The 922,746-nt window shown below is 30.1% G+C and carries 886 protein-coding genes, 2 tRNA genes, 4 other RNA genes, 3 pseudogenes, 6 riboswitches and 8 other annotated features (2 of these 909 only partly in view); of the genes and pseudogenes, 169 read left to right on the plus strand and 726 right to left on the minus strand.

Annotation, left to right across the window (positions count from 1 at the left end):
- From PTZ02_RS07000 to PTZ02_RS07025, 6 genes are all read right to left on the minus strand, one after another.
- Positions 1-553 carry the 5' portion of an ABC transporter ATP-binding protein gene (locus tag PTZ02_RS07000; RefSeq protein ID WP_274227077.1) on the minus strand. It extends 422 nt beyond the left edge of the window, so only the first 553 of its 975 coding nucleotides appear in the window; its start codon is at positions 551-553; its stop codon lies beyond the left edge, outside the window.
- 3 nt (positions 554-556) lie between these two features.
- Positions 557-1,564, minus strand: coding sequence for an ABC transporter ATP-binding protein (locus PTZ02_RS07005; protein ID WP_274227078.1), 1,008 nt, complete (start codon positions 1,562-1,564; stop codon positions 557-559).
- A gap of 11 nt (positions 1,565-1,575) precedes the next feature.
- Entirely contained in the window at positions 1,576-2,511 is a 936-nt protein-coding gene (locus PTZ02_RS07010) for an ABC transporter permease (RefSeq protein ID WP_274227079.1), read from the minus strand.
- Positions 2,512-2,527: 16 nt separating this feature from the next.
- Positions 2,528-3,457, minus strand: coding sequence for an ABC transporter permease (locus tag PTZ02_RS07015; protein WP_274227080.1), 930 nt, complete (start codon positions 3,455-3,457; stop codon positions 2,528-2,530).
- A gap of 547 nt (positions 3,458-4,004) precedes the next feature.
- The gene (locus PTZ02_RS07020; RefSeq protein WP_274227081.1) at positions 4,005-5,138 is read right to left on the minus strand and encodes a pyridoxal phosphate-dependent aminotransferase; all 1,134 of its coding nucleotides are present in this window, start codon (positions 5,136-5,138) and stop codon (positions 4,005-4,007) included.
- Positions 5,138-5,674, minus strand: a complete 537-nt coding sequence (locus PTZ02_RS07025; protein WP_274227082.1) for a cob(I)yrinic acid a,c-diamide adenosyltransferase — start codon at positions 5,672-5,674, stop codon at positions 5,138-5,140. Before PTZ02_RS07025 ends, PTZ02_RS07020 begins: the two co-directional genes overlap by 1 nt.
- A 137-nt stretch (positions 5,675-5,811) precedes the next feature.
- Between PTZ02_RS07025 and dapD the strand changes: the two genes are divergently transcribed.
- Positions 5,812-6,522: a 2,3,4,5-tetrahydropyridine-2,6-dicarboxylate N-acetyltransferase gene (gene dapD / locus PTZ02_RS07030; protein ID WP_274227083.1), complete on the plus strand. Its 711-nt coding sequence runs from the start codon at positions 5,812-5,814 to the stop codon at positions 6,520-6,522.
- Positions 6,523-6,601: 79 nt separating this feature from the next.
- On the opposite strand, the gene PTZ02_RS07035 is transcribed toward dapD, so the two are convergent.
- Positions 6,602-7,288, minus strand: coding sequence for a single-stranded DNA-binding protein (locus PTZ02_RS07035; protein ID WP_274227084.1), 687 nt, complete (start codon positions 7,286-7,288; stop codon positions 6,602-6,604).
- Between the two features lie 459 nt (positions 7,289-7,747).
- Between PTZ02_RS07035 and PTZ02_RS07040 the strand changes: the two genes are divergently transcribed.
- Positions 7,748-8,272, plus strand: a complete 525-nt coding sequence (locus tag PTZ02_RS07040) for a DUF4364 family protein (protein WP_274227085.1) — start codon at positions 7,748-7,750, stop codon at positions 8,270-8,272.
- On the opposite strand, the gene PTZ02_RS07045 is transcribed toward PTZ02_RS07040, so the two are convergent.
- From PTZ02_RS07045 to PTZ02_RS07075, 7 genes are all read right to left on the minus strand, one after another.
- The gene (locus tag PTZ02_RS07045; protein WP_274227086.1) at positions 8,261-9,145 is read right to left on the minus strand and encodes a YncE family protein; all 885 of its coding nucleotides are present in this window, start codon (positions 9,143-9,145) and stop codon (positions 8,261-8,263) included. The two genes, PTZ02_RS07040 and PTZ02_RS07045, sit on opposite strands and share 12 nt — an antisense overlap.
- A 186-nt stretch (positions 9,146-9,331) precedes the next feature.
- Positions 9,332-9,577 (minus strand): hypothetical protein, encoded by a 246-nt coding sequence (locus tag PTZ02_RS07050; protein WP_274227087.1) that lies wholly within the window; start codon positions 9,575-9,577, stop codon positions 9,332-9,334.
- 13 nt (positions 9,578-9,590) lie between these two features.
- Positions 9,591-11,438, minus strand: a complete 1,848-nt coding sequence (locus tag PTZ02_RS07055; RefSeq protein ID WP_274227088.1) for an LTA synthase family protein — start codon at positions 11,436-11,438, stop codon at positions 9,591-9,593.
- 121 nt (positions 11,439-11,559) lie between these two features.
- Entirely contained in the window at positions 11,560-12,864 is a 1,305-nt protein-coding gene (locus PTZ02_RS07060) for a bifunctional folylpolyglutamate synthase/dihydrofolate synthase (RefSeq protein WP_274227089.1), read from the minus strand.
- Positions 12,865-12,878: 14 nt separating this feature from the next.
- A complete protein-coding gene (locus PTZ02_RS07065; RefSeq protein WP_274227090.1) occupies positions 12,879-13,676 on the minus strand; it encodes an HAD family hydrolase in 798 nt (265 codons plus the stop codon).
- Positions 13,677-13,887: 211 nt separating this feature from the next.
- On the minus strand, positions 13,888-16,530 hold the full coding sequence (locus tag PTZ02_RS07070; protein ID WP_274227091.1) for a valine--tRNA ligase: 2,643 nt from the start codon (positions 16,528-16,530) through the stop codon (positions 13,888-13,890).
- A 50-nt stretch (positions 16,531-16,580) separates the two neighbouring features.
- Positions 16,581-16,821: a binding site (T-box leader), on the minus strand.
- A 129-nt stretch (positions 16,822-16,950) separates the two neighbouring features.
- Positions 16,951-21,216 carry a 2-hydroxyacyl-CoA dehydratase gene (locus tag PTZ02_RS07075; RefSeq protein ID WP_274227092.1) on the minus strand — a complete coding sequence of 1,422 codons (4,266 nt, stop codon included), beginning with the start codon at positions 21,214-21,216 and terminating at the stop codon, positions 16,951-16,953.
- Between the two features lie 410 nt (positions 21,217-21,626).
- Between PTZ02_RS07075 and PTZ02_RS07080 the strand changes: the two genes are divergently transcribed.
- Positions 21,627-21,983 (plus strand): tetratricopeptide repeat protein, encoded by a 357-nt coding sequence (locus tag PTZ02_RS07080; protein ID WP_274227093.1) that lies wholly within the window; start codon positions 21,627-21,629, stop codon positions 21,981-21,983.
- Between the two features lie 293 nt (positions 21,984-22,276).
- Here PTZ02_RS07080 and PTZ02_RS07085 read toward each other — a convergent pair whose 3' ends face one another.
- Genes PTZ02_RS07085 through PTZ02_RS07095 form a run of 3 tightly spaced genes read right to left on the minus strand, consistent with a single transcriptional unit; the run spans position 22,277 to position 25,372 of the window.
- Positions 22,277-23,431, minus strand: a complete 1,155-nt coding sequence (locus PTZ02_RS07085) for a transglutaminase-like domain-containing protein (RefSeq protein WP_274227094.1) — start codon at positions 23,429-23,431, stop codon at positions 22,277-22,279.
- Positions 23,432-23,477: 46 nt separating this feature from the next.
- Positions 23,478-24,116 (minus strand): recombination regulator RecX, encoded by a 639-nt coding sequence (recX, locus tag PTZ02_RS07090; protein WP_274227095.1) that lies wholly within the window; start codon positions 24,114-24,116, stop codon positions 23,478-23,480.
- 2 nt (positions 24,117-24,118) lie between these two features.
- On the minus strand, positions 24,119-25,372 hold the full coding sequence (locus PTZ02_RS07095) for a M16 family metallopeptidase (RefSeq protein ID WP_274227096.1): 1,254 nt from the start codon (positions 25,370-25,372) through the stop codon (positions 24,119-24,121).
- An 80-nt stretch (positions 25,373-25,452) separates the two neighbouring features.
- Between PTZ02_RS07095 and PTZ02_RS07100 the strand changes: the two genes are divergently transcribed.
- Both PTZ02_RS07100 and PTZ02_RS07105 read left to right on the plus strand, forming a co-directional pair.
- Positions 25,453-26,127 (plus strand): response regulator transcription factor, encoded by a 675-nt coding sequence (locus PTZ02_RS07100; protein WP_274228074.1) that lies wholly within the window; start codon positions 25,453-25,455, stop codon positions 26,125-26,127.
- On the plus strand, positions 26,124-27,626 hold the full coding sequence (locus tag PTZ02_RS07105) for a sensor histidine kinase (protein WP_274227097.1): 1,503 nt from the start codon (positions 26,124-26,126) through the stop codon (positions 27,624-27,626). The genes PTZ02_RS07100 and PTZ02_RS07105 overlap by 4 nt, the downstream gene beginning before the upstream one ends.
- A 69-nt stretch (positions 27,627-27,695) precedes the next feature.
- Here the strand turns inward: PTZ02_RS07105 and ymfI are convergent, their stop codons facing one another.
- The 4 genes from ymfI to glyA form a co-directional block, all read right to left on the minus strand.
- Positions 27,696-28,439 carry an elongation factor P 5-aminopentanone reductase gene (gene ymfI, locus PTZ02_RS07110; RefSeq protein WP_274227098.1) on the minus strand — a complete coding sequence of 248 codons (744 nt, stop codon included), beginning with the start codon at positions 28,437-28,439 and terminating at the stop codon, positions 27,696-27,698.
- Between the two features lie 20 nt (positions 28,440-28,459).
- A complete protein-coding gene (locus PTZ02_RS07115; protein ID WP_274227099.1) occupies positions 28,460-29,383 on the minus strand; it encodes a dipeptidase in 924 nt (307 codons plus the stop codon).
- Between the two features lie 18 nt (positions 29,384-29,401).
- On the minus strand, positions 29,402-30,253 hold the full coding sequence (locus PTZ02_RS07120; protein WP_274227100.1) for a metallophosphoesterase: 852 nt from the start codon (positions 30,251-30,253) through the stop codon (positions 29,402-29,404).
- A gap of 146 nt (positions 30,254-30,399) precedes the next feature.
- Entirely contained in the window at positions 30,400-31,635 is a 1,236-nt protein-coding gene (gene glyA / locus PTZ02_RS07125; RefSeq protein WP_274227101.1) for a serine hydroxymethyltransferase, read from the minus strand.
- A gap of 142 nt (positions 31,636-31,777) precedes the next feature.
- Here glyA and PTZ02_RS07130 point away from each other — a divergent pair, with 142 nt between their 5' ends.
- Positions 31,778-32,545 carry a threonine/serine exporter family protein gene (locus PTZ02_RS07130; protein ID WP_274227102.1) on the plus strand — a complete coding sequence of 256 codons (768 nt, stop codon included), beginning with the start codon at positions 31,778-31,780 and terminating at the stop codon, positions 32,543-32,545.
- 2 nt (positions 32,546-32,547) lie between these two features.
- On the plus strand, positions 32,548-32,982 hold the full coding sequence (locus PTZ02_RS07135; RefSeq protein ID WP_274227103.1) for a threonine/serine exporter family protein: 435 nt from the start codon (positions 32,548-32,550) through the stop codon (positions 32,980-32,982).
- Between the two features lie 53 nt (positions 32,983-33,035).
- Here the strand turns inward: PTZ02_RS07135 and PTZ02_RS07140 are convergent, their stop codons facing one another.
- The 21 genes from PTZ02_RS07140 to PTZ02_RS07240 all read right to left on the minus strand — a co-directional run bounded on the left by PTZ02_RS07140 (position 33,036) and on the right by PTZ02_RS07240 (position 53,219).
- Positions 33,036-33,305: a metal-sensitive transcriptional regulator gene (locus PTZ02_RS07140; protein WP_274227104.1), complete on the minus strand. Its 270-nt coding sequence runs from the start codon at positions 33,303-33,305 to the stop codon at positions 33,036-33,038.
- 181 nt (positions 33,306-33,486) lie between these two features.
- A complete protein-coding gene (gene aspS / locus PTZ02_RS07145; RefSeq protein WP_274227105.1) occupies positions 33,487-35,271 on the minus strand; it encodes an aspartate--tRNA ligase in 1,785 nt (594 codons plus the stop codon).
- Between the two features lie 15 nt (positions 35,272-35,286).
- Complete coding sequence (gene hisS, locus PTZ02_RS07150) at positions 35,287-36,537, minus strand: histidine--tRNA ligase (protein ID WP_274227106.1); 1,251 nt, start codon at positions 36,535-36,537, stop codon at positions 35,287-35,289.
- A 13-nt stretch (positions 36,538-36,550) separates the two neighbouring features.
- Complete coding sequence (locus tag PTZ02_RS07155) at positions 36,551-37,978, minus strand: coproporphyrinogen III oxidase (protein WP_274228075.1); 1,428 nt, start codon at positions 37,976-37,978, stop codon at positions 36,551-36,553.
- 10 nt (positions 37,979-37,988) lie between these two features.
- Complete coding sequence (locus PTZ02_RS07160; protein WP_274227107.1) at positions 37,989-38,591, minus strand: MBL fold metallo-hydrolase; 603 nt, start codon at positions 38,589-38,591, stop codon at positions 37,989-37,991.
- A 10-nt stretch (positions 38,592-38,601) separates the two neighbouring features.
- The gene (gene dtd / locus PTZ02_RS07165; RefSeq protein WP_274227108.1) at positions 38,602-39,051 is read right to left on the minus strand and encodes a D-aminoacyl-tRNA deacylase; all 450 of its coding nucleotides are present in this window, start codon (positions 39,049-39,051) and stop codon (positions 38,602-38,604) included.
- 14 nt (positions 39,052-39,065) lie between these two features.
- On the minus strand, positions 39,066-41,240 hold the full coding sequence (locus tag PTZ02_RS07170; RefSeq protein ID WP_274227109.1) for a RelA/SpoT family protein: 2,175 nt from the start codon (positions 41,238-41,240) through the stop codon (positions 39,066-39,068).
- 106 nt (positions 41,241-41,346) lie between these two features.
- The gene (locus tag PTZ02_RS07175) at positions 41,347-41,865 is read right to left on the minus strand and encodes an adenine phosphoribosyltransferase (protein WP_274227110.1); all 519 of its coding nucleotides are present in this window, start codon (positions 41,863-41,865) and stop codon (positions 41,347-41,349) included.
- A gap of 26 nt (positions 41,866-41,891) precedes the next feature.
- Positions 41,892-42,758, minus strand: a complete 867-nt coding sequence (locus tag PTZ02_RS07180; protein ID WP_274227111.1) for a DHH family phosphoesterase — start codon at positions 42,756-42,758, stop codon at positions 41,892-41,894.
- A 348-nt stretch (positions 42,759-43,106) separates the two neighbouring features.
- The gene (secF, locus tag PTZ02_RS07185; RefSeq protein WP_274227112.1) at positions 43,107-43,985 is read right to left on the minus strand and encodes a protein translocase subunit SecF; all 879 of its coding nucleotides are present in this window, start codon (positions 43,983-43,985) and stop codon (positions 43,107-43,109) included.
- Between the two features lie 4 nt (positions 43,986-43,989).
- A complete protein-coding gene (gene secD / locus PTZ02_RS07190; RefSeq protein ID WP_274227113.1) occupies positions 43,990-45,246 on the minus strand; it encodes a protein translocase subunit SecD in 1,257 nt (418 codons plus the stop codon).
- A gap of 91 nt (positions 45,247-45,337) precedes the next feature.
- Complete coding sequence (scfB, locus tag PTZ02_RS07195; RefSeq protein WP_274227114.1) at positions 45,338-46,702, minus strand: thioether cross-link-forming SCIFF peptide maturase; 1,365 nt, start codon at positions 46,700-46,702, stop codon at positions 45,338-45,340.
- Between the two features lie 60 nt (positions 46,703-46,762).
- Positions 46,763-46,900 (minus strand): six-cysteine ranthipeptide SCIFF, encoded by a 138-nt coding sequence (gene scfA, locus PTZ02_RS07200; protein ID WP_202766501.1) that lies wholly within the window; start codon positions 46,898-46,900, stop codon positions 46,763-46,765.
- 70 nt (positions 46,901-46,970) lie between these two features.
- Positions 46,971-47,336: a TIGR04086 family membrane protein gene (locus PTZ02_RS07205; RefSeq protein ID WP_238884973.1), complete on the minus strand. Its 366-nt coding sequence runs from the start codon at positions 47,334-47,336 to the stop codon at positions 46,971-46,973.
- A gap of 146 nt (positions 47,337-47,482) precedes the next feature.
- A complete protein-coding gene (gene yajC / locus PTZ02_RS07210) occupies positions 47,483-47,761 on the minus strand; it encodes a preprotein translocase subunit YajC (RefSeq protein WP_274227115.1) in 279 nt (92 codons plus the stop codon).
- 15 nt (positions 47,762-47,776) lie between these two features.
- A complete protein-coding gene (gene tgt / locus PTZ02_RS07215; RefSeq protein WP_274227116.1) occupies positions 47,777-48,916 on the minus strand; it encodes a tRNA guanosine(34) transglycosylase Tgt in 1,140 nt (379 codons plus the stop codon).
- A gap of 20 nt (positions 48,917-48,936) precedes the next feature.
- A complete protein-coding gene (queA, locus tag PTZ02_RS07220; protein WP_274227117.1) occupies positions 48,937-49,962 on the minus strand; it encodes a tRNA preQ1(34) S-adenosylmethionine ribosyltransferase-isomerase QueA in 1,026 nt (341 codons plus the stop codon).
- Positions 49,963-49,979: 17 nt separating this feature from the next.
- On the minus strand, positions 49,980-51,011 hold the full coding sequence (ruvB, locus tag PTZ02_RS07225) for a Holliday junction branch migration DNA helicase RuvB (RefSeq protein WP_274227118.1): 1,032 nt from the start codon (positions 51,009-51,011) through the stop codon (positions 49,980-49,982).
- A 10-nt stretch (positions 51,012-51,021) separates the two neighbouring features.
- Positions 51,022-51,615: a Holliday junction branch migration protein RuvA gene (gene ruvA / locus PTZ02_RS07230; RefSeq protein ID WP_274227119.1), complete on the minus strand. Its 594-nt coding sequence runs from the start codon at positions 51,613-51,615 to the stop codon at positions 51,022-51,024.
- A gap of 124 nt (positions 51,616-51,739) precedes the next feature.
- Positions 51,740-52,336 carry a hypothetical protein gene (locus PTZ02_RS07235; protein ID WP_274227120.1) on the minus strand — a complete coding sequence of 199 codons (597 nt, stop codon included), beginning with the start codon at positions 52,334-52,336 and terminating at the stop codon, positions 51,740-51,742.
- 61 nt (positions 52,337-52,397) lie between these two features.
- Positions 52,398-53,219, minus strand: coding sequence for a patatin-like phospholipase family protein (locus PTZ02_RS07240; RefSeq protein WP_274227121.1), 822 nt, complete (start codon positions 53,217-53,219; stop codon positions 52,398-52,400).
- Between the two features lie 303 nt (positions 53,220-53,522).
- On the opposite strand from PTZ02_RS07240, the gene sufC reads away from it, so the two are divergent.
- From sufC to sufU, 5 genes are read left to right on the plus strand one after another with little or no spacing between them, the layout of a single operon-like run.
- Complete coding sequence (gene sufC, locus PTZ02_RS07245) at positions 53,523-54,275, plus strand: Fe-S cluster assembly ATPase SufC (protein ID WP_274227122.1); 753 nt, start codon at positions 53,523-53,525, stop codon at positions 54,273-54,275.
- A 10-nt stretch (positions 54,276-54,285) separates the two neighbouring features.
- Entirely contained in the window at positions 54,286-55,692 is a 1,407-nt protein-coding gene (gene sufB / locus PTZ02_RS07250; RefSeq protein ID WP_274227123.1) for a Fe-S cluster assembly protein SufB, read from the plus strand.
- A gap of 11 nt (positions 55,693-55,703) precedes the next feature.
- A complete protein-coding gene (locus tag PTZ02_RS07255; protein WP_274227124.1) occupies positions 55,704-56,795 on the plus strand; it encodes a SufB/SufD family protein in 1,092 nt (363 codons plus the stop codon).
- Positions 56,788-58,008: a SufS family cysteine desulfurase gene (locus PTZ02_RS07260; RefSeq protein WP_274227125.1), complete on the plus strand. Its 1,221-nt coding sequence runs from the start codon at positions 56,788-56,790 to the stop codon at positions 58,006-58,008. Before PTZ02_RS07255 ends, PTZ02_RS07260 begins: the two co-directional genes overlap by 8 nt.
- Positions 57,995-58,420: a Fe-S cluster assembly sulfur transfer protein SufU gene (gene sufU / locus PTZ02_RS07265; protein ID WP_274227126.1), complete on the plus strand. Its 426-nt coding sequence runs from the start codon at positions 57,995-57,997 to the stop codon at positions 58,418-58,420. The genes PTZ02_RS07260 and sufU overlap by 14 nt, the downstream gene beginning before the upstream one ends.
- 27 nt (positions 58,421-58,447) lie before the next feature.
- Here sufU and PTZ02_RS07270 read toward each other — a convergent pair whose 3' ends face one another.
- Together PTZ02_RS07270 and PTZ02_RS07275 are read right to left on the minus strand one after the other, a co-directional pair.
- Complete coding sequence (locus tag PTZ02_RS07270; RefSeq protein WP_274227127.1) at positions 58,448-59,719, minus strand: Nramp family divalent metal transporter; 1,272 nt, start codon at positions 59,717-59,719, stop codon at positions 58,448-58,450.
- A gap of 109 nt (positions 59,720-59,828) precedes the next feature.
- A complete protein-coding gene (locus PTZ02_RS07275) occupies positions 59,829-60,308 on the minus strand; it encodes a metal-dependent transcriptional regulator (RefSeq protein WP_274227128.1) in 480 nt (159 codons plus the stop codon).
- Positions 60,309-60,628: 320 nt separating this feature from the next.
- Here PTZ02_RS07275 and PTZ02_RS07280 point away from each other — a divergent pair, with 320 nt between their 5' ends.
- Entirely contained in the window at positions 60,629-62,377 is a 1,749-nt protein-coding gene (locus PTZ02_RS07280; protein ID WP_274227129.1) for a ferredoxin hydrogenase, read from the plus strand.
- A gap of 51 nt (positions 62,378-62,428) precedes the next feature.
- Here PTZ02_RS07280 and PTZ02_RS07285 read toward each other — a convergent pair whose 3' ends face one another.
- The 10 genes from PTZ02_RS07285 to PTZ02_RS07330 form a co-directional block, all read right to left on the minus strand.
- The gene (locus PTZ02_RS07285) at positions 62,429-63,328 is read right to left on the minus strand and encodes a Gfo/Idh/MocA family protein (protein WP_274227130.1); all 900 of its coding nucleotides are present in this window, start codon (positions 63,326-63,328) and stop codon (positions 62,429-62,431) included.
- Between the two features lie 16 nt (positions 63,329-63,344).
- Positions 63,345-63,929, minus strand: a complete 585-nt coding sequence (locus PTZ02_RS07290) for a nitroreductase family protein (protein WP_274227131.1) — start codon at positions 63,927-63,929, stop codon at positions 63,345-63,347.
- 23 nt (positions 63,930-63,952) lie between these two features.
- Positions 63,953-64,690, minus strand: a complete 738-nt coding sequence (nfsA, locus tag PTZ02_RS07295) for an oxygen-insensitive NADPH nitroreductase (RefSeq protein ID WP_274227132.1) — start codon at positions 64,688-64,690, stop codon at positions 63,953-63,955.
- A 225-nt stretch (positions 64,691-64,915) separates the two neighbouring features.
- On the minus strand, positions 64,916-65,362 hold the full coding sequence (locus tag PTZ02_RS07300) for a hypothetical protein (protein WP_274227133.1): 447 nt from the start codon (positions 65,360-65,362) through the stop codon (positions 64,916-64,918).
- A gap of 130 nt (positions 65,363-65,492) precedes the next feature.
- The gene (locus tag PTZ02_RS07305) at positions 65,493-67,487 is read right to left on the minus strand and encodes a TraB/GumN family protein (RefSeq protein ID WP_274227134.1); all 1,995 of its coding nucleotides are present in this window, start codon (positions 67,485-67,487) and stop codon (positions 65,493-65,495) included.
- Positions 67,488-67,748: 261 nt separating this feature from the next.
- Positions 67,749-69,752: an acyltransferase family protein gene (locus PTZ02_RS07310; RefSeq protein WP_274227135.1), complete on the minus strand. Its 2,004-nt coding sequence runs from the start codon at positions 69,750-69,752 to the stop codon at positions 67,749-67,751.
- A 281-nt stretch (positions 69,753-70,033) separates the two neighbouring features.
- Positions 70,034-70,432 (minus strand): HsmA family protein, encoded by a 399-nt coding sequence (locus PTZ02_RS07315; protein ID WP_274227136.1) that lies wholly within the window; start codon positions 70,430-70,432, stop codon positions 70,034-70,036.
- 327 nt (positions 70,433-70,759) lie between these two features.
- Positions 70,760-70,915: an aspartyl-phosphate phosphatase Spo0E family protein gene (locus PTZ02_RS07320; RefSeq protein WP_274227137.1), complete on the minus strand. Its 156-nt coding sequence runs from the start codon at positions 70,913-70,915 to the stop codon at positions 70,760-70,762.
- Between the two features lie 317 nt (positions 70,916-71,232).
- On the minus strand, positions 71,233-71,706 hold the full coding sequence (locus PTZ02_RS07325; RefSeq protein WP_274227138.1) for a hypothetical protein: 474 nt from the start codon (positions 71,704-71,706) through the stop codon (positions 71,233-71,235).
- Positions 71,707-71,813: 107 nt separating this feature from the next.
- Positions 71,814-72,413 (minus strand): nitroreductase family protein, encoded by a 600-nt coding sequence (locus PTZ02_RS07330; RefSeq protein WP_274227139.1) that lies wholly within the window; start codon positions 72,411-72,413, stop codon positions 71,814-71,816.
- Positions 72,414-72,652: 239 nt separating this feature from the next.
- Here PTZ02_RS07330 and PTZ02_RS07335 point away from each other — a divergent pair, with 239 nt between their 5' ends.
- Positions 72,653-73,279, plus strand: coding sequence for a nitroreductase family protein (locus PTZ02_RS07335; protein WP_274227140.1), 627 nt, complete (start codon positions 72,653-72,655; stop codon positions 73,277-73,279).
- Between the two features lie 43 nt (positions 73,280-73,322).
- Here the strand turns inward: PTZ02_RS07335 and PTZ02_RS07340 are convergent, their stop codons facing one another.
- Genes PTZ02_RS07340 through tenA form a run of 4 tightly spaced genes read right to left on the minus strand, consistent with a single transcriptional unit; the run spans position 73,323 to position 76,521 of the window.
- Entirely contained in the window at positions 73,323-74,327 is a 1,005-nt protein-coding gene (locus PTZ02_RS07340; RefSeq protein WP_274227141.1) for an ABC transporter substrate-binding protein, read from the minus strand.
- Positions 74,308-75,090 (minus strand): ABC transporter permease, encoded by a 783-nt coding sequence (locus PTZ02_RS07345; protein WP_274227142.1) that lies wholly within the window; start codon positions 75,088-75,090, stop codon positions 74,308-74,310. The genes PTZ02_RS07340 and PTZ02_RS07345 overlap by 20 nt, the downstream gene beginning before the upstream one ends.
- The gene (locus PTZ02_RS07350) at positions 75,091-75,852 is read right to left on the minus strand and encodes an ABC transporter ATP-binding protein (RefSeq protein ID WP_274227143.1); all 762 of its coding nucleotides are present in this window, start codon (positions 75,850-75,852) and stop codon (positions 75,091-75,093) included. It abuts the gene before it with no gap.
- Positions 75,853-76,521: a thiaminase II gene (tenA, locus tag PTZ02_RS07355; protein WP_274227144.1), complete on the minus strand. Its 669-nt coding sequence runs from the start codon at positions 76,519-76,521 to the stop codon at positions 75,853-75,855. It abuts the gene before it with no gap.
- 90 nt (positions 76,522-76,611) lie between these two features.
- A riboswitch (TPP riboswitch) is annotated at positions 76,612-76,711 on the minus strand.
- A 149-nt stretch (positions 76,712-76,860) separates the two neighbouring features.
- On the opposite strand from tenA, the gene PTZ02_RS07360 reads away from it, so the two are divergent.
- On the plus strand, positions 76,861-78,540 hold the full coding sequence (locus PTZ02_RS07360) for a flavin monoamine oxidase family protein (RefSeq protein ID WP_274227145.1): 1,680 nt from the start codon (positions 76,861-76,863) through the stop codon (positions 78,538-78,540).
- An 89-nt stretch (positions 78,541-78,629) separates the two neighbouring features.
- Here PTZ02_RS07360 and PTZ02_RS07365 read toward each other — a convergent pair whose 3' ends face one another.
- The 4 genes from PTZ02_RS07365 to PTZ02_RS07380 all read right to left on the minus strand — a co-directional run bounded on the left by PTZ02_RS07365 (position 78,630) and on the right by PTZ02_RS07380 (position 81,976).
- On the minus strand, positions 78,630-79,193 hold the full coding sequence (locus PTZ02_RS07365; RefSeq protein WP_274227146.1) for a spore coat protein: 564 nt from the start codon (positions 79,191-79,193) through the stop codon (positions 78,630-78,632).
- A 128-nt stretch (positions 79,194-79,321) separates the two neighbouring features.
- Positions 79,322-79,993 carry a DinB family protein gene (locus tag PTZ02_RS07370; protein ID WP_274227147.1) on the minus strand — a complete coding sequence of 224 codons (672 nt, stop codon included), beginning with the start codon at positions 79,991-79,993 and terminating at the stop codon, positions 79,322-79,324.
- A gap of 24 nt (positions 79,994-80,017) precedes the next feature.
- The gene (locus tag PTZ02_RS07375) at positions 80,018-81,346 is read right to left on the minus strand and encodes an MATE family efflux transporter (RefSeq protein WP_337992984.1); all 1,329 of its coding nucleotides are present in this window, start codon (positions 81,344-81,346) and stop codon (positions 80,018-80,020) included.
- Between the two features lie 99 nt (positions 81,347-81,445).
- Complete coding sequence (locus tag PTZ02_RS07380; RefSeq protein ID WP_274227148.1) at positions 81,446-81,976, minus strand: 2'-5' RNA ligase family protein; 531 nt, start codon at positions 81,974-81,976, stop codon at positions 81,446-81,448.
- Between the two features lie 152 nt (positions 81,977-82,128).
- Here PTZ02_RS07380 and PTZ02_RS07385 point away from each other — a divergent pair, with 152 nt between their 5' ends.
- From PTZ02_RS07385 to PTZ02_RS07395, 3 genes are all read left to right on the plus strand, one after another.
- A complete protein-coding gene (locus tag PTZ02_RS07385) occupies positions 82,129-82,857 on the plus strand; it encodes a YetF domain-containing protein (RefSeq protein ID WP_274227149.1) in 729 nt (242 codons plus the stop codon).
- Between the two features lie 13 nt (positions 82,858-82,870).
- Positions 82,871-83,236, plus strand: coding sequence for a DUF4363 family protein (locus tag PTZ02_RS07390; protein WP_274227150.1), 366 nt, complete (start codon positions 82,871-82,873; stop codon positions 83,234-83,236).
- A 101-nt stretch (positions 83,237-83,337) separates the two neighbouring features.
- Positions 83,338-83,709, plus strand: coding sequence for a four-helix bundle copper-binding protein (locus PTZ02_RS07395; protein ID WP_274227151.1), 372 nt, complete (start codon positions 83,338-83,340; stop codon positions 83,707-83,709).
- A 42-nt stretch (positions 83,710-83,751) separates the two neighbouring features.
- Here PTZ02_RS07395 and PTZ02_RS07400 read toward each other — a convergent pair whose 3' ends face one another.
- Positions 83,752-84,600 (minus strand): GNAT family N-acetyltransferase, encoded by an 849-nt coding sequence (locus PTZ02_RS07400; RefSeq protein ID WP_274227152.1) that lies wholly within the window; start codon positions 84,598-84,600, stop codon positions 83,752-83,754.
- Between the two features lie 188 nt (positions 84,601-84,788).
- Between PTZ02_RS07400 and PTZ02_RS07405 the strand changes: the two genes are divergently transcribed.
- Positions 84,789-85,658, plus strand: a complete 870-nt coding sequence (locus tag PTZ02_RS07405) for a radical SAM/SPASM domain-containing protein (RefSeq protein ID WP_274227153.1) — start codon at positions 84,789-84,791, stop codon at positions 85,656-85,658.
- Between the two features lie 41 nt (positions 85,659-85,699).
- Here PTZ02_RS07405 and PTZ02_RS07410 read toward each other — a convergent pair whose 3' ends face one another.
- The 4 genes from PTZ02_RS07410 to tlp form a co-directional block, all read right to left on the minus strand.
- Positions 85,700-86,869: an amidohydrolase gene (locus tag PTZ02_RS07410; protein ID WP_274227154.1), complete on the minus strand. Its 1,170-nt coding sequence runs from the start codon at positions 86,867-86,869 to the stop codon at positions 85,700-85,702.
- Positions 86,870-86,930: 61 nt separating this feature from the next.
- Positions 86,931-87,785, minus strand: a complete 855-nt coding sequence (gene amrS / locus PTZ02_RS07415) for an AmmeMemoRadiSam system radical SAM enzyme (protein WP_274227155.1) — start codon at positions 87,783-87,785, stop codon at positions 86,931-86,933.
- Positions 87,786-87,799: 14 nt separating this feature from the next.
- Complete coding sequence (gene amrA, locus PTZ02_RS07420) at positions 87,800-89,206, minus strand: AmmeMemoRadiSam system protein A (protein ID WP_274227156.1); 1,407 nt, start codon at positions 89,204-89,206, stop codon at positions 87,800-87,802.
- Between the two features lie 101 nt (positions 89,207-89,307).
- Positions 89,308-89,538, minus strand: a complete 231-nt coding sequence (tlp, locus tag PTZ02_RS07425) for a small acid-soluble spore protein Tlp (protein WP_274227157.1) — start codon at positions 89,536-89,538, stop codon at positions 89,308-89,310.
- A gap of 177 nt (positions 89,539-89,715) precedes the next feature.
- On the opposite strand from tlp, the gene PTZ02_RS07430 reads away from it, so the two are divergent.
- The 3 genes from PTZ02_RS07430 to PTZ02_RS07440 all read left to right on the plus strand — a co-directional run bounded on the left by PTZ02_RS07430 (position 89,716) and on the right by PTZ02_RS07440 (position 94,251).
- On the plus strand, positions 89,716-90,798 hold the full coding sequence (locus tag PTZ02_RS07430; RefSeq protein WP_274227158.1) for a GIY-YIG nuclease family protein: 1,083 nt from the start codon (positions 89,716-89,718) through the stop codon (positions 90,796-90,798).
- Between the two features lie 98 nt (positions 90,799-90,896).
- Positions 90,897-91,475, plus strand: a complete 579-nt coding sequence (locus PTZ02_RS07435; protein WP_274227159.1) for a TetR/AcrR family transcriptional regulator — start codon at positions 90,897-90,899, stop codon at positions 91,473-91,475.
- Between the two features lie 103 nt (positions 91,476-91,578).
- Positions 91,579-94,251 carry a phosphoenolpyruvate synthase gene (locus PTZ02_RS07440; RefSeq protein ID WP_274227160.1) on the plus strand — a complete coding sequence of 891 codons (2,673 nt, stop codon included), beginning with the start codon at positions 91,579-91,581 and terminating at the stop codon, positions 94,249-94,251.
- A gap of 51 nt (positions 94,252-94,302) precedes the next feature.
- Here the strand turns inward: PTZ02_RS07440 and PTZ02_RS07445 are convergent, their stop codons facing one another.
- The 6 genes from PTZ02_RS07445 to PTZ02_RS07470 all read right to left on the minus strand — a co-directional run bounded on the left by PTZ02_RS07445 (position 94,303) and on the right by PTZ02_RS07470 (position 100,517).
- On the minus strand, positions 94,303-95,214 hold the full coding sequence (locus tag PTZ02_RS07445) for a DMT family transporter (protein ID WP_274227161.1): 912 nt from the start codon (positions 95,212-95,214) through the stop codon (positions 94,303-94,305).
- Between the two features lie 195 nt (positions 95,215-95,409).
- Positions 95,410-96,015, minus strand: a complete 606-nt coding sequence (locus PTZ02_RS07450) for a DJ-1/PfpI family protein (RefSeq protein WP_274227162.1) — start codon at positions 96,013-96,015, stop codon at positions 95,410-95,412.
- A 36-nt stretch (positions 96,016-96,051) separates the two neighbouring features.
- The gene (locus tag PTZ02_RS07455) at positions 96,052-97,068 is read right to left on the minus strand and encodes an acyltransferase (protein ID WP_274227163.1); all 1,017 of its coding nucleotides are present in this window, start codon (positions 97,066-97,068) and stop codon (positions 96,052-96,054) included.
- Positions 97,069-97,190: 122 nt separating this feature from the next.
- Positions 97,191-99,296 (minus strand): YhgE/Pip domain-containing protein, encoded by a 2,106-nt coding sequence (locus PTZ02_RS07460; RefSeq protein ID WP_274227164.1) that lies wholly within the window; start codon positions 99,294-99,296, stop codon positions 97,191-97,193.
- Positions 99,297-99,433: 137 nt separating this feature from the next.
- The gene (locus PTZ02_RS07465; RefSeq protein ID WP_274227165.1) at positions 99,434-99,748 is read right to left on the minus strand and encodes an ArsR/SmtB family transcription factor; all 315 of its coding nucleotides are present in this window, start codon (positions 99,746-99,748) and stop codon (positions 99,434-99,436) included.
- A gap of 301 nt (positions 99,749-100,049) precedes the next feature.
- Positions 100,050-100,517, minus strand: coding sequence for a hypothetical protein (locus tag PTZ02_RS07470; protein WP_274227166.1), 468 nt, complete (start codon positions 100,515-100,517; stop codon positions 100,050-100,052).
- A gap of 370 nt (positions 100,518-100,887) precedes the next feature.
- Here PTZ02_RS07470 and PTZ02_RS07475 point away from each other — a divergent pair, with 370 nt between their 5' ends.
- Positions 100,888-101,205, plus strand: a complete 318-nt coding sequence (locus tag PTZ02_RS07475; protein WP_274227167.1) for a hypothetical protein — start codon at positions 100,888-100,890, stop codon at positions 101,203-101,205.
- Positions 101,206-101,305: 100 nt separating this feature from the next.
- Here PTZ02_RS07475 and PTZ02_RS07480 read toward each other — a convergent pair whose 3' ends face one another.
- A complete protein-coding gene (locus tag PTZ02_RS07480; RefSeq protein WP_274227168.1) occupies positions 101,306-101,584 on the minus strand; it encodes a hypothetical protein in 279 nt (92 codons plus the stop codon).
- A 240-nt stretch (positions 101,585-101,824) separates the two neighbouring features.
- Between PTZ02_RS07480 and PTZ02_RS07485 the strand changes: the two genes are divergently transcribed.
- Together PTZ02_RS07485 and PTZ02_RS07490 are read left to right on the plus strand one after the other, a co-directional pair.
- The gene (locus PTZ02_RS07485; RefSeq protein ID WP_274227169.1) at positions 101,825-102,037 is read left to right on the plus strand and encodes a hypothetical protein; all 213 of its coding nucleotides are present in this window, start codon (positions 101,825-101,827) and stop codon (positions 102,035-102,037) included.
- Between the two features lie 2 nt (positions 102,038-102,039).
- A pseudogene (locus tag PTZ02_RS07490) lies at positions 102,040-102,342 on the plus strand (spore coat protein).
- Between the two features lie 85 nt (positions 102,343-102,427).
- Here the strand turns inward: PTZ02_RS07490 and PTZ02_RS07495 are convergent.
- Together PTZ02_RS07495 and PTZ02_RS07500 are read right to left on the minus strand one after the other, a co-directional pair.
- Positions 102,428-103,018 (minus strand): VanZ family protein, encoded by a 591-nt coding sequence (locus tag PTZ02_RS07495; RefSeq protein ID WP_274227170.1) that lies wholly within the window; start codon positions 103,016-103,018, stop codon positions 102,428-102,430.
- A 146-nt stretch (positions 103,019-103,164) separates the two neighbouring features.
- Positions 103,165-103,695, minus strand: coding sequence for a VanZ family protein (locus tag PTZ02_RS07500; RefSeq protein WP_274227171.1), 531 nt, complete (start codon positions 103,693-103,695; stop codon positions 103,165-103,167).
- Between the two features lie 254 nt (positions 103,696-103,949).
- Here PTZ02_RS07500 and PTZ02_RS07505 point away from each other — a divergent pair, with 254 nt between their 5' ends.
- Entirely contained in the window at positions 103,950-104,198 is a 249-nt protein-coding gene (locus PTZ02_RS07505) for a hypothetical protein (protein WP_202766556.1), read from the plus strand.
- 60 nt (positions 104,199-104,258) lie between these two features.
- Here the strand turns inward: PTZ02_RS07505 and PTZ02_RS07510 are convergent, their stop codons facing one another.
- The 9 genes from PTZ02_RS07510 to hcp form a co-directional block, all read right to left on the minus strand.
- On the minus strand, positions 104,259-104,825 hold the full coding sequence (locus tag PTZ02_RS07510; RefSeq protein ID WP_274227172.1) for a hypothetical protein: 567 nt from the start codon (positions 104,823-104,825) through the stop codon (positions 104,259-104,261).
- Positions 104,826-104,906: 81 nt separating this feature from the next.
- Positions 104,907-105,794, minus strand: a complete 888-nt coding sequence (locus PTZ02_RS07515) for a sensor histidine kinase (RefSeq protein ID WP_274227173.1) — start codon at positions 105,792-105,794, stop codon at positions 104,907-104,909.
- 20 nt (positions 105,795-105,814) lie between these two features.
- Positions 105,815-106,612 (minus strand): ABC transporter permease, encoded by a 798-nt coding sequence (locus PTZ02_RS07520; protein ID WP_274227174.1) that lies wholly within the window; start codon positions 106,610-106,612, stop codon positions 105,815-105,817.
- Positions 106,605-107,528, minus strand: a complete 924-nt coding sequence (locus PTZ02_RS07525) for an ABC transporter ATP-binding protein (protein WP_274227175.1) — start codon at positions 107,526-107,528, stop codon at positions 106,605-106,607. The genes PTZ02_RS07520 and PTZ02_RS07525 overlap by 8 nt, the downstream gene beginning before the upstream one ends.
- 90 nt (positions 107,529-107,618) lie before the next feature.
- A complete protein-coding gene (locus PTZ02_RS07530) occupies positions 107,619-108,296 on the minus strand; it encodes a response regulator transcription factor (RefSeq protein WP_274227176.1) in 678 nt (225 codons plus the stop codon).
- Between the two features lie 161 nt (positions 108,297-108,457).
- Positions 108,458-109,153 (minus strand): hypothetical protein, encoded by a 696-nt coding sequence (locus PTZ02_RS07535; protein ID WP_274227177.1) that lies wholly within the window; start codon positions 109,151-109,153, stop codon positions 108,458-108,460.
- A gap of 132 nt (positions 109,154-109,285) precedes the next feature.
- Positions 109,286-109,432, minus strand: coding sequence for a hypothetical protein (locus tag PTZ02_RS07540; RefSeq protein ID WP_274227178.1), 147 nt, complete (start codon positions 109,430-109,432; stop codon positions 109,286-109,288).
- Positions 109,433-109,739: 307 nt separating this feature from the next.
- Complete coding sequence (locus PTZ02_RS07545; RefSeq protein ID WP_274227179.1) at positions 109,740-110,426, minus strand: hypothetical protein; 687 nt, start codon at positions 110,424-110,426, stop codon at positions 109,740-109,742.
- A 141-nt stretch (positions 110,427-110,567) separates the two neighbouring features.
- Positions 110,568-112,271 carry a hydroxylamine reductase gene (gene hcp, locus PTZ02_RS07550; protein WP_274227180.1) on the minus strand — a complete coding sequence of 568 codons (1,704 nt, stop codon included), beginning with the start codon at positions 112,269-112,271 and terminating at the stop codon, positions 110,568-110,570.
- Between the two features lie 188 nt (positions 112,272-112,459).
- Here hcp and PTZ02_RS07555 point away from each other — a divergent pair.
- Together PTZ02_RS07555 and PTZ02_RS07560 are read left to right on the plus strand one after the other, a co-directional pair.
- Positions 112,460-112,533: transfer RNA gene (locus PTZ02_RS07555), tRNA-Gly, on the plus strand.
- Between the two features lie 556 nt (positions 112,534-113,089).
- Positions 113,090-113,980 carry a hypothetical protein gene (locus PTZ02_RS07560; RefSeq protein WP_274227181.1) on the plus strand — a complete coding sequence of 297 codons (891 nt, stop codon included), beginning with the start codon at positions 113,090-113,092 and terminating at the stop codon, positions 113,978-113,980.
- A gap of 121 nt (positions 113,981-114,101) precedes the next feature.
- Here PTZ02_RS07560 and PTZ02_RS07565 read toward each other — a convergent pair whose 3' ends face one another.
- Positions 114,102-115,634 (minus strand): TerB N-terminal domain-containing protein, encoded by a 1,533-nt coding sequence (locus PTZ02_RS07565; protein ID WP_274227182.1) that lies wholly within the window; start codon positions 115,632-115,634, stop codon positions 114,102-114,104.
- Positions 115,635-115,773: 139 nt separating this feature from the next.
- Positions 115,774-119,502 (minus strand): YobI family P-loop NTPase, encoded by a 3,729-nt coding sequence (locus PTZ02_RS07570; protein WP_274227183.1) that lies wholly within the window; start codon positions 119,500-119,502, stop codon positions 115,774-115,776.
- A 369-nt stretch (positions 119,503-119,871) separates the two neighbouring features.
- Between PTZ02_RS07570 and PTZ02_RS07575 the strand changes: the two genes are divergently transcribed.
- The 4 genes from PTZ02_RS07575 (at position 119,872) to PTZ02_RS07590 (ending at position 123,477) form a co-directional block, all read left to right on the plus strand.
- Positions 119,872-120,909: an ABC transporter substrate-binding protein gene (locus tag PTZ02_RS07575; RefSeq protein ID WP_274227184.1), complete on the plus strand. Its 1,038-nt coding sequence runs from the start codon at positions 119,872-119,874 to the stop codon at positions 120,907-120,909.
- A 61-nt stretch (positions 120,910-120,970) separates the two neighbouring features.
- A complete protein-coding gene (locus PTZ02_RS07580) occupies positions 120,971-121,732 on the plus strand; it encodes an ABC transporter ATP-binding protein (RefSeq protein ID WP_274227185.1) in 762 nt (253 codons plus the stop codon).
- Positions 121,722-122,534: an ABC transporter permease gene (locus PTZ02_RS07585; RefSeq protein ID WP_274227186.1), complete on the plus strand. Its 813-nt coding sequence runs from the start codon at positions 121,722-121,724 to the stop codon at positions 122,532-122,534. Before PTZ02_RS07580 ends, PTZ02_RS07585 begins: the two co-directional genes overlap by 11 nt.
- 94 nt (positions 122,535-122,628) lie before the next feature.
- Positions 122,629-123,477, plus strand: a complete 849-nt coding sequence (locus tag PTZ02_RS07590; protein ID WP_274227187.1) for a tetratricopeptide repeat protein — start codon at positions 122,629-122,631, stop codon at positions 123,475-123,477.
- A gap of 214 nt (positions 123,478-123,691) precedes the next feature.
- Here the strand turns inward: PTZ02_RS07590 and PTZ02_RS07595 are convergent, their stop codons facing one another.
- Together PTZ02_RS07595 and PTZ02_RS07600 are read right to left on the minus strand one after the other, a co-directional pair.
- On the minus strand, positions 123,692-124,618 hold the full coding sequence (locus tag PTZ02_RS07595; protein WP_274227188.1) for an NAD-dependent epimerase/dehydratase family protein: 927 nt from the start codon (positions 124,616-124,618) through the stop codon (positions 123,692-123,694).
- A 106-nt stretch (positions 124,619-124,724) separates the two neighbouring features.
- The gene (locus PTZ02_RS07600) at positions 124,725-125,114 is read right to left on the minus strand and encodes a hypothetical protein (RefSeq protein WP_274227189.1); all 390 of its coding nucleotides are present in this window, start codon (positions 125,112-125,114) and stop codon (positions 124,725-124,727) included.
- 255 nt (positions 125,115-125,369) lie between these two features.
- Here PTZ02_RS07600 and PTZ02_RS07605 point away from each other — a divergent pair, with 255 nt between their 5' ends.
- Together PTZ02_RS07605 and PTZ02_RS07610 are read left to right on the plus strand one after the other, a co-directional pair.
- Complete coding sequence (locus PTZ02_RS07605; protein WP_274227190.1) at positions 125,370-125,738, plus strand: CidA/LrgA family protein; 369 nt, start codon at positions 125,370-125,372, stop codon at positions 125,736-125,738.
- Positions 125,731-126,444 (plus strand): LrgB family protein, encoded by a 714-nt coding sequence (locus PTZ02_RS07610; protein ID WP_274227191.1) that lies wholly within the window; start codon positions 125,731-125,733, stop codon positions 126,442-126,444. The genes PTZ02_RS07605 and PTZ02_RS07610 overlap by 8 nt, the downstream gene beginning before the upstream one ends.
- Before the next feature lie 42 nt (positions 126,445-126,486).
- Here the strand turns inward: PTZ02_RS07610 and PTZ02_RS07615 are convergent, their stop codons facing one another.
- From PTZ02_RS07615 to PTZ02_RS07685, 15 genes are all read right to left on the minus strand, one after another.
- Entirely contained in the window at positions 126,487-127,653 is a 1,167-nt protein-coding gene (locus tag PTZ02_RS07615; RefSeq protein ID WP_274227192.1) for a DNA glycosylase AlkZ-like family protein, read from the minus strand.
- Between the two features lie 101 nt (positions 127,654-127,754).
- Positions 127,755-128,417, minus strand: a complete 663-nt coding sequence (locus tag PTZ02_RS07620; RefSeq protein ID WP_274227193.1) for an HAD family hydrolase — start codon at positions 128,415-128,417, stop codon at positions 127,755-127,757.
- 54 nt (positions 128,418-128,471) lie between these two features.
- The gene (locus PTZ02_RS07625) at positions 128,472-128,678 is read right to left on the minus strand and encodes a hypothetical protein (RefSeq protein ID WP_274227194.1); all 207 of its coding nucleotides are present in this window, start codon (positions 128,676-128,678) and stop codon (positions 128,472-128,474) included.
- A gap of 21 nt (positions 128,679-128,699) precedes the next feature.
- A complete protein-coding gene (locus PTZ02_RS07630) occupies positions 128,700-129,500 on the minus strand; it encodes a multinuclear nonheme iron-dependent oxidase (protein ID WP_274227195.1) in 801 nt (266 codons plus the stop codon).
- A 15-nt stretch (positions 129,501-129,515) separates the two neighbouring features.
- Positions 129,516-129,992 (minus strand): peptide deformylase, encoded by a 477-nt coding sequence (locus PTZ02_RS07635; protein ID WP_274227196.1) that lies wholly within the window; start codon positions 129,990-129,992, stop codon positions 129,516-129,518.
- A gap of 134 nt (positions 129,993-130,126) precedes the next feature.
- The gene (locus PTZ02_RS07640; protein ID WP_274227197.1) at positions 130,127-131,056 is read right to left on the minus strand and encodes a lysozyme inhibitor LprI family protein; all 930 of its coding nucleotides are present in this window, start codon (positions 131,054-131,056) and stop codon (positions 130,127-130,129) included.
- 168 nt (positions 131,057-131,224) lie between these two features.
- Positions 131,225-132,610 (minus strand): DUF4179 domain-containing protein, encoded by a 1,386-nt coding sequence (locus PTZ02_RS07645; protein ID WP_274227198.1) that lies wholly within the window; start codon positions 132,608-132,610, stop codon positions 131,225-131,227.
- Positions 132,611-132,612: 2 nt separating this feature from the next.
- The gene (locus PTZ02_RS07650) at positions 132,613-133,155 is read right to left on the minus strand and encodes an RNA polymerase sigma factor (protein ID WP_274227199.1); all 543 of its coding nucleotides are present in this window, start codon (positions 133,153-133,155) and stop codon (positions 132,613-132,615) included.
- Between the two features lie 125 nt (positions 133,156-133,280).
- Positions 133,281-134,489: a hypothetical protein gene (locus PTZ02_RS07655; RefSeq protein WP_274227200.1), complete on the minus strand. Its 1,209-nt coding sequence runs from the start codon at positions 134,487-134,489 to the stop codon at positions 133,281-133,283.
- A gap of 32 nt (positions 134,490-134,521) precedes the next feature.
- Entirely contained in the window at positions 134,522-135,043 is a 522-nt protein-coding gene (dcd, locus tag PTZ02_RS07660) for a dCTP deaminase (RefSeq protein WP_274227201.1), read from the minus strand.
- A gap of 132 nt (positions 135,044-135,175) precedes the next feature.
- Entirely contained in the window at positions 135,176-135,721 is a 546-nt protein-coding gene (locus PTZ02_RS07665; RefSeq protein ID WP_274227202.1) for a GNAT family N-acetyltransferase, read from the minus strand.
- A 28-nt stretch (positions 135,722-135,749) separates the two neighbouring features.
- Positions 135,750-135,998, minus strand: coding sequence for a hypothetical protein (locus PTZ02_RS07670; RefSeq protein WP_274227203.1), 249 nt, complete (start codon positions 135,996-135,998; stop codon positions 135,750-135,752).
- 16 nt (positions 135,999-136,014) lie between these two features.
- On the minus strand, positions 136,015-136,467 hold the full coding sequence (locus PTZ02_RS07675) for a hypothetical protein (RefSeq protein WP_274227204.1): 453 nt from the start codon (positions 136,465-136,467) through the stop codon (positions 136,015-136,017).
- Between the two features lie 179 nt (positions 136,468-136,646).
- Positions 136,647-138,602 (minus strand): DNA topoisomerase, encoded by a 1,956-nt coding sequence (locus PTZ02_RS07680; RefSeq protein ID WP_274227205.1) that lies wholly within the window; start codon positions 138,600-138,602, stop codon positions 136,647-136,649.
- A 140-nt stretch (positions 138,603-138,742) separates the two neighbouring features.
- Entirely contained in the window at positions 138,743-139,243 is a 501-nt protein-coding gene (locus tag PTZ02_RS07685) for a TspO/MBR family protein (protein ID WP_274227206.1), read from the minus strand.
- Between the two features lie 107 nt (positions 139,244-139,350).
- On the opposite strand from PTZ02_RS07685, the gene PTZ02_RS07690 reads away from it, so the two are divergent.
- The 3 genes from PTZ02_RS07690 to PTZ02_RS07700 are packed head-to-tail and all read left to right on the plus strand — an operon-like array spanning position 139,351 to position 142,096.
- The gene (locus PTZ02_RS07690) at positions 139,351-140,037 is read left to right on the plus strand and encodes a response regulator transcription factor (RefSeq protein ID WP_274227207.1); all 687 of its coding nucleotides are present in this window, start codon (positions 139,351-139,353) and stop codon (positions 140,035-140,037) included.
- A 50-nt stretch (positions 140,038-140,087) separates the two neighbouring features.
- Positions 140,088-141,530, plus strand: coding sequence for a sensor histidine kinase (locus PTZ02_RS07695; RefSeq protein WP_274227208.1), 1,443 nt, complete (start codon positions 140,088-140,090; stop codon positions 141,528-141,530).
- 26 nt (positions 141,531-141,556) lie between these two features.
- The gene (locus PTZ02_RS07700; protein WP_274227209.1) at positions 141,557-142,096 is read left to right on the plus strand and encodes a hypothetical protein; all 540 of its coding nucleotides are present in this window, start codon (positions 141,557-141,559) and stop codon (positions 142,094-142,096) included.
- Positions 142,097-142,128: 32 nt separating this feature from the next.
- Here PTZ02_RS07700 and PTZ02_RS07705 read toward each other — a convergent pair whose 3' ends face one another.
- Entirely contained in the window at positions 142,129-144,123 is a 1,995-nt protein-coding gene (locus tag PTZ02_RS07705; RefSeq protein ID WP_274227210.1) for an ATP-binding protein, read from the minus strand.
- A gap of 6 nt (positions 144,124-144,129) precedes the next feature.
- Positions 144,130-146,061: a sensor histidine kinase gene (locus tag PTZ02_RS07710; RefSeq protein WP_274227211.1), complete on the minus strand. Its 1,932-nt coding sequence runs from the start codon at positions 146,059-146,061 to the stop codon at positions 144,130-144,132.
- 158 nt (positions 146,062-146,219) lie between these two features.
- On the opposite strand from PTZ02_RS07710, the gene mscL reads away from it, so the two are divergent.
- On the plus strand, positions 146,220-146,621 hold the full coding sequence (gene mscL, locus PTZ02_RS07715; protein WP_337992985.1) for a large-conductance mechanosensitive channel protein MscL: 402 nt from the start codon (positions 146,220-146,222) through the stop codon (positions 146,619-146,621).
- Between the two features lie 84 nt (positions 146,622-146,705).
- On the opposite strand, the gene PTZ02_RS07720 is transcribed toward mscL, so the two are convergent.
- From PTZ02_RS07720 to PTZ02_RS07750, 7 genes are all read right to left on the minus strand, one after another.
- Positions 146,706-147,629, minus strand: coding sequence for a tetratricopeptide repeat protein (locus PTZ02_RS07720; RefSeq protein ID WP_274227212.1), 924 nt, complete (start codon positions 147,627-147,629; stop codon positions 146,706-146,708).
- A gap of 76 nt (positions 147,630-147,705) precedes the next feature.
- Positions 147,706-147,887: non-coding RNA, 6S RNA (gene ssrS, locus PTZ02_RS07725), on the minus strand.
- A 113-nt stretch (positions 147,888-148,000) separates the two neighbouring features.
- Positions 148,001-148,828, minus strand: a complete 828-nt coding sequence (gene nudC, locus PTZ02_RS07730; protein ID WP_274227213.1) for an NAD(+) diphosphatase — start codon at positions 148,826-148,828, stop codon at positions 148,001-148,003.
- 96 nt (positions 148,829-148,924) lie between these two features.
- On the minus strand, positions 148,925-150,637 hold the full coding sequence (locus PTZ02_RS07735) for a methyl-accepting chemotaxis protein (RefSeq protein ID WP_274227214.1): 1,713 nt from the start codon (positions 150,635-150,637) through the stop codon (positions 148,925-148,927).
- Between the two features lie 110 nt (positions 150,638-150,747).
- Positions 150,748-151,086 (minus strand): arsenate reductase family protein, encoded by a 339-nt coding sequence (locus PTZ02_RS07740; RefSeq protein WP_274227215.1) that lies wholly within the window; start codon positions 151,084-151,086, stop codon positions 150,748-150,750.
- Positions 151,087-151,192: 106 nt separating this feature from the next.
- Positions 151,193-152,839 (minus strand): M56 family metallopeptidase, encoded by a 1,647-nt coding sequence (locus PTZ02_RS07745; protein WP_274227216.1) that lies wholly within the window; start codon positions 152,837-152,839, stop codon positions 151,193-151,195.
- A 20-nt stretch (positions 152,840-152,859) separates the two neighbouring features.
- Positions 152,860-153,237, minus strand: a complete 378-nt coding sequence (locus tag PTZ02_RS07750; protein ID WP_274227217.1) for a BlaI/MecI/CopY family transcriptional regulator — start codon at positions 153,235-153,237, stop codon at positions 152,860-152,862.
- 166 nt (positions 153,238-153,403) lie between these two features.
- Between PTZ02_RS07750 and PTZ02_RS07755 the strand changes: the two genes are divergently transcribed.
- The 3 genes from PTZ02_RS07755 to PTZ02_RS07765 all read left to right on the plus strand — a co-directional run bounded on the left by PTZ02_RS07755 (position 153,404) and on the right by PTZ02_RS07765 (position 154,710).
- Positions 153,404-153,817: a hypothetical protein gene (locus tag PTZ02_RS07755; RefSeq protein WP_274227218.1), complete on the plus strand. Its 414-nt coding sequence runs from the start codon at positions 153,404-153,406 to the stop codon at positions 153,815-153,817.
- A gap of 172 nt (positions 153,818-153,989) precedes the next feature.
- Positions 153,990-154,190, plus strand: a complete 201-nt coding sequence (locus PTZ02_RS07760) for a hypothetical protein (RefSeq protein ID WP_274227219.1) — start codon at positions 153,990-153,992, stop codon at positions 154,188-154,190.
- 34 nt (positions 154,191-154,224) lie between these two features.
- Positions 154,225-154,710: a hypothetical protein gene (locus tag PTZ02_RS07765; RefSeq protein WP_274227220.1), complete on the plus strand. Its 486-nt coding sequence runs from the start codon at positions 154,225-154,227 to the stop codon at positions 154,708-154,710.
- Positions 154,711-154,766: 56 nt separating this feature from the next.
- Here the strand turns inward: PTZ02_RS07765 and PTZ02_RS07770 are convergent, their stop codons facing one another.
- The gene (locus PTZ02_RS07770) at positions 154,767-155,204 is read right to left on the minus strand and encodes an SRPBCC family protein (protein ID WP_274227221.1); all 438 of its coding nucleotides are present in this window, start codon (positions 155,202-155,204) and stop codon (positions 154,767-154,769) included.
- 191 nt (positions 155,205-155,395) lie between these two features.
- On the opposite strand from PTZ02_RS07770, the gene PTZ02_RS07775 reads away from it, so the two are divergent.
- On the plus strand, positions 155,396-155,950 hold the full coding sequence (locus tag PTZ02_RS07775; protein ID WP_274227222.1) for a manganese efflux pump: 555 nt from the start codon (positions 155,396-155,398) through the stop codon (positions 155,948-155,950).
- 63 nt (positions 155,951-156,013) lie between these two features.
- On the opposite strand, the gene PTZ02_RS07780 is transcribed toward PTZ02_RS07775, so the two are convergent.
- The 10 genes from PTZ02_RS07780 to polA all read right to left on the minus strand — a co-directional run bounded on the left by PTZ02_RS07780 (position 156,014) and on the right by polA (position 167,566).
- Positions 156,014-156,220 (minus strand): alpha/beta-type small acid-soluble spore protein, encoded by a 207-nt coding sequence (locus PTZ02_RS07780; RefSeq protein WP_274227223.1) that lies wholly within the window; start codon positions 156,218-156,220, stop codon positions 156,014-156,016.
- Between the two features lie 183 nt (positions 156,221-156,403).
- Positions 156,404-156,489: transfer RNA gene (locus PTZ02_RS07785), tRNA-Leu, on the minus strand.
- Between the two features lie 57 nt (positions 156,490-156,546).
- Entirely contained in the window at positions 156,547-157,677 is a 1,131-nt protein-coding gene (locus tag PTZ02_RS07790; protein ID WP_274227224.1) for a glycosyl hydrolase family 8, read from the minus strand.
- A 13-nt stretch (positions 157,678-157,690) separates the two neighbouring features.
- Entirely contained in the window at positions 157,691-159,097 is a 1,407-nt protein-coding gene (locus PTZ02_RS07795) for a glycosyltransferase family 2 protein (protein ID WP_274227225.1), read from the minus strand.
- 7 nt (positions 159,098-159,104) lie between these two features.
- Positions 159,105-160,253, minus strand: coding sequence for a HEAT repeat domain-containing protein (locus PTZ02_RS07800; RefSeq protein ID WP_274227226.1), 1,149 nt, complete (start codon positions 160,251-160,253; stop codon positions 159,105-159,107).
- A gap of 1 nt (position 160,254) precedes the next feature.
- Positions 160,255-161,523: a response regulator gene (locus PTZ02_RS07805; RefSeq protein ID WP_274227227.1), complete on the minus strand. Its 1,269-nt coding sequence runs from the start codon at positions 161,521-161,523 to the stop codon at positions 160,255-160,257.
- Positions 161,524-163,647: a family 2 glycosyl transferase gene (locus PTZ02_RS07810; RefSeq protein WP_274227228.1), complete on the minus strand. Its 2,124-nt coding sequence runs from the start codon at positions 163,645-163,647 to the stop codon at positions 161,524-161,526.
- Between the two features lie 138 nt (positions 163,648-163,785).
- Positions 163,786-164,331 carry a lytic transglycosylase domain-containing protein gene (locus PTZ02_RS07815; protein WP_274227229.1) on the minus strand — a complete coding sequence of 182 codons (546 nt, stop codon included), beginning with the start codon at positions 164,329-164,331 and terminating at the stop codon, positions 163,786-163,788.
- A gap of 17 nt (positions 164,332-164,348) precedes the next feature.
- On the minus strand, positions 164,349-164,948 hold the full coding sequence (gene coaE / locus PTZ02_RS07820) for a dephospho-CoA kinase (protein ID WP_274227230.1): 600 nt from the start codon (positions 164,946-164,948) through the stop codon (positions 164,349-164,351).
- 11 nt (positions 164,949-164,959) lie between these two features.
- Positions 164,960-167,566 (minus strand): DNA polymerase I, encoded by a 2,607-nt coding sequence (gene polA, locus PTZ02_RS07825; protein WP_274227231.1) that lies wholly within the window; start codon positions 167,564-167,566, stop codon positions 164,960-164,962.
- 147 nt (positions 167,567-167,713) lie between these two features.
- Here polA and PTZ02_RS07830 point away from each other — a divergent pair, with 147 nt between their 5' ends.
- Entirely contained in the window at positions 167,714-168,940 is a 1,227-nt protein-coding gene (locus tag PTZ02_RS07830; RefSeq protein ID WP_274227232.1) for an aminopeptidase, read from the plus strand.
- Positions 168,941-168,987: 47 nt separating this feature from the next.
- On the opposite strand, the gene PTZ02_RS07835 is transcribed toward PTZ02_RS07830, so the two are convergent.
- From PTZ02_RS07835 to PTZ02_RS07850, 4 genes are all read right to left on the minus strand, one after another.
- On the minus strand, positions 168,988-169,965 hold the full coding sequence (locus PTZ02_RS07835) for an EFR1 family ferrodoxin (protein WP_274227233.1): 978 nt from the start codon (positions 169,963-169,965) through the stop codon (positions 168,988-168,990).
- 11 nt (positions 169,966-169,976) lie between these two features.
- Complete coding sequence (locus PTZ02_RS07840) at positions 169,977-171,233, minus strand: 4Fe-4S dicluster domain-containing protein (RefSeq protein ID WP_274227234.1); 1,257 nt, start codon at positions 171,231-171,233, stop codon at positions 169,977-169,979.
- A 164-nt stretch (positions 171,234-171,397) separates the two neighbouring features.
- The gene (locus tag PTZ02_RS07845) at positions 171,398-172,771 is read right to left on the minus strand and encodes a DUF4179 domain-containing protein (RefSeq protein ID WP_274227235.1); all 1,374 of its coding nucleotides are present in this window, start codon (positions 172,769-172,771) and stop codon (positions 171,398-171,400) included.
- Complete coding sequence (locus PTZ02_RS07850; protein ID WP_274228078.1) at positions 172,764-173,312, minus strand: RNA polymerase sigma factor; 549 nt, start codon at positions 173,310-173,312, stop codon at positions 172,764-172,766. The genes PTZ02_RS07845 and PTZ02_RS07850 overlap by 8 nt, the downstream gene beginning before the upstream one ends.
- 228 nt (positions 173,313-173,540) lie before the next feature.
- On the opposite strand from PTZ02_RS07850, the gene PTZ02_RS07855 reads away from it, so the two are divergent.
- Complete coding sequence (locus tag PTZ02_RS07855; RefSeq protein WP_274227236.1) at positions 173,541-174,566, plus strand: threonine aldolase family protein; 1,026 nt, start codon at positions 173,541-173,543, stop codon at positions 174,564-174,566.
- A gap of 49 nt (positions 174,567-174,615) precedes the next feature.
- Here PTZ02_RS07855 and PTZ02_RS07860 read toward each other — a convergent pair whose 3' ends face one another.
- Complete coding sequence (locus tag PTZ02_RS07860; RefSeq protein ID WP_274227237.1) at positions 174,616-174,774, minus strand: DUF1540 domain-containing protein; 159 nt, start codon at positions 174,772-174,774, stop codon at positions 174,616-174,618.
- A gap of 82 nt (positions 174,775-174,856) precedes the next feature.
- Positions 174,857-176,179, minus strand: coding sequence for an aspartate aminotransferase family protein (locus tag PTZ02_RS07865; protein ID WP_274227238.1), 1,323 nt, complete (start codon positions 176,177-176,179; stop codon positions 174,857-174,859).
- A gap of 105 nt (positions 176,180-176,284) precedes the next feature.
- Here PTZ02_RS07865 and PTZ02_RS07870 point away from each other — a divergent pair, with 105 nt between their 5' ends.
- On the plus strand, positions 176,285-176,806 hold the full coding sequence (locus tag PTZ02_RS07870) for a hypothetical protein (protein WP_274227239.1): 522 nt from the start codon (positions 176,285-176,287) through the stop codon (positions 176,804-176,806).
- 32 nt (positions 176,807-176,838) lie between these two features.
- Here the strand turns inward: PTZ02_RS07870 and PTZ02_RS07875 are convergent, their stop codons facing one another.
- From PTZ02_RS07875 to PTZ02_RS07885, 3 genes are all read right to left on the minus strand, one after another.
- Positions 176,839-177,969 (minus strand): DUF1648 domain-containing protein, encoded by a 1,131-nt coding sequence (locus PTZ02_RS07875; RefSeq protein ID WP_274227240.1) that lies wholly within the window; start codon positions 177,967-177,969, stop codon positions 176,839-176,841.
- 20 nt (positions 177,970-177,989) lie between these two features.
- Positions 177,990-178,367, minus strand: a complete 378-nt coding sequence (locus tag PTZ02_RS07880) for a GntR family transcriptional regulator (protein ID WP_274227241.1) — start codon at positions 178,365-178,367, stop codon at positions 177,990-177,992.
- 119 nt (positions 178,368-178,486) lie between these two features.
- Entirely contained in the window at positions 178,487-179,059 is a 573-nt protein-coding gene (locus PTZ02_RS07885) for a hypothetical protein (protein ID WP_274227242.1), read from the minus strand.
- Between the two features lie 436 nt (positions 179,060-179,495).
- Between PTZ02_RS07885 and PTZ02_RS07890 the strand changes: the two genes are divergently transcribed.
- A complete protein-coding gene (locus PTZ02_RS07890) occupies positions 179,496-180,815 on the plus strand; it encodes an aspartate kinase (RefSeq protein ID WP_274227243.1) in 1,320 nt (439 codons plus the stop codon).
- 198 nt (positions 180,816-181,013) lie between these two features.
- Here the strand turns inward: PTZ02_RS07890 and PTZ02_RS07895 are convergent, their stop codons facing one another.
- From PTZ02_RS07895 to PTZ02_RS07905, 3 genes are all read right to left on the minus strand, one after another.
- Positions 181,014-182,015: an acyltransferase family protein gene (locus PTZ02_RS07895; protein ID WP_274227244.1), complete on the minus strand. Its 1,002-nt coding sequence runs from the start codon at positions 182,013-182,015 to the stop codon at positions 181,014-181,016.
- 224 nt (positions 182,016-182,239) lie between these two features.
- Positions 182,240-182,428, minus strand: a complete 189-nt coding sequence (locus PTZ02_RS07900; protein WP_202765717.1) for a ferredoxin — start codon at positions 182,426-182,428, stop codon at positions 182,240-182,242.
- A gap of 94 nt (positions 182,429-182,522) precedes the next feature.
- On the minus strand, positions 182,523-183,710 hold the full coding sequence (locus PTZ02_RS07905; RefSeq protein ID WP_274227245.1) for an anaerobic nitric oxide reductase flavorubredoxin: 1,188 nt from the start codon (positions 183,708-183,710) through the stop codon (positions 182,523-182,525).
- Positions 183,711-183,963: 253 nt separating this feature from the next.
- Between PTZ02_RS07905 and PTZ02_RS07910 the strand changes: the two genes are divergently transcribed.
- Positions 183,964-184,122 carry a hypothetical protein gene (locus PTZ02_RS07910; protein ID WP_274227246.1) on the plus strand — a complete coding sequence of 53 codons (159 nt, stop codon included), beginning with the start codon at positions 183,964-183,966 and terminating at the stop codon, positions 184,120-184,122.
- 16 nt (positions 184,123-184,138) lie between these two features.
- Positions 184,139-184,306, plus strand: coding sequence for a hypothetical protein (locus tag PTZ02_RS07915; RefSeq protein WP_274227247.1), 168 nt, complete (start codon positions 184,139-184,141; stop codon positions 184,304-184,306).
- Between the two features lie 59 nt (positions 184,307-184,365).
- On the opposite strand, the gene PTZ02_RS07920 is transcribed toward PTZ02_RS07915, so the two are convergent.
- From PTZ02_RS07920 to PTZ02_RS07970, 11 genes are all read right to left on the minus strand, one after another.
- Entirely contained in the window at positions 184,366-185,793 is a 1,428-nt protein-coding gene (locus tag PTZ02_RS07920) for a sensor histidine kinase (protein ID WP_274227248.1), read from the minus strand.
- A gap of 51 nt (positions 185,794-185,844) precedes the next feature.
- Positions 185,845-187,839 (minus strand): PAS domain-containing sensor histidine kinase, encoded by a 1,995-nt coding sequence (locus tag PTZ02_RS07925; protein ID WP_274227249.1) that lies wholly within the window; start codon positions 187,837-187,839, stop codon positions 185,845-185,847.
- Positions 187,840-188,002: 163 nt separating this feature from the next.
- Positions 188,003-188,542 (minus strand): dihydrodipicolinate reductase C-terminal domain-containing protein, encoded by a 540-nt coding sequence (locus tag PTZ02_RS07930; RefSeq protein WP_274227250.1) that lies wholly within the window; start codon positions 188,540-188,542, stop codon positions 188,003-188,005.
- Between the two features lie 98 nt (positions 188,543-188,640).
- Positions 188,641-190,182: a hypothetical protein gene (locus PTZ02_RS07935; protein ID WP_274227251.1), complete on the minus strand. Its 1,542-nt coding sequence runs from the start codon at positions 190,180-190,182 to the stop codon at positions 188,641-188,643.
- A 137-nt stretch (positions 190,183-190,319) separates the two neighbouring features.
- On the minus strand, positions 190,320-191,807 hold the full coding sequence (locus PTZ02_RS07940) for a putative bifunctional diguanylate cyclase/phosphodiesterase (protein ID WP_274227252.1): 1,488 nt from the start codon (positions 191,805-191,807) through the stop codon (positions 190,320-190,322).
- A 954-nt stretch (positions 191,808-192,761) separates the two neighbouring features.
- Positions 192,762-200,090 (minus strand): S8 family serine peptidase, encoded by a 7,329-nt coding sequence (locus PTZ02_RS07945; RefSeq protein WP_337992993.1) that lies wholly within the window; start codon positions 200,088-200,090, stop codon positions 192,762-192,764.
- A 46-nt stretch (positions 200,091-200,136) separates the two neighbouring features.
- The gene (locus PTZ02_RS07950) at positions 200,137-201,951 is read right to left on the minus strand and encodes a S8 family peptidase (RefSeq protein ID WP_274227253.1); all 1,815 of its coding nucleotides are present in this window, start codon (positions 201,949-201,951) and stop codon (positions 200,137-200,139) included.
- Between the two features lie 100 nt (positions 201,952-202,051).
- Positions 202,052-207,361, minus strand: coding sequence for a S8 family peptidase (locus tag PTZ02_RS07955; protein ID WP_274227254.1), 5,310 nt, complete (start codon positions 207,359-207,361; stop codon positions 202,052-202,054).
- A gap of 70 nt (positions 207,362-207,431) precedes the next feature.
- The gene (locus PTZ02_RS07960; protein WP_274227255.1) at positions 207,432-209,210 is read right to left on the minus strand and encodes a S8 family peptidase; all 1,779 of its coding nucleotides are present in this window, start codon (positions 209,208-209,210) and stop codon (positions 207,432-207,434) included.
- A gap of 227 nt (positions 209,211-209,437) precedes the next feature.
- On the minus strand, positions 209,438-210,238 hold the full coding sequence (locus PTZ02_RS07965) for a hypothetical protein (RefSeq protein WP_274227256.1): 801 nt from the start codon (positions 210,236-210,238) through the stop codon (positions 209,438-209,440).
- Between the two features lie 16 nt (positions 210,239-210,254).
- Positions 210,255-211,175, minus strand: coding sequence for a metallophosphoesterase family protein (locus tag PTZ02_RS07970; RefSeq protein WP_274227257.1), 921 nt, complete (start codon positions 211,173-211,175; stop codon positions 210,255-210,257).
- 194 nt (positions 211,176-211,369) lie between these two features.
- Between PTZ02_RS07970 and PTZ02_RS07975 the strand changes: the two genes are divergently transcribed.
- Positions 211,370-211,849 carry a GNAT family N-acetyltransferase gene (locus PTZ02_RS07975; RefSeq protein WP_274227258.1) on the plus strand — a complete coding sequence of 160 codons (480 nt, stop codon included), beginning with the start codon at positions 211,370-211,372 and terminating at the stop codon, positions 211,847-211,849.
- A 48-nt stretch (positions 211,850-211,897) separates the two neighbouring features.
- Here the strand turns inward: PTZ02_RS07975 and galU are convergent, their stop codons facing one another.
- The 4 genes from galU to PTZ02_RS07995 form a co-directional block, all read right to left on the minus strand.
- Positions 211,898-212,758: a UTP--glucose-1-phosphate uridylyltransferase GalU gene (gene galU / locus PTZ02_RS07980; RefSeq protein WP_274227259.1), complete on the minus strand. Its 861-nt coding sequence runs from the start codon at positions 212,756-212,758 to the stop codon at positions 211,898-211,900.
- A 113-nt stretch (positions 212,759-212,871) separates the two neighbouring features.
- Positions 212,872-214,446, minus strand: coding sequence for a [Fe-Fe] hydrogenase large subunit C-terminal domain-containing protein (locus tag PTZ02_RS07985; RefSeq protein ID WP_274227260.1), 1,575 nt, complete (start codon positions 214,444-214,446; stop codon positions 212,872-212,874).
- A 132-nt stretch (positions 214,447-214,578) separates the two neighbouring features.
- On the minus strand, positions 214,579-215,145 hold the full coding sequence (locus PTZ02_RS07990; RefSeq protein ID WP_274227261.1) for a GNAT family N-acetyltransferase: 567 nt from the start codon (positions 215,143-215,145) through the stop codon (positions 214,579-214,581).
- A 100-nt stretch (positions 215,146-215,245) separates the two neighbouring features.
- Positions 215,246-216,361 carry a DUF2935 domain-containing protein gene (locus PTZ02_RS07995; protein WP_274227262.1) on the minus strand — a complete coding sequence of 372 codons (1,116 nt, stop codon included), beginning with the start codon at positions 216,359-216,361 and terminating at the stop codon, positions 215,246-215,248.
- Between the two features lie 164 nt (positions 216,362-216,525).
- On the opposite strand from PTZ02_RS07995, the gene PTZ02_RS08000 reads away from it, so the two are divergent.
- A complete protein-coding gene (locus PTZ02_RS08000) occupies positions 216,526-217,173 on the plus strand; it encodes an MBL fold metallo-hydrolase (RefSeq protein ID WP_274227263.1) in 648 nt (215 codons plus the stop codon).
- Between the two features lie 37 nt (positions 217,174-217,210).
- Here the strand turns inward: PTZ02_RS08000 and PTZ02_RS08005 are convergent, their stop codons facing one another.
- The 8 genes from PTZ02_RS08005 to PTZ02_RS08040 all read right to left on the minus strand — a co-directional run bounded on the left by PTZ02_RS08005 (position 217,211) and on the right by PTZ02_RS08040 (position 225,270).
- Positions 217,211-218,080, minus strand: coding sequence for a methionyl aminopeptidase (locus tag PTZ02_RS08005; RefSeq protein WP_274227264.1), 870 nt, complete (start codon positions 218,078-218,080; stop codon positions 217,211-217,213).
- A 150-nt stretch (positions 218,081-218,230) separates the two neighbouring features.
- Complete coding sequence (locus PTZ02_RS08010) at positions 218,231-218,908, minus strand: ABC transporter permease (RefSeq protein ID WP_274227265.1); 678 nt, start codon at positions 218,906-218,908, stop codon at positions 218,231-218,233.
- A complete protein-coding gene (locus PTZ02_RS08015) occupies positions 218,901-219,824 on the minus strand; it encodes an ABC transporter ATP-binding protein (protein ID WP_274227266.1) in 924 nt (307 codons plus the stop codon). Before PTZ02_RS08015 ends, PTZ02_RS08010 begins: the two co-directional genes overlap by 8 nt.
- Positions 219,825-220,158: 334 nt before the next feature.
- On the minus strand, positions 220,159-221,094 hold the full coding sequence (locus PTZ02_RS08020; protein WP_274227267.1) for a sensor histidine kinase: 936 nt from the start codon (positions 221,092-221,094) through the stop codon (positions 220,159-220,161).
- Between the two features lies 1 nt (position 221,095).
- Positions 221,096-221,794, minus strand: coding sequence for a response regulator transcription factor (locus tag PTZ02_RS08025; protein WP_274227268.1), 699 nt, complete (start codon positions 221,792-221,794; stop codon positions 221,096-221,098).
- Between the two features lie 37 nt (positions 221,795-221,831).
- Positions 221,832-222,218: a hypothetical protein gene (locus tag PTZ02_RS08030; RefSeq protein ID WP_274227269.1), complete on the minus strand. Its 387-nt coding sequence runs from the start codon at positions 222,216-222,218 to the stop codon at positions 221,832-221,834.
- Positions 222,219-222,365: 147 nt separating this feature from the next.
- Positions 222,366-224,246 (minus strand): APC family permease, encoded by a 1,881-nt coding sequence (locus PTZ02_RS08035; protein ID WP_274227270.1) that lies wholly within the window; start codon positions 224,244-224,246, stop codon positions 222,366-222,368.
- 229 nt (positions 224,247-224,475) lie between these two features.
- On the minus strand, positions 224,476-225,270 hold the full coding sequence (locus PTZ02_RS08040) for a histidinol-phosphatase HisJ family protein (RefSeq protein WP_274227271.1): 795 nt from the start codon (positions 225,268-225,270) through the stop codon (positions 224,476-224,478).
- A gap of 250 nt (positions 225,271-225,520) precedes the next feature.
- Here PTZ02_RS08040 and PTZ02_RS08045 point away from each other — a divergent pair, with 250 nt between their 5' ends.
- Positions 225,521-226,075, plus strand: a complete 555-nt coding sequence (locus PTZ02_RS08045) for an LptM family lipoprotein (protein ID WP_274227272.1) — start codon at positions 225,521-225,523, stop codon at positions 226,073-226,075.
- Positions 226,076-226,130: 55 nt separating this feature from the next.
- On the opposite strand, the gene PTZ02_RS08050 is transcribed toward PTZ02_RS08045, so the two are convergent.
- From PTZ02_RS08050 to PTZ02_RS08065, 4 genes are all read right to left on the minus strand, one after another.
- Positions 226,131-227,999 (minus strand): APC family permease, encoded by a 1,869-nt coding sequence (locus PTZ02_RS08050; protein WP_274227273.1) that lies wholly within the window; start codon positions 227,997-227,999, stop codon positions 226,131-226,133.
- A 230-nt stretch (positions 228,000-228,229) separates the two neighbouring features.
- The gene (locus tag PTZ02_RS08055) at positions 228,230-230,098 is read right to left on the minus strand and encodes an APC family permease (protein WP_274227274.1); all 1,869 of its coding nucleotides are present in this window, start codon (positions 230,096-230,098) and stop codon (positions 228,230-228,232) included.
- Between the two features lie 161 nt (positions 230,099-230,259).
- A complete protein-coding gene (locus tag PTZ02_RS08060) occupies positions 230,260-230,571 on the minus strand; it encodes a PTS sugar transporter subunit IIB (RefSeq protein WP_274227275.1) in 312 nt (103 codons plus the stop codon).
- Between the two features lie 144 nt (positions 230,572-230,715).
- Positions 230,716-230,943, minus strand: coding sequence for a DUF1659 domain-containing protein (locus tag PTZ02_RS08065; RefSeq protein WP_274227276.1), 228 nt, complete (start codon positions 230,941-230,943; stop codon positions 230,716-230,718).
- 146 nt (positions 230,944-231,089) lie between these two features.
- On the opposite strand from PTZ02_RS08065, the gene PTZ02_RS08070 reads away from it, so the two are divergent.
- From PTZ02_RS08070 to PTZ02_RS08080, 3 genes are all read left to right on the plus strand, one after another.
- Positions 231,090-231,260 carry a YvrJ family protein gene (locus PTZ02_RS08070; protein ID WP_274227277.1) on the plus strand — a complete coding sequence of 57 codons (171 nt, stop codon included), beginning with the start codon at positions 231,090-231,092 and terminating at the stop codon, positions 231,258-231,260.
- A 98-nt stretch (positions 231,261-231,358) separates the two neighbouring features.
- Positions 231,359-231,583 carry a DUF1659 domain-containing protein gene (locus tag PTZ02_RS08075; protein WP_274227278.1) on the plus strand — a complete coding sequence of 75 codons (225 nt, stop codon included), beginning with the start codon at positions 231,359-231,361 and terminating at the stop codon, positions 231,581-231,583.
- 38 nt (positions 231,584-231,621) lie between these two features.
- On the plus strand, positions 231,622-231,837 hold the full coding sequence (locus PTZ02_RS08080) for a DUF2922 domain-containing protein (protein WP_274227279.1): 216 nt from the start codon (positions 231,622-231,624) through the stop codon (positions 231,835-231,837).
- A gap of 75 nt (positions 231,838-231,912) precedes the next feature.
- On the opposite strand, the gene PTZ02_RS08085 is transcribed toward PTZ02_RS08080, so the two are convergent.
- Positions 231,913-232,671, minus strand: coding sequence for an NYN domain-containing protein (locus tag PTZ02_RS08085; RefSeq protein WP_274227280.1), 759 nt, complete (start codon positions 232,669-232,671; stop codon positions 231,913-231,915).
- A 218-nt stretch (positions 232,672-232,889) separates the two neighbouring features.
- Here PTZ02_RS08085 and PTZ02_RS08090 point away from each other — a divergent pair, with 218 nt between their 5' ends.
- Positions 232,890-233,468 (plus strand): 5' nucleotidase, NT5C type, encoded by a 579-nt coding sequence (locus PTZ02_RS08090; protein ID WP_274227281.1) that lies wholly within the window; start codon positions 232,890-232,892, stop codon positions 233,466-233,468.
- 30 nt (positions 233,469-233,498) lie between these two features.
- Here the strand turns inward: PTZ02_RS08090 and PTZ02_RS08095 are convergent, their stop codons facing one another.
- On the minus strand, positions 233,499-234,398 hold the full coding sequence (locus PTZ02_RS08095) for an AraC family transcriptional regulator (protein ID WP_274227282.1): 900 nt from the start codon (positions 234,396-234,398) through the stop codon (positions 233,499-233,501).
- A 142-nt stretch (positions 234,399-234,540) separates the two neighbouring features.
- Complete coding sequence (yjeM, locus tag PTZ02_RS08100) at positions 234,541-236,031, minus strand: glutamate/gamma-aminobutyrate family transporter YjeM (protein WP_274227283.1); 1,491 nt, start codon at positions 236,029-236,031, stop codon at positions 234,541-234,543.
- Between the two features lie 304 nt (positions 236,032-236,335).
- Here yjeM and PTZ02_RS08105 point away from each other — a divergent pair, with 304 nt between their 5' ends.
- From PTZ02_RS08105 to PTZ02_RS08120, 4 genes are read left to right on the plus strand one after another with little or no spacing between them, the layout of a single operon-like run.
- Entirely contained in the window at positions 236,336-236,749 is a 414-nt protein-coding gene (locus PTZ02_RS08105; RefSeq protein ID WP_274227284.1) for an RrF2 family transcriptional regulator, read from the plus strand.
- A 60-nt stretch (positions 236,750-236,809) separates the two neighbouring features.
- The gene (cooS, locus tag PTZ02_RS08110) at positions 236,810-238,696 is read left to right on the plus strand and encodes an anaerobic carbon-monoxide dehydrogenase catalytic subunit (protein ID WP_274227285.1); all 1,887 of its coding nucleotides are present in this window, start codon (positions 236,810-236,812) and stop codon (positions 238,694-238,696) included.
- A gap of 24 nt (positions 238,697-238,720) precedes the next feature.
- Complete coding sequence (locus PTZ02_RS08115; protein ID WP_274227286.1) at positions 238,721-239,167, plus strand: 4Fe-4S dicluster domain-containing protein; 447 nt, start codon at positions 238,721-238,723, stop codon at positions 239,165-239,167.
- Between the two features lie 2 nt (positions 239,168-239,169).
- Positions 239,170-240,357, plus strand: coding sequence for an NAD(P)/FAD-dependent oxidoreductase (locus PTZ02_RS08120; protein WP_274227287.1), 1,188 nt, complete (start codon positions 239,170-239,172; stop codon positions 240,355-240,357).
- A gap of 45 nt (positions 240,358-240,402) precedes the next feature.
- Here PTZ02_RS08120 and PTZ02_RS08125 read toward each other — a convergent pair whose 3' ends face one another.
- The 5 genes from PTZ02_RS08125 to PTZ02_RS08145 all read right to left on the minus strand — a co-directional run bounded on the left by PTZ02_RS08125 (position 240,403) and on the right by PTZ02_RS08145 (position 244,872).
- A complete protein-coding gene (locus tag PTZ02_RS08125) occupies positions 240,403-241,209 on the minus strand; it encodes an alpha/beta fold hydrolase (protein WP_274227288.1) in 807 nt (268 codons plus the stop codon).
- 162 nt (positions 241,210-241,371) lie between these two features.
- On the minus strand, positions 241,372-241,638 hold the full coding sequence (locus PTZ02_RS08130) for a CD3324 family protein (RefSeq protein WP_274227289.1): 267 nt from the start codon (positions 241,636-241,638) through the stop codon (positions 241,372-241,374).
- A 248-nt stretch (positions 241,639-241,886) separates the two neighbouring features.
- Complete coding sequence (locus tag PTZ02_RS08135) at positions 241,887-242,228, minus strand: hypothetical protein (RefSeq protein WP_274227290.1); 342 nt, start codon at positions 242,226-242,228, stop codon at positions 241,887-241,889.
- 135 nt (positions 242,229-242,363) lie between these two features.
- Positions 242,364-244,127 (minus strand): sensor histidine kinase, encoded by a 1,764-nt coding sequence (locus tag PTZ02_RS08140; RefSeq protein WP_274227291.1) that lies wholly within the window; start codon positions 244,125-244,127, stop codon positions 242,364-242,366.
- Positions 244,128-244,365: 238 nt separating this feature from the next.
- A complete protein-coding gene (locus PTZ02_RS08145; protein WP_274227292.1) occupies positions 244,366-244,872 on the minus strand; it encodes an RrF2 family transcriptional regulator in 507 nt (168 codons plus the stop codon).
- A gap of 222 nt (positions 244,873-245,094) precedes the next feature.
- On the opposite strand from PTZ02_RS08145, the gene PTZ02_RS08150 reads away from it, so the two are divergent.
- The 3 genes from PTZ02_RS08150 to PTZ02_RS08160 all read left to right on the plus strand — a co-directional run bounded on the left by PTZ02_RS08150 (position 245,095) and on the right by PTZ02_RS08160 (position 246,954).
- Positions 245,095-245,469, plus strand: a complete 375-nt coding sequence (locus tag PTZ02_RS08150) for a pyridoxamine 5'-phosphate oxidase family protein (protein WP_274227293.1) — start codon at positions 245,095-245,097, stop codon at positions 245,467-245,469.
- Positions 245,470-245,661: 192 nt separating this feature from the next.
- Positions 245,662-245,874 carry a helix-turn-helix domain-containing protein gene (locus PTZ02_RS08155; RefSeq protein ID WP_274227294.1) on the plus strand — a complete coding sequence of 71 codons (213 nt, stop codon included), beginning with the start codon at positions 245,662-245,664 and terminating at the stop codon, positions 245,872-245,874.
- A 159-nt stretch (positions 245,875-246,033) separates the two neighbouring features.
- The gene (locus PTZ02_RS08160; RefSeq protein ID WP_274227295.1) at positions 246,034-246,954 is read left to right on the plus strand and encodes a DMT family transporter; all 921 of its coding nucleotides are present in this window, start codon (positions 246,034-246,036) and stop codon (positions 246,952-246,954) included.
- 81 nt (positions 246,955-247,035) lie between these two features.
- Here the strand turns inward: PTZ02_RS08160 and PTZ02_RS08165 are convergent, their stop codons facing one another.
- The 8 genes from PTZ02_RS08165 to PTZ02_RS08200 form a co-directional block, all read right to left on the minus strand.
- Positions 247,036-247,227: a hypothetical protein gene (locus PTZ02_RS08165; RefSeq protein WP_274227296.1), complete on the minus strand. Its 192-nt coding sequence runs from the start codon at positions 247,225-247,227 to the stop codon at positions 247,036-247,038.
- A 147-nt stretch (positions 247,228-247,374) separates the two neighbouring features.
- Positions 247,375-248,295 (minus strand): GNAT family N-acetyltransferase, encoded by a 921-nt coding sequence (locus PTZ02_RS08170; RefSeq protein WP_274227297.1) that lies wholly within the window; start codon positions 248,293-248,295, stop codon positions 247,375-247,377.
- Positions 248,296-248,448: 153 nt separating this feature from the next.
- Positions 248,449-249,309 carry a pentapeptide repeat-containing protein gene (locus PTZ02_RS08175; RefSeq protein WP_274227298.1) on the minus strand — a complete coding sequence of 287 codons (861 nt, stop codon included), beginning with the start codon at positions 249,307-249,309 and terminating at the stop codon, positions 248,449-248,451.
- A 105-nt stretch (positions 249,310-249,414) separates the two neighbouring features.
- A complete protein-coding gene (locus PTZ02_RS08180; RefSeq protein WP_274227299.1) occupies positions 249,415-250,782 on the minus strand; it encodes an MATE family efflux transporter in 1,368 nt (455 codons plus the stop codon).
- Positions 250,783-250,901: 119 nt separating this feature from the next.
- On the minus strand, positions 250,902-251,333 hold the full coding sequence (locus PTZ02_RS08185) for a MarR family winged helix-turn-helix transcriptional regulator (RefSeq protein ID WP_274227300.1): 432 nt from the start codon (positions 251,331-251,333) through the stop codon (positions 250,902-250,904).
- A gap of 180 nt (positions 251,334-251,513) precedes the next feature.
- Positions 251,514-252,503, minus strand: coding sequence for an HD-GYP domain-containing protein (locus PTZ02_RS08190; RefSeq protein WP_274227301.1), 990 nt, complete (start codon positions 252,501-252,503; stop codon positions 251,514-251,516).
- Positions 252,504-252,654: 151 nt separating this feature from the next.
- The gene (locus tag PTZ02_RS08195; RefSeq protein ID WP_274227302.1) at positions 252,655-253,218 is read right to left on the minus strand and encodes a flavodoxin family protein; all 564 of its coding nucleotides are present in this window, start codon (positions 253,216-253,218) and stop codon (positions 252,655-252,657) included.
- A gap of 1 nt (position 253,219) precedes the next feature.
- A complete protein-coding gene (locus PTZ02_RS08200; RefSeq protein WP_274227303.1) occupies positions 253,220-253,669 on the minus strand; it encodes a MarR family transcriptional regulator in 450 nt (149 codons plus the stop codon).
- A 183-nt stretch (positions 253,670-253,852) separates the two neighbouring features.
- Between PTZ02_RS08200 and mtlA the strand changes: the two genes are divergently transcribed.
- Positions 253,853-255,988 carry a mannitol-specific PTS transporter subunit IIC gene (mtlA, locus tag PTZ02_RS19700; RefSeq protein ID WP_443112614.1) on the plus strand — a complete coding sequence of 712 codons (2,136 nt, stop codon included), beginning with the start codon at positions 253,853-253,855 and terminating at the stop codon, positions 255,986-255,988.
- 40 nt (positions 255,989-256,028) lie between these two features.
- Here mtlA and PTZ02_RS08215 read toward each other — a convergent pair whose 3' ends face one another.
- Positions 256,029-257,045, minus strand: a complete 1,017-nt coding sequence (locus tag PTZ02_RS08215) for a Gfo/Idh/MocA family oxidoreductase (protein ID WP_274227304.1) — start codon at positions 257,043-257,045, stop codon at positions 256,029-256,031.
- A 170-nt stretch (positions 257,046-257,215) separates the two neighbouring features.
- Between PTZ02_RS08215 and PTZ02_RS08220 the strand changes: the two genes are divergently transcribed.
- A complete protein-coding gene (locus PTZ02_RS08220; protein ID WP_274227305.1) occupies positions 257,216-258,028 on the plus strand; it encodes an alpha/beta fold hydrolase in 813 nt (270 codons plus the stop codon).
- A 60-nt stretch (positions 258,029-258,088) separates the two neighbouring features.
- Here PTZ02_RS08220 and PTZ02_RS08225 read toward each other — a convergent pair whose 3' ends face one another.
- The 4 genes from PTZ02_RS08225 to PTZ02_RS08240 form a co-directional block, all read right to left on the minus strand.
- Positions 258,089-258,970 (minus strand): VOC family protein, encoded by an 882-nt coding sequence (locus PTZ02_RS08225; protein ID WP_274227306.1) that lies wholly within the window; start codon positions 258,968-258,970, stop codon positions 258,089-258,091.
- A 48-nt stretch (positions 258,971-259,018) separates the two neighbouring features.
- The gene (locus tag PTZ02_RS08230) at positions 259,019-261,010 is read right to left on the minus strand and encodes a class I tRNA ligase family protein (RefSeq protein WP_274227307.1); all 1,992 of its coding nucleotides are present in this window, start codon (positions 261,008-261,010) and stop codon (positions 259,019-259,021) included.
- 100 nt (positions 261,011-261,110) lie between these two features.
- Positions 261,111-261,354 (minus strand) — a binding site (T-box leader).
- A 55-nt stretch (positions 261,355-261,409) separates the two neighbouring features.
- Positions 261,410-262,054, minus strand: coding sequence for an MBL fold metallo-hydrolase (locus tag PTZ02_RS08235; protein ID WP_274227308.1), 645 nt, complete (start codon positions 262,052-262,054; stop codon positions 261,410-261,412).
- A gap of 54 nt (positions 262,055-262,108) precedes the next feature.
- On the minus strand, positions 262,109-263,299 hold the full coding sequence (locus tag PTZ02_RS08240) for a multidrug efflux MFS transporter (protein ID WP_274227309.1): 1,191 nt from the start codon (positions 263,297-263,299) through the stop codon (positions 262,109-262,111).
- Positions 263,300-263,462: 163 nt separating this feature from the next.
- Between PTZ02_RS08240 and PTZ02_RS08245 the strand changes: the two genes are divergently transcribed.
- Positions 263,463-264,035 carry a TetR/AcrR family transcriptional regulator gene (locus PTZ02_RS08245; protein WP_274227310.1) on the plus strand — a complete coding sequence of 191 codons (573 nt, stop codon included), beginning with the start codon at positions 263,463-263,465 and terminating at the stop codon, positions 264,033-264,035.
- Positions 264,036-264,120: 85 nt separating this feature from the next.
- On the opposite strand, the gene PTZ02_RS08250 is transcribed toward PTZ02_RS08245, so the two are convergent.
- From PTZ02_RS08250 to PTZ02_RS08280, 7 genes are all read right to left on the minus strand, one after another.
- Complete coding sequence (locus PTZ02_RS08250) at positions 264,121-264,600, minus strand: MarR family winged helix-turn-helix transcriptional regulator (RefSeq protein WP_274227311.1); 480 nt, start codon at positions 264,598-264,600, stop codon at positions 264,121-264,123.
- Positions 264,601-264,619: 19 nt separating this feature from the next.
- Positions 264,620-265,345: a flagellar motor protein MotB gene (locus tag PTZ02_RS08255; RefSeq protein WP_274227312.1), complete on the minus strand. Its 726-nt coding sequence runs from the start codon at positions 265,343-265,345 to the stop codon at positions 264,620-264,622.
- Positions 265,346-265,362: 17 nt separating this feature from the next.
- Positions 265,363-266,154: a flagellar motor stator protein MotA gene (gene motA / locus PTZ02_RS08260; protein WP_274227313.1), complete on the minus strand. Its 792-nt coding sequence runs from the start codon at positions 266,152-266,154 to the stop codon at positions 265,363-265,365.
- A 351-nt stretch (positions 266,155-266,505) separates the two neighbouring features.
- Complete coding sequence (locus tag PTZ02_RS08265; protein ID WP_274227314.1) at positions 266,506-267,156, minus strand: TetR/AcrR family transcriptional regulator; 651 nt, start codon at positions 267,154-267,156, stop codon at positions 266,506-266,508.
- 1 nt (position 267,157) lies between these two features.
- A complete protein-coding gene (locus PTZ02_RS08270; protein WP_274227315.1) occupies positions 267,158-268,342 on the minus strand; it encodes an MFS transporter in 1,185 nt (394 codons plus the stop codon).
- A 138-nt stretch (positions 268,343-268,480) separates the two neighbouring features.
- A complete protein-coding gene (locus tag PTZ02_RS08275) occupies positions 268,481-269,131 on the minus strand; it encodes a hypothetical protein (protein WP_274227316.1) in 651 nt (216 codons plus the stop codon).
- On the minus strand, positions 269,131-269,706 hold the full coding sequence (locus tag PTZ02_RS08280) for an NAD(P)H-dependent oxidoreductase (RefSeq protein WP_274227317.1): 576 nt from the start codon (positions 269,704-269,706) through the stop codon (positions 269,131-269,133). The genes PTZ02_RS08275 and PTZ02_RS08280 overlap by 1 nt, the downstream gene beginning before the upstream one ends.
- Positions 269,707-269,829: 123 nt before the next feature.
- Here PTZ02_RS08280 and PTZ02_RS08285 point away from each other — a divergent pair, with 123 nt between their 5' ends.
- A complete protein-coding gene (locus PTZ02_RS08285; RefSeq protein WP_274227318.1) occupies positions 269,830-270,420 on the plus strand; it encodes a TetR/AcrR family transcriptional regulator in 591 nt (196 codons plus the stop codon).
- Between the two features lie 48 nt (positions 270,421-270,468).
- Here the strand turns inward: PTZ02_RS08285 and PTZ02_RS08290 are convergent, their stop codons facing one another.
- The 4 genes from PTZ02_RS08290 to PTZ02_RS08305 form a co-directional block, all read right to left on the minus strand.
- A complete protein-coding gene (locus tag PTZ02_RS08290; protein ID WP_443112615.1) occupies positions 270,469-270,906 on the minus strand; it encodes a GNAT family N-acetyltransferase in 438 nt (145 codons plus the stop codon).
- A 70-nt stretch (positions 270,907-270,976) separates the two neighbouring features.
- The gene (locus tag PTZ02_RS08295) at positions 270,977-271,996 is read right to left on the minus strand and encodes a HoxN/HupN/NixA family nickel/cobalt transporter (RefSeq protein WP_274227320.1); all 1,020 of its coding nucleotides are present in this window, start codon (positions 271,994-271,996) and stop codon (positions 270,977-270,979) included.
- A 127-nt stretch (positions 271,997-272,123) separates the two neighbouring features.
- Positions 272,124-272,309, minus strand: a riboswitch (cobalamin riboswitch).
- An 80-nt stretch (positions 272,310-272,389) separates the two neighbouring features.
- The gene (locus PTZ02_RS08300) at positions 272,390-272,725 is read right to left on the minus strand and encodes a hypothetical protein (RefSeq protein WP_274227321.1); all 336 of its coding nucleotides are present in this window, start codon (positions 272,723-272,725) and stop codon (positions 272,390-272,392) included.
- 47 nt (positions 272,726-272,772) lie between these two features.
- On the minus strand, positions 272,773-273,105 hold the full coding sequence (locus PTZ02_RS08305; RefSeq protein ID WP_274227322.1) for a hypothetical protein: 333 nt from the start codon (positions 273,103-273,105) through the stop codon (positions 272,773-272,775).
- Between the two features lie 157 nt (positions 273,106-273,262).
- Here PTZ02_RS08305 and PTZ02_RS08310 point away from each other — a divergent pair, with 157 nt between their 5' ends.
- From PTZ02_RS08310 to PTZ02_RS08320, 3 genes are all read left to right on the plus strand, one after another.
- Entirely contained in the window at positions 273,263-273,730 is a 468-nt protein-coding gene (locus PTZ02_RS08310; protein WP_274227323.1) for a DUF5643 domain-containing protein, read from the plus strand.
- Positions 273,727-274,296 (plus strand): hypothetical protein, encoded by a 570-nt coding sequence (locus PTZ02_RS08315; RefSeq protein WP_274227324.1) that lies wholly within the window; start codon positions 273,727-273,729, stop codon positions 274,294-274,296. The genes PTZ02_RS08310 and PTZ02_RS08315 overlap by 4 nt, the downstream gene beginning before the upstream one ends.
- A gap of 171 nt (positions 274,297-274,467) precedes the next feature.
- Complete coding sequence (locus PTZ02_RS08320; RefSeq protein ID WP_274227325.1) at positions 274,468-275,058, plus strand: hypothetical protein; 591 nt, start codon at positions 274,468-274,470, stop codon at positions 275,056-275,058.
- On the opposite strand, the gene PTZ02_RS08325 is transcribed toward PTZ02_RS08320, so the two are convergent.
- From PTZ02_RS08325 to PTZ02_RS08335, 3 genes are all read right to left on the minus strand, one after another.
- Positions 275,059-275,532 carry an HD domain-containing protein gene (locus PTZ02_RS08325; protein ID WP_274227326.1) on the minus strand — a complete coding sequence of 158 codons (474 nt, stop codon included), beginning with the start codon at positions 275,530-275,532 and terminating at the stop codon, positions 275,059-275,061.
- A gap of 4 nt (positions 275,533-275,536) precedes the next feature.
- A complete protein-coding gene (locus tag PTZ02_RS08330; protein WP_274227327.1) occupies positions 275,537-276,295 on the minus strand; it encodes a hypothetical protein in 759 nt (252 codons plus the stop codon).
- 643 nt (positions 276,296-276,938) lie between these two features.
- The gene (locus tag PTZ02_RS08335; RefSeq protein WP_274227328.1) at positions 276,939-277,895 is read right to left on the minus strand and encodes an alpha/beta fold hydrolase; all 957 of its coding nucleotides are present in this window, start codon (positions 277,893-277,895) and stop codon (positions 276,939-276,941) included.
- A 150-nt stretch (positions 277,896-278,045) separates the two neighbouring features.
- Here PTZ02_RS08335 and PTZ02_RS08340 point away from each other — a divergent pair, with 150 nt between their 5' ends.
- Positions 278,046-278,369, plus strand: coding sequence for a hypothetical protein (locus tag PTZ02_RS08340; protein ID WP_274227329.1), 324 nt, complete (start codon positions 278,046-278,048; stop codon positions 278,367-278,369).
- A gap of 55 nt (positions 278,370-278,424) precedes the next feature.
- The gene (locus PTZ02_RS08345; protein WP_274227330.1) at positions 278,425-278,736 is read left to right on the plus strand and encodes a hypothetical protein; all 312 of its coding nucleotides are present in this window, start codon (positions 278,425-278,427) and stop codon (positions 278,734-278,736) included.
- A 438-nt stretch (positions 278,737-279,174) separates the two neighbouring features.
- Here the strand turns inward: PTZ02_RS08345 and PTZ02_RS08350 are convergent, their stop codons facing one another.
- Both PTZ02_RS08350 and PTZ02_RS08355 read right to left on the minus strand, forming a co-directional pair.
- Positions 279,175-280,131, minus strand: a complete 957-nt coding sequence (locus PTZ02_RS08350; protein WP_274227331.1) for an NAD(P)-dependent oxidoreductase — start codon at positions 280,129-280,131, stop codon at positions 279,175-279,177.
- A 102-nt stretch (positions 280,132-280,233) separates the two neighbouring features.
- Positions 280,234-281,127 carry a DUF7916 family protein gene (locus PTZ02_RS08355; protein WP_274227332.1) on the minus strand — a complete coding sequence of 298 codons (894 nt, stop codon included), beginning with the start codon at positions 281,125-281,127 and terminating at the stop codon, positions 280,234-280,236.
- A 149-nt stretch (positions 281,128-281,276) separates the two neighbouring features.
- On the opposite strand from PTZ02_RS08355, the gene PTZ02_RS08360 reads away from it, so the two are divergent.
- The 3 genes from PTZ02_RS08360 (at position 281,277) to PTZ02_RS08370 (ending at position 282,958) form a co-directional block, all read left to right on the plus strand.
- Entirely contained in the window at positions 281,277-282,224 is a 948-nt protein-coding gene (locus PTZ02_RS08360; protein ID WP_274227333.1) for a LacI family DNA-binding transcriptional regulator, read from the plus strand.
- Positions 282,225-282,272: 48 nt separating this feature from the next.
- Positions 282,273-282,701 carry a CBS domain-containing protein gene (locus PTZ02_RS08365; RefSeq protein ID WP_274227334.1) on the plus strand — a complete coding sequence of 143 codons (429 nt, stop codon included), beginning with the start codon at positions 282,273-282,275 and terminating at the stop codon, positions 282,699-282,701.
- A gap of 65 nt (positions 282,702-282,766) precedes the next feature.
- Positions 282,767-282,958: a hypothetical protein gene (locus PTZ02_RS08370; RefSeq protein ID WP_274227335.1), complete on the plus strand. Its 192-nt coding sequence runs from the start codon at positions 282,767-282,769 to the stop codon at positions 282,956-282,958.
- 62 nt (positions 282,959-283,020) lie between these two features.
- Here the strand turns inward: PTZ02_RS08370 and ssrS (PTZ02_RS08375) are convergent.
- The 7 genes from ssrS (PTZ02_RS08375) to PTZ02_RS08405 all read right to left on the minus strand — a co-directional run bounded on the left by ssrS (PTZ02_RS08375) (position 283,021) and on the right by PTZ02_RS08405 (position 287,568).
- Positions 283,021-283,233, minus strand: a non-coding RNA gene (gene ssrS, locus PTZ02_RS08375) — 6S RNA.
- A gap of 143 nt (positions 283,234-283,376) precedes the next feature.
- Positions 283,377-284,642: an alkaline phosphatase family protein gene (locus PTZ02_RS08380; RefSeq protein ID WP_274227336.1), complete on the minus strand. Its 1,266-nt coding sequence runs from the start codon at positions 284,640-284,642 to the stop codon at positions 283,377-283,379.
- 26 nt (positions 284,643-284,668) lie between these two features.
- Positions 284,669-285,169, minus strand: a complete 501-nt coding sequence (locus PTZ02_RS08385; protein ID WP_274227337.1) for a 2'-5' RNA ligase family protein — start codon at positions 285,167-285,169, stop codon at positions 284,669-284,671.
- Between the two features lie 4 nt (positions 285,170-285,173).
- On the minus strand, positions 285,174-286,010 hold the full coding sequence (locus tag PTZ02_RS08390; protein WP_274227338.1) for a DUF6544 family protein: 837 nt from the start codon (positions 286,008-286,010) through the stop codon (positions 285,174-285,176).
- 45 nt (positions 286,011-286,055) lie between these two features.
- A complete protein-coding gene (locus PTZ02_RS08395) occupies positions 286,056-286,511 on the minus strand; it encodes a GNAT family N-acetyltransferase (protein WP_274227339.1) in 456 nt (151 codons plus the stop codon).
- A gap of 2 nt (positions 286,512-286,513) precedes the next feature.
- Positions 286,514-286,969, minus strand: a complete 456-nt coding sequence (locus PTZ02_RS08400) for a hypothetical protein (RefSeq protein WP_274227340.1) — start codon at positions 286,967-286,969, stop codon at positions 286,514-286,516.
- 149 nt (positions 286,970-287,118) lie between these two features.
- The gene (locus tag PTZ02_RS08405; protein WP_274227341.1) at positions 287,119-287,568 is read right to left on the minus strand and encodes a hypothetical protein; all 450 of its coding nucleotides are present in this window, start codon (positions 287,566-287,568) and stop codon (positions 287,119-287,121) included.
- Positions 287,569-287,727: 159 nt separating this feature from the next.
- Between PTZ02_RS08405 and PTZ02_RS08410 the strand changes: the two genes are divergently transcribed.
- Entirely contained in the window at positions 287,728-288,288 is a 561-nt protein-coding gene (locus PTZ02_RS08410; RefSeq protein WP_274227342.1) for a DUF1697 domain-containing protein, read from the plus strand.
- Between the two features lie 80 nt (positions 288,289-288,368).
- Positions 288,369-288,689 (plus strand): hypothetical protein, encoded by a 321-nt coding sequence (locus PTZ02_RS08415; protein ID WP_274227343.1) that lies wholly within the window; start codon positions 288,369-288,371, stop codon positions 288,687-288,689.
- A 41-nt stretch (positions 288,690-288,730) separates the two neighbouring features.
- On the opposite strand, the gene PTZ02_RS08420 is transcribed toward PTZ02_RS08415, so the two are convergent.
- From PTZ02_RS08420 to PTZ02_RS08460, 9 genes are all read right to left on the minus strand, one after another.
- The gene (locus PTZ02_RS08420; protein ID WP_274227344.1) at positions 288,731-289,111 is read right to left on the minus strand and encodes a VOC family protein; all 381 of its coding nucleotides are present in this window, start codon (positions 289,109-289,111) and stop codon (positions 288,731-288,733) included.
- 66 nt (positions 289,112-289,177) lie between these two features.
- Entirely contained in the window at positions 289,178-290,266 is a 1,089-nt protein-coding gene (locus PTZ02_RS08425) for a serine hydrolase domain-containing protein (RefSeq protein ID WP_274227345.1), read from the minus strand.
- A 244-nt stretch (positions 290,267-290,510) separates the two neighbouring features.
- Positions 290,511-291,041, minus strand: coding sequence for a permease (locus PTZ02_RS08430; protein WP_274227346.1), 531 nt, complete (start codon positions 291,039-291,041; stop codon positions 290,511-290,513).
- Positions 291,038-291,523 carry a permease gene (locus tag PTZ02_RS08435; RefSeq protein WP_274227347.1) on the minus strand — a complete coding sequence of 162 codons (486 nt, stop codon included), beginning with the start codon at positions 291,521-291,523 and terminating at the stop codon, positions 291,038-291,040. The genes PTZ02_RS08430 and PTZ02_RS08435 overlap by 4 nt, the downstream gene beginning before the upstream one ends.
- A 156-nt stretch (positions 291,524-291,679) precedes the next feature.
- Positions 291,680-292,225 (minus strand): GNAT family N-acetyltransferase, encoded by a 546-nt coding sequence (locus tag PTZ02_RS08440; RefSeq protein ID WP_274227348.1) that lies wholly within the window; start codon positions 292,223-292,225, stop codon positions 291,680-291,682.
- Between the two features lie 20 nt (positions 292,226-292,245).
- Entirely contained in the window at positions 292,246-292,599 is a 354-nt protein-coding gene (locus tag PTZ02_RS08445; protein WP_274227349.1) for a DUF3139 domain-containing protein, read from the minus strand.
- 35 nt (positions 292,600-292,634) lie between these two features.
- A complete protein-coding gene (locus tag PTZ02_RS08450; RefSeq protein ID WP_274227350.1) occupies positions 292,635-292,922 on the minus strand; it encodes a hypothetical protein in 288 nt (95 codons plus the stop codon).
- Between the two features lie 342 nt (positions 292,923-293,264).
- Positions 293,265-293,801 carry a hypothetical protein gene (locus PTZ02_RS08455; RefSeq protein WP_274227351.1) on the minus strand — a complete coding sequence of 179 codons (537 nt, stop codon included), beginning with the start codon at positions 293,799-293,801 and terminating at the stop codon, positions 293,265-293,267.
- Positions 293,802-293,928: 127 nt separating this feature from the next.
- The gene (locus PTZ02_RS08460; RefSeq protein ID WP_274227352.1) at positions 293,929-294,801 is read right to left on the minus strand and encodes an AraC family transcriptional regulator; all 873 of its coding nucleotides are present in this window, start codon (positions 294,799-294,801) and stop codon (positions 293,929-293,931) included.
- Positions 294,802-295,041: 240 nt separating this feature from the next.
- On the opposite strand from PTZ02_RS08460, the gene PTZ02_RS08465 reads away from it, so the two are divergent.
- Complete coding sequence (locus PTZ02_RS08465; protein ID WP_274228081.1) at positions 295,042-295,488, plus strand: helix-turn-helix transcriptional regulator; 447 nt, start codon at positions 295,042-295,044, stop codon at positions 295,486-295,488.
- A gap of 62 nt (positions 295,489-295,550) precedes the next feature.
- Here PTZ02_RS08465 and PTZ02_RS08470 read toward each other — a convergent pair whose 3' ends face one another.
- The 17 genes from PTZ02_RS08470 to PTZ02_RS08550 all read right to left on the minus strand — a co-directional run bounded on the left by PTZ02_RS08470 (position 295,551) and on the right by PTZ02_RS08550 (position 313,659).
- Positions 295,551-296,369 carry an aminoglycoside adenylyltransferase domain-containing protein gene (locus PTZ02_RS08470; protein ID WP_274227353.1) on the minus strand — a complete coding sequence of 273 codons (819 nt, stop codon included), beginning with the start codon at positions 296,367-296,369 and terminating at the stop codon, positions 295,551-295,553.
- Positions 296,370-296,549: 180 nt separating this feature from the next.
- Positions 296,550-297,275 (minus strand): AAA family ATPase, encoded by a 726-nt coding sequence (locus PTZ02_RS08475; protein ID WP_274227354.1) that lies wholly within the window; start codon positions 297,273-297,275, stop codon positions 296,550-296,552.
- 20 nt (positions 297,276-297,295) lie between these two features.
- Positions 297,296-297,592, minus strand: coding sequence for a DUF3784 domain-containing protein (locus PTZ02_RS08480; protein WP_274227355.1), 297 nt, complete (start codon positions 297,590-297,592; stop codon positions 297,296-297,298).
- A 45-nt stretch (positions 297,593-297,637) separates the two neighbouring features.
- Entirely contained in the window at positions 297,638-298,288 is a 651-nt protein-coding gene (locus PTZ02_RS08485) for an HAD family hydrolase (RefSeq protein WP_274227356.1), read from the minus strand.
- A 111-nt stretch (positions 298,289-298,399) separates the two neighbouring features.
- Entirely contained in the window at positions 298,400-299,620 is a 1,221-nt protein-coding gene (locus PTZ02_RS08490) for a Zn-dependent hydrolase (protein ID WP_274227357.1), read from the minus strand.
- 19 nt (positions 299,621-299,639) lie between these two features.
- Positions 299,640-301,142 carry an NAD-dependent dihydropyrimidine dehydrogenase subunit PreA gene (gene preA / locus PTZ02_RS08495; RefSeq protein ID WP_274227358.1) on the minus strand — a complete coding sequence of 501 codons (1,503 nt, stop codon included), beginning with the start codon at positions 301,140-301,142 and terminating at the stop codon, positions 299,640-299,642.
- A 29-nt stretch (positions 301,143-301,171) separates the two neighbouring features.
- Positions 301,172-302,539 carry a dihydropyrimidinase gene (hydA, locus tag PTZ02_RS08500; RefSeq protein WP_274227359.1) on the minus strand — a complete coding sequence of 456 codons (1,368 nt, stop codon included), beginning with the start codon at positions 302,537-302,539 and terminating at the stop codon, positions 301,172-301,174.
- A gap of 454 nt (positions 302,540-302,993) precedes the next feature.
- The gene (locus PTZ02_RS08505; RefSeq protein WP_274227360.1) at positions 302,994-304,025 is read right to left on the minus strand and encodes an ABC transporter substrate-binding protein; all 1,032 of its coding nucleotides are present in this window, start codon (positions 304,023-304,025) and stop codon (positions 302,994-302,996) included.
- A 25-nt stretch (positions 304,026-304,050) separates the two neighbouring features.
- Entirely contained in the window at positions 304,051-304,818 is a 768-nt protein-coding gene (locus PTZ02_RS08510) for an ABC transporter permease (RefSeq protein ID WP_274227361.1), read from the minus strand.
- Positions 304,819-304,836: 18 nt separating this feature from the next.
- Entirely contained in the window at positions 304,837-305,613 is a 777-nt protein-coding gene (locus tag PTZ02_RS08515) for an ABC transporter permease (protein ID WP_274227362.1), read from the minus strand.
- A gap of 2 nt (positions 305,614-305,615) precedes the next feature.
- Positions 305,616-306,425, minus strand: coding sequence for an ABC transporter ATP-binding protein (locus tag PTZ02_RS08520; protein ID WP_274228082.1), 810 nt, complete (start codon positions 306,423-306,425; stop codon positions 305,616-305,618).
- 100 nt (positions 306,426-306,525) lie between these two features.
- Positions 306,526-307,677 (minus strand): iron-containing alcohol dehydrogenase, encoded by a 1,152-nt coding sequence (locus tag PTZ02_RS08525; protein WP_274227363.1) that lies wholly within the window; start codon positions 307,675-307,677, stop codon positions 306,526-306,528.
- Between the two features lie 14 nt (positions 307,678-307,691).
- Positions 307,692-309,017, minus strand: a complete 1,326-nt coding sequence (locus PTZ02_RS08530) for an aminotransferase class III-fold pyridoxal phosphate-dependent enzyme (RefSeq protein WP_274227364.1) — start codon at positions 309,015-309,017, stop codon at positions 307,692-307,694.
- A gap of 157 nt (positions 309,018-309,174) precedes the next feature.
- Positions 309,175-310,329: a PucR family transcriptional regulator gene (locus tag PTZ02_RS08535; RefSeq protein WP_274227365.1), complete on the minus strand. Its 1,155-nt coding sequence runs from the start codon at positions 310,327-310,329 to the stop codon at positions 309,175-309,177.
- Positions 310,330-310,449: 120 nt separating this feature from the next.
- Positions 310,450-310,773, minus strand: a complete 324-nt coding sequence (locus PTZ02_RS08540) for a hypothetical protein (RefSeq protein WP_274227366.1) — start codon at positions 310,771-310,773, stop codon at positions 310,450-310,452.
- Between the two features lie 58 nt (positions 310,774-310,831).
- Positions 310,832-312,370 (minus strand): phytoene desaturase family protein, encoded by a 1,539-nt coding sequence (locus tag PTZ02_RS08545; RefSeq protein WP_274227367.1) that lies wholly within the window; start codon positions 312,368-312,370, stop codon positions 310,832-310,834.
- Between the two features lie 101 nt (positions 312,371-312,471).
- Entirely contained in the window at positions 312,472-313,659 is a 1,188-nt protein-coding gene (locus PTZ02_RS08550; RefSeq protein ID WP_274227368.1) for a cation:proton antiporter, read from the minus strand.
- 44 nt (positions 313,660-313,703) lie between these two features.
- Positions 313,704-313,758: a sequence feature (sodium ion sensor (DUF1646 type); this cis-regulatory element may regulate processes involved in with the transportation of sodium ions), on the minus strand.
- A 160-nt stretch (positions 313,759-313,918) separates the two neighbouring features.
- Here PTZ02_RS08550 and PTZ02_RS08555 point away from each other — a divergent pair.
- From PTZ02_RS08555 to PTZ02_RS08565, 3 genes are read left to right on the plus strand one after another with little or no spacing between them, the layout of a single operon-like run.
- Positions 313,919-314,092 (plus strand): hypothetical protein, encoded by a 174-nt coding sequence (locus PTZ02_RS08555; RefSeq protein WP_274227369.1) that lies wholly within the window; start codon positions 313,919-313,921, stop codon positions 314,090-314,092.
- Positions 314,093-314,113: 21 nt separating this feature from the next.
- A complete protein-coding gene (locus PTZ02_RS08560; RefSeq protein WP_274227370.1) occupies positions 314,114-314,422 on the plus strand; it encodes a TIGR04104 family putative zinc finger protein in 309 nt (102 codons plus the stop codon).
- 10 nt (positions 314,423-314,432) lie between these two features.
- Positions 314,433-314,669: a hypothetical protein gene (locus tag PTZ02_RS08565; protein WP_274227371.1), complete on the plus strand. Its 237-nt coding sequence runs from the start codon at positions 314,433-314,435 to the stop codon at positions 314,667-314,669.
- A gap of 31 nt (positions 314,670-314,700) precedes the next feature.
- Here the strand turns inward: PTZ02_RS08565 and PTZ02_RS08570 are convergent, their stop codons facing one another.
- A complete protein-coding gene (locus PTZ02_RS08570) occupies positions 314,701-315,114 on the minus strand; it encodes an acyl-CoA thioesterase (protein WP_274227372.1) in 414 nt (137 codons plus the stop codon).
- Positions 315,115-315,288: 174 nt separating this feature from the next.
- On the opposite strand from PTZ02_RS08570, the gene PTZ02_RS08575 reads away from it, so the two are divergent.
- Both PTZ02_RS08575 and PTZ02_RS08580 read left to right on the plus strand, forming a co-directional pair.
- Positions 315,289-315,606 (plus strand): CGGC domain-containing protein, encoded by a 318-nt coding sequence (locus PTZ02_RS08575; RefSeq protein WP_274227373.1) that lies wholly within the window; start codon positions 315,289-315,291, stop codon positions 315,604-315,606.
- A 158-nt stretch (positions 315,607-315,764) separates the two neighbouring features.
- The gene (locus tag PTZ02_RS08580; protein ID WP_274227374.1) at positions 315,765-316,397 is read left to right on the plus strand and encodes a hypothetical protein; all 633 of its coding nucleotides are present in this window, start codon (positions 315,765-315,767) and stop codon (positions 316,395-316,397) included.
- Between the two features lie 61 nt (positions 316,398-316,458).
- Here the strand turns inward: PTZ02_RS08580 and PTZ02_RS08585 are convergent, their stop codons facing one another.
- The 11 genes from PTZ02_RS08585 to PTZ02_RS08635 all read right to left on the minus strand — a co-directional run bounded on the left by PTZ02_RS08585 (position 316,459) and on the right by PTZ02_RS08635 (position 329,005).
- A complete protein-coding gene (locus tag PTZ02_RS08585) occupies positions 316,459-318,507 on the minus strand; it encodes a methyl-accepting chemotaxis protein (protein ID WP_274227375.1) in 2,049 nt (682 codons plus the stop codon).
- Positions 318,508-318,692: 185 nt separating this feature from the next.
- Entirely contained in the window at positions 318,693-319,553 is an 861-nt protein-coding gene (locus PTZ02_RS08590) for an aldo/keto reductase family protein (RefSeq protein ID WP_274227376.1), read from the minus strand.
- Positions 319,554-319,686: 133 nt separating this feature from the next.
- A complete protein-coding gene (locus PTZ02_RS08595; protein WP_274227377.1) occupies positions 319,687-320,028 on the minus strand; it encodes a hydrogenase maturation nickel metallochaperone HypA/HybF in 342 nt (113 codons plus the stop codon).
- Positions 320,029-320,045: 17 nt separating this feature from the next.
- Positions 320,046-322,742: an FAD-dependent oxidoreductase gene (locus tag PTZ02_RS08600; protein ID WP_274227378.1), complete on the minus strand. Its 2,697-nt coding sequence runs from the start codon at positions 322,740-322,742 to the stop codon at positions 320,046-320,048.
- Positions 322,743-322,777: 35 nt separating this feature from the next.
- Positions 322,778-323,449, minus strand: coding sequence for a hydrogenase nickel incorporation protein HypB (gene hypB / locus PTZ02_RS08605; RefSeq protein ID WP_274227379.1), 672 nt, complete (start codon positions 323,447-323,449; stop codon positions 322,778-322,780).
- 26 nt (positions 323,450-323,475) lie between these two features.
- Positions 323,476-325,245, minus strand: a complete 1,770-nt coding sequence (locus PTZ02_RS08610) for an oleate hydratase (RefSeq protein ID WP_274227380.1) — start codon at positions 325,243-325,245, stop codon at positions 323,476-323,478.
- Positions 325,246-325,386: 141 nt separating this feature from the next.
- Positions 325,387-326,367, minus strand: coding sequence for a DUF5692 family protein (locus PTZ02_RS08615; RefSeq protein WP_274227381.1), 981 nt, complete (start codon positions 326,365-326,367; stop codon positions 325,387-325,389).
- A 142-nt stretch (positions 326,368-326,509) separates the two neighbouring features.
- Positions 326,510-327,082, minus strand: a complete 573-nt coding sequence (locus PTZ02_RS08620; protein WP_274227382.1) for a TetR/AcrR family transcriptional regulator C-terminal domain-containing protein — start codon at positions 327,080-327,082, stop codon at positions 326,510-326,512.
- A gap of 229 nt (positions 327,083-327,311) precedes the next feature.
- The gene (locus PTZ02_RS08625; RefSeq protein WP_238883835.1) at positions 327,312-327,548 is read right to left on the minus strand and encodes a zinc ribbon domain-containing protein; all 237 of its coding nucleotides are present in this window, start codon (positions 327,546-327,548) and stop codon (positions 327,312-327,314) included.
- Between the two features lie 15 nt (positions 327,549-327,563).
- The gene (locus tag PTZ02_RS08630; RefSeq protein ID WP_274227383.1) at positions 327,564-328,151 is read right to left on the minus strand and encodes a TetR/AcrR family transcriptional regulator; all 588 of its coding nucleotides are present in this window, start codon (positions 328,149-328,151) and stop codon (positions 327,564-327,566) included.
- A 182-nt stretch (positions 328,152-328,333) separates the two neighbouring features.
- Positions 328,334-329,005 carry a class I SAM-dependent methyltransferase gene (locus PTZ02_RS08635; protein WP_274227384.1) on the minus strand — a complete coding sequence of 224 codons (672 nt, stop codon included), beginning with the start codon at positions 329,003-329,005 and terminating at the stop codon, positions 328,334-328,336.
- A 150-nt stretch (positions 329,006-329,155) separates the two neighbouring features.
- Here PTZ02_RS08635 and PTZ02_RS08640 point away from each other — a divergent pair, with 150 nt between their 5' ends.
- Positions 329,156-329,731, plus strand: a complete 576-nt coding sequence (locus PTZ02_RS08640) for a TetR/AcrR family transcriptional regulator C-terminal domain-containing protein (protein WP_274227385.1) — start codon at positions 329,156-329,158, stop codon at positions 329,729-329,731.
- 99 nt (positions 329,732-329,830) lie between these two features.
- Here PTZ02_RS08640 and PTZ02_RS08645 read toward each other — a convergent pair whose 3' ends face one another.
- Positions 329,831-330,706: an SDR family NAD(P)-dependent oxidoreductase gene (locus PTZ02_RS08645; RefSeq protein WP_274227386.1), complete on the minus strand. Its 876-nt coding sequence runs from the start codon at positions 330,704-330,706 to the stop codon at positions 329,831-329,833.
- A gap of 121 nt (positions 330,707-330,827) precedes the next feature.
- Here PTZ02_RS08645 and PTZ02_RS08650 point away from each other — a divergent pair, with 121 nt between their 5' ends.
- Positions 330,828-331,292, plus strand: coding sequence for a MarR family winged helix-turn-helix transcriptional regulator (locus tag PTZ02_RS08650; RefSeq protein WP_274227387.1), 465 nt, complete (start codon positions 330,828-330,830; stop codon positions 331,290-331,292).
- A 65-nt stretch (positions 331,293-331,357) separates the two neighbouring features.
- Here PTZ02_RS08650 and PTZ02_RS08655 read toward each other — a convergent pair whose 3' ends face one another.
- The 16 genes from PTZ02_RS08655 to rpsU (PTZ02_RS08730) form a co-directional block, all read right to left on the minus strand.
- Positions 331,358-332,152 carry a hypothetical protein gene (locus PTZ02_RS08655; protein WP_274227388.1) on the minus strand — a complete coding sequence of 265 codons (795 nt, stop codon included), beginning with the start codon at positions 332,150-332,152 and terminating at the stop codon, positions 331,358-331,360.
- 35 nt (positions 332,153-332,187) lie between these two features.
- Positions 332,188-332,880 (minus strand): leucine-rich repeat protein, encoded by a 693-nt coding sequence (locus tag PTZ02_RS08660; protein WP_274227389.1) that lies wholly within the window; start codon positions 332,878-332,880, stop codon positions 332,188-332,190.
- Positions 332,881-333,046: 166 nt separating this feature from the next.
- Positions 333,047-333,814, minus strand: a complete 768-nt coding sequence (locus PTZ02_RS08665) for an SDR family NAD(P)-dependent oxidoreductase (RefSeq protein WP_274227390.1) — start codon at positions 333,812-333,814, stop codon at positions 333,047-333,049.
- A gap of 76 nt (positions 333,815-333,890) precedes the next feature.
- A complete protein-coding gene (locus tag PTZ02_RS08670; RefSeq protein WP_274227391.1) occupies positions 333,891-335,825 on the minus strand; it encodes a Cache 3/Cache 2 fusion domain-containing protein in 1,935 nt (644 codons plus the stop codon).
- 184 nt (positions 335,826-336,009) lie between these two features.
- Positions 336,010-337,062, minus strand: coding sequence for a sugar ABC transporter substrate-binding protein (locus tag PTZ02_RS08675; RefSeq protein WP_274227392.1), 1,053 nt, complete (start codon positions 337,060-337,062; stop codon positions 336,010-336,012).
- A 123-nt stretch (positions 337,063-337,185) separates the two neighbouring features.
- Positions 337,186-337,770 (minus strand): DUF1259 domain-containing protein, encoded by a 585-nt coding sequence (locus tag PTZ02_RS08680; RefSeq protein WP_274227393.1) that lies wholly within the window; start codon positions 337,768-337,770, stop codon positions 337,186-337,188.
- A 175-nt stretch (positions 337,771-337,945) separates the two neighbouring features.
- A complete protein-coding gene (locus PTZ02_RS08685; RefSeq protein WP_274227394.1) occupies positions 337,946-338,905 on the minus strand; it encodes an endonuclease/exonuclease/phosphatase family protein in 960 nt (319 codons plus the stop codon).
- A 115-nt stretch (positions 338,906-339,020) separates the two neighbouring features.
- Positions 339,021-339,767 (minus strand): biosynthetic peptidoglycan transglycosylase, encoded by a 747-nt coding sequence (locus PTZ02_RS08690; RefSeq protein WP_274227395.1) that lies wholly within the window; start codon positions 339,765-339,767, stop codon positions 339,021-339,023.
- Positions 339,768-339,889: 122 nt separating this feature from the next.
- Positions 339,890-341,818, minus strand: coding sequence for an ABC transporter permease (locus PTZ02_RS08695; protein ID WP_274227396.1), 1,929 nt, complete (start codon positions 341,816-341,818; stop codon positions 339,890-339,892).
- A 39-nt stretch (positions 341,819-341,857) separates the two neighbouring features.
- Positions 341,858-342,619 carry an ABC transporter ATP-binding protein gene (locus tag PTZ02_RS08700; RefSeq protein WP_274227397.1) on the minus strand — a complete coding sequence of 254 codons (762 nt, stop codon included), beginning with the start codon at positions 342,617-342,619 and terminating at the stop codon, positions 341,858-341,860.
- Positions 342,620-342,921: 302 nt separating this feature from the next.
- Positions 342,922-343,956, minus strand: coding sequence for a sensor histidine kinase (locus PTZ02_RS08705; protein WP_274227398.1), 1,035 nt, complete (start codon positions 343,954-343,956; stop codon positions 342,922-342,924).
- The gene (locus PTZ02_RS08710; protein ID WP_274227399.1) at positions 343,953-344,627 is read right to left on the minus strand and encodes a response regulator transcription factor; all 675 of its coding nucleotides are present in this window, start codon (positions 344,625-344,627) and stop codon (positions 343,953-343,955) included. Before PTZ02_RS08710 ends, PTZ02_RS08705 begins: the two co-directional genes overlap by 4 nt.
- 94 nt (positions 344,628-344,721) lie before the next feature.
- A complete protein-coding gene (locus PTZ02_RS08715; protein WP_274227400.1) occupies positions 344,722-345,957 on the minus strand; it encodes an MFS transporter in 1,236 nt (411 codons plus the stop codon).
- Positions 345,958-346,480: 523 nt separating this feature from the next.
- Complete coding sequence (locus tag PTZ02_RS08720) at positions 346,481-346,924, minus strand: MarR family winged helix-turn-helix transcriptional regulator (protein ID WP_202768632.1); 444 nt, start codon at positions 346,922-346,924, stop codon at positions 346,481-346,483.
- A gap of 21 nt (positions 346,925-346,945) precedes the next feature.
- Positions 346,946-347,722 (minus strand): EFR1 family ferrodoxin, encoded by a 777-nt coding sequence (locus PTZ02_RS08725; RefSeq protein WP_274227401.1) that lies wholly within the window; start codon positions 347,720-347,722, stop codon positions 346,946-346,948.
- Between the two features lie 176 nt (positions 347,723-347,898).
- On the minus strand, positions 347,899-348,075 hold the full coding sequence (gene rpsU, locus PTZ02_RS08730) for a 30S ribosomal protein S21 (RefSeq protein ID WP_202768629.1): 177 nt from the start codon (positions 348,073-348,075) through the stop codon (positions 347,899-347,901).
- 334 nt (positions 348,076-348,409) lie between these two features.
- Here rpsU (PTZ02_RS08730) and PTZ02_RS08735 point away from each other — a divergent pair, with 334 nt between their 5' ends.
- Positions 348,410-348,931: a GNAT family N-acetyltransferase gene (locus tag PTZ02_RS08735; RefSeq protein ID WP_274227402.1), complete on the plus strand. Its 522-nt coding sequence runs from the start codon at positions 348,410-348,412 to the stop codon at positions 348,929-348,931.
- Positions 348,932-349,386: 455 nt separating this feature from the next.
- On the opposite strand, the gene PTZ02_RS08740 is transcribed toward PTZ02_RS08735, so the two are convergent.
- The 10 genes and pseudogenes from PTZ02_RS08740 to PTZ02_RS08785 all read right to left on the minus strand — a co-directional run bounded on the left by PTZ02_RS08740 (position 349,387) and on the right by PTZ02_RS08785 (position 359,036).
- Positions 349,387-349,581: a hypothetical protein gene (locus PTZ02_RS08740; RefSeq protein ID WP_202768623.1), complete on the minus strand. Its 195-nt coding sequence runs from the start codon at positions 349,579-349,581 to the stop codon at positions 349,387-349,389.
- 196 nt (positions 349,582-349,777) lie between these two features.
- On the minus strand, positions 349,778-350,722 hold the full coding sequence (locus PTZ02_RS08745; RefSeq protein WP_274227403.1) for a DUF3883 domain-containing protein: 945 nt from the start codon (positions 350,720-350,722) through the stop codon (positions 349,778-349,780).
- A complete protein-coding gene (locus PTZ02_RS08750; protein ID WP_274227404.1) occupies positions 350,697-352,649 on the minus strand; it encodes a DEAD/DEAH box helicase in 1,953 nt (650 codons plus the stop codon). Before PTZ02_RS08750 ends, PTZ02_RS08745 begins: the two co-directional genes overlap by 26 nt.
- Position 352,650: 1 nt before the next feature.
- Positions 352,651-353,943 carry a hypothetical protein gene (locus PTZ02_RS08755; RefSeq protein ID WP_274227405.1) on the minus strand — a complete coding sequence of 431 codons (1,293 nt, stop codon included), beginning with the start codon at positions 353,941-353,943 and terminating at the stop codon, positions 352,651-352,653.
- 5 nt (positions 353,944-353,948) lie between these two features.
- Positions 353,949-355,544, minus strand: a complete 1,596-nt coding sequence (locus tag PTZ02_RS08760) for a DNA cytosine methyltransferase (protein WP_274227406.1) — start codon at positions 355,542-355,544, stop codon at positions 353,949-353,951.
- Between the two features lie 716 nt (positions 355,545-356,260).
- Positions 356,261-356,603 (minus strand): annotated as a pseudogene (gene tnpA, locus PTZ02_RS08765) (IS200/IS605 family transposase).
- Between the two features lie 68 nt (positions 356,604-356,671).
- Positions 356,672-357,169, minus strand: a complete 498-nt coding sequence (locus tag PTZ02_RS08770) for a hypothetical protein (RefSeq protein ID WP_274227407.1) — start codon at positions 357,167-357,169, stop codon at positions 356,672-356,674.
- A gap of 308 nt (positions 357,170-357,477) precedes the next feature.
- Positions 357,478-357,906 carry a hypothetical protein gene (locus PTZ02_RS08775; RefSeq protein WP_274227408.1) on the minus strand — a complete coding sequence of 143 codons (429 nt, stop codon included), beginning with the start codon at positions 357,904-357,906 and terminating at the stop codon, positions 357,478-357,480.
- On the minus strand, positions 357,906-358,640 hold the full coding sequence (locus PTZ02_RS08780) for a DUF3784 domain-containing protein (protein ID WP_274227409.1): 735 nt from the start codon (positions 358,638-358,640) through the stop codon (positions 357,906-357,908). Before PTZ02_RS08780 ends, PTZ02_RS08775 begins: the two co-directional genes overlap by 1 nt.
- Before the next feature lie 81 nt (positions 358,641-358,721).
- The gene (locus PTZ02_RS08785) at positions 358,722-359,036 is read right to left on the minus strand and encodes a nucleotide pyrophosphohydrolase (protein ID WP_274227410.1); all 315 of its coding nucleotides are present in this window, start codon (positions 359,034-359,036) and stop codon (positions 358,722-358,724) included.
- A gap of 260 nt (positions 359,037-359,296) precedes the next feature.
- Between PTZ02_RS08785 and PTZ02_RS08790 the strand changes: the two genes are divergently transcribed.
- On the plus strand, positions 359,297-359,707 hold the full coding sequence (locus PTZ02_RS08790) for a hypothetical protein (protein ID WP_274227411.1): 411 nt from the start codon (positions 359,297-359,299) through the stop codon (positions 359,705-359,707).
- Between the two features lie 76 nt (positions 359,708-359,783).
- On the opposite strand, the gene PTZ02_RS08795 is transcribed toward PTZ02_RS08790, so the two are convergent.
- The 6 genes from PTZ02_RS08795 to PTZ02_RS08820 all read right to left on the minus strand — a co-directional run bounded on the left by PTZ02_RS08795 (position 359,784) and on the right by PTZ02_RS08820 (position 368,517).
- Complete coding sequence (locus PTZ02_RS08795; protein WP_274227412.1) at positions 359,784-360,158, minus strand: DUF2085 domain-containing protein; 375 nt, start codon at positions 360,156-360,158, stop codon at positions 359,784-359,786.
- A 93-nt stretch (positions 360,159-360,251) separates the two neighbouring features.
- Positions 360,252-362,051, minus strand: a complete 1,800-nt coding sequence (locus tag PTZ02_RS08800; RefSeq protein WP_274227413.1) for a hypothetical protein — start codon at positions 362,049-362,051, stop codon at positions 360,252-360,254.
- 10 nt (positions 362,052-362,061) lie between these two features.
- Positions 362,062-362,970, minus strand: a complete 909-nt coding sequence (locus PTZ02_RS08805; RefSeq protein ID WP_274227414.1) for a hypothetical protein — start codon at positions 362,968-362,970, stop codon at positions 362,062-362,064.
- On the minus strand, positions 362,963-363,250 hold the full coding sequence (locus PTZ02_RS08810; RefSeq protein WP_274227415.1) for a hypothetical protein: 288 nt from the start codon (positions 363,248-363,250) through the stop codon (positions 362,963-362,965). The genes PTZ02_RS08805 and PTZ02_RS08810 overlap by 8 nt, the downstream gene beginning before the upstream one ends.
- Before the next feature lie 204 nt (positions 363,251-363,454).
- A complete protein-coding gene (locus tag PTZ02_RS08815) occupies positions 363,455-366,607 on the minus strand; it encodes an alpha-mannosidase (protein WP_274227416.1) in 3,153 nt (1,050 codons plus the stop codon).
- Between the two features lie 164 nt (positions 366,608-366,771).
- Complete coding sequence (locus tag PTZ02_RS08820) at positions 366,772-368,517, minus strand: DUF262 domain-containing protein (protein ID WP_274227417.1); 1,746 nt, start codon at positions 368,515-368,517, stop codon at positions 366,772-366,774.
- A 156-nt stretch (positions 368,518-368,673) separates the two neighbouring features.
- On the opposite strand from PTZ02_RS08820, the gene PTZ02_RS08825 reads away from it, so the two are divergent.
- The gene (locus tag PTZ02_RS08825) at positions 368,674-369,393 is read left to right on the plus strand and encodes a DsbA family oxidoreductase (protein WP_274227418.1); all 720 of its coding nucleotides are present in this window, start codon (positions 368,674-368,676) and stop codon (positions 369,391-369,393) included.
- Positions 369,394-369,464: 71 nt separating this feature from the next.
- Here PTZ02_RS08825 and PTZ02_RS08830 read toward each other — a convergent pair whose 3' ends face one another.
- The 6 genes from PTZ02_RS08830 to PTZ02_RS08855 form a co-directional block, all read right to left on the minus strand.
- Entirely contained in the window at positions 369,465-370,562 is a 1,098-nt protein-coding gene (locus tag PTZ02_RS08830; RefSeq protein WP_274227419.1) for an L-dopachrome tautomerase-related protein, read from the minus strand.
- 69 nt (positions 370,563-370,631) lie between these two features.
- Positions 370,632-371,522 (minus strand): AraC family transcriptional regulator, encoded by an 891-nt coding sequence (locus PTZ02_RS08835; protein ID WP_274227420.1) that lies wholly within the window; start codon positions 371,520-371,522, stop codon positions 370,632-370,634.
- Positions 371,523-371,599: 77 nt separating this feature from the next.
- Positions 371,600-372,373 (minus strand): MBL fold metallo-hydrolase, encoded by a 774-nt coding sequence (locus PTZ02_RS08840; protein WP_274227421.1) that lies wholly within the window; start codon positions 372,371-372,373, stop codon positions 371,600-371,602.
- A 107-nt stretch (positions 372,374-372,480) separates the two neighbouring features.
- Positions 372,481-374,031 (minus strand): ABC-F family ATP-binding cassette domain-containing protein, encoded by a 1,551-nt coding sequence (locus PTZ02_RS08845; protein ID WP_274227422.1) that lies wholly within the window; start codon positions 374,029-374,031, stop codon positions 372,481-372,483.
- A gap of 158 nt (positions 374,032-374,189) precedes the next feature.
- On the minus strand, positions 374,190-374,465 hold the full coding sequence (locus PTZ02_RS08850) for a CD3324 family protein (RefSeq protein WP_274227423.1): 276 nt from the start codon (positions 374,463-374,465) through the stop codon (positions 374,190-374,192).
- A gap of 304 nt (positions 374,466-374,769) precedes the next feature.
- Positions 374,770-375,396 carry a hypothetical protein gene (locus PTZ02_RS08855; protein WP_274227424.1) on the minus strand — a complete coding sequence of 209 codons (627 nt, stop codon included), beginning with the start codon at positions 375,394-375,396 and terminating at the stop codon, positions 374,770-374,772.
- Between the two features lie 200 nt (positions 375,397-375,596).
- Between PTZ02_RS08855 and PTZ02_RS08860 the strand changes: the two genes are divergently transcribed.
- Positions 375,597-377,093: a sialidase family protein gene (locus PTZ02_RS08860; protein ID WP_274227425.1), complete on the plus strand. Its 1,497-nt coding sequence runs from the start codon at positions 375,597-375,599 to the stop codon at positions 377,091-377,093.
- 61 nt (positions 377,094-377,154) lie between these two features.
- Here PTZ02_RS08860 and PTZ02_RS08865 read toward each other — a convergent pair whose 3' ends face one another.
- The 17 genes from PTZ02_RS08865 to PTZ02_RS08945 form a co-directional block, all read right to left on the minus strand.
- Positions 377,155-377,757: an SLAP domain-containing protein gene (locus PTZ02_RS08865; protein WP_274227426.1), complete on the minus strand. Its 603-nt coding sequence runs from the start codon at positions 377,755-377,757 to the stop codon at positions 377,155-377,157.
- Between the two features lies 1 nt (position 377,758).
- Positions 377,759-378,052, minus strand: a complete 294-nt coding sequence (locus tag PTZ02_RS08870) for a hypothetical protein (RefSeq protein WP_274227427.1) — start codon at positions 378,050-378,052, stop codon at positions 377,759-377,761.
- Positions 378,053-378,082: 30 nt separating this feature from the next.
- Positions 378,083-378,382 carry a hypothetical protein gene (locus PTZ02_RS08875; protein ID WP_274227428.1) on the minus strand — a complete coding sequence of 100 codons (300 nt, stop codon included), beginning with the start codon at positions 378,380-378,382 and terminating at the stop codon, positions 378,083-378,085.
- A 130-nt stretch (positions 378,383-378,512) separates the two neighbouring features.
- Positions 378,513-380,408 (minus strand): serine/threonine-protein kinase, encoded by a 1,896-nt coding sequence (locus PTZ02_RS08880; RefSeq protein ID WP_274227429.1) that lies wholly within the window; start codon positions 380,406-380,408, stop codon positions 378,513-378,515.
- On the minus strand, positions 380,395-381,342 hold the full coding sequence (locus PTZ02_RS08885; RefSeq protein ID WP_274227430.1) for a helix-turn-helix transcriptional regulator: 948 nt from the start codon (positions 381,340-381,342) through the stop codon (positions 380,395-380,397). The genes PTZ02_RS08880 and PTZ02_RS08885 overlap by 14 nt, the downstream gene beginning before the upstream one ends.
- Positions 381,335-382,537: a WYL domain-containing transcriptional regulator gene (locus PTZ02_RS08890; RefSeq protein WP_274227431.1), complete on the minus strand. Its 1,203-nt coding sequence runs from the start codon at positions 382,535-382,537 to the stop codon at positions 381,335-381,337. The genes PTZ02_RS08885 and PTZ02_RS08890 overlap by 8 nt, the downstream gene beginning before the upstream one ends.
- A 139-nt stretch (positions 382,538-382,676) precedes the next feature.
- On the minus strand, positions 382,677-383,375 hold the full coding sequence (locus PTZ02_RS08895) for an alpha/beta hydrolase (RefSeq protein ID WP_443112616.1): 699 nt from the start codon (positions 383,373-383,375) through the stop codon (positions 382,677-382,679).
- A gap of 14 nt (positions 383,376-383,389) precedes the next feature.
- Complete coding sequence (locus PTZ02_RS08900; protein WP_274227433.1) at positions 383,390-384,052, minus strand: B3/B4 domain-containing protein; 663 nt, start codon at positions 384,050-384,052, stop codon at positions 383,390-383,392.
- A gap of 7 nt (positions 384,053-384,059) precedes the next feature.
- On the minus strand, positions 384,060-384,584 hold the full coding sequence (locus tag PTZ02_RS08905; RefSeq protein WP_274227434.1) for a GNAT family N-acetyltransferase: 525 nt from the start codon (positions 384,582-384,584) through the stop codon (positions 384,060-384,062).
- A gap of 38 nt (positions 384,585-384,622) precedes the next feature.
- The gene (locus tag PTZ02_RS08910; RefSeq protein ID WP_274227435.1) at positions 384,623-385,144 is read right to left on the minus strand and encodes an NUDIX hydrolase; all 522 of its coding nucleotides are present in this window, start codon (positions 385,142-385,144) and stop codon (positions 384,623-384,625) included.
- A gap of 248 nt (positions 385,145-385,392) precedes the next feature.
- Positions 385,393-386,250: an AraC family transcriptional regulator gene (locus PTZ02_RS08915; RefSeq protein ID WP_274227436.1), complete on the minus strand. Its 858-nt coding sequence runs from the start codon at positions 386,248-386,250 to the stop codon at positions 385,393-385,395.
- A gap of 288 nt (positions 386,251-386,538) precedes the next feature.
- Positions 386,539-387,999: a nucleoside-diphosphate sugar epimerase/dehydratase gene (locus tag PTZ02_RS08920; RefSeq protein WP_274227437.1), complete on the minus strand. Its 1,461-nt coding sequence runs from the start codon at positions 387,997-387,999 to the stop codon at positions 386,539-386,541.
- A gap of 151 nt (positions 388,000-388,150) precedes the next feature.
- Positions 388,151-388,669, minus strand: coding sequence for a GNAT family N-acetyltransferase (locus tag PTZ02_RS08925; protein ID WP_274227438.1), 519 nt, complete (start codon positions 388,667-388,669; stop codon positions 388,151-388,153).
- Between the two features lie 61 nt (positions 388,670-388,730).
- Complete coding sequence (locus PTZ02_RS08930) at positions 388,731-389,246, minus strand: GNAT family N-acetyltransferase (RefSeq protein ID WP_274227439.1); 516 nt, start codon at positions 389,244-389,246, stop codon at positions 388,731-388,733.
- A gap of 76 nt (positions 389,247-389,322) precedes the next feature.
- The gene (locus PTZ02_RS08935) at positions 389,323-389,583 is read right to left on the minus strand and encodes a TfoX/Sxy family protein (RefSeq protein WP_274227440.1); all 261 of its coding nucleotides are present in this window, start codon (positions 389,581-389,583) and stop codon (positions 389,323-389,325) included.
- A 30-nt stretch (positions 389,584-389,613) separates the two neighbouring features.
- Positions 389,614-390,093, minus strand: coding sequence for an NUDIX hydrolase (locus PTZ02_RS08940; protein WP_274227441.1), 480 nt, complete (start codon positions 390,091-390,093; stop codon positions 389,614-389,616).
- A gap of 162 nt (positions 390,094-390,255) precedes the next feature.
- The gene (locus PTZ02_RS08945) at positions 390,256-391,272 is read right to left on the minus strand and encodes an SDR family NAD(P)-dependent oxidoreductase (protein ID WP_274227442.1); all 1,017 of its coding nucleotides are present in this window, start codon (positions 391,270-391,272) and stop codon (positions 390,256-390,258) included.
- Between the two features lie 319 nt (positions 391,273-391,591).
- On the opposite strand from PTZ02_RS08945, the gene PTZ02_RS08950 reads away from it, so the two are divergent.
- Positions 391,592-392,557: an AraC family transcriptional regulator gene (locus tag PTZ02_RS08950; protein WP_274227443.1), complete on the plus strand. Its 966-nt coding sequence runs from the start codon at positions 391,592-391,594 to the stop codon at positions 392,555-392,557.
- A gap of 80 nt (positions 392,558-392,637) precedes the next feature.
- Here the strand turns inward: PTZ02_RS08950 and PTZ02_RS08955 are convergent, their stop codons facing one another.
- The 11 genes from PTZ02_RS08955 to PTZ02_RS09005 all read right to left on the minus strand — a co-directional run bounded on the left by PTZ02_RS08955 (position 392,638) and on the right by PTZ02_RS09005 (position 407,742).
- Positions 392,638-393,312 carry a response regulator gene (locus tag PTZ02_RS08955; RefSeq protein WP_274227444.1) on the minus strand — a complete coding sequence of 225 codons (675 nt, stop codon included), beginning with the start codon at positions 393,310-393,312 and terminating at the stop codon, positions 392,638-392,640.
- Positions 393,309-394,913, minus strand: coding sequence for an ATP-binding protein (locus PTZ02_RS08960; RefSeq protein ID WP_274227445.1), 1,605 nt, complete (start codon positions 394,911-394,913; stop codon positions 393,309-393,311). The genes PTZ02_RS08955 and PTZ02_RS08960 overlap by 4 nt, the downstream gene beginning before the upstream one ends.
- A gap of 199 nt (positions 394,914-395,112) precedes the next feature.
- Entirely contained in the window at positions 395,113-396,084 is a 972-nt protein-coding gene (locus tag PTZ02_RS08965) for a 2-keto-3-deoxygluconate permease (RefSeq protein ID WP_274227446.1), read from the minus strand.
- 37 nt (positions 396,085-396,121) lie between these two features.
- Positions 396,122-397,294 carry an NAD(P)-dependent malic enzyme gene (locus PTZ02_RS08970; protein ID WP_274227447.1) on the minus strand — a complete coding sequence of 391 codons (1,173 nt, stop codon included), beginning with the start codon at positions 397,292-397,294 and terminating at the stop codon, positions 396,122-396,124.
- A 367-nt stretch (positions 397,295-397,661) separates the two neighbouring features.
- Positions 397,662-399,875: a glycosyl hydrolase family 65 protein gene (locus tag PTZ02_RS08975; RefSeq protein ID WP_274227448.1), complete on the minus strand. Its 2,214-nt coding sequence runs from the start codon at positions 399,873-399,875 to the stop codon at positions 397,662-397,664.
- Between the two features lies 1 nt (position 399,876).
- Positions 399,877-402,186: a glycoside hydrolase family 65 protein gene (locus tag PTZ02_RS08980; protein WP_274227449.1), complete on the minus strand. Its 2,310-nt coding sequence runs from the start codon at positions 402,184-402,186 to the stop codon at positions 399,877-399,879.
- A 61-nt stretch (positions 402,187-402,247) separates the two neighbouring features.
- On the minus strand, positions 402,248-403,120 hold the full coding sequence (locus tag PTZ02_RS08985; protein WP_274227450.1) for a carbohydrate ABC transporter permease: 873 nt from the start codon (positions 403,118-403,120) through the stop codon (positions 402,248-402,250).
- A gap of 16 nt (positions 403,121-403,136) precedes the next feature.
- Entirely contained in the window at positions 403,137-404,054 is a 918-nt protein-coding gene (locus PTZ02_RS08990) for a carbohydrate ABC transporter permease (protein ID WP_274227451.1), read from the minus strand.
- Positions 404,055-404,175: 121 nt separating this feature from the next.
- Positions 404,176-405,570 carry an ABC transporter substrate-binding protein gene (locus PTZ02_RS08995; protein WP_274227452.1) on the minus strand — a complete coding sequence of 465 codons (1,395 nt, stop codon included), beginning with the start codon at positions 405,568-405,570 and terminating at the stop codon, positions 404,176-404,178.
- 185 nt (positions 405,571-405,755) lie between these two features.
- Positions 405,756-406,778: a LacI family DNA-binding transcriptional regulator gene (locus tag PTZ02_RS09000; protein WP_274227453.1), complete on the minus strand. Its 1,023-nt coding sequence runs from the start codon at positions 406,776-406,778 to the stop codon at positions 405,756-405,758.
- Between the two features lie 124 nt (positions 406,779-406,902).
- Entirely contained in the window at positions 406,903-407,742 is an 840-nt protein-coding gene (locus tag PTZ02_RS09005) for an RMD1 family protein (protein WP_274227454.1), read from the minus strand.
- Positions 407,743-407,946: 204 nt separating this feature from the next.
- Between PTZ02_RS09005 and PTZ02_RS09010 the strand changes: the two genes are divergently transcribed.
- Positions 407,947-408,978 carry a beta family protein gene (locus PTZ02_RS09010; RefSeq protein WP_274227455.1) on the plus strand — a complete coding sequence of 344 codons (1,032 nt, stop codon included), beginning with the start codon at positions 407,947-407,949 and terminating at the stop codon, positions 408,976-408,978.
- A 73-nt stretch (positions 408,979-409,051) separates the two neighbouring features.
- On the opposite strand, the gene PTZ02_RS09015 is transcribed toward PTZ02_RS09010, so the two are convergent.
- The 7 genes from PTZ02_RS09015 to PTZ02_RS09045 all read right to left on the minus strand — a co-directional run bounded on the left by PTZ02_RS09015 (position 409,052) and on the right by PTZ02_RS09045 (position 414,596).
- Positions 409,052-409,597 carry a hypothetical protein gene (locus PTZ02_RS09015; protein WP_274227456.1) on the minus strand — a complete coding sequence of 182 codons (546 nt, stop codon included), beginning with the start codon at positions 409,595-409,597 and terminating at the stop codon, positions 409,052-409,054.
- Positions 409,598-409,741: 144 nt separating this feature from the next.
- Positions 409,742-410,710, minus strand: coding sequence for an SseB family protein (locus PTZ02_RS09020; RefSeq protein ID WP_274227457.1), 969 nt, complete (start codon positions 410,708-410,710; stop codon positions 409,742-409,744).
- A 190-nt stretch (positions 410,711-410,900) separates the two neighbouring features.
- Complete coding sequence (locus PTZ02_RS09025) at positions 410,901-411,104, minus strand: YegP family protein (protein WP_274227458.1); 204 nt, start codon at positions 411,102-411,104, stop codon at positions 410,901-410,903.
- Positions 411,105-411,381: 277 nt separating this feature from the next.
- Positions 411,382-411,846, minus strand: a complete 465-nt coding sequence (locus PTZ02_RS09030; RefSeq protein WP_274227459.1) for an SRPBCC family protein — start codon at positions 411,844-411,846, stop codon at positions 411,382-411,384.
- Positions 411,847-411,910: 64 nt separating this feature from the next.
- The gene (locus tag PTZ02_RS09035; protein WP_274227460.1) at positions 411,911-412,261 is read right to left on the minus strand and encodes a DUF2568 domain-containing protein; all 351 of its coding nucleotides are present in this window, start codon (positions 412,259-412,261) and stop codon (positions 411,911-411,913) included.
- 174 nt (positions 412,262-412,435) lie between these two features.
- Positions 412,436-414,013, minus strand: a complete 1,578-nt coding sequence (locus PTZ02_RS09040) for a nitrite/sulfite reductase (protein ID WP_274227461.1) — start codon at positions 414,011-414,013, stop codon at positions 412,436-412,438.
- Between the two features lie 40 nt (positions 414,014-414,053).
- Positions 414,054-414,596, minus strand: coding sequence for a flavin reductase family protein (locus PTZ02_RS09045; RefSeq protein ID WP_274227462.1), 543 nt, complete (start codon positions 414,594-414,596; stop codon positions 414,054-414,056).
- A 148-nt stretch (positions 414,597-414,744) separates the two neighbouring features.
- Between PTZ02_RS09045 and PTZ02_RS09050 the strand changes: the two genes are divergently transcribed.
- The gene (locus PTZ02_RS09050; protein ID WP_274227463.1) at positions 414,745-415,641 is read left to right on the plus strand and encodes a LysR family transcriptional regulator; all 897 of its coding nucleotides are present in this window, start codon (positions 414,745-414,747) and stop codon (positions 415,639-415,641) included.
- Between the two features lie 55 nt (positions 415,642-415,696).
- On the opposite strand, the gene PTZ02_RS09055 is transcribed toward PTZ02_RS09050, so the two are convergent.
- The 7 genes from PTZ02_RS09055 to PTZ02_RS09085 form a co-directional block, all read right to left on the minus strand.
- Positions 415,697-416,584 (minus strand): diguanylate cyclase, encoded by an 888-nt coding sequence (locus tag PTZ02_RS09055; RefSeq protein ID WP_274227464.1) that lies wholly within the window; start codon positions 416,582-416,584, stop codon positions 415,697-415,699.
- 224 nt (positions 416,585-416,808) lie between these two features.
- Positions 416,809-419,532 carry a PAS domain-containing sensor histidine kinase gene (locus PTZ02_RS09060; RefSeq protein WP_274227465.1) on the minus strand — a complete coding sequence of 908 codons (2,724 nt, stop codon included), beginning with the start codon at positions 419,530-419,532 and terminating at the stop codon, positions 416,809-416,811.
- Positions 419,533-419,737: 205 nt separating this feature from the next.
- On the minus strand, positions 419,738-420,244 hold the full coding sequence (locus PTZ02_RS09065) for a hypothetical protein (RefSeq protein ID WP_274227466.1): 507 nt from the start codon (positions 420,242-420,244) through the stop codon (positions 419,738-419,740).
- A 136-nt stretch (positions 420,245-420,380) separates the two neighbouring features.
- Positions 420,381-421,490 (minus strand): aldo/keto reductase, encoded by a 1,110-nt coding sequence (locus PTZ02_RS09070; RefSeq protein ID WP_274227467.1) that lies wholly within the window; start codon positions 421,488-421,490, stop codon positions 420,381-420,383.
- A gap of 67 nt (positions 421,491-421,557) precedes the next feature.
- Positions 421,558-422,175: an MBL fold metallo-hydrolase gene (locus PTZ02_RS09075; protein WP_274227468.1), complete on the minus strand. Its 618-nt coding sequence runs from the start codon at positions 422,173-422,175 to the stop codon at positions 421,558-421,560.
- 25 nt (positions 422,176-422,200) lie between these two features.
- Entirely contained in the window at positions 422,201-422,584 is a 384-nt protein-coding gene (gene gloA, locus PTZ02_RS09080) for a lactoylglutathione lyase (protein WP_274227469.1), read from the minus strand.
- 172 nt (positions 422,585-422,756) lie between these two features.
- Entirely contained in the window at positions 422,757-423,518 is a 762-nt protein-coding gene (locus PTZ02_RS09085; RefSeq protein ID WP_274227470.1) for an SDR family NAD(P)-dependent oxidoreductase, read from the minus strand.
- A gap of 127 nt (positions 423,519-423,645) precedes the next feature.
- On the opposite strand from PTZ02_RS09085, the gene PTZ02_RS09090 reads away from it, so the two are divergent.
- Positions 423,646-424,089, plus strand: a complete 444-nt coding sequence (locus PTZ02_RS09090) for a MerR family transcriptional regulator (protein ID WP_274227471.1) — start codon at positions 423,646-423,648, stop codon at positions 424,087-424,089.
- Positions 424,090-424,563: 474 nt separating this feature from the next.
- Here the strand turns inward: PTZ02_RS09090 and PTZ02_RS09095 are convergent, their stop codons facing one another.
- The 5 genes from PTZ02_RS09095 to PTZ02_RS09115 form a co-directional block, all read right to left on the minus strand.
- Complete coding sequence (locus PTZ02_RS09095) at positions 424,564-425,511, minus strand: serine O-acetyltransferase (protein WP_274227472.1); 948 nt, start codon at positions 425,509-425,511, stop codon at positions 424,564-424,566.
- 123 nt (positions 425,512-425,634) lie between these two features.
- Positions 425,635-426,606 carry a DUF2087 domain-containing protein gene (locus PTZ02_RS09100; protein WP_274227473.1) on the minus strand — a complete coding sequence of 324 codons (972 nt, stop codon included), beginning with the start codon at positions 426,604-426,606 and terminating at the stop codon, positions 425,635-425,637.
- A 125-nt stretch (positions 426,607-426,731) separates the two neighbouring features.
- Positions 426,732-427,193: a hypothetical protein gene (locus tag PTZ02_RS09105; RefSeq protein ID WP_274227474.1), complete on the minus strand. Its 462-nt coding sequence runs from the start codon at positions 427,191-427,193 to the stop codon at positions 426,732-426,734.
- Positions 427,194-427,380: 187 nt separating this feature from the next.
- The gene (locus tag PTZ02_RS09110; RefSeq protein ID WP_274227475.1) at positions 427,381-427,857 is read right to left on the minus strand and encodes an HAD domain-containing protein; all 477 of its coding nucleotides are present in this window, start codon (positions 427,855-427,857) and stop codon (positions 427,381-427,383) included.
- A 19-nt stretch (positions 427,858-427,876) separates the two neighbouring features.
- On the minus strand, positions 427,877-428,410 hold the full coding sequence (locus tag PTZ02_RS09115; protein ID WP_274228083.1) for a hypothetical protein: 534 nt from the start codon (positions 428,408-428,410) through the stop codon (positions 427,877-427,879).
- Positions 428,411-428,791: 381 nt separating this feature from the next.
- On the opposite strand from PTZ02_RS09115, the gene PTZ02_RS09120 reads away from it, so the two are divergent.
- On the plus strand, positions 428,792-429,541 hold the full coding sequence (locus PTZ02_RS09120; protein ID WP_274227476.1) for a CPBP family intramembrane glutamic endopeptidase: 750 nt from the start codon (positions 428,792-428,794) through the stop codon (positions 429,539-429,541).
- 130 nt (positions 429,542-429,671) lie between these two features.
- Here the strand turns inward: PTZ02_RS09120 and PTZ02_RS09125 are convergent, their stop codons facing one another.
- Together PTZ02_RS09125 and PTZ02_RS09130 are read right to left on the minus strand one after the other, a co-directional pair.
- Positions 429,672-430,334 carry an epoxyqueuosine reductase gene (locus PTZ02_RS09125; protein WP_274227477.1) on the minus strand — a complete coding sequence of 221 codons (663 nt, stop codon included), beginning with the start codon at positions 430,332-430,334 and terminating at the stop codon, positions 429,672-429,674.
- Between the two features lie 18 nt (positions 430,335-430,352).
- A complete protein-coding gene (locus tag PTZ02_RS09130) occupies positions 430,353-430,811 on the minus strand; it encodes a hypothetical protein (protein WP_274227478.1) in 459 nt (152 codons plus the stop codon).
- A gap of 194 nt (positions 430,812-431,005) precedes the next feature.
- Here PTZ02_RS09130 and thiS point away from each other — a divergent pair, with 194 nt between their 5' ends.
- Genes thiS through PTZ02_RS09155 form a run of 5 tightly spaced genes read left to right on the plus strand, consistent with a single transcriptional unit; the run spans position 431,006 to position 434,537 of the window.
- Positions 431,006-431,200, plus strand: coding sequence for a sulfur carrier protein ThiS (thiS, locus tag PTZ02_RS09135; protein ID WP_274227479.1), 195 nt, complete (start codon positions 431,006-431,008; stop codon positions 431,198-431,200).
- A 3-nt stretch (positions 431,201-431,203) separates the two neighbouring features.
- Positions 431,204-432,007, plus strand: coding sequence for a sulfur carrier protein ThiS adenylyltransferase ThiF (gene thiF, locus PTZ02_RS09140; RefSeq protein ID WP_274227480.1), 804 nt, complete (start codon positions 431,204-431,206; stop codon positions 432,005-432,007).
- Between the two features lie 14 nt (positions 432,008-432,021).
- On the plus strand, positions 432,022-432,789 hold the full coding sequence (locus tag PTZ02_RS09145) for a thiazole synthase (RefSeq protein WP_274227481.1): 768 nt from the start codon (positions 432,022-432,024) through the stop codon (positions 432,787-432,789).
- A gap of 2 nt (positions 432,790-432,791) precedes the next feature.
- Entirely contained in the window at positions 432,792-433,946 is a 1,155-nt protein-coding gene (gene thiH, locus PTZ02_RS09150; protein WP_274227482.1) for a 2-iminoacetate synthase ThiH, read from the plus strand.
- 9 nt (positions 433,947-433,955) lie between these two features.
- Entirely contained in the window at positions 433,956-434,537 is a 582-nt protein-coding gene (locus tag PTZ02_RS09155; RefSeq protein WP_274227483.1) for a thiamine phosphate synthase, read from the plus strand.
- Positions 434,538-434,560: 23 nt separating this feature from the next.
- Here PTZ02_RS09155 and PTZ02_RS09160 read toward each other — a convergent pair whose 3' ends face one another.
- From PTZ02_RS09160 to PTZ02_RS09175, 4 genes are all read right to left on the minus strand, one after another.
- Positions 434,561-436,303, minus strand: coding sequence for a glycoside hydrolase family 13 protein (locus PTZ02_RS09160; RefSeq protein ID WP_274227484.1), 1,743 nt, complete (start codon positions 436,301-436,303; stop codon positions 434,561-434,563).
- Between the two features lie 38 nt (positions 436,304-436,341).
- Complete coding sequence (locus tag PTZ02_RS09165; RefSeq protein ID WP_274227485.1) at positions 436,342-437,238, minus strand: sugar ABC transporter permease; 897 nt, start codon at positions 437,236-437,238, stop codon at positions 436,342-436,344.
- A 2-nt stretch (positions 437,239-437,240) separates the two neighbouring features.
- On the minus strand, positions 437,241-438,188 hold the full coding sequence (locus PTZ02_RS09170; protein WP_274227486.1) for a carbohydrate ABC transporter permease: 948 nt from the start codon (positions 438,186-438,188) through the stop codon (positions 437,241-437,243).
- 78 nt (positions 438,189-438,266) lie between these two features.
- A complete protein-coding gene (locus PTZ02_RS09175) occupies positions 438,267-439,481 on the minus strand; it encodes a sugar ABC transporter substrate-binding protein (protein WP_274227487.1) in 1,215 nt (404 codons plus the stop codon).
- A 178-nt stretch (positions 439,482-439,659) separates the two neighbouring features.
- Between PTZ02_RS09175 and PTZ02_RS09180 the strand changes: the two genes are divergently transcribed.
- Positions 439,660-440,334, plus strand: a complete 675-nt coding sequence (locus PTZ02_RS09180) for a helix-turn-helix domain-containing protein (protein ID WP_274227488.1) — start codon at positions 439,660-439,662, stop codon at positions 440,332-440,334.
- A 33-nt stretch (positions 440,335-440,367) separates the two neighbouring features.
- Here PTZ02_RS09180 and PTZ02_RS09185 read toward each other — a convergent pair whose 3' ends face one another.
- The 3 genes from PTZ02_RS09185 to PTZ02_RS09195 all read right to left on the minus strand — a co-directional run bounded on the left by PTZ02_RS09185 (position 440,368) and on the right by PTZ02_RS09195 (position 442,678).
- Positions 440,368-440,916 carry a GNAT family N-acetyltransferase gene (locus tag PTZ02_RS09185; protein WP_274227489.1) on the minus strand — a complete coding sequence of 183 codons (549 nt, stop codon included), beginning with the start codon at positions 440,914-440,916 and terminating at the stop codon, positions 440,368-440,370.
- A 69-nt stretch (positions 440,917-440,985) separates the two neighbouring features.
- A complete protein-coding gene (locus PTZ02_RS09190; RefSeq protein WP_274227490.1) occupies positions 440,986-441,909 on the minus strand; it encodes a helix-turn-helix transcriptional regulator in 924 nt (307 codons plus the stop codon).
- 133 nt (positions 441,910-442,042) lie between these two features.
- Complete coding sequence (locus tag PTZ02_RS09195; protein WP_274227491.1) at positions 442,043-442,678, minus strand: flavodoxin family protein; 636 nt, start codon at positions 442,676-442,678, stop codon at positions 442,043-442,045.
- A gap of 190 nt (positions 442,679-442,868) precedes the next feature.
- On the opposite strand from PTZ02_RS09195, the gene PTZ02_RS09200 reads away from it, so the two are divergent.
- Positions 442,869-443,210, plus strand: coding sequence for a winged helix-turn-helix transcriptional regulator (locus tag PTZ02_RS09200; RefSeq protein WP_274227492.1), 342 nt, complete (start codon positions 442,869-442,871; stop codon positions 443,208-443,210).
- 32 nt (positions 443,211-443,242) lie between these two features.
- Here the strand turns inward: PTZ02_RS09200 and PTZ02_RS09205 are convergent, their stop codons facing one another.
- Genes PTZ02_RS09205 through PTZ02_RS09215 form a run of 3 tightly spaced genes read right to left on the minus strand, consistent with a single transcriptional unit; the run spans position 443,243 to position 445,770 of the window.
- Positions 443,243-444,346: a sensor histidine kinase gene (locus PTZ02_RS09205; protein ID WP_274227493.1), complete on the minus strand. Its 1,104-nt coding sequence runs from the start codon at positions 444,344-444,346 to the stop codon at positions 443,243-443,245.
- On the minus strand, positions 444,336-445,031 hold the full coding sequence (locus PTZ02_RS09210) for a response regulator transcription factor (protein WP_274227494.1): 696 nt from the start codon (positions 445,029-445,031) through the stop codon (positions 444,336-444,338). The genes PTZ02_RS09205 and PTZ02_RS09210 overlap by 11 nt, the downstream gene beginning before the upstream one ends.
- Before the next feature lie 28 nt (positions 445,032-445,059).
- Positions 445,060-445,770 (minus strand): M15 family metallopeptidase, encoded by a 711-nt coding sequence (locus PTZ02_RS09215; RefSeq protein WP_274227495.1) that lies wholly within the window; start codon positions 445,768-445,770, stop codon positions 445,060-445,062.
- Positions 445,771-446,145: 375 nt separating this feature from the next.
- Between PTZ02_RS09215 and PTZ02_RS09220 the strand changes: the two genes are divergently transcribed.
- Positions 446,146-447,903 carry a glycoside hydrolase family 64 protein gene (locus PTZ02_RS09220; protein WP_274227496.1) on the plus strand — a complete coding sequence of 586 codons (1,758 nt, stop codon included), beginning with the start codon at positions 446,146-446,148 and terminating at the stop codon, positions 447,901-447,903.
- 69 nt (positions 447,904-447,972) lie between these two features.
- Here the strand turns inward: PTZ02_RS09220 and serS are convergent, their stop codons facing one another.
- Positions 447,973-449,250 (minus strand): serine--tRNA ligase, encoded by a 1,278-nt coding sequence (gene serS / locus PTZ02_RS09225; protein WP_274227497.1) that lies wholly within the window; start codon positions 449,248-449,250, stop codon positions 447,973-447,975.
- A gap of 67 nt (positions 449,251-449,317) precedes the next feature.
- Positions 449,318-449,524, minus strand: a binding site (T-box leader).
- Between the two features lie 263 nt (positions 449,525-449,787).
- Between serS and PTZ02_RS09230 the strand changes: the two genes are divergently transcribed.
- Positions 449,788-450,180, plus strand: coding sequence for a (deoxy)nucleoside triphosphate pyrophosphohydrolase (locus PTZ02_RS09230; RefSeq protein ID WP_274227498.1), 393 nt, complete (start codon positions 449,788-449,790; stop codon positions 450,178-450,180).
- Between the two features lie 80 nt (positions 450,181-450,260).
- On the opposite strand, the gene PTZ02_RS09235 is transcribed toward PTZ02_RS09230, so the two are convergent.
- Entirely contained in the window at positions 450,261-450,941 is a 681-nt protein-coding gene (locus tag PTZ02_RS09235; protein ID WP_274227499.1) for a Crp/Fnr family transcriptional regulator, read from the minus strand.
- A gap of 115 nt (positions 450,942-451,056) precedes the next feature.
- Here PTZ02_RS09235 and PTZ02_RS09240 point away from each other — a divergent pair, with 115 nt between their 5' ends.
- Positions 451,057-451,740, plus strand: a complete 684-nt coding sequence (locus tag PTZ02_RS09240) for a YjjG family noncanonical pyrimidine nucleotidase (protein ID WP_274227500.1) — start codon at positions 451,057-451,059, stop codon at positions 451,738-451,740.
- Positions 451,741-451,794: 54 nt separating this feature from the next.
- On the opposite strand, the gene PTZ02_RS09245 is transcribed toward PTZ02_RS09240, so the two are convergent.
- Both PTZ02_RS09245 and PTZ02_RS09250 read right to left on the minus strand, forming a co-directional pair.
- A complete protein-coding gene (locus tag PTZ02_RS09245; RefSeq protein WP_274227501.1) occupies positions 451,795-455,868 on the minus strand; it encodes a fibronectin type III domain-containing protein in 4,074 nt (1,357 codons plus the stop codon).
- Positions 455,869-456,252: 384 nt separating this feature from the next.
- Positions 456,253-457,221: a YbgA family protein gene (locus PTZ02_RS09250; protein WP_274227502.1), complete on the minus strand. Its 969-nt coding sequence runs from the start codon at positions 457,219-457,221 to the stop codon at positions 456,253-456,255.
- Between the two features lie 134 nt (positions 457,222-457,355).
- Here PTZ02_RS09250 and PTZ02_RS09255 point away from each other — a divergent pair, with 134 nt between their 5' ends.
- On the plus strand, positions 457,356-458,561 hold the full coding sequence (locus PTZ02_RS09255; RefSeq protein ID WP_274227503.1) for a glycoside hydrolase family 18 protein: 1,206 nt from the start codon (positions 457,356-457,358) through the stop codon (positions 458,559-458,561).
- Between the two features lie 89 nt (positions 458,562-458,650).
- Positions 458,651-459,055 carry a VOC family protein gene (locus tag PTZ02_RS09260; protein ID WP_274227504.1) on the plus strand — a complete coding sequence of 135 codons (405 nt, stop codon included), beginning with the start codon at positions 458,651-458,653 and terminating at the stop codon, positions 459,053-459,055.
- 63 nt (positions 459,056-459,118) lie between these two features.
- On the opposite strand, the gene PTZ02_RS09265 is transcribed toward PTZ02_RS09260, so the two are convergent.
- Positions 459,119-460,000, minus strand: a complete 882-nt coding sequence (locus PTZ02_RS09265; protein ID WP_274227505.1) for a LysR family transcriptional regulator — start codon at positions 459,998-460,000, stop codon at positions 459,119-459,121.
- A 211-nt stretch (positions 460,001-460,211) separates the two neighbouring features.
- Here PTZ02_RS09265 and asd point away from each other — a divergent pair, with 211 nt between their 5' ends.
- Positions 460,212-461,288, plus strand: a complete 1,077-nt coding sequence (gene asd / locus PTZ02_RS09270; RefSeq protein ID WP_274227506.1) for an aspartate-semialdehyde dehydrogenase — start codon at positions 460,212-460,214, stop codon at positions 461,286-461,288.
- A 55-nt stretch (positions 461,289-461,343) separates the two neighbouring features.
- Here the strand turns inward: asd and PTZ02_RS09275 are convergent, their stop codons facing one another.
- A complete protein-coding gene (locus PTZ02_RS09275) occupies positions 461,344-461,730 on the minus strand; it encodes a cytochrome b5 domain-containing protein (protein ID WP_274227507.1) in 387 nt (128 codons plus the stop codon).
- Between the two features lie 195 nt (positions 461,731-461,925).
- On the opposite strand from PTZ02_RS09275, the gene PTZ02_RS09280 reads away from it, so the two are divergent.
- Positions 461,926-463,182, plus strand: coding sequence for a cytochrome P450 (locus PTZ02_RS09280; protein ID WP_274227508.1), 1,257 nt, complete (start codon positions 461,926-461,928; stop codon positions 463,180-463,182).
- Between the two features lie 60 nt (positions 463,183-463,242).
- Here the strand turns inward: PTZ02_RS09280 and PTZ02_RS09285 are convergent, their stop codons facing one another.
- From PTZ02_RS09285 to PTZ02_RS09305, 5 genes are all read right to left on the minus strand, one after another.
- Entirely contained in the window at positions 463,243-463,989 is a 747-nt protein-coding gene (locus PTZ02_RS09285) for a MerR family transcriptional regulator (protein WP_274227509.1), read from the minus strand.
- 112 nt (positions 463,990-464,101) lie between these two features.
- Complete coding sequence (locus PTZ02_RS09290) at positions 464,102-466,495, minus strand: diguanylate cyclase (RefSeq protein ID WP_274227510.1); 2,394 nt, start codon at positions 466,493-466,495, stop codon at positions 464,102-464,104.
- Between the two features lie 372 nt (positions 466,496-466,867).
- Positions 466,868-467,047, minus strand: coding sequence for a YjfB family protein (locus tag PTZ02_RS09295; protein ID WP_274227511.1), 180 nt, complete (start codon positions 467,045-467,047; stop codon positions 466,868-466,870).
- Between the two features lie 103 nt (positions 467,048-467,150).
- The gene (locus PTZ02_RS09300) at positions 467,151-467,582 is read right to left on the minus strand and encodes a VOC family protein (protein WP_274227512.1); all 432 of its coding nucleotides are present in this window, start codon (positions 467,580-467,582) and stop codon (positions 467,151-467,153) included.
- A 187-nt stretch (positions 467,583-467,769) separates the two neighbouring features.
- A complete protein-coding gene (locus PTZ02_RS09305; protein ID WP_274227513.1) occupies positions 467,770-468,624 on the minus strand; it encodes a hypothetical protein in 855 nt (284 codons plus the stop codon).
- Between the two features lie 194 nt (positions 468,625-468,818).
- Between PTZ02_RS09305 and PTZ02_RS09310 the strand changes: the two genes are divergently transcribed.
- Positions 468,819-469,148, plus strand: a complete 330-nt coding sequence (locus PTZ02_RS09310; protein WP_274227514.1) for an SdpI family protein — start codon at positions 468,819-468,821, stop codon at positions 469,146-469,148.
- A gap of 64 nt (positions 469,149-469,212) precedes the next feature.
- Here PTZ02_RS09310 and lepB read toward each other — a convergent pair whose 3' ends face one another.
- The gene (lepB, locus tag PTZ02_RS09315) at positions 469,213-469,776 is read right to left on the minus strand and encodes a signal peptidase I (protein WP_274227515.1); all 564 of its coding nucleotides are present in this window, start codon (positions 469,774-469,776) and stop codon (positions 469,213-469,215) included.
- 215 nt (positions 469,777-469,991) lie between these two features.
- On the opposite strand from lepB, the gene PTZ02_RS09320 reads away from it, so the two are divergent.
- Together PTZ02_RS09320 and PTZ02_RS09325 are read left to right on the plus strand one after the other, a co-directional pair.
- The gene (locus PTZ02_RS09320) at positions 469,992-470,657 is read left to right on the plus strand and encodes a hypothetical protein (RefSeq protein WP_274227516.1); all 666 of its coding nucleotides are present in this window, start codon (positions 469,992-469,994) and stop codon (positions 470,655-470,657) included.
- A gap of 209 nt (positions 470,658-470,866) precedes the next feature.
- Positions 470,867-471,766 carry a cation diffusion facilitator family transporter gene (locus tag PTZ02_RS09325; protein ID WP_274227517.1) on the plus strand — a complete coding sequence of 300 codons (900 nt, stop codon included), beginning with the start codon at positions 470,867-470,869 and terminating at the stop codon, positions 471,764-471,766.
- A 223-nt stretch (positions 471,767-471,989) separates the two neighbouring features.
- Here the strand turns inward: PTZ02_RS09325 and PTZ02_RS09330 are convergent, their stop codons facing one another.
- From PTZ02_RS09330 to PTZ02_RS09400, 15 genes are all read right to left on the minus strand, one after another.
- The gene (locus tag PTZ02_RS09330) at positions 471,990-472,679 is read right to left on the minus strand and encodes an ABC transporter ATP-binding protein (protein WP_274227518.1); all 690 of its coding nucleotides are present in this window, start codon (positions 472,677-472,679) and stop codon (positions 471,990-471,992) included.
- A 12-nt stretch (positions 472,680-472,691) separates the two neighbouring features.
- Complete coding sequence (locus PTZ02_RS09335) at positions 472,692-475,175, minus strand: ABC transporter permease (protein WP_274227519.1); 2,484 nt, start codon at positions 475,173-475,175, stop codon at positions 472,692-472,694.
- A gap of 237 nt (positions 475,176-475,412) precedes the next feature.
- Positions 475,413-475,871, minus strand: coding sequence for an 8-oxo-dGTP diphosphatase (locus tag PTZ02_RS09340; RefSeq protein ID WP_274227520.1), 459 nt, complete (start codon positions 475,869-475,871; stop codon positions 475,413-475,415).
- Positions 475,872-475,976: 105 nt separating this feature from the next.
- Entirely contained in the window at positions 475,977-476,195 is a 219-nt protein-coding gene (locus PTZ02_RS09345) for a hypothetical protein (protein WP_274227521.1), read from the minus strand.
- 136 nt (positions 476,196-476,331) lie between these two features.
- Positions 476,332-477,096 (minus strand): SagB/ThcOx family dehydrogenase, encoded by a 765-nt coding sequence (locus PTZ02_RS09350; RefSeq protein ID WP_274227522.1) that lies wholly within the window; start codon positions 477,094-477,096, stop codon positions 476,332-476,334.
- A 77-nt stretch (positions 477,097-477,173) separates the two neighbouring features.
- Positions 477,174-479,744, minus strand: a complete 2,571-nt coding sequence (locus PTZ02_RS09355; RefSeq protein ID WP_274227523.1) for a 3'-5' exonuclease — start codon at positions 479,742-479,744, stop codon at positions 477,174-477,176.
- 107 nt (positions 479,745-479,851) lie between these two features.
- Entirely contained in the window at positions 479,852-480,457 is a 606-nt protein-coding gene (locus PTZ02_RS09360; RefSeq protein ID WP_274227524.1) for a hypothetical protein, read from the minus strand.
- Between the two features lie 19 nt (positions 480,458-480,476).
- Positions 480,477-482,117: a cell wall-binding repeat-containing protein gene (locus PTZ02_RS09365; protein WP_274227525.1), complete on the minus strand. Its 1,641-nt coding sequence runs from the start codon at positions 482,115-482,117 to the stop codon at positions 480,477-480,479.
- A 138-nt stretch (positions 482,118-482,255) separates the two neighbouring features.
- Positions 482,256-482,618, minus strand: a complete 363-nt coding sequence (locus PTZ02_RS09370; protein WP_274228084.1) for a sulfite exporter TauE/SafE family protein — start codon at positions 482,616-482,618, stop codon at positions 482,256-482,258.
- A gap of 35 nt (positions 482,619-482,653) precedes the next feature.
- The gene (locus PTZ02_RS09375) at positions 482,654-483,844 is read right to left on the minus strand and encodes an MFS transporter (RefSeq protein WP_274227526.1); all 1,191 of its coding nucleotides are present in this window, start codon (positions 483,842-483,844) and stop codon (positions 482,654-482,656) included.
- Positions 483,845-483,968: 124 nt separating this feature from the next.
- Positions 483,969-484,595, minus strand: coding sequence for a FlxA-like family protein (locus PTZ02_RS09380; protein WP_274227527.1), 627 nt, complete (start codon positions 484,593-484,595; stop codon positions 483,969-483,971).
- Between the two features lie 80 nt (positions 484,596-484,675).
- Positions 484,676-485,494 carry a Cof-type HAD-IIB family hydrolase gene (locus tag PTZ02_RS09385; protein WP_274227528.1) on the minus strand — a complete coding sequence of 273 codons (819 nt, stop codon included), beginning with the start codon at positions 485,492-485,494 and terminating at the stop codon, positions 484,676-484,678.
- 26 nt (positions 485,495-485,520) lie between these two features.
- Complete coding sequence (locus PTZ02_RS09390) at positions 485,521-486,273, minus strand: DeoR/GlpR family DNA-binding transcription regulator (RefSeq protein WP_274227529.1); 753 nt, start codon at positions 486,271-486,273, stop codon at positions 485,521-485,523.
- A 97-nt stretch (positions 486,274-486,370) separates the two neighbouring features.
- Positions 486,371-486,532 (minus strand): aspartyl-phosphate phosphatase Spo0E family protein, encoded by a 162-nt coding sequence (locus PTZ02_RS09395; protein WP_274227530.1) that lies wholly within the window; start codon positions 486,530-486,532, stop codon positions 486,371-486,373.
- Between the two features lie 77 nt (positions 486,533-486,609).
- On the minus strand, positions 486,610-486,972 hold the full coding sequence (locus PTZ02_RS09400) for a DUF5658 family protein (protein ID WP_274227531.1): 363 nt from the start codon (positions 486,970-486,972) through the stop codon (positions 486,610-486,612).
- 187 nt (positions 486,973-487,159) lie between these two features.
- Here PTZ02_RS09400 and PTZ02_RS09405 point away from each other — a divergent pair, with 187 nt between their 5' ends.
- The 3 genes from PTZ02_RS09405 to dmpI all read left to right on the plus strand — a co-directional run bounded on the left by PTZ02_RS09405 (position 487,160) and on the right by dmpI (position 488,542).
- Entirely contained in the window at positions 487,160-487,423 is a 264-nt protein-coding gene (locus tag PTZ02_RS09405) for a hypothetical protein (protein WP_274227532.1), read from the plus strand.
- A 221-nt stretch (positions 487,424-487,644) separates the two neighbouring features.
- On the plus strand, positions 487,645-488,214 hold the full coding sequence (locus PTZ02_RS09410) for a hypothetical protein (protein ID WP_274227533.1): 570 nt from the start codon (positions 487,645-487,647) through the stop codon (positions 488,212-488,214).
- Between the two features lie 139 nt (positions 488,215-488,353).
- Positions 488,354-488,542 carry a 4-oxalocrotonate tautomerase DmpI gene (gene dmpI / locus PTZ02_RS09415; protein WP_274227534.1) on the plus strand — a complete coding sequence of 63 codons (189 nt, stop codon included), beginning with the start codon at positions 488,354-488,356 and terminating at the stop codon, positions 488,540-488,542.
- Between the two features lie 32 nt (positions 488,543-488,574).
- On the opposite strand, the gene PTZ02_RS09420 is transcribed toward dmpI, so the two are convergent.
- The 17 genes from PTZ02_RS09420 to PTZ02_RS09500 form a co-directional block, all read right to left on the minus strand.
- Complete coding sequence (locus PTZ02_RS09420) at positions 488,575-489,693, minus strand: NAD(P)/FAD-dependent oxidoreductase (RefSeq protein ID WP_274227535.1); 1,119 nt, start codon at positions 489,691-489,693, stop codon at positions 488,575-488,577.
- A 216-nt stretch (positions 489,694-489,909) separates the two neighbouring features.
- Entirely contained in the window at positions 489,910-490,056 is a 147-nt protein-coding gene (locus tag PTZ02_RS09425; RefSeq protein WP_274227536.1) for a hypothetical protein, read from the minus strand.
- 78 nt (positions 490,057-490,134) lie between these two features.
- Positions 490,135-490,386 (minus strand): hypothetical protein, encoded by a 252-nt coding sequence (locus tag PTZ02_RS09430; protein WP_274227537.1) that lies wholly within the window; start codon positions 490,384-490,386, stop codon positions 490,135-490,137.
- 37 nt (positions 490,387-490,423) lie between these two features.
- The gene (locus tag PTZ02_RS09435) at positions 490,424-490,963 is read right to left on the minus strand and encodes a CDP-alcohol phosphatidyltransferase family protein (protein ID WP_274227538.1); all 540 of its coding nucleotides are present in this window, start codon (positions 490,961-490,963) and stop codon (positions 490,424-490,426) included.
- 91 nt (positions 490,964-491,054) lie between these two features.
- Positions 491,055-491,384, minus strand: a complete 330-nt coding sequence (locus PTZ02_RS09440; protein WP_274227539.1) for a hypothetical protein — start codon at positions 491,382-491,384, stop codon at positions 491,055-491,057.
- 263 nt (positions 491,385-491,647) lie between these two features.
- Entirely contained in the window at positions 491,648-491,923 is a 276-nt protein-coding gene (locus PTZ02_RS09445) for a hypothetical protein (protein WP_274227540.1), read from the minus strand.
- Positions 491,924-492,216: 293 nt separating this feature from the next.
- Entirely contained in the window at positions 492,217-492,840 is a 624-nt protein-coding gene (locus PTZ02_RS09450) for a DedA family protein (RefSeq protein WP_274227541.1), read from the minus strand.
- Positions 492,841-492,888: 48 nt separating this feature from the next.
- Positions 492,889-493,632 (minus strand): ABC transporter permease, encoded by a 744-nt coding sequence (locus PTZ02_RS09455; protein ID WP_274227542.1) that lies wholly within the window; start codon positions 493,630-493,632, stop codon positions 492,889-492,891.
- Complete coding sequence (locus tag PTZ02_RS09460; protein ID WP_274227543.1) at positions 493,625-494,356, minus strand: ABC transporter ATP-binding protein; 732 nt, start codon at positions 494,354-494,356, stop codon at positions 493,625-493,627. Before PTZ02_RS09460 ends, PTZ02_RS09455 begins: the two co-directional genes overlap by 8 nt.
- A 77-nt stretch (positions 494,357-494,433) precedes the next feature.
- A complete protein-coding gene (locus tag PTZ02_RS09465) occupies positions 494,434-495,291 on the minus strand; it encodes a hypothetical protein (protein WP_274227544.1) in 858 nt (285 codons plus the stop codon).
- Positions 495,292-495,537: 246 nt separating this feature from the next.
- Positions 495,538-496,524 (minus strand): magnesium transporter CorA family protein, encoded by a 987-nt coding sequence (locus tag PTZ02_RS09470; protein ID WP_274227545.1) that lies wholly within the window; start codon positions 496,522-496,524, stop codon positions 495,538-495,540.
- 447 nt (positions 496,525-496,971) lie between these two features.
- Positions 496,972-497,424, minus strand: a complete 453-nt coding sequence (locus PTZ02_RS09475) for a GNAT family N-acetyltransferase (protein ID WP_274227546.1) — start codon at positions 497,422-497,424, stop codon at positions 496,972-496,974.
- 124 nt (positions 497,425-497,548) lie between these two features.
- Complete coding sequence (locus PTZ02_RS09480) at positions 497,549-499,582, minus strand: VWA domain-containing protein (protein ID WP_274227547.1); 2,034 nt, start codon at positions 499,580-499,582, stop codon at positions 497,549-497,551.
- Positions 499,583-499,649: 67 nt separating this feature from the next.
- A complete protein-coding gene (locus PTZ02_RS09485; protein WP_274227548.1) occupies positions 499,650-500,309 on the minus strand; it encodes a zinc ribbon domain-containing protein in 660 nt (219 codons plus the stop codon).
- 206 nt (positions 500,310-500,515) lie between these two features.
- Positions 500,516-501,769: a DUF6273 domain-containing protein gene (locus tag PTZ02_RS09490; protein ID WP_274227549.1), complete on the minus strand. Its 1,254-nt coding sequence runs from the start codon at positions 501,767-501,769 to the stop codon at positions 500,516-500,518.
- Positions 501,770-501,979: 210 nt separating this feature from the next.
- Entirely contained in the window at positions 501,980-502,684 is a 705-nt protein-coding gene (srtB, locus tag PTZ02_RS09495; RefSeq protein WP_274227550.1) for a class B sortase, read from the minus strand.
- A 111-nt stretch (positions 502,685-502,795) separates the two neighbouring features.
- Entirely contained in the window at positions 502,796-506,149 is a 3,354-nt protein-coding gene (locus PTZ02_RS09500) for a carboxypeptidase regulatory-like domain-containing protein (protein WP_274227551.1), read from the minus strand.
- A gap of 179 nt (positions 506,150-506,328) precedes the next feature.
- Here PTZ02_RS09500 and PTZ02_RS09505 point away from each other — a divergent pair, with 179 nt between their 5' ends.
- A complete protein-coding gene (locus PTZ02_RS09505; RefSeq protein WP_274227552.1) occupies positions 506,329-506,886 on the plus strand; it encodes a hypothetical protein in 558 nt (185 codons plus the stop codon).
- A gap of 277 nt (positions 506,887-507,163) precedes the next feature.
- Here PTZ02_RS09505 and PTZ02_RS09510 read toward each other — a convergent pair whose 3' ends face one another.
- Positions 507,164-508,072 carry a ketopantoate reductase family protein gene (locus PTZ02_RS09510; RefSeq protein ID WP_274227553.1) on the minus strand — a complete coding sequence of 303 codons (909 nt, stop codon included), beginning with the start codon at positions 508,070-508,072 and terminating at the stop codon, positions 507,164-507,166.
- 150 nt (positions 508,073-508,222) lie between these two features.
- Here PTZ02_RS09510 and PTZ02_RS09515 point away from each other — a divergent pair, with 150 nt between their 5' ends.
- A complete protein-coding gene (locus tag PTZ02_RS09515; protein WP_274227554.1) occupies positions 508,223-508,777 on the plus strand; it encodes a TetR/AcrR family transcriptional regulator in 555 nt (184 codons plus the stop codon).
- A gap of 310 nt (positions 508,778-509,087) precedes the next feature.
- Here the strand turns inward: PTZ02_RS09515 and PTZ02_RS09520 are convergent, their stop codons facing one another.
- The 9 genes from PTZ02_RS09520 to PTZ02_RS09560 form a co-directional block, all read right to left on the minus strand.
- Entirely contained in the window at positions 509,088-509,399 is a 312-nt protein-coding gene (locus PTZ02_RS09520) for a glutaredoxin domain-containing protein (RefSeq protein WP_274227555.1), read from the minus strand.
- Positions 509,400-509,732: 333 nt separating this feature from the next.
- Positions 509,733-510,078, minus strand: an RNA gene (gene rnpB / locus PTZ02_RS09525) — RNase P RNA component class A.
- A 68-nt stretch (positions 510,079-510,146) separates the two neighbouring features.
- The gene (locus tag PTZ02_RS09530; protein WP_274227556.1) at positions 510,147-510,476 is read right to left on the minus strand and encodes a hypothetical protein; all 330 of its coding nucleotides are present in this window, start codon (positions 510,474-510,476) and stop codon (positions 510,147-510,149) included.
- A 95-nt stretch (positions 510,477-510,571) separates the two neighbouring features.
- A complete protein-coding gene (locus PTZ02_RS09535) occupies positions 510,572-511,366 on the minus strand; it encodes a Nif3-like dinuclear metal center hexameric protein (protein ID WP_274227557.1) in 795 nt (264 codons plus the stop codon).
- Positions 511,363-512,052: a tRNA (adenine(22)-N(1))-methyltransferase gene (locus PTZ02_RS09540; RefSeq protein ID WP_274227558.1), complete on the minus strand. Its 690-nt coding sequence runs from the start codon at positions 512,050-512,052 to the stop codon at positions 511,363-511,365. Before PTZ02_RS09540 ends, PTZ02_RS09535 begins: the two co-directional genes overlap by 4 nt.
- 12 nt (positions 512,053-512,064) lie before the next feature.
- Positions 512,065-512,952, minus strand: coding sequence for a PH domain-containing protein (locus PTZ02_RS09545; protein ID WP_274227559.1), 888 nt, complete (start codon positions 512,950-512,952; stop codon positions 512,065-512,067).
- Positions 512,953-513,073: 121 nt separating this feature from the next.
- Positions 513,074-514,186, minus strand: coding sequence for an RNA polymerase sigma factor RpoD (gene rpoD / locus PTZ02_RS09550; RefSeq protein WP_274227560.1), 1,113 nt, complete (start codon positions 514,184-514,186; stop codon positions 513,074-513,076).
- A gap of 26 nt (positions 514,187-514,212) precedes the next feature.
- Complete coding sequence (gene dnaG / locus PTZ02_RS09555; protein WP_274227561.1) at positions 514,213-515,991, minus strand: DNA primase; 1,779 nt, start codon at positions 515,989-515,991, stop codon at positions 514,213-514,215.
- 204 nt (positions 515,992-516,195) lie between these two features.
- A complete protein-coding gene (locus PTZ02_RS09560) occupies positions 516,196-517,224 on the minus strand; it encodes a deoxyguanosinetriphosphate triphosphohydrolase (RefSeq protein WP_274227562.1) in 1,029 nt (342 codons plus the stop codon).
- A 285-nt stretch (positions 517,225-517,509) separates the two neighbouring features.
- Between PTZ02_RS09560 and PTZ02_RS09565 the strand changes: the two genes are divergently transcribed.
- Positions 517,510-518,574 carry a CotS family spore coat protein gene (locus PTZ02_RS09565; protein WP_274227563.1) on the plus strand — a complete coding sequence of 355 codons (1,065 nt, stop codon included), beginning with the start codon at positions 517,510-517,512 and terminating at the stop codon, positions 518,572-518,574.
- A 42-nt stretch (positions 518,575-518,616) separates the two neighbouring features.
- Here PTZ02_RS09565 and ppdK read toward each other — a convergent pair whose 3' ends face one another.
- The 18 genes from ppdK to tpx form a co-directional block, all read right to left on the minus strand.
- The gene (gene ppdK, locus PTZ02_RS09570) at positions 518,617-521,247 is read right to left on the minus strand and encodes a pyruvate, phosphate dikinase (RefSeq protein WP_274227564.1); all 2,631 of its coding nucleotides are present in this window, start codon (positions 521,245-521,247) and stop codon (positions 518,617-518,619) included.
- Between the two features lie 226 nt (positions 521,248-521,473).
- A complete protein-coding gene (locus PTZ02_RS09575) occupies positions 521,474-522,103 on the minus strand; it encodes a helix-turn-helix transcriptional regulator (RefSeq protein WP_274227565.1) in 630 nt (209 codons plus the stop codon).
- Between the two features lie 216 nt (positions 522,104-522,319).
- Complete coding sequence (locus tag PTZ02_RS09580) at positions 522,320-522,913, minus strand: DUF4342 domain-containing protein (protein ID WP_274227566.1); 594 nt, start codon at positions 522,911-522,913, stop codon at positions 522,320-522,322.
- Positions 522,914-522,915: 2 nt separating this feature from the next.
- Entirely contained in the window at positions 522,916-523,665 is a 750-nt protein-coding gene (recO, locus tag PTZ02_RS09585; protein WP_274228085.1) for a DNA repair protein RecO, read from the minus strand.
- 11 nt (positions 523,666-523,676) lie between these two features.
- Positions 523,677-524,567 carry a GTPase Era gene (gene era, locus PTZ02_RS09590; RefSeq protein WP_274227567.1) on the minus strand — a complete coding sequence of 297 codons (891 nt, stop codon included), beginning with the start codon at positions 524,565-524,567 and terminating at the stop codon, positions 523,677-523,679.
- Positions 524,568-524,581: 14 nt separating this feature from the next.
- Positions 524,582-524,983 carry a cytidine deaminase gene (locus PTZ02_RS09595; protein WP_274227568.1) on the minus strand — a complete coding sequence of 134 codons (402 nt, stop codon included), beginning with the start codon at positions 524,981-524,983 and terminating at the stop codon, positions 524,582-524,584.
- 11 nt (positions 524,984-524,994) lie between these two features.
- The gene (locus PTZ02_RS09600) at positions 524,995-525,693 is read right to left on the minus strand and encodes a diacylglycerol kinase (protein WP_238883283.1); all 699 of its coding nucleotides are present in this window, start codon (positions 525,691-525,693) and stop codon (positions 524,995-524,997) included.
- Between the two features lie 59 nt (positions 525,694-525,752).
- Complete coding sequence (gene ybeY, locus PTZ02_RS09605) at positions 525,753-526,256, minus strand: rRNA maturation RNase YbeY (protein ID WP_274227569.1); 504 nt, start codon at positions 526,254-526,256, stop codon at positions 525,753-525,755.
- A gap of 3 nt (positions 526,257-526,259) precedes the next feature.
- Positions 526,260-528,317 (minus strand): HD family phosphohydrolase, encoded by a 2,058-nt coding sequence (locus tag PTZ02_RS09610; RefSeq protein WP_274227570.1) that lies wholly within the window; start codon positions 528,315-528,317, stop codon positions 526,260-526,262.
- Between the two features lie 26 nt (positions 528,318-528,343).
- Positions 528,344-529,486 carry a sporulation protein YqfD gene (yqfD, locus tag PTZ02_RS09615; protein ID WP_274227571.1) on the minus strand — a complete coding sequence of 381 codons (1,143 nt, stop codon included), beginning with the start codon at positions 529,484-529,486 and terminating at the stop codon, positions 528,344-528,346.
- Positions 529,487-529,771, minus strand: coding sequence for a sporulation protein YqfC (gene yqfC / locus PTZ02_RS09620; RefSeq protein WP_274227572.1), 285 nt, complete (start codon positions 529,769-529,771; stop codon positions 529,487-529,489). It lies immediately after the preceding gene.
- A 175-nt stretch (positions 529,772-529,946) separates the two neighbouring features.
- Entirely contained in the window at positions 529,947-530,396 is a 450-nt protein-coding gene (locus PTZ02_RS09625; RefSeq protein WP_274227573.1) for a GatB/YqeY domain-containing protein, read from the minus strand.
- A gap of 43 nt (positions 530,397-530,439) precedes the next feature.
- Complete coding sequence (rpsU, locus tag PTZ02_RS09630; protein WP_021801013.1) at positions 530,440-530,616, minus strand: 30S ribosomal protein S21; 177 nt, start codon at positions 530,614-530,616, stop codon at positions 530,440-530,442.
- A gap of 118 nt (positions 530,617-530,734) precedes the next feature.
- Entirely contained in the window at positions 530,735-531,079 is a 345-nt protein-coding gene (locus tag PTZ02_RS09635; protein WP_274227574.1) for a histidine triad nucleotide-binding protein, read from the minus strand.
- 38 nt (positions 531,080-531,117) lie between these two features.
- Positions 531,118-532,431 (minus strand): tRNA (N(6)-L-threonylcarbamoyladenosine(37)-C(2))-methylthiotransferase MtaB, encoded by a 1,314-nt coding sequence (gene mtaB / locus PTZ02_RS09640; protein WP_274227575.1) that lies wholly within the window; start codon positions 532,429-532,431, stop codon positions 531,118-531,120.
- Positions 532,431-533,177, minus strand: a complete 747-nt coding sequence (locus PTZ02_RS09645; RefSeq protein WP_274227576.1) for a 16S rRNA (uracil(1498)-N(3))-methyltransferase — start codon at positions 533,175-533,177, stop codon at positions 532,431-532,433. Before PTZ02_RS09645 ends, mtaB begins: the two co-directional genes overlap by 1 nt.
- A gap of 12 nt (positions 533,178-533,189) precedes the next feature.
- Positions 533,190-534,131 (minus strand): 50S ribosomal protein L11 methyltransferase, encoded by a 942-nt coding sequence (gene prmA, locus PTZ02_RS09650; protein WP_274227577.1) that lies wholly within the window; start codon positions 534,129-534,131, stop codon positions 533,190-533,192.
- A gap of 347 nt (positions 534,132-534,478) precedes the next feature.
- Positions 534,479-534,973, minus strand: a complete 495-nt coding sequence (gene tpx, locus PTZ02_RS09655) for a thiol peroxidase (RefSeq protein ID WP_274227578.1) — start codon at positions 534,971-534,973, stop codon at positions 534,479-534,481.
- Positions 534,974-535,256: 283 nt separating this feature from the next.
- On the opposite strand from tpx, the gene PTZ02_RS09660 reads away from it, so the two are divergent.
- Entirely contained in the window at positions 535,257-535,784 is a 528-nt protein-coding gene (locus PTZ02_RS09660) for a sigma-70 family RNA polymerase sigma factor (RefSeq protein ID WP_274227579.1), read from the plus strand.
- Positions 535,774-537,075 (plus strand): DUF4179 domain-containing protein, encoded by a 1,302-nt coding sequence (locus PTZ02_RS09665; protein WP_274227580.1) that lies wholly within the window; start codon positions 535,774-535,776, stop codon positions 537,073-537,075. The genes PTZ02_RS09660 and PTZ02_RS09665 overlap by 11 nt, the downstream gene beginning before the upstream one ends.
- A 54-nt stretch (positions 537,076-537,129) precedes the next feature.
- On the opposite strand, the gene PTZ02_RS09670 is transcribed toward PTZ02_RS09665, so the two are convergent.
- The 13 genes from PTZ02_RS09670 to gpr form a co-directional block, all read right to left on the minus strand.
- On the minus strand, positions 537,130-538,536 hold the full coding sequence (locus PTZ02_RS09670) for an NCS2 family permease (protein ID WP_274227581.1): 1,407 nt from the start codon (positions 538,534-538,536) through the stop codon (positions 537,130-537,132).
- A 124-nt stretch (positions 538,537-538,660) separates the two neighbouring features.
- Positions 538,661-538,762: riboswitch (purine riboswitch) on the minus strand.
- Between the two features lie 44 nt (positions 538,763-538,806).
- A complete protein-coding gene (yaaA, locus tag PTZ02_RS09675) occupies positions 538,807-539,574 on the minus strand; it encodes a peroxide stress protein YaaA (protein ID WP_274227582.1) in 768 nt (255 codons plus the stop codon).
- Positions 539,575-539,640: 66 nt separating this feature from the next.
- Positions 539,641-541,191 carry a cell wall-binding repeat-containing protein gene (locus PTZ02_RS09680; protein WP_274227583.1) on the minus strand — a complete coding sequence of 517 codons (1,551 nt, stop codon included), beginning with the start codon at positions 541,189-541,191 and terminating at the stop codon, positions 539,641-539,643.
- A 144-nt stretch (positions 541,192-541,335) separates the two neighbouring features.
- On the minus strand, positions 541,336-542,124 hold the full coding sequence (locus PTZ02_RS09685) for a TIGR00266 family protein (RefSeq protein WP_274227584.1): 789 nt from the start codon (positions 542,122-542,124) through the stop codon (positions 541,336-541,338).
- Between the two features lie 285 nt (positions 542,125-542,409).
- Positions 542,410-542,466, minus strand: a sequence feature (sodium ion sensor (DUF1646 type); this cis-regulatory element may regulate processes involved in with the transportation of sodium ions).
- Between the two features lie 65 nt (positions 542,467-542,531).
- Positions 542,532-543,689, minus strand: a complete 1,158-nt coding sequence (gene dnaJ, locus PTZ02_RS09690) for a molecular chaperone DnaJ (protein ID WP_274227585.1) — start codon at positions 543,687-543,689, stop codon at positions 542,532-542,534.
- A gap of 88 nt (positions 543,690-543,777) precedes the next feature.
- Positions 543,778-545,631: a molecular chaperone DnaK gene (gene dnaK, locus PTZ02_RS09695; RefSeq protein ID WP_274227586.1), complete on the minus strand. Its 1,854-nt coding sequence runs from the start codon at positions 545,629-545,631 to the stop codon at positions 543,778-543,780.
- 33 nt (positions 545,632-545,664) lie between these two features.
- A complete protein-coding gene (grpE, locus tag PTZ02_RS09700) occupies positions 545,665-546,285 on the minus strand; it encodes a nucleotide exchange factor GrpE (protein ID WP_443112617.1) in 621 nt (206 codons plus the stop codon).
- A 10-nt stretch (positions 546,286-546,295) separates the two neighbouring features.
- Positions 546,296-547,327 carry a heat-inducible transcriptional repressor HrcA gene (gene hrcA, locus PTZ02_RS09705; RefSeq protein WP_274227588.1) on the minus strand — a complete coding sequence of 344 codons (1,032 nt, stop codon included), beginning with the start codon at positions 547,325-547,327 and terminating at the stop codon, positions 546,296-546,298.
- 235 nt (positions 547,328-547,562) lie between these two features.
- On the minus strand, positions 547,563-548,693 hold the full coding sequence (gene hemW, locus PTZ02_RS09710; RefSeq protein WP_274227589.1) for a radical SAM family heme chaperone HemW: 1,131 nt from the start codon (positions 548,691-548,693) through the stop codon (positions 547,563-547,565).
- A 91-nt stretch (positions 548,694-548,784) separates the two neighbouring features.
- Positions 548,785-550,590 (minus strand): translation elongation factor 4, encoded by a 1,806-nt coding sequence (lepA, locus tag PTZ02_RS09715; protein ID WP_274227590.1) that lies wholly within the window; start codon positions 550,588-550,590, stop codon positions 548,785-548,787.
- A 270-nt stretch (positions 550,591-550,860) separates the two neighbouring features.
- Complete coding sequence (locus PTZ02_RS09720; protein ID WP_274227591.1) at positions 550,861-551,199, minus strand: hypothetical protein; 339 nt, start codon at positions 551,197-551,199, stop codon at positions 550,861-550,863.
- Between the two features lie 161 nt (positions 551,200-551,360).
- The gene (locus PTZ02_RS09725; RefSeq protein ID WP_274227592.1) at positions 551,361-552,422 is read right to left on the minus strand and encodes a stage II sporulation protein P; all 1,062 of its coding nucleotides are present in this window, start codon (positions 552,420-552,422) and stop codon (positions 551,361-551,363) included.
- A 77-nt stretch (positions 552,423-552,499) separates the two neighbouring features.
- Positions 552,500-553,474, minus strand: a complete 975-nt coding sequence (gene gpr, locus PTZ02_RS09730) for a GPR endopeptidase (protein ID WP_274227593.1) — start codon at positions 553,472-553,474, stop codon at positions 552,500-552,502.
- Between the two features lie 189 nt (positions 553,475-553,663).
- Here gpr and rpsT point away from each other — a divergent pair, with 189 nt between their 5' ends.
- Positions 553,664-553,927 carry a 30S ribosomal protein S20 gene (gene rpsT, locus PTZ02_RS09735; RefSeq protein WP_202768356.1) on the plus strand — a complete coding sequence of 88 codons (264 nt, stop codon included), beginning with the start codon at positions 553,664-553,666 and terminating at the stop codon, positions 553,925-553,927.
- Between the two features lie 32 nt (positions 553,928-553,959).
- Here rpsT and holA read toward each other — a convergent pair whose 3' ends face one another.
- From holA to PTZ02_RS09805, 14 genes are all read right to left on the minus strand, one after another.
- Positions 553,960-555,000 (minus strand): DNA polymerase III subunit delta, encoded by a 1,041-nt coding sequence (gene holA, locus PTZ02_RS09740; RefSeq protein ID WP_274227594.1) that lies wholly within the window; start codon positions 554,998-555,000, stop codon positions 553,960-553,962.
- An 18-nt stretch (positions 555,001-555,018) separates the two neighbouring features.
- Positions 555,019-556,686, minus strand: coding sequence for a ComEC/Rec2 family competence protein (locus PTZ02_RS09745; protein ID WP_274227595.1), 1,668 nt, complete (start codon positions 556,684-556,686; stop codon positions 555,019-555,021).
- 47 nt (positions 556,687-556,733) lie between these two features.
- Positions 556,734-559,076 carry a P-type ATPase gene (locus tag PTZ02_RS09750; RefSeq protein ID WP_274227596.1) on the minus strand — a complete coding sequence of 781 codons (2,343 nt, stop codon included), beginning with the start codon at positions 559,074-559,076 and terminating at the stop codon, positions 556,734-556,736.
- A 71-nt stretch (positions 559,077-559,147) separates the two neighbouring features.
- A complete protein-coding gene (gene spoVAE, locus PTZ02_RS09755) occupies positions 559,148-559,507 on the minus strand; it encodes a stage V sporulation protein AE (protein ID WP_274227597.1) in 360 nt (119 codons plus the stop codon).
- 1 nt (position 559,508) lies between these two features.
- Positions 559,509-560,537 carry a stage V sporulation protein AD gene (spoVAD, locus tag PTZ02_RS09760; protein ID WP_274227598.1) on the minus strand — a complete coding sequence of 343 codons (1,029 nt, stop codon included), beginning with the start codon at positions 560,535-560,537 and terminating at the stop codon, positions 559,509-559,511.
- Positions 560,538-560,552: 15 nt separating this feature from the next.
- Positions 560,553-561,008, minus strand: a complete 456-nt coding sequence (gene spoVAC, locus PTZ02_RS09765) for a stage V sporulation protein AC (protein WP_274227599.1) — start codon at positions 561,006-561,008, stop codon at positions 560,553-560,555.
- Between the two features lie 113 nt (positions 561,009-561,121).
- Positions 561,122-561,877 carry an RNA polymerase sporulation sigma factor SigF gene (sigF, locus tag PTZ02_RS09770; protein WP_274227600.1) on the minus strand — a complete coding sequence of 252 codons (756 nt, stop codon included), beginning with the start codon at positions 561,875-561,877 and terminating at the stop codon, positions 561,122-561,124.
- Positions 561,878-561,895: 18 nt separating this feature from the next.
- The gene (spoIIAB, locus tag PTZ02_RS09775) at positions 561,896-562,324 is read right to left on the minus strand and encodes an anti-sigma F factor (protein WP_274227601.1); all 429 of its coding nucleotides are present in this window, start codon (positions 562,322-562,324) and stop codon (positions 561,896-561,898) included.
- Positions 562,325-562,335: 11 nt separating this feature from the next.
- Positions 562,336-562,674, minus strand: coding sequence for an anti-sigma F factor antagonist (gene spoIIAA / locus PTZ02_RS09780; protein WP_238883254.1), 339 nt, complete (start codon positions 562,672-562,674; stop codon positions 562,336-562,338).
- Positions 562,675-563,027: 353 nt separating this feature from the next.
- Positions 563,028-565,325 carry an AAA family ATPase gene (locus PTZ02_RS09785; protein ID WP_274227602.1) on the minus strand — a complete coding sequence of 766 codons (2,298 nt, stop codon included), beginning with the start codon at positions 565,323-565,325 and terminating at the stop codon, positions 563,028-563,030.
- Positions 565,326-565,871: 546 nt separating this feature from the next.
- Positions 565,872-566,546, minus strand: a complete 675-nt coding sequence (gene deoC / locus PTZ02_RS09790; protein ID WP_274227603.1) for a deoxyribose-phosphate aldolase — start codon at positions 566,544-566,546, stop codon at positions 565,872-565,874.
- Positions 566,547-566,618: 72 nt separating this feature from the next.
- Complete coding sequence (locus PTZ02_RS09795; protein ID WP_274227604.1) at positions 566,619-566,951, minus strand: hypothetical protein; 333 nt, start codon at positions 566,949-566,951, stop codon at positions 566,619-566,621.
- A gap of 19 nt (positions 566,952-566,970) precedes the next feature.
- On the minus strand, positions 566,971-568,014 hold the full coding sequence (locus PTZ02_RS09800; protein ID WP_274227605.1) for a DNA polymerase IV: 1,044 nt from the start codon (positions 568,012-568,014) through the stop codon (positions 566,971-566,973).
- Between the two features lie 51 nt (positions 568,015-568,065).
- Positions 568,066-568,968: a DUF4003 family protein gene (locus tag PTZ02_RS09805; RefSeq protein ID WP_274227606.1), complete on the minus strand. Its 903-nt coding sequence runs from the start codon at positions 568,966-568,968 to the stop codon at positions 568,066-568,068.
- A 215-nt stretch (positions 568,969-569,183) separates the two neighbouring features.
- Here PTZ02_RS09805 and nadA point away from each other — a divergent pair, with 215 nt between their 5' ends.
- From nadA to nadC, 3 genes are read left to right on the plus strand one after another with little or no spacing between them, the layout of a single operon-like run.
- Positions 569,184-570,098, plus strand: a complete 915-nt coding sequence (gene nadA, locus PTZ02_RS09810; protein ID WP_274227607.1) for a quinolinate synthase NadA — start codon at positions 569,184-569,186, stop codon at positions 570,096-570,098.
- A gap of 1 nt (position 570,099) precedes the next feature.
- Positions 570,100-571,404, plus strand: coding sequence for an L-aspartate oxidase (locus PTZ02_RS09815; protein ID WP_337992986.1), 1,305 nt, complete (start codon positions 570,100-570,102; stop codon positions 571,402-571,404).
- Positions 571,382-572,221: a carboxylating nicotinate-nucleotide diphosphorylase gene (gene nadC, locus PTZ02_RS09820; protein ID WP_274228087.1), complete on the plus strand. Its 840-nt coding sequence runs from the start codon at positions 571,382-571,384 to the stop codon at positions 572,219-572,221. Before PTZ02_RS09815 ends, nadC begins: the two co-directional genes overlap by 23 nt.
- A gap of 90 nt (positions 572,222-572,311) precedes the next feature.
- Here nadC and PTZ02_RS09825 read toward each other — a convergent pair whose 3' ends face one another.
- The 3 genes from PTZ02_RS09825 to PTZ02_RS09835 all read right to left on the minus strand — a co-directional run bounded on the left by PTZ02_RS09825 (position 572,312) and on the right by PTZ02_RS09835 (position 574,451).
- Positions 572,312-572,998, minus strand: coding sequence for an NUDIX hydrolase (locus PTZ02_RS09825; protein ID WP_274227608.1), 687 nt, complete (start codon positions 572,996-572,998; stop codon positions 572,312-572,314).
- Between the two features lie 155 nt (positions 572,999-573,153).
- Complete coding sequence (hypD, locus tag PTZ02_RS09830) at positions 573,154-574,224, minus strand: hydrogenase formation protein HypD (RefSeq protein WP_274227609.1); 1,071 nt, start codon at positions 574,222-574,224, stop codon at positions 573,154-573,156.
- Between the two features lie 11 nt (positions 574,225-574,235).
- Positions 574,236-574,451: a HypC/HybG/HupF family hydrogenase formation chaperone gene (locus tag PTZ02_RS09835; protein ID WP_274227610.1), complete on the minus strand. Its 216-nt coding sequence runs from the start codon at positions 574,449-574,451 to the stop codon at positions 574,236-574,238.
- Between the two features lie 261 nt (positions 574,452-574,712).
- On the opposite strand from PTZ02_RS09835, the gene PTZ02_RS09840 reads away from it, so the two are divergent.
- Complete coding sequence (locus PTZ02_RS09840) at positions 574,713-575,126, plus strand: hypothetical protein (RefSeq protein WP_274227611.1); 414 nt, start codon at positions 574,713-574,715, stop codon at positions 575,124-575,126.
- Between the two features lie 71 nt (positions 575,127-575,197).
- Here PTZ02_RS09840 and PTZ02_RS09845 read toward each other — a convergent pair whose 3' ends face one another.
- Entirely contained in the window at positions 575,198-576,511 is a 1,314-nt protein-coding gene (locus tag PTZ02_RS09845) for a 6-phospho-beta-glucosidase (RefSeq protein ID WP_274227612.1), read from the minus strand.
- A 129-nt stretch (positions 576,512-576,640) separates the two neighbouring features.
- On the opposite strand from PTZ02_RS09845, the gene PTZ02_RS09850 reads away from it, so the two are divergent.
- Positions 576,641-577,984 (plus strand): aminotransferase-like domain-containing protein, encoded by a 1,344-nt coding sequence (locus PTZ02_RS09850; protein WP_274227613.1) that lies wholly within the window; start codon positions 576,641-576,643, stop codon positions 577,982-577,984.
- A 472-nt stretch (positions 577,985-578,456) separates the two neighbouring features.
- On the opposite strand, the gene PTZ02_RS09855 is transcribed toward PTZ02_RS09850, so the two are convergent.
- Complete coding sequence (locus tag PTZ02_RS09855; RefSeq protein WP_274227614.1) at positions 578,457-579,377, minus strand: transposase; 921 nt, start codon at positions 579,375-579,377, stop codon at positions 578,457-578,459.
- A 143-nt stretch (positions 579,378-579,520) separates the two neighbouring features.
- Complete coding sequence (locus PTZ02_RS09860) at positions 579,521-582,064, minus strand: calcium-translocating P-type ATPase, PMCA-type (RefSeq protein ID WP_274227615.1); 2,544 nt, start codon at positions 582,062-582,064, stop codon at positions 579,521-579,523.
- 211 nt (positions 582,065-582,275) lie between these two features.
- Between PTZ02_RS09860 and PTZ02_RS09865 the strand changes: the two genes are divergently transcribed.
- On the plus strand, positions 582,276-583,919 hold the full coding sequence (locus PTZ02_RS09865; RefSeq protein ID WP_274227616.1) for a putative manganese-dependent inorganic diphosphatase: 1,644 nt from the start codon (positions 582,276-582,278) through the stop codon (positions 583,917-583,919).
- A gap of 118 nt (positions 583,920-584,037) precedes the next feature.
- On the opposite strand, the gene PTZ02_RS09870 is transcribed toward PTZ02_RS09865, so the two are convergent.
- The 80 genes from PTZ02_RS09870 to PTZ02_RS10265 form a co-directional block, all read right to left on the minus strand.
- Positions 584,038-584,811 carry a flagellar basal-body rod protein FlgG gene (locus PTZ02_RS09870; RefSeq protein WP_274227617.1) on the minus strand — a complete coding sequence of 258 codons (774 nt, stop codon included), beginning with the start codon at positions 584,809-584,811 and terminating at the stop codon, positions 584,038-584,040.
- 11 nt (positions 584,812-584,822) lie between these two features.
- Complete coding sequence (locus PTZ02_RS09875) at positions 584,823-585,602, minus strand: flagellar hook-basal body complex protein (RefSeq protein WP_274227618.1); 780 nt, start codon at positions 585,600-585,602, stop codon at positions 584,823-584,825.
- Positions 585,599-585,763: a hypothetical protein gene (locus tag PTZ02_RS09880; protein ID WP_274227619.1), complete on the minus strand. Its 165-nt coding sequence runs from the start codon at positions 585,761-585,763 to the stop codon at positions 585,599-585,601. The genes PTZ02_RS09875 and PTZ02_RS09880 overlap by 4 nt, the downstream gene beginning before the upstream one ends.
- 29 nt (positions 585,764-585,792) lie before the next feature.
- Positions 585,793-586,380 (minus strand): hypothetical protein, encoded by a 588-nt coding sequence (locus tag PTZ02_RS09885; protein ID WP_274227620.1) that lies wholly within the window; start codon positions 586,378-586,380, stop codon positions 585,793-585,795.
- Between the two features lie 36 nt (positions 586,381-586,416).
- Positions 586,417-587,142, minus strand: a complete 726-nt coding sequence (locus PTZ02_RS09890; protein ID WP_274227621.1) for a FliA/WhiG family RNA polymerase sigma factor — start codon at positions 587,140-587,142, stop codon at positions 586,417-586,419.
- 19 nt (positions 587,143-587,161) lie between these two features.
- The gene (locus tag PTZ02_RS09895) at positions 587,162-587,797 is read right to left on the minus strand and encodes a flagellar brake protein (RefSeq protein WP_274227622.1); all 636 of its coding nucleotides are present in this window, start codon (positions 587,795-587,797) and stop codon (positions 587,162-587,164) included.
- Positions 587,798-587,806: 9 nt separating this feature from the next.
- A complete protein-coding gene (locus tag PTZ02_RS09900) occupies positions 587,807-588,661 on the minus strand; it encodes a MinD/ParA family protein (RefSeq protein ID WP_274227623.1) in 855 nt (284 codons plus the stop codon).
- The gene (gene flhF / locus PTZ02_RS09905) at positions 588,655-589,818 is read right to left on the minus strand and encodes a flagellar biosynthesis protein FlhF (RefSeq protein WP_274227624.1); all 1,164 of its coding nucleotides are present in this window, start codon (positions 589,816-589,818) and stop codon (positions 588,655-588,657) included. Before flhF ends, PTZ02_RS09900 begins: the two co-directional genes overlap by 7 nt.
- The gene (gene flhA / locus PTZ02_RS09910) at positions 589,819-591,882 is read right to left on the minus strand and encodes a flagellar biosynthesis protein FlhA (protein ID WP_274227625.1); all 2,064 of its coding nucleotides are present in this window, start codon (positions 591,880-591,882) and stop codon (positions 589,819-589,821) included.
- Positions 591,883-591,905: 23 nt separating this feature from the next.
- Positions 591,906-593,732: a fused FliR family export protein/FlhB family type III secretion system protein gene (locus PTZ02_RS09915; RefSeq protein ID WP_274227626.1), complete on the minus strand. Its 1,827-nt coding sequence runs from the start codon at positions 593,730-593,732 to the stop codon at positions 591,906-591,908.
- Positions 593,733-593,742: 10 nt separating this feature from the next.
- A complete protein-coding gene (gene fliQ, locus PTZ02_RS09920; RefSeq protein ID WP_238883232.1) occupies positions 593,743-594,012 on the minus strand; it encodes a flagellar biosynthesis protein FliQ in 270 nt (89 codons plus the stop codon).
- Positions 594,013-594,021: 9 nt separating this feature from the next.
- Positions 594,022-594,777 carry a flagellar type III secretion system pore protein FliP gene (gene fliP, locus PTZ02_RS09925; protein WP_274227627.1) on the minus strand — a complete coding sequence of 252 codons (756 nt, stop codon included), beginning with the start codon at positions 594,775-594,777 and terminating at the stop codon, positions 594,022-594,024.
- Positions 594,770-595,162 carry a flagellar biosynthetic protein FliO gene (locus PTZ02_RS09930; RefSeq protein ID WP_274227628.1) on the minus strand — a complete coding sequence of 131 codons (393 nt, stop codon included), beginning with the start codon at positions 595,160-595,162 and terminating at the stop codon, positions 594,770-594,772. The genes fliP and PTZ02_RS09930 overlap by 8 nt, the downstream gene beginning before the upstream one ends.
- A 12-nt stretch (positions 595,163-595,174) precedes the next feature.
- Positions 595,175-595,633 (minus strand): flagellar basal body-associated FliL family protein, encoded by a 459-nt coding sequence (locus tag PTZ02_RS09935; protein WP_274227629.1) that lies wholly within the window; start codon positions 595,631-595,633, stop codon positions 595,175-595,177.
- Between the two features lie 6 nt (positions 595,634-595,639).
- Complete coding sequence (locus PTZ02_RS09940; RefSeq protein WP_274227630.1) at positions 595,640-596,374, minus strand: OmpA/MotB family protein; 735 nt, start codon at positions 596,372-596,374, stop codon at positions 595,640-595,642.
- On the minus strand, positions 596,367-597,179 hold the full coding sequence (locus PTZ02_RS09945; RefSeq protein ID WP_274227631.1) for a motility protein A: 813 nt from the start codon (positions 597,177-597,179) through the stop codon (positions 596,367-596,369). Before PTZ02_RS09945 ends, PTZ02_RS09940 begins: the two co-directional genes overlap by 8 nt.
- A 13-nt stretch (positions 597,180-597,192) precedes the next feature.
- Entirely contained in the window at positions 597,193-597,384 is a 192-nt protein-coding gene (locus PTZ02_RS09950; RefSeq protein ID WP_202768316.1) for a flagellar FlbD family protein, read from the minus strand.
- Between the two features lie 59 nt (positions 597,385-597,443).
- The gene (locus PTZ02_RS09955) at positions 597,444-600,077 is read right to left on the minus strand and encodes a flagellar hook-basal body complex protein (RefSeq protein WP_274227632.1); all 2,634 of its coding nucleotides are present in this window, start codon (positions 600,075-600,077) and stop codon (positions 597,444-597,446) included.
- A gap of 75 nt (positions 600,078-600,152) precedes the next feature.
- Positions 600,153-600,554, minus strand: coding sequence for a TIGR02530 family flagellar biosynthesis protein (locus PTZ02_RS09960; RefSeq protein WP_274227633.1), 402 nt, complete (start codon positions 600,552-600,554; stop codon positions 600,153-600,155).
- 9 nt (positions 600,555-600,563) lie between these two features.
- Positions 600,564-601,268: a flagellar hook capping FlgD N-terminal domain-containing protein gene (locus tag PTZ02_RS09965; protein ID WP_274227634.1), complete on the minus strand. Its 705-nt coding sequence runs from the start codon at positions 601,266-601,268 to the stop codon at positions 600,564-600,566.
- A 10-nt stretch (positions 601,269-601,278) separates the two neighbouring features.
- A complete protein-coding gene (locus PTZ02_RS09970; protein WP_274227635.1) occupies positions 601,279-602,829 on the minus strand; it encodes a flagellar hook-length control protein FliK in 1,551 nt (516 codons plus the stop codon).
- A 6-nt stretch (positions 602,830-602,835) separates the two neighbouring features.
- Positions 602,836-603,276 (minus strand): flagellar export protein FliJ, encoded by a 441-nt coding sequence (gene fliJ / locus PTZ02_RS09975; RefSeq protein ID WP_274227636.1) that lies wholly within the window; start codon positions 603,274-603,276, stop codon positions 602,836-602,838.
- A 12-nt stretch (positions 603,277-603,288) separates the two neighbouring features.
- A complete protein-coding gene (gene fliI / locus PTZ02_RS09980; protein WP_202768310.1) occupies positions 603,289-604,593 on the minus strand; it encodes a flagellar protein export ATPase FliI in 1,305 nt (434 codons plus the stop codon).
- Positions 604,594-604,603: 10 nt separating this feature from the next.
- Positions 604,604-605,386, minus strand: a complete 783-nt coding sequence (locus PTZ02_RS09985) for a FliH/SctL family protein (protein WP_274227637.1) — start codon at positions 605,384-605,386, stop codon at positions 604,604-604,606.
- Entirely contained in the window at positions 605,370-606,383 is a 1,014-nt protein-coding gene (fliG, locus tag PTZ02_RS09990) for a flagellar motor switch protein FliG (RefSeq protein ID WP_202768308.1), read from the minus strand. Before fliG ends, PTZ02_RS09985 begins: the two co-directional genes overlap by 17 nt.
- 1 nt (position 606,384) lies before the next feature.
- A complete protein-coding gene (fliF, locus tag PTZ02_RS09995) occupies positions 606,385-607,956 on the minus strand; it encodes a flagellar basal-body MS-ring/collar protein FliF (RefSeq protein WP_274227638.1) in 1,572 nt (523 codons plus the stop codon).
- 18 nt (positions 607,957-607,974) lie between these two features.
- Positions 607,975-608,274 (minus strand): flagellar hook-basal body complex protein FliE, encoded by a 300-nt coding sequence (gene fliE / locus PTZ02_RS10000; protein ID WP_274227639.1) that lies wholly within the window; start codon positions 608,272-608,274, stop codon positions 607,975-607,977.
- A gap of 13 nt (positions 608,275-608,287) precedes the next feature.
- Entirely contained in the window at positions 608,288-608,692 is a 405-nt protein-coding gene (gene flgC / locus PTZ02_RS10005; protein WP_274227640.1) for a flagellar basal body rod protein FlgC, read from the minus strand.
- A 2-nt stretch (positions 608,693-608,694) separates the two neighbouring features.
- On the minus strand, positions 608,695-609,114 hold the full coding sequence (flgB, locus tag PTZ02_RS10010) for a flagellar basal body rod protein FlgB (protein WP_274227641.1): 420 nt from the start codon (positions 609,112-609,114) through the stop codon (positions 608,695-608,697).
- A 741-nt stretch (positions 609,115-609,855) separates the two neighbouring features.
- The gene (locus PTZ02_RS10015; RefSeq protein WP_274227642.1) at positions 609,856-610,716 is read right to left on the minus strand and encodes a flagellin; all 861 of its coding nucleotides are present in this window, start codon (positions 610,714-610,716) and stop codon (positions 609,856-609,858) included.
- A 55-nt stretch (positions 610,717-610,771) separates the two neighbouring features.
- On the minus strand, positions 610,772-611,533 hold the full coding sequence (locus PTZ02_RS10020) for an acylneuraminate cytidylyltransferase family protein (protein WP_274227643.1): 762 nt from the start codon (positions 611,531-611,533) through the stop codon (positions 610,772-610,774).
- Positions 611,505-612,455, minus strand: a complete 951-nt coding sequence (locus PTZ02_RS10025; RefSeq protein WP_274227644.1) for a Gfo/Idh/MocA family oxidoreductase — start codon at positions 612,453-612,455, stop codon at positions 611,505-611,507. The genes PTZ02_RS10020 and PTZ02_RS10025 overlap by 29 nt, the downstream gene beginning before the upstream one ends.
- Before the next feature lie 2 nt (positions 612,456-612,457).
- Positions 612,458-613,441: a Gfo/Idh/MocA family protein gene (locus PTZ02_RS10030; protein ID WP_274227645.1), complete on the minus strand. Its 984-nt coding sequence runs from the start codon at positions 613,439-613,441 to the stop codon at positions 612,458-612,460.
- A gap of 50 nt (positions 613,442-613,491) precedes the next feature.
- Positions 613,492-614,667 carry a UDP-N-acetylglucosamine 2-epimerase gene (gene neuC, locus PTZ02_RS10035; RefSeq protein ID WP_274227646.1) on the minus strand — a complete coding sequence of 392 codons (1,176 nt, stop codon included), beginning with the start codon at positions 614,665-614,667 and terminating at the stop codon, positions 613,492-613,494.
- A complete protein-coding gene (gene neuB / locus PTZ02_RS10040) occupies positions 614,667-615,665 on the minus strand; it encodes an N-acetylneuraminate synthase (protein ID WP_274227647.1) in 999 nt (332 codons plus the stop codon). Before neuB ends, neuC begins: the two co-directional genes overlap by 1 nt.
- On the minus strand, positions 615,658-616,302 hold the full coding sequence (locus PTZ02_RS10045; protein ID WP_337992987.1) for an acetyltransferase: 645 nt from the start codon (positions 616,300-616,302) through the stop codon (positions 615,658-615,660). Before PTZ02_RS10045 ends, neuB begins: the two co-directional genes overlap by 8 nt.
- Positions 616,302-617,339 (minus strand): nucleotidyltransferase family protein, encoded by a 1,038-nt coding sequence (locus PTZ02_RS10050; protein ID WP_274227648.1) that lies wholly within the window; start codon positions 617,337-617,339, stop codon positions 616,302-616,304. The genes PTZ02_RS10045 and PTZ02_RS10050 overlap by 1 nt, the downstream gene beginning before the upstream one ends.
- A 3-nt stretch (positions 617,340-617,342) precedes the next feature.
- Positions 617,343-618,503, minus strand: a complete 1,161-nt coding sequence (locus PTZ02_RS10055) for a LegC family aminotransferase (protein WP_274227649.1) — start codon at positions 618,501-618,503, stop codon at positions 617,343-617,345.
- Between the two features lie 12 nt (positions 618,504-618,515).
- The gene (locus PTZ02_RS10060) at positions 618,516-619,496 is read right to left on the minus strand and encodes an NAD-dependent 4,6-dehydratase LegB (protein WP_274227650.1); all 981 of its coding nucleotides are present in this window, start codon (positions 619,494-619,496) and stop codon (positions 618,516-618,518) included.
- A gap of 47 nt (positions 619,497-619,543) precedes the next feature.
- Positions 619,544-620,779, minus strand: a complete 1,236-nt coding sequence (locus PTZ02_RS10065; protein WP_274228089.1) for a motility associated factor glycosyltransferase family protein — start codon at positions 620,777-620,779, stop codon at positions 619,544-619,546.
- Positions 620,780-621,348: 569 nt separating this feature from the next.
- The gene (locus PTZ02_RS10070; RefSeq protein ID WP_274228090.1) at positions 621,349-621,717 is read right to left on the minus strand and encodes a DUF2920 family protein; all 369 of its coding nucleotides are present in this window, start codon (positions 621,715-621,717) and stop codon (positions 621,349-621,351) included.
- A gap of 177 nt (positions 621,718-621,894) precedes the next feature.
- Positions 621,895-623,487 carry a glycosyltransferase family protein gene (locus PTZ02_RS10075; RefSeq protein ID WP_274227651.1) on the minus strand — a complete coding sequence of 531 codons (1,593 nt, stop codon included), beginning with the start codon at positions 623,485-623,487 and terminating at the stop codon, positions 621,895-621,897.
- 60 nt (positions 623,488-623,547) lie between these two features.
- Positions 623,548-623,898, minus strand: a complete 351-nt coding sequence (locus tag PTZ02_RS10080; protein ID WP_274227652.1) for a hypothetical protein — start codon at positions 623,896-623,898, stop codon at positions 623,548-623,550.
- Positions 623,891-625,765, minus strand: a complete 1,875-nt coding sequence (locus tag PTZ02_RS10085) for a motility associated factor glycosyltransferase family protein (protein ID WP_274227653.1) — start codon at positions 625,763-625,765, stop codon at positions 623,891-623,893. The genes PTZ02_RS10080 and PTZ02_RS10085 overlap by 8 nt, the downstream gene beginning before the upstream one ends.
- Positions 625,766-625,901: 136 nt before the next feature.
- Positions 625,902-626,723 carry a flagellin N-terminal helical domain-containing protein gene (locus tag PTZ02_RS10090; protein ID WP_274227654.1) on the minus strand — a complete coding sequence of 274 codons (822 nt, stop codon included), beginning with the start codon at positions 626,721-626,723 and terminating at the stop codon, positions 625,902-625,904.
- 120 nt (positions 626,724-626,843) lie between these two features.
- Complete coding sequence (locus PTZ02_RS10095; RefSeq protein WP_274227655.1) at positions 626,844-627,167, minus strand: hypothetical protein; 324 nt, start codon at positions 627,165-627,167, stop codon at positions 626,844-626,846.
- Positions 627,167-628,972 (minus strand): flagellar filament capping protein FliD, encoded by a 1,806-nt coding sequence (gene fliD / locus PTZ02_RS10100; protein ID WP_274227656.1) that lies wholly within the window; start codon positions 628,970-628,972, stop codon positions 627,167-627,169. Before fliD ends, PTZ02_RS10095 begins: the two co-directional genes overlap by 1 nt.
- 32 nt (positions 628,973-629,004) lie before the next feature.
- Complete coding sequence (fliS, locus tag PTZ02_RS10105) at positions 629,005-629,385, minus strand: flagellar export chaperone FliS (protein WP_274227657.1); 381 nt, start codon at positions 629,383-629,385, stop codon at positions 629,005-629,007.
- Positions 629,386-629,395: 10 nt separating this feature from the next.
- Complete coding sequence (locus tag PTZ02_RS10110) at positions 629,396-629,698, minus strand: hypothetical protein (protein ID WP_274227658.1); 303 nt, start codon at positions 629,696-629,698, stop codon at positions 629,396-629,398.
- Positions 629,699-629,710: 12 nt separating this feature from the next.
- The gene (locus PTZ02_RS10115; RefSeq protein ID WP_274227659.1) at positions 629,711-630,055 is read right to left on the minus strand and encodes a flagellar protein FlaG; all 345 of its coding nucleotides are present in this window, start codon (positions 630,053-630,055) and stop codon (positions 629,711-629,713) included.
- 26 nt (positions 630,056-630,081) lie between these two features.
- Positions 630,082-630,297, minus strand: coding sequence for a carbon storage regulator CsrA (csrA, locus tag PTZ02_RS10120; RefSeq protein ID WP_274227660.1), 216 nt, complete (start codon positions 630,295-630,297; stop codon positions 630,082-630,084).
- Between the two features lie 4 nt (positions 630,298-630,301).
- A complete protein-coding gene (gene fliW, locus PTZ02_RS10125; RefSeq protein ID WP_274227661.1) occupies positions 630,302-630,727 on the minus strand; it encodes a flagellar assembly protein FliW in 426 nt (141 codons plus the stop codon).
- A gap of 14 nt (positions 630,728-630,741) precedes the next feature.
- Positions 630,742-631,737 carry a flagellar hook-associated protein FlgL gene (flgL, locus tag PTZ02_RS10130; RefSeq protein ID WP_274227662.1) on the minus strand — a complete coding sequence of 332 codons (996 nt, stop codon included), beginning with the start codon at positions 631,735-631,737 and terminating at the stop codon, positions 630,742-630,744.
- 12 nt (positions 631,738-631,749) lie between these two features.
- Positions 631,750-633,585: a flagellar hook-associated protein FlgK gene (gene flgK, locus PTZ02_RS10135; protein WP_274227663.1), complete on the minus strand. Its 1,836-nt coding sequence runs from the start codon at positions 633,583-633,585 to the stop codon at positions 631,750-631,752.
- 12 nt (positions 633,586-633,597) lie between these two features.
- Positions 633,598-634,008, minus strand: a complete 411-nt coding sequence (locus PTZ02_RS10140; RefSeq protein ID WP_274227664.1) for a flagellar protein FlgN — start codon at positions 634,006-634,008, stop codon at positions 633,598-633,600.
- Entirely contained in the window at positions 634,008-634,283 is a 276-nt protein-coding gene (locus tag PTZ02_RS10145; RefSeq protein ID WP_274227665.1) for a flagellar biosynthesis anti-sigma factor FlgM, read from the minus strand. The genes PTZ02_RS10140 and PTZ02_RS10145 overlap by 1 nt, the downstream gene beginning before the upstream one ends.
- 273 nt (positions 634,284-634,556) lie before the next feature.
- Positions 634,557-635,711 (minus strand): flagellar motor switch phosphatase FliY, encoded by a 1,155-nt coding sequence (gene fliY / locus PTZ02_RS10150; RefSeq protein ID WP_274227666.1) that lies wholly within the window; start codon positions 635,709-635,711, stop codon positions 634,557-634,559.
- Positions 635,704-636,702, minus strand: a complete 999-nt coding sequence (gene fliM / locus PTZ02_RS10155) for a flagellar motor switch protein FliM (protein WP_274227667.1) — start codon at positions 636,700-636,702, stop codon at positions 635,704-635,706. The genes fliY and fliM overlap by 8 nt, the downstream gene beginning before the upstream one ends.
- A gap of 17 nt (positions 636,703-636,719) precedes the next feature.
- Complete coding sequence (locus PTZ02_RS10160) at positions 636,720-637,121, minus strand: chemotaxis protein CheW (protein WP_274227668.1); 402 nt, start codon at positions 637,119-637,121, stop codon at positions 636,720-636,722.
- 21 nt (positions 637,122-637,142) lie between these two features.
- Entirely contained in the window at positions 637,143-637,502 is a 360-nt protein-coding gene (locus PTZ02_RS10165) for a response regulator (RefSeq protein ID WP_202768278.1), read from the minus strand.
- Between the two features lie 17 nt (positions 637,503-637,519).
- Positions 637,520-638,125 (minus strand): chemotaxis protein CheC, encoded by a 606-nt coding sequence (locus tag PTZ02_RS10170; protein WP_274227669.1) that lies wholly within the window; start codon positions 638,123-638,125, stop codon positions 637,520-637,522.
- 12 nt (positions 638,126-638,137) lie between these two features.
- On the minus strand, positions 638,138-640,183 hold the full coding sequence (locus tag PTZ02_RS10175) for a chemotaxis protein CheA (protein WP_274227670.1): 2,046 nt from the start codon (positions 640,181-640,183) through the stop codon (positions 638,138-638,140).
- An 11-nt stretch (positions 640,184-640,194) separates the two neighbouring features.
- Positions 640,195-640,959 (minus strand): CheR family methyltransferase, encoded by a 765-nt coding sequence (locus PTZ02_RS10180; RefSeq protein ID WP_274227671.1) that lies wholly within the window; start codon positions 640,957-640,959, stop codon positions 640,195-640,197.
- A gap of 3 nt (positions 640,960-640,962) precedes the next feature.
- A complete protein-coding gene (locus PTZ02_RS10185) occupies positions 640,963-642,018 on the minus strand; it encodes a protein-glutamate methylesterase/protein-glutamine glutaminase (protein ID WP_274227672.1) in 1,056 nt (351 codons plus the stop codon).
- Between the two features lie 14 nt (positions 642,019-642,032).
- Positions 642,033-642,521, minus strand: a complete 489-nt coding sequence (locus PTZ02_RS10190; RefSeq protein WP_274227673.1) for a chemotaxis protein CheD — start codon at positions 642,519-642,521, stop codon at positions 642,033-642,035.
- Positions 642,522-642,532: 11 nt separating this feature from the next.
- Positions 642,533-642,991 carry a chemotaxis protein CheW gene (locus PTZ02_RS10195; RefSeq protein WP_274227674.1) on the minus strand — a complete coding sequence of 153 codons (459 nt, stop codon included), beginning with the start codon at positions 642,989-642,991 and terminating at the stop codon, positions 642,533-642,535.
- An 11-nt stretch (positions 642,992-643,002) separates the two neighbouring features.
- Positions 643,003-644,958 (minus strand): DUF342 domain-containing protein, encoded by a 1,956-nt coding sequence (locus tag PTZ02_RS10200; protein ID WP_274227675.1) that lies wholly within the window; start codon positions 644,956-644,958, stop codon positions 643,003-643,005.
- 57 nt (positions 644,959-645,015) lie between these two features.
- Positions 645,016-645,822 (minus strand): aminotransferase class IV, encoded by an 807-nt coding sequence (locus PTZ02_RS10205; protein WP_274227676.1) that lies wholly within the window; start codon positions 645,820-645,822, stop codon positions 645,016-645,018.
- Between the two features lie 12 nt (positions 645,823-645,834).
- Positions 645,835-646,476 carry an HAD-IB family hydrolase gene (locus PTZ02_RS10210; RefSeq protein ID WP_274227677.1) on the minus strand — a complete coding sequence of 214 codons (642 nt, stop codon included), beginning with the start codon at positions 646,474-646,476 and terminating at the stop codon, positions 645,835-645,837.
- Positions 646,477-646,606: 130 nt separating this feature from the next.
- A complete protein-coding gene (locus PTZ02_RS10215; protein ID WP_274227678.1) occupies positions 646,607-646,960 on the minus strand; it encodes a DUF1292 domain-containing protein in 354 nt (117 codons plus the stop codon).
- 105 nt (positions 646,961-647,065) lie between these two features.
- Complete coding sequence (locus PTZ02_RS10220; protein ID WP_274227679.1) at positions 647,066-647,929, minus strand: tRNA 2-thiocytidine biosynthesis TtcA family protein; 864 nt, start codon at positions 647,927-647,929, stop codon at positions 647,066-647,068.
- A 236-nt stretch (positions 647,930-648,165) separates the two neighbouring features.
- The gene (locus tag PTZ02_RS10225) at positions 648,166-648,663 is read right to left on the minus strand and encodes a QueT transporter family protein (RefSeq protein ID WP_274227680.1); all 498 of its coding nucleotides are present in this window, start codon (positions 648,661-648,663) and stop codon (positions 648,166-648,168) included.
- A gap of 371 nt (positions 648,664-649,034) precedes the next feature.
- Entirely contained in the window at positions 649,035-649,253 is a 219-nt protein-coding gene (locus tag PTZ02_RS10230; RefSeq protein WP_274227681.1) for a hypothetical protein, read from the minus strand.
- Between the two features lie 199 nt (positions 649,254-649,452).
- The gene (locus tag PTZ02_RS10235; protein ID WP_274227682.1) at positions 649,453-649,614 is read right to left on the minus strand and encodes a hypothetical protein; all 162 of its coding nucleotides are present in this window, start codon (positions 649,612-649,614) and stop codon (positions 649,453-649,455) included.
- A gap of 7 nt (positions 649,615-649,621) precedes the next feature.
- A complete protein-coding gene (locus tag PTZ02_RS10240) occupies positions 649,622-650,494 on the minus strand; it encodes a DMT family transporter (RefSeq protein ID WP_274227683.1) in 873 nt (290 codons plus the stop codon).
- Between the two features lie 82 nt (positions 650,495-650,576).
- Positions 650,577-651,503, minus strand: a complete 927-nt coding sequence (locus PTZ02_RS10245) for an ABC transporter permease (protein WP_274227684.1) — start codon at positions 651,501-651,503, stop codon at positions 650,577-650,579.
- Positions 651,500-652,555: an ABC transporter permease gene (locus tag PTZ02_RS10250; RefSeq protein ID WP_274227685.1), complete on the minus strand. Its 1,056-nt coding sequence runs from the start codon at positions 652,553-652,555 to the stop codon at positions 651,500-651,502. The genes PTZ02_RS10245 and PTZ02_RS10250 overlap by 4 nt, the downstream gene beginning before the upstream one ends.
- 13 nt (positions 652,556-652,568) lie before the next feature.
- Positions 652,569-654,077, minus strand: coding sequence for an ABC transporter ATP-binding protein (locus tag PTZ02_RS10255; RefSeq protein WP_274227686.1), 1,509 nt, complete (start codon positions 654,075-654,077; stop codon positions 652,569-652,571).
- A 70-nt stretch (positions 654,078-654,147) separates the two neighbouring features.
- Positions 654,148-655,248, minus strand: coding sequence for a BMP family ABC transporter substrate-binding protein (locus tag PTZ02_RS10260; protein WP_274227687.1), 1,101 nt, complete (start codon positions 655,246-655,248; stop codon positions 654,148-654,150).
- A gap of 129 nt (positions 655,249-655,377) precedes the next feature.
- Positions 655,378-655,479: riboswitch (purine riboswitch) on the minus strand.
- A 213-nt stretch (positions 655,480-655,692) separates the two neighbouring features.
- Positions 655,693-656,457, minus strand: coding sequence for an exodeoxyribonuclease III (locus tag PTZ02_RS10265; protein ID WP_274227688.1), 765 nt, complete (start codon positions 656,455-656,457; stop codon positions 655,693-655,695).
- A 121-nt stretch (positions 656,458-656,578) separates the two neighbouring features.
- Between PTZ02_RS10265 and PTZ02_RS10270 the strand changes: the two genes are divergently transcribed.
- On the plus strand, positions 656,579-657,190 hold the full coding sequence (locus PTZ02_RS10270; RefSeq protein ID WP_274227689.1) for a DUF6483 family protein: 612 nt from the start codon (positions 656,579-656,581) through the stop codon (positions 657,188-657,190).
- Between the two features lie 89 nt (positions 657,191-657,279).
- Here PTZ02_RS10270 and PTZ02_RS10275 read toward each other — a convergent pair whose 3' ends face one another.
- The 13 genes from PTZ02_RS10275 to PTZ02_RS10335 form a co-directional block, all read right to left on the minus strand.
- A complete protein-coding gene (locus PTZ02_RS10275) occupies positions 657,280-658,677 on the minus strand; it encodes an NAD(P)/FAD-dependent oxidoreductase (RefSeq protein ID WP_274228091.1) in 1,398 nt (465 codons plus the stop codon).
- Between the two features lie 25 nt (positions 658,678-658,702).
- Positions 658,703-658,805, minus strand: a riboswitch (purine riboswitch).
- Between the two features lie 176 nt (positions 658,806-658,981).
- A complete protein-coding gene (locus tag PTZ02_RS10280) occupies positions 658,982-660,196 on the minus strand; it encodes an MFS transporter (RefSeq protein WP_274227690.1) in 1,215 nt (404 codons plus the stop codon).
- Positions 660,197-660,339: 143 nt separating this feature from the next.
- Entirely contained in the window at positions 660,340-662,460 is a 2,121-nt protein-coding gene (locus PTZ02_RS10285; protein WP_274227691.1) for an anthranilate synthase component I, read from the minus strand.
- Entirely contained in the window at positions 662,457-663,227 is a 771-nt protein-coding gene (trpA, locus tag PTZ02_RS10290; RefSeq protein ID WP_274227692.1) for a tryptophan synthase subunit alpha, read from the minus strand. Before trpA ends, PTZ02_RS10285 begins: the two co-directional genes overlap by 4 nt.
- Positions 663,220-664,422 (minus strand): tryptophan synthase subunit beta, encoded by a 1,203-nt coding sequence (gene trpB, locus PTZ02_RS10295; RefSeq protein WP_274227693.1) that lies wholly within the window; start codon positions 664,420-664,422, stop codon positions 663,220-663,222. The genes trpA and trpB overlap by 8 nt, the downstream gene beginning before the upstream one ends.
- Positions 664,412-665,032 carry a phosphoribosylanthranilate isomerase gene (locus tag PTZ02_RS10300; protein WP_274227694.1) on the minus strand — a complete coding sequence of 207 codons (621 nt, stop codon included), beginning with the start codon at positions 665,030-665,032 and terminating at the stop codon, positions 664,412-664,414. Before PTZ02_RS10300 ends, trpB begins: the two co-directional genes overlap by 11 nt.
- A complete protein-coding gene (gene trpC, locus PTZ02_RS10305) occupies positions 665,032-665,805 on the minus strand; it encodes an indole-3-glycerol phosphate synthase TrpC (protein WP_274227695.1) in 774 nt (257 codons plus the stop codon). The genes PTZ02_RS10300 and trpC overlap by 1 nt, the downstream gene beginning before the upstream one ends.
- A complete protein-coding gene (trpD, locus tag PTZ02_RS10310; RefSeq protein ID WP_274227696.1) occupies positions 665,798-666,811 on the minus strand; it encodes an anthranilate phosphoribosyltransferase in 1,014 nt (337 codons plus the stop codon). The genes trpC and trpD overlap by 8 nt, the downstream gene beginning before the upstream one ends.
- A gap of 61 nt (positions 666,812-666,872) precedes the next feature.
- Positions 666,873-667,122: a binding site (T-box leader), on the minus strand.
- A 62-nt stretch (positions 667,123-667,184) separates the two neighbouring features.
- Positions 667,185-667,568, minus strand: coding sequence for a YkvA family protein (locus PTZ02_RS10315; protein WP_274227697.1), 384 nt, complete (start codon positions 667,566-667,568; stop codon positions 667,185-667,187).
- An 18-nt stretch (positions 667,569-667,586) separates the two neighbouring features.
- On the minus strand, positions 667,587-668,495 hold the full coding sequence (locus tag PTZ02_RS10320) for a ribonuclease Z (RefSeq protein ID WP_274227698.1): 909 nt from the start codon (positions 668,493-668,495) through the stop codon (positions 667,587-667,589).
- 104 nt (positions 668,496-668,599) lie between these two features.
- Positions 668,600-669,340, minus strand: a complete 741-nt coding sequence (locus PTZ02_RS10325; protein ID WP_274227699.1) for an amino acid ABC transporter ATP-binding protein — start codon at positions 669,338-669,340, stop codon at positions 668,600-668,602.
- 12 nt (positions 669,341-669,352) lie between these two features.
- Positions 669,353-670,027 (minus strand): amino acid ABC transporter permease, encoded by a 675-nt coding sequence (locus tag PTZ02_RS10330; protein WP_274227700.1) that lies wholly within the window; start codon positions 670,025-670,027, stop codon positions 669,353-669,355.
- 8 nt (positions 670,028-670,035) lie between these two features.
- Positions 670,036-670,830, minus strand: coding sequence for an amino acid ABC transporter substrate-binding protein (locus tag PTZ02_RS10335; RefSeq protein WP_274227701.1), 795 nt, complete (start codon positions 670,828-670,830; stop codon positions 670,036-670,038).
- Between the two features lie 166 nt (positions 670,831-670,996).
- Here PTZ02_RS10335 and PTZ02_RS10340 point away from each other — a divergent pair, with 166 nt between their 5' ends.
- Positions 670,997-672,448, plus strand: coding sequence for a DEAD/DEAH box helicase (locus tag PTZ02_RS10340; protein ID WP_274227702.1), 1,452 nt, complete (start codon positions 670,997-670,999; stop codon positions 672,446-672,448).
- 43 nt (positions 672,449-672,491) lie between these two features.
- Here PTZ02_RS10340 and PTZ02_RS10345 read toward each other — a convergent pair whose 3' ends face one another.
- From PTZ02_RS10345 to PTZ02_RS10370, 6 genes are all read right to left on the minus strand, one after another.
- Positions 672,492-672,695 carry a hypothetical protein gene (locus tag PTZ02_RS10345; protein WP_202768245.1) on the minus strand — a complete coding sequence of 68 codons (204 nt, stop codon included), beginning with the start codon at positions 672,693-672,695 and terminating at the stop codon, positions 672,492-672,494.
- A 114-nt stretch (positions 672,696-672,809) separates the two neighbouring features.
- The gene (locus PTZ02_RS10350; RefSeq protein WP_274227703.1) at positions 672,810-673,532 is read right to left on the minus strand and encodes an amino acid ABC transporter ATP-binding protein; all 723 of its coding nucleotides are present in this window, start codon (positions 673,530-673,532) and stop codon (positions 672,810-672,812) included.
- On the minus strand, positions 673,510-674,178 hold the full coding sequence (locus tag PTZ02_RS10355) for an amino acid ABC transporter permease (protein WP_274227704.1): 669 nt from the start codon (positions 674,176-674,178) through the stop codon (positions 673,510-673,512). The genes PTZ02_RS10350 and PTZ02_RS10355 overlap by 23 nt, the downstream gene beginning before the upstream one ends.
- An 18-nt stretch (positions 674,179-674,196) precedes the next feature.
- Positions 674,197-674,964 carry a transporter substrate-binding domain-containing protein gene (locus PTZ02_RS10360; RefSeq protein ID WP_274227705.1) on the minus strand — a complete coding sequence of 256 codons (768 nt, stop codon included), beginning with the start codon at positions 674,962-674,964 and terminating at the stop codon, positions 674,197-674,199.
- A gap of 441 nt (positions 674,965-675,405) precedes the next feature.
- Positions 675,406-676,266: a DUF975 family protein gene (locus PTZ02_RS10365; RefSeq protein ID WP_274227706.1), complete on the minus strand. Its 861-nt coding sequence runs from the start codon at positions 676,264-676,266 to the stop codon at positions 675,406-675,408.
- 108 nt (positions 676,267-676,374) lie between these two features.
- Entirely contained in the window at positions 676,375-677,628 is a 1,254-nt protein-coding gene (locus tag PTZ02_RS10370; protein ID WP_274227707.1) for a metallophosphoesterase family protein, read from the minus strand.
- 224 nt (positions 677,629-677,852) lie between these two features.
- On the opposite strand from PTZ02_RS10370, the gene aspD reads away from it, so the two are divergent.
- Positions 677,853-679,490: an aspartate 4-decarboxylase gene (gene aspD / locus PTZ02_RS10375; protein ID WP_274227708.1), complete on the plus strand. Its 1,638-nt coding sequence runs from the start codon at positions 677,853-677,855 to the stop codon at positions 679,488-679,490.
- Between the two features lie 52 nt (positions 679,491-679,542).
- Here aspD and PTZ02_RS10380 read toward each other — a convergent pair whose 3' ends face one another.
- The 7 genes from PTZ02_RS10380 to PTZ02_RS10410 all read right to left on the minus strand — a co-directional run bounded on the left by PTZ02_RS10380 (position 679,543) and on the right by PTZ02_RS10410 (position 688,091).
- Positions 679,543-682,500, minus strand: coding sequence for an ABC transporter substrate binding protein (locus PTZ02_RS10380; protein ID WP_274227709.1), 2,958 nt, complete (start codon positions 682,498-682,500; stop codon positions 679,543-679,545).
- A 205-nt stretch (positions 682,501-682,705) separates the two neighbouring features.
- On the minus strand, positions 682,706-683,437 hold the full coding sequence (locus PTZ02_RS10385) for an ABC transporter permease (protein ID WP_274228092.1): 732 nt from the start codon (positions 683,435-683,437) through the stop codon (positions 682,706-682,708).
- The gene (locus PTZ02_RS10390; RefSeq protein ID WP_274227710.1) at positions 683,430-684,200 is read right to left on the minus strand and encodes an ABC transporter ATP-binding protein; all 771 of its coding nucleotides are present in this window, start codon (positions 684,198-684,200) and stop codon (positions 683,430-683,432) included. The genes PTZ02_RS10385 and PTZ02_RS10390 overlap by 8 nt, the downstream gene beginning before the upstream one ends.
- A 42-nt stretch (positions 684,201-684,242) precedes the next feature.
- Positions 684,243-685,190: an ABC transporter substrate-binding protein gene (locus PTZ02_RS10395; RefSeq protein WP_274227711.1), complete on the minus strand. Its 948-nt coding sequence runs from the start codon at positions 685,188-685,190 to the stop codon at positions 684,243-684,245.
- A 1-nt stretch (position 685,191) separates the two neighbouring features.
- Positions 685,192-685,767: a UbiX family flavin prenyltransferase gene (locus tag PTZ02_RS10400; RefSeq protein WP_274227712.1), complete on the minus strand. Its 576-nt coding sequence runs from the start codon at positions 685,765-685,767 to the stop codon at positions 685,192-685,194.
- Positions 685,768-685,786: 19 nt separating this feature from the next.
- Positions 685,787-686,656 (minus strand): UbiA-like polyprenyltransferase, encoded by an 870-nt coding sequence (locus PTZ02_RS10405; RefSeq protein WP_274227713.1) that lies wholly within the window; start codon positions 686,654-686,656, stop codon positions 685,787-685,789.
- A complete protein-coding gene (locus tag PTZ02_RS10410; RefSeq protein WP_274227714.1) occupies positions 686,646-688,091 on the minus strand; it encodes a menaquinone biosynthesis decarboxylase in 1,446 nt (481 codons plus the stop codon). Before PTZ02_RS10410 ends, PTZ02_RS10405 begins: the two co-directional genes overlap by 11 nt.
- A 224-nt stretch (positions 688,092-688,315) precedes the next feature.
- Here PTZ02_RS10410 and PTZ02_RS10415 point away from each other — a divergent pair, with 224 nt between their 5' ends.
- Positions 688,316-688,630 carry a hypothetical protein gene (locus tag PTZ02_RS10415; protein WP_274227715.1) on the plus strand — a complete coding sequence of 105 codons (315 nt, stop codon included), beginning with the start codon at positions 688,316-688,318 and terminating at the stop codon, positions 688,628-688,630.
- A gap of 53 nt (positions 688,631-688,683) precedes the next feature.
- On the opposite strand, the gene cax is transcribed toward PTZ02_RS10415, so the two are convergent.
- Both cax and PTZ02_RS10425 read right to left on the minus strand, forming a co-directional pair.
- Positions 688,684-689,727, minus strand: a complete 1,044-nt coding sequence (gene cax / locus PTZ02_RS10420; protein ID WP_274227716.1) for a calcium/proton exchanger — start codon at positions 689,725-689,727, stop codon at positions 688,684-688,686.
- A gap of 63 nt (positions 689,728-689,790) precedes the next feature.
- Positions 689,791-690,060 (minus strand): hypothetical protein, encoded by a 270-nt coding sequence (locus PTZ02_RS10425; protein WP_274227717.1) that lies wholly within the window; start codon positions 690,058-690,060, stop codon positions 689,791-689,793.
- Between the two features lie 445 nt (positions 690,061-690,505).
- Here PTZ02_RS10425 and PTZ02_RS10430 point away from each other — a divergent pair, with 445 nt between their 5' ends.
- Positions 690,506-693,091, plus strand: a complete 2,586-nt coding sequence (locus tag PTZ02_RS10430; RefSeq protein ID WP_274227718.1) for an EAL domain-containing protein — start codon at positions 690,506-690,508, stop codon at positions 693,089-693,091.
- Positions 693,092-693,130: 39 nt separating this feature from the next.
- On the opposite strand, the gene PTZ02_RS10435 is transcribed toward PTZ02_RS10430, so the two are convergent.
- From PTZ02_RS10435 to splB, 8 genes are all read right to left on the minus strand, one after another.
- Positions 693,131-694,273, minus strand: coding sequence for a glycerate kinase family protein (locus PTZ02_RS10435; RefSeq protein WP_274227719.1), 1,143 nt, complete (start codon positions 694,271-694,273; stop codon positions 693,131-693,133).
- Positions 694,274-694,518: 245 nt separating this feature from the next.
- The gene (locus PTZ02_RS10440; RefSeq protein ID WP_274227720.1) at positions 694,519-695,688 is read right to left on the minus strand and encodes an aminotransferase class I/II-fold pyridoxal phosphate-dependent enzyme; all 1,170 of its coding nucleotides are present in this window, start codon (positions 695,686-695,688) and stop codon (positions 694,519-694,521) included.
- The gene (locus tag PTZ02_RS10445; RefSeq protein ID WP_274227721.1) at positions 695,685-696,164 is read right to left on the minus strand and encodes an Lrp/AsnC family transcriptional regulator; all 480 of its coding nucleotides are present in this window, start codon (positions 696,162-696,164) and stop codon (positions 695,685-695,687) included. The genes PTZ02_RS10440 and PTZ02_RS10445 overlap by 4 nt, the downstream gene beginning before the upstream one ends.
- A 64-nt stretch (positions 696,165-696,228) precedes the next feature.
- Positions 696,229-696,483: a binding site (T-box leader), on the minus strand.
- A gap of 106 nt (positions 696,484-696,589) precedes the next feature.
- On the minus strand, positions 696,590-697,222 hold the full coding sequence (locus PTZ02_RS10450) for an ABC-2 transporter permease (protein ID WP_274227722.1): 633 nt from the start codon (positions 697,220-697,222) through the stop codon (positions 696,590-696,592).
- A complete protein-coding gene (locus PTZ02_RS10455; protein ID WP_274227723.1) occupies positions 697,219-698,016 on the minus strand; it encodes a hypothetical protein in 798 nt (265 codons plus the stop codon). Before PTZ02_RS10455 ends, PTZ02_RS10450 begins: the two co-directional genes overlap by 4 nt.
- 2 nt (positions 698,017-698,018) lie before the next feature.
- Positions 698,019-698,870: an ABC transporter ATP-binding protein gene (locus tag PTZ02_RS10460; RefSeq protein ID WP_274227724.1), complete on the minus strand. Its 852-nt coding sequence runs from the start codon at positions 698,868-698,870 to the stop codon at positions 698,019-698,021.
- A gap of 2 nt (positions 698,871-698,872) precedes the next feature.
- Positions 698,873-699,244, minus strand: a complete 372-nt coding sequence (locus tag PTZ02_RS10465; RefSeq protein ID WP_274227725.1) for a GntR family transcriptional regulator — start codon at positions 699,242-699,244, stop codon at positions 698,873-698,875.
- Between the two features lie 133 nt (positions 699,245-699,377).
- Complete coding sequence (gene splB, locus PTZ02_RS10470) at positions 699,378-700,388, minus strand: spore photoproduct lyase (protein ID WP_274227726.1); 1,011 nt, start codon at positions 700,386-700,388, stop codon at positions 699,378-699,380.
- Between the two features lie 139 nt (positions 700,389-700,527).
- Here splB and PTZ02_RS10475 point away from each other — a divergent pair, with 139 nt between their 5' ends.
- Complete coding sequence (locus PTZ02_RS10475; RefSeq protein WP_274227727.1) at positions 700,528-701,223, plus strand: NAD(P)/FAD-dependent oxidoreductase; 696 nt, start codon at positions 700,528-700,530, stop codon at positions 701,221-701,223.
- Positions 701,224-701,263: 40 nt separating this feature from the next.
- Here the strand turns inward: PTZ02_RS10475 and PTZ02_RS10480 are convergent, their stop codons facing one another.
- The 6 genes from PTZ02_RS10480 to PTZ02_RS10505 form a co-directional block, all read right to left on the minus strand.
- Positions 701,264-703,267 carry a glucose PTS transporter subunit IIA gene (locus tag PTZ02_RS10480; protein WP_274227728.1) on the minus strand — a complete coding sequence of 668 codons (2,004 nt, stop codon included), beginning with the start codon at positions 703,265-703,267 and terminating at the stop codon, positions 701,264-701,266.
- A gap of 168 nt (positions 703,268-703,435) precedes the next feature.
- Complete coding sequence (locus tag PTZ02_RS10485; protein WP_274227729.1) at positions 703,436-704,263, minus strand: transcription antiterminator; 828 nt, start codon at positions 704,261-704,263, stop codon at positions 703,436-703,438.
- A 131-nt stretch (positions 704,264-704,394) separates the two neighbouring features.
- Positions 704,395-705,789, minus strand: coding sequence for a hypothetical protein (locus PTZ02_RS10490; protein WP_274227730.1), 1,395 nt, complete (start codon positions 705,787-705,789; stop codon positions 704,395-704,397).
- A gap of 130 nt (positions 705,790-705,919) precedes the next feature.
- Positions 705,920-706,378, minus strand: coding sequence for a DUF4489 domain-containing protein (locus tag PTZ02_RS10495; protein ID WP_274227731.1), 459 nt, complete (start codon positions 706,376-706,378; stop codon positions 705,920-705,922).
- Between the two features lie 22 nt (positions 706,379-706,400).
- A complete protein-coding gene (locus tag PTZ02_RS10500) occupies positions 706,401-706,832 on the minus strand; it encodes a DUF4489 domain-containing protein (RefSeq protein ID WP_274227732.1) in 432 nt (143 codons plus the stop codon).
- A gap of 163 nt (positions 706,833-706,995) precedes the next feature.
- Complete coding sequence (locus PTZ02_RS10505) at positions 706,996-707,136, minus strand: hypothetical protein (RefSeq protein WP_274227733.1); 141 nt, start codon at positions 707,134-707,136, stop codon at positions 706,996-706,998.
- A 280-nt stretch (positions 707,137-707,416) separates the two neighbouring features.
- Here PTZ02_RS10505 and fba point away from each other — a divergent pair, with 280 nt between their 5' ends.
- Both fba and PTZ02_RS10515 read left to right on the plus strand, forming a co-directional pair.
- Positions 707,417-708,280, plus strand: a complete 864-nt coding sequence (gene fba / locus PTZ02_RS10510; RefSeq protein ID WP_274227734.1) for a class II fructose-1,6-bisphosphate aldolase — start codon at positions 707,417-707,419, stop codon at positions 708,278-708,280.
- 383 nt (positions 708,281-708,663) lie between these two features.
- Positions 708,664-710,862 carry a sensor domain-containing diguanylate cyclase gene (locus PTZ02_RS10515; protein ID WP_274227735.1) on the plus strand — a complete coding sequence of 733 codons (2,199 nt, stop codon included), beginning with the start codon at positions 708,664-708,666 and terminating at the stop codon, positions 710,860-710,862.
- Positions 710,863-710,940: 78 nt separating this feature from the next.
- On the opposite strand, the gene manZ is transcribed toward PTZ02_RS10515, so the two are convergent.
- The 8 genes from manZ to PTZ02_RS10555 form a co-directional block, all read right to left on the minus strand.
- Complete coding sequence (gene manZ, locus PTZ02_RS10520) at positions 710,941-711,762, minus strand: PTS mannose transporter subunit IID (protein WP_274227736.1); 822 nt, start codon at positions 711,760-711,762, stop codon at positions 710,941-710,943.
- A gap of 24 nt (positions 711,763-711,786) precedes the next feature.
- Positions 711,787-712,560 (minus strand): PTS mannose/fructose/sorbose transporter subunit IIC, encoded by a 774-nt coding sequence (locus PTZ02_RS10525; RefSeq protein ID WP_274227737.1) that lies wholly within the window; start codon positions 712,558-712,560, stop codon positions 711,787-711,789.
- 76 nt (positions 712,561-712,636) lie between these two features.
- The gene (locus PTZ02_RS10530; RefSeq protein WP_274227738.1) at positions 712,637-713,128 is read right to left on the minus strand and encodes a mannose/fructose/sorbose PTS transporter subunit IIB; all 492 of its coding nucleotides are present in this window, start codon (positions 713,126-713,128) and stop codon (positions 712,637-712,639) included.
- 1 nt (position 713,129) lies between these two features.
- Positions 713,130-713,546 carry a PTS sugar transporter subunit IIA gene (locus PTZ02_RS10535; protein ID WP_274227739.1) on the minus strand — a complete coding sequence of 139 codons (417 nt, stop codon included), beginning with the start codon at positions 713,544-713,546 and terminating at the stop codon, positions 713,130-713,132.
- Between the two features lie 169 nt (positions 713,547-713,715).
- Positions 713,716-716,505 carry a sigma 54-interacting transcriptional regulator gene (locus tag PTZ02_RS10540; protein WP_274227740.1) on the minus strand — a complete coding sequence of 930 codons (2,790 nt, stop codon included), beginning with the start codon at positions 716,503-716,505 and terminating at the stop codon, positions 713,716-713,718.
- 338 nt (positions 716,506-716,843) lie between these two features.
- On the minus strand, positions 716,844-718,457 hold the full coding sequence (locus tag PTZ02_RS10545) for a hypothetical protein (protein ID WP_274227741.1): 1,614 nt from the start codon (positions 718,455-718,457) through the stop codon (positions 716,844-716,846).
- Between the two features lie 194 nt (positions 718,458-718,651).
- Positions 718,652-719,314, minus strand: coding sequence for a PHP domain-containing protein (locus PTZ02_RS10550; protein WP_274227742.1), 663 nt, complete (start codon positions 719,312-719,314; stop codon positions 718,652-718,654).
- A gap of 116 nt (positions 719,315-719,430) precedes the next feature.
- Positions 719,431-719,781 (minus strand): hypothetical protein, encoded by a 351-nt coding sequence (locus PTZ02_RS10555; RefSeq protein WP_274227743.1) that lies wholly within the window; start codon positions 719,779-719,781, stop codon positions 719,431-719,433.
- Positions 719,782-719,913: 132 nt separating this feature from the next.
- Between PTZ02_RS10555 and PTZ02_RS10560 the strand changes: the two genes are divergently transcribed.
- From PTZ02_RS10560 to PTZ02_RS10575, 4 genes are all read left to right on the plus strand, one after another.
- On the plus strand, positions 719,914-720,816 hold the full coding sequence (locus tag PTZ02_RS10560; protein WP_274227744.1) for an SDR family oxidoreductase: 903 nt from the start codon (positions 719,914-719,916) through the stop codon (positions 720,814-720,816).
- 513 nt (positions 720,817-721,329) lie between these two features.
- Positions 721,330-722,052, plus strand: a complete 723-nt coding sequence (locus PTZ02_RS10565) for a phosphatase (protein ID WP_274227745.1) — start codon at positions 721,330-721,332, stop codon at positions 722,050-722,052.
- A 31-nt stretch (positions 722,053-722,083) separates the two neighbouring features.
- Complete coding sequence (locus PTZ02_RS10570) at positions 722,084-724,018, plus strand: peptidase U32 family protein (RefSeq protein WP_274227746.1); 1,935 nt, start codon at positions 722,084-722,086, stop codon at positions 724,016-724,018.
- Positions 724,019-724,029: 11 nt separating this feature from the next.
- A complete protein-coding gene (locus PTZ02_RS10575) occupies positions 724,030-725,301 on the plus strand; it encodes an aspartate aminotransferase family protein (RefSeq protein WP_274227747.1) in 1,272 nt (423 codons plus the stop codon).
- A gap of 44 nt (positions 725,302-725,345) precedes the next feature.
- Here the strand turns inward: PTZ02_RS10575 and hydF are convergent, their stop codons facing one another.
- From hydF to PTZ02_RS10590, 3 genes are all read right to left on the minus strand, one after another.
- Positions 725,346-726,581, minus strand: a complete 1,236-nt coding sequence (gene hydF / locus PTZ02_RS10580; RefSeq protein ID WP_274227748.1) for a [FeFe] hydrogenase H-cluster maturation GTPase HydF — start codon at positions 726,579-726,581, stop codon at positions 725,346-725,348.
- A 13-nt stretch (positions 726,582-726,594) separates the two neighbouring features.
- Entirely contained in the window at positions 726,595-727,992 is a 1,398-nt protein-coding gene (locus PTZ02_RS10585; RefSeq protein ID WP_274227749.1) for an aspartate ammonia-lyase, read from the minus strand.
- A 147-nt stretch (positions 727,993-728,139) separates the two neighbouring features.
- The gene (locus PTZ02_RS10590; protein ID WP_274227750.1) at positions 728,140-729,606 is read right to left on the minus strand and encodes a methyl-accepting chemotaxis protein; all 1,467 of its coding nucleotides are present in this window, start codon (positions 729,604-729,606) and stop codon (positions 728,140-728,142) included.
- Positions 729,607-729,872: 266 nt separating this feature from the next.
- Between PTZ02_RS10590 and PTZ02_RS10595 the strand changes: the two genes are divergently transcribed.
- A complete protein-coding gene (locus PTZ02_RS10595; RefSeq protein WP_274227751.1) occupies positions 729,873-730,871 on the plus strand; it encodes a ketoacyl-ACP synthase III in 999 nt (332 codons plus the stop codon).
- Between the two features lie 146 nt (positions 730,872-731,017).
- On the opposite strand, the gene PTZ02_RS10600 is transcribed toward PTZ02_RS10595, so the two are convergent.
- The 7 genes from PTZ02_RS10600 to PTZ02_RS10630 all read right to left on the minus strand — a co-directional run bounded on the left by PTZ02_RS10600 (position 731,018) and on the right by PTZ02_RS10630 (position 739,175).
- Positions 731,018-732,406 carry a L,D-transpeptidase family protein gene (locus PTZ02_RS10600; RefSeq protein WP_274227752.1) on the minus strand — a complete coding sequence of 463 codons (1,389 nt, stop codon included), beginning with the start codon at positions 732,404-732,406 and terminating at the stop codon, positions 731,018-731,020.
- A gap of 249 nt (positions 732,407-732,655) precedes the next feature.
- On the minus strand, positions 732,656-733,786 hold the full coding sequence (locus PTZ02_RS10605) for a hypothetical protein (RefSeq protein ID WP_274227753.1): 1,131 nt from the start codon (positions 733,784-733,786) through the stop codon (positions 732,656-732,658).
- Between the two features lie 115 nt (positions 733,787-733,901).
- A complete protein-coding gene (locus tag PTZ02_RS10610; protein ID WP_274227754.1) occupies positions 733,902-734,387 on the minus strand; it encodes a carboxypeptidase-like regulatory domain-containing protein in 486 nt (161 codons plus the stop codon).
- 150 nt (positions 734,388-734,537) lie between these two features.
- Positions 734,538-734,981 carry a hypothetical protein gene (locus tag PTZ02_RS10615; protein ID WP_274227755.1) on the minus strand — a complete coding sequence of 148 codons (444 nt, stop codon included), beginning with the start codon at positions 734,979-734,981 and terminating at the stop codon, positions 734,538-734,540.
- Between the two features lie 243 nt (positions 734,982-735,224).
- On the minus strand, positions 735,225-736,328 hold the full coding sequence (locus tag PTZ02_RS10620) for a DegT/DnrJ/EryC1/StrS family aminotransferase (RefSeq protein ID WP_274227756.1): 1,104 nt from the start codon (positions 736,326-736,328) through the stop codon (positions 735,225-735,227).
- 316 nt (positions 736,329-736,644) lie between these two features.
- Entirely contained in the window at positions 736,645-737,652 is a 1,008-nt protein-coding gene (locus PTZ02_RS10625; RefSeq protein WP_274227757.1) for an acyltransferase family protein, read from the minus strand.
- Between the two features lie 77 nt (positions 737,653-737,729).
- Positions 737,730-739,175, minus strand: a complete 1,446-nt coding sequence (locus PTZ02_RS10630) for an ATP-binding protein (protein WP_274227758.1) — start codon at positions 739,173-739,175, stop codon at positions 737,730-737,732.
- Positions 739,176-739,469: 294 nt separating this feature from the next.
- Between PTZ02_RS10630 and PTZ02_RS10635 the strand changes: the two genes are divergently transcribed.
- Together PTZ02_RS10635 and PTZ02_RS10640 are read left to right on the plus strand one after the other, a co-directional pair.
- Entirely contained in the window at positions 739,470-741,818 is a 2,349-nt protein-coding gene (locus PTZ02_RS10635) for an immune inhibitor A domain-containing protein (RefSeq protein WP_274227759.1), read from the plus strand.
- 232 nt (positions 741,819-742,050) lie between these two features.
- On the plus strand, positions 742,051-742,518 hold the full coding sequence (locus PTZ02_RS10640) for a GreA/GreB family elongation factor (protein ID WP_274227760.1): 468 nt from the start codon (positions 742,051-742,053) through the stop codon (positions 742,516-742,518).
- A gap of 49 nt (positions 742,519-742,567) precedes the next feature.
- Here PTZ02_RS10640 and PTZ02_RS10645 read toward each other — a convergent pair whose 3' ends face one another.
- The gene (locus tag PTZ02_RS10645; protein ID WP_274227761.1) at positions 742,568-742,978 is read right to left on the minus strand and encodes a DUF2752 domain-containing protein; all 411 of its coding nucleotides are present in this window, start codon (positions 742,976-742,978) and stop codon (positions 742,568-742,570) included.
- Positions 742,979-743,107: 129 nt separating this feature from the next.
- Positions 743,108-743,815 (minus strand): purine-nucleoside phosphorylase, encoded by a 708-nt coding sequence (deoD, locus tag PTZ02_RS10650; RefSeq protein WP_202768191.1) that lies wholly within the window; start codon positions 743,813-743,815, stop codon positions 743,108-743,110.
- A 281-nt stretch (positions 743,816-744,096) separates the two neighbouring features.
- On the opposite strand from deoD, the gene PTZ02_RS10655 reads away from it, so the two are divergent.
- From PTZ02_RS10655 to PTZ02_RS10665, 3 genes are all read left to right on the plus strand, one after another.
- A complete protein-coding gene (locus tag PTZ02_RS10655) occupies positions 744,097-745,005 on the plus strand; it encodes a helix-turn-helix transcriptional regulator (RefSeq protein WP_274227762.1) in 909 nt (302 codons plus the stop codon).
- A gap of 76 nt (positions 745,006-745,081) precedes the next feature.
- A complete protein-coding gene (locus PTZ02_RS10660) occupies positions 745,082-745,879 on the plus strand; it encodes an SDR family oxidoreductase (protein WP_274227763.1) in 798 nt (265 codons plus the stop codon).
- 32 nt (positions 745,880-745,911) lie between these two features.
- A complete protein-coding gene (locus PTZ02_RS10665; protein ID WP_274227764.1) occupies positions 745,912-746,199 on the plus strand; it encodes a Dabb family protein in 288 nt (95 codons plus the stop codon).
- 81 nt (positions 746,200-746,280) lie between these two features.
- Here PTZ02_RS10665 and PTZ02_RS10670 read toward each other — a convergent pair whose 3' ends face one another.
- Positions 746,281-747,210 (minus strand): exonuclease domain-containing protein, encoded by a 930-nt coding sequence (locus PTZ02_RS10670; protein ID WP_274227765.1) that lies wholly within the window; start codon positions 747,208-747,210, stop codon positions 746,281-746,283.
- A gap of 141 nt (positions 747,211-747,351) precedes the next feature.
- Positions 747,352-747,609, plus strand: a binding site (T-box leader).
- Positions 747,610-747,659: 50 nt separating this feature from the next.
- Here PTZ02_RS10670 and asnB point away from each other — a divergent pair.
- Positions 747,660-749,249: an asparagine synthase B gene (gene asnB / locus PTZ02_RS10675; protein WP_274227766.1), complete on the plus strand. Its 1,590-nt coding sequence runs from the start codon at positions 747,660-747,662 to the stop codon at positions 749,247-749,249.
- 52 nt (positions 749,250-749,301) lie between these two features.
- On the opposite strand, the gene PTZ02_RS10680 is transcribed toward asnB, so the two are convergent.
- Positions 749,302-750,264 carry a tRNA dihydrouridine synthase gene (locus PTZ02_RS10680; protein ID WP_274227767.1) on the minus strand — a complete coding sequence of 321 codons (963 nt, stop codon included), beginning with the start codon at positions 750,262-750,264 and terminating at the stop codon, positions 749,302-749,304.
- Positions 750,265-750,647: 383 nt separating this feature from the next.
- Here PTZ02_RS10680 and PTZ02_RS10685 point away from each other — a divergent pair, with 383 nt between their 5' ends.
- Positions 750,648-751,952 (plus strand): acetyl-CoA hydrolase/transferase family protein, encoded by a 1,305-nt coding sequence (locus PTZ02_RS10685; protein WP_274227768.1) that lies wholly within the window; start codon positions 750,648-750,650, stop codon positions 751,950-751,952.
- A 102-nt stretch (positions 751,953-752,054) separates the two neighbouring features.
- Entirely contained in the window at positions 752,055-752,264 is a 210-nt protein-coding gene (locus PTZ02_RS10690; protein WP_274227769.1) for a hypothetical protein, read from the plus strand.
- 61 nt (positions 752,265-752,325) lie between these two features.
- On the opposite strand, the gene PTZ02_RS10695 is transcribed toward PTZ02_RS10690, so the two are convergent.
- Both PTZ02_RS10695 and PTZ02_RS10700 read right to left on the minus strand, forming a co-directional pair.
- Positions 752,326-755,733 (minus strand): FtsX-like permease family protein, encoded by a 3,408-nt coding sequence (locus PTZ02_RS10695; protein ID WP_274227770.1) that lies wholly within the window; start codon positions 755,731-755,733, stop codon positions 752,326-752,328.
- A 12-nt stretch (positions 755,734-755,745) separates the two neighbouring features.
- Positions 755,746-756,447, minus strand: a complete 702-nt coding sequence (locus PTZ02_RS10700; protein ID WP_274227771.1) for an ABC transporter ATP-binding protein — start codon at positions 756,445-756,447, stop codon at positions 755,746-755,748.
- Between the two features lie 216 nt (positions 756,448-756,663).
- On the opposite strand from PTZ02_RS10700, the gene PTZ02_RS10705 reads away from it, so the two are divergent.
- The gene (locus PTZ02_RS10705; protein ID WP_274227772.1) at positions 756,664-757,230 is read left to right on the plus strand and encodes a TetR/AcrR family transcriptional regulator; all 567 of its coding nucleotides are present in this window, start codon (positions 756,664-756,666) and stop codon (positions 757,228-757,230) included.
- A gap of 40 nt (positions 757,231-757,270) precedes the next feature.
- On the opposite strand, the gene PTZ02_RS10710 is transcribed toward PTZ02_RS10705, so the two are convergent.
- The 5 genes from PTZ02_RS10710 to PTZ02_RS10730 all read right to left on the minus strand — a co-directional run bounded on the left by PTZ02_RS10710 (position 757,271) and on the right by PTZ02_RS10730 (position 763,742).
- The gene (locus PTZ02_RS10710) at positions 757,271-758,185 is read right to left on the minus strand and encodes an alpha/beta hydrolase (RefSeq protein ID WP_274227773.1); all 915 of its coding nucleotides are present in this window, start codon (positions 758,183-758,185) and stop codon (positions 757,271-757,273) included.
- Positions 758,186-758,296: 111 nt separating this feature from the next.
- A complete protein-coding gene (locus PTZ02_RS10715) occupies positions 758,297-760,330 on the minus strand; it encodes a Na+/H+ antiporter (RefSeq protein WP_274227774.1) in 2,034 nt (677 codons plus the stop codon).
- 198 nt (positions 760,331-760,528) lie between these two features.
- Positions 760,529-761,302, minus strand: coding sequence for a Tim44 domain-containing protein (locus PTZ02_RS10720; RefSeq protein WP_274227775.1), 774 nt, complete (start codon positions 761,300-761,302; stop codon positions 760,529-760,531).
- A 128-nt stretch (positions 761,303-761,430) separates the two neighbouring features.
- Positions 761,431-762,363: a S66 peptidase family protein gene (locus PTZ02_RS10725; protein WP_274227776.1), complete on the minus strand. Its 933-nt coding sequence runs from the start codon at positions 762,361-762,363 to the stop codon at positions 761,431-761,433.
- A gap of 23 nt (positions 762,364-762,386) precedes the next feature.
- Positions 762,387-763,742: a C45 family autoproteolytic acyltransferase/hydolase gene (locus PTZ02_RS10730; RefSeq protein ID WP_274227777.1), complete on the minus strand. Its 1,356-nt coding sequence runs from the start codon at positions 763,740-763,742 to the stop codon at positions 762,387-762,389.
- A 210-nt stretch (positions 763,743-763,952) separates the two neighbouring features.
- Here PTZ02_RS10730 and PTZ02_RS10735 point away from each other — a divergent pair, with 210 nt between their 5' ends.
- Positions 763,953-765,278, plus strand: coding sequence for a DUF4317 domain-containing protein (locus PTZ02_RS10735; RefSeq protein WP_274227778.1), 1,326 nt, complete (start codon positions 763,953-763,955; stop codon positions 765,276-765,278).
- A gap of 84 nt (positions 765,279-765,362) precedes the next feature.
- Here the strand turns inward: PTZ02_RS10735 and PTZ02_RS10740 are convergent, their stop codons facing one another.
- A complete protein-coding gene (locus PTZ02_RS10740) occupies positions 765,363-765,896 on the minus strand; it encodes a nitroreductase family protein (protein ID WP_274227779.1) in 534 nt (177 codons plus the stop codon).
- Between the two features lie 13 nt (positions 765,897-765,909).
- Positions 765,910-766,686, minus strand: a complete 777-nt coding sequence (locus PTZ02_RS10745; protein ID WP_274228093.1) for a class I SAM-dependent methyltransferase — start codon at positions 766,684-766,686, stop codon at positions 765,910-765,912.
- Between the two features lie 166 nt (positions 766,687-766,852).
- Here PTZ02_RS10745 and thpR point away from each other — a divergent pair, with 166 nt between their 5' ends.
- On the plus strand, positions 766,853-767,404 hold the full coding sequence (gene thpR, locus PTZ02_RS10750) for an RNA 2',3'-cyclic phosphodiesterase (RefSeq protein WP_274227780.1): 552 nt from the start codon (positions 766,853-766,855) through the stop codon (positions 767,402-767,404).
- Between the two features lie 133 nt (positions 767,405-767,537).
- Here the strand turns inward: thpR and PTZ02_RS10755 are convergent, their stop codons facing one another.
- From PTZ02_RS10755 to PTZ02_RS10795, 9 genes are all read right to left on the minus strand, one after another.
- Entirely contained in the window at positions 767,538-768,704 is a 1,167-nt protein-coding gene (locus PTZ02_RS10755) for an amidohydrolase (protein WP_274227781.1), read from the minus strand.
- Between the two features lie 60 nt (positions 768,705-768,764).
- A complete protein-coding gene (locus tag PTZ02_RS10760; protein ID WP_274227782.1) occupies positions 768,765-770,165 on the minus strand; it encodes an MFS transporter in 1,401 nt (466 codons plus the stop codon).
- 263 nt (positions 770,166-770,428) lie between these two features.
- Entirely contained in the window at positions 770,429-771,733 is a 1,305-nt protein-coding gene (locus PTZ02_RS10765) for a sensor histidine kinase (RefSeq protein WP_274227783.1), read from the minus strand.
- Positions 771,718-772,452, minus strand: a complete 735-nt coding sequence (locus tag PTZ02_RS10770) for a LytR/AlgR family response regulator transcription factor (protein ID WP_274227784.1) — start codon at positions 772,450-772,452, stop codon at positions 771,718-771,720. Before PTZ02_RS10770 ends, PTZ02_RS10765 begins: the two co-directional genes overlap by 16 nt.
- A 134-nt stretch (positions 772,453-772,586) precedes the next feature.
- Positions 772,587-772,964 (minus strand): DUF956 family protein, encoded by a 378-nt coding sequence (locus PTZ02_RS10775; RefSeq protein WP_274227785.1) that lies wholly within the window; start codon positions 772,962-772,964, stop codon positions 772,587-772,589.
- Positions 772,965-773,176: 212 nt separating this feature from the next.
- Positions 773,177-774,088: a PTS system mannose/fructose/sorbose family transporter subunit IID gene (locus tag PTZ02_RS10780; RefSeq protein ID WP_274227786.1), complete on the minus strand. Its 912-nt coding sequence runs from the start codon at positions 774,086-774,088 to the stop codon at positions 773,177-773,179.
- Between the two features lie 17 nt (positions 774,089-774,105).
- Positions 774,106-774,906, minus strand: a complete 801-nt coding sequence (locus tag PTZ02_RS10785) for a PTS mannose/fructose/sorbose transporter subunit IIC (protein WP_274227787.1) — start codon at positions 774,904-774,906, stop codon at positions 774,106-774,108.
- A gap of 51 nt (positions 774,907-774,957) precedes the next feature.
- Entirely contained in the window at positions 774,958-775,932 is a 975-nt protein-coding gene (locus PTZ02_RS10790) for a mannose/fructose/sorbose PTS transporter subunit IIA (RefSeq protein ID WP_274227788.1), read from the minus strand.
- Positions 775,933-776,545: 613 nt separating this feature from the next.
- Complete coding sequence (locus tag PTZ02_RS10795) at positions 776,546-776,779, minus strand: DUF2249 domain-containing protein (RefSeq protein ID WP_202768164.1); 234 nt, start codon at positions 776,777-776,779, stop codon at positions 776,546-776,548.
- A gap of 437 nt (positions 776,780-777,216) precedes the next feature.
- Here PTZ02_RS10795 and PTZ02_RS10800 point away from each other — a divergent pair, with 437 nt between their 5' ends.
- The gene (locus PTZ02_RS10800) at positions 777,217-778,956 is read left to right on the plus strand and encodes an ABC-F family ATP-binding cassette domain-containing protein (RefSeq protein WP_274227789.1); all 1,740 of its coding nucleotides are present in this window, start codon (positions 777,217-777,219) and stop codon (positions 778,954-778,956) included.
- Between the two features lie 150 nt (positions 778,957-779,106).
- Here PTZ02_RS10800 and PTZ02_RS10805 read toward each other — a convergent pair whose 3' ends face one another.
- The 7 genes from PTZ02_RS10805 to uxuA (PTZ02_RS10835) all read right to left on the minus strand — a co-directional run bounded on the left by PTZ02_RS10805 (position 779,107) and on the right by uxuA (PTZ02_RS10835) (position 784,887).
- Positions 779,107-779,361: a hypothetical protein gene (locus tag PTZ02_RS10805; RefSeq protein ID WP_274227790.1), complete on the minus strand. Its 255-nt coding sequence runs from the start codon at positions 779,359-779,361 to the stop codon at positions 779,107-779,109.
- A gap of 13 nt (positions 779,362-779,374) precedes the next feature.
- Positions 779,375-779,608 carry a hypothetical protein gene (locus tag PTZ02_RS10810; RefSeq protein ID WP_274227791.1) on the minus strand — a complete coding sequence of 78 codons (234 nt, stop codon included), beginning with the start codon at positions 779,606-779,608 and terminating at the stop codon, positions 779,375-779,377.
- A gap of 192 nt (positions 779,609-779,800) precedes the next feature.
- Positions 779,801-780,421, minus strand: a complete 621-nt coding sequence (locus PTZ02_RS10815) for a bifunctional 4-hydroxy-2-oxoglutarate aldolase/2-dehydro-3-deoxy-phosphogluconate aldolase (protein WP_274227792.1) — start codon at positions 780,419-780,421, stop codon at positions 779,801-779,803.
- Between the two features lie 91 nt (positions 780,422-780,512).
- The gene (locus PTZ02_RS10820; protein WP_274227793.1) at positions 780,513-781,460 is read right to left on the minus strand and encodes a sugar kinase; all 948 of its coding nucleotides are present in this window, start codon (positions 781,458-781,460) and stop codon (positions 780,513-780,515) included.
- A 16-nt stretch (positions 781,461-781,476) separates the two neighbouring features.
- Positions 781,477-782,880 (minus strand): glucuronate isomerase, encoded by a 1,404-nt coding sequence (uxaC, locus tag PTZ02_RS10825; protein ID WP_274227794.1) that lies wholly within the window; start codon positions 782,878-782,880, stop codon positions 781,477-781,479.
- 83 nt (positions 782,881-782,963) lie between these two features.
- Positions 782,964-783,815: an SDR family oxidoreductase gene (locus tag PTZ02_RS10830; RefSeq protein WP_274227795.1), complete on the minus strand. Its 852-nt coding sequence runs from the start codon at positions 783,813-783,815 to the stop codon at positions 782,964-782,966.
- A 28-nt stretch (positions 783,816-783,843) separates the two neighbouring features.
- Complete coding sequence (uxuA, locus tag PTZ02_RS10835; RefSeq protein WP_274227796.1) at positions 783,844-784,887, minus strand: mannonate dehydratase; 1,044 nt, start codon at positions 784,885-784,887, stop codon at positions 783,844-783,846.
- A gap of 144 nt (positions 784,888-785,031) precedes the next feature.
- Here uxuA (PTZ02_RS10835) and PTZ02_RS10840 point away from each other — a divergent pair, with 144 nt between their 5' ends.
- Positions 785,032-785,904: an AraC family transcriptional regulator gene (locus PTZ02_RS10840; protein WP_274227797.1), complete on the plus strand. Its 873-nt coding sequence runs from the start codon at positions 785,032-785,034 to the stop codon at positions 785,902-785,904.
- A gap of 135 nt (positions 785,905-786,039) precedes the next feature.
- Here the strand turns inward: PTZ02_RS10840 and PTZ02_RS10845 are convergent, their stop codons facing one another.
- The 3 genes from PTZ02_RS10845 to PTZ02_RS10855 form a co-directional block, all read right to left on the minus strand.
- Entirely contained in the window at positions 786,040-788,085 is a 2,046-nt protein-coding gene (locus tag PTZ02_RS10845; protein ID WP_274227798.1) for a leucine-rich repeat protein, read from the minus strand.
- A gap of 323 nt (positions 788,086-788,408) precedes the next feature.
- Positions 788,409-790,832 carry a flavocytochrome c gene (locus PTZ02_RS10850; RefSeq protein WP_274227799.1) on the minus strand — a complete coding sequence of 808 codons (2,424 nt, stop codon included), beginning with the start codon at positions 790,830-790,832 and terminating at the stop codon, positions 788,409-788,411.
- Positions 790,833-790,846: 14 nt separating this feature from the next.
- Positions 790,847-791,446: an NADPH-dependent FMN reductase gene (locus PTZ02_RS10855; RefSeq protein WP_274227800.1), complete on the minus strand. Its 600-nt coding sequence runs from the start codon at positions 791,444-791,446 to the stop codon at positions 790,847-790,849.
- A gap of 173 nt (positions 791,447-791,619) precedes the next feature.
- Between PTZ02_RS10855 and PTZ02_RS10860 the strand changes: the two genes are divergently transcribed.
- Together PTZ02_RS10860 and PTZ02_RS10865 are read left to right on the plus strand one after the other, a co-directional pair.
- Positions 791,620-792,567 carry a LysR family transcriptional regulator gene (locus PTZ02_RS10860; RefSeq protein ID WP_274227801.1) on the plus strand — a complete coding sequence of 316 codons (948 nt, stop codon included), beginning with the start codon at positions 791,620-791,622 and terminating at the stop codon, positions 792,565-792,567.
- Complete coding sequence (locus PTZ02_RS10865) at positions 792,560-793,498, plus strand: FAD:protein FMN transferase (RefSeq protein ID WP_274227802.1); 939 nt, start codon at positions 792,560-792,562, stop codon at positions 793,496-793,498. The genes PTZ02_RS10860 and PTZ02_RS10865 overlap by 8 nt, the downstream gene beginning before the upstream one ends.
- Before the next feature lie 193 nt (positions 793,499-793,691).
- On the opposite strand, the gene truA is transcribed toward PTZ02_RS10865, so the two are convergent.
- The 35 genes from truA to PTZ02_RS11040 form a co-directional block, all read right to left on the minus strand.
- Positions 793,692-794,438, minus strand: coding sequence for a tRNA pseudouridine(38-40) synthase TruA (truA, locus tag PTZ02_RS10870; RefSeq protein WP_274227803.1), 747 nt, complete (start codon positions 794,436-794,438; stop codon positions 793,692-793,694).
- 423 nt (positions 794,439-794,861) lie between these two features.
- Positions 794,862-796,103, minus strand: a complete 1,242-nt coding sequence (locus tag PTZ02_RS10875) for an NUMOD1 domain-containing DNA-binding protein (protein ID WP_274227804.1) — start codon at positions 796,101-796,103, stop codon at positions 794,862-794,864.
- Between the two features lie 378 nt (positions 796,104-796,481).
- The gene (locus PTZ02_RS10880) at positions 796,482-797,537 is read right to left on the minus strand and encodes a hypothetical protein (protein WP_274227805.1); all 1,056 of its coding nucleotides are present in this window, start codon (positions 797,535-797,537) and stop codon (positions 796,482-796,484) included.
- 125 nt (positions 797,538-797,662) lie between these two features.
- Positions 797,663-797,905 (minus strand): hypothetical protein, encoded by a 243-nt coding sequence (locus tag PTZ02_RS10885; RefSeq protein WP_274227806.1) that lies wholly within the window; start codon positions 797,903-797,905, stop codon positions 797,663-797,665.
- A gap of 93 nt (positions 797,906-797,998) precedes the next feature.
- Positions 797,999-799,285 carry a topoisomerase IV gene (locus tag PTZ02_RS10890; protein WP_274227807.1) on the minus strand — a complete coding sequence of 429 codons (1,287 nt, stop codon included), beginning with the start codon at positions 799,283-799,285 and terminating at the stop codon, positions 797,999-798,001.
- Positions 799,286-799,300: 15 nt separating this feature from the next.
- A complete protein-coding gene (locus tag PTZ02_RS10895) occupies positions 799,301-801,847 on the minus strand; it encodes a DUF4268 domain-containing protein (RefSeq protein WP_274227808.1) in 2,547 nt (848 codons plus the stop codon).
- Positions 801,848-801,927: 80 nt separating this feature from the next.
- Entirely contained in the window at positions 801,928-802,239 is a 312-nt protein-coding gene (locus tag PTZ02_RS10900) for a hypothetical protein (RefSeq protein ID WP_274227809.1), read from the minus strand.
- Between the two features lie 36 nt (positions 802,240-802,275).
- Entirely contained in the window at positions 802,276-803,112 is an 837-nt protein-coding gene (locus tag PTZ02_RS10905) for a hypothetical protein (RefSeq protein WP_274227810.1), read from the minus strand.
- A gap of 142 nt (positions 803,113-803,254) precedes the next feature.
- On the minus strand, positions 803,255-804,295 hold the full coding sequence (locus PTZ02_RS10910; protein WP_274227811.1) for a recombinase family protein: 1,041 nt from the start codon (positions 804,293-804,295) through the stop codon (positions 803,255-803,257).
- Between the two features lie 99 nt (positions 804,296-804,394).
- A complete protein-coding gene (locus PTZ02_RS10915) occupies positions 804,395-805,141 on the minus strand; it encodes a CPBP family intramembrane glutamic endopeptidase (RefSeq protein ID WP_274227812.1) in 747 nt (248 codons plus the stop codon).
- 259 nt (positions 805,142-805,400) lie between these two features.
- Positions 805,401-805,751: a transfer-messenger RNA gene (ssrA, locus tag PTZ02_RS10920) on the minus strand.
- Positions 805,752-806,175: 424 nt separating this feature from the next.
- Positions 806,176-806,520 (minus strand): phenylpyruvate tautomerase MIF-related protein, encoded by a 345-nt coding sequence (locus tag PTZ02_RS10925; RefSeq protein ID WP_274227813.1) that lies wholly within the window; start codon positions 806,518-806,520, stop codon positions 806,176-806,178.
- Positions 806,521-806,533: 13 nt separating this feature from the next.
- Complete coding sequence (gene smpB / locus PTZ02_RS10930) at positions 806,534-807,007, minus strand: SsrA-binding protein SmpB (RefSeq protein ID WP_274227814.1); 474 nt, start codon at positions 807,005-807,007, stop codon at positions 806,534-806,536.
- Positions 807,008-807,093: 86 nt separating this feature from the next.
- Positions 807,094-809,166: a methyl-accepting chemotaxis protein gene (locus PTZ02_RS10935; RefSeq protein WP_274227815.1), complete on the minus strand. Its 2,073-nt coding sequence runs from the start codon at positions 809,164-809,166 to the stop codon at positions 807,094-807,096.
- Between the two features lie 192 nt (positions 809,167-809,358).
- Positions 809,359-811,581, minus strand: coding sequence for a ribonuclease R (gene rnr / locus PTZ02_RS10940; RefSeq protein WP_274227816.1), 2,223 nt, complete (start codon positions 811,579-811,581; stop codon positions 809,359-809,361).
- A gap of 228 nt (positions 811,582-811,809) precedes the next feature.
- Positions 811,810-812,010: a heavy-metal-associated domain-containing protein gene (locus PTZ02_RS10945; RefSeq protein WP_274227817.1), complete on the minus strand. Its 201-nt coding sequence runs from the start codon at positions 812,008-812,010 to the stop codon at positions 811,810-811,812.
- Positions 812,011-812,073: 63 nt separating this feature from the next.
- The gene (locus PTZ02_RS10950) at positions 812,074-814,533 is read right to left on the minus strand and encodes a heavy metal translocating P-type ATPase (RefSeq protein ID WP_274227818.1); all 2,460 of its coding nucleotides are present in this window, start codon (positions 814,531-814,533) and stop codon (positions 812,074-812,076) included.
- A 128-nt stretch (positions 814,534-814,661) separates the two neighbouring features.
- On the minus strand, positions 814,662-816,437 hold the full coding sequence (locus PTZ02_RS10955; RefSeq protein ID WP_274227819.1) for a methyl-accepting chemotaxis protein: 1,776 nt from the start codon (positions 816,435-816,437) through the stop codon (positions 814,662-814,664).
- Between the two features lie 191 nt (positions 816,438-816,628).
- Positions 816,629-817,234: a hypothetical protein gene (locus PTZ02_RS10960; RefSeq protein ID WP_274227820.1), complete on the minus strand. Its 606-nt coding sequence runs from the start codon at positions 817,232-817,234 to the stop codon at positions 816,629-816,631.
- Positions 817,235-817,278: 44 nt separating this feature from the next.
- Positions 817,279-819,708, minus strand: coding sequence for a glutathionylspermidine synthase family protein (locus tag PTZ02_RS10965; RefSeq protein WP_274227821.1), 2,430 nt, complete (start codon positions 819,706-819,708; stop codon positions 817,279-817,281).
- A gap of 20 nt (positions 819,709-819,728) precedes the next feature.
- Positions 819,729-820,091, minus strand: coding sequence for a hypothetical protein (locus PTZ02_RS10970; protein WP_274227822.1), 363 nt, complete (start codon positions 820,089-820,091; stop codon positions 819,729-819,731).
- A 14-nt stretch (positions 820,092-820,105) separates the two neighbouring features.
- A complete protein-coding gene (locus PTZ02_RS10975) occupies positions 820,106-820,735 on the minus strand; it encodes a hypothetical protein (protein ID WP_274227823.1) in 630 nt (209 codons plus the stop codon).
- 29 nt (positions 820,736-820,764) lie between these two features.
- A complete protein-coding gene (locus PTZ02_RS10980; protein ID WP_274227824.1) occupies positions 820,765-820,935 on the minus strand; it encodes a hypothetical protein in 171 nt (56 codons plus the stop codon).
- Positions 820,936-821,048: 113 nt separating this feature from the next.
- Entirely contained in the window at positions 821,049-822,068 is a 1,020-nt protein-coding gene (locus PTZ02_RS10985) for an AI-2E family transporter (RefSeq protein ID WP_274227825.1), read from the minus strand.
- Positions 822,069-822,278: 210 nt separating this feature from the next.
- The gene (locus PTZ02_RS10990; RefSeq protein ID WP_274227826.1) at positions 822,279-823,715 is read right to left on the minus strand and encodes a glycoside hydrolase family 1 protein; all 1,437 of its coding nucleotides are present in this window, start codon (positions 823,713-823,715) and stop codon (positions 822,279-822,281) included.
- A gap of 358 nt (positions 823,716-824,073) precedes the next feature.
- On the minus strand, positions 824,074-824,703 hold the full coding sequence (locus PTZ02_RS10995; RefSeq protein ID WP_274227827.1) for a class I SAM-dependent methyltransferase: 630 nt from the start codon (positions 824,701-824,703) through the stop codon (positions 824,074-824,076).
- 132 nt (positions 824,704-824,835) lie between these two features.
- Positions 824,836-826,224, minus strand: coding sequence for an aldehyde dehydrogenase (locus tag PTZ02_RS11000; protein WP_274227828.1), 1,389 nt, complete (start codon positions 826,222-826,224; stop codon positions 824,836-824,838).
- Positions 826,225-826,251: 27 nt separating this feature from the next.
- Entirely contained in the window at positions 826,252-827,016 is a 765-nt protein-coding gene (locus PTZ02_RS11005) for an EFR1 family ferrodoxin (RefSeq protein WP_274227829.1), read from the minus strand.
- Positions 827,017-827,034: 18 nt separating this feature from the next.
- On the minus strand, positions 827,035-827,907 hold the full coding sequence (locus PTZ02_RS11010; protein WP_274227830.1) for a 50S ribosomal protein L11 methyltransferase: 873 nt from the start codon (positions 827,905-827,907) through the stop codon (positions 827,035-827,037).
- 123 nt (positions 827,908-828,030) lie between these two features.
- The gene (locus PTZ02_RS11015; RefSeq protein WP_274227831.1) at positions 828,031-828,417 is read right to left on the minus strand and encodes an FMN-binding protein; all 387 of its coding nucleotides are present in this window, start codon (positions 828,415-828,417) and stop codon (positions 828,031-828,033) included.
- A gap of 21 nt (positions 828,418-828,438) precedes the next feature.
- Positions 828,439-828,918 (minus strand): flavodoxin domain-containing protein, encoded by a 480-nt coding sequence (locus PTZ02_RS11020; RefSeq protein ID WP_274227832.1) that lies wholly within the window; start codon positions 828,916-828,918, stop codon positions 828,439-828,441.
- A 14-nt stretch (positions 828,919-828,932) separates the two neighbouring features.
- Entirely contained in the window at positions 828,933-829,547 is a 615-nt protein-coding gene (locus PTZ02_RS11025; RefSeq protein ID WP_274227833.1) for a TetR/AcrR family transcriptional regulator, read from the minus strand.
- Between the two features lie 180 nt (positions 829,548-829,727).
- On the minus strand, positions 829,728-830,144 hold the full coding sequence (locus PTZ02_RS11030; RefSeq protein WP_274227834.1) for a YjdF family protein: 417 nt from the start codon (positions 830,142-830,144) through the stop codon (positions 829,728-829,730).
- Positions 830,145-830,307: 163 nt separating this feature from the next.
- On the minus strand, positions 830,308-830,604 hold the full coding sequence (locus PTZ02_RS11035; RefSeq protein ID WP_274227835.1) for a hypothetical protein: 297 nt from the start codon (positions 830,602-830,604) through the stop codon (positions 830,308-830,310).
- Positions 830,605-830,626: 22 nt separating this feature from the next.
- Entirely contained in the window at positions 830,627-831,664 is a 1,038-nt protein-coding gene (locus PTZ02_RS11040) for a S66 family peptidase (RefSeq protein ID WP_274227836.1), read from the minus strand.
- 373 nt (positions 831,665-832,037) lie between these two features.
- Here PTZ02_RS11040 and modA point away from each other — a divergent pair, with 373 nt between their 5' ends.
- Genes modA through PTZ02_RS11055 form a run of 3 tightly spaced genes read left to right on the plus strand, consistent with a single transcriptional unit; the run spans position 832,038 to position 834,618 of the window.
- On the plus strand, positions 832,038-832,841 hold the full coding sequence (gene modA, locus PTZ02_RS11045; protein WP_274227837.1) for a molybdate ABC transporter substrate-binding protein: 804 nt from the start codon (positions 832,038-832,040) through the stop codon (positions 832,839-832,841).
- Between the two features lie 23 nt (positions 832,842-832,864).
- Positions 832,865-833,554, plus strand: a complete 690-nt coding sequence (modB, locus tag PTZ02_RS11050; RefSeq protein WP_274227838.1) for a molybdate ABC transporter permease subunit — start codon at positions 832,865-832,867, stop codon at positions 833,552-833,554.
- On the plus strand, positions 833,551-834,618 hold the full coding sequence (locus PTZ02_RS11055) for a sulfate/molybdate ABC transporter ATP-binding protein (RefSeq protein ID WP_274227839.1): 1,068 nt from the start codon (positions 833,551-833,553) through the stop codon (positions 834,616-834,618). The genes modB and PTZ02_RS11055 overlap by 4 nt, the downstream gene beginning before the upstream one ends.
- 53 nt (positions 834,619-834,671) lie before the next feature.
- On the opposite strand, the gene PTZ02_RS11060 is transcribed toward PTZ02_RS11055, so the two are convergent.
- Entirely contained in the window at positions 834,672-835,637 is a 966-nt protein-coding gene (locus tag PTZ02_RS11060) for a helix-turn-helix transcriptional regulator (protein ID WP_274227840.1), read from the minus strand.
- 302 nt (positions 835,638-835,939) lie between these two features.
- On the opposite strand from PTZ02_RS11060, the gene PTZ02_RS11065 reads away from it, so the two are divergent.
- A complete protein-coding gene (locus PTZ02_RS11065; protein WP_274227841.1) occupies positions 835,940-837,952 on the plus strand; it encodes a methyl-accepting chemotaxis protein in 2,013 nt (670 codons plus the stop codon).
- A gap of 56 nt (positions 837,953-838,008) precedes the next feature.
- On the opposite strand, the gene PTZ02_RS11070 is transcribed toward PTZ02_RS11065, so the two are convergent.
- The gene (locus PTZ02_RS11070; RefSeq protein WP_274227842.1) at positions 838,009-839,130 is read right to left on the minus strand and encodes a Ger(x)C family spore germination protein; all 1,122 of its coding nucleotides are present in this window, start codon (positions 839,128-839,130) and stop codon (positions 838,009-838,011) included.
- Positions 839,127-840,542 (minus strand): spore germination protein, encoded by a 1,416-nt coding sequence (locus PTZ02_RS11075; RefSeq protein ID WP_274227843.1) that lies wholly within the window; start codon positions 840,540-840,542, stop codon positions 839,127-839,129. The genes PTZ02_RS11070 and PTZ02_RS11075 overlap by 4 nt, the downstream gene beginning before the upstream one ends.
- A gap of 108 nt (positions 840,543-840,650) precedes the next feature.
- Between PTZ02_RS11075 and PTZ02_RS11080 the strand changes: the two genes are divergently transcribed.
- The gene (locus tag PTZ02_RS11080; RefSeq protein WP_274227844.1) at positions 840,651-841,751 is read left to right on the plus strand and encodes an endospore germination permease; all 1,101 of its coding nucleotides are present in this window, start codon (positions 840,651-840,653) and stop codon (positions 841,749-841,751) included.
- Between the two features lie 39 nt (positions 841,752-841,790).
- On the opposite strand, the gene PTZ02_RS11085 is transcribed toward PTZ02_RS11080, so the two are convergent.
- The 8 genes from PTZ02_RS11085 to PTZ02_RS11120 all read right to left on the minus strand — a co-directional run bounded on the left by PTZ02_RS11085 (position 841,791) and on the right by PTZ02_RS11120 (position 853,819).
- Positions 841,791-842,966, minus strand: coding sequence for an HD-GYP domain-containing protein (locus PTZ02_RS11085; protein ID WP_274227845.1), 1,176 nt, complete (start codon positions 842,964-842,966; stop codon positions 841,791-841,793).
- Positions 842,967-843,076: 110 nt separating this feature from the next.
- The gene (locus tag PTZ02_RS11090; protein ID WP_274227846.1) at positions 843,077-844,792 is read right to left on the minus strand and encodes a methyl-accepting chemotaxis protein; all 1,716 of its coding nucleotides are present in this window, start codon (positions 844,790-844,792) and stop codon (positions 843,077-843,079) included.
- Between the two features lie 167 nt (positions 844,793-844,959).
- On the minus strand, positions 844,960-847,008 hold the full coding sequence (locus PTZ02_RS11095) for a hypothetical protein (RefSeq protein ID WP_274227847.1): 2,049 nt from the start codon (positions 847,006-847,008) through the stop codon (positions 844,960-844,962).
- 107 nt (positions 847,009-847,115) lie between these two features.
- A complete protein-coding gene (locus PTZ02_RS11100) occupies positions 847,116-848,441 on the minus strand; it encodes a hemolysin family protein (RefSeq protein WP_274227848.1) in 1,326 nt (441 codons plus the stop codon).
- A gap of 114 nt (positions 848,442-848,555) precedes the next feature.
- The gene (locus PTZ02_RS11105) at positions 848,556-849,797 is read right to left on the minus strand and encodes a HAMP domain-containing sensor histidine kinase (RefSeq protein WP_274227849.1); all 1,242 of its coding nucleotides are present in this window, start codon (positions 849,795-849,797) and stop codon (positions 848,556-848,558) included.
- Positions 849,798-849,825: 28 nt separating this feature from the next.
- Positions 849,826-850,518 carry a response regulator transcription factor gene (locus PTZ02_RS11110; protein WP_274227850.1) on the minus strand — a complete coding sequence of 231 codons (693 nt, stop codon included), beginning with the start codon at positions 850,516-850,518 and terminating at the stop codon, positions 849,826-849,828.
- A gap of 107 nt (positions 850,519-850,625) precedes the next feature.
- A complete protein-coding gene (locus tag PTZ02_RS11115; RefSeq protein ID WP_274227851.1) occupies positions 850,626-853,112 on the minus strand; it encodes an ABC transporter permease in 2,487 nt (828 codons plus the stop codon).
- A 20-nt stretch (positions 853,113-853,132) separates the two neighbouring features.
- On the minus strand, positions 853,133-853,819 hold the full coding sequence (locus PTZ02_RS11120) for an ABC transporter ATP-binding protein (protein ID WP_202769535.1): 687 nt from the start codon (positions 853,817-853,819) through the stop codon (positions 853,133-853,135).
- Positions 853,820-854,080: 261 nt separating this feature from the next.
- Between PTZ02_RS11120 and wsfD the strand changes: the two genes are divergently transcribed.
- Complete coding sequence (gene wsfD / locus PTZ02_RS11125) at positions 854,081-855,583, plus strand: glycan biosynthesis hexose transferase WsfD (RefSeq protein WP_274227852.1); 1,503 nt, start codon at positions 854,081-854,083, stop codon at positions 855,581-855,583.
- A 15-nt stretch (positions 855,584-855,598) separates the two neighbouring features.
- Here the strand turns inward: wsfD and PTZ02_RS11130 are convergent, their stop codons facing one another.
- The 3 genes from PTZ02_RS11130 to PTZ02_RS11140 form a co-directional block, all read right to left on the minus strand.
- Positions 855,599-856,198, minus strand: a complete 600-nt coding sequence (locus tag PTZ02_RS11130) for a nitroreductase family protein (RefSeq protein WP_274227853.1) — start codon at positions 856,196-856,198, stop codon at positions 855,599-855,601.
- A 64-nt stretch (positions 856,199-856,262) separates the two neighbouring features.
- A complete protein-coding gene (locus PTZ02_RS11135; protein ID WP_274227854.1) occupies positions 856,263-857,156 on the minus strand; it encodes a peptidoglycan recognition protein family protein in 894 nt (297 codons plus the stop codon).
- 29 nt (positions 857,157-857,185) lie between these two features.
- Positions 857,186-857,632, minus strand: coding sequence for a phage holin family protein (locus PTZ02_RS11140; protein WP_274227855.1), 447 nt, complete (start codon positions 857,630-857,632; stop codon positions 857,186-857,188).
- Between the two features lie 390 nt (positions 857,633-858,022).
- Between PTZ02_RS11140 and PTZ02_RS11145 the strand changes: the two genes are divergently transcribed.
- Together PTZ02_RS11145 and PTZ02_RS11150 are read left to right on the plus strand one after the other, a co-directional pair.
- Positions 858,023-858,346, plus strand: a complete 324-nt coding sequence (locus PTZ02_RS11145; RefSeq protein ID WP_274227856.1) for a helix-turn-helix domain-containing protein — start codon at positions 858,023-858,025, stop codon at positions 858,344-858,346.
- 23 nt (positions 858,347-858,369) lie between these two features.
- On the plus strand, positions 858,370-858,831 hold the full coding sequence (locus PTZ02_RS11150) for an ImmA/IrrE family metallo-endopeptidase (RefSeq protein ID WP_274227857.1): 462 nt from the start codon (positions 858,370-858,372) through the stop codon (positions 858,829-858,831).
- A gap of 122 nt (positions 858,832-858,953) precedes the next feature.
- On the opposite strand, the gene htpG is transcribed toward PTZ02_RS11150, so the two are convergent.
- The 4 genes from htpG to PTZ02_RS11170 all read right to left on the minus strand — a co-directional run bounded on the left by htpG (position 858,954) and on the right by PTZ02_RS11170 (position 864,789).
- Entirely contained in the window at positions 858,954-860,834 is a 1,881-nt protein-coding gene (gene htpG / locus PTZ02_RS11155; protein WP_274227858.1) for a molecular chaperone HtpG, read from the minus strand.
- Between the two features lie 150 nt (positions 860,835-860,984).
- On the minus strand, positions 860,985-863,024 hold the full coding sequence (locus PTZ02_RS11160; RefSeq protein WP_274227859.1) for a putative bifunctional diguanylate cyclase/phosphodiesterase: 2,040 nt from the start codon (positions 863,022-863,024) through the stop codon (positions 860,985-860,987).
- A 628-nt stretch (positions 863,025-863,652) separates the two neighbouring features.
- The gene (locus tag PTZ02_RS11165; protein ID WP_274227860.1) at positions 863,653-864,093 is read right to left on the minus strand and encodes a GNAT family N-acetyltransferase; all 441 of its coding nucleotides are present in this window, start codon (positions 864,091-864,093) and stop codon (positions 863,653-863,655) included.
- Positions 864,094-864,417: 324 nt separating this feature from the next.
- Positions 864,418-864,789 (minus strand): pyridoxamine 5'-phosphate oxidase family protein, encoded by a 372-nt coding sequence (locus tag PTZ02_RS11170; RefSeq protein ID WP_274227861.1) that lies wholly within the window; start codon positions 864,787-864,789, stop codon positions 864,418-864,420.
- 172 nt (positions 864,790-864,961) lie between these two features.
- On the opposite strand from PTZ02_RS11170, the gene pdxR reads away from it, so the two are divergent.
- Positions 864,962-866,386, plus strand: coding sequence for a MocR-like pyridoxine biosynthesis transcription factor PdxR (gene pdxR / locus PTZ02_RS11175; RefSeq protein ID WP_274227862.1), 1,425 nt, complete (start codon positions 864,962-864,964; stop codon positions 866,384-866,386).
- 368 nt (positions 866,387-866,754) lie between these two features.
- On the opposite strand, the pseudogene PTZ02_RS11180 reads toward pdxR, so the two are convergent.
- From PTZ02_RS11180 to gnd, 15 genes and pseudogenes are all read right to left on the minus strand, one after another.
- Positions 866,755-867,288 (minus strand): annotated as a pseudogene (locus PTZ02_RS11180) (class I SAM-dependent RNA methyltransferase); the annotation flags it as partial.
- A gap of 38 nt (positions 867,289-867,326) precedes the next feature.
- Positions 867,327-868,826 carry a phosphomannomutase/phosphoglucomutase gene (locus PTZ02_RS11185; RefSeq protein WP_274227863.1) on the minus strand — a complete coding sequence of 500 codons (1,500 nt, stop codon included), beginning with the start codon at positions 868,824-868,826 and terminating at the stop codon, positions 867,327-867,329.
- 174 nt (positions 868,827-869,000) lie between these two features.
- A complete protein-coding gene (locus PTZ02_RS11190; RefSeq protein ID WP_274227864.1) occupies positions 869,001-869,918 on the minus strand; it encodes a transketolase family protein in 918 nt (305 codons plus the stop codon).
- Positions 869,918-870,739 carry a transketolase gene (locus PTZ02_RS11195; protein WP_274227865.1) on the minus strand — a complete coding sequence of 274 codons (822 nt, stop codon included), beginning with the start codon at positions 870,737-870,739 and terminating at the stop codon, positions 869,918-869,920. Before PTZ02_RS11195 ends, PTZ02_RS11190 begins: the two co-directional genes overlap by 1 nt.
- A 97-nt stretch (positions 870,740-870,836) precedes the next feature.
- Positions 870,837-871,556 carry an HAD family hydrolase gene (locus PTZ02_RS11200; RefSeq protein WP_274227866.1) on the minus strand — a complete coding sequence of 240 codons (720 nt, stop codon included), beginning with the start codon at positions 871,554-871,556 and terminating at the stop codon, positions 870,837-870,839.
- A 44-nt stretch (positions 871,557-871,600) separates the two neighbouring features.
- Positions 871,601-872,236 carry a bifunctional 4-hydroxy-2-oxoglutarate aldolase/2-dehydro-3-deoxy-phosphogluconate aldolase gene (locus tag PTZ02_RS11205; RefSeq protein WP_274227867.1) on the minus strand — a complete coding sequence of 212 codons (636 nt, stop codon included), beginning with the start codon at positions 872,234-872,236 and terminating at the stop codon, positions 871,601-871,603.
- Positions 872,236-873,321: a mannonate dehydratase gene (gene uxuA, locus PTZ02_RS11210; RefSeq protein ID WP_274227868.1), complete on the minus strand. Its 1,086-nt coding sequence runs from the start codon at positions 873,319-873,321 to the stop codon at positions 872,236-872,238. Before uxuA (PTZ02_RS11210) ends, PTZ02_RS11205 begins: the two co-directional genes overlap by 1 nt.
- 12 nt (positions 873,322-873,333) lie before the next feature.
- Entirely contained in the window at positions 873,334-873,786 is a 453-nt protein-coding gene (locus PTZ02_RS11215; protein WP_274227869.1) for a PTS sugar transporter subunit IIA, read from the minus strand.
- Positions 873,787-873,789: 3 nt separating this feature from the next.
- Entirely contained in the window at positions 873,790-874,677 is an 888-nt protein-coding gene (locus PTZ02_RS11220) for a hypothetical protein (RefSeq protein WP_274227870.1), read from the minus strand.
- Positions 874,678-874,732: 55 nt separating this feature from the next.
- A complete protein-coding gene (locus tag PTZ02_RS11225; RefSeq protein ID WP_274227871.1) occupies positions 874,733-875,236 on the minus strand; it encodes a PTS system mannose/fructose/N-acetylgalactosamine-transporter subunit IIB in 504 nt (167 codons plus the stop codon).
- A gap of 21 nt (positions 875,237-875,257) precedes the next feature.
- Positions 875,258-876,115 carry a PTS system mannose/fructose/sorbose family transporter subunit IID gene (locus tag PTZ02_RS11230; protein ID WP_274227872.1) on the minus strand — a complete coding sequence of 286 codons (858 nt, stop codon included), beginning with the start codon at positions 876,113-876,115 and terminating at the stop codon, positions 875,258-875,260.
- 12 nt (positions 876,116-876,127) lie between these two features.
- Positions 876,128-876,958: a PTS mannose/fructose/sorbose/N-acetylgalactosamine transporter subunit IIC gene (locus PTZ02_RS11235; protein ID WP_274227873.1), complete on the minus strand. Its 831-nt coding sequence runs from the start codon at positions 876,956-876,958 to the stop codon at positions 876,128-876,130.
- 10 nt (positions 876,959-876,968) lie between these two features.
- Complete coding sequence (locus tag PTZ02_RS11240) at positions 876,969-878,072, minus strand: iron-containing alcohol dehydrogenase family protein (RefSeq protein WP_274227874.1); 1,104 nt, start codon at positions 878,070-878,072, stop codon at positions 876,969-876,971.
- Positions 878,073-878,083: 11 nt separating this feature from the next.
- Positions 878,084-879,085 carry a D-isomer specific 2-hydroxyacid dehydrogenase family protein gene (locus PTZ02_RS11245; RefSeq protein WP_274227875.1) on the minus strand — a complete coding sequence of 334 codons (1,002 nt, stop codon included), beginning with the start codon at positions 879,083-879,085 and terminating at the stop codon, positions 878,084-878,086.
- Positions 879,086-879,087: 2 nt separating this feature from the next.
- The gene (gene gnd / locus PTZ02_RS11250; protein WP_274228094.1) at positions 879,088-879,990 is read right to left on the minus strand and encodes a phosphogluconate dehydrogenase (NAD(+)-dependent, decarboxylating); all 903 of its coding nucleotides are present in this window, start codon (positions 879,988-879,990) and stop codon (positions 879,088-879,090) included.
- 439 nt (positions 879,991-880,429) lie between these two features.
- On the opposite strand from gnd, the gene PTZ02_RS11255 reads away from it, so the two are divergent.
- The gene (locus tag PTZ02_RS11255) at positions 880,430-881,278 is read left to right on the plus strand and encodes a MurR/RpiR family transcriptional regulator (RefSeq protein WP_274227876.1); all 849 of its coding nucleotides are present in this window, start codon (positions 880,430-880,432) and stop codon (positions 881,276-881,278) included.
- Between the two features lie 427 nt (positions 881,279-881,705).
- Here the strand turns inward: PTZ02_RS11255 and rlmD are convergent, their stop codons facing one another.
- The 7 genes from rlmD to PTZ02_RS11290 form a co-directional block, all read right to left on the minus strand.
- Complete coding sequence (gene rlmD / locus PTZ02_RS11260) at positions 881,706-883,058, minus strand: 23S rRNA (uracil(1939)-C(5))-methyltransferase RlmD (protein ID WP_274227877.1); 1,353 nt, start codon at positions 883,056-883,058, stop codon at positions 881,706-881,708.
- 64 nt (positions 883,059-883,122) lie between these two features.
- The gene (locus PTZ02_RS11265; RefSeq protein WP_274227878.1) at positions 883,123-883,512 is read right to left on the minus strand and encodes a hypothetical protein; all 390 of its coding nucleotides are present in this window, start codon (positions 883,510-883,512) and stop codon (positions 883,123-883,125) included.
- A 175-nt stretch (positions 883,513-883,687) separates the two neighbouring features.
- Positions 883,688-884,494 carry a MetQ/NlpA family ABC transporter substrate-binding protein gene (locus tag PTZ02_RS11270; RefSeq protein WP_274227879.1) on the minus strand — a complete coding sequence of 269 codons (807 nt, stop codon included), beginning with the start codon at positions 884,492-884,494 and terminating at the stop codon, positions 883,688-883,690.
- A 33-nt stretch (positions 884,495-884,527) separates the two neighbouring features.
- Positions 884,528-885,169, minus strand: a complete 642-nt coding sequence (locus PTZ02_RS11275; RefSeq protein WP_274227880.1) for a methionine ABC transporter permease — start codon at positions 885,167-885,169, stop codon at positions 884,528-884,530.
- Positions 885,170-886,132: a methionine ABC transporter ATP-binding protein gene (locus PTZ02_RS11280; RefSeq protein WP_274227881.1), complete on the minus strand. Its 963-nt coding sequence runs from the start codon at positions 886,130-886,132 to the stop codon at positions 885,170-885,172.
- Between the two features lie 93 nt (positions 886,133-886,225).
- Positions 886,226-886,342: riboswitch (SAM riboswitch) on the minus strand.
- Positions 886,343-886,507: 165 nt separating this feature from the next.
- Entirely contained in the window at positions 886,508-886,711 is a 204-nt protein-coding gene (locus tag PTZ02_RS11285; RefSeq protein WP_274227882.1) for a DUF350 domain-containing protein, read from the minus strand.
- An 81-nt stretch (positions 886,712-886,792) separates the two neighbouring features.
- Positions 886,793-887,416 (minus strand): helix-hairpin-helix domain-containing protein, encoded by a 624-nt coding sequence (locus tag PTZ02_RS11290; RefSeq protein ID WP_274227883.1) that lies wholly within the window; start codon positions 887,414-887,416, stop codon positions 886,793-886,795.
- Positions 887,417-887,537: 121 nt separating this feature from the next.
- Between PTZ02_RS11290 and PTZ02_RS11295 the strand changes: the two genes are divergently transcribed.
- On the plus strand, positions 887,538-888,812 hold the full coding sequence (locus tag PTZ02_RS11295) for a D-alanyl-D-alanine carboxypeptidase family protein (RefSeq protein WP_274227884.1): 1,275 nt from the start codon (positions 887,538-887,540) through the stop codon (positions 888,810-888,812).
- A gap of 30 nt (positions 888,813-888,842) precedes the next feature.
- Here the strand turns inward: PTZ02_RS11295 and PTZ02_RS11300 are convergent, their stop codons facing one another.
- The 12 genes from PTZ02_RS11300 to PTZ02_RS11355 all read right to left on the minus strand — a co-directional run bounded on the left by PTZ02_RS11300 (position 888,843) and on the right by PTZ02_RS11355 (position 899,212).
- Positions 888,843-889,739 carry an RluA family pseudouridine synthase gene (locus tag PTZ02_RS11300; protein WP_274227885.1) on the minus strand — a complete coding sequence of 299 codons (897 nt, stop codon included), beginning with the start codon at positions 889,737-889,739 and terminating at the stop codon, positions 888,843-888,845.
- A gap of 25 nt (positions 889,740-889,764) precedes the next feature.
- Entirely contained in the window at positions 889,765-891,027 is a 1,263-nt protein-coding gene (locus tag PTZ02_RS11305; RefSeq protein ID WP_274227886.1) for an LCP family protein, read from the minus strand.
- Position 891,028: 1 nt separating this feature from the next.
- Positions 891,029-891,610 (minus strand): bis(5'-nucleosyl)-tetraphosphatase (symmetrical) YqeK, encoded by a 582-nt coding sequence (gene yqeK, locus PTZ02_RS11310; protein WP_274227887.1) that lies wholly within the window; start codon positions 891,608-891,610, stop codon positions 891,029-891,031.
- 17 nt (positions 891,611-891,627) lie between these two features.
- Complete coding sequence (nadD, locus tag PTZ02_RS11315) at positions 891,628-892,251, minus strand: nicotinate-nucleotide adenylyltransferase (RefSeq protein WP_274227888.1); 624 nt, start codon at positions 892,249-892,251, stop codon at positions 891,628-891,630.
- On the minus strand, positions 892,251-892,553 hold the full coding sequence (locus PTZ02_RS11320; protein WP_274227889.1) for a YhbY family RNA-binding protein: 303 nt from the start codon (positions 892,551-892,553) through the stop codon (positions 892,251-892,253). The genes nadD and PTZ02_RS11320 overlap by 1 nt, the downstream gene beginning before the upstream one ends.
- A 15-nt stretch (positions 892,554-892,568) precedes the next feature.
- Positions 892,569-893,855 carry a GTPase ObgE gene (gene obgE / locus PTZ02_RS11325; protein WP_274227890.1) on the minus strand — a complete coding sequence of 429 codons (1,287 nt, stop codon included), beginning with the start codon at positions 893,853-893,855 and terminating at the stop codon, positions 892,569-892,571.
- Between the two features lie 245 nt (positions 893,856-894,100).
- The gene (rpmA, locus tag PTZ02_RS11330) at positions 894,101-894,400 is read right to left on the minus strand and encodes a 50S ribosomal protein L27 (RefSeq protein ID WP_202769492.1); all 300 of its coding nucleotides are present in this window, start codon (positions 894,398-894,400) and stop codon (positions 894,101-894,103) included.
- A gap of 4 nt (positions 894,401-894,404) precedes the next feature.
- Positions 894,405-894,776, minus strand: a complete 372-nt coding sequence (locus tag PTZ02_RS11335) for a ribosomal-processing cysteine protease Prp (RefSeq protein ID WP_274227891.1) — start codon at positions 894,774-894,776, stop codon at positions 894,405-894,407.
- A gap of 2 nt (positions 894,777-894,778) precedes the next feature.
- Positions 894,779-895,090 carry a 50S ribosomal protein L21 gene (gene rplU, locus PTZ02_RS11340; protein ID WP_202769490.1) on the minus strand — a complete coding sequence of 104 codons (312 nt, stop codon included), beginning with the start codon at positions 895,088-895,090 and terminating at the stop codon, positions 894,779-894,781.
- Positions 895,091-895,234: 144 nt separating this feature from the next.
- Positions 895,235-896,659, minus strand: a complete 1,425-nt coding sequence (locus tag PTZ02_RS11345; protein WP_274227892.1) for an Rne/Rng family ribonuclease — start codon at positions 896,657-896,659, stop codon at positions 895,235-895,237.
- A gap of 11 nt (positions 896,660-896,670) precedes the next feature.
- A complete protein-coding gene (locus PTZ02_RS11350; protein ID WP_274228095.1) occupies positions 896,671-897,375 on the minus strand; it encodes a TIGR03936 family radical SAM-associated protein in 705 nt (234 codons plus the stop codon).
- On the minus strand, positions 897,359-899,212 hold the full coding sequence (locus tag PTZ02_RS11355; RefSeq protein ID WP_274227893.1) for a TIGR03960 family B12-binding radical SAM protein: 1,854 nt from the start codon (positions 899,210-899,212) through the stop codon (positions 897,359-897,361). Before PTZ02_RS11355 ends, PTZ02_RS11350 begins: the two co-directional genes overlap by 17 nt.
- Before the next feature lie 298 nt (positions 899,213-899,510).
- On the opposite strand from PTZ02_RS11355, the gene rpsD reads away from it, so the two are divergent.
- A complete protein-coding gene (rpsD, locus tag PTZ02_RS11360; RefSeq protein WP_274227894.1) occupies positions 899,511-900,104 on the plus strand; it encodes a 30S ribosomal protein S4 in 594 nt (197 codons plus the stop codon).
- Positions 900,105-900,227: 123 nt separating this feature from the next.
- Here rpsD and PTZ02_RS11365 read toward each other — a convergent pair whose 3' ends face one another.
- The 17 genes from PTZ02_RS11365 to PTZ02_RS11445 all read right to left on the minus strand — a co-directional run bounded on the left by PTZ02_RS11365 (position 900,228) and on the right by PTZ02_RS11445 (position 916,431).
- Complete coding sequence (locus tag PTZ02_RS11365) at positions 900,228-901,067, minus strand: site-2 protease family protein (RefSeq protein WP_274227895.1); 840 nt, start codon at positions 901,065-901,067, stop codon at positions 900,228-900,230.
- A 30-nt stretch (positions 901,068-901,097) separates the two neighbouring features.
- On the minus strand, positions 901,098-901,859 hold the full coding sequence (locus tag PTZ02_RS11370) for a M23 family metallopeptidase (RefSeq protein WP_274227896.1): 762 nt from the start codon (positions 901,857-901,859) through the stop codon (positions 901,098-901,100).
- Positions 901,860-902,082: 223 nt separating this feature from the next.
- Positions 902,083-902,442, minus strand: a complete 360-nt coding sequence (mgsA, locus tag PTZ02_RS11375) for a methylglyoxal synthase (RefSeq protein WP_274227897.1) — start codon at positions 902,440-902,442, stop codon at positions 902,083-902,085.
- A 16-nt stretch (positions 902,443-902,458) separates the two neighbouring features.
- A complete protein-coding gene (rodA, locus tag PTZ02_RS11380; RefSeq protein WP_274227898.1) occupies positions 902,459-903,586 on the minus strand; it encodes a rod shape-determining protein RodA in 1,128 nt (375 codons plus the stop codon).
- A gap of 166 nt (positions 903,587-903,752) precedes the next feature.
- Positions 903,753-904,022, minus strand: coding sequence for a cell division topological specificity factor MinE (gene minE, locus PTZ02_RS11385; protein WP_202769482.1), 270 nt, complete (start codon positions 904,020-904,022; stop codon positions 903,753-903,755).
- A 20-nt stretch (positions 904,023-904,042) separates the two neighbouring features.
- Positions 904,043-904,840: a septum site-determining protein MinD gene (gene minD / locus PTZ02_RS11390; protein WP_274227899.1), complete on the minus strand. Its 798-nt coding sequence runs from the start codon at positions 904,838-904,840 to the stop codon at positions 904,043-904,045.
- Positions 904,841-904,862: 22 nt separating this feature from the next.
- Complete coding sequence (minC, locus tag PTZ02_RS11395) at positions 904,863-905,495, minus strand: septum site-determining protein MinC (RefSeq protein ID WP_274227900.1); 633 nt, start codon at positions 905,493-905,495, stop codon at positions 904,863-904,865.
- 370 nt (positions 905,496-905,865) lie between these two features.
- Entirely contained in the window at positions 905,866-908,739 is a 2,874-nt protein-coding gene (locus PTZ02_RS11400) for a penicillin-binding transpeptidase domain-containing protein (RefSeq protein WP_274227901.1), read from the minus strand.
- 11 nt (positions 908,740-908,750) lie between these two features.
- Positions 908,751-909,242 (minus strand): rod shape-determining protein MreD, encoded by a 492-nt coding sequence (gene mreD / locus PTZ02_RS11405; protein WP_274227902.1) that lies wholly within the window; start codon positions 909,240-909,242, stop codon positions 908,751-908,753.
- A 3-nt stretch (positions 909,243-909,245) separates the two neighbouring features.
- The gene (mreC, locus tag PTZ02_RS11410; protein WP_274227903.1) at positions 909,246-910,100 is read right to left on the minus strand and encodes a rod shape-determining protein MreC; all 855 of its coding nucleotides are present in this window, start codon (positions 910,098-910,100) and stop codon (positions 909,246-909,248) included.
- Between the two features lie 7 nt (positions 910,101-910,107).
- The gene (locus PTZ02_RS11415) at positions 910,108-911,124 is read right to left on the minus strand and encodes a rod shape-determining protein (RefSeq protein ID WP_274227904.1); all 1,017 of its coding nucleotides are present in this window, start codon (positions 911,122-911,124) and stop codon (positions 910,108-910,110) included.
- A gap of 18 nt (positions 911,125-911,142) precedes the next feature.
- Positions 911,143-911,832, minus strand: coding sequence for a RadC family protein (gene radC / locus PTZ02_RS11420; RefSeq protein ID WP_274227905.1), 690 nt, complete (start codon positions 911,830-911,832; stop codon positions 911,143-911,145).
- A 35-nt stretch (positions 911,833-911,867) separates the two neighbouring features.
- Complete coding sequence (locus PTZ02_RS11425; protein ID WP_274227906.1) at positions 911,868-912,434, minus strand: Maf-like protein; 567 nt, start codon at positions 912,432-912,434, stop codon at positions 911,868-911,870.
- 409 nt (positions 912,435-912,843) lie between these two features.
- Complete coding sequence (locus PTZ02_RS11430; protein ID WP_274227907.1) at positions 912,844-913,542, minus strand: SPOR domain-containing protein; 699 nt, start codon at positions 913,540-913,542, stop codon at positions 912,844-912,846.
- Positions 913,543-913,721: 179 nt separating this feature from the next.
- The gene (locus PTZ02_RS11435) at positions 913,722-914,327 is read right to left on the minus strand and encodes a C40 family peptidase (RefSeq protein WP_274227908.1); all 606 of its coding nucleotides are present in this window, start codon (positions 914,325-914,327) and stop codon (positions 913,722-913,724) included.
- Between the two features lie 382 nt (positions 914,328-914,709).
- Positions 914,710-914,889, minus strand: coding sequence for an HTH domain-containing protein (locus tag PTZ02_RS11440; RefSeq protein WP_274227909.1), 180 nt, complete (start codon positions 914,887-914,889; stop codon positions 914,710-914,712).
- A gap of 84 nt (positions 914,890-914,973) precedes the next feature.
- Positions 914,974-916,431: an aminoacyl-histidine dipeptidase gene (locus PTZ02_RS11445; protein ID WP_274227910.1), complete on the minus strand. Its 1,458-nt coding sequence runs from the start codon at positions 916,429-916,431 to the stop codon at positions 914,974-914,976.
- Between the two features lie 181 nt (positions 916,432-916,612).
- On the opposite strand from PTZ02_RS11445, the gene pyk reads away from it, so the two are divergent.
- Entirely contained in the window at positions 916,613-918,031 is a 1,419-nt protein-coding gene (gene pyk, locus PTZ02_RS11450) for a pyruvate kinase (RefSeq protein ID WP_274227911.1), read from the plus strand.
- Between the two features lie 53 nt (positions 918,032-918,084).
- On the opposite strand, the gene rpsA is transcribed toward pyk, so the two are convergent.
- Complete coding sequence (rpsA, locus tag PTZ02_RS11455) at positions 918,085-919,236, minus strand: 30S ribosomal protein S1 (RefSeq protein ID WP_274227912.1); 1,152 nt, start codon at positions 919,234-919,236, stop codon at positions 918,085-918,087.
- 412 nt (positions 919,237-919,648) lie between these two features.
- Between rpsA and PTZ02_RS11460 the strand changes: the two genes are divergently transcribed.
- From PTZ02_RS11460 to PTZ02_RS11470, 3 genes are read left to right on the plus strand one after another with little or no spacing between them, the layout of a single operon-like run.
- A complete protein-coding gene (locus PTZ02_RS11460; protein WP_274227913.1) occupies positions 919,649-920,155 on the plus strand; it encodes a hypothetical protein in 507 nt (168 codons plus the stop codon).
- A 14-nt stretch (positions 920,156-920,169) separates the two neighbouring features.
- Complete coding sequence (locus PTZ02_RS11465; protein ID WP_274227914.1) at positions 920,170-920,826, plus strand: PspA/IM30 family protein; 657 nt, start codon at positions 920,170-920,172, stop codon at positions 920,824-920,826.
- 29 nt (positions 920,827-920,855) lie between these two features.
- Positions 920,856-921,509 carry a DUF1292 domain-containing protein gene (locus PTZ02_RS11470; RefSeq protein ID WP_274227915.1) on the plus strand — a complete coding sequence of 218 codons (654 nt, stop codon included), beginning with the start codon at positions 920,856-920,858 and terminating at the stop codon, positions 921,507-921,509.
- Positions 921,510-921,550: 41 nt separating this feature from the next.
- On the opposite strand, the gene PTZ02_RS11475 is transcribed toward PTZ02_RS11470, so the two are convergent.
- Positions 921,551-922,746, minus strand: partial view of an ABC-F family ATP-binding cassette domain-containing protein gene (locus PTZ02_RS11475; RefSeq protein WP_274227916.1) — the 3' portion only. Its footprint extends 697 nt past the window's final position; only the last 1,196 of its 1,893 coding nucleotides appear in the window; the start codon falls outside the window, past its right edge; it ends in the stop codon at positions 921,551-921,553.

Raw genomic sequence — 922,746 nt, forward strand, 5'->3', positions numbered from 1 at the left:
AAATTGGCTCATCGCAAACAATAAAATCAGGTTCAACTGCTAGTGCTCTAGCTATTCCTATTCTTTGTCTTTGTCCGCCAGAGAATTCATGCGGATATCTGTTAATATGATCTCCATTTAATCCAACCTTATTAAGAAGATCTCTTACTCTATCTAATTTTTCATTACCTTGCAATATTTTGTGAATATCCAAAGCTTCAGCAACAATATCTCCTACGGTCATTCTTGGATTTAATGATGCATAAGGATCTTGGAATATCATCTGCATTTTTTTTCTATAAGGTATCATTTCTTTAGAAGATAAATTAGTAATGTCCTTACCATCATAAATTATGCTACCTGCTGTAGGATTATATAGCTTAAGTACAGTTCTACCAGTTGTAGTTTTACCACATCCTGACTCCCCTACTAATCCTAAAGTTTCACCTCTATTTATGGAGAAACTAACTCTATCAACTGCTTTAACATAGCTTTTTTTAGAAAATATCCCTTTGTTTGCAGGAAAGAATTTACTTAACTCTTTTACTTCTAAAATTACTTTATTTTCTTTCATTGGTTACTCTCCCTTCTTTATAGGTGACTCTACTTTAGGCGCATTTGGATGATTTAACCAACAAGCAGCTCTATGATTTTCACCAATTTCCATTAATGGTGGTTGATTTTCTAAACATACCTTCATAGCATATTTACATCTAGCCGCAAAAGGACATCCAGCTGGTGGATTTAACAAATCTGGTGGTTGTCCTTCAATAGGAGTTAATTTTTCTTTTAATAGTTTTTTAGGATTAGGTACACTACCCAAAAGACCCCATGTATAAGGATGTCTAGGATTGTAGAATATTTCTCTAACATCACCTGTTTCAACTATTAATCCACCATACATTACATTTATTTTTGAACATACATCTGCTACTACTCCTAAGTCGTGAGTAATTAGAATTATTGATGTTCCTAATTCATCTTTAAGTTTTTTCATAAGCTCAAGTATTTGAGCTTGTATAGTTACATCTAATGCTGTTGTAGGTTCATCTGCAATAAGTAGTTTTGGTTCACATATAAGTGCCATTGCTATCATAACTCTTTGTCTCATACCACCTGAGAATTCATGAGGATATTGTTTCATTCTTTTCTCTGGTGAAGGAATACCTACTAATCCTAGCATTTCAATTGCTTTCTTTTCAGCATCAGCTTTTGATACCTTTTTATGTTTTATATAATGCTCTGTAAGTTGTTGTCCAACTGTGAAAACTGGATTTAAGCTTGTCATAGGATCTTGGAAAATCATTCCCATTTCATTTCCTCTGATTTTTTCCATTTCCTTTTCACTAAACTTAGTTATATTTTTTCCGTCGAAGTCTACTTCTCCTCCGGTTATTTTCCCATTTTCTTGTAATAATTTCATAATACTCATCATGGTAACACTTTTACCACAACCTGATTCTCCAACTATTCCTAATGCTTCCCCTTTTTCAAGTGAAAAAGAAATTCCTCTTACAGACTTAACTTCTCCAACATGAGTGAAAAAGGAGGTTTTCAAATCTTTAACATCTAGTAATTTACTCATTTTCTTTCCTCCTACTTTCTCATTTTAGGGTCTAAAGCATCACTTAATCCATCTCCAAATAAATTAAAGGCTAAAATGATTAAACAAATCATTAAAGATGGGAAGAATAATTGATATGGGAAAAGGTAAATAGCTCCCATAGCATCACTAGCCAATGTTCCTAATGAAGCCTTTGGTGCAGAAATACCAAGTCCTATAAAGCTTAAAAATGCTTCAGTAAATATAGCAGAAGGTATTAATAATGTCATAGTAACAATAATTGAACCCATTGCATTAGGGATTAAATGTCTAAATATTATTCTACTTCCTGATGCTCCTAAAGTTTTAGCAGCTAAAACAAATTCTTGATTTTTAAGTTGAAGGATTTCTCCTCTTACAATTCTAGCCATGTTTAACCAGTATGTAACAGCAAGTGCTATTATTATACTTGTTAAATCACTTCCACCAGACTCACCAGGTTTACTTAATACTGTCATTAATAGTACAACTATAATTGTTGTTGGAATAGCATATAATATATCTACTATTCTCATCATTATATTATCAATTCTACCACCAAAATATCCTGATATTCCTCCGTATATAATTCCTATAACTATGTTTATAACAACTGATACGAAAGCTATTATCATTGAATATCTTGCACCATACATACATCTAACGAATACATCTCTACCTAATTGGTCTGTCCCAAACCAATGAGTACCAGATGGTTTTAAATTTGCTGCGTTTAAATCATTGTTAGCATAATCAAATTTAGAAAAACTAGGTACAAAAATTGCTAACAAAGTAATTATTACTATTACAACTAAGGATATAAGTGCAACCTTATTTCCTTTCAATCTTCTCCATGCATCTTGCCAATAAGTTACTGAAGGTCTAGCGATCTGTTCAATTTTCTTTTCTTCACTACTTAATGGCTCAAATAATTCTTTTGAAAATTCCACTTTATTCCCTCCAATTCTATGATTCTGAGTTTTCTAGTTTTATCCTTGGATCTATAAAAACGTACAAAATATCTACAACAAAGTTTGCAACTATTAGGAATATACAAAAGAATACTGTTACTCCCAGTAAAGTTGTATAGTCTCTATTTGTAACAGATTGAACAAATTCTCTTCCAAGACCAGGGATCGCAAATATTTTTTCTACAACAAAAGACCCTGTAAGAACTGCTGCAATTAGTGGTCCCATATAAGTTACTACTGGAATCATCGAATTTTTAAGCGCATGTTTAAAAATTACTGTAGTCTCGCTCAAACCTTTCGCTTTTGCAGTTCTTATATAATCAGCTTTTAGAACATCAATAAGTCTGTTTCTTGTTAATCTTGTAATAAATGCTGTAGAAGAACCTGCAAGCGCTATCACAGGCATTACATAATTCTTAGCACCCGAGAATCCTGTGGCAGGAAGTAGTTTCCATTGAACTGCAAAGTAATAAATTAATACCGCTGAAATAACGAAACTCGGTATTGTAACCCCTAGGGTAGCTAGGAACATACAAAATTGATCCTGCCATTTCCCTTGTTTTAAAGCGGAAATTATCCCCAATAAAATACCTACAATTAAAGAAGCTACTATTGATAATGCACCAACTTTTGCAGAAGCTGGGAATGAATAATTTACTATCCAATTTACTGTTCTACCAGGATAAGTAACAATTGAGTCACCCAAATCCCATTTAACTAAATTACCCAAGTAATTAATATATTGTTCACCAAGTGGCTTGTCCAATCCATATTTAACTTCTAAATTCTTTTTTGTCTGAGCAGTCATTTTTTCACCATCAAATGGACCACCAGGCATGAATCTCATCAAGAAGAATGTAGCTGAAACAACAACCCAAATGGTTATTATGCTTGCAACCAATCTCTTAAGCACATACTTTAACATTTTATTCCTCCTCTTTACCTTTCGCCAAATACATACAAATAATTCAATTACAATTATATTATATTATTGTTAAAAGTCAATATAATATAGTAATAATTATTAACTTTCATTAGTACTTTGTTAAATTACTATTTATTTTTTTGACTATTTCTCATATACAAGTATAAAAACAGAAAACGTTTGTATCCTTTAATATCAGCCATTTCTAGTTTTCAAGTTCTTAATCAGTCCAAATCATCTCCTTAATTTAATATGGTTATAAACATTAAAATTGATAAAAATATATACTTATAGATATCATTTTAATATTTTTGTAAAAATATTAAAATAGTGTTTTATCACGTATAAACCTAATAATAATTTTAACCATTTCTTGAAATAATTTCAATAAAAATATGTTTATATTAACATTATACTACTATTATTTACCTAATTAGAATATATTTATCTTAATTTAATAAATGTATTTATATAAAAAGAAGATGTTTCAAAATTGAGTAATTAATACTACTTATGAAACACCTTCATTGGCATCTTTCTTTATACACTATATTTCCGATATAAATTGTTCAATTATATCCAATGCTTTTATTAAACTTTCTTTAGAATAACAATAGCTTATTCTAAAAAATCCATCACCTGCTTCTCCAAAGGCATCCCCTGGAACACAGGCAAGCTTCTTTTCAAATAGAAGTTTTTCACAGAAATCCTTAGATGAAATATTATATTTCTTAATGGATGGAAATATATAAAACGCCCCTTTAGGTTTTACTACATCCATCCCCATACTTTTTAACCTATTATAAACCAAATCTCTTCTTTCTACAAATGATTTTTTCATTCTCTCCAAATCTTCTAATGCCAAATCAAATCCATAATAAATTCCCCATTGAATAATTGATGGAGCACATGAGACATTATACTGATGTACCTTCATAATTTCCTTCATATATTTAGATGTAGCTCCAATAAAACCTATTCTAAGTCCAGTCATAGAAAACATCTTGGAGAATCCACCTATGTATATAATATTATCTTTTAATTCTTTAACTTGAGCAATCGAATAATACTCATCATAGCATAAAGAACTATAGATTTCATCTGTCAATGCAATTATATCATATTTTTTAATTAATTCAGCTATTTTTTTTCTATCTTCCAAAGATAAAATTGCTCCAGTAGGATTTGAAGGATAGGATAATATAATTTTTCTGATTTCATATTTCTTGATTTTTTCTTCTATATCTTCTATATTCAAAGTAAAATCTTCATTTAAGTTATATTCTATAGGCTCACTATCAATTATTTTTAATATATTCTCGTATGCAGGATACCCAATAGCTGGCACTAACACTTTTTCACCTGGCTCAACTACTGCTGATAATACAGAATATAATCCTTCACTTCCTCCAATAGTTATGCATATTTCATCTGCTAAGAATGAAATTCCTAAACTTTCAAGATATGAAGATATTCTTTCTCTTAGTGGCAGAATTCCTGCATTTGAAGTATATTCAGTCTTATTTTCTTCTAATGCTTTTACTATTCCAGCCTTAATGCTCTCTGGCACATTAAAGTCCGGCTGTCCAAGTGTCAATGATATAGCTCCATCTACTTCATTAACTAAATTGAAAAATTTTCGAATTCCTGAGATTTCAACTTTTTCGACATTTTTATTCATTAAAATTCAATCCCCTTTCTAGCACTTACACCTTTTGAGAAATAATGTTTTACTTCAACCATTTCTGTTACTAAATCTGCTCTTTCAATAATGGATTGTGGTGCATTTCTTCCCGTTAATATAATTTCTGTTTCATTTCTTTTATTCTCAAATAAATTAATTATATCACTTTCATTTAGAAAACCATTCTTAAGCACTCCAAATATTTCATCCAGTATTAACACATCACATTCATTGTTTTTCAAGAGCTCTAACGCATAATTATACTCATTATTAATTTCAATTTTAAGTTCTTCAATTTGTTCTTTGTTTAAATTCCATACGAAATCTTTTCTGCTCTCCATTCGTATAAGCTTAAAATTTTCTACAAGATTTCCTAATATTTTTAATTCACCAGTTTCATTACTTTTTAAAAATTGAATCATTATAACGTTAAGTCCATTTCCAGCTGCTCTAATCCCTTGACCAATAGCTGCAGTTGACTTACCTTTTCCATTGCCTGTATATATCTGAATCATTCCATTTTCTAGTTTCATTTGATTCACTCCTTAGTAATATTTTATGTAAAAATGAATAATTTGCATTTTCCCCCTTTTAAGAGTACTAATAATTGTTTATAATTATACTTATTATAGCATAATTTACATACAAAATTCATTGAAGGGGTGATCACATGAGTTATAATTTTACAGATCCATATGAAATTGCAAGATTTATAAAAGAAGCTAAAAAGTCAACACCTGTTAAAGTGTACATAAATGGAGATTTAAGTGGCTGTGATTTTGGAAATATTGAATGGTATGGATCAGCAAATTTTTATGTTCTATATGGAGAAAGCGATGAAATCACAAAATTAATTCTTGATAACAAAGAAAAAATCAGACATTTCAGAGATGAAATAGATAGAAGAAATTCTGCAGTACCTATGTTAAACTTACTAGAGGTTGATGCAAGAATTGAACCAGGTGCTATAATAAGAGACAAAGTAACAATTGAAAAAAATGCTGTAGTAATGATGGGGGCAGTAATAAATATAGGCGCAGAAATTGGTGAAGGTACAATGGTTGATATGAATGCTGTTGTAGGAGCTAGAGGAAAACTTGGCAAAAGAGTTCATCTTGGGGCTGGAGCTGTTGTTGCTGGGGTTCTAGAACCACCTTCAAAAGAACCATGCATTATAGGCGATGATGTTCTTATAGGAGCAAATGCAGTTATCCTTGAAGGAGTTAAAATAGGTAACGGTTCTGTTGTTGCAGCTGGCTCTGTTGTTGTGGAAGATGTTCCAGAAGGTGTAGTAGTTGCTGGAACACCTGCAAAGATCATTAAAGAAGTTGATGATAAGACAAAGGATAAGACAAAAATATTAGATGATTTAAGAAAATAAGAAAATTAAACCTGGATATATATCATATCCAGGTTTTTTATACCTATAATCCCTATCTCTTTAATATAAAAACTATTTGCTACGCTCCAAATGAAGTATTTTCTTGCAAACTCTGACTTTCTTCATTTTCAAGACAGCTTTCGTCTTCTTTTTGAACTTTTTCCATTTTAGAAATAGAAACTTCATAAGCAACTTTCTTTATGACTTGATTTTCCCCAACCTTCTTTTGATATTCTCTACTTTGAAGTCTTCCCCAAATTCTAATATTGTCCCCTACCTCTAGTGTTTGACAAAATCTTGAATTTCTACCCCATGCAATTGTAGGAATGTAATCTGACTTATTATATGCTCTATTAACTGCTAGTAATAAATCAGCTATTTCTCTTCCAAATGGAGTTGTTCTGTAAACTGGCTCTTTACAAACGTATCCATCTAGGAAAATCTCATTAGGATTTTTACTTCTTTCTAGACATGGAATAATATTTCTTGCAAATACAGTTAATATTAATCTGTTAGAGCCATCAACAAATTTATTATAGCTTCTTAACTGTCCCTCAACTATTATATCCATCCCTATCTCTAATTCTATTTCAGTTAAAAGTCTTTCAGAAACTGTTATACTTAGAACATCAACGGAATCTGATAGTCTTTGAACCTCCATATTAAAGCTGTAAAATCCCTCACCATACATCTCATGTGAAAATTCTAATTTTGATAATACTTTCCCCTCTAAATAAATCTTATTGTTTAACATTAAATTGTCCATCTTTACCCCTCTCTCCATTAGTTTTTATAAAAACTTTATCAAAAGCCAATTATAGGAAATTTTTAGATATACATCAATTATAATACAATTGTTTTTATTTTTTCAATAAAATTGATTAAAATTCACAATTAATTTTTATAAAAAAATAGTTATTTATATAATATTTAGCACAATTAATATTAAATAATAAATTGAATTTATACAGTATATTACCAGCTTTTAAATATATTATCGTAATATTCTAATTATTTTTTACAATACTTGTGAATTTTGTCTCGTACTTATTATTATTATAATTAATGATAAAATATTAGCCTTTTAATCTATATATATTATGTTTATTTAATATTCATTACTTACAAACCCAATATTTTGTGCTATAATTAAAAAAGTAAATTCAAAATACACATTATAGACTTTTCGATATCAATTTATTATATATATTCAATGGAGGGCAATATGAAGGAAAACACTCTAGAATTAGCTGAAAATAAGTTAATACTTTTATATATAGTTAAAAATATAAAATATCCATTAACCAAAACTCAATTAACTGATTTGGTTTTAGAAACTAGTTTTATAAACTACTTCACTCTCCAACAATATATAAATGATTTAGTTACAACTGATTTCATTAAATATGAAGAGGTTAATGAAAAAAGTTTTATTCATTTAACCCCTAAAGGAAATAGCGTATTAGATTTCTTTGGAGATAGAATATCTTCATCAAAATTATCAATTTTGGATGATTATATTAAAGAAAAAAGTGAAAAAATTAAAAAGGAGCTTACTATTCATAGTGACTACACCCTAGATAATAACAACTCCTTTTTGGTTAATCTAAAAGCATTAGAAAATGACTCCTTATTAATTGATATTAAATTAAGTGTTGCTTCAAAAAAGCAGGCTGTTGACCTTTGTCATAAGTGGAAGGAAGACTCTTCTGAAATTTATACTAAAATAATCAATGCTTTAATCCAGTAAGTTATAATAAACCATATCATTAGGTTCTTTTCCTAAAGTTATGGTTTTTTCTATTTCTCTAGCTTTATTTATTATATATAGTTTATTTTTAAAGTTATCTGCAACATATACCCTGTCTTTAACTTCAATAATCCCTCTTGGCATACCGCCAATTCTAATATCTGTATACTCCTCATTATCTAGATTCAGAAATCCTACAGTTCCCTCTTCAAAATTTGAAACATATATAAAATTTTCGCCGTAATAAAAATCTACTGGCCCAAATCCAACCTTATATTCATATAGTTTTTTACCACTTCTAATATCATACTTAGATATACTTCCTCTTTTGTTTAGCCCTAATTTACTTTCACATACATATATATCCTCTTCATTTTTAGATATATAACATTTTGTAGGTGTTTCTTCAACCTGTATACTCATTATCTTCTCGTCTTGGTTACAATCAAAAACAGTGATTTCATTTGAATCCATATTTACAATTGATGCTTTACCAGATTTATTTATATACATATAGTGAGGATATACCCCTAGAGATATTTCTTTCATAATTTTCTTGCTTATTAAGTCTATTATAATCAAACTATTACTTTCACCACATAACACATAACCTTTATTGCAATAAACCTTGATATCATTTGGATGGGATCCGATATATAGGTTTTCCATTTCTTTTTTTAATCTTATGGAAACTACTGATAAGGAATCACCATAACTATTTGCTGTAATAATATTTTCTCCCCATAAGCATAATCCGTGTGGGCCTGAGGGACATTCTCCTAAGACTATCGGGCATACTATTTGCTTATAATTATTTATATCTATAAAACTTAACGAATTAGAAGCAGTATTACAAACGCAAAGTCCTTCCACCTAAATTCACCCTCCTTATCTTTTGTATTACAATATATGTGTCTTAATATATAAATGATAATAAAATTTCTATCATCTGATTAATAAAATACTTTTATACAACTCATTTCATATATAACTAAAACAGAAAGGCTAATAATAAAAATTGCTTTTATTATTAGCCTTTTATAACTTAATATATATTTTTTAAAGTAACATCTTTGCTAAGTAGCTCTCAATCAATGTTGAAACTACATTAAATGCTATAATGCAAACTCCAGATAACATTACATTAGTAAATATCTTACGTTTAATATTGTTCTCTAAACTTTCAATCTTCTTAAAGCTTCTATATATAAAATATATTGCAATAGCCCATGGAATTAAATCTTCCTTTGATATTATAGGAAATATTATTGGTATCAATGCTGCGAAATAATATATTTTCTTCACGTTATTCCTCCTACTACTTATAGTAATTGGCTCTAATAAGCTTATCACTTAAATCGATAGCCTTAAGCATGTCTTCTTTTTCCCCGTTATAAGATTCTGTCCCTACAAATTCTCTTGTTTCAAGTATGGTGAAATCTTTCTTAGTATTTAGTAAGTTTCTTCCGACTGTTTTATTACTTTCTTTGTCTAAGTTCACACCAAATAGATATGCAACAGTTGGCAATGTATCAACTTGCCCACCTTGAACATGTTTTACTTCTCCAGAAATACTATCATTATAAATAATAAGTGGAACTTCTCTATTATTTTCTTTCATCCATGGTTCAAGTCCACTTGTTTTTTGAACTTCATCTCCATAAAACTTATGAACCCCTTCATGATCTCCATAGATAACTACAACAGTGTTTTTTAGTATTCCTTCTTTATCTAATTTATCAAAGAAATCTCCTATATATTTATCGGTGTAATTAATGCACTGAAAATATCCTCCAAGTTTTGTGTTCTCCAAATTACTTGGTAACTTTAAGGTCTTATCAGCTTCTGGTAACTCAAATGGCGAGTGACTGGTTAATGTTACCGTATAAGATAAAAATGGAGCTTTTAATTCTTTTAGTTTATCTGCATATTGGCTTAAGTAACTTCTATCACTAATTCCTAAGTTAATTACTTCATCAATATTATAATTTGTTGAATCTGCAGTTTTTTCATATCCTACTGATTTAAGTACTGGCATCCAGTTCCAATATGAACCTTTATCTGGGTGAGATGCAAAAGTTGAATATCCCATGTTCTTAAAAATATTTGGGAAAGAATATTGATACTGGTTTCCTGGATATCTAAATGCTGTGGCTCCTTCTCTAACTGGTAGTGTTGATGTATTAGTAATTATCTCTCCATCAGAACTTGTACCATTCCATGTTTGCTCATGAAAATTATCAAAATAATAAGAATTCTTTAGAATCCTATTAAGATTTGGAGTAATTTCTTGTCCATTAACTTTTTGACCAATTACAAAGTTCTCTAATGATTCCCATTGAATTATAAGAACATTTTTCCCTTGCATACTATTGAAATACTTATTATCAGGAAGATTTTCTTTCTTTTTTGAGAACCAATCTTCAGTCTGTTTCTTTTCTTCACTTGAAAGTTCATATGGCTTAGATTCCTTATAATAATTATATGAATCAAAAATATGATATCCAATTGGAGTTAAATTTGATATAGTCTGATTCGGACTCCAACTCTTTCTAAATATCATTTGATTTTCAAAGCCTTTATTATATGTATCTATTTTTATATGCGCATATGTTAGATAAAGAATTGGTAATATTAATGCTAATAGAAATGCTAATAAATTTCTTTTTACTTTAATTTGTTTATCTCTTATTATCATTATTAATAAAACAACAATATCTATAATAAATGCTAAATCTACTAATCTAACCATTGAAATAATCGATGAACCTAAATTATCTAAGTTGCTGGTCATCTTAAGCATATATAATGATATAAATGAAGAATTACTTCTAAAGTACCACAAATCACCTATTATGAATATTGTAAACACAACATTAAGTACTAAAAAACTAATAGCTTGTCCTTTTTTAGAAAATAAAAATCCAAATGATAAAAATATCAAGATAAAACTAAAATAAACTAAAAAAGGTGGAAATGAATAAAATACTCTCATAGGATTAATTCCATTTGCTTTATCATCTGAAATTAATGCCATAAATAAAATTGACTTTAAGAAAATAAGTATAAATGTAATTATAAAATACTTATTATGAACTATGTCTTTTATTGTATCCCTAAATGTTCCCAAGAATCTTTTTTCCTTGTTAGTATTATAAGCTAGCATAATTACCTCCAGTTATTAATAAGTATATTAATTATATCATCAATTTCTTTTTGTAATTTTAAATATTTTCTTAAATTTATAAAGCCCGGTATTTTCCGAGCTTCATTTATAGATAACATAATCAAATATTATTTCTAATTAACTTTCTCATATCTCCAATCATATATAGTGAACCGCAAATTAAAAGCATATCATCTTCGGCAATCTTACTTACCGCATATCTATATGCCTCTTCATAATTATCCATAGAAATAGCTTCTATTTCTTGTTCTAAGATTTTATCCCTTAAAACCTCAGATAATTCGGCTCTATCTGAATGTGGAGTAACTGCAACAACTTCTTTTGCTAAAGGGCATATTTCCCTAATCATTTCATCTACTTGCTTATCAGCCAGTATCCCTAAAATCAATACTAAATTTTTATAATTAAAGTAAGTTCTTAGGTTTTCTTTAAGTTTTCTTATTCCGTCTATATTATGTGCCCCATCAATTAGTATATAAGGTTTGTCACTTAATAGTTCCATTCTACCTTTCCACTCAACTTCTTCTAACCCTTTAGAAATAACATTATAGCTTATTGATATTTCACCAAGTTCTTCTAAAACCTTTATTGCAGTTATAGCAGTTAAGCAATTAACTATCTGGTGTTTACCTAATAAAGGTAAGTTTATTTCCAAGCTTTTATTTTCTATAGTGTATTGCATTCTTTGAAATACTTTAGAATCCTTTTGTAGCACTCCTAAAAATTTTGAAGAAATAGGATTAACATTATATATTTTTGATTCTAATTCCTTAGCCTTAGCTTTAATGACTTCTAAAGCATCTCTTTCTTGTGGGTATAATACAACTGGAACATTTTCTTTAATAATACCAGCTTTCTCACTAGCTATTTCCTTTAAGGTATTACCTAAAATATTCATATGATCAAAACTAATTGAAGTTATAACAGTTAAAATAGGTGTTAATACGTTAGTAGAGTCCAACTTTCCACCAAGTCCAACTTCTATTACTCCAAAGTCTATTTTCATATCATAAAAATATTTAAACATTATGCATGTAATCACTTCAAATTCTGTAGGTTGACCTAATCCTTCTTCAGCAACTACATCAACTATTTCCCTTATTTCATTGACACACTTAGTCAGATGGTCTTTTGGAATATTCACTCCATTTATTTGTATACGTTCCTCAAACTCTTCTAAATATGGAGATGTAAACATACCAACTTTATATCCTGCTTCTTTTAATATATTACTTATCATAGCCGTGGTTGAACCCTTGCCATTAGTACCTGCTAAGTGAATAAATTTTACTTTTTTATGTGGATTACCTAATAGTTCAAGTAACCGTTCCGTTCTACTTAATCCAAAATTCATACCGAACTTATTTAAGCTATGAATATATTCAATACTTTTTTTATATTCCATATTTCCTCCAACTTCTAAGCTTCCTTCAATACCTTTTCCCTTATAACTTGAATTACTCCTTCTTCATCATTTGTCTTTGCAATAAATCTACTATATGATTTTACATCCTCCGGAGCATTCTTCATTGCATAACTATAATAGGCTTCCCCTAGCATTTCAACATCATTATAATAATCTCCAAAAACCATGGTTTCTTCTTTTTGAACTCCTAACAATCTTTGGATAGTTCTTAGTGATTTCCCTTTATTTATACCTTTCTTTCCTATATCTAACCAAACTTGTCCTGAAACTGTGATTTGAAATTCCTCTCCCCAAACAGGAGTAATTATATTATTAGAATTCTCAGCAGAACCTAATTTATCATGAATTGATACTTTAATAATATCATCCTCAACTAAAAGTAAATCATCAACTTTTTCATATTCATGATAATATTTATTAAATTCTTCCATAAATACTTCATCATCACTATTTTCAATATAAGCTCTTTTTTTACCACATAAAACTATATTGGTTTCAGGAACTTTCCTAGCTTCTTCAATAATTTTATGGACTCTTTCTTTTGACATAGTTGAGGAATATAGTTCCTTGCCCTTATACATTACATATGCACCATTTTCAGCTAAAAAAAGGATATCATCTTTTATTTCATGAAAATTATTTCTTAATGTATGATACGGTCTTCCGCTTGCAGCAACAAAAACGACTCCTTTATTTAGAACTTTTTTTGCTATCTTAAAGAAATCCTTAGGCAATTGACCTTTTGAATTTAATAATGTTCCATCCATATCACTTGCAATTAACTTAATCATATCTTTTCCTCCTAATGTTTCTTTATATATATTAATTTTAGTATTACGTCAATGTTACAATTTGATTTTAACACAAATAATCTTCACTTTACAAATGATAATTATTATTAACTAATCTAGTAAATCCCATATAAGGTTTTCATATAAAAAGAAAACCCTAAGACTTTGAAATTATCTTAGGGTACCTTTTACTATAATTCTTTATCTGCTATTAACCTAACGCTTTAATTCTTAGAAGTACAGCTTCAAGCATTTCTTTATATTTTTCTCCTTTAGCTTTTTCAGCTTCAACTACATCCTGAGGAGCTTTTGCTGTAAATCTCTCATTTGATAGTTTTCCTTCTACTCTCTTAATTTCCCCTTCAAGTTTAGTCTTTTCTTTGTTTAATCTATCTAATTCCTTTTCTCTATCAACTAAATCTAATAGAGGCATAAATAATTCACCAACTTCAACTACAACTGAAACAGCATTTTCTGGAGCATTATTTTTATTTTCTATAAATTCCATCTCAGAAGCTGAAGCCAACTTTTCAAAGTAGCTTATTCCATTTTTAAATGCTTCTTCTGCTTCTTTATTTATATATGCAACTACCTTTGCTTTTCTTGATGGTGGAACATTCATTTCAACTCTTACATTTCTAAGTGATTTAATAGCATCAATTATATATCCCATTTCTTTTTCTGCTTTAGCATCAACTAAGCCTTCGTTGTATTCTGGCCAACTTGAAATAGTAATTGACTCACTTTCATCACATAAATGAGTATATATTTCTTCTGTTATAAATGGCATAACTGGGTGAAGAAGCTTTAATCCTGTTTGAAGTACATCATATATTACATTGTATGCTATTCCTTTAGCTTTTTCATCTTCTCCATAGAATACAGGTTTAACTAATTCTATATACCAGTCACATAACTCATTCCACATGAAATCATAAACTTTTTGCAATGCAATACCTAATTCAAACTTCTCTAAATTATCTGTAACTTCCTTAATTAAAGTGTTACATCTAGATAATATCCATCTATCAGCTAATGAATAGTCTTTTTCATCTTTATACTTATTCATTAAATCTTTATCTAAATTCATCATTAAGAATCTTGATGCATTCCATATTTTATTAGCAAAGTTTCTTGCAGACTCAACTCTTTCTGGATAATATCTTATATCATTTCCTGGTGCATTTCCTGTAACAAGCATAAATCTAAGTGCATCAGCACCATAAGTATCTATTACCTCTAATGGATCTACTCCATTACCAAGAGATTTACTCATTTTTCTTCCTTCAGAGTCTCTTATGATACCATGAATAAGAACATTTTCAAATGGTGTTTCTCCCATATTGTGAATACCAGAGAAAATCATTCTTGCTACCCAGAAGAATATAATATCATAACCTGTAACAAGTACTGAATTAGGATAGAAGAAGTCTAAATCATCTGTTTTATCTGGCCATCCTAATGTTGAAAACGGCCATAAGGCAGATGAAAACCATGTATCTAAAACATCACTATCTTGAGTTATCTTATTAGAGCCACATTTTGTGCATGAACCTGGTTTTTCTTCACTTACCATTAGTTCTCCACATTCATCACAGTAGAATACTGGTATTCTATGTCCCCACCATAATTGTCTAGAAATACACCAGTCTTGAATGTTTTCCATCCAGTTATAATAAACTTTTTCAAATCTCTCAGGTATGAATTTTGTTTTCTTTTCTCTAACTACATCTAGTGCAGGTGCTGCAAGAGATTCCATTTTTACATACCATTGTTTTGATATAATTGGTTCGATTACTGTACTACATCTATCATGTGTTCCTACATTATGAGTATGAGGTTTTATTTTTACAAGTAATCCTTCTTCTTCAAGGTCAGAAACCATAGCTTTTCTAGCTTCATATCTATCTAAGCCTGCATATTTACCACCTAAAGAATTAATTACTCCCTTATCATCCATTATTCTAATTTCTTTAAGTCCATGTCTCTTTCCTACTTCATAATCGTTAGGATCATGTGCTGGCGTAATTTTAACGGCACCAGTTCCGAACTCAATATCAACATATTCATCTGCAATTATAGGAATTTCTCTTCCTACTAATGGTAATATAAGAGTTTTTCCTACTAAATGTGAAAATCTTTCATCATTAGGATTAACAGCTACTGCAGTATCCCCTAGTAATGTTTCTGGTCTTGTAGTTGCAATTTCTATAAACTCATTTGAATCCTTAACTGGATACTTTATGTGCCAGAAGTTACCTTCTTGTTCTTTATACTCTATTTCTGCATCAGATAAAGCAGTTTCACATTTTGGACACCAATTTGTAATTCTGTTTCCTTGATAAATAAGACCTTCATTATATAATTTAACAAAAACATGTCTAACAGCTTTGTTTAAATTCTCATCCATAGTAAAAGCTTCTCTTGTAAAATCTGCAGAAACTCCCATTTTCTTTAGCTGAGTTCTTATTCTTTCTCTATATTCATCTGACCATTCCCATACTTTTTCTAAAAATGCATCTCTTCCTAATTCTTTTTTTACAATTCCTTGCTTTAATAATTCATTTTCAACTTTAACTTCAGTTGCTATACTAGCGTGGTCTTCTCCTGGAAGCCAAAGAGTACAATATCCTTGCATTCTCTTAAATCTTATTAGTATATCTTGAAGCGTATTATCAAGCGCATGCCCTAAATGTAATTTTCCAGTTATATTTGGAGGCGGCATAACTATTGTATATGGTTTTTTTGATCTATCTACTTCAGGAGTAAAATACTTTTTTTCCTCCCATACTTTATAAATTCTTTCCTCAAATTCCTTTGGATCATAGGTTGTTGAAATATTATTTTCGCTCATGTTTTCCTCCTTAAAATTCTAGGTGAAATAAAAAAAGAATCTTAATCCTATAAAAGGACGAAGATTCGCGGTACCACCTTTTTTTCTACAACAATTGTTATAGACTCTTAATACTTTATCGGTATAGAACTACCGTCTTTACTTAATATAAATAAACATTAGGTATACTTACTTTCAGTAAAGATGCTCAAAAGCTACCTTCAAGATAACAGATATAGAAAACCTTTCAGCCTTGAGTTTTCCTCTCTTAATATCATTAATATCTCTACTCCTCTTTATCATAGCATAGATATAAATTTGTATATTAATTATAATATATTATTGAATCTTAATCTGTCAAGGATAAATAGTAATAATTTCATAATATAATGAGACTTAATATAAAAACCAGAAGCCGCAAGGCTTCTGGTTTTTCATTATTTAAATATTTCTAACTTCTTCATTAAGCCATAAAACTTTTTTAGGTTTTTGATTTGCATCTAAATTCTTGAATGCTGTTGCAAACATAAGCTTAATTCTATTTAATTGGTTTACTTCAGAAGCACCTGGATCATAATCGATAGCAACTATATTAGATAGTGGATATTTATGCTTAAGTGCTTTAATCATTCCTTTTCCAGTAACATGGTTAGGTAGACAAGCAAATGGCTGCATACAAATAATATTATTAACACCACTTTCTATAAGCTCCATCATTTCTGCAGTTAAGAACCAACCTTCACCAGTTTGATGTCCTAAGGACAATATTTGTGATGCCATATTTCCTAATTCTTGAATACTTACTGGCGGATGGAATCTTTCACTTTCTTCTAATGCTTTTTTCATTTCTTTTCTATATAACTCCATAGCCCAAATAGCTAGGTGTCCATTATTCTTACTCTTTTTGCTAAATGAAAGATACCTATATTTAAAATCTGAATCATAAGCTGAATAGAAGAAGAAATCTAAAAGATCTGGAACTACAGCTTCTCCACCTTCATTTTCTATTATACTTACAACATCATTGTTAGCTAATGGATGGAATTTAACTAGTATTTCACCTACTACTCCAATCCTTGGCTTTTTAATATCTAGAAGTTCTAATTCATCAAATTCCTTAATTATTCCTCTAACTGTTTTCTTAAAGCTTGATAATGAACCTTTCTTAACACTTTCAATAGCAATTGCTCTCCACTTTTCATATAGTTCATTTGCACTTCCTTTAACTTTTTCATAAGGCCTTACTCTATATAAAACTCTCATGAATAAATCTCCGTATACAAGTGACATTAAAGCTTTATTTAGTAGCTTAAGTGTAAGCTTAAAGCCAGGATGTTTTTCCATACCAACTGCATTAAGTGATAGTACTGGAATATTTTCAAACCCTGCTTCAACTAATGCTTTTTTAAGGAATGCTATATAGTTAGTTGCTCTACAACCACCACCAGTTTGTGAGATGATTACAGATGTATTATTCAAATCATACTTTCCTGATTTTAATGCATGAATTATTTGTCCTATTGTAATTATAGAAGGATAACAAGCATCATTATTTACATATTTTAAGCCCTCTTCTATAGCCATCTTATCTTCTTCTGGCACTACAACTTTATAGCCTGACGAATTAAATGCAGCCTCCACTAAATCAAAATGAATAGGAGACATTTGAGGTGCTAATATTGTATGAGTTTTTCTCATTTCCTTTGTGAATGTAGGAGATTTATATTTAAACTCTTCCTTCACTGGAACATAATTATTTCTAACTCTTTCTTCTATAGCTGCTTTTAAGCTTCTAACTCTTATTCTAACAGCACCTAAGTTATTTCCTTCATCTATTTTTAATACTGTATATATTTTCCCACTAGCATTTAAAATTTCTTGTACTTGATCTGTAGTAACTGCATCAAGTCCGCAACCAAAGGAATTTAATTGAACTAATTCTAAATTATCATTTTCACATACATGTGCTGCTGCACTATATAATCTTGAATGGTATGTCCATTGGTCAACAACTCTAAGTGGTCTTTCTAAGTTTCCTAAGTGAGCAACAGAATCTTCTGTTAAGACAGCCATTCCATAAGAAGTAATTATATTAGGTATACCGTGGTTTATTTCAGGATCCACATGATATGGTCTTCCTCCTAAAACGATACCCTTCTTTCCAGTTTCTTTTAGGTAAGCTATTACTTCTTCTCCCTTATCTCTTATATCCTGCTTATATTTTTCTCTTTCATTCCAAGCTAAATCTAAAGCTTTCTTACATTCTTCAACAGTTACATTAAAGCCCTTAAATTCTTCAACTAGTCTTGGAAGCAGTCTTTCCTTATCATTTAATGAGAAAAATGGATTAATGTAATTAATATTTTTCTCTTGTATTACATCCATATTGTTTTTTATTACTTCTGGATAGGAGGTTACTATTGGACAATTGTAATGATTATTTGCTCTTTCATCTTCTTTTTTCTCATACGCAATAGAAGGATAGAAAATATTTTCAATACCTCTATTAACTAATGCCATTATATGTCCATGAACAATTTTAGCTGGATAGCATGCAGATTCTGAAGGTATAGTTTCTATTCCCATTTCATAAATCTGTTTAGTGCTTCTTGGTGATAATTCCACTCTAAAACCTAAGTCATTTAAAAAAGTGAACCAGAATGGGTAATTCTCATATATATTTAATACTCTAGGAATTCCTATTGTTCCTCTTTTGGCCTCTTCTTTCTTTAATGGAATATAATTAAATGTTCTTTTATATTTATAATCATAGAGATTAGGTACATCATCATTTGATACTTTACCTATTATAGGTCTTTCGCATCTATTTCCTGATATAAATGTCTCTCCATTAGAGAATTTATTTTTTGTCAATAAACAGTTATTACCGCATAGACCACATCTCTCTAGGGTTGTATCAAAACTAAAGCTTTCTAATTCATGAGCCTTAAGAATATTACTCTCAGAATCTTGAATATATCTTTCTCTAGATATTAATGCTGCACCAAAGGCGCCCATTAGTCCTGCAATATCTGGTCTTATAACTTCTCTTTCTGAAACCAACTCAAAACTTCTAAGAACTGCATCATTATAGAAGGTACCCCCTTGAACAATGATTTTCTTACCCATTTCTTCTTTTCTTCTAATTTTAATTACTTTAAATAAAGCATTTTTAATAACTGAGTAAGAAAGTCCAGCAGAAATATCTCCTACTGTTGCTCCTTCCTTTTGAGCTTGCTTTACCCTTGAGTTCATAAATACAGTACATCTTGATCCTAAGTCTACTGGATTAGACGCATATAATGCTTCTTTAGCAAAATCTTTAACTTCCATATTAAGTGATTTAGCAAAGGTTTCGATAAATGAACCGCACCCTGATGAACAAGCTTCATTTAATAGTATACTATCAATTACACCATTCTTAATTCTAAGACATTTCATGTCTTGTCCACCAATGTCTAAAATGAAGTCTACACCTGGAAGGAAATGTTCTGCAGCCTTGTAGTGAGCTATTGTTTCTATTTCTCCAATATCAATATGTAGTGCTGACTTTATTAAACCTTCTCCATAACCAGTTACTGTTGAATTTACAATCTTAGCAGTCTTAGGTAATTTTTCATAGATATCCTTTAATATACCAACAACTCTTACTAATGGGCTTCCTTCATTTGATCCATAATATGAGTATAATATTTGTCCTTCTTCGCCTATCAAAGCCACCTTAGTTGTTGTTGATCCAGCATCAATTCCCAAATAGCAATTTCCAGTATAATTTTCAAATTCAGCTCTTTTTGCTTTATTTTTATCATGTCTATTTTTAAATTCTTGAAGTTCTTCTTCATCTTTAAATAGGGCTCTTAAACTATCTATTTCATGTTCTTCAATATTAGTTAAATCTTTTAGCTTGTCTACAATATCTTTAAATATAACAGTTTCATGTTCCTTTGATGATATTGCCGCACCTAATGCAACAAAAAGTTGAGAATTTTCTGGGAAAATCACATCATCATCTTTTAAATTTAATGTTTCTATAAATCTTTTTCTTAACTCTGATAAGAAGAATAATGGACCTCCTAAAAAGGCTACTTTTCCTCTTATAGGTTTTCCGCATGCAAGTCCACTTATTGTTTGATTAACTACTGCTTGTAAAACAGAAGCTGCAATATCTTCTTTCTTTGCCCCTTCATTTATTAAGGGTTGTACATCTGTTTTAGCAAAAACTCCACATCTTGCTGCAATTGGGTATATAACTTCATAATCCTTAGCAAGATCATTAAGCCCAGAGGCATCAGTTTTTAATAAAGATGCCATTTGATCAATGAATGCACCTGTCCCCCCAGCACAACTACCATTCATTCTTTGCTCAATTCCACCTTTGAAATATGTGATTTTAGCGTCTTCTCCGCCTAATTCGATTGCAACATCTGTTTGTGGAATAACCTCTTCTACAGTTTTAGTACAAGCTACAACTTCTTGTATAAAATTAACTCCAAGCCACTTTGCAACTGAAAGTCCGCCTGAACCTGTAATGCTTATTGATATTTCAGTATTTCCTAATTGCTTATAAGATTCCCTAATTAATCCTATAATTGTACTTTTAATATCTGAAAAATGTCTTTTATATCTACTAAATACTATTTTATTAGACGCATTTAATACTACTAATTTAACGGTGGTAGACCCAACGTCTAACCCTAAATTATACATTAAACCCCTTCCTTTCTTCATAAAAAATCGTCAAGGCAATTATGAGCCGTCGATTTTTTTTCGCATCTGCCTTTCCAAACGCAAGTGAGGAAAATTTGGCAGGCGACTAATTCTACTTTTTACTCTTTAGGGAGTCTAGTAAATCCTTGGATTATATTCTAACTTATAATGTTATTAACAATCTTAAAATATTATAAATTCCTCGAAGAGTAAAAAAAACTAGAAAGACCCCACTTAATTATATTATTAAAAATGCGGTTTTAAAAGTTAAAAATATATTTACTTTAAATATAGTTTAATAGCTAATAGAGCTTCCATAAGAATTTTAACTATTTTTATGTTTGTTGAATATTAAATTTTTTTATGTCAAAAATTAAACTATAATAAACCAAAATAATTATGGAGGTACTATGAGTTATTTTCAAGAAGCAAACAATCTTTACAATAGTAAAAACTACCTTAAGGCATTGGATTATTATGAAAAAGCTATAAAAATCAATGAAAATTTATCTTGCTCATATTATAATGCAGGAGTATGTGCTATAAAAATGAAAAATTATAATATAGCAATCAAATACATAGAAAAGGCTTTAAGCTATTCAGCTGAAAGTAAGTATTTTTTTAATCTTGCTTATTCATATGCAATGATTTCTAACTCTAAAAAGGCACTTTTATATTTTAATAGAGCATGGGCCTTAGATAATAATGATACAGATTGTGAAAAAGCAATTGATTTACTTTTAAAAAAATTGCCAAGGCGATTATGAGCCGTCAATTTTTTTCTCGCATCTGCCTTTCCAAACGCATGTGAGGAAAATTTGGCAGGCGACTAATTCTTTTTTACTTTTTAGGGGAGTCTAGTAGCTCCTTTGTTTATAATTCAAACTTATAATGTTATCCACTACCTTAAAACATTATAACTTCCTAAAAAGTAAAAAAACTTTAATAGGGATTCCATACATTTGGTATCCCTATTATTATAAATGAGTTTTTAAATTAATCAATAGTATTTAAACAAATTGTGAACAAGATAATGTCTCAAATTTATCTATAGAAAACATTACCATTCCCCAATTACTTTATCTTTCTTATGATCACTATCAAAATTTTTATTATCAAAATAGTTTCCACCAACATAGAATGTTGGATCAACATTTATCCATCTTTTTTCTTCTGGCAAATACACTTCATTCCATGCATGACTTACCCACTTTGTTCCATCAAATCCTTGTCCAACTACAATCCTAACCTTTAAATTGTTGGCTCTAGCCATGGCAACATATAAACATGCATAGTCAAAACATATACCTTTTCTTGTGTTATATGCTTCTATTGCTCCAGACTTATTTCTATAATTATCACTCATTATAGCCTCAGCTTTTGAATAATCATATTTTACATTGCTTCCTACCCAAGAATAGATTACCTTTGCTTTTTCCTTGGTTGATGTCTTATTTTTAGTTATACTTCTAGCCAAGGAGTCAATTTCACTATTAGATTTAATACCTTCATCCAAGGTTATTCCATTGTAAAGTACAATGCCTCCTTTAGGGATGTCTGTACTATTTCCTACATTTGCTTCACTATTAACTACATCTATCTTTAGTGAGTCACCAATTAAATCTGGTAAAGTCTTCGCAAAATTTGAAGTAGAAATAGGGTTAAATATATTTTTATAAAAATATTGATAGGACTTTGATTCACTTGCAACCTTAGTAATTTTATCAGAAGGCTTTAGGAATATTATTCCTTGCAGCATCATACCAAATAGACAAGCTAAAATTATTCCATAAGGTATCTTAAAAAACCCTGAAATTATAGCTCTTCTTATGCTCCCTCCACCATCTGAATAACTCTCAACTCTTTTAACTACTGGATTAATAATCACACTATTAATTATAGCAAAAGGTATTAAACTTATTCCATATGCGATTGAAGTACATATTATAAGAATTATATAATACGATAGTTTAGGATTATTTTGCACAAACTCGCTAAATGTAGGTGAAATTGAATCAAAAAAATTCTTGTTAAACAATGAGCTTTTATTTAAAAAGTTTATTGTAAAGAAAAATGAAATAATAAGACATATACTTTCCTCAATACTTTTTATCTCATTCATAAAATTATTAGCTTTAAATCCATTAAATATCCCTATTATTATAGGAATCAGTAAACAAGAAAGAAAAAGTATATCTATATAATAACTTTTCAAAAGAACACCTCCTTAATGGATTAGTAACCATAATACCTCTAAAATATTAATCATAAATATTAATGTTCAATATTTCTTTTGCTACACCAGAGGCCATTTCATAGTCATAGCCTTTAGATATCAAAAACTTAATAAGCTTAGTAGATATAACATATTTGTTATCTTCTTTTCTTGCTAAACTCTGTAGCTTTTTTTCTGCTAGTTTAATGCAAGTATCTTTTTCAATATTTTCATCAATATTCATTAACTTCTCATTAATTGTTTCTTTATCAATACCTTTTCTCATTAATGTATACTTAATCTTATTTCTTCCTTGATTCTTTATCTTATCTTTTATATACAGTTCACTATATTTATCATCATTTATGAAATTATATTCCTCTAAAAATTTAAAAGTTCTTTCAATTGTCTTGTCTGAATATTCTTTTTCTATTAACTTATCTTCAATTTCTTTTCTGGTTTTATAATTTTTTTCAAGTATTCTTAATGCTGAATTTTTGCATTTTAAAAATTCTTCTTGAGCAACTAACTCACTTAAGCTATCTAAGTCTATCACCATATCTTTAGATAAATTAAATTTATATATTAACTCTCCAAAACAAGAGAATGCATATGCTTCATCAATATATACATTTACTCTTTCTTTATTTCTTTTAGCTACTTCAATTTTTGTTATCTTACTCAATCTTATTCATCTCTTTCATTGGGTTTTAAAATATGAATTGTTGGAGCCTTAAGTAAAAGTTCTGAAACTTCATATATATCTTCTGGCTTTAATTTATTTAGCTCATCCATATCTTCAATAAATTCGTATATATCTTCATCTTCTAATAACTGATGTAAACAATAGTTTCCTAAATCTGTTGGATCTTCTAAAGTAGAAATAACAGCAGTTTTATGAACCTTTTTCATTAAAGAGAATGTTGAATCATCAAAAATTATTTTTCTATTCTTTATATCTTCTATACAGTTATTAATTACCTTCATAGTCTCAGATGCGCTCTCTTCATCTACTGACGTAAATATATGAAGAGTTTTTACATCTTTACTTATATCCAAATGAGTATATACATCATAGGCTAAACCCCTATTTTCTCTTAATTCTCTAAAAAGTAGTGAATTTGAACTTTCTCCTAACTTATGATTTAGAATTTTCAAAGGAAGTTCCATGCTCTTAGGTAATTCCTTAAAAGCAAATAAATAAGTTATTGTGGTTTGTTCAATATCATTCTTATAACTTTCAAATATTCCATGTTTATTTTTTTCAAATATAAACTCATGTTTAACAGTAATTGATTTTTCCCAAGAACCAAAATATTTTTGAACTAAACCAATTGCTTCATCATGAGAATAACTTGATACAAACGTTAGTATCGCATTAGTTGAATTATAGTATCTTTTATAGAACTCTACTAAATCTTGTCTTTTAAACGCTGCAACACTTTCTTCTGTTCCCATTATATCATACTTAAGCCCACTTTTTTGAAAAGCAAAGTCACTAGTTCTTCTAAAGCTCAAGTCCTCTACATCATCCTTACTAGTTCTGATTTCAGATAGAATTACCCCTCTTTCCTTTTTCAATTCTTCTTCATCAAAAACTGGATTTATAATCATATCACTCACTAACTCTATAGCATTTTCAATTTCCTCTTGAAGACAGGTAACTGAATAGACTGTTGAAGTATAATCTGTATAAGCATTATATTCCCCGCCTAAATTTTCCAATTCATTATTTAATTCTTCGTTATTTCTTTTTTTGGTTCCCTTAAATACCATATGTTCAATAAAATGAGATATTCCTTTCTCATTATCATCCTCATATAGGGCCCCTACCTTTATTCCTAAGTTTATAGCCGCTAATTGTGTATCTTTATTTATTGTTATAACTTTAAACCCATTTTCTAAAACATGGGACTTTGCGTCAAAATTAAGTTTCACCATTCATTTACTCCTTTTATTATTAATTACTTTAATTATACCTGTAAATTATTATATAATATATTAATGAAAGGAGTAAGAGTATTATGGAAAATATATTAATTGTTGAAGATGAACATAGAATAAGAGCGCTATTAAAAGATTATCTTGTTATTGAGCAATTTAACATAATTGAAGCATCCAACGGGAATGAAGGATTACACCTTTTTAAACAAAATGACATACAGCTAGTTATATTAGATATAATGATGCCTGGTCTCAATGGTTTAGCTGTAATGGAGGAAATAAGAAAAACTTCATCAGTTCCTATAATTCTACTTACTGCTAAAAGCCAGGAAGAAGATAAACTATTAGGCTATGAACTAGGTGCTGATGACTATATTACTAAGCCATTTTCTCCAAAAGTTCTTGTAGCCAAAATTAAAGCATTACTAAAAAGAACTAGTTCTAGTTCTAAGGGTACTATTATAAACTTTTCTAAACTAAGTGTAAATAAGGAATCCATGGAAGTATTGGTTAATGGAACTTCAGTTACACTTACACCAAAAGAGTATGATTTATTATTGTATCTTATTGAGAATGAAAAAATTGTTCTATCTAGAGACACAATCTTGGACGGAGTTTGGGGATATGACTATTTTGGAGATAACAGAGTCGTAGATACTACTGTGAAACGTTTAAGGGAAAAGCTAACTGTTGCATCTGATTACATCGTAACAGTTAGAGGAAGCGGATATAAATTTGAGGTGAAAGAATGAATAGTAAAATAGGTAAAAGGATATTTATTATCACCTTATTAACACTAACAATTCTAGTTTCACTTATTTTAATTTTCCAAAAAAGTTTCTTTGAAAAATTCTATGTACAAGAAAAAACTAAAAATCTTAGTAATAACCTAGATACATTTAGTAGAAACAATTCTTTTAAGGGTGATGATAGTACTACTTTGCTAGAATCAATGTATAAATTTCAAGAAGATAACAATGGCCAACTAGGAATATTATATCTAGATACATCTAAAGTATTTTTTCCTCCTAATACAAGGAGTGAATTTAAAAATCTATTTAGATCAATTTTTAATGGGCTAGCCTCTGATAAAACTACTGTTAATTCATTGATTTCTTCAGGTAAAGTAAAAACAGAAACATACTATAGTGAAGAATTAGACACTAATATAATAGTATCAGCTTGTCCAATGTCACTGAATTACAAATATGATTCTATTCTTATTGCCGTTTCCACTGTTCACCCAATTAGAGAAGCTTCAAGTGTATTATCTTCATTTATCCCATACTTTATAGCTGTCTCTTTATTAGTTGCCGTACTATATTCAGTTATTTTATCTAGATATATAGCAAATCCACTTATAAAGCTTAATAGAATTGCAGCTAAAATGAGTAACATGGATTTTTCAGAAAGATATACTCCTAAAGATAATGATGAAATAAACAATCTAGGAGAAACTTTAAACTTCTTGTCTTCTAACTTAAGTAATGCACTAGAAGAGCTTAAAAGCAAGAATTTATCTCTCCAGAATGAAGTTGAAAGGGAACGAGAGATTGAGGAAATGAGAAAAAACTTTATCGCAAATGTTTCCCATGAATTAAAAACCCCTATTGGAATAATAGAGGGATATGCCGAGGGGCTGAGGGATGGCGTATTGAAGGATCCTGATGGAAATTACTTCAATATCATAATTGATGAAGCTCATAAGATGAATAAACTCGTTATGGATATGCTAGAGTTATCTAAGCTTCAATCCGGAGTATTAAAACCTAAGTTTGAAAGTTTCAACCTAATAAGAATGATAAATTTATCTCTTAGAAAATATGAAGGTTTGATAAATGAAAAAAATCTATCAATAAACTTTAAACCTTCTTTTGAATATCTTTACGTAATTGGTGATACTTTTCAGATTGAACAAGTATTAAGTAACTTTATAACTAATGCAATAAAATACACTCCTAACAATGAGGAGATAATTATCTCTTTAGAAAAGTTAAATGAATCAATCCTTGTATCCATAGAAAATTTAGGTGCATCTATTGCCCCAGAAGAGCTTGATAATATATGGAATAAGTTCTATAAGGTTGATAAATCAGGTAAGCGTGATGGAAATTCATCTGGATTAGGACTGTCTATTACAAGAGGCATATTAGATCTGCATAAAAGTTCTTACGGTATTAAAAATACTGAAAAAGGTGTTTTAGCTTTTTTCACATTAGAAATTTCAAAAGAAACCGAATATGAAGATTAAAAAGAAGAAGCCTAGGCTTCTTCTTTTTTATAATCATTTCATAAGTAAACTTTTTAGCTTTTATTTAATCTATAAAAAGCCCCCATCTATTGAGATTATTTGTCCAGTTATATATCTACTTTCATCACTTGATAAATAACTAACTAAATCTCCAACTTCTTTTCCTTCCCCAAATCTGCCGAGCGGAATTTCTTCTTCTAATTCCTCTCTTTCTTCTTTATTCATCCATTTATTCATTTCTGTTTCTATAACCCCTGGTGCAACTGCATTTACTCTTATATTCGCAGAACCCATTTCTTTTGCTAAAGATTTTGTAAATAAATTTATTGCCCCTTTTGTTGAAGAATAAATTACCTCACAAGACGCTCCTGCTATTCCCCACATGGAGGAAATATTTATAATACTTCCTCTTCTTTCAGATAACATATGCGGAATAACAACATGCGACATATTAAATACTCCCTTGATATTTACATCTATTAAAGAGTCCATTTCTTCTACTTTTGTATCCATAAATAATCCTATTTTTGAAATGCCTGCATTATTTACTAGTATATCTATTCTTTTAAACACATTAAGAGTCTTATCAACTATATATTGGCAATCATTATAATTTGCAACATTCCCTTTTACTATATAACTATCCCCTCCAAGTGCCTTTATCTTCTCTTGTGTGTCAATTGCCCCTTTTTCATCACTGTTATAATTTATAATTATATTTGCACCTTTTTCTGCCAAACTAATTGCAATAGATTTTCCTATTCCTTTTGATGCCCCAGTAACAATTGCTACTTTACCTTTTAAATTACTCATTTTTCCTCCTAGTTGTATAACTATAAAATTTCTTTTATAACCCTCTCAGCATTTTTATAAAATATTTTTTCTATCTCATTTTCCTTAAATCCATTCTTAATAAGAGCTTCCTTAAGCAAAGGCATTTTAGAAACATCTTCTATTTCCACCTTATTCTCTATTCCATCAAAATCACTGCCTAAGGCTATAACTTCAATTCCCCCTACATTTCGAATATGTTTGATATGAGCAATAATATCATCTATTTTAGATACTTCGCTTTTTCCTAAAAACCAAGAGCAGAAATTCATACCCATTACTCCTCCAGTATTCCCTAGTATTTTTATCATGTCATCAGTTAAATTTCTAGGATGATTACATATTTCTCTAGCATTTGAATGGGAAGCAATAAATGGTTTTTTCGAATATTTATAAACATCATAAAAGCCTCCATCAGAGAGATGAGATGTATCAATGAGCATGCCTAATTCATTCATTTTATTAACTACTTCTATACCAAATTCCTTAAGTCCTTTATTCATAAATTCTTTTTTATAATTTGGATATCCAATAGAGTTCTCATAATTCCAGGTTAATGTAATTCCTCTAATTCCTAAATTATATACTTCTATTAAATTATCTATATCTCCTTTTATTACTTCTCCTTCTTCAATCGTAAAAAGTGCTCCAATTTTATCACTATATAAATTCTTGTAACCAGTTACTTCATTAATTTTGTCTTTATTAATATTTAATTCTTTTTGAAAGTTAATAAACATACTTTTAAACTCTTGAAAAGGATCTTCTACCTTTTCTAAATTTATAAAGAACGCAAAAAACTGACATAATGCTTCTCCTTTAATTAGTTTATCTATATCCACAGATCCACTACTCTTTTTAAGCGACTCGCTCCTATTTTTATATAAAAATGATGGTGTATCACAATGCATATCTATAAATTTCATTTCTTCCTCCAATAATATTTATAATTCTTTTCTGGATAAAACTATCCTATTATCTAATTCTATATCTAAAGTCCATTTAATTAATTTAAATCTTTGATTTTCATACTCTAAGGTGGTAATATGGTTTGGAAATACACAACACCCATCATTATAATACTCTCCTGTCTTTAAATCACTTATTCTGCTGCTATGTGTATGTCCTGCTATAATCCTCTTATTATTTTTTGTACACCACTCTATTATCCTACTATCTATTTTATTTCTTTTAGAAATATTTCTTGCTGGAGATATAGGCGTCTTAATTCCAAAGGTTTGCAATTTACTCCATACACTCCTCAATAAAAACCGTGAAAGCAACCATAGATCACTATTAAAAAAATCCACTTGATGTCCATGTATTACTAGGTATTCATTTTCTCCATCTACTAACTTAATTCCTTCATATATTTCACTTTCATTATACAAATCCATAAGTACTTTGTAAAAAGCTTCATTCTTACTGAAATTAATTATTCTTGTTAACTTTTTCTTATTCTTCTTTATCATATCATGATTTCCCCATATAAGATAAAGGTCCTTTCTTTTCTTAAACTTAAGAAGAATTTCAAAAATATCTTTATAAACAAACCCTATATCTCTAAAATCTTTATTTTCCCAAAGTTCGTCGCCATCTCCAATTTCTATTAGTTTAAATTTATTTTTCAAATAATAGTTTAAGGCTCCTTTATATATATTATAATTCTGTATTAAACTATCTCTATAGCTTCCATCACCTCTATGACAATCACTTATAAATACAAACTTATCTCTTGGCTCTAACTCTACTATTTTAGAATTACAGCATAGATTATCTAATCTTTTATTGTACATATTTTCCTCATTAATTATTAATATCATTATACTATATGAAAAAGATTTACTTCTAGGCACTGTGAAGATAATTATTCTCATTAGTTATGATATTTTGAGCAAAATAAAAATCACCATAAATTTATATGGTGATTCTAAAATCAATCTTAATTATATAGTGGATGTTTTTCACATAAAGCTCTAACTCTAGCCTTAGCTTCTTTTAAATCCTCATCTTTATTTTCAATAACATAGCTAATTATAGAAGCTATTTCTTTCATATCTTCCTTACCAAAACCTCTTGTTGTTACTGCTGCGGTACCAATTCTTATTCCAGAAGTTACAAAAGGACTTCTTGTTTCATTTGGTACTGTATTTTTATTAACAGTAATTCCTACTGTATCTAGCAATTTTTCAGCTTCCTTACCAGTAATGTCTTTATTATTTAAATCTAATAATATTAGATGATTATCAGTTCCATTTGATACTATCTTAAATCCATTTTTAACAAGTTCTTCAGATAAAACAGCGCAATTTTCTACAACATTTTTTCCGTATTCTTTAAAAGATGGATCTAATGCTTCCTTTAAACAAACTGCCTTAGCAGCAATAATATGCATTAAAGGGCCTCCTTGCATACCAGGGAAAATACTTTTATCAAGATCCTTAGCATATTTTTCTTTGCAAAGAATAAGTCCTCCTCTAGGTCCTCTTAGTGTTTTATGTGTTGTAGTTGTAACAAAGTCTGCATATGGAACTGGACTTGGATGTACTCCAGCTGCAACTAATCCAGCAATATGAGCCATATCAACCATAAATAAAGCTCCAACTTCGTCAGCAATTTCCTTAAATCTCTTAAAATCTATTATTCTTGAATAAGCTGATGCACCTGCAACTATAAGTTTAGGCTTATGTTCTAATGCCAACCTTCTTACTTCATCATAATTAATAGTTTCAGTTTCTTTATCAACTCCATATGATACAAAATTAAATAATTTTCCTGAAAAGTTAACTGGTGAACCATGAGTTAAATGCCCACCATGGCTTAAATTCATTCCTAATACTGTATCTCCTGGATTCAAAATTGTGAAATAAACTGCCATATTTGCTTGTGAACCTGAATGAGGTTGAACATTTGCATGCTCTGCTCCAAAAAGTTCTTTAGCTCTTTCTATGGCTAAAGATTCAACTTCATCAACAACATGACATCCACCATAATATCTTTTTGCTGGATATCCTTCTGCGTATTTATTAGTCAAATATGATCCCATAGCTTCCATTACAGCTTTAGAAGTGAAATTCTCAGAAGCAATAAGTTCAATTCCATATTGTTGCCTGTCTAACTCCTTATTAATAAGGTCTAGGATATCACTATCCATTTCTTTTAAATTTGTAAAGTTCATATTAACACCCCAATTTCTTAAAATTTACGTTACATATTTTATTTTATCATACGAAAACATAAAAATAAATTAATAGTTGAAGTTAAAGGGTTATATGCTATAATTTCATATGAAAAGAAATGTTTAACGGAGATATAAATTTATGGATAGTAATAAAATATTACATGTGGCCACATATGCTGGTAGAATAATTTTAGAAAATGGCGGCGAAACCTATAGAGTCGAAGAAACCATAAATAGAATATGTCAAGCTTTTGGTATGGAGGACGCTGACAGTTTTGTAACACCAACAGGAATAATGGCGTCTGCTTTTCACACAGAAAGAGGTACATTTTCACTTGTGAGAAGAGTTAGATCTAGAACTGTTAACCTTCAAAAAGTTCATGAAGTAAACGACTTATCAAGAAATATTCTTGTAAAAAACATGACCGTACTAGAAGTTTTAGACGAACTAAAGAGAATAGATAAATCTAAAAGATATGATGATAAAACAACTATATTCTTTTCAGCTTTAGGTGCTGGAGCATTCTCTATGCTTTTTGGAGGAAATATAAAAGATTTTGTAGCTGCTTTTATTATAGGTATTGTAATAAAATATTTTTCAATTGTGAGTAGCTCTCTTTCAATTAATGATTTTTTCACAAACAGCATATCTGGAGCTATAACAGCCATTATGGCTTTAATTTTCATAAAATTTAATATTGCATCTAATTTAGATATGACAATAATTGGAGCCATTATGCTTCTTGTGCCCGGTCTTGCTATTACAAATGCAATTCGTGATACTATTGCAGGAGATTTTGTTTCTGGGTTAACAAGGGCTGCTGAAGCCTTTCTTGTTGCTATAGCAATAGCTGTAGGTTCCGGAATTGTATTAAGCTTTTGGTTTAAGTTTTATGGAGGTATATAATTATGATTAAAGAAATTGTAGTATCTATAATTGCAACTTTCGGCTTTGGAATTATATTTAATATAAAAGGTAAGAATCTTGTTTTCGCTTCTTTAGGCGGCGGATTAGGTTGGCTGGTTTATAAATTATCTTTAACTCATTCAAATTCCGGTACTTTGGCTTTATTTATATCTTCTATTATTTTCTCTGCATATTCAGAAATATTAGCAAGAATATTAAAAAGTCCAGTAACTACCTTCATAATTTGTGCATTAATTCCTCTAGTTCCTGGTGGAGGAATGTATTATACAATGTATGAAATAGTCCAAGGGAATATTGATAAGTCTCTTGAGCTAGGACTTAATACTTTAGCTTCTGCAGGTACTTTAGCATTAGGTATTATTTTTGTTTCTTCAATAACTAGGATTATAATATCACCCAAACCGAGAAAAACTTAAATAGAAGTAAAAAAGTGGGTGTCTCAAAACAAATCTTGAGACACCCACTTTTATTATTTCATGAAGGAATTAAGTGTTTTAATTAAATTCTCTAATCCTTCTTCCCCTTCACTATCTGGTTCTATTCCTATGCAGTTTCTTGCATAATCTTCTAATATTAATCCGCCAACTTTATTTATTGCTGCTCTAATAGCAGATATCTGAACCAACACATCCGAGCAACATACATTTTTATCTATCATTCCTTGTATACCCTTAACTTGGCCTTCTATTCTTTTAAGCCTAGTAAGAATATCTTTTTTTAACTTTTCTTCTTTTTCCATATTTTCATCTCCTTATACCTATAAGGGGTATTTTTAATAATTATAACCTATTATTAATTTACTATTCAAGAAAAAATCGTCAAAGCGATTATGAGCCTTAAAAAATTATAAATTCCTAAAGAGTGAAATAACCTAATCCATACTTATAATAAAAACATGGATTAGGCTATATACCACTTAATTATTTATCTTCTTTATTTATTGAAATTCCTAGTTCCACAAGTTGTTTTTCATCTGTTACATTAGGAGCTTCAGTCATCGGACAGTATGCATTTTGGTTCTTAGGGAATGCAATAACATCTTTAATATTATCAGTACCAGCTAGGAACATGATCATTCTATCAAATCCAAATGCCAATCCACCATGTGGAGGTGGTCCAAACTTAAAGGCTTCTAATAAGAATCCAAATCTTTCCCATGCACTTTCTTGAGTAAATCCTAAAACTCCAAACATTCTTTCTTGAAGCTTAGTATCATGTATTCTTATAGAACCTCCACCTAGCTCTTCACCATTAAGTACTAAGTCATATGCTTTAGCTCTAACTCTTCCTGGATCAGACTCTAGATATTCTAAATCCTCATCCATTGGACAAGTAAATGGGTGATGAGCTGCAAAATATCTTCCTTCTTCTTCATCGTACTCTAAAAGCGGGAATTCTGTAATCCAGCAGAAATTGAATTCATTTTTATCCTTTATTAGGTCATATTTTTTAGCTAATTCTAATCTTAATTGGCCTAATGACTGGAATACTACAGAATTTTTATCAGCAACTATTAGTATCATATCACCAGTTTCAGCTGACATCACATCTATGATATTTTTTAATTCATCTTCTTTTAAGAATTTAGATATTGGAGATTTTATTTCTTCTTCCTTTAATTGAATCCATGCAAGACCTTTAGCCTTAAATGTCTTAACAAATTCACCTAATCTATCTATATCCTTTCTTCCCATGTTTGCACCATTTTTAAGGCATATTGCCCTAACTGATCCGCCACTCACTAAAGCATCTTGGAAAACTTTAAATTCTGCATTTTTCACAGTTTCAGATAAATCTCTTATTTCCATATCAAATCTTAAGTCTGGTTTATCGGAACCGTATTTCTCCATTGCTTCTTTATATGGCATTCTTCTTATTGGAAGCTTAACATCAATATTTCCAACTTCCTTAAATACATGTTTTATTAACCCTTCGTTAAGTTCCATAACATCATCTTGTTCAACGAAACTCATTTCTAAGTCTATTTGAGTAAATTCTGGTTGTCTGTTTGCTCTTAAGTCTTCGTCTCTAAAACATTTCACTATTTGGAAGTACTTATCAAATCCAGAAACCATTAAAAGCTGCTTAAATAATTGTGGTGATTGTGGCAATGCATAAAACATACCTGGATAATTTCTTGAAGGAACTAAATAGTCTCTTGCTCCTTCTGGTGTGCTTTTTGTAAGCATTGGAGTTTCGATTTCTAAAAACTCATTGTTTACAAGATAATCTCTAACTGATTTCGCTGTTTTACTTCTAATCATAAGTATTTTTTGCATATCGCTTCTTCTTAAGTCTAAATATCTATACTTAAGTCTAATATTTTCAGCAGCATCTAAATTATCTTTAATATATATAGGAGGAGTTTCTGATTCAGAAAGAATTTTTATTTCTTCTCCCTTTAATTCAACCATCCCAGTTGCCATTGCACTATTTGGAGCTTCTCTTCTTATGATTTCACCTTTTATTGCTATACAATATTCAGGTCTAACTTTATTAGCTTTTTCAAATGCTTCTTTATTTATAACTTCTCCAAATACTACCTGTAAAATTCCAGTTCTATCTCTAAGATCTACAAACTCAAGTCCCCCTAAGTTTCTATTTCTTTGAACCCATCCCATTACAGTTACTTTTTGTCCTATGTGCTCTTCTCTTAACTCTCCGCACATTATGGTTCTTTTCCATGAATTTAAGGCTTCACCCATTTTTCTTCCTCCTAATTACTTAACTAAACTTACTATATCTTCTAATGAATCTAAATTTATATCAAATGTTTCTCCATCAGACATCCTTTTAATTTTTCCTGTACCATTTGCAATTTCATCTTCACCTAATATTAAAGTAAAAGCTGCTCCTATTTTATTTGCATACTTCATTTGAGCCTTTACACTTTTCTTCATATGATCACAATCACTCTTAATTCCAAATTTTCTTAGCTTGTAAGTAAGCGCAAAAGCTTTAACTCTAGCTAAATCTCCCATTGAACCAATATATAAATCAATTGTATTTGGTTCTGGAATCTCTATTCCTTCTTCCTCAAGAGTAAGTAATAATCTTTCTAGTCCTAATCCAAATCCAACTGCTGGTGTCTCTGGCCCACCTATTTCTGATATCAGACCATCATATCTTCCACCACCACATACAGTTATATCTTTATTTATTATTTCAAAAACTGTTCTTGTGTAGTAATCTAGTCCTCTAACTATTTTAGGATCTATTTCAAAATTAATATCCATAGCATTTAAATAAGTTTTTACTTCCTCAAAGTGGTTGCTACAGTCTTCACAAATATAATCTAAAATAACTGGTGCATTTTTAGTAATCTCTTTACAACTTTTTTCTTTACAATCAAGTATCCTCATTGGATTTTTTTCAAATCTACCTTTACAAGTATCACAAAGATTATCATAATTTTCTTTTAAGAAATCCATTAATGCTTTGTTATATTTTGCTCTACAATCTGGGCAACCTAAACTATTTATATTTAGAGTTAATCCCTCTATTCCAAATTCATCTAATGCTCTCATTGCTAGAGAAATAACTTCTGCATCAATGGAAGCTTCCTTTGAGCCAAATATTTCAATACCGTATTGGTGAAATTGTCTAAGTCTTCCCTTTTGCATTTTTTCATATCTAAAACATGGAGTAAAATAATATAACTTAGTAGGTTGAGCATCATTAAATAATGAATTTTCAATAAATGCTCTTACAGAAGGAGCTGTACCTTCAGGCTTTAAAGTTATACTTCTTTCACCTTTATCTAAGAATGTATACATTTCCTTTTGAACAACATCTGTAGTTTCTCCAACTCCTCTTTTAAAAAGTTCTGTGTGCTCAAATATAGGAGTTCTAATTTCCCTTATTCCATATTCTTTTGAAAGCTCTCTAAACTTATTTTCTACATAATGCCACTTATATGCATCCTTAGGAAGCATATCTTTTGTCCCTTTCGGAGCTTGTATTTTATCCATTAACCTTCCTCCCTTATTCATACAAAGTATTTAGTAGATCTATTTTCCCTTGTATCATTTCATCAATTCTATTTACATATTCTTTAACATCTTTGACGTTACCGAATCTTTCAATCCTATTTTCATTATGAAAAACTACTTTTGATACAGCATCAGCACCAATTGCTATTATAGTTTCTGTATCTTCTATCATTAGCATATTATATATGCATTCCTTATTATTTAAGGAGTATCCTACATTCTCCATGTTACCAACCATATTCTTTTGTCTATACATATAATAAGGTTCCATCTTTAACTCAATTGCTAATTCTCTAGTTTTTTCATACATTTTATTTAGCTCATTTTGAGTAGGTCTATATAGCTTTTTCCCGAGTATAAGCTCTTCATGTAACCTAGAAGCTCTTTTAATTGACATTCCATGAACAGTTAAGGATTCTGGTTTTAATTTAAGTATATCTATAAATGTGTTATTTACTTCTTCAATACCTTCACCAGGAAGTCCTACTATTATATCCATATTTATATTATCAAAGCCCAAACTTCTCGCCAAGTTAAACTTATTAATAACCTGTTCCTTTGTATGTCCTCTACCTATATTCTTAAGTGTTACATTATTCATTGATTGAGGATTTATACTAATTCTATCGACTCTATACTTTTTCATAGTCCCAAGTTTTTCTTCCGTTATTGAATCAGGTCTTCCGCATTCCACAGTAAATTCAATTGGGTTAAAAGGTTCGATTAACCTATTATAAATTTCAGCCATTAATCCTTCAAATTCTTCATTATCAACTGCCGTAGGCGTCCCACCGCCAAAATAGACCGTATTAACTTCTAGTTTCTTATTTGAAATATATTGACTCATAGCATCAATTTCTTTTTTAATTGCTGTAATATATGGTTCCACTTGTTTTTTTGCTCCAGCTATCGGATTAGAAGCAAAAGAACAATATAAGCATCTAGTTGGACAAAAAGCCATTCCAATATAAATACTTATTTTTTCCTTTTTAACATCTACAAATCCTTTTTCTCTCTCTGCAATTTCTATGCATAGATCACTTTTTTCCTCAGATGTAAGATATTTATCTTTAAAATATCTACGTATTTCTGCTTTAGATTTCCCTTCATTCAATAAAGAAAGTGCTATTTTGCTTGGTCTTATTCCTATTAAAGTTCCCCAAGGATAATAATCCTTAGTTAATTCGCTTAATAATTTAAATAACTCTCTTTTAACTGAATCTTTTCTATCTTCTTCTAAAGCAACCTCTCTACATATTTGATCATACTCAATTACAAGTTTTGATTCTTCACTTGTAATCTTATAATCAAAGTCATCCGCTCTATTTATTTTAATATCCTCTAACGGGAAAAATATATTAAACATTTGATATACGTCATATCTTAGATTTTCATCTGATAGTGTTATATTTAGTGTCATTTTCTCTCCTTTATCTAGCAAAAGGGTTTCCTCTTTTTTCAGTCATAATAGAAGTCTTTGGGCCGTGTCCTGGGTAAACAATAGTATTATCATTAAGTATAAATAGTTTTGTTCTAATGCTATCTACTAATGTATCCATATCCCCACCTTCAAAATCTGATCTTCCTACACTTAGGTAAAATAAGGTATCTCCTGCAAAAAGATGTTCACCATCTAAAAGAAAACACATTCCTCCTGCGCTATGTCCAGGTGTATGTATACACTTAATTTTATGTCCTGAAAAATCTATTTCTTCTCCATCTTTTAGATATCTTTCTGCTTCTGGTATTTTACCAAATACGTAGGATGATCCTTGCATATAAACTTTTTCATCCTCATTAATAAAATGAGGAACTTTAAACGTACTTTTTAGTTCAGAAACAGCACCTACGTGGTCAAAGTGACCATGGGTTAATAATATAAACTTTAATTTAGCTCCAAGTTTATTAATTATATCAGCTAAATAATCACCCTGATCCCCTGGATCCACTACAAAAGCTTCCTTTGTTTTTTCATCCATAACTATATAACAATTTTCTTGTATATCGCCTACTGGGATAGTTTTAATTATCATAAACTTCCTCCTAAAAATCCTTTTTACTTTCTAATAGCAGAGTTACAGGGCCATCATTAATTATTTCAACTTCCATATCTGCTCCAAATTCTCCAGTTTCAACTCTTATTCCCTCTTCTTTAAAGGCCTCAACAACTTTTTCATAAATGCCAATAGCTTCTTCTCCACCAAGTGCATTTATAAAGCTTGGTCTCCTACCTTTTCTACAATCTCCGTATAAGGTAAATTGTGATATTATAAGTATTTCTCCATTAACATCTTTTAAAGAAAGATTCATTTTATCATCGCTATCTGAAAATACTCTTAAGTTAATAACCTTATCTCTAATGTATTTAATATCTTCGTCAGTATCACCTTTTGTAATACCAATTAATACATTTAAGCCTGCACCTATTTCTCCAATTGTTCTTCCATCAACCTTAACACTACTTCTTTTTACTCTTTGCACTACAGCTCTCATTCACTAAACATCCTTTAATTATTCATTCTATATACGTCTAAAACACCTTTTAGTTTTCTAATTTTCCTCATTAACTCTTTTAGTTGATCTATACTGTCTATACTTACCTTAATATTAACCAAGGATAGATTTCCTTTTAAAGATTTAGCATTCACAGCATTTACTTTTATTTTAGATTCACTTAGAATTATCATTACCTCTGCTAAAATTCCCATTCTATCTTCAGCTTCAACCTGAATTTCTGCAGTATATGATTTACCTTTTGATGTTCCCCAACTTACATCCACTATTCTAGTTTCTTCACTATCCTTTAATTCAAGAACATTAGAACAGTCTTTTCTATGAACAGAAACACCCCTACCTTTTGTTACATATCCAATGATATCATCTCCAGGAACTGGATTACAGCATCTTGCAAATCTTATCATAAGATTGCTTAATCCTTTAACTGTAACACCATAAGCCTTATCATTTTCATGAACTTTTTCAGTTCTATTTGCATTATCCTCAATATTTTTATTGATATTTTCTAAAATAACTTTTTCATCATGTTCTTCTTCCTTTAATCGCGCAAATACTACGGAAGCTGACATAATTCCATTACCTACTGCTGCATATATATCCTCTTGTGAATGTAAATTATATCTCCTAAGTAATTTTTCAAATAACTCACCTTTTGCAAGTTCAGAAAATACTAAAGATTGCTTTTTAGCTTCTCTTTCAATTAATTCTTTTCCTTTTAGAACATTATCGTCTCTTTGAGCTCTTTTAAACCATTGTTTTATTTTACTCTTAGCTTGATTACTTTTTACCATACCAAGCCAATCTATATTAGGCCCTTTTGGAGCAGAACTGGTCATGATTTCAACTATTTGTCCCGTTTTCAAATTGTAGTCAAGTGGTACCATTTTTCCATTAACTTTTGCTCCAACACATCTGTTTCCAACATCCGTATGTATCTTATAAGCAAAATCAATTGGAGTTGCATTTGCAGGTAAATTAATAACTACTCCTTTAGGGGTAAAAACAAAGATTTCATCTGAAAACAAATCTATTTTAAAGCCTTCCATAAATTCTTGAGCATCTGAGGTCTCTTTTCCCCACTCAAGCATATCTCTAAGCCAAGACAATTTTTGTTCAAAACTATCACCTTTTGACGCTTCTCCTTCTTTATACTTCCAATGCGCGGCTATACCATATTCTGCAGTTTTATGCATCTCAAATGTTCTAATTTGTATCTCGAAAGTCTTTCCTAAGTGCCCTATAACAGTTGTATGCAATGATTGATACATATTAGGTTTTGGCATAGCTATGTAGTCTTTGAATCTTCCTGGTATTGGTTTATAAATCGTATGTACTATTCCTAGTGCTGCATAACAGTCTTTTACTGAATTAACTAAGATTCTTATAGCAGTTAAGTCAAATATTTGTTCTATATTCTTATTCTTATTAACCATCTTTCTATAGATACTGTAAAAATGTTTAGGTCTTCCATCAATATCAGAATCAATTCCTGAACTAGAAAGCTTCCCCTCAATTTCATCCATTATTTGAGAAATATAAGCTTCCCTTTCCTTTCTTTTTTCTGCAATTTGATTTACTAAGTCATAATACTCTTGTTGATGTAAATATCTAAAAGAAAGATCTTCAAGTTCCCACTTTATCTTAGAAATACCTAATCTATGTGCAAGCGGTGCATAAATATCTAAAGTTTCTTTAGCCTTTTCTTTTTGTTTTTCCTCAGGCATAAATTTAAGCGTTCTCATATTATGAAGCCTATCAGCAAGCTTAATTATTATAACTCTAATATCATTTGCCATCGCTAGTAGCATTTTTCTCACATTGTCAGCTTGTTGTTCTTCTTTTGATTTATATTTAATTTTACCAAGCTTAGTAACGCCCTCAACTAGATCAGCAACTTCCTTATTAAACATTCTCTCTAAATCTGAATAATTATATTCGGTATCTTCAATAACATCATGAAGTAATCCTGCTACTATTGTATTAGTATCCATGCCTAACTCAGCTAGAATAGAAGCCACATCTAATGGATGAATAATATATGGTTCACCAGATTCTCTTTTTTGCTTAGAATGGGCTTCTGATGCAAGATTATACGCTTTTTTAACTAGTTCTAGATCTATATTATTGCAATTTAAACTTATTTTCTCCATTAAATCCGTTAGCATTTGGATTACTCTCCTCTAAAAATTAGAATTAAATTTAAAGGCTGGTATATATACCAGCCATATTTATCTATAATTATATAATATTGAATTTTGTTTTTCAAGAAAATTAGACATCATATTTTAAAAGGCTTTGAATATCATATCCTTTTAATTTATCTCTACCTCTTAATTCTTCTAATTCTATTAAAAAGTTTAAAGTAACAACTTCTCCACCAGCTTGTTCTACTAACTTAGCAACTGCTGCAATTGTACCTCCAGTAGCTAGTAAATCATCAACAATAGCTACTCTTTGACCTGGCTTAATTGAGTCCTTATGAATCTCTAATGCATCTTTTCCATACTCTAGATCATATTCTACCTTTACAGTATCCCATGGAAGTTTTCCAGGCTTTCTAACTGGTATAAATCCAATTCCTAACGCATACGCAACTGGCACTCCAAAAATAAAACCTCTTGCCTCTGGTCCTACAATTAAATCTATTTTTTTATCTTTTAAATAATCTACTATTTCATTGATAGCATATTTAAAACTTTCTCCATCTTCAATTAGAGTAGTTATATCCTTAAAACTAATTCCTTCCTTAGGAAAATTATCGATTATCCTTACCTTTTCTTTTAAATCCATTATTAAATTCCCCCTATGAGATTTTCTTATATAAAAATATTTGTTTTTTTTCTTTCAAAATTTAAGTATTTAACAATTTGTTCTGCTCTATCCATATCAGACGTTGTAAGTAGTTCAACAATTATTTTTGCTGTATCCATCACACTAACTGAATTATTAATTGGTGTAAGTAAATTAATTATGCCATCTATATCCTCATCCATAATGGACTCAATTTTAAGATACTTAAATATGGCTCTAAGTCCATAGTTATTTGTTTCTCTTAAATAATTAAACCCTTCACTCAAGAATACTTTGTTCTCACCTTGCTTTTCACATTTCTTAAATACACTACCTAGAAAAATCAAATCCAAATATCTATTAATACTATTCATATTATAATATATTCCAATAGCTTGCATCAATTTAAATGTTAATGCTGAATTTGACAAATTTTTGTATCTGTATGAACATCCTGTTTGATTAGGATTTATATAAATTGTATTATGTATACCATTAGATTTAGAATTTTCCATTATTATAGTTTCTATTCCTAATGCCTTGCTAAGTTCAACTTCTCTATTGCCTTTAAATCTACAACCTACAGTAATAAGAAGATCAGCTCCCAAAAAGTGAATTCTATTTTTGATATCCGCTTCTTGAATCAAATGATTTGTATGTGAATAATCTTCTATGATATACTCTACGTCTGCATTTAAATATTTCAATAAAAGAATTAGTGAAGATAATGCACATATACCGTCAACGTCGCATAAACCATATACAAGTATCTTTTTACGTGAATTTATTGCATCAACCACTCTTTCAATGGCTCTATTCATATTTTTAATTATAAAAGGATTATAACCAGATATATAGTTTGGGCGGTATATCTTCTCCCACTGCTTGCTCATTTTAAAATTCCTCCGTATTCATAGAAAACAACTATATTATAAATTATATTACGAGTTTTTACAAATATTTTTATAAAATTTAAAGATACCCCTAAATAATATGGGTAAACAAAGTATTAATTGTAACTTCTCTCTATATATTATTCGTAATATTTGTCAAAAAATAAATAAGGATGGATAAAAAGTACTTTGAATGCATATTTTAGTAGATAGCATCAAAATACATTTCACCACCCTAGCTAAATATTATAAGAGTAATCCATCTTTCTAATTCTTATAATATAATTACATTTAACTATAAATAAACTTTAATTATAAAATACTCATGGAATTTTACACTCTAAAATTTTATTTTGAAGTTCTGTTTTTTAGCATTACCCAAACTGGGCTAGCAATAAATATTGAAGAATATGCTCCACATGCCATACCTACTACTAGTGGGAATGCAAATTCTCTAACAGATGGTACAAACACATTAACTGCAGTAGTAGTTAATAATGTAGTTAATGTAGTATTAAGCGATCTTGTGAATGTTTGTGTTAAACTATGATCTGCAATTTCAATTGGAGTATTTCTTCTCATACTCTTTTGATTTTCTCTGATTCTATCAAATATTACTATTGTATCATTTATAGAGTATCCTATAATTGTTAGAATAGCTGCAATAAATGGCGAATTTACAGGAATATTAAAAATTGCATATATTGATAAAGTTATTAAAATATCATGAAATAAAGCTATTATGGCCGCTAATCCAAATTTAAATTCAAATCTAATTGCTATATAAATTAGCATCGCAATAACTGCAACTGCTAATGCTTTTATAGCACTACTTGTAAGTTCATTTCCAATTGAAGGTCCTATTTCATCATGCGAAACAAGCGCATCTTGTTTTAAAGAATACTTTTCTGATAACTCTTTAAACATGTCAGAAACTTTAGTTGAGTCTAAACTCTTAGATTTTATCTCTATTTGAACTTCGTTAGTTGAGCCATCTACAGTTTCAGAAACTGTATTTGTAACAGCATCTTCAGCATATTTTTTAACTATTGTATCTACATCACCTTTATTGAAATCCTTAGGCATTTTAATATCTACTTGTGTACCACCTTTAAAGTCTAACCCAAGGTTAAGTCCACCTCTATATATCATGAATCCTGCACCAATTAGCATTATTATTAATGATATTGTAAACCAAATTTTAGTTTTTTCTATTATCTTAAGCATACTACTACTCCCCCCTCTTAACTCTGAAGCACCATAGTTTACTTAGAAGCCCCATATTTGCCGCAAGGTTAACTAGCGCTCTTGTTACAAATATAGCTGTAAACATAGATACTAAAATACCGATTAATAGTGTAGTAGCAAAGCCTTTTACAGCTCCTGAACCTAAGAAGTATAGTACTAGTGCTGCTATTGATGTTGTTATGTTTGAGTCAATTATTGATGACATAGCATGTTTGAAACCTTCATTGATTGAACTCTTTATAGATTTACCTTTTTTAAGCTCTTCTCTTATTCTTTCAAATATAAGTACATTAGCATCAACTGCCATACCTACCGTTAACAAGAAACCTGCTATACCCGGCAAGGTTAAGGTCGCATTAAGCCCCGCAAAACATGTCAAAACTAATGATGCATATAATACCAATGCTATACATGCTAAGAACCCTGGAACTCTATAATATAAAACCATTAGTAGAAATACTAATGCAAATCCAATAAAAGCAGCCTTTATTGCATTAGGTAGTGCTGTGGCCCCTAATTGTGCCCCAACAGTCTTAACTGATGCTACTTTAACTGGAACTGGAAGTGCTCCAGCATTTATAATACCTGCTGTTTTTTTAGCTTCTTCAAAGCTTTTATTACCAGTAATTTGTGCTTCCCCATTAGAAATAACACTTTGAACTGTTGGACTTGTTAATAATTGATCATCCATATAAATAGATATTTGTTGACCTAAGTATTTTTGTGTTGCATCGGCAAACTTCTGTTTACCTTCCTCATTAAGTTCTAGCCCAATTACAGGTTGATTTGCATTTTGTTGATCTGTATATACTGTAGCTTTTTTCACATCTTTACCTGTAAGGATTACGTCTTTTGATTGGTTTGGAGCTATAAATTTTAATTCTCCTGTTTTATTTAAACTATCAACTATTGTCTTAGAATCATACTGACCTGGAATATCTATTCTGATTCTCTTTTCCCCTTCAGTTGTAACAACTGTTTCAGATACTCCAACCTTATTAACTCTTAAGGATAACATCTCTTTTGTCTTATCTCTGTCATCAGCAGAAACCTTATCTTCTTGCATTTCCATTAATACGGAAACTCCGCCTTGCAAATCTAAGCCTTTAGTTATAGCCTTATCAAAACTTTTATATTCCCAACCAAAAATTTTCGCACCAAAAAATCCTATATAGGTAAATAAAAATATAAAACCAACAAGCAATATAAATAATATTGTATTTCTACCTTTTGTTTTCATTTTTCTCCCCCTCAGTTTTTTTCATAATACCGTCGTATTATACATAATATAATTATATTTCTATAGAGAGCTTCATGTCAATAAATCCCATTTAAACTTTTGAAGTCATTGCTTTTAATGCTATAGCACATTCAATTCTCTTCTTTTGCATCTCACAACCAATTTCATAAGGAACATGTATATCTCCATTGAAATTAAAGTTATTTGCTTGACAACCTCCGCTGCAATAGAATCTAGCCCAGCAATTTTTACATACAGGTTTTCTATATATATTTGCTTTTTTAAATTCTGATGCTAGTTTAGTGTCTAAATCCCCATCTTCTATATTTCCTAGTAAGAAATCTTTATTTCCTACAAATTGATGACAAGGATAAACTTCTCCATCAGGAGTAATTGCTACATATTCAAATCCTGCACCACATCCAGAGATTCTCTTGTATACGCATGGTCCGCCATTTAAATCTATATTAAAGTGATAGAATTTAAATGAATCTCCTTCATTGTGTCTTCTAAGCATCTCTTTATATAAAAGGTCATATTGTTCAAATATCTTAGATAAGTCTTCTCTTCTTAATGAAAGTAAATTATCATCAGGTAAAACTACTGGCTCAACGGAAATTTCTCTAAAACCTTCATTTACAAGTGACATAACGTCATTAAAGAAATCAGTATTATTTCTAGTAAAGGTACCCCTTACATAATATTGTTTTGACTTATCTCTTCTATCTACCATTTCTTTTATCTTTGGTAATATTCTTGAATAACTTCCAGATCCATCTTTCCTTATTCTTACCGCATCATTTACTTCTTCTCTACCATCAATTGATAATATTATGTTCCCCATATTTTTATCCAAATATTCCATAATTTCATCATTTAATAAAGTAGCGTTTGTAGTCATAGTGAATCTGATATTTTTATTAAATATTTTTTCTTGTTCTCTAGCATAATCTACAATTTCTTTTATTGTATCAAATACCATCAGCGGCTCTCCGCCAAATAAATCTACTTCTATATTTTTTCTTGGTCCAGATTTCTTAATAACAAAGTCAATTGCCTTCTTACCAATTTCAGGACTCATAGGTTTTCTATGCCCTTTATATTCACCTTCTTCAGCAAAGCAATATTTACATTTTAAGTTACAATCATGAACTACATTTAAACATAGAGCTTTTATATAGTCATCTTGATCATCTTTTAAAGCAATATCTTCATAGTAATCCTTAGTATAAAGAAGCTCTTCTTTAACTAATTCTTCCAAGTCCTCATATGCCTCTCTTATTTCTTCTTCTGAATATGTCCCCTGGAACTTTGCTATAACCTCTTCTACTGGGGCTAATTTATCTACATCAATTAACAAATCGTAAATCAGCTTGTCTATAATATGAAGACTACCTGAATTAACATCTATTAAATAATATTCGCCATCTTGAGTAAATTTATGAATCAAACTCAATTTTTTTCCTCCTTACTGAAATATGGCAGTAACTAAGTTACTGCCACCTACTTTGTTTTATTAGTTTTCACAAGCTAAGTTAGCAACTGTACAAGAAGTCTTACATGCTGATTGGCATGAATTTGCACATTCCTTACAGCCTGGTTTGCATAAGCTATTCTTTAAGTTTGAACTATTAATTGTTTTAATATGTTTCACGTCGTACGCCTCCATTCCGATACAATTACTAGTTGATTATAACACATTTTAATTGCATTATAAAGAATTTTTATATATTTATTCCAAGCATGCCAGATAATATACCTATTGCCATGGCAAAAAATAGTCTATATACGTCAAAAGATACAAATTCTACTTTTCCTTTAGCTATCGCTGATACAATCCCTATAAAAACATAATATAGTATTGCAACAAAAAGTCCCACTAGCCATCCTTTTGACTGATTTTTTCTAGCTCCGTATACTCCGCCAAAGACTATACTTACACATGTTATTATTATGTAAGTAACATATAAATTTTTTTGAGATAAATCCAAGAAGTTCATAGTCAAAGCAAGCACCATAAGTAGAAATATGGTTAATAACAATGCTCTAATAAGTCCCCTGCCTGAATTCTTTACAACCTCTAAATTCATTACCACACCCCCTTCTATTTAGGGTTTAGTTCAACATAAATACTTTAATTCTTAAAAACGACTTCTCATGTTTTCAAAAAATTTATTTTTGTCTCGCATTTAAACCCTTATTCATTATAAATATATGAACATAGGGGGCATAGTTATTACATTTCAGTTTCTTGATTTATTCTTGTTGATATTCCCTGTTTTGCTATTGTTATCTTAATTGCATCTGGCTCTATCTCTAAAATTAAGGTTTCTTCATCTAATTGAGTTATGTTTCCTATTATTCCACCTCTAGTCATAACTTTATCACCTATTTTAAGTGAATCTAACATTTCATTATAACTTTTTCTTCTTTTTCTTTCTGGTAATAGTAAGAATCCATAAAATGCAACGCAAATTATAACTAATGTTAGTATTTGCATTAAACCACCTGGCATATTATCTCTCCTTTCCTAAGCTCTTCCGCCCCATTTTTCTAACTTTTCCTTTTTAAACTCTGCAAAGTAATCTCCATCAATAGCTGCTCTTATATCTTCCATTAGTTTATTATAAAAATATAAATTATGTAGAACACATAATCTCATTGCTAGCATTTCCTTTGCCTTAAATAAGTGTCTAATATATGCTCTTGTATAGTTCTTACAAGTTGGACATTCACAGCCTTCATCTATTGGTTTTTCATCTAATTCAAATTTAGCATTCATTAAGTTAATCTTACCGTATTCAGTAAACACATGGCCATGTCTTCCATTTCTTGCTGGTAATACACAATCAAAAAAGTCTACTCCTCTTTCAACTGCTTCTAAGATGTTACTTGGAAGTCCAACTCCCATTAAATATATTGGTTTATCTTCAGGAAGATGTGGCACGACTGCGTCTATGATTCTATACATCTCTTCATGAGTTTCTCCAACAGCAAGACCACCGATTGCATAACCATCTAAATCCATTTTACTGATAGTTTTTGCATGTTCTATTCTAATATCATCATAAACTCCCCCTTGATTTATACCGAAAAGCATTTGTTCCTTATTTATAGTATCATCAAGTGAGTTAAGTCTATCCATTTCAGCTTTACATCTTTCAAGCCATCTAGTAGTACGTTCTACAGATTTCTCAACATATTCTCTTGGTGCTGGATTTTCAACACATTCATCAAATGCCATAGCTATTGTAGATGCTAAATTACTTTGTATCTGCATACTTTCTTCAGGACCCATAAATATTTTTCTTCCATCTAAGTGAGAGTTAAAATAAACACCTTCTTCTTTTATTTTTCTCATAGATGCTAATGAAAAAACTTGAAATCCGCCTGAGTCTGTTAATATTGGTCTATCCCAGTTCATGAACTTATGTAAACCACCCAATTGTTTAACCACTTTATCACTTGGTCTTAAATGCAAATGGTATGTATTAGATAACTCTACTTGACATCCAATTTCCTTTAAGTCCATTGAAGAAACTGCCCCTTTAATTGCAGCTAATGTACCTACATTCATAAAAACAGGAGTCTCAATAACTCCATGTGGAGTCTCAAATCTACCTCTTCTTGCTTTTCCATCTTTCTTAATTAAAGTATATCTTTTAACCACAAACTTTTCTCCCTTCAAAATTATATAATAAGCATTGCGTCTCCAAAGGAAAAGAATCTATATTTTTCTTTTACTGCTTCCTTATATGCATTTAGAACCTTTTCTTGCCCTGCAAGAGCTGAAACCAACATAATTAGTGTTGATTCTGGCAAGTGGAAATTAGTAATTAATGCATCAACAACTTTATACTTATATCCTGGATATATAAATATATTAGTCCAGCCTGAAGCTTCCTTTACCATGCCATTTTCATCCCCGATAGTCTCTAGAGTTCTTGTAGATGTTGTTCCAACTGCAATAACCTTATTTCCTCTTTTTTTTGTTTCATTTATTATATCTGCAGTTTCTTTTGAAATCATATAAAATTCCGAATGCATATCGTGTTCTTCAATATTTTCAACTTTTACTGGTCTAAAAGTTCCGAGCCCAACATGGAGTGTTAAATAAACTATATTTACACCATTACTTTTAATTTTGTCTAAAAGCTCTTGTGTAAAATGTAGCCCTGCAGTTGGAGCTGCAGCAGAACCTTTTTCTTTTGAATAAACTGTTTGATATCTTTCTTTATCTTGAAGTGTTTCATGTATATATGGTGGTAATGGCATCTGCCCAAGTTCATCTAAAACATTTTCGAATAATCCTTCATAATAGAACTTAACGATTCTGTTACCATTATCCAAAACTTCTTGAATCTCTCCAATTAATTTACCTTCACCAAAAGAAAATCTAGCTTTTGGTTTTGCTTTCTTACCTGGTTTTGACAAGCATTCCCACAGATCATCCCCAACTCTCTTAAGTAGTAGGAGCTCTATTTTACCACCAGTCTCTTCTTTTTCACCTATTAATCTAGCTGGAATAACTCTTGTATTGTTTAGAACCAATGTATCACCTGGCTCAAAATACTCGATAACATCATAAAAATGCTTATGATTTAAATCATTACTATTTTTACCTAAAACCATAAGTCTTGAACTTGTTCTATCTTCAAGAGGATGTTGAGCAATCAACTCCTCAGGTAGATCAAATTTAAAATCTTCTACTTTCATCTAAAACTACACCTTCTCTAGTCAAAAAATTTTGTTTGATTGTCCATTGTATTATCAATCTTTTTTCTTCCTAAATGTTTATAACTTTTATCTGTTGCCATTCTACCTCTAGGAGTTCTAATTATAAATCCTCTTTGTAATAGATATGGTTCATAAACATCCTCAATTGTACCTAATTCTTCCCCAACAAAATAAGATAGAGTTTCAATTCCAACTGGCCCTCCATTAAAGTTATCTATTATAGCTTCTAAAATCTTGTTGTCCACTCTATCAAAGCCCTCTCCGTCAACTTCTAAAAGTTCTAGAGCTTCCTTTGCATCTTGAAGATTAATTATGTTATGTTCCTTAACTTCAGAAAAATCTCTTACTCTTTTCAGTAATCTATTTGCAATTCTAGGTGTTCCTCTTGAACGTCTAGCTATCTCAAATGCAGCATCATAATCTATATTACATCCAAGAATATCAGCACTTCTAATTACAATCTCCTTTAGTTCCTCATTGGTATAATACTCCATTGCCGCTAAAACTCCAAATCTATCTCTTAATGGAGCTGAAAGCATACCAATTCTCGTTGTGGCACCTAACAATGTAAATTTAGGCAAATCAAGCCTTATTGACTTTGCTGCTGCCCCCTTACCTATTACAATATCCAAAGCATAATCTTCCATTGCAGGATAAAGTATCTCTTCAACGCTTCTATTCAATCTATGTATTTCATCAATAAATAAAACATCATACTCATTTAAAGACGTTAGTATTGCTGCTAAATCACCTGCTCTTTCAATTGCTGGACCTGAAGTTATCTTTAATTCCCCACCCATTTCTTTAGCAATTATATTAGCAAGAGTTGTTTTACCTAGCCCTGGTGGACCATATAAAAGAACGTGGTCTAAAGACTCCCTTCTTTTTTTAGCAGCCTTTATGAAAATATTCATTTTTTCCTTTACTTTTTCTTGTCCTATATATTCACTAATCCTCTGGGGTCTCAAACTATACTCTGATTGAACATCCTCTTCAATTTTAGATGTAGTAATAATCCTATCCTCCATAGTAATCCCCCTATCTCATTAGATTTCTTAAACAATCTTTAATAATATTTTCAATTGTTTGTTCCTTATTTACTAAAGAAATTGCTCCTTTTGCTTCTTTTTCACTATACCCTAAAGCAACTAATGCTGTAAGCGCTTCATTAATATTATTAGCATAATCATCATTTATTGATATATCTGCTTCTTTTTCAATTAACTCGTCTGATTTCAACTTATCCTTAAGTTCCAATATAATTCTTTGTGCCGTTTTCTTCCCAATTCCAGGTGCTCTAACAATATGCTTCTCATCCTCTGTCATAATAGCATATTTCAAATTATTAACCGAGCTGATTGAAAGTAGTGATAATGCAGCTTTAGCACCTACACCATTTATTGTCAGTAAAATATTAAACATTTCTAATTCTTCTCTAGTTATAAAGCCATATAACCCAATAAAATCTTCTCTAACAATTTGTTGAATATATATTAATACCTCATCCTCAATTTTAGGAAGTTTCGCAATTGTTGTTCCTGAAGTATATATCTTATAACCTATTCCACCATTATCAATAATTATGTATTCTTTATTAAAACCTTTATAAATTCCTTTTATGTATTCATACATTATAATCACCTCAATATAAACCTAAATTATACTTTAGCATTTATTATGAGGTTTTTCAATTATGAAATTCCTTTATTAATAAAAATAGGAAAACCGTATTAATGGTTTTCCTTTTATATTTATTCTATGAAATAAACTCACTTAATTTTTCTTCAGCTTCATCTTTTGTACTAAAAGAAAATACAAAGCTTGTAATCTTATTCTTATCTAGCTCATTTAATTGAGAGACTTTTTTGTAATCTCTAAACACATCTTGTTTTTCATCTTCAATGGTAGGATTTCCATTTGCATCAGCCTTGTAAATGGCAAAATATCCATCCTTTTCTCCTAGATAATACTTGTTAGGTGTAAGCTTTGAATCACTTATCTTATTAAACACCATTTGTTCATCTTTTTCTGTTTCTAGTGTATAATTATCCTTCTTAAGATCTTGAAGTAATGCTTCTCTATTCAAGTCACCTTCTATATTATTTTTACTCTTGTATTCTTTTAATGAAAGTGATTCTTTAACTTTATCTTTATCCTTTAATATGATTTCAACATCATCACCTAAAATATTATTTCTAGCATCTGCAAGTTTTTTATTATCAATCTTTTCTTTTTCTGCTGCATTTGTAATTTCTATATATTTTGAAGCAATAGTATAACTAATAACAAAAACTCCTATTAAAAATATAATTGCTGTTACCACTAATGGAATAATTTTTTTCTTATTAAACATAATCTCACCTCTATAAGTGATTATGTCCATATTTTTCTAAATTATTCAGGAGACTTAACAATTATAGAATTTTTTTACAATCCTCATAGCCTAACTTATATAAGCTAACTAGCTTTTCTCTATTCTTTGTCATTCTCTCTACTTGAAGTTTTTCACTTGGCCTTATAACTATGGCTTTACCTTCTTTTTCAAGTTTCTCTATTAATTCTAATTGCCTGTTATATACTTCACTTCTACCCTCTAAAGCTTTTAATAGATTAGGATATCTTCTATATTTTTGCCTAACAAATAAAGATACCTTTGAACTTGGCTTTCTATATCCTGCATTTCTTGTTAATACAACAACAAACTTATCATAACCATCTTTAATTGCCTTCTCAATTGGAAGTGGATCTGCTAATGCACCATCTAAATATAGTCTATCCTCATAATGGACTATTGGTGAAATTATTGGAAGTGACGAAGAAGCTCTTACAATCAAATTTGGGTCATTTGCTTCATTTTTTTCATAATAGTTTGCTTCTCCTGTTTCAACGTCAGTAACCCCAATATAAAATGTAGCTTCGTTTTCTCTAAAAGATTTATAATCAAATATTTCTAATTCATTTGGAAGTACATCATATATAAAGTTCATTCCAAAAAGTGAACCTTCTTTTAAGTAATTTCTTAAACTTAAATATCTTTTATCCCTGATGTAATCTGCAAAAATCCTTTTGTTTCTACCTTTCTGCCCAGAAATATAAGAAAAAGCATAGCTAGCACCGGCAGATACTCCAATAACATATGGAAATCTTATCTCTTTTTCTAAAAAATATTCTAGAACACCAGCTGTATATACTCCTCTCATACCTCCGCCTTCTAAAATTAATGCATGATCTTTCATTACTATTCCTCCTACTAAATACTGCGTCTATATATAATATACCAAATTTTTACGTACTAATCTCTTAAAATTATGTAAACTTAGATTTTTACAATAAAACTGATATCGAGTTTTAAGTTCAACTATTAACTTATTCATGCCTGAAAATGTCCAGAAGTGGCCATTTTCAAACAAGTATAAGTTAAGTTTCCTATAAAAAACCCTATAGCTCCACTTCAACTATTAATATCTTGACTTAGAAAGTTATGGGTGATAATATAAAATTAAATCAGAGTAAATTAATCGGAATTAAGAGGTGTTTTTATGAAAGAAAACTTAATAACAATAAATTCTTTAAGTACAAAAGTTCAAGATAGAGAAATTTTAAAGTCTCTTAATCTTTCAATAAATAAAGGAGAAGTCCATGTAATAATGGGACCTAATGGTGCTGGAAAATCAACCTTAGCCTATACCATTATGGGACACCCAAAATATGAAGTGTCCGAGGGATCCATTGTTTTTGAAGGTGAAAATATAACTGAATTAAAGGTTAATGAAAGAGCAAAAAGAGGTATATTTTTATCTTTTCAAAGCCCAGAAGCTGTTCCCGGGATAACTGTTGAAAACTTCATTAGAACTGCAAAAGGTTCAATTGAAGATAAGAATATAAGCCCATTTTCATTTAACTTTAAGCTAAGAAATAAAATGAATTCTCTAAAAATCCCTGAATCATATAGTGAAAGATATTTAAATGTTGGATTCTCTGGTGGAGAGAAGAAGAAAAATGAAATACTTCAAATGCTATTACTTGAACCAAAGCTTGCAATACTTGATGAAACTGATTCTGGCTTAGATGTTGATGCAGTTAAAATTGTTTCTGAAGGTGTTTCAATGTTTAAGAATGAAAATAACTCAATTTTAATAATTACACATAATACTAAGATTTTAGAACACTTAAAGCCTGATTTTGTCCATGTTTTAATAGATGGTAATATTGTTAAAACAGGTGGAGAAGAACTTATAACTGAAATTAATGAAAATGGCTTTAGTAGTTTTAAGACTCTTATAGAAAAGTAAGGTGAGAAATATGGAAAAGAAGAAGACCTTCGTTGAAGATGTTGATAGAGGCATATATGATGTTAAAAATGAAGATAAATTCAGCTATAAAACTGAAAAAGGATTAACAAAAGATGTTATCTTAGCTATTTCTAAAGAAAAAGAGGATCCAGATTGGATGAGAGATTTTAGATTAAAGGCTTTAGATATTTATAACTCAATTGAAGTTCCAACCTGGGGACCTGATATTAGTGATTTAGATATGAATAATATTGTAGCATATGTAAAGCCTGATACTTCTATGAAAGGAACTTGGGATGAGGTTCCCGACGAAATCAAGAATACTTTTGAGTTACTTGGAATTCCAGAAGCAGAAAGAACTTCCTTAGCCGGAGTAGGGGCTCAGTATGATTCTGAGGTTGTTTACCATAGCATAAGAGAAGATCTAGTTAAACAAGGAGTTATATATACGGATATAGAAACTGCACTAAAAGAACATGGAGATATCGTTAAGAAATACTTTATGAAACTAGTGCCTCCCCAAGATCATAAATTTGCCGCATTACATGGAGCTGTATGGTCCGGTGGTTCTTTTGTTTATGTCCCTGAAGGAATAAACGTTGAGATTCCACTTCAATCTTACTTTAGATTAAATTCTCCTGGTGCTGGTCAATTTGAACATACATTAATTATAGTAGAAAAAGGTGCAAAACTTCATTTTATTGAAGGTTGCTCTGCTCCTAAATATAATGTTACAAATTTACATGCAGGTTGTGTAGAACTATTTGTTAAAGAAGGAGCTACATTAAGGTATTCCACAATTGAAAATTGGTCACGAAATATGATGAATCTTAATACTAAGAGAGCTTCTGTAGAGAAAAATGGTAAAATCGAGTGGGTATCAGGTTCCTTTGGTTCAAAAGTATCAATGCTATACCCTATGAGTATTTTAAAAGGAGAAGGTGCATCTTCAGAATTCACTGGTATAACCTTTGCATCTTCAGGCCAAAACTTAGACACAGGCACTAAAGTTGTTCATGCTGCACCAAATACCACTTCTACTATTAACTCTAAATCAATTTCAAAGAATGGTGGTATTGCAACATATAGAGGTGTAGTTAAAATTACCCCTGCTGCAGTAAATTCTAAATCAACTGTTTCTTGTGAATCATTGATGTTAGATAATGAGTCTATATCTGATACTATTCCAGTTATTCAAATTGAAAATGACGAGGTTGATATCGGACATGAAGCTAAAATTGGAAGAATATCTGATGATGCCATCTTCTATTTAATGTCTAGAGGATTAAGTGAGGATGAAGCGAAGAAAATGATTGTAAGAGGATTTGTAGAGCCTATATCAAAGGAACTTCCTCTTGAATACGCAGTTGAAATGAATAACTTAATTAATTTAGAACTAGAAGGAGCCATAGGTTAGGAGGGGTATTTATGTCAGTAATATTAAAAAATTTAAATGAAATACCAGTAAAGACGTTTCGTTGGCTTGGAATAAATAACTTGTCACTAAAAGATATTGAAATTCCAGAAGTTCTTAAGCTTAGTAAAAATTATAGTGATATAGAAAATAATAACTATGATTTAATCTACTCTCATAAAAAAACACCAGAGCTTTTAGAACTGAAGAATGAAACTTTTGGTATCTCAAATGAAGTAATTAAAGAAATAAATGAAAATTATAATTTAGGTTTTTTCTTAAATATTAAAAAATCTACTACAGAACCAATAATAATTAACTTTGAATTTGATAATAGTGATAAATCAATTATAGATAACAACTTAATAATAGCTGATGAGAATTCTGAAGCAACAGTAGTTTTGAATTACTCTTCCCTAGATGAATCTTTAGGTTATCATAATGGACTTATAAAAATAATTGCAAATAAAAACTCAAAAATCAATGTATTTGTTATTCAAAAACTTAATAAAAACAGCATCAACTTAAACTCAGCACTTTCATTAATTAGAGAAAATGCTGAAGTTAACTATAGTTCTATAGATTTAGGGAGTAAGTACTCAATTTCAAGTTACAATTCCTTCTTAAATGAAAATGAAGGTACATCAAATTTAGATTCTCTTTACCTTGGAGAAGATGAAAAAATTATAGATGTTAATTACTCTATAATACATAAGGGAAAGGAAACTAAAAGTGAAATTAATGCAAAAGGTGCCTTACTTGGTAAAAGCAAAAAAATATTCAGAGGAACTTTAGATTTTAGAAAAGGCTCATCAAAATCAGTTGGTAAGGAAGAGGAGTATGTTATGCTACTTTCTCCTAACGTGAAGAACAGTTCGATTCCTCTACTTCTATCTAGAGAAGATGATATACAAGGGGAACATGCTGCTTCAGCAGGAAAAATTGATGAGAGCACTTTATTCTATTTAATGAGTAGAGGTTTATCAGTTGAAGAAAGTAGAAAGCTACTTATTTTAGCTCACTTTACTCCACTTATTAATAAGTTACCAGCGGACTTTAGAGATGATATTATTTCTACTATTGAAAGGAAGTTAAAAAATGCATAGCAACATAAAAACTCAATTCCCATTACTTAGTAACAATAAAAATTTAGTATATCTTGATTCCGCTGCAACTTCTCAAAAGCCCTATAGTGTTATTAATTCACTAACTGAATATTATAATAATGCAAATGCAAATCCTCATCGAGGAGCCTACTCTATATCTATAGAATCCACAAGGATTTATGAAGAAGGAAGAGAAAAAATCAAAAAATTTTTAAACCTTCCTTCCTCTCATGAAGTTATTTTTACTAAAAACAACACAGAAGCTATAAATCTTGTTGCTTACTCATATGGATTAAACTTTGTAAATGAAGGTGATGAAGTTCTTATTGCAATCACTGAGCATCACTCAAATCTAATACCATGGCAACAAGTTGCAAAAGTTAAAAAAGCTAAGCTAAATTACCTTTATATAAATGAAGATTATGAAATTACAGATGAAGAAATTAAAAATAAATTAACTGAAAAAACAAAAATCGTAGCAATCGGTCAAGTTTCAAATGTTCTAGGGACTGTTAATCCAGTTGATAAGGTTATAAAAAGAGCACATGAATTAAATGCTAAAGTAATGGTAGATGGAGCTCAAGGACTTCCCCATATTAGAACAGATTTATCAAAATCAACTCCTGATTTTTATTCCTTTTCGCCACATAAGATATTTGCACCAATGGGTATAGGTGTCCTATGTGCAGATAAAAAATTACTTGAGGAAATGCCGCCATTCATGTATGGTGGTGATATGGTTGAGTATGTATATGAACAAGAAACTACTTTTGATGAGGTTCCTCATAAATTTGAAGCAGGAACTCAACATGTAGAAGGAGTTCTAGGTTTAACAAAAGCTTTAGAATTTGTTGAGGATTTAGGCTATGATTATATAGAAGAAACTGACAAGGAGCTTACAGAATATGCTCAAGAACGCTTAAGTGCCTTACCTTATATTAAAATAATTGGACCAAAAGAAGCTTCTAAGAAGATAGCTGTAATTTCATTTCTAGTTGATGGTATACATCCTCATGATATTGCTACAATATTAGATTCTAAAGGCATTGCTGTAAGAGCTGGTAATCATTGTGCTCAGCCCTTACTAAGATTTTTAGGTATTAATTCTACAATTAGAATAAGTTTATCTATATATAATGAAAAAGCTGACATTGATAAACTAATAGAGGCACTCGAATATGCTAGGAGGTTATTTGGGTATGGACATGAATAAACTTTATACTGAACTTATTATGGAGCATAATAATTCTAAACGAAATAAAAGAGAATTATTAAATCCAGATGTCACTGAAAAAGGTCACAACCCTTCTTGTGGTGATGAAATCACTTTAGCTGTAAAATATAATGGAGATATTATTGAAGATCTTGCTTTTACAGGAACAGGCTGCGCGATTTCTCAAGCCTCTGCTTCAATAATGATTGACTTACTAAAAGGTAAAAGCAAAGAAGAAGCTTTAGCGTTAGTTGAAAAATTTATTGGAATGATTAAACGTGAAATAAATAATGAAGATGAGTTAATGGAATTAGAAGATGCCTTGGCATTTCAAAATATTCAAAATATGCCTGCAAGAGTTAAATGTGCTGTTTTAGCTTGGCATACATTACAAGAAGCAATTAAGCAATAAAAATCAGAGGTGTACCCTCTGATTTTTTTATTTAAATATTGTTAAATACAAAAGAACTATATTCAAACTTATAATAATCCCTGCAATAATCATTCCAATATTCTTAACTGATTTTTTATTAACTAAACTCCCCATTAAATCTTGTCTGTTCGTAATCTTAAGCAATTGTAATATTGGAAATGGTAATATAAAACTCAATGCTACTTGACTTATAATAAGTGCATTCATAGGATTAACTCCTAGTGCTATAATTATAATTGCTGGAGCCATTGTTATTATTCTTCTTAAGTTTACTGGTATACTTAAATTTACAAAACCTTTCATAATAGTCTGCCCTGCCATTGTCCCAACTGCAGAAGAAGAAAATCCTGCTGCGATTAGTGCTATTCCAAACGCTCCACTTGATAATTCTCCAAGGAGTGGCTTTAGTGAATTTTGCGCTTGTTCTATTGTATCTACTACTATACCATTATTAAAAAATACAGCTGCTGAAACTATAACCATAGCTGCATTTACTATAAATGCAATATTCATGGCTAATACAATATCTAGTTTTTCCATCTTTAGATGTAGCTTTTTATCCTGCTCTGAAAAATCTTTTCTTCTATGCTGAACTAGATGTGAATGAAGATATATAACATGTGGCATAACTGTAGCTCCAAGCATTCCAACTGCAATAAGTAATGCATCTCCACTTGAGATTTGTGGCATTACAGAATGTACTGCTACTTGCCCCCACTGTGGTTTAGCTAAAAACAATTCAAATATATATGAAACTCCTATTACTGCTACAAATGTAGCAATAATAATTTCCACAATTTTTTGACCATACTTCTCCATATATACAATTAAAAATGTAAAAATACCAGTTATAAAAGCAGCATATATCATAGGAATATTAAAAAGTAGGTGTAATCCCAAGGTTCCTCCCAAAAATTCAGCTAAATCTGTTGCCATAGCTCCAATTTCTGCAATAACCCAAAATGTCCAATTTGCTTTTTTTGAGAATACCTTGCTGCACATCTCAGGCAAACTGCAACCTGTTGCTATACCTAGTTTTGCAGAAAGTGTCTGTAAAAAAATTGCCATAAGGTTACTACATAAGATTACCCAAATCAGTTCATACTTAAATTTAGAGCCCCCACTTATATTTGTCGCAAAATTACCAGGATCAATATACGCAACACTTACAATAAAAGCTGGACCAATATATTTTAAAAATCCTCTTAGTTTCTGAATCAATCCGATTTTTTTATAGGCTACTCTACCTATTTCTGCTGTTCCTGTATTTACTTCCATCTTTAGCACTTCCTTTAGTTTATATTGTTTTTCCTCAATTAAGTTTTAGCCTTGGCTAATTTTTCAGTTAATATAAACTATGAAAGGATATTTAAAAATGTTACCCTCGTCAAACTTTTTTATATTTTTCTTTAAATATACAAAACTCATCTTTTATCTTAGGAAATTCCTTAAAAAATTCATTTAATAGGTCTAGACTCTCTAAGATGTTTTTATTTATATCATGCTCAATTAATTCAACATCTTGAAGTGAAGAATCTACCTGCATATTATTTAAAAAGATTTCAATAATATTATGTCTATTTAGTAAAAAAGCACCCAATTCTTTACCTTTTTCAGTTAATATTACTACTCCATATTTCTTATAATCAACCATATCTAATAATGAAAGCTTTTGAATCATTTTTGTTACAGAAGAAGGTTTTACATTTAAAAGCTTTGCTAATATATTAATACGTATGTACCCTTCTTTAGCTCCATGTCTATAGATCATCTCCAAATAATCCTCCATTGCTGGAGTTATCATTTCTTTGTTTTCGTTTAACAATTGATATCCTCTTACTGTATAAAATTTTTCTTCTGATTCCATAAAACACATCCTAAAAAGTACTTCAATTATTTATATTAAAATTGGGCTAATAATATTTGCTTATTTTAATAATTAATCTGATTGACTACTAAGTATAGTTACTAAGTAGGTTATATCTTTTTTTATTTCCAAAATATATTAATTAATTTTGAATAAATGTAAACGGTATAATAGTAAATATTTTGAAGTATTAATAATTACTTACTTGTAGTGCCTCTATATATTTGGTAGAATGAATTGGTTAAAAAATTCACAACTCTTCATCTAAGCTGATTTTTAGATGATTATGGAAAAAATGATTTTACAATTGAGGTGCGAATATGAAAAATATACTTATCAACGGAACAAAGATAGAAACTAATGAAGACATTACTATTTTAAACTTAGCTAAGAAAAATGGAATAGATATCTCAACACTATGCTTTTTAAAAGATTGTAACGACGTTGGAACTTGTGGTGTATGTGTAGTTGATATCGAAGGAAGAGATGACCTTGCAACATCATGTAATACTATGGCTGAAGATGGTATGGTTATAACTACTTCTTCAGAAAAAATTGAGAACCATATTAAAGAAAGATTATCAACTATGTTAGATAGTCATGAATTTAAATGTGGTCCATGTAAAAGAAGAGAAAATTGTGAGTTCTTAAAACTTGTAATAAAACATAAAGCAAGAGCTTCAAAACCTTTCGTAGTTGCTGATAAGTCTGAATATGTTGATGATAGAAGTAAATCACTTGTTATTGATAGAACAAAATGTGTTCTTTGCGGTAGATGTGTTGGAGCATGTGAAAATAAGACAAGCACTTGCACAATAAAATTCATCGAAAAAGACGGTAAAAAAGTAATTGGAACTGAAAATGATCAATGCTTTGATAATACAGATTGTTTATTATGTGGACAATGTGTTATAGCTTGTCCAGTTGATGCTTTATCTGAAAAAAGCCACATTGAAAGAGTTAAGGAAGCCCTTGAAGATCCAAACAAGCATGTTATAGTTGCTATGGCTCCATCTGTAAGAACTGCTATGGGTGAATTATTCAACATGGGATTCGGTGTGGATGTAACAGGAAAACTATACACTGCATTAAGACAATTAGGTTTTGATAAAATATTTGATATTAACTTTGGCGCAGATATGACAATAATGGAAGAAGCTACTGAACTTGCACAAAGAATTAAACAAGGTGGACCATTCCCAATGTTTACTTCATGTTGTCCAGGTTGGGTTAGACAAGTTGAAAATTATTTCCCTGACATGTTAGAAAATCTTTCATCAGCTAAGTCTCCACAACAAATATTTGGAACAGCAAGTAAAACATACTATCCTACAACAGTTGATATAGATCCGAAGAATATCTTTACTGTAACAATTATGCCATGTACTGCTAAAAAATATGAAGCAGACAGACCAGAAATGGAAACTAACGGCTTAAGAGACATTGATGCTGTATTAACTACAAGAGAACTTGGCAAAATGATTAAAGAATTAAAGATTGATTTTGCTAAACTTGAAGATAGCCAAGCTGATCCAGCAATGGGTGAATATACTGGAGCTGGAGTTATATTTGGAGCAACTGGTGGAGTTATGGAAGCCGCTCTTAGAACAGCAAAAGATTTTATTGAAAATAAAGATTTAGCTGATATTGAATACGAACAAGTAAGAGGACTTAAAGGAATAAAAGAAGCAACTGTTGAAATTGGTGGAAACAACTATAACATAGCAGTTATCAATGGTTCTGCTAATCTATTTGAATTTATGAATTCAGACAAGCTTTATAACAAACAATATCACTTTATTGAAGTTATGGCATGTGAAGGCGGTTGCGTAAACGGTGGTGGACAACCTCACGTAAGTTCAGCTTTAAGAAATACAGTTGATATAAAGACTGTTAGAGCTTCTGTATTATATAACCAAGATAAAAATCTTAAAAAGAGAAAATCACACGAAAATGTTGCATTATTAAACATGTATAAGTCTTACATGGGTGAACCTGGAAAGGGTCTTGCTCATAAACTATTACACATGAAATATAAGAATACTAAGACAGAAGAACAAAGTAGCTAAATTGTATTTTAATACATAAACAAAGCAGTCTCCAACGGAGGCTGCTTTATTTTAGTTAATTTTCATTACTATCTTTTCACATATTTCATGAGTTCTTAAGGAATCTGAAATAGATGGGTTTGGAATCATATTTTTTTCAATACAATCTATAAAGTGATCTACTATTTGATAAAAACCTCTCTTAAACAATGTAGGTTCCCAATCACCGAATTTTAATACTTCTTTTTCTTTATCATGAAAATGTATTGTTTCAATTATGTTATCAACGATATATTTATCACCTTCGGTCATATATTCTATTACCTCTTCAGTAACCCCGTTATTCCTATTCATTATTCCAATTGCTGTACAGCTTTCTCCTATTAGTTCAATAATTACATTATGAAGCAAATCTCCTTTTCTTAAATATCGAACATTTATATCCTTTATCTCTTCATCCATTAAAAATCTTAGTGTATCAACTACATGTATAAAATCCTCAACTATAAATCTTCTTGTGTAATCAGGTTGTTTAAATCTATTTTTCTGAATTATTATAATATCTGCTTTTCCATGTTCTTTTAATTCTTTAATCATTGGCGCAAATCTTCTATTAAATCCAACCATTGCAATCTTTTTGCTTTCTTCCGCAATTTTAACTAGTTCTTGAGTTTCATTAAAATTTAGTGAAATTGGCTTATCTATATATACGTGTATCCCATTTTGTAGTAGCTTCTTTGCAATTTCAAAATGTGCTTCAGTAGCCGTGCTGACAAATACCCCTTCTACACCCTTCTTTATCAATTCTTCTACATTACTAGCGCATTCACTTATTCTATATTTTTTTGACAAATTACTAAGGGTATCTTTGTTTCTAGTACATAGTACTAATTCAATATTCTCTTTTTCAGAAAGTACAGGCAGATATCCTTTTTTTGCAATATCTCCTAATCCTATGATTCCAATCTTCATATTCTCCTCCTCACTGTTACCTTACAATTGTTACAGCATTTTCTCTTCGATTTGCAGCTGTCGGCATACCGCCATCTCTATAGCCCACAATTATGGCTCCACATACTTTATGGTTTTCAGGAACTCCAAGCTCAATCAATAATTTTCTTAGATCTTTATCATCCCCGAACCAAGTTAATTGATTTACGTAGCATGATCCTAAATTTAGCGCATTAGAAGCTAATAGCATATTTTCAATTGCACATGCACTGTCTGCCATAGCATTTCCATAATCCCGTTCATTTGAGACAATAATTAATGTAGGTGCATTATAATAAAATCTGTATGCCTCGTTTTTTGCCGCGACTTTGCCTGAGCGTATACTTTTATATGTATTTTCATCAACTTCTAATTTTTCAAAGGCTGCTCTTACATATTTATTTAAATCCCTAAGCTTTTCTTTATTTTGAAGCACAGTAAAATGCCAAGTCTGAGAATTCCCTCCACTTGGGGCATGTTTCGCAACTTCTAAAATGGTACTTAAATCTTCATCTGTAATCTGCTCGTTCAAATATTTTCTGATACTTCTTCTACTTAAAATATTTTCTATTACTTCATTCATTACTTTCTTTTCCCCCTTATAAACTATTTCATTTCAAAGCCTTGTTTTTTCAAAAATCCCTTCATATGAGGTCTTTGGGGATTACTCATTAATCTTCCTACTTGATTAGTCCAGGTATCAGAACGCTTACCATTTGTTCTTTTAATATAGTAATTTTTGATTTGCTCATCATATTCCTTTAAATTTTGAGCAACATCATCAGAAGTATACTCATCTGTCATAAGCACAATTTCCATAGGCAATCTTAACTTATTTTCTGTTTCCTCATCTGGATATCCTAGACACATACCAAACACTGGATATACATTAGTTGGCAACTTAAGTAATTCACTTATCTTGTCAGGATTATTTCTAATTCCTCCAATATAAACTCCTCCTAATCCCATTGATTCTGCTGCTATTAAAGCGTTTTGTGCTGCAAGAGTGGCATCTACTGTTGATAATATAAAAGTCTCCGTATACCCTTCCACAAAAATTTTATTATTCATTTCACAAGCAGTTTTAAGGCGATTTAAATCGGCGCAGAAAATAAGAAATAAAGGACATTCCTCAATATATTTTTGGTTACCTGAAAGACTTGCTATACTCCTCCTTTTCTCCATATTATTTATTCTTATAATAGTGTAAGCTTGAATATAACTTGAAGTTGAGGCACTTTGGGCGCACTCAATTATTTCTTTTATTTTATCTTCTTCTACTGAAATTGCTTTAAATTTTCTAACAGATTTATGTGATTTTAATAGTTTAACTACATCATTCATAAACAAACTTCCCTTCATTTTCTATTATAATAGGGTTTTAAGTTCAATTAATAACTTATTCTGTAAGAATAAAATAGCTTTCCTATAAAAACCCTATATTTCAAGTTTACCATCCCAAATATTAATTTAATAGTAGTTACCTTTTTCCCCTATAATTTCCTAAAGGATACTAATTATAGAAAGTAGAAAACTATGGATACTTTTGTTCAATACCCATAGTTCATTTTAATATCTCCTATAAATGCTCGTTCCCCTACTTCCCATAAGAATCATAGCTATAATTCCAACAATGGCGGCTATCAAAGCAATTATTAATATAATAGCAATAATTAAAAAAATAAAATAACTAAAAAAGTAAAACCCAATCCATATTATTGACAATCCTACTATACCTATCAAAATTCTAAATGCCAAAGGTATTTCTTCTAGCTCTAGGGCATGAATTATTGTCATAACACCTAAAAAGCAAGCAGATGCAAATGCAATTAAAACAAGAATAGTATCTTTTAAATACAATAGTGGATAATTAATATAATATTTTATAAATTCAATTATATTTTGTGTTCTTGGAAGTTTAGATATACCGCTTAGTGAAAGATAACTAAATAATATAGTTAGTACTATTAAAATAATATATGTAGGTTTTGATCTAAATAAATAATATGCTCTCATCTACCTCATCTCCAATATTTCTCTATAAAGCATATGTTCAAAAGCTAACAAATATTTTATAAAATAATATTTTAATCTATATAAAAAGCACAAGATTATTTTTATTATAATCTTGTGCTCAAACATTTCTTTATTTTACTTGTTCTATAGTATAACCTTTATCTTGCAATTGCTTTAACATTCCATTCTCTCCATTTAAATATACGAAAGAAACTGCGACAAAATAATTTTTATTATCTTTTAAAAATCCATCTATTTTCTCTGCGTATTCTTTCCCAACTTTTGAATTTGCTAATTCTTGATACCTATTTACGATTTCACTTAACTTTTTATAGTTTTCTACCTCTCCATTAGGCACTATAAATATGTCATTTTCCTTTTTCATTATTTCATCCATATTGCCTGTTTTCCATGCATCTATTACAGCTGAAATCTTTTCTACATTTTTTTCATCAAAATATTTCAATAGTTTTAATGATGCATCTGAAACCTCATCAGGAACATTTGTTTGCGCTTCAAGAAGTTTAGGCATATCAGTTAGCTCTATTATTGATATTTTACTTTTATTTGCTCTATAAATAATATAGTCACTTGAAGAAAAGAATACCTGTTCTTTACTAAGAGCTATATAAGAAGAAATACAATTTTCAGCTAAGAACTCAGGTTTTACTTTTTCTAGATTATTAAAATCTTGCTTATGATTTGTTTTCTTTTCAAAATCAGCCGTTTTATCTTTATATATATCTACTGCTTCCTTTGAAACATGCTTATAAATTGTATCTCCTTGCTCTAAATATACATATTTAGCTAGTTTATTTACATCTAAGTTACTTGTATTAGCTTCAACTACTACACCATCTGACTGCTTTAATGCATCCTCAACTTTAGGACTTAATGGATACATATCTTTAGTTCCATATCCAAGTGTTCCATATACATATACTTTCTCATCACCTTTTGATATCTTCCACATTGGTCCAATAATATTTGAGGATGTAGCTTTATCATCAATTTGTTCAAAGGCTGCGATATTTCCTACCGTACCTTGTGAACTTGGACGACTTGAATTTGCAGCTATCAAAATAATAGAACAAGCTAATACAGTAAAAACTACAAATGCTTCTTTTTTCTTATATATTTGATAGTCAGGAGATTTCTTTCTTACTACAAAATATGAGATTGTCACGGCCATTCCTGCAACAACGATAAAGTATATGATCGTATTCCCTGCAACCTTAGGAAACAAGGTAGCTATAATACCCATAAGTAATTCATGAATACAATATACCCATAAGCTCATATCTCTAAATAATTTTGATTTTCTTTCGCTTATACTTAATTTTGAATTTAATAATCCAATAAAAATAAATGGCACTAGTATTACTAATGAGACATACATATTATTATCAACTGGAATATTATTAGTTATAAGTAAATATGCCTCTACTCCAAATATAACTGAGGATGCTAATATAAATATTACAGCTTTCTTAATTCTTTCATTTAATTTGTATTTATTTATTATAACTCCTAAAGTTATAAACGGTACCCCAAAACATAAACCATTTCTTGTTTTTACAAAAATACTATTATATGCAATTACTAGCTTTTCAATTGGTGATTTTAAAATTAATCCATAATAAGTATCTCCAAGTAGTCCTATTGCATACACGACTACACTTAATATTATCAAACTCTTTACCCAATTTTTTCTTAAGAATATTGCTACAACTCCTATAGATAAAATTAATGCTGGTAAATACCATAAGCTTGGACTAATTCCATTGAATAGAATGTTTTTAACTATTAACTCTAAGCTATTATTTCTTTGTTTTATAAAATTAAATAGTATCACTCCATATGCTAAAGAAAACCCTAAATAATATATTAATATTCTCTTTAAATACTTTAGTAAATACCCTTTTTGACTATATTTTTCATAAAAGAAATACCCAACTGTTATAAAAAAGAATGGTACTGCTATTCTTGCTATTACAAGACTTAATGTAGCGCCTGGAACCTCTCCTAAAGAAAATAGCGCTGAAGTATGAATTGTAATAACCAAAATTGCACAAATAAGTCTCATTATATTTATACTATCATAAGTTTTTTTAGTTGTTTCCATATAATCTCCCCCCATAATACATTAATACTAATCTCGTGCTATTTTTTTGTCAATTTAGGAAAATAACCCAAATACTTGAAAATGAGATTATTTATACCTCTTTTTCTGTTATTATCTTCACTTTACTTTTCTTTTGTATTCGCTTATTATCTTGCATTTGAAATATTTTACTATTAAACACTATGCATTTTTATTTCTTTATAAATAATAAATCCAATAGAAAATAGTTTTACCTATTCTCTATTGGAAGCTCATAAATTTTTATTTTACTTGTTCTATAGTATACCCTTTATCTTGTAATTCCTTAAGTATTCCATCTTCTCCGCTTAAATACTGGACTGAAACCTCTACAAAATAGTTCTTTTTATCCTTAATATATCCGTCTATCTTCTCAGTGTATTCTTTTTTAATTTTTGAAGTACAAGTATCATCATACTGAGTTACTATGCTATTTAATTTTTTAAAATTTTCCTTTTCCTCATCTGGAACAATATACACATCATTTAACTTATTATTTATTTCTTCTAGATTACCAGTTTTCCATGCATTTAATATATCTAAATTTTTTGACATATTGTTTTCGTTGTAATATTTTAAAAGTTTTAATGATGCATCAGCAACTTCATCTGGAGCATCAATAGAATCTTGAATACTTGTATATGGGTCAGTAATTTCAATTATAGGTAATTTATCCTTATTAGCTCTATATAAAATGTATAGGTTTGGATAGTATCTTACATTATCCTTATAAGTCTGTATATATGTGTCAATACAGTTCATAGCTAGATAGTTAGGTTTTATAGGCTTTAATTTTTCATAGTCTATTTTTGTATTTAATAATTTTTCAAATTCTTTGACCTTATCTTTATATATGTCTATAGCTTCCTTTGAAACGTGTTTTTCATAAGTATCACCTTGTTTCAAATTAATCATATCATTAACTTTTCTTGGATCAATTTTATTAGAATTTGCTTCTACCACTAACCCTTCTGACTGTTTTATTGCATCTTCAACCTTAGGACTTAATGGGTACATGTCCTTAGTTCCAATATTAACGGTACCATAAAGATAAATTTTCTCATCACCATTTGATACCTTCCACATTGGTCCAATTATATTTGAGGATGGTGCTTTTTCATCTATCTTGTCAAAAATTGCTGTTGCTCCTCCACTTGCTGTTGCTTGTGTACTTGGGAGTTTTGAATTGCCTGCAGCTATTATAAGTACGGAACAAGCTAGTATTGATGCTACTATAAATCCTTCTTTTTTCTTAAAGGTTTGATAATCTGGAGATTTTTTTCTAACTGCTATATATGCAATTGTGATACTTACTCCTGCTACTGCTAAGAATAAAATAACTGAATTCATAGCTACTTTAGGTGCGTACTTCATAATTGTTACCATAACCAATTCATGTACACAATATATCCATAAACTCATATCTCTAAATAGTTTTGACCGTCTTTCACTTATACTAATCTTTGAATTTAATAAACCAATAAATATAAATGGTACAACTAATGCTAATGAAATATACATATTGTGGTCAATTGGTATATTGTTTACTATTAGTAAATATGCCTCAACTCCAAAAATCACTGAAAATAGTATTATAAATAATGTAGATTTTTTTATCTTATCATTTAAGTCATATTTATTAATAAGTACACCTATTGTTAAAAATGGTATTCCAAAGCAAACCCCATTTCTTGTGTGTACAAATATGCTATTATATCCATTAACAATATTTTGAAGGACTGTTCCTTCAATTAATCCATAATAAGTATCTCCGAGTAGTCCAATTGCATATACAATTACACTAAGGAGCATTAATCCTTTCACCCAATTTTTTCTTAAGAATAATGCTATTATGGAAATTGATAAAATTAATGCTGGTAGATACCATAAACTTGGACTGAATCCATCAAATAAAAAGTTTTTTATCATTAACTCTAAGCTATAATTTCTTTGTTTAATATAACTAAACGCTAAAATTGTGTAGGCTAATGAAAATCCTAAGTAATAAATAAATATCCTTTTTAAGTATTTAAATATATACCCCTTCTGATTAAATCTTTCATAAAAGAAATATCCTGCAGTTATAAAAAAGAACGGTACTGCTATTCTTGCAATCCCTAAGCTTACTGTCTCTCCTGGTATTTTTCCCAAATCATATAGTGCTGATGTATGGATTGTAATAACTAAGATTGCACACATCAATCTCATTATATTTATACTGTTATAAGTTTTTTTAGTTCCTTCCATTTTTTCTCTCCTCCTTATATCATTTATATACGTACCTATTTCCCTTTTTCTGTCAAAATAAAAAAAATAAATTTTTATATTTAAATAAACAAGTATTCTATGTATATTCTAATTTAAACAAGTAATACTAATGTTGTAAGTATTTTAAATATTGTGCACTATACTTATTACATGTTCAAACTCCTAACTAAAAAAGCCATAAGTTAAAAAAATTTAACTTATGGCTTTTAAAGTCATATATTCATCCAATATATTCTTTATATTCAAAAAACAAATAGTACCTACTTCATCATTCCCATAAACATTCCTAAAAAGTACGGTATTAACCAAACTAACCAAACAAAAATACTAAATTTATGGAACACTTTTTTTCTTTCAATATCATCTTTATAAACTACCCATGCTGCCCAACCTGCATGCAATAACATTAGAACTATTGCTAACATTCCTGTTATACCATGTATATTTTGAGTAAAATCTGATTTAATTTGCACTTGTCCACTATTTGCTATGTTAGTCATGATGGTAGTACCTGTTATATCAAAAAATAATCCTATCCAAAAAACAATAACCTGATTCTTTTTTAATACTTTTGTATGTCTCTCCCAGAAAACCCCCGTTGTATAGAAAATAAGTGCAGCTGTTATAGCTATAATTGCAATTATTAATTTAAAATCCACTACTATATCACTCCCTTCATAAAATATTTGTTCTATACCAGTATACTCCAAATTCATTAATGTGCAATATAATTTTAGTTAATTAAATGTTGAAAAATTAAATAAGTTAATGTTATCATTTTATAATATAACTCAATAATATTTCCTGGAAAATATTTACTTAAAATTGCTAAAAAAAATAGGCATTCACTATAATGAATACCATATATTAAGGAGATCTACGAAAAAAATAAAACTTATTACAAACTCATTATAAAATTTGAATATGTCATTACTGTGACACTTTAGCGATAAATATGTACTTTAAAATATACTTTTTATGTATTTTTAACATTCCATTAATCTTCTTTTTTGCTCCATCGCCATCAACTTATCTAACTCCTGACTCTTTATTAGTGTCCTACAATCGTTTATCCCGTACAGATCAATAGCTTCATGTACTTCTTCACGCTTTTTTTCTATTAACAAACTTAATTTTTTCATGTTGCTACCTCCCAGGTGTCTATTTAAAACCCCTATAAAATTATAATTTCACTCAGAATGATATATAATTCTATACTAAATAATTATGCCCTATATATTTCGATACGAATAACAGCAAATATTAAGGTAGTATTTTTATATATCATAAATTCTTTTGTAAAATAGAAAAATTTTTCTTCAAAGTTCTATATTATATATATCGTTTTTTACTCTTAAAAATATACTATAAATTTACAAAAAAGTATAGCTTATCATAACAAACAATTTTATCCCTTCTATGCGATAATTTAAAAGGAATTACATTACTGCAATTCCTTTTATTTATCTAAATATTCCTCTTTTATATTAAATGTAATATTCCCATAGTTCTTTAATGAAGGTATCTTCTCCAAATCATAATAGACTGCTATTAATCCATAATAATATTTTAATTTGTCAGTAAATTTATTTTCTTCAATCTCCTCAGGCAATATATCTATCATAACGTGAATTGCTAACATTAGTATTAGCCTTTCTCTTATTATACTTTCCTTAGTTTCTTGTATAATCTCATTATTATTTTTAATTGGTTTAATTACTGCTGCAAAATGCGTAGAAGAAAGTGATAAACTTCCTAATTCACTAACAACGCTTATTTCATAAGAACTTTCTTTTGGAATTTCATGGTCTTTCATTAAAGGCAAATAATTATCTATTAATTTAGAATATGTTTTTATTACTTTATTAATCTTATTTTTATTATAATCTTGTTTCTTTTTACAAACCTTTTTTCTTTTTTTACTAACTGGCATCTTACAACACTCCTTTCTCTTATATTTATATGTATATATTAGAAACGAGTGAATTTTTATTACTGTAAAAATTGAAAGCATATATCATCAGATATATGCTTTCTTTCCTATTTAAATAGCTTTACTCTTTCTTCAATTGGATTATAATTTTTTTCACCAGGTGCTGAAGATGGTTTTCCAAATGGCATCTGTGCTATAAGCTTCCAGTTTTCTGGTATACTCCACTCCTTCTTTACATCTGATTCTATGAGTTCATTGTAGTGCTGTAATGAAACTCCAAATCCTTCTATCTCTAAAGCTGTCCATATAACATATTGATGCATGCCATTTGATTGTTGTGCCCATACTGGGAAGTTATCTTTATACAATGAGAATTGATTCTGTAGGGATTCTATTACGCTATTATCTTCAAAATAAAGAATTGTTCCATATCCATTTTTAAAAGAATTTATCTTCTCTTCAGTTGAGCTGAATTGATCCTCCGGAACTATTTTTCTTAGTGACTCCTTTGTAATATCCCACAATCTATCATGTTGTTTATTAAGTAATATTATTACTCTAGTGCTTTGAGAGTTAAATGCAGATGGTGTATGCATTACTGCATGCTCAACTACCTCTTTTATTCTCTCGTCAGCTACAACAGTTTCCTTTGTTATTCCATAATATGAACGTCTTTTTTCAACTGCATTATAAAAATCATTATTCATTTAAATTACCTCCGTTTATCAATTATAATATAAATTATTAACTTACTTTTTATTATTTACTTTAATTAAATTATTGCACTTTTTTCTCTCTGCGTCAAGATATATTCTCTTCAAACATTTTAAAAATATGCGACACAACTTACTTTTATATATTTACTTGACATTTATAAGTTACTTGTTATATTATAGCATCATAGGTAATTTTTCTAATACATTATATATACATAGGGGGAACATAAATGTCAGAATTAAAAGAAATAATTGAAAATAGACGTTCAGCAAACAATTTTATTGATGGAGTTAAAATACCTGATAGCGATTTTAACGAAATTTTTGAGCAATTGAAACTAGCTCCATCTTGTTTTAATATTCAGCATGCCCATTATTTAGTTATTAACGATCCTGAAAAAAAGGAAGCTCTAAGAAAAGCTGCTTTTAATCAATATAAACTTCATACTGCTTCTGCTGCTATTTTGGTCCTAGGTGATAAAGAAGCATATAAAAATGCTGCTAATATTTATTCCGGAATGCTTAACTTAGGTATTATGAGCAAGTTGGATTATGATAATATGGTAAGAGATATTGATAATCTATATGAAAGCAGAGGTGATGGCTTTAAGTATGATGAAGCAATAAGAAATGCTTCTCTTTCAGCAATGATGTTCATGCTTATCGCTAAAGATAAGGGTTGGGATACTTGTCCGATGATAGGATTTAATTCAGATGAGGTTCGCAAATTATTTAATATTCCAGACAATCTCGAAATTACACTTCTTATTGCTATGGGCAAAGAAGATACATCAAAACGCAGATTAAGAGGCTACAGAAAACCTGTAGGTGAATTTGTTAACTATAATGGCTTTTAAAGAGTAAAAGGGTGCTTATAGCACCCTTTTTAAATGAATTTCTCTATTTTATTATTTGCTCAAAAACATCTTTGCTATTTACATCTGCTTTAAGTAGATCCTTATCTTTTAACCATTTAATATTACCTGACCAGTTAGCTTCATCTTGAGTTAGAAAATCTCCGCTCTTATTTTCCATTAATGGTAATAGTATATCTAAGCTCTTCTTTTCTACCTCTGAATCAAGAGGGAAACTCTTATCTTGTGCTTTTAATACTAAGTCTAATGCTTTATCAGGATTCTTTTTAGTATAATCAAATCCTTTTTTTACAGCATTTAAGAAAGCTTGAACTTTTTCATTATCATTCTTTATAGCATCATCACTAGCTACAAAAGTTAATTCATAATTGTTAGGAACACCGTAATCTGATGGATTAAATGTAACCAACTCAACTCCATCTTTTTCTAGTAATATTTTTTCATGATTTATATATCCGCCTATTATTGCATCTACTCTTTTAGATTGAATAGAGCTCATTAAATCATATCCTACATCTACAAAATTGATTTTTGAAGGATCTCCTCCAGCTTGTTGTACCATTGCTTTTACAGTTTCTTTATCAATATCAAAAGAAGCATATCCTACTTTTTTTCCTTCTAAATCTTTTAATGTTTTAACTCCTGAATCTTTTCTAACCATCAATTGATTTAATGAACTTCTAACTATAGCTCCTACTGATTTTACAGGAATGTTTTCCCCTCTTGCTAATATTATTTGTTTTGGATAACTTATAGCAAAATCAGCTTTATTAGCAGCTACTAACTTAATTCCGTCATCAGTTCCAGCTGGTGTTATTAAGTTAACTTTTAATCCAGCTTCCTTGAAATATCCTTGTTCCTCTGCTGCATATAAAAACGCATGAACTGCATTTGGATACCAATCTAAAAGAACATTAACTTCTTTTAACTCTTTACTTGTACTTTGTTCTTCTTTCTTACTACATGCTGTTAATGCTAAACTAAATAGCATAACCATTGCTAAAATAATACTAAATCTTCTTAATTTCATAGTTACTCTCCTTTATTCCTTTTCTATATTTTAATAAAATTCTTTCAAGTAAAACCCCTACTGAAAATAGAAGTAATCCTAGAAAGGATAAAACAAGCACTCCTGCAAAAACTGAATCAGATTGTAGCATCCCAGCTACTCTCTTTACATAAGTTCCTAGTCCCTTTTCTGCTCCTAACCATTCTCCTATAGTTGCTCCGGCAATGCTATATGTTGCTGCAATTTTGAAACTACTTAGAAAATTTGGCAATACTGAATTCATATGAAGCTTCATAAATATTTGAATTTTACTGCCTCCTAGGGCCTTTAGTACATCTTCTAAATCTTTATCAACACTATTTAATCCATCCAGCGTACTTACTACGATCGGGAAGAAACAAAATAGTATAACTACAGCAACCTTAGACCATATGGTATATCCAAACCACATAACCATAATTGGTGATAATGCAATAGTTGGAATTGTTTGTGAAAAAATTATAATAGGATATAATGTTTTTCCAAGCCCTTTTGATGCATATATAGAAAAAGCGCATAGTATTCCGATAACTACAGATATAACTAATCCCAATAAAGCCTCGCCTAAGGTTACTAATGAATGACTAAATAGCAATTCTCTCTGAGTCCATAAAGCAGTTAGCACATTTGAAAACTTAGGCAAAATAAATTTTGGAACATTAAAATAAGGAACTAAGTATTGCCATGCCAATATAACTAAAATTACAAATACTAGTGGGAATATATTATTTTTAAATCTGCTCATCTATATTCCCTCCTTCGATTCTTCTAGCTTATCTAAGATATTCAATATTTGTCTCTTCAATTCAATAAATTCACCAGTTAAGGTAGTTTCATAAGTTCTCGGTCTATTAATATTAACTTCAATAGATTTTAGATTTTTATATGGTAATTCCGTACATATCAATATTCGGTCTGACAAAAGCAACGCTTCTTCTATATCATGTGTTATCATAAATACGGTGTTTTTTTCCTTCTGACATAAATCTAGTAACCAAGCTTGCATTTTCCTTCTTGTTAACGCATCTAATGAAGAAAATGGCTCATCTAATAGAAGTAATGACGGATTATTTACAATCGCTCTTAAAAAAGATGCTCTTTGTCTCATTCCTCCTGATAACTCATGTGGATATGAATTTTCCGTTCCTTTAAGATTAAAACTTTCAAAATATGTAACTGCCTTTTTTCTTGCCTCTTTTTTCGAATATCCATTTAACTCCAAGCCAACAGCTGTATTATCTAATATTGTTCTCCAAGGCATCAAGCAGTCTTTTTGAGGCATATACCCAATAATATTTTTATTGTTATTTTTCTCTATATCTATGCTTCCACTAATTGGTTTTAGTAACCCAAGTATTAATCTAAATAAAGTACTCTTTCCAGTTCCACTAGGAGCAATAATAGTTACAAACTCATTTTTATTTATACTAAAAGATAAATCGTCTAATATAAGCTTGTCTGTATCTCTATATTTAAAAGATAAATTATTAATTTCTAATGCCTTCATTTAAATTACCCAACCTTCTTTTTTATAACATGCATCCCAAAACATATATTCATATTTTGATGATAGAATGAAGATTTCTTCTAATTTTTCAAGTTGTCTTTCTGGTAGTCCTTCTGCTACTTTATCCATTAAATTGATGCACCAATTAACTTCATTATTATACTCATCACTTGCATAGGTTAGAATCCATTCTTTATAAAGCTCATGTTCTAAAGCCTTATCTTTTTTCGCTAAGCTTTTACCAATAAAGCTGTAACTCCACATGCAAGGAAGTAATGCTGCAACAAGTTCTGCTAATGTTCCTTCATTTGCTACCTGAAGCATAAATTTTGTGTAAGATAAATTATTCGAATTAGGTTTAGTATCCTCAAGTTCTTCCTTAGTTATGCCAAATCTTTTTGCAAATTCTATATGCCCGTCCATCTCTATACTTACAATATCATTTGCACATTTAGAAAAGCTCTTCATGTCTTCTAAGGAATCAGCTTTAACCATTCCTAATGCAAAAAGTTTTATATAGTCAATTAAATAAACATAATCTTGTTTAATATAAAAACAAAACTTGTCTTCAGCTAGTGTACCGTTACTCATATCTTTAAGAAATGGATGCTCTAAGCATGCATCCCAAATATACTTACCTTTTAAGTACAATCTCTCAGAAAAGCCCATAAAAAAACTCCTTTCAAACAGTATTAGGTATACCGATCGAAAAGAGTTAATAATCTAATAGAATATCTATATGTGAATAGACTTTTCCCATATACTACTTACTCACTTCCCTTCGCTGGCATTACCCAGTGCAGGTTTAAAGGGTCTGAAAAATTTCATCTCAGCCACTACAGCTCCCCTAGTGCACGCTAAAATTTTACCTCTTAATGATTATAATGTCAATATTCATAATTCTTATAATTTTACATTTTATAATTATAAGCGCTAATAATTACGTCTATTTACTCATTTATTCTAATATAATTGTATAAATTAATTATTTGGGAGATATTTATATTTATGAATATATTAGATTTACCAAATCAACCTTCGAATCCAACAAATGAACAAAGGTATTCACTAATAAGAAGTGATCTCGCTAAAGTTGGACGTGAGGAAGATTTTAATAACATTATTAGTTTATTAGCCCCCCCTCCTAATATCATAAACTATGCCCCTCCCGGCTCCCTTAAAGGAAAGAAGGTGGGCATAATTGGTGGAGGACTTGCTGGAATGTCTTCTGCTTTTGAACTTAGAAAATTAGGATGTGATATCACCATTTTTGAAGCTAGAAATAGAATTGGTGGTAGAGTTTATACACATTACTTCGATGATGAAAAAAAGATTTATGGAGAGTTAGGGGCTATTAGAATTCCTGTAACGCATGAGACTACCTGGCATTATATTAATCTTTTTAGACTTCATACCTATCCTTTTATTCAGTATAATCCAGATGCTTTTTTATATATTCTCAATACTAGAATTAGAAACAAACCTGAGGAAATTCAGAAAGTTCTTTATCCTAAATTTAATTTAACTCCAAAGGAAAGAAATACGCCTTGGCCTGAGCTTTATAATTATGCTTTTAATTCTCCTATAAAAACTTTACCACCTAATATTAGAACTGAATTATTAAAAATTCTTCCAGTTTATAACCCTAAGTATATTCCGCTATTAAATATTAGTGTACGTCAAAATCTTGAACTTTTAGGACTAAGTGATGAGGCTATTCAACTGTTAACAAGTGTTGATGCATTTTCTGGCTCTTTAATTGACGAGGCTTATAATGAAATATTACAAGAAAATTATCCAATTTTCTTTCAGCACTTATATAGAATTGATGGCGGCAATGTAAATCTACCTTTAGCATTTTACTATTCTTTATTGTCTCAAAAACCTAAAGAATACGATAATATACCGCAAGAGGCCATAGGAAATGTAAACTGGATTGGTGGCTACTGGGTATCGGGAATTCATAAAAATGAAGCTGGTGATAAAGTTATAATTACGTATAAAAATAGGGAACTTACTGAAGTTTTAAATGAATCCTTTGATTATGTTGTATGCGCTATTCCATTTACTATCCTTAAAACTGTTGATATTGATCCAGTATTCTCAAATAGAAAAATGGAAGCAATAAGGCAAATTGCTTATGTTAATGGACATAGAACTATATATTTATGTAAGAAACGTTTTTGGGAAGAAGATACAGATTATGGTAGAATCAATGGAGGTATCTCCTATTCCGATGGTCCATTAACCACAACTCTATATCCTTCAGATCATATAAATAATCCAAATCCTGATGAGCCTGGGGTATTAGTAGCTTCATATAACTTACATATGGATGCTACAAGTATTGCAAATATAAGTGAACCTATTCATAATGACATAATCGCAACTGAGCTTGAGAAACTTCATGGATTACCTAAGGGATTATTAAATTCTATTGTGGAAAAATCAATGTATATTTCTTGGAATATAGAAGAGTGGTCAAGAGGTGCAGTTTGTCATATGACTCCTGGACAAAAACGAGTTTTTTCATATGAAATTACAAGACCAGAATATAATAATAGAATTTTTTTCGCAGGTGAACATGCTTCAGTCTCTCACGGTTGGATGCAAGGCTCATTATATACTGGAATGCAAGCTGCAAATCAATTAGCATATTATTCAAACGCTGAAAAACACTCTGTTTAATGAGTGTTTTTCTACTTTAATAATTTAATATATATCCGTGATGAAAGTTTATAACGCAAAAGAGCGATAGGAAATTCCTATCACTCTTCTTATTTTAATGCAAATTCTCTTACTTCGTTATAAATGGATGATGCTTTATTGATTTGTTCTTGTGGTGCTGGACAAAGTGGATAATAGCCTTTCTTAACCATCCATTGCCATACATCGTATGCATGATTGCAACTCATTGTAAAAGCATCTTTTAAAAATTCCCTTATTTTTGGATTACTTGCCTCCATTGCACTCCAAGCATATTCTCTTCCTGCCCTCTTTAGTGTTAAAAGATATGCTGTAGCTATTTCCCTATCATTTAATTCTTGCACATCAGTTCTAGGTGTAACAGGCTCTAGATTATTTACTGGGGATTTTGTAAAGTCAGTTAAACTTACATTTAACTCAGGTACTTGGAGTTTTTGTGTAGACCCAGTTGCATTTTTTACAAACTCAACTTTCATATTATAATCTTGTATGTGTGCTGGGAAATGTCTTTCTATCATGCTTTTAAGTTCTTGATCATGTACTGCATTTTTAAAGAGTGCCATATTAGTTATTGAATTTACACAACTAACTATTAATTCATGAAGATCATTTAATTCGTGTGACGCTAACTCCATAATAAAATCCTCCTAGAAAATATAAATTATCATTTGTGACAAATCATTATTAATATGTTTATATTCATATATTTTATACTTGTAATATTTTCTTCATCAATTCTAGTTCCCTTAAACTTAACTTACTTCTATTTTCCTCTTTTTTTTGCTGCAATACTTTCATTAATATGCACTATGTGATGCCTTAATGCTGGCATTAATATCAATCCTGAAACATTTTTTCTTCCCCAGAAGTCTATTAACCAAATAGCTGACTCAGCTTCTGATACTGCTTTTTTATCCCTAACTCTTTGAAGTCTCTCTTTTGGAATCTTTCTCTTCATATCTGTGGTCGTAAGTTTTTTAATAATCTCCCTAGTTCTTCTACCAACTTCTATTCTATATCTTTTTAGTTCCTCTATATTTATCTGTTTGCTAAATTCTAGAATTTCTTCTGCTGCAAGTTCATTACCAGTATCATAAATTATGGAATTTATATTTTTTATAAAGTCTCCCATATCTATAACTTGCTCACTATCACTTACTAATAAATTCATGGTTATGTCTTCTATTCTTGTAGAATGCCATATACCATAGGCAATAGTTCTACCTTTTGAATTAACTGCCCTTCGAATTGTCTCTTCATCCAATCCTTCCCATAACTCATCCTCAAATGTCTTCTCATCAATGTGAGACATACTAGATTCATGTACCATGGCATGTAAATCTAAACACAGATTCATAGCTTCATTAAATTCCTCTGGCTTTAGTATTATACTTTTTAAAAATTTTAACTTCTCATTCCAATCCTTTAACTCCATATATACCCCCTATTTTTAAATAATTTATACATTATAAGCTCGTCTATGTTTTATGCACACTGGAACTTCATAAGCAAGCATTACTATCCAGCCAAATAAGCATGCTACTGCTATACCAACTATCTCCATTCTAGGTGCTAGTAAATATGAAAATATAACTCTAGTAGATATTTGTAGGAATGTTGAAATTAATGTAACTTTAAAGTCACCCATTCCTCTGAAATACCCTTGTATACCGTTTGTCCAACTAGGAAGCAAGTAGAAAAATGCCATAAGTTCAAGATACATCACTCCAAGCTCTACAACTTTCGAACCTTTGTCTGGGACAAATAAATTCATAATACTATGTGCTCCAAAATACACAGCTATCAAGAGAACTATCCAATATATAGTTTCAATCTTCATTCCTTCTATAAAAGCTTTTTTAACTCTTTCCTTTTTCTTAGCCCCTCTATTTTGTGCCAAAAAAGTTGTTAATCCATGTGCTATACTTTGCTGAGGTGTAAATGCAAAATCATCAACACGATTTACTGCATTAAATGTTGCTATAGCCTCTACCCCAAGTGGATTTACTGCTCCTTGTACTAAAAACTTTCCAACATATAAACAAGTTTGTTGCATTGCAGTTGCCCAGCTATAATTTATAGTTTTTCTCAAAAGTAATTTATCTAATATAAACTCATTTTTCTTAAAATGTAAAATTGGTATCTTCCTATAAACATATACTATACAAAAAACACTTGAAAACATTTCAGCAAGTACTGTTGCAATTCCTGCACCCGCTACTCCAAACTTTAAAAAAACAACAAAAATTATATCCATAACTATATTTAAAATAGATGATATTATTAAGAATATTAAAGGTGTCTTTGAGTCCCCAATACTTCTTAAGGTTGATGAATATATATTATATAAAAAAGTAAAAATAAGTCCAAAAAATATAATTCTTAAGAACATTGCAGCATCAGGGAGAATTTTTTCTGGGGTATTAATTAATCTAAGTATAGGCTTAGTAAGAATCATACAAATTATAATCATTATGACTGTAAATATGAATCCTGCTATAAAGGTAGTTGAAACCTCTCTCTTAAACTTTTTAATGTTTCCTGCACCAAAATATTCACTCATAAGGACTGAAGCTCCCATACAGATTCCCACAATAAAGAAAATTACAATATTCATTATCGGATTTGCAGTACCAACTGCCGCTAGCGCATCAGTACCTACAAATCGTCCTACAATTATAGAATCTGCTGCATTATATGTAAGTTGAAAGATATTCCCTAATATTAAAGGAACCGCAAATTTAATTAAGTGCTTTGAAATATTTCCATTTGTCATATCTGTTGCCACAATTAGTCACATCCTATTCTATAAATACCTTAACCTTCTATAATAAATATTTTTTAATTATCTTTTAATTGTAGCACAAATAAATTCTTCCATAACATTTTATCTTTGTAAAACAAATTCATGATGTAGTTTCCAAGTGTTTTCTTCCCATCTAAAAATAGAAATATTATCAAACAAGCAATCAAATTCACATGGAGTTAAATTAACAAAATTCCAGACTTCATTATATTTAGATCGTAGATTTTTTGAAGCTACTGTAACATGAAAAATCTTATCTTTTCCATCTTTTTTAGTAAAGTCTAGATATGAAATTTCACTCATCTTTTCAATCAGCCTATCATGCATAAGCTTACCTTCGTTAGACATAATTACCTTCATATATACTACCCTATCATTAAAATGTTCGTACCCACTTAGCTTAAAAGGACCTGCTTTTTCTTGTTCACAGAACTCTTGAAGTAACTCTTCTAGAGCATTAATACTCCCCTCATATTCAAAAGGTGCTTTTATAGTAAAGTGAGCTGGGAGCTTTGATGATTTTGCTTTAAACTTATTCCATATATTTTTCCTCAAATTATCGTTAACGTACCCTGCTTTCCCTTTTACAACACAAACAACTACGTATCTCATATAATCCTCCATAAACTATCACTATATAGTAAACTCTAAAATTCTTTTTTATTATACCTATCTATTTGTAAAAATATAAACTAATTATCCCAGAATAAATATGTTAAATTGTTTTATACTAACTACATATTATCATTACAGGGGGTATTAAATTGAATGAAGGTTTAGTAGTTCTAATTCGCTCAATTATTGGATTTTTCACATTATTAATCTTTGCCAAGCTACTAGGAAAACAACAAATAAGTCAATTGGCATTTTTTGATTATGTTCTAGGAATTACAATTGGTTCCATTGCAGCTTCCCTAACAACTGATCTTTCAAGTAGGGCTTGGCCACATTGGATTGGTCTTTTAGTTTGGGCTGTACTAGGTTATTTAATGGAATATATAACTATGAAGTGGAGATATGCAGCAAAATATATTGAAGGAGAACCAACCATAGTTATAATGAATGGCAAAATAATGGAAGACGCTCTTAGAAAAATGAAGTATCGGGTTACTGACATTATGGAATTACTAAGAAATAAGGATATATTTGATTTGACACAGGTTGATTTTGCAATAATTGAACCTAATGGTCAACTATCTGTTCTAAAGAAGCCTGAATATGAGCCTCTAACAGCAAAAGATATGAATATAACTAAAACTTCGACTGGTATAAGTACTGAAATCATTTATGATGGAATATTAATCCAAGAAAATTTAAAACAATTAAATAAAAGTACAAATTGGATAAATAAGCAGTTAAAAACTCATGGAATAAATGATATTTCTGAAGTTTTTCTAGCAACTTTAACTCCATCTGGTTCCTTATATATTGATAGATACAAGGATCATATAAAAAAAGTAACGGATATTGGAGATTATAAAGGTCCATATTAAGGAGGAATAACTCTTGAGAAAATTTTTTGTAATATCCATACCTATTATAACCATAGTTCTCTTTATATTAATTATGCTTAGTGGGAATTTTCTAAAAAGGATTCCAATGGATAATATAACTATACCCGGGGCTATAGACCAAATAATTAACGATATTGAAGGGGAAAAATGGGAAGATGCTTCTAAAAAGATAGATCAATTATCAACTTCTTGGGATAAGATGGTGAAGTTTGTTCAATTTAGCTCAGAAAGAGATGAGATTAATCTATTCGATGCTGATATAGCAAAGCTTCGTGGATCAATTATTGCCAAGGATAAAGCTAGTTCATTAATTGAACTAAATGAAGCTTATGAACACTGGGAAGAATTAGGTCAATAGTTCATATTTTTCTCTGAATAATAGAATCCAATAAGCAAATAATAATTTTGTATCTTGAGATTTGAAATCAAAGTATTTTTTATATTAAGGAGGATTTTATTATGCCAGTTGCTATGAATATACCTGTAAATTCTCTTATTTCTAACAAAAACCCTCATCAATCTTGTATTGATATTTGTTCAAAATGTGCACAAATCTGTAATGAATGTCTCAATCTTTGCTTGCATGAATCAGATGTAAAATCTAGGATTGATTGCATTAGAACACTACAAGATTGTGCTGAAATTTGTACAACATCAGCATGTTTTATGTCTAGAGGAAGTGGAAGTATTAAAGAAATATGTAATCTTTGCGCAGTAATATGTGAAAAATGTATAGTTGAATGTGAGATGCATGACGATGAGCATTGCAAAACTTGTGCTAATATTTGCAGCCAATGTGCCGATGAGTGCAGAAAAGTTTCAAATATGTAATTATTATTCAATAAAAATAGAAGAGGAAAACCTCTTCTATTTTTATTCATAATAAATTTCTTTATTTCTATAAGGCAAATAATTTGGAATAGTCGATGCAAATTCCTTAAGCTGAATTATTTTATTACACTTATCAAAGTTTATCCAAGATACTCCATTGAAGGAATCTAGTTTTCCATCAAATTCATTTTTAAAATACCATTCACATATTACTGAATTTTCAGCAACAACAATATTTTTTATTTCCCAAGCTATTACTCGGCCCCGTTTATTCCAATCTCTAAACCACTTTTGTATTTCTGCTAATCCATTATATACAGGACCATAAGATTCAAAGTATATTACCTCTTCAGAGAACACTTCACTTAGTGCACATTCATCCCTATCTATCCATGACTTAAAGTATTTCCTAACAACTTTTTCAATGTCTCTTTTCTTTTCTTTATTATATTCGAATAAAAGCATAGGATTATTTTCTAAAGGCTTATACTCTCCCACCTTTACATACCCATGTTTTTCATAGAAATATTGATTTCTAAAATTTTTATAAGGTGTATCTAAGGACCATTTCTTTATATGAGAATATTTCTTTTCTATAAAGTCTATTGCCTCGCTACCAATACCCTCATTATGATACTCTGGATCAATAAATAATGCACCTAACCTAAAGTGTTCTTTATCAACTTCATACAATTTAAATGCACCAATTATCTTATCTTCTCTTATAATTTTATAGTACATCCCATCTTGAACTTTTGATATATGCCACTCTACCGTATCTATATTTGGTGGTATAGCTCCATATTTAATCCTATCTTCTTCAAAGGCTCTTAATGCAATATCTTTTAAGATAATAGCATCCGATTCTAAACACTTGTCAAACAATAACATTTATTAATCCCCCTAATATAGAAACTCTCTATTTGTCCCCCATTTATTTTGTAATAAATACCATATGGAAATTATATCATACCTTAAACCTAATTTTCTTATTATCTTATATTTAAAGATTGTGATTTTATATGAAAAATGATATCCTCATATAGATAAAGAGTACCTAAGAAACGGAGTTAATACTTATGAAGAAATTCAAAAAAATATATATAGAAATTACTAACGTATGTAATCTAGCTTGTACGTTTTGTCCAAAAACAAATAGACCTCCAAGTTTTATGACCTTCGAAACCTTTGACAAAATACTTACCCAGATTAAACCTTATGGAGAGTACATTTATTTTCATATAAAAGGTGAACCTTTATTGCATCCTGAGATAGATAAGTTTTTAGATCTAAGTTTTGAAAAAGGATTTAAAGTTAACATAACTACAAATGGAACTCTTATAAATAAGGTTAAAGATATACTGATTTCAAAACCTGCACTTAGACAAGTTAACTTTTCTCTTCATAGTTTTGACGGCAATGAAGATTCTAAGAATAAAGATGAATATATAAATAATATTATAAACTTTGCTAAAGAAGCAAAGCAAAACAACATAATCTCAGCTCTTAGGTTGTGGAATTTAGATGAAAATGATGAAAAAAATCTTGAACTATTTAAGAATAAGCATATACTTGAAGTTTTAGAAAAAGAATTTAATCTAGATTATAAAATTCAAGATAAGATAAATCCTGTTCGTGGTATTAAAATAGATGATTCAGTATATTTAAATCAGGATCATGAATTTATTTGGCCTGGTTTACAGGAAAAAGAAGATGACGGAATAGGCTTTTGTTATGCACTTAGAAGTCAGGTTGGTATCTTAGTTGATGGAACTGTTATACCTTGCTGTTTAGATGGAGAAGGTATCATTAATCTAGGTAATATTAATACTGAAAATTTTGGTGAAATTATTGAAAATGAAAGAGCTAATAATTTATTTAATGGTTTTTCTAATAGAACTGCTGTAGAAGAACTCTGCAGAAAATGTGGTTATCGAAAAAGATTCTGAAAGTAGATTTTAAACTAAAAAAGATGTGAACTTCACATCTTTTATTTTTTTTGCTCTTTTGCATCGTATACTACAGTTCCATCTATTATTGTATATTTCACTTTTGATTTAATATCTAGTGGCTCCATATCATAAACTACTATATCTGCATCATAACCAGCTTCAATTTTTCCTAATCTATCTCCACAATTTATAATTTCTGCAGCATTTATGGTTATTGCTTTTAAAGCATCTTTGTGAGATAACCCTTCCCCTTCAGCAATTGAAGCAATTGACCTTAAACAGTCTATTGAATTATAAGGATGATCAGTTATTAATGCAGTAGTAATTCCCTCCCCAACTAATTCTACTATATTAGAATATTTTCTAGCCTTAAGTTCCATTTTTATTCTAGGTGTTAGTAGTGGGCCATAAGCAATAGGTATATTTTTTTCTTTTATGTACTCCTTTATTAAATGTGCTTCTGTACCGTGTTCGATTACCATTTTACTTATATGAAATTCTTCTGCAATTCTTATTGCTGTTACTATATCATCTGCTCTATGAGCATGAACACGAAGAGGTATCTCACCTTTTATAACAGGAATTACTGCTTCTAATTTTATATCTCTTTCATCTAGTTTATTTGCTTCTTTACGAGCTATATAATCTTCTGTTCTCATAAACAAATCTCTTACTAATGCAGCTACTCCCATTCTTGTTACTGGAGCTTTTTCTTTAATTCCATAGGTTGATAGTGGATTTTCTCCCAATGCTATTTTAAACCCTACTGGATTTTTAACTATCATTTTATCTATAATTCTTCCATAAGTTTTTATGGCAACATTTCTTCCCCCAACAACATTATTACTTCCGGGTCCGCTCATTACACAAGTTACTCCAGACCTTACTGCATCTTCAAAAGACACATCAAGAGGATTTATTCCATCAATACCATTAAGCTCAGGCGTAACTGGATCCGAAGTTTCATTGTTATCTTGCCCAATTTTCCCGGTACATTCTTCTATTATTCCAAGGTGAGTATGACAATCAATAATCCCAGGTGAGATATATGCTTCATTTAACTCTATAACTTCTAAGTCATTTGCAGTAGCAGTTATATTTTCAGAAACTTGACTTATTTTTTTATCTTTTATAAGAATGTCTTTTTTTTCATAACTATCTTTTTCAAAATTATAGATTAATCCATTCTTTAACAATATATTTTTCATTATCATCACCTTCCTCACTAATATTTATTTCTAAATAACATTAATTATTGAATCCTACATATTATATATTCCCCAAATTAACTTTATTTAAATATCTTTTAGCTAATTCCTCTGCTTTTTTCATAAAATTAATATCTGTTGGTGAGTTTTCAAGCTTATATCTAGGAAAATACCTTGAAAGGTGAAGTGGGATATCTGGACTAATTGAACTTAAAAACTTAGAGATTTCCTCTACTTCTTCTAAATTATCATTTTCTCCACTAACTAATAGGGTTGTAATTTCTACATGACATTCTTTTGCTGCTATTTCTATGGTTTTAAGCACAGGTTTTAAACTTCCACCACATAAGTCCTTATAATACTTATTGCTAAAACTCTTTAAATCTATATTCATGGCATCAACATATGGAAGTATCTCTCTTATGGGTTCTTCGCTTATATATCCATTAGTTACAATTACTACCGATTTACTAGTATCCGTTTCTTTTAAAAGTTTAGACGTATCATACATATATTCATACCAAATACTAGGTTCATTATAGGTAAAAGCCAATCCAACATTATTTTTTGTAGTTAGTACTGCTTCAATCAAATTTTCTGGAGGGACGTAATCACTTTTAGCAACTGACTGAGAAATACTATAATTTTGACAAAATCCACAAGTAAAATTACATCCATAACTGCCTACAGAAAATATCTGAGTATTAGGTTTGAAATAATAAAGCGGTTTCTTCTCTATAGGATCTAATGATGCTGCAGTTATCTCTCCATAATTCAAAGTGTACAATATTCCATCCTCATGTTTTCTTACATTACATTTTCCTATATGCCCATTTTTAATTACACAATTATGAGGACACAAATAACAATGTACTTTATCATCTAATTTTTCATAAAACATAGCCTCTTTTTTCATAAGTTAAGTCCTTCCTATTCTTCTTTATGTCTAATTACCTTAAATTTTTGTATCTCATAATCCTCATCATAATCTATTCCTGCCTTATCTAATGCAATAGCTAGCTGTTCTTCTACAGTATTCACTCCTTCTAAGTCTGGTAGCAAAAGTCCTGTTCTTCCTTTAGATTTCACAATAACCCCATATTCCTTTGGATCTAATTCATCTATTGTAGCTCTTTCTGGTTCTGTAAGTACATCTACTGAAAAATTTATATCTAATAATTCCTCTTCTTCAACTGAATAAAATCTTGGATCATTTATACCTGCAGAAATAGCGTTACGAATTATTTCTTCTGCAATATTAATTGTTATTGGAAATATAGTCCCTATACATCCTCTTAGTTCTCCGTGTTTTTTTAATGATACAAACACTCCTCGTTTTTTATCTTTCATTTCATCTGTAACATAATCAGGGATAATTTTAAGTTCTTTTCCTGTTTTTAAATATGAAGTCAAACTTTCTCTTGCAAGTTTAACATACGGATCCTTTTGATTATTAATATTTTCATAAGCTTTATTCTTTAATTCCTCTAATTCTTGTAATTTTGATGGTCCATCTGCTATAATATTAAATTTCATTATTCCATATCCTACTCCAAATGTTCCCTCATAACTCAATAAATCACCAATAAACTTCTTTTCATCTAGTGTTCCAAGCAGGATTGCAATAGACCTTCTACCACATTCTCCAGCATTACATACAGTTCCTTTATCTATATTAAAAACACCCTTTACATCGCCCATATGCAGACAATGAAGAAATTCTTTATCAAATTTCTCACCTGCTGCATCAAACCCATAAGGTCCCTCTTCCTTTAGTTTATGAGATAAATCACCACTAGCTATTAAGATACAATCTTCATTTAATTCCTCTACTGCTTTATTTATGCAAATTCCAAATCTATATAGATCTATATCACTTAATGCTGAATAGGTTATATGCACAAGTTTATAGTCTCCATAATACTTATTTATGAAATATAATGGAACCATGGCTCCATGGTCTAGATTCACTGAAGAATTGTATTTATTTAACAAAGTATTAGTAGCCATAACTGATGATATCCCTTCACTATATGCAAGTTCGTATATCTTATTTGTGAGTTCCTTATTTATTTTTAATTTCATTGAAACATCAGGTACACGAAAGTCTTTTAAATCCCCACTTATATCATCTTCATAACTTAGTGAAATGGCATCTTGAAACATTACTCCATGAGGAGTTATGATAATAATTGTATTCGGCTTTTTTTCAGCTATTTCTTTACTTATTTTTTGAAAATTGTCACTTGTATCACTTATTTTCTTTTCTTCACCTTTTCCCACCTCTGGAATTACAATTGGCGGATGTGGTAATAAATATGTTCCACTTATACTCACTCAAATCACCTCTGTATTCTGTTATTACTTAAAATAAAAAGCATCACAATTAAGTGATACTTCTTATTTTAAAGGAGGTTTTAACACCTCAAAAGTAGCCTTTATTTGTTTAAACCTATTTCCTCATTTATTGCTTCATCTCTTATTTCTTTTCTCATTCCTTTTAAAGCTTCTTCTCTTCTTTCATTTTTAGCTGATAATACCTCTTTTGTATGTGGATCATCAGTTTCTTCTATCATCTCATCAGCAAGCTCACAGTTTCTTATTGTATTACTAATATTATGCTGAATTCTCTCTACATTATCACTTCTATCATCAGGTTTATTCTTCATAATTACGTTCCTCCTTAGTTTATAAAATTATACGAAGTGTTTATAAACAACTTCATTTTTATTTTGTCTAGAAAAATATTAATTATGCTACTAAAAACATGCTTACATTAGTATCCATTGGATATTTTCATATATAGTGATAAAATTAATTATTATATTTTTATGGAGGAAAAAATCTTGAATTTAAAAGAAAAAATAAAAGAACTTCCTTCAACTCCTGGTGTTTATCTAATGAAGGATTCTTTAAATAATATAATTTATGTTGGTAAATCTAAAAACTTAAAAAGCAGAGTTGGGTCATATTTTCAAAATTCAAAGTCTCATTCACCAAAAGTTATAAAATTAGTTCAAAACTTAAAAGATTTTGATTATATTCTTACTGATACAGAATTCGAAGCTTTTATGCTTGAATGTAAACTTATTAAAGAAATTAAACCAAGATATAATAGATTAATGAAAAGTCCAAATTCTTATTCATATATAAAAATAAATATTAACGATAAATACCCTAACCTAGAACTTTCTCAAAGCGTTACTACAGATGATGGGAATATTTATTTGGGGCCTTACAAAAATAAAAATACCCTTGAAAAATGTATTAATAATCTTAAAGATTTTTACAAAATACAATGCTCGTACAATTCAAGAAAAGGTTCTGCTTGTTTAAATTATTCCTTAGGTTTATGTATGGGAATGTGTATAGATAAACTTTCAAGAGAAGAATACATGATTACAATTAACAAAATTATTAATCTTCTAAATAATGAAGATAAAAGTATTATTTATGAACTAGAGTCTAGTATGAACACAGCATCCGAAAACTTTGATTTTGAGAATGCCGCAAAATATAGAGATTATCTAACTTCTGTAAATTACCTAATAAATAAAGTTAAAGTTATTGAATATACAAAAGAAAATAAAAATATTGTTTTACTCGAGCCATTAAATAGTGAAAAAGTCAAAATCTTTCTCATTAGTGGAACTGAAATATTGTATAGCTATATAGGTAAGTTGGATAATTTTGATGAGTTAAAAGAAAATATGAAAAATTATATTCATTCTTACTTTAATTCTGAAATACTAAGCTCCTCAATACAAATTGGACGAGATGAAATTGATCAGACTGAAATTATTTATTCTTATGTAAAAAATAAATCAAATAACTGTAGATACATTGTAATCTCAGAAAAATGGTTAGCTTCTAAAAATATCACATTAATTAATGAAGCAATTAATATGCTAATTAAAGGTGAATGCTAGTTTTATTATATTGACAATGATAGAAAATCATATTACTATGGAAACTATAAGATACTGTTATAGTTTCCATAGTTTTTATAGAAAGAAGGTATTCGATTTTGGAAGATATTAATGAAACTAGAATTTTGAAAATTGCTCATACTCTATTTAACGCCCGCGGATACAGAAACGTAACTGTTCAAGACTTAGCTAGTGAACTAGGAATGAGTAAAAAAACAATATATCAATATTATGATGGTAAAGAAGCTATTGCAACAGCCGTCATTAAAAATACTGAAGAGAAAATCACTAATTATATAAAAAAAGCTCAATTAAAGCAAGAGCATCCTTTACTTGCTCTTAGGGAAACCTTAACAAGTGTAGTTAATGATTCTCTAAATCTAAGTCCTTTATTTCTAAGGGATATAAAAAAATATCTTCCTATTCTAGCTGAGGAATATGGTAAACTTCGTGGAGAAGGTAAGAAGGTTCTTGAAAACTTTTTAAAAAAAGCTCATGAAATGGGTCTAATAAAAGACATACCTCTACATTTAGTAATGGAACTTCTACATGAATCATTACATGCACTTATTAAACCTGAATTTCTTAATCAAAATAATTTTTTAAAGACAGATGTAATAAATACATATGTAGATATATTCTTAAGTGGAATTTCTGTAAAACAAACTGAAGGTTAATAGAACCTTATGGTTTGTGCGTGGAAACTCAGAATAATTTCAAAGTTTCCAAGGTGTCCGAATTATATTTCTCAAGTTATAAAGTTTAAATGGAGGACTTATTATGAATAAATATGTACTTAAATTTAATGAGATTGACAAATCCTCTTTACCCTATGTAGGGGGGAAAGGTGCTAACCTAGGTGAGATGACAAAAGCAGGCTTCCCTGTTCCACAAGGCTTTTGTGTTACAACCCTAGCTTATAAAAACTTTATTGAAACCAGTAAAGAAATGAGAAAACTTTTTGATCTTTTAGATACTTTAGAATACACTCAACTAGAAAAAATAAGTGAACTAGGAAAGGTTATCAGAAATCATATACAGACTATTATTATGCCTCAGAATATAAAATCAAGTATATTAGAAGCATTTAAATTATCTGGAGAAAATAAAGCCTATGCAGTTCGTTCCAGTGCAACGGCAGAAGATCTTCCAACTGCTTCTTTTGCTGGACAACAAGATACTTATTTAAATATATGCGGTGAATGTGAGCTATTAAAAGCAATCCAAAACTGCTGGGCTTCACTTTTTACTGATAGAGCTATTTCTTATAGAGCTAAAAATGGATTTGATCATAGATTGGTATTTCTTTCCGTAGTGGTACAAGAGATGGTTTTTCCAGAAGTTTCTGGGATAATGTTTACTGCTGATCCTATCAGTGGACGTCGTAAAACCCTATCAATAGATGCAAGTTATGGACTTGGGGAAGCTCTTGTATCAGGTATAGTATCGGCTGATTTATACCAAGTACGTGACAGTAAAATCATTAATAAGCAAATTTCGAAAAAGAAAATAGCTATATACTCTATTCCTGAAGGAGGAACTGTTACCAAAGATGTTCCTAATGAAAAACAAGAAATGCAAGCTCTTTCTGATAAAGAAATATTATCACTTGCTAGCTTAGGACAAGAAATCGAAGCCCATTATGGAATAGAACAAGATATCGAATGGGGATTATCAGAAGGCAAGTTTTATATTCTTCAAAGCCGCCCAATAACATCATTATATCCACTACCTAAAGTTTCAGATGACAATTATCATGTCTTTGTTTCTTTTGGTCATATTCAGATGATGACAGATACAATGAAACCACTGGCTATATCTATATTTAAAAATCTAACCAATTTTTTAAAAAATGATTCATCTGATATAGGAAACTCATTCATAGTAGATGCTGGTGGCAGAATGTTCGCTGACTTTACTACTCCACTTTCACTTAAACCAACTCAAAAAAGATTATTTAAAATTCTACGTGGAATGGATGAACAAATATCCTCAGCTTTATTTGAAGCTATAAATCGTGAAGATTTTATAAAGGTTAAGGTTTCAAAAAAGGATATTTTACATGTAGTAAAGAAAATGTTTCCTATAATTAAGCACGTATCTTCTAGGGTAATAGCTAACTTATATATAAAAGATTCAAGTTATGCTAAAGATGAAGCCAACGCCTTAATTGAAAAGATCTTAATGGAAAGTAAAAAAGATATATTAAGTGCTACTGGTTCAAAAAGAATTGAAAAGATTCAAGAAAATATAGGGCAAATGCTTCCAAATGTACTTGCTGAGGTTGTTCCCTATTGGGTTTCTGGAATGTTTGCAACCAGTTCTTTAGAAAAAAAACTTATAAATAAAGTTGGAGAAAAGAACTGTGCTTATTTAATAAGTAAACTTAATAAATCACTTCCTGGTAATGTTACAACTGAAATTGGGCTACGAGTTGCTGATCTTGCAGATATAGCAAGAAATTATCCTGAACTTGTTGATTATTTAGAGAAAGCTCAAAAAGAAACTTTCTTTGAAGGACTTTCTAAAATTTCAGGTGGAAATGAATTTAAAGCAGAATTTGAAAAATTCCTAAAGAAATATGGTATGCGTTGTTCATCTGAAATAGATATTACTAAACCAAGATGGCATGAAGATCCTACTCAACTAATACCTGCTATTTTAAGTAATGTTCGAACTGCCTCAGGGGGTGAACATGTTGAAAAATATAAGGAAGGTGAATTTGAAGCAGAAAATGCTACTAAAGAGATTCTATCACATTTTAATTCCTTTGAAAGAAGAAAAATATCTAAATTAATTAAATTATATAGAAACCTAATGGGTATGCGTGAACATCATAAATTTGCAGTAATAACGCATATAGATCTTTATAAATGCGTTATTATGGAAGAAGCTCATTCCCTAGCTCAAAAGGGTGTTCTTAAAAATGAAAAAGATATCTATTACTTCTCATTATCTGAAATAATTGAACTACTAGAAAACCGTTTTTCTAAAAATATAGAAAATCATATTGATTCAATTATAAAGAATTACGAGCAATTTGAAAATCTTACTCCTCCACGTGTAATGACAAGTTATGGAGAAATAATTACAGGGAAAAGAAAGAATATCAATGCTCCTAATGGGGCATTAACGGGTATACCTGTTTCAGCTGGAATTATTGAAGGTACCGCAAGGGTAATTTTAAAGCTTGAAGATGCCAAACTAAATCCTGGAGAAATTTTAGTTGCACCTTTTACAGACCCAGGCTGGACTCCTCTATTTACTTCAGCAATTGGTTTAATTACTGAAGTTGGTGGAATGATGACACATGGATCAGTTATTGCTAGAGAATATGGTATTCCAGCAGTGGTTGGTATAGATAAAGTTACTGAACTAATAAAAGATGGCGATTATATAAGAGTCAATGGAACAGAAGGCTATGTAGAGTTTGTAGATAAAAAATCTTCTTAAACAAGAAGGACAGGTAGTAAAAAAATACTACCTGTCTTTTTATGATAGTAATTAATCAATCTTTGCCTTAAAATAGTTTGTCCCCCAAACTCCTAGAAGAATCATTGTGGATCCCATAACATGATATAAATGAAAACTTTCATGTAAAAATACTACCCCAGCAACTATTGATACAATTGTTGAAATATTAGCAAATACTGAAGACCTTGAGGCTTCTAACTTAGAAAGTGTAAAATTGATTAAAAAATAAGCTATTATTGATGATAAAATTCCCAGATATAAAACTGAAGTAATAAAGGTTGTACTACTTAAAGGTTTAAAATACTCTGACATATTATTATTAATTAAATGATTAATAATCGAAATTCCATTAAAACATATTGCACCTAAGAACATCATAAAATAAGTAACTTCAAAGGGAGTGAAATGTCTAGAAATTCTTCTGGCAATTATATTAAAGAAGGCAGCTGAAAACACTGCTCCGGCTAATAATACTACACCTAACAGTGAACTTCCAGAGTCATTTGAACTATCCATTAATATTATTATAATAACGCCTGATACAGATACTATTATACTAATTCCTTGTTTTAAAGTTGGTTTTTCATCTAGAATATATACTGCTAAAATTGTTACTACTATTGGAATTAATGCTATCATAAGTCCGCCTAAGGAAGTTGATGTCCTTTGAATTCCATATGTTTCAAAAATAAAATAAATAATTGGTTCTATAAAAGCAAGTATAATAAGCCACTTTAATGGTTTATTTTTATAATCAACCTTTATCACCTTAAATATAATAAGTAAAGTCATAACAAGAAATGCTGCCAAAAATCTAAAGGAAAGTAATGCAAATGGGTCTGCAACACTCAAAGCTTTTTTTGAAAATAAAAAGCTAAGTCCAAATATAAAGTTAGTAATCACTGCGGTAATATAGGGTATAATATTAGTTTTATTTTTCATTATATCAGTCCTTTTCCTATGTTAGTATTAATAATTATTAAAAACACCTTAAGTAAATAAAGCAAAAAAGCCGCTAAGAATATGGTTCCCTATCGAGAACAAATATAGCGACCTACAATAAACACAATAATTATCATTACTATTCAGTATACTACATTGTATTACAATACTCAATAGTAATGATATGACTTGCTTTTAATCATATAAACTCGAAAAAGGATCATATTCCCTATCCCCATTCCACAAATACTCTATTCTCTGACTAATATCTAAGGCTTGATCTTTAGAAAAAATATCTTCTATAAATCCTAATGCCAAGTCCATTCCTGCTGATACTCCAGCTGAAGTATAGATGTTTCCATCCTTTACCCATCTAGCTTGTTTGATCCATAATACTTTTTCATTTTGCTCTGTTACCCAGTTAAATGCCTTTTTATTAGTGGTTGCTTTTCTATTATTAAGTATTTCTGTCTTTGCAAGAAGAGCCGATCCTGTACATACAGTTAATATGTACTTAGCTTTTGTTGCAATATCCTCAATTAAGTGTATAAAATCCTTATCCCTAACTTCCTCTCTTGTTCCTGCTCCCCCAGGAATAAATAATATTTCTTCAGTTGATGAGGCTTCTTCATAAATATTAGTTTCAATTCTTACTCCATGACTATTTGAAATAATTCCTCCATTAAGAGATATAAAATTAAGTTCAAATACTTCTGGCATTTTCCCAAATATCTCAACTGGACCAAATACATCTAAGGTTTCAAATTCATCAAACATTAGTATATTTATCCTAAATTTCATTTTCACCACTCCTTCAGCTTATGTAAATTATAAATTTTAACTCACTACCCTTTTTAAATATTTTATTTTTCTAAATATTATTGATAACAAACAACTACCCATGAATGCTAAAAAAACAACTATTGGAATATCAATAATAGCATTACCAGTTATATTACTTAAATCTATTCCTAATACATTCATTCTTATAATTGTTAAGAAAAATGGATGGATTAAATATATACCAAAAGTGTTACTTGATAATATCTCTATTATATCATCCTTTTTATTCAAGAAATTCTTGGCTAATAGAAAAATTGCCATAGACATTAAAATACAAGTTATTGATCCACTACTTAGAAAAAACTCATCTAAACTTCCGCTCTTATAAAGCTGAGCAGTTCCAAATATAGTTATAAAAATGCTCAAAAACCCTGTTAGGTATATTCCATTTTCTATCACTTTATTTAATCTATAATTATTTAAGTAGTATCCTAGCACAAAGTATCCAACTTCCCACCCAAATATAGTTACCTTTAGATTTACATCAATACCTAAAAACTTTGTGATTAGTGGCAAAATACCACTTACAACAAAACATATCCCCATAAAATACTCTATATTGTTTTTTGAAGCAGAATTAATAAATATTTTAATAATAGGTAATGAAAGATATAATCCAAGTAGCATATATAAATACCACATATGATATGATGTAGTGCCCATTAATAATCCACTAACCATATCATAAATTGAAAATGCTTGAATTTGTCCGAATGCATATAAATTAAACAAGTAAAAGAAAATCCCCCAGAATAATAATGGTATAATAATTCTTATTATCCTCTTCTTTAAATTAACTTCTCTTTCTTTCTCTAATAATAAAGCACCACTTATCATTATAAAAATTGGCACAGCCCATCTACCTATAGAATTATATACTATAGCTCCCCACCAATTCGTAGTAAATGATAAATTTCTATTTACTACGATAAAGCCTGTTGCATGAATTGCAATTACTGCAACACAAGCAAATACCTTTAATGTTTCAAAATAATTATTTTTTTCTTTCATAAACCTCACCCCATTTAATTTTAATTCTTTTATTATCAAATGTAAAATTATGTAATAACATTTAAGTATATTCATCCAAATGAAAAAAGAGCCCTGTATTAGAGCTCTTTACTATCAATTATTTATGCTGCTTCAGCATCTCTATCAAAATTATTATATATTCTATCTTTCTTTGTAATTAAATTTAGTAATGATTTTATTACATACCCGCCAACTAAGAATGCAAACATAAATGTTATCATTATTCTAATATCCTGGTGAAGCACTGAAGAATTTATACCTGATATGATCATTCTTAGTGTATTTATTGAATAAGTCATTGGGAAAACATGTCCTACAACTTTATAGAATGTTGGGGCTGTTTCAATAGGGAATGTTCCACCTGAAGATGAAAGTTGAAGTAAAAATACAACAAACATAATTGGTGTTCCTATAATTCCTATTGCATAAGATACTCCAAACATTACACTAAAGAATACTACAGAAATGAACATATTACTTAAGTAAAAGTTAGGTATACTTGTCACATCAATTTTTAATCCTTTTACTAATGCAAAGCTTAGGATTAAAGCTTGAACTATTGTCATTAATGAGCCTGCAGCGAACTTTCCAATAAAACTTTTTAAGAATTTATTTTCTACAATATCTAGGCGCTTAATAATAGACATTATTAAGTTTACAAACATGGCTCCTAGCCATAATGATAATGAAACAAAATACGGTGCCAAACCTTCTCCATAGTACTTAACTCCATTTATAGAATTATCTTTTAAAGAGACTGGTTCAGAAACGAATTTTGACATGTCATCTGAGTTAAACTTAAGATTACTATTCATTTCATTATACCCATCATTTAATCCATCACTAAGTTTTTCAGCTCCATCATTAGCATCCATTAATCCATTTACTAAGTCCTTAGAACCGCTATTTAGCTTTCCTAATCCACTAGATAATTCTCCAGTCTTCTCAGAAGCAGTATTTAATCCATTTAGAATAGTTCCACTTCCGTTTTGAATTCCTTTTGCGCCCGCAATTAGTTTATCTGCTCCTACAGCTGCCTTAGTTTGAGTATCTGAAAGCCCACTAGCTAACATGCTAACGCCATTATATACTTTTAGACTACCAGCTTGCAACTGAGGTAATCCAATCACTAATTGATTTAATTTATTTGCTGAATCCTTTAAAGGATCACCTATATTCTTACCTATATTTTGTCCACTTACTGCATGAATACCACCAATTGCTGTAAGTATTTTCACTTTATCTTGCGGAGAAATATCAGAATTATTAATACTATTAATTTCTGCTTGCAGTACTGCATCAGAACCATCAATGCCTTGTGATGCTAGCTTAATACCATCAGCAGCTGCCGTAAGTTTATTAGGATCTACAGTTTTTGCTCCTTCTGCTAAGCCATTGGCTCCATCGCTTACAAGTTTAGCTCCATCTACTAAAGAATTTATTTGGCTATTAGATTGAGTTAAGTTACTCTTAAATTCATTTAATCCTTTAATTAATTCTCCTGATCCGTCATAAACTTGCTTTTGCCCGCTAGCTAGCTTATCTAATCCATTTTGAAGTTCATTTGAACCAGTTTTTGCTTGTCCAACCCCTTGTGATAATTCATTTCCCCCATCTAATAACTTTTGTGTACCGTTTTGAAGCTCTCCTGCTCCATCTCCAGCATTCTTTATTGAGACTTTTACATCATACAGGTTGTCCACTAATGCTTTTGAAATTTCTTTTTGTATATTTGAACTTATTTCTGATTTAAGACTTTCAGCTACTCTTTCAGAAATTTGAGAGAATATAAAATTTTTCCCTGTATTCCCTTCATATATAACTTCTGGTGTATTAAACTTTCCATCTTGAGCATCCGCTATCTTCTTAGAGAAGTCTTCTGGAATTACTATCATTGCATAATAGTCCTTGCCTTCTACCCCTTTTTTTGCTTCATCATAGCTTACAAACTTCCAAGACACCTTATCATTGTTCTTTAGATTATCTTCTAATTCCTTACCTATTTCATAAGTTTTATCATCTTTAGTAACTGACTTATCTTGATTTACAAATGCTACTGGCACATTCTTAAGACTCCCATATGGATTCCAGAAAGCACCTAGATAGATAGAAGAATATAACATAGGTATAATCATAACAGCTGCAATTGATATAGCTAAGATAATTTTCATTGTTTTTTTGCTATCACTGGAATTTTTTAAACTCATTTAAGTTCCTCCTTTATTTATCTTACGTAATTAACTAAGAATGTTATTAAATTTAAACTGACTACTAGATTTTTGTTTATTGCTACAGAATTATATTCCTTCAAAGTTACTTAAACTTAAGTTGTTTCCTCAAATTTCTAGTTTCCTTCAATTGAGTTAATTAGTAGTTTTATTTTTTCTATTGGTTCCTTTAATGTAAGAAAATAAATATTTTCTGCTCCTACTTTTCTGCTACCTACGAATCCTGCCTGCTTTAAAACTTTTAAATGATGAGAAATAGCTGGCCTTGATAAAGGCATTTTTTCAGTTATCATATTAACATTGAGTCCATCAAGTTCTTGCCCTAACAGAATTATAATGTTTTGTCTTATTTCATCTGCTAAAACACTAAAGAAAGGAATACATTCCTTAAATTGCTTTAAAATAGCTTCTATGTCTCTCTCTCTTTCCATACTTCACCTCAATAATGTTTAATGGTTTAATCTATTAAACATATTATTATTTTTATTTTGCTCTGTCAAAGGATAATAATAGTAAAATGTAACTCTATTCTATTATTTACATTTTTGAAAAATTTATATTATTTTTATTAATCCTTTATTTATGAGCCTGTAAACTTTTTCTCTAAATATAGATTATTGACTAATTTTGCATTTGTTAAAGTTGTATGAACAGCTTGTTAAAAAGCAATTCTTTACACTAAAAATGCCATGTGATTTAAGTTGTATCACATGGCATCCTTTTCTTTATATATTATTTTCCTATAAAAGTTCCCATTCCATTATCTCCAGTAAATGCTGGTGCTCCAGGAACAGTTACATAACAAACTATTACCTTATATTCTTCTCCTTTTGGTATACTCTGATTAAATGTTATTACAAATGTTTTTTGTGAACTCGCTACAGGATTTATTTTAGCTAAATTATCTTTTAGCGAATTGTTTTGATTAACCTTATCATTCTTACCAAGCGTTGCTATGCCTTTTGGAGTATCATTTTTAGTATCTTGTATCCAATAATTTGTTATCTTACTTCCAAGCTTTGTATCTACATCTCTATCATAAGTTACTTGTATTTGATTTGGTGCTGTCTGTTCAACTTTTACCACCATCGGTATTGGGGATTTTTTGTCCATTTCTTTTGCACTTACCTTATTTCCATAAAGTAGTTGCCCTGTTATAACTGTACATAGTATTAACGCCCAGTTTAAAAACTTCTTCATAAGTTACCTCCTAAAATGAATTAATAAATTTACGCACAAAATTATTTTCCCTAAAATATTTAAATATATAAATTTAATCTTATACATATTATCCATAAAAAGAGAGCTTACGCTCTCAATCCATTACTTACTTTTACCCTTTATTCCATTTCCTTGACGTTCACTACTATCAGTTCTTTTTGTTCCAACATTAACTTTTTGCTTATTATGTTCTTTATTATTACCTTTATTCATAAATAATCACCTCACTAAATATTATATTTTCCTTTTAATGTGTTAATATTCGTTTTTCTATATCAAAGTAACATATAAAACTATAAGTATAATATGAAAAACGGTGTTCATAATAAGATTGAAAGGTGGCTTTATAATGAAAAAATTAATCGTTTTATTTTTTACTTGCTTATGCATTTCATTTAATATTTCAACCTTGACTCCAAATGCTGCTCCAAACTCCTTAAAGGAAGGAATATATAAATTATCTGATTTACCTCCCTCAAAAAATAGAGTTTATACATGTCAAAATATTTCTAAAAAAGAAAGCGTATTAGTTGTCCTATTTGATGATCATCAAATAGCCATTCAAGGAATTAGACTTGATCCATCATCAACTAAATATAACTTACTTCCAATGAAAGATGATTACCGACTTGTAATCTTAGGAAAAGGTGAGGTATATATATCATAAATGATATTACATATTTAAGAGGCAGAAACAATTTGTTTCATCCTATTAAGCACTTAAAAAATGCCACAATCTTCTAAAAGAAGTTGCGGCATATAATTTGCTATTTATTTTTATTTTGTTTAGATTGTGCATTTAAATTTTTTATCTCTTGTATATCACTAGCACTTGACATCCCTGTACTAGCTGGGCTATTAGGTATTCCTGTTTTAATTGAACTATATGTATTATCCATTTGTCTTGATTGTGCATTTAAGTTTTTTATCTCTTGTATATCACTTGCACTAGATGCACCTGAACTAAATGATGATGCTGAACTTCCCCCTTGTTTTGCTTGTGCATTTAATTTCTTAGTTTCTTCCATTGTTTTTTGATCACTCATAACAAATTCTCCTTTTAATATTATAAATTATGTAGTCATCTACATTTAATTTGACTCACAAGATATATTATTTCTTCATTCTTGTTACATATAACAAGAATGTTGTTACTATTATACCTATGTATCATATGTAAAGAAGATTAAGGTAATACTTAGTTTCCTGGATAAACTTACATGATTAAATTCTTATAGTAAATTACAAAATATTATTGTGTGTATTATTAAATAGGAGGTAAAGATATGAGAAAACTATCAGATGCAGAAGTACTATCATTAGGAAGTTTATTAAAAATGGAAAAGGACGGTTTAGTTGTCCAAAAAGCTATGAATTCACTAATAACAGACGAAGATTTAAGAAGACAAGGTGATGCAGGTGCTTTAGCAATGGAAGGTAGAATTAAAGGCTTGCAACAATTTATTAATGAAAATAATGTAACTACTAAGGAGGTCTAGTAATGGCTAATATAATTGGAAATATGATAAAAAACAATGTAGATTTAAATGATGCAACTATAGCAACAAATATGTTAGCTTCAGCTAAAAGCGCTGCTGATGTATATCTTAATGCAACTCTTACAAGTACTACTCCAGAATTAAGATCAATATATTCTGCTAACTTAAATCAAATAGTTGGAGGCCATACAGGCGTTACTGAATTATGCGTAAATAGACAATAGGAAAAGCCTTATGATACTCCATCAAAACAATTGTCAGATATATATAATGAGGCAAAAAGCGTAGTTGAACCTGAAAAATAAAAGTATAAATTTTTACTTTATATTATAAAAACTTATACCTACAAATAAAATTTCAGAAGTTTCCCTTTTTCAGACAGTTGGATACTTATTCCAACTGTTTTTCTATATAACTATCAATTACTTTATTATTTAAAAGCTTAAATACAAAAAATCCTATCAGCGCTCCTAATGTATTTAAAATCACATCATCAATATCAACTGATCTAAAGTTTCCAAAAAAATATGATATGTATTGAAGAGATTCAATTAATAATGATACTGAAAAGCAAAGAAGTGTAACACTTCTATAGCTTCTAAATTTATTAGTGATTATTGGAGCTAGGACTGATAAGGGCGCTAATAGCATTAAATTACCTAGAATATTTACTACCCAAAATTCAATCATATAATGTCTTTCACCTAGAGGTGTATTTACCATATCCTTAATTGTATTAAACACTGGAACTATATTAGGTTCAGGCCTGTCCAGCATTGCTCTATGGGATAAATTTATATAAAATGGAAGTAATGTAATTGAGATTAATACTATGAAATAAATAAAAAGTAGTACTATGCTTACTTCTTTATAATTTATAAATTTCTTATTTTGCGATTTTACTTTGAAATATCTAAAAATTTCTATGATAATTACTAATGGAATACCTATTATAAATGCTACTATTCTGTTAATAAACATGACTTTTCTTTAGAGAGAGTGCGTATAACAAATATCAAACTCTCACTAAAATTCACCTCTTTTCTTCTTAAACTATTTTTCAGAATTTCACTGCTTCATATTTTGCTTATACTCCTTGATACTGTACGCCGCTTAAAAGAATATAGTTAATGTACTTTAAACCTAAAAGTGACCATTCTAGATATCAGTATCCCTAATAATATAATTCCTATTGTTCCAATCAAGGCTAAGATACTTAGAACTTTGTTAGTTTTATGTTTCAATATTTTAGAAAACACAAAATAAAATCCTATTCCTACAGCACCTCCAAGTGTATTGCTAATTAAATCTGTTATATCAGTTGCCCCAATTGCAAATATGAATTGTAATAGTTCAAATAATAGACTGACACCTGCTATTGAGATGATCTTTTTACAAAAGAACCAATTAGGTTTTATCATGCTCAAATACAATCCAAAGGGTATAAACACTATCATATTTAGAATTATCTCATTATAATCCAGATGATTATTTCTAATAACTGAACCAGCAAAAGGTATCAAATTCACTCCTCTAAAATGCGGTAAGTTATTAAAAGAAACTTGCATTTTAAATAAAATAATCCAGATTAAAACTAAAAAATACACTATAAACAATCCGGATGTTAGTTTTACTTCATTGTTTTTGTTTTTTTCCATGTCTGCTCCTCATTAAAAAGTATTTTATATTAATTTATCTAATTGCTCTCTTAATTTTTATAGTTTTATTACTACAGCTGTATTGTTTTTGATTATAAATTATGTTTGAGGCCTGTACAATACTTCCTGCTTATTCTTAATGTTTCGTAAGGTTTTCTTCATTTATATTTAATTAACACATCTTCTTTTGAATTTTTTTATGTTAATTGGCAATACTGTTATGTGTAATAATTTTCTAATTGGAGGTATATCTTATGGAAACAACAATAATGGCTATAACTATCGACCCTAGAACTGCACACGCTCCTCAAGTTCAAACTGTATTAACTAAACATGGTTGTATTATTACAACAAGGCTTGGTTTACACGAAACTAGTGAAAAATCATGTTCTGAGAGAGGTTTGATTCTTTTACATATCAATTCAGAATCAAATGAAGTTGAACAGCTTGAAAATGAGCTAACTGAAATTGAAGGGGTTAATGTTAAATCTATGACCTTATAAGATAACTAAATGACTTCTATTAAACATAAATTAAAGGAGCTTAGTAAAATCTAGGCTCCTTTAACATTTAATTATCTTATAATCAATTTTCTTATTCATTATATTATATAAGGTATCTACAAAAACCTTACTTCCTTCGAATGTATTATAATACACGGCTATTTGCTTTGGATCAAAGCCTTCGATTACTTCATTTGTTATTTCAAACTTAGGTAGGATATAGCGAACTCTAGTTATATTCCCAAACTTATCTATTCCTATTATTAATTTATCACCTGCTTTTAAGGTAAACATTGAATTGGGGTAAAGTATATTCTGTACAATTCCTAGACCATCTTCAACCTTAAATGGAAGTGCATATACACTCCAAACATTGGCTATTTTAATATGCTCACATACCAAGACAATATTACCTACCCAAGTAATTACTGCTCCCGAAGCCGTTATATATTTGTGAATATTTATTAAGTTTCCAGTTCCTATTGGTGCACCTTGAGCTCCAATAATGCTTGTTATTTGAATAGTCCCTACTCCATCACAAGGCAAGGTGTAATCTGGTCTATTTCCATCATCTACTGAACAAGTGTATCTCTTTGGGCAAACACATCTTTTTAAGCAATGTCTCATATTATTTTCATCTCCTTAATTTAATAATATGAAACCTAAAATATATTTGTTCGAGTCATTAATTTAACTATTTAATACTACCTATATTAAAGGAAACTTTACTTGAATGTCTAATTTATCATCTTCTAATGCTGCAAATACACTACCACCCATCTGCTCCACTAAAATTTTTACAATGGATAGCCCTAATCCTGTGCTATTTTTCCTTGCCTTATCTCCAGTGTAGAATCGTTCAAATATCCTATTAACATCAATCTCCTTAGAATTTCCAACTGGGTTTTTAAATGATATTACTGTTTCTTCCTTTATTAACACCTTAACTTCTATATCTCCACTTGAATGCTGAATACAATTTCTTATTAGATTTTGAATGACTCGCTTAGCCATTTCTTTATCTACATATACATATATAGGTGGGGCTTCTTCAAAATCTAGCTTCAAATTTTTTTCTTCTAATAAAGGAATTGCTGAAACTAAACATTCTGTTACCATATTTGTTATATTAATAGATTCTAAACTAATCTCTGGTTCTGTATTAATAAGATACGAATACTCAAAAAAATACTCAATTAAATTCCCTAATTCTTGTGTATGTTTTTGTGCAATTTCAAGCTTATTTCGCTGATTATCATTTAATTCACTTTTTTCCATAAGCTGCTGATATCCCTTTATAGCAGTTAATGGTGTACGTAAATCATGTGAAATATTTGCGATTAACTCCTTAACTCTCTTCTCCTCATTAACACTTTTAAGACGGAGGGTTTCCTCCGCCTTAAGGCATCTATTTATATTTGCCCCCAAAGTATTTAGTTTTCTACTCTGAAGTGCCAAACTTATTGGTTGACGTGTTTTGTCTTTTAGTCTTTTACCTAGTTGCTTATTTATATACTCTAGTTGCAGCTCCATAAATACTAAATATATTACAAGTAAAATTATTATAATTGTTAATACGCAAACTGCAACCATCATAAACCCTCACTAACCCTTCATTACTTAATTTCTGCTCTTCTAAAAACACTGTATGAAACAATCATCATTATAGCTATAAATGCTAAACTAACAATAAGAGCTTTTAATATATCTCCTACTCCAGAATCCAAAGTTAAAAAAGTATAGTTTCCTCCATATGGTGTCCAAGAGAAAATATCACTAAGCACTCTAAACTTATCTTTAATACCTACTAATTGAGCAAAAAGAATAGTAATTCCATAATAAATAGCAATAACAAATACTGGTCTTCTGATTGTAAGAGAAATTGGTATGCATATGCTTAATTGAGCACCATATACAATTATCAAAGTTACCATTACAACAATAAGTTTCCCTACATAACCTGAAGCCAAGGCTATTCCTGAATTCCTAGTTATCAAGTTTAAAAAGCCTACCCCTACTGAACCCATGCTAAATGTGAAACCTGATTTTAAACAAATCACTGTTACTAGTGTATAAGGAATTAATAAAATGCCTATTGAAATTAAAAACACAATTGATTTTCCTATAATAATTGTACCTCTACTATATCCACTTGAAACAGCAGTATGAATCACTTTATTATCAAAATCACCACATATAAAAATTCCTGCAATAACAGCTCCAATAATACTCATCATATTTATGTCTGAAAACATAAATCCTATTCCAGTCATGCTTTTATCAATAGTTCCTTTAGGAATAAAATACGCCATCAGTGCCATCACTATTGAGCTAAATGTTGTAATCCCAACTAGAACTTTAATTGCCATTGATTTTCTTAATTTAAATAAGTCTGCTTGGATTAAATTAAGCATTTTGCCCACCTCCTATAACTGAAATAAAGAAGTTTTCAAGAGTATCTCCTTCAACAGAAAAGTTTGTAACTATTATCTCATTATCATATATAGCTTTTGCTACAGCTTTTTTATCATCAAGATAATCATAAAGTTTAACACTCTTATCAGGCATAACTTTATAGTTTGATGTATTTAAATTCATCTCTAAAACTCTTACTAGTTTTTCTGGTTCATCACATCTAATAAGAATATGGTGCTTGGACTTTTCCTCCAGTTCTGAATGTGTTAAGGTCTGCTTAATCTCGCCTTTATGAATAATAATATAATCTGTTGCAGTCTGATATAACTCCGGCAAATTATGACTTGATATTAGTATTGTCATTTGCTTTTCTTCACATAATTTTTTTAATAGATTCCTTATTTCCACAACCCCAATTGGATCTAGCCCATTAATTGGCTCATCTAATATAAGAAACTCAGGATTTCCTATAAGTGCAATAGCAATTCCTAAACGTTGCTTCATACCTAATGAAAAATTCTTTGCTTTCTTTTTTCCTGTTTCACTTAAACCAACTAACTCTAAAAGTTCATCTTCTATCTCTTTATTTGGAATCCCTTTCATCACTCTATGAAGTCTTAAGTTTTCTTTTGCTGTCATGTTAAGTGTAATACTCGGATATTCAATCATGCAGCCAATTCTTTTTCTTTCCTTCTGCAAATCCTTATCACCTTTATTTCCAAATAGTTCAATGCTTCCACTGGTCGGGAAAGAATGTCCAGCTATTAGACGCATAAATGTAGTTTTTCCTGCACCATTTTGTCCTATTAGTCCATATATTTTACCCTCTTCTAATGTAAGAGACACATCACTTAAAGATTTTACTCCACTATAGCTTTTAGTCAGGTTATTTACTTTTAAAGCATATTCTTTCATTTTCATCACCTGTCCTTTCTATAATCAGTTTAGTGTCTAAAGGTTTAGAAAAGGTTAAGCTATTTTAAAAGTTGTTAAGAAAAAGATAATTTATTCTTTATATAATCTATAACCTAGTCCCCATACAGTCTCTATATATTCTTCTTCTGGATTTGCTTTTTTTAGTTTAGTACGTAAATTACTCATATGGGTTTTTACAGCATTATCATCTCCAAGGTATTCTTCTTTCCATATTGATTCATAAATATTACCTTTAGAAAATACCTTACCTAGGTTTTGCATTAATAGTTCAATAATTAAATACTCTTTTGCTGTTAAATCTAACTCAATATCATTAACCATTACATTTTTTGTAGCTGGGTCAAGCACCATATCCTTATACTTAAAAATTTTATTTACTTTTTGTCTATTAGAACGTCTTAAATTTGTAGCTATTCGTGCAGCAACTTCACCTAAATCAAAAGGCTTTGTAATATAATCATCTGCCCCTAATTTTAATAAGTCAATTTTAGTTCCTACCATATCCTTAGCTGATATAATAATTACAGGTATATCTGAGAATTCTCTAATTTCTCTTAAAATCTCATCTCCACTTTTATAAGGAAGCATAATATCTAATAAGATCAAATCATACATTTCTGTCCTTGCTTCTTTAATTCCTTCAATACCTGTAAAAGATGATTTTATTAAATACCCCTCAGAACTTAGTGCTTCTGCTAACATCATATTTACATCTTTATTATCTTCAATAATAAGTATTTTTTCCATTTTATTCACCCAATCATTTTATACTTATAAACTTATTAATTACCAAAATATCACTAATTATATCATAGGATTAAAATTCTATAAATAGCAGTTACCGGGATATATAGGAAAAGCAATAGGACCAACTTTCCTATTGCTTCAATTTTTTATTTAAATCTCAATTATTTATTAAGCTTAACTGAAGTAGAGATATTTTCTTCTTTTCCAAGAGAATTGGTAACATTAAATGTTATATTCATAGTTTTTGCTGACTTAAGTTCATTTCTAAATCCTGTTTTATCTAAGTCTAAATAGTAGTTAAATTCATAGCCTTTTCCTTTTTTTAGTTCAGTTACTTTTTCTCCCTTTTCAGATGGATCAAGGACTTCATATAATTCATCAGCTGATAAACTTAAAACATTATTTGCTACTTTAAATACAGTCTTATCTGAGCTTATAGTATTATTTGTCCAGCTCCAATTAAATTTCTTATTAGAACTTTCAGTGCTAAACACAACTCTATTTATTTTAATGGCTTCATTTACATCAAACACCAGCTTAATATGCCCTTCCTTTTTCCCGTCTTCAAGGCAGTATATTTCTCCCCCTACTCTTCCCCAAAAATCCTCATCTAACCCTAGCCAACTAGCTTCCTTAAATTCTACAGTTTTTACTTTTTTAGTTTCATTTGTATCTTTCTTATCTTTTTCTTCTGCTACCTTATTACTTGTTTTAGCCACATCACCCTCTTGTGATTCTGTAGTATTTTTATTATCTTGATTATCAGCTACTTTGTTATTATTACTACATCCTGTTGTTACAAATAAAAATAAACCAAGTATGATTAATACAAATAACCTTCCTTTAATTTTTTTCATTGATTAGGCCTCCAATTCTTTTAAGCATTATACATTATATAAATATAACCATAATTTAGAATAGTAACACATCATTCCCTATTATTTAAAATATGTTTTAAAAGCATATAAAAAAATAGGGCCAAACTAGCCCTATTTCTTTGCGTTACTCATTATATTACTACAATTTGGATCTGCTTTATTTTCTTCTGTATTTAAAACATCAATGTCATTAGTAAATCCTCTATAATTAATAGCCTTATTTGTTTTATTATTTTTATTATTTTTATTTCTGTTCATAATAAACTCCCTTCGCAATAAACTAATAATTTTAGCAAATTATTAGTTATAGTTTTTGCATATTTAATTTCTATATGTGTGGAAGTTTTTTCACCTTAAAGCTTATACCTCAATAAAAATAAAGCCAGGGATTATATAAATCCCTGACCACAAGATAAGTGTACTTCTGGAGACTTTAACTTCATTTTCGGAGTAACCCTAAAATATAGTTGTTATCAAAATCTGTTCCCATAAGAATCACCTCTCTCAGATTATATTATGTGCAAAATAAAGTTAAGTATACATGCATTTTAAGTATAGTAAACTCTTATTTTATTCCTAATTTTTCTCTTAATTCTGTTATTTCCGTAGAACTTGCAAGCATTTTTATATCTTTCCTATCAACTGCTACTTCTCCACTTGAATTAATTGAAGCTATATGTGTTTCTCCATTAGTGTAAATATCTCTATTATCATTTTTATTTAATTCATCAACAACAATCGCATAATACAGATTATTATTACCGTCTATAAATATGGCTAAATCTGATGCAAATTCATATCTCCTATTTTGTATATTTTTCTTATAATAATCATCAATCATAAGATAAACCTCAAATTTATCTAGCTTTTGTAGTTCATCCTTTAATTTTTTATTTTTATCTTCTTCTTTTTGTTTTTCTAATTTATCTCTTTCAAGCTGTTCAGCTTTGCTAACATCACTTTTTATATCTCCTTCTAATCCATTTATTCGGTTATCTGCCTCTATAAACTTTCTTTCTTCTATTAATGCTTCACATTCACTATACTCAGTCTTTATTTTATTCTTTTGGATATCTGTCAGTTTTGATAAATCTATATCTTCTACTTCTTTTAAATTACTTTTTAAAGTATTTATATTTTCTTTAATTGCTTTGTTCTTATTATATATAAATATTATTACAACACATGCTATTATTAAAACTATGCCACAAATAACCCATATAGCTTTCTTATTTCTATTTAACTTTGCCATATTACCTCCTTTTGCATCATTTTATTATTACTCATTAAGATTATATTTATATATATGAACTAATATTTATAAGTTCCATAAATATAAAAAAATACTCAAGGGATAAACCTAATTATCCATTGAGTATTTATAATTATTTTATTAGCTTTCCATAAACATCTTCATATCATCTTCAACATTAGTGATTCCGCCAATACCAAAGTTATCTACTAATACCTTAGCAACATTTGGTGAAAGGAATGCTGGAAGTGTTGGTCCTAAATGAATGTTCTTAACACCTAAGTATAATAATGATAATAATACAATTACAGCTTTTTGTTCATACCAAGCTATGTTGTATGATATAGGTAATTCATTAACACTCTTTAATCCAAATACTTCTTGAAGTTTTAGAGCTATTACAACTAATGAATATGAATCATTACATTGTCCAGCATCTAATACTCTTGGAATTCCTCCGATATCACCTAAGTTTAATTTGTTATATTTATATTTAGCACAACCTGCTGTTAAAATAACTGTATCTTTTGGTAACTTTTCTGCAAATTCTGTATAGTAATTTCTTGATTTTGCTCTTCCATCACAACCAGCCATTACAAAGAATCTCTTTATTGCACCAGTTTTAACTGCATCTACAACTTTATCTGCTAGTGCTAAAACTTGGTTATGAGCAAATCCACCAACGATTTGTCCTTTTTCAATTTCAGTTGGAGCTTTACATTTCTTAGCCATTTCAATAACCTTTGAGAAATCTTTTGTTCCATCTGCTTTAGCTTCAATATGAGCACATCCTGGCATTCCAGTAGCTCCAGTTGTAAATAACCTATCTTTATATGAATCCTTAGGAATAACTATGCAATTAGTAGTCATAAGAATTGCTCCGTTAAACTTTTCAAATTCTTCTTTTTGTTTCCACCATGCGTTACCATAGTTACCTGCAAAGTGGCTATATTTCTTAAACTTTGGATAGTATTGTCCAGCAAGCATTTCTCCGTGAGTATATACGTCTACTCCAGTTCCTTCTGTTTGCTCAAGTAACATTTCTAAATCTCTTAAATCATGTCCTGAAATCAATATTCCTGGATTTTTTCTAACTCCAATATCTACAGTTGTTATTTCAGGATGTCCATAAGTTTCAGTGTTTGCTTTATCAAGTAATGCCATACCATCTACACCGAATTTTCCTGCTTCTAATGCAAGTGCAACTAAATTGTCAACAGTTAAACTATCATCTATTGTAGCTGCTAATGCTTTTGACATAAATGCATGAACTTCTTCATTATTGTATTTTAAGTTCATAGCATGCTTCATATAAGCAGATAATCCCTTAAGTCCATAAGTTATAAGTTCTCTTAAGCTTCTTATATCTTCATTTTCTGTTGCAAGTACTCCAACTTTTTCAGCTTTAGCATCAAATTCTATAGTATTATCAGCTGTCCAAGCTACTGCATCTGGCATGATAACTTCTTTTGTTTGCATTCCAAATAACTTTTTAAAGAAACCTCCAGTTATTATTACTTCTCCAACTTGTCCGCCGGCTTTAGTAACTTTAGTTTTTAAAGCTTCTCTAATTTGTAAAGTTTCTTTTACTCTATCTAAAATAGAATCTCTATCAAAATTTGCATTTGTAATTGTAGTGAATAAATTCGCTACTATATATTTATCAACTTTAGCATCTGTAACTCCAACTTTTCTACCTTCATTACTTACTATAGCTAGTCCTTTAGTTACATATATTAATAAATCTTGAGCTTTTGCTACATGCTCGTCTTTACCACATACTCCTACTTTAGTACAACCTGTGCATCCAGCAGTTTCTTGACATTGATAACAAAACATTGACATATTATGTCCTCCTATTTCTCTATTAGCTATTTCTATATTCAACGTTTTAAATCATACTATATTACTTTGATTTATTCTGTAACTTAAGTTACTAATAAAAAATTAATGATTTATTTTTTATTTTTATTATAAAAAAAGTATTTTCATAACAATACTCAGGTGGTATAATATGGTTATGTCAAAAATATGCGGGTGTAGCTCAATGGCAGAGCCCTAGCTTCCCAAGCTAGTCACGTGGGTTCGATTCCCATCACCCGCTCCAAAATAAAGGAGTATCAAAATATACTAAAAGTATTTTTTGATACTCCTTTATTACATTTTCTATAGCAAATTCATTTTCAATTGTAGCTATTTAATATAAATATTACTTTTCTTTTTAGGTACTTAACTTAATAATTTTATAATCACCATTACCTGGATTACCTATTTAGTCCTTTTTACTTGTTGTAATATAAAGATCTTCATCTTTAATTGAAAATAACTTAAATTCTTTAATCTATGGTTCTATTTTTGAAACTAACTCGTAAAATTGATTTGTTCTATCATATTCATTGATTTCTATTAAATTATTTAGATTTATATTACCTCCACAGTTCCCATTTGCAACTTATTTGAATATATATAGTAGCTTTATTCAGTAATTTCCTATATGATTATTTAAATTTTCTTTTTTCTTTTAAAATTTTTATTACTCTTCGATATACGTGAGAATAAAGAATAGTTACATAACTAAACTTTTATTAGTTATGTAACTGTCATATTTCAATATTTATTCAAATAGAATTTCAATATAAACTAATTATTGGAGTGTATTATATATGGATAAAGTAGAGAGTTTTGAATTAATAACGAAATTAAAAAGTAATTCGTCCACCTTAGATGAATTGAAGCATATCGCAAAAAGATATCATTATGAATCTATTCCTCATAATTTAGATAAACATGTCTTATTCAATATTGAATTGTTACACGAAAATATAGGAAGTATATTAGTCCATTTATATATAGGAGATTTAGATAATAAATTTTTAAAAAAAGAAATATCTAAAGAAGATTACGATGAGATAATCTATAGTACCTTTGCAAAATATCAGTATATGAACTCTGCTTTTCTATATAATGAGCAATACATTAAAGATTTTTCTGTTAAAGATAAAGAGTTCGTACTTAGGCTTGATAAAGGTTCATGCTATCTTCTGTCACATGATATCTGTTCATTAGATATTGATAAACATGATTTATCTAACATAATAAAAAAAGAGTTTGAAGAAACAAAATGGTTCACTGAAGATTATGATGAATTTATTAAATATTCAAAAGGAAACGAAAATAGTATTTTGTATTGTCGAAATTTAGCAGATTCTATTAAGAAAAATGGTTTTAAATCTGCTGCATATATTAACCATTATAAATGTGATCATTATGATTTTACTGATGGACAACATAGAGCATGTATTTCATCAAAGCTTAACATTTCACTTCCTGCAAAAGTTTCTGAAATGAGTTCAGAAGATTTTTGTTGCACTGTCTGTCAACACAGGATTAAAGAACAAAATGCTATAGAATTCAGGAAAGAACAAATAGAAAACAATTTTAAAATGAATCCTCTTCAAAGACTTTTAGTTAAACTAAAGATTAAAAATCATCCTGATACTCTCTTATATGAATCAATAAATAAACAAGAAGTTGAATTTTTAAAGAAATTTTAGATATATTTATAATTTATACTTCTCTTGCTTACAAAAAAATAAAGGATATGATTAAAATACTATCATATCCTTTATTTTAAACTCATTTCATGATCTTTACTTAAACATCAATACAATATCTTCAAAAACCCTGCCTTCTATTTTCTTTGGTTACAAGTTTATCTTTTCTTTTTTGAAATTCAGCAACACTTGTAGTCATATCTAAATTTTTGTAATAATTAATTGCAATATCACAAATTTCAATTGCCTTTTCATAATCTTTTTGTTTCTCAAATATTATAGCTAATCTTTTAAAAGCAGGAATTGATCCATTAAACTTTCCTATTTCAGAAATACGCTTGTCCATTTCTTTCTTACTATAAATCGACGAAAGGCTTTTAACTCTATTAAGCTCTTCTTGATAGTACTTTTTCTGTAGCAGTTCCAATGAATTAATATCTTGAAAGCAACATTCTATACATTTTTTAAGATATTTAGTATCAACATCACGATATTTATAATAAAAATCTTGTAAATCAATTAGAACAAAATGTCTTTTTACAAAGTTATTTCTCACTTCATTTAATTCTGATAATATATCCTTTTCTCTTACTTCATCAAAAGTTAAAACTTCAATTGCTTTATTATTTTTTGTTTCTTTATGCTCTAGTTCTCCATTCTTTCTTAGTTCTGAGATTTTAGCTTTTACTTGATTGTGTGTCGACTCAAGTAAGTCATACAAAGCCTTCTTAAATTTAAAGTTTTCTATAACTATAGGAACTTCGATAGTTCTATTGCTAATAGATACATTGGCAAAAATAGTTAAATTCTGTTTCCTGAGTTTTTTAAACTCAGTTTCATTAATAAATTTACTAATTAATAAAGTGTCTGAATTATATTTAATTTTTAAATTATCTAAAAGAGTAGCTTTAAATATCTCAGTATACCCTTTAATATAATTATTATTATTAAACTCGAATGATTTTGCTAACATCATTATGTCGTCTGCCGTTAAAGGTATATCTAAACTATATTTACAAAAAACAAATAAATTGTCAGAAATTTTCAATTCATGTTCTTTATCTATTGATTGCATAAATTCTAATGCTAAATCTGCTCTTTGCCTAAGCAGACATGTTAATATTAATGCACTTCCTGAGTATTGCTGAAATGATTTATTTTCATGTACATCTCTTAATTTAAGTATCACTCTAAATGCTTTCTCATAATCACCATTTAGTAGATGTCTCTCTAATCCATAATAAAGAATAAAAACAAAACCAATATCAATATTTGAATCATAGGGATTAGATAAAAGCTTCCAATATACAGTTTTCTGTTCTGGAGTTAATTGAGAATATGTTGGATAATATGGGGGGCGTTCTACATTATAAATATTTTGTAATTCTGCTAGTGGTAATTTGGTGTGTATTAAGCTTGGCTCATCTTGATTAAATCCTAAAAAAGTAATCTTAATACCATTAAACTCATAAATTTCTTGTTTTTTATTACTAATATAATTTTTTCTAATTCCATCAGCTATCCAAATTAAATTTTCTATGTCTGGATGAATAAATAAATCATCTGTTGTCTTTGCTACTACATCTCTATTTTGTAGGATCAATGAAGTATTATTACTCTCTTTCTTTCTAAACAAAAAATTTAATAAGCCCATTTTATACCTCCATATATCAATATATCTAGATATCTTAATTTCTACTTTTTAATACTGTATTAACGTTAATATTTCCACAGATTATATCATTGTCAGTCATTTTTTGTATTTCATCACCTTAAGTAAGTTGATACCGATACTATATCCCATGCAATTTTCTACGACTAATCTTATATACTCCATTTTCTTCATAGAAGTCTGAAATCCATCTTCTGTCTTTAAATTTATCAAGAATTACTTCATTTATCTCATTAACATCAAATTTAGGTCTCCCACCTATCAATATCTTTTCATGTTCTTTAGAGCCAATTATTTTCATAAAATCTTCGCATTGTACTTTAGAAAATGAATCCATATTAGCTACTAGTAGCATCAATTTATTTTCAATAGATATATCTTCCTCTTTGATTAAAAACTTAAATAAATCTAATGGTAACTTTATATCTTCTTCAAGATAAGTATCTATATATGATACTGACATCTCTCTTATAACTTCTTTGATATTATCTGTTTGTATTTCATAATTCTTTATAAAATGAGATAGTTCTGACTGATCAAAATTATGTTGAAGTATATATTTTATTACATCATCTGAATATTTTTTACTTATTATTGGAATAGAATCATTACTATTTGAAATCAACCTAGTTTTTAAACCATCTTCTAAATCTATATCTAAAATATTTATTAACTCCTCATTTGAAAGAGACTGCTTATCCATTATATTATCTATATATTCATTTATATTTTTAGTAATAAAATATGTAAGTTTAGATTGGTAATTATTCCTCATGAATTTAACATTTTCAACTGTCATTTTTATAACTTCTAAATCTATCAAAATTTTCATTTTAGTTTCTGATATTTCCTTAATATCAAAATTAGAATAACTATATCTTAACTCAGCTAAAATATTTTCATATTTTTTATCACTAATTGTGTCACAAACAATTACTTCTCCAAACAATGATGCTGCTGAATTTTCTCCAAATATTGAATCTATCTCTTTTTTCGAAAATTCTAGGTACTTGTCATTTTCATTTATAAAATTAACAAGGGTTTCATTTAATTGATTTTCATTTTTAAAGAAATAATATAATATATTTTCTTCTGAATATTTTACTACCCTCTCTTTTAATATAGAATCCCATAATTTAGGTTCGCTTATCTCTTTAAGAACCTCTAACTTTGTTTCTAAACATTGTATATATAAAGTCCTTTTAGGTATTGAGATATCCTCACTATTTATAAGCTCAATAGCAGCTTTTGGAGTATCAGTTATCTTACCTTCACAATTATTTAAAACTAATGATATATACTCACTAATATGTTCAACTACATATTCATATAATTTAGATGATTTATCTTCATAAAAAAGAGAATAGTTTTTATGTATAATATCATTTTCACTGCTAACATTATAAATGCTCTTTAACATCAAAGAAATATTCTCAAATGTTAATTCATACAGCTTATATTGATAAACAGCTTCAAACAAATCTTTATGCGATTTTTCATAATTTATACTTTCAAACTTAGCACCAATTCTCAAAAGCTCCTTTTTAAGGGTATCTACATACTCATCCTTAACATCTAAAAAATGACTATCAGAAGATATTGCTTCAACTAGTATATTATTCTGATTAATATCATCAATAATTTTTCTTTCAGAATAGCAAAGTGTTAATATAATGTAATACTTTTTCTGTTCGTAAGTAAACTCAGACACATTAACTATTTCCTTAAAAAAAGTAGACCAATGTCTATTTATTGATATCACGTATGGAACTAAATTGTTGGTATAACAAAAGTATTGTTGAATAAATTTAAAATACTTATTATTTCTAATTTGTTCGACTAGATTGATTAAGTATTTACCATATTTCTTTTCATCCACTAAAATATAATCAAAAAGTGAAAAATTTAAAACTTCAATTTCAAGGAAATCTATTTCCCTCAGTCTTGAAAGCACTAGCTTAGGATTATCAATTTTATATGTCCATTCTTTGGATACTTTATCAGTTACACTACGCAAGAACATTTTATCATTTGTAGTAAGACTATTTGGATAGAAATACGTTATATAATCTCTGTAGGTTTCATCTATATGTCCATTTCTTATTAAATATCGGATTAACCCAAAGTATTGACTTGATTTAATCTCATTAAAGTTATTTTCTTCGTTAAGAAAATTCTTATAATTTATACTGAAAACATCATTCACATTTTCTCTATTAATCAATTCATTAATCCTTTTATTTTTAAGTTGTAGTCTTACTGTTTCTAGTTGTTTAATTTTATCTTTCAAATTCTTGACTTGATTACTATTGATTAAATCAACTATTTCTTTCCTATTAATATAATTTGAATTATTAGTATTTGGGATTCTACTACCATACCCATTACTTGTCCAATAGATCATACCAACTTCATCAATATTCTTTAAATGTTCTTTATCACATGCCTCTATTTTTTCTTCAATCTCTTGAATTTCTCTATTGATTTTTTTAATTTCACCTTCAATTATTTGTTCCTTGCTATTGAGTAAAGTAGATACAAATCCTATGTTATTTTGGGTATCACTAAAATCACGAGGAAATATGTTTTTGTAAACAATAATAGCAAGAAGTTTATTATAATCTTGCTCAGTTGTGCTAATTCTACTATTGTAAATCATAAATTCATTATATATATTTTTTAAAATTCTCATATCATCTACATATAGTGAAATCTCCTGAAGAAAGTGTTCATCAAATTTTTCAAAAACTTCTCCGTTTTTAAAATGTTGTATAAATTGATCATAAGAATTCGAATTATCTATTACAGGAACTACTGGAATAATAAAATCAAAAAACTTAGTACGATCTTTAGATATAAAGATATCATCTCTAAGTAAATACAAAAACTTTAATGGTTTACTTTTTTTCATAGTATGTATTAAGTGCAAATCCCATATAAATTTAGGTACAATTTTTAAAAATCTATTACTTTCTTTGATACGTCTTGAGTTTATAAGATTATTTATTTCACGTAAACGTTGAAAAATTTGATTAACATTATATCTATCCATATCTTCGAATACAATAGCATCCACATTAGAATTATCAAATATATATAAGACTTCATTAAGATATTTATCGAAATAAGATTCATCACTTTTCTCAAATATTTCTATTTCATTACCTTGAAATTTAAATCTTTTAATAATATTTCTGTTCTTCTCAAACTTTATTAGATTAAAAATAAATTTACCAGATAATATGCTTAGTATTAATCCACTAATTAGTAGACCTACCCAGTTTGTTGTGTATTTTAAAAATGCAAATATCTTAATTTTCTCTAAACCAGTTACATAATTACACCAAATAGAATAAAAATACATATAGAAAGCTGAAAGTATATAAATTAAACTTAACAAAGTTAATTTTATAATATTTCTATTTGATATTTTTTGCTTAACCTTAAAATTAGTTTGCGGTATTTTAGATGAATCAATTTTATGTATCAATTGATTAAGTATTTTCCCCTCCAACACAGATTCTTTAACATTATTAACTTTATCTTTTGTAGATTTCTTATTACTTTTGATTTTAACTTCATCATCTTTATTTAAATTCTCATTCATCCCATCTTCTAAATTTTGCTGATTAATTTCATCAAAATTAGCTAATGAAATATTTAAAAACTCTATTTCTTTATGTCTATTCTTATATGACTCTATAACGCTACTCTTTCCTGCTCCATAAGCTCCGGAAATTGCAATATTCTTAATATCATCATTATCAAATACAAAATTAAAAGCATCTTCATATATTTCTAATTTGACATCATTGATTGGAGTAAGTTTTTCAAAGTGTATTTTATTCATTTTTCCTCCTACTTTTCAAAGTATCTATAATATTTTATCTAAACCAAATTATTTCTTTTATAATCTGAATCTGCTAATCACTTTAACTATCCTTCTAATATTTTCCTATTCTACAAAAAACCTAATATTCCTCCATACTCTTAAAAGTAGATGTCTAATTATCTTAATAACAAAATATTTACTAATATATAATATTCATGTCTCTTTACAGCTATTTTTCTTGAATTAATACTTCAACTTCCCTTTTTATAATATGAGAAGTAATCTATGTACACTTACAATAATAAAAATATATTTTCCTATACACTATCATTTATAAATTTATTTTCATATTATAAATCATGAAATTTATTACATTGGAGGAATTTTATGAAAAAACTAAAGGTAGTTCTCGCAGCTGTTTTATCTCTTTTATTGTTAGTTCCTTTCTCAGGCTGTGCTAAAAAATCTACTCCTGAAGGTACAAAGGAATTAAAAAAGGTAAGATTAAATGAAGTTGTTCGCTCAGTTTTTTATGCACCTATGTATGTTGCAATAAATAATGGTTATTTCAAAGATGAAGGCATAGAAATTGACCTTTCTACTGGTCAAGGCGCAGATAAGACTATGCAGCAGGTTTTAAGTAAAAATGCTGATATTGGTTTCTGTGGACCAGAACAAGTTGTTTACATTAACAATCAAGGTAGAGATGATTACCCTATCCTTTTTGCTTGCTTAACTCAAAAAGATGGTTCTTTCTTAGTTAGTAGAACTGATGAAAAAGATTTTAAATGGGAATCTTTAAAGGGTAAGACAATAATCGGCGGCAGACCTGGCGGTGTTCCAGAAATGTCTTTAGAGTATGTTCTTCGAAATCATGGATTAGAGCCTGGTACAGATGTAAAGTTTGTTACAAATCTAGACTTTACTGCAACTGCTGCTGCATTTAAATCAGGTACTGGTGATTACGTTGCTCTATTTGAACCTACTGCTTCCGTACTTGAAAAAGATAATGGTGGATATATAGTTAGTTCAGTTGGAAAGGAAGCTGGTCCAATAGCATATACAGCCTTCTTCTCTACAAAATCTTACATGGATAAGAATCCTGATACAATTCAAGGCTTTACAAATGCAATTTATAAAGGACAACTATGGGTAGCTTCTCATTCTGATGAGGAAGTTGCAAAGACTATAAGTTCCTTCTTCCCAGGTACTGATGAATCAGTATTAGTAAATGTAGTTAAAAATTATAGAAGCATAGAAGCATTTGCTCCTGATCCAACAGTAAAAGAAGAGAATTTAACAAAATTGATGGATGTTATACAATCCTATGATAAAAAACTTATACCTACCCGTCCAGCCTACGACAAAATAGTAAACGGAGATTTTGCTGCAAAGGCAATTAAAGATGTCAAACTAAATAAATAACTTAATGTTTATGAGGATTGCTCATGCAGTCCTCCTACATATATATAAGGTAGGTGAGCTTATGAGTTTATTAGAACTAAAAAATATAAATCTTAATTATCATTCAAAATCCGGAGAAATAAAAACACTAACTAATATAGATTTAAAGTTAAATCAAGGAGAATTTATTACTGTTCTAGGCCCATCTGGTTGTGGTAAATCTACTCTATTAAATATTATAAGTGGGCTTATTCCCCCATCTTCTGGAGATATTACTTTCAAGAATGAACCCTTAGAATTAAATAAAGATAAAATGGGTTATATGTTTCAAAAGGATCATTTATTTCCTTGGCTTAGCGTTTGGAATAATGTAATCTTGCCACTAAAAATCAAACATGAACTTAAAAAAGAAAAATTAGAAAAAGCTGAGGAACTTTTAAAGGCATATTCTTTATGGGAATTTAAAGATAGATTACCAACTGATTTATCTGGTGGTATGAGACAAAGAGTTGCATTAATTAGAACCTTAACTCTAGATCCCGAACTATTACTCTTAGATGAACCTTTTTCGGCCTTAGATTATCTTACTAGACTTAAAGTATGCGATGAGGTTTATGATATTATAAAAAAAGAAGGCAAAACAGCTATAATGGTAACCCATGATATTAGTGAAGCCATTTCTTTATCTCAAAGAGTGATAATATTATCTAGAAGACCTGCATATGTGAAAAAAGAACTTACTATAAACTTTTCTGAAGATGCTGATACTCCATTTAAAAGAAGAAAAGAAGAAAACTTCAGAAAATATTTTGATGAAATATGGGGGGATTTAGATGAGCAATAAAACAAATGGAATTTCAGAAAGTCAAAGAAGTTATCTAAGGAAACTTAAAATTGAAAGATTCAAAGTTGGATTTGTTAGGATACTTATTCTTGTTGTTTTTATATTATTGTGGGAAATAGCCGCTGACAACAAATGGATAGATCCTTTTTTGACTTCTTCACCTTCTAGAATAGTAAAATCAACTATTAATCTTTATAATGAAGGAATATTGCTAAAAAATATATGGGTGACATGTTATGAAACCATATTGGGATTTACAATAGGTACTGTGCTTGGAACATTTATTGCAATTATTTTATGGGCATCTCCTTTTACTGCTAAAGTTTTAGATCCATATTTAGTAGTATTAAATGCATTACCTAAAGTAGCACTAGCTCCTATTATTATATTTTGGGCTGGTAATGGTATACGCTCAATCATTGTTATTGCGCTATTGATTTCTATAATTGTAACAATTATAAGTGTAGCTTCAGGCTTTAATGAAGTAGATAAAGAGAAGGTGCTGCTTTTAAAAACCTTTAATGCAAATAAACTTCAAATATTAAGACACTTAATTATTCCTGCCTCCGTCCCTACATTAATATCTGCATTAAAAATTAACGTTGGTCTATCTTGGGTTGGTGTTATAATGGGAGAATTCTTAGTTGCTAGAGAAGGTTTGGGCTTCTTAATTGTATACGGAGGACAAGTTGCTCAGCTTGATATGGTTATGATGAGTATAATACTATTATCAATAATTGCTTATGTAATGTACAAATTAGTATGGCTCGTTGAAAGAAAAATATATGCAAGTTATGAATAAATGTTGGTAATTATTTATCCTCCATAGTATAATCAATATGTATTGTATCGATTTCAATCCAATATATATATAACTTTGATATGGGGGAAGACGAATGAAAAAAAATACTTTATTTAGTGCTTTTTCAAAATTAGATGGAATTTTATTAGTAGTTGTACTTATAGGATCCTTTATAAATCCAATAGTAGGTACAGTTTTAGGATGGGGACTAGTAGTATTTCTTATAATTGAGCATAGAGATGGCGTTGCAGCCTTTTTAGGAAACTATTATTACCACAATAAAAAGTATGCAAAAGCTATTAATTGGTATAAAACTGCATCAAAAATAAAAGGAACAAATATAAAAAATGTAAAAAATTATGTGTTTTTGGAAATAAACTTTGGTTCTATTGATGAGGCTGAAACTAATCTTAAAGCGCTTATTGAAAAGAATCAATATAAAGATACTAATCTTATAGAAATAAAGCTAACCGAAGCAATGGTTTATTGGAAAAAAGATGATTTAAACCGTGCCATAGAAGTATTACGACCTTTAATGAACGACTTAAATAGCTCTGCAATTCATGGCACATTAGGATATTTATTAAACTATGGTGATGATTTAGATGAAGCTTTAAGCTTTAACTTAAATGCAAGTACTTTATATCCTGAGGATATTTTTATAAAATCTAACTTAGCACAAAGTTATTATTTCAAAAAAGATTTTAAAGAAGCCTCTAAGCTTTTAGATAAACTTCTTGAATCACATCCAAGATTTCCAGAACCTTATTACTTTAAAGCTTTGATTTTAAAGACAGAAGGTTTAACAAAAGAAGCTTTTGAAATGTTTGATAAGGCATATAAAATACCTGCTGCCACCATGAGCTATGTGACTAAGGAAAGAATAAAAGAAGATTCAAAGGATGTAAATCCTAAGTATAATACAGAAGAAGAACAAGAATAAAAAAAGAACCTTCACGATTATTTTTCGTGAAGGTTTATTTATTACTAATAATCAGAATTTTTTCTAATATATATTCTTAATGCTTTAATAACTAAGTATAAAACATAAATGCCTACTCCTAAAAATGCTAAATATAATATCGAAAAAAATTGAACCATAAGCATATAAAGCTCTCCTCCTCTCAAAGTACAATTTTTATAATCTTTAATAGTTTCTATATTTCATCCATCATATTCATTCTTTTATCTTCTAATTGAGGCTTTTTATCTAAATACCATGTATATGCTCTTATTATTCCTTCTTTTAGCGAAATGCTTGGCACATGTAATCCATAATCTATTAATTTCTTAATATTAAGCATATAAGTTACATCTCTAAACGGAAAATACGTTCTAACATCATTTCTTACTTTATTTGTATCTATTCTAATAATATTGGGTTTTTCATTTAAGGCTTTCCCGCATATATTAATTAAATCTTCAAACGTTACTATATCAGGATTTGTAATATTATATATCTTGTTTTTCTTCTCCATAATCATTGCACTTTCAAAGATTTTTACTAAATCATCAATATGTATGAATTGAGTTTTAGTATTATTTCCATAAGGCATTGGAATAGGTTTTTTATTCTTTATTCTATCAAAAAAATATCCTTCTCTATATAAGTTATTTCCTTCACCATAAATATATGTTGGTCTAAATATAACATATGGAATTTTACTATTTATAATATAGTCCTCTGCCTCTTTTTTATCAGTACCATATTTACCCCAATTTGGGTTCTCGCCTTTTTCATCTTCTTCATTAATTGGCTCATCACTTGGCTTATAGACAGCTCCTGATGAACAAAAAATATAGCCCTTTAAGTTAGTTTTATCTATAGAAGTTAATAGAATTTCAACATCCTCTTTTGTGTATGCAGAGATATCAAAGATATATTCATAGCTTTTTTTCTTTAAGACTTCTACTACTTCACTTTTTGATTTTCTATTGCATATTAAGTGATTTATAAATCCGTTATAGTCTAATGTTTTTATTCCTCTTGTAAGTATATCAATATTATAACCTTGTTTTATATAATGTTTTGCAAGTGAAGAACTTACAAAAGTAGTTCCCCCCATTATAAGAATGTTTTTCATATTATCACTCCCCAAAGTAAATTTACATTTCTAAAATATTCCTATTTTAGAAATAGTATAGCACATTTAAATCAATTGTGCTATACTATATTGACTAAACGTAAATTCACCCTTGCATCTCATTTAAATAATCATCTATTAGCTTAATATCCCTAAAATCTTTTTCTCGTCCTAGCTTAAACTTTTGTTTTCTTATACTCTCTATTGTTGCTACTGAAAGCTCATTAACTATTTCAACTTCATCTACAAACCAATTTTCTATTACTTCTATTGACTCATTTACTTCTATAACTCTTCTTTTATCTAATAAAGTTTTAAATTTATACCCTTTATTTATAAGTATTTCAAATAACTTAGGGGTACAACCTAAATCAATATCATTAGTTTTTTCTTTAATTCCATGAAGCACTAAGCCTGCCCCTGAAGATATCCAATACTCCCCTAATGGTAAGTCTACTTCTTTCATCATTCTTATTATATCTTCTTTTATAAGCATCTTTATTACCTCCTTAATCCATATAGTAAATTATACCATCAACCCTACCAATTATATATTAATTTTTTATTAGGAATTGTTTGTCCTTAATATTCTTAATTATTAAGTAATGTAATTGTTTTACTTAAACATATTTGCTATATACGCTGTTTTACTTATATCTTCCATGGTGATAGAGTTATAACTATGTAGTCCAATTATACTATTTACTTCTACATAATATAATTTAACGGATTATATATTAGGAGGTCACAAATGAAACTTTTAAGAGAATTACTAATAATCACATTAATATATTTTTTAGGGGAGGTCCTGTCAAGTCTTCTTCATATCCCTATTCCAGGGAATATTTTAGGAATGCTTATTTTGCTGGCTTGCTTATGCACGAATATTATTAAGCTTCATCAGATTGAAAAAGTAGCTAATTTCTTTTTAAATCACTTAAGCTTTTTCTTTATACCCGCTGGTGTTGGTTTAATTACTTCCATAAGTGTTATAAAGGATTCGTGGTACAAGCTTTTAGTTGTATGTATTTTAACTACAATCATAGTTATGGTTACAACAGGACATATAGTTCAATTTTTAGTAAAATTTTTATCCAAGGGAAGTGAGCAAAGTGAGTAGTCTTTTAGATTCACCTATCTTCGGAATATTGTTATCTTTATTTGCTTTTGAGATAGGTATGATTCTTTATAACAGAACTAAGTTTCCTCTTTTCAATCCATTACTTATAGCAATAGTTTTAATAATCGGGTTTTTAGGAGTTTTTAAAATCAATTATCAAGAATTTAATATTGGCGGACAATTTATAAATATGTTTTTAGGACCAGCTACTGTTGTATTAGCAGTTCCACTATATAAGCAGCTTAAATTACTTCAAAAGCATGCCCTACCTATTATCTTAGGAGTATTAATTGGTAGCTCAGTAGGTATCTTTAGCATAATAGGTCTTAGTTATATTCTAGGATTAAATGGTCTTTTAACTAAATCTCTATTAGCAAAATCAGTTTCCACACCAATAGGCATGGAAATAACTAAATCCTTAAACGGAGTTATCCCTATAACTGTTATTGCCATAATAATTACCGGAATTTTAGGTGCGATTATTGGACCATGGATACTTAAAACCTTTAGAATACATAACAAAATAGCTGTTGGAATTTCTTTAGGAACTTCAGCTCATGCTGTAGGCACTTCCAAAGCCCTTGAGCTTGGTGAAACTGAAGGAGCTATGAGTTCTCTTTCTATAGGAATTGCAGGACTAATGACTGTAGCACTTGCCCCATTAATATATCATTTTGCAATTTATATATATTCGTTTATTAAATAGAAATACCCATCTTCATAAAATTATGGAGATGGGTATTTTCATCTAAATATTACATCGTATTTCTACTTTATCGCAAAGATTATATTCTTTAAATCTATCTATTCCTAATGTTATAGCTTTTCTATATTCTAAAATAATGTCGTCATCTTCAGCCCAGAAATTTTTAACAATCAAAGTTTTGTTCTTCTTATCTGTCTCCATTTCAATTCTTCCTACAAATTTATCATTACAAAGAATCGGTAGAACATAATAGCCATACTTTCGCTCTGCAGCTGGAGTATACACTTCCCACTTATATTCAAAGCCAAATAACTCCTTAACCAATTTTCTGTCCCAAAGTATGTTATCTAGTGGTGCAATCATTCTAGCTACATTACTTTTATTAGAACATTTTATTGAAGCTTGTAAAACTTCAAGGTTTTCAGTTGCAATATATAGTTTATGTTTCATTCCATCAACTGCAATCTCAGAGATTTTTCCTTCATTAAGCAAAGCTTTAAAAGCATTATTACGCTCCTCACTTTTAAACCCTTTTAATCCAAGCCACGCATCACTGGGTCTAATCCAAAGTATACCGATGCTGTTTATTCTACGAAGTACAAACCATTTATAATAATCTTCAATACTATCATTTGGATCCTTCATAAAAAAATATTTCTCTGGTATGTACTTATCTGCTAAAGAATAATATCTTCTTGCACCTTTTTTATGGTGAACTACAGCAAGCCCTGCATAACACATACATTCTAATGCTGCTTTTGCAAGCCTCTGAGGTCCATAATGCCAACCTACTTTTTCTTCAAATTGAAAATCTGAAGAGCATGCAGATTCATTTATTCTTAGATATTCTGTTATTTTATCTATGGTATCTTTATGGTTATTACACCAGTTTAAATATTCTTTACGATATCTTTCAAAATATGCCCAATCACTAACAGAACAAATGGACATATTTTTATCCCAAACATCAAACAAACTTCTATCTGAATATAAATATTTTTCAATATCACCTTTTCTATAGCATCCTAAACGAGATTGCAACACTAAATCTGGATTTCGCCCAACCACATTAAGAGGGTCATACTGAATACATCCAACCTTCTTAATGTAATCTACTATCTTATCTTTATTTATAAGCTCTGTATCATCACTTAAATGTTGATATGTCACTAAATACTTACAAATTTGTTGTTTCTCATATATTTTCAATTAAATATACCTCATTCTTTTTTGTAATCTTAAGTTAGATTTTCATATTTTATCCCTATCCTCTTAATTTATTTATCTTCAGTTTTTTAGTTATTAATAAATCATACTTTCAGAAATATAAACTTACTAAATTCTTCAACAGTTTCAAAATAATAATCTGACTCATTTTTCATATACTCTTTTATTTCTGGAATAATATGCGACCAACCTGCAGCTGCGAACTCAATATTGCAAGCTTTCGCCATATCTAGTCCTGGCTTTAAATCATCTAATACTAAAATCTCATGTTCTTTTAAATTAAATTTTCTCATGATCTCCAAAAGTGGATAAGGGCTTGGCTTCCTTTTATCTTCATCTGTGCCCCACCCAAATATTAAATCAGGAGATATATTGCAATTTACCTTATAATCTCTAAAAATTTGCTCACTCTCAGAATGTGATACTACACATATTATTCCTCCTAGTTCCTTATATCTTTTTATTAATTCTGGAAATCCAGAATAGAACTCCGGAACTATAGACTTAGTATATCTTCTCCATATTTCATTCTGCTTTTGCTGCTCTTCTTCACTAAATTCCAAAACATCTTTGCATAAATGTGAAAAACCTGGACTAAAACAACAAGAAACAAATTCTTCAAGTGTCAATGGTTCTATGTCTGGTCTTAATAATTTCATTGCCTCCACAAAAGATGGATGGTGTATCTCTGGTGTACTCTTCGACACTGTATCATCATGATCTAAAACTAAACAAGGGTATTTCATTCCAATTCCTCCATTTAAACAATACATTTAAAAGGCATTAACCCTCTTCTCGTTTTATAATGCCTCTTTTAGTTCAATACATCTTTTATACAAAGGATCTAGTTCGCAACCACAGCTTCCACATTCTTTGTCTGCTTGTTCTATTGCTTTAATTAAATCTTCTTTGCTCCCATTTCCATCAAGGTATGCTTTTGATGGAATTGAAATTAAATCCCAACCAGAGTCAACAAACTTTTCTAAAATTGTTTTAAGTTCTTCCATGATAAATCCCCTTTCAATTTTTTATATAAACTTATCTAAACATATTTCATTTATCCTATTTAACTGTATCTCCGTAGCGATAATGGCTTCATCATAGTTTTCATCCTCTACTTCGTTAAATTCTAGAGTAACTATATCTGGTTTTGATTTTCTTAGTACCCATTTTAATAGTTCATAATCTTCTTCTCCCATGGCCTCATGTGTATCCATAGGAAACCCGTCTTTGTCATAACCTGAACCATTTATATGAATTTCTTTTACTCTATCAAGTGCTAATTTATTTAGATAATCATAAATGTCAAACCCTCTAAACTTCGCAGTTAATTTTGCATGAGTTATATCAAGTAAAAAAAACACATCATTATCTATAAGAAGTTTATTAATTTCATCTGGTTCATTAAATGGATAAAGATCATAATCCTTACGGTCACTTGGTGTGTCGGGAGAATTTTCAACTAATAGAGGTACTGATAAATTTTTTTTGAATAATTGTATGTTTTTACCCATTCTACTATAAATATCAGCTTCACTCATACCCTCAAACATATCTTCATTTCTAATAGCTAAATGAAATCCATAATGAGGTGAACCACATTTATTTATAATTTCATTTGCGACCTTAAAGTCTATCATATCTAAACTTGGAGTCCCTGCATTCTCAAAATACCCTAAACCATGAACTAAAATCGGACGCAAAGATCGCATATTAGAAAACTCTTTATTAAAATTACCAAAGGCACCTGATTTAATATAATCAACATTTACTGCATCATTTTCAAGAAGCACTTTTAATGCTCTTGACCAGTTACAACCAATCTTCATATTCTATCCCCCTTATCACTTTAAATAAAAAGATTTATTATCTATCGCTCTCATAGTTGCAAGAATCCCATCTAAATGATCATACTCATGCTGTAATAATTCAGATAAATCCCCTTCCAGTTCTAATCTCATATCATTAAAATTAATATCCTTAAATTCGATAATGCATCTTCTATGTCGTTTAACTTTTACTAATAACTGTGGAAAAGACATGCAGTCATCCATGACTTCCATTAATTCATCATCAGGGAAACTTAGAACTGGATTTATAAAAACTATTGGCTTATCTATATACATATAAATCAATCTCTTAAAAACACCTATTTGAGGAGCTGCAATTGCTCTTCCCACCCCATACATCTTTCTAAAGTCCATAAGCGTATCATGTAGGTCGCTTACAACTTCCTTAATACTATCTAATTCTTTTTCTTCTATAACTGAACTTACTTCATATAATTTTTCATTTCCTAACAATAATATCTCTCTAATCATAACTACCACCACAATTCTCCCTTAATTCACATTTTAAGAAAACTGAAAACAAATACTAAGTAATCTTTTTAAAATATGTATTAACTTATTGGCTTTATTCTTATTTTTTTGCAGTAAAATTCTCTGAAGTTTAACTATTTCATGTATCTATATACCAATTCATAACATCTTCTTTGAGTCCAATCTGCTAAAGACGCTTGGTAGCTTACGTTTCCCATCTGACTGCCATTACCTTGCTCTTCTTTAGATTTTTTAGCTCTATTTTCTTTTTGAGCTATCCATAATACCTCTTCTTTATTTAATTTTGTCATTTCATTAGAAGGTAATTGCTGTTTTAATATATTATAAATTTCATTTAGCTCATTATTCCATTGGTTATATTTTTTGTCTGTTAAGACTAACATATCATGAGTTACACCGGTGGCTGCATTTTTATATTCTTGAGATGAAAGTATTTCATTTTCTATATTGTCTAGCTTACTTATGTAGTCTTGCTTACTAGCGTTTATCCTTATTTTTGAGTCTGTCATGTAGTAGTTCACCAGTTCATAACACCTACTTTTTGTTAATTCACCCAAAGCAGAGTAGCGTGTTATAGTGCTAGCGGACTGTTTATCTAGATCCTTTTCTTTATTTTCTTTATTAGTTATCCATTTAACTTCTTCTTTCTCTAGGTTCCTCATTTCATCAGAGGGTAATTGTCCTTTTAATAAGTCATAAATCTCATTCAGTGCTTCGTCATACATATAATAACTTGTAGCACAGTATATACCACCAACTGACGAGTCTCCTTGATCATATTGTTTCTTTTCTGGCAAATCATTTAGCTGCTTTTGTATACAATCCAATCTACCTAAAAATTCTTCTTTCCTTCCCTCAATTTTGGTTGTTTTAGCTTCATCAGTAGTTTTATCTGCTGGTTGCAAATTTGTAGAATCTGTTGGTTCATTTTTGCTTATTGAATCTTGGGTGTTTTGTGCCTTTTGGGTGTTATTCGAACATGCCACTAATGTATTAAGTGACAGTATTATTGATACAATAATTACAATCTTTTTATATTTCATTACTTTCCAACCTTTTCATTTTATTCGTATAATCTTACAATTGTCTATTTTATTTAATTATACTTAATGGCATTACCAATTTCAAATATTTAGCATTATTGTATATATATGAACTTTCGTAAAAAGTAAAACCAGTAAGGTTCCAAGAGCCTTACTGGTTTTTAATTTCTATTTATTTAAGTCAACTTCTATTGCTTTATCTTCGTAAATTTTATATATATTATCTAAATACTCATCATCATTTCCTACATTAAAGGATATATGATAGTTCTTATCTTTTCCGAAATACTTATTAAACTTTAATACATATTCCTCACTATTTATGTTTTGGTTAATTAGCTTCCTACTTTCAGGATTCATATTACTAGCTTTAGAATTGCTACTTTCGTTTTTTACCAAAAGTAGTCTGTCTAATAAGTCACCTCTTAAATATCCCTTTATATTTACTGTAACCTCTACATAATCTTCCTTATCCTTTATTGATTCAATAACTAATGACCCTTTCTCTCCTTTATATAGTGAAACATCTTTAATTCCAATAGCATAATTTTTCCCACTCACAGTATTATAAGAATCATTTAATATCTTATATGGAATAATTTTTATTTTACTAGGTATCTTGCCATTTAATTTATATCCATAATAAACTTCAGAAGAATTATCTCCATTACTCCACCTATTCACGCCATAATTACTTGATAGTGATAATAGTTTATTATTTTCATCAAGGACAATATAATTTATATAAGAATTTGGATTTTCCCTATCATTAATGTCTTCTTTGGATGTAATGTCTAGCTCAATTGGAGACAACGTAATATTTTTTATATTAAAATCTCCTTTATCTAATTTATCTCCTTTATTAACATCTATAGTCTTTGTATCTTTTGCTAATTCTTCACTATTAATATTAATATCGAAATTCCACTTTCCTTCATTATTAGATATATTATAGATATTCCACTTAAAATTGAAGGACTTTGGAAGCTCTTTTCCAACTCTCATAACTAACATGTTTCCAGACCAGTTCTTATTATCATCTTGAACCAAATATTCTTCTGAGGATATCCCCCCGTAATTAACAAGGTCCTTATCATCTATTTTCATTTCATTTCCCCAAATACCTGGTTTTTGATCTTCTGTTTTATCTGAATTTATGTTATAAAATATTCTAATGGTGTGTGCATCAGATACTATGTTTTCAATGCTAACAGTGTATCCATTATCTTTTACATTTTTGTCTAAAATTTTTGAATAGAGATCAATCTTTTCAGGGGCTTCTCCCTTTTCCTCAAAAGATTTTAGTAAATCTAATACTTTCGCATAAACGTTATATTTTGCTCCTAGCGAAACTGATATCGCTAGGGCAAGCCCAGCTACTATAGAAAGCTTTCTAAAGTTAAATCTCTTTTTCTTATTATGCTCAACTTGTAATTCTTCCTCTATATCTTCTTTCATTATCATGTCTAAAGTTGCTTCTACTCTGTTATCTACTTTTTCACTTATTTTATCATTTGACTTATTATCTTTTATAAGTTTATCTAAATTATCCATTATTAAACCTCCTTGAGCATGTGATAAAGATTTTGCCTAGCTCTTGATAATCTTGATTTAACAGTACCAATTGATATTTCTAAGACATTTGAGATATCTTCTACTGTCATATCTTGATAATAATAAAGTTCAATAATTACCTTATGTTTATGTGATAAATTATCTAATGCAGCTTTAATATCTAGATTTTCATATTTATCATTAAATTCTATCAGTTCAAAATCATTTTTATCTACAACGATAATCTTTGAACTCTTTCTTAATATAGAATTACACTCATTCACTAAAATTTTAAGTAACCAACTTTTAAAAACCATTTGATTTTTAAGTGTATTCATATTCTTATAAGCTTTAAGTATAGCTTCAGACATAGCATCAGCCACATCCTCTTCATCTTTTAGAATACACATGGCTACTGAGTTCATATCCTTTTTATAAAATCTAACAAGATCACAAAAGCTCTCTTTATCTCCAGCTATAGCATTATTTACTTTATGAAATATAGAATCAATTTCTTCCGTCTTTCCTATTAAACTTAACTTCATGTTTACCCCCTTGTTTTTCACATTTCATAAATAAGATGCTAAAGGTTTAACTTTGGTTCCATTTTTTTATATAATAAAAAAGCTATCCTAAGAATAAAATACTTCTTAAGATAGCTTTAATATTTCTAATTAAATAATATTAGATTATCATCAATTATCTCATAAATTCCTTCAAATAGTTTTTCTGTTCCATCTTTGATATTTCTGAGTCTAACGAAATCTTTATAGTTATCCCCATTCTCATCCTCTGTCCAAAATACTGTTATGACGTATTCGCCAAATAATTCCGTAAAACTTTCATTCATTTCGCTATACTCATAAACAAAGGCATCTGGGAAGATTTCTCTTATTATTATTTTATCATCATTATTTATTTGCTTTCTTTCATATATCCTTTTATTCTTTAATTCACTCCATATATTATAATAAGAATACTTATCCAGATTACTTTCCATTGCTATTGATTTAAGCAATTTCTTTTCCATAGTTTTCTTATCAACTGAATATATATGCTGAATATGTGTCTCAAAATCCTTTACCCTAAAATAAACATTCCTATCATCCATTCCAAAATATCTTGTCCACGCTGTAAGTTCAGTTTTATAGCTAAAATCAAATGGAATTATATAATATTCATTTTTTATTGCATCTATAAATTTCTCTATAGTAATAATGTTAATACTTTCTCTATATCCATTTTTATAAAAGCTCTCTTTTTTAATTTTTCTATCATAAAGATCTTCAAGCTCCCAATCTTCCATATACGCTTCTTCAAAAACTATATATGCTTCCTCTTGAAATTCATAAGTAATAAAATAATCTCTAATACCTAGTGCAATTCGCCTATCTTTCACTTCATATTTGTCTCCACTATTTAAGTCATGGAGAATAGCGTATTCGTAGTCTCCTTCAATATCCTTTTGATAATCTGAATGTTCTTCATCTATTTTATAATTACTTCCAATTAAAAGCACATATTTATCATTTAAAAAATAAACCTCAAAATCCTTTTCTGAAGCATACACTTTTTCAACGTTTCCATTTAACATGTTAATTTTATGGATTATAGTTTGATACTTATTATCTATTTTAATATATGAATTAGTATATATAAATTCATTAGAAACATAGCATTTTTTCATACGATAATACCATGTTTCTATTGCATTATGATTTATTCTATATATATCTTTATTACATATATCATATTTATAAAAGTATCTTTTATATGGCTCCTCTTCATTTCCAGGACTACTAAATATAATAAAATCTTTATTATATTTAATTATATTATTTAGTTCATAATGAAATTTTCTTAAATCAATTATATTCATTCTATCTCCATTTAAAACAAATACTTCCGTGGTTATTTCTCAAAATCCTTATATAACAAGCTTGGTTGTATTCCTTCATTGTCTTGATATTTACCACTTGAATAATGATCATATTCCCCTTCTATCGCATGATAATATATTTGGCATATATCCACATCTGGGTATATTCTTATTGGTTGAATACAATGAATTTCAAGTGTCCAATACCCCTTAAATCCAACATCTCCAAAGCCTGCTGTAACGTGCACAAAAAGTCCCAATCTACCTACAGAAGATCTTCCTTCAAGCATTGGCACATATTTATCAGTCTCTGTGTATTCTTTAGTTCTTCCTAAATAAAGCTTATTTGGTTCTAATAATAATCCTTTCTTAGGAATTATTAGACTTTTACATTTGTTCTCTTTCTTCATATCTAATGATACTTCTTCATAAACCAGAAGTTCATTATGTAGCTTTAGATTATAGCTATTAGGATTTAGTTGTTTTTCATTGAAAGGTTCTATTTTTATTTCTTTGCCTAGCTTGGCCTTTATTTCTCTTCCTGATAATATCATTTCACTGCCTCCTGAATTTTACATAAAAAATCTTATTTCAATTATACATAAATGTAATCGTTTTTTCAAATATTTAACAATAATTTTTTTAAAATAAAAATAGAAGCAGTTAAACTTCTATTTCCTCTATTTTTATAAAATTATCTCATATAATTTAAACCAAATCAAATCTGGTATATTTAACCCTAAATCTACGGTTCCAACATATTTATAACCGCACTTTTCATATAAAGAAATGGCTGGTTTATTGTGAATTGAAACATCCAATCTAATAGATTTCATTTTCTCTTCTATGCTATAACTTTTAGCAAAATCCATAAGTTTCTCACCTACACCATTTTTCATATACTTTGGATGAACCACAAATGTATGTATAACTATAATATCTTTATAATCAGCTTCGATTCCCCATGTTACATCTGAATATGCCTCTTCTGGTTCATGACTAAGTATTACTGAGCCTGCAATCTCATTATTTATTCTAAGTACAAATAGGGTTCCTTCTTTAATTCCATCAACAGCAGTTTCTCTTATTGGATATACTCCTTTAATCCATCCAGGATAATTTATCCCACTTTCTAAATAATCATTTAAATCATCATAGAGACGCGCTAACTCTTCTATATCATTTTCAGTGCCTTTTTCTATAATATGATCCGTTGTATTTAAATCCCTCATCTTTGTAATTCTCCTAGTACTTATCTTTTTATAAGTTTCTGTTTCTTTTTCTTCCAACATACATAATAAATGCCGTTAGTAACACTGCTAAAATAATAGCAGGAATAATATTTTGATCAAAGGTTCTAATATAATATTCCCTAAGCTTGTCCCAAATTGTCACCCCTTCTATCCAGTGAATTGCCGCAAAAACTGTACTTTTAACATATCCAACTATAAGATATGTAATTATTAATGAACTAATAAAAGTAATTATAACCTTCAAGCTATATTTCAAAGTTTACACCTCATTTTCAAAGTTTTATATATTCTTCATCTCTCTTTACTTTTACAAAGCTAGTTATTAAAACATATCCGAAAATAATCTGAAAAATTGCTAAAAAGTCACTTTTAATTAATAAAAGACGTAATATTGGATAGGTAAAGGTTTGCCTGAAAAACATTATTGGACTGTAAGCCAAAAACAGACCAAGAGAAAAATAAAGTGATGGCAATCCTAAAAAGATAATTTTAGGTAAATTAACTCTTATCCTTCCTTCTTTCTTTATCTCTAATAAAAACCTTTCTACTCCAAGTAGCAACCCCAATCCAATAAATAATACACTTGACCATATTAATACAGGCATTATGTTGAAGGTTGCCTTACTTTCTTTATCTAAAGATATAATCATCTTACTTGAAAATAAAATATAGCAGGCAAATATTAAAGCGTAAATAAAATACATTAACCAATTTTTATTTTTCATTTTTATTCCTACTTTCAATTTTATTATTAGCTATTTATAAATCCTATGCTACAATAACCTCATAAATACATATTACGTAGCCTACTTATATAATATTTTCTTAATTATACATAAAATAACAGCTCTTTTCAAATATTTTACATTAAATTTCTATAAAAAAAGGAGTCATTTGACTCCTGCTAATTATTTTCATAGCTCTTTTTTACTCTCAAAAGATTTGTATTTATTTTATATAAAATATTGTTTCTATATTGTATTACTTTTGAAATATTATTTTCAGTATACTTCTCAAGCTTTTCCATAAATTCATCAGCTGCTATCTCTTTTGAGTAGACCATACCTAGTCCTTTTTCCCATGAAGCTGTTAATGTTGGATTTAATAATGATGGAATAGAAGCTTTTATAACCTCATATATCATTTCTCCTTTTTTAGTTGGAGTTAGAATTTGAGTTTTATTATTAGAAGTCAAATATTCTATCCTAATTAATTTTTTAATTATCTCTGCTCTAGTTGCAGACGTTCCTATTCCACTTCCTTTTATCTGCTCTCTTAGCTCATCATCTTCTATAAGCTTTCCCGCATTCTCCATAGCTATAATAATTGAACCTGTTGTATATCTTTTAGGAGGTGTTGTTTCTCCTTCTTTTATATTTAAATCTTTAATTGGAAGCTTCCTTCCCTTTTTCAATTGAGTTATATCTAGTTCTTGCTCCTCTTGAGATTCTTTTCCTAAGATCTCCAGATATCCTTTTTCAACTAATATCTTCTTAGTAAAATTGAATCTTTCTCTGTCCACTTCAACAGTTAAATTAGTTTTATTATATTTTGCTGGCGGAAAGAAAATACTTAAAAATCTTCTTATAACTAGCTCATAAACCTCTTGTTCTAAGGAAGTTAATCCAGAAGCATTATACTCTCCAGTTGGAATAATAGCATAGTGATCTGTAATTTTTGAATCATCTACATATTTACTTTTTACTAGATTTTGTGACCATTTATTCTCTGATATTTTTTTAAGATACTCTTTACACCAAGGTTCTGGATGATTTTTATATAAAGCTGACAGGTTTTTACCTATATCCTTAGCTACAGCTTTTGATAATACTCTTGCATCTGTTCTTGGATAAGTTAGCATCTTCTTTTCATATAATTTTTGAGCGATTCCCAAAGTTTCGTCTGGGCTTATTTTAAATTTCTTTGTGCATTCATTTTGAAGTTCAGCGAGATTAAACAGTAAAGGAGGATTTTTAGTTTCCTTTGTTTTCTTAACTTCCACTATTTCTCCCTCTTCAAAAGACTTTAATCTATTAATAAGCTCTTCAGCAGTTTTTCTATCCTTGAATCCAGTTTCATTATATAGAAGTGGTGAGTTAAAATATGTAGAGCCTTCATAAACCTTCCATTCTAAATTCAACTCTGCTTCGTTTAATAGAAAATTACTATTTACTTTAAAAAACGGAGTTTTAACAAATTCTCTTATTTCTCTTTCCTTATCTACTACCATCGCAAGTACGCAAGTCATAACTCTGCCAACTGCAATTACAACCCTATCCTCTTTTAATACTGTTCCTAAGTTTCTTGCATAAATAAGTGTTAGTAATCTCGAAAAATTTATTCCAAGTAAATAATCTTCCTTTGCTCTAAGGTAAGCTGATGAACCTAATGAATCATAATATTCTAAAGGCTTAGCCTCTTTTATTCCTCTTTTTATTTCTTCTTCAGTTTGAGAATCTATCCATACTCTAAACTTTTCTTTATTAGGATTCCCTGCCATATGATCTACTAATCTATATATGTATTCTCCTTCACGTCCGGAGTCAGTACAAACGTATACTTTATCAACATCTTCTCTATTTAATAGTCCTTTAACTATTTCAAATTGCTTTGAAACTGATGGAATTACTTCGTACAAGTACTCTTTAGGTAGAAAAGGTAACTGTTCTAGGTTCCAAAACTTTAATTTATCATCATATTTTTCTGGATAACTCATGGTAACCATATGTCCTACGCACCATGTAAAAATAGCCTTTTCTCCTTCTATATAGCCATCCTGCCTTCTTCCTTCAATTTTCAAAATGTTGTAATAATCCATAGCCACAGAAGGCTTTTCCATGACAAAAAGAGCTTTTCCCATATATTTCTCCAATCCAAATTAATAAGACTCCTCTAGATAAACTTGAAGTTTGTTATCTATAAATAGGAGCCCCTAAATAAGCATTACTATTATACTATATTTTCGAATTTTTTTCAAAGGACATTAATATTTACTTGTTGCTAGGCTTCATTTAATAACCAAATATAGAAGTTTAAAACCCCTGCAAAAATCAGCCATACTAAATATGGGATTAAAAGAATTCCAGCAAGCTTATCCTTTCTAAAAAACTTAATAAATGTTATTAAAACTAAAATAAATAAAATAGCTAATTCAATAAATGCTAGTCCATATAATCTAAAACTAAAAAATATAAACACCCATAAGTAATTAAATATTAGTTGAATATAGTAAAAGAACATTGCTGATGATACATCTTCTCCACTCATGCCTAACATATAAATTCTGTAGGCTGAAACTCCCATTAATAAGTATAATATAGCCCATACTATTGGAAAAACCATTCCTGGTGGAGCAAAAAATGGTTTTGTTAATTCTATATATTGTCCCATTGTGTTTCTATTTAAGTACCCGACCAGTGCACCTCCAATTAGGGGCATAAAAACTTGAATTAAAAATGTACTTATCTTAAAATTCCCCTTAACCTTAAAAGGATTTTTCATATTATCACCTCTCTTCATAAAATAATATATGTTCCCAGTTATGTTACTATTCTTCATTTATGTGTTATAATTTCTTAAGAACTATAGATTTTAAAGGTGGTTTTATTATGAATATATTATTAGCTGAAGATGATAAAGACATTAGAGATTTGATAAGTTTACATCTCTCAACAGAAGATTTTGAAGTTTTCTTTGCTGAGGATGGCAAAAAAGCCATTGAAGTTTTTGAAAATAATTCTATAGATTTAGCTATTCTGGACGTTATGATGCCCTACTTTGATGGCTTCGAGGTTCTTAAATACATAAGACAAGATAGTGAAATTCCAGTAATTTTCTTAACTGCTCGAGGTGATGATACTGATAAAATACTAGGACTTGGACTCGGTGCAGATGACTATATGGTCAAGCCGTTTAGTCCTGTTGAACTTAAAGCAAGAATACATGCTCAATTAAGAAGATATTATAAATATTCTCCAGGTAAAAAACAAAATATTATAAAACTTGGATACTTAACACTTGATAAAGAAAGCTGTCAGATATTTAAGCATGACACCCTTTTAGAGTTAAATGCTAAAGAATTTAAAATTCTTGAGCTTCTTATCGAGAATCCTGGGAAAGTATATACTAAAAAGAAAATATATGAACTAGTTTGGGACGACACCTATTATGGCGATGATAATACAATAATGGTTCATATGAGCCATATTCGTGAAAAGATTGAAGAAGATTCAAAAAAACCAACTTATCTTAAAACTATTAGAGGAATAGGATATAAAATGGAAAGGGTTGAGTAATCTTGAAGTTTCTTAAGTTAAGGAGAAAGAAAACCCTAGCAAATCTCCTTATGAAAAATTATGTTATATCATTTTTTCTTATGTTCTTTGTACTTATTTTATCATTATTTATAAGTGCAATCATTGGAATGGTTTATTTTAAGGTAGATTTATCTGATCCTACCTCTCCTAAAAATTTTATGCAAGATGATTACACTAAAATTGATTCTAGTCCAATTTTAGAAATGGATGGATATATGGTTATCATTGATAAGAATGGTAAGATAGTAAATAGACATGGGCAAGTAGCTGCTCCATTTGACAAAGACAAAATCTCTATAGCAGATATAAGCACGTTAATAAATTATAGTGAAAAAGAGTCAAACTTTGTTTTGGATGTTAGAAAGAAAAACTTTCCATATGTATATAGAACAGCTTATAATCAAAAAAATGACTTTTTGATGGTAATTGGTATACCCTCAAAAAAATATACCGAGTTAGAGATAGCACCAAAAAGACTTACTGTTAAGCAATTTATTCTTATTTCCTTTGGTATTTTTATGTTGTTTTTCTTACTAGTTTTTTATCTTTATTCAAGGATAACTTCATCCTACTTTTTGACACCACTAAAGATACTAACCCATGGAGCTAAAAAACTAGCTACCGGGAATTATAGCACTAGAATTAACTTAACTAGTAAAAATGAATTTAAAAACTTAGGTGATGCTTTTAACATTATGGCCTCTAAAATTGAAGAAGAAACAAACTTAAGAGAAAAATCTGAAGAGTCAAGAAAAAGATTAATCTTAGACATATCTCATGACTTAAAAACTCCCCTTGCATCAGTGCTTGGCTACTCTGATTATTTAATACAAAATCCTGATTTGCCAAAAGAAGATGTTATAAAATATCTGTCTGTTATTAAGAGAAACTCTGAGAGGTCAAATAATTTAATTCTTGATTTATTTGATTATTCTAAGTTAGACTCTTGGAACTTTACACTTTCAAAAGAGAAAGAAGATATTTGCGAATTTTTAAGAGAATTCATAGCTTCATATATACCAAGACTTGAGGAAAGCGGATTTGAATATGATTTTGATATTCCTGAAAAAGAAATACCATTACTTTTTGACAGAAAAAATCTAGATAGAGCATTAGGAAACATAGTAATAAATAGCACTAAATACAATCCTAATGGGACTTTATTAAAAATATCCTGCTTTGAAAAAGATAATTATTTAAATATAATTATTGAAGATAATGGCGTTGGAATACCTAAGAATGAAGCTCAAAGCATGTTTGATCCTTTTACTCGTGGAGATAAATCTAGAACCTCAGAAAATACTGGCACAGGCTTAGGACTAGCAATTACCAAAACTATTATCACTAAACATAAAGGCACTATAACTCTTGAAAGTGAACTTAATAAAGGTTGTAAATTTATTATTAAGTTGCCCTTAAATAACTTAAAGAAAAAGTATAATTTAAAGCCTTTTAATATGACTATTATCTAAACTAAACAATATGGAGTGAGTGTAGTATGAAATTAAAAATTACTTCCCTGCTTATAGTTTTTGTTTTTTGTATATCTTTTATTGGGTGTACAAAATCACAATCAGATAAAATCAATGGAAAACAAATAGGCAAACCCCTAGAAAATGCTTTATCTACGCCAGATAAAATCATTATTTACAATAATAACACTTCAAAAGTATTAGATAAAACCAATTCAGATTTCAAGAAAATAGTTGATTTAACAAATAGCAGATTTCATAACAAATTATCTACAGCAAAGGATATTATAGATGATACAACTATGGAAAGTATAAAAAAAGATGGATTAGGGATGGAATTTATTTATTATAATGAGCAAGACTTATCAATAAAGGGAGATGGATTTCAGCCTTTTAACTACCATAAATTATATTTTCAATTGACAAGTGAAAAGTATGGTAACGAGCAAGGTTCTTCTGTTCATACATTGCAATATGGAGATAAGGATCATTACAAAGATTGTTCAAGAGGGCCACTTAAATATTCTGAGGAATTAGTTACAACAGTAGAAAATTTAAAATACTAATTAAGGGAAGTCAAAATGACTTCCCTTAAACTTTAAATATAAATATCCGAGAACTCTATATCTATTTTTTCATCTACATTACCTATTATAAAGGAATTATTTTCACCCTCTGATATAGTTTCGTCATAGGGCAAAGTGATTAAAAATTCATTTCCAAAATCCTTTTCAGTTTTTAAGATAAGCTCGCCACCTTGCAGCTCTATTAAACTTTTACATAAATATAAACCTAGCCCACTCCCCTCTTTATCTCTATTAAGTGATTTATTTATTCTTGTAACCTTATCGAAGAGATAAGGTTTTATGTCCTGAGATATAGCTGGTCCATCATTTTTAACACTAATATATAATTTATCTTTTTTATTACTAATATTTATATAAATATATCCATTTTCCTTTCCATACTTAATGGAATTTGAAAGCAAATTCAGAACTGCCCTTTCAATAAATTCACCGTCACAGAATGCAAAAATCTCTTCCTCTTCTGCATCAAAAACTAAAGTCATTTTTACTTTTCTTAAATACCTAACAGAAGCTTGGGCTACATTTTCCACTAGCTCCACTATATTATAAACTCCATAGGTTGGAACTAAATATTCCTCAGATATTCTATTAGTATCTATAAAGTTATTAATTGTTCTTATTAATCTTAAACAATTTTGTTTAATTACTCCACTATTTCTTTCAAGTGCTTCATAATTGTTATCAACTATATATAACCCTTTAACCTGTAAAGAAGAGTATATTAAATTAATAGGAGTTCTCAATTCATGTGATATATTTGAATAAAACTGATTTTTTAATTTTTCCTCAACTAAATTTTTTTCTAACTCTTCTTTTAACTCAAAGTTTTTATTATTTTCAGTCATATCCTTAATAAACAATATTTTAGCTTCAGCTTCTGATTTGAAAACATAAACCTCCAAATCTCTTACTTTGCCTAATATTTCTTTCTTGATAGAATTTTGAATATACCCACTTATAGAAAAATCAGTTAATTCTATTTCTAACAGGTCTAAAATATCTTTTAAATGCTTCCCTTCAATGTTGCTATTGTATCCATTAATGTAATATCCAATAGATTCATTAGCATAGGAAACTCTATCCTCGTTGAATATTATTATACCATCCGAGATTGATTCAATTAAGGATACATATTTATTTTCACTTCTAACCAAAATACTCTTAACTTCACTCAATATTTTCATTCGTTCTTGCAAGGTTCTATTCAAAACTACCTGTATCTTTTCAACTTCTCTTAGTTCTTTATATATTCCATTATAAGTTTTATAAAATACAAATCTACCTATCGCATCATATAAAGTATAATAGAAAATATACTTTAGTATATGTGCCCAAACTAGTGTATCTAAATTAAATTTAAAGTGTAACATTGCCACGAATTCATATGAAATTTCGAAGAACAAAATTAAATATAGGTATATCTGTTCTTTTCTACCTATAAATTCACGATTCTTAGCTATTAAAATTATTGTAATCAAAAGTAACCCATATAGTAACAACCAGCAGTTAATAATATATTGAGTTACATCTTTATTCGTTATTACACCTAGTTCAACTACTATTCCCGAAAGTGTAATAATAATAAGAAGAATTCCATATGATGCAAAAATGTTTTTATTATTCACCTTATATTTTATAAACAATATAGATAAAATAATAAGACTGTAATCTAAAAAGTTATTACTTACCCAAATGAATATAGTACTGATGAATGCGTTTTCTTCTGTAATTGCTGAATTAACAAACATAATATGCAGAAAGTCTAAGGAACACATAATAGGAAACCCATATCCTATATATTTAAATACAGACTTTTCCTTACTACTTCTGGCAAATGAAATTAATGCCATGGATAAACCAAGTGCTGTACATATAAATTCTATTAATATATGAAATAAGTTATAATTATTGGTGAATTTATATAAAACAAGCAGAACCATCAACAATGGAATAAAAATTCTTATCCCTATATTTTTCTTAATTTTAGATACTTCTAAGTCAATCATTGTTATTTACTTCCCCTTTTTAAAAGTCAAAGTTACTGTTGTTCCAACATTCAACTTAGAATCTATTGTTATTTTTCCACCCTGAAGTTCTGTCAGATTTTTAACTACATACAAACCTATTCCATTTCCTACATTGCTATTTTCATTGCTATTTTTACCTCTTTCATATCTATCGCACGCTTTATTCATAAATTCTTCTTCCATTCCTATACCATTATCCACCACTCTTATTTTCACCTCTTCATCAATTAGAGAAATGCTTACTAAAATGGCACCTTCTCTATTTGAGAACTTCAATGCATTAGAAATTAGATTTAGTATAATTCTTTCCACAAACTCCCTATCCATAAAAACATATATTTCTTCTTCAAAGGTATCAAAAATTAAATGTACATCCTTTGCTCTAGCATACTCTACTAAATTCATAGTTTGATCTTCAATAACCTCAACAATATTACATAACTCCATATTGGGTTTCAAATAATGAGACGTTAATTTTGAACTATCAATTAGGTTATTTGTAAGCCTAATAAGGGATAAACAATTATCTTTAGATAGTTGATTATACTTTTTCACTTCATCAGTATTATTTTTTTCAATTAATAGCTTCTCTAACTGAGTTGCTGAATATATTACATTTATTGGAGTTTTAATATCATGACTAATATTTGAAAGAAAATCTCCTCTTATTTTATCCTCTATTTTCTTTTGTTCTAGATTTCTTTTTATCTCTTCTATTTTTACCACTTCTGTTCTATCCTTAATTTGTACTAAACACTGGCTATCATCCGCTGATAGCTGTATAAATTGAAATACTAAATAATATTTTAAGTCACCTTTTCCTAGTGTTGCTTCATATATACTTGAAAAATCTATACTTGTCCCATTTTTACTAAATACCTCTTCGTTAAAACTTACTAGGTCCGTAAGCTTCTTATTTATTACCTTTTTTAAATTTTTATCCTTAAAAAAATTTAGAAAGGCAGAATTGGCGTATATTATTCTACCGTTTGATAAGTTTATCATTAACATCGGTATAGGTAAATTTTTAAATAAATTTTTAAACATGTCCTCACGCTTAAATACTCTATTTTTTGAAGTCTCTAGTTCAAGATTTTTAGATAGTATAACCTTATTTAATAAGTTTAACTCATTATTCCTCTCAAACAGATCATTAAAAAGAATATCATAAGAGTTATTTAAGAGTTTTTGAAGTATGCACCCATAAAATATTATTTGAGATGCTAATTTTATTAATTCATATGCAGGATTTAATACCATTCCCTTAAATAATATCATTTGTATTGTATTAAAAATAAATGCAACCAAGATTATATATGAATATATCTTAAAATAGTTTATATTTGCTCCCTTCTTTATGTTAAAATCGTTAAAAGATATGACTGCATATATAAATACTATTATTGCTATACAATTCCCGATAATATTAAATAGGTGTCTATTTGATATTGTAATTGACAACGTAAAGCAAGCTATTAATGTTATTACAATTAATGAAATATATTTAATCTTAATACCTTTCATATGACTATTTCTAACAAAGTATGGTGTATAGGTTAACAATAAAGCAATTAAAATATCTGAAAAGAAATATATAAACTGCATATTCCCTTCAAAACTATTTTGAATAATATCTGTTGGAACTAATTTAATAATATTAGCTATTGCAGATATAAAAAATGTTATAGAAAAAAACTTAAAATACTGGCTCTTGATAATATTTGAAGTTGAATAAGTTAACATCATTATTGAAAAACTAACTACTATATATATTAATCCAATTATATTTCTCGTTAAATTCGGAATAATTATATTCAAAATCGCAATAATAAAAGTTGCATATATACATATAAGTGATATTTTTTCTAATATCACTCTATCAATATAGACAATTTTCTCTATTTCCTTGTTATACATATTTAATCCTCCTACATCTAAATTTTACCTAATCTGATGTAAAATGTGAATAAAAAAGTTATAAATTGTAATTTTTTTATTAGATAATTAAAATTTACTTAATATATTATACAAATCCTCTGTTTTTACATGCTTTTCTGCTAATTATTTCAAAGGAGGTGATTACTATATTAAAAGAATTCAAAGAATTTGCTGTAAAAGGTAAGGTTTTAGAGCTAGCTATTGGAGTTGTAGTTGGTGGTGCATTCGGTAAAATTGTAACTTCACTAGTAAATGATATTATTATGCCAATAGTAGGTGGCCTAACTGGAGGTGTTAATTTTACATATTTAAAATTCGTAATTAAAAAAGCCAGTGGAGATTTTCCTGGTGTTACAATTAACTATGGTAACTTCATACAAAATGTAATTGATTTTCTTATAATCTCTTTTTCAATATTTTTATTTGTAAAATCTATAAAAAAACTTAAACAACAGGACGCGGAATCAAAGTCTGAAAAACCATCTGATGAAGTTTTGCTACTTCAAGAAATTAGAGATCTTTTAAAAAATCAACAATAAAAATGACTATCTAAAATTAAAAATTTAAATTAAATAAGCAGAAGCTTTCCTAACACAGCTTCTGCTTACTTATATATTGGGCTATTACTTATTTATTTCATTTTCTACAAATTCTTTAAAGCATGTCATATTAGTTATCTCTTCTAGTTCCTCATCTTCTAATATATATTTTAAGAAATCTGGATATATCTTAAGTGCCTCTATTAGATCATTGCAAGCTTTGTGATTTTCGCTAATTAAAGTATAGAAACAACTTCTATTATAATATAAGAAATGAACTTCATCACAATTTTCTATTCCTTTGGTTAGAACTTCTATTCCTTTTTCTGTATCTATATATTTATAAATTACTGCTAGATTTAAATAACTATAAGCATAAATAGGATTCATTTTAATTGATCTATTATAAAAGCTTATGGCTTTATTTAGCATATTAAATTTAAAGGCAATCACACCCATATTAAATAATGCTAAATAATTATTCGGCTTTATTTCAAGCGCTTTTGAAAACCTCTTATATGCTAAATCATTTTTCCCAAGTGCTTCATATATTGATCCTACATTAGTATTTGCCCAAAAATCCATCGGATTTAATGAAAGCAGCTTTTCATAGGTTATAATTGCTAACTCCTCTTCCCCACATATGTCATAAACATTGGCAAGAAAAAAATATGCTTTATGATAATTAGGATTAATATATATTGCTTTCTTATATAATCTAATTGCCTCATCATAATGTTCATCTTCATCATATATAACTGCTAACCCATAATAAGCTCTTTCCTCGTTTTCATCTATCCTTAAGGCCTTATTATAATATTCCTTAGCTGTCTCTGGTTTTCCTAATGAATCATAAATTAAAGCTATTTCAATAATTATATCTACATCATCCTCTTTAGATAATTCGTTAGCAACACTAAAAAGATCTAATGCTTTTACTAATTTATCATCTTCTAATGCTTTATAAGCTCTTTCTATATATTTCTGTATTAAAACATCTTCATTCATTTTATCACCTGCTATATGAATTATACACTTTCATGCAAAATAAAAAAAGAGGGTATTACCCTCTTAAAAACTATATCGAACTTCCAAAATACCGTTGCCCTTCTTTTGACACCTATCTCTCGATAGGTGGGTGTCCTCACTGATGCATATGTGTCCTGGCCTCTCGGACTTATAGGACAATCTTGCATCTAGGTACTTGAACTCCCGTAAATTAGCTGTAGGTTCAAAATAAGAGCCTGACAAATACCTCAGAAGTAATTCTTTGTTTTTCTGATATGATTATAAAACATAATAAATACAAAATCAAATCTAAATAATTGAAATTACTTAAGAAAACAAGAGTTTAACTAGGCTTAATCATACTAATATAGCTATGAACGCAAAAATTCATCAATTAGCTTCCTTGCAATTGATAGATTATTTGGTATATCAGGCAGCTTATCTTTTTTAAACCATTTAGCTTCTCCGATTTCAGTGCCATCAACCTTTATTTCACCGCTTTCATATTCAGCTGTAAATCCTATCATTACAGAATTGGGAAATGGCCAAGGTTGGTTTCCAAAGTATTTAATATTCTTAACCTTAATTCCCACTTCCTCCATAACTTCTCTTTTTACACTTTCTTCAAAGGTTTCTCCTGCCTCAACAAATCCAGCAATTACACTAAACAAACCTTCCTTAAAATTCAGGTTATGAGCAAGTAAAATCTCCTCTCCTTTTATGACTGATACAATTATAGCAGGAGATAATTGAGGATAATATGTTGTTCCACAAGTATCACACTTTTTAGCTCTTTCTTTTACTAATCTATAAATCTTATTTCCGCATTTTCCGCAAAATCTATTGTTTTTATCCCAATTTATTATTTGTTTTCCTCTTCCTAGTAGTAGAAAGAATCTCTCGCCTAAAATTATTCCTAGTGATCTTATATCAATAAACTCAAAAAACTGGGTATTATCTAACTTATCTTCTGAAATTTCACATGCATAACATTCAGTCCCCTTTAAACTTCCTATGTAGTATTCTTCTTCTATTTCCAAGAAACTAATTTTATCATAGGTTGGTATCTCAACTTTATCATTTTCTTTATTGACTAAAACCCTATCATTATTAAAAATAAACCATAAATCTCCACCTGTCTTTTCTTTTTCAGAAACTACTCCTGGAACAAAATCTAAGTATTCTTCTACATTATTCATTATAAGGCCTACTTTCTTATTAGAATTTCATTAATTATCATTATACATCTTTTCATGTAAAAAAAGGAGCGTATTAGCTCCTTTAATTATGTATTATTATATTTTAAATTTTTTAACCATTTCATTAAGATTCATAGCAAGCTCAGCTTGACTTTGTGACGCTTTAGAAACATCATTTATTGAGGCTGTAATCTCATTAATACTTCTTAAAATCTCATCTGAACCAGCCGCTGATTCTTCAGCAGTTGCAGTAACATTTTCAATGGCATCCGCAACTTGTCCAACTACTTCATTTATTTGTTTTGAAGATTTTGCAATATCCTCAATTATTCCATTTACAAATTCAGCATCCTTTTCATATTGGATTCCAGTATTTAATAATAATTCAAAGCTTGGACTAACATCATTAGCTAAATACTCTAAAATATCCTGACCACCTGCAGAAAGATTAGCAAAGGCATTTCTAACTTGTACCACCATGTTTTGAATTTGTGCTACAGCTTCAGCTGATTGCTCAGCTAGTTTTCTTATTTCATCAGCAACAACTGCAAAACCTTTTCCCTGCTCTCCAGCTCTTGCTGCCTCAATAGCTGCATTTAAAGCTAATAAATTAGTTTGCGATGCTATTTCACCAATAGAATCTGCCATAATTCTAACTTCATCTACAACCTTACCTTCTTTAATAGCATTTATAATATGCTGACTCTTTTCTCTGTATATTATCTCATTTGCTTCAATATTCTTTGTAGCCTTAGTTTTTAAATCTACTGCCCTATTTTTGATTTCAATAACAGACTTATAAGAATCATTTGCTTTATGTTCAAGTTCATTTGTTGTTGAACCTATCTCTTGCGTAGATGCACTAACCTCTTCTGTTGTTGCACTTAAGTCTTGAGATCCCTTAGCTATCTGTTCAGTAGATTCATTTACTATTTCCATCCTTGAAGAAACCTCTTCCGAAGTTGCAGATAATTCTTCACTACTAGAACTTATGCTATAGGCACTATCTGAAATTTGAGATACCAGCATTCTTACATTCTCTGTTGCATTATTTAAAGCCTCTGATAAGATTCCTAATTCATCTTTAGAATCCACCTCTATTTTATGTGACAAATCTCCTGTTTCAAGAGACTTAGCAAGACTTAACACCTTTTTTATACTTTTAGCAATAGATTGAGATATGATTATAGCCATAACTATTCCCACTAAAGTTGCTACTATAGATAATGCTATCATTAAATATAGTGTTGATTTAGAAATTGAATTACTCGATTCCTTTTCTGCAAAAGCTTGACTATTTATTTCTGTTATTAATTTATCTACAGATGAAGTTATATCCGCTCTAATGGATGCAGTATTCTTGCTTAATTCCATTGCTTCATCATATTTCTTATCTTTCATTAGATTAATTGTATCATCAACAGCTACCCTGTATTTCTTCAAACTATCTTTAAGGTTAGATAGCAGCACCTTTTCATTTTCTGAAAGATTTGTTTTTTCATAGTCCGCTAAAATATTATTATCTTCAGTTCTAATTTGATTAATACTATTTAGTGTTTTATCAACATTATTTGAATCTCTGCTTTCTACTAAATTAATTATATCCAATCTTGAAACTAGAATATTAGAATTAATTTTTTCAACATTTTTTAGTGTTGTAAAATTATCATTATAAAGAGTGTCTACATTTGAGTTGATACTTTTTATTCCATAAGCACCAAAACCACCAACTACAACAATAAAGAATGTTAATACCAAAAAGGAAATAACTAATTTTTGTTTAATTCTCATGTTCTTATACCATTTCATAAATTTATCCTCCATTTATCAATCGATAATCATTATTTATTAATATTATATATCAAACTGTTAATGTTATCAATTTATTTCTGGGGATTATATATTTCCTATTACTTTAACTACTCCCACTCTTTCCATATGCTAGGTTCAAATCCTACTGTTGCATTTTTACCATTTCTAACTATAGGCGTTTTATATAATTTAGGGTTATTTAGTAGTAACTCTTCTCTTACTCCTTCACCCCTAATCTTATCTAAATTTAAAGTTTTATATTCCTTTGCTTTTTCATTTATAAGCTTATCAAGACCTACCGCTGCCTTTATGCTTTCCAATTCTCTTTTACTTATAGCTTTTTGATTTAAATCTATAAATTGATATTTTACTTTTCTTTCTTTAAAATATCTTTCTGCCTTTTGTGTATCAAAACATTTCTTTGTTCCAAATATCTGTATATTCATTTATTACCTCCACATTATCTGTTCTAATATCAAATATAATATCACAAAAGCCTCAAAATCAAAAATGAGGGAAGCCTTATCAATAAGCTTCCCTCATAATCATATCTTACCACTCTCTACCTGGGTCATCTGCCATATTGTTAACTGTGCCCTTAGGATATAAGACTGAATAATGATCTAATTTAGTATCATTGCTACCTGATGTACCTGAAAAAACAAATAATATTTTAAAATCTTTACTTGCTACATAGCCCAAAATTTCTTCACCATTTGACTTTACATCATATGCAGGCTTTCCAAAATAGTTTTTTACCATTTCAAGTGTAAGATCATTTAACTTTTTATCATATGATCTAACTTCAAATACCTGATCACCTTTATTTGTTCCAAAGACTACATTACGCTTTGAATAAGTGGTATACATACCTTTAGCTGCTCCAACCCATTCTGATTTATCTGCTTTTCCCCAAGCTTTTTCTATATCCTGAAGATTTGTTGTCTTAGCTGGAAAGTCACAATTTATAATTTTACCTTGCTTAGCCAAATCTTTTATAAGTTCTTGTTCTGAGATTAGAATAGGACTATGTCTAGGCGGAGTACTTGAATTATTTCCTGAGTTATTAACCTCATTACTATTTGATGATGAATTATCATTATTAACTTCATTTTGATTATTATCACTTTGAGCTACATTACTATTTTGCGAATCATTATTTGAAGATTTATTTATGCTTGAACATCCTACCATAAAGATTACTGTAAATGCTGTAATAATCCCTATAGCTGTGCGTAAAGCTGATCTTTTGTTAAACAATGTGATCATAACTATTCTCCTTTTGCTATATTTATTTGCAAATCCTAATGTGCCTAATAACCTTTTTGACTTTGTATTTATTTTAAGCATATTAATTATAGTTTGCCCATATTCTCGAGCTTCATAAACATTTAATGTTTTAAGAGCTGTTGCATCACAAGCAACTTCGCAATCTTGTTTAAATCTGTATAACGAATACCATATTAATGGATTAAACCAATATATAGCTTGTAGCAATAAAATAAATACATTTACTATTAAATCTTTCCTTTTTATATGAGTAACTTCATGTAAGAAAACATATTTTAGCTCTTCTTTCTCTAGCTTGCTTAAAATTTGTTGTGATATTACTATCTTTGGTTTTATGATTCCATAAACGTAAGGTGATTTTAAATGTTCATCATAAATAATTGATATATTTGAACTTACATTTAGTTTTTCTTTAGATTCTTTTAGTATTTCTTTTATATCCTCTCTTTTACAACGATTACTTCTCTTTATATTATTTAATATAATTAAATTCACAATTACTATATAAAGTAGAATTACTACCATTCCTATTATCCAAATCAAAGATGCTGTTTTCATATTAAATCCTAAAGAATTACCTGAAACAGCTACATCATTAGTACTTATTTCCCTACTACTTTGATTTACTATATTGGGATCTAAATTAAAGCTTTTTGTGATTGTATCATTCGTAATTGAAGATATATTATATTTTTCAGATTGAATATTAAAATAATTAATTGGATTTAATTGGCTTTGATAATTCATAGGTACTAAAAGTTTGAATAAAAGCAAAATCCAAATATAATAATGAAATTTTGCACTAAGCTTATCTTTAAAAATTCCTTTAAAAATCAATATAGCAACTGCTATAATACTTCCCATAATTGAAAGAAGAAGGATTTGTTCAAATAACTTCTCTAAATTCACAATCTTTCAACTGCCTTTCATTACTTTCTATTTTGATCAAGTAACTTTTGAAGTTCTTCTATCTCATTTTGAGATAATTTTTCATTTTTGATAAAATTTGATACCATTAAATGCACTGAACCATCATAAACCTTTTTTATAAAAGATCTAGTCTCCTCCATTACGCAATCTCTCTTTTCTACTAAAGGATAAAATTCAAATTGAGAACACTCCTTATCTACACCAACTACCCCTTTTTTTACCAATCTATCAATTAATGAATGAATAGTTTTAGGTTTCCAGTCAGTTTTAGGCTTAAGAGCCTCAATAATCTTTGTTGATGTAAGCGGTGATTCTTCCCATAATACGTTTATAACTACCCATTCTGCATCTGATATCTTATAATTCACTTCGTTCAATATAATATCTCCTTCCTACAATTGTAGTCCTTATCTACAGACTACATCTGTAGGAAGGGTTTGTCAAGTACGCTAAAATATAAATTATGAATTTTATTAATATAATGATATAATTATTTATTGTCATAAAGTAATGACAAATAAAAAAGTAAAGTGAGATTATATAATGAGAAATGAAAAGTTAGAAAGAGCAATAAATAGAATTGATAATGAGATTGCTGCCATGAATACTGCTAAGAAGTATTTATCAAATACAGAAGAAATACATCAGGTAGTTGAAACCTTAAACAATAAGAGACAATTATTGGCTAATGAAATATATGCTGAGGATCATAAGTGCTATCTAGAATGTCGCGAAGTTATAGAATCAATGCTAGATAAAGAACTAGGAAAAGAAGATCAAGCTCAATTGTTAGATATTATAAAAGAAAAGTTTGGAAGACAATCACCAAATGTAAGTAAGAAAAGTAGTGGTCTTAACGCTTGGCTTAAAGAACTTAGTATAGAATATACATGGATCAATGATGAAGGAACTGATTGGGATAAATTAATTATAACTGGATTCGGATTATATAAATAAATTTAAAATAAAATTTATTGAAGACCTTCTTATTCTTAAATAAGAAGGTTTTTTTACTCTTTAGAAATCAATCGCCTTGACGATTTTTATTATAAGAAAACCTTACCAGATTTATTTTTTTAAATTATGACATACTAATAAAGTAATAATTTTTATTAAGGAGGCTATTTCAATGGTACAAAATAGCACAGAAAATTTACTTAAAAATGAGCTTAATTCTAGTACCAAGGTTATCAAAGAATTAATTGATATGACTACTATTAATTCTGTTGAATCAAATGATTTACTTAATCATACTCATCTCAATGATAAAAATTATAGTAAAGAAATCAAAAATATTACTCAATCTAGAGAAATAAAAACTTATATATAATAATTTTTAAAAATAATTGACTGGAGGTAGAAAAATGAGTGCACAAAGTACTATTTCTCGTGAAAAAACTAATGTTGGTCATAATACTACTTCAAACTATTGTACAATTACTAATTCAACATCTGAACAAATTTTAGTATATGGACCGCCTAAGGCAACTGATGGTGGAAAATATGATACTTCCTGGTATGTACTTCATACAGGTAAAACTACTCCTCAGGGATGGGAATGCTTCGGTTTCTTCGTTCCAAAAGATAGAAGCTTTAGTAATGAATCTGATTCAACTATAGAGGGACCTGTGGCAATAAAATATAGTGGTGGAAAATCGATAACACTTACAAGCAGCCAAAATAAATACATAGCTAAAGGTGCTAATTATGATGGTGTTTTCCATCAATCAGAAATTAATTGGTCTATTCCTGATTTTAGCTGTGAAGACTGTCAAGCAATGAATAAACTTCGCTATGAAATTGATTCTGATCTTAATGTAATGAAACAAAATAAAGATTATGAAAAATAAATTAAAGGAAAGCTCCCTTTGTTATTTGCTACAATCAGAGCTTTCCTTTATGGTTTTTACTGAGTGTTATTTTTTCCCTCTACATACTTTTTAAAGTTATCTAAGATTGACTGCCATCCTCTTTGTTGGAGTTCAATTGAATTAGTGTCTTCTGCTTCAAAAGTTTCGATAACTATGGTCTTATTTGATTTATTAGCAAATGATATCCTTACTTTTCTACCATCTCCCATTGTATATGATATTAATTCATTTAATTTTACTTCATCATATACTCCACCAAAATCAAATCCAAAGCTTCCATCTTTTGCTTCCATCCTAGAAAGGAATTTACCTCCCGCTCTTAAATCATTCTCAGCAAAAGGAGTATGCCAATCCTCTGAAGCACTATTCCATTTTTTTATATGTTCCGGTTCTGTCCAATACTTCCATACTTTTTCTACTTGTTCATTAATTGTGGTTTCAACAGTTATTGTAGTTTTTTTATCTGTCTCCAAACTATTCCTCTCCTTTCTAAATATATTTTTTCTTATTATACTTCAAAAATAGACCTAATAAAATTCTTTTTTCTAAAATATAACACAACTTTGCATATTTTACATATCATATATTCAAGGATAACTTACCACCATTAATTTATATAGCTCTCGATAACAAGTCTGTACTTAAATATAAGGTGGTGAAGACTATGCTGCAAACTACTCTGTATTTACTATTAATAGCCCTTATTAATAGTTTTGATAATATTGGAATAAGAATTGCCTATAGTATTGGAGGAATTACGGTTCAGCTTAAGAAAAATTTTCTTATCTCTTTAATGGCATTTACTGTTGCTTTTATTTCCTCTCTCTCTGGCAGCTTAATCTCTAATTTCTTAAGCGACAATGTAGCCTCATTCCTTAGTATGCTTCTAATCTCAGGAACTGGTATCAAAATTATGCTTGAACCCTTTTTAAAGAAAAAAGATAAAACGGACCAAGTAAAAACTTTAAGTTATAAGGAATCCATTTCTATTGGACTTGCTTTAGCACTAGACGACATAGGTGGTTCCGTAGGAGTTGGTTTGGCAGGCTATCATCCGCTTGCTGTAGGCTTAGCTTTCTTCTTCGTAAGTTTTCTAATATTTATATCTGGCAATTATGCTATAGAACTTTTAGGCAAATTTAAAATTGACAAAAGAATTGCTACTGTTCTAGCTGGTATACTAATGATTGCAATGGGAATTTCTCAAATTTTAGAATGAATTTTCTTTATACCTAATAGGGGCAGTATTTTAAAAAATATCGCCCCTACTTGAAAAGTACTTTTAAAGTTTTTTCTCAAAATCTTCAATCATTTTTTTAACCATCTGCCCACCTAATGGTCCTCCTATTTTTCCTGCTTCTTTGGTTGTTATGTCTCCATTATATTCTTTATTTAAATCTACTCCCACTTCTTTTGATGTTTCTACTTTAACCTTATGTAACCCTTCCTTTGCTTCTGGTACTAATATTTTATTATTTCTATGTGCCATTTTAGTTCCTCCTTAATACATGGTCATACAATTAATCATTACTATTATCTGTATATATTAATTAACTACACCTCTTTATTAGTGGAAATAAAACCAAGACACTCCTTAAATTTTTATTATTAAAATAAAAATAAACACATAATGCACTTTTTTGTCAGTACATCATGTGTTTGATTATTCTTCTGGTGCAGGTGACGGGACTTGAACCCGTACGTCCGTTGAACACACGCCCCTCAAACGTGCCTGTCTGCCAATTCCAGCACACCTGCTAATAAAGTATTACTTATATATAATAATTTTTTTATAATCTTTTGTCAATTGTAATACTATAAGTCTGCATTCTTTTTAGCTAGAAAAATTAGTGCATTCAAATTATCATAGGAATATACTGCTTTAGTTTGTTCATTTCCAAATGAACCATAGATCTCACTATTTTCATTTTTAACTTGGAATTCTAACATTCTTTTCTTTATTGCATTAGCCTCAGTTTGTCTATTTGCATTTGCAAATATCTCTCCACATATTGAATATAATGAAGTAGACTCATAATCACTTGTTCTATTCCCGTTAAAATCATATTTTATATACAACTTATTTTCTTTACTAAATTCATTCCACAGCCAATCAAGCTCCTTTGAAATATCAACTCCAGCAGATTGAAGGTTTTTGAGTACTATAAGTGAGTACAATAGTTCTACGTCTTTTTCATCTGAATACTTGTTTTCTTTTGGCAAATAACTTTTCTTAAATAAGGGCACTCCTTTTACAGGTTGTCCATTCTTTACTATATCTAAAGAATTATTATAAATTTTCTTCCATTTAGAGTTCGATTTCTCCAATAATTCCATAGTTTTAAAATCTAAATAACATAATTGGACAAGGTTACTCATTGTTGTGCCATCGTTAAAATCAAATATATAGCCGCCTTTTGATACGTTCTTTAAGATATCTTGTGATATACTAATAGCAAGATACTTATACTTAAAGTCCCCCCATCTATCATATGCATAAAGCAAGCTTTTTACTATTCTTAAATCATCAATTGTAGATGAAGCTTTTGTAGTTTCACTTTCATTATATCTCCAAGAAATCAATCCATTTTTTAAGCTCATTTTATTCTTTACTATGTTATAATTGCTATCAAATGAATCTTTTTCCCCAGAATTTATTAGATATAGCATCCATAACCCTTGAGATTCAGATAAAACTGTATGTCCTTTGGTTATATCTCCTTGATCAGGTTCATCAATATAATTTGTATATACTCCATATCCATCCTTATACATTTTACTTTTTAAAAAGTTATAACTTAAAACTTCTTCTTTTGACTTTTCTTCTGTTTTCCATGATATATTTAAATTCAGCTTAAAAATATACGGTTTAACAATAACAAAAGTCACAGAAAATATAGCTATCATTATAATTAATATAATTTTTATGATTTTATGTTTCTTCATATACCCTCACCAATTAGGAAAAAGCTTTTCTCTTAATCTTCCCCCAACTATTTCTCTTCTTTCTAAATTTTATAATTCCTTCTAATCTAAATAATACTGTAAGCTGCCTATATCCAAAATTCTCTAAAACTCCAAAAAAACTCAAACGAAGTAATTGTCTTAAACTTGGATATTTATTAAATGTATACTCTTCGAGCAAAATTGCTCCTATCGATAAAATGATTCCATAAAGTATCGATGCAGTAAGAAAAAGAATAAAAAACCTTAAGTCTAAAAATCCAAAAACAAAGGAAAGTGGAATTAAAAAATAACCAATGACCTCAACTAATGGCCCTATCATTTCAAATATCCAAAAATATGGAGCTGCAATAAAACCTATAGAGCCGTATTTAGGATTAAATAGGATTTTCTTGTGTCTAAACAAGCTGTCCATAAGTCCTATTTGCCACCTTACTCTCTGACTTTTCAAATCTTTTATTCTTTCTGGAGCTTGTGTCCAACATACAGGATCTGGTATAAATTTTACCTTATATTGCCTCTTATTGGCAAGCATATATTCATGTAATTTCATTACAAGTTCCATATCTTCTCCTATAGTCCCTACACTATATCCCCCTACTTCTATAACTTCTGCCTTACTAAATGCGCCAAAGGCTCCAGATATTATAAGCAGAGATCCCATAGCATCCCATCCCATTCTTCCAGTTAGAAATGCTCTTAAATATTCAATAATCTGAAACATTGCTATCCTATTTTTAGGAAGCTCTATTTTTTTTATAATTCCATCTCTTATAGAACTTCCATTAGCAATTCTCACAATTCCTCCAACAGCAATAGTTGCTTTATTTTCAATAAAGGGCATTGTAACTCTTATTAATGAGTCACTTTCAATTATTGAATCAGCATCAATTGCAGCAAAAATAGGATACTTAGATACATTTATTCCAGCATTTAGTGCATCAGCTTTTCCTCCATTTTCTTTATCAACCAAAACTAAATTGGGTATATCTATATTTTTGAAAATTCCTTTTATATTTTGAGTTTTAACCCTATATCGTATTGGTTGTTTTAGCATACCTAAATCAAAAGCTTCAATTACTTTTTTTAAGGTTTCATCTTTGGAACCATCATTTATTACTATAATTTCAAAATTAGAATAGTTAAGAGATAACAAGGACTTAATATTGTCAACAATGGTTTCTTCTTCATTATAAGCAGGAACTAACACGGAAATAGGCAGCATATTTTCTGATGAACCGTATTTTTTATAGTCAGAATATACTATCTTCTTAATATAATCCGATAAACTAAAGGCAGATAGTATCAATTGAATGAAATATATAGAATTAATTAATAAAACATAATATAAAATAAAATTATTAAAACTGTAAATAATTCTTCCAATAATACTCCAGTCCATATTTCACCTAACTTTCTTTCTTTGATAAATATTCTGAAAATAGCTCGTATAACTCTTTTTTATTTTGCTCTCTTGAATATTGGAACACAAAAATTTCTTGAGTTAAACCACTTCCCTCAAGAGCAGATACAATGCTGTCTTTTGCAAATTCATCATCACTCATAAATATTTCTCTAAGTTTATTTATCCCAGCTCTTATATTTATAATTGAATTAGCAGAATTATATCTAACCCACCATTCACTATCAGAAAGTGCATTAATTAAGGCATCTAGTGCTCTTTCATCTTGCATAGTTCCAAGAGCTTTTGCAGCTGCAGCTCTTACCTCCCAATTTCTATCTTTTAACTTATTTAATATTTGATCCATAAACCTAGTATCACCGGTTTTTCCAATTGCTTTTATTGCTGCAATTCTTTTTTCTTTATTTTCATTATTAATAAATCTTGCTATATTTTCATTTAATGTAGGGACCATGTATCCTCCTGTAGTTTTTATAAATACAGTAGATACAAATACATTAGGGAAATCAAGCATTTTATTAAATAATCCTAACTTATCTCCTTCAAAACTATCTATTATTTCAGTTAAAGCTCTCTCACTTAAGTTAAATTTATTGCCTAAAATATTAAAGGCCTCTATCAAAGCTTCTTTATTGCCTATTTTAGTTAATGCCATTAACACGTTATATCTTATGTCAATGGATCTTATTCTAAGGGCTTTTAATAGATTTTCTGTGGCAGCTTCATTTTTAAATATTCCAAGATTTTTGCATGAATGGGCCACTTTAAAATAATCTCTGCTTTTTAAATTTTTAAATTCATATTCTAGAAGTCCTGTTTTATAACATACATCACTCATTCTTTTTGATACTACTCCAGTGTAAATGTTACCGTAAAAAGCAATTCTGTCAATTATGATCCTTCGTTTAAGCTTATTTTTTACTAGCTTACTTAATTCTTGAATTTCTTCAATAGTACCCTCTCTATTCTCTAAATTAATCATAAGCTCATCAAAAAAATCTACTATATCCTTATAATAGCTATTGGACTTTTTATGAATATATTTTTCCAAAAATTTTTGATAAACTAAGTAAATATATAAAATAAGTATAAATCCTATAAAAAATACAATTGAATAATAAACTAATCTCTCCATATTACCTCTTCTGTAACAACTTATTAATCCTTGCATCTAATTCAATTGGTGAAGCAGGTCTGCTTAAAAAATCATCTGCTCCTTCATTAAATGCTCTATCAATTAATGCTTCACTTTTTTGCAGGGTAAACACTAGAATTTTAGTATCTTTATTTGCATTTTTAACTTCTCTTATTATTTCAACCCCAGTCATTCCTGGAAGTATAAACTCTGTTATAACAATATCTATTAAATGTAATGATAATATCTTCTGTAAAGTCTCTACATCATTTGCTGTGTATACATTAAAATCTTTATTTTTATATCTTTTTTTAATTATTTTCAAAAATTCCTTGTCTTCGTTTATGATAAGAATACTCTTTAAATTTAATTCAATATTTTTATCACTTAAATATACTTTTCCTCTTTCCTTTTTCTTAAATTTCAATAATTCAATTAGCGCTATTTTTAAAATATCTTCCTCTTCTTGGAGTTCTCTAACATTTCCGGTAATACTTATTTCAGTATTAAATTCATTAGATAGCTTCCTAACTTCATTTGCAATCTCATCTCCAAGCTTAAGCACATATAATGAAGCTTTATTGGGAAATGCCATTAAAAACTTTCCTCCAGCTACTCTAAATATAAAGTCTCTTAGCTCTATTCTGTCCATTAAGATACTTGTTATTTTTTTAATAACATCATTTCCTGCTAATTTCCCGATTTTCTTATTAATAGATGATAAATCATCTATATCAACTATTAAAATTGATAACTTTGATTTATCTTTCTTAGATATATCCCTCTCTTTATTAAGCAATTTTTTTCCGTAAGAAACTGTATAGGTTCCTGTTAGAGTATCATATATTAATGAATTAACATATTCATTATAAATGCTTACAATATTCTTTATTTTTAAGACTAATTCTTTTGAATTTATTGTTTCCTTAAAATAATCTATTGCTCCCATTTCCATCACTTCTAGTTTAGCTTCATTATAAAACTCTCCAAGAAACACTATGGGTATCTTTTTAAATTTTTCTTCTTTTCTTAGTTTCTTATATAATTCAAAGGATATTTTTTCAATATCATCTTCAATAATTATTAAGCTAATACTTTCTTCTAATAAATCTAAAAAAACTTCTTCCTTGTCCTCCATAAAATCTTTTATGCTTTCTACCAAAACCCCAAATCCATAGATATTGCATTCTACCACCCAATTGGGAAGTTTTTTTTCATTATGAGTAAAAAATAGAATACTTCCTTTAGATTCATTAATATTTACTAACATTTAACTCGCTCCAATTCTTTTAAATGCATCTTTTAAAATATAGTACGATGGCTTTAATCTTTCGTGATATTTTGGGAATTGCCACTCTTCCCAGTTATAAGTTCCAACATTTCCACTTTCTAATGCTCCATCTGCTTTTAATATGCTTAACCCTATCTGAAAGTTTTGTGCTTTTACAGGTTTTATGCCCTCTATATGCAAATCATTCATTATCATTTTTTCTGATGGATCCATCACATTAAATAGTTGCCAAGGAATTCTTATTTCTATATTATCTCCATTAGAGTAAAAATCACTTAAGGAATTAAATTCCTTGTTTTTAGGGTTCCCATTACCATAAAATAATTTACCAGTTTCGTATTTAGTAAATGGAATCACTCTCTTATCCTGCGGTAACTTCAGCTCTCTATTTAAGCACAGATATATTGGATTAAAAGTTCCGCTATTTTTAACATCAAAGTCTGGATTTACATCAATCATTCCGAGTTTTGAATATATATAATAAAATGAATCATAATAGCTATCTACAATTACTCTGGAGTTATCTCTCCCATTTATAACAATTAGAAATTCTGATCCCATATTTAAATTTAAATTAAAATCTTTATAATAACTATTTCCACTATTTTTTAAAGTATCTATGGAAATAATGATTTTATCCTTAAATATCTGTAAATCTTTTTTCTTTACCCAAAAATATATATATTTTTCATCAGACTTAACATACAGTTCCGCACTATTAGTTTTAGAAACATTCTTATTATTAATCCACTCTTTAATATTTCCATCCACATAGCAAATACTTTCCTTTTCTCCTGGGTCAAAAGCCAAAACTCCAAACTCCTGTTCATTTGTTTGCGGATTTGACCAAAAGGGTCTTCTATCTGGTATATCTAAATCCATGGTATTCCAAGTCCTCTTAAACCATTCATCTTGCCATGTAAAAACGAGTCCACCTGCATAACCCGTGTTATAAATATCTTGTAGCATTGATACTTCCATTTCTCCTTGAGATTTTTCATCTACCTCTCCTTGATTAAAACCAGTATGAATATTCTCATGTGCCTTGCCTCTAGATGCTGGAATTCCGAATTCTGCTACTAATACAGGAATGTTATGCTCCTTTATCAAATCCTCTAAATAAGCTTTGTAGGTATTAACCTCTCCATTTTTATTTTGAATATATTCTTTTTGATAATTCATTGAGTCTGGGTAATAGGGATAAATGTGATATGATGCAAAAAGTCCTGGTTTGAAATTTTCTTTACTTAAAATATGCATTGGATTTACTGGAACCAAGTCCTCTTTGGGTAAGGGTTCATTTGGATGGCTTAGCAAATCTGTAGTTACCCAATTAGTAAAGCTTGTAGGTCTTTGCATTTTATACTTATCAGTTTCATATTTAATTGCATAATCCTGAATCTCTGCAAGCCAATTTTCAAATGGTGAGGCGTCTTTTGTATAAATATACTTACCATCATAAGATTTTTTATCCTCATTCTTTTCATTTGTACTAATTACAAACTCAGGATCCCATTCAATACCAAGTATCCATGCAGAAATATAATTTGAGACGTCATGGGTGTACTTCCCACTAGCAAACCCTCTCTGTTCTTTAAGTTCAGCATTTCCGTGAATTATATCAATTAAATTTTTAGTGTCTTCCTTAACGGTATCCAATATTTTTTTATCAAAAGCGTTCCCAATAGTTGCCATATCCTCTTCATTAACCCAAACTCCTTGCATAACATATATTGGATTAAAATTTTTCTTGTTATATTCATATAAAGCTTCATAAAATTCAGGTTTAAGTGTTGTATAAACTCTTATCGTACTTGAATTCATATTACTTATTTCCTTAAACCAATTAAGGTATTCATCTTTTGTCAAGGCTAATTCACCTGGGAAATGTCCTGGTTTTCCAAGTCCAAGATTTACTCCTTTAATAAATTCTTTTTTCCATCTTCCATATTTATAGACATAAAAACTTTTATTTTCTGCCTTTGCAATATAAGCAACATCATTTTTGAATAGAGAAGTCTTATCTCTAATTATTGGTGCTATTTTTATTCCTATGACAATAAAAATTATGATTAGTGTAACAGTTAAAAAATACTTTTTCATATAAACCTCCAAATGCTACTGAAGAATTATATATAGTTTTCCATGTTACAAAAAGTTTATCCTTTTAGGCAATATAAAAAGGGAAGTTATTATAACTTCCCTTCTGTCATATTTGATTATATTACATCTAATTATAAACTATGTTTTATATAAAAGTTTATATATATTATAATTTACCTTAACCTTTTTAATATATTTATCTGTTTCACCATAGGGAATATTATGCAGATTCTTCCCATCCTTTGATATATCGGAGTTATTTAGCCATTTACTTACATTACCTCTTCCTGCATTATATGCTGCCAAAACTAATTCAGTTGTACCAAACTCCTCTTGTAAGTTTTTTAAATACCAACAACCCATTTGTATATTTTTTTCTGGATCAAATAGATCTTCACTTTTAAAGTTATTATTATTCATTGACTTTGCAATCCATTCAGCTGTAGGTTCGGTCAATTGCATAAGACCAATGGCCTGCTTCTTAGAAGCTACGTCTTTATTAAACTTACTTTCAGTATTAATTACAGACATCACTAAATATGGATCTAAGCCATTTTCCTTTGAATATTTCAAAATATAACCCTTATATTTAAGCGGATATAAAGTATTATATATAATTTCTCTTGAAATCAATACAATAGCTATTAGAGTCAAAACTACTATAAATACTCTCTTTAATTTCATTATTGTCTCCCATAGAATTACTTATAACTATTTAATATTTCAACTAAATCTTTTACCTGAACTGCAGTTGATGCTATGTCTTTTGAATTATCAACAATTATGTTTGAAAAATCCTTTTTCTTTTCTAAATTCATTTGTGAATTTATTCTTTGAAGAGCTTCACTTTGATTTAACTTATCTCTTTCCTTAAGCCTTGCGATTTGAGTATTATGGTCTACCCATACTAGAATTACTAGGTCCATTGACTCATGAAGTTTATTTTCTATTAATGTTGGAGCATCCAAAATAACTACTTTCTCACCTTTTTTTTCTTTTTCTGAGAATGCTAAATCAATTTCTTTTAATATATATGGTAGAATTATCTCTTCATACTTTATTCTTAGTCTTGGAAACCTAAAAATATGATTACCAAATTCTTTTCTTCTAAATTCTCCTCTCCAGTCAAAAAAACCTTCCCCAAATTCTACTCTTACTCTCTTTAATATTTCAGGATATTTTTTAAGTACATCCTTAGCTATTGCATCTGCATCTATTATCTGAAATCCTGATTCTCTTAAGAATCCTGAAACTGTACTTTTTCCTGATGCAATTCCTCCAGTTAGTCCGACCTTTAACATTTTACTCACTCCTATTTTGCGTCATACCAATTGTGACCAACATTCAAGTCAACTTCTAAAGGAACACTTAACTCTAAAACATTTTCCATTTCTGTTTTTACTAGTTTTTTAACTTCCTCTAGCTCATTAGGCTTAACGTTTAATATAAGTTCATCATGAACTTGTAATATCAATGTACTTTTTAAATTCTTTTCTCTAAGCTTATCATAAACTTTTATCATAGCTATTTTTATAATATCTGCTGCACTTCCTTGAATGGGTGCATTCATAGCTAATCTTTCCCCTAAAGCCTTTAAAATCTTATTTGAAGCTTTTATTTCAGGTATAAATCTTCTACGATTTAATATTGTATGAACATACCCATCTTCGTTTGCTTTTTCTATCACTCCATTTAAATATCCTTTTATTTTAGGGTATCTATCAAAGTAGATGTTCATATATTCGCCTGCTTCTTTTTTTGTAATACCTAAATCTTGTGCAAGCGAAAAATCAGAAATACCATATACTATTCCAAAATTAACTGCCTTTGCTCTACCTCTCATTAGTGAAGTTACTTCTTCTAGTGGTACTTTAAAAACTTCTGATGCAGTCTTTGTATGGATATCTATATCCTCTTTAAAGGCATTTATCATATTTTCATCTCCAGACATATGAGCTAACACTCTTAACTCAATTTGAGAATAGTCTGCAGATAGAATTAGATCATCTTCATTATTTGGTATAAATACTTTTCTTATTGCTCTACCCATTTCATACTTTATAGGTATATTCTGAAGATTTGGTTCTGTAGAACTTAATCTACCTGTTGTTGTAACTGTTTGGTTAAAACTTGAATGTATATGTCCATCTGAATCTATAACATTCTTTAATCCTTCAATATATGTTGAATATATTTTAGATATTTGTCTAAAATAAGTAATTTCCTTAATTATAGGGTGTTTATCTACAAGCTTCTCTAATACCTCAGCATTAGTTGAGTAGCCTGTTTTAGTCTTTTTAACAGGTGGTAAATCTAACTTTTCAAATAATATTTTACCTAACTGCTTAGGCGAATTTATATTAAACTCTTCCCCTGCTAATTCATATATCTTAGCCCCAGTCTCTTCAATCTCCTTTTTAAAAGTGACTGAAAGCTCTTCTAACATATTTTTATTTACTTTAAAGCCCTCACATTCCATAGCTGATAGAACATCTGCTAATGGAAGTTCTACCTTATAGTAAAGTTCCTCCATATCATCAGCCTTTAACCTTTCTATAAATATATTAGAAAGGTCTTTTAGATAATGTACTCCATCAGCTTTCATTTCTTCTTGTGAGCCTTTTAGTTCCTTACCTAAATATTCTCCAATTAGAACTTCTAATGGATACTTTCCTTTTGAGGAGTCTATTATATATGCAGCTAATTCCACGTCAAATTCTATTGCTTTTGGTTCTATATTAAACTTTCTTAAAACAGTAAGAGTATTCTTTATTCCGTATGAGTATTTTATTATATTATCATTTTCAAATATTTTCTTAAGTAATTTAATATACTCTTCTCTATTTTCTTTTTCAATATCCAATGCTTTTACTTCATAATCTCCAAGCTCTGTACTTATAAATAATTTATCTATATTAATTTTTGAATATAATTCTTCATTTATAAGTTGAGATACTATATATACTTCTTTTTTGATGCTTGAAACAAGTTCCTTAAAATCTTTCAAACTATCTATAATCTTAACTGGAATTTTTTCAACTTCTTCTTTTTCTTCTGAAACCTCAAATCTTCCTAGTAAAGACTTCATTCCTAGTTTTAGAAATAAATTTCTTACTTCGGCATTATTAATATGCTCTTTATGTTTTTTATCTTCCCAAGTGAAATCTACAGGCACATTTCTCATAATAGTCGCAAGTCTCTTACTAAACACTGCATCTTCTCTATGATTTTCAAGGTTTTCTTTAATCTTCTTACCACTAATTTCTTCAATATTATCTAGAACATTCTCTAAGGTTCCATAAGTTTGAATCAATTTATATGCAGTCTTTTCACCTATACCAGGAACCCCTGGAATATTATCTGATTTATCTCCCATTAATCCTTTTACATCAATAAATTGAGTAGGAGTTACACCAAAATCTTCTATCATTTTTTTATGGTCATATATTTCTTTCTCTGAAACACCTTTTTTAGTAATAATTATCTTTGTTGAATCAGAGGCTAATTGCAGAGCATCTCTATCTCCTGTCAAAATATAAACTTCTTTATCACTTTCTTCTCCAAGTTTTGAAATAGTTCCAAGTAAGTCATCTGCTTCAAAACCATCTAATTCAAAAACAGGTATACCAAGAAGAGCCAACATGTCCTTCACAACTGGAAATTGTTCTGCTAATTCATCTGGCATTCTTTTTCTACCTGCTTTATAATCTGTGTATTCTTCATGTCTAAATGTAGGCGCTTTTCTATCAAAAGTCGCTATTATGTAATCAGGCTGTATTTCATCTTCTATCTTAAAAATCATATTTGCAAATCCATAAATCGCATTTGTATGTAGCCCTTCACTATTAGTAAGTGGTGGTAGTGCATAAAAGGCTCTATTCATGATTGAATTTGAATCTATAAGTAATACTCTTTCCATAACTTCCTCCATATTGTATAAACACTTTTACATTATAATTATACTATTTTTCTTGGAAAACTTCACCTTAGTATTATTAATTTTAACACATATAGATTATAATATAACCATATAGAAAAATATATTTTACATTTAAGGAGTATAAACATGGAAAATTTATTAAAAAAATATGCTTTATTAGCTGTAAAGACTGGAGTTAATGTTAAGAAAGATCAATACTTAGTAATCAATTCTCCCATTGAATGTGCTTTCTTTGCAAGACAAATAGCCGAAGAAGCTTATAAATTAGGTGCAAAGCAAGTAATAATACATTGGAATGATGAAAAATTCGCAAGAATAAACTATACTTATGCCTCAATAGAAGCACTAGAGGATATACCAAATTGGATGGTTGATTCTTATCTATCCTATGCTAAAAAAGGTGCTGCATTCCTAAGCATTTCTGCTTCTGACCCTGAAAATTTAAAAGGAATTGATGCAAATAAGATTTCAGCTTCATTAAAAGCAAGACAAATAGCTTTAAGGGAATATTCTGACTTACTTATGAGCAATAAATGCCCTTGGAGCATAGTTTCAATCCCAACTACAGCCTGGGCTAAAAAAGTTTTCTCAAATGTATCTGAAGAGGAAGCTGTTTCTAAACTATGGGAACAAATTTTCAAAATTGTCCGCATAGATAAAGAAGATCCAGATAAAGCTTGGGAAGAACATTTAGCAAATTTAGATGAAAAGATGCATTATCTAAATGAAAAGAATTTCAAACTACTCCACTATACTAATTCTCTAGGAACCGATTTAAAAATTGAACTTCCTAAAGATCATTTATGGTGTGGTGGTGCAGATAAAATGTCTGATGGAAGAAGCTTTGTTGCAAACATGCCTACAGAAGAAGTATTTACGCTTCCGTTAAAGACAGGCATAAATGGTAAAGTCGTTTCCTCAATGCCATTAAACTATAGTGGAAACTTAATTAATAATTTTTCTCTAACCTTTAAGGATGGAAGAATTGTTGATTTTGAAGCTGAGGAAGGATACGAGACATTAAAACACTTAATAGAAACCGATGAAGGCTCTCATTACTTAGGGGAAGTTGCATTAGTTCCATATGATTCTCCAATATCAAATTCTGGTGTAATATTCTTTAATACACTATATGATGAGAATGCTTCTTGCCACCTTGCCATAGGTAAAGCATATCCATTCTGTCTAAAAGATTCAGATGGATTATCAAAAGATGACCTAGTAAAAAAAGGAGCAAATGATTCTTTAGCACACGTAGATTTTATGGTTGGAACAAAAGACTTAGATATTGTTGGTATAACAAATTCAGGAGAAAAATTTCAAATATTTAAGGATGGAAACTGGGCATTCTAATAAAAAAGAAGAGGCGTTGCCTCTTCTTTTTATTTATATAATTATTATTAACTTAAATAGAAGTCTTTAGCTACATTTCTTCTATAATTCTTTGTATAACTTATCTGAAGGATCTTTCTAGTTATGCTGCACTTTTCCATAATATTTATTAACAAATTTGCTAGAATGCTGTTTACTCCAAACATTACACAATATGAAAATATATCAATTAGTATTGGTAAATCATAAATTCTCTTATCTATTTCTGCAAGTAGAAAAATTGGGGAAAGCTGAAAAAGTCCATATATAGTTAATTTTACAATTGATAATTGAATTGATTTTTTTGGACACATATTAATACATCTTTGACAACTTTCACATCTCCAGCTCCATTTTGGTTTACCACTCTGCATTTCGATAGCATTTACTGGACAAATATTTTTACATTTCGAACAGTTATTACATGAATTATCTGCTATATAGGTTTTACCTAAAAATTTACGTCCAAGGTTATTAAATATAATAAAAATAATCCATGAAATAGCTAATGTCACGATATTTCTATTCTTGAATCTAGTTTCATTATTTATAAGTTTTTTTGCAACTTCCCTTGTCTCTTTTTCGGCTTCTCTAAAAATCTCTTTCTGCTTTTCTTTTGGTTTAGGATTAAATATTTGAGTCCAATTGTAATCATAAGTAACCATATCAGTTAAAACTACTTTAAATCCCTTCTTACTAAGAATTCTTTTTAATGAGAATAAAGATTGTCCTTCGAACCCGGCTGAGGTACACACAATTGCTGCCTTGCTATAAATAGGATTTTTTATATTTGAAATGTACCTAAGCATAATTTCAGGTGTTCCAAATCCATAGATAGGATAACAAAATATATGTAATTCATAATTACCTAATTTCCTATCATTATCTTTTTCAATATTAACTAGATCTGCTTCATATCCACTTTTATATAATTCATCAGCTAATAACATAACCATACTATTTGTGTTACCAGTTCCTGAAAAATAATGAATAAGGCATTTATCCATAACTATTCTCCCTATTTTTGATTGCTTAATAATTTATCTAAATACACTGACTTTAACTGTTTACTTGCCATAGCTCTATTAATTGGTGGAAGCTTTAATATAGAAGAAAAAACTGCCGCCATTGCTCTATGACTTGCTAACGCTTTATTATCAAAAAGAAGCTCTTGAAGCTGACCTTTTTCGATAGCTTGTAATACTATTCTATGAGTGGTATTTACTGGTGTTATTATCTTTTTTTCTCTACTTTTTAAACTAATACTCTTTTTAGGACAGTTCCTTACACACACTCCACAGCCAAGGCATATATTCTCATCGACTACTGCCTTCTTAGATATGGAATCTATTTTTATTGCTTCTATAGGGCAAACCTTTGAACACTTTCCACAACCTACGCAGCTTTCTTCTTCAACTTTAGGTAAAAAGGCTGTTGTTTGAATTGGATTTGCATAGCCAAACTTTTTAACAGCTAACATTCCCTCACAGCAACAACCACAACAATTACACATGAACAAGGAATCCTCTCTCACATTTTCTCCGCATTGAACTAAATTGTGCTCGTATGCCATATTTAAAATGTCCAAACCTTCTGCTGCATCTATAGCTCTTCCATAACCATTTTTGCTTAATGAATAAGCTGGATTTCCAAGTGTTATACATGTTTCCATTGGTGCATCACACTCTTTTCCTAAGTGCTGCATTTTATGCCTACAAAAGCACATACTTACTGTAATGAATCTTGCATTTTTTATCACATTGCTCGCTCTATCATAATCCATTATCTCAAGTTCATTTTCCCTGGAGAGAACTCCTTCCTGTACAAATGCTTTGCCAAATTTTGTTTCTGTTCCGAGAAATAAATCTTTTATAAAGTCCTCTTCTACGTTTAAATACTGATAGTAAAGCTCTGATAATGTCTTTTGATCAATATCCCCTCTTGTTCTCATAAGTGAAAACTCAAAAAAACCTAACATCGGCGGAGGAAGACAATACTCTTTTTTCCCATCATAATCAATATCTAAAATAATAGCTTTTGAGGCCAATTTTTGAAGAATATTTTCCGTCTGAACTTCGTCCATTTTCCAAATATAACTTGCTGTTTTAACTGAAAAAGGTTTAATAGGCAACATTGCTACAAGCTCTGCCTCCTTTTCAGTAAATAGCATACTAAGTATTTTATATAAAGTTTGTGATGGTGGTGCCCCCTGTGGAAATCTATTAAGCCTTTCCTCTAGCCTTTTATAGGCATTTTTATTCGAAATATGAGACATTAACTTACACCCTTTCTATTCAACTTTCTCACTAACTATTTCTAAAATTTTGTAGTTCTTTATAAATATTACTATAGATTACCTGATTAGTGTTGTCTATAGACTTGAGTAATAAACGTAAAAATAGTAGCATCCTATTTTATAATGCTACTATTTTTTATCTTCTATCTTAAATTTATCTTTATTGCTTGATCTTTAAAAACCTTTAAATCTGTATCCTTAGTTCTATAAAGCTTAACATAATCTGAATAGTCATTATTATCATCTTTGTTTAAATAAAAAGTTGAAGTATATATACCTGTACTTCTATCTAGATGTTCTTCATTATACCCCGAAGGTTTCTCTAATTCCTTATCATTTTTGTCATAGAACTTAAAGAAATTATATGGTGTTACTACCCCATTTTTGCGATAACTGATTTTAATATGTGTTTTATCAAATTTAATATCTTCTATTGTCAGACTACCATATTCGCTTAATTTTATTGTGTCAGGTAATTTGCCTATATTTAAATGTTCACTTGGAGTGTCTTTTGAATTGAACTTAAAATGAATAGGTACTATATTAAAATATTCACTATTCTTATTAACACCCAAAAACTCAAAAGTAATAGTTGTCTTTCCATTTGAGGTCTCATTTATATTACGATTAAATATTGTGGAATAGTTTCCTTTATCATCTGTTATTGCAAAATAATATAATAAATAATCTTTAATATTTGCGTCACTTGTTATTACTACTTGATTTCCTAAAGGTGATATAATTACCTTGTCTATTGTTATTTCTCTATTTATATTATCTCCAAAATTAATATTAGTCGTAATATTAGGTTTAATTATTTTACTATCTATAGCTACTTTACTTTTATCTACATCTGTTTCTATCTTCCAGGTCCCTTTTGTACCTAATATGCTCTCAGCTAATATCTCAAGCTTAAATTTATCCTTTAAGTTCACGGAAGATATATTTGCTTTTGTCATCCCTTTAAGAACTCTATCAGATTCAAAATATGCTTCACAATCATCATTTGCACCAAACTCTAAAGCTCTACCATCTACTTTATATTTTATATTTGCTTCATTGAAAAATGCTGACAACTCATCTGTAGAATCTTTTTTTTCAATCTCTTTATCACTTTCCACTGTATAAAAAACATATATAAAATTATCATCTACATCTATATTATCAACGGTAAACTTAATTCCTTCATCTTTAACTGCTATTCCTATAGGATTGTTCAATGCTTCAACCCTTACTTCATCTCCAGAAAACTTCGAGTCGTTATTTCCCTTGAAATATCCTATAACATTATTAACTGCAGCTTTTACGCTAGGTGAATTAAACGAAATACCTATTATGAAAACTAATAAAACACACGCTACTGCTATAAACTTTTGTGTATTTACTTTTCTCTTTATTTTCACAGAACCATCAGGTAAGTTTTGCATTAATGTACATATCTTATTATCGAAATTTTTAGGAACTGCCCACTTTTCATTGTTTATATTCTTCTTAATTATCTCATCAAAATCACTCATCTAAATCACTCCAATCAGAATCTTCCAATATAATTTTCAACTTCTTTTTTGATCTACTAAGCCGTGATTTTACCGTACCTTCAGAAACATTCAGAATTTTACTTATTTCACTTATACTCATATCTTCATAGTAAAATAGTGTCAATATTATTTGGGAATCCTTGTCCAACTTATTTATATAATTTATCATATAACCTTCATACGCATCTTCATAGGATAGGTTATATTTCTCCATATTCTCTTGTAGTTCTACTCTCTTACCCTTGTTGTAAGTTCTATAGCATTCATTTATAAGGATTCTCATAATCCAAGCTTTAAAATTCTTTTTATCTTGTAGTTTGCTTAAGTTTTTAAATGCCTTAAATATCGTTTCACTGACTACATCTTCTACATCCTGCTCATGTTTTAGTATTCCTTTTGCTACTCTATATAAAGAAATTTTTTGCTCAAAAACTAATTCAACGAATACCTCTCTAGTTATCTCTTTAACTCGTTCTCTTTTAAAATTCGTATTATATATGTTAATAATACCTTCTGTCATTCCCACATCTCTTCACCTCCTACACTATTTAGATAAATAAGCACAATAAAAGGTTCCATGTTCCATTTAATATATTATTTAGCATACAAAAAATCATTGTATTTGTAAAATTAGTGCTCTTCATTATGTTTGACTGAAAATTACTTGAATTTACTAAAAAATAGTCTAAAATGTTATTTAGAGTTGTAATAAGAAATTTTCTTAATCACATAATAAGGGGGCAAATAAATGTACAGTTTTAAAAATGATTATAGTGAAGGAGCTCATCCAAGAATATTAAATGCTCTTATAGAGTCTAATCTTGAACAAACAGAAGGTTATGGTGAGGATAAATATTCCCTAGAAGCCATAGAGATCTTAAAAAGTAAGATTCAAAATGATACTATAGATATTCACTTTTTTGTAGGTGGTACTCAAACCAACTTAACTGCTATTTCAGCATTTCTAAGACCTCACGAAGCTGCTATTGCTACCAATACTGGTCACATACTTGTTCATGAAACTGGAGCAATTGAAGCTACTGGCCATAAAGCTATTTCTATAAATGTACCTGATGGAAAGTTAAGACCTAGCGACATACAATTAGCTTTAGATGAGCACACTGATGAACATATGGTCAAACCTAAACTTGTTTATATATCAAATTCAACAGAAATAGGTACCATATATTCTAAATCAGAACTTGAAAACTTAAGTTATTTTTGCAAAGAAAAAAATTTATTTTTATTTTTAGATGGTGCTAGGCTTGGTTCTGCCTTATGCTCAAATGGAAATGATCTAGAATTATCAGACTTAGCAAACTTAACTGATGCCTTTTATATCGGTGGAACAAAAAATGGAGCACTTTTAGGAGAAGCATTAGTTATATGTAATAACTCCTTAAAGGAGGATTTTAGATTCCATATTAAGCAAAAAGGTGCAATGCTTGCTAAAGGCAAGGTTCTTGGAATACAATTCCTTGAACTATTTAAGGATGACTTATATTTTGAATTAGCAAAGCATGCTAATAAGATGGCTGATTTACTGAAAGAAGGAATAGATTCTATGGGATATAAGTATTTGATTGATTCACCATCAAATCAGATATTTCCTATATTCCCTAACTCAATTATTAAAAAGCTAAAAGAAAACTACGCTTTTATAGTTTGGTCAAAAGTAGACGATAATTTTTCATCAATCAGACTAGTAACATCTTGGGCTACTAAAGAACAGGCAGTTAATGACTTTATAAATGATTTAAAATCTCTATCTTAATAAATAGTAAGTGCAGCTTAATCCTAATAAGCTGCACTTTTTCTATATATTATTTTACTTTAAAACTTCCGCAATCTGTTTGTTGAATATTATTTGCTTTATTATCATGTTTTACAATTTGAATCTTGTCTAATGAACAAAATTGTTCCTCTTCACTGTGGAATTTGCATTCAGTAACTATACACCCTATGCTTCTATTTTGGTTCATGACAATCTCCTCCTCAAAATTTATTTGCATATATAGTTTGAACTATAAAGTAGTTTTTATTCTTATTTTTTTGTTTTCTTAACTACTCTAAAATTGCATGAATTGTACTAAATAACTTATCATCGCTTAATGTTTCTCTTAATGCATTTATGAAATAATCTATTTCATCTTTAGTAATTGTTAAAGGTGGCTCCACTTTTAAAACAGCTGGATTATTGCTAGCAATAGAAATTAATATAGCGTGATCCTTAAATAATCTTCCAATTATTTTCCCTACAAAAAATTCCATAGTTGTTTTACTTCTAAGCTTCTTTAAAAACTCAAATTCAACCCCTATTAATAAGCCTTTCCCTCTTATCGCTGATATTTGATGATGTTCCATCATAAGTTCTCTTAATTTCAAGATAGTATAATCACCTATTTCTTTTGCTTTCTCACTTAACTTATCATCTCTTATAATCTCCAATGTTTTGAGGGCACTTATACACGCCATACTATTTCCTCCAAAAGTAGTTTCTAAGAGAGTTGAATTTTTTGCACTCCCATAAACTGAATCCCATATCTTCTTTTTCATTGCTATGCATCCAATAGGAATATATCCACCACTTAATGATTTTGCTAGTAGTAACACATCTGGTACTACTCCCACTTGTTCATACATAAACATACTTCCACATCTTCCTATTCCTGTTTGAATTTCATCAAAGATTAGTAATATATCTTCCTTATTGCATAGTTCTCTTAGTTCTTCTAAAAATCCTTCTGGTGGTAATATGATTCCTGCTTCAGCTTGTATTGGCTCTATTAGTATTGATGTTACATCATATGAATCTACTAGACTCTTAACTTTCTTAATATCTCCAAATGGAGCTTCTAAAAAAGTTCCCTTTACATAATTATAATTTTTCTTAAGTTTATTTCCCATGGCTGCTAACGAACCTAAAGTTTTACCATGGTAGGCATTCTTGAAATAAATTATCTTACCTTTCTTATTTTTCATCATTGATAATTTTATGGCCTCTTCAACAGCTTCTGTTCCTGAGTTTGTAAAATGACAATTGCCCAATTCTCCTTTAGTAAGATAATTAATATTATTTGCTAGAATTCCATCGTATATATTTACACTTTGTTCAATAAAATTTGGAGTATTAGAATGTTCAATTATAGTGTTTAGAATTCTTTCATCATTATGTCCTATATTTAATGATCCGAAGCCTGCTATAAAGTCCAAATATCCCTTACCTTCTTCATCATAAACAAGAGTTCCTTTTGCCTTATGAAATATCTTATCTATACCTATTGATTTCATAACCTTATAAAGCCCTTTATTATAATGTTCTTTAAATATTTCTCTTAGTTCCTCCTCTGAAATTTTATTTACCTCATTTAAATTAATATAGCTCATATAATCCACCACCATTTTTTTTGATATAAATATATCCTTATGGTGTGTCAAATATTAAAAATTATGAGTAATATAGACTAGATTGACTTTTACGAGGTTAAAAAATTGGAAAAGCTAATTAATAATTTAGAAAACATGTCAAGAAAAGATATAAAAGATAATTTTGAGTTTTTAGGAGAAGGTATTGCACGTAAAGTCTTCGCCATTGATGAAGATACTGTTCTTAAGGTATCTAAAGGAGAAGATGGTTTTTACCAAAATGCGGTTGAATACTATGTATTTTCAAAAGCTTCATCTTTAACTAAAACCATATTATGTCCTATTTTATATTATTCTCCTAAATATCTTATAATGAAAAGAGCTATTCCACTTACAAAGTTTCGTTGTCAAAATTCAATAGATGTTTCCAAGTTAGATGGACTTAATTGGATAAACACCCCACTATACGAATTAAAAACCAAATTTTTTCTCTTTGAAGAAGATTTATACCATACTGATTCATGGGGAATTATTGGTAATAAGATGGTATTAATTGATTACGGTTGTACCTCTTCATTTGGTGATTATTATTATACTTTTATTTTTAAATTGAAAAATTTTGATGTTTATCCAATAAAAGAAGTCTAGTGCAGGTGCACTAGACTTCTTTTATTAAAGTATTATGAAAAAATCATAGGAAACAACAAAATAGATATTATAAATATTAAAAGAACAACTGAAATAATTATAGCTATTTTATTCCCAAAGTTTAGAGTCCAGCCTACTCCAAATCTCTTCTCAACAAATATAGAAGGATCATTAGGATTATAGTAAATTGAGCCTAATTTCCAATAAGCATCATCATCTATATTAGTAACGTCATCTTCTGATTTTTCCTCTGTTGTATCTTTTAAATTACTACCACCTTGACCATATCTAATATCTAATGCTATAGGGATTATTATTATAACTAAAAATACTATAATTAATATTGGTGTTAGTAGTTTAAAGTTCACTGAAATAATGTTTAATGAATTAAAATTCAGTAAAGTAATTAAAGTCGAAACTATAATAGCAATACTAAATATAAATAAAGAATTAATTTTCTTAAACTTAAATAATTTCTGCGAGGATGCAATTGGTTTAGCTGCATCTATTCTATTTTTACTAATTGCAATTGAATAGTTAGTAAAAATAAGCAAAATTACAACCCCCATCATCACTAAACCCTGTGTTACAACTGCTCCTACTGACTTTTCAACAAAATTATTAGCTGTTCCATCTATCCCCCAGTGAATTGCAATTTTAGTTGGCAATTCATCATACTTCGTGAGTGGTATTATTAAGTTCAAAAGTGCTATGCCTAGCGGAATCAAAAACCAGTAAAATGATAATACTGCATCACTTCTTAATTTTTTTGACATTGTAGTATTTACATAAACCATTTGCTTCTTATTTTCCATTAAATTATTATCACTCTTATATTTTTTAACTTTATGATTTGCTCTCAAGAATATTAAAAAGTATCCTATCATGAAAGCAAAAATGGAAATTATAAAAACACCTGGAAGCATATTAATAGCATTTAATAAAAAAAAGTATGCCGCTAATGCTATTAAAGTGAAGACAGTTAATTCTATGGCATATTGTTTAGTTATCCTTTTTATTTCCTTATCTTTAGCTCTATCTAACGGAATAAATACTCCAAAAATTAAATCTTTTCTTGTTAATTTTGGGGTAAGGATGAAGGTAATATATAATACACCAAAAATAATAATATTTATTATATTTGCAGTTAATAATTCACTCATAACAATTATCTCCTTAAATCTTATTTTTCATATTTTTCATATAACTTTTTGCATGTCCCAATAAATTCTTCCTTAGATATTCCAAAACAATAGGCTTCCGCGATAATATTGCTTAGTTCATCATTTAATATGCTAATGGATTCCTCATTTTTTCTAATTGGAATTGGATTTACGATAGCACCTTTTCGTCTATCTATTGTGACAAAACCCTCATCTTTTAATAAATTATAGCCTTTATTTACTGTATGAAGATTTATTCCGATATCCTCTGCCATCTGCCTTACTGATGGAAGACTTTCCTCTGGCTGAAGTTCACCGCTTGCTATACCACTAATAATCTGATTTTTAAGTTGAAGATAAATAGGTGTTTCACTTTGAAAATCAATTCTAAGCAACATTCTATCCCTCCTTTTAATGTTCTATTAATTATATTTGTTATATATAATATATAACAAATATAATTACTTGTAAAGAAAAAAGATCAAATAATTTATAGTTTATTTGATCTTAAAAACTTCTATATTTTAATATTAATTTTTTCAGATAATAGAGGTGCTCCTACCCTATTTACAGATGGATATGTGTCTACATATTTTAAGCCAAGTTCAAAAACTCTCCCCCAATAATCTTCTGGAATAGACTTTTTCTTTATGTTGATAGCCTCAGTATCATCTGAAAGAAATTCTGCAATATTTGGAGTAAATCCTACCCACAATCCCATTGGGTTTTCACCTGGAATTATGTCTTCATCATACCTATTTCCAGTTTTATATGTGTTTAATGTTAACAGTCTTGTACTTATCGTTAGTTTATATTCCTTAATTAAACTTCTAGGATAGGATAATATTGCCACACAATCTAAATCCTCTGAATATGCTGCTATTAATAGCGGATTTAGTGATACAACAATAGCTGGTTCTGGAAACCCACTTTGAAATAATTTTCTAAACTTCTTTATTTTAAAATGATTTAGAATACTATAGGGATGCATCTTACTTTTAAATAAATCAGCTCTTAAATATTTTAGTTTATCATTTGAAACGGTAATATCCTTATTGATATTACAATGATAATATTTTTTCATATCCAAGAATCCATCCTCCAATATTATTTTCTCTATAATATGTTTATTTAAATACTTTAGAAAATATCATAACATTCCCATAATATTTACAATATTATTTCATTTTTATTCATATGCAAAAATATGTGGATTATTTTCTAATAATATAATATACTAAAGTAGAATGATTTTTTAAGAACTTTAATTAATCCCTTAGGGAACATCAGTTTACTTACTAAGCAGTACTATTGCAGCACACAGTAGTACACAATGCTTTAGTATAGATTTTTACCCTTCATCAAAAGAGAGGCCCACATTTTACCCGTGTGAAAGCCTCTCTTAAATTTTGCCCATTTTTCAATCATAAATAATATATCTTTCTATTCTTTGGAATTGCATATTTGCTTTAAAATTGTTATCATAATATTGTTATTTTTTATTATAAAATTGGGGGGCTATACATATGAAAAACACAATAGTAGCAAAATTTGGGGGAAGTTCGCTTGCGAGTTCTGAGCAATTTAGAAAAGTTAAATCCATAGTATCTTCTAATAAAGATAGAAGATTTGTAGTTCCATCTGCTCCTGGTAAAAGAGATAGCAAGGACTATAAAATTACTGATTTACTTTATCTATGTAATGCTCATGTTAAAACTTCTATTCCTTTTGACGATGTATTCAAACTAATAGAAGAAAGATATTGCAGCATTGTTAGCGACTTATCAATAGATATTGATATCAATATTCCTCTTGAAAAAATTAAAGAAGATATTAGGAATGGTGCTTCAGCTGATTATGCAGCTAGTAGAGGTGAATATTTAAATGGACTTATTTTGGCTAAATATTTAGAATATGAGTTTATTGATGCAGCCGAAATAATTGTATTTAATGAAGGCGGCACTTACGATGAAGAAAAAACTAAAATTAAGGTTGAAGAAAGATTATCCAAGGTTAAAAATGCAGTAATTCCAGGATTTTATGGAGCTAACGAAGAAGGTGAAATTGTTGCATTTTCTAGAGGTGGCTCAGATGTAACTGGCTCTATTATCGCAGCAAGCATTAATGCTAGTTTATATGAAAACTGGACAGATGTTTCAGGTTTCCTAATGGCTGATCCTAGAATAGTAGATAATCCAAAAGCTATAGAAAAGATTACTTATAAAGAATTAAGGGAGCTTTCTTACATGGGTGCTTCTGTTTTACATGAAGAAGCCATTTTCCCTGTTAGAGAAGCTGGAATATATATAAATATAAAAAACACAAACAGACCTGAGGATCCAGGTACATTAATAGTTGATGATATACAAGACGTAAAAAACCACGGAAAAATTACTGGAGTTGCAGGAAGAAAAGACTTTACTGTAATTGCTATAGAAAAAGCTCTTATGAATTCCGAACTTGGTTTTACTAGAAGAATTTTATCAATTCTTGAATCTTACGGAATTTCCTATGAAAATATGCCTTCAGGTATAGATACTGTTTCCTTAGTAATTGCTGACTCTCAGTTAAAGAATAAAAAGGACAAAGTAGTTGAAGAAATTAAGAGACAGTGTTCACCAGATTCTATAGATGTTTATCCAAACATGGCTGTTATAGCTACCGTTGGCCGCGGAATGGCCAAAGCTACTGGAGTAGCTGCAGTATTATTCTCAGCTCTTGCAAAAGCAAATATAAACGTAAGAATGATTGACCAAGGATCAAGTGAGATGAATATATTAGTAGGTGTTGCTACTTCAGATTTTGAAAAGGCCGTAAATGCTATATATAGTGCATTTGAAAAGTAATTAACAAAAAAGTTCAACGCTTATAGATCTAAGTTTCTAAAATTGAAAGAAATGAAGAGCAGAAATCACCGATTTCTGCTCTCTTGTTTATATACTGAAATTATTTATATTCAGCCCCTTTGTAATCTTTACATTTGGTTAATTTGAAATATTTATACTGTAAGATTTGTTAATCTTTTTATAACATCACCTATTAACTTACTTTAAAAGTATTTTTTTAACTCTAGTCTTTCTTAAAATTGTAATTAATGCTGCGGAGATTAATAAAGAACAAATAAATCTAATCATTGTATTTGCAAATAATATTGGAGCAAGTACTGAAAGCCATATCATTATAATTTGATGTGAACAATATATTCCTATACTGTACTCTCTACAAGCTTTAGATATTTTAGTTGAAATATTTTTACTGTAATTAATTGCCCAAATTAATATTAAAGGTGCTGCAATTATTGCTGACAGATACATATTAGCATCTTTAGCAACACCAGTTTTATTTAATATAAATGCTTCAACCAATAAAAGTATAATTGAAATTATACTTAGCAAGCCTGCTTTTTTTATCTTTTTATACAGTTTATATTTATTAATGAATGCACCTAAAGACACAAAAAGAATTGATTCTGTAACGCCTACTTGTGGCATCATAAATATTGATGTGTACCCTTTAATCAATGGATTTATCATTGTTGCTTGAAATAATCCATAATAAGTATCACCAGTTGTCCCAAATAGATATAATACAAATCCAATCAAAAGTAAAATAAATACTTTATCTCTTTTTAGCAATGGTGCTATTACAAAAACAGTAATGATTAATGAGGATATATACCAGAGGCTTCCTGTTATTCCAATTAGCAACAGTCTCTCAATTAGAATTATAGGAGGTGCTCCTAAACTACTTAAGACCATCGGAAATAATGCTATAATCTCTATAGTTACCCAAGAAAAATAAAGAATTAGTAATCTTTTCAATGTTGCTATAGGTTCTTTTTTTAATTGAATTCGGTCAAATAAAAAATAACCTGAAACCATAAAGAAAAATGGTACTGCAAGTCTACTAATTCCCATGCTCGTTGCAATCCATAAATTTTCATTTATTGAGTGAAAAGCCATTGTGTGAATTGATACTACTGCAATAGCAAATAGCAATCGTAATACATCAATCATTCCGTAGTAACTCTTATTATTTGTTTCCATGATAAAGCCACTCTCCTTAAAAAATCACTTTAATATTTTATTTATTTTTTAAAATACAAGTTCTTCCATACCATATTTACGAAAACTATTTCTATTTTCTGACACTTATATAAAAAAAAATAATTTCAACTAAAAAAACTATTATCGCAATCCCTCACGATAATAGTTTCCTATTAAATAAATCTTATTAAGCATATATTAAATATAAACGCTAAGCTTCTTCTCTATTCTACAGTTATGGCAGATACTGGGCATTGCTCACAAGCCTCATTTGCACTTGCTAACAAATCTTCTCCAAGTTCGTTTTCGATTGCTTTTGCTTTTCCATCATCATCCATGTCAAATACTTCTGGACTTATTGCAGCACACAATCCGCATCCTATACATGTATCTTTATCTACACATGCCTTCATAAAAATCATCTCCTTTTTATAAGTTTATAAGCAAATTCTACCAAAATATTTATATAAAATACGTAACTTTAGTTACCACTTTAATGAATGTTATCTATATTTTTTCAGCTATTATCTTTCCAAATTCCTTACATCTATCCATTGCTTCTTCATCAGGATTCCAAAGTTCCTTTATACCATCATTTATCATTTCAAAACCAGCTTTAGTTAACTCTTCTGTTATTATCTTAACAGATTCACCACTCCATCCATAGCTTCCAAAACCAGCTGCTTTTTTACCTTTAAATTCTAATCCTTTTATCATTTCTAATATTGAAGCTGTTGAAGATAAAATACCCTTATTAATTGTAGATGATCCTACTAAAACAATTTTTGACTTAAATACTTCTGTGATTATATCGTTCTTATCTAGCTTTGATGAATTTAATTGTTTTATTGTAACGTTCGAATTTACACTCTTTATTCCTTCTACTATAGCCTCAGCCATCTTTGAAGTTCCACCCCACATTGTATCATATACTAATGTAATTTGGTTTTCAGAGTAATCTTTTGCCCATTCAACATATTTTTCTACAATTTGAAGCGGCTTATCTCTCCATATTATTCCATGGCTTGGACATATCATATCTACAGGTAAATTAAATCCTAATATTTCATCAACCTTCTTAACTACAAATTTACTAAAAGGTGTTAATATATTAGCATAATATTTAATTGCTTCTTGATATAGTTCAAATTGGTCAACAGTATCATTGTACATATATTCTGAAGCATAATGTTGTCCAAATGCATCATTACTAAACAATATATTGTCACCAGTCATATATGTAAACATACTATCAGGCCAGTGTAACATTTTAGCTTCAATAAATATTAATTTGTTTTTTCCAATATCTAATGTATCACCAGTCTTAACAGTTACAAAATTCCAATCCTTGTGATAATGTCCCTTCAATATTTTAGCTCCATTTTTTGTACAATAAATTGGAGTATCTGGAATCTCCTCCATCAAATCTAGTAATCCACCACTATGATCTGGTTCTGAGTGATTTGCTATTATATAATCTATCTTCTTTAAATCTACTTCTTTCTTTAAGTTTGCAACAAATTCCTTAGAAAATGGACTCCAAACTGTATCTATTAGTACTGTTTTTTCATCCTTTATTAAATAAGAATTATATGAAGAACCCTTATGTGTAGAATATTCTTCACCATGGAACTTTTTAAGTTCCCAATCAATCTTTCCAACCCAAGTAACTTTTTCATTTAATTTAAAACTCATTTATATTCCTCCAATCGAGATTTTATTTTCTATGTGTTTATAATATAGCTTTTTAAATTTGTTTTCTGTGATTCAAATCAATTTATAACTTTAATTTCCCTACTTTAGAAAATAAGGAGTTTTTAACAAAAAACTACTAAATTATAATGAATTAAATTGTAAATACTAACTATAGAGTTTTAAATTTATTAATTACATAAACACATTTTGAAGAAAATCTTATCCTTGTGCTCTATATTAAGGAGGTACTAGTATGAAAAATGATAATAAAAGAACTTTTGAAAAGAAAGAATTTTTAAGAAATGGTTCAAAAACTCAAGATCAATGGCCTAAAAATCATGAAACCACTACTTTAGAAAAACCTGCTTTAAATGAAAGTGCAATTGAGGCTCAAAAAAGAGGCTTTGAATAAAAAGGTGGTGATTTAAATGAATGATGATAAGAAATCTAAAGATCTAAACAAAGTAACTAAAAAAGAGATTGCTATGGGTGAAAGAGGACCTTATGTAAGTGAAGTACAGTATTTTGAGACACCTGAAGATTATAATGATGCTTTCAAAAAATACTATCCTGAAAATGAAGTTCCTAAGCTATAAATATAACATGGTAAAGGATTACTAATAGGAAATTAGTAATCCTTTACCATGTTATACCATCATATTCCATATATATCTGAGAATTCTATTTTAATCTTTTCATATAAATTACCGTATGTATTGTAATTTAAAGCTTCAACTGCTACTTCATCACAAATATTTCTAATAGGTAATTCAATAATAAATTCGCTACCAACCCCCAAACTACTTTTCACTGTAATTTTTCCATTATGCTTGTCAACTAAAGACTTAACAAGTGCCAATCCCATTCCACTGCCTTCATGATTTCTTGTTAATGACTTATTTACCTGTGTAAATTTTTCAAAAATCATATCAAGCTTATCTTCTGGGATACCTATTCCTGTATCTTCAACAGAAATAAATACAGATTCTCCATTCTCAAAAACATTAACTGTTATCTTTCCTCCTCCCCCAGACTTAGTGAACTTCACGGCATTTGAAAGAATATTTAATATAATATTTTCAATTTTTTCTGGATCTGCAGCAATAATTTTTTCCTTTAATTTTGAGTTGAAGACCACTTTAACCTCTGTATCTTTGATATATTCCTCAACTTCTTCAGTAACCTCTCTTACTATATCTACAATATCTATGTTCTGTAAGTTTATATCATAATAATCTGTATCAACCTTAGTAACTTCAATTATATTATTAAATGTTCTCATAAGCCTATAACAGTTCCTTTTCATAGTGTCTAAATATTTCCCAACAAATTTGTTTTGAGATTTGCCAGGTATATTTGTTACTTCAATAAGCTGAATTGCAGATAAAATAACATTAATAGGGGTCCTTAACTCATGTGAAATATTTGAGAAAAACTCTTTTCTAATGTTTTCGTATTCCATATTCTCGCAAATTAGCTTATTATTTTCTTCGATGGTGTTCCTTAGGTTTATTAAATCCTCCTCAATATTTCTTCTTTCTTTCATTTCTTTTTGAAGAGTTTCTTTTTCCACCAGTACTTCTAAATCAATTTCTAACCTTTCTTTTAGCATCTTGATAAGCTTATAATTATTTTTATTAGTAAAACTTTCTTTATTTCCAATGGCACAAATTATTCCGAAAACTTCTCCATCTGGCCACTTGATTGGAACTGCAAAATCAAATTCCCTTTTTAGCGTCTTATTTGAATTCTCAATCTTAAATTCCTCAAATTCCAAATCTTTTTTTATAAACTTTTGTTTATTTCTAACGATAGTTTCGCAATAAAGCTCTGATAGAAGTCCATTACTATCTCCATTATCATAGGGGTTTTCGCCATTCTTATTGGTAATAAATACTTCTACTTCTTCATTTTTAATATGCTTAATAAGTGCTATGGGTATGTTGATTGTTATGGCCATAATATCAACTATTTCCTGCCATTTGCTCATAATTGCATCGGATATCTCTGGTTTTTTATTAGAAGTAATAGTCAATGTAATTGGTTTTTCATGTATGCTAGCTTTTACATCCGAACATCTCATAATAACCCTTCTTTCATATTAAAACCCATTTAGAATAAATACAACCACGTCTTAAAGAGAGTAAATATCAGAAAACTCAATATTCATTTTTTCTATATTTTTTTCTTTCTTAAATTCATAATCTTTAGTATTCACTATATTAACTTGATGAAAACTTGCATCAATTAATACAGGTAAATGAACTAAGAATTCTGTACCTTTGGTGAGCTTACTTTTTACTTCTATAGTACCACCATGCATTTCTACAAGACTCTTTACAAGGTTTAATCCTATACCACTCCCTTCCTTTTTCCTTGCTAGAGAACTTTCTACTTGTGTAAATCTGTCAAATATAGTTTGAAGTTTATCTTCTGGTATACCACAACCAGTATCCTTTATAGATATAATTATTTCTGAAATTCTATCGTATATATTTACCTTAATACAACCACCAGCTTCAGTGAATTTTATAGCATTGGAAAGCAAATTTAATATTATTCTTTCTATTTTCTCTTCGTCACAACTAATGATTTTTTCCTCAACTTCAGTATCAAAAATTAATTCTATATTTTTACCTTTAAGGTACTCTACTACAGAAGATGAAATTTCTTCCACTATATTTATAATATCGCTATTTTTTTTATTTAATTTATAGAATCCTGCATCTATTTTTGTTATATCTAAAAAATTATTTACTAATCTTAATAATCTATAGCAATTTTGCTTCATTAATTTTAAATAATTTTTTATCTTTGCTATATTAATTTTTTCTTCATCATCTGTATACATACCTAAAACTTGTACAGAACTTAGAATTATATTTAAAGGAGTCCTTAATTCATGTGATATATTAGATAAAAAGTCTGTTTTTATCTTGTCATATTCCAAAGTTTTCTCAAGTAATAGTTTTTCCTCAAGCATTTTTAACTTTAATTCTTCTAATTTAATCTTATCAGTTACATCCCTTAAGACTGAAATAACACATTCTTCATTATCATATATTATCTTTCTTGAGTTTACCTCTAAAAAAATTTCAGTTCCATTATAATCATAAGAATATGTTTGTGGTGAAAGCACACTATTATGAGTAATTAAATCCTTTAACCTAGCATCTATAGTTTCATACCATTTTGGATCAATTATTTTTTTAAACTCTCTTCCTATCATATCCTTTGGACTATTAAGTCCATTTAATTTTGCTAAGTTTTCATTTGCAAATATGATTTTTCCATCACTATGAACTCCAATATAGTCTGGTAAGGTTCCTAATAATGTTTCATATTTCCTTTCACTCTCACTTAATTTTTTTTCTATGTTTTTTCTTATAGTAATATCCTTAAATACAACTATTTTTTTGTCTTCTCCTAAAGAATTAATAGAGCACTCAACTTGTGTTCTTTTATGTCCTTCACTTAATATTTTTGTTTCAAAAAAACAGGGTTTCTTATCTACTTCAAAGTTTTCCACTCTTTTAATAAATTCTTCTCGATGATTCAAAGATATAAATTCACTAATTTTTCTTGTAATAACGTTATTTCTATCTACTTCACCTAGTAATTCTATTGCTTTTTTATTTAGTGCCTCTATGAAATTATGATTAGTAATAAATATACCTATTGGAATCTCATTAAATATACTTCTATCTAGAGCCTCCATCATAGAATGCTCATTTTTTAGATTTTCTTCTTTCTTTTTTTCATCACTTTTATCCTTAATTATAATTAATACTACATTATTTTCTTCATTTCCAATCTTTACAGGGAAAACTTCAACAGGAAATTTCTCTCCATTATTACAATAATGAATATCTTCAAAAATTTTCCCTTCTTCTAGCAATCTTAATATTTGACCCTCATCTTTTTTCTTGATATCTTTGCTTATGTCATAAATTGAAAAGTTAGCAATTTGTTCACTGGTATATCCATATTTTCTTAAAGCCACTTCATTAGCTTTAATTATTTTACCTGTTGAAGGATATATAAGTAACATAATTTCATTTGAGTTTCTAAACATATTTTCTAATATTAAATTTGAATTTAAGTACGTACTCATATCTTCAAGAACCATGTATATACCACCTTCATAAACGTTTGATTATTTTCATATCTTATTTTATAATTTCAACTAATATTTACAAAATCCTCCTTTTGTATGAAATTTTTATTAATAATGACTTGTAACAAAAAAGAACTAAATATAATTTTATAATTAACTTAGTTCTTTCAATCACTTAGTTTACCGCACTTATATAGTTATCTTCAATGTAATTATTTATAACTTTTTCTAAGTTTATAACATCCTTCATTTCATAAAAGCCTATCTTTCCATTTATGAATTTAGTTGCTTTTATTACACCTTCTACAAATTCATTCCTGGTTATTGATTTATGTGATATCTCGATCATATCATTTACACCTATTGTTATATTAGGTGCATATACAATTCCATTATTATAGATTTTGCTAAACTTAACTAGCTTTTCAATTTCAAGTTCATTGAAGCCTGTTGTTCCAATAACTAAATTAACTTTCATTCTTGAAATCAATTCTGCATTTCTAATTATTGCTCTTGAATCTGAAAAATCAATAATTACATCTAGCTTTGTATTTTTAATATTTCTTTCTAAATTATTAATACTATCAACTACTACTCCTATTTTTTCACTATTTTTACTACACATCACGGATACAAGCTCTAATTCTTTATTTTCACAAATATATCTTCCAATTTCTTGCCCAATTTCACCAAAGCCTATCATACCAATTCTCACTTAATTTAACCCCCAAATAATTTGATTTTGTCATAATGTATCAATTATAAGTTCTTACAAATAGTCAATATGATGCAAGTTGTTTCTTAATGATAGAATTACTCCAAATCAATCGCTTCTTCATTTTCTAATGATTTGTACCAAACAGTATTTCTTATTATATTATTTCTATTTCTATCAACAAGAATAATATTTATGCCTTTTAAAGAATCTAGTCTTAATTTTTTTTGATATTCTTTCTTTATACTTCTTATACTGTTACTGTGCTCTTCAGTGTAATGCAAGATTACTATTGTTTTATTATAATCCTCTATTAATTCTCTAAACATGCCATTAATATGGCCATCGTCTGAATTAAAGCCAAATCCAATTATACAAATAATATCTGCCTCCATAAATCTATTAAATAAATTTACATATCGAGCTGACATCTTAACAGAAGTTAATGGTTTAATTCCACTTTGTGTAAAAAGAAATGGTACAATTATGTGTTTTTTCTTTTCATTTTCTCTCTCAGTAACTATCTTATTAAGATATGGGTCATAATAATCCTTTACTGAGCCATTAAGATAAAAAACCTCTTTTTCTATTATATCTTCAATGAAAGAATTATAATTTGTAGTTCCAACTGCTGCTATTTCATAATCATCCTGGAGCTTTATGATATCATGATAATATCCATTTCCTTGAGTAATTTTCTCTCTATTTTTATCAACTTGAAAATTTATATATCTTCTAACAGTATACAAAAATATTATGATCTTACTAAACTTTCCCCAATCTGTTTTAGGATTATATATATATCTCCAATTACTATCGATTAATGTTTGATAATCTAATGCTCTAGAAAAAATATCTTCTAAAATTAACATTCCAAACTGTAATATAATCTCTTCGTTATTTGTTATTTCAAATATATTCTTTTCTTCATTTTCTATTAATAATTCTAATCCTCTCATTCCAGTATTGCTATAATCTAACGAGAATACTGCCCCTAAATCATCAAACAAATCAATTGTATCAGGGCTTTTTTCAAAAACTCCATCATTTAGCCTATGTATAAGTTCTTCTCCTAATGAACCTATTAATAATTCTAAAATTGTCCTTGTTATATTTTTTATATTTTTATTAAATTCCTTGCTAACGTTATCAATTTGTATAAGTCTTAAAAAGGCCGAAAAATAATTAGTTCTAAAGATTTCATTCATATCTTCACCCAACATATGATTTAACTTTATTTCTTGACCATAGTTAAACTTACCTATCTCAGCACCAAGTACTTCTTCAAAAATCTTATCAATATCTAATCCTTCTTTATATAGCCCATCCACTATTGCATTAACATTTTCATCAAAATGTCTTAAGTAATTTATTATAAGCCCTCTTTTATTTTCTAAGCTTCCTTTAACTATTGAATCATATTGACCTTTAGTAAAAGCAGTTAACTTTTTGTTCTCAAAATCATCAGGAAGCCAACTTGAATAGGGTGATTGTTTATCTACATTTTTTAGTTGATTCTTTAAGCTATCTTTATCTTTTGAAGTGTTCATTCTAAAAATATCCAATGCAAACTTTCCACCTGATGGCAGACCATATGAGCATTCAGCTCCTGCACCTAGGAATAATGCTACCTTCTTCATAATTACTCCTCCTAATAAGTTATTAGTTGAACTTAAAACCCTATACAACATCTACTTAAATCCATCTATATGAATATTATACAATATTTGTATAAATAAAAACACCAACTATATATAGTTGATGTTTTATTTATGAACTAATCTATCGTTAATAATTTTTCAATTTCATTTTTCGATATTGGCTTACTTAAAAGAAAACCCTGGGCTATATCACAATTAATTTTTTTCAAAATTTCATATTGTTCATCTGTTTCTATACCCTCTGCTATAACTTTTAAGTTAAGCATATGGGCTAATTGAATAATTCCAGTTAGTATATGTTTGCTATTATCAGATATAGCAATATCATTTATAAAGCTTTTGTCAATTTTCAAGTTATCTATCGGAAGGTTTTTTAAGTAATTTAAAGACGAATAGCCTGTCCCAAAATCATCTAATGAAACCTTCACACCTAACTTTTTTAGTTTTTCTAGGGTTTTTATGCTTCTATCTAATGACTTAATTAATGCTGTTTCAGTAATTTCTAATTCTAATTGTTCTGGTTCCAAATTATTTTCTTCTAATACATTCCTAACAATTTCAACAAAATCCCTTTGTTCAAACTGTATAGGTGATATATTTATTGCAATAATGTTTTTAATTCCTTTTTCTATCCACTTACTATTTTGTCTGCAAGCCTCTCTTAAAATCCATTCCCCCAATGATATTATTAACCCCGAATCCTCTGCTACACTAATAAATTCTACTGGAGAAATTTCACCTAGTTCTTTACTATTCCATCTAAGCAAAGCTTCATAACCAATTATCTTTCTGGATTCAACATTATATTGTGGTTGATACTTTATTGATAATTCATTATTTTTAATTGAGTTTCTTAAATATTTTTCTAAAATATCCTTTCGATATATTTTTTCGAAAAGCATTTTATCATAAAAACGATATTTATTTTTTCCTAGCTTTTTAGCCTCGTACAAAGCAACTTCTGAATTTTTAATAATATTATTAATATCTGTTCCATCATATGGGTATATGGCTATTCCTATATTTAGAGATACGTATACTTTCTTCCCTCCAATTTTAAATTCATCATTTATATTGTTTATTACTGATTCAGCTAGAGCTATTACCTCAGTTTTTTCTTTATAATTATCAAAAAGAACTATAAATTCATCTCCACCCCATCTATAAACACTACATTTATCATCTTTTATTTTACGTAATTTCTGTGCTATTAAAATAAGTAATTGATCTCCATAATGATGCCCTAAAATATCATTAGTATTTTTGAAATCTCCGATATCTAAAAAAAGCAATGCAAATTTCTTGGTTTTATTTTCAGAATCCACTATTCCACATAACCTTTTTATTAAATAAGATTTATTACAAAGTTTCGTTAACCTATCATGATTAACTAAATATTTTATTTTCTCATCTTTTTCAACTAGTTCATCGTATTGTTTTTTTAATTCTTCTTTGGTTTCTTTTAATTCTTTCTTAGTATTCTCTACTTTAACTCCAGATTTTTTATCTCTCATAATTGCAACTATGAGCATTAGAAACATAACTACTACTAAAAAATGCAAAAAAATAAAATAACCTTTTAAAATTTCAGTTGATAAATTCATAACTTGCCATCCTATATCTAAATATTATTGTTACTTCCTTACTTTATTGTATGAATAAAACAAATTTATTTGTAAGAATTATTATTTTACGAGATAAATTTTACCACATAAGTTTTTATCTTACAACATAAAACTACTTATATTTTGCATTTTCTACATATTTCTTCCATAATTACTTATTTATATTGATTTATATATGATATTTTATTAAAAGTACCAATTTTTATCTTCCGATATGTATTAACTTTCCAGAATATTTATTTTTATTTGGGATAACATAATATCACGGAGCAAATAAGATTAAGCCAAGACTTAAGTATATATTAATTATTTAAGTTTAGTGTAATTATAAATTATTATTTATAATTGCGTGAATTCTACATGGTTAGGAAAAGTGTTATTATAGTCGGAAACTAAAACTTCTTATTATAATAATATTCCAACTTATCATATAGGGTTTAGCGAATATCATATATGGTGTTGAAATGATGTTATATAGCCGTGAGGTTATATAGGGTTGTGTAAATATCTTATATGGTAGAATGAAACATTATTATGAGTAGTGATTTATTTGTATATAGTCGAAAGATTATATATGTATAATAAGTTATTTATAATAGTGCTAGTTTAATCTTATTTGTTTCCTGTAACACAATTAGAATTCTTTAATATAATATTAATTATCAAAATTTATAAAAATACTAATCACATGATACTTCAATACTAAAAAACTAATTTTTTAGTATTTTTTTATTTATACATTTTTGTTACAAACTAAAGGTAGGTGAAAAAAATGCCATTATTAGTACTTTCTCTAGCTATTGGGATGATATCAGCAATTTCATACGCAACTTTCTGTCTAGTTAAAGAATATAAAATTAACTTAAACAGATATAAAGATAAGCTAAAATAGTTTTAAAAAAGAAGTCTTTATCATAAAAGACTTCTTTTTTACTAAAATATTTTTGGTATTCTTATAAACAGATTTCCTATATTATATTCAATCTCTTTACTAAATGTTTTTTTCTCTTGCATATTCACTGGTGCTACTACAGGAATTGCAGCCATATTTTCTAATGCTCTAATATTATCAAAACTTTTTCTTAGGTTTACCATTCCATATCCCCAATTAGGATTAGGATATACATCTCCTGGACGTTTATCTGTTCCCCTAATTAGATATGTCTTAACTTTAGATGCATACATAGATGGGTCATTTTTTTCAATTATTCCCCATTGAAGAATAAGGGCTGAACAGCCTGCAATAATTGCCCCTGCAACACAGGAACCTGATATTGACTTTGTTCCTCCCCCAACGGCTGTCGTGATTTGATTAATTCCTCCTGCTACAATTTCTGGTTTAATAATATTTGTAGTAGTATACCCTTTACCAGAGTCCGCTACTATACTTCTATTATTTTGATTATAATATCCTACTGAAATAATCTCTTCAGAGGTTGCTGGACTTGTTAGGGTTACATTAACCTTTGGATTCAAAAAATTAGTTTCCGGTGCAAGTAATTCTCTTTGCAAAAGCCATGAATTATATTTCCCAACCACTATTAAATCTCCAATAAGTTTAAATTGCCATATACCTTCTTTCAAGTTTGTTGCAAAAATAGTAATTCTCTCATCTCCTGTAATCTCTTCTGGTATAGAATATTCTACTGTCATCTTTGTTCTTTCATATATAAAACTAATTTCTGTCTTTTCTTTAATCTTAGGCACAATTCTTTGAATGACTTCTCCAGTTGGAGATGTTATAGAGAGTGAAACCTTATCTGGTCTTGATATCCATATCTCAAAACGAATGCTCTTTTGATTAGTTCCTACTCTTAACTCAATTAAAGATGTATCTCCAGTATTTTGTATAATACCAGATGTATGAGTGCTGCTATTTCCCTGATTTCCTGTAGGTGTAACAACTACTACCCCGTTATATCTAGATATTTCATCTATATATCTCTCTGTAATAGATTCTCCATTATGTGCTCCTATGTTTGTACATAATGGTGCATATATTACTATTGGTTTTTTAAGTCTACTAGATAGTTGGTATAAATACCTAATAGCTGGGAAAAGAGCAGATGTTCTATATGCAACAACATCTCCATAGACTCCAAATTCTTCTCTTCCTGCTTTAGTAATTGGATTCAATTTTACAATAGCTAAACTGCTTGCTGGTGCCACCCCAACAAGCTCTGGATTTACTCCTTTTGCTGCTATTATTCCAGCCATATTTGTGCCATGCCCTATAATATCCTTTGATGGAACTATTGCATAGGGATCCTGTCCATTTTTCTTTGCTTGAATAGCTTTATTAATTTCCTCACCTGTATATTCAGTACCAGCTATAAGATTTGGATTTGGTACATCGCTTTGTATAGTCTGATCCCACAAATTTAAAATTCTAGATGTGCCATCCTCATTTATAAATTCCTCATTTAAATAATCTATTCCACTACTGATTATTCCTACAATTACACCAGAACCATCAAGTTGAAGATATGGACTATTATGAAAGCTAGGTGCTGTTGAAGCATCAATTGCAGATATATCACACAAAGTATAAATTGATCCTACATCAGCATATATTATTTCAGGAATATTCCTAATTATTTCTTCAGATTTATTATATGGCATGGATATAACCGCACGTTTAAAGTCTAGAACAAACACCCCTGTCCCTGGATACTTAGAAATTGCCGATACTATATCACCTTTATATTCAGCTATCCTATTTTCATTACCTTCTTGTATAAAATAATTAATCTTTTTAGGAGGAGGTGCCTCTCTATTTCTTGTTTCAAATATTCCTCTAATATTATCAAAAACTCCTTTTAAATTGACTATACCATATCCCCATTCAGGATTAGGGTAAATATCTCCTTCTCTTTTATTTGTTCCTCTAACTAAATAAGTTTTTACTTTAGAAGAATACATTGTTGGATCATTTCCATGAACTATTCCCCACTCAAATAATAGTGCACAGCAACCTGCAACAACTGCTCCTGCTACACTTGAACCAGATACAACCTTACTGCCACCACCAACTGCTGTAGTTATTTGATTTATACCCCCAGCAGCAATACAAGGTTGAATTTCACCACTTCTAGTAAACCCTCTTCCTGAATCAACCACAATAGAGTTATTATTTTGATTATAGAATGCTACACCAATGGCTGATGATGCAGTAGATGGAATTGTTAATGTTATATTTGGATCCGGACTAAGGAATCTTGTATCAGGTGCAAGGAATTCCTTGGGCAATATCCATGCATCATATTTTCCTACTAAGATCAAATCTCCAATTAACCTAAAACGCCAGATTCCTTCTTTCATATTATTTGCTGTAATAATTATCTTTTCCTCGCCTGTTACTTCTTCTGGTATAAGATACTCTATATTCATTTTTGTTTCTTCAAACACAAAATTAACCTGTAGAACTTCATTTAGCTTTGGAGGTATTCTTCTTATGACTTCACCCGAAGGAGATGTTATTGAAATAGCTACCTTGTCGGGTTTAGAAATCCATATTTCAAGGTTGATATCTTTTTGGCTTATTCCTACCCTTAATTCAATAATTCCAACATCACCAGTCTTTTTTATTATTCCAGAAGTGTGTGTATTGCTATTTCCTTGATTCCCGGTTGGAACAACCACTGTTATTCCACTAAAACTAGAAATATCATCAATATATCTTTCTATAGTTGATTGACCATTGTGTGCTCCATTATTGCTACCTAAAGGAAGAAAAATTACAATTGGTTTATTTATCTTGTATGAATATTCATACATATATCTTAATGCTAAAAAAATGGTTGTACTCCTAAAACCTACAACATTTCCATAAACACCAAAATCATCTCTTACTGCCTTTGTAGCTTCACGTAATTTTACAACTAGCAGATTGCTATTTGGTGCTATTCCTCTTAAATTCGGATCTACTCCTCTTGCAGAAATAATACCAGCCATACTTGTACCATGTCCAATTATATCTTTGGATGGAACAACAGAATATGGATCTCCACCACTATTTCTAGTTTGTATTGCTTTATTTATATCTTCATTTTTATATTCTGTTCCAAGTGCAACATTAGATGATTGAGCATTACTTTCAATTGTTTGATCCCATATTGCTAATATTTTCGAAGTGCCATCTTCATTAATAAATTCTGAATTTAAATAATCTATCCCCGTGTCAATAATACCTGCTATTACTCCTGAACCATCCAGAGGTAAATAAATATTATTATAGAAAAAGGTAGCTTGTGATGCTTCTGCTGGAGAAACGTCACTAAGTGTATACATACCTCCAGTATCAACGTATATTATTTCTGGTATTCCTCTAGTAATTTCTTCTATTTTTCCTGCAGGAACTGAAATAATTGCTCTTTTATCATCAATTAAATATATACCTGTATTGGGGTATTTCTTTAATGAGTTAACTATATTTCCTTGATATTCAATTATAAAATTTCTATTTCCAGGTAGTGTAAGATAATTGATTTTTTGTGGCACATTACTTTCCCTTGTGCCTAAATCCTCCAATCCCCTTATATTATCAAAGACATTCTTCATGTTAATAGTTCCATATCCCCATTCTTGATTAGGATATGTATCCCCTTCTCTTTTTGAAGTGCCTCTTGTTAAATAAGTTCTAATTTTAGTTGAATACATTTCAGGATCATTCCCTTTAAGAATTCCCCACTGAAGCAATAACGCTACACATCCTGCGACCACAGCTCCAGCTACACTTGCTCCGCTTACTGTTTCTATGCCCCCGCCTACTGCTGTAGTAATGGCATTTATTCCTCCGGCAGCTAGATCAGGCTTTATTTCAGCATTTGTGGGATAACCTCTTCCAGATTTTTCTTCAATAGAATCAAAATTTTGGTTATAAAATGCTACAGAAATTACTTCTCTAGAAGTGGATGGGCTTGTTAATGTCATATATGGATTTGGCCTAATAAATCTTGTTTCTGGGGCTATAATTTTTCTTTGTGGTAACCAAGAATCATATTTTCCTATAGATACCTTTTCCCCGGTAAGTCTAAAAATCCAAATACCTTCTCTTATATTTCTAGCTACTATTGTTATTAGTTGATCTCCGCTTATGACCTCAGGAATAAAATATTGTACAAACATTTTAGTTTGTTCATATATAAAATTTATTTGTGTTGATTCATTAAGTTTAGGAGGTATTCTATCGACTATTTCACCTGAAGGGGAAATAATTGATAATGAATATATGTCTGGCTTTGGTATCCATATATCAAACCTTATATCTTTTTGCTTAGGATCTATATTAAGTTCGATACTACTGGTATCACCTTTATTGGCTATTAATCCATAGGTATGAGTATCTCCTTCACCTTCATTCCCTGTGGAGGCTACTACTATTACTCCTCTTATTCTTGAGACTTCATCAATATATCTTTCAACAGGAGCAAGACCATTATGTCCAGTCATATTGGATCCTAATGGAATATATATTACAATTGGTCTTTCTAAACTAGAACTTAATCTAACCAAATAATTCATTGCTAGAATTATTGAGGCAGTATGATATGTTGGCTCACTTCCATAAACACAAAATCTTCTTCTTATCCTTTCGCTAATATTAATAAGTTTAACAATAGCAAAATCACATTTTGGTGCTATAACATCAATTTGAGTACTAATCCCTCTTGCCCCTATAATACCAGCCATATTGGTGCCATGTCCAACTTCATCTCTTGTTGGAACTATAGCATATGGATCCCTGCCTGCTCTCTTCTCATTAATAGCTCTATTTATTTGTTCTCTTGTAAATTCACTTCCTACAGGTTGATTTTCTACCTTTCTGCCACTACTATTTGATTGATCGAAAATAGAAATTATTCTTGTGCTTCCATCCTCGTTCATAAACTCTTGATTTAAATAATCAATTCCTGTATCAATAATACCTACAATAACCCCTTGACCATTAAGAGATAAAAACTCATTACTACTAAATCTTCCTACACCAGCTGCTTCACTTGGAGAAATTTCATTTAAGGTAAACATTCCCCCTGGACTTCTATAAACTATTATTTCGCCCAATTCATCCATTATATCATTAACACTTCTCCCAAATGAAACTAATATAGCTCTAAAACTATCAATTACAGCAACTCTTGCATCCGGTATTTTACTGATTGCACCCGCTATATCGCCAGTATATTGAACATAATTCAAATCAAAATCACTTAAGTTTAAATTCACTTGTGGTAGAGTATTCTGTACTTGTTTGGGAGAAATATTTTGCTGCACATTTTGTTGTGCATTAGGTATTTGAGTTTTTGGTGGAAGTTGTTGCCCGACTTGTGGCATTTGAACTTGCGGTATGTTTTGTTGCACCTTAGGAACTTGATTCTGAGGTGCACCTTGTCCTATTTGAGGCACTTGTGCTTGAGGTATGTTTTGCTGCACCTTAGGAGCTTGGTTCTGAGGCGGTACTTGTACTATGTTCTGAGGTGTATTTACATTTATGTTTTGACGAATTTCATCAATCAATTCATTTTTATCATTTATATTAATATTTCTTACATTAGCTGATTTTAAAAGCTCTAATGAATTATAAAGACAATCAGTTCCATACCCCCAGCTTGGATCAGGGTAAGAAATTTCAGTACGCTCCCTTTTCGCCCCTTTTGAAAGATAATACTTTATTCTATCACCGTATAAAAATGGATCTTTTCCTTGTACTATACCCCATTCCAAAAGAAGTGCACATATTCCTGCTACATTGGGAGATGCCATAGATGTACCAGATTTAATATCAAAGTTCCCACCAGGCACTGTAGATCTTATTCCTTCTCCAGGAGCTACTATATCTGGTTTATCAAAAGAAATTCTAAATCTTTTCCCTCGACCAGAAAAGGACGAAAATGCATTAGTTAAATAATTATAACTGCCAACCGATATTGCACTTTGTACTGTAGCTGGAATTCCTAAGGTATTGTAGACATCTGGATTTAAAAATTTGGTGCTAGTATTAATAGCCTCAGTTATCGGAAGCCACATATCAAAAAGCCCTAAACTATTGTTTAACACTCTTAAAATTATTGTCCAATCTCCACCTGGCAATGCTTCTGCACCAGGTAAAAAGCTTATTGTTATTTCCCCATTTATGTCGAATGGCTTGGGTCCTGTATTATAAATAATACACCTATCCGCACCTATAGTTAATTCCTTATATCCCTCATTTAGTGTAATCTGACCAGTTCTCTGTCCTAATGGATTAGCTATTTCTATTGATAATTCAGTTAATAAAGGTTTATACAACTGCAAAGTTAATGCTGGCTCCAATGCTGAAACACTTAATGTGATATTATTTACTTCACTTAATTCTCCTCCCACATGGTGAGCAGCATCACCTTCATTACCAGCTGCTATAACCATAGCAACACGTTCAAGCCTGCATATTGTTTCTATATACTGTTCTAATAGACTTGTTCCATTATGTGCTCCATCATTACTACTTAAGCTTATATTTATTACTAGAGGCCTATTTAATTCATTTGATTTATCAATTAAGAACTTTATACCCCTCATTATCTGAGTGCTTAGTGCGTAGTTTAAGTTCCCTCCCCTCGTAGTTTTTACCATTGCAATTGAACTCTTGTATGCAACTCCCCAATTTTGTCTTGGTAGCTTTCCTCCTGCACATGCTATTCCTGCTACATGTGTTCCATGTTCAAGAGGATCAGTCACATTAACAATAGATAAGGGATCTGAAGCTTTTAATGCTTCATCTATTTGTGCCTTTGTATAGACTTTTCTATCTTCTCCTAAATCATATATAAACTCAATTCGAGTGTTTCCAGCTTCATCATTAAATGCTGGATGAGTATAATCAATGCCTGTATCAATAAATCCTACTAGAACTCCTTGACCTGAAAGTCCATATTGATTCCAAGCATCTATAACACACGAAGCCTTGTTACTATTAAAATCAGAAGTAAATAATACCTTCGGTAATTCAATGTATTGTGCACCTTGAAGTTCAGATACTCTACGAATATCTGAGGCTTTAATAGTTACAATACCAAATCCATATCCCAAATCTTCTAAGGTAGCACCAATCTTATTTACAGAGTCGGAAAATTCCTTCATATTGTTTCCAAACAAGACTACTACCTCTATATTCCCTTTGTTTATCTTCTCATTCTCTGCTAATGATGCAATTTTATAAATTAGTTGGTTTGGTAATTTATTCAATAAGTTAATTTTAGTATCAAGCTTACTACTATCTATAATACAACACCCCGAATAATCTCTATATACCTATAATTATTCTAAATCTTTAGTTTTGAATACTACTATTTGGTATGCGAATAAATAAATTTCCTTTATAAAATTCTATGAATTCATTATCTTCATTTATTGCTCCTCTGTCTTCATAAACTAAATGCCTAATATTATCAAAAACACCTTTCATATCAACAGTTCCATATCCCCAGTCCTGATTAGGGTATGTGTCACCCTCTCTTTTGCTAGCTCCTCTAATTAAATAAGTTTTAACTTTCGTAGAATACATAGAAGGGTCATTTCCTTCAACTTCTCCCCATTGATTTATAAGTGCAGCACATCCTGCAACAACAGCTGCTGCCACACTTGAACCACTAATTATTCTAGTACCTCCTCCTATAGTAGTTGCTAATGCATTGATGCCTCCAGCTGCTATTTCTGGTTTTATTCTATTATCCCTTGTGTACCCTTTTCCCGATTCCGCTACATTGGAATTGTCATTTTGATCATAATATGCAACTGAAATTGCTGCTCTTGAAGTTGATGGAGAGGTTAAGGTTATAAATGGATCTGGTTTTAAGAATTTTGTTTCAGGTGCCAGTAATTCTTTTGAATTCAAATAAGAATCATATCTGCCTACCACAACTAAGTCCCCTGTAAGCTTAAATATCCAAATTCCTTCTTTTATATCTCTTGCAGTGATAAGAATTCTCTCATCTCCAGTTTGAGTTTCAGGTAGCAAGTACAAAATTGACATTTTTGTTCCTTCATATAAAAAGGATATATTAGTTACTTTATTTGATGCAGGTGGAATTCTATCAATAACTTCTCCAGAAGGAGAAACAATTGAAAGTGATATCTTGTCAGGCTTAGAGCACCAAATCTCGAATCTTATATCTTTCTGATTTGGATCAATTTTAAGTTCAATATTAGAACTTTCTCCCGTACTTCCTATTATTCCAGAGGTATGATTATCACCAATTCCTTGGTTTCCAGTTGGTATTACACATGTAACACCTTTTCTTGTAGATACTTCATCTAAATATCTCTCTGTGGTTGTTAATCCATTTCTTGGTCCTATATTTGATCCTAGAGGTATAAGCATTATCATTGGTACATTAAGGAAAAGTGATAATCGATTAAGATACTGTATTCCTAAAAATATTGATACACTTGAATATACGGGAGCATTCCCATACACTCCTTGCTCTTCTCTCAGCTTTATATTTGCTTGTGCCATGTTTACAACAGCTATCATTGCTCTTGGAGCTACGCCTACTACAGCTGGATTTACACCTCTTGCTGCCGCAACTCCTGCAATACTTGTCCCATGACCTATAAGGTCTTTACTTGGAACTATCGCGTAAGGGTCTTTTCCTTGTTTTTTTGCATTGACCGCTTCATTTATTTCGTCACTGGTATACTCTACCCTTAGATTTTCGTCAAAAATTCCTACTATTCTTGTTGTACCATCTTCATTCATAAATTCTTCATTTAAGTAGTCTATACCAGTATCTATAATTCCTATTATTACCCCTGTTCCATCTAACTTAAGATAAGGACTAGTATGGAACAAATCTGCTTGGGATGCAGTCAAAGGAGAAATATCACATAGAGTGAATAATGCATTTAAACTTACACTCACAATTATCTTTGAGAGTTTATTTATAACATCATAAATATCTCCAGTTGATGCCAGCACTGCTCTTCTATCATCTATTATAATTACTCTAGCATTGGGAATGCTTTTAATACTATTTGCTATATCTCCTTGATATTCAACTACAATAAAGTAAGCATCCTTCCAAGGAAAACTTTGATCAACTTCTTCTGGCTTAACTACCTTCTCTCTACGTTCTATATTAAACACCTCTTATAATCACAGTATTATTATAAAATATTCAATTATACTTTCCTTAAATACATTTATTTTGCTTAATTACCTAAGTATATATCATATTTCTTATATCTTATCTTTTATATATATTCTCGGGTATCCTAATGAATAGATTTCCTATATAGAACTCACTATCTCTTTTTTTATTATTTCTCATTTCTAATAATCTGACATTATCAAATATACCCTTTAAATCAAGCATTCCATATCCCCAATTTGGATTAGGATATGTATCTTCCTCTCTTTTACTTGCCCCTCTTATTAAATAGGTTTTTACTTTTATTGCATACATAGTTGGATCATTTTTATTCACAATACCCCATTGAAATAATAATGCGCAACATCCTGCAGTGATTGCAGCTGCAACACTTGAGCCTGAAACTACCTGTGTAGTCCCACCAACCCCTGTTGTAGTCTGATTGATTCCTCCAGCGGCGATATCAGGTTTAATTGTATTTTTTCTTGTATATCCCTTACCTGAGTCTGGAACAATACTATTATTATTTTGATTATAATATGCAACAGTGATACTTTTGGTTGCAGTTCCTGGAACTGTTAGTGTGGTATTAAAATTGGGAGCCAGAAAAGCCGTTTCAGGGGCATTTAACTCTTTTTGGAGTAACCAAGCATCATATATGCCTACTGTAACCAAGTCCCCCATTAAGGTAAATTGCCATATCCCTTCAACTATATTCTTTGCATATACTATTATCTTCTCATTTCCAGTTATCTCTTCTGGAATTATATATTCAATTATCATTTCGGTTCTCTCATAAATAAAATTAATCGTAATCCTTTCTTTAATTTTAGGTACTATCCTTTTAATTTCTTCTCCAGTAGGTGAAGTTATACTTAAAGAAACTTTATCTGGCCTAACTACCCATATCTCAAATCTAATATCTTTTTGCCTTTTATCTATTTTTAATTCAAAAGTTGAAGTTTCTCCTGTATTTTTAATCTTCCCTGATACATGCGTAGAACTATTTCCTTGATTTCCTGCTGGAAACACAACTACAACACCATTATAATTCGATATTTCTTGTATATATCTTTCAATATAAGAATTCCCATCATGTGCTCCATTATTAGTCCCTAAAGGCACAAAAATTACTATTGGCTTATCATATTTCTTTGAGTAATTATATAAATATCGTACAGCTGTAAACAATGCAATACTTCTAAATGCTGGAACATTACCATATATACCATAAATACTTTTTCCTTCATCAGCTATAGGTTTTAATTTCACCATTAATAACTCACTTTCCGGAGCCACTCCTCTAAGCTCTGGATTAATACCTCTTGCAGAAATAATTCCTGCCATATTAGTTCCATGCCCTATATCATCCTTTGAAGGTACAATTAAATATGGATCTTGTCCATTTTTTTTTGCCTGAATCGCTTTATTTATATCTTCTCGGGTATATTCTACCCCTAAAATTAAATCAGAGGGCTCATCAGCATTTATATTTTGATCCCATATTGCTAATATTTTAGAAGTTCCGTCCTCATTTATAAATTCCTCATTTAAATAATCAATTCCAGTATCAACTATTCCAACAATTACTCCTTTTCCATCTAAATTAAAATATATATTGTTATTGAATACACTTGTGTTAGCAGAATCTTTTGGAGATATTTCTGATAAGGTAAAGGCAGCCAAGGAATCTGCATATACTATTTCTTTTGTTTCTTTTAAAATTATATCTATTTGGTTTATAGGAATTGTAATTGCTGCACGCTTTTCATCAATTATATACACAGCTGTATTAGGGTATTTACTCATGGCATTAACTATATCACCCTTATATTCTATTAATATCCCTCTATTATTAGGCTCTAAAAAATAGTTTATCTTTTTAGTTTTCTTGGATGTCATTTCTCTTTTTAAATCATTTTTTATTCCTCTTACATTTTCAAAGGTTCCGTTTAGATTTAACATTCCATATCCCCAATTGGAGTTTGGATAAGTATCGCCAGGTCTTTTTTTTGTTCCACTAATTAAATAAGTTTTTACCTTAGATGCATACATTGATGTGTCATTCCCGTCTACAATTCCCCACTGAAATATTAATGCAGCACATGCTGCTACTACTGCTGCTGCAACACTGGAGCCTGAAACATATTCTGCTCTTCCACTAACAGTCGTTGCTAGTTGCCTAATTCCCCCAGCTACAATATCTGGTTTAATCATATTATTTCTTGTATAACCTCTACCTGAATCAACTACTACTGAATTGTTGTTTTGATTATAATAACCTACGCTTATGGCCAAATCAGATGTTGAAGGTATTGTTAAAGTAGTATCGGGGCTTGGCTTAATAAATCTAGTATTAGGAGCAAGATAAGCCTTTTGAAGTATCCATGCATCATATCTTCCAACAACTATTAATTCTCCTACTAATTTAAATTGCCATATTCCTGCTTTCATTTCTCTGCCTATTATAGTTATCTTCTCTTCCCCAGTTATATCTTCTGGAATTAAATATTCCACTCTCATTTTTGTTTCTTCATACAAAAAAGCTATATCTGTTATTTCATTATTTTTTGGAGGTATTTTAGAAGTTATTTCTCCAGTTGGAGATGTTATTATAAGCGAGACTTTATCTGGGCTTGATATCCAAATTTCTATCCTAATATCTTTTTGTTTTTCCCCTACTATTAACTCAATTATTCCAACATCTCCTTTTTTCTTTAAATATCCTGAAGTATGTGTATTACTATTACCCTGGTTTCCTGTAGGCACTACTACTGCTATACCATTATAATTTGAAACTTCATCAATATACCTTTCTAATGGAGATTCTCCATTATGAGCTCCGTTATTACTTCCTAGTGGAGAATAAATAACTATTGGTTTGTTTGATTTTGAGGCAAATTGGTATAAATACCTGATAGCCAATAAAAAAGTAGTGCTTCTGTAACACACTGCATTTCCATAAACTCCATAATATTCTCTTACTGCACTAGATGCAGGTTTTAATTTTACAATTACGAGTTCAGAATTTGGTGCAACCCCTTGAATAGCTGGATTTACTCCTCTAGCAGAAATTATCCCAGCCATTTTTGTACCATGCCCTATTTCATCCTTTGATGGTACAATGGAATAAGGATCCTGTCCATTCTTCTTAGCTTGTATTGCCCTATCGATTACTTCTTTAGAATATACAGTTCCTTGAATCAAACCTGTTGCCTCTATGTCACCTTCAATACTTAAATCCCAAATTGACTGTATTTTTGTTTTCCCATCATCATTAATAAACTCTTCATTAAGATAATCTATACCTGTATCTATAATGCCTACCAAGACACCTGAACCATCTAATGGCAAATATTCATTTTCATGAAATAAAGGAGCTTCTGATGCGTCTATAGGTGAAATATCACTTAATTCGTATATTGATCCTGAATCAAAAGCTACAATCTCTGGAGTATTTTTCACTACATCAATAGAGATATTAAAAGGAGTTGAAATAATTGCTCTATTGTCATCAATTATATATACTGCCGTATTAGGATATCTTTTCTCAACACTACGTATATCACCCTTATATTCAATAATATAATTACGGTTATTCTCTTCTAAAAAATAATTAGGCTTTGTATTTGATGTACTCTCTCTTTTTTTTTCTTGAAGTCCTCTTATATTGCTAAAAACTTGTTTCATATCAATGGCTCCATATCCCCATAATGGATTAGGATATACATCTCCTGCTCGCTTCATAGTCCCACTAATTAAGTAACTTTTAACCATGGTTGAATATAAGCCTTTTTCATTTCCTTTAATGATACCCCACTCAAGTATTAATGCTACACAACCAGCAACCACTGCACCTGCTACACTTGAGCCAGAAATCATTTTCACTCCACCATCATTTGATGTGGTTAATGCATTTATTCCCCCAGCCACTATATCAGGCTTTATACTATCATCTACTGTATAACCTCTACCTGAACTTTCTTCTAATGTATTAAAACTTTGGCCATAAAAACCCACTGATATGGCATCTTTTGCAGTGGAAGGAGTAGTTAGAGTTATATAAGGATCCGGTCTTAAAAACCTTGTTTCTGGTGCCAACAATTCTTTTTGAGATAGCCACGCATTAAACTTTCCTGTAGAAACTATATCCCCTAATAACTTAAAGCTCCAAATACCTCGCTTTATATTTCTAGCTACTATTACTATTTTTTCATCTCCACTTATCTCTTCTGGTATAGAAAATTTAACATACATTTTTGTTTTCTCAAATATAAAATTAATTTCACTAGTTTCATTTATTTTGGGAGAGATTCTCTCAATTATTTCCCCAGATGGAGAGAGGATTGATAATCCATATTTATCTGGTTTACTTATCCATATTTCAAATCTAAGATTTTTTTGTTTCTCATCGACATAAAGCTCTATAGTACTTGTATCTCCCTGTTTGAGAATTTCTCCACTTGTATGAGTATCTCCTGAACCTTGATTTCCTGTAGGAATTACAACAGTCATCCCCCTTACTTTAGATATCTCTTCTATATATCTTTCTGATGTAGAGATACCAATATGACCTGACATATTTGTTCCAAAAGGTAAGAAAACAACCATTGGCTTTCCCGTTTTAAATTTCATTTTAAAAAGGTAATTCATCCCTAGTATTATAGATGAAAAAGAAAATGCAGGTTCATTTCCATATATACAAAATTTATCTTTTGTTCTCTCATCAATAGTTGCTAATTTCACTATAGCAAACTCACATCTTGGTGCTACACCCTTTAATTGGAGATTAACTCCTTTAGCTCCAATGATCCCTGCCATATTAGTACCATGACCTATTTCATCCTTTGATGGAACTATTTCATAAGGATTTTTCCCTTCTCTTTCTGCTAAAATAGCCCTATTTATATCCTCTCTTGAAAATTCACTCCCTATAGGTTGATTTTCAATTAATTTTCCACTACTATTTGTTTGGTCAAAAATTGCCACTACCCTACTTGTTCCATCATCATTGATAAACTCTTTATTTATATAATCTATTCCTGTATCTAAGATTCCTACAATTACATCTGCACCATCAAGGTTTAAATCTTCTTTACTATATAGGACCCCTACTCCTGATGCATCTATTGGAGTAATGTCACACAAGGTATGTATTCCACCTGGACTAACATAAATCACTTGTTCACCCAGCTCTTTAATAATTTCGTCCACATCTCTTCCTATTCCTATTATAATTGCTCTATTTTTATCTATTATTGCTACTTTAGCTCCTTTGATTTTGCTTATGGAACTTTCAATATCACCATCATATTCGATATAACTGTATTCAACTTCATCATCTTTTCTATTCATATGCAAGTTTTTAACTGTCTGAATAGTCCCTTCATTTACTTGCTTTGACATCCCTAGCGAATCTCCTTTTACTTTCTAATAATAATCACCAGTATAAAAACTATCTTATTTTTATTTCTTATTAGTTAATTTTAGGTAACCTAATAAATAAGCTCCCAATATAATATCCATCTTCTGAATCTTCATCTAGGCTTCTTAATGTATCGAATACACCCTTAATATTTAACATTCCATAACCCCATTCAGCATTTGGAAATGCTTCTCCTTTCGTTTTAGCGGCTCCCCTTATTAGATAAGTTCTTACCTTTGCTGAATACAATGCTTTATCATATCCAAGAACTTCTCCCCACTCTAGTATTAACGCTATACAACCAGCTGTAACTGCTGATGAAACGCTAGTTCCACTAACTATTTGAGTTCCTCCCCCTACTGCAGTAGTTAATACATTTACTCCGCCTGCTGCAATATCAGGTTTTATCCTTCCGTCTCTTGTATATCCTCTGCTTGATTCTTTAACAATAGTATTATTGTTTTGATTATAAGAGGCAACTGAAATAGCTCCTCTCGCAGCTGCAGGAGTCATTAACGTTAAGTATGGATCACTTTTTAAAAACTTTGTATCTGGAGCAATTAATTCTCTTTGCATTAAATAAACATCATATCTACCAGTTATTATTACTTCTCCTGTAAGTCTAAAAATCCAAATACCTTCCTTTATATTATGTGCATTAATTATAATTCTTTCCTCTCCGGTAACTTGTTCTGGAATATAATGTCCTACATTTAATATAGTGTTTTCATATAAGAATTTAAGCTCTGTGATTTTATTACTTTGCGGCATTACTCTTTCTACCTTTTCTCCAGTAGGTGAAATAATCGAAAGTGTTAATTTATCGGGTCTGCTAATCCATATTTCGAATCTCATATTTTTTTGATTCGGATCTATTTTTAATTCTACGTCTGCTGTATCTCCAACTTTTTTAATAATGCCTGAGGTGTGCGTATCTCCATCCCCTTGGTTTCCCATTGGTACAACAACAGTTACCCCTTTTACTCTTGAAATTTCACTCACGTATCTTTCAATAAACGATTGTCCATTTCTTGGGCCGGCATTACCTCCTAATGGTAATAAAATTACGATAGGGGTTTCTAATTTACCAGCTAATGTATATAAATATTTTAAACCTAAAAATAATGCTACAGTTGAATATACTTGAGATTTTCCATATACCCCAAACTCTTCTACTAACTTTTTCTCAGCTGGAATAAGTTTTACTATCGCAAAGCTACAACCCGGTGCTGCGCCTTTTAATTCTTTATTTTTTCCTCTAGCTCCAACTATTCCTGCCATTGCAGTTCCATGCCCAACTTCATCCTTTGACGGCATTACTTTATAAGGATCTCTTCCACGTATTTTTTCTTCAATTGCTCTATTTATATCATCTCTAGTAAATTCGCTTCCAATTGGTTGACCCTCTACATATTTACCTTCAAAAATTGTTTGGTCGAATATTGAAATAATCCTTGTTGTATTGTCATCATTTATAAATTCTTCATTTAAATAATCTATTCCTGTATCAATTATCCCGACAATTACCCCTTTCCCGTCTAACTGTAAAAAGGGATTGTTATGAAATAAATCAACTTGAGATGCTTCAATTGGAGAGATATCGCATAAAGTATACAATCCATTAGGATTTACATACACTATCAGATCGTATAGTTTATTAATAACGTCATCTAAATCTCCAATTACCGCAAGTATTGCCCTAGTATCGTCTACAATAAAAATTCTTACATTACTCATATTTTTCACAGGTGTTTCTATATCGCCCTGATATTCTATTATGGTGTATGCAGCTTTTTCCCATGGAAAACTACTATCAAATAATTGAGCCATTCAATACAAACTACCTCCAAAAAATACTTCTTTTATATAAAATATTCAAGCCATAAATTTTTAAAACTACATTATGAAAAGAATGGAAAATAGTTCATATAAAAAATCGTCAAGGCGATATTGTAATTCAAACTTATAAAGTTATCCACGTACTTAAAATATTATAAATTCCTAAAGAGTAAAAAGTCTGTTTAATCCATGAGTATGCTCAAAGATTAAACAGACTTCTATATTTTTATACTCCTTGCAAATAAACTAATTACATAAGTAATTATTGAAAGAATTACTGCTACTAACAGAACTCCAGTTAATAGGATATTATATCTAATAATATTTATTTCAGAAATATATTTTGATAATCCAAAAATGTTTAATATTAGTAAAATAGCAAAGATAATAGTTAATCCCCTTGATGCCCCTTTTATATCAGCTGAACTTAATGATATATGAGACGATATGCATATTGAAATAAAGAGGAAGATATAAAAATAAGGGTTTTTAAAATTCTCTAAAGAAAATATATTTTTAAATAATCCAATATACGAATTTATAATTCCTTCTACTATAGATTTATTTAAGGTTGTAACTTTAAGTCCGCTCTCTAATATTCCAATTAGTTTATTATAGGACTTAGGTATAACAAAATGCATTAATGCAACTATTGAAAAAACCCCACCAAATATTGGTGCAATACCAATGAAAAAATTTCCAATCTGCTGATAAATACTATTTTTACTATAACTATGATTTACATATCCCATCACCCCATTAACATCAGGCTTTTGAAGTAATTTTATACTATTTATCCTATGCCTAAAAAATACTGCTAAGATTGCATGACTTAATTCATGAATTGGAACTCCAATAAACCCAGTAATCATTAATGCTTTACTACCAAAGCTTCTTTGAAAATTTCTCAAGGTACTATTTCTCAACACACCTAGCAAAAATCCAATCAAGATCACTGTTCCAGTTAAATAAAATGTTTCTAATATCGTTTTAATAATTATTTCTATAAAAATATTCATCCTATGTAATCACCTTTCAATCATATAATTTTCTTAGTTCATTATCTCCTTCTCTTCTTAACCAAGTTTTAATATCAGTTGGATTTGCTTCATTAACTAATACCACTCTTGCCCCACGAGGAATTTTCGAATCTCCATACCCTCCATAGCCTGTGTACCCTGCATACCCTAGTAAAATCCCCTTATACTTCACCACAAAATTATTGAAATGATCATGTCCTACAAATACACCTACTACGTCTTTTGTGTTAATGAGAACTCTAAAAAGACCTCCACATATGTTTATTAAAGGTGAATCTATTGAATCTAATTTTTCTCCTTTAGGTTTCCCACGCCTCCATGCCTTTTTATATTCTGGAAGTGGTATATGAAAATACATTAAGGAAGGTATTATTTTATTATATCTTTGCTTTAACCCAAAAGTAATTTTTCTATACCATAAAGCTTGAGTTAGTTTTATCCAATTATATCCTCCCACAAAAAAAGGAGCATACTTACCAGAGTCAAGAAAATAGAGGTTTAAAACAGGTTTTTTATTTTTACTTCCTTCTACAAGAAGATTATAGTTTCCTATCCTATCAAAAGTTTTATAACCAACTTGGCTAATATTGTAATCAAAACTCATATAAAACTTCATCATCTCTTCTTTTGACATAACACCATGTTCATCATCATGATTTCCAAAAACTATAGCCCAAGGTATCTTTCTATTCTCCATTGGTGATGCTATATGAGAAATTGCCGTCTTAACATCTTCAATTGTTTTGCATTTACCATCTATATTATCTCCTGTTAAAATAACTAGATTAGGTCTTTCATAATCTAGTATCTTCCTCATTACACCAATTCCTTCATCCATCTCTGGTCCTTCATGAATATCAGTAAATTGAACTATTTTAAACTTGCCTTTGGTGTCAAACTTAAGCACAAAATCCATATAAAATCCCCTTTATAATTAATAGTATATTATATGAATATGTTTTTTAACTGCTTATTAAAATACACTATAACATAATTAATCAATATTAATGTTTCAATAAAGTTAAAATATATGTTAATCATGTTTACTATAGTAATACATAATGCTATAATTTCTTAATATATTGCAGCTAGAAGGAGGATAAGATTAATATGAATAATGATATAAAGCTTAGTTTTTTTAAAGAAATATACAAAAATGATTTATTTAAATTTTATCTTCCAGAAGATATAGTGATATTTACTTCTCTCCCTAAAAAGATTTTAGCTTCACCTATATTAGACGAAAACAAAAAACCGGTTGTCATCTTACTAAATGAAATACCAATTGGATTTTTTGGATTACACTTAGGAGATGAAGTTCTTGAATATAAAAATAACCCTAAAGCCATACTTCTTCGCTACTTTTCTATAAATTACCCTTATCAAGGAAAAGGATATGCTAAAAAAGCTTTAAGACTTTTACCAAGTTTTATAAGTAATAACTTTAAGGAAATAAATGAAATAGTACTTGGAGTTAATGAAAGAAATATATCCGCTCAAAAATTATATGAGAAATCTAATTTCAAAGATACTGGATTAAGAAGAATGGGCCCTGTTGGTCTACAATATATATTAAGCTTAGAATTATAAATTCCAATAAAAAAGCCCTTAGAAATATTATTCTAGGGCTTAATTGTATTACTGAAGTGTTTTAAAATATGCAAGTAAGTTTTCTTTTAAGTCTTCTCTTTTTAATGCATAATCAATATTTGCTTGTAAAAATCCAAATTTATCACCAACATCATATCGTCGTCCTTCAAAGCAGTACGAATATACTGCTTCTGTATTAGATAATTCTTTTAGTGCATCTGTTAATTGTATTTCTCCACCTTTTCCTGGTTTTGTATTTTCAAGAATTTCAAATATGTTAGGGGTTATTATATATCTTCCTAGGATGGCTATATTTGTAGGGGCTTCTTCAACCTTAGGCTTCTCAATCATATTCTTAACTTTATAAACACGGTCCTCAACCTTTAAACCATCTATAATTCCATACTTACACACATCTTCCCTATTAACTGGTTGTACTCCAAGTATAGTAGTTTTGTACTCATTATAGCAATCAATTAATTGCTTTAAACAAGGGACTGTACTATCTACTATATCATCTCCAAGCATTACAGCAAATGGTTCATTACCTACAAAGGTTCTAGCTCTGCCTATAGCATGCCCCAATCCTTTAGGTTCTTTTTGACGTATATAATGTATGTCAACCATATTAGAAATTTTCTTTACTAACTCCAGCAGTTCTTCTTTATGATTATTTTCAAGTTCATCCTCAAGTTCAACTGATTTATCAAAATGATCTTCAATAGCTCTTTTATTTCTACCTGTAATTATTAAAATTTCTTCTATTCCGGAAGCAACAGCTTCTTCAACAATATATTGAATTGTAGGCTTATCTACTATGGGAAGCATTTCTTTAGGTTGGGCCTTTGTTGCTGGTAAAAACCTTGTTCCGAGTCCAGCTGCTGGAATTACTGCTTTTCTCACTTTCATAATATACACTCCTTTTATTAATTATAAATTAATATATAAATAAATATTAATTTACCCATGTGTTATTATAATGTGACAATTGTGTAATTTTTATGTGAAATAAGCTAAATTAGTTAACTCTTTCTTTTATTTCTTCTTTTTTCATTTTCTAGTATAGAGGATCTATCTACATGTTCTGTATACAGTAAACTTTTAGCTTTATCCTCACCTGGTTTACCAATATAATTTCTATATAGCTCTTGCATAGTATTATTTTCATCAGAAATTCTAATACTAGATTTTTTATCAATGTCTTTTAGCACATCTGCTCTTAATTTTATATAATCTTCAGTCAAAAGCTTATCATTTGCACTATCAAAATACATCATATTTATTGCCCCTGCTCTACAAATTTTACTACAAAGCGAACATCCAACACACTTATCAGGCAAGCTTGCTGCACTTCCATTGGGTTTATGATATATGGCTCCTGTAGGACAATTTAAAATACAGGTATTACATCTTATACATAGATTTTCATTTATATTTGATTTTTTCTTAATCTTCCTTGTGCCACCACCATTCACACATCCACCTGGGCATCCCATAACCTCAATAAGTATATATTCTTTCCATTTTGAACTGCTTATGAATTTATCCATATCTTTTAATCCATTTAATACCGCTACTTTTTCTTGACTCGTTCCAATTGTGACCATAGCTTCAAAAACATTTTCATATCCATTAACCGGAGTAAATTCTATGTCATCAATCTTTACGTTTTCTCCATTTAAGTACTTTTGAGCAACTCTAAGTATAGAATTTGTAATTCCTCCTGCTATTCCTGTTAATGCTGCAGCTCCAGTATGTTCTTCCATAAAAGTATCTGGTTTTTCATCAGGTATTGCAGTAATATTTATTCCTCGTTCTCTTAATAGCTCCGCATATTCTCTTATAGTTAATACTACATCTATATCTTTATAATCATCTCTTCCCATATTAGCCCTAGAAGCCTCATATTTAGCACAAGTGCATGTGCTTATAGCAACAACAAAAATATTGTCTGGCAAAACATTATAGCTCTCTGCAAAATATGTTTTTATTAATGTTCCCATCATTTGTTCAGGTGTTTTAGTTGGCAAAATATAATCAATTATTTCAGGATGAAAAATTTCCGCATAATTTATCCATGCTGGACAGCAGGAAGTAAATACTGGGAGTTTTTCCTTGCTTGATAATCTCTTAATTAATTCATTTCCTACCTCTTGGGAGATCATATCTGCACAAAATGCTGAATCAAAGACTCTTTGGAAACCTATTTTTTTTGCTGAAGCTGATATCTTCCCATAAGTATCAGTTCCAATAGGAAGATTGAATTCTTCTCCTAATGTAGCTCTTACTGCAGGAGTTGCTGTTGCTACTAGATATTTGCCACTCATTAAAGCTTCATTTACTAAATTGATATCATTTCTTGCATTTATTGAGGAGGTTGGACATGTTAATGTACATTGACCACAAAATATGCATGCTGAAGCTTCAAAGTTATCATTTTTAGGCTCAACAGTTTTTCTTACCCCTATTATAGATCTTAATACTGAAATCCCTGTAGTCCTTGCACATGTAAATGCACATGCTGTACATCCAATACATTTTCTTTTATCGATATTTATAATTTCTTCTTGCCTAGTAGCCCTTTTTGACTTTCCCATATTATCACTCCGTATTTTTTATATATTTATAGTTACTTTTTATATTCCTTCATTATTACTTATATAAAAAAATAAAAAGATCCCCTCAAATTTATATGAGCTGATCTTTTTTTATGAAGTGCTATATATTAATTACTTAATCCATTCACATTTAAGCATAGAATAAATAAGCTGATTATATCTAGCATCATTAATCCAATAATGTTCTCTTAATACTCCATCTAATTTGAATTCAAATTTTTCCAGTAGTTTTATTGACGCTATATTATTTGAAGACGTTGTAGCATAAACTTTATTTAAGTTAAGCTCATCTTGTTCCCAAATAGTTTTTAATAAATCTCTAAGCAGTATTTTTCCTAACCCTTTCCCTCTATAAACCTTTGGAAGATAATAGCCAAATTCTGCACTATGATTTCTTTCATTAAAATCAAATAGTGATATTTTACCTAAAGGGCTATTTGTTTTTTCCTCTACTAGCACATATACTTTTATTTTCCCTTCTGAAATTCTATTTATTGTACTTTTTAAATACTCCTCTAAGGATTTATATTCTATTATTGGCCTACAAGTAAAATTCTCAAGTTCCTTCTCATTTATGTTCCAATTGTACAAGGTTTCAATATGTTCATAATTTAAGGGAATAAGTTTATACTTATTGTTAATTAATGATTGGATACCTTCCCTTTGAGATCTATCCATAGGTATACTCCCTTTCTTTTTCTATACATTATACCATATCTTGTAATATAAATTAAAATTCCTCCTTGACCATAAAGTCTTTAGGAGGAATATTATATAATTACTGTTTATATTTATCTAATAATCTTAAGTAGTGATTTGCCTCGCGCAAAACGTGATCTGAAAGCAATGGAAGTATCAATGATTTGATTTTACATTCTAGTATACCTTGAGTTCCTTGCGCTTTAAAATCTCTTAATTCAGTAGTTGCCTCTATACTCTCATTGGTAACATCATCTAGTGGCATTACATTATCCATGGCATCTTTTGCAGCTTTAGTAAGCTCTTCAAATTCATCTGCGAATTCATTTGCTTTTTTTATGAGATCGTCTTCTGATGGATCAAGTAATCCTCTAATAAACTTTGCATGTTCTTCCATTAGATGATTCCATGTTGATTCTTCTTCATATGCTTCCTGTTCAAGGTCAACGTCTTGTCTACTTTGTAACTTCTGAATCATTTTATAGTAATTTTGAGCTTCATGTATTAAATGTTGCAACATAGTTGGATAAATATTTGTAGTAACCATTTTACAAGCCTTTATATTGCCTAAAACATCCGCCTTAAATCCTGCGAATTCTTCTAATAAATCTAATGCTGTTTGATTAAGTATAAAAACTCTGCGCTCTTGTGCAGCGCCACCCATATTAATATCCTGATTTTGCCCCATTTCCATTCCTGGCTGCATCATTTTATTTTGCTGCATCTCCATTCCTGGCTGCATTTCTGTATTTTGTTCCCCCATTTCTCCCTGTTGCATGGTCATATCTGGTTGCATCATGCTATGTTGCATCATATTTTGATTTAGCATACCACTTGATTGATTATAATTAGCTGATTTTAATATGTCTGCTCTCTGACCTAATTCAATTTGAGTAAGCTCAGTTGCAATATCCACACCAGTAAAATATTGAGTAGCCATTTCAGCTTTTAATGTAAATGGTGTTACTAACTCTCCTGATTTCATGACTTCTGGCCTTATTACTCCGCTAGACATTCTAAGTACTTCACTGAATAATTTATCAAATCTTCTTCTAAACATATCTGCATGTTTCATATACTCTACATCTTTTGGAGTAAAGCTTAATTGTAGAAACAATGCATGTTCTTTCATAATCCTTCCGAAAAAAAGATGTAATTCCAGCGACTGATTTATAAACTTGGAACTAGATATCATATTTGTCCCCTCTTAATTTAATAATTAATCATTGATTCTATTATATGGTTGTATTCAATACTTGTTACAGAATTTTTCTTTCATACATACATACATTATTAAAATTGACTTTGTTCTTAATAATGTTATACTGATGATAATTAATTAACTAAGGGGGTTTTAATATGGAAGTAATAAAAGTTTTAGATGACCTTTATAAGTTTAACCACTCAATTCCTAATGTTCCTATTAATTTTAATCAGTTTCTATTTCTAGGAAGTAAGCCGTTATTAATCCATACAGGAAATCATAAGATGGCAAAAGAACTAGTTCCTAAACTGAAAGAAATATTAGGTGAGAAAAAACTTAGTTATATTTTTGTATCTCATTTTGAAGGTGATGAATGTGGTGGTATTGATCTGATACTTGAGGAATATCCTGAAGCTCATACAATTTGTTCAAAAACAACCTCAATGCAATTTAACGGTTTTGGATTTAATTATGACTTACAAATTGAAAATCCTGGAGATACATTAGAGGAAGAAATATATTCACTTAAATTTATATCATATCCTTCTGAGATGCACTTATGGGAAGGGCTTATTGCCTTTGATACTAAACGCAATATTCTTTTTAGTAGTGACTTAATTATAAATTTTGATAATATTAATGAACAAATAATTGATTCAACTTTAGAAATGGAAATAGACTCAATTACTGACAGGCAAATTCCTTCCCCAAAGGCACTTGAAATTATAAAACATGTATTATCTGAGCTTCCTATAAAATACATAGCTTCTGGTCATGGTCCATTTATAAAACTACATAATTAAATAAAAAAAACAGAAGCAACTGCTTCTGTTTTTTTATTTACTTTGATATTATTTCTGTACCATCTTCAGTTATTAAAATTGTATGTTCCCATTGAGCTGAAAGTGAACCATCTTTTGTATGTGCTGTCCATTCATTTTTAGGATCCACATATAATCTATAGTCTCCTTCATTTATCATTGGTTCAATAGTTATAACCATACCTGGTACTAAAACCATCCCTGTACCCTTTTTACCATAATGAGGTACAAATGGTTCTTCTTGAAACTTAATTCCTACTCCATGTCCTCCAAAATCTCTAACAACGGAGTACCCATTTTTTTCTGCATGTTCTTGTATTGCTGCTCCTATATCTCCTAAGAATCCCCATGGCTTTACTGCCTCAATACCTTTCTCCAAGCACTCTTTACATACACTAACTAATTTTTCAGCATTTTCGCTTACTTCTCCAATTTTAAACATTCTTGAAGCATCTGAAAAATAACCCTCAAAAATTGTAGATACGTCTACATTAATAATATCTCCATTTTTAAGTATTATATCTTCACTTGGTATTCCATGACATACCTCATCATTAATTGAAGTACAAATACTCTTTGGATAACCATAGTAATTAAGATCAGCTGGTATAGCACCTTGAGATATAGTATAATCATAAACTAATTTATCTAAGTCCTCTGTACTCATACCTTCTTTTATATTACTGCTCACTAAGTCTAGTATTGCATTATTTATTTTAGCACTTCTTCTAATACCTTCAATTTGTTCTTTGTTTTTGATAATTTCTCTTGGTGGAATAATATGTCCATGATTCTTTAATTGTTGTAATCTTTCGTCAAATTCCATGTGACACTTTTTATATTTAAGTTCACTTCCACACCAACATTTATCATTTCTGCCTACGTCCATCTTATCCTCTCCTTGTCATTATATATAATTAAGTTGCTATAAATCTTTTATTTTTGAATCCTTAATCTTATAATACTCCTATTATACTATATTTGCATCTATGAAAATTTTCTTATAAGAAAAGGAAGTTCAAAATGAACTTCCTATAGTTTATACAATATCTACACTATCTATATTTCTTATTGATATATAAGTTCCAACTACACCTAGAATTGCAAATATGATTGGAATTAATATAATTGAACTTAACGGTGAACTACTACCGTTGCTTAAAATACTTGTAACTATTACGCTTGTAATAATAGTTGAGCCAGTAGTTCTTCTCCTCATTCCTACAAATACCGGAATCAAGCTTACAAATGCAAATATAAATGAATAAAGCACACTATTTATTAAAGTTTTTGATATCATATCACTGGTTAAAGTATCTTGTAATATATGAGTAAATGAATTAATTATATATATACTAACATTTAAGAAAATATTTGATGCTAGCATTGCAACAAATGCAAATATTAATACTATTAATATTTTTGAAAGCATAATTTTCATTCTATTAATAGGGTACATAAACATAAGATTTATAGTTTTATTATTATATTCTCCAACTACTAATTTCGCTATGATACTTGCTGCAAATATTAAGAAAACTGCTCTTACTGTTAATCCAGTTAGTTCAAATACGAGGCTGTAACTTGAAAATTCCTTAGAATCTTGAGAAACAAACACCGTCATAACTATAGCTGCTAACATAATCAGGTTAGCTATTACTGCTCCCTTTACCCCTATTCTAAACTTTTTTAGCTCTAACTTCATTAATTTAAGCACTTAAATCCCCTCCATTTAAAAGTTTTAAGAAATGATCTTCTAAAGAAGTATTTTTCTTGTTTATAGCATCTATTTCTATCCCACTTAATATCAATGCCTTAGATATACTATTTTGCGATACCTTTAAATCATATACTCTTATCAATGAATTATTGATCACCTTGATATTAGAAATATTAAGCTCACTTTCAAGTATATAAGCTGCTTTAGTACAATCTTTAGTGACTATTTCTACGTATTCAGTATTATCATCCCTTATACTTTCCATAGAAATTTCTTCTATTAATCTTCCATGGTTTATCACTCCAATTGTATCTGCAATTTGTTCTATTTCACTTAATATATGACTTGATACTAAAATAGTCATTCCATATTCCTTGTTTAGCATTTTAAAAAGATTTCTAATCTCCTTAATTCCAATTGGATCAAGTCCATTTATTGGCTCATCCAATATTAGTAGTTCTGGTTTGTTTATAATAGCTCTTGCAATCCCAAGTCTTTGCTTCATTCCTAATGAATATTCCTTGACCATTTTGCTATCTATATCCTTTAATCCTACTAAATCTAACGCCTTATCGACAGCTCCTTTATCATAGTAACCCATATATTCGCAATGTAATTCTAAATTTTCTCTTCCTGAAAGTTTGTCATAAAATACTGGGTATTCTATAATGGTTCCTATCTTCTTTAATATTTCAAAGGAATTATTCATTAACTTCTCGCCAAATATCTCTATCTCACCACTTGTAGGCTTCACAAGATTAGTAATCATTTTCATAATAGTTGTTTTACCTGCTCCATTTGGCCCTAAGAAACCATATATTTCACCTTTTTTAATATTCATATTTACATTTGTAACAACACTTTTATCCTTAAAGGATTTTGTTAAATTTGTAGTTCTCAATATATAACTCATATTCTTGCTCCTCTCATTACTTATCTTCTATAATTCTATTCTAGTTTCTGGACTTCTCTTTTTTATTAATCAAATCTTACAAAATCCTTAAGTTGAATTAATGGAATAAAATCTCATACACGCGCGGCCTGTTTAGCGTTCCTTCGATTTTTTCCATTAATTCTGTAAATATAAGAAGCGAAACCCTCATCCATGCGCGGTATGTTTAGCATTACTTCGGGTTTCCCCCTGAATTCTGTAACCTTATAAGTTAAAATCTCATCTATTCACCGTTTGTTATCATAATATTAGAAAAACAAGATGCGTTATATTGAACACCTTGTTTTTTTAATTACTAGTATGTTATTCTTTTTAGCTTTACTGTAAAGATGGTTTTCAAATTAGGTTTACTTTTAAGATAAATTTCTCCACCTAATTTCTCAACTAATCTTTTAGTTATTGTAAGTCCTAATCCACTACCTTGGAATAGTTTATTTCTTGAATCTTCAAGTGTATACATTCTCTCAAAGACATTCTCTATTTGATTTTCATCTATCCCTTTTCCTTTATCTATAACTTCAATATATGAGTATTCATCATCGAATCGAAGATTAAATTCTAAGTAGTTCCCATCCATTCCGTATCTAATTGCATTTGATATAAGATTATTTACAATTCTATCTAGCGCCTCATCATTTCCTTGTGAGTAAATAATTTCTTCAGGAATATTTATATTTACCTCTATACCTTTATTATTTAATATATCGTAGAAATCCAATATATTTTTCCTGCATATTTCATTCATGTTAACTCTAGTAATTGGAATATCTTTATCTCCTGATTCAAGCTTTGCTAAATCAAAAAACTTGTTCATTAAATCTATAACTTCCAAAGTTTTATTATGAACCTTAGAAAGCAATTCTTCTCTTTCTTCAATTTCCATGTTATTATCAAGGCTTATAGTTTCTATATACCCTAGAACAACAGTTAAAGGTGTTTTTAAATCATGCGAAATATTTGAAAGCATTTTTCTCATAGATATTTCTTTTTTTCTATAATCCGCAAGTACCTTTTGACTATAATCTAACAGATTATTTATTTCTAATAATAATCCTTTTATTCTCTCATCATCTTTTACAACTAAAATTTTCTCAATCTTACCTTTGCTCGTTAACTCTTGCAGCTTATCTTCAATATACTTCAAATTTTTGTTTCTCTCTCTTTTGGACAAGTGCTGAAATATAATTACTCCACTGAGTATGCCTATTATTACAAGTAAAAAAATAATCATATTAATTTCCCTCCAACTTGTACCCTATTCCCCACAAAGTCTTTATATATTTTGGCTTTGATGGATCATCTTCTATTTTTTCTCTAAGCCTTCTCATATGAACATTAATAACATTCTCATCTCCAAAATAGTCATCATTCCAAACGAAACTGTATATTTGTGCTTTTGTAAAAACTCTATTTGGATTTTTAATGAATAATTTAAGTATCTCAAATTCCTTTGATGTTAACTGAATAGACTCTCCATTTTTAGTTACTAGAAAATTTTCAAAATTTATTGTAAGCTCTCCAAGCTTTGCTATATTGTCCTCTTCTTTATTTGTGGTAGACGAATATTTTGTTGCTCTTCTGATGGAAGCTTTAATTCTAGCTGAAATCTCAATCATTGAAAAAGGCTTTGCTATATAATCATCAGCCCCTAGACCTAACCCAATTGCTTTATCTACATCTGTATCTTTTGCTGACATTATTAAAATTGGTACAGAACTCTTTTCTCTTATGATTTTCATAGTTTCCATTCCGTCTAATTTGGGCATCATTAAATCCAAAACAACTAAATCATAATTTTCTTTTAAGAATTTGGTTATTCCCTCTTCCCCATCATAAGCAGTATCTATATTAAAACCCTCTTTAGTCAAATAATTCTTAACCATATCACTAATGGATCTATCATCTTCAATAATTAATATTTTATTATTCATATCTCACCATACCCCGCTTTATATTTAAAGTTTTAGTTTAGTATTTTTTAGTAAATGCTAAATCAAAAAAATATATACCAAGTGCTAATGAAATTGATATTGAGAAAGATCTCAAAATATCAAATTTTTCTGGTCTAAAAAAATAATCAATAATACAGGATGTCCCACCAAAAATCGCAGCCATCAATATAAATTTTATAAACCTTTTTTTTATTTCTCTTAATTTTAAATTCCTTATATTCATTAATGTTTTTATTATTAAATAGAAAACCATAACAAATAAATAAACTATATATCCTATTACAATTATAATTGCACTTTTACTCTCTATGTTTTTACTTATTACCACAATAGTAGCTACTGACCATATAATAAATACAATATACATTAATTTAATAATATTTTCTGATTTTATATTTTTCAAGTTTTGCCCTCCTAATCAAGTATAAAAGTTATGATTTTTTAACTTATGTAAATTGTACCATATAATTACTTATTTTTAGATATATTTATTTACTCTTATAATAAAATAAGAGCCCTGCATATACTGCAAGGCTCTCTACATAATATATTAATTGTCGTTATCTAACTCACAAACATCATCATCTGATAAATGATATGGACAGGTAGAAACATTTATTTTTTTCTTTCTTAGTAGTGTCTCTCTTAAGAAGAAACCAGTATGGTTATGAAGTACTCCTCCCCACCATTCATGGGTTTCAAACTCAGGCAATATTACTGTAATTTTTTCATTATCTGTTGTTGCATCTGCAATTTGATTTATATACTGTATTAAAGGTGTAACTACTGCTCTATATGGAGAATACTTCGCTACTAAAATTATATCTGTATCCAATAAAGCCCATCTAGCCTTCAATTTTTCTAAAGCCACTTTATCTGTAGATATATTTATAGCTATTACATTAGGACTTATACTTTGAGCATATTGAAGAGCCGTTAATGTTGCTTTATTTAAACTTGCAAGTGGCACAATAACTATATGCTCGAATTTCACTTTTAGATCAAAGTTTTTAAGCGAATCATTGTTTAATCTTAATCTACATGCAACACGGTCATAGTGATTATGTATGCTAATCATAACATATACAACTATAGGTAATGCTAAAATAATTATCCAAGCTCCTAAGAAGAATTTAACACATACTATAACACCTGTAGTAACTAAGGTTATAAAAGCTCCAAAACCATTTATAACTGCACGAGAACGCCAACCGGCTTCCTTACTCTTCATCCAATGAATAACCATTCCAGACTGTGCTAATGTAAATGATAAAAATACTCCAACTGAATATAATGGAATTAATAAATGAACATCAGCTTTAAATGCTACAACTAGGAAACAAGCTACAAATGAAAGTGAAATGATTCCAGCTGAAAAACTTAATCTCTTACCTTTAACTGTAAATTGTCTTGGGGCATATCCGTCCTTACCTACAACGTACATTAGCATTGGAAATCCAGTAAATGCAGTATTACAAGCCATAAGTAAGATTATAGCTGTACTAAATTGTATAACATAAAACATTGGTCCATAATTAAATACACCATATGCTAATTGAGCTATTACAGTAGGTCCACCATCTTTAGGTATAACTTCGTAAAATCTTGCTAGTATTGAGCTTCCACCAAATATAAATAAAATTAATCCGGTAAGCAATACCATTACAATCTTAGCATTTTTTTGAGCTGGCTCTTTAAAGTTTGGTACTGAATTACTTACCGCTTCTAATCCAGTAAGTGCAGAACATCCTGAAGCAAAAGCCTTCATAATTAAGAATACACTTAGGCTTCCCATTCCTTTAGCAGACTCAGGATCTATAACTAATTGATGCGGCTCTATATGTAAAACAAAATATTTAAATAATCCGTATAAAATCATAAATATCATACTTACAATAAATATATAGGTAGGTATACTAAACACCCTTGAAGATTCACTAATTCCTCTTAAGTTCATGATAGTTAAAACTATAATTAATGAAATTACAATTAAAACTTTATGTTCACTTAATCCAGAAAATGCCGAAGTTATTGCAGCAACACTGGCACTGGCACTAACAGCTACTGTAAGTATATAGTCAATTAGTAGTGCAGCTCCAGCAATTAATGCGGCTTTTGAGCCTAAATTTTCCTTAGCAACTATATATGCTCCCCCTCCATGAGGATAAGCTCTAATAATTTGTATATAAGATATAGTCAAAATTAATAGTAGCCCAACTATCATAAAGGAAGTCCAAGTTAGCCAGCTATATGCCATAGCTCCAATAATTGGCACCAAAACCAATAAAATTTCTTCTGCTGCATATGCAACTGATGAAACAGCATCACTTGCCATTATAGCAAGACCAAAAGGAACATTATACTTTTCCTGAGCACCCTGTTCATTGGCTAAGGGTTCCCCTATAAGTATGTTCATAAACTTTTCAAGCATTTTATAATACCCCCATAAGTACTAGATATTTTTCATTAAAAATTTGTTTTAAATTTAGTTTTATAAAAAATTTATGCATCATATATTGTATTCCTAAATAAATCAAACTACATTTTAGCACAAATAATTATAAATTGAAGTACTTGTTCACATTTTTATCAAAAATTTAAAGTTTATTCATAAATGATACAATAAATATATAAAACATATTTTATCTAGTTTAAAATTGTTATAGGGTTTCAAAATAGCACTTTCTTTTGTCATATCTAGAAATATACTTAAAACCACTTTCCTTTAAAAAATCATAAGCTATGCTAATTCCTTCTCCAACTCTCTCAAAGCTATGCGCATCAGATCCAACAGTAATTATTTTTCCACCTAATTCTCTATACCTTCTTACTATTTCTGATTTTGGCATATATTCTTTTCTGTTCTTTAAAATAGAAGTATTTATTTCTATTCCCTTTCCCCTCTCGATCACTCTTTTTAGTATACAATCAATTAAATCTTCATAATTTTTATATTCATATCTTCCATACTTATTCCATGCATATCTTTGCACTAAGTCTAAATGTCCTAGCACATCATATTCACTCTTATCGGCTACCTCATATAACTCTTTAAAGTAGTCTTCATACACCTTTTTTATATCGTACATTTCTAAATAGCCAATTATTCCAATATCGTCAATCCTATGTAGAGATCCTATTATAAAATCTATATCTTTATCTTTTATATATTCCCCTACTTCTTTTATATACCTGTGACCTTCTCCAACCTCTAATCCGATCTTAATTGATAATTCTGAAGATTCTTGTCCATTATATTTGTTTACTTCTTCTATATAGTTATTATATTTTAAGTAATCATAGCTACTATCATTTTCATTCATACTTATATGCTCTGTTAAACATATCTCACTTAATAAACTTTCCTTGGCTTTATTAAATATATTTTCAATTGCTTCTTTAGAATCTGGGGAAAAGCTTGAATGCACGTGATAATCTCCAAAGTATTTTTTCATTCTTTTTTCTCCTTCTTATGTTTATTTATGTTATCCATATTTTTATTATAAATCTATTTTAGTTATTGTTAAAGTTTGTCATTCCTCATGTATAAGGATATTCATCTAATTTGCTTATACTATATTTGTTTTTCTAATGAAGCATAAGTAATAATATACTCTTCCTAACAATATATTGAGAATGAAAGACCGTTAATTTTATATCAAAATACTTATTACATAAATCAAATTAAATGAAGGGGAGATATTAATGAAAAAATTTTTAGGAATTGTTCTTACTTTAGGAATTGTTGCTTCACTTGCAGGTTGTGGAAATAAAGCTGCGACCACCACCCCAGCTAAGGTAGACACAAGCAACATAAAAATGGGAAGAGTTGAGTATGCAGCGCATGGAACAAAATGTTTCACAGTTGCAGTGGTAGCTGTATCTGGAGATACAATAGTTGGTGCATCTATTGATGACTATCAATTTATGGGAAAAGACGTTGCAAAAGGAGTTCCTAATTCTGATAAGGACTTTGGGCTTCAAGGTTATAAAGATCCTAACATGGTTTTAGCTTCAAAGAAAGCTAATGCAAAATACTATAGTGACTTAATGAAAGAAGAAGCTAAAGCTACAAAACCACTTGATGAATCTTATGCTGCTATAGAAAAATATGTAACTGGAAAAACTGTTTCTGATTTAGAAAAAACCCTAAAAGATAATGATAATAAGAAAATGGTAGATGCAGTAAGCGGAGCTACTCTTCAAGATACAAAAGGATATGTTACTGCACTTGTTGAAGCTGCAAAGGCTGCGAAATAAAAAATTTAAGGACTATAGTATATTGTTAAGTTCAAATATACTATAGTCCTTTTTCTTAATTAATTTCTCTTTCGCATACATCCTCATCTGATAAATGATATGGGAATGTAGAAACAGCAATATTTTTATTCCTTAATAATGTTTCTCTAATAAAGAAGCTTGTATGATTATGTAAAACTTCTCCAAAACGTTCATGAGTAACAAACTCCGGAACAATTACTGTTATTCTTTCATTATCAGCAGCCGCATCTACAATCTGTTCTATATTTTTTAATAGCGGTGTTACTACTGCTCTAAACGGAGAATATTTCGATACAAGTAGAATATCAGTATCTAATTCACTCCATCTTTGTTTCAGTCTTTCCATAGCTTCTTTATCAGTGGAAATATTTATAGCAATAACATTATCACTTATACTCTGCGCATATTGTAATGCTCCTATAGTTGCTTTATTTAAGCTTGCAATTGGAACTATTATAATATGTGTATATTTCACCTTTAAATCAACTTTCTTTAGGTTTAATTGACTTATACTTAAACGACAGGCAACTCTGTCATAGTGTGCTTTAATTTTTAATTGGACTAATATTATAATTGGAATTAGGATTGCAACAATAAAAGCTCCTTCACTGAACTTCTCTACTAATATTATAATTGTTGTTAAGAAGGTAACTAAAGCTCCGAATCCATTTATACATGCACGTTTTACCCATCCAGCACTTTTTTCTTTTCTCCAATGATTTACCATACCATATTGACCTAATGTAAATGATATAAATACACCAATAGCATACAATGGTATTAGTCTATGAGTATCTGCTTTAAATATAATTACTAATAGGCACGCTATAAAAGACAATGCTCCAATTCCAAAAGAAAAACTAAGTCTTTTACCTCTTATAGTAAATTGTCTAGGAGCAAAGCCATCTTTACCTACTATATACATAAGCATTGGAAATCCAGTAAAGGCAGTATTGCATGCCATAAGTAGAATTACTGCTGTACTAAATTGTATTACATAATACATAAATCCATTATGAAATATAGCGGATGCTATCTGTGATACTACTGTAGGACCATTTGTAATTGGTACAGCTGTATAAAATATAGTAAGTACTGAAGTACCTCCAAATATAAAGAATATTAAACCAGCAAGCAAAATCATTACAGTCTTAGCACTTTTCTGGCTTGGTTCTTTAAAATTTGGTACTGAATTACTTACAGCCTCTACTCCAGTTAAAGCAGAACATCCTGAAGAAAATGCTCTTAATATAAGAAACAAAGTTAAATTTTCTGTAGCCTGTCCAGGAATAGAGTACATTGGTTCTGGATGGATATTTAATACAAAATACTTAAATAATCCATAAACAATCATAAAAATCATACTGAAAATGAAAATATAAGTTGGTATTGCGAATATTTTTGATGATTCACTGATACCTCTTAAATTTAATATAGTTAGTACTATAATTATGCTTACAACAAATAGTACTTTATACTCTGATAGACTACTAAAGGCAGAAATTATAGCATCAGCACCTGCACTTGCACTAACTGCAACTGTAAGTATATAACTAATTATAAGTCCTGCTCCTGCAGATAACCCAGCTTTAGTCCCTATATTTTCTGTTGCAACCTTGTAAGCTCCTCCCCCTTGAGGATACGCCCTAATAATTTGAATATATGAAATTGTTAATATAACTAACAATCCTATAATCATAAAGGATGTCCATGTCAACCACTGATAAGCTGAAGCACCTAAGACAATTAAAACAAATAGTATTTCTTGTGCCCCGTACGCTACTGAAGAAATAGCATCACTTGCCATAATTGCTAATCCAAAAGGAATGTTATACTTTTCACTACTTCCTTGCTCATTAGCTAAAGGCTCTCCTATCAGTAGATTCATAAATTTTTCAAGCATATTGTTATACCCCCGTTAGTATTGAATAATTTTCTTTAAATTAAATGTTAATAATTTAAAGTTTACGAATTGTTCATTTATGTTTGAAAAGACCTAGACATAATTCTATCACATTTTCTTTGAAAATCATCTAAATTTTTTCTTAATTTATTAAGTTTTGATTAATAATTGAATAAATTAAGGACTACAAGTGAATTTTCTCGATAAATTCACTCATAATCCTATTATTTTTATTCATCATCAGGTTCACAAACATCTGCTTCAGTTAAATGATATGGATATGTTGCAACCACTATATTATTTTTTCTAAGCAAAGTCTCCCTTAAAAAGAATCCTGTATGATTATGTAAAAAACTTCCCCACCACTCATGAGTTTCAAATTCAGGTAAAATCACAGTAATCCTTTCATTTTCTGATGCTGCATTTGCCATTTTATCTAAATAATCTAAAATAGGTGTTACAACTGCTCTAAATGCAGAATATTTAGCTACTAATAAAATATCAGTATCAAGTAAGGCCCATTTATTCTTTAGTTTTTCTAAATCCTCTCTATTTGTTGATATATTTAAAGCTATTACATTAGAACTCAAACTCTGAGCATATTGAAGAGCTCCTAATGTTGCACTATTTAAACTTGCTAGAGGGACAACTACTATGTGATCATACTTTGCTTTTAAATCAATATTCTTTAAAGATGCCTTAGTTACCCTTAACCTACAAGCTACCCTATTATAATGAGCTTTAATTCTTAACTGAATTAAAATTATTAGTGGAATTAAAATTGCAACAATAAATGCTCCTTCGCTAAATTTTTCGACTAATATTATAATTGTAGTTAATAAAGTTAGAAAGGCACCAAACCCATTAATAATTGCACGTTTAATCCACCCATTTTCCTTGTCTTTACGCCAGTGATTTACCATACCATATTGACCTAGTGTAAAAGATATAAATACACCAATAGCATATAATGGTATTAATCTATGTGTGTCTGCTTTAAATATAATGACTAAAAGGCATGCTACAAATGACAATGCCCCTATTCCAAAAGAAAAACTAAGTCTCTTACCTCTTACGGTAAACTGTCTTGGTGCAAAACCATCCTTTCCTACTATATACATTAACATTGGAAACCCTGTATATGCAGTATTACACGCCATTAGCAAAATTACAGCTGTACTAAATTGAATTAAATAGTACATAAATCCATTATGAAAAATAGCATAGGCTATTTGAGATATAACTGTCGGTCCATTTTGTAACGGTACTGCTGTATAAAATATAGTAAGAATTGATGTTCCTCCAAAAATAAAAAATATTAACCCTGCTAATAAAATCATTACAGTTCTTGCACTTTTTTGGCTAGGCTCTTGAAAGTTTGGAACTGAATTACTTACTGCCTCCACTCCAGTTAAAGCCGAACATCCTGAAGAAAATGCTCTTAATATAAGAAATAAAGTTAAGTTTTCTGTAGTCTTATTAGGAATAGCGTATAGTGGTTCAGGGTGGATGTTTAAAATGAAATACTTAAACAAACCATATACAATCATAAAAATCATACTAAAAATAAATATATAAGTGGGTATAGCAAAAATTTTTGAAGATTCACTTATACCTCTTAAATTTAAAATAGTTAGTATTATAATAATAGTTACAACAAAAATAACTTTATATTGAGATAAGCCACTAAATGCAGAGATTATTGCATCAACTCCAGCACTCGCACTAACTGCTACAGTGAGTATGTAACTTATAATTAATCCAGCTCCAGCTGATAACCCTGCTTTAGTGCCTATATTTTCTGTTGCAACTTTATAAGCACCTCCACCTTGAGGATATGCTCTGATAATCTGTATGTATGAAATAGTTAATAAAATCAATAAGCCAATAATCATGAATGAAGTCCAAGTTAACCATTGATATGCAGTTGCTCCTAAAACAATTAAAACGAATAGAATCTCTTGAGCCGCGTATGCAACTGATGATATAGCATCACTTGCCATAATTGCAAGACCAAAAGGAATGTTATACTTTTCATGTGCTCCTTGTTCATTAGCCAAAGGTTCACCTAGTAATATATCCATAAACTTATCTAACATATGATTACCTCCAAATACTTTAATGATGCCCTAACTCAAACTAACTTTTTAAATAATCATTTATGTTATTTTAACCTAAATAAAAAAAAACATAAGTAAATGGAAATTTTCAAAAGAAAAAAATCTTTAGAAATAATTCTAAAGATTTTATATTAAAAATTTTATTTTTTTTGTACCAAATCCAATGCTTGATCAATTAATTTATCAGCTCTCATTCTTCCGTAATCAAACATGTCCATAATAGCTACTGGAATTTCTTTATTAATACATACATTCTCTATTTGCTTAATTTTAAATCTAATCTGTGGTCCAACTAAAACCACATCAATATTCTCTAAATGCTTCTCAATTTGAAATTCTGAAAATGCATTAACTGAAATATCTAATTGCCTTTCTTTTGCAGCCTCTTTCATTCGAAATGCCAGTATACTAGAAGACATTCCTCCAGCGCAAACTAATAGTATATTCACCATAAACCTCTTCCTCTCAAAACAACATATATAAATTTTATATTTTCAAAGAATAAATGTCAATGTTTACATATTCTTCTTGTAGCTACATTTTTTTGTTATTTTCATACTTTAAGATATTAAAACTGTACAATAGCTTAATATAAATTATTGTACAGTCTCAAATAACTCAAATCTATTTTCCTTGAGAATGCTGTAAATCTGTGTATTTAAAAGTTCTCCAATAGCATGTCCGACCATACTTAAATCATCATCTGTTGCAGCATTAGATATATTTAAAAAAGCTTGTCTTCTAAACACATCGTGTCCTTCTTTATCTATACCAGACTTATATTTTATCACTAATGAAAGTGATGATAGAATTGCTTCAGCCATAAATATCACCTCCTTTATACCAATTATATAAGGGATATATGCTGCTATTTTACATATCTCCATTTAAGTCGACTTCATTTCATTAAAAACTAAAAATCAAAACATTTTTTCATAACATATATCTTTCATGAAGGAGGTGATTTCTTATGGAAGTAAATGATCTAATTAACTTAATAGGTAACGTTGGCTTTCCAGTAGCTATTTCAGCCTATTTATTAATTAGACTTGAGAAAAACATAGCTGGCTTAACCTTTTCAATTAACAAGCTCAATACAATTATTTCAACTAAACTTGGAGTTGTTATTGATAATGAATAATCAGTATGTTTTATTTTAAAATTATTTTTAACATTCAGGTAAACTTTTCTAAAAGAACATATATCTTTTATGTAAAGTTTAGAAAGGAGGAGATGTAAATGGCTATTAATAAGGTTTTAAATTCCACTACTTTTAGTCTAGAGGTTCAAAGTGGAACAGATGCTTCTGGTGCACCAGTATTCAGAAAAAAGAATTTTTCAGGTATTAAACTAAATGCTACAACTGAAAATATTTCAGATGTTGCTCAAGCTATCAAAGGGATTTTAAATAATCCCACTAGAGATTTATTTCTAAACGAAACTTCTAAGCTAGCAAACAACTAAATGCAACTTAAAATTTATTATGGAAAGTAGGTGAAATAATGGAATATGTACTTTCAATGACCTTCGTAACTTCAAGTGGAGATAAAGCTTCATTCTCTGTTACAGGTGTAAAAGAATCAATAACTGAAGCTGAAGTTTCTGCATTGATGGATACAATAATCGCTAAAGATATATTTATTACTAAAAGCGGATCTTATGTATCAAAATATGGTGCTCAATTAACCCAAAGACAAATCACTAAATATGATCTTTAATCAATTAATTTATCTCATGTTAAAAAGAGTTCAACCGAAAAGTTGAACTCTTTTACTTCTTATATTGAAGTGTTGTTATTCTTTATTTCTAACATACTTTAAAGTTATACTTGGATTACTGGTTTTAATTGATCTTATTTCAAACTTATTTAAAGAAGCTACAAATGGAGTAAGCTTTGTATATCCATAGTTTCTACTATCAAAATCTGGATACCTCTTGTTTAGTGTACTACCAAGCTCACCTAAAAATGCCCAACCATCTTCATCAGAAATTTCAGTAATAATTGTTTTAATAGCTTCTATTAACTTTTCTCTACTTATGGTACCAACCTTATTCTCTTGATTCTTATGAACAGTTTTAACATTTTCAGTTTCTTCAATATTAGATGCCATAGATGCAAGCACCTCAAGATATTTAAACTTTTCACAGGCAGCAATAAATGGAGTTGGGGTCTTCTTCTCCCCCATACCAATTACATACATTCCAGCTTCTCGCAATCTTGATGCTAATCTTGTAAAATCACTATCACTTGAAACTATGCAAAACCCATCAACATTTTTTGAATATAATATATCCATTGCATCAATTATTAATGCCGCATCAGTTGAATTTTTTCCTGTTGTATAATTATATTGTTGAATTGGAGTTATGGAATAATTCAATAAAACATTCTTCCATGGTGCAAGCTGTGGCTTAGTCCAGTCTCCATATATTCTTTTATAAGTAGGTACTCCATGATTTGAAATTTCATCTATTATATATTTAATATATTTTTCTGACACATTATCTGCATCTATCAAAACAGCAATTCTCTTATCCTTATCCTTATCCATCATTTATCTCCTTCTTTCTTTAGCAAGAAAATATCACTTAACTTATATCCTTCTTTATTTATTCTACAAACTAACTAATATTTCCTTCATTCTATCATTCCTTTTTGAATATAACCATTTTTTACAATTTTATTATACTATAATATGCTTACTTAACTTATATTTAATTATATCTTAACATTTAGATGTTATTATAAACGCAAGAGGAGGTGAATAAAATGAATAATTTAAACATTTGTATTGATATTGATGGAACTATAACAGATGCTTATTATTGGCTTGATTTATGCAATTATTACTTTAATACCAATATAACTAAAGAACAAGTAACTGAATACGCTATTCATAATGTATTAGGTGTTAATGAAGAAGCATATAACGAATTTTATGAGAAAAATAAGTTTATACTTCATGAGGATCAGCCTTTAAGAGAAAATGTTCAAGAAATAATAACTAAGCTAGCTGAAGATAATAGTATATATTTTGTCACTGCAAGAGATACAAGTCTTAGTATGCTTACTCACAGATACTTAAGAAATAATAATATTCCCTATAATGATCTATTTGTTTTAGGTAGTCATTATAAAGTAGATAAAGCAATAGATTTAAATTGTGATATATTTATAGAGGATAATTATGAAAATGCTATTCAGCTTTCAACAGCTGGCTTCAAAGTTCTGCTGCTTGATACAAACTACAATAGACATATTTTAAATGAAAATATCATAAGAGTTCATTACTGGAATGAAATATATGAAATAATAGAAAAACTGTTATTACAAAATAAAGCAATGTAATAACAGTTTTTTGTGTTGACTTATAGTCCTCTATTTCTTTATAATAGGAATCCAAACTTCTGAGAAAAACCTATCATCATCTGCTGTATAGTATAGTTCCATTTCTGGTCCTTCTGCATGATCGTAACCTGAGCTTGGAAACCACTCCTGAAATATACGTCTCCATAATTCTTGAATCTTTTCTGTAACTTCTGATTCATAGTGCTCTTCTGTTCTAAAAACTACCCATGTAAAAGGATTAACTGAAACAGAGGTATATTCTTGTGGAACTTTAAGTTCATCTTCGAAATCAACAACACCTATCATATAAGGCATAGTGTCTTTTCCTGTATCTCTATATCCCATAATTCCATTAGCATCACAAAGCTTAAATTCACTTTCAATCTTAACTTTTTGCTGTACCTCACTTAACTTGTCTAAGATACCAGCCTCATAGCATTCTTCCCAAAATTTCGGTATTCTTATTAAGTTGTTACCATTTGTTAAATCAATAATCTCTTCTACCCCAAAAAACTTAAATGAACCCTTTTCTACAATCTTATAATTCATCTCTGCATCTCCTTTTATTGAAATATGAAAGGATAAAGGTGGATAAGCTTTTAGAAGTGTTCCCATTTCCCGTGCTGTAGTTGGTGATACTCCATGCAACTTGTTAAATGCTCTAGTAAATGCTTCTGGAGATTCATATCCATATTTTAGTGCAAGATCTATTACCTTAATACTGCTATTTTGTAATTCCAAAGCTGCTAATGTTAGTCTTCTGTGCCTAATATACTCTGCAAGAGATACATCTGTTATAAAAGAAAACATTCTTTGAAAATGATAGTTTGAACAGCATGCAACCTTCGCTACATCGTTATAATCAATTTCGTTAGTTAAGTTTTCTTCAATATACTTAATTGCACCATTCATTCTCTTAAGCCAATCCATTCTCTCACTCCCTTTCATTTACAATTATAGTATCAAGTGATATTTATTACCTTGCATATTATGCACCAATTTGCAAGATTAATTATAACATAACGCACAAAGAGACGTTTTGCTTACTATCGCAAGAAAACGTCTCTTTACCTTATTTTATTTTCTTCTCATATCTGCTATACATTATAAATGCTACTAATGAGAAGAATATTGGTCCTACAATCATCCACAAAGTCGATTTAAAATCAGGCTTGTCCTGTAATATAGGATCAATTATTGTAAATAGGTTTGCAAAAAATACTGTAATTGTAACTATAACTGCTGCAATTACTCCACTTCTGTAACTTTTGAATATTACAAATGGTTTCTCTATTTCTTTCTTCTTTTTGAATCCAATGAATGCTATTGCTATAAACAAATATGGCAACGTCATTGCAACGTTAGTCATAAGAACTATATAAGAGAAGAACTGAGATACTCCATCTCCTCCAAAGGCTGTAAGCATTACAAATGCACATACTAACCCACATTGCATCCACATAGCATTCCTTGGAATACCATCTTCGTCTATTTTACTGATAACTTTTGGCCATAATTCTTTTGGGGTACCTTCTATTATTTGCTTGATAGGTGAATATATCAATGTAAAATATGAACCTGTATAGGCTAGAAACATTGATAGTCCAACAACTCTAGCAAAAAATGCTCCAATGCTAACTGCTGTTGCCTGTCCTAATCCTAAACTTGTACCTATGGTATAACCTAAATTATTCATTATTATATAAGTTATATTAGCAAGGTTAATGCCCTTAGTTGCATTTAAGTCATTCCAATTTAAGAACATTCCACACATAAATATACCTAATGAGTATCCAATCGCAATTATTGTTGCTGATATAATCATTCCTTTTGGGAATGTTTTTTCTGGTTTTTCAGTTTCATCAACTAGTCCACCAACTGCTTCGATACCCCCATATGCAAATATTGCAAACACTAAAAATGATAGTATATTTATTAATGAATTACTATTTGGATTCGGAGAATCAATAAATGTTCTTACTGATGTAATAGGTTCAGCTAGTTTTCCACCATGTAATGCGAAAACTAAGATTGCTCCAATAAGTAATACAACATTAAGTAAAGCAATTGCTGTTCCTCCTACTGAGGTTACCTTACTTACACTCTTTAAGCCCTTTGATGCAATAAAGGTAACTAAAATAACAAATAGTATCGCTAGTATTCCAAGTATTTGTGTTGATGATAAACCTAAAAATGATAGTTCACTAGTAATATCCCTGCCAAAGACAAGATTTGAGAGGGGTATCCATATCTCTGTTGCAACACTTACCATCCAAATTACATAGGATGAATACCACATAAAGGTTCCTATAAACGCAAACTTACCTCCAACAGACTTTTCCATCCAAGAATATATTCCACCCTTTTCTTTTCTAAAAGCAGTTCCATACTCTGCCATCATAAATGCATAAAGAATGAAAAATGTTAATCCTGATAATATATACCAAGGAATTGCTGCGTATCCCATCTTATAAAAAGCCTTTGAAATATTATTGAATCCAAAAACTGATGTAAAAACCATTAACACTAATGGTATTAAAGTTAACTTTTTCTTGTTTTCCATTTTGAACTCCCCTATTGATGATATTTTTCCACATAAGTAGAAATTATAAAATAAAAGCAACCCATTTTCAAATACACTAAAAATCATTTTCTCAACAGAATGGTTCTCTGTAATTAATTTAACATAATCGCTATCTATATTTTGATATATTGTTAATTTAGTTTCGAAACTGATTCATATTATTTAAAATACAAAAAATACTCCTTCCAAAAATAGCAAAAACTTTTTTCCCAGCTCTTGACAAAAATATCTCAAAGTATTACATTAATACTATACCAAATCAGTATACATTAGGAGAGATTATATGAAAATAACACAAGAAGCAGATTATGGATTACGTGTAGTTCTCTATTTATCAAAATTAGAGCAAGGGGCTAAAGTTGACGCTGCTACTATATCAGAGCATGAAGGATTGCCATTAAGATTTTTACTTAAACTTTTAAGGAAACTTATTGCCAGTGGAATTATAAAGTCTTTTCGTGGTGTTAATGGTGGTTATTCTCTTAACAAACTTCCTGAAGAAATCACACTTAGGGATGTTATAGAATCAATAAATGGTCCTATTTACGTAAATCGTTGCATGATTGATCCTGCATACTGTAATGCTCATAAAGGTAATCGTTGTGAAATCCATAGAGCTTTAGGAGGTATACAAGAAAGCCTCGTATCTAAACTTCAAGGAGTTAATTTTAAAGATTTAAAAGAGGGGAAATACTAATCCCCATTTTTTATAATTAATACTATACCATTTTGGTATACTTTCAAGGAGGAGTTTTAAATGAATACTTGTGGAAACTGTACAACATGCTCAAGTGCTGATAAAGTTCTTGAAAATTTTATTGCAAATGTCGATGTAGAAACCTCTCACCATAGAGTGGAAACTCAAAGCATCAAGTGTGGCTTTGGTCAACAAGGGGTTTGCTGCCGTCTTTGTGCAAATGGTCCATGTAGAATTACACCAAAGTCCCCTCGTGGAGTATGTGGCGCTAATGCTGATACAATTGTTGCCCGCAATTTTTTAAGAGCAGTAGCTGCTGGAGCAGGATGTTATCTTCATATTGTTGAAACAACTGCCCTTAACTTAAAGAAAACTGGAGAAAATAAAGGAACTATTAAAGGTGTAAATGCCCTAAATCACCTTGCTGAACTTTTTGAAATAAAAGAAGAAGATATGCATAAGAAAGCTATCCTAATTTCTGATGCTGTTTTGAAAGATCTATATAAACCAAGATATGAAAAAATGGAGTTAACAGAAAAAATGGCTTATGCTCCAAGATTTAAAAAATGGAAAGAACTTAATATACTCCCTGGCGGCGCAAAATCTGAAGTTTTTGATGCTGTAGTAAAGACATCTACTAATCTAAGCAGTGACCCAGTTGATATGCTACTTAACTGCTTGAATCTTGGAATATCCACTGGCCTTTATGGACTTACTTTAACCAATCTTCTAAACGACGTTATGCTTGGAGAACCTGTTATTCGTCCCGCGAAGGTTGGATTCAAAGTTGTAGATTCAGATTATATAAACATAATGATTACTGGACACCAACATTCTATATTCTCCCACATGCAAGATAGACTTTTAGATAAGGACATTGTAGAAAAAGCTAAAGCTGCTGGAGCTAAAGGCTTTAAACTTGTGGGATGTACTTGTGTAGGACAAGACTTACAACTTAGAGGAGAACATTACAAAGATGTGTTCTCTGGCCATGCAGGAAATAACTTCACAAGTGAAGCTCTTATCACAACTGGGGGGATAGATATAATTCTATCAGAATTTAATTGTACATTACCTGGTATAGAACCAATTGCTGATGAATTCCAAGTTAAAATGATATGTCTTGATGATGTAGCTAAAAAAGCTAATGCAGATTATATAAACTATAGCTATGAGGAAAGAGAAGAAATAACCTTAAAGATAATTGAGGAAGCTGTTAAGAGTTATACAGATAGAAGAAAAAATGTTGGTATAAATATACCTATGGATCATGGATTTGACGATGTAATTACTGGAGTTAGTGAAAACTCTCTTAGAGAATTCCTAGGTGGTACATGGAAGCCTCTTATTGATTTAATCGCTAGTGGGAAAATCAAAGGGGTTGCTGGTGTTGTTGGTTGTTCAAATCTTACAGCTAAAGGACATGATGTATTTACTGTTGAACTTACAAAAGAACTTATTAAAAGAGATATCATAGTTTTATCAGCAGGATGCTCAAGCGGTGGTTTAGAAAATGTTGGTTTAATGTCTCCTTCTGCTGCTTCTCTTGCAGGTGATAACTTAAAAGCTGTATGTGAAAGTTTAGGAATTCCTCCTGTTTTAAACTTTGGACCATGCTTAGCAATAGGAAGACTTGAAATTGTTGCATCTGAATTAGCTAAATACTTAGGAATAGATATTCCAGAACTTCCATTAGTTCTATCAGCCCCTCAATGGCTAGAAGAACAAGCTCTTGCTGATGGCGCCTTTGGACTTGCTTTAGGACTTCCTTTACATCTTGCAATTCCTCCATTCATAACTGGAAGTAAGGTTGTTACCAAGGTATTAACTGAAGATTTAAAAGACATTACTGGTGGTCAGCTAATTCTTGAAGATGATGTAATTAAAGCAGCTGATCGACTTGAAGAGATTATTCTTAATAGAAGAAATAGTCTAGGCTTAGCCTAATTAATTTTTAGGAGGACATAGCTTATGAATAAGATAGTAATAGATAAAGCTATATGCCAAGGGTGTTTAAATTGCACCCTTGCCTGTATGGCTGAACACAATGATATTGGGAATTCAATCTTTAATTTAGACCTTGAAGATACAAAAAATGAAAGCAGAAGTTATATAGCCTTAGATTCTAATAGAAAGGCTTCTCCTATTTTTTGCAGACATTGTGATGAACCTGAATGTGTCAATGCTTGCATGAGTGGTGCTATGACTAAAGACTCTATAACTGGTGTTGTATCCTATAATAAAGAAAAATGTGCATCCTGTTTTATGTGCGTAATGTCATGTCCCTATGGGGTGCTTAAGGCTGATGATAATACCAAGAAAGTTATTTTAAAATGTGATTTATGTAATGGAAGATCAGTTCCTAGATGTGTTGAGAATTGCCCAACCGGAGCTATTTCCCTAAGTAAGGAGGCATGAATATGAGATATGTAATTATAGGTGCTAGTGCAGCTGGTATAAATGCTGCTAAAACTCTAAGAGAAACAGACTCAGAATGTGAAATAGTTTTAATCTCCAAAGATGAAAATGTATATTCCAGATGCATGCTTCATCTATATATAAGTGGCGAAAGAAACTTAGATTCTCTTTCCTTTATTGAAAATGATTTCTTTGATAAAAATAAAATAACTTGGCTTAAAGGCTTAAGTGTAATGCAAATTAATGATACATTGAAAACTTTAGAATTAAGTAACAATAAAACTTTAAGCTATGACAAACTTCTAATTGCTTCTGGTGCTTCAGCTTTTATTCCTCCAGTTAAAAATCTAAGAGAAGCTACAAATGTATTTCCCCTAAGAAATATTGAAGATGCTATCTCTATAGCAAAGAGATATAAATATGGAGATAATGTAGTAATAATAGGTGGTGGACTTGTAGGAATTGATGCTGCTATTGGATTAATTCACAAAAGTGCTAATATTCATTTAGTTGAAATGGCTGATAGAATATTACCTCTTCAATTAGATAAAACTGCTTCCTCAAAATACGAAAATCTTCTTCTTAAAAACAATGTTAAATTATATCTTAATTCATCTGCAAAAGAAGTTATTTTAAATGAAAAAGGGGAAGCTGCTACTTTAGCCTTAAGTGATGGCACTGAAATCTCATGTGATTTAGTTATAGTTGCAGCTGGAGTAAGACCTAATATAGATTTTATAAAAGATACTCAAATTAAAACAGATAGAGGTATTTTAATAGATAATACTTGTAAAACAAATATAGATGATATATTTTCTGCTGGTGATGTGACTGCCCTATCTCCTATATGGCCAGTTGCAGCTAGACAAGGTAAATGCGCTGCACTTAATATGTTGGGCAAGGAAACTACTTGTGATGACACTTTTGCATACCTAAATTCAATGAATTTCCTTGGCCTTGAGTCTGTTTCAATTGGAACAATTGAGGCTCCTGATAACACCTACTCTACTGAGATTTATGAAACAAAAAATATATACAAAAAAATTATTCATAAGAACGGAATAATTTATGGTGCATTGCTTCAAGGCGATATATCTTACTGTGGGGTTTTATGTAATCTAATAAAAAATAAGATTAACATTTCTCACTTAAACAAAAGTATATTTAAAATAAACTCAGCTGATTTCTAAAATTTAAAGGTTATGTTTGATAATTATACAAACATAACCTTCCTTTTAGTTTTTAAGCCATTCTTTAACTAGTGCACTAAACAGTTCTTCTTGTTCTATTTGCAAGTTATGCCCTGCTTTATCTAAAACAGCAAAAGTTGCTCTTGGGTAATTATCAAGAATGTTCCATGCATCTTTATATCCTACGCAATCATCTTGTCTACCTAATAAAATAAGAGCTGGCTTATCAAATTTTTTATCTAGCTTATCAACCTCAAAGGTAAAACTATATCCAGTTTTTATAAACCTTTCTATAAATTCCTCATTAGCCAATTCTACCCCACTTATAATTTCTTTCTTATATCTTTCATATATCCTTTCGCTTTGAACAACTGTGCTATCATTGAAAGAACTAGCTTCTTCAGTAGTTAATTTAGATAAAACTTGCTCATCCTTAACTAAAACAATATGTTCTGAAACATTTCTATCGCTATACTTAGGTAATATTACTGGACAAATTAATAAAACCCCGTCAATTCTCTCAGGCATTTTATATACTAGTCCTCTTGTGATATATCCGCCGTAAGATTCACCTGCTACTAAGAAATTTTCATTAGGAATTATTTTATTAATGAACTCCATTACAATCTCTAGCATAATATCTGAATTAATTATTCGCTCTGAGCACTGAGATTTTCCCATACCAGGTAAATCTAAATATATTCTTTTATAATTTTCTTTTGCACTAAACATAGGTTCCATACATCCTGTCATTAGCTTATGATCTACACCATAACCATGTATCATAAGGATAGGTTTTCCCTCACCAATTATTTCATAATTTAAAGTTAAGTCTCTTACTATACACTCCATACCTATTACCCCTTTACTTATTTTATCCAAAATGTCTTTCTATTTTAATTATAATACTGTAATTTCTAAACATAATAGTTAATAAACGCATCTCTATTATTTTTTACATAAATAAAAGCTACTGCCTTTTAAATCTATAAAGTGTAGTAGCTTTTGTTATATTTATTTTTTAGAATATATAATTTTCTTTATACTCTCAACAGATAGAAAAAACTCTTCAGCTAACTCTTTAATTTTGCAGCCACTTCTATACTTCATAAGAATTTCTTCATTTCTACATTGTATATAAGCCCTAGTACCTGAGTTTTCTCCCCATCTTTTTCTTTTCTCTACTTCAGATGGTATATAAATATATCCACCTTGAACATATTTTTGGATTTCCTTAACTAAATCCATTGGTAAAATAGTTTCTGCCTTAGTGTATCTCATAATGCTCAGCTCCTTAAATTCATACTTTAAATTTAAGAGGCAAAGCCTGTATACAAATGACTATTGTAATGCGACTAATATATAAATCTATGCTCTCTATGCAAATTGTCGCCATCTGTCATACCTACAGACTTTGCACAGAGCAATAATGTATTCTGTCTTTCTAAAAGCTGTGCTCTCATATTATTCCCCCCATTATCTTTTTATAAATAATAACAAATATAGTAGTTATATTCAATGAAATACTTTCATGATTTATAGGTTTTATATGCATTGTAATCTATATATCCATGTTTTTTACTTTCAATCATAAGCCATAAGTTAATAAAATCGAATGGTACTAACGCAACTATAAAAAATATATTATTGGGAGTAAAAATACTCATTATTACCCCACTCACAATAAATACAAGGGCGTTAAATACTGAAAATATTAATTGTAATTTAAAATATTCTTTTGGCTTTATAATCTCCATTTCTTTTCTTTTGATATATCTCTTGAAATAGTAATTAATCTTGCTCTTATTCAATAATGAGTATATTAAATAGATTACTCCTAAAGCTATCAATAACATACCAGGCCAATTCAATTTAACACGCCCCTCCTAATTATTAAGTGCTTAAAAAATTCCAATTCCTTACTTAATAATTATAACATTCCATGTGATTAGTGTATACACTGAGTGTTTATTGTGTCCAATAAATCAAAGAAAAAGAGGGATATTTTAAATACCCCTCTCATCCATATTATATATATCTGAGAACTCAATTCTAATTCTTTCAACACAATTATCTATCATGCTATTAACTTGTTTGTTGCTTTCTTCTCTTGTAATATTGTCAGCTATCCTTATAGGAAGCTTTATTATAAACTTTGTCCCAACCCCATATTTACTTTCAACATCTATATCTCCACTGTGCATTTCTACAAGAGATTTCACAAGTGATAACCCAATCCCACTCCCTTCATGATTTCTAGCAAAGGACTTATCAACTTGTCTAAATCTATCAAATATTATATTCAACTTTTGTGGAGGAATTCCAATACCTGTATCCTCAACAGTAATAGTTATATACTCTTCTCCATCAAGTATATTTACAAATATCTCTCCTCCTGCTGGAGTAAATTTTACAGCATTGGATAGAAGATTTAAAATTATTCTTTCAATTTTATCTAAATCACAAGCTATCATCTTTTCTTCAACATCAGTATCAAAAGTCAATGATATATTATTACTATTTATATACTCAGCTACTGACATAGTGATTTCTTCAACTACATTTATAATATTGCAATTAACCATATTAAGCTCAAAATAACCTGAATCTAATTTTGTAGAATCAATTAGATTATTTATTAATCTTAAAAGTCTAAAACAGTTTTGCTTTTCTATCTTTAAGTTGTTTAGTACTTTTTCTCTATCTAACGGCTTGTCTCTATTTTGCATTTCCATTTCAACAATCTGAGTTACCCCAAAAATTATGTTTAATGGTGTTTTTAACTCATGAGAAATATTCCCAAAAAATTCTGTTCTTAAGTTCTCCAATTCATGCGCTTCCTTTTGTGATGCAAGTTCAGCTAACTTTCTATCTGTAATATCTCTAACTGTGGTTATTATTTCTTCATTTTCATCAAACTTAATAACACTAGTATTTAATTCTACCCAAAACTCATTTCCATCTTTAGTTGTAAAAATGCACTCAAATACAATAGTGTCATTTTTCCTAGCTTTTTGAAATGATTGCATTAATTGAATCTTTGTTAGTATTGATTTTTCAGACATAAGGTCATTTATATTCATGTTGATAAGTTCAACATTTGCATATCCGAACATAGTAGAAGCCGTTTGATTACAATCTATAATTTCTCCATAAAAATCATGAACAAAAATTGCATCGTTTACAGAATTATAAATTGTATATAAATATTTTTGATTTTTAGCAAGCTCTCTTTTAGAGAATTCATTTTCAATTCGACTTAGTCCACTTTCTGCTAAGGTATTTACAAGCCCTTGATAATAACCTATTATATCTTGTACTTTTTTCTTTGAATACCTAGGCACTCTATCAAGTGCTTCCATATAATCATCTACATCAAATCCAAATTGCAGTGCTTGATTATAGAAGAAGTCTCTGTCAATTTCCTCATCATCATAAAAGAATTGGCCCATGAAAATTGTAGCCAAATGTTCTCCTGCTATTATAATAGGAACTCCAATATCCCACATATTATTTAAGCACTTATACTCAATATATTTTCCCTTTATAAGATTTTCATTAATACTCTTATCACTTAAAGTGCAGCGTTCATTTGTTTCTTGATGTCCTCTATGAAATTTTGTGCAAATATCTTGCCATCCAATTTTAACATAAATAGTTCCATCAACATCAATAATACCTACAGGAATACCTGAAATGGCGTATAGGCTTTCGGCCATTTTCTCTAGGGCACTTACATTTACTAATTCCGAAAAATTTAATTTTCCCATAAAAAAACTCCTTATGTAGTATCTTTTAATTAAACAAATTTATCTCAGAATATCAATAAAAACTAATGTATCACAAATACTGCATTCTAATGTATTATATCATGTAAATAATACTTGAAAAAGAATAATTTGGGTTATATAGAAAATTATTGTCATATTTTATGGTGCTATTAATTACTTTTGGATCTAATGTATTAAAATAAAAAGGTAACTCAAAATAAAATGAGTTACCTTTTATCTATTTTCTTGATTCTGGATTATTAAACCAATCTATTGTTGCTTTTCCTTGATCCTCTGGAAGTATACTAAAAACATGGTCATGTAGCCACCCTATTGTTTTCCCTTTTAAATATTGTCTCATTTGTTCTTCTGCTTCAAGCATTACAACTTTTATAGTACATGGACATTTTGTATACAGCTCTGGTTTATTATTTTTATCAAGTAATATACCATTTTGTCTTATTTCTGCACATTGAAATAAAGGTGATGTCCCCTCTACAGCCTCAACAACATCCCAAAAAGTAATTTCCTCTGCCTTACGTGCAAGTTCATATCCTCCATTAACCCCAGGAATAGATCTTACAATTCCAGCTTTTCTTAACTTTGTATATACCTTTGATAAATATGTTTCTGAAACCCCTTGAAAGGTCGCCAAATCTTTAATTCCAACTGATTTACCTGATGGAATGTCTACCATATATAATAAGCAATGTAATGCATATTCTACCCCAATGGAAAATTGCAATAAAATCACCATCCTAAAAAAATATAATCTTCCCACATAATACTTCATAAACTTTTTTTAGTCAATATCCCTCTCGTATATCATGGATAATATTTATCTATAATATATGTTGACTTTTACAAATTAACCGCATATAATAATTATAGACAACACTTATCTATAATGTATGTGTTATCCATTAATTTTCTAGTGTTGTTCAATATATTTTAGGAGGATTTATAAATGCTTACAGAAAAGTTTTATGACGTATTAAAACATGAAGGTGTAGTTTCAATAGTATCTTGGGGGATAGATGAGCCTCATATTGTTAACACTTGGAACTCATTTATAGTTGTTACAGATGATGAAAGATTATTAATTCCAGCAGCTGGAATGCGTAAAACTGAAAAAAATATCAATGAAAATAATAAAGTAAAATTAGCACTAGGTACTAAAGAAGTTTTAGGTTATAAGGATTACCAAGGAACTGGTTTCGTAATAGATGGAACTGCAAAATATCTTGAATCAGGATCTGATTTTGACATGATGAAAGAAAAGTTTCCATTCTTAAGTAGAGTTTTAGAAATAACAGTTAGTTCAGCTGTTCAAAAAATCTAATAAAATAATATATTTTAAGAGAATTACCCCAATAAAATAGCCTTTGAGATATAGATTCTTCCATATATATCTCAAAGGCTTATATTTTAATATAAATTATCCATAATATTATCCTTTCATTTTTTCCTTAAATTTGAATATACATAATATATAAAAAGTAACTTATATATTATAAAAGGAGTTGTTTCATTTATGGATAAATTGAATACATTATTGAATGAACTCAGAGAAAAAGAAAATCTATCTTTTACCGATTTAGAGGAATCAACTGGCATATCTGCGACGTATCTGTGGCTTTTAGAGACAAAGGCTAATAAAATTCCTTCCCCAAGAATTTTGAATACTTTAGCTAATTTTTATAATGTGGATTATACTATTTTTATTAATGCAATAAAGGAACGATAAGCAAAAAACTAAGAGATATAAGTTCTCTTAGTTTTTTTAGTTAAATATTCAAGCATATATTAATTAATTGCTATAAAACTAAAATCGTAATAAAATAAGTAGAGATTTATTTCTATCGAAGTTTTTAGTTTAGTAATGACGAAAGTGAGTGAAAACATAATGAAATTTCAGCCGAGAACAAAAGGAATTATTCTTGTAATTATAGGGTCAATGCTATGGGGAGTATCTGGAACTGTTGCGCAGTATTTATTTCAGCAAAAAGGATTTACTCCAGAATGGCTTGTAGTGATTCGTTTATTGGTTACAGGATTAATTTTATTAGTATATGCTCTCCTAAAAGGTACTGATGATATATGGAAGGTTTGGAAAACTAAACATACAGCATTAACCCTTTTACTTTTTAGTATATTTGGGATGGTGGCTGTCCAATATACATATTTTGCTGCCATAAAGCATGGAAATGCTGCAACTGCTACTATACTTCAATACCTATCTCCAGTTGTAATTGCATGTTATTTATCTATTAGAAGTAAAAAGTTGCCAAGCCTCTATGAAATCATCGCTATTTCATTAGCAATGTTAGGTACTTTTCTTATAATTACAAAAGGAAATATCCATAACATCTCCATTTCAAAATTAGCATTATTTTGGGGAATCCTTTCAGCTTTTGCTGCAGCTTTCTACACATTACAACCTCGTTCTTTACTTGCAAAATATAGTTCTACAATAATAGTTGGATGGGGAATGCTAATTGGTGGAATTGCCTTTAGTTTCGTTAAACAACCATGGGATACCTCAGGCACCTTGTCCATTAATTCTATATTAGCTATTATATTTGTTGTTTTATTTGGAACTCTAATTGCTTTCTATTGCTATATGGAAAGCTTAAAGTATATAGACCCTACTGAAGCAAGCATATTGTCTTCAGTGGAACCTCTATCAGCTGCCCTTTTATCAGTAGTTTGGTTAAAAGTTTCTTTAGGAATTATAGAATGGATAGGTATAATTTGTATTATAGTCACAATTATGATTTTATCATATGCAAAAAACAAACCTAGTAATGCAACTATTAATTCTTAGTCTCGAATCTTAATTATGCCAACTAACTAATTAGAAAAAGCTGGTTAGTGTGATTAATATCACTCTAACCAGCCTTAGTTTTTATTTAGTATTATATTTATTTATTGCTTTTTTTCTTAACTTAACACCTAGTGTTTCACTTACGAATCTATCAATAATTTCTTCTTTAGTAGTTTTTCCAGGAATAATATCTATATTATATCTCTTGCATAACTTACTTAAGTCTGCCTTATTTATGTCACAAGTTTTTATAAAAGCAATTGCACTTTTCACACTAGGCATAACCATTATACGTTTATATATTTCATCATTTGTCATAGATTATATTTAATGGACCATTGTATACTTTTATACCGCTCCACTAAATTTTCACCGCCTTTTCACATATAGTAATGTTTTATAATTTCTTCTTTATTATCGTTATAGCTTATCATATGAATTGTTTACCTGCAAGTAGTATTCATAACAAACAACTGCTTCAACTTGCTTAAAGCCTTCGTTGATATATAAGGTCTTTGCCCTTTCATTATCTGCATTTACACAAAGCACTGTCCCCTCAAAATTCTTTTCTTTGGCAAACTTCATTGCAGCTCTAAGTAGTATTCTTCCAAGACCTTTCCCTTGATATTCAGGAATCAAAGCAAGTGGCCCTATGTCCATAACTGATACTCCTTCATATATATCATTTCCTCCCCTAACAACTCCAACTGGTCTATCTTTGTGATATAGTATCATTAAGCCGCCTTCTAAATAAGAACTTCCAGAAGTCATCTCTTTAAGCATTTCTGGATGCATAGGTGTTTCACTTCCTTTAAGCTTTGAGAATCCACTATTTCTAATCTCACACCAAACTTCTTCATCTATTCCTACTCTAAATGGTCTAATTTCATAGTCTTCTGGTATTATGAAATCTGGCACTTCCATCTCTTTTCTTACTAGAAAAAATGAATATCTCTGTACAGTAAACTTTAGTTCTTCCATAACTCCTATAAGTTTTTTGTTTATTATAGGTACAAAAACAAATACTTTTTCTAAATCTTTTGCCTGTTTTATTACAGCCTCCATAAGCATTTTATAATACTTTAGATCATCTACTTCTGAATGGAATATTCTAAAAGCTGCTCTTTTTCCCTTTCTATAATAACTAGTAATTACTAAAGAAGCTGTTGCTACTATCTTATTTTCTTCATTTGTAATTATAAAAGTTGGGTTATCTTCATTAGGTTTAAATTCCTTTAGGTCTTCATCATATAAAAAAGATTCATCTACTTCATTTTTATGTTTCTTACAATATGCAATAAATTCATCTATTCTCTCATTACTCAAGTATTCTATTTTCATATATCTTCACCATCCGCTACATTAATACTTCATCTTAATTTTAATATTTAAATAAGTCTCCTTACAATAGAAAAAATATTTCTATATTATTCTTTACATATAATAAAAGGACATCTTGCCTAAAAAATAAGCAAAATGTCCAATACATTATTTCTACCAATGTGAAGGTTTAGTAAGTAATTTAGGAAGCCTAGTACTACTATCCCCTTTTGCAGCATTTATCTGCCCTTGTGTAAGAAATACACTCTTTGAAAGATTGGTTCCACTAATATCAGCATCTCTTAAATCTGCACCAATTAGATCTGCTCCACTTAAATCTACACCTCTAAGATTTGCAGCAATAAGAAACGCTCCGCTTAAATCTTCTCCACGTAAATCCTTTTTTCTAAGATCTTTACCAACAAGATCTAATCCTCCTCCAAAAATCCTCTTCCCTTTTAAAGGAGTTTTTTTCACTGAATAATATTTTTTCCTTACTTGTTCACTCACCCTCTTAAGTAATTTATTTACACCAACTCTATACATTACTAAATCTAATTTTAGAAGAGCGTCCGGCTTTAATAAAGTGAGTTCCTCAGTCTTATCTATTATTGACTTTATCTCGAACTTAAGCTCACTGGATACTTCTTGTGATGATGCTTCTGTTAAATACCATAACATTTCATGTATCTGCCTCATAATCAAAAAACACTCATACATTTCTTTAGATGATTCAGGATTCTTTCTCCAATCATTTCCCTCATAAGTGACTTGTGCAACCTTTTGACCAGCTCCAAAACAATCATATGCCATGCATCCCTTTAATCCTTTTTTCTTAAGTTCCTTATGAACTTTACATCGAAAATCTGATTGTAAGTTTATACATGGCTTTCCTGCATCCTTATTTTCAGGAAACCCTTCGGAAGCTGAAAAATATAGAGCAACGCAGCAAAAACCAAAACATTTCTCACAATCAGCCTTAAGATTTTCATTATTCATAACTTCAATTTTTATATTTTCATTATTATTTTTCATTTTAATTACCTCTACTACAATCCCTACAAATATCTATAGTATATCACAAAAAATAAGAATCCTCATAACTTGAGGATTCAACAATAGGATTATAAATATCTTTAATTATTCTTGGATTGCAAAATCTAAATTACCCTCTCTGTCTTTTTTATAAAAATATAAGAATATCCCTAATAAAAATGTAATAAACTCTGCAATAGTCATTGAGAAAATTATTCCGTGAAGTCCAATCAATGAATTTGCAATTATAATTGTTGGAATAAATAATGTTCCTTGTGAAATAGACATAATAAGTGCCTTTTTGGCTTTTCCTGTTGCTTGAAAATAACTTGTAATTAACCCAGTAAATCCATTAAATAAAGTAGATATTAGCATAACACTTAAAATATATATTCCAATTCCTATAAGACTTTTATCTGATGCAAATAATGAGAAAACATCTTTTCTAAAAATATAAACTGCTGATGAAAAAACACCTACAATTAATGCAATTGCAATAGCTGTCTGCTTCATTGCACTTTCCAATCGTTTTTTGTTATTAGCTCCAAAGGAATATCCTATTAAAGGAGTAATGCCCATAAATAATCCCATACATAAAAATTCAGGGAGTTGTACTATACGAAGAGATACTCCAAATGCAGCAATTACGTTATCCCCATAACGTACTGCAAAATTATTAAGTAATAATGAGGTAACAATCAAGAAACTCGTCATTAGAAAATCTGAAATTCCAATACTAAAAACCTCTTTTATGATTTGTTTATCAAAAGAGAAATATTTAAAAGATAAATCTATGTTTTGACTCTTTGTTTGAAGATACCAAATATAATAAATTAAAGAACATAAATTTGATAATGCAAAGGCTAAAGCAGCCCCGATAACATTAAGATTAAGAACTAAAATTAGAAGTACATCAAATATTAAATTCGCTATAGTCCCTATGATTATCCCATTCATAGATTCCTTCGCAGCTCCCTCTCCTCTAACAATTTGTTCAAGAGTAAAATTAGCTACTAGAAAAGGTGTTGCTAAAAAAAGAAATGATATATAATTTTTTGTTGCACTAAATGCTTTTACGTCAGCACCAACAATGCTTGTAATTTGATTTATAAATATCATACATAAAATCGCTACGGATACTCCAAATATCATACTTCCATATAGTACAAAAGCAGATACATTTTTAATTTTTTCAGTTTCTTTGGCTCCAAATAATCTTGAAATATAGGTCCCTCCACCTACTCCCCAAATGCTTCCTAGTGCCATTAACAAAGTCATTACTGGAAGTCCAAAGGTTATAGCTGATAGCATAATTGAATCATGAGTTAGCCCTATAAAAAATGCATTTATAATATTATAAATTGCTCCTATAGACATTCCTAGCATCATAGGTATTGATAGGTGCATTATAGCTTTACCCATTGGTGCTTTTTCTAAATAAAATTGATCTGATTTTTCATTAATATTTTCCATTACAAAATACCTCCTGTTTAAACTGTTCGATTGCGAACTATTAGAATTCTAACTATTTGTGTAGCATTTATTAATATAGATATAAAGCAAATGTACAAAATCTATATTACATATAGTAATTACAGATTTTTGTTTATTTTAGTAAGCAATCTCATTAATGTTTCAGCTTCCTCTTCTGTAAGATTAGCTGTAACTTCCCCTTCTATCTCTTCAAACCTTTTATTAAATGTTTCAATTAACTCTTTTCCTTTTGGCATAACATATAATCTTTTTTCCCTCTCATTGTCTTTGGGAATTCTTCTTTCGATATACCCTTTCTTTTCAAGTCCTTGAAGCATACTTGTTATGCTTGCACCTCTCTTATGAAAAAATTCTGCCAAATCTATTTGTATTATTCCTTCATGCTCATTAATAAAACCAATTGTGCGTCCTTGTTCTCCATTTAACCCCAGCTCTGAAATACTACTATCTGTTTTATTTTTTAACTTAATGCTAATCACTCTAAATAGGTATGAAATTGGCGCAGCTAGCTCTCTCTTCTTATCAGCCATAATTCTATATCTCCTAATAAAAAATAATAACTTAATCCTATATAAGATAAGGTCATTATAATACTTAGAATTCTAACTGTCAAGTTTCTAATTATTTATAATTTTATAGTTAATATAATTCTGTATAGAATTAATGAGAGATCCTATTCTCTATGCTGAACCATAAGATCTCTCATTGTATTATTCCATTATTACTTCTTCTATAAAGAGCGTTAAATTTTCCGACTGAACCAAATTACAGAACTCATAACCATTTTCACTTTTTACTGCTAAAATAGGTCTTGTAGTTGATCCCTTATTTTGCATAACAACTACACCTTCTTGTCCATTATTAAGTTTTACTTGTAATCCATTAGGATAGCAGTAAACTGATTGAAGAAAATATTTATAAATTTCCTTATCATATTTATCCACTGCATCTGTTGTGATTTTTTCAATTGCTACATGAGGAAGCATTGGATTCTCTCCATTAATATCTTTTATGTAATCATTACAAATACCAAGTATTTTAGCATATTCATGTACATTATCACCATTAGCACCAAAAAGTCCTGATTTATCTTCTCTTTCGTACATATAGTACACTGCCATATATGTTGTTACAGGAATTGATGGATTTCTTTTTAATATATCTTTGCCTTTTCTAACGTGGTTTTGTCCTTCTACAAATAGCTTCCCAATATCGTGCAATATTGCTGCTACTCCTAAGTTTAACAACTTTCTTTCATCATACCTTTTACTAATGCCTACCATCAATGATAACAGCGTTACATCCAGTGAGTGTAATATTAATTTTACCATTTCATCCTTTGGTGCTAAATTACTTATCATAGTAGCATTTTCCGATAAACTTATATTATCCATAATATCAGTGACAATTTCCGACACTTTAATATGATTTACTTGTTCTTTCTTTTTTACTTCTTCGTATATCTCAGCTAACCTAGATATTACATCAAGTTTTACAGGCATAGGTAATATCTCTTGCAGCGAAATCTCATCATTGCCATCTTCAATATATACAGTAATAATGCCCATTCTCTTAAGCTTTGATATAGCACTTCTGGTTAGTTTATTTCCTTTATTTAAAAACATTACTCCATATTCGGTGTAAATTGGGTTTGCTAAAACCTCACCAACTAATCTATCTGTTGTTAGAACTAACTTCATTTTTTTCTCCCCTCAAGTCAACGTATATATCTATTAATAACATAACATATTATGAAGTTTTTTTAAATATTTAAATTGAATTTATTTTTCAATTAAACAATATTATTGTATGAAATTTTGTTTATTTATTAAAGCAAAATGTCCTTACAAGTTATTTACCTATATTTACTCCAAGTCTATAAGCTTTCATTAATATATTCTTGTTATTTTTAGATGAACTTTTTTCAAAGGCTTTTGTAGCAATTAAAGTTTTAAAATGTTCTAATCCCATGCCCTTTAATTGTTTTGCAGTATACCTAAAATAACTTTTAAATAAAAATGAAAAAGGGGCTGCTTGAGTATATACCATTATCAACTTTTTTCTACCAAATCTAGGAATGTGTTTTGTCTTAACTATTTCGGTTAATGGATACAGTCTATCCAGAAGTGCTTTAGTTTGTGAAGATACTTGGCATATATATACAGGGGTTCCTATCACAATATAATCTGCTTTCTTTATTTCTTCGTAAACATCTTTCATATCATCTTTTATAGCACAATCATGTACTTTTCTACAGTACAAGCATCCTTGACATCCCCTTATATTCATATCATTTAAGTAATACTTCTTAACAACTCCACCTTCACTTTCAACTCCATTTATAATCTCTTGTACAATGGTATCAACGTTACCATTTTTTCTTGGACTTCCTATGAATGCAATTACATAAGCCATTTTAAACCCCTTCTTCCTTATCTGCGTCTTTTAGATTCATATAAACTCTAGCTAGATAATTTTCAAATTCTTCAATCTCCTCTTCACTAAAATCTTTATAATAGATTTTCGCCATGTTAGTTACTATACTTTCATATACTCCAACGTACTTTCTTCCTTTTTCTGTTATTGAAATTAATGTAGATCTCTTATCCAAATCATTTACTTTCTTTTCTATATTCCCATTAAGTTCCAATCTATCTAACATAGTAGTAAGAGTAGATTTGCTTACAGATAGTTCTTCGCATAAATTTATAATAGTCATATCATTAAACTTACTTAATATGAGCAATATTCTTCCTTGAGAATGGTTTATTTTTAAAGACTTATTCTTTTTAATCTGCTTTGTAAAAATCCTTCCTGTTAGAAAATTAATTTTACTAATCCATAACCCACCTAACTTATTATTCATAAACTTCCCTCCAAAACAAACTAGTACTATATAGTACTAGTTTACAATTGAAATTATTTTCCGTCAATGTTTAATTTTACATATATTATCGGAAGCCTTATTATATAAAGATTTATAGAGGTTTTTCGAAAATTATATATGTCGGAAAACCTAACAAATACAAAAGAAAAAGGAGGACTTAATATGCAAACAAACGAAAAAACAAACGCACCAGAGCAAACCTTATTTAGCAAGTTTGGAAACTTTCTAATACAAATGGTTATGCCAAACATAGGAGCATTTATTGCATGGGGAATTATTACAGCTTTCTTTATTGCAACTGGATGGGTACCAAATGAAAAACTTGCAACTCTTGTAGGACCTATGATTTCCTACTTACTACCTATACTAATTGGATATTCAGGTGGTAAATTAGTTGCTGGCGCTAGAGGAGGCCTTGTAGGTGCTATTGCAACTATGGGAGTAGTTGTTGGAGCAAACATTCCAATGTTCCTTGGTGCAATGATTATAGGGCCGCTTGGAGGCTTTGTAATCAAGAAATATGATCAAGCAGTAGAGGGAAAAATACCTGCAAATCTTCAGGTTTTAGTAAGCAACTTTTCTATAGGAATCATATCAGTTATTCTTACTATATTAGCTTTTTTAGGTATAGAACCTTTAGTTTATGCACTAACAGGTATATTTAAATCTGCAGTAGAATTTTTCTTAAATGCAGGTCTACTACCATTAACATCATTATTTATAGAACCAGGAAAGATTCTTTTCTTAAATAACACAATAAATCATGGTATATTAGCGCCTTTAGGTGAACAACAAGTAACTGAAATTGGCAGATCAATATTCTATTTATTAGAAACTAATCCTGGACCTGGACTTGGAATTTTATTAGCTTATTCTTTCTTTGGTAAAGGACTAGTTAAACAATCTGCACCTGGATCAATAATCATTCATTTCTTAGGAGGAATACATGAGATATATTTCCCTTATGTTCTTATGAATCCAGCATTAATACTTGCTGTAATCATTGGTGGAATAAGCGGAAACTTTACCTTTTTAATAACTGGAGCAGGATTAACCGGTGCCCCTTCACCTGGAAGTATATTTGCATTAATTAAAATGGCACCATCTGATAAACTCTTCTCAGTTCTTTTAGGCATTATAGTATCAACAATATGTTCATTCTTAGTGGCATCTTTCTTTATAAAAAGAAAAGGTATTGAATATAACGAAGAGTCAGAACACGGCACAGAAAATGTACAAGAACTTCTTGGATTAATGCAAGAAGCAAAGGATGGTAATCTACTTGTAACTTTCGGTGGACATGATGATAATAGTGCACTTGGTAAGGTTATGAAGAGCTTTAATGAAATGATAGGAAATATACGATTCTTGCTTACAAAAGTAAGTACTACTGCAAATGGAGTAATTAAAAATTCAAACGGTATGACTGAGTACATTGATAGAATTAACACTTCTTTCCACGAAATATCTGCAACTATGGAACAAGTTACTTCTGCAGTCTTTGAACAGGCTAATGATACAAGCCATAGTAATGAAAACATGATCGAATTATCTAATAGCATATCTACCTTTAAGGATGATATGAGTGATATCTCAAAAACTGTACTTCGTACAAAGCAATTAAGTGAAAATGCAACTAAATCAGTTGATATATTGACAAACAAATCTTCTGAAGTAAAACAAGCAGCTCAAAAAACTGCTGATAGAATTACTGAACTTAAATTAGATATGCAAAAGGTAAAAGATACAATAAGAATTATCGAAGAAATTGCTGAGCAAACTAATTTATTAGCATTAAATGCAGCTATTGAAGCAGCAAGAGCAGGAGAAGCTGGAAGAGGGTTTGCTGTTGTTGCTGATGAAGTAAGAAAACTTGCTAGTGAATCAAAAGATGCTTCAGTTTCTATATCTCAAATAATTAATAATGTTACACAAAAGTCTGAAGAAATAACTAACGAGGTATTAGAAACTGGAAATATGGTAGACGAACAAGCAGATGCAGTTCAAGAAGCTGCCGTTTCCTTCAATGAAATATATTCTGGAATGGAACTTATAACAAAGAGAATTGATAGTGCAAATGATTCTCTTAATAATATAACTGTTAAAAATAATGAAACACTTAAATCAATAGAAAATATATCTGCTACTACCGAAGAAACTGCCTCATCTGTTGAGGAAGTTTATGAAAATACAAAGAAGCAATCAGAAAATATTAGCAAGCTTTTAGATTTTACAAAAGATCTAAATGAAATGGCTAACAATCTTGAAGAAGAAGTTCGTGCCTTCAAAGTTGATTAAAATAAAAAGTACTTAGTGTTTTTTCACTAAGTACTTTTTGCTATTTTAAATTCCTTACTCCTGTTTCTAATATTTCCATTAATAATATTGTCTGCTCATCTGTTATTGTTTTACTCTTGCCATTTATAATTGCCTCATATAAATCATCATACACTCTTCCATAATCACCATTAACTGATTTTACTTTTTCTTCATGAATTGTGCCTTCTTCGTCTATATAAGTCAGTAGCCCATAATGCTTTATTGTATCAACACCAAAATCAGAATTCTCTGGCATATAAAATAATTTCAAATGTTCTTCTTGACGATCTTTTGTCTCTTTTACAAAACACCCTTTTTTCCCATAGACAACAAAACTTGGCCTTTCTTTAACTCTAAAATAACTAGATTTTACTGATACCTTAAAAATTCCGTAATACAAATCTAGATCAAAATAATCATTCATTCTCCCTGAGCCTAATAGCTGTCTTACATCATAGTGAATATTATCTGGTTTTCCAAGATAACTGATTACCTGATCTAATGTATGACAACCATGCCCATACAAGTACGATCCTGTAGGATTGAAATTAGTTATTCCTTCTGGAATTTCTGGACGAAAATAGTCATAATGCATTTCTAATTCAAGTAATTCTCCTAGTTTTCCTTCTTCTATTACCTTTTGAACTGTTAAAAAGTCACTGTCAAAACGTCTATTTTGATATGCTTGAACAATCAGCCCTTTCTCCTTTGCAAGAGAAAATATCTCTTTAGCCTGTTCCGATGTCTCCATAAATGGCTTTTCAACTAGACAATGTTTATTATGTTCTATCACCATTTTCGCATAATCATAGTGGCTGTCATGATTTGTGCAAACTACAACTAATTGTATCTCCTTATCATTGAGTAGTTCACTTAAATTAGAGATATAATTCACCCCATCAATTCTACTCCAGCTTTCATGATTAGGATTTCTTTGATATATAGTTTTCACTTTAATATTTTTTCTCTGAAGTACAAACGGAAGATGATATCTATTAGTACTTTTTCCATTTCCAATATACCCAATTGTAAGCATAAGTTCCCCCTTAAATTCTTATATTAAAATAAATTCTTATCATACATAATGGAATTAATTACTTACAATTAATTATATACTACTTATAAATTATACAATAGCTTATAAGCACATTTTTATTTTCAAAGAATAAAATATCACAATGATTATTAATTTATAGGAGTTTGTAAATGGGATACTATGTGAAAGTAGAACCGAATGTAAAAATTTACGTTGAGGATATTAATCCCAAAGGAGATAAAACCATACTTTTCATACATGGTTGGCCAGGAAGTCATAAATTATTTGAATATCAATTTGATACCCTTCCCCAAATGGGATATAGATGTATAGGTATTGATACAAGAGGTTTTGGAAACTCAGATAGGCCTTTCCAGGGTTATGATTATGCAAGATTGTCAGATGATGTTAGGTGTGTAATAGATGCACTTGAATTAGATGATATTATACTAGCTGGTCACTCAACTGGTGGTTCTATTGCTGTTAAATATATGGGACGGCATAAAGGACATGGTGTATCAAAACTTGCTCTTTTTGCTGCTGCAGCTCCAAGCCTTATTAAACGAGAAGATTTTCCCTATGGTCTTGATAAAGAAACTGTCTTACAACTTATTGAAGGAACATATACAGATCGTCCAAAAATGCTTAAAGGTTTTGGAGACATGTTTTTCTTCCAACATACAAGTGAAGCTTTTTCAGATTGGTTCTTCCAATTAGGATTACAGGCTGCTGGATGGTCAACTGCAGCAATTGCAAATACTTGGCTAAAAGATGTATTATTTTCAGATCTTGAAGCTATAGATGTTCCAACATTAATCATTCATGGAATACATGATCAAGTTGTTCCTTTTGAATTAGGTGAAGTACAAAATAAAAGTATCAAAAATTCAAAACTCATACCTTTCGAATTTAGCGGACATGCATCTTTCTATGATGAACGTGAGAGATTTAATAAGGAATTAGTTAAATTTATTGAAGAATAATTTCACTAAACAAAAAAGCCTAGATAAATAAAATCTATCTAGGCTTTTTTAAATAATTAATTATCTTTCATAAGCTTTTATTAACTCTGCTATATCGAACTTTTTCATCTTAAGAAAAGCTTCAGTTAACTGAGCCATCTTTTGAGCATCTTTATTCTGCATCATTTCACTCATAACAGTGGGTGTTATTTGCCATGAAAGCCCGTACTTATCTTTGATCCAACCACATTGCTCTGCTTCAGGAACGGCAGATAACTTATTCCAGAAGTAATCTATTTCCTCTTGATCATCACAATTTACTACAAATGAAATAGCTTCATTAAAGGTAAAATTGTGCTTATATCCACTATCCATAGCTGAAAAAGATAGGTTCTCAAGAATGAATTTAACCTGCATTATCGTATCTGGTTTATTAAATTCATCTCCTTCTCCATATCTATCGATATTCTCTATCTTTGAATTTTTAAAAGTAGTTGTATAGAAATTTATGGCCTCTTCTGCCTTTCCATATTGATCCCCTACAAACATTAGGGCTGGTGTGATTTTTTGCTTTATCTGAGCATCACTAGCATACATTATCTGCCATGAAAGACCATATTTATCACATACCCATCCATACCTTTCACTAAAAGGATAGGTTCCTATAGGCATAAGTGCTATACCCTCTTCAATAAACTTATTCCAGAACTTATCAACCTCTCCTAAAGTACTGCAAGAAATAACAAATGATACAGCTGGAGTAAATTTAAAATATGGGCCAGCTGATATTAGCATAAATTCCTGTCCTTCCATTTCAATTGTAAGCAATTCTGCAGTTCCAGATGGAGTGTTATTTAATATGGTTTTGTCTATTAGTCTTGACCCTTCAAATAAAGACATATAAAATTCTGCTGCCTCACTAGCTTCCTTGTCATACCATAAGTGTGGAACTATTTTTTGCATATTAACCTCTCCTTTATTTCTTTAGTTCCATACTAAAGAAATTCATATTTAATTAGCAAATTGACTCTCATGTTTCTCAAAGAAATCTTCTCTTGTTTCTAAATATTTTAATCTATGCTTAGTTGTCTCGTCAATAAATTTGTATATTGGTTCGAAAATATAATCCCAACTCCAAAGTTTGTTATTTACATTCAAATATTCTCTAAGTAGTTCTGAACTATTAGGAGCTATAGGATGGATTAAAGTAAGTGTCGTTCTTACTGCATGGAAAGCATCTATTAACACTTGTTTACGAAGTTTTTCATCTCCACTTGTTTCTGCTATCCTCATATTATTTACCCAATACTTATTCATTTTACGAATATAACTATCTAAAACATAAGTTACACTGTGGAATTCATGATTATACATATATCTTTCATAAGTTAAAATAGCATCCCTAGATTCATCTAATATCTCCTTGCTTATTTCTCCAACTGGTATATTACTTTCATAATATTTTTGTGCTGTATAGAAACATGAACGAGCTAACCTATTAAATACATTGGTTAATAAATTACCATCCTTTAAAACTGTATCTGGGCCTTGCTTATCCTCTTCTTTCATAAATGCTTGAGGCATGAAACTTACACTTTTCTTTACCAATCCAAGACTTAGAAAATGCATTCGTAATTGCTCAGCTGTATAATGATTTAATAGCTCTCTTGCCATAGGTGGCTTAACTTTACCGCTGCTACTTGCTTTCTTATCCATAAATAACAAATGATTATTTGCTATTAAATGAGGAAGATTTACATTTTCCCATTCTACTTTATCCGAACTATTTATTCCTAATAAAGCCAGTGCCATAGCCATTTCTGCATTTCCATAGAAGTAAATATTGTCTTCACCTATAAATTGATATACCTTTGAATCCTTTGAAATCCAAAAATTCTTCCATGAGTCTTTATCTTTCCCAATAGACTCAAGATAAGTTTTTGTAAAAGAAATAGGTGCCCATAAAGATTCTGGCCATACCCAGAAGGTTAAATCCTTTAAATCTTCTTTTTCTGGTACTTCTATGCCCCATTCAACATTTCCTGATAATCTAAATGGTACTAAGGTTTTGCCGGTTCTAAATCTAATTCCTAGTTTATCAAATACTTCTCTTGCCTTATCTCTATCATTTAAATTATCAAATACAAATGAAATAGAAGGTTTTTTGGGTTCATCAATTATTGTGTGTTTTGGTAGCTTATCTTCAAGATCTGATATTCCTTCTAACAGCTTACGTTTTACATAAATAATTGGTGGTTTTAAAAACTCTTCAATTGTATTTAATAAATACTTACGCCAGTTTGAATTGTTTCTTAAATAATTAACATCTTCATTTAATAGATTATTATATTCATCTAACTTAAAATACCAATTAGTAACATCCTTTAATTCAGGCGTTTTCCCTGATAATATACTTTTAGGATCTATAAGTTCACTAGGCATATATTGATGTCCTAAATCACATTCATCTGCATATCCTTTTTCTGAAGCACATCCTTCAATTGGACACTTACCTACAACTTGTCGTCCATTTAATAAAACCTTTTTATCTGGATCATAAAATTGCGGTGATGATAATTTAACTAAATATCCACCTTCGTATAGTTTGTTAAATATATTCTCTGATACTTCCTTGTGAATTTCTCCTGCTCTGTCTAGAGCTGAAGCGCCATATAAATTAAGGCTCATTTCATATTTATCTAATACTTCTTTTTGTTTTTCATGATTTTCTCTAACGTAGTCTTCTATAGTTCCGCTATATTCCCCTTCATCTACTATCTTTCTATAACTTGCTAATATAGGAGAACCATAGCAATCTGTTCCAGATACAAATATAACATTTTCAGAACCTATTCTATCTCTTAAAAATCTTGCAAATGTATCAGCGTGTACAAATACGCCTCCTACATGTCCAAAATGTAATTCTTTATTTCCATAGGGCATACCTGAAGTTATTACTGCTTTCTTAGGGAATACTGGTCTTTCTATTTTTCTATCTTCCATAATAAACACTCCTTAAAATAATAATTAGTTTATCTTTCAAAAATGAATTTATGTTATAAATGAAAAAAGCGATAAAAAAACACCTCCTACAATAAATTTTTGTAGGGGCGAATCTATCGCGGTACCACCCTATTTTATTAGTATGTCGCCATACTAACCTTATCAAGTACAAATATACTCTAGTTCTGTAACGTGAACAAACGTCATATCATCACTTATCTTTAAATAAGATCCGTATGCAGCTCCGAGCCTTGTTTCATTAAAATATCCACCATTCCCTCTCAGCAAAATAGGAACTCTCTGTAAGTTTCAATAATAACTACTCTTCTCTTCATAGCCTTTATTTTTATAAAGTATAATAAATGGAAAGAACTTTGTCAAGGGGTATTAAAGTCTGAATTACTTATATTGAAGAACAGCAATACCTTCATGTTCTTTAATATTCTCTTTATTTACATTAAGTTCAGCATATTCATGTGACTTAAGCCCAGAAACTTTAATAAACTTATCAACTTTTGCAAATACAAGCCCTAGTATTCCTAATGCCTTTGTTCTATAATGCATTGGTATAATAACTGTTGGATTTAGTTGCTTCCTTACTTTATTTGCATTTGAAGCATCTATTGTAAATCCACCACCTACAGGAAGTAATAGAATATCCACTTTGCCTATTTCTTTTACTTGCTCTTCTGATAAAATATGTCCAAGATCTCCGCAATGACATACATTTAACCCATCTATTTCAAAATTGTATATTGTATTTTTTCCCTTCTTAGCTCCTGATTCATTATCGTGAAAAGTTTCCACTCCTTTAATTTTTATACCTTTTTCATTAAAAGCCCCCAACTTATTAATAAGTACAAAACTACTCTTTACTGCATCAACATTGTTATGATCTTTGTGTTCATGACTTGTAGATACTATATCTGCTTCAATTTCAGGTAATTCATACCCTAACATTTTATTAAACGGATCCATAAGTACCTTAGTTCCATTCTCCGAAGTTATCATAAAACACGCCTGTCCAAACCATTCAATTTTCATATTAAATCTCCAATCTTTCTATTTCATATAAATTTATTATATTTTATATTATTACTAATTTAAATCAAGCTTTTTATACACCTTTAAATATACTAATACTGCATTAATAAATAACAGTGCACTTGTAATAAAGAAAACATATTTGAAACTAAACCACGCTGCAATTTGTCCTCCTAGAACTGCACCTGCAAATGCTCCTAAATATCCTGCTGCTGTAGTAAACCCAAATACTCTACCAGTAAGAGATGTTGGAGTTATTTTTTTCACCAGTATATTCACAGAAGGTATAAGCCCAGCCGCTGTTAATCCAAATAAGAAACGTAATATCATTAATTGCCATGGATTTTTTACAAATGCTTGAGGTATAAAAATAATCCCTGCAGCAATTAATGCAACCAGTATAACTTTATGAGCACCTATTTTGTCTGAAAGTTTCCCAAGCTTTGGAGCAGCTATTATATTTGCTAGACCAGAAGCTGAAAAGGTAATACCTGCAAGTAATGCAATATGATTAGCATTCTTAGATAACTCTGAAATATAAACTGTAATAATTGGTTCAACGGTATATAGCGCTATTGTTAAAATAAGAAAGGTTATGAACATAGTTATAGTTAATCCCTTTTCAGGTACGCTATTCCATACTTCCTTTATGCTAAGAGGCTTTTTATCTTCAGGATTAAATGACTCCTTTACAAAAAATAAAGTTGTAATAAATGCAATAAATAGTAATGTTCCAGTTATAAAAAATACACTTTTAAATCCTATATAATCGCTAATAAATCCACCAATAGTTGGTCCTAAAAGCGATCCTGCTATATTTGCTGTAGAAAGTGTACCTAAAGCATACCCTGCATGTGCTTCTTCTGTCTGGGTAGCTATTAATGTAGTGCAGGCAGTACTATATCCTGTAATTGCTCCTTGCAATAGCCTTAATCCTATAAGTACATAGACATTTGGTGCAAAACCCATTAATCCAACAATTATAGCCATACCAAGACTTGCTCTAAGTAACATTGGCTTCCTACCATACCTATCAGCTGCTTGTCCCCAAATTGGTGAGAAAATAGCTGATATTACATAAGTAACTCCAAATGCAATTCCTGATAATTGTGTAATTGAATTTGTATTTCCTACTCCAAGATGTTTTATATAAAGTGGTAGTATAGGCGCAATCTGACTCATCCCTATTCCAGTTACAAACATTCCAAACCAGCAAACCATTAAGTTTCTTTTCCATAATTCCATAATATTTCATCTCCATTAAATAAATCAAAGTCAGAATATATTCCTTCTGAAAATAATAATAAACTATATTTTATAGTTTGTAAACTATTATTTATAGTTTGATTAATACATTATATAATGTTAAACTATTCCTATACTTTGAAATTACAAGGAGAGATAGGGTATGCAGAAACGTAATTTAACCAAAGAGAAAATAATAGAAGTTTCCTTCTCATTAGCTGATGAGATTGGTCTTAGTAAAGTTACTTTTCCTAAAATTGCTGAGAAATTGGGTATAAAATATCCTTCATTATATAATCATTTTACTAATATGGATGATCTTAAAACAAAAATGACCATATATCTTTTAAAAAAATTTAATATTACATTAATGCAAAAATTAATTGGGAGAAGTGGCGAAGATGCCATTAGGGAATTTGCTAATTCATATAGGGATTTTGCCCTGAAAAATAAAACTGCCTATTGGCTTTTTACAAATATACCAGAGACTAGAGATGAAGAAGTTATAAATTTAGCTAACGAAACTAAGAATATAGTCCATCAAATTTTAAGCTATTACGTTAAAGACGATGAGCTTCAAGTTCATAAAAGTAGAATATTAAGAAGCCTGCTACACGGTTTCGTTACACTACATTCAGTAGGATATTTGCAAGGACCAGTTAGCATTGAAGAAAGCTTTAAGATTATGATTGATGATTTTATTTTATCTATACAAGTGAATAATATAAATAGGTAGTGCAATATTAATTTGACTACCTAAAAATGAATTAAGGCTGCATTATAAACTATATAATGCAGCCTTAATAACTTAATTTACATATTTAAAATGCTTTTTTATCTTCGTATATTTTAGGGCTAGACTTACCTATCTTTTCAAGTAAATCTTTGATTGTTGTAAATGCCTCCGAAAGCTTAACAATCTCACCCACTTCTAATACACTTAGTTTCTCTAATAATATACTCTCCATAATTTCAATAGACTTTCCAACTAAAGCTAGTCCCTTTTCAGTAAGTTTAATATGTGTAATTCTTCTATCGGCCTTATCTTTAATTTTAACTATATAGCCCAAATCGCTCAATTGTTGTAAACATCTACTAGTATTCGGAACTGTAATTGATAATCTCTTGTTTAAAATAGACGGAGTTATATCTTGAGAATTGTATATTTCAATAAGGGCCCTTGATAATAGTGGGCTGAGTCCTGAAACCCAGTATGGAAATAAATCTAGAACTTCCTTTTGAAATATTGTATGAAAATTAACTATTGTATTTATTGCTTCTTTCCTTTCAACCTCACTCATATATTTCCTCCATAAATAACTATTCTGATTTTTTATCATTTAGCGCATATTTACGGACTACTAGTATGTCTATGCTTCGATTTTTAGCCCTTCCTTCGGCTGTGGAATTGTCATATTTAGGTCTGTATTCACCATCTGCCTCAATTGAAAATTTCTCAGGTGCAACATTACCTCTATTAACGAAAAATTCCATAACATTTGAGGCACGCATATAACTTAAGTCCCAATTTGAACGGAACTTTGCATTCTTTATCGGTATATTATCAGTATGTCCACTAATTCTTATCTCATTATCTAAGTCTTTTATCATACTTGATATTTGTAAAAGCACTGGATTAAATTTTTCTATTACATCCGCTTCACCTGAATTGAAAAGAACAGTATCTTGAATGTTAATACTTAATCCTTCTGCACCAAGATTCACTTTTACTTGATTATCATATCCATTGCTTTTAATTTCTTCATCTAAGGCTGCTTTAATATCAGCCATCTTGTCTTGTTCCATTATACTATTTGTTACTTCAGCTGTCCCAGGAGTATCTCCGCCACTTTCCACCAAGACACCTTTACCACCAGCAAAAATTGCATTGAAGGTTTGACTTACTCTTGCGAGTTTTTTGTTATCTACTTGACTCATTGCAAACATTACTATGAAAAGTGCCAATAGAAGTGTCAGCATGTCCGAATATGGAAGAAGCCAGGTTTCATCAACATGTTCTTCATGATGTTCTTTTTTACGTTTCATCATTGGCCTCCTCTCAATTAATTTTCAGTAGTGCTACTACCTTCTTCAAGTCTTTTTCTTTCTTTTGGACTCAACATACTTGCTAATTTTTGTTCAATTGCCTTTGGATTTATACCTTCTTGTATAGATAAAATACCCTCTAGCATTAATTCCATATTACTTACTTCTACTGTTGACTTTCTTTTAAGTCTTGAAGCAAATGGATGCCAAATAACGTAACCAAAGAAAATACCGTAAAGTGTCGCAACGAAAGCTGAAGCTATCGATTCTCCAAGTTTTTCAGTATCATTTAGGTTTCCTAGTGCACCTATTAATCCTATAACTGCACCTAAAACTCCAAGAGTAGGAGACGTTCCTCCTGCTGTAGTAAACATGGAAGCTCCGACTCTATGTCTTTCTTCCAAAGCTTGAATTTCACCTTCAAGGACTTGTCTACAAATATCAGGTTCAACACCATCAACTACCATCTCTAAACCCCTTTTCATGAAACCTGCTTCCATCTCTTGAATTTTAGTCTCTAGAGATAGTAATCCATTTCTACGAGTTTCTTGCGCTAAATTGATTATTAGGTTTATGATGTCTATTGGATCTTGCTTTACTTTATTACTAAAAAGAGCTCCAAATAGCTTTGGCATATTTAAGAATTCTTTTGAAGTATAAGCATTCATTACTGCAGCCATAGTACCTACAAGTATAACTATTACTGCTTCTCCATTTACTAGTATAGCTACACTAGCACCTTTTAAAAGTAATCCTGTCAGAACCGCAAAAAACCCAACAACAATACCAATCAATAGAAATATGTCCATCTTCTCACCCCTTCAGTATTTATGTATTTTTCAAACCCGAAATTTGTATATTTTAGTACAAATTTGTTGATTTATGATATAGATATCTTACCATAATATATATCGTATGAAAAGTATCTTTCGATAGATTTAACTACAAATTAATTTTTTCCAACCCATGAATAATTCTCTAAGAGACAGGGATTAATCACGCTTTATGCTATTTCACAATTAACAAAAATAATTAAATTGTTACCATTTTGTGTAAGTGTTTATCTGTGCTTAACATTTATTAATTAATGACTAAATAATCTTAAACATAAAAAAGCCTGGATAAACATTATTTACCCAGACGTTCAATACAATTCAAAATCATATTTTTGTATTTTCTGCTTTAATAGAATTTATGATCATCTCTAATACAGACGAAGAAATATCATCAAACGTAATATCATCATTATTTTCAGGCAATTTAGTATAGCTCATTCTTTGCAGGATTCCCATTATTGTTTGAAATATATAGTAACCAGTTCTAGTTGGATTTATATCTTTTCTTAGTGTTCCATCACTTATTCCTTTATTAATTGCTGAATTCAGAAAATACTTTTGGCTTTCCTTACTCACAAAATTCACATATTTGTTTTTAAGTTCTTCATCTGAATCATAGGAATCATAATAAAGGTCAAATAAAACAATAAATTTCATGTGCTCTCTATGCTCTTTTGCAAATTCAATCCATGCATTAAGTATTAATTTAAGTCTTTCCAATCCACTAACATCACTATCATCTCTAACAACTATATATTCCATCATATTATCCAAAACATTCATTTGCACTTCAAATATTAATTCATCTATGGATTTAAAATGTTTATAAAAAGTAACTCTGCTTACTCCTGCTAAGTTACAAACATCCTTCACGCTAACATTAAAAAAATTATTTTCTAGAAATAAGTCTCTTGCTGCTGAAATAATCTCAACTCGATTTTTACTTTTTAAATTCTCATGCCATGAATCACTCATTTTATATAACCTCATCTTTATCTTTTTTAGTTAAGAATATTGTACCAAAAAGAATTAATGCACCCAATACATATGGCAAATTAAAATTAATATCAAAAAGGTTTCCTGCCATTATTGGTCCGATTATATTTCCCATACTAGTATAAGTAGTATTTAATCCAGAAACAAAACCTTGCTCATCACTCTTAGCTTCATTTGATAACAATGTATTTACAGTTGGCCTTAAAAATGAATTAAATGTAAAAAATAAGGAAGATACAGCTAGAAGGTAAATAAAATTAACTTTCACTATCATTAATAAAAGTGCAATTGATGTCATTAACAAAGAAAACCTAATCAATTTAAATTCTCCGAATCTAGTTACCACCTTATCTAAAAGCCATACTTGAGTCATAATCCCAATGGCAGCTCCCAGTGTAATCAATATAGAGATATATTGAGAATTAAATCCATATTTATACTCTGCATAAAGTGAATAAACTGTTTCATAACTAACCAACCCAAAAGTCATAACAAGAATTAATAACAAGTATTTAAAATATGACATATGAAATGACCTTGTAAGCTGTTTAATGATTGACTCCTGATTTTTTGATGACTTTGAAATATTTCTTTTTTCTATTGGAAGAGTTTCTGGAAGTATTATAGTTAGTAATGTTGAAATTAGTCCTAAAAATGAGGCTAAAAAATATGGCACTCGTAATCCAAATTGAGCTATTATACCTCCAATTCCAGGTCCTAATACCATACCTAAATTCATAGCAGCACTTATGTAACCCATCCCTTTTGCTCTAGTTTCTCTCGTAGTTATATCCGCAACATATGCTAAAACAGAAGGAACCATTATTCCTAACCCAATTCCCCCGATAATGCGGGCTATATAGAGTAGCATTAAAGTATGTGAAATTGCAAATATAAAATCAGCAATAACAGTTAAAGATAAGCCTGATAGTATCATTATTTTTCTACCATGCCTATCTGAGAGTCTTCCACCAATAGGTGAAAAGATGAATTGCGCTGCTCCAAAGGCTGCAACTAGGTATCCTGCAGCCGCTCCAGCAACATTAAATTGCTTAAGATAGTCAGGTAATATTGGAATGACCATACCTTGTCCCAATAAAGCAATAAATAAATTAAGCATCAATATAAATAAAGGAAACCCCTTTTTTTCATGTAGTTTGAACATTATTATCCCCCTTTGTTTACAGTTAGTAAATGGTTTACTCTATGTAAATCATTGTATACATCTTTATTTGTTTTGTAAAGTAAAAAATAGAGTATGCAGTATTCCCACACACTCTATTTATAAAAATTTATTTATGAATTATACACTCTCTATAAAAGGCTTATCATATAACTTCTCTTCACTAACAGACATACTTCTGGCAGCTTCCACCCAATTTTTTTGTCCCTCTGAAAAAAACATCTCCCTAGGTAGTTTCGGGGATATAAAAAAATTATCTTTTGATTGATTTGAATTATTTAAAATATCATCACTTACTTCTAAGAATGTATTATATGCATCTTTTTTGATTTCGCTATTAAAAGGAATAATATCTTTAGTCCCTCTCATAAATTCTCCAGCTCCAATTCCTACACCAAATCTCCACTCATAACCTACTTTATTGCAGAAATGTTCTAATATTTTAAGAGCATACCTAGTTTGTATTCCCTCAAAGAATCCACAGTTAACTACACCATAAACTTTTACAGATTTTCTAATAATCTTAGCTTGTTCTTCTAAATTAACCAAAAACTCAACTACTGTTGATGGCAAAGAATCTACATACAGCGGGAAAGTAATTATTAATATATCTGAACTTGCAAGTTCTTCATAATTCACCTTATTATTTATGACACAATGATTTACTTCAACATTTTCAGGTTGGATAAGCGTAGTAAGTTCATCAATAAAAAACTTAGACGCACTATTATTACCTCTTGGACTTCCATTAACAAAATATAATTTTTTCATTATCTTTCCCCTCCCATAACCTTAATGTAGCTTAATATACTATTTACTAAACTTTCAATTTCTGCTGTCTCTCTACATACATAGCTTTCTGCATTATCCTTTTGAAAGTTTATAGCATTTGCTTGATTTAATCCCTTAAATGTCTCTTCCTCATTAACGGAAATATCACTACCATAACCAACAAAAACAAGCTCTGGATATTTCTCGTAACGAGGTGCATGATGCATTTCACCATTGACATCTTTAAAGAAAGGGAGGATTTTGCATATACCACGATCTAATACTCTTTTTATTTTAGGACTATAGCATCCATATTTTACTTCACTTAAGACGATATACAAGTCGCTATTTATCTCATCTCTGCTTATATCTCTAGTTATATCATCAAAAACACATAGTCCCGGTGTCTTTAACCAGCAATTAAAACAGCCTACACATTTATTCATTTTCTCATCTTTAACATTATAGTATTTATAACTATAATTACTCTCACTAAGTTTTTTAAGTAACTCTTCTTGAAGTTCTTCTCCCACACTATTTGTACCCTCACCATCACTAACTAACAATATATTCATAGTTATCCTCCTTTTAGTATGTTTACACTGTAAACTTTATATTTGTATTATATTTCACTAAGTTTACACTGTCAACATTTTATGATATAATTTTTTTAGAAACTATTTTGGAGGAAAAATTAAATGGCAAAAGATAACTACCATCATGGTACATTAAAAGAAGATATGATAAGAAATGGTCTACAACTTTTAAATAAAGAAGGTTTTGAAGGATTTTCATTAAGAAAAGTGGCTAGTATGTGTGGTGTAAGCCATACTGCACCTTATAAGCATTTTAAAGATAAAGAAGATTTGATTAACTCAATAGCTTTAGAAGTTTGGCAGGCTTTTTCTGCTTCTTTATTAGAATCTACAGAAAAATATCCTGATAATCCTAAAATTCAAATTCTTGAGATGGGAAAATCCTACGTTAAGTTTATGGTAGAAAATCCTGAATACCTAAAATTTATGTTTCTTACTGAACATAAATATCCAATACTTGTTAGCAATAATGAGTTACATCATCTTGATAATTCTCCTTTCCATATTTTCAAAAAATGTTGTGAGAATTACCTTAGTTCCATATCAACTAAAAAAGATATGTATTACTTAGATACCCTGTCTATGTGGAGTTTAGTACATGGTATAGCACTACTTATTGCAAATAAAGTAATCGAATATGATGGAGATTATTTAGACTTAGTAGAAAATATGATTAATGAAAAACTTAAATAGCCTATAAAAAAGAGGCGCCTTAGATATAAAAAGGCTCCTCTTAATTCTTTATCTTTCTATAAATTTATTCTTTTTTAATACAATAGGCGTTACCCTATCTCCATAAAAATCTTCTGCATTTCCAATCACTTCGCAGCCGAACTTTTCTAACATTTTTAAAGTTATGTCTCTTGCTTCAATATATATTTCCTCTGCTCCAAGGTTAAAGACTTCATTAAGTGAAAATAATGCAATATTCTTACCTAAACCTTTTCCGCGCAATTTTTTATCAACAGCATACCTTCCCCAATGCCATTCCCCATGTTCTTTCCAACTTGCAACAACAGCAACTATCTCTCCATTTAATTTTCCACACCACCAAATGGGTTCCAGTTCTTCTCTTATTGGAATTAACTCTTCAGGAATATGCTGTTCTCTATTAAAAACTTCTATTGATAACTTTATTGCCTCTTCCATATTTTCTAGATTTACTTTTTCTATTTTCAAAATAGCCACCCCAATTTACTGTTAATGTTAATCCAATTATACTATTCATATTGTGTTCCTACAAATAATTCTATCTTTCTCCAATATTAAGTATCTTCCAACCGGCATAGGATATTCCCCATACCACTATAAATAATCCTACTAAAATATAACCAGCTATATTAAAATCTAAGTTACTAATGAAGTTACAAAATTCATTATCTAGTCCAAGTATTGGTGTTATCATTTGTATTATTTCAATAAATCCAATAAACAAAGCTGCAATTACTGAAAGTCCAGTAATGGTCAGATTATAATAAATTTTGCGAATTGGTGTTGAGAAAACCCATTCGTATGCCGTGCACATAAAGAAACCATCTGCTGTATCCATTAAACTCATACCTGCTGTAAATAAGATTGGGAAAGATAGTGTAGCAAGAATTGGTATCTCATGACTTGCTGCAGTTGCTGAAGTTGCTAAAAGAGAAACTTGAGTTGCAGTATCAAACCCTAGTCCAAAAAGGAACCCCAATATATACACATGCCATCCTTTGCTTATAGACTTGTACACAATTCCAGTTAGTTTATTAATAAAGCCCTTAGTATCTTCATAATCAAGCTCTTCTTCTTTATAAGTGCCTTTTCTTACTTTTAAAAAGGTTTTAAAAATATCCTTCCACATGAATAGATTAACTAATCCAATAATGAGAAGAAAACTGCCTGAAACTGCAAGCGAAACAGCCCCTCCATACTTTTGAAACTTTGGCATACTGTTTTCCGTCCACTTTACAGCAAAAACTGTAAGAGTAGCCATTAATATTACAACTGTTGAATGTCCAAAGGAAAATAAAAAGCCTACTCCTTTTGGATTTTGTCTTTCTTGTACCAGCTTTCTTACTGTATTATCTATTGCAGTTATATGATCTGCATCAAAAGCATGTCTAAGTCCTAAAGTATAAGAAAGAACTGCCATACCAATTATTTGTGGATACTTGCTAACTCCTGTTATCAATAATGCTATACCTATGATATGCAATGCTAATACAGCAATAATATATCTAATGAATCCTGAATATTTCTTTTCTTGTATATTTGATTTTATTGTCTCCAAAAAGTTTTCCATCCTTTATATAATATTTTCATTTAAGAAGCCCCTTAACTTATTTGTCAAGAGGCTTAATTGCGAAAATAAATATAAACATTTATCATTACAAATACCCCCTATCATCCGTAGAGTTATTTTTCTCAAAATATAGGCAGGTCTCCTGACTTAAGTATCTACATTCTTATAAGCCTTCCCGAGATATCTCAGTGACATATTTTATAAGAACTACTCTTTTACAGTGGCGGGACCGTGAGGGATTTTCACCCAGCTTCCCTTTTAATTAATCAACTACGATTAAACCTATATTATATACAAATGGTATAATAGCACATTACTTTAAACAAGTATAGTTCTTTTACTACAATGCATAAAGAAAAAACACTTTATATGAAAGTGTTTTTAAGATGTCTTCGGTGCTATATATACTTCTCCATTACCTAATATAGCGAGTCTATCGTCTGGCCTAAGTGATATTGTATTATAATAAGGCGAATTAGGTTCTAGTCTTATAGATTGCACTATTGCTTGACTTTCATCAAATATAAGCAAATATACAGTATTACTTGATGAAACATTTTTGAGATTATACATATTGGTAGGCGAATAAATAAAATCTGATAATTTATAAACCCCTTCCTTAAAAGTATTACTAGTAGCCCTAGCTGCAGGTGATGCATTAGCAATATTAGAGGTTAACAATAATAAAAACATTAATGAAATGATAAACTTTTTCATTATAAATCCACCTTTCAATTCTATTGTTTATTACATTTTTATCTTAATCATGTTTTAGGAAGAATACGAGCCTCTCCATTGCCAATTAATAGAATTCTATACTCAGGCTTCATAGGTCTCAAATCATATTTTTGTGTGCCAGGCTCTAATTTTATAATTTGCATAGCCACTTGATTTTCATTAGCAACTAATATAAAAATACTCTTCTTAGGAGAAATGTTTTCAATTGTATATAAATTATTAGGGGATGGTTCTAAATCAGATATTTTATAAACCCCTTCCTTAAAAGTAGTTGCTGGACTCGCAAGCACAGGTATTGCCACAAATATATTTAAGAATAAGCTTAATAAAACTATTAATAAAACTCTAACCTTCTTCATCATGTAACCACCTTTCAGTTTTATTATGCGTAATACAAAAAGCAATATACATATATACAATATACATATATACAATATATGTAATAAAATGTTATAATTTGTTAATAAATATTGATAAGATTAATCTTTAATTATTAAACCTAAGGGGGATATTATATTGAAAAGAGTTAGAAAAACTATCATTGTTATTTGTATTATTTTATTAATCCCAATAATACTCACAAGTATACCCTCTGGGAAATACTTAGATAATGCTGAATTAAAGGATAAAATAAAAAAAGGTACTGCATATGATATCGAAGTTAATAAGAGCTTAAAAATCGATAATGATGTTTTGACAATTCAAAGAATAACATGTACAGATGAAAATACTTACTTAAGATATAGCTATAAGCATAAAAAAATAGGAGGAAACTTTTATTTTCAGTCGATAGAATTATATGATGATAAGGGTAATAAATATATTAGTCGTAGTGGAGAAAGCAAAGGAAAACTCTTTGGCCAAGAGGATTTAATTTCTTATAACTATATCAATTCAAATAGCAAAGATATTACACTAAAGCTTCAATTATATGATAGAACCTTTGAAATGAAGATTCCTTGTTCAAGGAGTACAAGCATATGAATATAAAAGACAAACTGCCAGATATTATTAAATGGATAATTGCATTAATTCTTCTGCTCATATGCATTCATTTTTATTTACTTTCTTATGGTAGCTTCTCAGCCAAAGGTGCACTAAGGGATTCTGAGACAAATGAACATTATGGTCCATCTGAAACCCAAAAAGAAATCTCATTAGATTATGGGAAAATATATTTAGGTAAATATAAAAACTGGATTTCAATAACTGCTGTAGAGAAAAAGATAGTAAAATGGTACCCTTCTGGTTACACTTACGTTCTTCCAATAAATACTTCAGAAAAAATTACTCAATCTTTTGAGGGAACAGCAACTATTAAGCATGTAACTAAAAATTATGTATTTGGATATGTAAATGATCCAAGTATAACCTCGGTAAGATTATATTCTGAAATAAATAATAAGGAAACTATTTGGGATTATTCTATTAATTCAAGTAAAATGTTTATATTTTATTGGAATTCTGATAATAAAGGTGGCAATTTAGTATCATTAAGCGGTTTTGATAAAGACAATAATTTGGTTTATATGTATAAGTACCCATATTGAATTCTTCCAGTTAATCAACCTAAACTAAAAGGAATCTTGTACTAATTTATAACAAGATTCCTTTGTCATTTTTTAATATATCCTTCTTACTTCTAACTTTGTATAAAAAGTAATTATTATTGACACATTACTATATGTAGGCCCATATGAAGCTAAGAAAGGATTTAGGTCATGGATAATACATATAAGAATAGAACGCCAATAATATTAACCTTAATATTTGAAATAATAGTGCTCATCACAGCTGTAACTACCATATTTTCTGCTAAATGGGGTGACTTAGCGTTATGTGGCTTAGCCTTTGTATGTCTTTTTCTACCTTTTATCATATCAGCTATTCTTAAAAGCAAAAATATATCCTTACCTCCTAGCTTTAAGCTAGTTACAGTAATTTTTATCTTTTCAGCTCAATATTTAGGTGAAATTATAGATTTCTATACTATGTTTTGGTGGTGGGATCTACTACTTCATGGTGTATTTGGTTTTTACGCAACCTTAACAGGATTTTATTTAATAAAAGGAAATTTTGATAAAGGTTCTGAAGCTACTGAAAAAAGATATCTCCTTTTTAAAATCATATTTGCTTTTAGTCTTGCTATAACTCTAGGAACCCTATGGGAAATCTTTGAGTATCTTGGTGATTATTTTCTTAAAACCAGCATGGCTGCTGGCGGACTTGAAGATACTATGTCTGATATTATGATAAAACTTGTTGGCTCTACTTTATATTCAACAATTTATTATTTTAGTGAAAAGTCATAATTAAACACTTGAAACTATACCTAGTTCACTTAATATTTTACTTAATCTATCCTTTTCTTTTTCATTTACTTCAAAGCTTGTATTATATAAATAATGCTGCAAAACATCAGCATCTTTTAATACTTCATCATATTCATTATCAATATCATTTTTGTTGCTATGCTTACTTATAGCACTACAAACAATAGTTATTTCATTTTCATTAAATAGCTTACTTTCTTCTAAGATTTTTTTTGCTTCTATAGCCCCTAATATACCATGCTCTGGAGTATAATGAGTTTTATAAGTAGAAATATCATGTAGCATTCCAATAACTGCGCTAATCTCAACATTTAATCCACGCTTAAGTGCTAGTAAACTACATGTATTTGATACACCATATAAGTGTGCAAATACTCCACTCTTCTCCTCTGATATATTACCTTCTATTAAAATATTGTTTATTAACTTCCTTATTTCTTCTAACCTATTCATTGCATTAATACCCCCATGAATTAATCTTCCATTTACCTTCTACCTTAATTAGTTCAAATTGCTTAGTAGAAATGGATTTTCCAGGAATCCAATCACCTGCTGTCTGTGCATTGTCGTAGCAGATAATCTCTACTTCTGAGTCAATTAAAACTTTATCTTTATCAAAAGTGTTGATTTTAGCATTTAATAATTTTGCAGATTTAATAGTTTTTCTAAGATATGCTACTCCAGCTTCATTAAGTCCTTTTGTAAAATCTTCCGTTCCATATTTCTTTAAATCTTCCAAATCCTTTTGAGTTAATGCGTTTAAATAGCTAGATATAATATCTTGTACCTCTTCTAAACTAATTGTATTAACCTTATTTTTTAAAATATCATTTAAAATAATATTTGAATTTTTATTTATAAACCAAACTTTACTGCCTTTCATTAAGACTCCTTGCGCAGTATCATTTTCACCTATCCACAAATTATATTCTTCCTTTGATTTATCTATATAATTTATATTAACTAGATAATCAGGTGAACTTATATCAAGCTTCTTATTAGTTCTCTTTTTATCATTTAAAGCTTTCATATACTTATCTATTATATTTTTATATGAAAGAATAATTTTTTCTCCATCCTTTTGTTGAATTATCTCTATATAGGCCACTTCTTTATACTTAATACTATTGAAATGAATGGCTATAAAAGTTATAGCGGATAAAAATACTATTATAGTTATTATAATAAAAAGCAACTTTTTCTTTTTGCTAATCACACTCACCTCCAAAATTCAAGTTTACAAATTAATCCAATTGCTTATTGATATTATATTTGATTTCTAGAATGAACACAAATACCTACTTCAAAATAATCAAATTTCTAAAATTTAAATTTAATAGCTAATGTTATCAGTTTATTATCTCAACTTTCCAGTGTAATTAAAGTGATTCTGGTTAATATAATATCAGAGGACAGATAAAGATTAGCTAATCTTTATGGAAGTGATATGGTGTTATTATGGTTTAAGTTATCTTTTATCATAGTAATATCTAAACTTAACATATTGGATTATAGCTAACATCATATAGGCTTTTGTACTAACACTTTATAGTCGTATGATTATATAAGTTTATATAATTATCTTATATGATAAAAAACCATTATTATAAGTAATAACATATGTATATAGTCGAAGGATTATATATCTATAATAAATTATTTATATTAGTGCTCTTAAATCTTTATTTGTCCTTATTAGCATGCTAAACCCTTATAGTTAACTACAAAAATGATACTAATTTGTTTGTGTATAATGCATTATATTTAATATAAATTCTAAATATTTGCCCTAAAAAGTTTTTGGGTGCACAGAGGGACTTTCTGTTTGCAATTTTGCTAACAAAAAGTCCCTTAACTACTTATTTTTCCTGATTATTTATTTCAATTAGTGCATTATAAAACAATTCTGGCTGATCTAGCATAGTCATGTGACCTGCATTAGGTATTAAATAAAGTTTTTTATATGGCGACTTAATATTTTCAAAATATCTTTTAGCTATTACATAGGGTGTTTGCCAATCATTTTCTCCTAATACATAATAGATTGGTACTTTATACTCTGCAGTCTCTGAATTTAAATCAAAGTTAAACAAATAACTTATTATTTTCTCATTTGCTTTATTCCCTTTTAGAAGTGCTGAAAAATCAGATAGCTTAGAAATAGGACTTTTGAATGCAATTAATGTCATTGAAAGACCTATCTTTACCGCTAAATCATACTTACCTTGAAGTCTTCTAAGTTTAATACATTTTTTCATAAATTCGCTATCATATTTATCTCCTGGATAATTTTTAATAGCTTCTATTTTTTTTAATGACTTTTTATCATTAGCACTTATAATTAACTCCTTGACTTTATCATATCCTACACGTTCATTTTCACGCATGCTTATTACTTGTCCAACACCAATGTAATAAGCTACATCCTTAGGGTATTTTTTTATAAAGGTACTTCCTAAAACACTTCCCCAAGAATGTCCAAGTAATATTATCTTTTGCTTATTATACTTTTTCTTTAAATATTGAATTATTTCATTTAAATCCATTAGAAGCAAATCAATGTTTGGATGTTTATCTGGATTTTTAATAAGTGTTTTTCCAGCCCCACGTTGGTCCCAGTGAACTACTGTAAAAATATCCTCCCATTTGTCCTGAAATGCATATGCAAATATTGATTCTGCATTTCCAGGACCTCCATGCAAAAATAACATTACTGGATTATCATAGCTTGTACCTGAATGAAAAAGATATTGTTTTATTCCATTTACCAATACATACTCTTCTAAGTAAATTAATTTATCTATTTTCTTTCCCATAACTCTAATTCCCCTTTTTAATTGTTTAGCATCTGCTAATAATATAATTTATTTATATTGCAGACTTTTAAAATTAATGAATTACTCTATGAATCTGGGGTATAGTTTATAAATTAACACAAATAATAAGTTGGAAAGGTGGTTATGTAGATGAGAAAATTCCTTGCTTTTTTCATGATTTTTTCATGCACATTTCTTTATACAATCCTCCCCATCTCTGCTGTAAATATATTTAAAGAAGGAGTATACAAATTATCTGACTTAAACATTTCAGCTGGCAACTTTTATACAGCACAAAATCTATCTAAAGATAGTGATATATTTGTTCAAATTTATAACGGGGATAGAGAGGTGCAACAATTTTTAAGAATTCCCCCAGGTTCAAGGAAATTTACTTTAGTTGCGCTAAAGCCAGACTATAGACTTGTAATATTAGGTTCTGGAGAATTGTTTATTTCAGAAGAAAGACGCTGATTTAAGCTCATATTAATACTGTTAAACATACTAAGTTCAAGAGGTGGTTATGCTAATGAAAAGATTTATTGCTTTTTTTATTATTCTTTCATGTATTTCATTTAATATAATGATACCTGCATCTGCTACTACACTATTTAAAGAAGGGGTATATAAATTATCCGATTTAAATGTTCCAGAAGGTGAATTTTATTCTGCTGTAAATCTATCTAAAGAAAATGAAGTATTAGTTCAGATCTATGATGAAAAACAAGTGCTACTTCAGCTTTTAAAAATGCCACCAGGAGCTAAAAAATTTAATTTAGTTTCTTTAAAACCTAATTATAGAATTGTAATATTAGGCAATGGTCAAATATCCATTACTTAAATAAACCATTCTAATTAAAATCTTGTAATAATCTCGAAAGGCGGTTATATCTATGAAAAAACTTATTATTTAAACCCTTATTTTTTTATCTATAATAATTAATATTAATAACGTTATTCCTGTATCGGCTGCAACTACTTTAAAACAAGGTGTATATAGCGCAAAAGAGTTTAGTTTTCCAGCTGAATCAGAACATTATATTAAAAATATATCTCCAAATGCCGAGCTTTTTGTAGTATTTGCTGATGAAAATTTAAGAATAATACAGGCTGTAAAATTAGCTCCTAACTCACCAAAATTCAACCTAATTACTTTAAGCCCTAATTTTAGTATAGCAATAATAGGCAAAGGTGAACTTTCTATAGAATAACAAACATTAAAACATGTTTGTTATTCTACAATTTCTTTATATTTTAGTAATTTACTTAATTCTTCTAACTAACAAATTCTATTTATAGACTCTTCCTTTATAAAGGCTTCGATATTTTCAGCTAAAATATCTAGAAGTCTTTGTCTTGATTCAATGCACTTCCAACCAATATGAGGAGTTAAAATAACGTTCTTCCTATTGAAAAGTGGATTATTCAATTCTGGTGGTTCACTCTCTTGAACATCGAGAGCAGCTCCTGCAATTATTTTGTTTTCTAAGGCCTCAATTAAATCTACTTCCTTTATAATTGCTCCTCTTGCAGTATTTATTATATAGCTTGAAGGCTTCATAAGTTCTAATTTACTCTTATCAATAAGATACTTTGTATCCTTAGTAAGTGGACAATGTATAGTTACAAAATCACTCTTCTTAAGTAGTTCCTCAAAACTTACAAACTTAATACTTGAGTCACCTAAATCTTTATGACTTCTATTATATACAAGTATATTCATGCCTAAGGCTTTAGCTACTTTCATCACTTGCTGTCCTATAGAACCTGCTCCTATAACCCCTAGTGTTTTATTTTGAATTTCAAAATGAGGAACCCCTAGGTATTTGGTGAAATTACTATAGTTATTATTTTCGATCATTCTTTGCTGCTCAGATAAAGATGAACTTAAGCTTAATATAAATGTAATCACTAATTGAGCCACAGCCTCGCTACTATAACCTGGTACATTACAAACTGCTATATTCCTCTCCTTTGCAGCCTCTATGTCAATGTTATTGTATCCCGTACCAGCTTCACATATTAATTTAACACTTGAAGGGAACTTTTCTATTAACTCTCTTCCTATTGTAAGTTCCTTTGTAATTACAATGTCTTGGTTCTTTACTCTGTCTAGGATTTCAAATCCCTCACTTTCTTCATACTTTGTAACTTTACCTAAGTTATCTAGTGATGAAAAATCAAGTGCGTCATCAAAATTTACTCTGCTTGAATTAAGAAATACAATGTTACTCATTTTGTCCTCCTTATTAATCCCATTCCGCAATTTATATATATTTCCGACTTAAATATTTTCCGGGTAATATGCCTTTATTATATCACAATAAAATTTATGGAATTATCTCATTAATGATTGTGACATTCTAAAATAGGTATGTCTTTTCCCCCTAACAACTATAGATAGAGCCATTATATTTTCTGGGTCTGCCATTCTTCCGTATCCACCATCTCCTATATGATGAATATCAATTCCTACTCTTTTATTACTCAAAGCAAATTGTCTTATGGTATCCACATCTGCACTTTCTTGACTAGTTCCTATTGCACTTATACTTAGAGCTCCTTTTGCTTTTACTCTTTTAACTAAATTATAAAGTTCTTGTTCCTGAACTCCTGGAACTGTTCCTACTGCTGGAACTAATATTCCATCAGCACCCTTATCTATAAAGCTTTCTATAATGTCAACATCAAGAAATTTTTCATTTATTCCTGCTCCATGCATCTTACCTGCAAATATTAATCCCTTATAATATTTCTTAGCAACATTAATTGAGTTCAAAATAGCACTATTTGAAACTCCTGTAGCTGGGTTTCCTGTTAAACAAATAAAATCTATTCCTTGATTATTTGCCTCAATAAATGTCTCTTTAGTTGCCTTTCTTCCATTTGAAATATTTAGCTTATCTTCTATAAATGTTGCATTTTCATCAACAGGCTCTAAGTTAATTCCTATTGGCCTTCCAACCATTTCTTTTAACCTATCAATGGTTTTATGGCATTCATTTAACCCTTGAACCTTTTTTTCATAAACATCATATTCATTAAGCAATATTAAATCGGCACCAAAGGATGCCATTACCTCAGCATTTGTAAGTCCTTCTAGTAATGGTGCTGCAGTCACCACTGTTTCCCCTAGAACAGTTCTTCCTTCACTTGCTAAAATTGCTTGTTTAAGTTCGTCTCTACTCATTTTCTTAAAATCACTTGCAAAACAACTTAATAATCTTTTCATTTTCTCCTCCTATTAATTACATTATTTCAAGTACTTTATTTAACTTAACCTAAGTATAATTTGCGAAACGGGTTCTGCGTCAATACTTTTTTTAAATAACTTTTTGGAGTAAAATTATTTTAATATTAATGGTTCAAGGAGTGAGGTTCATGATAACTATTTATGATATTGCGAAACTATCAGGCTACTCTGTTTCTACAGTATCTCGTGCAATAAACAATCAACCAAGAATTTCTAAAGAAACTCGAGATAAAATCTTAGAAATAGTATCAAAATATGATTATATTCCAAATAGTAAGGCAGTAAGTCTTAGTATTGGGAAAAGCTTTAACCTTGGAATAATAGTGCCTTATAGTAGTTCTAATAGTTATTATGATGCGATAATAAGTGGGATTATGGAGGAAGGTTTTAGAGATGGTTATAAAGTTACCTTTTTGCCTACAAACTATGATAAGGAAATAGAGCTTGAATATCTTAAAATGTTTTCCTCAAAAGAATTTGATGGTCTTATAATACTATCTGCTGCAAATTCTTTTAAATTAATAGAAGACTATAAAAAATATGGCCCAATTATTTGCTGTGAAGATGTAGGGGACTGCAGTCTTCCTTCTGTTTACATAAATAGATTTGAAGCCTATGAACCTATATTAGCAGAGCTTAAAAAGAAAAATTATAAGAACTTTGCCCTTACCTTTAGTAGAACTTATGATTCTAGCTTAGCTTCGCAAAAAGTTTTTAATATATTTCAAAGGAATTCAAAAAACTTATCATCAAAGTTAATATATAACAATTGCAAAAATTTTGAGGACGGCTATAAGGCTGGACAATATTTTTATAGTTTAAAAAACAATATAGATTGCATATTTGCAAATAGTGATGAAGTTGCAGCTGGAATTTATAAATTTTTTAAAGAAAATAACATCAAAGTCCCACTTATTATAGGCCAAGATAATCAAGCTATAAGTAAGCTTTTAGATATATCTACTATTGATTTTCATATAACTACTTTAGGTAAGAAAGCAGTTTCCATGTGTATATCTGGAGAATTTAGAAATGAAATTATAAAAAGTTCTTTTATAAAAAGAGGAGATTTATAATAATAAAAAGCATTCACCTTGGGAAATATATATTTGGAGGTGAATGTTATGCAAGTAAAAGATATAATGTCAAAAGATTTAGTAAGTTTAAATCAAGAAGATTCAGTTGAAAGAGCTGCTCAAATGATGAAACAATTCGATATTGGATCAATTCCTGTTTGCCAAGAACAAAACTTAGTTGGAGTTGTTACAGACAGAGATATAACCCTAAGATCAGTAGCAACAGGCCAAGATACAAGTATTCAAAAAATTAAAGATGTCATGACTTCAACACCTGTAACAGGAACCCCTGATATGGATGTTCATGATGCAGCTAAGATAATGAGCGAACAACAAATAAGAAGACTTCCAATTATTCAAAACAACAATCTTGTTGGTATAGTTGCTCTTGGAGATATTTCTGTAGAACCTACTCTTCAAGATAATGCTGAAGAAGCTCTTAAAAATATTTCTCAACCAGCAACTAATCACATCTAATTAAATATATAAATATAAAAACCAGTATTTTTATACTGGTTTCCTAATTATATGGAGGTGTAACAATGATAGATAAGGAGAAAGATATAGAAATTGAAGAAGGAATTTATTTAAAAAGAAATCTTGAGCAAAAAGAAGAAGCTTCTAAGCCAATAAACACACTATTAGCCTTTGGTCCAGTTAATATGGGTTTAAGTAATATGAAAAATGAGGAAAGCTACGCTGAGCAAAGAATAAAAGAAGATTTAAGGAAATAAGCTATCAAAAACATCTATAAAACAAAAAAGAACTACCAAATAAGGTAGTTCACTAATTGCATATTGCGTCCAAAATACCGTTTCTCCAATTTTGAGACCTATCTCTTGATAGGTGGGTGTCCGCAAATAAGCTTCTATTTTCCTACTGCCGTTATGTTTTCAATAAAGAAATCATATGGGACTCACCATAGGCCTAATATAATCTTAATTTTATGAGACTCCCTTTGTTGTAATGTAGATTCAAAATAGGAGCTTTTCAAATATTTCAGAAATTTATTATGTAAGACTGAACTTACTCTCAGTCTTTATATACTATTTTTTATGACTCCAAGACCTATTAAGAATGTTCAATTGGTGTCTGTATAAGTAATTATATAGGGTAACTATACAATAGTCAATTAGAAATTTAATCCAAAAATTAATGAAATAAATAAGCTAATAATGGTATCTCCATTTCCTTTTTGTTTGCTCCACCGTGTACCCCTTTAAAAATAATTTCGAAAACATCTTTCTCATACCACCAGATGTTAGTATTACCTCTTGGCAATATGATAAGGTTACCGCATCTTTCTTTTAACCTTTTTGATGGATTGTGAAAAAAGCCTATCTGAGCTAGTTCATCAAAGGTATAAACTTCAGCTAAGTCTTTTAGTTCCTTAATCAAATGTTCTTTTAAGAAATTTAAATGTTCCTCTTTTACATGAAGGATTAGGTCTCTAGCGTAGCCAGTTGGTGACATTATATCCCCATTTCTATTTTTAACTAAGTATTTATCAATATCAGGTATCATTTCATTTATATAGTACTTCTTACTTAAATCACTTTCTATTTGCCCATGGTCTGCACTTATCATTATCATTGTGTTAGCAAATTTACTTTTTCCATTATCATAAAAAGAATCTAAATGTTTAAATAGCTTTTTTACAGCTGCCTGAAATTCTTTAGATGAGTCTCCTTCTTTATGAGCTACAGTATCTAATTCAGGGATATAAACATAGAAATATTCTTTTTCATTATCTTTTACTAAATCCTTTGACAACCCTTCAAATAGCTCTTTATAATTCTCATAACCCTTTAATTCAGCATGTTTACACATTGTCTCTGTAAATGCTCCTTGATTTATTCTCTCTGGCTGATAAACCGTAGTCTTTACTCCATGTTCTTTTAAATTCTTAAATAAACTCTCTTTAGGCAAAAAGCTAGATGGATCTATATTTCTATCTTGTAAGGTTTGCATTCCGTCTTTTCTAGCTTCTTTAAATAAAAATGGAACTATTACGTCTTCTACCACTGGCTCATAATAAAACCATTCATAAAGTCCATGTTCATTTATAGCTTCTCCAGTTAAAGCTGTTGTTACATGTACAGTTGTAGTTGAAGGAAATTGAGAGGTTAGCTTTGATACGACTCCCTTCTCTTCAACCTTACCTAAAAACTTTGACTGACTTTTATATCTATCATAAAAGCTCCATCCAAAGGCATCTATTAAGAAAAATACCACTTTATTTGGTGATGTCTCAAGCCCTTCTAAAGTATCAATTGGTAGCTTCTTATCTGCTTCAATGCCAAACAAATCCTTTACGGTTCCAAAAATATTAGAGAAACAATAGCTTTCATATAAAGGAACTGTAAATTTCTTATATGTGCTTTTACTAACTTCTTCAAAGGACTTCATATTTCTCATATAAACACCTCAAACTTTCTTATAAATTACTGCAGATTATATTCAGCTATAAACCTCGTTGGGAAAAATTCATATAAACTTACTTTCTCCACTCTTGCGTTTATTTGCGTAAAATTATTAGCTACTATTGGAATTGCCTTTTGAATATTTTCCTCATTATCTATTAAAATTGTTGCATGAGGAGTCCATCCCTTGTCATTATTAATGCATTCCTTATCAAACTCTTCATGTAAACTTAGTAATTCATGATTAACATCTGGTGCGAAAAAGATTACTGCCAAATCAAATAATCCAATATGATTAAAAGATAAATCAAAACTTTTTGTTTCTAAACATACATCTTCAAGTAACTTTTTAATTTCTTCCTCACGATTTGTATCATAGTAAGCCATAGTAATATGATGAGGTAGATTAGGAGTCTGTTTTCCTATTATACCTGTTTCATTTATGGTTCTTTCAATTCCTTTCATATATATTTCTGTTTCTTCATCAAATGTTGCTACTAAACATAAAAACTTTTCACTCATTTTACTACTTCCTAACATCGTATTCAATCTTCATATTCTTACCATCAAAGTATACAAGATCGCTTTTTTCAAAATTCCAAACACCTTGTAGAACTGAAGGATATTTTATCCCATTTACCTCTTTATATTCACCACAAATAGCTGACCATTTTTCGATTCTTGAATTACCTTTACCATCATTATATTCTCTATCTTCTGTAGTAAAACGTATCATGCATCCATTATCATCAAAGGTGAAAACTCCACTAGCTTTTATTCCATAATAAGTAATTGTAGCTTTAGCGTGATTTTCATCTATGCTTTCCCACGTAACAAAATCCTGTAACGCAACACTAGGTATTATTAGACCTTCTGATAAATATGTTGCAAGACAAGCTTTATCCATAGCTTTTCCTCTTTCATTAAATAGTGTTATAAGCTTGGCTATTTGTCCCTTCATTCCCCCAACGCCATCTTTATATGAGTCAAGACCTTCAAAAGGGATTCCCATGAGACTTGTATTTATTAGTGCAAACCTCGTTGGCTTGTGCGCAAAACTACATAAAGTATATTCTATTTTAAGCTTTCTTGAAGCTTGTACAAAATCTACATCCTTAAAGTATATCTTCACGTTTGCCATTTTTGGCTTGCCAATATATCCGCAATAACGAAAATATTTTTGTACAGGTAATGGTAAATTTCTAATATCCTCTTCTGTAAAATTCTCATTTAAAGTTTTAGAATTTTTTAATTCTTCATGAATATACTTCTTAAACTCAGCTTTAACTGGTGAATAAGAAATATTAAACCAAGCCAATAAACATAGAATTATTAGTATAATGATACCCAAAATCCAATACATATCCTCTTCCCCCTTTAATCTTTATTATTAATTCATATTATTATTTCATATTATTATTTTCTTATATATCTTCATATATCCACCAGAGAATTCAACTCCATCTTCAAGATACTCCCAACCAGTTTTCTCATAATAATTGTGAAGATCTGTATATAAATAGATTTCGCTGAAACTTGCCTTTTTACAATATTCAATTAAGAAATGTTGTAACTCTTTTCCAATATTCTTTCCTCTATAATCTTCTCTAACATATAAAGCTGATAGCCATGGATAGAGATCTTGTCTACTTACTAAATCGCTTCTCCAAAGCCCAATTGTTCCAACTAATTCGTTGTCATCAAATGCTATAAAAGTTATAGGCAATTTATTTTTGATTAAGCTGCGTTCAATAATACTATGAAAAAATTCGTAATTATTTTCTTCACCAAATTCTGTGCAAAGCCAGTTTGATACTGTATCAACATGCTCCCTATAATCAGCTAAATACTCTATAGATATCATAACTAATGCTCCTTTTTATTAAACTCATAATCTCTATAGCTAATAAGTACATGAACTATACCAAATAGTCCCGTTGGGATAATTGCAAAATAGTTATAAAGCCAAATCTCAGCTAATATAAAATAAGCTACTGGAAAAATAGCCAGTCCTAAAATAATAATTAAATTAACCTTTCCTATAAAGAAGAATCCCCAAAACACATCGTATAAAAGTAGCATTATTGCTATCAAAATAATATAAGTACTATGAACTTCAATTGCTTGCCTACTTACAACTAATATAAGCATTGAAAAGAATAATACTCTACATATATTTTCAATAATATCTAACATTACATGTTTATTTTCATTATTCCCTAAGGTATAAGGAACAGGTCTAATAAAGTAAAATAAGTTAGGTATCATAGGTAATAAAAAGATTATTAGTCCATAGAATGAAAATCCAAAGTAATAGTTCACTTGAATACCTCTTTCGCAATTAAATGTATTATGAATATTGTATCACCTTTTTACCATTATTTTCACTAAATATATATTTAATCCAAATAAAAAACACTATAAATCTATTGCAGAAAATATAGTGTCTAATATCTCATACTATTAAATTACTATCCTTGTATTATAGGCACTACTATATCATTCACAAAGAATAAGCCTGTCCCTATGATAGCTAGTATCAAAAATGCTATAAATTTAAATCTACTTTCTTTTGAATCAATTTCCTTGTATCCATAAAAAATATAGAATATAAATGCTAACAGTAATATTAATGCAACAAATATATCCTTATAACCTGTATCAACAATTAGGTGATCCTGTGAATAAAACCATGAGTTTATTGCTCTATTAGCTATAATTACAAAGAAAATTAAAACAAATAGCCAATCTGATTTCTTACTTTTCTTTCTTATTAAACTAATGATATTAATAAGTAATAGAACAGCTAAAAATCCATATACTACCATAGCTACATTTGGATAAAATCTATCCATAATAAAAGCTACAAAAAATAAAAATAAATAATAACTAAAAACCCCTGCTTTCTGCTTTTCTTCCATTTATATGCACCTTCTTAATAAATTTCTTCTTTTATATAAATATCGTACCATCCTTCCTATACCAACTAATCAATTATTTAATATATATATAATTGTATTCACAAATTCTATACCGTATAATAAAACAAACAAATTATTTACAAAGGAGAGCTTTTAATAATGACTACATTTATTGCGCTGCTGCGTGGCATTAACGTAGGTGGCAAAAATATTATTAAGATGGCTGAGCTAAAAAAAGCACTTGAATCCATTGGACTTCTTGAGGTAAAAACATATATTCAAAGTGGAAATGTTCTTTTTAAATCAAGTGAAGATAAAAAAATTATAAAAGAGAAAATAGAACGTGAGATTGAAAAAACCTTTAAAATTTCCTTAACAGTTGTTTTAAGAACCTCTACAGAGCTTGAAGACATAATTAATAATTGTCCTTTTTCTGATGAACAAATAAAAGATGCTGAATCTCACTCAGACTCAGAATGTCTTTATGTAGCACTCTTAACTGATTCACCATTACAAGAAAACGTTGAAAAATTAAAATCTTATAAAAGTGAAAATGATGAATATAGCATTATAGGAAGAGATGTATATCTATTATTTAAAAACAGTATTAGAAATTCAAAGCTTGCTAATAATCTACATAAACTAGATGTACCTGCAACTGTTCGTAACTGGAAAACCATAAGCAAATTGGTTGCTTTATCAAAAGAAATGAATACATAAAGAATTCATGCAATAAAAACTCTATTTGTGTATAAAAAGTTTTTTATAATCCATCATATTAATTGAAAGGTGGTATTATAGTGAAAAAATTAATTACTTTTTTAATTTTCTTATGTCTATCATTCAATTTCTTTGGGATAACATCTTTTGCTGAACCCATTACAAATACCCTAAAGCAAGGGATTTATAGTGCATCGACTTTAAACCTCGAGCCTAGTAAAACTTATGCCGTTCAAAACACTTCTAAAGAGTTCACAATGCATGTAACAGTATACGATGATCATCAAGTAATTCTAGAATATTTACGACTTGAACCCAATACTGGAAAACAAAATCTATTACCTATTAAACCAACTTATAATCTTATTATATTTGGCAAGGGTGATGTATTTATTTCCTAAACAAAAAACACCGAAAAACTTATCGGTGTTTTTTCAATTTATTATTTATCTTCTCTAACTATAAATTGATTTCCGTCTTGATCCTTAAATGAAAACATCTTTCCATATGGCATATTCATCAATTCTGCTACTTCAACTCCATTTTCTTTCATGTCGCTATATGTAGCTTCTATATCTGTTGTACTTAATAATATTGAAGGATGTTCAACATTAGTTGATGGATTTTGAGCCTTCATTGCGTTCTTATCATATAAAACGAAAGTTGTAAACTCATCTGCACTTGGTCCAACCTCTATCCATTTCATATTTGGTCCCATAGCTTGCTCAAATTTAACAACGAAGTTCATTTTTTCTGTCCAGAATTTTTTAGCCTCTTCTTGGTTATTAACGTATAATGTTATCTTTCCTATTTTGTTGATCATTCTCTACTCCTCCTTAGTGGTTATAATTATATTATATACCCTATTTTACATATTTTATAGAAGATCTTACTTATTGCTTACTGTTGCAAATAATCCGTCACACATCTCCTTTAAATTTGTACCCTCACCACGTTTATTACTTAAAAGAATAACTACATATCCTGTATTCATATCTCTTCTTATTAGTGATGTAAATCCAAGTATATCCCCTTCATGTTCAATAAGTTTTTGATTATCTTTATTAATTATAAACCAGCCAAAGCCATAACCATTTTGATATGGAGTTAACATTTCCTTTAAAGAATTATCATTTATAAGCTTACCTGAGCATAAGTTATTATTCCATACAAGTAAATCTTCTGCATTTGAATATAAGTTTCCAGCAGCATAAGCTAATGATGGATCCATATTTATGTCTTTTTGATATTGATTAGATTTATGATTTATATATGCGTACCCTTCTGCCTTTTCAGTTGCTCTATCCATATTATTTAAAGTTCCAGTAGACTCAAGTTTTAAAGGTTTAAATATATTCTCTTCCATATAATTTTCATAACTCATACCTGATACTTTCTCAATTATATATCCAAGTAATACATAGTTAGAATTGCTATATTCATACTTAGTTCCAGGTGTAAAATTTAGTTTCTTATCCTTAAAAAGTTCAACGAGCTTCTCAGGGGTATAGCTATCTGAACTAATGAACTTGATGTACTCAGGGATACCTGAAGTATGATTTAGAAGATTATAAATTTTTATCTTATTCCCATTAGGATAATTTTCAATATATTTATCAATTGTATCTTGGACATTTAAGAGACCTTTTTCCTGAAGCATTAATATTGCTGTTGCAGTAAATTGTTTTGTTATTGAAGCTATTCTAAAAACAGTTTTGGGAGTGTTTTGTATCTTATTTTCAGCATTTGCCATACCATATCCATTTTCAAATAAAATCTTTTCATTTTTAGCCACAAGAACTGTACCATTAAAATTACTATACTTCTTCATGTAATTTTCTAATTTTAAATATGTTTCATCCTTATCTTTATCTTTATTAACTGTTTCTATTGTGTCTGCTTTATTATTTGAACAACCAGTTAATAATAGTGTAAAAGTAATTAATAAAGTACTTATAATCGAGATTTTTCTTTTCATAATATTCTCCTTTATATCTTACTATCTTAAAGTGTTATATATAAAACTATCCTCTAGGTGCATACATGATTATGATAGCTCCAATTAATGCTATTGCTCCGCCAATTCAAAAATTCCATGTTGTCCTCCTCTAGGGTTTTCTATAATAATTACCTCATATTTTATCATGCCTAAATATTTTAGTTAATAAAAATAACTAAGATTACTTTACTAAGTAGTTTATCTTAGTTATCTTTTGTTTTTATTAAGAACTACCTTTATATAACCTCTTTAGTTCATCCTTTGGCATTAACGCCTGAACTAAATACCCCATTAATATTACCCCAGGCAGATCAATTAATAGTCTTGCTATTGTAAATTTATAGCCAAGTGCAGCAAATTCAAACATAAGGGTAGATACTTTGGTTACACACCAAGCATTCATAAAAATTATTATATTGCTAAATTTAACACCCTTTTTAAGTAATACTATTGTAAAAGGAAATGCTGCATACATCGGACCTGCTGCTAATGAACCTATAAGTATAGCAAGAAATATTCCTGTTATTCCTGAATTATCCCCCATGTACTTCATCATGGTTTCTCTTGGAATCCAAACATCCATTAATCCTAAAAGTAACATAATTGGAGGTACTACTAAAATCATCTGTTCAAAACTTGAAAAAGCTATACCAAAGGATTTCAACCCCAAATCCTTATTGATAATTGTGATTACTATTGTTATCAAAAGAGCTACAATAAAAAAAGAATACCTCTTTGCTAGAGTTTTTATCATATTATTGGCACCACCTTTTCAACAAAAAATGCTACTATAATTGAAAAGATAAATGCTATAAAGTTTCTATAAAAGGTGCCTCTTTTTCCTATATATTTAGCTTCCAAAGGAATAGTGATTATTCCTATAAGAGTTAGTGTTGATATAAGTGCTGCTACTTGAGCTATTCCTGCCCCATTATTAAGAAGCATATTTCCTGTAGAAAAAGCTACAAAGGTAGGCATCATAGCTATACTTCCTAATATAGCTGCTAAAAACACTCCCAAAACGCCAGAGTTACTTCCTAATATACTTGATATTGTTTCAGGTTTAAGTATTGCAAGTGTTAACCCAACAATGATAATTATTCCTAAAAACTGTGGTAACATATTCTCTAGGGATTTCCACCCATTTAATAGTGCTTTTTTAGTTTTTGCCTTATCTTTTCTATAAGACAATAAGAAAAGTATAATAGCAGCTGAATAAAGAAAAAGACTGCTCATATTACTCTACTCCCATAACTTATTATTAATATTAATATTATTATATTATCTAAAAAGATTAATGTGAGTTCCAATAAGCAAACTTAATTATGAGCTATTATACTTTTATATGCTGGTTTACCGATTATTAGAGTTATTATAACTCTTTCCTCTTACTTAATTTATAATTCTCCCCATAACAACAGTATTATAATAATTTCCATCCTTATGAATTCTATCATTTATTAATAATCCTTCTTGGACAAATCCAAAGCTTTTATAAAGGTCAATAGCTTTTGTGTTGGTTTCAACTACATATAAGCATACTTTTTTTATTCCCACTTTATCAGCTTGTCCCAAAATATTATCAATAAGCACGTGCCCAATGCCATAACCCCAATATTCTTTTAAAATGCAAATTCCAAACTCAGCCTTATGTCTATATCTACTTAGCTCATTTCCTTGTAATCGTGCAAAACCAACTAGCTTTTCTCCTACTTCTGCTACTAAAAATAAGTTTTTTTCTGATATTGAATCTTCATAAATTAGCTTCTCAAAATCCTCTGATGATAATAATCCTTCACCGGCTTCTCTATCAAGATTTTCTGTTTCTCCATCAATCTTAATTCTGAGTGCTGAAAGTTCTTCTGAATCCCCTTTTGTTGGACATCTAAGAATCCATGTGAGTCTTTTACCTTCTATCTGCTTCTTATTTATAATCATTTGAACCCCCAAGTATTTAATTAGTTTAAATGCCTAAAATTTTTATTATCTGAATTAATAGTATCAACTGATGATTTTACTTCAATCTTACCGTTAACATCATAATCGTAAACATAGGTTACATTAGGCTCATCTTTATAAACAACCTTAATTACATATCCTCCATATCCAAGCAGTTTACTATCTAGTCGATAATCAACAAATAAATCATAGCCTTCTTCATTAACATTCTTTTCTGATAAAAACTTTACCATAGCAACTTTACCTTCAGTAATCTTTTGTACCTTCTGATTTTGATAACTTTTCTGAAAATAGAAAATAGTACCTCCAATTAAAACTATAATAATAGCTATAATTGTAATAATTCTCTTCATACCGTATTCCCCCATACATTTTATCTTTATTAATATCATCCAATCCCATCATATATAACAAAATATAACGGTCCAACTTTAGTTACTTTAAAATCTCCAAGTTGGGCCCCGCCTTTATCAACAGGTCTTTTATCAAAATAATAGTATTTTACGTTATCTTGAGTACTATCATGAGAACTTTCAATAATACGAGATTCTAATGCTGCCTTTCTATACCCTGTTATAAACAAGTGTAATCTTAGTGCATAATAAGGATTCAAGTGCATAATTATTGTAAATGCCATTATTATGCTAATGATTAATATAATGAGTTTTTTTCTCACCAATATAACCTACCTTCCGTTTATATTCTAAATAAAAGTCGTTGAACTCCCACTACAAATCTATACATTATTGGATAAATTACAATTAATATTAGTAAAGAACTTAATAAACTTAAATCATGTGCCACTAAAAACGAGAAAATCAATGATATTAAACACAAAAAAATTATCACGATGTAACCATACATAAAAAACTTTCCTATGAAGGTGAAAAGTTTACTTTTTCCTTCAAATTTATCAATCCAAAATAACTTATTTAAAAATCTCTTCATTTTTGAGATCATATTCACAGTTTAAACTCCTTTCTTGACTTGATGCGTAGTTCTTTGAATTATATAAATATTATATAAATAATGAGCCACAATTATATTTCTCATCATATTCTTTTCTAAGCTTTTTAACCTTAGGTAAAATATCATAATTACCTGTCAAAACATCTTGTCCATAATTTCTTAAAAGTCTAGCATATTTCTCAATAACAATTATGATTTCATCATTACTAGAGTATTTATCTTTATAATACTCTAATTTTTCTGCAGGAATCTGCTCATAAAATGAATCTATATTTTCATAATTAAGATACTCATAAACTTGAGTATTGCATTTTCTATATATAAGTAAATCATCCAAGTCATATGTTTGTTCTTTCTTGAGGAATTTATTAATTAATTTCTTTTCTTTCACAATAATGTATATAACAATAGGAAAACTGGGTGCTTCAATAACATGATTTATAATTTTCAATTTAAAACCTGTTTTTTCAAAAATAATGCAAGGTCTAGTAATATCATCTTCACTAATTCCATAACTAAATCCAAATTCCTCAGTCAAATAAGAAAACTTCTCATTACATAGTTGAAAAAATAACTCACTCTCCATAATTATGCTCCTTGTAATAAAAATCTAACTTCTAAATTTGATTGTATATATGAAAATTATACCATATATGAGTTATTATGGACATTGAAAGTAAAAACACCGTATAACATATACGGTGTTTTAATTCTTACTTCTTCATAACTGGAATCCAAATTTCACTTCTATAGTCTGGTGCTGTTGTGTCCTTACTTTCATTCCAAAGTATCTCTGGCCCTTCTACAACTTCATAGTTTGAAGCTGGCAGCCATTCTGAGTATATACGTCCCCATATATTTTGTAGTGTCTCTGGGAATGGTCCTTTAGCTTCAAATACAGCCCAAGTTGTAGGGGCCACTTCAAGCTTCTTAAATTTATCAGAACATTCTTTATTTGTAGCTACGCCAATATAGTGATCAAGTCCACCTTTTTCTTCCATTCTATTTTCTGAGAAGTTTGTTGAGGCACTAATAATTCCTCTTGGGTCTACATTTGAAAGTTCCTTAAGCTCTTTAATGATCTCTGGAGTTAAACTTTGCCACATAGATGCGATTTCAGTATTTACTCCATTAAATACTATTGGAACTCTCTTCATAATTCCTACTATGGAAAATCCCTCTTTTTCTTCAATTCTATACTTCATTTCATTTCCTCCCTTAATTGTAAGTTGGAAGGTCATTCTTGGATATGCTTTAAGAGCTTTACCATTATTCCTTGCTTCTGAAGGTGTTATTCCGTGTAAATTCTGAAATGCTCTAGTAAATGAATCTGGTGAGTTATATCCATATTTTATTGCTATATCAATCACCTTAAAATTACTATTACTAAGCTCAAATGCAGCAAGAGTAAGTCGTCTTCTGCGAATATATTCAGATAAAGTAATACCTGCAAGGAAAGAAAACATTCTTTGAAAATGATACTCTGAGCAAAAAGCTATTTTAGCTACTTCCTTTAAATCAATTTCTCCATCTAAGTTTTCTTCGATATAGTTTAATGCATCATTCATTTTTCCTAGTGAATCCATTTGTATGACCTCCTTTCATTAACAGGATATCAAAATTTTAAAATAGTCATCCGACTTTTCCTGCACAATTAAGTAGGACTGTTTATTTTCGTAGTGTAAACAAATATATTTTCATTATACTTTAAAATGTTAAGTTTAGTTGACAAAATTCCAGTTTTACTTGATAGAAATGATATTTATCCTTTAGTATACTATAACTAATCAATAGCTGTTGAAATAGAAGAAAGGCTGGTGACAATTGTGTCCTTAGGCGAAAAATTATTAGATTTACGTAAAAAGGCAGCTTTATCTCAAGAAGATGTGGCTGAAAAACTAGGTGTATCTAGGCAAACAGTAAGTAAATGGGAAAGTGATCAAACTGTTCCTGAACTTATTAAAGCTAAGTTATTAAGTGAACTTTATAATGTAAGTTATGATTATCTTATAAGTGGCACCCCTATTGGTGGTGACCTTACTAGTATTGAATTAATAGTTGATGAAATTGATTGGACTAGTGCTTGGAGTAAAAAGTATCCAATATTAGCTTCATATCAAGGAATGAAGGGAATAGAAACCTATAGCAAAAAAATTTCTGACCTATATGATACCTTTAAAAATGAGTTCAATTTTGATGATTCTGACACAGTTTTAGTTTTAAAAGATATTCTTTATCAAAAATATAAAATGGCAAAAAAGAAGAATAAGTAAACTATGAAACACTAAAAGAACAGTATACTAATTTAATATACTGTTCTTTTGCTTAAAACCACTCATTTCTTCCCATCTAATAGTCTATTGCTTTCTTTTATTATATAGTCCATATATTCTAAAGCATCGTCTCTTCTCTTAATAAAAGACTTATAATAAGACTCTTTACTATCTTTTCTAAGCTTCATGGATTCCTTAATTATATTATGCCATTTGGAAGGAACTTTTCTTAAAGCATACTCTCCTGCTTCAACCTTAGAGGTTATATCCTTTTCATTTAATGTATAATAAAGACGGGAAACACCTAAAACTCCCCACTCAATATTCTTTAGACTAACAAAGGATCCAATGTATTTTGATGACATAAATTTCTTACAGCCATTCATCCAGTTCACCCAGTAGCTATTTAGATTATTCCTCATTTCATTAATTAAAATATCAAAATTAACTTCTAGTTTATAATCATCAATGTCTTTCCCTTTTATGACCATTCCACATTTTTTTAATTGATATGCATCTACTGAATTTCTATTAAACTTTACATAACCTTCAAATTTTCCATCGTTAAACCTAACACATCTATTCTCTTCTTTTTTTATGGATTCAATATCTTTTTCAATTACATACATTCCATCTAGTGTAGTCTTTCGATATTTTTTATTAATGCTGTTATGAATATATTTTAATTCCTCTAATTCTTCATCACTAATTTCTCTATTAACTACCGCAATAAAATCGATATCACTAGAACCATAATGAAATTTTCCTAGAGATAAAGATCCATAAATATAATAGCCTTCAAGAAAATCTGGAATTCTTTCTTCTATCATTTCTATATGCTTGTCTATAACTAACTTAACCTTTTTAGGTATATATCCCATGACTATTCCTCTTTTTAAATTAATTTTTATTTTTTATAGTATTAAAGTGAATTTACTTTATTATACTATGTAAAATGTAAATATTTACTTAAGAATCTTTAAAATTCTATTACAAATTTATTAAATATTTCAAATTCTAAAAAATAAAAGGAAGTCCCATGACTTCCAAAACTATTTATTCTACCCATTTTCTAAGAGTATCTTAAGCATTCTTTCAGGATTTTCAAGATATGCCCTTGTAATTTTATAATGCTCAGTTTCTTTATAATTAACTTTTTTAATACCATCATTTAATTCATAGATAACAGAATCAGGATATGACATTATTATTGGTGAGTGAGTTGCTATTATAAACTGAGAGTTATTACTTATAAGCTCATGCATTATAGCTAGCATAGACATTTGTCTTGATGGTGAAAGTGCTGCCTCAGGCTCATCTAAAATATATAATCCATTCCCGCTGAATCTATTTCTTATAAGTGATAAGAAAGACTCCCCATGAGATTGCAAATGAAGAGATTTTCCTCCATAGAATTCCGCCGCATCAAGTTCATCTACATTTGTAGCTACATTATAAAAGCTCTCAGCTCTTAAGAAAAATCCATCATGTGGTCTCTTAACTCCTTTAACTAGCTTTATTGCATCATGTAATTCTGAATGAGTATTCTTTGTTAAAAAGTTAAAATTTCTAGTTCCTCCTTCTGGATTAAAACCAAATGCAATAGCAATCGCTTCAAGTATTGTTGATTTACCGGTTCCATTTTCACCTACTAAAAAAGTAACCTTTGGGTGAAACTCCATCCTATCCAAGTTTCTTACTGATGATAGGCAATATGGAAATTCAGAAAAAGATTTTATTCTTTCATGTCGTAGCTCAACATGTCTTAAGTATTGATCAAAATTCAATTACTTTACCTCCAGCGGTTCTAGCTTATTTTTTTACACTTAGTGTTTATATAAATAATTGTAAATATAATCATTGCAAATATTGAAACCAGATAAAAAGTTCCAAATATATCATTGTACTTAAAGAAATTAGCTAATGCAGTTATTATTGAAACATATATGCATAGTGTGCCTACTGCCCTACAAAGCTTTTTCTCATTATATTCTTCTTTTTCTTCTTTTGAAGCTATGTTATATCCAATTATAAGAAAGCTTCCTTTTCCTGAAAAGATTAATAAAGCTATTATTAAGAATATAATAGCCACCCCAATTAACATAAAATATCCCCTCGTAAATAATTCACACTTTAATTATACATCATATTATGCAATTATTTCCAGTAATTCTGATGGCTTGTCTATAACATAATCTGCACCCTTCTCTTCTAAAACTTCTCTGCCTCTAAAACCCCAGGTGACACCTACGCATTTAATTCCAGAATTCTTAGCAGTCTTTACATCCACTTCAGAATCTCCTACATATATTGAATCATCAGTCTTTGAGCCTAATTCTTCTAGTGCCATATAAACAGTATCTGGTGCAGGCTTTTTAGCAATGTGCTCTGATTGTCCAATTGCTACTTTTATATATTTTCCGAAATAAATTTGATTAAGTTCTTTTACTGCCTTATCAAACTTATTTGATACAATTGCAAGCTTATAGTTTTCTTTAGATAATTTTTCTAAAAGCTCCATTATTCCATTATAAGCATTGGTTTTATTTTGCTTATTTTTAGAATAATGCTCTTTAAAGTCTGCAAGACATATATCATACTTTGGATTACTACGTCCTTCTGGAATAGCTAGTTCAATTAAACGCGCAACTCCATTTCCAACAAATCTTCTAACCTCATCTTTTTCCCTGACTGGGAATCCATGACGTGCTAATGAGTAATTTACGCTATCTGTTAGATCATCAAGAGTATCAAGTAATGTTCCATCTAAATCAAAAATAATTGTATTGCACTTTTTCATATAAAATTCCCCCTTAAGATAAATAAGCATGTCTAGTTCTTGTAAATTAATTATAGCATAGAAAAAACTAATCCTATGACATAACTCATAGGATTAACTTATAAAATCTAATTAATTTTTATCTATATCTAGAATTGTTTGTAATAATACATTTGCACCCTTCCAGCAGTTTTCAAGAGGAGTAAATTCTTTTTCGCAATGGCTATGTCCATTTTCACTTGGAACAAAAATCATAGTGGTTGGGATTATATCTGTAATAAATTGAGCATCATGCCCTGGCCCACTATATATTCTCCTAACTGAATACCCATATTCCTTTGCATTTTTTTCAACATAATCTACAAATTGAGAATAGAACTTAACAGTTTTACGTGACCACGCCTCTTCAAAACTTGCTTCACATTTTTCGACTACTTTAGGAATTGCATTAATTATTTCAATAACCTCTTTAATCACTTCTGGATCTTGATGTCTTGCATCTAATGTAAACTTAACATTATCAGGTATAACTGTATGAATATTGGGATGTGCTGATATTTTACCTGTAGTATAAACTAATTTACTATCAAGCTTATCTAATTCATCATGTAGGTATTGAATTGTCTTTACAGCTGCATATAATGCATCTTTTCTGTATTTCATTGGAGTTGTTCCAGCATGATCTGCTTGACCTATAAATGAAAATTCATAGTTAATCATACCGCAAACCCCTTCGACAACACCAATATCAACTTTTTCGTCTTCAAGCACTGGCCCTTGCTCTACATGTAACTCTACTAATGCCTTAAATTTTTCAGCTGATGCTCTATTTTCAAGTTCTCCCATATATCCACTAGCTTCTAATGCCTCTTTGAAGGTAACTCCTTCTATATCCTTTGATGCAAGCATCACGTCTTTATCAAATTTACCAGTTATAACTCCAGATGACATCATAGCTGGTTCAAAACGTGCACCCTCTTCATTTGTCCATACAACTACTGTAATTGGATGCTTATGTTCTATTTTTTCTGTAACTATCGTTTCTGCCACCTCAAGACCAGTTAAAACGCCTAAAATGCCATCATAATTTCCCCCTTGCTTTACTGAATCCATATGAGAACCCATCATAATAGCAGGTAGTCCTTTTTCTCCTGGTATAGTTGCATAAATATTTGCCATATCATCAGTTCTTATCTCCATTCCAAGGGCTTTACACCTTTTGCAAAACTCTTCTCTAGCTTCTAAGGCTGCTGGTGATAAAGATAATCTTGTGATTCCGCCTTTTCCAGTATCTCCAAATTTACTAAAGGTTTTTATTTTATCTTCTAATCTTTCTTTATTACAAATTAACATCTCAATATCCCCCTTAATCTTATTTTTTATTTACTCTTTTTCCAGATGATATAGCCTCAGCAGGACAAACAGTTACACATAGTTGACACCCTACACATTTATCTACTATTAATATAGGCTTATTAGTGTCTTCATTCATTTTTATTGCTTGATGGCCACCATCATAGCAAGATAAATAACATCTTCCACAGCCTACACATTTTTCTCTATCAAATCTTGGATAACATATGCTACATCTTTCAAGCTTATCTGCTGGCACGATATTAGGAAGAGCCTTTCCTACAATTTCTCTTACGTTTTTTAACCCTTGAGAACTTAGATATAGCTTCATTCCACCAATTAAATCTTCAATAATTCTATAACCATATTGCATAACAGAGGTAGTTATCTGTAAGTTTTCACAACCTAATGCCATAAATTCTACCGCGTCTCTCCAGGTTTCAATTCCACCCATTCCACTTATCTCAACGCCTTTTAAATCTTCACAAGTTTTCATATCATGAATAAAACGTAATGCTATTGGCTTAACAGCTTTACCTGAATATCCTCCAATACTGGTTTTTCCAACCACATTTGGTTCTGAAGCAAAGGTTGAAAGGTTAACATTCATTATGCTTTTAATTGTATTTATAGCAGCAATTCCTGTAGCTCCTGATTTCATTGCAGCTATTGCTGGCACTTCCATGTTTCCTATATTAGGCGTCATTTTGGCAAGAATAGGTAAATAAGTTCCCTTTCTTGTAGCCTTTGTATATAAAGAGACTAAATCTGGATTTTGACCAACATCTGAACCAACCCCTTTTTTAGTCATATGTGGACAAGAGAAATTACATTCTATAATATCAGCTCCTGCCTCCGTCATAAGCTCTGCAAGCTTGGTCCATTCTTCTTCATTTTGTCCCATAATTGATGCTACAATAATCTTAGTTGGATAGTTTTTCTTTAATTTCTTAAGAAATGCTATATTTTCTTCTAATGTGTAATCTGAAATCTGTTCTATATTTTTAAACCCCACAAAAGGTACATTTTCTTTAGTAAGCGCTGTAAACCTTGGTGAAACTTCGTTTGGTACAAACATTCCTATGGTTTTAAATGCTACCCCAGACCATCCCATTTCAAAAGCTTTTGCTACCATTTCATAGTTACTTCCTACAACTGATGAAGAAAGGAAAAAAGGATTTTCACATTTAACTCCACAAAATTCTATAGATAAATCAACTTCTTCCTCTTTTACTTTAGGTTGATTTGAAATTGCACTCATTATTCTATCAATCTTAACTGGATTATTAATTCTGCCCTTTAAACAAGCCTCTTTACATGATTTAGCATCACAAGCATCACAGGGTACTAAATTAGGCAATTTATTTACTGCTCCAGCCCTATTTTCAAGCCTTAATGAACGAATGATACTATCCACTTCAAGATGATTGGGACACGCTTTTGTGCAAGGTGCTTCATAACAAAGTAAACAACCTGACACATCTTCTCTTATCGAAATTTCTTTATAACTCAAATTATTCATATTCATGCCCCCTAACAAAAAATTTAAGATTACTTACGTCCTATTCTCTTTACGAATTGTCCTATCCCTGGGTTTCCTACAAAGTCCCCATTATCATATACTAAAATTCCACGTACATAAGTCTGTACTGGATATCCATGAAGCTTCTTACCTTCCCAAATTGTGTGATCATAGTCTGAATGCATATTACTAACTGAAATAGTAAAATCCTTATTGGGATCATAAATTACAATGTCGGCATCCTTTCCAACTGTAATAGATCCCTTTTGTGAACATCCAAATATCTTAGCTGGATTAGTTGAACATAATTCTACTACACGGTTGAAGCTTACTACTCCCTCATTTGCTTTAGAAAGCATATATGGATATAAGTTTTCAACACCTGCACATCCATTTGGAATCTTTGTAAAATCATCCTTTCCCCAATCTTTTTCATAACTCTGGAATGGACAGTGATCTGTAGCTACTGTATCAATAGTGCCTAACTTTATAGCTTTCCATAATGCATCTTGGCTCTCTTGCCCTTTCATTGGCGGAGAACATACAAAATTCCTTCCATCTTCTCTTTTATAAACTTCACTTGTAAATTCTAAATATTGTGGACAAGTTTCAATATAAATATCATGTCCTTCAAGCTTTGCTTCTACTGCAGCTTCTAACCCTTCTTTATCTGCCATATGAACTATATATAAAGGTGCTTCAATAGATTTTGCTAAGTGTACAGCTCTCTTATCAGCTTCTGCCTCAACGTACTCTGGTCTACTTAAATAGTGATACCAAGCTGAAGTTTTTCCTTCTTTTAAGAATTTTTCGATATTTAAATCAATTAGATCTGGATTTTCTGCATGAATATTTGTAATTGCTCCAGTTTCTTTTGCCTTTGATAAAATCTTTACTAAGGTTGCATCATCAACCATCATTCCTTCTTTTTTATAAACTAAGAAGCACTTGAAGCTTGTTATACCATAATTAACAGCTGCCTCAAATTCATCTAAAATTGAATCATCGTTTAAATCTGTAATAATGCAGTGGAATGCATAATCAACACAGGCCTCAGGGTCACACATTTCTTGTCTAGTTTTAACTGTTTCAAGTATTCCGCTGCCTTTTCTTTGCATTGGGTAATCAAAAACTGTTGTAACTCCACCACAGGCTGCAGCTCTTGTTCCTGAAAGATATCCATCAGCTGAAACTGTTCCTCCAAAAGGCATTGCTAAATGAGTATGGGCATCAATGGCACCAGGTAATACAAGCTTTCCACAAGCATCCACTACATTTACGCCTTCTTCTGAAAAACCTGTTCCAATTGCTGCTATCTTACCATCTTTTACAGCAATATCAGCCACATAGGATTCTGTCGATGTTATAATTGTCCCGTTCTTTATAATTAAATCCATATGAATTCCCCTTTCATTCTTAAACTTATAAAAATATTTTAAAATTTATTAAAAATAGAATTTATGTGTCTCCGATGCTTTAACGAGCCTCACTAAGAATTAATTCGATTTTTTCGATATAATTGCACGCTCCTATAGCTTCTTCAGTTACTTGATCCTATTTTTACAATTAAATTTGTACAGTATCCAAAAATTCTCTAAGCTATAAATTTTAGAAATTTTTATTTAAATTAGGATGAATGAACGGTAGATACATATGAGCGAGCATCTCGAATTAAAGAGTCTTTGAAGGTGAGATTGCGTAAAAAATTGTATTGTCTGAACGCAGTGAGTTATACAATTTTAGCAAGATCACCAGAGAAGAGTCTATTAATTCTTTGCGATGCTCATTCAGTATCTTAAGTTGCTTCATCCTAATAGCATAATAAATTTGTAAATGTATTATAGAATTTTATTATTTTGTAGCTTCTTTCCAGTATTCTGAATTGAATGTTGTATCATCAACTACTGGAGTTTTAGCTAAGTCTTTATTATAAAGTTTTAAGTAATCAGCTGTTTGACTAACTGCTTTCATATCAATTTGTCCAATCTTTGCTGAATCAAATCCTTCTGGAGTTACAAGCTTAGCAACTTCTTTTGCCATGTATACCTGGTGATCTAGTGATACTGATTTATCTACATCATAAACTGTCTTACCTGCTGCTTCTGGATCTTTTGTAGCATCCTGCCATCCTTTTATGGAAGCTTTTAAGAAACTAACTACTGTATCTTTGTTTTCTGATGCCCATTTAGAATTTACAAATAAGCAATCCTCAAGCATTGCAACCCCTTCTTTGTTCATATCAATTACATTTAAATCATCCTTTGATATTCCACTTTCAAGTAGTAAGCCAAATTCGTTATAAGTCATAGCTGATGCAGCATCTACTGAACCTTCCTTTAATTGATCCATAGTATAATCCTGTTGAACGAGTTTTAAATCTTTTTCCTTGTCTAGGTTATATTTTTTAAGTAATGCAAGAATTTCGTATTCATTCCCACCAAACCAGTTAGCAACCTTTTTACCTTTTAAGTCAGCTGGTGAATTAATTCCAGCAGATTTCTTTGAAGTTAATAATAGTCCTGATTTCTGGAACACTTGAGCAACTTCTTGTAATTCATAACCTTGAGCTTGATACGTCATTAAGCTTGAAACCCAAGTAACTCCAATATCTGCTGCTCCGTTATAAACATTCTGTTCTGGGATAATATCACTACCTCCTGGTAAGATTTCAACATCAAGTCCTGCGTCCTTGTAATATCCTTTTTCCTTTGCCACATAGTAACCCATAAATTGAGACTGTGGTAACCACTTTAATTGAAGCTTTACCTTTTTCAATTCTCCTGTAGGTTTTGCTGCTGTATCTGTAGCTTTAGAGCTACAGCCTGCAAAAATTGAACCTACCATTACTACACTTAATATTAAAGCTGATAATTTTTTTCTCATTATAATCTCCCCCTATAAATTTTATTTATCTTTGTGAAGCATGCCACTTTATAGCTCTGCGTTCTACCAATAGTACAATCAAGTAAAGGATAATTCCAATAAGTGCTGCCATAACTATATAGGACCAGCCCATTGCCATCATTCCTTTTCTTAGATTATCTTTAACTCCAAAACCAATTCCCGATGTTGATGAAGCGAAATATTCACTTATCATTGCAGCCATTATTGCTGATGCTACATTAATCTTTAAGGCTGTTAGCACACTAGGCAAGCAGTTTGGTAACCGAAGTTTAAAGAAAATTACCTTCTCTGATGCTGCATAGGATTCTAACAAATCTTTAGAAAATGGTTTTAAATCATTAAGTCCCCTATAAGCATTAATTGCCATAGCGGCCATACATATAACAGTTACAACACCAACCTTTTGCGCAAATCCACTGGTAAACCAACGGTTCATTATTGGTGATAATGCAACAATTGGTATGGCATTAAAAGCGGCTATTACACTTAGCCCTGTATAACCCCACTTTGGAAATTGTGTGGCTATTACAGCAACAAGAAATCCAATTAAGCATCCTAATGCCAATCCAACTAATGCTCCAGACACTGTGACTACAGTATCTCCTAAGGCTTTTGATAAATTATCCTGTAAAGTCTTCATAATCTGTGATGGTATTGGAAGCTGAAAGGGTTTAAAGCCTAATGCAGAATGAATAAGACCCTTTTGCCAAATATAAATTACAAGAATTCCAAAACCAATTGGCCATAAAGCATTTTTAATTTTTTCTGTCATAGATGAATCTCCCCTTTCTTATGCAGTTTGTTTTCTCCAAGGCATACAGATTTTTTCTAAAAGAATTACTATAAAATAACTTACTATACCCATTAGCGCACTAGTTACCACTGAACCCCAGAAAACATCTTTTGTGCCAGAGTATAGGGAATATAAGAGTTTAACTCCTATTCCTCCACTTGAACCAAGCATGTCAACTAAGATTGAAGCTGTAATTGACATTGGTGCAGCTATTTTTAAGCCTGCAAATAAATAAGGTAAGCTATAAGGAATCATAAGCTTGTAGTAAATACTCTTTTTCTTTGCAGCATAGGAATATAAAAGTTCTTTTTTATCGTTTTCTACACTATTTAGTCCACTTAACATATTTACTGAAACCGGAAAAAACGTGATATATGCTGCTATAACTATTCTTGAAGTATTCATATCTCTAACAAGCGTAAATATAATCGGTGCTAATCCTAATACAGGTATCATTTGAGATAGAATCAAATATGGAAGTGCAATTTTCTCTGCAATTTTTGAAAGACTCATTATTATAGCTAATATAAAACCTATTGCTGCACCCAGTATGAATCCAAATACTGCTCTTGAAAATGTTAGTCCTGCTGCTCCTATTAACTCGTTGAAGTTTTGAACTATTGATATAATGACACCGTGTGGATATGGCAATTTTGCATCTGCCATTGGATCATGAACTACTTTATCTAAAATAAAAGCAACTAATTCCCATATCAGAAAGATCCCAATAGTCCAGACTAAGTTAACCTTGTACCTTTCTTTCTTACTTATCATCCTCATACCCCCTCAAAGCTATTTCTGATTTTTGTTATATAATCATAAAATTGCTGTGATTGCTTTGATTCCATATTTCTAGGTCTAGGTAAATCAATATCAATTACTGCTGAAACACGCCCTGGATGTGGCGATAGTACAACAACTCTATCTGATAAGAATACTGCTTCAGAAATGTTATGAGTTACGAATACAACAGTCTTTTTTGTCTTTTTCCAAATATCTAATAAATCTTCATGAAGCTTTTCACGTGTAAATTCATCTAATGCTGAAAAAGGTTCATCCATTAGTAGAATCTCTGGATTAATAGCTAAAGCTCTTGCAATACCAACTCTTTGCTGCATTCCTCCACTTAATTCATATGGATAATGCTTCCCAAACTTAGATAATCCAACTAAATCAAGCATTTCTGTAACTCTAGCTGTACGGTCTGTTTTCTTCATACCAAGCAGTTCCATTGGCATGCATACATTTCTTCTTACAGTTCTCCAATCGTATAAAACTGGATTTTGGAATACTATTCCATACTTCTTTTGAAGTCTTATATCTCTTGGAGTTTGCCCTCTTACTGTAATTTTTCCTGTGGAAGGTTGTAATAAGTCAGCTATAATTCTAAGTAGTGTAGTCTTTCCACAACCAGAAGGTCCAAGTAGTGAAATAAACTCCCCTTCTCTTATTTCCAAGTTTACATCTTTGAGTGCCGTAACTGGCTTTCCCCCATTTTTATCTTGGTAAATCATGCTTAAGTCTTCAATTTTGATTTCTATTTTGTCCTTTTTTGAATTTGAGGTTTCATTCTTTTCAAATTCCATTTCTATTTCATTTATCATGCTCACTTCCATATACCTCCCTTTTTTTATAAGAAAAACGGCACAAAACCTTTCGTTTTGCGCCGTTGCAAATATCTTATATTTAAAACAATCTACTATATATAGTTAGCAAATCTTGTTTATTAATTTCTTTTATTGTATTTGATGGACTTCCGCTATTCATTGCATCCTGAGCCATCTTATCTACTACCTTATCAAAATCCTCTTTGTTTATTCCATATTCTTTTAATGTAGGAATCTCACAAATATCACATAAATCCTTTAATTTTTTTATAAAAGCTTCTGAAGCTTCTTTGTCACTTTTACTATTATCAGCTGCCCCAATTGTCCTTCCTATTGCCCCAAATCTCTCATAGCTACCATCTAAAACATAAGAAAGACATTCCTTTATAAGCATGGCATTTGAAATTCCATGTGCTACATGGAATAATGCCCCTATTGGCCTACTCATTCCATGAACTATTGTTACTGAGGAATTATTTATGCATACTCCAGCTTCATACGCTGCTAAAGCCATTTCTTCTCTTGCCTTTTTATCTTCCCCATTCTTATATACTATTGGAAGGTAAGTAAAAATTCTTTTTATAGCAGATAATGCAAAAGTATCAGTTAAGGGATTAGCTTTTCTCGATGTATAAGCTTCTACTGCATGAGTTAGAGCATCCATTCCCGTTGCTGCAGTGACACCTTTTGGTGCTGTCATTGAAAACTTTGAATCAATAATTGCTAAGTCTGGCAGCAAAGCTTCTCCTTTAAGTAGCATCTTAATATTCTTCTTAGAATCAGTTATAACTGTAAACTTAGTAGCTTCTGATCCAGTTCCTGCTGTAGTTGGAATTAATACTAATGGTGGAAAATCCCCATCAATTGCTAATCCCATGTAATCTGAAATATTTCCCTCTAGCTTTGTCATGGCAGCTATAGCTTTACCACTATCTAAAGGACTTCCCCCACCTAATGCAATTATGAAATCACATTTAGTTTCTTTATATACCTTAACTCCACTTTGAATCATTACATCTGTAGGTTCACCTATAATATCATTAAAAATTTCATAATCTATTTCCCATCTTTCAAGGGAATCCGTAAGTATTTTAACTGTGCCTATTTTAGTAACATTCTTTCCTGTTACAATAAAAGCTTTTTTCCCAAAGGATTTAATTACTCTTTCACTAGCTTCTAATGCATTTTCTCCCATAACTGTATGTCCAGGTAAAGTAAATTCAAACGCCATCATTTTCACCTCAATTAGATATATTTCTTATCAACAATGTATAGTACTTCATCTAATTTCACTAACTCTTCTTCTAATTGCTCCTTTGTGATAATTAACGGAGGTGCTACAAGAATCATATTTTCATGGGTATATGTCATAAATTTTCTTGCCTTTAATTCTCCTAATATTTTCCCCATAATTCCTTCTGGATCCTTACCATATGGTACTAGTGGCTCCTTAGTCTTCTTATCCTTAACTAATTCTACGGCTGAAAATAATCCTATATATCTTACATCTCCAACTGATGGATGCTTCTCTTTTAATTCTTCTAATCTTTCTCCAAGCACTTTTCCAACTGAATTTACGTTTTCTAATATATTCTCATCTTCATAATAGTTAACGCAAGCAATTCCCGCTGCACAAGCTAACGGATGTCCACTATAAGTTAATCCACAGGATAGTAAGTTATCATCAAAGTATTCCGCTATTTCTTTACTTACTACTACTCCTCCAAGCTGTACATATCCACAAGTTACTCCTTTAGCAAATGTCACTATATCTGGTTTAATATCAAAGTTTTCAAATCCAAACATCTTACCAGTTCTACCCCAACCAGTCATAACCTCATCACATATCATTAGAATTTTAAACTCATCACATAGCTTTCTAACACCTGGAAGATATCCTTTAGGTGGAATAATAACTCCATTTGACCCTGTTATAGTCTCAAGTACAATAGCAGCTATACTATCTGGCCCTTCGTATATAATTTGTTCTCTAAGCTTATCCAAATAATACTTTGTTGCAGCTTCCTCTGATTCAAATTCTATAGCTTCCCTATAAATATATGGATCAAAGAATTTTATAAACCCTGGAATTCCTGGCTCTAACGCATATCTCCTTGGTTCTCCAGTTAGGTTTCCTGATCCAAATGACGATCCATGATAACTACGATAACGACTAAATATTTTTGATTTCCCAGTATATAACCTTGCTATCTTTACTGCATTTTCATTAGACTCTGCTCCTGCATTTGTGAAAAAAACTTTCCCCATGTTGTCTGGCATTAGCTCTATTATTTTCTTTGCAAGCTTTGCACGAGATTCTGCACCAAAGGATGGTCCTATATAACAATATTTATCTACTTGTTCTTTAATTGCATCCCCAATTACCTTACTTCCGAAACCAAGATTCATATTAACAAGCTGTGATGACATATCTGAATATCTATTTCCATCATAATCCCAAAAATAAATTCCATCTGCTTTTTCAACTGGAATGGGATTTATATTTCTTTGTTTACTCCATGATTGTAAATTATACTTTTTCAATGTGTCTTTTATTTCTTCTGCTCTCATACCCTTCACTCCCCTTTTATAAAATAAAAATGGCACTTGTTCTATTGAACAAGCGCCATCGCTGTTTACCTATCTCTTTAACATGTTTTTATTATATACAGGGATTTTATGCATTTCAATGAGTAAATGACTAATCTTATTTGTGCATTTGCACAAATCACAAAATATCTCTGATGTAAAAAGCTAAGTAAAATCTTAACTTTTGATCTAGATCTAATGGATTAAAGCCAGTAACTTTTTCAATCTTCTTAAGTTGATTATTAACTGTATTTCTATGAATGAATTGTCTCTCAGCAACTAGACTCTGACTTCCATTACTTTCAAGATACATATATAAGAAAGTCATTAAATCCGTATTATTTTCTCTATCATACTTTTCTAAATTTCCTAAAGTGGCTTCATAATATTCCTTTAATGCATCTTTATCCTTTGTATTTAATAGTAACTTATAAATATCCAATTTATCATAATAAACTACTTCATTATTTTTCTTTCTAGCCATAGTCATAGCTGTATAAGCATTATTAAAATTGTCAGCTTGTACCTTAATTCCAACCTTATTATCACTTATACCCATATGTACCTTCCAATAAGGTTCATTCCAACTCCTAAAAAATGTGTTAACGAAATTCTCTATATCATAATTTCCATAATTAACAAGTAGCAGAACTAAACAATCATTATAGGAAAAGGCGATATACAGTTCATGAATGCTTCTAGCTATTCTTTCTGTATATCTTTTTATTCTATTCATATCTATTTCTTCATCATTGCCTTTTTCATTTCTAAAAGACATTACAATGAAACAGAAATGACTATCTCTTAAATATCCATACCTCTCCATCTGTAAAATGTGAGTTTCTAAATCTCCAACTTTAAATATAATGTTTTTAATAGTTGTTGCAATACTTATTTCAGCCTGCTCTTTTTGCATAATGCGATAGCAAATATCCCTTGTGATATCTACCATTCTTGTTTCCCAAGGAATAGTATAAAGTGGCATATTAACTTCATTGCAAAACTTAATTACCTCTTTAGGTATTGATTTTGTGTATGGTCCAATATTTACTACAAAGGCACTTATACCCACATTATATAACTTTTTTGTATATTCAAGCAGCCATCCATCATAGGTATTAAGCATTCCTGAAGTTAGTACAACTTCATTTCCATGAAGAAATTTACTTACCTCATCATTTTCAATAATATGTACCCACTCCACTAACCTATTAAGACCTTTTTGTCCCGCAAGTAGCTTCATTTGGTATAAAACTGCCCCATTTCCAAACAACTTTCCCACAGTAATTGACATATGCTATCGCCCCCATAACATAGTTATATTTTTAGATTTTATTATACCTTAGTTGAAATAATTCTGACAATTATTATTTGTTTGTTGTAAATGTAAAAGAGAAGCCCTCAGGCTTCTCTTCTATTTATGAAACATTATATCTATATACTTCAAAATATCTTCATCCTGTACTTTCTTTTTCCTATATACATATAACAAGCTCCAAATTTGATACTTTTTGTGCAAATTTTCTTCATTAAGTTCTAAGTTCCTTTTTCTTAATTCCTTTATTAAAAGTTCTTCTACATGAGCTACTTCTGAATTCTGTCTTTTATTCTTAGCTGATAAATCTTCTGCTAATGGAAAACCTGCTCTAAACTTTTCTACTAATTCATCATTTTTACTAATAAACAATTTTAAATAGGTATAGTAATCTTCACCTTTTTCTAAAATTGCACTCCTCATGTTTTCCTCCATCTTTCTATACCAATACTATCTCTAGTGCTTGAATTATACTTCAGCTTTATTTATTAGCTTCAAAAAACTCTTTATATTTCTTTTCTAAATCTATATTATCTATAGCTAAGATCTTTTTAGATAAGTAATATGCACTTGCCATTACACCTGCTACCCCGCCACCAGGGAAGACCCACTGCCCAACTAAATAAAGATTATTTACTTTAGTTTCTTGAGGAATAAATTTGCCGTAGTTTCCTTCATTCATCATCCAACCCATAAATGCACCCTCAGTGCTATAGGTATATCTTTCAGAAGATACTGGAGTTGACGCTACACAAAATAGGATAGACTTTCTAAAATCTTCGCCCATTTTTTCGCAAATTCTATTAGTTATAATAGTCTCTACTTCACTCTTTAATTTTCTATATTCTTCTCCTCTAGTACCATCTTTTCCAGTCTCCCAGTTATTATGATATTTATATGGTAGGTAAGCTAATATTGTAACTGAATGATCTAACTGTTCTTTAGGTTTTTCACTTACGATAAGCCATATAGGACAATTATATGGAGTATAATCATCAAAATCCATATCTATGGTATCCTTGTCCATAATAGCAATATAGTTTACTCCACCAAAATCATAGTCTCTACTTACTCCCATGAAATTAATCATAGCTCCAGGATATATTTCACGTTTTTCTACACTATTTCTTAATGGTTCTAATTCTTTTGAATCCTTAGCAAGTTTATTCACTGTATAGAGTACTGATGAATTCGAAACTACAATATCAGCATAGTATCTACACCCATTAGTGCACTCCACGCCTTTTGCAACTCCATTTTCTATAAGAATTTCTTTAACCTCAGTATTTAATAGCACTTGTCCATCATTATAATTAATATTTTGCACTACAACATCAGGAATTGCCTGCATTCCATTAATAGGATAGTAAACAATATCTCTATTTACTACATCCCATCTATAGACATACCCTAAGTACACCATATTACATATGCCCTTTGATATTATAACGTTAATTAAATCTTTATCCTTAAATGTCTTTTTTAATATGGGATATGCATTTTTCATTCCATATTTCATTAAGGTTGGTCTTTTTATCATAGACTCAATTCCAAATTTAAGCTTTTCAAATAACCCCATTTCATAAGGAGGTTTTGGTGCCCCTCCACTATACATTTCACTTAAAATCTTCTCATTTAAGTTAAAAAAGTTATTAATGGCTTCTTTTTCATGCGGAAATTGTTTTATAAAATCACTTTTTAATGTAGCTGAGCTCAAGATATAATCCTTATCCCCAGTAAAAATTCTTAACTTTTCTGTTCTTTTAGTAGTCTCAACTGATACTCCAAAGTATTTTAAAAATCCAGTTATATCACCATTTTCACCAAGCTCCATTAGGCCTTCTAACCCAATGTCAAAGCGGCATCCTTTTCTATGAAATGAAGTAATAAACCCACCAGGTTTATCGTGCTTTTCTATAACTAAAACGTTCTTTCCTTCTTTAGCTAAAAAAGCTGCAGTACTAAGTCCTCCCATGCCTGCCCCAATTATAATAGCATCATATCTATCGGCTTGTGACATATGTAAATCCCCCTAATTACTTAATTATTTTAATTTCTAATATCTATTATACAACATATTATGGAAATATTGGATTTTAAAACAATTAAAAATAGAGCCCCCTAAAGAGCTCCATCTTTCTTTTCAAATTTATGAGAAAAGGCTAACTTTAACAGGATAGGTGTAATAATTGTAGTGAGTATTACCACAATTATAGTTGGCAAGAAGATTTCTTGCGATATAATACCCTTTTGAAGTCCTATATTGGCAGTAATTATAGCAACTTCACCTCTTGAAATCATACCTGCCCCAATTTGAATTGATTCACTTTTACTCATCTTAAGAAATCTTGCAGCAAAGCCGCAGCCTACCACTTTTCCTATTACAGCAATTACAAACATAACGATAGTAATTAGAATTACTTCTGTATTTAATCCCTTTAAACTTGTTTCAATCCCAACACTTGCAAAAAATATAAGTGATAAAAAGCCTGATGATATAGACTTTATACTTCTCTCTAAATACTCTTTATGGGTAAGTTGTGAAAACATAAGTCCACATATATATGCTCCTGTAATTGCCGCTATACCTAAGCTTTCAGCTATAAATGCTATTAAAATTGCAAATGCTATAGAAAGTGTAAGAAAATCTCTGCTAGATTTCATATAATCAGCAAGCTTATTAATATACTTAGGTAAATATACAACTCCAATTATAGAAATTGTACAAAACACAATTATTTTTATAAGTACATATAGAATAGGTAATATTCCTGAAACTCCAACACTTGAACTTGAAGTTTGTGCTACTGCGAGAACAATTGATATTAGTATAAGTCCTAAAACATCGTCAATTACTGCTGCTCCGAGAATATTTATTCCTGATCTAGTATTAAGCTTTCCAAGTTCTTTAAGAGTTTCAACTGAAATACTTACACTTGTTGCAGTTAAAATAACTCCTACAAATATGTTTTCCCAAAAGTTATCAAAGAACATATATGCACCTAAAGTTCCTAAAACAAGCGGAAGCATTATACCTGCTACTGCAATTATAAATGAAGAAAAGCCTGCTTTTTTAAACTCTTCAACATTAGTTTCTAAGCCTGCAAGAAACATAAGCATGATTACACCAAGGTTTGATAGTAATTTAATATTGTTATCATATTGTACAAAATTCAATACAACTGGTCCAAGTATAACACCTGCAATTAATGCCCCCAAAACCTCAGGCATTTTTAATTTTCTACTTATAATTCCACCAATCTTAGTAAATATAAGAATTAAAACAATATCCAATAATATCTTTTCCATAATATTCCTCCTTCGCGACAAAAAAAGTGGGATGTCCTATAAAGGACTTCCCACCCCGAAAGTCAATTCTCTTGAAATCAAATAAAAATTTGTTCAACCGATAATTCCATATTTCATTATTTTTATAATAGCAGATTTAAATTTATTTTTCAATTTAAATTTCAATTCTATATCATACTACAAATGTAAATACATAATGTGGAATAATACCATATAATGTATTATAATTTATATGTATTAAATTTTGTGGGGTATTTATATGTATTCATTTTTTAGTTTTGTGTTTCAAGCACTATTAGCAATTTCAATACCTTTAATTATAGGAATGCTTATATCTAGAATAGCAGGATTGATAAGATCAAAAATCTTTAGATTTACAGATATATTTAAATATATTTTAAAATCCATGAAAAAGCATAATCTTAAATCATAGTACTCTGGAAAGGTGAAGTGTATGTTAATTCAGAAATGTAAAAAATGTTCCAATAAATTTAAGTGGTCAACTATTATTAAAGCTATTTGGAGCTGGGGTGGATTTAAGCCGATTAAATGTGAAAACTGCAAAACTATACATTTAATAAAACCCATTGCTCGTATAATTATAATTGTACTTGCTCTTATTCCATTATTATTTGAGAACCATGTATTTGAAATATTCAAGGCATTCGGATTAAATGCTTATATATTCTGGGCTTATCCAGCTTGGATGATTTTATTAATCCTTTCATCACCTTTTTTCGTAAGATTTTATATTAAAGAATAGAGAGGTTTCTATGACAGGTAAAACTAGTATGATTAATAAAATTATAACCTCAATCGTCTTATTTTTTGGGACTTACTTTTTAATTAGATTTGTTTCTTTTCTAATTGCATCCGATTCTTCATCTACTGATGATTCATTTATAATCGCAGTACTAACAGGTGTATGCTTACTTGGTTCTATAATAGTTACCTGTACATACTTAATATTATCAAAACTAGATGAGATAAATAAAAAAGACCACTTTTAGCATTACACTAAAGTGGTCTTTTCTCTATTTATTACATCAATGTTTGCAGCTTCTCATAAATATCTGAATGCGTCTTTTTAATATTCATTATTCTAAGGTCTTTATTTACAAAAGCATGTACCGTACTTCCTTTAGAAATTTCCTTTTGATCCTTTTCTCTAATTACAGAATAATTAAATACCACTTTCACTGGCGATAAGTGACTTACCCAAGACTTTATTATTAATTCATCTTCATACTTAGCACCTTGAATATATTTACAGCTACTTTCAGCAAGCGGCATTAATATGCCCCTCTCCTCCATATCACTATAACTCATATTGCAGCCTTTTATATAATCAGTTCTACCTTGTTCAAACCAAATATAATAATTAGAATGATGTACTATTCCCATCTGATCAGTTTCTGCATATCTAACAACAATTTTTGTTTCGCTTACGTACACTTAAATCGCTCCTTATTTTAAAATTTATATGTACATATTATATAGCAATTGTAAAAAATAATAAAGGAACGTAATGCATGATGCGAAATTAGAAAATGAAATATAGGAGGATGATCAATCTATATTAATTTATACTTCTTAATATACATTAAGTTTATATAAGGAGTTGTTTTTATGAATAACATTGGTATTATTACATGTTTTAACGAAAGTAAGATTTGTTCAAGTTATGGATGCTTTAAGGCTTTTAATGACAGAAATGCTTCCTTTAAAGATTATGATTTAAATTCTGAAATAATATGTTTTATTCATTGCAATGGATGCTCTGAAAATTCACTAGAACAAATGTTACATAGAGCTAATCAAATGAAAAATAGAGGGGTAGATACTATACACATATCTACATGTATTAAAATAAATTGCAAAATGTATAATGATTTTATTAAACTATTATCTAAAGAATTTAATATTATTGGCTATACTCATGATTAAATCGTGGACAAGTTAAAACTATAAAAACGAGAGAAACTGTTTGAAAATAATAACATGGTAGCGCTTACTTATTTTATTGAGCTTTTTTCTGATTTTGCTTTTAATTACTCTTAAGCTATACTAGAATACAGAAAATAATAGCTATGGGAGACTACAATATGAGTAATAATTTTTTAGAAGCTTTGGGGTATATAGCCTCATTCATTGTTTTAATTTCTCTATTAATGAGCTCAATAATAAAATTAAGGTGGATTAACCTATTAGGATCTGCAATATTTTCTTTATATGGCTTTTTAATAGGTGCTTTCCCTGTAGGTTTTATGAACCTATGTATCTGCATAATTAATGTTTACTATCTTATAAAAATCTATGGTACAAAGGAATATTTTAAAATTCTTCCTATAGAGAATGACTCTAATTACCTTAAGAATTTTTTAGATTTTTATCACGAGGATATAAAAAATTATTCAGATAATCTAGAGTATGATTCAAAAAATACCCCTATTGGTTTTTATATCTTAAGGAACTTAGTACCTGCAGGAATTTTTATTGCATCCGAAAAAGAAAGCGGTACCCTAAAGATTGATCTTGATTTTGTTATACCTGAATATAGGGATTTTAAAATTGGAACTTTCATTTTTGAAAACAGTAAAGAGTATTTTTTAGATAAGGGATATAATAAATTCATCTGTTATTCATCCAATGCTTCTCATATTAAATATCTTAAGAAGATGAACTTTGCAGAAGCATCTGAAGATGGAGTTACATGTTTCGTTAAATCAATTAAATAGCTTATAAAATAAAGAAGACGTATTGCTCTCCACCCAGGATTGCAATACGTCATTTTTATTATTAAACTTGGAATTTTTCTATTAAGTTATCTAAAGTTTGAGCTAAGTTATAAAGCTCATCTGCTTGTGATTTTACATTTTGTATATCATTTAATTGGTTAGCAATACCTGCATTAACCTCTTCTGTTGCAGCTGCTGATTCTTCTGAAACAGCTGATATATTATGAATATTTGAAGTAAGTAGATCACTATTAGATAGCATTAATTCTATGTTTTTATTCATAGCTTCTATTTTTTCTACTATACTTTCAATTGATTTATTTAAACTTACAAAGTTTTGTTCAGTATAAGTAACTGCTGAGTTTTGATTTTCTACATCAGCTCTAATGTTATCCATATTTGCTGCTGCAACCTTAGTTGTTTCAATAACTCTAGTAATTATATTTCTTATGTTCTCTGCTGATGTACCAGATTGTTCTGCAAGCTGTCTAACTTCTTCTGCAACTACAGCAAAGCCTCTTCCAGACTCTCCAGCTCTTGCAGCTTCTATCGCTGCATTTAATGCTAAAAGATTAGTTTGTTCAGAAATATCTAGTATTGTACTAAGTATTTGGCCTACATCTTCAGTTTCTTTTACTAAAACTCCAATACTCTTTGCTGTTTCTGAAACACCGTTTATTGTACTTTCATTTTTAGTTTTAAGTTCTTTAAAGGCAGCCATTGTTTTTTCACTGCTTGTTTCTATCTCTTGACTTTCTTTATTCATCTTACTATTATATTCTTTTATAATAGTTAAGCTATTATTAAAATCAGTTGCAATTCCAGCAGCCTTGTCTACTTCTGTTGCCTGTTCTTGTACTCCACTTGCGATATCATCCATAACTCTAGCTATCTCTTCAGAAGATGTTGAAACTTCATCTGCTCGTTTAGTTAAAGTTTCTGAAACCTTTAATACATTATCAGCAGAGGTTTTTACAGATAAAACTAGGTTTTTAACACTATCAATCATGTTCGCGAATCTTCCACCTAGTTCTCCAAGCTCATCAGAACTTTTTATGTTAGTAATAACTGTTAAGTCACCTGCTTCACCTTTTTTCATTGCTTCTTTTAATTGATTAATTGGACTAGTTAAACTCTTAGATATTCTAACTCCAACCCAAAGTGCAGCTATTATAAATAATAAGAAAAGTCCCCCGGTTATTTTAATTGTAGAAAAAACTTTAGCGTATACTTCACTAGTATCTAGCATTCCAACAAGCTTCCAACCAGACTTATCATTACTTGTATAATAAATTAATTTATCTTTTCCAAGAATCTTTGTTTGATCAGCACCTGATTTACCTTCAATTACTGGTTTCATCCAAGATACTTCTGATTTATCCTTAAATGCATTTTCCATCTTTTGATCTTGTGTATCTGCATTAGTATTTACTCTATCAGGATTTAAGTTTTTCTGTAATATATCTTTATTCTTAGAGGCGATTACTACTCCCGTTTTATCCATAAGAAGTACTTCGCCTGTGTTTTCAATTTGAGTCTTATTAACTAGATCTGCGATATTAGTAATATCAATATCTATTCCAGCAACCCCTATTGCTTTTCCAGATTCATCTACTATTTTCTTTGTAGCAGTTACTACCATCTTTCCAGTTGCTACATCCTTATAAGCATCTTGCCAAAGTATCTTATCATTAGAGATTGTATCTTTATACCAAGACTTTACAGTAGGATTATACCCCTTTGGAAGCTCTGTCTCAGGAAATATGTACATGCTTTTATCTTCAGTTGCAATATAAGCATTTAATATCTTAGGATTACTTTTTATTATTCCATTAAGTTCTTTTTTTACTATAGCTCCATTAGGGTTAGCTAATGAATTTTTTGATATAGAATTTTCTGTTATCTGAGCTAATGATGCCTCATAACCATTATAAGACTCATCTACTACTTTATTTAATCCAGTTATAGACTTCTCTATAGAACTAGAATAAGAAGATTCAAGACTTTTTGTCAGCACGACATTAGAAATGATGCCGGTAGTACACATAGGTACTAAGATAACTAAGATAAATGTCAATATAAGTTTGTTCTTAATTGTTTTAATTTTCATATGTTCTCCCTCCAAGATTTAATATTTCGCCACTTATATTATCGTTACATTCTTGGAAATCTAGAGGAATATTTACTGTCAAGTGTAAGTTATGGCTGTAACTTACAGAAATCCTTAGCGTAAAGGTTCTTTTCTCTTCATAATAACCTTTAATGACTAAAAATCATTTCACATAATTCTAATTATTATTTGTCAAATATTCTCATAACACTTTTAAAAAGCCAATTCTTTTTTGTGTTTATTGGTTTTATATCTAGGTTTAATTTATTTATAGCGTCCATTTCTCCATTAGTTAATTCAAAATCAAACAAGCTAAAATCTTCTTTTATTCTTTCTGTAGTTTGTAGATCTAAAATCACAATAATCCCACGCTGCATATGCCATTTTAAAATCACCTCTGTAGCCGTCTTATTATATTTTTTCGAGATTAATTTTAGTATTGGATTTTCAAGTAATCTTTCACTTTCATCCCCTAATGGATTCAATGCTTCATGCAGGATCTTATGTTCAATTTGATAACTATATAATTCATTTTGAGGTAATTTAGGATGTGTTTCTATTTGATTTAACATTGGCGAAATCTTTGAGTTCTCTATTAATTCTTCTAATTCTTTCTTCTCAAAATTAGATACACCAATGACTTTAATTTTTCCTTCTGAATAAAACTCTTCTAAAACCTTCCATGCTTCAATATAATTAGTAGCCTCTGATTGCAATAAACACATATCTATATAGTCTAAATTTAAGTCTTTACATACTTTTCTAAATGCTTGCTTTACATCTTCATAACTATTATCCCAATTACAAATTCTTGAGGATATAAAGAATTCTTCTCGTGGTAAATTGCTTTTTTGAATGACTTCTCCAAAATTTATTTTACATGAGTAATCTTCTGGAATATCAAAGTGGCGATATCCAGCTATTATAGCTTTACAAACAACACTTTCAGTCTCTTCTTCCTCAGACATATTATATACACCAAAGCCCAGCTTAGGAACTTTAACTCCATTTACTGCTTTTGCTTCTTTATTTTCTAACTCATCCATCTTTATATCTCCTTAGATATTAACTTAGTTATTCTTTAAATTCATAATATCAATGTTTAAAAAGTAACACAATATGGATATTTAATAAAGTTAAAAAGCACTAACCCTTTATGGATTAATGCTTTTAAAACTTTTAACATGCTACGATTTCTTTAATCATAAATTCTCTGCCACATAGTATTTCCCAATCTCTACTTTCGCAATGGGGGCATTTGTTGTTATTCTCTAATAGATTAAAAACCTTATTACACTTTTTACACATAGCATTGCCTGGCAATACCTCAATTTTCAGTTTGGTATCCTGAAGCAAAGTCCCATCCACTGCAGCTGGAAAGCATGCTTCTATATACCTAGGAATCATTGAGGATAACTCACCAATTTGCAAAACTAAGGTTTCAATTTTTGTTATAGAATTTTTCTTGGCGAAGTTTTCTACTGTCTTTACAACTTCCATCATAACTCCGACTTCATGCAAAGGACTCACCTCTCATCCTAGACCTCTTGCTTTTTCTTTGGGATAATAGCTTTAAATGATTTTCTTACCTTTTTTGCTGCAATTCTTCCCTGACGCTTTAATACGTGTTTAATTACAGTAGATTTCATATCCTTAAATTCTACTCCAGCACTATTATATTTTCTTACTAATTTAACAGCATCGAACTTACATTTAATAGTACACATCCCACAACCTACGCATTGATATTGATCTACAACCGTAGCACCACAGCCTAGACAACGCTCAGTTTCTTTCTTCACCTGCTCTTCTGTAAATGTAGAACGTAAATCTTTAAAGGTTAATTTTGACTTACTTCCATCCACATGAACCGACCTTTGTCTTGGAAGTCTATCATAACCATCCTTATCTAAGTTCTCTCTATCAAAAGCACGGTATTCTCTCTCACGTCCTAACTCTAGATTATCTCCATGAAGATAACGATGAATAGAAGTTGCACCTTGCTTACCTAATGCAATAGCATCTATAGCAAACTTAGGTCCTGTCACTACATCTCCCCCAGCAAATATATCCCTCTCCTCAGTCTGAAAAGAAAGAGGATGAACCTTTAAGGTTTTATTTGGATTTAATACTACTTTAGTATTTTTTAATAGGCTTCCTAAATCAATTCCTTGTCCTACTGAAATCAAGACATTATTTGCTTTAACTACTTTAGTTATATTTTCATCAAACTTAGGATTAAACCTTCTATTTTCATCAAAAACAGAAATACATTTTTTAAATTCTACACCGATAACTTTGCCATCTTCATGAAGAATTGCTTTTGGACCCCAGGAATTATTGATATTAATTCCTTCAGCTAAGGCTTCATCAATTTCTTCTTCAAGAGCTGGCATTTCCTCTCTACTTTCTAAGCAAAACATTTCAATATTAGAAGCTCCAACTCTCTCAGCAGTTCTTGCCACATCAATAGCAACATTTCCTCCACCAATTATGATAGCTGCTCCTTCTAGTTTTGTATCTTCTCCTAGATTTACTTTTCTTAAGAAATCTACACCAGTTATAACACCTTCCGCTTCTTCCCCGACTAAGCCTAGGTTTCTACCAGCTTGAGCACCGATGGCTACATAAAATGCTTTATACCCGCTATTTCTAAGTTCCTGAAGTGTAATATCTTTTCCCACTTCAACCCCAGTTTTAAATTCTACCCCGAGTTCTTTTAAAACTTCTATCTCTGAATTTACTATTTCCTTTTCTAATCTAAAGGCTGGAATCCCAAGTGTTAACATACCTCCAAGTACTTTTTGCTTTTCAAAAACCGTAATCTTATACCCTTCAACTGCTAAGAAATACGCACATGCTAGTCCAGCTGGTCCCCCACCAATAATAGCTATTTTTTCTGCTCTGTCCCCTCTTTTTTCAGGTACATAGCGATATTCACCCTTTAAGTCTTGATCTGCTATAAATTTCTTAATTTCATCAATAGCAAGTGGTTCATCCAAGCCTGATCTTGTACATGCAGACTCGCATTTTCTTGGACATATACGACCACAAACTGCTGGGAATGGATTTTCCTTCTTAATAAGTTCTAATGCTTCTCTATATCTTCCTTGAGACGCCATTTTAATATATCCTTGTACAGCTATATGTGCCGGACACTCTGATTTACAAGGACTTGTGCCTCTGTCCCCAACAACTTTTCTATGACGATAATCTAAATCCCATTTATCCTTTCCCCAAGGAGTATCATATGGAGTGTCTTTTTCTTCAGGTTCTACAGGTTTTTCTTTAGTACATACGCTTAACCCTAAAGTTAAGGCATTTGATGGACAATTTTCAACACATTCTCCGCAAGCAACACACTTATCTTGATCTATTTGGGAAACATAATTTGACCTTGACCAATCAGGATTTTTATATAGATTTGCATTTCTTAAACCAAAACAAGAACATCCGCAGCAATTACATATAGCAAGAGCATTTCCAGGGCCTGATAAATTAGGTATTTGGTGCATTAAACCCTCTTTTTCAGCCTTCTCACAAATAGCTATTGCCTCTTCCCTTGTAATACTTCTACCTTTTCCTGTACGAATATAGTATTCAGCAGCTGGACCGAGACGGATGCATATATCCTCAACTGTATGACCGCACCCTTCTCCTTTTACTCTCATGGATACACGGCAAGCACAATCGGTAACAGCAAAAACCTCATTATTATTAAGTAGATATGAGATTTCCTCATAAGAAGCTCTTCTGGTATCTCCGTCTATAGCGCTTTCTATTGGAATAACTCTCATTACTCCTAAGCCAATGGGAATATTTCCTGCCATTATGATACCTAATTTTCTTGTATACTCTTCAAAACATTCTGCTATAACTGGATACTTCTCCACGTTCTCCTTATTGTCAATCATGTATTCCATAACACCAGGTACAAATAGCTCAAGACAGTATTTATCTACTCCATCTTCCTCATCTAGTTTAATTGAGCCATCCACTGCCATTTTATATAAGATCTTTTCTACTTCATCCTCAGGCTTTTTGCAGAGCTTCGCAACTTCCTGTACGGTCATAGGTTTACGAATTTCTAAATGAAGTGCTACTTCTGCCTCTTCATCTGAGGTAACAGGCTCTAAAATTCTATATTCCGGATCCGTTGGCTTTACCTTTATTATCCCGCCAGTAATCCCAGCTGCAATTTTATTTGCCAGTTGAAGTACTTTTTGCTTGACCATATTTATTTCCTCCCAACCAAAATATCATTAAGATGCTATTTTACGTTCCAATTTGTAACTTCAGTACGTATCCAATCTACCCACTCATTAATACCTTCTCCTGTTTTTGCAGAGATTGGAATAACCTTAATGTTAGGATTTAACTTCTTTACACGTTCTTTTACTGCCTCTATATCAAAATTGAAATAATCTATTGCATCAATCTTATTTATTAATAAAACATCAACAATGGAGAACATTAAAGGATATTTTAAAGGCTTGTCATCTCCCTCTGGTACACTTAAAATCATTGCATTTTTTGATGCACCAGTATCAAATTCTGCTGGACATACCAAATTCCCCACATTTTCTAAAATTGCTAGTTCTATATCCTCTGTCCCTAGCCCTAATAGTCCTTGCTTTGTCATGTCAGCATCAAGATGGCACATTCCACCAGTGTGGAGTTGTATTACTTTTGCTCCAGTCTTAGAAACAGTATTGGCATCAACATCTGAGTCAATGTCAGCTTCTAAGATACCAATTTTCATTTCATCTTTTAATGCCTCAATTGTTCTTAAAACAGTTGTGGTTTTACCTGAACCCGGTGACGACATCAAATTAAGTAAAAATGTTTTGTCATTTTTAAGTTCTTCCCTTAGCAAGTCTGCTTGCCTATCGTTGTCTTCGAAAACACTTTGCTTGATCTCAATAACTTTATATTCATCCATATAGGTTCCCCTTCCCCGTATCATCGTTAGATTACATTATATCGCTTTAATACTTCTTCAATGACTGTTCCTGAAATCTTCTTTAATACTCTTTTCTTAACAAAGCTTAGTGGGAATGGTAATTTCATATCGATAGGCTTTTTACCATCCATCATCTTAACTGTAGAATCCAGTAAAACTCTAATATCATAAACAGAACCAAATACTTCAGGTACTCCACGATCTATGTCTAGTAGTGTATAAACTGCTTCCATAGCTGTTCTAACTGAGTACTCTGTTGTAAATACTGTATCCCTAACTGTATCTGAAAACTGACCTAGGAATGCAAAGTTTTCACATCCAGTAGGTACAACCTTAGGTCTGTCCCCTTCTCTTCTTGGCATAAAGAATGCAGTAATATATGGCATCATACAAGGTATGCAGTTAGCAGATTTTGTAGCTAGTTCATGAATCTCTGATTCTGGAACTCCCATATGATAAAGCCATTCTTCTGTAATTTCTATACCTGTACACTCTTTCATTGGCTTCTTGATATAATTTCCTGGAACTTCTGAGAATAAACCATATACCCAAACTACAAGCTGGTCTTTTGGTTGATCTTTAAAGTGAGGCTGTCTATTCAATGTATAGCTTAAAAGCCAATTTGAGTCTTTTACTGTTATAATTCCACCAGTTACAACTTTTCCGCTAAATGGATCACGTTTGCAAATCTTCTCTATATATGGAGGGATTCTATCATCTAGAGTTGTAATTGTAGCAGATTCCCAATAAGTTTCTTTAGTATTGGTGCAGAACTTATCTGGTCTACCAAAGGATGGATCTTGCTTTGCGATGTTTCTCCAAAGCTCCCAGCATCCACCTGTAGAATCGTTAAACACCGGTGCATGATCTTGGTCACCAAGAGTAGAATTTTCTGTACAGCTTCCATTGGTAACAAAGACTAAATCATTTTTAGTAAGCTCAATGTTTTCTTCTTTTCCTTCATGCTTACAAACAATCTTTTTAGCAAGTTTTTTACCATTTTGAATATCAAAAACAACATTTGTTACCATAGTATTATATTGAAACTTAACCCCATGGGATTCAAGGTATTTCACCATAGGAAGAATTAATGATTCATATTGATTATACTTTGTAAATTTCAAGGCAGATAAATCTGGTAACCCTTCAATGTGATGGATAAATCTCTGAAGGTATAACTTCATTTCCAGTGCACTATGCCAATCTCTAAATGCGAACATAGTTCTCCAATAAAGCCAAAAGTTAGAATTAATTAATTCATCTGAGAACACATCACAAATTCTCTTATCATATAAATCTTCATCACGAGTCATAAATAGTTTTACTAGCTCCATTGAAGCTTTATCACTAAGTCCAAATTTTCCATCTGTATGAGCATCTTCACCTCTATTTATAGTTGCTCTCATTAGTGAATAGTTTGGATCTTTTTTATTTAGCCAATAAAACTCATCTAAGACTGAAACACCTTCAGTCTCGATAGAAGGAATAGAACGGAACAAATCCCACAAACATTCAAAGTGATTTTCCATTTCACGCCCACCGCGGATAATAAATCCCTTTTGTATGTCATTAATGCCATCGCAAGCTCCGCCAGGGAGATTAAGTTCTTCCAAAATATGAATATTCTCACCCTTCATTTGTCCATCACGTACTAAAAAGCATGCAGCTGCTAATGATGCTAAACCTGCTCCAACTAAATATGCTGATTTTTTATCCACATCTGCTGGTTTTAAAGGTCTCGCAAACGCTTCATAATTTCCATTACTATAATACATTTAAAGTACCTCCATCTTTTAACTTTATAACCAAATTGTAGTGAATTATTTCACACATAACAATAGACAAAATGCTCAATCTGTCTAAATTAAAAGTTTAAATTCCATAAACTTAAAATACTCATTTAACTTTAAAGATGTCTATTCTGCAAGTGCTCCAATTTCCCTATGTTCTTTCAAATCAGTATAAAGTTCTCCAAGATAAGGATTTCTTTTTGTCTTAGCTACTTTATAAATCATATAAAGGAATACTAGTATATTGGCAGCTAATGCAGCAAAACTAAATGCAAAAAGTGGTGTTTCATTATAGGATGATGAAACAGCAAAAGCGCCTTTATCTATAAATGCTGGGAATGTCTGTGCAAACATACACCATATTGCTAGAGTTTGTGCACGATGCTGAAGCCATGCTCCTTTTCCCACAGTAAATGCACAAAGAGTTGGAGCTAGTAATAGCGCAAAGCCGCAATACCAAGCATGACCTGGTAAACAATTATAAGTATAAGCAAAATTCCATAAATCATATGCTATTATCCAAAACCACAACATATCTGGCCATAGCATATCCTTACTTCCATCTTTAGCTGTCTGTTTCTTTATACAGATTCCAAGCCATCCAGTTATGGTTATAATGTTTAAAATACCTGCTATACCATTCATGAAATTCCAAGGACCACCAAGCACGTACATTGCTTCATCTTTTAATATTCCTCCGCCGGCATAATTAAGTCCAACTTCGAAATCACGGAAGACTGCCTCCATAATGTTTATGGCTAAGATAAGTGGCGGAAAACATAAAGCCCATTTCTTATCAGCTAATCTCCATACCCTGCCAGTACGTTTATTTGTCCATTTTACATGCCTAATACACCAGAAACCTATACATCCTGCTGTAGACGAATACACCTTAGCTAAATGGAACCAGTCAGTATAAGTGGTGTCTTTTAATACTGTAAACCATAATATTGAAAGAGTTAGTGGTAAAATAACAAAACAGAAAAAGCCAACATATTTCCATCTTCGAGCTACTTCATTAAATCCAAATAGTGCTACAAAGACAATTACCCAAACACCCCATACACTGAGTGCTGATGCTCCGTCGGCGTAGTTAAAAACAAACATAGTATAACCTCCTTAATATAAACAATTAATATTTTAAGCTGGTTGTCCCATTAACTTTATTTTACATTTTTTCACAAACAAGGTTCAATAGACAAATAAAAGAAAGTGTCCAATTTTGAACACTTTCCAAATTTATAGAATATTATTTTATTTCTTCTTTTACAAAAGTACCAACTGAGCGTGGAATACTTCCTGTTATCATAATCAAAAGCTTTTTAAGGATAATTTCCGGTTCTTCTTCCATCCCCTCGTTTACCCAGTCTGTCATTAATCCATTAAACACATGTCTATAAAAATTAACTATAAAAATTCGATCTTTATCATTTAACTTTACGCCCATCTTTTCAACACATTCTTCAACCACATCATCTAATAATCTGTTAGATAGACTTATAAAGAAGGTATTGGCTTCAGTCAAATAAGAAGAATTATATACATGAAGAATCATTTTTGAATTTTTTTTAAGATAATTCATTGTAGCTAGGAATCCACCGCTCCAGGTCTCAAAGGTTCTGTTTTGTGCAATGTCTATTGATAACTCCTTAAAAAATATGTATTTAAAAATATCCATGATATCAGTAAAGTGATTATAAAAGGTCTGCCTGTTTACATTACAATGTTCACAAATTTCCTTTACCGTGATCTTATCTATAGATTTCTTATTTAATAATTCCTTAAATGACTCAATTATCGCATCTTTAGCCTTCTGTTTCATAACTTCTCCTTTAATCCAAAAGTATTAATTTATTAATAAAAATTTGAACCTCACGGTGCCATCCACATAAGAAGTCAAGCCTAGAAAACGTTATCTGTTAAAATTATAACATTAATTCAACATTAATTAAATGGTAATTTAGCTATTCTTTTACATTCACTGTCTATGGAAAACTTTTTTCAATAAAAAAAGAAAGTATACAAATCTGTACACTTTCTTCATCCTATATTTATTTCTTCCAAGCTGGAAGTTTTTCTAACATTCCTTTTGCTGCACTCTTAGCTGCCTCTTCCTCTAACCCTTGAGTTTTAATAATAAACCCAGTCATAGATTCAAGCTTTTCCTCATAGGATTGCATTGTTCCATCAGGTCTTGCACAATAAACGCAATAATCCTTACTTTCATCCCCCATTGCAAATTCACTTTGAGTTTTCATTGGCATTCCACAAGCTATACATGTTTTCATTTTAATTTCTCCTTTCTATTTGTTAATTAAATTTATAAAGTGATCAATTAATCTCTTCCCGTGCGCATCAAAAAGAGTGCCCTCTTTCGTAAATAAATCACTATTTATTAAATAATGATGAACTAAACCTATCCATGTATTAAAAATTAAATCTAGAGGTATCTCTCGTATTTTGCATTCCTTTATATCTTTTTCTGCAACTTGAATTATATGAAAGGATATTGCGGACTGAATCATAACCACTGAATTACGAGAACTTTCATTCAGCAAACGACTTTCTAGAATCAATCTAGTATAGAAGTCTTCATATTCACTAATCCCTCTTAGGTGAGCTTCAAGAACCTCTCTCATCTCACAGTCACTACTAACAAGTTCATGCAGCCTGGTAGTAATCCTTCTACCAAACTCTTCAATAACCTCTTCTAAAAGATTATCTCTAGTCGGAAAATGAGAGAAAATAGTGCCATGAGATACCTCTGCCACCTTTGCAATATCCGATGTACGAGCTAAAGTCAATCCATCCTTTGCAAATTGATTAAGTGCTACCTCAATAATATGATTTCTAGTTTTAAGTTTCTGATCTTGTCTCTGTGTTCCAGCCATATAATTCCCCTCTTTTTCATTGAGTAATTACTCATTGAGTATAGACTCATTTTACCATGTGTATTTATAGCTGTCAACCATATAATTCCACTTTTATTATCTCCCCCTCAAATAAATATAAAAAAGAGTTGTACTTAAATAACAACTAAGTATAACTCCTCTCTCATTAAATAGGCTTTCATTTATTTATGAAGATAAACATATAAACATATTCCATCTTGTTTTATTTCATATCTATTAAAAGGTGTTTCTTTTAATAACCTCTCAAAATCTTTTTTTGTGTATGCCCCTTGTTTCAAGAAAGTTTTAAAGGAGAATTTCACAAAATACTTATCAAACCCCTTCATTCCTGATTTTGTTACTTCATTATTTATATCTTCAGCTGTTGCCTCATAATTCATGTCAATTATTAGAGATGTTCCACCTTCTTTAAGAACTCTATGCATTTCATTTAGTGCTTTTACGGGATCTTTAAAATTTTTAAATGCAGCACTGCATACTATAAAATCGAAAGAATCATCCTCACAAGGGAGGTTTGAGGCATTTCCTTCTTTAAAATCAACGGAAACATTTGCTTCCTTTGCATTATTTTTTTCAATCTCAACAAAATCGGCACTTATCTCAACTCCTGTTAAATTAAAACCCTTCTTAGCAAGTTCAATTGATAAATAGCCTGGACCAGGAGCTACTTCTAATATATTTGCATTTTTATCAACATGAGAAGCAACTTCATCAGCATATCTTTTCATTTCTGCAATTCTGCTTTTGCGAGAATTCTTATCATACCATTTTGCTGTTAAACCATAAATACCAATATCCTTATTCTTTCTCATATTTTTCATATCATTCATCATAATTAGCCTTCTCCTTATAAAACATATTGATTTTATTAAAATTATTACCTATAATTATAAGCACCTAACATAGTTAGGTATCTAACACTGTTAGTGTATCATCTAACAGTGTTAGTGTCAATATTTTTTATAATTTTTTGGAGTGATTTTATGGCTATAACAAAAGAATCAATTATAAAAGCATCACTAGATATATTAAATCGTGATGGAATAAACAATTTATCAATGAGGGCTTTGGCTAAAGAATTAGATATTAAGGCTGCCTCCTTATATTGGCATATCAAAGATAAACAAGATTTATATGATTTGATTGCTGAACATATTAACAAAGAAATAGTATTACCTAAAGACTTAGAGGACCCAAAAGAAACCTTAATAGCTCTTTCTTTAGAAATACGTAGAGTTTTATTAAACACCAGAGATGCTGTAGAAGTTTTGGCAACATCTTTTCCACGCACTCCAAGCAGGATAGAAGGTATTAAATTTATTTTAGCTACTTTAACTAGCTATGGAGTTTCTAATAAAAATTGTCTGACTGCTGCAAATATTTTAAATAATTATGTTTTATCCTTTGTTGCTGATGAAATTCGTGGAAAAGATATTTCACCTGAAGCAGCTAAACAGTTTGGCTTAATTTTTGGAGAACAATATGAAATGAGTATAGATTTTGAGGTTCAATTTTTATATGGACTAGAAGTTATATTAGCGGGGTTAGTTGTTGATTAAAAAGAAATGGCAAATCAAAATTTCCATAAATTTTGATTTGCCATTTTAAAATATATGTTATTTAAAATCAATATACTTTCGCTGAACTTATTAAGCTTTTTATACAATATACCCTCTTTTTTCAAGTATCTTCATAGTTTCATTCCACAATTTATCTTGCATACCCTTATCATTACCAGGATATATTGGAGTAATCTTTTTTTCCGTACCAACATTAAAATATCCACCAGTTATATTATTATATTCTGAGCTAGTAGCTAAGCGAAGAATAATATCTGCCCCTTTACGCGGGTCTCCAATATGTAAAGCCTTTAATATTTTTTCAAGTATTGATGAAAACCAAAGTTCACGTCCAAGACCTGTAACATTGAAGCCTGGATTAAGTGAATTAACGGTAACCCCTGTTCCAGCATGTTTACGTGCAAGTTCATAGGTAAACATAATATCTAATAACTTAGTCTTTCCATAAATTAATGATGACCCTCTAGCTGTAAAACTAGTTGTATCTAATAAATCTTCTGGAAGTTTAAGCTCGCCATGATTTCGTGATGCTTCAGAAGCTACATTTATGATTCTTGCATTTTCTGAATTGATTAATGACTCTTTTAATATATTGGTTAATAACCATGGTGCTAAATAATTAACTGCTATCATTTCAGAAAAGCCTTCCGAAGTTACTCTTTGTTCAAATGCATGTAGTCCAGCATTATTAATAAGTACATTAATTTTAGGATACTTTACTTTGATCTCCTCTCCTATTCTCTTAACGTCTTTAAGTAGTGATAAGTCTCCATAGAAAAAGTCTATTTTAGATTTAGGATTTAATTCTTGCAACATTTTTTTTGTAATATCCGCTTTTTCCTTGTTTCTTGCAGTCAGTACTAGATCTGCACCTTTCTTCACTAATTCAATTGCCACCAATTGTCCAAGTCCACTAGTAGCACCAGTAATTACAACAGTACTATATTTATCCATAGTAATCCTCCTTGCTTGACATGATTTAAATAAGCAACTATACTTGACATATGTCAACTATATAAAAGTATTTGATATATGTCAAGTATTTTTATATCTAGATTTTAATATGAGGTGAACTATGGAAAATAAAACAAATAGTAAAAGTACTACTAGAATAAATTTAGAATTAAACTTAGGTAAACAGTTAAATGCACTAATAAGTGCATCTCATGCATTAAATATGAAAACAGCTGCACGTTTTAATTCCACATTGCAACCTGCTGCTTTTCTTATTGTTCGCTGGCTTTACTCCTATGGCCCAACAAGTGCTACAGCTTTAGCTGATTCAACAGCAATGGACCGTAGTTCCGTTAGTAGACTTGTGAATCAATTAAAAAAATTAAATTATGTAAAAAGTGAGCCATCTCCTCATGATAAACGAGGCGTATTATTATCCCTGACAGATCTTGGAATAGAAAAAACTATTGAGGCTTTAAAGGAGAAAGAATCTGCTTTCTATGAGCGTATTTCTAGATGGGATGATTCAGAACTTGAAAACTTTATAGAAATGCTTAAAGATTTTAATCAACCAGATAATATATAAGACATTTCTGAACTTTCAACTACTATAAAAATATATTAGTTGAAAGTTCAAAAAAATAATTATGCTTAAGAATTTATATCTAGGGTTTCTTTTCTAACTACTCTAACTTTAATTTTTATACACATCTTTTCTCTTAATCTTGCATATTGAGTTAGTGGTGGATCAAAAGGTTTAAATTTTGTTGTAGTTACTGGTACTGGCACCTTAATCTTCATAGTTTGAGGTGGAGCATCAGGATCAAGAGGGTTTGGAGGTAGTGGTATTTCCACTTCTTGATAAGTCACTGTTGTTGATGAATATTGAGTTTGAATTGGTTCTGGATTTAATAATTCATCATGTGTCCCTACTATTTCTGCGCCTACTACTTCTACTACATCTGTTTCTCTTAATTTTTCTCCTGGTGGAAGATTTAATTTTACAAATCCACCAAAGTCTATTACTTTTGTCATATGATGAAGTGGTCCATAAACTGTTGGATATCCAGCTGAATCTTCCATTCCTACTCCTACCATCTCAATTGGATTTACTGGAGTTGGGGTTGGAGGAGTATCCCCTGCAGCAGTCATAGGTGTTGGAGGCATAGGAGTAGTTTCTTTTGGAACTCGTGCTGCAATTTTATAAGATATATTTTTTGTTATCCATGCATTAAACATAACAGCACTATCTCTTGTAGGATATGCCTTAACTTCAACGCTCTCATCAATATTTTGTATTTTAAATAATCTTGAAGCTACATTAGAAAGAAGGCCGCCAGTTCCCTCTTGTGGAGGTAGGGCATCGAAATCAAATACTACTTCTTTAAAAAATAGTTCTTCTTGCTCAGCAATAATAACATTGGTTTCAATTGTTTTTCTAACCATATCTTTTACTCCTTTGTTTAGTAAATTTTACTCACTTACTTATCTATATCATCAAAGCTCTTAACATCATAATTTTCATCATCATTCACAACTGTAGAATTAGTAATGTTTAAGAAATAGAAATTATAAGATATTGAAACATCTTTACTATCAACTACTGTTGTAACTACAGTATTAACTAACCCTTCTTGATTTGGTGTTTCCCCTGGTGAAGGCTCATCTATTGCTTGAATTTTATCCCTATAAGCACTCCAGCTTGGATCATTTTTATAAACATCCACCATGCCTACTGGAACGTATATTGCTAATTCTTTAGGTGTATTCAAGAAAACATTTTTGCCTAGGGTTGGCACCCTATTTCCAAAAATAATAACTTTTAAAAGGCTTTTACAATCTTTCATAGCTTCATCTGAGATATTCATTATTGATTCTGGTATAGTTATACTCTCAATTTTTTGATTCTTTACTACTCTATTTTCACTATTGCTAAATGCATTTTTACCAATTGAAACCACTGGTTTATTACTAAATTGACTAGGGATTTCTATTTCTTTAGGCATTTCTACATCAGCTTTTGCAAATATTGAATAACCTCCATCACTTCTTAATTGAAAGACGAAATATTGATCTCCTGTGGCAGCTGAAACTTCAATATTTTTTTGCACATATTTTCCCTTACTTATATTATCTTCAATTAATCTCATTAGTTTGCTACTAAAGTCATTCATAATATTTCTCCTTTGAATACTTATTTTTCTTCTCTACCTGTACAATACATCATATTCCCCTGCTACATAATATGTTACGGCAAGTGTAATTAAGCTCATAAAAAAAGAAAAGAAGTGCCACCCTCTAATGGGGTTAGCACCTCTTTTAGTCTACATATTTATAATTCTACACTATTGATAATCCACCATCTACTACAATATGCTGACCTGTTACATAACTTGATGCATCGGAAGAGAAATAAAGAATAGTTCCATTTAATTCTCCCCTTTTAGCTGGTCTATTTGCTGGGCAAAGCATATTATATTTTGTTAAGAACTCCTCTGACTTAAATAAAGTATTTTCTGTCATTTCAGATTCAAATAATCCTGGACATACAGCATTTACAGTAATTCCAAATTGAGCATAAGATGCTGCCATTCCTCTTGAAAGTCCAATTACAGCTGCTTTAGATGCATTATAAGAATGCCTTATAAATATATCATTTTTATCTGCAAGTAACGCATTAATAGAACTAATATTAACTACCTTACCGTAGTTTTGTTTTTTCATAATTGGAATTACGTATTTACTAACTAAGTAAATCCCCTTAACATTAGTATCCATACTTCTATTCCAGTCTTCCTCACTTAAAGTGTCAACTCCACCACGAACTGCTATTCCAGCATTATTAAGTAAAATATCTATCCTGCCAAATTCATTAACTGCCTTTTCTATTGCAGCTTTAACTTCTTCTTCCTTAGTCACATCGCATTTAATTGAAATTGCCTTAACTCCCAAAGCCTCTATTTCTTTTTCAAGATCCTCAAGTTTTTCTATTCTCCTTGCTAAAAGACATAAGTTAACGCCTTCCTTTGCATAAGCTAAGGCTGCATCTTTTCCGAGTCCACTTGAGGCTCCAGTAACTACAGCTATTTTACCCTTTAATTCAAACATGACCATACCTCCATAAATTTATTTCAAATTTTTGTGAACTATATATTATATATATTCCCTTTGTAAAATATAAATATTATTTATAAATATCCGAGAATTCTATTTTAATTTTTTCAACTTTAGATTGATCATTTAAATTATTATCAACCTTAGTCTCTTGTTCATCTGAAATAACCTTAGCTGGAAGATATATATTAAATTCTGTTCCTTCTCCATATATACTTTTTACTCCAATTGTTCCCCCATGCATTTCAACTAATCCTCTAACTATAGATAATCCTATTCCACTTCCTTCATGGCTTCTACTTAACAGTGGATCTATCTGCTTAAATCTTTGGAAAAGCTCCGGTATTCTTTCTTCTGGTATGCCTATTCCTGTATCTTTTACAGAAATAATTACATGATTCTCCTTATCGAATAAAGATACTTCTATACTATCTCCTGGACTAGTGAATTTAGTTGCATTAGAAATTAAGTTAAGTAAAATCCTCTCAAGTTTCGCTGGGTCAAAGGCCATAATTTTTTCTTCTACATCTGTATCAAATATTATTGTTCTTGACATGTTTTGTACATACTCAGCTGTTGATTGTGTTATATCTTCTACAACTTGTACTATATTTGCATTCATTAATTCTAAACTTACAAAACCTGAATCAATCTTGGTAACATCAATAAGATTGTTTACTAATCTCAATAATCTATAACAATTTTGTTTTATACTTCCAGTGTAACCTTTAATTTTCTTAATGTCTACTTCGTCACCACTATTAATAAATACATCAAATAGTTGAGCAGTTGAAAATATAATATTAAGTGGTGTTCTTAATTCATGAGACATATTTGCTATAAATTCTGTTTTTAACTTATCATACTGTACTGTTTTTTCAAGCAAACACTTATTTTCTGCTAGCATATTATTAAAACTATTTGAGAGAATCCCTATTTCATCTTTGCTATCTATATCACATCTTACTGATAGATCTCCTTTTCCCGCTATCTCCACGCAGTCTTTTAATTTATTTATAGGTTTTACTAAGTTATGAGCTATTATTAATGCTATAATTCCTCCTAGTATAACTATCCCTAATCCTGTTAATAGTGTGGTTTCATAAATTGATATTGCTGAAGAATTAAGTTCATCAAAATTGGCTGAAGTTACAATATACCAATGCCAAGGCTCAAAGTATTTATAATATCCTACTTTTTTTATCCCATTATATGTATACTCAATTTTCCCGCTATTATTTGTATGCATATTCTGTACAAAATCATGATTTTTCACATTTTTCCCTTTATCATAAGGGTGAACAATTACATTCCCATCTGAATCTAATATATATGCATAACCAGTTTGTCCTAATTTTATATTGCTTAAGGTTTCCTCTAGATAATCATTAATAACTTTATTTCCAATACCTATTGCCCCTATTACTTTGTTGTCTTTATCAAGCAATGGTTTCATTCTTGTTATATATGCATTATTTCGTATAACTATATCTCCGGTATATTCTTCTTTATTAAGTATCTTTTTATAAGCTAGAGAATCACTAGGTATATAAGTACCTATTATACTTTTATCTTCTTCTGAAATTGTACTTGAAACTCTAATTAATTTATTATCATAAAGTAGAAATATAGATCCAACTGTACCAGTAGATTGTTTAAGCTTATCAACTACTGTATTGTCTAATGACAATCTCTGCTTTCCAGCATACAAAACTGGCAAATTAAAATCTCCAACTTTTACAGTTTCATTATACTCTACCCTCAATGCATCAAAATCATTTAAAATAGACATGGCAAAGTTTAAATCCCCATAGGATTTTTCTGTGAGCAAATCATTTCTTACACTAAGTGTCGTACATATTGATTCTGTTAAACGCTGACTTTTTTCATTTACCTCTGTTAATACTGCCTTTTGGGATCTTTCTGCAATAAGAAATCCTAATACACTTACAGCAAATATAATTAACCCTAAATAGCTTATAATAAGCTTATACTTAATTTTCATAAAGAAAACCTTCTCCTTTGTTTGTGATTTATAAAAAATCTAATTTTAAATAAAAAATGACCGCATAATTATATCATACAATTAACTTTTTCGTATATAATTTCTCAAACATGACTTAAATCTTTATTAATTAGATATAGGGACGTTTTGTTTGTACCCTTATTACAAACAAAACGTCCCTATTCTATACATTTAAGTAGTTACTATACAATCTTTTATAAACATCTTCAAATTTATAAAATCCTGTTCCTAAAATAGCTGTGTTTACATTAGAACTATCCACACTTACTGGCGTAAGTAAAATAGATGGCACATCTACCTTACCATTATTTACTGTATCAGTTGTTTCTATTGCTTCTCCCCTCATAAATTTTATAGCTACGTCTATTGCAGTTTTTCCTAGTTGTCTTGTATCTTTAAAAACAGTCATAGATTGAGTTCCATCAATTATTCTTCTAATTGCATCTATATCTGCATCTTGCCCTGTTACAGCAACCCTTCCCGCTAAGCCTTGCTCCTTTAACGCCTCAATTGCTGCCCCTGCAATAGCATCATTAGGAGCTAAGATTGCATCTACTCTATTATTATTTGCCATTAATGATTCTTTTACTATATTATAGCCATTCTTTGGATCCCAATTATCTACTATCTTATCTGTAACTATTCTTATCTCCCCTCTACTAACTAGAGGCTGTATATATTCCATTGCTCCCCTCTTAAAAGAATTTCCCCCAGCATCACCAGAGAGAATAATATAATTACCCCTTGGAACTTTTTTTGTGAGATACTTTCCTTGAAGTTCTCCAATCATTAAATTATTAAAAGCTATAAATAAATCTACATCAGAATTTTTTATTAGTTCTTCATAAGAAATCACTTTAATACCTTCATTATGAGCATCCTTAACTAATTCAGCTTCAACTTCTGGAACCACTGGCGTTATTATTAGTAGATCCACTCCTTCTTTTATTAATTCTTCTACTTGCTCATCTTGTTTCTTTAAATTAAATTCAGAATATACTATCTTTAATAAAACATTTTGTTGCTTTGCCTCATCTTCCATGGCTTCCTTATCCCTAACCCATCTTAATTCTCTCTGATTAGGCAAAGTTACACCTATCACTTCATGCTCTCTGTGCTTACATTCATATAATATTTCTAAATACTCTATGTTTAAGCTCTCTTTATTAATATATCTAGCTATAATACTTAAATCCTCAGGTATCGATAAATACAAACCCATCACCTTTTCTCAATCACTCACTAATTATCATATTCAAGTGAAATGGCAATTGGAACATGTTCCTACAGGTTAACTATAAAAACCGTGCTAGTTTTATCTAGCACGGTTAAAACTAATCTAGCAACTAATTGCTCTTAAAGCTTGCGCTACTTTCCTTGCAAAATCTAATGGACAGTCTATAGATTCAAAATTAACATATACAAGTCTTGGAGTATCAAATAACCAACGGCTGTTAATTGAAGTAACGATTATACCAACTCTTCTAAGTGCACCAACAAAAGCATTGACCTCCTGCTGCAATAAAGGTACTTCTCCTAGATTTAGTGTTCTTCCATTCCTATCAGGATTCTCAAAAGAAAATCTTGCACCTATTGCTAAAGGTGAACGAGTTCTTCTTCCAAGTATTTCAACGTTTAAGTTTCTATTAAAGCCTACTACGCACAAGTTATTTCTATCTACAAAGATATTAGACCTCAATATTGATGCGAATCTTCTGCAAACAGTGCATTCTCTATTGCAACAGTTTAGATTTCTGTTCAACGGATCATTGTTTATAAAATTATTATTGTTTATGAAATTTTCATTGTTTATCTGGTTATCATTATTTATCAAGTTATCATTGTTTATGAAGTTATCATTGTTTATGAAGTTATCATTGTCTAAATTTGAATTTTCTTCACCAAGGTTAAAAAAGTTATCCATACACCCATCTCCTTGTCTTTTATTTATAGAGACAATTTCTTATCCCTATGTAACATGAGAGTGTGTATATACTACATAATATTCCTTAATAATTTTTTTGTGAACATATATATTAAAATATAAAAAAAAAGAGTGCATTGTCTTAAATAAATGCAATACACTCCATTATAAACAACTAGCACTTTAAGTCTAATCTAGAAACCACACTAGCATGATCTGATGGCCAAAGCCTAGTAAAAGTTCTATCTTCTTGAGCTTCACCAACTAATTCATCCTTCAGTACATTCCAATTAATATTCTTCTTAACTAAGATCAAGTCAATTCTTTCACTTAAGGTAGATAGAGCATTTAGCACATCACTATCTTGGTGGGCAGTAAATCCATTCCCAACGCCACCTACAACCCAAGTATCTGATAAACCTGCTGCTATTAAATTATTATAGGTTAATCCAACATAAGCATTTGAATTAAAGTCACCCAAAAGAATAAGAGGAAGATTTGTATTTGCTGGGCCTGCTAATAGTTCATTTGCCTGAGCAACTTGCACTTGTAAATCAAGCGGTTGAAGATGAGTATTAATGAGTCTGAACTTCTTTCCTTTAATACAAGCATTAATATATGACCAGCCCTGTAGAAGTGTAACTGTTTTCCCTCCTATTTGAACTTGAAGATTAGTTGTAAAATTAGCTTCTTGTTTACTAATAACCTCTACATCACTATCCCTACGAATTAAAATAGCATCCCTATCAATTAATCTAACTAGATTTCCTGTACTTGCAGGAAGTACAACATTTGCATTGAAGTTTTGTGCTGCAACTCTATACCTAACGCCTTTCTTTGCTAATTCATAAAGAAGAATATCTATAAAATTAAAAACAACTTTTTTTGCATTTGGAGGAATTAGCTCAACAATAACAGCTTCTTGTAAACCAATAAGATCTGGCTTCTTTAATGCTATCTGGCTAGCTATTGCCTTTGCTCTTTCTGGAAAATTGGTAGCAAGGAATTGACGATAAGCCTCTGTAACACGCTCTGGGATTTGCTGAGGTGTCGCCATAAATATAGGTGTTACGTCTTCACCTTGATAAATATTCCAAGTCATTACTGTAAGTCCTATTTTATCCAATGGAAGCATAGTTCTCCCCCCCTTTACTCCCTATATTACCTTTATATGCTTGGACACCATATTATGTGAATCTTTTTATAACACAAAAAATAAAAGACGTTTTGGGTTCAAAACGTCTCTTTTACTATTTCAATCTTATTTGTTTATTATAAATTTCATTTCCTTCTGCTTCACTTATTACCTTACTATCCACCATACTTTGTATTACTTGCTTTTGCCTTTCTCTAGCTAGTATAAAGTTATTATATGGATCATAACTACTTGGAGCATTAGGAAGTCCAGCTAGCATAGTAAGTTCTCCTGAATTTAATTCTGATGGTTTCCTTCCAAAATAGTTCTCTGAAGCCATATATAATCCATAAGCTCCATGTCCAAAATAAACTATATTAGAATATAAGGCTAAGGTTTCTTCTTTACTCATGGTATCATACACTCCAATTGCATAGATTCCCTCAAGTAGCTTCCACTGTAATTGCTTTGTTCTGCTACTTAAAAGAGTATTATGAACTAACTGCTGAGTTATTGTAGAGCCTCCTTGGACAAGCTCTCCGCTTTTGATATCTACATATACTGCTCTAGCTATCCCCTTTGGGTCAACACCTGGATTCTTTAAGAAACTTCGGTCTTCTGTAGCTATTAATGCTTTCTTATACATTTCAGGTATCTCATTATAACTTAAATACTTACTGTTATTTTCTTCTATGCTAGTATTTACATTGGCACGTATCTTATCATCAATCTTGTTTATATTAGTAAAATAAAATTTAAGTCCAAACCATCCTATGCATAAAACTACAAGTATAAAAATAAGGAATTTAAACAAAGTTAGCAGGCAGCCTCTTTTTTTACGTCTCTTTTTATCCTTTGCCATAAATCTTCCCCCCGTCATTATTATAGGGTTTTAAGTTAAGTTTCCTATAAAAAACCCTATAAGCCCTCTTACATTCCACAAACCCCTTACTTTATTATCGTAATTTTACTATTTTTCTTATCTTAAGCATATCTTTTTGAGTTAATAATATCGTAGTATGAATTTACAGTTAGGAAATAATAAATCATGTAAATAATTGTGTATGCACCTATAGTTATAATTATAGGCAATGTTAAATTTAATCTAGTGATTTTTGCCAAAAGAGTTGATGCAACTAAGCTGTGTATTATTCCTATTACTAAAGGAAGAGCAAAAACCATAAAAATCTGTTTGCTTATAGATGATTTAATTTCCTTGTTTGTGACCCCAATCTTTCTTAGGATTTCATATCTATTTTTATCATCACTAGCCTCTGATAATTGTTTAAAGAAGATTATGCTACCTGTAGCAACTAAGAATACAAGACCTAAGAATGCTCCTATAAAAATTATAAGCCCTGAATAAGTAAGCCCTGCTCTATAATCCTCATAATATGCAGAATAGTTAAAATAGCTTCCATCTGTTTTAGGTAGTTTATTATTGATTAATCTTATAAATTCATTAGTAAGCTCTTCGCTATCCTTTTTATTATCAGTAATATATCCCTTTATTCTATATAGATTGTCTTTTAAGTAATACTTATTATAAACTTCGTCTTTTACAACTACTACTCTTCTAATCATTCCTGTGTTTACAAGAGAATAGTCTTTATAGTCTTTAACTTTTAGGGTCTGCTTCTGATTATTAGTATCTATATTAATTGTCTTACCTGCATAATTGTTTTTTGTAGTAAAGTTTAAAATCTCATCGTAAATTACAACTTCATCATTACTATTTAACTCTACCATATCCTTTAATCCACGTGCACTTGCAACTTTATTATAGTTACTTTCTGATATTAAATAAAAGTTTGACGCCTGGTCTGCATCTACCCAAAATCCATGAACTTTGGCAAAGTTCATATCTACAGATGATAATATTTTATTTTTAGGATACTTTGAAATTATATCCTCTACATTTTTATCTAAGGATGTATTATTGCTTGCAAATGCATACGTAAAGGCATGATTTTTTTGCAAATTAATTGTAAGGTCATAATAGAAACTTGAAGATACCTCCATTGCAGTTAAAGTTGCTGCGCTCAATACTGCAATTATTGCTAAAGTTCTAGCACTTCCTTTGATTCTATATAAAAGCTGAGAAGTTCCTACCATGTTTATACCGCTATAGTATCTTCTCTTATTCTTCTTTGAAAGTTTAATAACTAGTAAAGTCAAGGAAGAGAAAAGTAAGAAGGTTCCTATTACAGTAAGTATTAAAGTTACTGGTATGGCAAATACACTTAAAGCCAATGGTCCTTTTGTATATAATAAATAACCTGCAGCTATAAATATAATAGCTAATGCTGATCTAATTAGAGATGCCTTTGGCTCTCTTTCCCCTTCATTTTCAGCCTTAAATAGCTCTATAAGCTTAAATTTATATATTAGTCTATAGCCGTTAATTGAAGTTAGGAGGAACAATATTGAAAATATTATAGCTGTATTTATAACAGCCTTAATAGGTATCATAAATGAAATACTTGCAGAAAAGCCCATAAGTTTAATAAGTAACATTATAAATAGCTTAGAAAGTAAGCCTCCAACAAGAATACCAGCGATAAGGGCAAGTATACCCATAACAATGTTTTCATAGAAAAGCATTCTTCCTATTTCTTTTTTTCTAATTCCAAGTAAAGAATAAAGCGCAACTTCCTTCTTTCTTTTTCTAATAAAGAAAGAATTAGAATACCAAATAAATATGGAAACAAACACTGCAACCACTATAGCTGCTGCCTTAAATACTGCTGCAAAATTCACCGAAGATCCTACAGCCTCTTGAACCTTTGTATTATATTGAATTGAGGTAAAAGTAAAGTAAATCATTATACTAAATATCATCGATACAAAGTATAAAAAGTAGTTGTAAAAATTTCTTTTTATATTTTTAAAGGCAATATCAAATAAGCCCATTAATTTCTCACTCCTTTAAATATCTAGTGTTCTTGTTTATTACATATCAGTTAAGCCGCCGCCTAAGGTCTTAAGTACATCTAAAATTTTTTGGAAGAATTCTTTTCTAGATCCTCCCCTTGCGATTTCTGTAAATAATAAACCATCCTTGATAAAGATTATTCTCTTGCAATAACTAGCTGCAAAGGCGTCATGAGTTACCATCATAATAGTAGCTTTATTATTTTCATTTAAATCACTTAAAGCTTGAAGAAGCTCAGTTGATGACTTAGAATCTAATGCTCCAGTTGGTTCATCAGCTAAGATTAATGCTGGCTTATTTATAATAGCTCTAGCTGCAGCAGTTCTTTGCTTTTGACCACCTGAGATCTCATATGGGTACTTATTTAAAATATTATCTATCCCGAGACTTCTAGCTACTTCCCTAAGTCTATTTTCTATTTCCTTTAAATTAACCTTTGAAAGTGCAAGTGGAAGGACTATATTCTCCTTTACTGTTAAGGTATCTAAAAGATTAAAATCCTGAAATATAAATCCTAACTTATTTCTTCTAAATACAGATAGCTTCTCTTCATTCATCTTAACTATATCTTCTCCACCAATAGTAACCATTCCGCTGCTTGGTTTATCAATAGTAGATATAATATTTAAAAGTGTTGTTTTACCTGCACCAGAAGGCCCCATGATACCTACGAATTCACCTTCTTTGATATTTAGATCTATATCATGAAGTGCAGTGTATACATTGCCCCTTGATCCATAAACTTTTTTTAAGCTTTTAGCTGTTAAAACATCATTCATATCTATTCTCCTTTATATCTTGTTTCGAACTACAATATTATTGTACAAAGTATAGCATATTCAATCCATTTCTCTTCCTTACAAAACAATATTTTAACCTTACAATATTGTCACATATGAATATCCTTTACGAAAACTAGATTAATTGTAGTTGGATATTCAAGGCGATTGTAAAAAAGTTTAGTCATTCTTTTTCGTGGGCCCCTCGCAGCCACTACGTGGGGTGTAACGAAATTATAGAATGACTTTTTTTTACAGCACCTATTAAAATTATTAACAAAAAAAGTGGCAACGCCACTTTTCTAATCCTCTGAAACCTCATAATAGTCTATAAGTTTGGGAAACACAATTGTAACCCTAGTATACTCTCCATACTTTGATTCAATAGTTATATCATGCCCTAGCTTTCTTGCAAGCTTTTTAGAGAGGTATAGACCCATTCCCGTAGATTTGTAGTTCTCTCTTCCATTATACCCCGTAAAGCCTTTATCAAAGACTCTATGAAGGTCTTCTTCCTTTATTCCAATACCATTATCATCTATAACTAATTTTTGAGCCTTCTCTTCTACCATTCCATATACCTTAATCCTTCCACCCATGGAAGTATACTTTAGGGAATTAGCTAGGATTTGATCTACAATAAATGCTAGCCACTTTTTATCTGTTGTAACTATTAGTTCTGTATTTTCTATCTCTATATTTATTTTCTTATTAATAAAGGTTTTTGCCTGTTTTTTAACCCCTTCTTTAACTAATCTATCTAGTTCAAGCTCATTTATAAGATAATCTTTAGAGAAATCATCTATTTTTGAGTAGTACAGTGCCTGCTCAATATAATTTTCAATTTTATCTATTTCCTCTTCAAGACTATATAAAATTTCTTTACTTGGATTTTTAGCATTGTTTTCAATTAATAATCTGCTTGCAGATATAGGAGTCTTAACTTGATGCACCCAAGAAGTTATAAACTCTTCATAATCTTTTTTATGTTCTTGAAGACTTAATATCTTTGAGCTTTGCTCATTAAATAAAGCTTTAAGCACCTCATGATGAAGAATTTGTTCATGAGTCTTAGGTGCCATAAGTCTATCCATAATTTCATCACTGTTATTCTCAACAATGTTATTTAAATTTTTATAATAATCTCTGAGCCTAAGATATCCCGCTATTAAATAAATAATAAAAAAGGTCAAAGAAACTAAATTAATATATAGTACATTTTCAACATTTACTTTCTTAGAACCATCTAAGAAAATTACTAAGGATATAAATAACATAAGCAGTGCATAAAAAAGCAGTGTAAATTTTCTATCAGCTAAATATTTAGTGAATTTCATAGAATAACATACCCTTGCCCTTTCTTAGTTTGGATATAACTTTTAAGACCTATATCCTCAAGTTTCTTTCTAAGTCTATTAATATTTACCGTTAGGGTATTATCATCAACAAAGCTCTCATCTTCCCATAGAGCTCTCATTATTTCATCTCTACTTACTATCTCCCCCTTATCTTGCATAAGGGTATAAAGGATTTTAAATTCATTCTTAGTAAGCTCTAGTTTTTTGTCATTATATATAACTGAACTATCCTTTAGGTTAAGAACCACTCCTTGATGCTCAATTACACTTGAAAAAGCATTTATATAGTCATAAGTCCTTCTTAAAAGGGCATTTACCTTTGCCATAAGTACATCTAACGAAAAAGGCTTTTGAATAAAGTCATCTCCACCCATGTTTACAGCCATTATTATATCCATATTAGTATTTCTAGAGGATATAAAGATTATTGGAACCTTTGACACTTCTCTAATCTTGCCGCACCAATAAAAGCCATCATGAGAGGGAAGATTTATATCCATTAAAACAAGCTGAGGATCATATTTTACAAAATCATTAAAGGTATCATTAAAGTTTTCAACTCTATGTCCTTCGAATCCCCATCTTACTATATTTTCTAAGATTATTTCACTCATTTTTTTGTCATCTTCTACAATCATTATTTTAAACATGAGAAAACCTCTTTCTTTCCTAGACTCACAACAATATTATATACTAGAAAATAAAAAAAGGGCAATTAAGCCCTTCTTTTATTGAAATCTTAGTTTATATCTTATTCACGCTCTTTTTATCCATAATTATAGATATCATATATAAAGCTAAAACTGGTGTAACTAAAAGTGATGTGCAAGCTATTCCAATTCCTATAGAAAACTTTGTTGCTATAATCCCAATAATAGGACCACCTATAATTTGCCCAAAGGCATTAATTTGCGAATTCATAGAAAGTATGGTTGCTCTTGCATTATCTTCTATATGATTATTTAGCCAGGCACTAAATACTGGCTCATTTATGGTTCTAAACATATTTACTGATAAAAATGCTATTAGCATTAAGTTAAAGTTCTTTGTTAAGGCAAACACTAACATGAAGACTGTATAGAATGCATTAACACCTAATAATAATCTCCCACTATGACTCTCTTCTTCCTTCTCTATTCTTTTTGAAATTAACTGCATTACTATTGTACTTAAAATCATTCCTGCTATTCCAAATATCCCAAACCATGTTACTGGCTGAAGATTCCAAAGTCTTGGCAAGGTAGTATCTTGTAAAAAATGCGCATTAGAAAGTCTGTCATACCCTTCACTAGATAAACCATAAAATAAAGTTACTAAAAGTAAAATAACTATTATAGATTTACTTTTTATAAACTTATAACCTGTTTTAAATGTATGTCCCATTTTTCTAAAGGTATTTATATCTTCTGGTGCAGAGGTTTTAAAATTCATCTCTGGCATAAAGAAAGCTAAAAATATTCCTAGAATTATGCTTAAGCATCCGCTAATTATAAAAGGCATACTAATATAAAAATTAGCAATAATTGTACTTAAGATTATACCTACTACTGAACCAACTTGTCCTGCTTGCGCACCTTTAATATACACTTGTTCTAAATCTCTTGTTTTCTCTTCTTCTGCAATCCAAGCCTCAGTTGCTCCACTAATAAAGGTTGCACCTAAGCCCCATACTATCTGCGCTAGAAGTACAAATATAAAACTTGGAACAGAACCTTCTAATATGAAGCCTACACCCATTAAAACTGTACCAATAACGATAGAAAGTTTGCGACTATATACATCTGCAACTATCCCTGTAGGTATTTCAAAAATAAAGCAGGCTGCCTCTAAGGTTGTTCCCACAAGAATAAGCTGAAGTGGGTTTAAATGAACCTTTTCCACATGATACACTATCATAATTGTAGCTATTAATGAAAAGCATAGACCTGTAATTGCTGAATATATTAAATAAGTTTTATACGCTGAAAGTTTTTTAACCATTAATTGTTCACCATCCTAATATTAATAAAAAATCTGTTTTTACTTATAAATCTAAATTTATTAAATAAACACTTCATCCTAATAACCTCCTAAACTAAAAAAAGCCGCAATGAACAAGGGTTCACTTACAGCTTCATAATCCTTTAACCTAAATAAAAACATGAATTTAGTTACTTAATCTAAAAACGTAGTAAAAATAGGCATAAAAATACCGTGAATAGACCACGGTTATCTTAATTATGCAAATAAGGTGTAACATGCTCATTATAATGTTGATTATTTTTATGGTACACAAATTAAACCTCCACTAATTGCAAGATTTTTTAATGTCCATATAAAATAATCCTTATTCAGTTAGTTTAATTTAAAACTACCTCTTTGCGCATATTTTCAACACCTTTACGTTTATTCATGTTTATATTTAACATATTCTATTATACAAGAAATAATTGATTTTTCAACGTTTATCTACTAATTAAGAAAAATAAAAAAGAGCAATTAAGCTCTTCTTTATTGAAATATACTAATTTGTACTTTTCTTTTTTAATACCAAAATAAGATCTTCTAAGGCTGAGATAATTGCCTCAGTTTTTTGAGGTTCTAAGTCTCCAATTATAGACTCATTAAGTTCACTCGTAATATTGCATACATCTGTACTTTTTAAAAATTCAGGTGAAATAGATAACTTAACTGTTCTTCTATTTTCTTTAGGTATCTCCCTTATTACAATTTCTTTATTAACAAGTTGATCAACTAATCTAGAAACTGAACTTTTTGGCAAATCAAGCTTTTCACTTAGTTCTATTAAGGAGATATCTTTATTATTATATATCTCAAACATGACCATAAATTGAGAAGTTGTTATTCCCAAATTCTCTGCACTTGACTCAATATGACCGTTTAAGCTTCCTTGAATTACTCTAAGCAAGTTCATTATTTTATGAATACAATTAGTTCCTTTACACATTAAGTACACACCCTTTTTATCCTAACGGTTTTGAATTAATTCATTTACCTTTATATCTGGATGATGATATCTTCCTCTTTTCAAAGTATTTTTCTTATATTGAATAGATTTTTGTGGACACCATTGCATGCATGCTAAGCATATTTCACAGTTATGCTGCCATTCTGGTTTTCCTTCTACCATTTTAATATTATTCGTAGGACAAACCTTTGAGCAAGTACTACAGCCGTTACATTTTTCTGTTACCCAAAAATTTTTATCCATATTATTAGGCTTAAAAGTCTTATATGCTAATCTTCCAAAAGCTATCTTTACTCCACTAATCTTTACTTTAGTCTGTTCATTTTTCTTTATACTGTCTACTATGTTTATTATTTGTTCATCAGCTACTTTAAAACGCTCTTCTTGAACTTCTTTTGAATATGCATCATACATAACTTGATAATTACCTGGCATTCTTACTGTAAAGCCAGCTGAAAGAGAAGCTCCTTTTTTACTTAGTATGTCTTCAATTTGATTTAATGCTATTGTCGTAGTTCCACCAAAGGTTGCAATAGCAAAAATATATGCTGATTTATTCACTTCAAGATTTTCTACAAACTTTTTAACCATTAAAGGTACTCCAGTAAAATATATAGGGAATACAAAGCCAATCTTATCAGATGACATATCTTTAGTAATTGGCAGGTTATCTTTAGTTATTTGTATAAGATTTGCATCTCCTAATCCTTCTTTTACTGCTTTTGATACCTTCAAAGAATTACCTGTTCCGCTAAAATAATAAATTGTAGTACTCATATTGTCCTCCATAAATTATTAATAATTCCGTTTAAATTGTTCCATTTGGAACTGTTCATTATTAAACAATACTATTATATTCTTCTGGAGTCAATATAAGAACAAAAATAATAGAATTAAAAAATCCTTAGGAATTATTAATTCCTAAGGATTTTATTAAATAATATCATAATCGGTTATTTAAACTTTCTTTTTCTAGCTGCTTCTGATTTTTTCTTTCTCTTTACGCTAGGTTTTTCATAGTGTTCTCTTTTTCTAACCTCTGAAAGGACTCCAGATTTAGCACAGCTACGTTTAAATCTTGATAACGCTTGCTCTAATGATTCATTTTCTCTCACTCTGATTTCTGACATAATTCCCGCCTCCCTTCAGTTCAAATCATAATACTACCGAAATATATTATATATCGAATTTGTCAAAACGACAATGAAATATTTTACTTTAACTAAATATTTTATATATTTTTTTATTTTAAGCTAATATATCTCATAATTTCATTATAATAATAGTTTGTCTAAATATCAATGAAATATACAAATTTGAGATTCCACATTAGATAATATAACCTATAACAGGAAATTTTAGTCATAATTTTATTAAAAATAGAAAATAAAATAGTATAATAATTATATAAGATTATTGTCTAATGGACAATAGTAAAATACTACGATATTAAGGAGATTTTTTATGCCAGATATTATAATAGATTTACTTAAGGAATCAGATGCACAAGAACTTTTTAAATTTGAACTTAAAAATAGATCTTTTTTTGAAAGAGTTGGTTTCCCAAGAGGAGATAATTATTATGAATTAAATAGCTTCAATACAATAATAAAGGAGTTAGTTCAGGAACAAGAGAATGGATTAGTATATATGTATTTAATAAAGGATAATGCTGGAATGATCCTTGGAAGAATAAATTTAGTATCAATAGAAAGAGGATGTTTTAATAAGGCTGAACTGGGTTATAGAGTTGGTGAGGAACATCAAGGAAAGGGATATGTAACAAGTGCGGTAAAACTTATTTTAGATGAAGCAGTCAATAAGCATGGACTACATAGATTAGAAGCAGGCACATCACCTAATAACATTGGTTCCCAAATAGCATTAATTAAGAATGGCTTTCAATTTGTTGGACGTTATAATAAATATATTTACAAAAATGGAGAATGGTGTGATAGCATTTATTTTGAGAAAATACTCGATTAAATATATGCTGTTAGAAACAGTCGAATAGTATTTTTCTTATATGGAGCATTGAAGCCTTAAAAATTACAGCAGTAATTTTTAAGGCTTTAATTTATTCTTTTTATGAATCTATATAATTTATAAACATCGAACATATAAAAAAACTTAAGCTCATAACCAACATAATATCCCATTCGATACTAGCAAAGGAGCCTTTGCGTATGACTGTAAAGATTATATATGTTAAATTCATGCTAATAAGGCATATTAAAGTTTTTCTAATTGGGATTTTACTTTTGGATTTCATAGTCTCTCCCCACTTAATAATTTATAATATTTATTAAATTTGTATGTATCTAACAACACCATTATACTTTATTAAACTTTATATATAAACAAAAAATAACAGAGTACAAAATGCATGTAGGTCTGTTATTTTATAATTTATTATTAGTTTTAAAGATTTCTTGTACTTATTACTCTTTTTTAGGAGCTTTGGAGTTTAAATATAAAGCAGTAAGAACATATGCTGCACTTCCAAATAACATTATGCTCCAATTAACATTCGCTAATGATTTTCTAAGTATTAATGATGTAAATATAAATGTTACGTCAAAAAATATAAGATTTGTGATGATTTTCTTGAAAGGGATTTTCTCTTTTGGGTTCATGTGAATCTCCTTACTTAATAATACTATTTAATTTGTATTTACTTAATAATAACTATTATACTTCATTAAATCTATTAGAGAAACAAAAATAACAGAATACGTAATATATGTATGTCTGTTATTTTATAATTTATTATTCGCTTTTAAGGATGGCTGGTACCCATTATTAACTTCACAGAACTTTTATATTATTTTTTTAATTATCAATATATTTTATATGATACTTTTCTATTTCTATAAAATATTTATCAGACTGAAGAATTTTTAGAGGATTTTTTATTATAATTGGCGTATATGTTTCATCATTAATTCTATCTCTATCCACTAAATATAGATAATATTTATCGCTATATACTTTTGCTATATTAATTTCATTTTTAGACCAATAAAAATCTATTTTCTTATTATATGACTTTACTTCTATATACCTATCATGTTCAATACTTTTTTTTGTATTATATGAGCAAATATCATATCCAGCTGTTACATCTATTTCAGAAATTATTTCAATACAATTAGATAATAAGGAATCGTTCAATCTTTTTTTTTCATAACTTAATACAAATAATTCAGCCTCTTTTCCATAGCGCTCTTCTAGTTCTAATATTCCTTTAAGTGTTTCGAGTGAAATTTGTTTTCTCCTTTTAGATACATATTTTTTTAATGTTTCATTGTATATTGGGTTTATTAGCAACTTATTATTAATATCATCTAAGTAAAAGAATTCAATTGAAATTAAAAAATTTCTTATGCAAGAATATTTTAACTTAATATATGACAGTGGAATATAATACCCATACTTTGTATCATACTTAATCTTATCTAACGGAATTATATTACTTTCACTTTTCTCAATAATAGAATCTAGAAAGAAGTCACATAGTGCTAGTTTAAATGTATTAAACTGAAAATCACTTTGAAGTAATTTTTCACTAAGCATAAGTTTTTCATTATTTTCTTGTATTATACCTATATTTAATAATAATATTTGGGTAGGAATTGATTTACTTTTAGCATATCCAAAAAATTTTGCTAAACTATTAATATTGAATTCACAATTATTTTTATAGACGTATTCAACTAATGCGTATAATTCATTATAATTTAATAACTCTTTATAAATCTTTAGTTCTTCTAACATAATCCCTTATTAGTGCCTTTATATCATCATTACCTATATCATCACCTACATTATCAAACAGAGGAATACTACTACTTTCAATAATCTTCATTAATCTTTCTTCCTTCTCTTCCAACCTTCTATCTATGGTTTCTTCAATACTATCTTTTGATATTAAGTAATAATACTCTGTTCTTATACTAGCGTCTAATCCATATCTATGTATCCTATCCTTTGATTGAAGAAATTGTGCAGCATTAAAACTTCTATCTAAATATATAGCTGTATGACAAACTTTGTGAAGAGATATTGATTCAGCAACTGCAAATGGATTTGCAATGATAACATTGAATAATGAATCTTTTTCATGAAATTCTTTTACTATTTTTTCCCTTGTTTCAATATCTTCTCCATCATAATTACCATCAACTGGAGTTTCTCCATATAACAATTTATTTTTAATATTATTATCTAATAAAAATTTACTAAATTCCTTGATATTATTTACATAAATACTCCAAACTATGACCTTCTCCCCTTTTTGAATCTTTCTATTAATAATTTTCAATGCATAAGTATACTTTGAAGGTATTTCACTATCAGTATATTTTAAGACTTTATTCATTATTTCAGAGTCATCAAAATAAATTTCTCCTCCACTTGTCTCTTCTAAAATATACTTTTCTATTGGTTGCTTTAATAAATTGGGGTTTGTAGCAGCTTGCATTAATCTGATAACTCTAGCTCTTGTTAAATATTCCTTTAATGCACTTGATTCTAAATCCTTCTCTATTAAATAATCCATATATTTCTTTTCAATGTACCTATAAATTTCTCTTTGCTTCTCTCCCATTTCTATCTCTATAGGAGGTATAGATGCTACTTCTGGCAATCCCAAGTCACTTTTTCTTATTCTGATGAAGTAAGGTTCTAAATTTTTAATTAAATTTTTAATTCTTACATCGTATTTATTATTACTCATTTCTCTTAGTTGATTAACTTTAAATTTTATAATATCTTTGTTAGGCCAAATAAATCTAAATAAGTTGTATAAATCTTCGTATCCATTAGGAGCTGGCGTACCAGTCAATATAACTCTTGACTTTGCATATTGTGCAATTTCCAAAATAGCTTTAGCCGCTATTCCGCCGTCAGTATTTTTAATTTTATGAGCTTCATCTAATACGAGCATAACTTTATTTTCTCTTAATAAAAAAGATAGTTCTTTAATTATTGAGTAAACTCCTTGATATGAAATCAAGGTAATATCAGCTATATTATCACTTATAAGATATTCTCTACGCTTTTCTTTACTCATCCCAGATAGTCTTTTTACACTAGGTTTACTACCGAAACATTCAAAGAATTCACTTTCCCATGGACCAAATGAGCTTAATGGTCCAACTATTACTATTTTATCTACTTTTTTAATATCATCTTTATCCAGACTGCTTAAGTACCCAAATGCGCCATATACTATGCTTGTCTTTCCAGCTCCAGGCACAGAAAAATTACAACTATTTTGCGAAAATGCTAAATGAAATGCTGATAAAAGTTGTAATGGGTATAACGTTCTATGAGGTAACTTTTCTCTCAATACTGAAGTAAATTTACTAAATTCATTAGTATTACAAACATTATTACGTATATTTAATGCCTTCTTTGAAAAGTTTTCAAAGTTATTATCCTCGATAAAATATTCTTCTAAAATATCATTTATATTATCTGTTAATTGCTCTTCAATATCATTTTTTCTAAAAAAAGATCTTAATTTATTCAAGACCACTTCTTTATTTTCCTTTTGGAAAAATACTTTAATAATCTTATCATCAACTTCATATTCAAAATAGTTCTTGAAAAATAATTTATATCTTCTATTTTTCAATAATGCTTCAATATCGCCACTTAATATAAATTCATTCTCGCATATATCAATTTTAATAATCATCTTACTTTTTCCTTCTATTTCTAATTACTTTTTTAAATTCGTAAGTTAGACTATTTATTTGATTCACTAAATCTTCAACAGTAGAACTTGTAAAATTGTCTACATCAGTATTAATAGCTTCTAAAGTACCTAATGCACTTTGTAGCAATTTTTCTGGCTTATTTGATTGTTGATAGTCTTCAACTTTTCTATATGATTTGTTTAAATTTCCTTTGAAATTACCAATAACCTTATTTTCCCAATCCAAATCACGTTTTTCAAGTAATAGCGAAATGTCTTCATCTGGATTTTCTTCTCTAATGTCATCTACATCATCTTCTTCAATATTTTCTACTAACTTAAAATGTTCTTCTTTGAAGTTATTCCATACTTTCTCACTAGAAAAAATACTCTTCATCTCTTTTTTACCGACATTTGCTATATTTCTGAATTGCTTTCCTTCATATCTTGCTCTAATATAATCAAAACATATACTTTCTAAATCATTTATATCTGTATCATCATAACCCCAATCGGTAAAAGCTCTATGATTTTGATACGAATCTAAATATCTTAATAAATCTACAAATTGGCCTTCTCTCTTTTCTAATCTTGTATATATCCCTTCGTATCCATATGCATCCAGATATCTATTCATTAATTCTAGCATATCAAGATATTCATTTATTTTATTAACTTTTTCTCCCATCATATCTGCAATCTCATCTATGTTAAAATCGTTATCTAATAAATCAGCACATTTTAAATACTTTTCAATAGCATTATAATCCACTTTTTCATCTACACCCATTTGATATCTGGTTTCTAATGCCATTATATCTTTTTTTTCTGCATTATTAGGTAAAATGACAGCTATAAAATATTTTGCATGTTCTACCTGTTGGTCGTTATATTTATGATTTTTCTGTCTATATATTCTATTTAATATACTAGCCCTTCTATTTCCATCGATAATTATACCATTTCTTGTAACAATCCCATATTTTTGCTGTCCATCTTTTGCTAAACTTTTTTCAGTTGTTTCATTTCTATCTTCTTTTGATAACCATAAAAATTCTTCAATCATAGCTTTATGATTTTCATTTTCAGGGTCTAAAATATATTTTTCTTTTTCAAATGACTTTACCCTAGTTCCAATTCTACCATTATATTTATTATAAATTAAATAATCTAATGGTATCTTATATGCATTCATTACTTTAATTTCACCTTGATAGTTTATCCTAATACCTGTCATATGAGGTTGTTGACTTAATATTTCTCCCAACTTTTCTATTCTCATCTTCTCTTCCATACCATCTACCCCTTCAATTTTTCTAAAAATTCCAATAAAATATAATATCCTACTAAAGTTCCAAAAGGAATTTTCTCCTCTTTTATTTGTATCATTCTATTTAACTCAATATTATCAATCTGATTATCAATAAATATTTTTATAGAATCTAGTACCTCATATGGACCCCAGGAATTATAGTCTCGTTCAAAATCAGTAAGTGTAAAATTATATTGTAGATTATCAAAACTCACTACTTTGTTTTTAATATCCAATACTAATTTATTTATCTTATCAATTAACTTATTTTCTAGTATAATATCTTCTTTATCAATTCTTATAATTTTTGCTGTTGATCCCTGGCTTTTATGAATTTCTGTATTCCAAATAAAATTTTCATTCTTAAAATCCGAATTGTGATTTGTTAATTCAACTCTATATGTATTTATAATCATATATGGAATATGATATTTAAACTTAGAAGTTATTTTTTTTCGTTTTTCTTTATTCAATGGAATTATCTTGAAATTTAAGTCAGTAAAAGAAATAGACTTATCATGCTTTATCTTTACATGTTTCTCAGGAATCTTCATATTTTCTTCATTAGCTATTGCAATTCCTAATGCATATGAAAATTTTGGTGGTACTGCATTTCCAACCAATTTATACTTTATACTTTCAGATTTCCCATAAAATCTATAATCAATTGGAAATGACATAATTGTTGCTACTTCTCTTACTGTAGGCAATCTAAAACTACCCTCTTTATATCCTAAAATAAAAGATTCTCTAGAAGAGGTTGACATAGTAGCCATTATGGTTCTTGCAGGCTGATCTAACCTTTCAGGAAATGCCATCTTACCCATATATCCTTTATCTTGCTTTAATCTTTTTGCTTTTTTCCATTCAAAATCAGCTACTTCACTTATATAATTTAAATCAGAAATCAAGCTTGACTTCATCTTAAAATTCCAATTTGGATCCTTTACTAACCTATCTCTAGTGCACGGCTCTCCTAAAGTCTTCAATATATATCCTAATGTTAATTTCTCATTATCTATAATTATTTTTTTAGGGGTAATAAAGTCACCACAAATAAATCTTTTTCTCTTTGTTGGTGCTGCATAATCTAAGGCAGCATAAACATTTGTTGATTCTTTAAATATTTGAAGCCTTTCACTTCCCCCAGAAATACCTAATTCCTCACTAGTATAGTACTCTTTAATATATTTTTGGGCATTAGGCACATTTTCTAATATCCAATACTTGAGAATTGAATCCTTTTTATATTTTTTTCTATAAACAATCTTCAAAAATGCTTTTATTAGTTTTATTCCCATTGTCTTGTCGCCTTTTCCAGATTTATTGGAACTTGAAAATGCTACACATGGGGGAGATCCAATTATTATCTCCGTATCTGGAATTTTTTCATGAAATTCTTTATCAGGTAAATTTGATAATTCGATTATATCCATTTTTATTGTTTTACATTTAGGATGATTTGCTTTATGCGTTATAACTGCTGGTTCCCATTTATCAACTGCAAATACAACATCAAAACCTGCTTGTCTAAATCCTTCTGAAAATCCTCCACCACCACAAAAAAAATCTGCTACTTTCATTTTATAAGTCTCCTTATCTGCTTTGTCAAATCTGTTTGTAACCATAAAAAGATTATATCACATAAGAACAAGTTTTCGTATCTATTAATAATATTGTAAAACTAAACGATTCTAATTTTTCCATTTTATTTACATACAAAAAATCACATATCCAATCAATATTCTATATACTACCTATTACTATTTTATCAATATTTATACATAAAATAAATAATTTGTATAAATATTATTATATATATTTAAATTTACAGTTCATTATAAAAAAGAACTATTCTATAATTAATCATATATACATAATTCTTCTTAAAATATATTAAATATTATACCCAACCTGAAAATTCCCACCAATTTTTTCCCGCGCTATCAATAACTCCAACTAATCTTATTATCTTTCAATATCCTTTAATTCATTGAAAAACTTCTGTATAATTGTACCCTTCTTAATCCAGCATTTCTCATTTTCAGTATTTCTGATAATCTTTTTATTGATAGATGAGTTAACTTAAAATCTATTGGGAATTGTGCTATTAAATCGAACTTAAATTATATACAATTTAAATAATAAACCACCCCTTCAGCTGGTGGTTTTACTCTAGCCATCTAAGGGCATGGTACCAGAATATACCTATTTTAGTCCCTCAACTGCAACCAACTCTCTAGCATCACTTAAAAGGGTCCTCGTATTCTTTCATTGTTATTGAATCAGCCATTTTATCCTAATCTTCTTGCTCTCTTATATATTTTGCTATAGTTGCTTTATTCAACCCTACAGTACTAACAAAATATCCTTTGCCACAAAATGTCTGTTTCCATTCTTATATTTTAATTCTAATGCCTATCATATATAATCAATAAACTTTTTCCTTTTAAGTATCCCATAAAACATGAAACACTCAATTTAGGAGGTATTGATACTAACATATGTATATAATCTTCACATGTATGAACTTCTATTATCTCTACACTTTTATACTTACATATTTGTCGTATTATTTGTCCAATATCTTGCCTTATAGAACCATATACAGCTTTTCTTCTGTACTTTGGTATGAAAACTATGTGATATTTACAATTTCATCTTGTATGTGATAAACTATTTCCGTCCAAATTGGCACCCTCCTTTTGCTTCATAGTTGAAGAGTCCTATTCCAAAGATTCATTTCCCTTTCCGTTAATATTTTATTCAAATCTGGATGTAATTTTTTAGCTAGTTTTCTAAATATACTTTTTACTTCATTATACTCTTCATCAGTTAAGGTAGGACTCTCTATAAGTTTTTTACTTTGAGATAGCCTTTCCTTGAAATCCTCCATCTGAAATTTGAATAACTTCATCTCTTCTTCTAGCTTTTTTTCTATTTCTTCCTTATCAACTTTTTCCCCTTTATTTAAGTAAAACTGTATAAGGGATATTTTTTTCTTTATCCTTCTAAGATCAATCTCCCTCTGTAATTTCTGTTTTATTAAATATCCAAAAATAGATAAGTATTTTGCTTCTAATAAAACTTTTTCTTTAAAAAGAAGGTCTTCTTTTTCTTCAATAAGACTTAAGTAATACTTTGTCATAGAATCAAATTTATCTTTTAAATCTCTATATTCTTCAATTTCAATTAACTCATTTCCCATTTGTCCCACCTCATTTTAATTCTAACACTCTACAATTGTATTAATAAGGGGATTCTTGTCGTTTAGTTTAAAAATAAAAAACCTTCCTAACAGTAATTGCACTGATAGAAAGGTTAGTTTTAATATTCAATCTTAAAGGTTTTTATCTCATAAGGATTTATCATAAATTCATTTATTCTCAATATAAAAGAAAGCCAAATCAATAATATTCTACACTAATTTTCTCCATGTGTATGAATAAAAAACAAACCCTAAACATACATCCAGTCTAGGGTTATATCGTACCTTATAAATATTTTTTGTAACTTCTAATCATCTGCAGCACTAAAAGCCTCATAGAAATAATCAATATCATACTCTAACTCTCTATAAAAATCTTCATACTTAATATAAATTTTCTTATCATATATGCATCTAATATGCTTTGTGGTAAATTTATCTGTGTTGTTTGACTTATATGCTGTAATTACTTCCTTCACATTCTTTTTAAATCTACTAATAACAACTCTATAAATATCTTCACCAATAACCTTCTCATAATAAAAATCCTCAGAATTTATTGATGTTTTATAAATATAATCTGGATTACAAATTACTTCTTCCAATATACTAATATTTATCTCTGGATGTTTGTTTACTATATGTTTTGTATAATTAGTAAATCCTAATATTATCTTTTTGTGTAACTTTCCTTTGAATTTATAATATCTTTTATTATTTTCAAAATAATAATCCATTATATTTTCTCCCTAATCTCCTCATAAAGCCTCTTAGTATCCTCACTACTCTTTCCATTTACAACAAAGATATCTGAGTTTGTCTTAATTACTACATAAGTCTTGCACTTAGTATAAGAATATAAAATATAATCTCCAAATAAGTTATTATTAAAATGTCCTTCATTAAGTCTTAAGCTTCCAACTCCATTTGTTCTACTTCCTATGCTTAAATCTTCTGAATAAGTTACTGATTGAATATCTTTATAGGCTATGGTTTGATCTTTCCAGTAAGTTGCTTCAATACTAATCTCCTTATCATTTAAACTAACCTTTATGTCCCCAGTTACAAGAATTACTCCTACAACGGCAAATACCACAAGAGTAAATATCAACGTAAATTTGGTAAGCTTCCTCGACCTTGCCTCATCTTCTTTACTCTCGTGAGTCACTTCAGGATTACTAACTTTGCATATTGTATTAGTTACTACTAATATACCAATAATTGTTATCATAATCACTGCTATCATTAGTCCAATATAAAAATTAGGAGTATTATCCTTTAATATTGCTGGTATTGCTAAAACGATGGTGATTACCCCCATACCTATTCCCATAACACGGCATAGTTTTTTCTCATCATATTTTGCTTTCTCTTCTTTACTTGCTGTATTATATCCAGCTATTAAGAATCCACCTTTTCCTGAAAGAAAAGTAATGGTAAGTACTAAAAATAAAGCTACTATAAACCACATTTATCTATTCCCCCTAAACATTAACTCTCAAATTAATTAATATCTATCTTTATATTTAAATTATAAAAACCATCCCTATAATTAAAGCTCAGTATATTTTTTGCTGTTTCCCTTTGCTTTTTCTACTGGATATTTCTTTTCATTCTTGTCCATTTTTCTATTTATTATTTCTTCAATATTTACATCTAACGCATCTGCCATATGCATGCAATAAACAAATACATCCGCTAATTCATCACAAACATCTTCCTTATCAAAATTATTATCCCAAAGAAAGTGCTCTAAAAGTTCACCTGCTTCTATATTTATAGCTTTAGCCAAATTCTCTGGAGTGTGGAACTGTGACCAATCTCTATCGTTTCTGAATTTTCTAACTCTTTCAATTGTATCTTTCATATCAAATTCTCCTAAAAGCAATTTTTTAAATCTATATCTATTTTACCAATTTTTACTCATAGAAGTAACAATATCAAGAAACTTCTCCTATATTTTTACGCTATGTAAATACAAACCTATCACATTCCTTTTTTTGTACCATTGTGGTAAAATTAAGCTTATATTTTTATTAAAAATTATGTCACAAAGATGAAAGATATAGTACTCATCCTTTTATGTGTTACTTCTGTTTCAGATCATATTAATTAGGAGGATTAAAAATGGGCGATTTTAAAAATAAACTAATACGTTTTATGTATGGTAGATATGGTACAGACCAGCTTTATATTGCTTTAGTTATTGCATCTTTTGTTCTGATGCTTATTAATTCATTTATTCATTCAAATATACTTAGTATTTTTATATGGGTTGTTCTGATTTTTACCTTTTATAGGAGTTTTTCTAAAAATATTTTTAAAAGACGTAGAGAGAACCAAATGTTTTTAAAGATATGGAGTCCTATAAAAGCAAAAAGTTCTTTAACAATTCGCAGACTGAAAGAATTTAAAACCCATCGTTATCGCAAATGTCCTCATTGTAAAAAGGTACTTAGATTACCAAGAAAAACTGGAAATCATACAGTAAACTGTCCTGTGTGTCATAAGGATTTTAAAGTTAGAATTCTATTTTAATGTGAAATATATAGTTAAACTAATTAAAAACATATAGTACCCATTTGTTTATATGTTAAACAAATGGGTACTATTATTAATTTATATACTTTCCTATTAAATTTGATATAACAACAGCAAATATACTGATTCCGATTCCTGATAGCATTCCAGTTATAAATCTTTTGAAATTAGTGCTCTCTTTTTTATATTTGTACTGAAATATACAATCTATTAAAATAGGAACTTCAAATAAAATTCCTGAAACCAATGGTTTTACGTATTTAATCTCCGTATAATTAACCCGCATAAGTACAAGTGTGAAAAAGAATATTAGTATTCCCATAAGTACAGATGTACACCTCCAGCATAGAGGTAAACAAAATCCGTTTATTATAATACCTCTACATCTTTTACCATTACACAAAGGTACCTTACCATATTCTTCATTAATTTTATCTCTTAAATTCATTTTTGTTACCTACTATTTAACTTGGAACAAATATATGAAATAAGTAAGAAAACTATTATAGCTATTAATATTGGCATTATGTACTCCTCTTTTCTAAACTGAATATCCTAAGAAGTCTATCCACTCTTTTTCAAAATCTATCTTCATATCAAATATTTTATTAACCTTGTCCAATTCTAAACCTATAGATTCACTATATACATTTAGATTTTTTAGTTTAGCTTTAAATTCATTTATCTTATTAGTATTCTCTTTAATAATCATATCAATTTCACTATTTGAAGTGGTCACTAAAGCTTTCATTGATTCAATATAAGCGTTATTTTCTCTATCAAATAGATCTGATATATTTTTCATTAGAAACCCATGTCTTACATCAAACAAATCTGCCTCTTGCAAAATTAATGTTACAAAATTAGTACACACAACTGTTGCAATAGTTTGTATTGGTAGTAAAAACATTTCAGGAATTTGAAACTGATGCTCTAAGTATTCAAATAATACTTCTAATACAAAGGATGTTATTGTAATAGACATTAAATTAAGTATTGCATCTGCTTTCTCTGCTTTCGTAGTGTTTTTATTTCCTAAAATCGCAACTGAATCGACTACTGATAAAACTAGATTTTTAGCTAACCTTAACATTTTTTGCACCGTTGCTTTAACAGTATTTATTAATATATCAAAAAATGTTTTCATAAAGTTCTTAACACTGTTTTTCATTATCCCTTTAAAGATTACAGAAAGCTTAGACATTACATAATTTCCTAGCCTGTCTTTAATAGCATCGATTTTGCTTAGTGCCTTTTTTATAGTTATATCAGGTGTTTTTAATATCTCCTTTATTTCAAATAAAAGAGGTGGAAGAGCATAGTATATTATTTGCCCTGCTACAATTTTGCCCATGCCGTTACTTGCAGATTTCAAGGCCTTTTTGCCAACCTTAGAATAATCAGTTTCCTTCAATATAACTTTACTCTCTTTATTTTGAGAGTTCTTATAATTCTTAGCAAGTTCCTTCTTCACTTGTTTATTTATCTTGCCATTTTCATCAAGGTATCCCTTTTGCATTAATAATTCTTTATTATTACAAGTCTCCCATCTTTCTGCTACTGCATCTGCTAATTGCTCTGGTGTAGCTCTATGGGTAATATCATTACCATTTTTATCACGAACCTTAACATCACCTTTGGATTGATTTGCAGTCTTGTCCATCATTGCAAAGTTATCTGCTGAATTATAAAATTCTTTAATTCTTTCCTCTGCACCTTCTTTTAGATATGCAGTATAGACATATGCTGTGCTTAGAGCTTGGGTATGTTCAACGTCTAATTGGCTTACAGCATCTCCTCTTTTGTTAACTTTTTTTTCTTCAGCATTACCTGTATAGTCGTCTTTCATGGAACCATCGCTATTTCTATTATTTCTATAGCCTTCCTTGCCATTTTTAATCATATTGCTATCTTTATAGACCTTTTGACTATGGCCATTTTGTTTTTCTATAGTTTCTTTTTCAAATAGCTTTACCTTTGAAGCTTCTAGGTCATTTACTATCTCTTTTAAGGACTCTGAACGTTCACTTTCATTGTAATTATAAACTAGTTTGGTTAAATCCTGATTATCTCCAATAGGATCATATTCCTTTTCATAGGAAAAATTCTTTACTCTATAATACATTTGATCAACTGTTATGTTGTAGTCAGATGTATTGAAATATGTCCTTACTAGTTCACCTGCTATATCCCTGCCGCAATTCTCCAAGAACTTACTTCCTAAGTTATTATCTAATAAACTATTAAGTTCACTATTGATCTGATTAATAGTTCTAGTATATATTCTCTTTTCTTGTTCAAACACTGAGTATCTTATATCAACTATTTCTTTTAATTCCATATCAATCACCTCACATAGTAATAAATCTGTTCATATTTGATTGATTTTCTTTTAAAATTTTATTGTAATTCATAACCTCTTCTTTTTCTTCTATATGTTCCTTATTGGATATAAGATTTGAAAAAATCTTTGTATTATAAATTTTAGTACTTATTATAAAGAACATAAATGTATTCTTTATAAATAGGTAGTGCTTATTATATTTTGTATTAGCTATAACACTTATATCGTTATTCTCTTTGAACTGTATTTCTTTATTAGAAATAAGACAGTCTTTCAAATCATTACACTGCAAAAATGCTTGTATTAATTCCACTTCAGGGATTACTTTTTCTTGAATTGTTTCACTTATTCCCTTTACTGTACTCCCATAAAGATTTAATATCTGCTTGTCCTGATTAATATAATTCTCAATGCTGTTAATTTGTTCTTTATGTCTTGAAGTTTCTAATTTTAAATTTCCCATTTCCTGTTGTATCTTTAGATTTAGCTTTTTAGTCTCACTTCTAACTCCAAAAATGGTCTTTTTAAAAGTTTTTTCAAAAACTTCGTCTTTGCTCCAGTCTATTTGTTCTATGTAATTTTCTGATTTCTCAAAACTCTTTTTAGGAAAAGATAATGAGTTTTGCTTATCCTCAAGCGCAAAGCCACCTATTTTCTTTATATTTCCAAATTGCTGTAAGAACACGCCTAGATTGAAAATGTTCTTTTTTACTGTACTATGTCTATAATCATTTAAATCATCTATGATCCTATTAAATGTATCAATTACCTCATTAACTTTACTTATTAAAGAATCTATTTCTAATTTGCTTCTAATGTGAAGCTGCTTATAATCCTCAACTAACTCTCTTCTTTCATTTTCACCTGAGAAGTTTTTAACTTTATCGCCAGCCCAATCTAACATATCATCAAACATTTTCTTCTCCTTTATAATAAACAAAATCTGAATGTCTTTTTTTATCCTTACATGCTACTATAACGCCATCTTTCACTAAGAATTCAAATCTGTTATCTTTGCTTACAACAAAATTATCTTTATCTCCAATATACTTAAAGTTTCCTTCCTTGCAGTTATACTCACCTTTTAAGGTAGGTATTTTGTTATCACTATTATTAGAATTACTGCTTTTTTTCACATGATCAAAAATAGTTTTTATTAAAAAAACTATTAGTAATACTATAAATATAGTTTTCATAAATTCAGCCTCCAATTCAAGAAAATAAAATTGGATATTTTATCTGCCACAGTGGAAAATAAAATATCCGATTATCACCCTTCCTATTTTACCAACATTTACACATAAAAGGAAGTATCTAAACAAATTTCAACATATTTTCTAATATTATTCTAAAAATGAACAGCCTCCCTAACAGTAATTGCACTGATAGAGAGGTTAGTCTTAATATTCAATCTTAAAGGTCTTTATCTCATAAGGATTTATCATAAATTCCACTTCATTTTCATTTATCTCAAGTTCTTTTATTTCTTTTTCTTCAAGGTTTACTTCCCATACTCTTTTAGGTTTAATAAAGCTAGATATTTTTACATTTGTTCTCTTATTAAAGCTTTCAAAAACCCTTACTATAGTTTCATTTCCTTCTTCTTTTTCTTTTATTACCTCAACCATTACATTTTCAGCATCAACTTTAATAAAAGATAACTTATCTTCAAGTAGCCCTGTATGAGATTCTTCTAAGGTTACATATGGTTTTAAATTTAGCTTATAAGCCTCTTCTTGAACCTTACCTTCTTGCCATCTTCCTTCATGAGGATATAATGAGTAAGTAAATTCATGATATCCCATATCTGCTTCTGGATTAGGCCATTTAGGCGACTTTAATAAGGTTAAACTTAACACACCATCTTTTACGCTATATCCATATTTACAGTCATTTAATAAGGCTACTCCATAGCCATACTCACTTATGTCTCCCCATTTATGTGCGCAGACTTCGAACTTAGCTATATCCCAGCTAGTATTAAAGTGAGTATCTCTTTCAATATTTCCGTATTGTATATCAAAGGTAGCTCTATTTCCCTTAATATTTACTGGGAAATTAGCTCTAAGTAGTACATGCTCTTCATGCCATTTAACCTTAGTTTCAAAATCAATTCTTGGGCTATCATGATATAAGCTAATAAATTGCTCAATTGTTGAATCTTCATATTTCTTTTCTACTCTAATTGTTGCTTTTAGTGGTCCTTTACTCTTAACTTCAATAGCTATAACCTCAGTTATTTCCCAGGACTTTTCTGTGTAATAAATATCTGTATCCCAAGCTTCCCATGGATTATGTGGTTTATCTTCGTAAATTACTAAGGAGTTTCCTTTAGCTCCATCTTTAATAACTTCTCTATTAGCTTTCTTATCAAATACAGATGTTAATTCGCCTCTTGAATCTACATTTACTTTTAAGAATTTATTTTCAAGTATAAATTCATTATTAATCTTCTCTACATTAACCAAGTTTTGAGGCTTAGCTTTTTCCTCTGCTTCCTTAATATAAAGAACCCTATAGCCTTTAGCTGGAATATTAGTTACGTAGGCAATATCCTTACTATCATTAATATTTTGAACTAAAACTTCTGCCCCGTCCCCGTAAACTAAAGTTTTTCCTTTTAACTCCTTTGGTAATTCAACATACTCATTTCTCTCAAAGGATAATTGGTTAAATACTACTAAAGCTTTTTCCTTAAGATTTATTTTGCTGCTTATTGATTTTAAAGCATTATTTAATAAATCATTGCCATTTTCTAATACACTTTCGTATTGTCTCCATGACTCATCATAAACTTCCTTAATTGATGTTCCTGGAATGATGTCATGGAATTGATTTAATAATATTAGCTCCCAATTATCATTTATTCTCTTCTTATCATATTTAAAGTTCATGTCTACAGTTTTAGCAATTGAACTAAATAACTCTAAATCTTGATATAAATATTCACTCATTCTATTATATTTTTTATTCTTAGCAATAGTTGTATAGGTTCCTCTATGGAATTCAAGATATAATTCACCTTTCCACTTTGGAAGCCTTTTATAATCTTCTACTCTCTTCACTAAATCCTTAAAGTAATCTAATGCAAACTTAGTTGTAGTTTTAGGTGAACCTGGTATCCCCTTATTAAGTCTTGAATAATTTTCAAGCATATCCTTAGTTGGGCCACCGCCTCCATCACCATATCCATAGGATATAATAACTTCCTCATTCATTTGCTTTGGTTTATATCTTTCATAAGATCCTTTAATCTGAGATGGATTTATAGATGCCTCATATATGGTTCTATGAATTCCACTTATGACCTTTTCATAATCATTTGCAGTTATAAAATAAGATAAAATCTCTGTTCCATCTAATCCTTCCCACATAAAGGTATCATAAGGAAGTCTATTATATTCATTCCAGCTTATCTTTGAAGTTACGAAATAATCTATACCAAAGCCTTTTAGTATCTGAGGAAGTGCTGCTGAATATCCAAACACATCTGGAAGCCAAAGAATCTTATTTTCTACCCCAAATTCTTCTCTAAAAAACTTCTTTCCATGTAGTATTTGTCTTACTAAAGATTCTCCTGAAGTTAAGTTACAGTCTGCTTCAAGATACATAGCTCCTTCTGCTTCCCATCTTCCTTCTTTAATTCTTTCTTTTATCTCAGCATAAATTTCAGGTGCTTCTTCCTTTACAAATTTATATAAAATAGGCTGAGATGCCATGAAAGTATAATCAGGATATTCTTTCATTAAGCTTAGGACAGTTGAAAAACTTCTAACTGCTTTTTCTCTAGTTTGCTTTAGATCCCAAAGCCAAGCAACATCTAAGTGAGTGTGACCTAAGCAAACAACTGTGCCTTCATTTATCTTTCCACATTCACCTTCATAAAAATTAACTTTTAAGTACTCCCTGGCTTCGTTTATTGATTTATAATATTTCTCTGAATAAGGCTTTCTTAAATCTAATATCTCAAGCGCCTTTATTAAATGATTTAAAATATCTATTCTCTTTTTATCTTCTTCCTTTAAAAGTTTTGCTACTTCTAAAGGAACTTTTATATCATAAAATAACTTTTCTATAACTTCATCAAAGGATTTAATATATACATTAAAGTTAGCCTTACCATCATTCATTCCGCCATAACCATGAAAATCTGCTCTAAAGTGGTCTCCTACTGTAGCTTCCTTACTTACTATTATTTCTCTATGATTTGTATCTAACCCTTGTACTATATTTCCATTTAAATAGCTTAAAAACTGTGGATTTATTGCATCCCATTGACCTTCTTTTCCTGTAGTTAATTCTAAAACTACATATTCGTTAGCTAACTCTTTTGGAATATTAAATTCAGCTTTAAACCAAAATCTTTTATATTTATCTCCCCAAACATCGTATTCTCCAAATTTAACCCAAGGTTCACTTGAAGCCTCTGCTTCTTTATAACTTTTATAGTCGCCCTCTTTAATATAGACATTTTCTACCCTTGTTCTTTTATTGTAAATACGTGCCTGAAGCTCTTTAAGGATCTTCTCAATTCTCTCAATATCAAAATACAAAAATCCCACCACTTTCCTTATAAAATTATCCCATAAGTTTAATTATACCATTGAACATTTATATCTTTATTAATTAAATTATTAAAAGCTATCTATTATTACTTTTTAACAATAGATAGCTTTTATAAATAGAGTATTAACTTAATCAAAGCAATTAATTTTTATCATATTAAGGATTTTATTTTTGTTTTAAGTTTATCTTTTCTAGTTCTAATAAACATCTCAAAATCTTGAATATCTAAGCTTGTTGTAGAATCTACATATAATGTTTGGTTTTGTATATTGTTAGCATTCACCCAATCTTTTAATGTTTTATCTTGTTTAGATTCATTCATTTGCCCATTTAATAATTGAAGATTAAGCACACTATTCCAATTATCTTTATTCTTTGCGAAATCTCTGGACGTTATTGGAATATGTTTATCTATATTACTTTCATTTTTGAAGAATGATGCTGGGTGCAAATGATCTTTATGGAAGTTTTGATTATAATAGTCTAAATGAGGGTATAGCAATAACAATGTATAGAATGCCTCATTACTTTCATATTGGGATGTTAATAATCCGTCTATAAAATCATCATCAAGAGAATAGTTTCTTGCTGGATCATTTTTAAATTCATCTATAATTTCTTTTAAAGGAAACTTTTTGCCTAAACTTTTTCTTAGTACCTTTCTGAGATTAACAAGTACACTATCAGATTGACCTCCAAAAATAGATTTGATAAAACTAAGATTTATCCATCGTGCCATTAATTCTTTATCATCCCTATCATATGTCGCAGCAGTAACCTTATTTGATAAATTGTTATAATAAATATAATAGATTATTGGAATTGCTGCATTTTTTGCTCTAAATGTTTTATCATTAAATCCCAACTTTTCAATCAATTCAAATCCAGCTATAATACTCTTCTTTACATCATTCCAATTTGCTTCAAATATTGCAATATTATCATGTCCAAAATTCTTTAGTTGAAACTTTATATTATCTGAAAATAATACCAAACAAGTTTTCAAAATAAAATCCTTGTCTATTATAAATCCTGGTCTTCCAATCAAATAAACTTTATTAACTAAATCTTGAATTTCTTTTCTAGCATCAATACTTTTCCAGTTTGCTGATGCAATAGACATAAGTAAATCTGAAAAAGATAATGGAGTTCCACCACTATTAGTTCTAATAAATATTTCTAACACCTTGTCTGGCTCTTGCTCGTCCTCAATATAATAATTTATCAACTTCGTCATATGTATCTTTTCATATAACGCAAATAATGTATCATATGCGTAATCATTATCTGATAAATTGTTTTTATTAATATACTGATTTACTTTCTTAGCATCATTCAAATCCAGTATTTCTCTAACTTTAAACCATTTATAATCAGCGTTATCTGAATATCGTTCTAAATCTTTACTAGAAAGAAATCTAAAGTCATAATATTTTTGATTATCATATTGTTGATTGACAGGTTTAGCTATGTTTAAATATAAATGTCTTGTAGGCAAATTTTCTTCATCATCACGCCACCATTTTCTAGGCATTTTATAAGCATATGATCCATGTAATCCAATATACAGGCTTGTCAACCTTTGTTGTCCATCAATAATTGCCTCAAAATCATTCATTCCAGTTGTATCAATATCTATATTATTTTCTTTATAAAACTCTCTAAACTCACGGATAAATTCATAAAACTTATAATTACTTTTTATATCATTATCTGATATTTTCCAAAACATAAATGAATTGATTGGATACCCTCTTAAAATACTATCAAATAACATTTCTACTTGTGAACTACTCCAAGTAAATTTACGCTGAATAGCTGGCAGCAAATATTTACGCGTAAAAATATTATCTATCGCTTCTTTAATTGTGATTGGATTCTGAAACCCACTTGCCATATTGATTTTGCCTCCTAAAGCAATTAATTTCTTTTATTTTCCATTTATATTATACCTCATTTTTCACATTATACCATTGAACATTTAAGATTAGTGGAATATACTATATATTAAACAACAACATACCCCATATGGGTATATAAGGAGGAATAGTTTATGCAAATAGAAATATGGTCTGATTTTGTATGTCCATTTTGTTATATAGGAAAGAGAAGGTTAGAAAATGCTTTAGAAAAGTTTGAGCATAAGGATGAAGTTGAACTAATATTTAGAAGCTTCGAACTTGATCCATCAGCTAAAAAGCATTATGAAGAAAATATTCATGAGCTTATTGCAAATAAATATGGAATTCCAGTTGAGCAAGCTAAGGCATCTAATGATAATCTAGTAGCTCAAGCTAAAGCCCTTGGACTTGATTTTAATTTTGATGATTTAATACCTACAAATACCTTTGATGCTCATAGATTATCACATTATGCTAAAACAGAAGGTAAGATGAAGGAACTATCAGAAAGATTACTTAAAGCTTACTTTGTAGATTCTTTAAACATATCTGATCACAAAGTATTAGCATCACTTGCGACTGAAGTAGGTTTAGATTATGATAAGGCCTTAAGTGTTCTTGAATCAAATGAGTATGATATAGATGTCAGAAAAGATGAAGAAAAAGCTGCAAGGCTAAGAGTAAATGGCGTACCATTCTTTGTATTTAATAGTAAATATGCAGTATCTGGTGCACAACCATCTGAGACATTTTTAGATGTACTTAATAAAGTACGTAATGAAGAACTTAAATCACCTACCATTGAATTTTTATCAAAAGAAGATGAAACTACTGATTCTGATAACTGCTCTGATGGAAAATGTAATATTTAAATCTAATAAAAACAATGCTACTGCAAAATGCAGTAGCATTGTTTTTTAGTTAAGATTACAAATAATAAGTGTTACTTTGTAGGGGCTGGCAATTCATTAATCTTAATTCTAAATAATACATAGGGCTTTTGTCTTTGATCTTTTCCATAGTTATATCTTGCTTGTCTATGAAGTTGATTAGCTGTAAAATACAAATATTTATCTCTTCCTATAGTAAGTGTATCTGGCCATAATATCCTTGGATCATGGACTAAGGTTTTCATGGTTCCATCTGGCGAAATTGTTCTAATGCTGTTATTTTCATAATCTCCAGCATATACTACTCCTTTTAAGTCTGTAATCATGCCATCAGAGGCACCCTTCTCCCCTAAATATTTAACTTTAGAAGATAGTTCTGCTTCTGTTATGCTTCCATCTCTTAAAAGCTTTGTCTCGATTGAATATAAATTTCTACTTGCCATTGGACAGAAATATAAAACTTCTCCATCAGGTGATATTGCTATTCCATCAGATGCAGTTGTTATCCTTGAAGTTGATCCATCCTTATTTCTATTTAGTAGTATTTTCCCTTCAACCTTTGGAAGAAAATTTGGATCACTTGAAGTTGATTCATCTCCATTTAATCTTCTAAATGCTTTCCCATTACTTAAGTTTAGTACAATAATTGCACCTGGCCCCTTGTCTGAAGAATCTGTAATATACGCAAATCCTGCATCTCCAACACGATAATCTATTCTTACATCATTTAAATAAGTTGTAGGTAAAACCACATCCGCAGAAAAAGTATAGCTTCTCTTAATTTTATTTGTAGCTAAATCCACACTTACAAGCTTGGCTCCACCTTTTATGGGCTCCTTAAAGTTTGGCGATGCTGTATCTAATACCCAAAGAGTCCCCGTACCATCAGCTACAACACTTTGCACACTTATAAAACATTTATCTAGATTATTGTAGTCTACCTTATTTGTATTTAAATCTGGATATGGAACTAATTTATTTTTAACGATTTCCCCTACAGTAAACTTAACATCATCTCCCCATTTAGGAAAGTTTACAAATATACGTCCATTTTCTGAAATTGTAACTCCAGTAGGCATAGCTCCATAAAAAGTAAAGACCTGTTCTAAATCACCAAAATACCTTTCACTAGGTAGTTCATTATGTTTCATTCATTTCTCCTTTTTTATTTTTATAATATGCCATAGGAGTATCTTGTTTTACTGTGTATTAAAACTTGATTATAGATTTCTCTTTTTTCTATATAGAGATGGTGACTCTCCCGTGTACTTTCGAAACATTCTTCCAAAATGAGTTATATCATTAAAGCCTACTCTATAGCCTATTTCTGATATAGGTAATAAGGTATCCTTAAGCATTGTTGAAGCCATTTTAACTCTTAATCTAATTAAATATTCTATAACTGACATTCCAACAGACTTAGTAAACTTATCTGCCAAAGTTGTTCTATTTATATGGAATTCTTCCGTTAAATCTTCTATAGAAATTTTTCTTTCATAGTTTGTATGCAAATATAAAATAATTTCATTAATTTCATCTGAATGCTTAATGGTTTCAGGTTTAGTTATTTGTTCTGCATCTGTATAGATATACTGAAGTAAAAATAGGATTTCCAAAAAGAAAGATCTACTGCGGCATCTCCAAAAATCATTGTTTAATAGCTTTAATTCCTCTTGCAGGGAATCTATTAATTTTGCTATTCTCTTAGCCGTTGCTGGGCCTACTTCAAACTGTCCAGATATTAGTCCATTTCTATCAATAAAAGGTTTGAGGGAATAGTAATCCCTGTATTCTGATTCAGATATATCTTCTTTAAAGTTTTCCATTCTTTCTAATGTTAATACATCATTAACCAAGGTAGGACTAAAAAAGATAGCTCTACCACTTAAATTACTGCTCTTATTAAGCTTAATTTTATCATTAACATTGAAGCAAAAAATTGTAGGGGCTGTAAATATGGTTTTGATGTCATTAACACTCACAATACCTCCACCATTTTCAACAAGTATTAATCTAAACATCCTATGACTTTCTGAAGAAAATGGCTCTTTAGTTTCAACATATACTGGTAGTTTTATCTCCCGTTCCTTATCCACAGTAAATAACTCCATAGAAAAATCTCCAATCATCTAAAATTTAATTACTATATTCTAGACAACTAGAGATTTTCCTTTTTTTGTATATAATTTTATTTATTGTAATTCAATATAACTAACTGCTTATCCTTTGAAGCTTTAATTTCTGATTGATTGAAGCTAAAAGTATCTTCTTTAACTACTTTCCAACCTTTCATTTGCTCTACAAAGCTATCTACTTTTGATAATGTTCCAAAGTCAGGAGAAAGTACTTCTGTTTGATAGTGCATAGGTATAACAACCTTAGGATTTAACTGATTAACCACTTTAGCTGCTACCTCTGGATCTATTGTGTATAAGCCTCCTACTGGAATCATTAGTATATCTACTTTGCCTATGCTTTTAAGTTGATCATTTGTTAATTCATGTCCTAAATCACCTAAATGACATACATTAACTCCATCAACATCATAGGTATATACTGTATTCTCTCCCCTTAAAGCACCTAATTCTGTATCATGATAAGTTTTTGTTCCTTTTATTTTTATGCCATCAATATTAAACTGTCCACGTTCTCTTATAGCTGTAAAATTACTTTTTATAGCTGCTAGATTATTATGATCAAAGTGATCATGACTAACAGTTGCTATATCAGCATATAATTCAGGAACCTTATATCCAATACCATCTGGAAATGGATCTGTTACAACCTTAGTTCCTTTTTCATTAGTAATTGTAAAACATGAATGTCCACTCCATTCAATAGAAGCATGCTTTTTCCCTAGATTTTTATTTGCGTCTGCTGCAAATGCTGCCATACCCATCATTCCTATGGATACAACTAAACTTAAAAAGAATACTTTCCACCTCTTGATACCTTTTTTCATTTTAACCCCTCCATTTGTATAAGCTTCCGCTTATTTATGATTTTATTTTACAAATGGTTTGACCTTTAAAACATAGCTTATTTACAAGGATTTTCTGCGTATTATCACTAATTACTAAATACCCAATCTTCGCAGTTCCATATATCTGTTGCAATATCTTTATAAAACTCAGGTTCATGGCACACTAATATTATGCTGCCATCATATTCTTTTAATGCACGCTTAAGCTCATCCTTTGCATAAATATCTAAGTGGTTGGTAGGCTCATCTAAAACTAAGATATTGCTAGGTTCATTAATTAACTTACACAGTCTAACTTTAGCCTGCTCTCCTCCGCTTAATATATTAATAGGACTGTCTATATGCTGCCTTGTAAGCCCGCACCTAGCAAGATTAGTTCTTACTTCTGTTTGAGTTAAATTTGGGAAAACATTCCAAACATCATATAAGACTGAATTGTTATTATCTTCGATAAGTTCCTGCTCAAAATATCCTATCTTTTTATAATAGCTTAAGTCTATTTCTCCATTTATAGGCTTTTGTAGTCCTAGTAAGGTTTTTAAAAGCGTTGTCTTTCCTAAGCCATTAGCTCCTATTATTGCAATCTTTTGTCCCCTTTTCATCTTTAGGTTTAGAGGTTTGCTTAGGGGTTTATTGTAACCAATTATTAAATCTCTTGCTTTAAAAACAGTGCTTTCTGGCATATTTGTACTTTTAAAATTAAACTTTGGCTTTATAATTTCCTTTTTTATCTCTATTCTTTCAATCTTATCAAGCTTTTTCTCTCTTGACTTAGCTTGTTTTGCAGTTGCTTTTCTTACTTTATTCTTTCTTATATAATCTTCAAGCTTTGCTATCTCAGTTTGCTGCTCCTTATATTCAATTAGCCTCTGCTCTTTTCTAATATCATAAAGCCTAACAAAATAATCATAGTTTCCTTGGTATCTTGTTAATTCCTTATGCTCAAGATGATAAACCACATTTACTACACTATTTAAAAAACTATTATCATGGGATATTAATATAAATGCATTTTGATAGTTTATTAAAAAACTTCTAAGCCATTCTATATGCTCTTCATCTAAGTGATTGGTTGGCTCGTCTAAAAGTAGAATATCTGGCTTCTCTAAAAGTAGTTTTGCTAGTAAAACTTTGGTCCTCTGTCCCCCACTTAAGGCTGAAACATCCCTATCTAAAAGTTCTTTAATTCCAAGACCTGCTGATGTTGCTTGAATCCTTGAATTAATACTATAAAAATCATTTTTGTCTAAAGATTCTTGCATTACTGCAATCCTATTTAAGGCTTTATTCATTTCCTCTTCATTAAGATCTCCAAGCTTACTATATAAATCATTAATCTTATTTTCTATATCATATAAATTCCTAAATGCCTCTTTTAGAAAATTTAATGCTGTAATACCTTCTTTTAGGTCAACCTGCTGATCCATATAACCAATGCTATATTTACTATTCCACTCAATGTCACCTTCATCAGCTAAAATTTGATTAGTGATTATTTTCATGAAAGTTGACTTTCCCTCACCGTTAGCTCCAATAAGCCCAATGTGTTCACCTTTTAATAATCTAAAGGATACTTTTCTAAATAATATTCTGTCTCCAAATGAATGACTCATGTTTTCAATTGTTAGAATACTCATAAGTTATCCACCTCCCTGTGTTCCTATAATAAATGTAACACCATCGATGCCTAAAACCCAAGTTCATAAATAAATCTGCTTTATTTATAATCGTTTTAAATATAAAAATTTAAGGCATATTTTTCAGAGCTTCACCCGAAAAATATGCCTCATAATATTTAATCATATATTTTTTGATTCCTTATTATTCTTCTTATACTTCCTTCTGTTAAGAAATACTCTTCAGCTAAGCATTTAACTGATATTCCAGCGGAATACTTATTAAAAATTTCTCTATCTCGTTCTTTAAGATATCTCTTAGTTTCAGTATTTTCTCCCCAGGATCTTTTGTTTTCATCTTTTCTAGGTATATAGATATATCCGCCATCCATATACTTTTGTATTAATTCAATTATACCGTGCGGCAGTATATTTTGTGCTTTTTCATATTTCATAGCTTCTTCGCTCCTATCAACATTTAGTAAATAAATGAAGATGCAAAGACTTACTAAAACATGAAAAACTCAATATTTTTTTATATTGGCTCCAAGCAAAAGTTTTTCACATTTTGTTATCTTTGCATGGAGCTTACTACTATTGTTAAATACATCGTATATTCACTTCCTTTTTTAATATTATAATATACTGATTAAACTTAAAATGTCAATTTCATTATATAAAGAAGCACATAGCTTAATTAATATAACTAAGCTATGTGCTTTTTATATATGTATTTATATTTTTACTATCTTCTATTAGCTAGAAACTATTTATTTTATTGTTTTCATTAGCCTTTTTCATGCTATTTGTTACAGAAAAAAAGTTAGAGGTCATAATATTTTTTAAATCATCATTTATACTTTCTATATACCACTTTTTATCAACCTTAACACAATTAATTATAATTGTCTTTTCAGTAGTAACTTCTTTTAATACTTTTTGCTTCTCTGACATTGTATTAACTAGTTCCCTACTCATTTCTTCATCAGTGGGTCCTTTCTGATTCAGGTCATCAAGAAATAATTTTTTAAAAGCCTCTTCAGTAGTTTCTTTACATAAAGTTGATCCATCCACATATTTGCAGTCTACAGTTACAACCGCCTTATCAGCTTTAGTCTCACTACTATTAATTTTATATGACATTTTAGTCGCATTTGTTTTATAGTAATCAAAAACATACTTAAAATATTTATCATCTGATTTTGAAACCTTAGTTATACTCTCAATTGTCTCCTTTTCATTAACAAATGTTTTCATTTTGTCAGTATCAAATGCTTTTACTGCTTCAAAATACCCTTTTACTGCATCTTCTGGTTTTGCTTTTGTACAACTTGTCAAGCTAAGACACATTAAGATTGACAAGAAACCAAGTATGATTTTTTTCATAATTAATTCCCCCTTATTGTTATATTTTATCATAATTTATCTAATTATGGGAATTACCCTGTACTTTTAAACAAAATCATAAAACTTCCCCTAAATTATGTAATTACCCCCAATAACTGCGTGGAAGGCTGACACCTCTTTACATATAAATAATTATAAGAGTTACAAATGATAAAAAAATAATATACGGAGGTCTTAAGATGAGTGAGTTAACTAATATTAATCTACCTGAAGATCCTTATAGTGTTTTCCCTTCAAGCGGGTTTATTAGGCTTCTTAATTCTTCAGATGCTAATGATCCTTCCCCTGAACTAAGTATCTTCCATGATCCACCAAATCCTTGTCACAAATGTGGTTGTGGACATGAGCCTTGTGGTGCTCCAGGTGAAAGACAGGTTAATAGCACAAATGAAGATATAAACAGAAAACCTCGCGTAACTCAAAGCGAGACAAGCCTAGCAAGGTTTAGAAACTTTATTCTATTTGGTTTCAATGATTCTAATATTCCTGGAAACTTTTCAGGTTTTGCATTCTCTAGTGACTGTGGTATTAACTGGACTGATGGCGGTAACCTTCCTCAAAATCCACCATGGCAAAACGGAGGAGATCCAGTAATTGCTGTAGATTCTCATGGAATATTCTATTATGCAGAACTTGGTGTATTACCAAATACTGAAGTAGGTATTATTCAAATTTCAACTGGAGTAGTTAATCCCCAAACTAAAAGAATAACTATGAATACTCCTTTTGTAGCTGGAGAAGGTACCTCACCAACAAACTTTGAAGATAAGGAATGGATGGCAGTAGGACCAGACCCATCAAGAGGAAAATTTGCAGAAGCCATATACCTTACTTGGACAGATTTTTCTAATAATGGCACAGCTATTAGATTTTCTAAATGGGTAGTTGGGGTAACTCCAACTGTGCTAATAGCTAGCAAAACAATATCTCCAGATAATAACGTTTCTGGTTCATTCCCTGTAATTGGCCCAGATGGTACTATCTATGTATTCTATGAACAAATTACTAGTGGTGTAAACAGAGTTATCCGTATGGTTAAATCAACTGATGGTGGAACAACCTTTAGTCCTCCAACAACTGTAGCAAATCTTAAGATTGCTGCAAATAATGTTTTAGGCTGCGGCAGACCAGCAATTCAGGTAACTCCTACTAAAACAATTAGATCAAATGAATTCCCTCATGCTGCAATTGGCCCAGATGGAATGTTGTATGTTGTTTTCAATAGTGGAACCGGAAATACTCTTCCTCAACCAGCAATTAATATCTATCTTGCATATAGCAGAGATAAAGGTGTCACATGGGTAATAAGACAAATAACAGGTAACACTGCTTATGCATTTATGCCTTCAGTTATAGCTGATAATAGAGGCGCTCATATTCAATATAGCCGTTTTGATGGTACAAGTGGTGTTGGAAATGGTAGATTTGCATTATTTATGAGAACCTTCAATATTAGAAGGGGCTTAAGCGCTGAAAGAATGGTAAGTACTGTATTTTCTTTAGTTCCAGATACTAATCCTAACTTTGATCCTGGTGTTGCTAATTGTTATATGGGGGACTATAACCAAATTATTAGAGGACCTGGATGCTCTTTATATCATGGATGGGGAGATAACAGAAACGATATCTATAATGGTAACAACCCAGATGTATTCTTTATTCAAACTGGAAGATAAAATATAATTTAAAAAGTACTATTCTCAAACTTGAGAATAGTACTTTCTTTTAGTTAATTAACTAAAAGGAGTAATCACAGCTGTAGACTGTATTTAAAGTCCCTAAATCTGCATTTTGCATTTTAATAGCATCATTCTCAAATACAAAGGTCCATATCACAGGGCTATTAGCACCTATATTTGTATTTCCCATTCCATCAAATTTTGCTTGGGCAATTACTCCACTATTGTTTGATAGCTTAATATTTATATTTCTAACATCAAATATGTTATGGCTAAACCCATTATAAACATAAGCATCCATATATAGTTTGGAATCTTTGTAGTATACGTTCTTAGGACTTATCTGAACGTTATCCACCGCAGTAACCATTGCACCATTTACAAATTGAGATGCTGCTTTAGGTGCACTAGATTTAGGATTTGCTTGAGTATTTGGTTTTTGTTCAGTGCTTGTTGCAGGTGTTTCTGGTGCTTTGGTGTCGGTGTTTACGTCTTGTGTTGCATCTGTTTTCACCCCATCTTTTGTCTCTTTGGGACTATCGACATTTGTAGCCGCTTCCTTTGTATCAGTTTTTGTAGCATTGGTTTTAGCTGAGCTACATCCAACCATAGAAATCATTATTGCACCTATCATTAAAATTAACATTATTCCTTTTTTCATTTTACATTCCTCCATTAAATTGTTTATTTTTATTTATTTCTTTTATAGTTTTAATTACTTCAATACTTAATGCTTCAAGCTTATCTTCATCAAGCTTTGTACTACTAAAGAAGCAATCTTTGAATATCTTTTCTATATCTCTTTCTGCGTTATAAATAGAATCTATTCTGCATTTTTTAAGAATAAGCTCGGCCTCTAGGTCATATTCATCCTCTTGCCCTGTTAGCCCTACTAAATCCATCAAATCATACTTATATAGCAGCTTGGATACTTGCTTTATATACTTATATTTCAAATTCCATCACCTCAAATTGTTATGATCCTTTTAAAACATGCTGTCATTCATAAAGTTATCAAAATCATTTTGAAACATGTCATTATTAAACTGCTCATGCATATCCATATGCTCCTGCATATCATTCATTAGTTGTTCATTTTGCATTCTCATATCTTCATTCATTTGTTCCATAAATCTCCTTTCTCCTTCTTGCTGCATCCAATCCATATGATCTTGAAGCAGCTGGTCTTGAAACATTTGGTCTTGAAGCATTTGATCTTGTTCTTCTATTCCATTAAAATCACCTTCCATCAAAGAACTAATCATATCAAAAAACTTTTTAAACATATCTCATCTCTCCTTCAATCTTTACTATGGTTTTATTATAAATACCCCCTTGGACAAAAATTTGCACTTCTATTATTCTGATAAAATAAAAAACTCTGTCTATTTTCTAGACAGAGTTTTAGTTTCAATTTTATTTAATTTTTAGAGTAAAGGACTCATTGTTTGGTCCTCCGAAGCAAAAGATTTTGGATATTTTAAATGTTAATGAGTTAGCTGCTTTATAGTTACTAAAATAGCACTTAAATTCAGCCTTTTCTCCTGAAACTATCTTATATCCATTAACACCACTTGATAGCATTGTCTGCATATCTAGTGGGAACTTTGTACCATCATCTCCCATTACATAAATGTCATATAAGGAAATATCAAAATCCTTACCATAATTATTCTGTATTGTTCCCTTTACTACAAGATTATCACCATCAACATTATATGAATTAACTGTTAGCACAGCTTTACCATCAAAAGCTGTTGTTTGTGTTCCAACTGTTGCTTCACTATTTGTGTTTGTATTAGCTGGTGTTTGAGTTTGCTTTGAAGTTGTATCCTTATTTGTATTAGAAGCTTGATTATTATCAGTGGTTGTTGTAGGTGTGTCCTGCTTAGTACTTGTGTTAGTGTTTATGCTATCATTTTTCTTCCCTAAATTATAAATTAGTGTTCCTCCTATAGCTAGTGCTATTACCACTACTACTGCTACAACTGGAATTAAAATTTTATTTTTTGATATTGGAGCTTTTTTATTAATCTTCTGATTTGTTTCTACTTTAACTGTATTATTAATTGTTTGATTCTTATTTAAGTTTCTTTGATATTCTTCTAAAACTCTTATTAATTCATCTACAGAACCATATCTGTTTTCTTTATTATATTCCATAGCCTTTTCGATAATATTTACTAAGACTTCATTAGTACTTCTTTTAAATCTTAGTTCTCCATTTGAATCTGGATTCATACCTTCAGTTAAGTAATAAAGTGTTGCACCTAATGAGTAAATATCGCTTGTCCTATCACAAGTTTCTCCTCTTAATTGCTCTGGTGAAGCATAGTAAGGAGATGCTGCATATATCTTTTTATCTTCTTTATTATTCTCAGCTCTTTCTGAAATACCAAAATCTATTAAATGAATATTTTTTTCATAATCTATCATTATGTTGCTTGGCTTTAAATCTTTATATATTATTCCACCCTTAAAGTTATGTAAGTATTTAATAATTTCACAAAGCGCTATTCCTACTTTTATAACCTGAGATTCATTCATTGGACCCATTTCTTTAATATTTTCTTCTAAGGTTTTTCCTTCAATGTAATCCATAACTAAGTAATATGTATGATTATCTTGAATGATGTCATATATTCTTGGTATACCTATATGTCTTAAGGATAGCAGCATATTCTTCTCATTTGCAACATCTAATCTATCAATAATTTCATGTTTTATTTCTTTAACTGCAACTGTTAAATCAAGACGTTGATGGTGAGCTTTAAATACCCTACAGCTTCCCCCTCCTCCAACAAATTCTTGAAGAAGACATGTTTCTCCTATTACTTCCCCTACATTTGCATGCAGTTTTTCTGGAGAAGGTTCAACATCATCTTTTTCTAACATTTCAAGTTTATTTAATAATGTACCTATTCCCCAATATACGTCTTTAGCCGCCTCATAATTTATAACTTCTTGCAGTGAAGTTTCAGTGTTATGAGCTCCTATGTTTCTATACCACTTTATTCTTTTCAATTTATAAAATTCATTATCCTCAATTTTATAACCTTTCTCACGAAGCTTTAGGACATTTGCTGGAAAATTATTTTGTTCCAATTCATCTTTTAATATATTTTCAATAACATATTCCATTATGCTGATAGCTTCAATAATTAGTCCACTATAAGCCCTATTATCTCTATTAGGATTTAACTTTTTATAAAGGGATATCCACTTTCTTGTTACTTCATGCTTATTGTTATATCTTGCTAAAGATTGTGATTTAATTTCACTGGTAGTTGGTCCCTTATTACTTTTGTTCATTTGTCATTCCCCCTGCATAATATTCAAAACTTCGTTTTGCTGACTCTATCATCTCTTCTCTAAGTTCTTTTGGTTCCAGTACTATGACTGAACTACCAAAAGATCTTAGCCAGCTTTTAAAACTATTTACCCCTATTATAATATCTTCATATATAATGTAATCATCATACTCTATAAGTTTCTTATTAAGCCTATATTCTAAGTCTCTTTCAACTCTATAGATTACATTTGCTTCTTTTAAAAATTTAATTTTAACCTTTATAGGTTCCCCTTGCTCCATACCCCATATATTGGCTAAATATTGTTGTATATCAAAACCTTCTAATGGCACAAAATTATTTTTTGTTTCTTTAATACTAAGAATTCTATCTATTCTATAATTTATAATTGTGTTATTGTACTGCCCTACTACATAAAACAGATTTTCAAATTCATAGAATACAATACCTAATGGCTCTATAATAAATTCTTCAATCTTATTATTTCTAGTTTTATATTTTGCACACAATGCTCTTTTATTTTCAGCAGCAATACTTATTTGAAACAGCTTGTATTTATAATCTTCTATATCATAGGTAGATTTGGTTATAATGCCTAAAAAATCTCCATCTCTTTTTTCACTCTTTGTTAAAATGCTTTTATATAAATATTTTTCAAAATAATTAAGATTTAGAACTTTAGTATCCTCAGAGAAGTTTTCTATAGTCCATTTTAAATCCTCATAATTATCTAAATGGGCTTCATATTCTTCCTCATTTTCTGGAGCAATGTCTATTAAATATAACTCTGCATTATACCAAAGATTTTCTAAGTTATCTTTTATAACTTCTAAAGGAATTTTAGTCTTTTCATGGAGTTCTCTTATGCTAGCACCCTCTTCACTATTAGCAATTATGGTTAGAAGTTTTAGTATATCATTCATTACGTTATTCATTCTTAATCTCCCCATAATTTAAAAGTATTTTCTCATAAGTTTTCCTCATAATATCTTTAAGCTCTACTGGCTCTAGAACTTTACAATATGAACCAAAACTTCTAAGGTATCTAGCAAAGTCATATATACCATATAATTTATCACTATATATAAGCTTGTCTCCATCTTCAATTAGCTTGCTGCTTTTTCTATGTTTATGTAGCCTTGTTACTTTTTCCTTTATGTTAAAGGTATTCACAAATTCAATCTCTACTTCATAAAACTCATCTAAGGATGCTCCAAACATCAAATCGAGTTTGTCTAAGGTTTCCTTATGATTGAAAAATTCATTTTCTAAGTCAGAAGGAATAATTGATATTATGGTTTTAACATCAATAAAATATAGCTTATCTTTTACCATTCCTATAACATAGCTCTTATCTTTTTCCCAATTATATAAAAAGGTAACAACTTGAATACTCTCAGTAAGCTCACCTATTTTTGAATTATATGTGATTATTATAGCTTTATTTCTATAATTCAAGCTTTCAAACTGTCTAATTATATCTTTTGAAATTGCTTCATCACTATACTTTCTACCAATGCAGTATATATTATAGCTTGGATCCTCATAATCTAACTGAGTCATTATTTTATTTTTTAAATTATTAACTTCCTTATAAAAAGGCATGCTTACTTTATATATTTCACATAGCTCTATAAATTTAAATATATCCTCATCATTAGTAAAATAAAAACTATCTGTCACAATAGAAGTTCTATATTTATTATTTTCATCTAGGTAAATATATCTTTTTTCCTCGCAGCTCTTTATTGCTCTTTCGATAGTTTTTCTGCTAACACTATCCTCATCAAATAAACTTTTACTTACATTATCAACTAAACTTTTTCTATCAAAACATCCACTGTTTTCTGAAACAGAAAGCATAATCTTCATCATTCTAAGTTCTTGTTTATTTATAAGATTTCCCGTTAGTTTTTCTTCTTTTATAGCCTTATACCTTTTGTTCATAGGTATAATTTCAATCCCATATTCTCTAAGAAATCCAATATAGCTTTTTACACTTCTATCATTTATTTCAAGCTCTTCTTTAATTTCTTCAACAGTAAGGACTTCTCTTTCATTAAAAAGTGCAATAAGTTTATTAATTCTTCTCTCCTTAATCCCCAATGTTAAGTATTCCCTTTCTTCCATATCATTAACTTAATTAGACCATATTTGACATATTTAATTATACTTACTGACCTAATAATTGTACATAACTTTCAAACTTTTTCTTTACTTAATATAAATAAAAAAATGCCAATCCTCACAAGAATGGCACTTATTCTTCCTATATATTATTTCTTAACCAAAACTCTAATTTGTCCAAGTATTCTTTTTCAGTAAAATAGTGTTCAGCTCCATTCAATACTGTTAGATTAACTGAATGTGTATTTTTAAACTCATCTACAATTTCCATTGGAGTTAACTTATCTTCTGATGGATATAAAATATAGGTTTGACACTTCCACTTATCTACTGGATGTTCCTTAGAGTATGTTAAATAGTCCCAACTTAAAGTTTCTCCCATAGGAGTCGCAATTTCTTTTTCAGCTTTTAACTGCTCCTCAGTTATATTAAACCACTTCATCATATCAAAAATTAATCTCTCCATATTTAGCACAGGGCATTGAAATAAAGCCTTTTTTATATCCATATCATTATAAGCTAGAAGACTAAAATATACCCCTAGACTACAAGCATATAAGTTAACATATTTCCATTTATTTAATACATACTCTCTTATGCATTTTAAATCTTTTACTGCATTCCATGCCATAATAGGATAATCTTCATTTTTTCTTTCCCCATGCTCAGGCAAATCAAAACTTATTACTTGATATCCTCTTTCTATTGCAACTTCAGCAAAGTGTTCAGCATTTTCTTTACGTCCCATTTTTCCATGAACATAAATGTATACTTTATCTGAAGCTGGTCCCCATATTAATGCTGGTATTTTATTTATTAACTCTCTCTTATTCTCCACCATAAATTCCTCTTTTATTATTCAATTACTTTAATCTTAATATCTTTTCCATTAGCATATCTCTCTAAAAGTTCTTTCCCATATTCTAAGTATTCTTCCATATTAGTTTTGCCACTAAAACAAAAAATGCACATTAATATTTCGCTTACATTATCAGTTATCATAGCTCTCTCTGAATCACTTGTAGGGCTTCCAAAACTACCTAAAGAGTCCGCTAATACAGGAAGGTTTGCAATATTTATGTTTTCTTTACCGATACCTTTATATTGTTCTCCTTCTTTACCTATCACTAAGTTAATTGGGGAATGAAGATTTTTAATATTGTATGAGCCAACTGGAAATTTTGATTTTATTGACATTAAGTTATTTATATCTACAATATTATTTACCTTATACATTCCTTTTCCCTGAAGTATCCTTCTTAACAATGCTTCAGAAGATAGCCTATATTTACTAGGAACCTTACCTAGTTTTTTATATGTTTCTCTCCCATCTTTAATTCTAGATAATGAGGCTAAGTTCTCAATATTTATTTCTTTATTCAATACTTCACAATAATAATTAATTTCCTTCCATAAACCCTCACCACTGCTTTGTACATTTACTTGTGCTTCAATACAGCCAAGTTTCATTTCAGGACAAATTTTCTTTAGTTCTTCGCTGATTTTAATCTCTATCATTATATAGTCATTCTCCTTCTTCTGGGTTTAATACTGCATATACATAGGTGTCCCAATATATAGGATTTTTGTTTTCATCTTGATGAAAAGAAACATTTTTTCTAAAATGTGCTTCACGTCTCATTCCAATCTTCTCTAATAGCTTCCATGAAGCTATATTCTGAGGTGCACATTCTGCATAAATTCTATGAACACCTTGCTTAAACATATATTCTACTGCTACACTACTAGCAACACTTCCATAGCCTTTATGATGATAATTTTCATTCAATACATATCCAAGTTCTCTAGTATTAAAATCCCTCTTTCCTAGATAAATATTCCCAATAACCTTTTGCTCTTTTTTTAACTCAATTGCATAGAATTCATCGCTTTGTGCCCTGAATTCAATTTCCTTCCTTGCTTTCAGACAGGTGAAATCTGGATATCCCTCAAATTCAGCATTAACTCGTTGCAGCATATATTCACACAAATCATTTTCGTCCCTTAGCTCAAAATTGCGGATGACCAAATCCTCAGTTTCAATTCTCATTTCTATATTCTCCCTTTTAGTTAACCTGCATTAAATACTCACTTTGTTTGGTTGCTGCCGTATTGTTTTCTAATATCAAAAAGCAGCTGTATTAAACTCTGATAATATGGTATAAATTCTCCGCTTTCTATCATTGAAAATATCTCTTCTTTTGAAGCCCACTTAACCTTCTGAACTTCTTCATACTGCAATGATAGTTCATTTAAATCAACTTCTCGTTCAATTATATAATAATCATCAAATCCATCTTCAAAGTTGATGGTAATATGAGGTCTAATATTTTTCAAATCTACTTTAAGTCCAATTTCCTCAAACAATTCTCTTTCCGCTGCTGTTTGACTAGTATCTCCTTTTATAGCACTTCCACCTACTGTTATATCCCACATATTGGGCCAACCTTCTTTGAATGGTTGTCTTTGTTGAATTAGCATTTCCCCCTTAGAATTAAAAATACATATATGAACAACTAAATGATACTCATCTTTTTTAAAAGGTTCTCCTCGAACCATAGTTTTATCGGTTTTATTTCGATTAATATCATATACATCCCAAAGTTCCATATTCACACCTCACTAAATACAAATATTTTTCATATCAACTTAATACTGTTAATGCCTAAATATTATCATCTATCTTATATTTTTAAATTTAAGAAACTCTTATTTACGCTCTTCTAATTATAACATATTTTGTAAGTACAATATTCATATAGGACTTAAAGGCAAAGAAAAAACACCCCTCCGATGAAGAAGGGTGCTTGTCTCTTAATTTAATGTCTATTTAAAAACCTTAATCTCATTCTTTATAACTACTTTTCCTTAACAGGAATCCAAATTTCACTATAGTAGTTTTCATCTTGAATACCTTGTGGATAGTCATCCGCATTGGTGTACATTTCAATATTATAACCTGCTGCAATTTCATAATCCTTGCAGTTAGGCAACCATTCAGAGAATATTCTCCTATTCACATCTTGCATAGATTTCTGAATTGGACCCTTACAAGCAAAAACAGCCCATGTGTATTTAGGTATAACCCTTGTAACAAAACCATCAGGTATTTCTACGGACGGATTATAGTTGTCTGCAATCAAATATTCGAACTCATCTGAACCCATACTTTCATCAATGTTTACTCCATACATACCGCATAGAAGATTTCCTTCTATTTTTTGATAATTCTCTGTCCAAAACTGTGGAACCTCTTTAATTGCATTATCATATTTGAAAACTTTTGACACTCCTATGATAGTAAAGGAATCTTTTTTAATAATCTTGTAATCCATAATATAACCGCCTTCCAATAAAAATTTGATTTTCAGCGGAGCAAATGATTTAATCATTGCTCCATCTTTTCGAACAGCAGTAGGTGTTACACCATGAAATCTAGTAAAAGCTTTTGTAAAACTATCTGGTGAAGAGTACCCATATTTAAGTGCAATATCAATGATTTTCTTATCAGTAGAAACAAGCTCACTGCCGGCAAGTGTAAGCCTGCGTTGTCTGATGTATTCTCCTACTGTAAAACCACAAAGCATTGCAAATCCTTTTTGGAAATAAAAAGGAGACATAAATATTTTTTCTGCAATATCTTTTATTGTGATTTCTTCAATAATATTCTCCTCAATATAGCCTATAGCTTCACCAATTCCTTCAATCCACTCCATAATCATCACCCCTGTCTGTACATTTATCTTATCTCTTTTCAAGCGGTCGTTCCCGACTTTTAGTGCTATGTTTTGTCTTGTCTTAAAGATTATTAAATAACATGTACATCAAATTACTACTTGTCTATTACTCAAGTTTGCTTCCAAATTCATTGTACCATATTTTGTAAACATGGTATTACTTATGGTTTTTATATAGAATTTAATGGCAAAGAAAAAAAAGTGCTCCATCCTTACGAGATTAGCACTTTATTTGGTGGCAGCCGTATTTTTTTCTAATATCAATAGTTAAATTATATTTATTAATCTATCATTTAGTAACTTAGTAAACTTTATAGCACCATTTTTATTCAAATGAGATATATGATAAAAATCTTCATCTAAAAAATCAGTAGAGTCGAAGTAATCAAGTATTTCCACATCAAATTCATCTTTCATTTTATTCATAATACTCTTATACTCTTCCTTAATTCTTTCTGAAAAATTTGTGTAGTAAACCTTGCTTGTTGGACAGATGACAATAATAGGTTTAATTTTTTTTGATTTCAATAATAAAATATATTCTCGAAGAATTTTAGTATTTTCCACAACAGTTTCAGGGTAATCTTTATTACAATCTCTTTCGATTACCGTTTTATCTTTCTCAATTTTCTCTTTATTCATAACGTTACTTACATTATTATTCCAAGAAGATTCATTTATCGCCTTCAAAAGATTATAAAATGTACTATTATAATCTTTCTTAAATATCTCAGATGATGCTTGTTCAAATTTAACATAGTTATCTATTATCTCTTGTGGAACTGTGTGATTTCTAGATTCTCTAAAGAAAGGATAATACTTATATACCCGGTCTTTTAAACTGCTTTTTGAAAGATCATATTCAAAGCTGTAGTAACTCATACCTATTATGGCAAATCTAACATCTGCCCCAATATCCTGATTATTTAATATCATTTTAGCCCATTGATAATCATAAAATAAATCTTGGCTAGAAACAGCTACATTTATTGCATCATAGCTTAACTGTGCTGTATCTATTCCAACTTCTGCATAAGATATACCAGTTATAAATCCATCAAGTGGCTTTGTGCAATTAAAATAGGACGAATATGCTCTAAAAACTTCATAATCATAGTGGTATTTTATATAATCATTAATATTAACAATTATCTTATTTTCTAAATTACAATTAAAATAATCTGTTATTATTAAATACTCATAATTTATTAATGGAATTTCATCTCTCTTATGTATAGGTATATCGTTTATATACTTCCCTTGAAGCTCACTATTATCACTAATAAAAGCAACTATCCTACACTTGTTACAATCTACTAATTCCTCAATATGTATTGATATATCATTTACCCCTAAAACTATAGCCTTTTTCACTCCAGTTATTTTAAAGAAATATTTATCTAGATCTTTATAAAACTTTTCAAACCTAGGAGTCAAAAATTTAATAAATATCTCTTCAATTAAAATGCTGTCATTTGATTCATAACTGTACAATATAGCTTCAATATCTTCAGCTAATTTATCTAAGCCCTCTGTTAAATTATTCTCAGGATGCTGAGATAAAATAACTTTCATACCTTCATTTAACTCAACTAAAGTACTAATTAATAAATTAATATTATCTATAACTACTGTTGAATAAACATCATATTTCAATTCTTCACTTGTTGTTTTTATAAGAATATTTATATCCTTCGCCATCATCTCTAGTTTTAAAAATGTATCCATTCTGTGTGCCCCCTACTATAAATACTATTACTATATATCGTCCATAATTGGTATTTATTAAAGCCTCCTTACATTAATAAAAAAGTGCTTCCTCCTCACGAGATTAGCACTTTTTCTAAGATTAATATTCATTTTTTCTTTTTTCTTGATACTATAATGATTTTTCAAAACATTTTAGATTTTCCCATATTATATTTTGAAAATGAAATTTTGTTGTACCTACATAAATGTATCCAATCTTAGGATATAGAGTTGCAGCTGGAATATTGCCTTCATAAGTATCAAGGCGAATAACTTTATACCCTCGCTCTTTCGCATATTTCTCACTAAATTCCATCATTACTCTTGCATTACCTTTACCATTTTCAGAAGGTCTAATACACAAAGTATGAATGACCATAATTTCGCTTGGTTTAGCTTTTGTAAGCCAGGAGATATTGTCATATTCTTTAGGTTGAATACTATTAAGCACTACACAGCCATATATTCCATTTTCATTTTCACCAACAAACATTGTATTATTATCAATAGCATTTTTAGCATAATCAACTGTTGGATAAAGCCCTTTTTGCCAGTTTGTATAAGACACGGTTTGTTCTTCATAATTCAAAATCTCATTATATATATTTTCTATTTCCAAAATATCATCTACTGTAGCAACCCTAATCATAGTTTTTCCCCTTCACAAATTATCTCTTATCTATTATTTAAATTTGTTAATCTACATATACTTACAACGTCTTCTTTATAGAGAATAGATAATGTGGCATATCAATTCCCCTGTAATGCTTGATAAACTTATCTATACAAGTCATCCCATTTCGTATTGCTACGTTTTGTGATGGTATATTTGTATCTCGAATAATAGAATATACTTCTTTAGCATTAAGTTTATCAAATGCATATTCTTTACAGCCAATTGCTGCTTCACTAGCATATCCGTGATGCCAGTATTCTTTTTGAAAAAGATATCCAATTTCCATTACCTTGTTGCTGTTGAAATCTTGCATTGTCACCCCACATTGTCCTATCATTATACCCGTTTCTTTCAAAACAACAGCCCATAGGCCAAAGCCATATTCTTTATAACGTTCAAATTGTCTATCAAGCCATCCTTGAACCTCATCACTGGTAAATGCTCCTTCATAAGCATACATTACATCATCATCCTGTAAGATTTTACAAAGAGCTGGAAAATCTGCTTGTGTCATTTCTCTTAAAGATAACCTTTGTGTTTCTAATACCATATTACCTCCTATAAACTGTATTAAAATCTATCATACAAACTCTGATTTATATATTTTACCTTTTTACTTTACATTTCTATTTGCTTTTATTCTTATTATAAAAATCTTTTAGTTCTATTTTGCATTCCTGTAGTAATTCAGTTTTTTTAACACCTTGAATCGCACCTTCTAATGCTAACAATCTATGAATACACGCAGATTCATCAATCTCTTGAATTTTAAGCCATGCCTTTTTTGTGCCAATTTCTTTTAATTCATTATAAGTAAATATTCCTACTTTATTAAGCTGTCTTTCAACTTCTTCTCCGATGTTTGGTAGCTTTGATAGTTCTCCCATAATGAACTTTCCTTTCAAATTATAATTTATTTATCTCTCATCAGTAATAATATGTTCAACATAATTCTGTATGTTATTTATTTTATCAATAAAAAAAGTGGGAAATGCTTTAAACTTCGATAATTCATTCATTGGTAACCAATGCATATATTCTTTAAATCCACCTGAAAAACTATTGCAGTTTAGTTTTTGTGTTCCTCTTGGTTTCATCAAAAAATAAAAGGCAATTTCATGGCAATCATACCCTTCGAGGCTACCATCACCAACAAAAAAATTCTCATGAATAAATGCTAGTCTATCAATTTCATAATGTATTCCTGTTTCTTCATATACTTCTCTCAAAACAGCATCTTCTGCTTTTTCACCGATGTGTACTCCACCGCCAATTGAGTAGCAATAATCATCTCTATCATTTTTAGCAAATAATACACATCCATTTTCAATTATTATTGCTGCAGCCCTATACCTGAACCATCTATTCTCTTTAGCAAATCCACAATCATACTCCATTTATATATTCACCTACATTAATTAATTTTTAGCTAACCTTAATAAACTTCTTACTTCTTCTAATTATAGCATATTTTTCAAGATACACTTTGCCCTTATAGTTATATACTTATAAAAAAATATGGAGCTGTCACACTTAATAATTAGTGTGCAGCTCCTACATTAATTAACTTCAAAAATAACACCAGTAAGATCTTCGCTAAGTTTCCATAATCGTTCCGCCAGCTTAGGATCAATAGCCCAAGGCAGCACCCCTGTCATAACTTGCATCAATTCTCCATTTACAGAACTTGCTGGAATAGCATTAGCAATATCAACATTCATACAGTAAACTCCACCCTTGCCTTCCAATTGAGGGCTGGTTGCGCACCATACACTTGTTGCTGCTCCCTGTTCAATGTTCTGCTCTCCGCTTTCTCCTCTTTGTTTTTCTACATCTTTTGAAGATAAGTTTTGAATAGCATTTTTTACTGGATCTTCCTTAGTCATATAACGTATCAAATTTGTTCCTAAAATTCTTCCGGGATGAACTGAAAATGCGCGAACACCATATTTATGACCGCGACGGTCCAACTCAACGGCAAATAGAGCATTGGCAGACTTAGATTGACCATAAGCCACCCACTCATTATACTCTCTATGCTGAAAGTTTGGGTCGTCAAAATCTACACCACCAAATCGTATTCCTGTTGATGAAAGGGAAACTACTCGTGCATTTCCTGCTTGTTTTAAGGCAGGCCAGAGACGTGCTGTCAATTGAAAATGTCCAAGATGGTTCGTAGCAAATTGTGATTCGAAACCTCGGGCATCTCGACTTAGCGGTGCTGCCATAATTCCTGCGTTATTAATTAGAATATCCAGCGCCCTTCCGGAACTTAAAAATTTTTGTGAAAATGCGTCAATTGAAGCCGGATTCATTAGATCCATCTCTTCCACCTGAACACGTGGTATATTCTCAACTGAAGCACGCGCTCTCTCAAGTGTACGTGCAGGAACTATAACTGTTGCACCTGATTCAGCTAAAGCGCGAGTTGTTTCCAGACCGATTCCTGAGTACCCTCCTGTAACAATTACAGTTTTACCTCTCAAGTCAATTCCTTTTAAAACTTCTCTTGCAGTTGTTTGAGGCCCAAAACCAGACTTTAACGGAATTTGTGGCGTTATCTCATAGGTATTCATTTTTAATAATCCTCCTTATAAATATCTTAAAATTCGTAACAATTGTGACTACATATTAGTGATAATTTTTACACACTTCTGTTTATACCAAATATACTTGCCCTAATAATTTAGATAATATAACACTTGTAGTATGCTTGAATATATTATCATTTAAACCACAAAAAATGACTAGTTCATTTCTGCATGTAATTTGCCTAATTCTGCAATCTAGAAAAATAAGTAGTATCCTAACCTATTGAATTTCATTATGATGTAAGTTAAAATTTATATACAAATGAAGAATCAATCAAATGAAAATATAAAGGAGAATCATAATATGAATATGGAAGAAACTCATACTTCACCCTCGGTAGATGCTAAAAATGATATGCTTTGTCAGAATCTTTTGAGTCAAATCATCACTATTATTGATAGAATTACCTGTGATGAAGGCAATACAAAAACAGTTATTCCATTTCTTACGATCAATCGTCATACATACTCTTCTCCATTAACACCAAGTGTCCTTACCCCTTCGTTTTGTATCATAATTCAAGGTATGAAAGAAATTCATTTGGGAAATGAAATGTTTTATTACTATGCTGGAGATTATCTAGCTTCTTTGATTGATATGCCTGCATCCGGACAAGTTGTTAATGCATCTGTAGATTCTCCATTTATAGGATTGCGTATTGATTTTACAACAAAAGAAATTGCATCCGTTGCAATGGAAATTGAAATGGACGTTAAACAAAACAGAAAAAAGTCAAGTGCTGGAGCATTCGTCGGTAAATCAGATGCTGAACTTTTAGATTTGTTTATACGTCTCCTAAAACTAATAGAGAATCCAAAAGGAATCAGTTTTCTTTCCGAAAACATAAAACGCGAATTGATTTTTCGTTTATTAACTGGTGATTATGGGCATCTTTTTTATCAACAGGCATTGTTTGAGCAGCAAACGGACGGGATAGGCAAAGCCATTACCTGGATTAGTGAGAATTATTCTAAATCTTTTAATGTCAAAGAATTAGCAAAATCCAATAACATGAGTGTTTCAGCGCTACAGCATAAATTTAAAGCTATCACCACAATGGGGCCTTTACAATACCAAAAGCAACTTCGTTTGCAGGAGGCAAGGCGCTTAATGTTCAGCGGTACTATGGATGCAACATCTGCTGCAATGGAAGTTGGTTACGGAAGTTTATCTCAGTTCAACAGGGAATACAAACGACTTTTTGGATTGCCTCCAAAAAAAGATATAAAATGGCTAATGGAAAATTATGAGTTATTCGTGGAAAATTAATAACCTGGTTTATCTAGGCTTCGCTTCCTAATAATAAATATAAAAACCTCAGCAACACATTATGTATTGCTGAGGCTTTATTATATTCTATGATATTTATGTTGTGGTCTACCCACCTTGCCGTATTCCACTAGTTTCTCTACTTTATTTTCTTTTTCCATATAATCAAGATATCTTCTTACCGTTACTCTTGCTATTCCTAATTTTTCTGCCAAACCCTCTGCTGTAAAATCCTCATAACTACTTTTCTCAATTTCTTCCCAAATACTTCTATAGGTATATTTATTGAGTCCCTTTGCATAATCATCTTCATTATGAGAAGTATTGGAACTAGCAATTAGTTTATCTAATTCTTCCTGTTCAATTTCATCATTTTTCTTAAATTCATAGTATCTTCCCTTAAATTGAGTTAGTGATTCTTTAAATCTTTCAAAGCTAAAGGGCTTTATAAGATAATCTACAACTCCATATCTAAAAGCTTCTTGTACTCTTTCAATTGATTTATCTGCAGTTATTAAGATTATATCTATCTCTAACTCCTGCGCTCTTATCCACTTCAAGAAATCTATGCCATTTTCTTTAGGAAGATATACGTCAAGTAATATTAAATCTGGTTTCTTAACAGATATAAATTTTTTAGCATCTTCAAGGTTAGAAACTGCTTTATATAAAACAAATCCCTCTACTCTTTTTAAAAACTTAGAATTTATTTCTCTAACCATAGGATTGTCTTCAACAATCATTACTTGAATCAAGCTTTCCCCTCCTTTTTCATAGGTATTGTAATATCCCAACTTACACCTTCATCCCCTTCAAAGCTTATGGTGCCGTCATACCTATCAATTATTTCCTTTACAATATACATTCCATTTCCACGCTGTCCTTCTTTTGTAGAGTACCCTTGCTCATATATTTTTTCTCTAACTTCTAATGGAATTCCACCGCCATTATCTTTTACATTTATATTTAAAAAGTGTTCATTTTCAATTATCTTGATATATATTAATCCAGTCCCATCATTTTTCACTTCATCTAAGGAATTTTCTATTAAATTTCCTAAAAGTGATACAATCTCCTCAGAAGTCATTTTCTCTGGTAACTTTGTTAGTTTTGAAATTTCATCTATCTTTAATTTAACTCTACTCTCTTCAGCTTTATTATACTTGGCTAAAAGTAAAGCTGACAATGCTGGCTCCTTTATATTTTCAGTCAAAATGTTACTTATGTTGCTTCTTACCCTTGATATATCCGATATAAACTCCAGTACTTCCTCATACTCTTCAAGCTGAATTAGTCCTGCAATTGTATGAAGCTTATTCATGAATTCATGATTTTGAGCTCTTAATGACCACGCCAATTTTTTTACACCTGTAAGTTCTTCTGCCATTCTTGTTACTTCTGTTTTATCCCTAAAACTTGCAATTGCTCCTATTACCTTCCCTTTTTTCATTATAGGAATTCTATTAGTCATTATTATTGTATTATTTATCGTCTGCTCTTTCTCAAATTCTGATTCACCTGTTTCTAATACATTAATCATACGGGTATTGGGAATTGCCTCTTCTACATTCATACCTATAATCTCATTTTTATTAATCTTACCCTCAAAGTTTAATATCTTTAGAGCTGAATCATTTATAAGGGTAATTCTGCCGATGTTATCAACAGCTATTAATCCTTCATGAATTGCATATAAAATTCCCATCTTTTCATTATAAAGCCTTGTTATTTCCTCTGGTTCAAGCCCCATTAGGATATTTTTTATATTATTTGCTAATATAAATGCACCTATTATCCCTACAGCAAGTGCACCGAAACCAATTAAAATTATATATATAATTGCTTTATGTTTCGCAGTTTCAATGCTTTGAGTAAGAGTTCCTACTGAGACAAAACCTATTTCTTTTTTACTTTCAGAATCATATATAGGAGTGAATGCTCTTAAAGCTTTTCCCAAGGTTCCAGTAGCCTCAGATATATATGTTTCTCCCTTATAAACTACTCCATATTCATCTCCTCCCACAAACTTTTTACCGATCATATCAGGGTTTGGATGAGAATATCTAATCTCATCATTATCAGCTACTATTATATACTCAATCTGATCTAAATTCTTAAGCTGATTATTTATATAAGGTCCAATCTTTCTATTTGGATCCTTAACTTTAACTTCATTTATTATTTCATTTGAATTTGCTACCATCTTAGCTACATTCATAATATTAGTTCTAGCCTTGCTTTCGATGTTTCCAGTCATCCATGAAGCCACAAAGAAAATTATTATAGCTATAGAAATGAAAACTACTGAAATAATCAGCAAGGTAAGCTTAGTTTGCAGCTTCATCGTTTTTTTCATATTCATCACCTTCCCCTTAATATTGAGACATCAAATTTACAGCCAAAATACACGGAAGTATAGAAGTTCTTAAATTCTGACAGAAGTATTGCAATGGATTTATATCTCCATCCTATTATAATGCACTTCTCTCATTATTGTCTTCCACTTTTCCGTGTATAATTAATATCTACCTATTTTACTTTAACCATTAACTTATTTATGCGACTACTTCGTTTTGTAATTTTTTTGCTTTACTATTTCTTAGACGTTTGAATACAAATGAAACAATAAACGGACAAACTATAGCAGATACTACGCAGGCTGCTGCAACTTGTGCTGTAGCTATTGTTGCTATAGCTGCTAAAGTTGGGTCTGCTGCTGCAACTGCTGCTGGTGTAGCTACTGCATTTCCAGCAGTTGATCCAGTTGCTAAACCTATTATAGGTTCTTCTTTAAATAATTTTAATAGAACATAAGCTCCTATTCCAGTAAATGCAGCTATAACTCCAAGTATTATTCCAGGACCTCCTGCTTTTACAATTGTTTCAAGATTCATTCCTGCCCCTAATGGGAATGAGAAAAATGGGATTAATAATAGCTTACTGCTTCCAAGGAAAGCTCTCATATCACCATCAATATTTCCTAAAATCATACCAATTACTATTGGAATTAATACAGCTATAAGTGCTTGGAAAGGAATTTGTGCAAGTCCTGATGCGCCTAGTGCAACTAATGTAAAGAATGGGCCATCTTTTAAGGATAATAAAGCGTAAGCTCCTACATCTGTTTCGTCACCATATTGTGAAGCTAGAGATGCATACAGTCCACCATTACAGTTTGTTAATGCTGCGAGGATTGCAAGTGGTGATAGACCTAATACTCCAGCAGGACCAAAAACTTTTCCTACAAATATACCAATACCTGCTCCTACTATAAACTTACCTGTTATTAAAAGTGCACCCTTTTTTAATGCCTTTGGCGCTAATTTAAAGTGAATTTGCGAACCGATTAAAAACATAAAGCAAGCCAATATTGGTGAAGATGCGCTTGAACTAAATAATGCAGTTGTGAAACCACCTATCTTTAAAAACTGTGGGAAAAATGTATTTACTAATACTCCTAGGAAAAGTGGAACAACCATCATACCACCTGGAATTTTATCAAGGGTTTTCTTAATTGGAATTTGCATAACATTACCTCCTAAAATTTCATCTTTTTTGAATTCACTAAATTCTTGCTACTCCACTTTCTTTTGCAGATTTCGCAATTGCTTCTGCAACTTTTATAGCTACATTTTTATCTAAAGCACTTGGAATTACGTTGTTTTCATTTAAGTCTTCATCTTTTATATAGTTAGCTATTGCATAAGCAGCAGCTATTTTCATTTCTTCGTTTATTTCTTTTGCTCTAACATCTAAAGCCCCTCTAAATATTCCAGGGAAAGCAAGCACATTATTAACTTGGTTTGGGAAGTCTGATCTTCCTGTTCCTACAACTTTTGCTCCAGCTGCCTTTGCTAAGTCAGGCATTATTTCAGGTGTTGGGTTTGCCATTGCAAATAAAATAGCGTCCTTATTCATTGTTTGTACCATTTCTTCAGTTACAATGCCTGGAGCTGAAACTCCTATAAATACATCTGCACCTACTAAAGCATCTTTTAAGCTTCCTTGAATATTATCTGGATTTGTTATCTTTGCAAGTTCCTTCTTTGCATCATCTACATTCTCTATTCCTCTGTAAAGAATACCAACCTTATCACATGCAATTAGGTTCTTTACTCCTGTAGAGAGTAATAGTTTAGCTATTGAAGTTCCTGCTGCTCCTGCACCATTTACAACTACTTTTACATCCTCTATCTTCTTGTTAACTACTTTTAAAGCATTTATTATTCCAGCTAGAACAACTATTGCAGTTCCATGTTGATCATCGTGAAATACTGGTATATCAAGTTCTTTCTTTAATCTTTCTTCAACTTCAAAGCATCTTGGAGCTCCAATATCCTCTAGATTAATTCCTCCAAAGCCAGGTGCTATTAGCTTTACTGTTTTCACTATTTCATCAACATTCTTTGTATCTAAACATATTGGGAATGCATCAACCCCTGCAAACTCTTTAAATAAAATTGCCTTTCCTTCCATAACAGGTAGTCCTGCCTTAGGACCTATATCTCCTAAACCTAATACAGCTGTTCCATCTGTTACTACTGCAACTAAATTTCCTTTTGCTGTATACTTGTAGACGTTTTCTTCATTCTCATGAATTTTTCTACAAGGTTCTGCAACACCTGGAGTATATGCTAGGCATAAATCCTCTCTTGTTTCAACTTTCATTTTTGGTACTACTTCTATTTTTCCTATATTTTCTTCATGTAATCTTAAACTTTCTTCAAAATAATTCATCTATAATACCTTCCCCTCATTCTTAATATTTTCTTTGTAACCGTTTGCTACAAGTAGATATTAACATCAAGTGATATAACTTAAAATATTTTAAACTTTTAAAACATATTATGGTCATTAAAAACACTTTGTTATGTTTTTAACATTGAATTTACTACCTTTGTATACCCTAATAACTCAACAAAAAAACTCCACAACACATTAAGTGTTGCAGAGTTTTTTTTATGGTAGAGGTGAATAAGCCTTATATTAGCAATACCCTTTATATTCTTATTTTAATTCTATTCCATTAACCATATGTTATGTAAAAAAGAAGTTTATGTTAAAAGAAAAGTGCTCCATTTAATAACGAAACACTTTTCTTATATTAAGAGGTTTTTAGTATGCTTTCTGTTATTACGCCGCTACTACTGTCCCTATTTATATCAATAAGGTACTTTTCTCCTCTTAGGATTACTTTAAATGCAAGTCTATTCCAACTCTTAGGTAGCTTAGGTTCAATAGTTATCTTACCCTCTTGAATCTTAAGTCCTCCAAAACCTAGAATTGCTGACATCCAAGCTCCTCCATTTGCTGCTGGGTGTGTACCACCAATATATATTGAACCTGCAAACTGCTTAGACTCTCCTGTTAAGTCTACATTAGAAGTTTTCACGAAAAATGGATATGCCCATTCTGCATTTCCAATATCACAAGAAAGCAGTGCATATATACAAGGACTTAAGCTTGAGCCATGTTCTGTCCTTGGCTCATAGTACTCCCAATTTGCCTTTTTAACTTCTTTAGAATATTCATTTTTGAACAGATTTAGCATAAGTACAACATCTGCTTGTTTAATAATCTTAGTAGTAGATGCTACTCCATGTCCTCCACCCCAATATTCTTTTGGATCAAGAAGTCTGCTTTTTACTTCCTCTAAAGTGCAATCCTCTAATTCATTGTATCCGCTAAACTGCTCTATAACCAAAGTTTTTTCATCTGGCTTAGGCACATAAAGCTTTTCTTTAAATTTAATAAGACTTAATATCTCTTCTTTGTCATACTCAATTTTAGATAGGAGTTTTAAACATTCCTCAGGATATTTATCCTGTAATATTTCTAAGATTTTAAATGCAATATCTAAAGTATGATAAACCATCTTACTTGTGTATGCATTATTATTTACTCTTTCATGATACTCATCTGGTCCAATAACATCCAAGATTTCATACCTGTCCTTATCTTCTTTAAAGTACGCATAGGAATAATAAAATCTTGCACATTCCAAAATTACTTCTGCTCCGCCATTTAAAAGTAAGTTGTCATCTCCAGTAAACTTATAAGTTTCCCATATTGCATGAGATACTGCAGCACTTATATGAACCTGCTTATCTTTGAAATATGTTTTAACTGGACGTCCAGTAAATACATCTGTTACATTAAAATCACTACAGGCATCTTGTCCATCTTCTTGACTTTCCCATGCATAAAAAGCTCCTTTAAAGCCGTAATAATTTGCCTTTTCTCTAGCTCCTTGCAGGGTTCTTATTCTGTAATTAACTAAATTAATGGCAACATCTGGTGAGGTATGAAGGAAGAATGGAAGCATAAACATCTCTGTATCCCAGAAGATAGCACCCTTATAGGTTTGTCCAGAAAGTCCTCGTGCTGGTATTGATAACTTATTTGAATGTACTGGTGCTATAATGTGAAGTTGATATATACTATAGCGAAGTGCCAATTGATCATCCTCATTACCTTCAATTATTACATCAGAAACTTCCCATCTATCATTCCATTTTGCTGCATGAGCATTATAGTTTTTGTCATACCCATCCTCAGCCCCCTTAACTGCTACATCTAAACATTCAGCTTCTATATTTGAGGCTTCATCATTTCCCGTATAAACAGAAACATATTTATAAATTGTATATTCTACTCCTGGCTCCCCTTTAAACTTTATATTTCTAAGAATGCTTTTTTCAGTTTTTAATATAGCTTCTTCTGCCTCAAAATCCTTTTTACAGATTTCTGCTACCACAACTGGGACTTTTAATTCTTGAGTTGGAGTTGATATTTTTATATAGTTTTTATCACTTTCTAGCATGTAATTTTCTAAATGGGGGCCATTTATATCCCATACATCCCCATCAATGCCTGTATTAATCTCTATTTCACTTGTCTCATCTACAGTCACAGTATATTTAAGACATATTAAATGAACATTAGAAAGGCTTATGAAACGTTCAGCCTTAATTGCAATTTTTCCTTTTTCACTATTCCACTCTGTGTTTCTTCTATGGACTCCTTCCTTAATATCAAGAACTTGATTATGCTCAAAAGGTTCTTCCTTAAGCACTGAATATTCTTCTCCATCTACCATTAGTGTTGTAAATGTACCATTTGGAGCATTGATAGGCTCACGCCACTTATCCCCTTGCTTATCATATAAACCTGAAATATTACAGGCAACTAGTTCATTTTTTGTATACTCCTCCAATGTTCCTCTAAAGCCCATATACCCATTTCCAGTAATAAATTTATTTCCATTGTTAACTATATTCTCTTTATTAAAACTCTCTTCTTTTACTCTCCAAGACATATTACTCCCTCCAACATTCAGGAATTCTTAGTGTAATACCTTCTGAATCAATAGAATATTTTTTATCATATACTTCTATTTCTACTGACTTATCATTTATAACCTTAATAGTTAACTCTTCCTTGCTTGCTTTAACAGACAGTACTGCTGACTTATAAACCACTCTGAAAGTATAGCTATTCCATGCCTTTGGAATGGATGGATTAAACTTAAGAACTTTTCCATCGCTTCTCATGCCACCAAAGCCATATACAATGTTAAGCCAAGCTCCAGCTAAACTAGTTGTGTGTATACCTTCCTTAGTGTTTCTATTATAGTTATCAAGATCCATTCTTGTTGCAAACCCAAAGAATTTAAATGCCTCTTCATGTTTTTGAAGTTCAGATGCTAATATCGAGTGAATGGATGGAGAAAGTGAAGACTCATGTATTGTTCTAGGTTCATAATATTCGTAATTAGCTTTTTTACTTTCTAAACTAAAATCTTGATTATATAAGAATAAGAACATTAACACATCAGCTTGCTTTATCATATCGCTGCGATATATTCTATCGTAAGACCAATTATTATAAAGTGGGAATTCCTCAACTGGTATAGAATTTACATCAATATGAGGTAATTCAAAATATCCTTCATGCTGCTCAAATATCTTAGTCTCTTCATCATAAAGTATATTCATATTATCTGAGCAGTTCTTTATATCCATAAGCTCCTCTTCAGTGAAGCCTATTTTCTTTTGAAGATTCTCATACAAATCTAAACTCTTTTCTTTCATTTCCTTTAATACATCTAAGGTATAATCAAAGGTCTTCTTAGCCATATAATTTGTATAACTATTATTATTAACCATCATATGAAACTCATCTGGCCCCATAACTGCATATATTCCAAATTTATTATTTAATCCTCCCCAGGCTCCCCTAGACTTTAAGAATCTGCTTATTTCAACTAGCATTTCTGCCCCGTGATTAAATAAAAATTCCCTATCACCACTTAAATGTACATAGTGCCAAATTGCATATGCAACTCCTGTACTAGGTTGAAACTGCAAACTTGCATGCTGCCATAAATCACAAGCTTCTTCTCCATTTAAGGTCGCTATTGGATAACACGCACCTGAGCAATCTAACATCTTTGCGCGTTTCTTTGCCTCTCCTAGTTTAGAGTATCTAAATTCTAATAAGTTTTTAGCTGCCTTTAAATTATTAAATAGATAAAAAGGAAAACAACAAGTTTCTGTATCCCAAAAAGCATGCCCATTATATGCTTCACCAGTTAGTCCTTTAGCCCCTATATTATTCGTAGGATTTTGGCCGCTATAGGTTTGAGTCATTTGGAAAATACAAAAACGTATACCTTGCTGATTCTTCTCATCCCCTTCTATTTGAATATCAAATCTATTCCATATGTTATTCCAATAAGCTTTACTTTCTTCAAGTGCATATTCTACATTTTTACTTTCTTGCTCCTTAACTGAATTAATTCCGGTATCCCAAAGCTCGTCATTATCCATTGATGAATCTTTAAGCACAATATTAGATACTAACTTATCTACCTTGCTTATTTCTCCTTGCTTTAGACTAATATTAAGCTTATATCCAATAGTCTTTTCATCCTCGTAAACACTTTTACTTACTAAATTGTCTCCCTTAAAGGTAAAACCTGAAAATACCTTTTGATTTGAAGTAAGAGTTTCCCCAATAATTGCTGCCCTTTTATCTGAAGCTTCTTTTTTAACTACATTCCAGAAACACTTACCCTTACTTTCATGGATAATGCTGAAATCTAGTGCCATTATTACTTCTATATTTCCTGAGAAATTAATTGGCTCAAAAGCAATCCTTTGAAAGCCTTCGTTTGATTTATTCATATTTAAGAATCTTAAAAACGTAACCTTAATTCTTTTACCACTTTTAGTATTCCATATAAATTCTCTGCTTAATGTACCAGCTTTAAGATCTAATGTCCTTAAGAAATTTTCATAATTTGAGGTTTTTAAGTCTAATTGTTCTCCATCTATTAATATCCTAGTATAAAGCCAATCTACTGAGTTCACCATAAAATGTGTATGATCAATAATTCCCTTATATCCTGACCTATTTACATCTGTAGAATACTCATATACTCCATTAAAATAACTGCCGAGAAGTTTTTCGCAGTTAGAGCCTTCTTCAAAATATCCTCTAACTCCCATGTATTCATTTCCTAGAGAAAATATTGATTCAGATACCATGTTTCGTTCTTCGTCAAAGCCTTCCTCAATAATCTTCCAAGGATCAATTTTATAATATATATCTGCAAATTTAGCCATAGCTACATACCCCCACTTAATTTGAAAATTTTTTATAGGTTTTCTATAAAAAACCTATATCCTACCCCTTTGTTCCAGAAAAATTGCTTGCTTCTATAATCCGTTTTTGGAAAATAGTAAACAATATAACTGGAGGAATTATTGCGAACACAATGGCTCTAAGAACATCAACTTGTGATCCTGTGGCATCTTTAAATTGGAATAACCTAACCATAACAGTTTCAAGTCCAGTATTATTTAGTAGAAGACTAGGTAATAAAAAGTCTGACCAAGCAGCATTAAGTGCATACATAGCTATTACTGTTGTAATTGGCTTACTTAATGGCATTATTATCCTAAAGAAAATACCTAAGTCACTGCAGCCATCTATCCTTGCAGCTTCAATAACCGATTTAGGAAGTGCATCAAAAAATTCCTTAAATAAAACCACATAAAAGGCACTTGCTCCAGCTGAAAGCCATAGTGGAATGAAAGATCCATTAAGATGTATTTTTGTAATATTTACAAATAGAGGAACTATACTTGTAGTAGCTGGAATCATCAAACTTGAGACTACAAGTGTATAAATGATCTTGCTTCCTTTAGGTTTAAGAATTGAAATTGCATATGCCAAAAGTCCATTGAATACTATTGCGCATATGATAGAACCTCCGATTGAAATAAAAGAATTAATATAATACTTATAAAACTTAAGCTCTTTCCACGTCTGTGTAAACTTGCTAAAATCAAAGGATTTAGGCAATACAGATGTGGTTAAGGTAAATTCCTGTATATCTTTAAAACTTTGAAGGAATAGCCAAATTGGAGGAGCTGCAGATAATATAACGATAATTAAGCAAATAATAAACATTATAAAATAAAGAACTTTTACTTTTGGCCTTTTTAAATCTGATTTAGTAATAATGCCATTTTCTTTAAGTGATATTTTAGACATAATAGCTCTCTCCTTTCTACATATCCTCTGCTTTAACAAATTTATTATAAATTACAGTTACTGTTATCAAGAATATACTCATCATTACACTAATAGCTGCTGCCTTTGGAAAGTCAAATTTACCAAATGCTAAGTTATAAACTAATTCCATAATTGATATAGATGCATTATTAGGGCCACCATTTTTCATTACCATTGGTTCGTAGAGAACTTGGAAAACTGATACAACCTGAAGTATTAAAAGTGTACGTCCTAAATTTTTCATGTTTGGAATAGTTACGTGTACAATTCTATTCCATATGCTTGCACCATCAATTATTGCAGCCTCATATAATTCATGATTAATACCTTGAAGACATGCTAAGTATATTAAGGCTGTGGCTCCTGCACTCCTCCAAGTCATAGTTATTACTATAAGTGGAATTGTGAGCTTGGGGTCATTTAACCAAACTTGAGGATCCACACCAAACTGATGCAAAATTATATTTAGAATTCCAGTTTCACCAGGTCTAAATATAAAGCCCCACATCATAACTGTAGCAAGGCCAGGAACTACATTTGGGAAATAAGTTCCTATTCTAAAGAGTCCCTTAGCATAAACCATCTCATTTATTAAAATAGCCATAACGATTGGTACTAAAAATCCTAATATTAAAGACCAAATGGTATAGGCCATTGTGTTTTTTATAGCAGGAATAAATGCTGGATCTTTAAATACATCCCTATAATTTTGCAAACCAACAAAATCTACAGTATTAATACCTCTAGCACTATAGAACGAAAGTCTTATGTTCTCTATTAAAGGCTCCCACACAAAGAATATAAATAAAATAATTGCAGGAATCATTATTAGCCATCCAGATATATTCTTTTTTATAAAAATATTTGTTTTATTTGGTTTATTTACTTTTGGCTTTCCTTTTACTTGAAGCATCGGAGTCCCCCTTCCGCATTTTAATTCTCCATAAAATTATGCATGTCCCCTGCAACTAAACAAAGGATTCTGCAATTGCAAAGAACATGCTATAATCTCATTTAAAAATTATTGTTATTCTCTATTTAGTGTTATCTAAAACAGTTTGGAAATTGTCATTTGCTTTATTTAATAATTGAGAAACATCAGCATTTTTATCAGTAAGAACAGCTTGAAGTACGTTGGTTAATTCTTTGTATAAATCTTGAGTTGCTACAGGTTCTTCAAGATGTAATACACCTGGTTTCTTTATCCAATCATAGTAGTCGTTGTATAAAGCCATATCAACATTTAAGTATTTCTTTTGAGCATCTGCTTGAGCTTTTAGATAATCAGGATCAGTCCATGCTGGGAATGATGGTAGTATTGGTACACCCTTTGCAACTCTAGCCTGTGCATCTGCTTCTAAACCTTTTATAGAATCATCTGTAGTTACAGGTGCTTTTCCCATAAGTACAAGATACTTAAGTGCTGCCTTTACTTGGTCATCAGTAGCATTTGCAGCAAACATATATGGAGTTCCTCCGCTTAATGCGTATTGTTTTCCATCAGGTCCTGCTGGTAATGGTGCCATTGAAAGGTTTTTAATGTCCATTTTATTTAGTGCTAATTGATCTGCAGAGTCAGGTGAAGCTATATACATTGCAGCATCTTCAGTAGCGATAGCTTTATAACCTGATGCCCAATCTTCATTAGTTGGATCTGCAGTTAAAACATCATATTTCCACTTTAAGTCTTTTACATATTGCATAGCTGCTATAGCTTCTTTTGAATTAAGCTGTGCAGTCCATTTTCCATCTTTTTGAACTTCAAATTGAGCTCCAAAGTCCCAAGCTATATTTGTGAAAAGCCATCCGCCTGCAGCATCTTTAGCTAAAATATCTATACCTGCATGTCCAGTCTTTTCTTTTATGATTTTTGCATCCTTTGCAAGTTCATCCCAAGTTTTTGGATATATAGGTTTTCCGCTTGCATCTGCTAAGCCTGCATCTCTAAATAGCTTCGCATTAATCATTAAGCCTTCGGCATAACCATCACGTGGTAGGCCATATATTTTACCGTCCTTAGAAAGTAATTTCTTTACATCTGGGTTCATTTTTGTATCCCAGCCAAGTTCCTTTAGTTGTGGGGTTATGTCTCTGACAAATCCATTGTCGATAAGTTTTTGTGGTTCAGTATACCATGTATCAAATATAGTTGGAGCATTTCCTGCTGTTGCCATGGAAACAAAACTATCTACAGCATATTTATAATATGCTGGTTCAATTTTTACATTATCACTTTCTAAGATTTGCGCTGCCCATTTTTTATGCTGTTCAATTTGATCAGTTAATCCATCCTGTGGCCATATACCAAGCTTAACCGTAACTTGGCCATTAGAATCTGTAGATGTTGGCTTGCTCTTTGCGCATCCAGTAATTCCAACTACTGATAACATAAGTCCAATAGCAATAATTTTTTGAAGGTTCTTTCTCATTTATTCTCCCCCTTGATAATTTATAATTAATTAGGTTTAACGTTCAACTTAATCTCAGTATAAAGGTTTACATACCCATTGTCAATATATTACTCTAAGACCTTTTACTGTAAAATACTACAAATAAAGCTAAGTACTTTAAATCTGTACTTAGCTCTATTTGTCGATTTCTTTATAAATTATGCTCATTTTGTATGATTTATATCTTTTACGCTATATCTTTCTACTAATGACACAGGTAAAATCAAATTATTATTTTCAATTTCATCTCCTTCAATAACTTTTATAAGTGATTCTGCAGCAACCTTTCCTTTTTCTTGAGGATCTTGATGTATTGTTGTAAGTCTAGGTGCTGTAATTGAACTTATATATAAGTCATCAAAACCGATTACAGAAAAGTCATCTGGTACACGCTTCCCTTGCTCATTGAGTCCAGATATAATTCCTGCGGCTAGTATATCTGCTGTAGCAAAAATTGCCGTTACATCAGTTCGCTTGCTTAATTTATGTCCCAGTTCTATACCTTCAGAGGCAACTATCTCTTGCTGGTAAACATTTTTAGAGTTAAAGGGAATACCCCCTTCTTTAAGTGCCATTTTATATCCCAAGAAACGTTCTTCTACAACTCCATTTCGCTTAATTATAGGAGATGCAAAAACTATAGAACTATGCCCCTTATCTATTAAATATTTTGTAGCCAGATATCCCCCTTTGCAGTCATCTATTCCGATGTTTAGCACCTTAGGATTATCTACATAACTATCTATAAGAACAAAAGGTACATTTGCATTCTCTAGCTTTTCAAAAAATTCATCTTGAAACAAACCAATCAAAATTAGACCATCTATATTCCAGTTGCGAAGTAATGAAAATAAGTCTTCGTGGCTATATACTATACGTACCATTAAATAATAACCTTTTTCTCTAAGCTTTTCTTCAATTCCATCAATTACAACACTATGAAATGGATCTGAAATAAAGTTTCCACCCTTTCCTGGCACCACATGATTAATTACTCCAATGATTTTTGATAATTTATTTACTAAAGATCTTGCTGTCATATTAGGAACATAATTATTTTTTTCAATAATCATTTTTATCTTATCGACAGTTTCTTGTGCAACACGCTTATAATTTCCATGTATAACATTGGACACAGTAGTGACACTAACATTTGCTTCTTTTGCTATATCTTTCAATGTAGCCATATATTCCCCCCTGATTCATGGTATCTATAAATAATTTTCTTCTCAAAACCTTATAATCTGATATTAAATGCATTATATATAATATACACCCATTTTCTAATTTTTAACAATAGCTATTATTTAATCATTTTGAAAATAGTTCCCTAATGGGACCTTCAAAAGCAAATATCACTTCAATTAAAATTAATAAGATTACTATAATTTCTAAGATTGTAGATGTTCTAGTATGACTTAAATCCGCAAATATCTCAATTGTATCTAATAGTGATTGAATCTTTGCATTTAAAACCTTATATCTTTCATCTAATTCAAAAAGATCTGCAATATCATTAAAAAAAATCTCAGCATCTTGGTTTTTCCAAGTAATATCAGGTTTATCAAGTAACATTATGTAAGATATAGTTGTATGCTTAAAAGATAAAACTCTCCCAATTATAGCTGCTGCCTTTTTCCCTCTTAAATTCACCTTACCTTTTCTAAGGGATACAATTATTTTTTCAACTTCGTCCAAAACCTCTGATACCCTGTTTTCTATTGTTTCTAGTGCAACTGATTTTGCCAAAACAAGTGCTGTCATATCCAAATGATAATTTTCTATATCTTTAGTATTATAAACCTCAAAACCCATTTCAGCTTCTTCACTTTTATCTGAAACTATATCATATTCTTCTAAGCAATCGTATCTCATGTCTTTATTTATGCTCTTTATACTTTGCGGAATGCTTCTTATATTTTCTATAAATTCATCTATTTCTTTTCTTGTAAAGTTCACAAACACAATAGATCCAAAATAATAAATATAGACCATTTTATTTTGTGAATTCCCCAAGCTCCCTAGGTTCTGTTCTTTTAAAATCAATGGTTCTTCCCACTTAACTTTTTTGATTATATTATAATAATTACTTATTTTTGTGATATTAAATTCACTGCAAATAGCTCTCGATGTAAAATGAAATTTAGTCATAAATAATACTCCTTTTTATAAAGTTTCTTTATTATGAAACTTTACATAAACTTGATATTATTATGAATCAATTTATTACTTTTTATTTTCGTTACTTTATATATTGAACCTATGAAATTTCAAATAATATGTACCTAGAAAAGTATTATAAATTAAACTTCATTTTCATATTCATTTTATATAACAATATACTTGGGAATGAATATGAAAATAAAGTATGTACCCGTTTTGCGATACATAAGAGAAGAAAGAAAGGCACTCATGAATGTAAAGCTTTCAAATAAGACACTTCCACTTTTAGAACTAGTAAATGAGAGAGCTGCGCAAAAAAGAACTGGAAACTTTCAAGATACTTATTTAAACGACATAGCAAGACTTAACCACCCTATACTTGTTGATATACCTATTTATATGAATGTAAACAAAGGAACAAGAGAAAATGTAAAGTTGTTTTTAAGTAAATTCAAGCTAAATCCATCATTAAAAGTCCATTATTATACGTCTCTTGCCATAAATAATAACATTATTCCTACTCTTTCTTATGAGCCCAAAGCCAATTATATAGCACATACCTTTATTAATGATTGTAAGGAGCTTAGAAAAAGCTTTAAAACGATTTGCTTTCGCATATTTAATTCAAAGGATCTCCAAAACATTCTCTTGGATATAAAAAGGGTTATAAAACCAAATGATATTTTAATCTTTGATATTAAAAATGACATGCATAATTCTGAAAGATTAAAAACTCCCATAGCTCAAATAAATAAATTAAAAGAAGCTATAGGCTTTACCTCTGTAATAATAAGATCTGCAATTAATCCCAATATCATATTTAACAAAATGCTTGATGGATATGTAATTACTGAAGCCAATAATTCATTATTATATGATTATGCTTATTTAGGATTTGATGCTTTTGGCGATTATGTAGGCATTCGAAAAGATTCTACTATATCAAAAGGGGGAAGTAGTATACCAAGTGCAGGATTTATATTTTATTCTTGGCACATAAATAGTTATTTAGGCTATAGAGGTAGATTTGCTAATTACGATGAGTTTATTAAGCATATTAAGCCATCTGTAACTAAATCACTTTATTGGCTTAGATACACTTATAAACATCATCAAAACTGCCCTGGTTGTCAAGAAATTATAACAAGCTTAAGTACTCATTCTTGGGACTGGAAGAGATACTCAATTGAGCATTATTTATATACTATGGAAGAAAATCTCTAAGAAAAGGAGGACATTTCATTTACCTTTATGGTAAACAAAATGTCCTCTTAATTATTTCATACTTCTTAATAATCTATAGGGTTCTTTTTTCTTTAAGAATTTTTTTCTTCCAAAGACGGTAATTTACTGATATAGTTCCTGGGTTTTCATCGTAGACTCTCATTACAGCATCTGAAGTTGAAGCTTCTACTATATCAATAGCTACTGGTATTGCCTCGCCAGTTACCTCTATTGGTACTGGACTTTCAGGTACTTCTACTTCTCCTCTAGCTGCTACTCTAGCTTCTAACCTTCCAGTAGCCTCTGCACTAGCTGCTAGGGTTACAGCTGCTGTTGCCCATGGTTCTAAATCTCCTAATGAATACATTGCTTCTATTACTTCTAAAGATGAACCTAATAAATTAGCTTGTGGTGCTTCCCAACCTGGAGTTGAATTTTCTTCATCCAAAACTACCCCTCTATCAAAGGTGCTCTTAAGTGATACATCTTTAACTCTAGCGCTAGACATATTAGTTACTGAAATTCTATATTTTACTGTTTCCTTAACGCGTGCTGCTTTTGCTACTCTGGGTGTTTCAGGTGTTACAGCAAGACGTAAAGGTTTCTGTTCATCAGCCATTATACTACCCTCCTAAACATACTGCTACCTTAAGTGCTTTAATTATAATTATGCTCACTTTATAATATTATGGAAATATATAATATGTTCTGTTTTAAAACAAAAAAGAAAGTCAAACCTGACTTTCTTAAACAATTTATTTTTCTATTTTCTAAACTCTTCTATCTTCTTTTTATTTATATCATTAATACTTAGGCTAACTCCTTTGCAATTTATAACTATTCCTTGCATCTTCTCAGACAATGCAAGCAAATCATCGTAGGTTGTAATATTGCTTTGCCATTCATTTTCATCATATACTTTGTTAAATTCTATCCAATCTGTAAAGGCAGGTAACCATGCAATATTTTTTTCATCCACTATATTGGCAATTTGAATAGTCGTTCCTTCCTTTAAGACCTTAATACCAGAAGCATCGGCAATTGATGGTGTATTTTCAATTACCTTTATTGGAAGTAGATATTTTGCATTAAGAACTTGATTTATCATTTCACTTTCTAATGCACTAATAACTTGATTTCTTCCTTCAAAATTCTGTTTTGAATATAATAATTGAAAGAACTTAATCATTGAACGTTGTAACATAGGATTAGTCACAGGAATATTTATTTCTGGAACATCTGTCCAATCTGGTGGTGGTACTATTCCGTCTCTATTAATTTCAATATTGTATTCTCCATTATCAATTAAAATCCTGTCAATCCCTATAGTATGTAGTCTTGCAAATGCTAATAATACATCTTCTCCAGTTAGTTTTCTAATATCCAGCATTAATAATTGCTGCATGAAGTAATCTTGAGCATTCTTAGCATAATTCTCTTTTGAAAACATCCATACTCTTTCTTCATTATCTATGTATGGATAGTTAGTGTTTTTATCATAAGCTACATAAAATTCCTCTGCTGATTTTATTTTTCCCTCTAATACATCTAAGAAAACTTTAATTTTCTCATCAAAATTTATATCTTCATAAACCTTATTTGCTTTTAGATGTTTTGCAGAATGAACTAAAAATATAATTTCTTGTACTTCTAGCTCGTTTAACCCATCTAAAGATATTTCCTTCTTTAATAAAAATGAACCTCCAAGCTCATCTTTTCTTTCTTCTGTCATTAATTCTCATCCCCTATTTTATTTAATAAATAATTCTCTATATCCTCTTATTATATACTACTATATATTATTTCTTCAATGTTTGCGTCTAATGCGCCCTTAAACATAAAGACTTTGCATATGCTGCAAAGCCCTTATGTTTAATAATAAATAATTATTACATTATGCATATATATTTACCTTCATAATATTATGTCCAATCCACAATATCTGCAGAAGTTGCGCTGCTTTTTACTACTTCTATACCCTTCATACAATTTTCCTTCGTAGCAAACTTTTCACTAGTGGCAATAATTTTTCCATTAGCCGCTATTAACTGAAAGTAATATTGACCATCACTATTTTTATTTACTTCAAATTTTGGTTTGCTCTTTGCTGAAGATGAAAAAAACATAATTAACCCTCCCATAATTAAATACATTTAACAAACTTATTATAATATATGAATTTATAGTCTTCAATATTTTCTTATTTTAGCATTTCTACTCAAGATATTATTATATCACAAATTACCATTAGTTTCTTCTTACATAAAACCTACTCCCTTTGATAATAACTAAGACTAATGCTACTAATGAACATGACACTCCATATGTACATGAACTTAAAGGACTTACCTTGTGACGGTGAGTCCTTTATAAAAATTTCAATGGTCTTTGAAATAACACCAATTATTTTTTACTTTCACGTTCAATTAATTTAATTTCTAACTGCTCTAAGATCATTGGCCAAGCCATTTCATGTCCATTCCTTGATTCCTCATCAGGGAATCCTTTGTGCATTAGTTTTAATAAAGTTCCCTTATTAGTTTTACTTAGTTCTACTGTTACTACGGTTTCTGCCCCCTTCGTTCCGCCATCTCCAGTAACCCATGTAAGTTCTACTAATCTATTAGCCTCAAGTGCTAGAAATCTTCCATAGTGAGGATGACGAATTCCTTGAAATTCTGTCTCAAAGAAAAATACTGTATTGATTTTTCCTTCCATAATAACCGACCCTGGTGCTGCAAACCAAAGATCAAACTCCTCTGTCCATGCTTTATACAATATACTAGCCTCAAAAGGCATTTCCCTTTCTACTGAAAGATTATATGGTCTTGATGATATATCCGGAAATGAAACTGCTTTTAGTTCCATTAAAATCACTCCTTGCTATATATTATTATGTAAATTATATCATAAAGAACTAGGGACACTTGCCCTAGTTCTTTATGAGTCTATGTCCCAAACTATAAACTAATATATAATGTGCAATTGTAATTATGCTCATCACTATTGCTACTATTTGATGCCCCGAAATTTTAAATGCTAATATTGCAATAGAGCAAATTAATAACTCTTGGAATAAACGAAATAGTTCTTGATTTTTTGCTACCTTGCGAAAATTAAAAAATCCCCAAAAAGAAAAAATAACTATAGGTAGCATGCTACTTAAAATAATTTTCATAAATGTATTTTCTCCAATAGAGTATCCCAATAGTGCAAATGCAACAACTATCCCAAACTCCATAATACCTCTTAGGATTACCTTCATCCAAGTTAAGATACGCATTTTAATCCCTCCATATAGATATAATTTCATAAACCAATTGATACTTATTATTATATAATATTAATTACAATGTTAAAAGTGTCAATCTTATTAGATTGACACTTTTATAAATATATTATTTACATAACTTCCATAATGACTGAGTCTGGTGCTTCAAACAAAAGCTCTTTATAACTAAAATGCACTTATTCCTACTCTATCTACAAAATCATTAAAGCTTTCATTTTTTAATTTGTTTTCCTTAAAAAATAGTATTATTTTTTCTAAAACTTCATGTACTTCAGTTGCTTTAACACGGCGATTAAGACTTTGTGCAAATTTCCCTTCCCCACTAAGTGTCCCACCTAACCAAACTGTAAAAGCATCTTCATTACCTTTCTCTGTTTTTATTATTGCTCCTTGTAAACTGATATCTGCAATGTGCTTTTGTCCACATGAGTTAGGACATCCAGTAAAATGAATACGGATTGGAGTATCTAATTTTATCTTTAAATCAAGATAAGTTGTAACTTTTTTAGCTAATTCTTTGGTTTCAACTAGGGCTAAATTACAGTATTCCTTACCTGTACATGCTACAGTATGTCCAATAAATGTATTGGGTTCAGGAGATAGATTTTTAAATATATCTTTTTTAACTACAGTTTTAATTTCTTCATTGCAAATACCTGAAATGATAATATTTTGAGACAATGTAGTTCTGAGTTTTTGATCTCCATATTTCTCTGAAATTTCTGCTAGTTGTAAAAGTTCATGGAAATAAATTTCACCTAATGGCAAATTAATTCCTATATAGCTTTTTCCGTCCTGCTTTTGTGGATGTACCCCAAAGTAATATGAAGAATTCCAAGCTCCTAGCTTATCCTCACCTTGTGATTCTAACTTTCCAACAATTTCTTCTAATTTTGCTTGGAACTTTTCTACGCCCCAATCAGCCACTAAGAATTTTAAGCGAGCTCGTGTGCGCTTTTCCCTATAGCCATAATCCCTGAATATAGTACATACACCTTCAGTAATTTTCTTAACTTCCTCTGGTCTAACAAATATGTTTAGCTTTTGTGCTAGATGAGGCATAGCTGAAAGTCCTCCCCCAACCCAAACGTGAAAGCCTATTACTTCAGCTTCATCTATATTTTTTGTTGCTGGAGTAAATGAAATATCATTTATTTGAGCATGTGCAGCATTATTTGTGCTTGAGGATATTGATACTTTAAATTTTCTAGGCAAATTTGAAAAATCTTTGTTAAGTAAAAATAAGTTATTAACATCTTCTACTATTTCGGTTGTATCCATAAGTTCATATCTATCTATACCTGAAAGAGGATTTCCTACAATAGTTCTTGGACAATCTCCACAAGCTTCATAGGAACTAAGTCCACAAGCTTTAAGCTTCTCAAAGATACCTGGTAAATCTTCTACCTTAATCCAGTGAAATTGTATAGCCCCTCTTGTTGTTACATTTGCAATTCCACGTCCATAATCTCTTGCAATTTCTGCCAATGCTGTTGCTTGACTTGCAGTCATAATTCCAGAATTAATACGTACTCTTATCATAAAGTATCCATTTCTAGGTTTTTGTTCGTAAACTCCAGCCCACTTAAATCTATTCATATCCTCAGGAGTTATGGCATTATACCCTTCTTTAGAATACTTCTGAATAATTGTTTCTATTATATCTAAGCCATCCTTTTCAAGCTTTATCTCTTCTACTTCATTTATCTTCGGATCCTCAGACCAAGTTGCATTGTACGACATTGATAGCCCCCTATCTATTTAATTAAACGTTCATTATTCATTATTCATTTTTCATATATCTATATCCACGGTTTACACCATCTGCTATATAGATAAGATTATCAAGTTTCATTAGCTTTAATTGTCCTTTTTCATCCAAGTAGTCTTTTGCTATGGCTCTACCCTTTATATTTGCTAAAATATTAGTCACTCCATCATAGTAATCTCTTTCTATTACGTCTGTTAAAGTGCATTCTATTGCAATAGGGCATTCCTCAATGATTGGTGCATTAACTACCTTAGATTTTATAGGAGTTAAATTACTTGATTCAAATTTATTAACTTCAAAACCAGTATTTCTTCCACAGAAATTTACATCCTTAACAAGTGATGCATCTGGTATATTGATTACAAAATCTTTAACTTCTTTAATTTGATTTATTGCATATCCTTTGCTGCTAAATCCAAGAACTACCATGTCTTTAAGTGTGTATGATGATGAAAGTGTTGTTACGTTTGGAACTCCATTTTTATCATAAAAACTTATAAGAATTACAGGGAATCCATAATACATCTTTGGATAGTTGACATTTATCTTTTCCATTATATAATCCTCCTTAAATTTATTTTACAAATAAACTTCTTGAACTTTTGTAGTTCCTATATTAGCATAAGAGTATAGTTTAGTAAAATTGAATTATTTGAACTTACACTTCAAATTTATTGAAGTATTAAAGGTGAGGTATCTTAGTATGGAATTTAGACAATTAAAAACATTTGTGAAGATTGCACATTCAGATAGCTTTTTAAAAGCTGCAGAAGATCTTGGATATGCTCAGTCAACTATTACATCTCAAATACAGCTTTTAGAAAAAGAACTCGGTATAAAACTATTTGAAAGAATAGGACGAAATATGAAATTAACCTCTAGAGGATTAGTTTTTCTAAATTATGCTGAAAAAATAATTACACTAGCAAATGAAGCTAAAGAAGCAATAAGTGATGTTAATGTTCCTATGGGGACTTTAAAAATCGGGGTTGTTGAATCTCTTTGCACAGTTAAACTTCCAAAATTACTTCAAGATTATAATATAAAATATCCTGAGGTAGAGGTAATAATAAAACTTGGTACTTGTTCAGATCTACATGATATGCTTAAAAATAATGTTGTTGATTTTATCTTTACATTAGGCGAGCCAATTATAGATGCTGACTTAATTACTTGTATGTCTTATAATGAACCTATGGCTATCTTGGCATCTCCTGCAAATAAATTTGCTTCTAGAAAAAAAATTACTTTAAAGGATATTGCTAATGAGCCATTAATCCTAACTGAAAAGGGGTGTAGTTATAGAGGGGTTTTTGAATCAATGTTTTATATCCAAAATTTGAAACCTCATATCTCCTTAGAAGTTGGAAGTATTGAAACCATTAAAACTTTTGTTTCTAACAATCTAGGAATTACTTTACTCCCTGTAATGGCAGTAGAAAATGAATTGAAGCAAGGTAAATTAGTAAAACTAGATTTAATTGGATGTCATTTTAATATGATGACACAAATTTTATATCATAAAAATAAATGGTTAACGCCTTCCATGAACGTATTTATAGAAGGTATAAAAGCTACTGGAGGCAGTATTTCTCCATAAACACTCAATAAAAAGTGTCAACCTAATAAGATTGACACTTTTATAAATATATTATTTACATAACTTCTACTCTATTTCGTCCATTCTTTTTAGCCCTATAAAGTAGTTCGTCAGCTTTTTGTATTATTTCAGTTTCATAGCTGCTATCATCAAAATCATGTGCGAAAACCCCCATACTAATGGTGATCTTTACATTTTGATCTCCAATACTAAACTCATGTTCATCAACTCTTCTTCTAATTCTCTCACATAAATTATAGGCATCATCTCTAATTGCCCCTGGCAACACTATACTAAATTCTTCTCCGCCATATCTACCAACTATGTCCCCTTTGCGTACCGATGATGTTAATATCTCGGAGAGATCTTTTAAAATTCTATCTCCTGCCATATGCCCATATGTATCATTGATTTTTTTAAAATAATCTATATCTAACATGACAAAGGATAGATTGCCTTTACTTCTTCTTTGCTTAGATACTTCCTTTTCAAGTAATTCTACAAGTACAGCATGATTATATAATCCTGTTAATCCATCCTTCATTGCAAGCGACTTTAATCTATCTTGTAATTCCTTTAACCTAAGGGCAGATTGAATTCTAGCTATTACTTCTATTTCATCAAAAGGTTTCTTTATATAATCGAAAGCTCCAATCTCCATGGCCTTCTTTATATCCTTCCCATCTGTTCTTGCTGTAACCATAATTACAGGAATGTCTCTAACCTCATATTCACTCTTTAATATTTTACAGACTTCAAAACCATCTATACCAGGCATCATTATATCAAGCAAGATAACATCTGGTTGAAGTGTGTGAGCCATTTCAAGTACGGGAAAACCATTATTTGCAGAAAATACTGTGTAATTTTCAGCTTGTAAAATATCTGATAAAATCCTCACGTTAAAGTGTGAATCATCTACAACTAGTATTTTTTCATTCATAGTATCTCTCCCCTTTTACCAATAGTAACCTTCATAAAACCTTTTCATCTTTAGTAAATTTACTAGCCAATTTACTATAAAAAAGACTTACATTTTCCTTTTTTAAAAGATTTATACCATGTAAAAATTATAGCATATATAGTAGCTTTTAGCACCTAATTTTTTGTGTGATATAGTGCATTGATTGTCATAGTTTTTATTTAATTATCTCACTTTCCTCTTACTTATATATAAATATCAGAAAATTCAACATGGGTTGATTGAACAAGCCTATTATCTAGTAGATCTTCTAATTGTTTCTCTTTATCCTCTTCACTAACTATTTCATCAGGTATTAATACAGTAAATGTGCTTCCTTCACCTACTTTACTTTTTACTGATATACTTCCTCCTAATGCTTCTACAAACTTCTTAACTAATGATAATCCTATACCTGTCCCCTCTGCTTGTCTTGATAATGAGCTATCAACTTGTCCAAACCTTTCAAATATAGTTTCCACCTTATCTTCTGGAATCCCTATGCCATTATCCTTAACCTCTATACAAACACTTCCTTTATGATATCCTATACTAACAATAATTGACTGACCCTTACATGTAAATTTTATGGAATTAGATAACAGATTTAAAATTATTCTTTCATATTTTTCATCATCAATTGCTACAACCTTCTTTTTAAATGAAGTGATAAATGTTACTTTAACTCCTTTTTGAAAAGCATATTCACATACTGATTCTGTAATTGCTTTAGAAAGAAAAACTATATCTATATTCTTTTTATTAATTTTAATATGACCTGCATTTACTCTAGTTATATCTAAAAGATTATTAACAAGTCTAAGCTGCCTAAATGTATTTTGTCTAATCATTCCTAAATATTCTTTGCTTTTCTCTGATAATTCCTCTCCACAAATTAAATTCATAGCTTGTATAGCTGTACTAATAACATTAAGTGGAGTTCTAAATTCATGAGATACCAAGGATAGAAATTCATCCTTCATCTCTAATGCTTTTGTTAAGCTTTCATTTTTCTCCATCTCTGATACAAGTAATTTTTCCTGCATTACTCTTAATTTATTTTGATTTTCAACAAATTCAGTCATGTCTCGTCTATAGAAAATTCCATAAAGGAAATCTCCATTTTCATCGTAAACACCTTTTGCACCATAGGTAGTATAATTAGTCTTTCCGCAGCAATTATAATACGCTATTTCATCTTTAACTTTTTCACCTCTCATTACTCTAACTAATGGCGACTCCTCAAAAGTGATTACCTTTCCATCCATGCTATAAAGTGTTGTTAAATTAAAAAAGTTTCTTACTTTTTCAAATATATTTATATTTCTACTTCTTGTTTTTTTATCTGAAAACAAAACATTTCCTTCTTTATTGAAAACTATCATCATTTCATGCATATTTTCCATAATATCTTCAAGAAGTTCCTTCTGCAACTTAATCTTCTTTTCCTGCTCCATAAGTTCAGTTATATCAATGGTTGTAAATACGCCCAATTCTACATTTCCTTTTGAATTAAATACTGGAATACCATTTGTAATTGTATATAACTCACTACTATCTTTTATTACCTTAATTTTTTGATTTTTAACCTTCTCTCCTTTAAGTACTCTACTCACACATATATCTTCTGACCTCAACTTATTCCCTTCAAAATCAAAATAATCTGCTTGCTCATATGCTTCCTTTGCTTTCTTCAGATCCGTAAATCGATTTGTAATAAGCTTACTTTGTTTTATTAAGTTTCCATCTACATCAATTAGTGTTAAAATATCTCCTACACTTTCTATAATTGCCTCAAGTCTTTTATTTTGCTGCTCTATTATTCTTTTTGCTTCTACATCCTTAGTGATATCTCTACTATAAATTACAACTAATATTATGTCTCCATTTATATTATAAATTGGTCTTCCGTTAATACTAAGATGTCTTGTAATTTCATTACTTTTCATCGTTATCATTTCATTAAGAATTACTTTATTATTTAAAATTTCAGAAACTATAGTTTCTTTAATGGATATTTCTTTGCCATCTATGTCATAATACTTATATTTCATATATGCAATACCAAAATCATTAACCTCATAACCAGGAAAGTAACTCTTTGCTGAATTATTAACCAAGTAAGGCATTTTATCAGAATCATAAATAAAAATAGCATCATCTATTCCCTGAATAATCTCTTCTAATTGCTCTTTTTGCTTTTTAATTATTTTCGCTTGCTCCTGAATTTTTTTTCTAGAAAGAACCTGCTCTGTTATATCTAATGACATTACAACACAATATTTAATTTCACTATTTTCAATAATTGGTATTAAGTATAGCTTCCAGTAGGTAGTTCCCCTATTTAGGCCATCATACATAATCTCTTCATAGTTATTTGATTTTCCAGTTTCAAGTACATTCCTCCATACTTCTTCTAAAGAACTTCCCTTAAATCCAGTTAAAAATTCATACACATTTTTTCCTACACAATTTTCTTTAATATTATATGGCGCGTCAAAGATGCTAATATACCTTGAATTAGCTTTTATAAGTGTTCCATCCGGCACGCTGAATATTCCAACCCCATAAAAATTATCTGAGCATAACGTATTGATGAAAGGAAATTTACGTTTTGCATCAAAATTAGTTCTTTTTAAAAAGATATATATCCTCTCATCTTTTACATCTATTACTTTAATATTAACAAATCTTACTTCAAGTGATTTTGAGAACAAAAAATACTCTACCTTATCATTTATGTTATTAATATTTATGTCTGGTCCAACCTTAAGAGTTATTAATACATCTGATATATTTTTATTTAATAACTCCTCAAAGGTATATTCAGTTATATTGGTAAATTCATTACTTACCTTTGTTACTATTTGGTTTTTTACTAATATATAAGGAACTTCTTTTAAACTATTAAAGGAATTATTAGCATGCATAAATGTACCCCCAAGACTAACAACTATTATGATATGTTTTAAAACATACAATGATATATTATCACATCGTTCCATTTTTTTCCATTTTTTATTTGCTTTAACTTTTACTCCAAAGACTTTTAATATATAATTTCTTGTAAAAAAATAGTACGTTTATTTGTAATTCCAAACAAAACGTACTTATAACTTTAAAGTCCATAAAAATTTAATTGCATTTAAAAAAATTCTTCCATCCATTATTCAAAAAAGAGCTTAAACTAGGTGATAGCTCTCTCACAGGCTCTTTAGTATTACTTATAAATAATTTTACTTGTCCATTGGCATTCTGTTTTTCAATTTGAGCTCCATTTTCCACTTTAGTTTCTATATCATAGGTAGCTTCTTCAATCTGAATTTTTGTTCCGTCTTTTGATTCTATTATTAAAGATGTTGGGTTTCCGCCTTTATTAGTAACTTTATCCTTAGTATTGTCTATTATTTTACCGGATTTCATCCAATACAAAATATTATTTGCCATATCTACGTGTTCTTTTTTACTAAAATCAAAAGCCAATTCTTTCTTTGGGCTCGCTCCTACACTCGATTCAATAATTTTCATACTACTTATATTTTCAATTGTAGGTACTTTTAATTTATTTTTCCCATTGTATATTGTAAAAACAATAGCTGCTATTAACACCAAGCTTATAATTGGAATTACTTTTCTTTTCAAGCTATCCCTCCATAATACATATTTATTTAATTTACATATCTTTATTCCATTATATTACTTTTCAGTGTAACTAATCAATTTTTTAGTATAAAAATAACCTCACGATAAAATATATCATGAGGTTATTACGAAATCGTTACTTTTCAAATGCTCCAGCAACTAATTTTAGTTTTTCTGTTATTAATATATGTTGTGGACAATGTCTTTCACACGCCTTACATTCAATACATTCTGAAGCCTTTCCTCTTCCATGAGATTGACGATCATAATGCATTGCTGGGAAATTTCTATCTCCATATAAGTGATAGGAATTATATACTGAAAAATATGCAGGTATATTTATTTTCTTTGGACAATCATCTACACAGTACTGACAATTAGTACATGGAATTGCAATTGATTCATTTATTATATCTACAACTTTTAAGATTATTTCTTTTTCCTCTTTATTAAGTGGTTTAAAGTCTGACATATATGCAGTATTGTCTTTTAATTGATCAATACTATTCATTCCACTTAATACCATCATTACTCCTTCTAAAGAAGCAACGTATCTTATTGCCCAAGATGCAAAAGACATTTCCTTATTATATTCTTTAAATAATTCTTGAGCTTTTTCTGGGGGATTTGCAAGTCCTCCTCCTTTTATTGGCTCCATAACTATAACTGGCTTGTTATGCTTTCTAGCAACTTCATAACACTTTCTTGATTGAATACTTTCACTTTCCCAATCAATATAGTTTAATTGTAATTGTACAAACTCCATTTCCGGATGCTTTGTAAGTATTTCATCTAGTAACGCTGCTTTATCGTGAAAAGAGAACCCTATATGTTTAGCTTTTCCTTCTTCCTTTAGCTTTTTCATAAACTCAAAGCCACCAAGCCTCACTGAACTTGCATAATTCTTTTCTCCTAGATTATGAAGCAAATAATAATCAAAATATTCAACTCCACATCTTTCTAATTGCTCATTAAAGAATCTTTCATAGTCTTCAGTTTTAAATACACTAAAAGTAGGCATTTTATCTGCAAGTAAGAAAGCTTCTCTAGGATATCTATCTACTACTGCCTTTTTAAATGCTCCTTCACTTAATCCTTGATGATATGGATAAGCTGTGTCAAAATAAGTGAATCCTTGCTTAATGAAATGATCTGCCATTTCATTCACTTGAGCTTGATCAATAGCCTTAGGATCATTTTCAACTAAACGAGGTAATCTCATACCTCCAAAACCTAATTTCTTCATAATTACTCCTCCATTTTCCCCTTTGTAACCTTTCCTTTCTCACCTAAAAAGGAAACGTTGCTTAATTCTATTTCCATTCTAAATAAAATGGATTAGAATTTTTTTCTTCTCCAATGGTACTGCTATCAAAATGTCCCGGATGTACCCTAACATTTTCATCTTGAGTTTCTATTAATTCAATTATGGATTTTTTCATTGAAACAAGATCACCTGTTGGGAATATCCACTTACCTACTCTACCTTTAAATAGAGTATCTCCAGTATATAAATCTTCCCCAAATTTATAGCATACACCTCCAACTGTGTGTCCTGGTGTATGAATTACATGAATTTCCTTATCATCAATTTTAAAAATCTTAGATTCATCAATTTGAATAAGATTAATTTTCTCTAAAGAATAACTCATTTTTCTTCCATAGATTTTAAACACATTATTGTAGTTATTTAATAAATTCTGATATTCATCCTGATGAACATATACAGGAACATTGAAACAATCCATAGCACTAATATGATCAGCATGGCCATGAGTTAATAATATTCCAAGTACCTCTAAGTTATTATCTTCTACGTATTTAATTATTCTTTCTTTTTCATAGCCTGGATCGACTATATAACACTTATTGTTATATTCTATGAAATAACAATTAACATCCTCTTCTCCATGAAGCACTAATTTATTCATAATCTCACCTCATCTATGAGAAATATTATTTATTTCTTATAACTTCTACCTTATATCCATCTGGATCAGTTACAAAATAGTAGTTTGGACGGTTTCCTGGTAGTCCTTTTAAATCTGTAACTGCGTAACCTAATGCTTTATGTTTTTCTCTTTCGCCTTCTAAGTCATCTACTCCAATTGCTGTATGACTAAACCCATTTCCAACTTCATAAGGTTTTTCTTGATCATAGTTATAAGTTAACTCTATTTCATATCCTCCTTCTTCATTTGAAAGATATACTAAAGTAAATTTATTTTCAGGAAAGTCTTTTCTTACTGTTTCAATAAGTCCTAGTGCATCTCTATAAAATTTTAGTGATTTTTCTAAATCCTTTACTCTTATGCATGTATGAAGCATTTTAACTGCCATAATACCACTCCTATTCTATAATTTTTTAAGTTTCATTTTTATTATATAAATTAAGGTATTTTATAACAAGTACGCACTTTTAGGAAACTACCTAAAAAAAATACCAGAAGTGTGTTCAAAAGAAAAAACTTCTGGCATTAAATATTTCTGTATTAAATTTAAAATCTTTTACTTATAGTACTGTACCTGATGCCTCTATACGTTGACCGGTAACCCATCCCATTTCATCTGTGCATAGACTTGCAACAACACCTCCAATATCAGAGGCTTCCCCCATTCTGCCGAGTGCAGTCTGAGAAGCAATCCTTTCTTTCAAACCTGGATTTTTAGCATAAGTATCTCCACTAAATTCAGTGTTAACAGCTCCTGGTGCTACGGTATTAGCTCTTATACCTCTTGCTCCAAATTCTTTAGCTAGATATCTAGTGAAAACTTCTACTGCACCTTTTGCTGAAGCATAAAGTCCAGAACCTGGAGATGAAACATGAGTTAGCATTGTTGAAGTGTTTAAAATTACGCCTTTGTCTGCAATAAGAGGAATTAGTTTCTGTGTCAAAAAGAAAACTCCTTTAAAGTGAGTGTTAAATATTTTATCAAACTCTTCTTCTGTGACTTTTAAAAAAGGAGTATGGTTTGAAATTCCTGCATTATTAATTAAGAAATCAAATTGCTCTTGATTCCATTTTTCTTTTAAAACCTTTGATAAATTGGTTATAAAATAATCAAAGTAAGATACATCGCTAACATCAAGCTGAATAGCTGCAGCCTTACCACCATTTGCTTCAATTTCTTTCACAACCTCATCTGCTTTTTCTTTTTGTGTATTATAGGTAATAATTACATCTACTCCTTTTTTTGATAAGGATATTGCAGAATCTCTGCCAATTCCGCGGCTTCCACCTGTAACTAATGCAATTTTACTGTTTTTGTTCATAAAAGTCTCTCCTTTAGATATTTATTAATCACTTGAAAATTAATTTTTTATGATTTATACTCATGTTAATACCTAGAGCTATATCTAGGTCAAGGTTTTTTTAATAATTTTTAAAGGAGATTATAAAATGACTTATTCTATAAAAGATGTTTCAGAAATACTGGGACTTTCTATATATACAATTCGTTTTTATGACAAGGAAGGACTTCTGCCATTTGTCTCAAAAAACAAATCTGGCCATAGAGAGTTTACTGAGTCCGACTTAGGTTTATTTAAGGTAATTTGTTGTTTAAAGAATTCAGGAATGCAAATTAAAGAAATTAAAAAATATATTGAATTATGTATGGAAAGTGCCAATAATATAGAATCGCGAAAAAATTTACTTGTTGAACATCGAAAAGAAATTGTTAATCAAATAGATTCTCTCACTGAAATGCTTAAAGTAATTGACTTTAAAATAGACATGTATGAAGCTCCTAACGCCGTAGAAATTGTTAATGAACAAAGAAAACAAGCTTGTACGGAAAAACGTGAGAATAATTTACCTGAAACTATGGTATTAGATCTATAAAAAAGAAGCCCTTCTAGGGCTTACACTTAAGTGTGACTGAATCAAAGTTGCTAGAAACCGCAACCTTTTTATCGCCTGGCACCGCGATTTTTCATCTTTGGGAAAGGATTTGTATACATTAGTAAAGTTCTTCAAAGGCTTCAACTTCAGCTCTCTGCTTAAACATGCCTGAAAATTACCAGAACCCGCAATTTTCAAACAAGTTTAAGCTGTGCTTCCGTAAAGAAGCCTTTCTAGAACTTAACTTCAACTAAAAACTTATGAGCGGTGAAAAATTATTTGAACCCACAATTTTTAGGTCTTGAAAGAGATATGTTTATATACTAAAGTTCTTCTAGAGCTTAACTTCAACTAAAACTTATTTTACTTAATCAAGTTCTTCTAGAACTTAACTTCAACTAAAACTTAAGCATGCCAGAAAATCGCTTGAACCCGCGATTTTCTAACATGCTTAAGTTAAGTTTTCGTAAAGTTCTAGATAACCCAGTCAAATATAAATTCTTGTTTTAGTTCTTCTGGTTTACTGTTTCTAAATTTTAGTTCAGGATTTTTTACACTTACTCTAGTGTCTGCTGGGACAGATTGTGTAATAAAGGCATTTCCTCCAATTACTGAGTTCTTGCCTATTATAGTTTCTCCTCCTAAAATAGTAGCTCCTGAGTAAATAGTTACGTTATCTTCAATAGTAGGATGTCTTCTTACCCCTTCAAGTGCTTGACCGCCTCTAGTTGATAAAGCTCCTAATGTTACACCTTGATATATCTTTACATACTCACCAATAATGCAAGTTTGTCCTATAACCACACCTGTACCATGGTCTATAAAGAAGTACTTTCCAATTTCAGCTCCTGCATTAATATCAATTCCTGTTTTTCCATGAGCATACTCAGTCATAATTCTTGGAATGTATGGCACAGCCAATTTATCTAGCTCATGAGCTATTCTATATATACTAATTGCAAATACCCCTGGATAAGAGAATATAACTTGCTCTATATCTCCAGCTGCTGGATCTCCATCATAAGCAGCTTGAACATCAGTTACAATATATTCTTGAATCTTTGGTATTGATTTAATGAATGTCATGCATATTTTGTTTGTTTTTTCTTCTATTAATTCTTCATCATTTCCGTAATCACTTTTATGCTTATACTGTAAAGCTAATTTAACTTGTTTATGCAGTTTCTCTTGAATACTTATTAAGAGATCTCCAATATAGTATTCAATAGTACTATCAGTAAGTCTTTTACTTTGAAAGAAACCAGGAAAAATTAACTGTCTTAATTCCTGCAATATTTCAATTATCTCACTTCTATTTGGTAGATTGGCAGACTCATAAACTGAAAAAACAGTGTTTTGTCTATAGCTCGTTGCAATTTCTGAGATTAAATTAATTAAATTTTTTTCACAATCCTTATTCATTTTCCCCATCCTTTTTAAATAAGTCCATTAATTTCTAGCCCTACTTTTATCATTTTTTTATATTATACTTTATGTGTTGTAAATTTACCACCATGATATCATATTATCCTATGAATATACTTATTACCTTGGGTATAATTTTAAGTCCTCACCTTGGCTTTCAATCCACATCTTTAATAATTCTTTTAGATCTGCTAGGTTTTCTTTATCTGTCGCTCCTTCTCTAGGTTTAAGCTTCTCTACAACTTTAAATTCAAAAGAATCTTCTCCATAAACTTTCCAATCACCTTGTAGCTCCTTGCATTTAAATATTCCAAGGTTTAACTGAAATTTCATAGCTTCAAAAGGCTTATAAAGATTCTTTGATATATCAACAAATGAATATCCAGTTTCCTTATTATAAATTTGAACTATTCCTTGCTCTACTTCTTGCTCTTTATATTTATTTATTAACTCTTTTCTACTTGCATCTTTCATATTGTTTTCCTCATTCTTTTTATAATATTTGCTTCCATCTTTATTTCTTCCCAAATAGCCGTAATCAACTAAATAACGTCTTATAATCGCATCATCTTCATATATTGGTTTAATAATTCTCTTAACTTCAAGTTCTGTATATTCTTTATCTGGTTCAAACAGTGCTGCAAACCTTGGTAATAAAGCTTTTCTTTTCTCTTCTTTAACTGGAAAGTTACGAAGCTTAGGCTGACTATTAACAATCCTTTCCCCTTCAGCTAAATCCATAATTGCAAGAAAGGCTCTTGCTTGTCTTGCTCTTTCTCTTAATGCAAATCTCATGTTTCTAACAGTTGATTCAGTGCAAGCTAATTTTATTGCTATTTCTTTATCACTATATTTATTGGATATCATTTGTATAAGTTCTTTTTGGATGTCTGTTAGTCCAGTATATATCTTTTCTAGCGATAAAAGTCCCTCAATAGAACTTCCATGCTCAAGCATGTGAGTTGCTGCATTTTCATCACTGCTGCCAATATCTTTTCCACATATAAGGCACTTAAATTCTCCATTTTTACTATTCCAAACATATCCTCTTTTAAAATCATCTATAGATGCACTACGCACAAATTCCTTCATTCTTACACCTCATCTATGTTTTTCATAGACATAATAGCATTTTTGTTATATCAATGTCAATTATAATAGGGACGTTTATCTGCCATATGACAAATAAAACGTCCCCTATTTACATAATATCAATCCTATATACTTATACAAATGCTCCTATCACTTTTATTATACATTCCAGCTACAGAGTCTTTTGAGCATTCGATTATATAAAATTCTTCTATTCTACCACTCTTTTTAGCTATATTATTAACTGCAATTTTAAAAGTAAAAGGTGTTTTGAATTCCTCATCACAGTCTTTTTGGCATTTGAATTTAATTGGTATAAACTGTGAACTACTATGTAATCCAAGTTCTTCACCTTTAGTTAAATCTCCAACAGAACAGCCCCATTTATCTGTATCTACAGAAGGCGTAAAACTATCATTTTCACTTAATGAGCCTTTAGGTATTGCTATTATAATTTCATTGCAAAAAATAGTTCTTTCGCAAGGAAGACTTACATTAAATGTTAAGGTTCCTGTATTTCCATTTGAGCTGTTAAAATCTGATGATATATCATAATTTAGTCTTGTAGCTTCATCTAAGACAACCATTCATAAAACCTCCATTTTACTCTTACTTATTTAGCCTTTATAAATATATAGATATATTTCCCTAAATGAAAATTTTTTATCCTAAAGTATAACATCATAGAGTTCATATCATTCAGTAACTTTCTATATTACCAAGTAATGATTATGTAAATAAGGGAGCTTTAAATAAAGCTCCCTTAACTCATATTTATTTAATCATATCTATAACAGTTTTAGCATCCTCTTCGGTAATACCTATTTTCCCATTTATCCTAACTAAATGGGAATTTATTTCTTCATCCTTCATATCTAAATCATCTATCACAACATATTTATCTATATCTTCATGTTCATCTATCCATGCCTTAATTTCTTTGGCTTTTACATGGCTAAATGTTTTTCTAGTTCTTATTTCTTCATTGCTAAAATCAGGTGTTTTCCCAAATAACTTTATGTCAAACTCACATAAAATTTCATATAAACTTTCGGAATAACCATCCTGTGGCATCATATTATCATCAAACCATAATTTCCAACCAGAAGACATAACGATAATAGCCCCTGTTATATCAATAATATTTTTTAAAATACTCACTCTATTTTTATCAATTACTTGATCTTTGTTATTCACAAAAAATTCTTCAGAATTAAGAACACCATCTATATCAAGAAATATAACCTTCATAAATTGTCCCCCCAAGATTTTAACCTATTGTTGCTTCAAAGCATAATTTCCCATCACTAAATCCTTTAATTACATTTCCCTCATGCTTCAAATGTACCGGATTACAACCATAAACAGGACTGATATATTTTACTTCTATTTCTTTAGCTTTAGTTGTGCTAACAAGCTCTTTAAGTATGAATAATCCTTGTACTACTGGATTATCTGTAAGATGAATAGAATTTGTGTCCCCTGTTCTATGGCTAAACTCTGCGATTTCTTCTTTTAAAAAAGTTCTCCATAAGGTTCCTACATCTTGAATAACTTCTTTTTTATTCTCTTCCTTAACCTTAACATTCATCATTAAGTAAACTGTTAGTGTTTTTGCAATTTCATCATTACTATACCCATTGCAATTTAATATACAAAGTTTGCTATTTCCTTTAACAACTTCATTTTTATAGATTTCTTTATCTGAATTTGAACTAAATTGCTTATATTTAACCTTAGCAATAAAAGCTCCTTCATATACAAAATCATCTTGTGTCGTAAATGCTTTAAATAAATCTAACATATTAATTTTAGCAAGAGAGTGTACTATGGTTATCAATCTCTCACTAAAACTCACCGCCTTTCTTTCTATACTATTGATTTGTATAATATGTTAATCGTTCGCTATAAAAGAATTTTTCGAACTCACTAGCAAAGGAGTTTCAAAATAGTAAAAATAAATTTGAAATTATTGTAGTAACTACTGTAGAATCTTATTTTTGTTATATAATGGTTATATATACATATACTGTAAAATAGAAAAACGTACTTTATTGCCGGGTTTTTAACAAGATTAAGATTAAGTATAAGTACATAGGTCACGTGTCCACTCGGCAATATTCTCTGCGCTTTTGCATTTCAGTTTTGGATGCATATTTTATACTTTTTAAGGAGGTAGTTTGTCATGAAAAAATTATATGAAAGAAAAGCTGTTTTACATTCCCTTGTTTGGTTAATACTGTACCTCGTACTTAACACTATTTCAGACAATATAGCTGGCGCACTGAATCTAGACTTTAATATGGTAACTGCGATTCCTAATTTGCTGCTGTCAGTGATATGCTATTTCTATTTAAAACGCACTTCTATAGCCAATGATATTGGACTTTTAACAAAACCTGCAGAAAAAAGTTCTGTGATGCTGTATTATATACCTCTAATTATATTACCATTTTTAAATTTAATCTATGGTATTAACACATCATTATCTATAGTGGAAATTGCTTTTTTACTGGCCATGTACGCTGGGGTGGGATTTATGGAGGAAGTCATTTTTCGTGGTCTCATGTTCAAAGCATTGATAAAGAAATGGAACCGCTATGTAGTAGTTATTTTTATAAGTTTTACCTTTGCAATGGGACACATTGTCAGCATGACAGCAATTGGACAAAACAGCACAGATACAGTATTGCAAATAATCAACGCTCTTGTGGTAGGCTGTATGTTTATGACGGTCATTCTGGCCAGCGGAAATCTGACTATCTGCATTATCGTGCATATTATGTATAATTTCATTGGAAATATATCTATGGCTAATAGTAGTCACATAGAAATAATCGCGGTTAATACTACAATTACTGTATTGTACTTTCTGTATTTATTTTTCAAAGGTAAACATACCAAGGCATTTTTTAGCAATACTAATTCTTTCTAAAAGTCCAGTTACATTTCTCAAGTCGCAAATAGCCCTCACTTTTTCGAGCTTGGGCTATTTTTTATACTTAAATTTCACAAGTTCGCACTTCTTTTTACAATTGTGACTCACTTAATACTTTTTAATTCATTTAATTTTTCTCCTTTATTAACATATATTTCTGTGTCCATGCGCAATGAGATAAACATTTCAAGCAAGTTACACAGTTGTATACATCAACAATTAAATCCCTGTCTATTCCAACTTCCCATGTTGTTCCGTGTATAACTTTTGCGGGACATATGTCCTTACAAATAGTGCACTCCCCGCACTTTGGCATAATTATTTCTGTTTTTTCTATTGGTAGTGGTACATCTATTAAAACACTACACATGCATAATGCACTTCCGTACTCCTTAGTAACTAGTAAATTATTTTTCCCAATAAATCCTACACCAGCTAAAACTGCAGCCTTTTTATGAGGAAGTGGAGTTGTTTTTATTTCTCTCTTAAAAAGATCATGCTGGAGTAAATTCCTTTCAGATTGAGAAAATGCTTTATATCCTTTAGAAATAATAAATTCTTCAGTCCAATCTGCAAGGTTATCTGCTCTGTGTTCCTTCTCTGAAAACTCAGAATAATCTAGTATGTTTTCTTTAGACAGCCTATAAATATACCTTGGACTTAAGGCAATTCCAATTAAAATGGCACTACTATACCCTCTATTCTCTTTATGAGAAAGCATAGAAATATCAGCAAATTTTATAAAACTTGCACCAAGAGTTTTTAGTTCAGCTATTAATTCCCCTAACATTAATGCTACTCCTTAATTCTACTCTAAATATTTAGATAACTTGTCATAACCTTCCCCACTAATTCTAAAAGTTTCTTTTGTCTCTTCATTTTGAACTAGTAGTCCATCTTTATCTGCAACTTGAAATCTATCACTTCCCATAAACTCATCTCTAACTTTAGATTGTTTAGGATCTAAATTATATAAAAATATAATTCTATATGCAGGATTTTCAAATTTCTCCTCTACTGACTCTTTGCTATTAAATATGCTAATAATATCACTTACTGCTGCTTGCTCTTTTTTAGATTCGAATATTTTAGTATCATTTACCCCAACTGTTATGTTTCCATCTTGTGAATATTTATCAATACTTATATAAATTAGTCTTTCATCTGTTTTGGGCAGTTTCTTTTCAGCTTCTACACTACTACATCCATATCCTACTATAGTCAGCGTAAGCAAAAGTATACTAATTAAACCACTCTTATATTTCATAAAGCCCCCTAACTATTACTCATTTATATAATAATACCATTATATCCCATAAACATAAAACTACTTGACCAAATAATTCAAATATAATATAATTTTATCAACAAAAAGAGCACAAAATGGGGTACACCACCGAAAGGGTGTAAGTCTCATTTTTGTGCTTTTTTTTCGGGCAAAATTGGAAAGGAAGTGAAAGAATGAAAGTAAATGGAACCTCAATTTCTTTAGAAAGCAGTAAAAGTTTATTAGATTTTTTAAGTGAACAAAACTATGATGTAACTAAAATCGCTGTTGAACTTAATGGTGATATTGTGCCTAAAGCAGCATACAAAGATACTATGCTTTATGATGAAGATACTATAGAAGTTGTAAGATTTGTAGGAGGTGGCTGATAAGTGAAGATAACCTTAAATGGAAAAGAAACTGAAGTAAATTTAGAAACAGCCTTTGAAGTAAGAAATCAATTTGGAGATGAAACTGACATCGTAATCCTAAATGGCTTTCAAATAGACAATGATAACAAAATATCTGAAGATGATATTTTAACTATAATCCGTAAAGGTACTATGCCTAAGGAAGAAGAACTTGAAAGTATGATGATGGCAAGACACACTCCTCATGTTCATAAGAAACTAAAGCAGGGTAAGGTTGCTATTGCTGGCTTAGGTGGACTAGGTTCTAATATATCAATTATGCTTGCAAGAATAGGTCTTGGTCATCTATTATTAGTGGATTTTGATATTGTTGAGCCAAGTAATCTTAATCGTCAATGCTATAACATAAGCCATTTAGGACTACCTAAGACAGTTGCTTTAAAAAAGCAAATAGAAGAAATCAATCCATTTATCAAAGTAGAAACCATAACTACTAGAGTAACTGAAGATAATGTTGTGGAACTTTTTAGTGGCTATGATGTTATCTGTGAAGCTTTTGATAAGCCAGATGCAAAAGCAATTCTTGTTAATGTTGGACTTAGTGAATTACCTAAGGCTAAGATAGTTGCTGCTTCCGGCATGGCTGGGTATGAAAGTTCAAATCTAATAAAAACCACAAGACCTATGAAAAATTTATATGTTTGTGGAGATTTAGAAAATGGTTCTGGAATAGGTAGTGGACTTATGGCACCAAGAGTACAAATATGTGCTGGACACCAAGCAAATATGATACTTAGATTATTAGTTGGAATCGAAGAAATATAGGAAGGACAGATAAAATGAGTGATAAGTTAATAATTGGGGGACATGAATTTCAATCAAGATTTATATTAGGTTCAGGTAAATTTTCACTTGAATTAATAAAAGCTGCTATAGAAAGTGGCGGAGCAGAAATGATAACTTTAGCTCTTCGCCGTGCAAATGTTGGTGGAGAAGAAAATATTTTAGATTACATTCCTAAAGGTATTACGCTCCTGCCTAACACTTCTGGAGCTAGAAACGCTGAGGAAGCAGTTAGAATAGCACGTCTAGCTAGAGAAATTGGATGTGGTAATTTTGTTAAAGTTGAGGTAATACATGATTCAAAATATTTATTACCAGATAACTATGAAACAATAAAAGCTACTGAAATGCTTGCAAAGGAGGGCTTTGTTGTAATGCCATATATGTATCCAGATTTAAATGTGGCAAGATCCCTTGTTAATGCTGGTGCAGCAGCAGTTATGCCTTTAGGCTCACCGATTGGAAGTAATAAAGGTCTTTGTACTAAAGAATTTATTCAAATATTAATTAATGAAATTAACTTACCTATAATTGTAGATGCTGGTATTGGCCGTCCATCACAAGCATGTGAAGCTATGGAAATGGGGGCTTCAGCTGTTATGTGTAATACTGCAATTTCATCTGCAAAAGATGTTACTCTTATGGCGAAAGCTTTTAAACAAGCTGTTGAGGCTGGTCGTGAAGCTTATTTAGCTGGTCTTGGAAGAGTTCTAGATTTTAAAGGTGAAGCATCAAGTCCTCTAACAGGATTTTTGGAGGATTAATTATGGAAGCTATTAAAGTAGATCATATGAAGTATTTATCTGACATGGAAATCACTAATTCAGATATTATGGACAAGGTATTAAAACTAGTTAATGAATATAACCATGAAAACTATACAGAAATTGATGTGAAAAAAGCTTTAGCAAAGGATACTCTTTCAATTGAAGATTATGCTGCAATACTCTCTCCTGCAGCCTTGCCATTACTTGAAGATATGGCAAGAAAATCAATGGAAGAAACTAAAAAGCATTTTGGTAATTCTGTTTGTCTTTTTACACCATTATATATTGCTAACTATTGTGAGAACCATTGTGTTTACTGTGGTTTTAACTGCATGAATAAAATTCACCGTGGAATGCTTTCCTTGGAAGAAATAGAGGCTGAACTTAAGGAAATAGCTCTTACTGGTTTACAAGAGATTCTCCTTTTAACTGGTGAATCTAGACATATGTCTGGAGTTGATTACATTGGAGAAGCTGTAAAATTAGCTTCCAAATACTTCACTACAGTTGGTATTGAGATATATCCATTAAATTCTGATGAATATGCATTTTTACATGAATGTGGGGCAGATTTTGTTTCTGTTTATCAAGAAACCTATAATACTGATAAATATGAACAAGTTCATTTAAGAGGGCCAAAAAGAATATTCCCTTATCGCTTTAATGCTCAAGAACGTGCAATACTTGGAGGTATGCGTGGTGTTTCTTTTGGAGCATTACTTGGACTTGATGATTTTAGAAAAGATGCCTTTGCAGCAGGGTTACATGCTTATTTTATACAACAAAAATATCCTCAAGCAGAAGTTTCCTTTTCTACTCCTAGATTAAGACCTTATATAAATAATGCAGATAATAACCCAAATGATGTTCACGAAAAGCAACTTCTACAAGTTATGCTTGCTTATAGATTATTTATGCCTTTTGCAGGTATAACAATTTCTACAAGAGAAAGAGCTGGCTTCCGTGATAATGTTATTGGACTTGCAGCTACAAAAATATCTGCCGGAGTTAAGGTTGGTGTTGGTGGCCATAGTGAAGAAGAAAAAGGTGATGAGCAATTTGAAATCTCTGATCCCAGAAGTGTAAATGAAGTTCATGAAATGATTCTTTCCAAAGGCTTACAACCTGTTTATACGGATTATATAAGAGTTTAGGAGGAAGTCATGCTAATTTGTGTAACCAACAGAAAACTTTGCAAGGATGATTTTTTAGATAGATTAAATCTTCTGGCTAAAGGAAAACCTTATGGAATTATGCTAAGAGAAAAAGACTTAAGCCAATTTGAATATGAGTCTTTGGCTATAAAAGTAAAAGAGATTTGTGATATTAACAAAGTACCTCTTATTATAAATCAAAATATTGATGTAGCCTTAAAGCTTGATATTCCTAACATTCAACTATCTATGAATAATTTAAGGTCTCATGCAACTATACTTTCTAAGTTTAAAAACATAGGCGCTTCAGTTCATTCTGTAGAGGAAGCAAGAGAAGCTCAAGAATTAGGAGCCACTTACTTAATTGCAGGTCATATATTTCCTACGGATTGTAAAAAAGGAGTTCCTGAGAGAGGACTCTCATTTTTACAAGAAGTATGTAATGCCGTGAGCATACCAGTATTTGCAATAGGCGGAATAACTGATGATAAGTTAGAAGATGTTAAAAATGCAGGATCAACTGGTGTATGTGTTATGAGCGAATCTATGACTTGTCCAGATCCAATTAATTTTATTAAGAGATTCACTTAATATAAAGAAAAGGTATGTTTGCTTTAATTCGCAAACATACCTTCTTCTTTCCAAATCTTAAATTCCATTGAATCTAAAATTAACGTTTTGCTTAAGTCCACTACTCCATCTTTTAATAAATCCTTAGCCATTGTATCTAACCCAAGGTTTACATAATATTTCTTATAATTATTATTAATAGCTACTATTATCTTTTCCCCATTAAAGTTTCTTTCAAATATCAGTACATTTTCTTTGCAATATAGCACCTTATAATCACCATACACTAAGGATAAATTATCTTTTCTTATTTTAATTAAGCACTTATACCAATCAAAAAGTTCAAGGTTTTGTTTATCCTTTTCCCATATCATACATTTTCTTGATTCTGGGTCTTCTCCCCCAGTAAGTCCTATTTCATCACCATAATAAATATACGGAACACCTATATAGCTAAACTGGAATCCAATTGCTAGCTTCATTCTCTCAATATCATCCTCACATTCAGTTAAAAATCTTTGAGTATCGTGACTTCCAATCAAATTCCACAGTTGTCTTGTAATTCCCTCCATATATATGGTGCTATTCTGCCCTAGAATCTCATTAAACTGTTCTACTGTTATAGCTCTTCTTGCGAAGAAGTCAATCAAAGCCCCTTTAAAAGGATAGTTCATTATTCCATCCATTTGATCACCCTTTAAGAAGGATGTTGCCTCATGCATTATTTCTCCAATAATTATGCTATCATTCTTACATTCCTTAACCCTATCCTTAAAGCTTCTCCAAAATTTATGATCCACTTCATCACATACATCCAGCCTCCAGCCATCTATTCCTACTTCTTTTATCCAAAACTCACCGACCTTAAGTAAATATTCTTTTACTTCTTTGTTACTGGTATTTAGCTTTGGCATTGACTTAATATGATTTGAAAAGGAATAATAATTAACCTTCTTTTGATCTACAGGATAGCTATCTATAAAATACCAATCCTTATATTTTGATTTTTCACCGTTTTTAAGTACATCCTGAAATGCAAAAAAGTCATCTCCAGAATGATTAAAAACGCAATCAAAAACTATCCTTATTCCTCTTTTATGGCATTCACTAACAAGTGTTTTTCCCTCTTCAAGAGTTCCAAATTGAGGATCAATATTATAATAGTCATTTACATCATATTTATGATTGGAGGAAGATTTAAATATTGGAGTTAAATATATTAAATCCACCCCTAAATCTTTTAAATAATCTAATTTGCTTATAATCCCCTTTATATCTCCTCCAAACATTGATTTTGGTGTTACAGGGCTGCCCCATTTCAATGTATTCTTTGGATCATTGTCTTTATCTCCATTGCAAAATCTATCTACAAATATTTGATAAACTACAGATTCTTGAAGCCAATTTACCTCTTTATATAAATCCCCTTCTGCAATATAAGGATATTGAAAAGCTGTAGCCTCATCCTTTGGTATTTTATAATCCCTTAACCCTCTTTCATCTAAATAGTAAATATTATCTTCCTTATCAACTAACTTAAAAAAGTATCTATATCTATTTCTTTCTACTGATATATCTGCTTTATAAAAATCATACAATTCTGTAGTTCTATCTATTTGCATTCTCTCTGTTAAAAATTCATCTTTCCAATCATATCTATCCTTATAGCATAAAATGCATTCTTTTATATCACCATTTGCAGTTCTTAGAACAACTCTTAATGTATTTAAATCCTTCCCGTAAGCATATGGTGTGTCAGTTATATGATAAATCGCATGTTTATTCAATGTATATTCCTCCTACTTTTCTATGATAATTATTTCATCTATTCCTTTATTGAACCTGCTACAAGTCCTCTAGTAATAAACTTTTGAATGCACACAAAAACTATTGCCAAAGGAATTGAAATTAATATAGATGCTGCTGCATATTGTGGCCAGTTAGTTACTTTATCCACCATAAGACTCTTTAGCCCTGGAACCAATAGCTTTAATGATTTTTCCTTAATTAAAGCTGCCGAAAAAATAAACTCTCCGTATATAGAAATGAATGAAAAGAAAAATATAACCACAGCCATAGGCTTGCTTAAAGGCAATATTATCTTTGTAAATACCTGCCAGGAAGTAGCTCCATCTACCATAGCCGCTTCATCTAAAGCTTGTGGGAGACCATCAATAAACCCTTTCATTAGCCATATATTATATGCACTGCCTGCACATAGTACTAGGACTAAGAACCATAGATTATCCATACCAAATGGTACTTTGTATGCAATTGCAAGTATTGCTGGAACTGCCATACTTGATGGAAACATTTGAAGTATTAATAGCGTCATAAGACCATTTTTTCTTCCCGTAAATCTCATTTTAGAGAATGCATAAGCTGCTGGCATTGTCATAATAAGCTGAATTGTTGATACAGCTAATGCTACAAAAGTTGTATTTAACATCCATTTTAAAAATCCATCTTTAGCTGATAATACAACCTTATAATTTACTAGGCTTATTTCTTTAGGAATTAAGGTCTTTTGCATAAAGCTTGTACCTGGAGATAGTGATGCTGTTATTATTGCAAAAATAGGAAATATAACAATTAAAATTGATATCCATAAAAAAATTCTCTTTCCCCATAAAGCAGCTCTTTCAGCTTTATTCATTTTATATTTATATGTCATTTTCTTTGGATTTACTTTCTTCACATTTTGCTCTATTTTTACTTCCATAACTATCCCTCACTCTCCTTAAACTGTCCTGATATATTCATATTGATAATTGAAAGAGTTCCTATAATTAAAAATAATAATATAGACATTGCTGCTCCTAATGCAAAGTTTCCTTGTAAGGTTGACATTTTATATGTTGCAGTCCCTAGAATATCTGTCCATCCAGCAAAGGATGAACCTGCCTTAGATGGTCCTCCCTCATTTAATAAATATGCTGAATTTAAGTTATTAAAATTAAAGGCAAAGTTTGAAATTAATAATGGATATGAGGTTTTAGCTAACGAAGGTAATGTAATCTTTGTGAATTTTTGAAACCCAGTTGCTCCATCTAAATCTGCCGCCTCATAATGGGTATCAGGAATTGCAGAGATAGCTCCCATACAAACATTCATCATGTAGGGAAAACCAATCCAAAGATTAATAAGTATAACTGCGAGTCTAGCTGCAAAAGGTGTTGTTAGCCACATTATCGGTTCTTTAATTAAGTGTAGCTGCTGCAACATGAGATTAATTGATCCATATTGACTATTAAATAATCCTCTAAAAGAGACTATAGTGATTGCTCCTGGTAATGCCCATGGAATAACTAATAATCCCTTATATATAAATGATTCCTTCATATTTTTATCACTTAAACACATTGCAAAAATTAGACCAATAAAATAACATCCAAAGGTTGATATGGCCGTAAAGATTAATGTCCATAATAGCAGTGGAAAAAACTGCGATTTAAGTGCTCCTGTTAATATCTGTTGAAATTGATAAAGTCCAACTATCTTCCAGCCTGCTGCTGTTCCATACCCATAATTTTGATTTTTAAGAGAATAATTTGTAAAAGCTATGAAGATTGTATATAACATTGGAAGTATACTTAATACTGTAATGCTAATAAGTGCTGGTGTCAGATATATATATGCTTTCCTATTTTTCTTTACTTTGAAGTTCTTCATATATACCCCCTTGTAAGTATTTTTTAGGGTACGCTAGTTTAATTAACCAGCATACCCTTGGGAAATATCTATTTATGATTACTTGCTTACTTCTACTGCATCTTTAACTGCCTTTTGAATATCTTTTGCAACAACCTTTGGATCTTCTCCACCTAAGATTCTTTGTATATTCTTAACTGGATCCCATATTGCTTGTGTTTCAGATACATTAGGCATTGGTACAGCATATGCTGTTTGTGCTATAAATCCTTGGGTATATTCATTATTCTTAACTATATCTTTATTTAATTCTGATTTTAGTACTGGTATTCTGTTACCTGTTGTATATAAATCTTCTCCGCTATTTTTAATTAAGTATTTCATTAATGACCAAGAATCATCTTTGTTATTTGATTTACTACTAACAAAGGCAGCCTGTACTCCCAAAAAGGACTTTATATTTTTTCCATCAAGTGTTGGAATTGCTGTTACTCCAAAATTAACTCCAGCATCTTTAAATCCTGCAACATCCCATGGTCCACCAATATAAAAAACTGCATCTCCTGACTTAAAGGAATTATTTGCGATATCCTGAGTAATATCTGCTGGCATAAATTTATCTTTTTGAACTAAGTCTTGAAGGAATTGATATGCCTTAATAGCTCCTTCATTGTCAAAACCTAAGTTAGTTACATCAAGTTTTCCATTTCCACCACCAAATACATAGCCTCCTTCTGTTTGCATAAAGGCAGCTGTATAATAAAAATCATTTATAGGAAATTGGAAACCACTTTTTCCATATGCCTTTGCCTGTGTAATTAGTTCTTCCATAGTTTTTGGTACAGTTTTTACCTTATCCTTGTTATAAAATAGTGCATAGGTTTCCATAGATATAGGAACTCCATATGCTTTTCCATCATATGAAACTGCATCCCATATGTTCTTTCCTACATAATCGTCTCTATTAACTAAGTCACTTGGAACTTCTTCTAATAAACCAGCTTTTTGAAAGGTACCTAAATTGTTATGTGCAAGTCCAAATAGCATATCTGGACCTTTTGAAGAGTTTGCAGCTGTCAAGAATTCTTGATATCCAGAATCATCTTTAACCACCTTAACTTTTTTATTATTTTCCTTTGCCCACTTTTGAGCAATTTCATCAACTTTAGCCACTTCATTATCCATTAAATTAGACCAGACAACAATTTCTTTTTCATCACTTGTTTTAGTGGAGCCTTGTCCACATCCATATAATAAACTAGTTCCCATAACAACGGTTAACATACCTGCAATAAACTTTACTTTTTTATTCATTATATCCCTCCAAATTTATGACTATAACTTAACGATAACGATTGCAATCTTTATGATTTTATTATACTTATTTAAATCTACCTAATTTGTTTATAATTAATATTTTTAGTCTTTTTTGTATGTTATTTATTTTTACTATATAATTAAATTGACAATAATTAGAGAGGAATAGTTTTTTATGTATGATGCATACGAATCGGATGAGTATTTTTTTAATAATGATGCAGTATTTTTAATTGAGAATAAAGATAGAGAGAAGCTTATTAATTTAACACTAGAAAAGCATAAAAATGAGCTTTTAGAAAATATATCCCCGGTGACTAAGCGAAATGACCTTTTAATTTGGAATGTACTTTTTGCAAGAGAAGTGATTACCAATGGTACCTCTAAGCAATATTTGCACACTTTATATAATAAATTCTATAAGCAAATACAAGAAACCTCAAAACTATCTGCCTTGCAAAAGATAGAACTAGATATGATTAATTCTTACTTTGATATATTAATTAATTACCTAGAACTTAAAGATAATCTAGTAATAAATAAGATAATTGGATACCTTTATTATCACATAGAGGACAAGGTCTCCTTAGAAAATATAGCTTCTGATTTAAAATTATCAGTTGGATATATATCTAATACCTTTAAAAAGAATATTGGAATAACTATTATGAGATATTTTAAACAGGTAAAAATAGACCGTGCCAAGGTTTTATTAGTAACTACTGATAAAAGCGTATTAGAAATTTCTACACTACTTTGTTTTTGCGATCAAGGAAATTTTTCAAAGACTTTTAAATCTATTGTAGGCATGACTCCATTAGACTATAGAAATTCTTCTTCTTTAAAATAAAAGAGGGAAATTAAAAATTCCCCTCTTCTTATTTTACCTTATATAGTAGTCATTATATGGCAGAATAGCCTTATCTTCTAATCTTTCAAACCCCTTATTATTTAATGCTAAAATCCTTTCTCTAGCATCAGGAATAGCTTTAGTAATAATATTCTCTACTTCAAAAGCCTCACATAAATTATTAATAACTATATCTAATATGTCTGTAATAAGTTCTTCTTTTTCATATTTTGAAGCAAGATCAAGTCTTAACACCCCTACTTTAGAAATATCTTTATAGGATACTTTCCTATCATAGAACTCAATAGTTCCAATAGCTTTATACCTCTGTTTATCTACAATGGAAAAGCGTACGTAGTATTTATCTTTATATTGATCAATCCAAAACTTAATACATTCCTTCATTTCTTCTAACGTTTTATAAAAGAAATCACTTGTACAATTATCGCTATTAAAAAATTTAAAGGCATTAAGATCTGAATAGCATTCTAATAAATCTTCAGCATCCTTCTCCTCCACCATTCTAAAAATAAACTTTTCACTTTCGTAAACTGGACATTTTTCATAAATTGAATAACTCATAAAACTCCTCCTTTTTATTTACTATGCTTTAATTATAAAAAAGGATATGCGACAACAAGATGACGTATATTATTCATAAACTCCAATAATTTCCTTAGCTTTTATTATAAATTCATCTCTTAATTCTTCTGGTTCAAGTATCTTAATTTTGTTACTGTAGCTTAGAAGTATTCCCTTCCACCCTATTTCAGTACTTGGTATTCTAAAGCTCAATATAAAATCCTTATTTTCAAGTTCTTCAATATTTCCCTTTGGAAAATATTCCTCTATTGAAACACGTATTTCTTTTTTGCAGAGTATTTTTACATCCATATAAATTCTATTATCCTGCTTTTCATACTCCTCTAATAATTTATTAATGTTTTCATGCTTTATAGAAAAGAAACCTGTTATTTCTTTTAGATTTCTCATTCTCACTAACTTATATAATCTATAATCTTTTTTATCTCTAGAGTATCCAAACATATACCAGGAATACCATTTAAATATTATTGCTAAAGGCTCAACTAACTTTAAAGATTTATCCCCATAGGAGTTTGTATATTTAAATTCTATAATACGTTCTTCTTTTATTGCATTATCAATTATTTTCACGTATTCATCTACGTAGTTACCTTCTCTAGAGGTGCTAAGATCTAGCTTTATTTGGGGTTTAATATCTACATTTCTCTTAGTTATGCTTAATAATTTTTCTAAAGTATCTTCAAGTTTATCATTTCTATAGGCTGATTTCATTCCCTCTAAGGCTGTAGTAATATATTGATAATCCTCCGAACTCGTTATCTGTTTTTCTAATCTAAAGGTATCCTCAATTGAATATCCACCATTTACTCCATGTAATGAAATAATAGGTATTCCAGCTAAGCATAAACTCTCAATGTCTCGTTGTATTGTTCTCGTTGAAACTTCGAATTTCTTTGCTAATATGGTTGCACTTACAGTATTATGATTTAATAAGTATATGACAATTCCAAGTAATCTATCTATTTTCATATTTTCACTCTTTCACATAATATTTATGTAAATTATACCATAAATAAAAGGACGCTTTGTCTACATATTAATGCAAACAAAACGTCCTATTGGTTATCTATAGATAACCAACTTCAACTATTGATTATCGATACTATCTTATAAAGTTTGTAAATACTTTATTTTCTCTTTTACTCTCTTCTAACGTATCTTTTCCTGCTTCAGAAATCTTTAATAGTAGTGCCATATTCTTTCCCAGTACTCTCATGATTTGCATTCCTTCTTCATCTTGAGTAGCTTCTCCTGGTGCTGTGCCATGTACCACATTCCAATAGTTTGATGAAGGCATTAACATTTCTGAGTAGTTAAGATAGTTATTTAACTGATTAAATACTGGAACTCCTCCTGATCTTCTTACTGCAACAACGCTTGCCCCTACTTTATGTCTAAGCATTCCATTATTAACTGATGTTACATAAAATGCACGATCTAAGAAGGATTTCATAGTTCCCGCTATTGCTGAATAATGTGTAGGAGAACCTATAATTATTCCATCTGCTTCCTTCATTTTTTGAATCCATTCATTAACTTGGTCATTTTGAACTACGCATTTCTCATTCATATTTCTCGCGCAGCCACCACAAGCTAAACATCCACGTATTACTTTATTTCCTACATGGACAATCTCCACCTCTATATTTTCCTTTTCTAATTCTTTTGCTACAGCTTTTATTGCCTCATAAGTATTTCCATTTTCTCTTGGGCTTCCATTAAATGCAACAACTTTCATAAATATATACCTCCAATATTTTTGTTCATGTGCTCATTATATGACTCCATATACTAACCCACAAGTACGCACTTTTTTGTTAGTCTCTTACTTTTTGGTAAGATTTATTGTGTTATTTATCATTATCTTATATTATTAAATTGAAAATATTTTTAGCTTTAAATAAATCAATCTAAAGGATGGTACTTAAATGATAGAATTTAATGGTAGAGAATATATATGTTTATTAGATTTTGCTATGGATTTAATTAGAGGTAAATGGAAGGCTGTTTTACTATGCCATCTATATAATGGACCTAGAAGATTCTTAGAACTTCAAAGAATAACTAGCGGAATAAGTCAAAAGGTCTTAAACGAAAAGCTTAAAGAACTTGAAAATGATGGACTAATAGACAAGGAAGTTTTTGCTGAGATCCCACCTAAGGTTGAGTACTTCCTAACTTCTAAAGGAAAAGACTTAACTAGCATTATTAAGGAAATTGAGGGTTGGTCAATAAAGTATTATCCCGAATTAGATAATAAATGTGAATAGAGACGTTTTATTTAATAAAACGTCTCTAAAAGTTATATTAATGGTAACTTAACTTCAAATATAGTCTTTTCATTATCGCTATAAGCTGTTATAGTTCCTCCATGTAATTCAATTATGTTTTTGGTTATAGCAAGCCCGAGTCCTGATCCTCCTATTTTACTATTTCTTGATTTTTCTACTCTATAGAATCTATCAAATATATATGGTAAATCAATTGGAGATATTGCTTGCCCGTAGTTAATTACTTGAACCACAGCCTTATCCTCTTCTAATTTTGTAACTACATCAACATATAACCCATCTTTTCCATACTTAATTGCATTTGTAAGTAAATTTTCAAAGGCTCTAACTAGTTTTCCAGAATCAGCATCTACTATTAATTTATCTTCTGAAAACCTAACTCTTGATTGCATTTTTGCATTTTTAAACTGATATTCAAAATATGCAACTACCTGCCCTAGTAACTCTACTAAATTTATTTCTTCTTTTTCTAAATTAATGGTATTGTTTTGCATTTTAGTAAGTTCAAATAAATCATTTATAAGTAAATTTAGTCCTTTGGCTTTCTCATAGGCTATGTTAGCATAGTATCTTAGTTTTAATTCATCCTTATATTTATCGCTATCAATAATTTCTAAGTATCCTATTATTGAAGTTAATGGAGTTCTTAAATCATGAGATACATTGGTTATTAAATCACTTTTAGTCTGTTGAGCTTTTCTTTCTTCAATTGTTATTTCCTTTAATTGCTTCGATATGCTGTTAATATTATTTACTAAATTTTTAAAATCCCCACTAGAATTAACTGTAATCAGTCTATCTAGATCTCCATTTGCCATTGTTTCTGTTTCATCTATTATAGCTGCTAAGCTCCTATTTTTTCTATAGGTTATAATAAAATAAGTTACTGCAAATACAATTATACCCAAAAATATTTTAGTATTTTCTCTAAACAAGATATATCTAAGATATGCCCATATATCCCAAATGCTAAGTTTACCTTCATTTGTTACGTTATTATACGATAAAATCACTATTTTTCTAGTTATTCCGTATATAATATATGTTATTAACGCCGATATACCAATATCAGCTAAGGATAATAAATAATGTTTATATAATCTACTATTTCTCAATTTTATATCCAACTCCCCATACAGTGTGAATTACTTTATTTCCTTCCATATTCTGCTCTAATTTATCCCTTAGCCTACTCATATGTACCATTACTGTATTATTAGACTGAAAGTATTTTTCTTTCCATACCTTTTCGAATATCTCTTCTGCGCTAAATACCCTTCCTCTATTAGTAGCTAAAAGATATAGGATTTCAAATTCTCTTGCTGTTAGTGATATTTCTTCTCCAGCTTCATTGGTTACCTTATGCTTACTCTTATCTATAATCATAGATTCAATTCTAATTATATCCTCTTCAGTCTGCATTTTAGCGTTAAAGAAATATGCTCTTCTAAGTAATGCTCTTACTCTAACAATTAGTTCTAAATGATTAAATGGCTTACAAACATAATCATCTGCACCAGTCATAATTCCTTGAATTCTATCCATATCTTCAACCTTCGCACTTAACATTAAAATTGGCATATTATATTTTTCTCTAACACGTTTGCATACCTCAAGTCCATCCATTCCAGGCATCATTATATCCAATACTAATAAATCTATTTTTTCTCTAATTAATATTTCTAAAGCCTCTACACCGTTACTTGCTTTAAGAACATTAAAACCTTCATTTGTAAGATTTATTTCTAATAAATTTCTTATTTCTTTTTCATCATCTACCACAAGAATATTGTTATTCATTTTACCCTCCAACTTTGATAATGTATAATTATTTTTCCAAATATTCTTCTAATGTAATTCCCTTATCATGAATATATTTAGCTGCATCTTTTCCAACATATCTAATATGCCATGGTTCATACTCAATACCTGTAATATATTTCTTTCCATAAGGATATCTTATTATAAATCCAAACTTATAACAATTCTTATCAAGCCAAATTGCTTCTTTTGTTCCCTTTACAAAGCTTTGCTTCTGATTTGTTACATCTATGCATAATCCGGTTTGATGTTCACTGGAACCTGGTCTTGCTACATATGAATCTGCTATGTTTTCTCCTTGTGATTTCACTCTGCTGTTATATGTGTTTTCCTGGGATTTATAAGATCTATATCCTGAATTACCAAGAAGGATTATGCCATCTTTTCTTGCTTCCTTAAATAATTCTTCTAGTGGCTCTTTAACAATCTTAGCAATGTGCTTTTCCTCATTACTTGTCCCTTGAACAAATGTTATATTTGGGATAGTTAAATCCTTAGGCTGAAAGTTTTTATCCAGTTCATTTTCTTCATTAACTAATACTAGTTTATCATCTTCAGTATTATTTTCTAGGGTTTCTACTTTATTTTCTTTACTAAAATTCGATACACTTTCCTTTATATCTGCACCTTTAGGATCTGATTCTTTATGCTCAAACATGTACCAAAACCCACAAATTATAATTACTAATACTATAAATCTTTTAATTACTTTTTTCATGTCTTACTCCTCTTTTTCTGAACTCGTATTTTCTAATGAATTCATTGTAGAAGAGAGACTTTACATCCCTTATAAGAAATTCTTACGAAATCTTAAGTTTGAAATAAATCAATAATCAAATAATAGCTCTTCCAAAATTGTCACAATATTCTTGAAATTTATAGTAAATTATTGAATATTATGGTAAAATATTTTAAACTACATAACATTACTAAAATTTATCATTTAATTTCATTCTCAACTTTTATCTGCTTAAATCAACGGTGTAGAAATTTGATTTTAGTAGGAGGATTTGGTATGAATTACACGGGATTTACCTAGTTTGTGAAATATACTTTTTTTCATAAGTTTATGAAAATTTTAGGAGGGTATGTAATGTTTAAAAAAGCTTTAAGACTATGTTTAGTTTTCGTATTTCTTTGTACAACCATGTTTAAAATTAATGTTCATGCAGCCGACTATACTTATGGTGTAGATGTCTCAGGTTCTACTGCTACAATATGGTTTAAATCTACTGTAAATACTTCCTGGGTTGATGTTCATTATAAAGTTAATTCAGGAGCTCAGCAAAATCTTAGAATGACTTATAATAGCAGTGCTTCAAGGTATGAGCAAACTGTTACAGTGGCATATGGTAATATCATCGATTACTCTTTCACTTATAACAATGGAACTCCTGCTTATGATACAAGCTGGTATAGTTATACTGTTGGCTCGTCTACTAATCCAACTACCGGAGTTACCTTCTATCAAGATATATCTTATGGTGGTGCATCAAAGACTTTAAGTTTAGGGAATTATACTCTATCACAGTTAAATGCAGCTGGAATCCCTGATAACTGGATGTCTTCATTAAAAATTCCAAGTGGATGGACTGTTGAAGTATATGATGGAGATAATTTTACTGGAACAAAATGGTCCTATACCTCAAGTTCAGATTGGGTTGGAACTGATGCAAATGATAAAATGACTTCTGTGAAGATTTACACAGGTTCCTCTTCTACTGAACCTCCACAAAAATCCGGATTTGTAACCCTACAAGTTAAGAATAATACCAATGGTAAATATTCAGATAATCAGATTTACTGGGCAATTGTTGGACAAGACCCTGTAACTAAGCAATTTGTTCATGTTGATTTAAATGGAAATCTTATTCCTATGTCACTAAGTGATAATGATGCAGCAGGTCACTTAACTAAAACTACCCCAGATGGTACTTTTAACTACACAAATTACTTCACCAAAGTGAGTGATCGAAATTATGCATTTGTTCCAAAAATGATAGGTGCAAGAATGTATATAAGCTATGGCGAGCCTCTTTATATAAGAATTAATCAAGCAGCTGACGGATTAATCGGCTATGCTGGACCTAACCTAGCAAACACATCAGACCCAAATAAAGGCATTATGTTTGAATGGTCTGAATTTGCATGGACTAGTAGTGGTTTTTGGATTAATAATACAAGAGTTGATCAATTCTGCTTCCCATATAATATACAATTAGTTGGCCAAAGTGGATATAATAGGACAAATGGTGATATTGGAACAAGAGCAGAACTTATGAGTGCTTTCCAGAATTTTGTACCAAATGAATTTAAGTCACTAGTTCATTCTGATAGAATTTATGCTCCCGCATCTGGGCTTGGTACTTTTGCAGCATCAAAAGCAAATGCTCACTATTTTGATAGTTATATTAATGATGTTTATAACTACTATACAACTCACGAATTAACCTTTAATTGTGACCGAGGAACTTATAGTGGTCATGTTGTAGGTACCGATTTTGTATTTAATAAAAATGGTGGAGCTTATAATCTTTATATCCATGGAAAACCTACGACTCAAGAAGTATTGTTAGGTAATGGTATATTAGATGGGGGAAATGATGATGAAAAAGCAATTAAGACTCAAATATGTGCAGCATTTAATAGACATGTAATGCTTGATCCTGCACATTGGAATAACTCAAGCTACTTCTATCAAGCAGCTCCTGCAAATTACTATGCAGCTTTTTGGCATCAACATTCTTATGAAAACAGAGCATATGGTTTCTGCTATGATGATGCATTTGACTTTAGTAGCACACTTCAAGTAACAGATCCTAAGTATGCAATAATTAATGTAGGCTGGTAATAAAATAAATGGACATTTTGTTTGTCATTTAAGACAAACAAAATGTCCTTCTTTATTCTTATAATTTTATTATTTAATTACAGTCATTCCACCCATATATGGTTGTAATGCAACTGGAATGTTTACTGAGCCATCTTCATTTAAGTTATTTTCTAAGAAAGCTATAAGCATTCTTGGTGGAGCAACTACTGTATTATTTAATGTGTGTGCAAAGTACTTACCATTATCACCATCTACACGTATTTTTAATCTACGTGCTTGAGCATCACCTAAGTTTGAACAACTTCCTACTTCAAAATATTTCTTTTGTCTTGGAGACCAAGCTTCTACGTCAACTGATTTAACCTTTAAGTCTGCTAAATCCCCTGAACAACATTCTAAAGTTCTAACTGGTATATCTAATGAACGGAATAAATCTACTGTATCCTTCCATAGCTTATCATACCACTTCATGCTGTCTTCTGGTTTACATACAACAATCATTTCTTGTTTTTCAAATTGGTGAATTCTATATACTCCTCTTTCTTCTATACCATGTGCTCCTTTTTCTTTTCTAAAGCAAGGAGAATAACTAGTTAAAGTATGAGGTAATGAACTTTCTGGTAATATTGTATCGATATATTTACCTATCATTGAATGCTCACTAGTACCGATTAAATATAAATCTTCTCCTTCAATCTTATACATCATTGCATCCATTTCAGCAAAACTCATAACACCAGTTACAACTTCGCTTCTAATCATGAAAGGTGGTATACAATATGTGAATCCTCTATCTATCATAAAATCTCTTGCGTAAGAAATTACTGCTGAGTGAAGTCTTGCTATATTACCCATTAAGTAATAGAATCCGCTTCCAGCAACCTTTCTTGCACTGTCTAAGTCTATTCCACTTAACTTTTCCATAATTTCAGTATGGTATGGAATTTCAAATTCTGGTACCTTTGGCTCTCCAAACTTTTCTAATTCTACATTTTCACTATCATCTTTTCCTATTGGAACACTTGGATCGATTATGTTTGGTATTACCATCATAATCTCTTTAACTTTTTTATCTAATTCACTTTCTTTCGTTGCAAGTTCAGCTAAGTGTTCAGATTCAGCATTAACTTTCTTCTTAAGTTCTTCTGCTTCCTCTCTCTTACCTTGTGCCATTAATCCGCCAATCTGCTTAGAAATCTTGTTTCTATCAGCTCTTAATGCCTCTGCCTCTTGCTTTGCATTTCTAAGCTCAATATCTAAAGCAATTACTTCATCAACTAATCCAAGTTTACTCTCTTGGAATTTATTTTTTATATTTTGCTTTACTATCTCTGGATTTTCTCTTACAAATTTTAAATCTAACATGCTCTTCCTCCTAAATAAAATATATAATAATTACTTTTGAAAAATAAAAAAACTCCATCCCATATAATAATGGGACGGAGATAATCCGCGTTGCCACCCAAATTGCTGGATAAAATTATAGCCAGCCGCTCAACAAAGTAGGATAAAGGGTACTAACCTTTCGATTCATCATCGACAGCTCCAAAAGTGGAAAGATTTAACCTTTCACCGATTCGCACCAACCATCGGCTCTCTTAAGAAATTTATAAATCGTAGTTTTTATCATCGCTGTTTATATTTCATTATGCTTAATTATATATTTTTTTATACTTAATTTCAAGTATAAACTAACTTTAGTTTTTTTAACCATAAATAAATTATAAAATACTTTAAATATTAATTGCCTATATTTAAACTTCACCTTATAATAAATTTTATTGAAATATAGTCGATATTATATATAGTACAAAAAAGCGTTGTTAATATTTGAAATTTTGACATAGAATAAAAAGTTTTACTTTTTAGATTTCATTTTACAATACATATAGAGGTGATTACATGAAAAAGATAATAACAGTTATTGGAGCAATTATTGAAAATGAAAATAATGAAATACTTTGTGCACTTAGATCGCCCAAGATGTCCCTTCCTAACCACTGGGAGTTTCCTTCAGGAAAGCTAGAAAAAGGAGAAGGATATAAGGAAGCAGTAGAAAGAGAAATAAAGGAGCAACTAAACTGCTCTATTGAATTTATAAATGTAGTTAAATATAACACTCAGGATTATCAGGATTTTATGATGACATTAGTTACAGTTAAATGTAAGCTAGTATCTGGAATTCCAATTTCCAAAGAACACTCTAAGCTTCTATGGTTAAATAAAGAATATTTACCTTCGTTAAAATGGATTAATGCAAATATTCCTACTGTTGATTTACTAGCAGTTCAGTAGCAATATAAATCTGTAAATTAAAAAGATAAAGCATCTCTGATTTCTTCAAAGTGATGCTTTATCTTAATGCCCAATCTTATCTACTTATATAGGTTTTTAGATAATTCTCTTAACCTCTCTTCATCTAATATAAATATTTTTTTATCCTCACATCTTATAATCGCTTTTTCTTCAAGTTCATTAAAGGTTCTACTTAAATGTCTATAGGTAGTACCTAAAAATTGAGCTATTTCCTTAAATGATGAGTTTAAAACTATATACTCTTTATTCTCTATATATTCAACCAAGTAGCTTGCTAACCTATTTATGAGGGGATATATGAAGTTATATGAGCTATTATTAATGGTTGCATCTAACTTTTCACTTAATGAATTAATTAGATGATGCAAAAAGTTTAAGTTATTATAGTACTCCTCTCGAAGAATCTTTGCAGGTATTGCTATTAAGTAGGCTTCTGATATGGTTTCTACATCACAGCGTATAGGAATATTTTCAAACAATTCAATATCACCAATGGTTTTAAGCGGGCTGTAGAACTTTAAAAACATAGATTTTCCATTCTCAAATAGATATGATATCTTAATTTTTCCTTCCACAAGTAAATAGTAGTACTCAAGTTTCTCTTGAGCTTCTAAAATTAATTCTCCATTTTCGTAAAAATGGAGTTCTGAATAATTAATTATATTTTCATCAAATAAATTTTCTATATCATATTTATTAAAATACTTCTCTATAAGGTTTTTATCATAAATTCTCTTCATAATTCCTCCAAAACAGGACACATGTCCTATTACAATTTATATAAATATGGTAACTTATGAATTACCACATGTAAAGCATGGTATAATTATAGAAACAACTTAAATGGAGGATACTATGAAATACGAAGTTATATTATTTGATGCAGATGATACTTTATTTGATTTTAAAAAATCTGAAAACAATGCTTTTAAAAACACAATGATTCAGTTTGATATAAACTATGATGAAGATTATCATTTAAAAGTGTATAAAGAAATTAACAAAGCCTTATGGGATGAATTCGAAAAGGGAAATATTACTCAAGAAAAACTAAAGATAGAAAGATTTAAAAGATTATCAGATAAAATAGGTGTTAAATTTGATGAATCTGAATTTGCTGATTCCTATGTAAAAAACTTAGCTAATGAATCCCATTTATATGAGGAAAGTATCCCTCTTGTAGAAGAACTTCACAAAAATTATAAACTTGTTATGGTTACTAATGGGCTTACTGATGTTCAAGATAGAAGAATTAGAAAATCTCCTATTGCGAAATATTTTGAAAATATCGTAATCTCTGAAGAAGTGAAAGCTTCAAAACCTGATTCTAAGATATTCGAAGTTGCTTTAAATTCTATAAAATATTTTGATAAGAGCAAAGTAATTATGATAGGTGATAGTTTAACTTCTGACATAAAGGGTGGATTAAACTTTGGAGTTGATACCTGTTGGTTTAATCCAGCTAAAACCAAAAATGTATCAAATATTAATCCTACTTATGAAATTACTACATTAAAGGATATTAAAAGAATACTTTAAAACAAAGAGGATGCTATGTTTGTCACGTACGACAAACACAGCATCCTTTAATTATTATTCTTGTGAAGCTTTCTTTCTTCTTAAAGTTACTCCACCTACTGTTGCCATTGCACCGATTAGCAATAAAATCGAAGCATCAATTGGTGAACCTGTCTTAGGAAGATCTGATGCAGCAGTGTCTTCAGTTTTTTCCTTTAAGTTAGCTATAGCATCTTGTAGAGCCTTTAATGCGACATCTACATCTGTCTGCTTAGCATCCTTATTGTCTAGAACTGTTTTTGCACTAGTTAAAGCATCTTGGAATGCCTTCCAGCTACTATCAGTATATTTTCCTTGTGATTTATCATTATTGTCATTATATAATTTTACTAATGCAGATCTATCTACAGTTACTACTGGTACTTCTGCTAAATTAGTTATAGCATCTTGTAGTGTCTTTAAGGCAGCATCTACATCTGCTTGCACTGCATCTTCGTTATCTAGAACTGTCTTTGCATTAGTTAATGCACCTTGGAATTCCTTCCAGCTGCTATCTGTATATTTTCCTTGTGATTTATCTTTATTGTCATTATATAATTTTTCTAGTACAGATTTATCAACTGGAGCTTTTGCTTGTAAATCTTTGATAGCTTTATCAAGTGAATTATAAGCATTTCCAAGAGTTGTTGCAGTTGCAGTATTATCGTTTAGAAGAGCCTTAATATCATTTAAAGCCTTTACTAATACTGACCAACTTTCTGGAGTATAGTCTTTTTTATTTAAAGCATTTGCTTTACCAACTAATGTTGGAATATAGAATCTCCAGTCTTCTACAGAATTTGTAGGCTCTGTCCCTTGCTTAGTATATTTTACTGGAGTTTCACCTTTTGTATCTAATAATGTTGCAATACCATTTTTGTATTCAAGAAGATTTTCTTTTGCATAGCCTTTTCCGCCTTTACCAGTGCTTGTTGCATTACCAGTTCCATTTACTATACTGTTAACTCCAACAAGTGGGCCATCTGAGGCACCTAATTCAACTATACATGCATCTTGAATAGTTACATTTTCTTTATTTGGAACTTCTATTGCATTATCCATAAAGATGCTTGCACCATTAGTATTAATGAATACATCATATACACCTAAACCAACAGCTAAGTGGTTATTAACCCTATTAGATACCTTATATGAAGCGTATCCTTTAACAGTACCATCATGACTCATCCATCCTTCTTGGGATTGTGGATCATATGGTGTTTCTGATTGATAGAAGTATAGACGACCATTTTCACCGTTCCATATTGTTTGGTATTCATTAAAATGTTCAACGAACATTCCATACATTGTAGCATTATTACCATTTACAACTAAACCATTTCTTGCAGTATTTCTATCCCAAGCAACACCTGCACCATGGTCTGCTCTCCATACCCAGAAGTGATCACCTATTACATCATTACTGTTAATTTCAACAGTTGTATCAACATTAACATTTACATCCTTAAATCCTCCAATACGGAAGTATAAGTCTGATAAGGATATTGGATTATTACTATGATCTTTATCGCTGCCTTTTTGACCAACTTGAAGCATATTTGTTGAGCTATAATATGCATCAAATAAAAGTCCAGCAACAATTACACCTGACTGGTCATCAACTAGCATTGCAGCCTTTTCATTTTTAGGTACAAGAGTTGCAAGTCCAGTTCCTAGAATGATTGTGTTAGCATTCTTTACATGAAGTGGTTCTGTTAATTCATATATACCAGGTGTAAAGAATAGGTTCTTTCCTGAATCTAATGCAGCATTTAGTGTTTCAGCTGTATCTACACCTTCTTTAGCAATATAGAACTTACTAATATCCAATGATTGGCCACTTCCCATATTGTCTTTTGACCAAGAAATTCCTGAACTATCTTTTTTAAGATCAGGTACAAATACCTTGTATTCTCCGTCATCACCTAAATATAGGAATGGTTTTTCTCTAACGATTGGGGTCTTATCAATTGTTGTATATGGATTCCCCGGATTCTTGTCCCAGTTACTCTTTGGAGCATTAGTATCTCCTTGGAATACTCCGTTCCAGTTTACTCCATACCATCCTCCAGTTAAATCACTATTTCTAGAGTACCATTGTTGTTGAGTGTATGAACCAACATTCTTTGAAAATGCACTATCTGCAACAAAGCCGCCACTTGCCCATCCATAATTCCAGTCAAATTGAGTAGTACGTTCAACATTCATTCTTCTAAGAGGTGCAGCTTGTGAAACTGCCCAAGGCATTTTGTCATCAGGGTTAACCTCTGCAGATACTGTAAAGTTTTCAGCAGTACGCCAGAATGTTTGTGTCGCATTATTATTTGGTAAGCATGCTGGAGTAGATAGATTTTGAATTTTTGTATCTAATGGTGTTTTTCCTAGTCCAGCTATTTGAGTGTAGAAACCAATATTTAATAATCCTGCATCATTATAGTTTCCTGGCTTAAAATATAAACCATAACGATTAGGAATGAATTGGCCTTGGAATGTTGTATTATCATGAATTGCATTTACTTCTTGTCCTATTGCATTCATATTATCATATTTAGCGTTATAGAAAATCATGTTATTTCCAAACATCTTAGTTTCTAATGAAGTGATATTTGAATAATCACTTGTACCATATTCATTAACTGAAGTTATCTTATAATAGTTTTCATACTTAGAAGCATTTGGATTTGTATCTATATAGCTTGCTTCTGTAGTTTCATCTATTTTTTCAAAGTTACCAAACTTTCCACCTGCACGATAAATTTCAAATTTGCTTACACTTGGATCAGCATTCCAAGTTAACTTGATATTATTACCGTCTTTAGCAATATCAAGACCTGAAGGTGGTGTGCTTGGACGACTTCCAGCAAGTGTAGTTACTGAGAATTCTGAGCTTTGTGCATAAGGACTTTGTCCATTAACTGTACGAACTACATAATAGTATTTAGTGTTAAATTGAAGTCCTGTATCTGTATAAGTTGTTTGTGCAGTTTCGTTACCTACTTTTGTGTATGGACCTCCTTGAGCTTCTGATCTCCAAATTTCATATCCACTAAAAATAGTGCCTTCTAATGCACTCCATGAAAGTGTTACAGAATTACCTTCTATCTTTGACATAGTAATCTTGCTTACTTTTTTAGGGGTTGATGTTGTGTGAATAATGAATTTTTCGTTATCTGTAGGCGCACTAGTTAAAGTTCCTGGAGCCATCTTCCCGTCACTAACTGTGATATATTTCCATCCTTCTGTTTGTTTAAAAGCAACAGTACCGTCCCCTTGAGGTACAACTTGAACGGATTCCCATCCCCCAATTTGCATATCTCCTACTTGTCTAACAAAATTATTGCTTCCAGTCCATAATGTGTTTTTATTAGATTTGAAGTTAACAGTAGCATTGTTCTGGAAAGAACCATATCCTAATTTAAATATAGCGTTCTCTGGAACATTTGCTCTATCACTAGGCATTGGAGTTTTTACATCAATAGGGTTGCCTGCGACCCCATCCACTGTTACGATATTGTGTGTAGCTACATGCTCGATATAAATATCTGTAGCTACTTGATCTTCTTCTGGTGGACATGTTGGTTCTACTATGAAGAATTTTTCTGCGTCAGTAACTGCTTCAGAATCAGTAGTCACTAATTTTCCTTCATCATTTACAGAAACAAACTTATGGAAGTTACCATCTTTCATCGTAAAACTTCCATCTGATAATTGTTCTAGTGTAAATGATTCCCATCCATCAACTGTAGTTTTCTTTGGATTGCTATTAGTTATAGCATTTAGTCCATTTACAGTCTCTGACTTAAGCATATTCCATTGGTTACCCACCGATGAAAAGCTTACTAAGTTTGAATTAGTATTAGATTTTAACATTTTGAATAGAGCTTTAGCAGCTAGGTTATTACCATTCTTATCTTGGATATCCGCATTAGCTGTAACTGGATCTGCACTACTTCCAGTAATCTGAACAGCTTTTCCTGTTTTTGCAGACACAATATAAGAATATTGATCATTTGGTGTATAACCATTTTCACCTGCAGCAAATGCAACACTTGGGAAACTCATTACTAATACGCTAACCGCTAACAGTGTTGAAAAAACTTTTTTAAACATTCCTCTATCCTTCCCCCTTCTATTATTTTGTAGTTTTTACATATAATGTAAATTACCCAATACAATGTTATATTTCTTTTTATGTTTATGTCAATAAAAAAAATCCTCTATTTACATACCTGAAACTACATTATTCCTTAATTCCTCGTAATTTTATCTGACACTTTATTACAATCAAAAAAGACGTTTTGCTTATTACACAAGCAAAAACGCCCTTTTGAGAATTTCTTATATAAATGCCTAATTCATTATGTTGACAACATCAAATTCCATTTCATTGGCTTTTTCTACAAAACTTTTACCACCTATATGAATAGAATAAACATGTTTTCTGTATTTTCTAAGAATTATTTTTCCTATAACTCTTAATGAAGCGTCAAAATTTCATAACCCACCTTCTTTTCCAGAGTCACTTATATCAAGCAACCCTTCTGGGTAAGGAGTCCAGATGCTTTGATTTATTAAATAGTCTTCTTCATATTTTATAACATATGATCTAATAAGATTTACAAGCACACTTAGATGTATCTTCTCTTCTCGGTATTTATCAAAAGTACTTAAAATAAACTCTTTTTCCTTTGAAGAAATCTCATCAGAAAAGTGCCCAAATATTTTCATTAAGGTGTTAATGTAACTTGTATACCTAGGTACTCTTCTAAAAGTCAATCCAAGATGTTCTCTATATTCATTCATTATTTCTTCTATATTTTTATTCTCATGATTTGCTAGAATTCTCCCCATAACTTTTTGTTCTTTTTGATTATATGCCATAAAAAGAAATTTATTATGAGAATGAAACTTAAGTAATTCCTCAATTGATTCACTTTCAATAACCCTACGAAACTCATACATTGTGTATACTTTAGTTAAAAAATGTTCCCTTATTTTTAAGTTTTTTAACCTTCCCTCTTCTTCAATAGCTAAATAAGGATATTTATCCATAGCCTTTGCTGCAAATATTCCTGCTCCCTTTATTGTTCCTACCGACTTCACCGTTCCTAAGTATATTTTTACGTCTTTTATTCCGCATGACGGGGATTTACCTTTAAGTATAAAGCCGTCAATATCTTTAATTGAATCTAAAAATCTTGATGAATAAGTCTCCATAACTTCAGTAAATACTTTTTCCGTTGTAGGTTGAAAAAGTTCAATTTTATCCTTCTCCTTTACCAATCTTAAGGATTCCCTAGGTGTTCCAAGTCCAATTTCAACTTCTGGGCAAACAGTAATATAATTAACATAATCCTTAAGCTTATCTACAAATTTATCATTATAACTCTGCCCATTATAGCGACATTTACTGAACCCTAAACATCTGCTTACTACTAATTGTGGTTGATTCCAATCCTCCATAAGCTTCCTCCTATATAAAAATACTAATAATTATTATAATATTTAAATTAATCTTATGTTAGGGGGATTGTTATATGGTACAAAAACCATTCTAGTAGAATACCTATATATAAAAATAATTTAAAGGATAAATAATGAACATTAATAAAAATATATTAATATATTTCCCGAATTGGGGTGCAACACAAGCGGTTCACAATTACATACAAGTTGGTCAAATTCCTTGGGATAAAGTTACTACTATTTGCCATGCCTTCTTTGAAGTAGATAATAAATATAAATTAAATAGCATAGACAGATATTTGGATTTTCATAAATCTTTTCCTCATTCTAATGGACTTAAAGGACATTTGGGAGAATATAAGTACTATAAAAATCTTTATCCCAACGTAAAAGTTTTAATTTCAGTAGGTGGTTGGACTAGAGGTCATAACTTTCATTCCATGTCACTAAATTCTAAAAATAGATGTGTTTTTATTAATAGTATTATTGATTTTCTTAAGAGATACCCTTTTATTGATGGGATAGATATTGATTGGGAATTCCCAGGAATAGATAGAAAGCCAAACCCTAAAATAGCAGATGATAAAGGATGTCCAGGTGGACCTGAAGATAGGACAAATTATACTTTGCTTTTAAAAGAAATACGTGAATCCTTTGATTTAAATAATATGTCTACAAAGCTTCTTACTGCTGCTGTTCCAGCTGAATATGATCTATTATTTTATCAAGAACCCCAAAAATACAATAAATATTTAAATTTCTTAAATGTCATGTCCTATAATTTTCATACAGCAAAAGAAAAAATAACTAATCACCACTCACCACTTTATGAGAATCCTGCTGATCCATCACCAATTTATCCAATTGATATTAAAAATAGATATAACTCAGATGCAGCAATGAAAACTTATAGAGATATCTATAAGGTTCCTTCATACAAGTTAAATCTTGGTATACCACTTTATTCAATAGGTTGGAAAGGCGTATTAAATACTACTGGTGCTCATCCTGGACTATTTGCTCCAGCTATTGGGCCTGCCATAGGAACATGGGACAATCCTAAAGCTCCTAATGGCAAATTTCCATACTATGAACTTAGAAAAATAGAATCTGCCCCTGGTTTCTTGAAATATAGAGATCCCTATTCCATGGTTCCCTACTTATACAATGATATAAGTGGAATAATGTTTTCATATGAAGATGAAAAGTCCTTAAAAATAAAATGTGACTATGTTATTTATAATAATTATGGAGGAATTTTTGTATGGGATATTTCCGGAGATGTAATTAATGACTTTCCCATGATATCGATAATAAACGATAATTTAAACCATTGAGATATAACTAGTTCTCATGAATATTTAGAAAACTACTCATTTGGGGAATACTACTACTATATTAAATTAATCCGAAAGGAGAAACTAAGATGAATGATACTAATTCCCCAATCATCCCATTCCTTACCTTTAGCGGTAATGCTGATGAAGCAATGAATTTCTATGTTTCTATATTTCCTGATTCTAAAATTTTAGAACTTACAAGAGTAGGCGAAAATGTGAAAGGCGAAGAAGGGGGCGTGCTTCATGGATCTTTTGAAATTAAGGGGCAGCGATTTATGGCAATGGACGTAGATAAATCTTATCATCCTGATTTCACATGGGCTATGTCATTATATATAGATTGTGTTGACGAGATGGAGTTTAATTCACTTTTTAAAAGTCTTTCCCATGGTGGAAAAGTACTTATGAGGCCTGAGTCGGTACTTACTTTAATGAGCGTAGCTTGGGTTACTGATAGATTTGGAGTAACCTGGCAGCTTGTACTAAAATAATAGATAAAAAGGAGAATTTCCTTGCCATTATAGCTAAGGAATCCTCCTTATAATTAACCTATTTTATAGCATTTCTTTTGATAATTCTAAGAAAGCTTTTAATGCTGGTGAAATCCATTTATCTTTGTGATAGATTACTTGGGATACTATACCAAAGTCATTAATCGCCCAATTTAATTTTACTAGTCTTCCTTGGGCTAGCTCCTCCTCTACTGCAACTCTAGGAAGCAAACTTATTCCAAGCCCGCTCATTGTAAATTGTTTAATTGCCTGAACACTTCCTGTTTCCAAAATCAGATTAGGTTTTATATTATAACTCCCTAGCATATTTTCAAATACAGCTCTATAACTGCATCCAACTTCTGTTAATATTAGCTGTTCATTTTCAATATCCTTCGGGTACACAACTTCTTTATTTATTAGTTTGTGACCTGGAGCTGTTAATAATAACATTTCTTCATTAGAAACTATTTCAGTAACAAAATCACTTCCATCAATTTTGGTTCCAAGTGAAAAAGCTACATCTATTATATTATCCCTTAAAAAATGTCTAAATTCAGAACAGCTTCCAAACTTTAATGATATTTCAACCTGAGGATAAAGGCTTCTATATTCCTTTAGTATTTCCGGAAGTCTTAGCACACAAAGAGACTCTGCAGCCCCTATTGTTAGTACCCCACTTGGCACAGAATCGTTAGTAATAACATCTTTTATTTCTGCTGACATTTTTAGCATCTGCTTTGCGTATGGTAATAGTTTTTTTCCTTGATAAGTTAGTGAAATATTCTTTCCTATTCTTTCAAATAGTTTAACTTCTAATTCATTTTCAAGTAATTTAATTTGAGTAGTAATAGTCGATTGTGCATATCCTAATTCATCTGCTGCTCCAGTAAAACTTTGAAGTTTGCATATAGTTACAAAACTATTTAGTTGTTTTAAATCCATTTACCACTCTCTCCTTTTATAAATTAATACTAATATTGCATTGTATGCTTTCCATCAAAAATATTGAACATTATAATCAAAACTTTCAATTTTACTAATGCTTGTCCCAATGATACCATATAAGTAGGGAGATATACCACCACCCTTTTAAATAATTCTTAGAAAAATTTAGGTTGTATCTTCAAATGACTAATTAATGGGGGTAGAAACTATGAATAATAAATTAAAAGTTGGTTTAATTGGCGGAACTGGTATGGTTGGACAAAGACTTATATGCCTTTTAGATAATCATCCTTGGTTTGAGGTTAAAGCTATAGCTGCAAGTAAAAAATCAGCTGGATTAACCTATATTGATGCTGTAAAAAACAGATGGAAAATGTCATCACCTATTCCAGAGAATATAAAGAATATCGTAATAAAAGACAGCTCTGAAATAGATGATATATCAAAAGAAGTTGATTTTGTTTTCTGTGCAGTATCTCTGAATAAGGAAGAAACTAAAATATTAGAAGAAAATTATGCAAAGCATGAGCTGCCAGTTATATCATGCAATTCTGCTAACAGATATATTGATGATGTGCCTATGCTAATTCCAGAAATAAATGGACATCACCTTGATATAATAGGTGCTCAGAAAAAAAGACTTGGAACTAAAAAAGGATTTATTGCTGTTAAGCCTAATTGTTCTATACAAAGTTACGTTCCTGCTATAAGTGCACTATTAGAATATAAACCAAATACTATATTAGCAACCACTTATCAAGCTATATCTGGTTCCGGAAAAAACTTTGATGAATGGCCAGAGATGATAGATAATGTTATACCTTATATTGCTGGGGAGGAAGAAAAAAGTGAAAATGAACCATTAAAAATATGGGGAAAGGTTGAAGATGGTAAAATAGTTAATACTAATAAACCTATAATAACTACCCAATGTATAAGAGTTCCTGTGACTGATGGTCACCTAGCTGCTGTATTTGTAAGTTTTGATAAAAAGCCATCAAAAGAAGAGATTATTAATTTATGGAATAATTTCAAGATACCATCGTCAGTAAAAGACCTTCCAAGTGCACCAAAGAAATTTCTTCATTATTTTGAAGATGATAATAGACCTCAGACCAAGCTAGATAGAAATTTTGAGAATGGAATGGGAATAACTATTGGAAGACTTAGAGAAGACAAACTATATGATTATAAATTTGTATGCCTTTCTCATAATACGCTAAGAGGTGCTGCTGGAGGTGCAGTTCTCATTGCAGAATTATTAAAATCTGAAGGTTATCTATAGTTTTTAATAAAGACGCTTTGTTTGTTCATCTATGTTAGACAAAGCGTCTTTCTTTTTATTCTTTTAAGGTTCCAATAATAGGAATCTCCTTTAAAACTTTTCTCCCATGTGGAGCCTTACCTATAACTTCGCTTAAATCCTTACCTGCGACAATTCCATCCTCATGTTTTCCATTTGTCCACTTTTCTGCATTTGTAACATCATATACAATTCCATCCACTGCTACATATGCAGGATTACCATTTTTCCCATTATACTTAGCTAACTCTGAAGCTGTAAATACCTTGTTACTAGATGGGTTATTGCTAATATCAGGATTATTATTTGTATTAGGAACTGGTGAAGCGTTAGGTTCATTAGATTTTTTAGCTGCACAACTAAAAAACAGTATAGAAGTACATAAAGTTACTAAACATAGAAATGTTATTATTATTTTTCTCATGCGTCCACTCCCTTCACTAACTTACTAGTATATTGTTATATTAAATATAAATTTATTCACGTAAAATACTACATGACTTGCCACCCTCATAGAAACATATATGTGAATAAATACTTTCTCCCCTGGGAAAAAGTATTATATGTAATAGACTCGATTAAAAATCCTTACTTAAGATAAAAAGGAGTGAATATAGCTATGCAAACAATCATACAAATTCCTAAAGACAAGACATTAGATAATACCATTGCTCTTTCTCGAGAAGGATATCTATTTATTAAAAATAGAACTCAAGAACATCAATCAGATATCTTTGAAACTCATTTATTTGGAGAGAAAGTAATCTGTATGAGCGGTGAAGAATATGCAAAATTATTTTATAATGCTGAAAAGTTTCAAAGAAATGGTGCTGCTCCAAAAAGAATTCAAAAAACTTTGTTTGGAGAGAATGCAATTCAAACAATGGATGGTGAAGCACATTCCCATAGGAAAAGTGTATTTATGTCATTAATGACTACTGAACGTCAAAATGAATTAGCAAACCTTGTGAAAAATAAACTTGAAGCTTCTATATCTAGGTGGGAAACTTCTGATAAGGTAGTACTTTTTGATGAAGCAAAATATATATTATGCGAAGCTGCTTGTGAATGGGCTGGGGTTCCAATAGGTGAATCTGAAATAAGAGAGCGTGCAAATGATTTTAACGCTATGGTAGAGGGCTTTGGATCTGTTGGGCCTCGTTATTGGATTGGAAAAGGCTCAAGAGAGAGAGCTGAAGCTTGGATAAAAGGTATTATAAAAGATGTTCGTTCTGGAAATCTTAAGATTGGTGAAAATTCAGCACTTCATGCCATGGCTTTTTATAGAGATTTGGAGGGAAATGAACTTGATCCTCATATGGCTGCAGTTGAGTTAATTAATGTATTACGTCCGATTGTAGCTATTTCAACCTACATTACCTTTGCATCCTTAGCCCTCCATGATTATATTGAATGTAGAGAAAATCTACAATCTGGAGATGAGGATTATCTTCAAATGTTTGCACAAGAAGTTAGACGTTATTATCCCTTTACTCCCTTTTTAGGTGCAAGAGTAAAAAAAGATTTTGTTTGGAATCAATATGAATTTAAACAAGGAAACCTTGTTTTACTTGATATCTACGGCAATAACCATGACCCTAGAATCTGGAATAATCCAAATAAATTTAATCCAAGTAGATTTAGTAATTTTAAGGTAGATTTATTTAATTTCATGCCTCAAGGAGGCGGTGATCCTTCCATCAGCCACCGTTGTCCAGGTGAAGGTATTACCGTTGAAGTAATGAAAACATTCTTAGATTTTCTAATTAATAAAATTGATTACCAAGTTCCTAGCCAAAACTTAAGCTATAATTTATCTAAAATTCCTACATTACCTGAAAGTGGATTTGCTATGTACAACATAAAAAGAAGATAAAATGAAGATAAAAAGAAGAGTTGTTTGCCTTCAATAAACAAACAACTCTTATAACTTGAGTTATTTTTCTGCAAACATCTCAGCTGCTGCATATTGATAATAAGCTAATCCTATTTGCTGACTTTCTAACATATTTCTATGGAAATCATCTTCTAGCATAAACTTTGAAGTACCTAAATATTTCTTCGCATCCATGTCTATTGAATTATCATTAATAAATACAATATGATCTTCTAATGCTTTTTGAACCTTTTCATCACTTGCCTTTAGTCCACATCTTAATGCTTCTATCATAAATTTAGTAAATGCTTGTGCTTCTAATGCACTCCTATTCATCTTTTCACTTTCTATTGCCTGTTCTTTAAGCATATCATATCCATACTTGTCATTAAGATATTCACTTTGTTCTTTTAGAGCTTTCACCCATTCTACCTCATTAAACCCTTTAAACATATCTGATTTTTCCATGTTTTCTCCTTTCTTTGTGAAAAAAATTGACTGTTCAATTGTGCTTATTAAACTATCCATTCTTTGCCTGCGCGCTTTAAGCATTTCATGTTGTTTAGTTAAGCAATCAATTCTACTAGTTTCATTTTCAAGAGCCTTTTTTATATCATTAAGCGAGAAATCTAATTCACGATAAAACAAGATTTGCTGAAGTCGTTCCAATTCTTCCATTCCATATATCCTATAACCTGATTCTGTAATATTACATGGTATTAACAATCCAATCTTATGATAATGATATAAAGTTTTTATTGTGACTCCTGTTAAATCTGCTATTTCTTTTACAGTATAATATTGCAATATTATCACCTCGTTTATAATACTAATCCCTTACCTAAGGGGAGTGTCAATACTTTTTTGTAAAATAAAAAAACAGCCTTAATTCAGGCTGTTCTTTATTTTAGTTTAACTGTCACTTTAAACTCTCAAAGAATTTTTTGTCTTCTTTAAATATATGTTCTACTATTACTTCTCCTATAAATAATACAAAGATCTCAGAAATATTTATTTTAGCTTTTTTTAAATCTCTATTCCAAATCTCCAGCTTATCTATAATGTTTTTGTGACTTTCTTTATGTTTATTTAGCTCTTCTTTTGAGTAATTTGAGTTTTCAACTACCTTTTCCTCATATAAGAAATGCTCTTTCATATGCTCTAATATCTCTTCAAATACTTGGATTGCTTCATCTGAAATTTCTTCTTTACTTGAGTACTTCAATAATTTATTGGATAAAGTAAAAATTTTCTGATGCTGCTTATCTATTATTCTTTCACCACAATTGAATTCATCACTCCAGCGAAGTTCTAAAAAATGATTAGGAATTTTGTTTTCTATTTCATCTAATACTATTTGGTTTCTTCCCTTTTCTTTTGCTTCAAATAAAGCTTCATCAACTCTCTTAAACCAAACTGAGAAAGGTTCATATTGTTTTCTTTCAGAAACACCAAAGCTTGCTGTAATTACACCTACCTCTTCAATATGCTCCATTTCAATCTTTTGACGGATCTTTTCTGCTACAATCCCCGCATCTTCAATACTTGTACAAGGCATTAATATTGAAAATTCTTCTCCACCCCATCTAAAGAGTATATCTGACTTTCTAATATTCTGTTCAGCTATTCTTGAAATACTTACTAAAACTTCATCACCTTTATCATGTCCAAATGTATCATTTACATTTTTAAAATGATCAATATCAAAAATTATTAATGAGATTGACCTATTGAATTGATCACTTATAGCAATTTCCTCAGACAAAACCTTATCTAAATAATGTCTATTAAATAATCCAGTTAACTTATCTCTTGTGGCTAAACTGAATAGTTCTTCTTCGTAATCTTTTTTCTCTTGAATATTTAGTAATATTCCTTCGTATTGCCAATCATCAGTTTGATATGGAACTTTTGTCAATCTTAACTCTGCCCAAAAAGTTTCCCCTTTACTATTAACTAATTCTAAATCTACAATTGGCAGTTCCAGTTTGTTCTTTATTACATTCTTAAAATATTCAAATGAATCATTACTACTAAATATTACATCTTGTCCATTGGATATAAATTCTTCAAATTCATCTTTTGATTCACATGCAAATTGAGTATAGAAATATGGATTTCCATATAGGAAATCACCCGCTTTATCAAGCAAAAATACACCTATTGGTGTAGAGCTAATAAATCTATCAGTCATTGATTGAATGGAATTGGCAAGTTCTCCAAACTCATCCTTTCTATGAAGTCCATATATCTTCTGATCTTGTGTGATTTCCTTTAATTCGATACTCTCCTTTAGTTTTCCGAAAGGATTCATAAATACTCTCTTTACTACATAGCTTATGATTAAAACCATAGCCATCATTATAAGAAACACTAGGCCTATTATCCCCATTAACTTAGATGGTGAGTATAAATTTTTTGAATTAAAGAATGTTACTACTCTCCAATTACTGTTTCTTACTGGAGCTACGGCTGCATATTGATATTCCTTGTCATCTAAAGGTATTATAGTAGGCTCTTCTGAAGATTTAAGATACTCATCTATACTTTTCTTAAATTTTGGGTCACTACTTAAATCATAAACATATCTTTGAGAATTCAAATTAGAATCTTTATCCTTTATTTGTGAATTGCTGTTACCAGAATCCATTTCAACTAATCCGTACTCATTAATGATTACTGACTTTGATTCACTATCTTGATGTTGAATTAATGCCTCATTTAAAAATTCTTGCAAATTTATAGTGCAGCCCACAATTCCTAATAATTCATCTCCATCTTGAACTTTCACGCTAACCCATATATCTTTAGATGATAAAAACCTATTATTAGTGGTAAATAATGAATATTTTCTGTTTGATGATATATATTGAAAATACCATTTATCTGATATATTGTTTTCGTCAAGTTTGCCTATTGAATTGAAATTATTGTATTTAGTTTCATTATTTACGTAATACATTTGTTTCGATTTATTTAATACTATAAAAGAATTCGAGTCCTGAAATACATTACTAAATTCTTGAAGTTCATTAAAAGCAATTTCTTTATCGTTAATATTACTTTCATTTTCCATCCACATTATAATTTCATCTGAATTTGCTGCTTTTTCAGCTAATGCTATTTCTCTATCCAGTTTTTCTTGAACATATGCAACTAATTCATTTGTATGTAATCGTGCATATTCCTTTGAAACATTCTGAGTTATCCTCTTTATTTCACTTTCCATCAAAAGTGAAGTTAAAATAATTGTGAGAATTACAACAAAAACTATAAGCATTCGAAACTTGTCCCAAATTCTATTATTCCACACTTATCTTTCCTCCAATATTATATTTTGATTAATGGAGTTTCATCTATAGTAAACATTATCAGTCATTTGCTTTATACATCTTTGTATGTACTTGTATATATATATAATTTGTCTCTTACATTATAACACTTTCGATTTTTTTCTACAATATTTTCAAGAATAATTCAATTTTTCTTAATATTTATAATGTAGTATTATTTTTTTCTCAAAAAAAAAAATTCCCTACCTTTCTTCTATAATTTCATGTCTTATTATACAGTTAATACTTCTAATAAATATTACACTTTACAGCTTTAATGCTTTAAACGTTAATAAAAATAAAGTCTCATATTTAACAATTAAGCTAAATATGAGACTTACGTTATGTATTATTTAAACTCTAACATCTATAACCTTTCCTAGGTTAGAATCCACAGCTGATACTTCCATTATTTTATTAAGTCCTTCAGCCATTTGACTTTGTGTATTCATCTGAAGTTTCATCAAACTAATATCAACCGAATTTCCTAAATTATATTGACTTAATGTCATTGAAGTACTTGCAATATCCATAGTACATCCTCTTTTCAATAAATATATTTATAAATTTATACTATCATAACATTTGAAATAATACTACATAATATACCAAGTATCATTTACAATATGATTACTTTTATTGAACTAATGAAGTCAATTCCTCATCTTTCTTTATAGCCTCAGGGTCCATATATATAATTTCCCAAAGATGTCCATCTAAATCTTGAAAGCTTCTTTGATACATATGTCCAAAATCCACTGCTTCTTTCGAAAACTTTCCACCCATATTTATAGCCTTATCAACAATAACATCCACCATTGCCTTACTTTCTGCAGATATCCCTAAGATAACTTCCGTACTTTTAGTTGTATCTGTTATTTCTTTTTGTGTAAAATTTTTAAAGAACTCATCAACAAGCAGCATTGCAAAAATATCTTCATTAATAATCATACATGCTGCATTCTCATCAGTAAATTGATGATTAAATGTAAATCCAAGCTTTGTAAAGAAATCAACTGATTTTTTCAAATCCTTTACTGGCAAATTAACAAATATTTTTGTTCCCATAATTAAAATTTCCTCCTTTTCTCTTCTTAATTCAATAGTTATTATTTTCTTAGACTATTTTATTATTCTCATATTTCTGGGATGTTTTATTTTAGGGGACGGTTAACAACTTTTTGCTATATAGCTTGTCCAAATATCCTCAAATAGTACAAGCTTTTTTATAATTAATTGTTAACCGTCCCCTATTTTAAGTTGCAAGAAATAGTCCAAATAGAAGTAATGAAATTATTAATATAACTACAAATATTGTAAAAAATATAATATTAACTAATACTTTGCTTACAGCACCTTTTATTAAAAGTCTTCTAATAGAATTTAGTATAAGAAGTATTATTGCAACGTTTAGAAATGCCATAATAACATTAGTAATAGAATATCCGTATTTGCTGGTCTTTATTAATTCTCCTTCCTTACTAAATTCATATGTATTGGAACTTAAATCTCCTCCACATTTTAATGTATCTGAATTTATATCAACCTTTGGAACCTCATAGTAGCTTCCTCTTTGCCAAGTAATCACCTTGTCATTGAGATTAACTATATATTGTTCAGTGTCATCAGATATTAGTGCATAATCTCCTGAATTAAAAGGAAAGACCGTTACTTTATTCTTTTCTTTAATGAACTTTTGTAAATAATTTATTCTTTCTTTATCTTCAAGTAAGTTATCTTTTATCCACCCTTCTCTACCGTTAATCAATATATGAAAATACTGAGCTTTTGCTGTTAGAATATACTCTGCGAATCTAACCTTAGTATCTTTATTTATATCTATCTTTGTACTATTAGCTATAAAATCATTGTCCATTTCTTTGAAAAAGTATGGATCTATATTGTTTTTATCATCAGCAAAATCATAGGAACCGCTGTCAATTGTTGCTTCGAATCTCATTACTTTTTCATGATATAGTTTTGCCTCTGCTGCTTGCTTTTTAATTAATCTATTTTGTTCATACTTATTCCAAGTTATAGAAATAAAATTTAATAGTACAAAACTTAATATATATATAATTAGTTTCTTAGTTGGTTTTTTAAAATTCATTTTGACTCCTTTTCAGGGGACGGTTAACAACTTTTCACTATATTGCTTGTCCAAGGGTGCTCAAATAGTACAAGCATTTAATAATTATTTGTTAACTGTCCCCAATTAAACAAATAAGCTTTCTGCCTCTATATATGGTATAATTTAACACATAGATAGCTCTATTACTAACAAATTAACTGGAGGCGTATATATTGTTATATGTAGTATCAATAATATTTATAATTGGTGGATTAATATTTAAGGCATTTCCTCCTAAGAAAATAAATAGTGTCTATGGTCATAGAACTAGTTTTTCTATGAAAAATCAGGATACTTGGGATGAAGCCCAGCGTTATTCAGCAATTAGTCTTATTACTCTTGGCTTTACCCTTTTAATAATAGCCTTTATTTTAAATGCATTAGCTAAGAACATAAGTGAAACTTTTCAAGGTATTATTCTTTTAATTGGTGCATTAATTATGCTTTTCTTTGATGAAATTCATTTAAGAAAAGTTTTTAATAACGATGGTACTAGGAAATAAAAGAAGAACCATTTAACAAAACAAGAAACTATCTTAAAATAATATTTTAAGATAGTTTCTACTTCTAATATTTAGGAATTCCTTTAAAAGGATACATCCTAAACATTACTTTTCCAACAACAGCTTCTTTATAGTCAACTAATCCAACGCTTGGATCTCTACTATCTAAACTATTATTCCTATTATCGCCCATAACAAATATCTTTCCGTCTGGTACCTCAATATCCATATCCATGTTGTTTGCCATAGGTTCTTTTATATATTTTTCATCTAATACTTTTCCATTAACATATACCTGATTATCTTTGATTTGTATCTTATCTCCAGGTGTACCTATTACTCTCTTTACAATATATTCTGCATCATTAATATTAGCTCTTATAACCACAATATCTTTGTAATTTGGTGAATGTGATTTATATGCAATCTTATTTAATAAAAGCATATCGTTATTATGCAAGTTACCGTTCATAGAATCTCCAACTACTTGAGCAGGTTTAACAAAAATTGAAATTATAAAAGATAGTATTATGGCTGCTATTATAATTTTTATGTATTCTTTTACAGTATCAGCTACTGAACTTTTTTCTTTCTCAACTTTTGAGTCTATACTGTCATTATTTATCACTTAATACACTCCCCAATATATATTATAGAATTATTTTTATTTGACATTATTAATTTATTAGTTAAGTTTTATTTTACCAGTATCTACCTAGAAAAGAAAGTGTGAGAAATGAATTTTATTTACTATTCGCAGTATATTCACTTTGCTATTTATTATTTTCATAATCTGTATTATTTTATCCTCTACTCTGTTATACTTGTTTTCTAAGTTCAATTATGAAAGAGGTGTTTTATATAAATACAAATAACAATAACATAGGAAATAAATATGAAATTAAAGGTGACATAGCACTAATTACAGTATTAAAAAAGAACGGTACGGAGCTTATTACTAAAATAGATGCTAAGGATATTGAAAAAGTTATAAATATAGGTACTTGGTTTGCTGAATGGCATAAAGATTTTAATAGTTACTTAGTACAAAACATAAGTTCAACTAAACTTAATAAGAAATCTAAACCATTAAAACAAAGTCTTCAAAGTGTTATCTTAGATGTTAATCCTAAAGCTCCAATCAGACATATTAATGGTGATACTTTAGATAATAGAAGATCTAACCTAGAAATAGTTGAAAGAAATGCTAAAAATGATTATGAAATTATAGATGAAGACACAGTTGCTATAATTTTAGAAGATAAAAATGGTAGGGTTTCTTCAAAAGCATTAATATCTAAAAAAGATTTAAAAAATGTTATAACTGATGAATATAGCTGGGTGGAATATAAAACTCATGGTGATATTATTGTTATCGCTAACACTCCTAACGGAAGAATACATTTAGATAGATTACTTATGAATCCCGGTGATGGTGAAACAGTTTACCATATAAATCTTAATCCTTTAGATAATAGAAGAAATAACCTGAAAAATATTCAAATATAATATTCAAATTTCCCAAAGCGTATTTATCTCTAAATACGCTTTTTTATTTCCCTATTTATGAACTAAATTTGCTTTATAAAATCAGCTTTCATTATCAATTGATAATATGTTTCGTAGCTGATTTTTATTGACTTTACACGATTATAGCCTTATCATATTACTTATACATTGTTATCAAGTGATAATACAATTTATGGGAGGGCATATATATGAATAGGAAGACAAAGGTTGCTAGACTATCAATTATCTCCAACTCCATTCTAATATTTTTGAAATTAATAGTAGGTATTTTTTCAGGTTCTGTAAGTATAATATCTGAGGCAATTCATTCAACGATGGATTTAGCAGCTTCTATAATTGCCTTCTTCTCAGTCAGACTATCAAGTAGACCCGCAGATAAAAATCATCCCTATGGTCATGGAAAATTCGAAAATATTTCCGGAGTGATAGAAGCTTTGCTTATTTTTGCTGCTTCGATTTGGATAATAATAGAGTCTGTTAATAAAATTACTCATCCTGGGGGCGAAGTTAAATCCTTTGCCGTAGGCTTTATAGTTATGTTTATCTCTGCAGGGGTAAACTTCATTGTTTCTAGAAAATTATATAAAATAGCCAAAGAAGAAGATTCAGTTGCCTTAGAAGCAGACGCATTGCATCTAAGAACTGATGTTTACACTGCATTAGGGGTTGGATTTGGGTTATTATTAATATGGATAACTAATTTAAATTTTTTAGATCCTGTTGTTGCTATTATAGTAGCTTTGTTTATTTTAAAAGAAGCATTTGAACTTTTAAAAAATGCTTTTAGTCCACTATTAGATGTTAGATTATCAGATGATGAAATTATGATTATTGAAGATACTATAGATAATTATAATTCTGTATACTGTAACTTTCACAATCTTAGAACTAGAAAATCAGGAAGCACCAAATATATTGATTTACACTTAGTAGTTCCTGAGAATATGTCAGTAAAAAATGCCCACAATATATGTGATAATATAGAGGATGATTTAGAGAATAAATTAAGAAATACCGAAGTAATGATTCATCTAGAATCTTGTAATAATCAATGCGGCAATTATGAAATATGTGAAAAAAATCATTAAGGCGATTAAGAGCCGTCGATTTTTTTCTCGCATCTGCCTTTCCAAACGCATGTGAGGAAAATTTGGCAGGCGACTAATTCTATTTTTTACTCTTTAGAGGAGTCTAGTAAGTCCATAGATTATCACCCAAACTTATAATGTTATCTACAACCTTAAAATATTATAAATTTCTAAAGAGTAAAAAACAAACAGCCCTATCAAATGATATGGCTGTTTGTTTTTATTATGATGCTACTTCTTCTTTTATTTGAATCTCACCGTCTTTTAATTTAAGTATTGAAGTACCATAAAGGGCAGCTTCACCTGAGTGAGTAACTTGAATTATTGTTTTTCCTAAATCCTTATTTATATTTTGGAAAAGCTTCATTATCTCTGTTCCTGTTTTTGAATCTAGGTTTCCAATAGGTTCATCTGCTAAAATAATATCTGGTTCAAATACTAGAGCTCTTGCAATAGCAACCCTTTGCTGCTGTCCACCTGATAATTCCCTTGGAGTAACTTTTCTTTTATGTGTCATCTCTATCCTATCTAATATATCTTTAAGTTTTTTATCATAGTCTTTAATTTTTCCACCATCAAGGATTATTGGAAGTAAAATATTATCTTCTACAGACAAATTAGGCACTAAATTATAAAATTGAAATACAAAACCTAACTCTCTTCTCTTCATAATACTTTTTTGCTTTTCACTTAATTTACTTAAATCTTTTCCGTTCACATTTACTACACCACTTGTAGGTTTATCTAATCCTCCAAGTAAATATAACAATGTTGATTTTCCACAGCCTGAAGGACCCATTATAGATAAAAATTCGCCTTTACTAACTGAGAAATCCAAGTTCTTTAATACACTTATTTCTTCTTTGCCCACTTTAAAATTTTTATTTAAATTAATTACTTCAATAGCATTCATGATTTTCTCCTCCTATTCGTACTTTAATTCTTCTATTATTGAGAGCTTTTTACTCTTGAACAGAACTGGTATAGTTGCTATTAATACAAGTAGTAATGATACTCCAAAAGCTATTGGTATAAATGATACATTAAAATAAACTTCCATATCAAAACCTATTAATTTAGTAATTTTAGTTGTTATGGAAATAGCCAAATATGAAAATGGAATTACTAGAATTATCGACCATACTACTGTAAGAATAGACTCAATCAAAAGCATTTTAGCCCTCTGGAATTTACTCATACCTACTGAGCTTAATACTGCCAAGTCCTTCTTTCTTTGAATAAAGCTAATCCCAATATTATTAAGCACTCCAAATGCTCCAATTACTACTGCCATAAAGGAGAAAATACTTAATATATCCATAAGTTGTTTATTTGCTTCTATATTTTTATCCCTTGTTTCTTCAAAAGTTAATACATTTCCACCTAGTTGTTTAATACTCTTATTAATATCTTCTTTTACTTTAGCTGGATCTTTTGATGTATTTACAAATAACTCTACAGGTGCACCAGTTATATATTCCTTAGGTAGTCCTTTAAAGTTAATAAGTATGAATACCCCATTATAATAAAGTTTTCCGTCTATTACTCCTACAACCTTATATTCTTTTGTATCATTTCTGAGCTGCATTTTAAAGGTATCTCCAGCTTTTAATTTTGTTTTTTCTGAAACTTTCTCTGATAGTATTACTCCATTTAATGCTCCATTTTTAAATTCATTATATGTGTCTGCATATTCTTTCTTATCCCAAGCTACATATTTATCATAATCAAGATATTTATCTGGCTCCATCCCTATAACTGTAAAGTTGTTATTATCTATTTTTCCATTAGCATAGCACTGCTGTTGTATTGAATCTCCATTAACTCCTGATTGCTTTTTAAGAATATTTTCAATTTCCTCTTTTGTATTTCCAATACCATCCTCAGGTACGCTTATTTCTAAGTCATACTTTGTTTTTTCGTAGGCTTCACTAACAACATTTTTTATACTTACACTCAAGGAATTTATAATTACTATTGATATTATCGCTATTATAAGCAAATTAACATTTCCAAGTAATACTTTTGATGTTCTCATGTTGTTTAGTGATAATGCATTGATACTAAAAACATCTTTTATTCTTTTAAATATATTTTTTGATATGAAATCAATAATCTTAGGGAAAATTAGCATAACTGCTGCTGTTGCAAAAATTATTAATATTGGACTTATATTAAGTACCCATTTAGATTTTATTGAATTTATAGCTATAACAGCTGCTAATAATATGCACCCTATAATAAATTTACCTATACCTATTTTTTCTGAATTATTAGAAGTATTTAATATTACTTCTTTTACTTGAAGTTTATTAGTTTTTATTATTGGAATCACTGCCGATACTATTGATAAGATCATTGAAAATGCTAATCCATATACTAAATACATTGGAGTTATATTAGGTTTTTCAATAATTCCATAATCCTTTAGTGGAGATATAAAATAATTAATTATATATAATATACCTACCCCTAAAGCATCTCCTACAATTCCTCCGATAACTCCATAGCATATACTTTCTAAATAAAGTATTCTTCTTATTACTCCCCTAGTTGCCCCTTGACTTAGGAATGTTCCTATTACAGGCATCCTCTCCGTTACTGTTAATTTAAATGAGCTATATATAATAATTGAGCTCATAAACACTACAATTGCCAGCATCATATAAAGCATGCTGTTTAATTGCGATGATTGACTTTTTATAGCATCTTCATCATAAAGTTCTTTTGCTACAAATTTATTATTTGCATCATTAAACTTTTCTACTGTATCTTTAATGGTATCTTCTGTTTTACTTGCAAATACACTATTATATTTTCCTGATTGATTAAGCTTATCTGATAAATATTTATATGGAACTATTACTTCGAAGCTATCCTTTGTATCAGTATAAAAAGCTCCATCATTTGAAGAGATTGCTGCTACTTCAAGCTTAACCTTCTCTCCCTTTAAGACTAAGTTTAATTTATCTCCAAGATTTAAATTAAACTTATCACTAATTCTTTTCGATATAATACATTTTTCATCTTCAAAATTCTTTAAGTCCTTTCCTTCTATTAAAGAATCTTTATTTATATATTCATTTTCTCTTCCAGTTAGTTTAATTGATTGCATATCATCTGTATCATATATTGCGTTGTAATCCATCTCAGGAACTATATCTTTAATTCCATCCTTATTTATTCCATCTAAATTAAATGCTATATCTCCATTTTTAGATGATATATAAACATCTTTATTCTCTAGTTGTTCAAGTTGTGGTTTGACTATACTGTCAATAGCTGAATCTACTGCACCTATACTTCCTACAAATAGTCCTGTGCTAAGTAATATAGCAATTAAGAGAAGAAAAAATCTAGCTTTTTTCTCAAACATACTTTTTAGCACATACTTTAAGAATATCCTCATTACAAATCCTCCTTTTATCTCACAACCTAATATTACCATAATTTCCTATGATTTAATCACACTTAAGTTTTATATTATAAAAACTTAAGAAATCGTTAAGTTTTAGATTATAGGGGATAGATTTTAGGGGACGGTTAACAACTTTTTGCAGAAATGCTTGTCCTAAATTAGCTTGTAAACCCTCATGTTCAAGCCTTATTTAGACAAGCATTTTAATAAATAAATGTTAACCGTCCCCTATTTTAATTTTAACTTTCCTGAATTTTGTTCATTCCAAATTCCGAATCCTTCAGAGTATTTATTTTCAAAAAACATCGGTAATCTTTCTCCAAACCCTTCTGCAAGATTTAATCTATGTAATTCATCTTTATCTACCCAAAATATTTTTCCCTCAGAAGTTTTATCTAGTAACTTTCCGTCAAATACCTCTGTTTTAAAATTAAACACAAAATATCTTTCTCCGGTTTCACTATTGTATAGGTTTATTATTCCACAAGGCTCTAAGTTAGAAATGGTTAGGCCTGTCTCCTCTTTTATTTCCCTTATAGTAGATTCTACTATACTCTCTCCTGCTTCAATATGTCCTCCTGGAAAAGAAACTCCCTTCCAAGACTTTACCCTATCTTGCACCAATACCTTGTTATTCTCTCTATCATAAATCATACACATATTTGTCAATTCCACTCTATCACTCATTATGCTCACCTCAATACTACTATTTAATATATATTGATTATATCATTCTATAAAAAAGAGTGATGCACTATTTAATATTGCATCACTCCCCAATCTTAACTTTTATTAGCCTTTAGTTAACGCTACAACTAACAAAATTATTATTCCAATTAAAGCTATAACTGCCATAAATCTATTATATTTAACTACCTCGTCGCTTGGTTCAAGATTTTCATTTTTAAACTGCCACTTTTTACCCCACAGTGAACTTTCTCTAGGATAAATTGCCATATATAAAAATAATACTATAAAAGGTATTGAAATCATTATTGCTATAAACTTCAAACTTCTTCCCCCTAACACAGTAATTTAAATTTATTCAATTCTAAACCGCGCTATTAAATAAGTATAATTTCAAATTAAGAATACCACATGTACCATTATCTGTAAAATTTAAAACAGAAGCTTATGCTTCTGCTAATTATTCAACTTTCTTTTTTCCCACAGCGGCAAGATATATTACAAATTCTTCATCCCCATCTAGTCCTAAAAGCCCATCTATCATAGTTTGATCATAAATACCAATAGCGCAAGCTCCTGCATCAATTGATTCGCTTGCTAAATATAGATTTTGACATACGTGTCCAATATCTATTAGTATTTTTTTATGTGCTGTAATGTCAAACTTCCATTCGGAACGATATGGCGTTGTACTCCATGCAAATATCACTGCTGCCTTTTTTGCAAAGTTAGGTACAAATGGCTGATCTAGCGTAATTTCATCTATTTTTTCATCTATACTATCAATCTCAAATATAAATAAAAGTTTATGCTCGTCAGGAAGATATCTATATGCACCTTTTTGTATTCCTTCTACGTTCATAATGAATAAATATGTTTCAAATGAATGCGTTGCACCACTACAAGGAACTGTTCTTAGCGTAAGCCCTGCCTTATTAGTACCTGTAATTCCTTGAGTTGCCCATAATAAATATGACAACTCCTCAATGCTTATTGCTTCTTTGGCATAGAATCTTGTACTCCTTCTGCTTTTTATGCATTCGTAGATATTTTCTTTACTTAAAATCTCATGACTTACCTCTGGAAGATTAATAAGCTCTGAAGATAAATCATAAGATTTCACCTCATCAGGTTTTGGCATGCCCTTCATCTTATCAGTTCTTATATTCTTAAACTCATTAAAATTTGACTTTAGAAAGCTTCTCTGTTTTTCATATCTCCCCATTACTTATCCCCCTTAATGCTTTTAATAAATATAATAAACATATTCACTAAAAACATCTGTAACCTATGTTACTATGATTAATCTATAAACTGAGGAGAAACCAAATTTATAAAACTTCTCTTATCTCTATCCATTATGCTTGTGGTTATATAAAGCCTCTTTTTGGCTCTAGTTATAGCCACATAAAAAGTTCTTTTTTCTTCATCAATATTATTACTTTTTATTGCCATATAAGATGGAAAAGTATTATCTTGAACTCCTGCTATAAAAACTGTTTCATACTCTAAGCCTTTTGCCTGATGTACTGTTATTATTGGTATTCTTGCTTTCTTAGTTCTATTAACAATTAAACCTTCTAATTCTCCATTTGAAAGAGATGTAAGTTTTATAATATCTATTAAAGAATCTCTGTTACTCTTTTCTTTATCATCTAACTCTCTTAGTAGTACGTAGAAGTCTTTCATTCTCTCAATTTTCTCTTTACCAGCATCCCCTAAGTATAAAGTTTTTAAATTAAAGTCATTTACTATTTTACCTACTATATCATAAGGTCTTATATTCTCTGAATCTCTAAATAATTTGTTTATTTTATCTGAGATATTTGAAAATGACTTTATATATTTATTTACTAACGCTACTCTTTCTGAAGATGTAGGAATTATATCAACTTCTATTGCTCTAACTAAAAGGTCTTTTGTCGCTAGAATATCATCCATGGCATCATGACTTGGTACATGCTTAGTTTCAAATATTTTGCTTAAAGTTTCTAGTTTGTGATTCACTGTATTAGGATAAAATCTTCTATAAATATCTAATGTATCGTAAAAGGTCTTAAAGCCTGGTTTTCCAAGTGTTAGCCTAGAAAGTTCACTTGTTAATATATTTATGTCATATTGAACATTATGTCCTACAATAACAGTTCCTTCTGAAAACGTAATAAATTCCTTTAAAACTTCGCCTCTGTCCCCACCATTTTCTCTTAAAAATTCATCGCTAAAGCCATGTACATGCTCCGAATCTTTAACTGATTTATTATTTTTCAGGAATCTTTCAAATACATCAATTACTTCTCCTGATTTATTTATCTTAATTGCTGCAATTTGTATTATTTCATCTTCAGTTACATCTACTCCTGTGCTTTCTACATCAAAGACAACTATATTATCATTATTAAACTCTTCAATAAGCAACGAATACTTTTCTCCATATTTCAGTACATCTTCATCAACAAAATCTGTTAGGGATATTCCTACTTTCTTATATTCCTCTGATTCTATAATTTCAAAGGTTTTATCTCCTACACCTGTAGGAAGCCTTTTTATTATTCTTTTTAAGCTAACTGAATCATATCTATTTCCTACAAGCTTTAGAAAAGCTATTATATCTTTTATTTCTTGTCTTCTAAAGAACTTAAATTGGTCCACTAATATAAATTCAAAATTTAAAGCCTCATATTGTGTTAAACTCCTTAAATGCTGACTAAGATTTATATTATATCGATTATCTCTTGTAAGTATACAAGCTTTGCTTAAATCAATATTTCTTTTTTCTAATTCTTTTACTTCGTTTAATATGAATTTTGCTTCTTCCCTAATGTTTGCATTAGGTTTTATTATTATCTTTTCTCCCTCTTCTTGAGACTTTGCCTTAATTCCTTCCTTATATAAATCTTTTATTTCGATTGGGAATGCATTTTGCAAAAACTTTAGAGAAGCTTCTGTGAGATTTTTACTTGCTCTATAATTAACCGAAAATACTATTTCTAAAGGGTCATACTTTTCTCTAAAACTTTTAAATATCTTACTTGGCTCCGAGCCTCTCCATTTATAAATAGTCTGAAATACATCTCCGCAAATTAAAACATTATTTCCTTCAAATAACTTCTCAATAATGGAATACTCTAATAGACTTGTATCTTGAACTTCATCTATATTTATATATTTATATTTATTTCTAAGAGCTTCTACAACTTCTTTATTATTAAACAACTCCTTTGTCTTAACTATTAAGTCTATAAAATCTAGTCCATGGTTATTATAAAGTAAAGAGTTATATGAATTAACTAATATATGCCCTTTCTCTGCTAAAAAGTCCCTTAACTTACTATTAAGTTCTCCTCTTTCTGTACATATTTCATCTAATTTTTCTTTGTTCTCTTCTATTAAATAAGCTGCTGCCTCTTTGTAATCTTTGTGAACATCGTCACTAAAGATTTCTCTATTAACTCTCTCCAACTTGGTCATCTCTATAAATCTCTGTAGCTGGTAAATAGAAAAATCAAAATAGTTACAACTTTTAATTATTTCCTTACAATCATCCTCATCGAAAATAATAAAATCCGAAAATATATCAGTTCTCTTTTTAACTTCCATTTTTAAAACGTCAAAACAAAAGCTATGAAATGTTTTTACTGTAATATTTTTAGCCTCTGTCCCCACTATTCTTTCAATTCTTTCCTTCATTTCTTTAGATGCCTTATTGGTAAATGTAATACATAGTATCTCTGAGGCTTTAGCTTTTCCTTTTGATATTATATCTGCTATTCTTTTTGATAAAGTATCTGTTTTTCCAGTACCTGCTGATGCAAGTAACATTATATTTCTTTCTTGTTCATTTATAAGTAAATTTTGCTCATTATTTAAATCCATAGCATTTCACCACCTATACATAACATATATCAATAATACCAATAATACTGGTTAAAGTAAAAAAATTGGATATCTCATTTTAATTTTTGAGACATCCAATCTTATTTTTATATTGTATTATAGTTTGTTTCAGTTAGTTGTGGAGCATGCTCAAACTGACACTCTTCTCCATTATATAAAACCTTAACTCCCTGAACCCACTCTCCAGAATAACCTTTTTGAAGAATATTATTTACTATTCTCTTTGCATTAATAAGCGCTTGTTGATCCCCTTGAAACTGTTGGTACCAACTAGATTCATCTTGTACGCTTTTAGTTTCTTTAAGATTTATTATAGCGATAACTTTATTGTTTTCCTTTTTGGTTGAAACTTCATATGATTTTCCATTAAACCACTTATCCATAACACCTTTAGTTACAGCTTTTACCTTATCATCTAAAGAAGCTTCTTTTTTTACTGTTGCATTAGTTTCATCCTTCTTATTTTCTTGATTGATGTTAGCATCTTTAATCTTGATTTCCTCACTTTGATTATCAGCTGGCTGAGACTCATCAGTGGTTTTATCTGAAGTATTATTTTCCGAGTCATTATTTTGACTTGCTTCTACTTGTTTATTATCCGTTTTAGATGCATCATCCTTTTTATTATTACATGCTACTAAAAATAATGAAGTTACAACTAATAGTGCAATTATATTTAAACCTTTTTTCACGCTTATACCCCCAAAACATTTAATTATTTAATGTTTTTTGTACTGCATCTCCAATTACTTCTCCAATTTTTGCTTGATTATCTGAGTTTGCTGATCTTGTAGCTTCATCATAATTAGATAAGAATCCACATTCAACTAATATAGATGGCATATTTGTATTCTTAGTTACAAATAAATTATGGTCATGAGCATATCTATTATTATATCCCATTTTTGATGATAAATCATTAACTACAGTAGTTGCTAAATTTCTACTTACAATAGCTGCATTGCTTGGAGTTGTATCAATATATACTCCTGAATACCATCCATAAGGATCATCTCCAGTTATAACTCCACTAGTATCAATATTAGGTCTATATGTACTATAGTGTGCACTTACCCCTGTTACTGATGAACTATCTGATTTATCATGATGTATACTGATAAATAAGTCAGCTTTTAATCCATTCGCTAAATCTGTTCTGCTTTGTAATGATTGGCTTAAGCTTGTTGAAACTGGTCTGTCCCATGCTTGTCTAGTTAAAACCACTTTGTTTCCTCTCGCTTCTAAGCTAGCCTTAACTTTCAATGCTACTTGCATATTTAAATCAGTTTCTGCATATCCATTTCCTACTGCGCCATAATCAGCACCGTAATCATGACCTGGATCTACTACAATTAATTTACCAAAGTAGTTATTTATATTACTTTGTATTACTCCAGTACCTCCAAGTACAAAGAAGCTTAAACTTGATTTTGAATCTAAATAATCTTTAACGTCTTCTTCCATAGATTTGTCCTGAGTTAGTAAAATAGGTGTTTGAGTTTTTGCTGCTAAAACACCGCCTGCTAATGCATCTGGAAAATCTTCTCCAGTTGCTAGCATAAAGTTACTATTAAAACTACTTTGGAAAGTCTTAACTATATTTAACGCTGTCAAATATCTATCAGCTCCTGCTAACCTTTGAACAGTCATTCCATCACTTGTAAGTTGATTCTCAACATTTTGAGATATTACTCCTGTTCCTCCACTTATTATAACATTAGTTATACCATTATTTTTTAACCAAGCTCTTGTTTTTGCTTCTAGTGAATTAGCTTCAGTATATAATATTGGTATATGCTTCATTGCTGCATATGGAGATATAGATAGTGCATCTGGATAATTGTCAAAAATTGAAATTACTGCTGTGTGTGATGAATTACTGCTATTTACTTTGTCTGCTATTTTTAAAGATGTTTCAAATCTGTCTATACCACCAAGTCTTGTAACAGTATATCCTGTACTTGTTAAACTATTTTGTACGCTATCTGAAACTACACCACTACTACCCAATATGTAAATATTACTTGCATTTAAACGTTTGATTTCATTCATTGTACTAGTCGGAATTGAAGTTTTATCCGTTAGTAAAATTGGTGCATCTTTTAAAAGTGCTAAAGGAACTCCACTCAGTGCATCGGGAAAATCATATGCATATGCTAGTACAACATTTTGCGAGCTTGTCCAACCAGCCTTACTTATTTCTACTGCTGTTTCCATTCTTGTACTACCACTATATCTTGTTTGACTTGCTATTATAGCCGCTGATGTCTTTATGCCATTAATATTTGTAATAGTAAGTGCAATAACACTTGCTATTGCTATTCTAATAGCATTCCTTAGTTTAATTCTCATAGTATCCCCCTTTTTAATAATTCATTTCATTTTTAATTATATATAAAAATTTGCCATTTCTCAACAAGCATATATTTACATTTACAAGTTTTACACTTCCTTTACTGGTTTGTAATACCATTGTAACATTATTTCTTATTATTTTCCAAAAAAGGTCTTGATTCCTACTAATATTATAAAAACTCCAAATATTTTTTTCATTACATCAACCGGAAGTGCTGCTGCTAGCTGTGCACCATATTTTGCTGCTATTAACATAGTTATACAAATAATAATTCCTGAATAGACATCAACATTTCCTTTTTTATAGTACTCTAAAAATGCAAATATCCCCACTGGTGGAAGCATAGCTACTAAAGAAGTACCTTGTGCTTTTAATTGAGGAAAATGTCTAAAGAATATTAATGCCGGGATAATTATTATCCCTCCCCCTATTCCAAATAATCCACTTAAAACCCCTGCTGCAATTCCAATTAAAATATCAATTATTATACTAGTCATCATATTCTTTCCTCCTAAAAACTTATAAAATAATACTAATTAAACTTTCTAGTTTTATGAATTATTATTGCTACTAATTGAGTTATTATTCCTATAAAGCATACCCCATACCAGCCAAAATGTGCATAACTTAATGATCCAAAATAGGATCCTAATGAACCTCCTATAAAATACGAAACCATAAAAACAGTATTAATTCTATTTCGAGCCTCTTCATTTAAAGCATGAACTCTTGCTTGGTTTGAAATCTGGCAAGATTGAACGCCAAGGTCCAATAAAATAACTCCAATAATCAATCCCCATATTTTAAATCCAAATAGTGTAAAGCATATATAGGCACTAGTAACAATTATCATACCTATGCCTATAGTAAACTTTGGACTTTTTCTATCCGCTATTCTTCCTACAATAGGAGCTGCAAGTGCTCCTGTGACACCCACTAAACCAAACAGACCTGCTATCTCAGAACCCATGTTATAATGATAACTTTCAAGTAAAAATGAAAGAGTTGTCCAAAATGCACTAAAAGCTGCAAACATCATTGCTCCGTTAATTGAAGCTTCTCTTAATACTGGTTCTGTTTTTATTAAATGAAGCATTGATTTAAATAATTCTCCATATTTCATTTCCGAAATGGGTTCACTTTTAGGCAGAATATTTCTTAAAGCAATTGCTAAAATTAGCATCATACTTGCTGCAATAAGGTATACAACTCTCCATCCAAAATATTTTCCAATAATTCCACTAAAGGTACGTGATAATAATATTCCTATTAATAAACCACTCATTACTGACCCTATGATTTTTCCTCTTTCCTTTGGGTCAGCAAGCTGCGCTGCTAATGGTACAATTAATTGTGGTACAACTGAAGTAAATCCAATTGCAAAAGCTGCTACCGCAACTACTGTTATATTAAAAGATAAAAACATCAAAACCAGTGAAATAGCTGCAAAAATTAACATGGTTACAATTAAAGTTCTTTTTTCTCTTATATCTGCTAAGGGTAATAAAAATAACATTCCGATTGCATAACCTACTTGAGTAAGCATAGCAACAAAACCTATGTTTCCCTGAGTCACATTAAAATATTTAGCTATCTCTGCAAGTAGTGGTTGAATATAATATAAATTTGCTACTGTAATTCCACATGCTGCTGCCATTACTACTATTAAAAAATGACTTAATTGAAAGCCATTTTGTATCTGCTTTTCTTGCTTCGTTAACATTTAACAACCTTCTTTCGTAAAAATCACCACTTCAATTATACCACTAAATATTTATCTTGCATTTTACATTCCTGTTAAAATTCTTAACAACAAAGGCTTGTCTATATTTGACAAGCCTCAATAATTAAACAATTACGTCTATTTTTCTATAATTAATATCTTCTTCTTTCGCAACTTCTTCATTAATTTCTGCAGAAGCATTCATATTTTTATCCTTGTTTTTCACTTCTTTATGTACTTCACTAAGTTTTTTATCTAGTTTCTTATCTTTCTTATCTATTTCTTTAAGTTCAGCTTCTTTTCTTTCTGTTGCTGCACCTCTTCCTGCATCCAGTTTTATTTCCATCTTTAATACTCTTTCTTTTCCGTTAAAATCGTTTTTTGTCTTATTAATTATTTTAGCCTTAGAGTATGTAGAATTCAATTGAAATAATTCATTCTGATTATTTATTTCGCTAGGATCATTTTTGCTAGTGCTTGCACTTTTATTCTGGTGTTCCTTATTTGAATTTAAATTATCTTTTACTTTTTCATTCTGTATCGACTGTATTTCCGCATCAAGCTGTTCTATTTGGCTTTCTATGTCTTTACGTCTTTCTCTTTTAATACTCTCCTCAAGCTTACTATCATTTAAGTTTTTTAATTGTTCTTGTAATTTCATCTTTTGTTTTTCTAATATATCAACCTGATTATTATCTTTAGTATATGAAGTTAAGGTACTTGTACTAGAACCAATTGCCGTAATATTCATGATTATCCTCCATAACTAAAATTTATATATTTAATTATACAACTTTTTATGTTAATAATACAAACTTCACCAATTGATCACTACAGTACCTTGATTAAATGCTTTTCTAGAGCCTTAGCCACGCCATCTTCGTCATTGGTAAAGGTAACTTCATCTGCGTGCTCTTTGACCTTGCTAGGTGCATTTCCCATGGCAATTCCAAGTGCTGCATATTCTATCATATCTATATCATTGTAGTTATCACCTATAGCTATAACCTGCGATCTTTCAACATTAAATTCCTTGCATAAAAACTCTATGGCTGATGTTTTAGATACCTCTTTTGCCATAATTTCTAAGTAAGTTGGCTTTGATGGATATACATTTATATCCTCATTACTAGTTGTAATCTTTTTATATAATAACTGAATATCTTCCGGCTCACCCATACACAAAATCTTATTTGCTCCAGAATTTTGTTTCTCTAATTGTTTAATTAAATTATTGAAATCTATTATTTTAGGAGAAATATTAGTAATCTCACTTTCATTTATTGCCCATTTATCGAGGTTTTCTATATACCATTCATCATCCTTATATATGCTTAAACTTACCTTAAAATCTTTTGAAGTATCATATATCTTTTTCATGACCTTAGAATTTATAACTTTATTAACTAATACATTTGAATGCTTGTCCATTATTAATGCTCCACTATAACAAATAATCGGCTCAGAAATATTAAGTTCATTTTGTAGTGGAATTATTCCTTTTGGCATTCTTGCTGATACTAGAACTGTATAAATTTTCATCTCATTTGCAATTTTGTTAATTACCTCTTTTGTTTTTTCTGTAATCTTATGATTTGAATTTATTAATGTCCCATCTATATCTAAACATACCATTTTATATTTACACATCGAAACTCCCCCTAAACATAAATAATTTAAATAACTATTACTTCAATATTCTTTGATTCAATTATTTCTAAAAAGTTTTTAGGCGGAATTTTATCAGTGATTATAATATCTATTTCATCTAAATCTACGCCCTTATGGTAACTACTCAACGAAAATTTTTCGTATTCTGCAAGAACAATTACTTTTGACGAACGTTTTACTACAGCACTTTTTATACATGCATCTTCTTCATCCACATAATATATGCCATTTTCCATTATAGCTGCAGCACCTAAGAACACCGCATCAAAAAGCATATTCTTAAAATAACGTATGGAGTCAGGACCGTAAAAGAATCTATTATCTCTATTTAGATATCCTCCAGTAGAATAAACTTTAACATTTTCCTTTTCTGAAAGAACTTCAATATTATCTAGAGAATGAGTAACGACTGTAACCTCTTCGTTTAAATATTCTGCTAAAAAACTTATTGTTGTTGAAACATCAAAAAAATAGTGTTCTTTATAATGAATAAACGGCAACGCTCTTTTTGCTATACTTTTTTTACCTTCTGAATAAGATTTAAGTCTTTCTCCATAAACTTTAATTGTATTTCTTATAGCTGGTATTGCAATTCCTCCATGGGTTCTAATTGCAGTCCCTTGCTCTATCAGTTTTATAATATCACGACGCGCTGTATCTCTCGATACATTCAAAGTTTCACAGATATCATGTACTGACATTTTACGATGTTCATTTAGATATTCTAAAATCTTTAATAACCTTTCTTCTTGATACATATAAAATCACCTCTAATTCTATATTAAGTATTTTTAAGTAATATTTCAATACTTTTAAGTAATTTCTAATAAATAAAAAAGAGCCTAAGCTCTATCTTTATTTAATGGTCTCATTATATTTGTTCAAAAGTGAATTCAACATTCTACTAATACTAATAACTTCAAAATTAATTAAATTTTCCTGTTTCTGTTTAATGGTATTTTCTAATTGTTCTCTTAATGATTCAATATCTTTTAATAATTCCTCAGCTTCTGACATAAAAAACACCTCCATTTACTATTATTTCCAATAGAGATATTTTCTATAAGTCTTCAGGATATTTTTTCATTATTTTTCTATGATAAATTTATATAAAAACACAAACCTAGATTTAACAGATGTACAAAAGTAATGATGCAAAACGCAATTATTAAGAAATTAAGAACCTTGTTAGATAGTAGAATATCTTTTTCATTTGAACCTCTAAGCCTATAATACCAATAGAAAATAACTAACCCAACTCCGCCTATTTTTACAATAAATGCTTGAGGAATATTATATATAATTTTTCTCATTACCAAATTTGCTTCACTAAAATATTCTCCATTTGTAAAAAGTACAATCCAAGTAAAAAAAAGATCTATAACATTTAGAATAAATAAAAAAATAAATTTTCTCTTAATATGGCTTATTCCCTTATACCTATTTATTATCTCCATCATATCTCCTCTTACCTAAATTCTTACCACAATAAAATATATTAAACATTTAATGAATTATTTACTTAAACTATAATTGTTGCCAAAAAATATTAAATAATTTGAATTTCTCTACGATAAATAAATTATGTTGTTATTAAAGAAATAATTATTATATCCTAATTAATTCTTAAAAGGAGGGGTTTATGTGCAATTAGAAGCTGCCATAATTCATAATAGTAAATTTAATTTTGCACTAATTCCTGTTGATTATTCTATTGTAATTAATTCAACCACAGCAAAAGATGTTCAAGCATCATTTGCTAAATACTTTCCTGGTTTGCCTATAGTTTTGATGTCTGAGAATGATCTTACTATACCTACATACTTCGGTAGAAAAGATATTTTGAGATATCTTACGGATTTAAATCCTAGCTCTTTATCCTTCGAAGTATTTAATTTTGATTATTAAAAATTTACATATTTAATCAGAGATTGAACAATTTACTTAATTATCACTAAATACTTTTTATTTTACGTAAAAAACACCACATTGAATGTAGTGTTTTTTTTCGTATTTGACTCCTGATAGTTACTAGGTATTTATAGAATTGGGTTTTTATGTTTCAAGGTATAATACTCATTTTTATGGTTAACATATACTTGTACTATAAATATGAAGGAGTGATTGTAATGGACGAAAAAAATAAAAAAGCCTTAGAGGGTTATTTAGACAAAAAAGTAGATGCTGAAATTGGAGAAGAAATATCTGGATTAAGAGAACAAATAGGCGCAATGGAAAGCACATTAAATCAATTAAAACAAACATCAATGAGTTCTTCTATGGGCTCATCTATGAGTTCTCAAAATAGCGGTTCACAAATGCAATCTAATCAACAAGGAAAACAGGTTGTGAATAACTTACAACAACAAATAAAGGACTTTAAAAATCAAGCTCAACAACAGCAACAACAAACTCAACAACAACTACAGAGCTCTATAATTCATGCAATAAATGATTTAAACCAAGCAAATCAATACTTACAATCAAATCAGACTTTAGTACAAATGAACCAACTTATAGAACAAACTCAACTACAACTTGATCAAATGAGTCAAAATACTCAACAACAAATGGGTCAACAAAATATGCAGCAAGGAAGTCAACAAGGCAGCCAACATGGAAATCAACAAGGAAATCAACAAGGCATGCAACAAAATAGTTTTGGATTAAGCGGTTCATCTTCTCATTCTAGATTTTAGATAAATACTATATACTAAAAATCGTGTTTATATGGTAATCCTTATAAACGCGATTCTTTTTTATTGAAAACACTTCTGTAAATCTCTGTTAAAGTTTTATATAATTTAACTATGAATATAATATAGGAGGTATGAAATTATGCCAGTTATACAGCTTGATGGACCTAAGATCTCAAAGGAACAAAAAGAACAACTTGTAAAAGAATTTGTTACTTCTGCTAGTAAAATTCTTAACATTCCAGAGCAAGCTTTTGTTACAGTAATTAAAGAGAATGATTATGACAATATTGGTAATGGTACAAGTTTATTATCAAATCTTCATAAGTAGATTTAAAAAATGCTAGGAATATCCCTAGCATTTTAATTATTGATTTTTTCATTGTAATAATTATTTAATTTCATAATTGGAGTGGTTAATTCCATCAAATCTATATGACTTTTAGTTGAAAAAATTTTATCTATTAGCTTGTCAAAAAATTTGTTATCTAATGATTTAATAGAAGAATCTAGCTTGTCATCTGTCAAGCTTTGTAGGTATCTCCTTAACTCTAATGAATTGTTATAATTATCAATTAAAGGCCTAACAAGCTTTTCATATTTACCTATTCCGCAAATATCATAAGCAGAATAAACTCCCGTTAATATAGCCACAAACTGGCCAAAACCAAGCCCTGGAGAGATTGCTCCAAAGCAATTTCCAACAAAATATGTATTATCAATTTTTGGTGAATTACATATTCCCATCATATACCTAGTAAAATTAAATTCATCAGTTATTCTAAATTCTTGATTCAAGTCTTTGCATATTAAACCATAAAACTTTTCCCAAACTTGATTTAAATCTAGTTTAATATTATTAGGATAACAAGGATATGCCATTACAATATTAGCTTCCCTTTCGCTATATGGAATGAGCCATCCATACCCCTTAGGGATCACCTCATAATTGAACCACACTTCTGGAACATCTCTGTTAAATTCCCCTTCTACTGTTACTCCTTTCATCTTACAAGTTAAATCACATCTATAATTCCCTAAATCGCATGCATATTCTCCATCTCCAGTTGCTAATACAACATAATCATACTTCTTACATAAATCTTCATAACTATAGGTTGAATTATAATTTATTTCTGTTTTAACCTGCCTTGCTAACTGAGATTCATATGAGTCTTTATGCCTTCCTCTAATATTTAAATATCCTATTTTACCTTTAATACTTCCAACTTCATTTTTTGAATGTATTACTATTTTATTTGCTTCAGTAATTGGCTTTAAATGTATATCAAATTCTTTTGATATATAATTTATGCTATCTTTAATAGGCCTATTTAGTATACTAAACATTGCTTCTCCGTTAACAAATCTGTCTCCTACCTGACTTCTTTTTTCAAAAACATGGGGGTTTATACCATGCTTCTCTAATGTTAAAGCGCAAGACAAGCCTGACATTCCTGCTCCCATTATCGCAACTTCCATAAAATCATCTCCTTTTGATAGTTTACATAATTTTATATTCCTTATACGTAAAAAGTCCTAACATAAAAAGCTCCTCAATTTGTTTTGAAGAGCTTTTGCTTTTAATTTCTATTAAGTTTATTTTTTAATAAATCCGAAAATGCTAATTGTTATTCCAACTAAAACTATCACTAAGCCTACTAAACTATATATAAATCCATCACTTGATGATATTCCTCAACCTACAAATGCGATTAATGCTACTCCAACAATAGAAATCTCTATTCCTAATAACATTAATTTTATTGAGTTCCTGTTTTCCGTATACTTAATTAATATAGCTAGGGTTATTAGTATTGGAATTAGTAAAAGTAAAAACAGCATACAAATTTCTCTCTTTCTTATAATTAATTCATAAGCTTCTAGTTAAACTAAGTATTTTTCAATATCTGAATAAACTTTTTATAGTCCATGTAACCGTCTATGTATTCCCATAATTATATGATATATAACTGGAAAGAAAATCATAACTAATAAACTTTCAAAAAGCATATCTAAATTTAATGTAACTATTGATGCTATTAGGCTTACAGTAACAAATAATAAATAGCCATTCATAGCCACTCTAGCATAAAATAGAAAAAACTTATTTTTCCCTTTAAACTTTTCTATCCAAAATAAATCATTTAGATATTTCATTAGTTTTCCTATCATATTAACTGCCTCTCCTTTAGTAAGACTCTTATATTTTTTATTTAAATAAAATACTTCTTCTATTTAAATCTGGCTCTTTATATTTAATAGTAATCAAAAGCTCTTCCAGAGCTGATATCAATACAATTATTAAAATAGTCCATACTAAAATGGGACTTTTAATAAATATAAGCATTATAGGCATAAGGAAAATAATCAATCCCGATAACTTATTTCCAATTGTATGAATAAATACAAACTCTTTGTATTTAATTTTAGTAAATAACAAATTTAATATTCGAATAGCTATTATAAGAATAAGCATAATCACACGATTGAAATTTATAATTGAGGAGTATTCTTTTAAAAAGATTATGAGAAATATTAAATAAAATACAAAGTCAGCAAACGAGTCTAATTTTGCTCCTAAATCACTTTCTAATCCATACCTTCTTGCAATAAATCCATCTAATACGTCTGTTAAACCTATAAATATATATATTGCTACAAATATAATTTTGTGAGGTATAAGTGTTAATAAAAAAATTGAAAATACAATTCTCAAACTTGACAACATATTAGGAATATTCTTTGTCATAAATTTCATCCTTTTTCACATAGTTCATATAGCTAAATTATACCATATTATATTAATTCAAATAAAAAAGCACTCAATCTTTTATTGAGTACTATTTATTATAAATTACTGCTATTTCTCCATTTCCTACAATAGAAATAGTATCTCCATTCCTAATTGTTCCTAAATTTATACTCTCATTTACTGTGTCAAATTCTTTAAAGAATCTTATATCACCTTCATGGTCAAGAATTGAAACACTTGTGCGATTATTAGGAGTTACAAGTGTAGCTGTTGCTTTATAGTCTTGAAGCTCAGCAATACTATATACGCCTTGCTTATATGTATTAAATATTGGGTCACGAGATTCAGTTGCCTTTGAAATTGTTGTAAAAGAGCAAATTAATAATAAAAAAAGATATATAAATTTTTTCATTTTCATTGTAGACACCTCATTCTATTATTTTAAAACTATATATAATTTGATAGCCAATCAAGTGATTTCATTTCCTTTTATATCATGCCTAGAAAGTATAATTAATATTAAAAGAATAATAATAAATCTTCTTATTTTCATCATCTTCACCTCACCTTATTAATTTCTTCATTAGTAATAAAAATATACATGCCATTCTAAGTAAAGATAAAAAGCATTTAGAACATCTAAATGCTTTTTCTTATTTACCAATCTTTAAATTAGTAATATTAATAAAACTTTACTTTTGATACATTTACTTTAGTTCCTTCTCTTTTTATAGCAAATGTTGATAATACTTTCCCATTCTTTTTAAGGATATAGATCATTCCATTTGTTCCTTCTTGTTTTTCTTGTTTAATCTGATATCCCCCTTGTAATAGCTTGCCCAAAAAGTTCTCCATATTTTCAGAGTCTATATTTCTTGTATCAAAGCCTTCATGTTCAAGCATTTTCTTGAAATTATCATTCATCGCCTTAAACATATCTGGATTCATTTCCTTCATTCTAAACCTCCTACCATATACAATACTTTAAGTTGTCTTACTTTCTATAATATCCATTATATTCAAATCTCTTCTAAATTCCTCCTTTTATGTCGAAAAAACAAAAATAAAAAAACAGCTAGAATATATAAAATTACTAGCTGTTTTTAAGGGGGAAAATTTATAAAAAAACTTATCTTGTTTATATAGTAAATGATTCATATTTCATTTGTGTGTCAAATTTATGTGCTTATTGTGTGATTAAAAAATACAGTATTATTCATAGCTTAATATGAATTATATAAGTGTACGAATTAATTCTCATTAATTGCTTTTTTCTTATTTCTAATAACAATATAAATTATTAATCCAAATATTAAAACTATCACTAAGTAATCCATTATGTGAAGTAATGAACGAATCTTAGTCCAGTTTTCACCCATTATAAATCCTGCATACCCAAGTATTACGCTCCAAATAAACGAACCTAGGAAAGTATATATTATAAATTTTTTAAGATTCATTTTACTTATTCCTGCTGGTAATGAAATAAATGTTCTTATTATTGGAAGTAATCTTGAGAAAAAAGCTATCTTATCTCCATATTTATTAAAATACTTATAACTCATTTCAATATTGTTATTTGATAACTTGAGTTTTTCTGCATACTTTTCAACTAGTGGTCTTCCTCCCTTAGCACCTATATAGTACATTACAATTGAACCTAAAGTTCCTCCCAATGTCCCAACCAATATAACTATTAGAAGATTTAATCTTTGACCAGTATATGCAGATGAGGCTAAATATCCTCCAAATGGCAATATTGCCTCGCTCGGAATAGGAATACATGCACTTTCCAGTGCCATCAATGTAAATACACCGAAGTACCCTAACTTCCCTAAAATAAAAATTGCCCAATTTACTATTGCTTCTATCATATCTATCTCCTTTTTAGGATAATTAATTAAAACTAAATATATTTCTATCTAAAATTCTTTTTTATCAAATAAATAAAACCCAATGGTGAAAAATATTATTCCGTAAGCTATAAGCATAAATAACAAATTAATATGAGCTAAATATTTAATTCCGCCTGAAGTCCATTGAGTATACCAGTTTAAATAAGAAGTAAAGATAGCATTATTAAAACCATTAATAAATATTGCTACAATTTTGACTCCAATAAATAATAAAATACAGCTAACTAGTGACCCAATGCTGCTCCTAAAGAATTGAACTATACAAGAAGCAAATGTTACTACTATTAATGCTGGAATAGCATCTAACATATAACTAATTACAATTAGTCCATAACTACCGATACTAAATCTAAATAAAACCGCTGCAATTAACGTTGAAATCATTATTACAAATAAATTTAAAATCACATATGCAGCAATTGCTATATTTTTTGAGATAAATATTTTAAATCTACCAATAGGTCTTGTAAGTGTTAATTTCATAGTTCTATCTGCAATTTCGCCTGAAAACAATTCTGCTGCTAACATAAAGATAAATAAAGGGAGAAATACATTAGTAATAACACTTAAAATAATCAGAGGAAAATTTTCTGCTGTTAAAGATATAAAGAATAATTTTGATTGAATTACAGAAATAAAAAATGCTGATAGAAAGCTAATTAAAGCCATAACAACTAAAAACACTACGGTTTTCTTTCTTAAAAAAAGCTTTTGCACTTCATTTATAACATTAGCTCCTAAACTATTCATTCTTCTCCCCTCCTTTAATCTCATGCATATAGAAATCTTCTAAGGTATTGTACTCTTTTTTTATTTCACTTATTGAAGTTCCACTATTAATCAATTGTCCATTATGAATTATTGCCACTTTATTACACATTAGTTCTAACTCATGCACTAAATGACTTGAGATAAAGAAAGTCATATTTTTTTCTTTGGCTAGTTCTATGATCATATTTCTCATTTCAACAGTACCTTCTATATCTAGTCCATTGGTTGGCTCATCTAATATTACCAATTCAGGATTTGAAATAAGTGCCATTGCTAGTGCAAGTCTCTGCTTCATTCCTAATGAGAATTTGCTTACCTTTTCATTTTTATATTGACTAAGGTTAACCTTCCCTAATATATCCTCAATATCTGATTCTTTAATATTGCTATAAAATCTAGCAACTGTCTTAAGATTGTTATATGCTGACATATATTCATAAACATCTGCTGTTTCGATAATAGCCCCAACAGACCTTAATGCAACTTCGAATTCATCTTTCAAATCATGTCCTAGGATTTTGACATTCCCACTTTGAATAGAATTTAATCCAATAATGGACTTCATTACAGTTGTCTTACCTGCCCCATTAGGACCAAGAAATCCAAATATTTCTCCCTTTATCACTTCAAAACTAATATTCTTTACTCCTCTACCATTAGAGTAAATCTTAGTTAAATCTTTTACTTCCAAAACCTTTTCCATACTTTTCTCCTCATTTTTTATAATTAGAGAGATTGAATATCTTTTATGATTTTCAATCTCCCAAAAAATATTTTTCTCTAATCCCTATGTCCTTTAAAACTATCCATAGTCTTAGTTTGTTTTCCTGTTAAATCTACAGTATCAGGAGTTGTGCCATCTATGTTTGATAGTTGTAGATCAACATTAATAGCAATTGTATGAAGTTTTCCAGTTGCATCCTTACCAGAAATAATAAGTTTTCCTGATTGGCTTGTAATTATATCATTTTTATTGATATTTGCACTAGAATCAACACTCACTACTTTTACTTCACTTTGTAGCTGAGGAAGTACATTCTTTAGGTCCTTTATATCACCTTTCTCATTGTTCTTAGCCATTGCAATTGAAGCCACTGCATTTACCAATGGTGTAATTTGACTATCATTCAATTTTATTGTTACAGCTTTTGTTCCATCACCATTATCAGTTGTTGAAACTCCATCCTTCATATTTCCTACAAGAGTATCAACTATTACTCCAACAGCTTGTACAACTTGTGGATTTTCTGCCTTATCTTCCTTTTGATATTTTTTGTCCCCAGAACCTGACACTGAATATACATCACTGTCACTTGTCTTTTCTACACGCTGACCATTTTGCAAATAGTTGCTTATAGTTTGAGTTTTGCCACTGGATGCTATAGTAGTTACACTACTCATAGCATTAGATCCTTCATTCTGCTTAAAAGTTTCAGTTACATTTAAAAGACTAGCATCATTATCTGTTACAGAAACTTTTACTGTAGCTGTTTCATTTTTTAATTCCTTTGTACTTAAAACAGCCTTTTTATAAGTTTCATAACCTGATAATTGTGAAGCATTTACAACAACAGTTCCTAAAAGTAAGCTTCCTCCCAATACTAAACTTGCAAGCATTGTGAATTTTTTCTTTACCATATTTTTTCCTCCATTTATTATTTATTTAAAAAGTTTTAAACTTTTTATCAAAGTTACTTGTTAAAGCATCTAATGAATGTATCTCCTATTTTCTATTTTTATATTTTTAGATTAAAATCACATTAAAATATACTTAAAATTTAATTACTTATTTCAAATAACCTTGAAATATTATAAATCCCTAAAGGGTAAAAAAATACCGTATCATTCATTACTGAAAAATACGGTATCACAAACTCTTTTAACTTAAAACCATCTATCCTTTTTAACAAAGAATAATATCCCTATAAATATTGTTGGAATAAATATCATTCCAAATACGATCCAAAAGGCCATAGCATAACTATGCATAGGAATTCCTTGTACATTCATTGAAAACAATCCGCTTACAAGGGTCATGGGTAATATTGCAACTTGTATAATAGTGAAGGTACGCATTAACCCATTCATTGTATGATTAGTCAATGACGCGAAAGTATTATCTGCTGATTCTATTACTTCTTTATAATTCTCAAGCATATCCCATATCTTTTCTATTTTATCTGTTATATCATCAAAGTATATATCCATATCCTTTGGCAAATATTTCTGAATAACCTTTTCCAATGTTAAAATAACTGGTCTTAATGGTTTTATAACACTTCTATAATTAATGATCTGCATCTTTGTTCTTGATATAACTTCAAGCATATCTTTAGAACGATTAGTAAATACTTGTCTGTTTATTTCATTAACAATATTGCCAATCTTGTCTAACATAGGGAAACAATAATCAAACAGTGTTTTTATTATTTCATACAATAATAGTGCAGAACCTTTTCCCATATACTCACTTTGTGAAACTTCACTTGATTCACATTTTTGTGCTAGCTCTACTAATGGCTTAAGTTCTCCTTCATGAAGTGTAACTAAATAATCATGTCCTATAAAAATATCTATTTCTTCAAAATCAAGTCTAAAATATTCTTTTTTATATCTAGGAAGATGAAGCACAATAAAACTATAATCTTCATAGGAATCTACTTTTGGTCTTTGATGTTCAGTCATGCAATCCTCTAATAAAAGATCATGAAAGTCATACATCTCCTTAAGCATATTAATTTCATTGTTAGTAGGTTTTATGATATCTATCCATTTAAGTCCACCAAATTCTACTATCTTCACCTCTGTATTTATGCTCTTAATGTTAATAGATTGTTGTTTTTTATCATTTTTGAATGGTAGTGTAAACATAGTAAGCTTCCTCCTTTTCTAAATGGAGGATATTAAGCTAACTATACAGAGTGTATAATATCCCCCACCTTTTTAGTTTTAACTCAAATATCGTGTCATTATTAGGTTCGGGACTATCTTCCACTCTACTCACCGCCTTTCAAAGCTTTTATTATATAATCAACTTTTAGATTATAATAGTATTTATAAAAACAAACAAGTTAACATAGATTAAACACATTAACAATTTGGTCACACAAAATATATTAATTTATGATAAATTTGTTATGTCTATATTTACCTTGAGGTTTTATATTTATACAAGTTTAAATTATTCTTGATTTAGAGCTATAATATATAATGCTTTAAATATTATATTTGCTACTTATCTCAAAGATATAATTAAAAAAATGTACAAAAATACCGTATTATTGATCTTGGAACAATACGGTATTGAAATTAATTTTTCTATAAGTTTTTTTTCATACAAATGCTCTCTGTCATACCTATATATGGATCATAATTTTCAGTTATTGTATATCCACTTCTTTTATATAAATTAATTGCTTCAATATGTTTTCTTCCTGTTTCTAAAATAGCATATTTATAGCCTTTACTACTTGATAATTCCTCTAAGCTATTAACTAATAATTTTGAAAATCCTTGTCCCCTAAAACTTTTTAGTACAAATATTCTTTTAAGCTCTGCAGTTTCAGTATTATATTCCTTAAAAGCCCCACAAGCTACAGGCTTTTTATCAACATATATAATTACAACATCATTTACATTATCAATCTTATTATGTTTATCATATTGATCTTGTATTTCTCCATTTCTTTCCCTAAGATCTTTATCCAATTCATTTATAAGCATAATGAAATCACTATTTTTACTATCAGTCTTAATAATTTCTAAATTCATTTTATACCTCCCTTACACTTGGTTCTCTCCTTCAGTCGTAATAGCCATGATAGCATATAATTATTATATGGCATAACATAGAAAACCACCACGCTTTACCGTGGTGGTTTTATTTCTAACTAGTTTAATAATTTATTTTCGATATAACTTTATATAGGTCTGCAAAATTTAAAATTTTCCACTTTCCATCAGACTGTTTCTTAACTTCGTATTTTCCTTCCAATACCCTCATGTGTAATGGGTCATCATGATTTTGTACTTCATAGGTTTCTCTTGTGGTTACAATGCAGGTATCGGAGTCTTTAAATTCTTTGTTTATTATTTCAAGTGAAAGCAATTGTTCCTGTATATCATTCATTATATATGGTTTAACCTCTTTTTCAACGCCTCCACCAGGCACTAAATAGCTTTCTATATAAGAATAATCATGATTGTTAATTGCCTTAATATAATTTCTTAAATAATTTCCAATCAATCCTGATATCTCATCTGTATTGTTCAAATCTGATTGAGTTGAAATAAGCATTCTTGGAGTAAATGTGTAACTTGTTCCTCCACCTTCTTTACGGGTTTGAATATCTATTTTTAATGTTCTTTCATCAATCATATTATTTTTTTCCTGAGATTCGTATTCAATGAGATACATTTCCTTGTTTTGTTTATAAATTTTCTGATATAGGTCTGACATATCTGATATATTGTTTATTTGCTTATATAACCCATTCGTACTCTTCGCTATATTCTCTAAATTTGAAGTGTCGAGTCCAGAACCTATACCTATTATAAATATAGGCACATTATATCTCTTTGCTACCTGAATTACTTCATCAGGTGTAACTTTACTGAAGTTATCTTGTCCATCAGTAAATGCTACTACACATTTTGCGCCATTCTGCACAGCGGTATTATTAACTGCTGCAAAAAGAGCATCATACAATGCTGTAAGATTTTCAGTTTTAAGATTAGCTATTTGATTTTTTAAAAGTTCTTTTTTATCTGTAAATGGTGCACATGTACGAACTCCATTCGAAAATGCTGTTAGCTCAACTTCATCCTTTATATCAAATTGAACTTGATCCAAAAAATTAGTCATTATTACTTGAGCTTTCTGTAATGGACTACCAGTCATACTATCGCTTACATCTGCTACTATATTAATATTTAGACTTTCTTGTTGATTTAATTGTGTTACTTTTTGAATTGTCTGCTTTATGAATTCATTCTTACCAGCATTTTTTTCTGAAATGTAGAAAAAACGAGGATCTAAATTATTAGGTACTTCTTTTGTATTTTTATCTTCTATTGATAAATATACCTTTATTTTGGGATAACTATTAAAATCGATTTGATTAACGACTACATCATAATTATCATGATTAGTATTAATTGTTACAATTAGGTTATTCCAATCAGTTAATACCTTTTGGGCACTAATAAATTTGTTTTCTTTCTTATAAGATGTAACCTTATCCTCATAACCTTTTATTTTTTCAAGTTCCTCAGGATATGCCCTAGACGTATCTTTTGCTTTTGTTTCTTTAAGCATATTATCTATTATATTATTATTGTCCTTCTCTAATTTGGTTATAAAATTCTTAGTATCGGCTAATAATTCTTTTATTTTTTGATTGTTTTGTTCCTTTTTTTCAGTGTCTACTCTACTCTTTAGGGTATCATATTCTGACTTATAGTTATCTAATATATATTCATCACAAGAAGCCAATGTAGTCTCAATTTCTTTAAGCATAGATTTTGTATTCTTTAACATATTCGTTATAATAAATACACCCAGCAACACTATTGCGAATGCAGAGGCTGCTATTATTAATTTCTTATTGGGCAACTTTTTTTGTTTGTTCAACTTGCTGTTACTGTTATTAATTTGAGTCTCAGAAGCAAATTCTAATTCATCACTCTTTTTAAATTCATCTATATTTTCTTTACTATTAATTTCATTATCACTGTTATCAATATTGTAAGATTTCTCTTCTTTCTGACCTTCTGGCATTGTTAAATCTTCAGCATTTATAGTATTTTCTTCAGATTTATCAACATACTCACTAACGATTTTCGGTTCATTTGGTGCTACAGGCTCTCCACAATTCGTGCAAAACTTTGCATTCGATTCCATTTCTTTTCCACATTTTACACAGTACAAAAAAATCCCCCCTATATTTTTAAACAGCTTATATATTAAATCTTTAGGATTTATTGTTTAAGTGCACTTAATGAGGAATTTCACTCTCTAATTTTTTCAAAAAATAAAACTTATTAGCAAGCCCTCCCACTAATACAATAAAAGGTGTTGCCGTAAAAGAAAGTAAATTAGATACTAATCCGTAACTTTCACTTTTTAAACTTGAATTTACTATCATTATCACAATAACAAATCCTGCTGATAATAAACTAACCGTTATCATTGCACGATTTCCCCATAACAAACTACTCTTAAAATCCTTAATGAGCTTGTAGCAGTACACGCATAATAATAAAGAACCCAAAATAGCACCTACAAAAAAGAGAAAAGCAAAAAAATTAAAAGCTGATACAAAACTATTATGACTATCAAAGTTTTTAAATTGACTAGCTAAACTAAATATTCTATATAATGAAAAACTATTACTTTGTAAGCCTAAAAATGATGCTTTTACCCAGCCCCCAAACATTAAAAATATCATTATTACAGAAGATCCAAGAGTAATATAAAAATCAACACTTTTATCTTTTGAAAGATTAATTGAATCTAATACTGATTTGGTAACTTGAGTTACATTTGGTATATTTGAAGATTGATTTTGTATTGCTCCTGCCTCATTTTTTGTACCACACTCAGGACAAAATTTATCATTCTCTAAAATTTCTTTACCACAATTTCTACAATACATTTTATTCCCCCTTTTAATTTAGAACAGCTACAAATAGTATATTTACATCATTTGTAATTTGCTACAATAAAATCATAACGTCCAAAATATATTTCAGAAATGATTTCATTTTTTTGTATTAATTGCTCTAAAATTTCTATGGTACAAAAAAACTAACATCGTGTCATTGATTACGATGTTAGCCAGAATTTTTTATTAAACATTTACTAGTTTATTACATATGGGTCTTGTAAAGTTCCACTACCTGATTTAAAACTACCCCCTTTCAAATTGAGGACTGGCAGAACACCACCTCTCCCATACCCTTCAAAGGAATTTCTAGGTCTAACTTCACTAACAACATTTGTTGATGAACTACTAGTGTCTGGTCCAAATATTGACCATACCTGAACTGCACTTTTTTCAAAAGGTGTACGCGTCCAAAAATAGTTGTCACCATAGTCGATATTTTCATTTCTTTCAAGTATTATCGCTTGAGGGGTTGTTTTAATTTTACTATGAGAAGGAATAAATTTATTAGCTTCTTCCATAGATAATAAATATACCATATCACTTACACCATCATGATTAACACTTTTTATTGAGTTTCTCTCAGCTTGTGTAAAATTAGTGAGAAACCCAGGCTCATCATCATACCAATAACCATATACTGCATTTTTTGTTGGAGGTTGTGTAGTATATTTCACCTTATCATCTAGACTGTTGAGCCATTCTCTAATATTAGAATTCTCCCATTTATTACTTCCCAAGCTCTTTGCTTCTATTGAAAGAAGATTATACTCTCCACTTTCAGCTGCATCATAAGCTTTCAGGCAAATCATGTGTTCAGCTACTAACATTAAACCATCGCTTTTATCTACGCATTTCCAAACTATTGGCTGTCCCCTGTAGGTTCCAAACTTTACATAACTACCTATTAAAACTGTATCCTCTTGGGGATTTGCTGCACCTTCTGTTGGTTCTTCAGAAACTAAATTCGCATTGTCTTCATCCATTATTTGCTCGAAATTACTTAAAAAATATTTACCACCAATATTTTTTATGGTTAAGTTTAATATAATTTTCCCATCAGAAGAGTTTGCACTTACATATCCTTCTTTTTCGTGAGGTTCAAAGGTAAAATTATTGATGTTATAGCTCTTAAAGTTAGGTGCAATAATACTTACAAAACTATCTGGTGTGGCAGAAGTACCTTCTATCTTATCCAAATACTCCAGTGTCTCGCCATCAGCATTGATTAATGCATTTACAAACATTTTTGCACAACCAACTATAGTATCGTTTCCTTTTACTTCACTTATATCTGTTGATACACTAGTTGGTTTTTGTAAGTTTGTATCTTGTGTAGTATTTGAAGTATCTACGTCACTTTTATCAGTATTATCTTTTCCGCAAGATAATAGAAATACAGATGAAAGCATTAGGATAAGAAGTAGTGAGAATGTTTTTTTTAATTTCATAAGAACCCCCTTGCTAAATTAATGCACTATTTTTTATTAACAAGCAGTTGTCCGTATATAACACCTCTATTTTAATACTTTACACAGTATGAATATTACCAATTACCAGTTATTAGAACTCTCCGTAAAAGTCAAATTTTTAGTACCTTTAACAAACTCAAAAATATCATTAAAATATCCCAGTAAGGTAATTATTCAGCCTTACTGGGATTAATATAAAAGTTTGGCATGCACTATAGTTCTTGCATTATTATATTCATAGCTACATGTTGCTAACGTAATAATATTGCTGTTTTTATCCAGGTTAACTTCTTTTATATATAATGATCTTTCAGCTAATGCCTTTAAATATTTTAGGTATTCATCATCATCTTTAAAGCTTACTTTAAATACAGCCTCATTTGTTGGTACTACATATACAGAAAATACTTCGTATTTATATTCTTTGTTTCCTTTAATAATACTTATATAATTATCATTAAAAAATTTTTCATCTTTAAAGTTATTTATGTCTTCAAACATTGTTCCATTTTTCATATTATGTCCATAAATAATTATATTTTTATCTTCATTTATATTATTTCTATAATCCACAAATATTGTGCCGGATATACTATATTCTCCATTAAAGTTATGTTTTAGATAAAAGGTATTATTATCACCCTGAACAACTGGATAATTTACCTTGGTATTGCCTATACTAATCCAAAACTTATAATCACTATTAATATTTAAAAGTTTCATTTCCTCCTGGTTGACTGTACTTTCTTCCTTAAAATCAGCAATATTAGGCTTATACTTCTGAATTTCTAAATATACACTTTTATCTTTGTGATATAGATAACTTTTATATATTATTATTCCTAATGATACAGCAATAATTAAACTTAATATTAATATACTTAATTTTCTCATAATATTTTCCCTTCAAAATACGATCCAAGTTAATGAAAAAGCTGATAAAAATATGTTATTTATAATTTTATCAGCTTTATTTTAGTTACTTATATTTTAAAGTCTCGCAAATTAATTTGCTTTCTTTTCTTCTACTTCCCATCTTGGCAAAGGGGATACTTGACGTGCACTTATACCTGCATTTGCATTTCCGTACACTATTCCATTAACAAAGGAATTTACAGGAATAATTCTATTTGTTTTAGCATCATAATCAAAAACATGCCAATAACATCCTGGTTTATTTGTTGGTATGCTATAAGTAACGCATAACTTATTTCCCTTATATACCTCTACCTTAGCACCGGAATTTGACATTGCAGTGCTGGAACTATTACCTCTATTAGTGTAGTCATGGACATAAAAACTATATTTACTATCGCTATTCATCTTGTAAATACTTGTTGTTTCAGGTCCATAGGAGGTTGTATCATCCAAGTCTAAATCTGCATACATAACTCCATCTTTAGAATACTTTTTATTCCCATAGTAAATATTGAAATTACCACTTCCATCTGCTGTAGATCCAACTAAATGAGAATCCAAATCCCTTGGTTGTTCACCCCATGTTAGTACCATTCTCAAATCACCTGCTGGTATTTCAGTTGAATCAGGTACAAGAGTATTATTTTGATTTAATGCACTGCCAGATGCTACATAAATATTGTAAGAATTAGTTACATAGCCTTCCTTAATCATTTCAACAGTGTAATTTCCAAGGGTAAGCTTAGCTTGATATTCTCCATTCTGATTCGTAGAGGTTTCAGTTACAACATTTCCTGATAGGTTATTCCAACCCTTTCGTATTTTTATTGAAATATCTGAAATATTCTCACCAGTCAAAGCATTAGTTATTTTTCCTCCTGCAATACCTTCTTCACCCTCATGACCTTGCGCTACCATTAAATAAGTTTGAACATACTTTACTTCATTTTTTGAAATAGCCTCTTGGCTTCCAAAAGAAATATAACCATCTTTGGAAATTACAAAGTTATAAGTACCTTCTTGAAGTTTAACACTATATTGTCCATTGGCATCACTAGTTACTGTTTTAATAACTTTATTCTTAACGGGATCACGAACCTCTATTAAAGCACCCTCAACAAAGCTTGACCTATTTCCTGCCTCTGAAACCATACCATTTATAGTTCCTGCCCCATAGGTACATTGAGGTACCCTCTGTAAATTTTCAAAGTGATAATTTCTCTTAATTGGGCTATTTTCTTTATTGTATATCTCCCAAGTATAGCCCAAATTCAGCCAGTCTCCTATAATACCTTCATCTAATGCAGATAATTCTGCAAATACATAAATGCTAGCATCAAGACAAATAAGTCCATTATCACGAAGTGTGCCTGTTGCATCTGCTGCACCTCCACCAAAAGCTGAAAAGTCTATTAAATCCCAACGTGAACAAACTTCTAATAATCCCTTAATTCTAGGTCCCATTTTAAATTTAGCATTTAACTCTAGGCCATCAAATCCTAGATTAATATCTTTAATTGCTCTCAAATGATTATTTAATACCTGAGCTCCCAGTTCTCCCTTAAGAGTTACAGATACACTGATTTCCCCTTCGAAAGTGTAACCTAGTCCTATCTCAGCATATATAGCAACTCCAGGTATTCCTACAATTGGAACCTTTCCAAGTTCAATGAATCCATCTTTTTTAGGAGTCGAACCCTCATCACTAAATAAAGTTACTTTTCCTGTTGCCTTAGCTTCTTCTTTGAATTTAAGGTAAACATTATTAACATCTATATTAAATAATCCAACATCTACATCAGCCTTATATAAAACCTCTGGTATTTTAATAGAAACCTCACCAGCAAGTTTCATTTTATTTTGTAATTCTTTATCAACAGTTAGTTTGATTTCTCCCGGTCCACTTATACTTCCTCCCTCATTCACGTTTAAAGCATTAGTAATAATTCTACTAGTATTTGTTTGAGCTACTCCTACCCCTTCTTCAGGAATAAAACGCGACATATCAACAGTACCATATCCTTGAGCATCTATATATTCTAATGTTTCTTCAATTTTAGGCTCTACTGTATCAACTATTACCTTATTGCCTTCTATAGTAACACTTGAAGCCTTATATGGTGTTTGATCCGGAAGAATAAATACATCATCTTTCTTTAAATTCTTAGTTTTATCATTTAAATCAAAAGTGACAATAGTTCCATTTACTTTATATGAAACGTCATCTTTAAGTTCAATAACCCCATCTTTATACTGGATATTATTATCATAATTAGGGTCTATTGCAGTGCTTTTTAATACTGCTTTTATTCCTTCAAGCACATATTGAGCTTCAGATTGTGTTAATGATCGTGAAGGATAAAATTTATTTTTATCTAAGTTTATAATATCCATTGAAACTGCTGCTTCTACTTCTTTTAAAGATGTTATTTCATTAGCATCATCGCATACAATATTCTTAACTGGTTGGAAATTTGCTGCTCTCACCGCTGTTACAGCTGCAAATTCACGAGTTGCAGGCTCGTTTGGTCTAAAGGCACCATTTTCAGCACCTATAATAGAATGGATTGCTGCTTTTGTAATAGCTTCTTTATATTGATTACCTTCTATATCATTAAATATATTATCTGTGTCATCTATCTCTAGCTGCTGCCCACTTTGCAAAGCTATAGTATCCATCAACATGGAAATCCACTGACCTCTACTAATTACATTTCCTGAAGGTACAACTACATCAGATTGAATTTTATAACTAACAACAGTTTCAAGAGTATATGATTTCTGGTTAACTATAATATTCTCTTTAACAGATATTTTTTTGTTCTCACCTCCAGCAGCTTGTACCATTTTTGAATTTCCAATTAAAGTAGATCCCAAAGTAGCACAAATAAATATAGATAATGCTTTTTTACCTTTAATCTTTTTCCTTGATAATAAAACAATTAACCCACTGCAAATAACAATTAAAACTACTAATGATGCTATTAAATTATCATCACCTGTTTTTACACTATCTACAACATCCTTGGAAATACCTCCAGGACTGTTTGTAGAAGGATTATTTACCTCTCCACCATTACCGGGTGCTGGGTTACTGGAGCCAGGCGACAATGAGCTTTCTAGTTTACCATAAAATTCATAATTAACACTTTCCCCTGCCTCTAAGGATCCTACTTTTTTACTTAAAGCACTGCCTTCTTTAAGCTTAATTCCCTCTGGAAGAATGCTTTCAATACTAATGTCATCAATTGGCCTGATTCCTACATTAGTAATTTTAACTTTTCCTACAGCTTCATCACTACTGTTTTGTACTTGCTCAACTTCAAACTTAACCTTCAAGTTATCTTTCTCGGTAGTTTGAGCCAATGCCATACTAGGTTTTGAAACTACTAACATCGCTAAACCTAGCATAATCACAAACCGTTTAAAAACCTGTTTCACTTTAAATGCCCCCTCATTTACTCTTTTTTCCATATACCGTTGATAATAATATCACAATTTCCATAATCTGTAAACGGATTATTAACAATATATTAATTTTTTTCAAAGCTAGTAAAGCCTTTTATTTATTACCAGTCTTTGCTATAATTAACATAAATTGTGAAATAGAAGGAGAAGCTATGGGATCTTCTAGATTATCAGACATTCTTAAAGATATTAATAATAGTAAAATCAAAGTATCAGAGCTTCAATGTGATGAAATAAATAGTATTGATATTAATTTTGTTAAAGAGCTTGCTAGAAAATTAACTATAAAATTTTCATTTCACTTCATTATTGTGTTTTTGGCTTCTATTTTTGCTACATACGTATTATACGATACCATAAGAACCAGCACCGAAAAATTCAACAAGGAAATTATTGGCTTCTTTTTTATAGCTTTGATGTTCTTCTGGGTTTTATGCTACGTATTAAAACAAATACTCAGTACTATAAATTCCACCTGTAAAAAAGCACAATATGGTATAGTGAAAAATAAGTATTCTTTGAAATCCTCTGCAAAAAGCTCCAGCCCGAAAAAATATTATATCGACGTTTTATTTCCTGATACAAATGCTTATATTCGGGAAGTAATTTGTACTGATAAAATTTATAAAAGCTTAGAAGAAGGAACTTCGGTTTTAGTTATATCCTTTGATAATAAGACGGCCTACGCTGTTCCTTCCGATTCAAAATAATACTCCACTTATTTCAAATCGAAGTCACTACTAGAAGCTTTGTATAATACCTGATATAGCCTGCTACAATCTAAATATAAATAAATGACCTCCGGCTTAGCCGGAGGTTTTGCTTTAACGGGTGTATCTCTGTCTTACTGTCAACGCCTAGGGACGTATATTCAATCCTCTACACCAAATATTATCTTTTATATACTTATACTTTATAAATACAGTTCTACATATGATGCGTTTTATTACTGATAAATTGTAAACCACCTTATATCTGTTTACGTTTTTATGGTGTAATACCTTTTTGACTTAAAAATTTTAATAAATCGTTATTAAGCTTCACAACTTCGTTGTTGGCATTATTCGCATAATCCGGTAGCATCATATCCTTCACCATTTTAGTCTGTAGCCATATCATAAAGAAAAATTCCAGAATTAAATTTGGAAATTTAAGTACAATTTTAAATGCAGATGGATTAATCGATACTCCAGCTTTTTGTATTGCCCTTAAATACGCTTTTAAAGTGATTGTTATTTTGTGTGCCGTCTTTCTAGTTCTTGCTGTTTTTTCATCACTTATCTTATTTTCAAAATATAAACTGCCCAAAAGTGCAATATCCGATATTGAATGTGTTATTAGATACGCTTTCATATCCTTATTAATTGTGTAGGGAAATTTTGCTGTTTTAAATAATTTTGCTAGGTTTTTTACACGTTCTGTTTCTAACCCATTAATTTCTCCAAACATAGTAGCTATTATACCCTTTGGGGGAATTCGAGCGTACAATATTCCATCTTTAATCTGTCCGCCAACACTAGGAAAACCTGGTAAAAGTCTATCTCCAACAATATCTTGCCAGGTCGAAAACCCAATTGAACTGTTTGTCATCGTAACTATATTTTTGCTTTGATTGTCTTTTAGTGCTAACAACGCTGATTCGGATTGATCGTAACGGACTGTAACGAAAATAAAGTCATATACATCATCATTTTCAAGCTTATCAATGACATTTACTTTTATAGATTTAACCGCACCTTTTTCATTATATTGTAGCCCATTTTCTTTTAATGTTTTAAATCTATTAGAACGTGCAAACATAGTAACGTCAAGCCCTGCTTCAATGAATTTCATTGCGTATATGCTCCCTATAACACCTGCACCAAAAATTAAAATTCTATTTTGTTTTACTGACATAAAAACCACTCCTACTTATTGATAATATCCTCTATTGACTATACGACAACGCGTTGTATAATAGGATTGTAAATCTTTATTATGACTTTATCAACCATCAGTTTTTTATTATTTGTTGGATGATATTTTTGTTCACAAAAGGAGGATAAAATGAAAAAGCAACCCGAAATTACAGAAAAAACAAGACAAACGTTTATAGATGTTTTTTGTGAATTATATAGTCAAAAGCCCATTGAAAAAATCTCTGTTAAGGATATTACTAACAAGGCTGGATATAACCGTAGCACATTTTATCAATACTTCGCTGATATTTACGAATTGTTAGACTTTGTTGAGAATGATTTATTGAACTATATGAAACGGGAATTTATGAATAAGAAAGCATCTACACATCCTATGGAAAATGCATTTCATTGTTTGGAAAATAGTGAGCATATCTTAACTCTCAAAGCCCTTTTGGGCGATTATGGAAGTGTTCGTTTTTTAGAGCGCTTGAAAAGAGAAATTCCCTTTGATAGATTGGGCTTAAACTTTCCAGAATATAATTCCTTAACGCCATACTTGATTGAGTTTTACATATCAACATCACTTTCCCTATTTCGACTTTGGATACGACAAGAAAAGGATTTATCATCAGAAGAATTGTTCGAGTTAGTAGATAACCTATATACAAATGGGATAACAACCTATTCTAAAAAATTATGACCATATTCCTGCGAATTACCAAAACGCACAAATTTTACTATTGATATATTTCCGATAACTACTGAACTCCAAATCAGCCACACTTCCTACCAGTCGGGATGTTTCCATGCAACGAAAAAAGCGGCAAGGTCAGTTTTATAACTGATCTTGCCGCTTTACTATATATGTATGATACTTTTATAAAGTGTATATCAATAATTTATGTAAATAGATTACTACTAAAACATAATCTTTTTATACATCATTTTTATCAGATTTATATAATATCAAAATCTTATAAAAATAAACTACTATAGTTCCTTACTTTATACTAACACTGACCCTTCCCGTCGATGGAGCAAACATTCTTAACATTCATAGGCTTTTCTATATCAAGATAATCGAATATATCAAATGTTTTCTTTCCATCTTCTAAGATGAAAAATGGAATGCCAATTTTACCCTGACGAATAACATCTTCAAACAATTCATCATTATCTCTATAAGCCAAGAACTCCTTTAATGTTTTGGTACTCTCGGTAATATCTTTGTAATCCATCTCGATATCCTCGCGTTTCTCTAAGATAGCTTTTGCTTGAACACAATCTGGGCAAATGGCTGCCCCATATATTGTTATTTTCATTTTATTTTTCCTCCTAAAAATCGAAATTTATTTGTAACTTTCTATCATTCTGTATTAATTATAGACTCTATCTTTAAAAACTGTATAGTTATTTTTACTCAAAAATACTAATAACACCTTTTTAGTTGTCCATGTAATTAGTTCACCTTAAACAATTCTAATTTTTTGCATAGAAAAAACTAATAATAAACTGTTTAATGTTAGGTTTCAGAAAAATAAGTTAAAAACTATTGATAATAATGATGAGTCGATTTTAATATCTCCCAATTATACACACATAATAACTGCACAACGCAGAAAACCACCACGCTTTAACGTGGTGGTTTTCATATCCTTGCGAGATAAGTCTATAAGCCGAGTTCTGTATTTGACAATCATCTATCTAGGCCTATTGTTACCAATAAGCTCAAGCGACACACCCAGAGGCGGGACGGGCAGCCCCATATGCCTCTCTATTCGGTCTTGCTCCAGGTGGGGTTTACATAGCCATATAGTCACCTATATGCTGGTGAGCTCTTACCTCACCTTTCCACCCTTACCTAGCAAAAAGCTAGGCGGTATATCTCTGTTGCACTTTCCTTAGAGTCACCTCCACTGGCAATTAACCAGCACCCTGCCCTACGGAGCTCGGACTTTCCTCTCCTAGTTTAAAACTAGCAGCGATTGTCTGGCTTACTCGCAAGAATTATCTTAACATATATATTCTCCTTTTGCAAATTATTTTAATTGGAAAGAAGTTTCTAAAACTTAGCAAATTTCTAAAGCCAATATTAATAACATTACTAGTATTATAGCTGATAACCTAAGTCCGCAAAAAACTAAAAATAAGAATAGACCTATATATATTCCTATCTTTATAGAACCAAAGCGTTTTCTCCCACATCCTCTAGGTGCTCCTAGTCCAAACCCTCTTAAAAAGGAGTTAGTAAATCCATTAAAACTTTTTTTTGCTTTAGAGCCACTGTAATTGTCCTTTACGTCATGAAAAAACTTCTTTGACTCTTCAGTTAAGTCATCTATTGTTCCTCTCATATAACCTACACCAGGCTTATATCTACTATCTTTCTTTTTTCCCATTTTTCCCTCGATAAATATATTGTTTTTATTATATTATGATTACTGTGTCTATTGTTATTATAATATAATAAAAAAAGCTTAGAATTTTTTCTAAGCTAAAAGAAATCGTATGGATCCATGGTTTTTCCAGAAATAATTATTTCAACTTTATTTTCTAATTTTTGTTTTATGTTTTCAGATAAGGCTACAAATACTGGCCATTCACTTCCATAATGACCTATATCCATTATACTAACACCCATTTCTCTATAATCACTAGCGTAATGATATGTAGTATCTCCTGTTATAATACAATCTACATTTTTACTATATGCTAACGAGAAAAAATCTTGCCCACTTCCGTTTATTATAGCTATCTTCTTAATTGGATTCCTGCTACCTATTACACATCTTAAATTTTTTACTCCTAGTGAAGATTTTATTCTTTTATTTAAATCCTCTAAAGATATACCTTCATTTAGCTCTATTACTCTTCCAAGTCCACTTTCATTAAATCCATTAATATTAACTGGACTCATTATTTCTTTACTCTCAAAACCCAATAATTCAACTATCTTATCATTTAAGCCACCTTTTACTGAATCAAAATTAGTATGGCTCGAATATAAGCTTATATTGTTTTTAATTAAAGATATTATCTTTTTACCAAGCAAAGTATCATCTGTTATACTTGATGGTTTTCTAAAAAGCAACGGATGATGAGTTATTATTAATTCAGCCCCCAATTCTTTTGCTTCCTCAATAACTTCAAGAGTAGCATCTAAGGCAATAAGTATTTTGGACACTTCTGCTTCTCTACTTCCTACCATAAGACCAACATTATCATAATCCTCTTTTAAAAATGGTGGTGCTATATTCTCCATCACATCAATAATATCATTTACCTTCATATAGCAATCTCCTTTATCCTCAGAATCTTCTTTTCTATCTCACCTTTTCTAATTCTTGCTCCAGGACTATCATCATTTATATATGAAAGAATTGCTGTATACTTACTTATTTTACTTTCTATAAAATCTTTAAGTAATTTATGCTTATCCTTTATAAGTATTGGACTGAATTCATAATCAAACTCATCCATATTATCATTTATCGCTTGTTCACTGTACTTTACTTTAAATACTTCATAAAAAATACCATCTTCAAAGCATAAGTCTTCCTTTATTATTTCAAAAGAATTATTGTATAAAAATTCCCTCAAAATTTCTGGATTTTGAGCAGGCATTAAAATCATGTATTTAAAATACTTTACCTTATTAATATCTTTAATGATTATGTCTCTAATCAAATTTCCGCCCATTCCAGCCATAATTACTGCTTCAACTTCTTTTTCCTTTACAGTATTAAGACCTGCCCCTAATCTGCATTCTATTTTATCTGATAACCCAAGTAGCCTAACATTTCTTTCCGCTTTCTCCTTTGGGCCTTTATTAATATCAGATGCAATGGCAAAGTCTACTATCCCATTTTCTACTGCATGAATTGGTATATATCCATGGTCTGTGCCCACATCAATTATGCTTTGGCATTTATTCATATTTTGAATTATACACTTTAATCTTTGGCTTAACTCCATAATTACTCCTGTCTACATGAAATTATTTAATATTCTAATCTGAACTATTAGAAATGTTAATGCAATTGCTAAAGATATATAAATATATTTGTATGCTGATTTCTTATCATATTTTGCATGAAAATATGATGCATAATACATACATACAAGAATTATCATATTCAATACCCCATATGACATTTGCTTAAATGCAAAATTTTTGCCTGTCCCCTGTACTAATGGGTAGAAATTCGAATCAAAACTTAATGGCATTTGTACAGGAAGTTTATTGCTAAGATATAAAAGAAATGGTACTAAGATCATAACAATAATTATTATTGTAACTAATATAAACGGAATAAATACCTTTTTATCTTTATAAATTTCAGTATGTTTATTCTTATTGATTTTGAATGTTTTAAATTCTTTTCCTTTTTCTTTAAGCGCATCAATAAACTCATTAGCTTCAATTGGTGATATCGCATATGACATGCTATTTGTATGAATGTATACAAGCTCATTGCTTGATGTTGCAAACATATGTGTTACACCTACATTTTCAATTACATATCTTCCAAAAGCATATCTGAATCTTCCAAAGCCTGTTAACTTAAAGCCTTTTATAGCTCCCGAAGCTGTATAATATCCATCTACCGAATCAAAATCTATATTAATCTTTCTTATACCAAATAAAGAATTGATAACAATCCCTTTTTCATTTATAAAATATTTCAATGTACTTATTAATAAAATATAATATAAACAATATATATCAAACATTCCTACTAATACTTTAAATAAATTTATCTCTACGTACGAATCCACAAATTTAGATATTAAAAATAATGCAGCATTTGCTAGTACTAAATACATAAATATTTCAAGTATAACTATACTTTTTTTAGGTTTAAATTCCTTCATGAAAATCACCTCAAAGTTCATTATAACACAGTATTATAAAAAAATCTTATAAAATGCCTTCTCCAGTAAATATTTTCCATATATCACAGAAAAAATTAGCACCCTTAAGGTGCTAATTTGATTAATCCAAATAATCTTTTAATTTTTTACTTCTGCTTGGATGTCTTAATTTTCTAAGAGCTTTAGCTTCAATTTGTCTAATTCTTTCTCTTGTTACGTTAAATTCCTTACCAACTTCTTCAAGTGTTCTTGCTCTTCCATCATCTAAACCAAATCTAAGTCTTAACACCTTTTCTTCTCTAGGGGTTAAGGTATCTAAAACATTAATTAATTGCTCTTTGAGCATTGTAAATGCTGCTTGCTCAGCTGGTGCTGGAGCATCATCATCTGGAATAAAGTCTCCTAAGTGAGAATCTTCTTCTTCTCCTATTGGAGTTTCTAAGGAAACTGGTTCTTGAGCAATTTTTTGTATCTCTCTAACCTTTTCTACTGGTAAATCCATAACTTTTGAGATTTCCTCTGGGAAAGGATCTCTTCCTAATTCTTGTAGCAATTGTCTTTGAACTCTTATTAATTTATTAATTGTTTCAACCATATGAACTGGTATTCTAATTGTTCTTGCTTGGTCAGCTATAGCTCTAGTAATCGCCTGTCTTATCCACCATGTTGCATATGTTGAAAATTTAAATCCTTTTGTAAAATCGAATTTTTCAACAGCTTTGATTAATCCTAAATTTCCTTCTTGAATAAGGTCTAGGAATAACATTCCTCTTCCAACATATCTTTTTGCTATAGAAACAACCAGTCTCAAGTTAGCTTCTGCAAGTTTCTTCTTAGCATAAGGATCCCCGTTCTCTATTCTTTGTGCTAAAACTATTTCTTCTTCTGAGGATAATAGCGGAACTTTACCTATTTCTTTTAAATACATTCTAACTGGATCATCAATTGCAATACCTTCTGGAATTGTAAGTTCTAAATCCTCTTCAATTTCAGTCTCCCCAATATCACCCATTACCTCGATACTCATAGACTCTAATACTTCATATATTTTTTCTATTTGCTCTGGACTTAAATCTATCTCGTCTAACTCATCCATAATTTCTTTATAAGTAAGGGTTCCATTTTTCTTCCCTTTTTCTATAAGTTTTTTAACAACCGTCATTCTAGCACTTTTATCTTTTAATTCCACACCTTTATCTTGTTTTCCCACTACTTTCGTTACTTTTTCAGTCATTTATTTACCTCCTTCCGCTATCTCCACTAACCTCTTTTTAATCTTTTGAGTTCTATATCTATAACTTTTAACTCTTTTGCTAAGCTAATTGTTTCCTCAAACACACCTTTATCTTCACTTTCCTTTAGACTTCTTTTTACATCTTCTTTTCTTCTATCCAGTCTATGTTTTCTTATGTTGTATATATAATCTTTTATAGATGTTTCCATATTCTCATCAAAGATATCCATTTCTTTAATCTCTATCCATTCCTTCTGAGCATCTACTGTTTTACAATTATTTTCAACATAGCTTTCTAACCCATTCTTCTTTTCAGTCTTTGCAATTACTATTAATCCATATATTTCCCTATGAGCTTTTAGGATTAATTCACTCTCAGTAATTTTCTCAAGGATAAAGTTGAAATATTCATCCTTAAGCATTAATTTAAGCAATGCTCTTTCACCTTTTAAATATGCAGGCTCTATATATGATTTTGTTCCATTTTCTTCCTTATTATTCATAGAATACTCTTCTTTTTGGAATTTCGTCATATTATCAGAAAGTTGGTCATATAACGCCTGTTCTCTTATACCTGTTTCTTCAGATATTTTTTTTACATACACATCTTTTTCTACTGGATTTAATTCTGCTAAAATCTCCGTAACTCTTTGACTATACAGTATTACATCTTCATTATTTGAAAAATTAATTCCTTCCTTTACCTTTTTAAGCCTATACTCAATTAGAGGTAGTGCTCCTTCAATTAAATTCATAAAGGATTCTTTTCCATTACTTCTAATATATTCATCAGGATCTTTACCTTGCGGCACTGTTAATACTCTTACATCGAAGCCTGCATTTTTTAATATCTCTAATCCTCTTAATGTAGCATTCTGACCTGCTAAATCAGCATCATAAGATATTATTACTTTATCTGCATATCTTTTCATTAATCTAGCCTGATTTATCGTAAGAGCCGTTCCTAATGAGGCTACTGCATTTTTGATACCATGTTGATGCAAAGAAATACAATCCATATATCCCTCAACTATTACAAAGTATCTTTCTGGCAGACCATCTTTTATTGCAAAATTTAGTCCATAAAGATTTGTTCCCTTTGAGAAAATAAGACTATCTGGAGAATTTAAATACTTTGGCTTAGAATCATCTAGTACTCTTCCACCAAATCCAATAATTCGCCCCCTAAAATCAAAAACTGGGAACATCACTCTGTTTCTAAACCTATCATAATAGTTGCCTGTTTTTTCTGACTTAATGATAAGTCCTAATGATTCTAAAATCTCTTCTTTGTAACCTTTTCTTTTTAAGAAATTCATTAAATTATTCCATTGATTTTTGGAAAATCCTAACCCAAAACTTCTTATAGTCTTAATTGATAAACCTCTGTTTTGAAAATAGCTCATGGCCTCTTTATCATTAAAGAGATTAGAAAAATAGAATCTAGCTGCCTCTGTATTTATCTTATACATTAATTCTTTTTTACTTGCAGCTGCACTATTCTCTTTATTTTCTAAATTCAGAGGAATGTTAGCTCTATCGGCCAGAATTTTTAATGCTTCAATAAAGTCTAACTTTCTGCTTTTCATTACAAATGTAATAACATTGCCTGCTTCTCCACAACCAAAGCATTTATAAATTTGTTTATCCTGTGATACAGAAAAGCTGGGGGATTTTTCACTATGAAATGGACATAATCCCGTGTAATTTCTACCAGATCTCTTAAGCCTTACAGTTTCTGAAATGATATCAACAATATCATTCTCTTCCTTGATTCTCTCAATGAGTGATTCTTGAATCTGCAAGGAGTTCCCCTCCTTACTATTAATTTTTTCAACAATTTACTTTATATTCGACAAAAAAATATTAATTCCTTCATAAAAAATTTTTTTTTATTATTTTTTAAAAATTTTACTGAAATATAATTAAAATATTCCAGTAATATTTATTAACTTTATAGCGACAACACTTATTTTACCAATAATTCTATAGTATTATTCCTAATTTTTTTAGTAAATTACAAACTTTGGAACATAAATGTTATTAAACAAATTTAAGCAGTAATCATCACTCATTCCAGCAATATAATCTGCAACTCCTCTATGAAGTCCTTCTTCCTCAGCTATATCCCTATAAATTTCCGGCATTTCATTAGGATTTTTATAGTAATGATTAATTACATGCTCTAATACAAACTTAGCTTTATTTCTTTCTACTTTTAACACATCACCTAAATATACATTTTGAAACATAAACTTCCTAAGTTCTGCCATAGCTGATCCTATCTCTTCACTTAAGCTCACTTTAACTATTCCTTTTGATATATTATCTAATGTGTTATTGATACAATCATTAACTAAAGTTTCTATTCTTTGACCATGACAATCCCCAAGAACTTTTATCAATTCTTTAGGCAGCATATCTTCAGTTAATAAACCCGCCCTGATTGAATCATCTATATCATGATTTATGTAAGCAATTTTATCACTATATTTAAGCACCTGTCCCTCTAATGTCTTAGCATCAGCTCTTCCATTTGAGAAGCCACTATGATGTAAAATTCCATCTAATACTTCTTCTGTAAGATTCAATCCTTCACCATTCTTCTCTAATCTCTCAACAACTCTAACACTTTGTTCATTGTGTCTAAATCCACCGGGCAAAAACTTAGCTAACACCTCTTCTCCATTATGTGCAAATGCTACATGCCCTAGATCATGTCCTAGTGTCATTGCTTCAACTAGAGTCTCATTTAATCCTATACCCGCTGCTATTGTTCTCCCAATTTGTGAAACCTCTAGCGTATGAGTAAGTCTTGTTCTATAGTGGTCTCCAAAAGTTTTAATATATACTTGTGTTTTATGCTTAAGTCTTCTAAATGATTTTGAATGTAGTATTCTATCCCTATCTATCATGTAATCAGTTCTAGTTAAATCTTTTTCTTCTTGAATTTTTCTTCCCTTTGTATTTTTGGAGAAGGAGGCTTCATTTATTAGAGTCAACTCTTCATTTCTTTCTATTTTTTCTCTTATATTCATATAATTCACCTCTTATTAATTTATTCTATATGAAACATTAAATTCCTTCATTTTTCTCTTATATATAGTCTATAAAAACAATAATATTTATGTATCTATATGTAAAAATCATATTTCATCTTATACAGTAACTCTTAGTTGAAACGTCTAAGAGTTGAAATTACATGCAAATTATTTAATGCATTATATATCTCCTTTTATTATATTTTAATTAATTATTATTAGAATAATTTTAAAAACCAACTAATATCTTATAAATATAAGCATTTAATAAGGAGAGGTTTTATGCCAAAGGAAGCTCTTAAGAAACAGGCTCAACTCTTAAGTGTAGAAGAAATAAAAGATAATATCTTGTCTCACTATAATATATATAATTGTGAAGTTACCCCAGTCAAATTTAAAGATACTGAAAAGCAACGTGCAGTTTTTAAAATAACCACTGAACATGGAGATTTTTGTTTAAAAAAGGTTTATTATAATGAAATGGATTTACTATATGTTTATTCTGCTATCGAGTGGTATAGTAAAAAAGGAGTTATCGTTCCGAAGCTTTTACCAACTAATTCAAAAGGTAGATACGTTATTTATAAAGGAATGATTTTCATATTGACACCTTGGCTTACTGGAGAGAAATGTGATTTTGATAACCTAGAACAAATTATACTATCTATTCAGAATTTAGCTTTAATGCATAATTGCGGCAAAAACTTTGTTCCTATTATTGGCTCAAGCATAAGAAAAGGTTTTGATAATTATTACATATCTATTCAAAAGCACTTTTCTGATTTGATAAAATGTTCAAACTCTGCATTTAATTATAAAGATAAATTTTCAAAAGTATTCTTAATACATTTTGATGATAACCTTATGTTAGCTAAAAAATCCTTAGAGATATTATCCTCAGTGAATAATAATAATTTAACTGTTTCTCTATGTCATGGTGATTATGTAAACAAAAATATACTTATCTCTGAAGATAAAGTTGTCAAGGTAATTGATTTTGATAAATGTAAATACGATTATGTTGCAAAAGATCTATCCTACTTTTTAAGGAGACTTCTTAAAAGAAATAACACAAAATGGGATTTAGAACTAGCCATATCTTGTCTCAATAATTATATTTCAGTTAATCCATTAACAAAAGATGACATTAAGTACATTCTAGCTTATTTAATATTCCCTCAAAAGTATTGGAAGTTATCTAGAGATTACTATAAGAATATAAAGAAATGCAATAAAAACTCTTTTATGACGTTACTTTTAAAAGTTGTAAATAAAACCGAATATCAAGTTAACTTTTCAAACTCAATTATATCTGCTATGAATAAATATTATAACCTAGAAATTTAAAGGCTTCAAGAATTAATCTTGAAGCCTTTTATTTATTACATATTATCTTTTATTTTTAACTTGTGCTTGAGCTGCTGCAAGTCTAGCTAAAGGTACTCTAAATGGTGAACAACTTACATAATCTAATCCAAGATCATGACAGAATTCAACTGATGATGGATCTCCACCATGTTCTCCACATATACCAAGCTTAATGTCTGGTCTAGTTGCTCTTCCTTTTTCAACTGCTATTCTTACTAAGCTTCCAACTCCAGTTTGGTCAAGTTTAGCAAATGGATCTGATTCATATATTTTCTTTTCATAGTATGCATTTAAGAATTTAGCTGCATCATCTCTTGAGAAACCAAATGTCATTTGAGTTAAATCATTTGTTCCAAATGAGAAGAATTCAGCTTCCTTAGCTATTTCATCAGCAGTAATAGCTGCTCTTGGTATTTCTATCATAGTTCCTACTTTATATTTAAGTTCTACATTCTTTTCTGCAAGAACTTGCTCTATTGTATGAACTACTACATCTTTAACATACTTAAGTTCTTTAACTTCTCCAACTAATGGAATCATGATTTCTGGAACAACATCATAACCTTTTTTGTTCTTAACTTCAATTGCAGCTTCAATAACTGCTCTTGTTTGCATTTCAGCAATTTCTGGATATGATACTGCAAGACGACATCCTCTGTGACCCATCATTGGATTGAATTCATGTAAGCTTTCTACAGTAGCTTTTAATTCTTCAAAAGTTAACCCCATTTCATTAGCTAATGCTTTTATATCTTCATCAGCATGTGGAAGGAATTCATGTAGTGGTGGATCTAAGAATCTGATTGTTGCAGGTCTTCCTTCTAATGCTTCATAGATTCCAACGAAATCTTCTCTTTGCATTGGAAGTAATTTTTCAAGAGCTTTTCTTCTTTGTTCTTCAGTCTTAGCAACGATCATTTCTCTTACAGCCATTATTCTATCTTCAGCAAAGAACATATGCTCAGTTCTGCATAATCCTACACCTTCTGCTCCAAATTCAACTGCTTGCTTTGTATCTCTTGGAGTATCAGCGTTAGTTCTTACTTTTAATTTTCTTATTTCATCTGCCCATCCCATAAATGTTGCGAAGTATCCAGATATTTCTGGTGCTACTGTCTTTAAAGCTGTTGGATAGATGTTTCCTGTTGATCCATCTATAGAAATCCAATCTTCTGAAGTTAATACCTTTCCTTCTACTTCTACTGTTCTAGCTGCTTCATTTACCTTAAGAGCTCCGCAACCAGCAACACAGCAAGTTCCCATTCCTCTAGCAACAACTGCTGCATGAGAAGTCATACCGCCTCTTACAGTAAGTATACCTTCTGCTGCAATCATACCTTCTATGTCTTCTGGTGAAGTTTCTAATCTAACTAATACTACTTTTTCACCTTTTTCAGCTCTTTCCTTAGCTTCTTCTGCAGTAAATGCTATTTTACCACAAGCTGCTCCTGGAGATGCTGGTAATCCCTTAGCTATTGCATCAGTACTTTTAAGTTCTTTTTCATCAAAGTTAGGATGAAGTAATGAATCTAATTGTTTTGGTTCAACTTTTAGAATTGCTTCTTCCTTAGATAGAACACCTTCTTCAACTAAATCAACAGCAATCTTTAATGCCGCTTGAGCAGTTCTCTTACCGTTTCTAGTTTGTAAGAAGTATAGTTTTCCTTCTTCTATAGTAAACTCCATATCTTGCATATCTCTATAGTGATCTTCTAATGTATTTACTATATTCTCAAATTGAGTGTATATTTCAGCATTTTGATCATTTAATTCTGATATTGGACGAGGTGTTCTAATACCTGCAACAACGTCTTCACCTTGAGCATTCATTAGATATTCTCCATAAATTAGATTTTCACCAGTTGAAGGGTTTCTTGAGAATGCAACTCCAGTACCTGATGTTTCTCCTTTATTACCAAATACCATTTCTTGAACGTTTACAGCTGTTCCCCAAGCACTAGGAATATCATTCAATCTTCTATAAACTATTGCTCTAGGATTATCCCAAGATCTAAATACTGCTGTAACAGCTTCAATTAATTGAGCCTTTGGTTCTTGAGGGAAATCTGTTCCCTTTTCCTTTTTATATAAAGCCTTATATCTCTTAACTAATTCCTTTAGATTTTCTGCTGTTAATTCTGTATCATAATGAACATTATTTTCTTCTTTCATTTCATCTATAAGATCTTCGAACATTCTCTTTTCTACACCCATAACAACATCAGAGAACATTTGAATAAATCTTCTATATGAATCATATGCAAATCTAACATTGTTTGTTAGTTTAGCCATAGTTTCAACAGTTTCATCATTTAATCCAAGATTTAGGATTGTATCCATCATACCTGGCATTGATGCTCTTGCTCCAGATCTTACTGAAACTAATAGAGGGTTATCAATACTTCCGAATTCTTTGCCAGATATTTTTTCAAGTTCATTCATTTTTTCTTCTATTTGATCAATAACTTCTTTAGCTATAACTCTTCCATCTTCATAATATTTGTTACAAGCTTCAGTTGTTACTGTAAAACCTTGTGGTACAGGTATTCCTATTTTGGTCATTTCAGCTAAATTAGCCCCTTTACCACCTAAAAGGTTTTTCATTGATGCGTCACCTTCACTAAAAAGGTATACGTACTTATTTTTCTCCATCTCAATATTCCTCCGTTCAATACAAAAATTATTGTTATATATACTAACGGGAATCAATTATAGACCCGAAAGTTTCACATTAACTTAAAGGATTCAACTAAAAAATTCAATTAAGTTTATATATGCGATACTTATTAGTTGAGCTTCCCCTTATTTATTTTGTTATTGATACAAATACCCATATTATCTACCATAGTGCTTTTATTCTATAATTAGCTATTTGCAGTTAGCTATCTCCTAATCTTACAAATAACTTTGTTATGTTTGTTTTAGATACTTTTCCAACTATTCTTATTATGTCTCTACCATCCCTAGTTTCTTTTTCAATAATAGGTATACTATCAATTTCATGCCCAATTATCTTCTGTGCAATACTAAAGGCAGTATCCTCTGTACTTGCATATATTATGTTAGGCATTCTAGTCATAATTACCCCAACAGGTACTTTGTGAATATCAGTACCTCCTATTGCAATTTTAAGAAAATCTTTTCTTGAAACCGCACCTGTCAAATTTCCATCGTTTTCAACAAAAAGAGTTCCAACATCCTTTAAGAAAAGATATACAATAGCATCATAAACCATAGTTTCTTCTGAAACTATAGCTGGCTTAGACATGATATCCTTAGCTTTAATGTTGGAAATGTAATCATATACTAGACTTCTTGAAGGATTTGATGAATAAACATATCCTACTTTTGGTCTTGCATCCAATATTCCCATCATGGTTAAAACTGATAGGTCTGGTCTTAATGCCGCTCTTGTAAGTCCTAATTTTTCTGCTATTGCCTCTGATGTAATAGGCTGTCCCTCTTTTACTAGTCTAATTATTTCTTCTTGCCTACTTGAAAATTTCACAGTAATCCCTCTCTTTTTAGCTTTGGGAATATTCAGACTATTCAAACTTGTGTTGCTATTCACATGATTATTATATCATGTATTAATAGTTTTACTATACTAAATTTTCTGAAAAATCAACCAAATTTACTGAATATTCCCTCACCAGTTTATTTTACGTCCAATTAATGCTAAATTGCTTTCATTTTCTCCGTTTTAGATAATGGTGTATTTTTTTTATTCTTCATCATCAAATTTAACTGTATAAGTGTAGAATTTTTCATCTGAAGAATCCCCACTTTTAGCTTTATAAGTAGTTCCTTTAACACCACTTTTCATATCATTCACTTTATTTTTTATAATGTCATAGGCATCTGATGCTTTATATTTTATATCCTCATATGCCCCTTTTATATATTTGTTTACAACTTCAACTTCGCCATTTTCCTTTGTGATTTCAACTGTTATTTTTGTAACAATAGCTGCAATAACTCCAATAGCCATTAGTTGAGGAAGTATTATACCTATAACTCCTGCTGCAATACCAGCATTTACTGGAACATCAACAATTACTTTTTCATCTTTCTTTATCTTAATTCTAGTTACATTTCCTTTATTAATTAAATCCTTTAAGTAGGCTTTAAACTCTTCGATACTTTCTCCAGTATTATTTTCTTCTTGCTGTGCTTTTTGCTTCTTTAGATTTTCAATGTATATTATTGCGTCTAAAACATCACCTTCAGAATTTTCTAAAGCTTCTTTAGCCTCTCCATAACTTACTCCAGTTCTTTCAATAACCTTATCAACTTTTTCTAATGTTACTTCACTCATACTTATCTCTCCTTAATATAATCTAACATCTCTAAACTTTTCGGTTTCTTGGAATAATTTGATGAAAAAATTAATGATGTGACTTTTGAAATTTCTTCTTTTATTTCTGAGGTGACATTTACTCTGTACATCTTATCCATTTCTAATGAATTCAAGAATCTCAGAGCACTATATGCCCCCTTTGAAATATAAACTCCATGTTCCTTTTCACACTTTTCACAAACGCCTCCAAAACTTGATATACTAATATAGCTTCCAGTATTCATCTTGCTATTACATAATACACAATTATCTAATTTTAATGCATAGCCTGTTGCTTTTAATATCTTAAGTTCAAATGCTCTAACCAGTAGTTCATAATCAATTGCATCTGTATTTAATAAATATAAGCAAGTAACAAAGTCTTTAAACAATCCCCTGTTGCTTTCTTCATCTACTAAACATATATCTATCAATTCACATAGGTATGAGGAGTATGTAAGTTTTTCAAGATTTCCTAGTAGTCCTTGAAATGAATTGTTAATCTTTCCTTCAGATAAAGTATATAGATTCTTACCTCTAAATAGCATGTAGTCAGCAAAACATAGTGGAAGTGTAACAGATAGGTATTTACTTCTACTTTTTTTTGCACCTTTTGCAATAGCAGTAATCTTGCCTATCTTTTCAGTAAATATCCACACCAATTTATCATTTTCTTTAAAATCTTGAGTTTTAATTACAACTCCTTTAGTTTCAAATAATGACAGGATAATCTCCTCCTACTTTATTTAAGCTTCTTGTATCCTAATTCTTTAAGTAATAGTGGATTATCTCTCCATTCTTTTCTAACCTTAACCCAAATTTTCAAATTAACTCTTGCCTTCAAGAATCTTTCCACTTCATACCTAGCAGTTTCACCAATCTTCTTTAAACTCTGCCCATTTTTTCCAATAATTATACCTTTATGTGAATCTTTCTCGCATATTAGATCTACTTCAATAGTATATTTACCATTTTCATTTTGCTTCATTTGAATTATGTCAACAGCTATTCCATGTGGAATCTCTTCACGAAGTGTTTTTAAAGCTTTTTCTCTTACGATTTCAGCTACTACAAACCTTTCCTGCACATCTGTAATCATATCTTCTGGATAGTATTGAGGGCCTTCTGGCAGATACTTAATCATTAGTTCTATAAGTGTTTCTGTATTTTTACCTTTTAGCGCAGATATAGGTATGATTTCTGCAAATTCATACTCTTTAGAATAATTTACCAATGTTTCAGCTACTTTATCTGGTGTGCTTTCATCTACTTTATTCACAACTAGAAAAACAGGAGCTTTTTGACCTTTTAAAGCTTCAATTATAAATTTATCTCCTCTTCCAACTTCTACTTCAGGAGTTATTAAAAATAAGACTAAATCCACATCTTTTATAGAATCTTTTGCGGAGTTAACCATATACTCGCCTAGTTTATGTTTAGGTTTATGTATACCTGGAGTATCAACAAATACCATTTGATAGTCTTCTCCAGTTAAAATAGTTTGAATGTTATTTCTAGTTGTCTGAGGTTTATGGGAAACTATTGATAATTTTTCACCCATGATATGATTGGTTAGTGTAGACTTTCCAACATTAGGTCTACCTACAATAGTTATAAATCCTGATTTGAACATTAATTTTTTTCCTCCTATACTTCAAGATCTTTTTTTGTAAAGGATCCTGGCAATATTTCATCTAAAGTTTTCACTATATATTCCTTATGATTTTTTACAATTATAATTTTAATCTCTGGATTTTCTGCAAATTCTGCAATTACTTGCCTGCATATACCGCAGGGTGCAGTAAAATTGTTTGTATCTCCTATTACCGCTATAGCTTTAAGTACTCTATTTCCTTTTGCTACAGCATTAAAAATAGCTGTTCTTTCAGCACAATTTGTTGCACCAAACGATGCATTTTCTATATTACAACCTGAATAGATTTTTCCATCTTCAAATAATGCTGCTGCTCCTACTTTAAAATTTGAATATGGAACATAAGCCTTTTCTCTTGCTTTTATTGCCTCATCAATTAAAATTTCTATATCCATTTAAATTCCTCCTAGCTAAATAGTTTAAAAATGACCAATGTAAGTACAGAACCAAAAATGGCTCCAACGACCACTTCAGATACAGAATGTACCTCAGAATCAACTCTACTTTGTGCTGTAATAAATGCCATAAGATAGCTTAAACTGACAACAATAGGTTCTTCTGTAATTAATGATATTGCTGTAGCAATCGAAAAAGCTATAGCACTATGTCCTGAGGGCATTCCACCCTTTAACGGAGTTCCTTCACCAAATATGGCCTTCACAATTATGGTAACTATACATACGATTACTAGCGCTATAAATATAGTGTATGGTTCTGAGTTTTTTATCTTATTAATTACTACATATGTAGCTTTGCTTAGTTTATCCCAAAAGATTATATATCCAACAATTATAGCATTAATGGCAGTAACTAATACTCCTCCAGCTGCTGCATTTTTTGCAATCTTTGCAAGGGGATGATAATAATTAGTAGTTGAATCTATTGCTGCCTCTATTGCAGTATTTATTAATTCTGCACTTATTACCATCGTTATTGTAATTGCAAGTATTAGAAATTCAAATCTTGAAATATCATAAAAGAAACAAGCGATAAGTACAGCTAGCGTTGCAGCCATATGTATCTGCATATTTCTTTGCGTTCTCACTGCATGAATTATTCCATTAATAGCATGATTGAAACTATCTACAAGTTTTTTAAATTTCATATAATCCCACCCTTATAGTGCTTTAAACATGAATGTTAACTAAGCCCCTCTTTTAAATCTTAATCTCTTTTAATGTTTAATTTATTTAATATATCTTCTTCTCTTTTTCTCATTATACCTTTTTCATTATCCTCCATGTGGTCATAACCTAATAAGTGAAGAATAGAGTGTATAATTAAATATGATGTTTCTCTTTTAAAGGAATGATTATATTCTTGGCTTTGCTCAAGTGATTTTTCTAGTGATAAAACAATATCCCCTAAAACTAATTCTTCTCCATCGTAATAAGTTTCATCAAATGAAAAATTATTATACTGTTCTTTAAACACTTTACCATCTTCATAATCTAACATAGGAAAACTCAAAACATCTGTTTCCTTGTCAATTCCCCTAGTTTCATTATTAATTTCTCTAATTTCTTTATTATCTACAAATACTATTGAGATTTGCACTTTTTCATCTACTTCTTCTTCTTTCAATGCAAATTGAACTATTTCATCCACTAATTTTTCAAATTCTTCATTTATTTCTACCTTATCTTGTCTATTATCAAAATATATCATCTGCTATTTTACTCCTTTTTCATCTTTAGGGTATTCTATTCTTTTATGATAAATACCAGTTAATACCTTTAAGAAACTCTTCTGAATTTTATCTAAATCCTTAAGTGTAAGCTCACACTCATCTAATTCTCCAGTAAAGAGTTTATCCTTAATTATATTATTTACCATCTCTTCAATTTTACCCTTAGTGGGATCACTTATACTTCTTACTGCTGCCTCTACTGAATCTGCTAGCATTATAATTCCAGCCTCTTTACTTTCAGGCTTTGGACCAGGGTATCTAAAATCTTTTTCATTAATCTCTTCAGGATTTTCAGCAGTGGTTTTCATCTTGTGATAGAAATACTTAACTAATGTTGTTCCATGATGGGTTGCTATCATTTCTGTAATTGCTTTTGGTAAATTATACTCTTTAGCGAGTTCCAAACCTTCTTTAACATGTGATGTAATAATTAATGTACTTAGATTTGGAGTTATTTTATCATGTGGATTATCATTTCCAATCTGATTTTCTTTAAAAAAGTATGGCCTTTTAGTTTTACCAATATCGTGATAAAAAGACCCTATTCTAGCTAAAACCGAATTTCCCCCAACTTCTTCTGCTGCTAGCTCAGCTAAATTTGAAACTAATATTGAATGATGGTATGTTCCTGGCGCTTCCATCAATAGTTTCTTTAATAGAGGATTATTTGGGTTTGATAATTCTAATAGTTTTACTATGGTAACAATATCAAAGGTGGTTTCAAATATTGGTAAAAATCCTATTGATAATATTCCTGATACTATTGTCCCAATTGCAGCCATTCCTGTGGCTTTAAGAACTTCAATTATATCATTAGAAAGTAGCATACCTGCAGAAAAACATACTAATGATATGGTAACTGCTATATATACAGTAGATAATAATATATCATTTCTCTGTTGCATTTTCCTGAGTGAGGTAGCTCCAAGTATAGTTGAAACAAATGCTAAAATCATTACTTCAGGTTTAAAGCCAACCACTCCACTTATTAATACACAATTAAACAAACTTAGTACTAGGCTTAACTTATAATTTAGCAATAATTCTAATAAAATAGGTCCAAAGGCTAGAGGAATTAAATATGGTGAAATTAGTGATAGGGTTCTAGCCAATATAAGTGATATTATGTTAATTATATTTATAAGAATAAGATTGTTTGTATTATCAAATATTTTTTTATAGTACTTACTTACATAAAAGTATTGAAGCACTAAAATTGTTGCGACAAATATTCCTAGAGTAAGATATAGTATTATACTATTTTCACTTCCTGAATTTTTTAGAAGCCCTAGTTCATTTAGAAGTGCAACTTGGTCATCTGTAACTGGTTCCCCTTCTTTGACTATTATTTGATTCTTTTTTATAACTATTTTAGGAACATTTTTTTTAGCTTCTGCAATAGTCTCATCAGTTTTTTCTTTGTCATATATAAAATTAGGTTTTATTTGAGATTCTAATAAAGCTATTAGAATCTCCTTTTGCTTTCTATTAAATTCACTGTTGGCTATTTCTACTTCAACTGTATTCTTAGCAGTTTGTATATCTTCAATTTTGTCTTCTTCAATATTTTTTTGATATACTTTCCCAATAACGTCATTTGCCTTATTTTGAAGTGCTACAACATTGTCTTTAGTTAGTGTCAGTAAATATTTATAATCTTCATCATCTAATTGAACAATTTTCAGTCCTTTTAATGCTTCTATTTTATCAGCTTCGTTAGCAGTTGAATCTACTAATGCAGTTATTTTCTGAAAAAAATTCTTTGTTTTGTTTAATGCATCCTTTGATATATCTGACTTTAAAGTATATTGCTTATCTATCTTATCTACAACTTCCTGTTCTTTTGCTTTAGTAGCATTTTCATCTATAGTATCCCTTGGAGCCTTGATATCTGCTTTTGCTATATCTCCTGCCTTCAAACTATACTTTTTACTAATAAAAGAACTCATTACTATAACATAAATTATGATAAAACTTAAGAAAAATGTTAGTATTCTCTTAATATCTATCATTCCTTTGTTTTCCCTTTCTTTCCCCATGGATATCAATCACCTACTTAATATATTTACGTTTGACTATTAGTAACTGCTATGTCTTGTTTCACTACAAAAATTGCTTTAATTATAACTTTTCCTTCTTCCTCATTTTCTACATTAACTATTTCTTGCGTAATCTTAGCATCTTTATCTATTTCTTTTAATACAGATTCTCTTGCCTTATCGATAGTTTCTTTTTTAACCTTTTCGATATCTAAAGAGATTTCCTTTTCATTTATTTCATAATATGTTTCACCCTTAATTAAATTCCCTGTAAATTCTATTTTATCATAGTCAACATAGTTTTTTATAGGCTTTTTTATATAAATTTTCTTTCCTAAGCATTCAAAATACAATGCGTTTTGTTTATTACCTGATCTTTCTTTTATTTTACCACTAACTTGTACTTCAACATCCTTTTCATAAAAAGTATTCGCCATTACTTGTCCTTCTGCTTTAACTGTATATTCAAATCCTTCTTTCCCTTGAGTAGGCGCAATTAATAAATCACCTTTTTTAACTACATCTCCAGACTTCACCATTGGTTTTCCAGATATAGTATAAATTCTTTCAATTACTCCATCTTCTTTTGCAATAACTCCACCATTTTGATTTTCATTTCTTAAAATAGGAGGATTTGTTTTTTCTTCTATGTCTATTTTTAAACTGGAGCCCTCTATTCTTGCCCTCACCCACATGATTTCTCCATTAGAATCTTCTATTTGTTTTTCAAGTGAATATACGTTTAATGATGACTTTTTAATCCCAGGTTTTATTCCCAACTCGTTTAATTGCCTTCTAACCTCAAAAGGTGAAAGAACCTTTTTAGTATTGATTTCTATGCTCCAAACATATGTTGATAAGTAAAACATAACTCCTATAAACAACAGTGCTCCTATTACCAAAGATAATTGCCTTTTCGCTCTTATAATATAGAAAGCTAATCCTTTCTTACCCACAACTTTATACTTTGCTCCAGCTCTTTTAGCTATCTTATCTATGTTTTTCAAATCAACCAAATCAATATCTACTAAAAAAGTAGTTAAATCTATCTTCTTTATATTAGATGCATATATCCCTTGACTCCATAGTAAGTTGATAAATTTTTCAGGTATAAATGCCCTTACCTCTATAGTTATTGTTCCTTTCTTTACTCTCTCAATAAAATTCATCTATATTATCCCCTCATAAACTATTGATTTAAATATCCCTTGTATTACTAAAGTCTCTCCTCCAATAAATGAAATTTCAAAAGATTCTCCTGTTATTAAAACAGTTCCTATTTTTGAGTTTACTTTCACAGATTCTCTATCAAAAGATATTATTCCCTTATGATTTTCTATACACACCTCACTATTGCCCACTATGGTTATTTTAGGCAAGTTAAACATAACATCCTTAGGTAATTCTAGTTCTTCTATAACTTTTTCTTTTGCCCTTACCCATTTTGATTCCATAATTACACTCCTAAAAAATACTCTCAAACTAATTTATGAAAAAAACATTTATTAAATTACATATTTCTTAAAATTCAAGAGAATAAAAAAATCGTCAACCTTAAAATATTATAAATTCTTAAAGAGCAAAAAAAAAAGGAGTTCATGCAATGAACTCCTTTTTATTGAAGTAATTTTACTTACTTAGATATTCTTTTACAATTGAGCTAACAAGCTTTCCATCTGCACGACCTACAGTTTGAGGTCTAACTTTTGCCATAACTTTGCCCATTTCTTTCATGCTACTGGCACCCACTTCAATCGCTGCTTGTTTAACAATTTCAAGTATCTCATTTTCTTCTAACTGCTGAGGAAGGTAACTTAACAAAATCTCAATTTCTGCCTTATTGCCATCTACTAGATCTTGTCTATTTCCCTTTTCGAACTCAAGCATAGCTTCTCTTCTTTGCTTGATTTCTCTTGCTAATATTTCAATAACCTGCTCATCTTCAAGCTTAGCATTATCAGTTTTTTCTACTAATAGAATCGCTGATTTTGCTGTACTTAAAGTGCCGGCTTTAAATTTATTTCCAGCTTTCAAAGCCTGTTTCCAGTCTTCTTGAAGTCTTTCTTTTATTGTTGGCAATGTAATACCTTCTTTCAAAGAAATTCTTTTAAAATCTTAGCTACTACTTGAATTTTCTTTTTCTTGCAGCTTCTGATTTTTTCTTTCTCTTAACACTTGGTTTTTCGTAATGCTCTCTCTTCCTAACTTCTGAAAGAACACCCGCTCTAGCACATTTTCTTTTAAATCTTCTTAATGCACTCTCTAAAGTTTCATTTTCTCCAACTCTGATTTCTGACATTGACTATCCCTCCCTCCGCTAGCTAATATTTTCTTATGCACAGCTGTGGGCTTAAACAACACACGCTATATTATACAATATTTTTTTGCATATTGTCAAGATTTTCATGGAATTATTGTTAGCCTGGTGGCCACTTTAAGGCCCTTCCCCCTAGCACGTGAAAATGCATATGGTTTACGGTTTGACCGCCATCTTCTCCGCAATTATTTACAATTCTATAACCACTATCCGCTATACCTAACTCACTAACTATTTTATTAATAACTATAAAAACATGTGAAACTATTGAGGCATTATTTTCATCTAGCAAGTTCGCACTTTCAATATGGGTTTTAGGTATAACTAAAAAATGTACTGGTGCTTCAGGACTTATATCATGAAAAGCCAAAACTTTGTCATCTTCGTAGATTTTCTTTGAAGGTATTTCTCCTTTTATTATCTTGCAAAAAATACAATCTTCCACTTTTTCACCTCCTCATATTAGTTATAAATATAATATTTCTAATCTATAGATATAATTTCTCCATAAGCTAGTTCATTTCCTGCAGAGTTTATTTTTACCTTAGCAATTTTACCTATAATATCTTTGCATGAAGATTTTCCAACTACTTTTATATAATTTTCTGTATATCCTTCATAAGTTCCTTCTTCTGCTTTATATTGTTGTTCAAATAATACATTTACTTCCTTATCAATGTATCTGCTTATAAACTCTTTCTCATTTTCTTCGTTTAGCTTCATTAGGAGTTTACTTCTCTCATCCTTTGTAGTTCCGTCAATTTGTTCTTCCATTTCTGCAGCTCTAGTACCTTTTCTTGGTGAATACTTAAATATATGCATCTTGGACAATTTTATTTTCTTTAAGAACTCATATGTTTCTTCAAATTCTTCTTTTGTTTCTCCTGGGAAGCCTACAATGACATCAGTTGTAATAGCAACGTCCTTAAAATTATCTCTCAAGAAATTAACGATATTTTCGTATTCTTCCTTTGTATATCTTCTATTCATTCTCTTTAATGTCTCATTAGCTCCACTTTGTAATGATAAATGGAAGTGTGGACATAACTTCTTAAAGTTTACTATCTTCTTTACTACTTCTTCTGTAAAGAAAGTAGGATCAATAGAACCTATTCTTACTCTTTCTATTCCATCAATAGATTCAATTTCCTCAATAATATCTACTAAAGTAACCTTTTTATCTAAGTCTACGCCATAGGATGCTATATGTATTCCTGAAAGAATTATTTCTTTAAAACCATTTTCTGCTAAAGACTTAATTTCTGATATTACCTTGTCTGGATCTTTTGAACAAACAGCTCCTCTAGCATATGGAATTAAGCAATATGCACAAAATCTATTACATCCATCTTGAATCTTTAAAAATGCTCTCGTTTTATCTTGATATTCTTCAATTTTCAAATCTTCAAATTCATTATTTTTTAGAACTTGCCCAACTTGTATCTGCTTCTCTTTCGTTTCCTTAGCTTTATTTACCCAATAAACAATTTCGCCTTTATTCCTTGTTCCAAGAACAACATCCACGCCATCGATATTTCCAACTTCATCTGTCGCAATTTGAGAATAACATCCTACAACTGCGATAATTGACTCTGGACTTTGTCTTCTTCCACGAGAAATCATTTGTCTTGATTTTTTATCTCCCATATTAGTTACCGAGCAAGTATTTATTACATAAACATCCGCCGCTTCACTATAGTCAACTATTTCATAACCTTCTCTTATGAACTTTTCCATCATAGCTTCTGATTCATATACATTAACTCTGCATCCAAGGGTAGCAAATGCAACTTTCATTAAATAATACCTCCTAAATCTCCTAACTCATATTGTAATAAAGACGCTGCAGTAAAGCCTGCTGTTTCTGTTCTTAATATTCTAGGTCCTAATGTTACAATATAAGCTCCATTTTCTTTTAATTTAATTATCTCACTCTCTTCAAAACCACCCTCAGGTCCAATTATTATAGCCACAGTCTTAATTTTTTTATCTATATTTTTTACTAAAGTTTTTATCCCAAAATTTTCTGCATTTTCATAAGGAACCACGACTAAATCCATATTTTTTATAACTTCATTTAGTTCAAGAAAAGATAGAGGTTCATTAATTTTAGGTATTAATGTTCTTTTACACTGCTTACAAGCCTCTAATGCAATTCTTTCAAGTCTATCTAATTTCTTAAATTCACCCTTAAGCTTAACATCAACTCTTTCAGTAACTACCGGGGTTATTTCTTTGATTCCAAGTTCCGTTCCCTTTTGAACAATTAAATCCATTTTTGATGCTTTAGGCATACCTTGAAATAAATACACTTCTAGTGGGCTTTCATTGTTAACTTCTAATTTTTCTTTTAACAACACCCTAACTTCTGACTTTGAGATTTCATCTATAATCCCTAGGTATTCATCCCCTTGTAAATTATTCACAATAATCTCTTGTCCTTCTTGTAATCTAAGAACTTTATATATGTGTTTTACATCTTCTCCTTGGATTATAGCCTCTTTTTCATCAAACAATTCATTTGGAGTAAAAAACTTATGCATTACCTTCTCTCCTTATTTCAACCTTGCTACTATGCAATTCCATTCCCCATCTTTATTTACTTCTAAAACTTCAAATCCGTTTTCTTCTAAATTATTAATAACCATTTCTCTTCTATCATGAATAATTCCAGAAGTTATAAAAATACCATCTTTATCTAAGGCTTTCTTTACATCTGGGGTTAAAATGCATATTATTTCAGCAATAATATTTGCTACTACTAAATCAGCTTTTCCATTAACAACATCCAATAAATTTCCATGTAGTATTTCAATATTATTTACATCATTAAATTTAAGGTTTTCCTTAGCTGAATCTACCGCTACAGGATCTAAATCAACACCAACCACATGTTTAGCCCCTAACTTTCCAGCTATTATTGCAAGTATCCCTGAACCAGTTCCAACATCAAATACTACTGAATCTTCCTTTACATATCTTTCTAATGCTTGAGCACACATTCTAGTAGTTTCATGAGTTCCAGTTCCAAATGCCATTCCTGGATCTAATTCCACAAGTAGATCATCTTCACTTGCTTCATACTCTTCCCATATAGGCTTAATTACAATTTTTTCTCCAATCTTAGTTGGCTTATAGTATTGCTTCCAGTTATTTGCCCAGTCTTCTTCCTTCATTTCAGTAGAGATCACTTGAGCCTCACCTAAATCTATACCCATATCTTTTAATTCTTGTATCTTTTCTTCTATATATTTTAAAACTTCTGGAATATTGTCTTCCTCTGCAAAGTATCCCTTAACACAAGCTGCTTTACCTTTATATTCTAATATATTTATATCTGCAAAATCCCAAGTTAAAGGTCCTTGTTCTCTATCTAAAATGTCATTTGGATCTTCTATTGCTACTCCCTTACAATCTAAAGCATAAAAAATACCTGATACAGGCTCAAGTGCTTCACTTGTTGTAATAACCTTAACTTCAATCCATGTTCCTTGCATTTAACTTCAATCCTTTCTTTATTACAGGGCATACTTAATGTATTTTAATACTTGCCCTATTATAGGGTTTTTTATAGGAAACTTAATTTATTCTTGTTTGAAAATATCAGGTTCTGGACATTTTCAGGCATGAATAAATTATTAGTTGATCTTAAAACCCTGTTACCATTGACTAATATTATATTTTACACATAAAGGGCGTTTCTGTCTATGGGGAGGATTAACAATTTTCTCCTAAGATTTCACTCAGTTATTCAAATCTCTATTAAATAAAAATGGGTTTTCCAAAAGATGAATTTAATCTTCTAGAAAACCCTATGGGAATATGGTTGGAGCGTTAATTAATTTTATTTTGCTTCTTTTGCTGCATTAAGTACTGCATCAAAATCTGGTTGACTTGTTATTTCTTCTAAGTAGTCTGCATAAACAACCTTATTATTAGAATCTACTACAAAAGCAGTTCTAGCTAATAATCCTAACTCTTTAACATATGTTCCTGTAGCCTCTCCAAAAGCTCTATCTTTGTAATCAGATGCAGTAATTACATTTTTAATTCCTTCTGCACCACACCATCTTGATTGAGCGAAAGGTAAGTCATGAGAGATTGTATATACTGTAACCCCTTGAACATTTGCTATCTTTTCATTAAAGGTTCTAATTTCTAAATCACATACTGGTGTATCTATAGATGGAACTGTTAAAAACACTCTAACTCCACTTGTATCCTTTAATGTTAATGGAGTTAAGTCATTTTTAGTTACCACGAAATCTCTAAATTCATCTCCTACGTTAATTTTTTGTCCTTGTAAAGTAACAGGATTTCCTTGAAATTTTACTGTCATATTTCTATCTCCTCTCAAATTTATCTGAAATTAATATTTACTATGTTATAACTCTTTATACTTTTATTATAATGGATAATATTTATTTGTCAATAAATATTATCCATTATAGTTTAATTTTAACTTCTCCTATATAATGCAAAAATCATATTATATCCCACTTAATCGACATGTAAATTCTTTAATGCATTATAAATAAAATCCATGGTAAAATTTTATTATGAATTTTTTGGAACCAACTCTCACCTTCAACTGTCTAATAGGTGAAAAAGGAGGGATAGAATTGTTTTTATTAGTTAACAAGGCTAAAAAGGGTGATAAAGAAGCCTTTTCAAAATTAATTAAAGATATACGTGTAGATTTATATAAAATCTCAAAAGGTTTTTTCAAAAATGAAGAAGATGTTAAAGATGTAATTTCTGAGACAATATTAACCGCATATGAAAAAATCAATACATTAGAAAATGATAAACTTTTTAAGACTTGGATAATAAGAATTTTAATAAATAAGTGTAACGATACTTTTAAGAAAAATTCAAAAATAATCTTCTTAAATAATGAAATTTCTGAAATGACCCACGAAGATGATCACATTGAATATTATGATCTCTATAATGCTATTAAGCTTCTTAATGAAGATATTCAAAATATCGTTATTTTATATTATTTTAATGATTTATCCATCAGTGAAATATCTAAAATAACAAATATAAAAGAAGGTACCATTAAATCTCGACTAGCAAGGGGACGAGAGAAACTATATTCTATTTTAAATAATGAGAAAGAGAGGCACTATTTAAATGATAAATAATAGTTTTGATAATAAAATAAAAGAAACCACTTCTACACTCACACCAAGTAATGATTTTATAAATTTTACAGATGATCTTCTAAATTCATTAGAAGATAAGAAATATAGAAAAAACAAAAAGAGAGTCCTTCCGTTAGTAGCATCTTTCACATTAATATTTGTATTACTCTCACTTTCACCTGTATATGCAAGCTTAAATAGTATGTTTGATAAGTTTAAATCACTAAATGTATTTAATAAAAATAATAATAAGGACTATATAAACACCTTAAATACTACTATAAAGGATTCTAATTTATCTTTTACTTTTAATGACTTAGTTATTAGTGGTGATTCTCTTATATTAAGTTACAAGGTTAATTCTCCTAATAAATTCACCTCTTTACCTGGAATATGGGATTCAGATTTAGAAATTAACAATAAAACATTAAGAGATCCACTTACTACAGAATACGGAACTTTTACTTCAACTGATTCTGGTTATACTTATGATATGGTGTCTATCATTGACATACTTGATATTAAGAACTTACAAGATGAAGAAAATTACAAACTAAATTATGAAATAAAAAATTTCGACGGAGTTAGTGGGAAATGGAACATTTCATTGAATGTCCCCAAAGATAAATTATATGATAAAGTGTATTACGCTAATACAGATAAAGCACTAAAAACTGAATATGGAGATATGCATTTTAATGAAATATCTTTAGGCCAATTTTATACCAAAGCAAAATATACTGTATCAAATGACAAATTCCCTTCGATTAACTATATTATTAGAACTGATAAAAACGAAACCTTGTATGACTATCATGGTTCCTCAGGTTTAAGTGATGGCACTACCATCGGAGAATCATATTTTTCACCTATAAAAGAAAAACCAAACAAAATAACACTTATACCTTTTAAATATAGTGGAAACATGAATGATGGTAAACTAATTAAGGAGATTCCATCCTCAGAGCTATTAAACCTTCAAAAGCCTTATTCATTAAAAATAGATGATAAATTAACCATTAACATTTTAGATGTTTCTTATAAAAATAATGTTCTTCAAATTAAATATAGATTTGATGGAATATGCTTTAACCCTAATTTAATAGAATTAAGATACAATGATGGAACTTATGTAAATGAGCAGTATGGATTTAACCCCAGCTTAAGAAGATTAGATGAAGGTACATTAACCTATGAAATAAATAATCTCGATGATTTTAAATTAGTAATTAAAGACCAAGATAACATTATACCTGAGTATGATAAACAAATAGAACTTACCGTAAAGTAGCTAAAAAATAGGACCTCTCAAACTATGTTGAGAGGTCCCTTTTCTTATTTAATATTAATCTGGCATTAATATAAATCTTAATATAAATAGCAATGCTAATACATACATTATAGGATGTACGTCTTTTCTTTTTCCTGTTAATAGCTTCATAATTGGATAAAATATTATACCAACAGCTATTCCATTAGCAATTGAATATGTAAATGGCATCATTGCAATTGTAAAAAATGCTGGCAGTGCTTCGGTAAAATCTGAAAAATCTATTTCTTTTACTGAGCTAAGCATTAATACACCTACGATAATAAGTGCTGGTGCTGTAGCACTTTGAGGAACTATTCCAATAAGTCCGCTAAAGAATAAAGACAATGCAAATAATATACTTACTACAACATTTGAAAGGCCAGTTCTTGCTCCTGCTGCTATTCCTGCTGATGACTCAACCACTGTAGCCAAAGTAGTTGTACCTAAAGCTCCCCCTATAGTTGTAGCTACTGCATCTGAAAATAGTGATTTTCTTAAATTCTTCGCTTCTCCATTTTCATCTAACATTCCTGATGTTTGAGCTGTTCCTACTAATGTTCCAAGTGTATCAAATAAGTCTACTAAACTCAAAGTAATAACTACCATAAATATTGTTAAGGCTGCTCCTAAGACCCCTCCGCCATTATGGCTTAACAATCCTTTAAAGTCTTGAGCAAAGAAAGTTTGTCCTATTGGTGGTAACGAAAATACTTGAATACCTGATAACTTTGTTATTCCCATTGGTATTCCAATTATAGTTGTTATTATTATTCCAATTAACATGGCTCCTTTTATATTTCTAGCCATTAAAATTCCTATTATTATAATACCTATTATAGTTAATATAACTGCACCATTCTTAAAATCACCAAATGCCACTAAAGTTGCTGGGTTAGCGACAATAATTCCACCATTTTTTAATCCTATAAGTGATATAAACAAACCTATTCCTGCAGTTATTGCATATTTCAAGTTTTGCGGCATAGCATAAACTATTTTCTCTCTTATTGAAGTAAGAGTGATAACAATAAATAGAATACCTGAAACTGATACTGCTGCTAAGCCTTGTTGCCAAGTATAACCTAATTTTAAACATATATTAAATGTAAAGAAACTTACTAAGCCTAGTCCTGGTGCTAGAACAAATGGCATATTAGCATAGAAAGCCATAATAAGTGTTCCAACTGCAGCTGCAATACATACAGAAGCAAATGCTGAACCTATTATAGGATCTGATGCAATTGTTAAATTTGCAGCCTCATCACCTTTTAAGCCAAGTGAATTCATTCCACCTAGTTTCAATATGTTAGGGATTACTAATAAGGCATATGCAATTGTTACAAATGTTGTAAACCCTCCTAAAACTTCTGTTTTAACATTTGTTTTGTTTTCTTTAAGTTTAAACACTCTCTCAAAGAAATTAGTTTTTGAATTATCCATCTCAATGTTTCCTCCTAAGTAAAATAAAAAAATTAGATTTAATAATCTAATTACTTGTTTTCGTTGCATCAAAAAGCACCAGCTTAGTTTAGGTAAACCAAAGCTGGTGCCACTCTTGGGTAAGCGATACCATTGATTTACCCATAGAGAGAACTTTTACGGAATCCTCGTAGAAACATCTGAACCTTATCATCAGATATATATGGGCTAGGACTTTTCTTTTCAACTAGACTATTATAATAACACTCATGGGGAAATGTCAACAAGCAATTATCCCCTCAAAAATATTAGTTGCGAATTATTTGATTCTGTTTTAGAAAACTTATACCCTTCGAGGTTGAATTTGTTTAATTCTTCAATGCTATCGATCTTATTCTCAATTAAATACTTTGCCATCAATCCTCTTGCTTTCTTTGCATAAAAGCTTATTATTTTATATTTTCCACTTTTATAATCCTTAAAAATTGGGGTAATTACATTAAATGAATGGGATATTTTATTTAAATTTATCACCTTGCTATACTCTTCCGATGCCAAATTAATTAATATATTCCCCTTCTGCTGTTCAAGTTCCTCTATAATCCCCAGGGTTATTTTTTCTGTCCAATAATCATATAGATTTTTATGATTTGAAATTTTAAGCTTTGTCCCCATTTCTAACCTATATTCTTTAATTCTATCTAACGGCTTAATCATACCGTATAATCCCGATAAAATTCTTAAATGCTCTTGAGCATATAAAATATCTTCTCTTGAAAATTCTTCTACATTTAATCCTTTATAAACTTCACCATCAAAAGCAAATATAGCTTCTTTGGTATTATTTAAAGTATCGTCAAAAGCTTGATTCCTAAAAAAATTTAGTTCAGCTAATTTATCTGAAATCTTCATTAATGAAGAAATATCTTCTGGAGCATATTTTTTTAATTCATCCATTATTATTTCTGCTTCTTTAATGAACATAGGTAACTGATTTGATTCAATCTTTGATTGTTTTTTAAAATTCATTGTTTTAGCCGGTGAAATTACGTATATCATTCTGTTATCCTTCTCTAATTTGTTTTTATCTTATTATACTTTAAAGAATGATTATTAGTAAATAGCCTATATTCCCGGTTCATGTAGATATGAGGTCACATATTTGTCTTTCTCTAATGCGTCAAATAAACCCGGTACTGATTTATATCCAATACCTTCTCTAATCATATCTTTTCTATCCAATTTATATTCCTTACTTGCTTTAAGCACCCTATCTTTTTCTTCGTTTGAATATGCAATATTCAATATTAAATTTATAGGATTAATTTCATTTGCCTTTTCTGTTCTTGCGAAAAACTTACAATCCTTAATCTTTCCTTCTTTATATAAATTATATATCGTTTGTCCACATTTCAAATGTTGGGGATGAATATCAAACTTATATGTGTGTGCAACATGTGTAACGTTTGTAAATTTGTTTTCAAATTCTAGAGCTATTTTGCTTAAGTCATCATAATTACAATTACTTTCTGGTTCATTTAAAAAGATTATATTGTTTAAATCCAATCCTAACTGTTCATCTGCCGCCTTCAATTCATTATTTCTTAGAGTTGCCTTTTCAGCCACCGTTAGATTTTTATATCTATCTCCCATCAAAACTCCACTTTCATCTCCATCTGATACAACTACTAAGTATACATTTTCACGTCCTACTGATTCAATAGCATCAACAATTGCACTTCCTGCAAATAATACCTCATCATCTTGGTGCTGAGAATAGAACACTACCTTTTCCTTATATATATACCCTTTTGCTTGACCTATAGCAATGCTGTTAATATCACCTAAAGAAGTAAAGCTTTTCGCACCTGCTAACACTGTTTTATCTGAATAATTCTCAACAAGAACTACAGGTTCCTTCATTACTGAAGATGTTAGTGCGTCAATTAGTTCCTCTGATTTACTCAAATAAACATGATTTCTATTTGGAAAAAAGTAATCAATGACCTCTTTATTAGTTTCAAATCTGCTTTTCCCACCTATCCTAGTGGTAAAAGTATCAAACCATGCACCTATAACTCCTTGTCCTCCAATTGAGTAAGAATCCACATTTCTTTTATATCCAGTGGATATTCCATTAGTTAAAATTATTGGATTTTTACTTTTTGCAGCTTCAGGTGATATACTCATCGCATCCGCTTGTCCAACATCTCCGTTAACATAAAACACTTGTTGTATTCCTTTTGTAGCCTCTATCTTATTTGCAACAGCAATTGAGGTTGCATATCTATCTGCACCACCTAACCTTTCAGTAGATATTCCTCTCATGTTTAAAATTCTCTCAACATTTTTAGAAATAACTCCCTCTCCACCTACTATATATACTTTATTAACTGACTTAAGCCCATCTAATGTTTTCTCTGGTATTGAATCTTTTTCTGTTAAGAGTATAGGTGAATCCGTGGTTCCACTAAGTCCACTTGCAGATAATCCATCTACTATCGAATAACCATTTACTAATATTGCTTGAGTATAATTCATTTTCTGGGCTATCATATAGGCCGTTTCATATCTATCTTTTCCTTTTATCGAATCAACTTCAACTGCATGTGCAGTTTTCATTTGAATTAGTATACTTGAAAATAGAATAGTTAAAAATATCATTTTTTTCTTCATAATTACCACCTAAATATTAAATCTGTCCTTTATTTATATTGCTTATAATTCTAATCTACTTTAATAATTTCAAAAAAAGAAACTTAACTTTGATTATCATCAAAGTTAAATCTCAATAAATCTCCTTCTTCTTAGCGCTATCTATTAGTTATCACCATCTAAGAAATTACCAAGTGAACCTAATATACTACCTTCTTCTCTTCCTGTTCTCCCGCCCATTCCTGCAGACATCATTCTAGATGCAAGTCTGCTAAATGGTAAGCTTTGAATCCATACCTTACCTGGTCCTCTTAAAGTTGCAAAGAATAAACCTTCTCCACCAAATAGTGCATTTTTAAATCCACCTACAAATTGAATATCATAATCAACTGATGAAGTCATTGCAACTATACATCCTGTGTCTATCTTAAGCACTTGACCTGGTGCTAAATCTTTTTCAATTACAGTTCCTCCAGCATGTACAAATGCAATCCCATCTCCTTGAAGCTTTTGAAGTATAAATCCTTCTCCTCCAAATAATCCTGCACCAAACTTTTTAGTAAAAGCTATACCTACCTGAGTTCCTTTTTGTGCACATAGGAAAGAATCCTTTTGACATATAAGTGTTCCCCCATACTGAGAAAGGTGAATTGGTAAAATTTTTCCTGGATAAGGTGCTGAGAAAGATACCATAGCTCTATCATAACCCTTATTAGTAAAGGTAGTCATAAATAAACTTTCTCCTGTAATAACTCTTTTCCCTGCAGAGAATAATTTATCCATAAAACCACCTTGATTTGAACTTCCATCTCCAAATGTTGTCTCCATTTCAACAGTTGTATCCATCATCATCATAGCTCCGGCTTCTGCAACCATTGTTTCATTGGTGTCTAACATAACCTCCACAAACTGCATATCATCCCCATGTATAACATAATCAATATTTTGAGCCATATGTCTTCCTCCTAAATATATTCTAATTTAATTTAAACAAAATTTTGGAAAATTTTCAATTGTTTTATTTCATCAAATTGCTACATACTAAACATAGTCAAACTTTATGTATTATTCTCTTTGTATTATACACTCTTTAACTCTTCCTTAATTTCTGTAAACTTTAAATTTACCAGCAAAAATTAATCCAATCAAAACAATCATAGATATGCAGAATTTCTTATATTTAGTATCCTTTCCTATAATCTATAAATTTATATAAAAAAAGCGGGAAACTCAAAATTGAGCTTCCCACCCCAGAAACAAAATTACTTGTAACAAATAATATAAATTTGTCCAACCGAATTTACCTATATTCTTTTTCAAGTACTATTATAGTATAAATAAAGATCTATTCAATCTTTAAGCTATTCTCCAAAAATTTTATCCATGAAACTCTTTTTGCCTTTACCTTCTTTATGTTTTTCGTTGCTATTTGTATGAGTTTCTCCAGATGCTTCCATAAATAATCTTAAGGCTTCTTTTTGTTGTTCATTTAAGTTCTTAGGGATATCAACTATTACTTTTACATATTGATCTCCTCTTACTGTTGAATTGACCCTATGAACACCTTTATTCTTAAGTCTAAATAAAGTTCCTGATTGAGTTCCAGCAGGTACATTATATTTAACTTCACCATCTACTGTAGGTACTTTAATTTCAATACCTAAAGCAGCTGCTGCCATTGATATATGTTCATCAATATATAAATCAAAGCCTTTTCTAGTATATACCTTAGATGGTGCAACTACGATTTTTATATATAAATCTCCTGGAGGACCTCCGTTTACACCATGCTCACCTTGTCCCCTTAGTGGTATTACATTATTTGTATCTACACCTGCAGGTATATTAACTTTAATCTTTCTATTTTTTCTAACTCTTCCTTTTCCTTTGCAATCTGGACAAGGAGTATCAACTGTCTGACCAGTTCCTCCACACACATCACAAGCTGAAGTACTTACGAAACTTCCTAGCGGTGTTCTTCTCTCAACTCTAATTTGTCCTGATCCATTACATCTAGTACAAGTCTTTGGTGATGTTCCAGGTTTTGCTCCAGATCCATGGCAAGTATCACAATTTTCTGTTCTTGTTACTGATATTTCCTTTTCAACTCCAAAAATAGCTTCTTCAAATGTTAAGTGAAGAGTATATTCCATATCATTTCCTTCTCTTGGAGCATTTCTTCTTCTTCCTCCAGCATTACCGCCGAATCCTCCACCAAAGAAACTTTCAAATATATCTCCAAAACCTCCCATTTCAGAGAAGTCAAATCCACCAAATCCACCTTGACCAAAGCCAGCGCCATCAGCAGTTCCAAATTGATCATATTGAGCTTTCTTTTGAGGGTCACTTAATACCTGATAAGCTTCATTTATTTCCTTAAATTTTTCTTCTGCTTCTGCATTTCCTTGGTTCTTATCAGGGTGATATTTAATTGCAAGTTTTCTAAAGGCCTTTTTTATTTCATCATCTGAGGCACCTTTTTGAATTTCAAGCACCTCATAATAGTCCTTTGAAGCCATATATTCACCACCTATTAACTTAGTTAAAGGGAAGAGAGCCTCCCTTCCCTATCAAACTATTATATGCTATTTGTTAGCTTAGTTTCAACTATTTATCTTCATCTACTTTAAAATCAGCATCTACTACATTATCATCTTTTGGTCCTTGAGAACCTGCTCCTGGATTTCCACCCATGTTGTTTGGATCAAATCCTTGACCTTCTGGGTTTGCTGCTTGGTAAATCTTAGATGAAATTGCATAGAATTCTTGAGTTAATTCATCAGTAGCCTTTTTAATTGCTTCTAAATCATCTCCATCTTTTACTTTCTTAACTTCTTCTAATTTAGCTTCTATCTTGCTCTTATCTTCAGCTGAAACTTTATCACCTAAATCAGTTAGAGTCTTTTCAGTTTGATATACTACTTGATCTGCATTATTCTTTATCTCTATAGCTTCTTTTCTCTTCTTATCTTCTTCAGCAAATCTTTCTGCTTCTTTTACTGCCTTATCTATTTCATCATCAGAAAGGTTAGTTGAAGCTGTTATTGTAATATTAGCTTCTTTACCAGTTCCTTTATCTTGTGCAGATACTTTAACTATACCATTAGCATCTATATCAAATGTAACTTCGATTTGTGGAATTCCTCTTGGTGCTGGTGCAATTCCAGATAGAGTAAATCTACCTAAAGTTTTGTTGTCAGCAGCCATTTGTCTTTCCCCTTGAACTACATGGATTTCAACACTTGTTTGACCATCTGCTGCAGTTGAGAAGATTTGGCTCTTCTTAGCTGGTATTGTTGTATTTCTTTCAATTAATGGTGTAGCTATTCCACCCATTGTTTCAATTCCTAGAGTTAATGGAGTTACGTCTAGTAATAATACATCCTTAACATCTCCAGTTAAAACTCCACCTTGAATTGCAGCTCCTACCGCAACACATTCGTCTGGGTTAACTCCTTTTGAAGGTTCTTTTCCTGTAAATTCTTTAACTGCATCTTGAACTGCTGGTATTCTAGTTGATCCACCAACTAATAATACTTTATCAATATCCCCTATAGATAATCCAGCATCATTTAATGCTTTTCTCATAGGTTCAATAGTTCTTTGTACTAGATCATGAGTTAATTCATTGAATTTTGCTCTAGTTAATGTTAAATCTATGTGCTTTGGACCTGTTGCATCAGCTGTTATAAATGGTAAATTGATTATTGTTTGAGTTGAAGATGATAATTCAATCTTAGCTTTTTCTGCTGCTTCTTTTAATCTTTGAAGTGCCATCTTATCGTTCTTTAAATCTATTCCATTTTCAGCTTTAAATGTATCTGCTATATAATCTATAACTTTTTGGTCAAAGTCATCTCCACCTAGGCGTGTATCTCCATTAGTTGCTTTAACTTCGAAAACTCCATCTCCTAGTTCAAGTATTGATACGTCGAATGTACCACCACCTAAGTCATATACAAATATTCTTTGGTTAGTATCCATTTTATCCATACCATATGCTAAAGCTGCAGCTGTTGGTTCGTTTATAATTCTTAACACTTCTAATCCAGCTATTCTTCCTGCATCTTTAGTTGCTTGTCTTTGAGAATCATTAAAGTATGCTGGTACTGTTATAACTGCTTGAGTTACAGTTTCACCTAAATAACTTTCAGCATCAGCTTTAATCTTTTGAAGAACCATTGCTGATATTTCTTGTGGTGAATGATCCTTTCCATCTATGTTTACCTTATGGTTTGTTCCCATGTGTCTCTTTATTGAAATTATAGTTTTATCAGGATTTGTGATTGCCTGTCTTTTAGCAACTTGACCTACTAATCTTTCTCCATTAGCTTGGAATGAAACAACTGATGGAGTAGTTCTAGCACCTTCAGCATTAGCTATAACTACTGGATCTCCTCCTTCCATAACAGCTACACAAGAGTTTGTGGTTCCTAAATCAATTCCTATTACTTTTCCCATAATAATATCCTCCTATTTATCAAATAAATTTTGCTAGTTTACAACTTTAACCATTGAATATCTAATTACTTTATCAGATTTCTTATAACCTTTTAAGAAAACTTCTGCTATTTTGTTTGGACCAAAATCTTCATTTTGTTCATGCATAACTGCTTGATGAAGATTTGGATCAAAATCTCCTGAGGCATCTATTTCTTCTACACCAAGTTTTTCTAGTGCTCCATTAAATCCTCTTTGAGTCATTTCTATTCCTTTTTTTAGATCTTCAATAGATCCATCTACTGCTAAAGCTCTTTCTAGGTTATCTAAAACTGGAAGAATTTCTTTAATTACATCAGTAGTTGCATCAGTATAGATACCTTCTTTTTCTTTTTGAGTTCTTTTTCTGAAGTTTTCATATTCTGCAGTTATTCTTAATAGTCTATCTTTTAATGCTTCAATCTCATTATTCAATTTAGTGTTTTCATCACTTAATTTTGTGTTTTTCTCTTTTAAGATCTCTTCGATTGATAAAACTTCTTCAAATTCTTTATCTTCTGAAACTTCAGCTTCTTCTAAAGTTTCTTCTAAGTTTGCGTCTTCCTCTACTTCTAAATTTTCATTTTCAAATTCTTCAGTTGTATTCTCCTTTTTTGTCAAGAAATCACACCTCATCTCTCTAGTATTATTTTAAGCTTTGCTTATTAAACAAAGTATTTAGCTCTTTCATTACCTCAGCCATAATAGATATTACCTTTGAGTAATCTATTCTCCTTGGCCCGATAAGTCCTATAGTACCTAGCGGTCTTTCTCCCAAAGTATATTCTGCAGTAATGACACTACAGTCTTTAGCTTGTGGTAAGAAGTTTTCATCACCAATCTTTATTGAAATACCTTTGTCTGTGGTAATAAGTTCATTAACGTATTCCTTATTATACAAAAGTTCTAGTATTTCTTTAGCTCTTTCTATATCGTTATATTCAGAGTAATTAAATATATTGGTTGTACCTTCCATAAAAACCTCCGAAGAGTTAGAGGATTTAAGGGTTTCATAAAGCAAAGATAACATTCCATTTAGAATTTCATCAAAGCCTTTTAACTCTAATGTTAACCTATTAATTACTTCAAGATTGATTTCTTCAATTGTTAAATTAACAAGTCTCTCATTTAATATATTATTTATTTTATTTAAAACTTCTGGGCTTAAACTTCTGCTTACTCTAAGCAAACCATTCTTTACAACTCCATTGTCTGTTACTATTATGCAGAGAACATTAAAATCATCTATCTTAACAAGCTGAGCTGATTTCATATAGCTCTTTTTAACCGAAGGAGCTTTTACAACACAAGTTAATCTAGTAAGTTCTGATAATAATGTTGAAGTTTGTTTTAACACCTTATCAACTTCAAATAAAGCCATATCAATAATATATTTTTTTATCATTAACTCTTCTTCTGTGCTTAAGGTTTTATATTCCATAAGCTTATCAACATAAAGTCTGTAGCCTTTGCTAGAGGGAACTCTTCCTGCAGACGCATGAGGTTGCTCTAAATATCCCATCTCTTCTAGATCTGCCATTTCATTTCTTATAGTTGCAGAACTTATTCCTAAGTCATATTTCTTTGATAGTGTTCTTGAACCTACAGGTTCAGCTGTTTTCACGTAATCATTAATTATAGCTTGTAGAATTCTTATCTTTCTATCATCTATTGACATAGTTTCACCTCTTTTTGTTAGCACTCATTACAATCGAGTGCTAATGACTACGATTTAAATATATTATTTCTAAGTTTTTTTGTCAATTAACAGATAGTATAATAATGTTTGCTTTTTTATTGTTTTTAAAGAAAAACTATTATTTGCTCTAAGTTACTCCATTAATCTCCTTATTACTATAATTTTCAAAAATATTTACATGATTATGATAAATTCAAAGATAACAAATTTACAGTTACTTATCTAAAATAAAGTCTTTCATAACATAATTACTTAGTTCTATGCCTTTTTTACTTAAATATATCTTTCCTTTTTCTCGTATTAATAAACCCTCACTTATGTGAAAATTTATAACTTTTTCATATATACTATCTATTTCTTTATTAAATTTTTTCTTAAATATAGCTTCATCGATTCCTTCTTTTTTTCTTAAGCCTAAAAACATAAATTCTTCAATTAAATCTCCTTCCTTTAAATTAATAGTTTCAATATTAGCACTTTTATTACTGTTAATCGCTTCTATATATTCCTTTATATTTTCTGTATTTTTTATTCGTTTTCCATCTATTAATGAAGCTGAAGAAGATCCACAGCCTAAATATTCATCTAGCTCCCAATATACCTTATTGTGTCTGCATTCTTTGTCTTCCTTTGAAAAATTTGAGATTTCATATTGTAAATATCCTTTTTCGTTCAAGTAATCCACACAATACTCATACATTTCTCTTTCCTCATCCTCAGAGGGTAACTTTAGTTTGTCCTTTTCCCATAAGTTATAAAAAGCCGTTCCTTCCTCGATTATGAGAGAATAAGCAGAAATATGCTCTGGATTTAGCTCAGTTATTTCACTTAAAGTGTTTTTAAAATCTTCTACTGATTGATTTGGCAATCCAAACATTATATCAACATTTATATTATTAAATCCCATTTCTCTCGCTAAAGAATAATTACTTTTGAATTCCTCAAAGCTATGAATCCTTCCTATTTCTTTAAGGATACTATTTTTAGTACTTTGTAATCCTAAACTTAATCTATTTACACCATAACTTTTCATGATTTGTAATTTTTCTTCTGTTAGGCTTCCTGGATTACATTCCATGGTAAACTCTAACTCTCTATTTAAGGACAATTTATTTATTTCTTTAAGAAGCTTAGTTAAATCCTCTTCGTTTAAATAACTTGGAGTTCCACCTCCAATAAACACGGTATTATAACTATACTTTGATGCTTCTCTAGATATTTCTTTGCACAATGAATTTATATATTCCTCCATCAATGCATCTTTTCCACTATAAGATGGAAAATCACAATACATGCACTTTTGTTTACAAAAAGGAATATGTATATATAAAGAAATGTTTTTCATTATAATTGCCTCCTAATTATAATTAAAACTCAGAAGGAACTTAGGATTTTAAATATACTTCTAAAATCCTTTATCCCTCTGAGTTTTATATTTAATCTACTTTTAAAACTGCCATGAATGCTTCTTGAGGTACTTCCACCGAACCTACCTGTCTCATTCTCTTCTTTCCTTCTTTTTGTTTCTCTAGAAGTTTCTTCTTTCTAGAAATATCTCCACCATAACATTTTGCTAATACATCTTTTCTCATAGCTTTTACGGTTTCTCTAGCTATTACTTTAGCTCCAACTGTAGCTTGAATAGGTATTTCAAAAAGTTGTCTTGGTATAATTTCTTTTAACTTTTCTGCAATCGCTCTTCCTCTGCTATATGCTCTTTCTTTTGGAACAATCATTGAAAGTGCATCCACTGAATCACCATTTAATAAAATATCTAATTTTACTAATTCAGTTCTTACATATCCCTTTAATTCATAATCTAAGGATGCATATCCCTTAGTTCTTGATTTAAGGGTATCAAAGAAATCATAAACAATTTCATTTAACGGAATATCATAATGAATAACAACTCTTGTTGCTTCTAAATATTCCATATCTATAAAGTTACCTCTTTTTTCTTGACATAACTCCATAACTGCACCAGTATAATCTGTTGGTGAAATTATTGAAGCCTTTACCATAGGTTCTTCCATATAATCAATCTCAGTCATTGGAGGTAAATTAGTTGGGTTTGTTAATTCTATAAGAGTTCCATCTGTTTTATAAACCTTATATATAACTGATGGGGCTGTAGTTATAATATCTAAATTAAACTCTCTCTCTATTCTTTCTTGTATTATCTCCATATGTAATAATCCAAGGAATCCACATCTAAATCCAAATCCTAAGGCAATTGAAGTTTCCGGTTCAAAGTTCAGAGCAGCATCATTAATTTGAAGTTTCTCTAAAGCTTCCTTAAGTTCTTCATATTTAGCTCCATCAACTGGATATATTCCTGAGAATACCATAGGTACTGCCGGCTTATATCCTTTTAATGCTTCAGAGGTTTCTCTACCCTTTTCGGTAATAGTATCACCAACTCTAGCATCTCTTACATTTTTTATTGATGCAGTAATGTATCCAACATCTCCTGCACTTAATTGATTTATTGGTAAAAAGTTAGGCGTGAAAACTCCTACTTCTGTTACTTCGTATACTTTATTTGTTGCCATTAGTTTAATTTGAGTTCCTGGCTTAACTACTCCATCTCTAACTCTAACATAGCAAACTACACCCTTATAACTATCATAATATGAGTCAAAAATTAATGCCTTTAATGGAGCTTCTTCATCTCCCTGTGGATATGGAACCTTTTCAATAACAGCTTCTAGAACATCTTTAATATTTAATCCAGTTTTAGCTGAAATTAAAGGTGCATCATGAGCTTCAATTCCAATTACATCTTCGATTTCTTGCTTTATCTCATCAGGTCTTGCACTTGGAAGATCTATTTTGTTTATAACTGGTACGATTTCTAAATCGTTATCTAAGGCAAGATAGCAATTTGCTAATGTTTGCGCCTGAATCCCCTGTGTTGCATCAACAACTAGAATTGCTCCCTCACATGCAGCTAAACTTCTTGAAACCTCGTAGTTAAAATCTACATGACCTGGTGTATCTATAAGATTTAATATATATTCTTCTCCATTATCCCTTCTATAAATTAATCTTGCAGCTTGAGATTTAATTGTAATCCCTCTTTCTCTCTCAAGTTCCATGTTATCTAAAACTTGCTCTTCCATTTCTCTTTGAGTAAGGGTTCCAGTCTCTTCTAACAACCTATCTGCAAGAGTTGACTTACCATGATCTATATGTGCTACTATTGAAAAATTTCTTATATGTTTTCTTCTTTCACTCTGCATATTAAATCCATTCTTATAAATTATAGATAATCAATAGTTGATACTTGTTATCTTAAGGTTATAAGAACAGCACTCACCCCCGTGTAAAATAATCAGATAAATTATAACACAAGTATCCTTCATCATGTCAACTAATTATAGGTTTTTAAGTTCAACTATTAACTTATTTATGTAAGTATAAGTTTAGTTTCCTATCAAAAACCCTATATAGATATTTAGGTAATTTCATCTGCTTTTTTATATTGCTCAACTTTGAAAATATCATGACAATTATTTAAATATATTTTTTATATCTTCATAAGCACCATTAATATTGCTTTTAATTGAGTTTACAAAATTAAAATTCCCCTTTAATTTATACTCCTGACCGTTTATCTCTAAAATATATTTTCCACCGTCAACCTGATGTATCTTAAGTATTGCTTTATCAAGGATAAAATTAGAAAATTCATTTCCAAAGTCATCTTTAATGTTATCAAAATTTACTCCTTGAAGATTATTATTTTTTTCACTAAATGCTTTTGTATTTATAATGTTTATTTTAATAATCCCAAAAAATATAGTGATTAATATAATTAACAATGGTAATATCATACGTAACTTTTTCAAAAAAAGCACCCCCTAGATTTTATAAATATAATGCAAAAATCATAATACATCTCATTGTCCAACTCTTAGTTGAAACGTCTAAAAGCTTAACAGTGACATGTAAATTCTTTAATGCATTATATATATCTATAAGGATGCTCATTTTTTATTTTTTTATACCTTTATTTCCCATTTATATCTTCTGCCAATAATCTAGCTATATACTTTGCTGTATTTTGTGCCTCAACATTTGAGTTACAATTTGCCCCTACTTCTATAAGAATTGCATTTGGACTCTGATTTTGGTTAAAAGAATCTTTTCCTCTTCTATATTCATCTATTCCTCTGCTTAGCCCTGGAAAGATATTTCTTGATAATGTATTTAACTTATCAGTTAACGCTTTATTTTTAGGATAATATTGATTATTTTGAGCTAAAACAAACATTATTCTTGCAACACTTTCACCATTTATAGTGGCTGTTACAGGTGTTTTATTTTCCATAGCATCTCTATGCAAATCAATAATGATTTTAAAACTATTATACTTTTTTAAATATTTGCTTAAGGTCTCCCCTGATCTTTTATAACTATCATCATATGATAATGAATGAATAGTAGTATCATGTATTGTTGCAATGCCATAGTTTTCCTCAAGCTCTTTTGTTAATGCATTCCCAACTCCTACTACGCTCATATTAGGATCATTGCTCTCAGCAGTTGCTGGCGAATATGATTCCATAGTATGTGAGTGATAAATAAGTACCTCTGGCTTATCAATATTAAGTGCCTTTTTAAGTTTTGGATCGTATGCCTTTGATACTATATTTGTGCCCTCCTTAGGCATTTCTTCTGGCGTATACTTAATTATACTTTTATCATTAAGCTCAAAAGGGTCTAGTGTAGCTATGGTGTTTTCATCATACTCCATATTATTAGGCAATTCCTTAAAGTAAGGAATTTCATTTTTTACTACAGTAAAGAAGTTGATATCTTCTATGCCTAAAATACCTGCTACATAATTTTGCATAGTTAAACTTCCGTTATCCTTACTTGGTAAATCCAATGAATTTAAATATGGCATTCCCTTATTTAACATATCAATATACAAATTAGAATTATGAAATTGCTTTGATAATATAATGTAAGTACTCCTTAATGCAAATGTTGCAATTAGCAATGTAATAATAATCTTTTTTACATTAAATTTAACTCCTCTACTTCTGACTAATCTATCTTGCAGCAAAATAAATTCCCCCTCTCTCTTTATAATTTATATGGGGGAATTTACATAATTATTATTAAAATTTCTTAATTATATTTTTAATTCATAAATTTATTTATATCATCCATATCTAATTGAGGTTGTAATGCCATATTAATACCATCTGCAATTATTTTCGATACAGAATCTATTACCACATCAACTTCTTTTGGTGTAACCATTAAATCTCCAATATAAGGATTTAATACTTCCTTAATCATTTTACTTTTTTCTCTTTTATCAATGTTCTTTAGCATTTTATAAAAATCTCCGCCTTTTTCAGCAGATTGTATCATTTCATCTAACACCAAGTCTATGGTGTCATTTGCAATTGTAGCCGCATCTACCACCGTTGGAACTCCTATTGCTATAACTGGTATACCTAAATTTTCTTTATTAATCTGCATCCTATGGTTTCCTACTCCAGCACCAGGTGATATTCCAGTATCTCCAATTTGTATAGTTCTATTAACACGCTCTAATCTTCTAGAAGCTAAGGCATCAATACATATTACAATTGAAGGTCTGATTTTATCAACGATTGATTTTATTATCTCTCCTGTTTCTATTCCTGTTGTGCCAAGAACTCCTGGGGCTAAAGCACAAACAGAAGTAACAGAATCATCAATTGAATCTGGCATTACTGATTTAAGATGTCTTGTTATCATAATTTTTTCTGTAACCTTTGGACCTAAGGAATCAGGTGTAACATTCCAATTTCCTAGACCTACAACAAGTGCGGTATCATTTTCTTTTATCCTAATTATATCTTTCAAACTATCAGCTAAGGTATTTGATACTCTCTCCATTATTTCTCCATCATAGTGAGTATATTCTGGAACTTCTATAGTTATATAGTTTCCCTTTGGTTTTCCCATTTTAATAGCACCATCTTCATTAACCACTTCTACACTTGTAACTTTTATATCATCCTTATTTTCTTCTTTTACTATTACTCCATCAATTTCGCCTTTATGCTGCTTTTTATATAATTCTCTAGCCTCTATTGCTAAATCAGTTCTTACGTTATACATAAAATATGCCTCCTTTTCTGATATGTCTCTAGTTTTCCCACAGAGTTGACATATTATTTTATTTAATAAAAAAATTTCACTTGAATTAAAAAATATTCAATGTTATAATATGGTTTGTTGAATGTGAACTCGAAAGCAGATTTCCCCAAAACTGCGGAGGCCCTAAAAAATTGAAGGGGGTGAAAAGGAATGGCAAATATTAAATCAGCTAAAAAGAGAATTAAGGTTATAGAAACTAAAACTCTTAGAAATAAGATGTTAAAATCAGCACTTAAAACTGCTATAAAGAAGTTTGAAGTTGCTGTAGATGCAAAGAACGCAGAAGACGCTAAGGTTGCTTTTGCTGGAGCTGTTAGATCTTTAGATATGGCTACTTCAAAAGGAATTGTTCATAAGAACATGGCTGCAAGAAAAAAATCAAGATTAGCTGCAAAGTTAAAGACTTTAGCTTAATTTTATAAACCGGTCCATTAAGGACCGGTTAATTATTTTTTAGTGGTTCTTACAGTAGAAATCAATAAGAATTCCATTTCTGTTAATATATTTGTTGAAACACTCTTTATTCGTTTTTCTGTCATAATACAAAGTTTCATACACTCTTCTAATTGACCAACAGTAAATTTATTACTTTGTTTAACTAACTTCTCCATTACGAATGGATGCATTCTCATCTCAGTAGCTATGACCTGTGAAGATAACCCTTTCTGAGTCTTTAGTCTTATTTCATAAAGTTTTCTAAATTGACCTTCTATTAATGATAATAATCTATTTAAGTTTTCACCTTTAAATATTAGTTCATTCATGAGCATAATAGCTTTTTCAGGTTTCTTTTCTGATATAAAGTCTATTAAGTCAAACACATCATCATCACCTTCTGATGGCAATAATTGATCTATATCATTTTTAGTTATAGGTCGATCCAAAGTATAATTTACCAACTTCTCTATTTCACTTTTAATTATATCTAAGTTCTTCTCAACTTTAGTTATAAAATATTTTAATTCTACTTTTCCAATCTCTTTATTATATGACGCAAATATATCTAAAGCTTCTTTAGATAGTCTATCTTCTTTTTGCTTATCTATATGTACTAATGTAGTACTCTTATCCAATGCCGCTAGTGTCTTATATTTCTTATTATTAGGCTTATCTCTTTTATCATCTAATAGCACATAGGTTAAGAGAACCAAATATGAAGGTGTATTTTTGAAATACTCTATTACTCTCTTAAGTTCACTTTCTGGAAAATCCTTTGAACCCTTTAAAAAATTAGCTCTATATATAATAACTACTTTCCTATCACTCATAAAAGGAAGAGTTTCACAAGCATTTATTATTGTCTCTGACGTTATATTAACACCATCTAGCTTTATATAATTAAAGTCCTTAAGATCATCTGAGAGAGCCTTCTTCGAAATATTTTCAATGGTCTCCTTCATTAACGCTTCATCTGTACCTGCTAAAATATATGAATTTTTAATATTGTTACTTTTAATTTCTCTCTCAAGTTCATTTAGTTTTATCACTTTTAATTCCTCGCTAACTTAAAACCTAATTACTTTGTCTCCCAAAATAAAAATCGTTTCATCTTCTCTAAGAGTTATTATATCATATTTTTCTTTATTTTTAATTAAAGAAAAGCGATACACCTTCTTATTATTAGTTCTTATATTAAGCATATTATTATTTATATAGAAGCTATCACCTACAGAGTTTAACGGTATTATACTTTTATTTTTATACTGAGTATTATTAATAGCACTCACTTTACTATTTGTTACTCTATATTTCCATATATCTCCCTTATAGCTAATTCTGATATCCTTACTATTACTTATATTTATTTTTGTAATTGGAGAATAGATATAAATACATAATGGAATTATTAAAACTACAGGTATGTATTTAAATTCATTAAATCCTTTCTTAATAAAATAATAACATCCAAGACAAATAATATAATAGTATACTAGTTCTCTTTCAATACTCATCAAAGGCAATGATATTATTTCCATAAATTTTAATACTAAATTAATTAAGCCATTTATAATTCCAGCGACCCTAACCAAAATATCAAAGCAAAAGCCCCACCAATATGTTAAAAGTAATAAGTTACCTAAAATAACTACAATACTAAAAAAAGGCATTAACACTAGGTTTGTTAATAGTGAATTAACGGAGAAATATCCTATTGAAATTCCAACTATAGGATAAGTTAAAACTTGAGGGGAAATACTTATGGCCATTGCTTCTCTTAAATATTTAGGATATTTATATAACTTTTTATTTAATGGAGTATTAAATATTATTATTCCTAGTGTAGCTAAATAAGATAATTGAAAACCTAAATCCAAGGGACTATATGGAGTTATTAAACATATTAATATTCCTGATAAGGATAAGGATGAAATAGGATTGTACTCCTTATATATCTTTTCTCCAATTTTTAATATCAGAATCATAAGAAATGATCTTAAGGTGGCTGATGATGCTCCAGTGAATAACGTATAAAATGCACAGGTTATTAAAGCAACTTTATAGCCAAAAAGCTTTTCTAATAGCTTATATATAAGAGCCATATGAAATCCAGATACAGATATTATATGTATTAATCCCCAATACTTCATATCATTCTTTTGTTCTAATGTTAATCCATCTACATATCCAAAAGAAACTGCTGATATCATGGCTGCGGATTCTTTCCCTAATTTACTTTCTACTTTCTTATAAATTCCCTCTTTATAATCATATATGTAGGAAATCAAATCCCTCTTTTCTTGTTTATAATCCCTCTCATAAATAGTACCTACAATGCCTTTATCCATTTCCTTGCTTGGGGTAAAATCTCCTTTTATTAGATATTTACTCCCAAGGTTAAAACTTAGTTTACTTCCCTGAATTATAACTTTTCTTCCTTTATAAATCCCTGTAAATTTTCCATAATTCTGATTTGTAATTCTTACTAAATAGCTTCCATCATTAACTTTTGGGATAGAATAATAGAAATGATTACTACCTATACTTAATGCAAAGAATAAGAAAAATATTATGGTACTTTTCTTGCCACCGAACCAGAATATAATAACAAATGAAATCACTGATAATATTACGTATGATAAATTAAAGTTTGAATTATATATAATAGAACCTAAAATCAAGCAAATAAAAACTGTTACTAACGGATTCTTTAAAATAATATTTTCATTATGCAAAAAATAGCACCTCCCTTTCAATTCTTACCTAGGGAAGTGCTATTAATTCACTCTACTTCTGCTTTTTTAAATCTAACATCAAATGTTGCTATTAAAGTTAACAATAAAAATGCTCCTACTGCTGTAAACCCATAGTCTACCATGTCTATTGTCAAAATCTTTACAACAATACTACCAACTACTATTACCATTCCTCTTAAAAATATATTTTTAGGAGTTATTTCAAACATGTTTTTCTTAAATATATTTCTGATAAGTATTAAAGGTAAAATCAAAATGTTAACTGCTAAGATAGTCAATTCATTTGATATCGCTTGTCCATAAAATTCAAAAGAAATTAAACTAATTAAGCATTCTGCAATAATTAATATCCAATAAAATGCCTTTCCTGATTTTATCTTTTTGTTGATTTCTCTCTTTAATGATTTCAAAAATAATAATTTTTCTAAACAATCTTCTTTTATATATAGGTCTGCTACCTTCTTTACTAGTGCTGATGCTTTACCTTTAGCAATCGCTAATGTAGAAAGTGCAAGTAAAGGCAAATCTATAACTTCTTCTCCTGTACAGCAAACCTTATAATTATCTTCTTTAAACATAGTAAATATAGCATTTTTTAGTTCTGGAACAATCTTCGAAAATACTTTAGTTTTAGAAAGAATCTCTATTTTCTCTTCTTTAGTTGAGTTGATTAATTCTATACCCGATATTACCTCAGTATCATCTCCAATTAACCCTACTTCTTTGCCTACAGTAGCTGCAGTTATTTTATTATCCTCAGTTATCAAAATAGGGTGAATTTTTTCTCTTATTAATCTTCTTAACAAATCATTAATACTTGGATTTGTTGGATTCTCTAATGCTATTATTCCAACGAATACTAAATTACTTTCTATGTTTTCTGATGTGGAAGGTTCATAACTGAAATTTCTATAGGCTACTCCCTGAGTTATTAATCCTTCTTTAGATATTTCATAATCCTTTTCCCTTATTACTTCTCTTTCTTCATCTGTAAATTCTACTTCTACTCCATCCTTCATTATATGAGTACAATAATCTAGAAGCTCATCTAAATTACCTTTTATATTAGCTCTATATCCTTTTCCAACCTTATTTATCGTTGTATATATACGCTTACTAAAATCCATTGGAATATCAAATACTCTTCTATTTTTACTATCTACTTGAGCTTTATAAATATGCTTTATCCCTGCATATTTAAGTATTGCTATATCTTTCAAATCTCCTGTTCCACTATCATCAGAAGAATTATAGGTAGCATTATTAACTAGTAAACCTATTTCCATAAGCCTAATAAAGTTGAAATTCGACTTGTCATCCTCTTCTAAGTTAGTATACTTTCCATCTGTGAAAATCTTTGATACATTCATCTGTGTTTTAGAAATTGATCCTACTTTATCAATAAATAAAACTTCAATGTCATCTATCAAATCAATCCATGAAGGGTTTAATATATTAATATTCTCTTTATCAGCAGTTTTGTTAATTATCCTTAAAAATAGCATCATTACAATGATACTTCCAAAGGAAGTAGATGATATAAGAATACTAAATATAAAGTTTTGATCTGTTCCTTTAAGCATTGTTCCTAAAACTATTACTATTATCCCAAATAATAGCGATAAGGTTAGCGTTTTATTCCATTGATTTTCTGCCTTATCATTTATAGTTTCTTTTCTAATATTAGTGCTATTTAGCATATTCATTATCTTTCCAAGCTGTGTATAATTACCTGTTGCAATAACTATTCCAGTAACTTGTCCCGAAACAACCTTCGTACCTTTAAAAAGTATATTTTTAATTTCACCTAAACTTGTTATTTCTTGAGTTAACTTACTTTCATATTTTTCTGATAAAAATTCTTCTCCTGTTAAGCTTTTCTCATTTACTTTTAAATTATCAGAACTTATTATTCTAATATCTGCTGGAACTATGGATCTATCATCTATTATTACAATATCTCCTACTACCAATTCTTCCGAATTAATTAGCTTATCTCTGCCGTCCCTAACAGCTGTAATTTTACCATAGCTAATAGCACTTAAAGTTGTCATTTCTTTTTTTCTGTTAACAAGTTGTCTTAATTTTAAAATTAAAATTCCAGTAGGAATAGCTAACGTAAAAATCGAACTAAGATATTTTCCTAAATAAACTCCATAAATACAAATTAAAATAGGTATAATAAACCAAACATTCTTAATAGATTTGAAAGTGGTTTTCCATGCTTTTTCTTCAAAAATAATATTTATTTTATTACTTCCCCACTTATCTCTTCTTTTTAAAATCTCAGCTTCACTTAACCCATAATCAATATCACTTTCTAGAAATTCTACTACCTTATTCCAGGAGTTCAAATACCAATTAATCAAAAAAATCACTCCCTGCAAAATGTATAATATAATTTATCGTCCAATATTCAAAAATCCTAAGACCTTAGCCCTTAGGATTTTGTTTTAGGATTAAAAATCAACGCCATAACATAACCAAAAAACACTGCAGCGGTTATTCCCCCAGCTGTCCCTTTTATTCCTCCTGTAAATGCTCCAATTAAACCTTTTTCATTAACTTCCTTAATTGCTGCCTTTGCTAATGCATTTCCAAAGCCAGGCAAAGGAACACTTGCTCCAGCTTTTCCTATTTCAAGTAATTTATCATATATATTAAAAGCTCCAAGTATAGCACCAAGAGTTACAAATACTACCAGTATTCTTCCAGGAGTAAGCTTGGTTTTATCCATTAATATTTGAGCTACTACACAAATAGTCCCACCTACTATGAATGAACTTAAATAATCATTCACCTTACATCACTCCCTCTTTATCATACTCTATTACTACTCCATGTGCTATACCGGGAATACTTTCTCCCTGAAGCGATGAAGTGTTGCTCATTAGTGCACCAGTTGATACTAAAAATACCCTCTTAATTTCTCCTGCCATTAACTTCTTATATAAGTAACCACATGCTATTACAGCTGAACATCCACAACCACTGCCACCAGAATTAGTTTTTTGCTTCTCGTTATCGTAAATTATTTCTCCGCAATCTATATAACATTTACTCATATCATAACCATATTCCATCATAAGCCTTTGAGTCAATTCCTTCCCAAACTTGCCTAAGTCACCAGTAGCTATGATATCATAATCGTCAGGCCCTCTTCCTAAATCCTTAAAGTTTCTACAGATTGTGTCAACAGCCGCTGGCGCCATTGCTGCTCCCATATTCCCTGCATCTTTAATTCCATAATCTTTTACGACCCCTGTAGTTACATGAGTAATTCTAGGAAAATTACCTTCATTCGCTAAAACCATGGCTCCTGCACCTGTTACGGTCCATTGCGCTGTTTCTGGTCTTTGGCTCCCATATTCTAACGGAAACCTAAATTGTCTCTCTGCAGCTGAAAAATGTGATGATGTACTTGCTACTACGTATTTTGCAAATCCCCCATCCATTATTAGCGAAGCTAAGCCTAATGATTCTGCCATTGTTGAACATGCTCCATAGAGTCCAAAGAAAGGAATGTCTAATTCTCTTGCAACAAAATTTGATGATGTCAACTGATTTAAAAGATCCCCAGCAAATAAGTAATTTATATCATTTTCACTTAGGTTTGCTTTTCTTATGCTATCTTTTATTGTGCTATACATAATAGAGCTTTCTGCTTGTTCAAAGGTTTCTTTTCCGTTCTTATCATCTTCTAATATTGTATCAAAATATTCGCTTAATGGACCCATGCCTTCTTTAGGTCCAACAGTAGTTGACGAAGCAATTATCTTGGGAGGATTTTGAAGCTCAACAGTTTGTAGTCCTCTGCGCTTATTATCCATAATTATCCCTCTTTCTTATAGAAAATTAATAAAGTAATGTATAATTCCAATTATTACAGATGTTCCTATTCCATATACTAGAACCGGTCCAGCAATTGTGAACATTTTTGCTGCTACTCCTAAAATAAATCCTTCTTTTTTAAACTCAATTGCAGGGGATACCACAGCATTTGAAAATCCTGTTATTGGGACAACAGTACCTGCTCCTGCAAAAGAAGCAATCTTATCGTATATTCCAAATCCAGTTAATAGTGCTCCTATGAATATCATTATTATGGGAATCCAAATTACTACGTCTTCTTTTGATATGTTAAAGCTTAAAAGTATATCTGTTAATCCCTGTCCAATTACACAGATAAGACCTCCTACCCAAAAAGCATTTATGCAGTTCCTTAGGAGCTTTGGTTTTGGTTCTAACTCCTTAGAAAGCTTATAAAATTCTTTTTTTATTTTTCCTTCTTTTTTATTCAAATTACATTCCCCGTTTCTATTAAAGGATATATTTATTATTTCCCAAAAAAATAGTTCTATGATTATTAATAATCATAGAACTATTTTTAGGTTTTTTTATAAAACCCTCTATATTAATCTCCTAATTTTTTTCTCATTTCCAATAAAACTTTCTTTTCAATTCTTGAAACTTGTACTTGAGAAATGCCTAGTAATCTTGCCACCTCGACTTGTGTTTTATCTTTAAAATATCTTAATAAAATTATTTGCCTTGATTTTAAATCTATACCTCTCAAAGCCTCTTTTAAAGCTATTTTATCAACCATACTTGTATCTTCAATTCCAGTTTCACTCAATTTATCAATTAAAAGTACTGGAGAACCATCCTCTTGATGTATAGTATCATAAAGGTACTGCAAGGAGGAAGTTGACTCTAGGGCAAAAACGATTTCTTCCTTTTCTATTGAAGAATATTCTGAAAGCTCTTCTAATGTTGGTTCTCTATTTAATTTTTTAGTTAACTCTTCCTTAAAGAAATGCAATTTTTTAGCTAATGTTTTCGTGTTCCTACTTACTTTTATTATTCCATCATCTCTTAAAAAACGTTTAATTTCTCCTATTATCATTGGAACTGCATAGGTTGAGAACTTAACATTATAAGAATCATCAAAATTTTTAATAGCCTTCACTAATCCAATTGACCCTATTTGAAGTATATCCTCATAGTCGTAACCTCTGTTTAGAAACTTTTTACTTAAGGAAGCAACAAGTGGCATATTCATCTGGATTAATTTATCCATAGCTTCCTTACTTCCATCTTTTGATAATCTAATTAACTCTGAATTATCGTTGTAGTTATATTCATCTATTTTCATATCACTTTTACTCATATAACTTCATCACCTAGCCTATACCGAGTTGAACTTTTTTTCTAATATTATCTTTGTCCCCTTGCCTAACTCACTTTCAACTTCTAAGGAATCCATAAAGCTCTCCATTACTGTAAATCCCATTCCACTTCTCTCTAAGTCAGGTCTTGAAGTATAAAGTGGTTCTTTTGCTTTTTCAATATTTTCAATCCCAACTCCATGATCTTCAATTACTACCTTTACTTCATTACCTTCTATATAAACTTCTATTTTAATAGTCTCATTAGGATTATTCTCATACCCATGTATTATAGAATTTGTAACGGCTTCAGAAACTGCAGTTTTAACATCTGTTAACTCCTCAAGAGTTGGATCTAATTGTGATACGAAAGCAGCTACAGCAACTCTCGCAAATGCCTCATTTTCTGACTTACTTAAAAACTCAATTTTCATACTATTATCAATCATCTTCACTCCCCCTAATTATTGCAGTTTATAGCTTCCTCTATGCTATCATAAGCCTTAATAATTTTAAATAATCCTGAAAGTTCAAATACTCTCTTAACATTTTTTGTGGCTTCTGCAATAACAACTTTTCCACTTTTACTTGATAACTTTTTATATCTTCCTATTACTACACCAATGCCAGAGCTATCCATAAATGTCACTGCAGAAAAATCTAATATTAAATTTTTAACTCCATCTCTATCAATCCTATCATCTATTTTAACACGTACTTCCTCAGCACTATGATGATCTAATTCTCCTCGTAAAGTTACTATTAATTTATCATTACTTTTATTGAATTTTAGATACATAACTTTTACTCCAAAGCAAATTGCTTTAGAGTTCCACACCTCCTTTTCTTTATCTGCCGTTTCCTTCTTTTTCCTTATATTACCATATTATAACTTATGTAGTCAAAGGATTTTTATTTATTCTTGAATTTATATTACTTTTATAGGGTTTTAAGTTCATTTATTAACTTATTCATGCCTGAAAATGTCCAGAAGCCGACATTTTCAAACAAGTATAAGTTTAGTTTCCTATAAAAAACCCTATAAGCTACTTTTATGAAAAATTGATTATATAACCTTGAATACTAATTCAATTTTAATCATAAGAAAACCCCAAGAATTACATTAGTAATTTCTTGAGGTCTATTTTAGTTCTATAACTTTTTCATGCTTTTATATTTATCTACTTCACTTTTCAACGTACCAAGAAGATTTTCAATAGTCTCTCCTTCTTTCAGCATAAGAATTTCTAATGCATCTGATAATGTATCCATAGTATAAATAGTAAATGTTCCTTCTTTTACAGCTTTTTCAACCTTTGGATTTAGCACAATTTCATCTGCATTTAATGAAGGTATAAGCACTCCCTTATTCTCCACATTATTCATTAGCGAACATACATTAAAAAACCCTTCAATTTTCTCATTAACTCCTCCAATAGGCTGCACCTCTCCAAACTGATTTATAGATCCTGTGACTGCTATATTTTGTCTTACTGGTATTTTACTTAATGAGGAAAGAATTGATATTAATTGTGCCACTGATGCTGAATCTCCATCTAACATTCCATAGGTTTGTTCAAAACTCAAATGGAAATCTACTGGCATGGTCTCATATGCTGAGAAAAAGTTACTTAGTACTCCATGTATTATAGCTACAGATTTACTATGAATATTGCCACTTAAATTACTCTCTTTTTGAGCATCAATTATTCTTCCTTGCCCTTTTGTACAAATGGATGTTACCCTAATAGGCTTTCCAAAACTTAAATATCCTAAATCTATAACAGATAATGCATTTACTGCCCCGATTCTCTCACCCATTACATCCAAAAGAACTTTTTTATCGCCATAAGATTTTAATATTTCTTTTTCAACTAATTCCTGATCATATAATCCTTCGATTATGGCTTTTTCAGTAATTTCATTTCCATATATTTTGGAATAGTTATCTGCTAAAAATAATATTTTTTCAATTTCTTTTTTATTAATATAAATCTTTTTACGATTAGAAGCTTTACGTGATAAATATTTAAATATCTCTTTTATGGCAGGTTCTGTAACTTTATGAAGATTATTTTTATCAACCACCTCTAAGATGCTATTCATAATCTCAGAGATAACTTGATTATTTATATCCACAACTGGATTGAATTGTGATCTTAACGAAAATAGATTTTCGAAATCTTCATCATAGTTATATAGCAAATCATAACTTTCAAAATCTCCAATTAATATTACCTTTAGATTTATATCAATTGGTAATGGTTTGAGTCCATTTAATGACAGAAGTTCAAAATACCCTCTATTAAAATCATAGGAAACCTTTTGATTTAAAAGTGTCTTTTTTAAATAGTAGTAACTACCTGCATTGTTAACTAGAGAGCTCATACGTAAAATTAAACATCCCTCATTTGCTTTTAAAATAGAACCGGCTGTAATTAGTGAGATATCTGTTGTATACACTCCATTATGATTTTCATATTCTATATTTCCTAAAAGATTATTAATAGTCGGATCTTCTTCAAATATAACTCTAGGAGTTTTATTATCGCTGTTGTCTACTATTACATTTACTACATACTTATTTATTATTTCTATGATCTTATCTTCATCATCATCAAAATTCATAGTATAATTTTCTATTAATGCTTCTTGAATATCATAATTAACAAACTTAAAATATTCTAAAGAGTTTTCATCATCCACAAGATCTTTTTCATATTTACTTTCATTTGCTAATTGAATTTTTTTAAGATATTCTTTTAAAATGTCTTTTATTTTCTTAATTGAAGTTATTTCTAACTCCTTTAATTCTTCTAATATTTCAGCTGCATCACTTTTTAATTTGCTTGCCTTATTTAAAATATCTTCTCTATCCTTATGCTTAAGTGTGTCGTATTCCTTTTCTGTCATTGCAATGCCTTCTTTTAGTGGAATAAATGCAAAACCCTGGCTGGTTGACTTAAGATCAAACCCTTGATTTTTTGCTAAATCTATTAAAACCCCAATATGGTGACTTCTCTTCTTATAAATGTCATCAAGGATATCTTCTTTTTCCTTGTTGTCAGAAGAATTATAAAAATCAACTATTGCATCAAAATAATCTTCTTTGATTAATTCTATTACCTTTTTCAACTTTTTCCCTAGGGAGTTTTTTACTAAAAGTGGTGTTGGATATCTTGAATCTTCATATATTACATAACAAATATCTTTTGGACTCTCCTTACTACTAAGAGATTCATTTACATAATTCATGATATTTTCTATCTTATCCTTTGAAAAGGAGTCTACAACATATACATTGTATCCTTCCTTATTAATATTAAAAGCAAACTTAATCTTCTTATATACATCATAATACTCTGGAAGGTTATTTTTTTCCCTCAATGGAAATGCATTATTTAAATCAATATTATATATAACTTCATCGATTGGCAATATTCTCTTCATAGGCTTTAACCACTCGTGAGAGTAGTTTCCTCCTTAAAATAATTGTTTATATATAAATATTCCAAATAGTCTATTTTAGGCATAGTTTTTATTTAAATAGTAAAAAAATCGTCAAGGCGATTATGAGCCGTCGATTTTTTTCTCGCATCTGCCTTTCCAAACGAATGTGAGGAAAATTTGGCAGGCGACTAATTCTTTTTTTACTCTTTATGGATATCCATTGAATCCTTAAATTATAATTCAAACTTATAATTTTATCCACAACCTTAAAATATTATAAATTCCTAAAGAGTAAAAAAATCGTCAAGGCGATTATGAGCCGTCGATTATTTTCTCGCATCTGCCTTTCCAATCGAATGTGAGGAAAATTTGGCAGGCGCCTAATTCTTTTTTTACTCTTTATGGATATCCATTGAATCCTTAAATTATAATTCAAACTTATAATTTTATCCACAACCTTAAAATATTATAAATTCCTAAAGAGTAAAAAAATCGTCAAGCACAATTATGAGCTGACGATTTTCCAAAAAATATTTTATTAACTTTTTAATAATTTCCTTTTGCTGTTCTTCCTTCAACTATTTCAATAGAAGAGGATGCTCCTATTCTTGTTGCTCCATTTGCAACTACAGCTTCAGCATCAGCTAAGCTTCTAACTCCACCAGATGCTTTAACTCCCATATCAGGACCTACTGTTTCTCTCATTAATTTTATGTCTTCTGGAGTAGCTCCACCAGTTGAAAATCCTGTTGAAGTTTTTACAAAATCAGCACCTGCCTCTTTTGCAAGCTTACATGCCATTACCTTCTCTTCATCATTTAGAAGGCAAGTTTCAATTATCACTTTTGTAAGCGCTTTACCTTTTGCGGCATTAACAACAGCTTTTATATCTTCTCTTACATAGTCATAATCCTTATCTTTAAGTCTTCCTATATTTATAACCATATCTACTTCATGTGCACCATTTGCTATTGCATCTTCTGTTTCAAAAGCTTTAACCTTTGAAGTATTTGCTCCTAAAGGGAATCCTATAACTGTACAAACTTTAACTTCTGTTCCAGCAACTAATTCAGCAGCTAACTTAACATTTGTTGGGTTAATGCATACAGATGCAAAATTGTATTTTACTGCTTCTTCACATATTTTTTTAACACTTTCAATACTTGCTTCTGGTTTAAGTATAGTATGGTCTATTATTTTAGCTAATTCACTACTATTCATAATTTAAAACCTCACCTTCGAAAACTTTTTCAAACAAATTATAAAGCAAATTTAGCATTATGTCTACCTTATTTATTTCTCTACAATGTAAATTGAAAATAATGTAACTTGAATAAAATATAATATTATATTATTTAATCCAATAGGAAATACCATTAATAAGTTTATTATGAGTAATAGCTCCAAAGGTATTAAAACATAGTATTTTATTGCTTTTATTCCCAAGGAAATAAGAATAAATAAAATTAGAAGTCCTCCTATTATTGAGAGAATAGCAGATGATACAAAATCAAATTCTAGACCTCTCCACTTAAATCCAACTGTATAAAATAAGTAAAATAAACTTAAAAAAATATTAAATATAATTAAGAAAGTAAAGCTTCCCCATTTAGCTAGTCTTTTCATCTTTCCTCCATAAGTAGTTCTAAAACAATCTCATTTGATACATAGTATTTTCTTTTAATGAAGAAATGGATAACCCTATAAGTCTTAGGTCTTCTTCAATACTCTCTTCAGTTAAAATACTAAAAGACTCATTAAATATATCTTCATAACTATTAATATAAGTATTAAGGGTCTTGCTTCTTGTATGGGATTTAAAATCCCATGTTTTATATTTTATAGTTATGGTTCTTCCAGATAATTCTCTTTGAGATAATAGATATGCTATTTCTCTTGAAAAATTCTCTAAGTAAGGTCTTAGCTCATTTATGTCATTGGTATTATGTTTCAAAGTTGTTTCCTTACCTATGGATTTTCTTTCATGACTTATTTTAACTGGTCTATTATCTATTCCTCTTATTCTATCGTAGATTTCGTTACCAAATTTACCAAAATAATATGAAAATAATTCTTTAGGTAATTTATATAATTCATGTACCTTAAATACCCCGATATTATTCAATTTTTGCACTGATTTGACCCCTAACCCATATACCTTTGAAATTGGTAAAGGGAATAGAATTTCTGGCATCATTTCTTTTGTTATTTCCATGATTCCATCAGGTTTATTCCAATCTGATGCTAGTTTTGCAAGAAACTTATTATAAGAAATCCCTACGGATATTGTTAAACCAAGTTCTGTTTTAACTCTATTCTTTATATATTTTGCTGCTTCCATTGTTTCAAATTTTGAAGAGGTTATATCTATGTATGCCTCATCAATAGAAAGAGGTTCTATTATATTAGAAACTTCTTCTAAGATATCAAATACCTTCTTTGAAATTTCCTTATATCGTCCATATCTTACAGGCAGAAAGATTCCATGTGGACATCTCTCTTTAGCCATAAAAATAGGCATAGCAGAATGTACCCCATAAGCCCTCGCCTCGTATGAACATGTTGACACTACTCCTCTTTCACTTGTTCCTCCAACAATAACGGGTTTCCCCTTCAAGGATTTGTTATCCATAACCTCTACGGAGGCAAAAAAAGCATCCATATCTACATGAATTATTCTTCTTTCCATAACTCCTCTTTTCAAATAATTACGTGAATTTATAATTGAGTTAATTCATAATTACGTTAATTCACTTAAAATAGACATTTCCTGTGTCTTTGTAAAGTTAAATATACAAATTGCAATAAGTTCACATATTTCATCCTTAATTAGTTTTTCTTCATTAATTATTACTAGAGCAAAAGATAAAAATTTTCTAAAACTTTTATCCATAAACAATTGCAACTCAGTGTGTTCTTCAAGAAAGTCTTGGCATTTCTCGAATTTATTCGTGTATTTATTATAATCCTTAAAAAACAAAGGATATAAAATAGCATATTGATGTTCTATTTTATTGTCTATAATACTACTATCTATATCAAACTTTTCATTATATATTAAAGACATATTTACAATATCTTGAGTGATATTTGAACTTTTAGCTTCTAAGTTCTCATATAAATTAAAACATTCCTTATAGTTTTTTTCAATATATTCTAATGTAATTTCTTTAGCTACCATCAAAGCCACTATAGGATAATCTTCTTCCCATGTAATTTTGGAATTTTTCCTTTGAATTTTAATAAAAATATTATGAAATTTATTAACAAAATCTTCTTTTCCATACTCAGATAGAATATAACATGCTAATGCTAGATATCCTCCTTCTTTATACCCCAAAGATTTTAATTCCTCTTCTATATTTATTAATTCATCTACTTTTAATTTATAGTCCTCATGTTTTAGTGAAATCAGTAGTGATACTATGTATAGACCTGTCCCCCTAAATGATGAATGCCAAGGAGTATTTTTAGAAAAATACTTTCTTATATTTTTTACATTGATTGTATTAATTTCCTTCTTATTAACCATTTCTAGTAAAGCTGCAAAGTAATTTAAATATTCTCCATCAAATCTTAAATCTAATTTTACTCGATTATATTTTTCTATAATTATATTTGATAACTTTCTAACATTATCCATGTAAAACAACTCCAGTTAAGTATATTATTTTATAGGTTATTTAATAACCTATTATAATTATTACATTTATTTTATTGTTAGTCAAATTAACAATATTTAAATTTTTCTTAAATTATGCTACTGAGCTATAAAATTTCCTTCATAGTTGAATAAAATTTACCGTAATGATATACTGCTGTATATACAGATGTAAATATAAATTGGAGTGTGACTTTATGAATTTAATTGAGGAAATAAACAAACTAAAAAAAGAAAAAAATGCCCTAATTTTAGCACACTATTATCAGTCTGATGAGGTTCAAGATATAGCTGATTATGTTGGTGATTCTTATTATCTAAGTAAAGTAGCTATGAGTTCTCCTTCTGAAACTATTGTTTTTTGCGGAGTAAAATTTATGGCGGAAAGTGCAAAAATTCTTTCACCTAATAAAAAGATTATTTTCCCAAATCCAGATGCAGGCTGCCCAATGGCAGATATGGCAAGTGCAGATAAGTTAAAAGAATTTAAGGAAGAGCATCCAAATGCAGTTGTTGTTTGTTATATCAATTCAAATACAGATGTTAAGAGTCTATGTGATGTATGTGTAACCTCCTCATCTGCAGTCAATATTATAAAAAATATACCCAATGAGGAGATAATCTTTTTACCTGATAAAAATCTAGGTGAATATATCGCAGAACAATTTCCTGAAAAGAAATTTTACCTATGGGATGGATATTGCATAACACATAAGAAGGTAAAGGCTCAGCATGTACAAGCTATAAAGGAAATACGACCTGCAGCTGAGGTATTAGTTCACCCTGAGTGCGAAAAGGAAATACGCGAATTAGCTGATTTTCTAGGAAGTACAGGTGAAATAATAGATTATTCAGTAACTTCTCCAAGCAAAGAATTTATAGTAGTTACTGAATCTGGGGTACTTCATGAAATGAAAAAAAAGAGCCCTGATAAGGAATTTTACGTACCTGGCACTACTATGACCTGTATTAATATGAAAAAAACTAATTTAGAAGATATTTATCTATCTTTAAGGGACAACTTAAATGAGATTAATATAGACGAGGACTTAAGAATGAAAGCATATAGATCATTAGAAAATATGCATATTTTATCACAAAGAAGGGATTAAGTTGGAAAAATACACAGATGTTTTAATTGTTGGTAGTGGAATTTCAGGTCTTTATCTTGCACTAAATTTAGATGAAGATATCAATATAACCATTATTACGAAAGGAAAACTAAATGATACGAATAGTTATCTAGCACAAGGAGGTATCTCCACTGCTCTTTCAGATGAAGATATTCCTCTTTTTATAAATGATACTTTAAAAGCTGGAAAATATAAAAATGACCTTAATGCTGTGGAGATACTGGCTAGAGAATCAATGGAAAATATATTGAGATTGAAAACATTAGGAGTTCCTTTTGATTCAACTTCAGAAGGTTTCAAATTTACAAGGGAAGGTGCTCATAGCGTTAATAGAATTGTTCACGTTAAAGACTCAACAGGAAAATCAGTTCAAGAAACATTAGTTACCTCAGTTAAAAAGCATAAGAATATAACCATCTTAGAAGATGCAACTCTTCTAGATATAATGGTAAAAAATCGTTGTTGTGTAGGTGGACAAGTTTTAATTGATGAGAATCAAATTTCTATACATTCTAAAGTAGTTGTTCTTGCCACTGGTGGTATAGGTGGATTATTTACTAATTCTACGAATCAACGGGCTTTGACAGGTGATTCTATAAACATAGCACTAAAACATAAAATAACGCTTAAGGATCTTAAATACATCCAAATTCATCCTACAGCTTTATATGATAATAATGCTGATTCGAGACGTTTTTTAATCTCCGAAGCTGTTAGAGGCGAGGGTGGGAAATTGTTAAATCCACGGGGACAGAGGTTTATAAATGAACTTCTTCCAAGGGATGTTGTCTCAAAAGCAATATTTGACGAGATGAAGAAATTTAATGTTCCTAACGTTTTTCTAGACATTTCATTTTTAGATGAGGATTTTATTAAAAATAGATTTCCTGCTATATATGAAAATTGCCTTAATAAAGGAATTGATATTACAAAGGAACCTATTCCAGTCTCTCCTGCTCAGCACTATTTCATGGGAGGCATAGATGTAAATACGCATTCTGAATCCTCCTTAAAACACTTATACGCAGTAGGAGAAACAAGTTGTACAGGAGTTCATGGTGCCAATAGATTAGCTTCAAATTCTATTTTAGAAGCTCTTGTATTTTCAAGACGAGCCGCTAAATCTATTAATTCTTGTATATGTGATATTCCAATTATTAATATGAATATTCCATTAATTGATGGCAATATTAATACCTTCATTTATGAGAACAAAGTTAATACAATAAACTTATTTAAAAGGAGTGCAAATAATATAAATGTTGAATTTTCTTATAGTAGATAAAATAATTAAAGATGCTTTAGTAGAAGATATTCCAACTGAAGACATTTCAGCAAATTCAGTAATTCCACTTGGTTCCATTAGCAAAATTGATTTACTTGCTAAAGAGGAAGGAATATTAGCTGGATTAGAGGTATTTAAAAGAGTTTTTACTATTTTAGGGGATGTTGTTGTATCATTATATAAAAATGATGGGGACAGAGCGTTACCTGGTGAGAAAATTGGTGAATTAGTTGGTAATACTCATCACATACTTATGGGTGAAAGAGTTGCTCTAAATCTTTTAGGTAGAATGAGCGGAATTGCATCTACAACCAATAAAGCTGTTAAAATTCTTGAGGGTTCTAAAACAAAAATTTTAGATACTAGAAAAACCACACCAAACCTAAGAATATTAGAAAAATATTCTGTTAAAGTTGGTGGTGGAGAAAATCACAGACAAAACTTGTCTGATGGAGTTCTCTTAAAAGATAATCATATTTCCTTTGCTGGGGGAGTAAAAAAAGCAGTTGAACTAGCTAAGAATAATAATTCATTTGTTAGAAAGATTGAAGTTGAGACTGAAAACCTAGGGATGGTTAAGGAAGCCTTAGATGCTAGAGCTGATATTATTATGTTAGACAACATGAACATTGAAACTATTAAAGAAGCTTTGTCTCTTATTAATGGGAAATGTTTAGTTGAATGTTCTGGTAACATAACTCTTAATAATCTTGAGAATTATCGTAATCTTGAAATAGATTATATATCTTCTGGAGCATTGACTCATTCTGTAACTCCTTTGGACTTATCTATGAAGAATCTTAGAGAAATTAAATAGAATATTTTATGAGTTATGAAAGCTATGAAAGTTAAATGAGCTGCATCTGAAATTATTATTCAAGTGCAGCTTTCTTTTTGTTTTGTAGTACTATCTATCTCCATTTATTTTTAGTTTTTCTATTTCCTTAACTCTTTCTATCGCAACACTTAATAACTTTGCATGATCTCCAGCAATTTCTGATTTATCTATTATTTCATAGCGCTTATTCTCTAACATATAGCCTCTTTTACTTATCACTTTGACTTTAGGACAAATTTCCAGTTCATTATTACTAAGATAAATATCCAAAATATACTCTCCATCATTCTCATTTACGACGGTTTTCCTACATTTAACCTTAAACCAACTTGCTTCTTTTGCATCATCACCCGCTTTTGCTTCCTTCTTCTCTTTAATTAAAGCTAAATATGCTACAGTAATAATTCTATCTCTCTTGTCTCTGCCTACGTCCCCAAATGCTTGCAGTTGTTGGAATTCTACTTCTTCAATGGATGTTTCTTCTCTTAATTCTCTGAGTGCCGACTCCTCTAAATTCTCATCCATTTCTATAAATCCTCCTGGGAAAGCCCACTTCCCCTTATCAGGATAATTTCCTCTTTTTATAAGTAGAACTTCCATATCATAATTAAAGTATTCAACAGTTTTTGTGCCTCTGTCCCCCAAATTATTAATGCAGAAAATAATATTATCTACAGTTACAGATGGCTTTTTATATTTTGAACTATCATAATTTCTTAAGAACTCTTCCTCTGTTAAATTTTCTTGATTCTCCATTTATATATACACCTCTCATTCACTAACTCAATTTTACTATTGGTTTTTCAAAAATAAAATATACTTTCCATAAAAAGATAAAAACACAATTAAAGAATACTAAATGCATTATAACTATCTGCATTTCAATTTATTCTCATTGTGTTTTATAAATATTATAAATATTTACTTAATACGTAACACGCACCTTCACTAGATGCCATTGTTGGACCTATAGGAGTTCCAACTTTACATTCATTTTTAAAATAAACACACTCACTAGGATTTAATTCTCCTCTGATTACTTTTTCACATATCTTATTTTCTCCACTGCTTGTCTGTCCTAAATATTTATTTAATGGATATATTTTTTCAATATCATATTTATCATACTTACTCTTTAGTAAATATATAGATTCTTCTAACTTCCCTAAGCCCCTATTATCACCAGCTTTTGAATAAAAGAATTCTTCCATTATTGCTTTAGCAAGTCCATTTCCATCATAAGGTATAAATAATTTATAGTTATCTTCCACCTTACCTTCTTTTTTTATTCTTTGATTAACAATCATTTCTACAGAGCTTACTATATCTAAAAAAGAGAATCCAGTTATTGCTGAAGGTATTTTATATTTATTAATAAAACTATATCCTTTCTCACCAATAATGAGGGAAATATTTCCTGGGAGAATGAATCCATCAACTTTCTCTTTTTGTTCATTAATAAAATAACTTAGTATTCCTTCTATACGTCTATGAAGTGAAAGAATATAAAAATTATCTAATTCTTTATTTATAGCTTCAGTTAAAGAAATTATTGTTGCTCCAATATTTGTTTCAAAACCCGTTGCAAGAAATATAACTTTCTTGCTTTGATTGTGGATTGCTATATTAATAGCGTCCAAACTTGAAAAAATCACTTGAATACTTGCACCTTTAACTTTCGCCTTTTCTAAAGTAATCTCACTTGAGCTTCCAGGAATTCTAAGTAATTCTCCGTAAGTTGCAAGAATAACATCTTCTGTCAGAGCTAAATTATATAAATAATCAATATAATATGTGGGAATAAGCGTTACTTGACAACTACTTCCTATAGAAAACTTAAAATTGCTATTTAAAATGTCCTTTAATACGAACTTCTCTATAGCTGAAATATGCGTTTCACTAAACACCATTATATTAATTTCATCTTTATAACTATTAATTCTATTGACCGTATCCTTTATAACAAGATTAATTCCTCTCATTCAATTCTCCTTTAAAGCTTCGACATACTGTCCAAGTACTCTTTTATTTCCAAAGCATCCTTCTTTGATACTTTGTTTAATGCTACCCCTGAATTAATTAATATATAGTCACCTTCTTCTAATGAATCAATAAAATCTATTCTAACATTTTTTCTCATTCCATTAATTTCACCCAATGCTTCATTACCATTAATCTCAATCACTTTAAGTGGTATTGTAATTCCCATTTAACCCCCTCCTAAGCCTAATAATAATATTTTATCATATTTATGTATATAAATTCCACTTTTTATCAATCTTTTTAATTTAAATGAATTATTTTGTTAATAAATTATTAATTTAAATATCATTTTGTGAAAATGAAAATACTGAATATAAATATATTTTTACTATTTTATTAGCAATTGTGTTATGTTATAATTACATTGTTATTTTATGTTTAATATAATAGATTTCATAATAATGTTTATTGCAAAGGAGCTATACGTATGGGTTTTAAAGAAAAAATGCAAAAGTACTATACTGATAACTACATAAAGAAGTATGGTGATAGAATGACTCAATTCCAAGGAAATATTCTATCCACTAAAATAGAGGAAAAAACCATTCTATGGATTTTCCACAAAATAACTGCCACACTTATAGTAAAACCAGACACTAGTAAAATGGTTATCAAATGTAGTTATACAAAAGGTCGTTGGTTCAAGAAACCTGACTTCATTCAAGTTAATCAAGGTCATAAGGTTATTGTTATGGGCCTAAAAGGTGAAAAAGGAAAAGATGGTTCAGAATTAATTACTATAATGAACCTAATCAATCTAACAACTAAAGTTGATTTAGTTCCTATTGACCATTCTCAACTAAAAAAAATGAAGCAACCGACTCCAAGAATGAGAGGATAACGCTTCTTAAGCTTAAACAAAAAAACATCTCATGTTTTACTTCATGAGATGTTTTTTTTATTGCCTTAAAATTATTTATTGAATTGAGGTAGATATTCTTTATGCGCTTCTAATAACTCGTCTAAAAGAATCTTAGCCATCTTCTCATCTGCTACCAATGGATTAATTGTTAAAGCTAACAATGCTAAATTATAATCCCCAGATATAGCTGCTTCAACTACAGTTCTTTCAAAACTCTTAATTTGCTGAATTAATCCATTAATTTGTACAGGCAACTTTCCTACATTTATTGGCTTAGGACCATCCTTTGTGATGATACAACTTATTTCTACAGCTGATTCAGCTGGAAGGTCTGCAATAGCTCCATTATTTATTGTATTTACTGCTTGGATATCCTTTTTATCATTGTAAATAGAATTAATTAATCTACATGCAGCATCACTATAATATGCTCCCCCTCTTTTTTCTAATTGAGGTGGTTTGATATCAAGATTTGGATCATCATAAAGCTTAAATAAATCATCTTCTAATCTCTTTACAACTTCTGCCCTTGTTTCTCCTTTTGCAAATTCTCTTAATTCATCCTCAAGCATATTTTTGCTTTGATAATAATACTTATGATATGGACAAGGCATGACTCCTAATGCTTTGATAAATTCAGGTGTCCACTCGAAGTCTTTTATATTTTTTACTATTCCGTCTACCTTACCTTCACTTATTGTTTGAATTATTTCTTCATTTACTTTTTTTCCATCTACATATATATTTAAACCATAAACCATATGATTTAAACCTGCGAAATCCATTCTTACTCTATCATGCTCTACATTACACATTTTAGCTACTGCCATTTCCATTCCAATTGGAACATTGCATAATCCGATTACCTTTTTATTTCTACCATGTCTAAGTAAAGCTTCTGTTACAATTCCAGCAGGATTTGTAAAGTTAATTAACCAAGCATCTGGGCAAAGTTCAGCCATATCTTTATCTATATCTAATATTACAGGAATTGTTCTAAATGCCTTAAACATTCCCCCTGCACCATTTGTTTCTTGTCCAATTACTCCATGACTAAGAGGTATTCTTTCATCTTTAATTCTTGCATCTAAAAGTCCAACTCTTAATTGAGTAGTAACAAAATCGGCCCCTTTCAAAGCTTCTCTTCTATTTAAAGTTGTGTGTATTTCCATTGGTACTCCAGCTTTTTTAACCATTCTTTTAGCTAAATCTCCAACTACTTCAAGCTTATGTTTTCCTGCTTCGATGTCGACTAACCATAGTTCTCTAACTGGTAATTCCTTATGTCTTTTAATAAAACCTTCAACTAATTCTGGTGTGTAACTTGAACCTCCACCGATAGTAACTATCTTTAATCCATCCATAAAATACTCCTCCTTTTAGTTATAGAAATTTATATTTATTTCATCTATAGTTTAATGTTATATCATTGAAATCGATTATTCAATTGAGATATAATTAAACTGTACCAGTACAGTTTGGAGGGGTTATCTATGACGAAGTATGAACAAATAATTTATGATATAAAGAATGATATTAATAATAAAAAATATAAAACCTCAAAGAAATTACCTTCTGTTAGAGATTTATCTTTAGCCTATAATTGCAGCAAATCTACAGTTATTAAAGCCTATGAATCGCTAAAAAATAGTCATTTAATTTACTCTGTCCCCCAAAGTGGATATTATGTTGTCGAGGAGCATATAACACCTATATCAATGCCAAATGCGTTTATAGATTTCTCTACTGGCAATCCCAATATAGGTAAAATCCTAACTCCTGATTTAAAACATTGTCTTAACAGAGCTGTAGATATCTATACAAATCAACCTATAGATCCTGATGTTTATGGTATAGATTCCTTAAGACACTTATTACCAAGCTATCTTGCAAAATTTCAAGTTTTTACATCAGTTGATAACATTTTTATTAATCTTGGAATTCAGCAAATTTTAAGTATATTAACGAATATGCCTTTTCCAAATGATAAAAAAAATATTTTAGTAGAAAACCCTACTTATAGATACTTTATCTCATTCTTAGAACACTCTGGTATTAAGCCAATAGGTATAGAGCGTAATGAGTATGGTATTGATTTAAATGAACTTGAACATATTTTCAAGAATGATGATATAAAATTCTTCTATACTATACCGCGGAATCATAATCCTCTCGGTACCAGATACTCAAAATCTCAAAGATTAGCGATAGCTGAATTGGCTAGAAAGTATGATGTCTATATTGTTGAAGATGACTATTTTGGTGATATAGAGTTTGATTCTAAGTATGATCCTATATATTCATACGGAGATCATCATCACTTTATATATTTAAAAAGTTTCACCAAGATAATTCCATGGATAAAGCTTGGTTTAACAGTAGTGCCTGATCATTTAATTGACGACTTTAAATTACATGCAAATTATTCATATTTTTACTCCTATTTTGCTCCTTCATTAGTATCTCAAGCTACACTAGAAATATATCTTAAAAGTAATCTTTTATCAAAGCATATAAAATCAATAAAGACAGAACATAAAGTTAGACTTAACCTTTTAAAAGAAAAGATGACTGAACTATCAAACTTAAATATATCTTACACAAAACCAACATGGGGATTTTATTCTTATATATTTATTCCTGAGTATATTAATGAGGATTTATTTGTTAAAAAGTTGGGGGACAGAGGCGTAAAAATTGCGCTAGGTAGACCTTACTTTTTATCTAATTCAACATATAAAAAAGGAATAAGATTAAGCGTAGCAAAACCTAATACAGATGAAATCATTACTGGTATAGATGAGATTATCTCTCTATTAAAAAATGGATATCAATAAAAATACTGATATCCATTAACCGTCTGCATTATTATCTTATAAGCCCACTCATTCCACACCACCAAATAGAAAGTTACGCAAATATTCCATATTTTTCATAACTTGTAACTTTGCTAATATTATTTTCCCCTTCCAGAACAACTACTTTGGGTTTATGAGGATTGAAAACTTTGCTTAAAGTAAATCTAACTGTTTCTTCTGAAGGTCACTTATCCAAACAATAATAACCACTTATGTAAGACCTTTGCTTAAAAAGTATTTTTCTAATGAAAAGCCCACTTTTCCATCAACAATAAAGCCAATCTTCAATTAATCACCTCCAAAAGGTAAGTGTAGTTTTTTGATTAACTTCTAAATTAATAATGCTATTTTCTATATTCTTGTGCAGCTCATTCTGATACCACCTTATATAAAAATTATTATATTTAAATAATAAAATCAAATGGTTTCGCTGTAATTATAATTAATGGTTTTATATAACTGATAAATATTCAGCCATTATATATTTATAATTAGGGTTCTTAAGCATAAGATTAACTCCTGAATTACTTAGCTTATATATTGTGTTTATTGAATGATTATTGTAAATATTATATATTTCTCTTACCTTCATTTTGCAAAAACACCTCATAAAAAGAAACAAAAAAGACTTTACAATATTTACTTCATTATTATATTTTAAATTCATAAGCGATTTGTCTACCATAAATTTTTTACTTAGATAAGTAGTTATTTTATCTATTGAATGTTTTAAATCTCTATCTTTACTCTTATTATTCTTGAGCTCTATTGCCTCTTTATTTATATCATTTTTAAAATTAAACTCCTGCTGCTTCATTTTGTTGTAGTTTTCCATAGCTAACTTATAATTTTTCCTTGGGCTCTTAATATTATTTGAAAATAAAAACAGAATTCTACTGGTATCAACAATATTATATTTGTCTCTCCTACCGTAAAAATAGTTTGATAAACTAGAGTAATAATAACTTTCTAATGTATTCCTATATTTAACAATATCCTTAGGATTACTGTGTATATATAATGACAACAAGTACAAATACCTATCATCCTTGATTAACTTACTTTTAAATCTATCTAGAAAAAGATGTCCGTTTCTCTTATATTTCATATTGAAATAAAAAGCATATTTTGAATTTATGGATTGCATTATTTCAGAAATATCTGATCCATTTGAGTCTATTATAAAATGTCCATGATTGCTCATAATGCAAAATGCATAAATTTTGAATCCAAATAGTACCTGCTTTTCTTTTATAATTTTAAGATATTTATCTTTATCCTCATTATCATTATATAATTTCAACTCTGGTATACTCTTAACCATAATATGATATATACCATGTTTTCTCTTAATTCTAGATGTTCTAGCCACAAAAAATCACCATCCATTAATTTAACTTCTAATAGTTGTGATTATTGTCATTAATGAATGGTGATATACATTAATCTCTATTAAATTTTTTTTTTATAACTTTTTCATCCTCTGTCCCCTCGAAACTTCGCTAATGCAACACTCTACCTTTTAATATATAGATAAACTGAATTTATAGTTGCAATTATTCCTGAAAAGAATATAACTATTCCCCAATTCATTAGGCTTAAAGCTTGTGTTTGAAAAACCTCTTTAAAAAATGGAATATATAATATACACATTATCATAGATATCGAAATTAAAACTGCACATAACAAATAAGGATTAGTAAAAAGTTTAATTTCAAATATTGAATGTCTTTCTGACCTACACTCAAATACATGAATTAATTGTGACATTACTAAAGTACATAAAGCGATTGTTCTACAAGTTTTCAAATCAAAGCCTAAGTACTGTCCAATTATAAAAGACATCAATGTACATATACCTATAAGTGTTCCTCTCACCATAATCTTCTCAGTAAGTCCTCTTGCAAATATGCTCTCTTTTTTGTCCCTAGGTTTTTGTGACATTATATCCTTATCTGGAGGATCTACTCCTAAAGCAATTGCTGGTAAACCGTCTGTTGCGAGATTTACAAATAAGATTTGTATTGGTGTTAGCGGGTTTGGCATATAAAAGATTGAGGCAAGAAACATAGTTAATACCTCTCCTAAGTTACACGACAATAGATACCTTATAAACTTTCTTATATTATCGTAAATAACTCTCCCCTCTTCTACTGCAGCTACAATTGTAGCAAAGTTGTCATCCATTAATATCATTGATGATGCTTCTTTTGTAACGTCTGTCCCCGAAATCCCCATTGAAATTCCTATATCTGCTTCTTTAATTGCAGGGGCATCATTTACCCCATCACCTGTCATTGCTACTATATTACCTCTTTTTTTGAAGGCCTTTACTATTCTTAATTTGTGGTTAGGGTTTACTCTTGCGAATACTCTTGCCTTTTCTACCTCTCTCTCCAGTTCCCTATCACTTAATGTCTCTATATCATCACCAGTTAATACACTATCACTTGAATTACAAATGCTTAATGACTTCGCTATAGCAAATGCAGTATTTTTATGATCACCAGTAATCATAACAGGTTTTATGCCTGCAAGCTTGCATTGTAACACTGCATCTCTAGCTTCTTCTCTTGGAGGGTCTATGCTTCCTACTATTCCAATAAAAATTAATCCCTTCTCTAAACTATCACTTTTTTCTAAAAATCCATCTTTATATGCAGCTGCTAGACATCTTAGAGCACGGTTTGACATGTTATCAACACAATTTAATATTGATTTTTTCTTTAATGCTGTTAAAGGCTTAATTTTTCCTTCTTCAACTATATAGTTGCATTTATCCAAAACCTTTTCAGGTGCCCCTTTGGTGTAACAAGTTTCTTTTCCATTCTCTCTAATAATTACTGACATCATTTTTCTATTTGAATCAAAAGGTACTTCAAATACCCTTCTCTTATTGTTAACAAATTCTTTTAACAATTTTACATCTTTAAAAAAAGCTTTAACTAAAGCTGTTTCTGTTGGATCTCCATGCAAAACTTCATCAATATTTTTCTCATTAAAATTATAATTACAGTCATTACAATAAATTAATGATTTAATAAACATCTCATTTCTAACCTTTTCTCCTTTGTCTAAATTATATATTTTATTATCAATATATATTTCTTTTACAGTCATTGAATTTTGAGTTAATGTTCCCGTTTTGTCTGAACAAATTACTGAAGTACAACCTAATGTCTCAACTGCTGGTAGTTTTCTCACTAGTGCATTTCGTTTTAGCATACGTGATACACCAAGTGCTAAGGAAACTGTAACAATAGCTGGAAGTCCCTCTGGAATAGCTGCTACTGCTAAACTTACCCCTAATAAGAACATGTCTCCTAAATTATTTCCTCTAGCTACACCTACTACCGTTACAATTGCACATATGCCTAAACATAAGAATACTAACACTTTTCCTAATGATTCGAGTCGATCTTTTAATGGTGATTTTTCTTCCTCTATATTTTGAAGAAGTCCTGCTATTTTTCCCATCTCTGTCCCCATACCTATAGTTGAAACTTTCATTAGTCCTTTTCCTTTTAATACAGTTGTTCCCATATATATATTTCCGTGTTTGTCTCTTGTATCTTTATTTACTCCAACTGACTCTCCAGTTAATAAAGACTCATCAACTGTTACTCCGTTTCCATCAACTAATATACCATCTGCTGGCACTCTGTCCCCAGCTTCTAAATCAACCCAATCACCAACTGTCAAATTTATTGCATTTATTACTCTCATATTTCCATCTCTTATTACCTTACAAGTAGGTGCTGCTAAACTTTTTAATGCATCTAGTGATTTTTCCGTTCTATATTCTTGAATAAAGCCCAAAATTCCATTTATAAGCACAATTATAATAATTGTTATGGCATCTGCAGTATCTCCCATGAAACAAGATATCACTGTTGATGCTAATAATACCCAAATCATTAAATCATTAAATTGAGATATAAAAACCATAAATGGCGATTTCTTTTTTCCCTTAGTTAGTTCATTGGGTCCAAACTTTTTCATTCTAAACTCGGCTTCTTTACTAGTTAATCCTAATAAGAGCTCTTTTTCTTCAATCACTTATGCTCCTCCTTTAATATTGCCTTTAACTTAATATATGTGTATACATATATTAATTATGAAAAATTTTTAAATTTAAAATCTTATAAATAGAATAACTAATTTCAAAAATTCTTGTCTTTTTTATAATATTGCTTCCTCTGTCCCCTTTACAATTACAACATTTAAATTTAGAATAATACTATAAAGTGACTACTAAGGAGGCAATTTAATGAAAGATGTAATTTATGTAACTGGCCATAAGAATCCAGACTCCGATTCTATATGTGCTGCTTATGCATATGCAGAATTTAAAAATAAGACTGGGGATCTTCCTGCTATACCTGTAAGATTAGGTAATGTAAATCAAGAAACTCAATACATATTAGACTTTTTTAATGTCGAAAAACCAATGTTCTTAGAAACAATTAAGTTAAAGGTTAAAGATTTGAATTTCGACAGATTCACTCCATTCGGAGCAGATATTTCAATAAAAACAGCTTGGAACATAATGAAAGAAAAAAATATGAAATCAGTTCCTGTGGTTGATGCTAATACACATTTAATTGGTATTTTATCTATTTCTAACATTGTTTCTAGTTATATGGATATATGGGATAATAAAATTTTAGCTAAAAGTAAGACTACTATAGATAATATAGTCGATACTCTATCAGCTAAACCACTTACAATACATGAAGATACTAAAGTATTCCCTGGAAAGATATTAGTAGCTGCTATGCAGCCTCAAGGATTTAAGGAATATATTCAAGAGGGTGATGTTGTTATAGTTGGTGGGGACAGAGCCGAAGCATTAGAAGCTATTATTAACTGCAATGTGTCTCTTCTTATACTAACTGGATCTTATGTTTTAAGTGCTGAACTACTTGAGGAAGCTAAGAAAAATAATATAACTGTTATATCAACACCACATGATTCATTTACTGCATCAAGATTAGTTGTTCAATCTATACCTGTTGATTTTGTTATGGCAAAAGAATCACTTGTCACTATATCATCTGATGACTTAGTAGATGATATTAGAAGTGTAATGGCAGAAACTAGATTTAGAAACTATCCTGTTATTGATACTAATAACAAGGTTATTGGAACAGTTTCTAGATATCACTTGATACCAAACTTCAAAAAGAAAATTATTCAAGTTGACCACAATGAAAGAAGTCAATCTATAAATGGACTTGAAGATGCTGAGATATTAGAAATTATAGATCACCATAGAGTTGCTGATATACAAACTAGTAATCCTATTTACTTTAGAAATGAGCCTGTTGGTTCAACTTCAACTATAGTTGCAAAGAGATTCTTTGAAAATGGCATCAGACCATCTAGAGAAGCTGCTGGACTATTATGCGGAGCTATAATTTCAGATACATTACTATTTAGAAGTCCTACATGCACAGAAGTAGATAAAACTATATGCAAGAGGCTTGCTAATATAGCTGAAATAAACATAGAAGAGTTTGCAAAAGAGATGTTTAAAGCCGGTACTTCATTAAAAGGAAAAACTGTTGAACAAATATTCAATCAAGATTTCAAACCTTTCACAATAGAAGATACCAAAATTGGTGTAGCTCAAGTTAATACTATGGATATAGAAGGCTTTATGCCACTAAAGGCTGAGATGCTTGAGTACATGAATAACAAAGCTGCTGCTAATGATTTACAGCTTGTAGTGCTTCTATTAACTGATATATTAAATGAAGGCTCTCAAATTTTAGTTGCTGGTTCTAGATCTGAAATTGTTGAACATACATTTAATGTTAATCTTGTAGATAATACAGCATTCTTACCTGGTGTTTTATCAAGAAAGAAGCAAGTAATACCACCATTAACTAATACAATAACTTCATTATAATAAAAAATGTTTGACCTCTTTTGGTCAAACATTTTTTTATTATCATTACAAACAAAATAAACAAAAAGTAACTATATACAAACAAGTATATAGTTACTTAAAAATAACATGAAATATGTTATTTACCTCTCATGTTGTTTACCATTCCCCACATTTCATCAGCTGTGGTAACGCCTTTTGAAGCTAATTGGAATGCTCTTTGAGTAATTATCATATCAGAAAATTCTTTAGCCATATCAACATTTGAACCTTCTAAATAGCCTTGATTTATATCAGCATCAGTTTCCTTGAACATATTTACGCCTGGCTTTGGAGAATATAAGTTTTCTCCTATTGATACCATTGAATCATCACCAACAGCATTATATAAAGGAATTGTACCGATTTTGTCAAATTTGCCGCCATTTTTTTGAAGAATACTTCCATCTTGATTTACTACTAAATTCTTACTATCTAACTTAGGATTACCTTCTGAATACCCATTAGCATATTCAACATATAGCTTGTTTCCATTTGAATCTACAAGCCTTCCTAACGAATCGATGTTGAATGCCCCTGCTCTGGTATAAGATACTTCACCAGTTGGTGCTTGTATTCTAAAATACCCTTTTCCATCTATAGCCATGTCAGTTGGTATGCCAGTTTCCAGCATAGTTCCTTGAGTCTTATCTCTTAACCATTCTGATGTTCTAACACCAGTTCCTGTATATGCGTCTTTATCATTTACAGGATAACCTAGTCTATCAAATGATTCTGAAAGTAAATCTTTAAATTGAGTATCAACTCTCTTATAACCAGTAGTATTTACGTTAGCTAAATTATTTGAAATAGAATCTAACTTCTCTTGATTAGCATTCATTGCGCTTTTTGAATTCCATAATATTCTAAACATACATCATCCTCCTACCTAACTGCTCCAACTTCATTTGCTGCTTTACCTAAAGTTTCATCAATAGTTTGTATAACTTTTTGATTACTTTCAAAGCTTCTCATTACCGAAATCATATCAACCATTTCACTCATTATGTTAACATTACTCTTCTCTAGTGAACCTTGTTTAATTGAAGTATTAGCTTGGTAATTAGGATTTTGACCTTCGTATAGGTTGTCCCCAACTTTTTTAAGTGTTCCGTAGTCTTGAAAGTCAGCTGTTAATAATTTTCCTGATGGTTTTCCATCAACAAGAATATTCCCGCTACCGTCAACGGCAAGTTTACCATTTCCAACAAATATTGGTCCTTGTGCACCAGATGCATTTGTTCCAATAACAGCATCCCCTGAATTAGTTGTTAAATACCCTTGAGCATTAACTTTAAAACTTCCATCTCTAGTATAATGTTCTTTCATTCCTTCAGGTGTATTAGTTCTTACTACAAAGAAACCAGCACCTTCTATTGCAAAATCTGTATCTTTATTAGTATCCTCAAGTGAACCTTGAGTCCATTTTGTATATGTACCATCTATTGCAGATCCTAAACTTAAATATCCTAGTTGATTTCTTACATTCATTCCACCGGAAACTTTATCTCTATTTTCGATTAAAACTTGTTTAAAACTCTTTAGTTTAACATCATCACTTTTAAATCCATTTGTATTTGCATTTGCTAAGTTGTTGGTTATTGAATCTTGTTTAGCTTCTAGCGAAACTAATCCAGAGACTGCCGTATATAGTCCTCTTATCATTTTGTTGTCACATCCTTATTAAAAATTACTTTACATTCATCCTCATATAACATTCCAAATGATCTTGCCTTTTCTTCAATCTGGCTTTTTGAAAGTTCCTTGGTCCTATTAAATCCTAACATTAGTATTGTTGCTAAAATCATACCAATTCCAATTCCCATTAGTAATTTTTTATCACTTAAAAAATTAATTAACTCTTTGAATTTTTTAACAATCCTCGTATTAATAGTACTTCCCCCTTTCCAATTGAAAGGCTTTCGCATATTTTGTCATCATCATACCCTTGGTTTATTAGTTCTTTAACTAACTCTACTTTATCTTTTGGTTGATTACCATCAGCTTCGTCAACATTATTTATTTCGTCAACTTTATTTACTTCATCTTCTTCTATATCATTAGGATACTCTTTTTTTGACGCTAGCTCAATATCTTTATCGCCATTGGAATCATTTACTTGTATAGTCTCATTCTCATCAGTTTCTTCAAATTCTTCCACATTTTCATTATCGAAATATGTATCCTTTTTCTTTATATCTAAATCATCTTTATTACTTTCATTGCCTCTGTCCCTAGCTTTTAATTCTATAATCTCTTTTTGGAGTTCTAGAATAGTTTCACTAAATTCTCTTCTCAACTTACCAACTTCAAATTGTATATCACTAATACTTTCTTCCTTGTGAGCCAATATGTCACTAAAACTTGAAATCTTATCTTTCTTTAATGCTCTATAATTTATGTAAATTAGAGCAATAGAAATTATTATAATGAAAACTGCCATAGCACACCTACTTTATGTATAGTCTTAAACATTTTTTTATGTATAATTTAAAGTTTTCATGTTACTCCTTAGATTTCTTATTGCTCTACTATGTAATTGACAAACTCTTGATTCTGATACCTCAAGCACCTTACCAATTTCCTTAAGAGTTAATGACTCATAATAATAAAGGCTTAGTATCATTCGATCTTTCTCATTGAGCATTTCTAAGGATTTTTGTAACATTTCTATTTCTTCCTTATCCTCCATTTCTTTTTCAGGTGAAGGACTATTTTTATCTTGAATCATTCCTTTTACAGTAACATCTTCATCATCCGAAAATATAATGTCTTCTAATGAAAGAATAGAAATATAATTTATGTAACTTTCAATTTCACCAATATCTTTAATTGAAATACCTAATTGTTTTGCAATTTCGTCATTTGTAGGTTCTCTAAGCAATTTTCTTTGAAGGATTTCCACCGCTTCATTATACCTATTGAGCTTATCTATAGCTCCTTTAGTAATGGGGGAATTCTTTCGTATTTCATCAATCATAGAACCTCTAATTCTAATAGATGCATACGTTGAAAATTTCATTCCCCTGCTATAATCAAACTTATTAATCGCATCCATTAATCCTACCATACCATATCCCAATAGATCATCATATTCAATATATTTAGTTTTACCTATTATTACCCTTGAAGCTATATATTTTACTAAAGGTATATATTTTTCTACTAACTGTTCTTTTGATTGATCAGGTACAGTTAATTCCATGGTCTTTCCCCCTTAAATTCTAAACTAACCCTCTTTGTTTTCTCATTAATTTGAATACTATTTTAACTATTTTTTCCCTAGAAGATCGTTGATTTTCATCAAACTTTACTCCATATATATATTCTTTATCTTCTGATTTACTTACTCTAACTATTCTTCCTATTACGCCAACTATATCATTTTCAAAAGATATATTTATCATAACCTTATCATTTATAGAATTCTTTTCTTTTGATTTCATTCTTAATCCACCACCACTAATATCTAGTAGTAATGCTGCCTTATACTCATTATTTAATTCTTCATTTTTATCACTTAACTTTACATATTGTAAATTCTGTACAAATTCAATTCTTACAAAATCTCTTCTTTGAACTTTTTCATATGTTTCTGGAATCTCAAGTTTATACAATGGCATTTGATTAACTAAAGTTCTTTTTACGACGGTAGTTTCAAATTTATATATATTATTTTCATCATTGAAAAGCATCGATAACTTCTGCCCTTCTACAAAGAATAAATACTCTCCATCACAAACTGGCAAATTTATATAGAAGAAACCTTCTTCCTCGTCTTGAACACTTGCCTTATATACTTTTTCATCTTTCCAAAATATTGATACAACCCTATTTAACCCAATTCTAAGTGATTTCATCATTTCCCCCTAAGAAAATATACTAAAAATTCTTTTAAATAATCCATTCGCTCCAATATTGGTTTGATTATTTACTTCCCCTTCTAATTTTTTAGCAATATCTTTAATGCATTTTGCTGCATCACTATTAGGATATGATATGGTGAATGGTGATTGTTCTCTTACTGCTTGAACAAGTTTTCTATCTTCAAGCACTGCACCTAAATAGTCTATTTCTAAAAATAAAAATCTATCAATTGCACTTTTGAACTTATTGAAGGTATCTTGACCTTCTTTGTACGAAAGAGACTTATTCACTATAACACTAGCTTTGTTTTTGATTTTAAAATGCTTTGTTGCTTTTAACAAGCTATATGCATCTGTTAATGATGTAGGTTCAGGAGTTGTAACAACAATCAGTTCTTGACAACAAGAAATAAATGCCAATACACTTCTATTAATTCCTGCTCCTGTATCAATAAGAATATAATCATATTCATCAAGTTCTTGAATCTTATCTAAAAACTTTTCTCTTTCTCTTTCAGATAAATCTTCAACTCGATTGATACCTGAACCCCCAGATAAAAGTTTAACTCCCATATGCCCTTCTACTAAAACCTTATCGATGGACATTTCATCATTTAAAATATCAAACAAAGTATGCTTAGGGAATACCCCCATTAAGACATCATCATTTCCCATTCCAATATCAGCATCAAAAATTAGAACTTTTTTCCCTTGCTTTTGAAGTTCGATAGCTAGATTAATTACTATGTTACTTTTACCTACTCCACCTTTTCCAGAGGTAATAGTTAAAATCTTACTTCTGGATTTTCCTAAATCTTGACCAGCTAATTCTCTGAGTTTTACAGCTTGATCTAGCATACAGTATCCTCCCCAAGAATAAGTTTCACTATTTCTTCTTTATCAGCAGCTCTAATGTCTTCTGGAACTGACTGACCTGTAGTAATATATGATATTGGAGTATTAGATTCTTTTATTATCTGAACTAATCCACCATACACAGAAGTTTCATCTAGCTTTGTTACTATTATACCATCATAGCTTAATAATTTATATCCATCTAGGATAATTTCTATATCTTTATTTTTAATTATTGATGAAATTACTAAATATGTTTCATCAGGTTTTGCTTTCTCAACAAAAGCTCTTAATTCAGATAATTGCATCTTATTTTTAGAACTTCTTCCAGTAGTATCTATTAATATAACATCACAATCACTTAGTTTTTCTATTGCTAGTTCCATCTCTTTAAGTGTAATTACAACTTCTAAAGTTATCCCCATTATTTCTGCATATGTTTTTAATTGCTCAACAGCACCAATTCTATATGTATCAATAGTAATAAGACCTACTTTTTTTCTTTCTATCAAAGATAATCTTCCAGCAATTTTTGCAATAGTTGTAGTCTTGCCAACCCCAGTTGGTCCTATAAATACTACTCTTCCGGATAATGGTTTAGTATCAATTTGTACTATATCTCTTAGATATTCCCTAAGTTTCTCTTTTTTATCCTCAAAAGATAGACTATTATTTAAATCATTTTTAAATTCTTGTATATATTTTTCTTCAATATCTCTTTCATCTAAGAACTCATCAAATTCGTCTCTCATTGCATTTTCATCTTTATCAATGACCCTTGCTAGCATTGATTTTATTTCTTGCATTTCATTTTTAAGCTGATTATCTGAAGCATCTTTTTTAATGATTTGAGCTACTTTGTTTTCCTCTATTGATGAACCTCTGTTATCAGTACCTCTGTTAGATATTTCTCTTTCCATCATCTTTCTTAATGAATCAATAGAATTTTCAACTTCACCCTTATTTTTCTTTTCAGTTTTTACTTCCGGAAGCTTTTCAACTGCAGCTGTAACTTCTAATAATTTAGGCGAAAAGAACCCTTTAATTCCATCTTTTCTTATCTTTCTATTGCTAAGAATTACGGCATCTTTCCCTAGTTCATATCTTATTCTTGTCATAGCTTCATTCATATTTTTTACTATGTACTTCTTTATTATCATTTATATAGTTACAACTCCTTCGGTTCTAATTTCTACATCATTTGGTATCTCATTTAATGAAATAACCATTATATGAGGAAATACCATCTCTATAAGCCTTCTAAATGCAGGTCTTATTTTAGGCGATACCAAAATTATAGGTTGATTATTATAGAAATTAATTCTTTCAACCACATCTCTTATTCCGTTGAATATTCTAGTAGTTGTATCTGGATCTATTGCAGGGAATGAACCTTGTATTGATTTTTGAGTATTATTTGCTACTAAATCTTCAATTCCTGGTTGCAGAGTAACAACCGTTATTGCTCGGTCTTCATCTATTAATCCGTTACATATTGTTCTTGATAATGCAAATCTAACATATTCAGTTAAAAGTTCTAAATCTTTAGTATTTCTTGAATTATCAGCTAAAGACTCTAAAATTGTAACCATATCTTTTATTGGCACTTTCTCTTTAAGAAGATTTTGTAATACTTTTTGAAGTTCTCCAATAGTAAGTAAATCTGGTATAAGTTCTTCTACAACAGCTGAGTATTTTTCTTTTGTATTATCTACAATCATCTTAACTTCTTGTCTTCCTAATAATTCAAATGCATGTGCCTTAATTGTTTCAGTTAAATGTGTAACCATTACTGTAGTAGGATCTACAACTGTAAATCCTCTTATTTCAGCTTCTTCTTTTTGATCTTTATTTATCCATACAGCTGGCAACCCGAAAGTAGGTTCTATGGTTCTAATACCTGGTATATCTGTACTTTCTCCAGTTGGATCCATACATAAAAGCATACTAGACATTAATTCTGCCGAATTCACCACCGTACCCCTAATTTTAATTACATATTCATTAGTTTTTAGCTGAAGATTATCTCTTATTCTTATTGGCTGAACTATTATCCCCATTTCAATAGCACATTGTCTTCTAACAGATGCTATTCTTTGAAGTAAATCTCCGCCAATACTTTCATCAGCTAAGGGAATTAATCCATATCCTATTTCAACTTCCATAGGTTCAACAGAAATTAAATTCATAACATTTTCTGGTTCTTTGCTCTCAATTTCCATTTGATCATCTTCAGCTTGAAGAAATTCCATCTCTTCTTTTTGCTTTTCTTCTTTGTATAAGAAATAAGCTGCAGTTCCTAGTGCTCCTCCTGCTATAAAGAAAGGTATAGGATTAAATCCTGGAAGCAAACCTATTATTGATGTAATTATTCCAGCCATAGCTAAAACTATTGGGAAAGCTGTTAATTGTTTTCCTAAAGTTTCTCCTAGATTATCAGATGATCCTGAACGTGTAACTAATATACCAGATGCTGTAGATATTAATAATGCTGGAATCTGAGATACAAGTCCATCTCCAACTGTTAACCTAACATAATCTTGTGCTGCTTGTGCTAGAGGTAAATTTCTTTGAAGTACTCCAATTATTATTCCACCGATTATGTTAACTAATGTAATAATTATACCTGCTATCGCATCACCTTTAATAAACTTAGAAGCACCATCCATTGCTCCATAAAAATCTGCTTCTAATTGAAGATCTTCTCTTCTTCTCTTTGCACCGGCTTCATCAATAAGTCCTGCATTTAAATCGGCATCAATACTCATTTGTTTTCCTGGCATTGCATCTAATGTAAATCTTGCAGATACTTCAGATACTCTTCCAGCACCGTTAGTAATTACAATAAATTGAACAACCATAATTATAATAAATATTATTATACCTACTGTATAATTTCCTCCAACAACGAAGCTACCGAACGCTGATATTATTGTTCCAGCATCACCTTGTGATAATACAAGTCTTGTAGATGTTATGTTAAGTGCTAATCTATATAATGTAGTGATTAATAATAACGTTGGAAATACAGATAATTGCAATACATTTGTTGTAAACATTGTTGTTAATATAATTACTATAGAAATAGTAATATTTATTGCAATTAAAATATCTAATAACCATGTAGGCAATGGAATAATAATCATAAGCACTATTCCAATAACTAAAAAGGCAAATATCACTCCTATATTATCTTTTAACTTATTTTTACCAAAGGCTTCCATAAATATTCATCCATCCTTTTATACTACGACTTTTTCATTTTGTATACTAACGCCAAAATTTCAGCAACAGCTTGATACATATCAGCTGGAACTTCTGATTCAACATCTAATGTATCGAACATTGCTCTAGCAAGTGGCTTATTCTCTATAATTGGAATTTTATTTTCTTTAGCTATTTCTTTTATTTTTATAGCTACATGATCCGCACCAATTGCCACTACCTTAGGAGCTTCCATTCCACCCTCTTCATATTTTAAAGCAACTGCAATATGTGTAGGGTTTGTGATTACTACGGTTGCATCGGGAACAGCTTGCATCATTCTTCTTGAAGCTATTTCTCTTTGCTTTTGCTTTATTTTACCCTTAATTTGAGGATCTCCTTCCATTTGCTTATATTCTTCTTTTACTTCTTGTTTTGACATCCTCATTTCCTTATTAAATATTCTAACTTGTAGAATATAATCCATTAAGGACAATACAATCATCAATAAGGTTACTTTAGTGAATATTCCAAATACTAATGATTTTATTTCTATTCCAATTGAGGGTAAATATACACTTCCCACATTTAATATACTATTAAAGTTACTCACAACAAAGCTATAACTTAAGTATCCTACTAAAATAATTAGGATAAGATTTTTACCTAATTCTAAAAAACTTCTTTTAGAAAACATATTTTTAAATCCTTTTAGAGGATTTAACTTACCTAGTGATGGTTTTAGAGGCTCACCAGTAATTAAAAAGCCAGTTTGCATTAATGATGCAACCACCCCTGCTACAGTAATAGGTAAAATAATTGGTAAAGCATTTATTGCAATTCTATAAAGAGCTGTTAAAATATAATTTCTTGCTGTAAGTTCTGTAAGCTGCTTATTAAAATTTTCACTTAAAAAATAAATCATATCACTTCTAAAATTATTAGCCATATACCCACTTAATAGTGATATGAGTAAAGTACATGCAAGTAGTGTTAATGATAGATTAACATCTTTACTTCGAGCAATTTGACCTTTCCTTCTAGATTCACTTTTCTTTTTAGGGGTTGCTTCCTCAGTTTTTTCATCTGCAAAGATTAAAACCATGGGGACAGCACCATAAATTCCTTTAAAAATATCAGGCAACATATTAAATGCACCAATAATAAATTTAACTAATGTTGGTAATGCAACCATTATTGCTAAAAATCCTACTAATATCTTTAAAGGCATTCCCAGTATCATAACATTTAACTGTGGAACTGTTCTTGATATTAAACCCATACAAAGGTCTGCTATTATAATTATCAATACAATTGGTATTGCTATTTTTAAACCTATTACAAAATACTTACTAAAAGCTAAAAACACTTGATTTAAAGTATCTTGATAAACTATTGTTTGCCCTAGAGGTACAACGTTAAAGCTTTCAATTAATGCCCTTATTAACATATGATGTCCATCAATTAAAAAGAAAACCATTAGTGCAACCCAATGAAATATATTACTAAGCAAAGTTGAACTACTTTGAGATGTTACATCAAACAAGTTAATCATACTAAGCCCGATATGTATATCCATCCATGCTCCTGCAAACTTTATGAATTCAAAACATAAATTCACAATAATTCCAAGCATTATCCCAGTCATTACTTCATTTACGCAATTAAAAATCAGCGCAAAATTATCATTAATCGTCTTAAGCTGATCATAATTTATTCCAGTTACTATCATATATGATAAAATAAATGCAAAAAATACTTTAACTGCATTCGGTGTTCCTGAGGGAAAAAATATTCTACTTATAATAAGAAAAGAACCTATTCTTAGAAAAATCAAGAAAATTGCTAAAAAATATACTGTGTTAATCAAGATTCTCCTCCTATTTTGCAACTGTTGCAATTATTTGAAATATTCTCTCCGTAAAACTAAGCAGTTGATGTAAAACCCAACTACCTAAAATTAATCCTACAGCTGCAATAGCAACTAACTTAGGAACAAAAGTCAATGTTTGTTCCTGTATCTGTGTGGTAGCCTGAATAATACTTATTATTAATCCAACTACAAGTGCTACTACCAAAAATGGAGCAGATACCTTAAGGGCAGTAACCAATGTATCCTTTACAATTCCTAAAACCATTGTTTCACTCATTTATACACCTCACGAGAAACTCATAATTAGAGATTTAACAACTAAATACCAGCCATCAACCATTGCAAATAGTAGTAACTTAAATGGTAACGAAACCATTACTGGCGGTAACATAAACATACCCATGGACATAAGTACTGATGCTACAACCATATCAATTATTAAGAACGGTAAGAAAATCAAAAATCCTATCTGGAACGCAGTCTTCAGCTCACTAATAACGAATGCAGGTACCACTACATAAAGTGGAACATTATCCTTATCAATCTTAGTTTGATCAAGTTTTGAAGTTTCAATAAATAACTTCAAATCCTTTTGTCTAGTTTGCTTTAACATAAATTCTCTTAAAGGTTTTGAACCTGCGTCAATTGCTTGCTGTTGAGTAATCTTATTTTGCATATAAGGTTGAAGTGCATTTGCATTTAAATCTGTATACACAGGTTGCATTATGAATAATGTTAAAAATAAGGTAAGTCCAACCATAACTTGTGATGGAATAGCCTGCTGAACGCCTAATGCATTTTTCAGAAATGAGAGCACTACTGCAATTCTTGTAAATGATGTCACCATAACTATAAATGATGGTAATAACGTCAAAATTGTTAAGAAAATAAGTAGTTTTATATCTGTTACAAAATCTGTTGGCGTAGTGCCAGGATTAACAGATACATTAAACTGAGGTTCAGCTGCTAAAACCTTATTATTAAATGTTAAAAATATTGCAAAAAAAACTAGTAAATATTTAAATACTCTTTTCTTATTCATTGCCTCTTCCTCTATCTCTAAATTTCTTTAATTTATCCTTTAATGTATCTGAACAAGCTACTACGTACTTTTGATATGTGTCTATAAGTTCTTGCTGAGATTGTTTTTTATCTCTCATGATACTTTCTAATTCTTCTTTTGATAACTCTTTTACTACTGTAGTATTTCCTGGGGAAACAGCCATAACTATCCCTACTTCTCCCATCTTTACAATAGTTATATAACATTCCTTACTAATTTGAATTCTTTCAATTACATTTAGATATCTACCATTAGTTAATGTGTTTGATTTTTTATTTATATATCTCAATGTTATTATTAGTAAAAATAATATTAATGGTAATACAATAGCTAATCTAAATACTAATTCAATTGTATCAGTCATTTTATCTCCCTTTTATTGAACTACAAAATCATCAAAGACAACTTCAATAATTTGTCCCTTAGTTAACTCTGCATTTATTGGTTTTAATAATTCCTTTTGAATTGCTACTTTATTAGATAATGCTTCATCTGCAGTTTTGGAATTAAAGATGTTAATTATTCTGTCTTTAATTATTGGTGTCTTAGTTGTAATTTCTTCTGCTAATTTTGTATTGCTAACGTCATATACTAGAGTTACTTTAACTTTAACATATCTTTTGTCTTTAAGATTAATTAATTGACCTTCTTTACTTAGTTCAAAGGAAGTTGTCTCAATAGTTTTTTCAGCTGCGGATCCATGGGATTTCATGTAAAAATAAACTCCCCCAAATGTTCCAGCTCCTGCCACTGCAATAATTAAAATAACTAATATTAAAAATTTGCCTTTTCCCTCTTTTTTCTCTTTTTTCGCTTTCTTCTCTTTCTCTGCCATAATCCCTTACTCTCCTTTATTAGTTGCAACTATCAAAATATTTACCCTTCTATTTTTAGCTCTGTTTTCTGGTGTTGAGTTATCTACTAAAGGTCTAAATTCGCCATATCCTGATGCTTGAAACCTTGATGGTTCAAGTTTTTTCACTTCAGTAAAATATCTAACAATATTAACAGCTCTTATAGAAGACAATTCCCAATTTGATGAAAACTTATAATTATTAATTGGTACATTATCTGTATGTCCTTCAATAATAATCTCATTATTGATTGATGATAAAAGTGTACTCAATTTGTCTAAAACATTCTTACTATCCGGAATTAAATCGGCCTTCTCAGATTCAAAAAATATTGTATCCTTAAGCTCTATAATAATTCCTCTCTTATCACTTTTTACCTCTGTTACACTCCCAAGGTTGTTCTGTTTAATTAAATCATTTACCTTGTTAAGCATTTGTTTATTTGTATTTACAGATGATGTATCTTCTTCTGTAGTAACTTTAGATGTGCTCCCTTTGTCACTTTCTGGAGTGCCTTGATTAGTTGATAAAATAGTAGTTCCTCCGCCATTCACAATATCTTTAAATGCTTCTGAAACTCCTTTTAATTTATTTTCACTTACTGATGAAAATGAAAATAAAAGTATAAAAAATATTAGTATTATCATTATTGTGTGTGAAAAGGTTCCTAACCATTCATCACCACTCAACTGTCCACTTCTATTTTTTCTTTTTCTAACCATTTAGACTCTCTCCTTCTATAGAAGAACTCCATCTTAAATATTCTAATCTGTCTTTTGGTGATAAATAAGTACTTAATTTTTCTTCAATTATTCTAGGATTAACTCCTTCTTGGATTGAAAGAATCCCTTCAAGAATCATTCCTCTAAAGGAAGCTTCTTTTGAACTTTTAACTAAAAGATTTTGTGAAATTGGATTACAGAATAAGTATGCAATTATTGCGCCATAAAATGTTGAAACTAATGCTTTTGCCATCCCAGAAGCAATTGAGCTTAATTCATTTAGTCCTGCTAACATCTGAATTAACCCAATAAGAGTACCTATCATTCCGAAAGCTGGTGCGTAACTTCCCCAAGCTTTAAAAATTGCAGCTCCCTTTTCTTGTCTGTTCTCCAATTCATCAATTTCAAGTTCTAATATTTCTTTGATGGCATCAGCTTCAAACCCATCTACTACCATTTGAAGACCTTTCTTCATAAAGTCATCCTCTAGAATAGCTATGTCGTTTTCTAACGATAATAATCCTTCTTTTCTAGCTTTTTTAGAGAAATGAGAAAACTGTATAATAATATCTACTCCTGTAAATTTCATTTCTTTTAGTGATTGGCCAAATAATTTTCCTATGTCTTTTATTTCTACTAACGAGTAATTTACGAATAATGCTGCAATTGACCCACCTACAGTTATAAATAAAGCTGGTATATTCAAAAATATCAGTAAACTATTTCCTCCTATGGCCATCCCTAAGATAAGTACAATTGCACCTAGGATAAGCCCAATGAAAGTTAGGTTATCTGATTTTTTCATCAATTAGCGCCTCCTAGATCTTTATGTTGAATATCTTATTCTTATATTTTATTACTTCATCAACTAATTCTTCTGTAGATTGCAACACTATGTACTTTCTTCCATTGGTTAATGTTATTAAAGTTTCAGGAACTTCTTCTACTTTTTCAATATGATCAGCATTAAGAAGAAAATCTTTTCCATTCATACCAGTTAACTTTATCATAATTCCTCCAATTTATATTAGTGAGCTTCTCAAAGAGAAGCTCCCTAATAGTCTAATTTTTATCTTTTTAGGTTAATTATATCTTGTAGAACTTCATCACCAGTAGTAATCATCTTTCCACTAGCTTGGAATGCTCTATTTGTAACAATCATGTTAGTAAATTGTTCTGCTAAGTCAACATTTGACATTTCAAGCATCCCTTGTACAGTATCTCCAAAACCTTGTGAGTTATCCTCACCCTTTGTTTCCAATCCACTCTTTATTGTTGCTTCTCCAGAGTTTGCTGATTGTGCATATAGGTTCTTACCTAATTTACTTAAACCTTCTGGGTTTTTAAATCCGGCAATTGCTAATTGACCAAGTGCTGAAACAGAACCATCTTCAAGTACTGCTTTAATTACGCCAGTTTTATCTATTGTATAAGACTTAACTTTTAAAGTTTCATTAGTTCCTGGAACCTTAACACTTTCTGGAATTCTTAAAGTTTTAAGCTTTTCATCATATGCTTTAAGATCTTTTGTTCCATCAACATATTCTATTGTTCCATCTGTATCAATACTTTGTACTGGAGTACCTCCACTTGTTCTCTGAGTTTCTCCTTGTACTAATCCTGGCACTCCTGAAACAGTAATTCCTTGAGAAATACTCTTTCCTGCTAGTGCCTTTTTAACAGCATTTTGTATTGTTGCTACGTCAGTTGCTCCAACTGTTTGGAAATCACCATTAATTGTGATTGTCTTAGCTTTTTCATCAACATCAGCACTTGTTTTAGTTCCTGCAGTTACAGTTCCCATTCTAACTGTGTATCCATTTAAAGAACCTCCTGGAACTGGTGCGAATGTCATACCATCCAAGGTTACAGTTCCTGGTGCTTTTAAATCAGATCCACCATCAATTATATCTGATTGATATGAAAGTGATGTTAAGTTTCCTGTTACAGAAGCTAAATTAGGTGCAACTGGTGCTGGTGTAAGTTTTGAATTTAATTGATTTGCAAGATCAGTAGCTGTTACAGTCCCTTGTAAGAAAGGTCCATCAACTGTTATTGTGTTTGTTACTGTATCAACTGTAACATTAGTTACAGTGGCATTTAAATCACCTGCTTTAATAGTATATCCATTAAAAGTTGAACCTTTTGGTAAAGTTACTTTTAAGCCAAGGAAATCTACAGTTGTAGGTGCTGTAAATTCTTTACCTGCATTGTCAACTGTTACAGTAGTTGTTGAATTTGCTGCGCCTGTAAAGCTTCCTCCTACAGTAGTAGTTAATACAGTTGGATCTATTCCACTTTGTTTCAACTTATTATTTAAATCAGTTTGAAGTTGTGCTGCACTATATGGAGTTCCTGAATTTACACCAGCTCCAGCTAAGTCTCCAACTATAGTAATAGTGTTTTGACTTCTATCAACTGTTACACTTGGAGCTTTTGTTTTATCATCAGCAACTGTTATTTTAAATCCATTTAAAGCTGAACTTTTTCCTGTAAAAGTAATGCCATATCCTGCTGCTGTTACTGCAGTAGGAGCACTTCCATTATTACCTGCACTATCAAAGGTATCTTTAAGTTGTGATAATCCACTTGTTACTGAACCAGTATAATCAGTAGAAAGCTTATTGAAACCACCAACTGAATCAAGTTTAGTATTTACTGCGTTTATAATATCTAATGCAGTTACTGTTCCATTTGAAAAGTCTCCATTAATTGTAATTACTTTTCCAGTAATATCTGCTGTTGTAGATGGATCTGATACATTTCCTAATTTAAGAGAATATCCATTTAGCTTAGATCCTGGTTCAAATTTAAAGTTAACACCTAAGAAATTAAGTGAACTTGGAGCTGAATCATCTGATCCACCAAGAATTTGGTCACTACCTAAGTTAGCGTATCTTGGTATATTTCCTTTTACATTAATTCTTTGTGATATACCTGCTGCTGATATACCTTTATTAAGAGCTGATTCCACTTGATCTGCATTTAATGTTGAATTTGTAGAAAAATCTCCACTTAAAATTATTTTTTTACCTACTTTGTCTACTGTAGCTGAAGTTACAGTTCCTGGTCCAACTTCACCTAATGCTATGCTGTAACCATTAAGTTGTGAGCCTGGTCCAAAGGAGAAATTAAGATCTCCAATTGATTCTTCCGCTGGTGATAATCCAGATGCATCTACTCCATTATCATCGTTTGTTAGAGAGTAACCCATTACTCTATATCCATCAGCTGTAAGAAGATTACCTTCTTCATCAAGTACAAATGCCCCATCTCTTGAGTACATAAGTTGTGAACCTGATGTTGCAAGTGATTGCTCAGTTATATTGTGTGCACCAGCTCTTTGGCTTACTTGTAAAGTCTTATCTCCAAATACTGTAGGTCCGCTACTAACCATGAAGAATCCATCACCGTCTATAGCAACATCTAAAGCTCTTCCTGTAGGTTGCATCATACCATTAGTCATAATAGTATCTATACTTGCAAGTTGAACACCTAACCCTACTTGTTGAGCATTAACTCCACCTTGGTTATTGTTTGGTGACATTGAAGATTTAACTGTTTGATATAAAGTGTCTTGGAATGTAGCTCTTGAAGCTTTGAAAGCTGTTGTTCCAACGTTTGATATATTATTACCTATAACATCTAATTTAGTTTGGTTAGCTTTCATACCAGCTATACCTGAATACATTGATCTTAACATTTTTTGACCTCCATAAATTCATTTTTTTCCCGCTTCTGTCATTCCGCAGGCTTAGGCTTCCTAATAAGGTCCAGCCTATAATATTACTACACTATCGATATTGGTAAACACATTTTCCTGTGCTCTTGTTTTATCAACTGCTGTTATTATGGTATTGTTTTGAACTGAAGCGATTATAGCTACGTCTTTATATAACATTAAGGTATTTTTTGAACCTTTTTCTCTAGCTTTTCCTAACCCCTTCTCAAGTTCCTTATAGTCTGTTTGTGTGAAATTAATTTCACTTAACCTCTCAGCTGCATGATTTGAGAGAGTAAAACCTTCCTTGTTTCCTAAAGTACTATTCTTAATTTCATTTTTAAGTATTTCTTTAAAACTACTATTTGTACTACTTGTCTCACTGCTTCTTGTAATTTCCTTAGGCTCCGGAAAATTTCCTATAGGATAAGCGTGTCCATTTATTATTCTGTAACTCATCTTATTTTACTACGCTGTAGTTCCAGATTGAGATTGTTTATCTACCTTTGTTATTTTATCAACGCCAACTGTAATTATTTCGCCAGTAGTATCATTCTTCATTCTAATATTTACAACACCATTATCTTTAGTAACACCCAATACTACCCCTGTAATATAGTTTCCAGAACTATCTTTATCACTTAATTGAACCTTTTTATCAATAAAACTTGTAGCCATTAGTAAGCTCATATTCCCATTTAAGCTAGACAATGCTGGTAGTGAATAATCTGGAACTTCTAAAACTGTCACAACGTCTGACATATCATAGTCTTTATATACATTTTGTCCATTTTGATTTATTTGAATGGATAATGTTGTTTTTCCATTTTGATTTGTAACTGCTTGTACTACTCCTGTTATCGGATTTCCTTTATCATCTAATTCTTTAAGGGTTACACCTTTACCGGTTAAAGAGTTTGAAGCAAAGTTTGACATTGTAGTGTTTAAGTTAGCCATTTGTTCCATTGAAGTAAACTGAGCCATTTGTGAAATATATTGTGTTGAATCTTGGTTTTGAGTTGGATCTTGATTCGAAAGCTCAGCTGATAATATCTTAAGAAATGAATTTTTATCCATATCACTTCCTGGTTTTACTATAGCAGTTCCTCTATCTGTCGCTCTTGATCCGGTGTAGCTATTAGCCACAGTTGCTGAACTAAGTGGATTACTCATATATACCTCCTTATGCTAATTTATTTAAATTATTATATAGTAGAGTCTCTTCAGTCTCCTCAGTTATTTCTGCTATCTCAGGAGTTTCAGTTTTGCTTGATGAATTACTTCTTCCATCATTTCCTTTTTCTGTTCCAAAGTTTTCTTGTCCTGAACTAAAAGCTGTATAGTTATCATTTAAAGAAACATTCACGTCATCAATTTTAATGTTCTGAGTATTAAGAGTATTCTTTATCTCTTGAACTTTAGAATTTAATAAATCATATGCTTCTTTATTTGATGCATTTATGGTAGCCTTCATCTGTTCTCCTTGCGCCACTAGTTTAATAGTAATTTCACCTAAATCTTTAGGGTTCATCTTAACTGTAAGCTCTTTTAAACTTGAAGTTTCCATAAACTTAATTGTCTTTATCACATCTTGAGTAATATTAGCCTTAGAGATACTTTGTGCTTCATTAACTACATTATCTACAGGAACTTGTACTCTATTAAGATTTAATTGCGCTGCTTTATCAAAATTGTCGTTTCCTTTTCCCTTTAGAATACTTTGTAAAAAGTCATCTTCTTTAGAACTTTCAGAATTACTCTCTTCTTTGCTTCCATCTGTATTAGAAGAAACATCTACAGTTTTTGTTATCCTTGAAGCATCCGTATTAGTTTTATCAACATTTGCTAAGCTATTTTCATTACCTTTTTGTGAAGAGTTATTATTTTTTATCTTCGTTTCATCAGCAGATTTAGCAGTACCATCTTCTACTTTTGAATCAGTTATGTAACCTTGATTACTTACATTAGAAGTGTTCATATCTTTTGTTACATCACCTATAGCCTTTGGTATTTCTTTTACTACGTCTTGTAACTTAGATAAGATGTCCTTAAACTGTTCTCCTCCATCCATATCAGTAAGCAACTTAACTATTTCTGCACTAATATTTCCAGTTTCACCATTTTGAACAGGATTTAATTTTAACTCCTGGATAATATCATTAACTTTCGTAAATAAAGCTTTGTTTTGAATATCAGCTAAAGATAAATCTTGTGAGTTTTGAAGGCTCTGTCCCCCCAATAAATTCATTGTATTTGTTAATTGACCATTTACTCCTTGAGTTTCAGAAATACCATTTTTCTGATCCTTTAGGTTTTGAAGTGCTAATATTAATGAATTTATAACAGAAAGTAAATCCTCTATGCTCTTGTTATCACCTTTGTTATCTTTTTGCATCTTAGCTAATTCATCTTTAAGATCTTCAAGCTTTTTAACTACTTCTTCTAATTTTTCTTTAGAAGTATTTGTGTCTCTGTCCCCATCTTTTGCATCAACTTTTTCATTGTCATCAGTGGACTTAACATTCTTTACTTCTTCTCTAGAATCATCTGCTTTAACATTTCTATTGTTATCAACAGAGTCAGTTTGTCTTAAGTCAGCCTTTTTGGCATCTTCCTTTAACTTCACTGAGTTATCAAAATAGTCTTTAAAGTTTTGCTGTCTATCATTTTTATAACTAACTTTACTTTCAGATAAATTAATGTCTGTACTAAAATTGATTTTACCTATATTCACTTATTCTCACCCCCTTTCAGTGTTTCTTATGTATGCATATAATGCAAATTCATCATTATTAACTCTCTCAATTCTGTCCTGCTCTTTAGTAAATGCTTCATATTTCTTTTCCTTTAACCTTTCAACTGTCTTTCTCTCTATTGTACGTTGTTTTAAATTATCACGCCTTATTTCAAGTTCTCGGTCTTTAATTTCAAGCTCTCTTTCCTTTTCCGCAATTCCCTGATTAAGAGCTGTCATATAATTTCTTTTTATTTTCTGATACACAATACTTTCACCTGGTTTAATACCTCTGTATCTATCATAGTCATTCCTCATATCATCAAGTTTTTCTTCTATGACCATTTTTTCTCTTTGTGTATCTTTGAAAAGTCTTACTGACTCCTCTTCATTTTTCACTCTCATATCTAAAAGCTTATCTAATTTAAATGTAAACCTTTCACCCATTTTTCCCTCCTATTAGAACAATGACGTTAATGTTCTAATACTTTCATCAAAACTTGACTCTTCTTTAATTCCTTGTTTTAAGAAGTTTTCAATATAAGGATTATACTGAATAGCTAAATCAATTTTTTTGTTGCTGCCTTTTACATATGCACCAATATTAATAAGATCTTCTGACTCTTTATATGTTGCAAGTAAATCTCTAGCCTGGGAAGCTGCATTTTTATGTACATCTTCTGCTATTGAAGGCATAAGTCTTGAGACGGAATTTAATATATCTATTGCTGGATAATGATTTTTATGGGCTAATGCTCTCGATAAAACAATATGTCCATCTAGAATACCTCTCACTGTATCTGCGATTGGTTCATTAAAATCATCACCATCAACAAGTACTGTATAAAATGCTGTTATTGATCCTTTATCTGATGTTCCCGATCTTTCCAGCAATTTTGGAAGTTTTGCAAAAACTGATGGGGTATATCCTTTAGTTGCTGGTGGTTCTCCAATGGCTAGTCCAACTTCTCTTTGAGCCATTGCAAATCTCGTAACTGAGTCCATCATTAATATAACTTTTTTACCTTTATCTCTAAAGTATTCTGCTATAGCTGAAGCTGTTAATGCACCTTTAAGCCTAATTAAAGCTGGTTTATCTGAAGTAGCACATATAACAACAGATTTTTTCATTCCTTCTTCTCCTAAGTCAGTTTGAATAAAATCCAAAACTTCTCTACCTCTTTCACCTATAAGCGCGATAACATTAATATCCGCCTTAGCTTCTCTTGCTATCATACCAAGTGTTGTACTTTTTCCAACTCCACTACCTGCAAAAATTCCTATTCTTTGTCCTTCACCACATGTTAGGAAACCATCAATTGCTCTTACTCCAGTAGGTAAAGCATCTGTTATCCTTTTTCTCTTCATAGGATCAGGTGGGTCATTTTCAAGAGGATATTCCTCCCCAAATTTAATTTCTTCACCCTCTAATGGATATCCAAGTCCATCTAAAACCTTACCTAGAAGTTCATCACTACACTTTACACTTAATGGTTTTCTTTCCGGAACAACTCTACATCCAGGCGATATACCAGACAACTCACCAAGTGGCATTAGAATAACAGAATCATCCCTAAAACCAACTACTTCACATTTAATAGGATCATTTTTTTCGTTATAAATTGTACACAATTCACCTACAAATGCTTTGATTCCTTCTGTTTCCACAGTAAGTCCAATTACTTTTTTTACTCTTCCTTCTATGTAACTTGGAGATAATTCTCTTATCTTCTTATTAAGAAGCGGAAAATCTAATGAAAGCATTTATCTTCACCTACCCTATTAAAGCTTCTTCTACTTTCTTTAATCCTATATCTAATCCTACTATACATTTACCATTGTCTTTTTGAATTTCTGCATTTCCTGGTGCCATATTTTCATCTAAAATCACATGGATTTCTTCTATAGTATAGATACTTTTCCAACCTTGAATATGTGCTTTAATGCTTTCCCCATGCTCCGGATTACACTTAATTACAAATATTCTACTTTCCTTTGAATATTGAATATATTCTTCAACTAAGGAATCTAATCCTGATTCCTTCTCTAATTCTCTCTTTAAAACACTTTTAGCAATGTTTATTGATAACTTAATTATGTCTTCTTTTTTTTCTTGGAGATAGTCAGTAAAGATTTTTTTAGAACTTATTAGAATATCTGAGGCTTGATTTAAAATGTCAGTAGCTTCTGCCTTTGCAATTTCTATATTTTTCTCATACGCTTCCTCATATCCTTTTTTACTACCATCTTCATACCCATTTTGCATTCCTTGCTCATAAGCCCTTTCATAAGCTTCCTTTTCTAGGACTTTTATCTCTTGTAATGCATTTTCAATTATCTTGTCTCTTTCAGCTTTTGCATTATTAAGTATTTCCTGAGCAATTTTTTTATGACTCTCTAAGATACTATCTATCTTTTCTTGTACAATCCTATTATTTTCATCATCATTTCCAATGAATTCAGCCTTATGAACTACTGGTGAATACTCAGTTTTTACAAACTTTTCTTCACCAACTTGTAAATTTTCTCTTTTTATTACACTATAAGATGATTGCATCTTCTCCACCTCTTGAAATGATTATTTCACCAGCTTCATCTAATCTTCTAATTACAGACACAATCTTCTGTTGAGCTTTTTCAACATCCATAAGTCTTACAGGTCCTAAGAATTCCATATCTTCCTTTAAAGAAGCCGCTGCCCTCTTAGATTGGTTTCTAAATATAGCATTTGCAACATCCTCGGAACATCCCTTAAGAGCAAGAGCAAGATCTTTACCTTCAACTTCTCTAAGTATTCTCTGAATCGATACATCATCAAGAGTAATAATATCTTCGAATACAAACATTGAACTCTTAATTTTATCTGCCAATTCAGCATCTTCTCTTTCGAGACTTTCTGTAATATTCTTTTCTGTAGTTCTATCAACTTGATTTAATATATCAACAAGAGTTTGAACTCCGCCTAAGCTTGTCATTTCAGTTCTTATCATTGAAGATAACTTACCTTCTAAGACTTTTTCTATTTCTTTTATTACCATAGGAGATGTATTACTCATGGTTGCAATTCTAAATGCAACTTCAGACTGAACTTCTTCTGGTAATTCCGCCATAACTTGAGCACCTTTATCCGGCTGTAAATAGCAGAGAATTAGTGCTATAGTTTGCGGATGCTCATTTGATATTACATTTAAAAGTTGATGAGCATCTGCTTTTCTAGCAATAGAAAATGGTCTATATTGTGCAGTAGCATCTGAAACTTTTTCAAGAATTTCTTCCGCTCTTGTTGTTCCTAATGCTTTAGAAAGAAGTTGTCTTGCGTAGTCCATACCACCTTCAAGTATATAGTCCCTAGCTTTATTCATTTCCATAAATTCATTAAGAATTTCTTGTCTTTGATCTGAAGTTACTGAAGTAATATTTGCAATTTCATATGTTATTTTTTGTATTTCACTTTCAGGTAATTTCTTAATAATAGGTGACGAAGCCTCTGGTCCAAGAGTAATAAAAAGTATTGCTGCTTTTTGAATTCCATTTAACTTTGATTCTTTTGCCATTTTATCCTCTCTCACTTTCTGTTAACCATGACTTAACAACATCTACAACTTGATCTGGTTTATCTTTTGCATACTTTCTAACTTCATTTTGAATATGAGTATTTTCATCATTAGGTTCAAAATCTAACGGTGCAAAAGATATTGGTTCTTTATGAGGAATAGCTTCTTCCCCTACTACTATATCAAGTAAATGTCCTTGTTCTTCTACTTTGTTCTTTCTTCTCTTTCTTAAGAAGAATATTAATCCACCTATAAGAACTAGTGCTACGCCAACTATAACCGCAATCATTTTAATTAATTTCATTCTATTTTGGCTATCAATTTCTTTTTGCATTGCATCTAATTCTGCTTGAGCTTGATCCTTAGCTGCTGGGTCAAAATTCATTCCAAGAACAGATATTTGATCTCCTCTTGCTTTATCTAGACCTATTGCGTTTCCTATTGAGTCACTTAATTGTTGTTGAGTTTGTGCGTCTAATTTCCCGTCTATCATAACGGACGCAGTTAATCTCTTAACTTCACCTGGAGCACTAATCACCTTATTTACTGTTTTACCAACTTCATAATTTGTTGTTTGACTGTCTTTAGTTGATGTGGTGCTTCCATTTGTGTTTGAAATTGTATTGCTCATATTATTATCAACTGGACTTGAAGAACTTGTTCCACCGTTATTTGTATTTGTTTCTTTTGAAGTTTGTTGACTTACTATAACTTTATTTGGATCAATTATTGTTTGGTCTTTTGTCTTTGAATCAAAATCTAAATCTGCACTTACTTTTGCAGTCACTTTTCCTTTTCCGATAACTGGTTCATATAAATCAACGATAGCTTTTTCTAATTTTGCTTCATACTCTTTTTCTAAATTACCTTGTTTTTCTACAGATGCTGAACTCGCTGTATCTTGTCCATCTACAAATAAATCTTTTGATAAAAGATTCATTTTATCATCTATAACTTCAATATTTTCTTTTGGAATGTTTTCAGTACTTCCTGATACTAATGCAACTATACTTCGTACCTGATCAGTATCAAGTTTTGTACCTGGATTTAATTTTATGTACACCGCTGCTTTTCCTGGCGTCTTGTCCTTAACGAAAACTGAATCTTCTGCTGGACTAATATGTACTCTAGCTGCTGCAATTTGTGGAAAACCTTTTATAGTTTTTTCTAATTCTCCTTGTAGCATTCTAACCTTTTCTACTTTAAACTCCTCATCTGTCATACCAAATGAGCTAGCATTGTCCATTATTTCATAACCTTTGCTACCAGTTGATATTTGAGAAGCTAATTGTAATCTTAGTTCATCTACTTGTGCCTTTGGAACTAAGATGGATTGACCTGAAACCTTGTAATCTACTTTACCATCCTTTAACTTAGTTGTAACAGTGGACGCATCCTCAGATTCTAGATTGGAGAATAATACGCCATACTTATTTTTGCTTGAATAATAACTAAATGTTATTACCCCAACCAAAATTGCTACAACAGCAATAACCAGAGAAATCTTAACCCCTTTTGGAAAGGAGCTTATCTTATCTCGCAGCTTTTTAATTACGTCTTTAATTCTACCCATTTACTGCACTCCTTACCATTATATCTGCATTCTATTTAACTCTTGTATTGCATCCACTATCTTATTTCTAACTTGTACTGCTAAATCTAATGACATTTTAGCTTCTTCTTGAGATAACATTACGTCCTCAATATTTACATCCTCACCTTTGACCATTGCATCAGTCATATTGTTAGCATTAACTTGCTTATCATTAACTTCTTGAAGTTTATCCTTTAGTACCTTTAAAAAGTCATCACCAGTTGTACTAGTTTTAGTATTAGTGGGTTCAGTACTTTTAAATATATCCGTATTTGGTATAAAACTATTTATCTTCATTTATAATATCCCCCTATTTACCAATTTCTAAGGCTTTCATAAACATAGTTTTGTTAGCGTTTAACGTATCTACGTTTGCTTCATACGATCTTGAAGCTGAAATCATATCTGCCATTTCATTTAATATATTCACGTTTGGCATCGTAACATATCCATCTGCATCCGCGTCAGGATTAGTTGGGTCATATTCTTTCCTTAATGGTGATTTGTCATCAACAATCCCAACTGCCTTAACTCCATTAAGTTGTTTTTTATCATCTAATGCCTCTTGAAAAACAGCTATTTTTCTTACATAAGGCTTCCCATTTTCGCCTCTAGAAGTATTAACATTGGCAATATTTGAAGATATTGTATCCATTCTTAATCTCTCAGCTGAAAGGCCTGATGCACTTATTCTTAATGAATTAAACATACTCATTGCTATCTACCTCCACTAGTAATTACATACTTTGTATTATTCAATTTATTACTTGCAGATGTTACTAGTGCATTGTACATCATGGTATTCGCTGCTTGATTTGCCTTTTCAATATCAAGATCAACATTATTCCCATCAACTCTCATACTAGTAGATTCATCTTTCACTACATCTGGGCCTTCCCCTGAATTTTCTCCAGGAATATGCTTAGAATTTGTGGTTTTAAGTCCAATATCATTTAACGATTGTTGGAACTTGTCCTCAAAATTAACATAACTTCTTTTAAACCCTTTTGTATTAATATTCGCTATATTATTAGAAATTACTTTTCCTCTAAGTGAAGCTGCTTTTAATCCATCTTTTAACAAATTATACGAATAATCGCTAGAAACATTTAAGTTATTTTCCATAATTCCTTCCATACCCCCAATAAATTTTTCATTTTTTCAAAATTTATTTATTTCTATTTAATATTCTATAATACATTTACTATTTAATTATAAATAAAACCTAAACAAAATTCCATGTAAATATTTGTAAATACGTAGTTTTTTTTGTAATTTTTTTGTTATTTTTTTTATTTCATATTAGTTTAGCAACTTTTAATACTTCCGATACAACATTTTATTACATTTTTTCTGAATTTTCTGACACCTAGAGCTGAAATGACAAATATTGAGTATGAAGTGTAATTTACGAATATTCTGTCTTTTCAACTTAATATGATATGTTTCTAAGTAGTTCATTCTAAAACTACAAATTATTGCATTTTTCTCTTCCGCTCTACATACTTGACCTTTAATAATAATTTATCTTTTGTTTAATTTATTTATATAATAGTAGATAAAAATAACCCCCAGTTAATAAAATAGTTTTAAGTTTAAAAAACTACTTCAGTGGAGGTCTGTGTCGTATCTTCATGATAATAATAAACCACCTTGAATAAAAAAAATACTGGGAGTTCGAGGCAGTATTCCTGTGAAATCCAATTATTAATACGTATTTATGTGCTTTTGCGTGATTTATACGTAAAAATGTACATATAAATTCCAAGTTCACCATCATATATGCAAACTTGACAACTTAAACACAGTCTTATTCTTTTTTCCATTAAACAAATAAAGAGATTAATAACTTTAAGTTATTAATCTCTTTTAAACAAACTATTTTATTCTTTCCAAAATCTTTAAAACATCCTGAGGCATATTGTTACTTTGTGCCATTAGCGATAACGATGAATTAATTAATAAGCCTTCTTTTGAATATTCCATCATTTCATTTGCTACATCCGCATCTCTAAGATTCGAATCTGCTTTTTCAGCTGAGTCTGTAATTGTATTTAGTGACTCACCTAATGATTCAAATTTATTTTCAATTGCTCCATATTTGCTTCTAATTGAATTCACCCTTGAAATAGCTGAATCAACTATACTAATATTCTTATAATTTGGATTTGTACTTGTTACATCTATATCATCAACATAAAATGATCCTTCAATTCCAATTACCTTTGTATTTACATTAAAGGTTGGTATCTTTGCTGTTTCACCAACATTGGCTCCAACTACAGTCTTAATATAATTCGGATATCCATTATGATCTACACTTACGTCACCTATTAATTTATTGCCATTAAATTCAGTATCTTTAGCAACGGAATTAATATGAGCTTTTAACTGATCTATTTCTTTTTGTATTGCAATCTTATCATCATCATTCACAGTATCAGTAACACCTTGAACCATAAGTTCTTTTATTCTCGTAAGTGACTCTGATACATTTCCAAGAGCTCCATCAAATGTTTGCATCATCGATACGCCATCTTGCAGATTTTTTTGTGCCATGGAGATTCCCCTGATTTGCATTCTTAAACTTTCAGATTTCCCTAACACATTTGGATTATCTCTAGCTGAATTCACCTTATATCCAGTTGATATATTATTAATCTCTTTTGATTGCGCACTTAAATGCTTCGTGTAATTCTCATATATGTTAATAGACATCATATTTCTGTTTAATCTCATATCATCACTCCAATACACTTAGTTATCAAGTTTATCGAGTGATTTACATAAAACTTTAGAAGAATAAGTATTTTTTTATTAGTGTTCTCAATTCTTTAAACTCATTCTCATAAACTGAACTTGCTATTAAAGACATTAATTTAAAATCTTCTTCTGAATCTATATCAAGTACTCCACAATCCTTCATCAAGAATATTCCACACTCTCCTTCAAGTGGACTATTTTTAATCTTCTTTGCCAAACTATTTCTGTCATAACAATAAATTGATGCATTCATATCATAAACAGCAGGTGCTTGTTGTCTTGTAACGTAATTTGCTTCTTTTACCTTTTTTACTTTTCCATTTATAACTTCAACCATATTGAAATATGGATTCCTTCTAGAATGAGTTACAGAGAAAACTACATCTAAGTGCTTATTTTTAACCATTTCATTAATAGAATTCTGCAAATCCTCTACTGTTCTAATAGGCGAAGTAATATCTAAATCTAGTACATAGTCATATTTAACTTGTTTATTATTTTCTATCATATCGACAGTATGTTTAATTACATGAATTTTAGGAGTATCATCCTTACCTAATTCATTAGGTCTTTCTACTATATTTATATTTTTAAATTTTCCAGCTAATTCTATAAGTTCTTTACTATCGCTATTTACTGCTATATCGATATCAGTGTGATTACAGCTTTCTTTAAACTTATTTGCAATTGCCATTGTATAATATACTAAAGGATAACCTAAAAATTCTCTTATATTTTTATTTTTAACACCCTTTGAACCTGCTCTACCACAAATTGTTATTAAAATCTTCATTTTCTTCTGACTCCTTAATCAATCTCAACACTTTTAGTCCTTTATATATGTTATTTTCATTACCCATTCCGTTACATACTATATCGAAAAAATACTTTATCTCCTCTTCATAAATATAGTTATTATCATAATCATATTTTTGCATTGTATTATCTATAGAATTATATACTGTTTTATTTATAAAATCACCTTTAATCATTCCACTTTCAGTGATTACTTCTACTTCTCTTCTCCACTTTTTTCCGAAATAATCCAAATGTAATTCAATAAATATATTATTGGTTCTAGCAATATAAATTGAAATATCTTCACAATTAACTTCTAAGTTAGAAATCTTATCTTGGAAATTATGTATTTTTTCAGGATAACCCACTAAATCACATATATAATCCCATTCATGTATGCAGTCGATTGATACACCTCCGCCTCTATTTTTGTGTGCACTATAGATATCTCTATAATCACAATCTTTTCGCCACTCTGGAAGGTATGTTGAGCATATTGATCTAACACTATGAATCTTTTCTGATTTAAGTAGCTCCTTTATCTTCATATAAACTTGAGTATAACGCAATGGAGCTGCGACATATATCTTATCCATATTATCTTTATTAATAAATGAAATATCATATTTATAATCATCAAATACTGGTTTCTCTAAAAATATATTTTCCCCTATATTTATAACCTTCCTTAAAGTATCATAATGTAGATTAGTAGGGTTAGTTATAAAAATACAATCATAAAAATCATCTATATCTTCATAGGAAAAGAATACTTTATCAATTCCTTCATCATATACTTTCTTAGATGATTTTATGCAATGAATTTCATGATGAATTCCTCTTTCATCTAGTAAACTTTTTGTATTCATTAAATGTCTTTTCCCTATTGAACCTAATCCTATAAATAAAATTTTCATTTCTATACACCTTCAATTTTATTGATTAACTTTATAATATCGTAGTCTTCTTCAAAACTATATGTTGTTTTAGGAACTTCACCGGTAATATACTTAATGAATTCCTCAATTTCACTTTCATAAGCATTTTCAATAATGTTTGATGCATATCCTGCTTCTCTCTTTATAGAGCTATATGTATCCACATGCTCCATATTTTTTTTCATATTATTAAATGATTGAAGTGATTCTGGTGTTCCGTTCCATTCAATATAAAGTTCTTCATTATATATTTCTAAATTTCTTACTGCTTTTCTACAAGCTACATCAACATTTAATGTTCCTATGTTACCATTCTCATGTTCCAATAGAACTGAATAGTTATCATAATAGCCTATATCTAGATTTGTAATGTTATTTTTATAAACATTTATATTTACTACTTTACCAAAAGTCTTTATAATCCACGGTAATTCAATTGCAAAAATTTCTCTACAACCATTTGTCCTTTTGTCACCTACAAAGAAGTTCTTATAACTTTCCCACGGATGCCAATCTGGAAGATATTGCCCTATATGATATCTATAAGAAACTTTTTCATTTTGATTTTTCACCTGATTACCTATGTATTTAATTTCATTTCTATATAAAAATGTTGAAGAAAGTAATAACTTTAAGTTGTTCTTTTTTGCTTTCTCAATTATTACTTCATAATTATCAGATACTAAGTTTATCTCAGTAAAGACATGCAAGTTATTTTCAAGACATTCTAAAATTATTGAAGAATGTGTAATAGGAGATGTGCAAACTATAGCTGCATTAGGTTTTTCTATGTTTATCGCTTCATTTAGACTATGATAACACTTCAAATCTAAATTATTATGAACATCATCGCATCTTTCTTTGCTTAAATCTACACCAATTATCTCTACCTGGGGATGATTCTTTTTTAGTATTCTAATTCGTCTTTTTCCCATAGAACCAAGTCCAATAACTAAAAACTTCATTTTGTATCTCCTAACCTATTCAATTAATTAATCATATTAACATAAATCTTCTATTTTGAAGCTCTATTAACATCTAAATCAAAAAACTTCTTCATATTTTCTATTTTATTATTTAATACATAGTTCTTTATAATGGATAATATCTTATCTGTTGTATTACCATTATAATATGGATTTATAATTTTATTATTTTCACTTTTAAATTCTAGTGAATTATTTATAGTATTTACTATATCCTCATATTCTACATTACAGTCAAATACACTTTCTGCTGCAATTCTTCCCTTTTGTCTATTTCCTATATTAACCGTTGGAACATTAAATGAAGGTGCTTCTAATATTCCACTAGATGAGTTACCAATAACCAAAGTACAATATTTCATAGCACTTAAATATCTTAACTGCCCCATGGAAGTAAATTGAACACATCTCTGTTTATTTTTAGCTACATATTCATCTATCATTTCATTTATAATTCTTCCATCAGTATCTGCATTGGCCTTAGTAAATACAACTTTATATTCCTTAAACATATCTAATGCCTTTAACAAATTGTGAAATTGTTCTTCTGAACTTCTTTCTTCTAAAGTTGTTGGATGATATGTAACAAGAAAATATTTATCTTGTATGTCAAAACTAATATGTTCTATCAATTCTTCTCTTTTCAATAAATCTAATGAGAAAATACTGTCAAGTCCAATTGCTCCAACATTATAAACCCTTTCAGGTTCCTCACCCATTTGAATTATCCTATTTCTATATTCATTAGTTGAAGAGAAATGAATATAGCTCATTTTAGTTATTGCATGTCTTATTGAATCATCATATGCACCTTCAGTTATCTCTCCACCATGTATATGTGCAATTGGAATTCTTGCGATCATTGCTGAAGTAGCAATTGCTAATGCTTCATACCTATCTCCAAGAATAATAATTAAGTCTGGTTTTAGTCTTTCAAGTGCATCAGCATATCCTATAAGACCTACCCCCATTGATTTAATAATTCCTACTGAAGAATCTGAGCTTAAAATCATCTCAATTTTTTCATTTATTTCAAATCCATCATTCTTTATTTCATTAATTGTCATCCCAAATTCTGGGGAGAGATGTGATCCAGATACAATTAACTGCAAAGTTAACTCATCATCTTCTTTAATTTTTCTTATTAATGGTTTTAATAATCCATATTCAGCTCTTGTTCCAGTAAATACACATATTTTTTTCATTATAACTCAATCATCTCATCTTCTTCATAATTTTTCTTTGCTACTTTTCCAATAACTTCATTCCACATTGTTGGAGAGATACCACTTCCTGGCCTCTTTATGGTTAGATTTTCTTCTGTAAGAATTTCACCTTTATTTATTTTCTTTGATGTTACAATACTTTTCCTTGCGATTTCTTTATTTTTAATTTCTGATTCAGAAGGTACCTTAATTCCATTTCCCAATGCTAATTCAATATTTCTAATAGCATTAACCATAGCCTTTAATTCTTCTGGTTCTAAACTTGCTTTATGGTCTGGTCCTTCCATTGTTTTATCTAAAGTAAAATGTTTTTCTATAACTGTAGCACCCATAGCAACTGCTGCAATTGGTATTTCAATTCCTAAGGTATGGTCTGAATATCCAACATTAACCTTAAATGCTTCTTTTATTGTATTCATAGCATTTAAATTAACATCTTTCATTGGAGTGGGATATTCTGTATTACAATGTAAAATTGTAATATCCTTCGAACCATTTTCTTTTAAGATTGCAAGTGCAAATTCTATATCTGATAAAGTTGCCATGCCTGTGGATAGTATTATTCTTTTATTTGTTCGTCCTACTCTCTTTAGGTAAGGAACATTTTGTATTTCTCCTGAAGGAATTTTTAATATATTAATCCCCATCTTTTCAAGGTAATCTATGCTTTCCATATCAAAAGGAGACGAAAGAAACATGATTCCTTTCTCATTGCAATAATCTATTAATTCCAAGTGGTCGTCATAACTTAACTCTAACTTCTTAAGCATATCATACTGAGATTCATTATTATTAGTTGTATTTCTTTGATATTCTGCTTTAGATGCATATTTAGTCACTAGATTTTCAGCTTTAAAGCTTTGAAACTTAACTGCATCAACTCCAGCCTCAACTGCAACATCTATAAGTTTTTTAGCTAATTTGATATTGCCATTATGATTAACTCCAGCTTCTGCAATAATAAATACCTTATTCATTTGAATTCCTCTCTCTTGCAGGATTTCCGAATATTTTAATTTCAGAAGTAATATCCTTAACGATAACACTTCCTGCTCCTATTAAAACATTCTCTCCTATTGTTTTATATTGAATTATTGTCGAATTTGCTCCTATATGAGTATTGTTACCTATTTTTACTCCACCACATACAATACTTCCTGGCGCTAAATGTACAAAGTCACCAATATCACAATCATGTTCTATAACTGATGCCGTATTAATAATACAACAATTTCCTATTTTAGTATCAGCGTTGACAACCACTTTTTTTCCTATATAATTTCCTTGTCCCAAAACCATAAATCTAGATGTAATTGCACTTTTGTCAATAATATTAGGTACTTTAAATCCTATTTTCTTAATCTTCTCAAAAATTTTTATCCTTACTTCTGGATTTCCAATGCTACCTATTGTAACAAATGCATACTCATACCCACCATTATAATAATTTAATAAATCATCATCATCACCTAAATATTTAACATTTAATATATTATGTCCCATCTTACTCTTATGATCTATTATTCCAATTTCATGATATTCATCTAATTCCAGCAGAGTGTCAAGAACACTTTTACAATGTCCTCCTCCCCCAATTAGCAATATTTTTTTCATTATTCTTCACCTAATCTTTTTATCATCTCATCCATTTCTTCTATTTGTCCCATATCCATCCATGAATTTTCACTTACTGGATATACCCCAACTTTATTACCATCATTTTTGCATATTTCAATTACAGTTGGTAAGTCTATACAAGTATCATCTGGAATATATTTAAACACTTCTGGTTCTAATATGTAAATACCTGTATTAATCAAGTAGCTTAATTCTGGCTTTTCCACCGTATTATCTAGAGTTCCATCCTTACCTAATTGCATTACACCATATGGTATTATAATATGTTTTAGTGATGCAACAACGGTTATCATAAATTTATGTTCTTTATGAAACTTCAGTATTTTATCATAATTTTCATCTAATATGATGTCACAATTTGAAACAAAGAAAGTTTTATCTAAAGTATTCTTTAGTAGATATAAACTTCCTCCTGTACCTAATGGTCTATCTTCATCTACATAGTTGACCTTATAATTTCTTTCTAAATCATTAAAATATGTCTTTATCATATTTTTCTTATAATTTAGAGTGAGATAAAAATCATCACAGCCAAAAAAATTAAACTTATTAATTATTCTTTCTATTATTGGGGTCTCACCAATGGGAATCAAAGGTTTAGGTAGTATCTTTGTATATGGATATAATCTAGTCCCTTTACCCCCTGCCATAATAACTACTGGAATATTAATCTTACTGTTATATACTTTGTCATCATCAAAAATTATTTCCAATACATTTTTATCTTGGTCTATTATAGGTAACGCTTCAATATTTAGCTTTTTAAGCATTTCCTTAGCTTTATACATTTTATCATTTAAAATATATTTTGGCTTTTTATTCATTGCTTTTTCTACATTATCTTCTACGCTTTTATCCTTAAGAATCCATCTTCTTATATCACCATCTGTAAGTGTACCTAAAAGCTTATTATCTTCAACCACAAAAACAAGCCCTTTTGCATTTTTATCAATTTGCTTCATAGCATTCTTGATTGTGGAACCTTTTTCAACTAAAAATTCTTGTAAAACCATTATTTAACCTCCGATAACAATACTGATAATTTCAACTACTCGTTTAACATCTTCAGCATTTAAATTGGTACTACAAGGAATATTTATAATATGCTCTGAGTAATGTTTAGCCTTCTCTATATTATATGTAAAATTATTAATATATGGCTGTTGTTCATGGATTAATCCCCATATTGGTCTGGTTTGAATTTTATGTGATTGAAGTTCTCTAATGATTTTTCCAATATCTCCTTCATTTATGAACAGAGAATAAAACCATTTATTAGATCTTATTTCATCACTAAAATTTAGAAGTTTAACTTTTGAGTTATTCTTAAATAGCTTTTTATATAATAAATAATTTTCTTCCTTAATCTTAATAAAATCTTCAATTTTCTCCAACTGAGCAACTCCTAACGCTGCTTGAAGATTTGTCATTCTATAATTGTAACCTACTTCATTATGAATGTAATTAAGCTCATCATCCTTTGCTTGAGTAGAGAGATATTTTGCTTTTTTACAACCATTTTCAAGATTGCTTACAAGCATCCCCCCTCCACCAGTTGTAATTATCTTATTTCCATTAAACGAATAAGCTCCAAAATCACCTATGGTTCCTGCATATTTGTCCTTATATTTTCCTTTAAGATAGTATGAACCTAAAGCTTCTGTTGCATCTTCAATAACCTTTATGTTATACTTCTCTGCTATTTCCATTATACTTTCCATATCTGCCATATTTCCAAAAATATGTACAACTATGATAGCTTTAATATGCTTTTTTGAAGCTTTGTTTATTAACTTCCCATCAACAAAATCACACTTTTCTTCACAAAACTCCTTAAGTTTTAATGTGTCAATTGTTAAGCTATCATCACAATCCATAAATACCGGCTCTGCCCCCATATATCTTATTGGATTAACTGCTGCTATAAATGTTAATGTCGGAGTTATTACTTCATCACCGGCTTTTATACCTGATAATATTAATGACAGATGTAAAGCTGCTGTCCCACTTTGACAGGCTACAGCTTCACTAACCTTTAAATAATCTGCTATATCTTTTTCAAATCTATTTATGTATTCTCCACCAGTAGAAACCCACTCATCCGAAACAGCACTCGTTACATAATTTAATTCGTTTCCTTTTAAATTTGGAACAGATAATGGTATAAACTTTTCCATAAAAACACTTCCTTATATGTTGTAAATATCAGTCTTATATTTATCTAAATTATTTTTAAACCATTCTATAGTTTCAGCAATTCCTTCTCTAAAGGCATATTGTGGCTTCCAGTTTGTTAGTGATTTTATTTTTTCATTTGATCCTAACAATCTTTCAACTTCACTCTTTTCAGGCCTTAGTCTTTGATCATCACAAATGATTTTAGCATTAGGATTTATTTGATTGATTAATTCTTGGGCTAATTCTCCCACAGATATCTCTTGTTGAGTAGCAATATTAATTTCTTCCCCTATGGTTTTTTCTGATTTTGAAATCTCTATAAACCCATTTGCTGTATCCTTAACAAAATTAAAATCTCTTGTTGGATGCAAAGAACCTAATTTTATTTCCTTTTTACCAGCAAGTAGTTGTGTAATTATAGTTGGAATTACAGCTCTAGCAGATTGCCTTGGTCCATATGTATTAAATGGTCTAACTATTGTTATCGGCATATTAAAGCTTCTATAGAAAGATTCCGCAATTCTGTCAGCACCTATTTTAGTTGCAGAATAAGGCGATTGCCCTTGAAATGGATGTTTCTCATCTATCGGTACATACTGTGCAGTACCATATACTTCTGATGTTGAAGTAACTAATACTCTATCAACTTCTAAATCTTTTGCTGCCTGTAGTATATTTAATGTACCTTTAATATTAGTATCTACATAAGAATCAGGTGAATGATAGCTAAATGGTATAGCAATAAGAGCTGCTAGATGAAATACTTCCTCTACCCCTTTCATTGCTTCTCTCACCCCATTAGGATCTCTAATATCACCAGTGAAAACCTCTATCTGATCCAGTTTATTCTTAGGTAATGTATCTAACCATCCCCAGTTATTGAACGAATTATAGTATGCAAAAGCTTTAACATCATATCCCTGTTCTAATAGCATTTCTGTAAGATGACTCCCTATAAACCCATCTGCTCCAGTTATCAATACTTTTTTCATTTTATCTCTCCCCGTTAAATTAAAAATATTATTATATTATCTGTATTTTAACTTAATTCAATTACTATTTCTTTAAATTCTTTCTCTATGGTTCCCTTAATCTTTGCACCTTTGCTACAATTGATAAATTGTATTTTAGGATTTTCATCAATTAGCACTTCAATATTTCTCTTAAATCCTAAAAGTACAGATGTGGTTGATAACATCTCTCCATTTATACCAAGTACTTTCTTTATCCCTTCTACAAATGAATTATCTTTATCTTCCTCATTGTCACCTGCGTGAGATTTATTGTTTATGTATGCTAAATCTTGCCCAGCTAAAATTACTTTTTTCACTCCTGATTTTATTGCAATATCTAAGGTAGCAACAGCAACTGATTTTCCTGTACGAACTATAATACCATCTCTATTACTATCATCCTTATCGTTAAAGAACATATATTTAGGTCCCATATAATTTTTTACAGCTTTATTGCATGCTGTGCTTAAAAAACATAATGGAATATCTAAATTTATATAATCTTTAATTTGGTCATAAACTATATCATCTGGATCAATAATTGACATTATATCTGGCTTTATTCCATTTTTCATTAAAATATCAATTGTACGACCCAAAGAAAAAACATAAAACTTATCTCTGTTTGTCTTTAAATCTACTAATACCTCTTCTAAGGAAGGTCCTCCTGCTGCAATAACAATTGGTTTATCATTAAACTGTTTAGTATCCAAAAATTCTTTAAAATTATGATAATTTTCTAATAAATTATTATTATAGTTTTCCTTTAGTTTTTCACCATATCTCATTATACCGATTTTAGATATTTCATAAGAATTTAATATAATTATTAAGTTCTCATATTCTGGTGATAAAGTTCTCACAGACGGTTTATAGATAATAATATCTTCTACCAAATTCATTTTTTCAGAAAGATTTATCAAAAATTCTTTACTAAACCCACAAAACAAATGTACTCTTTTATCATTCTTTAACTCATCCAACATCTTTAATTCATTGCTTTTTTTTATTACTTCCATATCTGCATCAAATGCAAATATATTACAATCTTCATTAATTATATTAAGCATGGCTTTTAAGTGATAACCTAATCCAATTCCATAAACTACAATATTCTTTATATTTCTTATTTTGTCTATATTGCTCTCTATGAATTTTTCAGCTTCTTTTATAGGATTATATTTGCTATGTAAAAGTACATTATTAATTGATAAGGTATATATTCCTTCTCTTATGTTTATAATATCTATATTTCTCTTCATTTCGTCCAACGTAAACCTTTCTTATTAAAAATATAATTTTTAATACTCTTTCAATTCTTATATCAGATTCTGTATATAAGTTTCAAGACCATTTCTACTAAAATTAAAATTATAAACTTTATCTAAACATGGAAATCCATAATTTATACCTAAATCAAAGTCTGTTACATTATCTTTTACTATATTTGATTCTAAGTATTTGTTTATAGAAAAATCTAATAATTTACTTAATGAGGCATTCATCCCATGGTTTAGGTTTTCAAATAATTTCCATAGGTATCCTGTTATTCCATCCTTTTGTAATAAACAATGTTATATTTCTCTAATATAGCACAAGCGGTATCTTTATAATATATAGGATAAGTGTATCGTTTGCTAAATGATAACAACAATACATAGTTTGAGGCTTAACCTTATGATCTTCCAAATGCAATTATTTTTTGTTTATCTATATTATAATTTTTGATTATTTCAAATAGTACGTTTAAATGATCAATTGCCGGCATAAATCCAAAATAAGAATATCCATCATATGCTTCTTGCAAAAATGCCAGATCTTTGTCTATTTTTTATATCTTATTTGCTATTAGGAAATTATGTAAAAATTCTATCATTTCATTATAGTCTTTAATTGCATTCAATTGATTAATATCAATATTGTAAAACAAGCTTAAGACTACTTTATTTACCTTCATGGTTTGTTTTACTCTCAAGTCGTTATGATATCTTACTCCTACAATGAGCATATTATATTCTTCATATATATATGGATGTAATTTTTTAAATTGATATTCCGAATCCGCGTTATCTCCATAACCTGTTATACAAAATACCACGCCATACTTATTATTTTCACTGAAATTAGACGGAAAAGTTATAAAGTACTCTAACTCATTTCTAATTTTTATATTTACCTCTGAATCACTTGGTGCATTTATTGTAAACTTTTCCTAGTATGCCATATTAACCTTCTCCTTTTCTCCTTTTAATCTATTATTAATTCTACCACATTTATATTCTCTTTATATTATTATAAGCAAAATTACATCTTACATTTATTATCGTCTAATAAAAAAGAAAACTTAGGATAAAATATCCTAAGTACCTAATAATACCTAAATTATAGAAAAATATTCTTTAATGCATTTCATCATTTTTTTTAGTCTTACTTCATATGTGTGATATTCCTTTACTTTCTCATACCCACTTATCATTATCTTTTGTCTTTCTTGTTCATTATTTAGGTAGTATTGACTGATTTCTATCAAATCCTTAGTATCTCTATACTTAACTAAATCTTCACCATCTTTAAAATATTTATCTATATCAGCTTTATGATTTGTGACTAAAAATCCCTTACTCCCTAGTATGTCAAATACTCTCATTGGCAAACCTGAATCAACATAAATCCTTGTAAAATTAATATTAATCTTTGAACATTTAAAAACCTTTGGCATCTCATTAAAGTGCTCTGCATATCCTTTATATTTAACATTGCTCAGATTAAGTTTACCCCAATTCTCATCACCATAAACATGCATATTAAATTCATTTGAAAGTTTATGAACCATATCAATTCTTTGAATCTCATTATACTTTTTTGCTAAAAAGTAGGCTATCTTTGTTTTACTATCTAGAAATGTTTCATCACTTGTCTTGTATCCTGTTTCCTCAAGTATCTTTGTTACTAGCTTATCTGTGACTATATCTTTAATTAAATATTTGTTTAGATTTAGGTGTTGTTTATTAAATATTTCATTTATTTCTGAAATAGTCTCTTTACTTAAGAATTCATATAGGAATTTATTAAATTCATTATCCATTCCAACTGTACCTAGAAAGCTTATATCACAGTTATATTTATCAACATCTTGGGAACTTAAATGAACATTATCTAATCTACTAACATTAGCTGCAACTGGCATATATGCAATATTCCTAAGTCCCATACTATTAAGCTCTAATGCCATATCACAGTCATATACAAATGCAAATATACTTTTATTTTTTAGAAAGTCACTATATAAGGAATATGCCGGACTATCTACTACCCATGATATATATGGTATAGATAAAATTCTTGAAATTTCTGAAACCTTATCACTAGGGTTTATTGTAAAAATAAAATCTGGCATTTCATCCATTATGTCTTGAAGCATTTTATGTTTTGTTGAAAAATACATCTTAACAACATCATATCCTATATTTCTTAGCGCATCCATGCAATCATCTGCAACAGTGGTTGCTTCATAAAATGCAACTTTTAGTTTACTCTTCTTTTTCTCTCTCGTTGATAAATACTTTAATACATCATAATAAAATTTGCTATCCACCTCTGTTATGTTCTTATTATCATATATTAAATTCTTATCATCCATTTTAAAATATATATCTTTATAGGCTTCTCCAAATAAAAATACTACTCTATCTTCATACTCTATATTTAAGTCATTATGTTCTTGTATTATATTATAAAAATTTTCATTCTTATCTATAACGTATATGTTTCCTTTAGTATTCTGGATAATCTGTTTCAATTCATAACCTAATCCAATTCCAAGAACTATATAATTTTCATCAGATGCTATATTTTCAATTTTTTTTATTGGATTATATTTTGAATATATGTACTTCCACTTGTCATCAATTTTCACCTTACAAGTCCAGTTACCATCTTTTGCTTTTTCTATAATAATATTGTCTGCCACTTATATCATTCCTTCATACAAAAATCATTACCTGATTCATTAATATATAATTAGCATATTCTATGATTTAAGTATCCCCTGTAAGTTACTTTGTATATCTGAAAGTACTGGCTTAACTTCATATTCTAGTAAATCACTTATCAGTATATAATCTTCATTTTCAAAAGCTTCTACTATTTCTCTTAACTTATCATTTAATTCACTAACATTTTTCTCTGAATCTATCAAATCTCTTGATATCATTAGTGCATTAACTAACCATTCAATTCCATCCGCTATTTGAATGATTAAATTAGCTCCATTTCTTTCATCACCAGTATGAAAATGATTAACTGCCTGTTCAATTCCTCTTGTTAATGGAATAATGTATTCTTTAGCTGTATTTAAAACTTCTATATTTGCATTATTCATGTTCTCTTCCCCCTATAGTATGTATTAATTCTTTATACTCTTCATCTTCTATTATTGACTTATTCAATTTTGAAACTAATCTCAACATAACTTTACAACCCAATAATATGTTTTTATTTAATCTTATTTGTATTGCCATGTTTTCTCTAACTATGTCATCAGTTATTACAGTTCCCAATTTTCTTACAGCAATAACTGCAGCAGTTATTACAGATTGAAACAAACCGAGAAATAATTTATTATCAAATACAGCTCGTTCTACCTTAAAATTAAGCTTCAATAAATTTATTCCTTTATCTATGCTATCAATATTATCTTTTCCTGCATTACTTTTCAAGTATCTGCTTAATCTTCTATTCTGTTTCTTACATTTTCTCATTAAAGATATTATTTCTCTTTTTAATTCAGCTAATATATATACAGTATTAATATATTGTTCATCAAGCTCAGACTCATTAGGAACTATTTCATACAAATTCACAATTTCTTCGTTACAATACTTTTCTAGAACTTCTTTGAACTTCATTATAATTGTTCCTTTTTTATATGCTCCTCCCTCTGTTGCATCAATATACTTTCTTTCACTTTTATCCTTAGCAATTTCAGTTTCAAACCAAAGCAAGAAATTCTTAAATGCTAAATTAGTTGGAAGCTTTTCGCCATTTATTCCTTTAACCCAAAGTTTATTAGCTTCTATTGAGGCCTTTTGCTTTATTTCAACATCCTTGCTATGAGTTATTCCCTCTTGTGTAAACGCAAGATCTTGCCCAACAAATATTATTGGATCAGCACCTAAGTACTTTGCAAATGATAAGGCTGTATGTGCACATGAAGCACCAGTGGTCAACAATCTATCTTCCTTCAGTATATTCGCATTTATCCATCCACTTTGACCTTCACCTTGCTTTAAAAATAATATTTTCTTATTATTTACTAATGTTTCTAATATTTCTGGTCTTATAACTGAAGGTCCTACAAAAACAGTTTTCTCATTAAGTTGTTTATCCTTATAAAAAGCCTCATATGTCTTAAGCACCCTCTCTACTGAAAAAACTGCATCTGGAATCACGTTGTATTTTTCTAATGAACTAATTACTGCATCTGTTGCAAGAATCAACGCTTTCCCTTGGGCTTCTTTTAAAAGATGTATATTTTTATCTAATGATGGTCCTGCACTTACAATTATAGCAGGTTTATCTATATACTTATCTTTTAATGAATTCAATTTAGGACTTTTTATTAAATCTTTAATATTCTTTATATAATTTTCAAATCCATCAATACTATCCTGAATATCATTTCCTACTAAAAACAAAGAGTGTTTTATGGATTCAATTATATTAGAATTCATATCATAAATAGAATTTAAACCATATATTTGTTTATATGCTGCTGGAATTACTTCAACTGAATTTACAGCTGCTCCTAAAGTATTTATATGTCCCATAATTGTGTATATCTTATTTATTATCTCTTCTTCACTCCCAAAGAAAAATAGTGTATTCTTATTTATTAATTCTGAAAAATCACAGTTTCTCATATAGGTAGTTAGTATATCCTTATTGCTCTCTATTACAAAGATGTAACTAAACTTTGTCATTTTATCAAATATTTCTCTTATATGATATCCCATTCCTAATCCATATACTATAAATAAGTTATCTCTATCAAAATCTAAACTTTCTAGTAACATTTGTACTTCTCTGTGAGTATTATATAAACTATTGCTATATATTGCTTTTTTCTCATTTTTAATTTTTATTGCTTCAAGACCGTCCTTTGTCTTTTCCACTTCAAACTCGTTCCCATCAACATATGTTTCATCATATCCAAGCCTTTTTAAGATGTCTAAATTTTTCTGAAACAAATCGATTCCTCCTATTCACTTTATGTATAGTTTATCTAGTTTAGTTATCGTAGAATTTAAGACTATCTTTATCTAAAACTTAATTAATAATGAGCAAAAAAAATAAAAGACCAGAAAACTGGTCTTTTATAATGTACTATCTTAATAATTGAAGTACTCCTTGTGGAGTTTGGTTTGCTTGAGCAAGCATAGCTTGAGCAGCTTGTTGTAGTATGTTGTTCTTTGAGTAATTCATCATTTCTTTTGCCATATCTACGTCTCTGATTCTTGATTCTGACGCTTGTAAGTTTTCACTTGCAGTGTTTAAGTTGTTTATTGTGTGCTCTAATCTGTTTTGAACTGATCCTAGGTTAGCTCTTTCAGTTGAAACTAAAGTTATAGCACTATCAACAGTTGTGATTGCTGCTTGAGCATTAGTAATTGATGAACCATCAATTTGTGCATCAGCTGTAGCTACTGATAATCCAGATGCAGTCATATTATTAATAGTTATTGAAATAACTTGAGATTGGTTAGCACCAACTTGGAATGTAAATGATCCAGAAGCAGCTATTAACTTCTTAGTATTGAATTCTGTTTGGTTTGCTATTCTTGTTACTTCAGTTTGCAATTGTGAGAATTCTTTTTGTAGAGCAGCTCTATCAACTGTAGTATTAGTATCAGTACCTGCTTGTACAGCTAATTCTCTCATTCTTTGAAGAATTGAGTGAGTTTCATTTAAAGCACCTTCTGCTGTTTGGATTAATGAAATACCATCTTGAGCATTTCTTGATCCTTGATCTAATCCTCTGATTTGTCCTCTCATTTTTTCAGAGATTGCTAGTCCAGCTGCATCATCTCCAGCTCTGTTTATTCTTAAACCTGAGCTTAACTTTTCCATTGCTTTTCCAGCAGCACCTATGTTGTTAGTCATTTGTCTGTGTGCATTCATTGCATTAAGATTGTGATTAATTATCATTTTAAATTCCTCCTTGAATTATGTTTTTTTGACATCCCTGTCATATTTTTTAGGTTTTTTAACCTTGTACTTAATATTTCGTCTTATTTTAAATTTACTTTATACTTTTTTTGAAAATTTTTATACTTTTTTAGAGAAATAATTTATACTAGCATGAGAATTATTTCTGTATTGAGTTGTAGCATTTTTTGTTTTGGTTAATTCTTTTATTTCTTCTCGTAGACTTTCTCTATTCTTCTCATAAATATTTTGAATATTTTTCTGAAGTTCTTTATATTCAGAAGAACTTAAAAATTTCTTAAGCTCTTCTGATGAATTTTTAGCATACTCATGATAGAAAGTTTCTTTATCTTTTAGCAGTTTATTAAATTCTTCGATTTTTTCTTCTTTTAAATATCTTGCTAACGTTTCTTCTATTCTAATTGCTTCATTCCAATAATTCACTATTGCCCACCACCAAAAGCATTAGCTAGGTAAGTTGCCTGACTATTATAATTATTCATTGCTGTCTCTAAAGAGGCATATCTTTGATATAATCTGTTTTGTTGATCAACAAATTTATCTTGTAAATCAGTTATTAATTTAGTCTGGGTATCTATAGCTTTTAATAAATCATTATTATAGAATGTAACAGACCCAGTATATCCAACTTTTTTTAATAATAATGAATCTGAACTAATTACATTATCATTTAAGATATTCTTAAGTCTCTGCATTATTCCATTGTCTTTAAATTGCTGATCCTTTGACAAAGCGGAATCTGCCATATTCGTAAATAACTTATATACATCATCTGGACTATTTTCTAATGAAGCAGTAAGTTTTCCTTCATCTACAGTAAGTTGACCTGGTGTTGTTACATCGTCTGAAAAGTCAAAACCAATATCATAATATTTCAACTTTTGTCCTGTTACAGGAGTATTAAAAGCACTTCTTAAGGAAGATACTATGCCTGAAAGATAATTATCATTTCTTAACATCCCTTCTTTTGTTTTCGCTTCCCACTGCGTTATTTGATCTGTAGTCATAGAAGCTCTTTGAGTATCCGTTAAAGGGGGATAATCTCTATTTTTCTTTTCAGTAAGTCTAGATGTTATATCACCAATCATCTTATTATAATCATCAACAAAATCCATTATCCTTTTCTTTAAGTCTGTAATATCTGTTTTACCTTGTATAGTAACTGGGCTTGAAGTAACATCCGAAATAGTGAACTTAACATTATCTACTGTAAATGAATTGCTTTGATAAGTTTTTGTTGCTGTATTTCCATAAGTATCTGTAATTTCTACTTTTGCATCTCCACCTATAGCATTTAGTGCATCCACAGTACCCATTATAGGCCCTACTGTATTTGCCCCAGCGTTTATGGTCATTCCACTTCCTGTTCCTAATGCAGTAGTTGAAAATGTGATATTATCGCTTGCATCTATAGAAAATCCTGCTTTACTTCCTAGAGCATTTTTAAGTTTTAGAAGTATTGCATCTTTTTCAGTAGCATTAGTATTAGGCATTTGTGTTAAGTCAACACTAACAGTTTGTGTTTGTCCATTATTTTGAAATTCAAATGATACATTCTGTCCAACAAGATCTGATAAAGCAACTGTAGCTTTAGCCGGATTATACCCAATTGTATCATTCGATCCAACTCCATTAGTTTGAAGTATATACTCACCTGTAATATCACTTTTGGTCATTTTAGCATCTGCACCTGCTTTAATTATTGCAGCATTAAATATTGACATTATGGTATCTTTAGAGGTGCTAACATCTGCAGAGGTTAAATCAACAGTTACAACTTTCCCATTGATATTAATATCTTTTTTAGTTCCAACTAATGAGTTGAAATCAGTGAATTTAATTCTAGCTGGAGTTGCAAGCGCATCAACTTGAACCTTGTAATTTCCTACTTGAGCTCCAGATAATCCAACTGCACTTACAGCTCCACTACCATTGCTAGGAGTAAACACAGCTGTCTGATAGTTTTTAGAAACCAACATAGAATTATCCGGTTTTGCCAAATCCATATATTTTGAGTAAAAATCTCTTAATTCTTTAATTACATCTCTATAAGCATTTTGTTGAAACTGTAACATTTGTTTTTGCTGATTAGCCTTATCTATTTTGCTTTGTTGTCCCAGCATTGCAGCTTTAACTAAACTATCAACGTCTATTCCACTTAATCCTGTTATTCTATTTCCTGAACTTGGAGTACTTGAAGTACTTGAAGTTGTAGAAGCTACATTCATCTATATCCCTCCTATAATAAATCATATTTTATTTATCTATTTTCTTTAGATAATTTATAAGCAGTATGCCATGTATCTTGAATATTTTCTATTAATGGAATTAGCTTGTCCAACTTTTTGCTATCTTTTTTCAAATTTATTTCAGCTAATTCATTTTTAACAAATTCGTATATTTTAAACATATCTTCAGCCCAATTTCCTGCATTTCTATCTAAACTTATCATTAATTCAGTAAAGATATCTTGAGTTCTTGTTAGATATTCATGTGATAGTTTAATATTTTTATTATCAATTGCCTCTTTAGATTGTTTGGAGAATTTCACTGCACCATCTACTAACATAAGTAGTAATTGTTCTTTTGAAGCATAATTTACGGAATTATTTTTATATACATTTAATGCATTTGGATACATACTTTCCCTCCTATTTTTTCGTATCAACAAATACCCCAAGGGAGCTATTATTTGATATTTCTTTTTCCCCCTCCACCTGCAAATTATCTACCATGACGCCTTCAACTTCAATCTTATGATTTTTTCCACCTTGCTGTTTGCTACGTTTCAATGTCTCTTTAAATGAATTTCTATCTTTTGCAGTTTCTTCATCTTCACTATATGCTCTAATGGTTATTTCTTTTTTACTCGGGCCATGAACTTTACCATCTTTAGTTTGTTCCATTAGCTTTCTTCTCAAGTCAGTGTCAATTTTATTTAGTTTAAATTCCATTAAACCACCACCTTAAGCTTTTTTATCGAAGACTACTCCAACTGTTTCCAACATTTTAGCTATCATATCCAATATTTTCTTTGGTGGAATCTCTAAGATAACCTCATTAGTCTTATTATCAACTATTTTGATCATAACGTCTTTTTTGAACTTATCATGAGTAGAATAAACTGCATGAGTACCTTCATCTTCTAAAAATTTATTTAATTTTTGTACGGCTTTTTTAATATTTTTATCTTCTTTTTCATCTTTTGCTTTTTCATTAACTGGAGATTTAATCTCAACCTTTTCTACTGTCGCACTTGATTGATAATCCAGGTTTAGTTGTCCTCCTTGACTAACCGCATTAACATCCATATTATTCACCCCGATTACAATGTTTTTTATTTTTTTATATTTTTAAGCATATCTAAGTCAAAAGATATAGCTTCTTTATTTTCATTTGTAACTTCTTCATATAATTCTTTCCTAAGGATTCTTATACTTTTTGGTGCATTAATAGCTAATTTTACATTTCCATTTTCAAGTTTTATAACTTCTATTTCAATATCATCACCTATTAATAATGCTTCACCCTTTTTTCTGGTAATAACTAACATCTAATCACCTCTTTATTAAAGGATGTTTTATTTTAAAGTCTTCTTTATCTATTATTACCTGTTTACCTACTTTTTTATTAATATTTATAATAATAGGTGCTTTTAAATTTACAGTTATTTTATAAACATCTGAATTTAATGTAACAGTATTATATAAAACAACCTCCTCTGGATTCTCTATACTTAAACTCTTAATTACTTCTTCATTCAATTCTATTTCATAATCCTTTTTAACATCAAATGGAGATACTACTACTAATCCTACTTCACTATTCTCTAAGGACTGAAAAATACTAAATGCTTCATTTTCTTTAGATTGAACTATGATAAACTTTTTCAAGTCTTCAAATCCCATAATTCCATTTGGAAAGTTTATAATGTCTTTTTCATCGTAGTTAAAAGTTCCATGAAATCTCGTAACTATTTCCATACTTTACCCTCCTATTATTTTAGGAAATCCATCAAAGATGGTTGTATTATCCTAGCTGAAGTTTGTAAGGATGCCGTATACACTGTTTGAGCCATTGAATATTCCATCATCTTTTGTGTTATATCAATATCTTCAGTTTTTGAAAGAATATCTGTCATATTATAGTTCTCTTCTTCATTTTTATCTTTAGCTGAATCCATTCTATTTTGTTTAGCTCCAACTTCCGCCCTTACTTTTAAAACATTTGTAACGGTAGTTGTTATATCCTCTAAATTTTCATTTATTAACTTATCTGCATCAGCTGGATTAGAAGATCCTAAGTTATTAACTATATCCCCTAATAGATCCATCAAATTAATATTTTTTCCTTTTTCACTTGTGAAACTTACAATATCTTTAGCATTTACATTATATTGCATTGTAACACCTTGAGAAACTTCCACATCCATCTTTGCTCCAATCATATCAAGTTGAGCATCAATATCCACATTACCTGTGTTAAGTGGCAAGTCCTCTCCATTTTTTCCTGAAAAAGCTAGTGTATTATTTCCACTAAGTGCATCAGTATTTATCTTTATTGGTTTTGATGTAGTTTTGGTTCCTCCAAATATGTATCTTCCATCAAAGTTTGTATTTAAAATCTGTGCAATTTCAGATACTTTTTCATTTACTTCATCTTTTATTGCTTTTTTTTCATCGGACCCATATGCTGCGTTTCCTGAAGAAACCATAAGTTCTCTAATTCTTTGTAAAGATTCATTTACTTGTCCTAAGCCTGTATCAGTTGCATCAAGCCAATTAATTGTATCCTTAATATTTTCATTATATTGAACATTTGTAGCCATATCTGAAGTTAGTTGCATTGATCTAGCTACTTTAAAAGGATTATCAGAAGGTTTTCTTATTTCCTTACCTGAACTTAATTGTTGTTGCATCTTTTGCATATTTGTCAAATTTGTTCTCATATCGCTAAGATAATTGTTTGAAAGCATTCTATTGGTTACTCTCATTTAACTAACCTCCTATTTAATCAACCCATTTACTACAACATCAAGAAGTTCATCTACTGTTGCTATTATCTTGGCATTTGCATTATAAGCGTGTTGAAATTGTACTAAATTTGTCATTTCTTCATCTAAGGATACTCCTGATACAGAATCTCTGCTTTGTTGAAGAGAATTAAGCAGACTCTCCTGATTAGTTACCATTCTACCAGATTCTTGAGCTTGAACACCAAGCTTATCAATTGTATCTTTGAAAAATCCACTAAGTGTCATGCCACTTGTATCACTTGCAATAGTCATTCCATTATTACTAAGTGTCGCTCCTCCTTTAGATGCACTGAACATATCTGCTCTCGTACTAACTGTTCCTCCAAAATCTTGAACTCTAAGTAAGGTATCTCTTAGTTTTGCAATTGCCAATGCTCTTGCCCCATCACTTTCTCCATCAACTGGGTTCTGGCCTGTAAAGGCATAAGCATTATCATGAGTCTTAGTTTTTATCTTCATTACATCATTTAATAGTTCTTCATTTAAAGTAATGTTTCCAGCGTTAATATCCTGCTCTGCTGCTAATGTATCATCTAAGTTATATAATTCATGTGCATTATTATATTTAGCAACATCTTTATTTACAAAGAAAACTGAATAGTCTTTATCTGGAACTCCTGGATTACCACTGCTTTTTGTAAGACCTGAATGTATAGCATTTACTGAATATGCTAATGATTTAGCAATCTTATTTAATTGATCTATATATCCATTTATGTCTTGTTCTACTGATATTGTACCCGCAATTTCACCTGATTGAGGCTGAAAATCCATAATTTCAGCAGCATTAATCGCATAATTTTCTTTTATCGGATATCCATCACCTTTTACAGGAACCCCCTCTGAGTTAGCCCATAGTATTCTTGAATTCATTAATTCTTCAGCTTTATCAGAAGTCATACCGGTTACTTTAATTGTTCCTTTATTATCTTCTGATTGCATATTGCCTAGCTTATAGTAAGTTATATTATAAGTTTGGCCTGATGGATCATTGCTATCCTTTTCCATTGAACTTATATATGAAAATCTCATAACTGATTCATTGTCATCAGCTGATACTAATTTACCATTTTTCATTCCACCTAAGTCAGTAGGTTTTAAGTCTATTCCCTCAAACTCTTTTCTATCAACATTTAAATTAAATTTATTACTTAATTGGTCAATAAGTAAATCTCTTTTATCCTCTAAATCATTAGGTTGATTTCCTGAAACCTTAACTGTTTTAATTTCCTTATTCAATGCACCAATCTGATCTAATAAGCTATTCATATCAGTCACATCATTCTTAAGCAAATTCTGAGCATTTGATTTTAGATCTTGAAGCTTAGTGTATGTATGATTTAATGCATCTGTTAATGAAACTGTTTGTTGAGCAGTTACTGTTCTAGCATTTGAGTTTTGAGGTTGCTTGGATAGTTCTTGCCATGAATCAAAGAACTTACCCATTAATGTTGAAATTCCTGTATCTGATGGTTCGTTAAATATATCTTGAACTTCACCTAAGAAATTATTTCTTATATCAAATTTTCCAGCTGTACTTGTTTCATTTCTCACCTGAAAATCCAAAAAGGTATCTCTTATTCTTTCGATAGCAGATACTTGAGCTCCTGTTCCTAGTTGCCCTGCTGTAGCAACAGCACCTAATACAGGACCTCCATATGGTCTTGATGTTTCTATCTGAGCCCTTTGTCTTGAAAATCCAGGCGTGTTAGCATTAGAAATATTATGTGAAGTTACATCAATTGTTTTTTGAGCAACTGACATTCCTCTTCCACCAATATTTAATGTTCCAAATAATCCTGACATATTATCCTCCCATTACCTTTTTATTTTCCCATAAGAATTGTAAGTGTCTATATCCCTTCTAGGATTAATTATTGTTAATAGTCTATTTGTAAAGGATAGTTGCTGTTTTATTAATAACTCATTAGTATCCTTCTGTAATCTTAATTCTTCTAAGAGCATTCTTATTTCTCTATATAAATTTTCTAGCTCTTCATCTTTATTATTATTAATGTAATCAACCAAATCTAACCCCGATGTAGCCCTTCTTCTTTTTACTTCCCACTGAGCTACTTCTTTATTTACTTCTTGAATTTCTTCAACTATACCCTCTAAGTTGAAAATTTCTTTGTTTATTATATATCCATGTTGCTTCTCTAAAATATTCATAAGCTTTATTAAGCTATTTTTCTCTTCTATAAATATTTCTTTTATGGATTCACTCATTAAATCTTTCTCCCTTTCATTGAGTCAAACATAGCTTTAGAGATAGCAGCTGAACTTGGATTATAAGTTCCATTTTTAATATCATTTTTTAACTTTTCTATTTTTTCTGGTGAATTTGTGAATACTTCATCTACACCATATTTTTGAAGGGCTTTACCTGTCTTTGATATTTCAATTTTATCTTGAACCTTGGCTACATCCTTCTTTTCTACTTTCTTTACATTTGAATTATAGTAATTATTAATACTTGAGGGAGATATCCCTTTAATATTCATACTAACCCCACCTTTAATACTTTATCGTTCTAATATTATTATCGTTATATGTTTATATTTATTTAGTAATTTAATTTAGATTGTATATAATTTCGCACGAAATACCCTATACGCGGATAAAATGCATTATTATTATATTACCCATAATTAGAAACTCCTAGTATTACTTGTTAAAAAATAATACTAGGAGTTAAATTCTTTTTTTATTTTGAAAGTCTTGTAAAAGGTCCATATAGGCATTGTGTCTATATGAGACTTTTTACAAAGCTTTTTTTATCTTAATGATTTTATTCTTTCAGCACCTGAAACTATGCTTGTAATTCTCACGCCAAAGTTTTCATCAACAACTACAACTTCACCATAAGCTATCTTCTTACCATTTACTAAAACTTCAACTGGCTCTTCAGCAAGTTTTTCTAACTCTATTAAAGATCCACTTGAGAAATTTAAAATATCTCTTATACTCTTTTTAGTTCTTCCAAGAACTACTGATATTTCAAGAGGTACATCTAATATTAAATCAATATTACTATGTGCTGCTCCTGAGCCACCTGCTGATAATGGTTCAAATTGCGCTCTATGCACTTCAACTACTGGAGCTGGTGCTTGAACTGGTGCTGGTGCACTACTTGCATATGTATTATTTTCTTGTACTCTTGTTTCAGCATGACTTTGTGCCCTTTGGACTGGTGCTTCTTGATGAATTTCCTTTGAAGCTACTTCGTTACTAGTTTCGCTTCCAATCAAGTCTTCTTCTCCCATCATAATTGCAACTATTTTCTTTGCTGTACTTACAGGCAATATTTGCATTATGCTTGAATCTACTAGCGAACCTATTGTCATTCTGAAAGAAACTTTAACTACCTTCTCTTCGTCGCTGATATCATCAGCAATTTCATCGCCATCATTTTGCCAAACTTTTGATTTAGGTGGGGAAATATTTACTTCTCTTGAGAACATTGTTGCCATTGAAGTTGCTGCTGAACCTATCATTTGATTCATTGCTTCTTGAACTGCTGATATTTCTATTTCTGATAATTCTGTAACTGTTACAGAACCATCTCCACCCATCATCAGATTTGCTATAACTGATGCATCACTATTTTTCATAATAAGGATATTCTTACCTACAATTCCTGAAGTATATTCTACTTCTAATACTATATTTGGTGTCTCAAATCCTTTTTTAACCTCATGCAATGTTGTCAGTGTTACCACTGGAGTTGTGATATTAACCTGTTGATTAATAATCTGTGATAAGGCAGTTGATGCTGAGCCCATGGATATATTTCCAATTTCACCCAACAAATCTTTTTCTATATCCTTTAAATTTTGATCATCATCCGCTTCAGGCTGACTTGCTGTACTGCTAGGATTTCCATTTAAAAGTGAATCTATTTCTTCTTGTGAAAGAAATCCGTTACTCATCGTTTCCCACATCCTTTTCCAAAATATCTAGAATAGCTACGCCTGCCTTCTTACCAATAACTCCTGGTTTACCGATATAGCTTACTTCATTTTCCACAAATACTTTAACAGGCTCTGTAAATTTATTATCCAATTTAACTATGTCTCCGTTAACAAGCTTTAAGAAGTCATCAACCATAAGATGTGTCTTTCCTAATTCTACGTGCATGTCAACATCTACATTATTTAATCTATCTAATACTTTCTTCTTAGATTCTTCTTTGTCTTCTTCTCCTTCATCTCTAAACCAGTATTGAACAACTAACTTATCAAGAACTTTTTCTAAGCTTAGATATGGAATACATAAATTGATGAAACAATTACTTTTTCCAAGTTCAACTGAAAAAACTATAAGTGCAACTGGTTCAGTTGGCGCTAATGTTTGATTTAGAGCTGGATTTGTTTCTATTGAATCTACAGCAGGTTCAACAGAAATTAAATCCTCCCAAGCTAACTTTAGATTTGAAATCAATCCAGCATTAACTTGTTGTATTATATTTTTGTCTATATCTGTAAATTCTTTTGCTGTATATAGTTTTCTCTCTCCATCACCACCTAATAGAATATCTAATACTTGATAAACAAACTGTGGATTTGTTTCAAATAAAATACTTCCACTAAGCGGAGCCAAAGTGAATATAGTCAATATTGTTGGATTTGATACCGAGTGTATAAATTCCTCATAGGTTATCTGTTCTACAGTTTCTATCTTAACTTTGACATTTTTTCTAAGTTGACCACTCAAATAATTACTTATTATTCTTGCATAATTATCATGAATAAGTTCAAGTGTTCTTATATGTTCCTTAGAAAACTTTTGAGGGCTTCTAAAGTCATAAAGCTTGACTTTTTGTTTCTCTTCATCCTTTTGAAGCTCCTCTGGTTGTAGTTCTCCTGTAGAAAGGGCAGATAACAAGGCATCTATTTCACTTTGTGATAAAACCTCTGCCATGTTTTCCCCTCACTTTTTTATGGATTTAATATTCTGTTTATATCAATCAATGTGATAATCTTATCATCAAGGTTAACTATACCTTTTAAGTATGCTTGGTGTTTAGATGCTTCAATCTTTTGAATATCCTTGTCGTCAACCTCTAATACTTCTTGTACAGAATCTACCATAATTCCTATTTGTTCTTCTTCAATTCCCAATATAATAATATTATTTTGACTTTCTTCAGATACTTGCGCTTCCAAAAGAAGATGTAAATCAACTAGTGAAATAATATTCCCTCTTAGATTAATTAACCCTTTTATGTATGCAGGAGAATTAGGTACCTTTGTTATCTCCATAATATCATTAATATTTTGTACATTTTGTGTTTCTACACCAAAAAATTCATTTCCTATTTTAAAGGCAATTATTTGCATAGGTCTTCCCTCCTAATTTGGTTATCCTATGGTTTTCTTTATAGCTTCAAGTACTCTATCTGCTTGGAAAGGCTTAACGATAAAGTCTTTTGCTCCTGCTCTTATTGCATCCATTACCATACTTTGTTGTCCCATAGCTGAACACATAATAACTCTTGCTGATGGGTCAAATTCTTTAATTTGTTTAACTGCTTCAATACCATCCATATCAGGCATTGTGATATCCATTGTTACAACATCTGGTTTTTCTTTTTTGTATAACTCTACAGCCTTTATTCCATTGTTAGCTTCACCAACAACTTCAAACCCATTCTTTTCTAAGATATCCTTAATCATCATTCTCATGAAAGCAGCATCATCCACTATTAATACTCTTGACATTCGCATTCCCTCCGTAATTACATTACTCCTATTGCATTTAATATTTTTTCTAAAGATCCAGGCATAGGCAAGAAGTAGAAGTATCCTCCAGCCTCAGTACTATTATTACCTGTTAAAAAATTAGTTTCTATTTCCAAAATATTTTCACTAAATTGTGCAGTTTCTATCATTGTAGAAGATAGAACTGCTCCTAGCATATCATGCGACATGGCTGGTACTGAAGCCATAATTGAAAGATTGGTAAACTTACTAATAGCATTCATAAAAGCACCAGATATAATATTCCCAACCTCGCAAAGTGCTGATTTTCCCATCTCTGTTAATAACATATCTGAGGAACCAATTAAAGCTTCAACAATCTCACTAGCTGCATCTTTTTCAAATATAAATAAGATATTACCAGGAGTATCCCCTAAAACTCTAATTAAGATTCCTAACACTTCTTTCTCATCAGTGAAGTTTGAAAAAACTTCTTCAAAATCTATAATATTAACTGATGGTACTGACATATCTATTTTTTTATTTAGCAGCTGGGATAATGCTGTAGCAGCATTCCCAGCACCTATGTTAGATACTTCTCTTATCGCATCTAATTGCATTGGACTAAATAGGTTTTCTTTCATTTATATTCTCTCCTAACCTAGCTGTAATAATGCAGCTACATCAAGTATTAAAGTCACTAAACCGTCTCCAAGTATAGTAGCTCCAATATACTCTTTTAAGGATTCTAAACTCTTACCTAAAGGCTTGATAACAACTTCTTGTTGCCCTGCTAATGAATCAACTTGTAGTCCAACAGTTTTTCCTCCAACTTTTACTATTATAACAAACTTCTTACCTTCTTCTTGGCTGTCAATATGAAGTTTTTCATTAACCCTTACTAAAGGTATAACTTCATCTCTGTATATAATAACTTCTTTACCATTAGTTTGCTTAACATTATCTTTTTTATAATCTATTACTCTGTCAATAAATCCTAATGATATTGCAAAAGTTTCGCTACCTACTTTTACTAGTAAAGCTTGTATAATTTGAAGTGTTAATGGTAATTTAATTATAAATGCAGAACCTTTGCCTATTTCTGAAACTACTTCAACAGTTCCACCTAATGCAGAAATTTTTGTTTTAACAACATCCATTCCTACTCCTCTACCAGAAATGTCTGTAACAACTTCATTTGTAGAGAAACCTTGTGCAAATATTAGGTTTTTAATATCATCCTCGTTCATGCCTTCAGTATTAATACCAACACGTTCAGCTTTAGCTTTAATCTTAGCAGGATCTATTCCAGCACCATCATCTTCTACTTTGATTACTGCTTTAGTTCCTTCTTGATATGCAACTAGTCTTACTGTACCAACTGGATTTTTACCTTTTGCAATTCTTTCTTCCTTGCTTTCAACTCCATGGTCTGCAGCATTTCTTAATAAGTGAATTAACGGTTCTCCAATTTCATCAATTACAGTTCTATCAAGTTCTGTTTCTGCTCCTTCAACAACAAAATTTATTTCCTTGTTTAATTCCACAGAAATATCTCTAATCATTCTTGGGAATCTATTGAATACTACATCTAATGGTAACATTCTTATTTTCATAACCAAGTCTTGTAGGTCTGTTGTTGTTCTAGCTACTTGTTCAAGTGTTTCATTTAATTCTAAAGATTTATATTTTAAACTTATTTGTTCTAATCTTGTTCTATTAATAACTAACTCAGATACCATATTCATAAGTTTATCTAATCTTTCTAAGTCAACTCTAACTGATTGGTGAGTCTTCTTATTTTCTTTCTGAGTTGTATTTTTAGCTATTTCCTTTTTAGGCTGTACATTTCCTAATGGAGCTTTTTCTTGAACTTTTTCTTGAATCTTTTCTGGAGCCTTTTCCACTAGTTTTGGCTCTTCTGCTTTTTCTTGCTTAATTTCTACATTTACTTCTTCGCATTTTACATCTTCAATTTCAGATATTCCAAGTATTAAATTATGGACATCTTCTCTAGAGTCTTGAGTTAAAAGAATAAACTTAAGAGTAAAATCAAAGTTTTCTGATTCAATATCATCTGTTGCGGGATATGATTTTATTATTTCTCCACGTTCTTCTAAGTCCTTAACAATTAAAAATGCTCTTGCAGATTTAAGCAAAGTAGCTTCACTTAGTTTAATTACAATATTAAGTGGATTGTAGCCTTTTTCTTGAGCTTGCTTAATTACAGATAAATCATATTGATTTATCTCAAGAAAATCTTCTATATCCTTATCCTCTTCTTTAGCATCTACACTTACTTCATCTAATTCGGTTTGTGATTGCTCTTTACCTATAGATTCTAAATCCTTAATAATTGAAGTAATATCTACTTGTTCTTCAATACCATCTTGGATATTATTGACCATTTTTTCTAGAGTATCTAAACAATCGAATAATACAGTCACTTCATTTTTTGTAACTTCAAGGACACCTTCTCTAAATTTTGAAAGTACATCCTCCATTTTGTGAGTTAACTCAGCAACATTTGTAAATCCCATTGTAGCAGCCATTCCCTTTATTGTATGAGCAACTCTAAATATTTCGTTTAGCTTGTCCATATCTTGAGGGTTTTGCTCAAGCTCTAGTAATGATTCATTTAATATCTGAAGGTTATCAAAGGATTCCTCTAAAAACATTGATAAATATTGTGATGTATCCATGATTATCCTCCTTATAATTTCCTATATATGAATGTTGATGCTTTTTCGAAACCATACTTTTTATAGTCATATATGGTCTCAGTGGCTCCTACGAAAAGTAATCCGCCTTTTTTTAAAGATCTTGAAAACTTTTCATATATTTTGTCTTTTGTGTCATTATTAAAATAAATAACAACATTTCTACAAACTATAATGTCAAAACTACTATCATAGTTGTCCAAAATCAAATCTTGCTTTTGGAATGTGATTTTTTTCTTGATTTCATCCTTTATAAAATATTTATCGTTAACTTTTGAAAAATATTTATCTAAATTTGTAGAATTTACATTCTTTATTTCATTTTCTGTATATTGACCTAATTGTGCTTTACTTAAAATAGTCTGATCTATATCAGATGCTAGTATGGTTAGCTTACCCTTGTACCCAATGTTTTCCATCATAATACCCAATGAATAAGGTTCACAACCTATAGAGCACGCAGCACTCCACACTTTTAATGATGGATTTTTTACAAATTCTTTTTTAAGCAAATCTTCTAATTGACTAAACATTTCTGGATTTCTAAAAAATTCTGTAACATTAATTGTTATAAAATCTAAAAACCTTTGTTTTTGTTCTTTATCTTTTGTTAAAAGAACTTTATAATCTTGTAAATTTTTAACACCAACCCTGCTCATTAAGCTTTCAATTCTTCTATGAAGCTGATTAGGTTTATAAGCCGATAAATTAATTCCCATTTCTTTATAAACCCATTTTTCAAATTCCAAAAAATCCATAGGCTATAAGTTCTCCTTTATAATTTTAACTATTGTATTTTTTATTTCATTTAAAGGTAATACTAAATCTACTTTTCCAGTTTCATAAGCAGCCTTAGGCATTCCATAAATTGTACATGTTCTTTCATCCTCAGAAATAGTGATTCCTCCAGCATCTTTAACCGCCGCTGTTCCTTGAGCTCCATCTTTTCCCATACCGGTAAGTATTACTGATAATAAATTCTTACCATAAACTTTTGACGAAGATAGAAATAATTTATCTACTGCTGGTCTCACACCCCAAATCGATGGTTCTTCATTTAAGTAAATCCTTTTATCTGCCCCAACTTCCATATGATATCCTGCTTTTGCAATATAAATCGTATTATTTTCAATTATCATCCCGTGCTCTGCCTCAACAACATGCATGTCAGAGGTTTCATTTAATCTTTCAGCAAATGCCTTTGTAAATCCTTTAGGCATATGTTGTACAACAAATACTGGAACATCTAAATTTTTAGGTAAAAACGGAAGTACATTATTTAATGCTTTAGGCCCACCTGTGGATGCACCTATCACCACAGCTTTAATTTTTCCTTCTATCTTTTTCCCTTTGCCTACGATATCTACTGCAACTTCTGGTAATTTCATCGGCGAAGTAATCCTTCTATTTTTATTATAAAACCTAGTATTTCTTATTTTCTCAGTTAAATCCTTTGCCACTTTTTTTATATCTAATGAAATAGATCCTGATGGTTTTTGTACAAAATCAAATGCACCTAGTTTTAAGCAGTCCATTGTAAGTCTAGAGCCTGATGCTGTTAGGCTGCTTAACATTATAACTGGTATGTTTATTCTACTTGCTTTTAATTCTTTCAAAGTGGCTATGCCATCCATTTCTGGCATTTCAACATCTAGTGTTATTACATCTGGCTTGAGATCAATTAATTTACTTAATAATTCCTTACCATTTCTAGCTGTTGCAATTGCCTCCATATCATCTTCTTGATTTATTAAATCTGAAACAAATTTTCTCATAAGAGCTGAATCATCTACTACTAAAATCTTAATCTTATCCAATTAAATCAACTCCATTATAAATCTTTAGTTTCTTGCCCAATCGTCTTGACATTTACTAACCCATTTTCCGCGAACAGAATCATAGTTCTTCCTTTATTACCACCTACATCAGAGGCTAAAATAGGTATCTTTTGTTCATCTAAGCTTTTCTTAACTGCTTCAACATTTCTTTTTCCTATGTCATTTACCATACTTTTATCTGAAAAATTAAACATAGATGCTCCACCGGCAATTTTAGCTGTTAAATTTCTTTTGGAACACCCAAGACCAATCATTTTTTCTATTAGTATTGGTATTGCCAGATCTGCAAACTTATATTCATTAGTTACATTTTTAAAGCTTGTACTATCTGGTAACATTATATGTGCTAAACCTGCTATACCCTTTGTTCTATCATAAAGTCCTATCCCAACACATGATCCTAATCCAATAGTCATTATTTTCCCAGGAGAGTATACCGTATTCAAATCTGCTATGCCAACTTTTATATCATTGTCTTGCATATCGTATCCCCCTAAAAAATACTCTCGGATTCTTCCTCAGTAAGAACTCTTGAAAGATCTAATAATATTACTATCTTATTATCTAGTTTTATTAAACCTTCTATGTAACTTCCAGAAACCCCGGAACTAACTGCTTGATTCTTTTCAATCGCTGTTGTTTTTATGTCCTTAACCTCATATACATTATCAACTAAGATTCCAAACTTATTTTCACTATTATTGGTAACTATAATTTTTGAAACTTTTTCTTTATCGTGTGTTTCTGCATCTACCAAAGAAAATTTCTTTTTAAGATCTATAATTGGAAGTATTCCAGTTTCGTAATTTATTACTCCTTGAATAAAATTAGGAACATCTGGAATTAAGGTTGGAACCTCGTAACCTAATATTCTTTCAACTTCCATTATATTTACTGCATAACTTTCTTGGTTCAAACTAAAAATTAGTACTTTCATTTCGCTAGAAGACATTTTTTCCCCTCCTACAACACAAACTTTTCAACTATTAGTTCATTATCTTCATCTAAATAAGCATGTACATTTTTTGAATCTTCTTCGAAAACATATTCTCTTAAACCAAAAAGAAGACATGTACCTATATATGCTATATCAGCATATATATGTCCCTTTTTCCCTGTAATAAGCTGAGTTTTTCCTCCTCCTTCAGATCCGACAATTTTACATCGTATCTCTTTTTCAGATTTTATAACTCCTCCTCTCACTACTGAATTATTACCTTTAAAATGAATTTCCCCCAATGCTTCAACATGTGAAAGATAGGATCCTGATCCAGTAAATATTACGTCACCTGATGCTTGTATCTTACAATCTTGAGCATATGCCAATGTTAAATTCACTGGAAGCTTAACTTGAGATTTTAGAATTTCATTTTTCGAATCAATTAGATCAATTATGTTATATAATTCAGTATGGCTTTTTATGTTAGTCGCTCCAAGACCAAAAACATTATTCTTTAAGAAGAATTTTAGTTTATCATTTTGAAGTTCTTCCTTGCTAGTATCTCTAAGGTAAATAATACTTTTTGTTAATAATCTTTTGAATTTTTTATCTAAAAGAAGTCTAATTATTTCTCCATCTTTCAAACCTTTTCCAAATAAGTTTCTTTCTTTTACTTGGACAACTGCTTCAATAAGTGCACATAAATCTTCTTTTATTCCATTTAATAAAGTCATTTCATTCACTACAACAGTATTATCTCCACCAGCAATTATAGTACTTCCTATAGAATTCCCCTTTATAAGAATATCGCCTCTTGCAACTAAGGTAGAGGTGCTTACATTTCTCTCTACAATAAGGGTATTTCCTGCATCTACCCTCATTCCATCCTTTACTTCCCCTTTAATATGGATATCTCCAATAAAGCTTATATTTCCGCTTTTCATATCAACATCTATATCTTGCATTAAAACTTTATTCACCTGGAAAATACCTGATTTCAAACAAGGTCTTCCATCAGTTGTAGCTATTATCTTATCATCTTCAAGCTTACAACCTTCACCTGTCTTTATATTTAATTTACCTGCAACTTTTCTTTTTAATTCTTTTCCAAATATATTAGTTCCGTTAGCTCCTTCTTCCCCTTTAATTATCTCAGCTAAAACTTCGTCTGTTTTTATATTTGCAATAGAATAAAAATTCTTATAATCAACCCTAGATAAATCATCTTCTCCCCTAGATTGATTGCTTTCACTAAAATAAATTTTAAGTTCATCTGGAATATCATCTTTAACTGGAATACCTTTAGCAACTTCCATTCCTTCAACCGTCTCTAACGTTGAAGCTTCTTTGATATTCTCTTCGATCAATCCAAATACGACATTCTTCTCATGTAAAATTGTCTTAATATCATCAACTGAAAACTTAGGTGGAAATTGTGTTTCTTTTTCTTCCAGTTGAACTTCAAGCATTGTTGTTGCTTCTGCATCTTTTATGGCATACTTAATTTCGGGTATATAACTTATGGATATTTTAGCTTCCATTGCATCGTGATCTATTTTTATATCAATATTTCTTTTTGATTTTTGTTCACCAATAACAAATTCAATTTTGTTATTTTCAAAAACCCTAGTTCTTCCTGAAACTTCTTTTCCATCAACAAAACACTCTAAATAGTTCGAAACAAACATTTCAGCTGGCTTTCCGTTTTCCTTAGGATCTCTAACATGAATTACTCCATTCTCAATCCAAACAGCTCCATCAAATTCTGATATAACTTTTTTATCTTCTTTTGCTGTTTCAACTAGCTCAACTTGAGATTCCTCTGCAACTTCAACTTCAATTTCGATACTTTTTTTAAATATACCATGTTTTTCATTAATAACCTTATAATTCAACTCATTACTAGGTATATTTAATTTTAAACTTGCTTTGTTTAAAACTTTTTCCAAATTTTCATCCTTAAATACAATTTTACCCATAATTCCACCCCTTCAACCATCTTCAGTATACCATATGTCGATAAATATTAAAATTACTTAATTAATATAGTCATATATTTTATTTTCGTAACACTCCATCAATTTCTTAATGATATCATTTAAATTTGATTTAAATCTAAAGCTATCAACTTGAGAAATAGGTAATATCTTAGGGGAAGTTCCAGTAATAAACAATCCATCTAAGTTTTCGATATCCTTATAACTTACTTTTTCCTCTTTTAATTCTAAGTTATTAGCTTTACATAACTCAATTATTTCACCTCTAGTTACTCCTGGCAGTACATCTTTTATTGGGGAAGTAAGAACTTCATCCCCTCTTATCATAAAAATATTTGATCTACTTCCCTCTGTAATATAACCATTTCTATCCACTAATATAGCTTCATATGCTTCAGCATCTTTAATTTTCTCATTAACTTCATTTCTGAAATTGTTATTTACAATTTTCGCGTTAGGATTCTCTCTTTCTCCAAAGTATAGTATAGTTTTTACTCCATTTTCATATTGTTCTTTTGTTGGATAACTATGAGGAATAAAATACACCCTTAAAACATCTTCTTTCTCCATTATCTCAACTGTTATCTTTACATTTCCTTCGTATACCTGATTTACTTCTACTAACTTTTCAATAGATTTCTTTATTTTTTCAGAATCATATGGATTTACTTTGTTAATTAGTTTAAAGGAATTATCCATTCTTTTTAAATGTTCTTCTAAAAATAATGGAATGCCTTTAATTATCCTAAGAACCTCATATATCACCACTCCTTCATTTTCTTCGTGATATACTTTTGATTCTCTTACTTTTTCATTTTCAATATAATAATTTTGTGCAATCGCCATAATTGTCCCCTCCTATTTCCATGTTAATACTTCTATATCTGGATGCCCTTTTTTATAATTAATTAAATACGGCTTACCTACTAAATCAAACAATGGTTTATCTGACATTGAATCAGAATACATAATACTGTTCTTAAAATCTACTTCTAATCCTTCTTTTGATAGTTCTTCTTTTAATCTTCTAACCTTTTCTTCTCCTTTGCAATTAGCACCATCCATTCTTCTAATGAATTTCCCTTCCTTAAAAGAAAACTTTGTTCCTATTATCTTATCAACTTCCTTAATATTATAAAATTCATTTAAGTAAAATTCTGGTGATGCAGAAATTAAATAAATAAGATATCCTTCGCTTTTCAATTTTCTTATTGTATTAATTGCATCTGCATATAATATACTAGTTAATCTATTTTCATAAAAATCTTTTACTATTATAGCTAAATCAGCCTCATCAACTCCATCAAGAAATTTTAAAAATCCTTCCTTAACTCTTTTCTCATCATAAAACTTTAATCCATACATAACTCCACAATATATAGCCCTCGGTATGTATCTTATATTCTTAAAATCTTTTTTTATCACATACCTAAACAGCTCCATCAATGTCTCTCGCCTTGTCAATGTAAAATCTATATCGAAAATGGCTAATTTTATCATTTTAATTCTCCTTTTTCGTAAAAATATAATTACTTTTCTAATCTATTTAAATATAAATTATTAGTTATATTATACTAAAAAAAATGGTGTAAAATGCAATTTAATTGCACTTTACACCTATTTTTTTAAATTATTCTGCTAAATCTTGATAAAATTTAGCTACGCTATTAAATTCTGCTTCATCTTCAACTGGTACTAATGATTCATCTGTATCTGCCTTCATTAAGAAAACTGAATTATCATTTGGATCTTGTACTAGAGCATATACACTTCCTTTAAAAGCTTCTTCTTCTCCAGCATATTCAAAGCTATCAACTACTTCAAATGAAACTATATTTCCTTCTTCATCTTCAAAATCAACAAATAGAGTTTCTTCTTCATGGTCGTGGTCGTGTCCACATCCACAGTCTTCTCCATGATTATGTTCATGATTATGTCCTTCGCAGCCACAACCGCATTCTTTATTTAATTCTTTATCTGACATATAGTATCCCAAAGACTAATCTTAGTCTTTGAGAATTCACCTCCTTCAATTTAGGTATTCATTTAATTTTAACCTTATTTCTTAAATATTAAAAGAAAAATTTTTTTATTCTTCGAATTCTTCTAGAAAGCTATGCTTAACCCCTTCTTTTTCCCATCCTAATATAGCATCCATAGAAACATTCTCCGCAGCTTTAAATATTGATTTATCAACATTATTAAAATTCTTTTTTAAATTTTCAATTAATTCTTTAATTTCATATCTCTTATTGCCTGTTTTCTTTGCTGCAACCATACAAGCACAATTAAGTGGCCATATTCCAGAACTTTGCGTAAATTTTTGAATATATTGTTCCTCTATATAATAAAGTGGTCTTATTAGTTCTATACCTTCAAAATTCGTTGATTTAAGTTTTGGAAGCATGGTCTTAAAGTTACCAGCATACAACACATTTAACATAGTAGTCTCAATAACATCATTAAAATGGTGACCTAATGCTAACTTATTGCATCCTAATTCTTTTGCTTTTGAATATAAAGAGCCTCTTCTCATTCTTGCACACATATAACATGGATAGTCTTGAGCAATTCTATCTACTACATCAAAAATTCCCGAATCAAATATTTGTATAGGAATCCCAAGGTAATTGCAATTATCAATGAGTAATTCCTTTATATTTTCATGATACCCTGGATCCGCAACTATAAACTCTAAATCAAATTGCATTTGCCCATGTCTTTTTAGTTCCTGAAAAAGTTTTGCCATTATCATAGAGTCTTTCCCCCCGGAAATGGCTACCGCTATCTTGTCTCCCTCTTCCACAAGCTTATAATCTTGAACTGCCTTTATAAATTTACGCCATATTTGTTTTCTATATTTTTTTATTAAACTTCTTTCTATTTCAGCCAAGGGTTTTCTTTCATTAAAAGGTACTAAAACCTCACAACCTTGCCCAGCAATATTACTCATTTTTTCCACCTCATTAATTAGCTTTTAAAATATATTTTATTATAGCATCAATATCTATATAATGCATTAAAGAATTTATATGTCACATTCTGGACATTCTTAGGCACAAATGAGTTATTAGTGAACTTAAAACCCTAAAATATATTTTAATATAATAAAGGTTTATAAATAGTCTTTAATGCAAATATTCACCAACATTACTAGACTCTTTATAAACCTTAAACTTTTCCTAAAAACTATACTCTATATCCAAGTCTTTTAAAAATATTTTTTTCCTTTAAATATAAATAGATAGGAACTCCAACTACAGTTACAACAACAAACTCCCCTACTCCAACTTGGAACATTGTTAGTAATAGTGGAGCCTGCACAACATAATAGAGCATATATCCTATAAAAACTCCATTAATAATTGTTGGCCATAGAGATGCTACAATTATTCCCAACTTGCTATCTTTCATTATTTTAATAGTTCCACTCATTAATATAACTGCTACAAAAGTAGCTAAAGTACCAACTGTTATGTCCATAAATCCATAAGGCCCTAATAAATTAGCCAAAAAACATCCTAAGGTAAGACCAACTATATAAAACGGATCTACTAATACCAAAAGAACCATGATTTCTGAAATTCTAAATTGTATAGGTCCATAAGCTATTGGCGCTATTAGATAAGTAAGTGCAGCATAAATAGCTGCTATAAGTGCGGAATAAACTAATCTTTTTATTTTCATTTTTCTCCTCCAAGATACTATATTAAACCTCTTTTTAAACGTAAAAAACCGTAGAAATAATTTCTACGGCAAAATAAAGGATTATAATTATTACATTTAATAATCCTTAAAACACAACAAATAAATAATAAAATAATTTTATTACTTTCATTGAGCCGTAGTTTTGTTTAAAGACAGGAGGCTTTCGAACTGTCTTAAATATAATCTTTAAAATTCTTGCATTATGAGTATAAAACATCAATTACTTAATATCCTGCCCTATGATGTTTTATATGAAATAATACTCTAGAATTTTTAGATTATATTATCAAGCTCTTTAAAATTCTTCATTATTATATTCCATACTCTTTATAAAATCAAGTAACTTTAAATTATATCTCCCGCTTTATTTTCTCTATAATATCCCCTTGAGAATGTATAATTCTATCTATTTTTTCATTTAACTCATATAACTTATTCTCTAATTTTCTTTGCTTTTGTTCAATTACTTTATTCTGCTCAGCTATCCTTTTTATCCTAGAAAGTCCATTAATTATTGCAGCTATAAAAATTATTGTTATTACAAAAAATAAAATTTCTAGCATCTCCATATATATTCATCCTCCCTAAATACCCTTTTGTAAATTATACCAAATATTTATTCATTCACAAAGCAATATAAAAAGACTGTTGCTTTTTACAACAGTCTCTACCAAACCTATATCTATAGGGTTTTAAGTTGAACTAATAGTTTATTTATGCCTGATATCAAACAAGAATAAATTAAGTTTCCTATAAAAACCCTATTTATTATCTAAATCTATCACCCTTAGGTGTATTTTTCGCTACGTTTTGTTCAAATGCCTTAACCGCATCTTTAGTAAAATTACCTGCTTTATACCCTACTTCTGAATTTAAACCATCATTCATTACATCGCCTTTTATTCCTGTATTATTTTGTTGTTTTTTCATATATCTCTCACTCCTTGTCCATATTTATTATCCCTGTACTCAATATAAGTATCCCACCAACTATGGTTTTTATGCTTACACCTTCTCCCAATAATAGAAATCCATATATTACTGAAGAGACAGGATCAATATAGCTAAGGATTGCAATTTTTTCAGTAGCTAAACTTTTAAGACTTGTAAAATATAGTATATAGGCTAAACCAGTGTGAATAATTCCTACTACTAATAAGTATCCAACTGTCTTTGTTGAAGTTATTGTATATTCTCCTCTATAAAGTATTATTGGCAATAAACTTATCGCACTTACAAACATTTGGACAAATGTACTATTTAATCCACTTACACCCTGCACTTTTTTGTTTATTAAAATAATAAGTGCATATACCAAAGCTGCTAATAGTGCAAAAGATATACCTAAAAAGTGATTGTATTCTCCTGTTTGATTTGTATTATTTGAAGTGAGAATAAGAAATAGTCCAAATATTGCAATCACAACTGATATAATGCTCTTTAATTTAATCCTTTCTTTTATAACAAATGGGGCTAATAATATAGCTAGTGCAGGTGCTAAATAATATGTTAGTGTTCCATTTGCAATTGTTGTATACTTATATGATTGGAAAAGCAGAATCCAATTCAGGCCTAAGAATATTCCCAATATGATTAAGATAAATAAAGTTCTTCTGTTTTTTCTATCAAATAATTCACTTAATGAATTTTTAAAATAAAATTTATTAATAAAAAAAATGAATACTGTTCCAATAACTGCTCTTGAAAATGCTATTTCTTGTGATGGCAAATTAATATTTTTAACAAATACCCCTAAGCTTCCCCATATAAGCATTGAAATCATTAATTTTATTGTGCTGTTATACCTCATTAGTAATCTCCTTAAAAAATAACTTAAAGGAATTCAGAAAAACTGAATTCCTTTATTAATTATACACTATATATGCAATTTATCATCTTTCTTCTCTAAAGTATGGTAAACCCAATGAACTTGGTGGTGCATTCTTCTTCGATTTTCTTACTGATATTACAACTAATACTAAAATTGTTACTAAGTATGGAAGCATACTTAAGATATAAGGAGAAATTATAGTCTTTTCTAGTCTAAACCCAATAATATCTAAACCTCCAAAAAGATATGAGCCTAAAATAGCTTTATAAGGATTCCATGCTGCGAATATTACCAAAGCTACTGCAATCCATCCTCTTCCAGATGTGATATTATCTTGCCAAACTGGTACATATACTAGTGAAAGATATGCTCCACCTAGCCCAGCTAAAGCTCCTCCTATTATGATATTTACATATTTATAGAGCGATACATTTATACTCACAGAATCTGCTGCCCCAGGATTTTCACCTACTGCTCTTAGATTTAATCCGATCCTTGTTTTATACATATAAATACCTACAATTATAGTAAGTACATAAGATATATATACAAAGGTATCTTGGTTAAATAATATATATCCTATAAATGGAATATCACCTAACACCGGTATTTTCATTTGAGCAAAGAAACTCTTTACTGAATCCGGAACTACTTGACCAACTACTTTTTGACCAAGTAATGAAGAAACTCCAGTTCCGAAAATGGTTAATGTTAATCCTGTTACTACTTGATTAGTCCTAAATGTTATTGTCAATACTGCATAAACAAAAGCTCCGAATGCTCCTGCTGCAATTGCTGCAAATAATGCTAAAATAGGATTTCCCGTTCCATATCCCACTAAAAATCCTAAAACAGCTCCTAGAAGCATCATTCCTTCTACTCCTAGGTTAAGGTTACCAACCTTTTCAGTTAATATTTCTCCTAAAGTAGCTAATAATAAAGGAGTTCCTGCAATTATAGCTGCATGTAAAAATGATTCTATATTCATCTTTTTACCCCCTTAAAATCTATTTTATATCTAATAAACATTTCACCTGCTAGCACACAAAATAATACTAATGCTTGAATAACTGATGCTGCTGCATTTGGTATTCCAAAAGCTGTTTGTATATATGCTCCACCTTGAATTAGAACTCCGAATAAGAAGGATACTACAAGGGTAAAAATCGCATTTAAATTTGCAAGCCATGCTATTATAATAGCTGTATTTCCTACACCATTTGTAACTTCAATTGATAAGGTTTGACTAACAGCTGAAGCCTGAATAAAGCCTACTAAGCCACATAAAGCACCACTTATAAAAACTGCTTTAAATATTGTTTTATTTATATTAATACCTGCATACTTTGCTGTATTTTTACTTTCCCCTAAAACTGCTATTTCATATCCTAATTTACTATGATTCATAAAGATAAAGAAAACTACCACAATAATTAATGCAATAATCCACCCTATGTGTACTCCAAATAACTTAGGTAGCAATGCTTTATCAGCGAAGTTTGCTATTTTAGGAAATCCCATAGCATTTTTATCTTTAAGTAAATCAAACTGCAATAATGTTATAAATTTAAGTGCCACATAATTAAGCATTAACGTAATAATAGTTTCATTTGTATTAAAATATACTTTTAAAAATCCTGCTATCATTGCCCATAATCCGCCACATATGATAGCTGCTAAGCACATAAACAAGAGTAATATAGGTTTCGGTAACGCTGTAAAGTTTAATGCAACTATGGCAGCTCCAAAAGCCCCCATAAATATTTGGCCTTCTCCTCCTATATTCCAAAAAAGCATTTTAAATGCAACACCAACTCCAATTGATGCAATTACTAAAGGTATTGCAACAATAATTGTTTGTCTTATTCTATTTGGAGATCCTAATGCACCTTTAATCATTCCTCCAAATACATCTACTGGATTGTTCCCTAATATTAGCAAGAAAATTCCTGCAATTAAAATAGCTATTACTATAGAAAGAATTCTTATCTTAATATTTGTTGATTTTTTAACTTCTTCTCTTTTAACTAATCTAATCAAAATGCTATCCTCCTTAGGCTTCTGCCCCTACCATCATTAGTCCTAGTTTCTCTCTTGTTGCATCTTTACTATCGATGGTTCCACTTACATTTCCATTACATATAACCATTATTCTATCGCACAGTTGCATTAAAACATCTAAATCTTCCCCAATAAACAATACAGCTGTACCATTCTTTTTTGCATCATTGATAAGATTATAAATAGTAAAACATGTGTTAATATCTAATCCTCTAACTGGATATGCCATTACAAGCAGTTTAGGATCTACACTAAGCTCTCTTCCAAGCAGTATTTTTTGAATATTTCCACCTGATAAATTTCTTATCGGAAAATGTATTGAAGGTGTTTTAATTTCTAATCTATCTTTAAGTTCTAAAGCTCTTTTTATTACTGGCTTTCTATCGATTAAAAGTCCTTTTTGAGAATAGTAGGATTTTAGAAGTAAGTTATCAACCATATCCATAGATCCAACCAACCCCATACCTAATCTATCTTCAGGAATGAAACTCATACTTATTCCTCTTTTAACGAATTCCCTAGGATTTTTTCCTTCTAAGTTTTCTCCATCAAATACTATTTTTCCAGCTTTGACTTTAGAAATTCCTGCAATAGCCTCACATAATTCCTTTTGTCCTGCACCAGCTATTCCAGCAACTCCCAGGACTTCTCCCGCCTTTATAGAGAAAGAGATATTTCTTATAGCTTCAGTTCCTTCTTCGCTAAGTACAGTTAGTCCATCTACATTTAGAAGTTCTTTTCCTTGTTTTGCTTCTACTGCTTCTATTGATAGTTCTACAGCTCTACCTACCATAAGTTCAGTCAATTCTTTAGGTGATGTTTCACTCTTCATAAGAGTTTTAATTGTTTCCCCTTTTCTTAAAACTGTTACTTTATCACTTATTTCCATAACCTCATCCATTTTGTGAGATATAAAAATAACTGCACATCCAACTTCTTTCATTTTTCTCATTATCTTAAATAGCTTTTCAGTTTCTTGTGGTGTAAATACTGTAGTTGGTTCATCTAGTATTAATATTTTAGCTCCTCTATAAAGCACCTTTAATATCTCTAAATTTTGTTTTTCTCCAACTGACATATCGGATACATACTTATCTAAATCCACTTCCAAATCATAAGTTTTACAAATTTCCATGATGTCTTCATCTATCTTTTTGCCCTTTGAAAACAATCCCTTACTATTTCCTAAGTTAAGATTATCTCTCGCAGTCATTGCTTCAACTAACTTAAAGTGTTGATAAATTGTTCCTACTCCTGCATCCATAGCTTCTTTTGGGGATCCAAAACTCTTTTTTTCTCCATTTAGTTTTATCTCACCAGCATCTGGAGAATAAACTCCTGAAATTATATTTATAAGTGTGCTTTTACCTGCACCATTTTCTCCAAGTAATGCATGAATTTCTCCCTTATAAAGATCTAAGTTTATATTATGATTTGCTAATACGGTACCAAATCTTTTTTCAATGTTAATTAACGATATTAATGGTGTATTATTATTCATTCACGCCTCCATAAAACTAGAACTGAAGAAATTACTTCTTCAGTTCTTTATTTTTGAATTTAACCCTATATTACTTAGAGCTTGGAATTGTTCCTTCTACCCCTTGAACAAACCAATCTATATTCCAGATTTCATCATCTGTTAATGTTTTTCCTTCTGCAACCTTAACATTTCCACTTTGATCTTTAATTGGACCTTGGAATATTACATTCTTTCCACTCTTAATCTTATCTTCAGCTTTTGCTACTGCATCTTTAGCTCCTTCTGGTGCTACTGAAGTAAGCGGTGCAAGTGATACTATTCCATCTTCATAACCACCCCAGTACTTTTCTGATTTCCAAGTACCATCTTGAATAGACTTTATAGTTTTAACAAAGTATGGACCCCAGTTCCAAACTGCTGATGTCATGTTAGCTTTTGGTGCTGTTTTACTCATATCTGTGTTGTATCCAACTGAGTAAACGCCTTTAGCTTCTGCTGCTTGTTGTGGACCTGCTGTATCTTGGTGTTGAGCTATAACGTCAGCACCTTTATCTATTAATCCTTCAGCTGCTTGTTTTTCTTTAGCTGGATCGTACCAAGTATTAGTCCATGAAACTTTTACTTTAACGTTCTTATTAACTGATTGAGCACCTAGTGTAAATGCATCTATATTTCTTATAACTTCTGGTATTGGGAATGCTCCAACAAATCCTAAAGTGTTTGATTTAGTTTTTAAACCTGCAACAACTCCATTTAAGTACATCATTTCATGAATCTTACCAAAATATTGACCTAAATTAGCAGCAGTTTCATATCCTGAACAGTGTAGGAAAGTTACATCTGAATATTTCTTAGCTGATGAAACCATACCATCTTGGAAACCGAAACTTGTTCCAATAATTACATTAGCTCCTTGATCTACCATATCATCAATAGCTTTTTCTACTTCTGCCTTATCTTCTTTTACAGATTCTTTGTAAAGTGTTTTTACTCCTGTTTCCTTTTCAAGGTAAAGTCTACCTTGATCTTGAGCGTAAGTGAATCCACCGTCACCTATTGGTCCTACATATAAAAATCCAACAGTTAGCTTCTTCGCTTCTTTCTTTTCACTTCCTGTGCTGCTACATCCTGTTAACACTACAGATGCTGCTACAGCTGCACTTAAAATTACCTTTAGGAATTTTCTCATTACATTTACCCCCGAAATTTAATTTTTTTGTTTTTACTATTGTTTGTTTTGTTTTCTTTTGTTAAAATTTCTCATTAAAACAAAAAAATCCTGAGCAAGGCCTGCCCAGGAACGTATAGTTTTTTTGTACGCAAAAAACTATACATTCGTAGTCAGGTAGTTTACGGCCTCCTGGTAGAAACGTTTGATCCATATTATCAAACATATACGAAATGAATAATAACCATCAAATTAATACGAATGTTCGTATTAACCATCTTATAACTGTATGTTACACTGTTAGAGTTTAAAAATCAATAGCTTTTATAAAAATAAACTTTTTACTTATATATTAGGCATTTTTTAATAATTTATCAAATGAAAACATAATCATAAAACATTTCATTATCAAGAATTAGGTAATTTGCATGCATACCATCTTTATCCTAAATATATAAACACGAATTAAAAGCTAAGTTCAATAGTAATTGGACAATGATCCGAACCAAATACTTCGTTTAATATCTCTGCATCTTTTAAATTGGGTTTCAAACTATCAGTAATAAAATGATAGTCTATTCTCCAACCTGTATTTCTCTCACGAGCTTTAAATCTATAACTCCACCAAGAATACTTAACCTCTTCAGGATTAATATATCTAAATGTATCTGTATACCCATTTGAAATAAATTTATCTAACCATTCTCTTTCCATCGGTAAGAAGCCTGAAGTTTTTTCATTTGCTTTGGCATTTTTTATATCCATTTCCGTATGTGCAGTATTATAATCCCCACAGATAACTAATTTTATCCCGCTTTTAACTAAGTCATTGCAATAATCCAAAATGGCATCATAGAATTCCATCTTATAATTTAGCCTTTCTTCATTCATTTGCCCATTTGGGAAATAAATATTTAATAAGGTAAACTCATCAAATTCTGTTATTAAAATTCTTCCCTCACTATCAAACTTCTCGATTCCTATACCATGATAAACGTTCTTTGGCTTTATCTTGGTATAGGTTGCAACTCCACTATACCCCTTCTTTTCAGCAAAAGAAAAGTAAGAATAATACCCCTCAATATTTTTAGCTTCCTCTTCCAGTGTAGCTTCCTGCAATTTTGTTTCTTGAATACATAAAATATCAGGTGAAGCCTCTTTAAACCAAGGCAAAAATTCTTTCTTTAATATCGCTCTTAATCCATTTACATTCCAAGAAATTATCTTCATATCTATCCCTTCCTTTCGGATAATAATTATTAATTATATTAACATAATAATTTATTTTTATCTTTTTAACAACATGATATAATAATATATATTAAATTTAGTGTTAAGAGAGGTTTGTTTAATGATCAAAAACGACTTAAGTGATAAAATTGTAGCTGATTTTTTGATGAAGGTTCCAAACATAGAAGATATGGATTTAGAAGATTTTAGAAATAATATAATAGAAATTTATAAACAATATACTGGGTTTAACTATGACTTACTAAAGTCTTTACCTTCTCAAGAATTAATTAATCTACTTACTAATGAAAGAATTAAGGATTTTTCCAGAGTATTAATAGTGAGTACTTTATTATTCATTGAAGGTATTAAAGAAGAGAATTACTCTAAAATAAATAAAAGCTATGAGATATTTGAATTGTCTTTAGATAGAGACTTCGATGTTAAAGATAGTCAATTCAAAGGTGAATTTATTAAAATCATGGATGCATTAAGAGAATACGAACTTCCTGATGAATTACAGCATAAACTTTTTACTTATTATAAGGATTTAAACGAATATGTAAAAGCTGAAGATTCCATTTATGAATTAGCAGAAAATAATCCTCACTATACTTCTGCGCTTATAGATTTTTATAGCTATCTACTAGCTTTAGATGATGAGACTTTAGAGGCAAATGATTTTACAAGAGAAGAAATTCAAGAACAATTATCCGAAGTTAATAACGAATAAATTAAATAAATAACTCCAGAACACTTCATGTATTCTGGAGTTATTTTATTGGGAAATTCTCAATTGAATCTTTATAAGCTTATTAATTTCTATAAAAGATTTCTAGCCATGATAACTCCCATTAAGGAAGCCATCATTAGACCTCTTGTCCATCCGCTTGAATCACCTAAGCAGTATAGACCTTTTATGTTACTTTCAAAGTTTTGATCTATATTTATTTTATTGCTATAAAACTTAATTTCAGGTCCATATAAAAGAGTTTCACTTGATGCAAAACCTGGAACTACTGTGTTCATTGCTTGTATAAAGTTTAATATATTAGTCATTGATCTATACGGCATTGCGGCAGTTAAATCTCCTGCAACTGCATCTGGCAATGTGTACATTACATTAGTTCTATCTAATTCATGCTGCCAAGTTCTTTTTCCTTCTATTATATCTCCATATCTTTGAACTAATATTTTTCCATTTCCAAGCATATTAACTAGTTCAGCTACTTTTTTACCATATTCTATTGGCTCATCAAATGGTTCACTAAAATTGTGTGAGCTTAATATAGCTAAATTTGTATTTTGAGATTTTTTATCTTTATAAGAATGTCCATTTACAATTGCCAAGTTATTATCATAATTTTCCTGACTTACAAACCCACCTGGATTTTGGCAGAAGGTTCTCACTTTATCATTAAATGGTCCTGGATATCCAATAAGCTTTGATTCATAAAGAACCTTATTAACATCCTCCATTACTTCATTTCTTATCTCAACTCTCACACCTATATCTACAGTACCAGCTCTATGTGAAATATCATGTTTTACACACATATCACTTAACCAGTCTGCTCCTTTTCTTCCAGCAGCAACTATTATATTTTCTCCATATACTTCATCAGTTGAAGCTTTCTTAAGAGCATCTGTAAATATCACACCTTTTATTTTGTTATCTTCTATAATTAAATCTTTTACTAAAGTATCAAATCTAATTTCAACACCATTTTCAATAAGGTATCTTTCTATTTTAAAATATATTTCTTGTGCTTTCTCTGTCCCTAAATGTCTAATTGGGCAATCAACTAATTTTAATCCTGCCTCAATAGCTTTTCTACGAATTTTCTTAACTTCTTCCGGATTATCTATTCCTTCTATTTTGCTATCTGCACCAAATTCTAAATATATACCATCTGTATAATCTATAAATTCTTGTGCTTTTGCACCTCCAATTAAGTTCGGAAGATCTCCGCCAACTTCATAGCTTAGTGAAAGCTTTCCATCTGAGAATGCTCCTGCCCCTGAAAAACCTGTAGTTATATGACAATATGGTTTACACGATACACAAGTTTTTGTCTTATCTTTTGGACAATGTCTTTTCTCTACGCTTTTACCCTTCTCAAGAATCAGAATTTTCTTATCTGCTCCTTGTTTAACTAGTTCTAATGCTGTGAATATTCCTGCTGGACCAGCCCCAACTATTATTACATCATACATAATATCATCCTCCATTATTAAAGTCGTGTAATAAAAGATCAGCACTTATAGCTCAAACTATTTACGGTAGCTCGGTAGATACATCCGGACCTTATTCCCAGATTTATATAAGTGAACATTTTTAACATTTTCCTCGGGAAAGTTCTTCCCAATACGAAAGTTTATACTACTCTACCATAAAAATCAATAGTTTTCCGTATGTTTTTTTAAAATTTAATAAAAATTTTCGTCTTTAAATTTTTTTGACTTAAGTTTTAACATAAAAAACCTTCTACAAGCTAATGTAGAAGGTCTCCCTTACAATTAATTATTTTTCTTTTATTACTGTTCTTAAATATATAAAGTTTATAACACCAATGGATGCTAATAGTGGTAGTATTATTTTTATTGGAGTATCTCCAACAAATAATAAACTTATTGAAATATATAATATAAAGCCCAATATTCTTCCAGCTGCTATAGGTATTTCTCTAACTATTAACAAATCACCTAAATTATCTTTTTTCTCGCTTGCCTTATGGGCTACATGATACATAATTTCATTAAATGGAACATTCCAAAATATTGTGAAGATTGAGGATACTATTCCATTTATAACTATACCTGTCCTATTATTAAGTATAACTAACAAAATAGTGGAAATAAAAATTGATATTGCTGCAGAAAACAACCATTTTGATGCTTTGTCTCTTTTATACAATTTCCCTACTATATATGAACTGATTATTCCTAAAATCGAAACTATTGTTGTATATTTTCCCATTGCAAGTTCATTTCCGAATATTAGATAGACTAATATATTTAAAAGATATGCCATAGCCCCATCTTTTAATCCCATCAAAAAATTAGCTCTCATTATCTTATCCCAAGGTTTATATCCACTATTTAGGAGTGTCTCTTTAAACCTAAATGTTCCAGTTAATTTTTCATTTTTGAGTTTGCTACTCAATATAATTGCAAGTACAAATAGCGCAAAACTTATTCCAAAGATTATGTAATAACCTAGCATACCTATAAAATTAACAATTACAAAACCTGATAACATAGGAGCTAGTGCAGCTGTAATTGATATTATTGAGCCAGATATTCCAAGATAATATCCTCTATTTTTATCGTCTGTAACATCAAAAACTAGTTTATTATAACCATAATAGTAAAAGCCCATTGCTAACCCGCTAAATACACCTACTAATGGTAAAAACTCTTTTACCCTTTCCTTTAGAAGAAGTACACTTAAATAAAATATTATATAAAAAACTATTCCCAACCTGAAGCAATAAGTTGTTCCTTTCTTCCTTGCTATATATCCTGATAATATAAATGCCACCGGAACAAAAAAGTAGACGATTATATTATATATTCCAAGGTATTTTAAATCTGATGTTAATCTAAATAGATAAACATTTACAAATGTGTTAGAAAGAGCATTACACAATGAAAACAGCACATGAATTAACATAAGAATTTTTCCCAAACTCGATATGTGATTATTTTCCCTAACTTTTCTTTTTTCTTTAACCATAATAGGCTATCCCCCGTAAATAATTTAAGTCTTTAAAATTCTATATAAACTATATCACTTAATTTAATCAAAAATTTTTAAAATATGAAAATAACTTTATAAATAAAAAAAGATAGCAAGTAAGCTATCTTTTTTTATTTATATTATTCTAAAAGGAATTCAAAACTATCTCTTAATAAGTTAATACCATTCCCCTCTTCAATTGTAAGTATACTTTCAGGATGGAATTGAACTGCTAATATTTTATGTGATCTGTGCATTACTCCCATAAGTATACCTTCTTCATCTTCGCATATATTAATAAGCTCATTTCCAATTGTCTTTCCATATATAGAATGATATAGCCCAACTTTAAATTCATCCTTTATTGATGGCCATGGAGCTTCTTTATGCTTTATTACCCTCATCTTCCTTCCATGTCTCGGTTTTTCCACATAATCTAAAGTCCCTCCAAAGTACTCAACAATTCCTTGCAAACCTAAGCATACTCCTAGTATTGGTATTCTTTTTTCTAGCGCTAATTTTATACTTTCACTAAGCTTAAACTCCTTTGGTGTTCCTGGCCCTGGTGACAAAATCACAACATCATAATCATTTTCTCTTAAACTTTTTCTTGCTTCTTTCCCCCTAAAGGTAGTTACATTAAAGCCTAAGGTTTTAATATAATTTCCTAAGGTATGCACAAAGGAATCATCGTGATCAATAATTAGTGCTTTCTTATCTTTAAAGGGGACGGTTAACATTTTTTGTGACTTTTTATCCTCTTGGAACTCTAAACTTTTAAGCATTGCGAGAGCTTTTACTTTAGTTTCTATCTCTTCATCCTTTTCAATTGAATTATTTAATAAGGTCGCCCCAACTCTAATTTCAACCTTATTCTCTATATACCTTAAGGTTCTTAAAGTAATACCTGTATTTAGGTCTCCATTGAACTTAATAAACCCTACTGCTCCCCCATACCAATTTCGTCTATCTTTCTCAACTCTCTCTATCCATTCAATCGCCCTTTTCTTTGGAGCTCCAGTTAAGGTTACTGCCCACATATGAGTTAAAAAAGCATCTAAAGAATCATATCCCTCATTTAGAATTCCTTCTACATGGTCCACAGTATGAATCAGATGTGAATACATCTCAATTGTTCTTCTGCTTAAAACTTTAACTGTCCCTTCTTTACATACTCTGCTTTTATCATTTCTATCAACATCTGTACACATAGTTAACTCTTCTTCATCTTTTAATGAATTAATTAACTTTTTAATTTGTTCACTATCTTCTATTGGATTAGCCCCTCTTTTTATTGTTCCACTTATTGGACAAGTTTCAACTTTATTATCCTCAACTCTTACAAACATTTCCGGAGAAGACCCTATTAAATATTCTCCGCCCAAGTTAATAAAGAAATTATAAGGGCTTGGATTTATATTCTTCAGATTATGATATATCTTTTGGGGAGATAACTTAGTTTCTCTAACCATTGAATAAGAAGGTACTACCTCAAACAAATCCCCTCTTCTAAAGCTTTCCTTTGCTAGAGTAACTATCTTTTCATAATCTCCTTCTTTTATATATTCTTCATTTAATGATTTATTTAAGTTAAGTTTATTGTTAACGGTCCCCATTTTATTCTTAGTTGAAATTCCTTCATATGAGAAATCATAATTAATAAAATATGTCTTAGTTAATTTATTATCTTTTATATATATTTTCTGAGGGAGATATAACACTAAATCTTCTGAATCATCTCTTGATTTAACTAATTCTATATCATCTTCAAATTGAAAAACTAAATCATATCCAAAAGCCCCATATAAACCAATCCATGGATCAGAAGTTTTAAATGCATTCATTAAACTTCTAATTAAGGTAAATATACTTCTTTTTTTACTTCTCTCTTCTTCTTTATATACCCTATTATCTTTTTCAATGTTGAATAAGATTTTCTCTTCTTCTTTCATTAAGGATATTCCGCTTATATTACAAATCATTTCATATACAATCTTTAATAACTCTTTCCCACCTAAATTAAGTGCTGTAATTTCCCCTTTTAACCCTGAAGCTCTTATCTCTAAATAAGGATTAACTACTGCTGCTTCCCATCTTGAATATCTATTGGGATATTCATAGTTAGATGAAAATAAAGCCCCTTTATTTGTATTAATCTCTTCTTCTAAAAAGCTTAAATCCTTAAATTCTAATTCTTCTTTATAAGTAGTAATTTCAATATTGCTAGGAGTTATATACTGTTCCTCAATTCTTTCCATCATGATTTTGATGCCTTTATAAGTTCATCTAAAGTATTATAATCATTTTCTCGTAGTAATTTTATAATCTTAGTCCCTACAATAACCCCATCAGCATATTTAATAATCTCTTTCACATCTTCCTTACTACTTATTCCAAAGCCAGCCATTAAAGGTAATGTGGCTTCTTTTCTTATCAAATTAAATTCTTCTTCTAACGCCTTTTTATCTATTTCTTTTTCTCCTGTTACTCCAAGTGAGGTTACAACATATAAAAAACCTTCTCCATTTGAACATAAATCTTTCACTCTTGATTTTGGAGTTGTTGGAGAATATAAAGGTATATAGGCTATTTCATATTTATTAATGTATTCTTCTATAAAGTCTTTTTCTTCTATAGGCACATCTGGCAAAATAACTCCTTGAAGGTTTACTTCCTTTGAGGTTTTAAAAAATTCTTCTAATCCATACTTAAATATTGGATTAATATAACTCATTATGACTAAAGGTATATTAGATACTTCCCTTACTCTTTTAATTAACTCAAATACTTTATCAACATTTACTCCATTCTTTAATGCTTTTATACCACTTTCCTGAATTACCTTTCCATCTGAAGTTGGATCTGAAAAAGGAATTCCTAATTCAATCAATGTCGCTCCAGCTTCTTCAAAAAACAATATATCGTTATAGCTTCTGTCTAAACCATCCTCTCCGACCATAATATAAGGAATGAATGCTTTCTCACCATTATTAATCTTCTCTTTTAAAAGTTCTCCTAAATTACTCATTACCTGCACCCCCAAAAAGCTCACTTACTCTCTCAACATCTTTATCTCCTCTTCCAGAGAGACAAACAACTAAAATTTCGTCCTTACTCATTTCTTTTGCTTTCTTCAAGGCATATGCTACCGCATGAGCAGACTCTAAGGCTGGAATTATTCCTTCAAGTTTTGAAAGCAATTCAAAACTCTTAAGTGCTTCATCATCATTAATTGGATAGTATTTAGCTCTTTTTATATCATTTAAATAGCAATGTTCAGGTCCAACTCCTGGGTAATCTAATCCTGCCGAAATAGAATATGGTTCAATCACCTGGCCATCTTCATCTTGCAAAAGATACATAAGTGCTCCATGAAGTATACCTTTTTCCCCTTTTGCAATTGTCGCTGCATGTTCACCCGTTTCGATTCCCAATCCTCCAGCCTCAACTCCTATAAGTTCAACCTCTTTATCTTCAATAAATGGATAAAACATTCCTATTGAATTACTTCCTCCACCGACGCAAGCTACTATTGAATCTGGAAGTCTTCCTTCTACTTTTAATATTTGTTCTTTTGTCTCTTTACCTATTACACTTTGAAAATCTCTTACCATTCTTGGATATGGATGAGGTCCTAACGCTGAACCTAAAATATAATTTGTATCCTCTACATTTTCAGCCCAATATCTTAATGCCTCATTGCATGCATCTTTTAGCGTTTTGTTTCCGCTATGAACCGATACAACCTCTGCTCCTAATAGTTTCATTCTAAATACATTTAATGCTTGTCTTTTTACATCCTCTGCCCCCATAAAAACAATGCATTTTAGATTAAACATTGCAGCAATTGTTGCGGTTGCAACTCCATGCTGACCTGCCCCAGTTTCGGCAACTACTTTCTTTTTCCCCATTCTTAATGCTAAAAGGGCTTGCCCTAATGTATTGTTAATTTTATGAGCTCCAGTATGATTTAAATCTTCTCTTTTTAAATAGATTTTAGCTCCTCCACAATATTCGGTTAGCCTTTCAGCAAAATATAAAGGAGTTTCTCTTCCCACATAATTTTTCAGGTAATAATCAAGTTCTTTTTTAAAATTCTCATCACTTATAGCTTCATTGTAATATCCTTCTAGCTCTCTTAATGGTTCTATTAACGTCTCCCCTACAAATCGTCCCCCATATATACTAAAATGTCCTTTTTCATCTGGTAAATTATATTTCATATTTAAGCCCCCTTATTTTATTTATAAACCCCTCTATTTTATCCTTATTTTTAACTCCATCAACTTCTAAACTTGAAGATGCATCCACCATATAAGGATTAGCTAAACTTATTGCTTCCTGTACATTTCCTGCATTTAATCCCCCAGCAAGAATTATTCTGTTTCTTTCTTCTTTAGAAAGTGTTCCAAGTAGTTCCCATGAAAAACTATTCCCATTTCCTCCTCTTTCATTTCCTTTCCCCTCCAAAAGAATGTATGGTACTTCAAATGCTAATGCTCTTTTTATTTCTTCAAGATTTTCAACATTAAATGCTTTAATAACTGTGAAAGGTAACCTTTTTATAAAGCCTTCATCTTCCTCTCCGTGTAGTTGAACCATGGTTAAGCTGCCATCATAGTAAGCTTCCTTTATATAATCCTCTGATTGATTTACAAAAACCCCAACTTTATCAACATCTGATTTTAAACTTTTAGTAATTTCTTTTAACTCTTTTATTTCAATTCTTCTTTTGGAGGGACAGAGTATAAAACCTAATGCATCTACCCCTAAATCCTCAGTAAATTTTGCTGTTTCTTCATCTCTTATCCCACAAATTTTTATCTTAACCATTATAATTTTAGCTCCTTAAAGGTTTCTTTTAAGTTGCTTGATGTTACAAAAGTTTCACCTACTAATATTCCCTTTACTCCATGAGCTTTAAGTTTTTCCACATCCTCTTTGGTTTTTATACCACTTTCAGATATAATGAGTTCTTCCTCTCCAATATTGTTTGATAAATTTATTGTAGTATCTAAGGTTACATTAAAAGTTTCTAGGTTTCTATTATTTATTCCAATAATATCTGGCCTAAGTTCCTTTGCCCTAAACAATTCTTCTTCATCATGGACTTCCATTAACACTTCTAAATTCATATAGTGTGCATACTCAAGCATTTCCTTAGCTTCATCTTGAGTTAGTGCCTTAAGGATTAATAAAATCACATCCCCACCATATATCTTGCAAAGATCAATTTGAATTTTATCCACAAAAAAATCTTTATTTAGAATAGGAATTGTTAATATCTTTCTTGCTTTTTCCAAATCACTATAGCTACCCTTAAAATATCTTTCTTCAGTTAAAACAGATACTCCCGAAGCCCCACTCTCTTCATAAAGCTTAGCTGTTTCTTCAACATTTAAATCTAAATTTAAATTTCCTTTTGATGGTGAAGCCTTTTTTATTTCTGCTATAACTCCTATTGAACTTGATTTTAATAAACACTCTCTTAATGAAACTCCTTTCCTATCTTTTAATTCCATAGCCTTTGCATGAATATCTTCTCTATTTAAAAGTTTTAAATCTTCTCTTTTCTTTGATATAATCTCCATTAAGATATTATGCATATTTCTGGCTCCCCTCAATTAGTTCATTAAGCTTAATCAATGCTTTTTTAGAATCAATAAGCTCTTCTGATAGTGAAATTCCTTCTTCTATGCTAGATACTTTATTTGCTGCTAATAAACCTAATGCCCCATTAAAAACTACTGTATCTCTGCATGGACCCTTTTTACCGCTTAATACATCTAATGAAATTAACTTATTAAATTCGGGCTCTCCTCCTTTAATATCCTCTAAGCTTATTCTCTTAAAACCTAAGCTTTCAGGTGTAATTGTTCTATATTCAATTGAATCCTTTGATATTATTCCTAAATAGGTTTCTCCTGTTAACGTCCCTTCATCTAATCTATCCTCGCCATTTACTACAATTCCAGTTCTCCCCATTGATTTTAATGCCTCAGCTATAGGCTTTATTAGTTCCTTTTTATATACTCCTAACAATTGAGATTCTAGTATAAATGGATTTGCTAAAGGACCTAATATATTGAATACAGTTGGTATCTTCAAATCTCTTCTAACTTGCATAATCTTTTTGAATTTAGGTTGCATATTCGGTGCAAAAATAAAAACAATTCCAATATCCTCTAGTAGCTTTTCAATACCTTCTTTCGGCAAATTAATGTTAACCCCAAGAGACTTTAATAAATCAGCTGATCCACTTTTAGATGAGATGGATCTATTACCATGCTTAGCTACCTTAACCCCTGCAGCAGCTAGTAAGAAACTATTAGTTGTTGAAATATTAAAGGTACCGCTACAGTCACCGCCTGTTCCACAATTGTCAAATAACCCTTTCATCTCTTTAAATTTCAATGCATTTTCTCTCATGCCTTCTGCCATTCCTGCTATCTCTTCATAACTTTCACCTTTTGTTTTTAGAGCTAAAAGAAATCCCCCAATCTCTCCTTCTGTAGAATCTTCAGAAAACATATAATTCACGGCTTCTTTAGCTTCAGTTTTATTAAGACTTTCCCCTGATGCTACTCTTAATAAATAATTTTTAAAATCCATAAAATAGCCCCCTTTGTTAAAATATAAAAATAAAAAAGCCCTCTACAGAAAAATTATTTCTGTAGAGGGCGAATTATCGCGTTGCCACCTCAGTTAGTATAAAAATCTATATAAAAATAGATATAATTATACCATCTCATTATCAGATACTTTCATATCCTATCCCTGTAACGTAGGAAAACGTATTGCATACTAAAATTTCAGCTCACTCTCGTAAGTCCATTCACAAAAAAATCTGCTGTAAGTTCACACCAACCACTTACTCTCTGAAAACTTCTTTTTAAGCTACTACTCTTACTCATAGATTTATCTCTATTCAATTGTTAATAATATAATATTCCCACTTATTTACTTTGTCAATGTTTTTATTCATTTATTTAAAATATGCTTTTATGATAGTAAATGCTACTACTGCCCATACTGCTAAAGTTAATATGACTCCTAACATTCCAATTTTACTCTTTTTATCTATTTCTTTTTTTGCCTCTTCTCTACACTCTTCCATTATTTCTCTAGGTATTAATTTCAAAACCAAAGTAATTCCTAAAGGAATCAGTATAATATCATCTAAATAACCCAGTACAGGAATAAAGTCTGGAATTAAATCTATTGGGCTAACTGCATAAGCAACTATAATAATTGCTAAAATTTTTGCTATTAAAGGCACATCATTTCTCTTGTATGCAATAATAAGTGCAGTTACTTCTTTTTTCATTTTACTAGCTTCTGATTTAAGTTTATTTATTACTTTTCTCAATTACTTATCTCCTATTAACTATTCAAAGGCTAAACTTTTTATCATTCTATCGTATCCAATAGTAGTATTATAAAATATTTTTCTTGCATTCTCCACATAAATATTAGGCTCATTCATAGCTGGCGAGAAATGTGTTAGTAATAATTCTTTTACATTTCCTTCTTTCGCTAATGTAGCTGCTTCACTAAAAGTCATATGCTTATTTTTTATAGCCTTGGGTAAATCATCTTCATCTCCATAAGTCCCTTCACAAATGAAAAGTGCACTATTCTCTATAAACTTTTTTATTTCTTCTATTGGTCTTGTATCTGTAATTACACTAACTTTAATTCCATTCCTTTCTTCACCCATAACCATTTCTGGTAAATATATATTTCCCTCTTCCTCACATACATTTCCTTTTTGAAGAATGTTCCAAAAATGCTTAGGAACATTATTTTTCATGGCTTTCTCTACATCAAACTTTGCATTTCTTTTAATATAGAATTTGTACCCTAGACATGGTGCTGAATGGTCAAGTTCTATCGTCTCTATATTAATAGGATTATTTTTAAATAAATCAATTGTTTCTTTAGGATCCTCTATTATTTCTATTTCATAGGGTAAATATGGCACTATAACTCTTAACCCTGTAATTATTAGTTCTATTCCCTTAGGGCCAATTATTGTAAGTGGCTCTGTTCTTCCACTATTACCTATTGTAGCTAAAAGTCCAGGTAATCCAACTATATGATCTCCATGTCCATGTGTTATGCATATAACATCTACACTTTTAAATCCCCATCCTAATATTCTCATTGATACTTGAGTCCCTTCACCAACATCAACTAATATCTTTCTACCTGAATAATTAATTAATACGGCTGATAGAAATCTTGATGGCATAGGCATACCACCACCTGTTCCTAATAAAGCTAGTTCCACCATAAAACCACCTCCAATATTAATTGAAATTAAAACCCTATAATTATTATTTTACACCAAAAGAAAAATATAAATCAAAAAAGGAAGACTAATATCTAGCCTTCCTCTTAACCAACTATATTTAAAAATCTTTTCATTCTATCATTTTCAGTGTGATTAAATATTTCTCCTGGGGTGCCTTCTTGAATTATTATTCCTTCTTCCATAAAAACTACTTTATTTGCTACATCTCTAGCAAAATTCATATTATGAGTAACAACAATCATTGTCATACCTTCTTTAGCCAGTTCTTTAATTACTTTTAAGACTTCTGCTTCAAGCTCGGGGTCTAATGCTGAAGTCGGCTCATCAAAAAGTAATATTTTAGGATCCATGGCCATTGCTCTAGCTATTGCAACTCTTTGCTGCTGTCCTCCAGATAATTCATAAGGATAGCTGTTGGCCTTTTCCGCGAGTCCAACCTTTTCTAAAAGAATCTCAGCTTTCTTTTTTGCTTCTTCCTTACTTCTTTTTAGAACAGTAACTTGTCCTTCCATAATGTTATTAATAACTGTCATATGAGGGAATAAATTAAAGCCTTGAAATACCATTCCTGTTTGTTTACGCAATGAAATAATTTCTTTTTCAGTTAACTTTTTATTATTTGAAAATCCTAAAGTAACTTCTCCAAGAGTTATTTCTCCGTCATTAGGAATCTCAAGTAAATTCATACAACGAAGAAGTGTAGTTTTTCCTGAACCTGAAGGTCCTATTATTACAGTTGTTTCACCTTCATTTACCTGCAAATTAACGGATTTCAATATATGATTATTCCCAAATGCCTTATCTAAATTTTTAACATTAATCATTTTCTACCTCCATTATTTTGCAACAAATCTATCAAGTTTTGTTTCAAGTCTTTTTTGAATAGCTGAAAGTATAGTACAGAATATAAGGTATATTACTGCTGCTTCACTATAAAGCCATAATGGTTCATAAGTTGTTGCTGTAACTCTTTGAGCCACCTGAAACATTTCAGTTAAGGTAATCGTTGCTGCTAGTGAAGTGTCCTTTACTAAACTAATAAATGAATTAGAAAGTGGTGGAACTGAAACCCTAGCTGCCTGCGGTAAAATTATCCTTCTTATGGCTTGTGTTTTAGTCATTCCTATAGAGAATGCTGATTCCCATTGCCCCTTTGGAATTGATAATATTGCCGCTCTAATTACTTCTGAATTATAAGCTCCTACACTTAAAGTGAATGCTATAATTGCTGAAGGTAACGGATCAAGAGTTATTCCGGCATTTGGCAATCCATAAAATATTATAAATAATTGAACTAATAGTGGGGTTCCTCTAATAATCCACACATAAAATCTAGCTATGGCACTAAGTATTTTAATATTTGAAATTCTTGCTAGTGCAGTCAAAAGAGCAACAATTAAACCTAATGCAAAGGAAACAATAGTGACAGGTATGGTAAAAACCAAACCTGCCTTTAATATTGGCCAAAATGAATCTGTAAGAATCTGAATTATTCTAGCATCTAAGTTCATAATTATGCCTATTTAGATACATCTTCATTAAAGTACTTTTTAGATATTTCTAAGTAAGTACCATCACTCTTCATATCTGCTAAAGCTTTGTTTACTGCATCTACTAATTCTTTGTTTCCCTTGTTTATTAAAACTGCACTTTGATCAGCATCTTTATATTCTGCTGCTATTTTTACTTGAAGGTCTGGTTTTTGTTTCTTTAAGTCATAGTAAGATAAACTATCATTTATAGTAGCATCTACTCTACCTGAAGTTAATAAATCGATCGATTGATTAAATCCATCAGCTTCTACTATATCAGCTCCGCTTGCTTTAGCAAGTTTACCAAAGTTACTTGTTAATGTTTGAGCTGCTTTCTTACCTTTAAGGTCATCAAAAGATTTTATTGATGTATTATCACCCTTTACTATTAATAACGCTTTTGAAGTTACATATGGATCAGAAAAATCATATTTTTGTTTTCTTTCATCATTAATTCCAACTTCATTTACAACAATATCAAATCTTTTTGCATCAAGTCCTGCAAGCATTCCATCCCATTTTGTTTCAACGAATTCTGGCTTTACACCAATTCTTTTAGCAATTTCTTGAGCTATTTCAACATCAAATCCAGTAAGCTTACCTGTACTATCATGGAAAGTGTAAGGTGCATAAGTACCTTCTGTTCCTATTTTAATTACACCCTCTTTTTTAATAGTATCTAATAAGTTATTTGATTTCGCTTCATTGCTTTTTGATGAACAAGCAACTAAACCTACTGACGCGATTAATATAGTTCCAATTAATAAAGCTATTTTTTTCATACTTTTCTCCCCTATTCCTAATATTCATATAGATTTACTATGTTTTAATTTATAATACCATCTATACTTTTCTCTGTCAATTAGATTTTGTTAAAAAGTATTTATTTTCATAAAAACTAGTGATAATATAGAGTGACGAATTAAAACTATAGAAAAGGTGATTACATTGAATAATGATATATTAGATTTTAAAAACTACAGTATAAAAGATGAAATTTTAAAAGCCCTTAATGAGCTATCTTATATGCATCCATCAAAAGTACAGCAAGAGGTTATTCCACTAGCTTTAAAAAAACAAGACATCGTTGTTAAAGCGGAAACTGGTAGTGGTAAAACTGCTGCTTTCGCTATTCCTCTATGCAACTTAATTGATACAGAAATTAAAAATCCTAAAGCATTAGTTCTAACTCCTACAAGAGAGCTTGCTATTCAAGTAAAAGAAGATATTAGCAACATTGGTCGTTATAAAAAGATAAGAGCTTCAGCCATATTTGGAAAGCAACCCTTCACTACACAAATAAATGAACTTAAACAAAGAGTTCATATAGTTGTCGGAACTCCAGGTCGTATAATAGATCATATAAATAGAGGAACTTTAGTAACTGATGACATTTCGTTTTTAGTTCTAGATGAAGCTGATGAAATGCTTAATATGGGATTTTTAGAACAGGTTGAAGAGATTCTATCCTCACTTCCTAAAAACAGAATTAATATGCTATTTTCAGCTACAATGCCAGATAAAATTAAGGAAGTATATACTAAGTATATGAATAATCCTAAACTTATTGAAATTAAGCCAGAAGGATCAAAGATTGATAGAATTAATCAGGGCTATTATTTAGTAAAAGAAACTGATAAATTTTCTTTACTTGAAAAAGTTCTTCTTAAAGAAAACCCTGATAGTGCTATTTTATTTTGTGGCACTCAAGATAAAGTAAGCGAAGTCTATTCTAAATTAAAGAATAAAACATATCCAGTTAAAGAGCTTCATGGTGGTATGCTTCAAAAAGATAGAATTAAAACCTTAGAGGATTTTAAAGCTGGTAGTTATAGATTTTTGGTAGCTACAGACATCGCAGCTAGGGGAATAGATGTAGAGAAGATTTCTTTAGTAATAAATTATGATATTCCTATGGAAAAAGAAAAATATGTACATAGAATAGGTAGAACTGGAAGGGCGGGTAATACAGGAAGAGCTTTAACCTTTGTTACTCCATATGAAGATAGATTTTTAAAAGAACTTGAAGAATATATAAATTATGAAATTCCAAAGTTAACCCCACCTGCAAAAGAGGATTTCCTTCCTAATAAGGAATCCTTTAAATTAAAAAATGAAAGCTTTAAAAATATAACAACTAGAAATAAAAAAGAAGTTAAAGCTGGTATTACAAAAATCTACTTAAATGGAGGCAAAAAGAAAAAAATCCGTCCTGGAGACATAGTTGGCGCCTTATGTAAAATTCCTGATGTATCAATAGATGACATTGGAATAATTGATGTCCAAGAGAATGTTTCATATGTAGATATTTTAAATGGAAAAGGTTCTAAAGTTTTAAAGTCTCTTCAAACTTCCAAAATAAAAGGAAAAGATCTTAAAGCAGAAATAGCTAAATCATAAAATAAGCCATCCATATTATATGGATGGCTTTAACATTTCCTGTTTAACGTATATCTATTTTAGATTCAACCCCATTCCTTCTAAGTTCTTCAAAGATTGCTACCTTTAACTTTTTGACAATCTCATTTTTAATTTCATCCTCAACCTTTCCTTTTATTAATTCATTTGGAATAAAACCTGGTATTCCATGATTCATAGCTACTTCTTTAGGATTCTTAACATCTATTCCTATCGTTATTTTAATCATAAATAACCCCTTAAAATTACTACAATAATATTCTATGATTGCAATAGCTATGATATTATAACAAAAAGAGTTTTTGTTATAATAAAAAAGAGATGGTTTAATCCATCTCTTTTTCTACAAAACTTTATTTAAGAAATCTATAGTTCTTTGATTTTGAGGGTTGTTAAATACTTCTTCTGGCTTACCTTGTTCAACAATGTATCCACCATCCATGAATATTACTCTATCCCCTACTTCCCTAGCAAATCCCATTTCGTGAGTTACAACAACCATCGTCATTCCTTCATTTGCTAGTTCTTTCATTACATTTAAAACTTCACCAACCATTTCTGGATCTAATGCTGATGTAGGCTCATCAAACAACATTATTTTAGGATTCATAGCTAAAGCTCTAGCAATAGCTACTCTCTGTTGTTGTCCACCTGATAAACTTTGAGGGAAAACATGACTTTTTTCCTCTAACCCTACTTTTCTTAGCAATTCCATAGCCTTGCTTTCCGCCTCTTCTTTAGAAAGCTTATTTAGTTCAGTTGGCGCAAGTGTGATATTTTTCAACACATTAAGATGTGGAAATAAATTAAAAGATTGAAAAACCATCCCAATTTCTTCTCTTAATTTATTTATATCTACACCCTTTCCAGTAATTTCTTTGCTATTTATCATAACATGTCCTTCAGTTACTTCCTCTAGGGAGTTTAAGCATCTTAACAGAGTACTCTTACCTGATCCTGAAGGTCCTATCAAACATAGCACTTCTCCTTCATTCACTTCTAGATCAATGCCTTTAAGAACTTCTAATTTTCCATAGTGCTTCTTAAGCCCTTTGACTGTGATCATAGCTTAATCTCCTTTCAATTCTCTTTGAAATTATAGATATTGTAGTAATTATAATAAAGTACATAACTCCAACAATTAACCATATTTGAAAAGATTTAAAGTTTGAAGCTATTATAATTTGTCCACTTTGCGTTAATTCCCTTAATCCTATAACTGATAGTATAGAAGTATCTTTTAACGAAATAATGAACTGATTTATAATTGAAGGTATCATTGTTCTTATAGCTTGAGGTAAGATTACTTTTCTCATTGCTTTTCCGTAACTTAATCCTAAGCTTCTTGCGGCTTCCATTTGTCCTTTATGAACTGATTGTATACCTGCTCTAAATATTTCAGCCATATATGCACCTGCATTTAAGCTTAATGCAATAATACCTGCTAATACAGGGTCAATCCTAATACCCATAACACTTGGTATACCAAAATATATGAAAAATGCCTGAACTATTAGTGGAGTACCTCTAATAATATCTATATATATTACTGCTATTCTTTTAAGAATTTTATTACTTGATATGTTTAATAATCCAACCACCAAACCGATTATTGAAGCAAATACTAGAGAAAAAATTGTGATTTTTAATGTTACAAGTAATCCGCTTAATAAACTAGGAAAGCTATCTTGTAATAACGTCATAAATTCCATAGTTAGCCTCCTTTTCTGCTATTTTAAATATTTTGCTAATATTTTGTCATATTCTCCATTTTCTTTTAACTTCTTTAATCCAGCGTTAAATTTATCTAATAATTCTTTATTTTTGCCTTTATTTACAGCAAATCCATAAGAATTAAGATCTTGTTTGTCACCAACTACTTTTAGTGTAGGCTTATCTTTATCTAAAGAAATTTTATAAGCTATAACTGGATAATCTTCAAATAGTACATCAGAATTCTTATTAGCAACTTCTTGGTACATATTTGGTGAGTTATCGAAATATTTAATATTTAAACCGTACTTGTCCTTAAGTCCTTCTGCAAATTTTGCCCCTGCAGTACCTTTCTTTACAGCAACAGTTTTTCCTTTTAAATCATCTAGTGATTTTATTGAGTTATTATCAACGCCAACAGCCATTGAAACCCCTGATTCAAAATATGGTTCTGAGAAATCAACCGACTTCTTTCTTTCATCAGTTATACTCATACCTGCGATAGCTGCATCAATTTGATTTGAAGTTAAAGCTGGAATAATTCCGTTGAAATCCATTGGTTTTAATTCATAATCAAATCCTTGATCTTTTGCAATTGCAGCTAAAAGATCCACATCAATACCAGTGTATTTTCCATCTTGTTCAAATTCAAATGGTGCGAAAGTTACATCTGTAGATATGATATATTTCTTAGATGCAGTGTCATCATTTTTCTTTCCACATCCTGTAAAAATTGATGCTGCGATTGTTATCGCTGCAAGTATAGATAAAGTTTTCTTAATCATATTTTTTACCCCCTAAGATACTATTTTTTATCTTTCATAATATCCATTTTTGAAAGATGTGATATTATGAATTGCATAATATAAAAATTATACTTAATAAACTTCAAATAGTCAAACAATAAATATTAACAAATTCATAATTTTTATTCTTCTTGTAATTTGCCTATATTACTATCTTTAGGAAGATATACATAACTAAAGAAATTTAATAAATCTAGCTATTTGTAATTATTTGTAATTCATGAAATATGAAGGTTTTAAAATAATTATTGCATATATTGATATCAAAAATTCATTTTTTTATTTATACTCATGAAAAAATAATCCAACCTAATAACCTTTTTGAGGATTCTTAATTAATATAATTTTTTTAAAAATAAAAAAGCCATAGACATGTACCAAGATGATACTTTCTATAGCTTTTATTATTATTAATTAATTTTAAAGTTCTATTACGTCTACATTTTCTTTATAGCCAGTTATTTCTTGATAGAAACAAGCTTCAGTAGCTCTCATATATGGTATCAACCAAAGGAAACCTATACCACATGACAATACAGCAAGTATGCCCCAGCCTATAAAGCTAAGTTGCATTAGAAAGAACTTTATCTTCTTCCCTACCATAAGTTCAATGCTCATATTCAACGAATCCATTACATCAATTTCATCATTATCATTAAAAATATAAAATGCCATTGCATATCTTGATAAGAATATCTGTAATACTATTACCGAAGCCAATATTCCTAAATAAAGTAATACTACAGCTGCAACTGAAACATCATCATTTTTAATGACACTAATTACAAATAAAATTACAAATACAATTATCGGAAGTGCCAATAATAATCCCCATAAAAATCTAAATATATATAGGAGTAGGTTAATCAAAAAAGTTTTTAGATACTTCTTGAATCCACTGAATATATCCTCAATTCTAGGCTTTGAATCTCTAATTAAATTAAGATTAAATCTAGTTAACCCAAATCTAATTGCACCAGCAACTAGAAGTGATAAAATCATTATTAGCCCTGTATTTGATGCCTGAACTTGAAACATTCTACTAAAATCATAATTAAAATCGTAATTATAATTATAGTTATAATTATATCCTCTTTGCTCAAACTCATTTGCCATTTTCAATAATGAATTAGTTGTAAATGCTGAAACAATAAATGAAGGTAATGACATTATGATTCCGCCTAAGACAGTTGCACCTATAGCTAGGCCCCATTTGCCTTTTAATGATTTTAGTGCATTCTTTTTCAAGTATCTGATACTTATCTTTTTACTATTCTCCAAGTAATTGTCCTCCTTAATAAGTTATCATTGCTGTAATATTAATATTATTATAATTACCAACTCATTATACCTTATAAAAAGAATACTTTTCAATATATTACATTTATTCTAATAATTTAATTCAGAAGCGCTGTTTACCCAAATAGGCTTACTCTTCTGTAATATTTTTTTTATTAGTATATCTCTTGTTATAAATAAGAGCAAAAGAAAATCTTCACTTTCATTTCCAAAGGATTCTATTGCTTTTACTATTATCATATACTTTCTATTCGGTCTCAACTGCTTTTGTCTAAATTCAAAATATAAATTCCGAGTGGCAAGATAATAATCAGAAAAAACTCTAGTTTCCTTGACTAGAACTTCTTTCTCTACATCTATTACTTTAATAATATATGAATGAACAAAATCTTCGTGTCTGGCTTGAGTGAATTTAATATCAATCCAATTACATCCAATATTTCTGATTTCAATTGCACTAGTATTACCAAAGTACGGCCTTCTTCTATTTTTCTCTCTTTTTTCTGTATATTTAAACTTACTTTTTTCGCTTGGTTCATCAATTATCCATTTGTCTTTAAACATACACTTAGTGGAGAAATCTAGTATAGAAAATCTAACTTGATTATTTTCCACATTAACCATTATTCCTTGGGAAAACTCCTCTGCTAAACTGGGTATTCCTCCAAGGAGTCCTTCCCCCTCTAATTGAACATAACTTGTTGACCCTACTGAAACTGAAGTAAAATCCTGCTGGTGAATTGCTCTTTCATCATTAGTTGGGTGATGTGAATGTCCGGAGAATACAATTACTTGTGGATATTCCTCTATAATTTCATATAAATCTCCATTACCCCAACTTGAGCTACCATACACCGTACCCTTTATACTTTGATGAACAGTTAAAAAAATTGGTTTTTTAGGGTCACTTTCATGTGCAAGTTTCAGTTGTTCTGAAAGCCACCTCTTAAGTGAATCACCAAAAACTCCACAAATTCTTCTTCCTTCAGTGCTTATAGAAATAAAATGATATCCTTTAATTATCTTATGACTATGAATTTTTTCTCCAGTATTCTCATAAAATCTCTTTTGAGCTCCTTTTATATTTGTAAGGCCTAAATAATCATGATTTCCCATTACCAAGATTTTCTCTACAGTTTTATTAATATAAGTATCTATTATACTTCTAAAACCCTTATAGGCTCTCTTAGTTCCCATATTAGTAATATCTCCAGCAATAACTAAGGCATCAATATTTGTCTCCCTAGAGTTAATAAACATTAATGCATCCTTAAGTTTTTCATGTTCTCTAGAATTTAAACTTTTTATATGCGTATCACTTATAACTGCAAAAACTAAATTCATACCTTTCACTTCCTTAACTATCATTTTTCGTTTAAATATAAAAAAATACTTTAACTAAGATAATAGTAACCAAGAGATGTTAATCTTCTATTGTTCTAATGTTAAAGATTATTTAGGGACGGTTAACATTTTTATTCAAAATAAATGTTAACCGTCCCCAAGAATTTTAAATTTAAAATAGCAGATAATAAACATATATTTTTTCGTATTTGGAGGACTATATTATGGAAACAGTTAATATTCAAAGAAAAGAAATTGAAAAAATCTATGGGAAAGTCAGTCCGTTTGAATTTAAAGATAAACTAATTGCACTTGCTAATGGACCAAAGAAAAAAATTGCTCATACTTTATTAGATGCAGGAAGAGGAAATCCCAATTGGATATCATCTACTCCTAGGGAAGCATTCTTTACCTTTGGTAATTTTGCTATTGAAGAGTGTAAAAGAACTTGGCAAGATAACGATTTAGCTGGAATGGCACAAAAAAAAGGAATTGGTGAGCGTTTAAGAAAATATATAAATGAAAATAATAATCTTCCTGGGATTAAGCTTCTAGAAGGTATCATAGATTATGGAGCAAAGCGAGAAGGTTTTTCTGAGGATGATTGGATTTTTGAACTTACTGATGGAATAATTGGAGATAATTATCCTAGCCCTGATAGAATGCTCACTCATACTGAAAAAATCATACACGAATACCTAGTGCAGGAAATGTGCTACAATAAACCACCCGCTGGTAAATTTAAGATTTTTGGAGTAGAAGGAGCTACAGCAGCTATGTGTTATATCTTTGATTCATTAATCGCAAATGAATTACTATCTAGAGGAGATACTATAGCATTAATGGTTCCTATATTTACTCCATATTTAGAGATTCCTCTCCTCCCTAGGTATGATTTTAAAATTGAATACATAAAAGCAACTGCAACCACAAGGGATGGTACGCATACATGGCAATACCCTAAATCAGAACTAAATAAACTTTCAAATAAATCAATTAAAGCTTTATTTGTAGTTAATCCAAGTAATCCCCCATCCGTTGCTATTAATCCTGAATCAGTTAATTATATTAAAGAAATAGTAACAAGAGATAATCCTAACTTAATGATAATCTCTGATGATGTTTATGGAACATTCGTTGATAATTTCCGTTCCTTAATGGCGGATCTTCCTTATAATACAATAGGTGTTTATTCATTTTCTAAATACTTTGGAGTTACAGGTTGGCGCTTAGGCACAATTGCTCTACATGAAGATAATGTATTTGATAAATTAATAAAAGACTTACCTGAGGAACTTAAGAAGGAATTAAATATAAGATATAGTGCACTTTCTACAAATCCTTCTGACATTCCCTTTATAGATAGAATTGTTGCTGATAGCAGACAGGTAGCCCTTAATCATACCGCTGGACTTTCTACTCCTCAACAAGTTCAAATGGTTTTTTTCTGTATTTTTGCTTTATTAGATAAAGAAAATAGATATAAAAACTTAACTAAAAATATTTGTAGAAATAGACAAAAGCTTCTATTTAAGAGTCTTGGATTAGATCTTAGAGAAGATCCATATGATGCAGCATATTATACTGAATTTGATTTACTTGAGTGGGCTTCATATAATTATGGAAAAGGCTTTGCTAATTATTTAGAAAAAAATCATAAACCAGTTGATATACTCTTTAGACTTGCAGAAGAGTCCTCAATCGTTTTATTAAGCGGAAGTGGCTTCCAAGGACCAGAATGGTCCATACGTATTTCTTTAGCTAATCTAAGCGATGAGTCTTATTCCAAAATTGGTAAGGTACTTCACGATATTCTTGACGAATTAGCTTCAAACTGGAATTTAGATATAGATAATAATTAAATAAAAAAGATGGTTAACAACTATACTAATACTTGTTACCCATCTTTATTTTCTATTTATACTTATCCATTAACTCTTGAATTTTACAAAGTTCAATTGGTTTAGATATATAATAACCTTGAATATAATCGCATTTATTTTGAGTTAAATAATCATACTGTTCTTTTACTTCTACTCCTTCAGCGACAACCTTAAGGCCCATTTGATGTGCTAATTTAATAATTGTTCCCACAATACTTGAATCACCATCTCGATAATTCTTATTCTCGCTTATTTCGTCAATAAAGACTTTATCAATTTTTAGTACATCAAAATTCATATCCTTTAGGTAAGTTAAAGATGAATAACCCTTACCAAAGTCATCTAAATATATCTTTACTCCCATTTTTTTCAGTTCTTCAATTTTATAGATATTTGTATCTATTGATTCCATAAGTACTGACTCAGTTATTTCAATATGTATAGTTCTTGGATCAATGTTCTTCTCTAAGATTATTGATTTAAACATAGGTATAAAATCTTCTTGTAATAACTGAATTACAGATACATTTATTGAAACATCTATTTCATCATATCCCATAGAATGCATGGTTTTCAAAAAATCGCAAGCTTTCTCTATTACCCACCTACCTATTGGAACAATCAATCCTGTTTTTTCAGCCAGCGGTATAAACTTCAATGGTGAAATAAATCCTGCACTTGGGCTATTCCACCTAATTAATGCTTCAAACCCTTGAATTTTATCATTACTCAAACAAAATTTAGGTTGAAAATTTAAAGTAAACTCCTTGTTTACTAGAGCCTGTCTCATCAAATTCTCTAAAACTACCATCTCAGTAATATCGTCATTCATCCACTGTTCAAAAAACACAAATTTTCTTTTGCCGTACTCTTTAGCTTTATACATTGCAGTATCTGCATTCTTAAGTAAATATTCAAAATTATCCCCATCTGTCGGATACAATGCAATTCCAAAACTAGCTGATGTAGAAATAGAACCTTCATCAATTAATATCTTTTTATTAAATCTATTTATTATTTCATCCAACATATTCTCAACATAACTATTATCTTTTATGTCAGTTAATAAAATTAAGAATTCGTCTCCTCCAAGTCTTCCTACTATACCTTTTTCATTGATAATATTTTTTAAGATATTTGCCACTTGAATAATGAGTTCATCTCCTAAGGTGTGTCCAAAGGAATCATTAATATTTTTAAAATTATCTAAATCCATAAATATTAATGCACTTTTATTTTTTGTATCCTTTATCTTATTAGCCACTTGAATTTCAAAATTGCTTCTATTCACTAATCCTGTCAAACTATCATAATAAGCCATTCGTCTAATCTGCTCTTCTTGAACTTTTTTGTCATGAATATCAGAATGCGATCCAGCAATTCTATATGTAACGCCATTAGCATCCTTAACACCTTTTCCACGTCCATGAATCCATTTATAATTTCCTTCATTATCCATAATCCTAAAATCATTAGCAAATACTTCACATGAGCCATTGGTAATATCCTCAATACACTTCTTTGCCGTTTCATAATCCTCTGGGTGTATTAATTTGTACCAATCTTCCATATCCTTTACCTTTTCTTTTGGTATTCCAAAAATCTCATACCATCTATCTGAAAAAAATCTTTCATTCGTCTTTAAATCTATTTCCCACAATCCATCATTACTAGTTTCAAAAACAAGTCTATACATTTCCTCGGTTTTCTCAATAATTTCTTTATTTTCTTCCAATTCAATATACTGAGCTCTAAGTTCTTCATCAGATGTTGCTAATTCTTCATACAAGTCAGATAATTCTTGATTACTTTGAATAAGTTCCTTTTCAGCCTTCCTTCTGCTTAATATATTAATTATTAGAAATGTAATCAACATTAGGAGTAATAAAATTACTGCTAATACGTTCCATACCAAAGTCTTATAACTTTCATAAAATGAAAAAGGTTTATTAATAATTGTACTATTTTCTGGCAGTTGTCCACCTGAAATTTTATATTTTTGCATAACACTATAATCAAAAATATTTTTAGAATCTACCTTATCGTAAATCGGTATTTCATTTGTGGACTTTCCTTTTAAAATATCCAACACCATTAAAGCAGCTCTACTTCCATGGTCTTCCCCATTAAGCAAACTCCCCCCTATTGTTCCGTAACCTTTTGTCATTCCATAAACTTGAAAAAGTGGCTTGTCCAAGATATTGCTTATTTTTCTTGCCATATCTTCTATTTGAACGGTTTTTCCAGTTACGTCCCTAGAAAATGTGGTCATTATAAATACGCTATTATCAATATTCTTAGGCAAATCTTCCTCAAGATTACTTATCCTTATTTTATCTAATGAAATAACCTCTAAATTTTTATTTAGCTCCTTAACTGACTGATTTATTTCACTTACTGATGAAAGACCACTTTCTGTATCATCATTAATGACATATATCTTCTTTGTTTCTGGATAAATCTTAAGCGCAGCGCTTAAGGTTCCTTTAGTATCTATCTTCTCTAAAACACCAGTTATATTATTATAGCTCCTTAGTAACGAATTTGCTGAATACCCATATACTCCACAAAATACTATAGGGACATTTCCTGTAATCTCATCTCTGTTCTTTAATGCAAATTCTAATGCTGCATCGTCAGTTGTAATAATTAGATCTATCTTTTTATTTGAGTATTTATATTTTAATTGATTCTTAAAATTTTCAATATTCTCATCATATGGATAGTTCTTCCAGTCCATATACTCAACATTAGTTTTAATATTCATGTTTGAATTATTTAGTGTTTTAAAAATTCCCGAAGTTTCTTCTTTAGTCCATGTAAATGCACTGTCATATGAATTAATTAGTAAGACATTATATTCTCTTTCAGCTGCATATGTTTTGTTATGAAAATAAGTGGAATTAAGTAGTAAAAAAGCCGCAAAGAAAATACATATGTAAACCTTTAAAAAATTTCTTTTTTTATTTCCCCTTACTACGTTTCTCAAATTTATATCACCCCTAATTTTCATAAAATCATATAGTGTTTTAAGTTCAACTAATAACTTATTGTGCCTGATATCAAACAAGAATAAGTTAAGTTTCCTATAAAAAACCCTATATATGTATATAATTAATTATATTATAGGTGATTTTCTTTGTCTATTTTTATTAAAAATAATTATTATTTAGTAGTTACTCACCAGTTTTTCCCTAATTCCATCTACACAGTTTAGTTTGAAGAACATCTATTAGAATAAATAATAAGCATCCAATTAAACTTATTATCATTATTCCTGCATACATTGATATATAGTCTATTCTTGTCCATGCATCAAGTATATAATAGCCTATTCCGTAATGAGTTCCATATGCTTCGGAAAAGAATAATACTGAAAGTGCAGTTCCTACTGATAACCTTAGATTTGTAAATAGATCTGGTAATATAGCTGGAAGTGTAACATGCATCAAAATTTGAAGCTTTGACGCTCCTAGACTTCTTAATGGTACATATATTTCCTGGGAAATCTTTGTTATAGAATCTCTAACTGTCACAATTACTTGAAACACAACAATTAAAACTATAAGTACTATTTTTGATGAATCTCCTAAACCAAGCAAAAGCATTACTACTGGCAATAAGGCTGTTTTAGGAATTGGATAAGAAAAATATACTAGTGGATTCAATAACCTATTCCACTTCTTTGAATATGACATAATTATTCCCACAGGTATTCCTATTAGCAAGGAGATTCCAAGTCCAAATAAAATTCTATACAAACTCATAGATATATGTTTAAAAAAGTCTTGGTCATAAAGGTTTCCTATATTCTTATATACATCCACTGGATTAGGTAAAACTTGCATATTTATTATTAATGACATAACATACCATAGTATATTAAACATTATGAAACCTTTAATGAATGTTATTAGTTTATTCATCACTATTTACCCTCCACCCATTTTTTATGATGCTTCTTATATAAGTAGATAATTTGTAGTATTCCTCTTTTTCTCTTATATCCTTTTGATTAAATAGTGGGTTATTTATTATTTCAACAACTTTTCCAGGCCCTTCAGACATAATTAGTATCTTATTACCAATTGCTATAGCCTCATCAATATTATGAGTAACAAATATGGTAATAGGTTTATATTCTTCCCATACCTCTAAGAACAAACTTTGAGCTTCTTCTCTAGTCAATGCATCTAATGCTGAAAAAGGCTCATCCATTAATAGAAGATCCGGATTCATAATTAATGCTCTAGCAATAGCTACTCTTTGTTTTTGTCCTCCACTTAATTCTTTAGGATATCTATGTTTTAAATCCAATATATTAAGTCTAGTTAATACAGAAGTAATCTTTGTATTTAATTCTGCTTTTTCTCCTTTTATCTTAAGAGATAATAGGCAATTCTTTTCAACAGTTTTCCACGGTAAAAGCCCGTAACTTTGAGGTATAAATCCAATTGAATGCTTTTTAGGACTTAATAATTTCCCATCTAAAAAAACCTCTCCTGTATGTCCATTAATTACACCGCTTAAGACATGAAGCAAAGTTGATTTTCCACAACCTGAAGGTCCAATTACTGCGTAAATGTCCTTTGAGTCGATTTTTAGGTTAATAGGTCCAAGGGCTGGGAAATCATTCCCAGCCTTATCTCTTGAACTATATTTAAAAGATACATCTTTAATTTCTAACATACTACACCTCCAGAGTAACTCTCTAAGAGCTTCATATCATTTTTATTTGATTCCTACATCACTTACTAAATCACTTGGCTTTAAACTCTTTTTACTTAATCCTTTATCTTCTACCCATTTAATTACTGTTTCTAAATCTTTATTATCTGGTAGAACATTTTCTCTATACTTTGGTAAAACTATTTTTCCTGCCATTTCTTTTGGATATCCAACAGTATCTATAACTGTTTTTTCATATTCACTAATTGGTGTTGAATTTATATATTTAACCGCATCATTATATGCTTTATAGAAATTTTTAATTTCTTTTGACTTGCTATCAATAGCTTTTTGTGTAAAGGCTGAAACTGATGAGAATATATTTGCATCAACAGCACTTCCAAGTTTCACTCCTCCGTCGTTTAATGCTAATGATGAAAATGGTTCAGGAAGAAGCGCTGCATCAATTTTACCTTCTTTAAGCATTTCGTATCTTGTTGGAATTGCAGGTACTGCAGTTTTATTTACAGAGCTAATATCTATAGAATTTTTCTCAAGTAGCTTGTCTAAAGTATATTCCATACATGTCTTTTCAGATATTGCTACACTTTTACCTTTTAAATCTACATAAGATTTAATATTTGATTTAGCTCCAGCAATTAAAACAAAATTACCATCAGTTACTCCAGTTATTTTAACATCAAAATTTGCATTTTGATAAAGATTAACTGCAACTTCATCACAAATAACTCCATCTAATGTACCAGCTTGTAATGCTGCATCTCTATCTTTAGAATTCTTAAATACTTGAATATCAACATTTACGCCTTCTTTTTTATAATATTCTTTTTCCTTTGAAATAAACATAGGTACTGCATCTATAGAACTCATAACTCCAATTGTTAATGTTGTTTTGTCTTCTTCTTTTTCTTTTTTATTGCATGAAATTAGTGTTGCACCCATTAATGTAGTTACAAGTGCAAGTCCTATTATTTTTTTTAATCTTAACATTCTAATTCCCCCATTTTTTAAATAGATCATTTTCAATTGAAAGATAATCTAATATTTTACCTATAACAAAATTCACTAAATCCTCAAGAGTTTCAGGTTTATGATAAAATCCTGGCATTGCTGGAAGGATTGTAGCTCCCATTTTTGAAAGCTTTAACATATTCTCTAGATGAATAGTATTAAATGGCGTTTCCCTCGGTACAATTATTAAATTTCTTCTTTCTTTTAGAGCAACATCAGCTGCTCTAGCTATTAAGTTCTTAGATATTCCATTACTAATTTCACCTAATGTTCCCATTGAGCAAGGTATTATTATAACTCCATCCAACTTATATGATCCACTTGCTACATTTGAAAACATATTATCGATATCTTCTAATTGTATATTCTTATATTTTTCTTTCAAAGAATATACCCAAGTTTCTAAATTAATAGAAGTTTCGTATTCCATAACTTTTTTTCCATTATCTGATGCTACTATGTAAACAAAAATATCCTTTTGAAGTAATTCCTCAATAAGTCTTTTGGCATATAAGCTTCCACTAGCACCTGTTATTCCTATTAGTACTTTCTTCATTTATATTCCTCCAAATTCCTTAAATAAAGAAATCTATCAAACCAAATATTAATAATACTATACTAACTATTTGATTAATTCCATATGATGCTATTGTAACTTGAGATAAATTATCTGGTGAAATAATTTTATGCTCTACAATGAAAAGAACTCCAATAATAGCTAATCCAACAAAATAAATAATTCCTAGGCTTGAGCTTAATAACCCAACAACAACTAAGAATACCATTGCTAAAACATGAAAAAATGATGATATTACAAGCGAATTTTTCACACCAAATCTTGCAGGTATTGAATTTATTCCATTATTAGTATCAAACTCATAGTCTTGAGCTCCATAAATTATATCAAATCCAGCCACCCATAGAGTATTAGCAGCACCCATAAATAAAGGCAGTAAAGAAATACTTCCTGTAACTGCTATCCATGCACCAACTGGAGCTGCTGCACAGGTAACCCCTAACACTAAATGACACATCCATGTAAATCTCTTAGTGTAGGAATATATTGTCATTAAAAATAGGGCTATTGGAGAAAGTATTAGACATAATAAATTTAACTGTGCTGCTGCAAAAACCATAACTAAAAAACAAATAATCGAAAATATTATTACTTCTCCTTTATTCATTTTTCCTTGCGGAATTTGCCTTACTGACGTTCTTGGATTTTTTTTATCTATTTCTGCATCTATTACTCTATTAATTGCATTTGCCCCTGTTCTTGCGCCTAAAAATGCAACAAGTATCCATATCAGTTTATTAATTGGAGGCATCCCATTCCCAGCAAGTAACATTGAAATCAATGCAAAGGAAAGAGAAAATATTGTATGTGAAAACATGACTAAAACACCATAATCATGTGCTTTCTTAATCACTTTATTAAAAACCATATTCTTTCCACCTTCTAGTCACAAGTTCTTTAACTTCATCATTCATTTCTATATCATCTGGCCATTCTCTTGCATGCCCCTCACTCTTCCACTTTTTAGTTGCATCTATACCCATTCTATATCCGTAATGCGGCAAGTCTGATGCATGATCTAAAGCATCAAGTGGTCCTTCGGATATTACTACATCTCTTTTTGCATCAATATTATTAAATACCTTCCAAGCTACAGTAGAGATATCATGAGGACTTACATTTTCATCCACTACAATTATCATTTTTGTATACATCATTTGCCCAATTCCCCACAAAGAATTCATTATTTTCTTTGCATGTCCAGGATATCTTTTCTTTATAGAAACAATTACACAATTATGAAATACTCCCTCTAGTGGGAAACTAAAATCTATAATTTCAGGATATTGCATTTTTAATAGTGGTAAGAATATTCTCTCTGTTGCTTTTCCCATATAACAATCTTCCATAGGAGGTTTTCCAACAATGGTAGCCGGATAAATAGCCTTTTTCTTGTGTGTTATGCATGTTACATGGAAAACTGGATAATAATCTGCTAGAGAATAATAGCCTGTATGGTCTCCAAAAGGACCTTCTAATCTAAGCTCTTCATTTACATCAACATAGCCTTCTATTACAAACTCAGCATCAGCTGGTACATAAATATCATTAGTAATAGATTTAACTAATTTTACTGGAGACTTTCTTAAAAATCCTGCAAACATCATTTCATCTATCATCTTTGGTAATGGCGCCGTAGCTGAGTAAGTTATAGCAGGGTCACAACCTAATGCTACTGACACTGGCATCTTGCCACCTTTTAATTTGTATTTTTCATATATTTCTCTTCCATCCTTGTGTAGGTGCCAATGCATCCCAGTAGTATTTTTATCAAAAACTTGAAGTCTATACATCCCAACATTTTGTGTCTCAGTTTCAGGATCTTTGGTAAATACTAATGGTAATGTTACAAATCTTCCTGCATCTTGTGGCCAGCAATGTAATATTGGCAATGTACTTAAATCTGGATCCATTTCTATTACCTCTTGGCAGGCACCTTTAGTAGGTAATTTTATAGGAAATACTGTTGCTAATCTTGTAAGTCTTGGTAGTGACTTAAATTTATTCATAAGCCCTAAGTAATTTGTCATATCAATAAATTCAGATATATCATTACCTATATCATCTAGTTTATCAACACCTAGTGACATAGCCATTCTCTCGTAAGTACCCATTGCATTAATTAATACTGGATATTTTGAATTTTTAACATTCTCAAATAACAGTGCTGGTCCATATTCTTTAGATACTCTATCAGCTATTTCTGTTATTTCTAAATAAGAATCTACTTCTGTGGATATTCTTTTTAGTTCATTATTATTTTCTAGGTGATTCACAAAATTATGTAAATCTTTGTACGCCATAATTCCACTCCCTCATATGTCAAAATTTAAATCTACAAAAGATTATAACACTATTTTTTTGAAAATTATAGCACAACTCTATTATTTATATTGGTTTTGTATAATTTTAGAAATTTCTTTGTCGTAATATGTACTTTTAGGTATTATATATTTCAAAAAGGTAATACTACTTTTTAAGCATAATAATCCATAATATGCAATTTCAAATCAATTGGAGGATAAAGATGGATACATTAGAAACCTTAGTATGCAAAGAATGTAATGGAACAGAATTTAAGTTAAAAAGAAGAGCAACCTATGAATATACCTATGATATAACCTCTTCTTCTGATTTAATGAATTCATATATAAAATCTAGAGAATCATCATTTCTATTTGATAATAGAGAAAACTTATGTGAAACAGATTATTTAATATGTAATAAGTGTAATTGTAAATACTCAGTTGATTTACGAAAGATAGACAACAAAATCAATCTTACAATAGAAAAAAAAGCTATAACTGCTGAGAATAAAGAAATTCCTGAATTCTTAGGATAAATTAAACGGTTCGCAACTAGATTAATAAAATCAGTTACGAACCGTTCTAATTTTTAAATTATAAAGAATGATGCTCCTATTATGAAATAGACAGCTAGAAGTTGAACCCCTTCTAGCCAGTTTGATTCTCCGTCACTTGCTACTCTATTCGCTATAAGCACGGATACCACAAGAGAAATCAATTCAAATTCGTTAAATATTATACTCATCGGAGTAAATAGTAGACTTAAAAATATTAATACAGGTGCAACAAACAGTATAATCTGTAGACTAGACCCTATAGCTATCTCTATAGATACATCCATCTTATTTTTGATAGCCATTACAACAGCTGTACTATGCTCTGCTGCATTTCCAATGATAGGTATTAATATTATTCCTACAAAGAACGTACTTAATCCAAGCGCTTCTGTCATAGGTTCAACTGCACTAACTAAAAATTCACTTTCTATAGCTATTAACACAGTTGCTGCAATTAATACAAAAATAGACTTTTTTAATGACCAATTTGCTTCTCTTTGCTCTTCATCATTTAGTACATAAAGATCTTTATGTGTAAAAAAGTTAAAATATAAACTAAATAGATAAATAATTATCATAATAATAGCAACTGCAACACTTAATCCTTCATACTGAGTATTTAATAACTCTGATTTTAATGTATGTGTGAAAATTGCAGGGATACTAAGCCCAATAACTGCGAATAGCAGCATACTTGAAGATACTTCAACAATTTTTTTATTAAATGTTTGAGTTTTAAATTTTAATCCACCTGCAAGCATACTTGCTCCTAATACCAAAAGTATATTTCCTATAACTGAACCCGCAATTGAGGCTTTAACGACATCAAATAAGCCCTCTCTTAATGCAAAGAATGATATTATAAGTTCAGTTGCATTCCCAAATGTTGCATTTAAAAATCCACCTAATTTGGGTCCAGTATAATATGATATCTCTTCTGTTGCTTCCCCCATTAACCCTGCTAATGGCACTATAGCTAATGCTGCCAATATAAACATTATGGTAGGTGTAAAGTGTAAAAATTCCCCAACTATACTTACTGGTATAAATATTAATAACAGCTTCATAAACTTCATATATTTACCTCCACATAATTAATTATGTTTCTAAATTAAAAAGGGTCGAATTATCTATGTAACTCAATCCTTAAAATCAATTTCTTCAATCATAAATCTATCAAAATCAATTTCTTCAATAAAATTATCTTCATTAAAACTTGTCTTGCTTCTCTTATTATACTCATCAAGATTGCTAGGCAACCAATATGGTTTAGCTATATCAAACTTATAACAAAGTTCATTTATACAAACTTTTAAATTCTCTTGATATGTTCCCTCTATATCTGAAATAGCTACCTCATCTTTAATAATTCTATTATTCTTAATTACTTTTCCCCATATTTTTAACATCTTAAGTTTACCTCCAATAGCCATTTCTTTTTTATTATATACAATCTAACATAAGAATATTTCATATTAGCCCTATCATTTCTATATCATACCATTTTTTAATTATATTATGAAGATACTAAAATTATAAATTTATAAGTAAAATAATAATCTTAATATTTTATAAACCAATATAAATTTATTTTATAAAAGTATATACTATTGTATAATAATAAGTAGTACCCAAAAACTTGAATTTTATTGATATTGAATACTGTATATTATATAATTTTATTATTTGTAACTATTATTTACTAAAAATTAATAACTACTGAGATCCACATTTGATTTTAAATATAGTTTTAAACTACAGGTTTATGTTCAACTAATAATTTATTCGTACCTAATATCAAACAAGGATAAATTAGTTTCCCATAAAAAAACCATATAATTAAGGAGATAAATAATGAACTGGTTTAATAATTTAAAAATTAAGCAAAAGCTTACTTTATCATTTATAATTGTAGCCCTATTTAGTGGGATCGTAGGTTTTATAGGAATAAGAAACATTGGCAAATTAAATGCAAATTCTAGTGATTTATATAAAAGAAACTTTCAAGCTATGAAAAATATTTCTGCTATAAAATCAAATTTGATACAAATAAATTTTGATATATATAAAATCATTAATGAAAAAGATAAAGGTACATATGTTAACTTAAGAAACGAAATTGAAAATTTAAAAAATCAAGATGATTCTCTTTTAAATGATTATGCACAAACCATCTCTGAAGTTAAAGATCAAGAACTTTTTAATGAATTTACCTTAATCCTAAACCAATATAGAAACTACAGAAAAGATTTATTTAATTATTTGGATGAAGGTAATTATGATGAGGCTTCTAAGACATACTCCAAATTAAATACATTTAGCAATAATATAGTTAACAACACGGATAATTATATACAATTTAATTTAGATTTAGCAAAAGAATCTCAAGCTGAAAATGAAAACTTATATATGAGTACTCTTATTTCTACAGTTTTTTTTGGTATATCAGGTTTAATTCTTGCTATTATCTTAGGAATTCATATAGCTTCAGTTATCTCAGAACAATTAAAGAAATTAGTATCTTTTGCAAAATCAATTACAGAGGGGAACTTAGATCATAATATTGATATAAAAACTAAAGATGAAATCGGACTACTAGCTGAATCTTTAAACAAAGCGGGTGCTGCAAGACGGGAATACGAGCAGGATTTAACAAGCAACTACGAAGAACTTGAAGCTTCCTATGAAGAAATAACTGCTCTAGAAGAAGAATTAAGAGAAAAATATGATGAGCTTGCTATTAGTGAAGAAAACTTAAAGGAAAGCGAAAAACTCTATAAACTAATTTCTGAAGCTTCATCTGATGCTTTGTTTGATTGGAAAGTTAAAGATAAAATCATGTACTTTTCTGATAGATGGTATCAGCTATTAGGCTATTCTAAAGAAGAATTTGATTCTATTGACATTAAAGAACTAATACATGTAGAAGATACTTCAAACATAGGTGATATAATAAAAAATCATTGGGATAGAAAAACTGACTCCTATACGATTGAATATAGAATTAAAACTAAATCTGGTTCTTACATTTGGATGATTTCTACCGGTAAAACAATTTACGATAAAAATGGCGATCCTTATAGAGTTGTAGCATCACATAAAGATATATCTGAACTAAAAGAATACCAACACAAGCTAGAATATATGGCTTATCACGATTTCTTAACTGATCTTCCTAATAGACAGTATTTATATCGAGTTGTAAATGAATCTTTAGAACTAGAAAGTTCAAAGAATTCTGAAATAGAAAGTGCACTTATATTTTTAGATATAGATAATTTTAAATATATAAATGATACATTAGGGCATAGTTTTGGTGATATACTAATCAGTGCTATTGGTGACAGATTAATGAGGACTTTAGGTGATGATGATACATTAATACGTCTAGGTGGAGATGAATTCATCATATTTATGAAAGATATATCTAGTCATGAACAAGTAAAAGCCTACGCTGAATCTATCCTTAATATCTTTAGTGAACCTTTTAATTTAAATAATAATCTAGTACAAATTACTACAAGCTTGGGTATATCACTCTTCCCTAAGGATGGTTTGGATTTAGATGAATTATTAACAAAGTCAGATATAGCAATGTATAATTCTAAGAAATTAGGTAAGAACAACTATACATTCTACAATGATGGCATGAACAAAGAAGTTGTTGGACGAATGAAAATTGAAAGACATTTAAGAGATGCAATTAATAGAAATGAGTTTTATCTGCATTATCAACCTCAAGTTAATTTAAAAACTAATGCGATATCTAGTTTTGAAGCTCTGATTCGATGGAATAACCCTGAACTTGGTTTTGTTTCTCCTTTAGATTTTATTAGTATCGCTGAGGAGAATCATAAAATAATCGATATAGGTACTTGGGTATTAAAAACTGCTTGTGAATTTATTAAAGAAATACATACAAATCATAATAGTGATTGTTATATTTCAGTTAATGTTTCCGTTATTCAATTAATGCAGAGTGATTTTGTAGATACTGTTATTAGAATATTAAATGAAACTTCAGTTTCACCATCCCAACTAGAAATTGAAATAACTGAATCAATATTTATTGAATCTTATGAATTAATTAATAGTAAATTAGAAGAACTCCGTGGAATGGGAGTAAAAATAGCCTTAGATGATTTTGGAAAAGGTTATTCTTCACTTAGTTATTTAAAGCAGCTACCGATAACAACCTTAAAAATAGATAAAAGTTTTATAGATGATATCATAGTTTCTAATAAAAATTCTTTAGTTGAAAATATAATAGATATAGGGCACAAGATGGATTTGAATGTTGTTGCCGAGGGAGTCGAAACTCAAGACCAATTAAGATTTTTAGATAATTATAATTGTGATACAATTCAAGGATACTATTTTAGTAGACCTGTTGAGAAAGAAGCTGCAATTCAATTAATTAATGAGGGTTTAATTAGTTAAAGTCGTTGTCTCAAAAGTGATTTTGGGACAACGACTTTTTTAGTTCTTTTTTACTACTAATAACCTTGCTATGTTTTCTGATGCCTTTCTTAGTGCATTGTATCCGTTTAATAATGCTTCTTCTAATGTTTTAGGTTCATCAACAATTCCAAAAACTGCTGTCACTCCCATCTCATATAGTTCTGAAATATCGTCACTCACTTTTCCCGCTTCTACAATAACAGGGATGTTTTTTGATTTTGACATTTTTGCTATTCCAGCTATAGTTTTTCCATACTTAGTCTGAGAATCAATACTTCCTTCCCCAGTGATTATATAATCAGCATTCTGTATTCTTTCTTCAAACTTTATATTTTCTAGCACTATATCTATTCCCTTTTTCAAATTTCCTCCAATTAGCATAAATGCAGCTCCGAGTCCTCCAGCTGCGCCTGCTTTTGGTGTATTCCCAATATCAATCCCTGTGGATGCTTTTATAATGTTAGAGTAGTTTTTCATACCTAACTCTAACTCTTCCATTATCTGAGTTGTGGCTCCCTTCTGTGGACCAAATGTATAGGTAGCACCGTTCTCTCCTATTAAAGGATTTTCAACATCACATGCAACTTCGATATTTACTTCATAAATTCTTTTATCTATCGATGTAAGGTCTATAGTATTTATATTAATCAATTCTTTTCCATATCCACCTATAGCATTTCCGTCATTATCATAAGCTTTAGCCCCTAATGCCAATAGCATACCAAGTCCACCATCATTTGTTGAAGATCCACCCAATCCAATAAGAATATGCTTAGCACCTTTATCTAACGCCTTTAGAATCATTTCCCCTACCCCAAAACTCGTAGTTTTCAAAGGATTTCTTTTTTCTTGAGGAACTAAAGCAAGCCCGCATGCAGCTGCCACTTCTATTACAGCTTTACATTCTTTATTTATATATCCAAATTTACTTTCTATTATATTGCCTAAAGGTCCTGTTACATTTGCGTTAATAAATTCTCCATTCAGGGCATCTATAATTACTTCTGAAGTCCCTTCTCCACCGTCAGCCATGGGAATAACCTCATACTCTGCTTCAGGAAATACTTTAATAAATCCTTCTTTTATTGCTTCTGAAGCTTTAAAGGCATCTATACTTTCTTTAAATGAATCTGGTGCTATTACAATCTTTAATTTCTTCACTTTTATCACCTTCTATTTGCAAATATAAGGACTACTGGGGCATAGGGTTTTAAGTTCAACTAATAACTATTCATGCCTGATATCAAACAAGAATAAGTTAAGTTTCCTCAATATAATGCATTAAAGAATTTACATGTCACTGTTAAGCTCTTAGACGTTTCAACTAAGAGTTGGACCTTGAGATGTAATATGATTTTTGCATTATATATATAACCCTATATTATCACAGTAATCCTTAATAAAATTTAACTATTATGCTTTTCAAGAAATCTTTCTATTCTTTTTAATGCTTCCATAATATTGTCCATGGATGAAGCATAACATGCTCTAATAAATCCTTCTCCACAATCACCAAACGCATTTCCAGGAACCACTAGTACCTTTTCTTCCATAAGTAGCTTTTCACAGAATTCATCTGAAGACATTCCTGTTGATTTAACACTTGGGAATACATAAAATGCTCCTAATGGCTCAAAACATTCCAATCCCATTTTTCTAAATCCATCAACTAATACCCTTCTTCTTCTATTATATTCTTTAACCATTTCCTCAACACTTGCATCTGAGTTCTTTAATGCTTCTATAGCAGCATATTGAGCTGTTGTTGGTGAACACATTATAGCATATTGATGTATTTTCTTCATTGCATCAATTAATACCGGATGTCCACATATATATCCTAATCTCCAACCAGTCATAGCATAAGCCTTTGAAAATCCATTTATAACTAATGTTTTTTCTTTCATTTCTGGGAAAGATGCTATAGAAACATGCTCATTTCCATAAGATAATTCAGCGTATATTTCATCAGAAATTACAATTATGTCCTTGTCCTTTAATACATCTACTATACCTGCTAATTCTTCTCTATTCATTATAGCTCCAGTTGGATTATTAGGAAATGGTACTATTACTACCTTTGTTTTTGGTGTTATAGCTTTTTCTAATAATTCAGGAGTTAACTTAAATTCATCTTCTGCTCTTAAGTTTAACACTTTTGCTGTCGCTCCAGTAAAAGCAGTACATCCTTTATATGCTACAAAGCTTGGTTCAGGCACGATTACTTCATCCCCCGGGCCAACTAGTGCTCTTAAAGCAATATCTATACCTTCACTTCCTCCTACAGTAACTATAATTTCTTCTTTAGGATCGTACTGTAAATTAAATCTTCTATTAAGGTATTTTGATATCTCATATCTTAACTCAATAAAACCAGCATTTGAAGAATAGTGTGTATGTCCTTGCTCAAGTGAATAAATACCTGCTTCTCTTACATTCCATGGGGTTACAAAATCTGGTTCCCCTACTCCTAATGAAATAACATCCTCCATTTCATTAATCAAATCAAAATATTTTCTTATACCTGATGGAGGCATATTTTTCACATTGTCTAAAATCATATTTTCTAATATCATATAAATATTGCCTCCCTGTCATCTATTTGTTTCTCTTTAAATATTGTTCCATGATCTTTATATTTTTTTAATACAAAGTGAGTCGCTGTACTTAATACGTACTCTTGCACTGCTAATTTCTCTGAAACAAAAAGAGCAACTTCCTTCATAGTTTTCCCTTCAATTATAACCGTTAAATCGAAACCACCTGACATAAGGTAGCAAGCTTTAACTTGGGGGAAGTTATATATTCTTTCTGCAACCTTATCAAAGCCTTCTCCTCTTTGAGGGGTAACCTTCACTTCAATTAATGCAGTAACTGTTTCCTTACCTGTATTTTCCCAATTAATTAATGTTGTATATCCAGCAATTATGCTTCTTTCTTCAAAATCCCTAATTGCATCTCTAACCTCTTCTACAGACTTTCCAGACATTGTGGCTATTTGTTCATCTGTATACCTGCTATTCTTCTCTAAAATTTCTAATATTTCTTCCATTCTAATGCCCCCTAATTTTTAATATTTTTTAATTTTAAGAAAATAAAAAAATCCTTCATCCCAATAAAGGGACGAAGGAATAACTCCGCGGTACCACCCTAATAAGCAATCAAATTAATTGCTCACTCAGCTAGAATATATAAATATATTCCACCTCTATAACGTGAGGATACGTTACTATCTAGTTAAGAATAAAATTCTTATTTTTCAATGTAAGATTCAAAGGCTGCTTCCACTAAATCTTCTTACCAAAGTTCCACCAAATCTTTAGCTCTCTTAAAAGTTAATTAAGTGTACTCTTCCTTATCATTATCTTTAGACATCTTGTTATTTTTTATATTATAATCAATTAATCAATTAATTGCAAGAGTCTTTAACAATATATTAAGAATTTTTAAAATATTTTTCTTAATTAATATTAGAATCTACTCCATTATTCTTTTCAACGTGGCTCTATAGGAAATTTTTGTTGTTCCTATGGTTATCAAAAGTATCCCTATAATTAATATCCATTGAAAGATTAGTAGACTGCTTTGATTTATGGATGAATTAAAAATCAACTCTAATAAAAATGTCGTCACAAATAAAATAGTAATGATAACACCATTAAAAGAAATTTCTTTCTCATTCATAAAGATAGCGTCTATATGGCCTTGAATAGGATAATATGAATAAAATACATTAGTAAGTAATAGCATCATTGATATTGCTATAATATATTGCATTGATACTGGCTTCTTAGCTATATATGAAAAAATTAAGTTCATTATCAATCCAATTATAAATATTATATAGGTATTCATATACATAAATTTCACTATATCCTTTGTTCTTATCGGAATAGCTGAATAAAATATATATCCTTCCCATGTCTCCTCCATTATTCTCGGAAGTATAATACAGCTAATTATAAATAATATAAATACGCTTGCTAAATTGGTTCCAATACCCACTATACTTAGTATTGAAGGAATTATTAGCCACAATGACAATAAAAATATTCTATGAAAGAAGCCTGCTCTTATCATTTTAAAATAGTTTAAAACTAGATCCTTCATTTCACTTTCTCCTTCTTTCCCAAAATAAAAATAGGCAACTTACAGCTAATAAAGTAACTTAATATAATAGCAATGATGATTGTTGGTATTCCCCAAGCTCCGCCGATGTATCTACACATTTTTAATACAGGTGCAAGCTGTTCCCCTAATGAATTATACATAATTGCATCATTAGCTATAGTTCCAAAATCTATAAGCTTAGAAGTAAATGAATATATTATATAGAAGTTAATTATGAGAATAAAAGCCATATCTAAAAACTTGAATATGCTAAATCTACCAGTATATATTTCTTCAAATAGGTTTGAAATGCTTGCTGCTAAAAACCAGAGAAAAAATAATAAAACTAGTAAACCTGAGTAAGCTGATACAACATTTGTTTGTCCATAATAGATATTTAAAGTTATAAAAGTTATTATCACAAACAATGCTGGAATGCTTGCTACTATATATAATAAGAACTTCCCTTTAAGTAAATCTTTTTTAAGTATGGGTAATTGCACAAAGAAATCCCTGTTATAGTACTTTCTGTATTTTTTAACAATAGGATCTCGTCTAATAAAAAAAGTATAAAAAATTATACAATACATCATTAAACTTAAACTTTGTGAAATTGTACTTGAAAAGTTTACGTACTTATTAGTATTTATATAGTATTCAATATCCTCCTTTATAACTCTATAATCTAGCTGGGCCATCATGGTCAAAATTATTATATAGAATATTGTTAGAAATTTATACATTACATCAAGAAGATTCCAATGAACTTTTATTATCTTAAACACTCTACTCATAGCTAATTCCCCCAAACACTGAAGGTTAATAGATTTTCAACATTGGGTTTACTTCCTCTAATATTTGCAAAATATTTATTTGCTTTTTCTCTTAAAATAAGCCCTTCAAAAGTAACTTCACCTTTTCTTATACCGATAAATTCTTTCTCTAACCCCTTAATTTCCTCAATTCCACCTGATAATAAGATATAATTTTCTTCAAATTTATCAATTGCTATGCTTTGTAATATTCTTCCCTTGTGAATCACAGTAATGTAGTCAGCAATCTTATCTAAATCAGAGGTTATATGTGTTGAAAAAAATACTGATCTTTCACCATCTTCTACAAATTCTCTAAGTATATCTAGTACTTCAATCCTTGCTATTGGATCTAACCCTGCTGTTGGCTCATCTAATATTAATAGTTTAGGTTCATGAGCTAACGCTAGTGCTAACATTGCTTTAGTCTTCATACCTTTAGAAAACTCACTTATCTTAATATCTAATGGCAACTTCCACAAGGATGCATATTTTCTAAATTTATTTTCGTTCCAACATTCATAAAAATTTTTTATAGCTTTTGAGTGATTTATCAAAGTAGAGCCTTCCATGAAATAACTTTCATCTGGAACGTATCCAATTTGTGATTTTACATATACCTCATCCTGAACATTATCTTTACCCATTATCTTTATAGTTCCTGCGGATTTTCCTATGGCATTTAAAATCAATTTTATAGTTGTTGTCTTTCCTGCACCATTTTCACCTACAAAGCCCATTATGCTGCCTTTTTCTAGATTAAATGATATATTTTCTAACTTAAATCCACGAAATTCTTTGTTTAAATTTTTAACCTCTAATATATTCTCTAGCATAGCTACCCCCTGTATAACTCCTCAATTATTTTTATAATATCTTCTTTACTTACCCCAGCTTCTTTAATCTCTAGTACTTTCATCTTATATTCTTCTAAAAGTTTCTCTCTTTTCTCTTTTAAAAGTTTAGTAGTATCTATGCTATTTACAAATGTCCCCTTACCTGAAACGGTGTAGATATACCCCTCACGTTCTAAATCCATATATGCCCTTTTGGTGGTAATCGTACTAATATTTAATTCTTTAGATAATTGTCTTACTGAAGGAAGAGCTTCATTAAATTTTATTTTTCCTAAAAGTATATTTTCTTTTATACAAATCTCAATCTGTTCATACATAGGCAAATCACTGCTATAATCAATGTTTATATTCATAAACTCCTCCTTTCAATTCTTTAACTGTGTATATCGTATATACACACAATATCATTTGTAATATTTTTTGTCAACTTTTACATTTGATCCCATAAGAGAAAGACTAATCAAAAACTGATTAGCCCCTAATCTTCTATATTATATAATTTATAGCTCCCTCTCCAAAACTCTTAGTGATTCTCTCTTTAAAGAATTCCTTCATATTCTTTAATTCCTCATCCTTATATACATATTTACCGTAACCAAATTGCCCATACTTAAACTTTCTTATTTCCTCCTCCATTGGTAATAAGCTTTTGGGATAAATACTTAATATATTGTCTTTTGCTCTTTTAGTAAACCTATGGGATATAACTTCAAACATTGGGTTTTTCCCAATAAACATCTTATCAATTTTGTCCATTAGTATATTATAATCCTCTTCCCAATTATCATATAAAAACACTGGAGCTATGATAAATCCTAATGGATAGCCAGCATTTGATACTTTTAATGCCGCATCAAGCCTATCATCTAAAAGTGATGTATTATGCTCAAATTTTCGAATAACTTCACTTGCATTTATGCTAAATCTTATTGTTGTTCTTCCATTATGCTTAATATCTAAAAGCCCATCTATATCATTATATTTAGTCACAAAACGAAATTTTGAATTAGTATTTTCACCAAAATATTCAATTGCAGTTCTTAATGCTCCAGTATACCCTTCAACAGGTACCGGGTCTGAAGTTGCTGCACCTTCAAATATTGTAATTTCAGGAAGTCTTTCATTTATATATTTATCAGCCTTTTTTAGAATCTCTTCAATATTTACATGAATCTTTATATAGGGTTTCTTTCCCATTTGAGTATTTAAATAGCAGTATTCACACATACCCATACAACCACTTACTAATGGCAATTGATAATGTGCAGAAGGCTTACAGGATTGAAACTCTAAAGTTTTTCTAACTCCAACTACTAAGGTACTTTTGCTTTCTAAGTATTTTTCACTAGGGTTTGTTCCCGGAATTCCTGTGATTCTTCCATTTTTAGAGTACATTATTTCGATATCACTATTGGATTTAAATTTTTCTAATAGTTCTTCACCTAAAGGATAATTTAAAGCATCATTTTCAAATATTACTCGCTTAGGTATAAACATATAATCACCTCAAGTTTATTATGTTTCAATTTAATTATTAAATGTATCTTAGATTACAGACAAAATGCTATTTATATATTAAAATACTGATATAAAGTGTTTTAAGTTAAACTAATGATATTAATTGGAGGATGCGGATATGCCACACTATGGTAATTTACAAAAAGTTAGAGATGGAAAAAGAACTTTTGGGATAACACCACATATCCCTGGTGGATTTATTACTCCTGACAATCTTATAAAAATAGCTGAAGTTGCGAAAAAGTATAATGCTGTTCTAAAAATAACATCTGGACAAAGAATATTAATAACTAATCTTCAGGAAGAAGATTTAGAAAACATATGGAATGAACTAGGCATGGAACCAGCTGTTAAAAATATTTACTCAGTAAAAAATGTTGAAATATGTCCAGCTGCCTTCTGTAAAAGATCAAAGGCAAATACCATGACAATTGGAATGAGACTTTCTAAAAAGTTTCACGGTGCATCTATGCCTAATAGAGCAAAAATCGGAGTTGCAGGTTGTAGAAATGCCTGTGGTGGGGTTTACTCAAAGGATGTTGGTGTAATTGCTGACAAAACTGGTTTTAGAGTGACTGCTGGTGGATCTTCTGGCTATAATCCTAGAATTGCAGACATAATCGCAGTAGATGTTACAGAAGAAATAGCTTATGAATTAGTAGAGAAAATATTTGCTTTCTATCAAAAGAATGCTAGTTTTGGAGAAAAAGTTAGTGATTTTATTGAGAGAATTGGTTTAGATAAGTTTAAAAAAGGAGTAGATGCTCAAGATCCTAAGGAATTTGATTATAATCATCAAAATGAAATTGTATAGTTAAAAGGCTTCTCAAAGTAATTTTGAGAAGCCTTTATTATTAATTTAAAGTTATGTCTGCTGAATTTTCTCCATCCTTTTTGTTTCCTAATTGAACGTTAATTTCTTTTACTGCATCCATATTTGTAACAATCACTGGAGTAATATTACTCTTAGCTTTTTCTTTAATTATGTCTAGATCAAAAGTTAATAATAAATCACCCTTTTTAACTTTATCTCCTTGGTTTACGTGCGCTATAAAACCTTCACCATTTAATTCAACAGTATCAATACCAACATGAATCAACATTTCAAGTCCATCAATAGTTTCAATTGCTACTGCATGCTTAGTTGGGAATAATACTTTTACTTCTCCGTCAGCCGGGGCATGTACTTCATTTCCTACTGGAATTATTGCAAATCCGTCCCCTAACATTTTACCTGCAAAAACTTCATCTGGTACCTTATCTAAAGTAACTATTTCTCCCTCAATTGGAGTTGCTAAATTAGCTACTGTTCCGCTAGCTACTTTTTTAGTATCTTCTGCTATTTCATTAACTTCAACCGCACTTGTAGTCGGAACGTATCCGCCATTAGCAATTATAGCTTTTATATCATCTTTGATTTTTTCTGCTTCAGTTCCAAAAATTGCTTGAACATTACTTCCTGCAACTAATATACCAGCAGCTCCAAGGGCTTTTAGTGTCGCTTGGTCAACTACTGAAGGATCTTTTAATGTTAGTCTTAATCTTGTTATACAAGCATCTAAAACTTCTATATTATCTTTTCCACCAATTGCTTCTAATACTTTGGCTGCTCTTTCGCTACCTTTTGCATTAATCGGTGCAATTGCATTTTCATCTTCATCTTCTCTACCTGGTGTTTTTGCATTTGTAGCTTTTATTGTAAAGTAGAATACAACAAAATACATAGCAAAATATATTATACCAACTACCCAAATAAGTAATGGATGTCCTGCAAATTTAAATCCTAGTAGATAATCAATAAATGATGCTGAGAATGTATATCCTAATCTTATATGTAATAAGCTAGTAATTATTCCGGATAAAAATGCTGCAGCAACATGGAATACAAATAGTATTGGTGCTACGAATATGAAAGAGAATTCTATTGGCTCAGTTATTCCTGTTAAGAAGGCAACAAATGCAGCTGAAATCATCATACCCGCTACTTTCTTTCGGTTCTCTTTTTTTGCAGCAGCAATCATAGCAACAGCTGCTCCAGGAAGTCCAAACATCAATACAGGATATTCTGAAGCCATGAAGATACCCGCATTTGGATCTCCATGGAAATACCTTCCTGAGTCACCAAAGTAAGTTACACCATTTGAAACATATTCACCAAATTGATATAAGAATGCTGGATAGTACATATGATGTAATCCAACAGGAATAAGTAATCTCTTACCAGCAGCATAAAATGCTGGACCTAAGACTGATGTACTTGCCCATTGTGAAAATGTATTAATTCCATCTTGAATTGGTCCCCATATTTGCACGCCAATTGTTGCAAATATTAAAGCTGCAATAGATGTTATAATTGGAACAAATCTTTTTCCACCAAAAAAACCTAATACTTGAGGTAATTTTATATCATGGAACCTATTATATAAAGCACCTGCAATTAACCCTATTATTATTCCACCAAAAACTCCCATGTTAATAGTTGTTTTTGATACTATGTCAGCATATGCTGATGAGTTTACAAAAGCATCTAATGAAACATGTTGCTCTGATGCTGTTTTTGTTGCTAACGCTAAAGCAGCATTAGCACTTGCTACTTTTATAATTGCTTGTAATATTAATTGACCTACTACAGCAGCTAAAGCAGCTACAGCTTCTCCCCCTGAAAATCCTATGGCTACACCAACAGCAAATATCATTGGTAAGTTAGTGAATATTGCATCACCTGCTTGAGCCATGTAAGGTATGTTTAGTAAGTCTGGTTGTCCAAATCTTAATAGTAAACCGGCAGCTGGTAAAACTGATACTGGTAACATTAATGACTTACCTATCTTTTGAAGTACTGAAAAAAGTTTCTTCATTATGATTCCTCCTATGTTTTATGTATAAAAAAATATATATCTGAAGCAAAAATATTATTAGTCTTTTATTTACTTCAGTATAAAAACAAAAAGAAAGCACGAGCAAAAGAATATAACTATCCCATAGTTATTTCTTTAAGCTCGTGCCTAATTAAATAGTAACACTACTTATAATTCTTTAATTCTATTTATATGAAGAGCGATATATCCTATCTCATCTTCAGGAATCTTAATAGAAAATAAATTTTCCATCTTTATTGCAACTTTTATCGCAATGTCGTACTGATTATAAAATTCTTTTTTTATTATGTCAAGCAAATTATTTTTAATATTTTTTTTATTTTTAACTCTCTCTATCATAAAATTTAAGTGAGTAATGGTTCTCACATAGCCTAAAGAACCTCTATCTGGTGTTTTTCCTAAAAGCTTATATAAGAAATCCATAATCTCGCCTACTTTTTTAGTATAGGCTAAAGTTGCTCCAACTTCTTGCTCTCCTATAGCTGCATTAATATGCATACAGATAAAGCCAATCTCATCATTAGGTAATTTAATATTAAATCTTTCATTTATCATATTTAGAGCTTTTTCAGCAAGTGCATATTCTTTTGAGTATAAAGCTTCTAACTCATGTAAAAATGGATTTTCAATTCGTATTCCTTCATTTGCTCTTGTAATTGCAAAATTAATATGATCTGGAAGGGATACATGTATAGCACCATTAATTTTAACATCCAATTCCTTTTCACATAATGAAATTATTTCTTCTGAAATTCCTACTATTTCACCATTTATATCCTGTAAAACTCTATTAAAGTTTTCTTTTGATTTAAATGATTGCTTTATAAATATATTTTCTATCTTATCTTCTGGAAGTCTAGTACCTTTTGTTGTATTAAATCCAATACCTTTACCCACTAAAACAAATTCATTAGAATCTTTTTCAGCAATTACAACATTATTATTTAAAACTTTTTTTATTACGTACTCCTCCATTACTTCCTCCTCACTTACAAAAATATATTAGTCTATACATATTTTTAGCAAGATTTATATCCGGACATTATATTATTTTATAATAGCTTTGATTATTAATCAATTAGAAATGAAAACAAATAAGGACCTCACTATCCATGAAGTCCAACTTTTTCTATATTTCTATTAAAATATTCTTCATCTAAAGCAATATTCTCTATTACCTTAATATAATGAGTATTTAAAATATAGTACTTAGGATGTAAGCAATTATTAACTTTCTTCACCTTTACTGCTCCATCATATATATCTAGAATTTGAACCTTTCCAATATTCATAGGAGATTCATCTAGTATTAAGCTTACATTTTTATCTTTTAAATAAGATAATACACTATTTAGTCCTTCATTTGTTTTATTTGTCTTATTTCTATATAAATTTTCTATCCTAATCTGATTTAATTTCTCACCACCAGATATTTTTGATATATAAAATATTGAAATTACATTAAATATTTCATTTCTCTTTAATTGAACATAGTCTCCATTAATTGAATTAACTATCCCTTTAAATATTCTTACTTCTCTATCTTCAACTTCTACTTCAATACTTTCTCCTACAAGTTTTTTTAATAATTCTTTATATATACTTATATTTTCATTTGAAACTTTATTTTTAATAAAAATTGCCTTAAACTTATTACTACTTTGTGATTTAGTTGTAACGTCTAAACTCTCTGATTTATTTGCTTCCTCTAATAATTTAATATCATTAAATTCTTCAATTTTTTCTTCTACTTCATCTTGCTTTATGTTATATTCCTCTACTGGTGTATTTTCCTTCACTTCATCATTTTCATGCACCTCTTGTATCTCAGAAATATCTAGTTCCTCTTCAAACTTTTCCATTTCTTCAATCTCAGTAGTTTCCTCTATTTTAAGATTCTCATCCCAAACTTGATCCTCATATGTACTTTCTAACTCATCTTTTTTTGTATCTATGTTTTTTTCATAATTCTTTTCTTTTACTATTTTATAACTCTCTAATATATTCTTTCCTTGTATTTTTTCAGTTTTTTCTTCCCATTCTATTAATATAAAGGGACTATTTGAGCTGTTTTTTGATTCAAATATAGCGATTCCACTTATAGAATTACTATATACGCCCAAATAAATTTCTTCAGTCAACATTAACTCTCTCTCACCTAAAACATTTCTTAAGTCTACCTTAAAGTATTTCCTAGTATCTTCTTGTGTAACTATTTTCTTTAGTTCATTTTTAATTAAACTATTATCCCTATATTTCTTTACTAAGGTCATTCCTATATCTAAATTCTCACAGTTAAATAAGCTTTCTAAATAAAAATTAAGAGTTATGTTTTTTAGATGCCCTTTATTTTCACAATCATTTAATTCAAAACTATATACACTTTTATATATTTTTGAAGAGTTCTGAAAATTACCAATTAAAGATTTTCTTAAATAAAATTGTACTACTCCATTCATTATAGTTCTTTCTTTAGATGGTACAATCTTTAATACACTCATTCTCCATCTCCCCACCTTAAATTTTCTTACTATTAATATATTTATTCAAAATGCACCAAATTTGTTCTTTAATTTCTAAAATAAAAAGACAGGGATCATATCACTAATTGAAATAATCCCTGCACAAAAATCAGCCTACTGCTAATGCACTTAATGTTGCATTTGTTATTGTCAAGCCTGGCGCTATACCTATAAAGGAATTTGCAGCTAGTTGAATACTATAGGTATAAATTCCTTTTGTATTGATAGTATCTAAAAATTGAAATGCAAATGATTCTGCTTCAAGCAATTCTGCTATTGATGAGAATACATAGGTTCCCCCTATTGTTTGCTCTACACCTTGGTTATTAGATCTTTTTATAGTAAACGCTAAATTTACATTTAGTTCTGCTGGCATATTTATTTGAGCCGTAAATGATAGTAATACTGAAGGATCTCTAAGTGTTGTAGTATCAATTGTAACACTTACTACTGGAACATTTTTTATAAGCGGGGTTGTAAAAACAGGAAATGGTCCTACGCCTCCAGTTGCAGCATTTAACACTACATTTGATTCCCTATTATCATAGCCTTCGCAAATTAAATTCATATTTTGAGCCCCCTAACTTTTATCATGCTTGGTCGACTGCTAAAGCGCTTAAAACTGCATTAGTAATCGTTAATCCTGGTGCAATACCTATAAATGAATTTGGTGCCACTTGTACTGTGTAGGTGAAATTTCCTCTAGCATTACCATTGTCAAAGAACTGGAATGAAAAAGCCTCAGCTTCTAATAATTCAGCTATAGATGAAAATACATAAGTTCCCCCAATTGTTTGTACCCCACCTTGTGAACTATATTTTTTTATGGTAAATGCCAAATTTACATTTAATTCTGCTGGCATATTTATTTGAGCTGTAAAAGTTAAAAGAGTCGCTGGATTTCTTAATGGTGTAGTATCTATTGAAACACTTACTACAGGCATTTCCTCTACTAGTGGAGTTGTGAAAACTGGAAATGGTCCAACACCACCTGTGTTTGCCCTTAAAATAACTTCACTCATTTACTTACCTCCTAATTAGATTTAGCATAGAAAATGGTCGTCTTATATAAGTTATTCACGTTCTCGACATGATGTTACATTTTCTGCAAATTAACTATGTAAATATAAATAGGCAAAAAAATTCACTAAAACTAAATTTAGTCCTAGTGAATTTTTAAGTATTCTATTTAGGTAATCCTCTTACTGGTTTTGTCATATCATCATCTTCATTTGTGTTTACTGGATTGGCAGCTGATTTATTATTCTTATTTCTATAATAAGATTTCTCACCTGTTCTATTATTTTTTCCTAATTTTTGTGTCAATTTTATCACCTCCAATTTTATCTTTTGAAAATTATATGAAACTTATTCTGACAAAATTTAGAGTGAATATTTTCACTGTGAAAATGTGCATTTAATGTTTCTTTATTATTGCTTCTTTACATTGTCAGATTGTTAAATTATTAACCTATTTGATATTTCAACAAATTTAATGTTTTCTTTTTTTTACTTTTGGATTATAATAAGCCTTAAGAAATGAAATATATTACAAATGTTTTCTTCGTGGAAGTATTTGTAAAATCTTAATTCGTGGAGGTTTCGTATGTTAGTTTCAGCAAAAGAAATGTTAAACAAGGCTAGAGAAGGGAAATACGCTGTTGGTCAATTCAACATTAACAACTTAGAATGGACTAAAGCTATTTTATTAACTGCTCAAGAAAACAATTCACCTGTAATATTAGGTGTATCTGAAGGAGCAGGAAAATATATGGGTGGTTACACTACTGTAGTAGGTATGGTTAATGGATTAATTAAAGAGTTAAATATAACTGTTCCAGTATCATTACACATAGACCACGGCAGCTACGAAGGTGCTTTAAAAGTAATCGAAGCTGGTTTCTCATCAGTAATGTTCGATGGATCTCATTATTCAATCGAAGAAAATATTGAAAAGACAAAAGAAATCATCAGAATCGCTGGAGAAAAAGGTATTTCTGTAGAAGCAGAAGTTGGTTCAATCGGTGGAGAAGAAGATGGTGTTGTTGGAGCAGGTGAAATAGCTGATCCATCAGAATGTAAGCAAATAGCTGAATTAGGAGTTACTATGTTAGCTGCTGGTATTGGAAATATCCATGGTAAATACCCTGCAAACTGGAAGGGATTAGATTTCACTGCATTAGCTGCTATTAAAGATGCTACTGGTGATGTTCCTCTAGTTTTACATGGTGGTACTGGAATTCCTGCTGACATGATCCAAAAAGCTATATCTTTAGGAGTTGCTAAAATAAATGTTAATACTGAATGTCAATTAGCATTTGCAGAAGCTACTCGTAAGTATATAGAAGCTGGAAAAGACTTAGAAGGAAAAGGATTCGATCCTCGTAAACTATTAGGACCAGGATTCGAAGCTATAAAAGCTACAGTTAAAGAAAAAATGGAACTATTCGGATCAGTAAACAAAGCTTAGTTTCTATTTGACATAGTAAAGTAAAAATTGAACGCCTTAAATTTATGTTTTATAAATTTAAGGCGTTTTTATTTTAATAAAAATATTTATAAATTTAAATTAATAAAAAAAATATTCTATCATTTTAATGTATAAAACGACAATAATTTACCCCGCTTTTATATTAATGTAATAATTAGGTTTATTTAGTTTCTCAATATTTTATAATATTACAAATTTATTCTTTATTTTCATTTTTAATCATCTTTGTTGATAAAAATACCAATTATGTTTTTATACGGAAAATATTGTATGCAAGTCCACAGTTATGATATATTATTTTTAAATATGTTATTTTTGCGTATTTATTATTGATAAATTATTTAAGTTATGAGGGTTAGTATATGAATAATACTATAAATAGAGATTCAATCAATTTGCTTCTACTTGAAATTAATAAAATAAAATATGTTAATTACGAAAAGACTTTGACCCTTGCTAATGAAACCTTAGTAATGTCAGAAAAGATTGGCTACGAACTTGGATGCGCAATATCAAAATACTTTTTATCAGAAGCATATTATAATACTGGAAACTATGAAAACTCTATAGATTTAACTTATTATTCATTAGATATCTTTATAAAAGAAGGATTATATGACCTTCAATGTGGTTGTTATAACCAATTAGGTATTATATTTAGTGAATTAGGAGAATATGATCGGAGTATGGATTTTTATAGCAAAGCTGAGGAAACTGCTACTTTGATTGATTGTAATAAAAAATTTGATGAAAATTCTTCTACAAAAAAATCAATGGTTCGTACACTAAATAACATTTCAGAAATTTATAAATTTCTTAATGATTATCATGAGGCCCTAAATTATTGTAAAACTGCATATGAAATTGATAAAGAATTTGATTATTCGTTTTCTAAGGGAATAACCCTTTTAAGTTTAGGTGAATTATACTATTTGTTAGAAGATTATGATAAATCTACTGAACTTTCATATACTGCATTAAAATATTTTAATAAATATAATTATAAAATGCCAGAATCAGATTGCTATAAGCTACTAGCTTTATCCTATTGGAAAAAATCTGATTTTATAAAGGCAGAAGATTATTTTGATATTGCATTAAATATTAATAAAAATCACTCACCTGTTTTTTATAAGATTGACATATTAATAAATTACTTTGAGTATCTTAAAGAACGTGGTAATGTGAATAAAGCATTAAGTAAATTAAAAGAAGCTTGTATTTTAGCTATAAAGAGCAATATGACAGAAAAAATCTCTGAAACTTCTAGTTTACTTTCCATGTTTTACGGTGAATTAGGGGACTACGAGAATTCATATAAATACTCAAAAATGCATTATGAGAATGAAAGAGAAAATTTGTATGCTTTTCATAATCACTTAGCTAATAACTTAAAAATTAAAAAACGAATGAACGAAATGATAGTAAATAATGAAAATTTAAAAAGTAGGTCTGACTCACTTCAGACTATAATAGAGAAAATTTCAATAATAAGTGAATTAGGACAAAAAATCACCTCAACATTAAATTTAAACAAAATAATAGATATACTTCATTCAAGTATAAAAAACCTAATAGATTTCACATATCTTGGTGTTGGTTTATATGATGAAGAAAGTTCCACTGTAAATTACTTAGATGTTTTTGATGAAGGTAAAAAGAGAAAAAAAGCTAGTCTATCAATTGCTGAGTATGAAAGTTTTACAAGTAGATGCATTACTAATTCAGAATTTATCATTGTGAATGATATGAGTTCAGAATATCTAGATCATATGGATGAAGAAACCTATCGTTTTAAAATAAACAAAAAAGATCAAGAATTGAACTCACTTATATTTTGCCCACTAATAATAAACACTAAAGTTATAGGCATTATGTCTATTCAAAGTAAAGAAAAGCATGCTTTTACTGCTTATCATATTGAGATGATAAAATCTTTGTCTTCTTATGCTTCTATTGCAATTAACAATGCAATAAAATCATCTGAACTAGAAAAGGAAATAGAAAAAACTCACGCCGTACAAGCACAACTTAGGGAATTAAATAAGAAACTTCTCTTTTTATCAGAAAATGATAGCATGACTAAAATTCCAAATAGGAGAAAATTAGATAGTTACTTAAAGGATATATGGAATAGGACTTTAGAAAGTGGTAATCGTATTTCACTTGTACTATTTGATGTGGATTATTTTAAAGAATATAATGATAATTATGGACATTTAGAGGGAGATAAATGCATTGTTAAGATAGCTAAAATCTTATCTACTTTTGAAAATGAAAACTTTTTTGCTGCACGTTATGGTGGAGACGAGTTTATAATTGTATTGCCTGAGTGCTCATTAAATAAAGCTAGAGAGTTATGCGAAAATCTTCAAGAAATAGTTAAGTTCAAAAATATTCCTCATGCTTATTCTAAAGTATCTGATAAGGTAACGCTGTCACTTGGAGTAACTTCAATAGTTCCAAATAAAAATATTACTATTAAAGATTTTATAAAAAAGGCTGATACTGCTCTTTATATTGCAAAAAAACGTGGTAGAAATCAAATTGCTATAATTTAACAATAAATATAGAAAAGAAATTGATACATAGAATTAATTTTCAAGTATCAATTTCTTTTTATTTTTATGAATCTATAATTATTTTAGAATTCCTAATGCATATCCAATTATACCAACTGCAAATAATCCTAGTATTATTACAAGTGGATTTACTTTATTCTTTAATAACTTCATACATACAAATGTTAATATTAGTGGTATTAGTCCTGGCATTAATTGATCTAAAATTGTTTGTACTGTAGTTACTACTTCTTTTCCATCCGTTCCAGTATATCTTGAAACAACAAATGGAACATTAACATTTGTCCATTTTGAAACTAATGCGCCCATAACTAAAAGTCCTAGTATTGAAGCACCTTCAGTTAATTTTTGCAATGCATTACCTGCCATATCCGAAACCAATTGAGTTCCTTTTTCATAACCATATTTTAATCCATACCATTTAGTTGCTAGTCTTATCATATTAAATCCGAGGAAGAATATTAATGGCCCAACTATACTTCCACCCACTGCAATAGATGCACCTAGTGCTGCTAATACTGGTCTTAAAGTGCCCCAAAATATTGGATCTCCAACCCCTGCTAATGGCCCCATAAGTCCAACCTTAACTCCACTTATTGATGCATCATCAATAGGTGCACCATTAGCTCTTTGTTCCTCCATTGCTGCTGTAACTCCCATTATTGGAGCAGATATAAATGGTTGAGTGTTAAAGAACTCTAAATGTCTCTTTAGAGCATCCTTTAATTCATCTCCCTTATATAACTTTTTTAATGCTGGAATTAAAGTAACGCAAAATCCAACTGATTGCATTCTTTCGAAGTTAAATGATCCTAGAAGAAACCAAGAACGAACGAACATCTTTTTAATATCACTATTATTTAATTTTTTTTCACTCATTTTTACACCCCTCTTGATTAATTATTATTGTAATTCTAAGTCGTCAATATCATCATTTGAAGTTTTGTTATACTTAGGACTTACTTGAATGTATAATATTGCTGCAACTACACCTATCACTCCAAATCCAATTAAATTGAAGTTTGTAAATGCTGCTAATGCAAATCCTAAAAAGAAGAATGGCATCAAATGTTTTGAACCCATCATATTTATTACCATTGCATAACCAACAACAACTATAAATCCACCTGATACTTGTAAACCTCTTGTAATTACTTCTGGAATCGCTGCTAGCATATTTGTAACAGCTTCTGTTCCTGCTAATGCTGCTACTATTCCTGCTGGAATCGCTACACGCAATCCTTGCAATGACAACCCAAGTATATGGCATATTTCTATGCCTCTTGTATTTCCTTGTTCAGCATATTTATCAGCTAAGTGTTGAAAAAACACTGTTATTGTTCTAACAAATATAGTTAACACTTGTCCAGCTGCTGCTATTGGAATTGCGATAGCAATTCCTGCCCCTATTGATTGTTTGCCAACGATTACAAGAATTGTTGAAATAACACTTGCAAGTGCCGCATCTGGTGCCATCGCAGCACCAACATTCATCCAACCTAATGCCATCATTTCTAATGTACCACCTAAAATAATTCCTGTTTTTATATCTCCTAAAACTAATCCTACAAGTGTACATGCAACTAATGGTCTATGAGTCTGTCCCTCATCCAAAACACTTCCCATTCCACAAAAAGCTGCAACTAATACTACTAAAATAATTTGCAAACCATTCATTAATAATTCCTCCTTTAATTATAAAAATAATTACATTGCTAGAGTTTCTAAATATTAACTTTGTTTTTAATAAACCTTATAAAAGATTCATACTTTTTAACTTAGCCATTAAATCCACTTTAGAATCTCTTGCCAGCTGTCTAATTTCTAATTCTATGCCTTTTTCATTTAGCTTTTTTAGAGCTTCAATATCATTCTTATCCACAGATACAGCTCCACTTATCTGTGTTTTCCCATCTCTATAGCACATTCCTCCGACATTTACTGACTTAATATCTACACCTCCTTCCACCATTCTTAATACGTCTTTAGGATTCGTAAATAAGAATAAAGTTTTAAAATCGTTATATTTTGGATTTTTATAAGCTGCTATGGCCTTTTCAATTGGCAAAACGTAAGCTTTTATTCCTGGTGGAGCTACTTGTAGTAATAAAGTTTTTCTCAAATTATCCTGAGCAACTTCATCACTACAGGCCATTATTCTGTTACATTTACAAACTTTTGTCCAAACTGTAGCTACTTGTCCATGAATTAACCTATCATCAATTCTCACAAAACTAATTTCCATACTATAATTCCTCCTCAAGATCAACATAATTTGACCAAAATGACTTTATCCCACTATTTCCTGATGTTTCAGCTATCTCTACCAATTCTTTTAGACTGGCATAACTTCGTGCAGCAAATAATTCTAATAACATAGGCAGATTTACTCCAGTAACTATATCCATATTTTTATTATTTACTACTACCCTGCTCGCCGCATTATATGGACTTCCCCCAAACAAATCAACTACAAAAAGCACTCCATCAGAACAATCTAAATTTTCAGCAATTCTTTCATACTTACTAACTAGATCATCGGCACTTTCACCAGTATTGAAGGTAACATAACCTAAATTATCTTGTTTTCCAAATATCATTTCTGAGGAATTTATAATCTCCCTAGAAAATTCCCCATGTGTTCCAACTATTATTCCAATCAAAAAATCACCTCCTTATTTTCACAAACTATATATGAGCAAATTCCATGCCAACAAGTTTGTATGAAAAAAATCGGTGATTTTTTCGAGTTATTACAATTAATTTATTGAATATCCATTAAAGATACTCATTTTTAATACAAAATAAGAGTGTTTTGATACAACTACAATGTTACAGACATATTTTTGATACTTTAGAGCTTATCATTTCACAAATATAATATTTTTCATCTTCAGTTAGTGATATATTTAATGTTCTTTTAAAAACTTTTGCTGCATTGCTTACTGAACTAATAATTTTCTTGTCAAAAATCTCTTTATCATTTTCGTATCTTAAGCTATTATTTATAAGCATTCTCTCTAATGCATACGCAGAATGATTGATAATTGCAATCTTAACTTTATTACTTAATTCAATATGCAATTCTTTCTCAATGGTTGATACAAACTCCATTAATACGCCAATTGCCTTTCGCGGATTTAGATAGGTAAGAAATTCTTGTAAACTATTTTCACATAAATCTTTAATTACAATTCCACAATCTTCATTTATTACATCTAAATTATTATTAACTAGAAGTTCTTTAAGCATTTTTTCGCCTTTACTATCCATTAACTTCTCCAAGGATATAAATGGGATCTTTTCTGCTGGTTTTTTTATTCCTATTACCATTAAAATACTGTAATTCTTCTTCAGTTCGCTAATTTTTTTATCTAGTTCTCTTGCACTTACTGGTATGATTTTTATATATTCTCCAGTTAAATCTACTATAATCCTATCAACCATTTCTTTTAATTTTTCTGCTGTTCCTTTTCCTGAAGAACAAACTGTTATTATAACTTTATTTTCTACATACTCTTTTTCATTGAGGTAGTTTGTGTATCCCCTAAAATCTTTTAGCGAATTATATATATCCTCTAAATCAATATCTAAAATACTTGATTTCCTGACTGCTTCTAATATAAGTGGTGTAGAAACCATATCTATACTTCTGACTTTTATTCCGGTTCTCTCTATAATAGTAGCTTCAAACTTAACTAAAGACCCCATATCTACAAGCAGTAGTACTCCCCTACCACTGTCCATCTCTTTAACCTTATTTATAACTATTTCTAATATATCCTTAGGACTAACATCAAGTGGCATATCTACTGCACCTATATTACTATTTCCCAATAAGCTTTTTACAACATTCACCATACTACTTGCAGTGGAATTTCCGTGTGCTGCAACTAAAATTCCCACATTACCATCTCTCTCTTCTTCTATGGACTTTAAAAGTATGGATATATAAGTAACTTCTACCTCTGGTACTTTAACACCAAATCTTTCACTTATTAAGTCTTTAATTTTTATTGCAACGCTATATTCCTTATCACTATTATTAACAGTTGAATAACTTTGTTTCTTTTCATATTTCTTCTCTTTAATTCTTTTAAAAAATGAACTAATATGAAGACTGAATGCATATACAAACCTATCACTATATTTTCTATTTAGTTCAACTTCAGCTAATGTTTTTACTTCTTCAGCAAATTCTAAAGTTTCCTTATCAACAATTTTTAAGATACGCTCTTTATTTTCATTATTTCTAGAAAATTTATTATAAAAGCTCTTAATATGAATATTAACATCAGTTGTTATGAATTTATTAATATACTCATCGTCCATACCCTCTTCTTTTAGTAGTCCGAGTTTATCTTCAATTATCTTATATAAATTAAAAGGTGGTTCATAAGGATCCTCTCCTTCAACTAGCACTTTATATCCATCTGGATTTATTGCAAGAGGCTTATTAATTATAGAGTCTAGTTTTTGAAACTCTCTTCGATCCCTTCCTATTTCAAAAAAACCATCTTTAATATTGGGAGATAAATTTTTAAATTCTAACTCTATAACCTCCTTATTATTACTTATACAATCAAGGAATCCTTTTGCACAAGTAAGTTGAATGTTAGATTTTAATTGTCCAATATTCCCATAAGTTGCACTTCCTATCAACGCTTTAACAACTTCTGCTGTAACTTTTATTGACTTATTTACTCTATGTGCTTCATTTAAAAATAAATGTGTTATTATTTCAACCTTTTCTTCATTGGTTCTATCCTGAAGACTTGGTATATTTATTGTAATTGGTATTCTTCTCATAAATGTTTTTAACATGTAGGAATCAGTATCCTCAGTAGTAGCACATATTATAAACACATTAGATTTTCTAGTTCTTTCTGATTCTCCCATTTTGTTATATTGCCCAGTATCCATAAAATAGAATATCATTTCTTGCCCTTCTGGAGGCAGTCTATGTATCTCATCCAAAAATAAAATTCCTCCATCAGCTTTTTCTACCAAACCCTGCTTTTCAGAATCTGCACCAGTAAATGCTCCTTTCACATACCCAAAAATATGTGCTAGTAATAGCTGTGAATTATTATAATAATCAGCACAATTAAAAACAATGAATGGTGAGTTCTCAGGAAATCTTCCAACAAACTTTCCATAGTTATGCATTAATTTTGCAAATAATGTCTTTCCTACTCCTGTTTGTCCTATTATTAATGTATTTAGCCCTATTGGTGGATATAGAATAGCAGCTTTTGCTTGTTCAATCTGATTTTTCAAACTTTTTTCTGATCCAATAAGTAATTTAAAAGGTTCTTTTTTTTCGTTTTTCATAATGATATCATTAACACTTCTTACCTCAATCAAATCGTCTTCTATCTTAATACCTAATATGGATTCCAAAGTTTTCTTATGTAAAAATCTTACTGGCCTCTCCTTTATTTTAATGATTTTATGAACTCTTAAAAGTTCATTAAGCTCTTTACTAACATTATTTCTTAACATGTTCAGTTCCTCTGCTATTTTTACAGATGTAAACCCAATATCATTAATCAACTCTTCTCTAGTAAGTTTTTTGGTATTTTCCTCAAGATAATAGTATATTTTATCTATTCTCTTCATTATATTATCCCCCTTTTACATCTTTAAATCTAAGTAATCTATAGCAGCAATATCCATGCCAGAATTTGTATCAATATAAATCTAAATTAATAATTGGTTAAGGTATCTGAAATACTAGTTTTCTATTATCCATTAAACATTTACTAAAACACTTTGATCATTTTTGATTGTTTTATATTAATATAAAATTATATATATCTATATTTTATGTTCTTTTTATATAATTATCAATATTTTCATTCACATTCATTCAAATACAATCATATTCATTCATAAATTATATAAAAAAAGCCTTATACTACTTAAAGTAATATAAAGCTTTTTATTGAAGTTTCATACTAGATACTTTCTTCTAACTCATACACTCTCTTTTTTATTGCAATATCCCATGCTATTTTTCCAAGATAAATAAATGCTATAACATTTGTTAGTGATGTAATAAATAATAGAAATCCTGAAGGTGTACCACCCATACTATTTCCTGTACTAAATAGAACATCTTGAGTATTTAAATAAATTGTCAAACTATATACTCCTGCTAATATAAGAAGTCTTTTATCTTTAATATAAATATATGCTAGAAGTGCTAGTGCAGCTGCTGGGAACAAGTATCTTTCATGCATACTTGTTGAGAAAGTAAATACACCTGCAATCTGTATTAATGCTGCGATGGGTGCAATGGTTTTGCTATTGCCTTTAATATAAATAAACCAAGTAAATAATGTTATTAATATAATAAAAATAGTTCCCCAAGTATGATAACTAAAAAAGATAAAACTCTGTGAATCCTTTGTATAGTTTTGACCTAACAAAGCGAAAAAATTATATCCATTTACTGAAGCATATGGGTATTCACCTATTGTATTAGCGAATAGATTAATTATCCACGTAAATCCTTGGGTAATAGAGAATGGTAATATAATAATTAAAGCCGTAATAAATGCTGATATTCCAGATAAAATAAAGCTTTTAATATCTTTTCGTCTAACCAATTCAAAAAATAATATTGGAAGATATATTATTCCTTGAGGCTTCATCAATACTCCAATAGCAAATACTACTGAAGATAATGCAATTCTCCCTTCTGTCATTAAATATACTGCAATTACTATTATCATTGTAAAAAATGAATCAACTTGCCCCCATATTGTTGAGTTAATAAAAATCGCTGGATTAAATATATAAAATATAGAAATCAGCATACTTAATTCTTCTTTAATATACTTCTTTCCTATTTTGTAGATAAAAAAGGCTGTTACAATATCTGCAAGTATCGATGGCAGCTTTATTAAAAAAGTAAAGTAAGGATTAATTGAAGACAAACTTGCAAACTTTCCCGTTAAGAATAATATATAAATATAAAATGGCGGATAATCACTAGTTCTAGAACCTGAATAAAATCCAGTAAGATTATTAGCTGCTGTAGTCGCCCAATTTTTAAATAAATTAATATCAGAAATAAATCCTTGGGAATATAATCCTAATGAAATTCTTAAGAGTAACCCTAGGGCTAATAGACCATATATTAGTATTTTTTTATTTTTATCTGAAAGAGCAACTCTTCTTCTCTTTCTAAAAGAAAATAAAGTTATAAATGCTCCGAAGAATACTATTATATAGGCAATGAGTACTGGTGATATGTACTTATTACTTCCTGAAGAACTCATTCCTCTATTCATATTACCACCTTGAAACTGAGGTCTTTGAGCTTGATTATTTGCATTAACACCATTATTTTGATTTATATTTGCATTAGGTGCGTTACCCATTTCCCCATCTGGCGGCATTTGCATTTTATTATTTTTTCCTCCTTGAAAATTTCCTTGAGCATAATTATTTGTATTGGCTGTATTTTTAGTATAATTCCCTACAGTATAAACACATAAACCTATAGATAATATTATTGCTAAGATCATTATTATATTAAATACATTCTTTCTTATAAATTCCATTTTCTCCTCCTTATTCTTATCAAATAGTATATACTAATATTAGTACATTAATTCGGAAAATCTATGGTAACATTGTCGCAAAAATATGTGAAAATATACTTAGGAAGCAAGAAACAGAGGCCATGGTAAAGTGTACCCAAAACATTTATGGGGTACACTTTATAGGCCTCCGTTTTAAAAGTTTGCTATAATAATCAGCTTATTTTATTTATAAAGTTATCAATTTCTTCTTTATTAATAAATACCTCTCCCAGCTTTCCGTGTCGTTTGTCTACTCTCTTATCTGAATGGAAGTCAGATCCTGCAGTGTAAAAACATCCCTTTCTTCTTGCTAGGCTCATAAAATATTCACTATCTGTTTTGGAGTTTTTCCAATACACTGCTTCAATGCCATGAAAATCTAATTTAAGTATATCATTAATTATTTCATTTTTAATTTTTATTGGGTGAGCAAGTACTACTACCCCCCCAAAATGTTTCAATAACTTAATACCTGAATTTGTATGAATTTTATTTTTGACACTTTCCTCATCCAATTTCACTTCAAACCCAAGCAACTGTTGTAATGATAAGATATCACTCTTTTTCACATACTCTAATGCTTTTCTAAAGTTACTATTTTTAAGGATTTTTTCATTAAAATATCCTAAGACATGGACCTTTTTCCCTCTGAACCTTGTAGAAAGCTCTATCCCTGGAATAACTTTGACAGTTTCTAATTCACCCCGATTTATTGCTTCCTCTACTCCATCAATGGTATTATGATCAGTTATAGAAATTATATCTAAGCCCTTTTCTTTTGCCATAACTACAAGTTCTGCTGGCGAATAATCTCCATCAGAAAATGTACTATGCATATGAAAGTCTCCTTTTGTGTACATATTTTTCCTCTATATTTCATGATTCTCTATATATTATATTTATACTTCAATAAAAATGTTTCATCTTAATTTTTATGACATATTTACTCTATTTAATGATTTTTAAAAAACATTTTTCTTATTTTTTCTGCCAGTTCCTTTGATATTTCTATTTTATCAAGCAATATATCTTTGGGACTTACTAACAAAGGATACTCTTCTAACCATACATTACCTTCAATTAATTCACCTTTTAAAATATCCTTATCAGGATTTTCGTCATTTACCTCCTCTAATTCATTAAAAGGAGTTAACACAACAATTCTTCTGCAAGGCTCATCAAATTGATCATAAATATTAAAAAAACTATTATAATTTTCAAAAGCCTTCACTGAAGTGACAACTTTAAGAAATATTCCTAATTCATTAGCTAAATCAATTACTCTAATATTATCCTCTTTCATTTTAAATACCTATCCTATTTTTGTTTTTAATGATTTATACAATTAAGCATTATAATACAGTATACCATAAACGTTCACTCAAACTTAATAAAAAACATATACTTATATTGAAACATTTAAGGGAGGATATAAATGTTTAATTCTTATCCATATTTCGGATATTCTGTTGAATGTAAAAATGAGCCTAAAACTTTTCCACCTCAACATCAACCAGTGCAACCTGGCATTGAAGCACTTATGTATCCTAAACCAATTTTTGATAATCCTGACTATTTAGGTAGTTGTAAATTAAAAGATAGGGTTGCGCTAATTACTGGAGGTGACAGTGGAATTGGAAGAGCTGTTTCTTTAGCCTTTGCTAAAGAAGGGGCAGATATAGCAATTGTATACTTATATGAACATGTTGATGCTGAAGCTACAAAAGCCCTCGTTGAGGGGCAAGGTAGAAAATGTATATTAATCCCTGGAGACTTAAGAGATGAAAACTTCTGTAAAGAGATTGTTGAAACCACTGTTTCGACTTTTGGTCACTTAGACATACTGGTAAACAATGCAGGCGTTCAATTTCCTCAAAACAGCTTAGAGGATATCACCACAGAGCAATTAGAAAACACTTATAGAACTAATATTTTCCCACTTTTTCACGTTACAAAAGCAGCTCTACCCTATCTTAAAAAAGGAAGTTCAATAATAAATACTGCCTCCATAACTGCTTACAAAGGACATGAACTTCTTATAGACTATTCTTCAACTAAAGGTGCTATTGTATCTTTTACTAGGTCACTTGCACTTAATTTAGTTAAAAAGGGGATTCGCGTTAATGGAGTTGCTCCAGGTCCAATATGGACTCCACTTATAGTATCAAGTTATTCAGCAGAATACGTATCAACCTTTGGACTTCAAGAACCTAAAATGAAAAGGGCTGGTCAGCCAGCAGAATTAGCTCCAGCTTATGTCTACTTAGCATCTGATGATTCTAGTTATGTAACTGGCCAGATATTGCACGTTGATGGTGGAGGATATATAAGTTCTTAATAAACTAATACAGAAGGCATGTCTTATAATAATTCATTTATTATAAGCTATGCCTTCCTTTTTTATTATGGCTATATTATCAACATTGTCCATTTATTAAATTTATAGTTGTTTATTTATTACGTTTTGATTTCCCAGAATAATTCCTCATAATTTCTAATTGTCTAATTATATACTACATAATTACAAACATTAAAATCGTGCGTTACGAGGCATATTAAAGTTTGTGCTTTTTTATGATTGCCTTTAAAAAATTCTATTGGTCAACAGTTGAACTTTTAGCTATAAGCTTTGACCCATGATAATAAACACCTTTATTTTATGATTTACGCTCTAATATTCCGGTAAGAGATTATGTCCATTTATTACATTTCATATACTTTCTATATCTTTCATTTTCACTTTCTTTCAACTATAAATATGTATAAATCATGAATTAACCTCTAAAAGTATAATTTTTAATATATAATAAGGTTAGTAAAATTTAATTGCTTTGAAAGGAGTTAATAATATATGAAATATATTCTCGACATGCACACCCATACTGTAGCTAGCGGCCATGCATACACTACTTTGTTAGAAAACGCAAAATACGCTAGTGAAATAGGCCTTCAACTTTTAGGTACTACTGACCATGGTCCCACAATGCCAGGTGCTCCACATGAATGGTATTTCGGCAACATAAAAATTATGCCAAGAGAACTTTTCGGCGTAACAATGCTATATGGTTCTGAGGTAAATATTATAGATTATGAAGGAAACCTTGATTTACCTACTGATGTCCTAAAAAGCTTAGACATAGTTATTGCAAGCATACATGAACCTGTTATGCAATCAAGTGATGATGCTGATTTAAATACAACTGCTTTCCTAAAAGCAATGGATAATCCATATGTACATATAATTGGTCACCCAGGAAATCCGAAATTTCCAATTCATGAGGAAGCTTTAGTAAAAAAGGCAAAAGAAAAAAACATACTAATTGAGATAAATAATAGCTCCTTTATTAGGTCAAGAATTGGGAGTGACAAAACATGCACAAAAATTGCTCGTTTATGTAAAGAACATGGGGTTAGAATAATTTTAAATAGTGATGCCCACTCATGTTTTCATATAGGAAATTTTGATGCTGCAATAGAGATTCTAAAAAAAATAGATATGCCTGAAGAATTAATAATTAATGGTAGTAAATCTGAATTTCTAGACTTTCTTAGAGAAAAAGGAAAAGAGATATAATTAATACAAAAGTAATACATTAGGAGGATTTATGGCAAGATTTTTTAACGGAAAGAAAATAGAATTATTGGCACCTGCTGGTAATATGGAAATATTCAGAAGCGTTGTAAATTCAAATTGTGATGCAATTTACATTGGTGGTAAATCACTAAATATGAGAATGATGCGTAAGGGTTATAACTTTTCTGATGAAGAGGTTAAAGAAGCTTTATCCCTAGCTCATGAGGTTCAGAAAAAGCTTTATGTTACTGTAAATAATATGCTTAATGATTCTGAAATTGATGAAGCAATAGAATACCTTAAGTATTTAAATGATATTGCTGTTGACGGAATTATCGTTCAAGACCTTGGAATAATACAAATTTGTAAAGAACATAATTTAAAAAACTTTGAAATACATTCTTCAGTTATGATGAATGTACATAATATAGAAATGGTTGAAACCTTAAAAGATTTAGGTGTGTCCAGAGTTGTTTTATCCAGAGAAATGGATCTCAAAACAGCTAAACACTTACAAAACCAGACTGGTATAGAGACAGAATACTTTATGCATGGTGATATGTGTACAGTTAACGGCGCTAATTGCTATTATAGTTCAGTAGTTTTAGGAAATAGTTCAAATCGTGGTAGATGCTTTAAGCCATGTAGATGGACTTACAAAGTAAAAAAAGATGGCAACGTCTACCCTACAGAATATCCTTTAGCTGCTAAGGATATGTATATGTATGAACATATACCTGAACTTATTGAAGCTTGTGTAACCTCTTTTAAAATAGAAGGAAGAATGAGGGATGCTGACTTTATCGTTAATTTAATAAATATTTATGGAGAAGCTATTGATAGATACATAGAAGATCCTTTAGGCTTTAATAGAAAGAAGCATGCAAAAGAATTATTTGAAGGAAGAAAAAGAGATTTTACTACTGCATATGCTTTTGGTAGACCTGGATTAGATTTTATAAATACTCGCTATGAAGGTACTGGTAAGTTCTATTCTACAGGTAAAGTATTCTCTTCTCCAACTGAAGAGCCAAAAATAACTGACAAGGCTATTAATGAGGTTTTATCAGAATTGAGCAGCTACACTTCAAATACTCCTTCTAAACATAATCTATCAGTAAAAGTAAATAATTATGAACAAGCTAAGTTGTGTTTGGAACAAGGTGTGGATAGAATATATCTTCCTTGTGAAGTTTTATGTCCAGATGAATTTATCACTCTTGAGCAGTTAAATGATTTAGTAAACAAGAAAAATAATACAAAGATATATCTTGATTTACCTCAAATGATGAATGAGCTTCAATTTGAAATTATTGATCAATATTTATCAAATCATGGTCATCTATTTGATGGACTTCTAGTATCTAATTTAGGCGCCATAAGAAAATATGCAAATAAATACCCATTAATTACAAACTATAATTTAAATATTTATAATAATAAGGCTATTGAATTCTATAAAAATTTAGGAGTTAAGGAATTCACATTATCTTTTGAAACTAAGAATAACGAAATTGGAAGACTTATAAGTTCCTCTAATGAGTCCTTAGAATTAATTGTACACGGACCTATGCGAGTTATGTATTTAGATCATAATGTTTATGAGAATATAGATGCATTAGAGCCAACTGATAAAGCTGATAATAAATATGTTGATAATAATATCTTAGTATTGATGACGGATAAAGGCGAAAATCCTGTATATATAGATCAGAATGGAAAGAATCATTTATTTACTTCAAAAGAACTTTGCTTATTGCCAATCTTAAAGGACTTAAATTTTGATAATACACTAAGCTTAAGAATTGAAGGACAAACCTATTCTATTAGTGAATTAGAAAATATAATTAAAATTTATAAACAAGCAATAGAAAATAAATCAAAATGTGATGAATTATTTTTAGATTTAAAGCCAGTTAGAGCAGGCTTTACTTTAGGAGCCTTATCATTTAAAACAATTATATAAGGAGTAAAATTATGAATTATATTGGACCTGATAATATACTGAAAAAAAGAAAAGATTACATGTTTCCAGCAACTGCAAACTTCTATAAAAATCCGCCTCAAATAGTAAAAGGCTCAATGCAATATCTATTTGATGAAAATAATAAAAAATATATAGATTTCTTTTCAGGTGTATCCGTAATGAATTGTGGACACTCAAACCCAGAGATACTTAAGGATACTATTGAACAATTAAGTGCATTACAACATACTTGCACATTATACTTAACTCAACCAATGGTGGATCTTGCAGAGAAGCTTTCAAATATACTTCCTGGAGATATAAAGAGAACCTTCTTCTGTGCTACAGGTTCTGAAGCTAATGAAGGTGCGATGGCACTAGCAAGACTTCATACTAAAAAAACAGGCTTTATAGCATTAACTGGTGGTCTTCATGGAAGAACTCACTTAACACTAAGTGTAACTGGAATACCAATGTGGAGACTAGATGATAACTTAATTAAAGAGAATATCTTTTTTATTGAAAGACCATATTCTAGTACTACTAGTTATGAAATTGCTATGAAGAAGTCTTTAGCAGAACTAGAAGAAGTTTTGAAGAACCATGGAGACAAAATTGCTGCAATGATATTAGAGCCACTACAAGGAAATGGTGGAATAATATTATATCCTCTAAATTATATAAAAGAAGTAAAAAAATTATTAGAGAAATATAATGTACTCTTAATAGTTGATGAAGTTCAAACTGGATATGGACGTACTGGTAAGATGTTCTGTATTGAGCACTATGATGTTATTCCTGACATCATAGTTACTGCAAAGGCTTTGGGAAACGGAGTTCCTATTTCAACATTCTCAACCACTGATGAGATAGCTAATTCCTTTAATAAACCTTCTGCTTCTACACTAGGAGGAACCCCTGTAACAGCCTATACTGCTTTAAGTGTTCTTAATTATATTGAAAAAAACTCATTAGTTCAAAGAGCAAAGGAATTGGGTGACTATTTAAGACATAAACTTGAAAATCTCTCTTCTCCACTTATACAAGAGGTTAGAGGTATAGGACTTATGTTAGGTCTACAAATTCAATCAAGTAATGAAGCTCTTAATTCAGCTGAAATTACAGATATCATACTAGAGGAAATGAAGGATCTTGGATTCTTAATCGGTAAAAACGGATTAAACAGAGATGTTATAGCATTTCAACCGCCACTAGTTATTAATAAAGAAGATATTGATTCTATGATATTAAGTTTAGAAACTGTACTTAAAAAAATAAAATAAATAGAAAGGTGCGTTGCGAATTGCAACAGCACCTTTTTTATATACTACTCTAATTCTTCATATTCAAGTTTAGCCATTGGGAATGGTTCTAATGCTCTTTCTAATATACCTTGTACATATGCAATTAACATTCCGTAATTAACTATTGGAACATCATACTCTTTTGCATCATTAATTCTTGAGCACATTGCAGTCCTATTAAGCATACATCCACCGCAATGTACAATTAATGAATACTGTTTAACATCGTCAGTAAATACCATTCCAGAAGAATATTCAAAAGTTAATTCCTTACCAGTTATTTGTCTTAACCATCTAGGTATCTTTACTCTTCCTATATCATCAGCTTGTTTATGATGAGTACATCCTTCAGAAACTAACACCTTATCTCCATCTTTAAGATTCTTTATGGCTTTAATTCCCTTAACCATCTCAACAAGATCACCTTTATATCTTGCAAATAATATAGAAAATGAGGTTAACATTATATCCTTTGGTGTATCTGCAGAAACTTTTAGAAATACTTGAGAATCTGTTATAACTAATTTAGGTTTTCTTCCTAAGCTTTCTAGAGTCTGCTTTAACTCATATTCTTTAGTAACTATTGCTATTGCATCACTTTCTAAAATATCCCTTATGGTTTGCTGTTGTGGTAAAATTAATCTTCCTTTTGGTGCGGCTTTATCTATAGGTGTAACTAAAACAACTAAATCACCTGGATTAATTAAATCACCAACTATTTTAAATTTATCTTCCTCTTGTGGTAAGAGAGAAATTATTTTATTTTTTATTTCTTTTATTCCTTTTTTAGCCACTGCTGAGGCTGGGACAACTTGTATAGAAAGCTTTCTTGCCATATCTTGAGCCATATCTACGTATGAATCATTTGAATCTATTTTATTAAGTACCCCTAATATTGGTATATTCTTTTCTTTTATTTCTTTTACTATTTTTATATCATACTCTGTGACTCCAACTAAGCCGTCAACTACAACTAGTGCTACATCAGTTTTATCTAAAACCTCTAATGTCTTCTTTTTTCTTAATTCTCCTAGTTCCCCTTCATCGTCTAACCCTGCTGTATCGATAATTACGCAAGGCCCTATGGGAAGTATTTCGATGGATTTATATACTGGGTCTGTTGTGGTTCCCTTAAATTCTGAAACAATAGAAATTTCTTGTTCTGTTATTGCATTTATTATGCTTGATTTACCCGCATTTCTTTTACCAAAAAGGGCTATATGTACTCTTTCTGATCTAGGTGTTGAATTTAAACTCATATTATTACTCTCCTTACTTTCCAGGTATTCCTGGCTTTGTTAACTCTAATGGGTTAAGTATCTTATTTATTTCTTCTTCTGATAATATATTTTCGCTAGTTAAAATTTCTCTTAATGTTTTTCCTGAAGTTAAAGATTTCTTTGCAACTTCACTTGCTTTATCATAACCAATATGATGAATTAAAGCGGCAGTCATAGCTGTAGATTTCTCTAAATTTTCTGCGCACTTGTCCTTATTAACTTCTATTCCTTCAATGCATTTTTCTCTAAAAATTATTATTGTTCTTTCTAATAATTCTAATGATTCTAAAAGATTTTCTGTAATAATTGGAATAAATGCATTTAACTCAAGCTGTCCACTAGCTGCAGCAAAAGTTATTCCACTATCATTGGATATTATTCTCATAGCTACTTGGGCAACCATTTCTGGTATTACAGGATTAACTTTTCCTGGCATAATGGATGATCCCGCTTGCTCCATTGGAAGTGCAATTTCACCAAAACCACCTCTTGGTCCTGATCCTAATAGTCTTAAATCATTAGATATTTTCATTAAATTAACAGCACAGGATTTTAAAAGTCCTGAAACTTCAACAAAAACATCTGCATTTTGTGTTATATCCATTGGAAAATCTGAGCGCGCTAATCCTATTCCTGTAAGGTCTTGAAGTAAATCAGTTATCATAAATATATACTTATTAGTTGCATTTAACCCTGTTCCTATAGCTGTTCCACCAATATTAATTACTCTTAATCTCTCTTCAACCTTATATATTCTCCATCTATCTCTCTCTATTGCTTTAGCATAAGCACCAAAACCTTGACCTGCCATCATAGGAAGAGCATCCATTAGTTCTGTCCTTCCTAATTTTAATACATTTGCAAACTCGTCTTCCTTAATCTGAAATGCCTCTTGAAGGCTAGCTAAAGCATCTGCAAGTTTTCTTATCTTTCTTATGGCTGCAACTCTAAGAGCTGTTGGACATACATCATTTGTAGATTGTGACATGTTAACATGGTTATTAGGATGAATTATATCATACTCTCCTTTTTTTCTTCCTAATATCTCTAATGCCCTATTTGCTACAACCTCATTTACACTCATATTAGTAGATGTTCCAGCCCCTCCCTGAAACGCGTTTATGTGAAAATTATCATCAAATAATCCACTTACTATTTCCTCTGCAGCCTTAATTATTGCTTTTCCTTTTTCCTCATCTAACTTTTTAAGCTTAATATTAACCATTGCTGCTGCTTTTTTTATAAGTGCTATTTCCTTTACAAAATCTATATTTACATATCTATCTCCAATATTGAAATTCTCCATAGCTCTTATTGTGTTAATACCATAATATTTCTCATCATTTATGCTCTTCTCTCCAAGCATATCTTTTTCAACTCTATAATCCATAATCATACTCCTTGATGATATTATATATTTATGCTATATCAAGGATAGAGATTTTTCAATATGTATACTGCAAAATTCCAATGTTTACTTTTCAACTGCGCCTATGTATTAAAATGAAAAATCACCATTTTCATGGTGAGTTTAACTTTATAGTTTTATTAAATTTAATTCATTACAAATCTCATCTAAATCATTATAGCTATTAGTTATTTCTATTATTCCAGCATTAAGATCATCTATTGCTGCAAATATTTCCTCCATTGCAGCTGCTGTAGTTTCTACATCTTCACTGATATTATTTACTGAACTTAATGTATTTTTCATAGTATTTTCAACTACAGCTGACTGAGCACTGACATCTTTTGAATGATTAAGCACATTAGTTGTATTAATATTTACATCTTGGAATAATATCTTAACATCACCTGTGTGTTTATTACATATTTCAATAGATTCTTTTTCCTTAAGTATTTCTTCTGCAACTACTTTAGTTTTATTCGATATATTACTCAATATTACCTCAACCTTATCTGTAGAAAACTTGGAATCCTCTGCAAGCTTTCTTACTTCCTCTGCAACTACTGCAAACCCTTTACCATGCTCCCCTGCTCTTGCTGCTTCTATTGATGCATTAAGTGCTAAAAGATTTGTCTGTTCTGATATTTCTGTAATGCTGTTTATAATTTGAACAATTTTTGTAGTCTCCTCACTTAATTCATTTATCATATCTACTACATTTAAAATATTTGAATTAACCTTATTCATTTCTGAAGAAAGTATATCTACCTTGCTTGTACCTTCTGAAACTACATTCTCAGTTGATACTGATAGAGTTTCCATAGTTTTAATTGCATTTGAGACTTCTCCTACTTTTTCTACACCTACTGTACTTGAAGTTTTCATATCATCCATTATATTTACTTGTCTTGATGCTCTATCTGCAACCTCGCTTGTAGCTGTTGTTATTTCTTCTGCTATTTGCCCAGTGACAGTAATTCCACTTTTAATCTTTTCATTTGCTTCTGTTAATGTCTTAATAGTGTCATAAATTTTATTTAATAACATTTCCGCCTTTGCTTTTGCATCGTTTGTTAACTTGTGTTCTTCATCTAAATTCTTATAAACAATCTTTGTCATAACTGCATTAATTGATAATATAGCTGAACCTGCAACAACATATAACACATAAAATACTAATTCTTCATATCCTACTGAAATAAACAAAGTAGTTTTATATGTTAAAAAGAAATAAACTATAAGTGCTATACTTGTTATGGCTTCTAATATTGTAGCTCGTAAATCTTGATATACACTAACTAATATTACTCCATAGTAAATTAAAATAAAATTTGCCCAGCTTGGATCTGTTAAAAACATTATACATATAACTACTGTATACATACATATTGTATAAAACATTGTCGGAATAACATATTTTGCTTTTATTAATATTAATGCAATCAGCATTAAAGGGACAGATATCCCAATAAGAATTAATATTGACTTTGTATCTGTCTTTAAGAAAATATCAAAAACCACTCTTAATAATACTGATAGCAAAAATCCTACTAACATGATTTTATTTTTTAGATCTACATTTTTTTTATAATCCATTAATCTTCCTCCATCTTAGCTATAATTAATATTTCCGCATATTTATTAATTATAGTTAATTTTCGTATGCTTTTCCATAAAATTTACCATGTTATTCTATTTTTTGATACTTTATAACATTTAACTAAATATTTCATTGATTTTAACATCTCTGCCATTCCACAAAACTCATAATTTTACATTAAATACCTAAAGTAATTAAAATTACCAACGATATAGATATATAATTATTATTTTTAGAAATATTTAATGTAGGAGTGATAGAAATGAACGTAAAAATAAACAGAATAGAATATTACCATCCTGAAACAAAATATTCAAACGAATACTTTATGAAGCATTTTTCAAAGCAAGGAACAGATATATCAGGGCTACTTGAAGTTACAGGAAGAGATTCAAGATATATTTCAGAGGACTTTCATGAAAATTCTTTAACTATGGCCATCAAAGCTTCAAAAAAGGTAATACAAAATGCAAATATTGATGCAAATGACATAAACTTAGTAGTATTTGTCTCTACAACTCCAGAATTCTTATCACCTACGAATGCTGTGAAAATTCATGAAGCATTAGGTCTAGGAAAGCAAGCAATTGCATACGATATGAATGGAAATTGCGCAGGAATGATAATAGCTGTTGATCAAGTCAGTAGAATTATGAAAACTAATGATAGAATAAAATACGCATTAGTTATTGGTTCTGACCAGTTGGTTAGATATTCTAGAAGAACTGAAGCCATTACTTATTCTAATTTTGGGGAATCAGCTTGCGCTATTTTACTAGAAAATGTAGATTGTCATCCATCAGACTTTATAGATAGCTCCTCTTATGTGGATAGCTCATTAAGTGGATATATAAATTTTCCACCCTCAGGTTTTTCTAAAGTTCTACCACTAGATAAACATACCGAAAAGAATAATAGAATAATTGAATGGATTGATTTTGATACTGATGAGGCTTTTGCTAGTTCAGTTGATTCAATTAATGAAATTCTTGATAGAAATAACCTATCAAAAGATGATATTAAGCTTTATTGTTTATCTCAGTTTGCTAAGAAAAATATTGAATTAATCCAAGAAGCCTTGAAGGAACCTGACCATAAGTTTCCTTTTGTCGGAAACAAATTTGGATATACAGGAGTTACTAGTCCATTTATTGCACTTACTGATTCCATTGAAAAAAATAAAATTAAACGTGGTGATCACGTCATTCTTTGGACAGTAGGAGCAGGTGTTGTTGCTTCATGTATACTTTTAAGGTATTAATTACACTTTAAAATGTATTTTTTAAAGTTCACCAAATAACTTATTTATGAATCAATAAATTAAATATCCTATAAAAAACTAAAAAACTTCTTCTAGTTACTCAATATACTAAAAGAAGTTTTTTTAAAATCTATAAAAATTCTACATTATTCATAATAACAAACCACAGGGTTTCCTACTTGAATACTATTAAATACTCCATTTGCAACATAGTATGGAGCATTAACGCAACCATGGGATCCATTTGTCCTATAAATATTCCCACCAAACGCACTTCTCCATCTTGCATCATGAATTCCAATTCCTCCGTCAAAGGGCATCCAAAAGCTAACAGGTACATTATAATCTTCCCCTTTTAGCATAGTGTTTGTCTGCTTATATTTTATCCTATAGACGCCCACTCGAGTTGAATGATTTTGACTTACATTACCTGTAACAACATCTCCTTCAACAATTAATTTTCCATCTTTATAAAACCATAAATGTTGCCTTGTCATATTTATTTCTACATAGGTATTCCCTATATCATTTCCGTCATGCGATACCGCTGTTTGTGAATATTTTGGCTCCCTATCTACTGTTTGTCCTTCCTTAACAGATGCTATCAAATTCTCAACTTCTTTTGATTTATCCACTAACCAACCATAATCGCCACCACTGATTTTTATAGTAGTTCCCATTGTTGTATGAAAATCTCTTTCTTTTCCAACTGTATTCAAACCATCAAAAAGTGTATCTAGATATTTTTTTATATTTGCTTCATCAAACACAACTTCAAAGTTTTCATTAACTTGAAGCCATTTATTTATAATTGTTCCATCTACAATTTGTTTCTTTGATCCTAAGTTATAAGTAACTTTGGATGATACATATTTATTAAGCAAGTTTTGAGTATCTATTACCTTTTGTGAAGCTGCAGTATATTGAGGTTTTTCGTAGCAATTTGCTGATTCTAAACTAATTGTCTTATCCATATTGTTTATAGCCTCTGCTAACTTTTCTTCTAGAATACTCTTATTTAACTTATTACCTTTAACTTCATCTATAATTGTATATTTATTATTCTCATATTTGAAACTTGGCTCTTTAGGCTCAACTATGCTTTTACTTGTTAAACATTCTAATCCTTCCAACTGCTTTTTTAATAATTCCTTATCATAAGATATACCTTCATTTATTTTACTATTACTAGAATTAAAAAATGCTGAAATCCATCCAAAAGGATTCTGTCTTTCTTTTAGTTTTTGAATTGCACCATTAGACTCATACTTTAACTTAATATCTGATCCACTAATCTCTTCTTTCTTACCATCTCTCTCCTCTATCACTAACTTATATGCTTCAAGTTCAGAAGGTAACTGCTTTTCAGCTTCTACTACTGTTTTGCCAGAAACACTAATACTATTAACCTCTGATCCAAAATACAAATGATTTGTAAAATAAATAGTCATTCCTAAGTATATAATAACCAAAATACCTATAGAAATTATGATACCCTTTATTGTTTTTGTACGTTTATTTTTTTCCTTCTCCAATATGCCGTCCTCCCCGAATCATTAATACGAATCTTATAATTTTTAATTGTTAATGTAATATTTTTAATAAGTAATGCATATATAAAACCTCATTTCAAAAACTATACTCTATATTTATGAGATGACTTTCGTATATATAATTCAGTTAAAAAATTTCATATTTTTGAAAGAAAAAACATCAAGATGATAATATAAAAAAACCATCACAATAATGTAATGGCTTTGACATACTATTTTATTCTTTTATAACTATTTAACATTTAACTCTTTCTTTAAGTCTATATATATTTGATTTACTCCTATAAACCAATTTTTATCTTCTGAATACTTTGTATTTATCCATTTGAATGCATCCTCATTTTTAGGCCTATCTTTGCATAAATTTATTATTGTCACACATGCTATCTTGCTAGCATCTCTAATATCTGTGTTATAATTTTTCCAGCTTGTATACACATTAAAAGGATTGTTCGCTATTTTATTGGCATCAGCTTCATCCTTAGGTACAAAACCTTGCTCTTGACCTGATACGGCAAATAATATTAATGGATTCAAGTTATATTCCTTAGATACAGTTATTATTGTTGTAAAATAAGGTTCTTCAGCTAATAAAGAATTTTTTCCATTTAATATTTCCTTTAACTTATCTTTATTAATATTCTTATATTTAAAATCTTCTGGTAGATTAGATTCTTTCCATAAATCTGATTTTATTTCCGAGTTTACATCTTCATTTCTAATGCTGTTTTCTATACTTGAATTTTCTAAATGGGCTTTTATTCTTCTATTATTAATATTATATATACTTATGATACCTACCGTAATTATTGTAATAGTTAAAAATGAAAGAAATATCTTTTTTTGATTAAGTATTTTAACAATAGTTTTATTAGCTATTTTTATATTTTGTGCACTATTATAAGTTACTTCACTTAATGCCTCATTCTTTAATAAATTATCACTTACTACCTCTTCCAAAGTAATTTCACGAGTATTATTGTTCTTATGGAATAACTCTAACTCTGCTTTAGAATCATCATTTTTTATATGTAAGCTTGTCCATTTCACAAGTGTATTTGCATAATTTTCTGACTTTCCTTCAAGTGATATGTAAGTTTTAAATATATCTGCTAAAGATGTAGTATCTGTTTCCCCAGATATAGTATTCCTTAACACTTGTATTTTTATTTCGTGCTTATATTCAGTTTCAAGTCCTTCTATGCTTTTATCTAGAACTTGGTGAACTGCTCTATTTAAAACAGCCAACTTTTCTTTTTTTGTATAGTCTACATACTTTTTTTCTATATATTCTCTTAACTTAAGTATATCTTGCCGATCTATAACTTTTTTTGCCCCTAATTCCTTCATTACATTTTCCATGATAAACTCCTATATGCCCCTATATAAAAATAATTATACCATAATCTCTCATAAACACTTTCGTTAAATAATAGAAATCCACTACAATTATTGTCGCAGTGGATTTCTTTTTTATCTAATAATTTTTTCTTTTGTTAATATATTTCAAGAAAATTAAATGCTCAACTTTTTCGCATGGTAAAACTTTAATATAGTGAGAAGAATATACAAATTCCTTTCCGATATATGCTTCTATGGTGTAGTATCCTGGTGGAATATTATCAATAAAATACTTTCCACTTTTATCAGATTTAGTTTTATATACTGGATATTCACTATCATTTCCAAAGTATAATAAAATAGTTACATCTGGGACTATACTATTATACTTATCTAAATAGGTCATTCCAGTAATCTTTCCTGAATAATCTTTCTTTTCATCACTGAGGACAAGATTTACATTCTGAGAATTAAGTTGTAATGGATTTGCAACTACGCTTTGTTCTTGATCTAGATCTTGTACATTCTTTTGATGACTTTCTTGATTACTTAAACTTGCTTCTTTCTCACTTAGAACTTCAACTTCCACTTCTTCATTACTTGGTTTATTATCTCTGCTCATATTTCACCTCCTAAGCTAAGTTCTTAAAACTATTTGACTTAAACTTAAGATCCTAAATATGTTATAAACATATTTAGATTAAATTCTTTTATTTGTTAAAAACATAGTGGAGAAAATCTCCACTATGTCTACTTTAGAATAATTTATATCTTACCACTTAGGTCCGTCTTTTTTCTTATCTATATCTATATCTACATCAACACGTTTTTCTGCTTCAGCTTTTGCTTTTGCTTTTGCTTTTGCTCTTGCATCTGCGTCTGCATCAGAATATGAGTCTGCATCATTATCAGCATCATTTTCTGCTTTTTGTCCTTGATATTGTCTTTGAGTGATATAGTTATGATTAATTTGTTCATTGTATTGTTTTTGTTTGTGGTATTCTTTTTCTACATCTACAGTTTTAGTTTCAACTTCAGCTTCAGCATCTGCTTCTGCTCTAGCTTCTGCTCTAGCTTCTGCTTCAGCCTTTGCAAATGCTAATGCAAATGCTGCTGAAAATGCTAGTGCAAATGCTCTAGGATCTATACTTGTTCCCATATAACCTAATATAGAACTAGTTACTTCATCTCTAATTTTATTAATATCTACTGCCATATCCCATCTCTCCCTATAATTTTATTAGATAAACTTCTTGTCTATCTAATTTATAGTATGCATTTATGTAATTTTACGTTACATAAAAAAACTAAAAATTTCGAGATACAGTTATTTGCTTTATTGGATGAAAATTACATAAAACTTATGTAACTAAACTTTATGTTCACAATAGTTGAATTCTGATAAAAAATCGTGCAAATTACTTTTCTTTTGCACGACTTTTATTTCTATTATAAACTTCTATTTATAACTTTTTATAATATTACAAATGCTATCTACAACTTCTATTTCTAAATCAGAATATAAAGGAAGTGTAAGAATTCTTCTTGAAATATACTTTGCTATAGGAGTTTTATTAGAATCATACATTCCTCTATAGCAATCAAATTCATTTGTTAATGGATAAAAATATTTTCGAACATGAATGTTTTCTTTCTTTAACGCTTCATAAATTTCATCTCGATTAAATCCTTTATCCTCATTTAATACAACTGGAAAATATGCATAATTTGAATCAACATTTTTTTGATTTGCTACTAAACTAATCCCTTCTACATCCTTCAAGTTTTCTATATAACGTAGGACTACCTTTCTCCTTTTTTCTATTTCCTGCTCAATATATTTCAAGTTACACAATCCCATTACTGCTCTAAATTCGTCCATTTTTGCATTTGCACCAATGCAATTAATATCTTCTTCACCTTGTATACCAAAATTTTTCAAACTATATAACTTTTGTTTAAGAGAAGCACTATTATGTATAACAGCGCCTCCTTCTATTGTATTAAATACTTTTGTAGCATGAAAACTTAATATTGAAGCATCACCATATGATACTACACTTTTCCCCTTAAACTTTACCCCAAAAGCATGAGCTGCATCATAAATTACTTTTAAATTGTGTTTCTTAGCAATCTTGTCGATTTCTTCAACATTACATACATTCCCATATACGTGAACTGGGATAATTGCACTAGTCTTTTCTGTAATCAAGGACTCTATCTTTGTTATATCAATAGTATAATCAAGTGAATTAATATCACAAAATACAGGCTTCAATTCATTTCTTACTATTGCATGTGTGGTAGATATAAAAGTAAATGGAGTAGTAATCACTTCACCTTTTAATCCCATTGCCTGAATTACCAATTCTAAAGCCATGTGTCCATTTGTTATAAGAGAAATTTCTGGTACATTTAAATACGCCTTTAATTTATTTTCTAATTCATTGTGATACTGTCCCATATTCGTTAATCTATGACTATTCCATAGTGGTTTTATCATTTTTATATATTCCTCAAAAGGAGGCATAGATGCTTTTGTTAAATATATAGACTTTTTCATGATAACCCTTTCTTATTTGGTATAATTCATATTTCAATAAATTTCTTTTATCTATCCTATAATATATGATTTTTCCAATAGCACTGTTACATTTAAAAGTAAACTAACTACTAACATTAAAGCCAATATAATATCTATATTATTTAAGAAAAAAGATTTACTGAGGAGATTAATTATAGGTAAGTACCTATTGGAGATAAAAATATATAAAAAACTTAAAGTAAGTTATAAAAAGCTTATTGATACTAATATCAATAAGCTTTTTAATTTTTAGTTAGTATAACTCTTATTTTTTATTACCGAGAGAATTACTCTATTAACCAAATTTTCTATAATTCTTTTTTATTAATTTTAATATCAAGGAAATAAAATAATGATATAATGTGCTAGCTATAAAAATAACAATAATTAATAATATAAATCCAAAATTGTGTACTGCGTTATAGTTATCAAATATTTCATAGAAAAAAATATGTATCATGTATAACTCAAAAGAGCATACTCCGATTACCTCAAAACATTTAAGAATAAGTTTCATCTTTAATTTTTCTAACATACCGAATATAAAAGATAATATAAAAATTAACATTGGAGTGATAAAAACAAAAGGATACCACCACAATCCATATTTCCATAGATAATCTGCTTTATAAGTTATAAAGTAATATAAACTTATTAAACCAATTAAATTTAGAATTAGCAAAGCTACCAATTTATTTAAACTTATTTGTTTTTCCTTTGTATAATTATGTGCAAAATACATACCTATTACAAATATCGGCAATCTGGATATAGCTATCAAATTAAATTTACCAAAAAAACAAATGCAACTAATAAAAAATACAACAATCATTTTAAACATACTTTTATATGGATTTTTACTTTTACTAATTATTAAATATAGAATAGGAGATATTAAATAGAATAGAAAAATATCTTGTACATACCAATTAAATTGATTTTGTAAATTACTCCAGTAACCGAACATAAATATATTACCTAAAGCTTCTCTAATACTTATTCCACCATTAAAGAATTTTTTATAAATTATCCATATGGAGATAAATGGTAGATAATATGGCAATATTCTTTTTATTCTTCTTTCATAAAAATTAAGTACGTTTTCCCTATTTTTTTCTAGTGACAAATATACTCCAAATCCAGATAAGAATATAAATATATCTACCCCACCGTACCCAACTTTTTTTATAAATGAAATTACATTACTAGAATAAGATATTTTCGCATGAAAAAGCATAACCCATAGAATTGCTATACCCATAAGCTTATTTCTATATTTACTTATGACTGAATATTGAATCATTTATAATCTTATTCCTTTCTAATTTAAAATATCAAAATTAGCTATAACCTATATACGTAGTTTCATTAATATTTTATTTAAAAATATATATCAGAAAACTCAACGTTAATAGCATTTATCAATCTACTATCAGCATCTAGGAAAATTTCTATTTCCTTTTCAGTTATCTCTTCTTTAATAGGTAGGGTTACTGTAAATGTGCTTCCTATATCAACTTCACTATCTACCTTTATTTTTCCTTCTAATATTTCAGTCAGTAGCTTTACAATGGCTAATCCTATACCACTGCCCTCTGCCTGCCTTGAAAGATTACTATCGACTTGTCCGAATCTTTCAAAAATCATCTCATGCTTTTCTTTTGGAATCCCTATACCTGTATCACTAACTGAAATATCTAAGGTCTTCTCCTTTGCATTCTCATTAACATTAACAGTTATACTTCCACCTTCATTAGTAAATTTAATTGCATTTGATAGGAGATTTAAAACTATACGTTCATATTTCTCATCATCAATTGCAGTCTTACTGCTATCTACATTAGTTTCAAAACATAAGTTAATCTTTTTCTGACCTGCATATTCCTTTACTGATTCAATAATTGATTTAGTCAAGAATACAATATCAACATTTCTCAAGTTTAATTTATATTGTTCTGAATGTAATTTAGTAATATCTAATAAGTTGTTTACAAGTCTTAACTGCCTAAATGTATTTCTTTTTATACTGGTAATAAGATTCCTTACCTGTTTAGGAATTAACTTAATATAAACATGCTCAATTAATTGTATAGCTGAATAAATTACATTTATTGGTGTCTTAAATTCATGAGTAATAGTGGTTATAAATTCATCCTTCATAATAAGGTTTTTTTCAAGAAGTTCTCTTTGCTTTTTTTCTGCCATATATAATAATTCCTGTTGTTTATTAATTTTACGATTTTGTTTTCTAAGTAATAGTTCGCGCTCTACTGCATCAACAACAGTAGTTAATGTAGTTAAGAAAAATGGGTTGTGAAGTATCACTGCAGTCATTATACATATGCTGCCTAACAAATTATCATCATCCGAATAATGAAATGGTACCCCATAACAAGCTGTACCATGTAAAAATGTGTGATAGTGATTACTTCCTATTAGTTGTATAGGATGATTTTGTTCAAGAGTTAAACTAACAACATTCGTGCCCATATCCTCTTGGGTGAATTGTATACCTGGCTTAATTCCTAGCTCGGCCATAGTTCCTTTTATAGCTTCATCGCCTAATGTTTCTAATAAATAACCATTTTCATCAGAAACAGCCACTAATATAGGAGTACTTTTTTCCAAAGATTTAATTATCTTATCACTAAAAAATGTTACAACTTCTAGTATTTCTTTATAATCTTCTTTCTTTCTAGCTAGCTCTACTTCTGTCATAACACTTTTAGGCATCCTAGGTTCATTAGGATCCATTCCTAATTCTTTACACTTATTTTTTGATTCACTTATATAACTAGCCTCTTCTTCACTCATATGTTGTAACATATATTCTTTGTACCTCCTGAAAACCAAAATCAATTACAAACCAATATTAGGATACTATTTCAATAGCTAATCGTCAAATAAGTTCCTATAAAATTTACTAGTAATTTGTGTAATTATATAAAAATCTAATAATTATAGCTAAAAAGCAGACTTATTTCTATTTAAGTTTTGTTTATCATATACAAACCTGAAAAAGCCATTTTACATATTATGTAATTTATGGTAAATTTATTATGTAATGTGTTTAGACTTTACAGTATAAATTAATAAATTCAAAAAAGGGGGTAATTTATTTTGCTAAAATCAAAAATCATTGGATTGGTGACAGCTGCAGTAGTAACTTTAAGTACAACGGGTACTTTAAACATTAAACAATTTACATCAAGTACTATACCTCAAGATTCTGAAGCTATAACAACCATTGAAAAAGATGGTGACCTAGCTATAGCTAATGATGATAAATTATTAGCTATGCTAAAGAAAAACGGAACAATTCCAAATAATGCAACCACTGAAGAGGCGAATAAAATTCTTAAGGATTATTTATCAAAAAAAGAAGCTACATCTAATAATAATCCTTCACAATTAGATTCTAAATCACTTCAGGGCTTAAAAACCTATGGAAAAGATGCTATTAAAAATGGAAAATTACAGAAGACCTCTGATAAAAAGAAAAAGAAAAATGATCCTCAAACATCCTGGGATGGAAGTGTTACTAAAGATAAAGCACTTGTTCTATTAATAGAATTTCCTGATTTACCTCATAATACGCTAACTTCTAATGATACCGATATGTATTATAAAGATTATAGTAAGGCCCATTATCAAGATATGATATTTGGAAGCAATGGTTATACAGGACCTAACGGCGAAAATTTTGTTTCTCTAAAGCAATATTATGATCAACAATCAGGTAAGAGTTATGATATCGAAGGAGACGTTTATGGTTGGTACAAAGCCAGTCAACCAGCTGCTTATTACGGTGCAGATAGTGCTACTAGTAATAATGTAAAAATTCGTGATCTTATAAAAGAGGCCTTAGTTGATGCTTCTAAAGATGCAAATCTTGATGATTATGACTTAAAAGACCCTTATGACTTAGATGGAGATGGAGATCTTAATGAGCCGGATGGTATAATTGATCATCTAATGGTAATTCACTCTGGTATGGGACAAGAAGCTGGTGGTGGAACACTAGGTGATAATGCAATATGGTCTCACAGTTCAAAAGTATATGATATAGTTAACGGTTCTGCTGTTCCGTTTAACATTCCTGGAACAGATATGTCAGCATATCCTTATACTACAATGCCTGAAGATGGAGCTGCAGGTGTATTTTGTCATGAATTTGGCCATGACTTAGGGCTACCTGATGAATATGATATAAATTATTCTGGTAAAGGTGAACCTATTGGTTATTGGTCTATTATGTCTAGTGGAAGCTGGGCAGGAAAAGTACCTGGAACTGAACCAGTAGGCTTTAGCCCATATGCAAAACAATATTTTCAAAAAACCTATGGTGGAAATTGGGCTCATGGAAATTCAGTTGATTTATCAGAGCTTACCACTAAAGGTAAGGAATATACTCTAGATGCTTCTAGTATAAAGGCTGAAAATAATGACTTTGTTAAAGTTACACTTCCAAAGAAGGCTACAACAATCACAACTCCATACAGTGGAAGCTACCTATACTTTAGCGGAAAAGGGAATGATTTAAACAATTCTATGACAACTAGTATAGACCTAACAAATGCAACATCTGCTGATTTTAACTTTAAGACTTGGTATGATATTGAACAGGATTGGGATTATGGCTCTATCTTAGTACAAGAGGATGGCACTAATACTTGGACAAGCATTCCTGGAAATATCACTACAACTACTAATCCAAATGAACAAAATCCTGGAAACGGCATTACTGGTAAGTCTAATGGGTGGATTGATGCAAACTTTAGTCTTAATCAATATGCTGGTAAAAAGATAAATCTAAAAATAAATTATTGGACTGATGTTGCTGCAGAAATGGCAGGTTTCTATATAGATGATATAACTCTAAATGTTAATGGCAAGGTATCCTTCTTTGATAATGCTGATGGAGCTTCTTCAAACTTTACATTTGATGGTTTCAGTAAAAATGATGGTAAAAAACTAACAGACCAATACTATCTACTTGAATTAAGAAATCACTCCGGTGTTGATAAAGGTCTTCAAGATATCAAACGTGGATTAAGCCTTATGAACTATGAACCTGGACTATTGGTATGGTATTCTGATGAATTATATAGCGATAATATAGTTGCAGACCATCCTGGTCATGGATTCCTAGGCGTTGTAGATGCTGACCAAAAAATATTAAAATGGAGTGATGGTTCTATTGCAGATACAAGATATCAAGTGCATGATGCGACCTTCTCAACAAACAAGGATCCAAAAATGTTTATAGATTATAGTACTCCTGGAGACCCTCTTACTCTAAGAGATGATTCAGATTCTAAAAATCCAGATTTCTTAGATAAAAACACTTATATTACTAAAGAAAACCCTGATTCAGGTCTTATATTACCTCAGTTTGGAATTAAAGTGAATGTAATTGATCAAACTGATGACAGTCGTAAAGCAAATATAGTTGTTAAATTAAGATAATCTTTTTAATTCAAAATAGCTTGGATAGATTGTCCAAGCTATTTTTTCTACATATTATTTAATAAGTAACTTTTATTTTTTTATATATAATATATAATAGTAACATATAGGGTTTTAAGTTCAACTATTAACTTATTCATGCCTGAAAATGTCCAAAAACCGACATTTTCAAACAAGAATAAGTTAAGTTTCCTATCAAAAACCCTATAACATATATTAGGGGGAATTTTCTATGAATAATTTACTTACAGAAGAAAATATGAAGAAATTAAGAGATGAATTAGAATATAGAATGACAGTAAAAAGAGCTGAAATTGCTAAGGAAAAATTAGTAGCTGCTGCTCATGGTGATAGATCTGAAAATGCAGAGTATAAAGAAGCCTGCAGAAACTATAGAGAAAATGATAATAGAATCCAATATTTAATGACTATGATTTCAACTGCAACACTAATAGATGATAATGGTACTGATAAATCAGTTCTGGGGATTAATAGTAAAGCTCGAATAAAATTTGTTGAAGATGATGAAGAAGAAATCATAACATTAGTAACTACAATGGATTTAGATCCTGAGAACATGCTAATAAGTATTGAATCTGACTTAGGAAAAGCTTTATCTGGAAAAAAAGATGGGGATATTGTTGAAGTTAATGCACCTGGGGGAAACTATACAGTTGAAGTTTTAGAAATTCTTTCATAAAAAAAGATGACTAATGTATATAGAACATTAGTCATCTTTTTTTATATATTTAATTCTTATTTCTTACTATAAAATTAATAATCTTATAAATAAAACCATTCTTAATATTTATATCAATAACAATATGGTCTGGATTAATAAGTCTAAATATATATATTGTTATAAATAAAACTACTCCAATTACTACTAGAGTTACGAACATCTTATGAGATATCCTATCTCTAAATAAAAATAATAAAACATAAATTGGCGGCAAAAAAAATAGTGGATGATAGTAAAATGCACCATTTAAGTCTAAATGAATTACTCTAATCCAGGCTCTAGTCATTCCACATCCTGCACATGAAATACCTGTTAGAAATTTGATAGGACAACCAATCCCTACTATTGTTAAAATAGCATACACTATGGTTATAGAAAATCCAATTTTAATTAATTCAATTATCTTTAAATTCTTCATGTTATTCTACCCATCCATAATCTATGTTGTATCTTCCTCAAATAAAAACATCTCCTATATCTATAATGAATTAATGATAAAAAGGAGCTGTTTTTATTTATATTTAATTTCTAAATTTGTTCATGTTTTCTAAAGTGTAATTGCAGTTTCTAAAGCAACTTCTATCATTCTAGTGAATGTATTTTGTCTTTCTTCAGCTGAAGTTTCCTCACTAGTTACTAAAGAATCACTTACAGTTAATAATGCTAATGCATCTACATTATACTTTGCAGCGATAGTATAAAGTGCTGCTGCTTCCATTTCTACTGCTAAGCATCCAAAACTAGCCCACTTCTTCCATGCTTCAGGATTATCATTATAAAAAGTATCAGTACTAAACACGTTTCCTACCTTTGGATCAAATCCTTTTTCTACAGCTATGTCATAAGATTTTTTCAACAATTTAAAACTAGCAGTTGGAGCAAAATCTATACCGTTAAATCTAATTCTATTAATATTAGAATCAGTAGATGCAGCCATAGCAATTACTAAATCTCTTACCTTAACTTCTTCTTTATAAGAACCACAAGTCCCAACTCTTATTAGATTTTTAACACCATAACTTTGTATTAATTCGTTAGCATATATAGATATTGATGGTATACCCATACCTGTTCCTTGAACAGAAACTTTCTTTCCTTTATATGTTCCTGTATAACCATACATTCCTCTTACTTCGTTATAGCATATTACATCTTCTAAAAAGTTTTCTGCTATAAATTTAGCTCTTAAAGGATCTCCTGGCAATAATATAGTTTCTGCTATTTGACCTTCTTTTGCATTAATGTGTACACTCATTTTTATTCCTCCAAATTATAATTTAGATTAACTTAAGTGAAGAATTCCGAAATCGCTTTCACTTTAATCTTAAGAACCACAATATTAATTTATCTTGAGGGAGTCTAGTTTATAAAATATCTTTTAAACTCCTAACTGAATTTTACCATCTAATAAGTTAATTGCCAATACTATTGTTTTTGAAAATCATACTTAAAATATAATTGATTATTTATTACTAATATAACTTGACATAGAGTTGTCATGTTACATTATGTATACTTATATATGAGGTGATTTTAATGCAAATTAGTAGGTTATTTCAAATAATATATATTCTATTAGAAAAAAAATCTGTAACTGCCAAGGAATTGGCTGAGAATTTTGAAGTGTCCGTAAGAACAATTTATAGAGACATAGATGCCCTATCTGAGGCTGGAATACCTGTTTATTCAACTCAAGGTAAAGGTGGAGGAATTTCACTTATTGAAAACTATGTATTAAATAAATCTCTGCTATCCCATGTAGAGCAAGATAAAATTCTTATTGCCCTTCAAAGTTTAACAGCTACTGGATATCCTGAACTCAAGGATACTCTCTCAAAGTTAAGTAGTTTCTTTAATAAAAGTAATACCAATTGGATTGAAGTAGATTTCTCTAATTGGGGAAAATATGATAAACAGAAAGACATTTTTAATATCCTTAGAAATTCAATATTAGAAAATCGTGTAATTAATTTTTCTTATTTTAACTCCATAGGAGAAAAAAGCAATCGCAATGTTGAACCTTTTAAACTACTCTTTAAAGAAAAAGCCTGGTACCTTATAGGATATTGTATTGAAAAAAGTTCAGTTAGAACTTTTAAAATAACACGTATGGCAGATGTCTATATTACAGAAAAATCTTGCACACATGCTGATCTACAAGAATTTTCACATGAACCTGCAAAGGATTTTTCTACAAAGAATATTAAAATCACTTTGAAAATTTCCTCTGAAGGAGCTTACCGCGTATACGATGAATTTCAAGAAAAAGAGATCAAAAAAAATGAAGATGGTTCTTATACTGTAATTAGTTCAATGCCTGAAGGTGAATGGCTTTATAACTACCTTTTATCTTTTGGTACTATGTTAGAAGTAATCGCCCCTGAAAATATACGAGATGAAATGGCGAAACGACTAAATAAATTAATAGCTAAATATATTTTCTAAACTTGACCCATTGTGGTCAAGTTTAATTTTTTATACTAAATATGTAATCTAAATACTAAGTAAAGGAGATTTAATTATGAATTATATTTCACAATTTGATATTAGTAAAGAACTTATTGGGAAACGTGTACTTGTAACAGGAGGAACTAAAGGCATAGGAAGAGCTATTGTTGATCGCTTACTAAATGCAGGTGCAACTGTAATCACCACTGCTAGAACTATTCCTGAAGATCTACCTAGCACTGTAGGATTTATTCAAGCAGATGTAAGCACGCAAGAAGGCACTGAAAAAATCATTAAGGAAACTTTAGAACGATTTAAAGGGCTAGATATTTTAATAAACAACGTAGGCGGATCTTCCTCTTCAACTGATGGTGTTCTATCATTAAGCGATGAAGATTGGCTTCAAACCTTTAACCAAAATCTATTTTCCTCAGTACGCTTAGATCGTGGATTTTTACCCTCTATGATTAAGGAACAAAACGGAGTTATAATTCATATCTCATCCATTCAGCGTAGACTTCCAGGTAAGATGACTATGGCGTATTCAGCTGCTAAGGCTGCATTAACCAACTACAGTAAAAACTTAGCTACACAGTTAGGTTCCGAAGGGGTGCGCATAAATACAGTTGCTCCTGGCTTTACAGAAACAAAAGCTGCCGAACGCCTTATCGAAAGAATGGCTCAAGGTTCTAAAAGTGATTATACTAGTGCCCGACAGGAATTAATGGATTCTCTTGGAGGTATACCACTTGGGCGCCCAGCAAAACCTGAAGAAGTGGCTGAACTTGTAGCCTTCTTAGTGTCAGATAGAGCTTCATATATTACTGGCTGTGAACATATTATCGATGGCGGAATAATTAGAACCATTTAACATTTCATTATTAAACATTATAGGAGGTAATTATGATTATTAATAATTTATTATTAAAATTAAAGAATAGGGATGAGGATACCATTAGTAGAACTCAAGAAGTACTTATGAGTATGAAAGGTAAAATAGAAGTTCTGTTAGATATACAAGCAGAAGTAAATATCCGTCCCGGGCAAAGTAACTATGATTTAATTCTTATTACTAAATTTGCATCTTTAGAAGACCTAGATGCATATCTATCTCACCCTACTCATCTTGAGGTGGCTAAATTTATTGAAAGTGTTTTGGATACTCAAGCATCTGTATGTTATAGTGTTTAACTATTTTCATATACTAAAAGCCCATGAAAATCTATTATTTTGATCTTCATGGGCTCATTTAAGAATTAAATAAATTCCAATTTAAAATATTTTATCGATTCCTAAAAACTCCTCTTCACTTAAAAACTTTATGCTATGCCCTTTTGCATTTAAATCTATCGCTTTTTTAAGCTTATTGCTCATTTCTTCTCTATTCATATCTTTTATATCCTTAATATTTGTTACTAAAACTGTTGTCTTTTTAGTAACTGAACTTCCGGTACTCCCTCCTAATTTTCTAACCAATCTCATGGCTTCTTCTCTAGACATAGACGATAGTTTTCCAGTAAACACTACTACTTCATTTTTATATGAGTCTAATTGTAATCTATCCACTACATTATCTTTTTTAGGATAATAGATTCTATTAGAGGTTTTCGCTACCCTTCCTTTAGTTGAAGATGGCTTATATATATCCCCTTCTACTTTTCCAATTGATACTCCTATTAGTCTAGATATTTCATTAATATCTGTACATTCTAATTCCTCTGATATATTAAGTAGTATATTACTACACGCAAGTGCATCATATAGTGCATCATGGTGCTTAAATTCATATCCTAAAAAGTTATTTACAGTATTGAGCTTTGCATTTTCTATCCCTTTATAAAAGTTTCTAGCAAGCTTCATTGTACAAATATATTCAAAACTAGGAAGCTCTATATTATACAGTTCTGCACACTTTCTTAAAACTGATATATCAAAAGATGCATTATGTGCTATAACTAAATTTCCATGAAAATAATGTTCTATTTTTCCCCATACTACATCAAATTCCGGTTCATTTTTAACCATGCTTGGTCTTATTCCATGAATTCCGATATTAATTGGCATAAACCTCATTTCCACTGGTTTTATTAAGTGATGTATTCTTTCCACTACTTGTCCATTTTTTACTACTGCAATACCAATAGAGCATGCACTACTTCTTTTTTCATTTGCTGTTTCAAAATCTATCGCTATAAAATCCATTTCTTTTCTCCAATAAATAGTATTAATTTTATATTACTTTACTCATTATAATAAGAATTTCTCTCTTTTGCATTACAATATTTATTAATAAGATAAAAAAGTATTGACAAAAGATATCAAATCAGTTTAAAATTAATCCAAGAAAAAGCGATGATGGAGAGAAGTAAAAAAAATATTCACCAACAGTGAGCTGGGGATGGTGTGAACCCGGTGGCAGAGTTTTTTTGAATAACACTCCGAAGCTGCAAACTGAAATATCAATAAACTATTCTTAGAATATTTTAGATAAAGTAGGAGCGCCGTAATCCATGCGTTATTTGGGCACCAGTAGTAGCTGGTAAGAGAGACCAAAATGGTAATTTAGGTGGCACCGCGGATAAGCGTCAATTCGTCCTATTATTTATAAGACGAATTGACGCTATTTTTATATACGTAGGAGGGCTATTAATATGTGTACAATTATGTGTTATACAGGAACAGACATGAAACATGAAAAATTTGCTGAGGCTTTACAAAGAACTGAACTTAGAGGACCAGATATGACAGAAATACTTACTCTACCTTCTGGTATTTTAGGATTTCAAAGACTTGCTATAATGGATTTAAGTTTTAGTGGAATGCAGCCATTCACAAGAAAAAGAGATGCATCTATCTGTAATGGAGAAATTTATGGATTTCGTAAATTAAAAGAAGAACTTATATCAAAGGGACACAAGTTTATTTCTGACAGTGATTGTGAAATATTACTTCCAATGTACCTAGAATATGGATTAGATATGTTTGCAAAACTAGATGCAGAATATGCAGCCGTTATCTATGATGGGGAAAAAGATACTTTCATTGCAGCAAGAGATCCAATTGGAATTCGTCCTCTATTCTATGGCTATTCTGAATCAGGTAAAATCATGTTTGCCAGCGAAGCGAAAAATTTAGTTGGTCTTACAGATAAAATTATGCCATTCCCACCAGGACACTATTATGCGGATGGTAAATTTACTTGCTACTCTGATATAGCAAAAGTAGAAGGCAATTACTGCACTGATGATTTAGAAGTTATTTGCAAAGGGATCCATGACAGATTGGTAGCTGCTGTAGAAAAACGTATGGATGCTGATGCTTCTGTTGGTTTCTTGTTAAGTGGTGGACTAGATAGTTCATTAGTTTGTTCAATTGCTCAAAAAATGTACCCTGAAAAACCAATTAAAACTTTTGCTATAGGTATGGCAGAAGATGCAATTGACTTAAAATATGCAAAAGAAGTTGCTGATTATATTGGCAGTGATCATACTGTTGTTTATATGACAAAAGAAGAAGTTCTTGAATCACTTGATGAGGTTATTAAAATTCTAGGAACCTTTGATATTACAACAATAAGAGCTAGTATGGGAATGTATTTAATTTGTAAGAAAATACATGAAATTTCCGATGTTAGAGTACTTCTAACTGGTGAAATTTCTGATGAATTATTTGGATATAAATATACAGATTTTGCTCCAAGCGCAGCAGAATTCCAAAAGGAATCACAAAAGAGAATTAGAGAACTATTTATGTATGATGTACTTCGTGCAGATCGTTGTATAGCTTCAAACTCTTTAGAGGCAAGAGTACCATTTGGTGATTTAGATTTTGTAAAATATGTTATGGCTATAGATCCAGAAAAGAAATTAAACACATACAACATGGGAAAATATCTTTTAAGACATGCTTTTGAAGGTGACTATCTTCCAAACAATATTTTATATCGTGAAAAAGCTGCATTTAGTGATGCTGTAGGACACTCTATGGTAGACTATTTAAAAGAATACGCTGAAGCACAATATAGTGATAGAGATTTTGAAAGAAAATGTGAAGAGTATAAATATCATGCTGCTCCATTTACAAAAGAATCCTTACTATATAGAGAAATCTTTGAAAAATACTATCCAGGACAAGCAGAAATGATAGTTGATTACTGGATGCCAAACAAAGAATGGGAAGGCTGTAACGTTAACGATCCTAGTGCTAGAGTATTATCAAACTATGGTGATAGCGGAAAATAATTTAAATAAAACCCAGGATAAAAATATCCTGGGTTTTCTATAGGTTTTTTTATTACTTATTATAAAATAAACCTGCTCCTTCAATAATCTCCTGCTCCGTAAACAAACTTGAAATTGCAGCATTATAATCACTCAGCTTTTGTGCTTTCTTTATTTTTTTAGCATATTTTTTATTATCAGAAAATATGTAAATCATATATCCCCATAATTCTTTCATTCTAAATATAGCATTTTTCTCTTCATTAAATAATTCTATGTATTTATTAAATACTTCATCATGAAATTCCTTTAATACTTTTTTATCTAGACTTGCTTTATTTCTGATTATATTCATAAGCCCTGGATTGGCAAGTATCCCTCTTCCTAGCATTACTTTATTCACTTCTGGAAAGGCTTGTACCAATTCATTATGATCTTCGGATGTAAAAATATCTCCGTTATAGCATATGGGATTCTTGCTTAAAGCTAGTGCATCTTTAAATACTTCTAAATTAGGTTTATTACCATAAAAGTCTTTCTGTATTCTTGGATGAATAATTAATTCTTCTAAAGGATATTTGTTATAAATCCTTAATAATTCTGAAAATTCTTCTGGACTATCCTTCCCTATTCTAGTTTTTATAGAAATCTTTATATCATCCATTTTAAATATTTCATCTAAAAACACATCTAATCTTTCTCTATGAGCTAAAAATCCTGACCCTCTGTTTTTTGAAACTACTGTTCCAGATGGACATCCTAGATTTAAATTTATCTCACTATAACCTAATTGCTGTAGCTTTCTAGACGTAGAAATAAACCCTTCTGAATCATTTGTTAAAATTTGCGGCACTATATTTATTCCATTATTATTCTCAGGCAAAATGTCTCTTAATTCCTTAGTTTTTAAACTCCTGCTCTGATTAGGTACTATAAAAGGTGCAAAATATTTATCAATATTATTAAAAAACTTCACATAAGCATTTCTATATATGTATCCAGTAATTCCTTCCATTGGTGCTAAGTAATATTTCATCTAATAACTCCTCATCTAATTTTCTACTTCTTTTGTAATATGATTTTTGCATTATATTTATTATAAATAAAAACCCTGCACATTTCTATTGCTAAATAAAATAATTAGTATGAATATCTATTGTTTCAAATCCTCCATACTACCTACTTTAAAATAGCTTTTATATAACAAACTGCCTTAATTTGTTTTAAAACAAATCTATTTTTTAAATTTTCTGAAAATATACTTGATTTTCCTTTTTAATTGTTATATTATTAACATAGTTGTTAAATGTTTAACGAGATAGTTCAAAAAGGATCCTTTACTAAATATTTAAATTAATCAAAAGATAAAATATATTGTTATTTCAAAAGTTTACAAAAAATTAGGGGGAGTGAAAACTTATGAATTGGAAAGAAATATATGAGAGTAAACTGGTAACTGCTGAGGGAGCAGTAGCTAAGATAAAATCTAATGATAGAGTTGTTTTAGGACATGCTGTAGCTGAACCTATGGAATTAGTACATGCTTTAGTATCCAATAAAGAAAAGTATGAGAATGTTGAGCTTATTCAAATGCTTACATTAGGAAAAGGTGAGTATCTTAAGTCTGAAATGAAACCTCACTTCAAACTTAATTCATTATTTGTAGGACCTTGTACAAGAAATGCCGTAAAAGAAGGAGAAGCAGATTTTACACCTTGTTTTTTCCAGAACATACCTAAACTTTTTAGAAATAAATATTTACCTGTTGATGTAGCTCTTATCAAAGTAAGTACCCCTGATGCAAACGGTTTTTGCAGCTTTGGTGTATCAAATGATTATACAAAACCAGCAGCCGAATCCGCAGCATTAGTTATTGCAGAAGTTAATGATAAAATGCCAAGATCCTTAGGTGATTCCTTTATTCATGTATCAGATATAGATTATATTATTGAAACATCCTACCCTCTTCCAGAATTACAGTTACCAATAATAGGAGAGGTAGAAAAAGCTATTGGTAGGAATTGTGCTTCTTTAATAGATGATGGCTCTACCCTACAGCTAGGAATAGGTGCAATACCTGATGCCGTACTGCTGTTTTTAAAAGATAAAAAAGATTTAGGTATCCATTCAGAAATGATTTCGGATGGAGTTGTTGAACTTGTAGAAGCTGGAGTAATTACAAACAAAAGAAAAACCTTGCATAAGGATAAAGTAGTAATTACTTTTGCCATGGGTACTAAGCGATTATATGACTTCCTAGATAATAATCCAATGGTTGAAATGTATTCAGTTGACTATGTAAATAATCCAACAGTTATTTCACAAAATTATAAGATGGTATGTATTAATTCAGCTTTGCAGGTAGATTTTCTCGGACAAGTTGTAGCAGATACAATAGGCTTAAAGCAGTTTAGTGCTGTTGGGGGTCAAGTTGACTTCGTAAGAGGCGCTGATATGGCTAAGGATGGCAAATCTATTATAGCAATGCCCTCTACTGCATCTAATGGAAAGATCTCAAGAATAGTACCAATTTTAGCTGAAGGTTCTGCAGTCACTACTTCAAGAAATGATGTAGAATATATTGTAACAGAATATGGTATAGCAAACCTTAGAGGTAAAACATTAAAAGAACGAGGTCAGGCACTTATTAATATAGCACATCCAGACTTTAGACAATCATTAATGGAGGAATGGGAAAAAAGATTTAATGTTCGCAAGGCTTAGCCATAATTTTTTTAGCCAAGATTGTTAAAAATTTATTTTTCCATAAGAATATCGGGTATCTTCAAGTGTGATTTTAATATAAAAATAGAGGAGGAATAAAAAATGAGAACTGTAGATAACAAAGAATTAATGGATGCAATTTCTTCAACTAATAAAACTGTAAGAAAAATGAAAGAAGATGTGGACAAAAATACCATCTTATTAAAGCACTTACTTAGCATGATAAGTGAAATTAAATCTAACGATGGTGAAAGGCTCGTAGATACTTGTTTTTATGGAATAGATGATGTTGTTAATGATTTATTTGAATAGCTTTAAAAAAGAGCTGAAGTCACAATTAACGTAACTTCAGCTCCTTTGATTTGTTTTAATTTTACTCATTTGATTTTAATGCATCAATCATGTTAACATTTCTTAATTTTATATGCATCATAATCATTACTAATAATGAGAATAATATGGTTATTAAGGCAGAAAATACATAACTCCTCATAAATACATCTGGTAACATCATCATAGTATCTGTTTCTGCTGTTCCTATTATAAACGAATAAAGTATTTTACCCATAAAGGAACCAACAAGAACTCCTAATAATGTAAGTATTACATTTTCTCTTAATATATACATAGTGACTTCATTATCAAAAAATCCTATTACTTTTATAGTTGATAGTTCTCTTATACGTTCTGATACATTTATATTATTTAAGTTATATAGTACAACAAATGCCAAACTACCAGAAGCTAAGATTGTAACTACCATAACTAAGTTTAAACTATTAGCAGAATCCTTACTTGAATCTATTATCTTTGATGTTAAGGTGACATTTATAACTGTATTACTTTCCATTAGTTTTGAAGAAATTTCATCATCACTTTCCCCATCAGATTTTAGTTTCAGAAATTGTGCACTGAATATTGGTTTTTTGCTAAATATCTTCTCATAGTATGTGGGTGATATATAAATTGAATGCATAAGGTAGTTTTCAGCTACTTCACTAACCTTAACATTATAAGAGTTATTATCCTCATCCTTCATAACTATTGTATCTCCAGAGGATACCTTTAAAAGTTTTGCTAGCTTTTCATTTATAATTACACCATCATCTGATATTTTATAATTCTTTTCAGTAACTCTATCTCTTAGTGTAACAAAATTATCAAAATTTTCTACGTCTTCTGGCACATACATAGTAGCTGTTTGCTTATTCATGTTTTCCTTTGTAATGGTAACTGATTCCTGATGAATATTTAAACTGCTGTTGTATCCTTTTAACCCTTTTAAAATATCATCATATTCCTTGCTATCTTTCTCGCTAGCATCATCTTTAAAAATTACCATAGCTTGATAGTGCCATAACTTATTAAATTGTCTATCTAAAACACCAATATTAGAACCCTTAAGTGCAAATCCCGTAACAAGCATAGCCATACATCCTGCAATACCTAGAACTGTCATTATCATTCTTTGCTTATATCTAAATAAATTTCTAAGGGTTACCTTTTGATTAAAATTCAGTCTTTTCCATAATGGAGTAATTCTTTCTAGTAAGATTTTCTTACCTAACTTAGGAGCCTTTGGTCTCATCATATCAGAAGGATTATTTTTTAGTTCAACTTCTAGAACAAATAGTACTGCACCTACGGTACATAGTATTGAGGCTGCCATAGATTGAATAATATATGATGGATAGAAATATATACTAAACTTAGGTATTACAAATAACATTCCATAGGCAGAATTAATTATACTAGGTAATGCTGTACATCCCACTAATATTCCTAAAATACAACCAACAAAGCTAGCTAATGCTGCATATACTACAAACTTCTCAGATATTTCTAAGTCACTATATCCTAAAGCTTTTAGTGTACCAATTTCAATTCTATTTTCTTCTACCATTCTTGTCATAGTTGTTAAGCAAATCAATACTGCAACTAGGAAGAAAAATACCGGGAATACAGATGCTATATTATCTAAACTTTTAATTGAATCTTTAATTACTCCGTATCCTGGGTTATCATTTCTATCAAAGAAATAGTACTTGCTTTTATCTAAGTCTTTCAATTTTTCTTTATTTTCGTCTACTTCTTTTCTTGCATCTAAAAGTTTTTGTTTATTTTGCTCTATCTCTTTTTCACCATCAATAAGTTTCTTTTCAGAATCCACTAATTGTTTTTGAGCTTTGTCGAGTTCTATTTTTCCCTGTACCTTGCCTTCTTCAAGCTCCTTTTTCCCATTAGTTATTTCTATTTTAGAAGCATCTAATTGCTTTTGAGCTGCATCAATTTGTAACTTACCGCTATTAAGTACTTTTAATTGCTCCTCATATTGAGCTTTTCCTTGCTGATAATTAGTAATTCCGCTTATTAAAGTTACTAAATTAGTTACATTTTCATTTGCACTTTTTGAAGCTGCATCTACTCCTTTAGAAATACTGATCGCTAAGGTTTTATTGCTGGGATCCGTTTCTAATTGATCTACTAATCCTTTTAGTCCCTCTAACCCTAAACCTGGCTGTGATATTATACTCTTCCAATATTGGATTTTTTGAGCTGGAATCGCATCACCATCCTGAGTACTACTCACGGTATCATTAATATCTTTAGAAAGTGAATTATATGTCTGAACTAAAGTTTTAAGTCCACTTAGCTGATTTTTAAGATTACTTGTATCTTCATCAGGATTTATCCCTTGAGCCAAAAACTTTTCTTTAGCACTATCTAACTGAGTTTTCGCTCCATTAAGCTGTTTTTCTCCCTCAGTTAGTTTTTCTTTTTGATTATTAATTTCTATTTGACCATTTTCTAATTGTTTTTGCCCATCAGCAAGTTTAATTTCTCCAGCTTTAATCTTTTGCTCGTAGTCTTTTACTCCTTGAGCATATTGTTTTTTACCTGCTTCAAGCTTATCTTTACCATCATTTATTTCCTTTTGAGCATTTGATAACTTATTTTCACCATCTTCAATCTCTTTATAGGCTTTATCAAACTCTTTTTGTGCATCTTTTTTTACTTCATCAATTCTATCAATTGAACGTTTTGAATATAGACTTTGAATATATTCATTATTTTGTTCCATTTTGTCTTTATACTCATCACTATAAGTATCAAGATTTTGTACATTTTTAAATCTCACATATATTTCTGTATATACATCCATTGAAATGTCAGATTTATTTAATACTGCAAAATAATCAATACTTCCTTTTCCTACAGGAGTTGTTCCTCTTGCTTCATTATCTACATACATTGGACTTCTTACAAAGCCAACAATTTTAAATGTTGTTTCCTTAAAAGAATCCATTGTATCTTTGTCAGATTCTATTACATATTTATCGCCTATTTTTAAACTCTTATCTTGCTTTAAGGCCTTTTCATCAAGAGCTATTTCTCCGCTACTTTCAGGTAGTCTCCCCTCTGAAATAATGAGATTATTAATTGTATTTTGAGGATCGTATTCTATAAACCTTACTACACTATTTACATTTGTAAGGCTTGCATCTATACTATGTGTTCCGTAATAATCTAATATCTTGTCATTATTTTTAAGGATGTCCAAATCTTCATCAGTGAGTCCCAGACTTGATACTATTTTACTATCCATAAGATTTTGGCTATTATAAAATCTATTTATAGATTTTTTCATATCTGGTCCAGCTGACTTAATCCCAGAATAAAATGATACTCCTAAAAAAATTATTACTAATATTGAAGTAAATCTAGCTTTTGATGATGCAATTTCTCTTATTATTGATTTTTTGTACGACTTAACTTGCATAAAAGCTCACCTCTACCACTCAATATCGTCAATTGGAACAGGATTCTCATTTACCTCAACGCTTCTAACCTTGGCATCATTAATCCTTATAACCCTATTGGCAATGGAAGCAATTGCTGTGTTATGAGTTATTACTATAACTGTTGTCCCAGTATTCTTACAAGTATCTTGTAGCGTTTTTAAAATTTGTTTTCCTGTTTTATAATCAAGAGCACCAGTAGGTTCATCGCATAGTAACATTTTAGGATTCTTAGCGATTGCTCTTGCTATTGATACCCTTTGCTGCTCTCCGCCTGATAATTGAGCTGGAAAGTTATCCTTTCTATGACCAAGCCCCACTAATTCAAGAGTTTCATCTACATCTAGTGCATTTTTTGAAATCTGTACAGCTAACTCTACATTTTCTTTAGCAGTTAAGTTTTGTACTAAATTATAAAATTGAAATACAAAGCCTACATCATGTCTTCTATATTTAGTAAGCTGCTTTCGGTTAAACTTGGCTATATCTGTGTCATCAATTAATATACTTCCTTCATCACAAGTATCCATTCCTCCAAGTATATTAAGAACTGTTGATTTACCTGCACCACTTGGCCCTAAAATTATAACAAATTCACCCTTTTCAATAGAAAATTCAATCCCATTATTAGCTACAACAATATTCTCTCCGATTTTATATCTTTTGTGCTCGTTAATAACTTCTATAAAAGGCATACTATCGCCCCCTTTCTCTTTAAGTTAAATAATTATACATATTATTAAATAGACATAGCGTATATTTGATAATACAATATATAGTATAAATAAGCTGTTATTCATAGACAATAAGCAACTAAATTTACATTGTTATTAAATGCACATATTTCTCTTATTTGTATGTTTAATAGCATCTAATGTAAGTTTTATAATTTGATAAAAGGAGATTGCTTTATGGTAGGTGTTAAAGGAAACCGAAGAACTTTATATACTAAAAGTGTAATCAAAGAAAGCTTACTTGAATTACTCCAATCGAAAGAAATACATGAGATTACTGTTACTGAAATATGTAAAAAGGCTGATATAAATAGAGGAACCTTTTATTCTCATTACAATGATGCCTTTGAATTACTTCAATCGATGGAAGATGAATTATTTGATAAGATACTTGAATATATTAATGAAACTCCAATTGAAAATTATAAGGATCAATTATTTCTTAAGGTTCTTGAATTGATTTATATTAATAAAGATTTATGTAAAGTGCTATTTTGCAAACAAAAAGACAGCAGGATAATAAACCGTATAATATATCTTGCGCGAAAAGCAGATATTGAATACGTAGTACACCAATCAAATGAATTTAATGATGCCCATATAGATTATTTAATAAGTCATACCGTAGGTGGAACTTTTTCAATTATACAAACTTGGCTTGAAGGAGATTTAACTGAATCTCCCAAGGAACTTATGGAAATAGTAAATAATATTACTATGTTTACTTATAAATATTTTTATTAAATATTAAAACCGTATTAGATTTCTCTAGTACGGTTTAGTTTTATGAATATATATGGTTAAGCCAATTTAATATATCTTCATATACTTCTTTCTTTTTTACTTCATTTAGTATTTCATGTCTAAGGCTTGGATATAACTTCATCTTAACATCTCTAATACCTATTTCCTTATAAATTTCAAAAAGTCTTTTTACTAATTTACCATCCCCCCCTACAGGGTCATTTTCACCTGAAATAATATAAATAGGCAGCTCTTTCTGGATTAAATTTAGTCTTTCCTTTTTATAAAGATTACTTAATCCTTTCATTAGATAATAGAAAAAACCAATGCTAAAGACTGTACCGCAGAAAGGATCTTCTTCATACTTTTTGACCTCTTTAAGATCAGTACTTAACCATGAAAATTTATGTCCGTCCTCTTTGAATCTTTTATTATAGTTTCCGAAACTTAAGGTGTCTAAAAGCTTACTTTGCTTCTTTTCACCAGAAATCATCCTTTGAAATGAGGAAATTAATCCTCCTAAATAGACTTCAGCTCCCTTTTGTGCTGCTGATCCTGATAATACTACTCCCTTTAGTTCTTTTCCATAACGAATTATATATTCCTGTGCTAGAAACGATCCAAAGCTATGCCCTAATAAAAACATAGGTAACTCTGGATGTTCCTGCTTCATTTGCTCAAATATTAGGTGCTTATCCTCAACTATAGCATTAAAACCATTTTCACCAATAATCCCTATTTCCTCTGCTGTATCCGCAGTTTTGCCATGTCCACGATGATCAGAGGAATACACTATAAAGCCATTACTATTAAGATACTCAGCAAATTCTTTATATCTACCTGAATGCTCAGCCATACCATGAAAAATCTGTATCATCCCCTTAGGGTTATCAACCTTATCCCAGCAATAAATATATAAACTTTTGCCGTCCTCAGCAGTTAATTTATCTACCATAGCCTCCTACTCTCCCTTACCTCAAGTTTTTCTTATTATAAATAATTATATCAAAACTGCATATTAATAATACCTAAAAAACTCCAGGATATTTCTATCCTGGAGTTTTATTTACTCAACATGCTTATACAAAATTACACTCTCTATATAATTTATGTATCTTCTTAATTCCTTTGACTGCTCCCTTGTAATCTCTCCAGCCTCATACATTTTACGAATCTCCGAACGTTCTATATCCATAGCTTTTATTCTTAATTCTTCCTTTTGTTCCATGTCCTCCTCAGTGTATTTTATTTTTGTCCCCTTCATTCTATTAATCATACTCTTATAATCTAAAATCAACCCGTGAGCAAACTTTGATTCTTCATGATTTTTTGTATATTTCTGTATTGCTTCAATTGCTGCCTCAAATGCTTTAACTTGAATGTCTTTTACTAACTGAATGCTATCTAATTTTTCATCTCTTCTCTTATTACCTTTTCCATAGAAGCGCCTTGACCATCTCATTAATTTTCTTATAAAAAATACTGTATTTTGCCTTGTATTATTTAAAAGAGCTTCTTCCCTATAATCAAAAGATTTTTCAAAAGTATTAAATACCTCTTCATTGATTTGGTATTCATCCATTAATTTATATATGTAATCTCTCTCAGCTTTTAATGCTATAAGTCTTAACTCCACAATCTTTTTTTCTTTAATATTTGTATCCTTTGCAACTATTTCATGTTCTAATCTATAATGGTCAAAGGTATGTTTATATTCGTTAATTAATTCATAAGCTACAGCTTCATTTTTCTCGTTAATTTCCTTCTTAATAGCCTTAATACTAACTAGTAAAAGTCTATTCTTTGCTTCGCTTAAATCATTATTAATTAATCCTTGCTCATCTACCGAATCCTGTTTACATAAAATCGGCAAAAATACTGTTGCGAGTATTAATGTAAATAATATTACACCTGCAGTTAAAAATAAAATTAGTGATCGCTCAGGAAAAGATTCTCCGCTCTCTAGGAAAAGTGGTATGGATAAAACTCCTGCCATTGTAACTGTACCTCTTACACCAGTTAAGCTAGTGAGTAATGCAAATTTCATATCCGGCTTTTCAATATCCTTCTCTCTTGTTAATCTATATCCGTAAAATGCAGAGATATACGACCATATAAATCGAATTGCTAAAATAACAAAACCAATTGCAATTACATATCCAATAGCTTTCCAATTCCCTATATCAGGACTAGCTATTGTCTCCATCATCGATGATGGTATATTTAATCCCAATAATAGAAATACACTTCCGTTTAGTACAAACAATATAATACTCCACATATTCTCAGTTAGTACTTGCTCTTCAGCTATTCTAATTTCTATCTTTTTGCTTATTACTGAGTGAATAATCCCTGCAACTACTACAGCAATTACTCCTGAAGCATGCAAAAATTCTTCTGTTATAATAAAAATCCCAAAAGGAGCTAATATCTGTAGTAATGAATGAAATGTTACATCATTTATTCCTTTCTTATGTAATGTAAATCTTATAAACATCATAATTAATGCAAATAAAACTCCAAAAGCTGCTCCTGCAAAAAATATGTATGAAAAGTTTACTACTGCTTCTCTTAAAGAAAAATAACTAGTTACTACAGCCCCAATTGCGTACTTAAAGGCAACTAAACCTGATGCATCATTTATTAATGATTCTCCTCTAACAAGATTTAATACTCTATCTGGAATATGAATTCGCTTAGCAATTCCATTCACAGCCACTGGATCAGTTGGTGATAATATAGCTGCTAACGCAAATGCTGCTGCAAGAGGAATATCTGGTACCAACCAATGAATAAAATAACCTCCTCCTAGAGTTGTTAAAAGTACTAATATCAATGCATTGCCTAATATAGACCATTTCATTTTCCAGAGTTCTTCTCGTGGGAAGTATTTCCCATCATTATATAAAAGAGGGGCTACAAATAAAAGAAAAAACCACTCTTCTTCTATTTCAATCGAATTATTCCTAAATACAAATGCAAGTACCACTCCTAAGGAAATTTGAATTAGCGCTGTTGGAATAGATGGAATGTAATGACTAATTATATTTGAAATTAACAAACACACCATAAGTAGTAATATTATCATTAGTAGATTCATTTTGTTCACCCTTCCTTGCACTACTTAAATATATATTGTTCAAAATTACACTTATAATTCTACACTATAAATAGTAAAGATTTCTAAAAAGTATTTTTAGATAATATAAAATTTTTATAAAATATCTATAAATAAAAACCCCCAATGCAATCTAAATCCTTGATTACTTTGGAGGTTATATTAATCTTATAATAAATTTTAATCATTCTTTTCTATGTCTATTACAAAGAAATCTAAATCATTAATTTCATCTATTTGTCTTATCTCATCTAATATCCATCTATATTCTTTTCTTATAAACTTCCAGTATTCCTCAAATTGAATAAATTTATAAGCTTCCCCCTCTATTACTTCATCAGTTTCTTCATCTATGGTATAATCCTGCGATGAGGCCTTAATATGAACCCACATACTATCTCTATCTATTCCTATATGATCTTCAATTCCTACAGGGGTTGCCCCTAATAGTTCCATATCTTCAAGAATATTTTTTTGCCTACGAACCTTCATCCATTCAGTTTGAGTTCTATGTTTAGTATATAGTTCATCACTCATATATTCTTTAGCTAAATCTTGATTTCTTTCCATCCATGCAGTTTGCACCTTATAAAAAGCCTCTTCTATATCTTGCTTTATTTCTTTGTAATTCCAGTTATTATCGCTTTTAGATAGTTCCTTTATGGCTGAAATAGTTTTAGCTTTCTTTTTGCCTAACTTTACTTTTAGTACAATTATTCCAGCCGAAGCAGCTATAGCAAATAGTCCAAAACTTATCGCATTTTCTAGTGGACTGCTTTTCCGTGATGATCTGCTATGAGTTGAACCAGTGCTTCCACCGCCTCCACCTCCACCAGATGAACCACCACCGCCACCACCGCCTCCAGCTCTCGCAAAGGCCACTAGTGGTACATTGATTATTAGGACTAACAAAACTATTAATATCATTTTTATAAAATTTCTAAACTTATTCATAATTACAGTCCCCCATATATATAGAAAGCTTCACTTATTATGTATAAATATTATTTTACCATATGTAATTTTTTTACAAAAGACAAACTCATAACATTTCTGTTATGAGTTTTACTTGTGACTATATTTTATAGAGTTGCAGTTTCTAAAATACTAAACTCACCCTTTGATGCATCTAAAAAAGCATTAACTCCAATTGGAATAGTCGCTAAATCATGAGTATGACCTATTGGTAGCCCCCAAATTGCTGGTATACCAAGATTACCTATTCTCTCAAAAATCAAGTTTTCTAAAGATCTGCCCTTATCATAAACATCTGTTTCACAATCTGTACATTCTCCAATAACAATCCCTGCAACAGACTGCAGTTTACCTGTATTAAGAAGTTGTGTTAATCTGCTATCTATATCTGTAATATCTGAGCCTACCTCTTCAAAAAATAAGATTTTTCCTTTTGTATCAATTTCATAAGGAGTTCCTATAAGCTCACAAATCAAAGATAAATTACCTCCTATAGTTTTCCCATATGCTCGTCCTTTAGTAACCTTCACAAGATATTTATCTGGATCTGCCATTTTTATTTGTCCAATAGGTTCACCGCTAAATAGTGCTTTATAGAGATATTTTAATCTATATTCAGTAGCATACTCTCCATAAATTCCTGTAGCACTTGGACCATGGAAAGTTGTCAGTCCTGTTTTCTTATAAATTGCAAGATGAAGTGCTGTAATATCGCTATATCCAATAAATATTTTTGGATTTTTTCTTATCATATCATAGTCTAAAGCATTCACTATTCTCGGGGAACCATAGCCTCCTTGACTACAAAAAATTGCATTTATTGATGAGTCAGCAAAAAATTCATTTACATCTTCTGCTCTAGCCTCATCTGTTCCAGCAAGATAATAGTAGTTATCATAAGCATGCTTTCCAACCTTTACTTTAAGTCCCCAGCTTTCAAAGGTTCTAATTGCTCTCCATATATGACTTCTATCTAACCCAGTTGCTGGTGATACTATCCCCACTGTATCCCCTTTTTTAAGTGTTTTAGGTTTTACCATATTCATCCCCCTTTTATCTATCTCTATTGTTCTTTTCTGACCTTGCACATACACCATGGCATTGAAGGCCTATCCTTAAGATGTCCTTTAAGATAATTCCATTGTGGATGCTTTGAGAAATACTCATCTGAAATAAAAGGGATATCACTAGAACCTCCCCATTTCGCTAAGAAGGACATGCTTCCTGCTAAATCACTATCTATTACCTTGCCATCTAATGCCCCTTGTGGAGAGAATGGTGGCAGAGTTCCAGAGACACTTGGATATCTTTGATCATCCAACTCATAATGTCCATCTACTGTCCTTGAAGAAGGATTTCTCCTACTTAGGTATACGTCATAGTGATCTGCTAAAATAGCTTTCCCAAATTCTATATCTAGTTCTCCATAATACCTTTCCATTAATTGAGTAAGCCTAACTCTTCTTGCTCCCTGATGATCACGAATATCTGTATAGGCACTATTCTCCACTTCTAAATTACGTATTCTAGGATCTTCAGGTGCGTTAAACCCAATAAAGTAACCATCTTCTAGTGTTTTTACACTTGAGTAATCTAACCCTTGCTCAAACCTAGTAATTTTATTACTTCTTATATCCCCAAGTAGCCACATGCTGGTGTAGCCTCCATTGCTGTTTTCTTTCATAATATCAATAAATTCATTTACTTCATCAGAATATTGAATGGCTTTTCTAATTCTCACAAACTGGGGTACACCTTCAGAATTATATTTTTTAAATCCAGAAATACTTGTATCTGCACCTAGAATACCTGAGGCTGTTACAAAGAAATCACTAAAGCTATCTATATATCCTGGTGCGGTCTGCATTAAAAACCTATTTCCATACTCAGGTAAAACATCCATTATTACATTAAGATATTGCCCAGTCTCATAGCTCTCCCAGGTATTATGAGCTAAAAGAATCTTTCCATCTTTCGTAGCTGCACCTGTAGCAATAAACGCCGAACATCCTCCCTTATTTCTTCCTATATTGCTTTTGAACTCTCCATCTGAGTTATTAGGCCACCAAAAACCTATAAGCTCACCATAACCGTTCCATGTAAGAATCTCTTGCCAGGTTACCCTAGCGCCAGCTTTGAATGCCCCATCTGCAATCCCCTTTATTTCATCAAGAAATTCCTCATCAACCTTATGTGTAAACTGCTTCTCTGCTTGATCAACAAAAAAACTCCACTCTTTTCCCGTATTCCAATAAGTCAAAAATTTAAGATTACTAATTATTTCTTTAATTTCATTAGCAAGCAGAAATCCATGCTGAAGTCCTCGTTTATAGGCTTCCCCTTCAATATGGACATAAATCCATCCATTCTTCTCATACTTATAACCTTTTCCATAGTAATTGTTATTATCTATACCCATTTTTATCCCTCGATACACTCTTTAAAAATTTTATATTCTACATATTAATATTGTATTAATGGAGCTTATAAAAGGTGAATTTATGCACTCTATCAGTAATCTGTTAAATATTTATAGTCTTATAATCAATATAGTTACTTGCAGGGTTGTCCATTGAACACTATACTATATTATGTATTGATAAAAACTCATGAAGTGAGAGGTCGATTTATGAAAAAGAAAGATATATTGGAATTAAAAAGACGCTTAAAGAAGGATGAATGCACATTTACTAAAATGTGTGGTTGCTACGTAGATGGAGAAAAAAATATTGTATTAAAATTTAGAGAAACTTTTTTAAACTTAGTAGATGAAGAATTCTTTAAATATTTAGAGATAGCAAAAAAAACATTATCAGGAACGGTTGGAAATAATCTTTTAGAACTTAATTTCCCTCTTAATGGAGATGAAGATGAAATAGAAAGCAGACAACTTTCTTTATTAGCACTAAAGAAAAGCAGATTAAAGGATGATGGACTGCTTGATAGCTTCTATAAAATGATTATAAACAGCTATGATTACACAGGTAATTTCCTAATACTTATTTTTCACGATGCTTACGATGTTATTACTAAAACTACTGATAATTCAAAAATAGATGAATCTGAAGAAGTATATGAATATTTATTATGTGCAATTTGCCCAGTATCTCTTACTGAGCCTGCTCTTGGATATTTTGAAAATGAGAATAAAATTGGTGCAAGAATTAGAGATTGGGTAGTTGGTTCTCCAGACCTTGGATTTGTATTCCCAGCTTTTACAGACCGCAGTACTAATATTCATTCTATTTTGTACTATACAAAAAATGCAAAAGATCCACATCCTGAATTTATGGAGCAAGCCTTAGGGTGTAGTTCAAAACAAACTGCTACTGAGCAGAAAGAAACCTTCAATACTATTGTTCGTAAAGCACTTGGAAGTGATGATGCAAAATCTGAGCATTTATATATGGAGATTCAAGAAACACTAAATAATATGGTAGAGGACCATACTACTGTAAATGGTAAGAATGCTGAACCAATAATTTTATCTACTGATAATATACAAGAGGTTTTAATTGAAAGCGGAATTCCTGAAGAAATACTTACAAAAATAGAAAAATCCTATACAGAGGAGTTTGGTGATACTCCTCCTGTAGTTGATCATTTAATTGATAAAAAAGCAATTGCGGCTAATGAGCAAAGAAAAAAAGAAGAAAAACTTGAAAAGAAAGTACAAATACTTGAAGAAATCCTTGAAAAAACAAAGCAAGAAACTGAGCTAAAGGTAGCTGCAGAGCCAATTATAGATGCAGAAGCTGAAAGTATGTTAGAAATTGCTGCTGATTCTGAAGAAGCTGATAATAATACTACTCAAAACTATGATGTTGTACTTCACGTAAAACCTCAAAAAGTTCCTCAAATAAAATCACAAATAATTGACGGAAAGAAATGCATTATAATTCCTATGGAAGATGATGAACAAGCTAATGTAAATGGGGTTGAGGCAAATCTTTAATTTATAAAGAATATATATAAATATTTAAAAAGGAACCCATGAAATAGACTCTAAAAAGACTATTTTCATGGGTTATTTTTATTATTACCAAATTTCGTAATGCACTATATCTTCAATGTTTTTTCTTGGACGAGGTTTCGGAGCTTCATCTGAATAACCAACTGTTATAACTCCAACTACATATTTATCCGAAGGTATATTTAATACTGGTCTAATTTCTTCTTGTGTAAACTCTGCAACCCAACAAACTCCCAAGCCTAAATTATTAGCTTGTAGAAGCATATAGCCTGTTGAAATTGCTGTATCCCTAATTATTCTTTTCACTTCATCTTCTGAACTATCATCATCAATTCTTATGTCTTCTTTTATTCTGCATCGCACATCAGCAACACTTACAATAAAAACAGGAGCTGTCATCATCCATTTCTGATTATGAGAAGCCTCCATTATTCTTTGTCTCATTTCTTCTGATTTAACCACAATATAATGCCAAGGTTGTGTGTTGTTTCCTGATGGAGCTAACCTTGCACTTTCTAGTATTTCATTTATTTTTTCGTCCTCAACTGGCTTATCAATATATTTTCTTATACTTCTACGTACTTCAATTTCTTTTATCATCATTTTGTTCCCCTTATTCTTTTCTCAAAATATCTACTGTATGGGCACTTGCTCCTAATAGATCTGGTCTCTCACAAGTAGAAAGATGGTACTTAATAAAAAGTTTGTATGTTTCTTCATCCATAGCATTTAAAGTCGGTCTCATATAGTTAGCTGGTCCATCAGCTGCAATTATTTTTATTCTTTTAAGTCCTGCTTCTTCAACTATCTTATTAATATCATCAAGCCTTACATAATCATATAAATCTTCTGGCTCTGATATTACATGAAAATCATCGCTTAACTTTCCATTTTCAATACTTGCTCTAATATTGTTTTCCTTAAAGCCATAGGTTAATACGCTATATTCATTCATGCAATAAGCTACTAAAATAACTCCGCCAAGCTTAGTTACTCTTTTTGCTTCTTGTAGTGCTTTCACCTTATCTTCAAGGGTGTATAAATGATACATTGGTCCAAACACTAAGGTCATATCAAAAGTATTCTCTTTAAATCTTGATAAATCTAATGCTGTTCCTTGATATGCTTTTACAGTGCTTCCTTTTGATTTTAAAACACCTAGATTATGCTTAACCAGCTCAACTGCAGTAACATCATATCCTTCATTTGCTAGTTCCACAGAGTATCTCCCTGTTCCTGCACCAACATCTAAGATTTTTGCATTTTCATAGTTTTCTAGATACTCATGAATATACTTCATTGAAGTTACATATTCTACTTGTCCGTGTCTTCTTGTTAATCTTTTATCCTCACAAAATTTATTGTAGTGTTTCTCTAATTCTATTGTCATCTCTTTATATTCCTCATCTATTATATTCAAAATTATTAAACACAAATATTATAGCAAATATTAAGCTATTTTTACAAAGTTCTTTAATATATTTCAATTATGTTTTTTGTAATTTCTAAAATATCAATTATAATTATTATAACTTAAAGTAAAGGAAGTGAAGCACTTGAGAGTCTATATTGCTATAGATTTTGATGATAACATTAAGAATTATCTTGAAAAGATAACATCAAATATAAAGAATTACTGCACTGAGGGCAGTTTTACTCAAAAGAATAACTTTCATTTAACCATTCGCTTTATTGGAGAAGCTGATGATACTCAGATTTCCAAAATAAAAGAATTGTTAGATATGGCAGTTTTAAATATACTTCCTTTTGAATTATCAGCAAATACCTTAGGTATTTTTAAAAGAAAAAAGACAAATATCTTATGGATGGGGATAGAAGAAAATGCTTCTCTATCTGAACTTCATGAAGAGCTTACCATCCTATTAAATAAATATAAGATACCATTTTATAATAAGCTTTATATCCCTCATATAACTTTAGGGCGAAGAATTTTACTTAATGAAGATTCTGCAGACTTAAATAGTTTAATTTCATATGAGAGAATTAAGATTCCAGTGAAAGCAATAAGTCTAATGGCTAGTAAAGAGGAAAATGGGAAACTAAATGGTGTATCCATTTATCGAGTTAATTTAAAAGAATTACGTTAAAGAATGGGTAAACAAAGTCTTTAATAGGAAAAATCCACGACATTTCTATCATGGATTTCACGGGGAAAACTATAGTTATATTGTATAACTTATCCTCGAACTTTTCTAATAAATTAATTCTTATGTCTCCATACTATTTACTTAAAAAATCAAGAGCAAATTGTACATGTAATGCTGTACCATATTTCATGTAGTCTTCATCAATCTTGAATTTTTCATGGTGTGGGAAATATATAGCTTCTTTTTCCTCATTTCTGTAACCTACAAATGCATAAACTCCTTTAGCATGTTGGAAATAGTATGGCATATCCTCTGACCCCATATATTTAGGCAAAGTTTTATTTTTGCCTTCTCCAAATACTTTTGTTGCAGACTTATCTGCTATTGCTACCAATTCTTCATCATTATATAGACTTAAGGCACTTTCTTCTATTCTTACATCAACTTTAAGTTCATAGGCATCTGCAATCGCTTTTGCGTGTCTTTTTATCGCTTCGTGCGCTATTTCTCTAACTTTTGGATTAAAATATCTCATGGAAATATCTATCTCTGTATATTTAGCAACTATATTTGCCTTTGTTCCGCCAATAAACTTTCCTACAGAAAGCACTATTGGATCTTGAGCATTAATATTTTTAGTAACTATCCCTTGAAGATCTGTCACAAAAATACATGCAGGATGAATAGTATCCTTAGCCATATGTGGTACAGACCCATGTCCTGATACTCCTTCAAACTTAACATAAATAGTATCACAGCCAGCCATTCTATATCCGGGCTCAATATTTACATATCCAGTCTCTAATTCTGGCATTCCGTGCATACCAAGGCAAGCATCTACACCCTCCATTCCTCCAGCTTCTATTATTTTTTTCGCACCTGAGAATGTTTCCTCTGCCTCTTGGAAGAAAAATCTAACTTCACCACAAATCTCATCCTTCATTTCAGATAATATTTTTGCAGCACCAAGTAGCATTGAAGTGTGAGCATCATGACCACATGCATGCATTAATCCTGGCGTTTTAGATTTAAATTCAACATTTGTTTCTTCTTTTACTGGAAGAGCATCTATGTCACCTCTTAAAGCTACTGTTTTACCACCTTTCCCACCTTTTAATGTTGCAATCAAAGATGTATTTCCGGCTTTCTTGTATGGTATTCCAAGTTTATCTAATTCCTTCATAATCTTTTCTTGAGTTTTAAATTCCTGACCACTAAGTTCAGGATTTTCATGTAAATCTCTTCTGAAATTAATAATATACTCTTCATTTAATTTAGCTTTATCTAATATGTTTGACATAATAAAAACTTCCTTTCTATTATATTTTCATAAACAGTAGTATGTAATTCTGGGTTTTAATTAAGCGGCTTTTCTTTTATTATTCTCGTTTTTCTTATTTTTAGGTACTAGTATTAATACAGCAATTAGTGATATGGATCCTGCAATTACACTAACTCCCAATCCCCAACCAGCTGATAAATTTTGAGCTGTTTTGTCACTCATAATAATAGCTGTTGACACCGCTCCAGAAATGGCTACACCAAAACTACCACCTAAAGAACTTGCCATTTTATAAATACCTGATGCAGAACCTGCTTTTTCTGCTGGTGCATTTCCAACTGCAGTATTTGTAGATGGAGTAGCATAAAATCCAAATCCAGTTCCCATGACAGCAAGACCAACTACAACAGCTGTAAAATAAGCAGCATTAGGTAAGAATGTTAGTGTCATTAAGAAAATCCCTACTGCAGCCATTAATGTACCTATTGCCATTGGCAAACGTGCCCCTGTCTTAAGCATAACTTTTTCTCCTACGCGAATTGTCGAAACAATGGCAACTAAATAACTAATTGTTAATAGTCCACTTTGGAATGAACTTAAGCCACGTGTTGTTTGAACGTAAGGCATTAATATAAATAGACAACCTGCACACATATTAAGTAAGAAATTTGAGATTACAGCTGCATCATAACCTTTGCTGCTAAATAGCGATAAATCAACTAATGGTACCGAACTTCTACTCTCTATAAATAGGAATATACCAAATAGAATTACAAAAGCAGCTATTAATGAAAGAATAATTGGATTGGTCCATCCAAGTTGTCTTCCACGAGTAACAACTAAATTTAGTGAAAGTAATGCTAACACTAAAGTAATAATTCCAAAATAATCAATGCTTCTTTTTTCTCCACTAGTAATTTTACTTTCTGGAGTACCATTTATTAAAAATATACCAATTAACGCTACAGGAACAGTAAGCCAAAATAACCAACGCCAGCTTAATGCTGATACTACAGCACCTCCAAAGAAGTTAGCAACACCACTGCCACCCCAAGAAGCTAAAGACCAAAAGCTTAAAGCACGTGGGCGAGCTTCACCAGGATAATAGGCATTTATAAGAGCTAAAGTAGCTGGCATAATAAAGGCACCTGATAACCCTTGAATGACACGACCTGCAATAAGAAGTGTAGCTCCCTGAGCTATTGCACAAAGTATGGAACCAATAATACTTAATATAAATCCGATTTGAGTAATCCTAACCCTTCCAACTCTGTCAGCAATACTTCCTGCAGTTACAATGCTAACACCACAAATTAATGCAGTAATACTGACTGCAGTACTAACAATTGAACTTGAAATTCCTAAATCACTAGTAAGTGGTGGTACGCCTGCTGTTATAGCACTTGCAAATAACCAATAAGTTGCAACACCTAGAATCATTCCAAATAACAAACGATCATTACCCTTATAATTTGTCATATATTTTCCTCCTAAACCCTTTTTATTTTTTTCCTTACTAAATTTTAATAATAATTGCATGAAAAGTACTTAAATACTGTTTACACTCACTAATATCTATACTTAATTTTGAATTATAATTTTGTGAGCAATTTCATATTATACCTATTCATCAGAAGTTAAAATAGCATTTCTTCCAACGTTTCTACCCATACCTTTAATTCAATTATTTATCACGTTAGGAGGTTTTTTTTCTTACTAAACGTAAAAAGAAGTTAAAAGTACTATTTTCCTTTTAACTTCTCCTCTGCAGAAAAAATATATAAATCTTGTGTAAACATTCCCTCATTAATAAATGTATTTAGGTTCATTTTTGGATTCTTATCCACTATAGATTTTAGTATATAAAGACCTAATCCTCTATTTTCACCTTTAGTAGAATATCCTCTATCATAAATTTTATCCATATTCAATTCTTGTTTTTTAAATGTATTAGCTACTGTAATATTTAAGTTATTATCAATCGCTTCCACATAAATTTCTAATTTTTTATGTTCATTTTTTAATACTTCCTCTAATGCATTTTCTAATATTATTCCCATAACTCTAGAAAATTCCATTTCAGATATATTACATTCCTTTATTTTTCCTATAGTTATTAAGCTTACTTCTATATCTTTCTTAATACTTAACATTATATAATATGAAAGAATAGATTTTAAAGGTATATAATTTATATCTTTCAAATTCAGGAAGGCATCATAACTTTTATCCCCTACCACTTCTCTACTTAATTTATCTAATAGATCATTTTCTTTTAAGTTATCCATTCCAATGCCTAAAACTATGTTTTTATAATCATGTTTAAACTCTCTATATTTCTCCACTAACTTCTCTATGGTATCTATGTATAGGGTTAATTCCTTAATCTTCTTTTCTTTTTCATTTAGTTCTAATTCATCTTTTATATTCTGAATGTCTAGTTTATTATTTATAATGTAAAACATTAAGATAAAAAAGTTTATCGAAACAAATATGATTAATTTAATTCCGTAGTTAATATTTAAATCATTTATTATTTTTATCAATATATTAATAAGAATGATTATGTATATGCCATTAAAGTTTCTTTCTTTCACATTATCATCTGGAAAACTCAAAGGAATATATCTCCTAAATAACCCAAATGCTAATAAGATTGCTAAATAAATTAATATAAAACTATAATTAATAGGATGTAATAAAATATTAAAATTAAATATATCTGCTATATTTATTTTATAATCTAAAATAAGTACTATACCTGAACTCATATAATAGGACATGAGAGTAATTAACTCTACAAAAAAGGAAAGTTCCAAATTCCTTCTGAAGTTCTTGCCAATGCAGAAATAGGTTATTATATAATTGCAAAACCATACAAATATAAATGATAAAAGGTTATCAGCTAAAAACTGCATAACACTTGGTTTAATAAGCATCACTATTATTATTGCAAAAATACCATTTAGTTTAATATTTATCTTTTTATCAGAAAAAGCATAAATAAGATAGGTTTGAACTAATGTGGTTGCTACTGTGTAAAGCATGATCGTATCTCCTTCTCTCTTCTCTTAGAAACAATCTCCCTTATACCACCAGTAAGAACTACATATAAATCCTCATTAACATCTTCAATCATTTTAATATGTTCTTTATTAACAATTATGCTTCTATGAATTTGTATAAATTGATTTGAAAGTTCTTCTTGAATTTCCTTTAGAGTTAAATTCACGCTTATTTCCTTATTTATTGTATATATAATAATCTTCTTTTTACTCTTATCAGTTCCAATACAAATAATATCTGAGGGTTTTATAATAAATACATTTCCACCAACCTTAAATATTAAAGATTCATTCTCAATCTTATCTTTATAAATTTTAATATATGTATTAAGTGCTTCTCTTATAGAATTTTCCATGTCAAAGCCTTTGTCTATAAAGTCTAATATTTTCAGCTTATATTTAAATACGCTTTGCATTTGATGTACATAAGAAGTAACATATATCATTTCTCCTTTATATTCATCAATATTTCTTATCTCTCTTCCTAGCATTAACCCATTTTTGTCCTGTTTCAAATCAATATCTAAAATATAAAGGCAATCTTCATAGGATTTTAAAGATTTAATATATTTTATTGCCTCTTCATAGATATTAAATGCTTTGATATTACATTCCAAGCCTCTCTCTCCAAATACAAGTTTTGCTATTTGAGAAATTTTTACTATATATTCTTTTCTATCTTCACATATAATTATGTTCATAAAAATCACCACTCTACATTTTTATAATATAATGATACCTCTTTTCTCAATTTTTGAAAATAAAAAGGAACTTACTACTGAAAAGAGCAAGTCCCTTGTTTTTTATTTTATGTTTACTTAATAACTTATTTAGTTTATTTATTCTTCTTAAATAGTGATTTCACAGCTCGTTTTACCACATCAAAAAAGCTTAACGAAGAAACCATATGCTCTGGATCAATATAATTTCGAACAGTACGAAGTACCTTTTTTGCATCTTTTGAGGCAAAAGTATATGTACCATTTTTCTTTGTTCTGATTGCATATCTTGGAATCCATTTTCCTTTAAACATTACAGATGCAATGACATAGTCAACCTCTTCCCAAGGAATTTGAATAAACTTGCGTGTATCACGAGAATTATAGAATTCGAAACCCTTGTCGCCAATCATGAGTTTACCATAATCTGAAAAACCCGTAAATGCTGTTGCTTCAATTACTAAATCTACTTTTGTATTGAGTGATTCAACCATCCGATCTACCTCTTTTCTACTTATACAAAAATTTATTACTATCATTATATATTCTTTATATATTACTATCAAGTGTTTGAAAGTAGATAAACTTAACACATATATTACCAATCTATATTATTAGTATTGTACCAATTATTTTTTACTCTACTTTAACTACTCTATATGTTAATAAAAGCCCAGGCTAAAAAGCCTAGGCTAATTTTTAAATATTACATTAATCCGATTAAGTGGAAAACAATACCAATTACAAATAATCCTAGAATCATAACAATTGGAGATACTTTCTTCTTAAGTAACCACATACAGATAAGTGTGATTATTAATCCTGCAAGTCCAGGAATTAATGAATCTAAGTTACCTTGTAAAGTTGTTACCTTAGTATCAGTTAATGCCATACCTGATCCTTGTTGTAATAGAGCTTGTTGAATTCCAGCAGCTCCATCAGGAAGCTTGCTCCAATCAATGAATGCTCCATCACTTAATTTAACTGATGATACTACTGGTGCAAATCTAACAGATACCCATCTGTTAACTAATGATCCTAATATGAACATACCAAGGATAGATGCTCCTTTTGTAATATCTTGTAATAAACCACCAGTTAAATCTTCACTGATACGAGATCCTGCTTTGTAACCGAACTCTTGTGTATACCACATAAATGCCATACGAATTATGTTCCAAGCAAAGAAGAATATGAATGGTCCAATAATGTTACCGCTAATAGCAAGTGAAGCAGCTAATGCTCCTAATATTGGTCTTACAGTAAACCAGAATACTGGATCTCCGATACCAGCTAAAGGTCCCATCATACCAACCTTAACACCTTGAATAGTTGCGTTATCGATTGGAGCACCATTTGCACGTTCTTCTTCTAATGCTAATGTTACACCAATAACTGGTGAAGCTACATATGGATGAGTGTTGAAGAACTCTAAGTGACGTTCCAACGCTGCAGTTCTTTCTTCTTTAGTCTTATATAATCTTTTGATTGCTGGAATCATTGCGAATGCCCAACCACCGTTTTGCATTCTTTCATAGTTCCAAGAACCTTGAAGGAAAGCTGAACGCCACCAAACAGAAATACGATCTTTTTTAGTTAATTTTAAATCTTTTGCCATTTTCGTCCTCTCCCTTCTTAGTATCTATCTATAAGATCCCCTAATGGATCTCCAGTATTTGAACTTCCGCCGTTGCCGCCTTGTTTACTTAATGCTAAGTAAAGAAGAGCTAATGCAACACCTAAAGCACCTAATCCGATAAGTGTAATTTGTGAAACTGTTGCTAATACAAAACCTACTGCAAAGAATGGCCATACTTCTTTTGTAGCCATCATGTTGATTACCATTGCATAACCAACAGCTACAACCATTCCACCACCGATTGCTAAACCACCTGTTAACCAAGTAGGCATAGCGTCAAGTAATGAACGTATTGGATCAGCACCAATTGCTAATATTAAACCAGCAGGAATTGCTATACGTACACCTTGTAAGCAGATAGCAGCGATTTGCCACATTTCAACAGCTCTGATATTTCCTTCTTTTGCAGCTGCATCCATGAAGTGTACAAATGCTGTAGCAATAGTACGACAAATAATTGTTAATAATAAACCTGCAACTGCTAGAGGAACAGCTATAGCGATTGCTGAAGCAACTCCCTCTTTACCTTGTCCACCAAGAACTAAAATAATTGCGGATGCAACAGATGCTAATGCTGCATCAGGTGCTACTGCAGCACCGATATTTGCCCAGCCTAAAGCGATCATTTGAAGAGTACCACCTAGGATAAGGCATGGTAATAAATTTCCTGTAGCTAAACCGATTAATGTACAAGCTATTATTGGTTGATGGAATTGGAATTCATCCAATATACCTTCTACACCAGCTAGAAATGCTACAATGATGACTAATATTATTTGAATTATATTTAAAGTCACGATTATTAAACCTCCTTTTGTCTAAATAATTAGATTTCTTAAATAATTAAATTATTTAAGTTTAGCTAATTCTTCTTGTGCTTTTTTTAGTATTTCGTCCATATTTCCTTTTGAATCATTTGGTACTTTACGAACGTCAAAGTTTAGTCCAGCTTTTTTAAGTTTATTGAATGTATCAATATCTACTTGATTAAAAGCAAGTACTTTATTTGGTTGAACTTTACCTAAAGAGTGAGCCATTGAACCAACATTGATTGTCTTCAAAGGTACTCCACCTTCTACTGCTCTTAGTACATCCTCTGGATTTTCAAAAAGAAGCATAGCACGTTGTCCACCAAAATGTTGATCATCTTTTGCAAGCTTGATCATATGATCTACTGGTACAACATGAGCCTTAACTCCTGGAGGAGCAGCTTGTGTAATTAAGTTCTTACGAAGTTTGTCTCTTGCAACATCATCTGACACAACAATGATACGTGTAGGTTGCATAGCTTTTGTCCAAGCAGTTGCTACTTGTCCATGAAGCAAACGAGAGTCGATTCTAGCTAAAACATACTCGAATGATCCAGGTGCACCTGCATTAGATTGTTGAGCTGAGGCTTGTGAAGTTCCACCAGTAACTGGTTCTAATGTTTCTGGTTTAACCTTGATTCCTTCTTTAGCTGATTTTAAAATAGATGCTGCAATTTCATGTGCAGATTCATTTGAAAGACGTAAACCATAAGCTTCAATCAACATTGGAAGATTTAAACCGGCTACAATAGCCCATTTATCTTTGTGTTCTTCAAATAGAGAGTTTGCTTGGTTGAATGGAGTACCGCCCCAAAGATCAACTAAGAATAAAACCTCATCTTGCTTGTCAAAAGATGCGATTGCTTCTTTCATTTTTGCTTTTAGATCATCAGGTCCTTCACTTGGCATCAACGTAATAGCTTTAACGTTTTCTTGTTCTCCGAAAATCATCGTACCAGATTGCAAGATGCCTTTAGCAAATTCACCGTGACTAGCAAGAATAATTCCTACCATTTTTACTTATACCTCCTAATTTTTATTTGCTACAAAAACAAAAGGCATGAGCATTATAAAATAAAACAAAATACATATTGTTTGAATTTCATTACACTGCTTGTACATTGAATTAAATTAATTAAAAAACATCATAATACCCTTATAAAGCTGTACAAAACACAATGAGTACAAATCAATATTAAATTATTTTATTTACTTTGATAACGCCTAGTTGAATTAGTAACATGCTTGATATTATTATTTATTATTACTTTGTAATCTACTTAGGAACCGCTATTTAACTATTCCTAACTTGACTACGTTTTCATAATAACACTTTTTTTTATAAATTTCAAGGTATTAAATCATATTATTTTATATTATTTTTTATTATTCAATATTTGTTAATATTTCTGAACCAATCACTTTCTAATTTTCAGAATATTCTAAATATTGATAATTTTCCGTCTAAAACTGTCATATTGAGAATATGCTATGAAACTTGAAAAAAATATGACCGCTTGTAAGTAGCTTTTAAGTTACTTACAAACGGTTTAAGTGAGTTCACAAAAAAATTCATAATTAGAGTTTCTAATATCTTTAGAAATTAGTTCAAAGTTATATAGAGATGCTATTTCTTTTTGATAGCTACACGCCATACCTCTGGTCCTTGCTCAAGATATTCCCATTCAAATTGTTCAGTATATTCTGCTAAAAATTGATAATGTAGTGGTCTTGGATCATGGTCATTTAATAGCTCCATTTCTTCTCCACTCACTAAATTATTAAAAGTATCAAATATTACAACATGCTTTTCCCTTGGTGGATATATACGTGCATCTACTTGTGCTTTAAATCTTGACATAATTCTACCTCCAATATAGATAATTTATAGTATATATATTATCTATAAATAGAGAAACTTTATGTGATTTCAATCACATGTGTGCATCATAGTTCTTAGAATAATATATTTCTTCTAAAAAGTATACACTAAAATCCACCCTCAAAAACAAGAAAAACCCTTCAATTCAAGGGTTTTCCATTGTGTACTTTGGATTACTCTCCTATTACCTTTTCTTGCTCTCATTATTAGCAAAAAAACTTTTGCTAAAATAAGAACAGTTTTTATTGCCAATATGAAGTCATTGAACTTAGCCTTAAAAAGTGTTATGCTATCAAAGTTAAACTTAATATAATATCTTTACTATACAAATAACAAGTGTAACATAGTAATTTAAAAAATATATTGAAGAGCTTATTTCTATAGGCTCTTTTTTAGTGATAAAGAGAGGTAATAACGTGATAAAAGTTGATAATTTGTCCTATTCGTTCCCCCAAAAAGATTTATTTAATAACATTTCATTTACATTAGAAGATGGTAATCATTGTGCTTTTATAGGAACAAACGGTAGCGGAAAAAGTACACTGATAGATATAATTATGTATCCAGAAAAATATATGTTCGATGGTAGTTTAGAACTATCCCCTAATTGTAGAATTGGTTATGTAAGTCAATTCTCACATTTGGACAATATAGAAGAAATTACTGTTTTTGATTATATAGCAGAAGATTTTATTAAATTACAAAATGAAATAACATCTATTTGTACTGAAATGGAAACATCCTCTGATATTGATACTTTACTAGAAAAGTATCAACAAACTTTAGATGCATTTGATGCAATTAATGGTGCCGACTACGAAAACAACATTAATAAGAGCCTAAATCTTGCAAACTTAATAAAGTATAAAGATTTAATGATATCTGAGCTTAGCGGTGGGCAGTTCAAGCTTATTCAAGTAATCAAGGAAATGCTAAACTCTCCAGACTTAATGATTATGGATGAACCTGATGTATTTTTAGACTTTGATAATCTTAAAGCACTTAAAGATCTAATTAATTCACACAAAGGAACAATGTTAATTATTACGCACAGCAGATATCTATTGAATCACTGTTTTGACAAGATTATTCACCTAGAAAACATGGAGCTTCAAGAGTATGACGGAAACTTTATTGATTATAACTTCTCATTACTCGAAACTAAAATTGAATTACAAGAGCTAGCTGCTTCTGATAATGAAGAATTTGAGAGAAACGAAAAGTTAATAAAAAAACTAAGAGATATAGCAACTGACAATGCTGAAGCTTTTAGAGGGAGAACCCTAAGAGCTAGAGTTAAATATCAAGAAAGATTAGAAAAACGTATGATTAAAGCACCATTTGTAGATATTAAGCAACCGAATATACGTTTATCTACATATAATGTGCCCGAAGAAATTGTTGCTTTAAAAGTTAAGGATTATAGCATCTCCTTTGACGATTTGCTTCTAGAAAATGTTAACTTTGAGATTAAATCTACTGATAAAATAGCCATTATCGGTTCAAATGGTACCGGTAAAACAACCTTACTTCAAGAAATATATAAAAATAATCATGATTCTATTGAAATAAATGAAAATGTTAAAATAGCTTATTTATCTCAGCTTCAAGGCAAAACACTAAATGAATCTAATACGATACTTGAAGAATTTTTTGATGCTGGCTTTAAAACCTATGATGATATTAAAGCTCATATTTCAAACTATGGTTTTGAAGAAGAAATGATTAATCAAAAGATAGGATCTTTATCTGGTGGAGAAAAAAATATACTTCAATTGGCTAAAATCTCTGATAGTAAAACAAACATGTTACTTCTTGATGAGCCTACAAGTCATTTAGACACCTATTCACAAATAGCATTAGAGAAAGCCATATCAAATTATCAAGGCGCGATACTTATGATTTCTCATGATTTCTATTCTATAGTTAACTGTATGGATTTTGTTTTAATCATTGAAGATAAGACAATTAGAAAAATGAATATGCGAAAATTTAGAAAGATGATTTATGCTAAGCATTTTAGCTTAGACTATTTAGAAATAGAACAAAAGAAAAAATTAGTTGAAATAAGAATAGAATCTGCTTTAAAAAATACTGATTTTACGCTTGCAAAAGATTTATTAGAAGAGTTAGAAGCGCTGATTAAATTACTCTAAATTAATTGATTATAAAGAGGCTCACTTAATCCCCATCTAACATCTGCGCGATATATAATTTCCTAATTACTGAATACACAGTACTCAGTAACAAATAAAGGCCCTAGACTGATTAATTAGTCCAGGGCTTTATTACTATTATACTTATCTTTATGATAATGAAAGAATAATCTTATATAGAACATATCCTATAGGAAATAAAATGAATATAAGTCCTAAGATTATTGAGCTTGTATTAAATAAAGGTTTTGATACACCATTTTTTGTTTCCATCTGCTTTAAGTATATTTTATCCATTGCTACCCCTGTACCACCAATAATTATGAGAGATATTCCTATAAAACAACTAAATGCAATAAGAATTCCAATTATAGCCGCTAAATACGGTAAAATAAAAAAGAACATCAGGCCACCTCCATCAAAATCTATTCAAAATAAATACTCCTGCAATCAAATAGCACAAAGTAATTAAAATACCCACCCACATATGTATGGCTGAAAGTAACCAATAACTAACTTTTACTTTTTTATCATCTGTATCGAAAAGTTTGCTCGCCTTCATGCCCTTATAGCCTCGTACTATTGCAATGATAGCCAGAACTAGAGCAACTACAAGTGCTAAAAGAATAAGTGCATTTCCTAGTTGTATCATCTTCGTCCCCCTTTTCCATAAAGATTATTATTATTTCGGATTGATATATCTTCACAATATATAGATAATCTGTTGCTTACATTTTTCCATAAGGTTAAGTTAACTACATAACCATTATAACACAATATTTCATTATATGAATAAAATGGAAACTTAAGAAGGGTTATTAGATGATAGATTGATTTTTATCATTCATTTTACTTTTGCCATAACTTTAACGCAATATTCTTTTACACCTACAACACCATTGCTTTTATATACTTTATTTAAATCACTACCAATTCCACCACAATCTGCTCCAGCTTGTATCCATTCACTTATATTATCCTTATTTACTCCGCCAGTAGGCATTATATTAATATCTGGAAATATTGATTTTGCTGCTCCTATAAATCCTTTTCCAACAACACTTCCTGGAAATAGTTTTATAAATCTTAATCCTAATTTATAAGCTTTGTTTACTTCTGACATTGTCATTAGCCCAGGAATTATTAATGCCTTTCTTTGACTCGCATAACTTATTATTTCTTCATCAATGCAAGGTGAAACAATAAAATCAGCATTATTATCGATGCACTCATCTACAGCATCTTTAGTTAAAACAGTTCCTGCTCCAACATACGTACCTTTATATGCTTCTTTTAATTCTTTTATGAGCTTTGGTGCATTGGGTACACTCATAGTTATTTCTATAATCTTCATTCCACCGTCAATAGCTGCCATACTAATTTCCTTTGCTTCTTCATATGTATTAGTTCTAATAACAGCTACTGCTTTTTCTTCTTTTAAAATATTATAAAGTTCTTCAAACATTATTTACACATCACCTTTTATTTATAACTTTATTTAAGGTTATTCTATTGCTATCTTTTTACTTTGTTCTTATATTTTGAGGATTATTGTTCTAACGCTCTATTTTTTTTGCTTGTCCTAAATGTACTAAAACATCATCATAATAAGGTAATCCTTCATTATCACCTTCGACACCAACTACTAGGGATCCAACTGCATTTGCAAATGTAACACAACTTTCTAGTGTTTCACCTTTAAGTAGCGCAGTTAAAAATCCTGCTGCAAATCCATCTCCCGCCCCTACTGTATCTACTAACGCTTTTGGTTTAATAGCTGGAACTTCATATATATTTTTACCATCTGAACCTATTGCTCCTTTAGCTCCTCTTTTAACAATAACTTTCTCTATTCCATAACCGTGAAAAGTTTCTATTGCCTTTTCTATATTAGTATCTTCTAATAATAGTTCTACTTCTTTATCTCCTATTAAGAGAATATCAACACTAGGTAAAATCCTTTGTATAAAATATTTTGCTTCTTCTTTTGTCCACATTTTCAATCTAATATTAGGATCAAAGGATACCTTTAAATTTAATTTCTTTGCTAATTTTACTGCTTCTATAAACACACTTTGATTATTTTTATTAATTGAAGGAAAAACTCCTGTTATATGAAGTATTTTTGCATTCTTAAAATATTCTTCATTCAAATCTTCTGGGTTCATTGTACTTGTTGGAGATTTCTCTCTATAATAAAATGACCTACTAGACCCATCAGATAAAACTTCTCTAAAATATACTGATGTTTGATATCCATCTACAAGCTTAACTTCTGATATATCAACATCTTCTCCTCTTATTGTCTTTAAAATATATTTTCCGAAATCATCGTTTCCTAGTCTACTTATCCATCCAGATTTTAATCCTAATCTTGAGCAACCAATTGCAACGTTCAATTCTGCTCCTCCTACTTTTCTTTCAAAAGTATTCGAAAATATTATTGGTCCTTTTTGTATAGGACACATTGCAATCATTCCATCTCCTATTGTAATTACATCCATTGAGCGTACACCTCTTTCACATGCCGAAATATTCCTTAGCATTGTTGTAACATATACCTTGAACAATATTTTTTAGTAATTTTATATTTTCTGGTACTTCCCCATTTTCAACCCATTCTCCAATTAGATTACAAGCTATTCTCCTAAAGTATTCATGTCTTGTATATGATAGGAAGCTTCTTGAGTCAGTCAACATTCCAACAAAATGGCCTAATAATCCCAAGTTAGCTAATGCTTTCATTTGCTCAATCATTCCATCTTTATTATCATTAAACCACCAAGCTGCACCAAATTGTATTTTCCCCGGAATTCCATCCCCTTGGAAGTTTCCTATCATAGTTCCTAAAACATAGTTATCCTTTGGATTTAATGTATATAAAATGGTCTTTGGAAGAGAATTTTCTCTTTCTAGTGAATCTAAAAGTCTAGAAAGGGGGTAAGCCATGCATTCATCATTTATGGAATCAAATCCAGTATCTGCTCCTAAACTTTCAATCATTTTTGTATTATTATTTCTAAGTGCTGCTATATGAAGTTGCATTGTCCATCCAAGCATATAATAGTGTTTAGCTACAAATCTAAATGTATAAGTCTTATATTTCTTTTCTTCTTCTATACTTATAGCTTTACCGTCTAGCACTTTTTTAAATATAGCTGTTGCCTCTTCTTTTGAAACTTCTGAATATACTACTGTATTGTTAAAGCCATGATCTGATATTCTACATCCAACTGAATGAAAAAACTTTATTCTTGATTCGAGTGCTAGTAAAAATTCATCATAGCAGTTAATGGTAACTTCAGATATTCTCTCCAGATTTTTTACCCATGAAACAAAGCCATCTGAACTTATTTCCATTCCCTTATCTGGTCTAAATGTTGGCAATACCTTTACATTAAAGCTTTTATCTTCCTTAATTTTTATATGATATTCCAATGTATCAATAGGATCATCTGTTGTACATAAAAATTCAACATTTGACTTTTCAATTAAATCTCTTACTCTAAAACCTTCTCCACTAAGTAATGCATTAGCTTTTTCCCAAATTAATGGAGCAGTATCTTCATCTAGAACATCATATATTCCAAAGAATCGTTGAAGTTCTAAGTGAGTCCAATGATAAAGAGGATTACCTATAGCCATAGGTATTGTTTTTGACCAAGCTAGGAATTTCTCATAATCACTTCCATCCCCTGTGATATATTTTTCATCTATACCATTACTTCTCATTGCTCTCCATTTATAATGATCCCCGTATAACCATGCTTCAGTAATATTATTAAATTTTTTATTTTCATATATTTCTTTTGGATTTACATGGCAATGGTAATCAATAATAGGCATTTCTTTTGCGTAGTTATGATATAAATCTATTGCTGTTGAATTAGATAATAAAAAGTTTTCATCCATAAATTTTTTCAAATTATCACCCTACTTTCAAACATTTTTTTAACCAATAGCTAGCATCTGTAACAGTCCCTCTTCTTCAACTGAAAAGTTATACTTTATACTCCTGAATATGCACTAAACCCACCATCTACAGGAATTACAACGCCTGTAACAAAGCTGGCTGCTGGTTTTGAAAGTAAGAATAATAATGTTCCTACAAGTTCTTCACTTTCACCAAATCGTCCCATTGGAGTACTATTTAAAATTTTAGCTGTTCTTTCAGTAGGTTCACCATCTTCATTAAATAATAAATCTCGATTTTGTTTAGTTACAAAGAATCCTGGTGCAATAGCATTTACACGGATACCTGACTTAGCGAAATGAACTGCAAGCCATTGTGTAAAATTACTTATTGCCGCCTTAGCTCCTGAGTAAGCAGGAATTTTTGTAAGTGGAGTAAATGCATTCATTGATGAAATATTTATAATGCTTGTATCTTCCTTACCTAACATATCCTGAGCAAAAACTTGTGTAGGTATTAATGTTCCAAGGAAGTTTAAGTTAAATACAAATTCAACACCCTTAGGATCCAAGTTGAAGAATGTAGTAATATCACTCTTATTTATATCTCCTTCAAAATAATATTCATTAGTTGTTGTTGCTCTAGGATTATTTCCACCTGCACCATTGATTAAAATATCACAAGTTCCAAAGTCAGCAGTAACTTGTGCTCGTGCTGCTTCTAAACTTTCTTTATTAAGTACATCAGCTTTATAAGCTTTTGCTATATTACCTGACTTTGTGATTTCATTTGCGTAATTTTGTGCATTCTCAATATTTATATCTAAAAGAGCTACCTTAGCTCCACACTCAGCAATTGCACTAGCAAACATACTACAAAGTACTCCGCCAGCTCCAGTAACAACTACTACCTTGTCTTTTAAATCTATATTAAATGGTATTTTCATAATTATTTACTCCTCTTAATATTTATAATTATTTCAATTTCCCAAGTGCTTCCCATATACCTGTAATATAACTTGCACCTAATGCTCGATCATATAACCCATATCCAGGTCTACCAGTTTCGCCCCATATCATTCTTCCGTGATCTGGTCTTAAATAACCTTGAAATTTATTTTTATGTAAAATCTCCATGATTTTAACAATGTCAAGTGAACCACAAGCTGAGAAATGAGCTGATTCCTCAAAACTTCCATCATCTAATATTTTTACATTTCTTACATGCATAAAGTGAATTCTTCCTTGTGCACTATATTTATCTATCATTTGATAAATATCATTTGATTTTGTACATCCTAATGATCCAGTGCATAATGTTAATCCATTATTAGGACTATCAACTAGTTTTAAAAATCTATCTATATTTGCTTCACCAGTTATTATTCTTGGAAGACCAAATATATCAAATGGCGGATCATCTGGATGTATTGCCATATTTATATCGTTTTCTTTTGCAACAGGAATAACTTTTTCTAAGAAATATTGCAAGTTCCCCCAAAGAGTTTCTTTATTAATCTTTGAATAATCTTCAAATAAAGCTTTTAAATCTTCTTTCTTATAACTAGAATCCCATCCTGGAAGTGCTAACTCCCCATTCAATGGATCCATTTTTTCAAGTTGATCCTTGTAATAAACAAGTGCTGTTGATCCATCTTCTAATTCTTTATCAAGTTGAGTTCTTGTCCAATCGAATACAGGCATAAAATTATAACAGATAACCTTGACACCAGCTTCAGCTAATCTTCTAATATTTTCACTATAGTTTTCTATATATTTGTCACGAGTAGTCTTTCCTAGCTTTATGTCTTCATGGACCGGCACACTTTCAACTATATCAAAGATAAGACCTGCCTCTTCAACATCTTTTTTTAAATTTGCTATAGTTTCACGGCTCCATACCTCTCCAACTGGCACATCATAAACAGCAGTAACAACGCTTCTCATATTAGGAATTTGTCTAATATACTTTAATTTTACAGGATCATTTTCTCCATACCATCTAAATGATAATTTCATAATAAACACCTCTTATTTAAATTACCTTTTCGTTATTTCTATATCTAAATTATATCTTTCTATTTATAATATTTATTGTTTTTCTTGCTTGAAAAATTACAAAAATTGCTATATTGTATACTTATAAAATGTTATGGAGGCGTCATGGATAATAACATATTAGAATTTACGTCAAGACAAGTGATGAATTCACCTGATTTTGAATTTTTTCACTACTCAGATAAGCATTCATTAAATGTTGAATATCATAATCATGACTTTTATGAGATATTCTTTTTTATCTCCGGAAGAGTTAAATATATTATTGAAGGAAAAACATACAATCTTAGACCTAATGATATTCTACTAACTAACAATAGAGAGTTACATAAACCTGTAATTGAGAATGGAATTAATTATGAAAGAATTGTTATTTGGGTTGATCCAAGCTTTGTAAAAAAGATTGAAAATAATGAAACCTCTCTTACACTTTGTTTTGAAGATTCATCAAAACATCATTACAACCTTCTTCGTCCAAATATCGATCTTCTTCATCTTATTAAGAAGATATATGAAAAGTTTGAGAAATCCTACAATGGAAATGATTATGGTGATGCTCTTCTTAGGAAAATCTATATGACAGAATTATTAATATATCTCAATAGAGCATATTTTGATACATCTAAAGAAATTGAAATCGATATTGAGCAGAATTCGAAAATAAGCAATGTAGTACATTATATAAATGAAAATTTATGTGAAGATTTATCCCTTGACACATTATCTCAGAAATTTTATATAAGCAAGTATCATCTTAGTCGTCAATTTAAGCAATATGTTGGCTTTACTATACATCAATATATTAGTAAAAAAAGACTTATTATTGCCAAAATTCATTTGCATGATGGAGCTTCTATTGATTCTGCATATATTGATAGTGGATTTAATAACTATCAAAATTTCTTAAAAGCTTTTAAAGATGAGTTTGGATTCTCTCCAAAAAAATATGTAAAATCACTTTCGGTAAATAAATTATAAGTCTAGATATAAAAACAAATCTTCCGACTACATAAAACTACAGTCGGAAGATTTTTAATTTAATGAAAAAACCTAGACATCTCTGTCTAGGTTTTTTATATGGTTGAGGCGAAGCATGACCTTTAAAATCCACTATTATTTAAATATCTTATTTATTATAGAATCTGAAACTGCTCCAGTTCCACCAAGAATTTTTTTAAATTTCATCATGTCCTTATTCTGCTTAAGTAAATTAACTATATTATCCGGCATTGAATCACCAACTAAAATTATAGGATTATTTGAGGCTCCAGCTAAAGCAGAACCTGACAAAGCATCTGCAAAGGATTCACCAGTAGCAAAATAATTATCACCATATGAGAATGAAAACCTGGATAGAACTTTATAATTAGTTTCATACCTGTTGCTTCCGTAAATTCTTTCTGCATTTGGAAGCGAGCTCAATACATTGTCACTAACTACTCCAGTTCCTCCAATAACATAGGTTTTTGTTATTCCTTTGCTTCTAATATAGTTGTTTATTTTATCATTAAGCTTGCTTTTATCAGTCAATAGAATTGGAATCTGCTTGCTCCCTGCATAGGAAGCTATAGATAATGCGTCTGGATAGTTATCACCAGTTACTATAAAAGCCTCTTGAGTTTGACTATTAACATATTTCGCTACTTCAAGAGAGGTATCATAACGATCTACTCCTGAAATTCTTGTAACCTTAATTCCTTTGTTTTGAAGAACTGTTTTTATATTATCTGATATTACTCCTATTCCTCCGACCAAAAAAATTTCTTGAGGCTTAAGTTTATCAATTTCATTTTCTATTGCTTCAGGAAGAGAATTTTTTAAAGTCAATAAAATAGGTGCACCGTACTTAGTAGCTAACGGAGCCGCGCATAAAGCATCTGGGAAATCCTCCCCCGTAGCAAGAACAATATAATCAGCATGAGAACCCCAAGCCTTTGAAATTTCAACACTTGTTTCATATCTCGAAAGACCTGAAAGTCTTTGAAATTCCGTTGTAGACAGCGCTTGGAAGGTTATGGAGTTACTACCTGCATAAGTCTGTGCGTAAGAACCCTCGTACCCCTTGATTTTAAAATTTGAATTACAACTACTGAATGTTAAAAAACCAATACTAGTAACACTTTGAGGGATTGTTATATCTGTTAAAGCTGTATCATAATAAAATGCATAGTCTCCAATGCTAGTAACGCCTTCTGGAATTATGATATTAGTAAATGCATAACAATGAGCAAATGCATTAAAATCTATTATCTTAACTGTGTTTGGTATTGTTACATTTGAAAGGACTCTGCACATAATGAAAGCCCTATATCCAATCCTAGTCACTCCAGTTGGGATTGTTATGTTTGTAAGTGCTGTACAATTTTCAAATGCACTGTTTCCTATATTCTTAAGGTTACTTGGAAGTGTAACTCCTGTTAAAGAGAAATCATTGTAGAATATAAAACTACCTGTATCAGTAAGATTATTTGATAACCTTACATTTGATAAAAGCTGATCATTATAAAATAAATAATTGCCTATACTTGTTACGCTATCAGGCATTACTGCAGATCTAAGAGCCTTACAGTCCTTAAAGGCACCTTCTCCAATGTTTGTTACACTGTTTGGTATTGTTATATCCTTAAGTGAAAAGCACTCTAAAAATGCATAAGTTCCAATACTTGTAACACTATCTGGGATTGTTATTCCTGTAAGTGCTTTACAATCTTGAAATGTAGAATTTCCTATACTACTAAGTTTTGATGGAAGTGTTATATTTGCAAGGGATGTACAATATGCAAACGCGCTATCTCCTATGCTTGTTACACTATTTGGTATTGATATACTTACAAGAGACGAGCAATAATAAAATGCAAAACCACCTATACTTGTAACTGTATCTGGAATTGTTACACTTGTTAATGGTTTTTCTCTAAAAGCATTGCTTCCTATACTAGTAACAGCATGTCCATCTATAGAACTAGGAATTGTAATATTGGTATCACTACCATTGTAACCAGTTATTGAATATGTTACTCCATCATCAGATTGCCAAGTAAAACCATTTGCATCCGTTCCTGTTGTTGTAATTGCACTAACAGACGTAACATTAAAGCTTACAAATAAGCTTATCAAAACAAGTATTAACGATATCATCTTTATTTTTCTGTTTTTCATCCCTTATCTCCCATCAAAAATATAACTTTTTTTATTAATAGATAAAACTATTATGTTATTATTATTTTCGTAAATTTAATTTTTTCTTTAATTTCTCTTTTATTATCTATAATCAAAAGTTTATCAAAGTACTGCATTTACCTACAGTAAGATTCATCTTTCACAATTCCAAACTTCCTTATAAATGCAAAAATCCACGGCATAATTTTGCCGTGGATTTTATAGACAGTTTATACATTCAGTTGTTTAGGCCAAAATGGTGAAGCCAACTTTCTTATTTTAATTATCTAAACATTAACTATAGATGAACTAGTTGTTCATCTTTATTTCATTTCATCAACTGCAGTTTTACCAGCAATTCTTCCGAAGGTAAATATATCAGTTAATGCATTACCGCCAAGACGGTTACCTGCATGGATACCTCCAGCAACTTCTCCAGCAGCATAAAGATTTTTAATTGGTTTATCATTTTCGTCTAATACGTGGGCTTTAGTGTCTATCTTAAGTCCACCCATTGTATGATGAATTGCTGGCTTTCTTGGAGTAGCATAAAACGGTGCTTTTAAAACTTTTAAGCTAAATGTATCCTTATGGAATTCAGGATCAAAACCTGCATCAACATATGAATTATATTTATTAATAGTGTCTACAAGAATTGCAGGATCCATACCAACTTTTACTGCTAGTTCTTCTAAGGTGTCTGCTCTAAATAAAGTACCTGCTTCTACCTGACGGTCTATCTTCTCTTGACTTGTATTAGCTGCAGTTTTCTTTATTTCATCATCAGCTATAAGGTAGAATAACCCCCCCTGATCAATAGCAGCTTTTGTTAAAACATCTCTTCCAGAGAATTCATTAATAAATCTTTTTCCTTCTTTATTTACTATTACAAAGTTTTCAGGAGGTACTTGAAGTCCACTAAATAATTCACCAGTTTCAGGATCAGCTACAGGCATCATTTGAGTAAAGCCCATTCCTGTAAGTGCTGCTCCTACAGTTTTACCAAGCAATATTCCATCACCAGTCATAGCGTAAGAATTAGTAGTTTTTATATCGTCAGCAATTTCACTCCAGTAAGTGTTGTATTCTTTTAGCATCTTTGTGTTTGCACCAAAACCACCACTTGCAAGCACTACTGCTTTTGCATGAACAGTTATCTTTTGGCCATTAACACCAGTTGCTATAACTCCTTTTATTTCACCATCTTCTATGATAAATTCTTTTACAGGGCTATCAGTAATGATTTTTCCTGAGTTATCTTGAACATATTTTGTTAGTGCAAGTATAAATGATGAACCATGGCTTTTGGTAGGCTTATGACCACGACGCCAAAGTGCACCAACAGGAGCAAATACTATGCTCTTATCATACTCAACCCCTATTTCCTCTAGCCATTTAACACTTTCTAAAGCTCTGTCTGTAAGGATTTTTACAAGGTCATATTGTCCGTATATAGTGTTGCCATTAAGGTCTGTTCTTTTACCACCAAAATATGTTTGCATTCTGTGAAGTAGTGGAGAGTCAAACAGATGTCCCTTTTGTGTGCCAAACTTTTTCTGGTAAGCAGAAAACTCTTCTCTAAGCGCACGGAAATCATCTATATATTCTGGATGAATTAAGCTCTCATCTGTATCTAGTAGTGCTTCAATTGTATGTCTTTCTCCTGGATTTTCATCAAATTTTACTTGCCACTCTGGATCTGCAGCATTTACAGGACCACCTGAACGTATTGTATTTCCACCTACTGCTGGATATTTCTCAAGAACAATAGCACTTTTACCATTCTGCAGCGCTGTTGCAGCTGCACTTAGTCCAGCGCCCCCGCCACCTACAACTACTACATCACAAGTATATTCTTCGTCTTCTTTGATTAGGCTGCTAGCAGGCTTTGGACGTCTCTTAAGTATGTCAGGATTAACTCCTGCAAGCTTAACTGCTTTGGCTACACCGTCTAGTACAGCATTACTAGTTTCGGAAGCACCAGAAAGAGCATCAACATTTAATGTCTGTCCTTCAATTATTTTATCTGGTATTCTTACAAAAACTACATCTGCAAGTCCTTCTGTCTCGCCATCTGTATTTATATCTATACTTTCTATTCTGTTCTCACTAAAGGATACTTTCATTGGAAGACTTCCGCTGTGACCTATTGCATCTACCTCATATACTCCTGGTTTAAAGGTAAACTCTTCTTCTTCGTTGAGCTGATTTGAAATCTTTGCAAAACGCATAAAGCGTAGGAAGCATATTTCTAGGAAGTCTATGGTTCTTTCATTGTTTAGATTACCATCCTCATCAAATGCTTTATTTGCGCTTCCAAGTAAAAACTCATATCCAGGCATTACATTTGCATCAACACCTGGTGCATCTAGGATTTGACGAAGATGTAGCTGCGCACGAGAAGAACCTTGAGTATCAAGAGAAGCACCAAGGATCATTACTGGTTTGCCAGCAAGTGGATGAAGATCAAAGCTTAGCCATTCAATTAAGCTTTTTAGACTCGATGGGATTGAGTGATTATACTCTGGAGTAGCTATAATAACACCATCACTTGCTGTAATCTTATTATTGAACATTTGTATCACTTCACTTGAGGACTGATTATCAGATTGATTAAACATAGGAACATCTGTAATCTCAAGTATTTCTATTTCTGCCTTTGACTCAAAGTATTTTTTCATAAACTGAAGGAGTTTACGATTATATGATCTTTTTGCACTAGTTCCAACAATTGCTATAAATTTCATTGATATTAATCCTCCTACTCTTGCCAAGTGAATTTTTTAACTTTTTTATGTAAAACTTTTTCTGCTAAAAGTTTTGATGTAATATCTGTAAATAGAAGAAATTCTCTAAAAATTTCATCAAGCTCTGATAGTTTATCTGAATAGATAAGATTTCCTGCGCTATCAAATGCACCCTGTGATTTTCCTAAAAGGAATTCACTGCTTGGCATGATTCTAGCAGCAAGCTCAGGTGAATCAAGTATTTGTCTAAGATGTGCCTGTGCACGAGAAGAACCAAGTGTACCATGAGAAGCACCCACTATTAAAACAGGCTTGTCAGTAAGTGCCTGACTAGTGTAACTAATCCATTCAAGAGCACTCTTTAAAACCGCAGGTATGGCATGATCATACTCTGGAGTTGCTATTATTACTCCATCTGCTTTAAGAATTTTATCAGATAATTCTGCTACCTTTTCAGGAATATCAGTATCCTCTGGTTCATTAAAGGCAGGTAAAGCCTTAATTTCATATAGTTCTATCTCTGCCTCACTCGAAAAATGCTTTTGCATAAATTGAAGCAGCATACGATTAGTTGACACGTCTGAGTTAGTTCCTACAATTGCTAAGTATTTCATAATAATCCCCTTTCTGTATTTAAAAGTTTCATAATTTTAGTAATTGTTTGATATAATTTTAACATGCCTAATATATTATATCTAATAGTTATTTTATTGAAGCTTGATAACATATTTGTTATAATCAAACACAATAATAAATAAGTTAATTATTTCGCAAAAGGGTGAATTAAATGTCAAAATACTATTCTCAGGATATTTTGTATTATATTGATGCCATTTTAAAGTACAGTAATTATGGCAAAGCTGCCAAATCACTTTATATTTCTCAACCTTACTTGACACAGGTTATTAAAAGGGTAGAAAGTCAGTTAAACTGTGAGCTTATAAGTCGTAGCAATCTGCCATATCGATTAACCGAACAAGGGAAGATATATTATCAGTATTTAACTTCAATAGAAAATAATTATTCTAAGCTGCTTAGGGAAATATCAGCTGTGTCAGATATAGATAGCAAGGTTATCAAGATAGGAGTGCTTCCTAGCCTTGGAACCTACCTTTTACCTCTTTTTTTACCAAAATTTCTGGATATGCATCCAAACTGTAGAATAGAGCTTTCGGAGGCTTTACCTGAAAAAAATGAGAAACTAACTCAGAATGGTGAATTGGATTTTTGGCTTGGACAAAATTCAAGAAATATTTCTCCAAACTTAAACTCGATTACTTGGGGCAGACACAGATACCGTGCAATTATTCCTCGCTGCTGTGATTTATATCAGAAAGATGTAGCCATTATTCCAGAAGGAACTATCGACATAAACAAGCTATTGTGTCAAAAGCTGATATTAACTTCCAAAGGTTCTGCTATAAGAAAGCAGATAGATCAGTTATTAAGCATTTATAAGGTAGAGCCCAAAATCATAATGGAAAGCACGGAAATCTATACTATACTCAACCTTGCAACGAATAATTTGGGGGTAACTTTTATACCTGAAAGCATCTATGTAAAGGAGTGCCCATCTGAATACAATATATATGAAGTTCCAATTGATGAGCTGAGTTTAGATTATTTTATAGCATATAACAGTGAAAAAAAACTAACTGACGTTGATAAAGACCTTATAGATGCATTTCTAGTTCATGGTCAAAATAATTTCAATATAGGAGATCCAAATGAATGAGTATACGAAGATAATATATCTTATGGGAACAAAAATCTCTCTATATATAAAAGGTGAGGCTGCTGAAAAGCTTGCAGAAAAGGCTTGCGATATGCTGATTCATTATGAAGAAGTCTTTAGTGCCAACAGTGATGACTCACAGCTTGCGATGCTTAAAAAAACAGCTGCATCAGCTCCACAAAAAGTAGATGAGGAACTGTATGAGCTGATAAAAATAGGAAAAGAACATAGTCTATGTGAAAATACATACTTAAATATTGCAATAGGTCCATTAATAAAATTATGGAGAATAGGTTTTGAGGGGGCACATGTACCAGAAAAAGAATCTATAGAAAAGGTGCTAGAACTTTTAAAACCCGAGAATATACAACTAGATGATGAGAAAAAGACCGTGTATTTCTTGAGAAAAGGCATTGAGATAGACCTTGGAGCCATAGCTAAAGGCTATTTTGCTGATAAAGTTATGGAATTATTTAAGAAAAATGGGGCTGTTTCAGCTATGGTAGATATGGGAGGTAATGTTCTCGTTTTTGGAGAATCACCATCCGAAGGCGGTGACTGGAAAGTCGGAATACAAAATCCGTTTCTACCAAGAGGCAATGCGGTAGCACTTATTAAAATAAAAGATCAATCCGTTGTAACCTCAGGGATATATGAGAGGGTGTTTGAAAAGGATGGACTTAAATACCACCATATATTTGACAGCAAAACAGGCTATCCAATAGAAAGCAATATAGCTTCATTAACTATTATTGCTGATAAATCCCTAGACTGTGATATATATACTACAAAATTGTTTGGATTAGATGCTACTTCAATTATTCATGCAGTTAATAGAATTAATGGTATGGGTGCTGTTGTAATAACTGTGGATGGAAAACTAGCCTATACAGATAATCTTAAGGGAAGAATATATCCAATAACAATGTAATATTCCAAAGAAAAAGATGATAAGGAGATATCAGCCTTATCATCTTTTTTTTGTACACATCATTGATGGTGCTAGGGTATCGAACCCGTCCGAAGGCAAACCCTCATGACTTTCTAGGATTTTATCCTACTAGATTTTCTCCAGCCTTGTTTCATCTAACAGATATAACACAGACTTAAATAAAATATATGTACTAGTATTGAACACTTAATAAACAAAGCGCATCTGCACTAGCTTTATGGCCTACATCATTCATATCCTTAGACTCGAAAGCTTTTTGAATTATGTTCAAAGGTAATTGCCCAAGTCCCACTTGAATTAATGTACCTACTATTACTCTTTCCATATTTAATAAATATCCATTTGCTGTCATAGTAATAATAATTTCGTTTGTAGTTTCCCTTACATCAAGAGAAATTAGCTTTTTAATTGATTTCTTTGTTTTCTTATTAGTAGTAAAAGCTAAGAAATCATGTTCACCTAGAAGTTGTTTTGCGGCTTCTCTGCTTTTATTTACATTTATTGTTTGATTCATTAAGTTAACATAGTGTCTTTCAAACAAAGGACGATTAGGCGCATCTTTCTTCCATAATCGATATTCGTAAGTGGCACTCTTCATTAAATATCTACTATGAAATCTTTCATCAACAGTTTCTACTGATAAAACAATAATATCATCAGTTAAATATTTTTCGAAATAATCAAAAATTTCTTTCTCACTTAACCTATTATCTGGAGCTATAAAATTAACAATTTGCCCCTTAGCATGCACCCCAGCATCAGTATTAACCGCACCAATAACCTCTATCTCTTGGTCATAGAGCTTTGATAATATCAGTTCTAGCTTACCTTGAATACTCTTTTCTGCGTTATCTTTGGATTTATTATACCCCGTATATTTTCTACCATCATAGGCTATCATCATCTTATAATTTTGCATTTGAATCCTCCTTTTCCTAAATACTAATCAATACATTTTATCATATATTAAGTTATGTTAATATATATTTGAAATTCTAACCCTATCGCAAAAGATAAAACCCCTCGACATATAGTTCTTAGCAATTATTATGTATGCTATTCGTTTAGAAACTAAACTATAATCTACTTCCTGCTAATAATTTTGTGATAAGAGCGAATTGTTAGAAAGGACGTTAGATTTTTATAATAGATTTATGGAAGTAAAATGAAAAAACCTAGACAGAGATGTCTAGGTTTTTATATGGTGGAGGCAAGGAGTCGTGCTACTTACGTATTTCTAATAAGTACTAGCTAAATATACATAGTAGAGAGCAATAAATGGATATAAAAGTTTAACTCTATGATATGGAGGATATTCAGTAGAATTATTGAGGTAAATTTTTCAAATATCACCATAACGCCAAACAAAACCTCTACAAGTTTTATATTTTCCACTGATAGCTCTTTCTATTGCTTGGAATGTAACATCATAATATAAAGCTGCTTTTCTCAGATTACTCCATTCTCTAATTAACTCTCCACTTAAGCTATATTGTCTTACTGCTTTATTCTTTTTATTTTCTATTATACCAGTATATTTCCAGATAAAATTACAACAAGTCTTTCTTTCTCCTATACAAACTTTCCTAATTGCCTTTGCTGTTGTGTTGTAATATTCTGCAGCTGCATTAGCTGAATCCCAAGTATTTATTAAATTTCCACTTAAGTCATATTGCCTAACATTTTTACTTTCTTTTGTATTTTTATTAACAGTATTTTTTGTATATCCAAAATTAGCTTTTAAATCAATTCCTTTCTTTAAAAACTCTTTATGTGATTCATACTTCTCATGTTTACAACATTTCTTAATAGCACTTGCATCATATTCTTTTTTTAGCTCTTGCAAAGTATATGTTCCTATGTGATTGGTGTATTTATCTAACTTCACTATTTCTATATCTGATTTTTCTTTCCTTTTATTTTCTTGATATTCCATGTATTTCTTATATTCATCCCATTTATCTTTTTTTCTTTTCATATAAATAGTTGCATTTTCATATAATGAATCTACAATATCTCTATATTTCTTACCAGCAAAACTTATTTGACAGCTATTTGGTGAATGTCTATTTATTAAAACTTTTTTTTCCGAATCAAAAAATTTCTTAATTTCATATAGCATGTCATATGTACCAATAAACTTTATTTCACAAATCAAAATTGGACTTTTTCTCTCTTTTCTTAGTTTCATATAAGTTGATATACACCCATCTCCATCCATATATCCCCTAATAAAATGATTAATCAAATTATTCGGTACTATATTTTCACTTGGAAATTTTAATACTAGTGATTTTCTTGGTATGCAGCCTAAATTTATTAAGTCATTAGCCATTTTAGTACTACTAACACAAATAGAAATATATCCTTTTTTATTTGTACATATTCGTCTATCAGAACTTATATCTTTTAAGAACTCTTCTAGTATATTTCTATCATCTGGATGTAATTGAATTATTATTGTTTTCTTTTTTTCATTTTTTTCATATACGCATCCATCTGCATATAAAAAACCTAACCAATATGCTTTTCTTTCAGTATCAATTTTTTCAAAATATGAGCTATTCTGAGTATATTTCACCATATCATCACCCAATAATATATTTCTGTAAAATAGCCCAAATTATTCATTTTACCCGAATGTATATTCTATTAAATTTGTGAAATACTAATATCAAATTAAAGATTTGAATGTAATATAAAAAATCCACGGCACAATTTTGCTGTGGATTTTAATTGCAAAGTACCGCACCTTTGATATAGTGTGCATACTTTCTTTTAAAGGGGTGTGCATTATACAAATAGGGTGTGCATTAATCTGGATCACTTTCTACATTAGCTATTAAAGTTATACTTTAAATCTTCATATTGTATCTTTCATAGATTTTTATAGCTAAGTAATAGTGCTCAAATTTTAGCTAAAGTGGAGTACTAAGTGTTGTCCTGCCAACTAAATTTATTGTTAAATCTTCTTATTAAATTTAAGATAAAAATGTTCTTCTTTGAAATCATACTTATTTTGCAAAGTTGATTGTATTCGGAATATAACATCATAGTATTCTATATGTTGTTTTCCATGAATATCTACACAAGATATATTTAATTCAGCAATTTGGTGTTCTCCAACCAACGCATTATTATTCATATATTTTTTTTCATCATTATTCTTTATAGATTTTATGTAGAGATGCTTAATAAATAAAACAACTTCCGTTGGGACAAATACCTTAACCTTATTGTCATCATTTGTATTCAACATTACATCAGCTTCAGCAATTTCTATTTCATCTAAAGAAAATTTTTTCAACATATCAGAATATTCTACTTCATTAAAACCTAAGTCATCGCATAACTTTTTATGGTAGGCTTTACTGAAATCCCATTCAATTCGAACATCAACTGCATTACCAGCACCTACATTGTATATCCAATAGTAAATATAATGTTCGTTCCGCGCTTCACTCATTGCTTCATAAGCAATTTTATGACGAAAATTTTCACGAATTTTCTCTGCAAGTTTTTCTCCAATACCATTCTCATATTTTTCTGATAACTTTGTTGTGATATTAATTAGTGCATCTTGATATGACTTCAATTGGCATGTTTCTTTTACTTCCTTAAACAAATCATCGATATCAACTCTTGAAAATGCATCTCCACATATATGATCTTTGTATTCTTCTACCAAGTTGCCAACTATACCTATGTAATCTAATTTATCTATTTCAGAAAAATAAACCTTTTTACTCTCCGCATATTCTTTTATAATTAAATCCATTTGTTTTTCTGTAATAAAAACCCCAGCTTTATCATATAGGAAAAAATTTGTTTTTACTGGTCTAATAGCCGGTTTAACATTTAAAATTGTGCTTTTGATAGTGTATTCAATACCCCAAATTGTGACTATACCAGCAATTGCAGCGCCTAAAACGCTTCCATAGAATCCAAGCCATGCATTTTCATCTGCTAAAGTTGGTATAGGTGCAAACAGAAAAAAATTTATTAAAAATCCTAACATTATAGTTATTACAAGAAGAATTGAATATCGTAACCAAATATTTATTTCATACGATTTTTTTTGTTTTTTCATTTATCTTTCACTTCCGTTAATTTAATATACTACTTTACTCATCTATTAGTTGTTTATCGCCCATTCAGTTCTTCTTGTTCAATAAAGGCATCAAATGATATTCCATAATCATCACAACCATTAGGGAACATTTTATCTACTTCTTCAATTGACATACCATATGTATCTTGGCCGTTATCAACTCTTATACCATGGCCAGCACATACATCACCAAAATTAAATTCACAAGTTGAACAATTTTGAGACACAAGTTTATCTCCCACTTCTGCTTTCATTCTTCTAATTTTATCACTCATAATAATACCTACCTTTCAATAAATTGTAAAATATAAATTATCCAATGGCTTACATATAATTTAAGAGAGCTTTCTACTTTATTTCTCATGATATTACATAAGCTCTTCATTCAAAAAATAGTACTTACCATCTTTTATAATAATCTGAACATCCTCATCATAAATTTCTTCCTGTTTATTTAAAGCTTTCGGCTTATGTTTGATTTGAGTGTTAATTTTCTGAGCTAACCCTTGCTCTAATTCTTTGTATTTCCAATTTTCGTCTACAACAGCTGGTATTGCTGAAAAGAAACCTGCAACTCCGGTCTTTGAAATACGATTTTTATTCAAATCAATGTTTAACACCTTCACCTGCTTTTCATGCCATTGCTCCAGTAAATTTCTGGTTTGTACAGATTGATCTAAAAACCTATTAAACAAGGAATAGCATACAACACTTGATATGCCACCTTTGCCTAACAAATATGTCAATTTGCTGACTTCCTCAAGAGCAGTAACTAATATATTCTGATATTCAACCAGAATGTTGAATTCATCAACTTTTTCCTGATACTCTTTAAAATCAGGATTATGGCTTTTTTGAGAAATGTCAGTTATTGTTATATTAACTTGTCCGAGTAGTTCAGTAGCAATACCTTTTAAATTTTCTAAAGTTGTAAGTTTGATTTTTCTTTGTTCGTCATTTTCCATTATTTCAGAACTGAATTGAGAAATCTCCTCAACACGTGAAAGCAAAGATAAAATCCTGCTCTTAAATTCCCTGTCTTGAAAGTCACTTATTTGGTCTATACTCTTTGCCATGGTTTCTAACTTCGAATTTATCTCAGACATATAATATTGGCCGACAACCAAGGAACCAACATTCATCACATTTGCAACACCATTAGCTACTGAAGCAGACTTAGAAATTTTTGTAGGGTCAACTTTGACTAAATTTGCATGTCCTTTAATTCCTTTTGCTCCACTATAAATACCTCGTACAGCACCCTCCATTTGTCTAGATTCTGCAAGTGTTGCACCACTTGGAATTACTGCTTTATATAACTCAACATTTTTAAGAGCTTTGTTTGTTATTGTTTTTGCTGCAGTTTCTGCTGCCGCCGGAATAGTCTCTGAAATTCGAGCAATAACCGTACGGTCAGTAATTTCAAAAAGACTTTTTTCATTAATCTCTGTTGTCACCAGCAGTCGCTCTATAGGTATGGTTATTCCGCTTTCTTGAACACATTCATCCTCAAGTGCCTCAGAAGTAATTGCAGCGAAATGTGCAGTATTTAAAACATCCTTGCTTTTATAATTAGTTTTTTTCCTTGATTTAATTACTAAGGAAACAACCAAAGCAGCAATTATTATAGTTAATATAATTATTTCAAATGGCATAATCTTACCTCCAACTTAATCTAGAACCACAAGTGCATTACACAGCTTATCAAAATGTTCAATAAGCCATTCGAAATGTTTATGATATAGCTCTGTGTTATGAATATCAGCATCAATGGAATATAAAATCCTTTTTGCTACGCTTTTTTCTCTACTTGTATACCATTCAAGCTTGAAACCGCATTCATTTTCTATCTGATCTTTCTTCAATTCAAGCTTTGAGAAATATTCAGGGTCATAAACATAGATTCCAATGCGCAGTATTTTTTTCCTAACAAGTTGAAAGAATATGTGATAGTTATGATTATCAACAGTAACATCGTACCAATCATCATATGAAGCTTTTCTTCTTGCTATATCCTCCCCACGACCCTTATCATGGCAGTACTGAACAAAATTCTTCCAGAAATCTATTCTCAAATGATGTCTTTCTGCAAGTTCCCTTGTTGTAGTTTCTGGTTGTTCAGATTGTTCATTCTCATTTGGCTTCGTTATTTCAGGAACATCATCCCTCTCTTTATCAAGAAATGACAAATGTAGTAATTCAATCATCTGCTCTTCACTAGAGAAGTGAATGTTCCATCTAGTTTCAATAAACTTAAGCATTTTCATACCACGGGCAAGAATGCTAGCTGCATTCCAGTCATTTTCATGCGATACTTCAATTTCTGAGTGTGATCCATCTTCATAGCCACGTCTCCCATTAGATATTGAGGTCTTTTTATCTTCAAAGCTATCATTTTGAAGGCTGGAATTAACACTCTGAGACAATGGAAGTAAATTGCCAAGAGAACCAGAAAGAATGTTAATTTCATCTTCAGTAAACATTCTAAATTGATTTTTCCAATACCATTTAGTTGGTGTCTGAGGAAAAATATGCTCAATAGTTATCTTATCCTTTTCAACTTTTGTGAATGGTTTCCACCCAAGTTTCTCAATGCCTGTTTCCGAAGCTTTCTCATATTCATACTCAAAGAGCAGATAACGAAGATCATGCCAACCATAGAACCCGTCACCATTAGAGAAACGCTTATCAATTCGAGTCATAAAGTTCTTAATTGCAAAATCCATATCATTGGTAGATGTTTCAATCAAACCATTTGCAACTTTTTCAATAGATAACTCTCCTACATAGACATCTCTTGTTTTTCTGTAGTAATCACTACTCTTATAACTTGACTGGAATGATGCCATTCTAAATGATAAGAATATAAATCGCTCTATTGCTCGGAACAGTTCAATACGTTGTTCTTGAGTTCCATTTGCATTCGAGGTCAAAGCTGCTGTAACAAGAGGTCTGAAATAACCTATTCCAATTCTATTTAGTCTATCTAGCCATGTTTTTTCTTCAGTCGATAAATCACTATGTTCAGGGAAGTGTGTAAAGAACCAGTATTTTGCTACATCCTTTAAGCTATTAACGTAATCCGCAATTTCAGAAGGTTCTAATTTGCATAGAGTTGCAACAATGTCTTCCTCAATAGGTTGAGGAACATCATCATCTTCAGTTTCTAAATCATCAGTTTCCGTAATATCATCTTCAATAACAACTACTTTCTTTTCAAAAATATTCTTTGCTGAAAATTTATTCAACAGGAATTTTATATAGTCATCGCCTTTTTTACGTGAATATTGAAAGTACATAATCCAATGAGCCCTTAAAAACTCATCATCAGATAAAGGCGCACTTTGATTTCTTCCAAGCTGATAATATACCTCTTTCCATGAGTCATTTATTTTCTTTCTTAACTCTGACTTATCCATAGTATCCAATTTATCTTCATCATAAAGTGTGGTCAAATAGATAAGACGATTCTTTAACAATTCTAAATTTGTAAGTTTCTTACCACGATTATTCATAGTTTCAAATGCTACGAAAACATCATAGTCATCTTGAATATCATGTATATTGAACATTAACTGTAAAGTGAGTTTATGAAATACACTTTCAATTCCCTCAATACCTTCTGAAGTATATAGTTCTCTTAAACGTTCTGCAAAGAATTCCTTTGCTTTTTTTAGATTCTTAGTATAATAAGTTTCATCAACTGATCCACTGAATGGTTCTCCAAAGATTTTATATGTAAGATAATCAGCACTAGGATTATCTGTTTCATACCCAAATAAATAGGTTGTTATAAAATTCTGTGGAGGACGCTTCTGTGATATATATTTTGCTCGTATAGATTTCAACGTTTGATAGCATAGAACTATATCTTCTTCACTTTTCTCAGCATTAGATTCAATATTTTTAACAAAGTCAGCAATTTCATTAATAAGAATTGAAAAGGTAGTAAGCCGTTGTTGCCCGTCAACTATATGATAAGCTTTGTAACCTGCATCCAATAACCACTTATCATTATCCCACTCCTTAGATTCTGACCTTGGGACAGCTTTAAGTGATAATAATCCAGTATAATGATACCTTTCAGATTGAAGATTCATTATATCGTCCCAAAAGTCTACTAACTGCTCCTGTCTCCATGCATAACCTCTCTGGTAATCAGGAATTCGAAACAGTTTGTTTTGAAATATTTGTGAAAGCGATTGTAACTCGTTCATAATCGTACCCCTTAGTAATTCATTAATTTTTGGTTTTCCGTTATGTCACATACAAGTTTTATAGATACATGTTTAAATCTTTATTTATCAACCTCATATCCAAAATCCTTCAAACGGTCCCTACAAGCTTGTCTTTCTTCAGATGTAAACAGGTCATGGTATTCAGGTCTTAAAACCAAAGCTTCTACTGATAAATCAAGACGTTTGTGTTCCCATAGAACTTCAAAACCATAAGTGCCGCCAGTTTTTAAAATTAATTGTTTTGCAGCCTTAACTCCACCATCTTTTGATACTAATTGAAAGAACCTCGATGCATTGTATTTCAGTTCTTTCTTTGCAGTAAAATATATGTTTTTCATATCTTCATGGAATTTATTTTCTAAAGTACTCATAACATACCTCCTGTTATCACATTTAAATAAAATTTACTATTCCTTCTTCAAAGCTGGTAATACTACATCTAAATACTCATACCAATAATCATTGTCACCTTCCATATCATGAAGCCAATAGTACATAAGTAAAATTTCTAGTTCCTGCTTTCTACCTTTTATAAAAGATTTTTTAGGCATTTTTCTATACAGTGAATCAAGATTAAATAGATTACTTTTCTGCTTGTAATCATAATCGTACTTTCTCCAGCTTGTTTGCCTTTTTATCCTATGTGTTGATGGCCAGCTATCCTCATTATTAAAAAAACTGTTTACCCACTCATAGGCAAACGAAAGCATATTCACCTGATGCTTTGCCCAAGTCTTATCAATCCAATCATTTATCTCTTCAGATACGCTTGGTGTTCCAAAATTGAATCTTTTTTGACTTTCAACTCTATGATAATCTTTTATAAAAAGAAACAACATTTCTGTCAGATCCTTAAGAAAAGAAAACTTTTTTATAAGCTTAGAATAGCAATCATATGATACATTTCTAAAGTCACTATCAGTGTCATATAAAAAGAAGAAATCATTTTCTTTTAATATATTTCCAATATATCTATTCATTTGTTTGCCATACTCGTTATATATACCTACAACCCATTCCCTAACTTCTGAATCATAATCACAAAGCTGCTTACGATACTTTTCAAGCTTATCATTATGTAACACTGTTTTTTCTTCAGCTTCAATAATATTTAGGTAATTATTAAAATACTCAAATACATAATCAACGCATAATTTCATATTTTGAGTCCGTGCATCAATATCGAATTCATTTAGTTTATCTTCTTTTTTTCTACGAGCAATATAATCCTCAATTGTAAGCATTTAATCACCTACCTCTATACTAAATAATGGATATATTTAGAATATCACTAACCAAATATTTTATAAATACTTTTGTATAAAATTAAAAAATACCTACCAAAGCAAATTTCTTGCAAAGGTAGGTAAAAACTATTTTTCATACTCATAATTGAATCTCTGTACCATCTTTAAAATTAAACACTAATCTGTCCTTATAAACTATAACCTCATTAACCAATACAGTCCATAAAGTTTCATCAAACTCTGTTAATATGCCATCTTGTTTATCTAATTCCAGTATAAAATTATCAAGTAGATTTCTCTTTGTAACTCGTTCTTCACGATTTTTCTCAAATGCTACAATACTTTCCTTAATGCAATCATATCTATGGACCAAGCCCTCATATTTTGCTTGATATTCCTCCTGGCTAATAGGTGAGTGGGCATTCTCATCTATACATTTACGAATAAGTCCGTATACAACCTCCAGTTCCTGCTCCTTTTCTGCAATGTCAGCATCTATCTGTGTGCAATTAGTCATCACCTTCTGTGCTATCTTACAATTATCTATTATTTCATCTTTACATTGAAGAAGCTGATTGAATGCAAGTATAAACTTTTGTTTTATCTCATCTTCGGTGATATGAGGTGTAGAGCACTTTTTATCATTTTCAAATTTACGATTGCAACTATAGATGGTTTTACGGTACCTACTTGTACTATGCCAAACCTTGATGCCGAAGTATCCATTACAATCTCCACAAATAATCTTTGCTGAAAATATACTATTTCCGCTATAGTTTTTACCTATTCTCTTGCGTCTCTCAAACTCTGTTTGCACAAGCTCCCATTCAGCTGGCTCAATTATGAAATCATTGGACTTTTCAACATAATACTGTGGTACCTCACCATTATTTACTTTCATGGTTTTTGTAAGGAAATCCACGGTATACTTCTTTTGCAGGACTGCAGATCCTTTATATTTTTCATTTGTTAAAATACTTTGTATAGTACTGCTTTGCCAGTTTCCCTTACCTGAAGGTGATAGGATACCCAAGTTGGCTAAATTCCTTGATATTGCCGTAGCTGTTTTACCTTCCATAGAAAGTTTATAAATCAATCTCACTATTTCTGCTTCTTCAGGTATTATCTCTGGCAGTCCATTTTCACCCTTTTTAAATCCAAGAAACTGCTTGTACGGCATGGACAGTTTACCATCTGCAAAGCGTTTTCTCTGTCCCCAGGTAACATTCTCTGATATGGATCGTGACTCTTCTTGAGGTGTATTGGGGAATATATATTTTTAACCAATTCTAAACATACTAAAAATAAACGCAAAACTAAAGTAATTATAGAATCCATGCGATAACCATGATGCATAAAATCCATATTTTATATATATTATTGTATCTATTACACCCCCAATAAAATATAAATGAAAGTTGCTGGCATCAGGTACATGCGATAATGAAAATAAAATATTCCCAATAATTATTAACCCCCAGCATAGCATACTTCTAAGATTAAATATTTTCTTTGAAAGTTCATAACCAAATTTACTATCAATAAATCCAACAATATATGCTATGGTAGTAAAAAATACAACTCTAAATAAAAATTCTTCAAAAAATGGTCCTACTATAGTTCCAACAAATATTCTTTCAATAGGACTAAACGTTGACATATTCATTTGACCTTTTGCTATACCTATAACTTCTCCGCCAAATAATATTGGTATTACTTGCAAAATATTTGTAAGTATCCTTGTTATAGCGGCCGTTAGAATTGGTATTATTATTACAGCTAAAGACTCTGATCTAAAACTTAGTTCATCAACTATACATTTATTAAGCTTTGGATTTATTGCTTGAATAATAATAAATATATTTATCCCACTTAATACTATGTTATTTAAAACTTCAGCATTAATTTGTATAATGCCTAAAGACTCCATAACTATAAATGTTGCTCCCAATAGAATAGCTAATATGTAATACTTTATAAACACCTTCCAACTGAGACCACTGCTATTTAAATATATATTTTCCATAAAACTATCACCCCCATGACAAGTATATGATAGTTGATATTTAATTATGTTAATAAAACTAATATGCTTATTTACCCACTTTATGCGTAAAAATGCACACCCCTAGCAAAAATCTCACTAAAGGGTGTGCACAAATACTCAAAATATACTAAAGTGGCTAAAAGTAACCACTTAAAACTTATCCATATAAAGCAGAAAACAATGGTAAATCCTTGATATTTCAAGGTTTTACCATTGTATCCTAATCTCAGTTCTTATATGGTGGAGGCGAGGGGTATCGAACCCCTGTCCGAAAGCAGACCAGCCTGACTTTCTCCGAGCGCAGTCTATAGTTTAACATTCCCTCTACAAGACGCCTATAGACAGGCTTCTTGCTTCAGTAGCTTCATAAATTCCGTTCCTACCTCAAAGCTTTGGCAGGCTCGGTTCCCCGCTATCGGCGCCAGATTCTAAGCTGCGGGAAGCTTAGGCTGACGAGCTGCTAACTAGGCAGCTAATGCAAAATTATCTTCTGCGTTTATCTTTATTGCATAGTTGATCTCGTGGGACCATGCTTCCCCCGGCTCGCTTATCAAACCCATCTTACCCCCGTCGAAGCCATAACGCCCCCATGTTATACATATAATCTTCTAATATTTCATCATTGTAAGTTTTAAAACAGCTCTGCGATATTGGTTCGACCACAAGATGTTTTAAAATGAGGAATGATAGAAATTTTTAGGTTATATGAGGTAAGTTTATAATCTTCAATATTGCTTTGATTATATACTTAAGTTTTTAAACGCATTTGATATTTAAAATTAAAAACTATATTAAATTTTATTTGATCCAGATATTAATTATAGACCATTTCTTGAATTATTGCAAGGACTCATGAATTGTTCCCTGCATGAATTATATTATACTATTTAAGCACTTACTTCAACAGATATCTATTAGCAATACTACCATTAAAGATATTAGTTGTTAACCGTCCCCATAAGGAAAAAGAAAACCTGAAAATTCAGGTTTTCTCTTAAATCTTAAGTATTCTTTTAGAAATTAGATCCGTTCCAGCCCCAGTTATCTACTTCTTCATATTTTACGTAAATTTTATCCACAGGAATAGCTAACTCTTCATGAAATATGTCACAGATAGCTGTGGTTAATTTGTTATATGCCTCTTTTGAAGCTTTACCAAATATCTTAACTTCAATAAATGCTCCTTTTTCAAGATTCTCCCCTTTGAAATATAATTTATAATTATCTTCAAATCCTAACATAAGCCAGTTTTCACTTTTACCAGGGATTATTTCAATAGCCTTACCAAGTCTATCTTTAATAACCTCTTCTTTTTCCTTTGATAACTTTACACTTACCTTTGAATTAATAAAGGGCATAATTCTTCACCACCTAAAATTTACTTCTTTCTTTTAAAGCTCTTTCCACGTCTCTCTTATGAGCTTTTTCTAACATAGTATCTCTCTTATCGTAATTCTTCTTACCTCTGCCTACTGCTAGGTTTACTTTAACTCTTCCCTTCTTTAGGTATAAGGAAAGTGGCACTAGGGTTAACCCCTCTTGCTGAATAAGACCTATAAGTCTTCTTATTTCTTCCTTATGCAAAAGTAGTTTTCTTTCTCTTAAAGGATCTACGTTAAATATATTCCCCTGCTCATAAGGGCTTATATGCATATTTTTAATAAATACTTCGCCATTATTAATATCCGCATAGGCATCTTTAAGATTAATTCTTCCTGCCCTTATGGATTTAACTTCAGTTCCAACTAATTCTATTCCCGCTTCCATTGCTTCTTCTATAAAATAGTCGTGGCGAGCTTTTCTATTTTCAGCTAAAGTTTTATTATCATTATTCTTTCTTACCATATTATCCACCTACTTGGTTTTATTATCATTTCTCTATTATAATATATAACCTTCTTCATAACAACAAAACAAGCTATAGGTTTCAATTATTTTATTGTAAATACACTTAATTTGGCAATTACCATATCTGATGATTCACTTAAGGTACTTGCAGCTCCATATATTTCTTCACTTGCAGCACTCATTTCTTCAGATGAAGCTGTTATTTCTTCAGTAAATGCTGATACTTCCTGAGCTATTGCAGATACAGATGAAATATCATTTATAAGTTCATCCTTCTTCTTTTCTAAAGCTACACTTGAAGTACTTACTTCATCCATCTTTGGAGCTACTTTCTCTAATAGTCCTGCTATTTCAGTGAAACTATCTGAAGTCTTATTTATTGCTTTCTTTTGCTCTGACAATATATCATTTAATTCCATTGTTTCAGAGAAGATCATTTTATTATCTTTAAGAATTATTTTACCTATACTTTCAATATTTTCTGATGCTTCCTTACTTCTTTCAGCTAGTTGTCTAACTTCTTCAGCAACAACAGCAAAACCTCTTCCTGCTACTCCTGCTCCAGCTGCTTCAATTGCTGCATTTAATGCAAGAAGATTTGTTTGTTCTGATATTTCTTTTATTAAATAAGTTATCTCATTAACCTTTTTAATGTTTACATTCATGTTGTCTATTTTACTTCTAAAATCTTCAAAGGTAGTAATCATCTTATTAAACTCATTAGCTACAGCAATAACATTATCATTTTCTTCATCTGATTTTTTGTATACATCTAAAATCATAGCTTGAACTTCTTTAAAATTATCTGTTATATTATCTAATTCTCTTCCAAAATCATTTGAAATTGAAACCATTCTATTTAATGATGATGCTTGCTCGTTAGTTCCTGATGCAACCTCTTCAATTGATTTAGCTATATTGGCTGTAGTTTCTGAGAATTCCTTAGATATATTAGTTAAAGAATTACCTTGTGCCTTTACCTCACTTGAACTATCTACTACTTCATTAAGAATGTCTCTTTGAACTTCCTTTAATGATGAGAGTGCTTGAGCAATATTACCAAACTCATCTTTTCTCTTTAGAAGTTTTTTGTCACCTTCAAACATAAAGTTACCTTGAGATAATTCTAATATATCATCTTGAACTCTTCTTATGTTTCCAATTATAAAGTTAACTAAGCCTAAACCTGAGATGATTATTACTATAATCGCAATCACAATTGTTATTATTGAAGTTTTATTCATGCTTGATAACTCAGAAAATAATTGTTCTTGTGGAATTGCAACTGCAATAGACCAGTTCGTCCCTTTTATTGGAGCATAACCTACGAACTTAGTTTCTCCTTCATAGGTGTAACTTCCAGAACCTTTTTCACCTTTTATCATTTTCTTCTGAATATCAGCTAGAGCTGTTAAACTAGAATCACTTTTTGCTTTTTCTATTACATTTTCTTGTCTATAAACCAATACAGAATCCGGATGCACAATAACATTACCTTTACCATCTAATGCATAAGCTATTCCAGCATCACCTATTTTTATACCCTTCACAAAGTTGCTTAAAACTAGGTTTTCTTTAACACCTAATAATACACCAACTGTTTGATCTCCTGATTTAATTGGAGCTGCAAAAGGTGCTACAAATATGTCACCTTCAAGCTTTGAAAAGTAAGGTTCTCCAACTACTGCTTCACCCTTAAGAGCTTCTTTAAAGAAATCCTTATCTTTTACATTTTCCTTTTCTCCAGTTAAATATGTAATATTACCATCTAAATCAACTATACCCATGCTATAGAATTCATTGTCCTTAGCAAACTTAGTTAATAAATCTTTCTTTTCCTCATCAGTTCCATTTACTAGTCTAGTATCTACGGATAAATTTTTAATATCTCCTTTAATTGAATCTATCTTTTCTGCCATTCTTCCTGAAATCTGCTCACCTAAATTCTCAACTAAAGGTTGTCCTGTTTTGGTTACTGCTTGTTTTGCAAAATAATAGTTTGTTACTGCTATTACAATAGATGAAGTTAACGAAATAACCAAAAAAATAGCCAATATCTTTCCTTTTATACTCTTAAAATTGATATTAACCTTACCATTGATATTTAACTTATCTTTTGCTTTTTTCTTAGACTTGTTTTTCATTTCTTGCCTCATATTCTCCCCACCACTTTTTGTTTTTCATTAAATTGTATTCAAATACCTATTAAATAGTATATATTAAATTTCATAAAATTATAATTTTTTCATGTTAATGACTATACTTTTTTTAATTCTACAAAAAGTATAGAGAATTAGTTTAATTAATAAAATCTCCTAAACTAATTCTCTATACTTAAAAATTTCTAATTAAAAAACTTCTTCTTCACTTTTGCATTCAACATTAGTATCTGCAAACTCCTCTAAGCCGTTCTTATCTATTGATTCTAACTTTGGAGTTTCTTCTTCGGATTCTTCATCACTTACAAGTTTAAAGTATATTTCTCTATTTGGTATATTTACTTTTTCACATCTTACCTTAACTTCATCACCTAATTTATACATATTTTTCTTTCTCTCACCAATTAGGCAAAGATGATCTTCATCATAAATATAGTAATCATCATCTAAATCACTTATATGAACTAAGCCTTCAATAGTATTAGGTAATTCAACAAATATACCAAAGCTTGTTACAGATGAGATAATACCATCAAATTCTTCACCTATTCTATCCATCATGTATTCAGCTTTCTTTAAGTCATCTACTTCTCTTTCAGCTTCTTGAGCTACTCTTTCCATTTCCGAAGATTGCTTTGCAGCATAATCAACGATGGTAACTAGTTTAGTTGCTCTTCCTTCATCAATTCCTCCATGAAGGTGTTCTTTTATTATTCTGTGTATTTGTAGGTCAGGATATCTTCTAATTGGTGATGTAAAGTGACAATAATACTTAGCTGCGAGTCCAAAGTGTCCAGTACATTCTGGTGAATATCTAGCTTGCATCATAGAACGTAGCAAAAGTGTACTTACTACAGTTTCTTCTTTCTTATCTTTAAATTCTTCTAAAACATTTTGAAGAATTCTAGGATGTATTTCAAGTGGCCATCTAACTGGATAACCTAAATTGTATAAAAATTCTTTAAACTTCTCTAGTTTTTCTGAGTCTGGATCTTCGTGAATTCTATATACAAACGGTAGTTTAGTCCAGAACATATACTCAGCTACAGTTTCATTACAAACTAGCATGAATTCTTCTATAATTCTATTTGCTATTTCTCTTTCATAAGGTTTTATATCAATTGGCTTACCTTTTTCGTCTAATATGATTTTTGATTCTTCAAAGTCAAAATCTATAGCCCCTCTTTTGATTCTCTTATTATGAAGTATGTTACATAGTTCCTCCATATTTTTAAAGTCTTCATGTAGGTTACTATATCTCTCTATTAAGTCTTTATCATTATCTCTAAGTATCTTAGTTACGTCTGTATACGTCATTCTTTCAGTAGTTTTTATTACAGATTCGTATATTTCATGATCTATAACTTTACCTTCTGAATTAATAACCATATTGCAACTTAAAGCCAATCTATCTACCTGTGGATTTAAAGAGCATATTCCATTTGATAACTTCTTAGGTAACATTGGTATTACTCTATCAATAAGATACACTGATGTTGCTCTCTTTAAAGCTTCCTTATCTAATGGATTTTGTTCTTTAACATAATGCGTTACATCCGCAATATGTACCCCTAGCTTATAATTTCCATCTGGAAGTTTTTCTATTGATACAGCATCATCTAGATCTTTTGCATCTTCACCATCTATAGTAACCATCTTTATATTTCTTAAATCTCTTCTACCAGCTATATCTTTTTCTTTTATCTCTACATCAATTCCTTCTGCAAATTTTATAACTTTATCAGGGAATTCTTCTGGTAAACCAAACTTTTTAATTATAGTTAATATATCTAAACCCTTTTCTCCCTTTTTACCTAGTATTTCAACAATCTTACCTTCAGGATTTCTTCTTTGATCTGCCCATTTTGTTATTTCTACTATTACTAAGTCTCCAGTTGTTGCTCCATTAGTATCTTTTCTACTTATGAATACATCATTTTGTATTCTTTTATCTTCTGGAACTACAAAGCCAAAGTTTTTAGAGTCTTCATATACTCCAACAAAACTCTTATTAGCTCTTTCTATTACTTCTCTAATTTCTCCTTCGCACTTTTTACCAGCCACATCTTCTTTTAGAATTTTTGCAATAACTCTATCGCCATTTAAAGCACCATTCATATTGTTAGCTGGTATAAATACGTCTGCTCTTCCCTCTTCATCAGGAATTAAGAATCCAAAACCCTTTGAGTGAACTTGAAGTTTTCCTGTAATTAAACCCATTCTATCAGGTACACCAAATTTATCCTTCTTATTTCTAATTACAAGTCCTTCTTTTTCCATGGTCTTTATACATTTTTTAAAAGCTTTATATTCATCTCTTTTTATATCAAACACTTCACTTAACTCTTGGAGATCCATTGGTCTATATGCTTGCTCTTTCATGAATCCTAAAACTGTTTCTTTTATTCCCATAACTGTCCTCCTTAAAACTTATCTATTTTATATTTTTTCCTATCTTTTATATTTAATTCTAGTAATCTTAAATAGCTTTATAAGAAAATTTTTCTAATTTGATTATATATCATAACGGGGACGGTTAACAACTTTTTGCGTTAATGCCTATCCAAAATACAGTCTTTTATATTATTCTCTCTTTTAAAGTGAAAAAACCAGCCAAAGGCTGGTTTCTTTATAAATATATTAACTTATGGATACTACGTCATATCCTGCATCATCTATAGCATCTCTAATAGCATCATCTGATGCATCTCCTTCTATTGTTGCTGTTTTAGTATCTAAATCAACAATAGCAGCAGTTATTCCATCTAATTCTATTAGGCTTTTTTCAACTCTAGCTTTGCAATGTCCACAAGACATTCCTTCTATTACTACTTTTTTCATATTTATCCCTCCAATATTTTTATTTAATTTTATTATATAATAAATTTTAAAAACATATTAATTTTATTTAGCTGGTTTAAATCCCTTAAGTCTTAATGCATTTAAAAGCACTGATACAGAACTAAAACTCATTGCTAATGCTGCTATCATTGGATTTAATAATCTACCACCTAATGCATACCAAACACCCATTGCAACAGGTATTCCTAAAACATTATATCCAAATGCCCAGAATAGATTTTGTTTTATATTTTTTATAGTTTTCTTACTTAATTGTATTGCAGTAGGTACATCCATAAGGTCACTTCTCATTAATACAATGTCAGCAGATTCTATTGCAACATCTGTACCTGAGCCAATTGCTATTCCAATATCTGCTTTTGCAAGTGCTGGAGCATCATTTATTCCATCACCAACCATAGCAACTTTCTTTCCTTCGTTTTGAAGTTTACTTACTTCCTCTGCTTTATTTTCTGGTAAAACTTCAGCAATTACTTTATCTATACCAACTTCTCTAGCTATTGCTTCTGCTGTATTCTTATTATCTCCAGTTAGCATTGCTACCTGAATTCCCATGCTATGAAGTGTTTCTATAGCTTTCTTTGAACTAGCTTTAATTGTATCTGCTACTGCGATTATTCCAACTAACAATCCATTTTCAGCTATATACATAGGTGTTTTTCCTTCTTTTGATAAGTTATCTGATGCCTCTTTTAAGTCCTCTAAACTAATTTCTTGTTCCACCATAAGTTTAAGATTACCTAAATAATATTTTTTGCCTTCTATAACAGCTTCTATGCCTTTACCAGAAATAGCTTTGAAATTTTCCACCTTTACAAAATCAAGATTTTCTTCCTTAGCTTTTTCTACTATAGCTTCCCCTAAAGGATGCTCTGAGGCTTTTTCAGCACTTGCTGCATATAAAAGTAATTGTCTTTCATCATAGTTCTTTGTAATTATATCTGTTACCTTAGGCTTACCTTCAGTAATAGTTCCTGTTTTATCAAATACTATAGTTTGAATTTTATGAGTTGTTTCTAAAGCTTCTCCGCCTTTAATTAGTACACCATTTTCCGCACCTTTTCCTGTTCCAACCATTATTGCTGTAGGTGTTGCTAACCCTAGCGCACATGGACAAGCTATTACTAATACTGAAATAAATATGCTTAAGGAGAATATTGTTCCCTTACCAAAAAGGAACCATGTTCCTGCCGATAACACTGCCAACGTCATAACTACCGGTACAAAATATCCAGATATTATATCAGCGAGTTTTGCAATTGGAGCTTTAGATCCTTGAGCTTCCTCAACTAGCTTAACTATTTGAGCTAATGCAGTATCTTTTCCAACTCTTGTAGCCTTATATTTAATTGATCCATTTTTATTTATTGAAGCACCTATTACTTTAGATCCTATTACCTTTTCAACTGGAATACTTTCACCTGTAAGCATAGATTCATCTATTGAAGTATTACCTTCGATAACTTCTCCGTCAACTGGAAGCTTTTCTCCTGGCTTAACTAATATTACATCTCCAACTATTACTTCTTTTATAGGAATAACTAATTCTTTCCCATCTTTTATTATTGTTGCAGTTTTTGGAGCTAATCCCATTAATTTTTTTATAGCTTCTGAAGTTCTTCCTTTTGTTTTGCTCTCTAAGAATTTTCCGAGTGTTATAAGTGTAAGGATTGTTGCTGCAGATTCAAAATATAAGTCCATTGTATACTCATGATTTCCTATTGATATCTGATAAATTGCAAATAATCCATATAAAATAGCTGCTCCACTTCCTATTGCAATTAATGAATCCATATTAGGATTTCCTGAAAATAATGATTTAAATCCAACCTTATAAAATTTCTTTCCTGCAACTACTACCGGTATTACTAGTATTAATTGAACTAATGCAAAAGTCATAGGATTCATCTCTGCATCAATAATTCCTGGAAGCATAAATCCTAACATATGACCCATAGCAATTATTAATAGAGGTACTGTAAATATTGCTGAAATAATAAATCTTTTCCACAAAGCCTTCGATTCTTTTAACTTAACATCTTCTGTTTCTTCTTGAGTTTCTTCTTCCTCTTTAGCCTTATAGCCAGCCTTTTCAACTGCTGCCATTATATCCATGCTTCTTACTTTGCTAGAATCATATTCTATAGTTAACTTCTCAGTTGCTAAATTAACTGACCCACTATTTACACCTTCGACTTTATTTACTGCTCTCTCTACAGCCCTAACACAAGCTGCACAAGTCATTCCTTCTATTTTGAAAATTTTTGAAGTTATAAGTTGTTCTTCTTTCTCCTCATGTATTGCTTTATATCCAGCTTTATCTACTGCTGCAATTATATCCTCAGTAGTAACTTCCTCTTCATTAAATTTTATATTTAACTTTTCTGTAGCAAGATTAACAAATGATTCTTCCACACCTTGAAGCTTTTTTGTAGATCTTTCTACTGCTCTAACACATGCTGCACAGGTCATTCCTTCTATCTTGAAAATCTCTTCTTTCATATTTACCTCCTTACCCCCCTACCCAGGGGGTCTAAAGTAAAAATATCATATTTCAGCTTAAAAGTAAAGTGGTGATGAAGATTTAATTAAAAAAATTTTAAAATAAATCTTTCACCACCAAATTAATATTAAAGCTTAAATTTTTTCACAATAACATCTAATTGTTTAGAAATATCTTGTAACTGTTCAGATAATATCAATGTATTTTCTGCTACTGTATTTTGCTCTGCCATTGATGCTGAAACTTCTTCTAGTCCAGCAGCAGACTCTTCTGATATAGCTGAAATGGATTGGATTGAATCCATAACATTGGTTTTATCTCTATCTACATCTACTACATTACTATATAGTATATTTATTTTGTCTAAAGAATTATTTGTAGCATCATCAATTAAATTAAATACCTCTGTAGTATCACTAACTGCCGCACTAACATCCTCAATTATTTCTCTTCCTCTATTCATAGTGACTTGAGATATATTAATCTTATCTTGAATTTCTTTAATAACTGTTGTAATTTCCTTGGTTTCGTTATTTACTTCTTCCGAAAGTTTTCTAACTTCTTCCGCAACTACTGCAAAACCCTTTCCTTGCTCTCCTGCTCTAGCTGCTTCAATTGCTGCATTTAGTGCAAGCAGATTAGTTTGTTCTGCAATTTCACCAATTTTACCTACGATATTTCCTATTGAATTAGATTTTTCTCTTAAGGTTGTTATACTGTCTCCAATCTCATTTAAAGCTACTTTATTTTCCTCGAACTTATTAACTAGAACTTCTAAACTTCCTTTTCCTTTACTATTTGCTTCTATGGTATTGTTAGATATTCTCTTAAGTTCTTCTGACCCCTTAGTAACGTTAGTTATTTTTTCAGTAAAGCTTTGGAAGGCTGCTACTATCTCTTGATAATTTTCAGCTTGTTCAACAGAACCTTTTGCAATTTCATCCATAGTTTGAGATATAGCCTCTGTATTTTGTGCTAGTCCTTGAGCTCCATCAGACGATATGTCTGCATTTACAAGAATACTTTCTGAAGATGTAGCAAGCTCAGTAATAATATTTCTAAGCTCTGCTCTAAGATTGACCACAGCATTAGCTATAGTTCCCATTTCATCATTATATTTCTTAATCTCTTCAAAGCTAGAATCGTATTCTAAATCCAATGCTGATGTCTTGTTTATAAGTTCAGTTATCCTTAAAATTGGTTTAGATATTTTCTTCCCTATGTATGATCCTAATAATATTGCTAACACAATGGCTACTAGTGCAATACCAACTAATATCATTATTTTACCATATACCTCACTATTAGCAGCATTCTCTTGATCCGCTATAGTTTTATCTATAGTATCTATGTAATTACCTGTTCCTATTACCCATCCAAAAGGTTCATAATATTTACTATAAGCTCTTTTTTGCAAGCTTTCTGTTTCTCCTGCTTTAGGAAAATAATAATCTGCATAACCACCTTCTGGTTTTTGACTGTTAGCAATTATGTCTTTCATGTAAGAATTTCCTTTTGTATCTTTGGCATCTAATCTGTTCTTTCCCTCAGTATCCTTCCCTAAAAGAACCACATTAGTTCCATCTAAAGTATCAGCCCAAAAGTATCCTTCTTTTCCATACTTCATATTTCTAAGTAAATCTGCACCTTGTTTTTGAGCCTCATTTAAAGTTATTTCGCCCTTTTTATATTTACTGTTTAAACCATCCAAAACAGAAATTGCTGATTCAACCTGATTTTTAATAGTTAAATCATAACTACTTAGCATCTGCTCTTTCTGTTGCTTCAAAATGTCATCTTTTACAGAATTGACAACGTATACAGAAAATCCACCAATAGATAAGCCTGTACCAAGAACAATGGTCACTATTAATGCTATTATTCTACTACTTATTTTCTTCATTTTTCCCCCTCCATTACTAATAAAAATAATGCACACTTATTCCTATACTTTAATTATCGAATACTTTATACTAAAATTCAATACTTTACAAATAATACTTTATTTCTATATGTTTCTACAAAATTTTCATATTTTTTAAGCAAAAAAAATAACAACAAAGACAATATGATTATCTTTGTTGTTAAACTATTTTAACTATCTAAACTAACTTGTTTAACTTCGGATTGATCACAATATATTTTATAGTAGAAAGTATCTTTTGCTTCTCCATTTGAATTTGTATAAGTTCTTTTATAAACCTCAACTTTTCCTACCCCTTTATATGTTGGTGATTCGAATAATTGACCTTGAGCATCAGTAATTTCAGTATCATATGAAGTAATTCCATTCTTATCTACGCAAAATCTAAATCTTTTTTCACCATTGTATTCACTTTCACCTAATACTATTCCATCAAAGCTGTGAAGATTATCAGTTTCGTATAGTACATCTTTGTACTTTGAACTAGAGTTTATATTTAAAGATGCTAAATAGGTCTTACCACTAAATATACTAATTGTATCAGGATTGCTTTTAGTAAGCTTAGTTGAAACAAATACTATTATTCCTACTATAATCACTGCTATACCTAAAACTGTGGCAACTGTAGCAAATACTTCTTTTGATGAAGGCCTTTTTGTTCTGTAGAAGCTATTACTATTAGCTAATCTATTTCTGTTATAGTTATTAAAAGTTGAGTGTGAATTTTTATTATTTTGTTTTCTTTGCTTTGCAATTCTTTTTACTTTCTTTCTCATACTACCCCTTCTTTACTCCTTATTATAGGGTTTTAATTTACATCTTATAATACCTTTGTTGTTAATGGAATGTAAGAGCATTCTTTTGTAGTTACTTCCTCACCTAGTCTTGTATAAACCCCAGCAAAATTACTTCCAGTAACATATGTTCCAAATATCACATATTTTTTGTCTCCACAAGTCTTAGTTAATACGCTTTGTTGAAACACAATATCTTCATCAGGAATTTCCCTAAGCTTATAGCTCGGAACAACTTTAGTTCCTTCCCTCCCTAGCAAAGGCTTTATGAAAAAATCATTGCTCACTAATTCTTCAATATCAAAGGTTGTATGGGGAATATAACTCCTAATAATCTCCTCTTCCCTACTTGTATAAAATTTATTTTTTATAAGTTGAAATATAATTGGAAATAATGCTTTTGACTGAGTTATTATTGTATTTGCAGGGTTTAAGAAAAATACTTTTTCAGAAGCTATTTCTAATAACTTATTACATTCAATATCTTCCTCATCTTTCATCCAATCAAGCGGATAATATCTAAATACAACATCAACCTTTTCATTATAAAGATAAAGACCATCTATTCTTATTTCCATGTCTTCAATATTTCCACAAACACAATTATATTTTTCTTTAAATATTTTATATATAGCATTTGTATTTACCCAATCTTCATAATAGGTTAAAGAAATAAATCCTATAGTTGGATTATCTAAATCATAACTATCGATTATTTTCTTTCCCTCTTGAAATATCATATCTTTCAATTTTTCATTTATTCTTCTTACATCTTTTAGATTTGAAGTTCTTTTTTCTATTTCATCAAACAATATTTCTTCAACAAAAATTGCCTCTGCAACCCCTGCTGGAGTTTCTGAATTAAACTCTAGGAGTTTCCAATTGTTATAACTATCTAGTGCCCAGTCCATTCTTCCTAGAAATGTTAGTTCTTCACATTCATCTTTCTTAATTACTTTTTCTAAGCCATCAATGCTTAGTATATCTTTAAAAACATCAATATTCTGCTTAATATAATCTCTTGTTTTAATAAATATTTTAGAAAGTTCCTCTGTAGCATATTTGAGTTCGTTTAATTTATTTTCATCTAGCACTCCAATGGAAGTATTAATATATTCCTTATTCCATATATTTAAGCCTGAAAATTCACCTTCTACTATTATTCTTGAATCTATGTCCTTTAATTTAAAATATTCTGGAGTTATTCTAAACTTCTCTTCTTCAATTCCAATTGGTGTAAACCAAGTATACTCATCATTTGTAAGATAGTCTGGATTCCATCTAACACATGTACCAATCACTTCATCTAGAGAAAAATATATCCCAAAGTTTCCGTATCCATCCTTTGGAATTCTAAATTCTCCATCATAATAATATGTTGTTTCCTGCTTCTGCTTTATAAATTCTTGTATAATATATGGCTTTTCAAATTTAGAAATTTTAATATAATCAATAACCTCTTTCCATTCTTCTTCACTATATAGCTTTCCTATAAACACATCATCACTATATCTTCCATAAACAGGCTTAATTACGTACTTGTCCTTGTTTCTTGAGGCTTCAGTTAAATTTTCATCAGTTAAAATTTCTGTATATGGCAAAGAGTTTATTACAGCCTTTCTTTCTCTATCATTAAGTCTTGTATCCTTGTTTTCTACTAAAACCCAAAGATATGTATAAAGATTTTTGCATTGAGCTATAATTACTCTCGGATCATTTAAAATCAATATTTTTCCTTGATCAAATAATTTTAAAATATCTAAGAAATCTGGAATTTCATATAAATATTCAGTTGGATATAATCTTAAAATAACGTCGATTTTTTCTTGAAAACAAAACACTTCACCATTATCTACATATATATTTTCTGCTGAACTTAATATTAATTCAATATCTTTATTTCTTAATTTCTCAATAAAAAGCAAGGCTAAATGTGTTTCTTCATAATGAGCTGGGTCCACAAGTAATGCTACTTTAATTCTTGAGCTTTTATAATATTTATCTTTTATCTTGTAAAAATTATTTATAAATTTTTCTAAAAACCCTTCATTTATATTTCCATACCCCTTTAATGTTTCCTCTGCCACCATACATTCTCTTTGAGCGCAAGGCTTATCATAATTAAGTTCACTATAAAATACTTTCTTCTCATTAATGTCTTCCCTAATAAAACCATCAAATCTGCTCCAGAATATTGGAATCTCTTCTCGTCTTAATGATAATATTTCATTAATATATTTAAAGGGAGGTATATAATTTTTAAAATCTTGAAACTCTGAATTTATTCCATTTTGTATTTTAACTGCTATATCATTTATAACTTTGGCAGTATTAATAAATTCACTATAAATTTCTTTCTCCATAAAATATGGAACATCTGAATATATATTCTTTATTCTTTTTGAATGTATAAGCTTATATTCAAAAAGGAGTTTATCCCAATAATTCTTATACATATAACTATCCTTCCCTTATCCTAAGCTCCCGCACTTGATCTTATAAATGAGGAATAGCCCTTACTTTTACCCTCTTCTGAAGAAGTAATATTGGTGTTATCCTTTGCCCCTTGCCAAGCAGTCCATCCTATACTTCTATAGTTTACATAGGTGTAATGGGAGACCACCTCATCTTCTCTTAAAGCTGATTTACTTTTATCTGTTTCTGGGAACATAAATGGTTCCTGTCCAGTTCCATGATAAGCATCATCTTGATTATCCTCTGTTGCCACTTCATTAACTTTTGGAGTACTCTCACACCCTAATAATACGGTAGGGGCACCTACTGTAACTGTAGTCATTAAAGCTAGCGATAAAGCTTTCTTTTTCCATGTCTTGTCCATATTATCCCCTCTATTTAATTAATTAAATTTACTTTTACTTTAATATTATTATTTTCCAAATACTCAACATATTCTTTTAAATCAATCTTCATTGGACTCGCTGAGACAATAATTACCTCATCAATTCCCCACTGATTAAAATCCTCTGCATATGGCATTTCTTCTTCCGTTAATCTATATTGGTTATTAAAAAATTCTCTTTTGGAAAATTCCTTATCACTAAATCGATTGTAATCAAGTAATAATGCATATTTATTTTCTATATTTTTTATTTCATAAGAATATTTTATAAGCTTAAGGAGCAATTCTTTAGAACCAACTATAGCCTTCTTATGAAATATATGTGCAAATACTAAAACTGGTGTAATTCCAAAATTCACATTTAACTCTAATGCTAGATCTAAGTTATCCTCACCCTTTAAATCTATCAATAAAACTTGATTTTCTTTTTGTTCTTTTATTAATTCTAAAATTGATACTGGAATAATCTTTGATATACTTTTTTTCATTATAGATTCAGATAAATCAAGCTCCTTTACAAACTCCTTTGAAGATGCAAAGGGTGTTGAAATTAGCTGCCATCTAAATCTATCTAATCCACGTTTCCAATTCTCATAAACTGTATACATATCAACTTTTTCCATGCTGTTTTACCTTTCTAAGAAACTTGGAATTATTTATAAGTAACTGCAAAAACTTCAATCATATTTACTATATGACTATATCCATTTGTATCCTCTATCATAAGATAATCTCCATCTCTTCTAACAGAATATACATCTAATGAAACCTCAGGTTTTTCATTGTTATATGAGCCAGCTGTTAAATAAATATAACACTTCATTTATATTCCCCTTCCACTTAATAATGGAATATATTATACCATAATTTGAAATATATTGAAATAAAAAAAGTTGGTATTCAGTTATAAAACACTGAAAATACCAACTCAGTTATCTAAATGCTTATTTCACTATCTTCTCCACTTACCAATTCAACTAAGAATACAAATATAGGAATACCTATTATCATTCCCCATGGTCCTATAAAATGCTCTGATAAAATCAAAACAGCAAATGTAATAAATATAGGTAAGTTTACAGCTGTAGACATAATCTTTGGATTTAAAATATAACTTTCTAACATGTGTAGTGCAATTATCATTACTAAAACTGAAATAACTTTTGAAATTCCACCAACTTGGAATGCACATATCCCAAGAGGAATAAATGAAATTATTACTCCTAGTACAGGTATTAATCCTAGCATAAACATCATTAATCCTAAGATAAACACATTATTGAAGCCAAGTAAGCTAAGTATAATGCATGAAAGAGTTGTATTTATAAAAGATATAACTAGCTGCATCTCAATTACAACTACAAAAGACTTCATAAATTTCTTTGCAAGATTTTTATAATAGGTATATAGAAACTTACTTCTTCCTTTTTCGAATCTAGTAAGAAATTTTCTAAGCTTCTCTTCTTCAAGTATGTACATAAATGTTAATAAAAATGATAATCCAATATTAACTCCAGTAGCCTTAACATAACTAAAGGTTTTAAAAGTAATTCCATTAATACTTGAAACACCTTTCATAATGGTTTCTTGATCTATGTTAATATTATATTTTTCCAAAAGAGATGTAAGGTTTGAAAAATCAAAATCCCTAAACTGCGTTATTATCATATTAACTTGATTTACTATGTCAGGAATAAAAAACAGTAAAAATCCAACTATACCCGAGAGTACTAAAAAGAACGAAATAATATTTGTAATCTTTTTACTTAAGACCTTTTTGAATCCTAACTTTTTATAAATAAGTTTCGATATATCTAAAACAACTATGGTTTCAATTAAAGTTAAAAATATCAAAGACATAAAGTCTCTAAATAAAAATAATATTACACCTAAAAACAAAAGTGCCATAACTCTTTTAAATGTGTTACTGGTTAAATTCTTTTCAATAAAATTCAAATTACCCTCTCCCTGCACATTTTCGATAAATTTTTATTCTATATTACTAATTTATCAAATTAACCTTCCTATTACTATACTAAAATCATAAAAATAAGTAATTGTTAAGAATTTTATTGTGTTTATATCAAAATTGGGGACGGTTAACAACTTTTTACAATAATGTTTGTACATTATGTCAATTGTTGTTAACCGTCCCCAGCTAATTTTTTAGAATTCTTCTCCATTTGTTTCTATAACTTTTTTATACCAATAGAAACTATCTTTCTTTATTCTTCTTAAATCTTTTTCGCTATGTTCATCTCTATTTACATATACGAAACCATATCTCTTTTGATATCCATTTAGCCAGCTTAATAAGTCTGTAAATGACCAAGTACAGTAACCAAGTAGATCTACTCCATCTGTTATTGCTTCTTTGCAAGCCTCAACATGAGCTCTTAAATAATCTATTCTATACTCATCTTTTACAACATCATTTTCTTCTAAAGTATCATATGCACCTAACCCATTTTCAGTTATTAAAACAGGTAAATCATATCTATTAGTTATTCTTCTAAGTCCAACTCTTAAACCTGTAGGATCAATAGCCCAATCCCAATCAGTAGTCTTTAGGTACGGATTTTTTGTGTTTTTAAATAACCCTGGCACTCCACTTTCACTTGTAGTACCTTTTTTACCTGTTGTATTCATCTTACCTTCACTAACTCCATCTAGTGGGTTTGAAGCTACTACTCCTGATTGATAATAATTAACTCCCATAAAGTCAGGCTTTCCAGCCTTTAATAATTCTAAATCTCCAGGCTGAATTTCAGGAGCTACCCCTCTCTTTTCCAATTCTCTATACATAATTCTTGGATATTTTCCCCATGCATAAACGTCCATCCACCAATGATTGTTATGTTCTAATGCATTTTCAAAAGCTAACATGTTCTCTGGAGAACAATCTAATGGGTAAACTGGTCCATAAGCAAAGCTTGGTCCTATTTTACCATCCTTTACAATGTCTCTAAAAGATTGTATTGCTTTAGCATTAGCTAAGCTTGCAATATGATTTGCATGAAGCATTCTCTTTGTATCCTTTACACCTGGTGGGTGTAATGCTGTACTATAACCTAATCCGATAAATACATTTTGTTCATTTAATGTAACCCAGTATTTAACTCTATCCCCATATCTCTTATATAAAGTCACACAATAATTATTAAAATCATCTATTATTTCTCTTGATTCCCAGCCTCCATATAAATCTTGAAGTGCTTTAGGTAAATCCCAATGATATGCTGTAATAACTGGCTCTATGTTGTATTTTATCAATTCATTAATTAAGTCATCATAAAACTTCAAACCTAATTCATTTACATGTCCTCTTCCTTCTGGATAAATACGTGACCAAGCAATTGAGAAACGGTATGCCTTTAATCCCATCTCTGCCATTAATTTTACATCTTCTTTAAATCTGTGATAATGATCAACTGCTACACTACCATCGGTACCTTCAAATGTTGTTCCAGGAATCTTTACATATTCATCCCATATTGAAAGACCTTTTCCATCCTCTTCCCAAGCACCTTCTACTTGATATGCTGCCGACGCTGAACCCCAAAGAAAATCTTTAGGAAATTTATCTAACTTTTCATGGAACATATATCTCACCTCTTTGTATAAATATTTCACCTCTTCATTATAAGTGTTAACTTTAAAAAACTTGTTTTTTTAGATGTGACTTATAACTAAATTTTTTTGCAATATAAATTATTGTTTTATAAGTATAATTAATAAATACTTTTAATTTTTTTACATTATTTTGTATATTAGCTACAATATACATCTTTTATAAAAAACTTATTTAAAATCCTTTGAGTTAAATTCAAATATATCCCATAACAACAAAATATAGTAATTCACTGGAAGATTAGTTTGTTTTTCTTGTTTTATTTTTTGTGCTTAAAATAAAAGAAAAAGATGCAGTAATGCTATTTTATTACTACATCTTCTTAATTCACTATTTTTCTGCTACTGCTCTTAGCCAATTTCGTTCTTCTATTACATCAATAGATATAGCTTTATATCCAGCCTTCATTAATAAATCTTTTAATTCTTCTGGAGAGTATATTTTCATCTTTCCAGTTGCTAAAAACTCATCATTCCTCTCCTTAAACCTCTCACTTGAATACACTTCATTTACAATCAAGAATTTTCCAGATGGTTTTAAAACTCTAAGAACTTCCTTTATATTTGCTAAAAAGTCTGGCCAAAAATATATAGTCTCAACAGCAGTAATAATATCAAACATTTCATCATCATATGGTAAATTTTCAACACTTGCGTTAGATATATATACCCTTCCTTCATCAATAAGTTCTTTATTAAATTCACTTGCCCAGCTTACACAATCTAAAGAATAATCTATTCCATACACCTTACCGTTCTTAGATAAACTAGCTAATCTATTAACTGTTCTCCCTCCACCACAGCCAATATCTAAAATAATACCCTCTTCTTTTATTGAAAGTTTATCAAATCCCCAGCCTGTTAATTCATAATGATTTTGATTCATATCATCAACCACAAATTTTCCTAACTCTCCAGTAGGTTTCCTGCACTGATTCAATCTTTTTGCTATTTCACTCATTTATCGCTCCTCCTCAGTTGATTTTGATTATCATTTGCTATATAGTTTTATACTATAATATAGTTTTCATAAAGTAAATATCAATTATGTAAAAAGTTAGGGAGTATTCAATCCGAATACTCCCTAACTTATTTACTTCATTACTTTTCTTAATAAACTTACCTTTTCCTTTGTATATGGTGGAAAAATAAAACTCATATTTATTTTTGTACTTTTCTTTAGAACACTTTTTTTATGGGAAAAAGTCTCAAAGCTCTTTACACCATGGTATGAACCCATGCCTGAATTACCAACACCACCAAAAGGCAGGTAAGGCGTAACTAAATGGGTCATCGTATCATTAATGCACCCACCACCATAAGAGATTTCTGCTATAATTTTATCCTCTACTTCTTTATTTTCAGTAAATAAGTATAATGCTAGAGGCTTAGGTCTAGAATTTACTATTTCTATTACTTCTTCAATATTGTTATATTCTAGAATAGGTAATATCGGTCCAAAGATTTCATCCTCCATTACCTTATCCTCTAGTGTCACATTGTCCATAATGGTGGGTTCTATATAGAGCGTTTCCTTATGGGTTCTTCCTCCAAACACAACTTTCTTTTCATCTATAAGCTCTACAAGCCTATCAAACTGTCTTTCATTAACTATCCTACCAAAATCATTACTTGTTTTTATCTCTATTCCATAAAACAATTCTATCTGCTCTAATATTTTATCAATAAGCTTAGTTTTTATTTCTTTATGAACTAATAAATAATCAGGAGCTACACAAGTCTGTCCTGCATTCATAAACTTTCCCCAAACAATTCTCTGAGCTGCTATATGTAGATTTACTTCTTTATCTACTATACAAGGACTTTTCCCACCTAGTTCTAATGTTACAGGCACAAGATTTTTAGCAGCTGCTTCCATAACTACTTTTCCAACTGGAACACTTCCAGTAAAGAAAATATAGTCGAACGGTGCATTAACTAAAGCTGCCGTAGTATCTCTTGCTCCTTGCACAACGCTGACATACTCCTCTTCAAAGGTTTCTTTTATAACTTTCTCTACTACCTTTGCTACATTTGGAGTAAATTCTGAAGGTTTAATTACTGCGCAATTCCCTGCAATTATAGCCCCAATTATAGGTTCAAATATTAGTTGAAAAGGATAATTAAATGGCCCAACAATCAAGACTACTCCATAAGGTTCTGAATATATATAGCTTTTTGAACCAAAATGAACTAACGGAGTTTTGACTTTTTTCACCTTTGCGAGCTTTCTTAGGTTCTTAGTAAAATATTTTATACTATCATATAAGTACCCTATTTCTGAAGCATATCCCTCAAATTCTGATTTATTTAAATCCTTTTTTAAGGCTTCTAGAATTAAGCTTTCATTTTCCTTAATCACTTTTTTAAGATCATTTAATTTACTTAATCTAAAATCTATATTTCTTGTTTCACCAGTTCTAAAGTATTTTTTATGTTTTTCAATGATTTTTAATACTTCCTCATTATTTAGTTCCTTCATAAACCCAAACTCCCTATAAATGTTTATTTAAATTAACTCTTCTATTTTTATATATGGATTTCTATATCTATTTTTATTTATTGTTGAATTACCTAGATTAATTGCTTTCTTAGGACACGCATTTATGCAAGCCATACAATCCACACACTTGCCATTCCAAGTTGGTCTTTCATTCACCATTTTAATATTATCTGTTGGGCATATTCTTTCACAAATACTACAGTTAATACAATCCTCATTTACATTAAATTTTTTATCTTTATTTTTATATAACTCTCTCCAAGCCCTATTCATTAAACTACTAAAGCCCTTTTTAAAATCCTTATTCTTTATCTCTCTGTTCTTTAAGGATACTATAAAGTTACTTAACAGTTCCTTATTGGCTTCAATTGCTTTAATTGTTCTTTCTTCTGTTGGATTTAATCCCATCCTTGTATAATTTGAAATGTATTTCACTTCAGCATGATTATTTATTCTATTATTAGTTTTTAAAAATTCATTTATTTCCGCAAAGGAGTTATCTGTATGTCCTCCTCCAGTTACTTGAACTGCAAATATATATGGATTATTTTTAATAACTATTTTAGATATAAATTCTCTAACTAAAATTGGCAGTGAAAAGCTATGAAGTGGAAATACAAAACCTATCACATCAGCTTCATACTCAAGCTCCCCTTCTTTTAAAGCTTTAGGAATTGAAATAAGCTCACAATTCTCCAAACTATTTCCTATCTCTTTTGAAACATACAGGGAATTACCTGTAGACGAAAAATAAAATATCTTACTACTCATTGTAAAAACTCCTCTTACTTATATTGATTTTTGAAGAAATAAAGTTACCCATTCATTACTTTTTGTCTTTTTAACTAAAGAATACCCTTTAACTTCTATTTGTTTAAATACTTCCTCATAACTCCATTCTACTAATCCTGATACTAATAATATACCATTAGACTCTATTACAGAATTAATTAGTTCCATTGAAGCTAGGGTTTCTTCCCCTCCTATGTTTATAAAAACAAAATCATATTTCTCTTTAACCTCTAATTTTTCTTTTGTAACATCTTTTATTAACACTTCTACATTAGATAGATTATTTAATGCAGCATTATGCATAACTTCCATGGTCACATCTCTAATATCTAAAGCAACTACTTTAGATGCATTTTTTAGTGCTGCTCCAATACCAAGAATTCCTGAACCAGCACCTAGGTCTAATACTTTTTTATCACTAAAATCTAAATCTAATATATATCTAAGCATATCTTGGGTAGTTTCATGTAATCCTGTACCAAAGGATCCCTGAGGCTCAAAATTTATTTTCTTATAGTTCTCTAATATAAGTGACGGCTCCCCTATAACCCATCCATTTTTCAAATCTACAGGTTCAAAGGGCTCTTGCCAATTTCCCTCATTTATTTCAGATAAATTAATATCTTCATCTAACTTTAATGTATTCTTGATTCTATCTATAACTTTTAAACATTCATCTTCACTTTCACAATCAGGATATACCTTTAAGAGAATATCCTCATCTTCTTTTTCATAATATCCATAACCATTGTTATCTATCGTAACTTGGAATGGAGTTTCATAATAAGTTGAACTTAATCCTATCTCTTCTAACCTTTCGAGAACATCCTCTATATTAGAATGATTTATTATAAATGATATTTCAAACATAAAATTCTCCTTTGTTATCTCATTGTTTTAATTTCAATTATACTATTTTTCAAGACAATTTGCATAAAATAAGAAAAAACAGCTGCATGCTCCTAATAATTAAGCATGTACCTGTTTTTTAACTTATTTGCTTAGCGCATTTTCTATTGCTTTAAGATATGCTTTACTTGTAACAGTTGCACCTGATACAATATCCACGTCTGTGTTTTGTTTATCTATAACTTCTTTAGTAATATTCTTTGTTACATCAGATAGATTAAACTTAACATCTTTTGTTACATTTATATCAGTAATCTTGTGATTCTTTACTGTTACATCTAATTCATTAGTCCATCTTCCATCTTTATACTGACCGTGATAAACACCATCACTTAATTTTGATACATCTATTTTATTCACACTTACTTCTTTCCCTGAACTTAATCCTCTAGTCATATAAAATATTCCACCAGCAATAACTAAAATAATAATAACTAATACAGTCAGCAATACTTTTAAAACCTTCTTCATAATACTTCTCCCTTATATTAATTAAGCTCTATTTATAATTTTCGCAAATTTATCTATATTTTCTTTTGATAAAGTTGAGCTATCTTTATCACTTTTTGTAACCTTCTTTACAATAAATCTCTCTAGAAAATTTAACTTACTAAAAGTAAATTCTCCACCAAAGAATCCCTTAGTTATTGAAGTTTCTAAAAGTTCCTTTGGGTAAGCCATATTTATTTCTTGCTCTGCTTCTGCTCCATCTCTCATACCACAAATAAAAAATGCAACTTTTTTATTTTTAAGGGTATCAAGATTTTTAGTGCAAAAAGTTTTTACTTCCTTTAGTATTTGTCCCATATAAATTGATCCACCAATAATAATCTTATCGTATTTTGATAAATCAGCTTCTCCTCCTTTAGTTAGGTCTAGCTTTTGAACCTCTCCATCTAGGGATTGTTCAAGTATCTGAGCACATTTTTCAGTAAATCCATGCTTTGTAGAGTAGACAATTAAAGTTTTCATAATTAACTCTCCTTTTAAATCTTTATTCCTTTAATAAGTATTTCAAAGTGATGATTAATAAGCCTTTCTTTTTGCTCTTTTGAAATATTTTCTTCTAAAATAAGTCTAGAAATTAATCCATGAGTTGCAGTCCATAATATTTGGGCTGTAAGTTCAACATCCATAGGTTTAAATTTCCCTGTTTCCATTCCTAAGTTTACTAAATTGCATAAGCCTTGAAGACTTTTTCTTTCTTTTGAGATTCCTCTCTCTAATATATTTACCTTATCCTTAACTTCTTCAATGTTACTCATTAATATAATTTTGAATTCTTCTGGTGATTTCAGCATCAAATCTATATAAAGTCTTAAGCCTTCCTCTAATGTCTTTTCTGGATTTTCCCTATTCAAAGGCACTTTACTTGTGGTCTCTAATATTCTCTTATACCCTTCTCCAACCATTACAGAAATAATTTCACCTTTATCCTTAAAGTAATGATAAATAATTCCTGGAGAATACTCTATTTTATTTGCTATCTTCCTTATTGATAACTTTTCGAAGCCTTCTTCAACTAAGATTTCTTTTGCTGCATCTATTATTTTATTTTTTATAGCCTCTTTTTCATTTTCTCTTCTTTCAGATATACTCATATGCCCCTCCATCTTTGAACAGTGTATTTTTATTGAACACTGTTTAATTAAATTTTACTCCTACTTTTTACCATTGTAAAGAACTAAATTATAAATTTTTAATATATCCTCGTACACAAAAAAGAGTATCCCAAAAATAATTTGAGATACTCTTTAATAATTCATAAATATTTAATTGTACTAATGTCCTTTTTTCTTTTGTTTCTTCTTCTCTTGCTTTTTTATGAATTTTTCCTCTTCAATTTCCTTACGATATTCTTTTCTTCTATGTCGTCTTTCTTCCTTTTGAGTTTCATACTGAAGCTTCATAACTTCTTGGGCTTTTGTTCCTATGCCCTTCTCTTGAATTTCTTTCTTTAGCTTTCTTTGAAGTCTTTTAGGATTTATTACTCTAGCTATTTCTTTTTCAACCTGAAGAGAAATACTAAATTTCAAGGCATTATAATTTCTAAGTATATATTCATATACTTCGTAATCCTTGGGTTCTGAACCAAACACAACTCTAGCTACAGACAGCTTATCTCCTTCAGACTTTTCAAAGACTCCAACCCAAAAAGGGTCCTGAAAATAGACCGTAAGTTTAATTTCCGTATTCATTTTTTGTTTCCTCCTGAATTGTATATAAATACAGAGAACGGACAACCCCAGGAGGGCAGGTTACTTACAAAGTTATTATCTATGCATCCGGACTACCAACCGAATCGTGTTTTTATCTCTTATGACCAATTATATCAGAAAAATTATAGAATTAAATACTCTTCTACTTTGATATTTTTATTCCTTTTATAAAAAACAATACTGAAAATAAAAGGACAGGTATTAAGCTAAATACATTTGAGGCATCTATATTTCCACTTGAACCCATTATGATTAATATAATTATTGAAAACAAAATTCCCAAACTTCCAACAACAATCAATCCCATTTTTGATTTACCAAAATTTTTAATTGGAAGTGTTTGTTTTCCTGTGGTCCAATATGAAGGGCTATTAACACTTTTATTAAATTCATCTATTTCTTCTATCATTTTTTCTAAATCCTCTTTATTTGAATTCACAATAATTCCCCCATGTATTAATTTATATAACGCCAGATTCTAATATGCTAAAGGAAACATCTTCGCAATTTATTTCTGCTAAAGCACCATAAGGCAATATGCACATTGGTGAAGTGTGCCCAAAATTCACATTATATAAAATAGGTAGATTTTTAAGCTTTAACTCATTCCTTACAACAGTTAATATAGCTTCTTTATATTCATCATAATAGCAATCATCATAAGGTTTTGCGAAAACTATTCCATTGATTTTATTTAGAATTCCAAGTGTACCATAACTTCTTACCCAACATTCTACAAGTGCTGGATCTGGTTTATCTTCTGAAGTCTCAAAAAACAAAATTCCATTTTCAAATTCATCAATGCTTGGCCACAATTCAGTGCCTTTCATCATTTCTAGAACTTCAATACATCCACCAATTAATCTTCCTTGAACTTTCCCATTGCCCTGTAATAATTCATATCCATGATTCTTTACTAATTTTCTAGATATATTCTTATTTTTCTCTTCCCAAGGCAATAATTCACTTGTCCAAACATCAGAAGCTGGAATATTTCCTATTACGACCTTATCAAATAGAACCTTATTCACCCAGTGTTTTGTATAGTCATGCATTGCTACATTCTCAGCAAATTCACATAAAATAGATGGACCATAAAAAGTAGATAATCCAGCTTTATAGCATATCATATGAGTTATTGTTGTGTCTGAATAACCTATAAATACTTTAGGATTATTTCTGATTACATCAAAGTCTATATATGGTAGAATTCTAATACTTTCATTTCCACCTATACAAGAAAAAATCCCTTTAATAGATTTATCCTTAAATGCCATCATTAAGTCCTCAGCTCGTTTTTCAGGATTGTTATAAATAAATTCAGTTCCCTTTAATGTATTTGGCATTTCTACAACTTGCAGGCCAAATTCTTCTTCAAGTCTCTTCTTACCAACATTGTATCTCCAAATAATGTCCCTATCTCCAGCCCCACCCCAAGAAAGGCTTATAGTTGCTACCTTATCTCCTGGCTTCAAAGCTAACGGTTTAATTAATGACATATCTACTCCCTCCTATCTATCCAATTTGTTAAATATTTCAATTATTGTATCATATTTCTCCACAAGCTATCAACACAATAAACTTGAAATCCCCCATAATCATATAAACTTAAGAAACTTCAAATAATATTTAACAATTTCCCACCAAACTCACTTTTAAATTAATTATATATCAATCGGAAAACATTTTCTTTTTATTTTTTGTATATATTTTCTTTTATTTTTAAAATATTGATTTTTACTTTCAATGCTTTTATAATATAACAAAACAGTACAAAACGTTATAAAACAGTATAAAACATTTCACTTCCGTATATTTCAATCACGTTTTATCACTTTATGTCATTATATTTACAAAAAGAGGGGTCTATTTATGAGGTACACAAAAAAAATAATTATATCTATTTTAACTACTGTCTTAACCATTTCAGCTACTGGTTGTTCCCAAAAAGCTAAAGATGTTTCTGCTGATAATAAACAAATAACACTTACCATATCAGCTGCTGCAAGCTTAAAGGATTCAATGGAGGAAATTAAGACTTTATATACTAAAGATAAACCAAATGTTAAATTAACTTATAATTTTGGAGCATCTGGTACTCTTGAACAACAAATAGAACAAGGGGCTGAAGCCGATATATTTATATCTGCAGCTCCGAAGCAAATGGATTCATTAAAAGATAAAAGTTTAATTCAAGATGATTCTCGTATAAATCTACTTGGTAATAAGGTTGTTTTAATCGTACCTAATGAAAGTTCATTAAGTCTTACTTCTTTTAAAGATATCGTAAATGATTCAGTGAAAAAAATTGCTCTAGGAGAAGCAAAAAGCGTACCTGCTGGTCAATATGCTGAACAGGTTTTTACTAAACTTAACATATTAGATAAAGTTAAAAACAAAGCTGTTTATGGAAAAGACGTTAAAGAAGTATTAACTTGGACTGAAAGCGCAAATGCGGATGCAGGTGTTGTTTACGAAACTGATGCAAAAACTTCTTCAAAAGTAAAAATAATCTGCGAAGCACCATCAGATTCCTATAGCCCGGTTTTATATCCTGCTGCTGTTTTAAAGGATAGTAAAAATGCTGATGCTGCTAATGAATTTCTAAAATATCTATCCAGCGATAAATCGAAAGTTGTTTTTGAAAAATACGGGTTTACTTTTATGCCAAAATAAAAATAATCAAGGAGGTATTACCTATGGAAATGGACTTAACACCTTTATGGATATCAATGAAAACTGCCTTTTTTGCAACAACTATTACCTTCTTCCTCGGAATAATAGCGGCTTGGTTTTTAACTATAAAAAAAGGTAGATTTCATAGTATTATAGATACTATTTTCATTTTACCAATGGTACTACCTCCTACCGTATTAGGCTTCTTTCTACTTGTGATATTCGGTAGAAATAGCCCTATAGGTAAGCTTCTTTATTCAATAGGGATAAATGTAATTTTTTCTTGGCCAGCAACTGTTATTGCTGCTTCCGTTGTTGCCTTTCCGTTAATGTATAGAACATCTAAAGGTGCCTTTGCTCAAATAGATGAAAATTTACTAAATGCCGCAAGAACTCTTGGTGTGTCAGAGCTTAGAATATTTTGGACTATAACAATTCCTTTAGCTTGGCCCGGAATTGCTGCTGGTACAATTCTTGCATTCACAAGATCCTTAGGTGAATTTGGTGCAACTCTTATGATTGCTGGTAATATTCCTGGTAAAACTCAAACCATTCCTATAGCAATTTTTTTTGCTATGGAAGGCGGAGAAATGGACAAAGCAATACTTTGGGTATTACTAATATTTACTCTCTCACTTATAGTAATACTTTTAAGTAATTTCTTTACTAGAAAGGGAAACAATCTTTCCATTAAAGGAGGGATAGATAGATGAGTCTTTTCGTAGATATAAAAAAATCCTTGCCTGGATTTAATCTTCATGTAAGCTTTGAGTCTAACAATCATACACTAGGTTTACTAGGTGAGTCTGGTTGTGGTAAAAGTATTACCTTAAAATGTATTGCAGGTTTAATGAAGCCTGATAGTGGTAAAATAATTTTAAATAACAAGATACTTTTTGATTCTGAAAAAGGAATTAATGTTCCAATTCAAAAGAGGAAAATAGGTTTTCTTTTTCAAAACTATGCTCTTTTCCCACATATGACTGTAGAAGAAAACATTGCTTATGCTATGAAAGGTTATTCCAAAACCCAAAAGAAAGAAATTATAAATGAGAACTTAAATATGCTTAAGATTCGCAACTTGAGAACTAATTATCCTCATCAACTATCTGGTGGACAACAACAAAGGGTTGCATTAGCAAGAGCTCTTGCTGTTGAACCTGAAGTTTTGCTTTTAGATGAGCCTTTTTCTGCTTTAGATAATCATTTAAGAAGCATAATGATAAAACACATGACTGAAACTCTATCAAATTATAGCGGATCAACTTTGTTTGTGACTCACAACCTAGAAGAAGCCTATGCTTTATGTGAAAACTTAGTTATTATTTCAAAAGGACGTAATGTTTCAAATGGAGATAAAAATGAAATATTTAAAAATCCTTCTTCTATTGCAGCTGCAAAGATAACTGGTTGTAAAAATTTATCTAAAGCTAAAATTATTTCCACAAGTACTATAGAACTAACTGACTGGGAATGTACTATTAAAGTAAATAAAGAAATACTACCGGATATTACACATATTGGTATACGAGCTCATTATATAACTTTAGCCAAAGAAAATTCCATTAATAGCTTTAATGTTTGGCCTTCATATACTTGTGAAACACCTTTCAGAAGAATGGTTTATCTTAAGCTACACAAAGAACCCATTTCTCCTAATGATTATAATCTTCAGTGGGACATATCTACTGAAGAATGGAATTTAATTAAGAATAAACCTCTACCATGGAGAATATCCTTAAAAGAGGATTTTTTAATTTTTATAAAAGAAGATTAGAAATCCCAGAATACTCTAAGTATCTGGGATTTTTAATTATTATATTTATTTTTCTAAGTTTCTGCAACAATTTTACCTAACTCGGATAAATCATATCCACCTATTCCCTCAAGTTCTAATTTAAACTCTTCAGAATTAATTATTTCTATTACAGCCCTAAAGTGAGGTTTATTTAAATCCTCTTTCTTTATTACCATCTCATATCTTTCTTTATGAAGTGGAATAAAATCAATTCCACTTACCTGAAGTCCATTTTTTTCATTTCCTAGCCCTACATCCGCACTTCCCCTAACTACTGCACTAGCCACTAACAAGTGAGAAAAGCATTCTCTATTATATCCCTTTAAATTAGTAGAATCAATTTTTAATTTTTTAAGATATTCATCTAATAGTATTCTTGTTCCACTTCCCTTTTCTCTATTAATAAATGTTATATCTTCTCTTTTTAAATCTTCAAAACTCTTTATATTTTTTGGATTTCCTTTTTTCACATAAAATCCTTGTAATCTAGTAGCTAAATTTATAATCACTGCTGGAGTTCCAGGTAATAACCTTTTAACATAAGGTGTATTATATTGCCCTGTTTCACCATCCCAAAGATGTGCTGTAGCTATATGTACCTTCCCATGATAAAGAGAATATAATCCCTCATAACTTCCTATATAAGATCTTAATGCCAAGGTTCCATTAGGATGATTCTGAAGGTGTCTTGATAAAATATCTAATATTATATCTTGACCACATATCACAAAGCCTTGGTTTGTTGGTGGATTTTTATAATATAAAGGGTTGTTCACTTGTGCATTTTCTACAGAAACTTCATTTATAACTTCATTTTTCATTCTATTATTTTTTGTTCTGTTTTTATATTCCTCAACATCATCTAGGTCAACTCTAACCTTCTTACCCACTCTGTATGAATTAAGTTCTCCACGTTTAATTAATTCATAGACAGTATTTTTAGATATCTTGAGAAGTTCTGCTACTTCGATCGGTGTTAATGCAGTATTATTAGCCATATTTCCCTCCAGGGTAATTTATTATTCACTAGTGATAATATTTCTATTATATCATAATAAACCATTCCTGATAATTCTTGTATCTAAATGCATTTACATAAAAATGATAATATGAAAATTTAGGTTAATTGGTAACTATTTCATAATAAAATGTCAATTATTTTTCACTTTTCTAATTTTGATAACATTTACGTAATAATTTACTAAGAAACATAGAATTTTCTTTGCATATTATTGTTTATTAGTAAGCAGAAATATGATATTATCAAAGTATGTAATATATTGTAGAGGATGTGTTTAATATGTCGAAAAAGAGTAAGAATTCATTAAATTTAAGCAGCATAAGAGTGAGACTATTAAGTATTCTATTACTTTTATGTATCGTGCCCGTTTTAATACTTGGAATATTATCGTACAAGCAGTCTTATACCCTATTAAGCAATAAGCTTCAAGTTTCTGCAGATCAGAATCTTACACAAGTAAATAAAAGCATAGACAACTACTTCACAGGTATTGAAAATACAGCTGATATGATGTCTGTAAATGCTAATTTGAAAGATATAGAAGCTCATCCAGAGTATCTTTCTAATGAAATGGGATTGTTTGCAGATATAAAAAATAGCCATAAAGACTTTTTAAATGTATATTTTGGACATGCTACAAAGAAAATGGACATTTATCCTGCTCAACAATTACCAGCAGATTATGATCCTACAATAAGACCATGGTATCAAAAAGCAGTTGAAAACAAAGGTAAAGTTGTTTTTTCAGATCCATATAAAGATGCTTCAAGTGGAGCCTTTGTAGTCTCTGTTTCTAAAGCAGTTGAAAACAATGGACAAGTCATTGGTGTTGTATCTATTGATTTAAGTTTAGATACCCTTTCTAAACAGCTTTCAGACATAAAATTAGGAAATAGTGGATATGTGTACATAACTGATGCAGCTGGAAATGCTATCGCTCATCCAAAGGCAAGCGAATTAGGTGCTAATAATGTTACTAAATTAGATATATGGAAAGATGTTCAATCAAAAGATAAAGGTTTTGGAGCTTATACATATAATGGGGAAAAGAAATTCTCTAGTTATGCTACTAATTCAATAACTGGTTGGAAAGTTATTTCAGCAATGAATGAAACTGAACTAACTACTGATACTAATGGAATTCGTAATACAACACTTTATATTATCTTTGCTATAGCAGTTATTTCAATCATAGTTTCAATCTTAACTAGTAGATCAATTACTAAACATGTATTAAACTTAAAAGGAATTTTTGAAAAAGCCTCTGCTGGAGATCTTTCCTCAAGAATTAAGATAGATTCAAAGGATGAATTCTTAGAGTTAGGTGATAACTTCAATGAAATGTTAGATCAAATTACTAACATGATGGATAATGTTAAAAACTCAGCAATTTCATTAACAGAGACTGCAGTATCTATTAACGATAGTGCCAATGAAACTGCAAAGGCTATAAACGAAGTTAGCTTAACAATTGACCAAGTAGCTCAAGGTACAACTTCTCAGGCTAGAGATATCCAAGAAGGTGCTGAAGCTATTGATAATTTAGCACTAAGAATTGAAAATATTGAGCAGCTAGCAAATAAGATGAATACTATTTCCAATGAAACTAATTCACTTAGCCAAGATGGATTAAAGGTAGTTAATGTACTTACTTCGAAAACTGAGGAAGCAAATTCTTCAACTATATCAGTTTCTAATGTCATAGATGAGATGAATGAATCAACTGCACAAATTGGCTTAATCACTGATGCAATTAATAGTATAGCTGAGCAGACTAATCTATTAGCCCTTAATGCTGCTATTGAAGCTGCTAGAGCTGGTGAAGCTGGAAGAGGTTTCTCAGTAGTAGCTGAAGAAATTAGAAAACTTGCAGAAGAATCAACTAATGCAACTAATAAAATTCAACAATTAATAGGAAAAATTAAGGGAAGTACTGAACATGCAGTTACTTCAATGGAAACTACAAAAACTGTTGTAAGCGAACAGACTACTGCAGTAAATCAAACCAAAGAAATTTTCGGTAAGATACTTGAATCTATTAATGACCTAATGAATGGAATCAAAGAAACTCAGTCCTCAGTTAGAGATACAAATGTTCACAAAGATGATATAGTAAATAGAATCCAAAGTATTTCTGCTGTTGCCGAGGAAAATTCAGCAAGTACAGAAGAAGTTTCTGCTTCAACTGAAGAAATAACAGCCGTTATGAGTGAATTCACTTCTGCGTCTAACGAACTTAAGGAATTAGCTCAAAAACTTGAAGTAGAAATTAATCACTTTAAACTTAAATAATAAATAAAGAAGAGTATAAGTTACTTATACTCTTCTTTTCTTTTATGTATATAATATTATTTTCCTTGTGTATCCTTAATATCTCCGCTTCCGTCAATTCTAACATTTACTTGAACCTCTAAATCTGTCTTTGATATTGGATTTTCTATATTATGATTGGGATATTTCATGTTCAATTCTCTTTCAATATTCAAAATATCTATACCATTCATTTTAAATTTATTAAATAATTCGTTACACTTTTTTGCTATCTTCTCTTCAGCACTATCTTTTATCTCTTTCCTAATATTATCATCACTTAATCTTAAACTAATTTGCGCTTCATTAACAGATAGTCTTGTGTCTATAACTATATTTGCTTTAATTCTACCATCCTCTAAATATACTTTTCTTTTAGGCTTACTTGATAAAATATTTAGTGAAACAATCTTTTCTTTATGCTCTGGATTTCCGACAAATAAACCTCCTGATTTAAGCTTATTGTTTAAAAGGTTATATGCCTCGACTTGCTCATTATTAATTTTATCTAACATTTTTCCATCCACTAAAACTGCTGCACCATTAACTCCAATTCTAGTTTTTATAGATTTTTCGGTCCTTTCAACAATAGGTATAACATTTGTCCTACTTCCTATAAGCTTATTATTTAAATAATTATTAAGTCTTAAATCAATTATATTTGAAGCTTTATTTTGATATAGCATCATATTTTCAAGAAATTCCCCCAAATACTTTTCATCATCTAAAGAAATGTTAACGAAGTTTTCAGGATCTCCCTCATATATAAACATAAATTGTCTCAAGGTTGGTTTTGGATCTCTATCTGGAAAATCTGTAAAATTATCTAGGCCATATCTAGCAGCGCTCTCTGTGTAAATTAAAATTTTGTTTACATCATAAGCGATTTGATAACCTGCAGAAATATAGAGATCATTTAATGCATCATTTATACTTCTTCCTCTACCTTTTAAAATAACTTTTCTTTCCAAACCAGCCTTTTCTCCCTCTCCTCTTAACGCCTTAAAGCACTCATTATAAACTTTATACTCCTCCTCTTTCTCATCTATATCATATATCTGTAAACTAGAAAAAAGAAGCTTATTCATATCCCTGTAATTGTAACATCCATTTAAGTTCAAGGATATAACCATTAACATTATTAATATTATTTTTTTCATGATTTCTCCTCCCTAGGAAGAATATCTGATGATATATTCTTTAAATCTCCTCTGAAGATTACATCTTTATACTTAAGCCTCTTTAATGTTCCTAATGGATAAAGATATGGATATCCACAACTTGTTAAGCTAGCAAGATGAGAAATAAATACAGTTACTCCCATGTAAAATCCAGGCAACCCTAATAGTGAGGAAAAACCAATGATTACCAAATTCCACATAAAAACCCCTGCTTGCATACTAGGAATTAAATATGATGCTATTGCTGTAATGGCTACAACTACAACAGTAACTTGAGAAGCAAGCCCAGAGTTTACTGCAGCATCCCCTAAGATAAGTGCTCCAACTATACTCAAAGTTGGACCTATAGGCTGTGGCAATCTAACCCCTGCTTCCCTAATTATTTGAAAGAATACTATCATATATACAAGTTCCACTACAGTAGGAACTGGAACTCCAGCTCTAAATATTGCAATTCTAAATAGAAAAATCGTAGGTACCATCTTAAAATGATAAGTAATTAGTGAAAGATATAAGCCTGGAATTAACGTTGCGAGTAAAAAACTAAACCATCTTAATATCCTTCCCAAATTAGCTGAGAACTTATTAAGTGTATAATCGTCAGTTGTTTGAAAGTTTTCTATAAAAAAGTATGGTGCCGTAATTGCAAAACTAGTTCCATCAGTTAATATAGCTACTCTACCTTCCATAATTTTTGATGATACTATATCAGGTTTTTCAGTATATCCTATAGTATCAAATGCCGTTCCTTTGCATCTTAATTCTTCTTCAATATTATTTTCAGATAACACTGAGTTTTCTCCATAAGCTTCAATTATGTTATTTATTTTTCCTCGAACATAATTTATAAGATTATCTGGAGCTGAACCCTGTATATAAATCATAGCTATTTCAGTCTTTGAATATTTCCCAATTTTCATATTTTCTATTTTTAAATCTTGAGTCTTTATTCTTCTTCTTATGGCTGATATATTATCTTGTATATTCTCTGTGAAGCCTTCCCTTGGTCCCTTAATTACAGTTTCAGTAATAGGTATATCTATAGCCCTTTTTACGAAACCCTTTGCCTCACAATAAATTGCCTTATTTAAGTATGAAAATACTATCACCGCATGAGCTGATAAAATAAGATCTATGGCATGATCCAAAGAATTGATATCATTTACCGTAGTCGCAACTATAACTTCTTTTTTAATTTTCTCAATATCATTACATGCTAGAGTATGTCTCATCATTGGAGCAATTACATATTCACTTATAAATTTTGCATCGCAAAGACTATCCACATAAATTAATGTAATATTACCTTTGTCATTTCTTATTTCTCGATACTTAATATCATAAATGTTTGCCAATCTATTTTTTATGTCATTAACTTTTATATTATCCATATTTCATCACCAAGTTTATTTTCTTACTAGTGGTGTAATAATATTCATTATCTTGCAGATAATACTTTTGTAAATATTTCATAAACTACATACTTAAGGAGGCACCATATGGATAAATTCTCTCCTAGACACTTTCTATTTTTGATTCTAGGCGTATCCATAGTTTCATTAAAAACTTATCCATCAACCTATGTGAAAAATGGAGCAAGAGATAGCTGGATAGCAATAATAATATCCTCTATAATAATTTTCTTCTACTTTTTATACGTAATAGGAGTTTGGAGAAAAAATAACTCTTATAATATAAGAGAAATATACCAAACTGCGTTAGGTAAATATTTAGGTAATGTTTTTTTTATACTATTCTTACTAACTCTTTTTCTTACTTTGATTGAATGCGCTTCTGTGGAATCCGACTCAATGCATGAAAATATGCTTTTAGAAACCCCAAACTGGTTTCTTATTTTATTTTTTACCATTCCGTTACTCTATACAATTAATAAAGATATTGTAGCCATTGTAACAGTTACAATAATAGGTATTGTACTTATCTCACTGGCAGGTATTAACCTTGGAATGCTAACCTCTAAATATAAACATATATCATATTTATTTCCTGTCTTAGAACATGGAATAAATGGAGGTTTTATTATTTGCATTCTAAAAACCTTAGGTCTCTATGGTACTGTTTCCATAGCTTTACCTTACATTTCAAAAATTACTGATTCGAAAAATAAAATTATTAAGTATGTTATTATAGCCCTCCTAATATTAATACAAATGCAAATAATCTCTGTTTCTGGTATCATAATGACCTTTGGCCCTACTAGGGTCATGTCAATGAACTACACTAAACTACTACAAACTCAACTAATAAGCTACTTTCAATTTTTAGAGTTTGGTGAGCTTTACGTTATTTTTCAAATCATTGATGGTTGGTTACTAAAATATATAATTACTTTTTATGCACTATTATCTATACTAAAGCTATATAATCTCAAAGAAAAACATACTAAATATGCAAGTTATATTCTAACTATCTTTATTATAACTGGGGCTTACTTTACAACTAAAAATTCTCTTATTCTATTTAAGCTACTAAACTATTATGAGTATATTTGTTTGATTAACTTTGTATTAATCCCTTTTATTACATTCTTTTTGTTTAATTGGAGGATTAAGAAAAATCAACTGATTAGTAAATACTAAAAAAGATGCGCTTATTAATAAACGCATCTTTTTAGCTTATCAAGCATCTTTATTTAATTTGTGTGTTCCAAAAACTCTTAGTGCTACCCCTACTATTTCTGGGTTGAATTGCTTTCCAGACTCAAGTTTAATTATTTCCAATGCTTCCTCTGATGTTTTAGCATCACGATAAGATCTTTTTGATGTAATTGCATCATAAGAATCCGCTAATTGAATAATTTGGGCTGGAAATGGAATCTTATCTCCCTTTAACCCCTCTGGATAACCAAGTCCATCATACCTTTCATGATGATGATATGCATAATTTACAATCTTACTGAATCCACTAATTTTTTCTAAAACCTTTTTTGTGTATAGAGGATGTTCCTTAATAACTTCATATTCTTCTTCAGTAAGCTTTCCTTTTTTAATTAAAATTTCATTAGGTATACCAATCTTTCCTACATCATGTAAAATCGCTGCCGTACCTATATCTTTTATTAATTCTTCTGATAAATTTAATTCTCTTGCTAATGCTATACTATATTCTTTAACACGCTTTGCATGCCCTTCCGTATATATATCTTTAATTTCAATTGCAGATATTAATGCTGTAACTATTTCCTGATTCTTTTTAGCTTCATTCTCTCTATTAATTTTCTCAGCATAAAAGTTAGAAATTAACTGGGCATAAAACTTTAGGATTTTTTTTGACATCTTAGAAAATCCTGTTTTATTAAAATTATCTAGACATATTACTCCTAAATTCATTCCATTTACATGTATTGGTGCATACAAGCAAGTAAAATCCGTGTATGTTCCTAGTTCTTTAAAAATTTCAATAGTCTCATTACTATATCTACTATCATTTCGTTCTGAAATATGAACTTCATATGCATCTATTTCTGAAAAACTTGAACATTGATAGTCATTAAAAGCTTCATCAACACTAAGTTCTAAATTTTTTATTATACTATAATCATAGCCCTGTAAAAAAATAGGGATATATTTATCTCCATTTAATTCATAAAAAGATCCCTTTTCAGCTTCTGGTATAAGCTTAAAAGCCGCATTAAAAATTTTTTGTAAAAACTCTCTTTTATTTAACTTATGTGAATCAACTAATGAATCAACTATTAATGAAACCTTTTGATTAAAAAAGTTTCTTTGCTCACTATTCATGTATAGTACTTTTTTCATTCTTTTAATAGTAAATTTATTATTTTTCTCTAGCATCAGTAGAACCCCCAGTAAAGTATCTATTAACAATTATAGCATATAACTACTAATTGTGATGAAAAAAATGAATATCCTCAAGTACTACTCTTAGATATCCATCTACTAAACTATATTTTAAACTTTTGAACCATATTCTTGAGTATTTGTGATTGCTCTGCTTGAGACTGTGTAGATTTTGCAATACTATTTATTGAAAGGGTTATTTCTGCTACACTATTAGATATTTCCTGTGTTCCAGCAGATGATTCCTCAGCTGTTTGAGATACAATTTCTATAGCTTTACTTACTTGTTCTACTACTTCATTCATTTGTTTTGTAGATTGTGATATTTCTACTACCATATCATTAACAAATTCGGCATCCTTCTCATATTGTATTCCTGTGCTCATCAATAGCTCATAAATTGGTTTCACATTATTATCCATGTAATTAAGTACATCTTGTCCACTTTCTGATAAATTCCTCACAGCTATTCCTATTTTCTTAATTGTATTCTGGATTTCTGAAACTGTATCTGCTGATTGTTCAGCTAATCTTCTTACTTCATCAGCTACAACTGCAAATCCTTTCCCTTGCTCCCCCGCCCTTGCTGCTTCTATTGCTGCATTGAGAGCTAGTAAATTGGTTTGTTCTGCTATTTCTCCTATTGAATTAGCCATTTCTTTTACATCATCAACTACCTTAACCTCTTCAATGGCTTTAGTAATATTACTATGATTAATACTATAAATTCTATTTCCATCTTCAATACTTTTAGATGCCTTCTGCTTTATATTAAATGCCCTTTCTTTAATACTATTTACCGATATTTCTGCTTCTTTTGCTCTATTTGCTAGTAAATTGGTTGTTGAACTTATTTCTTCAGTAGAAGCTCCTACCTCTTCTGCTGTAGCACTCAAGTCTTGAACCCCTTTTGTTATTTCTTCTGTGGATATATTTACAATATCCATTTTTGTAGATACCTCTTCAGTAACAATTGATAATTTTTCACTATTTGAATTAATTTCACTTGAACTATTTATTATTTCTGAAACGAGATTCCTTATATTAAGGGAAGCATTATTCAACGCTTTTGCAACTCCCCCAATTTCATCATTTGTGTCATTTTTAATTTTTCCAGTTAGATTTCCCTCACCTATTAATTTTGCAAATTTTAAAAGTTCTCTCATATTTTTAGATATAAACATAGATATAATAATTCCAATTAAAATTGCAAATATAAGGCCTACTATTGTTATAGCGATCATAACTATTTTAGAAATAGAGAACACTTCATTATTTTGATTATATGAATTATCTGCTTGTACAGTATTCATTTCTATAATTTTATTAAAATTATCATATAAGCTAACTTTTGATTCTGTAACCTCAGAATAAGATTTATTTACTTCCTCACTATTATTTATAACAGAGTATTGCATTACTCTGCTTCCAGCATCTCTAAATTTCTTTAGATTATCTTTCATTTTATTGAATATATCTGATTGTTCCTTGGATAATAATTTTTCTTCATATTTTTTAATTAAATCATCATCGGATGCTCTTAACTGATAAATCTCTTTAGTTAACTTTTCTTTTTCATCTGTGCGCAAATTTTGATAAGTTAACTTTAGTAAATCTGAATCTATATCAGCGACATCTTGCTTTATTGTTGTCATTGCTTTTATGGACTCTAAATTATAATCATGCATCTCTACTGCATTTGAATTAATCTTAGACATATCCTGTAGTCCTATAAATCCTACAAGTCCAATGAAAAGAGCTATTAGTATATATGTTGGTATAAGCTTTTGGGATATTCTTAGGTTCTTAAACCAATTCATAATATCTGCCTCCTTAATTAAGCTAATGAAAAAACTTAAATGCTTATGTCTTAATAAGACGAATCTATACGTTTTCATGCACAATATAATCTTATCACAAACAAAAAGCCCCACAAATATGAAAAATTTGATATTTGTAGGACTTTTTTATCTATATACGATATTATTTAATTTTTAATTGGCAACAACCCATATTTTTCAATGCTTCCACCATCATTATAACATTTTCCGTCTTTATCAATATATATATTAGCATTTTTATTACTAGTACTTACAAACTTATAATACTTTTTGCCCTTATAATTAATTTCCTCCTCTAAATATGCTGCTCCCATTAGCTCTTCATTTGCTTTATCATTTAGTTTCTTTAATTCATCACTACTTATATCACTATACTTAGATTGTCCACTATTATTCGAATCCTGAGAATTTCCACTATTGTTTTTCTCATTCACACTCACTTCTTTTCCAGAAGGTGAATCCTTGAACACTTTTCCGGACTCATCTATATAAATTAATTTACTTGGATTATTTTTATCAGTATATTCAAAATAAACCATACCCTTTTCCGTAATTGCTTGGTTAAAATTTGCTTGAGAATTAAAATATGAATTAGCCATAGGAAGAAATTTTTCTAATTGTTTATCTGTAAGTTCCATAAATCTTTCATATGACTCTTTGTCTGATTTTTTTAATATAATCCCTCCGATATCTATCTTTTCATCATCTAATTTCTTAACACCAATTGAGTCCAAAGGATCATCTTCACTTATTTGTAATCTTATGCTTTTATTATTTTCTCTAATTAACTTCTTTACATTAAAGAATGTCTTTCCTCTATAGCCTGTTAAATACTCATAACTTTCCAATGTAAAATGAGCTGCAAAACTTGAGTTATTATCTCCTATCCAATATCCCTCTAGATCTGACATATCAAATACATTAGTAAATATTATCTCATCATTTAATAATATCTTATTATATTTCTTTGCATCCTTTATAACTAATTCTGGCTTTTTCCCGTTCTTTATTAGATATATTTCATTATCCTCAGTTATATAGCATAAATCACTTCCATTTATCTTAAAGGATTTAACATTATCAGCTATGCTTTTATTTCCAATATATAATTCTCTATTTTTAGATTTTATCATTGCAACTGAATCTAGGTAAACATCATAGCCTCCATATTCATCTATAAGTTCCCCTAATTCAGTTATTTCTTTATTATTCTTTACTGTACTCAACTTTCCATCTACTGACTTAGTAAGTATTGTATTTTTGTCAATTGCCTTTAAATATACTATATTATCCATTATCTTAATGGATTCTTTATCATCAAAACCTTTATAATATAGTGCCTTTATATCGTTAATGTAATAAACACCTTTTTTATCACTTGATATACAATCAAATGTCACTCTATCCGCTAATAATTCTGGTTTTTCATCGTACTTTTTTACATATAAATTTAATCTACTACTTTTCGCATCAACCGTATTATATATAAAATCCTTGTCTTTTATAAATTCATCTAAAAGTATATTAGTTGGTACATCCTCAAGTACATTTGGTTTTATGTCTTTTTCATTTAAGTCCACATAGTAAATGGTACTATTCATACTATAAATAAAAAAATTGCTTTCATAATTAAACTTACAGAAACTTGCTGCTTTCTCTGTTTTAAAAATTTCCTTATTATCTTTTAATACATGAAGTATTCTCTTATCATCATAATAATAAATTAAATCCTCTCCCTGCAAATAAAATGATGAAACCTTATCTTCTGACACTATTGCAGGCTTTTTATCTGCTTCTTTCACCATTAACAATCCATCTTTTGAAAGATAATAAATTGCTCCATCTCTGCTTTTTAAGTAATTAATATCTGCATTTGAATCTATATTTTCTTTTTCACCTTTTTCATCAATAAGATATAATTCTCCATTATAATTTATGCCTATATATTTTTTAAGTTTTTCATCATAAATTATTTGAGCACTTCCTTCATCTATTTTAGTTTCTTTATTTTCTTTATCCAATGTATATATCTCATTATTATTATTATTATTTTCTTTATATAAGTATAATTTACTTACAGTCTCTACCTTTTTATTCTTATACTTAAGAAAATAAATCAGTGTTAGGCATATTGCTATGGTTACAATAATAGCAACGCCAATTATTATATTCTTCTTAACATTGTTTCTCTCCACTTTACCCATTCTCCCTTTTATACATCTCTATATCATTATAACTTATTGTTATCCCTCTTTATATAAAAAGGAAAAGATTAAGAAATTAATTCTTAATCTTCCCCTTTTTAGACAGGACTTCCCAATGAAATCCTTACTTTTTTAATTCTTTTTTCTTTTACTTCCTCTATCTTAAAGATTATATCTTTGTGTTCAATAATATCTTGGTCACCCTCATTTGGTATATGTCCAATTATATTAATTAAAAGTCCACTTAATGTATCATAGTCATCTGAATCAGAATCTAACTCTAAATTAAGACTTTCATTAAGCTCATCAACAGGAACTAGTCCATTAACAATATAGGTATTGTTATCTATTTTCCTTATATCTGGTTCATCTTCATCATATTCGTCATCTATATTTCCCATAACTTCTTCAATTAAGTCTTCTATAGTAACTATTCCAGAAAAACCACCATATTCGTCTACAAGTATCGCCATATGTGTCTTAGTACTTTGAAGTTCTTTGAACAACTCATCTATATTTTTTCTTTCAAGAACAAAATATGCTGGATGCAATATCTTTCTTATATCTACATTCTCAAACCCAACTTTACGGGCTTCTATTATAAAATCTTTCATGTAGAGTATACCAATTATATTGTCACTGTCCCCTTCAAATACTGGAATTCTTGAATACTTCTCATCTAAAAGTTCATCAAGATATTCAATTAATGGTCTATCTATATTAATTAAGTATACTTCAGTTCTTGGAGTCATTACTTCTTCAGCTAATATATCATCAAACTCAAATATACTATCTATCATTTCTTTTTCAGTTTCATTAATTACTCCATGTTCTTGTCCAACTTCTACTAATGATTTGATTTCTTCCTTAGAAACCTTTTCCTCTAAATCATTACTATTCATTCCTGTAATTCTAAGCAATACATTTGTGGATACTGATAATAACTTTACAAATGGTACTGTTAATTTTGACACAAATAATATTGGTCTCACAGAGAACATTGCAATAGTTTCTGACTTTTTCAAAGCTACCCTCTTAGGATATAATTCTCCAAAAACAAGTGTAATGTATGAAAGTACTATTGTAACAAGCACTAATGCAATCTGTCTACTATAAGGAACATTAATAGCTGTTAATACATTTCCTAAATCTTCTGAAACACCCGTAGCTGCAGATGCACTTGAGAAAAATCCAGCAAGGGTAATTCCAACTTGTACTGTAGACAAAAATTTTGTAGGTTCATGCATAAGCCTTTCAAGCAATTGTGCTTTCTTATTTCCTTCTTCTGCAAGAAGTTTTATTTTGTTTTTATTCAAGGATACAATAGCCATCTCTGCTGATGAAAAAAAGGCATTCAAAAGAGTAAGTATTGCTATTAGTATCAATTGCGAAATTACGTTCGCAGGGTCAGGATCTGATTCCATTATCTTTCCTCCATGTTATAAAAATTTACCATTTTATCATAACATAAAACCACCAAGTTTTCAAATTATGATATATTACTCCTCTTCATTATTATTCCTAAATTTTTAAATTTATCAATATTTTAAGAAGGTTATGGTAAATTTTGTACCCTTTCCTCTTTGACTCATTACTTCAATATATCCATTATGTGATTCTATTATTGATTTACCTAATGCTAATCCTATTCCAACTGAATCACTATTTCTTGAAGTTTTCCCTTTATAAAATCTCTTAAATATATTAGGTAGATCTTCCCTCTCTATTCCTTCTCCATTATCTTCAATAATTACTTTTTTGTATATTGGATTCTCATAGACATCTATCCTTATTTCTCCCCCATTATCTGTATGTTCAATTCCGTTTTTAATTATATTTATAAATGCTTCTTGAAGCCATAACCTATCATGTTCAAACTTTACCTCTTCATCAGAATTAAAATAAATCCTAACTTCTCTTTCAAGTGCTTTACTTTGCAATACCTCAATAGCCTCTTCAATTGTCTCATTTAGACTTTGTTCTTCTTTTTCAAACTCGATTGCCTTAGCATCAAGTTTAGCTAACTTAAGTATACTTTGAATTAACCAATTCATCCTATTAAGCTGATTTTGATTATTTAATAAAAAAGTTTCTCTTTGTTCTTTGCTTAATTCTTTATTTAGCATGATATCATTATATACAATCATTGATGATAGTGGTGTTTTTAACTGATGTGATATATCTGATAGTAAATCCACTAAAAATTGTTTTTCTTTACTTAATTCATTTATATTATTTCTTATTATCTCTCTCATTGAATTAAAGGATAAAGCAAGCTTTGATAATGCCCCTTCCTTATGTTCACTTATTGGCAAATAATAATCTCCTTCTATTACTTTTTTAGCTCCAGTTATTAATGAGCTTATTTTCTTGTAAAATACCTTATATTGAAAAAAGTTAAAGATTAGTAGAACTAAACCCATAACTAAAAATTCTATTATTATAAAACTGTTCTCTAAAATACTGTTTTCATTTAAATAAGGAAATAAGTTATTTTCTAGTTCCGTATTTAACCCATATTGATTTAAAAATTTCTCTCCTCTAGATTCATCTTCCTTAGTAATTCCTTTAGTTACTAAAGGTACTAGCTCTTTTTCAAGTTCAGGATTCTTATCTATAGCTTTTTCTGTAACAGCACCTAAGGTTTTTATGTAGCTACTTTTCAATCCATTATAATAAAGCCTCTGTGTTATAACAGTAGCAAATAAAAAAATTGATATTATTAGAAAAAGAACTGCGGAGCTTATTTTTATTTCTGGATTAACAAACTCTTTTCTCATACTTTAACTCCTTACTTTAAAATCATTATCACTGACTAACCTCTTTATTCCACATATATCCTAACCCTCTTTGAGTAACTATATATTCTGGAATTTTAGAATCATCCTCAATTTTTTCTCTTATTCTCTTAATATATACAGACAATGTGTTTTCATCAAAAAAAACATCTTCTCCCTCAATAAGTTCCTTCAATATTTCATCCCTCTTTAATATTACCCCAGGCTTATATAGAAAAGTTAATAAAAGTTTATATTCTTGTGCAGTTAATGTAATCTCTTTTCCTAGTTTTTTTACTGATGCTGTAGATGTATCTATTTCTAAATCCCAACTTTTCAGCTTATTTCCCGTTGATAGGTTTTTTGAATTTCTTCTTAATAAAGCTTTTACTCTTGATAAAAGTTCCCTAACCCTAAATGGTTTAGTAATATAATCATCTCCACCAATTTCAAGCCCTAGAACTATATTCACTTCTTCATCTAATGCAGTTAAAAACATTATAGGAACATCATTTTTCTTTCTAATTTCTCTACATAAATCATATCCATTTCCATCTGGTAAATTAACATCTAAAATAATTAAATCTATTTCATTAGCTTCAAAACACTCATTGGCTTGTTTTATAGTGCAAGCCCTTAAGATCTCATATCCTTCATCTTTAAGTGTAAATTCAATTCCAATAGCTAAAGATTCATCATCTTCTACTAATAATAACTTAATCAATACCATCACCTCTTAAATTACTTATCCCATAGATTTATTATATAATTTTTCTCCGTATAATGGAAATAAAGCTTCCTTACACAATGGTACGGAAGCATTTCATCTCCTTATTCTTCTCTAATTACTTCAATTAAATTATCCTTTTTAATTCTTGCTAGTGGTGATAATACTGAAAGGTATCCAATTACTACTGCTCCAATTCCAGCAATAACTATCGCTTCCCAAGGAATAGACCAAGGGAATTCTCTTACTCCGCCTAGCCCTTTAAACATTAAATATGATAATCCTGACCCTATAACAGCTCCATATAATGTTCCCCAGAATGCATAAAGCAATCCTTCTAATATTATCATTTTCCTTAAGGCTCTTTGAGTTAATCCAATAGATTTCAATGTGGCAAATTCTCTTTTTCTCAAAATAATATTTGTAGTAAGAGTATTAACTATATTTACACTACTTATTAGTGAAACTACAATAATGAATCCATACACTAATATTTGAAGCATTAGCATTGTTGATTTGTCTCTTCTATTTTGGTCTATATTGTTTATTACATTTAAATTATTATTAATCTTAGTCTTCGCTTGTAAATCTGTAAGTTCAGCATTTTCATCTTTTACATCCTTAAGGGCTATGTTCAGTGAATTAATTGTAATATCACTTCCTGTTAATGCCTTAGCCACTTCTTTGGTTGTAATAAGCTTAAGTCCAGTTTGACTTCCATAATAATCAAAAGGTTCATTATTTAGAATTGCTAGTACTTTAACTTTTTTAACTTGCCCTTTTCCAAATTCCACTGGTTTATCTGAGTCTTGAAGTTGAAGTTCTATTTCATCTCCCACTTTAAGATTAGCTATTGGACCTTCATATTTCTTTTTAGTTTTCAAATTATCTATTGCATTTCTGTTAATTAATACTACTCCATTTTCTTTATTAAGTTTATCACTATCAATACTTCCTGAATCTAAATATTTTTTTGCTGTTCCAAAAGAATCATCATCATATACAGCTATAGTTGCTTCTAGAATTGTTTTTTCTGTTCCATGTACACTTGCGCTATTATATACTCCATTTATATTTTCTACTTCTTTTACCTTTTTATCATTATTAATGGCAGTCTCAAATGAATAAGTACTATAGGATTTATAAACTTTATCCACTAAATTGGAGTTTTTTATACTTTTCGCTAATTCATCAAAATCCAAAGAATTCTTCTTTGCATCGTCACCTTGACTATATACTGTAAAATGAATATCTCTAGATTCATTTGGAGAATTAGTGACATTTATAAGCATATCAACTAATGACTTAAAAGATACAAAAAGCACAACACTTATTAACACAGAGAAAACAGTTATTCTATATCTCTTTCTATTTCTTTTAATATTCTTAGCAGCCATAGCTCCTTCAAAGCCAAAAAGCATTTTAATAATTCTATTATTACTTCTTTTAATTTTGCCTTTTGTTATTGAAGTTCTACTGCTTATAGCTTCTAGTGGTGATATTCTTCCTGCAAAAACTGCTGGAATTAATGCTGATAAATATATAGATATTATTCCAACCACCGTGCTCAACCCTATTACAAATGGATCAATAACTAACTTAAGAGGCATTACAGAGTCCCCTCCAATTATATTAAACACCCACTTTATAACTGCCATTGCTATACATCCACATAATAATCCAAGGGGTACACCTATAATTGCCAGCATAGTAGCTTCCCTGAAAACAATATTTCTTACTTGCCTTGGTGTAGTTCCAACAGCTCTTAATAAGCCAAATTCTTTTATTCTCTCTACAACACTTATTTGGAATGAATTATATATAACAGCTATTGTTGAAACTACTACAATACCAATTATTACTGAAAGTGTTGCAAATAGCCCTTTTGACCCAGAATCTTGACCACCTGCCCCTTCTATCATTAATACAGGAGTATTTTCAACATAGTTTTCTTTTGTTGTCAGTTTTTCTAGTTCATCCAATCCTTTTCTTATGTTAGTTTTAGACCCAATTTCAACTAATAATACAGAACCTTTTTTAGAAATATTATTGTCTTTCGTTAATAGTATTGGTTTATTATCAAGCTGACTTTTTATGCTATTTTCTAATATTCCAGTAAGAATAAATTCCTTATTATTAATATTTATTTTGTCTCCAACTTTAGTTGTTTCTGAAAAATATTTAAGAGACCATTGCTCTAGAGCAATTTCATTATCCTTTACTGGCATATTTCCTTCTTTTATTTTGTAGGGAGTAAGTTCTAATGCATCGTCTGTAGCTGTTATTTCATTTGCCGTTAAACGGTCATTTACCTTTATATCTTTAACCAACTTATAGTAACCATACTTAGAAACCTTTGGGTTATTAATTACCTTAGAAAATAATTCTTCGTCAGTATTTTTAAACATAAGGTGAAATGAACCATAGTCATTTTTAGTTTGCTCTAATTGTGCAGATTGTAGCCCTTTCACAAAAAGACCAATTGATGATATTAAAGCTACTGATAATACTATTCCTATTATAGTTAAGATTGTTCTTTTTTTATTTGACTTAAGATACCTTCCGGTAATCTGTTTATAACTAGTTATCATTATTTTTTCACCTCTGTCCCCTAATTACTCTTTAAATGCTCATCAGAAATTATTTCACCATCTTGTATTGTTATAACTCTATCTGCCATAGAGGCAATATTTACATCATGAGTAATAAGTATTAGTGTTTGATTGTATTTTCTTGCAGTAAATTTTAAAAGCTCAATAACCTCTTTTGAATTCTTACTATCTAAATTTCCTGTTGGTTCATCTGCAAGTACAATAGATGGTTTATTAAGTAATGCTCTTCCTATTGATACTCTTTGTTGTTGTCCTCCTGAAAGTTCAGAAGGCAGATGTCTTATTCTTTCTTTTAATCCTAGTAATTCAACTATCTCATCTAAATATTTCTTATCAACTTTATCATTATCTAAAAGAGCTGGGAGTGATATATTCTCTTCCACATCAAGCACAGGTATTAGATTAAAGAATTGAAATATAAACCCTATTTTCCTTCTTCTAAATATTGCGAGGTTTTCTTCTTTGTAATCATATATACTCTCTCCATCAATAACAACTTTTCCACTAGTGGGTTTATCAAGCCCTCCTAGTAGGTGGAGAAGTGTACTTTTTCCCGAACCTGATGCTCCAACTATAGCTACAAATTCACCTTTGTTAATAGAAAGATTAACATTTCTTAAAGCTTCTACTTTGTTTTCACCTTTACCGTAAGTCTTATTTAAATTTTCAATTTTTACAACTTCCATTTTTATCTCTCCTTATATCCATCACTTTATGTTTTTATTATAGCTTGCATTAATACCATACTCTATGTCTATTAACTTACATAAAAAAGAGTTCTCTTACAATTCCGTAAGAAAACTCTCTGGCTAATAGTTTCAACTAATAATTTTACACTCTTATGAGAATACTTTACATTATATGCAAATTACATATTACAAACTTAACACTACTATGCTAACCTTTCATACAAGTTATTTAATTTTATAGAAAGAAGGATTATTTCAATGAAATTAAAAGTGAATATTACTAAACTTCTATTAATGACTTTTATTGTTTTAGCTTTTGGTATTATAGCATTTGTACTCTTTAAATATCCTGAAGCTGGAGTAGCTGATCAAGGTGACTTCGACAGAGTAATGAGTGTATCAGGATTGCAATTACCTTCAAAAGATTTTATGGATCCTAACTTTGAAAGATTTTATAAATACCCAGTAACAGATTATAAAATAGCTCCATTCACTATTCCTAGGATATTAATTACATTTACTTCAACAAGTATGTCTTATCTCATAAGTATAATAAGCTTTATTTGCAAGGCTTTTGGGAGTGATATTTTTAAAACACAATATTTAGCTATTGCTTATGGAATAATATATACACTATCAATCTACTTAATAATTAGATATTTAAATATCAAAAACAAACTCACTCTTTTTCTATTAGCAGCATTAAGCTTGTTTGTTTTGTTTGATGGAAATTATTTAGTGTGGTTCAACAGTCTTTATGGTGAACCTATGATGATTACTACCTTCACTTTATATATAGCCTCATGGATATACTATATATATCATAGATATGTATTAAAATCAGAAAAAAATATTTTTTCTACAATCATATTAATTTTTATTGCTTCGTTTTTGTTTTTAGGTTCAAAAATGCAAGTTATAGCAGCATTACCGGTTATTCTAGTAATGTTAATAAAGCTTTTATATGAAAATAAAAATTTATTAAGACCTTTCAAGAAAGTGATATGTTTTTTATTACTTTGTATTTTAATAATTTATCCTGTCCAAATTCAATTAAAACACAAAGAAATGAGTAAGGATACACAATATAATTCTGTATTCTATGGGATTCTCAAAGATTCTGAAAATCCAAGACAGGATTTAATAAATTTAGGTCTAAACCCAGATATGGCTTCTGAGGCAGGAAAACACTCATATTTAATTACCAGTGCCTATACAAAATATATTCCTCATACTTTAATTACTGAAGAAGACTTTTACAATAAAATATCTAGTGGAAAATTAATAAGGTTCTATATAACCCATCCATTAAGACTAGTTAAGGGAATGGAATATACTGCAAACAATGCATTTTCTACAGGAACAAAACTAGGCAAATATTCTAAAAGTTATAGCTCTACACCAATTAACTCTTTTAATAGATTTACATTATGGTCTTTTTTAAGGAACAATATGCTCCCTAAGAATTTAGTCTTTATTTCTTTGATATATATATTTGCCATTATCTCTTCTTTATTTATATATATAAAAAGAAAGCATTTGGAGGATTTAAAACATAAAATTCAATTATTCTGGTCAATTTTATTTATTGGAATACTTCAATTTCCAATGCCCTTTATCGGTAATGGGCAGGCTGATACCACAAAACAACTTTTTTTATTTAACTTTACCTTTGATATTGTATTAATTGTAATGATTACTTACATCTCACACTTTATATTTAATAATAAAAAGGTATATAAAAACAGGAGCAGTTCTTAGCTCCTGTCTTATATTTTATTTAAATTCCTTATATCTTTCGTTGATTTTTTGGAAATGCTTTTCTACTGGTATTGAAATTGGGTTACCAAAAGGCATCTCTGCTATAAGCTTCCAACTGTCAGGAAGCTTCCATTTCTCTTTTATAGCTCTATCTATAAAAGTATTATAATGCTGCAGGGATGCCCCTAACCCTTCTATTTCTAAAGATGTCCATATAATAAACTGTAACATACCATTGGATTGATGTGCCCATACTGGAAAATACTCTCTATAAGTAGAATAATCTTGCTCTAAGTATTCTATTATATTTAGGTCTTCAAAAAATAATATAGTTCCATATCCTTTCTTAAAAGCATTTATCTTTTCTATATTAGCTTTCAATCTATCTTTTTGAATATTTTTTATTATATGTTCCTTTGTTGCTTCCCAAAACTTTTCATGTTCCTCCCCAAGAAGTAAAGCTATTCTTGCACTTTGTGAATTGAAGGCAGTTGGAGTATACTTTAGAGATTCTTCTATTATTTCTCTAATTCTTTTTATTGGAACAGATATTTCGTTGCCCACTTCTATTATTGTTCTTCTTTCTTTCACTGCTGAATGGAACTCTTTTTCCATAAAAAAAATTCCTCCTTATGAAATAATTTATTTAACTATTATATGGATTCTTGAGAAATTTTAATCATTTAACATATCCACTCTTAGTGAATTCTCCTAAAGATGTTGTATACACAACGTGAGACCATTCTCCAACCTTATATAATAAAGTTGCTCTTTCACCTATTTCTAAAGACCCAATAACTTCTCCATTAGGTGTTTCGTGTGTATTTATTTCATTGGTGCCATTAGTCCAATTATAAGGATTATAATATTTAATTAATCTATTATTTGTAATATACCCTTTTCTAACCCCAGTTTGTGTAGGATACTCAATTTCAGCAAGTTGTTTTGAGTAGAATACATTTAATACAGTTATATTATCTCCATCATCTACTCTTCGTCCAGGTATTATAGTTCCATCCTTGTCTCTAACGTAAAACCAATCTCCTTGTATTCTTGCATTATTTGGATAAGTAAAATCTCCTTTTGTAACTTCTTGAACTGGAGCAGTTGCAATTGGTGCAATTACTTTCGAGTTTTTAATAACATCTAGTGGAAATTTATCTCCAGGGCAGCTAGTTGCATATAAATCCTTGTGTCCATATACTTGCAGGTTATTTCCATATCTGCTCTTAATATCTTCAATTAAAACTAACCCAGCATCTATCTGTTCCTGAGGTGGTACTTCTATCATATATGAACCTTCAAAACATATCCCTAAGCTATTATAATTAGCACTTGGACAATGTGCTCCTCTTTGATTTTCTTGCCTTCCTTTATATATAGTTCCATCTTTTCTTACAAAGTAATGATATCCTATACCTGCATATCCCCTTTGCAAATGCCATCTATGAATGTCTAATATAGTACATACTGAAGCCTCTGCATGATGTAATACTATTCTGCTTGGTTTATTTTCCCCATTGGGTAAATCGCCATTCCAACCTAATTTAAAATCAATTATTTTTATACTCATAATAAATCCTCCTAATACAATAATCTTTATCAATCTTTCTTATCATTCTGATTTATTTCACTTTTTTTCTTAAGGACATCTATTGCATTCTTTACTACTGGAGGCAAATCAATCCCGGTCTGCCCCACTTTTTCTACAATAGATAGACACTCATTTGCCATAAACCCTATCATAACTGCATTTCTTAAAAATCCACTGGAGCCTAAAACTATATCTATCTGATTTACCATGATAATAATCAATAAAATGAGAACTTTCCTTGCTAACCCTACCTTATTTTGGGCTTCTCTTTTTTCTGTTTCAAAAGAATTCTTAATCACAAAAGTTACTATTAAACTACATATATAATCAATAATCATACAGCAAATTAATGCAATTAGAATACTATTGTACCCACCTAAGATTAAACCTAATTCTTCTCCAACCGCTATAATTGTTATAAGAATACCATTTTTAAGATTGATTATCCTATCCATCTTACGCCTCCTTTCATGTAATAAAAATTAATCAAATATCTTTGGTCAAATAAAACTATATGCCTTCTCATTATTTATTTCATTCCTCCTACCCTAATTAATCTTTTTAAATAAACGATTCCTTTGTTTCTTTTTACGTAACTAAGTAGTAAAAAAAATACTTATTCAATCAATAGACTAAGCATTCTTATCACTTTCCTCTTGCACTTTTGTATAACAATATTCATCACCACATAATAAAGTTACGTATTCCGTAACAAGATATTATCACAGTCACTTTTTATTGTCAATGCATTTTACGTAACTTTTTTAAGCGTTTTCGCATAATTTGTTGCGTATCAAGTAAATTATGTTATAATTAAGATAGCTTAAATTTGTGAGGTAGTAAGAATGGATATGAATGAAAAAATTAAACTGAGACGTGAAGAGTTAGGACTTACACTACAAGAAGTTGGTGAATATCTGGGTGTTTCAAAGGCTACTGTTCAAAGATATGAAAGTGGCGAAATAAAAAATCTTAAACTTGATTCAATTGAGAAGCTAGCCGAAATATTAAAAGTTTCACCTACATATTTAATGGGTTGGGAAGAACAAAGAAAACCAAATAAATTAGAAACCCTAGCTGCACACTTTGATGGTGATGATTTTACTAAAGACGACTTAGATGATATAGAGAATTTTATAAAATATATTAAATCAAAGAAAAAGCAATAACTTTCACTATAAGGGGGAGGAGAATGACTTACGAGAGTTTAGAGAATGAGATATATGATGAGGGTGTAGAGATTATACAAATGAAATTCAAGGGAAATCTTAAAGCCCTCTATGGAAATAATACTATAGCTATTGATTCCAGAATTGAAACTTCAAGTGAAAAAGCTTGTATTCTGGCTGAAGAACTAGGACATTACCACAAAACTGTTGGTAATATATTAGATAAAACAAAAATTGAAAATGTTAAGCAAGAGAAAATTGCCCGTAACTGGGGATATGAAAGACTTATTAGTTTATTAGATATTATCAAAGCATTTAATGCTGGAACAAGAAATCTTTATGAAATGTCTGAATACTTAAATGTTACAGAAACATTCTTAAATGAAACTATTACCCATTACCGCGAAAAATATGGTCTTATGTTCGAGATTGAAGAGTATCTTATCTATTTTGAACCAAGACTTATCATAATAAAAAAATTTTAGTACCAGTTGATTTAATAGTTGCAACTGGATAATTTATACCCATTAAAAGAACATACATTCGTATAGCCATTGTGATTAAAAAGCACTCACTAATAGATATTTCTCTTAGTGAGTGCTTATTTTTACTTCATTATTTTACATATATTATTTGTAAATTCTACTGGATCACTTATAGATAACCCTTCTATAAGCAATGCTTGATTATACAATATATCTGTATAGAGATTGAACTTGTCTTTATCTGATTTGAATGCTTCTTTAAGTGATTCAAACACTGGATGATTGATATTTATTTCCAATATCTTATCTGCCTTAATATTTTGATTATCAGGCATAGAATTAAGTATCTTTTCCATTTCTATTGAAACTTCACCGTCGTTAGCTAAGCATACAGGGTGATTTTTCAATCTTTTTGATGCTCTTACATCTTTAACTTTATTTAATAAGTTATTTTTCATATTTTCAAATAAATCTTTATTTTCATTTTTATTAGTATCTGAAGTTTCATCATTTTCATCTGATTCGATTCCTAAATCACCACTAGATACAGATTTGAATTGTTTATCCTTATAATTCATTATTGTTTTTATAGCAAATTCATCTATATCATCAGTAAAGTATAGTATCTCGTATCCTTTATCAAGAAGAAGTTCTGTTTGAGGTAGCTTTTCTATTCTCTCAATAGATTCTCCAGCAGCATAATAAATATATTTTTGTTCTTCAGTCATTCTTGAAACATACTCACCTAAGGTTACCATCTTTTTCTCTTTCGAAGAATAGAACATTAATATATCTTGCAGTACCTCTTTATTGGCCCCGAAATCACTATAAATACCATATTTCAGTTGTCTTCCAAAGGATTTATAGAATTCCTCGTACTTATCTCTTTCATTTTTTAATATACTTTCTAACTCATTTTTTATTTTTGTTTTAATATTCTTAGCTATAAGTTTAAGTTGTCTGTCATGCTGCAGAATTTCTCTAGAAATATTAAGTGATAAATCTTCTGAATCAACTATACCTTTTACAAACCCAAAGTAATCCGGTAATAAATCAGGGCATTTATTCATAATCATTACCCCATTTGAATATAGTTCTAAGCCCTTTTCATATTCCTTAGTATAGAAATCAAATGGTGTTCTTTCTGGGATAAATAGAATTGCATTATAACTTACAACTCCATCAACGCTTATATGAATATGCTTTATAGGCTTATCAAATCCATAGTGCTTTTCAGAATAAAAGTTATCATAATCTTCTTTAGTTAATTCATTCTTATTTTTTCTCCATATAGGAACCATACTATTAATTGTTTGTTCTTCTATGATGTCTTCATATTCATTTTCACTGCCTTCTTTAAGTCTGCTACTACTTGTATTCATCTTAATTGGATATCTTATAAAATCGGAATATTTTTTTATTATGTTCTTTATTCTATATTCATCTAAATATTCATCAAAGCTTTCGTCTTCTGTATTTTCTTTTATTTTAAGTATTATCTCAGTACCGAATGATTCTTTTTCACATTTCTCTATGATATATCCTTCTACACCCTTAGATTGCCACTTATATGCCTCATCACTTCCAACTGCTCTACTTATAACTGTAACATCATCTGATACTAAAAATGCAGAATAAAAACCTACGCCAAATTGTCCTATTATATCATATCCATCTTTTAATTCTGTTTCTTTTTTGAATTTTAATGATCCACTTTTAGCAATTACACCAAGGTTATCATCAAGTTCCTCTTTAGTCATTCCTATGCCAGTGTCTATAATTCTAAGTATTCTATTTTCCTTATCTAGAGCTATCTTGATATAATAATTGTCTTTTTCAAAGCTTAAGGAATCATCCGTTAATGCTTTGTAATAAATCTTATCAATAGCATCACTTGCATTTGAAATAAGTTCCCTTAAAAAAATCTCCCTATGGGTGTAGATCGAGTTGATCATTAGATCTAATAATCTTTTAGATTCTGCTTTAAATTGTTTTGTTTCCAAGTAAATCTCTCCCTTCAAAATTAAAACAATCTTTATTATTAGCACTCTCTATATCAGAGTGCTAACCCATAACTTTTATATACCACTTTTAAAAACCAATGTCAATATATGTATAAAATGAAAGCCATAGAATATTAAATTTCTATGGCTTTAAACAGTTTGAATTAATTTAGTTTTAATTTCTTTTAATGAGCTTAATTTCTCAATTTCCTCTTCTTTAATAGGCTTACTAATAAGATATCCTTGTATATAGTCGCATTTAAGACTCTCTAAATGATTTATTTGAATTTCTTCTTCTATTCCTTCTGCTACAACTAATATTCCTAAGTTATGTGCTAACTCTATAATCCCACCAATAATCTCTAAGTTTTTATCTTCATTTAGTAAATCATCTATAAATGATTTATCTATTTTTAAAACATCTATAGGCAATCTTCTTAAATAGCTTAAAGATGAATATCCTGTTCCGAAATCATCTAATGATATTTGTATATTCATTTCTCTAAGTTTCTCTAATACATTAATAGTATTTTCAATTGAACTAATTAATATTGATTCTGTTACTTCTATTTCAAGTAACCTAGGGTCTAAATCTGCATCTTTTAATGCAGATTCAATAACTTCTATTATGTTAGTTGCTTCAAGCTGCTTTACTGAAAAATTTAGTGAAAGTATTATGTCTTTATTATATGTACCTTGAATATTTTTAAAACTTTTGCAAGCTGTTCTTATAATCCACTCTCCTAAAGGTACTATTATTCCTAGCTCTTCTGCAACTGGTATAAATTCACTTGGACTTACCATTCCCAGTTCAGGTGATTCCCAGCGCACCAAAGCTTCAAACCCTCTTATTTTATGTTCGCTAAGACTATATATTGGCTGAAAGACCAAAAAGAACTCATTCTTATGTAGTGCTGATTTTAATTTTGTTTCAAAATTTATTTTATCTAATAACTCTTTCTTCATTGTATCTTTAAAAAATTGTATTTTATTCTTTCCAAGCTCTTTTGCCTTATACATTGCAGTATCAGCATTTCTCATTAATTCCACTTGTTCAGTTCCATCACTTGGGAAAGCCGCTACACCAAAGCTTGCACTAGATTTTATTTCATTATTTCCAATTATAAATGACTCTGAAAATTCTTTTCTGATATTTTCCACATATAAGTACGCTTCTTTTTCATTTAAATTCCTTTGAATTATTAAAGCAAACTCATCTCCTCCAAGTCTTCCTATTAAATCTTCCTCATTAATAGATTTTTTAAGACGATTTGCTGCTAATTTTATAAACATATCACCTACATGATGTCCCATTGTATCATTTATTTTTTTAAATGAATCAATATCTATGAAAATTACATAAAAAGAAGCTAAAGTATTCTGAAATGTTTCTATAAGTTCATTAATCTTGTCCATAATTGTCTTTCTATTTGGCAATTCAGTTACCATATCAAAATGAGCCATTCGATATAACTTTTCCTCATTAAGCTTTAGTTTATTGTTTTTATCATTTAATTCGTTGTATCTAGAACTGAGTTCCGCATGAGTAACAGCAATATCATCATACATTTTCTCTAGTTCTTCCCTTTGCTTTACTTCTGTCATATACATTTTATTTATTCTATCATAATGTGCCTGATTGATTAGATGTACGACTGGCGCTATAACTAAAATTAAAGCAAATAATATTATTTGAACTATTATATATGTCACACCAAATTCAAAAGGTGTGTTCGAAAGTACTAAAGAATAATACATACATACCAAAAATGTTGAAATAATAGAATAGTTTAGCATAACTCTTGTAATTCTAAGTGATGATATAATTATATTTATAAATGCTATAGTCCATATAGCTGGTCCAATATATTTATAAATTCTTATGGCTATAAAAATTAACACCAGTGAAAACAATAGTGATATCCAATGAGTAATAATTCTAGTTTTTATCTTTAAATATTGTGTAATAATGAAGCAAAAGCATAATACTAATAATATTATACTGTCTACTACAGCACTTTTTAGTTCATGATGAAGTATATAATTAGTTATTGCGCCAATTAGTAATACAGGTATCCCATAGTAGCAACCTATATAGTTCTCCATTCTCTCTATGGTATTCATATCATTTGATTCATTTATTACTTTTATTATGCCTGGAATAGTTTTAGGTACTTTTTTCTTTTTCACGTCTTCACCTCAAAAGAAACAATTTTATTTATAAAAGTAAAATCTTAAAGTTTGTCCGTATATTTTTTACAAATATTATTATACCTTATTTCACCAATGTATAGAAATATTTATCCATAAATAACAATTATTTAACGCTATAATACAATTAAATATATAAAAAAACATTCATCTTATTAATAAGATAAATGTTTACATTAAGCTAAAATTCTATAAATTAGCTTATGGATCTTTATTTACTTAACTTCATAACTGTCTCACAATGAGGTGTGTGTTGAATATTTCTACCAAGTTTTCACTTAGTGTACTTTATTATTTACTTTTATTTATCCCTAATATAAGAACTAATTTAATTATTTTACTCTCCGCTCATTCAACAAATTATCAATTCCATTAATAGTATTTAACTACATTCCAATCATAAATAGCGCAATTCAAATTGCATTATTGTTAGCATTTCATAAAAAAGATTGTTATAATAACATATATTTTAATTTCATGTTATATACCTTAATTAAACTTAATAAAATTATATAATCATTACGCTATATTTTTATTACATCCTTTAAGAATATCGCGAAGCAAAATTCTATTATACAGTAGCTTTATTATATACTAAGACAGGTAATTATTGTACTTGTCTTCTAAAAACATAACTTGATTTAGTATATCCCATCTTATCTTCATAAAATCTATGTGCATCAACTCTTGAAAAGCCAGAAGAAAGTGCTACTATCCCACATCCATTTTCCTTACCCCATGTTTGTACATGTAATAAAAGTTTTTCCCCATATCCTTTTGACCTTTTACTTTCATCGGTGATTAAGTCATAAACCCAGATATGTTTTCCATAATATAAGTTTGTAAGCTGGATTACACCTGTAACTGCAACAATTTTTCCTTTTTCAAGTAGGGCAAACATTTTATATCCTTCCTTGTGCATCTCTTTTATAAGTTGTAAATATTTTTTCTCATCTAAATCAGTTAGTAATTGTTTCATTACTAAAAAAGCATCTGTCCACTGCTCCTCTTCTGTTAATTCTTTAATTGTTATTAAGTCCTCGATCATTTTATTCCTCCATTTATTTAATTTTAATGTTTAATTTATAATTTTAAACTGATATTATTAAAAATATCGATTTTTACATTTCTTATGGTACCAGTCGTAAAAGGTTTATATGTGTACATTTTCAAATTCTTTAATTACTTAAATTAGAATATGCTATATTTTTATTTTAGGTTTCCTACAATATTTACTTTTAATTGCATGACGCAGATTCCCCTACTATCCTAGTAAAGTTGAAAATATTAAAAATGAATAACATAAAAGAGTACTTCTTTAGCTATTTCACTAATATAAAGTACTCTTTTCAAAAATTGAGTTATATTATAACTATATTGTTTGCTTAGCAGATGCAACTGTTATCTCTAATACTCTACTTAAAAAAGGGAACTTTTTCTTCACCATATCAAAGTCTGGACCCTCTTCAAGGAATTTTGCAGTTCCTTCTATTAAAAATCCTGCTCCTGGATGTTGATGTCCCATAACCTCTTTGCTACCTACAGTAACCTTAACTTTATTATTTGCTTCTATATTTTTTTGAGTTCTTCTCATGCCTCCTGCAGGTAATAATATCCTACCATCTTCAGTTACATTAAGAAATGAATGCCAGGTATTAACTACATGTGCCTCATTGTTACTACAAGATACTATAGCTACTACTCCTTCATGTGATATAACTTCAAGCAATTTTTCATTTAACATTTAAATTCCTCCTCTATAATTCTACAAATTTAGTTATTTTAATATTTTAAAAAAGTCGTAATCTGTGTACGTTGACTTTTCTATAAGACAATTATACAATCAATGTGTACTCATCAAAAGTGCCAATTCTTTTTATTTTATGGGATACAGTTTAAAAGGAGAGTGTTTTTTAATGATTGTTCTAAATAACGATTCAAGAGTTCCACTATATTTGCAAATTTATGAGCAGTTAAAAGAAGAGATAATTTCAGGAAAGCTTTCAGAAGGCACTAAGCTATATTCGACACGAACGCTTGCAACAACATTAAATGTCAGTAGAAATACAGTAGAAAGTGCTTATCTACAACTTTCTTCTGAAGGATATGTCACAAGTAAAGCAGGTAGCGGATTCGTAGTTGAAAAACTAGATAGTGTGTTAATCACTAAGTTAAAGAGAGATAACTCTGTCAATATTGAGAAGTATAAAAAAACTACATTACCTAAGATGGATACTGATAATAATTATAAGTATAATTTCAAATATGGAAAATTAAATGCTTCTGATTTTCCTTTGCGCTTATGGAGGAGGATATCAAATAAATGCTTGGCCTCTATAGATGCTGAGGTTATGACATCCTATACTAGCAGTAAAGGCGAAAAAGAATTACGAATAGAAATAATGGCTTATTTAAATAAGTCAAGGGGTGTATCATGTACCTCAGAACAGATCATTATTACTTCAGGCTTCGAGCAGTGTTTAAGTTTACTATGCCAGATGTTCCGAAACAATTTTTCTAAAGTTGCTTTAGAAGATCCTGGCTACATTGGTGCAAGAAAGATTTTTAACAATAACGGATATGATGTTGTTCCAATTAGCTTAGACAAGGATGGAATAAGTATTACCGAGTTGGAAAATAATTCTACAAAGATAGTGTATGTAACCCCCTCACATCAATTTCCGACAGGATCAGTGATGCCAATTCAAAAAAGATTACAATTATTGGATTGGGCTAGAAAAGAAAATGGAATTATAATTGAAGATGATTATGATAGTGAACTTCGTTACAATTCAAGGCCAATACCTTCAATACAAGGTATTGATTCAAATGGCTATGTTATATATATTGGTACTTTTTCAAAGTCTTTGTCCCCAAGCTTGCGATTGAATTATATGGTTTTACCCCAATCATTGCTAGAAATATATGATAATTTTTTTAGTAGCTACCAAACCTCTGTTCCAATAGTTGAACAAAAAATAATTCAACAATTTATGCATTTAGGACATTGGGATAGTCATCTGCGTAAAATATCTCTTCTGAACAAAAGAAGACATGATACGTTAATCAACGCTATTCATAAATTTATGGGAGGCAATGTTATAATTCACGGTAAAAATGCAGGTCTGCACATCTTACTAGAAGTAAATAATGGATTATCTGAAGAAGAGCTAATAGAAAAAGCTAAAGAATATGGTGTTTTAGTTTCTCCTGTATCTACATATTGGTTACGTAAAGATAAGTATACTAATAATATGGTTTTTCTTGGTTTCGGTGGTATGACTGACAGTGAGATTGCTGAAGGTATTAATTTACTTAGTAAAGCATGGTTTAGTAAGTAAATCCTATTCAAAAATTAAAATAGAGATTCTAAGTGCTGTCGCATTAGTGGATTAAAATCCATTGGCGATAGCTCATTCTTTAGTTGTATAAATTATTTACTAAATGAGATCTTCGCCTGATTATTAATTCTTTAAAAATAAGCACGCTTTATATAAATGAATTTAATAATATTGAGTGGCACATTTATAAATGCTGTATTCTTATCAATTAATAAAAGAAAATCTGATAGAATTTGTAAAAATGTCCTGTAATACTGTTACTATTCTCGAGAATGAGATATTATAAAAATTGCCAATGCTTTAATTCAGCGTCGGCAAAATGTTGACAAATCACTTATATTTATTTTAGCTATATTCCGAAAATGTGTCTATTGCTTAATAGGCTTTACTACTTTCTCACAATGAGGTGTGTTAGGAAACATATCCTTACAAAGTGTCTTTTCTATTTTATATCATGCTGCTGTTAACACTTTTAAATCCTCACCTAAAGACTTTGGATTGCAACTTACATATATTATGTCTTCTACATTAAAAGCTATAACATACTTCATTGCTGTAGGATGCACTCCACTTCTTGGTGAATCCAAAATTATTATATCTGGATTATCTTTCACTTCAGTTATTACCTTAGCAATATCTCCAGCTATAAATTCACAATTATTTAATCCATTTAATTTAGCATTTTCATTTGCTGCCTCAACAGCCTCTTCCATAAGTTCAATTCCTACTACCTTTTTAGCTTTTGGAGCTGTTATTTGCCCTATTATACCTGTACCACAATATAGATCAAATACAATCTTATTTTCTCCATATCCCATAAAATCTCTTACTATAGAATAAAGCTTTTCTGCTCCTTCTGTGTTAGTTTGGAAGAAAGAGAATGGTGATATCTTAAACTTTAAAAGAGAAAACAAACTAAGCACTTTTATTATTTATAATATTACTTAATATCTAATTCATTATACTTATTAAAAAATGGAGTTAATTTATCTATAATTTTCTTCATTCCATCTTGAATATCTGATTCTATATTTAAGGCTAAAACTGGCTCATGTAATGACAATCTTAGTAATAACCAACCATCACCATTTTCTTTATCGCAATTTATCTTTATTCCTTCATAATTTTTAGGTTCAATTAACCATCCATCTATATGTTCTGTATACTTTCTCAGGTCTTCTAGTATCATTTCTCCGTATTCTCTAAAATCTTCTCTTTCAATTTTTATTCTCATGTCTTTGCTTTCTTTAGGGTATTTTAGATTATCTATAAGGCTTGATATTTCTTTTCCTTCTTCTTTTAACTTAGCCATTTTTGCTAATATTTTAGCTATTAAATATGCTCCATCATCTAAGAAATAATTTTCTTTTAAAGCAGCATGACCTGATGTTTCAATTGCTAGACAGCTTTCTTTTCCTTCTTCGTTTAATCTTTTAGACTCATTTATAACATTCTTATATCCTCTTTTAAATCTATGGTGAACACCGCCTAAATTAGTTATAAATTCCGCAAGACCAGTAGATGTTACTGAATCAGTAACAATAATTGAATTTGGATTTTCATCAAGCACTATTGAAGATATTAATGCTATAAGGGCATTTTTATTTATTTCTTTACCATCTCTGCTCACTATAGCCGCTCTATCTACATCTGTATCAAAAATTATTCCAAGGTCTGCTTTGTTTTTAAGTACAGCTTCTTTAATAGATTCCATTGCTTCTTCATTTTCTGGATTAGGTATATGATTTGGAAAATTCCCATCTGGTTCGGTAAATTGGCTTCCTTCAGTGTCAGCACCTAATTTTTCTAAAACCTTATATGCAAAAAAACCACCGGCTCCATTTCCTGCATCTACAATTATTTTCTTCCCTTCTAATGGTCTTTCATAATTTTCAGATGAATTTACACTTTTTCTTACATTATCTACTAATATCCTCGAATAAACATCAATAAAATCTACTTCCTTAATTAATCCTTTAGTTGTAGAATTTTTTTCTATTGAACTAGAACATTCTATTATATCTACTATATCTTCCTTTTCACATCCACCTTCTTTAGTGAAAAACTTTAATCCATTATAATAATAAGGAAGATGACTTGCTGTTATCATTATAGATCCATCGCAAGAATAATCTTCTAAGATAGTAGTCATGAACATAGCAGGAGTTGTACACATTCCACAATCATAAACATTACAGCCAGAATCAACTAGAGCTTCTATTAAAGCTTTTTTTAATTCTTGGCCTGAAAGCCTCGAATCCATTCCAACTGCTACCATTATATTATTCTTATTTATACCCTTAACTTTTTTTAACCACTCTACAAAACCAAACCCCAAAACATTAACTAATTCAGGTGTAAGATTTTTTCTTCCCTCATGTTCAATTGCTATTCCTCTTATATCCGTTCCACTTTGTAATTTTTTAAGTTCGTGAAGCATAATAAAAACTCCCCTCTAAAATAAATTTTATATAAACTTAAGAATGATACGTCATTTATTCCAATATGTTTTATTAAAACAAATTTTAAAAATAGGAGAATATTACAAGTATTCTCCTATTGTTTTAATTAAATATAATAATTTATAGAGTATTGTTGATATTCATGATTTTTCTTAAAATGACTTTACTACATCAACTATATGTTCTGCGGTTAAATTATATTTTTCTAATAAAACTTCAGCACTTCCCGAGCTTCCGAATTCATCATTTATTCCAATTCTCTTCATTTTTACCGGACATTCCTCAATTAAAACTTCAGCAACTGCTGAACCTAATCCACCTATTATGCTATGTTCTTCAACAGTCACTACCTTACCTGTTTTCCTTGAAGCCTCAACAATTAAATCTTTATCAATTGGTTTTATAGTTGAAATATTTATAACAGTTGCATTGATTCCTTGCTCTTCTAATGTTTCAGCAGCTTGTATTGCTTTTGCTACCATTAACCCTGTTGCAATTATTGTTACATCATTACCTTCATTTAAAACTTCACCTTTTCCAATTTTAAATTGATAATTTTCATCATGAATATCTGGAGTTGCTGATCTTCCCAGTCTTATATATACTGGTCCATAATATTCTTTTGCTGCTAATATTGCCTGTCTTGCTTCTTCAGCATCAGATGGATTTATTACAACCATATGAGGTATAGTTCTCATTAAAGATATATCTTCATTACATTGATGACTTCCACCATCTTCCCCAACTGTTATTCCTGCATGAGTTGCTACCACTTTTACGTTTAAGTTAGGATAAGCTATTGAATTTCTAATTTGTTCAAATGCTCTTCCTGCTGCAAACATTGCAAATGTACTTGCAAATGGAATTTTTCCACATGTAGCAAGACCTGCAGCTGTTCCCATCATGTTACATTCTGCTATACCTAATTCTATATATCTTTCAGGTGCATATTTCTTAAATTCAATACTCTTTGTTGCTTTACCTAAATCTGATTCTAATACAACAACATTTTTGTCTTCTGCCAATTCTTTTAATATTTGTCCATATGCTTCTCTAGTTGCTACTCCCATTAGTTTTCGCCTCCTTCTAATTCAGCTAATGCTTTCTTTGTTTCTTCTTCATTTGGAGCTGTTCCATGCCATGCACAATTGTTTTCCATAAATGAAACACCTTTACCTTTTGCAGTATTACAAATTACAATTGTTGGTTTGCCTTTAGTAGCTATTGCTTCATCTATTGCGTTTTCTATTTCTTCAAAGCAGTGGCCATCTATAGTTAATACATTCCATCCAAATGCTTTAAACTTTTCGTCAATTGGGCTGATGCTCATTACTTCTTCATTTGATCCATCTATTTGTAAGCCATTTAAATCAAGGAATGCTGTTAAGTTATCAAGTTTGTAGTGAGATGAGCTCATTGCAGCTTCCCATATTTGTCCTTCTTGAACTTCTCCATCTCCAAGTACTACATAAACTCTATATGAACTGTTATCTAACTTTCCAGCTAGCGCCATACCATTTGCTGCTGATAATCCTTGACCAAGTGATCCTGTTGACATATCTACTCCAGGTACTTTTTTCATATCTGGATGTCCTTGTAATTTGGACCCATATTTTCTTAGTGTTATTAATTCTTCTTCTGGGAAGAATCCTCTTTCAGCTAGTGTTGCATATAATGCTGGTGCTGAATGACCTTTGGATAATACAAATCTATCTCTATCTGCTTTTTTGGGGTCCTTTGGATCTATGTTCATCTTTTCAAAATATAAAACTGCTAAGATATCTGCTATTGATAAAGATCCACCAGGATGCCCTGATTTTGCTGCTGATACAGCTTTAATAATGTTTACTCTTATGTTATTAGCTACATTTTTTAATTTGAATGTATTCACTAATATATACCTCCTAATATTAAATTTTGTATTTTTACTATATATCCTAAATATGCCTGGAATTAAGTAATATCTCCACCATTAATTAATGAAGCTCTTAATCTCTCATAAAATATTGTTCCAAATAATCTCTAACTTCTAATAAATCTTTAAAAATTTCTACATTCTCTGGTTTCGTAATAAGAAACTCTTCAGGATTTTTTAATAATGAATGCTTTCCTTTATGCGTTTGTATGTTAGATATGTCATCTGGAATTAGAAAAGGCGTAATATTTCCTTTCAAAGCAGCTTTAATACCTGCTACAGAATCTTCTAATACTAAAGCACGTTCAGGTGCAACATTTGCTTTTTCACAAGCCTTTAAAAATATTTCAGGATTTGGTTTTCCAGTAAGTACTTCATCTCCTGCTACAATGATATCAAATACCTCTGGCATATCTTCAATTTTAAAATAGTATTCTATTTTCTCTCGGCATGTGGAAGAAGCCAACGCTATTTTATAATGATTTTTCTTCAAAAATTCCAATAACTCAAGTAAACCTTTTTTCTTGTATACGCGTTTCTCATCACTTAGAATTTTTTCTCTATTTAAATTGATTTTATCTCGCCATTCAGATACAGGAGCATCCTCTCCGTATAATTCTTTCATTCCCTCGCGAATCTCGCGTTCTTTACGTCCAGTCAAATAGTAATATACGGAATGATTCACTGTAAAATCAAAATCTTTAGCACTCTCTAAATATGCACGATATGCTAGTTGTCCAGTATCAAACATTAACCCGTCCATATCAAATATAACTAATTCAAGTTTTTTCATAATTACATAATCCTCCTTACAAAAAAAAGCCGTGCCATATTGCACTAAGCTTTAATTTGATCTGCTAATGATTTTAACAAGTTGCTTGTCTTTTCTTTACCTTCCTCTTTAATCATTTTTTCAGATATAATAAAAGATCCGCCAACCGCTAAAATATTATCATTGCTAACATAATCCATAAAGTTATCTGCATTAACTCCTCCTGTTGGCAAGAATTTCACGTCATAGAATGGTCCACTTAATGCTTTAATTGCTTTTAAACCACCATAAATATCTGCTGGGAAATATTTTACAACATGAAGTCCATAACTAACGACCTTTTGAATATCAGTTGGAGTTGCTGTTCCAGGAAAAACTGGAACTTTGTTTTCAATGCAATATTCTATTATCTCTGGAATCACTGCTGGAGAAACTATAAAACTTGCTCCATTTTCAATTGCATTTTTAGCTTGTTCTAATGTACGTACAGTTCCTGCTCCAACAATCAACTTACCAGATTGTGAAAGTTTATTAATTGCTTCTAAAGCCAGATCGCTTCTAAATGTGACTTCTATAAAAGGTACATCATTCTGCAAAAGAATCTCTTCCAAATCATCTAAATACTTCAAGTCAGTAGCAGTATAAAGCGGTAATAACTTTATTTCTCCTAATTTTTTATATAAATCTACATTTACACTCATTATTTTTGCTCCAATCCATTTTCTTTTTGAGATTTTGTGATAGCTTCATACAATCCTCTTAAATATGTAAAACCTAAAGCACGATCATATAAACCATACCCGGGCATTGCTATTTCATCCCAAATTGAACGACCATGATCTGGACGGATGACACCATCAAAATTAACATCTATAAGTGCCTTCATAAGTTCATACATATCCAATGATCCATCAATACTCAAATGAGCAGATTCCCTAAACTTTTGTTTTCCCAAAAATTCAACATTTCTTAAATGTACAAATTGAATTCTATGTCCTAATTCATGTATGACTTTGACTAAATCCGTTTCTGGATTTGCTCCTAACGATCCTGTACAAAGTGTTACACCATTATAAGGGGAATCAATAATATTTATTATTCTTTTATAATCCTCTAAATTTTTTGTTACCCTTGGAAGATTAAAGATTTCCCATGGTGGATCATCCGGATGAATCCCCATTTTCACATCAACTTCCTCACAAACAGGAATAACTTTTTTTAGAAAGTATGCAAGATTGTCAAATAAATCTTCTTCTGTAATATTTTCATACATTTCCATCAAATCATTAAACTTTTTAAGACGTTCTTCTTCCCATCCAGGTAATTTAAACCCATTAGATTGGCTATTTATAAGCTGGAACATCTCACTCGCATCCATATGTTCTACAACAGACTGATCAAACAACAATGAATAACTACCATCTGGATTTTCATATTTTAAATTTGTCTTAGCCCATCCAAAAATCGGTTTAAAACTATAACATACTAAATGAATATCACATGCTGCTAAATTTCTAATTGTTTGAATATAGTTATCAATATAATGATCACAATCTTTTGTTCTTGCTTTAATTGCATCATGAACTGCAACACTTTCAATACCAAGTAACTCCAATCCTTCTTTTTCAATTGAAGCCTTAAATTCTTTAATTTCATCAATTTCCCAAACATCTCCAGGTAACTTATTTAATAAGGTCCCTACAACACCATCTGTTCCTGGAACTTGTCTAAAATGTTTTAAAGGAATAGAGTCTTTCGCTCCATACCATCTGAATCCCCACTTCATTTTATCCCTCCATCAAAAATCATCATCTTCGTCAACCTCATTATCATCTACATCAACAGGAACATGCCATGAGCTAATACATTCTTTTGCTTGTTCTGCTGCTGATTTTGCAACTATTTCAATTTGTGTCCCTAAAATTTGATGATTGATTATTTCCAATAACATTGGTAAGTTAACTCCACCAATAATATAAACCTTATCTTTTAGTTCTGGATCTAACTGATTTGTAACAAGGACTGATTGGTTATATGGGCTTGCACTCACTAAATCAACCAATACCACAACACCATCACCTTGATTTACTTCTAAAATAGCGTTATTTATCTTCTTACCAAGTTTCTCAACATCATCTCCTGCATTCAAGTTTACAGTATTTATATTTTCTGTATTTCCCATAATAACTTCAGCTGCGTCTTTGATACCATTGCTTAAAGTACCATGTGTGGCGATTACAATTCCTAACATAACTTAATCTCCTTTTATATTTTGATTTAACAATTCTATTGCTTGAGTAAAATGGTTATAATTTAAATTTTTCTTATTTAATTTTGACTTATCTAAATAAAACTCATTATTTTGATTCATATCCGCAGAAAATAAGTAATTGATTTTATCCTTAGGTGATACATATCGGAGTTTTTTAGATTCAGCAAGCTCTTCTTTAAATTGTGGACCCATTACATTTAAAGTGGCATCTGCTCCAATAGAATCTAAGTAATAAACCTTTGCATTCTTTTTTACAGAACTAATTAAGACATCTAATCCTCGTTCACCATAACAACCTTCATCAATAAATGCATAAGCCACTTTTTTTTGTTTTTGATTCTCTGTTAACATCTGTAGCAAGCAAAGTATTGAAGATGTATTTCTAATTAAATTTTTTCGATTCCACGTACCTTTTGATAACTTTGATAAAATTATAAAATACCCGCCATATATTAGTGCAAGACATACTGTTTGCACAGAAAATAAAACAAATGGTGCGGAAACCAATTTCATGTATAAAAGTGTTCCTAAAATACCCAATAAAGCCCAAATTAGAGATGCGTAAATACTAGCTTTTGTAGTTTGTTTTTCTTGTTTTTTTCGATCAAACAATACATAATCTCCTAAATGGGCTGGAGGTGTATCATAGTAAGTGCAAACGATTTGATCTGCCTTTTCAATATCTCCAACATACACATTTCGTGCACTGTCTTTTTTTTGATTCCTATATTCGATTACGGAAATATCTTTTCGCACTTGTGATATATCTGTTACAAGCGCCTTCAAAAATCTAGTTTTCTCATTATTGCTATTCCGTGAGCGATACATAAAGGAATACCTAGCTAATCTATCGTTAAAAATATCATCCATGATAAACCTCCAATTTTTATAATAGGGAAAATAATCATCTTTTATTTAAAAACAATTATTTAAATTTACTAACAACATCTTTCAACTCTGTTTTAGGAGCAGAAGGAGTGGCTTGGAAATAGATATTCTCTACTCCATATTTCTGTTTCATTTCTACTAATCTATCCACATCCTCTTTGTTCATATAAACAGATTTTGTAACTAGTAAATCTTTACTTGCATCTTTTTGTGCAATACCTCCGATATTCAACTCTTTCATTGGTATTCCATGCTTAACTAAGTCATACATAACCTTTACAGTTTTTGCTATCAAGATACAATTATAATCTTTGAACTGATATTCATCCCAATAAAATTTAGCTTTCTCTGGCGTAATTACTATTGTTTTTTGCCCAGTACGGCTACCTGCATTTTTATATAACTCTCTCATGAACTTGTCGTTTGCTACAACTTCATCCACTACAAAGATTGAATTTACCCCGCTCTTCTGTGAAAGAGTCACCATAACTTGCCCATGAATTAAACGTTCATCTACTCTTGCTAAATTTATAACACCCATTTTTCAAATCTCCTTTTTACTTTATAGAATTCCAACACCAGCTAAAACAATTAAAATTAATGTTAACAATAATAATGCTTTTGTAACTTTTAAACCTTTTTTATTGTAGAACCAATAAACTCCCATAACTACTGCCAACGGTAAAATACCTGGAACAATAGAATCTAAAATACTTTGGATAACGAATTTCTTTCCTGAAATTACAAAGTTTAAAGTTGAACTAACTTTTACATAGTTACCTGCTAAGATTCCCATCATATATATACCTAAAACAGATAAAGTATCGATTGCAGTTTGAACGCCTGTACTTGCCATCAATCCTGTTGCGTTACGTCCCATATTGAATGCTTGACGAGAAAAGAATATACCTAATAAGACCTGATAAATTGCAAAACAAACGAATGGGAACAACGCTCCTAATGCACTACCTTGCTGAGCCCAAGGAACAGCTATGGCAATAAATATATATTGTACAGTCCCTGAGTCAATTGCATCACCAATTCCGGCAAGTGCACCCATCAAACCAGCTTTTGTGTTATACATCAAATCGTCTTTCATTGTTATTTCTGATTTTTCATATTCTTCTTTTGCACGTTGTGATTCCATAGAAGCCATTAAACCAGTAATAACTCCACCACCCCAGGTTAACTGAGTATTGAAAAATAATAGTTGTCTTTTATAAGCAGCTTTTAATGCATCATCATCTTTGTATAGTTTTCTTAAAATTGGCATCATTGCATACAATAAAGAAGATGCAAGATATCTTTCAAATGAATGTGGAATTTCATTTGCAAGATGCCATCTTAAATATGCTTTAGTAACATCCTTTTTTGTAATCTCTTCTGGAGCTGCAACAGCTCTTTTTACATTTTCGCTCATTTTATCCTCCCCTTAAAACCCATCATCGTAATCATCTTCATCTAATATCTCTGTAGCCTTAGTAGTAGCTGCAATAGGAATATTCTTTCCTTTTTGAGACATGCTGAAAATTAAAGCTATCACTACACCAAACACAGCATAAGTTACCATTGTAATATTCAATGACTTTAATGAAACACTCATGAAATATGCCAATAAAAAGAATACTAAGTAATCTTTACGTCCAATTACATAAACTGTTGTGGCAATACCAATAGCAGCCAATCCACCACCAACAACATCAAGGATGTGAATAACATACGTTCCTTTCAAAGCATTGATTACATCTGCAATCATTGGTGCCCCAAAATATAAGGCTACAAATACCAATGGTACAAATAGAAGAAATGATGCAACTGTAGGTAAAACAATGATTGAACGTTTAATAGCTCCATCATTTAAATCTTCTACAGCTTTATCTGTATATTTACCTAAGAATGTATTGATAAAAAAACGGAATTGATATAAATAACTTCCTAACAAACCAACTGGTACGGCCACAGCAATAGCTGCTTCAGGCTTTAAATTTCCTAATAAAGCAACTGGTACTGCAATAGCTGCTGCAATAGATGGTTCTGATGGCATGGATCCTCCTGGAGAGAAAACACCCATGTAAATCAATTGTAACGCTGCTGTAACAATCATTGCCTGGCCGACATTTCCCATAACAATACCAACAATCAAACCAGTCATTAATGGTGAAAATCGAAGCGTTAATGTAGCTCCTCCACCTAGCCATCTTGACATAACCGCTCCAACCCATAAAGCGATTAAAAAACTCTGTAATACACTTAAAGTTTCCATTACTCTTCTTCTACCTCTCTTCTATATATTTTTCTAAATCAAAAATTGTTTTTTTCAAAATCTCTGGCGTAATTAAAATGGGAATCAAATGAACTTTTTCTTTTGAATTAATAAAACCAACTATATCATCAAGAACTTTTTCATCTTCTGGATACAATCCCATATAATGTAGAGACACAGGCAGTTTCAAATCTGAATAGAAAGGCATTAAGGAATCAATCGTCGCCCACCTGCCTTCTAGAGCCAACTGATATAAAACCCCATAAGCTACTTTTTCGCCATGAAGATATGAATGGCTTTCCGGAATATACTTAGCGATTGCATCATGCATTGCATGTGCTGCGGCATTACGGGCATATTTATCTCCAAATCCTCCACATAAACCTGCAACTGCTATCACAATTTCAGATAAATGTACAAATTCTTCCGAAACTACTTTATTCTCCATATCTTTCATTGCTTTAGCCGATTGTTTTACAATTGATTCATTACATAACTTTGCAGTATAACTTGCTAATTTCAAAAAAGGTTCGTTCTGTAAATGTTCTTGAGCTAAAATTGAATCTGATTCATACCACTTTGCAATTGTATCTGCCAAACCTGCAATGAAGTAACGTACTGGGGAATCAATCACTAAATACGGATCTGTTATTAAGAAAACGGCCTGCCTCATATAATGCTCAGTTTTTCCTTCTGATTCTCCACTCTCTTTATACATAACAGATAAAGGTGTCCATGGTGCACAATTACTAACCAATGTTGGAACGACACCATATTTAACATTACAAATATGAGCAGCATATCCAACGAGATCTACAAGCTTTCCGCCACCAACTCCAATAATAAAATCGATATCATTTTCTTCAACTATTTGTGCAATTAAATCTGCACCATAATAGCTACACTCACCTGTATATTGATGATAGAAAACTTTTTGCTCTATCGTTTCTAAAAACTTCATTTTAAGCTTAGCTTTTTCCCAAGAAATTGTTCCATGTACAATCAAGATATTCTTTGATTTGTGTTCTTTTAATAATTCCGGAATAAAATCAATTGCACCTTCATGATACCTATAGAACTCAGGACCAACTTTAACCTTTAAATCTGTCAACATCTTGATCTCCCCTATTCTTTGATAAATTTACTTATTGGCTGAATTGCCCTTTCCGGTAAAACACCTTGAACTATTTGTTCCACATCTGTTACACATTTATTTCCCATTTGCTCTAGACATTCCATAGTATAAGCTGACGTATGAGGAGTCATTACAACATTATCAAAAGCTAAATATGGGTGACTCTTTCTTCCTGGCTCTTCTTCTAAAACATCTGTCGCAAAACCAGCAATCTTTCCAGATTTCAATCCCTCAACAACCGCATTTTCATCCAATAATGCGCCTCTCGCACTATTCGATATATAAACACCGTCTTTCATTTTTTCTATTTCGTTTTTAGATATCATATGATAATTTTCTTCAGTTAAGTTTGCACAAAGACAAATAATATCAGAGGAAGTCAACAATTCATCTATTTCAACTTTTTTTGCTCCATAAGTCTGTAAATATAAGTCTGACTTGTATGGGTCATAGGCCAAAACATTACATCGAAAACCATTTCTAACAATCTCTACTACACAACTTCCAGTATTCCCAACCCCAATAACACCTACTTTTTTATTTAAAAGTGTATGTCCAACAAATTTAGCTCTATCTTCCCAACAATCCGCTTTAACTCTATTACTAGATTCTACAGTCTTTCTTAATACAGCTAACAAATTTGTAATGTTGTTTTCTGCGACTGCGTCTCGTTCTACTAAAGCTGGAACTATTGCAACAACAGTGTCATGTTCTTTTGCTGCATCAATATCAATATTGTTGTATCCAATTCCATGACGCGTAATCATCAAAAGCTCATCTTTATAATCAAAAAACTCTTTAGTAAAAAATGGGGTTACACTTGCAATGATAATATTGTATCCATTTAATAATTTAGCAAGTTCTTTTCCATGCATTTCATTATCAACTTGAAAATAATCAACAGATCCTATTTTCTTCAAACGATTAATGTGTTCAGGGAATACCTTTCCAAAACTACTTGAATTAACAATGGCTATCTTATATTCTTTCATATCTACTTTTCCTTCTTTACAACAGCATGTCCGCCAAATCCGTTTCGTAAAGCCGAAACCACCTTAGCAGAAAAACTATCATCTTCCTGAGACAAATTACGCATAAATAAACTCAAAGCAATTGTTGGTACTGCAATTCCCATATCCAAAGCAGTTTCAATAGTCCATTTCGCTTCTCCAGATGCAGCAACAACTCCTCTATAGTCTTCTAAATTTAGACTAGCTTTAAATTGTGATTCAGCAATTTCCATCAACCAACCTCGAATAACCGATCCGTTGTTCCAAACCCTCGCAACATCAGCTAGATCATAATCAAATTCACTTTCTTTAACAATTTGAAAACCTTCACCGATTGCTTGCATCATTCCGTATTCGATTCCATTATGGATCATTTTTAAAAAATGACCACTTCCAGATTGGCCAGTATATAAGTAACCATTTTCAACTGATATATCTTTGAAAATTGGTTCTATATACTTAAATACTTCAGGATCTCCACCAATCATCGTACATGCACCACCGAGTGCTCCAGAAGTTCCACCTGATGTTCCACAATCAAAATAATATACTTCTTTCTCTTTAAAAGTCTTTGCACGTCGTATTGATTCATTAAAATTTGAATTTCCACCTTCAATGACAATGTCATTTGGAGAAAGTAACTTCAACAATTGATTCAATACAGATTCCGTAATTTCTCCAGCAGGTAACATAGACCAGATAACTCTCTTTTCAGTAAATGAAGTAATCATTTTCTCTAAATTATCAAATGTTTTGATACCTGCCTTTTCAGCATCTTCTTTTGCTTTATCGGATAAATCAAATCCCATAACATCATAATTATGACTCTTTAAATTACATGCTATGTTTAAACCCATCTTACCAAGACCTATAATAGCTATTTTCATATAATCCCTCCTCTTCATATTTTATATTATCAAAAAAAATTTTTTTTGTAAATATATTTATCGAAAAAATTTTTTTAGGAATTGTACTTTTCTTGTATTTCTATTTCTATTCCCCACTTGCAATTTGATAAATACTGTGATATTTATAATAAAGTGGCAGGAATATTAAGTAAAACTAAGTTTGACTTGTTCTATCCAAGATATTGACTTAAAATTACTATTTGATATACTTATAAAAAAACTATTTTTAACAATTTAATCACTTTTCATACATTATTAGACTCAATTATTTATCTGACATATAAACAAAAGACTCTATCTATTATTTTCTTTTATAGATTTGATTTATAAATATATTACTATTTAAATATGTATTACACCGAAAACTTTTTATTGTTTTTAAAGTTACAATACATCGTTTATAAAAAGGAGGACCAATATGGATGTATCTGTTAGACTTAAAATTAAATCGTTATACAATGGATTAAGTGCTAAAGAACAAAATATTGCAGACTATATACTTGAAAATCCTATTTCTGTGGCTCACAATTCTATCAGCTATTTATCTGATGAACTCGATGTTGCAGGCTCTACTTTATTTCAATTCGCTAAAAAGCTAGGTTATTCTGGCTTTAAAGAGTTAAAGATGGCTATCTTAATTGAAGAAAATAATTTTTCAACTACATCAATTCATGAAAACATTGAAATTGATGATAATGAATTGACTATGGCTCAAAAAGTCTTTGATTCAAACATTAAAACCCTAACCAATACTAAGAAGATATTACGGTTAGACGATTTGAAAAAAGCTGCTGAAATTATATCAAATTCAAATCTACTATATTTTTTTGGTGTCGGTGGATCAGGAATACTTGCAGAAGATGCATATCATAAATTTTTACGTTCTCCAACTCGTGTACGTCATTGTATTGATTATCATATGCAACTTATGGAAGCATCTTTATTAACACCACAGGATTGTGCAATTTGTATCTCACATACTGGAAAATCAAAAGAAACTATCAAAATTGCTGAAACAGCAAAAAAATCTGGTGCAAATGTAATTGTTATCACTAGCCATGCATCTTCTCCTCTAGCTAAGATAGGTGATATCGTTTTTATTTCTATATCTGAAGAAATCGAATTTCATTCAGAAGCCTTATCTTCACGTATATCTCAATTGAGCATTCTAGATTCACTCTATGTAATTTTGATGTTTATGAATAAAGAAAAATCAAAAGATGCTTTATCTAAAGTTAGACGCACTATATGGGAAGTAAAGCATTAAAACCTATGGCAACAAAATTTTATTGAATCATAATCAATATTATCCTTTAAAGCGGATTATTAATGAATAATCCGCTTTCTTTTTGTATGCCCGCATGGGCACAGTGAAAGTCCGTTGTGGGTTTGGTAACTGTAACCAATGGCCAAATAACTGGGAGTAAGTAACTTAACAACAATTTGTATCAAGAAATATAAAAAACCACTTTTCTTTTGTAAAATTAGTTTGCACGCAAAATTTACAAAAGAAAGGTGGTTTCTATAAACAACTATTAATAATATTTTTCTACAGGATTGAAAAAGCACTGGAAAAAGTAATAATTTTATCTAAATCAGTTAATATAAAAATTGCCGACGCTTTAATTTCAGCGTCGGCAAAATGTTGGCACTTCGTCTATTTTAGGTTAATCTACATTTCAAGAATGAGACTATTACTTACTTAATTTCACTACTGTTTCACAATGAGGTGTGTTAGGAAACATATCCTTACAAAGTGTTTTTTCTATCTTATAGCCTGCTGCAGTTAATACTTTTAAATCTTCAACTAAAGACTTAGGATTGCAGCTTACATATATTATGTCTTTTACATTAAAGGCTATAACGTACTTCATTGCCGTAGGATGTACCCCGCTTCTTGGTGGATCCAATATTATTATATCTGGCTTATCTTTCACTTCAGTTATTACCTTAGCAATATCCCCAGCTATAAATTCACAATTGTTTAATCCATTTAATTTAGCATTTTCATTTGCAGCCTCAACTGCCTCTTCAATAAGTTCAATTCCTACTACCTTTTTAGCTTTTGGAGCTGTTATTTGTCCTATTGTACCTGTTCCACAATATAAATCAAATACAACCTTATTTTCTCCATCTCCCATGAAATCTCTTACTATTGAATAAAGCTTTTCTGCTCCTTCTGTGTTTGTTTGGAAGAAAGAGAATGGTGATATCTTAAACTTTAATCCTAAAAGTTCTTCCATAATATAATCTCTTCCATAAAGAAGGTTTACCTTCTCAGGGAATACTACATCTGAAAATGAATTATTCTCAGTATGAATAACTGAAGTTAATTTTCCTTCATATGAAAGACCTTTTAAGCCTTCAAGATATTCATCCAATGAAAAATCTATCTGTGTGGTAGTTACTAAATTAACCATAATTTCTCCAGTTTTTGCTGCTCTTCTTACCACAAGATGTCTTAAGTAACCTTCTCTTTTCATTACTCTATAATAAGGAAGATCTTTGCCCCTAAAATACTCTAATGTGTATTTTATTATTTTTCTGAAATCTTCATGAACGATTCTACATTCATCAACAGTTATTATGCTAAACGGACTACCTTTCATATGCATACCTAGGGTTAGTTCTCCACCCTTTACTTCATCTCCAAAGGTAAACTCCATTTTGTTTCTATATTCCCATTGGTTTGGACTTCCTTCAATGCCTAAAAACTCACCTGTATCTACATTGGCATTTTCAAAAAGTTCTCTAACCTCATCACGTTTTAGTTCTAATTGCTTGTTATACGGAAGCGTTTGAGATGAACATCCACCACATCTTCCAAATATAGGGCATCTAGCATCTACCTCATATTCAGCTCTTTCTATAATCTCCAAAGGCTTTATTTCTGCATAATCTTTTTTCTTCTTGGTTACTTTTCCTTTAATAAGCTGTCCTGGATATGAATTTTTAGAATATACTATAAGTCCATCCACGTGAGCAATACCCTTTGAAGGAAATTCAGTTTTTTCAATTTTTAAGGTTATCTCATTTCCTTTTTTCATGAGTTAGAAGCTTCCTCCTCTGTTTATTCTTAAATATATAATTAACAATTGTTATGTAAAAAGCCTATTGATTTAAGGCTTTTTCCCCAATTGTTTTTCCATAAATACTTTTTACAATTGTAAAATACAATATACTACTTGCGATATAAGCAAAGAAATATATACCTAGAGTATCAATTATCGCATATCCTAATGGCATTAATATAAATTTAACTAAATAAAACAAAACAAATGCTGCAAAGGCAACAATAGTCTGATCAGCTATTGATATAATCAATCTTCCGAAAATACCTATTTTTTTCTGAACTTGTTTATCAGAATTCATCATATCTAAAAACTCCTTATTTGTTGTTTTATTCTCTATATTATTTTCTGATTTTACTTCAGTTTTTTCCTTAGAATCCTTTGCTATGTCCTCTATTACCTCTTCAACTTTTTCTTCATTAATACTCAATGTAGCTACCTCCCTACTATTTTACATTCTTTAAATATACTACAAAACCCTCTAATTAGCAAATTACAAAAAGTTTAAATAAATGTAAATTTTATAATTTTTTATTTATCTTCACTGTGAAATATTTGCAAATAAATAGCAGAGACAATTTGTCTCTGCTACTATTATGTTCTAATTAAAACATAGGGATTACTGCACCCTTATATTTATCTTCAATAAATTTCTTAGCTTCTGGTGAGTTAAGTGCATCTTTTAATACTTTTATTTTATCACTATTTTCATCACCTTGTCTTACAACTAAAATATTTGCATACTTTTGAGCAAATTCTGAATCTGATTTTTCAGCTATCAATCCATTATCAGTTGGATTTAATCCTGCATCTAAAGCATAGTTTGCATTTATAACAGCTGCATCTACATCATCTAATGTTCTTGGTAATTGAGCTGCATCTAATTCTTTAAACTTGAAGTTCTTTGGATTTTCTGTAACATCTTTTGATGAAATTAATTCTCCATCTTTAACTTTGATTAAGTTGTTAGCTGCTAGTAATTTCAATGCTCTTGCTCCATTTGTAGCATCATTTGGAATAGCTATAGTCGCTCCATCTTTTAAATCATTTATTGATTTAGCTTTTTTAGAATATAAGGCCATTAATTCACTATGAACTTTAGTTACTGTTGCTAACTTATATCCTTTATTCTTCATTACTTCATCTAAATATGGTTGATGCTGGAAGAAGTTTGCGTCTAATTCCTTATCATTAAGTGCTGTATTTGGTGTATTATAATCATTAAATTCAACAACTTTTAAAGTGTATCCTTGTTTTTCAACTAATGGCTTAATAGCATTCACTATTTCTGCATGTGGTTTTGGTGTAACTCCTATTGTTATAGTTTTATCATCAGCTTTTTTTCCACAAGCTGCTAAGCTTAGAGCTAACGCTCCTACTAATACTAATGATAATAATCCTCTTTTTTTCATAATAAGTCCTCCCTGTTTTTATAATTAATATATCTATTTTACCTGTTTCTTATAAATAAAATTACCTAGGCTTTGTAATACTTGAACAAATACAATTAATACCACTACTGTATAAAACATTATCTGATTATCAAATCTATTATATCCATAATTAATAGCTGCACTTCCTAGGCCTCCGCCTCCTATTGCACCTGCCATTGCAGAGTATCCTACGATGCTTATAATCGTTAAAGTGATACCTAAAATTATACTTGGCATAGCTTCTTTAAGCATTACCTTGAAAATTATTTGAGTATTACTTGCCCCAAAAGATCTTGCTGCTTCAATTACTCCTTTATCAACCTCTCTAAGTGCTGACTCAATAACCCTTGCAACAAATGGTGCTGCTGATATAGTTAATGGAACAATAGCCCCCTTAATGCCTATAGTTGTCCCAACTATTGTTCTAGTAAAAGGAACTAGAACTACCATTAAAATAATAAATGGTAAACTTCTTAATATGTTAATTATTCCGTCTAATATACTATATAAAACCTTATTAGGCTTTAATCCATCAGGTGCAGTAATTATCATTATAATTGCTGGAATAAATCCAATTATTATAGCAAATAATGTAGAAAAAAACGTCATTATAAGTGTCTCTTCAATTGCCGGCAATAATATACTTTCCCACATTTATAGCACCTCCCAGCTGATATTTTCATTCTTTAAGTATTCAACTACTTTTTCTTTATATTCACTATTTACATTTATAACTAAGCTACCTAACACATCATCTCTAAATTTTTCAAGTTTGCCCCATACTATAGAAAAGTCTATATTAAGTTCTCTTGCCATCTTAGTAATTAATGAATTCTCACTTAAATCTCTTGGGAAGAATAGTCTGATATTTACACCAACTTCCGGAAGAGTTTCCTCTTCTTCTTCTCCTAAGAATTTCTTTAAACTTAGTCCTGGTCTTAAGAATAGTTCTTCTGCATTTCCTTCTGCCCTAATTACTCCACCTTCTAGAAGCGCAACTTTTTCACATATTTCTTTAACTACTTCCATTTGGTGAGTAACTACTACTATTGTGATGCCTAATTCTTTATTAATTTTTAATAATAAAGATAGAATATCCTTTGTCATCTTAGGATCTAGTGCTGATGTTGCCTCATCACATAATAATATCTTAGGATCTAAAACCAATGCTCTTGCTATTGCAACTCTTTGTTTTTGCCCCCCGCTTAATTGAGATGGCTTACTCTTTTCTTTTTCTCTAAGCCCTACTAAATCTAATAGTTTATATACCTTTTCTTTAATATCTGCCTTACTGTATCCCCAAACTTCTAAAGGAAGTGCTACATTGTCAAATACATTTTTTGTTTGTAACAAATTGAAATTTTGAAATATCATCCCCAAATTTTTTCTAAATTCCCTAATTTCCTTAGTTGAAAGTTCTGAAACTTCTTGTCCCATAACTGTTAAACTTCCAGAGTCATAAGTTTCTAATCCATTGATGCATCTTAATAGAGTAGATTTCCCTGCCCCAGAGTGGCCTATAAGACCATAAATTTGTCCTTCTTCAATATTTAATTTAATATCTTTAAGTACTTCTGTTTCATTAAAACTTTTGCTTAAGCCTTTAATTTGAATCATTAAGCTACCTCCACATGTCCTTTGTTTATCCGGATAAATAAAAAGCGCTTGGGAATAAACCCAAGCGCTGAAAAATAGCCACTGCAATTTACTCCCTTATCTCTCAGTTAAAAAATAACTGCAGGAATTAGCACCATACACAAGTTAAATGGAACCTATGTTGGTTGCCGGGCTTCACAGGGCCAGTCCCTCCACCGCTCACGATAAGAATTCGTTAATATTAATTTGTCTGCTATTACTATAATATAAATATTAATTAAATGCAATAAGAAATGTTTAATTTTTTAGAAGTTTTTAATTTTTAAGCGAAATTTTTAAATTTTATAAATGAATACCTTTAAAATTTTAAAACTTTCATTTTTATGTTTATTATGTTTATGCTATCACTTTTGAGACAATTATAGCTATAGATATTAGTAATCCAGCAACCACAATAGCCACCGCTAAATTTCCTTTTTCTAATTCTTTATTGAAATCAGCTGGTATTATTTTGTCAAAAATAATATATCCAATCAACATAATAACTATACCAACAAGTCCGAACAAAACACTCAAACCAACATTTACTAATACGTCCATAAATAATCCCCCTTAAAATAATATAATTTAATTCTAATATAAATTCCTTCCAATTTCTAGGTTTTTTTATTATATATCTATCTATATTGAAATTTTATCCTTCAATTTATCAAAGGTTCCTTCACCAACTCTATCAATTTTTTTCAGTTCCTCGATAGATTTAAAGCCTCCATTTTTTTCTCTATATTCTATTATTTTTCCTGCCATTACTTTCCCTACACCAGGTAATGTATCTAGCTCAGCCTCAGTTGCTGTATTGATATTAATTGTTCCATCTTGAGATTTTCCAGATTGCAATGAGGATGCCAATGATCCTTGTGTGTTTTGTGCTTTATTATCAATATTTCCTATAACAATACACTCATGATTTTGAAGTTCCTTGGCTAAATTTATATTCTTTGTATCAGCTTTCTCTGTTAATCCACCAGCTTCTGCGATTAGATCTTTAATAATCGATCCTTTCTCCATTATATATACTTCCGGCTTTTTAATTTCCCCTTTAATTTCAACAACTATGTTTCCACTATTATTTGTTGTAGTCGTAGTTTTATTGTCATTTGAAGTCTCTTCTACAAACATACCTTCCACTTCTTTATCCGATAAAGGCTTTGGGATATTTATATATGTATATATTCCCGCAACTAAGGTTAGAACTATTAATAGTATTACGATTCCTATTAGTTTTTCTTTCCTTGTAATTCTCATGTTTTCCTCCTTAAATTTTAATATATAATTAATTATTGACAAAAACACCTCATTTATATAGTAATTTGACCACATTTTTGTTATACTTATTTTTATGAAATATGACATAATGGGGGATATTATGAGAAAAATTTCTTATTTTTTACTATTGATGATTTCTTTTACATTAATATTTAATAAAAATGTAAGCGCAGCTCCTTCTGTTCCTGATTTAGAAGCTGATGGTGTAGTACTAATGGATGCAACTACAGGAAAAATTCTATACAGTAAGAATAGTGAGAAATCACTTGCACCAGCTTCTACTACAAAAGTAATGACTGCTTTATTGGTTTTAAGAAATTCAAAGCTTGATGAAAAAGTTACCATAACCAAAAGTGCTACTGCAGTTGATGGAACAAGAATCGGTCTAATAGAAGGTGAAGTATTTACCGTTAAGGATTTACTATATGGAATGCTCTTACTTTCGGCTAATGATTGTGCTGAAGCACTAGCTGAACATGTCTCTGGTTCAAAAGATGCATTTGTTGAACTTATGAATAAAACAGCTAAAGAATTAGGTGCGAATAATACTACTTTTGTAAATCCTTCTGGACTTTATGAAGATGACCACAAGACAACTGCTTATGATTTATCACTTATTATGAGAGAAGTATCAAAGAATCAAACTTTTATTGATATTTCTAGGACACCAGCATATGAATTTCCTGCCTCTAATATAAACGGGGAAAATCACTGGGCAGATAATAAAAATGAATTAATCATGAAGAATAATAGATATTTTTATCAATATGCACTCACTGGTAAATGTGGATATACCACTCCATCAAAACATACTTATACTGCCGTTGCTGAAAAAGATGGTCAAAGATTAGTTGCAACATTTCTTTACTCATCAAGTAAAGATAATTATTTTAGAGAGGCAAAGAATTTATTCGAATATGGTTTTAATAATTTTAGCCTTGTAAAACTATATTCAAAGGGTGAAAAATTATCTGATTATACTTTTAATGATTCTACTACAATGCCATTACTAGCTTCAGACGATATCTCATATGTATGTAAAAAAGGTGATGAGAATTCAATTACAAAATCATTAGATATTGAGAAAAAGGATTTATCAAATCTTTCCTTCACTCGTGACCAAGAAGTGTTATCCGCTTCTGTTTCAGTAAATGGTCAAAAGTATCAAAATATTCGTTTAAGTGCAGGCGAATCAAGAGAAATAAAGCCTGTACAAAAGAGTTTTAGTGATAAGCTTAAAGAAATGAAACCAGAACTTGCCGCTGGTGGTGTAGCTGCAGTATTCTTAGGTTTCGCTTTAATCAGATATAGAGCTCGTATTAAAAAAAGAAAGATTAAATCTAGATATTCAGATATAATAAATAAACTTGATTAACAAAAAAAACAGATGGTAATCCATCTGTTTTTACTCTTTTTTTAACTTCTCAATTAATATTTTCATATCATCAGGTAGTTCAGCCCTAAGTCTCAATTCCTTCCTTGTCCTTGGACTATGAAAGTCTAACCCATAAGCATGTAGTGCTTGCCTATTTATAAATTCTTCATCTTCAGTCCCATACAAAACATCCCCGAATATAGGGTGACCTAGATAGCTTAAATGAACTCTTATTTGATGAGTTCTTCCAGTTTCAAGAAGACATTCAACTAATTCTGCATTTTTGTAGCTCTCAACAACCTTATAATGAGTTATACTTTCTTGTCCTCTATCATCAACAACTCTCTTAATAGTATCCTCATTCTCTCTATATATTGGTGCATTTATAGTTCCTTGCTTTTCTTTTAAATTTCCATGTACTAATGTTAAATACCTCTTTTGAAAATGTTCTTCTCTCATTTCATTAGATAACTGCATATGAGCATATTGATTTTTGGCTATAATTATTAATCCTGAGGTATTCATGTCCAATCTACTTACTAGTCTAACAATGCAATTTTGATTTGTTTTCTTGAAATAGTACATTACACCATTAGATAATGTTCCACTAAAATGACTTCTAGTTGGATGAACTACCATGAATGGTTTTTTATTTAAAACAAGTATATCATCATCTTCATAAACAATGTCTATATCTATGTCTTCAGGCTCTATATTTTGAGTTTCATTTTTGTTTAAATCTATAATTATTTTTTCACCTTTAGATATAATATAGTTCATTTTAACTGCTTTATTATTTACTAGTATTCTCTTATCTATAGCAGCTCCCCTAATCAATCTAGTAGATAATCCTAATTCTTCCTTTAGGAATTCTCTTATCTTATGTTTATGGTATTCTTCTGGAACAATCTTTTCTATTTTACTCATCTTTCCTCACTTATCTCTTGATAATCTATTGTTTGAAGTCTCCTCCCAAAATAATAACTGCATCATATCCTTGAGTGTCATCAGTTAATTCTTTTATATTATCAATTCCTGTGTCCTGGGATATTAGATCTCCTATATTATTATCATTAGTTTTAATTACAGATTTACTTATCTCTGTATAATTTCCTTTATCAATTTTGGTATACCCTTTAGATTCAAGTTCAGTTACTAAAGTTCCTGCAAGGCCAGTTTTCCTTGTTCCATTTAGAACCTTAATTTTTAAATCCTTTTTAGTTACAGAATCCTTGGCTGTTTGTGATCCACTTAGGGCTGAAATTACATCCTTATTGTTATTCTTATTATATACTAGATAATCTTGCCCATTAATTGTTTTAGGGGTTCCGTTAAGTGTCACCATTGTTAGTTTGCTTTTATCTAACCCTTTTAAACTTAATCCATAAGAAATCATCTTACTTCCTGACATATTTGTCTTTATATACTTAGGCAATGTATCTAATAAAGGTTTAAAGTTCATAATAATACTAGGTGAAGTACACTTTTCTACAATCTTATTAATAAACTTATGTTGGCTTTCTATTCTGTCCAAATCTCCATTTGCAAAACCAGTTCCATCATTATTTTTTCTCCATCTAAAGAACTCTTCTGCTTTTTGACCATCTAGATGTACAGTTTCACCTTTTTTGAAGTGAATATGAAGATTTTGTGCAGGGTCATCATAATTCATATTTCTTTCTATTTCCATGTCAATACCACCAATGGCATCAATTACTGCTCTAAATCCCGCATAATCTATCTTAACTATATAGTTAACATTAATTCCTAAGAAGTTTTCAACTTCTTTTTTAATTAATTTATCTCCGCCTAACGCGTAAGCTGCATTTATTTTTTGATTTTTATTATTAACTTTTATAAGCATATCTCTAGGCACAGATACTAATGTTCCTTGCTTTTTACCCGGCTCATAGTGTAAAAGCATAATAGTATCAGTTCTCTTTATTGCTTCATTATTAGGTTGAGAAGGATCTCCTATATCCAAACCCAAGACTAAAATATTTACTGGATCTTTTGATCCAACATCTTCTGCTGCAACATCTACACCACCTGCACTATTAAACTTTCCTAATGTTACAAATAAATAAACTGCAACTATAACTATAAATGTAATTAGAATGGATAGAATACTTAAAATTACAATAGTTCTTTTTCCTTTGTTTCTTTTTCTCTTTTTCCTATTGTTAATTGGTGAGTTTCTATTTTCCCCATCCATACTATTTATTCACTTCCTTAAGTGTATTAATTAGATAATTTCTTGCTTCTATTGTATTAGGATGAATTAATCCCCTATTCTTAATTATATATACTAGCGTATTATCAATACCTTCTAATACCCCCTTATCAAGGTTTTCAAGGGTGACTTCTCTAAGCTTATCTACCCCATCAAAGTTTCGATTAGGTTCTATATAATCTGCAATATATATTATTTTTTCCAATGTAGTCATATTAGCTTTACCAGTGGTATGGTATATAACTGCACTTAGGATTTCTTTATCATTTATATTCATAAGCTTTTCTCCCAGTACTGCACCAACCTTACCATGTAAAAGTTGTGGAGAAATACGTTCAATCTCATCTACTTCTATAGAATTTTCCTGTAATATTTTAAACAACTCGTCAATGTGTAAATTTTTTGCACAATCATGGATTAATGCAGCTAATTCTGCTCTTTCCTTGTCAATTCCATTAATATCGGCTAACCTTTTTGCCATATCTACAACACCTAAAGTGTGATTATATCTACTATCTTTCAAATTTTCTTTTAAATATTGAAGGATTTGTTCTTTACTCCACATAAATTGTCCCCCTTGAATTATAAGAATATATTTCTAGTGGCTTTATATAATCCATTTACTCTTATATATTCATATACATTTGAGTTTAAATATTCAGTTACTTCTTTTCCTTCTTCTAATGCTTCCCTAATATACGAGGAAGATATATCCTGTTCTATTAAATCCAATAAAATAACAGAATGATTGTATTTTTCTTCTATTACATTTTTTGATTTAATAACTTCATCTTTTGGATATCCAGGCCTAGTAAATATAACCAATGTTGCTAGGTTTAATATTTCTTCTATATTACGCCATGATTCAAATGTTACTAAGCTATCTGCTCCAGCTATAAAAAAAAGCTCACACTTTTCTCTTTCTTCCTTTAAATACTTTAATGTCAGAAACGTGTAGCTCAATGTCTGTTTACTAATTTCATAGTCAGAAACTTCAAAATGTTCATAATCAGCTATAGCTAACTTTACCATTTCATATCTATCTTTTTCATTAGTAATCTTCTTATAGGTTTTGTGAGGTGGATTCCCAGCAGGCATAAAAATCACACTATCTAAGTGTAACTTCTTGTATGCCTCCTGAGCAATATAAATATGGCCTTTATGCGGGGGATCAAAAGTTCCCCCCATTATTCCAATCTTCTTCATTATTTACTCTTAACTGGTAACTCTATTTTAGGCTTTTTAGTACTTTGTTTGAAAAGCACTACTTTACTTCCTATAGCCTGAACCCCTTCACAACCTATTCTTTCACAAATAATATCTGAAGCTTCTCTAGCATCTAAACCTGAATTTTCTAATACCTTTATTTTAATAAGCTCTCTTGCTTCTAAGGCATCTTCAACTTGTTTAATAAATGTATCCTCTATTCCATTTTTTCCAACTTGAAAAATTACTTCTAAATTATTTGAAAGAGATCTTAAATAAGCTCTTTGTTTACTTGTAATCATATTATCTTTCCTTTCCTACATAAGATACTCAAATTCAAAATCATTTAAGCGTACATAATCGCCATCTTGAATACCCATTTCTCTTAATTCCGCCATTATTCCTTTATTATTCAATACTTTATGGAAATATCTCAATGAATCATAATCATTTACATTAACAGCTGATAAGAGTCTATCTACAAAGGAACCTTCTATTACATAAACCTTTCCTTCTTCCCCTTCTTCAACTCTAATGTCATATGTAAATCTCTTTTCTTCTGGTATAAACATATCTTCGCTTGATATCTCTAAATCAACAATTGGAATTTCTTTAAGCATTCTTGCAGCTTCTTTAATTAACGCTTCAACTCCATCATTTGTAGCTGCAGACATCTTAAATACTTTTTCATAACCCATTTCATTAAGTTTTTTCTTAAAATTATCAAAAACTTCTTCATCAAATAGCATATCAGCTTTATTACCTACAACTATCTGTGGTCTATCCCAAAGTTTTATTGAATATTTTTTTAATTCTTCATTTATCTTTATGAAATCTTCAATTGGATCTCTTCCTTCTACTCCAGAGATATCCACTACATGTATTAATAATCTTGTTCTTTCAATATGTCTTAAGAATTCTATACCTAAGCCTACACCTTCTGCTGCTCCTTCAATTATTCCTGGAATATCTGCCATAACAAAAGGTTCTATTCCTGGAACACTAACTACACCTAAATTAGGTTTTAATGTAGTGAAGTGATAGTTTGCTATCTTTGGTCTAGCCTTTGAAACAACTGAAAGAAGTGTTGATTTTCCTACATTAGGGAAACCTAATAATCCTACATCTGCAAGTAACTTAAGTTCTAATGTAATCCATCTTTCTTCTCCTGGCATTCCCGGCTCAGCAAAGTTAGGTGCTTGCCTTGTAGGAGTACAGAATTTTGCATTTCCTTTTCCGCCTTTTCCACCTTTACAAATTATATATGTATCCCCTGCATGAGAAAGGTCTGCCATTATTTTATCTGATTCTACATCTTTAATAATAGTTCCCATTGGAACATGAATTACATAATCTTCTCCATCTTTACCATAACACTTAGAACCAGATCCATTTACGCCTTTTTCTGCTATAAATTTTCTTTTATACTTAAAATCTAATAAGGTAGTCATATTTGTATCAACAACAAATATTACACTCCCACCTTTTCCTCCGTCTCCTCCATCTGGTCCACCTAAAGGAACATATTTTTCTCTTCTGAAGGAAACTGCTCCATCTCCGCCATCTCCTGATTTTACAAAAACCTTGGCTGTATCTATAAACATATAAATCACCTTACCTTACATCAATCTATTGTTCTTCTTATTTTTCTTCTTATTATTATTTTCCTAATAAACTTAATTAATCTATTAAATATTACAATAGGGATGTAATTTTTTCAATAATTAAGCTTAAATAGTAATGAAGAATTAAGAATTAAAAATCATTTCTAATTATATTCTATCCCTAATTGCTAATTCTTAATTCTTAACTAATAAAGCACCCTAGTTAAGGGTGCTTTGTTTTAAGATTATTCAGCTATTTCTTCAACATCAACTGGATAAACAGAAGCTTTCTTCTTATCTTTACCCATTCTTTCGAATTTAACAACTCCATCTATTTTAGCGAAAAGAGTATCATCCTTTCCCTTTCCAACATTAGTTCCTGGGTGGATTTTTGTTCCTCTTTGTCTAACAATGATATTACCTGCTAATACAAATTCGCCATCAGCAGATTTAACTCCTAATCTTTTTGATTCAGAGTCTCTACCGTTCTTAGAGCTACCTACTCCTTTTTTATGAGCGAATAATTGAAGGTTCATTATCAACATGGTGTTACACCTCCTCTTTTAAAAGACATATATATTTATCACGTTTCTTTTTTCCAAAACTTTGTTCTAAGGATAACATAATACTATCAATGCTTAGTTCAAATGTCTTTAAAAGTGTTTGGGCTTCAGTAAGCTCATCCTCTTCCAAATCAGTTAAATCTAAGCTTATGTATCCTTCATATATCTCATAACTGCAATTTATATTAAGTACACTTTCTAAACCTATTAATAGACTTTGAGAAAGTACTGACACAGAATTACATATCATATCGTAGGCTTCTCCAACTATAATTGCTTCAGCCTCTTCTACTGCATGACCTTTTATGTCTACTGCAATTATCTTTTCTCCTCTACTCTTGACCTTGATCTTAATCATAATTAAGCTTCGATCTTTTCGATTTGAATCTTAGTGTAAGGTTGTCTGTGACCAGATTTTCTTCTATAGTCTTTCTTTGGTTTATACTTGAAAACTATAATCTTCTTAGCCTTTCCTTGAGCTAATACTTTAGCTACAACCTTAGCTCCTTCAACTACTGGTGTACCAACTTTTAATTCTCCATCCTTAGATACAACTAGAACTTCACTGAATTCAACTGTTGATTCAACCTCAGCGTTAAGTTTTTCAACGAAAAGAACGTCTCCTTCCTTAACTCTGTACTGCTTTCCTCCTGTAGTTAATACTGCGTACATTAAAAACACCTCCTCATAACGGTCTCGCCACTTAAGGTACAAAGATTTAACTTTGTTTTACTAAAACCTATTCTGTGCGGTTACTTAGACATTTTAACACAATTAGCCTATGTTGTAAATAACTTTTTCTTGTAAAAGCATTATCTAATTCACTAAATAATTTTCTACACTTTCAATTTGTTTTTTAAATAGTAGTGGCTCCAATTTAAAGTACTCCACCTCTTGAACAAAATGTAGGTAAATCTTCTTATCTAATGCCTCTATGCTATTTAAAAATGTAAAAATATCTTCTCTAATATAGGTCTCATATTGCGCATTGATTTCAATATAAAAATCCTTAATTGAATTTTCTGATTGATATCTTAAAATTTCATCTCTAATTAACATTAATATATAAGATAATGAAAGCCTATTTCCTTTTCCTTTACAAAGTTCACAATCTTCCTCAATATATTCAAAGATGCTTTTTCCACTTCTTGTTCTTGATATCTGAACTAAATTTAGTTCTGTAAAAGGATATATAGTTGTTCTTTTCTTATCTTTTTCAAGTCCTTTTGATAGGATATTAAGCACTTGCTGCTTATCCTCTTCATTTCTCATATCAATAAAATCTATTAAGATTATTCCGCCTAAATTTCTTAATCTTATTTGTCTAGCAATTTCTAATGCAGCTTCTTTATTTGTTTCTTCAGCTACTCTTTCAGTTTGCTTTCCTTTAGTATGTTTACCTGAATTAACATCGATAACGTACATTGCTTCTGTTTTATCAATGATAATCCATCCACCTGAGTTTAATTGCACTTTCTTATGTCTTAGTGAAAGTATTTCTTTTTCTATATGGTAGAAATCAAAAAGGCTTCTCTCTTCATCATATAAATAAACTTTAACCTCTTCACCAATACTAATATAGTCAGAAGCAACTTCATAATCTTCCTTGGTATTCACATAAATATTTTTTGTTTCATTATTTATATTATCCCTAAGAATTTTATTTAACAAAAGATTTTCTCCATAAATTCTTTGAGGTTTATTCAAAAATTTACCTTTTTGCAAAATAGATAAATATCTTTCATACAACAGGTCTATTTCATTTTTTATATCATCAAATTCTCCAAAGGCTGCATTAGTTCTTAAGGTTATTAACCCCTCTGGTTTAGGGGGGATTTCATTCACTAAGCTAGTTCTTTTAGCTTCATCTAGAATTCTCTTGGATACGGAGATTCCCTTCCCCTTTGATGATATTACAGCATATTTCCCGGGAATTGAAAAATCACAAGTTACTTTAGGTCCTTTATCTCCTATAGCCTCTTTCAACACTTCTACTATTACTTCTTGCCCTTGCTTAATATTCGAATTGCTGTCTAAACTCATAAATGCATTAACTGAGAGCCCGATATCTATAAAAGCGCTTTTTATCCCTGGTACTATATTTTTAACAGTACCTAAGTAAATTTCTCCAGGTATTGCCTCACTTGTTTCCTCTTCTATTAAACAATCCACAAGCTTACCTTTTTCTTTAATGGCTATTCTTAATATCTTTTCTCTTCTCTCAATAAATATTTCTCTCATATACTACCTCATTACACAACTTTATATAGTGGCAACAGCTTACCTTCTTTATGAGCATACATTTCTTCTCTGTTAATATTAACAAAAGCCTCATTATCTACCCCTGTTGTGTTTTCTTTAATATAATTAACTAAAAATTCTGGGTTCAAATGTTCTTTACTGCCACAACTTATTCTTGTATTTATAATCAAATACTCATCTTTTACCCAGTATTTAATTTCTTTAATCATAGGCCTTATATTAAGAGATTTTTCCTCACCTTTTTTATTTTTCTTTAGTATATTCCACTCATTCAATTCCAAAAGTTTCTTAAGCTCATCATTAACATTAGTTGTAACATCATATTTTATCTTAATTGTATAACTTGCCTCTTCAACCATCGCCATGGATTGTGGAACTTTCTTCTCATTAGGTATGTTTTCAATAGATTTTATTTCTAAAAATTTTATTCCACTAAGAGATTTTTTATTTAAATTTCTTAAAATTTCTTCTTCATCTTGTGGCTCTCTTAGAACAATATCCATATACTCTCCATTAGAACTTACTCCAACAGATAATGGTTGCGCTATTGATAAAGCCATATGTGGATTAAACCCTTGAGAATATTCAATATTCAATTCACTTCTTACGATTATTTTCTGAATTGTTCTCATTAAATCTAAATGAGATACAAATTTAATATTTCCTTCTTTAGTGAACTTAATTAAGTATCGCACCTTCAAAACACTTCCCTTCTTTGAAGTTTACATTTATTCCGCAGCCAGTACATCCAACTCTACAATTTTGAGTTAAGTCAGCAGCTTTAGCCTTTTCATTTTCTTTTACAATGTAATCTCTATCTACTCCTATATCAATAAAATCCCATGGAAGTATTTCATCGTAGCTTCTGCTTCTATAAACATAAAAATCTCCATCAACATTACACTCTTTTAAAGCTTCTTGCCAAATATTAAAATCAAAATATTCTGACCATCCATCAAATTTAGCTCCTTTTTCAAAAGCTTTAATTAATACATCTGATAATCTTCTATCTCCTCTAGCAAAAACAGCTTCCATATATGATGTTTTTTGTTCATGATAACTATATGAAATTGCCCTTGACTTAATTGAAGATTTTACTGCATTTATCTTATCATTAACCTCTGGCATTTTCTCCATAGGAGACCATTGGAATGGTGTAAAAGGCTTTGGAACAAATATTGATGTACTTACAGTAACTCTTAATCCTTTATTTCTAGTTCCCTTTGGAACCTCAAAATATTGAGCAACTATTTTTTCAGCTAATTCCCCTATTCCTCTAGCATCTTCTATCGTTTCGTAAGGAAGTCCTAACATGAAGTATAGTTTTAACGTGCTCCAACCGGCTTCAAATGCTGATCTTGCAGCTTCTAGTATTCTTTCTTCAGTTAATCCTTTATTAATTACATCTCTCATTCGCTGAGATCCAGCTTCAGGTGCAAAAGTAAGACCTGTTTTCTTTACCTTTTGAATTTCCTTTAATAAATCTACTGAAAAAGCATCAACTCTAATTGATGGAAGAGCTACTGCCACATTCTTTTCAGCATGCTCAGCCATTAAATCTTGAACTAAAGCATTAATATCAGAATAATCACAGGTACTTAGGGATGCTAACGATATTTCTTGATAGCCTGTATTTTTAACTAATTCTCTTGCTTGCTTTAAAAGTGTTTCTCTTCCCTTTTCTCTTACAGGTCTATATATCATACCTGCTTGACAGAATCTACAACCATTAGTACATCCTCTAAAAACTTCTAAAACAATTCTATCATGAACAATTTCAGTATAAGGAACTATGATATCAGTTGGGAATTCAACATCTGTATAATTAGAGATTATTCTCTTTTGTACTTGAGCTGGAACATCATCATATTTAGGTTTAAATTCTTTTATTGTTCCATCTTCGTTATATGTAACATCATATAATGAAGGAACATAAATACCTCTTATTTTAGATATTTCTCTTAAGAATTCTTTTTTCTTTCCTTTACCTTTATATTTCTTATAAACCTCTAATACATCATTCATCATTTCTTCTCCCTCACCAAGTTCAAAGAAATCAACAATACCTGAAAGAGGCTCTGGGTTATATGCACAAGGACCACCAGCCATTACTATAGGTTCCTCTTCTCCTCTTTCTGAAGCCCTAACGGTAACCCCTCCTAGGTTTAGCATATTTAAGATATTTGTGAAGCTCATCTCATATTGAAGCGTAAAACCTAATATATCAAAATCCTTAAGAGGATCCTTAGTTTCAAGAGTATATAAAGGAATATTATTTTTTCTCATTTCCTTTTCCATATCAGGCCATGGAGCATATGCTCTCTCGCAATATGTATCTTCTCTATTATTTATAGTATGATAAAGAATTCTTGAACCTAAGTGCGCCATTCCAACTTCATAAACATCTGGAAAACAAAACGCAAATCTTATGTCAACTTCATTTTTATCTTTAATTATCTGATTAAGTTCACCGCCTATGTATCTGGCAGGTTTCTCAACTTTATATAAAATATCATCTGTGATTCTATTCATTAATATTTCCTCCTCCATATAACTAACAGTATATAAAGCAAATTTGTCAATCGACTTTATTCTATCATAACTTTATATTATAAACCACCTTAGTATTATTACTTAGATTTGCCCTTAATGCAATAGTTGGATAAACTTACATTCTAAAATCTTGCTATTCTTTAAAATAATTAGAATGACTTAGCATAATGAAGGAATATAAGAATAATCTCCTCTTATGGTGTTGATAATGATTATCATTATATTTTATTTCATGTTATTATACGAACATAATAAATATAAGTTATTGGAGGTAACTATGGCAAAAATGATGGGACCTCGTTTCAAAACTTGTAGAAGGCTTGGCTTAAATGTTGTCGGCCACCCTAAGGCTATGAAGCGAGCAACAAAAGGTACAAGTAGAGCAGATAGAAAGCTCTCAGATTATGGTGTTCAGTTATTAGAAAAGCAAAGATTACGCGCATATTATGGCGTTATGGAAAAGCAATTTTCTAGATATGTTAAAGAAGCATTCTCTAGTAAATCAGTTCCTGGAGAAGCCTTATTATTAATTCTAGAATCTAGATTAGATAATATGGTTTATAGAATGGGATTTGCTACTTCTATAAGACAAGCAAGACAAATGGTAAACCATGGTCATTTTCTTGTTAATAATCAAAAAGTTAATATACCTTCTTATAGGTTAAAACCAGGAGATGAAGTTACTCTAAGGGAAAAATCTAAAAAAACAGATATGTTTGTAGAAACTTTTAGCAATAATATACTAAACACTCTTCCCTATATAACTAAAGATGAGAACAACTTCAAAGGAAGTTATTTAAGATTTCCTAATAGAACTGAACTCCCAATTATTATAAATGAACAACTTATAGTTGAATTTTATTCTAAATAATATATTTTTACTGGCAACCAAAAATATATTAAATGGAATAATACCATTAATTATACCTCCAGCACCTATATATGTTATACTACACAAAAGGCTTGGTAATTTACCAAGCCTCTTCTTTATAAACTATTCTTTTACATCTGAAAAATATTCCTCTAAAGTAATATTTCCATATTTCTTTAGTGCCTCCATTAACTCATCTTCATTAATAATTCCTACCATTTTCATATCCTCATCTAATACATAAAAACAATTAAATTTATTTTTATCAACTAGAGTTAATATATTTACTAATCCTAATTTGTAATATACTGATATACTTGAGTTTTCAATATAACTTTTTTTAACAAACCTACTTTTTTTTCTAACTAAGTCCCCCATTAATATATACATAATTCTCTTTTTTTCCTTTAAGGCTGAGTATAACATTAAAGCACTTACTAGTACTAGGGTTATATTGAGTTTATGTAATTTTAAAATATCATAAATAAATAATCCAAAAAATCCGATACTAATGATTATCCCTAAATAAATTATTACCTTACTTGCTAACCTATATGTTAATCTTTTGGATAGTATGATATTGAATATCTTCCCTCCATCAAGGGGATACGCCGGCAGCAAATTAAAAAAACATAACACTAAATTTATAACAGACATATTTGAAAAATAGTACCCACTACAAATATATATTATAATAGCTATAAGTAGGTTCGTAAGAGGACCAGCTAAATAGACTATTATCTGTTTTTCTTCAGTTAACTCATCCATATCTTCTATCTCAATAAAAAATCCCAATGGGTGTATGAGCAGTTTTTTAATATTCATTCCAAATATTATCGCCATAACCCCATGAGATATTTCATGTAATAATACAAATATAAATGCTATAAAAAAATTATATTGAAGGCATAAGCAAATAAGAATTAGTAATTCTCCTAAAAGCATTATTTTTCTTCTCTTCATTATTCACTCCCCAATAATTACTTCAAGCCTTTAAAGATTTATATAGTCTTTTATGTCTCTAGCTTCCCCCATATATTTTAATTGAAATAACAATGATGGCTTTGCTTCATTATTACTATTACCACCTTTTCCTACCAACTGTCCTTTAGAAATTTTATCCCCCTCTTTCACGTCTATTTCACCTAAATTCCCATAGACACTTTCTACTCCACTTCCATTATCTATAACAATATATTTGCCTAAAGTCTTATCCTCAGATACTTTAGTTACATTTCCATCACCTATACTTATAATCTCTGTACCTTCTTTAATTTCTATACTATAGAGCTTTGAACTATCATCTTTAAGAACATAACTTCCTAATACCGGCTTAACAAGGGTTTCCTTCATTTGACTTTTAACAGTCTGACCATTTGATACTTTCTCTTTTAAAAAATCAGCTACTTCCTCTCCCTTATGCTTAATTGATGACACATCAAAAGTTTTAATATAGTCTATAACTTCATTTATTGTATACCCTTTATTTACTGCATATTTGCCATAATTGTAAACTGCTAAAGTTTGCTCAGTTTTAACGCTCTTGCAAACTAAAATTAGCAGGCATAATATAAATGTCCCAACCAATTCTTGTATAATTCTTCTAACTATGATATCTTTAAAACTTTTTGAACTATGTTCCCCTATGCTTCTGTTTACTTGGTACTCTCCTCCTATACTTCCTATATGGTTACTTTTTCTCCTTTCCATAATCTTTCCATAGTAACTCTTATACTCCGAATTATAATTTCCCACTTTTTTCACCTCATAGATTTTAATCACTTTATTAATATATTCCTTGTTATTGTTTTTGTGTTATTTATATATAATGCTCTAAAGAATTTACATGTCTGCCCATAAGATGTAATATGATTTTTGCATTATATATTAATATATATTTAAGTGATAATTAACATAGAACTTTTATAAATTCTTAAAGCGTAAAAAAAAATCAGTCTTATAAAAGACTGATTTTTTTCTATAAGCTTTTTATTAAAATTTCCGCTGTCCCTATATTTGTGGCTATTGGAATGCTATGTACATCACAAATTCTAATTAACGCTGTAACATCTGGTTCATGCGGTTGAGCTGTTAAAGGATCTCTTAGAAATATTACTAACTTAATATCACCTTCTGCAATCCTTCCACCAATTTGTTGATCTCCTCCTAATGGTCCAGACAAAAATCTTGTTACTTCAAGCCCCGTAGTTTCAGTAATCTTTTTTCCTGTAGTTCCAGTAGCGACAAGAGTGTGTTTTTCTAATATACTTTTATATCTTTTGCAAAAATCTATAATAGTTTCTTTTTTGTTATCATGAGCAATCAATGCAACTTTCATAACAACCCCCATAAAATTAAAAATTAATTTTCTTTCTTCTCATACCAATATTTAATATTAAGCCTAAGGACATCATTGTTGTAAGTAGTGAACTTCCTCCATAACTTACTAAAGGTAAAGTTATTCCCGTTATAGGCATTAAACCAATAGTCATCCCCATATTTTGAAATATTGCAAATAGGAAATATGCGGCTAGTCCAACGCAAATTATCTTTCCAAAAATATCTTTACTGGTTCTCGATATCACCAGAGTTCTATAAACTATAATTCCATATAATGTTAATAGAAAAATTGCTCCTACAGTACCCCAGCTTTCTCCTACAATTGCGAATATAAAATCTGTATCTTTTTCAGGTACATTTTGTGAAACATATCCACCTGGCGCATCAGTTGCTAAATTAACGCCTGTACCTAAAAATCCCCCTGAACCTATTCCTATCATAGACTGTGTTAACTGAAGACCAGAATTAAGTTCATCTGCTTCTGGATCCATAAATGATGTTATTCTTTTCTTTTGATAGTCTTGTATCAAGCCTGAATTCCATACCAAAACTATTGCTAAGAATATAGCTAGCAGCCCTCCACCAATTACCCTTAAGTCTAGTCCCGCAATAAAAAATATCCCTAGAACAATGAAGAAACACACCATTGTCATACCCATATCCGGTTCCTTAACTATCAAAATAACTGGAACTATAATATATGCTGCTAAAATGAAGAAATTCTTTATATCATTTACTTTTCCGTCCATATCTTGAATTTTCTTTGCCATCATTACTATAATACCTATTTTGGCCAGTTCTGATGGTTGCATAGAGAAACCACCTATTCTTATCCACCCTTGTGCTCCATTAACTATTGACCCAGCAAATATTGTGACTATAAGCAAGAGTATTCCTAAGAGATAAAACAGAAAGGCATAATTTTGTAATACTACATAGTCTATGAGTAAAACTACATAGATTGCAACTAGTGATATTACAAGCCATATTAATTGTCTTTTTACTTCAGAAAATCCTACATCACCTTTAGTTGCTAAATATATATTAAAACATCCAAAAAGAACCGTGGTAATCATAGCAACTAAAAGTGTAAAGTCCAGTTCCTTTAGAATTTTTAAATCAAGCTTAAATCTTCCAAACATCTATCTTCCTCCATATTAAAACTTCTACATTATTATAACTCATATTATAATATTTCTCCATAAATCTATAGTTAATTCACTAATTATTGAAAAATGAAGGATTTTTGTAACTATTTTATCGGTAAAAAATGGAGATGAATACATTCACCTCCTAATTTATCAACAACTATCTTCCTCTTACACTTTTAATTGGAATATTTGCAACTAATGCAGGTGAATTTCCTTCACTTGCCTCTGTTTTAGTTACAGTAATCTCCATATCTCCAGCATCTATTTCTACATACTTAGAAATAACTTCTAGTATTTCTTCTCTAATTTTATTTAATAATTCTGGTGCAATTTCACCTCTATCATGAATCAAAATTAACCTCAACCTATCTTTTGCTACCTCCTTAGGAGAAGGCTTATTTCCAAAAAACTTATTAAAAAACTCCATATTTCTCCCCCCCGTTATACCTATTTACGCTTAAACAATTTCTTAAGTGATCCAAAAAGGCCTGCAGATTCAACGTTTAAGTTTAGAAGGGGAACTTCTTCTCCTGTAATTCTTCTAGCAATATTTCTAAATGCTTGTCCAGAAATTGCTTTTTCATCAAGAACAATTGGCTCTCCTCTGTTAGTAGAAACTGTAATTGATTTATCATCAGGTACTACACCTAACAACTTAATAGATAATATTTCTAATATATCACTTATATCAAGCATATCTCCATTTTGTGTCATTTCGTAGTTTAATCTATTTACTATAACTTGATGATCATCTAAACCTTTTGCATCTAATTTACCAATAACTCTATCAGCATCTCTAACAGAAGTTATTTCTGGATTAACTACTACAACTGCTCTATCAGCTGCAACTATAGCATTTTCAAATCCTTGTTCAATACCTGCTGGACAATCGATAAGTACGTAGTCAAATTCCTCTTTAAGCTCATTAATTATAGTTAACATTTGATTTGGCTTGATATCATTTTTATCTTTTGTTTGAGCTGTTGGAAGCAAGCAAAGATTTGGAAATCTCTTATCTTTTATTAATGCCTGCTTTGTTCTACATCTTTTTTCAAATATATCAATTATAGTATATACTATTCTATTTTCTAGACCCATTAATACATCAAGATTTCTAAGACCTGTATCTCCATCTACCACCACAACTTTCTTGCCTAATGCAGCAAGTGCTGTTCCTATATTTGCTGTTGTAGTAGTTTTTCCAACGCCACCCTTACCTGATGTTATAACAATTGACTCTCCCATTCTAAAATCCCTCCAATTATTTTTAAATGAATTTATTAGGTAAATACGGTTCTACAATAATCATTCCATCCTTCAATTTTGCAACTTCTGGATATTTTGGTTTTTCACCTTCTTCTGGAGAAATTGTTACTACATCTCCTATTTGAAGGAGCTCTGGCTCCAATGTAAAAGCAGCTATAATAGCCTTATTATTCCCTGTAGTTCCAGCATGCACCTGACCCCTTATTTTACCTAAAACAATTATATTACCAGCAGCATAAACTTCTGACCCTGAGTTTATGTCTCCTATTATCACAATATTTCCGGCATATTCTATACGTTGTCCCCCTCTTATGGTTTTTCGTATGAACTTGGTTCTACCTTCATATATTCCGGTAAAAACCTTTACCTCTTTTTCTTCAATATCCTTTAAGATACACTCTTTTATTCCAATCTCTTCGAAAAGGATATCTTTTAAAATTCTTATATCTCGTTCTTCTATGTACTTCAATTCAGTTTTTATGGTTAATGTAGCTCCCATATAAAACTTTTTACCTTTATTTAATCTTTCTAACAGAACCTCTGTAACTTCGCCAAAATCTTTAAATTTATTATAATTTATTACAGCGAGTAACCCTTCCTTATTCCCTTTTATAATTATCCTATCATCAATCATAAATACCTCTCCAGTGGCTTTTATATTAAATTGCATTTAAACTCAAATTTTCTTTGTCTAAAGGGTTTTTATAGGAAACTTAACTTATACTTTCATAAATAAGTTAATAGTTGAACTTAAAACCCTATATTATATTATCGAAAAAACTCAGAAAACTTTGCACCCTAATTATCTAAATACAGCTTAATTTTACAGAACAATTTTAATATAACTTTAAATTTCACTGCTACTTTTAATTATAATACAAAATACTGTTAATTGACAATGAAGTTTTATATTTCCCAGCTTTTGCATATACTAAAGAGTTTAAAAATTAGCTTATAAAATAAAAAACGACAATAATGTCGTTTTTTATTTTATATTAATATATTTATTTTGTCGTTGGTGATACTTTAACATCTGCTAGTGGTGGATTTAAAGTGTAGTCATATTGTGGAGTATAATTCATGGACTTTAACTGATCTCTAAAATATGTCTCATATACTGCCTTCGCTATATTAGCACCAAAATATCCATGTCCACCATCATATAGAACTGTACAAACAGCTATTTGAGGATCATCAAGAGGTGCAAAAGTTACATAAACACCAAAAGCCTCACGCCCATACTCACTTTGATCTTGTCTAAAGGTAGCTGTACCTGTTTTACCACCTGATGATATTGGGAACTTATTCATTACCGAACTCGCAGTACCTGCATCAGCAGTATTTGCCATATTCATTCCTAGCTTTATAGCTGCTAGGTTTTCTGGAGAAATATCAATTTTATTTAATACTTCTGGTTTAAATTCTTCCACTACTTTACCATCTTTATCTGTAATTTTATCTACTAAATGTGCTTTATATCTAGTTCCTCCATTTACTACTGTAGAAATATACCCTACTAATTGTAATGGGGTAAAAGTGTCCATACCCTGACCTATAGCACCATACGCTATCTGAGTTGCACTCATAAGCTCTGTGGAAACTGAATATACTACATAATTTGCTATTTCACGTGCTGCCGAATTAACGGCACTTTTTGCTGAAACATTAGCATCCTTAACCCTTTGCTGATACGTTGATGAATTATCATATATTTCTTGAACTGCTGGTACCAAAGCTTTATAGAAATTATCAAAATCTCCTCTGATATCTTTAGTGCCTACTTGATTAAGTTCATCTTTCACCATTTGCTTAATCTTCTTTTTTGCATCTGCAAGCTTATCACTATCATCAGAATTCATTTGCAAATCCATTTTAACAATGGATTGTCTTCCAGGAAATGCTCCATTTTCAGCATAGCCAACAAGATTAAAGTTTATTAAATTTATAGTATTATTTTTAAAGGATTGGAAATTATATACTTGCCCAAAATTTTCTGGTATTTCAATTCCAGTTCCAGCTTTTTGAGTTCCATTAGGATCAGAACCTAATCCTGTTTGCCATGCATACTTTGCTAACATATCTAATCCTTGTACTTTTTGAGCAATGGTTGAGTCTTTCTCACTTGGAGCATATTTCTTATACATTCTTATTGCTGCATTATAGTAATAGTAGTTACTTGATACTGCAAGTGCTCTCTTTAAATCTGTCATTGCCGGTGTAGCCTCATCCTCTGGCTTAGTATCTCCAAATATATCTGTATTCAGATCGTAATATTTTTTAGTCTGTATTGTATATCCTGGCGTAATTACCCCTTCCTGCAATGCAGCTACTGAGGTTAATGGCTTAAAGGTTGATCCAGGTGGAGTTAATCCAAATGTTGCATAATCATATAATGGCTTAGGATAAAGATCATATCTATCTTCCCTTATTCCATCTTTATTTTTAGGGAATAAGTCATCAACAGTTTTATTTAATCCTTGCCTTAATATAAAATCACTAGCAAAAGCCTCATATTGCTCATTTCTAGGGAAATATTGCTTTGATATTTCAGAAGTTAATGCACCAGGAGTAGAAAATATATTAGGATCAAAGTTAGGATAACTTGCTAAAGCTAGTATTCTTCCTGTTTTAACTTCTTGAACTACAACTGCCCCTCTTGTTGCATTTGTAAGATCTACTGAGCCAGTACTATCATTGGTTACTTTTTGATTTCGTAAATCTTGAAGTTCTTCTTGTAAACTTCTTTCTGCTGAATATTGAATATTCTTATCTACTGTCAAGTGAACATTCATACCTGGAGATGGTTCAAGCTTAAATAATTCTTCAGTTTTTCTTCCCTTTGAATTTACCTTAACTGTTGTTCCACCTTTTGTTCCTTTTAAAATACTCTCAAAAGCAGATTCAATTCCTGCTTTTCCAATCTTATCAGTACTTACATCATATCCTTTTTCTTCATATCTCGCCTGTGATCCGCCATCTATAGAACCTATATACCCTAATACAGCTGAAGCAAGACTTCCATATGGATAAGATCTAACTGGTTCAGTAGATACATCAATACCAGCTAAATCATTTAGCCTTTGGTAGAAAATAAATGATGTTTCTTTTTTAATAGTTGCTAAAGTTACTGGCTTATACCCTTTAAAACTCTGCATCTTTATAGCATCTTTAACTACCATATATTTTCTAACATCTTCTAAGGAATAACTTTTAAGAAGCAAAGCTAAAATCTCTTTTCCACTCATTGATTGATACTTTTTAGCTTCATCCTTTGAAGCTGGCTTAAGCATTTCATACATATTATAGTTTTCTATCATATAATAAAAAGTATCCTCAGGTGAATACTGATATATAGCTTCATCCAATTGGTTCTGCTCTGATGAAGTTAAATCTGATGTCTTCTTAGGAAAAAGTTTCTTCTTTATTTTATCATCTAACCCTCTATCTTTTTTAAACCTTATGTTTAGAGCTTTTATGGATTCAGCATCACTAACATTAAAATCAAAGTAATAATTTTTATTTGCATCTATTTTCAGTTGCATATCATCTTCGATTTTTTCGCCATTGTCCTTTAGGATTTTAAAAGTTTTGTTCATTGTATCATAGAAGCTTGCATTAGATTCATCTGTAGACGTAAATGTAATTGTATAGCTTTGCACGTTTGTTGCAAGTATATTTCCATTTTCATCATATATGATTCCTCTTGGCGCATTTTCAGCTACAAATCTTCTTGATCTATTGTTAGACATATCTTTATAGTCAGCATACTTATACACTTGAAGATATACTAACTTTCCCAATATTACTCCAAAAATAATGAACATTATAGAAATTAGTGCTGTGTATCTATTAAAAAACTTATTCTTCTTTTTATTCATATAATCACCTTTTAATTAAATTTCCAAGGATTTTTCATAAAGCTTTTCTCTGTAAAATTATATATTTTTCTATAAAAGATAAAAGCAAACACAGTATTCATAGTAGTCATCACTATCATATTTTCAAAGTAAATGCTCATTTTCATAAAGAAGAGAACAATATATATTACTAGAAATTTAATTGCAGTTGCTCCTAGAACTGTCATCACTGGTATGGTTTTCCTATTTTTAAATATGTTTTTCCCAACTAATGCAGCTAGTAAACATAATATTAAATTTATAAGAGAATTTACTCCAAAAACACTCCCAAAGAAAACATCTTGCAATATTCCAGAATATGCTCCTACAAAAATAGCTTCCCATGGACCTGTAATAAGAGAATAACAAATTGCAAAAGTAAACAATAAGCTTCCCCAAGCTCCTTTAATTGCGAAGGAGGGAAGAATGGTATTGTCTAAAATAAAAAGCAAAAGTCCTATTAAAATAAGTACTACTCTCTTCATATGCTATTGCCCATCACTCTCTATATTTCTTTTTTCTTTTGGAATCATTATAAATAACTCCTCAAGCTTATTAAAATCTACAAATGGTTCGATTGTAGCACTTTTACTTACTTTAACCTTATCTTCTTCAACACTTAATACCTTACCAATTCTAATATTTTTTGGATAAACGCTTCCAAGACCAGAGGTTAAGATAACGTCATCCTTTTTAATTTGAGAATTTACCGGTATATTATAAACCTTTGCTAATAATTTATTTTGCGAATCCTTATAGCCTTTTACAATTCCTATTGTATCCTCGGTACTTTCTATTTTAGCAGCTATTGCAATATTTTCATTAACTAATGATTGCACTATAGCCCAATTACTTCCTACCGATGTAACTTGGCCAACTATTCCTTTTGAGGCCATTACTGGCATTCCCTTTTCCAAGCCATTTTTACTTCCTTTATCAATTACATATCCTGATAAAAAACTATCTCCACTGTATCCAATTATATTGGTTCCTACAACATTATATCCTTCAATTTGATTTGCAAAATTAACAACGTCTCTTAATCTTTCATTTTCACTTTTTAAGCTATTATAATCTACAAGCTTATTATTAAGCTCCGCATTTTCTTTTTCTAACTTTTTATTTTCTTCCTTTACCTCAGAAAAATTATAGAAGAAATCTACAAATCCCTTGAATTTTTCTGTTACTGTATATGCTATCTTTTGTATTGGATTTAACGCCGACCCTGCACCACTCTCAAATATACTCTTATTTTGACTTTTGAAGGTATATACAATTATTGCTAAAAAGCCAACTGACAGTACTATAATAGTTACTGCCAGTTTGTTTTTCAAAAATTTCATTGATTAATTAACCTCTTTGTTGCTTAGCTAAATAATCAAAATCTTCAAGAGCCTTTCCAGCTCCAAGAGCTACGCAATCAAGTGGTGATTCTGCAATATGTACAGGCATATGGGTTTCATGGTTAATTAAGGCGTCTAATCCCTTTAATAATGCTCCCCCTCCAGCTAGCATGATACCTTTTTCCATTATATCTGATGCTAGTTCTGGTGGTGTTTTTTCTAAAGTTGTTTTAATTGATTCGATTATAGCTGCTACTGGTTCTTTTATTGCTTCTCTTACTTGAACTTCACTTACTTCTATAATTTTAGGAAGACCTGTAATCAAGTCTCTTCCTTTGATTTCCATAGACTTTTCAACTTCTTCTGTTCTAAATGCTGAACCTAATTCCATTTTTATTGTTTCAGCTGTTCTCTCACCAATCATTAAATTATATTCTCTTTTAATATAACTAATAATTGCTTGATCTAATTCATCTCCAGCAACTCTAAGAGATTTTGCTGTAACTATACCACCTAAAGATATAACTGCAACTTCAGTAGTACCTCCACCGATATCAACGATCATACTTCCAGTTGGTTCTGAAACAGGAAGTCCTGCACCAATTGCAGCTGCCATTGGCTCTTCCATCAAAATTACATCTCTTGCTCCTGCAGCCTTAGTAGCTTCTTCTATAGCTCTTTTCTCAACTTCTGTTACTCCTGATGGATAACAAATTATTATTCTTGGACTTGCAAAAGCACTTTTACTAGTGATTTTTTCAATAAACTTTTTGATCATTGTTTGAGTAATATCAAAATCAGCAATAACTCCATCTTTTAATGGTCTTATAGCTACAATGTTTCCTGGAGTTCTACCAATCATTTGTTTTGCTTCTGCTCCAACTGCTAACGGTTTTTTTGTGTTATTATTTATAGCTACAACGGATGGCTCTCTTAAAACCACTCCTTTTCCTTTAACAAATACTAAAGTGTTTGCTGTTCCTAAATCTATTCCCATGTCTTTCGTCATTCCAAATAATCCCATTGTTATTCCCCTTTCAATTTATATAATGGATTTTTCTTTTAAGCTTACATAAGTATTATTTCCTATGATAATGTGATCTAGCAGATCAATTCCCATTATCTTACTACATTCTTTTAACCTTAAAGTAATATTTATATCTTCCTTACTTGGAGTTGGATCCCCCGAAGGATGATTATGACATATAATAATTGAAGCCGCATTGTTTTTTAAAGCTTCAGAAAACACTTCTCTCGGATGAACTATCGATGAGTTTAATGTTCCTTTAAATACCTCTTTAATAGAAATTATATTATTCTTAGTATTTAACATTATTAACTTTAAGACTTCTTGTGAAAGTTTACTCATCTCATTCATAAATAAATCTGCTATAGTTTTAGGTTCCTTTATCCTTATTTCACCCTTAATTCCTTTATGAGAATTAATTCTTTTAGCTAATTCGCATAGTGCCATAAGCCTTGAAGCCTTTGCTTTTTTTATGCCATTAATTTTCAGAAAGTCATCTATTCCTGCTGAAATAATTCCATTTAAACCATTTACTCTTTTAAGCACATTGGAACTCAAGTCCATGACACTTTCATTCTTTGTACCACATCTCAATATTAATGCCAATAGTTCAACATTTGATAAGGTCTCTGCACCATATAAAAATAATTTTTCTTCTGGTCTTTCATTTTCAGGCAAATCTGTAATTCTTAGATTGTTTTTCATCTAAGTGCTCCTTCACTAACAGATTCCCTATCCCCCTACATTATTTCCTTAATAATCTTACTTAATCTATTAAGTGGCAACCCTACCACATTGTAAAAACACCCATCTATTTTCTCAACAAAAACTCCACCATAACCTTGAATACCGTAAGCCCCTGCTTTATCCATAGGCTCATCAGTTTCAACATAAGATAGTATTTCTTCATCACTTAATCTTGAGAAATGAACTGTTGTACATACAGCATCTTGGATAATTTTAGAGTTGTTAGTGTTTATAACTGTGATACCAGAATAAACTTTATGCTCTTTTCCACTTAACATTTTTAACATGTTCACTGCTTCTTGTTTATCTTTAGGTTTTCCTAAAATTTTTCCATCTATGCTAACAATAGTATCCGCTGCAATAATTAAGGAATCTTTCATTGAACTTTTTGAGATCTCCTTAGCTTTTCCGTAAGATAGTGCTTTTACATATTCCTCTAAGTTTCCTGAAAAAACTACACTATCCTCATCAAAGTTGCTTACAGCAACTTCGAACTCTTTAAAAAGTCTAAAAAGAAGTTCTTTTCTTCTCTCTGAGGCAGATGCAAGAATAACCTTCATCTTCATCACCTCCTAAACAGATATTGATTTTAATACGGTCTACACTTTTTTAAATTATCCACCAAATATGTAATTTAAAGAAGTCTATACTATACCTATGGTAAATATTATTGACAAAAATATAACTTTTATAACAATCCAAGGTCAAAATCCCTTTATGTATAAGCATTTTTACAGTAATTTACCTAATATAGTTTAACATTTATAAATATTTTATACAAGTGAGTTTCTCTATTTTAAGGAATTTTTAACCGTATTGAAACCTTTTTACATCTTGCGTATGAATGCTGTTCCTTTTTATTCCAACTAGATCCACAAAGTTGATTTTTTAAGTATATTTTATCAATAGAGACACCTCTAGAAAATAATCTTATTCTAGAGGTGTCTCATGTATTCTAAAAATATTATACTAGTTGCCTTTGTATGGTTCTATTAACTTATCTAAAAACTCCATTTCGCCTTGGATTTTATCCTTAGTAAAATCATTAGGAAGACTGGCTATATGTGCCTTTATATCCTTGATTTCATTTGCTCTATCTCCCTTTTCTTCGAAAGCAGATGCCCATTTCTTAAATTCATCAGTATTAACACTTTTAACTGAAGAATCATTTATACTATTTATCATTTTTAGATATCCATCAACTATACCACCAATTAACGAATCATAATAATCTGATCCATTTATATTTATTTTTAACTTAATTGCATTTACTCCTAAACCATCTAATTTGTTTTTTACTTCATCACCTTTTCCAACTTCGTAAATACCTGCAATTACTCTGAATTTATTATCATCCTTAACAACATATACTGGAACTTGATCTTTTATTTTATTTTGGATATCTATCGCATTTTCTTCTTTGCTATAATAACCACACTGTACTATTTCGAAATTCTTATAACTTTTAGTATCTCCATTACTTGCTTTTGCTGAGCTATTATTTTTAATCAAGTTAAAACCTTTAGGAAAAGAGAACCCTCCCCCAAAAATAGCATTGGCAATTGCAGTCCCTATAACTAAGGCAATTATAACTATTGTAATAAAATAGCCGAATGATCTTGCTCCTTTATTACTCTTCTTTTTATAATTGTACCGTGTATATCTCATAACACCACCTCCAAAATCAATCTTCCTTAAATATTATTATGTTAATTAGTAAAATATGATATATGCAGAGTAAAAAAAATAAGCTTGAATATTTTTTAATATCCAAGCTTAACTATTTAAAAGGAAACCCTTTTTCATTCACATTAATTTATATAACTACAAAATCACTCTAGTTATAATTATCTTATTATTCTTCTCGCTCCAGCATATCTGCTTGAGTAATAAGCTTCATTTAACGAACTTACAGTAACAGTTTTTCCTGATGAAGGTGCATGAAGAAAATCTCCTCCTCCAACATAAATACCCACATGACTTATTGAACCATAAGTGTTAAAGAATACTAAATCCCCTGGTCTTAAGTTTGACCTAGATACTGGAACTCCCATTGAAAATTGTGATCCAGTGTAGTGTGGTAATGAGTACCCAAATTTCGCAAACACATACATTGTTAATCCTGAGCAGTCAAAACTTCTTGGACCTGCTGCTCCAAAAACATATGGTCTTCCGATAAAATTATACGCATAAGAAACAACCCCGCTGCCTGCACCACTTCCACTATCCCCTCTTGATGCAGTATAACTGGAACTCACTGAACTTGTTCCCTCTTCCTTCTTTGGTGAAACGATAGTTTTTTTAACTTTTAACTGACTAGTTTTTAAAACTACCCCTTGAGTTGAATTTCCTGTGGTGTCAGCTTTTGGTTTCATGGCCTTAAAACTTGTTGCCGTAAGCAAAGCTACTGTTAAAAGCAATGCTTTAGTAATAGTTTTACGCTTCTGATTCATACACTTTCCCCTCTCCTAATTGGTAAATACCCTATAATTTGTAATCTCCCTAAGTAAACATTTTCATAAACAAATCTTCCAAAGTTTTCATGAAAACAACTCACTTTATTATTATATGAAATTATGTAGCGTAGGTCAAGCCTAAAAACTCTAAAAATTTCTAAGTATTATGTACACAATTATTATATCTTTTCCCTAAAAACCCTACAAAATTCCTAAATTAATTATTTTAGGGACATTTGATAGAAATATCGACAATCTACTAATTCTGCTTTTTCTCTTAGAAAGTCTTATAAACTCCTAATAAATTCTTATTATATAAACTTCAAATGAGTAAAAAAATAAGTTTGGAAAAATCCAAACTTATTTTTTATAATTCTTCTTATTCTGCTATTCCGTAATAACATCTTTTTGGTGAATTTATTTTGCCTTCTGCTTTTAATGTCTTAAGTGCTTTGTCGACATCCTTTTTGTCTAATCCAGCTTTTTCAGCAATTTCTCCACCCTTTAAAGCTTCACCTGAATTTCTTAAGGTCTCTAATACTTTCTCATTTATATCCATCTTTATCCCTCCTAAGTTTACTTAATTTATATTATAACTTAGTTTTCTAACCGGTCAATAATCTTTATCAAATAATAAAGATTATTATTTTATTTCACCTAAAACTCTGATTAGGTATTCCCAGAATCTTTTTACAGATGAAATGCTCATATGTTCATCTGGAGTATGAATGTCATATAAATCAGGTCCAAAACTAATCATATCCATATCTTCTCCAAGTTTCTCCATAAATAATCCACATTCTAAACCTGCATGTATAGCAATTATTTCTGGCTTTTCTCCTGTCATTTCAACATAAATCTTTTCACTTAGATTTCTTATTTTTGATTCTTCTCTATATTGCCATTCAGGGTAATAACCAGATATTTCTGTTTCAGCTCCTAAACTATCTGCTAAAATTTTCACCTGATTTATTATTTCATCCTTAAGAGATGCAACTGAACTTCTAAGTGCTAAACTATAACTTACCGCTTTATCATCTGTCACTACAACTCCTAAGTTTAATGAACTTTCAACTAAATCTTTTATATTCATGCTCATAGTTTGAATACCATTAGGCATTAAATACAGAAGTTTTACAGCTCTCTTTGTAGATTCTGAGTCAAATACCTTATTTATCTCTTTATTAGACTCAACAACAGAAACATTTACATCAGGATCTTGAGCACTTAATTCATTTTTAAAGATCTTATTAAATTCTGAAACACTTTCCTTAACTAAAGAAATATCAGCTTTTGAAACATATATTTCTGCATCTATTTCTCTTGGAATTGCATTATCCTTCGCTCCTCCATTTAAGGAAACAACGTTAAAATCTATCTTACCTAGAAGATCCATAAGTATTCTTCCAGCCAATTTATTTGCATTTCCTCTTCCCTTATCTATTTCTTGACCAGAGTGGCCACCTTTTAATCCTCTAACTGATATTTCTAAAAGACTTCCATCTTTTTTAGCTTCAGTCCATTCAATTTTTGAGGTAACGTTTGCTTTAGCTCCGCCAGCACAAGATACTAATAACTTTCCTTCTTCTTCTGAGTCAATATTAAGAAGTATTTTACCACTAAGGTTTTTGCCATCTACAGCCATAGCGCCACCCATACCTCTTTCTTCATCAGTTGTGATCAATACTTCTATAGCAGGATGAGCAATGTCTTTTGATGCTAAAATAGCTAAAGCATATGCAACTGCTATTCCATCATCTGCTCCAAGAGTAGTTCCTGTTGCATAAACATAATCTCCTTCTATTCTTAGCTTAATTGGATCCTTTTCAAAGTCATGTACTGTATCTTTATTTTTTTCGCATACCATATCCATATGTCCTTGGATTATTACTGTAGGCGCATTTTCATACCCCTTAGTAGCTGGCTTTTTTATAATTACATTTAAAGCAGAATCTTGAATACTTTCAAGGCCTAACGATTTACCAAAATTCAATAAATAGTCACTTATTGCCTTCTCATTTCCTGACCCTCTAGGTATTTTTGAAATCTCCTCAAAATAATAAAAAACATTTTTTGGTTCAATTGTGTCTAAAACTCTCATTATTATACTTCCTTTCAATGAAAATATGCTAGAATATAAATATATTCTTTGTAAAAAGCATACCATAAATTACGTCAGATAAAAAGGCTGCTCAAATACATATTATGTTCATTTTTATAACTTTTAGTAGTCTTAGATAAATAATCCTGTGAATATTATAATTAATCTGAGAGGTGTTTTTATGCAAAAAACAAAAATGATTTTTACAATTGGACCGGCATCTAATAACGAAGAAATATTAAGGGAATTTATTAAAATTGGAATGAGCGTAGCAAGACTCAACTGCTCTCATGGAACGCAAGATGATCATAGAAAGAATATCAATATACTAAAGAAATTAAGAGATGAATTATCTACTCCTACAGGTATTCTTCTTGATATTAAAGGCCCTAAAATAAGAACTCATAATTTTATAAATGATGTAGCAAAATTAAAAAAAGGAGATAAATTTTCTTTTTTATGCTCAGGTGAGATATTAGGAGATAATACAAAATGCTCTATCTCTTATGAAGAATTATATAAGGATATAAAAGTTGGAGGTACAATCCTTGTAGATGATGGTCTTCTTGAATTTAAGGTTTTAGAAGTTCGTGATAAAGAAATTATAACCGAAGTTATTATCGGCGGAGAAATAAAGAGCCATAAAGGAGTTAATGTTCCAAATGTAAAAATTAAACTTCCTGCTCTTACCGATAAAGATAAAGCAGATATTGTCTTTGGATGTAAAGAAGAGGTTGACTTCTTCGCAATATCTTTTGTAAGAAAAGCTGAAGATATAGTAGAAGCTAGAAAATTGCTTAGTGAAAATAATGGTGAAAAAATCAAACTAATTGCTAAAATAGAAAGTCAAGAAGGCGTAGATAATATTGATGAAATTATCGAGGTTACTGACGGTGTTATGGTTGCAAGAGGTGATATGGGCGTTGAAATTCCAATAGAAAGAGTTCCTATATTACAAAAGCAAATAATAAAGAAATGTAATGCATCTGGCAAGGTTGTAATTACAGCTACTCAAATGTTAGATTCAATGATTAAAAATTCTAGACCTACAAGAGCTGAAGCCTGCGATATCTGTAATGCTATTTTTGATGGTACAGATGCTATTATGCTTTCAGGAGAAAGTGCAGCTGGTGCTTATCCACTTGAAGCTGCTAGAACAATGAGTAGAATAGCATTGGAAGCTGAAGCAAATTTTGATTATGTGGGCTTTACTTCAAATCTAAGGGAACCCTCTTTATCAGCATTTGAAGATGCTATAAGTTATACAGCTTCAAGAACAGCAAATATCCTACCTACTAAGGCTATAGTTGCTGCTACTAAAAGCGGTGCTACTGCAAAATTAATTTCTAAATATAAACCTAGATGTCCAATTGTTGCCATAACTCCTTTTGAAAATGTCAGAAGAAGTTTATCTCTTAACTTTGGTATAATACCTGAGTTATGTGAAATGTTTAATACAACAGATGACATAATCAATGAGGCTAGAGAAAGTGCTCTTAGACTTAAATTAGCTGAAATAGGAGATAATATATTAGTAGCAGCTGGAATGCCTACAACCCACGTTGGCGGAACTAATATGCTTAAGATTGAAAAAATATAATAACTTAACAATAAAAAAAGAGGCTGAGCCTCTTTTTTTATATTGTATATTATTTAGAACTTAAAATCTTTGAAAAGATCTGCTAAACTTTCCCCTTCAAAGGTATCATTGAATTTCTCATATTCTCTTGATTTTTCAACTGCATCTTTTATGCTTAAACTTATCTTTTTATCATTTAAGTTTACATCAAGAATCTTAACTTTAATTTCTTGACCAATTGTTAAAACGTCAGAGGCTTTTGCAATGTTTTCCTCAGATATTTCTGATATATGAACTAATCCTTCAACCCCTGGGAATAATTCTACAAATGCACCGAAGTTAGTAAACTTAACAACTTTTCCATTAACAATATCATTTATCTTTAATGTAGTAGCAGTATCTTGCCAAGGATCTTTTTTGACATCTTTTAATATTAGAGAAAGTCTTTCTTTCTCAACATCAAAATCTCCAACAAAAACCTCTACAGTTTCTCCTGCTGAAACTACTTCTTCGGCTCTATTAACTCTTCCCCATGATAAATCTGACAAATGAATTAATCCTTCAATTCCTCCAATATCAACGAATGCACCGAACTTAACAATTCTGCTAACTTTTCCTTCCCTTTTTTCACCTTTCTTAAGTGAATTCCAAAGAACTTTTTTATTTTCACTATAAGCTTCTTCCTCAATTACTCTCCTAGAAGCAACTATATTTTTTTCTCTTTTATTAAATTCTATTATTCTAACTTCTAATTGCTTACCAATTAAAGTAGCTATGTTTGTTCCTCTTTCTCTAGAAACTTGTGATGCAGGCAAGAATATTCTTATTCCTTTGTAGCTTGTAACTAGCCCACCTTTTACTTCTTCTTTTATAGTTATATTTATTGGCTTTTTAGTTTCATATGCTTCGTATATTTCATCCCAAACCAATATTTCATCGGCTCTTTTCTTAGATAATACCACATTTCCATCTCCATCATCTAAGCTTAAAATCATTACTTTTATTTTATCTTGAGTTTTTAACAATTCACTTGTAGAAACATCTTCATAAGATATCTCCTCTTTTTTTATAATTCCATCCTTATAATAGTTTATATTAACCATTACTTCATCCTGATTTACAGATATAACTTCACCTGATATTATATCTCCTTTATTAAGGCGCTTTACATCATAATCCTTAAGTAATTCACCCATTGACATTGAGTTATTTTCTTCATTATTCATAATACCACTCCAAACTTTTCAATAATAAATAAAGTCACACTAATATTTTAAATCACCTTTTATTTTATTACAATTAATAATATTTATCACCCTATTATTTAATAATATAATGCTTTTGTTCCCTTGGATTATACTAATTTCTTATGCTATAATTTTAAATATAAATATAATACTTACAACTTTTTGAATTAGTTAGAAATATCAAGAAATATTTAGATTTGCAGAGTATTAATGAGTTATTTTTAAAATTTGATTTTATTCATTATTAAATAACCTAAAATAATTTATTTATTAACTTGTTAAGTGGTATTATATACTATATAATACTTACATAGACTAATTCTTTCAGTAATGCTATTTCGGGGGTGAGCTTATTAAGAATAAAAAACGTAATCTGATTATAACAACTATTTTGACTTTCATTTTTATTTTTACTTCAATATCACTTGATGTTGGAAATATTTTAAACAGTGGAATTAAAGGTTCTGTTGTCTATGCTAAAGGCAAAAGCGGTTCATTTAAATCCAGTTCATCAAAATCATCTTCAAGTGGATATAAATCAGGTTCATTTTCAAGCGGTGGAAGTTCTCCATCAAAATACAAATCAAGTTCTTCTAGTAGTTCTAGTTCATCTTCAGGTGGATATAAGACAGGAGGATTTACTAATAGCAAACCAAAAGATAATAGTACTCAAAGTACTGAGAGTAGTAGTTCAAATAATAACAAGAATTATAGCGATTCAGGAGGTAGAAGTAGCTTTTGGGCTTGGATACCATTCATAGGAAGTGGATATCATTCAAATTACTCTACAGGTTTTTTAGGATATCACTCAAGTCCAATATCTATGATTTTCAAAACAATAATTGCTATAGTTGTAGTAGTATTGGTAATCTACGTAATTAAAATGATTAAATTTTAGGAGGTAACTTACAAATGGGAATATTTAATAGGATGTCAAATATGTTTAAAGCAAAGGTTAATAGTACATTGGATGAAATGGAAAATCCAATAGAATTACTTGATCAAAAATTAAAGGATATGGAAGAACAACTATCTAAAGCAAAATTAAATTCGGCTCAAATAATAGGTAATGTTCAAACAATTAAAAAGAATATGGATACAGCTCAAAGAGAAGCTGCTGATTTTGATGAAAAAGTAAAACTTGCCCTATCTAAGGGAAATGAAGATCTTGCTAAAAGAGCTTTACAAAAGAAATTAGATGCAGATAAGAAATATGAAGGCTTAAAAACCAGCTATGAAACTGCTAAAGTTCAAGCTGAAGCAATCAAAAAGAACTTAGTTGCTTTAGAAGATGAAATACAAAAAACAAGACAATATAGAGATGAGGCTGCTGCAAGATACTCTACAGCTCAAGCTTCTGAAAAAGTAAATGAAATTTTAGCTAATGTTCAAACAAAAAGTAATTCTATCCAAATAGATTCTATAGAAAGAAAAATTCAAAGAACAGAAGCTAAAGCTAATGGCCTAGCAGAACTAAGAGAAATTGATGATTTTGATTCACAATTCGAAAAGCTTGAAGAGTCAGATTTAGATTTAGAGCTAGAAAAATATAAAAATGGTACTGTTTAATAATTTTACTTTAGGTTTGGTGAGTATTAATGAATAGCGATTTCGAAATAATTACTAGAGAAAAAGATAAATGGGGGAAAATATATACAGATATATTTTATGCTATAGACAATATTTCTCCCTTCCTTCCTGAGGACTTTTTAAAAAAGAAAAAGTTTTATGTTAAAGGTAAAGTTCTAAAAGATTTTATTAATCTTTTAGAAGAAGAGGAGCAAAAGGGAAATAAGAAAGGCTTTTTCAATAAGTTTTCTTCTCCAAACCTTAGCTCAATTAATAATTTCAAAGAACAAAATAAAGATACATTAACACAATTAGAGAACTGTTCAAAATGTGCTTGCCTAAATTGTGTTGTAGAATGCTCATTCAAGACTTGTTCTGGATGTAGAAGAAATTCATTTATTAAAACCTGTGATCACTCTAAAATTAATGTCAGACTTCATAGTGGCTTTACTTTAAACCTTACAAATAATGATTCAGGTAAAGAGGATAGATTTAAAGTTCTCGCAACCTTAGAAAATTGTGAGAAGGATCAAGAATATATAATAATCCAAAACATAATGGATAGTAACGATAGATATATTCTATATTTATATCCTGGTATCAAAGAAGACACCTATGGAGAAATTACTGATGAAGAAGAGTTTGATTTAATCGCAGAAAGTTTTGAAAGTATAGAAGCTTAGTGAAACTTCTATAGAAAAAAAGAGGCATTGGCCTCTTTTTTTTATTTATTATATTCTGATATCTTTTCTGCAATCTCATTTAGGTATTCCCATCTCTCATACTTTAAAGCCAATTCTTCCTCAACCTCTTCTTTTTCCTTTAATAGCACTTGCAGTTTTCCGTAATCTGTTACAGTCTTTGATATTTCTAACTCTATTTCTTCCAGTTTCTTTTCAATTTTTTCGATTACTCCATCAATTTCTTCATATTCTTTCTGCTCATTATATGAAAACTTTGGTCTTTCATCTTTATTTTTCTTTCTTTCCTTTTGAACCTTTTGTTCTTTAGGAATTTCAACAGTTTTTAACTCTCTTTTTATAAGATAATCGCTAAAATTACCTGTATATTCACTTATTATTCCTTCTCCTTCATATGCAAAAATTTTATGACATAATCTATCTAAGAAATACCTATCATGGGATACAATTATAAGTATTCCTCCAAAGTCATCAAGAAAATCCTCAAGTATCTGTAAGGTTTCTATATCTAAATCATTTGTGGGCTCATCTAATATCAGCACATTTGGTGCTTCCATAAGAACTCTTAATAGCTGTAATCTTCTCTTTTCTCCTCCTGACAATTTACCTATTAGAGTATATTGCATGTTCCCATCAAACATAAATCTCTCACACATTTGTGAAGCTGTTATATTAACTCCATTAGAAACTGGTATTACTTCTCCCCCTTCTCTTACATAGTCGATTACTCTCATACTTTCATCCATCTCAGAACTATCTTGGGAAAAGCATCCTAACTTTACTGTTTCTCCGATTTCGATACTTCCACTGTCAAGTTCAATCTTGTTTGCAATAAGGTTTATCAAAGTTGTTTTTCCCATTCCATTACTTCCAACTATTCCAACTCTATCACCTTTTTTAAATATATATGAGAAGTTGTTTATAAGTAGTTTATCACCAAAGGATTTACTAATATTATTTATTTCTATAGATTTATTGCCTAATCTAGTTCCTATTAAGCTTAACTCTACATCTCCTCTAGGTTCAATATATTCATAGTTTACCAATTCATCAAATCTTTGAAGTCTTGCTTTTTGTTTTGTTGTTCTTGCTTTAGCACCTCTTTTAACCCACTTTAATTCCTTCTGAATAAGGCTAGCCCTTTTCTCTTCTTGGCTTTTTTCTATTTCAAGTCTCTCACTCTTTTTTATAAGAAAATCAGAGTAATTACCTTGGTAAC

The sequence above is a fragment of the Clostridium sp. 'White wine YQ' genome, assembly GCF_028728205.1.
Classification (GTDB): Bacteria; Bacillota; Clostridia; order Clostridiales; family Clostridiaceae; genus Clostridium_T.

Excerpts from the sequence above, each read along its gene's own strand:
- PTZ02_RS07005 (WP_274227078.1), bottom strand. The coding sequence starts at position 1,564 with ATGAGTAAATTACTAGATGTTAAAGATTTGAAAACCTCCTTTTTCACT.
- PTZ02_RS07015 (WP_274227080.1), bottom strand. The coding sequence starts at position 3,457 with ATGTTAAAGTATGTGCTTAAGAGATTGGTTGCAAGCATAATAACCATT.
- PTZ02_RS07020 (WP_274227081.1), bottom strand. The coding sequence starts at position 5,138 with ATGAATAAAAATGTCGAAAAAGTTGAAATCTCAGGAATTCGAAAATTT.
- PTZ02_RS07025 (WP_274227082.1), bottom strand. The coding sequence starts at position 5,674 with ATGAAACTAGAAAATGGAATGATTCAGATATATACAGGCAATGGAAAA.
- dapD (WP_274227083.1), top strand. The coding sequence starts at position 5,812 with ATGAGTTATAATTTTACAGATCCATATGAAATTGCAAGATTTATAAAA.
- PTZ02_RS07035 (WP_274227084.1), bottom strand. The coding sequence starts at position 7,288 with ATGGACAATTTAATGTTAAACAATAAGATTTATTTAGAGGGGAAAGTA.
- PTZ02_RS07040 (WP_274227085.1), top strand. The coding sequence starts at position 7,748 with ATGAAGGAAAACACTCTAGAATTAGCTGAAAATAAGTTAATACTTTTA.
- PTZ02_RS07055 (WP_274227088.1), bottom strand. The coding sequence starts at position 11,438 with ATGCTAGCTTATAATACTAACAAGGAAAAAAGATTCTTGGGAACATTT.
- PTZ02_RS07060 (WP_274227089.1), bottom strand. The coding sequence starts at position 12,864 with ATGGAATATAAAAAAAGTATTGAATATATTCATAGCTTAAATAAGTTC.
- PTZ02_RS07065 (WP_274227090.1), bottom strand. The coding sequence starts at position 13,676 with ATGATTAAGTTAATTGCAAGTGATATGGATGGAACATTATTAAATTCA.
- PTZ02_RS07070 (WP_274227091.1), bottom strand. The coding sequence starts at position 16,530 with ATGAGCGAAAATAATATTTCAACAACCTATGATCCAAAGGAATTTGAG.
- PTZ02_RS07075 (WP_274227092.1), bottom strand. The coding sequence starts at position 21,216 with ATGTATAATTTAGGGTTAGACGTTGGGTCTACCACCGTTAAATTAGTA.
- PTZ02_RS07080 (WP_274227093.1), top strand. The coding sequence starts at position 21,627 with ATGAGTTATTTTCAAGAAGCAAACAATCTTTACAATAGTAAAAACTAC.
- PTZ02_RS07095 (WP_274227096.1), bottom strand. The coding sequence starts at position 25,372 with ATGGTGAAACTTAATTTTGACGCAAAGTCCCATGTTTTAGAAAATGGG.
- PTZ02_RS07105 (WP_274227097.1), top strand. The coding sequence starts at position 26,124 with ATGAATAGTAAAATAGGTAAAAGGATATTTATTATCACCTTATTAACA.
- ymfI (WP_274227098.1), bottom strand. The coding sequence starts at position 28,439 with ATGAGTAATTTAAAAGGTAAAGTAGCAATTGTTACTGGGGCATCAAAA.
- PTZ02_RS07115 (WP_274227099.1), bottom strand. The coding sequence starts at position 29,383 with ATGAAATTTATAGATATGCATTGTGATACACCATCATTTTTATATAAA.
- PTZ02_RS07120 (WP_274227100.1), bottom strand. The coding sequence starts at position 30,253 with ATGTACAATAAAAGATTAGATAATCTATGCTGTAATTCTAAAATAGTA.
- glyA (WP_274227101.1), bottom strand. The coding sequence starts at position 31,635 with ATGAACTTTACAAATTTAAAAGAAATGGATAGTGATATCCTAGACCTT.
- PTZ02_RS07130 (WP_274227102.1), top strand. The coding sequence starts at position 31,778 with ATGGATAGTAATAAAATATTACATGTGGCCACATATGCTGGTAGAATA.
- PTZ02_RS07135 (WP_274227103.1), top strand. The coding sequence starts at position 32,548 with ATGATTAAAGAAATTGTAGTATCTATAATTGCAACTTTCGGCTTTGGA.
- PTZ02_RS07140 (WP_274227104.1), bottom strand. The coding sequence starts at position 33,305 with ATGGAAAAAGAAGAAAAGTTAAAAAAAGATATTCTTACTAGGCTTAAA.
- aspS (WP_274227105.1), bottom strand. The coding sequence starts at position 35,271 with ATGGGTGAAGCCTTAAATTCATGGAAAAGAACCATAATGTGCGGAGAG.
- hisS (WP_274227106.1), bottom strand. The coding sequence starts at position 36,537 with ATGGATAAAATACAAGCTCCGAAAGGGACAAAAGATATGCTTCCTAAG.
- PTZ02_RS07155 (WP_274228075.1), bottom strand. The coding sequence starts at position 37,978 with ATGACACTAAATATAACACTATCAGATGAAAATCTAAGATATGACGTA.
- PTZ02_RS07160 (WP_274227107.1), bottom strand. The coding sequence starts at position 38,591 with ATGATAATTAAAACTATCCCAGTAGGCGATATACAAGAAAATTGTTAT.
- dtd (WP_274227108.1), bottom strand. The coding sequence starts at position 39,051 with ATGAGAGCTGTAGTGCAAAGAGTAAAAAGAAGTAGTGTTAAGGTTGAT.
- PTZ02_RS07170 (WP_274227109.1), bottom strand. The coding sequence starts at position 41,240 with ATGCTAACGGATTTAATGGAGAAAATAAGTTTAAATTGCAATAATATA.
- PTZ02_RS07175 (WP_274227110.1), bottom strand. The coding sequence starts at position 41,865 with ATGGATTTAAAAGAAAAGGTAAGGATAATCGATAATTTTCCTAAGGAA.
- PTZ02_RS07180 (WP_274227111.1), bottom strand. The coding sequence starts at position 42,758 with ATGAGCAAGCAGTGGGAGAAGATATACCGCCCAAACTATATATCTGGT.
- secF (WP_274227112.1), bottom strand. The coding sequence starts at position 43,985 with ATGCTTAAGATAATAGAAAAAACTAAAATTTGGTTTACAATATCATTA.
- secD (WP_274227113.1), bottom strand. The coding sequence starts at position 45,246 with ATGAAAACAAAAGGTAGAAATACAATATTATTTATATTGCTTGTTGGT.
- PTZ02_RS07205 (WP_238884973.1), bottom strand. The coding sequence starts at position 47,336 with ATGAATTTAGAGGTTGTAAAGAATTCAGGCAGGGGACTTATTAGAGCA.
- yajC (WP_274227115.1), bottom strand. The coding sequence starts at position 47,761 with ATGCCAGGTGGTTTAATGCAAATACTAACATTAGTTATAATTTGCGTT.
- queA (WP_274227117.1), bottom strand. The coding sequence starts at position 49,962 with ATGAAAGTAGAAGATTTTAAATTTGATCTACCTGAGGAGTTGATTGCT.
- ruvB (WP_274227118.1), bottom strand. The coding sequence starts at position 51,011 with ATGGAGGATAGGATTATTACTACATCTAAAATTGAAGAGGATGTTCAA.
- ruvA (WP_274227119.1), bottom strand. The coding sequence starts at position 51,615 with ATGTATGAATACATAAAAGGAATTTATAAAGGTTTTAATAAAGAATAC.
- PTZ02_RS07235 (WP_274227120.1), bottom strand. The coding sequence starts at position 52,336 with ATGTTTAATAAGAAAAAAATTATTCCATTAGTGGTAACAGCAATTATA.
- PTZ02_RS07240 (WP_274227121.1), bottom strand. The coding sequence starts at position 53,219 with ATGAAAGATCATGCATTAATTTTAGAAGGCGGAGGTATGAGAGGAGTA.
- sufC (WP_274227122.1), top strand. The coding sequence starts at position 53,523 with ATGAAAGAAAACTTAATAACAATAAATTCTTTAAGTACAAAAGTTCAA.
- sufB (WP_274227123.1), top strand. The coding sequence starts at position 54,286 with ATGGAAAAGAAGAAGACCTTCGTTGAAGATGTTGATAGAGGCATATAT.
- PTZ02_RS07255 (WP_274227124.1), top strand. The coding sequence starts at position 55,704 with ATGTCAGTAATATTAAAAAATTTAAATGAAATACCAGTAAAGACGTTT.
- PTZ02_RS07260 (WP_274227125.1), top strand. The coding sequence starts at position 56,788 with ATGCATAGCAACATAAAAACTCAATTCCCATTACTTAGTAACAATAAA.
- sufU (WP_274227126.1), top strand. The coding sequence starts at position 57,995 with ATGGACATGAATAAACTTTATACTGAACTTATTATGGAGCATAATAAT.
- PTZ02_RS07270 (WP_274227127.1), bottom strand. The coding sequence starts at position 59,719 with ATGGAAGTAAATACAGGAACAGCAGAAATAGGTAGAGTAGCCTATAAA.
- PTZ02_RS07275 (WP_274227128.1), bottom strand. The coding sequence starts at position 60,308 with ATGGAATCAGAAGAAAAATTTTATACAGTAAGAGGATATCAATTGTTA.
- PTZ02_RS07280 (WP_274227129.1), top strand. The coding sequence starts at position 60,629 with ATGAAAAATATACTTATCAACGGAACAAAGATAGAAACTAATGAAGAC.
- PTZ02_RS07285 (WP_274227130.1), bottom strand. The coding sequence starts at position 63,328 with ATGAAGATTGGAATCATAGGATTAGGAGATATTGCAAAAAAAGGATAT.
- PTZ02_RS07290 (WP_274227131.1), bottom strand. The coding sequence starts at position 63,929 with ATGAATGAAGTAATAGAAAATATTTTAAGTAGAAGAAGTATCAGAAAA.
- nfsA (WP_274227132.1), bottom strand. The coding sequence starts at position 64,690 with ATGAATGATGTAGTTAAACTATTAAAATCACATAAATCTGTTAGAAAA.
- PTZ02_RS07300 (WP_274227133.1), bottom strand. The coding sequence starts at position 65,362 with ATGAGAGCATATTATTTATTTAGATCAAAACCTACATATATTATTTTA.
- PTZ02_RS07305 (WP_274227134.1), bottom strand. The coding sequence starts at position 67,487 with ATGGAAACAACTAAAAAAACTTATGATAGTATAAATATAATGAGACTT.
- PTZ02_RS07310 (WP_274227135.1), bottom strand. The coding sequence starts at position 69,752 with ATGGAAGGAACTAAAAAAACTTATAACAGTATAAATATAATGAGATTG.
- PTZ02_RS07320 (WP_274227137.1), bottom strand. The coding sequence starts at position 70,915 with ATGAAAAAATTAAGTTTGTTAATAGAAAAAAAGCGTGAAGAAGTACAT.
- PTZ02_RS07325 (WP_274227138.1), bottom strand. The coding sequence starts at position 71,706 with ATGCCAGTTAGTAAAAAAAGAAAAAAGGTTTGTAAAAAGAAACAAGAT.
- PTZ02_RS07330 (WP_274227139.1), bottom strand. The coding sequence starts at position 72,413 with ATGAATAATGATTTTTATAATGCAGTTGAAAAAAGACGTTCATATTAT.
- PTZ02_RS07335 (WP_274227140.1), top strand. The coding sequence starts at position 72,653 with ATGTCAGAATTAAAAGAAATAATTGAAAATAGACGTTCAGCAAACAAT.
- PTZ02_RS07340 (WP_274227141.1), bottom strand. The coding sequence starts at position 74,327 with ATGAAATTAAGAAGATTTAGTATTATTTTAGCAATGGTTATGCTATTT.
- PTZ02_RS07345 (WP_274227142.1), bottom strand. The coding sequence starts at position 75,090 with ATGAGCAGATTTAAAAATAATATATTCCCACTAGTATTTGTAATTTTA.
- PTZ02_RS07350 (WP_274227143.1), bottom strand. The coding sequence starts at position 75,852 with ATGAAGGCATTAGAAATTAATAATTTATCTTTTAAATATAGAGATACA.
- tenA (WP_274227144.1), bottom strand. The coding sequence starts at position 76,521 with ATGGGCTTTTCTGAGAGATTGTACTTAAAAGGTAAGTATATTTGGGAT.
- PTZ02_RS07360 (WP_274227145.1), top strand. The coding sequence starts at position 76,861 with ATGAATATATTAGATTTACCAAATCAACCTTCGAATCCAACAAATGAA.
- PTZ02_RS07365 (WP_274227146.1), bottom strand. The coding sequence starts at position 79,193 with ATGGAGTTAGCGTCACACGAATTAAATGATCTTCATGAATTAATAGTT.
- PTZ02_RS07370 (WP_274227147.1), bottom strand. The coding sequence starts at position 79,993 with ATGGAGTTAAAGGATTGGAATGAGAAGTTAAAATTTTTAAAAAGTATA.
- PTZ02_RS07380 (WP_274227148.1), bottom strand. The coding sequence starts at position 81,976 with ATGAGATACGTAGTTGTTTGTGTTGTAAAAGGGAAAGCAGGGTACGTT.
- PTZ02_RS07395 (WP_274227151.1), top strand. The coding sequence starts at position 83,338 with ATGCCAGTTGCTATGAATATACCTGTAAATTCTCTTATTTCTAACAAA.
- PTZ02_RS07400 (WP_274227152.1), bottom strand. The coding sequence starts at position 84,600 with ATGTTATTGTTTGACAAGTGTTTAGAATCGGATGCTATTATCTTAAAA.
- PTZ02_RS07405 (WP_274227153.1), top strand. The coding sequence starts at position 84,789 with ATGAAGAAATTCAAAAAAATATATATAGAAATTACTAACGTATGTAAT.
- PTZ02_RS07410 (WP_274227154.1), bottom strand. The coding sequence starts at position 86,869 with ATGAAAAATATATTGTTAAAGAATGGATTAATCTATAATTTTGAAAAA.
- amrS (WP_274227155.1), bottom strand. The coding sequence starts at position 87,785 with ATGAAAAAAGAGGCTATGTTTTATGAAAAATTAGATGATAAAGTACAT.
- tlp (WP_274227157.1), bottom strand. The coding sequence starts at position 89,538 with ATGAAGAATAAACCTGATGATAGAAGTGATAATGTAGAGAGAATTCAG.
- PTZ02_RS07440 (WP_274227160.1), top strand. The coding sequence starts at position 91,579 with ATGAATAAATATGTACTTAAATTTAATGAGATTGACAAATCCTCTTTA.
- PTZ02_RS07445 (WP_274227161.1), bottom strand. The coding sequence starts at position 95,214 with ATGAAAAATAAAACTAATATTATACCCTATATTACCGCAGTGATTACT.
- PTZ02_RS07450 (WP_274227162.1), bottom strand. The coding sequence starts at position 96,015 with ATGAAATTTAGGATAAATATACTAATGTTTGATGAATTTGAAACCTTA.
- PTZ02_RS07455 (WP_274227163.1), bottom strand. The coding sequence starts at position 97,068 with ATGAAAGAAAAAAATAATTATTTTGAAACATTAAAGGTATTTGCTTGT.
- PTZ02_RS07460 (WP_274227164.1), bottom strand. The coding sequence starts at position 99,296 with ATGAGTTTAAAAAATTCCAGTGATAGCAAAAAAACAATGAAAATTATC.
- PTZ02_RS07465 (WP_274227165.1), bottom strand. The coding sequence starts at position 99,748 with ATGGAAAGAGAGAGAGACATAGAAGCTATTTTAAAGCAATTTAAGGAA.
- PTZ02_RS07470 (WP_274227166.1), bottom strand. The coding sequence starts at position 100,517 with ATGAAGAAGTTTTTAAACTGGGCGTTAATACTATGTACAGTTATAACA.
- PTZ02_RS07475 (WP_274227167.1), top strand. The coding sequence starts at position 100,888 with ATGAAAAAATTAATCGTTTTATTTTTTACTTGCTTATGCATTTCATTT.
- PTZ02_RS07480 (WP_274227168.1), bottom strand. The coding sequence starts at position 101,584 with ATGAGTGATCAAAAAACAATGGAAGAAACTAAGAAATTAAATGCACAA.
- PTZ02_RS07485 (WP_274227169.1), top strand. The coding sequence starts at position 101,825 with ATGAGAAAACTATCAGATGCAGAAGTACTATCATTAGGAAGTTTATTA.
- PTZ02_RS07495 (WP_274227170.1), bottom strand. The coding sequence starts at position 103,018 with ATGTTTATTAACAGAATAGTAGCATTTATAATAGGTATTCCATTAGTA.
- PTZ02_RS07500 (WP_274227171.1), bottom strand. The coding sequence starts at position 103,695 with ATGGAAAAAAACAAAAACAATGAAGTAAAACTAACATCCGGATTGTTT.
- PTZ02_RS07505 (WP_202766556.1), top strand. The coding sequence starts at position 103,950 with ATGGAAACAACAATAATGGCTATAACTATCGACCCTAGAACTGCACAC.
- PTZ02_RS07510 (WP_274227172.1), bottom strand. The coding sequence starts at position 104,825 with ATGAGACATTGCTTAAAAAGATGTGTTTGCCCAAAGAGATACACTTGT.
- PTZ02_RS07515 (WP_274227173.1), bottom strand. The coding sequence starts at position 105,794 with ATGATGGTTGCAGTTTGCGTATTAACAATTATAATAATTTTACTTGTA.
- PTZ02_RS07520 (WP_274227174.1), bottom strand. The coding sequence starts at position 106,612 with ATGCTTAATTTAATCCAAGCAGACTTATTTAAATTAAGAAAATCAATG.
- PTZ02_RS07525 (WP_274227175.1), bottom strand. The coding sequence starts at position 107,528 with ATGAAAGAATATGCTTTAAAAGTAAATAACCTGACTAAAAGCTATAGT.
- PTZ02_RS07530 (WP_274227176.1), bottom strand. The coding sequence starts at position 108,296 with ATGGAAAAAATACTTATTATTGAAGATAATAAAGATGTAAATATGATG.
- PTZ02_RS07535 (WP_274227177.1), bottom strand. The coding sequence starts at position 109,153 with ATGAAAAAAATTAAAGGAAGGTTATTTGTATTAATCATACTTGGTTTA.
- PTZ02_RS07540 (WP_274227178.1), bottom strand. The coding sequence starts at position 109,432 with ATGAACAGAAATAAAAATAATAAAAATAATAAAACAAATAAGGCTATT.
- PTZ02_RS07545 (WP_274227179.1), bottom strand. The coding sequence starts at position 110,426 with ATGGCAAAGTTAAATAGAAATAAGAAAGCTATATGGGTTATTTGTGGC.
- hcp (WP_274227180.1), bottom strand. The coding sequence starts at position 112,271 with ATGTCAATGTTTTGTTATCAATGTCAAGAAACTGCTGGATGCACAGGT.
- PTZ02_RS07560 (WP_274227181.1), top strand. The coding sequence starts at position 113,090 with ATGGATAAAGTAGAGAGTTTTGAATTAATAACGAAATTAAAAAGTAAT.
- PTZ02_RS07565 (WP_274227182.1), bottom strand. The coding sequence starts at position 115,634 with ATGGGCTTATTAAATTTTTTGTTTAGAAAGAAAGAGAGTAATAATACT.
- PTZ02_RS07570 (WP_274227183.1), bottom strand. The coding sequence starts at position 119,502 with ATGAATAAAATACACTTTGAAAAACTTACTCCAATCAATGATGTCAAA.
- PTZ02_RS07575 (WP_274227184.1), top strand. The coding sequence starts at position 119,872 with ATGAAAAAACTAAAGGTAGTTCTCGCAGCTGTTTTATCTCTTTTATTG.
- PTZ02_RS07580 (WP_274227185.1), top strand. The coding sequence starts at position 120,971 with ATGAGTTTATTAGAACTAAAAAATATAAATCTTAATTATCATTCAAAA.
- PTZ02_RS07585 (WP_274227186.1), top strand. The coding sequence starts at position 121,722 with ATGAGCAATAAAACAAATGGAATTTCAGAAAGTCAAAGAAGTTATCTA.
- PTZ02_RS07590 (WP_274227187.1), top strand. The coding sequence starts at position 122,629 with ATGAAAAAAAATACTTTATTTAGTGCTTTTTCAAAATTAGATGGAATT.
- PTZ02_RS07595 (WP_274227188.1), bottom strand. The coding sequence starts at position 124,618 with ATGAAAAACATTCTTATAATGGGGGGAACTACTTTTGTAAGTTCTTCA.
- PTZ02_RS07600 (WP_274227189.1), bottom strand. The coding sequence starts at position 125,114 with ATGCTTATAAAAGAAGATATAATAAGAATGATGAAAGAAGTAGACTTA.
- PTZ02_RS07605 (WP_274227190.1), top strand. The coding sequence starts at position 125,370 with ATGAAACTTTTAAGAGAATTACTAATAATCACATTAATATATTTTTTA.
- PTZ02_RS07620 (WP_274227193.1), bottom strand. The coding sequence starts at position 128,417 with ATGAAATACCCTTGTTTAGTTTTAGATCATGATGATACAGTGTCGAAG.
- PTZ02_RS07625 (WP_274227194.1), bottom strand. The coding sequence starts at position 128,678 with ATGGAAGAACTTAAAACAATTTTAGAAAAGTTTGTTGACTCTGGTTGG.
- PTZ02_RS07630 (WP_274227195.1), bottom strand. The coding sequence starts at position 129,500 with ATGAAGATTGGTTGTAACTGGTCAAGAGCATTAAAAGTGCTTCTTGAA.
- PTZ02_RS07635 (WP_274227196.1), bottom strand. The coding sequence starts at position 129,992 with ATGATTAGAGAGATATTATTGTTAGGAAATGAAAAATTATATGAAGTA.
- PTZ02_RS07640 (WP_274227197.1), bottom strand. The coding sequence starts at position 131,056 with ATGAAATATAAAAAGATTGTAATTATTGTATCAATAATACTGTCACTT.
- PTZ02_RS07645 (WP_274227198.1), bottom strand. The coding sequence starts at position 132,610 with ATGGATAATTTAGATAAACTTATAAAAGATAATAAGTCAAATGATAAA.
- PTZ02_RS07650 (WP_274227199.1), bottom strand. The coding sequence starts at position 133,155 with ATGAAGTTAAGTTTAATAGGAAAGACGGAAGAAATTGATTCTATATTT.
- PTZ02_RS07655 (WP_274227200.1), bottom strand. The coding sequence starts at position 134,489 with ATGAATATAATTGATTTAAGAAAATTTCATTATGAACTAAATAATATA.
- dcd (WP_274227201.1), bottom strand. The coding sequence starts at position 135,043 with ATGATATTATCAGGAAGAGAAATAAAGGCCAAGCTAGGCAAAGAAATA.
- PTZ02_RS07665 (WP_274227202.1), bottom strand. The coding sequence starts at position 135,721 with ATGAGGGATTTAAATACAACGGATCATATTATAGAAAAAGGCACTGAA.
- PTZ02_RS07675 (WP_274227204.1), bottom strand. The coding sequence starts at position 136,467 with ATGAAAAATAAAAATTGGTTAATGTATTTTATTTACGCTTTAATATTT.
- PTZ02_RS07680 (WP_274227205.1), bottom strand. The coding sequence starts at position 138,602 with ATGGGAAAAGCTCTTTTTGTCATGGAAAAGCCTTCTGTGGCTATGGAT.
- PTZ02_RS07685 (WP_274227206.1), bottom strand. The coding sequence starts at position 139,243 with ATGAAAAATCCTTTTAAGGTTAAGGGGAATTTTAAGATAAGTACATTT.
- PTZ02_RS07690 (WP_274227207.1), top strand. The coding sequence starts at position 139,351 with ATGAATATATTATTAGCTGAAGATGATAAAGACATTAGAGATTTGATA.
- PTZ02_RS07695 (WP_274227208.1), top strand. The coding sequence starts at position 140,088 with ATGAAAAATTATGTTATATCATTTTTTCTTATGTTCTTTGTACTTATT.
- PTZ02_RS07700 (WP_274227209.1), top strand. The coding sequence starts at position 141,557 with ATGAAATTAAAAATTACTTCCCTGCTTATAGTTTTTGTTTTTTGTATA.
- PTZ02_RS07705 (WP_274227210.1), bottom strand. The coding sequence starts at position 144,123 with ATGATTGACTTAGAAGTATCTAAAATTAAGAAAAATATAGGGATAAGA.
- PTZ02_RS07710 (WP_274227211.1), bottom strand. The coding sequence starts at position 146,061 with ATGTATAACAAGGAAATAGAGAAAATTGTCTATATTGATAGAGTGATA.
- PTZ02_RS07720 (WP_274227212.1), bottom strand. The coding sequence starts at position 147,629 with ATGAATGAAGATGTTTTAATACAGAAATATATAGAAAGAGCTTATAAA.
- nudC (WP_274227213.1), bottom strand. The coding sequence starts at position 148,828 with ATGAATAATGTAGAAGAATACTTAGATTTTGTTCCAGGAGTAGTTTCT.
- PTZ02_RS07735 (WP_274227214.1), bottom strand. The coding sequence starts at position 150,637 with ATGAAATGGTATAAGAACATGAGAATTAAACAAAAATTAGTTATTTCC.
- PTZ02_RS07740 (WP_274227215.1), bottom strand. The coding sequence starts at position 151,086 with ATGAATATACAGATATTTGGAACAAAGAAATGTTTTGATACACAAAAG.
- PTZ02_RS07755 (WP_274227218.1), top strand. The coding sequence starts at position 153,404 with ATGAGAAATGAAAAGTTAGAAAGAGCAATAAATAGAATTGATAATGAG.
- PTZ02_RS07760 (WP_274227219.1), top strand. The coding sequence starts at position 153,990 with ATGGTACAAAATAGCACAGAAAATTTACTTAAAAATGAGCTTAATTCT.
- PTZ02_RS07765 (WP_274227220.1), top strand. The coding sequence starts at position 154,225 with ATGAGTGCACAAAGTACTATTTCTCGTGAAAAAACTAATGTTGGTCAT.
- PTZ02_RS07775 (WP_274227222.1), top strand. The coding sequence starts at position 155,396 with ATGCTGCAAACTACTCTGTATTTACTATTAATAGCCCTTATTAATAGT.
- PTZ02_RS07780 (WP_274227223.1), bottom strand. The coding sequence starts at position 156,220 with ATGGCACATAGAAATAATAAAATATTAGTACCAGAAGCAAAGGAAGGG.
- PTZ02_RS07790 (WP_274227224.1), bottom strand. The coding sequence starts at position 157,677 with ATGAAGAAACATAAAATCATAAAAATTATATTAATTATAATGATAGCT.
- PTZ02_RS07795 (WP_274227225.1), bottom strand. The coding sequence starts at position 159,097 with ATGGACTGGAGTATTATTGGAAGAATTATTTACAGTTTTAATAATTTT.
- PTZ02_RS07800 (WP_274227226.1), bottom strand. The coding sequence starts at position 160,253 with ATGGAGAGATTAGTTTATTATTCAATTGTATTTTTTATAGGATTTATA.
- PTZ02_RS07805 (WP_274227227.1), bottom strand. The coding sequence starts at position 161,523 with ATGTTAGTAAATATTAATGAATCTAAAGGAAGTATTCTATTTTTTACT.
- PTZ02_RS07810 (WP_274227228.1), bottom strand. The coding sequence starts at position 163,647 with ATGAAAAAGTATTTTTTAACTGTTACACTAATCATAATTTTTATTGTC.
- PTZ02_RS07815 (WP_274227229.1), bottom strand. The coding sequence starts at position 164,331 with ATGAAATTAAAGAGAGTATTTATAGTAGTTTTGACTCTAATAGCTATT.
- coaE (WP_274227230.1), bottom strand. The coding sequence starts at position 164,948 with ATGTTAAAGGTCGGACTAACTGGAGGAATTGCATCAGGAAAAAGTACA.
- polA (WP_274227231.1), bottom strand. The coding sequence starts at position 167,566 with ATGGAAAGAGTATTACTTATAGATTCAAATTCAATCATGAATAGAGCC.
- PTZ02_RS07830 (WP_274227232.1), top strand. The coding sequence starts at position 167,714 with ATGGAAAATTTATTAAAAAAATATGCTTTATTAGCTGTAAAGACTGGA.
- PTZ02_RS07835 (WP_274227233.1), bottom strand. The coding sequence starts at position 169,965 with ATGGATAAATGCCTTATTCATTATTTTTCAGGAACTGGTAACACAAAT.
- PTZ02_RS07840 (WP_274227234.1), bottom strand. The coding sequence starts at position 171,233 with ATGTCTCATATTTCGAATAAAAATGCCTATAAAAGGCTAGAGGAAAGG.
- PTZ02_RS07845 (WP_274227235.1), bottom strand. The coding sequence starts at position 172,771 with ATGAGTGATTTTGATGAGATAATTAAGAAGAATATAAACAATGAAAAG.
- PTZ02_RS07850 (WP_274228078.1), bottom strand. The coding sequence starts at position 173,312 with ATGACAGAAGGTATTATTAACATATATAATACGAATTTTAAAAGAGAA.
- PTZ02_RS07855 (WP_274227236.1), top strand. The coding sequence starts at position 173,541 with ATGTACAGTTTTAAAAATGATTATAGTGAAGGAGCTCATCCAAGAATA.
- PTZ02_RS07860 (WP_274227237.1), bottom strand. The coding sequence starts at position 174,774 with ATGAACCAAAATAGAAGCATAGGGTGTATAGTTACTGAATGCAAATTC.
- PTZ02_RS07865 (WP_274227238.1), bottom strand. The coding sequence starts at position 176,179 with ATGAGCTATATTAATTTAAATGAGGTAAATAAAATTTCAGAGGAGGAA.
- PTZ02_RS07875 (WP_274227240.1), bottom strand. The coding sequence starts at position 177,969 with ATGAGTGAATTATTAACTGCAAATATAATAAATATTATTATTTTTGGT.
- PTZ02_RS07880 (WP_274227241.1), bottom strand. The coding sequence starts at position 178,367 with ATGTTGCTTAGAATTGATTTTCAAAGTGAAACACCTATTTATCTTCAA.
- PTZ02_RS07890 (WP_274227243.1), top strand. The coding sequence starts at position 179,496 with ATGAAAAACACAATAGTAGCAAAATTTGGGGGAAGTTCGCTTGCGAGT.
- PTZ02_RS07895 (WP_274227244.1), bottom strand. The coding sequence starts at position 182,015 with ATGGAAACAAATAATAAGAGTTACTACGGAATGATTGATGTATTACGA.
- PTZ02_RS07900 (WP_202765717.1), bottom strand. The coding sequence starts at position 182,428 with ATGAAGGCATGTGTAGATAAAGATACATGTATAGGATGCGGATTGTGT.
- PTZ02_RS07905 (WP_274227245.1), bottom strand. The coding sequence starts at position 183,710 with ATGAGTTTTAAATTAAATGAAAAAGTTACTTGGGTTGGAAAGATTGAT.
- PTZ02_RS07910 (WP_274227246.1), top strand. The coding sequence starts at position 183,964 with ATGAAAAATGATAATAAAAGAACTTTTGAAAAGAAAGAATTTTTAAGA.
- PTZ02_RS07915 (WP_274227247.1), top strand. The coding sequence starts at position 184,139 with ATGAATGATGATAAGAAATCTAAAGATCTAAACAAAGTAACTAAAAAA.
- PTZ02_RS07920 (WP_274227248.1), bottom strand. The coding sequence starts at position 185,793 with ATGAGATGTTCGGATGTAAAAGCTAGCATACATGAAAAACCAATTACA.
- PTZ02_RS07925 (WP_274227249.1), bottom strand. The coding sequence starts at position 187,839 with ATGGTTCTTGAAGATATGAGTACGTACTTAAATTCAAATTTAATATTA.
- PTZ02_RS07935 (WP_274227251.1), bottom strand. The coding sequence starts at position 190,182 with ATGAAGAAGGTAGCATTATTCCTAGGTGCAGGAGCTGAATGCTCATAT.
- PTZ02_RS07940 (WP_274227252.1), bottom strand. The coding sequence starts at position 191,807 with ATGAATTTATCAACTGAAATTTTAAAAGGTTATTTTATTTTTTTGCAT.
- PTZ02_RS07955 (WP_274227254.1), bottom strand. The coding sequence starts at position 207,361 with ATGTCAAAGCAAGTAAATGAAGGGACTATTCAGACAGTTAAAAACTTG.
- PTZ02_RS07960 (WP_274227255.1), bottom strand. The coding sequence starts at position 209,210 with ATGGCTCAATTATTTGATAGTAGTTTTCCATGGGAAAAAGCTGCATAC.
- PTZ02_RS07965 (WP_274227256.1), bottom strand. The coding sequence starts at position 210,238 with ATGAATATTTTTATAGAAATAATTATTAAAACGATATTAGAAACATTT.
- PTZ02_RS07970 (WP_274227257.1), bottom strand. The coding sequence starts at position 211,175 with ATGGATTTTGTGCTTAAGTTTGACACCAAAGGCAAGTTTAAAATAGTT.
- PTZ02_RS07975 (WP_274227258.1), top strand. The coding sequence starts at position 211,370 with ATGAATAATGATATAAAGCTTAGTTTTTTTAAAGAAATATACAAAAAT.
- galU (WP_274227259.1), bottom strand. The coding sequence starts at position 212,758 with ATGAAAGTGAGAAAAGCAGTAATTCCAGCAGCTGGACTCGGAACAAGG.
- PTZ02_RS07985 (WP_274227260.1), bottom strand. The coding sequence starts at position 214,446 with ATGGGAAAGTCAAAAAGGGCTACTAGGCAAGAAGAAATTATAAATATC.
- PTZ02_RS07990 (WP_274227261.1), bottom strand. The coding sequence starts at position 215,145 with ATGGATAGATCTCAAAGGGAAGGTATCCAATCATTAATTAACAATAAG.
- PTZ02_RS07995 (WP_274227262.1), bottom strand. The coding sequence starts at position 216,361 with ATGATATCTAGTTCCAAGTTTATAAATCAGTCGCTGGAATTACATCTT.
- PTZ02_RS08000 (WP_274227263.1), top strand. The coding sequence starts at position 216,526 with ATGGAAGTAATAAAAGTTTTAGATGACCTTTATAAGTTTAACCACTCA.
- PTZ02_RS08005 (WP_274227264.1), bottom strand. The coding sequence starts at position 218,080 with ATGGACGTAGGCAGAAATGATAAATGTTGGTGTGGAAGTGAACTTAAA.
- PTZ02_RS08015 (WP_274227266.1), bottom strand. The coding sequence starts at position 219,824 with ATGAGTTATATATTGAGAACTACAAATTTAACAAAATCCTTTAAGGAT.
- PTZ02_RS08020 (WP_274227267.1), bottom strand. The coding sequence starts at position 221,094 with ATGATTATTTTTTTACTTGTAATAATAGGCATACTCAGTGGAGTAATT.
- PTZ02_RS08025 (WP_274227268.1), bottom strand. The coding sequence starts at position 221,794 with ATGAATAATAAAATATTAATTATTGAAGATGATAGATCCATTAGTGAT.
- PTZ02_RS08035 (WP_274227270.1), bottom strand. The coding sequence starts at position 224,246 with ATGCTTGAAAAGTTTATGAACATACTTATAGGGGAACCCTTAGCCAAT.
- PTZ02_RS08040 (WP_274227271.1), bottom strand. The coding sequence starts at position 225,270 with ATGAAAAAATACTTTGGAGATTATCACGTGCATTCAAGCTTTTCCCCA.
- PTZ02_RS08045 (WP_274227272.1), top strand. The coding sequence starts at position 225,521 with ATGAAAAAATTTTTAGGAATTGTTCTTACTTTAGGAATTGTTGCTTCA.
- PTZ02_RS08050 (WP_274227273.1), bottom strand. The coding sequence starts at position 227,999 with ATGCTTGAAAAATTTATGAATCTACTGATAGGAGAGCCTTTAGCTAAT.
- PTZ02_RS08055 (WP_274227274.1), bottom strand. The coding sequence starts at position 230,098 with ATGTTAGATAAGTTTATGGATATATTACTAGGTGAACCTTTGGCTAAT.
- PTZ02_RS08060 (WP_274227275.1), bottom strand. The coding sequence starts at position 230,571 with ATGGTGAATATACTATTAGTTTGCGCTGGAGGAATGTCTTCTAGTATA.
- PTZ02_RS08065 (WP_274227276.1), bottom strand. The coding sequence starts at position 230,943 with ATGGCTGAAGCAATTCTATCATCACTTTCATTAGTGATAAAATATAAG.
- PTZ02_RS08070 (WP_274227277.1), top strand. The coding sequence starts at position 231,090 with ATGGAAGTAAATGATCTAATTAACTTAATAGGTAACGTTGGCTTTCCA.
- PTZ02_RS08075 (WP_274227278.1), top strand. The coding sequence starts at position 231,359 with ATGGCTATTAATAAGGTTTTAAATTCCACTACTTTTAGTCTAGAGGTT.
- PTZ02_RS08080 (WP_274227279.1), top strand. The coding sequence starts at position 231,622 with ATGGAATATGTACTTTCAATGACCTTCGTAACTTCAAGTGGAGATAAA.
- PTZ02_RS08085 (WP_274227280.1), bottom strand. The coding sequence starts at position 232,671 with ATGGATAAGGATAAGGATAAGAGAATTGCTGTTTTGATAGATGCAGAT.
- PTZ02_RS08090 (WP_274227281.1), top strand. The coding sequence starts at position 232,890 with ATGAATAATTTAAACATTTGTATTGATATTGATGGAACTATAACAGAT.
- PTZ02_RS08095 (WP_274227282.1), bottom strand. The coding sequence starts at position 234,398 with ATGGATTGGCTTAAGAGAATGAATGGTGCAATTAAGTATATTGAAGAA.
- yjeM (WP_274227283.1), bottom strand. The coding sequence starts at position 236,031 with ATGGAAAACAAGAAAAAGTTAACTTTAATACCATTAGTGTTAATGGTT.
- PTZ02_RS08105 (WP_274227284.1), top strand. The coding sequence starts at position 236,336 with ATGAAAATAACACAAGAAGCAGATTATGGATTACGTGTAGTTCTCTAT.
- cooS (WP_274227285.1), top strand. The coding sequence starts at position 236,810 with ATGAATACTTGTGGAAACTGTACAACATGCTCAAGTGCTGATAAAGTT.
- PTZ02_RS08115 (WP_274227286.1), top strand. The coding sequence starts at position 238,721 with ATGAATAAGATAGTAATAGATAAAGCTATATGCCAAGGGTGTTTAAAT.
- PTZ02_RS08120 (WP_274227287.1), top strand. The coding sequence starts at position 239,170 with ATGAGATATGTAATTATAGGTGCTAGTGCAGCTGGTATAAATGCTGCT.
- PTZ02_RS08125 (WP_274227288.1), bottom strand. The coding sequence starts at position 241,209 with ATGGAGTGTATAGTAAGAGACTTAACTTTAAATTATGAAATAATTGGT.
- PTZ02_RS08130 (WP_274227289.1), bottom strand. The coding sequence starts at position 241,638 with ATGAGATACACTAAGGCAGAAACTATTTTACCAATGGATTTAGTTAAG.
- PTZ02_RS08140 (WP_274227291.1), bottom strand. The coding sequence starts at position 244,127 with ATGGGAAAATTAAATTTTTCGGAATTAGTAAATGTAAGTGCCCTAGAG.
- PTZ02_RS08150 (WP_274227293.1), top strand. The coding sequence starts at position 245,095 with ATGCTTACAGAAAAGTTTTATGACGTATTAAAACATGAAGGTGTAGTT.
- PTZ02_RS08155 (WP_274227294.1), top strand. The coding sequence starts at position 245,662 with ATGGATAAATTGAATACATTATTGAATGAACTCAGAGAAAAAGAAAAT.
- PTZ02_RS08160 (WP_274227295.1), top strand. The coding sequence starts at position 246,034 with ATGAAATTTCAGCCGAGAACAAAAGGAATTATTCTTGTAATTATAGGG.
- PTZ02_RS08170 (WP_274227297.1), bottom strand. The coding sequence starts at position 248,295 with ATGAAAATAGAATACTTGAGTAATGAGAGAATAGATGAATTTATTGCA.
- PTZ02_RS08175 (WP_274227298.1), bottom strand. The coding sequence starts at position 249,309 with ATGAAAAATAATAATGAAAATATAAAAATTGAAGTTATGAATAATGAA.
- PTZ02_RS08180 (WP_274227299.1), bottom strand. The coding sequence starts at position 250,782 with ATGGAAAATATTAATGAAAAATCAGATCAATTTTATTTAGAAAAAGCA.
- PTZ02_RS08185 (WP_274227300.1), bottom strand. The coding sequence starts at position 251,333 with ATGGCTGATAAGAAGAGAGAGCTAGCTGCGCCAATTTCATACCTATTT.
- PTZ02_RS08190 (WP_274227301.1), bottom strand. The coding sequence starts at position 252,503 with ATGAAGTTAGTTCTAACAACAGATAGATTAGTTGGTGAGGTTTTAGCA.
- PTZ02_RS08195 (WP_274227302.1), bottom strand. The coding sequence starts at position 253,218 with ATGGCTTATGTAATTGCATTCATAGGAAGTCCAAGAAAAAATGGTAAC.
- PTZ02_RS08200 (WP_274227303.1), bottom strand. The coding sequence starts at position 253,669 with ATGAATAATAAGTTAGGTGGGTTATGGATTAGTAAAATTAATTTTCTA.
- mtlA (WP_443112614.1), top strand. The coding sequence starts at position 253,853 with ATGCAAACAAACGAAAAAACAAACGCACCAGAGCAAACCTTATTTAGC.
- PTZ02_RS08215 (WP_274227304.1), bottom strand. The coding sequence starts at position 257,045 with ATGCTTACAATTGGGTATATTGGAAATGGAAAAAGTACTAATAGATAT.
- PTZ02_RS08220 (WP_274227305.1), top strand. The coding sequence starts at position 257,216 with ATGGGATACTATGTGAAAGTAGAACCGAATGTAAAAATTTACGTTGAG.
- PTZ02_RS08225 (WP_274227306.1), bottom strand. The coding sequence starts at position 258,970 with ATGCAAAAAATAGTTCCACACTTATGGTATGACAAGGAAGCTAGTGAG.
- PTZ02_RS08230 (WP_274227307.1), bottom strand. The coding sequence starts at position 261,010 with ATGGAAGATAGAAAAATAGAAAGACCAGTATTCCCTAAGAAAGCAGTA.
- PTZ02_RS08235 (WP_274227308.1), bottom strand. The coding sequence starts at position 262,054 with ATGAAAATTGAATGGTTTGGACAGGCGTGTTTTATGATAACTTCGGAG.
- PTZ02_RS08240 (WP_274227309.1), bottom strand. The coding sequence starts at position 263,299 with ATGGAATTATGGAAAAGAAACTTAATGGTTTGCTGGTTTGGAATGTTT.
- PTZ02_RS08245 (WP_274227310.1), top strand. The coding sequence starts at position 263,463 with ATGCAGAAACGTAATTTAACCAAAGAGAAAATAATAGAAGTTTCCTTC.
- PTZ02_RS08250 (WP_274227311.1), bottom strand. The coding sequence starts at position 264,600 with ATGAGTGAGGTTGAAAGGAAAGAAGCAATAAATACAATAGTTAATTTT.
- PTZ02_RS08255 (WP_274227312.1), bottom strand. The coding sequence starts at position 265,345 with ATGAAACGTAAAAAAGAACATCATGAAGAACATGTTGATGAAACCTGG.
- motA (WP_274227313.1), bottom strand. The coding sequence starts at position 266,154 with ATGGACATATTTCTATTGATTGGTATTGTTGTTGGGTTTTTTGCGGTT.
- PTZ02_RS08265 (WP_274227314.1), bottom strand. The coding sequence starts at position 267,156 with ATGAGTGATTCATGGCATGAGAATTTAAAAAGTAAAAATCGAGTTGAG.
- PTZ02_RS08270 (WP_274227315.1), bottom strand. The coding sequence starts at position 268,342 with ATGTTCAAACTACATGAAAAAAAGGGGTTTCCTTTATTTATATTGATG.
- PTZ02_RS08275 (WP_274227316.1), bottom strand. The coding sequence starts at position 269,131 with ATGAAAAAATTATATTTTGTTAATGGAAGTCCAAGAGGTAATAATAGT.
- PTZ02_RS08280 (WP_274227317.1), bottom strand. The coding sequence starts at position 269,706 with ATGAATATATTGTTAGTTAGTGATGGTGAGGGTACAAATAGTGTGGGA.
- PTZ02_RS08285 (WP_274227318.1), top strand. The coding sequence starts at position 269,830 with ATGGCAAAAGATAACTACCATCATGGTACATTAAAAGAAGATATGATA.
- PTZ02_RS08300 (WP_274227321.1), bottom strand. The coding sequence starts at position 272,725 with ATGAAAAAGTTTATCATTTCATTAATGTTTTTATTATTGTTAACCTCT.
- PTZ02_RS08305 (WP_274227322.1), bottom strand. The coding sequence starts at position 273,105 with ATGAAGAAGGTTAGAGTTTTATTAATAGTTTTATTAAGCTTATTCTTA.
- PTZ02_RS08315 (WP_274227324.1), top strand. The coding sequence starts at position 273,727 with ATGAATATAAAAGACAAACTGCCAGATATTATTAAATGGATAATTGCA.
- PTZ02_RS08320 (WP_274227325.1), top strand. The coding sequence starts at position 274,468 with ATGGATAATACATATAAGAATAGAACGCCAATAATATTAACCTTAATA.
- PTZ02_RS08325 (WP_274227326.1), bottom strand. The coding sequence starts at position 275,532 with ATGAATAGGTTAGAAGAAATAAGGAAGTTAATAAACAATATTTTAATA.
- PTZ02_RS08335 (WP_274227328.1), bottom strand. The coding sequence starts at position 277,895 with ATGGGAAAGAAAATAGATAAATTAATTTACTTAGAAGAGTATGTATTG.
- PTZ02_RS08340 (WP_274227329.1), top strand. The coding sequence starts at position 278,046 with ATGAGAAAATTCCTTGCTTTTTTCATGATTTTTTCATGCACATTTCTT.
- PTZ02_RS08345 (WP_274227330.1), top strand. The coding sequence starts at position 278,425 with ATGAAAAGATTTATTGCTTTTTTTATTATTCTTTCATGTATTTCATTT.
- PTZ02_RS08350 (WP_274227331.1), bottom strand. The coding sequence starts at position 280,131 with ATGAGTAACATTGTATTTCTTAATTCAAGCAGAGTAAATTTTGATGAC.
- PTZ02_RS08355 (WP_274227332.1), bottom strand. The coding sequence starts at position 281,127 with ATGAAAAGATTATTAAGTTGTTTTGCAAGTGATTTTAAGAAAATGAGT.
- PTZ02_RS08360 (WP_274227333.1), top strand. The coding sequence starts at position 281,277 with ATGATAACTATTTATGATATTGCGAAACTATCAGGCTACTCTGTTTCT.
- PTZ02_RS08365 (WP_274227334.1), top strand. The coding sequence starts at position 282,273 with ATGCAAGTAAAAGATATAATGTCAAAAGATTTAGTAAGTTTAAATCAA.
- PTZ02_RS08370 (WP_274227335.1), top strand. The coding sequence starts at position 282,767 with ATGATAGATAAGGAGAAAGATATAGAAATTGAAGAAGGAATTTATTTA.
- PTZ02_RS08380 (WP_274227336.1), bottom strand. The coding sequence starts at position 284,642 with ATGAGAAATATGAAGTCCTTTGAAGAAGTTAGTAAAAGCACATATAAG.
- PTZ02_RS08385 (WP_274227337.1), bottom strand. The coding sequence starts at position 285,169 with ATGAGTGAAAAGTTTTTATGTTTAGTAGCAACATTTGATGAAGAAACA.
- PTZ02_RS08390 (WP_274227338.1), bottom strand. The coding sequence starts at position 286,010 with ATGTATTGGATTTTGGGTATCATTATACTAATAATTCTATGTTTATTG.
- PTZ02_RS08395 (WP_274227339.1), bottom strand. The coding sequence starts at position 286,511 with ATGATATCTATAGAGTATTTAGCTGATTATAGGGAGCATGTTGATACA.
- PTZ02_RS08405 (WP_274227341.1), bottom strand. The coding sequence starts at position 287,568 with ATGGAAGAAAAGCAGAAAGCAGGGGTTTTTAGTTATTATTTATTTTTA.
- PTZ02_RS08410 (WP_274227342.1), top strand. The coding sequence starts at position 287,728 with ATGACTACATTTATTGCGCTGCTGCGTGGCATTAACGTAGGTGGCAAA.
- PTZ02_RS08420 (WP_274227344.1), bottom strand. The coding sequence starts at position 289,111 with ATGATCAACAAAATAGGAAAGATAACATTATACGTTAATAACCAAGAA.
- PTZ02_RS08425 (WP_274227345.1), bottom strand. The coding sequence starts at position 290,266 with ATGAAAAGAAAAATCTCGATTATAAGTACTTTATTAATTACTTTTACA.
- PTZ02_RS08430 (WP_274227346.1), bottom strand. The coding sequence starts at position 291,041 with ATGATAAAAACTCTAGCAAAGAGGTATTCTTTTTTTATTGTAGCTCTT.
- PTZ02_RS08435 (WP_274227347.1), bottom strand. The coding sequence starts at position 291,523 with ATGAGCAGTCTTTTTCTTTATTCAGCTGCTATTATACTTTTCTTATTG.
- PTZ02_RS08440 (WP_274227348.1), bottom strand. The coding sequence starts at position 292,225 with ATGATTATAAATAAGAAGCAGATAGAAGGTAAAAGACTCACATGGATT.
- PTZ02_RS08445 (WP_274227349.1), bottom strand. The coding sequence starts at position 292,599 with ATGAAGAGAATTATTACAATTATAGCTATTATTATAGTTTTAATTGGA.
- PTZ02_RS08455 (WP_274227351.1), bottom strand. The coding sequence starts at position 293,801 with ATGGAGAGTGAGTTATTTTTTCAACTATGTAATGAGAAGTTTTCTTAT.
- PTZ02_RS08460 (WP_274227352.1), bottom strand. The coding sequence starts at position 294,801 with ATGGATTCACTAGGAAAAATGAATGATGCATTAAACTATATCGAAGAA.
- PTZ02_RS08470 (WP_274227353.1), bottom strand. The coding sequence starts at position 296,369 with ATGGGATATATACCTAAAAAGGTTAAGTTAGTTATAGACAAGCATATA.
- PTZ02_RS08480 (WP_274227355.1), bottom strand. The coding sequence starts at position 297,592 with ATGTTAATTGGGGTGGCTATTATATTCTTAATAATAGCTTTATTAATC.
- PTZ02_RS08485 (WP_274227356.1), bottom strand. The coding sequence starts at position 298,288 with ATGAAAAAGTGCAATACAATTATTTTTGATTTAGATGGAACATTACTT.
- PTZ02_RS08490 (WP_274227357.1), bottom strand. The coding sequence starts at position 299,620 with ATGTTAATTTGTAATAAAGAAAGATTAGAAGATAAAATAAAAACCTTT.
- preA (WP_274227358.1), bottom strand. The coding sequence starts at position 301,142 with ATGAATAATTTGAGTTATAAAGAAATTTCGATAAGAGAAGATGTGTCA.
- hydA (WP_274227359.1), bottom strand. The coding sequence starts at position 302,539 with ATGGATTTAATTATAAAGAACGGGACAATTATAACATCGACAGAATCC.
- PTZ02_RS08505 (WP_274227360.1), bottom strand. The coding sequence starts at position 304,025 with ATGAGAAAAAAATTATCAGCTTTAATATTAAGTGTAGTAATGGTAGGT.
- PTZ02_RS08510 (WP_274227361.1), bottom strand. The coding sequence starts at position 304,818 with ATGACAGAAAAAATTAAAAATGCTTTATGGCCAATTGGTTTTGGAATT.
- PTZ02_RS08515 (WP_274227362.1), bottom strand. The coding sequence starts at position 305,613 with ATGATAAGTAAGAAAGAAAGGTACAAGGTTAACTTAGTCTGGACTATT.
- PTZ02_RS08520 (WP_274228082.1), bottom strand. The coding sequence starts at position 306,425 with ATGGAATTTGAAAAGAATGAAACCTCAAATTCAAAAAAGGACAAAATA.
- PTZ02_RS08525 (WP_274227363.1), bottom strand. The coding sequence starts at position 307,677 with ATGGCGTTTGAATTTACTTTACCTGGACATACAGTTATGGGAGAAAAT.
- PTZ02_RS08530 (WP_274227364.1), bottom strand. The coding sequence starts at position 309,017 with ATGAGAGCAGAAGAAATAAAAGACACATTGAAAAAGTATAATTTACAA.
- PTZ02_RS08535 (WP_274227365.1), bottom strand. The coding sequence starts at position 310,329 with ATGTCAATTACTGTGGGAAAGTTGTTTGGAAATGGGGCAGTTTTATAC.
- PTZ02_RS08540 (WP_274227366.1), bottom strand. The coding sequence starts at position 310,773 with ATGAGGAGTGCAATTTTAGAAAAAGGTGAAGATTACTATACCTATTTA.
- PTZ02_RS08545 (WP_274227367.1), bottom strand. The coding sequence starts at position 312,370 with ATGTCACAAGCCGATAGATATGATGCTATTATAATTGGGGCAGGCATG.
- PTZ02_RS08550 (WP_274227368.1), bottom strand. The coding sequence starts at position 313,659 with ATGGAAAAGATATTATTGGATATTGTTTTAATTCTTATATTTACTAAG.
- PTZ02_RS08555 (WP_274227369.1), top strand. The coding sequence starts at position 313,919 with ATGTATTCATTTTTTAGTTTTGTGTTTCAAGCACTATTAGCAATTTCA.
- PTZ02_RS08560 (WP_274227370.1), top strand. The coding sequence starts at position 314,114 with ATGTTAATTCAGAAATGTAAAAAATGTTCCAATAAATTTAAGTGGTCA.
- PTZ02_RS08565 (WP_274227371.1), top strand. The coding sequence starts at position 314,433 with ATGACAGGTAAAACTAGTATGATTAATAAAATTATAACCTCAATCGTC.
- PTZ02_RS08575 (WP_274227373.1), top strand. The coding sequence starts at position 315,289 with ATGAATAACATTGGTATTATTACATGTTTTAACGAAAGTAAGATTTGT.
- PTZ02_RS08580 (WP_274227374.1), top strand. The coding sequence starts at position 315,765 with ATGAGTAATAATTTTTTAGAAGCTTTGGGGTATATAGCCTCATTCATT.
- PTZ02_RS08585 (WP_274227375.1), bottom strand. The coding sequence starts at position 318,507 with ATGAAAATTAAAACAATTAAGAACAAACTTATATTGACATTTATCTTA.
- PTZ02_RS08590 (WP_274227376.1), bottom strand. The coding sequence starts at position 319,553 with ATGGATGAGTTAGAAAATAAAGAAGCAAAAGCAGTAAATGGAGTTAAA.
- PTZ02_RS08600 (WP_274227378.1), bottom strand. The coding sequence starts at position 322,742 with ATGGTCAAGCAAAAAGTACTTCAACTGGCAAATAAAATTGCAGCTGGG.
- hypB (WP_274227379.1), bottom strand. The coding sequence starts at position 323,449 with ATGGATGAATATAAAGTTATTGAGATCAAGCAAAGTGTTTTCGAAGAC.
- PTZ02_RS08610 (WP_274227380.1), bottom strand. The coding sequence starts at position 325,245 with ATGTATTATAGTAATGGAAATTATGAAGCGTTTGCGAGACCTTTAAAA.
- PTZ02_RS08615 (WP_274227381.1), bottom strand. The coding sequence starts at position 326,367 with ATGTTTGTTTTTAACTACGCCGACGGAGCATCAGCACTCAGTGTATGG.
- PTZ02_RS08620 (WP_274227382.1), bottom strand. The coding sequence starts at position 327,082 with ATGAAACAGAAGGCTAAAGATGCGATAATTGAGTCATTTAAGGAATTA.
- PTZ02_RS08625 (WP_238883835.1), bottom strand. The coding sequence starts at position 327,548 with ATGAAAACATGTATAGCTTGTGGAATGCCAATGAAAACTCAAAGTGAA.
- PTZ02_RS08630 (WP_274227383.1), bottom strand. The coding sequence starts at position 328,151 with ATGGCTGGAACACAGAGACAAGATCAGAAACTTAAAACTAGAAATCAT.
- PTZ02_RS08635 (WP_274227384.1), bottom strand. The coding sequence starts at position 329,005 with ATGATGAATGATATGAAAAATATGAGAAAGAATAAGGATATTGGTATT.
- PTZ02_RS08640 (WP_274227385.1), top strand. The coding sequence starts at position 329,156 with ATGGCTATAACAAAAGAATCAATTATAAAAGCATCACTAGATATATTA.
- PTZ02_RS08645 (WP_274227386.1), bottom strand. The coding sequence starts at position 330,706 with ATGGATAAATATAGTACTGTTGTAATTACTGGTGCTACTAGTGGACTT.
- PTZ02_RS08650 (WP_274227387.1), top strand. The coding sequence starts at position 330,828 with ATGGAAAATAAAACAAATAGTAAAAGTACTACTAGAATAAATTTAGAA.
- PTZ02_RS08655 (WP_274227388.1), bottom strand. The coding sequence starts at position 332,152 with ATGGTTAGAAAAACAATTGAAACCAATGTTATTATTGCTGAGCAAGAA.
- PTZ02_RS08660 (WP_274227389.1), bottom strand. The coding sequence starts at position 332,880 with ATGAATGACTTTAGTAGCAAACTAATGAGATTAATTGAAGATAATATA.
- PTZ02_RS08665 (WP_274227390.1), bottom strand. The coding sequence starts at position 333,814 with ATGTTTGAATTAAAGGGTAAAATAGCTGTAGTTACTGGAGCCTCAAGT.
- PTZ02_RS08670 (WP_274227391.1), bottom strand. The coding sequence starts at position 335,825 with ATGAAAATTAAGTATAAGCTTATTATAAGCTATTTAGGGTTAATTATA.
- PTZ02_RS08680 (WP_274227393.1), bottom strand. The coding sequence starts at position 337,770 with ATGGATAACTTTTTTAACCTTGGTGAAGAAAATTCAAATTTAGACAAT.
- PTZ02_RS08685 (WP_274227394.1), bottom strand. The coding sequence starts at position 338,905 with ATGCTTCCATTGGATAAAATAGGACTTACAGTAATGACTTGGAATATT.
- PTZ02_RS08690 (WP_274227395.1), bottom strand. The coding sequence starts at position 339,767 with ATGGCAAAGGATAAAAAGAGACGTAAAAAAAGAGGCTGCCTGCTAACT.
- PTZ02_RS08695 (WP_274227396.1), bottom strand. The coding sequence starts at position 341,818 with ATGGGCTTATTTGATATTGCCTTTAAAAATATAAAAAGAAATTTTTAC.
- PTZ02_RS08700 (WP_274227397.1), bottom strand. The coding sequence starts at position 342,619 with ATGAATGATGTTTTAACAGCTAAAAGCTTAAAAAAAGTTTATGGATCA.
- PTZ02_RS08705 (WP_274227398.1), bottom strand. The coding sequence starts at position 343,956 with ATGAAATTCACTAAATATTTAGCTGATAGAAAATTTACACTGCTTTTT.
- PTZ02_RS08710 (WP_274227399.1), bottom strand. The coding sequence starts at position 344,627 with ATGTTTAAAATAATGATTGTAGAAGATGACAAAAAAATGAGTGAAATA.
- PTZ02_RS08715 (WP_274227400.1), bottom strand. The coding sequence starts at position 345,957 with ATGGTTAAAAAACTTTCAGCGTATAAAACTTATTTAATATATTCAGCA.
- PTZ02_RS08720 (WP_202768632.1), bottom strand. The coding sequence starts at position 346,924 with ATGTGTAAAGGAACTAATTGTATTCATAAAATAATGAACTTGCTTAGA.
- PTZ02_RS08725 (WP_274227401.1), bottom strand. The coding sequence starts at position 347,722 with ATGAGTACTACAATTTATTATTTTAGCGGAACAGGTAATTCTTTGAAG.
- rpsU (WP_202768629.1), bottom strand. The coding sequence starts at position 348,075 with ATGTCAGAAATCAGAGTGAGAGAAAATGAATCATTAGAGCAAGCGTTA.
- PTZ02_RS08735 (WP_274227402.1), top strand. The coding sequence starts at position 348,410 with ATGCCAGATATTATAATAGATTTACTTAAGGAATCAGATGCACAAGAA.
- PTZ02_RS08740 (WP_202768623.1), bottom strand. The coding sequence starts at position 349,581 with ATGAACCCAAAAGAGAAAATCCCTTTCAAGAAAATCATCACAAATCTT.
- PTZ02_RS08745 (WP_274227403.1), bottom strand. The coding sequence starts at position 350,722 with ATGTTAGAAGAACTAAAGATTTATAAAGAGTTATTAAATTATAATGAA.
- PTZ02_RS08750 (WP_274227404.1), bottom strand. The coding sequence starts at position 352,649 with ATGATTATTAAAATTGATATATGCGAGAATGAATTTATATTAAGTGGC.
- PTZ02_RS08755 (WP_274227405.1), bottom strand. The coding sequence starts at position 353,943 with ATGGAAGAGAAGATGAGAATAGAAAAGTTGGGAGAAATATTAAGTCAA.
- PTZ02_RS08760 (WP_274227406.1), bottom strand. The coding sequence starts at position 355,544 with ATGAAAGTAGCAGATTTTTTTTGTGGTGGTGGAGGATTTTCAGAAGGA.
- PTZ02_RS08770 (WP_274227407.1), bottom strand. The coding sequence starts at position 357,169 with ATGGGAAATGAGTTAATTGAAATTGAAGAATATAGAGATTTAAAAGAT.
- PTZ02_RS08775 (WP_274227408.1), bottom strand. The coding sequence starts at position 357,906 with ATGGATTATTATTTTGAAAATAATAAAAGATATTATAAATTCAAAGGA.
- PTZ02_RS08780 (WP_274227409.1), bottom strand. The coding sequence starts at position 358,640 with ATGTGGTTTATAGTAGCTTTATTTTTAGTACTTACCATTACTTTTCTT.
- PTZ02_RS08785 (WP_274227410.1), bottom strand. The coding sequence starts at position 359,036 with ATGAAAGATACAATTGAAAGAGTTAGAAAATTCAGAAACGATAGAGAT.
- PTZ02_RS08790 (WP_274227411.1), top strand. The coding sequence starts at position 359,297 with ATGGGCGATTTTAAAAATAAACTAATACGTTTTATGTATGGTAGATAT.
- PTZ02_RS08795 (WP_274227412.1), bottom strand. The coding sequence starts at position 360,158 with ATGAATTTAAGAGATAAAATTAATGAAGAATATGGTAAGGTACCTTTG.
- PTZ02_RS08800 (WP_274227413.1), bottom strand. The coding sequence starts at position 362,051 with ATGGAATTAAAAGAAATAGTTGATATAAGATACTCAGTGTTTGAACAA.
- PTZ02_RS08805 (WP_274227414.1), bottom strand. The coding sequence starts at position 362,970 with ATGTTTGATGATATGTTAGATTGGGCTGGCGATAAAGTTAAAAACTTC.
- PTZ02_RS08810 (WP_274227415.1), bottom strand. The coding sequence starts at position 363,250 with ATGAAAACTATATTTATAGTATTACTAATAGTTTTTTTAATAAAAACT.
- PTZ02_RS08820 (WP_274227417.1), bottom strand. The coding sequence starts at position 368,517 with ATGGCAAGTGGGTTTCAGAATCCAATCACAATTAAAGAAGCGATAGAT.
- PTZ02_RS08825 (WP_274227418.1), top strand. The coding sequence starts at position 368,674 with ATGCAAATAGAAATATGGTCTGATTTTGTATGTCCATTTTGTTATATA.
- PTZ02_RS08830 (WP_274227419.1), bottom strand. The coding sequence starts at position 370,562 with ATGAAACATAATGAACTACCTAGTGAAAGGTATTTTGGTGATTTAGAA.
- PTZ02_RS08835 (WP_274227420.1), bottom strand. The coding sequence starts at position 371,522 with ATGGAGTTATTTACTGTGGATAAGGAACGGGAGATAAAACTACCAGTA.
- PTZ02_RS08840 (WP_274227421.1), bottom strand. The coding sequence starts at position 372,373 with ATGAAAAAAGGTATCAAGAGGTGGAAAGTATTCTTTTTAAGTTTAGTT.
- PTZ02_RS08845 (WP_274227422.1), bottom strand. The coding sequence starts at position 374,031 with ATGAGTATTCTAACAATTGAAAACATGAGTCATTCATTTGGAGACAGA.
- PTZ02_RS08850 (WP_274227423.1), bottom strand. The coding sequence starts at position 374,465 with ATGAAATATGAAAAAGCACAAAATATACTGCCGCACGGTATAATTGAA.
- PTZ02_RS08855 (WP_274227424.1), bottom strand. The coding sequence starts at position 375,396 with ATGAAAAAAATCATACTTGGTTTCTTGTCAATCTTAATGTGTCTTAGC.
- PTZ02_RS08860 (WP_274227425.1), top strand. The coding sequence starts at position 375,597 with ATGAGTGAGTTAACTAATATTAATCTACCTGAAGATCCTTATAGTGTT.
- PTZ02_RS08865 (WP_274227426.1), bottom strand. The coding sequence starts at position 377,757 with ATGAAAAAAGGAATAATGTTAATTTTAATGATAGGTGCAATAATGATT.
- PTZ02_RS08875 (WP_274227428.1), bottom strand. The coding sequence starts at position 378,382 with ATGTTTAAAAAGTTTTTTGATATGATTAGTTCTTTGATGGAAGGTGAT.
- PTZ02_RS08880 (WP_274227429.1), bottom strand. The coding sequence starts at position 380,408 with ATGAACAAAAGTAATAAGGGACCAACTACCAGTGAAATTAAATCACAA.
- PTZ02_RS08885 (WP_274227430.1), bottom strand. The coding sequence starts at position 381,342 with ATGAATAACGTAATGAATGATATACTAAAACTTCTAACCATAATTGCT.
- PTZ02_RS08890 (WP_274227431.1), bottom strand. The coding sequence starts at position 382,537 with ATGGAAGAAAGGGAATACTTAACATTGGGGATTAAGGAGAGAAGAATT.
- PTZ02_RS08895 (WP_443112616.1), bottom strand. The coding sequence starts at position 383,375 with ATGGTGGAGAATAAGAGAGAGTTAATAAATAAAATACCAGCATTAATA.
- PTZ02_RS08900 (WP_274227433.1), bottom strand. The coding sequence starts at position 384,052 with ATGATAGAGATTAAAATCAGCGAAGAACTAAAGAAAATTTGTCCTGAA.
- PTZ02_RS08905 (WP_274227434.1), bottom strand. The coding sequence starts at position 384,584 with ATGAGAATTGAAACTGAGGATTTGGTCATCCGCAATTTTGAGCTAAGG.
- PTZ02_RS08910 (WP_274227435.1), bottom strand. The coding sequence starts at position 385,144 with ATGGAACTTTGGGATGTATATGATATTAATCGAAATAAAACCGATAAA.
- PTZ02_RS08915 (WP_274227436.1), bottom strand. The coding sequence starts at position 386,250 with ATGGAGTGGATTGAAGGAATTGGTGAAGCTATAGGCTATATTGAGGAG.
- PTZ02_RS08920 (WP_274227437.1), bottom strand. The coding sequence starts at position 387,999 with ATGGATACATTTTTAAAACTAGAGATGATGGCGAAGGATATAAATATT.
- PTZ02_RS08925 (WP_274227438.1), bottom strand. The coding sequence starts at position 388,669 with ATGATTAGGGTTGCTACAGTAGATGATATTTTGGAAATAGAAAATATA.
- PTZ02_RS08930 (WP_274227439.1), bottom strand. The coding sequence starts at position 389,246 with ATGGTATTAGAAACACAAAGGTTATCTTTAAGAGAAATGACACAAGCA.
- PTZ02_RS08935 (WP_274227440.1), bottom strand. The coding sequence starts at position 389,583 with ATGGGAGAACTATCAAAGCTACCAAACATCGGAGAAGAAGTTGAAAGA.
- PTZ02_RS08940 (WP_274227441.1), bottom strand. The coding sequence starts at position 390,093 with ATGGAGTATGATTGTGGATTTGCTAAAGAGAATAGATGGTTCAGGTAT.
- PTZ02_RS08945 (WP_274227442.1), bottom strand. The coding sequence starts at position 391,272 with ATGAATACCTATGAGATAACGCCACAAATTCCGTTAAAGTCTGGTTTT.
- PTZ02_RS08950 (WP_274227443.1), top strand. The coding sequence starts at position 391,592 with ATGAATATGGAAGAAACTCATACTTCACCCTCGGTAGATGCTAAAAAT.
- PTZ02_RS08960 (WP_274227445.1), bottom strand. The coding sequence starts at position 394,913 with ATGAAAAAAACGATGAAGCTGCAAACTAAGCTTACCTTGCTGATTATT.
- PTZ02_RS08965 (WP_274227446.1), bottom strand. The coding sequence starts at position 396,084 with ATGCAAATTCCAATTAAGAAAACCCTTGATAAAATTCCAGGTGGTATG.
- PTZ02_RS08970 (WP_274227447.1), bottom strand. The coding sequence starts at position 397,294 with ATGAATTATTTTGAAGAAAGTTTAAGATTACATGAAGAAAATATAGGA.
- PTZ02_RS08975 (WP_274227448.1), bottom strand. The coding sequence starts at position 399,875 with ATGTCTTGGAGAGTAAAAGAAGAGAGTTTTAATAAAGAGAATATAGTT.
- PTZ02_RS08980 (WP_274227449.1), bottom strand. The coding sequence starts at position 402,186 with ATGGCTAAATTTGCAGATATATATTATAAAATTGATCCTTGGAAGATT.
- PTZ02_RS08985 (WP_274227450.1), bottom strand. The coding sequence starts at position 403,120 with ATGTCTAAAATATCACTTAAAGAAAATGGCATTATTACTAAATCAGAT.
- PTZ02_RS08990 (WP_274227451.1), bottom strand. The coding sequence starts at position 404,054 with ATGCTTCAAGTAAAAGGAAAGCCAAAAGTAAATAAACCAAATAAAACA.
- PTZ02_RS08995 (WP_274227452.1), bottom strand. The coding sequence starts at position 405,570 with ATGAGAAAGAACCTTCAAAAAATTATTGCTATTGGACTTATGTTATCA.
- PTZ02_RS09000 (WP_274227453.1), bottom strand. The coding sequence starts at position 406,778 with ATGGCTACATTGAAAGATATAGCAAAAGAAGCAAATGTTAGTGTCACT.
- PTZ02_RS09005 (WP_274227454.1), bottom strand. The coding sequence starts at position 407,742 with ATGACTAAATTTCATTTTACATCGAGAGCTATTTGCAGTGAATTTAAT.
- PTZ02_RS09010 (WP_274227455.1), top strand. The coding sequence starts at position 407,947 with ATGAAAATAAAGTATGTACCCGTTTTGCGATACATAAGAGAAGAAAGA.
- PTZ02_RS09015 (WP_274227456.1), bottom strand. The coding sequence starts at position 409,597 with ATGGCTGATGAACAGAAACCTTTACGTCTTGCTGTAACACCTGAAACA.
- PTZ02_RS09020 (WP_274227457.1), bottom strand. The coding sequence starts at position 410,710 with ATGACAGAAGAAAGAAAAGATGAGCTTGGAGGTTCATTTTTATTAAAG.
- PTZ02_RS09025 (WP_274227458.1), bottom strand. The coding sequence starts at position 411,104 with ATGTTTTTTTCATCTTCAGCAAAGAGCAAACCAAAATTTGAAGTAAAT.
- PTZ02_RS09030 (WP_274227459.1), bottom strand. The coding sequence starts at position 411,846 with ATGGAACTAAAAGCAGTTTCATTTCCGGATATATCATCAAGACCATAT.
- PTZ02_RS09035 (WP_274227460.1), bottom strand. The coding sequence starts at position 412,261 with ATGCGTATCTTAACTTGGATGAAGGTAATCCTAAGAGGTATTATGGAG.
- PTZ02_RS09040 (WP_274227461.1), bottom strand. The coding sequence starts at position 414,013 with ATGTCGTACAATGCAACTTGGTCTGAGGATCCGAAGATAAATGAAGTA.
- PTZ02_RS09045 (WP_274227462.1), bottom strand. The coding sequence starts at position 414,596 with ATGGAAAAGATAAATGTCAACTATCCAAAGATGTATTATGGATTCCCT.
- PTZ02_RS09050 (WP_274227463.1), top strand. The coding sequence starts at position 414,745 with ATGGAATTTAGACAATTAAAAACATTTGTGAAGATTGCACATTCAGAT.
- PTZ02_RS09055 (WP_274227464.1), bottom strand. The coding sequence starts at position 416,584 with ATGAATGAAAAAATACTAGTTGTAGATGATTCACACTTTAACGTGAGG.
- PTZ02_RS09060 (WP_274227465.1), bottom strand. The coding sequence starts at position 419,532 with ATGCATGCTAATAATTCCTTTAATAGTTTAAAAGAAGTTCCTTATATA.
- PTZ02_RS09070 (WP_274227467.1), bottom strand. The coding sequence starts at position 421,490 with ATGAAGAAATTAGGTTTTGGAGGTATGAGATTACCTCGTTTAGTTGAA.
- PTZ02_RS09075 (WP_274227468.1), bottom strand. The coding sequence starts at position 422,175 with ATGAATAAATTAGTGCTTCATGGAGAAGAGGATGTTAATTGTTATTTC.
- gloA (WP_274227469.1), bottom strand. The coding sequence starts at position 422,584 with ATGGCAGTTAAAATGCTTCATACATGCATAAGAGTAAAGGATTTAGAA.
- PTZ02_RS09085 (WP_274227470.1), bottom strand. The coding sequence starts at position 423,518 with ATGAACAAAAACAGTAAAATTGCATTAGTTACAGGTGGAAGCCGCGGA.
- PTZ02_RS09090 (WP_274227471.1), top strand. The coding sequence starts at position 423,646 with ATGACTTATTCTATAAAAGATGTTTCAGAAATACTGGGACTTTCTATA.
- PTZ02_RS09095 (WP_274227472.1), bottom strand. The coding sequence starts at position 425,511 with ATGAATAAGGATTGTGAAAAAAATTTAATTAATTTAATCTCAGAAATT.
- PTZ02_RS09100 (WP_274227473.1), bottom strand. The coding sequence starts at position 426,606 with ATGAAGGAATTTGTGCGTAGTGCATCTATAGATGATTTTAAAAGAGGA.
- PTZ02_RS09105 (WP_274227474.1), bottom strand. The coding sequence starts at position 427,193 with ATGGTTGTCTTAGATGAAGCTACAAGACTAAATTATGATATATCATCA.
- PTZ02_RS09110 (WP_274227475.1), bottom strand. The coding sequence starts at position 427,857 with ATGAAGGTTATATTTCTTGATATAGATGGTGTTCTTAATTCTGAAGAA.
- PTZ02_RS09115 (WP_274228083.1), bottom strand. The coding sequence starts at position 428,410 with ATGTTAGATTTATTTAAAGCATTTACGACACAAGATGATTTTGTATAT.
- PTZ02_RS09120 (WP_274227476.1), top strand. The coding sequence starts at position 428,792 with ATGAAAAAATTATATGAAAGAAAAGCTGTTTTACATTCCCTTGTTTGG.
- PTZ02_RS09125 (WP_274227477.1), bottom strand. The coding sequence starts at position 430,334 with ATGTTAGGGGAATTAATAGCTGAACTAAAAACTCTTGGTGCAAGTTTT.
- PTZ02_RS09130 (WP_274227478.1), bottom strand. The coding sequence starts at position 430,811 with ATGAAATATAAGAGTGGTTTAATTAGTATACTTTTGCTTACGCTGACT.
- thiS (WP_274227479.1), top strand. The coding sequence starts at position 431,006 with ATGAAAGTAAATGGAACCTCAATTTCTTTAGAAAGCAGTAAAAGTTTA.
- PTZ02_RS09145 (WP_274227481.1), top strand. The coding sequence starts at position 432,022 with ATGAGTGATAAGTTAATAATTGGGGGACATGAATTTCAATCAAGATTT.
- thiH (WP_274227482.1), top strand. The coding sequence starts at position 432,792 with ATGGAAGCTATTAAAGTAGATCATATGAAGTATTTATCTGACATGGAA.
- PTZ02_RS09155 (WP_274227483.1), top strand. The coding sequence starts at position 433,956 with ATGCTAATTTGTGTAACCAACAGAAAACTTTGCAAGGATGATTTTTTA.
- PTZ02_RS09165 (WP_274227485.1), bottom strand. The coding sequence starts at position 437,238 with ATGGAAGTAAAAATAGAGCAAAATGTGAAGAAAGTAAATCCAAAGAAA.
- PTZ02_RS09170 (WP_274227486.1), bottom strand. The coding sequence starts at position 438,188 with ATGAAGAACTTCAAAGTAAAGAAAAATAGGAAAGCATATATATATCTG.
- PTZ02_RS09175 (WP_274227487.1), bottom strand. The coding sequence starts at position 439,481 with ATGAATAAAAAAGTAAAGTTTATTGCAGGTATGTTAACCGTTGTTATG.
- PTZ02_RS09180 (WP_274227488.1), top strand. The coding sequence starts at position 439,660 with ATGTATGATGCATACGAATCGGATGAGTATTTTTTTAATAATGATGCA.
- PTZ02_RS09185 (WP_274227489.1), bottom strand. The coding sequence starts at position 440,916 with ATGAGTTATTCAATTTATGAAAAATGTCCAGTTTACGAAAGTGAAAAG.
- PTZ02_RS09190 (WP_274227490.1), bottom strand. The coding sequence starts at position 441,909 with ATGAAAATAGATAGATTACTTGGAATTGTCATATACTTATTAAATCAT.
- PTZ02_RS09195 (WP_274227491.1), bottom strand. The coding sequence starts at position 442,678 with ATGAAAGTTGTTGCATTTAATGGAAGCCCAAGAGAAAATGGAAATACT.
- PTZ02_RS09200 (WP_274227492.1), top strand. The coding sequence starts at position 442,869 with ATGATAGAATTTAATGGTAGAGAATATATATGTTTATTAGATTTTGCT.
- PTZ02_RS09210 (WP_274227494.1), bottom strand. The coding sequence starts at position 445,031 with ATGAATAACAATATTCTTGTGGTAGATGATGAAAAAGAAATAAGAAAT.
- PTZ02_RS09215 (WP_274227495.1), bottom strand. The coding sequence starts at position 445,770 with ATGAAAAAAGTAATTAAAAGATTTATAGTATTAGTAATTATAATTTGT.
- PTZ02_RS09220 (WP_274227496.1), top strand. The coding sequence starts at position 446,146 with ATGTTTAAAAAAGCTTTAAGACTATGTTTAGTTTTCGTATTTCTTTGT.
- serS (WP_274227497.1), bottom strand. The coding sequence starts at position 449,250 with ATGTTAGATTTAAAATTTGTAAGAGAAAATCCAGAGATAGTAAAGCAA.
- PTZ02_RS09230 (WP_274227498.1), top strand. The coding sequence starts at position 449,788 with ATGAAAAAGATAATAACAGTTATTGGAGCAATTATTGAAAATGAAAAT.
- PTZ02_RS09235 (WP_274227499.1), bottom strand. The coding sequence starts at position 450,941 with ATGAAGAGAATTTATGATAAAAACCTTATAGAGAAGTATTTTAATAAA.
- PTZ02_RS09240 (WP_274227500.1), top strand. The coding sequence starts at position 451,057 with ATGAAATACGAAGTTATATTATTTGATGCAGATGATACTTTATTTGAT.
- PTZ02_RS09245 (WP_274227501.1), bottom strand. The coding sequence starts at position 455,868 with ATGTTTAAAAAAGTTTTTTCAACACTGTTAGCGGTTAGCGTATTAGTA.
- PTZ02_RS09250 (WP_274227502.1), bottom strand. The coding sequence starts at position 457,221 with ATGGAGGATTGGAATCAACCACAATTAGTAGTAAGCAGATGTTTAGGG.
- PTZ02_RS09255 (WP_274227503.1), top strand. The coding sequence starts at position 457,356 with ATGAACATTAATAAAAATATATTAATATATTTCCCGAATTGGGGTGCA.
- PTZ02_RS09260 (WP_274227504.1), top strand. The coding sequence starts at position 458,651 with ATGAATGATACTAATTCCCCAATCATCCCATTCCTTACCTTTAGCGGT.
- PTZ02_RS09265 (WP_274227505.1), bottom strand. The coding sequence starts at position 460,000 with ATGGATTTAAAACAACTAAATAGTTTTGTAACTATATGCAAACTTCAA.
- asd (WP_274227506.1), top strand. The coding sequence starts at position 460,212 with ATGAATAATAAATTAAAAGTTGGTTTAATTGGCGGAACTGGTATGGTT.
- PTZ02_RS09275 (WP_274227507.1), bottom strand. The coding sequence starts at position 461,730 with ATGAGAAAAATAATAATAACATTTCTATGTTTAGTAACTTTATGTACT.
- PTZ02_RS09280 (WP_274227508.1), top strand. The coding sequence starts at position 461,926 with ATGCAAACAATCATACAAATTCCTAAAGACAAGACATTAGATAATACC.
- PTZ02_RS09295 (WP_274227511.1), bottom strand. The coding sequence starts at position 467,047 with ATGGATATTGCAAGTACTTCAATGACATTAAGTCAATATAATTTAGGA.
- PTZ02_RS09300 (WP_274227512.1), bottom strand. The coding sequence starts at position 467,582 with ATGGGAACAAAAATATTTGTTAATTTGCCAGTAAAGGATTTGAAAAAA.
- PTZ02_RS09305 (WP_274227513.1), bottom strand. The coding sequence starts at position 468,624 with ATGAATTTTAAAAAACCAACTAAGAAACTAATTATATATATATTAAGT.
- PTZ02_RS09320 (WP_274227516.1), top strand. The coding sequence starts at position 469,992 with ATGAAAGAGGTGTTTTATATAAATACAAATAACAATAACATAGGAAAT.
- PTZ02_RS09325 (WP_274227517.1), top strand. The coding sequence starts at position 470,867 with ATGAATAGGAAGACAAAGGTTGCTAGACTATCAATTATCTCCAACTCC.
- PTZ02_RS09330 (WP_274227518.1), bottom strand. The coding sequence starts at position 472,679 with ATGAATGCTATTGAAGTAATTAATTTAAATAAAAATTTTAAAGTGGGC.
- PTZ02_RS09335 (WP_274227519.1), bottom strand. The coding sequence starts at position 475,175 with ATGAGGATATTCTTAAAGTATGTGCTAAAAAGTATGTTTGAGAAAAAA.
- PTZ02_RS09340 (WP_274227520.1), bottom strand. The coding sequence starts at position 475,871 with ATGAGTGATAGAGTGGAATTGACAAATATGTGTATGATTTATGATAGA.
- PTZ02_RS09350 (WP_274227522.1), bottom strand. The coding sequence starts at position 477,096 with ATGGGGAGATATGAAAAACAGAGAAGCTTTCTAAAGTCAAATTTTAAT.
- PTZ02_RS09355 (WP_274227523.1), bottom strand. The coding sequence starts at position 479,744 with ATGGATTTAAATAATGAGCAAAATTTACTTATAAATGAACAAGAAAGA.
- PTZ02_RS09365 (WP_274227525.1), bottom strand. The coding sequence starts at position 482,117 with ATGAGAATTAAACTAAGGAATGCTATTAGAATAGCAATAGCAAGTGTT.
- PTZ02_RS09370 (WP_274228084.1), bottom strand. The coding sequence starts at position 482,618 with ATGACTAGTATAATAATTGATATTTTAATTGGAATTGCAGCAGGGGTT.
- PTZ02_RS09375 (WP_274227526.1), bottom strand. The coding sequence starts at position 483,844 with ATGTTAACGAAGCAAGAAAAGCAGATACAAAATGGCTTTCAATTAAGT.
- PTZ02_RS09380 (WP_274227527.1), bottom strand. The coding sequence starts at position 484,595 with ATGAATATTACGGCAATTGGTTCTAGTACAAGTACCTTAACTTCATAT.
- PTZ02_RS09385 (WP_274227528.1), bottom strand. The coding sequence starts at position 485,494 with ATGTGTAAATATAAAATGGTATGTTTAGATATAGATGGGACATTAATA.
- PTZ02_RS09390 (WP_274227529.1), bottom strand. The coding sequence starts at position 486,273 with ATGTATCAAGAAGAAAGGTTATTAAAGATTTTAGAATATCTAAATGAA.
- PTZ02_RS09395 (WP_274227530.1), bottom strand. The coding sequence starts at position 486,532 with ATGTCAGAAGCTGAGGAATTATTAAAAGATATTGAATCATTAAGAGAA.
- PTZ02_RS09400 (WP_274227531.1), bottom strand. The coding sequence starts at position 486,972 with ATGGAGATAATAAATAGGTATAAGGGAATAAGCCATATTAAGAGAAAA.
- PTZ02_RS09410 (WP_274227533.1), top strand. The coding sequence starts at position 487,645 with ATGGACGAAAAAAATAAAAAAGCCTTAGAGGGTTATTTAGACAAAAAA.
- dmpI (WP_274227534.1), top strand. The coding sequence starts at position 488,354 with ATGCCAGTTATACAGCTTGATGGACCTAAGATCTCAAAGGAACAAAAA.
- PTZ02_RS09420 (WP_274227535.1), bottom strand. The coding sequence starts at position 489,693 with ATGGAAGTTGCGATAATGGGAGCAGGAATGTCAGGCTTGTCTTGCGCT.
- PTZ02_RS09425 (WP_274227536.1), bottom strand. The coding sequence starts at position 490,056 with ATGCTGTTTTTACTTTTACTAATTCCAATACTAATAACCCTAGCTATA.
- PTZ02_RS09430 (WP_274227537.1), bottom strand. The coding sequence starts at position 490,386 with ATGATAGGAAAACTAATGAAATATCTAAATGATTTATTTTGGATAGAA.
- PTZ02_RS09435 (WP_274227538.1), bottom strand. The coding sequence starts at position 490,963 with ATGACAAAGAATATTCCTAATATGTTGTCAAGTTTGAGAATTGTATTT.
- PTZ02_RS09440 (WP_274227539.1), bottom strand. The coding sequence starts at position 491,384 with ATGAAAATGAAAAAATTTATATATCTTTTTTTATTATTAATTTGCTCT.
- PTZ02_RS09445 (WP_274227540.1), bottom strand. The coding sequence starts at position 491,923 with ATGAAGGAAATGAATCCAGATATGTTTAAGGCGATGAATGATAATTTC.
- PTZ02_RS09450 (WP_274227541.1), bottom strand. The coding sequence starts at position 492,840 with ATGATAGAAGCAATAGTAAATTGGGCAATTTTTATTTTAGGGAAGTTA.
- PTZ02_RS09455 (WP_274227542.1), bottom strand. The coding sequence starts at position 493,632 with ATGAATAGTTTAGGAGCTAATGTTATAAATGAAGTGCAAAAGCTTTTT.
- PTZ02_RS09460 (WP_274227543.1), bottom strand. The coding sequence starts at position 494,356 with ATGGAAAAGGTTTTGGAAGTAAAAGATTTAACTAAGATTTACTCTAAT.
- PTZ02_RS09465 (WP_274227544.1), bottom strand. The coding sequence starts at position 495,291 with ATGGTAAAGAAAAAATTCACAATGCTTGCAAGTTTAGTATTGGGAGGA.
- PTZ02_RS09470 (WP_274227545.1), bottom strand. The coding sequence starts at position 496,524 with ATGTTTACACTACCATTCAAAAATGATAAAAAACAACAATCTATTAAC.
- PTZ02_RS09475 (WP_274227546.1), bottom strand. The coding sequence starts at position 497,424 with ATGAATTTAGAAATTATTAAGACTGATAGTAAAAATAGTGATTTCATT.
- PTZ02_RS09485 (WP_274227548.1), bottom strand. The coding sequence starts at position 500,309 with ATGTATTGTAGAAATTGTGGTAAAGAAATTTTAGAGAATGATAAATTT.
- PTZ02_RS09490 (WP_274227549.1), bottom strand. The coding sequence starts at position 501,769 with ATGAAATTAAAAAAAACATTCTCACTACTTCTTATCCTAATGCTTTCA.
- srtB (WP_274227550.1), bottom strand. The coding sequence starts at position 502,684 with ATGAGAAAATTAAGTATATTAATATTAAGTTTAATTATTGCTGTATCA.
- PTZ02_RS09505 (WP_274227552.1), top strand. The coding sequence starts at position 506,329 with ATGGGATCTTCTAGATTATCAGACATTCTTAAAGATATTAATAATAGT.
- PTZ02_RS09510 (WP_274227553.1), bottom strand. The coding sequence starts at position 508,072 with ATGTCAGTAAAACAAAATAGAATTTTAATTTTTGGTGCAGGTGTTATA.
- PTZ02_RS09515 (WP_274227554.1), top strand. The coding sequence starts at position 508,223 with ATGAAAAAGCAACCCGAAATTACAGAAAAAACAAGACAAACGTTTATA.
- PTZ02_RS09520 (WP_274227555.1), bottom strand. The coding sequence starts at position 509,399 with ATGAAAATAACAATATATGGGGCAGCCATTTGCCCAGATTGTGTTCAA.
- PTZ02_RS09530 (WP_274227556.1), bottom strand. The coding sequence starts at position 510,476 with ATGGGAAAAAAGAAAGATAGTAGATATAAGCCTGGTGTAGGTTATATG.
- PTZ02_RS09535 (WP_274227557.1), bottom strand. The coding sequence starts at position 511,366 with ATGAAGGTAAATGATATTATTGATGTGATGGAGAATATAGCACCACCA.
- PTZ02_RS09540 (WP_274227558.1), bottom strand. The coding sequence starts at position 512,052 with ATGGAGTTAAGCCAAAGATTAAAGTGTATAATTCAAAATATGAATAAA.
- PTZ02_RS09545 (WP_274227559.1), bottom strand. The coding sequence starts at position 512,952 with ATGAAGGAATTTAAACCTAAAAAAAGTATAGTTATACTTGAAATATTT.
- rpoD (WP_274227560.1), bottom strand. The coding sequence starts at position 514,186 with ATGACTGAAAAAGTAACGAAAGTAGTGGGAAAACAAGATAAAGGTGTG.
- PTZ02_RS09560 (WP_274227562.1), bottom strand. The coding sequence starts at position 517,224 with ATGAATATAAGAGAAAAAATAGAAAGAAATGAAGAGTTGACTCTAATA.
- PTZ02_RS09565 (WP_274227563.1), top strand. The coding sequence starts at position 517,510 with ATGCCAAAGGAAGCTCTTAAGAAACAGGCTCAACTCTTAAGTGTAGAA.
- ppdK (WP_274227564.1), bottom strand. The coding sequence starts at position 521,247 with ATGGAGAAAAATAAGTACGTATACCTTTTTAGTGAAGGTGACGCATCA.
- PTZ02_RS09580 (WP_274227566.1), bottom strand. The coding sequence starts at position 522,913 with ATGAGTGAAGTAACATTAGAAAAAGTTGATAAGGTTATTGAAAGAACT.
- era (WP_274227567.1), bottom strand. The coding sequence starts at position 524,567 with ATGTTCAAATCAGGATTTATAACTATTGTAGGTAGACCTAATGTTGGA.
- PTZ02_RS09595 (WP_274227568.1), bottom strand. The coding sequence starts at position 524,983 with ATGGATATAGAAATTTTAATTGATGAGGCAATAAAAGCAAGAGAAAAG.
- PTZ02_RS09600 (WP_238883283.1), bottom strand. The coding sequence starts at position 525,693 with ATGAAATTTAAAAAACTTGTAGATAGTTTCAATCATGCTATTAATGGA.
- ybeY (WP_274227569.1), bottom strand. The coding sequence starts at position 526,256 with ATGATATATTTTGATAATAGACAAGATAAGGTAGAAATAAATGAAGAA.
- PTZ02_RS09610 (WP_274227570.1), bottom strand. The coding sequence starts at position 528,317 with ATGGGGAAAGAAAGGGAAAACAAAGGAATGATAGATATTAAGAGAATA.
- yqfD (WP_274227571.1), bottom strand. The coding sequence starts at position 529,486 with ATGAATTTTATTGAGAGAGTAAAGAAAGGAACAATAACTATAGAGGTA.
- yqfC (WP_274227572.1), bottom strand. The coding sequence starts at position 529,771 with ATGGAATCAAAATGGGTAAGGGCAAAAGAAAAAGTTATAGAAGAACTA.
- rpsU (WP_021801013.1), bottom strand. The coding sequence starts at position 530,616 with ATGTCAGAAATCAGAGTTGGAGAAAATGAAACTTTAGAGAGTGCATTA.
- mtaB (WP_274227575.1), bottom strand. The coding sequence starts at position 532,431 with ATGAAAGTTGCATTTGCTACCCTTGGATGCAGAGTTAATGTATATGAA.
- PTZ02_RS09645 (WP_274227576.1), bottom strand. The coding sequence starts at position 533,177 with ATGCATAAGTTTTTTACTCCAAATGAATTGTTTGATGAAAAAGAGGCT.
- prmA (WP_274227577.1), bottom strand. The coding sequence starts at position 534,131 with ATGCAAGGAACATGGATTGAAGTTAAGGTTATTACAACAAGTGAAGCA.
- tpx (WP_274227578.1), bottom strand. The coding sequence starts at position 534,973 with ATGACAGTAAAATTTCAAGGAAATCCTGTTACTTTACAAGGACAAAAA.
- PTZ02_RS09665 (WP_274227580.1), top strand. The coding sequence starts at position 535,774 with ATGATAAATAATAGTTTTGATAATAAAATAAAAGAAACCACTTCTACA.
- PTZ02_RS09670 (WP_274227581.1), bottom strand. The coding sequence starts at position 538,536 with ATGGATAATTCAAAAACTAATTTCTTTGAGAGAGTGTTTAAACTTAAA.
- yaaA (WP_274227582.1), bottom strand. The coding sequence starts at position 539,574 with ATGATATACGTAATTTCACCGGCTAAAACAATGAATTTTAAAAAACAA.
- PTZ02_RS09680 (WP_274227583.1), bottom strand. The coding sequence starts at position 541,191 with ATGAAGAAAAAAATGATATTTTTAACTATTCTATTTTCAAGTATACTA.
- PTZ02_RS09685 (WP_274227584.1), bottom strand. The coding sequence starts at position 542,124 with ATGGCTCAAAATATTGATTATGTTATACATGGGGATGATATGCAGTTT.
- dnaJ (WP_274227585.1), bottom strand. The coding sequence starts at position 543,689 with ATGGCTTCAAAGGACTATTATGAGGTGCTTGAAATTCAAAAAGGTGCC.
- dnaK (WP_274227586.1), bottom strand. The coding sequence starts at position 545,631 with ATGGGAAAAGTAATAGGAATTGATTTAGGAACCACAAACTCTTGTGTA.
- grpE (WP_443112617.1), bottom strand. The coding sequence starts at position 546,285 with ATGAGGTGTGATTTCTTGACAAAAAAGGAGAATACAACTGAAGAATTT.
- hrcA (WP_274227588.1), bottom strand. The coding sequence starts at position 547,327 with ATGTCAATAGATGATAGAAAGATAAGAATTCTACAAGCTATAATTAAT.
- hemW (WP_274227589.1), bottom strand. The coding sequence starts at position 548,693 with ATGAAAAACATTTCTTTATATATACATATTCCTTTTTGTAAACAAAAG.
- lepA (WP_274227590.1), bottom strand. The coding sequence starts at position 550,590 with ATGCAGAGTGAAAGAAGAAAACATATAAGAAATTTTTCAATAGTAGCA.
- gpr (WP_274227593.1), bottom strand. The coding sequence starts at position 553,474 with ATGTATAACGTAAGAACTGATTTAGCAATAGAGGCTAGAGAATTATAT.
- rpsT (WP_202768356.1), top strand. The coding sequence starts at position 553,664 with ATGGCAAATATTAAATCAGCTAAAAAGAGAATTAAGGTTATAGAAACT.
- spoVAD (WP_274227598.1), bottom strand. The coding sequence starts at position 560,537 with ATGGATAATAAGCGCAGAGGACTACAAACTGTTGAGCTTCAAAATCCT.
- sigF (WP_274227600.1), bottom strand. The coding sequence starts at position 561,877 with ATGAGTAAAAGTGATATGAAAATAGATGAATATAACTACAACGATAAT.
- spoIIAB (WP_274227601.1), bottom strand. The coding sequence starts at position 562,324 with ATGATTGATAATAGTATGAAAATTGAGTTTTTAAGTAAGTCAGAAAAT.
- spoIIAA (WP_238883254.1), bottom strand. The coding sequence starts at position 562,674 with ATGTATCTAAAATTCAATAAAAGTAATGATAAATTAATAGTAACTTTA.
- PTZ02_RS09785 (WP_274227602.1), bottom strand. The coding sequence starts at position 565,325 with ATGAAGAGAATATTGCCAATCGATGAAGTTATATATAATATTGATTTA.
- deoC (WP_274227603.1), bottom strand. The coding sequence starts at position 566,546 with ATGAATAGTAGTGAATTAGCTAAAATAATAGACCATACTATACTTAAA.
- PTZ02_RS09795 (WP_274227604.1), bottom strand. The coding sequence starts at position 566,951 with ATGAAAAGACTAGCTAAATGGGGAAGCTTTACTTTCTTAATTATATTT.
- PTZ02_RS09800 (WP_274227605.1), bottom strand. The coding sequence starts at position 568,014 with ATGGAAAGAAGAATAATTCATGTAGATATGGATGCTTTTTTTGCCTCC.
- PTZ02_RS09805 (WP_274227606.1), bottom strand. The coding sequence starts at position 568,968 with ATGGATAATGTTAGAAAGTTATCAAATATAATTATAGAAAAATATAAT.
- nadA (WP_274227607.1), top strand. The coding sequence starts at position 569,184 with ATGAATTTAATTGAGGAAATAAACAAACTAAAAAAAGAAAAAAATGCC.
- PTZ02_RS09825 (WP_274227608.1), bottom strand. The coding sequence starts at position 572,998 with ATGGAGAATCAAGAAAATTTAACAGAGGAAGAGTTCTTAAGAAATTAT.
- hypD (WP_274227609.1), bottom strand. The coding sequence starts at position 574,224 with ATGAGAGGAATTAATCTTGTTATAAAGGATACGGTCAATAGAATTAAT.
- PTZ02_RS09835 (WP_274227610.1), bottom strand. The coding sequence starts at position 574,451 with ATGGGAATTACAATACCACTTAAAGTGATTGAGATTAATGGTAATGAA.
- PTZ02_RS09840 (WP_274227611.1), top strand. The coding sequence starts at position 574,713 with ATGGGTTTTAAAGAAAAAATGCAAAAGTACTATACTGATAACTACATA.
- PTZ02_RS09845 (WP_274227612.1), bottom strand. The coding sequence starts at position 576,511 with ATGGATGGATTAAAGATAGTTACTATCGGTGGAGGTTCAAGTTACACA.
- PTZ02_RS09850 (WP_274227613.1), top strand. The coding sequence starts at position 576,641 with ATGACGAAGTATGAACAAATAATTTATGATATAAAGAATGATATTAAT.
- PTZ02_RS09865 (WP_274227616.1), top strand. The coding sequence starts at position 582,276 with ATGAAAGATGTAATTTATGTAACTGGCCATAAGAATCCAGACTCCGAT.
- PTZ02_RS09870 (WP_274227617.1), bottom strand. The coding sequence starts at position 584,811 with ATGTTTAGAATATTATGGAATTCAAAAAGCGCAATGAATGCTAATCAA.
- PTZ02_RS09875 (WP_274227618.1), bottom strand. The coding sequence starts at position 585,602 with ATGATAAGAGGACTATATACGGCAGTCTCTGGATTAGTTTCGCTAGAA.
- PTZ02_RS09880 (WP_274227619.1), bottom strand. The coding sequence starts at position 585,763 with ATGGGAATTGGAATTGGTATGATTTTAGCAACAATACTAATGTTAGGA.
- PTZ02_RS09885 (WP_274227620.1), bottom strand. The coding sequence starts at position 586,380 with ATGGCAGTTTTCATTATAATAATTTCTATTGCTCTAATTTACATAAAT.
- PTZ02_RS09890 (WP_274227621.1), bottom strand. The coding sequence starts at position 587,142 with ATGGAATTAACTGTACCTGATCAATCAAAAGAACAGTTAGTAGAAAAA.
- PTZ02_RS09895 (WP_274227622.1), bottom strand. The coding sequence starts at position 587,797 with ATGAAATCACTTAGAATTGGGTTAAATAGGGTTGTATCAATATTTTGG.
- PTZ02_RS09900 (WP_274227623.1), bottom strand. The coding sequence starts at position 588,661 with ATGCTAGATCAAGCTGTAAAACTCAGAGAATTAGCTGGTCAAGATTTA.
- flhF (WP_274227624.1), bottom strand. The coding sequence starts at position 589,818 with ATGATAATAAAGAAGTACATAGTAAAAAATATGAATGAAGCTATGACA.
- flhA (WP_274227625.1), bottom strand. The coding sequence starts at position 591,882 with ATGGAAGCCTTTGGTAAAAATAAGTTAAAAGATAATATAGGAGTGATA.
- fliQ (WP_238883232.1), bottom strand. The coding sequence starts at position 594,012 with ATGAGTGAAACAATGGTTTTAGGAATTGTAAAGGATACATTGGTTACT.
- fliP (WP_274227627.1), bottom strand. The coding sequence starts at position 594,777 with ATGAATAAGAAAAGAGTATTTAAATATTTACTAGTTTTTTTTGCAATA.
- PTZ02_RS09930 (WP_274227628.1), bottom strand. The coding sequence starts at position 595,162 with ATGACTGATACAATTGAATTAGTATTTAGATTAGCTATTGTATTACCA.
- PTZ02_RS09935 (WP_274227629.1), bottom strand. The coding sequence starts at position 595,633 with ATGGCAGAGAAAGAGAAGAAAGCGAAAAAAGAGAAAAAAGAGGGAAAA.
- PTZ02_RS09940 (WP_274227630.1), bottom strand. The coding sequence starts at position 596,374 with ATGGTTAGAAAAAGAAAAAATAGAAGTGGACAGTTGAGTGGTGATGAA.
- PTZ02_RS09945 (WP_274227631.1), bottom strand. The coding sequence starts at position 597,179 with ATGAAAAAATCAGATAACCTAACTTTCATTGGGCTTATCCTAGGTGCA.
- PTZ02_RS09950 (WP_202768316.1), bottom strand. The coding sequence starts at position 597,384 with ATGATAAAGTTAACTGGTATGAATGGAAAAGATTTTCTTCTTAATGCT.
- PTZ02_RS09955 (WP_274227632.1), bottom strand. The coding sequence starts at position 600,077 with ATGTTAAGATCAATGTATTCAGGTATAGCTGGTATGAAAGCTAACCAA.
- PTZ02_RS09960 (WP_274227633.1), bottom strand. The coding sequence starts at position 600,554 with ATGAGTTACAGAATAATAAATGGACACGCTTATCCTATAGGAAATTTT.
- PTZ02_RS09965 (WP_274227634.1), bottom strand. The coding sequence starts at position 601,268 with ATGAGTAATCCACTTAGTTCAGCAACTGTGGCTAATAGCTACACCGGA.
- fliJ (WP_274227636.1), bottom strand. The coding sequence starts at position 603,276 with ATGGGTGAAAGGTTTACATTTAAATTAGATAAGCTTTTAGATATGAGA.
- fliI (WP_202768310.1), bottom strand. The coding sequence starts at position 604,593 with ATGCTTTCATTAGATTTTCCGCTTCTTAATAAGAAGATAAGAGAATTA.
- PTZ02_RS09985 (WP_274227637.1), bottom strand. The coding sequence starts at position 605,386 with ATGCAATCATCTTATAGTGTAATAAAAAGAGAAAATTTACAAGTTGGT.
- fliG (WP_202768308.1), bottom strand. The coding sequence starts at position 606,383 with ATGGCAAAAGAATCAAAGTTAAATGGAATTCAAAAAGCAGCAATACTT.
- fliF (WP_274227638.1), bottom strand. The coding sequence starts at position 607,956 with ATGGGTAGAATTAAAGACGTAATTAAAAAGCTGCGAGATAAGATAAGC.
- fliE (WP_274227639.1), bottom strand. The coding sequence starts at position 608,274 with ATGAAGATAAATAGTTTTATACCAAATACGGATATATTTAAAAGTACT.
- flgC (WP_274227640.1), bottom strand. The coding sequence starts at position 608,692 with ATGAGTATGTTTAATTCATTAAGAATAAGTGCATCAGGCCTTTCAGCT.
- flgB (WP_274227641.1), bottom strand. The coding sequence starts at position 609,114 with ATGGAAGGAATTATGGAAAATAACTTAAATGTTTCTAGCGATTATTCG.
- PTZ02_RS10015 (WP_274227642.1), bottom strand. The coding sequence starts at position 610,716 with ATGAGATTAAACAGAAATATGATGTCTATTAACATATATGAGAATTAC.
- PTZ02_RS10020 (WP_274227643.1), bottom strand. The coding sequence starts at position 611,533 with ATGAAGATTTTAATAACAATTTGTGGTAGAGCAGGTTCAAAGGGTGTT.
- PTZ02_RS10025 (WP_274227644.1), bottom strand. The coding sequence starts at position 612,455 with ATGAAAATTTTATTTATAGGATTAGGTTCAATAGGGAAAAGACATTTA.
- PTZ02_RS10030 (WP_274227645.1), bottom strand. The coding sequence starts at position 613,441 with ATGAAGTTTTTAGTTATTGGACTTGGTTCTATGGGAAAAAGACGAATT.
- neuC (WP_274227646.1), bottom strand. The coding sequence starts at position 614,667 with ATGAAAAAAATATGTGTATTTACTGGAACAAGAGCTGAATATGGATTA.
- neuB (WP_274227647.1), bottom strand. The coding sequence starts at position 615,665 with ATGAATAAGGTATTTATTATTGCAGAAGCTGGAGTTAATCATAATGGC.
- PTZ02_RS10045 (WP_337992987.1), bottom strand. The coding sequence starts at position 616,302 with ATGAAAAAAATATTGCTAATTGGGGGAGGAGGACATTGTAAAAGTGTT.
- PTZ02_RS10050 (WP_274227648.1), bottom strand. The coding sequence starts at position 617,339 with ATGGTTTTACAAGAATTTTTAGTTGAAAAAGGTTCCACAATCAAGAAT.
- PTZ02_RS10055 (WP_274227649.1), bottom strand. The coding sequence starts at position 618,503 with ATGGAAAAGTTTATACCATTATCTGTTCCAAATTTAAAAGGAAACGAA.
- PTZ02_RS10060 (WP_274227650.1), bottom strand. The coding sequence starts at position 619,496 with ATGAAAAAAGTATTGATAACTGGAGCAGATGGGTTTATAGGGAGTCAT.
- PTZ02_RS10065 (WP_274228089.1), bottom strand. The coding sequence starts at position 620,779 with ATGAAGAGAAATATAGATATTATAAACATAAGAGAAGGAATATATACC.
- PTZ02_RS10080 (WP_274227652.1), bottom strand. The coding sequence starts at position 623,898 with ATGAATAATGCAAATATAGAAGTTTTAAATACAGCTAAAGAATACATT.
- PTZ02_RS10090 (WP_274227654.1), bottom strand. The coding sequence starts at position 626,723 with ATGATAATTAATCACAATCTTAATGCAATGAATGCACACAGACAAATG.
- fliD (WP_274227656.1), bottom strand. The coding sequence starts at position 628,972 with ATGAATGTAGCTTCTACAACTTCAAGTACTTCAAGTACTCCAAGTTCA.
- fliS (WP_274227657.1), bottom strand. The coding sequence starts at position 629,385 with ATGTATCCAAATGCATTAAATGTATATAAAAATAATTCCGTAAATTAT.
- PTZ02_RS10110 (WP_274227658.1), bottom strand. The coding sequence starts at position 629,698 with ATGGAATTTAAACTAAATAAAATTGACACTGACTTGAGAAGAAAGCTA.
- PTZ02_RS10115 (WP_274227659.1), bottom strand. The coding sequence starts at position 630,055 with ATGGATGTTAATGCGGTTAGTCAAGGAGGACAACTAAACCTGGATTAT.
- csrA (WP_274227660.1), bottom strand. The coding sequence starts at position 630,297 with ATGTTAGTTATTACCAGAAAAAAGGGTGAAGCATTATTAATAGGTGAT.
- fliW (WP_274227661.1), bottom strand. The coding sequence starts at position 630,727 with ATGGAAATAGTTACGAGATTTCATGGAACTTTTAACTACGATGAAAAA.
- flgL (WP_274227662.1), bottom strand. The coding sequence starts at position 631,737 with ATGAGAGTAACCAATAGAATGCTTTCAAACAATTATCTTAGCGATATG.
- flgK (WP_274227663.1), bottom strand. The coding sequence starts at position 633,585 with ATGTCAGGATTATTTGGAACATTAAATATTGGTGGAAGAGGAATGTCA.
- PTZ02_RS10140 (WP_274227664.1), bottom strand. The coding sequence starts at position 634,008 with ATGAGTGAATCCATAAAAGAAATATTTATAGAAGAGAAAAATAGCTTA.
- PTZ02_RS10145 (WP_274227665.1), bottom strand. The coding sequence starts at position 634,283 with ATGAATATTAAAGGGATATCTCCCTCAAGTATTAATAATTACTATAAT.
- fliY (WP_274227666.1), bottom strand. The coding sequence starts at position 635,711 with ATGAGTAACGGATTTCTTTCACAAGAAGAAATAGATTCACTTTTAAAT.
- fliM (WP_274227667.1), bottom strand. The coding sequence starts at position 636,702 with ATGGCAGAGGTTTTATCACAAAGTGAAATAGATGCCTTGTTATCTGCC.
- PTZ02_RS10160 (WP_274227668.1), bottom strand. The coding sequence starts at position 637,121 with ATGCAAATAATTGCCTTTAAAATAGGAAATGAATTTTTTGGTGTAGAA.
- PTZ02_RS10165 (WP_202768278.1), bottom strand. The coding sequence starts at position 637,502 with ATGTCAAGAGTATTAATAGTGGATGATGCTGCTTTCATGAGAATGATG.
- PTZ02_RS10170 (WP_274227669.1), bottom strand. The coding sequence starts at position 638,125 with ATGAAAGAAAACCTATTTAGTCCAATGCAATTAGATGCGATAAGAGAA.
- PTZ02_RS10175 (WP_274227670.1), bottom strand. The coding sequence starts at position 640,183 with ATGGATACATCACAATATTTATCAATGTTTTTAGAGGAATCCTTTGAT.
- PTZ02_RS10180 (WP_274227671.1), bottom strand. The coding sequence starts at position 640,959 with ATGGATTTTTTGGAATTTGAAAAATGGGTTTATAAAGAAATGGGAATT.
- PTZ02_RS10190 (WP_274227673.1), bottom strand. The coding sequence starts at position 642,521 with ATGCAAGACAATGATATAAAAGTTGGCATAGCAGATTTGAATACGGTA.
- PTZ02_RS10195 (WP_274227674.1), bottom strand. The coding sequence starts at position 642,991 with ATGTCTTCTAGCGAAATGAAAGTACTAATTTTTAGTTTGAACCAAGAA.
- PTZ02_RS10200 (WP_274227675.1), bottom strand. The coding sequence starts at position 644,958 with ATGGGTAAAATTGTATTTAAGGATGAAAATTTGGAAAAAGTTTTAAAC.
- PTZ02_RS10205 (WP_274227676.1), bottom strand. The coding sequence starts at position 645,822 with ATGGCGATTGCACAAAATTATTATATTGAAAATGAAAAAGTAAGAGAA.
- PTZ02_RS10210 (WP_274227677.1), bottom strand. The coding sequence starts at position 646,476 with ATGATAAAATTAGCCATTTTCGATATAGATTTTACATTGACAAGGCGA.
- PTZ02_RS10215 (WP_274227678.1), bottom strand. The coding sequence starts at position 646,960 with ATGTCAGATAAAGAATTAAATAAAGAATGCGGTTGTGGCTGCGAAGGA.
- PTZ02_RS10220 (WP_274227679.1), bottom strand. The coding sequence starts at position 647,929 with ATGAGTAATATTGCTGGGCAAGGTTGTGAGGTTTTAGTACCTTTTAAT.
- PTZ02_RS10225 (WP_274227680.1), bottom strand. The coding sequence starts at position 648,663 with ATGAAAATAAAAAGATTAGTTTATTCCGCACTTATAGCAGCTATTTAT.
- PTZ02_RS10230 (WP_274227681.1), bottom strand. The coding sequence starts at position 649,253 with ATGGAGATGCTAGAAATTTTATTTTTTGTAATAACAATAATTTTTATA.
- PTZ02_RS10235 (WP_274227682.1), bottom strand. The coding sequence starts at position 649,614 with ATGAAAAAACAACAAAATAATACAGGAATAAAAGGCGATGTAATGAAT.
- PTZ02_RS10240 (WP_274227683.1), bottom strand. The coding sequence starts at position 650,494 with ATGAGGTATAACAGCACAATAAAATTAATGATTTCAATGCTTATATGG.
- PTZ02_RS10245 (WP_274227684.1), bottom strand. The coding sequence starts at position 651,503 with ATGAATATAGAATCATTTTTACATGCAGCTATAATTGCAGGAACTCCT.
- PTZ02_RS10255 (WP_274227686.1), bottom strand. The coding sequence starts at position 654,077 with ATGAATAATAATACACCATTAATATCGTTAATTAACATTGAAAAAAGA.
- PTZ02_RS10260 (WP_274227687.1), bottom strand. The coding sequence starts at position 655,248 with ATGAGAAAATTCCTAAAGGTAATTTTAAGTGCAGCTGTAGCAGCATCT.
- PTZ02_RS10265 (WP_274227688.1), bottom strand. The coding sequence starts at position 656,457 with ATGAAGATAATTTCTTGGAATGTAAATGGATTAAGAGCGATATTAAAG.
- PTZ02_RS10270 (WP_274227689.1), top strand. The coding sequence starts at position 656,579 with ATGATCAAAAACGACTTAAGTGATAAAATTGTAGCTGATTTTTTGATG.
- PTZ02_RS10280 (WP_274227690.1), bottom strand. The coding sequence starts at position 660,196 with ATGGTTAAAGAAAAAAGAAAAGTTAGGGAAAATAATCACATATCGAGT.
- PTZ02_RS10285 (WP_274227691.1), bottom strand. The coding sequence starts at position 662,460 with ATGATGGAAAGAATTGAGGAACAGTATATAACTCCTAGCAATATTGAA.
- trpA (WP_274227692.1), bottom strand. The coding sequence starts at position 663,227 with ATGAGTAATTTAGGAGAACTTTTAAAAGAGAAGATTAATAATGGTGAG.
- trpB (WP_274227693.1), bottom strand. The coding sequence starts at position 664,422 with ATGAAATATAATTTACCAGATGAAAAAGGACATTTTAGTATATATGGG.
- PTZ02_RS10300 (WP_274227694.1), bottom strand. The coding sequence starts at position 665,032 with ATGGTTAAGATAAAAATTTGTGGGATAAGAGATGAAGAAACAGCAAAA.
- trpC (WP_274227695.1), bottom strand. The coding sequence starts at position 665,805 with ATGCATAATATCTTAATGGAGATTATATCAAAGAAAAGAGAAGATTTA.
- trpD (WP_274227696.1), bottom strand. The coding sequence starts at position 666,811 with ATGGATTTTAAAAATTATTTATTAAGAGTAGCATCAGGGGAAAGTCTT.
- PTZ02_RS10320 (WP_274227698.1), bottom strand. The coding sequence starts at position 668,495 with ATGGTGGAACTAGCTTTATTAGGAACAGGTGGTGGTATGCCTATGCCA.
- PTZ02_RS10325 (WP_274227699.1), bottom strand. The coding sequence starts at position 669,340 with ATGATTAATGTTAAAAATTTAGATAAGGCATTTGGGAATAATCATATA.
- PTZ02_RS10330 (WP_274227700.1), bottom strand. The coding sequence starts at position 670,027 with ATGAACTTAGATGCTAGAATAATTCAGATTCTTACAGATTCATTTTGG.
- PTZ02_RS10335 (WP_274227701.1), bottom strand. The coding sequence starts at position 670,830 with ATGAAAAAAATAGCTTTATTAATTGGAACTATATTAATCGCGTCAGTA.
- PTZ02_RS10345 (WP_202768245.1), bottom strand. The coding sequence starts at position 672,695 with ATGATTAAAATAACGATAGGAATAGATGTTAAGAATCCTAAAGAAGTA.
- PTZ02_RS10350 (WP_274227703.1), bottom strand. The coding sequence starts at position 673,532 with ATGATCACAGTCAAAGGGCTTAAGAAGCACTATGGAAAATTAGAAGTT.
- PTZ02_RS10355 (WP_274227704.1), bottom strand. The coding sequence starts at position 674,178 with ATGGAATTTATGACGTTATTACAAGATAGCTTTCCTAGTTTATTAAGC.
- PTZ02_RS10360 (WP_274227705.1), bottom strand. The coding sequence starts at position 674,964 with ATGATTAAGAAAACTTTATCTATACTTGCAGCGATAACAATCGCAGCA.
- PTZ02_RS10370 (WP_274227707.1), bottom strand. The coding sequence starts at position 677,628 with ATGAATTTAGTTTTTGCAGTTATAAGTGATACGCATATAAAAAGTTTA.
- aspD (WP_274227708.1), top strand. The coding sequence starts at position 677,853 with ATGGAAACAGTTAATATTCAAAGAAAAGAAATTGAAAAAATCTATGGG.
- PTZ02_RS10385 (WP_274228092.1), bottom strand. The coding sequence starts at position 683,437 with ATGAATAAACTAATAACATTCATTAAAGGTTTCATAATGTTTAATATA.
- PTZ02_RS10390 (WP_274227710.1), bottom strand. The coding sequence starts at position 684,200 with ATGTTAGAAATTAAAGATGTATCTTTTAAATATAGTTCAAGAGATAAG.
- PTZ02_RS10395 (WP_274227711.1), bottom strand. The coding sequence starts at position 685,190 with ATGTTAAGATTAAAAAAAATAATAGGACTTGCACTTGTAACTACATTA.
- PTZ02_RS10400 (WP_274227712.1), bottom strand. The coding sequence starts at position 685,767 with ATGAAGAAAGTACTAATAGGAATAACAGGTGCTAGTGGAAGCTTATAT.
- PTZ02_RS10405 (WP_274227713.1), bottom strand. The coding sequence starts at position 686,656 with ATGGTTTTTAATAAAGTGATTAAGAAAGCACATGATTATGGTGTTTTA.
- PTZ02_RS10410 (WP_274227714.1), bottom strand. The coding sequence starts at position 688,091 with ATGGCGTACAAAGATTTACATAATTTTGTGAATCACCTAGAAAATAAT.
- PTZ02_RS10415 (WP_274227715.1), top strand. The coding sequence starts at position 688,316 with ATGGATACATTAGAAACCTTAGTATGCAAAGAATGTAATGGAACAGAA.
- cax (WP_274227716.1), bottom strand. The coding sequence starts at position 689,727 with ATGAAGTTTATGAAGCTGTTATTAATATTTATACCAGTAAGTATAGTT.
- PTZ02_RS10425 (WP_274227717.1), bottom strand. The coding sequence starts at position 690,060 with ATGTTAAAAATATGGGGAAAAGTAATTAAGAATAATAGAATTATTAAA.
- PTZ02_RS10430 (WP_274227718.1), top strand. The coding sequence starts at position 690,506 with ATGAACTGGTTTAATAATTTAAAAATTAAGCAAAAGCTTACTTTATCA.
- PTZ02_RS10440 (WP_274227720.1), bottom strand. The coding sequence starts at position 695,688 with ATGATATTAGAAAATATGATTTTAGACAATGTGAAAAATATGCCTCCA.
- PTZ02_RS10445 (WP_274227721.1), bottom strand. The coding sequence starts at position 696,164 with ATGGAAGAAATATTAGAAATTTTAGAGAAGAATAGCAGGTATACAGAT.
- PTZ02_RS10450 (WP_274227722.1), bottom strand. The coding sequence starts at position 697,222 with ATGAAGGATCTAGTTTTAAACTATTTTAAAATGATAAGAGCAGGCTTC.
- PTZ02_RS10455 (WP_274227723.1), bottom strand. The coding sequence starts at position 698,016 with ATGAGTAGAGTGTTTAAGATAATAAAAGTTCATTGGAATCTTCTTGAT.
- PTZ02_RS10460 (WP_274227724.1), bottom strand. The coding sequence starts at position 698,870 with ATGCTAGAGAATATATTAGAGGTTAAAAATTTAAACAAAGAATTTCGT.
- PTZ02_RS10465 (WP_274227725.1), bottom strand. The coding sequence starts at position 699,244 with ATGAATATAAACATTGATTATAGCAGTGATTTGCCTATGTATGAACAG.
- splB (WP_274227726.1), bottom strand. The coding sequence starts at position 700,388 with ATGTTTATACCTAAGCGAGTAATATTTGAAAATGATGCTTTAAATTAT.
- PTZ02_RS10475 (WP_274227727.1), top strand. The coding sequence starts at position 700,528 with ATGCCACACTATGGTAATTTACAAAAAGTTAGAGATGGAAAAAGAACT.
- PTZ02_RS10480 (WP_274227728.1), bottom strand. The coding sequence starts at position 703,267 with ATGAAGAAACTTTTTTCAGTACTTCAAAAGATAGGTAAGTCATTAATG.
- PTZ02_RS10485 (WP_274227729.1), bottom strand. The coding sequence starts at position 704,263 with ATGGAGGAGTACGTAATAAAAAAAGTTTTAAATAATAATGTTGTAATT.
- PTZ02_RS10490 (WP_274227730.1), bottom strand. The coding sequence starts at position 705,789 with ATGAGTGTATTAAAGATTGTACCATCTAAAGAAAGAACTATAATGAAT.
- PTZ02_RS10495 (WP_274227731.1), bottom strand. The coding sequence starts at position 706,378 with ATGAATTTAATTTGCGAAGGCTATGATAATAGGGAATCAAATGTAGTG.
- PTZ02_RS10500 (WP_274227732.1), bottom strand. The coding sequence starts at position 706,832 with ATGAGTGAAGTTATTTTAAGGGCAAACACAGGTGGTGTTGGACCATTT.
- fba (WP_274227734.1), top strand. The coding sequence starts at position 707,417 with ATGTTAGTTTCAGCAAAAGAAATGTTAAACAAGGCTAGAGAAGGGAAA.
- PTZ02_RS10515 (WP_274227735.1), top strand. The coding sequence starts at position 708,664 with ATGAATAATACTATAAATAGAGATTCAATCAATTTGCTTCTACTTGAA.
- manZ (WP_274227736.1), bottom strand. The coding sequence starts at position 711,762 with ATGAGTGAAAAAAAATTAAATAATAGTGATATTAAAAAGATGTTCGTT.
- PTZ02_RS10525 (WP_274227737.1), bottom strand. The coding sequence starts at position 712,560 with ATGAATGGTTTGCAAATTATTTTAGTAGTATTAGTTGCAGCTTTTTGT.
- PTZ02_RS10530 (WP_274227738.1), bottom strand. The coding sequence starts at position 713,128 with ATGGAAATTAGTTTTGTGAGAATTGATGATAGGTTAATTCATGGACAA.
- PTZ02_RS10540 (WP_274227740.1), bottom strand. The coding sequence starts at position 716,505 with ATGAAGAGAATAGATAAAATATACTATTATCTTGAGGAAAATACCAAA.
- PTZ02_RS10545 (WP_274227741.1), bottom strand. The coding sequence starts at position 718,457 with ATGGAATTTATAAGAAAGAATGTATTTAATATAATAATGATCTTAGCA.
- PTZ02_RS10550 (WP_274227742.1), bottom strand. The coding sequence starts at position 719,314 with ATGCATAGTACATTTTCTGATGGAGATTATTCGCCAGCAGAACTTGTA.
- PTZ02_RS10555 (WP_274227743.1), bottom strand. The coding sequence starts at position 719,781 with ATGAAAGAGGATAATATTAGAGTAATTGATTTAGCTAATGAATTAGGA.
- PTZ02_RS10560 (WP_274227744.1), top strand. The coding sequence starts at position 719,914 with ATGTTTAATTCTTATCCATATTTCGGATATTCTGTTGAATGTAAAAAT.
- PTZ02_RS10565 (WP_274227745.1), top strand. The coding sequence starts at position 721,330 with ATGAAATATATTCTCGACATGCACACCCATACTGTAGCTAGCGGCCAT.
- PTZ02_RS10570 (WP_274227746.1), top strand. The coding sequence starts at position 722,084 with ATGGCAAGATTTTTTAACGGAAAGAAAATAGAATTATTGGCACCTGCT.
- PTZ02_RS10575 (WP_274227747.1), top strand. The coding sequence starts at position 724,030 with ATGAATTATATTGGACCTGATAATATACTGAAAAAAAGAAAAGATTAC.
- hydF (WP_274227748.1), bottom strand. The coding sequence starts at position 726,581 with ATGAGTTTAAATTCAACACCTAGATCAGAAAGAGTACATATAGCCCTT.
- PTZ02_RS10585 (WP_274227749.1), bottom strand. The coding sequence starts at position 727,992 with ATGGATTATAGAGTTGAAAAAGATATGCTTGGAGAGAAGAGCATAAAT.
- PTZ02_RS10590 (WP_274227750.1), bottom strand. The coding sequence starts at position 729,606 with ATGGATTATAAAAAAAATGTAGATCTAAAAAATAAAATCATGTTAGTA.
- PTZ02_RS10595 (WP_274227751.1), top strand. The coding sequence starts at position 729,873 with ATGAACGTAAAAATAAACAGAATAGAATATTACCATCCTGAAACAAAA.
- PTZ02_RS10605 (WP_274227753.1), bottom strand. The coding sequence starts at position 733,786 with ATGGAAAATGTAATGAAGGAATTAGGGGCAAAAAAAGTTATAGATCGG.
- PTZ02_RS10610 (WP_274227754.1), bottom strand. The coding sequence starts at position 734,387 with ATGAGCAGAGATAATAAACCAAGTAATGAAGAAGTGGAAGTTGAAGTT.
- PTZ02_RS10615 (WP_274227755.1), bottom strand. The coding sequence starts at position 734,981 with ATGGCAGTAGATATTAATAAAATTAGAGATGAAGTAACTAGTTCTATA.
- PTZ02_RS10620 (WP_274227756.1), bottom strand. The coding sequence starts at position 736,328 with ATGAAAAAGTCTATATATTTAACAAAAGCATCTATGCCTCCTTTTGAG.
- PTZ02_RS10625 (WP_274227757.1), bottom strand. The coding sequence starts at position 737,652 with ATGATTCAATATTCAGTCATAAGTAAATATAGAAATAAGCTTATGGGT.
- PTZ02_RS10630 (WP_274227758.1), bottom strand. The coding sequence starts at position 739,175 with ATGTTACAACATATGAGTGAAGAAGAGGCTAGTTATATAAGTGAATCA.
- PTZ02_RS10640 (WP_274227760.1), top strand. The coding sequence starts at position 742,051 with ATGAATAATTTACTTACAGAAGAAAATATGAAGAAATTAAGAGATGAA.
- PTZ02_RS10645 (WP_274227761.1), bottom strand. The coding sequence starts at position 742,978 with ATGAAGAATTTAAAGATAATTGAATTAATTAAAATTGGATTTTCTATA.
- deoD (WP_202768191.1), bottom strand. The coding sequence starts at position 743,815 with ATGAGTGTACACATTAATGCAAAAGAAGGTCAAATAGCAGAAACTATA.
- PTZ02_RS10655 (WP_274227762.1), top strand. The coding sequence starts at position 744,097 with ATGCAAATTAGTAGGTTATTTCAAATAATATATATTCTATTAGAAAAA.
- PTZ02_RS10660 (WP_274227763.1), top strand. The coding sequence starts at position 745,082 with ATGAATTATATTTCACAATTTGATATTAGTAAAGAACTTATTGGGAAA.
- PTZ02_RS10665 (WP_274227764.1), top strand. The coding sequence starts at position 745,912 with ATGATTATTAATAATTTATTATTAAAATTAAAGAATAGGGATGAGGAT.
- PTZ02_RS10670 (WP_274227765.1), bottom strand. The coding sequence starts at position 747,210 with ATGGATTTTATAGCGATAGATTTTGAAACAGCAAATGAAAAAAGAAGT.
- asnB (WP_274227766.1), top strand. The coding sequence starts at position 747,660 with ATGTGTACAATTATGTGTTATACAGGAACAGACATGAAACATGAAAAA.
- PTZ02_RS10680 (WP_274227767.1), bottom strand. The coding sequence starts at position 750,264 with ATGAAATATTACTTAGCACCAATGGAAGGAATTACTGGATACATATAT.
- PTZ02_RS10685 (WP_274227768.1), top strand. The coding sequence starts at position 750,648 with ATGAATTGGAAAGAAATATATGAGAGTAAACTGGTAACTGCTGAGGGA.
- PTZ02_RS10690 (WP_274227769.1), top strand. The coding sequence starts at position 752,055 with ATGAGAACTGTAGATAACAAAGAATTAATGGATGCAATTTCTTCAACT.
- PTZ02_RS10695 (WP_274227770.1), bottom strand. The coding sequence starts at position 755,733 with ATGCAAGTTAAGTCGTACAAAAAATCAATAATAAGAGAAATTGCATCA.
- PTZ02_RS10700 (WP_274227771.1), bottom strand. The coding sequence starts at position 756,447 with ATGCCTTTTATAGAAGTTATTAACGAGCACAAAAGATATAAAATCGGA.
- PTZ02_RS10705 (WP_274227772.1), top strand. The coding sequence starts at position 756,664 with ATGGTAGGTGTTAAAGGAAACCGAAGAACTTTATATACTAAAAGTGTA.
- PTZ02_RS10710 (WP_274227773.1), bottom strand. The coding sequence starts at position 758,185 with ATGGTAGATAAATTAACTGCTGAGGACGGCAAAAGTTTATATATTTAT.
- PTZ02_RS10715 (WP_274227774.1), bottom strand. The coding sequence starts at position 760,330 with ATGAATCTACTAATGATAATATTACTACTTATGGTGTGTTTGTTAATT.
- PTZ02_RS10720 (WP_274227775.1), bottom strand. The coding sequence starts at position 761,302 with ATGAATAAGTTTAGAAATTTTATAAAAATGATATTAATAGTTTTGTTA.
- PTZ02_RS10725 (WP_274227776.1), bottom strand. The coding sequence starts at position 762,363 with ATGGTAAAACCTAAAACACTTAAAAAAGGGGATACAGTGGGGATAGTA.
- PTZ02_RS10730 (WP_274227777.1), bottom strand. The coding sequence starts at position 763,742 with ATGGGTATAGATAATAACAATTACTATGGAAAAGGTTATAAGTATGAG.
- PTZ02_RS10735 (WP_274227778.1), top strand. The coding sequence starts at position 763,953 with ATGAAAAAGAAAGATATATTGGAATTAAAAAGACGCTTAAAGAAGGAT.
- PTZ02_RS10740 (WP_274227779.1), bottom strand. The coding sequence starts at position 765,896 with ATGATAAAAGAAATTGAAGTACGTAGAAGTATAAGAAAATATATTGAT.
- PTZ02_RS10745 (WP_274228093.1), bottom strand. The coding sequence starts at position 766,686 with ATGACAATAGAATTAGAGAAACACTACAATAAATTTTGTGAGGATAAA.
- PTZ02_RS10755 (WP_274227781.1), bottom strand. The coding sequence starts at position 768,704 with ATGTCAAACATATTAGATAAAGCTAAATTAAATGAAGAGTATATTATT.
- PTZ02_RS10760 (WP_274227782.1), bottom strand. The coding sequence starts at position 770,165 with ATGACAAATTATAAGGGTAATGATCGTTTGTTATTTGGAATGATTCTA.
- PTZ02_RS10765 (WP_274227783.1), bottom strand. The coding sequence starts at position 771,733 with ATGCTTTACACAGTAGCAACCACATTAGTTCAAACCTATCTTATTTAT.
- PTZ02_RS10770 (WP_274227784.1), bottom strand. The coding sequence starts at position 772,452 with ATGAACATAATTATATGTGAAGATAGAAAAGAATATATAGTAAAAATT.
- PTZ02_RS10775 (WP_274227785.1), bottom strand. The coding sequence starts at position 772,964 with ATGGTTGAATCACTCAATACAAAAGTAGATTTAGTAATTGAAGCAACA.
- PTZ02_RS10780 (WP_274227786.1), bottom strand. The coding sequence starts at position 774,088 with ATGGCAAAAGATTTAAAATTAACTAAAAAAGATCGTATTTCTGTTTGG.
- PTZ02_RS10790 (WP_274227788.1), bottom strand. The coding sequence starts at position 775,932 with ATGGTAGGAATTATTCTTGCTAGTCACGGTGAATTTGCTAAAGGCATC.
- PTZ02_RS10795 (WP_202768164.1), bottom strand. The coding sequence starts at position 776,779 with ATGTCAAGATTTAAAGCACAAGTAGATGCACGTATATATCCACCAAGG.
- PTZ02_RS10805 (WP_274227790.1), bottom strand. The coding sequence starts at position 779,361 with ATGTTCTTTTTTATTTTACCGTATTTAGCGGCTATAATTGGAATTCTT.
- PTZ02_RS10810 (WP_274227791.1), bottom strand. The coding sequence starts at position 779,608 with ATGATACAACTAGGAAATGCACTTATTCTTTTAGCACTTGTAGTTGCT.
- PTZ02_RS10815 (WP_274227792.1), bottom strand. The coding sequence starts at position 780,421 with ATGTTTGAAGAACTTTATAATATTTTAAAAGAAGAAAAAGCAGTAGCT.
- PTZ02_RS10820 (WP_274227793.1), bottom strand. The coding sequence starts at position 781,460 with ATGGATGTAATTACAATAGGAGATGGAATGATTGCAATGTGTCCTATA.
- PTZ02_RS10830 (WP_274227795.1), bottom strand. The coding sequence starts at position 783,815 with ATGAAAATACCATTTAATATAGATTTAAAAGACAAGGTAGTAGTTGTT.
- uxuA (WP_274227796.1), bottom strand. The coding sequence starts at position 784,887 with ATGAAATTATCATTTAGATGGTATGGAGAAAATGATCCTGTAAAATTA.
- PTZ02_RS10840 (WP_274227797.1), top strand. The coding sequence starts at position 785,032 with ATGGATAATAACATATTAGAATTTACGTCAAGACAAGTGATGAATTCA.
- PTZ02_RS10845 (WP_274227798.1), bottom strand. The coding sequence starts at position 788,085 with ATGAAAAACAGAAAAATAAAGATGATATCGTTAATACTTGTTTTGATA.
- PTZ02_RS10850 (WP_274227799.1), bottom strand. The coding sequence starts at position 790,832 with ATGAAATTTATAGCAATTGTTGGAACTAGTGCAAAAAGATCATATAAT.
- PTZ02_RS10855 (WP_274227800.1), bottom strand. The coding sequence starts at position 791,446 with ATGAAATACTTAGCAATTGTAGGAACTAACTCAGACGTGTCAACTAAT.
- PTZ02_RS10860 (WP_274227801.1), top strand. The coding sequence starts at position 791,620 with ATGTCAAAATACTATTCTCAGGATATTTTGTATTATATTGATGCCATT.
- PTZ02_RS10865 (WP_274227802.1), top strand. The coding sequence starts at position 792,560 with ATGAATGAGTATACGAAGATAATATATCTTATGGGAACAAAAATCTCT.
- truA (WP_274227803.1), bottom strand. The coding sequence starts at position 794,438 with ATGCAAAATTATAAGATGATGATAGCCTATGATGGTAGAAAATATACG.
- PTZ02_RS10875 (WP_274227804.1), bottom strand. The coding sequence starts at position 796,103 with ATGGTGAAATATACTCAGAATAGCTCATATTTTGAAAAAATTGATACT.
- PTZ02_RS10880 (WP_274227805.1), bottom strand. The coding sequence starts at position 797,537 with ATGTTAGGATTTTTAATAAATTTTTTTCTGTTTGCACCTATACCAACT.
- PTZ02_RS10885 (WP_274227806.1), bottom strand. The coding sequence starts at position 797,905 with ATGAGTGATAAAATTAGAAGAATGAAAGCAGAAGTGGGAGATAAACTT.
- PTZ02_RS10890 (WP_274227807.1), bottom strand. The coding sequence starts at position 799,285 with ATGCCATTTGAAATAATTATATTAACTATAATAATTGCTGCTTTGGTT.
- PTZ02_RS10895 (WP_274227808.1), bottom strand. The coding sequence starts at position 801,847 with ATGAACGAGTTACAATCGCTTTCACAAATATTTCAAAACAAACTGTTT.
- PTZ02_RS10900 (WP_274227809.1), bottom strand. The coding sequence starts at position 802,239 with ATGAGTACTTTAGAAAATAAATTCCATGAAGATATGAAAAACATATAT.
- PTZ02_RS10905 (WP_274227810.1), bottom strand. The coding sequence starts at position 803,112 with ATGCTTACAATTGAGGATTATATTGCTCGTAGAAAAAAAGAAGATAAA.
- PTZ02_RS10910 (WP_274227811.1), bottom strand. The coding sequence starts at position 804,295 with ATGCCGTACAAGCAGTTTCTTGGATTTAAAAAGGGTGAAAATGGACTG.
- PTZ02_RS10915 (WP_274227812.1), bottom strand. The coding sequence starts at position 805,141 with ATGGAAAATATATATTTAAATAGCAGTGGTCTCAGTTGGAAGGTGTTT.
- PTZ02_RS10925 (WP_274227813.1), bottom strand. The coding sequence starts at position 806,520 with ATGCCCTTTATTAATTCAAAGGTAAGTGTAAAGTTATCAAAGGAAAAA.
- smpB (WP_274227814.1), bottom strand. The coding sequence starts at position 807,007 with ATGGTAAGAAAGAATAATGATAATAAAACTTTAGCTGAAAATAGAAAA.
- PTZ02_RS10935 (WP_274227815.1), bottom strand. The coding sequence starts at position 809,166 with ATGAGGCAAGAAATGAAAAACAAGTCTAAGAAAAAAGCAAAAGATAAG.
- rnr (WP_274227816.1), bottom strand. The coding sequence starts at position 811,581 with ATGGGAATAAAAGAAACAGTTTTAGGATTCATGAAAGAGCAAGCATAT.
- PTZ02_RS10945 (WP_274227817.1), bottom strand. The coding sequence starts at position 812,010 with ATGAAAAAAGTAGTAATAGAAGGAATGTCTTGTGGACATTGCAAAGCT.
- PTZ02_RS10950 (WP_274227818.1), bottom strand. The coding sequence starts at position 814,533 with ATGAAAGAAGAGATTTTCAAGATAGAAGGAATGACCTGTGCAGCATGT.
- PTZ02_RS10955 (WP_274227819.1), bottom strand. The coding sequence starts at position 816,437 with ATGAAGAAAATAAGTAGTAGAATAATAGCATTAATAGTGACCATTGTT.
- PTZ02_RS10960 (WP_274227820.1), bottom strand. The coding sequence starts at position 817,234 with ATGAGAAAGAAAGTAAAAAGAATTGCAAAGCAAAGAAAACAAAATAAT.
- PTZ02_RS10965 (WP_274227821.1), bottom strand. The coding sequence starts at position 819,708 with ATGTATAAGAATTATTGGGATAAACTCCTTTTTGAATATAAGCTTATA.
- PTZ02_RS10970 (WP_274227822.1), bottom strand. The coding sequence starts at position 820,091 with ATGGACAAGACATGGAAAAAGAAAGCTTTATCGCTAGCTTTAATGACT.
- PTZ02_RS10975 (WP_274227823.1), bottom strand. The coding sequence starts at position 820,735 with ATGGAAAAAGTTGATATGTATACAGTTTATGAGAATTGGAAACGTGGA.
- PTZ02_RS10980 (WP_274227824.1), bottom strand. The coding sequence starts at position 820,935 with ATGAAGTGTTATATTTATTTAACAGCTGGCTCATATAACAATGAAAAA.
- PTZ02_RS10990 (WP_274227826.1), bottom strand. The coding sequence starts at position 823,715 with ATGTTCCATGAAAAGTTAGATAAATTTCCTAAAGATTTTCTTTGGGGT.
- PTZ02_RS10995 (WP_274227827.1), bottom strand. The coding sequence starts at position 824,703 with ATGAGTGAAATAGCAAAAAGATTGAATCAGTGCAGGAAACCTACTGGA.
- PTZ02_RS11000 (WP_274227828.1), bottom strand. The coding sequence starts at position 826,224 with ATGAAGGAACTAAATAATGAGGAAGTATTAAAAATCATTGAAAAACAT.
- PTZ02_RS11005 (WP_274227829.1), bottom strand. The coding sequence starts at position 827,016 with ATGAGTAGTAAGATATTTTATTTTTCGTCTACAGGTAATTCCCTGTAT.
- PTZ02_RS11010 (WP_274227830.1), bottom strand. The coding sequence starts at position 827,907 with ATGTTTGAAATATCATTTATAATAAATCATTCTAATATAGAGGATGTT.
- PTZ02_RS11015 (WP_274227831.1), bottom strand. The coding sequence starts at position 828,417 with ATGAAGAAGGTTTTAAAAGTATTGCTGACTGTATTAGTTATTATTATT.
- PTZ02_RS11020 (WP_274227832.1), bottom strand. The coding sequence starts at position 828,918 with ATGAAAACTTTAATTGTCTACTCTACAAAGCATGGATTTACTGAAAAA.
- PTZ02_RS11025 (WP_274227833.1), bottom strand. The coding sequence starts at position 829,547 with ATGAGTATATCTGAAAGAAGAGAAAATGAAAAAGAGGCTATAAAAAAT.
- PTZ02_RS11030 (WP_274227834.1), bottom strand. The coding sequence starts at position 830,144 with ATGAATACGGAAATTAAACTTACGGTCTATTTTCAGGACCCTTTTTGG.
- PTZ02_RS11040 (WP_274227836.1), bottom strand. The coding sequence starts at position 831,664 with ATGTCATTAATTAAACCGTTAGCTTTGAAGCCAGGAGATAAGGTAGCA.
- modA (WP_274227837.1), top strand. The coding sequence starts at position 832,038 with ATGAGGTACACAAAAAAAATAATTATATCTATTTTAACTACTGTCTTA.
- modB (WP_274227838.1), top strand. The coding sequence starts at position 832,865 with ATGGAAATGGACTTAACACCTTTATGGATATCAATGAAAACTGCCTTT.
- PTZ02_RS11055 (WP_274227839.1), top strand. The coding sequence starts at position 833,551 with ATGAGTCTTTTCGTAGATATAAAAAAATCCTTGCCTGGATTTAATCTT.
- PTZ02_RS11060 (WP_274227840.1), bottom strand. The coding sequence starts at position 835,637 with ATGGCTAATAATACTGCATTAACACCGATCGAAGTAGCAGAACTTCTC.
- PTZ02_RS11065 (WP_274227841.1), top strand. The coding sequence starts at position 835,940 with ATGTCGAAAAAGAGTAAGAATTCATTAAATTTAAGCAGCATAAGAGTG.
- PTZ02_RS11070 (WP_274227842.1), bottom strand. The coding sequence starts at position 839,130 with ATGAAAAAAATAATATTAATAATGTTAATGGTTATATCCTTGAACTTA.
- PTZ02_RS11075 (WP_274227843.1), bottom strand. The coding sequence starts at position 840,542 with ATGGATAATATAAAAGTTAATGACATAAAAAATAGATTGGCAAACATT.
- PTZ02_RS11080 (WP_274227844.1), top strand. The coding sequence starts at position 840,651 with ATGGATAAATTCTCTCCTAGACACTTTCTATTTTTGATTCTAGGCGTA.
- PTZ02_RS11085 (WP_274227845.1), bottom strand. The coding sequence starts at position 842,966 with ATGCTAGAGAAAAATAATAAATTTACTATTAAAAGAATGAAAAAAGTA.
- PTZ02_RS11090 (WP_274227846.1), bottom strand. The coding sequence starts at position 844,792 with ATGAATTGGTTTAAGAACCTAAGAATATCCCAAAAGCTTATACCAACA.
- PTZ02_RS11100 (WP_274227848.1), bottom strand. The coding sequence starts at position 848,441 with ATGGAATCAGATCCTGACCCTGCGAACGTAATTTCGCAATTGATACTA.
- PTZ02_RS11105 (WP_274227849.1), bottom strand. The coding sequence starts at position 849,797 with ATGAGAAAAGAGTTTGTTAATCCAGAAATAAAAATAAGCTCCGCAGTT.
- PTZ02_RS11115 (WP_274227851.1), bottom strand. The coding sequence starts at position 853,112 with ATGATAACTAGTTATAAACAGATTACCGGAAGGTATCTTAAGTCAAAT.
- PTZ02_RS11120 (WP_202769535.1), bottom strand. The coding sequence starts at position 853,819 with ATGGAAGTTGTAAAAATTGAAAATTTAAATAAGACTTACGGTAAAGGT.
- wsfD (WP_274227852.1), top strand. The coding sequence starts at position 854,081 with ATGAAATTAAAAGTGAATATTACTAAACTTCTATTAATGACTTTTATT.
- PTZ02_RS11130 (WP_274227853.1), bottom strand. The coding sequence starts at position 856,198 with ATGGAAAAAGAGTTCCATTCAGCAGTGAAAGAAAGAAGAACAATAATA.
- PTZ02_RS11135 (WP_274227854.1), bottom strand. The coding sequence starts at position 857,156 with ATGAGTATAAAAATAATTGATTTTAAATTAGGTTGGAATGGCGATTTA.
- PTZ02_RS11140 (WP_274227855.1), bottom strand. The coding sequence starts at position 857,632 with ATGGATAGGATAATCAATCTTAAAAATGGTATTCTTATAACAATTATA.
- PTZ02_RS11145 (WP_274227856.1), top strand. The coding sequence starts at position 858,023 with ATGGATATGAATGAAAAAATTAAACTGAGACGTGAAGAGTTAGGACTT.
- PTZ02_RS11150 (WP_274227857.1), top strand. The coding sequence starts at position 858,370 with ATGACTTACGAGAGTTTAGAGAATGAGATATATGATGAGGGTGTAGAG.
- PTZ02_RS11165 (WP_274227860.1), bottom strand. The coding sequence starts at position 864,093 with ATGATCGAGGACTTAATAACAATTAAAGAATTAACAGAAGAGGAGCAG.
- PTZ02_RS11170 (WP_274227861.1), bottom strand. The coding sequence starts at position 864,789 with ATGTTAAATGAAAAATTGCTTGAAGTTATATCACATGAAGGAGTAGTA.
- pdxR (WP_274227862.1), top strand. The coding sequence starts at position 864,962 with ATGATTGTTCTAAATAACGATTCAAGAGTTCCACTATATTTGCAAATT.
- PTZ02_RS11185 (WP_274227863.1), bottom strand. The coding sequence starts at position 868,826 with ATGCTTCACGAACTTAAAAAATTACAAAGTGGAACGGATATAAGAGGA.
- PTZ02_RS11190 (WP_274227864.1), bottom strand. The coding sequence starts at position 869,918 with ATGGGAGTAGCAACTAGAGAAGCATATGGACAAATATTAAAAGAATTG.
- PTZ02_RS11200 (WP_274227866.1), bottom strand. The coding sequence starts at position 871,556 with ATGAAAAAACTTGAATTAGTTATATTTGATATGGACGGGTTAATGTTT.
- PTZ02_RS11205 (WP_274227867.1), bottom strand. The coding sequence starts at position 872,236 with ATGAGTGTAAATGTAGATTTATATAAAAAATTAGGAGAAATAAAGTTA.
- uxuA (WP_274227868.1), bottom strand. The coding sequence starts at position 873,321 with ATGAAGTGGGGATTCAGATGGTATGGAGCGAAAGACTCTATTCCTTTA.
- PTZ02_RS11215 (WP_274227869.1), bottom strand. The coding sequence starts at position 873,786 with ATGTTAGGAATTGTAATCGCCACACATGGTACTTTAAGCAATGGTATC.
- PTZ02_RS11220 (WP_274227870.1), bottom strand. The coding sequence starts at position 874,677 with ATGGATGATATTTTTAACGATAGATTAGCTAGGTATTCCTTTATGTAT.
- PTZ02_RS11225 (WP_274227871.1), bottom strand. The coding sequence starts at position 875,236 with ATGGGTGTTATAAATTTAGCAAGAGTAGATGAACGTTTAATTCATGGG.
- PTZ02_RS11230 (WP_274227872.1), bottom strand. The coding sequence starts at position 876,115 with ATGAGCGAAAATGTAAAAAGAGCTGTTGCAGCTCCAGAAGAGATTACA.
- PTZ02_RS11235 (WP_274227873.1), bottom strand. The coding sequence starts at position 876,958 with ATGGAAACTTTAAGTGTATTACAGAGTTTTTTAATCGCTTTATGGGTT.
- PTZ02_RS11240 (WP_274227874.1), bottom strand. The coding sequence starts at position 878,072 with ATGTTGACAGATTTAAAGGTTAAAGTTGGTCCTGAGTTCTATAGGTAT.
- PTZ02_RS11245 (WP_274227875.1), bottom strand. The coding sequence starts at position 879,085 with ATGAAAGAATATAAGATAGCCATTGTTAATTCAAGTAGTTTTGGAAAG.
- gnd (WP_274228094.1), bottom strand. The coding sequence starts at position 879,990 with ATGAAAATAGCTATTATAGGTCTTGGTAAGATGGGTTTAAACATAGCA.
- PTZ02_RS11255 (WP_274227876.1), top strand. The coding sequence starts at position 880,430 with ATGGATGTATCTGTTAGACTTAAAATTAAATCGTTATACAATGGATTA.
- rlmD (WP_274227877.1), bottom strand. The coding sequence starts at position 883,058 with ATGAAAAAAGGAAATGAGATAACCTTAAAAATTGAAAAAACTGAATTT.
- PTZ02_RS11270 (WP_274227879.1), bottom strand. The coding sequence starts at position 884,494 with ATGAAAAAAAGAGGATTATTATCATTAGTATTAGTAGGAGCGTTAGCT.
- PTZ02_RS11275 (WP_274227880.1), bottom strand. The coding sequence starts at position 885,169 with ATGTGGGAAAGTATATTATTGCCGGCAATTGAAGAGACACTTATAATG.
- PTZ02_RS11280 (WP_274227881.1), bottom strand. The coding sequence starts at position 886,132 with ATGATTCAAATTAAAGGCTTAAGCAAAAGTTTTAATGAAACAGAAGTA.
- PTZ02_RS11285 (WP_274227882.1), bottom strand. The coding sequence starts at position 886,711 with ATGGACGTATTAGTAAATGTTGGTTTGAGTGTTTTGTTCGGACTTGTT.
- PTZ02_RS11290 (WP_274227883.1), bottom strand. The coding sequence starts at position 887,416 with ATGAGAATTACAAGGAAAGAAAAACTAATAGGAATCGTAATACTATTA.
- PTZ02_RS11295 (WP_274227884.1), top strand. The coding sequence starts at position 887,538 with ATGAGAAAAATTTCTTATTTTTTACTATTGATGATTTCTTTTACATTA.
- PTZ02_RS11300 (WP_274227885.1), bottom strand. The coding sequence starts at position 889,739 with ATGAGTAAAATAGAAAAGATTGTTCCAGAAGAATACCATAAACATAAG.
- PTZ02_RS11305 (WP_274227886.1), bottom strand. The coding sequence starts at position 891,027 with ATGGATGGGGAAAATAGAAACTCACCAATTAACAATAGGAAAAAGAGA.
- yqeK (WP_274227887.1), bottom strand. The coding sequence starts at position 891,610 with ATGTGGAGTAAAGAACAAATCCTTCAATATTTAAAAGAAAATTTGAAA.
- nadD (WP_274227888.1), bottom strand. The coding sequence starts at position 892,251 with ATGAAGAAGATTGGAATAATGGGGGGAACTTTTGATCCCCCGCATAAA.
- PTZ02_RS11320 (WP_274227889.1), bottom strand. The coding sequence starts at position 892,553 with ATGATTACAAGTAAACAAAGAGCTTATTTAAGATCTCTTTCAAATAAT.
- obgE (WP_274227890.1), bottom strand. The coding sequence starts at position 893,855 with ATGTTTATAGATACAGCCAAGGTTTTTGTAAAATCAGGAGATGGCGGA.
- rpmA (WP_202769492.1), bottom strand. The coding sequence starts at position 894,400 with ATGTTGATAATGAACCTTCAATTATTCGCTCATAAAAAAGGAGTAGGT.
- PTZ02_RS11335 (WP_274227891.1), bottom strand. The coding sequence starts at position 894,776 with ATGATTAAGATCAAGGTCAAGAGTAGAGGAGAAAAGATAATTGCAGTA.
- rplU (WP_202769490.1), bottom strand. The coding sequence starts at position 895,090 with ATGTACGCAGTATTAACTACAGGAGGAAAGCAGTACAGAGTTAAGGAA.
- PTZ02_RS11345 (WP_274227892.1), bottom strand. The coding sequence starts at position 896,659 with ATGAGAGAAATATTTATTGAGAGAAGAGAAAAGATATTAAGAATAGCC.
- PTZ02_RS11355 (WP_274227893.1), bottom strand. The coding sequence starts at position 899,212 with ATGAATAGAATCACAGATGATATTTTATATAAAGTTGAGAAACCTGCC.
- rpsD (WP_274227894.1), top strand. The coding sequence starts at position 899,511 with ATGGCAAAAATGATGGGACCTCGTTTCAAAACTTGTAGAAGGCTTGGC.
- PTZ02_RS11365 (WP_274227895.1), bottom strand. The coding sequence starts at position 901,067 with ATGAAGAGAAGAAAAATAATGCTTTTAGGAGAATTACTAATTCTTATT.
- mgsA (WP_274227897.1), bottom strand. The coding sequence starts at position 902,442 with ATGAAAGTTGCATTGATTGCTCATGATAACAAAAAAGAAACTATTATA.
- rodA (WP_274227898.1), bottom strand. The coding sequence starts at position 903,586 with ATGTTTGGAAGATTTAAGCTTGATTTAAAAATTCTAAAGGAACTGGAC.
- minE (WP_202769482.1), bottom strand. The coding sequence starts at position 904,022 with ATGGAGTTTTTTAATAAGTTTTTTGGAAATAAGCCTTCTCCTAAGGAG.
- minD (WP_274227899.1), bottom strand. The coding sequence starts at position 904,840 with ATGGGAGAGTCAATTGTTATAACATCAGGTAAGGGTGGCGTTGGAAAA.
- minC (WP_274227900.1), bottom strand. The coding sequence starts at position 905,495 with ATGATTGATGATAGGATAATTATAAAAGGGAATAAGGAAGGGTTACTC.
- PTZ02_RS11400 (WP_274227901.1), bottom strand. The coding sequence starts at position 908,739 with ATGAATAAAAAGAAGAATAAGTTTTTTAATAGATACACAGCACTAATT.
- mreD (WP_274227902.1), bottom strand. The coding sequence starts at position 909,242 with ATGAAGAGAGTAGTACTTATTTTAATAGGACTTTTGCTTTTTATTTTA.
- mreC (WP_274227903.1), bottom strand. The coding sequence starts at position 910,100 with ATGAAATTTTTGAAAAACAAACTGGCAGTAACTATTATAGTACTGTCA.
- PTZ02_RS11415 (WP_274227904.1), bottom strand. The coding sequence starts at position 911,124 with ATGGGATTATTTGGAATGACGAAAGACATGGGAATAGATTTAGGAACA.
- radC (WP_274227905.1), bottom strand. The coding sequence starts at position 911,832 with ATGAAAAACAATCTAAGAATTACAGATTTGCCTGAAAATGAAAGACCA.
- PTZ02_RS11425 (WP_274227906.1), bottom strand. The coding sequence starts at position 912,434 with ATGAAGGTTATTCTTGCATCTGCCTCAGAGAGAAGAAAAGAACTTCTT.
- PTZ02_RS11430 (WP_274227907.1), bottom strand. The coding sequence starts at position 913,542 with ATGAGATATACACGGTACAATTATAAAAAGAAGAGTAATAAAGGAGCA.
- PTZ02_RS11435 (WP_274227908.1), bottom strand. The coding sequence starts at position 914,327 with ATGAATCAGAAGCGTAAAACTATTACTAAAGCATTGCTTTTAACAGTA.
- PTZ02_RS11440 (WP_274227909.1), bottom strand. The coding sequence starts at position 914,889 with ATGGATATAAATGAGAAAGTATTAGAGACCTTAAGAAATTCAGGTGAA.
- PTZ02_RS11445 (WP_274227910.1), bottom strand. The coding sequence starts at position 916,431 with ATGAGAGTTTTAGACACAATTGAACCAAAAAATGTTTTTTATTATTTT.
- pyk (WP_274227911.1), top strand. The coding sequence starts at position 916,613 with ATGCAAAAAACAAAAATGATTTTTACAATTGGACCGGCATCTAATAAC.
- rpsA (WP_274227912.1), bottom strand. The coding sequence starts at position 919,236 with ATGAATAATGAAGAAAATAACTCAATGTCAATGGGTGAATTACTTAAG.
- PTZ02_RS11465 (WP_274227914.1), top strand. The coding sequence starts at position 920,170 with ATGGGAATATTTAATAGGATGTCAAATATGTTTAAAGCAAAGGTTAAT.
- PTZ02_RS11470 (WP_274227915.1), top strand. The coding sequence starts at position 920,856 with ATGAATAGCGATTTCGAAATAATTACTAGAGAAAAAGATAAATGGGGG.